Here is an 837,389-nt window from a genome sequence, read left to right on the forward strand (position 1 = left end):
GCGGCGGCGAGCCCGTGCGAGCGACGGACACCATCACGTTCATCGGCGCGAAACCGGGGCATTTCACATCGCTCGGCCGCGATCTGACGGGACGGCTTTTCGTTTCGACGCTGGAGGTCGACGCGAGCGCCGCGCCGTCGGTCGTGCTCAATGCGCCCGCGCTCTTCGACGCCTGCATGCCGCCGCGCGACAACGCGACCAACAAGGGCACGTTCGGCTCGCTCGCGGTGATCGGCGGCGACACGGGCATGTGCGGCGCGCCGATACTCGCCGCGCGCATGGCGCTTTTCGGCGGCGCGGGGAAGGTTCACGTCGCGTTTCTGGGCGAAGGTTTTCCGCCCTACGATCCGCCGCATCCCGAACTGATGCTGCATCACGCCGACGGCTTCGCGCTCGGCAAAATGGATGCGTTGGCGATCGGCTGCGGCATGGGCACGAGCGAACGCGCCGGGAAGTTGCTGACCGAGGCGCTCAAGCTCGACATCCCGAAAGTGCTCGACGCCGACGCGCTCAACCTCGTCGCGAAAGACGACGCGCTCGCCTCCGCGGTCGCCGCGCGCGGCGCGCAGGGCGATCCGTGCATTCTGACGCCGCATCCGCTCGAAGCGGCGCGGCTCCTGCAGACCGACGCGAAAGCCGTCCAGGCCGATCGCCTCGCCGCCGTGCGTCAACTGTCGGCGCGCTATGGCGCGATCGCGGTGCTCAAGGGATCGGGCACGGTGGTCGCTTCGCCCGATGGCCGCGTCGCCGTGAATCCGACCGGCAACGCCGGACTCGCCACGGGCGGCACCGGCGACGTGCTCGGCGGATTGATCGGAGCATTGCTTGCGCAAAAACTGCCCGCGTACGAAGCGGCGCTCGCGGGCGTCTATCTGCACGGCCTCGCCGCGCAGACGTTGACCGACGCCGGCATCGGACCGGCGGGATTGACCGCGGGCGAGCTCGCCCCCGCCGTGCGAAGTCTCGTCAATCGCCGCTTCTACGCGGAACACGCGCGAAGCTGACCGCGTTCGGACGGTTGCTTGCGAAAGTCGTCGTAACGCTTTGCAAGCATTCGTTCATGCATCGTCGCTATACTCTTTTTTGATTCGGGCAACCGCGGCCGTTTAGTCGCGTTCACCAAACACGACACGCACAGGCAAGCCGGGCCGCAATCGCACGAACGTATTCCTCTGTCACTCTCAGACTAACGGACCGCTCATGACCCAACACTCGATGCTCAATTCGCTTCCTGCCTGGTCGGCGCTCCAGTCGCACTACGATGCCATCTCCGGCGAGCGCCTGCGCGACTGGTTCGCGCCGCAAAACGACACCGCGCCGACACGCGCCGAGCGCCTGACCTTCGCGGGCGGCGGCCTCGCGATCGACTTCTCCAAAAACCGCGTCAAGGACGAAACGCTCAAGCTGCTCGTCGAGGTTGCGCAGCAGGCCAAGGTCACGGAACGCCGCGATGCGATGTTCCGTGGCGATATCGTCAACATCACCGAACATCGCGCGGTGCTGCATACCGCGCTGCGCGCCCAGTCGCCCGACGCGCCGTTCTACGAGCAGGTGCAGAAGGAAAAGGCCAAGATGGCCGCCTTCGCCGAGAAGGTTCGCGACGGCGCGTGGAAAGGCTATTCCGGCAAGCGCATTCGTCATGTCGTGAATATCGGCATCGGCGGCTCGGATCTCGGGCCGAAGATGGTCGTGCACGCGCTGCATCATCTGGCGTCGAAGGATCTCGACACGCATTTCGTATCGAATGTCGACGGCGCCGATCTCTGGAGTGTCCTACAACAAGTCGACGCCGAAGAGACGCTTGCGATCGTCGTATCCAAGACCTTCACGACGCTCGAAACGATGACCAACGCGCACTCGATGCGCGACTGGTTCCTGAAATCCGGCTGTCCTGAAGACCAGCTTTCGAAGCATTTCGTCGGCGTGTCGGCCAATCCGGCCGAAGTGGTGAAGTTCGGCATCGCGAAAGAAAATGTCTTCGAGATGTGGGACTGGGTCGGCGGCCGTTATTCGCTGTGGTCGGCGGTCGGTCTGTCGATCATGTTGTCGGTCGGGCCGCAGAACTTCGACGCGCTGCTGCAAGGCGCGGCCGCGATGGACGAGCACTTCCGCACCGCGCCGCCCGACAAGAACCTGCCCGTGCTGATGGGCATGATCGGCATCTGGTACCGCAACTTCTTCGGCTCGCAAAGCGATCTCGTCGCGCCGTATTCGCAGGCGCTGCACTACCTGCCTTCATATCTCCAGCAACTCGAGATGGAGAGCAACGGCAAGTCCGCGCGACTCGATGGCAAGATGGTCGACTATCCGACCGCCGCTGTGATCTGGGGCGAGCCGGGGACGAACGGCCAGCACGCGTTCTTCCAGATGCTGCATCAAGGGCCGACGCTGATCCCGATCGACTTCATCGCCGTGCTGACACCGGAGCATCCACTCGTCGATCATCATGCGAAGCTGCTCGCCAACTGCTTCGCGCAGAGCGAAGCGCTGATGCTCGGCCGCACGCTCGAAGAAGCGAAGAAGGTCGCGGGCCCGGGCAAGGAAGAACTCGCGACGCATCTGAGCTTCCCCGGCAATCGCCCGACCACGACCATCATGCTCGATGCACTCACGCCGCAGTCGCTCGGCGCGCTCATCGCACTTTACGAGCACAAGGTGCTGGTGCAGGGCACGGTGTGGGACATCAACTCGTTCGATCAGTGGGGCGTGGAGCTCGGCAAGATTCTCGGCAAGGTCGTCGAGGCCGATATCACCGCCGCGAGCGCCGATCCGGCCAAGCATGACTCGTCGACGTCGGCGTTGATCGCGCGTGCGCGCAAGGCATTGAAGCGCTGACGCGCGCATCGAGCGCGTGGCCCGCAGCGCTTCGGCGTTGCGGGCCTTTTTATACGCCGAGGCCGTTGACGAGCCGCCCCGCTTCGATCGTCACCGTGGCGTCGCAGCGCTCGGCGAGTTCCGCATCATGCGTGACGAGCACGAGCGTCGCGCCATTGCGGCGGTTCATTTCGAACATCAGATCGATGATCGCGTAGCCCGTGGCGGCATCGAGGCTTCCGGTGGGCTCGTCGGCGAAGAGCACGGCGGGATGCGTGACGAACGCGCGCGCGAGCGCCACGCGCTGTTGCTCGCCGCCCGACAGCAGCTTCGGATAATGACCCGTGCGTTGCGCGAGACCGACCTGGCCGAGCAGCGAACGTGCGCGCGCGGCGATCTCGCCGTGCGGCATCTCCGCGCGCAATTCGAGCGGCAGCATCACGTTTTCGAGCGCGGTCAGATGGGGCATCAGCTGGAACGACTGAAACACGAAGCCGACGGCGCCGCTTCTGAGCGCCGCGCGCTCGTCTTCGCTCAGGCTCGACAACTCCTTGCCGAGCAGACGAACCGAGCCCTCGCTCGCGCTGTCCAATCCGGCGAGCAGGCCGAGCAAGGTCGACTTGCCCGAGCCCGATGCCCCGACGATCGCGACGCTGCTGCCCTTCGCAATCGACAGATCGATCTGATCGAGAATCGTGAGCTCGCCCGTTGCGTCCTTCACTCGCTTGCTTAATCCCCGTACTTCGATGACCGGCTCGATATTGTTTTGCATGGACACTCTGAAAAAGAACGTGCGCGGCCTCGTTCCCGCAGTCGCGCTGATGGCGGCGTGCTCGGCGAGCGCGCACGCCGCAGATGCGCAAGCGGCGCCGCAACCGAAGCCCGCCATCGTCGTGCTGGGAGACAGCCTCTCGGCCGAATACGGCCTGCCGCGCGACACCGGCTGGGTCAATCTTTTGCGCGAGCGGCTAACGAAGGAGCATTTCGATTATAGCGTCGCCAATTCGAGCATCAGCGGCGACACCACGAGCGGCGGGCGCGCGCGACTGACCGCAGTCCTTTCGCGCATCAGGCCGGCTATCGTGATCGTCGAACTCGGCGCGAACGATGCATTGCGCGGCGTGCCGCTCGCGACCACCGAGACGAATCTGCGCAGCATCGTCGATGCGTCGCAGGCCGCACATGCGAAGGTTTTACTCATCGGCATGTATGTTCCGCCCAATTACGGCCCCGACTACACGCAAAAGTTCCATGCAGTCTATGAACGCATCGCGAAGGACAAGAACGTGCCGCTCGTGCCTTTCCTGCTTGCCGGCATCGCTGACAAGCCTGCCATGTTCCAGTCGGATCAGATCCATCCGACGGTGCAGGCCCAGCCTTTGCTATTGGATAACGTCTGGCCAACCTTGAAACCCTTGCTGGGCGCCAAGGCGTCACACTAGAAAGACGCCAGCCGCGACAGCTTTGCAATCCGACGCGGAACACGGCCAGGATTCAGATATCTGAGACTTTCGCGTAACTCTTATAACCCCGCTCGTCTATTGAGCGACTCTACAAGGAGGTCACGTGAAATTAATCCCTCTTCTCGCCCTGACCGTCGCGATCTCGGCCTGTGCTGCTCAGCCGCCCGCCAATGTGCAGCAGGTCGGCACGAGCCAGAAGGCACCGAACGTGGTCGCGCAGTGCATCGCGCAAAAGTGGGCCGACAAGTCGCAACAGCAAGTCGTGTCGCAGGACACGCTGGCGAACGACAAGGGCGTCGACGTGTACGTTCCCGGCCAGCAGCCGCCGAACGGCGCCGCAGCCGTCGTGCATCCGGCATGGTCGGGTTCAGGTACGTGGGTCGGTTTCCGCGCCTCGGGCGCTGCCGGCAGCCAGGCGACCGGCGACATTCAGGCTTGCCTGTAAGCAGGGTTCTGACGCCCGCTTGCCGCCTCATGGCGGCGTAGCCAAACAAAAAGCCCCGCATTCTTTCGGATGCGGGGCTTTTTCACGACGTGCGCGCCAATCAGTTCGACGACGGCGGCGGCGCCTGACTCAGCTTGACCTTCGAGCGAGCTTTCAACGAGTTGATGTACGCCTCCATGTCGGCCTGTGCGTACACCTGCGCGACCTGCTGCTGCGCCCCGGCAAGGCGATCGGCGGCGACCGGCGTCGCCTTCTCGATGCCGTTCACGCGATAGATCGCGTAGCCTTCGGCACCGAGATCCACGCCGACATACGACGGCAGCTTCGATGCATCCGCCTTGAAGATCGCGCTCAGCGCGGCAGGCGGCAGGCCCTGCGCGTCGTTGCGCGACACCGTGACCGGCGACGTGAAGCCATCCGTCGATTTCGACTTCTGCAGGTCCGCGAGCCTCGCCTCGCCTTCCTTCTTCGCCATCGCAGCAGCCATGTCCGCGACGACCTTCTTGCGCACATCGTCTTTCACGACGTCGAACGCCGGAACGGTCGATGCCTTGTAGTCGGTGACGCGCGCGGCGATCAGCGTGTTGTTGCCGACGTCGATGGCCTGCGTGTTGTTGCGATCCTTCACCGAGTCCGGCGCGAACACGGCCGCAAGGAACTTCGGATTGTTGAGCGGATTGTCTTGCGGCAACTGCGCGCTCGGCTTCGGGCCGACTGTCGCGGTCTGGACCGTCAACTTGTACTTGTCAGCCGCGGGCTGCAACGTCTTGGACTTTTCATAGACGAGGTCGGTGAAACCCTGTGCGGCATCGGCGAAACCCTTCGTGCCTTGTTGGGCCGCATAGTCTTTCGCGATCGCGTCCTTCACTTCATCGAACGACTTCGTGACGGAGGGCTTCACGTCGGTCGCCTGGATGATGTGGTAACCGAAATCCGACTCGACGAGATTGCTCACCTCGCCCTTCTTCAGCGCGAACGCGGCGTCGTCGAACGCCTTGCCGCCCGCGATCTGGCCGTGCGCGAAGTAGCCGAGATCGCCACCTTTGCTCGCGGAGCCCGGGTCGTCCGAGTTCTTCTGCGCGATCTGCGCGAACTGGTCCGGATGCGCCTTGACTTGCGCGAGCAGGTCTTCGGCCTTCTGTTTGGCCTTGGCCTTTTCCGCCGCGCTTGCGTCCTTCGGCGCGTTGACGAGAATGTGGCTCGCGCGCACTTCCGCTTCCGTGCGATAGCGCTGGATATTGTCGTCGTAGTACTTCTTGAGATCGGCGTCGCTCGCTTTCGATGCCGCCGCGATCGTCGATGGCGACAACAGGAGATACTGGATCGTCGCCGTTTCGGGCGTCGCAAAGTCGTTGCGGTGCGCTTCGTAGTACGCGGTGAGTTGGGCGTCGGTCGGCTGAACCTTGGCGGTGTAGTCAGCGGCGCGCAGCGACAAACCCTGCACCGAGCGCTTTTGCTCCGCGAGTTCGGTCAGACTCTGCGCGAGCGATTTCGACGTGAACGAAGTCGCCTGGATGCTGCCCGGAATCTGCTCGGTCGCGATCGTATAGCGCATGCGCTCGTCGTACTGCGCGGGCGTCATGCCCTGCATCGCGAGCAGTTGCTTGTAGCGTTCGAGGTCGATGCTGCCATCCGGCTTCTTCAGCGACGAGATCACCGGATCGGACAGCAGCGCGCGGCGCACGGCGTCGTCGGAGGCGGTCAGGTGCAGGCGCTGCGTTTCGTCGGCCATCGCGCGTTGCTGCACGAGGCTGTCGACCATGGCGGCGCGTGCCTCGGGCGTGTCGAACATCTTGGCGTCGAACTGCGAGCCGAGCATCGAGCGCGCGCGGTCCACTTGTTGCCGGAAGGCGCTGTCGAATTCGGCGCGCGTGATCTTGTGACCATTCACGCTGGCGACGTAAGAGCTTTCGTCGAAATAGTTGCTGAAGCCCTGAATCCCGACCATGCCCAAACCGGGCACGATGATCAGGATCAGCAGAGCCATCATCAGGCGCTGGTGATTACGGAAGAAGTCGAGCATGCGTAGCGCTGCGTGGTTATAACAAAACGCTCGATATTACAACAGTGGGCGGGGAAAAGGCGAAAGGCGGGAGGGATTTGCGTGACTGGAGGCGAAATTGTCGCGTCGCTTTTGCGCAATGGACGGTGTCTTTCGAAAATTTGCTTCCAATCGGCATTCACTGCCTTGATGCAATCGTTAGTATTCTTAATGAGCGCGCGCAAAAACAAAAATCCCGCAAGCCGTGAAGCTTACGGGATTTCTTGTCGAATCTGGCGGAGCGGACGGGACTCGAACCCGCGACCCCCGGCGTGACAGGCCGGTATTCTAACCAACTGAACTACCGCTCCTGGGTAGCGCGCAATGAACTGAGACCTGGTGGGTGCTGAGAGGCTCGAACTCCCGACCTACGCCTTGTAAGGGCGCCGCTCTACCAACTGAGCTAAGCACCCGGTCCGCAATTCACTCGGTTTGCGCTGCGCTGAATCAGGGCCTCGTTTTACGAAGTTCCGTATCCAGCGAGTCCGCTAGTTTAGCGCATCCTTCAGCGCTTTGCCAGGGCGAAATTTCGGCACCTTCGCGGCCTTGATCTTGATCGCATCGCCGGTGCGCGGATTGCGGCCCGTGCGCGCGGTGCGCTTGCCCACGGCGAACGTGCCGAAGCCGACGAGCGTCACAGTCCCGCCCTTTTTCAGCGTCGCGCGCACGCCGCCGATTACCGCCTCGAGCGCGCGACCCGCGGCGGCCTTGGAGATATCGGCTTGCTGCGCGATATGGTCGATCAGTTCCGTCTTGTTCATTGTGATCCCCGAATCAGTATTGGCACGTTGTAATCGATCTGGTTCAGCATCGATGCGAATGGCATCTCGATAAGATTGGATGCGGCGCCCATTTAACTTAGCCGAAAGAGGCGTGTCAACGGGGGTTGAGCCTTATTCGACGGGGGTTTCGGGCGTTTTAGAAGACCTCTTCGAAAAGCTGCGCACAAAAAGAAAAACCCGCGGGCGGACGCCCACGGGTTTTTAGTTTCGATCACGCAACACGGCGATGAAACCGTGTCGCGAGATGCGCTCAGTGCTTCACGACTTCGCCCGATGCGGGCGCGTCCTTCTGCTGTTCGGCCGCCACCGGCGTCGCCTTCGCTTCGTCTTCGGGCAACGATTCCGGCGCACGTTCGAGCGCCAGTTCCAGCACGCGATCGATCCAGCGAACCGGCACGATCTCGATGGCGTTCTTCACGTTATCGGGGATGTCGGCCAGATCCTTCGTGTTTTCCTCCGGGATCAGCACGAGCTTGATGCCGCCGCGATGCGCCGCCAGAAGCTTCTCCTTCAACCCGCCGATCGGCAGCACTTCGCCGCGCAGCGTGATTTCGCCCGTCATCGCGACATCCGCACGAACCGGAATGCCGGTCAGCACCGACACCAGCGCCGTGGTCATCGCGATACCGGCGGACGGGCCGTCCTTCGGCGTCGCGCCTTCCGGCACGTGGATGTGGATGTCCTTCTTCTCGAAAGATTCATCCGTGATGCCGAGGCGCCGCGAACGCGAACGCACCACCGAGCGCGCCGCTTCGACGGATTCCTTCATCACGTCGCCGAGCGAACCCGTGCGGATCACACCGCCCTTGCCAGGCATCACCGCCGCTTCGATCGTCAGCAGATCGCCGCCGACTTCCGTCCATGCGAGACCCGTGACCTGACCGATCTGGTTCTCCTTCGCGGCGAGACCGAAGTCGTACTTGCGAACGCCGAGGAAGGTGTCGAGGTTGGAACCATCGACCTTCACCGCGCCTTCGGCCTTCTTCAGCAGCAGCATCTTCACGACCTTGCGGCAGATCTTCGACACTTCGCGCTCGAGCGAACGCACACCCGCTTCACGCGTGTAGTAGCGAATGATGTCGCGGATCGCCTGTTCGGTGAGATCGATTTCGCCGTCCTTCAGGCCGTTGTTGCGCTTCTGTTTCGGCAGAAGGTAACGCGTCGCGATGCTGACCTTCTCGTCTTCCGTGTAACCCGACAGGCGGATGACTTCCATCCGGTCGAGCAGCGGCGGCGGGATGTTCAGCGAGTTCGACGTCGCGACGAACATCACGTCGGACAGGTCGAAGTCCACTTCGATGTAGTGGTCCGCGAAGGTGTGATTCTGTTCCGGATCGAGCACTTCGAGCAGCGCCGAGGCCGGATCGCCACGGAAATCCATGCCCATCTTGTCGACTTCGTCGAGCAGGAAAAGCGGATTGCGCACACCGACCTTCGCGAGGCTCTGCAGGATCTTGCCGGGCATCGAGCCGATATACGTGCGGCGGTGGCCGCGAATCTCGGACTCGTCATGCACGCCGCCGAGCGCCATGCGCACGAACTTTCGATTCGTCGCGCGCGCGATCGACTGCCCGAGCGAGGTCTTGCCGACGCCCGGAGGCCCGACGAGGCACAGGATCGGCGCCTTCACCTTCTCGACGCGTTGCTGGACCGCGAGATACTCGAGAATGCGTTCTTTCACCTTCTCGAGACCGAAGTGGTCTTCATCGAGCACGCGCTCGGCGTTCGAGAGGTCGTTGTTGACCTTGCTCTTCTTGCGCCACGGCAAGCCGATCAGCGTGTCGATATAGTTGCGCACGACGGTCGCTTCCGCGGACATCGGCGACATGAGCTTCAGTTTCTTGAGCTCGGCATCGGCCTTCTTCTTGGCTTCCTTCGGCATGCGCGCGGCGGTGATGCGTTTCTCGAGCTCTTCGAGATCCGCACCCTCTTCGCCTTCGCCCAGTTCCTTCTGAATCGCCTTGACCTGTTCGTTCAGGTAGTACTCGCGCTGGCTCTTTTCCATCTGGCGCTTCACCCGGCCACGAATGCGCTTCTCGACCTGAAGGATGTCGATTTCGGCTTCGAGTTGGGCGAGCAGATGCTCGAGACGCTCGATCACAGGGAACATCTCGAGGATGTGCTGCTTCTGGTCGAGCTTGAGCGGCAAGTGCGCGGCGATGGTGTCGGCAAGACGACCCGCCTCGTCGATCCCCGACAGCGACGTCAGGATTTCCGGCGGAATCTTCTTGTTGAGCTTCACGTACTGATCGAACTGCGAGACGATCGCGCGGCGCAGCGCTTCGGTTTCGGCGCTGTCGGCGTGGTCCGGCTCGAGCGGCATCACATCGCAGGAAAATTGCGTTTCCTGTTCTTCGATCGTAAGCGTCTTCGCGCGCTGCAGGCCTTCGACGAGCACTTTAACCGTGCCGTCCGGCAGCTTCAGCATTTGCAGGATGTTGGCGACACATCCTACTTCGTACATGTCTTTTTCGGTCGGCTCATCTTTCGCCGCCGTTTTCTGGGCGACGAGCATGATGTGCTTGCCGCCTTCCATCGCGGCTTCGAGTGCCTTGATCGACTTGGGCCGCCCGACGAAGAGCGGAATCACCATATGCGGGAAAACGACTACGTCGCGCAGCGGGAGCAGCGGCAGCGTGATGCGTTCCTGCGGGAGGAGTTGGGTTCCTGACATTTCATTTCCCCATTAGTGGAATCAGTTCAGTCGTAAGTAAGGCCGTTCAGAGCTATTGCAAGCCTTTATCGGAAGGGAAAAGTCGTTAGTCAAAGATCGCGTCAGTAACGTCCACAAGATAAACCGAAAAAAATAAAAAGCCGTTCACGTTGCCATGAACGGCCTTTCGCCGACACACAGCCTGCTTCAGTTCGATCCTGCTACTTTCGGTGCGTCTTCGTAGATGAGCAGCGGCTTGCCGTCACCGTCGATCGTGTTGTCGTCGACGATCACCTTCGAAACGCCCTTCATGGTCGGCAGTTCGTACATCACGTCGAGCAACGCCTGTTCCAGAATCGAACGCAGGCCGCGCGCGCCGGTCTTGCGGCGAATCGCCTTCTGCGCGATGGCCTGCAGCGCCGCCGGACGGATTTCCAGTTCCACGCGTTCCATCGCGAAGAGCTTGTGATACTGCTTCACGAGCGCGTTTTTCGGCTCGATCAGGATCTTCACGAGCGCCGCTTCGTCGAGCTTGCCGAGCGTCGCCACGACGGGCAGACGGCCGATCAGTTCCGGAATCAGACCGAACTTGATCAGATCTTCCGGCTCGACTTCGCGCAGCACTTCGCCCGCGTCGCGATCCTGCTTGCTCTTCACGCTCGCGCCGAAACCGATACCGGTTTTCTCGGTGCGATCCGTGATGACTTTTTCCAGCCCGTCGAACGCACCGCCGCAGACGAACAGAATGTTGGTCGTATCGACCTGGATGAAGTCCTGATTCGGGTGCTTGCGGCCGCCTTGCGGAGGCACCGACGCCATCGTGCCTTCGATCAGCTTGAGCAAAGCCTGCTGCACGCCCTCGCCGGACACGTCGCGCGTGATCGACGGGTTGTCCGACTTGCGGCTGATCTTGTCGATTTCGTCGATATACACGATGCCGCGCTGCGCCTTGTCGACTTCGTAGTTGCAGTTCTGCAGCAGCTTCTGAATGATGTTCTCGACGTCCTCGCCGACGTAGCCGGCTTCGGTCAGCGTCGTCGCATCCGCGATCACGAACGGCACGTTCAGCATGCGCGCGAGCGTCTGCGCGAGCAGCGTCTTGCCCGAGCCGGTCGGCCCGATCAAGAGAATATTGCTCTTCGACAGCTCGATTTCGTCCTTCTTGTCGAGATGCTTGAGACGCTTGTAGTGGTTGTACACCGCCACCGCGAGAATTTTCTTCGCGCGTTCCTGGCCGATCACGTACTGATTGAGGATATCGCTGATTTCCTGCGGGCTCGGCAGGTCGGACTTGCTCAGCCCAGCCTCTTCCGCCGCACCGGCTGCCTCGTCGCGAATGATCTCGTTGCACAGGTCGATACATTCATCGCAGATGAACACCGACGGACCAGCAATGAGTTTTTTCACCTCATGCTGGCTTTTGCCGCAGAACGAGCAATACAGCAGCTTTTCGCTACTGGAACCTTTTTTGTCCGCCATAAATGTGTGAGCCTCCGGACACTCTTGTTACATGATACGCCCTTCGATTCGCCGTCGCAGATTCGCACCCGCGAGGACGAACGAAGCGCGTTCTGGCGTTGCGCCGCATGCGCGACTTCGCACTCTCGGCCGGCACGTCGTCTCCGCGCGCCGGCGCGGCGCCGCTCCGGACGCCTTCAGGGACGCTTGTGAAGCACCTGGTCGACGAGGCCGTAAGCTTGCGCGTCGTCGCCCGACATGAAGTTGTCGCGATCCGTGTCGCGCGCGATGCGCTCGACGGGCTGACCCGTGTGGTGCGACAGCAACTGATTCAAACGCTCCTTGAGATACAGGATTTCCCGCGCCTGGATTTCGATGTCCGATGCCTGGCCGCGTGCGCCGCCGAGCGGCTGGTGAATCATCACGCGGGCGTTCGGCAGCGCAACGCGCTTGCCCTTCGCACCGGCCGCCAGCAGGAACGCGCCCATGCTCGCGGCGAGCCCCATGCACAGCGTGGAGACATCGGGCTTGACGAACTGCATGGTGTCGTAGATCGCCATGCCGGCCGAGACCGAGCCGCCGGGACTGTTGATGTACAGGCTGATGTCCTTGTCCGGGTTCTCGCTTTCCAGGAACAACAACTGAGCGACGACGAGGTTAGCCGACTGGTCGTTCACTTCACCGACGAGAAACACCACGCGCTCCTTGAGGAGGCGCGAGTAAATATCATAGGCACGCTCGCCGCGGCCGCTCGTTTCCACGACCATCGGAACGAGGCCGAGCGCCTGGGTTTCGAAATCCCGCGGTGCGTGGGACGCCAACGTGTCGAGCAATTCAGCGCGAAAGGTCATGCAATTTCCTTGTTCGGAATAGGGATACTGAACGACAAAGGAACACCCGGTAGAACGGCATGCAAACGCCCAAACTTTAATGCAAAAAAGGCGTGCGAGCCGTCAGTCCGACGACTCCGCACGCCCCTTGCCACTCGCGTCAGGCTTGCGCCGTTGCGCTGGCCAGTTCCTCGAAGCTGACTTCCTTGTCGGTCACCTTGGCCTTGCCCAGGACGAAATCGACGACGTTGCTTTCGACGACGTACGCTTCCATCTCGGCGAGGCGCTGCTGGTTCGAATAATACCAGCGGACGACTTCCTTCGGGTCTTCGTAGCTCTTGGCGAATTCGTCCACTTCAGCGCGGATCTGCTCGGGCTTCGCCTGCAGTTCGTTGGCTTTCACGAGTTCGGCCAGCACGAGGCCCAGCTTCACGCGGCGTTCGGCCTGCTCGGCGAACATTTCGGCCGGAATCGGCGCGTCGGCGGCGTTCGGCACACCGCGCTGCTGCAGGTCCTGACGGGCCATTTCGACGAGGCGCTGCTGATCCTGCTCGATCAGCGCCTTCGGCACGTCGAGCTCGGAGATTTTCAGGAGCGCGTCCATCACCTGGTTCTTCACGATCTGCTGCGTGCGGCGCTTCGCTTCACGCTCCAGGTTGTCCTTGATCTCGGTGCGCATCTTGGTGAGATCGCCGTCTTCGATGCCGAGCGACTTCGCGAAATCCGCGTTGATTTCCGGCAGATGCGGCCACTCGATCTTCTTGATCGTGATCGTGAACTGCGCGGTTTTGCCCGCCACGTCCTTGCCGTGGTAGTCCTCCGGGAACTTGAGGTCGAACTCGCGCGACTCGCCGTCCTTCAGGCCCGTCGCGGCTTGCTCGAATTCCGGCAGCATGCGGCCTTCGCCCAGCACGAACGCGAAGTCCTGCGCGCTGCCGCCTTCGAACGCGACGCCGTCGATCTTGCCGACGAAATCGAGCGTCACGCGGTCGCCTTCCTTGGCTGCGGTGTCCGCACCGCCGTCGCCGTGTTCGCCGGATTCGCCGCGCGCATGGAAATGCACGCGCTGCTTGCGCAGGATGTCCAGCGTACGATCGACTTCCGCTTCGGAAATGGTCGTGACCGTGCGTTCGATTTCAGCGGTCGACACGTCGCCGAGCTGCACTTCGGGATAGACCTCGAAGGTCGCGTCGAACGCGTAGGCGTCGGTTGCTGCTTCCGACTTCGGCGCGAAGCTCGGCTGGCCCGCGACGCGCAGGTTCTCAGCGCGCGTGACGTCGAAGAATTCCTTGCCGACCTTGTCGCTCAGCACTTCCGCCTCGACCTGGCCGCCGTACTGCTGCGTCACCATCTTGAGCGGCACCTTGCCCGGGCGGAAACCCGGCATGCGCACGTTCTTGGCCAACTGGCGGATGCGCGAATCCACTTCCTTCTGCACCGTATCCTTCTGCAGGGAAATCGTCACGCGGCGTTCGAGCTTGCCGAGGTTCTCAACTACGTTAGCCATGGCTGAAATCGTCCTAGAGTAAATCGTAAATTCGGTGTTCGGTTCTTCCGCGGTTCTAAAGGCGCGGGTCCGGGTGCGGGCTCTGCGTGAGCCGGCCGAAATCGACGCCTGGCATCGGAAGACGCGCAAAAAACGCGTCTCGCGGTCGTGCCGGAACGTCGCCCGACGCGGTGTCAGTCAACAGAGCCAAGCATTTTAGCAAACAATTTCGGCGAGCCCGTCCGACGAATTCGTCGACACGGCGATTCCAGCGGATTTGCCCGAAAAAATGCCCGTTTTCGGGGCAGATTTCGGCGTAAATCCGCGTTTTCCCGGCGCACTCGCACGCGCACAATTCCCGCTATCGGCACGGCGCTATTTTGCGTCGCGCGTCACGCTGATAAGCTTGCCGGCGCATGATTCACGCGACGAAGCCGCCCGCTGCGCAATCCATTGCCACAAGGCATGGAGCACATGCAACGACTGCATAGATTGGGCGTCGCGGCAGCTTTTCAATCGTCCCTCCACATCAGAACATCGAGACACCATGCCTAACGCCACGTCTGCTGCTCCCGTAGTTGTCATCGCTCCGGATTCCTTCAAGGGCTCGCTCTCCGCGGAAGGCGTCGCGAACGCCATCGCCGAAGGTATCAGGCGTGCGCGGCCGGACGCCGAGATCCGCATCCGCCCGATAGCCGACGGCGGCGAAGGCACGCTCGACGCGATGCTCTCTGCAGGCGGCGAGCGCCGCATGCTGAACGTGCGCGGCGCCGCCGCGGCGCGCCGCGACGCCGCCACGGGGCTGCTCGACGATGGCGGCGCGATCATCGAGACGGCGGAAGTCGTCGGCATCACCGATCCGGACGGCATGGCCGTGCCCGTCACCGAGCGCAGCACGCTCGGCATGGGCGAGGCGATCCGCGCGCTGCTCGATTCGGGCGCGCGCAAGTTCTACGTCGCGCTCGGCGGCAGCAGCACCAACGACGGCGGCGCGGGTCTGCTCGTCGGACTCGGACTGAAACTCCTCGATGCGGCCGGCAAGGAACTCGATCCGGTGCCGTCGGCGCTCGCGCAGGTCGCGCGCATCGACGCATCGGGGCTCGATCCGCGCGTGAAGGACGCGGCGTTCGTCGGCATGTCGGACGTCGACAATCCGCTTACCGGCGATCACGGCGCGACCGCCGTCTTCGGCCCGCAAAAAGGCGTGACGCCCGAGCAGGTCGCGACGATCGACGCCGCTCTAGCCCATTTCGCCGATCTGCTCGAACCGGCGATGGGCGTCGCCAAACGCAACGAACCCGGCGCGGGCGCGGCGGGCGGACTCGGCTTCGCGCTGCATATGCTCGGCGCGCGTTTCGAGACCGGCGCGGAAGTGGTGGCGCGCGAGATCGGACTCGACGCCGCGCTCGAAGGCGCGAACTGGCTCATTACGGGCGAAGGGCGCTCCGACGTGCAAACGCTGCACGGCAAGGCGCCGTTCATCGCCTGCAAGCACGCGCGCGACCGGGGCGTGCCGGCGTCGCTGCTGTCGGGCGCCGTCGATTCGGCCGCGTTGCCGCGACTTTCCGAGTTCTTCAGCGGCTGCTTCTCGCCGGCGCCCGGCCCGATCACGCTCGAAACGGCGATTCGCGATGCCGCGCGGCTGCTCGCCAACGAAGCCGAGCAGCTCACGCGCCTGAGGTTCGGTTCCCGATAAATCCGGGCGCGGCGCGCGCGCATCAGGCAGCCGCGCGCCTCGCTCCGAACGCGAGCCGGTCGAGGCACCAGACGGCGAGCATCGTTGCACCCATCAGCGGGAAGATCACGCCGAGCAACGTCAGGCTGCCGCGCCATGCACGCATCGGCGGACGTCTGGCCGGTCGCGCCGGCGCGCCGAGCTCGCGCGCGGGGCGCCGCTGCATCCACATGATGAAGCCCGTCACGGCCAGCGCCGCGAGCCCGAGCGAGATCGCCGAGCAGACGATCTGATTCGCGAGCCCGAAGTAGCGTCCCATATGCAGCGAGGTGCCGTACGAGATCCACTGCGCGACGCGCCCGTAGCTCGCGTAGTCGATATCCGAGAGCACGCGGCCGCTGTACTGATCGATGTGCAACGTGCGTTCGGCGCGCGGATCGGCGGGAAAATACGACACCGTGTAGACGCCCGTGGGCTTGCTCGGAAGCGCGATGCCGTAGTCGTCAGCGACACCGTTTTTCGCGGCGAGCGCGACCACTTCGTCGATCGACAGGCGCGTAGCCGATGACGACGCCTTTTCGCCGTCCGGCACAGTCGTCGCGCCGACGGCCCACGGCGTCTGATGCAACGGCAGATCGTCCATCTTCATCGGCATGCCGTGCATCGCGTGTTCGCCCATGTCTTTTGCTTCACGCGATGCCGCGCCGGGCGCCGTCGAATGCACGTGCGCCTCGCCCCAGGCGCCCTTCGGATAGCCGAGCGACGCGGATGTCGCGAGCGCCTTGAACTGCTTGCCCCACGAGCCCGACCACGGCAAGCCGGAGAGCACGAAAAAAAGCGCGCCGACGGCGAGCCAGAGGCCGCCCACCGAGTGCAGATCGCGCCACCACGCGCGGCCTTGCAGCGACAGGCGCGGCAGCCACACACCGCCCTTTCTCTCATTCGACCGGTTCGGCCACCACAACGCGATGCCAGTGCCGATCATCACGAGCGTCCAGCATCCCGCGAGCTCCATCAGCAGTTCGCCGGTCTTGCCGAGCATCAGGCCGCGATGCAGATCGCGCACCTGCTTCATCAATCGATGTTCGATGGAAAGCGTGCCGAGGACCGCGCCGTCATACGGGTTCACATACACGCTTTCGCTCTCGCCCGAAGGCAGGCGAAAGACGAACTCGGCGCTGCGCGTGCGATCGGTTTCGATCTGCGCGAGGGTCGGCACGGCGCCGGGCGGCTCGCTCGCCGCAGCCTTCGCGAGCAGGACGTCGCGTGAAAGCTGCGGGCCGTGTGTATCGGCGACGATCATCCTGTCGCGATACAGCAGCGGTTCGATCTGCGGCTGAAAACAGTAGAGCGTGCCGGTGATCGCGAGCACGATCAGGAGCGGCATCACGAAGAGTCCCGCATAGAAATGCCAGCGCCAGAGCGTGCGGCGATGCGCGATGACCTCTGCGTTCGACTTTGCTGCTGCCGCGTTCAGATTGGGTGCAAGCATGGTGATTCTCGTTGAGTGCGTGCGTTTCAGTGAAGAAGCGTCGGACAGGGCTACGCCCTTCGAGATGGAACGCGACGACCGGATACGTGCCCGTGCCGCCGCACGTATCCGGATTCGATTGGGTGTTGTCGAGCGAGCGATATCGCCGCCCGAGTCAGGTACCGCGCGCGATGTGACTGTATTCCCGGCCGTGATGCGGCCGCGATCGATCACGCCGCATGCGATCGGACGAGGGAGAGCTTCAGGAGAGAACGGGAGGCGCGCGCGGACTCGCGGCGTTGAAGGACTTCGACGCGACGCTGCCGACGTTCGCGAATGGCGACACGCGGGTGACGCGCTCGACCAGCGCGACATCGTGCGCGATACCCGCGCCGATCGGCAGATGATGCGCGAGCAGTCCGCAGTACGAGCACGCATCGAAATGACTCGCGGCGTCGTGATGACCGGCATGCGCATCGGTTGCGGATGCATCGACCGCACATAGCACCGCTCGAGGATCGGTCGCAGCATTGCGCGCGGCAAGCGTCTGGCTGATGACCGGTGCGACAATGGCAAGCCACATGGCGGCGATGCCGAGCCATGCGACGAAGCGATTGCGCGCGTTGCGGGTCATGAGAGGAAATGCCGATGCCGGGAGAATGAGCGAGATTGTAGGCAGCCGATGGACGAGCCGCAATCTTCGGCCACGTATGCCCGGGATCGATGCTCATGCGGCGTGCCGGCCGCCTTCCGCATGCGAAGCGTCGACGCAATTTCGCAGACATCGCCAGACGAATCGGTTAGAATCTCGGGCTTGGCACAGTGGACCGGTGCCGGACACGGCGGCATCGCCGGGCGCGGTCATCGCCGCATCAGCCCAGAGCGCCTGCCGTGCTGCGAGGATGGCGAAATTGGTAGACGCACCAGGTTTAGGTCCTGACGCCCGCAAGGGTGTGCGGGTTCGAGTCCCGCTCCTCGCACCACACGAAACCCCTTTGATCGGCAAAGGGGTTTTTTGTTTTCCGGACTAGATATTGATATCGCCGAGCTCCACCATCATCACCTCGCCTCTTGCCTGCGAGCGGCCCGCGACGTCGATGCCCGCCTGTTCCATCATCCGCCTGATCTCTTCCGGAATTCGCTCGCTTGCGCGGGCAGCGGCGATCGGCCGGTCGACGTGCGAGAGAAAGCGCCGTACGCACGTCGGCTGCCAGATCACGAAGACGTTGAGCGGATACGTGAGCCTCGCGTCGGCACGACGGCTCGCGGTGATATGCAGGCCTGTCGTCGGCGAGACGTGCATCTGCCGCGGACACACCCGAAAGTCGAAGCCGAAATCCGTCGCCACGCTTCTCACGAGGTGAGGCAGACATCTGTCGCCGAATTGCCTGTTCTCGGATTTGCTCAAGGCCATGGATGCCTCCGGCTTCGCCAGCCGATGGAGTCGATTGCCGCAGTGTCGCGCGCACGACGCGCGGCGTCGGTGGCTCGGCGCACAATCTTGCCGGGCTGGCCCGCCGGCAGCGAAGCCGCGCCTCGCCGGATAAAATGAGCGCCCGTGTGGCGAAACCGCAAGACAAGAACCACGACGCCTCCCCTTCGAACTCCCACAAGCCCCGTTCGTGAATTTCGACGACTATTGCCAGCAAAAGGCCGCCCCTGATGGATCCGGCACGTACTACGCGCTGCGCCGCGCGCCGGCGGCGAATCAGCCGCTGCTGACCGCGCTCTACGCGCTCTATCGCGAGCTCGAAGAGACCGTGAAGGAAACCAGCGATCCGACCATCGGCCGCACGAAGCACGCGTGGTGGCAAAGCGAACTCGGCCGGCTCGACGGCGGCGAGCCCACGCACCCGGTCACGAAGGCGTTGCAGGCGCATGCGGGCGATACCGCGCACCCCGTTCTGGACGATGCCGGGCGCGCATCGCTCGCGGCGGTCGTCGACGGCTTCGGCATGGATCTGGATCAGGCGCGCTATCTCGACTGGCCCGGCTTCAGACGCTACCTCGACCAGACCGGCGGCGCGTTCGCGACGGCGGTGGCACGCGCGAGCGCGCGAGATCCGCAGCACGCCGCGGCATGGGCGGCGCCGCTCGGATCGGCCTTGTTGCTCGCCGAGCGCGTCCAGCAGATCGGCGACGATGCGCGACATGGCCGCATCTATATTCCCATCGATGAGTTGCAGCGCTTCAACGTAACGGCCGCGGACATCATCAATCGCAAGTACGGCGACGCATTCACCGACCTCATGCGTTTTCAGACCAGCCGCGCCCGGCAAGCGCTCGGCGATGCATTGACCGCCGTTCCCGCTTCGGAACGCGCGACGCAACGTGTGCTGCGCGCGCAGGCCGCGCTTTCGCTTGCACTCTTCGACGAGATCGAGCGGGAGAACTTTCAGGTGCTGCATCAACGCATCGCGCTCACGCCGATCCGCAAGCTGTGGATCACATGGAAAACGCGTTAGGCGCGTAGCATCGGCAGCGGCTCGAAACGCGCGCCGAGAATCGACGCGGCATCGATCCGCCAGCACGCTTCGAGCACCGTCGCATAGAGCCTTCTGAAATCGATGCCGACGGGCAGGCCGCCGTCCGCATCGAGCCGATCGAGTCGCGGCGGCGCACCGAAGAGTCCGCCGCGCACGCTGCCGCCCATCATGAAATGCGCCGCCGCCGCGCCGTGCTCGGTGCCGCCCGCGTCATTCTCTCGCGCAGCGCGTCCGAACTCCGAGCGCGTCATCACGAGTGTCCGATCCCAAGCGCCGGACGCGATCAACGACGCTCGCAGCGTCGCGAGTCCTTGCGCCAGATCGGCAAGAAGCGCCGCATGCCGATGCGCCTGGCTTTCGTGCGTATCGAAGCCGTGCAACGTGACGTGGATGACCTTCACGCCGCGACCACGCGAACCGTTCACGCGATCGAGCCAGCCATCGGCACGATATTCATCCGCATGCGACGCGGTGTCCCATATCTCGCGCGAGCGGAAATGCGAGCGGTTGCGTGAGTCATATCCGACGCCCTGCACGATCGCCAGATCCTTCGCCCGCCACGCGCTCATCAATGGCAGCAACGACGGATGCAGGGCCGTGTGCTCATCGAGCGGCAACGCCCGATCTTTCGGAATGGCGAGACTCGGCCTTAGCACGCGATAGCGCGGATCGGCGATAGGAATGACCATGTTGAGCGCATCGTTGCCACCGTCGAGATCGACGAGCACGAGCGAGCGAATGGGAGATGAAGCATCGGAATGTGCGCCAGCGAACGCATCGGCTACGTTGCACGCACATCCCGCGAACGCGCCGGCAATCGAGAGGAATTGACGTCGGTTCATCGAGCAGATGCGCTGCTTATCGCTTGTAGAGATCGCGCACCGCTTCTTCGATGTGCTGACGCAAGAGACGCCGCTCGTCGGCAGTCATCACCGTGTGACGCGGCGGGCGCGCGGGCGGCGTTTGGTCGACCTGCTGGATGGGCTGCATGGCCGGTGCTTTCGGATCGTGGTCGTGAGTCGAAGAAGCCGAGCTCTTGCTCACGCGCTGCTGCGCGCGAATCATGCGGCCGTCGAATCGATTCGGGGAACTCGTGATGCCGCGATCGAAGCCCGTCGATTGCGCATAGGCGTGAGGCGTGCTCAGTACTGCGTAAAGCGCACTGGCAAGAAGTGTCTTTCTGAAAATGCGCTCGGTGCGCACAGGTCCGCGCTGCCGCGCTCCCTTCATGTTGTTCCCTTCGTTGCTCGACAACCGGACAGCCTCAGTCTTTTCGCGTCTCGCCGTGGCTTGGTCGGGCCGCACGACGCGCTGGTCTAATGGAGTATCTACCGAATGGCGGGCTTAGGTAAAGCAGTGTACGCACCAAACCCTTAGGCCGTGCCACAGCCTCCGTAAATTTTGTAACGAACTGTTACACTCGCTTTTGTTACAAACTCGGCGTTTGAACAAACGCGCTAAGATGCCGCCATGGAAACCAAGAACCCTTCAAAAATTCTCGTCGTCGACGACGATCCGCGCCTGCGCGATCTGCTGAGGCGTTACCTCGGTGAGCAGGGCTTCAACGTGTACGTCGCGGAGAACGCGCCGTCGATGAACAAGCTCTGGGTGCGCGAGCGTTTCGATCTGCTCGTGCTCGATCTGATGCTGCCTGGTGAAGACGGTCTTTCCATCTGCCGTCGTCTGCGCGGCAGCAACGATCGCACGCCGATCATCATGCTCACGGCGAAGGGCGAAGATGTCGATCGCATCGTCGGCCTCGAGATGGGCGCGGACGACTATCTGCCGAAGCCGTTCAATCCGCGCGAACTCGTCGCGCGGATCCATGCGGTGCTGCGTCGTCAGACGCCGTCCGAATTGCCGGGCGCGCCGTCCGAAACCACCGAAGTGTTCGAGTTCGGCGAGTTTGCGCTGAACCTCGCGACGCGCACGCTCACGAAGAACGGCCAGGAAATTCCGCTGACCACCGGCGAATTCTCCGTGCTGAAGGTGTTTGCGCGCCATCCGCGTCAACCGCTCTCGCGCGAAAAGCTGATGGAGCTCGCCCGCGGCCGTGAATACGAAGTGTTCGATCGCAGCCTCGACGTGCAGATCTCGCGTCTGCGCAAGCTGATCGAACCCGACCCCAGCAGTCCGCGCTTCATCCAGACCGTATGGGGCCTCGGCTACGTCTTCATTCCCGACGGCGCTGCCTGATCGATCCTTGAGCGAGTTTCGTCACGCTTTCTCCCCTTCACCGAGCTGAACCCGACAGACCCATGCGCATCGACAGGCGGCTACTGGCGCTCGCGTTCGGCGGCCTGTTCTGGCGGACCTTCGCGCTGATCGCGCTGCTCATCGCCGTCAGTCTCACGGCGTGGTTCCAGAGCTTTCGCGTGATCGAGCGCGAACCGCGCGCGCAGCGCGTGGCGCTGCAACTCGTCGCCGTGGTCAAGCTCACGCGCACCGCCCTGCTCTATTCCGATCCCGATCTGCGCCGCGCGCTGCTTCAGGATCTGGAGAGCAATGAAGGCGTGCGCGTGTATCCGCGCGAGACCACCGACAAGTACAAACTCCAGCCGGATGAATCGCTCAACCGGCTGATCGAGCGCGACGTGCGCGGGCGGCTCGGCAACGAGACGATCATCGCGCAGTCGGTGAACGACATTCCGGGTGTGTGGATCAGCTTCAAGATCGACGACGACGATTACTGGGTCGCACTCGATCGCGATCAGCTCGACACCGTCACCGGCCTGCAATGGGCCGGATGGGGCGTGTTCGCGCTCGCGCTCTCGCTGTTCGGCGCGGCGTTCATCACGAGCCTCGTGAACCGGCCGTTTGCGCGGCTCGCACTCGCGGCGCGCAAGGTCGGCTCGGGGCAGTCACCGGAGCCGTTGCCCGAACGCGGCATGGGCGTCGCGGCGGAAACCAATCGAAGCTTCAACCAGATGGTGCAGGATCTCGAGCAACTCGAGGCAGACCGCGCGCTGATGCTCGCGGGCATTTCGCACGATCTGCGCACGCCGCTTGCCCGCCTGCGTCTCGAAACGGAAATGAGTCCGTCGGACGAAGCGACCAAGCTCGCGATGATCGACGACATCGAGCAGATGGACATGATCATCGGCCGCTTCCTCGACTATGCGCGGCCGATGCAGCGCATGCCCGAGGCGGTGGATCTGTCGATGATCGCGAGCGAACTCGCTGCCCGCTTCCAGGCCGACGACGGCGTCGTCATGCACACCGATCTCGCGCAGGGCGCGGTCATCGAGGGCGATCCGACCGATGCGCGCCGCGTCGTCGGCAATCTGCTCGAAAACGCGCGCAAGTATGGTCGCAGCGCACACGACGATGTCGCGCGCATCACGCTCCAGACGCGTGTCGCGCACGGCAAGGTCGAACTCTCCGTGATGGACGAAGGCCGCGGCATTCCGGACGATCAGGTCGCGCTCATCACGCGGCCGTTCTATCGGGTCGATACCGCGCGCACGCAGGCGAACGGCACGGGTCTCGGCATGGCGATCGTGCAACGCCTCGTCACGCGTCAGCGCGGCACGCTGCGCCTGCGCAATCGCACGCCTCAACCCGGTTTCGAAGTGACGATCGATTTCCCGCCGATGAAAGGCGGCGTGCGCTTCGAGGGCTAGGCGCCGGTCTGCTGCCCATTCGGGAAAATCTATCCAGATCAATAGACAAAAACTATTGAGATAGATATTTGAATAACGCTAAGATGAGGCGGGTTAACGCGCATCGCGTCTGGCATGAAAGTGTCACGCGAGCGTTACGGCGATTCAGTAGTTTGGTTGGCGCTTGTCCTTTCAACGATTTCACAGGAGTTTCTGCATGAAGACCGTTGGCGATAAAGTCGAAGCATTCACTGTCACCGCTGCAAAGCCGGGTTTCAATCATCACGAAGAAAACGGCCAGTCCGCTTTCGAGGAAATCACCGAGCAGTCCTTTCCGGGCAAGTGGAAGATCATCTACTTCTATCCGAAGGACTTCACGTTCGTGTGCCCGACGGAAATCGTCGAGTTCGCGAAGCTCACCAAGGATTTCGAGGACCGCGACGCGGTTCTGCTCGGCGGCAGCGTCGACAACGAGTTCGTCAAGCTGGCCTGGCGCCGCGAGCACAAGGACCTGAACAAGCTGAACCACTACGCGTTCGGCGACGTGAAAGGCGAACTGATCGACCAGCTCGGCGTGCGCGACAAGGAAGCCGGCGTGGCGCTGCGCGCAACCTTCATCGTCGATCCGGACAACGTCATTCAGCACGTGTCGGTCAATAACCTGAACGTCGGCCGCAGCCCGGAAGAAGTCCTGCGTATTCTCGACGGTTTGCAAACGGACGAACTCTGCCCGTGCAACCGCGCTGTCGGCGGCGCGACGCTCTAAGCGTTTCCGGATGCCGCAAAGCCCGTCATCGCGCCGAGCGTGCTCGGCCGTGGCGGGCTTTTTAACGCCATCGACCAGGAGAAAACCATGGAATTTCTGTCTGCAATCAAGGAGCTGGTGCCCGACTACGCGAAGGACATTCGCCTGAACGTCGACGGCACGATCGCGCGCTCATCGCTCGAAGGCAACGACGCGGCGGGCGTCGCGCTGGCCGCGGCATTTGCCGCGAAAGCGACGAAGCTCGTCGGCATCATCCGCGATGCGGGCGTGCTCTCGCCCGAAGAGACGAACGCCGTGCTCACCGCGGCCGCGCTGATGGGCATGAACAATGTCTGGTACCCGTATCTGGAGATGGCCGACAACGCCGACCTGAAGACGCAGCCCGCCGGCTTGCGGATGAACGCGTATGCGTCGCACGGCGGCGTCGACAAGCGGCGCTTCGAGATGTACGCGCTCGCGGCGTCGATCGTCGGCAAGTGCCATTTCTGCGTGAAATCGCACTACGAGAATCTCGTGGCCGAAGGCATGTCGACGACGCAATTGCGCGATGTCGGCCGCATCGCGGCGGTGATCAACGCGGTCGCGCTGACGATCGAAGCGCAAGGGCAGTAAGTCTTGCAACGTCGCCGCGCCGCGTCGGCGCGGCGACGTTTCAGTGGTCGATCGACGTTCGCCGCAGCAGCACCGCGGCCTGCGCCTCGATGCCTTCCTTGCGGCCGAGATAGCCGAGCTTCTCGTTCGTCTTGGCCTTCACGTTCACGCGATCGATCGGCAGGTCGAGATCGGCGGCGATGTTCTCGCGCATCGCATCGATATGGGGCGCGAGCTTCGGCGCCTGCGCGATGATCGTGCTGTCGACGTTGGCGATCGCGAATCCCGCCTCCGACACGCGCCTGGACGCCTCGCGCAGCAGCGCGCGGCTGTCCGCGCCGGCGAATTCGGTCGCCGTGTCGGGAAAATGCCGGCCGATATCGCCGAGCGACGCCGCGCCGAAGAGCGCATCGGTGATCGCGTGCAGCAGCACGTCGGCATCGGAATGCCCGAGCAGTCCGCGCTCATAGGGAATCGTCACGCCGCCGATGATGAGCGGGCGCCCTTCGACGAGCTGGTGGACGTCGTACCCTTGTCCGATTCTGAAATCCATCGATCCAAACCTTTATTGAGTGTGAGTCAGGCGTTCGCGGAAAGTATCGCGCCGGCGAGCGCGAAATCTTCCGGATACGTCACCTTGAAGTTGCGCAAGCTGCCCTGAACCAGCTTCGGCGAGTGCCCGAGCCATTCGATGGCGCTCGCTTCGTCCGTCAGGTCGTGGCCGTCGTGCCGCGCACGCTCGATCGCTTCGCGCAGCATGCCGAGCCGAAACATCTGCGGCGTCTGCGCCTGCCAGAGGCCGTCGCGCGACTCGGTGCGCGCAATGCGTGCGTCGTTCGTGGGCACATCGGGCATGTTCGGTGCGACGCGCTTCAGCGTATCCGCGACCGGCAGCGCGAGAATGCCGCCGACCGCATCATCGCGCAATTCCGCGACAAGTTTGCGAATCAGCTCCGGCGTGATGCCTGGGCGCGCGGCGTCGTGCACGAGGACCCAGTCGTCGTCGCGCGCACCGAATTTTGCGAGCGCGATGAGCCCGTTGTACACCGACGCCTGCCGCGAGGCGCCGCCGCAGCGCTCCACCGCGAAGCGTAATCCGGCGAAGCGGCGCGCGTCGAAATGCGTGTCGTCCGGTGCGAGCACGACGAGTGTCTGCGAGAATTCGGAGCACGCGTCGAACGCCGCGAGCGTGTACGCGAGCATCGGGCGCCCCGCGACCGTCTGGTATTGCTTCGGCATCGGCGCGCCGGAACGGCTGCCGGTGCCGGCGCAGGGAATCAGTGAGAACAGGCGCGTAGTCACGGGCAAATAAAGTGGGCAAGTCAAAGTTGAAGCCCGGATTTTATAATAGGTCTTTCGCGACCACGTCCCGCGCACGCCGGTTCGACTCTCCGAACCCGCGTTCGCCGGACGGCTCCATGCACACCTTATGCCTTCCAAAGCCGTCAACGCGCAGTCCAGTTCTCCCATCGCGCTCGTGAAAGCGGGTCAGCGCTTCGTCTTCGACGGCGCGTCGGGCTCCTCCGATGCGCTCGCCATCGCGCGCTATCACGCCGCGTATCGCGAGAGCGTGCCGCTCCTGACGGTCGTCACCGCGAGCGCGGTCGACGCGCAGCGCCTCGCCGCCGAGCTGCCCTTTTTCGCGCCCGATGCGCGCGTGCGCCTTCTGCCCGACTGGGAAACGCTGCCGTACGACACGTTCTCGCCGCACCAGGATCTCGTCTCCGAACGTCTCGCGACGCTGCACGATCTCGGCGAAGGCCGCTGCGACATCCTGATCGTGCCCGCGACGACGGCGCTCTACCGCATGCCGCCCGCGTCGTTTCTCGCGGCTTACACGTTCTCGTTCACCCAAGGCGAGCGTCTGAACGAAGCGAAGCTCAAGGCGCAACTGACGCTCGCGGGCTACGAGCATGTGAGTCAGGTCGTGCGGCCGGGCGAATATTGCGTGCGCGGCTCGCTGATCGATCTGTATCCGATGGGTTCGGCGCTGCCCTATCGCATCGACCTGTTCGACGATCAAGTGGACTCCATCCGCGCCTTCGACCCCGACACGCAGCGCAGCCTCTATCCCGTGCGCGACGTGCGTTTGTTGCCTGGCCGCGAATTTCCGTTCGACGAAGCCGCGCGCACGGCGTTTCGCAGCCGCTGGCGCGAGGTCTTCGAAGGCGACCCGAGCCGCTCGCAGATCTACAAGGACATCGGCAACGGCGTGCCGTCGGCGGGCATCGAGTACTATCTGCCGCTCTTCTTCGACGAGACCGCGACGCTCTTTCACTACCTGCCGGAAGGCTCGCAGCTCGCCTTCGTCGGCGACATGGATGCCGCGATCAAGCGCTTCACGCACGACACGAAGCAACGCTACGACTTCCTCTCGCACGATCGCGAGCGGCCCCTGCTCGAACCGCGCCGGCTGTTTCTGACCGACGACGATTTCTTCACGTTCGCGAAGCCCTTCGCGCAGTTGAAATTCCCCGCCACGCCGGAAGGCGGCTGGGCCGTGCCGCTGCCGGAACTCGCGATCGACCGTCACGCCGACGAGCCCTTGCTCGCGCTGCGCCACTATCTGGAGCAGACGGAGAACCGCGTGATGCTCGTCGCGGAATCGGCGGGACGACGCGAGACGATCCAGCAATTGCTCGCGGACAACGGCCTGCGCGGCGAGCTGCGCGACACGTTCCAGGAATGGCTCACGAGCGACGGCAAATTCACGCTGGGCATCGCGCCGCTGGCCAACGGCTTCGCGCTGCCGGCGGAAAAACTGTCGATCGTCACCGAGACGGAGCTTTACGGACCGCTCGCGCGCCGTGCCGGCCGACGCCGCCAGGAACAGGCGAGCAACGTCGACTCGATGGTCCGCGATCTCGCCGAACTGAAGGTCGGCGATCCCGTCGTGCATGCGCAGCACGGCATCGGCCGATACATGGGCCTCGTGTCGATGGATCTCGGCGAAGGCGAGACCGAGTTTTTGCATCTCGAGTACCACAACGAAGCGAAGCTCTATGTTCCGGTCGCCCAGTTGCACGTGATCTCGCGCTACAGCGGCGCGGATCCGGAAAGCGCACCGTTGCACACGCTCGGCTCGGGCCAGTGGGAAAAGGCCAAGCGCAAGGCTGCGCAGCAGATCCGCGACACGGCGGCCGAACTGCTCAACCTCTACGCACGCCGCGCCGCGCGCGAAGGCTATGCGTTCAAGCTCGAACCGCGCGATTACACCAAGTTCGCCGAGAGCTTCGGCTTCGAGGAAACGCCCGATCAGGCCGCGGCGATCGCGTCCGTCATCGGCGACATGACGAGCGGCAAGCCGATGGACCGCCTCGTGTGCGGCGATGTCGGCTTCGGCAAGACGGAAGTCGCGCTGCGCGCCGCATTCATCGCGGTGATGGCGGGCAAGCAGGTGGCGATCCTTTCGCCCACGACGCTGCTCGCGGAACAGCACACGCAAACCTTCACCGACCGCTTCGCCGACTGGCCGGTGCGCATCGCGGAGCTGTCGCGCTTCAAGACCGGCAAGGAAGTATCGACGGCCGTGCAGCAGATCAACGAAGGCTCGGTCGATATCGTCATCGGCACGCACAAGCTCTTGTCGGGCGATGTGAAGTTCAAGCGGCTCGGGCTCGTGATCATCGACGAGGAACATCGCTTCGGCGTGCGGCAGAAGGAAGCGTTGAAGGCGCTGCGCGCCGAGGTCGACGTGCTCACGCTCACCGCGACGCCAATTCCGCGCACGCTTGGCATGGCGCTCGAAGGCCTGCGCGATTTCTCCGTGATCGCGACCGCACCGCAGAAGCGGCTCGCGATCAAGACCTTCGTGCGCCGCGAGGAAGACGGCGTGATCCGCGAGGCGATGCTGCGCGAGTTGAAGCGCGGCGGCCAGGTGTACTTCCTGCACAACGAAGTCGAGACGATCGAGAATCGCCGCACGATGCTCGAAGCGCTGGTGCCTGAAGCGCGCATCGCGGTCGCGCACGGCCAGATGCACGAGCGCGAGCTCGAGCGCGTGATGCGCGATTTCGTCGGCCAGCGCGCGAACGTACTGTTGTGCACGACCATCATCGAGACCGGCATCGACGTGCCGAGCGCGAACACGATCCTCATGCATCGGGCGGACAAGTTCGGTCTCGCGCAGTTGCATCAGTTGCGCGGCCGTGTCGGGCGCTCGCATCACCAGGCATATGCGTATCTGCTTGTGCACGATCCGCAGTCACTGACGAAGCAGGCTCAGCGCCGGCTCGAAGCGATCCAGCAGATGGAGGAACTGGGCTCCGGCTTCTATCTCGCGATGCACGATCTCGAAATCCGCGGCACCGGTGAAGTGCTCGGCGACAAGCAATCGGGCGAGATTCAGGAGATCGGCTTCCAGCTCTATACCGACATGCTGAACGACGCCGTGCGCGCGCTGCGCGAAGGCCGCGAGCCGGATCTGAACGCGCCGCTCGCGGCGACGACCGAGATCAATCTGCATGCGCCTGCGATCCTGCCCGCCGATTACTGCGGCGACGTTCAGGAGCGTCTGTCGTTGTACAAGCGTCTTGCGAACTGTGAGTCGAGCGATGCGATCGATGGCATTCTCGAAGAGCTCATCGACCGCTTCGGCAAGTTGCCGCCGCAGGCGCATGCGCTCGTCGAGACGCATCGGCTGCGCCTCGCCGCGAAACCGCTCGGCATCTCGAAGATCGACGCGGGCGAGCAATCCATCTCGCTTCAGTTCATTCCGAACCCGCCCGTCGACGGCATGAAGATCATCGACATGGTGCAGAAGCACAAGCACATCAAGCTGGCGGGCCAGGACAAACTGCGCATCGAGTCGCGCAGCCCCGATCTCGCCGTGCGGATTTCGACCGTGAAAGAGACGTTGCGGGCACTGGGCGGCCCGGTGCGACAGCCGGCTGCTGCACTGCGGTAAAGGCTTTGCCGGATTTTGACTCCTGCGGGAAAGCCCTCGTTTGGGCTATGATCGAACTCTATCCGCAGGAGTCAAAACATGTCACAGATCGCTGATACGGCGCATCTCGAAGCCTCATCTTCCTCGTCCGATACCGCATCGCCGATCTCGCTGCCGTGGATCGAGCGCCTCGTTTCCATCGATACCGTCAGCCGCAATCCGAATCTCGGGCTGATCGAAACCGTGCGCGACGAACTGCGCCGCGCGGGCATCGAAGCGACCATCACCAGCGATCCGCGCGGACAGTGGGCGAATCTTTTCGCCACGGTCCCGGCGCACGATGGCGAGACCAACGGCGGCATCGTGCTCTCGGGTCATACGGATGTCGTGCCGGTCGACGGCCAGGATTGGCAGAGCGACCCGTTCAGGCCCGAAGTGCGCGACGGCCTGCTCTACGGACGCGGCTCGTGCGACATGAAGGGCTTCATCGGCGCGGCGCTCGCCATGTTGCCGAAGATGCAGGCGACGAAGCTCGCGAGGCCCATCCACTTCGCGCTCTCCTACGACGAAGAAGTCGGCTGCGCCGGCGCGCCGCTGATGATCGCCGACCTGCAGAAGCGCGGCGTGAAGCCGGATGGCTGCATCGTCGGCGAGCCGACCTCGATGCGCCCGATCATCGCGCATAAGGGCATCAACACGTACCACTGCTGCGTGCGCGGCTTCGCGGCGCATTCGTCGCTGACGCCGAAAGGCCTGAACGCGATCGAGTACGCGGCGCGGCTCATCTGCCATATCCGCGATCTCGTCGACGAATTCCGCGCGCAAGGCCCCTTCGACGAACTCTACGACGTGCCCTTCACCACCGGTCAGACGAGCACCATCAAAGGCGGCAACGCAATCAACACCGTGCCCGCCGAATGCAACTTCGAATTCGAGTTCCGCAATCTGCCGACGATCGACCCGGAGCAGATTTTCAAGCGCATCGAGTCGTACGCGCACGAAACGCTGCTGCCGAAGATGCTGAAGGAGCACGGCAGCGCGGCGATCGAATTCAGGAAACTCGCGTCCGCGCCCGGCCTCGACGCGACCGAGCAGGCCGCGATCACGCAGCTCGTGCGCGCGCTCACGGAGAACCAGGACAAGCGCAAGGTCGCCTACGGCACCGAAGCGGGTCTGTTCGCCAATGCCGGCGTGCCGAGCATCGTGTGCGGGCCGGGCAATATCGAGCAGGCGCACAAGGCGAACGAGTACGTGTCGCTCGAACAACTCGCTCAGTGCGAGGCGTTTCTCGGCAAGTTCATCCACAGCATGTCCGTCGAGGCACAGGCCCGCTGACCTTCTCTGATCGACCCACACGCCATGTCCACAGCCACGCAGCACACCGACAACACGATCGACGGCACGCCCATTCCGACGCTCGACGAGATCGCCGAGCAGCACATGGCGCTCACGCCGTGGGTCGCGCGCACGCCGACCTTCGAGCGACATGATTTTCCGACGCTAGAAGGCACGCCGATCACGTTCAAATTCGAGCTGCTGCAGGCGAGCGGCACGTTCAAGGCGCGCGGCGCGTTTTCGAACATCCTCGCGCTCACCGACAGCGAGCGTTCGGCGGGCGTCACGTGCGTATCGGCGGGCAATCACGCGGTGGCGGTGGCGTATGCGGCGCAGCGCATGGACGTGGGCGCGAAGGTGGTCATCATCAAGAGCGCGAGCCCGGCGCGGGTCGCGCTGTGCCGGCGCTTCGGCGCGGAAGTCGTGTTCGCGGAGAACGTCGCCGAGGCGTTCGATGTCGTGCGGCGCGTCGAAGCGGAAGAGGGACGCGTCTTCATCCATCCGTTCAACGGCTATCGCACGGTGCTCGGCACGGCGACGCTCGGTTACGAGTGGACGTCGCAGGCGCCCGACCTCGATGCGGTGATCCTGCCGATCGGCGGCGGCGGCCTGGCTGCGGGCGTCTCGACTGCGATGCGCCTCGCGAATCCGTCGCTGCATGTCTACGGCGTCGAGCCCGAGGGATCGGACGTGATGCGGCGCAGCTTCGAGGCGAATCACACGATCAAGATGGGCACGATGCACGGCATCGCCGATTCGCTGATGGCGCCGCATACCGAGCAGTACAGCTACGAGCTGTGCCGGCGGCATATCGACGATATCGTCACCGTGTCGGACAACGCGCTGCGGCACGGCATGCTGCAACTGTTCAACGAACTCAAGCTCGGCGTCGAGCCGGCATGCGCCGCCGCGACGGCCGCCCTGCTCGGCCCGTTGCGCGAACGTCTGCAAGGCAAGCGCGTCGGCGTGCTGTTGTGCGGCACCAATACCGATCCGGCCACGTTCGCGAAGCATCTGGCGCACGCCTGAAATGCGCGCGGCCCCGTTCAGGGGCCGCGTTCGAATCCATCGTTACATCACTGCCGCGAGCCGTCTGCGCTCGCTGCGCTGCATGAAGGCATTCGCCGCGATCACGCCGACCGTCACGAGCGCGATGAACAAGGTCGCGAGCGCGTTCATCTCCGGATTCAGGCCCAGACGCACACGCGAAAACACGACGAGCGGCAAGGTCGTCGAGCCGGGACCGGACAGGAACGCCGACAGCACGAGGTCATCGATCGACAGCGTGAACGACAGCAGCCAGCCCGCGACGAGCGCCTGCGAGATCAACGGCAGCGTGATCGAGAAGAACACGCGCAGCGGCGTTGCGCCGAGATCGAGCGCGGCTTCCTCCAGCGACGGATTCAGCTCCCGCACGCGCGACTCCACGATGATCGCGACATACGAGATGCACAGCATCACGTGCCCGATCCAGATCGTGAAGAAGCCGCGATCCGGCCATCCGATGAGCTTCGCCATTTCGACGAACAGCAGCAGCAGCGAAATGCCCTGAATGACTTCGGGAATCACGAGCGGCGCGTTGATCATGCCCGCGTAGAGCGTGAATCCCTTGAAGCGTCCCATGCGAGCGAGCACGAAGCCCGCCCACGTGCCGATCACGACCGACGCGCACGCGGTCAGGAACGCGATACGCAACGACAGCCACGCGGCGTTGATCAGCTCGTCATCGTTGACGAGCGCGCGATACCACTTGAGCGACGGCTCGGTCCAGACGGTGACGAGCGGCGAATCGTTGAACGAATAAACGATGAGGCTCAGGATCGGGATATACAGAAACGCGAACCCGAGGCCCAGCGCGGTGATTTGCAGCGGACGGCTCACCTTGATCATCGCCGCTCCTCCAGTTGTTTCGCCTGGAAATGCTGGAAGAGCGCCATCGGCACGAGCAGCAGCAGGACCATCGCGCAGGTGACCGCGGAAGCCATCGGCCAGTCGGCGTTGTTGAAGAACTCGTTCCACATGACGCGGCCGATCATTAGCGTGTCCGCGCCGCCGAGCAATTCAGGAATCACGTACTCGCCCACCGCCGGAATGAACACGAGCAGACACCCCGCGATGATGCCGTTCTTCGACAGCGGCAACGTTATCTGCACGAACGCCTTCCAGGGCTTCGCGCCGAGATCGTAGGCCGCTTCGAGCAAGGTCAGGTCCATCTTCACGAGATGCGCGTAGAGCGGCATCACGAGGAACGGCAGATACGAATACACCATGCCGATATATACCGCGATGTTCGTGTGATACAGCTCGATCGGCGAATGCAGGAGGCCGATCGACATCAGGAAGTTATTGAGCAAGCCGTTGTTCTTCAGGATGCCGATCCATGCATACACGCGAATCAGGAACGAGGTCCAGAACGGCAGCATCACGGCCATCATCAGGATGTTGCGCGTGGCCGGATTCGAGCGCGCGATGTAGTACGCCATCGGATAGCCGATCAGCAGGCACAGCACCGTCGACACCGCCGCGACCAGCAGCGAGTTCATGTAGGTCGCGAAGTACAGGCTGTCCTGCACGAGGAACGCGTAGTGCGCGAAATCGAGCGCGATATGCATCACGCCTTCTTCCATCGACACGAGATCCGTGTACGGCGGAATGCCGAGCTGACTGTCGGCGAAGCTGATCTTCACGACGAGCAGGAACGGCACGAAGAACAGCAGCAGGAGCCACAGATAAGGCCCGCCGATGACGAGCGTGCGCCCGGAGACGCCTATGCGCTTGAGCCAGTTCATCATCATGCGGTCAGCACCACGCCCGCCGACGCGCTCCAGCGCACGTAGACTTCGTCGCCGAAAGTGGGTGAATCGATCTCGCCGATCGCGAGGCTCGACAGGTTCGCGACCACGACCTTGCCGGAATCGAGCGTCACGTGATAGAGCGTGTAGCCGCCCATGTACGCGATGTTCGTCACCTTGCCGCGGCCCCAGTTGTAGGTGCCTTCGGGCGGCTTGCGCGTGAGCGCGATGCGCTCCGGACGAACGGAAATCGTCACCGGCATGCCGAGCGGCCCGGTGATGCCGTGGCTCACGTAGAGACGCACCGGCAAGTCGGGCGATTCGACAAAAACGTGATCCGGCTCGTCCTCGACGACATTGCCGTCGAACAGATTCGTCGAACCGATGAACTGCGCCGAAAAGCGGCTGTTCGGATACTCGTAGACCTCGTGCGGCGTGCCGAGCTGCACGATCTGCCCTTCGCTCATCACGGCGAGGCGATTGGCCATCGTCATCGCCTCTTCCTGATCGTGCGTCACCATGATGCAGGTGACGCCCACCTGATCGAGAATGTTGACGAGCTCGATCTGCGTGCGCTGGCGGATCTGCTTGTCGAGCGCGGACATCGGCTCGTCGAGCAACAGAAGTTTCGGGCGCTTCACGAGGCTGCGCGCGAGCGCGACACGCTGCTGCTGCCCGCCCGACAACTGATGCGGCTTGCGCTTGGCGAACTTCGCCATCTGCACGAGTTCGAGCGCGTTGTTGACGCGATCCTTCAGCTCGCCGCCCTTCACGCCTTCCTGCTTCAGCCCGAACGCGACGTTCGACTCCACGCTCATGTGCGGAAAGAGCGCGTAGGACTGGAACATCATGTTGACCGGCCGGTTGTACGGCGGCATTTTGGCGAGGTCTTCCCCGTCGATCAGGATCTGCCCTTCGGTCACGGATTCGAGCCCGGCGAGCATGCGCAGAAGGGTCGATTTGCCGCAGCCCGAACTGCCGAGCAGCGCGAACAGCTCGCCCTTCCTCACCGACAGGTTGACGCCCCGCACGGCCGTCGTCTCGCCGAATTTCTTCACGACGTCGACGATCTGCACGAAGTTGTCGTCCGTGCCCTGGGCCGATGGAACACTGCCCGGCTCGCGCCGGCCGGAATTAGGCGCTGCCTTCAACGCGCTCGACTGCTCACTCATGATTGCCTGTTCGACTCCTTGCTTCCATGCGTCTTTCGTGACTCGCGCCGACGCGCGATGCGATCACGAACAAAGCCCCCGGAGGTCCAGGGGCTTCGTCGATTCAAAAGAATAACCGGCTTCGGGATTTCATCGGCCGGACTTGAATTCCGTCCAGAGCCGCGTCTGCAGGCGCTGGATCTCCGGCGGCAGCGGCTTGAGCAGGAACAGCGTCTTGATGACGTCCTGCGGCGGATACACGGCCGGATCGTTCGCGACATCCTTGTCGACGTACTTGCGCGCCTCGAGGTTCGCGCTCGGGTAGTACACGGCGTTCGTGATCGCGGCGTGAACCTGCGGCGTCTCGATGTAGTTGATCCACTCGTGCGCCGCGTCCTTGTTCTTCGCGTCCTTCGGAATCGCCATCACGTCGAACCACACGGGCGCGCCGCCCTTCGGAATGTAGTACTCGATCTTGAACGGCTTCTTCGCCTCGACGGCGCGATGCTTCGCGATCACGACGTCGCCCGACCAGCCGTAGGTGAAGCAGATGTCGCCGCCCACCATGTCGTTGATATAACCCGACGAGTTGAACTGCGTGATGTACGGACGGATCTTCTTCATCATCGCGAGCGCCTCGCGATAATCGGCCGGATTCGTGCTCATCGGATCCTTGCCGATGTAATGCAGCGCGGCCGCGAACATCTGGTCCGGCGCGTCGAGCACCGAGACGCCGCACGCCTTCAGCTTCGAGATATTCTCGGGCTTGAAGAGGATGTCCCAGTTATTCAGCTCGGCGTTCGGGCCGAGAATCTGTTTGGCTTTGTCGACGTTATAGCCGAGGCCGGTCGTGCCGTAGGCCCAGGGCACCACGTACTTGTTGCCCGGATCGGCGCCCTCGACGAGCTTCATCAGGTCGGGATCGAGATATTTGAGGTTGGGCAGTTTCGACTTGTCGAGCGGCGAGAAGATATTCGCGGCGATCTGCTTGCCCGCGTAATTGCTCGTCGGCACGACGATGTCATAGCCGGAGCGGCCGGTGAGAAGCTTCGCCTGAAGGGTGTCGTCGCTGTCGTAGTTGTCGTACTTCACCTTGATGCCGGTCTGCTTGGTGAAGTTGGGGATGGTGTCCTTCGCGATATAGTCCGACCAGTTGTACACGTTCAACTGCGTGTCCGTCGCGAATGCAGCAAGCGGAGTCAACATCGCGGCGCATGCCAGGGCGCCCGCCAGCTTGGCCGTACGGCTCGCCAGTTTCTCGTTCATCTCGATTCTCCCTTGTTCCGACTTGTCACGGCGTCGTGCCGTGCGGACCCAGCTCAACGTGTCATTGCCGATCGGCCCGCGACTCCCTCAAAACCCCGAAAACTACCATTAAACGCAAGCGCGACAAAAAACTAATGCACCGCTTGTCGCGCAAAATGCACACGCGCTTGCGCCTTGCGGCCACAGTCCTGTCACGAGGGCCTCTGCACGGCTTCCGGCCGCGCGCGGGCAGCCGGAAAGAGCGCGCATTTTAGCCCTTAATCGTCCCGGGCGGCACCTGATAAAACCACACTCGTCAAAGTGACACGCGAGCGTAAGCGCGATGCAATGTCATGATTCGTCGTCGGCCGCGCGCATCCCGTTCGCCCCAGCGTTCGTATGACTTCGTACGAGCGAGGCGAGCACAGGGAAAGCCGGGCGTCCGAGCCTTACGAATAGCCAGCGGAACATTTGTTGCGAGCCAATTCGACGTACGCCGCGACGCGCGGCGTCTTCTGAACCGGCAACGCACGCGCATACGGCTGACATGCCGCGCCCGTTGCATCGCTATTCGAGGCCGCATCCCGCATGAACATCCATCCGTCCGCGCTCGCCCGGCTTTCAGCCGCGAAATCCGACGTGCAGTCGCCCGGGGCGCGCCGCGACGATCGGCCACCGGCTCCACGCTCGCGCGGGCGCTGGTATTCCTTCGCCGGCGCGGGTTCGCTCGTCGCCGTCGGCTACATGGATCCCGGCAATTGGGCGACGGCGCTCGCGAGCGGCGCGCGCTATGGCTACTCGCTGCTTTTCGTCGTCCTGGTCGCGAGTCTCATGGGCATGCTGCTGCAATGGGTGGCGTCGCGTGTGGGCGTCGTGACCGGGCGCGATCTCGCGCAACTGTGCCGCGAGCGCTACGGCCGGCGCACGACGCTCCTGCTGTGGATCGCGTGCGAAATCGCGATCATCGCGTGCGACGTCGCGGAGGTTGTCGGCAGCGCGGTGGCGCTGCAGATGCTCTTCGGCTTCTCGCTCACCGCGGGCGTGCTGATCTCGGCGGTCGCGACTTTCGCGATGCTCGCGCTCCAAAGCCGCGGCAAACGCCCGCTCCAGCGGGTGGTGACGGCGCTGATCGTCTTCGTGAGCCTTTGCTTCGTCGTCGAACTCGCACTCTCGCATCCGGTGTGGCGCGCGGCGATGCACGGGCTCGCGCCGTCGCGCGAGCTTCTGCGCGATGCGGGCATGCTCTGGCTCGCCGCCGGCGTGCTCGGCGCAACGGTGATGCCGCACAACCTGTACTTGCACTCCGCGCTCGTCAAGGAGCACGCGGGCGCCCGCGAGGACGCGGCCATCGGGCGCGCGCTTCGCGGCGTGAACATCGACACGTTCGGCTCGCTCGGGCTCGCGTTTATCGTCAACGCGTCGTTGCTGGTGGTCGCGGCCGCGGTCTTCCACGCGAACGGCCATACCGAAGTCGAGGATCTCGCCGATGCGCACCGTCTCATCGCACCGCTCGTCGGCAGTCATTGGGCGGGCGTCGTGTTCGCCACCGCCCTGCTCGCTTGCGGGCTGAACGCGACGGTCACCGGCACGCTCGCCGGCCAGGCGGTCATGGAGGGTTTTCTGCGGCTGAAGATGGCGCGCTGGGCCCGGGCGCTCCTGACGCGCGGCCTCGCGATCGGTCCGGCGCTGGTCGCGGTCGCGAGCTTCGGCCAGCACGGTTCGAACGCGCTCCTGGTCGCGACGCAGGTCGTGCTGAGCCTGCAATTGCCGCTCGCGGTGATCCCGCTCGTGCGCTTCGCCTCCGATGCCAGGCTGATGGGCCGCTGGCGCATCGCGCGCGCGCCGCTCGCGCTGGCATGGGCATGCGCGGGCGTGATCGTCGCGTTGAACGGCGCGATGCTCTGGCAGGCGATGTTTCCGGGCTGACGAGTCGATTTCGTCCCGATTTCGTCCTGATTTCGGGATCGCGGCATGGTTCGTGTTGTCACACTGCACTGACGCCCCCGCCCGAAACAGGACACGAAATACATGGCTCACGGCCTACGATCGCTCTCACTCGCAGTTTCGCGTCGCCTTGCCGGGCGCGCACGCACGTTCACGCTTCTCTTCCTCGCTCTCGGCGCAAGCGGAGCGGTTCATGCGACCGTCGCGGTACTGCAACCCGCGCGAGAAGCCGCCGCTTCCCAGCCGCTCGAACTGACGCTCCTCTATACCGACGACGACGCGAAACCCCTGACCGTCGACGTGCCGAAGCAACTGACCGTGAATCTGACGAACGGCGATCTGCCGCCCGCGCCGCTGACGCTCGTACGCGATCCCCAAGTCCCTGACCGCCTGCGCCTCGCGCCCGGCCAATATCGACGCGTGCGCTTTTCCGCGCCGTGGCCCGATGCGGCGCGCGGCACCGTGAAAATCGATCCGGTGGGCTTCGATGCATCGCCGATGCTCGTCACGATCAATCGCAGCGAAACACAGACGGAGGTCGCCGCCGCGGAAAAGCGCGAGTCGCAAGCGACGACGCCCGAGCAACTCGCGAGCGCGGCAGCCGCCGCCAACACCGTCGCCACGCCGACGTCCACGAGCGACACCTTGCTTTCCGGCCGCTTCTCGACCTTCGAACCGGTGTATTTCGCGGACGGCAAGAACGGCGATAACCTCGCGAAATTCCAGTTCAGCTTCAAATACCGGCTGCATCTGCCCGACGATCCGCGCTCACGCGGTTTTCTCGACAATCTCTATTTCGGATACACGCAGACGGCGATATGGAATCTCTCTGCCGAGTCCGTGCCGTTTCGCGACATCAGCTTTCAGCCGCAACTGTTCTACTACGTGCAGGACACCGGCTGGAAAAGCGCGCTCTTCACGCGCATGGGCGTCGCGGCGGGGATCGGACATGAATCGAACGGCAGGAGCGGAGACGAATCGCGCTCGATCAACATCGCGTTCGTGCGCCCGACGTGGGATTTCGGCGATCTGAACGGCAATCACCTGACGCTTTCGCCGAAGTTCTACTACTACCTGTCGAAAGCCGGCAACGAGGACATCGCGGATTACCGCGGCTATGTCGATTTTCTGGTGAAGTACGGCAGCCCGGACGGCTGGCAGCTCGCGACGACCCTGCGCAAAGGCACGAAACACTGGTACGGCAGCGTCGAATCGCAGCTCACCTACCCGCTCGCGAAGCTGATCGGCAGCGCGTGGGGCGGGTATCTGTTCGTGAGCTACTTCAACGGGTATGGCGAGGACATCCTCGATTACAACCAGCGACATCACTGGATCGCGCGAATAGGCTACAGTATCGCGCGCTGAGCTTTTTTTACGATTTTGAATGCCGCGTTGCCGCCGTTCTTTCCCGGCGCCGATGCGGTCGCGAGTTAGCCTAATGTCTTCGAATCTTCACGATCTGCCTGATAGCCCCTGCATCGGCGTGTGCTCCACGCTCTTCGACGAAATCTGCAAAGGCTGCGGCCGCACGGCCGGCGAGGTGTCGAACTGGGTGTTCCTGAACGACGAGGAAAAGCGCGCGATCTGGGAACGGATCACGCGCGAGGGAACGGCGATGCGTTTTCGCAACGACAGGCTCTGACCGCAAAAAAACGGCCCGCTCTCTCGAGACGGGCCGTTCTTCGAATCCTGGGCGGAGCGGGTGATTATTGAATGCCCTGGCTCGTCAGAAAATCTTCGTAGTTCCCGCCGAAGTCGCGCAGCGTGCCATCGGTCTTCACTTCGATGATGCGATCGGCCAGCCCGCTCACGAATTCGCGGTCGTGCGACACAAAGATCAGCGTGCCTTCGAACTTCTCCAGCGCGATCTGCAGCGATTCGATGGACTCCATGTCCATGTGGTTCGTCGGCTCGTCCATCAGCAACACGTTGTGGCGGCCGAGCATCAGCTTGCCCCAGATCATGCGGCCCTTCTCGCCGCCCGACAGCACCTTCACGTTCTTCTTGATGTCGTCCGCGTTGAAGAGCAGACGGCCGAGCGTGCCGCGCATCATCTGCTCGTCGTCGCCTTCCTTGCGATACTGGTCGATCCACTCGGTGAGCGTCTCGTCCTTCGGAAACTCTTCGTACGTGTCCTGCGGCATGTAGCCGACGTTCGCGTTCTCCGCCCATTTCACGCTGCCGTGATCGAGGTCGAGCGCGCCCTTGAGCGACTTGAGCAGCGTAGTCTTGCCCGCGCCGTTCTCGCCGATGATCGCGATACGCTCGCCCGGCTGCACGCTCAAACTGAAGTTCTGGAAGATCGTGCGGTCGTACTTCTTCGTGATGTCTTCCGCGACCACCGCGATGTTGTGCAGCTTCTTTTCATACTCGAAGCGGATGAACGGATTCTGGCGCGACGACGGCTTGAATTCCTCGATCTTGATCTTGTCGATCATCTTCAGACGGCTGGTGGCCTGACGCGCCTTCGACTTGTTCGCCGAGAAGCGGCGCACGAAGTCCTGCAGGTCGGCCACACGCTCCTTCGCCTTCTGGTTCGCGGCCTGCTGGCGCTCGCGCGCCTGCGTCGACGCGAGCATGTAGTCGTCGTAGTTGCCCGGCCAGACCTTCAGCGTGCCGTAGTCCATGTCCGCCATGTGGGTGCAGACCTGGTTCAGGAAGTGCCGATCGTGCGAGATGATGATCATCGTCGAGTTGTACTGGTTGAGCACGTCTTCCAGCCAACGGATCGAGTTGATGTCGAGGTTGTTGGTCGGCTCGTCCAGCAGCAGCACGTCGGGCTTCGAGAACAGCGCCTGCGCAAGCAGCACGCGCAGCTTCCAGCCGGGCGCGACGTTGCTCATCGGGCCATTGTGATCGTTGATGTTGATGCCGATGCCGAGCAGCAGCTCGCCCGCGCGCGCTTCGGCCGTGTAGCCGTCGTATTCGGCGAACTTGGCTTCGAGGTCGGCGGCGCGCATGTAGTCGTCGTCGGTGGCATCCGGATTCGCGTAGATCGCGTCGCGCTCGGTCATCGCGGCCCACATTTCCGTGTGGCCCATCATGACGACGTCGAGCACGCGCATGTCTTCATACGCAAACTGGTCCTGGCGTAATTTACCGAGACGGACGTTCGGCTCGAGCATGACATTGCCGGAACTCGGCTCCAGATCGCCACCCAGGATCTTCATGAAGGTCGACTTGCCGCAGCCGTTCGCCCCGATCAGTCCATAGCGGTTGCCTTCGCCGAACTTGACCGAGATGTTCTCGAAGAGGGGCTTGGGCCCGAATTGCATGGTGATATTGGCGGTAGACAGCACGGCGCGTCCTTTTGAATGGGGTACGACGAAAAACCTGAGATTTTAGCAGAAGTTGACCATCGTCTTCGGGCCGAAGTGGGTGCCAGATCATGCGCGCTGGCTCGCCGAATGGACGGTCTGACTCCGATCTGCGCACACACTGTCACACACGACGGTGTCGTCGAAATGTACCCTGCAACCCGACAATTTCCTTCGCGCCCCAAAACCAGCCCGGAATCGTGCCGTCAAGCACTACCCCGCGTTCCACTCGAACCAAATATTAGTGAATATTCTTTATATAAATCTCGATCAGGCTGTAGAACGCCGAAGCCGGATAGAAGAAAATATCGCCGAGTTTGCGGGTGGCGTACCTTTCCGTCGAATCCCTGCGCTTTCTGCCGAGCACGTTTTGCGAGAAAAGATACCAGGATCGATTCGCCCCGCGGAAAAGGGATGTTTTCTGAGCCATGCGAAAGCCGTCGAGACTTCACTCGAGTATGCCGGGCCGTCTCTGATACTCGAAGACGACGCCATTCTCGGGACGCGCGCCATGAAAATTTTGAACCGCACGCTCGCAACGAGTCGCAATGTCGACATACTCTTCACGGACTTGGCCATCACGAGTATCGAGTCGATGTTGTCCCTCTTCAGGTTGCGCCGCGACTTCCAGGGCGATGCTGTCGCCGTCGGCGACTGCCGCGAGATTCATTTTGCTGCATCGACCGCCTACGTCCTCCCCGACGTGGAATCGAAGCAAAAGGTCCTGGCCGCCTTGAAGTCCTTCGACTCACTCGATTTACCGTACGACCTCGCCATCAGAAATATGATCGTGGCTGGCGAATTGAGCGCTTCTTTCATTTTCCCTTTTATTACCTCACTTTCACCGGAATCCAGGCGAACTCAGATACAACCGGAGATCGAGAGTTTGACAAACGTGGTGTACGATACCTTTCGAAAACTCATGTTCAACGAATCGGCGCTGATTCACACGACCTTGCTCGACGAAGTCAATTGCGTTCCCGAAGACTTCTACGATCGGGAAGCGACAATATTCGCCGGCATCTGGAAATTGATGCTCTCGCGAAAATTCCCGACGCGCTTTTTCTAAACTGTCATTCGCGGCGCCGCACAGATATCTGCAAGCGCCGCGACGCGATCAGGTCCGCTCGGCAATGAATGCCTTCACCACGCCTGCATCCGCAGGAACGATATCGAATCTTTGCGGCAGTTTTTCAAGTCCCACGAACGCCGACGGCCGCTCCGGCTCGCGATTGAGCGCCTCACGAATCGTCTCGCCGAACTTGATCGGCTGCGCGGTTTCGAGAACGATCATCGGCACGCCGGGCTTCAGATTCTCGCGCGCGACCTTCACGCCGTCCGCCGTGTGGGTGTCGATCATCGTGTGATAGCGCTCGAACACGTCGCGGATCGTCTTCACGCGGTCGTCGTGGCCGCTCTTGCCCGACACGAAGCCGAATTCCTTCACACGCGCGAAATCGCCGCTCGCCGCGAGATCGAAGCCGCCTTTCTCTTCCACGTCGCGGAACAGTTGCAGCACGCGCGCCGGATCGCGGCCGAGCAGGTCGTACACGAAGCGCTCGAAATTCGACGCCTTCGAGATGTCCATGCTCGGGCTGGTCGTGTGATACGTCTCCGCCGCGCCGCGCACGCGATACACGCCGGTCTTGAAGAACTCGTCGAGCACGTCGTTTTCGTTGGTCGCGACGACGAGCTGGTCGATCGGCAAGCCCATCATGCGCGCGATATGCCCCGCGCATACATTGCCGAAGTTGCCCGACGGCACCGTGAACGACACGCGTTCGTCGTTGCTCCGCGTCGCGGCGAAATAGCCCTTGAAGTAGTACACGACCTGCGCGACGACGCGCGCCCAGTTGATCGAATTGACCGTGCCGATCTTGTGCTTCGCCTTGTACGCGTGATCGTTGGACACGGCCTTCACGATGTCCTGGCAGTTGTCGAAATTGCCCTCGACCGCGAGATTGAAGATGTTCGGGTCTTGCAGCGAGAACATCTGCGCGGTCTGGAACGCGCTCATCTTCTTGTGCGGCGACAGCATGAACACGCGCACGCCGGCCTTGCCGCGCATCGCGTATTCGGCTGCGCTGCCGGTGTCGCCCGAGGTCGCGCCGAGGATGTTCAGCGTCTCGCCGTGCTTCGCCAGCGCGTACTCGAACAGATTGCCGAGCAGTTGCATCGCCATGTCCTTGAAGGCGAGCGTCGGACCGTTCGACAGCTCCAGCAGCGACAGCGTCGCGCCGTTTTCTTCGCCGAGCGTCTTGAGCGGCGTGATCTGCGCCGCGCTCTCTTCGTGGCGCACGTTGCTGTACACCTGCGCGGTGTACGTCTTGCGCGTGAGCGAGCGCAGATCGTCGGCGGGAATGTCGTCGCTGAACTTCGACAGCACTTCGAATGCGAGATCCGCGTACGACAGCGTGCGCCAGCGCGCGAGTTCATCGGCGCTGACTTTCGGGTAGTCAGACGGCAGATACAGGCCGCCGTCTTTCGCGAGGCCACCCAGCAGGATGTCGGAGAACGTGTGGCGCTCGTTGCTGCCGGCGCCGCGCGTCGAAATGTAGTTCATCGTGCTTGCCCTTAGTTGAGCGCTTCCATGCGCAGCTTCGTCACCTTCGAGACGACCGTAGACAGCGCCTCGATCTGCCCGATCGCCGCGTTCACGTTCTTTTCCAGCGTCTCGTGAGTGATGAGGATGATGTCCGTCTCGCCCTTGTTCGCGCCGTCGACCTCTTCCGATTCCTTCTGCAGGAGCGCGTCGATGGAGATGCCCTTGTCGGCGAGAATGCGCGTGATGTTCGCGAGCACGCCCGTCACGTCCGCGACGCGCAGGCGCAGGTAGTAGCCGCTCGTCACCTCGTCGATCGGCAGGATCGGCGTGTTGGAGAGACTGTCCGGCTGGAACGCCAGATGCGGCACGCGATGCTCCGGGTCGGCCGTATGCAGGCGCGTCACGTCGACGAGATCAGCGACCACGGCGGAGGCGGTCGGCTCCGCGCCCGCGCCCTTGCCGTAATACAGTGTGGTGCCGACCGCGTCGCCGTGCACGACGACCGCGTTCATCGCGCCTTCCACGTTCGCGAGCAGGCGCTTCGCGGGGATCAGCGTAGGATGCGTGCGCAGCTCGATGCCCTTCTCCGAGCGGCGCGCGATGCCGAGCAGCTTGATGCGATAGCCGAGATCCTCGGCGTAACGAATGTCGATCGCGGCGAGCTTGCTGATGCCTTCCACGTACGCGCGATCGAACTGCACCGGCACGCCGAACGCGATCGCGCTCATGATCGTGACCTTGTGCGCGGCGTCGACGCCTTCGATGTCGAACGTCGGATCGGCTTCGGCGTAACCCAATTCTTGAGCGGCTTTGAGCGCCGTCGCGAAGTCGAGCCCGCGGTCGCGCATCTCCGAAAGAATGTAGTTCGTCGTGCCGTTGATGATGCCCGCGATGTACTCGATGCGGTTCGCCGTCAGCCCTTCGCGCAGCGCCTTGATGATCGGGATGCCGCCCGCCACCGCCGCTTCGAACGCGACCATCACGCCCTTCGCGCGCGCGGCCTCGAAAATCTCCGTGCCGTGCACCGCGAGCAGCGCCTTGTTGGCGGTCACGACATGCTTGCCGTTGGCGATCGCGCGCAGCACCAGCTCGCGCGCGAAGCCCGTGCCGCCGATCATTTCGCACACGATGTCGATGGAAGGATCGTCGACGACCGCGTTGAAGTCGTCCGTCACCGCGATGCCTTCCTGCTTCGCGGCTTCGGCCTTCGCCGGCGTGCGCACCGCGACGCGCGCGATTTCGATGCCGCGTCCCGCGCGTCGTTTGATTTCTTCCTGGTTACGGCGCAGCACCGTGAAAGTGCCGCTGCCTACCGTGCCGAAGCCCAAGAGTCCTACTTTGATCGGTTCCATGCAGCGCGAGTCTTTAAAGAGAGATTAAGCGGAATGTCGTTTGCGATAGCCGTCGAGGAAGCGCGCGATGCGATGGATCGAATCCGCGAGATCGTCGACGTTGGGCAGAAAGACCACGCGGAAGTGATCCGGCGTCGGCCAGTTGAAGCCCGTGCCCTGCACGAGCAGCACGCGCTCCTCGAGCAGCAGGTCGGTGATGAACTGCTGGTCGTCCTGGATCGGGTACATCTTCGGATCGAGCTTCGGGAACATGTAGAGCGCGGCTTGCGGCTTCACGCAGGTGACGCCCGGAATGGCCGTGAGCATCTCGTACGCGAGCTCGCGCTGCTTGTAGAGACGCCCGCCCGGCACGATCAGGTCGTTGATGCTCTGATAGCCGCCGAGCGCGGTCTGGATCGCGTACTGGCCGGGCACGTTCGGGCACAGCCGCATCGACGCGAGAATGCCCAAGCCTTCCAGGTAATCCTTCGCGCGGCGGCGGTTTTCCTCGATCAGCCCGGAAATCGCCATCCAGCCCGCGCGATAACCGCACGAACGGTAACTTTTCGACAGGCTGTTGAACGTGACCGTGACGACGTCTTCGGACAGCGCGGCCATCGACGTGTGCGTCTGGCCGTCGTAGACGATCTTGTCGTAGACCTCGTCGGCGAAAATGATGAGGCCGTGCTCGCGCGCGATCCCGATCAGTTCGCGCAGCAGTTCGTCCGAGTAGAGCGCGCCCGTCGGGTTGTTCGGGTTGATGACGACGAGCGCCTTCGTGTTCGGCGTGATCTTCGCGCGGATGTCGTCGAGATCGGGCATCCAGCCGTTGCTCTCGTCGCACATGTAGTGGCGCGGCGTGCCCGACGACAGGCTCACCGCGGCCGTCCACAGCGGATAGTCCGGAGCCGGAAGGAGCACTTCGTCGCCGTCGTTCAGAAGCGCCTGCATCGCCATGACGATCAGCTCGGACGCGCCATTGCCGATGTAGATGTCGTCCAGCTCCACGCCCGCCACGCCTTTTTGCTGCGTGTAATGCATGATCGCCTTGCGCGCGGCGAACACACCTTTCGAATCCGAATAGCCCGACGAACCCGGCAGGTTGCGGATCATGTCCTGAATGATCTCGTCCGGCGCCTCGAAGCCGAACGGCGCCAGATTGCCGATATTCAGCTTGATGATGCGATGGCCTTCCTCTTCGAGGCGCTTCGCATGTTCGAGCACGGGCCCGCGAATGTCGTAGCAGACGTTTTGCAGCTTGTTGGATTTGAGAATCGGTTTCACGGCTGGCGCCCTGGGTCTGGTGTGAATGCGGACTGGTTTTTGTGATGCGATCAGGTGCGGCTCGGTACTTCGGGCACGCGGCCTCGCGCGCGGAAAGCGAACGGACGTGCCGATAAAACCGAGGGTGAAGCCTGATGGCGGCTCGCCCGGACGACTCGCGCGTTGCCGAGCGCCGAAACGATGCATTTTAGACGCCGCGCCAGGTAAGGCATGGGCGATGCGGACCGGATTGCGTGTCGAAGGCGGCTTGTGGCGGCACGCGAGCGCAACGGCGGCGCACGAGCGAGCCCGGCAGCCGAAAAGTTATAATTTACTGATTATGGCTCAGTTCCGCAATGCACCAATCGAATGCGCCGGACCGGGCGCACTTGACTGTGCGAACGCGTGCGCGGACCGCTCCGCACGCCGCCGCGCGCGCCGAGCCTCTCCCTTTTCCCTTGCCGGATCATTGTTTTGAAACTGCACCAGGAATCCAACAGCGCGCTCAACACCATCACGAGCTACGGAGACGGATTCGTCGCGATCAATCTCGAAAGGCACGAAGGCAGCGTGATCGTCATGCCCGAGACGCCCGTCGCGGCGTGGCCGGTCTCTTCGTTCGAGGCGCTCACGCCCGAGCACTTCGAAGCGCTCGTTCAGGCGGCGCCGGAAGTCGTCATTTTCGGCAGCGGGTCGCGACTGCGCTTTCCGCATCCGCGGCTTACGGCGCAATTGGCGAAACACCGCATCGGCGTCGAGACGATGGATTTCGGCGCGGCCTGCCGCACCTACAACATTCTGATGTCCGAAGGCCGCCGCGTGGCCGCCGCACTGTTGATCGAAGGTTGAGAAAACACCTAAGGAAACGCTAAGGAAGCGCTGGCAGACTGCCGCCTCCCGTCCGACATCGGCGCGGGCCGGCGCCTGCCACGAATCAATTTTGACGAGTGGCGGCCGGCCGTGCGCTACACTCCCGCCCGGCATCCGTCTCGACGGATGAGCAGCGCGGCGCGAACGCATCGAACGGGGCATTCGCCGGGTTGGTCTCGGGACGCCGATCGAATGCGCACTGCGCATCGTGCCCGAATATGCGAACTCACGTCGAAAATGCGTGCCAGAGCATGCGGGTGCTCTGCCCTCGGACAGCCGCCTCACCGCCCATTTCGTTTTCACTAGCGCCGCGCGTCGCGGCATCGGACAGGTCGACTTCATGAACGATACGCCCACCCGGCTACCGCTCACGCGTCTTTCGCTCATTCTTCTGTTACTTGCGCTCGCAATCATCTGGTTCGCGCCGCTCGGTTTTCGCCATCTCGTGCCGAGCGACGAAGGCCGTTACGCCGAAATGGCGCGCGAGATGTTCGTGACCGGCGACTGGATCACGCCGCGCTATAACGGCTACAAGTATTTCGAAAAGCCGCCGCTGCAGACCTGGGCAAACGCACTCACCTTCGCGTGGTTCGGCATCGGCGAATGGCAGGCGCGCCTATATACGGCGCTCACGGGCTTCGCGGGCGTGCTGCTCGTCGGCTATACCGGCACCCGCGTGTTCAACGCGATGACGGGCTTCGCCGCGGCGGTCATCCTCGCGACGTGCCCGTACTGGAACCTGATGGGCCACTTCAACACGCTCGACATGGGCCTGTCGTTCTGGATGGAGCTGACGCTCTGCGCGCTCCTGCTCGCCCAGCGCCCCGGCTTGCCAACGCGCAACGTGCGCCTGTGGATGTGGCTTTGCTGGGCCGGCATGGGCGGCGCGGTGCTCTCGAAGGGTCTCGTCGGCCTGATCCTGCCGGGCGCGGTCCTGATCCTCTATTCGCTCGTTGCGCGCGACTGGGCGCTCTGGAAGCGGCTCTATATCGGCAGCGGGCTGATCGTGTTCCTGATCGTGACCGGCCCGTGGTTCGCGCTCGTTCAGATGAAGAACCCCGAGTTCTTCGACTTCTTCTTCATCGTTCAGCAGTTCAAGCGCTATCTGACACCCGAGCAAAACCGTCCCGGCGCGTTCTACTATTTCGTGCCCGTGTTGCTCGTCGGATTTCTGCCGTGGCTGTCGATCGCCTTTCAGAGCGTGCGCCACGGTCTGAAGGCGCCGCGCCAGCCCAACGGCTTCGCGCCGGTCACGATGCTGCTTGTCTGGTCGGCTTTCATTTTCCTGTTCTTCAGCGCGTCGCATTCGAAGCTCGTCTCCTACGTGCTGCCGGTCGCACCCGCGCTCGCGCTCGTGATCGGGCTTTATCTGCCGTCGCTGACGAAGGCGCAGTACCGCATGCATCTGATCGGCTATGCGATGTTTCTGATCGCCGCGGCGTTCGGCGCGATTTTCATCGGCCGGGCAGGCAGCGCCAACACGCCCAACGCGCTCTATCGCGCGTTCCAGGTCTGGGTGTACGCGGGCCTCGCCGTCGCGTTCCTCGTCACGATATTCGCGATCTGGCTGAACCGGCGCAGCGTGCTCGCGGGCGCGGCGGGACTGGGCGCGGCCTGGCTGCTGCTCGGCACGATCGCCGGCTCGGGCCACGACGTGTTCGGCACGCAGAGCTCCGGCGTGCGACTCGTGCCGGCCGTGAAGGCCGCGATGGCGAAGCTGCCGCCCGACACGCCGTTCTATTCGATCGCCAAGCTCGATCACACGATGCCCTTCTACCTCGGCCACACCATGATCATGGTCGGCGAGGCGGACGAGCTGACCTTTGGCGTGCAGACCGAGCCGCAAAAATGGGTGCCGAGCATCGACGAGTGGGTCAAGCGGTGGGACTCCGAGCGCTACGCGCTCGCGTTGATGCCGCCGTCACGCTTTGACGAACTCGCTGCCCGCCGCGTGCCGATGCAGGTGATCGCGCGCGATGAGCGCCGCGTGATCGTGGAGAAGCCGCAGCCGTGAGCGATCGCTACCTTCTCCGCCGCGATGCTGCACTGCACGCTCGTTCGGCATTTCGTGATGAACCGAGTATCCTTGTTCCGCATTTGAAAAACGCGCGATGAACCCGATTTCCTTTATTTGCATCGTCATCGGCGTATCGTTGAACGCATGCGCGCAGCTTTTGCTCAAAGCCGGCGTGAACGCGGTCGGCCATTTCGACCTGACGCCCGCCAACATTCTGCCCGTCGGCATCAGGATCGCGACGCAGTGGCCGATCATCGGCGGGCTCGCATGCTACGTGCTGAGCGTCGTCGTGTGGATCGTCGGGCTGTCGCGCGTGGATGTGTCGATCGCCTATCCGATGCTCTCGCTCGGCTACGTCGTCAACGCGTTCGCCGCGTGGTATCTGTTCGGCGAGGTGCTGTCGATGCAGCGGCTCATCGGCATCGGCATCATTCTGGTCGGCGTCGTGGTGCTCGCGCGCGGCTAGTTCGCCGGATCGAAGCGTCGACCGTATCCATTCATTTTTTAAGCGCATAGTCCATGACTCAAACAACGCGGCCGTTCTTGCCTTTTGTGAAGCCCGATATCGACGAAGAAACCATTCAGGGCGTGGTGGACGTGCTGCGTTCGGGCTGGATCACGACCGGCCCGCAGAATCAGCAGTTCGAGGCGGAGTTGTCGGCCTACGTGGGCGGCCGCCCGGTGCGCGCGTTCAACTCGGGCACCTGCACGATGGAAATCGGCTTGCGCATCGCGGGTGTCGGCGCTGGCGACGAAGTCATCACCACGCCGATGACCTGGGTGTCGACGGCCAACGTGATCCTCGAAGTGGGCGCGACGCCGGTGTTCGTCGACATCGATCCGGTCACGCGCAACATCGACCTGAACCTGCTCGAACGGGCGATCACGCCGCGCACGAAGGCGATCATGCCGGTGTATCTGGCGGGCCTGCCGGTCGACATGGACAAGCTCTATGAGATCGCCCGCGCACACAAACTGCGCGTGATCGAAGACGCGGCCCAGGCGTTCGGCTCCAGTTGGCGCGGCAAGCGCATCGGCGCGATCGGCGACATCGTGTCGTTCAGCTTCCACGCGAACAAGAACGTGACGTCGATCGAAGGCGGCGCGCTCGTGCTCAACAACGAAGACGAAGCGGAACTCGCGCGCAAGTACCGGCTGCAGGGCATCACGCGCACCGGCTTCGACGGCATGGACTGCGACGTCCTCGGCGGCAAATACAACCTGACGGATGTGGCGGCGCGCGTCGGGCTCGGGTCGCTGCGCAAGACCGAGGCCATCACGGAAGCGCGCCGGCAACTCGCGCGCCTCTATTTCGATGCCTTCGAAGGCGGCGCGGCGGTCGGGCTCGGAATGGGCCTGCCGGTGAAGAACTTCACGGATCACAACTGGCACATGTTCCAGATCGCGCTGCCGCTCGACAAGCTCGAGCTCACGCGCGCGGAATTCATGGGGCAACTGAAGGAGCGCAACATCGGCAGCGGCGTGCACTATCCGGCGCTGCACCTGTTCACCCTGTATCGCGCGCGCGGCTTCAAGGAAGGCATGTTCCCGCATGCCGAGCGTTACGGCGCGTCGAACGTGACGCTACCGCTCTTCCCGGGCATGACCGGGGAAGACGTGACGCACGTCGTGAAGTCGATCGACGAGATCTGCGAGCAGTTCGGACATAACGGGTAATACGGATCATCAAGGACAACCAGCGCAACATGAGTCAATTGGATTTTCCGGCGACGTCGCCCGAGCTTTCGGTGATCATTCCGGTGTACAACGAGGAGGACGGCCTGGCCGCCCTCTTTCAGCGCCTCTATCCGGCGCTCGATGCGCTCGGCACCTCGTACGAGGTGATCTTCATCAACGACGGCAGCCGCGATAAATCGGCCGCGCTGCTCGCACAGCAGTTCCACGTGCGGCCCGACACCACGCGCGTCATTCTGCTCAACGGCAATTACGGCCAGCACATGGCGATTCTCGCGGGCTTCGAGCAGTCGCGCGGCGAGATCGTCGTCACGCTCGATGCCGACCTGCAGAATCCGCCCGAGGAAATCGGCAAGCTCGTCGAGAAGATGCGCGAAGGCTACGACTACGTCGGCACCATTCGGCAGCAGCGGCAGGACAGCCTGTGGCGCAAGAAAGCGTCGCGCGCAATGAACCGCCTGCGCGAACGCATCACGAAGATTCGCATGACCGACCAGGGCTGCATGCTGCGCGCGTACAGCCGCCATATCATCGATACGATCAATCGCTGCGGCGAGATCAACACGTTCATTCCCGCGCTTGCCTACACGTTCGCGCAGAACCCGATCGAAGTCGATGTCGCGCATGAAGAGCGTTTCGCGGGCGAATCGAAGTATTCGCTCTACAGCCTCATCCGCCTGAACTTCGATCTCGTCACCGGGTTCTCGGTGGTGCCGCTGCAATGGCTGTCGTTCATCGGCGTGATCCTGTCGGTCGGCTCGGCGGGCCTGTTCATGCTGCTGTTGATTCGCCGCTTCATGTTCGGCGCGGAAGTCCAGGGTGTGTTCACCCTCTTCGCCATCACGTTCTTCATGCTCGGCGTGATCATCTTCGCGCTCGGGCTGCTGGGCGAATACATCGGCCGCATCTATCAGCAGGTGCGCGCGCGGCCCCGTTATCTCGTGCAGACGATCCTCGAACAGCGCGACGGCCTGCCCTCGGCGATCAAGCCGCTGCAGGACGCCGTGCAGCCCGTGGCCGTTGTCACGCGCGAGGAAGACGACCGATGAAGCCGCGCGCCGTCGTCTTCGCGTATCACAACGTCGGCGTGCGCTGCCTGCAGGTGCTGCTCGCACGCGGCGTCGATGTCGCGCTCGTCGTCACGCACGAGGACAGCGCGAGCGAGAACATCTGGTTCGGCAGCGTCGCGCAGGTCGCGGCGGAACACGGCATCGACACGATCACACCCGCCGACCCCAAATCGCCCGAGCTCCACGACGCGGTGGAAAAGCTCGCGCCGGACTTCATCTTCTCGTTCTATTACCGGCACATGCTGCCTGTCGCGCTGCTTTCGCTCGCGCGGCGCGGCGCGTACAACATGCACGGATCGCTCCTGCCCAAGTATCGCGGCCGCGTGCCGACCAACTGGGCGGTGATCAACGGCGAGACCGAGACCGGCGCGACCCTGCACGAGATGGCGGAGAAACCCGACGCCGGTGCGATCCTCGCGCAAACGCCGGTGCCCATCCTCCCCGACGACACCGCGGCGCAAGTCTTCGACAAGACCGTCGTCGCCGCCGAGCAGACGCTCTGGCGCGTGCTGCCCGCGCTGCTCGCGGGCGAAGCGCCGCATCTGCCGAACGATCTCGCGTCGGGCAGCTACTACGGCGGGCGCAAGCCTGAAGATGGCCGCATCGACTGGTCGCAGCCCGCGCAGGGCGTCTACAACCTGATTCGCGCGGTCGCGCCGCCGTATCCGGGCGCGTTCACGGACATCGGCGCGGATCGTTTCATCGTCGCGCGCGCGCGGCTCGTGCCCGAAACCGGCGCGCCGGGTGTCCCTCCCGAAAGGCTCAGTGAGTTGCGGAGTTTGCCCCCGGGCCTAAGGGTGGCGGATAATGCGCTGTTTGGCGTCTGCGGCGACGGCCGCGTCATCGCCATCCACGAATTGCGTCATCGGCCGCTGAACGCCGATGCGCAATCGTCGGGCGAAGCGCGCACCATCGATCCTTCCGAATTCGGCCGAATCATTCAATCCTCTCGTCATTCATGAAAAAAGTTCTGATTCTGGGTGTCAACGGCTTCATCGGCCATCACCTGTCCAAGCGCATCCTCGAAACCACCGACTGGGAAGTCTTCGGGATGGACATGCAAACCGATCGCCTGGGCGACCTCGCGAATCACGAGCGGATGCATTTCTTCGAAGGCGACATCACGATCAACAAGGAGTGGGTCGAGTATCACGTGAAGAAGTGCGACGTGATTCTGCCGCTCGTCGCGATCGCGACGCCCGCCACTTACGTGAAGCAGCCGCTGCGCGTGTTCGAGCTCGACTTCGAAGCCAATCTGCCGATCGTGCGTTCGGCCGTGAAGTACGGCAAGCATCTGGTGTTTCCGTCGACTTCCGAGGTGTACGGCATGTGCACGGACGAGCAGTTCGATCCGGAAAACTCCGTGCTCTCCTATGGCCCGATCAACAAGCCGCGCTGGATCTACGCGTGCTCGAAGCAATTGATGGACCGCGTGATCTGGGGTTACGGCATGGAAGGCCTCAACTTCACGCTGTTCCGTCCGTTCAACTGGATCGGCCCGGGCCTCGACTCCATCTATACGCCGAAGGAAGGTTCGTCGCGCGTCGTGACGCAGTTCCTCGGTCATATCGTGCGTGGCGAGAACATCAGCCTCGTCGACGGCGGCGCGCAGAAACGCGCGTTCACGGACATCGACGACGGCATCGGCGCGCTGATGAAGATCATCGAGAACAAGGGCGGCGTCGCGTCGGGCAAGATCTACAACATCGGCAATCCGACGAACAACTTCTCGGTGCGCGAGCTCGCCAACAAGATGCTCGCGCTCGCGAACGAGTTCCCCGAGTATTCGGACAGCGCGAAGAAGGTGCAGCTCGTCGAGACCTCGTCGGGCGCGTACTACGGCAGCGGCTATCAGGACGTGCAGAACCGCGTGCCGAAGATCGAGAACACGATGCAGGAACTCAACTGGGCGCCGCAAGCCACCATGGACGACGCGCTGCGCAAGATTTTCGAAGCGTACCGCGCGCATGTGGGCGAAGCCCGCAAGCTGGTGGAACAGACCTAAGGTACGCGCGTGGCCCGCATCGTTCTGAAAATCGACGTCGATACGCTGCGCGGCACGCGCGAAGGCGTGCCCAATCTCGGGCGGCTGCTCGACAAGTACGCCGCGCGCGCGACGTTCCTCTTCAGCCTCGGCCCGGATCACACCGGCTGGGCGCTGCGGCGCGTCTTCCGGCCCGGCTTTCTCAAGAAGGTCTCGCGCACGTCGGTGGTCGAGCATTACGGCGTGAAGACGCTCATGTACGGCGTGCTGCTGCCGGGGCCGGACATCGGGCGCGAAGCCGTGTCGGAAATGCGCGCGATTCACGAGGCCGGCTTCGAATGCGGCATCCATACGTGGGATCACGTCTACTGGCAGGACAACGTGCGCGGGCGTGATCGCGACTGGACCGTCGCGCAGATGCAGCAAAGCCATGCGCGCTTCATCGAGATCTTCGGCGGGCCGCCCGTCACCCACGGCGCGGCCGGCTGGCAGATGAACGGTTACGCGTTCGAACAGATCGACGCCTGGGGCATGCGTTACGCGTCCGACGGCCGCGGCCACACACCGTACGTCCCCGTGCTCGACGGCCGCACGCTGAACCACATCCAGATGCCCACCACGCTGCCTACGCTCGACGAAGTGCTCGGCGTGGACGGCGTCGACGAAAGCAATGTCGCGGCCCATGTGCTGCGCCATACGGCGAACAATCCGCACGATCAGGTGTTCACGCTGCACGCCGAGCTTGAAGGCCAGAAACTCGCGCCCGTGTTCGAGCAACTGCTCGCCGGCTGGCGCGCGCAGGGACACAGCTTCGCCACGATGGGCGATTACCATGCGACGCTGGACCGCGCGTCACTGCCCACGTACCCTGTGACGTGGGGCGAGATTCCGGGCCGCGCGGGCGAACTGATCGTCCAGCCGGGGTGAAGCGGCGCGTGGCCGCATCCGGGTCTCGTCGTTTTTCTCACCGAATATCCAAAACAACCGGAGAAACCTACGTGTCAGTCGCAGTCGACCAGCCCGTTCCCGACTTCACCGCACCCGCGACGGGTGGCGAGTTCACGCTTTCGAGCCTGCGCGGCAAAAAGGTCGTGCTGTTTTTCTATCCGAAGGACAACACGCCGGGCTGCACGACCGAAAGCCTGCAATTTCGCGACCACTATGACCAGTTCAATGCGGCCGGCGCGGAAGTGATCGGCATCTCGCGTGACAGCGTGAGATCGCACGACAACTTCAAGGCGAAACTGGAGCTGCCTTACACGCTGGTTTCGGACGGCGACGAAGCCATCTGCTCGCTCTTCGATGTCATCAAAATGAAGAAGATGTATGGCAAGGAAGTGCGCGGCGTGGAGCGCTCGACCTTTCTCATCGATGCAAAAGGCGTGCTTCGGCGCGAGTTCCGCGGCGTCAAGGTGCCAGGCCACGTAGAGGCAATTGTCGAGGCTGTACAAGCGATTTGAGGCACGTTATATTGGTTCGCAATGAGCGCCTGTCCTCCCCATTCCCTTTGGTTTAGCGCGAGCCGCCGTGTGCCTGTCGGTACGGTCGGCATGGACCCGGGCTATGTGGACTCGGCAAGGGAAAGGCGCCCTCTGGCAGAAGTCAGCCGCTGGTTCCGGTAGTCGGAACGGCGGCTTTTTTATTTGGCGTCGCATAAAAGCCACGATTCACCGGCTCGCGCGCGACGTGTTGCACGCAACCTCCAAGGAGCAGATCGAAACCTAGGCGAACCGGCGATTTCGACAACGAAGCGCGCCACCGGGCGCAAACTGCTGAATTCGTATCGCTTCGAGGGCGGACGAGCAGGATGCGACAGGCGGCGCACGATACACGACCCGATTCCTTTCGAGGGAACATCATGCCTTTGCCTACCGCCCCGGCCAAGCTCGGCCACCTCCTTCCGGCTGAAGAATACAAGGCCAAAGCCCGGCCTTCGAAACAGTCGAAGAAACAAGCCGCGGCGAGCGATGACGACGCCTACGGCGCGGTCGATACCGTCGCCGCCGAGCGTCCCGCCAAGAACGCCGCGCACACGCTGCGCTCGATCGCGAGCGAAGTGCTGACCCAGATTCCGGCCGAACCGCACGTTGAAGCGGTCGCGCCGCCGCCCGCGCCGGGCACGGTGCCCACGCGCGCGCGAAAATCGAAACAGACCGCGGCGCTCCTGCAGCCGGCGCCGGGCGCGCGCGCCACGCCAGATGCGGTCGAAGCCCGCACGGAGCGCGCGGAAATTCCCGTGGCGTCCGAGGCACCGGCCGCGGCTGCGGCGAAAGACACGCGTGCGCAGAACAAACGCCGCAAGAGCACGAGCGCCGAGGCCGAATTGCGCAAGCTCTTCGTGCTCGACACGAACGTGCTGATGCACGACCCAAGCTCGCTCTTCCGCTTCGAGGAACACGACGTCTATCTGCCGATGATGACGTTGGAAGAACTCGACAACCATAAGAAGGGCATGTCGGAAGTGGCGCGCAATGCGCGTCAGGTGAGCCGCACGCTCGATGCGCTCGTCGCGCACGCCGGCAATGCCAGCAAGATGGCGGAAGGCCTGCCGCTCGCCGCGCAAGGCAACCGCGATGCGCTCGGCCGGCTCTTCTTCCAGACGACGCTCACCGACATCGAGCCGGTGGAAGGCTTGCCCGTCGGCAAGGCGGACAACCAGATTCTGGGTGTCGTGCGCGCGCTGCAGCGGGAGCGGCCGGACCGCCAGGTCGTGCTGGTGTCGAAAGACATCAACATGCGCATCAAGGCGCACGCGCTCGGCCTGCCCGCCGAGGATTACTTCAACGATCAGGTTCTGGAAGACAAGGACCTGCTCTACTCCGGCGTGCGCGCGCTGCCGCAAGATTTCTGGACCAAGCACGCGAAGGGCATGGAGAGCTGGCAGGACACCAAGACCGGCACGACGTATTACCGCGTGACCGGGCCGCTGTGCCCGTCGATGCTCGTCAACGAGTTCGTCTATCTCGAGCCGCAAAACGGCGAGCCGTCGTTCCATGCGGTCGTGCGCGAGCTGAACGGCAAGACCGCGCTCCTGCAGACGTTGCGCGACTACGGTCATCACAAGAACAACGTGTGGGGCATCACCGCGCGCAACCGCGAGCAGAATTTCGCGCTCAATCTGTTGATGAACCCGGAAGTCGACTTCGTGACCCTGCTCGGTCAGGCCGGTACCGGCAAGACGCTGATGGCGCTCGCCGCCGGCCTCGCGCAGGTGCTGGACGACAAGCGCTACAACGAGATCATCGTGACGCGCGCGACGGTTCCGGTCGGCGAGGACATCGGCTTTCTGCCTGGCACCGAGGAAGAGAAGATGCAGCCGTGGATGGGCGCATTCGACGACAACCTCGAAGTCCTGCAGAAAACCGATGACGCCGCCGGCGAATGGGGCCGCGCCGCGACGCAGGAGCTCATCCGTTCGCGTCTGAAGGTGAAGAGCATGAACTTCATGCGCGGCCGCACCTTCGTCGACAAATACGTGATCATCGACGAGGCGCAGAACCTCACGCCGAAGCAGATGAAGACGCTCGTCACACGCGCGGGTCCCGGCACGAAGATCGTGTGCCTCGGCAATATCGCGCAGATCGACACGCCCTATCTGACTGAAGGCAGTTCGGGTCTCACCTATGTCGTCGACCGCTTCAAGGGCTGGACGCATAGCGGTCACGTGACGCTCGCGCGCGGCGAGCGCTCGCGCCTCGCCGACTACGCCTCCGACATTCTGTAAGCGCCCGGCATTCGTCGCGATATGGCGGCCCGGCGGAGCAATCCGCCGGGCCGCTTCTTTTTGTCTGAACGTTCTGCAACTGCAACAGTTACAGCACAAACTTCATGTAAATCCTCAAGACATCTTGCTGCACGCCCGTTCGGCGGGCTAGTATCGGCACACTGCCCCTTCCTGGCGAATTTCGTTCGCCTATTGCAATGTGTCGAATCTGGCTGCTGCTTCTCGCTACCGTACTGCTCGCCGCGTGTGGAACCGCGCCGCAGCAGCAGGCGGCGCGCAAGCCCACTACCAGCGCGAGCGCCAGCCGAACGTATAAGGCGCCTCCCGGCTTTCCGAATTTCGTCGATCACAGCGTCGGGCGCGAGGAAATCTCCATTCAGGCGATGTCCCTCGTCGGCGTGCCATACCGCTGGGGCGGCAATACGCCCGATGCGGGCTTCGATTGCAGCGGGCTCGTGCGCTATGTCGTGGATCGCGCGGCGTCGGTGAATCTGCCGCGCACCACGGCCGATATGAGCTCGCGCGGTGAATCCGTCGAACCGGACGAGATCGCGCCGGGCGACCTGATCTTCTTCAACACGACCGGGCGGCCGCATTCGCATGTGGGCATCTATGTCGGCAAGCTGCGCTTCGTGAACGCCCCCTCGACGGGCGGAACCGTGCGTCTCGACTATCTGACGAACCCGTATTGGGCGAAGCGTTTCGATGGCATCCGCCGCGTCGCGCCGCCCAAGGCCGCGCCCACGCCGTTCGATGCGCCGACGTATATCGCATCGCCCGCGCCAACGCCTGCGCCCGCGCCCGCGCCGGTCAATGCGGATGCCTTCGAGCCGCCGCCGCCCACGCTCAGCGCCGCTCAGCGGCAATCGCAGGCGGCGGGTGCAAGCGCGCCTGCGGCGGCGGCCAGCATCAACGCGTCGCCCGATCCGATCCAGGCCGCCGCCGACGCATTCGAGCCGCCTCCGCCGACTTCCCGCGCGGCGCGCCAGCAGGCACGCGCGGCTCAGGTGACCAACGACAACGCCGATCCCGCCGATCCGCCCGTTCGCGTGATGCGCGCGTCCACCGGGTCCCTCGCCGCGCCACGTCCCGCGCCGGGCGACGATCCCATTGCCCGTTTCGCGACCGGCACGAACTGACGCGCAATGCGCGTCTCTGCTATCGTGTTCCGATCATTCGTCGACGGAGCGCAACACCATGGACCTGGGACTCGCGGGCAAGGTCGTCCTCATCACGGGCGGTAGCAAGGGCATCGGATTTGCATGCGCGAAAGCGTTCGCGAGCGAGGGCGCGAAGGTCGCGATCGTCTCCCGCGATGCCGCAAATCTGGCCCGCGCCCGTGAGCAACTGGCGAGCGCGGGGTATCACGTCCATCTCGCGCGCGCAGACCTGCACGAAGCTCACAGCGCCGAGGATGTCGTCGAGGAAGCGAGCGCCGCGCTCGGGCCGATCGACATCCTCATCAACAGCGCCGGCGCCGCGCGCCGCTACGATCCCGACACGCTCGACGCCGCCGCCTACAAGGCCGCGATGGACGCCAAATATTTTTCCTATGTGTATCCGCAGCAAGTCGTGCTGAAGCGCATGGCCGAGCGCCTGCGCAACGACCCGGGCGCCGAGCCTGGCGCGATCGTCAACATCGTGGGAATGGGCGGGAAGATCGCGACCGACATCCATATCGCGGGCGGCGCGGCCAACGCCGCGCTGATGCTCAACACCGTCGGACTCGCGCATCACTACGCGAAACTGGGCATCCGCATCAACGCGATCAACCCGGGCGCGACGCTCACCGAACGCGTCGAGGAGGCGCTCGATCTGGAGGCGAAGCGGCAAGGTGTCACACGCGATCAGGTGCTCGCCGACAGCCAGGCCAGGGTGCCGCTCGGACGTTACGCGAAACCGGAGGAAATCGCCGACGTGGCGCTCTTTCTGGCGAGCCGCCGCGCGAGTTACGTGTCGGGGGCGATCATCCCGATGGACGGCGTGTCGTCGCCGATCATCTGACGCGCCGCGGGCTCGGAGCAAGCCCGCGGGCAGAACGAATCAAAGGAAGCGGTGGCCGACCCACCAACCGGCCGCGGCGAGCGCGGCGGATGCGGGAATGGTCAGAATCCACGCCCACACGATATTTCCCGCGACGCCCCAGCGCACCGCGCTGAATTTCTGCGTCGCGCCGACGCCGACGATCGCACCGGTGATCGTATGCGTCGTCGAAACCGGAATGCCGAGAAAGGACGCGACGAACAGCGTGATCGCCCCGCCCGTCTCCGCGCAGAATCCGCCGACCGGCTTGAGCTTCGTGATCTTCTGGCCCATCGTGCGCACGATGCGCCAGCCGCCGAAGAGCGTGCCGAGCCCCATCGACAGATAACACAGGCCGATCACCCAGACGGGCGGCGCGTCGGCCGTGGCCGATGCGTAGCCGGTCGCGATCAGCAGCATCCAGATGATGCCGATCGTTTTCTGCGCGTCGTTGCCGCCGTGGCCGAGCGAATACAGCCCCGCCGAGACGAGCTGCATGCGGCGGAAGCGCCGGTCGACCTTCGAGGGCGGCGTGCGGAAATAGAGCCACGACACGAGCAGCATGAAGAACGAGCCGAGCACGAAGCCGAGCAGCGGCGAGATGAAGATGAACGCGACCGTCTTCAGCAGTCCGTCCCAGTTGAGCGCGCCCCAGCCCGACTTCGCGAGCGCGGCGCCGACGAGACCGCCGATCAGCGCGTGCGACGAACTCGACGGAATGCCGTAGATCCAGGTGACGATATTCCAGCCGATTGCGCCGACGAGCGCGCCGAATATGACGTAGTGATCGACGATCTCGGGATCGATCGTGCCCTTGCCGACGGTGGCGGCGACCTTCAGGTGAAAGATGAAGTACGCGATGACGTTGAACGCGGCGGCGAATGCGACCGCCTGTTGCGGCTTCAGCACGCCGGTCGAGACGACCGTTGCAATGGAATTGGCGGCGTCGTGAAAGCCGTTCATGAAGTCGAACGCAAGCGCGACGATGACGAGCAAGGCGACTGCCCAGATGGCGAGTTGAATCGAATGCATCGGTTGGTGGTGTTTTGACCGGACTTGAAAAGCAATGCCGGTTTGTCGTCCCGGTTTCTCGTGTCCCGCCGCGCGCGGGCCTGCCGCGCGCCGGGGGCTCGGACGGCTCGGTCAGGCGTTTTCCAGCACGATGCCTTCGATGATGTTCGCGACGTCTTCGCACTTGTCAGTGATCGTCTCGAGCAGCTCGTAAATCGCCTTCAGCTTGATCAGCGTCTTGACATCGTCTTCCTCGCGGAAGAGCTTCGACATGGCCGAGCGCAGCACGCGGTCGGCATCCGACTCGAGGCGGTCGATTTCTTCGCAGATCTTGAGAATCTCGCTCGCGCGCTTCATGTCCGCCAGCAATTCGACGGCTTGCTGTACGCGCGTGACCGTGCTCGTGCAGATATGCGCGAGTTGACTCGCCTCCGATGTCACCGCGCGCACGTCGTACAGCGAGATGGCCGTGGCGACGTCCTCCATCAGATCGAGGATGTCGTCCATCGTCGTGATCAGCTTGTGGATTTCGTCGCGGTCGAGCGGCGTGATGAACGTCTTGTGCAGCAGGTCGATCGTCTCGTGCGTGAGCTTGTCAGCACGCTTTTCGTTGGCCTGGACGTTCTGCTTGTGGACCTCGGCGTCGTCGAGGTTGTCGATCAGCAGTTCGAGCTCGCGGCTTGCATCGACCATGCATTTCGCGTGCGCGTTGAAAATCTCGAAAAATTTGCCCTCGGTGGGCATGAAACGACCGAACATGAAAATCCCGCTAAGTGGGTCAATTTGAGACGTACATCAAACTGACATATTGTACCTGCGCGCACTATCGGACGCACCGCGCGTGCCTGACGCACCGCGGTGAGTGTCGCAAGGAATTGACAGTGGATGCGATGAAAGTCTTATTCGCCGCCGTAGAAGTTCTGCGCGCCGGCGAAGTTGTCGAACTTCGTGTACTGCCCATGGAAGGTCAGGCGCACCGGACCGATCGGACCGTTACGCTGCTTGCCGATGATGATTTCGGCCGTGCCCTTGTCGGGACTATCCGGGTTGTAGACTTCGTCGCGATAGATGAACAGGATGACGTCCGCGTCCTGCTCGATAGCGCCCGACTCGCGCAAGTCCGACATGATCGGACGCTTGTTCGGACGTTGCTCGAGACCGCGATTCAACTGCGACAACGCGATGACCGGCACGTCGAGCTCCTTCGCGAGACTCTTGAGCGAACGCGAGATTTCGGAAATTTCGGTCGCGCGATTTTCGCCGCCGCCCGAGCCCGACATCAGTTGCAAGTAATCGACGATGATCAGCCCGAGCTTGCCGCACTGACGCGACAGACGCCGCGCGCGCGAGCGCAGTTCCATCGGATTCAGACCGCCGGTTTCGTCGATGAAAAGCTGCGCCTCGCTCATTTTCTGCACCGCGTGCGTGAGCTTCGGCCAATCCTCGTCGGTCAGACGGCCCGTGCGCATGCGATGCTGATCGAGCCGGCCGACCGAGCCGAGCATACGCATCGTCAGTTGCGTGCCCGGCATTTCCATCGAGAACACCGCGACCGGCAAGCCGTACTCCACCGCCACATATTCGCCGATGTTCATCGAGAACGCCGTCTTACCCATCGACGGACGGCCTGCCACGATGATCAGTTCGCCGCCGTGCATGCCCGAGGTCATGCGGTCCAGGTCGACGAAGCCCGTCGGCGTACCGGTCACATCGCTAGGATTGGCCGTGTGATAGAGCGTGTCGATGCGCTCGACGACCTGGGTCAGCAGCGGTCCGATCTCCAGAAAACCCTGCGTGCCGCGCGCGCCGTCTTCCGCGATCGAGAACACGCGTGCCTCGGCTTCGTCGAGAATCTGGCGGACTTCCTTGCCTTGCGGATTGAATGCGTCGGCGGAGATCTCGTCGGCGACCGATACGAGACGGCGCAGCACCGCGCGATCGCGCACGATCTCCGCATAGCGGCGGATATTCGCCGCGCTCGGCGTGTTCTGCGCCAGCGCGTTGAGGTACGCGAGCCCGCCCACTTCTTCGGCCTTGCCGGCCATCGTGAGCGCTTCGTAGACGGTAATGACGTCCGCCGGGCGCGTCGCCGCGATCAGCTTGCCGATGTGCTCATAAATGATGCGATGGTCGTAGCGATAGAAATCGCCCTGATGCATCACGTCGGCGATGCGGTCCCATGCGGCGTTGTCCAGCAGCAGGCCGCCGATCACGGATTGTTCGGCTTCGATCGAATGCGGCGGGACCTTCAGCGCGTCGAGTTGCGGGTCTTTTGACGGAGCGTTCATGGGGTGGAATTATCGATGAATTCGGCGCGTAGGAACAACGCTCAGACAAATAAAAAAGGCAGGAACCTGTGGGGTTCCTGCCCTTCTTTCCTGCGTCGCGAGGCGCGCGGCCTCGCCTGAACTTACGCGTGCTCGCCGAGCACCGACACCGTGACGTCGACCAGCACGTCCGTGTGCAGCGCCACTTGAACCGGATGATCGCCGACGATCTTCAGCGGGCCTTGCGGCAGACGCACTTGCGCCTTTTCCACTTCCGCGAAGCCTTGCGCCTTCAGCGCTTCAGCGATGTCCGCGTTCGTGACCGAGCCGAACAGACGGCCGTCGACGCCAGCCTTCTGCGAGATCTGCACGGTGAAACCGTTCAGCTTGTCGCCTTGAGCTTGCGCGGCTGCCAGCTTTTCAGCGGCGACCTTTTCGAGTTCGGCGCGACGAACTTCGAATTCAGCGATCGCGTCCTTGGTCGCGCGGCGAGCCTTCTTGCCGGGGATCAGGAAGTTACGTGCGTAGCCGTCCTTGACCTTGACGATGTCGCCGAGGTTGCCCAGGTTGACGACCTTTTCCAAAAGAATGATTTGCATTTTTGGCTTTCCTTAGTGCGTCGTCTGATTAGGCCTTGTGCAGGTCGGTGTACGGCAGGAGCGCGAGGAAACGCGCGCGCTTGATTGCCGTGTCGAGCTGGCGCTGATAGTGCGCCTTCGTGCCAGTCAGACGAGCCGGCGTGATCTTGCCGTTTTCGCCGATGAAGTCCTTCAGCGTTTCCGTGTCCTTGTAGTCGATGTGCTCGACGCCGGCTGCCGTGAAACGGCAGAACTTCTTGCGCTTGAAGAGCGGATTTTGTTGCTGACGACGCTTGTCGAATTTCTTACCAGTCGGGCGGGGCATGATTAGTCCTTTCCAATGTCCTGCAATTCTGTGATGTGAAACACCAGGGTTCGTGCGTTACGGCTCTTTTTGGCCAGAAAGCCGGTGAAGCGTGTTTCGACGCCCATCGGACAGCTTTCCAGTCTGCCGCTCGCTTCTCCGGCCGCGACCGCCTGCAGTGTCAGTTCGACCTGACGGGCGATGCCCGCTTCGACGACAACCGCTGCGTGTTGCAACGTGCAGCTTGCGATCGGGATGCCGGCGGGCGTGTACCGCACCGGTTCGCGTTCCACGACGCTCGCTGTCAGTTGCAGCCGGTTCACTTAAACCTTGGTGGCTGTGGCGAATATTCGCCTTAAGCCTGCGCTTCGGACGGCTGGCTGGCCGCCTTCTTGGCTTCTTCGCGCTGCACTTCCTTCATCATCGGCGACGGGCCGGTTTCGGCCTTCTTCATCTTGACGATGAGGTGACGCAGAACGGCGTCGTTGAACTTGAATGCGTGCTCCAGCTCTTCGAGCGTGGCTTGATCGCATTCGATGTTCATGCAGACGTAGTGAGCCTTCGCGAGTTTCTCGATCATGTAGGCCAGTTGGCGACGGCCCCAGTCTTCGATGCGGTGGATCTGGCCACCGTGCGACGTGATCGTGCCCTTGTAGCGCTCGATCATTGCGGGCACTTGCTCGCTCTGATCGGGGTGCACGATAAAGACGATTTCGTAATGACGCATGTTCACTCCTTGTGCTGACTTTTGGATAGTAAGCCACCCGGGCGTCGGACCGGTGCGGCAAGTGAGAAGCCCGAAACTATAACGCGAATAAGCGCTCCGGGCAAGTCAAATCATCGGTTTTTCAAGCAGTTAGCGGCCATGCACGTGCTCGGCAAGCGGTTCGCCGGGCAGCGTCAGCGGACGGCTCCAATAGCCGGGCTGCGTATAAATTTCCTTAAGATAATCAATGAAATAGCGCACGCGCGCCGGCACGTAGCGCTGCTGCGGGTAGACCGCGAGAATGTCGTAATCGGGAAGCTCGAAGTCGTCGAGCACGGTTTCGAGCTCACCCGACTCCAGTTGCCGCTGGATTTCCCACGTCGAGCGCCAGCCGAGTCCAAGCCCTTCCGACGCCCACCGGTGCAACAGTTCGCCGTCGTTGCAATCGAGATTGCCGGTCACGCGCACGGTCACGACCTTGCCGTTGCGCCGGAAATACCAGCCGCGGTTCTGCCCGCCTTGCAGGTTGAACGCGAGGCAGTTGTGATTCGGCAGGTCTTCCAGGGTTTTCGGCCGGCCGTGCTTCTTGAAATACGCGGGCGTGCCGCACACGACGCGCCGGTTGCTCGCCAGCTTCACGGCGACGAAATTCGGATCGACCGCTCCGCCGATGCGAATCGACAGATCGTAGCCCTCGCGCACCAGATCGACGACGCGATCGGTCAGATTGAACGACATCTGCAATTCGGGCTTGTCGCGCACGAACGGCGGCGCGTGCGGCGCCACGTGCATGCGCCCGAACGCGGCCGGCGCCGATACGATCAGATGCCCGCCCACCGCGCGCCGTCCAGCGGCGAGTTCGTTTTCCGCCTGATCCCAGTCCGCGAGCAGGTTCTTGCAGCGGTCGAGAAATGCCGCGCCCTCTTCGCTCACGACGAGACGCCGCGTCGAACGATACATCAGCTTTACGCCGAGGCGCTTTTCGAGCGCGTCGATGCGCCGGCCGAGAATCACCGGCGACACGCCCTCCTCCAGCGCCGCGGCGGCGAGGCTGCCCGCCTCGGCTACGCGCACGAAGGTTTCGATTTGCTTGAAGCGATCCATCAGAGTCTCCCTGAGCCGCGTCGCATCGACATTCAATACTTTTTGTTTGGAAAAAAGCGACTGTCGCTGATCTTATCAAACCTTTTTCACAGACTTAAAGTGCAACGGAACCCTGCTTGAATGCAGACAGCGATTTCGGATAGAGACCCCCAGGAAGGAGACAACCATGCCCAAGATGAGAGCCGTCGACGCAGCCGTCCTCGTGCTGGAAAAAGAAGGAATCGATACCGCGTTCGGCGTGCCGGGCGCGGCCATCAACCCGTTCTACTCGGCGATGAAGAAGTCGGGCGGCATCAGCCACGTGCTCGCGCGTCACGTCGAAGGTGCATCGCACATGGCCGAAGGTTATACCCGCGCGGCGCCGGGCAACATCGGTGTGTGCATCGGCACGTCGGGTCCCGCCGGCACGGACATGATCACCGGCCTCTATTCGGCGCAGGCCGATTCGATCCCCATTCTCGCGATCACGGGCCAGGCGCCGCGCGCGCGTCTGTACAAGGAAGACTTCCAGGCCGTCGACATCGAATCGATCGCCAAGCCGGTCACGAAGTGGGCCGTCACCGTGCGCGAGCCGGCGCTCGTGCCGCGCGTGTTCCAGCAGGCTTTCCATCTGATGCGCTCGGGCCGTCCGGGTCCGGTGCTGGTCGATTTGCCGATCGACGTGCAATTGGCCGAGATCGAGTTCGACATCGACACGTACGAGCCGCTGCCGGTCTACAAGCCGAAGGCGACCCGCGCGCAGATCGAAAAAGCGCTCACGATGCTGAACGACGCGGAAAAGCCGCTCATCGTCTCGGGCGGCGGCGTGCTGAACGCGGCGGCGGAAAGCCTGCTCGTCGAATTCGCGGAAACGCTCGGCGTGCCCGTCATTCCGACGCTCATGTCGTGGGGCGCGATCCCCGACGATCACCCGCTCATGGCCGGCATGGTCGGCTTGCAGACGTCGCACCGCTATGGCAACGCGACGATGCTCGCGTCGGACTTCGTGCTCGGCATCGGCAATCGCTGGGCGAATCGCCATACCGGCAGCGTCGAGGTGTACACCAAGGGCCGCAAGTTCGTGCACGTCGATATCGAGCCGACGCAGATCGGCCGCGTATTCGGACCGGATCTCGGCATCGTGTCGGATGCGAAGGCCGCGCTCGAACTGTTCGTCGAAGTGGCGAAGGAATGGAAGGCCGCAGGCAAGCTGAAAGACCGCGGCGCATGGGTGGCCGACTGCCAGCAGCGCAAGCGCACCATGCTGCGCAAGACGCACTTCGACAACGTGCCGATGAAGCCGCAGCGCGTCTACGAGGAGATGAACCTCGCGTTCGACCGCGACACCTGCTTCGTCACGACGATCGGTCTCTCGCAGATCGCGGGCGCCCAGTTCCTGCACGTGTTCAAGGCGCGCAACTGGATCAACTGCGGCCAGGCCGGCCCGCTCGGCTGGACGATCCCCGCCGCGCTCGGCGTGCGTGCGGCGGACCCGCAACGCAAGATCGTCGCGCTGTCGGGCGACTACGACTTCCAGTTCATGATCGAAGAGCTCGCGGTCGGCGCGCAGTTCAAGCTGCCGTACGTGCACGTGGTCGTGAACAACTCGTACCTTGGCCTGATCCGCCAGGCGCAGCGCGGCTTCGACATGGACTACTGCGTGCAGCTCGCGTTCGACAACATCAACGCGCCTGAACTCGAAGGCTATGGCGTCGATCACGTCGCGGTGGCCGAAGGCCTCGGCTGCAAGGCGCTGCGCGTGCACAAGCCGGAAGACATCGCCCCGGCGCTGAAGCAGGCGCAGGCATTGGCCGCCGAACATCAGGTGCCGGTCGTCGTCGAGATGATTCTCGAACGCGTGACCAACATCGCGATGGGCACCGAGATCGACGCGATCAACGAGTTCGAGGAACTCGCCGAAACGAAAGCGGACGCACCGACCGCCGTCACGCCGCTCGACTGAGCATCGCCGCCGCGCGTTCATGCAAGGAATGCGCGGCGTGCCTCCACTGACCGACCATCAGGAAAGAACAATGCCGAAATTTGCCGCGAATTTGACCATGCTGTTCAACGAAGTCCCGTTCCTCGACCGCTTTGCCGCGGCCGCGAACGCGGGTTTCAAGGCGGTCGAGTTCCTGTTTCCTTACGCGTTCTCGATCGGCGATATCCAGCAACGCCTGAAGGACAACGATCTGCGGATCGTGCTGCACAACCTGCCCGCGGGCAACTGGGAAGCGGGCGAGCGCGGCATCGCCTGTCTGCCTGATCGCGTCGCGGAATTCCGCGAAGGCGTGCCGCGCGCGATCGAGTATGCGAAGGCGCTGAACGTGCCGCAACTCAACTGCCTCGTCGGCATTCCGACGGCGGGCGTGTCGGCGGAACAGGCGCGCACGACGATCGTCGAGAACCTGCGCTTCGCAGCCGAAGCGCTGAAGAAAGAAGGCATCCGCCTGCTAGTCGAGCCGTGCAACGCCTACGACATTCCGGGCTTCGCGCTGAACCGATCGAGGGAAGGACTGGACGTGATCCAGGCCGTCGGTTCGGACAACCTGTTCCTGCAGTACGACATCTATCACATGCAGCGGATGGAAGGCGAACTCGCCGCGACGATCAGAAAGAACCTGCCGAAGATCGCGCACATTCAACTCGCCGATAACCCCGGCCGCAACGAACCCGGCACGGGCGAGATCAACTATCCGTTCCTGTTCGGCCTGCTCGACGAGATCGGCTATCAGGGCTGGATCGGCTGCGAGTACAAGCCGCTCGAGGGCACGCAGGCGGGCCTCGGCTGGCTTCAATCGATCGGCGGCGTGAAGCAGGGCGCAACCGCTTAACCAGACACATAGGAGGAGCTAGAAGTATGGCAACCATCGGTTTCATCGGCCTCGGCATCATGGGCGCGCACATGGCGCGCAATCTCATCAAGGGCGGCCACAAGCTCGTCGTGAACGGCAAGTTTCCGGTGCCGGACGATATCCGCGCGCAAACGCAAGTCGTCGCGGACTCAACCGCGGTCGCGCAGGAAAGCGAGATCGTCATCACGATGGTGCCCGACACCCCCGATGTCGCCAATGTGCTGTTCGCCGATGACGGCGTCGCGAAGGGCCTCACGAAGGGCAAGCTCGTGATCGACATGAGCTCGATCGCCCCGCTCGAGACGCAGGATTTCGCAAAGAAGATCAACGCACTCGGCTGCGACTATCTCGATGCACCGGTGTCCGGCGGCGAAGTCGGCGCGCGCGAAGCGACGCTCACGATCATGGTCGGCGGTCCGGAAAAGTCGTTCAACATCGCGAAGCCGCTGTTCGAACTGATGGGCAAGAACATCTCGCTCATCGGCGATAACGGCGCGGGCCAGACCTGCAAGGTCGCGAACCAGATCATCGTCGCGCTGAACATCGAGGCGGTCGGCGAAGCATTGCTCTTCGCGGCACGCTCGGGCGCCGATCCGGAGCGCGTGCGCAAGGCCCTGATGGGCGGCTTCGCCTCGTCGCGCATCCTCGAGGTGCACGGCGAGCGCATGACCAAGCGCACGTTCAATCCGGGCTTTCGCATCGAGCTGCATCAGAAGGACCTGAACCTCGCACTCGACGGCGCACGAAAGATGGGCCTCGCCCTGCCCCACACCGCCAGCGCGCAGCAACTCTTCAGCGTGTGCGCGGCGAACGGCGGCAAGGCGTGGGATCACTCGGCGCTCGTGCGCGCGCTCGAAATCATGTCGAACTTCCAGGTGGCCGAAGAGCCGCAGCAAAGCAAGGCCGCTGCGTAATTCGCATCACCTGAACCGTGGGGCGTCCCGCGTATGGGCACGCGGGACAAATGCCGCTCTGGGCTGAGGGCGGCAAAGTGGGGTCCGAGAAGCGGCACCCGGCGGTGCGCCGGGTAAGCCTTGGTCGGTCAGACGGTTTGTCGTCGGGTGTCCGCGTCGGATTGTTTCAGTTTGCGTCCTACCGTTGACGCATGTGCAGTGCTACAAATCCTTTTGTTAAAACTCAGAACTATCTGGTGGTAGCGGCGACTAATCTGCCTAGACTTCGCGGGCCGTCATCCACCGTTAATCAAGGAGTTGAACAATGGGAATTCTCAGCTTTATCAAGGAAGCAGGCGAGAAACTCTTCGGCGCGGTCACGCCGAACGCGCAGGCGGCTCCCGCTGCCGCGCCCGTCGATGTCGCCACGCTGAATCAGAAGGCGGGCGAAGCCATCGCGACGTACATCCGCTCGCAAGGTCTCAACGCGGACAATCTCGACGTCAAATATGACGGCACCTCGCATACCGTGACCGTTGCCGGTCAGGCGCCGGATCAGGCGACGAAGGAAAAGATTCTCGTCGCCGCGGGCAACGTGCAGAACGTCGACAAGGTCGACGATCAATTGACCGTGCCGAATAGCGAGCCCGAATCGCAGTTTTACACCGTCGTGTCGGGCGACAACCTCTGGAAGATCGCCGAGAAGTATTACGGCAACGGCTCGAAGAACGATGTGATCTTCGAAGCGAACAAGCCGATGCTGAAGAGCCCCGACAAGATCTATCCGGGACAGGTGCTGCGCATTCCGGCGGCGAACTGATTCTCTCTTTGGCGTTCGAAACGCGGACCCTGGTCCGCGTTTTTTGCTTTCTGGATTCGCGTTTTCGTGAAGTCTTGGATTTGTGTCGGTCTGTCGGAGCAGCCCCTGCGCGGGGCTGCTTTCCTTGCCGCTGCCTTCATTAGGGCTATCGTGGAATCCTGTTTTTGCGTCGGTCTTCCGGACCCGAATCAACCCACACCAAGCCACGCGCAGCGAAATCTCACGAACCCGAAGCCACAACCAGTTCCCGCGCCAGACGATTGTGGCGCTCCACGACCGCGCCGAGGTCCACCGTCGTCAAACGCCCTTCCTTCACCACAATCTTCCCGTCGATGACGCTCGTCGACACCTGCGACGGCGCGCAGAAAACCAGCGCCGCCACCGGATCGTGCAGCGCACCCGCAAACGCCGTCTGCGACAGATCGAACGACACGAAATCTGCCGCCATGCCCGGCGCGAGCGCACCGATGTCGTCACGGTTGAGCACCTTCGCACCGCCGAGCGTCGCGATTTCGAGCGCCTCGCGCGCGGTCATCGCATCCGGGCCGAAGCCGACGCGCTGCAAAAGCAGCGCCTGACGCACCTCCGCGACCATCTGCGCGCCGTCGTTCGATGCCGATCCGTCCACGCCGATGCCCACCGGCACGCCCGCGTCGCGCATCGCGCGGATCGGCGCGATGCCGGAGGCAAGCCGCATGTTCGAGCACGGGCAATGCGCGACGCCCGTTCCCGTGCGCGCGAACAGCTCGATGCCCGGCTTGTCCAGCTGCACGCAGTGCGCATGCCACACGTCATGACCGACCCAGCCGAGATCCTCGGCATATTCGGCCGGCGTCATGCCGAATTTCTCGCGGCTGTACGCGACATCGTTCACGTTCTCGGCCAGATGCGTGTGCAGCGACACGCCGTGTTCGCGCGCGAGCAGCGCCGCATCGCGCATCAATTCGCGACTCACCGAAAACGGCGAGCACGGCGCGACGACCACGCGCAGCATCGCGTAGCGGCCTTCGTCGTGATAGGTCTCGATCAGCCTCTGCGAGTCCTTCAGAATCGCGTCTTCCTTTTCGACGACCGAATCGGGCGGCAAGCCGCCGTCCTTCTGCCCGACGCTCATGCTGCCTCGCGCCGCGTGAAAACGCATGCCGATTTCGCGCGCCGCCGCGATGCTGTCGTCGAGCCGGCTTCCGTTCGGATAGATATAGAGATGGTCGCTCGACGTCGTGCAGCCGGACAGCAGCAATTCGGCCATCGCGGTCTGGGTCGAAACGTTGATCATCTCGGGCGTCAGATGCGCCCAGATCCGGTAGAGGTTCGTGAGCCAGCCGAAAAGTTCGGCGTTCTGCGCCGCGGGAATCGCGCGCGTGAGGCTCTGATACATGTGATGGTGCGTGTTGACCAAGCCCGGAATCACAAGATGACCGCGCATGTCGAGCACGTCGTCCGCGGTTTGCGGGAGTTCACTCGTCGGCCCGACCTTGACGATGCGGTTGTCTTCGATATACAGGCCGCCGTCGGCGATTTCACGGCGATTCTCGTCCATCGTGACGAGCATGTGGGCGTTCTTGACCAAAAGACTGCGTGGCATCGGCCATATCTCCAGAGACAGTTAGGGGAAACCAGTGAAAAGCCCCGGTTACCCAGCGTCTGCCGCCGTCTTCGGGACGCCGCAAATATCCATCGATATCGCGCGCACCGCCACTGTCCATGGTAAAAAAATCGGACGCAATCAGACGGCCGTCATAGTCGTCTTCACGGCTGCAATATATTCCCGAATATTGGCGCGGGTAGGATCGGCGTAAATCGACGAAAGCGGCGTGCATAAGCGCGCCGGGGGCCGCCCCAACAAGGCTTACGCGCGGCTGTCATGCGTTGCGCATTATCTTTCCTATCGCGGGCGCACAGCGCGTCTCAAATTCCTACAATGCTGTACACGGCGCGCATCTGAAACGCCGACGGGTATGTAGCCACTGACGTGGAGCCTCGATCCGCCGCAGACGCACCTGAATTATCGAGGTGCCGAATTTCGGATCGATGCGCAAAGCCGGATCTCGCACAACTCAAGGAAACTGCGAATGGGCAAGCTCACTACCCACGTCCTCGACACCGCGCACGGCCGCCCCGGCGCGAACCTCAAAGTCGAGCTGTTCGCGCTCAACGGCGACGCCCGCCGCGCGATCAAGACCATCCACACGAACGACGACGGCCGCGCCGATGCGCCGCTGCTCGAAGGCGCCGAGTTCGAAACCGGCGAATACGAGCTCGTGTTTCACGCCGGCGATTATTTCTCGGCGCTCGGCGTGACAGTGCCCGAGCCGCGCTTCGTCGATCGCGTCGTGCTGCGCTTCGGCATCGCGGACGCTTCGTCGCACTATCACGTGCCCCTGCTCGTGTCGCCGTGGGCGTACAGCACGTATCGCGGAAGCTGAGCGGCGCTTGATTCGCAGCAGCCAATAAAAGAAACACCCAAGCACATCGCGCCCGTCCCCATCATCGTGACGATGTGCGCATAACGAATAGGTAGTGGAGGAGTACATGGAAGGCTTTGTCACCGACTGGCTCAATCTCGTATTGCGCTGTCTGCACGTCATCGTCGCGATCGCATGGATCGGCGAATCGTTCTATTTCGTCGCGCTCGACAACAGTTTGAAACCGCCCACCGACCCGAACGCGCGCCGGCGCGGCGTGTTCGGCGACTTCTGGCACGTCCACGGCGGCGGCTTCTACCACATGCAGAAGTATTCCGTCGCGCCGCAGGACATGCCGGAGAACCTGCACTGGTCGTTCTGGCCGTCGTACACCACGTGGATGTCGGGTTTCGGCCTCTTCTTCGTGCTGTACCTGATGTCGCCGAGCACGTATCTCATCGACAAGAGCGTGCTCGACATGGGCCCGGTGGTTGCCGTGTCCGCCGCGCTCGGCTTCCTGATGGCCGGCTGGATCGTGTACGACACGCTGTGCCGCGTGCTCGGCACCAACGACAAGCTGCTCGGCATCTGCGTGGGCATCTACGTGCTGATCGCGGCATTCATCGCGTGCCACGTGTTTGCGGGCCGCGCCGCGTATCTGATCACCGGCGCGATGATCGCGACGATCATGTCGGCGAACGTGTTCTTCGTCATCATTCCGGGCCAGCGCAAGATGGTCGCCGCGATGCTCAAGGGCGAAACGCCGAACGCGATCTACGGCAAGCGCGGCAAGCAGCGCTCGGTGCACAACACGTACTTCACGCTGCCGGTGGTGTTCGCGATGCTGTCGAACCACTACGCGATGACCTACACGCACAAGTACAACTGGCTGATCCTCGTGCTGATCATGCTGGCGGGCGCGCTCATCCGCCAGTTCTTCGTGATGCGTCATCGCGGCCAGGTGCTGTGGTATATGCCGGTCGCGGGTCTCGTGCTGGTGCTCGGCGCATTCGCGTGGACGATGCCCGCCCCGACCGTGCCCGTCGCACAAGCCGCAGGCGCGCCGACGATCAAGGTCGCCGACATTCAGCCGATCATCCAGCAGCGCTGCGCGACGTGCCACTCCGCGCATCCGACGATGATGGGCAGCGCGCCCGCCGGGGTGTTGCTCGATACGCCCGCGGAAATCAAGCAGAACGCGCAGCGCGTGCATCAGCAGGCCGTGACGCTGAAGGCGATGCCGCTCGGCAACGTCACGCAGATGACGGACGCGGAGCGTCAGAAAGTGGCCGCGTGGTTTGCGGGCGGCGCGGTCGAATAAGCCCGCTGCTTCGGATTGCGCAAATGCCCCGCTTCGATCGAAGCGGGGCATTTTTCATTCAGCGCGATCAGCGCGCGAAGTAGGCCTTCACCGCGCGAATGACGATGTCGATATCCGCGCGCGACACATCGCGATGCGTGACGAAACGCGACGCATAGAGCATCTGCATGAGAATGCCGCGCTCCTTAAGGTACGCTTCGAGCGGCGCGCAATGCGCCTCGGGAACTTGCGCGAAAACCATGTTCGTCGCGTGCGAGCGCACCTCGATCGGATCGATCCGGGCGAGGCCGGCGGCGAGATGCGCGGCGTTGTCGTGGTCCTGCGCGAGGCCGTCGACGTGATGATCCAGCGCGTACAGACACGCGGCGGCAAGCAGGCCCGACTGGCGCATGCCGCCGCCGAGCACCTTGCGCCAGCGGCTCGCGACATCGATCAATGCCTTCGATCCGACCAGCACCGAACCCACCGGAGCGCCCAGGCCTTTCGAGAAGCAGATCGAAACCGAGTCGAACGGCGCGCACAACTCGCCAACCGGCTTGTCCGATGCCACGGCCGCGTTGAACACGCGCGCGCCGTCGAGATGCGTCGACAGGCCGTGCTCGCGCGCGAGCGCCGTCGCCGCGGCGACATAGGAAGCCGGCAGCACCTTCCCGCCGATGGTGTTCTCGAGCGCCAGCAAGCGCGTGCGCGCGAAGTGGTTATCGATCGGCTTGATCGCCGCCGTGATCTTTTCCAGCGGCAACGAGCCGTCGGGCGCGTTTTCGATCGGCTGCGGCTGGATGCTGCCCAGCACCGCCGCGCCGCCGCCTTCGTACTTGTACGTGTGCGCATGCTGACCGACGATGTACTCGTCGCCGCGCGCGCAATGCGCCATCAATGCAGCGAGATTGCTTTGCGTGCCGCTCGGGAAAAACAGGCCTGCTTCCTTGCCGGTGCGCTCCGCGAGCGTGGCCTGCAGCTCGATGACAGTGGGATCGTCGCCCCAGACATCGTCGCCGACGGGGGCTGCGCTCATGGCGGCGAGCATCGACGTGCTGGGACGGGTGACGGTATCGCTGCGAAGATCGATCATCGTGGGTTGGGGTCGTCGGAAGAGAGTTGCTTATCTTAACGCCCCAAAAGCAAAAGGACCGGCCGTACCGCACCGGTCCTTCCCGAGCCCGAACGAAGCGCCTTAGCGCATCGCCTCTTCAGTGAGCCACAACGATTCCTTCAGATCCAGCTCGTTGAGGTTGTGCCCTTCGCCGCCGCCACGATCGACGACGATGTAATCGCTCACCTTCCCCAACGCGAGCAGCGGATGATGCCACACGCCTTTCGCATAGTTCACGCCCTGCCAGCCGCTCGTGACGAAGGCGCGAATCTTCGACTCGTCGAGATCGCCCGCGGGCGCCACGACGACGAGATACGGCCGGTCATCGAGCGGAATGAACGCCTGGCTGCCGAGCGGATGCCGCTCCATCATCTTGCATTCGAACGGCAGCGTGCGCGGCTGGCCGCGAAAGAGATTGACGATCGCGTGACCGCCGCCCTCTTCCACGTCCACCTTGCACAGATCGTGAAAGCGGATCGTGGTGCCGAGGTTGATCGGGATCTGCTTCGCGCCATCGAGTTCGATGACATCGCCATAAGGCTTGAACGCAGCGCGCGTCAACGGTTCGATAGCGAGCTTTTTCATTATGCGAGGGTTCCGAAGAGACGAAGACGCGACACGCCGCCGTCAGGGTAGATATTGAAGCGCACGTGCGTCACCGGGCCGAGCGCGGCCACTTCCGACTCGAAGAAGTGCTGCTTGTCCATCTGCAGCTTCTGTTCGCCGAGCAGCACCGGCCAGAACATCGCCTGCGTGACGAGCGAGCTGTCCGTGCCGCCTTTCACATAGGCCGCCTGCAACGAGCAGCGATCCGGGAAATTGCCCTTGAAGTGCGCGGTGTCCACTTCGACCTTCTTGATGATGCCCGGCTGCGCCAGCGCGACGATGCACCAGTCGTTGCCCGGCTCGCGACGGCGGCGCGTTTCCCAGCCATCGCCCATGTTCACGCCGCGGCCCGGCATCAGCAGCGTCGATGCGAGACCGAAGTGCTGGTTGTTCGTGCCGACCATGTACGCGCCGTTTTCCATCGCGCCGAGATCGACGAGCTGGTTGCGGTCCGCGTTGCTCCAGTCGAGTTGCGGCTGGCCGTAGACACGCAGACGCGCGATGCCGCCATCCGGATAGATGTTCACGCGCAGATGCGTGAACGGCTGCTCGGACCCGACTTCGAGATAGTGATGGTTGTTGCCCTGCAGCGTCGTCGACGGGACGATCTCCGTCCATTGCGTCGACTGGTTCGGCGCGCCGTCGACGACATGCGCGCCTTCGATCGACGCCGCCGGCGGGAAGTTGCCGGTGAAGTGGCTCGTGTCGACATCGATACCCTTGATCACGCCCGGACGCGCCAGTTTGACGATGCACCAGTCGTAGCCCGTCGTGCGCTTGCGGCGGGTTTCCCAGCCGTCCATCCACTTGCCGTGATCGTCGTACTTGCCGGGAATGAACACCGCCGGCTCGGGATTGAGCATGCGTTCCTTCGGCGCGAAGAAATCGTCGCTCGCCTCGAGTGCCTGCGCGCCCAGACGCGGGTCCGCAAGGTTCACATAGCGGCGCGTGAATTCGGGCGCGTTGGGATCGAGTGTCGGGATTGCCATTGTCTCTGTCCTTGCTTTTCGTTCGGTTACGGTGGTTGCGGATTACGCCGCGTGAATCAGGTCGTTCAGCCTGAAACGCGCGATCCGGTAAATCTGTTCGAGACTCGTGCGCAACTCTTCGGCGCGATCGTGATTCACGCGCTTCTCGAAGTTCGCGATGATGCCGTGGCGGTCATAACCGCGCACCGCGAGAATGAACGGAAAGCCGAATTTCTCGCGATACTGCGCGTTGAGCGCCTGCAGCCTGTCGAATTCTTCCTGTGTGCACAGATCGAGGCCCGCGCCGCTTTGCTCACGCGTCGATTCGGCCGTCAGTTCGCCGCGCACCGCCGCCTTGCCCGCGAGTTCCGGGTGAGCGTTGATGAGCGCGAGCTGCTTTTCGTCGCCCGCTGTTTCGACGATATGCGACATCGCCGTGTGCAGAGCGTCGATGTCCTTGAAGGGACGCTGCTTCGCCGCCGCTTCCGGCACCCACGGCGAATGCTCGAAGATGCCCGCGAGCACCGTCACGAACGTGTCGGCGGGCATGGTGTTGAGTTGGTCGAGTGTGTATTGCATCGCCTTCATGCCGCCGTCCCGTTGTTAGCTTTGTCGAAAGGATGTTGCTCGCGCCAGTGACGCGCGATATCGACACGACGCGTGACCCACACGCGATCGTGCTTCTCGATGTGATCGAGGAATTTCTGCAAGCCGCGGAAGCGTCCCGGGCGGCCCAGCAAACGGCAGTGCATGCCGATGGAAAGCATCTTCGGCGCTTCGTCGCCTTCTGCGTAGAGCACGTCGAACGCGTCTTTCAGATACGTGAAGAAGTGGTCGCCCGTGTTGAAGCCTTGCGGCGTCGCGAAACGCATGTCGTTCGTGTCGAGCGTGTACGGCACGATCAGATGCGGTTTCTTTCCGCCGCCCGTCACTTCGACTTCGGTCCAGAACGGCAGGTCGTCGCCGTAATTGTCGGAGTCGTAGAGAAATCCGCCGTATTCCGCGACCAGCCGATGCGTATTGGGACTGTCGCGCCCGGTGTACCAGCCGAGCGGCCGCACGCCCGTCACGCGTTCGATCGCCTCCATGCCGAGGCGCATGTGTTCCGCCTCGCGCTCCGGCGACATGTCCTGATAATGAATCCAGCGATAGCCGTGGCACGCGATCTCGTGCCCGAGCTCGACGAACGCCTTCGCCAGTTCCGGATGCCGCTCGATCGCCATGCCGACGCCGAAAATCGTCAGCGGCATGCCGCGCTTCTCGAACTCGCGCAGAATGCGCCACACGCCCGCGCGCGAGCCGTATTCGTAGATCGACTCCATGCTCATGTGACGCGACGGATACGCCGCCGCGCCCACGATTTCCGAGAGGAACTGCTCCGAGCCCGGATCGCCGTGCAGCACGCAGTTCTCGCCGCCTTCTTCGTAATTGAGCACGAATTGCACGGCGACGCGCGCGCGTCCCGGCCAATTCGCCTGCACCGGGTGGCGGCCGTAGCCGATCAGGTCGCGTGGGTAATTCGGATCGAGTGACATGGCTGGCGTTGAGCTCAAGCGTTGAAAAAACGGGATTGTTGACGATCGAGTGTAGCTAAAAGACCCGGACACGCCCATACATCAGGGCAGATAATCCGGGTCACGTCATCGGTATGTGTCCCCGGCGATTCGGCCGGGCCTGCCGTCAGCGCGGACTGAAATCCGACAGCACGCCGTCGTACCGTTTCGCCAGCGGACGCGCATAGTCGCCGCGTTTCGCCGTGTGCAGCTTCAGCGCGATCAGCGCCTCCGCCCATTTCACCGCCGCCGTCACGCCCTCCACCACCGGCGCGCCGATCGCATCCTCCACCTCGCGGCAAAATTCCGCCATGCCCGCGCAGCCGAGCACGATCGCGTCCGAGCCGTCTTCGTCGAGCGCGCGGCGGCATTCGTCGATGATCGTCTGACGCGCGGGCGACCCCGGCACATCCAGCTCCAGCACGGGAACGTCGGTCGCACGGACGTTCTTGCAGAAGCGCGTCATTCCGTAACGCTCTGCCAGATGCCACGCCATGCCGACCGTGCGCTGCAACGTCGTGACGACGGAAAATCCCGGCGCGACGACGCTCGCCGCATGCATCGCCGCTTCCGCGATGCCGATCACCGGGCCGCGCGCCAGTTCGCGGGCGGCGTAAAGGGCCGGATCGCCGAAGCAAGCGATCACGTAGCCGTCGAAACCCTGCTTTTCGCCCGCTTCCACTTCCGCGAGAAGCCCGAGCGACGCGATCGCCTCGTCGTAATAGCCTTCGATGGACGGCGGGCCCATCGTCGGGCTGACGGCGACGATCTCCGTGCCGGGCGCGGCGACTTCACGGGCGCAGCGGCCCATCGAGTCGGTCATGCGCTGCGTCGTGTTCGGATTGATCAGTTTGATGCGCATTGCTGTTCTCCTGTCGACCGGAGGTCGCGCTTCGACGCGCTCCGGTCCCATTGCCTTTAATGCGAGACTGCTGTTGAAGGTTCTCTCAGGTTCCGTCTGTTTGTTTCTAGACCGGACGCTTGCGGTCGGCAAGGAAGTAATAGAACACTGCGCCCAGGCCCGCACCGACGAACCACGAGAAGTTCGCGGCGCCTTCGAGCGACGGCAGCATCACGCAGAGAATCGCGATCAGGGCGGCCGGCAGGAGCGCCATCACCGCGCGGCGGTTCACGCCCTTCGTGTACCAGTACTTGCCTTCTTCCGACGTCGTGTAGAGATCGTCGACGGCGAGCTTGCCGCGCTTCACGAGATAGAAGTCCAGGATCAGCACGCCATACAACGGTCCGATGAAGCTGCCGAGAATATCCAGCGTGTAGTGGATCACGGCCGGATTGTTGAACAGGTTCCACGGCGTGATGAAGATCGACGCAACCGCCGCCATCATGCCGCCCATGCGCCAGCTGATGAGCTTCGGCGCGACGTTCGAGAAGTCGAAGGCCGGCGACACGAAGTTCGCGACGATGTTGATGCCGATGGTGGCAATCGTGAAGGTCAGCGCGCCGAGAATCACAGCGGACGGGTGATCGATGCGGCCGACGGTCTCGACCGGATCGGTAATCAGTTGACCGAACACCGGCAGCGTCGCGGCAGTCGTGATGACGGTCACCAGCGAGAACGCCAGGAAGTTGACCGGCAGGCCCCAGAAATTGCCCCGCTTCACGCTGCGAAAGCTCTTGCCGTAGCGCGAGAAGTCGCCGAAGTTGAGCATCGGGCCGGAGAAGTACGACACGACGAGCGAGATCGCGGTGATCATCACGGGAATCACTTCCATGCCGTGATATTTCACGCCACCGAGATTCAGCCCGATGTTCTTGATGCCCGCGCGCCACACCATGTAGCCGGCGAGAATGAACATCACGACATAGACGGCGGGACCGGCGAAGTCGATGAATTTCTTGATCATCTCCATGCCGCGCCAGAACACGACGGCCTGCAGCACCCAGAGCAGCATGAAGCCCGCCCAGCCGAGCGCCGAGAGTCCGACGAAGCCGTACTTGTGCACGTCGGCATAGGGCATCAGCGACGGCACGAACTTCAGCACGACGATGACGAGCGCGCTCGACGCCAGATACGTCTGGATGCCGTACCACGCCACCGCGATGAGTCCGCGAATCACCGCGGGAATGTTCGCGCCGAGCACGCCGAACGTGGCGCGGCATGCGACCGGATACGGCACACCGGCCACCTGGCTCGGCTTCGCGATCATGTTGCACAGCACGTTCACGAGCCCGATGCCGATCAGAAGCGACACCAGCACTTGCCAGCTCGTCAGGCCGAGCGCGAAGAGACTCCCCGCGAACACGTAGCCGCCGACGCTATGCACGTCCGACATCCAGAACGCGAAGATGTTGTAGGCGCCCCAGGTCTGGTGCTTGAGCGGGGCGAGGTCCTCGTTGTAGAGGCGGTCACTGTAACCGGCGGGCAGATTCGGATCGTGCTCCGATGTCTGCTCTTCGTATTGCGGCAGGGCTGAACTGCCGGATGCACTGAACTGGGCCATGACGTCTCCTTCATTGGCTGCTTGCGTAATGAAAAGAATGCAAATGCTCGAGTGAAGCTTCGATCGGATGCCTTCGCTGACGGATCGAAAGTGTCGGATCCGCACGGCATTCTTGGGATTTGCGTTGTCGCCCCGGGGCTTGAGGCCGAGAGCGCGCGAGGCATTGGCCCGGCGCGCCCGCCCTGCGGCGGCTTTCATTTCACGCTCACATGAGCGTCCTGTTCGATGCGATGCACGCTGCGCATTTTTCGCGCGTGCGACTCTCCGCGTGCCCGGCGCGGCGCGCGGGGCACGGTCTCCAGTTATTTAGTCCTGCTTGATTAAGCCGATGGCAGATTCTGCAATCTGCCCTATTACGACGACTTACGTATCCAGCGCCTTTTCGCGATCGGCGGGCCTCGTGAATACTTCCTTCAGATCGACCGCGCCACGCGCCGGCCGCTCGAGCATCTTCAATTCGACATCGCGAAGATGCTGCGCCATCAGGACGCCGGCTTTGGCCGCGTCGCCGGTATCGAGCGCCGCGAGAATCTCTTCGTGATCCTCGAACGAGCACGAACTCTTGCCGAGCGATTCATAGAGCGCCGAAATCAGCGTCGAGCGTGCGACGAGTCCCGACAAACATTCGCACAGCACCGTGTTGCCGGTGAGCGCCGCAAGCTCGGTATGGAACTCGCCGGAAAGCCGGATCCACGATGAAAAATCATGGCTTTCGAAGGCGCGGCGCTCTCTTCCGATCGTCGCGCTGATCGACTTCAGCCGGCGCACGCCGTGTCCCTGCGCGATTCGGTCGACCACCGCCAGTTCGATGATGCGGCGCATTTCGAACACTTCGTGCACTTCCTGCAACGACGGACTCGCGACGAATGCACCGCGATTCGGCTCCAGATCGACGAGCCTTTCGTTCGACAATTGCGCGAGCGCCTGGCGAACCGTGCCGCGCTTCACGGCGAACACGTCGCATAGCTGCGCTTCGGTCAGCTTGGCTCCCGGCGCAAGGCGATGCTCGAGGATCGCGGCGCGGATGTTCTCGGCGATCGACTCGGCATTCGCACCGTTCGGAGCGGAATCTGAAGCATTCGATGCAGCACTACGCTTGGTGTCGGACATGATGTGCTCGCTTGCATGTTAAGCATCTTAGAATCGACATAAAGATTGTCAACAATTCATTTTAAAAATTGCGGCCCGATGATCAAATCCGGGCCGCTCGTCTCGTCCGTTTCCCAGTATCGATAAGGCTTAGCGCGAATTTCACAAGTTTTTGTCAGCATTGCCAGCACTTTTTTGTTGACAATACGCGGCGCCGAGCCTGCTGGTCGCATTTCGGCGGATGGAGGAGCGTAATCAGACCGTTAGTTGCAAATTAGCGAACAAAATCAGGCGCTCAATTGAGCGCCTCACTGCTGCCAATTCAAGCCAGATGCGGGTAATCGGAGAGCTTCAGCGAAAATCCGCGCTCGGTTGCGACGAGGTGGGCCGTTGCGCCGAAAGGCAGCGTCAACAGATTCTCGACATGCCCGAACTGCAGCCCGGTCACCACCGGAATACCCGTCACCGACCTGATCTGTTCGATCATCGTGTCGAGCGAAAATCCATTGTCGTAGTCTGAGAGGCGGCCGCCGGAGAATTCGCCCATCACGATAGCCTGCTGCCGTCCGAGTACGCCGGACTGATGCAGTTGATACATCATCCGCTCGATGCGAAACGGATGCTCGTTCACATCCTCGATGTACAGAATCCCGCCTTCGACCGGCGGCAGATACGGCGTGCCGACGAGCGAAGCCAGAATCGCCAGATTGCCGCCCCACAGCATACCGGTCGCGTCGATGCTCTCGCGTTGCGGCGTGCTGCTCGTCACCGTGAAGCTCGCATGGGAAATCGCGTTCCAGAAATGCTTCATCGTGAACGAACTCAGCTCTTCCGCGCCGAAATCGCCTGCTAACATCGGGCCGCCGAAGCTCTTCACGCCGGCGTGCGCAAAAAGCGCGCACTGGATCGCCGTGAAATCGCTGTGACCGACCATCGCGACCGGCTGGTCTGCGAGCCTGCGCAACCCGAGATAGTCGAGCCCGTGCAAGATTCGCGACGCGCCGTAGCCGCCGCGCACCGCAAGTACGATGTCAGGCAACGGGCGCGACGGATCCGCGAGTCGGTTGAGGTCGGCTGCGCGTTCGGCATCGGTGCCGCCGAAGCGCTGGAAGCGCCGCCGCGTCGCGTCGACGTTTTCGAGGCGATGCCCTTCCCTGCGCAATCGCCCGAGACCGCGCTCGACAGCTGCCGGATCATGCGGATAGCCAGAAGGCGCGACGAGGTCGATGGTGCGTGATTTCACGATGTTGTCGTTGGATTCGTTATTGGACCGGAGGGATCGGAGGATTCGGCGGCGGTGGCGTGCCCGGCTTCGCGCGCGCGGCGCGCGTCGCGTTCTTCCCGCGCGAGCCGGCGCCGCTCGGCGAAGAAATTTTTCAGCGCGTGGCCGCATTCGTCGGCGAGCACGCCGCCCGTGACTGTCGTGTGATGGTTCAGTTGCGCATTCGCGAACATGTCGACGACACTGCCGCACGCGCCCGTTTTCGGGTCCGTCGCGCCGAAGACGACGCGTGCGATGCGCGCATGCATGATCGCGCCCGCGCACATCAGGCAGGGTTCGAGCGTCACATAGAGCTCGCAGCCCGGCAAACGGTAATTCTGGAGTTTCGCGGCGGCGGCCCGCAGGGCGGCCATTTCGGCGTGCGCGGACGGATCGTGTCCGCGGATCGGATGATTGAAGCCGGTCGCGATGACTTCGTCGTCGAGCACGATCACCGCGCCCACGGGCACTTCGCCCGCGCGACGGGCTTCGTCTGCGGCGCGTTGCGCGAGCGCCATGAAGCGACGATCGCGTTCGATCGAAGGATCGGCAATGCAAGCGCTGGGCGCGGGTTCGGGCGCGTCCGACATTCCGATCACTTGGCTTCCACGGCCACGCGCGATTGCGCGCGCTCCGACAGCCGCTCCGCGATGCGCCGGCGATACTCGTGCGGTACGCAACCGCCGCCGCGCAGCGATTCGAGCGCCATGTCGAGCGCGAGCATCTTGGCTTGCAACTGGCAACGGGCCGCGGGGTCGGTCACCTTGTCGAACTCTTCCTGGAGCCCGCGCAGCGCGCGAAGCTGTTCGACAGCAGGCGGGACGAAGCCCGCGTTCTTGAGGATACGATTGGCGACACGCACTTCCTCGGGTACGAGGACGTCGTCGTCGAAGTTGAGCGGTGCGCCCGCGCCCGGCAGGTTGTTGAACTCGCCACGCGCAGCGGCTTCGTTGATCCGCTGTTCGACCAAAGCATCTAGCAATTTCATCGGGGATTACGACCGGCTTTCACCCGCGAACGGGCGCGGTCTGTCACGATTTCCGTTGGTTAGCTCGAAGTCGGAAGGCAGCCGGAAGACCACGCTCGCGCGTTGTTCGGCACGTCTCGACAATCCAGTGGCTATTCTATCAGCGGCTACGGAGTGGTTTTCACCGCACGCGCGCGCGTTCGCCGCGCACCACCGTATACCGGGCTTATCGCGATGCTTATGCGTCGTTTGCGCAACAATCGTTGACTGCGTCACAACAATTGTGCTTGTACGATGACTAAGCGCCCTGCTCGGGCGTGGTGCGCGCCCCGCTCTGGCGCGTGTAGCCTTCGGTCGCGCGCAGAAGCCGCCGCGTGTATTCGTGGGCGACGTCGCGCGAACGCACCGCGTCGACGCCCAGTTGCTCGACGATCTCGCCATTGCGCATCACCGCGACGCGCTGACACAGAAAGCCGATCACCGCGAGATTGTGGCTCACGAGAAGCATCGTCAGTCGGCGCTCGCGATGCAAACGGCGCAGCAGGTTCAGGATTTCGGCCTGCACGGAGACATCGAGCGCGGAAGTCGGCTCGTCGAGCAAGAGCACGCGCGGCTCGACGATCAGCGCCCGCGCGATCGACACGCGCTGCCGCTGTCCGCCGGACAACTGATGCGGATAGCGAAAGCGAAACGCCGGACCGAGACCGACTTCGGCGAGCGCGTCGAGGATGCGCGCGTCTTCGTCGCCGATGCCGTTGATCGCGAGGGGCTCGCGCAAGGTCTTGTCGACGGTGAAGCGCGGATGCAACGCGCCGTACGGATCCTGAAACACCATCTGCACGTCGCGACTCACGGCGCGCGAACCGGTGCGTATGCTGCCGCCCGCGAGCGGCGTCAGCCCGGCGAGCGCGCGCAAAAGCGTGGACTTGCCGCTGCCCGATTCCCCGACGAGCCCGAAGACCTCGCCCTCCTCCACGCGCAACGACACGTCGCGCACGGCATCGATGTGGCCGGTCTTCGATTTGAATCGAATGAGCGCGCGCTCGATCTCGATCATCGCGGATCCCTTTGGTCGAGCCAGGCCGGATCGCGGCGCAACGTCGGCAATTCGTCGGGCGGATCGTCGAGCGGCGGATTCGCTTCGAGCAGGCCGCGCGTGTAAGGATGCGTCGCGTGTACGAGATCGCGCGCGGCGCAGGTCTCGACGACGCGCCCGCCGTACATCACCGCGACGCGGTCGCAGAACGACATCACGAGCGGCAAGTCGTGGCTGATGAATACGAGCCCGGTGTCGTGGCGCTCGATCATCTCGTCGAGCACGGAGAGCACCTGCATCGACACGAGGACGTCTAGCGCGCTCGTGGGTTCGTCGGCGATCAGAAGACGCGGACCGGCCGACACCATCATCGCGATCATCACGCGCTGGCCCATGCCGCCCGAAAGCTCGTGCGGATACGCATCCGCGACGCGTTGAGGATCGCGGATATGCACCGCCTCCAGCGCCGCGACGATGCGCTCGCGAAGCGCGCGCCGGCTCTCTTTCACGTCTTGCCGCACGAAGGTTTCACGCATCTGCTGCGCGACGGTCATCACCGGATTGAGCGAGTATTTCGGGTCCTGCAGGATCATGCTCATGCGCGTGCCGCAAAGACGCCGGCGCTCGTTCGGGCGCATCGCGAGCAAGTCCTGCCCTTCGAAGCGCAGCGCCCGCGCCGACCATGCCGCCTCGGGCGGCAAGAGTCCGAGGAGCGCTCGTCCGGTCAGCGATTTGCCCGATCCCGATTCTCCGACGATGCCGAGCCGCTCGCCGCGCCGCACCGTCAGCGAAACGCCGCGCACGGCGGGCACGAGCACGCCGTCATGACCGGCGAAGGCCACTTCCAGTTCGTCGATCTGCGCCAGCGCATCGGACATGTCAGCCGCCATGGCGCGGATCGAAGACGTCGCGCAGACCGTCGCCGAGCAGGTTGAAGGCAAGGCTCACCGCGAGAATCGCGAGGCCGGGAATCGTCGCGACCCACCAGGCGTCGAGCAGCACGTTGCGGCCCGCCGCGACCATGTAGCCCCATTCCGGGCTGGGCGGCTGCGCGCCCAGTCCGAGGAACCCGAGACCCGCGACGGCGAGAATGATGCCCGCCATGTCGAGCGTCGCGCGCACGATCACCGACGACGAGCACAGCGGCACGATATAGCGCAGCAGAATACGCAGATGCGACGCGCCTTGCAGACGCGCCGCGTGGATGTAATCGGCCTGTGCGAGCCGCAGCGACTCGGCGCGCGCGAGACGCGCATACGGCGGCCATGCGGTAATCGACAGCGCGATCACCGCGTTGAGTACGCCCGGCCCGAGCGCCGCGGCGAACGCGAGCGCGAGCACGATCTTCGGGAAGGCGAGCGCGACATCGGTGATGCGCATCAACACCGTATCGACGATGCCGCCGCAGTAACCCGCCGCCGTGCCGATCAGAAGCCCGACCGGCACGACGAGCACGACGACGAGCACCGCGATCGCCAGCGTGAGACGCGAGCCGTGCACGAGCCGGGAGAGAATGTCGCGGCCGAGCTGATCGGTGCCGAACCAGTGCGCCGCGCCCGGCGGCGTCAGACGTTCGGCGAGCACTTGCTGCAGCGGATCCTGCGTGACGAGCATCGGCCCGAACGCCGCGACCACGATCAGCAGCAGCAGGATCGCGAGCCCGAACACGCTCAAGGGATTCGACGAAAAGCGCCGCCAACGCCGATACGCGCGGCCGAGCGCCGCCTGACGCGGCGACGCGGGCGTATCGGTGAGCAGCCACGCTCGCCATGGCCTTCGCGCATGCTTCATCGGCGTGCGCTCCGCGGGCGATTGCATCCGAGAGAGTCCTCCATGTCAGCGCGCGCGCGGGTCGAACACGCGATAGAGCGCATCGGTCAAAAGATTCAGCGCGATGAAGGTCGCGCCGATCACGAGTGTGCTGCCGAGCACTGCGTTCATGTCGGCGTTGAGCAGCGCGCCCGTCAGATACGATCCGATGCCCGGCCATGCGAACACGATCTCCGTCAGCACGGAACCTTCGAGCAGATAGCTGTACGCGAGCGCGATCACCGTCAGGAGCGGCACCGCGATATTGCCGAACGCATGCCGCCAGATCACGCGGCGCTCGCTCAGGCCTTTCGCGCGCGCGGTCGTCACGTATTCCTGGCTCAGTTGTTCGAGCATGAAGGAGCGCGTCATGCGCGACAGATACGCGATCGAATAGAACGCGAGCACGCCCGCGGGCAACGCGATATGCGAAAACGCGTTGCGGAAGACATCCCATTCGCCGGCGATCGCCGAGTCGATCAGCAAGCTGCCGGTGCGCGTGTCGACCATGCCGTCGTAGACCGGATCGATGCGCCCCGGCCCCGACACCCAATGCAGCCGCGCGTAGAAGAGCAGCAAGCCCATCAGCGCGAGCCAGAACACCGGCACCGAGCTTCCCGCGAGTCCGATCACGCGCGCGATGTGATCGACGATGCGATTGTGCTTCACCGCCGCCGCGACGCCCAGCGGCACGCCGATCGCGACGCCGGTGAAGGTCGAAAGCGTCGCGAGTTCGAGCGTCGCAGGAAAGACGCGCCTGATGTCGTCGATGACCGGATTCGCGGTCAGGAGCGAGATGCCGAGATTACCGTGCAGCACATCGCGCGCATAGATCAGGAATTGCTCGATGAGCGGCTTGTCGAGCCCGAGCCGCAGGCGCGCGGCCGCGTAGGCCGCCGCGGACGCGCGGTCGCCGAGTATCGCGAGCACCGGATCGATCGGGATCCTTCGGCCAATGAAGAACGTGATCGCGAGCAGGCCCGTGAACGTGATGGCGAGCATCGCGATCCAGCGCGCGAGCGCAAGCGCGATGCGCACGCCCCGATGCCGCGATCCGATGAGCGTGACCGTGCTCACTGCTTCTTGATGTTGCGGTACGACACGAGATCGTTGATGGGCCCGACTTCGAGGCCTGTCACGCCGGGACGCGCCGCCACCTGCGACACCTTCTGGAACATGATCACGAACGGCGACTTCGCGAGCACTTCGCGCTGCATCTTCTCGTACATCTGCGCGCGCTTCTTCGTATCGCTTTCGGCGAGCGCGGCATTGGTTTCCTTCGTCAACTGCGGAATGTCCCAGGCGTTGCGCCACGCGAGCATCTTGTAGCTCGATGCATCCGAGTTATCCGGGTTCCACACGAAGCCCTGCGCGTTGCTGTGCGGATCGATGTAATCCGCCGACCACTCGCCGATATAGATGTCGTGCGCCCGCGCGCGATAACGTCCGAGCGTCTGCTTGTTGTCGCTCGGCACGAGTTGCACCTTGATGTTGGCGAGCGCGAGATTCGCCTGCACGGCCTGCGCGATTTCGCTGTACGGGTAGTCGTTGCGCACGTCCATTTTCACGGTGAAGCCGTTCGCCAGCCCCGCCTTCGCGAGCAACGCCTTCGCCTTCGCGACGTCCTGGTGATACGGGTTTTCGTTCAGCGCGCCGAGAAAGCCTTCAGGCAGAAACGTTTCGTGAACCTTGTAGGTCGTTCGGATCACATTCTTCTGGATGCCCTGATAGTCGATCAGCCACTTCATCGCTTCCCAGACTTCCGGCTTCGCGAGGTTCGGGTTCTTGTTGTTGAGGCCGAGATACATGAGCGTCGCCTGCGGGATCGCCGTCGCCTTGATGACGCCGTTCTTCGAGAGCGTGTCGAGATCGTCGGGGGAGAGATCGCGCGCGACGTCGATGTCGCCGTTCTGGATCATCAGACGCTGGCTCGCCGCTTCCGTCACATGACGCAGCACGATGCGCTTCATCGCGAGCGGCATGCGATAACCCTCGAAGCGCTGCAGCACGATGCTGTCGTTCGCTGTCCACTTCACGAGCTTGTACGCGCCCGAGCCGGCCTCGTTGGTCTTCAGCCACTCGTTGCCGTAGTCGTTGCCCTTCGCGTGCGACTCGGCGAGCTTGCGATCCACCACCGACGCCGGCCACGACCCGAGCACGTTCAGCACGAAAGTCGGCGCGTAGCGTTGGTCGGTCGTGACGGAGACGGTCGTGTCGTCGATCTTCTTCACGTTCTGCGCGGCGTTGGCCTTCGTCAGGCCGATGCCCGCGAGCACGGCCGCCGCGCCCTTGTCGAGCAGCGCGGTGCGCTGGATCGACCAGGCGACGTCATCGGCCGTCAGCGGGTTGCCCGAGTGGAACTTGAGGCCGGGCCGGATCTTGAAGGTGAACGTGAGGCCGTCCTGACTCACGGTCCAGGACTCGGCGACGTCGCCATTGAATTTCGACGGGTCTTTCAGATCGACGCGCACGAGCCGGTCATAGGTGTTCGCGACATATTCCTCGGGCACCAGTTCGTAGATCTCCCCGGGATCGAGCGAGGTGAATTCATCGAGCAGCGTCGCCATGACGAACATGTCTTTCGGCGTGGCGGCTTGCGCACTTGGCAGGCCTGCAAATGCCGTCAGCGCCGATGCGAGCATGACCGCTGCCAATGCCTTTTTCATGTGTGGTCGTCCAGTGGGTATCGGGATCAGATCAGGGGTTCACATCAGCCGCAGCGGGCCGCTTTCTTCGTTGTCGATCAGAGCAAGTTCGCGCGAGCCTGGCAATTCGTAGTGCCACCACTCGCTTTTGATATGCGTGAAGCCCGCGCCGTGCATCACGCCGAGCAACAGCGTGCGGTTGCGTTGCACGTGCTCGGGCAAGCCGAAGTGGAAGTGCTCGGATTCGACGACCATCGCATCGAAACCGGTGCCCATGTCGAGCTCGTTGCCATGGCTGTCGACGAGCGTCAGGTCCACCGCCGTGCCGCGGCTATGGTTCGAGCCGCGTCCGAGCTCGGCGATGAAGTTCGGATCGGGCAGAAAGTCCCACAGCACTTTTTGCGCTTGCGGCGGCCGATAGGCGTCGAAAATCCTGAGCGTCATGCCGATGCTCGTCGCGATGTCGACGGCTTTGCGCAACGCCGCTTCGGCAGGCTCCAGCAACAGGCAGTGCTGCGCCTTGTAGATCGGCTTGCCGGTGAAATTGCGATCGGTCGCGTAGACGAGATCGATCTGGACGTGGTGGGTTTCGGGCGTGACAGGCAGCAGGCGGGATCGGGTCATGTAGGCGTTTCGCATCGATTCATTCCGATACACGCACCTTAACGCGTTAGAAAAATCCGCGAAACCCTTTATTTCGGGTAGTTGCGGCGGTTCACGGCACGAGTGGCCAGCGCGCGAGGACTTCGTATTGCGATTTGCCGAGCAGGCTGCGCACGAGCGCGAACTCGCGCGCGGTCCATGCGACGGGTTCGACGGACTGGCGCGCGATACGGTGGCCGTCGTAGAGCAAGGTCACATGCGGCGAGAAACGGGGATGGCGTCTCGGCGGAATCCCGGCGGTATCGAGCAAGGCCCCGAGGGTGTGTTCGAGCGCGCCGAGCGATTCGGTGACTTCTCCGGAAAGAACCAGCGGGCGTTTCGCGCGGCGGCCAGAAAAGCTTTCGATCCGCTCGAGTGTCACATCGACGGGCGGCAACGCGACCCGGGAACCTGCGGCGCGCGCCTGCGCGGTCACATCGGCGGGAACGCCAGAGAAGGCTCCGAGATAATGCAGGGTGATGTGAAGGCGATCGGCTGGAATCGGCTTCGCCTTCAGCTTGTGTTCGATGCGCAGCCGCGCCGCCAGTTCGGCGATGCGCGCGGCGGTGGGTGCGTCGGGATATAACGCAAAAAAGAGCGACTCGGTGGGGCGCGGTTGCCCGCTGCGTTCGGTCTGATCGTCGTCCATGTCCTTGCCTTCGGGCGACGACGCATTCGCGGCGCCATCGATCGGTGTACTATCGATTGGCGCGGACTTCGAATCTTGCGTTGGCCAACAGATTCGCGCGCCCCGCATGCGACTCGCAACGCTCCGCGACTCAAGGATAACGATGAACGTATTTGCCGCAGACGACAGAGGAAACGTCCTCCGCTATATCGACCTATATTCTGAGACCGGCAGTTACGAACCGCTAGTTTATATCCACGGCCTGGGCTGTGCATCCAGCAGCGATTATCCGCCGGTCGTCAACTCCGGCTCTTACTCCGGATGCAGATCGCAGCTCGTCGATCTCATGGGATCGGGGTTCAGCGACAAGCCGCAGGACGGACACTATACGTCCGATGCGCAGGCTGACGTCCTGTCGAAACTCATCGTTCAACAGGGTTTCTCCGCGGTGAATATATTCGGTCACAGCGCCGGGGCGTTCATTGCGTTGAAACTGGCGCAGCGCGTTTCCATCGAGGTCAACAAGCTCATTTTATGCGAGCCCGGATTGACCGACTACGGAATCGCGATGCTATCGGAGACTGCTTCGATGTCGGCGGAACAATTCGTCGATGAAGGCTTTTCGGATTTACTGGCGCAATTGAAAGCCCAAGGCACCAATGAGGCGTGGCTGGGTCCATTCTCCGTTGCGTCGCCGTATGCCATATATCAATGGGCAAGATCGGCGCTCGATGATAATGCCGAAGACTGGCTTAGCGATCTGGCAAATCTGAATAGGATCAAGGGCGTGATTCTGTCCGATTCGGCAACGGGAGATGACATCGCCCGATTTGAACGAGCGGGTTGCGCCGTGGAACTGGTCGCCAATGCCGAGCACATGATCGCCTACGATAATCCCGGCGGTTTGGCACAGGCAATCAGCAATATTCTTCGTTCGCGCTCCGGGAAGCGGTCAGTACGGTCCCGGACGTGACGCCGCACAATCGAGCCGCCCGCATCGCCGATCGTCACCGGAATGATCGTCGCCTGGTTATGAACGGTCCGCCGCAGACCAGGATATGCGGAACATTCGGAATCGCCTGGGCGCGCATTGCGGTGTAGGGGATCGCGACCGGTATCTCAACGGGTGGCGTGTTGTTCACCTTGATCGTGAAGTGGGTACCGCTCGCGCTCGAATTGCCCATGACCACAAGGCCCTTACGTCCGCAGAAATGCGATTTTCGCCTGTGCGACGTGACGCCAGCGGCAGGCGATCACGTCGTGATGCAAAAATGCTCCAGTCACGTGCGAGCCTTTGCGCTCCCTACCCGAATGGCGCTCACTCCCACTCGATCGTCGCGGGCGGTTTGCCCGAGATGTCATACACCACCCGGTTGATCCCGCGCACCTCGTTGATGATGCGATTGGATACATGCCCGAGCAGTTCGTGCGGCAGATGCGCCCAATGCGCGGTCATGAAGTCGAGCGTCTGCACGGCGCGCAGCGCGACGACGTACTCGTAGGTGCGGCCATCCCCCATCACGCCCACGCTCTTCACCGGCAGGAACACCGCGAAGGCCTGGCTCGTCAGGTCGTACCAGGACTTGCCCGTTTCCTTGTCGATCGTATTGCGCAGCGTCTCGATGAAGATCGCATCGGCGCGACGCAGCAGATCCGCGAATTCGCGCTTCACTTCGCCGAGAATCCGCACGCCGAGGCCCGGGCCGGGGAACGGATGGCGATACACCATCGCGTGCGGCAGTCCGAGTTTCACGCCGAGTTCGCGCACTTCGTCCTTGAAGAGCTCGCGCAACGGCTCCAGCAGCTTGAGATTCAGCGTCTCCGGCAAGCCACCGACGTTGTGATGGCTCTTGATCGTGTGCGCGCCCTTCTTGCCCTTGCCCGCCGATTCGATCACGTCCGGATAGATCGTGCCCTGCGCGAGCCACTTCGCATCGGTGAGCTTGTCCGATTCCTTGTGGAACACCTCGACGAACTCCGCGCCGATGATCTTGCGCTTCGCCTCGGGGTCCGTGACACCCGCGAGCTTCTGCAGGAATTCCCCGCTCGCATCGACATGAATCACCTTCACGCCCAGATGATCCGCGAACGTCGACATCACCTGCTCCGCTTCGTTCTGACGCAGCAGACCGTGATCGACGAACACGCACGTCAGTTGATCGCCGATCGCGCGATGCAACAGCGCCGCCGCCACCGACGAATCCACGCCGCCCGACAAACCGAGAATGACGTGCTCATTGCCGACCTGCGCGCGGATCTTCTCCACCGCCTCGTCGATGTAATGACCCATCTCCCAATCCGCGTTCGCGCCACACAGTTCCAGCACGAAGCGGTCGAGCATCGCGCGGCCCTGCACCGTGTGCGTCACTTCCGGATGCCATTGCAGGCCGTAGAAGCGGCGGTCGTCGTCGGCCATCGCGGCGATCGGGCACGACGGCGTCGAAGCCATCAGCTTGAACCCCGCGGGGAGGTCGACGACCTTGTCGCCGTGGCTCATCCACACCTTGAGCATCGACTCGCTCTGCGCGCTCTTGAAGTCCTCGATGCCCTCCAGAAAGCCCGTGTGATTCAGCGCCTGCACTTCCGCATAGCCGAATTCGCGCACGTTGCCGAGCTCGACCTTGCCGCCGAGCTGGTCGGCCATCGTCTGCATGCCGTAGCAGATGCCGAGCACCGGCACGCCGAGATCGAAGACGATCTGCGGGGCGCGCGGCGACTTCGCCTCGGTGACCGAATTCGGGCCACCCGACAGGATGATGCCCTTCGGTGCGAATTCACGGATGAACGTCTCGTCGACGTCGTACGGATGGATCTCCGAATAGACGTGCGCCTCACGGATGCGCCGGGCGATCAGCTGGGTGACTTGGGAGCCGAAATCGAGAATCAGGATTTTGTCGTGCATGGCTGCGGCCAAAGGCTAAGTGAACGAATGTGATGTCTGTGCGGCCGGGACGCGACATTGCGCCCCGCGCCCGCCAATAAATCGACGGCCGGCGCAAAGGCCGACCGTGCGTGTGCTGCGTATTTCCGTTGCTGCGCGTGCGTGGCGCGCCGCATGCAATTCGCGCTCAACGTGGTGCGCGGCTCGCGTCCGGCGCGAGCGGATCGACTCTCCGACCCGTCACCGGATCGATTTCACCGCTGATGACGGGCTCGATGCGCTTGCCGGTGACCGGATCGATCGCACGGCCCGTCAGCGGGTCGAGCGTGCCGCCCGTGACCGGATCGACGGCGCCGTCCGGATGCGCGCGCACCGCGGCCGATGCAATCAGTGACCCGGAATCAAGCGGACGCCCCGTGGAATCGATCGCGCGGCCCGAAACCGGATCAAAGGCTGTCGCTTCCGGCGCGCGCGCCGCGGGACGAACCGCGGTCTCGATCGGCTCGACGCGGGTTGGCGATGGCGAGGCGCTCGCGCGAACATCCTCGCGCTTTTGCGCCGCCTTCTTTTCCGCCCGCTGCGCGGATGCCGCGCCGGCAAGCGCCGCGCGTTCGCGTCGCCGCACCGCCGACGACAGTCTGACGCTGCCCAGACCGAGCACGAGCAGCACGGCGCCGACCACTGCCGCGCTGATCTGTCCGAGACTATCGATCTGCGGTGTGTGCAGTCCGAGCAGCCAGACCAGCACGACGACGCCCGAGAGCCATTGCACGTGGCCCGAGACGCGCGCTGCGCGAGCCGTCAACGCGCCGTCGACGGCTGCGTGAAACGCAAGCCAGGACAGACCGATGAGCGCGATGCCGAGCAACTGCCCGGCAAGCGCGGGCTGCACGCGGATCGCGTCCAGTTGCAGCGCGCCGTACAAGCCCGCCCACGGCGTCAGCAAAAACAGCAGGCCGAACGCCAGAAAAATCAGGGCGTTGATGACGAGCACGACCCGCAGCAACGGTTTCATGGTCTGTCCGCTAGATTAGTCGACGTGATAGTTGGGCGCTTCCTTCGTGATCTGCACGTCGTGCACATGCGACTCGCGCATGCCGGCCGCCGTGATCTGGACGAACTCTGCCTTCTCGTGCAACTCGGCGATAGTGCGGCAGCCGCAGTAACCCATGCTCGCGCGCACGCCGCCCACGATCTGGAACAGGATCGCGTTGACCGAGCCCTTGTAGGCCACGCGGCCTTCGATGCCTTCCGGCACGAGCTTGTCGATGTTCGCCGAGTTGTCCTGGAAGTAGCGGTCCGCCGCGCCGTCCTTCATCGCGCCGACCGAGCCCATGCCGCGATACGACTTGTACTGACGCCCCTGATACAGGAACACGTCGCCCGGGGATTCTTCCGTGCCCGCGAGCATGCTGCCCATCATGACGACATTCGCGCCCGCTGCGAGCGCCTTGGAGACGTCACCCGAGAAGCGCACGCCGCCGTCCGCGACGACCGGCACGCCGGTGCCGCGCAGCGCTTCGGAGACATTGGCGATCGCCGTGATCTGCGGCACGCCGACACCCGCGACGATACGCGTCGTGCAGATCGAGCCCGGGCCGATGCCGACCTTCACCGCGTCCGCGCCGTACTCGACGAGCGCCTTGGCGGCCGCCGCCGTCGCGATATTGCCGCCGATGACCTGCACGTGCGGGTAGTTCTGCTTGACCCAGCGCACGCGCTCCAGCACGCCCTGGCTATGACCATGCGCGGTATCGACGACGATCACGTCGACGCCCGCCTGCGCCAGCAGGTCGACGCGTTCTTCGTTGTCCGCACCGACGCCCACGGCTGCGCCCACACGCAGCTTGCCGTCTTCGTCCTTGCAGGCGTCCGGGTTTTCGGTCTGCTTGGTGATGTCCTTCACCGTCATCAGGCCGCGCAGTTCGAATGCGTCGTTGACGACGAGCACGCGCTCCAGGCGATGGCTGTGCATCAGCGCCTTCGCCTCGGCGAGCGAGGTGCCTTCCTTGACCGTCACGAGACGTTCGCGCGGCGTCATGATGTTGCGCACCGGCTCGTCCAGACGCTCCTCGAAGCGCAGGTCGCGGTTGGTGACGATGCCGATCAGTTGCGCGCCCTCGACCACCGGGAACCCTGAAATGCCGTGCTGTTGCGTCAGTGCAATCACGTCGCGCACGCGCATTTGCGGCGGAATCGTGATCGGATCGCGCACGACGCCCGACTCGAAGCGCTTCACTTTCGCGACTTCGCGAGCCTGTTCCTTGGCGGTGAGATTCTTGTGGACGATGCCGATGCCGCCCATCTGCGCCATCGCGATGGCGAGCCGGCCTTCGGTGACCGTGTCCATGGCGGCAGACACGAGAGGCATGTTCAGGGAAATATTGCGAGTCAGCTGGGATTTCAGGCTGGTGTCGCGCGGGAGAACGCTGGAGAAGGCGGGCACGAGGAGCACGTCATCGAACGTGAGTGCTTTCTGGATCAGACGCATGGCAAATCCTATGGGCGCAAAAGCAGATTATACCGATAGTTCCCTGCATTTTCACTGCCCGAACAGCAGCTTAGCCGATTCCGCCGCAAATTCCGGGCCGTTTGCGGCCGCCGCCCGGGCGCACCGGCCGTTGCAGTTTTCGACAAGACGGACGCCCGGGGCCGCGTGCTACGCTTCGCGCCGTCAACTGAAATTACGGCAGGAGTCGGGCGATGCAGCGCGGTGTGATGTATGGAATGGCGGCGGGAGCGATCTGGGGTTTCATCTTTCTCGCGCCACGGCTCCTGCCCGATTTTTCGCCGCTGACGCTCTCCGTCGGACGCTATCTGATGTACGGCGCCGTGTCGCTCGCGGTCGCGCTGCCGTTCGCCCGACGGCTCGCAGCCAAGCTCACCCGCGCGGATTTCATCGCCCTCGTGAAGCTCGCGCTGGTCGGCAACCTGCTCTACTACATGCTGCTTGCGAGCGCGGTGCAGCTCGTGGGGGTCGCGCCTTCGTCGCTGATCGTTGGAATTCTGCCCGTGACCGTCACGCTCGCGGGCCGGCGCGATCACGGCGCGGTCGATCTCAGGCGGCTCATCGGTCCATTGCTGCTGGTGCTGGCCGGCATCGCATGTATCAACCTCGACGTGTTCAGCGACGTACTCTCCCCCTCCGGCGACAGCGATCACGCGACGAGCGTGCTCACGCGCCTCGCCGGACTGGCGTGCGCGCTCGGCGCGTTAGCCTCGTGGACCTGGTACGCGGTCGTCAACGCGCGCTATCTGCAATCGAATCGCCATTTCGACGGCAACGAGTGGTCCGTGCTCTGGGGCATCGTGACGGGCCTGCTCGGTCTCGCGCTCGGCGCGTTCCTCTGGATGCTGCCGGCGGGGACGGTGCAGGCGAGCGTGCCGGCGACGCGTTGGCACTTTTTCTGGATTCTGTGTTTTGCGCTGGCGACGGGCGGCTCGTGGCTCGGCAACATGCTGTGGAACGCGGCGGCAAAACGGCTGCCGCTCACGCTGTCGGGCCAGATGATCGTCTTCGAGACGCTCTTCGCCCTGCTCTACGCCTTCGTCTACGACGGCCGCTGGCCGCGCTTCCCCGAAGTGCTCGCGATCGTGCTGCTGCTCGTCGGCGTGATCTGGTCGGTCAGACAACACACGCTGGAGCCCGCGCCCGTCGCGGCGAAGGAAGCGCCCGCGCACTGAACCGTCTCAGCGCGAATCCTTCGACTGCCACTTGCGCCCTTCGACCGAGCCGGCCTTGCGCGCCTTGTCGACGCGGCGCTGGCGCGCCGCCTTCGGATCGACCTTGAGCGGGCGATAAATCTCCACGCGGTCGAAGTCGGCGAGCGGCGCGTCGAGCGGCTTCAGCTTGCCGAACACGCCGGTCTTCTGCGTCGTCAGATCGATATCCGGATGCGCGCGCAGCACGCCGCTCGCCAGAATCGCATCGTGCACCGTCGCGCCCTCGCGCAGCTCGACATGCTCCAAAAAAGTCCCGTCGGGCAGACCGTAGCAAACGTCGACATGCATCATGGCTTGCCGTAGCGCTGGTCCGCGCGCTTCACGAAGGAATCGACGAACGTGTTGGCGATATGGCTGAACACCGGCCCGATGAGCTTCTCGAGAATCACGTTGGAGAATTCGTAGTGCAGCGCGAATTCGATCTTGCACGCGTCCGCGCGCAGCGGCGTAAAGCGCCAGTAACCGGTGAACTTCTTGAAAGGGCCGCTCAGGAACTCCATATCGATATTGGTCGGACGCTTCTGGGTGTTGCGCGTCGCGAAATGCTGCTTGATGCCCTTGAAGCTGATGTCGATCTTCGCTTCCATGCCGTTCTCGTCCTGGCGGCCGATTTCGACGCCGCCGCACCACGGCAGGAAATTGGGGTAGTCGGCGACATCGGTGACGAGGTCGAACATTTCTTCCGCTGAATGGCGGATCAATACGGTTTTCTGGACGTCTGCCATATAGGGCGCAGCGGTGGCTGAATTGGGCTGCAACGCGCAAGAGAATACGGCATTGGTTCGAACGCATGCCGGCGCGCTGCTAAAATCAGGATTTTAAACGAGTTGGGCACTTTCCATTCATGAGCATCATCGACAACAGAAAAGCCTTCTTCGATTACTTCGTCGAAGAACGCTACGAGGCCGGTCTCGTGCTCGAGGGCTGGGAAGTCAAGGCGCTGCGCGCGGGCCGCGCGCAGATCAAGGAAGGCTACGTCGTGATCAAGCAGGGCGAGCTCTTTCTGATCGGCACGCATATCAGCCCGCTGCCCGAGGCATCGAAATTCGCCAATCTGGATCCGGTGCGCACGCGCAAGCTGCTTTTGCATCGCGACCAGATCGACAAGCTCATCGGCAAGGTCGAGCAGCGCGGTCACACGCTCGTGCCGCTCAACTTCCATTACAAGGACGGCCGCGTGAAATGCGAGATCGGCCTGGCGAAGGGCAAGAAGCTGCACGACAAGCGCGAGACCGAAAAGAAGCGCGACTGGGAACGCGAGCGCGGGCGCCTGATGCGCACAGCTTCACGCTGAACGAATCGGGGCGCTTATCGGCGCCCCGATTGCCTTGTCGCGTCAGCTTTTCTTGATGACGCCGCCGCCCTCGCCCTTCACGATGGTCAACGCCGACGCGATCATCGAACTCATATCGGACAAATTGCCCGGCACGATCAACGTGTTGCCCGTCTTCGCGAGATTGCCGAACGCGCCGACATATTGCTCCGCGACCTTCAGGTTCACCGCTTCCATGCCGCCCGCCGTCTGAATCGCCATGCCGATCTTCTGAATTGCCTGCGCATTCGCCTCGGCGACCGCGAGAATCGCGGATGCCTGGCCCTGCGCCTGATTGATCGCCGCCTGACGCTCGCCCTCGGACTTCTGGATCGCGGCCTCGCGCGCGCCCGATGCCAGATTGATCTGCTCCTGCTTGCGACCCTCGGACGCCGCGATCAGCGCGCGCTTCTCGCGCTCGGCGGTGATCTGCGCCTGCATCGCATGAAGGATTTCCTTCGGCGGCGTGAGATCCTTGATTTCATAACGCAGCACCTTCACGCCCCAGTTCGAAGCGGCTTCGTCGAGCGCATTCACGATGCTCTGGTTGATGAAGTCGCGTTCCTCGAATGTCTTGTCGAGTTCCAGCTTTCCGATGACCGAACGCAACGTCGTCTGCGACAGTTGCGTGATCGCGAACACGAAGTTGCTCGATCCATACGAAGCCTTCATTGCGTCGGTGACCTGGAAGTACAGCACGCCGTCGACCTGAAGCTGCGTGTTGTCGCGCGTGATACAGACCTGGCTCGGCACTTCGAGCGGAATCTCCTTCAGCATGTGCTTGTAGGCGATCCGGTCGATGAACGGCAGCACGATATTGAGACCCGGCGTGAGCGTCGCGTGATAGCGGCCGAGCCGCTCCAGCACCCACGCATGCTGTTGAGGAACGATCTTGACCGTGTTCACCACGATGACGATCGCGATGACGAGGACGATTAGCGCGAAGTACATATTTTTCTCCTTATGACCTTATCGTTTGGCCGCGACGATCAACCGGTTGCCGTCCAGCGCCGTGATGCGGTAGAGCCGCGCCCCTTCGGTCTCGCCCGGCGCGAGTTCCACGTCCCACTGAGCGCCGCGATACATGGCACGCGCGTGGCCGTCACGCCATTCGTCGACTTCCAGCGTCGCACCGATGTCGAGATTCACGGCCGCATCGCGCGATGCATCGGTGCGCCGTTTCCTGTTGCCGAAACGCGAACGCCGCAACACCGCGACCGCGATCAGCGCGATGACCGCGGCCGCGCCCATCTGAACGTGCGGCAATGCGCCGATCACATGAGCGACGCCGCCCGCGATCATGCCGAGCGCGATCATGAGCAGATAGAACGTGCCGGAAAACAGCTCCGCGACAATCAGCGCGCCCGCAGCGACCCACCAGATCAGCCCGCCGGTTTCCATTGTTGGTCTCCAAACGAAAACACCCCGGAAAAGTCCGGGGTGTTTTTTATATCACGCTGCACCAATCCGAAAGCAAGCGGAAAGGTGCGTCATCAACTTATTTTGACAACGTCTTAGCAAGCTGTTGCCATGTGTCGATGATCGTGTCCGGATTCAGCGACATCGATTCGATGCCCTGCTTCGCAAGCCATTCGGCGAGGTCGGGATGGTCCGACGGACCCTGACCGCAAATGCCGACGTACTTGTTCAGCTTAAGGCACGTTTCGATCGCGCGTTTCAGCATGAACTGAACCGCTTCGTCGCGCTCGTCAAAGTCCGCCGCGAGCAACTCCATGCCGGAGTCGCGGTCGAGGCCGAGCGTCAACTGCGTCAGGTCGTTCGAGCCGATCGAGAAGCCGTCGAAACGCTCCAGGAACTGCTCCGCGAGAATCGCGTTGGACGGCACTTCGCACATCATCACGAGCTTGAGGTCGTTCTTGCCGCGCTCGAGGCCGAACTTCTTCAGCAGCTCGACCACACGATCCGCCTGCTTGAGCGTGCGCACGAACGGCACCATGATCTCCACGTTGTCCAGACCCATTTCCTCACGCACCTTCTTCAGCGCGATGCACTCCATGTGGAACGCTTCGGCGAAGTCGTCCGCGATATAGCGCGACGCGCCGCGGAAACCGAGCATCGGATTCTCTTCGTCCGGCTCGTAGCGCGAACCGCCGATCAGCTTCTTGTACTCGTTCGACTTGAAGTCCGACAGGCGCACGATGACAGGCTTCGGATAGAACGCCGCCGCGATGGTGGCGATGCCTTCGGTCAGCTTGTCGACGTAGAACGCACGCGGCGACGCATGTCCGCGCGCGACGCTCTCGACCGCCTTCTTCAGATCGGCGTCGACGTTCGGGTATTCCAGAATCGCCTTCGGATGCACGCCGATATTGTTGTTGATGATGAACTCGAGCCGCGCCAGGCCGACGCCCGCGTTCGGCAACTGCGCGAAGTCGAACGCGAGTTGCGGATTGCCGACGTTCATCATGATCTTGACCGGGATCTTCGGCAGTTCGCCGCGCTGGACTTCGGTCACTTCGGTTTCGAGCAGGCCGTCGTAGATCTTGCCTTCGTCGCCTTCCGCGCAGGACACGGTGACGAGCGCGCCGTCCTTCAGGATGTCGGTGGCGTCGCCGCAGCCGACGACCGCCGGCACGCCGAGCTCACGCGCAATGATCGCCGCGTGGCAGGTCCGGCCGCCGCGATTCGTCACGATGGCCGACGCGCGCTTCATCACCGGTTCCCAGTTCGGGTCGGTCATGTCGGCGACGAGCACGTCGCCCGGCTGCACGCGTTCCATTTCCGACGGGTCGTGAATCACGCGCACGGGGCCCGCGCCGATCTTCTGGCCGATCGCGCGGCCGGTCGCCAGCACGTTCGACTGACCCTTGAGCTTGAAGCGCATTTCGGCCTTGCCGGACGCCTGGCTCTTCACCGTTTCCGGGCGTGCCTGAAGGATGAACAGCTTGCCGTCGCGGCCGTCCTTGCCCCACTCGATGTCCATCGGACGCTGATAGTGCTTCTCGATGATCACCGCGTACTTGGCCAACTCGATCACGTCTTCGTCGGTGATCGAGAAGCGGTTGCGCTGCTCGTGCGACACGTCGACGGTCTTCACGCGGCCCGGCTCGCCCGGCTTCGTGAACTCCATCTTGATGAGCTTGGAGCCGATCGAGCGACGGATGATCGGGTATTTGCCCTGTTCGAGCGTGGTCTTGAAGACGTGGAACTCGTCCGGATTCACCGCGCCCTGCACGACGGTCTCACCGAGGCCGTAGCTCGACGTGATGAACACGGTTTCCTTGAAGCCCGATTCCGTGTCGATGGTGAACATCACGCCGGCCGCGCCGACGTCCGAGCGAACCATGCGCTGCACGCCCGCCGACAACGCGACTTCGGCATGAGTGAAGCCCTTGTGGACGCGATAGGAAATGGCGCGGTCGTTATAGAGCGACGCGAACACGTGCTTCATGCGATCGAGGACGTCCTCGATGCCGACCACGTTCAGATAGCTTTCCTGCTGGCCCGCGAAGGATGCGTCGGGCAAGTCCTCGGCGGTCGCGGACGAGCGCACGGCGAACGAGAGCTCTTCGGGCGAGCTGTTCTGGAGAATGTCGAAACCGCGGCGGATTTCGTCTTCGAGACGCGGCTGCAATGGCGCGTCGACGATCCACTGGCGGATTTCCTTGCCGCATTCGGCGAGCGCCTTCACGTCGTCGACGTCGAGCGTCTCGAGACGTTTGGCGATGCGCTCGGTCAGATCGTTGTGCTGCAAGAAGTCGCGAAAGGCGAGCGCGGTCGTGGCGAAGCCCGTCGGCACACGAACGCCGGCTTCGGAAAGCTGGCTGATCATTTCGCCGAGCGACGCATTCTTGCCACCGACGATTTCCACGTCGGTCATTCGCAACTGCTCGAATGGAACTACATACGCCTGATCCTTTGCGACATCTTTCGCAACATTGACTGCGTTAGTCATACAAGCCCCTAAGGTGGATGGAATTCACGATCGCACGAGTGGGCTCACATGCGGGGGCGCTCATTGGAAACGCCGCTGCATCTCGTACAACCTGTTTGATAAATGATCGGGGAACACGCGCCCGCGAGAACCGCGGCGCGTTCAAAAAGACGCGGGGAACGTCTGAAATCTGCTCGAAAACGTGGATTAACCCAACGAAAAGCCACGAAACGACCGCGATTTGACGAAAATCCGAATCAATTTGTCCGCAATTGCTTATCGAACAGGTTGCCGCTATTCTACCTTGCCGTATTTCAAATTTGTTTCGACCGGGCAGTCGTTCCACGGCAAAATCAAGGTCTTTCGCGCCTGATCGTGGGTCCGCCCACACCCGGGCGCTCTACTCTACTGCCTGTCAGCGGTCAGCTACCTTAACACAGGTTTTTCCGGCGTCCGTGCTTTCGCGCTTCCCGTCGACCAGCGTTTGAGCACTGTCGCTCCAACACGTTCCCTCTTTTCGCCGATGCCGCCTTCCGTATTCATCGTCTCCGACGGTACAGGGATCACTGCCGAAACCTTCGCGCATTCGATCATGGCCCAGTTCGATCAAAAATTCCGGCTCGTGCGCGTGCCTTTCGTCGATTCGATCGACAAGGCCTATGCGACCGTCGAAAAGATCAACGAGGCCGTCGCGCTCGACGGGCGCCGGCCCATCGTCTTCACGACGCTCGTCGACAGCGCGTCGAATGAAGTCGTCAAAGGCTGCAATGCGCTCGTGCTCGACATGTTCCAGACCTTCATCGAGCCGCTCGAGCACGAGCTTGAAATGAAGTCGACGCATGCAATGGGCCGCGTGCACCAGAACGCCGATACCGAGGAATACAAGAACCGCATCGAGGCCATCAATTTCTCGCTCGCGCACGACGACGGCCAGTCCAACCGCAATCTGGCCGAAGCCGACGTCATTCTGGTCGGCGTGTCGCGCAGCGGCAAAACACCGACGAGCCTTTATCTCGCGATGCAATACGGCGTGAAGGCGGCGAACTATCCGCTGATTCCCGAAGACTTCGAGCGCGGCAAGCTGCCCACGCCACTGCTCGAACACCGGTCGAAAATGTTCGGCCTGTCGATCGATCCGCAGCGCCTTGCCGAGATCCGCAACGAGCGGCGTCCGGGCAGCAAGTACGCGGCGCTCGAGAACTGCCGCTATGAAATCAACGAAGCGGAAATGATGATGAAGCGCGAGGGCATCAAGTGGCTCTCGTCGACGCACAAGTCGATCGAGGAAATCGCCACGACGATCCTGCAGGAGATCAAGCCGGAGCGGCCCTCGTATTATTGATCGTGGTCAGCGCTGCTGGCGGCACTGCTCGAAAAGACAGATCGCCGCCGCGGCCGCCACGTTCAGCGACTCCATGCCGCCCGGCTGCGGAATCGTCACGCGATGTGTCACCGCATCGCGCCAGATTTGCGACACACCCGCGCCTTCGTTGCCGAACACCCAGGCGAGCGCGCCCGACAGATCGCAGTCGTACAGCGCGACCGCGCCGTGCGAATCGGTGATGGTCACGGGCGCATCGAGGCGCGCGATCAGGTCCGCGGGCTCGACGTCCTCGAAAATATCCAGCAGAAAGTGTGCGCCCATTCCCGAGCGCAGCACCTTCGACGACCACGCATACGCCGTCCCCGGCGCGCAGAACACGCGGGTGATGCCCGCCGCCGCCGCGCTGCGCAGAATCGAGCCGACATTGCCCGCGTCCTGAACGCCATCGAGGATCACGCAGGTTTCGTCGATGCGCGCGGGCAATTCGGCATCGATCTTCTCGACGAGCAACAGCATGCCCACGCCATGCACGACGCTCGAAAGCTGCCCGAAAAGCGCGTCCGGCAACACCACGACGCGCCTTTGCTCGATGCGCGCGACGATAGTGCGCGCTTCCTCATGCGTGAGCGCGCCTTCGGTCACGACGCAGGTTTCAGGCTGGCCCGCTGCGTCGAGATAAGCCGACGCCAGATGCAGACCTTCGAGCAGCGCGTGGCCACTGCGGCGCTGCTGCGCGGTCGAGCCGGCGAGCGCCTTGATGCGCTTGTAGAGCGGGTTGTCCCGCGAAGTGATGGGTTTCACGTTGATTCGGATGACGCTCAGAAGGCGCGCGCGTCGGGATCGTCTTCGAGCGCCGACGCGGCCTGAAGCACTTCGGGTGCGATCTGCGGCAACACCGAGCCGAACAGGATGTGCGCCTCGCGCACCGGTGCGAACGAACGCCGATGGTGCTCGCACGGACCATGCTCGCGCAGCGCCTTGAGATGCTGGGGCGTGCCGTAGCCGGAATGCGCGTCGAAGCCGTACACGGGAAAGCGTTCGTGCAGTTCGACCAGCATGCGGTCACGCGTGACCTTCGCGAGAATCGATGCCGCCGAAATCTGCTTGATGAGCGCGTCGCCGCCGATCACGGCTTCGGTGCGGATCGCCAGCACCGGGCAGCGATTGCCGTCCACCTTGACGAGCGTCGGCGCTACCGACAGGCCTTCCACCGCGCGTTTCATCGCGAGCATGGACGCGTGCAGAATGTTGATGGTGTCGATTTCCTCGACGCTCGCCGACGCGATGCAATACGCGAGCGCGCGATCGACGATCTTCTCGTAAAGCTCTTCGCGCCTTTTCGCGCTCAGCGCCTTGGAATCGTCGAGACCGTTGATGCGTGGTTTGGCGGGATCGAAGATCACGGCTGCCGCCACGACCGGACCGGCCAGCGGACCGCGCCCCGCCTCATCGACGCCACAGATGATGTCGAGCGGTGAACTGAAATCGAGTCCCGCCTGAGCCGATCGTCCTGCCGCCATTATCGCGGCCTCCGCGTTTCGAGCACCCGCGCCACGGCCTCGGCCGCCTTCTGCGACGTATTCTGACGCAGCGCGATGTGCATGTCGGTGAAGATTTCCGTCAGGGTACGGCGGTTGGCCTCGTCGTTCAACTGTTTCAGCGTTGCGTCGGCGAGCGCTTCCGGCGTCGCGAAATGCTGCAGGATTTCCGGCACGACGAAGCGCCCCGCCAGAATGTTCGGCAAGCCGACATACGGCAGATAACCCTGCCGCTTCATGATCTGACCGGTCAGCCAGGGCACCTTGTACGAGATGACCATCGGTTTTTTGAGCAGCGCGGCTTCGAGCGTCACCGTGCCGCTTTTCACGAGGATCGCGTCGGCAGCGGTCATCGCGGTTTGCGCGCGGCCGTCGGTGATCGTAAGCGACAGATGCGGATGTGCGGCCACGAGCGGCTGCAGCAACTCGCGCAGGGCCGGATTGGCGGCGGGCATCAGAAAGCGCACGCCGGGCTCGCGCAGCTGCATCAGTTCCATCGCGTCGAAGAAGGTCGGTCCGATCAGCGAAATCTCCGAGCGGCGGCTGCCCGGCAACACGGCGATCACCGGACCGCCCTCGGCGATTCCGAGTTCGCGGCGCGCGCCCAGGGTGTCCGGTTCGAGCGGAATCTCGTCGGCGAGCGGATGGCCGACGTAGCTCGCCGCCACGCCCGACTTTTCCAGCAACGCCATTTCGAACGGAAACACGCACAGCATGTGATCGACCGCTTTCACGATCTTCTTGATGCGGCCGCCGCGCCACGCCCAGATCGACGGGCACACGAAATGCACGGTCGGAATGCCTGCTTCGCGCAAAGGCTGCTCGAGACCGAAATTGAAATCGGGCGCATCCACGCCGATGAACACCGAAGGCGGCTCGGCAAGCAACTGACGCTTGATCTCGTTGCGGATGCCGAGAATCTCCGGAATATGCTTCAGCGCCTCGACATAGCCACGCACGGTCAGCTTGTCCATCGGCCAGTGCGCTTCGAAACCTTCGGCCGTCATGCGCGGGCCGCCGATGCCGCTATAGCGTGTGCCTTCCGGCAGCGTCTGCCTCAGGCCCTTGAGCAGCGATGCCGCGAGCAGGTCGCCAGACGGCTCGCCCGCGACCATCGCGATGCGTGGCGGGTTGGTGATCAGGGTCATCGTACAGCGTGTCTAGCGGATGATGCCGCGCTGCGACGCCGCGATGAAATCGGAGAATGCCTTGACGGGCTCGTCGCCCTCGCCGCCCGCCGTGCTCAACTCCTTCAATTGCGCCTTCGCCTCTTCGAGCGACAGGCCGCTCTTGTAGACGATCCGATACGCCGAGCGCAGCGCCGAGATGGCGTCGGGCGTGAAGCCCCGGCGCCGCAGGCCTTCCACGTTGATGCCGTGCGGCTCCGCCTTGTTGCCCGCCGCGATCACGAAAGGGGGCACGTCCTGCACGAGCGCCGACGCGCCGCCGAGCATCGAATGCGCGCCGATGCGCACGAACTGATGTACGCCCGACATGCCGCCGACGATCGCGTGGTCGCCGACGAACACGTGTCCGGCCAGTTGCGCGTTGCTCGACATGATGACGTTGTCGCCGAGCCGGCAGTCGTGGCCGACGTGCACATACGCCATGATCCAGCAATCGCTGCCGATGGACGTCAGGCCCTGGTCCTGCGCCGTGCCCGTATGCAGCGTCGTGAATTCGCGGATGGTGTTGCGGTCGCCGATTTCGAGGCGCGTCGGCTCGCCCTTGTACTTCATGTCCTGCGGACGGCCGCCGATCGACGCGTAATGGCCGATGCGATTGTCGCGGCCGATCGTCGTGTGGCCTTCGATCACGCTGTGCGAGCCGATTGTCGTGCCCGCGCCAATCACGACGTGCGAACCGACGATCGCGTACGGCCCGACTTCGACGGACTCGTCGAGCTGAGCGCCCGGCTCGATGATCGCGGTTGGGTGAATCTTGCTCATGCGCTTTTCGCCTATGCTGTTCGTGCTGCTTGTTCCGTTGAACACGGTGTAAACGCGAGTACGCTCAGGCGTCCGTGCTCTTCACGGTACACATGAGCTCGGCCTCGGCGGCGGTCACGCCGTCCACTTCGGCGCGCGCCTTGAACTTCCAGATGCCCCGCATATACCGCTCGAAGTTGACGTTGAGGATCAGCTGATCGCCCGGCTCCACCACACGCTTGAAGCGCGCACCGTCGATGCCGACGAAGTAATAGAGCGTATTGGTCGGATCGTGCGGCTCTTCCGCGAACGTCAGAAGCGCCGCGGTCTGCGCAAGCGCTTCGAGAATCAGAACGCCCGGCATCACCGGCCGCGTCGGGAAGTGGCCCTGAAAATACGGCTCGTTGATCGTCACGTTCTTCAACGCTTTGATGCTCTTGTGCGGCTCGAGTTCGAGGACGCGGTCCACGAGCAGGATCGGATAGCGATGCGGCAGCAGCGTGAGGATCTTGTGGATGTCGAGATTGATTTTTTCTGTGCTCATGGTCGTTCTGCTCACGCGCGCGTCGGGCGCGGAAATTTGGATGGCGGGCCGTACCAGACGCCCGCTCGGGATTGCCATCTCGATTCGGCGGCTTGAACGGGCCCGCTCTTGCTTATGCTTCGCTCTTCATTCGAACGAGCCCGGCGTTCATGCGCCGCCGCTCGTCTCGTCGCGCTTGCCTGTATCGGCGAGCGCGGTTTCCAGCGCCTTGATGCGCTCGCGCATCTTGTCCAGATTGCGCATGATCGCCGCGCTCTTGTTCCAGTCCGCATGCGGCACGGCCGGAAACGCGCTCGTGTACATGCCGGGCTTCAGGAGCGACTTCGACACGCCGGATTGCGCCGTGACGATCACGTAATCCGCGAGCGTCACATGGCCCGCGATGCCCACCGCGCCGCCGATCATGCAATGCTTGCCGATACTCGTGCTGCCCGCGATGCCCGCGCAGCCGGCAATCACCGTGTATGCGCCGATGCGGCAGTTGTGACCGATCTGCACCAGGTTGTCGATCTTCACGCATGCTTCGATGACGGTGTCCGCCATCGCGCCGCGATCGATCGTCGTGTTCGCGCCGATTTCCACGTCCTCGGCAATATCCACCGCGCCGACCTGCGGAATCTTCACCCAGCTTCCGGTGCGGTCATCGCCTGCGCCTGTGAAGTCCGGTGCGAATCCAAAGCCGTCCGCGCCGATCACCGCGCCCGCGTGCACGATCACGCGCGCGCCGAGCTTGCAACCGTGATAGACGGTGACGTTGGGATACAGGTGGACGTCATCGCCGAGCCTGACGCCCCGGCCAACGACCACGCCCGCATCCAGCTTCACGCGCTCGCCGATGACCGCGCCCGCCTCTACCGTCACGTGCGGTCCAAGCACGGCGCTCGCCGCGACTTTCGCGTCCGGATCGACAAAGGCGCTCGGATGCACACCCGGCTTCGCCTTCGGTGTCGCCAGATCGATGAACGCCTGGGCCACGCGCGCGAAATAAGCGTAGGGGTTCGGCGTGACGATGAAATTGCTTCCCGCGCGATTCGCCACCTTCTCGAGGTCTGCGGGAGAAATCAGCACTGCGCCCGCGCGCGTCGTCTCGACTTGCGGCAGATACTTCTGGTTCGCGAGAAACGCGAGTTGCGCGGGGCCCGCCTTGTCGAGCGGCGCGAGACTGCCGACCGCGTGCGCGTCGTCGCCGACCACCTCGCCGCCGAAGCGCTTCACCAGTTCGCCGAGCGTGATCGCCATGCCTGATGCCATCTCGTCTCAGTCCTCGTCAGTTCGGGTTCGTGAGCGAGCCGGTGCCGTTCGCGCCGGCGGCCAGCGCCTTCAGCACCTGATCCGTGATGTCGATTCGCGGGCTCACGTACACCGCTTCCTGCACGATCAGGTCGTAGTGCTGCTGCTCGGCGATCTGCTTGATCACCTTGTTCGCACGGTCGAGCACCGCCGCGAGCTCCTCGTTGCGGCGCTGATTCAGATCCTCGCGGAATTCGCGCTGCTTGCGCTGAAAGTCCGCGTCGAGTTGCGCGAGGTCACGCTGGCGCGCTGCCCGGTCGGTCGGGGTCATCGAGGAACCGTTCTTGTCGATGTTGTCCGACATCGACTTCAGGCGCTGCGCCATGTCCTGCAACGCCTTGTCGCGCTTGGAGAACTCCTGCTCGAGCTTCGACTGCGCGGCCTTCGCCGCAGACGATTCGCGCAAGATGCGGTCGGAATTCACCGCCGCGATGCGCGCCTCCTGAGCACTGGCGGACATCGCCGTGCCCAGGCCGAGAACCATCGACAACGCAAGCGCCAGCGCCATATGTTTCGAATGCTTACCGGTTCCCAAAGTGTTCCTCACGTTACGTCGAAAAAAATGAAGTTTGCGTTCATCGACCGGCCGCTTAGAAAGCCGTACCGATCTGGAACTGGAACTTCTGATACTGGTCGCCTTCGTGCTTCTGCAGCGGGAAGCCGAGGCTCAGCTTGAGCGGGCCGATCGGCGAGATCCACGCGAGACCCACACCGTAGCCGTAGCGCAAGCCGTTCGCACCGCCGCTCGTGCCGCCCTGGTTCGGATCGCCCCAGACGTTACCGGCATCGAGGAAGGTGAACACGCGCAGCGTGCGGTCGTAGCCCGTGCCCGGCAGCGGGAACGTCAGTTCGATATTGCCGACCGCCATGCGCGAGCCGCCGATCGGGTCGTTGGTCTTCGCGTCACGCGGACCCAGCGAGCTCGGCGAGTAGCCGCGCACCGAGCCGATACCACCCGCATAGTAGTTCTTGAAGATCGGGTACGTCTGACCTTGCAGGCCCTTGCCGTAGCCGCCCTGCAGATTGAAGCCGAGCACGAAGCCGCGCGCGAACGAGTAGTAATACTGGAACTGCGCGTCGAACTTGGCGTACGTCGTGTTGCCGAGCGGCGTGCCGTATTCCGCGTTCGACTGGATGTAGTAGCCGCGGCTCGGCACCAGCGCGCTGTCGCGATTGTCGCGCGACCAGCCGACCGTAAGCGGGTAGTTGTTCACCACGCGCCCGAACTCGTTCACGTAGTTGATGTACGACTGCGGCGTGTTCGAGTCGACATCCATCGTGTTCTGCTCGGCGCCGACGCCGAAGAACACCGTGTCCTGCTCGGAGAACGGGATGCCGAACTTGGTGTCGGCGCCCATCGTGATGATCTTGAAGCTCGAATCGGTCGAATAGTACAGCGGCTGATACGTGCGGTAGTACGCGTCGGTAATGCGCTTGATGCCGTCGATCGTGAAGTACGGATCGACCTGCGTCACGGTCAGCGTGCGGTACGTCTTCGCAGTGTTCACGTTGACCGCGAGACTCGTGCCCGAACCGAACACGTTGTCCTGCGACACGCCCGCGGAGAGCACCACCTTGTCCGTCGACGAGAAGCCCGCGCCCAGCGTGATCGCGCCGGTCGGCTTTTCCGCGACCTTCACGTCAACGTCGACCTGGTCGTTCGTGCCTTCCACCGGGGTGGTGGTGACGTCAACGTCGGTGAAGTATCCGAGACGGTTGATACGGTCCTTCGACAGCCCGAGGCGGCTCGAATCGAACCACGAGCTTTCGAGCTGGCGCATTTCGCGGCGCACCACTTCGTCGCGCGTGCGCGTATTGCCGACGATGTTCACGCGCCGCACATACACGCGGCGGCTCGGGTCGACTTGCAGCGTGAGCGCCACGGTGTGGTTCGCCTGATCGATCTGCGGTTGTGCATTGACCTGCGCGAACGCGTAGCCGTATTCGCCGAGCTTGTCGACGATCGCCTTGGTTGTCGCCTGCAGCTTCTCGGCCGAGAAGCGCTCGCCCGGCTTGATCTTGACGAGCTTGTTGAGCTCGGCCTGGCGGTCGAGCAGATTGCCCGCGAGCGTGATGCTGCTGATCTTGTACGGCTCGCCTTCATGCACGGCGATCGTCAGATACATGTCCTTCTTGTCCGGCGAAATCGACACCTGCGTAGAGTCGATGCTGAACTCGAGGTAGCCGCGATTCAGGTAGTACGAGCGCACGTTCTCGAGGTCGCCCGTGAGTTTTTCCTTCGCGTAGAGATCGCTCTTCGTGTACCAGGAGAACCAGTTCGGCGTGGAGAGCTGCATTTCGCCGAGCAGCGTGCTCGAGCTCACCGCCTTGTTGCCGACGAAGTTGATCTGGCGGATCTTCGCGCTCGGACCTTCCGCGACGGAGAACAGGATCGCGACGCGATTACGGTCGACCGGCGTCACGGTGGTCGTGACTTCCGCCGCGTAGTAGCCGCGCGTCAGGTACTGGCGCTTGAGCTCCTGCTCCGCCTTGTCGACGAGCGCCTTGTCGTACGAACGGCCTTGCGACAGGCCGACCGAGCGCAGCGCCTTCGTGAGATTGTCCTTGTCGAACTCGTGCAGGCCCGAGAAATCGATGGCCGAGATCGCCGGGCGCTCCTGCACCTGCACGACCACCACGTTGCCTTCGGTGGCGATCTGAACGTCGTTGAAGAAGCCCGTCGCGTAGAGCGCGCGAATCGCTTCGGAGGCCTTGTCGTCGGTGAAGGTGTCGCCTTGCTTGATCGGCAGATAAGCGAACACGGAGCCGGGCTCGATGCGTTGGAGACCGTCGATCCGAATATCCTGCACGACGAACGGCGTGGTGGCGTGTGCCGCCATACCCGTTGCGGCGAGCGCCGCGGCCACAGCCGTCTTAGGAACAAAGCGATGAGGTTTGAACAACGTGCTTCCCCAGTATTTAAAGCTGCATTCGTTCGGGCGGTCGCTCGAAAGACGCCGCCAGAAATTGTCAAAGTGGATCAAAAACGAATCAGACGAGCGAGGTCATTGAACAAGGCGATCATCGACAGCGCGACGATGCAGACCAGGCCCGCCCTTTGCAGAACAAGCTGCCAGCGATCGGATACTGCCTTGCCGGTAACAGCCTCAACCAAATAATATAACAGATGCCCACCGTCCAATACCGGAATCGGTAACAAGTTCAACACTCCGAGGCTGATGCTGACGAGCGCCAGAAACGAAATGAAGGCTGTCGCACCGAGCCTTGCGCTCTTGCCCGCATAGTCGGCGATCGTGACAGGCCCCGAGAGATTCTTGAGCGATGCCTCGCCGGTGATCATCCGCCCGAACATGCGCAGCGAGTACAGGCTGATGTCCCACGTGCGGTTCACGCCGAGGTGCAGGCTCTCGAGCGGCCCGTAGCGTACGTCCACGGTCGGCAACTGATTGGCGAGCGCAGCGCCGATACGGCCGACTTCCTTGCCCATCGAGGCATCGCGCTTCAGGTCCGGCACGATCAGCACGGAATCCCGTTTGCCGTTGCGCTCGATCACGAGCGTCACCGGCTTGCCCCCGTGTGCCTTCACGTAATCGATGAAGCTCGTCGCGTTGTCGACGCCACGGCCGTCGATCGAGCGCAGCATGTCGCCCGCCTTCAGGCCGCTCTTCTGCGCCGCGCTGCCCGCCTCCACACCCGCGACCGTCAGTGTGCCGCCGCCCGGCGCGAAGCCGAGCTTGTCCATGAAGTCCTGATCGGCTTCTGCATCGGTGATGCCCGCGACCGTCACCGGAAAGTCGAAGTTGCCGTCGTGGGTCTTCGCCGTCAGCACGATGCGGCGATGATCGAACGACGCGTCGAGCATTTTCCAGCGCAGGTCGGACCAGGAACGGATCGGATGCGTCTCGCCGCCTTGCGCGTCGCGCATCGAGAGAATCGTCTCGCCGCCTTCGAAGCCCGCGCGCGCCGCTGCGGTATCGGGCGCGGGCTGCGAAACGATCGCCGCCGGCTCGGTGACGCCGCCCGCGAACACCGCGGAAAAAAGCGCGATCGCGAGCAGGAAATTGGCAATGGGGCCCGCGGCGACGATCGCGATGCGCTTGCCCACGCTCTGGCGGTTGAAGGCGCGCGGCAGGTCCTCGGCAGGGATCGTCTTGCCGCTCTCGGGATCGACCTCGCGCTCGTCGAGCATCTTCACGTAACCGCCGAGCGGCAACGCCGCGATCGTCCATTCGACGCCCGTCTTCTTGTTGACCCATTGCACGAGCGGTTTGCCGAAGCCCACCGAGAAACGCAGCACTTTCACGCCGCACAGTCGCGCGACGCTGTAGTGACCGAATTCGTGGACGACGACGAGCACGCCTATCGCGACGACGAAGGCGACGATTTCGGTCAGAAAGTTCATGACGGCCTCAATGGGCGATGGGTTCGGCGCCTGGCGCGCTCGCGGTGAGCTCTGCGACGAAACGGGATGCGAGACGGCGCGCGTCGGCGTCCGCGGCGAGGACGTCGGCAAGCGTCGCGGCGCTCGTGTTCGGCAACGCGTTCAGCACGCGGTCCACCACGTCGCCGATCGCCATGAAGCCGATGCGGCGCTCGAGAAACGCCTCCACGGCGATCTCGTTCGCCGCATTCAGCGCGGCGCTCGCAATGCCGCCCGCTTCCAGCGCAGCAATCGCCAGCGCGAGGCACGGGAAACGCGCAAAGTCGGGCTTTTCGAACGTCAGCGTCGCGATCTGCGCGAGATCCAGCGGCGCAACACCCGAATCGACACGATCAGGATACGCCAGTGCATGCGCGATCGGCGTACGCATGTCGGGATTGCCGAGTTGCGCGAGCACCGAGCCGTCGGCGTAGGCGACCATCGAATGGATCACGCTCTGCGGATGAATCAGCACTTCGATGCGCGAGCCGGGCAGATCGAACAACCAGTGCGCCTCGATCACTTCGAGGCCCTTGTTCATCATCGTCGCGGAATCGACGGAAATCTTGCGGCCCATCGCCCAGTTCGGATGCTTCACGGCCTCTTCGGGCGTGACGTTCACGAGCGTCGAGGGCTCGCGCGTGCGGAACGGGCCGCCCGAGGCCGTCAGGATGATCTTCGAGACGCCGCCATGCAGCTTCGCTTCCTTGTCCGCGCAAGGCGGCAGGCACTGGAACACGGCGTTGTGCTCGCTGTCGACCGGCAGCAGGATCGCGCCGTTGTCGCGCACCGCGTCCATGAAAATCTGGCCGGACATCACCAGCGCTTCCTTGTTCGCGAGCAGGATGCGCTTGCCGGCGCGCGCGGCGGCGAGCGTGGGCGCAAGGCCCGCTGCACCGACGATGGCCGCGACGACCGTGTCGCATTGCGCCGCGCGGGCGACGTCGACGAGCGCTTCGGGGCCGTGCGCCACTTCGGTCTTGCATCCCTGTGCGCGCAATGCAGCCGCGACGCGCGCGGCCGTTTCGGCGTCGCCGACGACCGCCACTTCGGGCTGGAATTTCAGACATTGGGCGACGAGCTTGTCGCCGTTTCGGTGGGCGGTGAGCGCGTAGACCGAGAAGCGGTCCGGATGCCGCGCGACCACGTCGAGCGTGCTGTCGCCGATCGAGCCCGTGGAGCCGAGCAATGTGAGACGTTTTTGCATAAATTCTTCTCTAGCCGATTAGCCAAGCATGAGCAATGCAATCGGCAATACAGGCAATAATGCGTCGATGCGGTCGAGGACGCCGCCGTGACCCGGCAAGAGGCCGCTCGAGTCCTTGACGCCCGCCTGGCGCTTGAGCAGCGACTCGAACAGGTCGCCGACCACGCTGAACGCGACCAGCACGGAAAGCGCGACGAATGAGCGATCCCAGCCGAGATGCCCGACGAATGCAGTGAATACGGTGGGCGCATAAAAGCCGGTGGCGGCGGCGATCGTGCCGATGATGATAACGGCGAGCCACCCGCCGATGGCGCCCTCCCAGGTTTTTCCCGGGCTGATCGACGGTGCGAGTTTGTGGCGGCCGAGTGCTTTTCCGGCGAAGTATGCGCCTATATCAGCCAGCCAGACTACTAGCAGAAGCGATAGCACGAACGCCACCCCGCGCGTGCGCGCGTCGACCACCGCGTGCCAGCAGGCGAGAAACACGACGATCCCGGCGAAAAGCAGGAACGCGCGCCACGCGTGCGCGGCGAGTGTCGGCTTGCGCAACAAGGCGTAGGGACCGGCCAGCACCCAGAAGATCCCGGCCATCTGGTAGAGCGGCGTCGATTTGATGCCGAGAAACGTGCTGAAAACGAGCGCGAGCCCCGCGACGAGCGCGTAAGCCACCGGCCCCGCACCGTTCAGCTTGAGCAGCCGGCCCCATTCCCATGCCGCGAACACGACCACGAACCCGATCAGCGCCCCGAACGCGCCGATCGGCGCGAACAGCGTGATCGGCACGAGTACCGCGAGCAGGACGATTGCCGTGATGACACGGGTTCTTAGCATGAAAGAGTGTCGGCGTTCTGCGATTGGGAAGCGAGTTGCGCGCTCGTGCGCCCGAAGCGGCGTTCGCGGCCGCCGTAAGACGCAATCGCGCGATCGAGGGCGTCGGCGTCGAAGTCGGGCCAGTAGGTGTCGGTGAAATAGAACTCGGTGTACGCGAGCTGCCACAGCAGAAAGTTGCTGATGCGCTGCTCGCCGCCCGTGCGGATGAAGAGATCCGGCTCCGGTGCGTAGGCCATCGCAAGATGCGCGGCGAACGATTCGTCGTCCACGCGCGCGGGCACGCCAGTCTCCAGGGACTCGGCGATGAGTTTTTTCGTCGCCTGCATGATGTCCCAGCGCCCGCCGTAGTTGGCGGCGATGGTCAGCGTGAGGCGGGTGTTGCGGGCCGTCTTGGTCTCGGCGCGTTGAATGAGCGCGCGGATGCGGTCGTCGAACATGGAGATGTCGCCGACCACGCGAAGACGAATGCCATTCGCATGGAGCTTGCCGATTTCGCGCTCGAGCGCGGTCACGAACAGACGCATCAGGAAGGACACTTCGTCGGTCGGACGGCGCCAGTTTTCGGAGCTGAACGCGAAGAGCGTGACGAATTCGACGCCGCGCCGTGCACAGCTTTCGACGGTCGCACGAACCGCATCGACGCCGCGCGTATGACCGGCGACGCGCGGCAGACGCCGCTCCGTCGCCCATCGGCCATTGCCGTCCATGATGATCGCGACGTGGCGCGGGACAGCCGCGACATCGGGCACGGTAACGGTAGAGCTGGTATAGGTCATGGCCGCTGAATCTGGGAATCTGAAGGAGTGAGAGCCAGCCCGAAGCATGCACGTCCAAGGCTGGCAGGACCGTTTCTACGGCCTCACACCGTCATGATTTCGGATTCTTTGGTCTGAACGAGCTTGTCGATCTCGGCGACGAACTTGTCGGTGAACTTCTGCACTTCGTCGCTTGCACGGCGCTCGTCGTCTTCCGAGATCTCCTTGTCCTTCACGAGTTTCTTCAGTTGATCGTTCGCGTCGCGGCGCAGATTGCGCACGGCGACCTTGGCGGTTTCGCCTTCGCTCTTCACGACCTTCGTGAGCTCGCGGCGGCGCTCTTCGGTGAGCGCGGGCATCGGCACGCGGATCAGGTCGCCCTGCGTGGCCGGGTTCAGGCCGAGGTCCGACTCGCGGATCGCCTTCTCGATCACCGCGACCATCTTCTTTTCCCAAGGCTGTACGCCGATCGTGCGCGCGTCGACGAGCGTCATGTTCGCCACTTGGGAGATGGGCACGTTCGAGCCGTAGTAGTCGACCTGGATGTGGTCGAGCAGCCCCGTGTGGGCGCGGCCCGTGCGAATCTTGGCGAGATCGGCCTTGAACGCTTCGATCGACCGCTGCATCTTCTGGTCGACGCCTTTTTTGATGTCAGCCACACTCATTTTGAACCTCCAAACCTGGGTTTTACCGGCGATAGCGGCGCATTGTCGCGCGAGGCTTTCCGCCCACGGCGCGGCGCCTGATATCGCGAGAGTTTACACGTGGACGAGCGTCCCTTCGTCGTCGCCCTGCACGATGCGCTTCAATGCGCCCGGCTTCGTAATCGAGAAGACGCGAATCGGCAGCTTCTGGTCGCGGCACAGTGCGAACGCGGTGGCGTCCATCACCTGAAGATTTTTGCCGATCGCCTCGTCGAAGCTGATCGTGCTGTAGCGCGTAGCGTCCGGATCCTTCTTCGGGTCGGCGGAGTATACGCCATCGACCTTCGTCGCCTTCAACACCACTTCGGCGCCGATTTCCGAGCCGCGCAGCGCCGCCGCCGTGTCTGTCGTGAAGAACGGGTTGCCCGTGCCGGCCGCGAAGATCACGACCTTGCCCTCTTCCAGTTGACGGATCGCGCGGGGACGGATGTACGGCTCGACGACCTGATCCATGCGCAGCGCCGATTGCACGCGCGCCTCGATGCCCGCGTGGCGCATGGCGTCCTGCAGCGCGAGCGCGTTCATCATCGTGGCGAGCATGCCCATGTAGTCCGCGGTCGCCCGGTCCATGCCGGCCGCGCCGCCCGCGACGCCGCGGAAAATGTTGCCGCCGCCGATCACGACGGCCAGTTGCGTCCCGATCCGCACCACCTCCGCGACATCCGCCACCATCCTTTCGATCGTTGCGCGATTGATGCCGAAAGCATCGTCGCCCATCAAGGCTTCGCCGGAGAGTTTGAGGAGTACGCGTTTGTAGGCTGTGGGCATATGAGGTTCCGATCGCGCCGAGGAGGGTTGCAACAACGTAGAACTGTAGGGGTGAAACATTACTTACCGCAAGCGGGCCGGATCGGGCGGCGGGCGCGATAGATCAGGGTTTACCCTAGTCTACCGCGCCCGCTGCGCGTGCGAACCGGATCGCTGAATTCTTGCGGCGGAGCACTCCGCCGCCGTACTGCAGGCTCGACGCGGCCGCGTCATGAGAGCACGCGCGGCTTAAGCGAGCCTTAGCGTGCCTTAGGACTGCTTGGCCGCCGCGACTTGCGCCGCCACTTCGGCCGCGAAGTCGTCCTGCTTCTTCTCGATGCCCTCGCCGACCACGAACAGCGCGAACTTCTGCACCGACGCGCCTGCTGCCTTGAGCATCTGCTCGATCGTCTGCTTGTCGTTCTTCACGAACGGCTGGTTAAGCAGCGACACTTCCTTCAGATACTTCTGGATCGAGCCGTCGACCATCTTCGCGACGATTTCAGCCGGCTTGCCCGACTCGGCGGCCTTCTGCTCGGCGATGCTGCGTTCCTTGGCGATCAGGTCGGCCGGAACTTCGTCCGACGACAGCGAGACCGGCTTCATCGCGGCGACGTGCATCGCAACGTCCTTGCCGACTTGCTCGTCCGCACCGGTGAACTCGACCAGCACGCCGATGCGCGTGCCGTGCAGGTACGACGCAACCTTGTTGGCGGAGTCGAAGCGCACGAAACGGCGGATCGACAGGTTTTCGCCGATCTTGCCGACGAGCGCGAGACGTACTGCGTCGACCGTCGAGCTTTCGAGCGGCAGTGCCGACAGCGCGGCGACGTCAGCCGGGTTCTGCTTGGCGACCAGTTCGGCGATCGTCTTGCCGAAGGCCAGGAAATCGTCGTTCTTCGCAACGAAGTCGGTTTCGCAGTTCAGCTCGACGAGCGCGCCCACGCCGCCTTCGACGTGCGCCGTCACGATGCCTTCAGCCGTCACGCGCGATGCCGCCTTGCTCGCCTTGTTGCCGAGCTTCACGCGCAGCAGTTCTTCCGCGCGCGCCATGTCGCCGTCGGCTTCCGTCAGCGCCTTCTTGCATTCCATCATCGGCGCATCGGTCTTCGCGCGCAGTTCTGCCACCATGCTTGCGGTAATTGCCGCCATCATTCGCTCCTTGAGTCTGTTTGATACGTGCCGCCGGCTTTTGAAACTCGCCCACGACAGAAAAATGGGCACTGCTCTCGCGCCGACTAAAAAAAAGGGGCCTTTCGCAAAGCCCCCTTTTTTGTCGGCCGCAGGGCTCGATTACGCCTCTGCGTTGACCTCGACGAACTCGTCGCCTTCGCCGTTGCGGACAGCCTGGACGACTTCGTTCACCGCGTTCGCGCGGCCTTCGAGGATCGCGTCGGCAACGCCCTGAGCGTACAGCGCGACCGCCTTGGAGGCGTCGTCATTGCCCGGGATCACGTAGTCGATGCCTTCCGGCGAGTGGTTCGTATCGACCACGGCGATGACCGGAATGCCGAGCTTCTTCGCTTCGGTCACGGCAATCTTGTGGTAGCCGACGTCGATGACGAACATTGCATCAGGAATGCCGCCCATGTCCTTCACGCCGCCGATGGACTTTTGCAGCTTGACCATTTCGCGTTCGAACAGAAGCGCTTCCTTCTTGCTCATGCGCTCGGTTTCACCCGATTCCAGCGCCGCTTCCATGTCCTTCAGGCGCTTGATCGAAACCTTCAGCGTCTTGAAGTTGGTCATCATGCCGCCGAGCCAGCGGGCGTTGACGAAGGGCATACCGGCGCGCGCTGCTTCCTGCGCGATCGTGTCGCGCGACTGGCGCTTCGTGCCGACGAAAAGGATCGTGCCGCGGTTCGCTGCCAACTGGCGCACGTACTTCAGCGCATCGTTGTAGAGCGGCAGGGTCTTTTCGAGGTTGATGATGTGAATCTTGTTGCGATGACCGAAGATGTACGGGGCCATCTTCGGGTTCCAGAAGCGCGTTTGGTGACCGAAGTGGACACCGGCTTCCAGCATTTGACGCATCGTGACTGCCATGGAAATTCTCCGCGAGGGTTAGGTCTTAAGCCGGCTGCCGCATCCCGCGCCCGGTAATTTGCATTTTCCGGACGCCGGACACCCTGGGTGCGCCGGCTTGCGTATCGACTTGAACATTCAGTTCCAAGCCGCGATCCACGCTTGCTTTACCGCTACAAGCCGATTGTCGTACGAAATCGTGACGGCAATATGGATTGCGACTTAGCCTTCGAGTATAGCATGTGAGGATTGAACGGCTCAAGCCGCACGATCGATCCGAACTCCGCGCAACTACGACGCAAAAACCGCGCGAACACCGCGAGCGCCTCCTGCCGACGGCTTGCCGCCCCGCCGCCCGCCTCCAACTATCCGGGTGCGGCACATTTCTTAAGGTGCGATAATGCCGCTTTCGCGGCTCACTGCCGCATACACGCAATTCCGGGCCAAGTCATGTCCATTACGCTGAAAAACGAACACGATATCGCGCAGATGCGCGTCGCCTGCCGGCTCGCCAGCGAAGTGCTCGATTTCATCACGCCGCATATCGCTCCCGGCGTGACGACCGAGGCACTCGATCGCCTCTGCCACGAATATATGGTGAAGGAACAGGGCACCGTTCCCGCACCGCTGAATTACCAGCCACCCGGCTATCCGCCGTACCCGAAGGCCACCTGCATCTCCGTGAACGACGTGATCTGTCACGGCATCCCCGGCGAAAAGGTGCTGAAGAACGGCGACGCGCTCAATATCGACATCACCGTCATCAAGAACGGCTATTTCGGCGACACGAGCCGCATGTTCATCGTCGGCGAGGGTTCGATTCTCGCCAAGCGCCTCGTGCAGACGACCTTCGACTGCATGTGGCTCGGCATCGACCAGGTGCGCCCGGGCGCGCATCTCGGCGATATCGGCGCGGCGATCCAGAAGCACGCCGAATCGCAGGGCTACAGCGTCGTGCGCGAATATTGCGGCCACGGCATCGGACAGGTGTTCCACGAGGAGCCGCAGGTGCTGCACTACGGCCGTCCGGGCACGGGCATCGAACTGCAGGCGGGCATGATCTTCACCGTCGAGCCGATGATCAACGCCGGCCGCCGCGAAATCCGCACGATGCCGGACCAGTGGACCGTCAAGACGCGCGACCGCAGCCTTTCGGCGCAGTGGGAGCATACGGTGCTCGTCACGCCGACCGGCTATGAAGTGCTGACCGTCTCGGCGGGCACCCAGGCGCCGTCGCAGTTGATCGCGGCGACGGCCTGATCCCGCATCCTTCGGCGCCCGCCGTGTCTGCACGCGGGCGTGTCCTTTTCGCTGCTCCTCGCCACTTCCGTCTATGAGCGTCATCGCCGCCGTCGCCACGCCCTGTGAAACGTTGCGCACCGCCTACAAGGCGGCGAAAGCGGCGCTCATCGAACGCTTTCAGGCGACGTCGAATGTCGAGCCGCTGATGCACGCGCTCGCCCGCGCCACGGACGACGCACTCAAAGGCGCCTGGTCCGCGTGCGACATGCCCGAGAGCGCCACGCTCGTTGCGGTCGGCGGCTACGGGCGCGGCGAGCTCGCGCCCTTCTCCGACGTCGACATCCTCGTGCTCCTGCCCGACGCATCGCCGCAAACGGGCGATGCGGAACTCAACGGCCGCGTCGAGCGCTTTATCGGCATGGCGTGGGATCTGGGGCTCGATATCGGCAGCAGCGTGCGCTCGGTCGAGCAATGCATCGCCGAGGCGGGCAACGACATCACCGTGCAGACGTCGCTGCTCGAAGCGCGACGCATCTGCGGCGATACGCAGCTTTTTCAGCGTTTCTCGGCGCGCTATCGCGAGACGCTCGATCCGCGCGCGTTCTTCCAGGCGAAAGTGCTGGAAATGCGCCAGCGTCACGCGAAGTTCCAGGACACGCCTTACAGCCTGGAACCGAACGTCAAGGAAAGCCCCGGCGGGCTTCGCGATCTGCAACTGATCCTGTGGATCGCGCGCGCGGCGGGTTTCGGCAGCAGTTGGCGCGAACTCGACACGCGCGGGCTGATCACGGAGCGCGAGGCACGCGAGCTGCGCCGCAACGAGGGCTTTCTGAAAGCGCTGCGCGCGCGCCTTCACGTGATCGCGAAACGCCGTCAGGACATTCTCGTTTTCGATCTGCAGACGCCGCTCGCCGAAAGCTTCGGCTTCGAGGCGACCACCGCCAAGCGAGCGAGCGAGCAGTTGATGCGTCGCTATTACTGGGCGGCGAAGGCGGTCACGCAGCTCGCGACCATCCTGATCCAGAACGTCGAAGCGCAGCTCTTTCCGTCGACGAGCGGCATCACGCGCGTCATTTCAGGACGCTTCGTCGAGAAGCAAGGCATGCTGGAAATCGCCCGCGACGATGTTTTCGAGCGCGAGCCGCACGCCATTCTCGAAGCCTTTCTGCTGTACGAGCAGACGCGCGGCATCAAGGGATTCTCCGCGCGCACGCTGCGCGCGATCTACAACGCACGCGATCTGATGGACCGCAACTGGCGGCGCGACCCGGAGAACCGCCGCCTTTTCATGGAGATCCTCAGGCAGCCCGAAGGCATCACGCACGCGTTTCGCCTGATGAACCAGACGAGCGTGCTCGGGCGTTATCTACTGAACTTCCGGCGCATCGTCGGGCAGATGCAGCACGATCTGTATCACGTCTATACCGTCGATCAGCACATCCTGATGGTGCTGCGCAATCTGCGGCGCTTCGCGATCGCCGAACATGCGCACGAGTATCCGTTCTGCAGCCAGCTGATGGGCAATTTCGAGCGTCCGTGGGTGCTGTATGTCGCGGCGCTCTTTCACGATATCGCGAAGGGTCGCGGCGGCGACCATTCGACGCTCGGCATGGCCGATGCCCGCCGCTTCTGCCGCGAGCACGACATCGGGCAGGAAGACAGCGAGCTCGTCGTGTGGCTCGTGCAGCAACATCTGACGATGAGCCAGGTCGCGCAAAAACAGGACACGAGCGATCCGGAGGTGATCAAGCAGTTCGCCTCCGTCGTGAAGACGGAGCGACGGCTCACGGCGCTGTACCTGCTGACGGTGGCCGATATCCGCGGCACGAGCCCGAAGGTCTGGAACAACTGGAAAGGCAAGCTGCTCGAAGACCTCTTCCGCGCGACGCAGGCCGTGCTCGGCGGCGCGCAGCCGGACACGCATTCGGAACTCAAATCGCGCCAGGAAGCCGCACTTGCGCTGCTGCGCCTCGAGACGGTTCCGGAAGGCGCGCAAAAGCGTCTATGGGATCAGCTCGACGTCGGCTACTTTCTGCGTCACGATCCGGCCGATATCGCGTGGCAGACGCGCGTGCTTTACAGGCACGTCGCGAGCGAAGAGCCGATCGTGCGCGCGCGGCCCTCGCCCATCGGCGCGGCGTTGCAGGTGCTCGTGTATCTCAAGGATAGGCCCGACCTTTTCGCCGGCATCTGCGCGTATTTCGACAAGAACGGCCTGTCCGTGCTCGATGCGCGCGTAACGACGACGCGCCACGGCTATGCGCTCGATAACTTCCTCGTCGCCCATCCGGATCACGACGGGAGTTATCGCGACATCGCCAATCTCGTCGAGCAGCAACTGGCCGCGCTGCTCACGGACGAGCGCATTCTGCCGGAACCGTCGAAGGGACGCGTGTCGCGGCTCGTGCGGACGTTTCCGATCACCCCGCGCGTGGACCTGCGTCCCGACGATCGCGGCCAGTACTACATCCTGTCCGTGTCGGCCAACGACCGGCAGGGCCTTCTTTATTCGATCGCGCGCGTTCTGGCGCAACACCGGATCGGCGTGCAGGCGGCACGGATCAACACGCTCGGCGAACGCGTCGAAGACGTGTTTCTCCTCGACGGCAAGAGCCTGTCGAACAACCGCACCCAGATCCAGGTGGAAACCGAACTGCTGCGCGCGATCGCAGCCTGAGACTTTATGCGCGTCAAACTGACAGCCAAACATCCGCGTCCCACTTCGGCGACGCGCTCGCCGGTTCGGGCCGGCACGACCACCGGGCGCAAGCCCGTTCGCGCGCCGGCGCCGGAGGACGCGCGTCCGAAGCGCGCGAGCCAGCCGGCCGACAAGCGCAGCGACGCGCCGCGTGAGCCGCGCGCTTTCAAGCCGCGTGGCGACGATTCACGTCCGGGCTCCGGTCCGCGCAAGTCGTTCGAAGGCCGTCCTCCGGCACGCGGCGAGCGCCCATCGGGCGGCGACGAGCGTCGCCCGTTCAAGCCGCGTGGCGAGGATTCGCGCCCTGCTTTCAGTGAACGTGGCCCGCGCAAGTCGTTCGAAGGCCGTTCAGCGCCGCGGGGCGAGCGCGCGCCGGGTGGCGATGAGCGTCGCCCGTTCAAGCCGCGTGGCGAGGATTCGCGCCCTGCTTTCGGTGAACGTGGCCCGCGCAAGTCTTTCGAAGGCCGTCCTCCGGTACGCGGCGAGCGCCCATCGGGCGGCGACGAGCGTCGCCCGTTCAAGCCGCGCGGCGAGGATTCACGCCCCGCTTTCGGCGAGCGCGGCCCGAGCAAGTCGTTCGAAGGCCGGCCAGCGCCGCGTGGCGAGCGCGCGCCGGGCGGCGATGAGCGTCGTCCGTTCAAGCCGCGTGGCGAGGATTCGCGCCCTGCTTTCGGTGAACGTGGCCCGCGCAAGTCGTTCGAAGGCCGTCCAGCGCCGCGTGGCGAGCGCGCGCCCGGTAGCGATGAACGTCGTCCGTTCAAGCCGCGCGGCGAGGATTCACGCCCCGCTTTCGGCGAGCGCGGCCCGCGCAAGTCATTCGAAGGCCGTCCAGCGCCGCGGGGCGAGCGCGCGCCCGGTAGCGATGAACGTCGTCCGTTCAAGCCGCGCGGCGAGGATTCACGCCCCGCTTTCGGTGAGCGCGGCCCGCGCAAGTCTTTCGAAGGCCGTCCAGCGCCGCGTGGCGAGCGCGCGCCGGGTAGCGATGAGCGTCGCCCGTTCAAGCCGCGCGGCGAGGATTCGCGCCCCGCGTTCGGCGAACGCGGCCCACGGAGATCCGCCGAAGACCGCCCGTTCAAGTCCCGGGAGGATCGCGCCTCGGAAAGGCGTCCCGCCCGCCGTGATGAGAACGACCGACCGTTTGCCAAACGCGACGACCGCAAGCCCGCGCCGAAACCCGCCGCGCCCATCGTCGAATCCGCGCCGAAGCACCGCGATCACCACGACGGCCTCGTGCGCCTGTCCAAAGTGATGTCTGAACTCGGCCTGTGCTCGCGCCGCGAAGCCGACGAATGGATCGAGAAAGGCTGGGTGCTCGTCGACGGCGAAGTCATCGACACGCTCGGCACGCGCATCCGACCGACGCAGAACATCGAGATCCTGCCCGCCGCGCATTCCGCGCAATCGCAACTTGTCACGATCCTGCTGCACAAGCCGGTCGGCTACGTGTCGGGTCAGGCGGAAGACGGCTACGAGCCGGCAGTCACACTCATCAGCCAGGCCAATCACTGGGACGAGGACCGCTCGGGAATCCGCTTCGTGCCGAGCCACCTGCGCACGCTCGCGCCCGCAGGCCGTCTCGACATCGATTCGACCGGGTTACTCGTGCTGACGCAAGACGGCCGTATCGCCAAGCAACTGATTGGCGGCCATTCGGAAGTCGACAAGGAATATCTCGTTCGCGTGCGCCTCGGCGAGCATACGGTCGATGTCGACCAGCATCTGCCCGCTGAAAAGCTCGCGCTCTTGCGTCACGGCCTCGAACTCGACGGCGTCCCGCTCAAAACGGCGCAAGTGAGCTGGCAAAACGGCGAACAACTGCGCTTCGTGCTTCGCGAAGGCAAGAAACGGCAGATTCGCCGAATGTGCGAGCTGGTCGGGCTGGAGGTCGTCGGCCTGAAGCGCATTCGCATGGGCCGCGTGACGCTCGGCACGCTGCCGGCCGGTCAGTGGCGCTATCTCGGTCCGAACGAGACCTTCTAGGCAACCCGATATCCCGCACCCACGTCAGAGCGAACGTGCGTGCGGGATGATGTTGCGTCGCAAAAATACGACGTTCCAGCGAATAAATCGGCACGATGCAGGCTCGATCGTGCCTTTTCGTTTTCAGCCGCTTTTTGGCTAAAGAAAATGAGTCATCGATCCGTTACACCGATCAGGCGCACGCGCAGCGCGCGGCCGCGTCGATCGGGTGAACGGCAGCAGGATCAGCAGCATTGAACGGCATTGATGGAGAATCGCCATGTCAGTTGAGATCATCGTTCGTGAGACGGGAACCGGTCTGGAGATCGTGAGCGGCCGACGACGGCTCGAAGCCTTGCTCGCCCTGCGCGACGAAGTCGTCGTGATGAGCCCCGGCGTCGGTGAAATGGTGATCGCCCGTCTGCCCGACGGACGCCTGCAGGCATCCGCGAATCCGGAACATGTCGCGCTGTTCCGTCAACCCGATATCACCGGCAGCCCCCAAACAATGGCGTAAAGAAAAGGCCGCTTCTCGCGAACGCGGCCTTCTGGCTTCTCGCCGATTCCTTGCCATTCGAACCGCGCAGCGTCACTCGTCGCGCGCCGGATCCAGTCCGGGAAAGAGCACTTCCGTGAAGCCGAACTTCGAAAAGTCGGTGATGCGCATCGGGTAGAGCTTGCCGATCAGATGGTCGCACTCATGCTGCACGACGCGCGCATGAAAGCCGTCCGCGAGCCGCTCGATCGCGTTGCCGTACTGATCGAAGCCCTGGTAGCGGATCATCGAGAAGCGCTGCACCGCGCCGCGCAAGCCCGGCACGGACAGGCACCCTTCCCAGCCCTCCTCCATGTCATGCCCGTTCGGCATGATGATCGGATTGATGAGCACCGTCTCGGGCACCGAAGGCGCGTCGGGATAGCGCTCGTTTTGCCCGAAGCCGAAGATCACCACCTGCAGATCGACGCCGATCTGTGGCGCGGCGAGGCCCGCCCCGTTGGCGTCGCGCATCGTGTCGAACATGTCCTGCACGAGCGTGTGCAGTTCGGGCGTGTCGAAATGCTCGACCGGCTGCGCGATGCGCAAAAGCCGCGGATCGCCCATCTTCAGTATTTCGCGAATCATGGAGTGACTCCTTCCAAAAGCTTACGCATGCCGTCTTCGTCGAGGACGGGAACCCCGAGTTCCTCCGCCTTGGCGAGCTTGCTGCCCGCTTCCGCGCCCGCCACGACGTAGTCGGTCTTCTTCGATACCGAGCCGGCCACCTTCGCCCCGGCCGTCTCCAGCATTTCCTTCGCGTCCTCGCGCGACAGCGTGGGCAGCGTACCGGTCAACACGACGGTCTTGCCGGCCAGCACGCCTTGTGGCGCCTTCGGCGCGGGCGGCCCTTCCGGCCACGACAGCTTCACGCGCAACTGCTCGATCACGTGCTGGTTGTGTTCTTCGCTGAAGAAATTGTGGATGGCCTCGGCGACGATAGGGCCGACATCGTTGACTTCGAGCAGCTCTTCGACCGATGCAGCCATGATCGGATCCAGCGAGCCGAAATGCTTGGCGAGATCTTTCGCCGTCGATTCGCCCACGTGCCGGATGCCGAGCGCGTAGATGAAGCGCGCGAGTGTCGTCTTGCTCGCCTTCTCCAGCGAATCGATCAGGTTCTGGGCAGATTTGTCCGCGAAGCGGTCGAGCGCCGCGAGGGTCGAGAATCCGAGGTTGAAGAGATCGGCCGGCGTGCGCACGAGGTTCTGGTCGACCAGTTGATCGATGATCTTCTCGCCGAGCCCGTCGATATCGAGCGCGCGGCGCTGCGCGAAGTGCCACAGCGCCTGCTTGCGCTGCGCCGGACAGAAAAGGCCGCCCGTGCAACGCGCGATCGCCTCGTCCGGCAGGCGCTCGATCTTCGAGCCGCAGACGGGGCACTCCGTCGGCATGACGAATTCGCCCGCATCGGCGGGACGGCGCTCGAGAATCGCGCCGACGACCTCGGGAATCACGTCGCCCGCGCGGCGCACGGTCACGGTATCGCCGATGCGGATATCCTTGCGCCGGACTTCGTCTTCGTTGTGCAGCGTCGCGTTCGTGACGGTCGCGCCGCCGACGAACACCGGCGCGAGACGCGCAACCGGCGTGATCGCGCCAGTGCGGCCGACTTGCACGTCGATCGCGAGCAATTCCGTCAGTGCTTCCTGCGCCGGAAACTTGTGCGCAAGCGCGAAGCGCGGCGCGCGCGATACGAAGCCGAGCTTGTCCTGTTCGTCGCGTCGATCGACCTTGTAGACGACTCCGTCGATGTCGTACGGCAGCGTGTCGCGCTTCTCGCCGATCTTGCCGAAGAAGCCGAGCAGGCCCTCCGCGCCTTCGACCACGGCGCGCTCCGCATTCACCGGCAAGCCCATTTCCTTGTACCAGTCGAGCAGCGCCGCGTGCGTGGCGGGCATTTCCACGCCATCCAGCACGCCGATGCCGTAAGCGAAGAACGACAGCGAGCGCTGCGCGGTCATTTTCGGATCGAGCTGACGCAATCCGCCTGCAGCGGCGTTGCGCGGATTCGCGAATTCACGCTGCCCGGCGTCGCGCTGACGCGCATTCAGGCGCTCGAAGTCGCGCTTGAACATCAGCACTTCGCCGCGCACGTCGAGGCGCTTCGGCACGTTCTTGCCCTTCAGCGTGAGCGGAATCGAGCGGATGGTGCGCACGTTCGCCGTCACGTCTTCGCCCGTCGCGCCATCGCCGCGGGTCGCGGCCTGCACGAAATGGCCGTCGTCGTAGCGCAGGGAAATGGCGAGGCCGTCGAATTTCAGTTCGCACGCGTACTCGACGGGCGTGTGGCCCAGCGCGTCGGACACGCGCTTGTCGAATGCCGCGATGTCTTCGTCCGCGAAGCCGTTGTTGAGCGACAGCATCGGCACGTCGTGAACGACTGGTGTGAAGCCCTCGGCGACTTCACCGCCCACGCGCTGCGTCGGAGACTCCGGCGTAATGAGATCCGGATGAGCGCTCTCGATGCCCTGAAGCTCCTTGAAGAGCGTGTCGTATTCGGCATCGGGCAGATCCGGTTGATCCAGCACGTAATACGCGTAGTTCGCGCGCTCCAGTTCCGAGCGCAGCCACGCCGCGCGCTCGGCCGGACGATCGGCGCTGGGCACGGCGGCTCCCGACTTGGCGGTGGCGGCGGATTCGGCTTTTGTTTTGGCGGACATGCGGCTTCGGGAAAGTGGATAAGTCAGTCAACCGACCGTTCGATTGTCTCAGAAGATCGGTAAATCGTGGCATCGGCCGAACGGCCTAAGTGCGGGCGTCGGTGCGGCAGCGCGCACGCAAAGAAAAGCGCCCCGTCTGGGGCGCGATTCGCTCGCAGCATACGCGCGCGGCTGACCGCGCGCCGCGAAATTACTGGCTGAAAAGACGCCGCGTCGCGGGCGAGCCGGCCGACATGCCTGCCTGCTCCAGCTTCGCGTACAGCGTCATCAACTGCTTTTCGATGGCGAGCAGCGCGGACTCGGGCAGCGGCCGGCGCTGATCGTCGACGACGCGCGCGCCGATGCGCTCCGACAGCGACTTCGCGTAATCGCACATGAGGCGGAACGGCAGGATGTCTTCATCGGCGACGGGCACGTCGAGCACCAGCGTGATCATCTGGCCGCCCTTGTAGGTGAGGTCGTCGCGCAGGAAGTTCGTGTCGCCGAACTGGAGCATGAAGACGGGATTCTGCTTCGCGTCGAGCTTCACGAAGCGCGTGCCGTCGCGCGACAGCAAAAGGCCGTCTTGCGACGCCACCGCCTGCACGTAATTCGCCGACCACGGCGCGCCGTCGGAGAGGATGTTGATCGAGAGTTGCGCGTCGCATTGCGCGGCGAACGCGTCCAGCTCGCGCGCCATGCCGACGGTTTCCATCATGTCGGGGAACTCGGGTGCGCCGTCGATCGCATCGGCAAGCCGCTGCACGCCGGTCACGAACTCCGAGAATTCGAGCTCGTTGAGCGGGCCGCTGCGGTTGGCGAGTTGCGCGGCCGCGCGCAACTCCTCGTAACGCACGCCGTTGCGCGGCAATTCCCACGCGCTCTCGCCTTCCGCCTTGCCTTCGATCGTCACGGGCTTCGTACCCGCGCGACGCAGACGCTGCGCCAGCGGAATCACGCGATCGCCGGCCACTGGAGCGGCGAGTCGAATCGGCACGACGCAATCGATGCGTCGATCCACGACCGCCGGCGGCGCCGACGAAATGGTCGTCGCGGCGGGCATCACCGGTTCGTTGCGTTCATCTTCTTCGCCGACGCCTGGCGCTTCTTCGGCGACGCCGTTGGCGGAGGTCGCCTCGGCCTGGAGATCGACGGCGGTATCGGCGGGAGCGACGGTCGGAACGGCCGTCGACGCGTTTGCCGTGCCGAAGCTCGGCTCGACCCGCGTATCGCGCGGCTGATCGTCGCCGCCATCGACATCGCCCGCGACCGGCTCACGCCGTGACTGCCGTACCGGTTCGATGAACGGCTGCTCGTCGTCGGCTTCCTGGCGTGCGAGCGCGTCGGCCGCTTCGTCGGGCATCGGACGCGGCATCTTGCGACGCACCTTCGCGCCCTGCCACGCGTTGTACACGACCACGCCGCCCACCACCACGGCTCCGGCTCCAATCAAACCGAGTGTCAACTCGTCCATGCAGGCTCCATCATCCTTTTAAGTTACGAAGCGCCGCGCGATCTGTCGCACGCATCGCGCCGCGTTCCGGCTTCTCGCCGCCGCCTGGCCGATGCGCGCTACTCCGCGCCTTGACGCACGCCGCCGGATCGTCGTCCGGCCCTTCACTCGATCAATACTGTAGCGAACCGCGATGCATCAGCCGTTCTGCGCGAAGCCCGCCGCCGCTTCCATGTCCACCGCGACGATGCGCGACACGCCCTGCTCCTGCATCGTCACGCCGATCAGTTGCTGCGCCATTTCCATCGCGATCTTGTTGTGCGAGATGAACAGGAACTGCGTCTTGGCCGACATCGCGCGCACGAGGTTCGCGAAACGCTCGGTGTTGGCGTCGTCGAGCGGCGCGTCCACTTCGTCCAGCAGACAGAATGGCGCGGGATTCAGCTGGAACATAGCGAACACGAGCGCGGTCGCGGTCAGCGCCTTTTCACCGCCCGAAAGCAGGTGGATGGTCGAATTTTTCTTGCCGGGCGGCTGCGCCATCACCTGCACGCCGGCATCGAGGATTTCGTCGCCGGTCATGATGAGCTTCGCCTGCCCGCCGCCGAAAAGACGTGGGAACAGTTCACCGAAGTGACGGTTCACTTCGTCGAAAGTGCCTTGCAGCAGCGCGCGCGTTTCCTGGTCGATCTTCTGGATCGCGTCTTCCAGCGTGCCGATGGCGTCGTTCAGATCCGCCGACTGCGCGTCGAGGAAGTGCTTGCGCTCGGTCGCCGCCGCGAGTTCTTCGAGCGCGGCCATGTTGACGGGGCCGAGCGCGGTGATCGCGTTGTTCAGGCGCGTGACTTCGCCCTGCAGATACGAGGGCTTCATGTCCGGCGTGAGCTTTTCGGCGAGCTCGGCTTCATCGACGCCCGCCGCTTGCAACTGCTCGACGAACTGCTCGCCGCTGATGCGCGCGGCCTGCTCCTTCAACTGCAATTCGTTGATCCGGTCGCGCAGCGGCTGCAACGAACGTTCGGCCATGAGACGCTGCTCGTCGGCCTGACGCAGACGCGCGGTCAGATCGTCCAGCTCCACGCGCGCCGCATGCAGGGATTCCTCGCGGGCCGCGCGCACTTCGAGCGCGTCTTGCAGGCCGGTTTGCGCGGTCTGTTCGTTGATGGTTTCGAGTTCGGCGCGCGCATCTTCGAGCGTACCCGCGATGCGCTCGCTCTGCTCGTGCGCCGTATCGATGTTGCGCCTGTATTCGTCGATCTTCGCGGCGAGGCCGCGCACGGCGAAGCCGGCGTCGCTCGCGGCGCGTTCCAGTTCGCGCAGTTCGTGGCGCGCGTTCGTGAGTTCCTCGTCGAGCGATTCGAAGGCGAGCTGGTTGTCTTCGAAACGCGCCTGCAATTGCGCGATCTCGCCGTCGTGACGCTCGAACGCGGCTTCCGATTCCGCGCGCAATGCCCGCTGCTCTTCGACCTGCGCGGCGATTTCTTCCAGTTCCTCGCCGATCTGCGTATTGCGCTGCGTGTAGCGCTCGTGCGCCTGCGCGAGCTTGAGCACGTCCATCTGCAATGCGTGGACGCGCTGCGTCGCGCGCTCGGCAGCGGCGCGCGCTTCCGCGAGCGTCTGCGATCCCTGCGTGTGCGCGGCATCGGCGCGTACGGCGCTGGCTTTCGCTTCATCGGACAGCAAAGCCTGCGCACGCACCTGTTTCGTCAGGTTCTCGATTTCCTGGGCGCGCGCGAGCATGCCCGACTGCTCGGAATCCGACGCGTAAAGCTGCACGCCCACGCGCGTCACGACATGCCCCGCCTTCACGACGAACGCGGCGCCGTCCGGCAATTGATGGCGCGCGGCGAGCGCCTGCGCTATATCCTCGGCGACGAAGGTCGTGGCGAGCCATTCGTTGAGCACGGCGCGCAGGCCGGGATCGTCGATGCGCACGAGCGAAAGCAGCGAGCGCAAGCCTTGCGGCGTCTCGACCGGCTTGCCCGCGACAGGCGGCGAATAGAACGCGAGCTTGGCCGGCGGCGCATCGGTGGCGAAGGCCTTGACCCAGTCCAGATTCGATACTTCGAGCGCGGCGAGCCGCTCGCGCAGCACGGATTCGAGCGCCGCTTCCCAGCCGGTCTCGACGTGCAGCTTCTTCCACAGACGCGGCAGCGCGCCGAGCTCGTGCTTGTCGAGCCACGGCTGGATCTTGCCTTCGGTCTGCACGCTTTCCTGAAGCTGCTTCAATGCGGCGAGACGCGCTTCGAGCTGGTGAATCTGCGCGCTTTCCTTCTGCACACGCTCCTGCGCCGCGCGGCGTTCGGCGTCCAGCCGCGGCACGGTTTCCTGCGCATCGGCGAGGCGCGCTTGCGCCTGCGCGAGAATCTCTTCGTTTTCGGCGAGCTGCATGCGCAGCTCTTCGAGATGCGCTTCGTCGGGCGCATCCAGTCCGCTGGCTTCGCTCTTCAGCCGTTCCTGACGCTGCTGCAATTGCTGAAGCTGCTGATCCGCGTTGCGCTGATGCGCCGCTTCGAGCTTCAGCGCCTGTTCCGCGCGCGCGATGCCCGCGCGCTCTTCGTTCAGTTGCGCCTGCGCGTCGCGCCAGCGGGCTTCGAGCGCGGGCAGCGCGTCGTGTTTCGAGGCGGCGTTTTCCTGCGCGATCGCAGCCTTTTCCTCGCCTTCGGCGAGCGCTTCGGTCGCGGTATCGATTTCGTCGCGCGCCTTCTGCGCCTGCACCTGCCATTGCTCGCGCTGTGCGGTGAGCGCCGCGATCTGCGCCTGCACGCGATTGCGCGACTCGACGATGAAGCGAATCTCCGCTTCGAGCCTGCTCACTTCGGCATTGGCTTCGTAGAGCGAACCTTGCGCGCCCTGCATCGCGTCGCTCGCGCTGTAGTGCGCGACGCGCAGCGTTTCCAGTTGCGCCTCGACCTCGCGCAGGCGCGCGGTCTGCGCTTCGAGCTCGACCTGCGCCTCGCGGATCGCGCGCTGCTGACGTTCGGCTTCGTTGCCCGCTTCCTTCTTGCGCAAGAGCCACAACAGGCGCTGCTTTTCTTCGCCTTCGGCCTGCAGCTCCTTGTACTTCGTCGCGACGACCGCCTGCGCTTCGAGCTTCTCGAGATTGGTCGACAGTTCGCGGATGATGTCTTCGACGCGCGTCAGATTCTCGCGCGTGTCATGCAGACGATTCTCCGTCTCGCGGCGGCGCTCCTTGTATTTCGACACGCCCGCGGCTTCTTCGAGAAACACGCGCAGCTCTTCCGGCTTCGCCTCGATGATGCGCGCGATCATGCCTTGCCCGATGATCGCGTACGCGCGCGGACCGAGACCCGTGCCGAGGAAGATGTCCTGGATGTCGCGGCGGCGCGCGGGCAGATTGTTGATGTAGTAGCTGGAGGTGCCGTCGCGCGTCAGCACGCGCTTCACGGCGATTTCGCCGTAGCTGCTCCACTGCCCGGCGGCGCGGCCGTCGCCGTTATCGAAAATGAGTTCGACGCTTGCCCGGCTGCCGGGTTTGCGCGCGGTCGATCCGTTGAAGATCACGTCCTGCATCGATTCGCCGCGCAACTCGGAGGCGCGCGATTCGCCGAGCACCCAGCGCACGGCATCGATGATGTTGGACTTGCCACAGCCATTCGGTCCGACGACGCCGACGAGCTGGCCGGGGACCTGAAAATGCGTGGGATCGACGAAGGACTTGAAGCCAGCGAGTTTTATCGAGGTCAGACGCACGGCGATATCGCTGTTTTGAATGAGTGACGGAAGATGGATGGCAGACAGGCGCAAAGCACGGCCCGTCGATCGCATTCGGCCACGCAGCACGGTGTGCGCGAGAGGCCCGGCGAAGCGGACACCATCATACCATCGCGCGAGTCGATTTCTTTTTGCTTTCCCGTGTGTCTTCGACGATGTCGAGCGCCTCGGGCGCGGGCGGCGAGCGCGACGCGCCCTGGCGATGCACCCAGGCCGACAGCACGCACGCAACGACGATGCACGCGCCGCCCGCCCATTCGCGCGGGCCGGGCACCTCGCCCGCGAAGAGCCACGCCGACAGCGCCGTGACGACGAGTTCGAACAGCATGATGATCGACGCGCGATTGGCCGGAACGCGCGCGAGGCCGAGTTGCACGATCATGTTGTTGCCGGCGAGCACGATTCCGAGCCCGATCACGATCAACGTCACGGTGGGCAGGAGCGCGGCGGCGGGCGGCGCAGGCATCGGCTCGAACAGCGTGACGACCGACGCGATCAGCGCCGCGCCGCCGAAGATCACCGCCGTGCGCATCTCGGGCTTCATCGCGGGCAGCGTGCGCGTGACTTTCACCACGAGCACGTTGCTCATTGCGAAGCCCATGCCACCCATCAGACCCGCCCATTCCGCGAGATCGGCGGGCAGCGGCATGCCGAGTTCGGGCGACCACAGCATCGTCACGGCGCCCGCGAGCGACAACAGCGAAAGCGCGGCGTCGGCGCGGGTCAGACGTTCTCTCAGGATGAAGTGGGCGAAGACCGCGGTCCACGCGGGCGTGAGGTAGAACAGCAGCAGCACCCGCATCACCTGACCGTGGATCGCGCCCCACACGAAACCGATATTGGTCACGCCCGCCGCCACGCCCAGCGCGACGAGCAGCCAGTGCCAGGAAAGCGTGCTGATCGAGCGGCGCTTCGCGAACAGCACGAACACGCACGCGGCGGCGCTCGTCGTCGCGCTCGCGGCCGTGCCGGAGAGGCCCATCGCGGCGAGCATGCGCATCGGATACCAGACGAGGCCCCACACCGACGCGCCGAGCATGATCGCGAGTGTCGGCCATACATTGCGGAGGCTGCGGATCATGCCGGCGCTCCGCCCGTCGCGCCCTTTTCGAGCTTGTTCATTCGTACCGTGTCCTTCGCGGCGCGTGCCGCCGCCCGCTTGCGAGCCGGGGCCGCGCGCTATAATCGTCAGCTTGCTTCACGTCCGTTCGATGTCATCCGATGCCGCGCTCGCAGGCGCTTCGCGCTTCATTCATGCCTCGCGCGCATCGCTCACTGCTTACCGGTCACGCCGTGAATCCACTTCTTCAGAAACTTCAGTCTTATCCGTTCGAAAAGCTTCGTGTGCTCTTCAAGGGCATCGAGCCGCGCGCCGGATTCACGCCGATCAGCTTCGGCATCGGCGAACCGAAGCATCCGACGCCCGTGCTGATCCGCGACGCGGTGATCGATTCGCTCGGCGGGCTCGCCACGTATCCGGCGACGCTTGGCAGCGAACCGCTGCGCCAGGCGATCGCGGCATGGGTAATGCGGCGCTACGGCCTCGAATCGATCGATCCCGCGACGCAGGTGCTGCCCGTTTCCGGCTCGCGAGAGGCGCTGTTCGCGCTGGCACAGACCGTGATCGACAGCCGCACGACCGACGCCGCGAAACCGCCCATCGTACTCTGTCCGAACCCGTTCTATCAAATCTACGAAGGCGCGGCCCTGCTCGCGGGCGCCGAGCCGTACTTCGTCAACAGCGATCCGGCGCGCAATTTCGCGTGTGATTACTCCGCGGTGCCCGACGACATCTGGGCGCGCACGCAACTGCTCTATGTCTGCTCGCCGGGCAACCCGACGGGCGCCGTGCTCACGCTCGAAAACTGGCGCGAGCTGTTCGCGCTGTCGGACAAGCACGGCTTCGTGATCGCGTCGGACGAGTGCTACTCGGAGATCTATTTCGACGAAAGCAATCCGCCGCTCGGCGGCCTGGAAGCCGCGCGGCTGCTCAACCGCAATTTCGACCGGCTCGTGATGCTGTCGAGCCTGTCCAAGCGCTCGAACGTGCCGGGCATGCGCTCGGGCTTCGTCGCGGGCGACGCGTCGATCCTGAAGGATTTCCTGCTGTATCGCACGTATCACGGCGCGGCGCTGTCGACGGTGTTTCAGCGCGCGAGCATCGTCGCGTGGCAGGATGAAACGCACGTGCGCGACAACCGTGCGCAATATCTGAAAAAATTCCAGACGGTCACGCCGATGCTCGCCGAGGTCCTCGACGTGCGCCTGCCCGACGCCGCGTTCTACCTCTGGGCGAACGTCTCGGGCACCGGGCTCACGGATACCGAGTTCGCGGCGCGCCTGTACGCCGACTATAATGTGACGGTTCTGCCGGGCTCTTTTCTCGCTCGCTTCGCGCACGGCACGAATCCCGGCGAGGGTTTCGTGCGTTTCGCGCTCGTGGCCGAGACCGCGGAATGTGTCGAAGGAGCCCGCCGCATCGTCGAATTCTGCCGCACGCTCGTCGTCTGAGCCTGCCGGTCCTAACTCTCCATCCTTGATATCACTATGTCGCAACAACTTCAGAGCATCATCGATACCGCCTGGGAAAACCGCGCCGAGCTTTCGCCCAAGGCCGCGCCCGCCGAAGTCCGCGAAGCCGTCGCGCATGCGATCGAGCAGCTCGACAAGGGCCAGATGCGCGTGGCCGAAAAGCGCGACGGCGACTGGATCGTGAATCAATGGCTGAAGAAGGCGGTGCTGCTGTCGTTCCGTCTGGAAGACAACGCGCCGATGCCCGCGGGCGGCTACTCGCAGTTCTACGACAAGGTGCCCTCGAAGTTCGCCAGCTACACGGCCGAAGACTTCGCGGCGGGCGGTTTCCGCGTCGTGCCGCCGGCCATCGCGCGCCGCGGCTCGTTCATCGCGAAGAACGTCGTGCTGATGCCGTCGTACACGAATATCGGCGCGTATGTCGATGAAGGCACGATGGTCGATACGTGGGCGACCGTCGGCTCGTGCGCGCAGATCGGCAAGAACGTGCACCTGTCGGGCGGCGTGGGCATCGGCGGCGTGCTGGAGCCGCTGCAGGCGAACCCGGTCATCATCGAGGACAACTGCTTCATCGGCGCGCGCTCGGAAGTCGTGGAAGGCGTGATCGTCGAAGAGAATTCCGTCATTTCGATGGGCGTCTATCTCGGCCAGTCGACCAAGATCTTCGATCGCGAAACCGGCGAAGTGAGCTATGGCCGCATTCCGGCGGGCTCGGTTGTCGTCGCGGGCAACCTGCCGTCGAAGGACGGCTCGCACAGCCTGTACTGCGCCGTCATCGTCAAGAAGGTCGATGCCAAGACGCGCGCGAAGGTCGGCCTGAACGAACTGCTGCGAGGCGACTGATTTGGCCAAGACGACCGTCGTCTACGGCATTCCGAACTGCGACACCGTGAAGAAAGCGCGCGTGTGGCTGGAGGAGCACGGCGTGCCGTTCGAGTTCCACGACTTCAAGAAAGCCGGCGTGAACGACAAGCTGATTCAGGACTGGCTGAAGGACGTTTCGCTCGATCAGCTCATCAACAAGCGTGGCACGACGTGGCGCGGCTTGTCCGACGTGCACAAGGCCGAGGCCGACACGACCAAGGGCGCGATCGCGCTGATGATCCACAAGCCGTCGATCATCAAGCGGCCGGTCGTCGTGGTGAACGGACGCGTGAAAACGCTCGGGTTCTCCGCCGAGCAGTACGAAACGCTCTTTGCCTGAGTGAACGCGATGACTGTGAACTCGACGGTCATCGCAAGCTTGCTACGAGTGCCGGCCCGTGCGCCGGCATTTTTTTATCGCCTCATTTGTCGCATTACTTCGAAACGACCATGTCCGGCACCCTTTCCCTCACCGAAGCGCTGATCGAACGCGCTTCCGTCACGCCCGACGATCAGGCCTGTCAGGCGCTCATGATCGAGCGGCTCGCGGCGATCGGCTTCGAATGCGAAACGATCGAATCCGGCGGCGTCACGAATCTCTGGGCCGTCAAGCGAGGCACGGACGCGAATGGCAAACTGCTCGCGTTCGCCGGCCACACCGATGTCGTGCCGACCGGCCCGCTCGAACACTGGAGCTCGCCGCCGTTCACGCCGACGCACCGCGACGGCAAGCTCTACGGGCGCGGCGCGGCGGACATGAAGGCGTCGCTCGCGGCGTTCGTCGTGTCGAGCGAGGAATTCGTCGCGCGCTGCCCCGGGCATCGCGGCACGCTCGCGTTTCTCATCACGAGCGACGAAGAAGGCCCCGCGACCGACGGCACCATCAAGGTCGTCGAGGCACTGAAGGCGCGCGGCACGCGGCTCGATTACTGCATCGTCGGCGAGCCGACTTCCAGCGACACGCTCGGCGACATGGTCAAGAACGGCCGGCGCGGCTCGATGACGGGCAAGCTCGTCGTCAAGGGCGTGCAAGGGCATATCGCGTATCCGCATCTCGCGAAGAATCCGGTGCATCTGCTCGCGCCGGCGCTGGCGGAACTCGTGGCCGAGCGCTGGGACGAGGGCAACGAATACTTTCCGCCGACGACCTGGCAAGTGTCGAACCTGCACTCCGGCACCGGCGCGACCAACATCATTCCCGGTCACGCCGACCTGATGTTCAACTTCCGCTTCTCGACCGCGAGCACGGTCGAGAGCCTGCAAAGCCGCGTGCGCGCGATTCTCGACAGGCACGGCTTCGACTACGATCTGCAGTGGATCGTGAGCGGACTGCCCTTTCTCACGCCGCGCGGCGCGCTGTCGGACGCGCTCGAAAAGGCCATCCTCGATGAAACCGGTGTGCGCACCGAGCTGTCCACCACGGGCGGCACGTCCGACGGGCGCTTCATCGCGCGGATCTGCGATCAGGTCGTCGAGTTCGGTCCGCCGAACGGCACGATCCACAAGATCGACGAGCATGTCGAAGTGCGTTTCATCGAGCCGTTGAAGAACGTGTACCGACGCGTGCTCGAAGAACTGATCGCCTAACTCAAATCTGACAATAAAAAGGAGCCTTCGATGGCGCTGCCCTTCACCACCGTGCGCGACCTGTTGCGCTTCGGCGTCTCGCGTTTCACCGAAGCGGGCTTGTCGTTCGGCCACGGCTCGTCCAATGCCTACGACGAAGCCGCCTATCTGATCCTGCATACGCTGCATCTGCCGCTCGACACGCTCGAGCCGTTTCTCGACGCGCGCCTGCTCGATCACGAAATCGACGCCGTCATGAAAGTGATCGAGCGCCGCGCGAAAGAGCGGATTCCCGCCGCGTACATCACCCAGGAAGCGTGGATGCACGGCCGCCGTTTCTATGTCGACGAGCGCGTGATCGTGCCGCGCTCGTTCATCGGCGAGCTGCTGCAGGACGGCTTGCAGCCCTATGTGACCGACCCGGACCAGGTCACGCGCGTGCTGGAGCTCTGCACCGGCTCGGGCTGTCTCGCGATCCTCGCGGCGCAGGCCTTCGAAAACGCGGATGTCGATGCCGTCGACATTTCCGCCGATGCGCTCGCGGTCGCGCGCCGCAACGTCGACGACTACGGTCTCGACGAGCGCGTGAGCCTCTATGAGGGCGACCTGTACGCGCCGCTGCCTGCCGCGCGCTATGAAGTGATCGTCACGAATCCGCCGTACGTCAACGCGGACGCGATGCAGGCGCTGCCCGAGGAATACCGGCACGAGCCCGAACTCGCGCTCGCCGGCGGCGCGGACGGCATGGACGTGGTGCGGCGCATCGTGCGCGACGCGGGCAAATGGCTGACCGAGGACGGCGTGCTCGTCGTCGAAATCGGCAACGAGCGCCCGAACGTGGAAGCCGCGCTGGGCGGCCTCGATCTCGTGTGGCTCTCGACCAGCGCCGGCGACGACAATGTCTTCCTGATCCAGGCCGCCGACCTGCCGGCCTGACGCCTCTGCCCGAACGATCGTTGCGGCGGCGCAGGCGCTGCAACGATCGCTAACACTTCGCGCGGAAGGGTTCGGTAATATGGCAACTCGCCATTAGCGAAGCACTTCGCTCCTTCTCGCGTCTATGCAAGCATCCGACTGGCTACACCTGGGCACGCTCGTGATGGCCGCGCATGTGCTCGGCGTGATCGCCGCGATCCATGCCGTCATCAACACACGCACATCGCAAGGCGCGGTGGCGTGGGCGGTGTCGCTCGTCGCGATGCCCTACTTCACGCTGGTTCCGTATCTCTTTCTCGGCCGCAGCAAGTTCGCCGGCTACATCGACGAGCGCAGGCTGGAGATCGAGATTCTGCGCAGCCGCTCGAAGCCCGCCGAATGGGATTCGGGCGCCCGCAGCGACGCGCCTGAAGGCGCGCCGCTCGTCGATTCCTCGGGCGCGCGCGGGGAACTCGCGCCGGGACCGGCCGCGTATCTCGGCAATCCGACGATCCGCACGCTGCAGCGCCTGTCCGGAATGCCTTTTCTGCGCGGCAACTCGGTGCGCGTGCTCATCAACGGCGACGCCACGTTCGCCGCGATCCTCGACGCGATCGCCGCGGCCGAGCGCTACGTGGTCGTGCAGTTCTTCATCGTGCGCGCCGACGCGCTCGGCGACATGCTCAAGGACGCGCTGATCAAAAAAGCCCAGGCGGGCGTGCGCGTGTACTTCCTGTACGACAGCATCGGCAGCTTCGATCTGCCGCACCGCTATGTGAACGCGCTGCGCGCGGGCGGCGTCGAGGCGCATCCGTTCGCGGCGACGCGCAAGTTCGTGCATCGTTTCCAGATCAACTTCCGCAATCATCGGAAGATCGTCGTGGTGGATGGCAAGTGCGCGTTCATCGGCGGGCATAACGTGGGCGTCGAGTATCTCGGCGGCAATCCGCGCCTTTCGCCATGGCGCGACACGCACGTGGAAGTGCGTGGCCCGGCGGTCGCGAGCATCCAGTTCGTCTTCACCGAAGACTGGTACTGGGCGACGCAGCGCCTGCCCGAACTCGGTCCCGCGCCGCATTCCGGCGAAAACATGCACTGCATGGTGCTGTCGAGCGGCCCGGCGGACAAACAGGAAACCTGCTCGCTCTTTTTTGTCGAGGCGATCAACGCCGCGCGCGAACGCATCTGGATCACGTCGCCCTATCTGATTCCCGACGAAGCCGTGTTCTCGGCGCTCCGGCTCGCGGTGATGCGCGGCGTGGACGTGCGCATCCTGATTCCGAGCCGGCGCGATCATCGCGTGGTGTTCGCGGCGTCGCGGCTCTATGCGTACGATCTGGTGCAGGCGGGCGTGCGCATCTTTCGCTACAAGCCGGGATTTCTGCATCAGAAGGTCGTGCTCGTCGACGATATCGCCGCCTCGATCGGCAGCGCGAATCTCGATAACCGCTCGTTTCGCCTGAACTTCGAGATCACGGTGCTGACCGTCGATCGCGCGTTCGCAAGCGAGGTCGAAGCGATGCTCCTTGCCGATTTCGCGCAATCGTTCGAGATCGACAGCAACGACTATCGTGGAAAGGCGTTCTGGCGGCGCATGGCGATGCACGTCGCGCGACTGTTCTCGCCGATCCTCTGAGTTGCGTCAGAGCAGCTTTTCGATGTCGTCGGTGATCGACTCGGGCTTCGTCTGCGGCGCATAGCGCTTGATGACCTTGCCGTTGCGATCGACGAGAAACTTCGTGAAATTCCACTTGATCGCTTCGATGCCGAGCAGTCCCGGTTCCTTGTCCTTCAGGTATTTGTAGAGCGGATGCGCGTTCGAGCCGTTCACCTCGATCTTCGCGAACATCGGAAAGGTGACGCCGAAGTTCTTCTCGCAAAAGGCGCCGATTTGTTCCGCGTCGCCCGGCTCCTGCTTGCCGAACTGGTTGCAAGGAAAGCCGAGCACCTCGAAACCGCGCGCCGCGAACTGTCGGTAGATGTCCTGCAAACCCTTGTATTGCGGCGTGAAACCGCATTCGCTCGCCGTGTTCACGATGAGCAGCACCTTGTCGCGATATTGGTCGAGGCCGACGGTCGCGCCGTCGAGTGTTTCGGCCGAGAAACCGTAGATGCCTTCGCTGGCTGCGCTCATGGCGTGCTCCGAAAAATTTCGATGAGATCCACGCGATGCTAACCCGGCACGCGTTCGTTCGCCATCGGCCGAACGGCCGACCCCTGTCTCGCAACCGGTCCGGTCTAAAATAGCGCTTTCCTTCCAAGCCGCGCCCTTTTCGCCGCCATTCCGACGTGATCCGCTTCAATCAGTTCAGCCTGTCCCGCGGCACCAAGCCGCTTTTCGAAGACACGAGCTTCACGCTCAATCCGGGCGAGAAGGCCGGTCTCGTCGGCGCGAACGGCGCGGGCAAGTCGACGCTCTTTTCCGTGCTGCGCGGTGAGCTGCATGCGGACGGCGGCGATTTCTCGATGCCGCCGTCCTGGCGCATCGCGCATGTCGCGCAAGAAACGCCCGCGGCGGACCGCAGCGCGCTCGATTACACGCTCGACGGCGACACGCATCTGCGCGCGATCGAGGCGCGCATCGAGGCGGCTTCGGCCGCGCACGACGGTGTCGCCGTCGCGGAAGCCCACGCCGCCTTCGCGGATGCCGACGGCTACACCGCGCCCGCCCGCGCCGAAACGCTGTTGCTCGGTCTCGGCTTCACACTGGAGCAGACGCGCGAGCCGGTGTCGAGCTTCTCGGGCGGCTGGCGCATGCGCCTGAATCTCGCGCAGGCGCTGATGTGTCCGTCCGACCTGCTCCTTCTCGACGAACCGACCAATCACCTGGACCTCGACGCCATCGTCTGGCTGGAAGACTGGCTCGGGCGCTATTCGGGCACGCTCGTCGTCATCTCGCACGACCGCGAGTTTCTCGATTCGGTCTGCAACGTGACGCTGCATCTGGAGAATCGCCAGGTGAAGCGCTACGGCGGCAACTACAGTCAGTTCGAAGTGCTGCGCGCGCAGCAGATCGCGCTGCAACAGGGCGCGTACGAAAAGCAGCAGAGAACGGTCGCGCATCTGCAGAGCTTCATCGACCGGTTCAAGGCCAAGGCGACCAAGGCGAAGCAGGCGCAAAGCCGCGTGAAGGCGCTGGAAAAGATGGAGCTGATCGCGCCCGCGCACGCGAGCTCGCCGTTCACGTTCGAATTCCGCGAGCCCGACGCCGCACCCAATCCGATGATGGTCATGGAAGGCGTGCGCTGCGGCTATCACGACGACGCGGGCGGCGAGATTCCGATCGTCGAGGGCGTGACGCTGTCGATTCAAAACGGCCAGCGCATCGGCTTGCTCGGCGCGAACGGCCAGGGCAAGTCGACGCTCATCAAGACGCTTGCGCAGACGCTCGAACCGCTTTCAGGCGGCGTGCGGCAGGGCAAAGGCCTGCAAATCGGCTATTTCGCGCAGCATCAACTGGAAACGCTCCGTCCGGACGATTCCGCGCTTGCTCACCTCGCGCGCCTCGCGCCCGATACGCGCGAACAGGAACTGCGCGACTTCCTCGGCAGCTTCAACTTCTCCGGCGAGATGGCGACCGCGAAAATCGCGCCCTTCTCGGGCGGCGAAAAGGCGCGGCTCGCGCTGGCGCTCATCATCTGGCAAAAGCCGAATCTGCTGCTGCTCGACGAGCCGACCAATCACCTCGACCTCGAAACGCGCCACGCCCTGACTATGGCGCTCGCGCAGTTCGAAGGCACGCTGATTCTCGTATCCCACGACCGGCATTTGCTTCGCGCGACGACCGACACCTTCATGCTCGTTGCGAAGCATCGCCTGAGCCCGTTCGACGGCGATCTCGACGATTACCGCGACTGGCTTCTGCAGCATGCCGCCGAAGCGCGGGCGGCCGCGAAGGAAGCGAGCGGCGCGGCCTCCGGCGACGCGCAGGACAGCGCGCTCAACCGGAAGGAGCAACGTCGACAGGAAGCGCAGGAACGGCAGAAGCTCGCGCATCTGAAGAAACCCCTGCAGTCGCGTATCGCGAAGATCGAGAAAGAGATGGAAAAGCTCCACGCGGAGAAAACGGAACTCGATGCGTTCGTCGCCGATCCGTCGAGCTACGAAGCCGCGATGAAGACCCGGCTCACCGAAACGATCCGCCGCCAGGGCGAAGTGAATGCACGCCTCGAAACGCTCGAAATGGAATGGCTCGAAGCGCACGAGGAACTGGAGCAAATCGGCTCATAACCGGAGACCGGCCACTTGACGACACCCTCCCTCACCGGCCTGCGCGTGCTCGATCTGACGCGGCTCTTGCCCGGCCCCATCGCCACGCTGCGGCTCGCGGAACTCGGCGCCGATGTGCTGAAAATCGAGCCGCCCGGCGAAGGCGACTATGCGCGCACGATGCTGCAAAGCGACGCCGACCGGCAGAGCAATAGGCCGAGCGCGTTCTATCGCATCGTCAACCGCGGAAAACGGCAGCTCACGCTCGATCTCAAAACGGACGAAGGCCGCGTGAAGCTGATCGAGCTCGCTCGTGATGCGGATGTTCTGGTCGAGAGCTTCCGCCCTTCGGTGATGGCGCGGCTCGGCGTCGGTTACGACGTGCTGCGCGCCGCCAATCCCAGGCTCGTCTATTGCGCGATCACCGGCTTCGGCAGCGACGGTCCGTTCGCGCACAAGGCCGGTCACGATCTGAACTACATCGCGTATGCGGGCGTGCTCGATCAGCTCGCGGCGCGGGACGGCACGCCCGTCGCGCCGAATTTTCAGCTGGCGGATCTGCTCGGCGGCGCCCTTTCGGCCGTCATGGAAATACTCGCGGCCGCGTGGCAGGTCGCACGCGGCGGCGAAGGACGCTGTCTGAATGTGTCGATGACGCATGCGGTGCACGCGCACAACGTGATGGCGCACATCGCCCTCGCCAATGCCAACGAAACGGGCACGCGCGCGGGCGCCGGCCTCCTGAACGGCGGCGCGCCCTGTTACGACGTGTACCGCACGCGCGATGGCCGCTTCGTCGCAGTCGGCGCGCTGGAGCTTAAGTTCTGGGAAACCTTGTGCGAGGCGCTCGGCCGCCCCGACTGGGCGACGCGGCACTGGAGTCTCGGTCAGGCGATCGGCGGAGCAGACGCGGCGGAATTGTCCGCGCAACTCGCAGCGTGCTTTGCTGAACGCACGCGCGACGAATGGATGGCGTTGCTGGAGCCGCTCGATTGCTGCGTGGCGCCCGTCCTGACGCCCGCCGAAGCGGCGGCGCACCCGCTTTTCAAGAACGGCTAACGCCGCGGCAGGACCTGACGCGGCTGACGCTCGTCGTCGACGAGCACGTGCTTGCGCCCTGTCACGTGCTCGCGAATGGTCGCGACGACTTCATCCTCGGTGACATCGGCCGCGACCACGCGGCGCGAGATCTGTCCTTGCTCGTCGATCCATTCGACGATCCGGCAGCCGCTTCCCCAAGGCTGTTGAAGCGGCGCGGAAACTCGGCATCCGCGCAGATGGAACGCGGGCTTCGGCCGGGTTGATTTTGAGTGTTTCAATGCGTGGTCCTCTCGATCCTTCCAGTCACTTCGCTTGATGAAATGCGGTTTGCGAAGTTGGCCGGTTCCGTAGCCTTGTAAGGATAGGAAAACCGCGCGTTGCTTGGGTTACATCGAGCAACGAGATTTTTACACCTCATTACGAAGGGTCCGATCGCGAAATCATTCGAGGTCGCGAACGCGGTCGATCGCTTCCTCGATGCGGTCCACCGCGATCACCTTCAGGCCATCGATAGGCTGCTTGGGCGCATTCGCCTTCGGGATCAGCGCGACCGAAAAGCCGAGCTTCGCTGCCTCCTTCAGGCGATCCTGCCCGCGCGGCGACGGCCGGATCTCGCCTGCCAGCCCGACTTCGCCGAACGTGATGAGCCCTTTGGGCAGCGGCTTGTTGCGCATCGACGAATGAATCGCGAGCAGCACGGCCAGATCGGCGGCGGGCTCGGTGATCTTCACCCCGCCGACCGCGTTCAGGAACACGTCCTGATCGAAACACGCGATGCCCGCATGCCGATGCAGCACGGCGAGCAATAGCGCCAGCCGGTTCTGCTCCAGACCGACCGCGAGCCGGCGCGGATTGGGCACGTGCGCGGTATCGACGAGCGCCTGGACTTCGACCAGGAGCGGCCGCGAGCCTTCTTGCGTCACGAGCACGCACGAGCCCGCGACACTCTGCTCGTGCTGCGACAGGAACAGCGCCGACGGATTCGCGACGCCGCGCAAGCCCTTCTCCGTCATCGCGAAGACGCCGAGTTCGTTCACCGCGCCGAAACGATTCTTGAAAGCGCGCACGAGCCTGAACGACGAGTGCGTGTCGCCTTCGAAATACAGCACGGTATCGACGATGTGCTCGAGCACGCGCGGCCCCGCGAGACTGCCTTCCTTCGTCACGTGGCCGACCATGATGATCGACGTACCCGTCTGCTTCGCGATGCGCGTCAGTTGCGCCGCGCACTCGCGCACCTGCGCGACGGAGCCGGGCGCGGAGGTCAGCGCCTCGGAGTAGATCGTCTGGATGGAGTCGATCACGGCGACTTCGGGCCGATGCTCGTCGATGGTCGCCTGGATCTTTTCGAGCTGGATTTCCGCGAGCAGCGCGAGATCGCCCGCCGCGCCGGACTCCCCGGTCAGGCCGAGGCGCTGCGCGCGCAATGCGATCTGCGCGCCGGATTCCTCGCCGCTCACGTAGAGCGCGGGCCGCTCGCGCGCGATTTCGGCAAGCGACTGCAACAGCAGCGTCGATTTGCCGATACCCGGATCGCCGCCGATCAGCACGACGCCGCCCGGCACGAGGCCGCCGCCGAGCACGCGATCGAATTCGCCGACGCCGGTCGTGAAGCGCGGCACGTCCGACGCCTCGATTTCGGCGAGCTTGCGTACCGGCGAGCTTTTCGCGAGCGCCTGGAAGCGATGCGCGGAAGGCGCCTGCTCCACCGATTCGATCAGCGTGTTCCACGCCCCGCACGCGGCGCACTGACCGGTCCATTTCGGCGACTGACCGCCGCATTCGCTACACGTATAGAGCGTCTTTGCTTTCGCTGCTTTTGCCACACACTGCCTTGCTTTGAGTTCTTGATGAGATTATTCGGCGCGCACCGGCACGCGCTGCGCGATCGCGCACATGAGCTCGTAGCCGATCGTGCCGGCCGAGCTCGCGACATCGTCGATCGGCAGATTCGCGCCCCACAACTCGACGCGCGAACCGATGCCCGCCTGCGGGCACGGCGTCAGGTCGACGGTCAGCATGTCCATCGACACGCGGCCCACGAGCCGCGTCCTTACTCCGTCGACGATGACGGGCGTGCCTTCCGGCGCCACGCGCGGATAACCGTCCGCGTAGCCGCACGCGACCACGCCGATGCGCATCGGCGCACCCGCCGTGTACGTCGAGCCATAACCGATGCTGCTTCCGGCATCGACCGTCTGCACGGCGATCAGTTCGGACTGAAGCGTCATCGCGGGCTTGAGACCGGTGCCGGCGATATCCGCCGTCACGCCCGAAGGCGATGCGCCATAGAGCATGATGCCGGGCCGCACCCAGTCGACATGTGCGTCGGGATGCCACAGCACCGCCGCGGAATTGGCGAGACTGCGCGCGCCGGCGATGCCTTCCGCCCCGCGCTCGAACGCCTCCAGCTGATGCGCGATGCCACGCGGGCCGTCGGCATCCGAAAAATGGGTCATGAGCGTGATCTGACCGACGCCCTGCACGGCGCGCGCCCGCTCCCACGCGGTTCGGAACTTTTCGGGCGTGTAGCCCAGGCGGTTCATGCCGCTGTTCATCTTCAACTGGATGTTGATCGGCTTCGACAGCCGCGCCATTTCCAGCATGCGCAACTGCTCGTCGCAGTGCACGGCCGTGGTGAGGCTGTAGCGGTCGATCACGTCGATATCGGTCGGCCGGAAAAAGCCCTCGAGCAAGAGAATCGGCCCGGCCCAGCCCAATTCACGCAACTTCGCGGCTTCTTCGAGGTCGAGAAGTCCAAAGCCGTCCGTCGCGCGCAGCCCAGGGAACGCCCGGGCGAGTCCGTGGCCATATGCATTGGCCTTGACGACGGCCCAGACCTTGGACTTCGGCGCGTACCTGCGAGCAATGGCGAGGTTGTTGGCGAGCGCGGCGGTATGAATGGTTGCAGAAAGGGGGCGCGGCATGAGCGTGTGGTGGAATTGCAGTGAGTGCGGTCGAAAAGACGAGCATACGACAGCGGGACGCGTCCTGCTGCGCCGACCGGGATGCATTGCGAATCAGTATCTTATGAGGAATATCAAGCGCGGACGGGTCATTTCTCGCGCGATCGAGATTACTGCTAGTCAGAATGCGCCTATTTTCGTGTTATAAAGCCGTGCGCACAACCCATTTCGAAAGGCATAAGCCCGCGCGCATGACAGGCGCTCGGGGCGGATCACCCGCAGTGAGGAAAGCTTCGGATCAGATGAAAAAAGGTTTTTACACCATCATGGCCGCGCAGTTTTTCTCATCGTTGGCCGATAACGCTTTACTGATCGCTGCCATCGCACTGCTGAAAGACCTTCACGCCCCGAACTGGATGACGCCGCTGCTCAAGCTGTTCTTCGTCCTGTCGTATGTGATTCTCGCGGCGTTCGTCGGCGCTTTCGCCGATTCGCGGCCCAAGGGTCACGTGATGTTCGTGACCAATTCGATCAAGGTCGTCGGCTGCGTGACGATGCTCTTCGGCGCGCATCCGTTGCTCGCGTACGGCATCGTCGGCTTCGGCGCCGCCGCTTATTCGCCGGCGAAATACGGCATTCTCACCGAGCTCCTGCCAGCCGACCGGCTCGTCGCCGCGAACGGCTGGATCGAAGGCACCACGGTCGGATCGATCATTCTCGGCACGGTGATGGGCGGCGCACTGATCAGCCCGCATATCGCGAGTCATCTGCTGTCGCTGCACATTCCGCGTATCCACACGCCCGCCGAAGCGGCGATGCTCGTCATCATGCTGATGTACGTGGTCGCGGCGATGTTCAACCTGCGCATTCCCGACACCGGCGCGCGCTATCCGAAGCAGGAGACGCGGCCGCTCAAGCTCATCACCGATTTCGCCGACTGCTTTCTCGTGCTGTGGCGCGACAAGCTCGGCCAGATCTCGCTCGCCGTCACGACGCTCTTCTGGGGCGCGGGCGCGACATTGCAGTTCATCGTCCTGAAATGGGCCGAGGTGTCGCTCGGCATGACGCTCTCGCAGGCCGCGATCCTGCAGGCGGTGATCGCCGTCGGCGTCGCGGCGGGCGCGGTGCTCGCGGCCGCGCGCGTGCCGCTCAAGCGCTCGCTCACGGTGCTGCCGGTCGGCATCATCATGGGGCTCGCCGTCATGCTGATGGCGTTCTACACGCGCCATCTCTTTCCCGCGCACTGGGGCATCTACTTCGGCAAGATGCACTTCCCCGGCTATCTGCTGATCGCGTATGTGTTCCTGATGATCGTCGGCGGCCTGTCGGGCTTCTTCGTCGTGCCGATGAACGCGCTGCTCCAGCATCGCGGGCACGTGCTCCTTTCCGCCGGCCATTCGATCGCCGTGCAGAACTTCAACGAGAACCTCTCGGTGCTCGTCATGCTGTGCCTCTACGCGGTGCTCGTGTGGCTCGACATGCCGATCCAGTTCGTCATCGTGCTGTTCGGCTCCTTCGTGTGTCTCATGATGTACTTCGTGATGCGCCGGCATCAGGCCAATCAGCGCGCGTTCGATTCGGTCGCGCTGATCGGCGAAGCGCGGCACTGACGCGTCGCGCGCCCTCGTTTCGATCGACTCCCATCATGCTCGCCGCCGACCTCTTTCCGTTCGTCAGCCGCGTGCGCGAACGCGCGCCGCTCGTGCACTGCCTGACGAATCTCGTCGTCACCAACTTCACCGCGAACGTGCTGCTCGCGATCGGCGCCGCGCCCGCGATGGTCGTCGCGCGCGAGGAAGTCGCCGAGTTCGCCGCCGTGGCCAACGCGCTGTCGGTCAATCTCGGCACCCTCGACGTGCCGCAGAGCCGCGCGATCCGCGCCGCCGTCGATGCCGCCAACGACGCGGGCAAACCGTGGGTGCTCGATCCGGTCGCGGTCGGGCCGCTCGCGTTTCGCACCGAGTTCGCACTCGAACTGCTCGATGCGAAGCCCGCGGTGATTCGCGGCAATGCGTCCGAGATCATCAGCCTGTCGGGGGGCGCCGCCAGCGGACGCGGTGTCGACAGCACCGCCGCCACCGACGCCGCGCTCGATGCCGCACAGGTTCTCGCGCTGAAAACGCAGGCCGTGGTCGCGGTGACGGGCGAGACCGACTACGTGACCGACGGCCGCCGCGTGATCGCGCTCTCCAACGGCTCGCCGTTGATGACGCGCGTGACGGGCGTCGGCTGCGCGCTGTCCGCGACCGTTGCCGCGTTCGTCGGCACGGCGTCGGAGCGCGGCGAGTTCTGGGCCGCGACCGTCGCCGCCATCGCCTATTCCACCATCGCGGGCGAGCTCGCCGCGCGCGACGCCGCTCTGCCCGGCAGCTTCGCCGTCGCGTATCTGGACCGGCTCGCATCGATCGATGCCGAAGCCTTCGAGAAGACGCTCGCGCAACGCGATATCGTTTCCAGCTGACCATGCGCGCTCCATTCGATCTTTCGCTCTACTTCGTGCTCGACCCCGTGCAGTGCGGCGGCCAGGACGCAGCGGTTCGCGTCGCGCGCGCCGCGCTCGAAGGCGGCGCGACCCTCGTGCAGCTGCGCGCGCCCGAGTGGAACAAGCGCGCGTGGCTCGACCTCGCGCGCGAACTGTTGCCGATCACCCGCGCGCACGGCGTGCCGTTCGTCATCAACGATCACGTCGATGTCGCGCTGGCTGCCGGCGCCGATGGCGTGCATATCGGCCAGCGCGATCTGCCCGCCGATATCGCGCGGCGCTTGCTCGGGCCGGATGCGCTGATCGGGCTGTCGGTCTCGAACCTCGACGAAACCGCCGATGCGAATGCGCTCGCGGGTGTCGTCGATTATCTCGGCGCGGGCCCGGTGTACGCGACGCCGACCAAGACCGACGCTTCCGCGCCCTGCGGCGTCGATGGCCTCGCCGAACTATGCGCCGCCGCGCGCTTGCCGACCGTGGCGATCGGCGGCATCCAGACGCACAACGCCGCCGAGGTCATGCGCGCCAGACCCGCCGGTCTCGCGGTCGTCTCCGCGATCTGCAAGGCCGCCGACCCGCGCACAGCAGCCGCGGCCTTGTGCGCGACCATCGCGCGCGCCCGAACCTGACTCCGATATGCCTGCCACGAAATCCATTCCCAACGTTCTCACGATCGCCGGCTCCGACTCGGGCGGCGGCGCGGGCATTCAGGCCGACCTGAAGGCTTTCTCCGCGCTCGGCGCGTACGGCGCGAGCGTGATCACGGCGCTCACCGCGCAGAACACGCGAGGCGTGACGGCGGTTCATGCGCCGGAGCCCGCGTTCATCACCGCGCAGCTCGACGCCGTGTTCGACGACATCCGCATCGATGCCGTGAAGATCGGCATGCTCGCGAACGCGGGCATTGTGCGCGCGGTCGCCGATGCGTTGCAGCGTCATCGGCCGAAGCACGTCGTGCTCGACACCGTGATGATCTCGAAGAGCAATCACGCGTTGCTCGTGCCGGAAGCGGTCGCCGCGCTGCGCGACGAACTACTGCCGCTCGCGACGCTCGTCACGCCGAATCTGCCCGAAGCGGCGGCCCTGCTCGGCACCGAAAGCGCCGCCGACGAAGACGCGATGGTCCGTCAGGGCGAAGCATTGCGCGCGCGCGGCGCGCAGGCCGTGCTGATGAAAGGCGGCCATCTTGCCTCGAACGAGAGCCCCGACTGGCTGATCGAGGCGAGCGGCGCGCTCAGGCTCGGCGGCGCCCGCGTGCCGCTCAAGAACACGCACGGCACGGGCTGCACGCTGTCCTCGGCGATAGCGGCGCTGATCCCGCAAACCGATGATCTCGCGAGCGCCACCGCCGAAGCGAAGCGTTATCTGACCGGCGCGATCGAAGCGAGCACGCGGCTCGACGTCGGCCACGGCGTGGGGCCGGTGCATCATTTCTTCCGCTGGTGGTGATCGACGCGACCTGATCAGCGCGCGGACGCGGCGAACTCACGCGCCCGCGCCGGCCAGTCGTCCGGAACGATGAAGCCGCGCGATTCCTCGATCCATCCGCCCGCCTCGTCGCGCGCGTAGGCGGCGATCATCGTCGGCGCGAGCGCGCTTTCCAGACGAGATCGGATCGCCTCCGATTCCGCGATCAACGTCCGGGCAGCGCTCGCATCGAGCCGCCGCGATGCGAGCCACGCCATGCGCGGTTGCACGACCCACGCGCGTTCGACGTCCGCGACATGCGCCCGCGTATTGCGCCATTCCGACGCCGTGAGCCACCATCCGCGCAAATGATATGTGCCGATCTCGGGTGCGGGCTCGATGGGCCGGTCGTCCAGGCCATGATAGAAAAGCCGTCCCTTGATGAACAACTGCGCGCGCCACGGCCCTTCGAAGCCGAGCGCGGCGAACTCGGCGCGCGAGCTGAGCGCGAGTTGATGCGTGACGAGCCGCGCGTGCTTCAGATCGAAGCGATCCTGAAGGTTCGGCCCGACATAATCCGAGAGGCGCGCCGGACGGGATGCATCGTCATCGCCGATATGCAGATAGAACTTCACCGCGAGTTCCCAGTGCAGCCGCGCGCCGCTGGCCGATTCGAGCAGAAAATCGCATTCGCCGATGGTGCGCCGCTGGTGCCGCAACGGCACGTTCGCCGCGATGAGGCGCGCCGCGGGTCCGTGCGCCAGGAAGAATCGGATGAGGCTCTCGGCGTAGATGCCGAGCCGGGTGAACTTGGGATCGCGCGCGTGGTCGTGAAGCGGTCGTGGCGCGGCATCGAGGGCCTTAAGCCACGCGAGCGTCGCGTCACGTTCGTGGGTCGATGCGAACGGTCGGGCCAGCGCGGCATCGCCCTCGCAAAGCAGATCGGGGGCAAAGAGCAGCCAGGCGAGATCGCGAACCGTGACGTCGTCGAAACGATCGACGAGACGCGTGAGCTCGCTCGCCGCGGCGGCCATCAGATGCCGCCCTTCTCGGCTCCTTGCTCGACGCCGAGCGCGGCGAGCGCATCGCGGTATGTGTTGCGCGCGAGACAGAGATCGGCCCAGGCCTTCGACTTATCCTGCAGGCTGCGCAACAGATAAGCCGGGTGATACGTGACGATGACCGGCACGCCGCGATACGCGTGCACGCGGCCGCGCATCGACGCGATGCTGGCCTCGTTCTTCAGGAGACTCTGCGCGGCGAAGCGCCCCATCGCGACGATGACCTTCGGCTTCACCAGCTCGACCTGCCGTTGCAGATACGGCTCGCAGCGCGCGACTTCATCGAGCTCGGGATTGCGGTTGCCGGGCGGACGGCACTTGATCACGTTGGCGATATAGACATTCGACTCGCGCGACAACGAGAGTGCGCGCAGCATGTTGTCGAGCAGCTTGCCCGCCTGGCCGACGAACGGCTCGCCCTGTTTGTCCTCGTTCTCGCCCGGCGCCTCGCCGATCAGCATCCAGTCGGCTTCGCGATCGCCGACGCCGAAGACCGTGTTCGTGCGGCGTTCGCACAGACGGCAGCGTTCGCAGTTCGCGACGCGCTCGGCGAGCGCGTCCCAGTCGAGCGTGTGGACGTCGCTCGGGGCTTCCGTGACGACGGGTTCGGCATGGAGCGGCGCGTCGTCGGTCCAGGGAAGATCGTCGTAGGCGTCGAGAGGCGGCAGGTCGGAATCGGGCTGCGGTTGCGCGACAGGCTTGGGCTCTTGCCGCACCTCGACGGGCGCCGGCGCTTCGGCAACGTCGGCGACCGTCGGACGTTCCGGCTCGCGCGGCGCCTCGGGCGCCATCCCCCGCCGGACCCAGACCGGCCCGATTCCCAACTCCTCGATCAGCATTTCATCGAGCGCCATGCGCACTCTCCTTCATGAACGTCAGACGCATGACGATTGCGTCCTCACGCGAGCGATGGCGCGCGGGGTAATAGTTCTTGCGACGTCCGATGGCCGTGAAGCCGAAGCGCTCGTAAAGCTGGATCGCGCGCGGATTGGACGGCCGCACTTCGAGCAACACGCCGTCCAGCTTTTCGGCGCGCGTGAGGCGCACCGCCTCGCGCAGCAGCGTCAGGCCCGCGCCCGCGCGCTGCGCCGACGGCGCGACACACAGGTTGAGCAGATGCATTTCGTCGACGACCGGCATCAGCACGCAATAACCGATCAGCGTGCCGGTCACATGGCGCAGACACACGCCGTAGTAGCCGTTGCGCAGCGAATCCTGAAAGTTGCCGCGGCTCCACGGATACTCGTAGGCGAGTTTCTCGACTGCGGCGACTTCGTCGAGGTCGGCCTCGGTCATCGGCGTCAGATACCGATCGGCCAGCAACACGCCGCTCACCGAAGGGCCTCCTCACGCGCCCGCATGCGCTCCGCCGTGGTTTGCGCAACCTTGTCGCGCACGTATTCGGGCGCGGCGTGCTCGGGCGCGACCGTTCGGCCTGCCCGCAACGCCCGCAAGCCGATCAACGCGACCGGCAGTGCATGCGGCAGCGCCTCACGATCGACACGCGCGGCAGCGGCCAGCGCCGGCAGACGATCGCCGAACGCGGCCGCGGCGTTGCCGGCGAGCGCAAACGGCACGTCCGGCAGCGGCAGCGCGCCGGGCGCATCGAGCGCGGCGGGATGCAGTGTGAGCCAGTCGCCGGTGGCGGCGTCGAATTCGAAGTCGGCCCAGTAGACTTCGTCCATGCGGGCGTCGAGCGCAGCCAGCACGCGCGGCGGGATCGACGGATCGTCGAGGCGCGCGGCTTGCGCGCAAGCGAGCAGCGTGCTCACCGGCACCACGGGCACGTTCAGGCCGAACGCCAGCCCTTGCGCGACGCCGGTGGCCGTGCGCAGGCCGGTGAACGAGCCGGGCCCCGCACCGAACGCGATCGCGCCGCAATCGGCGAGCGCGAGGCGTGCCTCGTCGAAAAGTTCGCGCACGGCCGGCAAAAGGCGCGTGCTCGAAACGGCGCCGGTCGCCTCGTGGCGGCACCAGACGCGCGTGTCGCCGTTCACGTACTGTGGCGCGGCAGTTTCCGGATCGGGGGTGGAAGCGGTGTCGGCGAGCAGAAGCGCGACGGAGCAAAACTCTGTCGATGTGTCGAGGGCGAGCAAAACGGTGCGTGTCATAGCCGGTATTGTAATGCGGGACATGCGCCCGATTCGCGTGATCCGCACAGGCCGGGCGAACCGGATCGTGTCTGGAAGACGTCCTCGGTTGGAGGAAAGCCTCGACGCGCCGCGCCCGACCCGCTTGCTAAGATCGTTCGGTCCCATCTCGACAAGAACGGAGAACGCATGACCGATATCGACCAGCAATTCGTTCGGGCCCAGTCCGACGTGACGCAACTGTCCGAGCGCCCCGGCAATCTGACGCTGCTGCGGCTCTACGCGCTTTTCAAACAGGCGAGCGTCGGCGACGTGCAAGGCGAGAAGCCGGGCTTCACGGACATCGCCGGGAAGTACAAATACGAAGCGTGGGCCGCGCTGCAAGGCACGCCCGCCGACGACGCCAAGGCGCGCTACGTCGAACTCGTCGAATCGCTCAACCGAGGTGAAGCGGCCTGAGGGCCGCACCAGTCGGAGGCCGCGCCGGCCGATGCCCGGGGATGGCGCGGTCATGCATCAGAATGTGGCGCAGTGCAGCAAATTCGGATATACTTGCGACTCAGCGCTCGACTGTGGGTTGCAAGCCTCCCGGCAGGCCTCACGCAGCAAGGCGCTTCGTAGCGTTTCGCCCCAATCCAGTTTAGAAACTGTCCCCTCCCTGCTAGGCCGTTGCGCCGTTGTATTGTGCGCAGTCTGTTCCGCGGCCCGTCATGCATCAGGCTGACGTCAGCGCCCGTCGTTCTCTTCGGAACGATCGAGCCTGCCGAATCCGATACAGCTTCTAACAAAGATACTCGCCGCACGTTCGCGCGAGTAGCCTGCGTTTTTCGATTTGCTCGCTGTTTCTTCGCTCGCTGAATCCAACGACCTGGGTATGCCGATTGGCGCCGACGCCTTATTCCTCGTTTCAAGGATCGACATGACTTCGAGCTTCACCGCTAGCCCGTTGGACAATCTCGCAGCACAAACTGGCATCACCCCCACGGCCGACACGCCCGCAGCCGACGCACCCGCCGACAAGCCCGCCGGCCCCACTTTCGAATCCCTCGGCCTTTCCGCCGATATCGTGTCCGCGCTGACCGCCGCGGGCTATCAATCCCCGACGCCCGTGCAGCAGCGCGCGATTCCCGCTGCGCTCGCCGGCCGCGACCTGCTCGTTTCCAGCCCGACCGGCTCGGGCAAGACGGCGGCTTTCATGCTGCCCGCCATCGAGAAATTCGCGCAACTGCAAAAGCTCGAAGCGCAGCAGCCGCGTGCGCCGCGTGACCCGAACGCGCCGCGCGGCCGTCGCCCGCAGCCGATCGCCCGTCCGCGCCTGCTCGTGCTCACGCCGACGCGCGAACTCGCGATGCAGGTTTCCACCGCCGCGACCACGTACGGCAAGCACCTGCGCCGTCTGCGCACCGTCAGCATTCTCGGCGGCGTCGCGTACGGCCAGCAGTTGATGCTCCTCGCGAAGAACCCCGAAATCCTCGTCGCGACGCCGGGCCGCCTGATCGATCACCTCGAGCGCGGCCGCATCGACCTGTCGGAACTGAACATGCTCGTGCTCGACGAAGCCGACCGCATGCTCGACATGGGCTTCATCGAAGACATCGAGACGATCGTCGACGCCACGCCGGCATCGCGTCAGACGCTGCTCTTCTCGGCGACCATCGACAGCAAGATCACATCGCTGACCGGGCGTCTGCTGAAGGATCCGGAGCGCATCGAGATCGTGCAGAAGCTGGAAGCGAAGAGCAACATCGCCCAGACCGTGCATTACGTCGATGACCGCGATCACAAGGATCGTCTGCTCGATCACCTGCTGCGCGACGCCGGTCTCGATCAGGCGATCGTCTTCACGGCGACCAAGAGCGACGCCGACCTGATCGCCAATCGCCTCGCCGACGCGGGCTTCGAGTCCGCCGCGCTGCATGGCGACCTGCCGCAAGGCGCGCGCAACCGCACGATCCGCGCGCTGCGCGAGCGCCGCGTGCGCGTGCTGGTCGCGACCGACGTCGCCGCGCGCGGCATCGACATTCCGGGCATCACGCACGTCTTCAACTACGATCTGCCGAAGTTCGCGGAAGACTATGTGCACCGTATCGGCCGTACCGGTCGTGCCGGCCGCAGCGGCACGGCGGTGAGCCTCGTGCACTACGCGGAAATGGGCGCGCTGAAGCGCATCGAGCGTTTCGTGCGCTCGCCGCTGCCGGTGAACGTCGTGGCGGGCTTCGAGCCGCGCAAGGCGCCGCCCAAAGGCGGTTTCGGCGGCGGTCGCGGCCGTCCGGGCGGCAACGGCGGTGGCCGTCGCTTCGGCGGCAACGGCGGCGGCAGCGGCAGCGGTCGCGGCTATGGTCCGGGCAACGCGAGCGGTTACGGCAACAAGTCGAACGCCGGATCGCGCGAAGGCGGCTTCCGCGACGGCGGTGGCTATCGTGGCGGCAACAGCGACGGCGGCTATCGCGGCGGCAACCGTGGCGAAGGCGGCTACGGCTCGCGCGACGGCTACAGCGCACGCCGCAACGACGGCCCGCGCGCCCCGCGCCGCGGCAGCTAAGCGGCCCGCAAGAAGCGGCTTTTCAGCGCCGCTTCCCATGTAGAAAAAACCGATGCCTCGCGCATCGGTTTTTTTTCGTCTCATCGGCGCATTTCACAATGCGCAACGATCTTTTGCGTCGCAAAAGATGTGCTGCGCAGCACAAACGCGACCGTTGCGAGATAGAAAACCGCATCCCGCAATACGGAATATAAGGTCTATCCGATTGAATTTACTAGATAAATTTATTCACGAATTCGCCGATTGCAGGGTGTTTCGAAGATCGTCGTTTGTCTAGACTCTTATATAAGAGTTGAGCAAACGCAGGCTACCGAATCCCGGCCATCGAAGCTCAGCATCATCCAGGAACACCGCTTCAACATTCGTCGCTCAGTCCTTATCCCAAGGAGAAACGCTATGACGGCACGTCAACAACAAGCTCAGCAACTCCAAAAGCAATGGGAGACCGATGAGCGCTGGAAAGGCATCAAGCGCGGCTATTCGGCGGACGACGTCGTGCGCCTGCGCGGCTCGGTGCAGCCGGAGCACACGCTCGCGCGGCGCGGCGCCGAGCGGCTGTGGGCGTCGATCAACGAGGAGCCGTTCGTCAATGCGCTCGGCGCGCTGACCGGCAATCAGGCGATGCAGCAAGTCAAGGCCGGACTCAAGGCGATCTATCTGTCGGGCTGGCAAGTGGCGGGCGATGCCAACGTCGCCGGCGAAATGTATCCGGACCAGTCGCTGTATCCGGCGAATTCGGTGCCGCTCGTCGTGAAGCGGATCAACAACACGCTCACGCGCGCCGACCAGATTCAGTGGTCCGAAGGCAAGAATCCGGGCGACGAAGGCTACATCGACTACTTCGCGCCGATCGTGGCCGATGCCGAAGCGGGCTTCGGCGGCGTGCTGAATGCCTTCGAACTGATGAAGGCGATGATCGAAGCCGGCGCCGCGGGCGTGCACTTCGAGGATCAACTGGCGTCGGTCAAGAAGTGCGGTCACATGGGCGGCAAGGTGCTCGTGCCGACGCGCGAGAACGTCGCGAAACTCTCGGCCGCGCGACTGGCGGCGGACGTGTGCGGCGTGCCGACGCTGCTCATCGCCCGTACCGATGCCGAAGCCGCCGATCTCGTCACCTCCGACATCGACGACAACGACAAGCCGTTCCTCACCGGCGAGCGCACCGTGGAAGGCTTCTTCCGCACGAAGCCGGGTCTCGGGCAGGCGGTGTCGCGCGGCCTCGCCTACGCGCCCTACGCCGATCTCGTCTGGTGCGAAACCGGCAAGCCGGATCTCGAGTACGCGAAGAAATTCGCCGAGGCGATCCACAAGGAATTCCCGGGCAAGATGCTGTCCTACAACTGCTCGCCGTCGTTCAACTGGAAGAAGAATCTGGACGACGCGACCATCGCCAGGTTCCAGCGCGAGCTGGGCGCAATGGGCTACAAGTTCCAGTTCATCACGCTGGCCGGCTTCCACGCGCTGAACTACTCGATGTTCAATCTCGCGCACGGCTACGCCCGTTCGCAGATGAGCGCATTCGTCGAACTGCAGCAGGCCGAGTTCGCCGCCGCCGACAAGGGCTTCACGGCGGTCAAGCATCAGCGGGAAGTCGGCACCGGCTACTTCGATGCCGTCACGCAAACCGTCGAAAAAGAAGCCTCGACGACGGCCTTGCACGGCTCGACCGAAGATGAGCAGTTTTTCGACAAGAAGGTCGCGTGATACCGCGTCAGTCGGGCGAATCAGGCAGGTGAATCAGGGAGCGCGGTGAAAAGAAGCGGCGGGCGCGGCGCGTGCGATGACGCGCCGCGCCCGCCCTTCAAACGAAAGCGCATCGCGTGCGCTTTCGTTTGAGGCATCAGCGGTAAACGATGACCGGAATCTTGGTATGCGTCAGCACGCGCTGCGTTTCGCTGCCTATCAGCAGGCTGCCGATTCCGCGACGCCCGTGCGACGCCATCAGGATCACGTCGCAGCCATTTTGCTCCGCCGCTTCGATGATGCCGATATACGGCGCGGCATCGATGCTCGTCACGCTCGAACAGGGCACGCCGGCGCTCTCGGCGGCGCGCTCGACCGCGCGCAGGTGTTCGCGCGCTTCGTTCTCGGCGCGGGTGTGGAAGTCGTCGGGCGGCTCGACGGCGACATCGGCGAACGGCGAGTACGGATACTGCGGCAGGCACGCGTAAGCCGTGATGCGCGCGCCGACGGATTGCGCGAGATCGATCGCGCCGTCGATGGCCTTTTGCGATAGCTCGGAGCCGTCGGTCGGCACGAGGATGTGTTTGAACATGGTGTCCTCCCCGTTACGTGATGGTGCGTCGTTCTATTGTAGTAACGGGGACGGAGACGGAGAAATTTCGATGCACCGGCGGCGCTCGCCCGCTCCGACGCCAGGCTCCATATAGGATTCCGAAGTGTTGTCCATTCACGAAGTCAACCCCAATACCCCGTCGCGTTATACGTATGCTTGAGCAGATCGAGAAACAGACGCACGCGCAACGGCAAATGCCGTCGCTGCGGAAATACCGCGTGAATGCCGATCGGCGGCGCGGCGAACGCATCGAGCACGCTCACGAGTCGGCCTGCATCGATATCGTCGCCGACCTCCCACCAGGAGCGCCACGCGAGGCCCCGGCCTTCGAGACACCATTCGTGCAGCACGGCGCCGTCCGAGCACTCCATCGTGCCGGAGACCTTGATCGTCACGACCTTGCCGTCCTGCTCGAACACCCAGCCGCGCTGCTGGTTCGCCGACGCCCCGAGCGCGAGGCAGTTGTGGTGCGCGAGCGCGGCGAGATCGGCGGGCTCGCCGCGCTTCGCCAGATAGTCCGGCGACGCGACGCATACGCGGCGGTTTTCCCCGAGCTTCAGCGAGACGAGCGACGAATCGGGCAACTCGCCGAGACGCACGGCGCAATCGAAGCCCTCGTTGACGAGATCGACCATGCGGTCGGTCAGATCGAGACTCACGGACACATCCGGATGCAGCGTCGTGAATTTCGGCACGAGCGGCGCGACGTGACGCCGCCCGAAACCCGCCGGCGCGGACACGCGCAAATGCCCGCTGGCCTTCACGCCGCCCGCCGACACGCTCGCCTCGGCGTTCTGCATGTCGTTGATGATGCGTTGGCAGTCCTCGAGGAACGCCGAGCCTTCGAACGTCAGCGTGATCTTGCGCGTCGTGCGCACGAGCAGCTTCACGCCGAGCCGCTCTTCGAGCGCGTCGAGCCGGCGTCCGATGACGGCCGGCGCGATGCCCTCCGCCTGCGCCGCCGCCGACAGGCTGCCCTTGGCCGCAACCGAGGCGAAGGTCTCAATCTGTTTGAATCGATCCATGCGTGTTTGTCGTCAATACCGATACTCGCTCACAGATTAGGTAAGTAAAAGTAAAAGATCAAGTGATGCTGCGGTGCTTTTTCCATCACTTAGATCACGAATACAATCGGTTCCGACCTCTAAACGGAGCGCACGGCTATGTCGGCCATAACGACACACGCATCGTCCATCGAATTGTCCAGACCTCCCCGCGCAGTCATCTTCGACGCTTACGGCACGCTCTTCGACGTCCATTCGGTCGTCGCCGCCGCCGAGCAGCTTTTTCCTGGCCATGGCGACGCGCTCTCGAAGCTCTGGCGCCGCAAGCAGATCGAATACACGCAACTGCGCACGCTCGCGGACCCGGCGGGCGCGCATTACGAACCGTTCTGGAAGATCACGATCGATGCGCTGCGCCATGCGGCCGCGCGCCTGAAACTCGCCGACGCATTGACGAGCGCCGCCGAAAAGCGGCTCATGGACGAATACGCGTGCCTTTCCGCGTTTCCCGACACCCTGCCCGCGCTCAGATCATTGCGCGACGGCCTCGCCATTCCCCTCGCGATTCTGTCGAACGGCAATCCACCGATGCTCGACGTCGCCGTCAAAAGCGCCGGCATGGGCGGGCTCTTCGATCACGTGCTGTCCGTCGATGCCGCGCGCGCCTACAAGCCCGCTCCCGCCGCCTATGCGCTCGGCACGCAAGCCTTCGACGCCGCCGCGCGCGACATCGTCTTCGTGTCCAGCAACGGCTGGAACGTAGCTGGCGCAACGTGGTTCGGATACACGACGTTCTGGATCAACCGCGCCGCGCTGCCGCTCGAGGAACTGGGCGTCGCGCCGCACGGCAGCGGCCGCGGCATGACCGAACTCATCGCTTTCATCGAAAGCGGCTCCGCGCGTGCGCTCAACGCATCGCGCGGCCGCAAGACAGGCAGCGCACGCCGGCCGCCGGGCATCTAGCGGCCGGCTGCCCTTTCATTGCTTCATGCAACCACTAGCAAAACCGTCTGACCGACCAAGGAGAAAACCATGACGCATCCATCGAATCCGCTTTCGCTTCCGAAAGGCATGGCAATCTCGGCCGATATCAAGCCCGGCTACGAGACCATCCTGACGCCCGAGGCGCTCGCGTTCGTCGCGTCGCTGCATCGCCAGTTCGAGGCGCGCCGCCAGCAATTGCTCGGCGCGCGCGTCGAACGCACGAAGCGCCTCGACGCGGGCGAGCGTCCCGGCTTCCTCGAAGAGACGAAATCGATCCGCGAAGGCGACTGGAAAGTCGCGCCGCTGCCGAAGGATCTGCAATGCCGCCGTGTCGAAATCACCGGCCCGGTCGAGCGCAAGATGATCATCAACGCGCTCAATTCCGGCGCGGATTCGTACATGACCGACTTCGAGGATTCGAACGCGCCGAACTGGGACAATCAGATCGTCGGCCAGATCAACCTGAAGGAAGCGGTGCGCCGCACGATCGCGCTGGAGCAAAACGGCAAGTCGTACACGCTCAAGGACAAGATCGCGACCCTGATCGTGCGTCCGCGCGGCTGGCATCTCGACGAGAAGCATGTCACGGTAGACGGCCAGCGCGTGTCGGGCGGCATTTTCGATTTCGCGCTTTTCCTGTTCCACAACGCGAAGGAGTTGATCGCGCGGGGCAGCGGCCCGTACTTCTATCTGCCGAAGATGGAAAGCCATCTCGAAGCGCGCTTGTGGAACGACATCTTCGTCGCGGCGCAGGAAGGTGTCGGCATTCCGCGCGGCACGATTCGCGCGACGGTGCTCGTCGAAACGATTCTCGCCGCGTTCGAGATGGACGAAATCCTGTACGAGCTGCGCGAGCATAGCTCGGGCCTCAACGCGGGCCGCTGGGACTACATCTTCTCGGCGATCAAGAAGTTCAAGAACGACACGGATTTCTGCCTCGCCGACCGCGCGAAGATCACGATGACCTCCCCGTTCATGCGCGCCTACGCACTCGAGTTGCTGAAGACCTGTCACAAGCGCGGCGCGCCGGCGATCGGCGGCATGTCCGCGCTGATTCCGATCAAGAACGATCCGGCCGCCAACGATCGCGCGATGGGCGGGGTGCGCTCCGACAAGGCGCGCGACGCCACCGACGGCTACGACGGCGGCTGGGTCGCGCATCCGGGCCTCGTGCCGGTCGCGATGGAAGAGTTCGTGAAGGTGCTCGGCGACAAGCCGAACCAGATCGACAAGCAGCGCACCGACGTGCAGGTGACCGCGCACGACCTGCTCGACTTCCGTCCCGAAGAGCCGATCACCGAAGCGGGCCTGCGCAACAACGTGAACGTGGGCGTCCACTATCTCGGTTCATGGCTCGCCGGCAATGGCTGCGTGCCGATCCACAATCTGATGGAAGACGCCGCGACCGCGGAGATCTCGCGCTCGCAAGTGTGGCAATGGATCCGCTCGCCGAAGGGCAAGCTCGACGACGGCCGCAAGGTCACGGCCGCGATGGTGCGCGACATCACCATCGACGAACTGGAGAAAGTGAAGCAGGCCGTCGGTGCAACGGGCGCGGACACGAAGCCGTATGAACGCGCGGCGAAGATCTTCGAGGAGATGTCGACCTCGGCGCAGTTCACCGAGTTTCTGACGCTGCCGCTGTACGAGGAAATCTGACCGTTTCGGTCCTTCCGACGCACGATTGAAAAACGGCCCGAGGGCCGTTTTTTCGTCTGCCGCGCCTCATGGATCGCGCACGGCGTGTGCTACATTGCGCATCGTCTTTTCAACGATTCAACCGTGGAGCGCACTCACCGTGCGAACGACAGCATGAGCAATATCCAGCTCGATATCGAATGGACCGAAGCGGCATCGCGCAAGATCGAAAAACTGATGCCGCGCAACGTGAACAAGGACTCGTATCTGGCGTTGCCGCCCGTCGAATGTCTGCCGATGGAAGGCGACGTGCTCTTTCTCGGGCCGGCCGGCAAGCAGCAGCCGTTCATCGTCGCGGAGCGTCAGTATCATCACGACGGCGACGCCGACTGGACCATCATCCTGATCCTCGACGTCCCGCACGAAACACACTGACGACGGTCTTTCGGTCCGTCAGAGGATCTTGCTCGCGACACGGACCTCGCCGTGCTCGCACAAATCCGGCGACTTGGCGCGAAACGCCTGAATATGCGCCGATTCGCCGTGCTTCGCGAGCGCGGCCTCGCTCTCCCAGCGTTCGACGAAGATAAAGCGCCGCGGCTCCTTGATGTCGCGGTGCAAGTCGTATTGCAGCGCACCCGCTTCCTTGCGCGTCGGCTCGACGTTCGCTTCGAGCACTTGCCTCAGTTCTTCTTCCTTCCCCGGCTTGGCGACAAAAATCGCGACGACGGCCACTTCCGACATGAGCGTTCTCCTGTTTTCACTCAAACGATGAAAGCACGAGCATAACCGCGCACGGCGGACATCGCCGAAAACGCCTGACGAACCTGACGACCCGGCCAAAGAAAAAACCCGCGTTCCAAGAGAAACGCGGGTAAAAACCGTCGCCCTACGAGGATAGGCGACGGGGCCATCGGGGTTCGCGCCTGGCGAACCAATCGTCTGTTTGTCCGGCGCAACGCGCCTGATGAGCGCGCTTCGAAGAACGTCGGGCAGGTAAATGACGCCACTGATGCAATGTACTGTCCGCACGTTCATTTCTATAAGCTTTTGCGCACATTTCCCGATAGAAAGAATTGTCTGCGCAATTCTCAGACGACGCTCGCATTTCTGTGCATGCTGAAAAAATCGTTTGCGACCACGACTCGGTAATGAAGACGTAAAAAAAACCGCCTCGCAATCGAGGCGGTTTCTTCGGGATCGGGCTGAAAGATCAGCTGATCTGATCGGACAGTAACGCCATGATCTGGCGCGCCTGCGGCGACGAATCGACATTGCCCTTGTCGTCGACGATGGCGACGCGCGTCTGCTGCTCGGTGACCGCGCGCACGTTGACCTGATACTGCTTCGCCTTCATTTCCTTGCGACCGTGGAACACCTGGCTCCAGAAGCCTTGCTCCGCCGACGACTTGTCCGTCGGATCGACATAGCGCACGTAGTAGACGCCCTTGCTGCGGTCGCGGTCGTCCACCGTGAAGTTGGCGCGATCGAGCGCGATGCCCACGTGCAACCACGCGCGGTCATACGCTTCGGGCAGCGTCAGTTGCGAGGACTCGGCCTCGGGCACGACTTCGTTTCGGATCGGCGAGTTGCCCGAGTTCGCAACATTCTGCGCCGCGACCTTCGCCGCCTTCGAGTCGCCGCCCTTCGCGGCCTGAGCGCCCGCTGCGCCGGCAGCGCCGGCGGCGGCGGGCGTGTCGAGCGGCGTCGCGCCGCCGGCAGCCGTGCGTTGATCGGCCATCGAGAGCGAGGACATCAGGCGCTTCAGGTATTCGTTCTCGAGCGCCGGGTCGTTCGGGCGCGCCTGCCACTGGCTCGTGTCGTTGTTCACGCCGGTCAGCGCCTCGCGCATACCCTTCTGGCTGATGAACACGTACGTGCCGCCGCTCGGCGCCGTCTCGAGACGCGTGCGGTACTTGTTGCGCTCGGCGGTGACATAAGAATTGCCGGTCGCCTTGGCGAGCGTGTCGCGGATCAGGCCGTCGGAGATTTGCGGATGGGTTTCGTTCCAGTCCGTTTCCATCACGCCCTTGTCGCGCTGATCGACGACGAGCAGGAAACCCTGCTCCTGCCAGAAACGGCGGACCTGCGGCCACACCTGATCGGGCGTCTTGCCGTCGACGACGAGCCAGCGCTCGGTGCCGTCTCGCTGAATGTGCATGCCCGACACCGGTGGAACCACCGTGGGCGTGTTCGGAGCGACTTTCTGGATTTGCTGCAGATCGGACAGCGATGCCTGGCCGCCCTGCGGCGGCAGCGAACGCTGGTCGGACGCTTCGTCGAGCAGGTTCGGCGGAACGGCGAGAGACACCTGTTTCGAACGCTGATCGCTCTTGTAATTGAACGCGTTGGGATTGGACGAGCCACATCCCGACACGATTCCGGCCACCGCGAAAAGCGCAGCCACCCGCTTCGTTACACGAAAATCTGTCATTTGGAAAAGTCCTTCCGCTACGCCACGGGCGTTCTTCCGTGGATCAACCCGTTATTTTACCGGTCCGGCGCTGCGCAGTGAAAAAAGGCGAGCGAACGGCCGCCCAAAACAACCCCACCGCGCCCGTTTCGACCCTTGCCTGTCAGGCGAAGAAACACGCTCAAAGGCAGCGAACTGCAATCTCCGCACTCTTCATTTAAGCTGCTTCGCGCCGAATTGACAATTTATGACAATTACGAAAAGCGGCAATTCGGTCTTTCGATCTTCGCAACACCCTGATTTTTAGAGAGTTTGTCTCTCTCCGCCCCGGGTTCGCTGGTGTCACGGGGGTGGATCTGTGCGTATTGCGTTGCAGCGCCTTTCTCCTAAAATCTCATCTCAAAAAATAAGAAGAGTCCTAATTAACGGAGAGAAAAAGCATGAAAAAAATCAGAATTCCTCACTACGCAGCGGCATGCCTGACAATCCTCGCGATCGGCGCATCGGTTGACGTGCACGCTCAACTCGGCGCAACCGTGCCCGCCGCGGATGTGTCGCACGGCGATGTCGTGCAGCAGGCTCAGGGCGGCCTCGTCCAATATCACGAAACAACCGATGCCAACGGCATCGTCGTGCGTGAGTACGTCGATTCGAGCGGCCAGGTGTACGCGGTGTCCTGGCGCGGCCCGGCGATGCCGGACATTCGATCGCTGCTTGGCCAATACTTCGAGACGTTCAGGCAAGGCGCGAACGCATCGACCGCCGACGCGGGACTGCACACGTCGCGCGTCGCGAAGGGCGATCTCGTCGTCGAAAATCGCGTGCGGCTGCGCGAATTCAGTGGCCGCGCATGGCTCGCGAGCGCCTTGCCGCCGGGCGTGACTTCGACCGACATCCAGTGAGCGCCCGACGATGAAAACCCGTGCCCTTCTCTCGATGCCCGCCCTCGCGCTCTGCGTTTTTCTCCACGCCTGCGGAGGCGGCGGCGGCGGTGGCGGCAGCACCTCGACCGGCAGTTCCGCCGCGCCGTCCCAGCAGGCCAGCGCGCCCGATGCGGCCAGTGCCGCCGCGCCCGCGATCGCGGCATCCTCGCCGTCCGCCAATACGACCGTGGCGCAGTCGACGACGCCCAACGTCCAGACGATCCGCGTCTCCAGCACGCCGACCAACACGCGCAACATGCTGCAAACCAGCGTAACGATCTGCGTGCCCGGCACGAATACGTGCCAGACGATCGACAACATTCAGGTCGACACCGGCTCGCACGGCCTGAGAGTGCTGGCGTCCGCGCTCGATTCGTCGATCGCACTGCCGCTGCTCGCGGGCAGCAGCCAGAGTGCGATCGTCGCGGAATGCGCCGTCTTCGGCTCGGGCTATACCTGGGGCGCGGTGCGCACTGCCGATGTCCGGCTCGCGAGCCAGGTCGCGCGCTCGACCTCCGTGCAACTGATCGCCGATATCGCCGCGGGCAACGCGGCGCAAGACTGCAGCCAGTCCGGTTTGCCGATGCTCTCCGCGTCGAGCCTGCGCGGCAACGGCATACTCGGCGTCGGACCGTTCACCGCCGACTGCGGCGCGGGCTGCGCAGCCTCCGCAATGCCGCGCTGGTACTACGACTGCGTGTCGAGCAACTGCGTCTCGAGCAAGGTGTCCGTCGCGCAGCAAGTGACCAATCCTGTTGCTAACTTCGCCACCGACAACAATGGCGTGCTGATCGAGTTGCCCGACGTGCCGGACAGCGGCGCGTCGGCGGTCACGGGGACGATGACCTTCGGCATCGGCTCGCAGTCGAACAATCTGCTCGGCTCCGCGACCGTGCTCAAGTCGAACTCGCTGTCCGGCTACGTCACGACGGATTTCGGCGGCAGCCAGTATGGGTCGAGCTTCATCGACAGCGGATCGAACGGCGTCTTCTTCCCGTCGACGACGCTAGCCAAATGCGGCGTGTGGTATTGCCCGTCGACGCCGCAGACGATCGCCGCGACGATCCGCTCGTCGAGCGGCGCGCAAAGCGCGGTGAGCTTCACGATTGCGCAATCGACGGCCTTGTTCGGCACGGGCCACTTCGCCTTCGACAATCTCGCCGGTACGGCCAGCGGCTACTTCGACTGGGGCCTGCCGTTCTTCTACGGCCGGCGCGTATTCACGGCGCTCGACGGAAGACCGACGCCGGCGGGACCGGGGCCGTATTACGCGTTCTGAACCCGGAAATGAAAAAGCCGCTTCCGGTGTCCCGGAAACGGCTTTTCGTCAGGGCTGGCGCGTGACTAGGCCTTGCTTTCCTCGTCGAAGATCTTCTGCGCGAGATGGAATGCCGAATTCGCCGCCGGCACGCCGCAGTAGACCGCCGTCTGCAGCAGCACTTCCTTGATCTCGTCTTGCGTTACGCCGTTGTTCTTCGCGGCGCGCAAGTGCAGCGCGAGTTCTTCGCTGCGGTTGAGCGCGACCATCATCGCGATCGTGAGGAGGCTGCGCGTATGGCGCGGCAGGCCATCGCGCGTCCAGATTTCACCCCACGCATAGCGCGTGATGAAGTTCTGGAATTCGGTCGTGAGTTCCGTGCGATTCGCAAGCGAGCGGTCCACGTGCGCGTCGGACAGCACCGCGCGGCGCACCTTCATCCCGGCTTCGTAGCGTTCGTCGTCGGTCATTGTCATTCTCCGAGGAATTCGAGGACGGCGCGCGTGTAGTCGTCGCGCTTTTCGATGTTCGACAGATGCGCGGCGTCCAGCTCGACGTAGCGCGAACCCTCGATGTAACCCGCGAGCTCACGGCCCTGCTCGGCCGTCGTCGACAGATCGTGCGTGCCCGAGATCACGAGCACGGGCAGCTTGATCGTCTTTGCTTCGTCGCGCAGGTCGGCATCGCGGATCGCTTCGCAGTTCGACGCGTAGCCGTCGCCGTCGGTGTGGCGAAACACGTCGCGGATATTCGACAGCACGAGTTGCTCGCGCTCGAGGAACGGCGCGGTGAACCAGCGCGCGATCACCGTATCGGTCAGCGCGGGCATGCCGCCCGTCTCGCGCGCCTTCGCGGCGCGCGGCGTCCACACGGCATCGGAGCCGATCAGCGCCGCGGTGTTCGACAGCACCACGCGCGCAAAGCGCTGCGGATGACGCGCGGCCAGCCCGATGCCGGTCAGGCCGCCCATCGACAGGCCGCAGTAATTCGCGCGCTCGATTTTCAGATGATCCATCAGGCCGATCACATCGCCGATCAGCTGATCGATCGTGTACGGGCCCGCCGGCACGTCCGAATGGCCGTGACCGCGCGTGTCGTAGCGCAGCACGCGATAGCGCTTCGCGAAGGCCTCGATGTTCGGCGTCCACATCGACACATCGGCGCCGAGCGAATTCGACAGCACGAGCCACGGGGCGTCGTCGCCCGCCGTGACATCGATGCGATAGTGAATCCGCGTTCCGTTCACTTCGGCAAGAGGCATGTTTTTACCGCTCCTGTTGGTTCGATTGAGCGTTCGCGATGGCGGCATCGACGAACGCCTGCGCCTGTCCGACGTAGTTCGCCGGATCGAGCAATTGCTTCAATTGATCTTGCGACACATGGCGCATGACGGTTTCGTTCGCGGCGAGCTCGTCGAAGAGCGATGTGCCGTTCGCGACCGACGCCTTCGACGCGCCTTCGACCAGCTTGTGCGCATCGAGCCTGCCGATGGCGTCGCCGAGCGCGAGCATCACCGCTTCGCCGAGCACGAGGCCGTGGGTCACGTTCAGGTTTTGCGCGAGACGTTCGACGTTGACTTCCATCGCCACAACGATGCCGGCGATGTTCGACAAAGCGCCCGCGGTCAGACGCGCGAGATCGGGCAGCGCTTCCCATTCGGCCTGCCAGCCGCCCAATGCGCGCTCGTGCTCCTGAACCATGCCCGCGAAGATCGTCGCGACGAGGTTCGGCGCGCGCGTCGCCGCGGTGAGCACGGCCGCGCAGCCGACGGGATTGCGCTTGTGCGGCATCGTCGACGAACCGCCCTTGCCCGCGGCGGCCGGTTCGGCGACTTCGCCGAGTTCGGTCTGCATCATCAGCGAGATGTCGCGCGCGATCTTGCCGAGCGTGCCCGTCAGCATGCCGAGAAACGACGCCGCTTCCGCGATGCGATCGCGCTGCGAGTGCCACGGCAACGCGGGCAGCGTCAGCCTCAGATCGTCCGCGAGCGATGCCGCGACAGGCAACGCCTTGTCGCGCAGACTCGCAAGCGTGCCCGCCGCGCCGCCGAATTGCAGCACGAGCGCGCGCGTTTTCAGTTCACCGAGACGCCGGCGATGACGCGTCACCGCATCGAGCCACTGCGCGAACTTCAGACCCAGCGTGATCGGCAGCGCTTGCTGGAGCCACGTGCGGCCAATCATCGGCGTCTTCTTGTGCGCCTGCGCCTGTGCGGCGAGCGCATCGGCGAGCGCGCGCAAATCCGCATCGATCAGATCGAGGAAAGCGCGCAATTGCAGCACGACGCCCGTATCGATGATGTCCTGACTCGTCGCGCCCCAGTGCACGTACTTCGCGGCTTCGGCGTCGTTCGCCTTCACGACGGCCGTCAACTGCTTGACGAGCGGAATCGCGAGATTGCCGCCCGCTTGCGCGCCGGTCATCAATGCGTCGGCATCGATGTTATCGGCCTTGCACGCGCCGACGATCGCCTCGACCGCGCCCGACGGAATCACGCCGTGCCTGGCCGACGCCCGCGCGAGCGCGGCTTCGACATCGAGCATCGCCTGCACGGTCGCGCGCGGCGACCAGATCTCGTTCGCGTCCGCGTTGCCGCAGATCAGATCGGTGAGACGTCCAGTCGATGAGAACATGCACTCAGACCCGCTCGATGATCATCGCGATGCCCTGACCCACGCCGATGCACATCGTGCAGAGCGCGTAGCGTCCGCCCGTGCGATGCAGCTGGTAGCTTGCGGTCGTGACGAGCCGCGCGCCCGACGCGCCGAGCGGATGGCCCAGCGCGATCGCGCCGCCGTTCGGGTTGACACGGGGATCGTCGTCGGCGACGCCGAGCATGCGCAGCGTCGCGACACCTTGCGACGCGAACGCTTCGTTCAGCTCGATCACGTCCATCTGGTCGATGGTCATGCCCAGACGCGCGAGCAGCTTCTGCGATGCCGGTCCCGGGCCGATGCCCATCACGCGCGGCGGCACGCCTGCCGTCGCGAGGCCGAGAATGCGCGCGCGCGGCGTGAGGCCGTTGCGCTTCGCGCTCTCTTCGTCGGCGATCAGCATCGCGACCGCGCCGTCGTTCACGCCCGACGCGTTGCCCGCCGTCACCGAGCCGTCCGGGCGCACGACGCCCTTCAGCTTCGCGAGCGCTTCGAGGCTCGTCTCGCGCGGATGCTCGTCACGATCGACGACGAGCGCATCGCCCTTCTTCTGAGGAATCGTCACCGCGACGATTTCCTGAGCGAGCGTGCCGTCCTTCTGCGCACGCGCCGCCTTCTGCTGACTGCGCAGCGCGAATGCGTCCTGATCGGCGCGGCTGATCTTGTAATCGTCCGCGACGTTCTCGGCCGTCTCGGGCATCGAATCGACGCCGTATTGCTTCTTCATCAGCGGATTGATGAAACGCCAGCCGATGGTCGTGTCGTGGATCTCTGCAGAGCGCGAGAACGCGCTCGTCGCCTTGCCCATCACGAACGGCGCGCGGCTCATGCTTTCGACGCCGCCCGCGATCATCAGGCTCGTCTCGCCCGCCTTGATCGCGCGGGCCGCGACGCCGATCGCGTCCATGCCCGAACCGCACAGGCGGTTGACCGTCGAGCCCGGCGTGCCGATGGGCAGGCCCGCCAGCAGCGCCGACATGCGCGCGACGTTGCGGTTGTCCTCGCCCGCCTGGTTCGCGCAGCCGTAGATCACTTCGTCGATGGCTTCCCAGTCCACTTCCTTGTTGCGCTCGACCAGCGCGCGCAGCGGCACGGCGCCCAGATCGTCGGCGCGCACGGAGGACAGCGAGCCGCCGTAACGGCCGATCGGCGTGCGGATGGCATCACATACGAAAGCTTCTTTCATCAGTTGCTCCAGTTCTCTTGTGTCTCGGGCTCAGGCAGCTTCGGTGAGCGGCGCATATTGAAGCGGCACCTTGGCCAACTTCTGCAATTCTTGGAACGACAGACCTTCCACGATCTCGCGCACGACCAGGCCTTCCGGGGTCACGTCGAACACCGCGAGATCCGTGTACACGCGGTTCACGCACGCCACGCCCGTCACCGGATACGTACACACGTCGACGAGCTTGCTTTCGCCCTGTTTCGTGAGCAGTTCCATCATCACGTAGACCTGCTTCGCGCCGATCGCGAGATCCATCGCGCCGCCGACCGCCGGAATCGCGTCGGGCGCGCCGGTGTGCCAGTTGGCGAGATCGCCCGTCGCGGACACCTGGAACGCGCCGAGCACGCAGAAGTCGAGATGGCCGCCGCGCATCATCGCGAACGAATCCGCGTGATGGAAATACGCGCCGCCCGTGAGCAGCGTCACGTGCTGCTTGCCCGCGTTGATGAGTTCGTCGTCTTCCTCGCCTTTCGCGGGCGCCGGGCCCATGCCGAGCAGGCCGTTTTCGCTGTGCAGGAAGATTTCGCGGTCGGCCGCCAGATGATTGGCGACGAGCGTCGGCACGCCGATGCCGAGGTTCACATACGCGCCTTCGGGAATATCCGCGGCCACGCGCTTGGCCATTTCGTCACGAGTGAGTTTCTTCATGGCTTGTCGTCCTTAAGCGGCAATTTCGGCTGCGAGTTCCGCTGCGTGCACGGTCTGCGGCACTTCCACGACGCGCTGCACGAAGATGCCCGGCGTCACGATGTTTTCGGGGTCGAGTTCGCCGAGCGGCACGACCTTCGACACCTGCACGATGGCCGTCTTCGCGGCGCTCGCCATGATCGGGCCGAAGTTGCGCGCAGTCTTACGATAGACCAGATTGCCCCAGCGGTCGCCCTTATATGCCTTCACGAGCGCGAAATCCGCGTGCAGAGGCGCTTCGAGCACATATTGCTTGCCGTCGATCAGACGCGTTTCCTTGCCTTCCGCGAGCTTCGTGCCGTAGCCCGTCGGCGTGAAAAAGCCGCCGATGCCCGCGCCGGCCGCGCGGATGCGCTCGGCCAGGTTGCCCTGCGGCACGAGTTCCAGCTCGATTTCGCCCGCGCGATAGAGCGCGTCGAACACGTACGAATCCGTCTGACGCGGGAACGAGCAGATGATCTTGCGCACGCGCTTCGCCTTGAGCAGCGCGGCGAGACCCGTGTCGCCATTGCCGGCGTTGTTGTTGACGATCGTGAGCTCGCGCGCGCCCTGCTCGATGAGCGCGTCGATCAGCTCGGACGGCATGCCCGCCGTCCCGAAACCGCCGATCATGATGGTCGCGCCGTCGTGGACGTCGGCCACGGCCGAGGCGAGCGAATCGAAAATCTTGTTGATCATGTGCCGTTCCTTCTCCTGTCTCGGGAAAGCCGATCTGGCATCGCGCTTCCCGAATTCGGGTTTACCAGTTGGTAATCAGACTTGCTTCAAAATGTTCGTCATGCGAACATGGATTCGTTTAGCGAACATCCGAATGGTAGTCCCGCATTCGTTGTCGTGTCAACGAAGCAAGTGCGACCTACGGGTTTTCACCGGTGCCGATCCGCTCGGCTGTCCGTTCGCGCGTTTCATGATGAGCCTTATGAAGACTTTAGCCACTCCCAATCCGGAAGCCGAAACGCAGGATGCGCAATCGCGCCCCGGCGATGCATATGTGCAGTCGTTCGCGCGCGGGCTCGCCGTGATCCGCTCGTTCGACGCCAACCGTCCCGCCCAGACCCTGACCGATGTCGCCGCCGCAACGGGCCTCACGCGCGCGGGCGCGCGCCGCATTCTTCTGACGCTGCAGGCGCTCGGCTACGTCGAAGCGGACGGACGTCTCTTTCAGTTGACGCCGAAGATCCTCGATCTCGGTTTCGCCTATCTGACGTCGATGCCCTTCTGGAATCTGGCCGAGCCGGTGATGGAAGAACTCGTCGAGCAGGTGCACGAAAGCTGCTCGGCGGCCGTGCTGAACGGCGCGGAAATCGTCTACGTGCTGCGCGTGCCGACACACAAGATCATCACGCAGAATCTCTCGATCGGCAGCCGTTTGCCCGCGTTCTGCACGTCGATGGGCCGTGTCCTGCTCGCCGCGCTCGACGAAGCGCGCCTCGATGAAGTGCTCGATTCGAGTTCGCTCGTCGCGCGCACACCGCGCACGATCATCGACAAGGACGCGCTCAAGGAAGCGATCGCCATCGTGCGGCGCCAGGGCTGGGCGATCGTCGATCAGGAGCTGGAGGAAGGATTGATCTCGATGTCCGCGCCGATCCACGACCGGCAAGGCCGCGTGATCGCGGCGCTGAACATCAGCGGCAACGCGCAGCGCAAAAACGCGAAGCAGATGGTGAAGGCGTTTCTCGAGCCGCTGCAGGAAGCGGCGCAGCGCGTGTCGGACATGGTCGCGCGACGCGGATGACGCCGCATTGACGCGCGAGCAGGCAGACTCCGCCATGAACGATCTCGATCTCAACCTGATTCCCTACCTCGTCGCCATCGAGGAGACGCGCAACGTGAGCCGCGCCGCCGAGCGGCTCGGCGTGAGTCAGCCGCGCGTGTCGACGGCGCTCGCGCGCCTGCGCGAATATTTCAACGATCCGCTCTTCGTGCGCACCTCGCGCGGCATGGAGCCGACGCCGCGAACCATCGCGCTCGTGCCCGCGGCGCGCGAGGCGCTCGCGCGGATCGAACGCGGCTTGCTGGACCGGCAGCATTTCGATCCCGCGACCAGCACGGAGACGTTTTCGATCGCGCTCTCCGATGTCGGCGAAATCGTCTTCCTGCCGCGCCTCTTGCAGGCGTTCGCGAAACAGGCGCCGAACGCGAATCTGCGCTCGGTGTCGGCCTCGCACGGCGATGTCGAGCGCGGACTCGAAGCGGGCGACATCGATCTCGCGGTCGGCTATTTTCCGGACTTGCGCGGCAACAATTTCTTTCAGCAGCGCCTCTTTTCACATCGCTTCATCTGCCTGATGCGCCGCGATCATCCGTACGCGAACCAGCCGCTCACGCTCGAACGCTTCATGGAATGCGGCCACGCGGTCGTGCGCGCGGAAGGCCGCAGCCAGGAAATTCTCGAGAACTATCTCGACAAGGAACGCGTGCGGCGCCGCGCGGTGCTCGAGACGCCGCACTTCATGAGCCTTCCGTTCATCCTGTCGCGCACCGATCTGATCGCGACGGTGCCGCATGCGATCGGCTTCGCGTATGTGGCAGAGCACGCGTCGATCACGCTCGCCGAACCGCCGCTCGCGCTGCCGCGCTTCGACCTGAAGCAGCATTGGCATCGCAAGTTCCACAACGATGCACGCACGGTGTGGCTACGCGGCATCGTCGCTTCGCTCTTCAACGACGAACTCGACGAGTGGCCCAAATAGGCCCCCGCGCGGTCCAGGCAAACATCGCCCGTCGATAAATCCGGCTAACATTAGCGTTTTGTTTCCCGACAGGAAATGATTCGATGGATGCTCTGACCAGCTTGCGCGTATTCCGCGAAGTCGTCGAGGCAGGCAGCTTCGTGAAAGCCGCGGAACGGCTCGACATATCGACAGCGATGACGAGCAAGCACGTCGCGAATCTGGAACGTCAGTTGGGCGTGCGCCTCCTGAACCGCACGACGCGCCATCTGAGTCTCACGGAAGCCGGCAACGTGTACTACGAGCAGTGCAGCGAGGCGCTCGACATCCTGCAGGCCGCGCAAGCCGCCGTCGGCGTGCAGACGGCGCAACCGCAGGGCGTGCTCAAAGTCACCGCGCCTGGCTGGTTCGCCAATCGCACGTTCGCGGACCTGCTCGTCGCGTATCAGGCGCGCTATCCCGGCGTGCTTGTGGATCTGCGGCTGGAGAATCGCTTCGTCGATCTCGTCGAAGAAGGGTACGACATGGCGATTCGCGCCACCTCGGAGCCGTCGCCCTCGCTGATCGTGCGGCCCCTGTGCAAGATGCCTTTCGTGCTCGCGGGCGCGCGCGCGTATCTGGAGCGGCACGGCAAGCTGCGCCATCCGGACGATATCGCGCGGCATCGGTTCGTGTTGCCGACGTATACGAACATCGATTCCGTGACGTTGACGGGACCGGACGGCGCTTTCATCGTGAAGAATCAGGCGGTGCTCAAGACCAACGATACGTCGATGGCGCTGCAACTCGTGCGCGCCGGGCTCGGGCTCGCGTACTTTCCAGCGTGGATCGTCGAGCCGGAGCTGGCAGCGGGCTCGCTCGTACGCGTGCTGCCGAGCTATACGGCGTTCGCGCCCTCCGTCTACGCGGTCTACACGAGCCGCAAGTACATGACGACGAAGGTGCGGACTTTTATCGACTTCCTGTCGGAATCGCTGGCCGATCGGCCGATATGATTAGGAATACTCTTATTCTGTCGTCGAGTCTTGCATGTAATGATCGCGCCGCTTCCGGGTCGGGCGCTCTAGATGCGACAGAAATTTTCATCTTGCGCGCCGCCGGGATCATCCCTGCTACTTGCACGCGAGGCACGCGCGATATGGATTTTCCCTGGCTTCCCTTGTTCTTCAACCTGGCCTTGCTCTGCCTGACGCTGTTTATCTGCCGCACGTTGAACGCAGGTGAAGGCAGCCTGAGGTGGAACGGCGCACTGATTTTCCTCGTTCTGTGCTGTCTGGCGATGGTGCTGGATTTCACACTGACGATGATCTTCGCGTCTGCCGCCTTTCATGAGCGCACGTCGTACGACAGCTTCGGGTCGAGGATCGCATGGAGTGAGCGCATCCTCACTTACCTGATTCCATGCGCGATTTCCTTGCTTCTGGCACTGCGGTTCAGGTCGCGTCAGCGCTTTTCGCGCGAGCTCGGTCGCAGCCGCAGTGAGGCAGCGCGCGAAGAGTCGGTACAGATTCAAACCTCGCCTTACACGCAGTCGAAGCTGACGCTCTGACGCGCCGCGAGTGAATTTGGTAAGTCCAAAAGCGAAATTGTTCGAAGCAGTTCTACTATTCGTTTCTCTCTGATATACTTTCGCTCTTTCGGGGCGTAGCGCAGCCTGGTAGCGTACCTGCATGGGGTGCAGGTGGTCGGAGGTTCAAATCCTCTCGCCCCGACCAGAAATCAAAAGGCTCTCCGGCTTCTGGCCGGAGAGCCTTTTTCTTTGTGGCCCATTCCAGGTCGTCGCATGGCCTCATCCGAGCAAGAACAATGGCATACAACAAGCTCAACAACCCGCGTGCGTTTCCCGGCAACAGCAACTACGGCATGTCGCTGCGCGACTATTTCGCGGGCCAGGCGCTGGCAGGCGACATGGTCGACGAACGCATTCCCGACGACGCCTCGAGCGCACTGCTCGAAAAGCGTGCGCTGCTCTACTACCGGCTCGCCGATGCCATGCTGAAGGCGCGCGCCGAAGAAGAGGCGCTGACCAACACGACCGCCATGATGGGCATGAACGTCTGACGCAATCCGCTGCAGACAATCCGTTCGGCAAGAAGGCCGCGCCACTGTATATTCAGACATAAGAATCAAAAAAACACTTGTGTGTCAGTGCTTTAAGCCCTAGTCTTAAGGTGACATATAAGGAACGGCGCCATGCCATTGTCTGTCCCAGCGCCCTCGCAACAGCGGCGCACCCGAACCGGCCGAGCCTGCTCCCCGTTGCGTGCGGAAGTGGCGCGATGGTTCGATCCGGGCAGCCGCGCGCGCGTCACGCGCTTCGGGCGCATCTATCCCGGCGGCAGCCGTTATGTGTGCGTCAGCGCCACCCGGCCAGGCCGATGCTTCGCGCTTTACTTCTTCCACCATGGCATCGATGACTGGCGCATCTATCCACCGTGGGGCGTCGGGCCGAGCATCGTCTACTGGTCGGTCAAAATGAAACTGCCGCCCTCGCAAGCCGCGGGGCCCAAGAAGCGCTTCCGCGTAGGCGTCAAGCCTTAGCCGCAAGCAGCGTCTGCCCAGTCATCGTCTCGTCGACGGCGCGCTTGTAGACCTTCGCGACGTCCGCAGCCGCGATGCCTTGCGATGCATCCTTGCCCATCGAAGCCAAGGTCTCCGCGACCCAGCCCGGACTCACGGTATTCACGCGCAGCTTGCCTTGCAGCTCGAGCGCCGCCACGCGCACGAAACCTTCGACACCCGAATTGACAATGCTCACCGCCGCGCTGCCGATCATCGGTTGCTGAGCGAGGGTGCCGCTCGTCAACGTAATGGAACCGCCTTCATCCACGTGGCCGATCGCGCAACGCACGAGATTCACCTGCCCCATCAGCTTGTTCGCAAGGCTGAACGCGTAATCGTCATCGCCGAGCGAATCGAGCGGTGCGAACTTCGCCGCGCCTCCGACGCACACGACAGCGCCGACCTTGCCGACTTTATCGAACATCGCGACGATGCTCGCCTTGTCCGACAAATCCACCGATACATCCGAGCCCTTTCGGCTCGCGGTGATCACTTCGTGCCCGGGCTCGAAAATCCGTTTGATCTCCGTGCCCAACATGCCTGTCGCGCCAACGAGCAACACTCGCATAAGCCCTCCCGAATCGATGTGAGAAAGCCACGGCGGGCGCGCGCCCGGAGCGGCAATCAGGAAAAGAGCAAGCAACTATGCTACTGCCGTCGGGAACACTACGCAGAGCATGCACCGGACGAAAAAAATGCCGCGACGATGCGCGGCATTGTGTTCCGGATCCGGGCGGCGCTCATCCGCCCAAGAGATCGATCACCTGAAGAATATCTTTGCGTAGCTGATCGACATCGACGCCCGATTGCGCCGGCGCCGAGGCTTGCGTGTCGGCCATGTCCGCTTCTTCTTCGAGCGCGCGTCCTTGTGAATCGAGCCGGTTGCGCGCCCCGTTGATCGTGAAGCCCTGTTCGTAAAGCAACTCGCGGATGCGCCGGATCAACAAGACTTCGTGATGCTGATAGTAGCGGCGATTGCCACGCCGCTTGACCGGCCTCAGTTGCGTGAACTCCTGCTCCCAATAGCGCAGTACGTGAGGCTTGACGCCGCACAACTCGCTGACTTCGCCAATCGTGAAGTAACGTTTGGCAGGGATCGGAGGCAAGACGACTTTTTCCATCGTCGATCAACCATCGTTATAAGTGATGTCGATTGAAGCGCGGTGGTCAAGCAGCACGGCGCACGAAGCGTTCGTGCGCCGCCGGGATCAGCGAGTGAGATCGGTCTCCGCTCCCGTTTCGACCAGCGCCTTCAGCTTCTGACTTGCATGAAACGTGACGACCCGCCGCGCGGCGATAGGAATGGCCTCACCCGTCTTCGGGTTGCGTCCCGGACGCTGAGGCTTGTCGCGCAACTGGAAGTTGCCAAAGCCGGAGAGCTTGACGCTCTCCCCGCTCTCCAGCGCATCGCGGATGACTTCGAAGAAGGCTTCGACCATGTCCTTGGCTTCGCGCTTGTTCAGACCGACATGGTCGAACAGCATCTCCGCCAATTCGGCTTTGGTGAGCGTCGGCGTATCGCCGGGCACGCTCGAGGTCTGGGTATCTCGGGTCATGGCGCTACGCTGCGCCGAAAGAAGGGCTTCGAAATCACTCGAGTTCATTTGGTTCATATCGGTAAAACGGCGCTTGCCATATTTAAGACTTGGCGATCGACGGACGGGCCAACTGCAGGCTATCCGCGCAACCGCGCGCCGTGTACTCGAGCCAGGCGATCCACCAGCGTTTTGATAGCCGTATCGACCGTTTCGTCCTGAAGCGTGCCGCCAGTATCTTGCAACGTTACCCGGAAGGCAAGACTTTTCTCATGCGCTCCCAAGCCGCCGGAAGTATTTGATTTTGGACGAAATTCATCGAAAAGCGCAACCCTTGTGACGTGCCTGCAAGCGGCCTCGGATCGAGCGTTTTCGAGTTCGTCGAGCAACGCCTGAACCGGCACGTTTTGATCTACGACAATCGCGATATCGCGACGCACGGGCGGAAATTTCGACACTTCGGACGGCGCCGGCAACGCGCGATCCATCAGCGTGTCGGCGTCGAGTTCGAAGAGGATCGGCGCATTCGGCAGATCGTACTTCTGGAGCCAGCGCGGATGCAGCTCGCCGATCCAGCCGACCGCGCGCCCCGCCACTTCGATGCGCGCGCCGCGTCCCGGATGCAGCGCCGGATGCTCGGCCTTCACGAAGCGCGGCACGACCGGCGCGAAGAGCGCTTCGACATCGCCCTTCACGTCGAAGAAGTCGACATTGCGCGAGGCCGAGCCCCATTGTTCCTCGACCACCGGACCATACGCGAGTCCGCCGATCATCTTCGGCTGCGCGAAGCCTTCGACCGCGAGCTCGCCCGCCTTCACCGATGCATCGCGATGAAACACGCGCCCCGCCTCGAACACGCGAATGCGATCCGCGCGACGGTTCAGGTTGTAGCGCAGCACTTCGATCAGGCTGCCGAACGTCGTCGTGCGCATGACCGAGAGCTGGCTCGCGATCGGGTTCAAGAGCTTGATGGGGTTATCGTTACCGGCGAAGTCCTTCTCCCATTCGGCATCGACGAAGCTGAAGTTCACCGTCTCCGAATAGTCACGCGCAGCCACCTCGTGACGCAGCGTGTGGATCGAGCGCTTCGTTTCGTTCGTGATGCGCATCTCGCTGCGCGCGACCGGCGGACGCGCCGGAATCCTCTCGAAACCGTAGATGCGCGCCACTTCTTCGATCAGGTCTTCTTCGATCTCGATATCGAAACGATACGGCGGCGGCGTGACCCTGAAGGCATCGCCATCGCGCTCGAACGCGAGATTCAGACGCGTGAAGATCTGCGCGATCTCTTCCGCGCCGATCTCCACGCCGATGATGCGATGCGCACGCGACACGCGCATCGAGACCGGATTGCGCTCGGGCACGTTGACGATCTGATCGTCGACCGGGCCCGCCTCGCCGCCGCAGATGTCGAGGATCAGACGCGAAATGCGTTCGATATGCTCGACGGTCGTCGAGTAATCGACGCCGCGCTCGAAGCGATGCGCCGCATCGGTCGAGAAGTTGTACTTGCGCGCGCGACCGCGAATCGCATCCGGCCACCAGAACGCAGCTTCGAGGTAGATGTTGGTGGTGTCGAGCGACACGGCGGTGCTGTCGCCGCCCATGATGCCAGCGAGGCTTTCGACGTGACGATCGTCAGCGATGACACCGACGGTTTCATCGAGCTCGACGGTGTTGCCGTTCAGCAGCTTCAGCGATTCGCCCTTCTTGCCCCAACGCACTTCGATCGCGCCGTGGATCTTGTCGAGATCGAACACGTGCGTCGGACGGCCGAGCTCGAGCATCACATAGTTGGAAATGTCGACGAGCGCGGAAATGCTGCGCTGGCCCGCGCGCTCGAGACGTTCGACCATCCACTGCGGCGTCTTCGCATGCGCGTTCACGCCGCGGATGACTCGGCCCGAAAAGCGCCCGCACAGATCGGGCGCGAGCACCTTGACCGGCAGCTTCTCGTCGAGCGTGGTTTCGACCGCGGGCATCTCCAGTTGCTTCAACGGCGCGCCGGTGATCGCAGCGGTCTCGCGCGCAACGCCGAATACCGACAGGCAGTCCGCCTTGTTCGGCGTGAGCTTGATCTCGAACACTGTGTCGTCGAGATTGAGCGCCTCGCGGATGTCCTGGCCGACCGTCGCATCGGCGGGCAGGATCAAGAGGCCGCTGTGATCTTCCGACAGCTTGAGCTCGCGCGCCGAACACAGCATGCCCTGGCTGTCGACGCCGCGCAGCTTCGTCGGCTTGATCGCGAAAGGCTCGCCGCCCGCTTCGGCCGGCGGCAGAACGGCGCCGATCAGCGCGACCGGCACCTTGATGCCCGGCGACACGTTCGGCGCGCCGCACACGATGTTCAACCGCTCGCCCGTGCCGGCATCGACCTGACAGACGTTGAGCTTGTCGGCATTCGGATGCTTGGCGACTTCGAGCACTTGGCCTACGACGATTTTCGTGGTCGGCGGCGCGACCGGCCGCAGGTCTTCGACTTCGAGGCCGGCCATCGTCAGCGCATGCGCGAGCTCGTCGGTGGAGAGCTTGGGATCGACGAAGCTGCGGAGCCAGGATTCTGGGAATTGCATGTGTGTCTACGTTCGAAATATTTGGAGACTCTCGTCCGGCTTCTCAGCGATGAGCCGAACGTCGCGGGCGCGGCAGTCGCGTCAGACGAACTGGCGCAGGAAACGCAGATCGTTCTCGAAGAACAGACGCAGGTCCTGCACGCCGTAACGCAGCATCGTCAGGCGCTCGAGGCCGCTGCCGAACGCGAAGCCGATATAGCGCTCCGGATCGAGGCCCATATTGCGGATGACGGTCGGATGCACCTGACCCGAGCCGGAGATTTCCAGCCATTTGCCCGCGTTTTTACCGTGCTCGAACATCATGTCGATCTCGGCGGACGGCTCCGTGAACGGAAAATACGACGGACGGAAGCGCACGAGAATGTCGTCGCGCTCGAAAAACTTCTTCAGAAAATCAGTGTAGACGCCCTTCAGATCCGCGAAGCTGATGTTCTCTTCGATCCACAGCCCTTCGACCTGGTTGAACATCGGCGAGTGCGTGGCGTCGCTGTCCACGCGATATGTGCGGCCCGGCACGATCACCTTGATCGGCGGCTTGTTCATGCGCGCGTAGCGCACCTGCATCGGGCTCGTATGCGTGCGAAGCAGCAGCGGACGGCCATCGGCGTCTTTGCCGTCGACGTAGAACGTGTCCTGCATCGAACGCGCCGGATGGTTTTCCGGGCTGTTCAGCGCGGTGAAGTTGTACCAGTCGGTTTCGATCTCGGGACCGTCGGCCACGTCGAAGCCGATCGTGCGGAAGACGTGCTCCACGCGCTCCCACGTGCGCATCACGGGGTGCAGCGTACCCGCGCCCGCGCCGCGCCCCGGCAGCGTGACGTCGATGGCTTCCGCCGCCAGACGCTGGTTCAGGAGCGCATCTGCGAGCGCCTGACGGCGCGTGTTCAATGCGGTTTCGACCTGCTGCTTCGCCTGATTGATGCGCGCGCCTTCGGTCTTCTTTGCTTCCGGATCGAGCTTGCCCAGTCCCTTCAGCAATTCGGTCAGCGCGCCCGACTTGCCGAGGAACCGTGCCTTCTCGTTTTCGAGCGTGGTGGTATCGGTGGCGTGTTCAAAGGCGCTTTTCGCGTCGGCGACAATCTGGTCCAGATCCATTGATCCCATCTTTTAACGTCGAAATTCAATCTGAGGTTCGGTTTTGCTGATCCACGCAGTGCTCAATGCATGCCGATGGCGTGGATAAGCAAAACCGTCCAACCAACAAAAACGGGGCTCGGTGAGAGCCCCGTTTTCTGCCTTTGCGCCGCCGTCAACAACCCGGCGACGAGGAGGCGAACCACGCAGTACTAATTTTGCAATTAGGCTGCAACGGCGGCTTTCACTTGCTTCACGATCGCAGCAAAAGCAGCCTTGTCGAACACAGCCATGTCAGCCAGAACCTTGCGGTCGAGTTCGATCGAAGCCTTCTTCAGGCCGTTGATGAACACGCTGTAGGTCATGTCGTGCTGACGCACCGCTGCATTGATACGCGTGATCCACAGTGCGCGGAACACACGCTTCTTGTTGCGGCGATCGCGGTAGGCGTATTGGCCAGCGCGCATGACCGCCTGCTTGGCGATGCGATAGACGTTATTGCGACGGCCGCGGTAACCCTTGGCCAGACGGATGATCTTCTTGTGACGGGCCCGTGCGGTAACCCCACGTTTTACTCGAGGCATGTTGCGCTCCTTGGAGTGTCAGTTGAGGTTAGGCGAACGGCAGCATCGCGCGGACGGAGTTCAGATCGGAATCATGAACGGCCGTGGCGCCACGCAGATGGCGTTTGTTCTTGGTGGTTTTCTTGGTAAGAATGTGGCGCTTGAAGGCCTGACCGCGCTTGACGGTACCGCCCGGACGCACCACGAAGCGCTTTGCAGCACTCTTCTTGGTCTTCATCTTCGGCATGAAACAACTCCAGTTTATTAGATGGTCATGGGTGTGCGGCTGATCCGCGGCTACCGCCTGCGAACCCCTTCCCGCCCTTCGAAACCCACGCGCCACTTGTGTGCGAGCGGTTCAGTGAAGAACCGCCGCTTTTCATGATCGGCGTCACCGGAATGACGCCGACCTGAAACTTCCGGCAATGCCGCGCCGACCGCCTTTGAGCGGCGCGCGATCCATCACCTTTACTGCCTGCGGTTACTTACCCTTCTTTTTCGGGGCAAGCACCATGATCATCTGACGCCCTTCCATCTTCGGCATCTGCTCGACCTGGCCGTATTCGTCCAGATCCGTCTTCAGACGTTCGAGCATGCGCATGCCGATTTCCTGGTGCGCCATTTCGCGACCGCGGAAACGCAACGTGATTTTCGTCTTGTCGCCGTCTTCGAGGAAGCGCGTGAGGTTGCGCAGCTTGACGTTGTAGTCACCGTCATCCGTGCCGGGGCGGAATTTCACTTCCTTCACCTGCACGATCTTCTGCTTCAACTTCGCTTCGTGCTGCTTCTTCGCTTCCGAGTACTTGAACTTGCCGTAATCCATCAAACGGCAGACAGGCGGTGACGCCTGCGGCGCGATTTCGACGAGATCCACGTCGTGCTGTTCCGACAGGCGGAATGCCTCGGGCAGTTTCACGATTCCGAGCGGCTCGTTGTCCACTCCGACCAAGCGCACTTCCGGTGCGGTAATCTCACCGTTGATGCGATGTGACGACTTATCAGTAGCGATGTTACGTTTCCTCTAAAAATGAAAAAACAAGCCGCGCTGCGAGTGACTTACTTGAACGCCCGCACTTCCTGCTGCAGACGTTCGAGGAATGCGTCGACCGGCATCACGCCGAGATCGACACCGCCACGAGCACGCACGGCCACGGTTTGCGCATCACGCTCTTTGTCGCCGACGACCAGCAGATACGGGACCTTTTGAAGCGTGTGCTCGCGTATTTTATAGCTAATCTTCTCATTGCGCAAATCGGACTCCACTCTAAGCCCTTGTTTTTGCAACGATTGAGCCAGATTTCCGGCATATTCGGCCTGACTTTCAGCAATATTCAACACAACGGCCTGGATCGGCGCGAGCCAGGGCGGCATGGCGCCGGCGTGGTGCTCGATCAGAATCCCGAGAAAACGCTCCATTGATCCGACGATTGCGCGATGAAGCATCACCGGACGACGGCGGCTGTTGTCTTCGGCCACATACTCCGCGCCCAGACGCTCCGGCAACACCATGTCGAGTTGCAGCGTGCCGCATTGCCACGAGCGGCCGAGCGCATCCTTGATGTGGTACTCGATTTTCGGACCATAAAACGCGCCCTCGCCCGCGAGTTCTTCCCACTGCAGACCGCACGCAGTCAGTGCCTCGCGCAAGCCCTGCTCCGCGCGATCCCAGGTTTCGTCGGTGCCGGCGCGCTGTTCCGGACGCAGCGACAGCTTGATGTCGATGTGATCGAACCCGAAATCCTTGTAGACGCTCATCGCGAGGGTGTTGAACGCGATCGATTCCGCGATGAACTGGTCTTCGGTGCAGAAGATATGTGCATCGTCCTGAACGAAGCCTCGCACGCGCATCAATCCGTGCAGCGCGCCCGACGGTTCGTTGCGATGGCAGGAACCGAACTCCGCGTAACGCAACGGCAGATCGCGATACGAACGCAGGCCATGATTGAACACCTGGACGTGGCCGGGGCAGTTCATCGGCTTGATCGCGTAGTCGCGCTTTTCGGACTCGGTCGTGAACATGTTTTCACGATAGTTCTGCCAGTGGCCCGACGCTTCCCACAGCGAGCGATCCATCACCATCGGGGTCTTGATCTCGAGATAGCCGGCTTCGTTCACACGGCGGCGCATGTACTGCTCGACCTGCTGCCACAGCGACCAGCCCTTCGGATGCCAGAACACCATGCCCGGCGCTTCGTCCTGCAGATGGAACAGGTCGAGTTGCTTGCCGAGCTTGCGGTGATCGCGCTTCTCGGCTTCTTCGAGCATGTGCAGGTACTGATCCTGGTCTTCCTTTTTGGTCCAGGCAGTGCCGTAGATGCGCTGCAACTGCTCGTTCTTCGAGTCACCACGCCAGTACGCGCCCGCGACCTTCATCAGCTTGAAGACTTTCAGCTTGCCGGTGGACGGCACGTGCGGGCCACGGCACAAGTCGATGAAATTGCCGTGCGCGTAGAGCCGAATCTCATCGCTCTCGGGAATCGATCCGATGATCTCGGCCTTGTACGCCTCGCCGATGCTCTTGAAGTACTCCACCGCTTCGTTGCGCGAGACGACGCGGCGCGATACCGGCTCGTCCTTCTTCGCGAGTTCCTGCATGCGCTTCTCGATTTTTTCGAGATCTTCGGGCGTGAAGGGGCGGTTGTACGAGAAGTCGTAGTAAAAGCCGTTGTCGATGACCGGCCCGATGGTCACTTGCGCTTCGGGGAACAGGTCCTTCACCGCGTAGGCCAGCAAATGCGCGGTCGAGTGGCGCACGACATCGACGCCTTCCGGGTCCTTGTCCGTGACGATCGCGAGCGACGAATCCTTGTCGATCAGAAACGAGGTATCGACGAGTTCGCCGTTCAGCTTGCCGGCGAGCGCCGCCTTGGCGAGGCCCGCGCCGATCGATGCCGCGACTTCCGCGACCGTCACCGGGTGGTCGTATTGGCGGACCGACCCATCAGGCAAACGTACCGAAACCATATCGTTCTCCAAGACGCCGGCGCATGCCGAGCGATTCGATTTAAGCATTGCCGCGCGATTTCGCTGCAAAAATCGCAAGACAAAAAAAATGCGGCCCCGCTATCGAGGGGCCGCATTCACTTTTCACACTTACCGCGAAACAATTTGGCAGAAGGCGAATTAGGTCCTCGACTAGCGTCGCTCCGAATATGTTTCGGTCAACGTTCGACGTGCCATTTTCTTTTCGCCTTTTGCGCAGCGCGCTTCTTGCGGTTTGAAAAACCGCGAACCGAAGTCCGCTGAGTTTCGTTTTCGTTGGTAGGCTCGATTGGACTCGAACCAACGACCCCCACCATGTCAAGGTGGTGCTCTAACCAGCTGAGCTACGAGCCTGAAAGAAGTGAGATTATATGGAGCGTTTCGGATCTTGGCAAGTGGTTATCTTCAGAAAAATCGAAAAGATTCGCCGATCCGTTCAATGCCCGCCATTCAGGCGCGACGTGACGCACGAATCACGCCGGGCACTTCACCGAGCAGCATGCACGCGCGTTGAATCTGCGCGGCGCTCGACACTTCCACGGTGAACTGCATATAAGCAATATTCCTGCGGCTCTGACTCTTCACGCCGATCACGTTGATCTTTTCTCGTGCGAACACTTCGGAGATATCGCGCAGCAATCCCTGCCGGTCAGTCGACTCCACCGATAGATCGATCGGGTACACCGACGAACCGCGCCCGTTCATCACCTCGGCGGACCATGTCGTGTGCAGCACGCGCTCGGGCGAGCGCTGGGCCATGCGCTTGAACGTCGCGCAATCGGTGCGGTGAATCGACATGCCCTTGCCGCGCGTGACGAAGCCCGCGATCGGATCGGGCGGCGCCGGACGGCAGCAACGCGCGAGTTGCGTGAGCAACGCATCCACGCCGACGACGAGCACGCCCGTCGACGCGCCGTGCGCGACGCTCTGTCCGCTGCTGCGCTTCTCGAACTGCTCGGGCGCTTCCGGCTCGGGCTCGGGCGGCGGTGTATCGGAGAGCGCCTGCTCGATGTTGCGCAGACTGAACTCTTCTTTCGCGACGACCACGTAGAGATCGTCGGGCGTCTTGAAGCCGAGCTTGGTCGCGAGCTGATCGAGACTGACCGATGTCTTCCCTTCGCGCTGCAAGGTCTTTTCGACTATCGCCCGTCCCGCCGCGATGTTCTCCGCGGCGTCCGCTGCGAGGAACCACGAGCGCACCTTCTGCCGCGCGCGGGCGCTATGCAGATAGCCGAGTTGGGGATTGAGCCAGTCGCGCGACGGCCCGCCTTCCTTCACCGCGACGATCTCGACCGTCTGCCCGTTCGAGAGCGGCGTGTTGAGCGGCACCATTGCGCCGTCGACGCGCGCGCCACGGCAGCGATGCCCCAACTCGCTGTGCAGGTGATACGCAAAATCGACGGCCGTCGCGCCCTGCGGCAACGCGATCACGCGCGCCTGAGGCGTCAGCACGTAGATATGGTCGTCGTCGAGCGTGGCTTCGCGCAGATGCTGCCAGCCCGGATGTTCGCCCTCGACGTCGTCCTTCCACGCGAGAAGCTGGCGCAGCCATGCGATCTTCTCGTCGTATTTCTCGCTCGCCGTGACTTGTCCCGCATAGCCGCGCGCGCCTGCTTCCTTGTAGCGCCAGTGCGCGGCCACGCCGTACTCGGCGAACTGATGCATCTCGTAGGTGCGGATCTGAACTTCGAACGCGCGCCCGTCGTCGCCGATCACGACCGTGTGCAGCGACTTGTAGCCGTTCGGCTTGGGTCGCGAGATGTAGTCATCGAATTCGCGCGGCACCGGCTGCCACAGGTTGTGCACGATGCCGAGCACGGTGTAGCAGTCCTTGATGTCTCCGACGATCACGCGAAACGCGCGCACATCGTTCAGCTCGGAGAAGTCGAGATGCTTGCCGCGCATCTTCTTCCAGATGCTGTAGATGTGCTTCGGCCGTCCGCTGACGTCCGCCTTGATGTGCGCGGTGTCGAGCTCCTTTTGCAGGCGCGCGATCGCCTCGGTCACATAGCTTTCGCGCTCGACGCGCCTTTCGTCCAGCAGCTTCGCGATGCGCTTGTACGTGACCGGATCCTCGAAGCGGAACGACAGATCTTCGAGCTCCCACTTCAATTGCCAGATACCGAGCCGATTGGCGAGCGGCGCATAGATTTCGAGCGTCTCGCGCGGCACGTCCGGCGAAGGATCGGTCTTGTTCGCCGCGTGATAGCGCAGCGTCTGCACGCGCGATGCGAGCCGGATCAACACCACGCGAATATCCTGCGCGAACGCGAGCAGCATCTTGCGCAGCGCCTCGACCTGAGCGCGGCGCGCGGCCTGCGCATCGCGCGTGTTTTCGGGCAATTCCGCGAGCGTCGCGCGCGAACTGACCGAGCCGAGCCGCAAGAGCTTGCGCACATCGCCGACGAGCCGCTGCACCTCCGGGCCGAAATGCTCGGCGATGACCTTTTCGGGATCGTCGAGATGCGGCGCCAGCACGAAGAGCGCGGCCGCGGCGATCGCGTGCGCATCGACGTTGAGGGTCTGCATGATGCGCGCCGTGCCGGCGGCGTGGTCCGCGAGCAGCTCGCCGGTGGAGACGCGCGCGTCCTTCGCGTGCTCGCGCACGAACGCGAGCGCGTCATCGATGGACGGCTCGGGCAGCGTCTGGGCGGGAACGGCGGTTTCGGTCATGCGGGCGATGCCACTACTTCATGCGGCGCGAGCAATCAACTGCGCTGTGCCGCGATCACGACGATTTCGACGAGGCAAGCCGGATTGGCGAGCTTCGCCTCGACCGTCGCGCGCGGCGGCGTGTTGTCTTGCGCGACCCACGTGTCCCACACGGCGTTCATGCCCGGAAAGTGAATCATGTCCGAGATGTAGATCTGCACCGACAGCAGGTGCGACTTGTCGCTGTTGGCTTCTTCGAGCAAGCGATCGATGTGGCCGAGCACTTCGCGCGTCTGGCCGGTGATGTCCTGGTCCGTGTCCTCGGCAATCTGGCCGGCGAGATACACCGTACCGTTGTGGATCGCGGTTTCGGAAAGGCGCGGACCGACGTGATGACGAATGACTGCCATTGTGTGTTCCTGATCGATGATGGTGAATAGTCCGGCGCTAGCGACGGACGCTCAGCCCAATATTATGCCCCGGTGCGTTCGTTCCCGAGAAAGAACCCCCTGGCGATGGCGATTTGATCCTCGACAAGAAAGGCCGGCGCGTGCCCGGCGCCTGCAACCTCGGCGCTCGTCACGGCCTGCCCTTTCTCGACCATTTGCGCGACCGTTTCGCGCGACAGCAAATCTGAAGTCTCGCCACGCACGACGAGCACCGGCGTCCTGATCGACGCGAGCGAGTGCCACAGGAACGCTTCTCCGGCCGCGTTCTGCTCATCGGTGGCCGACGTGAACGGCGTCGCGATACCCGGGTCGTAGCGAAAGCCCCAAACGCCATCGCGCTGGTGCAAGAGCGGCGTGTTGATGCTCGTCCATTCCTCGTCCGTCAGCGGCCCGAACGACGACGCAAGCGCCGCCGCGTGTCGCACGCCTTCATCGAGCGACGCGAACTGCGCCGGCTTGCCGAGATAGTCGCCGATGCGCTGCAGCGCGATCGGCTCGATATGCGGCCCGACATCGTTGAGCAGCATCTTTCTAATCGGCGTGTTCGGCAACCCGCCGAGCGCCATGCCGATGAGACCGCCCATCGACGTGCCGAACCAGTCCACCGTCTCCACGTTGAGACGTGCGATCAGCGTGACCATGTCGGCGACATACTGCGGCACGCCGTAGTAGCGCGGATCGGCGAGCCAGTCGGACAGGCCGCGCCCGACCACGTCCGGGCATACCACGCGATACTCGTGCGAGAACGCCTGCGCGAGCTTGTCGAAGTCGCGGCCCGAGCGCGTCAGGCCGTGCACGCAGAGCAGCACGCGCGGGTTGGCCGGATCGCCCCACTCCGTATAGGCGATGCGATGCAGACCTGCCTGGCTCGCGCATTGCACGAAGCGCTGACGCGGCTCGCTCAGATCGGAATGCACTGCTTCGACGACGATGGATGCGGTCATGGAGAGTTCCTCGTGGCAGGGTTCGAAACGATTGTAAAGCGCATCGCGCCCGATCGAACGGACGTTGGCCGAACGGCTGATCCCGCCCGAGCGCAGCGCAGATGCGGCCGATCGCGCAAAACAAAGCGGGCGAAGCTCCGAAAGCTTCGCCCGCCCGTATTTCGCGCGCACGCCGCGAGAAGCGGCGTTCATGTCACGTCGGCGTTACTTCACGCTCGTGACATCGAGCGGCGCGCCCGTCTTTTTCTGGATTTCCTCGACGGTGATGCCATCGGCCAGTTCGACGAGCTTGAGCCCGTTTTCGGTGACGTCGATCACACCGAGATCGGTGATGATGCGATTCACCACGCCCACACCCGTCAGCGGCAGCGAGCACTCTTCGAGGATCTTGTGCTGATCGCCCTTCGCCACATGCTCCATCAGCACGACGACGCGCTTCACGCCGGCGACCAGGTCCATCGCGCCGCCCATGCCCTTGATCATCTTGCCGGGGATCATCCAGTTCGCGAGATCGCCCTTCTTGCTGATCTGCATCGCACCGAGGATCGCCAGGTTAATGTGGCCGCCGCGAATCATCGCGAACGAATCGGCTGACGAAAAGATCGACGAGCCCGGCAGCGTCGTCACGGTCTGCTTGCCGGCGTTGATGAGATCCGCGTCCACTTCGTCTTCATACGGCGACGGGCCGATGCCGAGCAGACCGTTTTCCGACTGCAGCCACACTTCCATGCCGTCCGGGACGTGATTGGCGACGAGCGTCGGCAAGCCGATGCCCAGGTTCACGTAAAAGCCGTCCTGCAGTTCCTGCGCCGCGCGCGCGGCCATCTGGTCACGAGTCCAAGCCATGATTACTCTCCTTTCGCGCGGACGATACGTTGTTCGATGCGCTTTTCCGGATGCGCATTCAGGACGAGGCGCTGCACGTAGATGCCGGGCAGATGGATCGCGTCCGGATCGAGTTCGCCGGTCTCGACGATCTCTTCGACTTCGGCGACGGTGATCTTGCCCGCCATCGCGCACATCGGGTTGAAGTTGCGCGCGGTGCGGCGGAAGACCAGGTTGCCCGACTTGTCGGCCTTCCACGCTTTCACGAGTCCGACATCGGCCGTCAGCGAATGCTCGAGCACGTAGTGGTTCTCGCCGAACTGGCGCGTTTCCTTGCCTTCGGCGATCACGGTGCCGAAACCGGTGTTCGTGAAAAACGCCGGAATGCCCGCGCCGCCGGCGCGCAGCTTCTCGGCGAGCGTGCCTTGCGGCGTGAATTCGAGCTCGAGTTCGCCGGCGAGATATTGCCGCTCGAACTCCTTGTTTTCGCCGACGTACGACGAAATCATCTTCTTGATCTGACGCGTCTCGAGCAGGAGGCCGAGACCGAAGCCGTCGACACCCGCGTTATTGCTGATGCAGGTGATGCCCTTCACGCCTGTGTCGCGCAACGCGGCGATCAGCGCTTCCGGAATCCCGCACAGCCCGAAACCGCCGACGGCAAACGTCTGCCCGTCCTTGACGATGTCCTCGAGCGCGGCTTTCGCGCTGGGATAGACCTTGTTCATCTGTGTGTCCCTTCCATGTTTGAAACCAACTGAAAATCGGCTTTTTGGCGTCGCCGATGCGCTCTTTCGAGCACATCGCGCGGCCTTTTTGGCGTGGCACAAGAGTACTTTGGGCCGACGATCCGGCACAATACGCAAAAATACATAAGTCATTGCCCGCGCGCGTTTGGTTCCCGGCGCTTTTCGCCGCGAAACGAGACTCGCCGCGCACCCGATTTCACATGCGTGCACTGGACTATCAAACCGCGTTTCATCTTGCGCCCGTCGGGCTCGTGCTTTCGCGCGAGCGCACCATCGAAGACTGCAACGAGCAGCTCTGCGCGATCTTCGGCAACTCGCGCGAGGCGCTCATCGGCAAATCGTTCGAGGTGCTGTACCCGTCGCCGGACGAGTTCGCGCGCATCGGCGAGCGCATCGCCGCGCATATCAGCAGGGAAGGCACGTACAGCGACGACCGGATCATGAAGCGCAAGAACGGCGAATTGTTCTGGTGTCATGTGACCGGCCGTGCGCTCGATCGGGCCGCGCCCCATGCGGCGGGCGTCTGGACCTTCGAGGATCTGAGCGCGACACGGCGCGTCGCGATCGAACTGACGCCGCGCGAGCGGGAAATCGCCGCGCAGCTCGTGACAGGCAAGACGAGCAAGCAGATCGGCCGCGTGCTCGAAATCAGCCCGCGCACGGTCGACATCTACCGCGCGCGGCTCATGAGAAAGTACGACACGGGCAACGCCACCGAGCTGCTGCAGCGGCTGCTCGGCACCTGAGCCGCACGGTTACAGTGCGACGGGCGATGCCGTCTCGATGATCTGCCGCAACATGTCCGGCAGCGGCACCGACTTGCCCGCCGCGTAGTCGATCCATACGATCTTCGCCGCCCCGCGCGCGTAGGGCACGCCGGGCGCGTCGGCGCGATAGAGCTCGAAGCGCGTGTCGAAACTGCTGCGTCCGGGCTTGCCGACCAGCATGCGGCCGATCACGTCGCCGGGATAATGAAGCTGCTTCAGAAACTCCATCGACGCGTTCACGATCACCGGCCCCTGCCCTTCGCCGTTGCCGCCCGCGATGCCGATTTCCTCGAACCACGAGATGCGCACCTGCTCCATGTAACGGAAGTAGACGGTGTTGTTGACGTGGCCGAATGCGTCCATGTCGCCCCAGCGGATCGGCATGGACAGATCGAAGACGGTGTGAAAGTCGTTATGCGTGGTCATTGCTTGCGGTCAGAAGAATGGCGATGTTCAAAGCGAAAAGCCGTCGTCCGCCGAGATCACCGAGCCGTTCATGAACTGCGATTCATCTGCGGAGAGCAGCAGAAGCAGGCCGTCGAGATCGTTGGGCGAGCCCACGCGGCGGCGCGGCAGCATCGAAATGAGCTTTTGCCCCTGCTCGGTCTTCCAGTGATGGTGATTGATCTCGGTATCGATATAACCCGGGCAAATCGCGTTCACGTTGATGCCGTGTCGGCCCCATTCGAGCGCCATCGCCTTGGTCATCTGCACGACGGCGGCCTTGCTCATCGAGTAGAGGCCGATCTGCGGAAACACGCGCAGGCCGGCCACCGACGCCACGTTGATGATGCGATAGGCCGGCTTGGCCGTGCTGTAGCCGCGCATGATCATGCGCTTGGCGACTTCCTGCGCGACGAAAAACGCGCCGCGCACGTTCGTGCCGAACACGAATTCGTAGTCGGCGGGCGTCACGTCGGTCAACTTTTGCGTCGTCGACACGCCCGAGTTATTGACGAGGATGTCGATGGTACCCGCTTCCGTCTCGGCGTGCGCGATCGCCGCCTTGATGCTCTGGTAATCGGTTACGTCGAGCGAAACCACGTGCGCCGCGCCGCCCGACGACTCGATCTCGGCGCGCAGCTCCTTCAGGCGCTCCGTGCGCCGGCTGGCGAGCACCACCTTGGCGCCCGCCTGCGACAGCACTTGTGCGAAGCGCTTGCCCAAACCACTGGACGCGCCCGTAATCAGCGCGACTTTGCCTTCCAGGTTGATCGAACGGCCCATTGTGCTTCCTTGTTTTTGGTTGGCTCAGCCTCGGCGGGCGCGCGGATGCGCCGATGCGGGCTGTCAGCGTCAACACCGATGGCGCGGGTGTCGTGAATAATAGTACGATCGTGCTAAATTGGCGAGCTTTGGTTGCAGCCTGCCTCACCTTCCCTGAAAATACGCGATCCCGAAAGGGCATTCTAACGGCACATAGGAGCATTGATGACCCCGGCGAGCCTCATCGAGCAATACGGTCCCCGCGAATCGATGGAATACGACGTCGTCATCGTCGGCGGCGGCCCTGCCGGTTTGTCGGCGGCGATCCGGTTGAAGCAACTGGCGGAAGAAAAAGGCGTCGAGATCGGCGTGTGCGTTCTGGAGAAAGGCTCCGAGATCGGCGCACATATCCTCTCGGGTGCGGTGATGGACCCGCGCGGCCTGTCCGAACTCATTCCCGACTGGAAGGAGAAAGGCGCCCCGCTCGATGTCGAAGTGACCGAGGACCGGTTCCTGTTCCTGTCGCAGAACGACGCGAAACAAGTCCCGAACTGGCTGCTGCCCGACAACTTCAAGAATCACGGCAACTACGTGATCAGCCTCGCGAACGTCACGCGCTGGCTCGGTCAGCAGGCCGAGGCGCTCGGCGTCGAAATCTTCCCGGGATTTCCGGCTGCTGAAATCCTGTACGCCGATGACGGCTCGGTGCGCGGCGTCGTCACGGGCAACATGGGCGTCGGCAAGGACGGCGAGCCGACCGAAAATTTCCAGCTCGGCATGGAGTTGCACGCGAAATACACGCTCTTCTGCGAAGGCGCGCGCGGACATCTCGGACGTCAGCTCATCGACAAATTCAAGCTCAACCAGAATTCCGATCCGCAGGTGTACGGCATCGGCATCAAGGAATTGTGGGAAATCGATCCGGTCAAGCACAAGCCCGGCCTCGTGATCCACACCGCCGGCTGGCCGCTCGAACCCGACACTTATGGCGGCTCGTTCCTATATCACATGGATAACAACCAGGTGGTGGTCGGCTTCGTCGTCGGGCTGGGGTACTCGAATCCGTATCTGTCGCCGTTCGAGGAGTTCCAGCGCTACAAGACACATCCGTCGATCCGCCCGTTCCTCGAAGGCGGCAAGCGCATTTCCTACGGCGCGCGCGCGATCACGGCGGGCGGCCTGATGTCGCTGCCCAAGCTCGCCTTCCCCGGCGGCGCGCTCGCGGGCGACGACGCGGGCTTTCTCAACGCGTCGCGCATCAAGGGCAGCCATGCGGCGATCAAGTCCGGCAAGATGGCCGCCGAAGCCGCGTTCGAAGCCGTGCAGGCCGGCCGCCAGAACGACGAGCTCACGGCTTATCCCGAGGCTTTCGATACCTCGTGGCTCAAGACCGAGCTGCATCGCGCGCGCAATTTCAAGCAGTGGATGAGCAAGGGCCTGTATCTCGGCACCTTCATGGTCGGCCTGGAGCAAAAGGTGATGGGCGGCAACGTGCCGTGGACGCTGCATCATCAGCACTGGGATCACGAAATGCTGAAACCGGCGTCGCAGTGCAAGCCGATCGTTTATCCGAAGCCCGATGGCAAGCTCACGTTCGACCGACTTTCGTCGGTGTTCATCTCGAACACGAATCACGAAGAGAATCAGCCCGCGCATCTGACGCTCAAGGATGCGAGCGTGCCGGTCAACGTGAATCTGCGCACCTATGCAGGCCCGGAAGGCCGCTATTGCCCGGCCGCGGTGTACGAGTTCGTCAAGTCGGACGACGGCAACGAACGTCTGCAGATCAATGCGCAGAACTGCGTGCACTGCAAGACCTGCGACATCAAGGACCCGACGCAGAATATCGTGTGGGTCACGCCGGAAGGCGGCGGCGGGCCGAACTATCCGAATATGTAAGGCCTGAAACGACAAAGGGCGCCGATCTCGGCGCCTTTTTTTTATTTCGACGGCGCCTGCGCCGCAATCTTCGGCGTCTCGACGACGACATCGCCACATTGCGCGCGATGCCGCAGCGCGTGATCCATCAGCACGAGCGCGAGCAGCGCTTCGGCGATCGGCGTGGCGCGGATGCCGACGCACGGATCGTGACGGCCGAAGGTTTCGACGGTCGCGCTCGCGCCTTCCTTGTCGATCGACTGACGCGGCGTGCGGATGCTCGACGTCGGCTTGATCGCGATCGACACCCTGATGTCCTGCCCGCTCGAAATGCCGCCGAGGATGCCGCCCGCGTTGTTGGTCGCGAAACCTTCGGGCGACATCTCGTCGCCGTGCTGAGAGCCGCGTTGCGCGACGCTCGCGAAGCCCGCGCCGATCTCGACGGCCTTCACCGCGTTGAGGCCCATCATCGCGTGGGCGATGTCCGCGTCCAGGCGATCGTAAAGCGGCTCGCCGAGCCCGACGGGCACGCCGCTCGCCACCACTTCGATGCGCGCGCCGACCGAATCGCCGTCGCGGCGCAGGTTGTCCATGTATTCCTCGAGTTGCGGCACGATCTCCGCATTCGGCGAGAAGAACGGGTTCTCGGGCACGTGCTCCCAGGCGGCGAACGGAATCTCGATTTCACCCAGCGCGCTCATGCAACCGCGCGTTTCGAGCCCGAACTTCTCGCGCAGCCACTTTTTCGCGACCGCGCCCGCCGCCACCGTCGGCGCAGTCAGCCGCGCCGACGATCGGCCGCCGCCGCGATAGTCGCGCACGCCGTATTTCTGCCAGTAGGTGTAGTCCGCATGACCCGGACGGAACGTCTGCGCGATGTTGCCGTAGTCCTTGCTGCGCTGATCGGTGTTGCGGATCAGAAGCGCGATGGGCGTGCCCGTCGTCACGCCTTCGAACACGCCGGACAGGATCTCGACCTGATCCGCTTCCTGCCGCTGCGTGACGTGACGCGACGTGCCGGGGCGGCGGCGATCGAGTTCGATCTGGATGTCGGCTTCGCTGAGCGCCATGCCCGGCGGGCAACCGTCGATCACGCAACCGATTGCCGGACCGTGAGACTCGCCGAAATTCGTGACGGTGAAGAGCGTGCCAAGGGTGTTGCCGGACATGAGCGTCGACCTGAAAAAAAGTGTCGGGGGAAACCGCTATTATGCCAGCGCCGTCGCGCTCAGCGCCGCGCGCCCCGCAGCGCGTTCACCACGTCGAACAGATGCTGCGGCGTCGCGTCTTGCGGCGCGATCGGCTCGCCGACCGCGAGCGTGAGCCGCGTCATCGCGCCGCGACGAATCGGACGCGGCCACTGGGCGTCCTCGTGGCGCGAGAACACGCTGCCCCAGAGCCCGCGCAGCGCCATCGGCACGACGGGCGCCGGATGGCGTCGCAGAATCTCGGAAATGCCATGCCGGAACGGATTGATATCGCCCGTGCTCGTCAGCTTGCCCTCGGGAAAGATGCACACGAGATCGCCCTCGTCCAGCGCTTGCCCGCAGGCAGCATAGGCACGTTCGAGCATGGCGGCGTCCTCATGTGCGGGCGCGATGGGGATCGCCTTCACGTGCCGGAACATCCAGCCGACGAGCGGCGTGCGGAAGATGCGGTGATCCATCACGAAGCGAATCGGCCTCGGACTTTCGGCCATGATGACGACGGCGTCGACGAAGCTCACGTGATTGCAGACGAGCACGGCCGCGCCGTGCGGCGGGATGCGTTCGGCATCCACGAGACGAATGCGATAGAACGTGTGCACCAGTATCCACGCGATGAAGCGCAGCAGGAACTCCGGCACGAGCGAATAGATATAGACGGCGACGACGACATTGAGCAGCGCGGTCGTCAGAAAGAGTCCCGGAATGCCGACGCCGAACGACGTGAGCGCGAGCGCCATCAGCGCCGAAACGATCATGAAAAACGAATTGAGGATGTTGTTCGCCGCGATGATGCGCGCGCGATGCGTCGGCTGGCTGCGCGCCTGAATGAGCGCGTAGAGCGGCACGCTGTAGAAGCCGCCGAACATGGCGAGCAGGAACAGGTCCGCGAGAATGCGCCAGTGCGGCAGCGCCACGAGAAATTCGCCGACGTTGAGCAGATGCCCCGCGGGCGCCATGCGATGGCTCGCGAAGAAAAGATCGATCGCGAACACGCTGATGCCGATCGAGCCCAGCGGCACGAGCCCGATTTCGACGCGCCGCTTCGAGAGCCGCTCGCACAGGAGCGACCCGGTGCCAATGCCGATCGAAAACGTCGCGAGCAGAATGGTCACGACATCGGGATCGGCGGAAAGCACATCCTTCGCGAAATTGAAGAACGACGTGAGAAACGTCGCGCCGACGAACCACAGCCACGAAATGCCGAGCAGGCTCAGAAACACGGTGCGATCCGACTTCGCGAGCCTGAGATTGCGCCATGTCTCCGAGAACGGATTCCAGTTGATGCGCAGATCGGGCTGCGACGCGTCCGATTTCGGCACGAACGAAGACGCAATGCGTCCGACGATCGCGAACGCGATGCATGCGAACGCGAGCAGCATCGCGCCGTGTTCCGACGCCCCCGCCGCCGCCCCGCCGATGATCGTGCCGATCAGAATTGCGACGAACGTGCCCATCTCGACGAGTCCGTTGCCGCCGACGAGCTCGTGCGAATCGAGATGCTGCGGCAAATAGGCGTACTTCACCGGCCCGAACACCGTCGAATGCACGCCCATCAGGAAGGTGCACGCGTAGAGCAGCGGCGCGCTGTGCAGCACGAAACCCGCGCCGCCGATCAGCATCACGACGATCTCGAAGCTCTTCACGAGGCGCGCGAGCACGGCCTTGTCGTACTTGTCGGCGATCTGGCCGGATGTCGCCGAGAACAGCACGAACGGCACGATGAAGATCGCGGAAATGAGAAAGGCGGCGGTTTTCGGATCGACGCCGGAAAAGCGTGCGGCCTGAAACGTCACGAGCGACGTGAAGCCGACCTTGAAGACGTTGTCGTTCATCGCGCCGAGAAATTGCGTCCAGAAGAACGGCGCGAAACGCCGTTCGCGCAACAGTCGGAACTGGCTTTCGCCTTCGGAAGTCGATCGGCGGGAAGGGCGCGACGCGGCGCGCAGCGGTTTGTCACTCATGTCTTGCGGAAAAAGAAGTTCGGCGTTGATCGCAAAAGTACGGCGATCGAATCCGAATGAAACGAAGAACCGGGCCGCGGGGCCAACCTCACCCTTAGGCCAGACGAAAAAAAACGCGCCTTTCGGGCGCGTTGCGGATGATGAATTCTGCGCGGAGCATCGGCTCGACCGCCATGGCCGCGAAGCGCGACGCCTCGCGGCGCGGTATCGGCGCTCAGCGCGCTTCTTCCTGCTGCTCGGGCCAGTCGCGGATGTAGGCCTTCAGCATGCGATTCTCGAAGCCCTGCTCTTCCACGACCGCCTTCGCGACGTCGTAGAACGAGATGACGCCCATCAACTGACGCTTTTCCATGACCGGCAGATAGCGCACGTGATGCTCGAGCATCATGCGGCGCACCTCGTTCACGTCCGTTTCCGGCGTGCACGTGAGCGGATGGTCGTCCATGATCTTGCGGATGGTCGTGCCGCCCACCGAGCCGCCGTTGTTGTGCAAGGTCAGAATGATCTCGCGGAAGGTCAGCATGCCGACCAGATCGCCATATTCCATGATGACGAGCGAGCCGATATCGTGCGCCGCCATCGTATCGACTGCGTCGGCGAGCGGCGTATCGGGTGTCACGGTGAACAGGGTGTTGCCCTTCACCTTCAGAATGTCGCTGACTCGCATGACTGTCTCCTCGCGAAATGCCTGTTCAAATGCTCGAACGATGATGAAACCATAGGTCGATGCTATCGGAAAGGCCCGCAAAAGGAAAGCGAACGGGGCCGCCGATTCGCCCGCATCGGCCGAATGGACAAGGCTTTGCGCGATCGACGGCCGCGCGTTCGCCCTAGGTTTGGGCGCACGCATCCGATGTTAGGATGATTGACCCTCATTTTCGCCGCATGCCGGCGCCGCCTCGCGCGCCGGCCGCCTATGATGCCAGCCAACCGTTTCGACACGCTCGCGCTGCACGCGGGCGCCGCGCCCGATCCCGTCACCGGCGCCCGCGCGACGCCGATATATCAGACCACCTCGTTCACCTTCCGCGATAGCGATCACGCCGCCGCGCTCTTCAACATGGAGCGCTCGGGGCACGTGTACTCGCGCATTTCGAATCCGACCGTCGCGGTGTTCGAGGAGCGCGTCGCCGCGCTCGAAGGCGGCGTCGGCGCGATCGGCACGGCGAGCGGCCAAGCGGCGCTGCATCTGGCCATCGCGACGCTGATGGGCGCGGGCTCGCATATCGTCGCGTCCAGCGCGCTCTACGGCGGCTCGCACAATCTGCTGCATTACACGTTGCGGCGCTTCGGCATCGAGACGACGTTCGTGCCGCCGCACGATCTCGACGCATGGCGCGCGGCCGCACGGCCGGACACGCGGCTTTTTTTCGGTGAAACGCTCGGCAATCCGGGGCTCGACGTGCTCGATATCGCGGGCGTCGCGGAAATCGCGCACGAACACGCGGCGCCGCTGCTCGTCGATTCCACATTCACGACGCCCTATCTGCTGCGCCCTTTCGAGCACGGCGCGGATCTCGTCTATCACTCGGCGACCAAGTTTCTCGGCGGACATGGGACGACGATCGGCGGCGTGCTCGTCGACGGCGGCACGTTCGATTTCACCGCGAGCGGACGCTTTCCCGAGTTCACCGAGCCCTACGACGGCTTTCACGGCATGGTCTTCGCCGAAGAGAGCACCGTCGCGCCGTTCCTGTTGCGCGCCCGGCGCGAAGGCTTGCGTGATTTCGGCGCTTGCCTGCATCCGCAGGCAGCGTGGCAACTGCTTCAAGGCATCGAAACCTTGCCGCTGCGCATGGACCGGCATGTCGCGAATACGCGCAAGGTGATCGAGTTTCTGCTGAGCTCGGCCGCCGTGGACGGCGTGGCGTATCCCGAATTGCCGACGCATCGTGACCGCGCGCTTGCCGAACGCCTGCTGCCGCGCGGCGCGGGCGCGGTGTTCAGCTTCGATCTGAAGGGCGGCGTGCCGGCGGCGCGCAAGTTCATCGAAACGCTCACCCTGTTCTCGCATCTCGCGAATGTCGGCGACGCGCGTTCGCTCGTGATCCATCCTGCGTCGACGACGCATTTCCGCATGGATGCCGCCGCGCTGGAAGCCGCGGGCATCGGGCCGGGGCGCATCCGTCTGTCGATCGGACTGGAAGACCCGGACGATCTCATCGACGATCTCAAGCGCGCGCTGAAGGCCGCGCAGAAGGCCGCCGAAAGCGCGCCGGATGCGGGCGCCGCCGCGCCGCTCGGGAGCCGCGCATGATGCTCGACATCCACGGCCGCGCGGCCTATGCCTATACCGGCGGCAAACCTTTCGATGCCGCCCGCCCCGCCGTGGTGTTCATTCACGGCGCGGAGCACGATCACAGCGTCTGGGCCTTGCAGACGCGCTATTTCGCGCATCACGGCTTCGGCGTGCTGTCGCTCGATCTGCCGAGTCACGGACGAAGCGAAGGCCCCGCGCTGCCGACTATCGGCGAACTCGCCGACTGGGTGATCGCCGTCCTCGACGCAGCCGGCGTGCAAGCGGCGATGTTCGTCGGTCACAGCATGGGCTCGCTGATCGCGCTCGACGCCGCGGGCCGCTATCCCGCGCGCACGACGGGCCTCGCCCTGCTCGCGACCGCCGCACCGATGGCCGTCTCCGACACGCTGCTCGACGCCGCCCGCGAGCACGAGCCCGAAGCCATCGCGATGGTCAATCAATGGTCGCATTCGACGATCGCCGCGAAACCGTCGAGCCCCGCGCCGGGCTTCTGGCTGCAAGGCGCGAATCAGCGGCTCATGGAGCGCGTGAGCCTGCGCGGCGAAGCGCTGCTTTTCCACACCGATTTCAGCGCCTGCAACACCTACGGCGATGCGCTCGAACGCGCGGCCGCCGTGCGTTGCCCGGTGATGATCGTGAGCGGCAAGCGCGACATGATGACGCCGCCGCGCGCCGCCCGCCCGCTCGCCGACGCGATGAGAAAGGCCGGCGCGGCCGTGCGGACGGTGGAACTCGACGCCGGTCACGCGCTCATGTCTGAGCAGCCCGACACGACGCTGGATGCGTTATTTGCCTTCGCGCTCGCCTGCGCCGGAACGGCGCCGAAGTCCGGCTGAAAGCGCGCGTGCGGCGGACCGCGCAACTCCGCCGTGCCTGCTTGCACGGCGCGGCGGGCAGTCGCAGAATGATTCTTGCTGGGTAATTGTCGTACAGGCGCGTCATGCAGGCGCATGCCGCACGACACCGGCAGGCATTAACAGGGAGGCCGTCATGGGGCACGCCGCACACGGGGAACATTTCGCGAGTTTCGCCGAGTTCTATCCCTATTACCTCGACGAGCACCGCAACGCGATGTCGCGCAGGCTGCATTTCATCGGATCGCTCGGCGTGATCGGCTGCCTCGCCATGGCAATTGCAACCGGCGACTGGCTCTGGCTGCCCGCGGCCGTCGTCTGCGGCTATGGCTTCGCGTGGATCGGCCACTTCTTTTTCGAGAAGAACCGCCCCGCGACGTTTCGCCATCCGGTCTACAGCCTGATGGGCGACTGGGTCATGTTCAAGGACATCTGCGTCGGCAAGATCTCACTGTGACGCTCAGGCGGGCTGCTCCGGCATCGATGAGCGCGGCGCTTCGCGCAGGCGCGCACTCGTGAGCGCCGATGCCCGTGCCGCGATCAGCGAGCCGAGCGTGATCTCCAGTTTCTCGTTGTCGAGCACGCTCATGAGCGCGACGCAGTCGACCTGCGCGGCGTCCAGCTTCAACTGATACTCCAGCTCGGCGCGATCGATCACGAACTGATCGTAGAGCATGGTCACCGTGATCTGATTCGGATTGGCGATCAGCACGTAGCGCGGCATGCGCGAATCCTCCAGCCGGCCGATCCAGCCGAGTGCATCGAGCCGCGCGATCAGCCTCGTCGAGGTATCGAGATCGCAGCGCGCCATGCTCGAAAGCTGCAACGCCGTGTAGCCGGGCTTGCCCTCGTCGCGCGCCTCGACCAGGCGCGCCAGGATTTCGAGCGCATCGAGCAGATCGCTGCCCGGAAAATCGCGCCGATGATACTGACCCGTGCGAATGGCCGGCAGTGCGGATGTGACCATTGCGCCGATGAGCGCGAACATCCAGCACAGATAGACCCACAACAGAAACACCGGCAGCGCGGCGAACGCGCCGTAGACCGCGGTATAGGTGGGAATGCGCCGCACGTAATAGCCGAAGCCGCGCTTGCCGAGCTCGAACGCGACCGCCGCGATCACCCCGCCGACGATCGCATCGCGCCATTCCACCTTGCAGTTGGGCATGTAGACGTAAATGATCGTGAAGGCGAGCGCCGTGAGCGGCAGCGAGACGCCCGTGAGCGCCCATTCGAGGATCGGCGGCATCAGGTTGTGCGAGCCCGCATACGCGACGGAATGCGCGAACACATACGAGGAGATGGACAGACTGCAGCCGAAGAGAATCGGCCCGAGCGTGATGATCGCCCAGTAGACGAGCACGCGCTGAGCGAACGGGCGCGCCTTCTTCACTCGCCAGATGACGTTGAACGCGGACTCGACCGTCATCATCGTCATGACGGAGGTCACGAACAGGATGATCATGCCGACGGTCGTGAGTCCCTTCGCCTTCGACGCGAACTGGTTCAGATACTTGAAGATCTGATCGTTGATCTGCGGCGGCATCAGATGCACCGCGAGGAAATCCTGCAGCGACGCCTGGAACGAGCCGAAGATCGGGAACGCGGTGAAGAGCGCGAAGGCGACGGTCGCGAGCGGCACGAGCGACAGCACGCTCGTGAACGTGAGGCTGCCCGCCACTTGCGCGACGCGGTCCTCGCCGATGCGCCGCGCGACGAAGCTGGCGAGGCGCTTGACCGCCGCGAGATCGATGGAAACGTGCTGCAAACGCGTTCTCCCGTCGTGACGGCTCGCATGCAAAAGCCGCGTCTCGCCACGAAAATCACCCGATACCTATAATAGCCGTTCACTAAAAAAGCCTTATGAACGACATCCTCGTGCTTTACTACAGCCGCCATGGCGCGACCCGCGAGCTGGCACTCGCAATCGCACAAGGCGTCGACAGCGTGCCCGGCATGCAAGCGCGCGTACGCACCGTGCCGCCGGTTTCCACCGTCTGCGAAGCGACCCGTCCCGACATTCCCGCCGACGGACCGCCCTACGCCGAATTGCGCGATCTCGAAGAATGCGCCGGCCTCGCGCTCGGCTCGCCGACGCGCTTCGGCAACATGGCCGCGCCGCTCAAGTACTTCCTCGACGGCACCACGCCGCAATGGCTCTCCGGCGCGCTCGCGGGCAAGCCTGCGAGCGTCTTCACCTCGACCGGCAGTCTGCATGGCGGCCAGGAAAGCACGCTGCTCTCGATGATGCTCCCGCTTCTGCATCACGGCATGATGATCGTCGGCATCCCGTACACCGAGTCGCGGCTCACCACGACGCAAAGCGGCGGCACGCCCTACGGAGCCTCGCATCACGCGCGCGCGGGCGGCGACGACAACCAGCGGCATGGCATTTCCGCGGATGAAAAAGCGCTCGCCATCGCGCTCGGCGCACGGCTCGCGCGCACCGCGCTCGATCTCGTGCGCGGCGCCCGTTGCGCATGACCTCGCCGATGAACGCTCCGGCCGTCACCAGATCACGTTCCCACGCAGCGTTCGCATTCGGCGCGCTTGCGAGCCTCGTCGCGCTCATCGTGCTTGCGCTCGTCTGGGAGCTCTGGCTCGCCCCGCTGCGTCCCGGCGCGTGGGCGCTCGCGTTGAAGGCGCTGCCGCTCGCGTGCGCGCTGCCGGGCGTCGTGCGCAAGAGTCTCTACACGCTGCAATGGGCGTCGATGCTCGTCCTGCTCTACTTCGCCGAAGGCGTCGTGCGCGGCATGACCGACATGGGCCTCTCCGCGCCGCTCGCCTGGCTCGAAGCACTGCTCGCACTGGCCTTCTTCGTCTGCGCGCTCGCTTACGTCGCGCCGTTCAAGCGGGAAGCCCGATTGAACGCGCGTGCGAAAAAAGGCTAGTCCCTTCGCTTTTTCGACGTCCCTATCGCCGCGACGTGATGCTTTGTAGCACGAATAGCCACCCGGCGCGCGTGCCTATGCCATTCGGACGAGGATCGCGCGCCGCGTCGCTGCGCGATACTGTGCTCTACGCTCTACCGCAATCCCTGTTCATCTGCCCATGACCGCAACTCAAGCTTTCATCGCCGACTGCGCCGGCATCCTCGGCGCGCCGCATGTTTTGATCGATGCCCACGATACCGCGCCCTATCTCGTCGACTGGCGCAAGCGCTATCGCGGCAAGGCGTGCGCCGTGCTGCTGCCCGCGGATACCGCGCAGGTCGCGGCCGTGGTCCGCCTCGCGCACGAACATCGCATCGCGATCGTGCCGCAGGGCGGCAACACCGGGCTGGTCGGCGGGGCGACGCCCGATTCGAGCGGCGCGCAGGCCGTCATCAGCCTGAAGCGGCTCAATCGCATCCGTGGCGTCGATCCGCACAACAACACGATCACCGTCGAGGCCGGCGTCGTGCTGGCCGAGATCCAGGCGTGCGCCGAAAACGCGCAGCGGCTCTTCCCGTTGAGTCTCGCCGCCGAAGGCAGTTGCACGATCGGCGGCAATCTGTCGACGAACGCCGGCGGCACCGGCGTACTCCGCTACGGCAACACGCGCGAGTTGTGCCTCGGCCTCGAAGTCGTGACGCCGCAGGGCGAGATCTGGGACGGCCTGCGCGGGCTGCGCAAGGACAATACCGGTTACGATCTGCGCGATCTTTTCATCGGCGCGGAAGGCACGCTCGGCATCATCACGGCCGCGGTCATGAAACTGCATCCCGCGCCGGTCGCGAAAGTCACGGCGCTCGCCGGACTCGCATCGCCGCACGCCGCGCTCGACTTTCTGTCGATGGCGCAGCATCACGCAGGCGCTCTTTTGACCGGTTTCGAGCTCATGTCCGATTTCTCGATGCGGCTCGTCGGCAAGCATTTCCCGCAATTGCGCTATCCGTTCGGCGAGCCGCACGCGCAGACCGTGCTGCTCGAACTCTCCGACAACGAAAGCGAGGAGCACGCCCGCGCCCTCTTCGAACGCCTGATGGAAGAAGCGCTCGACAAGGGCATCGTGGAAGACGCCGTCGTCGCCGAAAATCTCGCGCAATCACGGGCTTTCTGGGATCTGCGGGAGCATATTCCGCTCGCACAGGCCGAGGAAGGCCTGAACATCAAACATGACATCGCGGTGCCCATTTCCAGCATCGGCTGCTTTATCGACGAAACCGATGCGATCATCGCGAAGACGGTGCCCGGCGTGCGCATGGTGACCTTCGGCCATCTCGGAGACGGCAATCTTCACTACAACGTGCAGGCGCCCGAAGGCGTCGATGCGAAGCGCTTCCTCGACGAATTCCAGACGCCGATCAACGCGCTCGTGTACGACCGGGTGCACGGGCATCGCGGCAGCATCAGCGCCGAGCACGGGCTCGGCCAGTTGAAGGTGGATGAAGCGACGCACTACAAATCGCCGGTCGAAGTGCGCCTCATGCAGACGATCAAGGCCGCGCTCGACCCGGACAACCTGATGAACCCCGGCAAGGTCGTGCGCTGGGACGCGACGCCCGCGAAGGAGAACATCGCATGAAGATTCGCGTGCTGTCCGATCTGCATCTCGAATGCGACGAGCCACTGGCGATTCCGTACGCCGACGCCGATCTCGTCGTGCTGGCGGGCGATATCCACAACCACGCCGAAGGCTTGCGCTGGGCGGCGGAAAACTTCGATTCCGATGTGCCCGTCATTTACGTGCCCGGCAATCACGAGTATTACGACGCCGAGTTCGGCGCGATGGAAGCGGCGATGCTGGACGCCGCGCGCAGCGTCGACAACGTGCATTATCTGAACAACGCGTCCCTGGTGGATCGCCGGGGCGCGTGGCGCGTGCTCGGCACGACGCTGTGGACGGACTTCGCGCTGTTCGGTTCCGGCGACGATCAAATCGAGAACGCCAAAGAGGCATGCACGAAGGTGATGCTCGACTACAAGGGCCTCATTCAGCTCGCGTGGCCGGAGCCGGACGGCGAGCCGCGCGAATTCGCGCCCGACGACTCTCTCGCGCTGCACGAGCAGGCGCGCGCATGGCTCGAGAGCGAGCTCGCGAAGCCGTTCGCGGGACAGACGATCGTCGTCACGCATCACGCGCCGATGCGTCAAAGCCTCGCGCCGCGTTACGCGGAAGATCTCGTGTCGGCGGGCTTCGTGAATCATCTGCCGTCGCTCGCGCGTGCGCCCGCGTCGCTGTGGATTCACGGTCATACGCATACGTCGTTCGACTATGAAGTGAACGGAACGCGCGTCGTGTGCAATCCGCGCGGCTACTTTAGCCGGCGCGAGCAGCGGTGGGAAAATCCGGATTTCGCGTGGGACAAGGTCGTCGATATCTGAAGCATCGGTGAAGAAGCACGGAACCGTGTTGGACTTTGCGGAGGAACGCCATGTGCGGCCGAATCAGCCAGTACCGACTGCCGATGCATTACGCGCAACGCTTGCATCTGAGAAATCCGTTCGTGCTCGTGGATGCCGCCGACAGGCGCCCCGGCTATAACCTGTCGCCCGGCACGCATCCGCTCGCCGTCTATCCGGACGAGACCATCCGCGCGGTGCATTGGGGCTATTGCCCGCCCTGGGCCATTCAGAAGAAGCTGCCGCAGACCATCAACGCGCGCGTCGAAACGGCGGCGACGAGTGCGTATTTCAAGCATCTGTGGAAGAAGGCGCGCATTCTCGTGCCGGCCGATGGCTGGTTCGAATGGCGCATCGAGCCGCGCCCGGGCGATCCGGCGGCGAAGCCCTTCAAGCAGCCCTATTTCATCCAGCGCGCGGACGGCGAACCGATGTATCTCGCCGCGCTCACCAGCATCCTGCGCGACGATGACGCCGCCGCGCCCGGCGCGGGCTTCGTCATCGTGACGGCCGCGGCGGACGAAGGGCTCGTCGATGTGCACGACCGCCGCCCGCTCGTGTTCGCGCCAGCCGTCGCGCGGCGCTGGCTCGACCCGGATGCCTCGCCCGAGGATCTCGCGGCGCTCGTCAAGACAGACGGCGTGCCGGCGTCCCACTTCGCCTGGCATCGCGTATCGACGGATGTGAATCGCGCGACCAACGACGAACCGCGACTCATCGAGCCGCTCGAAACCTTGCTCTGAAAGCCGTCCGGGGCTGAATCAGCGATCGTACGGATCGCGCGGGCGGCGGGCGCTTGCGTCACGCTCGTCGTCGATGCGCACCGGCACGAGGCGATGCTTCGCGTTGCGCTCCGACTGCGCGCGCATGGCGTTGAACAGATCGCGCGACGCCGGAACGGCGATCAGCACCAGAAGCACGGCAAGTGCGAGCAGGAGGGGCGTACTCATGTGACTTATCCCGGTAAAAGATGCGTAAGAACAAGTGCAGAAAGTATCAAGCTGCGGACGAACCGTGAGTAAGCAAGTGTTGCTCCGCAGCTTTTTTCGTAACCGAACCCGCAATACGGCGCTCTTTCAGGTGACGACGAATTCCTTCAGCGATTCGGCGTCCGCATCGAGCGTACTGGGCAGCGCCTCGCGCAGGAACTCGACCCACGTGCGAATCTTCGCGTCGAGATACTGGCGCGACGGATACAGCGCGTAGACGTTCAGCTCCTGCATCGTGTATTGCGGCAACACGCGCACGAGCGTGCCCGCGCGCAGGCCGGGCAGCGCGGACGAGGTCGGCAGCACGCCGATGCCCATGCTCTCGCGGATCGCGACGACCATCGCCTCGGCGACGTTCACCGTGAAGGTCGACGGCCCGAGGCTCACCGTCTCCTGACCATTCGGGCCGTCGAAGACCCATCGGTCGGGCGGAAATACCGGCGTCATCAGATGCAGACAGGTGTGGCGCACGAGATCGGAGAGCACGTGCGGCGCGCCATGCTGCTCGATATAAGCCGGCGACGCGCACGCGATGCTGTAGACCGAGCCGAGACGCGCCGACACGAGACCGGAATCCGGCAGATCGGAGGCGAGCACGACCGACACGTCGTAGCCTTCGTCGAGCAGATCGGGCACGCGCTGCGCGAGCGTCAGGTCGACCTGCACCGCCGGATGGCGCTGCTGATAGCGCGAGATCATCGGCACGATGTAGTGCTGGCCGAAGCTCGTCATCGAATGGACTTTGAGCTTGCCCGAGGGACGAGCGTGCGCATCGCCCGCCTCGGCTTCCGCCTGATCGACATAGGCGAGAATCTGCTCGCAGCGTTGCAGATAGCGCTCACCCGCTTCGGTAAGCGCGATGCGCCGCGTCGTGCGATTCAGCAGGCGCGCACGCAGATGCGCTTCGAGATCGGATACGGCCCGCGATGCATAGGCCGTCGTCGTATTGAGGTGCTGCGCGGCCGCGGTGAAGCTTCCCGCTTCGACGACCCGCACAAATACGCGCATGTTCTGGAGCGTGTCCATGGCGTCTTTCCGTCTTCAAGAACTGTTCGTGAATCGAATTGTTGCACGCTTGGCAACAACGATTATCACATCCGTCGTAAAAATGCTTTGCATCCTTACGGGTTATTCGACAATCCCCGCAAAAATATAATCACTTCCTGGAATCTAATTCAAATTTGGGAGTGAATCGTGCGAGGGCGAGTGTCCAGACGCGCTGCTTGTGCCGCCGTTCTTACAACAATATTAACAATTGCCGGGTGCGCAAGCACAGGCGAGATCGTGCCGCAAGATTCCCTCAAGGACGCATCGACGCTCGATGCCGGCAGCGCGATACGCGCCGCCAATGCAGATGCCCAATGGCCCGAAGCGCAGTGGTGGCGCGCCTATCGCGATCCGCAGCTCGACGCGTGGATTTCCCGGGCGACTACCGGCAACCCCACGCTCGCAATGGCCGCGGCGCGCGTGCGCGAGGCGCAACAACAGGCGGGCGTCGCGCGCTCCGAATTGCTGCCGCACGTCGACGGCGCGATGAGCGTCTCACGCAAGAACTGGCCCAACAACGACTTCTACGGCCCGGGCCCGTACGCCGATACGACGACCTGGGACAACACCGCCGGCCTTTCGCTGACGTACAACCTCGACCTCTGGCATCGCGACGACAACAACGCCGAGCGCGCGCTCGACGTCGCCCATGTGCGCGCCGCCGATGCGCGCGCCGCGCAGCTCGAACTCGAGACCAACGTCGTGCGCGCCTACATCGGCTTCTCGCAGTCGTTCGCGCTGCTCGATATCGCCGAGGAGACGCTCGCGCAGCAGGAGCGCATCGCGGATCTCGCGCGGCGGCGCCTGAAAGGCGGGCTCGGCACGCAACTCGAAGTGAGCCAGGCCGAAGCGCCGCTGCCGGAATACGAGCGTCAGGTCGATGTCTACAAGGAAGAGATCCTGCTCGCGCGCAATCGACTGGCGGCTCTCGCGGGCGAAGGTCCGGGTGCGGGCGAAGCGCTCACGCGCCCGGCGTTGTCGCTCGCGACGCCGCTACCCTTGCCTTCCGCGCTGCCCGCGGAGCTCGTCGGACATCGGCCGGATATCGTCGCGGCTCGCTGGATGGTGGCGGCGCAGGCACGCGGCATCGATGTCGCGAAGGCCGGCTTCTACCCGAACATCAATCTCGCCGCGTCGCTGACTCAGGCTTTCGCGGGCGGCGCGCTGCTCACCTTCCTGACCCGCGATGCGTCCGGATACAGCTTCGGCCCCGCGATCTCGTTGCCGATTTTCGAAGGCGGACGTCTGCGGGCGCAGCTCGGCGCGGCATCGGCGCAATACGACCAGGCCGTCGATCACTACAACGCGACGCTCGTCGGCGCGCTCAAGGACATCGCCGATCAGGTCGTGCGCGTGCATTCGCTCGATACGCAGCTCGACGCGTCGGGCCGCTCCGTCGCCGCCGCGCGCAAGAACTACGATCTCGCGAACGAAGGCTACAAGCGCGGCCTCACCGATTACCTGAACGTGCTGATCGCGCAAACGCAATTGCTCAAGGCGCAGGACAGCCAGGCGCGCGTGCGCGCGCAACGGCTCGCGTCCTACGCGACGCTCACGTCGGCGCTCGGCGGCGGCATCGACGATCCGTCGAACGGTCCAGAACAGACCGCGCTCGCGCCGTCGAAGCACATCGGGCCGTTCAGCCGAACGGGCGAAGCGAAGCAGCAATAAGGCCACGCATATGTCCACTCCTTCCACGACCGCCGACCAAGCGTCACGCGCATCGCTCGTGCGGGCGTTCGCCGACTGGGCGCGCACCGACGGCCTAGCGTGGGTCTACATCTTCAAGGCCGTGCTCGCCGCGCTCCTCTCGCTATGGATCGCGATGCGCCTGGACATGGCGCAGCCGCGCACCGCGATGACCACCGTGTTCGTCGTGATGCAGCCGCAAAGCGGCATGGTGCTCGCGAAGAGCTTCTATCGTTTCTGCGGGACGATGGTCGGCCTCGTCGTGATGATGATCTTCATCAGTCTGTTCTCGCAGCAGCCGGTGCTGTTTCTCTCCGCAACGGCGCTGTGGGTCGGCGTCTGCACGGCGGGCGCGGCGCGCAACCGCAACTTTCGTTCGTACGGCTTCGTGCTCGCGGGCTACACGGCGGCGCTGATCGGCATTCCGGCCGCGCAGCATCCGGAAGCCGCGTATCTGTCGGCGCTCACGCGCGTCGGCGAAGTGACGCTCGGCATCGTGTGCTCCGGTGCGGTGAGCGCGCTCGTCTTTCCGCAACACGCGGGCGAGCAGGTTCGCACGACGGTGCGCCGCCGCTTCACCCAATTCGTCGATTACGTGTGCCGCGCGCTGTCGGGCAACATGGCGCGCGCGCAGATCGAGCGGACCAATCTGGCGTTCGTGTCGGACATCGTCGGCTTCGAGGCCGCGCGCAGCGTCGCCGTGTTCGAGAATCCCGAATCGCGCATGCGCGGCGGGCGCCTCGCGCGTCTGAACAGCGAGTTCATGAGCGCATCGACGCGCTTTCACGCACTGCATCAGTTGATGAACCGGCTGCGCGAGAACGCATCGGCGACGACCATCGCCGCGCTCGAACCGTTTTTCCGTGAAGTGCCGCCGCTCTTTTCCGTATCGAACCAGCCGGTGAAGAACGCCGACGACGCCGCGCACGCGGCCGCGCAAATGCGCGACTACCAGGCCGCGTTGCCGAAGCGCGTGCGCGCGGCGCGTGCCGGACTCGGAGCGAATCCGGACTTCGCGCAACTGGAGTTCGACACCGCCACGGAACTGCTCTACCGCTTCGTCGACGACATGCTCGCGTACGCGGAGACCTACGCGTCGCTGACATCGCCGTCGCACGAGCGCGAGCGCTGGATCGCGCGCTACGTGCCGAAGACGAACATGCTCGCGGCGGCGATCTCCGGCTTGCGCGGCGCGGTCGTGATGTTCGTCCTCTCCGCGTTCTGGATCGAAACGGCCTGGCCGAGCGGCGGCACGATGGTGCTCAACGCGGCGGCCGTGTGCGCGCTCGCGTCGTCCTCGCCGCGTCCGACGCTCATGTCGGCGCAAATGGCGCTCGGCACGATGCTCGCGACGGTCACCGGCATGATCGTCGTATTCGGAGTGTTTCCGCATATCGACGGTTTCGCGATGATGTGCGCCGCGCTCGCGCCCGCGCTTCTGTTCGGCGCGTATCTGAGCACGCGGCACGCGCTCGCCGGCGTGGGCATCGGCTATTGCATCTTCTTCTGCTTTCTCGCGGGGCCGGACAACCTCGTGCACTACGATCCGACCGGCTTCATGAACGACGCCCTCGCGCTCGTGCTGTCGATGATCGTCGCCGCGATTGCCTTCGCCGTGCTGCTGCCGACCGATGCGCCGTGGCTGCGCCGCTTGCTCCTCGGCGATCTGCGACGCGAAGTCGTGAACGCGCGGCGCGGACGTCTCGCCAGTCTCACGACGCACTTCGAGAGCCGCACACGCGATCTGCTCGCGCAGATCAACGCGCTCGCCACGGGACGTCCCGACTTGCAGCGCGACGCGTTGCAGTGGCTATTCGCGGTGCTCGAGTTCGGCAATGCGGTGATCGATTTGCGGCGCGAGCTCGCAGAACTGTCGGACGAGCCGCACTACGCGGCGTCGATGTCGTGGCGCCGCTCGGTCGAAGCCACGCTCGACGCCGTCGCGCGGCTCTTCGATCGGCCGGACGCGCGGCGTTTCGATGCCGCGCTCGCCACGACCGAACGCGCCATCGCCGACACGCGGGATCTGCTCGCGCTGCTCGATCCGCCGCGCGAGGAAAGGCATCGGCTGCAGCGCATCATGAGTCATCTTCATTTCGTCCGCACCGCGCTGCTCGATCACGAATCGCCGTTCGCGCCATTTGCGCCCGTTCGGAAACACACGCCCGAAGGAGCGTCCCATGCTGCCGCGTAACGTCGCGATACTCGAAGCCTATGTGCCGACGATTCTGCTGCTCTTCATCGCGGGCGCGATGATCACGTGGGTCGTCGACCGCGTGCTTGCCCTGACCGGCCTTTATCGCGTGGTCTGGCATCCGGCGCTCTTTCGCGCGAGTCTGCTCGTCTGCATCTGCGGGACGCTCGGACTCGTCGCGTATGCGTGAGCGGCATCACCTTCATACAAGCTGAAAAAGAGTTGCATCATGATTCTCAGGAAAATCATCGGCCTGGTTTTGACGATCGCCATTTTTGCGGTCGCGCTCATCATCGGACGCGTGCTGTGGGTGCATTACATGGATGAGCCATGGACGCGCGATGGCCGCGTGCGCGCGGATGTCGTCAACGTGGCGCCGGACGTGTCGGGCGCGGTCGTGCAATTGCCGGTCCGCGACAACCAGCTCGTGAAAAAGGGCGACCTCCTGATGGAGATCGATCCGTCGCACTATCAGATCGCGGTCGAGCAGGCGCAGGCGAACGTCGCGGCGCGCGCGGCCGAGCTGCGCATGCGCCGTGCGGACGCCGCGCGCCGCGCCGACATGGACAGTCAGGTCGTGTCGAAGGAAGCGCGCGAAAACGCGATGCAGACCGCATCGACGGCGCAGGCGCAGTTGCAGCAGGCGCAGGCCGCGCTCGATGCCGCGAAGCTCAATCTCGAGCGCACCCGGGTGTATTCGCCGGTGGATGGCTACGTCACCAACCTGAACGTGTTTCGCGGCGACTATGCGACCGCGGGCGCGGCCAAGCTCGCGATTGTCGACAGTCACTCGTTCTGGGTGTACGGCTACTTCGAGGAAACGAAGCTGCCGCACGTGCGCATCGGCGACAAGGCATCGATTCGCCTGATGAGCGGCGGCGAACTGAAGGGTCACGTGGAAAGCATCTCGCGCGGCATCTATGACCGCGACAATCCGCAAAGCCGCGAACTGCTCGCGGACGTGAACCCGACCTTCAACTGGGTGCGGCTCGCGCAGCGCGTGCCGGTGCGGGTGCATATCGACGACGTGCCGGATGGAGTGCTGCTGAGCGCGGGGACGACGTGTACGGTGGTGATCGCGCCGTCGAGCTGACGCGCTTTGCTTCAGAGAACAAAAAGCCCGCTCCGGATCACTCCCGAGCGGGCTTTTCACATCGACTCACACCGAAGCCTTACTTCAGCACGACCTTCACGTCGAAATATTTCTGCGCGAAGCGATCGATCGTCCCGTCTTCCTTCAATTCCTTCAGCGCGCGATTGAGCGCGTCTTTCAGCGCCTTGTCGTTCTTGCGCACGCCGAATCCGACGCCCGAACCCAGCAGCTTGTCATCCGCCACGGCCGGGCCCGCGAACGCGAAACCCGCGCCTTGCGGCTGTTTCAGAAAGCCCTTCGACGCCGCCTCGGCATCCTGGAACGCCGCATCCAGACGGCCCGACGCCAGATCCGCATAGATCTGGTCCTGTGCCTGATACGACTCGACATCGATGCCCGCCGTGGCCCACTTCGCCTTCGCGTAGGTCTCCTGGATCGAGCCCTGCAACACACCGACGCGTTTGCCCTTCAGGCCGTCGACGGTCGGCTGGATCGCGCTGCCCTTCTTCGCGATCAATTGATTCGGGATCGTGTAGATCGGATCGGTGAAGTCGATGGCCATCTTGCGCTTGTCGGTGATCGTCATGTCCGAATTGATGCCGTCGAACTTGCGCGCCTGCAACGCTGGAATGAGACCATCGAACGAGTTCTCGACCCACACGCACTTCATCTTCAGCTTCGCGCACACCGCATTGCCGATGTCGATATCGAAGCCCTGCAGCGCGCCGCTCGGCGACTTCGATTCGAACGGCGCGTACGATGCTTCGACGCCGAAGCGCAGTTCCTTCATGTTATCGGCTGCCTGCGCGTTCAACGCGGCGACGCCCGTGACGACAGTGGCGCCCAGCACCGCGAACGCGGCGAGCTTGCGACCGATCAGATGCGATTTCTTCAACTTCCATCTCCTTCCATTGCGGTTCGATACAGGTGTCATGATGCGGCTTTGCGCAGCCGGTGAAGCATCGCGGCACAAAAATCCACGCTCAAACGCGTGGTCGCGGGTTGATGCATCGCATCAAACACCGGGGCGCGATTGTAGCGCGCGAGAACCCGCGATCCGCCGAACGATGTGGGGAGTTGATTTGGCAAGCCGATGTCGCGCTCATGCAAATGCATGAGCATGCCGACGCGGTTTCAGGCGAGCGAGGCGAGCGTCGTCTCGGTCGTATCGACGACCATCAGCCCGGCGCGCAGGCCCGGCTTTACTTTCGGATTCGGAAACACGATGCGCTCTTCGTCGTGCGACACGCGATAACGATAATCGCCGTCGCGCGCGAGCTCGGTGCCGGCCGGGAATGCGGTGAAGTTCGGCACGTCGCTCGCAACGTCCAGCACGAAGCGCTCGCTGTGCTTGTCGATTTGCGCGACGACGGTGAACACGCGCAGCGGCGCATTCTCCTTCTTCGCCTCGCCCGCGATCAGACGACGCAACGCCGCATCCGATGCTTCGAATCGTGCGAGATCGTTCTGGCCGAACGGGCGCACCTTGCCGAGTTCGAGCGTGCACGCCAGCGCGCCTGCTTCCTGCGCGGTGAAATGCGTGAACGTGTTGCCTTTCTCGCGATGCAGGAGCACCGCCTGCAGACGCGCATCGCGCAGCCAGTCGAACATCGCGCGGGCGAGCGGCGCGCCCGTGTGCGGCAGCAACGCGAACTGCTCGAATACCGATGCGCGGATCGCCGTGTGCATGTCGATGTGCCACTTCGCATGCGCGGCGCCGTCGAAGAACTTCAGCGCGGTGCGCTCCAGCTCGGCCGCGCGCGGCGCTTCGCGGCTGTCGCGCAAGCTCGCATGACGGCCGCTGAACAGGCGATTCAGATCGTCGTCTATATAGCGATCGCCCGCGCGCATCGCCTCGATGTTGCCGAGAATCACCAGCATGCGCGCGGCAAGCGGCGCGCGGCCGTTCGCGATGTCCGCGACGAGCGAAGACAGCATTTCGATCGGCGCGGTTTCATCGCCATGAATGCCCGCCGACGCGAGCACGCTGTGCGTCGGCTCGCGCGCGGCTTCGAGCAGCATCACGCCGTCGCCTTGCCACGTCCATCGCACGCCGGAAGGCGCGATGCCAGCGGTCACGGCAGGACGTTTGCCGTCGAGCGTGAACGCCAGAAAGTCTTCGAGCAGGGATGAATCAGCGCTGGAAGTCATAGACGGCACCGAGTCCGAGAATGGTCGTCAGTTCGTCGAGCGCGGCGCGCGATTCGGCCAGCAGCTTCGGATCGGCGAGATCGGCGGGCGCGAGACGATCGCGATAATGCCGGTCGATCCACGCATCGAGTTGCGTGAAAAGCGTGTCGTTCATCCAGACGCGCGCGTTGACCGCGGCACGCTCGGCTTCGTTGAGCACGACGCGCAGACGCAAACAAGCCGGGCCGCCGCCGTTCTTCATGCTCTCGCGCAAATCGAAGACGAGCACCTCGTCGATGGGCGTGCGGCGCGCCGCGAGCGAATCGAGATACGCGGCCACGCGCGCATTCTCGCGGCACTCCTGCGGCACGACGAGCAGTTGCCTGCCGTCCGCGCTCGACAGCAACTGGCTGTTGAAGAGATACGACGACACCGCATCCTCCACGCTCACTTCGCTAGCCGGCACTTCGAGCGCATCGAAAGGCGTGCCTTGCGCATCGAGCTTCGCGCGCAGTTCGTCGTAGACCTTGTGCTGATCGACGAACGCGCGCTCGTGGCAAAAGAGCGTCGTGCGATTGCCGACCGCGATGACGTCGTTGTGAAAGACGCCCGCGTCGATCACGTCGGGCGATTGCTGCGCGAACACGGTCGCATCGTCGGACAGGCCGTGCAGGCGCGCGACCGCGCGGCTCGCTTCGAGCGTCTGACGCGCGGGATAGCGCTGCGGCTGCGGGCCCTGGCCGTACTCACTGCGCCCGTACACGAAGAACTCGACGCCCTTCTCGCCGTACTCGCGCGCGAAGCGTGTATGGTTGGCCGCGCCTTCGTCGCCGAGCGCGGGCGTGCCCGGCAGCGCGTGATGAATGCGAAAGCGCGCTTCGTCGGCGAAGATCGCGGACAGCGAGCGGCGCGTTTCCCCGTGCTCGATCGCGCGATGCAGCTTCGCCGCGAGATTGGCGGGCGTGAAATGCACGCGCCCGTCTTCCGTATCCGCCGATGGACTCACGGTCGCCGCATTCGCGGTCCACATCGCCGATGCCGAACTCGCCGCCGCGAGCAGCTCGGGCGCTTCGCGCGCCGCGCGGGCGATCACGTCGGCGTCGTCGCCGGAAAAGCCGACATCGCGCAACAGCCTGATCGACGGGCGTTCGAGCGGCGGCAACACGCCCTGCTGGAAGCCGAGGTCCGCGAGCTGCTTCATCTTGCGCAAGCCCTGCTTCGCGGCGGCCTTCGGATTCGCCACCGACTTCTCGTTGTTGCGCGACGCGACGTTGCCGAACGACAGCCCCGCGTAGTTGTGCGTCGGGCCAACCAGCCCGTCGAAGTTCGCTTCGAATGCTTTCGATGCCTGCATGTTCGATCCCGCCCGTCAGAAGTTCAGGCCCGGCGACACGCTCGCGGGCATCTGCAATTGCGCGCTTTCCACCGACGCCATCGGATACGAGCAATAGTCCGCCGCGTAGTACGCGCTCGGCCGCTGATTGCCCGAACGTCCGATGCCGCCGAACGGCGCCGCCGACGATGCGCCATTGGTCGGCCGGTTCCAGTTGACGATGCCCGCGCGGATCGCGCGCTGGAAGTGCTTCCAGACAGACTCGTCGTCGGCGAGCAGGCCGGCGGACAGGCCGTAGGCGGTGTCGTTCGCGCGCTCGATGGCCTCGTCGAAAGTCGTATAGCGCGTGACCTGCACGAGCGGGCCGAAATGCTCTTCGTCGGGCACGTCGCGCGCGCTGGTGACGTCGAGGATCGCGGGCGACACGAAGCCGAGATGCGCCGCGCGCTGCTTCATTTCGAGCGCGGGCTTCGCGCCCGCTTCGATCAGACGCGCCTGCGCATCGACGAGACGCGCCGCCGCGCGCGCGGAGATCACCGCGCCCATGTACGGCTGCGGCTCGTCGTCGTATCGACCGACGCGGATGTTCGCGCTCACTTCGACGAAACGCTGCATGAAGCGCTCGCCATCGGCATCGTCGGGAACGAACAGACGGCGCGCGCACGTGCAACGCTGCCCCGCCGACAGAAACGCCGACTGGATCGCGTGATGCACGGCTGCATCGATATCCTCGACGTTCGCGACGACGAGCGGATTGTTGCCGCCCATCTCCAGCGCGAGCACGATCTCCGGGCGGCCGCCGAACTGCTTGTGCAGCAGCGTGCCGGTGTCCGAGCTGCCGGTGAAGAACAGTCCGTCGATCTGCCGATGATTCGCGAGCGCGATGCCCGCATCCTTTTCGCCCTGCACGAGATTGAGCACACCGGCCGGCAGTCCGGCCCGGAACCACAGCGCGACGGTCGCGGCCGCGACGCCGGGCGCGAGCTCCGACGGCTTGAACACGACCGTATTGCCTGCGATGAGCGCCGGCACGATATGTCCGTTCGGCAGATGGCCCGGAAAGTTGTACGGGCCGAATACGGCGACGACACCATGCGGACGATGCCTCAGCACCGCGACGCCGTCGGCCATCGGCGCGCGCTTCTCGCCGGTGCGCTCGTGATAGGCCTGCACGGAGATATCGACCTTCGCGGCCATCGACGCCACTTCCGTGCGCGCTTCCCACAGCGGCTTGCCGGTCTCGCGGCCGATCGCGCCGGCGAGCGCTTCCTTGTTTTCGTTGAGCAGTGCCGCGAAGCGCTTTGCGATCGCGACGCGCTCGTCGAACGAAAGCGCGGACCACGACGCGAACGCGCGCCGCGCCGACGCCACCGCGCGATCCACGTCTTCAGCCGATGCGCTCCTGCCTTGCCACACGGTTTCATCGGTGCCCGGATTGCGCGATGCGAACGCCGCGCCCTTGCCTTCCTGCCAGTCACCGCCGATATACAACTGGTTCGAGATATCCATGTCGTGTCTCATTTATTTTGCGCGCGGATGAGAAGTCAGCACGCGCACTCGATCGCCCTCGCGGACGCGCAGCGCGGCGGCTTCTTCCGCCGTCAACAGAAACGTGCCGTTCTCGACCGCGCCGGTCGTCGCGCCGCAACGGAAGTCTTCGAGCAAGGTGTTGGACACGAGGCTCTTCGCGTCGCTGTCGGTCCCGGCGCGATCGCCGATGCGCACGCTGGCGAGCACGCTCTCGCGCACCGTGCGCAAGTCCGCGACGTGACATTCGAGCACCGGACCGGCATCGAAAATATCGACGTGATTCTCATAGCGCAGACCTTCCGCTTCGAGCATCTTGCGCGCGGGGGCAGTGTCCCGGTGGGTGATGCCGACCGCGCGTTGCGCGGCATCGGGCAGCAGGTCGAGATACACCGGGTAGCGCGGCATCAGCTCTGCGACGAACGACTTCTTGCCATGCGAGCTCAGGTAATCCGCCTCGTTGAAATCGATCTGATAGAAATGCGAGCCGACCGCGTTCCAGAACGGCGACTCGCCGTTGTCGTCGAAGTGCCCGCGCAGTTCCGCGCACAAGCGTTGCGGGAAGCGGTCCGTGAACTGCGCGATGAACATGAAGCGCGAGCGCGACAACAAGCCGCCCACGCCTGCCGTGCGATAACGGGGACTCAAAAACAGCGAGCACACTTCCGCATAACCCGTCAGATCGTGCGAGATATTGAGCAGCGACATGCGCGTCCACACGCCCATGTCCTGGCTCGCATGCACGACCGTCGATACACGATAGTTGTAGAACGGCTGCTCCAGCCCGACTTCCGTTTCGATGCCGCACACGCCCGCGACATCGCCGGTCGCGGTGTCTTCCATCACGAAGAAATAGCCCGCTTCGAAGGCTTGCGCATCGCCCGTGAGCGTGCGGCGCGCGCGTTCGACACGCGCCGCGAGCGCGCCGCGATCCGGCTTGAACGTGGTGAGTCCCGGGCCCGTTTCCTGGGCGAGCGCGACGAGCGCATCGACATCGCCCGGCTGCGTGCAACGCACGACGATCATTGCAATTCTCCCGATGCCTGATGCAGCGGCACGCAACGCACCGTGCCCTTGTCCTCCACGCCGAGCACGTCGCGCGCGGACGCCGTCAATGCGGCGCCGTCGGCGCGCGTCCCCGCCAGCCCCGCGACGATGCAGCGAAACGCGTGCGCGCCGCCCGCCGCGACGAGATACGGCGCGCCGCTTTCGGTGGCGGCGTCGCGCACCGTGCGCAACTCGCTCGAACTCGCCGACGCGCTCTTGCCGACGGCGATCGTCAGCACCGGGCCCGCATCGAAGATATCGACGTAACGATCCGGCTCGAAGCCCTCTTCGAGATGAATGTCGTACGCGAGCAGCGTGCTTTCGTTCGGCTCGCCCAGCACGCGCTGCGCTGCGCCGGGAAGCAGCGGCACGTAGAGCGGATAGCTCGGCATCACTTCGGCGATGAACGTGCGGCTGCGTCCGCCCGATTCCGATTCGACCTGCTCGAAGTCGCGGCCGAAGAACTTGCGTCCGACCGCGTCCCAGAACGGCGACGCGCCGGCCTCGTCGGTGACGCCGAGCATCAGCGAAAAGACCTCGCTCGAGAAGCGCTTGCGGTTCGCCGCGATGTAGATCATGCGTGCGCGCGACAGGAGATGCGCCGCCGCTTCGTTCGCTTCATCGCGCAGCGACGGATCGATATAGAAGCCCGTCAGGCGGCTCTTGCCCGTCAGCTCGTGCGACATCGTAAGCGCGTGAATCTTGCGATTCACCTTGAGCTCGCGCGATGCGTGAATCAGCGCGTCGTTGCGAAAGGCGTAGAACGGCTCGGAATAGCCCGCCGACGCGACGATGCTCGACGTGCCGAGCAAGCGGCCCGTCTGCGAATCTTCGAGCACGAAGAGATAGAACTCTTCGCCGGGAAATTCCACTTCGGCGCGAAACGAGTCTTCCGAAAGCGCGACGCGCGTTTCCAGCGTGCGCCGGTCGCGCGGCAGCGAGTGCAGCACCGGCGCCGCGGCGCGCGCCATCCGTTCGAGCTCGTCGAGATCGGAGAGTCTTGCGGGACGGACGAATAGCATCATCGGGTCCTGTCGGTCACTTGACGGCGGCGGCGCCGACGACCTGCTCGATCGCCTTTTCGATGCGCGCGAAGCCTTCGTCGAGATCGGCCATCGGCATGATGAGCGAGGGCGCGAAACGCAGCACGTTCGGCCCCGCGATCAGCATGATCACGCCGTTCGCCGCCGCCGCATTGAGCACGTCCTTCGCGCGATCCTTGTAGCTGTCGTTCAGCTCGGCGCCGATCAGGAGGCCGCGGCCGCGAATCTCCCTGAACATGCCGAAGCGCTCGTTGATGCGTTCCAGATGCGCCTTGATCGCACGGCTGCGCTCGTTCACGCCTTCGAGCAGCTTCGGATCGCTGATGAGTTCGACGACCTTCTCCGCGATCGACGCACCCAGCGGGTTGCCACCGTAGGTCGTGCCGTGCACGCCGACCTTGAAGTGCGCGGCGATGTCGTTCGTGGTCAGCATCACGCCGATCGGAAAGCCGTTGCCCAGCGCCTTCGCGCTCGTGAGGATGTCAGGCGTCACGCCGTACTGCATGTACGCGTAGAAGGTGCCCGTGCGGCCGACGCCGGTCTGCACCTCATCGAAAATAAGCAGCGCGTCATGCCTGGTGCAGGCTTCGCGCAAGCCCTTCAGGAACGCGGGATCGGCCGGCAGCACGCCGCCTTCGCCCTGCACCGGCTCGACGATCACCGCGCACGTCTTCGGGCCGATCGCTTCGAGCGCCTTCGGCAGATCGTTGTACGGCAGATGACGGATGCCCTGCGGCTGCGGGCCGAAGCCTTCCGCGTACTTCGGCTGGCCGCCGACGCTGACCGTGAAGAACGTGCGGCCATGGAACGACTGCGTGAACGAGATGATCTCGATCTTGTCGTCGCCGTGGTTGTCGATCGCATAGCGGCGCGCGAGTTTCAGCGCCGCTTCGTTCGCTTCCGCGCCCGAATTCGCGAAGAACGCGCGATCGGCGAAGGTGAGATCCGTCAGGCGTTTCGCGAGGCGCAGCACCGGCGCGTTCGTGTAGCCATTGCCGATATGCCAGAGCTTCTCGCCCTGCTCGTGCAGCACTTTCAGCAATTCGGGGTGGCCGTGGCCCAGCGCCGTCACCGCGATGCCGCCGGCGAAATCGACATAATCGCGGCCATCGGTATCCCATACGCGCGAGCCGCGGCCTCTGTCGGGCACGAAATTGGCCGGCGCGAACACCGGGACCATTACCTCGTCGAACGTACCGCGATTCACATTGATGTCGGTCATGAGCCACTCCTCGTCAGGTTCGTGCATCGGTTCTTGCAATGCTTTCGATATTAGGCAATCGCACGCGTTCCGTCTTGCGTGTTCGCGACATGCTTCGATGGGGTTTTCGCGGCGTTCATGCCGCGTCGGGCGGCTCGATCAGCGCGCCGCCGCGCGGCTCGTCGATCGCGCCGCCGCGCTGCTTTTCGATCCAGTTGCGGCGCTCTTCGCGCGGCGTCACGCCGAAGCGGTCGCGATACGCGTTCGAAAAATGCGCCGCCGAGGAAAACCCGCACGCGAGGCTGATCTGCACCACCGATTTGCTCGTGCGTTGCAATTGCGTGCGCGCCTTCGTCAGGCGCAGATTGAGGTAGTACTTCGACGGCATCGCGCCGAGGTATTGTCGGAAGAGCCGCTCGAGCTGCCGGCGCGAAATGCCGACGAGATTCGCGATTTCGTCGGTGGCGAGCGGGTCTTCGATGTTCGCTTCCATCAGTTGAAGCGCGTCGTTCAGGCGTGGATGACGCTCGCCCGGCGCGGTGACGAACGGAATGCGCTGACGCTCCGTGCCCGCGCGCAACGTGCCGATGCCGAGCGAATCCGCGATGCGTTCCGCGAGATCCGGGCCGTGGTCGCGCGCGATCATCGCGAGCATGAAGTCGATGCTCGCCTGTCCGCCCGTGCAGGTCGCGCGGTCGCGGTCGATCTCGAAGATCTGCTGGCTGACGATCGCGCGCTCGAACTGTTCGGTGAACTGCTGATAGGTTTCCCAGTTCACCGCGACGCGATACTGCGAGAGCTGCCCGGCCATCGCGAGCCACCAGACGCCGTGATGGATGCCGGACACGAGCGGCGTGCGCGGCGCCACGCGCGCGAGGCTCGCGAGAAAGAGCCGGTAATCGGCGAACTGCTGATAGCGCTCCGACACGACGATGAGCCAGTCGCAGCGCACGGCGTCGTTGAAGGCGCAATCGGCGGGAAGCTGCGCGCCGCCCGACAGCGGCACCGGGCGGCCGTCCCAGGAACAGATGCGCCACTCGTAGAGACGATGCCCGTCGATCTCGTTGGCGAGCGAAAGGCTGTCGACGATCGGCCCGATGCCGCTCATCGACACCGGCGGGAGCGCGACGATCGCAACTTGCAGCGTCACGTTATTTGAGGCTGCCCGACAGGAACTGGCGCAGACGTTCGCTCTTCGGCGCGACCAGCACCTCCGACGGCGCACCCTCTTCTTCCGTGCGTCCCTGATGCAGGAACATCACGTGATTCGACACGTTGCGCGCGAAGCCCATCTCGTGCGTGACGACGATCATCGTGCGGCCTTCTTCCGCGAGACGCTGCATCACCTTCAGCACTTCGCCGACGAGTTCCGGATCGAGCGCGGAAGTCGGTTCGTCGAAGAGCATGACATCGGGATGCATCGCGAGCGCGCGCGCGATCGCCACACGCTGCTGCTGTCCGCCCGACAAGTGCGACGGATACTGCTTCTCGACGCGCGGCGGCAGGCCCACTTTTTCCAGATACTCGCGCGCGCGGTCCTCCGCTTCCTTCTTCGACACGCCGAGCACATGGATGGGCGCTTCCATCACGTTCTCGATGGCCGTCATGTGCGACCACAAATTGAAGTGCTGGAACACCATCGCGAGCTTGGTGCGCACGCGCTGCAACTGCTTGTGATCCGCGACTTCGAGATTGCCCGCGCGGTCGGTCTTCGTGCGCACGGCTTCACCGTCGACGATGATCTGCCCGGCGTTCGGCCGCTCGAGAAAGTTGATGCAGCGCAAAAACGTGCTCTTGCCCGAGCCGCTCGCGCCGATGATGCTGATCACGTCGCCCGCTTTCGCAGAGAGCGAAACGCCCTTGAGCACTTCGTTGTCGCCGTAGCGCTTGTGGATATCCTCGGCGACGAGCTTGGTCGCGACGTCTTTGGCGGTTGGCTGCAACGCTTTCTCCTCGGGTGATGACAAGATCTCTTCCATGGGTTCGGATTCTACCGCTCGTCAGGCGTGGGCCGTGCGGGCCGCGCGGGTCGTGCGTTCGGCGCCCGCCGGCCGCAGGTAAGCGAGCCAGCGCCGCTCGGCACGCCGGAACGCCGCGACGAGCGCGAACGAGATCGCCACATACAGCAGCGCCGCGATGCCGAACGATTCGAACGACTGATAGGTCGCCGAATTCGCATCGCGCGCGACCTTCAGGATGTCCGGCACGGTGGCCGTGAAGGCGACGGTCGTCGCGTGCAGCATCAGAATCACTTCGTTGCTGTACAAAGGCAAGGCGCGCCGCAGCGCGGACGGCAGGATCACGCGTCGATACATCGTGAACGTGCTCATGCCGTAAGCGCGCGCAGCCTCCACTTCGCCGTGCGAAATCCCGCGGATCGCGCCCGCGAAAATCTCGGTCGTGTAGGCGCACGTGTTCAAGGCGAACGCAAGAATCGCGCAGTTGAAGCCGCTCTTGAAAAACGCTTCGAGCAAGGACTGCGTGCGCACGAACTCCAGGCTGTACATGCCGGTATAGAGCAGCAGCAGTTGCACGTAGAGCGGCGTGCCGCGAAACACGTACGTGTAGATGCGCACGGGCGTGGACAGCCAGCGGTTGCGCGAGACGCGCGCGCAGGCGAGCGGCACCGCCGCGCAGAAGCCGAGCGCGATCGACGTCGCGAGCAACCACAACGTGACGACGAGGCCCGACGCGCGCATGCCGTCGGAGTACAGGAAGGGGCGCCACCATTCGGCGAAGATCTGGATCATGGCTTGTGGCTCGCTGGCAGAAGTCAGAGTTCGGCGTGACGCACGCCGATCGAGTAGCGGCGCTCGAGCGCCATCAGCACGAGATTCGATGCGCTCGTGATCACGAGATAGATCAGCGCCGCGATCAGGATGAAGAAGAACATGTTGAACGTGCTCTTGCCCGCGTCCTGCGCGGCCTTCACGACATCCGCGAGACCGATGATCGACACGAGCGCCGTCGCCTTCACGAGCACCTGCCAGTTATTGCCGATGCCCGGCAGCGCGAAGCGCATCATCTGCGGAAAAAGAATGCGGGCGAACACGCGCATGCCGCTCATGCCATAGGCGCTGCCTGCTTCGAGCTGGCCGCGCGGCACCGCGAGAAACGCGCCGCGAAACGTCTCGGTGAAATATGCGCCGTAGATGAAACCGAGCGTGAGCACGCCGGCCGTGAACGGATCGATATCGAACTGATCCCAGCCGAATGCATCGGTGAGATTGTTGATGGCGATCTGAATGCTGTAGAAGAGCAGCAGCATCAGCACGAGATCGGGCACCGAGCGGATGAGCGTCGTGTACGCGGTCGCGATGCCGCGCAAAGGCGCATGACGCGAGAGTTTCGCCGATGCGCCGAGGAGTCCGAGCAGCACCGACACCGCGAGCGACAGCACCGCGAGCGCGAGCGTTTCTTTGGCGCCCGCCCAGAGGAGCGGACCGAAGCCATACAGGATCAAGAGTCGCCTCCATCGTCTTTCGTTGAAAGAAGCGGAGCACAAGCGATGTGCCCCGGCGATTGGCGGCGATACTCGCAAGCGAAAATCAATCGCTCAATTGCGATGAAGCCTGTTTGTTGCAATGCAACATGTCAGACGGGCGGGCGGCGGCACGGTCGAGCGCCCGCTGTGCAACGCTGCCCGCGCGCGACAGACAGGAAAACCCGCATACGCGCGGAATACGAAAATTGCGCTTTTCAGGTCGCATTTTCGATAGACCGCGCGAACGTCCTTTACGCGCGCGCGACGTCGCGCACGCGCTGCGCGACCTGGCCGTTCGCCACGGCGATCTCCGGGCTGTCCTGCAACAAGGGCAGGAATTGCTCCGCGAATGCGGGGTCGCGCGTGCCAGCGCTGAACATGTCGATGACCGCTTTCGCGTGCGCGATGCGTGTGTCGGCGGTGGCTTCGTCGTCGTCGAGGACGTCGTCGATGGCGGCGATCAGCGTCGAGAACGGCGTAAGCCAGCGATACGCCGAGCCGTTGATCACGATCTGCAGGAATTCGCCCGGCGAGACTGGCCCGAACTCGGCCTCGTGGCGCGCGCGCAAATGCGCGAGCACGCTGCGATGAAGCGCGAGCAGCGGATGCCGCACGTCGCGCAGGAAAGCGGTGGCTGTCTGGTCGTTCATGATCGTGCCTCGTCTGGAAACATCCTAAATGAGGACGAATCGAGCCCGATCAAGCGCCGCGCGTCCTGCCCGCGTAGCGGATGAACTCGGCGGCGGTAAGCGGCGGGGAAAAGAGCCAGCCCTGCCCGAACCGCGCGCCGCGCGCGAGCAGATAGGCGGCCTGCTCTTCGTGCTCGATGCCCTCCGCGATCACCTGCACGTCGAGCGTCGCGGCCATGTCGATGATGTGCGACGCGACGCTGCTCGAAGCCGCATCCTGCCCGACGGTATCGACGAAAGACTTGTCGATCTTCAGGCCGTCGATATGAAAGTTCTGCAGATGCGAGAGGCTCGAATAGCCGGTGCCGAAATCGTCGAGATAGACGGCGTGGCCCGCTTCGCGAAACGCGCTGATGACTTCCTTGGCGGCATCGGCGTCGAGGAAGCTGCGCTCGGTCGCCTCGATGCGGATCTGCTCCGGCCGCACGCCCTCGCGCGCGATCGCCGGGCCGAGCACGTCGAGAAAGCGGCGTGTGGTGAGATCGGGCGCGGAGAGATTCACCGACACGTAGTATTCCGGGTAGCGCTTCAGGAAGTCGCCGAGCTCGAGCAGAATGGTGTCGAGCACCTGGTCCGTGATCGCCTGGATCAGCCCGCGATGTTCCGCGAGCGGGATGAAATGATCGGGCCGCACGATGCGATCGTGATACTTCCAGCGCACGAGCGCTTCGGCGCCGACGCAGCGTCGCGTGTCGAGATCGACGATCGGCTGATACGCGACGATGAACTGGTGCCGCCGCACCGCGTCGCTCAGCTGGCCGCGCGGGGACAGCCGGCGCACGAAGAAGAACGCGGCCCAGCTCGCGAACACGAGGCCGGCCACGACGCCGCCGAGCAGCCACCCCCAGGGCAGCGTCCGCAGGCGCTGGCGCAGCGTCTGTTGCGGCGCGCTCACGACGACCGCGAGCGGCATCGAGACGGAGCGGCGCACAACGTACGGCGAGTCGTCGCGCACGGGCGGCTCGGTGCGATAGACGGCGAGGATCGCGCTGGCGTCGGTGGCGGGCGTGGTCGCGATCACGCGGCTCACTTCCGTGTTGATGATGGCGACGCCGCTCGCGACATCGTCGTTCGCATCGAGCGTGTCGACGTAGAGCGACGGATCGGCGGCGACATAGAATCCGTTGCGGCCCATCACCAGCGAAGATTTGCCGCCGGGCAGGCGCGACAGGCCGTACCAGGCCATCACGCCGTCGCGCGAGCGCCAGTCGGGCGGCGGCAGCGTGAGGCCATCGAGCACGCCCGCCGACACCGCGCCCAAGAGCGACGAACACTGCCAGCGGCCATCGCGGTCGTAGGCGCCGGCATCGCGCACCTGCTCGTGCAGGAGCGCGATGCGCCGCAGTTCCTTCAGATACGGCGGCGAACATGGCGCCGCCGCCACCTTGCCGATTTCCCCGAGCGCGCCCGACAGGCGGCGCGTCACGTCCTCGGCGCGATACAGCGCGGCGACGGCCACCGAGTTCAGACGCTCGGCCTCGTCATGCCGCTGGCTGCGCTGTGCGAACAAAAAGCCGATCCCCGCCGGCGCCAGCGCCGCGATAACCACGATGACGATCAGAAGCGCCGCCAGCGCCCCACGTAGAATTTTGTTCATTGCGTGTTATCGACCGCGGCGCCGTGCACCTCGCGCGCGCGTTTTCTGTTCCCTGCTCGATACCGTCGGCTCGTGTTGTGCCGCTCTCGCGAGAGTCTCGGACAAACGACTTAGTGTAGGGGCCGCGCATCGCCCGATTCAACGTTTTCTTTGCCCGCTTTTCGTGGGCTTCCGCACGGCCCGCGCCAGCTTTTTTTGCCGTCGATGCGCCATGCGAAAATGGCCAGACCAGAACCGGCGTTTTCCTTGCACCGAACGACAACTATGGCCTCACACGATTCGATCCGACCGCTCGTGCGCGACTCCGCGCCGGAAGATTTCGACGCCATCGCGCGCATCTATTCGCATTACGTGGAAAACGCGCTCGCGACCTTCGAAGAGACCGCGCCTTCGGTCGACGACATGCGCGCGCGCCACGCGGCGATCGCGGCGGCGGGACTGCCGTATCTCGTCGCGGAGCTCGACGGCCAGCTGGCGGGCTATGCGTATGCGTCGACGTATCGGCCGCGTTCGGCTTACCGCCATACGATCGAAGATTCGGTCTATGTCGCCGATGGTCTCGGCGGACGCGGCGTCGGCCTCGCGCTGCTCACGGCGCTCATCGGGCGCTGCGAGCGCGGACCGTGGCGACAGATGATCGCGGTGATCGGCAACAGCGGCAACGCGGGATCGATCGCGCTGCATGCGCGGCTCGGCTTCGAGCATGTCGGCGTGCTGCGCAAAGTCGGCTTCAAGCACGGACGATGGGTCGATACCGTGCTCATGCAGCGCGTGCTGAACGACCACCCGGACGTCGCGGCATGACCGGCCGCGTCGAGCGGTTATGATTCGATATTTGCCTCCCGCGCATTTTCTGCTTTGCCAACGTACACCCTCGCCGCGACCGTCAGCGCTGAAATCGACATCCGCAAAAGCCGCTTCATCGCGCTCGCGATTCCCGTCGCGGATCGCGACGAAGCCATGCGCGAGCTCGAGCGTCTGCGCGCCGCGCACCCGGGCGCGACGCATGTCTGCTGGGCGCTGCTCGCGGGCGGCCAGTCGGGCATGTCCGACGACGGCGAGCCCTCCGGCACCGCCGGCCGGCCGATTCTCGAAGTACTGCGTCATCACGAAGTCGACGGCGTGCTGGCCGCGGTCGTGCGCTACTACGGCGGCATCAAGCTGGGCGCGGGCGGACTGGTGCGCGCCTACACCGATGCGATCGCGAGCGCGATGCAACTGGCCGAGCGCGTCGAGCGCATCGAGCGCGGGCAGATCGGCATCGAAATCGACTATGCCGACGAAGCGCGCGTGCGCCGCTGGATCGAGCAGCACGACGCCGAACTCGTGCAGAGCGAATACGGCATGACCGTGCGCCTCGTCGTGCGGATGGCCGCCGCGGCGCGTGAACCGGCCGCCGCCGAACTGCGCGATCTCACCAACGGCCGCGCGGGCGTCGAGGTCGAGCCATGAGCGACGACGATCCGCGCGCCTTCGCGATGATCATCGAGCCGGCCGGGCACTTCATCGCGGTGAGGGGCGGCGAGACGCTGCTCGAAGCCGCGCTGCGGGCCAGTCTGTCGCTGCCGCGATCGTGCCGCAACGGCACGTGTCGCGCGTGCATGTGCCGGCTCGTCGACGGCGACATCGCGTATCGCGTCGAATGGCCGGGACTCACCGCCGAGGAAAAGGCCGAAGGCTGGATCCTGCCGTGCGTCGCGCTCGCTCGATCCGACGTGAGGATCGACCAGCCCGAGGCCCGCGAGGCCCTTCCCGATCCGCGACCTGCCCGTCCGCGCGGCTTCTGAACCCGGGTATTTCGGGATTGTCGTCTCGATTCAACGACCTACGATGTGATTCCCGAGTCTGCGCATGCATGCTTTCGTACAAAGTGCGTGCAGGGTGACTCTCAAAAAGTGTACAATTGCGCTTTGCCCTAAATTCTGGCAGGGCCAGATCAACCGAGATTTCAATGACTAAAGTACTGTTGAAAGAGAACGAGCCTTTCGACGTCGCCATGCGTCGTTTTCGCCGTACCGTCGAACGCACGGGCCTGATTCAAGAACTCAAGTCGCGCATGGCTTATGAAAAGCCGACCACCGAGCGCAAGCGCAAGAAAGCTGCTGCTGTCGCTCGTCTGCGCAAGCAGATCCGTCGCGCGCAACTGCCGAAGAAGTTCTATTGATCGACGTGGGGCGTTGCGCCCTCGTCTATCCTGACGGAACCGGCATCGCAGCCTGAAATCGATCGGGTCGCGGTTTCGCGCGCAGGTCGCGTGAAAGCTCGCGAATTGGCGCACTTTCGGTTGCGCCCCATCGATGCAAGTTGGCAAGATCGCACAAAGCCTGCATGAGTGAACGCTCATGCAGGCTTTTCGTGCTTTTAGAGTGGATTTCATCGAGGACATGATTGCCGGGCTTGGCGTGCTGCTGAAGTCGCTCGATTGAGATCGAAAGAGGGAAACGTGCGCACAAAAGCAAAAAGCCCGGCTGAACCGGGCTCTTTGCTTTTTGAAACTGGTTGCGGGGGTAGGATTTGAACCTACGACCTTCGGGTTATGAGCCCGACGAGCTGCCAGACTGCTCCACCCCGCGTCTGAAGAATTAAATTATAGACCGAAGCATTCCCCGAAGTCAAACATTGTTTGCACGCAATGTCGTCGCCGATTGCGTCCGCCCGGTCGCGGCCGTGTTGACGGCCTGTTCCACTGCACGCTGATGCGCCCGCGACAGCTTGCCGAGCACCGGCAGGAGCGCAATCGCGACCGCCGCGCCGCCCGCGGCGAGCCAGCCGAGCCCGAAGAACAGATGCGTGTAGAGCGGCAGCGATTGCAGCGGCTCGAGATTGCCCGACGGCATACGCGCGAAGTTCGCGACGACGCTGCCGAGATATTGCGACACGCCCGTCGCGACGAAATACGCACCCATCATGAAGCCGCTCATGCGCGCCGGCACGTAGCGCGCAATCATCGCGAGGCCGAGGCCGGACACCAGCAATTCGCCCAGCGAATAGAGACCGTAGCCCGCGACCATGAACCACGACGACACGCGCCCGTCCACCGCATATCGTCCGCTCACGCCGAACACGAAGAAACCGACCGCGACGACCACGAAGCCGAGCGCATATTTCGCCGCCACGGGAATATCGCGGCCGCGGCGTGCCTGTCGCGTGTAGACGAAGGCGAGAATCGGGCTCAACAGCATGATCCAGATCGGATTGAGCGCCTGAAACTGCGCCGCGCTCCACGAGAACAACTCGACGCCGCCGATCGCGAACGACGGGTCGACATTGCGCAGCGCAAACAACGTGAGCGACGTCGACATCTGCTGATAGAACACGAAGAACAGAATGACCTGAAGCGTGAGGATCAGCGCGGCGACGAGCCCTGCGCGCTCGCTGCGGTCGCACTTCGTGAGCATGTAGCCGAAGATCGCGAGAATCGCGACGCCGGCGACATAGACGCACCCGACGGCCACCGCCTTGTGCTGGAGGATGAACACGGTCGACGCCGCCAGGGCCGCGCCGCCCGCCGCCACCGCGAACGCGTGCTTCCAGCGGATCGGTTCGTCGTCCGGTGCGGAGCCGACGTGCGCGAGCGTGCGGCGCATCACCGCGAAATTGAGCAGACCGAGCACCATGCCGCCGCAGCACACGGCGAACGCGGCATGCCAACCCCAATGATCCTTGATCCAGGGCGTCGCCAGCATCGAAAAGGTCGAGCCGATGTTCACCGCCATGTAGTAGATCGTGAACGCGCTGTCGATGCGGGCGTCGTCGCCCTCGTAGATACGACGCACCAGATTCGCCGCGTTCGACTTGAAAAGCCCGTTGCCGACGACGATCACGCCGAGCGACGCGTACATGAAACCGAGCGTATCGACGGGCAGCGCAAGCATCAGATAGCCGAACGCGAGCACGATCGCGCCCGCGGTCATGGTGCGGCGCGCGCCGAGCACCTTGTCGCCGATCCAGCCGCCGATCGACGGCGCCGAAAACACGAGGGCCGTGAACGCGCCCCAGGTCAGGTTGGCGTGTTCGTCGGCGAAACCGATCTTGTCGACCATGAACAGCACGAGCAGCGCCGCCATGCCGTAGTAACCGAAACGCTCCCACATTTCGATCAGAAAGACGGTCGTGAACGAGCGCGTCTGCGGGACATCGGACGAGTGAGTAGGCATCGGAGAAAATCCTTCAAACAGCGGCGAGCGAATCAGCCTCTTTCATTGGCCGACCGCACGCTAAACGAAATTGGGTGAGACGCGCAGATTACCTCTTTGAATAATCGGAGGCGTACGCGATGATCATCTGCGGCGATCAAGAGATTATCGCAAATCAGAGACGGTCACTTGCTTTCGAGCAGTGAACCAGTGTGAAACGCGCGGCGATAGGTCACCGGGCGCGCGGGAATTTGAATGTTCATTGACCTTCCGTTTCCGCGATCGCCTTTTCGCGTGTGGCGCGAACTCGATCGTTGCGGATCTCGAACGCAGGGAAGGATCGCTTCCGCGCGTGTCAGTTGATTAAAGCGAATCGCAAGCTTATTGCGATCCGCGAGTGGCGCATTGTGTTGATATTTGTGCTTTAGGTCACTCGGGATTACTCCCTAAGACTTAACACGCCGTTATTATCGATGACTCAACGTAATAATCCACGCGATTAATTCCGATTCGAAGATCGCGGATTCAGGTCGCAGGCCGGCGCACAAAAGCCAGCATTACGCCAAAACCGATCATGAGCGCCCCGCTCACGCGATTGAACCATGCGAAACCGCGCGCGCCGCGTGAGAGCGAACCCAGACGCGCGCCCAGCGCGGCATAGATGAAGATGGCCACCAGCTCGAGCAGCAGGAAGGTGGCGCCGAGAATCGCAAAGCTCGTGGCGTACGCGTTGCGATCGACGAATTGCGGGAAGAAGGCCGTGAAGACGAGGATCGCCTTCGGATTGCCGGCTGCGACCCAGAATTCCTGCTTGGTGAGCCGCGCGAGACTCGCCGGGCCGCGCGCCGCGCCCTCCTCCCTGACGACGAGCGACGGCCCCGAGCGAATCAGCTTCACGCCGATCCACACGAGATACGCCGCGCCGGCGAACTTGATTGCCGTGAAGAGCGTCTGCGACGCGAGCAGCAGCGCGCCGAGCCCGAGTCCCGCGATGGCGATCATGATCGCGAACGCGACGATCCGGCCGAACGACGCCAGCACGGACGCGCGCACGCCATCGCGCGCGCCGTTCGACAGCGACAGCACGTTGTTCGGCCCGAACGCCATGTTGATCGCGAAGCACGCGGGCAAAAAAATCGAAAAAGTCTGGAGCGACATGGGACACCTGCTGACCAGCGGAAACTAGACCGCTAAATTAGCACGCGCGCGACGCCCCCATAAGTCTCAGAAACGATGACGGATACCCGTGCTCAGCATCAGCTGATTGCGGCCGCTCGACGGATCATTGGTATTGATCACGGCCGGCGCACCCGACGAAGCGCGCTGATAGATCGACTCCAGATACACATCCGTGCGCTTGGACAGCAGATAGTCGACCTGCAACGCGCCTTCGTGCCAGTGCGCGCCGCCGCCGTTGGTGTACACGTACATGCCCGAGATCTGAATGGCCGGCGTCAGCTTGTAGATGCCGTTGATCTCGTAGTTGTTGAGCGCGAGCGACGGCATCAGGTTGCCGGTGTCGGCATCGGTGACGCCGGAGTTGATCGAGCGGGAAAACGCGCCGCTCAGCGTAAGCTCGCCGAGTTCGTAGCTCATGCCGACACCGAACGTATTCTGCTGCTGCACGTTCGCGTTGAAGACCGTATTGCCCGGGCTCGGCAGCGTGAGCGAATCGTATGCGCCGGTCGTCGTGTTGCCACGCCCGTTGTTGTGCAGATACGCCGCGCCAACGTTGAAGGAGCCCGCCGAATAGTTTGCCCCGACACTGTACGCGCGGTTGTCCGCAAACGCGCCCGCCTGGTTCGAGAACGCATAGAGGCCGCCGAAGCTGAAGCCGCCGTAGTTCGCGCTGGTGTATTTGACGGAGTTCGACGCGAGGAACGAGTTGTTCGCGTTGTCGTTGTCGAGCACGTGCGCGAACGCGGTGCCGCCAGTGTTGCCGGTGAGCGTGAAGGTCTGGAAATAATCGTGAATCGAATCGTACTGGCGACCGAAGGTGAGCGTGCCGAACGTGTCCGAGCCGATGCCGACATACATCGGGTGATCGTTCAGGCCTTCGCCCGTCGCCACCGAGAGGCCGCGTTCGAGCCGGAAAATCGCCCGCGCGCCGCCGCCCAGATCCTCGGTGCCTTGCAAGCCCCAGTAGCTGCCGTCGACGGTGCCGCTCGTCAGACGATATTGCGAATTCCCGCCCACGTTATTCGTATACGCGATGCCGGCGTCGAGCTCGCCGTAGAGCTGCACAGAGCTCTGCGCCCATGCCGCCGCGGGCACGCCAATGAGCGCGCATACCGCCATCGAAAGCGCCAGCGAGCGCGTGCCGGGCGCGACCACATGGTGGGCCGCGGCGATCGGCGATGCAGTTCGGGACGCTTTGGACTGGTTCGGCATGGATGCTCTCCAATGGTTCTCGTTTCAGAAGGATTGTCAGTTTTGTGACGAGGCTTGTCAGTCAAAACTAGGGAACGTTTCGCATCTGTATCCTGGAACCAACGAACGACCGTCTTTTGCAAGCTGGCATCTTGCCGGATCGGCGCGATTGAGCATAGCCGACGTGCAATCGAGCTTGCCGCTAGAATCGGGACGACTTCAGCCAACCCGACCACGCCCATGCCTCTTCAGACTCGCGCCATTCTCACAGGCCACACCCGCGGACTCGGCGCCGCGATCGCGCAGCTTCTGCTTGAGCAAGGCGCCGACGTGCTCGCGATCGCCCGCACGCGCAATGGCGGGCTCGCCACGCGCCACACCGGCAAGCTGCACGAGGTCGAACTGGACCTCGCCGATCCGGTGAAGCTCGACGAATGGCTGTCGGGCGAAGCGTTGTCCCAGTTCGTGTCCGACGCGCAGCGCGTACTGCTCGTCAACAACGCGGGCATGCTCGCGCCGGTCGGCGATCTCGCGAATCAGGCGCCGGCCGCAATCGCGCGCGCGGTCAGCGTGAACGTCGCCGCCCCGCTGATGCTCGCGGCGGCCGTGGTCCAGGCGACCGGGCAAACGGCCGATACGCGCATCGTTCATGTTTCCAGCGGCGCGGCACGCAACGCCTATCCGGGCTGGAGCATCTACTGCGCGACCAAGGCGGCGCTCGACCATCACGCGCGCGCGGTCGCGCTCGACGGCCATCGTGCGTTGCGCATCTGCAGCGTCGCACCCGGCGTCGTGGACACCGACATGCAGGCCGAGATTCGCGATCTCGATCTCGCGCACTTCCCGATGCGCGAACGCTTCGATGCGCTCAAGCGCGACGGTCAGCTCGCGACGCCCGAGCAGTCGGCACGCAAAGTCGTCGATTATCTTTTGAGCGAAGCATTCGGCGATACGCCGACGGTGGATGTCCGCGATCTGGCGTGACGCTTCTAGCGCGGCTTAAGACTCGGTCGAGCCGCCGTCATGTTGCTTCGACGGAAGTCCGCGCCGAGTCGAGCGCCTCGCGCGACAGCGCGTCCGCGCGCACGTTGCGCGCACGCGGGATCCATTGCAACCGCACGTCGCCGATCTGCGCGATGTGCGCACGAGCACGCGCGGCATGATGCGCGAGTGAGCGAATGCCCGCGCCGTCCGGTGCGCTCAAATCGTCTATCACGACGCGGCTGTCGCCGTAGATCACCGCATCCGTCGCGCCTGCGCGCGATCCCGCTTCCAGCACCGCGATGAGCGCAAGATATTCGGCCGCGCTGCTGTCGCCGGCGCCGGCGACGCGGCTGATCTCGACGGTCTCTCCGAGCGGTCCGACGAGCACGCCGCCGATTCCCAGCCGTCCGGGATTCGGCAGCGCGGAGCCGTCGAACCAGCCGCGCCATCCCCCTGCCTCGGTCTCGCTGTCGCGCTGTTTCGTCCGGCTCGTCCGCTCGATGCGCCGGGCTTCCCGCGCGCGCAACGCGTCGGCGTCTCGATGCTGCGCAGCGCGGCGCACATCGATGAAATCGCTCAGGCACTGCTCGCCCGCCGCCTTTTGCAACGTCCTCACGAGCGCCTCATGCTCGGAGATCGCCGCGCCTTTGGCGAGCCGGCGGCTTTGCATGCGCTCCTTCTTGTAGGCGATGGTCAGCAATTCTTCGAAAGCGATCATGGGCAGCAGACGAATCAACGAACTGCGAGCTTAGCAGACCGCCGCGACGCGTCATGGGAACGGCCGTTGCTGATTCGAACGTGTCCACACAACCGGTCAGCAAGGAGCGGATCATGAGTCAACCTATGGAGCCGGCTTCGGCGGGCGCGAAGATCGTCGGCAAAGGCGCGGCGACGGCCGCGGGCCCCGGACCCGATGTCATGGCAGCGAGTACGCTCGACGGCAATTCGGTGAAGAGCAATGACGGCCACGACGTCGGCTCGCTGAAGGAAATCATGCTCGATGTGACAAGCGGACGGATCGCCTATGCCGTGTTGTCGAGCGGCGGATTTCTCGGCATCGGCGACAAGTTGCTCGCCGTGCCCTGGAGCGCGCTCACGCTCGATACCGACAACCACTGCTTCCGGATCGACGCGACTGCCGAGCAAGTGCGCAACTCGCCGGGCTTCGACAAGGATTCGTGGCCGTCGATGGCGGATCGCGTCTGGGCGAGCACCGTGCATCAGCACTATGGCCGCGAGCCGTACTGGTCGAGCGATCGCCCGGGCGATGTCGGCGCGGGCGGCGCGATCCCGCCCGGCGGCGTGGACGCGCCCGAAGCCGGCGGCGTGAAGCTGTAGCAGAAAAGGGATTTGCCGCCAATCGGCGGCCGGGATGATGCCAGTCGCGTGCGCGCGTTCAGTCGAGCGGGCGCTCGCCGACCTGAAGGTCGGCGCCTTCGGTCTCGCCCATCAGCGCGCGCAGCACGTCGCCGGCGAAATCCTCGATGGCGAAGTGCCATTCGAGCGAGCCGACCGGGAAGTCGTTCGGGCTGGACTTGCCTTGAGCACGGCGGATCGCACCGACCGAGAGGCTCAGCGCGCGGGCGTGCTGAAAGTGCGGGTCGTCCGAATCGAGGAACGGGAATTGATCTTTATCCATGACATCCTTAACGGTCCCAGCCTGCGAAACTTTAGGCCTGCTTCGAACGCGCAATCGTTTGCGTACGTGCGAGCCTGACGACCCTATGCAACCCTATCGAAATCTCGCCGGCAATTCGGGCGTCGAAGCGTTCGACATCCTGCGCGACGGCATCAAAGTGCGCTTCGTCAGCGGCGGAACATACTTGTATGACTATCGCGTGCCCGGTCGCACGCGCGTCGAGGAAATGAAGCAGCTTGCTCGCGCCGGACGCGGGCTCAGCACTTATATTGCGAAGTTCGGTGCGGAGTATGCCGAAAAAATCGACTAGCTGCCCGAAGGGGCGATTCTACGCGAGATCGAGACGTTTTCTTCAGATAAATATGTGCCGCGTCACCGCGTGGTGGGCAGATTCGGCACGCTCTCGTTGACTGTCGCGTTGAGTTGATGGAGCTGGCGTTGCAGTTTATTGAGTTGCGCCTGCGCGGCGATGCGCTTTCCCTCGAGTTGCGCCAGTTCCTTGCGAACTTCCTGCTGCTTGAGCGCAACCTCCTGATCCTGCGCGCCGCCTTGCTGCAAATCGACACGCACGCGTTCGATCTGCGCTTCCGATTCCGCGATGAGACGCGAGAACTGCTCGTTCTGCGCTGCGAGATGCGCGCGCCGCATTTCGGCGTCGGCGAGACGCATTGCCTGCTCGACGAAATGTCGGAATGCCGGCTCGGCGGCATCGAGGTCGCCGGCCCTGAGCACACGCCAGACTGCATTCTCGTGATAGAGAACGGCGTAGTAGATCAGATCTCGCGGATGGAACAGCAGCCTCGCGGAATACGCGAAGCTTTGAAACGTGCGAAACGTTGCAAGCGAGCCTTGCTGAACGAGCCATTCGACCTCCGCGCGATGCGCGGCCTGTAGCGACTGCTTGCCGGATGGCTGCGTCGGAACGACCGCGGGCCGCAGCGGCATGACGCGCGTCGAAGACGGAGCCGCGGGGACATCCTCGTCCTTCAGCTCGTCCTCGGCGTGAATATCGGGTGCGGCGACACGGATCGGATTGTTCGCTTTCGGACGCACGAGAAACGAAGGTGCATTGTCGAGCAAGCTCCCTCTTCTGCTCAGTAGGCTTTTCACGATGGCTCCCTGGCCGATCTTCTTTCAGATGCAGCCGTCATGCGGTGGCGTTGGCGGAAAATGGACCGCCAACCTGCGTTATTCGAATTTCCGGAGAGCAGAACTTTATTCTGCGCGACGAACGGCATCAATTTGTTCTCGATAAAAAACTGTCGAATCCAGTATAGGCGAGCCGTCCGCCGATTCAAACGATGCGAGAAAGACGCCGCAGCGGGATGCGGATTCTACGAGAATTCGGTACGAAAATGAAGCAACGAAAATCAGAATGCGCTGAGTGAAATTATCGAATATCACGAATGGCGATAAACAGCTTGCGTCCCGCTCATTCTCATCTTCGCGATCTGGGCGGAGCGGGCTTTCGACATCAGCGCGACCATGCGCATGATTCTGATGCCCTGAATGCCGCACGTGATTCCCGGCGTACTGGCGACACGCGTTTCGAGCGAGCCCATCACGCCATGCAGATTGGCGATGGGCGCCGGCAGACCCGCCCGCGCGACCGCCGCCGCGGGCATTTGGACCGGGTCACAGGGCACGTCGTGTGCACGTGGATCGCCTGCGAAGAAATCGGACAGAACAGCGGGCGCCTCGATATGCCATCGCCCTTCGCCGCGATCCTGAAAAAAATTGTGAATAGATTCGAGATGCTGAACCGGTGTTTGCTCTACGCGACGTGCGATCGCCGCGCAACGTTGCAGTTTCCAGTTCTCGCGCTGACTTGCAGTTGCGATCAAATCTGCGATACGCGTTCGCATTTCCGTTTCGCGGCGCGCAATCAATACGCCAACCATATGCGCTTCGTCACCCGACGATTCGGGCAAACGAACGCGCCACTCCAATAAGTCGTTCAGTGTGATCGACATGAATTACTCCGTTGCGTGCAGACTTTTGATCTGGATTCAGGCAATTCGAGATTGTTTGGACCGCAAATTGCAATAGACCCGCCCTTGATCGTCTGTCGATTATGCTATCCCTTTATCGATGGTTTATCTCGATTTCAGACATAAATAAGGACAGTCCTAGTCCCGATCCGCGCGGCACGTTCAATGCTGACAGTTATGTAAGCGGCGCAACGCGCGCCGCATTCAGGGAGACGGAAATGAGAGCCACTCCAATGATCGCTGGCGCGCTCCTCGCGCTCGCCAGTACTGCCGCGCTTTCACAGGAAATGTCGCGCGACCAGTTGATGCAACGTCAACAGCAAATGCAGCCGGGCAAGAACGACGCGATGCCGAGTCCGCGCACCGGCGACGCGTCACAAGGCGGGGTCCAGTCCGGCACGTCGGGCAGCGGCACGCTCATGCAGCAGCGCGAACAGGGCATGTCGCCGAATCAATCGCAGGGTTCGCCGTCGACTGGGGCAATCAAGCAATAGCGCGACGTACGCGTTTGTCCACGACGCCGGCCATGCGCCGGCGTCTTTGTTTCCGGTTCGCACAACCGACTTGGCTGACGTCTCGGCCCGATCACGCAGACGTCACGTTCGTAATCAGGCGTGCGGCGCGCGTGTCTTCAGTCTGGGACTAGCCGCATGGCACGGCAGCGCTTCATCGCGCGTGTCGGCCGCGCTTCGCACACTCGAGGCCCGAGTGCTGCTCGTTATCGGTCATCGCGGATTGCCGGGCCTCGGCACGGAGGCAACGCAGCCATCCTGAGCGCGCATGGGCGACGAACGCCCCCCCGACGATCACGGCAGCCACGCTCGCGGCGATTCAGCCGCCGCTTCGCGCGCTTATCCACAGTTTCGGTGGACAAGCGTGTAGATAAGTCGAGGGCGGTGCATCTATCTTGTTGAAGTGACACGCGTTTGCCCACGCGTCGACAATGCGCGCGAATAAACCGTATATACTGTTTTTTTACACACACGACAGGAGAGAACGGATGAGCACACCGCAAGTGAAGGCGCCGACCAGGAAGGCATTCCATTTCCCCAAGAGCGCCGCCGACAAGGCGCCCGCCCCCGCGAAACCCGACGACAAGGTCAGCAAGAAAACGAAGGCCGCGGCGACGCCGAAGGCCACGACGAAGGCGCCGGCTCCGGCCGTGACGCCGAAGAGCGCGAAGCAGCCAGCCGCCAGGAAGGCAGCCGCGAAAGCCCCAGCCGCAAAGAAAGCCGGGAAGACGATGACGACCGCGGTCGAAGCCGCCGCTACGAAGAAGACCGTCGAGAGCCAGCCGAAATCGGACGCGAAGACGAGGCGCGTGAAGAAAGAAAAGGTCGTGCGCGACAGCTTCACGATGCCCAAGTCGGACTACGCGAAAATCGCCACGCTCAAGGAAAAGTGCCAGAAAAACGGCGTGCGCGTGAAGAAAAGCGAGTTGCTTCGTGCCGCGCTCGCGATGCTCGATGCCGCGCCCGAGAAGCGCCTCGTCGAAGCGATCAAGGCCCTCGAAACGGTCAAGACCGGTCGCCCGACGAACGCCTGAGCGTCAAAGGCTCAGAAGAGAGTCCTGAAGAACCAGTAGAGACCGGCCGCGAGCGCGATCGAGGCCGGCAGCGTCAATACCCACGCGAGCACCAGGCTGCGCACGGTGCTCCACTGCAGCCCCGAGCCGTTGGCCGCCATGGTCCCGGCGACGCCCGAAGACAGCACGTGCGTCGTCGAGACCGGCAGACCGTAGGCATCGGCCGCGCCGATGGTCAGCATCGCGACCAGTTCGGCCGATGCGCCTTGTCCGTATGTCAGATGCTGCTTGCCGATCTTCTCGCCCACGGTCACGACAATGCGCTTCCAGCCGACCATCGTGCCGAGCCCGAGCGCGATCGCCACCGCAACCTTCACCCACGTCGGGATGAACTTCGTCGCGTGATCGAGCTGTTTTTTGTAGTTGTCGATCACGGCGCGGTCCGCGGGCGCGAACGCGGGCGTGTTCGCCTTCTCCATCAGCCGGATCGCTTCGGACACGAGATACATGTTGTTGCGCACGTTATCGACGATGTTTTGCGGCACCGCCGCGAGCGATCCGGACGCGCCGACCTGATTCGCGATCGTGTCGGTCAGTTGCTTCACCGCGGGCAAGGTCGCGGGTGAAAGCTGGCGCGTGCGCACATAGGCCTGCGTATCTTCGCGTGCGTCGGTGGAAGGCGGCGCGTCGTTCAGGTACCTCGCGAAGGTCGCCGATGCATCGTGCGCCACCGCGACGAAACTCTGCGTTTCGGCCGGATTCACCGCCTTGTTGAGCGCATAGGCCGTCGGCACCGTGCCGATCAGAATCAGCATGATGAGGCCCATGCCCTTTTGCCCGTCGTTCGAGCCGTGGGCGAACGAAACGCCCGTGCAGGTCAGGATCAGGAGCGCGCGAATCCAGAACGGCGGCGGATGATTCTTTTTGGGCTCCTTGTAAAGCGCCGGCACGCGCACGAGCGCTTTCAGCAGGAGCAGCAACAGTCCCGCGCAGATGAAGCCGACGATAGGCGAGAACAGCAGCGACTTGCCGACGCCCGCCGCCTGCGACCAGTCGACACCGCTCGTGCCGTTCGGTCCGCGCAACAATTGATTCATCAGGCCCACGCCGATGATCGAGCCGATCAGCGTATGCGAACTCGACGACGGCAAGCCGAAGTACCACGTCGCGAGATTCCAGATGATCGCGGCAATCAGGAGCGCGAACACCATCGCAAAACCCGCGCTGCTGCCGACCTGGAGAATCAGCTCGACAGGCAGCAGTTGCAGGATGCCGAACGCGACCGCGCCGCTCGAAACGAGCACACCGATGAAATTCCACGTGCCGGACCAGACGACCGCGACATTCGGTGTCAGCGAGTGCGTATAGATGACGGTGGCGACCGCGTTCGCGGTGTCGTGAAAGCCGTTGACGAACTCGAACCCGAGCGCGATCAGCAGCGCGACGCCGAGCAGGAAATAAGGTAGCGCGGAGTTGAGGCGGACGGATTCGAGATCGGAGGCGAGATGCAACCCGACATATCCGACGCCGCCGATGAGTATGAGAAGGAAAACGAGGAGACTGGTGCGGCGCGCGCGTTCGCTCACGCCGCCTTGCTGAGGAAATGCGATGTCCGGCATGATCGCCTCGCGCGTTTACCGTAGCGGAGCAAAGCATACGATCCGTCCACGTCTCCGACTGTGAATATTTTGTGTCAACAGTTCGCGTAATACTTTCGCCATCCGTAGCCCGAACCCGCGCCATAGAGGCGAAAACGATTTCATTCCGATTCTGCTGCGCTGTCATACGCGTGACATTCTGCATGTCTATGTTTCCGGCCAGCACGCCCACTGGACCACCGGCGCAGCGCGAAAACGCAAACAATAACCGTCGCGCGACATATAAGTGCATATACCGAGACGATGACCCTGAACTTCGATCCAGCGCTTGTCCGCAAGAGCCTGAACGGTTCGCTCAACCCGCATCCCGCCGCATCGCGCGCGCGCCTCTCCGATCCCTTCTCGCTTCGCGATCAACCCGTCGCCGATGCTTTCGTCATGCTTACTGCCCCGCTCGCAAGCGAGGCGTTCCGACAGATGGAGTCGGTGGCCGAGCGGCCCGACGTCGACTTGCTCGAACAACTGCGCTCGACGCTGCGGCGGCTGCGCGCGCTGTGGTGGGCGTTCGAGCCGCTGCTCGACGAGAAGACCGGGCGCGTGGTGCGCAAGCGCTTCAAACGTCTCGCGGACATTGCCGGCGAGCCGCATGAATTCGATGCCGCATGCGCCCTGCTTTCGCACGCCGACAAGGACTGCGCGCGACTCGACCCCGTCCTGCGCAGGCTGCGACAGCAACGGCGCGAGGCGTCAGCGATGAGTTGCGTGACGCTGCGCAAGGCACAACTCGATGTGCTGCTGCGTCGCGCGCTCGCGGATGCGCGGCGGCGTCTCGAAGCGCGCGGCGAGGATCGCACGCTCGAAGCGTTCGCGCGTCAGCGCGTCTCGCTCGCCGATGACCTGCTCAGCAAGCGGGAGCATCGCGCCGCAAAACTGAAGCGCGTGGATGCGAAGACGTTGCACAGCATCGAGGAAGCGGCCACGAAATTGCAATGCCTGCTGGAATTGTTCGCGCCGGTGCTCGAGCGCGGACATCGGCATACGACGGCCCATCTGCTCGCGGCGCAAGCCGCGCTCGTGCGGCTCCACGACGTGCTCGCGAGCGAAACCGTCTTGCGGCGCGTCGCGCCGGTGCTGAACGACAAGAACGCCGTCGACGAAGCGGTGCGCTGGCTCAACAAGGCAGCACGTGACGAATCGCGGGCCGCGGCGAAGCGCCTGCGCTCGCTGCCGCATCTCGTCTGACGATTGCCGGAACACCCTCCTTTCGCCTATGTCCGCGCGGGGCCGCGCTCCCCGCGTCGTGCGGGTTTCCCTGATTCGGAAGCGTCGGCATCCTGACGGCATGGACGTCGCCCACAGCGACGCCTTTCGGCATCGACAAAAGGGGATTGCCATGTACTTCGGGACACTCGTCACACGGGCGCGCGGCGATCAGGACAACGCGCCGTGGCAGCGCGACAGGGATGCATCGCGGGTCATCACGCCGGGCCGCTGGCAGGCATTCCGGCGCTGGCTCGCGCGACTCGTGCCTTGAGCGTTCGCGTCCAGAAGTAAAGCTTCGTCGCGTCGCGTGGTAATAGGATTTGTCCGAGTGTTTTTGACTGCCAAAGCCGCTCAAATGCAGGCCCTCTGCTCTTGGCTACCGGCTTTAAAAGATGAAGGATCTGCGAATTTCCGTCGACCCGCACGGTCTTGCGACGCTGTCGAAATCGGTGCAAATCAGCGAACACTGCGCCAATCGCGCCCGCTTGCTCTTGTCGCTCGTGAATATCGTCGCGGCGCCTGGCGGCTTCGAGCACTTCCGCGCATATCCCGAGGCGATGCGCGACGACATTCTTAATCTGATGCGCTCGATCGCGGAAGAACAAGGGCCGCTCGTCGCGGCACTCGAGGAGCACGCGGCGAAGTCGGGTTTCGAGCGAGGCACTCAGGCGGCGCGCGAAGTCCTCGATCATGAAGAGCAGGCTGCGAACTCGGCCTTGCACTATGACGCGGAAAATCAGGCCACACAGTTGTTCGTCACGAACTGAGCGTCCGAACTCGCCGAACCCCTCGCGTTCCACGCGAGGTTTTTTTGTTTGCTGCCGACGAAACCGTACCGCGCCAGACATCGCTCCGCGATGCCCGACTGTTCGAAACCAACCATCACAATCATGCGAACACTCAATATCATCTTGATGCCCGTCGCCGTCGTGCTCTTCTCGAATGCCACGCCCGCCAGTGCGCGATATACCGAGCAGTGGATGTCGAACGCGGATATCGCAAGCTCTCCGTCGAAGTCCGCCGCGCCACGAGAAGGGAGAAAGGCGGCCCGCAAAGCGCCGGCTCGGACCGCTGTCAGCAGTTCGGAATACGATCCGATTGCCGCGTTTGCCCGCAAACCGGTTCACCGCTGAGACTTCCTGCGGCTGAAAGGTTGATCGCGTGAATATCGCGATTAATTCGATTCCTTTCTTGCGTGTATCGACTATCCTTCTGAATGTCGTAAGAGGTGGGTTGCATGGCCGCTGCGCCCTGCCATGTGCGAGAGTCCATCGAGCATTATTAGAGGCGCAGCCATACCGGCGCCCACTACTCTTACGACATTACTTCCCGCCTCATTCCTCTTCCCTTGTTTTCCCCATGCGCATCGCGCGCGATAAAACTCACTCAGTTATCCGAATTTTTTAATCTGCGGTCGGCTGTGTTCCGCAACTTCACTGCAGTGGTAGGAATATGACGAAGCTTGCGGGGTTTCGAATTGAACCGCGCGACGTCGAAACGACGGAACGCGTCGTTTCAGTTGTCGCGGGATGGCGCGATTCGCGAAGCACTCCGGCTGATGCGTCCGGAAAAAAGAAAAGCCCTTGAAGATCAAGGGCTTGAGATTCTGGCGGAGAGAGGGGGATTCGAACCCCCGATAGGTTTTACCCTATACACGCTTTCCAGGCGTGCGACTTAAACCACTCATCCATCTCTCCGGAAGACCGCGATTATACCAACTTCCCGCGCCTGCGCCAGCCCCTACGGATGTCGAATGTAGTCGACCAGCGCGCGCGTGTACGCATCCGGCTTGCGATCGACAAGACTCACCACGATCGCCACCGCGAACCCCGCCGGCACGCCGAACACGCCGGAGCTGATCGGCTCGATACCGAACCAACGCGGTCCCGCGAACCCCGTCAGTTGCACGAAGAACGGATACGTCGACACGATGTAGTAGACGCACACCGCGAGCCCCGCGATCATGCCCGCGACGACGCCGCGCTGCGTCGTGCGCTTCCAGAACACGCCGAGCACGAGCGCCGGGAAAAGGCTCGACGCCGCGAGCGAAAACGCCGCGCCTACCAGAAAGAGAATATTGCCCGCGTTGAGCGATGCGACGTACGACGCGAGCAACGCCACGCCGAGCAGCAAAATCTTCGAGATCGTCACGCGCCGCTGGCTGGTCGCGCGGCGATCGACCATGCAGTAGTAGACGTCGTGCGAGAGCGCGTTGGCGATCGTCAGCAGCAGCCCGTCCGCCGTCGAGAGCGCGGCCGCCAGCGCGCCCGCCGCGATCAGGCCGGAGATCACATACGGCAATCCCGCGATCTCCGGCGCCGCGAGCACTACCATGTCCGGCTGCATCTGGATGCCGGCCCAGCGCACGATGCCATCGCCGTTCACGTCGGCGATCCGGATCAGATACGGCTCCACGCGCCGCCACTGCGTGACCCACTGCGGCAGATCCGCGAAGCGATGACCGACAATCCCCGTCAATATCTCGTGCTTGATGAGCACCGCGAGCACCGGCACCGTCAGATAGAAAAGCGCGACGAAGAAGAGCGTCCATCCCACCGAACGCCGCGCCGACGATACCGACGTCGTCGTGTTGTAGCGCGTGAGGATATGCGGCAGGCTCGCCGTGCCGATCGACAGACACAAGAGCAGCGACAGAAAGTTGATCTGATGCACGCGCGGGCTCGCGTCGTCGGCCGAGCCGGGCGCGAACGGCTCGGCCATCGGCACGGGCGCGGCGATGCGCTCGATCAAGGCATCGCGTTCGCGCGACCACTTGGCTTGCGCATCGGCGGGATCGCGCGGAAAAGCCGCGAGCTCGCGCTCACGCTCGTTGATCTCGCGCAACGGGCCGTTACGCCGGCGCAGTTCGGCGATCTCCCCGACCAGGCGCGCATGCTCGTCATGAAACGACTTGGGCAGCGCGTCGATGCGCCGCTGAGTCTGCGCCGCCTGTCGCTGATAGTCGGCGCGCACGCGGGCTTCGTCGGGCGACACGGCGACCGCGCGCTCGAGCGATTCGACGCGCTCCATCACGCGTCCATAGTTGAATTGCGGAAACCAGCCGAGCCCTTCGCGATGCGCGATCATCGACACCGGAATCAGCATCGCGCTGATGAGGATGATGTATTGCGCGACCTGCGTCCACGTCACCGCGCGCATGCCGCCGAGAAACGAGCACACGAGAATGCCCGCGAGACCGCAGAAGATGCCGATCGAAAACTCGATGCCGATGAAGCGCGACGCGATCAGACCGATGCCCTGTATCTGCGCGACGAGGTAGACGAAGGAACAGAGAATCGCCGCGATGGCCGCGAGCGCGCGCACGAGATTGCTGGAGAACCGCGTGCCGAGAAAATCGGGAATCGTGTAGCGCGCGAGCTTGCGCACGTAGGGGGCGAGCAGAAACGCGACGAGGCAATAGCCGCCCGTCCAGCCCATCACGTACGCGAGGCCGTCGTAGCCGCTCGCGTAGATCGAGCCCGCCAGGCCGATGAACGACGCGGCCGAGAGCCAGTCCGCGGCCGTCGCCATGCCGTTGAACGCCGACGGCACGCGCCGTCCGGCCACGTAGTATTCGACGAGATCGGACGTGCGCGACAGCAGTCCGATCACCGCATACACCGCGATCGGCACGAACAGGAACACATAGCCGATCCACATGCCCGGTCCCGTCGTGCGTTCGATGCGCTCCATCAGAAAGATGAACAGCAGGAATCCGAGCGTATAGAGCGCGTAGGACAGGATCAGCCGGTTCGTGAGCTTCATGCGGCATCGCCCTGTTCGGATCGGGCGGAGCGCGCGAGACGCGCATCGGCAAACTGCATCAGCACGATATAGACGAGGATCAGCGCGAGGTAGACGAGAATCGCGCCCTGCGCGCCGAAGTAGAACGGCAGCGGAAAACCGGCGACGCGGACGTGGTCGATGCGTTGCGCGAAAAGCGGCAGGCCGAAGGAGACGATGAAGCCGATCGTCATCAGCACGGCGATCAGCGCGAGGTTGAAACGCCAGTAGCGCCGATGCGCGCGCGCCATCGCCGTCGATACGGGCGGCGGTGAGGCAGGCGTCGGGCTGGAGGAATCGGACATGCGGCTTTTTAACAAAACCGCATGGCCTCGGCAATAAGGATCGACCGCTGCGCGTCGCGCGGCGGTCGTGTGGCGGTCAGCGCGCTTCGCCGAGCTGATCAAGGATCGCGGGATTCTCCAGCGTGGAGACGTCCTGCGTGATCTCCTCGCCCTTCGCGAGCGAGCGCAGCAGGCGGCGCATGATCTTGCCCGATCGGGTCTTCGGCAGATTCTCGCCGAAGCGGATGTCCTTCGGCTTCGCGATCGGGCCGATCTCCTTGCCGACCCAGTTGCGCAATTCCGTGGCGATCTGCTTCGCTTCATCGCCTTCCGGACGCGCGCGCTTCAGCACGACGAACGCGACCACGGCTTCGCCCGTCGTGTCGTCCGGGCGACCGACGACCGCCGCTTCCGCGACCATGGGATTCGCGACCAGCGCCGATTCGATCTCCATCGTGCCGAGGCGGTGACCGGAGACGTTCAGCACGTCGTCGATGCGACCCATGATCGTGAAGTAGCCGGTTTCCTTGTCGCGCACCGCGCCGTCGCCGGCGAGATACAGCTTGCCGCCGAGTTCCTCGGGGAAATAGCTCGTCTGATAGCGCTTCGGATCGCCCCAGACGTTGCGCAGCATCGACGGCCACGGGCGCTTCACGACCAGAATGCCGCCCTGCCCGTTCGGCACGTCCTGACCGGTTTCATCGACGATCGCGGCCATGATGCCCGGCAGCGGAAGCGTGCAGGAACCCGGCACGAGCGGCGTCGCGCCCGGCAGCGGCGTGATCATGTGACCGCCGGTTTCGGTCTGCCACCACGTATCGACGATAGGACACTGGCCCTTGCCGACGTTCTCGTGATACCACATCCACGCTTCCGGATTGATCGGCTCGCCGACCGTGCCGAGGAGCCGGAGCGTCGACAGGTCGAAGCTCTTCGGATGCACCTTCGCATCCGCTTCGGATGCCTTGATGAGCGAGCGGATCGCCGTGGGCGCCGTGTAGAAGATCGTGACCTTGTGGCGCGCGATCATTTCCCAGAAGCGGCCCGCGTGCGGATACGTCGGCACACCTTCGAACATGACCTGCGTCGCGCCGATGGCGAGCGGCCCGTACGCGATGTAGCTATGCCCCGTGATCCAGCCGATGTCCGCCGTGCACCAGAAGATGTCGCCGGGCTTCATGTCGAAGGTCCACTTCATGGTCTGCGCGGCCCACAGCAGAATGCCCGCCGTGCTGTGCTGCACGCCCTTCGGCTTGCCCGTCGAACCGGACGTGTAGAGGATGAAGAGCGGATGCTCCGCGCTCACCCACTCCGGCTCGCACTTGTTCGATTCGTTCTCGACGATCTCGTGCAGCCACAGGTCGCGGCCCTCGGTCCACGCGACCTTGCCGCCCGTGCGGCGATACACGATGACGTCCTTCACCTTCTCGCAGCCGCCCGCGGCGAGCGCTTCGTCGGCGATGCTCTTCAACGGCAGCGCCTTGCCGCCGCGCATCTGTTCGTCGGCGGTGATGAGCGCGACCGCGCCGACATCGACGAGACGTTCATTGAGCGACTTCGACGAGAAGCCGCCGAACACGACCGAATGCGTCGCGCCGATGCGCACGCACGCCTGCATCGCGACCACGCCTTCCACCGACATCGGCAAATAGATGACGACGCGGTCGCCCTTCTTCACGCCGCGCTTCTTGAGCGCATTGGCGAGGCGCGAGACGCGGTCCAGCAGATCCTGATAGGTGACGTTGGTGACGGTGCCGTCGTCGGCTTCGAAGATGATCGCGTTTTCGTTGCCGCGGCCCGCTTCGACGTGACGGTCCAGACAGTTGTACGACGCGTTGAGCTCGCCGTCCTCGAACCACGTATAAAAAGGCGCCTTCGATTCGTCCAGCACCTTCGTGAAGGGCTTGTGCCAGGCGAGCGTCTCGCGCGCAATGCGCGCCCAGAAGCCTTCATAGTCACGCTCTGCTTCCGCCGCAAGGGCCTTGTAGGCGTCCATGCCGGAGATTGCCGCACCCGCGGTCGCCTTGGCCGACGGCGGGAACACACGTTTTTCCTGAAGAACCGATTCGATCGCAGACATCGACAACCTCTCCTGATGGTGTTTCCAAAATCCGGCGGCGCGCGCATCGCTGAATGGGTTGCGCGCGCCGCATGTTTGTGAGGTTCGAGGGGCACACGCACGGCGTTCCCGAACTGAACCTTGTCTCCTTCTACCGCGCCGGAGCGGCGCGGAAGAATGTCACGGCACACTCCTGCGCCACGGACATTCCGCGTTGAATTCAAGATAAGCCGCTCAACTTACCCGCTTCTTACGTGGCCGCGCCGACCGGCACGGGGTATACACGGAGTCCGGGCGCCTTCTACAATGCGTCCCCACAATCGTAACTGAACTACCCGCGCGGTATCCAGCTTGAATCGCTACGCCTTTCTCTTGATTGCAGCCATGCTGCTCGTCGGAAGCAACGTCGGCCTCGGCAAGTCGATCGTCGTCTCCGTTCCCGTTCCGCTCTTCGCCCTGCTACGCTTCGTGATCGCGCTCGCGGTGCTCTGGCCGCTGTTGCGCTGGTCGAAGATCAAGCGCGTCGCGCGCGGCGAATGGGTCAATCTCGTCCTGCAGGCGTTCTTCGGCACCTTCGGTTTCACCTTGCTGATGTTGAACGGCGTCGCGCGCACGAGCGCGGTCGCGGCGGGTGTCATCACGAGTACGCTTCCGGCCGTGGTCGCGCTCTTCGCGTGGCTCTTCCTGAAAGAGAAACCGGGCGGGCGCGCGTTCGCGTCGATCGGACTGGCGATCGCGGGCGTGCTCATCATCAACGTCGCCCAGGCCGGCGACACGGGCGCGAGCTCGTTGCCCGGCAATCTGATGGTGCTCGGCGCCGTGTGCTGCGAATCGCTCTACGTGATCCTGTCGCGCCGTCTCACGCAGACGCTGCCCGCCATCGACATCTGCGCGTACACGCACGCGATCGGGCTTCTGCTGATGCTGCCGCTCGGCGCGACCTCGCTTGCGGGCTTCGACTGGACGAGCGTTGCGTGGGGCACGTGGGCGCTGGTCCTGTGGTATGGACTCTCGGCCAGCATCTTCTCGTTCTGGCTGTGGATGAAGGGCATCCGCCACGTCGACGGCAGTCTCGCCGGCGTGTTTTGCGCCGTGCTGCCGATCGCCGCGGCGCTCTACGGCATCGCGTTTCTCGACGAGCGGCCGACGTTCGCGCACGGCATCGCGCTCGCGTGCATCGTGACGGGCATCGCGCTCGCGAGCCTGAAGACGCGCGCCATTGGCGCCGTGTCACGCGAAACGGGCGCGTAGGACCGGCTCAGCGGTTCATCAGCGGATTCTGAAAGCTTTCGGGAAGCCCGCGCGGTGACGCGCTACAATAGCGGGCTTCCTGACACCGCGAATGCGCCGGCTCGCGCGCTCGCCGGCGCATCGCATGATTTGCTCCGTCATATTCGCCAGTCATCATTTCCGGTCCGACCCGCCTCGACTGAAAAGCCGCCCATGTCCGCTCCCAAGCATGCTCCCGCCTCGCCCTCGCAACCCGGCTCGATGAAAGTGCTGCCGAGAGTCATCTTCATGAGCCGCTGGCTCCAGGTGCCGCTCTATCTGGGCCTGATCGTCGCGCAAGCGGTCTACGTCGTGCTGTTCCTGAAGGAAGTGTGGCACCTCGTCACCCACGCGATGACGCTCGACGAAACGAACATCATGCTCGTCGTGCTCGGTCTGATCGACGTGGTGATGATCTCGAACCTGCTCATCATGGTGATCGTCGGCGGTTACGAAACCTTCGTGTCGCGCCTCGGCGTGGAAGGCCATCCCGACGAGCCCGAGTGGCTCGATCACGTGAACGCGGGCGTGCTGAAGGTGAAGCTGTCGATGGCGCTCATCAGCATCTCGTCGATCCATCTGCTGAAAACCTTCATCAACCCCGACCAGCACACGTTCCACACCGTGCTGTGGCAGGTGATCATCCACGTCGCGTTCCTCGTTTCCGCGCTCATCATGGCGTATGTCGACCGGCTGACCACGCATACGCATCCGAAGCATTTCCACAGTGAACTCGCCGCCCCCCGAGGCGCGCTCGACTGAAGCGTCCGAAAGAACGCACACACATATTTCGTCCCCCAGAGCCCAAGCCATGACAGTCATCAAGCAGGAAGACCTGATTCAGAGCATCGCCGATTCGCTGCAGTACATCAGCTACTACCATCCGCTCGACTACATTCAGGCGCTCGGCCGCGCCTACGAGCTGGAAGAGAGCCCCGCCGCGAAGGACGCGATCGCGCAGATCCTGACCAACAGCCGCATGTGCGCCGAAGGCAAGCGCCCGATCTGCCAGGACACGGGCATCGTCACGGTGTTCGTGAAGGTCGGCATGGACGTGCGCTGGGACGGTGCGACGATGAGCGTCACCGACATGATCAATGAAGGCGTGCGCCGCGGCTACCTGAACCCGGACAACGTGCTGCGCGCCTCGATCGTGAGCCCGCCCGAAGGCGGCCGCAAGAACACGAAGGACAACACGCCGGCCGTGATCCACTACGAGATCGTGCCGGGCGACAAGGTCGACGTCCAGGTCGCGGCCAAGGGCGGCGGCTCGGAGAACAAATCGAAGTTCGCGATGCTGAACCCGTCGGATTCGATCGTCGACTGGATCCTGAAGACCGTCCCGACGATGGGCGCCGGCTGGTGTCCGCCGGGCATGCTCGGCATCGGCATTGGCGGCACGGCCGAAAAGGCGATGGTCATGGCGAAAGAATCGCTGATGGACCCGATCGACATTCAGGACGTCATCGCGCGCGGCCCGCAGGACTGGATCGAAGAACTGCGCGTGGAACTTCACGAGAAGGTGAATGCGCTCGGCATCGGCGCGCAGGGCCTCGGCGGTCTCGCGACCGTGCTCGACGTGAAGATCATGGCAGCGCCGACGCACGCGGCATCCAAGCCGATCGCGATCATCCCGAACTGCGCAGCCACCCGCCACGCGCACTTCACGCTCGACGGCTCGGGCGCGGCGAAGCTCGAAGCGCCGCCGCTCGACGCCTGGCCGAAGGTCACGTGGGCTCCGAATACCGAGACGAGCAAGCGCGTCGACCTGAACACGCTGACGCCGGAAGAAGTCGCTTCGTGGAAGCCGGGCCAGACGCTGCTGTTGTCGGGCAAGATGCTGACGGGTCGCGACGCCGCGCACAAGCGCATCGCCGACATGCTGGCTGCGGGCGAGAAACTGCCGGTCGACTTCACGAATCGCGTGATCTATTACGTCGGGCCGGTCGATCCGGTGCGCGACGAAGCCGTCGGCCCGGCAGGCCCGACCACCGCCACGCGCATGGACAAGTTCACCGAGACGATGCTCGCGCAAACCGGCCTCATCTCGATGATCGGCAAGGCCGAGCGCGGCCCGGTCGCGATCGAGGCGATCAAGAACCACAAGGCCGCGTATCTGATGGCGGTCGGCGGCGCGGCGTATCTCGTGTCGAAGGCGATCCGCGCAGCGAAGGTGCTCGCCTTCGAAGACCTCGGCATGGAAGCCATCTACGAGTTCGACGTGCAGGACATGCCGGTCACGGTGGCCGTCGACTCGAACGGCACGTCGGTCCACAAGACGGGCCCGGCCGAATGGCAGGCGAAGATCGGCAAGATCCCGGTCGCGACCGCTTGATTGCGCCTTATTGGCGATTTATCAACGTTCATGGATGACGAGAGCCGGGCAATCTGCCCGGCTCTTTTCTTTGACACGCCGCCAGTCGAGAAAGGTTTTCATTCTCAGTTTTGTCTGAAACAAAAAATTTCTACTCAACCTTGGCTTTGTCACGCCTAAGGTTTATCTTTCCAGAAGCCCCACGTTACGAACAGGAAACGAAATCATGCAAGGCGACGCGAAGGTCATCGAATATCTGAACGCGCAGTTGAAGAACGAGCTGACCGCGATCAATCAATACTTCCTGCACGCCAGGATGTACCAGCATTGGGGCCTCGAGAAGCTCAACAAGCACGAGTACGACGAATCGATCGGCGAGATGAAACACGCCGATTGGCTCATTCAGCGCGTGTTCATGCTCGACGGCCTGCCGAATCTGCAGGACCTGCACAAGCTGCTGATCGGCGAAGAGACCAAAGAGATCCTCGAATGCGACCTGAAGCTCGAGCAGATTTCCCAGTCGACCTGCAAGGAAGCCATCGCGTATTGCGAGTCGGTGCGTGATTTCGTCTCGCGCGAAATCTTCGAGAAGATCCTCCACGACACCGAAGAACACATCGACTGGCTGGAAACCCAACTGGATCTGATCGACAAGGTCGGCATCCAGAACTACCAGCAAACCATGATGGGCGACCACGAATAATCGGATGCCCCGAGTCGTGCCCTCCTCGATATCGGACGGGCGTGCCGCGTCGGACGCGAGCGCGCCGGTCGGCATTTTCGATTCCGGACTCGGCGGCTTGTCGGTGCTGCGCGCCGTGCGCGCAACGCTGCCGCGCGAGCGCCTGATCTATGTCGCCGATTCGCTTCACGCGCCATACGGCGAGCGCGACGACGAATTCATCGTCGATCGAACGATGGCGATCGGCGAGTGGCTCGTCGCCCAAGGCGCGAAGGCGCTCGTCGTCGCGTGCAACACGGCCACCGCGCAGTCGATCGCGCTCGTGCGCGAACGACTGCCCATTCCGCTCGTCGGCGTCGAGCCTGGCGTGAAGCCGGCCGCGGCGGCGTCTAAATCCCGCGTGGTCGGTGTGCTCGCCACCGCCGTCACGTTGCGCTCCGCGCGCTTCCAGTCGCTGCTCGACCGCTATGCCGGCGATTGCCGCTTCATCTGCCAGGCGGGACACGGGCTGGTTCAGGCAGTCGAGCGCTGCGACACGTCGTCGCCCGCGCTGATGGCGCTGCTCGAAAGCTACATCGCGCCGATGCTCGATGCCGGTGCCGACACGCTCGTGCTCGGCTGCACGCACTACCCTTTTCTCGATCGGGCGATTCGCGATATTGCCGGCGAACGGCTGCAGATCGTCGATACGAGCGTGGCCATCGCGCGGCAACTCGATCGCCTCCTCGACGCTCACGCGCTCAAGAACGACATTGCGCCGCCGGACACCCTGCCGCGCTTTTGCTCGACGGCCGACGGCGAATCGCAGCGCCAGCTCGCCGCCGCGCTGCTTCAGCTCGACGCCCTGGTCGAGCATGTCGACATCCCTTCGCGCCGCACGCGCCTCGCTGAACCCGACATCGTCTGAGGGTTTTGTCCGCGCGACGGCGATTACATCGCGCGCTTATCCCCGCCAGACAAGGCTCCTAGCAATAATCCCGCTAACTTGCGCGCTCTGTTACAAAAAACACCGCGCCCCGCTTGCAAACACGCCAATACCGAATGATAATAATTCGCATTAACGCTAACTATTGCGAAGCGAACGATCATGATTGTCTGTGTCTGCAAATCAGTGTCCGACCGGAAGATCCGAACCGCCATCGCCGAAGGAGTGGATTCCTTCGACGAACTGCAATTCGAGCTCGGCGTCGCGCTGTGCTGCGGCAAGTGTGAGGAAAGCGTTCGCGACGTGATGGCGCAAAGCGGCGTCTGCGCATCGCGCTGCGGCGTCGAGACGCGCGAACATGTCGCGCCGCTCACGTTCTACGAGCGCCAAGCTGCCTGAAGCAAGTCGCGCGGCCCTGCCGCCGCGCGCATCCGACGGCGCCCGACCTCTTCCGATCGCGCCTTCGGTCGTTTTGATCGCCTCCAGCAAGCCAGGTTACCTTCGTATTTCCGGTCGCTTCTAGCCAGCCGCGCAACCCTTTACCCCTGGAGGGAAAGTTGGAATTGCTGATCGGTTTCGTGGCCACCCTGTTTATCTCCCTGCTTATTTTCCGAAAATGACGTCGTCTGGTTTCTTCCGCACCGCGCCTGTGCAGTCGCTGGATCTCGAGTTGGAACGCGGCGTTGTCAGCAGGCATTCACGCAGCATCGCAAGCAGCCAATAACAATGCAGTCCCCGACCACCACTCCCGCCGCTTTCCGCACGGCGCCGGCATCGAACGCGAATCCGCGCGTCATCGCAGCCTGTGCCGCTGTCGTCGCCATTCACGTCGCGTTGCTGGGCGTTGCGCTGAGCATGCGCAATGCGCCGCTGCCACGTCCGATCGAGGCCAAATCGATCACCGCGCAGCTGATCAGCGAGACGCAGCAGCCCGCGCCGCAGCCAGTCGCGGTCGAAACGCCGCCGCCGCCCAAGCCGGTGCCGCAGCCCGTTCCGAAGCCGCAGCCCAAACCGAAGGTCAAGCCGAAAATCGAGCCGAAGCGCACGCCGATGCCGGTCACCGAGGCGCCCTCGCAAATCGCCGCGCCCGCGCCCGACCCCACGCCGCCGGCTCCGCCTCAACCCGCGCCGCCGCCCGCTGCTCCTGCTATCGGAAAGCCGAGCATGGATCTGGCCGCGCCCAAGAACGTCGCGCACCTCAGCTGCAACATCGCGCAGCCGGACTATCCGGCGATGGCCAAACGTCGCGGCGAGACCGGAACGGCAGTGATCCGCCTGACGGTGGGCCTCGCGGGCAAGATTGAGAACGTTACGCTGCAGAAGAGCAGCGGCTCGTCGCGGCTCGATGATGCGGCGCTGGACGCAGTGCGCGGCAGCGCGTGCAGCCCCTACAAGGAAAACGGCGAAGCGATCCGCGCGACCGCTACGGTCCCATTCGTTTTCAGTCTGAACGACTGATCGATTTATTTAGATACAAGGAAAGAGAAATGGAAAACTACGGGATTGCGCACGTCTGGGCGCAAGGCGACTTCGTGACGCGGGGCATCGCCCTCGCGCTCGTCATCATGTCGGTGCTGTCGTGGACGGTGATCGTCGTGAAGGCCTGGAATGTCGTGCGCCTTAAGCGCCTGACGAAGAACGCGGAACAGGCGTTCTGGCACTCCGACGATTTCAACGACGGCATCAAGAAGCTCGGCAGCCAGTCGTCGAGCCCCGCGGACAATCCGTTTCTCGCGCTCGCGCTCGCCGGCCAGGAAGCCGCCGATCATCATCATCAGACGCAGCCGCACCTGCACGATCGCATGGACGTGTCGGACTGGATCACGCGCTGCCTGAAGGACGTGATGGACGAAGGCGTCGGCCGCATGCAGTCGGGTCTCGCGGTCCTCGCGTCGATCGGTTCCACGTCGCCGTTCGTCGGTCTGTTCGGCACGGTGTGGGGGATCTATCACGCGCTACTGACCATCGGCGCGACGGGACAGACGTCGATCGATCAGGTCGCGGGTCCGGTCGGCGAATCGCTCATCATGACCGCGTTCGGCCTCTTCGTCGCGATTCCCGCGGTGCTCGGCTACAACGCCCTCACCCGCGCGAACAAGGGCATCGTCACGAAGCTGAACCGCTTCGCGCACGGCCTGCATGCGTTCTTCGTCACGGGCTCGAAGCTCTCGTCGACCAAGCGCGCGACCAACGCCTCGTCGGACAGCCTGCGTCTCGCGACGCGCGCGTCGTAAGCCGGGGGATTTGCATCATGGCCATGAGCCCTTTCGCCGGAGACGAAGACGACGGCATGATGAGCGAAATCAACATGACGCCGCTCGTCGACGTCATGCTGGTTCTCCTGATCATCTTCCTCGTCACGATTCCGGCCATGCATCACGCGGTCAAGATCGACTTGCCGCATGCGAGCAGCCAGCCGCAGGATGAAAAACCCGCGCACGTGAACATCGCGATCAAGGCCGACGGCACGACGCTGTGGGACGATCAGCCGATCGACGAAGCGGCGCTCAACGCGCGCATCGCGCAGGCGGCGCAGCAGAATCCGCAGCCGGAAATTCATTTGCGTGCGGATCGTCAGGTGGCGTACGAAAAAGTCGCCGATCTGATGTCGGCGGCACAAGCGGGCGGCCTGACGAAGATCGGTTTCGTCACCGAGCCGAAAAGCGGCAAGTAGAAACCTGACACGCCCTTTCCGGGCGCAGAAAGTAAAAGGCCTTCATCGTCGGATGAAGGCCTTTTTTCGTGCGCGCTCGGCGCATTCGGGTGAGGCGGTCACTTTGGGTTCGAATAGCCAGAACCAGAAGTCCCGTCGCATGCAGCAGCCGTGGTCGACACGGACAGTGCAATCAACCCTATCAGGCTAACTATCAGAGCAGCCGTCAGTTTTCGCATAAGGAGCTCCTTAGCGAAGGAGCCTTCAATATACCGCCGCAAATTTTGACGATCAATTGAATCTGTCCATCGCAAGCGCGCGCTTCAATGTCATAAACCAATGACAAACGCCGATGTGGTCAAACTGTTTCCCGTTCCGGCTTTTCCTGAACAGGACATTCTCCAGGAAAGCGCTGACCGCTGCCGATCGACTCGACGAGAAAATCGACGAACGCGCGTACGGCGGGAACCATGCCCTGCCGCGACAGGAAAACGGCATAGAGCTGCGGCGACGGAAACGTCCAGCCCGGCATCACGGGCGAGAGCTGCCCCGTGCGCAGCGGCGCGCCGTACATCATCTCGGGGAGCGCCGCGATGCCGACGCCGCGCATCACGGCCTCGCGGATCATCGACAGGTCCGCCGTGACGAGACGCGGCTCGTGCTCGAACTCGTGGCGCGTGCCGTCCGGGGCGATCAAACGATAGACGTGGCGGCCGTCGGCGGAGGGCGTGTCGATCGTGTCGTACTGCGCGAGTTCGGCGGGCGTCATCGGCGGCGCGTTCGACTTCAGGAGCGACGGCGCCGCGACCAGCATCTGCTCCGTGCGCCACAACGGCCGGGCGACGATGTTCGAGCTCGCGGGCGGCTCCGAACGCACGCGCAACGCGACATCGACGGCGTCCTCGAACAGATCGACGACGCGGTTCGTCACACGCATGACGATGCGCACTTCGGGATAGCGATGCATGAAATCCGGCATCACCGCCGACAAAAACGTCTGCGCGATGGTCACAGGCACGCTCACGCGCACCGTGCCGCGCGGCGAATCGCGCAGGCTCTGCACGACGTTGACGGCCGCCTGGGCCTCGGCGAGCATCGCCTGGCAATGCTGGTAGAAAAGCTGCCCCGCCTCCGTGAGCGCGAGCTTTCGCGTCGAGCGCTGCAACAGACGCACGCCGAGCGACGCCTCGAGCTCCGATACGCGCCGTGACAACCGCGACTTCGAGATGCCGAGCACGCGTTCCGCCGCCGAAAAGCCGCCGTGCTCGACGACGTGCGAGAAATACATCAGATCGTTCAGGTCATGCGAGTCGGCTTTCATGGTCGCTCGTCGAAACTGGAGATGAGTGGATGCGGTTCGTTATCGCCAGCGGGACAATCCATTGCGCCGCGACGCCTTTTAACGCGAAATGCGGCTCATATAATAGCCGTGTGTTCCAAATTTAGCGCTATTCCCCTCACTTCTGTATTTCGCGACGAGAGGCAACAATGTCCACCAGCCGCAGCATCGAACGCATCATTCCGGCGACCCGCACTGTCGAAGGCGGCGGATTCGTCGTGCATCGCCCGTTTCCGACCCGTCTTCTGATGGATTTCGACCCGTTCCTTCTGCTCGACGAGATGGGCCCCGCCGACTACGCGCCCGGCGAGGCGAAAGGCGCCCCCGATCACCCGCATCGCGGCTTCGAGACCGTCACGTACATGCTCGAAGGCGAATTCGGCCACAAGGATTCCGCGGGCCATTCCGGCACGCTGCGCCCCGGCGACGTGCAATGGATGACCGCTGGCGCGGGTGTCGTGCACAGCGAAATGCCAGCCGAGGAATTCACGCGCCGCGGCGGCCGCGTGCACGGATTGCAGCTTTGGGTCAACCTGCCGCAGCGCGACAAGCTGATCGCGCCGCATTATCAGGAGATTCCGTCGGCGCGGATTCCGGTCGCGACGAGCGAGGACGGCAAGGTCCGCGTGAAGGTCATCGCGGGCGAGGCGCTCGGCGTGAAGGCGGCGATCGAGACGCGCACGCCGATCCTTTATCAGCACTTTTCGCTGCAGCCGGGCGCGAAGATCGAACTGGCCGTGCCGCGCGATTACCGCGTATTCGCCTATCCGCTGTCGGGCACCGCGCTGTACGGTCCGCAGAGTCAGCCGGTACGCGCCCAGCAGATGGTGATCTTCCGCGACGACAGCGATACGATCGCGCTCGCCGCCGGCGACGAGCCCGTCGAGCTCCTGCTGATCGGCGGCGTGCCGCTGAAGGAGCCGGTCGTGCGTTACGGCCCGTTCGTGATGAACACCGAAGACGAGATCCACCAGGCGGTGATCGACTATCAGGCGGGCCGCATGGGCGCCATCGCACACTGAGCGCCCTCGCCCGCGCAGCGCAGTCGAAATCGACGAAACGGTGCGGCAGGAACGGATACATTGCGTCACAATGACCGTTCTTGCCGCGCCGTTTTCGTCTTTCTTGCAGTCTCAACCAGAACCAGGAGCAACGCATGGCCGGACCTTCCGTGACCGCCAGCATCGGCAACATCGACTATCAAGTCCGTCTCGGGGACGGCACGCATTCATGGATCGCGGACGAGCCCGCCAGCATCGGCGGCGGCGACACGGGACCGGAACCGGCCTCGCTGCTGCTTTCGAGCCTCGGCGCCTGCACCTCGATCACGCTGAAGATGTACGCGAAGCGCAAGGAATGGCCGCTTGAAGGCGTACACGTCGAACTGTCGATGACGAGCACCGCAGAAGGCACGAACATCGATCGCCGTATCGCGCTCACTGGCGCGCTGTCCGACGAACAGCGGGAACGGCTCTTGCAAATTGCCAATGCGTGCCCGATGCACAAGGTTCTGTCCGGCGCGATCCGCATCGAGTCCGGTCTCACGCCGCAGTAAGGCGTCGAGGGCACCACGAACGTCCAAGGAAAAGTCGTCTTGAATTTCGAACACCTGATCCAGATCAACGATCCGCTCAACCCGCTTCTCGAGTCGCTGACGCGCGAGCAGCTCTGGGAAGGACTCGTCTTGCGCGCCGAGCAGCCGCAGTTGTTCGTGCTGGGCCTGGATAGCTGCGACATCCTCGCGCGCGATGGCGACACGATGGAACGCGAGCTTCACTACGGCCAGGCCACCGTGCGCGATCGCGTGACGCTCACGCCCGGTGCCAGCGTGCGTTACGACATTCTGCCGACCGCCGACTATGTCGGCGGCTCGCTCACGATGGCGATCGAGCAGCCCGATGCGCTCCAGCTTTTCCTGCGCTTCACCTACAGCACGACGCTGCCGGAAAACGAGAACGCCACGCCCGATGAGCGTCAGACGCAGGAGATCGTGAAGTCGGCTTATCGCGAATCGGATATCGACACTGTGCGGCTGATTCGCCAGTTCGTGCATGGCCGCAAGGACGAAACGCCCCTGCATTGAGCATCCTGCCGATGCGGCGGCGAATGCTTCGCGGCCGCATCGAGGTTGGCTATCAAAAGTTGCGCTTCAATCGGAAAGTCTAGTTGCAAATAGGAATAGTTATCATTTACTATAGACCCATCGAATCAACGCACACTTTCTGACATGACCGACACGCCGCGATCCTCCACGCTCAGGCTGCGCCGCCCGGCTGTCCGCGACGCCGCGATCACCCGCCCGAAGGCGACCACGGTGACGACGGTTCACGTCGCCCAGGCGGCGGAAAGCACCGGTGAGCGCTCGCTGAAAAGCGACGCGCTGCTGCAGGGGCGCAGTCACGTGAGCATCGTGCATAACGGGGAGACCTATCAGTTGCGCGCGACGCGTCTGGGCAAACTGATCCTGACGAAGTAAGCAGCGACGAACGGCAAGAACAGCAGTAAGAGCAGTACGTACAGAGTATTGTGGGGACCACCTCGCCAGGAGGTGTTTGGCCTTAGCCAGCGAGGACGACTTGCACGCGAGAATTTAGACCCCTTCGTGCAAACACCAGCCAGTCGTCGATAGCAAGCGAAGCCGCTTTTTTTGGTTCCCGCGCTTGAGCGATGTGCTTGATGAGCAAGCCGCGCAATGATGGTCGAACGAACGGCACGCTTCTCTCGGAACGCGTGCCGTTTTTGTTTGCCGCGCGAAGCCGGCGGTAAGAAATCAGACGTTCTCGATGCCCAGCGCCGCGATGCCCGCCTTCGCGATCTGCGCATCCTGTTCGGACTTGACGCCCGACACGCCCACCGCGCCGACGATATCCGCGCCCACGATGATCGGCACGCCGCCTTCGAGCATCGCGGTCATTGGTGCGGAAAGAAAGGCCGTGCGGCCCTGCTTGATCATGTCTTCGTAGACCTTGGTTTCGCGACGGCCGAGCACGGCGGTGCGCGCCTTGCCCGTCGCCATTTCCGCGGTGCTCGCGCCCGCGCCGTCGAGACGATGCAGATACAGCAGATGCCCGCCATCGTCGACGATCGCGATCGTCACGTTCCAGTTATGTTCCCTTGCGTGCGCCTCGGCGGCCGTGGCCATCGACCGGACGTCTTCGTCGGTCAGTACAGGTTTGGTTCTCACTTCTCGCTCTCGTTGCCGCGCTTGACGGCGTGGACGGTTTATCGGGTGAAGCCCCAGAACATCAGGTACCACGCGCTGTCCGCAACGGCCAGCGCCGAGACAAACCATACCATCGCGAGTACGCGGGAACCAAGCGGCGATGCATAGCGGCCCGTCACGCGCCACGCGAGCCACGCGCTCCACAGATTCGCGGCCGCGAGAAAACCGATGCGCACGCCCGGCACCCACCACAACGGCAAATGCTCCGCGCGCAACAGCGACACGGTCGTCGCCGAAAGGCCCAGGAACACGCCGACGCCCGCTATCGGAATCAGCGCGAGCGTCAGGTGATGCAGGCGGGTCGCGTTCATCTTGCCGAGCATGCGCACGGCGCATGCGAGCAGCGCGAGCAACGCCGTGCCGTATACCAGCCCCGTCGCGACGATATAGGCAATGACCATCGTGCCGTCGAGCCACGAGAAGACGTCGTTCTGCTCCGGATAGTGCGTGAACAGGAACCAGGGCGCGTTCGTATCGAGCGGCCAGAGAATGTCGTGATCGATCAGCCACGCGGCGAGATATTGCTTCAGATCGACGAACCACGTGCTCACCGTCCAGTGGAACGCGCCGATCGCGATGCCGAGCAGACCGTACAGAATGAGCGCGGTGTCCCACGGATTCGCGGCCTTGTCGCCGAGCGTCACGACTTCGTCGGACGGCGAGCGCCACGTGAGGGCGATCGCGTCGCGATGGCCGCTGCATCGGCCGCACATGTGACAGTCGGCGGCGCCCTTCATGTTGCGCAACGGGACGAGCGGCGCGCAGTTGATCGGAATCACGCGATGACCGTGCTCGCCCTCTTTGTACGAGCGGCGCCACGCGTCTTCGCTGACCTTGTAGTGAAACGGCGCGAGTCGCGCGAGCAGCGAGAAGACGCCGTTGACCGGGCACAGATACTTGCACCACACGCGCTTCTCGCGGCCGTACAGCACGCCGACGACCATCGCGCCGATGGTCGAGCCGCCGAGCACCAGCAGCACGGCCTTCGGATATTGGTAGACGCTTACCATCTGACCGTAGATCGTGGTCAGCCCGAACGCGACGAACGGCCAGCCGCCCCAGCGCATCCAGCGCGGAATCGCCCAGCCGCGCCCGAACTTGCTCGCGAACTCGGACAGCGCGCCCTCGGGACACAGCACGCCGCACCAGACGCGGCCGAGCATGACCATCGACAGCAGCACGAACGGCCACCAGATGCCCCAGAACACGAACTGCGCGGCAAGCGTGAGATTGCTCCACAGATGCGCGGAGCCATCGGGCAGCGGCATCACGGCGGGAACGATGATCAGAAATGCATACACGGCAACGACGATCCACTGAATCATGCGGATCGTGCTGCCGTGACGCTGCATCCAGTGGCCGGCTTGTTGCAGCCGGCCCGGTCGAGGCATTACAGAACTCATGCTGGACGGCTTGCCGCCTTTTGTTTTTGCGCCATCTGGTTCTTCGAATGGCGCATCAGGAGATAGATGACGACCCAGTACCCCGCATACGCGACGAGATTCATGCCCGCCGGATGCGCGCGATAGCCGGTAAGTGTAGCCACGAGCGAGCCGAAGGTGCTCGAATCATCGAGCAGCCACGACGTGTTCCACACCTGGTTGACGATGACCGGCAGCATTTCCATGTCGATCAGCTTGTCGACGCCCGTCTCGAACAGACCGGCCGCGAGAAACAGCAGCATGATTTCGGTGACGCGGAAAAACGAGCGCCACGAGAAGATCTTGCCGCCGAGCTGCAGGATATAAAACGTCAGCAGTGCGAGCCCGAAGCCGAGAATGATCGCGATGTACTGCGACGCATCGACGTGCCCCGACTGTCCGAAGCCGACACCGTACAGGAACACCGCCGTCTCGCTGCCTTCACGCGCGATCGCCAGCGCGACGAGCAGCGCGATGCCCCACCAGTGACCGTCCTGCGTGCTCTTTTGCAGCGACGACTCCATGTCGCGCTTCAGCGTGCGGCCGTGGCGCTTCATCCACAGGACCATCTGCACGATCAGCACGCACGCAACCAGCACCATCGCCGTCTGGAAGTAATCCTGCGCATTGCCCGACAGCACTTCCGTGAAGCCGATCAGCGCAGCGCCCAGCGCCACGGCCGCCAGCAGGCCGATGACGACGCCGGCCCACAAATAAGGCAGGCCCCGGCGCGCCTGATGGTCGCCGTTCTTCAGCCATGCGTAGAGAATGCCGACGACGAGCAACGCCTCGACGCTCTCCCGCCACACGATGAAAAGTACCTGCCCCATAGCAACCCTCCAGCAATTCCACTTCGAGCGGCCGCGCGCGGTGCGAAACCGACGCGCGGCGCGTTCCGTTACTTCGCGACGATCACGCCTTGCGCGGACTGATGAAAATCGTCGAAGAACTTGTATTCACCCGGATCCAGCGGTGCGATCACGACGAAAGAATCCGCGCCCGGCGCGAGCACCTTCTCCTTGCGCAGCTGCACGCTTTCGAATTCGGCGGCGCCCTTGCCGATGTTGTGCACTTCGATCTTGATGCGCTGCCCCGCCGGCACTTCGATGCGCGCCGGGTTGAGCTTGCCGTCGTTCATTTCGAGCTTGAACGTCGGCAGATCGGCGGCGTGCGCCAGGTCGATCCCGGCCAGGGCGAGCGCGGACATCGCAAGCGCGGCCACCTGGATTTTCAGTTTCATGCGTACTTCCTGAGAATGAACGCGCCCGGTCCGGGATGCCGGGCGCCATGGGCGATCAGTAACCGCCCTTCTTGCCGATGCCCGCGAACGGGAAGTCGTACTCGATCGTGAACGGCTTGAACCACGGACCCACGCCCGTTTCCTTGTCCGTGTGACGGCCGAACGCCATATGACCTTCCTGCGAGGGCGGCGAGATATGCAGCTTAAGGTGATACTTGCCCGGGCCGAAGAGCTTGACGTTGTCGCCGTAGTGCGGGCCATCGCTCGCGACCATCGGCATCAGATCGCCCTTGATGGTCTGCGTCGTACCGACCTTCGTCAGCTCATAGGTGACTTGCAGGTACGGCATCCAGTCGCCTTCCGCGAAGCCCGTCGGGTTGTTCTTGACCGCGTGGATGTCCGCCTCGAGGTGGATATCCGAATCCGACGCCTTGCGCATCATGCCTTCCGGCGCCATCGTGATCGGCTGGAGATACACTGCGCCCGTTTCCATGCCGCCCTCGATATGCTGCTTGCCGATCGGATATTCGGCGGCCGACGCTGCCATCATCGCCGTGAGACCTGCGGCGGCGACGAGGCCGCGCATCAACGTTGAACCCATCAGAAACTCCTTGTTGTTATCGATTGGCGCGCGTGCCACGCGAGCCTTGCCACTGGATACCGGGCCGCCGTTCGGCAGAGCGGCGTTAGCACGACTCTGTGAACGTTAATACGAACCATTCTCAATTTTCGTCAGTTTAGCATCGTTCGACACCCGGAACAATTTGAGCGAGCTTACAAACCCAGACGCGGTAAGGCTTTTCGCCGGGTCGTGCGATTTCGGCGGGCAACGAAAAAAAAGCGCGGCGATCATGCGATCGCCGCGCTTTTCCAATAGGCCTTGAAAATCACTTACCTATGGCTCACTTGCCGCCGATGCCGCTCACATGATCGCCCACGTTCGCGCCGAAAACCCGCTGCCGCAGGAGCGCCAATTGGTCGCGGGTCTGCGCGGCCTTTTCGAATTCGAGATTCCTGGCGTGGTCCATCATCTGCTTTTCGAGGCGTTTGATTTCCTTGGCGATCTGCTTCTCGGACATGTCCTCGAATTTCGCGCGCGTCTGCGCTTCCTTCAGTTCGGCGCGGGCTTCGTCGGCGTTGTAGACGCCATCGATGATGTCCTTGATGCGCTTTTCCACGCCGCGTGGCGTAATGCCCATCTTCTCGTTGTGCGCGATCTGCTTCGCGCGCCGCCGCTCGGTTTCGCCGATGGCGCGCTTCATCGAGTCGGTCATGTTGTCGGCGTAGAGAATCGCCTTGCCGTTCACGTTGCGCGCCGCGCGCCCGATGGTCTGGATCAGCGAGCGTTCGGCACGCAGGAAGCCTTCCTTGTCGGCGTCGAGAATGGCGACGAGCGACACTTCTGGAATGTCGAGACCTTCGCGCAGCAAGTTGATGCCGACGAGCACATCGAACGTGCCGAGCCGCAAGTCGCGGATGATTTCCACGCGCTCGACCGTGTCGATGTCGCTGTGCAGATAGCGCACCTTCACACCGTGATCGGCGAGGAATTCGGTCAACTGCTCGGCCATGCGCTTGGTCAGCACGGTGACGAGCACGCGCTCGTGCGCCGCGACGCGCGCGTTGATTTCCGAGAGCACGTCGTCCACCTGCGAGCGCGCCGGACGCACTTCGATCTCCGGATCGACGAGGCCCGTCGGCCGCACGAGCTGCTCCGCCACCTGCCCCGCCTTTTTCTGCTCGTAGTCGGCGGGCGTCGCGGAGACGAAGATCGCCTGACGCATCTTGCGCTCGAACTCGTTGAACTTGAGTGGCCGGTTGTCGAGCGCGGACGGCATGCGAAAGCCGTAGTCGACGAGATTTTCCTTGCGCGCCCGGTCGCCGTTGTACATGCCGTTCAACTGGCCGATCAACACGTGCGATTCGTCCAGCAGCATCAGCGCGTCGGGCGGCAGATAGTCGACGAGCGTCGGCGGCGGCTCGCCGGGCGCCGCGCCCGAAAAGTGCCGCGAGTAATTCTCGATGCCCTTGCAGAAGCCGAGTTCCTGCAGCATCTCAAGATCGAAGCGCGTGCGCTGCTCCAGCCGCTGCGCTTCGACCAGCTTGCCGTCGCCGTGGAAGAATTCGAGCCGCTCGCGCAACTCGAGCTTGATGGTCTCGATCGCGCGCATCACGGTGTCGCGCGGCGTCACGTAGTGCGACGACGGATACACGGTAAAGCGCGGAATCTTGTTGCGTACGCGGCCGGTGAGCGGATCGAACAGCATCATCGATTCGACTTCGTCGTCGAACAGCTCGACGCGCACTGCCATTTCCGCGTGCTCCGCCGGAAAAATGTCGATGGTGTCGCCGCGCACGCGAAACGAGCCGCGCGAGAAGTCGGCTTCGTTGCGCGTGTACTGCATCGCGATCAGGCGCGCGATGATGTCGCGCTGGCCGAGCTTGTCGCCCGTGCGCAGCGTGAGAATCATCTTGTGATATTCGGATGGGTTGCCGATACCGTAGATCGCCGACACCGTCGCGACGATCACCACGTCGCGCCGCTCCAGCAGGCTCTTGGTGGCCGAAAGCCGCATCTGCTCAATGTGCTCATTGATCGACGAATCCTTCTCGATGAAGAGATCGCGCTGCGGCACATATGCTTCCGGCTGGTAATAGTCGTAGTACGAGACAAAGTACTCGACGGCATTGCGCGGAAAGAACTCGCGGAATTCGGCGTAGAGCTGCGCGGCGAGCGTCTTGTTCGGCGCGAAGACGATCGCCGGGCGGCCCATGCGCGCAATCACGTTGGCCATCGTGAAGGTCTTGCCTGAGCCGGTCACGCCGAGCAGCGTCTGAAACGAAAGGCCGTCCTCGATCCCTTCGACGAGCGTCGCGATAGCGTCGGGCTGATCGCCCGCGGGAGGATACGGCTGATAGAGCTGGAACGGCGAACCGTCGAACGTGACGAACTTCGACTCGTCCAGTTCTTCGGGAGATTCGATCAGAGTGTCGGACATGAGAAATCGAGAGAGTCAACGCCGGGGGCAAACGATCATTCTAGCGTCGTACATGATTCACGCGCTCGCCGTGACGCGACGGGGATCCGGAAGGCGTGTCGATAGTCAGATTGGGCATCGACCGCCGATCTCAAGCGCGCTCGTACGCGCCCTTTTTAATCGCCGGCCGGCAACGCCTCCGCACGAAAAAAGGGCCGAAAAGCACGCGCATTCGCACCATATTCGCCCGAAAAGCCTCGCGGGATTCGCTACAATGTGCGACTGGGCTTACGGTTCCAGTCCGTTTTCGCCACGCGCGCCGCGCCTTCCTCCGCGAAGTCTGTCAGGCGCGCGCATCGTCCGTTTGCACGCTGCCGCACGTCTTTCCTCCACTGCCGATAGATCATGTCTCTTTTCTCTGCCGTCGAACTCGCTCCCCGCGACCCGATCCTGGGCCTCAACGAAGCCTTCAACGCCGATACGCGCACGACCAAAGTCAATCTGGGCGTCGGCGTGTACACGAATGAAGAAGGCAAGATTCCGCTCCTGCGGGCCGTGCGCGAAGCCGAGAAGGCACGCGTCGATGCCGCGCTGCCGCGCGGTTATCTGCCGATCGACGGCATCGCCGCCTATGACGCCGCCGTGCAAAAGCTGCTGCTCGGCGACAACTCGCCGCTCATCGCCGCGGGCCGCGTCGTAACGGCGCAGGCGCTCGGCGGCACGGGCGCGCTCAAGATCGGCGCGGACTTCCTGAAGCGCGTGAACCCGAACGCAATCGTCGCGATCAGCGATCCGAGCTGGGAAAACCATCGCGCACTGTTCGAAAGCGCCGGTTTCGAGGTGGTCAACTACCCGTACTACGAAGCCGCCACGCACGGCGTGAACTTCGACGGCATGCTCGCGGCGCTGAACAGCTACGCGGCCGGCACCGTTGTCGTGCTGCACGCGTGCTGCCACAACCCGACGGGCGTCGATCTGTCGGACGACCAGTGGAAGCAGATCGTCGAAGTCGTGAAGGCGAAGAACCTCGTGCCGTTCCTCGACATGGCGTATCAGGGCTTCGCGGAAAACATCGATGCCGACTCCGCCGCCGTGCGTCTTTTCGCGGCAGCCGAACTGAACGTGTTCGTGTCGTCGTCGTTCTCGAAGTCGTTCTCGCTGTACGGCGAGCGCGTCGGCGCGCTGTCGGTCATCACGACGGGCAAGGAAGAATCCGCTCGCGTGCTGTCGCAACTGAAGCGCGTGATCCGCACCAACTACTCGAACCCGCCGACGCACGGCGGTTCGATCGTCGCGGCCGTGCTGGCGTCGCCGGAACTGCGCGCGACGTGGGAGCAGGAACTGGGCGAAATGCGCGACCGCATCCGCGCGATGCGCAACGGCCTCGTCGAGCGCCTGAAGGCGAGCGGCGTCGATCGCGACTTCTCGTTCGTCAGCAAGCAGCGCGGCATGTTCTCGTACTCGGGCCTGACGGCGGCGCAAGTCGATCGTCTGCGTGAGGAGTTCGGCATCTACGCCGTGAGCACCGGCCGCATCTGCGTGGCCGCGCTGAACACGCGCAACATCGATGCCGTGGCGAACGCGGTAGCGGCTGTACTGAAATAAGCCGCTTCCCGGCCTTTCAAATGAAAATGGCGCCCTTTGCGGGGCGCCATTTTTTGTGCGCGTCGAGAACGTGATCAGAGCGTCTTTTGTGCTGTGACCTCGGCTTGCGTCGTCTCGTCGCCCTCGACGAAGCCGAGCGAGATCGCGCGCGCCAGTTCGGCGCTCACGCCGGCCACGCTCGTTTCTTCGCGAGGAATGGCGGAGTCTCTGCCTTCGCTCGCGTGCATGCAAAACGCCAGCGCGATCGGAAGCACGATCGCGACGGGCCAGTAGGTCGATATTGTCTTTTTCATGGGACTGCCTTCGGTCGATATGTCGCTGCAGGTCATCGATTTCGATGACCCACTGATGGACAGTTCGAATGGTACGCAATCGTTCGGAACTTAAAAAGTCACTGAAAAGCAAAGGATTGTTGCAGTTGCGACAACAGGCCATTTTGGCGCGCGGCCCGTCGCGCTCGCATCTTCATGACAAGTTGCCGTCATAAAGGCTTACAAAGTTGTTGTGACATCTTCCCGCCAATGATGTCTTATTCAGGAATGGTTCGACGAGTACGTTCACGATCATGAAATCCGCAGTCGTTGGTCTCTTGTTTGCATCGTCCGCCGCATTGCTCGGCGGTTGCGCGGCTTATCCCGATGGGTCTGTCTACGGGGGCGGCTATCCGGCTGTCTACGACGATCCCGGCTACGGCTACTATGGCGGGCCGCCGGTCGTTCAGCCGGGCGTCGTCATCGGCGGTGGGTATTACTCGGGTCCGGGGCCGTACTACGGTCCAGGGCCGAACCGTTACTGGGATGACGGGCCCGGCTGGCGCCGGCCGCCGCCGGGCGGTTGGCACAACGGTCCGCCGCCGAGGGATCGCGGCCGAGGCGGCCCACCGCCGCAACAAGCGGGCGGTGGTGGCGGACACCCGAACGGACCGCCGCCGCAAGCCGGCGGCGGCCGTCCGCCGGCGCCCCCACCTCCGCAGGCTGGCGGCGCTGCGCCGATGCCGAAGGCGGTGGGCGGTCAACCGCCCGGACCCAATCGCGCCCCGCCGCCATCGGCGAACGGCGGCGGAAATCGCGAGAGCGGCAATTCACGCGGCTTTCTCGGACGCTACGGCGGATAGACCACGCGAGCCCCGTCATCGCGCGGGCTGCCTGAAATCAAAAAACCGGCCGCGCCGGATCGAACAATCCGGCGCGGCCTTGCTTTATCCCAGGTGCGAGTGCTGCGCCTTGTACAACTCCCGGAACGTGCGGCCCACCGGCGCGGGCATGTCGCGCGTGCCGGTCCATCCCGCACCGAAGGGCAGTCGTGAAATTGCCTTTTTGTTTCCGCCCATGCGTTCGAGCACGCGCACCGCGAGCTTCGTGAAAAGCGCATATGCAAGCGGGCGTTTCGCGAAATAGCCCCAAGCCGCGAGCGCAGCGCGTTCGCTCCACGGGCGCAGCCGGCGCTCCATCTGCTTTTCGCGCAACTTGCGCAGCAGATCCGATAGCGGAATGCCCACCGGACAGACGCTGTTGCACTCGCCGCAAAGCGTCGCGGCTTGCGGCAGATCGAGCGCCTTATCGATGCCCACATACGCCGGCGTCAACACCGAGCCCATCGGTCCCGGATACACCCAGCCATAGGCATGTCCGCCGATCTTCTGATAGACCGGGCAATGATTCATGCACGCGCCGCAGCGGATACAGCGCAGCATGTCCTGAAACTCCCCGCCGATGAGTCCGGTGCGCCCGCCATCGACGAGCACGAAGTACATATGCTCGGGGCCGTCGGGCTCGTCGGCCGCGCGCGGTCCGGTCAGCAGCGAAAAGTAGTTCGAGATCGTCTGTCCGGTCGCCGAGCGCGGCAGCAGGCGCATCGCGGTCGCGAGATCCTCGAGCGTCGGCAGCACTTTCTCGATGCCCGTCACCGCGACATGCACGCGCGGCATCACCGTGCACATGCCTTCGTTGCCCTCGTTCGTGACGACCGCCACCGATCCCGTCTCCGCGATCAGAAAGTTGCCGCCCGTCACGCCCATGTCCGCCGACATGAAATGCGGACGCAACACCTCGCGCGCCTCGCGCGTCATCTCGGGGATATCCGTCAAGCGCGGCTTGTTGTGCGTCTTCGCGAAGAGATCGGCGATCTGCTCCTTATCCTTGTGGACGACCGGCGCGATGATGTGGCTCGGCGGCTCGTTGTCGTTGATCTGCAGGATGTATTCGCCGAGATCGGTCTCGATGGACTGCACGCCCATCTCGCCGAGCACGCGATTCAACTGCATCTCTTCCGAGACCATCGACTTGGTCTTGATGACCTTCCTCACGTCGTGCTCGCGGGCGATCTGAGCGACGAGCTTCGCGGCGTCCTGGGTCGATTCGGCGTAGAGCACGGTCGCGCCACGCCGGGTCGCTTCGCGCTCAAAGGTTTCGAGCCACACGTCGAGATTCTCGAGCGCGCGGTTGCGGCGCTCTTTCAATGCTGCGCGCGTCGCCTCGAAGTCGATGTCGCGCACCGCGCTTGCGCGCGCACTGACGAACTTGGTCGAGAGCTTCGTGAGGTTCTGCTGCAGGCGTTCGTCCGCGAGCTTGCTGCCCGCGCGCGCCTTGAAGTGCATCGTCTGGACTTGCATGTAACGTCTCTCCTGTCGATGCGCTCAGCCGCGACCTTGCGCGTCGCCGGCCAAGACCTGCGCGATATGCAGCACGCGGGTCGACGTATCGCCGGTGCGGCGCAGGCGCCCTTCGATGTTCAGCATGCAGCCGAGATCGCCGAGCACGACGGTATCGGCCCCGCTCGCCTTGATGTTCGCGCATTTCTCGTCGACGATCGCGGTCGAGATGTCACCGTACTTGACCGCGAACGTGCCGCCGAAGCCGCAGCAATGCTCGCAGCCGGCCATCTCGGTCACCGGTACGCCCGCCTGCGCGAGCAACTCGCGCGGCTGCGATTTCACGCCGAGCTCCCGCAGGCCCGAGCAGGAATCGTGATACGTGACCATGCCGTCGAACGCGCCGGGCTCCATGCGCGCCTTTGCGACGTTGACGAGAAAATCGGTCAGTTCGAACACGCGCGGCTGAAGACGCCCGAAGCGGCTCATCAGTTGCGGATCGTCGCGGAAGAGATCGCCGTAATGCGCGCGAATCATGCCGCCGCAAGAACCGGAAGGAACGACGACATAGTCGAACTGCTCGAATTCGTTCAGCGTTTTTTCGGCGAGATCGCGCGCGAGCGGCCGATCGCCCGAGTTGTAGGCGGGCTGGCCGCAGCACGTCTGCGACGGCGGCACGACGACTTCGAAGCCTGCCCGCTCGATCAGCTTGATGACCGAGAAGCCGATTTCAGGGCGCATCATGTCGATAAGACATGTGACGAATAATCCAACTCGCATGGGGGCGTTTCCTGCTTTTTTGGAAATGATTTGAACGCACCGCCGATTATCCGCGAAAAGTCCCGTCCGACGAGGCTCGCACCTCCGTCGACGTGATCGGCGGAATCATTGTTTTTGAGCAGCGTTCGCTTTTTTCACATTATGAGATACAATCGCTGTTCCGCTGTTTGACGCGTCAACCGATTTTTCACGATGAGCGATACGAACCCGGAATCCAAGACCTCCATTCAGGTGATCGAGCGCATGATGCGTCTTCTCGATGCCCTCGCCGACCACACTGACCCCGTCAGCCTGAAAGAGCTCGCGCAGAGCACCGACCTGCATCCGTCCACCGCGCATCGCATCCTCAACGACATGGTGCTGTGCCGGCTCGTGGACCGTTCCGATCCCGGCACCTACCGGCTCGGCATGCGTTTGCTGGAGCTCGGCAATCTCGTGAAGGCACGTCTTTCGGTGCGCGAAGCCGCCATGCCGCCGATGCGCGAGTTGCATCGGCAGACCGGGCAGACCGTCAATCTTTCCGTGCGCCAGGGCGACGAGATCGTCTATATCGAGCGCGCCTATTCCGAGCGCTCCGGCATGCAGGTGGTGCGTGCGATCGGCGGCCGCGCGCCGCTGCATCTGACGTCGGTAGGAAAGCTGTTCCTCGCCGCCGACGAAGCGTCGCGCGTGCGCGCCTACGCGATGCGAACCGGTCTCTCGGGCCACACGCAGAACAGCATCACCGATCTATCGAAGCTCGAGCGCGAGTTGTCGCTGGTACGTCAGCAGGCATGCGCGCGCGATAACGAGGAACTCGAACTCGGCGTGCGCTGTATCGCCGCGGGCATTTACGACGACACCGGCCGGCTCGTCGCCGGTCTGTCTCTCTCCGCGCCCGCCGATCGCCTGCAGGACGCGTGGCTCAAACAGTTGAGCCACACCGCGCTCGAAATTTCGCAGTCGCTGGGCTATCACCCGGAACAGGCTGCCGCCGACGCGCAACCGGCGCAGCACGCGCAACGCTGAGTCACGCTGCAAGCAAAACGGGATTCGTCTTTCGACGAATCCCGTTTTGCTTTTGCGGGAACGAACTACGGGCGCTCAGGGATTCGCGCCGCTACCCATGTCCGCGCTCATGATATGCGGCTCGCCGAGCGTATCGAGAAACGAGCGCAGGCGGCCTGCATCGGCGAAGCGCGAATACTTGCCGTACGAGTCGAGCAGCACGATCACGACCGGACGGCCATTCACGTTCGCCTGCATCACGAGGCATTCGCCTGCTTCGTTGATGAAACCCGTCTTCTGCAAGCCGATATCCCACGATGCATTGCGGATCAGCGCGTTCGTGCTGTTGTAGGCCAGATTGCGCTTGCCGGTGAAAACGTCGTAGCTGCGGTCGGTCGAGAACTTGCGGATCAGCGGATATTGATACGCCGCGTTGACCATCTTCACGAGGTCGCGCGCGCTCGACACATTCTGGCTCGTCAGGCCAGTCGAGTTTTCGAAGTGCGTGTCGACCATGCCGAGCGACTTCGCCTTCGCATTCATCGCAGCGATGAAGGCCGGACGGCCGCCCGGGTAATAGCGCGACAATGCGGCTGCCGCGCGATTTTCCGAGGCCATCAGCGCGATATGCAGCATGTCCTCACGATTCAGCACCGAGCCGACCGCGAGGCGCGAGCCGGTGAACTTCTCGTAGTCGCGGTCTTCGTCGGTGACGCTGATTTCATCCGTGAGCGGCATGTGCGAATCGAGCACGACCATCGCCGTCATCAGCTTGGTGATTGACGCGATCGGCACGACGGCGCGCGAGTTCTTGTCGAAGAGCGTCTCAGACGTGTTCTGGTCGACCACATACGCGACGCTCGAACGCAGCGCAAGGCTGTCGGGCGTGTCGTGCAAGCCGAACGCCTGTCCGACCGAAGTCGCACGAGGCTGGAACGCGACAGCGTGCACGCCAGCGCGGCGCGCATGCGGCTCCATGCGATACGACACACGACGCTTGCGCGACGCGCGGGGCGCGTCATCGTCGTCATCGGCGGCGGCGACCTTCGCCGCCTTCGCGGGCTTCGGCGCCTTGAGCGTGGTTTTCGCCACGCGTGCGGACTTTTCGGCCTTGGCGCTGGATTTCTTGACGGTCTTGGTTTCGGTGGCGGTCTTTGCAAGGGCTTCAGCCGGAGCCGCTGCGAAGGACGTCGCTACTGCGATGGAGACAGCGATGGACAATGCCGAGCGCACTGCCACGCCATGCACCACCTTCAACGACGAAAACATTTCGGTTTTCATTAGTGTTCTGTTGGGCGGCTGGAGGGTACCGCCAAGTGTAGTGAAGCTACGAAATTTAAGCAATATTAAGCACTTATCGGCACTCGTTAAACTGAGTTGTAAGCCGTGATTGCGTATTGCTGAGTAACAGCGCGCCTCGATCGGAAAAAACGATCATCCCGGCGGAACAGTGCTGCCAAAAGCGCGCTTTTCTACACGATGACCAACGCGCTATCGGCAAAACTTTCCACGACTTTAGGCAAACGTGAAGGCCAGAACGGACAAAACGCAGAGCTTCGAATCGAGAGACGGGCTAGGTCGGATGTCGCGCACGTCGGCACGGAAGATCGGACAGCCGAAATGTTAACGTTTCTTCAACAAATTGGTGTACGGCGACATCCTAAAAATAGGACAAACTTAAGATGACTCTTGTTTTTGCGACGCCGCAGAGCGCTCCGCCCCCTTGGGACGCAACATCAAAGCTTCATCGAAGTGTGATTTCATCCGACTCATCGTCGCGCGTCGGCCTGTCCTGAAAACGGTGCCCAGCTTGGGTGCACAGGGTTTTCACGGAGCCCTTTCCGATGCTCGTCGATGCCAAGTAAGTTGTTGTTTAACATACGATTTCGCCCGATTGTGCGGCGCACAAAAAGTGCTTGACATCCATCGGAATATCTTTAAAATGGGCCTCATGTTGCGACGCACCAATCGCAGTTGCACCTAGCCGGCAAGGTTCATCGCGCCGGATCTACCCAAACCACGACCCGCGTTTGATGGGTCGGCCATCAGGAGCCTGAGATGACGCTGTTGACCCCCGAGCAAATCGCCGCTGCACAAAAAGCCAACTTCGACACGCTGTTCGGTCTCACGAACAAGGCATTCGAAGGCGTCGAAAAGCTTGTCGAACTGAACCTGCAAGTCGTGAAGTCCACGCTGGCCGAAAGCCAGGAAAACGCACAGCGCGCGCTGTCGGTGAAGGACGCGCAAGAACTGCTCGCGCTGCAAGCCAGCCTGACGCAGCCGGTCGCTGAAAAGGTGCTGTCGTACGGCCGTCACCTGTACGAAATCGCATCGGCCACGCAAGCCGAATTCGCCCGCGTCGCAGAAGCGCAGTACGAAGAGCAAAACCGCAAGGTGCAAACGCTCGTCGACAACGTCGCGAAGAACGCACCGGCTGGTTCGGAAACGGCCGTCGCCGTGATGAAGTCGGCCATCACCGCCGCGAACACGACGTACGAAACGGTTCACAAGGCAACGAAGCAAGCTGTCGAAATCGCTGAAAGCAACTTCAACGCTGCCGCAACGGCCGCAACGAAGGCTGCTACGCAAGCGACCGAGCAAGCTACCCGCGTCGCCAAGAAGTCGGTTGCGTAAGTTTGCCGCCGGACTTCTGTCCGGTCGATGCAGCACGAATCACGAAGAACCCGGCCATCGCGCCGGGTTTTTTGTCGTTTGAACGCAGCACATAAAAAAGGCGCGCTCCGGTGAAGGAGCGCGCCTTTGTGCTTCGGAAACCGCGAACGCTTACTTCTTGCGCTGCGGCGGCAAGTCCGTGCACACGCCTTCGTACAACTCGGCGGCCATGCCGACCGATTCGCCGAGCGTCGGGTGCGGGTGGATCGTCTTGCCGATGTCGGTCGCATCCGCGCCCATCTCGATCGCGAGACACACTTCGCTGATCAGATCGCCCGCATTCAGACCGACGATGCCGCCGCCGATCACGCGATGCGTCTCTTCATCGAAGATGAGCTTGGTGAAGCCTTCATCGCGACCGTTGGCGATCGCGCGGCCCGACGCGGCCCACGGAAACACTGCACGGCCGTATTTGATGCCCTCGGCCTTGCACTGGTCTTCCGTCTTGCCCGCCCACGCCACTTCCGGATCCGTGTAGGCGACGGACGGGATCTGCAGCGCGTCGAAATACGCCTTCTCGCCGTGCGCCGCTTCCGCCGCGACGTGGCCTTCGTGCACGGCCTTGTGCGCGAGCATCGGCTGGCCGACGAGATCGCCGATCGCGAAGATGTGCGGCACGTTGGTGCGCATCTGCTTGTCGACGTTGATGAAGCCGCGATCCGTCACCGCGACGCCCGCCTTGTCCGCGCCGATCTTGCCGCCGTTCGGGCTGCGGCCGACCGCGAGCAGCACGAGGTCGTAGCGTTGCGGCTCGGCCGGCGCCTTCTCGCCCTCGAAGGTCACGTAGATGCCGTCTTCCTTGGCCTCGGCCTTGGTCGTCTTGGTCTTGAGCATCACGTTCGTGAAGCGCTTGGAATTGAACTTCTCCCAGACCTTCACGAGATCGCGGTCGGCGCCGAGCATCAGTCCGTCGAGCATTTCGACGACGTCGATGTCCGCGCCGAGCGTCGAGTAAACCGTCGCCATTTCCAGGCCGATGATGCCGCCGCCCACCACGAGCATGCGCTTCGGAAGCTGACGCAGTTCCAGCGCGCCGGTCGAGTCGACCACGCGCGGATCGTCCGGGAAGAACGGCAGTTTCACCGACTGCGAACCCGCCGCGATGATCGCCTGCTTGAACTTGACGACCTTCTTGCCGTCCGGGCCGTTCACTTCCATATGGTTCGGATCGACGAAGCTGCCGACGCCCGTGACCACTTGCACCTTGCGCGCCTTCGCCATGCCGGCGAGGCCGCCGGTCAGCTTCTTGACGACGCCTTCCTTGAAGCCGCGCAGCTTGTCGAGATCGACCTTCGGCTCGCCGAAGCTGATGCCGTGCGCCGCGAGCTCGGCCGCTTCGTCGATGACGAGCGCCGTGTGCAGCAACGCCTTCGACGGAATACAGCCGACGTTCAGACACACGCCGCCCAAGGTCGAATAGCGTTCGACGAGCACGGTCTTCATGCCGAGGTCGGCGGAACGGAACGCCGCCGAATAGCCGCCGGGACCGGCGCCGAGCACGAGCATGTCGCATTCGACATCCGCCGCGCCCGAATAGCTGCCCGCTTGCGGCGCGGGCGTCGGGGCTGCGGCAGGCGCGGGAGCGGGCGCGGCCTTCTGAGGCGCAGCGGCAGCAGCGCCAGCGCCGCCTTCGAGCGTCAGAACCAGCGTGCCTTCCGACACGTTGTCTCCGACCTTCACCTTCACTTCCTTCACCGTGCCCGCCGCGGGCGACGGCACGTCCATCGTGGCCTTGTCGGATTCGAGCGTGATGAGCGACTGCTCCTTCTCGACCGTATCGCCCGGCTTCACGTGCACTTCGATGATCGGAATGTCCTTGAAGTCGCCGATATCCGGCACCTTCACCTCCTGCACGCCACCGCCGCCGGCCGCCGGGGCGGGCGTGGGCGCCGCGGCCGGAGCCGGTGCGGCGGCCGGAGCCGCGGCGGCGCCCGCGCCCGCGGACTCGACCATCGCGATGACCGAACCCTGGCTGACCTTGTCGCCTTGCTTGACCTTCACTTCCTTGATGGTGCCGGCGACATCGGCGGGCACTTCCATCGTGGCCTTGTCGGTTTCGAGCGTGATGACGCCCTGTTCCTTTTCGATGACGTCGCCGGGTTTGATATTGACTTCGATGACATCGACATCGGAGAAGTCGCCGATGTCGGGTACTTTTAGTTCGACGAGACTCATGTTGTCCCCTAAGAGATATGCGGATGGAACCTCAGGGCCGGGCCCCGAGGTTCCGCCGTCGGCCGGATCGGAAGATCAGAGAATGACGCGACGGAAATCGCCCAGGATCGCCGACAGATAGGCGTTGAAGCGCGCAGCGGCCGCACCGTCGATGACGCGATGGTCATACGACAGCGACATCGGCAGCGTGAGGCGCGGCACGAACTGCTTGCCGTCCCAGACGGGCTTCTGATAGCCGCGCGACAGGCCGAGGATCGCGACTTCGGGCGCGTTGATGATCGGCGTGAAGTGCGTGCCACCGATGCCGCCCAGCGACGAGATCGAGAAGCAGCCGCCCTGCATCTGGTCGGGCTTGAGCTTGCCGTCGCGCGCGAGCTTCGACAGTTCCGCCATTTCCTTCGCGATATCGACGAGGCCCTTCTTGTCCGCATCGCGGATGACGGGGACGACGAGACCGTTCGGCGTATCGGCCGCGAAACCGATGTGGTAGTACTTCTTGAACACCAGGTTGTCGCCGTCGAGGCTCGCGTTGAAGTCCGGGAACTTCTTGAGCGCCGACACCACGGCCTTGATGACGAACGCGAGCATCGTGAACTTCACGCCCGCCTTCTCGTGCTCCTTGTTCAGCTTCACGCGCAGCTCTTCCAGCTCGGTGATGTCGGCTTCGTCGTTGTTCGTGACGTGCGGGATCATCACCCAGTTGCGATGCAGATTCGCGCCCGAGATCTTCTTGATGCGCGACAGCGGCTTCGGATCGACCGGACCGAACTTCGTGAAGTCGATCTTCGGCCACGGCAGCAGTCCCAGCTCGCCGCCGCCACCGCCAGCCGGTGCGGCCGCCGCCGGCGCCGCGCCCTGACCCGACATGACGCCCTTCACGAATGCGGTGATGTCGCCTTGCGTGATGCGGTTCTTCGGACCGGTGCCGCGCACGCGCGACACGTCGACGCCCAGTTCGCGCGCGAACTTGCGCACCGACGGCGACGCATGGCTCGACGTGCGCGTGCCGTCGCCGGCGGGCATCACGGGCGCTTGCGCGAGCGCGGACGGCGCTTCCTTCGGCGCGGGCGCGGGCTTCGCGGGCGCATCCGACGGCACTTCCTTCTGCGCCGCGGGAGCGGGCGAAGGCGCCGGTGCGGCCGCGCCGCCTGCGCCGCCTTCCAGCACGAGGATCAGCGAGCCTTCGGAGACCGTGTCGCCGATCTTGACCTTCAGCTCCTTGACCGTGCCCGACGCGGGGCTCGGGACGTCCATCGTCGCCTTGTCGGATTCGAGCGTGACGAGCGACTGCTCCTTCTCGACCTTGTCGCCGACCTTCACCGCGATCTCGATGACCGGAATGTCCTTGAAGTCGCCGATGTCCGGCACCTTCACGTCGACGGTGCCGCCGCCGCTCGCGGCCGGCGCGGCAGCCGGAGCCGGAGCCGGCGCGGGGGCAGCCGCGGGCGCTGGCGCGGCGGCAGCGCCGCCGCCTTCCAGCACGACGATGAGCGAACCTTCCGACACGTTATCGCCGACCTTGACCTTTACTTCCTTCACGGTGCCCGCTGCCGAGCTCGGCACGTCCATCGTGGCCTTGTCGGATTCGAGCGTGACGAGCGACTGCTCGGGTTCGACCGTATCACCCACCTTGACCAGCACTTCGATCACGGGGATGTCCTTGAAATCGCCGATGTCCGGCACTTTGACTTCGATCGCTTGACTCATTATTAGTGTCTCCTGGTTGCACGCGGGCCTCCTTCCGCTTCGGAAAGAGGCCGCGTCACAACACTCGGGGGCGATGCCTTTAGACGGTCATCGGGTTGGGTTTGGACGGGTCGAGGTTGTACTTCTTGATCGCCTCGGCGACGACCTTGCGCTCGATCGTGCCTTCGTCGGCCAGCGCGTTCAGCGCAGCCAGCGTCACCCAGTAGCGGTCGACTTCGAAGAAGTGGCGCAGCGCTTCGCGCGTGTCCGAGCGGCCGTAGCCGTCGGTGCCGAGCACCACGAACTTGTTCGGCACATAGCCGCGGATCTGATCGACGAGCGCGCGGATGTAGTCCGTCGATGCGATCACCGGGCCCTTCGCGTCCTTGAGCAGCGCCGTGACATGCGGCAGGCGCTTCTCTTCCGTCGGATGCAGCAGGTTCCAGCGCTCGCACGCCTGGCCGTCGCGGGCCAGCTCGGTGAAGCTCGGCACGCTCCAGAGATCGGCGCTCACGCCCCAGTCGTTCTTCAGCAGCTCGGCTGCGGCGATCACTTCATTGAAGATCGTGCCTGCGCCCATCAGCTGGACGTGGGCCTTACCGGCGGCGTCGGCCTTTTTGAACGCGTACATGCCCTTGATGATGTCCGCGGCAACGGCGTCGCCTTGCGGGATCGCCGGATGCTCGTAGTTCTCGTTCATCACCGTGATGTAGTAGTACACGTCCTCCTGCTCCGCGACCATGCGGCGCAGACCGTCCTGCATGATGACGGCGAGTTCGTAGCCGAACGTCGGGTCGTAGCTCACGCAGTTCGGGATCGATGCCGCCCACAGGAGCGAGTGACCGTCTTCGTGCTGCAGGCCTTCGCCGTTGAGCGTCGTGCGCCCTGCCGTGCCGCCGAGCAGGAAGCCGCGCGAACGCATGTCGCCCGCGGCCCACGCGAGATCGCCGATGCGCTGGAAGCCGAACATCGAGTAGAAGATGTAGAACGGGATCATGATCTCGCCGTGCGTCGAGTACGACGTCGCGGCCGCGATCCAGTCACACATGCCACCTGCTTCGTTGATGCCTTCCTGCAGGATCTGACCGGTCTCCGATTCCTTGTAGAACATGAGCTGGTCGGAGTCTTCCGGCACGTACTTCTGGCCTTCCTGATTCCAGATGCCGATCTGGCGGAAGAGGCCCTCCATGCCGAACGTGCGCGACTCGTCCGGGACGATCGGCACGACGCGCTTGCCGAGCGCCTTGTCCTTCAGCAGGATGTTCAGAATCCGCACGAACGCCATCGTCGTGGAGATTTCGCGGCCCTCGCCCGTGCCCTTGAGCAACGGCTCGAATGCGGACAGCGCCGGCACCGGCAGCGACTCCGCCTTCTCGCGGCGCGTCGGCAGATAGCCGCCCAGATCCATGCGCTTCTGACGCATGTACTCGAGTTCCTTCGAGCCTTCTTCGAACGTGAGGTACGGCACGTCGGCGATCTGCTCGTCGGTCAGCGGCAGGCGGAACTGGTCGCGGAATTTCTTCAGCGTGTCGATCGGCAGCTTCTTCTGCTGGTGCGTGATGTTCATCGCCTGGCCGTGCTCGCCCATGCCATAGCCCTTGATGGTCTTGGCGAGGATGACGGTCGGCGCGCCCTTCGTCTTGGTCGCTGCGTCGAAAGCCGCGTAGATCTTGTGCGGATCGTGGCCGCCGCGGTTCAGGTTCCAGATGTCCTCGTCGGACCAGTCGGACACCAGCGCCTTCAGTTCCGGCGTGTTGAAGAAGTGCTCGCGCACGAACGCGCCCGACTCCGATTTGTACGTCTGGTATTCGCCGTCGACGACTTCCATCATGCGGCGCATCAGCGCGCCGGTCTTGTCGCGTGCGAACAGCGCATCCCAGCGGCTACCCCAGATCACCTTGATGACGTTCCAGCCCGCGCCGCGGAATTCGCTTTCGAGTTCCTGGATGATCTTGCCGTTGCCGCGCACCGGACCGTCCAGGCGCTGCAGGTTGCAGTTGATGACGAACACGAGGTTGTCCAGACGCTCGCGGCCGGCCATGCCGATCGCGCCGAGCGATTCCGGCTCGTCCGTTTCGCCGTCGCCGAGGAACGCCCAGACCTTGCGGCCTTCGGTCTTCGCCATGCCGCGCGCGGCCATGTACTTCATGAAGCGCGCCTGGTAGATGGCCATGATCGGGCCGAGGCCCATCGACACGGTCGGGAATTGCCAGAAGTCCGGCATCAGCCACGGATGCGGATACGACGAGATGCCCTCGCCGCCCACTTCCTGGCGGAAGTTGTTCAGTTGCTTCTCGGTCAGGCGGCCGAGCAGGAACGCGCGGGAGTAGACGCCCGGCGACGAGTGACCCTGCACGAACACGAGGTCGCCGCCGTGATCCTTCGAGGGCGCGTGCCAGAAGTGATTGAAGCCGACGTCGTAGAGCGTCGCGGCCGATGCGAACGAAGCGATGTGACCGCCGACGTTGGTGTCCTTGCCCGCGCGCAGCACCATCGCGATGGCGTTCCAGCGGGTGTACGAGCGGATCCGGTGTTCGATGTCCTGATCCCCCGGAATCTTGGCCTGCGAAGCCACGGGGATCGTGTTGATGTACGGCGTGTTCGCCGAGAACGGCAGGTGCTCGCCATGCACGCGAGCGAATTCGATCTGTTTCTCGATCAGGTAGTGCGCGCGATCAGGACCGACCGCGGAAATCACGCCGTCGAGCGCGTCGAGCCACTCGGCGGTTTCCTGAGGATCGTCGTCCTTGGCGTTGGCGACATATTTGAGAACTTCGTCGGGTACAGCGGACATGCTCGTCTCCTGATGTGAGGAACACTCTGAGAACCGCCGGCGCACGCCCGATCGAAGGCGGGCACTGGCCGCGTGCCGGCAATTCTAAAGAGGGTCCAGACCATGACGCAAGGAATTTTTCAAATCATGAGAGTTAATCTCACCATGCGAAAAATTGCTGCAACGCACCGTCCGATAAGACTTTTTTGTTCAGATGTTTCTCCTCCTTTTCCCGCAATCGAGCCATCTTTACCGTCTTTTTACGCCAATTAACAATCAGGTGCTGCGTTACAATCGCATCCATGTTGACCGAACGGCTGATCAAACGCTCGGCGAGGTCCGCGCGCAAGCCGACCGACGCCTCGCCCTCTCGCTGGCACCACGGACCGTGGTGGTCGAACTCCTATTTACTGACGCCGCTCATTTCGATCCTGGTCTTCCTGGTCGTGATGAGCCTCATTCTCTGGAGCCTGAACCGGCGCGAGCAACAGCAGCAGGAAGACACGCTCTACCGGAATGTCGCGTGGGCGCAGCAGCAAATCCGCCTGTCGATGACCGGTGCGCAGGAGCAGATTCAAGCGCTCTCACGCGACATCGCGAGCGGCCACGGCGACCCGCAGAACTTCCAGACCGCATCCACCGACATCATGCAGGGGCATCCCGAGATCCTCTACATGAACTGGTACACGAGCGAGCATAAGCCGCGCTGGCCGAATACGCCGCTGCCCGTGCTCGGATCGCGGCTCGCAAAACCGAACGAAACACAGATGGACGAGGCCGTGCAGGCCGCGTTCGACGAAGCGCGCACCACCCGCCGCCAAGTCTACTCGCCGTTGCTCTACGACGACCTCGGCAACGGCTATATCACGCTGCAGACGCCGGTGTTCCGCGACCGCGAGTTCCTCGGCTCGATCGCGGCGGTGTTTTCGATCGAAGGCATCCTGAAGCACGACATTCCCAGCGAATTGTCGGCGAAGTACAAGATTTCCATCACGGATCTGAACAACCGCGAGCTCGCGACCACCTCGAGCCGCCCGCGCCTGCCGCGCGACATGTTCTACGATCTCCCGCTCGACCCGCCCGGCCAAGGCTTGTCGGTGCGCGTGTATTCGTATCCGCAGCTCACGAACTTCACCAACAACACGCTGGTATGGTTGGTCGCCGGTTTGTCGTGCTTCGTGCTGTGGAGTCTCTGGAGTCTGTGGAAGCACACGCGCCAGCGCTTCGAGGCGCAACAGGCGCTCTACGCCGAAGCATTCTTTCGCCGCGCGATGGAAAACTCCGTGCTGATCGGCATGCGCGTGCTCGACATGCACGGCCGCATCACGCACGTGAATCCGGCGTTCTGCCGCATGACGGGCTGGGACGAAAGCGATCTCGTCGGCAAGAACGCGCCGTTCCCGTACTGGCCGCGCGATGCGTATCCCGAAATGCAGCGCCAGCTCGACATGACGCTGCGCGGCAAGGCGCCCTCTTCCGGATTCGAATTGCGCGTGCGCCGCAAGGACGGTTCGTTCTTCCACGCGCGGCTCTACGTTTCGCCGCTGATCGACAGTTCGGGCCGTCAGACGGGCTGGATGTCGTCGATGACGGACATCACCGAACCCAAGCGCGCGCGCGAGGAGCTCGCCGCCGCGCACGAGCGCTTCACGACGGTCCTCGAAAGCCTCGACGCCGCGGTCTCCGTGCTCGCCGCCGACGAAGCCGAACTGCTCTTCGCCAACCGCTATTACCGGCACCTGTTCGGCATCCGTCCGGACGGGCATCTGGAGCTCGCCGGCGCCGCGTTCGACGGCGGCTCACAGAGTTCGTCCGACGACATCGACCTGGTCGACACATACGCCGGCTTGCCCGCCACCGCGCTCACAGAAAGCTCGGCGGACGCGCAAGAGGTCTACGTCGAGGGCATCCAGAAGTGGTTCGAGGTGCGTCGCCAGTACATTCAATGGGTCGACGGCCATCTCGCGCAGATGCAGATCGCGACCGACATCACGCAGCGCAAGCAGGCGCAGGAGCTCGCGCATCAGCAGGAAGAGAAGCTCCAGTTCACGAGCCGACTGATGACGATGGGCGAAATGGCCTCATCGCTCGCGCACGAACTGAATCAGCCGCTCGCCGCGATCAACAACTATTGCTCGGGCTGCGTCGCGCTGGTGAAATCCGGCCGCATGACGCAGGAGACTCTGCTTCCCGTGCTGGAAAAGACCGCGCAGCAGGCGGTCCGCGCGGGCATGATCATCAAGCGCATACGCGAGTTCGTGAAGCGCAGCGAGCCCAAGCGCCAGGCCGCGCGCGTCGCGGATATCGTCGCGGACGCGGTCGGTCTCGCCGAGATCGAGGCGCGCAAACGCAAGATCCGCATCGTCACCGAAATCCGCTCGCGGATGCCGGTGATCTACGTCGATCCGGTCCTGATCGAACAAGTGTTGGTCAACTTGTTGAAAAACGCGGCCGAAGCGATGCATGATGCGAAACCAAACGCCGTCGATCCGGTGATACGCGTAGTCGTCCAGCGCATGGACGGCGGCTTCGTGTGCATCAGCGTGGTCGATCAGGGTCCGGGCGTGGACGAAGCAACCGCCGAGCGCCTTTTCGAGCCGTTCTACAGCACCAAGTCGGACGGCATGGGCATGGGGCTGAACATCTGCCGCTCGATCATCGAGTCGCATCGTGGACGCCTCTGGGTGGTCAACAACGTCGAAGCGGACGGCCACGTGACCGGCGCAACCTTCCATTGCAGCCTGCCGATCGGCGAAGTGGAAGGATCGTCCCCGGGCGCGGGCGGCACGGATGCGCAGGACGAACATACGAGACAACAAACAGTTACGGGAGAACTATGAGCACAGTCACCACTCAGGAAACCGTCTTCGTCGTCGACGATGACGAAGCCGTGCGTGATTCCTTGCGCTGGCTGCTCGAAGCAAACGGATACCGCGTTCAGTGTTTCTCCAGCGCGGAATCGTTCCTCGACGTCTATTTGCCGATCTCGCATTCCGGCGCGATCTCCTGCCTGATTCTCGACGTGCGCATGGCCGGCATGACGGGCCTCGAACTGCAGGAGAAGCTCATCGCCGAAAACTCGCTGCTGCCTATCATCTTCGTGACGGGTCACGGCGACGTGCCGATGGCCGTCTCGACCATGAAGAAAGGCGCGATGGACTTCATCGAAAAGCCGTTCGACGAAGCCGAGCTGCGCAAGCTCGTCGAGCGCATGCTCGAGAAGGCGCGCAGCGAAAGCACCAGCGTGCAGCAGCAGCGCGCGGCGGCCGAGCGCCTCGGCAAGCTGACGGCGCGCGAGCATCAGGTGCTCGAACGCATCATCGCGGGACGTCTGAACAAGCAGATCGCCGACGATCTCGGCATCAGCATCAAGACGGTGGAAGCGCATCGCGCGAACATCATGGAGAAGCTCTCCGTGAACACCGTCGCCGATCTGCTGCGCCTCGCGCTGTCGAACAAGCCGCAGCAGTAACGGCTGCGTCTCTCCCCTTTGCGGCCGGCATCGTCATGCCGGCCGCGCCTTTGCCGGCGTGCTCCTTCGCGAATGCGTCCGCGTCCCCATCTCCTGAAAGTCCCGTTGTCTGCCGAAAGGAAAAGTGATATTGGCTGAATCACGCCGGCTCGCTACCCGATTTCCTCGCTTCGGGCAGGCTGGCGCGACGATTCATGCAACGTCTTGTACGGGGGGACTCGATGTCGAAACGAATTCGTGTCATTGATTCGCGTGTCGGCACACTGAGAGCGATCGTACTCGCCGCCACGCTCGCCACGATGCCGCTTCTCGCGGCGCATTCCGGCGATGCGCAAGCGCAGGACACCGCGCCGGCCGGCCAGAAGCTCACGAACCAGCAACTCGATGCCCTGACCGCGCCGATCGCGCTCTATCCCGATGCGCTGCTCGCGCAGGCGCTGATGGCGTCGACGTATCCGTCGCAAATCACCGACGCGGCCGCCTGGTCGAAGGCGAATCCGAACGTCAAGGGCGACGATGCGGTGAAAGCCGTGCAATCCGAGCCGTGGGATCCGAGCGTGCAGTCGCTCGTCGCGTTCCCGCAGGCGCTCGCGACGATGGCCTCCAAGATCGACTGGGTGACGCAGCTCGGCAACGCCTTCATCGCGCAGCCGAGCGATGTGATGGACTCCGTTCAGCGTCTGCGGCGCGCGGCGCAAAGCGCGGGCAACCTGAAGACGAACGAGCAGCAGAAGGTCGTCGTGCAGCAGGCGCCGAGCAGCAGCACGACGACGATCCAGATCGAGCCGGCCAATCCGCAAGTGGTCTATGTGCCGACTTACAACCCGACGGTCGTCTACGGGACGTGGCCCTATCCGGCCTATCCGCCCGTCTACGTGCCGCCGCCTCCGGGCTATGCGATGGCGTCGGCGTTCGTCGGCGGCCTTGCGTTCGGCGCGGGCGTCGCGGTCGCGAATTCGCTGTGGGGCAATTGCGACTGGGGCCGCGGCGACGTGAACGTCAACGTCAATCGCTATAACAACATCAACGTGAACAACCGCATCAACGCGAACAGCAACAACGTGCGCTGGAACCGCAACGATCCGCAGTTCAACCGCACCAATGTCGCGAACCGGCAAAACACGTTGAACAACGCGAATCGCGGCGCGAACGCCAACCAGTTCCGGGGCCGTGAAGACGCGCGCTCGCAAGCGGCGCAGACGCTGCAGCAGCGCACCGGGCAAAACCTTAATCAGCCGGCGAGCCAGCGCGTGCAGAACATCCGCAAGGAAGGCGGCCCGAACGCACGCGACACGAGCGATCTGCGTCAGCGTTCGCAGGACGTGAATCGCGATAACGCGCTGCGCGGCGCGGGCGACGGCAACGGCGCGCGGCAGGACATGCAGCGCGGACAGGCCAGCCGGCAGTCGTTCGCCAATCAGTCGCAGAATCGCGCCGGTGCGGCAGGCGGCGGCGTTCAGCGTCAGGGTGGCGGAGGATTCCAGCACGGCGGCGGCGGCGGCGGAGGCGGCGGCGGCGGATTCCAGCACGGTGGCGGCGGAGGCGGGTTCCAACGGGGCGGCGGCGGAGGTCATCGCCGTTGATGATCCAGTCCATCGTCAGACGCCGCGGACGCGGCGAACGCCAGAATCAGGAGCCCGACATGAAAACATTCGCCTCATCGAAGAAGCCTGTGCTGTGCGCACTCGCGGCTGCGTCGCTCGTGCTCGGCGCAACGCTCGCGCACGCACAGGCCGTGTACCCGAGCGCCGAAGCCGCGGCGCAGGCGCTCACCGACGCGATCGCGATCAACGACGAAACCGCGATCGCCAAGGTCCTCGGCAAGGACCACGGCCGTTACGTGCCTGCTGGCAGCATCGGCGAGGAGGATATTTACGCGTATCTCGGCGCCTGGGCGCAGCAGCATCGCATTGTCGAAAATGCGCAACCGGTCGATGGTCATCCTGCCGCGTATGTCGAAGCGGGCAACGACGGCTGGACGCTGCCGATTCCGCTCATAAAGGTCGCGAACGGCTGGCGCTTCGACATGCGCGCCGCGCGCGACGAAGTGCTGACGAGGCGCATCGGCCGCAACGAACGTTCGGCGATCCAGGTCGCGCTCGCGTACATCGCCGCGCAGAACGACTATCACAAGACAGCGGACCGCTACGCCGACCGTTTCGTCAGCACGCCCGGCAAGCACGACGGCCTCTACTGGGAGACCGCGCCGGGCGAGCCGGACAGCCCGCTCGGCCCGCTTGCCGCGACGATGCCGAACAAGCCCACCGACAAGGACGGCTACTATGGCTATCACTATCGCATCCTGACGGCGCAAGGCTCGCACGCGCAAGGCGGCGCGAAGAACTACCTTCAGGACGGGCGGTTGACGCAGGGCTTCGGTCTCATCGCGACGCCCGCGCATTACGGCCAGACCGGCGTGATGACCTTCATCGTCAATCAGGACGGGCAGATCTACGAGAAGGACCTCGGCCCGGCCTCCGCGAGCGCGGCCGCGGCGATCAAGTCGTTCAACCCGGACGCCTCGTGGCAGGCGGTAACGCCCTGAGCGTCCCGAGGATGGCGCGGCGCAACGTGCGATGGCACCCGGCGGTATAATTTCGCCCTTCCCAAGGGCGCATTTGCCGCGCATCGGCTAAAAACGCGCCCCGCAACCTGCGCGAGCGCCGCGCACCGCCGCCGCACGAAAGCGGCGGGCATGGCGTCGGCTTCACGCCCTCGCGCGAACCCGCCCATCCTCGATTCGATTCGCCATGACCGCCCAACTCATCGACGGCAACGCCCTTTCCAAGACCCTTCGCGCCGATGTCGCCCGGCGCGCCGCCGCCCTCGCCGCCCGTGGCCACAAGCCCGGCCTGGCCGTGGTGCTCGTCGGCGAGAATCCCGCGAGCGAGGTCTACGTGCGCAACAAGGTGAAGGCGTGCCAGGATAACGGCCTGCACTCGGTGATGGACCGCTTCCCCGCGACGCTCGCCGAAAACGAACTGCTCGCGCACATCGCGAAGCTCAACGCCGATCCGTCAATTCACGGCATTCTCGTGCAACTGCCGCTGCCCGCGCACATCGACAGCCACAAGGTCATCGAGGCGATCGCGCCGGAAAAGGACGTCGACGGCTTTCACGTCGCCAATGCGGGCGCGCTCATGACCGGCAAGCCGCTCTTTCGCCCGTGCACGCCCTACGGCGTGATGAAAATGTTCCAGGCGCACGACATCGACCTGAAAGGCGCGAACGCGGTGGTGATCGGCCGCTCGAACATCGTCGGCAAGCCGATGGCGCTCCTCCTGCTCGAAGCCGGCGCGACCGTGACCATCTGCCATAGCAAGACGCGCGACCTCGCGAAGCACACGCGCGATGCCGACGTGATCGTCGCCGCGGTCGGCCGCCGCAACATCCTCACCGCCGACATGGTGAAGCCGGGCGCGACGGTCATCGACGTCGGCATGAACCGCAACGACGAAGGCAAGCTGTGCGGCGACGTCGATTTCGCGGGCGTGAAGGAAGTGGCCGGCTACATCACGCCGGTGCCGGGCGGCGTCGGCCCGATGACCATCACGATGCTGCTCGTCAACACGATCGAGGCGGCCGAGCGCACGGCGCAAGCGTAAAGACCGGCGCGGGCCAGGTTTAATCAGCCCCTTAAAAACAATCGATTGGAATTTGCCCCGCCCGCCCCAATAATCTCGAAGAGAGCGGGCGCGGGGCGCCGGGGTGCGACACTCCCCGCCCGCGCTTTACCCAACACCAGCACGGGAGAGCCATGAGCGATACCACGTCCACCACGGCAGCGGCAAATCCGCTGCTCGATTTCTCCGATCTTCCGCGTTTCGGCGAGATTCAGCCTTCGCACGTCACGCCCGCGCTCGACGTGCTGCTCGCGAATGCGAAAGCCGCCGTCGACCGCGCGAGCGCGCCGGACACGCCCGCGACGTGGAAAGACGTCGTCGAGGCGGTCGAACTGGAGTCGGAGAAATTGTCGCGCGCGTGGGGTATCGTCGGCCATCTGAACGCCGTTGCCGATACCCCCGAACTGCGCGCCGCGCACGCCGAAAATCTGCCGCGCGTCACGGAATTTTCCGCGAGCGTCGGTCAGAATCTCGCGCTCTACGAGAAGTACAAGGCGATCGCCGCCGGAACCGAATTCGCCGGGTTGTCGGCTGAACGCAAGAAGATTCTCGAAAACTCGCTGCGCGATTTCCGTCTCTCGGGCGCCGAACTGCCCGAAGACCGCAAGCCGCGCTTCGCGCAGTTGCAGGAAGAACAGGCAGCGCTGTCCAAGGCGTTCTCCGATCACGTCCTCGATTCCACCAACGCCTACGCGTATGTCGTCACGCAGAAAAGCGACCTCGCCGGCCTGCCCGACGACGTGATCGAAGCGGCCCGCGAAGCCGCGCAACGCGATGGCAAGGACGGCTGGAAGTTCACGCTGCATTTCCCGTCGTATTTCCCCGTGCTGCAGTATTCCGAGCATCGTCCGATGCGTGAGGCGATGTATCGCGCCTATGTCACGCGCGCGTCCGAACTCGGCGAAACCTACGGCGGCGGCAAGTCCGAATGGGACAACACGGCGAACGTCGTCGAGCATCTGAAGCTGCGCGAGGAAGAAGCAAAGACGCTCGGCTATCGGAACTTCGCGGAAGTCTCGCTCGCGCCGAAAATGGCCGAATCGCCCGCGCAAGTCATCGCGTTCCTCGAAGATCTCGCGACTCGTGCGCGTCCGTACGCCGAAAACGACTGGATGGAACTGCGCGCGTTCGCCGCGACCGAGCTCGGCATGCCCGAGCTTCAGCCGTGGGACATCGCGTATGCGGCGGAAAAGCTGCGTCAGAAGCGCTATTCGTTCTCGGAAAACGAAGTGAAGCAGTACTTCCCGCAGGAAGCCGTGCTGAAGGGCCTGTTCAAGGTCACCGAAACACTCTTCAACGTGTCGATCCGCCGCGACGAAGCCGCCGTGTGGAATCCGGACGTGCGCTTCTTCCGCGTCGAGAACAAGGACGGCACGCTCGTCGCGCAGTTCTATCTCGATCTCTACGCACGCGAGGGCAAGCGCGGCGGCGCATGGATGGACGACGCCCGCTCGCGTCACAAGCGCACGCAAGGCGGCGTGCAAACGCCGGTCGCGTATCTCACGTGTAATTTCTCGGCACCGGTGGGCGGCAAGCCCGCGTGCTTCACGCACGATGAAGTCATCACGCTGTTCCACGAATTCGGGCACGGCCTGCATCACATGCTGACGCGCATCGACGAGCTGGGCGTGTCGGGCATCAACGGCGTGGAGTGGGATGCGGTCGAGCTGCCGTCGCAGTTCATGGAGAACTTCTGCTGGGAGTGGGACGTGCTGACGGACATGTCCGCGCACGTCGAAACCGGCGCGCCGCTGCCGCGCGAGCTGTTCGACAAGATGCTCGCCGCGAAGAACTTCCAGAGCGGCCTCGGCACGTTGCGCCAGATCGTCTTCTCGATGTTCGACATGGTGCTGCACACATCCTACGATCCGGCCAATGCGGCGCAGAACGTGAACGATGTCGCCCGCGCGATCAACGAGAAGTTTCACGTGATCCCGCAGGCGCCGTTCTCGCGCTGGCCGAACACGTTCAGCCATATCTTCGCGGGCGGTTATGCGGCGGGCTACTACAGCTACAAGTGGGCCGAAGTCCTGTCCGCCGATGCCTACGCCGCGTTCGAGGAAGCCGCGAAAGCCGGCAACGGCTCCGTGCTCGACGCGACGACGGGCACGCGCTATCGCCGCGAGATTCTCGAAGTGGGCGGCAGCCGCCCGGCGATGGATTCGTTCAAGGCGTTCCGCGGCCGCGAACCGAACATCGACGCGTTGCTGCGTCATAACGGCATGTCGGGGCAAACGCTGCACTGAGCTGCCGCGAGCCGCTTTCAGCCGTTCCCTGCGAAAACCCCGGTCCGCGAAGACCGGGGTTTTTTATCGCCTGTCGATCCTGAAATCGACTTCCGATGGCCGCCCTTCCAGCGCGAGCGTCGCGCGCACCGCGGGGCTTCGGCTCACGACCTTCCCGCGCCGGACGACCGCCGTGCGCGCCGCGCGCAGTCGAATCGCCTCGATCGGATCGCGCGCATCGAGCACGACGCAATCCGCATTGCATCCGACTTCGATGCCGTAGGCTTCGAGCCCGAGGATGCGCGCGGGATTTTTCGTGACCGCATCGAAGCACGCGCGCATCGCGTCGACGCCCGTCATCTGCGCGACGTGCAGCCCCATGTGCGCGACCTCCAGCATGTCGCCGGAGCCGAGGCTGTACCACGGGTCCATCACGCAATCGTGACCGAACGCGACGGTAATGCCGGCCGCCATCAGTTCCGGCACGCGCGTCATGCCGCGCCGCTTCGGATAGGTATCCGACCGTCCTTGCAGCGTGATGTTGATGAGCGGATTCGCGATCGCGGAAACGCCCGCTTCGCGCATCAGCGGAATGAGCTTGCTGACGTAGTAGTTGTCCATCGAATGCATCGACGTGAGATGCGAGCCGGTCACGCGTCCATGCAAGCCGAGCCGATGTGTTTCCGCCGCGAGCGTTTCGATGTGGCGCGACATCGGATCGTCGGATTCGTCGCAGTGCATGTCCACGCGCAAGCCCTGCTCCGCCGCGTATTCGCACAACAGCTTCACCGATGCCGCGCCGTCCGCCATCGTACGTTCGAAGTGCGGAATGCCGCCGACGACATCGACGCCCATCGCGATCGCGCGCTTCAGGTTGTCGAACGCGCCCGCGCTGCGCAACACGCCGTCCTGCGGAAACGCGACGAGTTGCAGGTCGAGATACGGTTTCACGCGCCGTTTCACTTCGACGAGCGCTTCCACGGCCAGCAGGCGCGGATCGCACACATCGACGTGGGAACGGATTGCGAGCAGCCCGCGCGCGACAGCCCAGTCGCAATACTGCAGCGCGCGCTCGACGAGCGCCTCCTGCGTGAGTTCGGGTTTCAGCTCGCCCCACAACGCGATGCCTTCGAGCAGCGTCCCCGACGCGTTCACGCGCGGCAGGCCGTAGGAAAGCGTCGCGTCCATGTGGAAATGCGCATCGACGAAAGGCGCGGTAACGAGCGCGCCGTCAGCGTCGATTTCCTCGCGCGCGGTTGCCGGAAGATGCGGCTCGATGGCGGCGATGCGCCCCGCTTCCATGCCGATATCGACGAGTTCGCGCGAGTCCACGAGCGCCGCGCGGCGAATGATCAAATCCATGTGCGAAACCTCCGTCCCGGGCTGTTCGTCCGATTGTATCGGGACATAAACGCCCTGCGCAGGCGCGATTCAACGCATCACGCGATGACGGCCGACAACCGCGAAACTGAGCGGCAGCGAACCGCGCGGCGTCGCACGTTCTGTTTCAGGCGCGAGCGGACAGACCTCGCCCTCACGTGCGAGCGGCCCGTAGAGATCGGGACGACGCGCCGCCCGCGCCTGATGCCCGATGCTGGCTTCGACCCGCGACGGCTCGACATCCGCGACGATGACGCCGTCTTGCGCAGTCGCGTGGCGCGCCAGCACGCGCCCGTCAGGACCGGCGATCAGCGCCTGATCGCTCGACGCATGGCTGCAGGCGATATAGATGCCGTTGTCGGCAGCGCGCGCGGCAAGCGGCACGCGATGGGAACGATCGCCGCACATCGGTGCGACGAGCAGTGTCGCGCCCATGAGCGCCGTCATCCGCACGTTCTCGACGACGTCATTGTCTTCGCCGATCAGAATGCCGATGCGCACGCCCTGAAGCGCATCGAACACGGTGAAGCAGTTGCCGCTGTTCAACCCGCGATGCGTCGCATGCAGCTTGCGATGACGCACGCGCGCACCGCCCGGAAAGCAGATCGCGAAGCTGTCGTAGAGCCTGCCGTCCGCCGTCCGCTCGATCCAGCCGACGCCCGCGGCGACGCCGGTCTCGTCGACGGCGGCGGCGATTGCGCGAATCGACGGTCCGTCGAACGGCTCCGCGCGCGAGACCTCGTCCGGTCCGCTGATGCTCGACTGCGGAAACAGCGCGAGTTGCACGCCCTGCCGGGCGGTCCGGGCGAGCTTTTCGGCGATACGCGAGCAGTTAAAGGAAGCATCGCCGTGCCGCGATTCAAGCGCGATCACGGCGACGCGAAACGAAGTGGCATCCAAGCGCGGCTCCCACGAGAACGAGTAGACGACCTCATTGAAGCGCTCGCACATCGATAAGTAAAATGAATGTTTTGACCATTTCGATCGCCAAATGGAATTGAAACTCCTGCGCGCCTTTCTCACGATCGCCGAGTTGCGGCATTTCGGCCGCGCCGCCGAGGCGCTGCATTTGAGCCAGCCGGCGCTCAGCAAACAGATCGCGTCGCTCGAAGCAAGTCTCGGCGCGCGCCTCTTCGAACGCGGCCGTCACGGCGCTGACCTGACGTCGTTCGGCGCAAACTTCATCGACGACGCGCAATCGCTCGTGCGCGACGCCGATGCCGTGCTTGCCCGCGCACGCGAAGCCGCGAGCGGCGCGCGCGGATTCTTGCGCGTCGGGTTGTGCCTGTCGACGCTCACGCATGTGCCCAGACTGATCGCGGAATTCGGCGCGCTCAATCCGCGCGTGAACATCACGCTGCACGATCTCTCGTCGCACGAGCAGACGCGCCGCATCCTCGCGAACAAGCTCGATGTGGGATTCATGCGCATGCCCGCGAGCGCGGGGCTGTCGGGCTTCACCGTGCTCGATGAAACGCTCGCGCTCGCCGTGCCCGAGCACACGCGCCACAAGCGTTTGCCAGCGGATCTGAACGAGCTGAACGAACCGGGGTTCATTGCGCTGTCGCGCACGCGCGGGCCGGGGCTCGCCGCGCAGATCGACCGCTGGTGCGCCGCGCATGACTTCGTGCCGCGCGTGATCCAGGAAGCGGACGATATTCAATCGGTGCTCGCCTCGGTGGCGGGCGGCGTGGGCGCGGCGTTCCTGCCATCGCGCGCGCAATACCTGCTGCGCGATGCGCGCGTGCTGACCCTGCGCGATCGGCCCGCGCGATGGCGCGTGGGCCTCGCATGGCAACGCGAGCGCGACGACACGGTAACGCATCGCTTCGTCGCTTTCATGAAAGCGCGCGTGAAAGAGCTAAAGGCGCGCGCTACGACGAGCGCGTGAGCTTCGCCAGCAACATCGCTTTGACGGCGGGCCATTCGTCGTCGATGATCGAAAAGCGCACTGAGTTGCGTTTGCGGCCATCGGGCATGATGCGCTCATGCCGCACGATGCCTTCCTGTTTCGCGCCGATGCCGAGTATCGCCGCACGCGATTTCTCGTTGAGCTCGTCGGTGGTGAACTGCACGCGCACGCAGTGCATCGCTTCGAACGCGTGCGAGAGCAACAGGTACTTCGCTTCCGTGTTGATGCCCGTGCGCTGCGTCGATGCCGCGAGCCACGTATGGCCGATCTCGAGCTTGCGGTTCGCGCGATCGATCTTCCAGTAGCGCGTGCTGCCGACGACGCGCCCGTCGCCGGCCTGCACGATCACGAACGGCATGACCGTTCCCGCATCGAGACCCGCGAGCGCGGTGCCGATATAGCGGTCGATCGTGCTTTCATCGGGAACGACCGTCACGCTCAGGTTCCAGAGCTCGCCGTCGGCGGCGGCATCGAGCAGGGCGGCGCGGTCCTCGCGCCGCAGCGGACGAAGCTGCACGCGCTGGCCGTTCAAGGTCGGTTGACTCATCGATTGTTTGCGGGTTGGTCGTGAGACGACATCATAAATCGCTTGTTCGCGGCGCGGCCGGCTTCGGATCGGCATCCTCGTCGGGCGGCAACGTGTCGGGCTGCGCCGCGCTGGCCGGCAGCGTGAAGCAGAGGCGCACGTCCTCGTGAGCGAGGTCAGCAGCATCACGACGAAAGTGAGCAGATATTGCGTGCCCGTCACGGAGACGAAATCGAACGCGGCGATCGACAGGAACGACAGCGTTACGCCCGGACCGCTCCGCGAGCAACCGCCGCTCCTATAGAATCGAGCCTTCGGCGCACGGCCGCGCTCTACGCAGAAGACAGGGATTCATGAAAATCGCCACCTGGAACGTCAACTCCCTCAAAGTCCGCCAGCAACACGTCATCGACTGGCTCGCGCTGTCGGGCGTCGACGTGCTGTGTCTTCAGGAACTGAAGCTTCCCGACGAGAAATTCCCCCGCGCCGAGCTCGAAGCCGCCGGCTACAAAAGCTGGTTCGCGGGACAGAAGACGTATAACGGCGTCGGCATTCTGGTGCGTGCCGATGCAGGCTTCGAAGTGGATGAGATCAGCGTCGTGCGCAATATCCCCGGTTTCGAGGACCTGCAGCAGCGCGTGATCGCCGCAACGATCGACGGCGTGCGCATCGTCTCGGCTTATTTTCCGAACGGCCAGGCGCCCGGTTCCGAGAAATTCGCCTACAAGATGCGCTGGCTGGATGCGCTGCGCGAATGGCTGCGCGAGGACATGGCGCGTCACCCGCAGCTCGCGCTACTGGGCGACTACAACATCGCGCCGGAAGACCGCGACGTGCACGATCCGAAAGCGTGGGAAGGCCAGAACCTCGTGTCGCCCGAGGAGCGCGCGCACTTCGCGCAACTCGTCGGCCTCGGCCTGACCGATGCCTTCCGCAAGTTCGAGCAGCCCGACAAGCTCTTCACGTGGTGGGACTACCGGATGCTGGCGTTTCGCCGCAACGCGGGGCTGCGCATCGACCACATCCTGCTGTCGGCGGAACTGGCGGCGCGCTGCACCTCATGCGAAGTCGACAGGGTGCCGCGCAAGTGGGATCAGCCGTCGGATCACGCGCCCGTGATCGCGACGATCGGCTGATCCCGTTCCGACGATCATCACGCGTCGAGATGCAGTTCCTGGATCTTGCGCGTGATCGTATTGCGGCCGATGCCCAGTCGCTCCGCCGCCTCCACCTTGCGCCCGCGCGTGAAATCGAGCGCCTCGCGGATCACCGCGGCTTCGAAACGGCGCGCGAGCTCGTCCATCACGTCGGCGGAATTTTCGCGCAGGAGACGCGCCACTTCCGTGCGCAAGCCGTTTTCCCATACGCTCGCCGCAACGCTCGCCGGCACGGCCGTCATCGGGGCTGAAGCCGCGCCGTTCACCGCGGCCGGCGCCGGCGCGAGCGCGCCATCCGCCGATGCGGCGAGACTGTCCGCGCCGGCATCCTGTCGCGCAGTGAGATCGGGCGGTAAATCCTTCTGCTCGATCACCTGCGCGGGCGCCATCACCGTGAGCCAGTTGCACAGGTTCTCCAACTGACGCACGTTGCCGGGAAAAGGAAGCGATGCGAGATACGCGAGCGCATCGTCCGACACGCGCTTGGGCTCGACGCCCAGATCGCGCGCGCTCTTCTGCAAGAAGTGACGCGTGAGCAGCGGAATGTCCTCGCTGCGCTCGCGCAACGCCGGCAGTCGCAGGCGAATCACATTCAGGCGGTGATACAAGTCCTCGCGGAACAAGCCCTGGCGCACGCGCGATTCAAGATTCTGATGCGTCGCCGCGATCACGCGCACGTTCGCGCGCAAGGGATTGTGGCCGCCCACGCGATAAAACTGCCCGTCCGACAGCACACGCAAGAGGCGCGTCTGGAGATCGAACGGCATGTCGCCGATTTCATCGAGGAAGAGCGTGCCGTTCTCGGCCTGCTCGAAGCGGCCCTGGCGCATCGCCTGCGCGCCGGTGAACGCGCCGCGCTCGTGGCCGAACAGTTCGGACTCCAGCAAATCCTTCGGAATCGCCGCCGTGTTCAGCGCGATGAACGGTCCGTTCGCGCGTGGGCTATGTCGGTGCAAAGCGCGCGCGACAAGCTCCTTTCCGGTGCCTGATTCGCCCGTGATGAGCACGGTCGCCGCCGAATGCGACAAGCGGCCGATCGCGCGGAACATGTCCTGCATCGCGGGCGCCTGGCCGAGCATCTCGGGCGTCTCCGTCACGCGCTCGTCGTAGGCCGCTTCGCCGCGCATGCTTTCGTCGACGGCGCGGCGGATCAGCTCCACCGCCTTGTCGACATCGAACGGCTTGGCGAGATACTCGAACGCGCCACCCTGGAATGCGGCCACGGCGCTGTCCAGATCCGAGAACGCCGTCATGATGATGACGGGCAAGCCCGGCAAGCGGTCGCGCACGGTCTGCAATAGCTCCAGCCCGGAGCCGCCCGGCATGCGGATGTCGGATACGAGCACTTGCGGGCTCTCTCCTTCGAGCGCGGCGAGCGCGTCGCGCACGCCGGAGAAGCTGCGCGTCGTGAAGTTTTCTCGTGCGAGCGCCTTTTCCAGCACCCAGCGGATGGATTGGTCGTCGTCTACTATCCAGATCGGCTTCATATCGTTCGGCGAGAAGTCTTCGTATGGTTCGGTGTGAGCCCGTCGAAACGGTCGGGCTGCGAGGCCCGATGTGTCACGTGCATGGCGTGAAGTCGCTGGTCGATCGTGATCAATTCTCAAACGGCAACAGGATGGCGAATTCGGTGCAGCCCGGCCTGCTTTCCACTTCGATCAACCCATCGTGCTGATGCACGAACGATTGCGCGAGCGTGAGGCCGAGACCGCTGCCGTCTTCCCTGCCCGAAACGAGCGGGAAGAAGATCCGGTCGCGGATTTCGCTGGGGATGCCGGGACCGTTGTCAGTGATATGCAAGTCCAGTGCCAGTTTGTGCAGCTTCTTGCCGATCGTCACCTTGCGCGCGATACGCGTGCGCAGTTCGATCTTCGCATCGCCTTGTGAAATGCGTTCCTTCAGCGCTTCCGCCGCATTGCGTACGATATTCAGGAGCGCCTGAATCAGTTGCTCCTTGTCGCCGCGCAAATCGGGCACGCTCACGTCGTAGTCGCGCTCGATCGTGAGGCCGCGCGGAAACTCCGCGAGGATCACCGCGCGCACCCGCTCGCATACCTCGTGGATGTTCACGTCGCCGACGATATGCGGATGCCGGTGCGGCTCCAGCAAACGATCGACGAGCGTCTGCAGGCGATCCGATTCCTTGATGATGACTTGCGTATATTCACGCAGTTCGTCGCGTTCGCGCGCGCCGAGCTCGAACTCGAGCAACTGCGCCGCGCCGCGGATGCCGCCGAGCGGATTCTTGATTTCGTGCGCGAGATTGCGGATCAGTTGCTTGTTGACGGCGGTCAGATCGTGGATGCGCTCTTCGCGGTCCGTGCGCAAATGGCGCTCGTTCTCGAACAGCTCGAGCAACACGTAATCGGGCGCCGCTTCCAGATAGCCGACGATCGCATGCACATGCACCGGCTCACGGTTTTGCCGTTCGAGCACCGCATCGAGCCGCGTCGCGTTGAAGCGATTCTCCGCGATCGACGCGATCGTGGTGGCCAGCTCATCCGCGTTCGCGAAGAGCTCCGGCCAGTTCATCTGCGTCAACTGCTTGCGCGACATCTCCAGCATGGCTTCGGCCGAAGGGTTCGCATACGCGATCCGAAGATTGCGCATGTCGAGAACGAGCACGTTCGTAGGCAACGCTTCGAAGCCCGGCAACAGACCGCTCGCCGCCAGTTGCGTGTCGTCGGAGAGCGCGTCGGCGTGAGCCTTGCGCGCTTTGATCAGATTCTTGAGCACCATCGTGCAGTCAATGAGGTCGTTCGTGGTCCCGATCTTCTTCTCGATCTATGACAACGCGGCGATTAAAAAAGGGACGGCGCGCCGTCCCTTTTTCTTCGCTACGTGACATGCGGCGCGCGCTTCATCGAACTGCTCACAACGAAACGCGCGTCGGACATGCTGCTTACAGCGAGTAGTACATCTCGAACTCGATCGGATGCACCGCCTGACGATAACGCTGCAGCTCGTTCGTCTTCAGTTCGATGTATGCGTCGAGCATCGAATCCGTGAACACGCCGCCGCGCGTCAGGAATTCGCGATCCGCGTCGAGCGCGTCGAGTGCCTGGTCGAGGCCGGCGCACACGGTCGGGATCTTCTTGTCTTCTTCGGGCGGCAGATCGTACAGATTCTTGTCCGCGGCTTCGCCCGGATGAATCTTGTTCTGCACGCCGTCGAGACCCGCCATCATCAGCGCGGAGAAGCACAGGTACGGATTCGCGAGCGGATCCGGGAAGCGCGTTTCGATACGGCGGCCCTTCGGATTCGAAACGTGAGGAATACGGATCGAGGCCGAACGGTTGCGAGCCGAGTAAGCCAGCTTCACCGGCGCTTCGAAGTGCGGCACGAGACGCTTGTACGAGTTCGTACCCGGGTTCGTGATCGCGTTCAGCGCGCGTGCGTGCTTGATGATGCCGCCGATGTAGAACAGCGCGAATTCCGACAGGCCAGCGTAACCGTTGCCCGCGAACAGGTTCTGGCCGTCCTTCCAGATCGACTGGTGCACGTGCATGCCCGAACCGTTGTCGCCGACGACCGGCTTCGGCATGAAGGTCGCCGTCTTGCCGTACGTGTGCGCAACGTTATGGATGATGTACTTCATCTGCTGCAGCCAGTCCGCGCGCTGAACCAGCGTCGAGAACTTGGTGCCGATTTCGTTCTGGCCCTGGCCCGCCACTTCGTGGTGGTGCACTTCGACCGGAATGCCGATCTGTTCGAGCAGCAGACACATTTCCGAGCGGATGTCCTGGAACGTGTCGACCGGCGCAACCGGGAAGTAGCCGCCCTTCGTGCCCGGACGGTGGCCGGTGTTGCCGCCTTCGAATTCCTTCGCCGACGACCACGGCGCTTCTTCCGAGCCGATCTTCACGAACGTGCCCGACTGGTCCGTGTTCCACTGCACCGAGTCGAAAATGAAGAACTCCGGCTCCGGACCGAAGTAGGCGGTGTCGCCCAGGCCCGAGCTCTTGAGATAGGCTTCGGCGCGCTTCGCGAGCGAGCGGGGATCGCGCTCATAGCCCTTGCCGTCGGCCGGCTCGACCACGTCGCAGCTCAGCACGAGGGTCGACTCTTCGAAGAACGGGTCGATGAAGGCGGTGTTCGCATCCGGCACGAGCAGCATGTCCGACGCCTCGATGCCCTTCCAGCCTGCGATGGACGAACCGTCGAAAGCGTGGCCGCTTTCAAATTTGTCTTCGTCGAATGCCGAGACCGGCACGGAAACGTGTTGTTCTTTGCCGCGCGTGTCGGTGAAGCGGAAGTCGACGAACTTGACGTCCTCGTCCTTGACGAGTTGCATGACGTCGGCCACGGATTTACTCATTACCTATCTCCTGATTAACAAAAGTCGGCGAATCGCTTCGCCGCCCCGACCAATCCTGTACATCGATTCAATCGAGGATGGAAAAGCAGCTTCCGTGCCAAGCGCACCATCTTTGCGCTAAGCGCTTGAAGCAGCGCGCGTTTCAAGTGAACGGACATCGCCATTCAGGGCGATGTTCCATTCGGCATCCGCTTGGCGTGCACCAGATCGGTGCGCGCCCGTTGTTGCAGTATGACTAAAGCACCTTTTGAGTGCATCGATACTGGCATGCACCAATTTCAGGCATAAACCCATCGCCGGCGATCCGAGAATTTCAGCTCCGCGCACCGCGCTAGAATGATTCTTTGCGCTTGAACCGGAGACCGCCATGAGCACGCTCGAACAACTTTATAGCCAGGCCGCGAGCCGCGCCGCCCAGAACAATCTCACCTACGCGGGCGCGTTCTCGCCGGCCGAGGCCTTCGAGCTGCTCCAGCTCGATCCGCGGGTGCGTCTGATCGACGTTCGCACACGCGCGGAGCTCGACTGGGTAGGCCGCCCCGCGATCGACGGAGCGCAGTACGCGCACATCGAATGGATCCGCTATCCCGGCTCGGTGCCGAACGCTGAGTTTATCGAACAATTGCGGCAGGTCGCCACCCCGGATACGCCGGTTGTTTTTCTGTGCCGCAGCGCGGCGCGCTCGAAGCTTGCGGCCGTTGCGGCGCAGAAGGAAGGCTACGGGCAGGCGTATGACCTGCTCGAAGGCTTCGAAGGCGACAAGGATGGGCAAGGGCATCGAAAAACCGTCGCGGGATGGTGCTTCCGCGGCTTGCCGTGGATCGGGGCGTGAGCGGGCCGATCAGATCCGTGCGTCGAGCAATGCCCGCGCGCGCCTGACGCGCGTTTCATCGACCGGCGCAAGTCCCTTTCCCTCGACACGCACGCCCGAGCCGAAGTGCACCGCGCGCACGCGCGTCGAGGCGACGAACGCCACCAGCGCATCGACGGTCAGGCCGGCGCCCGCCAGCACCGTGCAGTGCGTGCCTGCCGCCTGTTCGACGAGCTTCTCAATCGTTCCTTCCGCTTGCAGCACCGACGGCTTGCCGCCCGAAGTCAGCACGTTCGTCACGGCATCGAATTGCAGCAGCGTATCGAACGCGGCGTACAGATCGCGGGCTTCGTCGAACGCGCGGTGGAACGTGATCGGCAGGCCGTCCGCCGCTTCGATCACGCGCGCGAGGCCATCGGTATCGATTTCGCCGTTCGCGCGCAACATGCCGACGACGATCGCATTCGCCCGCGTCTCCGCAATTGCCCGCACATCGCGCAGCATGACCGCGTAGTCGTCGACATCGTAGACGAACGAGCGGCTGTGCGGCCGCACGATCACGTTCACCGGAATGCCGACCGCCTCGATCACGCCTTCGATCAGCCCGATGCTCGGCGTCAGACCGCCCTCGCCCATCGCCGTGACGAGCTCCAGCCGGTCCGCGCCGCCGCGTTGCGCCGCGCGCGCATCGGCAATGGTGGTCGCGATGACTTCCAGGAGCGTCACTTCGCTTCCTCCGGCGGCACTTCCACGACTTCGCCGCCCAGCGCGATCACGCCTTCGCGCAACACGTCGAACGCAGCATTGGCCTTGTCCGGATCGCCCTTCACACCCAGATCGATGTGCGAGCGCGCGTAGAGCGCCCCGCGCGCCGCATCGCCGACGCTCGGCAGGCTGAACGCGCGCACGCCCTCGAAATCGCGCTCGATCGCCACCATCAGCGGCGTGATGCGCGACTCCGGCAAGCCGAACACGAGCAGCGAGCGTTCGACATGCGGCGTCGCGTGATGCAGATGCGCGTACTTCGTGTCGAGCACCCATTCGATCATCGGCCAGGCCATGACCGGAAAGCCCGGCACGAAGTGATGATCGCCGACCGAAAAGCCCGGAATCTTGTTGTAGCTGTTCGGAATGATCGCGGCGCCGCGCGGAAACGTGCCCATGTTCAGCCGATGCAGGTTCTCGGGCGATTCCAGATCGGCCGGCTTGCCCGCCTGAGCCGCCGTGTCGCGGATGCGCGCGCGAATCAGTTCCGCCGCTTCGGGATGCAATTCGAGCGGCACGCCGAGGGCCTTCGCCGCGCACTGGCGCGTGTGATCGTCGGGCGTTGCGCCGATTCCGCCCGTCGAAAAGACGATGTCGCCCGACGCGAAGGTTCGCGCGAGCGTCGCCGTGATGCGAGCCGGATCGTCGCCGACATATTCTGCCCAGTCGAGCGACAGTCCGCGCGCGCTCAGCAATTCGATGATTTTCGGCAGATGCTTGTCGGTGCGGCGGCCGGACAAGATCTCGTCGCCGATGATGATGACGCCAATGCGCATGAGTGCCCCTTTGTTCTTACAGTGAAACGTCGCGGGATTCGACGGGAATCGCCGGATAGTGCGGCTCGCTCGCGCGCAGTCGCTCGAGCGCGTGCAGGCAGTAGTGCGCGAACCAGAGCGCGGAAAACACGAGGATGAACGCATACGCCCAGATCGTCACCGCGGCGACCACCGGAAATAGCGGCAGGAGCCATACGGACCACGCCCAGAGCATCGTCGGCACGGAGCTCAGGAGGCCGCTCACGATGCCGATGCCGAGCAGGGGCCAGCGCGCGTCGCGCACGATCGCGCGGCGCTCCTCCACGCTTGCATGCAGCGCGAGGGCATCGTAGGTCATCACGCGGTAGGTCAGCCAGCCCCACAGGAGCGGCGGAATCAGCGCGAAAAACGGTGGAATCAGCCACAACGGCAACGTGACGACCAGCAACACGAGACAGACGACGGTTGTGACGACCGAATGTCCGAGACTGCCGTACCACGAACCGCCGCGCCGCTCTTCCAGCGACGAATAGTGCCCTCTCGGCTGGCGCGTGAGCAGCTTGATGACGCCGGGCATCGACAGCGTCGCGATCAGCAGCAGCACCGTGACGACGATCAGCGGCACCGTCATGATGACGACGAGAAACGGCGCGATCACCGCGTGCAGCGACGAAAAGCCGACCGTATCGAAGAGACGGTACATCCAGGACGTCAGCGCCCAGCCGTCGAGCCAGCTATTGGCGGCGCCCGTGAGCGTCTGCCAGAAGAACCAGAGGATCGCGCCCCATGCCACGGTGGCGACGCCGAACGGCATCAAGGTCAGCCAGAGCATGCGCGGATGAAAGACGTTCGCAAGCGCGCGCACGAACGAACGCAGCAAGTCACTCATGCGTGATTCGTAGAAGAAGAAAGAGGAACCGACAGGATAAACCAGCGCCGCACGCGGGCGCTGGTCTTGCGGGGAACGTTCAGACAGCCGCCGAGTTGTCCGAAGCGGACGCGCCCGCGCGGCGGGCGGAAAGACGTGCGGCGATGCGCTTGAACGCGAGCCAGTGCTGCTCGACGAAGCCGTCGCCGTAATGGACGGGCTTGACGCCCGGCGCGCCCAGTTGGTCGCGGATGCCGGTCGGCTCGACCGTGCGGTCGAACGAGGCCGAGCGGAACAGGATGTCCCAGAACGAGAACAGCACGCCGAAGTTGCAGCCGTAGGTCGTGCCTTCGTGACCGAAGCCGATCGCGTGATGGCGCCGATGGAACGCCGGACTCACGACGATGCGATCGCCGAGCCAGCCGAAGTGCAGCCGGATGTTCGCGTGCTGCACGCTCTGCATGAAATTGGTGATGGCGACGAGCACGACGAACTGCGACGGCTCCACGCCGATCACGAGCGCGACGGATGCGAAAAAGCTCGCCTGCAGGATGTCGTCGAGCAGATGGTTGCGGTCGTCCGTCCAGAGCGACATCTTCTGCTGGCTGTGATGCACCGCGTGCAATTCCCACCAGATGCCGACACGATGCTCCAGGCGGTGATACCAGTAGCCCGCCAGATCGAGAATGAGCAGATAGATGACGAACGTGACGAGCGGCTGCGTGGTCACGCCAGGCCACAGATTGTCGATCTCGAGGTTCGGCACGTTATGGATGCGCAGCCAGCTCTGCATCGAATCGAAGAGCGGCTGGAACGTGAAGAAGAAAAACAGATTGAGAATGCCGAGCTTGACGATCCACGTGTAGAGCACGTCCACGCGCACGCCCTTGCGGTCCTTCCACTCTTCCGCCGGACGGAACGCTTCGAGCGGGCGCAGGATCGCGTACATCGCGAGCACTTCCAGCACGCCGACGATGACCCAGTAGAGCGCGTCGTAAGTGTCCTCGTCGTAGTCCATCATGCCGATCTTGAACAGCACCGGCTGCACGACATCCACATACAGCAGCGTCTGCAGCCAGGAAACGAGTCCGTCGAGCGAGGAAAGAATGGAATGAAACATGGTGCTCCGTGGTGCTGGCGGCCGTTCGTGCGCCGGCCCTGCTTCAATCGTAGTACAGGGCGCGGTAGCGCGCCCCGTACAGATCGCGCGTCGTTCAGGCCCCGTTAGGCGCCGTCACCGGTGCGCGGTTGAAAAAGTAGATGCCGTGCGGCGAGCGGCCGACCTTGATGGTTTCGATCAGCTTACGATTCGCCAGATCGATCACGCCGACGTGCTTCGCGAAGCGGAACGTAACCCACAGATACTTCTTGTCGGCGGAAAGTTCCATGTCGTCGGGGCCGGGCAGCAGACCGGTGATGTCGCCGACGTTGGTGAGCGTGTCTTCGTCGATGATGCTGATCGTGTTCGCCACGCGATTCGATACCAGCACGTGCTTGCCGTCGACCATCGAGCGGAAGTTGTGTGCGCCCTTGCCCGTCGTGATGGTCTTGACGACCTTCTGGTTGCGCCAGTCGACCACGGCCACATAATCCGCGCCCGTCATGCCGACGAGCAGATATTTGTCGCCCGGCGTGAGCCAGACGCCCGCCGGCACCTTGCCGACCTTCATCTTCCATTTCACGGTCTGCGTCGGCAGGTCGATCGCGGCGATTTCACCGGACACCTGCAGCGAGATGAAGGCGGTCGAGCTGTCGTTGGTGAACGCGATATGGCTCGGCATGGTCGCGAGCGGCAGACGCTTCGCGATATTCAGGTTCTTGCCGTCGAAATGGTAGATGTCGAGGCGGTCGAGTCGCAGGCCGGTCGAGACGAACCATTTCTTGTCGGGTGAAAAGCCGAGCTGGTACGGATCCTCGATGTCCTGCACCCAGCGCTGGAACGCGCCGGTTTTCGGGTCGACGAACATCAGATTGTTCGACACCGAATTCGCGACGATCAGCGACGAGTTGTCCGGCAGCGGCATCAGGTGATGCGGCTCCTTGCCGGTCGGCACGGTGCCGACGACCTGGTGCGTGTTTTCATCGATGAGGCTCAGCGTGGCTTCCGCCGAATTGAGCACGATGACATTGTTGGCGAGTGCTGCGGTAGCGACGAAGGCGGCGCCGGTCGCGATGGCCGCGCGCGCGGCGATCGCACGCAAACGGCCGGAACGGAAAATAGTGCGCATGAAAATTAGGCTTCGGAAGGCAGGCGTCATTGTAGAACGTTTGCCTCGCGCGGCGCGTTGACCGGGTGCGGCTTTTTGCGCAATACGCTGAGTCGGGGCAAGAAACGGCGGCTTACGGCGCGTTTTTCAGCAAGCGCCTAGCGCTGCATCGATTCCCACACCTTGTAGAGGCGTTTTACCGAGACCGGCATCGGCGTGCGCAGTTCCTGCGCGAACAGCGACACGCGCAACTCCTCGAGCAGCCAGCGATACTCGGAAAGCCGCGCATCCGCGACGCCGCCGCGCTGCGATATCGCGCGCTGATAGTGCAGCGCGAGCGGCTGCAGATCGGCGTAAAGGCGCGCGTCGCGGGCTGGATCGGCCTTGAGCTTGTCGATCCGCAGGCCGATTCCCTTCAGATAGCGCGGAAAGTGCGCGAGCTGCGCATACGGCGTATCGATGACGAAGCGCTTGCCGATGAGCCCGTTCAGTTGCGCCTGCATGTCCGCATGAGCCGACGTGAACGATTTCGCCTGCGTCAGCTTTTTGGCGAGCGCCGCATATTCGCCCAAAATGACGCCGACGAGCCGCGCGATTTCCTGCGCGAGCAGCGTCAGACGGCCTTTCGCGGCGTCGCGACGCGCGTGGAAGCTGGCATCGTCGTCGGGCAGCGGGTCTTGCAGGCACGCGCGATCGAGCGCCGTCTCGACGATCTGATCGCGCAGTTCGTCCGCCGTGCCGAGCGCCATGTATTGCATCGACATTTCGCGCAGGCCCGGCAGATTTTTCTCCAGATAGCGGATCGGCTCGCGCAGTTGCAGCGCGAACAGCCGCCGCAAGCCCGCACGATGGATGCGCGCGGCTTCCTCGGGCGAATCGAACACTTCGACGTCGCAATGCGTGCCGCGATCGACGAGCGCCGGATAACCGAAGAGCGTCTGCCCGCGCCGGCGGATCTCCAGCAACTCGGGAAGCTTGCCGAAGTTCCACGTCGTGAGGTTTTCGTAGAGCGCGGTGCCAACGCCTGCTTGCGCCGCCTGTGACGGCGATTCCGATTCGCCGGAGAGCGCATCGAACGCCGCGGCCGAAGTCAGTTTCTGGAACTGCTGCTGCGCCTGTCCCCCGAGCTCCGCGCGCAGTTGCGCGAGATTGCGGCCCATCGCGAGCTGGCGGCCGTGCTCGTCGATCACCTTGAAGTTCATGAAGAGATGCGCGGGCAGCGTTTCGAGCTTGAAATCCGCGCTCTTCACGGCGACCTGCGTTTGCTCGCGGATATCGGCGATGAGCGAATCGACGAGCGCGCCCGCGCCGAATTTCGGCCCCGAATGACGCTCCGCGAAACCCGCCGCGTATTCCTGCAGCGGCACGACGTGCCGGCGCAGCTTCTGCGGCAGCGATTTCAGCAGCAGTTGCGTCTTCTCCTTGATCATCCCCGGCACGAGCCATTCGACACGGCGCGCATCGACCTGATTCAGGCCGTAGAGCGGAACTTGCAGCGTGACGCCGTCGCGCGGCGAACCCGGCTCGAAGTGATACGTGAGCGACATTTCGATACCCGACATCGTCATGCGCTTCGGGAACAGGTCCGTCGTGACGCCGGCGGCTTCGTGGCGCATCAGATCGTCGCGCGACAGGAACAGCAGGCGGTCGTTGCCCTCTTTCTTCTGCTCGTCGCGATACCAGTGCTCGAACGCCGCGCCCGTCCACATGCCTTCGGGAATCAGCGAATCGTAGAAGCCGTAGATCAGTTCGTCGTCGACGAGCACGTCCTGGCGGCGTGACTTGTGCTCGAGTTGCTCGATATCGGCGACGAGCTTGCGGTTATGCGCGAAGAACGGCAGGCGCGTGTCGAATTCCCCTTCGACAAGCGCGCCGCGAATAAAAAGCTCGCGCGCATATCTGGGGTCCTGCTTGCCGTAGCTCACGCGGCGGCGCGCGTAGACGGTCAGACCGTAGAGCGTCGCGCGCTCGTAGGCGACCACCTGCGCCGCCTTCTTTTCCCAGTGCGCATCCGAAAGCGATGTTTTCAGCAGATGCGCGCCGACCGTTTCCAGCCATTCCGGCTCGATTTTCGCGATCGTGCGCGCGTAGAGACGGCTCGTTTCGACGAGCTCGCCCGCCATCACCCAGCGCCCTGCTTTCTTCAGCAACGCCGAGCCCGGCCACAGATGGAACTTGATGCCGCGCGCACCGAGATAATGCGGCTCGTCGTCGACCTTGAGACCGACGTTGCCGAGCAAACCCGTCAGGAGCGACAGATGCACCTGCTCGAAGGTCGCATCGGATTCGTTCAGACGCCAGCCATGCTCGCGCACGACCGTCAGCAGTTGCGAATGCACGTCGCGCCATTCGCGCAAGCGCATGTGCGACAGGAAATTCGCGCGGCACGCATCGGCGAGCTGCTTGTTCGATTTCTTGTGCGCGACCGCTTCCTCGAACCACTTCCAGATGCGCGTCCATTGCAGGAATTCGGAACGCTCGTCGACGAACTGCCGATGCGCCTGATCCGCCTGCTGCTGCGCCTCGATCGGCCGGTCGCGCGGATCCTGCACCGACACCGCCGACGCGATGATCAGCACTTCCTTGAGCGCATGATGATCGCGCGCGGCGAGAATCATGCGGCCGACGCGCGGATCGAGCGGCAGGCGCGCGAGCTCGCGGCCGAGCGGCGTGAGCGCGTTGTCGTCGTCGACGGCGCCGAGCTCGTTCAGCAGTTGATAGCCGTCCGCGATCGCGCGGCCCGGCGGCGGCTCGATGAACGGAAAGGTTTCGATCGCCGTCAGATGCAGCGACTTCATCCGCAAAATGACGGACGCGAGCGATGAGCGCAGGATTTCCGGATCGGTGAAGCGCGGCCGCGCCTGAAAATCCGCTTCGTCGTAGAGACGGATGCACACGCCGTCCGCGACGCGCCCGCACCGGCCCGCGCGCTGGTTGGCCGCCGCCTGCGACACCGGCTCGATCTGCAACTGCTCGACCTTGTTGCGGTACGAATAGCGCTTCACGCGCGCCATGCCGGTATCGACGACATAGCGAATGCCCGGCACCGTCAGCGAGGTTTCCGCGACATTGGTCGCGAGCACGATGCGCCGCGCGTTCGACGGCCTGAATACGCGCTCCTGCTCCTGCGCGGAGAGCCGTGCGAAGAGCGGCAGGATTTCCGTATGCGGCGGATGGTGCTTGCGCAGCGCCTCGGCGGCGTCGCGGATCTCGCGCTCGCCGGGCAGGAACACGAGCACATCGCCGGGGCCGGCGCGGCACAGCTCGTCGACGGCGTCGACGATGCCTTCCATCAGATCGCGATCGGCCTTTCGGTCGTTGCGCTTGAGCGGCGTGCCTTGCGCGTTCCTGATCGCCTCGCTTTCTTCCTCGATCGGCCGATAGCGCACTTCCACCGGATACAGCCGCCCGCTCACCTCGATCACCGGCGCGGGCTTGTCCTCGCTGCCGAAATGGCGCGCGAAGCGCTCGGCGTCGATGGTCGCGGACGTGACGATCAGCTTCAGGTCCGGGCGCTTCGGCAGGATTTCCTTCAGGTAGCCGAGCAGAAAGTCGATGTTGAGGCTGCGCTCGTGCGCCTCGTCGATGATGATCGTGTCGTAGGCGTTGAGCAGCGGATCGGTTTGCGTCTCCGCGAGCAGAATGCCGTCGGTCATCAGCTTGACGGACGCGCCCGGCGCGAGATTGTCCGTGAAGCGCACCTTGTAGCCGACGACTTCACCGAACGGCGTGCCGAGCTCCTCCGCGATGCGTCGTCCGGTGGCCGACGCCGCGATACGCCGCGGCTGCGTATGACCGATGAGCCCGCTGCCGCCCACACCGAGACCGCGCCCGAGCGCGAGGCAGATTTTCGGCAATTGCGTCGTCTTGCCCGAGCCGGTTTCGCCGCTCACGATCACGACCTGATTCTCGCGAATCGCGCGTGCGATTTCCTCGCGTCGGCCCGAGACGGGCAGCGCTTCCGGGAAGGTGATCGGCGGAACGGGATTGGGCGTGACGACGCGCTGAGCGCGCTGGGCGCGTGGTTCGCGACGTTCGCGTGCTTCACGCGGTTCGGCCGGGCGCTCGGTGCGCGGCGCCGGTTCCGAAGGCTCGCTCCGCCGATCGGCCACGCGCGGTTGACGCGCCGGCTCCGGCTTGCGGGTCTCGGCGGGTTTCGCTTGCGGAACGCGTTCGGATCGTTCGGCGCGCTGCGCACGATCGCCTGGTTCGCGTCTTGCCGCGTCGCGTTTCGGCTGCGCTTGCGTCCCGGTGGGCGCGGCAGCGCGCGGTTTGCGTGGCTGAACCGCAGGTTGCGCGTGCGATTGCGCCGGCTTCGGCTTCGGCGCCGCGTCGGTTTGCTTCGGTTGCACCGCAGCCACCGCGGGCGCTTCGGCCCGTTTTTCAACCCGCTTTTCAGCCTGCGTTTCAATCTGCTTCGCCCCCGCGAATCGTCGCGCGGCGAGTTCCTTTTTGCTCAATCCCGCCGTTTCGCCCGAATCGACGGACGCGCCCGTCCCCTCCCGCGCGTCGCGCAGCAAGTTGTCACGCAGTTGTCGCAACTGCTCCTGAGGGTCGAGGGATTTATCGGCGGACTGAGACTTGCCCGCCTGATCGGGACGTGAAGGACGGGAAACATTCGGCATAGCGTCGCATTATAATCCCGGGATGAATTCCCAAACCGACCTCACGATGACTGCGACGCAGCCGGCAGCAGAGCCCGAAGCGCCGAATCCACACGCCCAGTTCGTCGACTGGATGCGTTCCGTCGCCCCGTATATCCACGCGTTTCGAAACAAAACCTTCGTGGTCGCGTTCGGCGGGGAGCTCGTGCAGGAAGGACGGCTGAATGCGCTCGTGCAGGATGTCGGCCTGTTGCACGCGATGGGTATCCACGTCGTGCTCGTGCACGGCTCGCGCCCGCAGCTCGACGAGCAACTGAGCCTGCACGGCGTCGAATCGTCGTTTTCGCATGGTTTGCGCATCACCGACGCCCGCGCGCTCGAATCCGCGAAGGAAGCCGCGGGCGAAGTGCGTCTCGACATCGAGGCAGCGATCAGCCAGGGTTTGCCGAACACGCCGATGGCGCACGCGCACATCAGCGTCGTGTCGGGCAACTTCGTGACGGCGCGGCCGGTCGGCATTCTGGACGGCGTCGATTTCCAGCACACGGGCGTCGTGCGCAAGATCGACGGCGACTCGATCCGCCAGTCGCTCGCGTCGAACAAGCTCGTGCTGCTGTCGTCGCTCGGTTTTTCACCGACGGGCGAGGCATTCAATCTGTCGATGGAAGATGTCGCGTCCGCCGCCGCCATCGCGCTGCGCGCCGACAAGATCATTTTCGTCACCGAAATCGACGGCCTCGTCGATGCGGAAGGCGAACTCATCCGCGAATTGTCGCTCGACGACGCGTACCGTCTGCAAGAGAGCGGCGAGCTTCAGGGCGACACGGCGTTCTATCTCAAGCACACGGTGCGCGCGTGTCGCGGCGGCGTCGCGCGCGGTCACATCATTCCGTACGCGCTCGACGGCAGCGTGCTGCTCGAACTGTTCCTGCACGACGGCGTCGGCACGATGATCTCCTACGAGAACCTCGAAAGCCTGCGCGAAGCGACGCCGGACGACGTCGGCGGCATTCTCACGCTGATCGAGCCGCTCGAAACCGACGGCACGCTCGTGCGGCGCGGACGTCACCAGATCGAGCGCGATATCGACCACTTTTCGGTCATCGAGCACGACGGCGTGCTCTTCGGCTGCGCGGCGCTCTATCCGTACACGCAGGAGCGCATCGGCGAGATGGCGTGTCTGACCGTCGCGCCGGAAGCGCAAGGTTCGGGCGACGGCGAGCGCCTGCTGAAGCGCATCGAGCAGCGCGCCCGCGCACGCGGCCTCACGCGCATCTTCGTGCTGACGACGCGCACCGAGCACTGGTTCCTGAAACGCGGCTTCGTGAAGGTGACTGTGGACGATCTGCCCGAGGATCGCCGGCGCCTCTACAACTGGCAGCGCAAGTCGCTCGTCCTGATGAAGCAACTGTGAACACGATTTGAGAAGCGCACACTGCGCTTCGCCCCCGATACAGAGGAGAAACTCACAATGACCCGAATGGTTCAATGCGCGAAGCTCGGCAAGGAAGCCGAAGGACTGGATTTCCCGCCGCTGCCGGGCGAGCTCGGCAAGCGCATCTACGAAACGATTTCGAAGGAAGCCTGGCAAGGCTGGCTCAAGCAGCAGACCATGCTCATCAACGAGAATCGCCTGAACATGGCCGATCCGCGTGCGCGCCAGTACCTGATCAAGCAGACCGAGAAATATTTCTTCGGCGAAGGCGCCGATACGGCGTCCGGATACGTGCCGCCGCAAAGCTGAAATCGCGCTCCGTCGCACTGCAAAAACCGGCCCGGGCGGCCGGTTTTTTTTGTCGCCCGCGCGCCGGGAAATTGGTCCGCTTAGTACATCGGACCGGGACCGCGCGATCCGGCGCAAACCCAGGTCCGGCAAGGGTTAGCGCCGGTTCGGCGAGACCGCTCCGACAGGCAGGTTTGCACATCGTCTGTCATCGTGTTATCATCTTGCTCGTTATCAACAGCAATTCACCATCATTCACGCGCCATTGTTTCCGAATCAAGCTTCGGAGCATCGCGCGGTAGTGACAGTTTTCATACAAAGAGGCGCGTCGGTTTTTTAGCTGGTCTTACCAGACTCACGCCGGCCTTTTTCGTCTCAGGTTGTTTTTTCGCCGACGTCGCGGCCCACCCGCGGCAACTCAGTCGTTCAGCACTGCGTTCGCCGTCCGCACGTCAAACTCGTTTGTTTCATCCCGAGTGCAATTTCGCGACCCCACCCGCGCGAGGCACCGGCACCGTGTTTCTTTTCGCTTTTCAGCTTCGAGCCGCTCGGCCCCGAGGCTGTGGGGAGCCTTTGCTTCCGTCTTCCAAGCGTTCGCGGAGCCGTCACGAAACTGCACTGTCCAGGCAATTTGCGTCCGTCCTCCGCGGCGACGCACCCGACGTTCTTTGCGGGCGTTCGGGACCGAATACGGAGTTTTCGAACTATGTCTTCTCTTCAAGAGGGCCTTTGGCGCAACCGCGATTCATCCAGTCAGAAGTCCGATCTCACCCTCGACGACATCACCATCGTCGATCAATCCCTGCTGAAGCGCGCGGTCGGCGCCATGGCCATCGGTAATGCGATGGAATGGTTCGACTTCGGCGTGTACAGCTACATCGCCGTGACGCTCGGCAAGGTGTTCTTCCCGTCGAGCAGCCCGGCCGCGCAATTGCTGGCGACCTTCGGCACGTTCGCCGCCGCGTTCCTCGTGCGCCCGGTCGGCGGCATGGTGTTCGGCCCGCTCGGCGACCGCATCGGCCGCAAGCGCGTGCTCGCGATGACGATGATCATGATGGCCGTCGGCACGTTCTGTATCGGCATCATTCCGAGCTACGAGTCGATCGGCGTGCTGGCGCCGGTGCTGCTGCTCGTCGCGCGTCTCGTGCAGGGCTTTTCGACGGGCGGCGAGTACGGCGGAGCAGCGACCTTCATCGCCGAATTCTCGCCGGACAAGAAGCGCGGCTTCATGTCGAGCTTCCTCGAGTTCGGCACGCTCGTCGGCTATGTGCTCGGCGCGGGCGTGGTCGCGGTGCTGACCGCCGTGCTGTCGGAGACCGAGCTGCTGTCGTGGGGCTGGCGCATTCCGTTCATGATCGCGGGTCCGCTCGGCCTGATCGGTCTCTACATCCGGATGAAGCTCGAAGAAACGCCGGCGTTCCAGCGTGAAGCCGAAAAGGCCGAAGCCGTGTCGCACGAGACGACCAAGCAGCAGTTCCGCGAAACGCTCATGGAGCAATGGAAGCCGCTGCTGCAATGCGTGGGCCTCGTGCTGATCTTCAACGTGACCGATTACATGGCGCTGTCGTATCTGCCGAGCTATCTGTCGGCGACGCTCAAGTTCAACGAGACGCACGGCCTGTTCATCGTGCTCGTCGTGATGGTGCTGATGATGCCGCTCACGCTTTTCGCGGGCCGTCTGTCGGATGCGATCGGTCGCAAGCCCGTGATGCTCGCGGGATGCATCGGCCTCCTGGTGCTGTCGATTCCTTCGCTGTCGCTGATCCGCATGGGCACGGTCCCGTCGATCTTCGCGGGCATGATGATTCTCGGCGCGCTCTTGTCGACGTTCACGGGCGTGATGCCGTCCTCGCTGCCGGCCCTCTTCCCGACGAAGATCCGCTACGGCGCGCTCGCGATCGGCTTCAACGTGTCGGTGTCGCTGTTCGGCGGCACGACGCCGCTCGTCACGGCATGGCTCGTCGACAAGACCGGCAACCTGATGATGCCGGCGTACTATCTGATGGGCGCGTCGCTGATCGGTATCGTGTCGGTGCTCGCGCTGCACGAGACGGCGAAGAAGCCGCTGAAGGGTTCGCCCCCGTCCGTGGCGACGAAGTCGGAGGCGCATGCGATCCTGCGCGGCCATCGTGAAGCCGCCGAAATGGACGATGCGTTCCCGGAAGGCACGGTACGCGCATAAGCGTTCAGCCTTGCCGACCTGAACCGCCGAAGGGCCGGTGCATCGCGCGCCGGCCCTTTTTCATTCGAGCAGCGAGACGATGCGCGCGTCGACGCTGCCGTCGTCGATATCGAGCAGCGCCAGCGTGACCGGCAATCTGAAGCGGCGCGGCCCCGCGCTGCCGGGATTCACGAAGAGCACATCGCCACGTCGCTCGATGAGCGGTTTGTGCGAATGCCCGGTCACGACGACATCGATGCCGTCGAGTTCCTTCGGCACTTCGGCGATATCGTGGACGACGTGGATCGTCGCATCGCCGAGCTCGATGCACGCGTGCGCGGGCAAGTGCGCGAGATCGTCGCCGATATCGTTGTTGCCGCGCACGGCCGTGAGCGGCGCGACGGACGCGAGCGTATCGAGCACGTCGCGCCTGCAGATATCGCCCGCGTGGATGATGTGCGCGCAACCGCGCAATGCATCGAGCGCTTCGGGGCGCACGAGGTTGTGGGTATCGGAGATGAGACCGACGCGCATCACGCTTCTTCGTTCGCGAGCATGCGCTCGATGCGTCGGTCGGGCACGAGCCACAGGGCAGCGACGAGCGCGTAGAGCGTCGCGGCGATCCACGGCTGCCAGAACGAAACGGCGATCGCCACGAGATAGACCAGCACGGAAAGCTTGCCCTTGCGATCCGCGCCGACCGCGCGTTCTAGCGCGACGTTTTCGCCGTGCATCGATATGAGCGTGCGCGTGAGGATGTACCACGCGACGGCCGTCATGAAGAGCACGAAGCCGTAACAGGCTGTCGGCACCGGGGTCAGGTGGTTCTCGCCCATCCAGTTGGTCGTGAACGGAAAGAGCGACAGCCAGAAAAGCAGGTGCAGATTCGCCCACAACACGCGGCCGTTCACGCGCTGGATCGCGTGACACAAGTGATGGTGATTGCTCCAGTAGATGCCGACGTAGATGAAGCTCAGCACGTACGCACAGAATACGGGCAAGAGCGGCGTGAGCGCGGCGAAGTCCTCTCCGTGCGGCACTTTCAACTCCAGCACCATGATCGTGATGATGATAGCGATCACGCCATCGCTGAATGCTTCGAGCCGGGTCTTGCCCATCGTGGGTTCTCGCGCCTGAATCGGTGCCGCCGATTATGCGGGAGTGGCGAAATCTTGTCGAACGGATTGGCCGACGGCGACCCGCCCGGCTTTGGCGCGCTGCCGTGCGATGGTAGAATCGCGTCCGCCCTGCCGGGGTGATGAAATTGGTAAACATAGCGGACTTAAAATCCGCCGCCTCACGGCTTGCCGGTTCGAGTCCGGTCCCCGGCACCAGGCCTCCATCGCGTTTCATCTAAAAACCCGGCAGCGTCATGCTTGTGGGGCTTTGTCTCTTGTCTTTGTCCGGTTTTCACCGTCTACGGTGGGGGCACTTCAGGGCATTTTGGCGGCGCAGCGACCTCTCGCGGGATGCCCTCCGGTTTATGCCCCGCGGGTGCCGCCATGTCTTCCGCCGATGTCCCCACGTGACGCGAGAAGCTCTCGAAGTCATGCCAGCCGGAGGCAAGTACGGGTCGATGACGTATCGTTTCGCGGGGCGGAGGAGCGTCTTGCGCTCGGCTTCCTTTCGGACGTCACCCTCGCGGCCATGCGCAAAAGCATTCGGTCGCCGTGATAGTGGCTTTGCTCAGTTCAAACCCCATTTCGATGCTCTTGATCTGCTTCGCTCGCTTCAGCGCCAAGGACGAAACAGCCAGGCGTCCTGTGCCCGTCACCCTGCCGACGTGACCCAACCAGTCCGTTGCCATCTCGTCCGCGCTAGATCGGAAAACGTCGGAGCACTGCTGAAGCGCAATATCCCCCGGATGGTTAAACGTCAAATTGCTTCGAAATACTACCTATATCGCACCGCCATCGAGAGGAGGTGGCATGTCGTTTCCCGAATGGGGATATTCCTATAACGCGCTTTACGTGCCACTGGCCGGAGACTGGCACTGCGCGTTGATGCCTGCACGCGAATGCCAAAGGTAGATCGTGGATGGCAGTTGTCCTACGAAGAACGCAAGCAAAAAAAATTTAACGGGAAGACCGGATCGAACAGGACAAGCAGGACTTCGACCGCCTGTCGTGAATTCGACCGTGTTGGCGCGTTCGCGCGTGCGAACGTCGATGCGGGACGCCGGGTTTGCGCGCTCGTCCATCCACTGGCAGGCGAATGACATACCCGCACCCGATATTTCAAAGATCTACCGAGCTTCAGCGGATTGGTACCTGCCGACAATGGCGACTACATTGCCAACTTCCATGATTGGGCTAACTGACAAGGCCGCCAATGACTGAGCATCCACTCGCATACGCAACGCTTCACATAATGGGGGATTCTGTGCGTCCAGAATTCTGGACGAGATATTTTGGCGTAAGACCTGATACTGCCATCGAAAAAGGGAAGCCTTTTGTCACCCCATCCGGACGCGAAAGTCGCAGTCCCGGTCGGGTCGGGCTTTGGGGAGTTCAAAGCCGCGGCACGGTTGAAAGCAACGAGCTGGAGCCGCATCTGCGATACCTCATCAAGCGGTTGAACCTGACGCGTGGCGATCTTCGGGCGACCCTGGATCGGGAGAGCGTGCAAATTCGGTTCTACTGCTACTGGCGCAACGAATCGGGCGACCGTGTGCCGCATGTACCGGACGATATCCGCGCGATGATGGAGGCCATCGGCGGAACCGTCGAAATTGATGAATACCGGTAAGCAGCCAAAAAAAACGCCGACAGTTACAGCGTGGCCTTACCCTGCCGGCAGCACAAACATTCGAAGCTTGCGGTGGCAATCATGATCGGCCCCGGCACCAGGATGCAAGGCGCTCATTCGCCTCTCACACCGCATTCAACAACCGCTCCGCATCCCTCACCGCATCGAACAGCGCCTCGATCGCCGTATCGCGTTCGAGCAGGCACACGTGCTCGATATCGAACGGCAGCGCATCCACGCCGACGAACCGCACCGTGCCGCCGAAGCAGTCGCGCGCCTTGCCGCTGCGCACCGAGGCGATGTAGTTCGGGGTGATGTACAGGGCGACGGGCATCATGGCGGCCTCCGCGCGGGTCCGGTCGATGAACCCGAGTCTAGCGATGCGCGCCCGCCCACTGCACCCGCCTTACGCGGGGGTACGCTCCCCTCTCACGCAGCCCCGCCGCCTACACCGCATGGCCGAGCACGCGCGCGACGTAATGCCGTCCCCAAGCCTCGCCATGCGCGATCGCCTCGGCGACAGTCTCGAACGGGCCGTGATCGCCCGTCATCTCGCCGGAATCGTCGGCGAGCGTCGAGCCGTGCACCGGCTTCCGGTCGAGCCGCGTCACGCGCACGCGGATCGCGTAGCGCTCGGACGGGGGAGCCGCCTCCGCATCGCCTTCGGCCGCGAGCAGCCGGGGCACGGCCTGCATGGCGAGCAGGTAATCGCCTACTTCGATGTCCTTCTGCATGGCGGTCGTCTCCATCGGTGAGGCACGCGCTGATCGAATGACAGTGCCGATTGTGCTACCGCATCGCTCAACAAAACAAGCAGTCGCGCGCCGTAATGCACTACAGTGATGCACTGCGGCACGCGTGTTATAAAGCTCCGCCCGACCACATCCCGCCGCGGCGCACCCCGCCGCAGCGGGGACTGACCGAATTCACCGATGAACCATCGCACCCGCCATCTGCTGCTCGTCCTGCTCACGATTCCGCTCGCTTACCTCGCCGGCTGCACGTCGTATTACAAGAACGTCGAAGCCTGCAAGGACAAGATGCGCGCCGACTATCCCGACGCCGCCAGCGCGCCGTTGAAAATCACCGGTTCCGGCGCGAGTTATCATGGCTCGCGGGTGATCGTGCACGGCACGATCCAGAATCCGCCGAAGCCTCCGGCCACCAAACCGGCGCCGGTGTCCGCGGCCGCCGAATGCACGTTCAGCGAAACCTCGATGACCGGCTTCCAATGGCTCGTCCCTGCGAAGCTCGCGCCGAAGCCGCCGGTCGCCGCATCCGACGAATAAGCCAGCAAACTCTCCGCAACGAGGAGATCCACGCGCATGCTGCTCGCCCAGATCAGCGATCTGCACATCACGCCGCCGGGCACGCTCGCCTACGGCCGCGTCGATACGGCCGCGTATCTCGCCCGCGCGATCGGCGTCATCAACGCGCTCGATCCGCGCCCTGACGCCGTGCTCGTCACCGGCGATCTCGTCGATGCGGGCGGCATCGACGAATATCGGCATCTGCGCGCGCTGCTCGACACGCTCGCGATGCCGTGGCGCGCGATCCCCGGCAATCACGACGATCGCGCGAATCTGCGCGCGGTGTTCGGCGATCGCCCCGAACTCGCGGGCGCTGACGGTTTTCTGCAATACGCATTCGACGTCGCCGAAGTCCGCGTGATCGCGCTCGACACGCTCGATCCCGGTTCCGGCGCGGGCCGCCTCTGCCCGACGCGCCTCGCCTGGCTCGAAGCGCAGCTCGACGCATGCCGCGACAGGCCGGTCATGATCGGCATGCATCATCCGCCGATCGCGTGCGGCATCGGCTTCATGGACGCGATCCGCCTCGCGCCCGACGACAGCCGCGCGCTCGAGGCGCTCGTGCAGCGTCATCCGAATGTCGAGCGCATCGTGTGCGGTCACGTGCATCGTGCGATCAGCGCGCGCTTCGGCGGCACGATCGTATGGTGCGCGCCGTCGACGGCGCATCAGGTCGCATTGCAACTGAAACCCGACAGTCCGGACGCGTTCGTCATGGAACCGCCTGCATTCGGACTGCATCTGTGGCGCGCCGGTCTCGGCCTCGTCACGCACTGCGTGAGCGTCGACCAGGGCGGCGGGCCGCAGCCTTTCTGACGGCGCGCTGCGGCGCGCACGCGTCTTCAGTATGATCGGCGGCTGGTCTCAATCGCCTTCGGTCCATGCCCGCTTCGTCGCAATCGAATCCTCCGGCGCGCCATCCGCACTACTCGCGCGCCACGCTGTTGCTGCTCGCGACGATCGCGGGCCTGTCGGTCGCGAATATCTACTTCAATCAGCCGCTGCTCGGCGACTTTCGCGCGAGTTTCCCCGACAGCGCCTGGCTGATCGGCGCCGTGCCCGCTTCGACGCAACTCGGCTACGCGCTCGGCATGCTCGTGCTCGCGCCGCTCGGCGACCGGTTCGACCGGCGTCTGCTGATCCTGCTGCAACTCGCGGCGCTCGGCGCATCGCTCGTGGCCGCGGCGAGCGCGCCGACGCTCGTGGTGCTGATCGCGGCGAGCCTCGCGATCGGCATCGTCGCGACGATCGCGCAGCAGGCCGTGCCCTTCGCCGCCGAGCTCGCGCCCGCCGCCGAGCGCGGCCACGCCGTCGGCACGGTGATGAGCGGGCTCCTGCTCGGCATCCTGCTCGCGCGCACGGTGTCCGGCTTCGTCGCGGAATACTTCGGCTGGCGCGCGGTATTCGGCGCCTCGGTGCTCGCGACGATTGCACTGGCGATAGTCGTGATCGCACGGCTGCCGAAGAGCCGGCCGACCTCGACGCTCAGCTACGGCAAACTGCTCGCCTCGATGTGGCATCTGACGGTGCGAAACCGCGCGCTGCGCGAGGCGGCGCTGACCGGCGGCGCGCTCTTCGCCGCATTCAGCATCTTCTGGTCGGTGCTGACGCTGCTGCTCGCGGGCGAGCCCTTTCACATGGGTCCGCAGGCGGCGGGCCTGTTCGGCATCGTCGGCGCGGCGGGGGCACTCGCCGCGCCGCTCGCCGGCAAATCCGCCGACAAGCGCGGCCCGCGCGCCGTCATCTCGCTGTGCATCGGGCTCGTCGCGCTGTCGTTCGTCGTGTTCGCGCTCTCGGCGAAGAGCATCGCGGGGCTGGTCGTCGGCGTGATCGTGCTCGATGTCGGCGTGCAGGCGGCGCAGATCTCGAACCAGTCGCGCATCTACGCGCTCGAGCCCGAAGCCCGCAGCCGCGTGAACACGGTCTACATGGTCGCGTATTTCATCGGCGGGGCGCTGGGATCGGGGACCGCATCGCTCGCGTGGCAGGCAATGGGCTGGACGGGCGTCTGTTTAGCCGGTCTGGCGGCGGCGGGGCTCGCGGCGATCAGCCACTGGCGCGGGCGTGAGCGGCGCTAGCGCTTCAGCCTCGCGCACGCGCGTAATCGTGCATCGCGTCGAGCACGCGATCGAATTCGAGCGATTTATCGAAGAAGTGCCGAACGCCGTATTGCAGGCAGCGCTCGCGATAGGTCGGCAGCGCGTGATTGGTGAGCACCGCGACGAAAGCGCCCGGCGAGCGCTGCGCGCCGCACGCTTCGAGCCACGCGAGCACGTCGATGCCCGAGCCGCGCTTCAGTTGCAGATCGACGATCACCGCGTCGAACGACTGCGACGACAGCAGCGCGATGGCATCGTCCGGCGCATCGGCGAACGCGGTCACGCGCCACGGGCCGAGCGCTTCGATCGCCTCGGTCAGGCTGCGGCGAATCAGCGGCGAATCCTCGATCAGCAGCACCGCGAGCGGCATCTTCCGCGCGCCCGGCTGCTCGCTCCGGTCGTCTGTGGTGATCTGATTGCCCACGGCGGGCGCCCTCCGGCAATGCTCTCGCGAATTTCGAACAGCGCGCTGCCTGCTATTCGATCAGGCCGTTCTTGATCGCGTAATACGTGAGGTCGGCGTTGTTGGAGAGTCGCATCTTTTCGAGCACGCGCGCGCGATACGTGCTCACCGTCTTCACCGACAGATGCAGCTCTTGCGCGATTTCCGTCGGAATGCGGCCGCCCGCGAGCTTGCAAAAGATCTGGAACTCGCGCTTCGACAGCATTTCGTGCGGCCGTTCGGCGGCGGGCTTGTCGAGCTTGTCGGCGAGCGCATCCGCGATGAACTCCGACAAATAGCGATGCCCGCGCGCGACCGTGCGGATCGCGCGGACGATTTCATCGGGTGCGGCATCCTTGTTCAGATAACCGCTCGCGCCCGCCTTCAGCAGGCTGATCGCGTACTGACTCTCCGGAAAGCCCGAGAGCATCAGCACGCCCTGCTCCGGGCGGATCTGCTTGATCACGCGCAAGGTGTCGACGCCGTTCTTGTCAGGCATCGCGATGTCGAGCAAGACGACATCGAACGCCTGCGCGCGCACGAGCGCGATGGCTTCGTCGCCGGTGGCGGCTTCGGCGGCGACTTCCATGTCGGGCTCGTCCGCGACGAACTGCCGGAACCCGCTGCGCACGATCGCATGGTCGTCGGCTATCAGGACTCGGATCATTCGCGTCGTCCGCGCGGCCGGCGGCTCTTGTAGTAGTTGATCGGCCATTTTGTGCAGACGCCGGGCGCGCGCCCGGCGGCATCGTCCTTAACCGTTGCGGCCTTCCAGCAGATCGGCCATGTCGTCGGCGTGCTCTTCCTCGACGGCCAGAATGTCCTCGAAGATGCGCCGCGTCGTGACATCCTTGTCGCCGAGATAGCGGATGATCTCGCGATACGTGTCGATCGCGATCCGCTCCGCGATCAGGTTCTCGCGAATCATGTCGATCAGGTCCTTGCCTTCGCTGTACTCGGAATGCGAGCGCGACGAGAGACCATCGGGCGCGAAATTCGGCGCGCCGCCGAGTTGCACGATGCGCTCGGCGAGCGTATCGGCGTGCTGCTGCTCCTCGTTCGCGTGCTCCAGAAACTCCTGCGCGACGGCTTCCGAATGGATGCCCTTCGCCATGAAATAGTGGCGCTTGTAGCGCAGCGTGCAGACGATTTCGGTGGCGAGCGAGTCATTGAGCAGCTTCAGCACCGTTTCCCGGTCGGCGCCGTAGCCGGTCGTGACCGCGCCTTCGTCCATGTGCTGCCGCGCATCGGCGCGAATTTTCTCGACATCGAGAACGAAGGCGTCCTTGGATTGACTCGGCGCAGCCTTTACAGCAGACGATTTGGACATTTGGTTCGCTCCTCTGTGATGGGTGAGATGACGTTTCGCTGGAGCAGGCTTTTGCCAGCGGCGGGCATAGTGCCTTGCTATCCAATCAGAAGCTCCGATGCATGCACCATGCCTGACCCCTCGAAAAAACCGCGCGACGGTCGTGAAAACCACGCGCGGCTTGATGGCTCATGGCTTTCGCCCGGACGGACATCACGTTCGGAACACGCCGAGCAGCAGAGTGACCACGAACACGACGAGGAAAATGAAGAAAAGAATCTTCGCGATTTCCGCCGCGCCGGCCGCGATGCCCGTAAAACCGAACACGGCCGCGATGATGGCGATGACGAAGAAGACGGCAGCGTAGTGAAGCATGTGACCTCCTTCCGGAATTGTTGAAAACGTGTTGTCGATGCGTGCGCGCCGGCGCTAATCGATCGCCTTTTTAGTAATGACGAAGCCGAGCACGAGAAACACGACGCACAGGATCAGGAACAGCACGAACAGGAATTTGGCGATGGCCGCGGCGCCGGCGGCGACGCCCGTGAACCCCAGCACGCCCGCGATCACGGCCACGATCGCGAAAAACAATGCCCACTTTAGCATGATCGTTCCCCGTATGAATGGATGACGGAACCATCGTAGCCATGCGTCTCACAGCGCGCATTCGGGCAGGCTCCTTTTTTGCTGTGGGAATCCACCGACACTCGCTTTCAAATCGGCTGCTCGAAGTGAAACGCCGGACGACCGACACCATGAGCCACGTACCGCCCACCGCGATACCGACGATCCTGCCCGACGACGCGCCGTCTTTCGCCGCCGACGAACCCGTCATGCCGCCCGCGCCGAAAGGCATCGCGCGCCGCGCCGCGCGTTTCAACGAATGGATGCGCCGCTATAGCTGGGCGGTGGCGATGACGGTCGCGATCGTCATCACGGTCGGCGGTCTCGTGATTCTGGAATCGGGACGGATGCGCATCGCGTCGGAATACGAAACCGCGCTCGACGCAAAGGGCGCGACCGCGCAGCTCTCGATGCTCGCCGCCGACATCGCCACGCTCACCGCCGACGAACGCGGCTTCGCGCTGAAGGCAGACGATGCGTATCAGGCTCATTTCACGGAGACGGCCGAGCGCGTGCGGCGCACGCTGGCATCGCTCGATGCGTATTACCGGCGCATCGGCGACGACACCGCGCTCGCGAGCTTCGCGCAAATCCGCGCCGCCGCCGATGATGAAATCGCGCAAGGCACGGTGCGCCTCGCCGATCCGTCCAGGGACGCCGCCGCCCGCGCAAGCGCGCTCGCCCTGCCGCCGCCGGAGACGAGCGCCACCCTGGACGCGGCGCTGTCGCTATTGCGTCTGAACGAGGAGCAGCGCGCACAGCACGCGCTCGACGCGAGCCGCGCCGATCAGCGCATCTCCACGCTCTGCGTCGCCGCGTTGTGCGCGCTCAATATCGTGTTGTTCATCCTGCTCTTTCGCAATCTCGGCATTCAGCTCGACAAGCAGGCGCGCGTGCAGAAGGCGCTCATCACGCAGCAGGAAGAGCTCGATCAGCTCGTGTTCGCGCGCACCCGTCAGCTCGAAGCGCTCGCGTGGCACTTGCAATCGGTCAGCGAGAACGAAAAGACCGAGCTCGCGCGCGAACTGCACGACGAGCTCGGCTCGATCCTCACGGCGAGCAAGATGGATGTCGCATGGGTGCGCGGCAAGCTGAAGGACGCCGAGCCCGCGATGGCCGAGAAACTCGCGCGCGCGCTCGGCAATCTGGATCAGGGCATCGCGCTGAAGCGGCGCATCATCGAGGACATGCGGCCGACGGTGCTCGCCAATTTCGGCCTCGTGACCGCGCTGCGATCGCTCGCCGACGAAGCCGCGCAACGCAACGGCTGGAGCGTCGAATTCGATCTGCCGGGCGAGGACGTGAAGCTCGGCGAGGCGATCGAGATCGCGCTCTTCCGGGTCGCGCAGGAAACGCTGACGAACGCGGCGAAATATGCGCACGCGAAGCGCATCCGCGTCGCGCTGACCGTCGATGAAGACAGCGTGTCGCTCTCGATCACCGACGACGGCATCGGCATCCGGCCGCAGGATCTGAAGCGCACGCAGACGCATGGGCTCGTCGGCATGCGCCAGCGCGTGTCGGCGCGCGGCGGACGCTTCGAGATCGAGCGCGTGTCGCCGCACGGCACGGCGATCAGCGTGTCGATGCCGCGCGAGCGCAGCGCCGATGCGTCCATCGGCGAGGCTTGCGCGTAGGACGACGCCGACACGAAATGCGGACGCCGCCGACACGAAAATCGCACGCGTACCTACAGCCTGTAAGCGTGCGCTTTTTTATGATTGACCACACCGGTAAGGCCGGGCGTCGAATCGGCGTCCGTCAACCAGAAACGATGCGCGAACCGATTCCTGTCACGCATTTCAACTCCAAGGGGAAAACACATGAGTCGACTCATCGCTCTACTGCTCATCGCTGGCACGGCGGCTCTCGCAGGCTGCAATACCGTTTCGGGAGCCGGTCAGGACATCTCGAAGGGTGGCCAGGCCATCACGAACTCCGCGGAGCAGCACAAGTAACACGCGAGGCGCGCCGCGATATCGCGGCGTTCCCGCTCGGGCGTTCCATAGCGTTGATGTAGTTCCCTGTCTTCCCGCCACGCTCGCGTGGCGGGATTTTTTCGTCGTCGCCCGTTGCGCGAGGCGCAAAAAAACCCGGCCGTTTCAACCCGGCCGGGCTTCGCATTTGAAGGCGCTTCAGATCACTGCGTATCGGGCAATTCCAGCGCCGGCTGCTGCGTGTTGCCGCCCTGCGCGACCAGCACGCGAATCTTCTCCGGCACCAGTTGCGATGCTGCATTCCCCGAAGGCAGCGTCGTCACGAGCCAGTCCGCGTTGTTGACGAGATCGAACGAGGCCGATCGGTAGACCGGCGTCTTCGAGCCCGGCAGCGTCGCGATGAGCTGATAGGTGCCGCCCGATACGTAGATCGAATCCTGCGTCGTCGCGGGCACGGCGTTCTTGTAGGCGACGCCCGCCATCGTCGGACTGACTGTCGAGATGTTCGTGTTCGGCGCGACGAGATAGATGTCGAGGTTCGGCGCGTTCGTCGATGCGTTGAACGCACGCACCCGCGCGCTGCCCGATAGCAGGCCCTTGTCGAACGGATCGTCGATGACCGCGATCGACGGCACGAAGCCCGCGTCCGGCAGCGCGATCACCGTGTACTCATGCCCTTTCGCCGCGTTCGAGATGCTCGTGTCGGTGGCGAGCTGCGTCGTCGTGTTGACGGCCGCGTAGGAGAAGTTGTGCTGGCCGGTGTCGATGTTCGCGAAGTTGGTCACCGCCTTGTACGCGAGGTTGGGCTGCAGGATCTTGCTGTTGTCGTAGAAGTCGACGTTCGGCCCGCTCGGAATCGCGTGGATGAAATGAACCTGCGGCTGAGTGACGCCGATTTCCTTGCCCACGTCGTCGGAGCTTCCGCCGCAAGCGGAGAGCAATGAGGCGACGGCGGCAAGCGCGGCAGCAGTGCGGATGAGCTTCATGGTTCCACCTTCCCTTATTTTGATTTGATCGACCACCTCGTCATCCGGGTCCGGACGATCCGACCTCCGCGAGACTTCGCACGCGTTTGAGTCGCCGGCCCCGATTCTTTTTCGCCTGTCGGCACGAACACACCGCCGATGGGGCGTCGGCGTTCAGCAATGGGCATGCCCCGCGATGGTGCGGTGAAGCCGCGAATAACCCGCCGAGCCTTGTGCGGCGGGTGCTTCGGATTCGTTAGAGGAATCGCTCGAGAGGTGGAAAGCGGGTTGCACGGCGCTGCGTCGTGAGATGCAGGCCGTAGTCCGGCGGAAGCGCTTGTTGCAAGAAAGGCGTGCTCAGAGGAGCCCGCGCCGCCGATAGTCGAACCAGAAGGAGAGCCCGACGGAAAGCAGAATGACGACCGTCGCGATGACGGTCCACTGCGTGACGATTTCGCCGAGCAGCAATGCTCCGAGCATCACAGCGACGACCGGATTCACATAGAGACAGCTCGTCGCGACGATCGTGCTCGTATTGCGGATCAGGAAGTTGTACGCGACATACGCGGCCATCGAACCGATCACCACGAGATAGACGAACGAAAATCCCGCGCCGACGCCGACATGCCCGAGCCGTTCGCCCGACGCGAGCGCGATGGCCGTCGCGATCAGTCCGCCCAGTCCGATTTGCAGCGCCGTCGACATCAGCAGATCGGAAGGCTGCGGCAGGCGCGTCGCCAGATGCGCGCCGCCTGCCCAGAAGATCGCGGCGCACAGGATCGCCAGCGTGCCGGCCGTGGAACTCGGCGAAGGGTCGCCGTGATTCAGCAACACGATGCCGATCAATCCGAGCGCCACCGCGAACCATTCGCCCTTCGCGACGCTGCGGCCCGCGAGCGCGGCGAAGATCGTCGCGAAGAGCGGCACCGTGGCGACCATCACGGCAGCCGTGCCGGTTCCCACCGTGCGCATGCCGTAGGCCATCATCCCGCTCGACAGCCCTTCCAGCAACGTGCCGACGATCGCCGCATTGCGCACTTCGCGCGCGCTCGGCCACGCCGCCTTGCGATGCACGGCGATCGCGAACAACCCGATGCCGGCGAACAGATTGCGCAGACCGCCGAGCATGAGCGGCGGAAACGATTCGAGCGCGAGATGGATGCCGAGATACGTCGATCCCCACACGAGATACACGACCGTCAGCGCGAGCGCGACCTGCCCTTTGAAGGAGCGCGGCGCGCGAAACGGGAAACGGTCAGGGAAGCTGAACGGCAGGCGCGGCGGAGGCAGAGCGGACATGCATTACTCCGCGACGGCTGCGCGCCGGACGATTGCAGGCAAGACCGGGGAATACGCGACGGCGGAAACCAGACTGAACGACATGACGGAACGGAGAAGTGCGATTGCGCGAGGACAGACCGCGCGATCCCCGGGAAAACCCGGAAATCCGCGGCGCCCGCCATTATGCAGTAAGCGCCGAAAGCAGTCGCACAACTTTACGAATGGTTGCCAAGACGCCACGCCCCGGTGTAACGTGTCGGCTGCTAACGCGGGGGTCCTGCGTTGCACATCGCGGTTTCGATCGTTGGTTCGACGGAATCGCTTCGTGTGGCGTGGGTGAGAAATACCCTTTGAACCTGATCTGGATAATGCCAGCGCAGGGAAGCGTTCGGGTTCCACGGTCCGCAGCATCCGCGCCACTTCTACCGAACCCGTACCTTTCCATCTCGTTCCTCCCTGTTTAGCTCCTGAATCGGCCGAGTTCGGCGGCGTTCGTCCGCGCGTCGGCAAATAAACCATCCCTACAGGAGAGACAGCACATGAATGCCAATCCGAAGTTTCTGTCCGAAAACGCTGTCGTCGATGCCGCCGCCATCGCGCCGCTGCCGAACTCGCGCAAGGTCTACGTGACCGGCTCGACGCCCGACATCCGCGTGCCGATGCGCGAGATCACGCAATCGGACACGCCCGACGGCTTCGGCGGCGAAAAGAATCCGCCGGTCTACGTGTACGACACGTCCGGCCTGTACACCGACCCGGACGCGAACATCGATATCCGCTCGGGCCTGCCCGCACTGCGCGGCGCGTGGATCGAAAAGCGTGGCGACACGGAGGAACTGAGCGGTCTGTCGAGCGATTTCGGCCGCGAGCGCGCCGCCGATCCGAAAACCGCCGAACTGCGCTTCCCCGGCCTGCATCGCAAGCCGCGCCGCGCGCTCGACGGCAAGAACGTCTCGCAGATGCATTACGCGCGACAAGGCATCGTCACGCCGGAGATGGAGTACATCGCGATTCGCGAGAATCAGCGGCGCGCCGAATATCTCGAAAGCCTGCGCAACAGCGGCCCCAACGGCGAAAAGCTCGCGAACATGATGGGCCGCCAGCATCCCGGCCAGGCCTTCGGCGCGGCTGCGTTCGGCAAGGACGCGTTGAAGGAGATCACGCCGGAATTCGTGCGCGAGGAAGTGGCGCGCGGCCGCGCGATCATCCCGGCGAACATCAATCACCCGGAAAGCGAGCCGATGATCATCGGCCGGAACTTCCTCGTGAAGATCAACGCGAACATCGGCAATTCGGCGGTGACGTCGTCGATCGGCGAGGAAGTCGACAAGATGACCTGGGCGATCCGCTGGGGCGGCGACACGGTGATGGATCTGTCGACCGGCAAGCACATTCACGAAACGCGCGAGTGGATCATCCGCAACTCGCCGGTGCCGATCGGCACGGTGCCGATCTATCAGGCGCTGGAAAAGGTCAACGGAAAGGCCGAAGACCTCACGTGGGAAATCTTCCGCGACACGCTGATCGAGCAAGCCGAGCAAGGCGTCGACTACTTCACGATCCACGCCGGCGTGCGTCTGCAATACGTGCCGCTGACCGCGAATCGCATGACGGGCATCGTGTCGCGCGGCGGCTCGATCATGGCGAAATGGTGCCTCGCGCATCACAAGGAAAGCTTCATCTACGAGCACTTCGAAGACATCTGCGAAATCATGAAGCAATACGATGTCTCGTTCTCGCTCGGCGACGGCCTGCGCCCCGGCTCCATCTACGACGCCAACGACGAAGCGCAACTGGGCGAGCTCAAGACGCTCGGCGAACTCACGCAGATCGCGTGGAAGCACGACGTGCAGGTGATGATCGAAGGCCCCGGCCACGTGCCGATGCAGCTCATCAAGGAAAACATGGACCTGCAGCTGGAATGGTGCGACGAAGCGCCGTTCTACACGCTCGGACCGCTCACGACCGACATCGCGCCGGGCTACGACCACATCACGTCCGGCATCGGCGCCGCGATGATCGGCTGGTTCGGCACCGCGATGCTCTGCTACGTCACGCCGAAGGAGCATCTCGGCCTGCCGAACAAGGACGACGTGAAGGAAGGCATCATCACCTACAAGCTCGCGGCGCACGCGGCCGATCTGGCGAAGGGTCATCCGGGCGCGCAGGTGCGCGACAACGCGCTCTCCAAGGCGCGTTTCGAGTTCCGCTGGGAAGACCAGTTCAATCTCGGCCTCGATCCGGACAAGGCGCGCGAGTTCCACGACGAAACGCTGCCGAAAGACTCCGCCAAAGTCGCGCATTTTTGCTCGATGTGCGGCCCGCACTTCTGCTCGATGAAGATCACGCAGGACGTGCGCGACTTCGCCGCGAAGCAGGGCGTCAGCGAGACCGAGGCGCTCGCCAAGGGCATGGAGACGAAGGCGATCGAGTTCGTAAAGAAGGGCTCGGAGATCTATCAGCCGACGTGATCCTTCTTGCTTGCTGACAACGGCCTGTCGCAATCCATGTGCGACAGGCCGTTTTTCCACGCGCATCGGGCGCAAAGCCTTGTCGGGCTTGAATGGGCGGTTGATCCGATCATTCGGGCATCGTTCCTGCTGACGTGCGAATGAACCGGCGAAAACCGTAGCGGCCTGGTTGGCCAACGCAGAAACGGTCGCACCGCGCCTTTCCTCGGCGCGGCCGAACCCCAGCCGATTCATCTCGTCATCGAATTGGAGAGTCGACATGAAAAACATCAAACAGATCGGCGCCGCTGCAATGGTCGTTGCGTTTCTGGGAGGATTGACCGCTTGCGGCGACATGACCACGCGTCAACGGGATACCGCCATCGGCGCCGGCGTCGGCGCGGCCGGCGGAGCGGTGATCGGCGGCAGCGCGCTTTCGACCCTGGGCGGCGCGGCGGTCGGCGGCGTCATCGGCAATCAGGTCGGCAAGTAGCGAATCAGCCATCGGGCGACGGAACGGACGCAGTTCCCCGCCCGAAACATCTCATCGTTTCATTTTTGTTACAAAAAGGCGCACTCCTAGATGTTTTGTAGCATCTCGCCGGCCGCCGCCCTCGCCTCGTTCGGCTAAGCTGTTTATTAACGGACCCTTCGCTTCGAAACCCCTCCAAGAGTCCGGCTAGCCGCAGCGCAAGGAGCCGCATCATGATTGCCGCCCGCAGTATTTCCGGACCCAGAACGGCCGCCGCCGCGCTCGCCGTCGGGCTTCTTCTCAGCGGGTGTTATTACCCTTATGGGTATCCGGCCTATCCGGCTTATCCGCCTGCTCCGGTCGTCGGCACGACCTATACGCAGCGGGAATTCGCGCTGCCCGCTTCGGGCACCGCAGCCAACACCGCGTCATCCGCGACGCTGCCGCCGCAGTATGAATACGCCGTCGGATCGCCTTACTCGGACTACTACCAGACGTACCCGTACCCTTACCCGTATTATCCGGCCGCGTACTACGGGTATCCCTATTACGGCTACGGTTACGGATATGGCTATCCGGCCGTCTCGTTCAGCTTCGGCTACTGGGGCGGCGGCGGTTGCTGCTGGGGTCACGGATGGCACGGCGGTGGCGGCGGGTGGCATGGCGGCGGGTGGCATGGCGGCGGGTGGCATGGCGGCGGGTGGCATGGCGGCGGAGGCGGATGGCACGGTGGCGGCAGCGCCTGGCATGGCGGCGGAGGCGGCGGCCACGGCCACTAACCGTTCGAGCGCGTTACACAAAACGAGACAGAAAGCCGTTTTGCGCGCCCTCACGTAACGCGGCTGCAACATTTTCTGATCGACGCACGCCGTCGCGCGTAAATTCGCCACTGTGCGCCCGCGCACTTTCCTTATCCGACAAGGCTTCGCCACTATTCGCCAGATGTTTGGCACGGTTTTGGCTATCGATCTCCCCTAATCGCGCCGCAATGCCGACGAGCGTTGCGGTTTTCGCGCTCAGCGCCGGCGCACTTTCCGTATCGGGGGATCGGACATGATGGCCTTTGTGTTTTTTCTGCTGTGGATGCTTGCCTCGCTCGGCCTTTTGACTGTGTGGGTGTTCCGCCAGACGCCATCCACCGGTCGCGACGAGCGCGCGCCGAGCGCCATCGCCGAGGGCTGATCACCCTTTTCTTCGATACTCCGCCGGCAGCGGCGACGCCCGCACGCCACGTCGCTGCCGCAATCGGCGGAGATTCAAGCCTTGACGCAGGCCGTTCGCGCCCTATTCTTAGTGTGCGCGTTATGCGTTCGCTTAAGCCTGCGACCTGCGGCTCCAGAACATCGAACTCCACGCGCATCGCGGCTTCGCATTGCGCCGCTTCGGCTCATGACAGGACGAAGGAGACTCGATGTTCCATCAGCTGCTCACCCCGATCGCCAATTCCCTTTTCGCTTCCTTCATCGTCGCCGCGCTGCCGATCATCCTCGTGCTCGTGCTGCTCGGCTGGGCGCGTCGCCCGGCGTGGCAGGCCTCGCTCGCCGGGCTGATTCTCGCGCTCGTCATCGCCGTGGCGGGCTGGCATTTCCCGGTCGGGCTCGCGCTCGACTCGGTCGCGGCCGGCGCCGTGTTCGCGTTGTGGCCCGTCATGTGGATCGTCTTCGCCGCGATCCTGCTCTACAACGTCGCGCAGCGCTCGGGGCGCTTCGAGGCTTTCCGCCTGTGGATGGTCGACAACCTGCCGAACGACCGGCGCATCGTGCTCGTCGTGATCGGCTTCTCGTTCGGCGCGCTGCTCGAAGGCATCTCGGGCTTCGGCACGCCGATCGCGATCACGAGCTCGCTGCTGATCCTGCTCGGTTTCCCGACGCTCGAAGCCCTGACGTTCACGCTGATCTTCAACACGGCGCCGGTCGCGTTCGGCGCGCTCGGGGTGCCGATCACCGTGCTCGGCGCCGTCACGCATCTGCCGACCGATGCGCTCGCGAAAATGGTCGGCCGCCAGTTGCCGTTCTTCGCGTTCTTCCTGCCCTTCTATGTGATCGGCATCTACGCGGGTTTTCGCAACATGATGCGCGTCTGGCCCGTGCTGCTCGTCTCGGGCGGCGCGTTCGCGCTGACGCAGTTCGTCACGTCGAACTACATCAGCTACGCGCTCACCGACGTGCTTTCGTCGCTCGTCTCGCTGATCCTGACGATCGCGTTCCTGCGGGTGTGGAAGCCGGTCGCGGATGAGCGCTTCGCCGTCAATGTCGAGCGCCTCGGCGACACGCGTTCGGCGATCCCGGGCGGCCAAGGATGGGTGCCGTGGATCGTCGTGTCGGTGGTCGTGATCGTGTGGACGGTGCTCAAGATCTTCCTGATCGGCGACGTCAAGGTCGCGTGGCCGGGTCTCGACAAGGCCGTGTACATCACGCTCTACAACCAGCCCTACGGCGCGATCTGGGACTTCCAGCCGCTCGCGACCGGCACCGCGATCCTGGTGGCGTCGATCATCACCGCGCTCATGGTGAAGCTGCCCGCGCGCGAATACGGCGCGGCGATCGTCGATACGTGGGTGCAGACGCGCATCGCCATTCTGACGGTGGCGACCATCGTCGGCCTCGCGTACCTGATGAACTACTCGGGCATGAACTACACGCTGGGTCTGGGCGTGGCGTCGGTCGGGCCGTTCTTTCCGCTCGTGTCCGCGTTCCTCGGCTGGGTGGCGGTATTCCTGTCCGGCAGCGACACGTCGGGCAACGCGCTCTTCGGCAATCTGCAGGTGGTCGCGGCGAACCAGCTCAATCTCAATCCCGTGCTGATGGCGGCGACCAACTCGTCGGGCGGCGTGATGGGCAAGATGATTTCGCCGCAAAACATCTCGACCGGCGTGGCGACGACCGAGCTCAAGGGCAAGGAAGGCCTTGTCTTCGCGCGCACCTTCAAGCATTCGATCCTGCTCACGATCGTGCTCGGCGTGCTCGTGTGGCTGCAGCAGAACGTGCTGACGTGGATGATCCCGCCGCATTGACCGCCGCTTGTCTCATGCTCGTCTCCCGCTTCTTGCGCTTTCGTTCGACGGGCGTTTTATCGAGACGGGCGCGGTGCTAACATGCGCGGACTTTCGATGTGCACCCGAAGTCCGCCTTGCCATGTCACCTGTCAATCTGCTGCAACTGATCGTGCTCGCCGCCCTGTGGGGCGCGTCGTTTCTCTTCATTCGCGTCGGCGTCGCCGAGTTCGGCGTGGCGCCGCTGATGGCCTTGCGCGTGGGCATCGGCGCTGTGTTCCTGACCGCGATGCTCCTCTCGCGCCGTCCGTTCGCCGCCACGGCCGCGACCTTGCGCGAGCGCTGGCTGCAACTGCTCGTTGTCGGCATTCTCAACTCGGCCGCGCCCTTCTGCCTCTTCGCGTATGCCGAGTTGACGCTGTCCGCCGGCGCCACGTCCGTCATCAACGCGACGACGCCGCTTTTCGGCGCGCTCGTCGCCTTCCTGTGGCTCAAGGATCGCCTGACGACCGCGCGCACGATCGGCATGGCCATCGGTTTCGCGGGCGTGCTGGTGCTGGTGTGGAATCAGATTGCGCCGGAGCACGCGGGCCACGATGCCGCGCTGCCCGTTCAAGGCCTGCTCGCCGCGGCCGCTGCGCTCGCGGCCTCGGCGCTGTACGGCGTCGCGGGCAACTTCGCGAAGAAGTACCTGATGGACGTCGACGCGATGACCAACGCGGCCGGCAGCATGATCGGCGCGACCCTCACGCTCGCGCCGATCGCGTTCCTCACGTGGCCCGCCGCGCCGGTTTCGGCGCACGCGTGGGGCGCGGTGCTCGCGCTCGGCATCGGCTGCACGGGCATCGCGTACTTCATCTATTTTCATCTGGTGGCGGTGGCGGGCCCTGCGCGCGCCATGACCGTCACCTTCGTGATTCCGCTCTTCGGCATTCTGTGGGGCGCGCTCTTTCTCGGCGAGCATGTATCGTTCGCGATGCTCGCCGGCTGCGCAATCGTGCTCGTAGGCACCGCGCTCGCCACGGGCGTCGTGAAAAGCGTGCCGTTCGCCGCACGGCGCAAGCTCGCGCGGTGAAGTGCCGCGTCGTCGAAAGCCGACCTATTCGCCGCGCACCGGCCCTCGCCCGGCCTTGATCGCGCCGCGCTTCACCTTGCCTTCGACGCGGCGCAACTGCGATGCGCGCGTCGGTCGGGTCGCGATGCGCTTGCGCCGCGTGACGGAGACACTGCGAATCAGCTCGTCGAGCCGCGCGAGCGCCGCGGCGCGATTCATGTCCTGCGTGCGATGCTCCTGCGCCTTGATGACGACCACGCCCTCGCGCGTGACGCGGCTGTCGGCGAGCGCGAGCAGCCGCGCCTTGATGTGCTCCGGCAAGGAGGACGCGCGAATGTCGAAACGCAGATGGATCGCGCTCGACACCTTGTTCACGTTCTGACCGCCCGCGCCCTGCGCGCGCACGGCCGTCAGCTCGATTTCGTTCGGCGGCACGAAGAGGCTGTCGGTCATCGTCATCGGTCGGCTCCTTTGTCGGACTGTCTCATACACGCTCATACACGCTCTGCAAGCTGCATTCGCGCCAGACGACGCATTCTCGCGGCAAGCCCGGAATCGCGCCGCGTCGGCTCCCTGACGGCCTGCGCGAAGATCTCCGCCGAGCCGATCACTTCGACCGTGCGCTTCGCCCGTGTGATCGCCGTATAAACCAGCTCGCGCGACAGCACGCGCACGAATGCGCCCGGCAACACGAGCGCCGCGTGTTCGAACTCCGAGCCCTGCGACTTGTGCACGGTGAGCGCGAAGGCGGTGTCGTGCGGCGGCAGCGCGGCGGGCGAGACGTGGCGCAGCGTGCCATCGGCCATGCGGAACGCGACGCGCAACAAGCCATCCGCGCCCGGCAGCGCAATGCCGATATCGCCGTTGAAAAGCCCGAGCGCGTAGTCGTTGCGCGTGATGATCACCGGCCGCCCGGCGAACCACTGCGCACCGAACGCAAGCGCGATGCCCGCCTGCTCGCGCACTTTCGCGGCGAGGCGCGCGTTCACTTCATCGACGCCGCGCGGCCCCTTGCGCGTCGCGCACAGCACGCGAAAGCGGTTGAGCGCGTCGAACAGGCGGGCGTGATCGGCTTGCGTGCCGTCGAGCACGGCGGACAGCGCTTCTGCGTACGGCGCGAAACCTTTCGCGAGACGCGCGAGCGTGCGTTCGGACAGCGCCGCGTCGCCGTCGTCGAAGAGCACGGCCGCGCGTTTGCCGGATGGATCGAGCGCATCGAGCGCGGCTTTTTCGTCGCCGTCGCGGATCGCGATCGACAGGCGGCCGATGTCCGAATCGAGCCCGAAGCGATAGTTCTTCTGCAGCCACACGACGCAATCGGTGAGCGCGGGTTCGGCGCTCGTGCCGATGCCGCTCGCGTCGTCGGGCAGGGTGTCGAAGAGATCGCCGTAGCCTTCGGAATCGTCGACGGGCGCAGCATCGAACAGTCCCGGCTGCGCCTCGCGCTTCGGCGCCTCGGCATGCGGCAGCGCGGCTTCGAGGCGCTTTGCATCGACCGAAAGCGCGGCCGCGACGCGCGCCACGCCCGCACGGCTGAACGACGGCTCCGCGCTCAGTTCCGCGAACACCGCGCCCGCTTCCACGGCCGACAACTGATCCTTGTCGCCGAGCATCACGAGACGGCTCGCCGGCCCGACGGCTTCGAGCAGATGCGCGGCGAGCGCGACGTCGATCATCGAGGCCTCGTCGACGACGATCACGTCATACGGCAAAGGATTGTCGCGATGATGCCGGAAGCGCCCGTCCGACTGCACGCCGAGCAGACGCTGCAGCGTGAACGACGTGCGCGGCAGGCGCGCGGCAAGCTCGGGCGGCAGCTTGTCCGCGCGCTCGATGAGCGCCTCCTGCATGCGCTGCGCGGCCTTGCCGGTCGGCGCGGCGAGCGCGATGCGCAAATCCGGATCGGCGAGCAGGCACGCGAGCACGCCGACGACCGTCGTCGTCTTGCCCGTGCCCGGGCCGCCGCTCACGATGGTCAGCCGTCCCGCCAGCGCGACGAACGCGGCGACGCGCTGCCAGTCGATGTCGTCGTCGGCGCGCGGGCCGAAATAACGCGCGATGCGCCCGGCCTGCTGCGCGATGTCCTGCTTCGAAACCGGCGCGCGCGCCTCGCGCGAGCGTTCGACGAGCGCCCGCGCGAGCCGACGCTCGTAGTCGAAATAACGGGCGAGATAGAGCCGCCCATCTTCGTCGATGACGAGCGGCAGCAGATCGGCCGCGTCCGCGCGCATATCGCCGCGCACGAGGCACGCGACGCCGCTCGCGAGCAGCGCGTCGCGCGCCTCGTTCAGGCGCGCGTCGTGACGGCGGGCGAGCACGGCGAGCGGCAGGCACACGTGGCCCTGCGCGGTCGCGCGGCTCATCGCCAGCGCGGCGCGTTCGGCCCACAGCACGCTGCGTTCGCCGGCACCGAGCCGCGCCGCGAGCACGCTCATGCGGCGCGCGAAACCTTCGGCGAGCGCCGCGCTTTCGTCCGCGGGTGCGGGCGCGGCGCGCGCGGCTTCCATTGCATCGGGCGTGCTCATGCGACGCCTCCCGACATCAGTCGATCGAGCGCTTCGACCAGTTCCAGCGACGGCCGCCCGCGATGCACGCCGCTCGGCTGCGCGCCATCGCGCCAGTCGGGACGCACGCCGCGCACGAACAGATACAGATAGCCGCCGATATGCGTGTCGTACGCATAACCGGCCAGCCGCGCGCGCAGATAGCGATGCAGCGCCACCACGTAGATGAGCGCCTGAAGGTGATACGCGTGCTCCGCCATCGCCACGTCGAGCGGCGCGGCGGCATAGTCGGATGTGGCGTCGCCCAGATGATTCGACTTCCAGTCGATGATCCAGAAGCGGCCTTCGTGCTCGACGATCATGTCGATGAAACCCTTGATGTATCCGCGCAACGCGCCGGACTCCAGCGCGACGTCGGGAAAGCCGTGCGCGGCGAGCAGGCGCCGCAGCGCGGTGAAATCGAGCGAATCGGCGGGAAACAGGAACTCCAGCTCGTTCATGCGGCGCGTCATCGCGATGCTCGAAAGCCGCATGCCGGGCGCGATCTCGGACGCGACGGTATCGGCGAGCAGGCGCAGCATCATCGGACGCAAACGCGGCGCGAGCGCCTCCGGCGCGGGCGTCGGATGCTCGTGCAACGCGCGCTCGACTGCCCCGGGCCAACCCGACGGCTCCGTGAAATCCGCCAGCTCGTACATGCGATGCAGACACTCGCCCGCCGCCGCGCCGCGCGGAAACGCGAGAATGTCGTCGGGCGCGAGCCGCGATTCGTCGCGCGCGGCGGTATCCGTGCGCATCGCGTTGTCGAGCGCGGCGAGTTCGTCGTGATCGGGACGCGCCTCCGGCGGCTGCGCCTGATTCGCTTCGTCACGCGCGCCGGCCGCGATCAGCGAACTGAAGCTCGCCATGCGCCAGCGGTCGCGCAAGATGCGCTGATTCGTGCGCGCGGCGATTTCATGCCCGGTGGACGCAACGGCTGCGAGCGGCTCGCGCGTGTCGATCACCGGCAGCGGCGCGACGCCGATCGCGCCGTCGGATTGCGCCGCCACCGCATGCCACGCCGCGACGATGTCCGCTTCCTCGGGCGGCTCGGCGCAGAACGCATCGAAGTCCTTCCCGCTGCCGGCGACGAGCCAGTTGAGCACGCTGCGGCGCGACTCCTTGGTCGACCGGTTCGACACGTAAAAGCCCGCGACGACATAGCAGCGGAACACCGCGCGCGTCAGCGCGACATACACGAGGCGCGCCCGTTCGGCCGCCTGCTCGCGCGCGATGGCCGCGCTCACGTGATCGTCTTCGTCGTCGTCGATGCCGTAGTGCAGCACCGCGACGCCCGCGTCGTCGTGATACTCGCGCGCATCGGGCAGGCCCGACCTCGACGCGTCGCGCGATGCGCCGTCGCTCAGGAACGGACAGAACACGACCGCATATTCCAGCCCCTTCGACTTATGCACGGTAACGATCTGGACCAGATTGCGATCCGACTCGAGACGCAGTTGCGCCTCTTCGCCACCGCCCTGCTGCTCGCGCTGCGCCGCGAGCCAGCGTAGCGTCGGCGCGATGCCGGGCTGCTCGGCCGAGCGCGCCTGCAGCAATTCCGCCAGATGATTCACGTTCGTGAGCCGGCGCTCGCCGTCGGGCCGCGCGACGAGACGCGCCGCGATTGACAGCTCCCGCGCGAGCGTGCGCCACATCACCGCGAAGCCGCGCTCGTGCCAGATCGTGCGATAGCGCGAGAAGCGCTCGACCCAGTTCGTGGAGTCGATCGGCTCGCCGTGCGGATCGGCCGCGTCCGCGTGTTCCAGGCGCCAGAGCGCGGCGGCGTCGAGACCGAACCAGTCGGTCGCAAGCGCGGCGCGCAATCGGCGCAGATCGCCCGGCGTGTCGATGGCGGCGAGCACGCGCTCGATCTGCTCGGCGTCGAGCGAGCCGAACACCGACGCCTGCGCGAGCTCGACGCTGCCGATGCCCCACGCCGCGAGCACGCGCTTCACGAGACTGCCCTGCCTATGCGTCTGCACGAGCACCGCGATATCGCCCGCCGAAAGCGCCGCTTTTCCGATGCTCACCTCGCCGCGCTGCGCGCCGCGCAAGAGCCGCGCGATCTCGGCGGCGCAGGCTTCGGCCGCGTCGCGCTGGGCATTGGCTTTCGAAAGCGCCGACTCGCCGTGCGGCAGCATCCACACGCAAAAATCGGCGATATCCGCGTACGCCGCGGCCGGCGTCCGGTAGACGAACGGTCCGCGCTGGCGCGTGCCCGCGCGCACGGGCTGATAGTCGAGCCCGTCGAGAATGAACGCCGCCGGATTCGCCTCGAACACGCGGTTGCACGCCTCGATGATCGGCGGCGTCGAGCGCTGATTGACCGCGAGCGTGTAACGCGCGCTCGCGCCGTCGCGCGCGGCGAGATACGTGTGCAGGTCGGCGGCGCGGAAGCTGTAGATCGCCTGCTTCGGATCGCCGACGAGAAAGAGCGGCCCGTGCGGCGCGAACACGCGATCGAAGATCGCGAACTGCAGCGGATCGGTGTCCTGGAATTCGTCGATGAGCGCAGCCGGATAACGCGCGCGCAGCGCCTGCGCGAGCCACGCGTGCTTCACGAGCGCGTGATGCAGGTTCGACAGCAGATCGTCGAACGACACGACGCGGCGCGCGCGTTTTCTCGAGGCGAGTTCCGGGGGCGCGTGATCGAGCCACTCACGCACGATGCCGAGCCACATCGCGCGCTGCGAGGCCTCGGCTGCGGCGGCGGACGCGGCGAGCGCATCGGCCTGATCGAAGAAGGCGTGCGCGGGCGGCGTGTTCTTCGCCTTCGTGCCTTTTGTCAGCGCGGTGGCGGTGAGCTTCAGCGCTTTCTCCGGCGGCGGCGCATGACAGTCGGCTTCGGCGAAGTATGCAGTCCATGCATCGATGGCCGCATCGATGATCGTGCGCTTGTGCGTCGTCTTGTTGAGGATCGCTTCGGCGTCGAACAGCAGCTTCGCGATGGCGTCGCGCTCCGCGTTCCACAACGCGCAAGCTTCGTCGAACAGCGCCTGCATGTCGGCGGCTTCGAGTGCATCGACATCGCCGAAGCGCAGCGCCGCGAGCGGCTTCTTCAGGCGCCGCGCGAGCTGCGCGTCGAGCGAGGCCGGCCCGGCGCCCTTCGCGACGAGCCACGACGCGAACGACGGCGTGCGTGCGGCCACCGGCTCCACGCGCTCGCGCCAGAAGTCCGCCGCCAGCTCGAAGCGCAGCGCGCTGTCGTCGGCTTCCATGTCGAACGCGAACGGCATCGCGGCGGCGAACGGCGCTTCCTGCAGCGCGCGCTGGCAGAACGCGTGAATCGTGTGGATAGCGGCCTGATCGAATGTGGATACCGCGATGCGCAGGCGCTTCGCGGCCTCTTCCGGGTCGATCTCGGCGAGGGTCGTGTCGAACAATTGCTCGATGAACGGATCGCCCGCTGCATCGCCCGTTTCGATTGCATGCGCGACGCCCGCGAGCCGCGAGCGGACGCGCTCGTGCAGTTCGGCGGTGGCCGCCTTTGTGAAGGTCACGACCAGAATCTGCTCGACGGACAGCCGCTTTTCGAGCAGCAGCCGCACGTAGAGCGCACAGATGTTCCAGGTCTTGCCGGTGCCGGCGGACGCCTCGATCTGGTTCACGCCGTCGAGCGCGCAAGAGAAGACGTTGAGTTCGCGCACGTCGATGCCATTCATGGATGAAGTCGGATTCGTCATGCGCCGCTCCGCAGATGCTGCACGAGCGGCTCGAACACGATGCGCGCGAGCGCGGCGAAGGCGTCGTCGAGCGCGAGATCCGCGCCACGAAATGCGATGCGGAGCACCGGATCGTCGGATTCGGCGCGGGTGCGTTCGGATTCCCACGCGGACTGCGCTTTCGAATCGCCCTCCTTCACCTTGAGCCACGCGCTCTTCGGAAAGAACCTGAGCGGCATGCGGCGGCCCGCGCGATAGAGCGACGCGAGCGCGGCGAGATGCGCGAGCGGATCGGCGACCGGCGTCAGTTCGAAATCCGCCGCCTGCGAGCCGCGCCCATGCCAGATCGTGCGGCGCGGGCCGTCGGGCAGCGCCGCGCAATACGCGAGATGCGCGAGCCACGCGGACAAGTAGTCGCGCGCGCGCGGCGCGTCGTAGCGATAGATCACCTGAGCCTGCGGCGTCAGCGCGTTCAACGTGCCGACGAGTGCCATCGGACGGACATCGGCGAGCGCGCCGTCATGTGCCCCGAAGAGCGCGATGCCCGCGGTGTCGGGCCAGCGCGGCGCGAGATCGAGCGCGAACGGCAGACGCTCCACACCCGCCGATGTCGACGACCGTACACGCTCGGCCAGTTGTCCGAGTGCGTGCAGCTCGCGCGCCTGCCACACGCCGCCCGTCGCGCCGCCCGGCATTTCGGGACTTGCGCGCGCGACACGTCTCGCGCGTTCGCGCGCGGCGCGATCGCCGTCGTCGGCGGCGTCGAGCAGCGCGGGCAGCACCCGTGCGGCGAGTGCATCGCGGCCCGCGAAGCCCAGTTCGAACGGCTCGGTGTCGTCGAGCTCGGCTTCGGCGTCGACGAGCGCGATGCCGAGCCGGTCGCGCAGGAGCGCGCGCGCCGGATGCCGCCAGAAGCGCACGAAGTCGTCGAAGGCGACGGTCTGCGTATCGTCTTCCGGCGGCAAGGGCGCAGTGAAGAATCGCGCGACGGGCTGCGTCTTGCCCGACTCCAGCGCGCGGGCCAATTCGGCGCGCTCGGGTTCGTAAGTGAAGAGCCTGCCGTCGTCGTGAAAGTACTCGGGCGCATACGGCTGCAATGGATGCTCGAAGACGAAACGCGCGCGCGCTTTTTCGAGCGCGTCCGGGGCCGCATGCCTGCCCGCGACGGACTGCGCGAGATAGTCGAGCAGTTCGTCGATGAGCGCCGCGGGCGGCAGCACGGCATTGTCGCGAATGCTGCGCCCGGTGTACGCGATCATGAACCGGTCGCGCGCCGCGAGCACGAGGTCGAGGAACAGATTGCGCTCGTCGTCGCGACGCTGACGGTCGCCGAGCTTGCCGAAGCGCGCCATCAGATCGAACTCGTCGGCGCGCGTGAGGCTCGGCAGCATGCCGTCGTCCATGCCGAGCAGACACACGACGCGATACGGCAGGCCGCGCAGACTCGTCAACGACGAGAACGTGACGCCGCCCCACGGCACGCCGCCGCGCGCGGGATCGTCGAGGGTATCGGTGAGCGCGGTGCGGATCACGGCGGCCGATACTTCGGTCGCGCCGGCGCCCTCGTCCATCGCGACGATCAGCGCATCGATCGCGCCGCGCACGTCGCCGATGGAATCGGTGAACGCGACGCCCGCATCGAAGAAACGCTCCAGGGCGTCGAGCAGCAGGCCGCCCCAGGCGCGCGCGGTGCGCGCAGTCGCGATGCGCTCGGCGAACGCGTCGATGTCGTCGACGAAGCGCGTGAGGCGGCCGAGCAGTTCCGCGTCCGACCCGTTCGCGCCTTCGATCGGCAGCCACTCCGCGACCGGCGCGCCGCCGCCCGGCAGCGCGTAGCCGAGATAGAGACGCGTCAGCGCATCGGCGAAGGTATGGCGCGCGGCGGGCACGTCGTCCGCCGTGACTTCGTCGGGACGCAAGCCGCGCCGCGCGCCCGCCGCGGCGAGCCACGCCTGCGCCGTTTCGAGCGCGCTGGCGTCGATGCCGTAGCGCGCCGCGATCGCGTCCACGCGCAGCCATTCCACGAGTTCGGGCGCGCCGACGCTGCGCTCGGTGAGCGCGAGCCAGTCGATGAGCGCGCGCGCGACGGGATTCGCCTGCGACGGCGGCAGGCCCGTGATCCGGTATGGAATGCGCCGGCGCTCGTTGCTCGCGCCGGCGGGCGCCGTGCCGAAGATGCCGTCGATGAGCGGCCCCGCGACCGCGAGATCCGGAAACGCGACGAGCACGTCCGACGGCTCCAGCCCTTCGATATCGTCGAACCAGTCGAGCAGCCGGTCGTGCAGCACTTCGAGCTGGCGCGACAGGCTATGACATACATGCACCTCGATGCCGGCTTCGACGATGTCTTCCGGCGCCGGCCCGGCGCGCTCTTCATCGAGCGCGAGGATGCCGTTCTGCAGACGCGCGAGCCAGGTGGGCGCGGGATTGTCTTCGAATAGCTGGCGCTCGCTCGACGCCGCGCTTTCGGTCAGCTCGTGCAGCATGTGCAGTTGCGCCTGCGTCTGCCGGCCCCACTCCGCGAGCAGCGGATGACCGACTTCCTGATAATCCGCCTGGCCCTTCAGTTCGAGCTGCTCGACGCGCGCCTCGCTGACGATATCGAACCAGAACTCGCGACACGGATTTTGCGCATAGACGCGCACGTCGATCCAGCGCGACAGCTCGCGCAAGAGCGCGATATGCAGCGGCGGCATCGTCGGCAATGCGAACACGCTGATGCGTCGCGGCCATTGCGCGCGCATCACGGCATCGAGATCGAAACCGGGTGCATCGGCGAGAAAGCGATACGCGGGCGGCGCCGGGTCTTTCTCGTTGCCGTTCGCGTCGCGCGCGAGGTCCGCGAGCAACGCGCGCCAGAGCGCTCTCTGCCAGCGCTCGTCCTCGCGCTGGATGTCGTTCGCGCCTGCAAGACGCGGGCCGCGCGCATCGCTTTCGGCGCTGCCGCCCGCCAGGATCGAGCCGCCCGTCTGCCAGTGCGTGAGCCACTCCGGACGATACGTCAGATAGTGATCGAAGACCGTCGCGATGCGGCGCGCGAGTTCGTAGCGCATCGAATCGTCGGCGGCGTCGAGGTACGCCGAGAGCCGCGCCGAATCGCCGAGCGACGGATCCTCGAAAAGCCGGTAGCAGCGCCACGCGAGCCGGTCCGGCGCGAACGGCGAATGCGCGGGCACCGGCAGCACGCGCCCGATCTGCGCCCAGAGCCACTGCGCGAGATAACAGAAGTCGACGTTCGCGCAGATGCCGAAGCGCCCGGCCATGTCGAGTTCGAGCCGCCGGCGCAAAGCCGCGCTCGGCACGATGACGGCCTCGCGCGCGAAGGGATCGCCCTCGCGCATCGCGAACGCGTCGAGATCCTCGAAGAGCGCGGCGGCGAGCGTCTCGTGACGATTCGAATAAAAGAGTTCGAGCATGGAAAGCGGCTTGCCGTGCGGCCTGTGAAAGCGTCGACGAGGCGTGATCTGAAAAGCGTGGTTGGTTCAGGCGCCAGCATAGCAAAGCGGGCGCATCGCCGAGAACCTGGCCGAACGGCCGAGGTCTGAAGCCGGGGTGAGTTGAGTTAGACTCGTCCTCGCCTCGTCCCCGGAACATCCACGAGCGTCAAACAGGAAGTCGATGCGCTATTCGTTCGAAATCAGGAAGTTCATTTACAGCCAGTATTTCTTCGGCGGACTGCGCATCGCGCTGGGCGTTTCGCTGCCCGCCATCCTGATGCTCATCGTCTTCAACAATCGCGAGCTGGGTTTCACGATCGCAACCGGCGCGCTCGGCGCGTGCGTCGTCGACATGCCCGGTGCGCTCAAACACAAGCACAACGAGATGCTCGCGTGCACGGTGATCGGCTTCTGCGCCGCGCTCGCAACGGGCATCGCGACGGCGCATCCGGTCACGCTGTGGCTGACCATCGTGCCCTTGACGTTCGTGCTGTCGCTGATCGTCGTGTACGGCAATCGCTGGCCGCAGATCAGCTTCGCGACGCTCTTCATGATGGTCGTCACGCTCGAAGATCATTTCACCCCGATGCAGGCGCTCATCAACGCATCGTGGATTCTTCTGGGCGGGCTCTGGTACACGTACTGGGCTACGCTCGTCAGCCGCCTGCTCGTCTATCGCATCGAGCAACAGGCGCTGGCCGAAAGCATCTTCAGTTGCGCGGAGTATCTGCGCGCGCGCGCCGAATTCTATGACGTCGACGCCGATCTCGACGAGTGTTATCGCAAGCTCATCGAAAAGCAGATCGTGGCCGTCGAACAGCAGGAAGCGGCGCGCGACATCGTGCTGCGCAACCTGCCGAAGGTCAAGAGCGGCAAGTTCGACGCGCGCCGCGCGCGGCTCTTCAATCTTTTCATCAACGTCGTCGACCTGCACGAGTTCTTCGTCGGCGCGCACACGGACTATCCGCTCGTGCGCAAGACGTTCGCGGGCTCCGACGTGCTGATCTTCTATCGCGACCTGATGAGGAAGGCGAGCGCGGATCTCGAAGAAATCGGCCTCGCGGTGCTGCAGAACAATGCGGCCGGCCGGCAGATCAGCATGAAAGCCGAACTGCGCGCGATCGAATACGAGCTGGAACTCATGCGCAAGCACGGGCTGCCCGAGAAAAATCCCGAAGCGTACGCGGCGGCGGCCGCCGTATTCAGGCGTTTATGGAGCGCGACGCGCCTCATCGACAAGATGCGCCGCCGCACGCGCGACGACGCCAGCGCGACCGAAACCGAAGTGCAGATCGACCACGCGTTGTCGCGTTTCATATCGAGCCGCCGCGTGCCGTTCATGCAGATTTTCTCGAATCTCACGATGGCTTCGCCGAGCTTCCGGCATGCGCTGCGCGTGACCATCGCCGTCGGCGCGGGATTCTGGCTCGGGCGTCTCCTGCCGCTCACGAACGCGTACTGGATCGTGATGACGACGGTCATCATCCTGAAGCCCGGCTATTCGCTCACCAAGCAGCGCAACACGCAGCGGATCATCGGCACGGCGATCGGCTGCGCGTTCACCATCGCGCTGATTCTCTTCGTGAAGGAGCCGCACATCCTGCTCTTCGTGATGTTCGCGTCGATGGTGATGAGCTACAGCCTCCTGCTTTTCAATTACGCGGCGAGCGTCGTGTTCACGTCGTCGTATGTGCTCCTGATGTTCCATCTGCTCGCGCCGGGCAACATGCGGATCATCGGCGAGCGCGCGATCGATACCGTCGTCGGCTGCGCGATCGCCATCGCGGCGAGTCACCTCTTCCCGTATTGGGAATACCGGCTGATGGGAAAGCTCGTGAAGGATCTGCTCGCCGCGACGCGCAACTATCTGGAAGCCAGTTGGTGGTGGCGCGCGACCCAGGCGGAGAAAACACGCGCGGCGGCCTCGCCGGCGACCGTGGAAACGCCTGTGGGCCGCGCGGTGTTCGCCGATGCGAATGCGGGCGCGGTCGCGTCGTCTTCATCGGCGGCCGAAGCGCCCGCGCAAAACGCGACGATCACGGCCGATGCGGCCAACGGGCCGGCCACCGCCACCGCGCCGCTCGAACCGGCACGGGTCGCCGATTCCGCGATGAAAGCCGCGAGCGCGACCGCACAGCGATTGTCCTCGGTCAGCATCGGCGAGAGCACGGCGGCCACGGCGAGCAAGGGCGCCTCCGCCGCGGCGACCGTGGCGGCCACCGCGCTCGATCGCGATTTCCGTTATCGGCTCGCGCGCAAGAACGTGCATGTCGCGTTCGCCAACCTCGCGCAGGCGTTCCAGCGCATGATGCTGGAGCCGAAAGCGCAGCAGCGATACGTCGCCGAACTGAACGATCTGCTCGTGCAAAGTCATGTGCTCGCGTCGCAGATCACCGCCGCCGCGCCGCTCCTGCAGTCGCTCAACGAGGCGGGCGGCCAGCCGTTCGAGCCGGTGCAGCGCACGTTCGGCATCGTCCGCGACAACCTTGCCGACGCCCAGGACGAACTGCCCGCCGCGGCCAGGCCGGATGCGCCGCCCGCACAGGCGGACGCACTCAAGGAACTGCGGCGCGATCTGGACAGGATGGTCGTCGATGCCGAACGCGCGCAGTCGCTGCCCGCTGACGCGCTTCACGACCTCAAGCTGCTCGCGCATCAATGCAAGCAGATGCTGACGGCGGCATCGCTGATCGGCAAGGACGCCGCGCAGATCCGCCTGCCGGTCTGACGACGTTAGTGCGACGCGCCGATGGCCGGCACCGCGGGCCGCACCTCGCTCGCGGCGGACGGCTGCGCGTTTTGCTCGTCGAACTCTCGCTTCTCGCGAATCGCGTTGAAGAGAATCGTGCCGATCACGAGCAGCACCACGACGACGATGAACACGCTGACCGCGCGGGTTGGATTCTTCCTGGGCTTACCGTTCGGGCGGCGGGGATCGCGGGGGTCGTGATTCATGAAAAGATTCGTGGCGACGTTTCGGAAATAGCCTGACATGTTACCCGGCTTGGTTTTCAGATGGGTTGCGAAGCCTCGTTCGCGGCTCGCGCCGATACGACTTTCGGCGTGTCGGCTGGCGTCGTTCCGAAACTCGCGCGCCTGTCGCGAAATGCTCTGATGCACGCACGCGCTTGATCGACGGCCGTGCGTCTGACGATACTAGTCACGATTCCATGCGCGCCCGATCCCGGCGTGGGCTGCAAGGGGCAGACTCCGGGATACCTAGTGACCGGACGCGTTCGGCCGCCCGCCCGGGCGGCTTTTCTTTTCGCGCGCTACGAACGAGCAACGCCGTTCACGGTTCCAGCGTCGGCCTCACCGGCAACGCCGTCGAATACTTGATCTGCTCCATCGCGAAACTGGAGCTCACGTCGTACAGCGGCACGGCGCGAATGAGCTGCTTGTACACGCGATCGTAATCGTCGATATCCGACACCACGACGCGCAGCAGATAGTCGGTCTCGCCGCTCATCCGGTACACCTCGACCACTTCCGGAATGTCGCGGACGGCGCGCGTGAAATCGTCCGCCCACGTCTGCGTGTGCTGGTTCGTGCGCACGGCGACGAACACCGTCGTGCCGACGCCCAGCTTCTTCGGATCGCATAGCGCCACCTGCGCGCGGATCACGCCCGTCTCTTTCAGACGCTGCACGCGCTTCCAGCACGGCGTCTGCGAGAGATTCACGCGCTGCGCGAGCTCCGCGATGGGCATCGTCACGTCGTTCTGCAGCAATTCGAGCAGTTTGCGGTCGATGAGGTCCATTCCCATGCTGCACCCCTAATAGGAAATTATTCTATTTCTCGATATCCGAGCGGAATTATATGGAAACTATTTCTGGAGGCAAGCCGGTATAAATGAGTCGAACGGACAACAACGACGAAACGGCTCATCCACTATGCGTCTCGAACATGTCAGCCGCCCGGCGCGGCCCTTTTCACCGGATTCTCCGGCTTTCCCGATTCCGGATTGCGGCGCCAGTCGAAACCCGGCGCTCGAACAATTGTGCCGCGAGGTCGACGCCGCTTTCGCGGTGGCCGAAGCGGAACCGCGCGCATCGTTCGGACAGCGTGTGCGCCTCGCGCTGCAACGCGCGATCGCCGATCCGCGTGTGCTGCGCCCCGATCAGCGCGTGAGCAACCCGCAGGGTTATTGCCGCCATCTGCTCGCCGCCGATCCGCTCAACCGCTACGCGATCGCCGCGCTCGTCTGGGAGCCGGGGCAAGCGAGCCCGGTGCATGGTCATCAGACGTGGTGCGGATATGCGGTGATCGAAGGCGCGCTGGAAGAAACGCTTTACCGCTGGGACGCGCTCGAGCATCGCGCGATCGAGACGCGGCATCATCCGCGTTCGTCGGGTGCGGTTTCGTATGTGGATGCGGGGCGTGGCGCGATTCATCGGCTCGGCAATCCCGCCGATGCGGCCGCGCGCGCCGTGTCGCTGCATATCTACGGCGTCGCGGGCGAGCAGATCGCCACGCACGTCAACGACCTGCTCGCCGCCTGAAGAAGGCTCAGCCCTTGCCCGGCTCGGAAGCGGTCGGAATCTGCGGCGGAATCTGCACGGATTGATCGGTCGGCGGCGGCGCCGGCTGCGGTTCGTGCGAAACATCGCGCGCCGCGCCTGCCACGACCTTCGCTTCGCGCGGATTGGCCGGACCGATCGCCAGCTCTTCTTCCTCTTCCGCGGGCGGCGGGGTTTCGCCCGTCCAGATGCGCCGCGCGCGCGCGCGTATTTCCGGCGCGTCCGCATCGAGCATTGCATCGCGTGTCATCTGCACGTGCATCTGCGGGACGGGAATCTCCATGCCGGCTTCGTCCATCTTGCGCTTGATGCGCAGATTGAACGCCCGCGCGACGCTCCACTGCTGCAACGGCCGTGTCTTGATCTGCCCTTTCACGACCATCCAGTTCGGGTCGAAGCGGTCCAGGCCCCACACTTCGACCGGCCCCAGCATTTCCAGCCGATAGCGCAAATCGGCCATCAGTTCGGCGCCGACTTCGCGAATCATCTGCGTGACTTCGTCAATGTCCGCCGTGAACGGCACGCGCACCTCGAACACCGCATACGCGAAATCGCGCGACAGGTTCTTCACCGTCTTGATCTGCGAGAACGGGATTGCGTGGATCGCGCCCTGGCCGTCGCGCAGGCGCACGGTCCGAATCGTCAGACTCTCGACGATGCCCGCATGGCCGCCCTCCACTTCGATCGAATCGCCGACCGAAATCGTGTCCTCGATGATGATGAAAAGTCCCGTGATCAGATCCGCGACGAGCGACTGCGCGCCGAAGCCAACCGCGAGGCCGATCACGCCCGCGCCCGCGAGCAGCGGCGTCACGTTCAGACCGAGATTCGCGGCCGTGACGATCGCCGCGACGGTCAGCAGGAACACGAACACGACATTGCGCACGAGCGGCAGCATCGTGCGCGCGCGCATGCTCGGGCCGCGTCCGCCACGTCGCGCCGCGTCGGGCCGGAGCGCTTCCTGAATGCCCGTATCGATGAGAATCCAGATCAGCCAGACGACGAAGAACGTCAGCACGATCATCGCGACCGCGTGCGTGATGCCGCGCGCGGCGACGCTCTCCTCGGCCATGTGCGCGAGCGAGAAACCCCAGAAGCGCGACGACAGTTCGAGGAACACAAGCCAGACGCCGACCACGATCATCGTGCCGACGAACTTGATGAGCCGGCGCACATACGCCGATTGCCGGCGCGGCTTGCGCGACTTGGGCCGCGTGATGCGCACGACGATCGCCGAGAGAAAGAACGCGACGACGAGCAGGCCCGCGGTCGCGATCGCCATCTGCAAGACGTTCTCGGACGTGCCGATGCCCATCAGCGTCGCCACCACCGACGCCGACGCGAGCAGCAAGAGCGGCAACTGCCATAGCGACGCGACCACTTCGAAGGTCTCGGTCGCGGCCTTGCGCGTGTTGCGCTGCTCGTAGGTGCGGCTTCGGATCAGATGCGCGACGGGCCGCTGGAAAGCGAGCGCGAAGTAGGCGGTGAGGCCCGCGGCGCCCATGTTCGCGCATGTCGAGATCAGGCCGGAGAGATTGGTGCCGAGCTGCTGCGCGACGTCGTAGTTCGCGGCGGCGTCGCCGAGCGCGCCGAGCGTGCCGATCAGAAACAGCAGCCGCCGCGCGCGGATGATCAGCAGGTTCACCGCGACGCGCCGGTGCGCCGAGCCGAACAGCGAGAACATGATGAGACAGATCGAGGAGAACACCGCGCCCGCGACCATCGCGTAAGCGGTGACCATCGCGAGCGTGCGGCCGAGCGACAGCGGCATGTAGTGCGTGAACGTCAGCGCCGCGAGGAACGCGAAGAGATACGGCGCCACGCGACGCAGCGTGAAAAGCAGCAGTTCGCGCGTCGTCGGATTCGAATGCAGACCGGTGTCGATGCCATAACCCGCCTGCACGCGCCGCTGCAGATAGAACAGCACCATCGCGCACGCGCCCCAGCCCGCGAGCGTCGCGAAGTAGTTGAAGAGCGTGCGTCCGAACGGCTCGCGGCTCTGGCTCGAGACGATCGTGAAGAGCTCGTTGCCGGCGGCGTTAAACCGTCCGACCCAATAGGCGATCGGCGTTTTGCCGCGCTTCACGTCGGCCTCGATGTTGGTGAGCGCCGATGCGATCGCGCCGAGCAGGCCCGCGTTCTGCGCCATGGTCGCCACGACCGACGACGCCGTCGCGCCCGATGTCGGCTGCGCGCCCGCCGCCGCCGTGCCGCTCGCTGTCGCGTCCGCCGTCGCGGCAGGCGCCGCCGCGCCGGATGCCGGAGCCGTGGCATCGGCGACGCGCTTCGCGTCGCGCAGATGCTTCAATTGCGAGACGAGCGCGGCGCGCTGCTTGTCGCTGTCGAGCGTGGAAATGATGTTGTCGAGCGAGCGCACCATCTCGGCATCGGACATGGCGGGCGCCGATGCGGCATCCGGCGCGGAAGCGGGCGCGGCTGGCGTGATCAGTTCCTGGAAGGTCGGCAGCGTGAGCGCGGGGGCGGCCTGGGCGGCAGGCGCCGCGAATGCGATCGACGCGGCCAGCGCGACGAGCATCGACGAAAGGGCAAGCGAAAAAGCGCGTGAAGCGTGGCGCGCGCGCGAGCGCACGAACGCGGCGCAAAACAGCACGAACGCCGCTATCCAGGACATCGCGACAGACGCCGCCGCGCGTGCAGGCGCGAGCTTGCGTGACTTCATAACGGTCTCGATTTCTGAAAGACCGCCAGTTTAGCGGCTGAGAAAGGAACGCCGACCAATGCGGACGTAACCGAATGTTAAGCCTCTGTGCGTCGATTTTTCAGACGAATCAGCGCTCGCGCCGAGCTTCGACACGCGCTATTTGTCCATTTCCGTGCGTGCGCCGCTGCTTTCGGACGTGGGGCCCGCGACCGAGCCTTGCGCGCTCGCCTGCGGATTCGACGCGCCGCCATCCTTCGCGGACCATTCCTGCAACTTGCGCCCCGCCGATTGCAGGCCGGCGCCGGTCGCGCTCGCGGCGTTGTTGATCGCCGCGTTCGTGGCGCTCGCCGCGTTGTCGAAGTTCGCGCGCGCCGTCGCGGCGACGCTGCTCGCGGACACATCGGGCATCGAGCCCGCGTTGTCGATGTTCTGCTGGGCCGACTGCTTGGCCGCATCGACCTTCTGGCCGACATAGCTCGCCGCCTGATCGAACTTCTGGCTCGTCTGGCTCGCGAGATTATTGAAAGCGCCAGCGGCCTGTCCGGCGGTCGCGTCGTGCTTCTCGCACGCGGCGAGCGCGCCAAGCGCCGCGAGCGCCAGAACGATTCGGGTCATGGGAGTCATCTGCATCGTCTTACCTTCTGCCTGATTGGTGCGCGTTCGGGCGCACTCCTGCGGAATTCGCGTCCGCACACCATCGCGCGGCGCATTCCATCTCGAAACTCGCGCACATCATACGCCGTCGACCCGAAGCGGCTCCGGAAATGCGGCTTGACGTGTCATAGGCGCGGCATCGCATGGATAGTAGACTGATCCGCGCGGCGCGCCTTGCGCGCGGCATCGAGCACCCGACAACTCAATCTCTGACGAGGTCTTGCGATGGCTGCCAAGAAGATTCTGTTCCTGACCGGCGATTTTGCCGAGGACTATGAAACGATGGTTCCGTTTCAGGCGCTGCAGGCCATCGGCCATACGGTCGATGCGGTGTGCCCGGGCAAAAAGCGCGGCGACTACGTGAAGACGGCGATCCACGATTTCGAGGGCGATCAGACCTACACGGAAAAGCCGGGCCATCGCTTCACGCTCAACGCGAGCTTCGACGACGTCGATCCGGTCCACTACGACGCCCTCGCGATCGCAGGCGGCCGCGCGCCGGAATATCTGCGTCTCGACGAGCGCGTACTAAAACTCGTGCGCCATTTTGCGCAGGCAAACAAGCCGATCGCGGCTGTCTGCCACGGCGCACAGTTGCTCGCGGCGGCGGGCGTCATCGAAGGACGGCGCGTTTCCGCCTACCCGGCGTGCGCGCCGGAAGTGCGGCTCGCGGGCGCGACCTTCGCCGACATCCCCGTGGACGACGCCATCACCGACGCGAATTTCGTCACCGCTCCAGCATGGCCCGCGCATCCGGCGTGGATCAGGCAATTTCTCGTCCTGCTCGGCACGCGCATCGAACTCTGAAACCTTGCATCGCAGGGGAACCTCGCTGGCGCGAATTGACCGCGCCAGCCTTTCAGAAAGCTGGCTATAGCGATGATTTTCGCGAATCCTCGCAAATAGAATTTTCCTTCTACATTTAAGAGACTTCTGGTTCTGGCGGCCTATTCGGTTGGCATATATTCGCTCGCGTCCCTGCCCCCACCGAAGTCTCGCACCATGCTCTTCATGAATGTCGCTGTCGCCCTGGTCGCAGGGTTGATGTTATTCGAGCCGTTTACTCGCGCCCCCGTCTCCCGCTTCACCACTCCCCGCATGCGTCGCAGTCTCGCCCATCGAGCGTTTTATCAGGCAGGCGCCGCGTTATTCGCGGCTTTGCTCATCGCGACCAGTCCGCCGGCGCCCGAGCGCATTTCGCCGCTCGCGGTGTATGCGGTGGCTCTGCTGCTCGTCTGCGCAACCGTTTATTGGGTCGTGCGCGGCAAACGCCTGCTCAGACAGCCGCGCGTGTTCACCAATTTGTACTGACGCTCTCCGCGCGGCGCACCATGCGCTGCGTTCCACGTCTGCGGCTCGGATCACCACCGCCCGCTTTCTCTCCCGCCTTACCTTTCTGTTCGACGCCCCGAGCCGCAGACCGCGCGCGCTATCCGCGGCGCGCACCACGCTTTCAGGTATATTCGCGCCAAGACGTTCAAGCGAACGCACGGATAGAAGCGCACAACAAAGTTGGCGGCAAAATTCGCCGCGGAGCCTTGACCAACCGTTGGCATTCTCATTGGCGGGATACGCGAAAGTTTGACGCAAATGAACGGCGTGGCTCGACGCTCAGTCGAAAATCACACGCAAAGTGTGAGGGACGTAGGCGCGACAATGCTTTCCGGCCCCTCACTTTAAAAGTGCCACATCCAGATTTGATGCGACGCAACAGGTCTAAACTGCAACCGCTGGATTTTCCAACCGACTTTGCAACCAGTCCTTGATTCGGCGCTGCTGGCTCTGCGTAAGTCGTACATGCGCCAAGTGACAATTTCGAAGAAAGGCAAGATACGCCAGTGGCGGCCTCTCTACGAATATCCGTATCCAATAGTCGATTGTCCGGTCGTAGTAGCGTTCGTTGCTTTCAGCCTTACTTGCCACGAACTCGTCCAAAACTTCAGAAGTTGCCGTCTTCTTCCGAGAAACGCCTGACGCTCGGCGAAGTTTCGCTGCCGTAATCCATACCGGCGGCTCGATGCTGATAAGTTGCTGGTATGCAGTGTCCACCTCTCTGAGGCGAGATTCGACGATTTCCGAACGCCGAAGCTCACCCAAGTTATTGTTAAAGTTCCGGAGCCATTCGACGTCGTACCTGCGCAGAAACGAATAAACGGCTCTCAGTTCCAGCTTGGCTTCTTCCAGTCCTTTCTCTGGAAAGTCCGAAAACAGTTTGGTCCATCTCTCACGCTTCTCCGGGATGGATTCGCGCACTTTCGACGAGCGAGTGCGCGCACCCTCAATCTGTTGCTTCCAAGTGAACGCGAGGTCGCTGCTTATGTTGAGCTGACGCGCCGCAACGTTCGGAATGCAACCCTTATTAACCAGCCGCACAAAAGCATTTTTATAGCGTTCCCCGTAAGACACCTGCGGATTACTTTTCAGTGTGCTGCCTTCAACGGGCCCGAAAGTCACCCTCCTTCCGCATGTGCAAGAGAGCATCAATCGACCCGCCGCGGGCTTTACCCCAACCTCATCGATTCCATCACGTTTGCGATGCAGGCTTCCCTCACACGGGTATCTTCCGGAAAGGTTCTGTACATCTTCCGCAGCCGTCACCATCCAAACGCCATGACGAGCCTTAACCGTCGGCTCACAGATGAGACCCATCGCCGCCCAACTCGTTTGAAGCTTCTCGATATCAGGTGTGGATGTAACAATAAGAGGCACTACACCTGCACCTTGAGATGCTCGGTATTCAAGTAGAGATTGAAGAGCAAGATATCGAAGCGGCCTCGGGCACCGAATGACATCCTTCTCATAGGGTCTCCAAAACGCTCTCATGTATGCGCCCTGTTCGAGTCCGGCAAGCACGCAGAACGCTTCTCCGAAATATCCCTTCATTCCTTCCCATACCGCTTGGCGATTCAAGGTGCCACCCTTTGACGTGAGAAATCCGGCTTCTCGTAGCATGTCTTCGTACGCAAAGCCAATACAACTGTCATCAAACCCTCTTAACAGATTCACGCTTCTGCAAGCAACGTCAAGCGCCGCCGCCATCTCGCCTGCACTCAAACTCTCTGCAGGCACGGGGTCGTCCCCCGTCGCGAATCTACGAATCGTCACCGCTTCGGCCCGGGCGTCTATCCCAGGGTTGAGACGCAGAGAACGAAGCGGCGTGCTGTGTTCGGCGCATAGGAATACGCCTGGAAGTTGATGTCTCACGCTGAGATAAGGCTCGATGTTCCTTCGTTTTTGGTCCGCCACGCATGCGGCGCAATACCGCACTGCGAACCTCTCCGAATCATGCTGTCGCTGGACCGTTAGAGCATATGGCGCGACGCCCGGCGGCTTAAGTATGAAATCCCGTGCCCGCTCACATGTTTCTGCGCTAGCGAACTGCAAATAGTAGAAGTATCCGCTATTCTCCGTAACGAACTCCGCTGGAGACACTTGCCAATAATGCTTTGCCTCCTCGCAAAATCGTTCGATTCCGTTCGGTAGAATCCGATTGTGGAAGTTGACGCTTTTTCCAAAGACGAGCAAGTAAATTGGCCTCAATGTCTCTAGACCGACCTCTTCCGCGTAGCGGCTAAGGTTGCTGTGCAGAGTTTCCCCTTCTTGCAGCGGCTTCAAGGCTAACGACATAGCTCACCTCACTCAATAATCACGTAACAATCATTGGACAGGTACACGTTTTCTCTCACATAACGACGACCGCCTCGGCGTCTATCGCCCTTTGTCGTTCCTCCCATCGAAGGACGCGTTTGCGAAACATAGCCCTCGCCTCTACGCGTTCGCGCAACAGTTGACGACAGAGCGGTAGGTGCTGGAGCACATTCCTAGTTCCTTGCGGCAAATCCGCAACCATTAGAATGCTTATCTCGCTCACCCACCGGGGCGGGTTTGCCTCAGCGAGTTCGTCTGCCGCTCTTTGCATAGCTTCTCTATAGGCTTGGTCTCTTGCCGCCCAATCCACCCTCGTCGGCGTGGACGACTTCTGATAGCGACGAGAAAAGTCGGAGAGCCACTCTCGGTCGTATTTCAGAAGCTGCCGATACGTCGGCCGGGCCAAGCGACGTGCTTCAGAAAGACTCATCTCACCGTCGCGTTCGAAAAGCGCGACCCACCGACTCCTGAGAGTATCGACGTTAGGGTGTCGAGTGGCAGGCGGTTCACATTTGTTCGCTTGGGTAAGACGTCGAACTGTCATCACACTAACGTCAAGATGCTGAGCAACTTCGGCCGCACTTCTCCCCAAGTGCAGCAAGCTGTTGCCAGCATCCTTGTATGCCGGCCCATAGCGCGAGATGCCTTGGGAACGCATTCGTCCCTCGCAACGCTTGAAGGAGAAGTACGTACCACATGAGCATTTAGCGGTTCCGGATTGACCGGCCTCGTTGAGCTCGAACGCGCCGTTGAACTCGCCCAAAGGATGATTTGCATAGCGCGCAGGGCACTCGATGACAATTTCTCGCTTGTCTTGGTCTTGCGCAGTCGAGCGGGAGGTCAAGAATTCCATAAGAAGAACATGGGCAAAAGTCGGCGGCACAGCCTGTCCTTGGCAAAGCAACGGGACGAGCCAGTCTCGCGCCCGCTGGCCCTTTCGATACATTCCCGCCCATGCCAGATATCTCTCGCCGTAGAAGTCCGTGATATCGCGCGAAAGCGCGTCGATACGGACATTTGCTGAAGCCGTCGCGTATCCAGCGAGCGCCAACTGAGTTCTGTACTGCGACTGCGTCTGATAGAGCGACGAGGCCGGCGCCGAACTCAAGACTTCGAAGGACCGTCTTGCCACGCCCTGGAGTCGAGCCATCGACAGTCCGTCCAGAACGCCGATGTCGATTACTTGCCCCCCTTTGCAGAATCCCTCCGACTCCGATAACTGTTCGAAAGGAGACTCGGTCCTGATTGACGATACGTGCAGAAGCGACCCGTCCTGATGACAGAGTGCGACACCAGGCAGTTGATGCGCACGGTGGGTGTACTCGCACAGTCCCGCGCGCCGCTCGTCGGCAACGCACTGCGTGCAATAGCGAAATGCTTCCAGCCGAACGAACCGGCCGAACCCTAGGCCACCCCGGTTCTTGATTGCAACGGACGACGGAAGCTTCATCGCCTGCAAGACGCGAGTTGCGACACCGGGCGAGCAGCTTGCGGCGTGGTACGGGAACAGTGTCGTCTGCCACGCGATGTCCTCAGCGCTCAGGTTCCAGTAATCTTGAGTTTGGTCTGCGAGGCGGTCCAAACCTCCGGGCATATCGAAGAGAGAGTGCGCTCTGTAGCCAAACAACTCATGTAGGAGGGCCTCCTTCCCCGAGATTCGTTCGTGTTTGATGTATTCAGCCAACACGCCTACGAGCAATTCATCTACGTGCGGCCGTCTGAGAGCAATCGCCATGACGAACACCTCATCGAAGAGACGGGGACGGACCTCATGGCCATCCCCTTCGGTTACTCGGCCATCACGCAATCGTTTCCACTTCTGCCTCCTTGTCCTTCCGGGCGTCCTTGGTCTTCAGCAACGATTCTCTGGTCGAGTAGTACCGCAGGCTCACTTCGTGGCACAGTTCGGCCCGGGTAGCACTCGGAAACTCCTTCTGGACCAAATCGACCATCTTTTCGGCGATTTCACGCGGGATACCAGCGACAATCAACGATGAAACCGCGTCTATGGAGACCTCGATGCGGTCGTGACGGCTCAACGCGTCATAGAACAAGTTGTGCTGGGCCTCTGCCTTCATGTCGGCAACGACCTCCTTGAGTGTGTCTCCGAGGATGTCGTCGTAACGCATCATGTCAACCTTCCTGCCAGAGCGGATTGCGCGCAGAATCGGCTTCAGAGACCGCATCTTTTCGTCGAAAACGCTCTTGAAAAGGCGACAGGAAAGCCTCTCACGACCAGAGGCGATAGCTGCGTACTGCGAGAGCTGATAGAGAGGAATCGCAACACCGGGGAGGCCCTGAGTTAGGCTCCAGAGGTATTTCCGTTCAGCTGCGCTTAGCGGCTTCGAGTTAGTGAGCCACTGGTATTTGGAAAGCTCATCGCAAAGGCGATTCCAATCAGTCGCATCATGGATGCCGCGCCACACGGTAACTCCCTGGCTGCTGACGCGCCGAGCAAGGCGAAGCGTCGTCCGGAATAAACGCTCCGCTCGCGGCGTTCCGCAAACGACAATCGGAACCCCCACGAGGTTGGTGAGGTTCACAAAGAAATCAAACAACGGGTCGGCACCGGCTGCCGCATTGAGCGCGTTCTGAATCTCGTCGAGGACAATCACGCCTGTGTGGTGCCTCCGGGCAACACGGTGCACCTTGTTAGCGTAATCCGCAAGCGTGGCACGGGAACTGAGTTCCTCCACGTAATGTGTGTCCAACAGGTCGTCATAGGTTTCAAGCAGAAGCTTGAGAGTGTCTTTGAGGCTGGCTGAGCGCGGACAGTCAATCTTGATTCGCACCACCTGCATCACTCCGTACTGCGGATGCCTGACTACCCATGGCAAGAGACGAAGCGCCGACTCAACCGCCGTCGTCTTTCCTGCCCCCGAGTATCCGAAAAACGCGGCGCAGTAAGCGTGACTGCGTCGATGCTCGTAGACTGCCTGAAGCTGTCCGGACGATGAGTTCAGGCGATAACGGTCCCGAACCGCATCCAATCCGTTGTCGAGTATGGATTCGTGAGCGTAGTGCTCACGGATAATGCGATGGATGGTGTGTACCACGTCCAGATGTGCAGGCAGCGACACGACGAGTTCACCCAGTCTCGCCACGGCATGCATGCGATACTCTTTCGACCGCTCGCGCTCGGATTCGTCAAACCCAATCGACACGCCCACCTTCTTCGCAATATCTTTATCTGTCCAGTAAGGACCAAGACAGGATACCAAGTGATTGCTTGCATGCTCGGGCAGCAACCCCTCCTGATGATAGATGGCATCAACAGCGTGGACACATCGGAAAACATCCCTGTCCTCGGCGTGGTCCGTGCGGCGATGTGATGACTTTGCCATAAGAACCTCCATTTATAAGCTTGCGAAAAGGTCGCGCGCTCGCGCCTCTGCTTCATCCGAAATCGACATAAACTTCTTGCTCGGCTCCTCCTCATCTTCAAAGATGTCCCCGCTATCCTCCACTTGCCTCGCTCGCTGGTTTGCCAAAAACTGCTCCAGCTTCTTGCTTGGGCTTCGCCGCTTACGGTTACTTTTGGTCGCATTTTGTGGCTGCGAGCTCGGGCTTTTCGCCTCGTTGATAGCATTCCCGCGAGCGAGCTCTTCTCTCGCCGCCAATGCATCGTCCCTCATGCTCTCATCGTCTCGCGGCTCACCTAGCCGGGTGATATCCACATGAGCCATGCCCTTTTCGTTGAGTTCGCGCCTAGTCTCTCTCGCACCATCCGATGCGAGCTTTTGGATGTTGTGCTCAGCCATCGCTCGACTCTCTTCTTGGTCAGCATATGAGTTGTTGACGTTAGTGCTGTTGAGCTCTTTGTACTTTTGCACCTCGTAATGGGACAGCCCGTGTAGCCACGCAGGGACGCTTTCGGCCAGGCCACAGGGCACGGGTTCCCCGAGTCCGAGGATTCGAATCTCTGTGTTATCCACACCATCAAAGTCAATAGTGAGCTCAGTGTCCTTCCCCTCTGCGCGCTTCATGCTCTGCCTTTCGACCAGGGAAAGAGGATTGTCGTAAATGACTCCGCCAAAGTTGATGCCGTTCGCGACGATGGTGGCTTTCCCCGGTGTCATAACGCGTGCACGGAACTCAGCTACGTTCACACTGCGGCCAAATCCATTCGTTTCTGTTCCGTAGACCCAGAGATTCAGGGGTGTCGGTGCAAGACCTCGTTCAACCATCTCAGGCGGTGTCGGGTAGCCGGTGACCGAGCGCGTGTCATAATCAAGCACAGCTCTGACAACAATCTCCCGGATTTCATTGATATCAAGTGCGGCGTCCAATGCTGGGTGCCGTTCGCCGCGCTCGAACGCGACTTTCTCAACCGCCCCCGGGACAAAAGGCATCCAACTTTGCGGAACGCTCTTAAATCGCGTTTCCATGACGGACCGCAGGTCTGGTCGATAGGCAGGAGCGTTAGAAATCTCGACACGGTAGTGGACGGTCAAGGGCGTCGCTTTGTGCACACTAGAGACTTCGCCTTGGTCCGCATACAACGTTTCTGGAAGACGAGAGCATGGCCAATCCTCCTCCGTGATGGCTATACCGAGCTTCCTACAAAAATCGACCTTGGGGCTGACCGCATTCACCAACGCGGCCATCGCGCCATTCCAGCAAGGCGGCTCAAACGCGATGTACAGCCCCACTATCATTCGGGACCAGTCGTCTACTACGAAGTAGACCGTCAACCGAGGCAGCGCCACAGTCCTCATATGCCGGGCTACCGGGTAGATGTCGATTACGCTGGCATCGATGTGATAACGCTCTCCCGGGCCTCGGGTGTCTGATAGCCTCCCTGTAAGCGGTCGCTCGTGTAACAGGTACTGCTTAATCCCAACTTGTCGAACACGACGGTCTCTATACGAGTAGGTTTGCGCAATGTAATACTGCAACTGACGGGTCGTGATAGTGCGCGCCGGGTCGAATTCAATCTGGGTCAGAAGACCCCGTTCATCGTAGACCCGCCGCTTCGCAAGCTTGACCTTCAGCCAACGTACGGCCTGCGGCATCGATTTTTTTGCGCGCTTCCCTTTGCGGAACTCGGGAGTGAAAACCCAATCTGCCGCCAACTGGAGCAATCGCCGAATCTCATCATCGACGGGGCTCCCTCGCAAGCTTCTTCCTCGCGGCTTTCGCCCTGTATGCTTTGAGAAGTTCTTGTGCTTTCCTTTCCCCCCGCTGCGGTGATAGTCGTCGCCCGCCGCGGCGGGCGTCAGACCTCGCTGTAACCAACGGCGCAGAGTTCTATATACCGTCGACTCACTATACTTATGTGTTTCAAGGAATCGTTGAATGCGCTTCGCACGAGTTTCTTTGTGCAGCAACTCCTCGAACTGGTCGCCACTTGTCGAGGCCTGAGGCTTCTCGGACTCGTTCAGGTACGGGATATCGAACGTCAGCAACTGTTCGATGAGCATCCAACCTCGGTTGAGCGTCGGGTTTTCCACCGCGTTGATGCTTTGCTGAGAACGGCGATGGGGCTCGTGCCCTGCCGGTCGGCGACTTTCGGCAACGCTTGGGACGAAGTTTGGCACGAACTCCAGCGCCAGCTCATCTTCAACGTTGTGCGACAGGCGTTGCAAAACTTCCCCGGTCCTCAGCTTGAACGGAACCGCTTTGTGATATCTCTCCGGTACGCCCAGCTCAATATCTATTAGGTGCGTCCAGCCCGAGCCACGCCCAGTCTTGAGGACAATGTAGACCCGGTCTTGTTCCTCGACCGCTTCGTCATCCCTGGCTCGCGGTCTCCGATGACGCAAAATATCCCCCACCGCAATTGACGATGGGCATGTCGCCTTCATCAACATGGTTTCCTCCTACGTACGCGTACGCACTACTTAGGAAACTGAAATAAAGTGATGCATCAAATCTTCACCGCAATTTCCTCCACCGACAGCCTGATTGGGTCGATAGCATCGAGGTCGAATCGAATCTTCCGCGTCGTAGCCAACTGACGAAATGCCCGTGCGCCAGAGCCTGGCGGCAAGCTAAGAGCCTTATCCACCTTGCGGCATGCCTCTAATACGACTACATCGAGACGCTTCCTGAGCCGCCGAACAAGTTCCCGCTGAGCCGCTCCCTCTTCTTCTGTCAAGGTGCGGTCCGCCATGTCGTTCTCGCAGCGTAAAAGCCACGCTAAATTTTTGGAGCGCGATGCATGCATGCCGTTTGCAATGACAATTTTGAATTTGTGACCTTGGCGCTCCCAATACCGCTGCTCGATTTTTTGCCGCGGCGATGGTCCGCGTCGACGATAAGCCTTGGCGCTCTTGACCGAGTGCGCCGTTTTCGACACTTTTCCGTCTCGCTCAATGACTGCGACCAGGTCTGTGCTGAGAATCACAGGGTCACCACCAACCGTGTATGTCGGGTGGTCAACGCTGACTTCCAGCGCAGCTGGCCTTGATTCTTGCGTGGGAATCATGACCTGCTCAAACACTGTTAAGACGCTTTGGTCCCACCAGAGCTCCAGGAAAGCCGCGTGTTCGGCACTCGAGTTCAGATGTACTTCCCTCAGATGTGTCTTCATGCTTGTCAGGCGGGTCTTAATACCGGAGCCCGGCATGTCGCGAGTGCTTATCCAGCGAGTGTGGCGACCCTCCTGATTGCCTGCCTCGACCTCGCGCAGCTTGCGCGCAATGGTCAGCCTCCTCATTTCCAAGGTTCTGGATGTCATATCTGCACTCCTAATCTACAGCTTTTTAAGAAATAACTTCTGCTCCACGCTGCCTATAGGGCCTTTCGGCCTCTACAACTTTCCTACGTTTACTCCGGCGAAGGCAGCACGAGTTCGTCGACTCGTAAAAGGTATGTCAATCCGAGACGATGCCGCGATACGCTGTTTCCATCGCCTGCGCCTTCGCCCTTTTCGCGGCAGCTCTAGCGTGCCCGCTTCTCCATCATCAAACGCTGTATGGCGAAGGCGTTGCGATACGCTGCAGAGCAGCGTGCGCGTTCAACGAGGTCCTGGTCTGTGATGACGTCGTCTGTCGGCTCGCCCATAGCCAGCACCGATTCGTGGTCAACAGGTTCCCGCCTGGAGCGCCGCTGGTCGAACGAGTTTGACCTTTCAGGCCGGAGCAGAGTCGAAACCTCATCGTCCTCGATGCTCAACTGCTGACCATGACGGTTGTTTCCGCCCGACCCGACACCGACGCGAATTGCGGTGCGGTCGCTCGTCGATTCGACCTCAAACTTCTTCAACGCGGGCGGTCCCTTTTGCCCTCCCCGAACTCGGACAGACGTCTCGGCTCCAGAACAGCTTCCGGTGACACTCGAGTTCTTGGGGGAAACGGACGCTAAGTCATTTGGGAACCGGTTCTGCCCAGAGGCACTCGAATACCCTTGCGCGTGCAATTTCGCCTTGATACCGCTCGACATTTGAGCAACTCGAGCACGGTCGCTCGGGTTGCACTCGACATCAATAATGTCGCGCCGCTTTTTTTCCTTTGCTTTGCGCAATGGGATTTGGGGAAGCGCCTCTTTGTTCCCGGTAAGCACGGCGCTCGCACGCCTACGGGGTTGACGACCCTGGACATCTTCTGAGACGACTTCGAATCCGACGCAGCGCAGTGCATCACGCAGTTCGCGAGCCGCCGCGGAGCGATAATCAACTGCACAAATCACGCGCGCTCCCGCATGAGCATGTAGCAGAATCTCCCACGCGACTGCCAGATGAACGCCGCCGTGCCGGTCGGCGCGGTCGATTCCTACCACGATGTTCCAAGCGTTCGTGAATCCCGGCCGTTTCCTGATGAGCTTAAGCTGTTCCGCCAAGTCCCTTTTTGCGGTCGCTCGGAGGAGAAATCCCTTGGTCCCAATAGCAGGCGCCGAGTGAGCCGCTTCTGCCGGCACGACACGCCGTCGCAACAGAGCAAGCCGCTCGTGCGATTCAGGCCCGTTTATCAGCCACACTTTTGGGGGTTCAGAGCCGCGGCCGGCCCCTTTGCTCGTGCGCAAGGGTGCCACCAAAACCCGCGGCAATTCCTCGTAGAACTCGACAACGGAATCGTCGAGAGGCTCGGACTCACCGCAGAATTCGAGCGACCGGGCGTGTCCGGTGAATCGAGTTTGGGCACTCTGGTCTGCGTACACGACGTCCCAACCCGTGTAGACAAGCGTCCGACCTGCCCCTCGCTTCGACGTGACGTGGTAGGAATGCACCGAATCCGCGCGCACTTGCGGACCTTCAGCGACGCGTCCGAGGTCTGTCGGAACATCGGCCTTCAGGACCACCTGCGTTTCATTAGACAAAAACATGGCCTGCCTCCTTTAGAAGCGCTTGACAACAACACGCGAACCGCGGAGACTAGCTCTGTGAGTAGATGCTATCTCCTGGCCGCTATGCCAGGATGAACGGGCAGCCAGCTGCTAACTGGTTGCCCGTTTTCATTTCAAGCGGCGTTCGCCGCGAATCTTCGTCTATGTCAGCCGGATTTCGTTCCCAATAGTGAATTTGCGAGGCGTTCATTCAGAACACCATAGTTCGTAATCTGCTTGCAATAGCACCCGGAGGAAGAATCTTCTTTCGGGCGAAAGGAACGGGCTAACCCAAAAGTCGTGGCTCTTCTGGACTAATTTTGTGCCGAACCCGCTTGCACAAGACGTAGACGTCTCTCCAGATTTCGGGAGCTCCCTGTCTTGTGTGACGCCGAAGGGAGTCCGACTTTCTCACGCAAAGGTTATCGCCGAATTTCTAAAATTTTGAGCGACAGAGGCGTTTATGGGGACACGTATCCCGTCCAAACTCGGTACGGTACCGAGGCAGACGGCCTTCCTAAACAGCTAAAATGAACGGCTAAAATTTAGAGTTCTTTTTACTAAAGTTTTAGAACGGGATAAAAAGGTTCAATCACCCAGAGCGCAACCGGAGCGCTGCAACGGTCCCTACTCGGTGGGACGATATTCGCTGATTGCTCTCACTTATGGCCCGCTACCTCTCCCCATTCGGACGATTTCTAGTCGTTGCCTACAGTCACTGGCGGCTAATCAAGTAGTTTTCTCCTTTTCTACATGTCAGTCTGACCCGACTACCGGTAGGGGTATCTTGACATTATAAAATTGGTGAATTAGCACTGCAAATCAACAAAGGCCATCTAGCCCTAAATAGAAAAAGTTTGCGACGGGTCCGCAAAGCTTCCTTGACCTTCTTTTTGACTGTATTTAAGAAATACGGCCCCATAAACTTTTAGCAAGCCTCTCCGGTAACGAATACCATCGACATAAGGAAACCGTTCGTGCTCCGCGAACTGGCGTCATTGAATTCGCGTAACCCAAATCGGCGGTGCTTTCGTATCGAGGCCGGGACGAATCGCGTTGCGACTGAAACCGCCCCCACCATGAGTGCGGCGCCGCTTGACGCGCCGTCTGGCGGGATTAAGGAAGTACGCGAGGTATCCAAGGTCGATGTGTGGGCGGTGCTATTGCGATAATTTATCTTATCGATAGAGCAGCGGCAGCGACCTAAACTGGAAGCATGAAACCGTCGCCGCCCGCCGCTGGGCGCACGCGCCGCGCCCCATCCCGTCCCGACGCCTCGCCTGCCCGAGCACTCTCCCCAGCCTTTCCCGACCTCGATGAGCTCGCGGCTCTGCGCGCCTGGTACGAGGGGCTCACCGCGCGTGCCGCCGTCCATCGCTACCTGGGTCATGTCCGGGCGGACGGTCAGTCCTCCCGCGCCCTGCTCGGCCGGATTCGCCGGCGACTCATCGCCTTCGCACGGTCGCGCCAGCAGCCGGAGTTGGCACAGCTTTTCGAGCACCCTGCCGCGGACCGAACCTCCCGCGCCGCCGCTGTGGTCCGAGGGCTGGACGTGCTACGCCATGCGGCCGCGCCAGAGCCGCAGGTGACCGATGACATGGAGCAATGGCTGTCACCTCGCATAGTGCGAGCGCTCCAGGCGGCCGGCATCCGTACTCTCGCCGATTTGACGGTGCGAGTGCCGCGCCGCCGTCTCTGGTGGCACACCATCGCCGGGCTTGGACGCGTGGGCGCACGCGAAGTGGAAGCTTTCTTTGGGGCGCACCCAGCCCTGACGGCACAGGCGCGAGCGCTGGTGTGTCAACCGACGAGCCATACGGTGGTGCCTTGGGAAGCGCTGAGCGTTCCGGAATCGCTCGATGGCTCGCACGGTCGATTGCGCGCACCGGTCAGAAGTTGCCTGCTCAACGCGGAAACGGACTATGAGGCGGTGCACGCCTGGCTTGAATTGCACGAGGCACCGGAGACCGCGCGTGCCTACCGAAAAGAGGCGGAGCGACTGCTGCTGTGGGCCATCGTTGAGCGTCAGCGGCCGCTCTCGTCGCTGACCACCGACGACGCGCTGGCGTACCGAACCTTCCTGCGTCACCCGACGCCACGCGAGCGCTGGGTCGGACCTGCACGGCCGCGTGAGTCCGTCGAATGGCGCCCCTTCGTGCATGGCCTGTCGTCCGAATCCATTGCATATGCGTTGACGGTATTACGCGCGCTGTTCCGCTGGCTGGTCGAGCAGCGTTACGTGCTGGCCAATCCCTTTGCCGGCCTCAAAGTACGAGGCGTGGGACGAAGTGCACATTTCGACGCCGACCGCTGCCTCAGGCAGTCGCAGTGGGCGATGGCGCGAACTGTTGCCGGGCAACTCGACCTCGTTCATGGCTGGAGCGCCGCCGCCGCGCAACGGATGCGATTCATCCTCGATTTTGCCTTTGCCACGGGACTGCGTGCGCACGAACTCGTCGAGTCGAAGCTGGGAGACGTTCGAGAGGACGAGAATGGCGACGTCTGGCTACATCTGGTGGGCAAAGGGCAGAAGAAGGCCAAAGTCGCGCTGCCACCACTTGCCATGCGCGCGCTCGAAACACACCTCGTAGAGCGCGGCTTACCGGTTGTCCGAGCGAGATGGCCGCGTTCCGTGCAGCTCATCGGCGCGCTGACTGGGGAGGTGTCCACGGAGCGCGCGCCGGGCATCACGCCGGCCAGACTTCGACAAGTGATAGGCCGGTTTTTTGATACCGCTGCAGAGTTCGTCGGTGAGGAGGATGCATTACTCGCCGATACGCTACGACACGTCAGTCCGCATTGGTTAAGACACAGTCACGCAACTCATGCGCTCGAAGACGGAGTTGACCTTGTGTGCGTTCGAGACAACCTGAGACACGCCTCGATTTCAACGACATCCAGATACTTACACGCAGACGATAGCCGACGCGCTCAACAGGTCCGAAGTGCCTTCGGTGTTTCCTGAGCGCAGGACAGCACAAAGCGCGCTTGCGTGGGTTCGCTTCGCAGGACGAGGCGCTATGCTACCCAGTTCCGGCCGCCTGGCCGGTCCGATTGAAACGACGCTCGTGCCGTTGTTAGCTTTATCGGCGGCGAGCACAAGCAAGTTATACAACGGCCCACCTTCGATTATTACGATGTCAAAGATACAGAAACTCAATCGACAAATTGGACGAAAGGTATGCGCATTGGTTACCAAACGGATTATTCACGCCGCGTCAGAAGTTCGACCTGGACTCACTCGACTTCCCTGCAAACCTGACAGCTTAGAAGACCGCTACTTTCCTCGTCTCCGATTTTCAATAAGAGTTAGCGCCACCGCAAGCATCGCAATCCAAGAACCCACTTTGAATGCAGCTTGCATTTTCTCGCTGCTGGCTTTGGAATCGCCGTCCAATTTGACTTCTGCCTGACCTGCTTTTGTCGGTACAGCGCTGTTCAATCGATTCTTGACGATATCGAGATATAAGTCTTTCGGCGTGCGCTGCCCCAGTTCCTGGAGGTCACGGTAGTTGGCCAGAAAATCAAGGATGCTGGGGCGCAACGAGGTGACCGTGAAATCTCGCCCAGATTTCAACTTCCGCTCCAAGTCCAACTTCGTTAGCTCGGACGCGTGCTTCCTCCATTCGACTTCTCTATCTTGCTTGTCTCTTGCGCTGAGGAATGGAGTGACCAGCAGTTTGCCGCCCAAGGCTGTAATCAACGCGGCAACCATCGCGCCAACCGCCCCGGCAATAGCGCAAACGACCGTTAACACCGGTGTTGGCAGGGCTTGTATCTGCGTCCAAAGGCTGGCGATGGTCACGACGATTGCGCGGTGAAAGAACCTCCCGCTGTTCCGGTGGGCCCAGAGATGCTGAACGTTTTCGTGGCAACCTGACCGGAAGAGTCCTCTGCCCTCACCTCAAGGGACGCCCCAAAACCCCAGGTGGGCAACGCCAACATTTCGTGACACGGCGGGTCGGGGCACTCGAATTCCCCAATCAACTGCCCGCTTATGTACGCAGAAATTTGCGTTGGGCCGTCAGCACCCAAAACCGTGAAATAGAACTGCCCGCCTGCATACGCTTCGTTGACATTTTGTATTTCCACATTTGCCTCTGAAAGGTCGGCCACGCTTATTGTCTAACGTTTCGTCGCCCGGCACATCAACACTCGCGGGTCGTTCTCCACGGAAATGGCTTTGGGCTGCAAGAAGATAGCATGGACGGCGCGACGAATCCTAATGTCCGTGAACTCGCTGCCCGGTTAGGTGAGTTAAGGCAGCAAAGCCCACCCTCCACCATTGCTCTCGCTGTTCGTCCAAAAGACAGTGAGCGCGGCGTTTGCCGTAATCCTTGCGGGAGCAAGCATGGCGTTCAGAGAGATATTTCCCCTTCGCCAGTACCAACATGCCGCGTGGCCCGCGTCTGGACGTGGCCTGCGAGACTAGATGACGCTCGTCGACAGTCTGGCATGAAGCTGTTGCTGTTCCCGATAACGCTCGAGTTGCCGGTGAGATGAATGAAAAGCATCAACATCGGAGCTGTTTGCTTACAGCACGAAAGTTCACCGCTGTCACGGTCGGCCGCTCCGACTAACATTCTGTTTGAGTGACGCCCTTGTCAGCGGCTAGCTTCGGTTGCCGTACGGGACGCGCAAGTCCACCTGCCTGCGGCCCATCCTAGCTCACGGAAACGCACGAACGTCCTGCATTCAAGTGTGTCTCAAGGGAAGCATTTTCCCGAATGAAGCCTGCGCTAGCGAACGAGTCAGAACTACCCACAGGAGGCATGAATCCTGTTGTTCTGGTACAAGCACGTGCGGTCGAACGTATGCTGTGAGAAGATGGAACCAGATTTAGCAGCGTGCCTATGAGACCGCAAGTCAAAGGTAAAGGCCATGCTCGACCTGCGAAGAGTTTGGAATTTCGGTTCGTTATCACTCGGTTTCATATTCCCCTTTATCGTCGGGGTATTTGAATCGACGCTGCGGGGGGCCGCCGGTGACAACGACCCACAGTTCTTTCCCCCAGCACTGGCCGGAGCAGGGCTGGCTGCCCTATTACCATGCCTCATTATCGGCCCTCGACCGGCAGAAGTCGCCGAGGGAGAGTCCGCGGAAGCGGCGCGAAAGCGCTGGGACTACAATTGGAATGCCTGGGTGCTTGTGTTGGCGTTTATCTGGTTTGGCGTCGGAACGCTGCTCTGGGCCGTCATTCTCGTACACTCGATAAAAGGAACCTTTCCTGTATGGTGGCCAGAACTCCAGTTTAATCCGAAAGTTGGAGTATCCGGTTCTGAGACGCTCCTGTTTTATGTACTAGCCATCTTGTTGGTAGTTCTCAAACTGGAGAGGCAATGAATGGAATCCTAACGTATGCGGTGGAAAATCCGATATTGCTGATTCTTCCGGCTCTCGGATTTGTCGCATCTCTTGGGCTCTTGCGCGTTAAGGACCGGTATCTGAATGAAGGCGTTATCTTTCGGCGACCGAGACAATCGCATGCTTCAGAAGACGTCTCTCTGGCCGTTGCGAACATGTCCCAACCCACGGACGCTGAAGCGTACTTCAAACGAGGCACCGCGCGCAGCAATATTGGGGACCTCGACGGCGCTCTGTACGACTACGACGAAGCTATTCGCCTGAAACCCGATTACGCTGCCGCTTACAGCAACCGTGGGCTGGTCCATGCAGCGAACGGTAGTCTCCTCAATGCACTGCATGACTTCGACGAGGCCATTCGCTTAGAGCCCGACGCCCGCACTTTCTACTATCGTGGCTTTGCGCGCAGCAGCCAAGGCGACCTCGAAGGCGCACTGTGCGATTACGACGAAGCTATTCGCCTTAAGCCCGACTACGCCGCTGCATACAATGAGCGCGGCGTTGCCCGTCAAACGAAGCACGACCTAAATGGTGCGCTCCACGATTTCGACATTGTCATTTGGCTACGGCCTGACTATGTAGTAACACACAATAGCCGGGGAGCGCTGCGCCAGAAGTTGGGCGACCACATTGGTTCGCAGCGCGATTTTGAAATAGCTAGGGGACTTCGAGCGCGAAATGCTGAAAGCAAGAGCGCCCGTGGTACCCAAAGCGACCCAAACAATGAAGAGGAGCGGTGGCTCGCCGTTCACTCGCATCCCGACGATGCGCCCGCTTTGTACCATCGGGGCATTGCACGCAGGATGATGGGCGACCTTGATGGGTCGCAGCGCGACTTCGATGACGCGATGACGATTCGCCTGCGCGGCTCGGCCGCGTTTGACGAATCCCGACGGAGTCGCGCTCCCGAGCCGTCTGAAAATCAGAGCCGTACTGAGACTAAACCGCCGGACGTTACAGCAAGTTGACTATTCTGATTCCCACCACCCTCACTACTCCTGCGGTTGATGCCCTGCTCGAAATGCTTAGCGGCTCTTCACGCTGCGGAGTCTTAAGTTTGCGCCGCGGTCCGTGCGGCGTTGGAAGTGTCTCAATCCCCGCGGGCCTCTCTGCACCGTTGCTGCGCGCGGCAGTCACAGCGTGGCAGTCCTTCGTCATATTGTCGCTTCGATTCGCGGTGAACACGAAAGTCGCTAACGATGAGGGCGGTTTCAAGGTTGAAGCGCAACAGCGGGTTTAATGTTTAGAGCCGCGAGGTTGAGTTGCGGAAGCGAGTGTGGTGGCGAAGACCTCGAGTGGCGAATGGAAGGCATGAGTGGCGCGTGGCATGCTGTTCAGACTGTCGGCAATGGCGTCAAGTTCGTCCTGACTGTAGACCGAAAGGTCGGTGCCTTTGGGCAGATACTGGCGCAGCAGTCCGTTGGTGTTTTCACAAGTGCCGGGTTGCCATGGGCTGTGCGGGTCGCAGAAGTACACATTCACACCGGTGGCGGCGGTGAGCTCTGCATGTCGCGACATTTCCTTGCCTTGGTCGTAGGTGAAGCTCTGCCGTAATGGCTCGGCAATCGAATTGAGTTTGGTAGAGAAGCCTGCCAGCGCGGAAGCAGCCGTGGCATCTTCCATCTTCGCCAGCAGCACCAGGCGGCTGGTCCGTTCGACCAGCACTCCGACTGAAGACGCATTGTTGGCGCCCTTGATGAAGTCGCCCTCCCAATGTCCGGGCAGCAGTCGGTCTTCGATTTCGGGCGGCCGCACATGAATACTGACCATGTCGGGAATCTGTCCGCGTCGGTCCGCACCCCGTGTGCGCGGCATGCGCGTGCTGTGGCCGTGGCGCAGGCAGGCGATGAGCTGACGGCGCAGTTCGCCGCGCGGCTGGGCGTAGATGGCCGTATAGATAGTTTCGTGGGACACGTGCTGGGTCGGGTCGGTCGGATACATGCGCTTGAGTGTGCCCGATATCTGCTGAGGTGACCATTTCCACTCGAGCAGGGTAAGAACGATGCGCCAGCACACACTCTGCGTGCAGAGCTTTGTGGGACGGCGACCCGCACTCCGACGCGCGTCGCTGAGCGCTTCTGCAGGTACGGATGCATAGCCAGCAGGAGAACCATTTCGCCTCAGTTCACGGCTTACGGTGGCTGGCGAGCGGCCGAGTATCCGGGCCATGGCCCGGATACTCGAACCCTGCAAATGCAGGCTCGCAATGGTCAGGCGCTCTTCGGGTTGAAGCTGTAGATACCGAGTTCTTTCGTGCATCGCAACACCTTATATGAAACAGGTGTTGCACTTCAAATTTGAGGCCGCCGAGTAAAAACCTGCGTAGTGGCATGTTTAATTGTCTTTTAGCATGCGAGTAATCTCTTGGTTTTCGTTTCGATACGCGCCATGTTGTCGCTCCCAGTTGTCTCACAGCTTAACGGCGTTACAGCGCACTTGCAACGTCACACTATATCAAGCGCCACCGTGTGATGAAGTCGACTCCCCGGAGCGAGGCAACTGTGTAGTCACTGCCTTCCGTTCGAATTCGTAATAGCCTTTGAGCAATGAATGAAATTCAATGAGAAGCTTCTGCTCCACGTCCGGTTCCCTTGTTCCCCTCGACAAACGGCTCAGATAAGTAGCGCATGTAGTTAATGCACTCGCGCATCTTGAAAGCAAATTCCGGTTCGCGAGTCCCTTGAAGTCTTCAGCCTGAAGACGTGCCTCCAGCGTTTCACGCATCGTCGCGGATTGCATGCCAAGCACGATGTAGCGCAGAAGCACCTCGTCAAAGGGCTTCCCGGTGTTGGCCGAAGCGCTACGGATGATATCGGTCACCGAGTTGGGCAACCCGCTCCCCTCCTCGGGGCTCGCAAGGAGCCTTGCCACAATCTCATTGTTCGTGCTTCGACCCGTTCGGGTCGCGGCCTCCTCGAGCCTTTCGCGCAATTCGGTAGGCATTCGAAGGGAGAACGCAGCGGGTTGTTTCACTTTCTTCAGTCGCTCAATAAAAGATGGCAGAGTCTTTTAAACTCTTGTAGCACACACCAAAATGTTGAACCGAATCAAAAAGAATCACCCTGTGGATAACCGTCTTGCGCCGTGGCGCATCGAGCAATGCCGCAGCTTCGTCCACCGCTTCTGGCGCCTTCTTTATGCTATCGCTCAGGCAGCGGAAGTGCCAGATTGCAGTTCACCGGCGTCAACAGACGTGCTTACATCGTTCGCGGCGCTGTTGGTCGTGGTCGCTGCTGCCTTCTTCGCCGTCGGCCGCTTGCTTGCAACCTTCTTGACAGAGGCCTTCTTTGTCGGCGCGGACACGCTTTTTGTCGCGGGCTTCTTCGTCGTCGCGGTACCGCTAGCCCTCTTCGAGGCAGCTTTCGTCACCACAGCCTTCTTCGCGGTTGTCTTCTTCGCGGTTGTCTTCTTCACAGCGGTCTTGTTCGCTGGAGTTCCCTTCGTTTCTGTCGCGCTCGCTGCGGCACCGTCAATCAGGAACTTCGTCCTGTCTTTGGCACCAGCAAGCCACGCCGGCGACTTGCCGCGACCGCTCCACTCTGCGCCGCTCTTAGGGTCGCGATACTTCGCAGGTTGAGGTCCGCGCGGGTAATTGCCAACAGCCTTCGCCGAACTTTTATCTACGGCGGTCGCAGTCGTGACATTGCCATCAATTAGAAACCGGTCGCGATTTTTCGCTGTCGCCAACCATCCCGGCGCTTTTCCACGACCACTCCACGTCGCCCCGGACTTCGGGTCGCAGTACAACGCGGGCTGCGGACCGCGCACATAGTTGCCGACAGTCTTCGGCGACGTTCTTGCGGCAGTCGAGACGCCCGCCTCACTGCCATCAATAATAAACTTGTCGCGATTCTTTGCGCTCGCAATCCAGTCCGGCGCGCGGCCATGTCCGCTCCATATCGCTCCCGACTCTGGGTCCCGATATCTCGCCTTCGACGCTTGCGCGACCGAAGCTGACTTCATCGCCATCTTGCTGCCACGCTTCTTGCCACCAAACGCGGAGCCGAGGTCATGCGTTGTTATCCTGTGCTCTGCCATCAGAGCGTGAATTTCGGCAATGACGCTCGCCGATTTCTTCTTGGTAATTGCCTCCGCTTCAGCTTGAAGTTTCGCAATCTTCGCCTGAATCGACTGATACGTAGACTGACTTTCCCCTTTCGTGATTGCAATCAACGCACTATGTCATATGCGCAGTGAGCAAGGCGCGCGCCTCTCCGAAGTCAAAAGTCTCGCGAGCTCGAGAAATTCTGCACATCCTCGGAAGTGGTGACTCTGCGCAAACTACGGTGCGTTTTCTTTGTGCAAAGCACGAACGTCGTTGAGACCTTTTGAACCGACATAGTCGTTAGATTAAATGCGATGCTCTCGGCGAAGTGCTTGGCCAATGCCCATCCTATGCCTCTGTCATAGCAGAGCATCGCGCCGACCCTACGCTCTCGATAGGTCCCTCGAGAGGTCGATAACAAGACCAACGATGTGCCCAACATATTCAACGGGTATCAGAACGTCCATCTTTTGAGCCATCTGCTCGGCCGTTCTTGGCTTTTCTCGGTTCGGTCCAAGCTTCGTCTTGTGACCGAACCAGAGAATAATGAACACGCCTACTCCTTCGGCATCTGGATTGCGCATGTATCGAGGTTCGAGCTGGTCGCGCCAGGCATACCAGAGTTCGGGATGATTGTCCTTCTTTATCTCGACAGGAACGATACGGCGGCGGCTCTGGACGATGACGCTTGTTTGCATGTCAGCGCGTCTTTCCGCTGCAGCGAAACTCTCCTTTTCAACTTGTACTGATTTCAGGGCCATCGGTCGACGCAGCAGCATGAGCAAGATGTCCCGGCACTCATTCTCGCTTTTCGGAGTAAAAACGCCGTCTTTGTCTTTGGTGTAAAACAGGTCCAGCTGATTCGTCTCTTCGAAATGGATTTTCCTCGCAAGATGGACGAGCTGGTCGCGCAACAGCTCAGCCATATCTCTTGAATTCGCAGGCGCGTTATTGGCAAGTACGTCCGCGACCTCGACGGCCGTTGGCGGAACGTATTGGTGATTTTTGAGGTTGCGGTCTTGCTGGAAGAACAAAGCGCCAAGCCACATCCGCCATGAATCCATTTTAGGGTCCTGACGTAGCTCGTGCAGCGCCAGTCCGGCCGCAGGCAACATTGATGCACCAAGAAGGTGAGCAAGTCGTTGCAGCACAGCACTTTGATGGTCGTATGGCGAGTTGTAGTCCTCGTCGTCGGCTGATGTAGACGCCGTCGCTGTCGACGCCAGCACGCGAATGATGCGAGCAACAACATCCGGATGCGCCGCCAGCGCATCGTGGACCGGTTGCCCTCTTTGCTCGATTGCTTTTGCTAGCTGATATGGTCCGTCCGCTTGACTGACAGCCTCAGTCTCGATGTCGTCAATCTGGCCTTCAGGGTCTTGGACGAACAGCCCCATCTGCACCGCCAACCTGAATTTAGCGCTCAGTTTTGGCGTCGAAAGAATGCTGCTCAATGCGGTTGATACGGCGTGTCCCGGCAAATGCTGCTCGGCCCCCGGAAGCAAAACCGTGTTGAAGAAATGGAGCAAACGTTCGTCTGGGTCGGCTGGAATACTAGCCAGGACGCGCGGCAGAAATTTCGCGGCCAACGCTTTCGGAGCGTCTACATCCCTCAGGAAGCGAAGGGCGTCGATGTTCGGAGCCCGACCATCTTTGAGCTGCCCTTTCCAGCAGACGAGCATCAGGTTCGAAACTTGGCCGGGACTATGTTCGGCTAGTGCACGGAGCCAATCAGGAAGCGGCGCGTCGCTATCCACGATGTAGAAGCCGACCAAGGCTTCGACGACCTTCTGCTTCCACGACGTCACGTCGGCACCATCGGAATAGCAAAGTTTCGCTGCGAGCAAAGCGGGATAAGACGAGTTATACGAGTGCCCTGCCTTCCGGCCGACTGAAATTATGTCGCTTAGGGATGGCAGGTCGTCAGCGACAACGAGCCGCTTCAACGCCTCGATTGCCTGCTCTGCGACGCCAATGTCCACAACGAGCAGGTCGGCCACCCGTTGCAGCGGCGTTTCTCCTTCGATGTTCGAGAACATCTCGTTATAAGCTAAGGCGATTTCCCGCACCAGCCAGTAGTCAGTGCTCCCGGTTAGAAGGCCGCGCAGGCGCTCTCCGAAATTGCTTTGTCTTTGCGCGCGCTCTGCCACGCGGGCGCTCTCGACCTGCTGCTTACGTTCAGAATCACGTCGTTGCCAGGAGTCGAGCTGCCAAGCCGTGTTCCGCTGCGCCCACTGTTCAGCCTGCGGCCAGCGCTCTACATTCTCCGCTATCCATGCTTCGAGCGCCTCCAACGTGATGTCGAACCGCTCAGTCAGGTTTACAGCGGCGTACGATGCCCGGTCAACACAGTTCTCGACGAACACTTCATTGTCAGAAGCACTAGCCTGCACAAGAAGCCAGCTATACCAGTCCGCAGGACGTTTAGCATCATACAGAACGGACTCGAGATTGTTGACTCGAATGGCCTTCGAGTCCTCTGGTATTTGCGCGAGTCCCTGCGTAACGAGCCGTCGTTGCATCTCGGGGCGATTGCTTAACCAGTCACTCAAGAACTTGATTGCTGACGACTCGAGTCCAGCCGAGCCGTACTTATCGAGTCCCATTGAAAACCACTTCCACAGTTGCTGCGCAGAAATCGCCTCGCCTTCAACATCCACTGCGCGCACCAGCACCTTAGCAGCAACCTCCCGAGTCATGTCGTATGCACGCGCGGGCGTGTCGACGTCGTCTCGCGCGGTGGGTGCTGATAGAAGCTCATCGAGGGTTTCAATCGCAGGTATCAAATCCGCGTCGGGAAGCCGACGGTTGAAGGCAACCGCCCAGAACATCCTGAATTGACCGATTAGGTTAGACCGCTTCGCTGGCCGGCAAAACGCAAGAACTTGTCGGACCGACAAAAGCTCGGGGTAAAGGCAGTCCAGCAATTCGCCGAGAATCTCGTCGTTCGAGTCTTTCACTACTTCCGACGCAACGTCGTGCAGCAACCGCCGCGCCGCGCCCAGTTCGAACGCTCCGTCACGGAGCCATGCCGCGACTGCGCCAAGTCGAACTCGTTGCGCTCGCGTCTCGTCTCGAGCCATCTCCTCGAAAGTGCCTGCAAGCCCTGGAAACGTCTCGCCATAACGAATCGCGTCGAGAATACATACGACTAGAGCTTCGTGACCAGGCTCCCGAGACTCGTCTTTTAGGAAATGTGCGAATGTCGACTCCATTTCTGCGGTAGCAAGCGCTCCGAAAGGATGTGCCTCCCAGTTTTCATTCCGAAACCACGGATTTTCGGTAGCAACTCTCTGCAACGCCATGAGCAGCTTTGTCTTCTGCCCGATGGAGAACGGCTTCACATCGCCATAGAGCACCAATCCTAATGGGTCACGTACGGCGAGAAACTCCCTGTCCTCGACACAAAAGAGCGTCAGCCAGGCGTACACACCTCTGAGTGCATCCACAGTCTGCGCGCCGGCGATGCTCATCACGGCGACGACTCGCGGCAAAGGCAGGCCCTCCCGCGTAACAAGGTCTCCGATTGAACGGCCTGCGAGATATTCGCCGACCGTTCGATGCACCGGCACGCGCAAGTCGCCGTCGGCAGAGAAGAGCTTGGTATCGAGCGCAGCCATAGCAACGGCCTTATCGACATTCAAGCCCGACGGCAAATCGTCAATATGAAACACTCCGTCTGTTGGTGTGTCGGTCGGTCCTATCTGAATCGCCGAGCTATTGGAAAGCAGCATCACTGCGGCCAGCTTTCCGGCTGCTGCCAACAGATTCTCGACACTCATCGAATCTCGCATGGTGCGACTCATTCGGTGGACGCGGTTGTGCTCTCTCGCCAAAAGATTACACGCGGCCGCATAGGTGGCGCTTCGGCTCTCCGGCCAATCGTCCTTTTGAACTACATCTACCATCAGTTTCAAGAGCAGCGGATTCCCAAGAAGCGGCGATAGCTTTCGAGCCCCTGCCTCCTCGAGGAACTCAACGGCGGTACCTGCTTTCGATGACAACAGCCTTCCGAGTAGCTCAAGGACCTCCGCGTCGTTCAGCGGGTTCAACCAAAGCGTTTCCACTGTATCGGATGGCGACACTGCTTGCAGGTCTACGTCCCCACTACGAACCCAGTCAGCCTCTCGGCACGACAGCCGAAAGCGCGGGTTTCCCGCCTTTTGCAGGGAACGGCGAATCTCATCAAGTGCGGTAAAAGGCGAAACCGAGTCGGTTCGGCGCTCATCCAACGAATCGATGAACAGGGTCTTCCCTTTCGCCGCCGCGGGCAACTCCAAGACCGCAAAGTCGCGTGCGGTGATGTACCACGCCGCGTCGCCCATGCGTTCCGCTGCCGCCTTGAATGCAGTCGTCTTTCCGGACCCCGGCTCGCCAAGCAAGACATAGGCGTCTAGATGCTCCCAGTCTCGAAGAAGACGTGAGGAACTTCCGGATTCTGGGTTCTTGAGGGTTGCACTGCGTTCAATGAAGAGTTTGTCCGTCATATTGTTCGAATGCGATGCGAATGTAGGTGAAAAAGAGTCAGTTCGGCTTTAACGCCCTGACGGGCGAAGGGCTTCCACTTCGAAACTACCCCGTTTCGACGGGTTGTTCACGTTTAGAAGTGGGCGTTCGTCCCGGAGAGGTCTTCCTCTTCTCCCCTTTCAATCTCTCGTCGAGCAGACCGTCGCTGGCCCTCTATCGAGCTTTGCTCATCATCTAGCTGAATGAACTCACGTCTAAACTCTTCGAAGTTTGTGGCCTTGCGCAAGCTCACCACCATGGCAGCGAGCATCTTGTTCTGCCCGTGGATGAAGCCGAGTTGGTAACTCTCCATCTTCGCCAGTTCGCGAGCTAAGTCGGGAGACGCGATGCCCTGCCATTTGCGCTCAATCGAAGCCTCTCGCTCTATGTCGATTGTCGCGAACTCTAATGCGTCACTTTCGAGCACTCGCATCGACGCCGGCATAGACAGTCGCCGCGACGCTTCGTTTTTTAGAGCTTCCTTTTCCGACGGTGTCAATTGGGCAACGTAATCCCGAAGTGCCGTAATCGCCCATCCCGGGCATGCGCGACTGCTCACGCGGTCTCGCTCTATCAACCAACTTTGTACGGTGCGCTCCGATATTGGTTTGCGCCCGCTAAGCCGATTGATTGCGCTCACAGCAATGCTATTGCTGCCGCCCAGGTGCTCCCAAAGCAGCGCCCGCAGCTCGCTACGCCGGTCCTCTTCCAACAAAGTTTCGTGCAAATCGTTCTCTAGCTCGCGCAACTTCGATGACGGTAGGCCCTTAGGAATGGGCCCCTCAACCCGGTAGCTTCGCCGGCCATCCTCTCGAACTGCGACTTCAAACTGCGCTCGAGTCTCCCTGTGCGTTGCTACATTGCTCTGAAAGGGGTCGTATTGCCAGCTCATCGCTATCTCCAAATCGCGCAACCATTCTCTGCATTGTGCGCACATCGTGCGCACACGTCAAGCTTGCGTTCTTTCATCGCGATTGGCGGAGTTGCTACGAGCTAGGGAAACACGCCGTGTCGGGACATTGACTGGCTTACGAAAGTGCACTTCCCTTGTACGGAATCCCTTCTTTACATATTGTTGGGGTATCGGCCCAGTGGAGGACCATGGAATCCCACGAACAGGTTTGATTATTGAAACGATTGCTCAACGTTGGAATGAGCGCCTGCCTTGGGCGCGAAAGGCAGAGCAGATGACGCTTACGGCCATAGTAATCCGCGGAGTATCCGCAGCAGCTAGTCTGCTGTTGTTTTATCTCGCATGGTTCGTATACGAGAACGAGGAGCGTCGATTACAAAGCAAGATTGAAGAATGGTGGATTCAGTTCGACAGCCTCCGAAAAGACATGGTCGGGCGACAGGATGCTTTTGCTCGGGTAGTCGCAATCCAGTCTGAACGGTTCCTGCAGGGAATGTTTGGCGCCGTGGGTTTCACTCGCAGAGCATTCGTCGTCGCGCTCTGTGTCGCAATGGCGAGCTTCTCGCTCACGTTGGCACTTGCTGCCGCAGCGGTCAGCCCGGCATATCCAAACCCACGGTTCGACCTGTCAGCGTTTGCCATTTTCACGGTAGTTTTTATTGCTTTGCTGACCGCCGCCGTCGCCCCCGCAATTTCAGAGCGATATGCTCGAGTTCCTAAAATAACAGTGATTTGGACCTTCTGCGTGATAATGATTTCTTTGATGGTAGGCTGCATGCTAACGAAAAAGATAGGCTATGAGGCCGTTCCACCATTAAGCGTGTTTGTCGCTCCCTTTTTGCTCTTCATCGGTTTTTCATTAGGCGCCTTGATTGTAATGCTGCTCATATCAATCATGCGAAATTTCCTGGCCGACGTCTCAGCTGGCCGAATCAAAATCGTGCGCTCTGCGATTGCCGGAATAGCACTCGGTACGCCATGCCTCTGCCTACTATACGTTGGCTGCAACTGGGAGCGCATCCGACAGTCGTTGCAAATTTCTCCAGACGACACGCTCTTCGGTTTGCTCGCAATGATTTTACAAGGTTTAGTCCTGGCGAACAGTGTAGTGGCAGTCGTGATTCTTATCTCGGCACTGATGCTTGTTCATCGCGGTGCGTGGCCGCTACTCAGCAGAGCTCTGTATAATTTTCCGAGACACGAGATTTTGGCCCAGAAGAAAGCATTAAACACGCTAGGTGTCTCATTGGCAGTCGTAGCAATATACGGCCATTATGGTTGGCGGCTCGTCGCGAAATACATCGGATTCTGAGCGTCGAGGCAATCTGGTCCGTCAGGAGCTAGCGTGGCAGACCGATTTCGAAGCCTGGGGCCATTCGGAGCAACACCGGCTACGACCATGAGAAATATCGAGGCCCACCGCGCAGACAGTATTGCCACAAGACGGGGACAGCGACGCATCCCTTGGAACCTCCGCGGACCTAAATCCACCGCGTCTCCAAGTTCGCAATCTCGTCGATGACGTCCGATATTGATGCGCAGCAAATTGACGTACCGTTGCCTTCGTTTCCGCTGAAGACGTACGCTGTCAGATGTGGATGACCTCGTGCCCCGATGGTCACATACCTTGGCCCGGCAAAGTTCTCCGACCTGAACTTCTTCGAGAGGTCTGTTCTCAAGGCGTACCAGGAACACTTCGACCCCCCGGCGTTTCCCCATTCGCTGCGACGTCCGTTCCTATGAAGAATGCATAGAGCTGTTTGGACGCTCGGGTCGTCTTGTCTCAGAGCGGCCCCGGGCGCCGCCTCCCGGGCCGATAGCACGCTACCAAATCGCGCTACGATGAGGCTTCGCGACCCCGCGCGACGGAGCTGAAATGACTCACGACGATGCGCTGACGGCATTACTCGAGTATCTCCGGGACAAGAAGCGATATCAGGTCATCGCCCTGACAGGCCCGTGGGGTAGCGGGAAAACTCATCTCTGGACGGAGGTGTCCGCAGCGCTAGAGACGTCGCAAAACCCGACTGGAGGTGACCGGAAATTAAGCAGCAAGACCGAGGATGCTTCTGAATTGGAACCATCGCCCCTCTATTGCTCGCTTTTCGGTCTCGACTCCGTCGAAAGCGTGCGAATGAAGCTTTTCACTGCGAATCTAAATGACCAGTCTCCGCGAGCGGCAGCGGTCATCGAGAAGGCAAACAAATACCAAGAGCGCATCGAAACAATGTGGGGCGCGGCCGGCGCGCTCGGCAAAGCACTAGGGGCGGCCGTCCACACGGTCGCGGGCGGTGTCGCTGAAGGGTATCTCGGCCACGTTCTAAGGGGCCGGCTGATTGTGCTAGACGACCTCGAGCGGCGAAAGGCATCGCTGGACGTTGTGGAGGTCCTTGGATTTATTGAAAGCCTTCGCGCCCAGAACTGCCAAGTATTGGCCATCTTCAACGAAGAGAAGATTGGCGACGAGGCCTCCCGCAACGCGCTCTCTTCATTTCGTGAAAAAGCTTTCGACATCGAGATGCGCCTCACCACTGAACCGGGTCAGGCTTTTAGAATCGCCTACAAGGATGCGGACTTCTCATTTCTACACGAAGAAACAGTTCGGGACGCCATTATCTTCGCACGCATCTCGAATATCAGAATTGCGAAGCGCGCTATCGCGGTTGCCCGCCATGCGTATGCAGCGTTGCACGGTGAGACCGTGGGTCTGCCGCTGAAGGAAACCATGCGAGCAGTATCAGTCGCGACCAACATTTTCTATGAAGGCCTCCCAGACGCCCCCACGTTACAGCAAGTGCTGAGCGAACTGAAAACCACCCCCTCGGCGCTCTCGCCCGAGGCGGCGGGATGGTTTTATGGTGTCGACTACAAATTTCTGTCTGCGGTGGTCAACCACTTGCAGACCGGCGATTTGCGACAGGCTGAGTTTAAGGATTATTGGATGGTCAAGCGCCAGCACCGTGCGACGTCCGAAGCAGACGCTGCTGCAGACAGTTTTATGCTCCGCACGCTGACGAGACCGAACCTGACTCACGAAACGGTGCTTTCGGAGGCAAACTCCTTGCTGCCTCAGGCCAAAAGCATGAGCCCATCTAAGCTGGCGGCTTTGGTTATTGCACTCCGCGACTCTGGCTATCAACAACTGGCCGGCGCTTTCGCCATGTCGAGACCGCTCCACATCGACCGAACCCTGCGTGTGCCGTCGCCTCGCTTTTCACTTCAAGAAGCAATCACCGTTTTTCTAGGGAACCACTCGGATAACCAGTTCGACCATTTGGAGATGATTTCGACGTTAAACCAAGCCACAGAGGAGAAGTACGTCGCTCTTCTGATGAGCAAAGAATCCTCGAAGCCAAGTTTCTCTGTCGTTCTTGCCTTCCTAAAAAAATGGGCGGATGAACGGTATGGCGCGGGTGGAATGAAACTAGGAATCGCGTTGAATACAGTTTTTGGAAAACACCCCCATACTCGGCGCGAAGCTGTCATACGAGCGCACCTTGCACAGTCCGACGCGTTGGAGGTGATGGAGTATGCAATGGAGTACGCGCGAGACATTCGAAAGCGGGTACAAGAAGCCCCTATTGAGAAGTACGATGACAGGGGGTTGGGTGGAGATGACCACTAGGCGAACCGCTCCCGCTGGCAACAGTCAACACGGCGTCGTGGAAACGAAGATTTAGAGCCCGGTCCCGAGCGGCGGCGACATGACCAAATAAAATGACCCTGAGCGTGTGTCCAAATCAACAAGCAATGTCGTATTGGCTATGGGTGCAATTGAGAGCTCTTACTGAGTTTTGTTTCAGGATGAGCGGTTGCCACAGTATTCTTCTGGTGGCTGTGTCATAGTTCAGCGTGTTACGGCACGGAGGCGACCATGACCACACTCGACAAGATTCAGGCTCGGATGAGGAAACTGCAAGCACAAGCGGAGGCCATCGTCGCTAAGAAAGCCCAAGCTGCGGTGGACCAAATTCGCGAGTTGATGTTGAAGCACGGCTTGACCACCTCCGACATCGAGTCCAAGGCGAAAGCGAGAAGAGACGCAAAGGCAGGCGGCCGCACTGCCGCCAGTCGAGGCGTTAAGGCACCCCTCACTGCCAAAGGAAAGTTGCCCGCAAAATACTTGAATCCAAAAACTGGCGAGACATGGAGCGGACATGCTCGGCCGCCGGCATGGATTAAAGACGTGAAAGACCGCACAAAATTTCTCATCGACGGCGCCCACTCCGCGTCTTTAGCGAAGACGGTCGGAGCGACTAGCGGAAAGGCCTCGGCTCGTAAAGTGCAGTCAAAAGGTGCGTTGCCTGCGAAATATCGTGACCCGAAGTCCGGAGCTACATGGAGCGGTCGTGGCCCTGCTCCGAGATGGCTGGCGTCCGCCAAAGACCGAAGCAAGTTTCTGATTGAGCAAGCATCTGCCGCTCCGGCAGATTCGTCGGCGATTCGCAAGGCGACCACGTCGAAAGGTGCACCTAAGGTCCGCGCTGCGAGCAAGAAACTTGATGCCAAGAAGGTCGCGGCATCGAAAAAGCCTGCGGGCGTAAAGAAGGCTTCAGCGAAGCCAACCGTCACTGCAAAAAAGGTTACTGCTCGCAAAAAGACTGCGCGCAAGGTCGCGCCGACGACCGCGGCAACAGCGCCGGCACTTGACGCAGTGAGCGCTGCATCTGCGTGAGATTGTCGATGCGAGCGGCGCTCGTTCTCGAGGGTGTTTGTGAGTGAACTTCATCAACGTCTAGCCTTGTAGGCATTCATCGAGACCACGCTGTGCAAGGTCGCCGTCAGCGTCGAATTGTGTTTCCGCCGCCATGCTGACATAGCCCGTTGCCGGCATGGCTACCAGCACGCTCGCCTGGTCGGCTGAGTTCGTACGCTTCGTGGCGTCCACGATGATGTACACCGCGTCGAATGTGAGCGGGGCGACGATTTGAACGAGGGCGCTAAAGCATCGCGAACCTGGTCTATAAGTCTTCACCAGCCTTGCCCCTCTTTTCAATCGACCGTGTCCGCCTTGGAATCAGATGACGTTCTCCGTCGCGTCAACTGCAAGGCCGGCAAGCCCATCGGCCAGACGCCGTGGCGAGCATGGGACCCACGGTCATTGAGGGCAAGCGTCCCCGTTCGAGTCAGCGACTTTTCGACAGCTCGCCTCTTGCTCCTCCTCGAAAAATGCTGTGCAGCTCTTGCCATCCCTCGAACCACGGCTCGCGTACCACGGAACCGTGTACGGCTGGCCCGGGTTCGCTTGTGCGTCGTTGACCATGTTTACCGCGAGCGCAGGCATCGAATGACGCTTCACGGCATTGCGTGACTCGGGGTAACCAAAACGGACCTCCTGGATGTGACGGTCCGGCGCGAAGAATAGTTTGTGTATGAAGCGGAGGTGCGTGAGTATCTCGTGGGACTCGTAGAACCGATAAATCCGCGCTTCTGGCATCACTGCGACACACGAGCACGCTTTGGCGTAGGTGTCCTTCGAGGGCGTATCCGCGTGTGCTGTCACCGGGCTCGGGTCAAAAGCGTAGGCTTGAATGATGTCGTCGGGCAGTGCGTACAGGACGTGCTGTGCCAAGCCTCCACCCAGTGAGTGACCAGCCGTGAAGAACCTCACCTTGATTCCACCCGCCGGCTGTCCCTTTCCTGTCCTGAAGTAAGCTATCACCCGCTTGGTCTGCTGCACGGCTTCTTCATACTGGTTCCGGTCGGTGAACCAGTGTGTGAACCAATACAGATTCCCATAGACCCAGTCCTTCGTGTTGTTATTGTCTGTGCCTCGAAAGACCATGACCACGTCCAAGGTGCCTAGCCCTTGCCGCTTCCATACATGGTATGAGAAGCCGATGTCGTCTTGACAATAGCCCGGCACGGCAATTTCGGCCGCCGGAGTCCAGGGACCGCCAAAAGAAGTTCCTTCCAGCACCGCGTGAAGCGACTTTAACGCGTCCAGCTCTTTCGTCGAAGCCCCATCAACAGGCTTCAACGGCTCCGCACCGGGACACGTGTGCGACTCCTCGTATGCAAGGGCGGACATCGCGGCGTAGGGGACGAAGCGAGCCGCTGCCGCATGGCTGTCTTCAAAAATCATCCTGACGCGAGAGGACCGAATTCGGCCGACGTCCTTGCCGAGCACAGATTCACCGTCCTCCGTGCAATCGGTGACGGCGAAGTTTGTACAACTGCATAGAAGTGAGAGGATTATCAGTCCGCTCAACCTCTGAAACCAAAAGAGCGAAGACACATGCAAAGTTCTCATGTCGTACTCCCGCCTCAAGATAAACGAAGGTCAAGCAGCAGCAAGGACGTGAAGAGCTCTGCGGGCAAGAGAGGGCGACAGCCAAGCGTTCTCGACATCGGAGCAAGCATCAATGAAGAACAGTCTGTCCGTCTCTGAACAGGTTGCAAATTGCCAATCGCTCGCCTCGTTGACCGCAAACGTCGCTGGTCGTGGTAGTCCTGCGGCGTCGCATTGATTACACGTTTCACTACAACGACATCAGGACTGAGGTTAGGCAAAGGCCGCCGACAACTCAAGCCGAAGTAGTAGTGAATCAGCGGGGCCACCCTTCGTACGACTCGCTGCCTGTGTTCGATGGACGCTTTTGCTCCGCCTGCTGTTCTTGCTCAACTGTGTGTTTGGCGCTGAACGGTGTTCACCGTCAGACTCTCGGCAACATCAAGGACGCCCACGACATAGCGAACTGACAGTACGGAAAAGGCGCCCATAAAGAAAAAAATCCACTCCCATACGTACGTCTATGGGAACATCAATCTGGATTCGGGCAAGGACTCCGCGAGTGTGAAACGTTTGCGAGGCGCGCGACTGGCTACGTGTGGCATCGTCGACCGCTTACGTCTCAAGAGAACGGAGGATGCTCATGGGCAACAAAAGGCAAGCGGTCACGGAAGGTTGGGTCTACGTCTTATCCAGCGCTTCATACCCCGAGCTCGTCAAGGTGGGATGCACCCAGACCGTTCCAGCCATTCGAGCGCGCGAGCTCTCGAGCACTGGCGTTCCTACTCGCTTCACGATGAAGTACTGCGCGCTAGTGGCCCACCACTTCGACGTCGAGAAGAAGGCCCACATCATGCTCGCCCCTTATCATGAGGCGAAGGAGTTCTTTCGCTGCGGGGTATCGACTGCCCGCGACGCAATCCGTGCGGCCGCGATGAAATACAGCGAACTCCACTACGAACGCATTGCCCCCGGCATTGCCATCGGCGAGTCCTTCGAAGAATCCTCGCGGCTCAAGCATTCAGCTATTCCCGCAGATGAATTCGCCCAATGGGTACGGTCTATCGCGAGTCCAGGCGCTACGTTCATTCAGACCACAGCTCTCTTCGACGCTTGGATGCGGGTTCGCTCGACCGACGCAATTGAGCCTTCCACCACTAAGGCGTTGGTCGATTTGCTTCGCCGCATGGGGTTCGTCCGCACTAGACAAGGCGGAACAGGCTTGCGTGGCTTCAAGGGGCTAAGGCTGCCTTTTCATTCGAAATGAAAACACACCTCGCGGCTGAACCTCGCTATGCCGTCAAGCGGCCCTCGCACGATGCGAGGGCTAACCCTGGTGCTCGCGATACGTGAGCCCGCGCCCATCACATCCTAATCTCGCTCACCAACGTCTTCTTCCCCGCCTTGTAGTCATACATTGAGACCACGCCGTGCAGCAGGTCGCCGTGCGCATCGAACTGCGTCCCGCCCGTGACACCCGTGTAGTCAGTCGCCGGCATTGCCGACAGGACCTCCACAGGGTCGGTTGAGTTTGCACGCGTCATGGCGCCCACGATGACGTACACCGAGTCGCCTGCAAACGGAGCGTTGATTTGGATGGGCACGTTGAAGCGCTTCGCAAACCGTGTCCGGAAGTATTCACCCGGCTTTGCCCATTTTCTCGATGGACCGGCCGCCCTGTGAGCAGATGACGTTCTCCGTCGCATCGCCTGCCGCAGACGGGCGGCAGAACATCACGACCAAACGTGGTCGGGCGCAACAGCGCGTCATCGCTGAGCCCGCGGCCTCACGGCTACCCACTCCGATTCGCGCTTTAGGCCCAAACGGATTGCTGGTCTGACTCAGATAGATATGCCCTCACCTCCTCCGGAATCGAAGGGTCCTCCAGCTGCATTGTCGTAGCGTGTCGCAGATGCTGCTTCGTTAGGCCACCATGGCCAACGCGCGCCAACGCAACTCTCGTTGAGAAAGCTTGTCGGTGAGACGTCGGCTCAATCCTGGTCAGCAGGCCATACATAAAGCGGCTAGGGCGTCGCGGTTGCGGAGTAAGCACCGAGAACGCCAATTCACTTTTCCGTCGCCCTTCGAAATCAACAAGGAACACGCGCTGACCTAACATCATGCAATAGCCATTGTAGGAAAACGAGCAGTGTCGCGGCGTCGATTCATTGGTTAGCGGGAACCGTTCGACGGTCACGCATTCAATCACTGATTCTCGCTCACGAAGCCATACTACTGAACGCAATACCGTCCCCTTCGCAGTCGACGAATGGTGGTAGCGGTAATAGACGCCACAGAGCTCCTTCAAGGCGTCTTCCGACGATGACATCAAGGGCAGAAAACGCAGAAGAGATGGAGCATCGCCCAGGTCGAACGGAAACGCCGGGTCACCCCCGTTGCAGATGACCTTGAATTCAGACGGCTTGCGGAGCAAATCATCTGGCTCCATCGAGAAGAAGCCTGACATTCGTTTGAGCACGCGTGGCGACGGCACCTGCTTTCCTCCGAGGTACCTGTTGAACTGCTGCCGGTTGACGCCCAATTGTCTGCAAAGGTCCGTGACCGAATCAAACGAGTTGCGAAGTAACGCGAGGTTCGAAGCCAGATTGCTGGTCATCCGACTATGGTCCATTCCATCCGCTCCAGATACTGTGTGTTCTTTCGCTCTTCGCTATTTCGTACAGTGTCCCGGCCGTTCCCCACGCGAGGACTAGAAGAACACTTCGCCCTTGCTGTGCTTGATGATGTCCATCACCGCCTCCCTGCTCCGCTTGATTCCCGCCAGCGTCCGAAATGCTGCAGCCTCACCGTCTCCCCTGACGAGTACATCTATCATTGACTGGTAACCATGCTTCCAAGAAACCGACCGGTTGGCTGCGCCGATGCTTAGATAAAGCACTCTTAAGCTTTGGACGTGAAGAAGCTCTAGCATCTGCGCGAGACGACTATTGCCGCACGCTCTGGCGATTCCAACGTGAAACGCCGCATTCGCAAGCAGAAACCGACGCTTTGCATCCGTGTCGTCAAATCGGTATTTGCTCGCACACGGTGCATTGAGTTGCCCCAAAGCGTCTTTGGAGATTCTGCCCGCACTCAGGCGCGCCGTTTCGGGTTCCACCAATTCACGGGTGTCGAAAATCTCGATGACGTCCCTGATTTTGAGCGGGGTCACGACGTGACCCTTGCGAGGCACGTTGACCAGCCAACCGCTCTCGGTCAGCCTCGAAAGCGCGCTCCGAATCGGCGCTTTTGTCACTCGATACTCCTCGGCCAAGGCTTTTTCCGTAACTTCCGTTCCCGGCAATAGGTCGCACGTGATAACGCGTCGCTTTATGTCGTCGAATATCTGATGTTGCAGCGACGGAAACGGGTTGCTTGCGCTGACGTTGTCTGTTGCGTTCATCGCTATCCGCCTAGACGGCTGAGCTCCCACTGCATAGGACGACTAGGACGATGCAATCCGAGCCACTACTGCCCGCCTAGAAAGTGGCCCCCATTAGCCGCACACACAGCAAATGACCCTATCTTGTTCGAGGCATTGACATGTCACAGCAATCGTAGATATGTCACCAAACCCTGTCAAACGCCTCTTAGCGGTGTTTACACCTATCCAAATTTCACCGCTCTGTTTGCGATGCCTCACAAACCGATAACTGGACGAAAGCCGCCCCCTTGCGTGCAGCGAACCTGGCCCTGAGAGTCCCGCCATATAAGGCTCAGCAGGCAAACGGCCAGGTATCAGAACGCTTCTATCGAGATTCAACGCACGCTGACAGAAAGTCTCAGAAAAGCCGTGGAGCGTCAAACTGCGTCAGTCGCAGATGCAGTGCGAAATTGCGTCAAAAAAATCGCCTCGCCAGAATCAGTTTCACCAAGTTGCCACTGAGGCAGATGCAGAAGCACACGGGCCCGCAAGACCTCGATGCACCTGCTCTCGCTGCGCACTATGCCCCGGGGACGGGCATTGTCCTCAACTGGATACCCGGCGTTCCGAGCGGAGGTTGACGGTCCGAAACGCCGCGATTCTGCTGGATGGTACTGAGCCTCATCTATTGTCCTGTGGCCTCTTTTACTTGACCGATGAGAGGCAAGAGAGGCGTGCGTTCAGCGCACGATTCGAATGATTCGGCACGCAACGAAGTACGACTGTTTCTAAGGAGAGCAAAATGGGAGCGTCTCACAAAGCCGTAGCAGTGTTCTTGGCGTCGTTGTCGATTGCGGCAGCTGCTGACACCGGTACCATTCAGAAAATCAGAGACACCGGAACCATCGTGATTGGGAACCGCGAGGTGTCCATCCCCTTCTCCTATCTGGACGAGAACCAGAAGATTGTTGGATACGGCAACGACATTTGCGTTCGAGTCGCGGAGTCACTGCGTAAGCGGCTGAATCTGCCGAACCTCAAAATCGCTTATCAGACGGTGAATTCGACAAATCGATTTCCTCTTCTTGCCAATGGCACCGTCGATATCGAGTGCAACTCCGACGGCAACATGGCCGACCGATGGAACCAGGTCGCTTTCTCCAACACATACTTCCTTGCCGGGACGAGATTTGTCGCGAAAAAGAGTAGCAACTTGCCCACCGTCGAAAGCCTGCGTGGAAAAACCGTCGTGTCGACGGCAGGAACAAACAACCTTCAGCTGTTGTACGAGTTCAACAAGAAGTATGACCTTGGGATGAAGGTGCTGGTCGTCACCGACCATGCCGAAGGCTTCTTGATGGTTCAATCGGGACGAGCAGATGCGTTCGCTTTGGATGATGTGTTGTTAGCGAGTCTTGTCGCCAATTCGAAGACTCCTGACGAATACTCGCTCAGCACCGATACCTTCAAGGTCTTTTACCCATACGGCCCGATGATTCGGCGCGGAGACCCGGAGTTCAAAAAGATTGTCGATGACACCACCGCGGAACTCTACAAGAGCGGCGAGATGCATGCGCTCTATGACAAGTGGTTCGTTAAACCGATTCCACCCAGTGGCGCCGTGCTGAAGCTGCCAATGTCGAAAGAACTCGCAAACGCCCTCGCGACCCCAACTGATTCATACGAGCTCAGCAAATACGGGCTGTAACGTACCCCCCGTCACAAGAGAAATAGTATATCGACCGGAGATACCCATGAGTTACGTGTGGAACTGGAAGGTGTTTCTGCAAATGTCAGTCGATGGAACCCCCTACTACCTTCTCTTGCTGACGGGCTTGATGTGGACGGTCCTCACAGCGGTTTGCGCATGGTCCTTGGCGTTCATTTTGGGTTCAATTGTTGGAGTCGCTCGAACCATGCCGGGCCGCTGGGTTCGCCTGCTCGCCACTTCATACGTCGAGCTATTCAGGAACGTCCCTCTGCTGATGCAGATTTTCCTCTGGTTCTTCGTGGTGCCGGAGTTCCTGCCGCATGGAATCTCCACTTACATCAAGCAGGCCGACAACGGTCCCTTCTATACCGCGGTTCTAGCCATCGGCTTCTTCATGTCATCACGGATAGCGGAACAAGTAAGAACTGGCATCAACGCGCTCCCACGCGGTCAACTTATGGCTTCCACCGCCTTGGGCTTGACGAGAAGTCAATCGTATCGCCACGTGTTGTTGCCGATAGCGTACAGAGTCGTGTTGCCGCCGATGACTTCCGATTTCATGGCAACCGTGAAAAACACGTCCGTGGCAATGACAATTGGGCTGCTCGAGCTAACGGGACAGGCGCGCGCCATGCAGGAGTTTACGTTCCAAACTTTCGAAGCGTTCTCGGTTGCCGCGCTGGTGTACCTCATTGTGAATCTCTTGGTCACCTACCTTATGAGAACGCTGGAAAGAAAGGTCGCTATCCCTGGCTTCATTGCAGTGCGGTGACCGCCATGTTCAAAGACTTTGATTTCCCTGTGATTCTTGGGTCATTGCGATACCTCTTCATCGACGGTATGTCGCTGACGTTGACCATAACTACTACAGCCACTATCGGCGGAATTCTGTTGGGCATCCTGCTGGCTATGCTTCGGCTGAGTGGGGGTCGAGTCGTTCCTAGAATTGCTGCTGCATATGTGAATCTCTTCAGAGCACTCCCGCTCATCCTTGTCATCTTTCTTCTGTTCTTCCTGATGCCATATGTGGGCCAATGGATAACCGGCGATTCCCGACCAGTCCAAGTTGGGGCCTACAAATCTGCGTTGGTCACGTTCACCCTCTTCGAAGCGGCGTACTTTGCCGAAATTATCCGGTCCGGTATTCAGTCGATTCCCCGAGGTCAGATAAGTGCAGCTTCGGCGCTTGGGCTGAACTACATACAACTCATGGGCTATGTCGTCCTGCCTCAGGCACTAAGGAAGATGGCGCCTCTTCTGCTGATGCAAACCATCATCCTTTTCCAAGATACATCGCTGGTGTACGTCCTATCACTCACCGATTTCCTAGGAGCAGCGGCAAAGGTAGCGACTCGGTCTGGTCGTCTCATCGAGATGTATATCTTCGCTGCCGCCGTGTACTTTGTCATTTGCTTTGCAGCGAGCCGGTTGGTTGCAGTGCTGCAAATCCGTATGAGCGCCGCTAATTGAATTGGACAAGAAATGATTTCAATTGAGTCAGTAAGCAAATGGTACGGTCCGAGCTTCCAAGTTTTGAAGGACTGTACGACGGACGTGACAACCGGCCAAGTCGTCGTCGTATGCGGACCATCAGGCTCAGGCAAATCGACACTTATCAAGACGGTCAACGGCCTTGAGCCCATCGACCGCGGTTTGATTCGCGTGTGTGGAGAAGATGTCAAAGCTGCTGGGCGCAAGATTTCGGCCCTTCGGGCCAAGGTCGGGATGGTCTTCCAACACTTCGAGCTTTTTCCCCACCTGAGAATCATTGATAACATCTGCCTCGCGCAGCAGAAGGTGCTCAAGCGGGACCGCGAATCCTCGGAGAGGGTTGCCAATAACCTGTTGGACCGCGTTGGACTTCGTGCACACGCCCACAAGTTTCCGGGCGAACTCTCGGGTGGACAGCAACAACGCGTGGCCATCGCACGTGCCCTCGCAATGGAACCCGTTTGCATGCTCTTTGACGAGCCGACTTCGGCGTTGGACCCTGAAATGATTAACGAGGTCCTCGACGTAATGATTGAACTTGCTCGGGAGGGCATGACGATGATGGTCGTCACCCATGAGATGGGCTTCGCGAGAAAAGTCGCCGATAGAGTCGTGTTTATGGACTGCGGAGAAATCGTTGAAGACACCGCTAAGGATACGTTCTTCGATACGCCTCGTAGCGACCGCGCCAAGTCGTTTCTATCGCGAATCCTTTCTCACTGACACAAAAGAGGCTGCAACGCGTAGCTCTTGGGGTTGGCTAGAACAAAAGTCAAAGGACTCTTTGAATGGACACTATTTTAGTTGGCGCAGGCGTCGCCGGTCTCAGTGCTGGTGTCAACTTGGCGCGGAAGGGAGTTCAAGTCGCCGTTATCGATGAGTTGCCGCCTGCCTCTGGTGCATCATATGGAAACTCCGGCTTCCTTGTTGCTGACACGGCAATGCCGATTGCACTTCCTGGGATGTATAAGAAGGTCCCCTCATGGCTCCTTGACCCAGACGGCCCCCTACGGGTTCGTCCCAGCTATGCTGCAAAGGCTTTTCCCTTTCTGGCAAGATGGCTGTGGGCAAGCCGCATGCAGCAGGTGCACAAGAGTAACGAGGCGATGCGTCGGATTCAAAACCCGGTCTTTCAAGACTGGAAAGCTCTCGTTGCCCCGCAGGTTTACAGCTCCCTTATTCGCGAGACCGGTCAGATTTATCTCTGGGACGGAGTCGGCCCTTTCGAGACGCGGATAGAGGACCTTCTGCGCTCGAAGTTCGACGTGAAAGCCCGCGAGCTGTCTCAGCAGGAAATCAAAGACACCTTCCCCGGCATCACGCCGACGATTGGAAGAGCTATGCTGGTGCCGGGAAACGGACACACAATCAACCCTGGCCGCCTAGTTCAAGCCGTGAAGGATGAGCTTATCGAAGCGGGTGGCGCAATCCTGCATGAGCGAGTGCAACGACTGTGGCCAGCCGCTGACGGAGGATGGTCCGTAATGACGACCGGCTCGCTGCGCAAGTGCCGCAGGGTCGTCGTCGCCGCAGGTGCATGGTCCGCAAGGTTGCTTGCTCCGCTCGGAATTCACGTTCCTCTGGAGTCGGAGCGCGGGTATCACGTCATACTGCCTAATCCGTCCATCAAGCTGGCCGTTCCGATTCTTCACAAAACGGGGTACTTCGGCGCAAACTCGATGGAGATGGGCCTGAGATTGGCAGGAACCGTCGAAATCGCGGGGCTTGAAGCAGAGCCATCGCCTTCGCGCTGCGAAGTGTTGGTCAAGCAAGCTCACAAGCTGTTTCCTGGAATCAAGCACGATGAGCCGATTTTCTGGATGGGCCATCGCCCCTCCCTGCCCGATTCGGTACCAGTAATCGGAGCCGTTCCGGGCTTCAAGGGCCTGTTCACCTGCTTCGGGCACGGTCACTGTGGACTTACCGCAGGTCCGACCAGCGCGAGACTACTCACCGAAGTGATGGTCGGAGCATCTGATGGAGCCGATTTGCAGGCCTATTCCATTTCAAGGTTCCGTTGATAACCGAGTGCTAGTTGCCGGCTAGACACACAGACCTTTCTGCGATTGACGCTCAAACGAGGCGATGGCCCGGTTACGCAATGCATTATTCGCGTCACACAGCAGCCGAGTCAGCCCAATTATTCCGCTTGCCTGCATTCGCGGTCGCCGATGTAGCTCAAGAGCCGGCGAAACAACGCCACGCGATGGGAGCCTCCGTTGCTGCGAAGGCTCCTACCTTGCGCATAGTGGCCCTCAATCACAAACAAACGGCTCGCCAGTTGCGGGCATGCTCATGTGAATAACGCGATGAGAAACGCTCGCCTTCACGAGCGTCCCCTCATCATGCGACGCCAAGTTCACTGGCTTGCGCCGCCGCCCACCCCCGCCTTCTTCTGCGCGTTTTGAAGGTCCTGCGGGTAATTCGGGTCATTGCCCCTCGCAGGGTTGTAACCGGCGTCCTCAAGTTTCTTCAATTCGGCGTTCTTCTTCGCCCGGGCCTGCTTGCGGGCAGCCTTCTTTTGCGCTTTGTCTGAGTGCACTGCAGGCGCAGACGGGGTGGTTGCGGAGCCAGCGTCCTGCGCGTAAGACAACGACGGCAAAGTGGCCGCAAGTGCTACAACGACCACAGAAGACAGCGGTAACCAGAACTTTGCTTTCATCGAAACTCCCTGGGTTGAATGCGACAGCTGTTTAGATGAACCGATACCCCTCAATGGAACTCCATGCATCGACTCGAGCAGGAGGCTGAGCCGACTGGCCTCACGGCGCAGTCAGTACTAGCCATTCGCGTTCCTTACGTTATCAGATTTTCTTCCAAAAACCATTCGTTTCGACGCTTCCCCGTGCGAAGCAAGTGACGCAGTTAGCGAGCCCGTTGAAGCAATATGACGCACACATTCGCGACATAAAGCGAAACGCCCTACTTCGCCTCAAAGGCACTGCTTCACGCACCCTCGCAAAACTATCGCAGTGTGACGCACTCGTTTTTCCTTGCAACGCGTAGACGGTTTTCGCTTGTTACTCTGACGCTCGGCGTGTTGTTGAGCAACCGAATTAGCGCGTAGCACGCCCTTGATTTTTTGAGCCTGGAACATGCCTTGCACCTGAGGGAACCGCTGCAACAAATCATTTCTCCCAGAATTTCTTCTCGCTAAAGAGGTCTGCCGTGGATAAGCCCGACCCAGATTACGTAGATTGGCTGGTTAGTAAATCAATGCTCCAGCAAGTCAGGGCTCGCGCGCGAAAGTACGCTGGTCAAGCACGGCTTTGGTTACATCCCTATGCGGAAGCGCGACCCCGCGTTGCTTGCGCCATGTCATCAGTTTGGTTCACAGCGTATCCGGGTGCGGTGATAACCCCTCCTGGCGATTCGGTTCTACGTACATTAGGCAGCGACTCGCTATGGCGAGCGCTCTCATCCATCGGAATACAAGCGATTCATCCGGGGCCGACTAAGCTCGCCGGCGGACTGGAAGCCCACTCATTCACCGAGTCAGTCGATGGCAACTTCGACCGTATAGGACTTGAGATTGACCCTCGCTTCGGGACAGAAGATGAATTCATTGCCATGAGCCGAATGGCGGCCGCTCACAATGCGGTAGTCATCGACGACGTCGTTCCGTCGCATACCGGAAAAGGCCCGGATTTCAGGCTCGCAGAGATGAGCTACGGAGACTACCCGGGCCTCTATCACATGGTAGAAATCAAGGAGGAGGACTGGGTCCTACTTCCAGAGGTTACCGACGGAAAGGATTCGGTCAACCTACTGCCCGAGGTAGTAGATGTCCTGAAAGAGAAGTGCTATATCGTCGGACAACTTCAGAGGGTCATCTTCTTCGAGCCGGGAATCAAGGAGACGGATTGGAGCGCAACGCGGCCAGTTCTCGGTGTAGATGGCATTAAGAGGCGTTGGGTGTATCTTCACTATTTCAAGGAAGGGCAGCCGTCTTTGAACTGGTTGGACCCCACGTTCTCTGCTCAGCAGTTAATCATCGGTGACGCACTTCATTCACTCGATGTCCTTGGCGCGCGAGGCCTTCGTCTTGATGCTAACGGCTTCTTGGGAATCGAACGGAGGGCGCATGCCAACGCCTGGTCCGAAAGCCATCCACTCTCCATAACAGGAAACCAGCTCATAGGCGGCGCTATTCGGAAGGCCGGCGGCTTTAGCTTTCAAGAATTGAACCTGACCGTGGACGATATCGCCGCAATGTCTAAGGGAGGCGCTGACCTCTCGTATGACTTCATCACGCGGCCAGCTTACCAGCACGCATTGCTAACGGGTGACACCGAATTCTTGCGCTTGATGCTGCGCACCGTTCATCAGTATGGTCTCGACCCAGCATCACTCATTCATGCCCTCCAAAACCACGACGAGCTGACACTGGAGCTCGTGCACTTCTGGACCCTGCACGCGAACACCACATTCACTTACCAAGGTCAGACATGGCCCGGGAATATTCTTCGTGAGCACATTCGCGAAACGATGTACGAGCGCTTGACTGGCGAGCATGCTCCCTACAACCTGCGGTTCGTCACGAACGGGGTCTCTTGCACGACAGCAAGCATCATTGCGGCGGCGCTCAACATTCGAGAGCTCGATGCAATGACCGAGGATGATAAGGCGAATATCCGGCAGATTCACCTACTACTAGCCATGTACAACGCGCTTCAGCCAGGTGTCTTCGCGATATCTGGCTGGGACCTGGTCGGCGCCCTGCCCTTACCGATGGGATTGGTCGAGGAGCGCATGAGCGACGGAGACACTCGTTGGATTCACCGCGGCGGGTACGACCTTACTGGAGAGAACCCGTCAGAAGAGTTGTCCGTCGAAGGGTTGCCAAGAGCAGTATCTCTCTACGGCCCGTTACCTGAGCAGTTGGCCAATCCAGAGTCGTTTGCCTCACAACTCAAGCATCTCCTAGCCGTCCGCGAAGCCTACAAGATTGCGTCAAGCAAGCAGATAGCTATCCCCGACGTCGCATCTCCGAGCCTTCTTGTCATGGTGCACGAGTTGCCCGCGGGTAAAGGTACACAGGTGACCGCGCTGAACTTCAGTGCACACGCTGTCGAGGAAACTATCTCTTTGCCGGGCGTTGCTCCTGGGCCCGTAGTGGACATGCTCGCGGAATCGGTACTCGGCGACCTGGATGAGTTCGGGACTTTCAGGCTCACCTTGGAGGGCTATCGAGGAGTTTCGTTGCGCATTGTGAGCTCATTGCCACCAGCCATCGTCGACGACCCTGACATCCCGTAACGCAGAGCTGTTCAACGAGTTTTGTCCGGGGACGCGTCGGCTCCAATGCGGCGTTGCCTTCCTGCACTCAGACAGGCCTTCCAATTTCAGAGGAATTCTTCTGGATTCGAGGGCCCTACATCGACGAGAACGCATTTCAGAACCGAAGCGAAGGCAACCGTGTGGCGATGCGGGCGCGAGGAAACACCTACTTCACGCGCTGCACGTTTATGCACGTTTACATTCTTGATATTGCACGATACCATAGCGGCATGAACGACGAAATCCCGCTCGGAAGAAGAGAAACCATCGCAGCCCGCCTTGCCAACGGCGACGCGGTTGTAGCCGCTGCGCTCGCGGTCGAATTTGGGGTTTCCGAAGACGCCATACGGCGGGACCTACGGGCGCTGGCGGCAGAGGGACGGTGCCGGCGGGTGTATGGTGGGGCGCTGCCTATTCCGACTGACGACGTACCAATCGCTGCGCGGATTGACAAAGCGCGCGACCGCAAAGAGGCGTTGGCGCGACGCGCCGTGTCGTTGGTTCGTCGAGGCGAATTATTGTTTCTTGATTGCGGCAGTACCAACTTCGCCCTTGTTGACTATCTTCCTGAAGACTTCGAATTGACGGTCGCAACGAACTCAATCGATATCGCAGCGGCGGTGCTCCGACGGGCCGACCTCAAGCTCATATTGATTGGCGGTGAAGTCGATACGGCTATCGGAGGTGCCGTGGATGCGAGCGCGGTAGAAAGGGTCTCCGCGCTGAACTTCGACCGAAGCTTTGTGGGCGCTTGCTCGGTGTCGGTCGAGCACGGCGTCAGCGTCTTCTCGTTGGCCGATGCATCGTTCAAGCGAGCGGTTATGGCGTCAAGCAGGCTCTCGATGGCGCTTGTCACGTCGGAAAAATTGAAAGCGCGCGCGCCATATCGAGTATACCCGTTAAGTGCTTTCGCAACCTTGGTCCTGGAGTCCGACGTCTCGACTTCTGAACAAAGCCGCATCGCGGAGGCCGGTCCATCTGTATTGACTGCAGCGAAGCGTTGACCTCGCAAGCAGGCGCCTGAGGCATCTTGAGGAAATTATGTCTGTGAACTCGCCGGCGAGTCGGCTTGCGACACGTCTCGCCTTCCTAGCGGCGGGCTTCAGCATATCGTGCTGGGCTCCCCTCGTACCTTTCGCTAAGCAACGGCTGGCCGTCGACGATGGTGTTTTGGGCCTCCTGCTTCTGTGCCTCGGTGTTGGGTCTGTCGTCGCGATGACTTTTTCGGGCGGCCTAATCGCACGTTTCGGCAGCAAGCCGGTCATCCTTTTCGGCGGCACTGGAGTCGCGCTACTTCTCCCACTCCTAACGGTAGCCAGCACTGAGCTCGAACTAGCACTCGCTTTGTTCCTTTTCGGTGCATCTCTCGGTCTGCTCGAAGTTGCGATGAATGTTCACGCGGTAGAAGTAGAGGCCGCATCTTCTCGTCCTCTGATGTCGGGGTTTCACGCGTTGTTCAGCATTGGCGGCTTCGCTGGAGCAGGCTTTATAACACTGCTCCTGTCGCTGAAAGTCAATCCGCTCTTCTGTACGCTTCTGAGCTCGCTCATTGTGTTGTCCGCGGTGTGCATTGCGCGACCGCGATTCCTTCCTCCCATCAAAAGCGATAGACCGCCTCTGTTTGTCGCCCCGCGCGGAATCGTCATCCTTGTTGCTGCGCTTGCCGCAGTTTCATTCCTTGCCGAGGGTGCGTTACTAGATTGGAGCGCCTTGCTCATTACGAACAAGGAGCTGGTTTCCACCGCTCAAGGTGGCTGGGGCTACATGCTTTTCGCGGTCGCAATGACTGCGGGAAGACTCTCAGGCGACGCCATCACCGCACGATTCGGAGACAGACTCACGATGTTTTGGGGCGCCATTCTGGCAATTGTCGGGTTCTCCGTGCTTTTAACTGGCCAAATCGCGCTCATCGCTTTGGCCGGATTCGTTCTTATCGGGCTTGGCGCATCGAACATCGTCCCCGTCTTGTTCCGTCAGGCGGGTGTTCAGAAGGCGATGCCCGCCTCGCTTGCGGTCTCAGCGATATCCATTGTTGGTTACGCTGGGTATCTCACTGGACCTGCGGGAATAGGCTTCGTGGCGAAAGCACTCAATCTCGAGAGCGCTTTCTGGCTGCTTACTGGGCTGTTGTGTGTCATTCCCTGCTGCGCGCAACTCGTCACTCAACGCCGAGCTTAAAGAATGAACGCGATGACCATCTCTCATGTAGCGTTGTGGACAAAGGACCTGTCCGCCAGTGCCTCGTTCTGGAACCACTACTTTTCGGCTGAGGTCGGGGAAACCTATCATAGCAAGCGCCGTCCCGGCTTCATCTCGTGCTTCATTACGCTCCCAGGTTGCGAAACAAAAATTGAGCTCATGACGGGACCATGGCTGTCACCCGCGCAAGAACCAGAGCATTTTGGTTGGGACCACGTCGCGATTTCGTTGGGCAGTCGCGCTGCGGTAGATGAGTTGGCAGCACGGTGCGAAAAGGATAGGCGCTTGTTGTCAGGCCCAAGGCCTACCGGTGACGGATTCTACGAGGCAGTGATTGCGGCCCCCGACGGCACGCGAATCGAAATCACTGTCTGACTGCTTGCTTAGCGCGAACGGGGCCGTCCAGAGACTCCGTTCGCAGCTGGGCTTGTGACCTCGCGGTTACCAATAGAGTGCCGGCGACGACAGCCAACCGGACGCGCGGCGTCCCCAATATTCGCCATGCAAACGGCCGGTTACGGAACCCGGCGCGCTGCCTAGCGTTGCGCCATTCACAGTTGCGATTGGCAGCAAACCACCGGCGGTCGTCGTCAAGAACGCTTCATCAGCATCCTGCAACGCTGCAACTGACAAATCAACTTCCGCTGCCTCAATCCCGACCTCTTTCGCAATCTCAAGCACCGTCCGTCGCGTCATACCATCGAGCGCACTCGAGCGCGGTGTAAGCAAATGGCCATCCGAAACCGCAAAAACATTGAAGCCGGGGCCCTCAGCAACGTATCCTTCGATGTTCTTGAGCAGGACCGTGTCTTGGCCGTGGTCAAGCGCTTCGAACAAGCCCATCTCGAAGTCCAACCAGTGATAGTGCTTGATGAGAGGGCTGACCGACTGAGCTGGAACGCGACAAATATCGCTCACATGTACTTTCAGTCCGCGTTGCTGCGCCTCGGGGTTTGCAATCCAAACATAGGGGATGGCGAAGGCGTGGAATCGGTTCTTGCACAGCCGCGGGTCACGGCTTCCAACCGGCGGCGTCCCACGAGTCATAATGATTTGGATGTACGCGTCTCGCCACCCCCCCATAGCGACGAGTTTTCGAACCACGTCTCTCACCTCATCGCGGCTGAGCGGGTTTTCCAGACGCAGCGACTTCCACGACCGTTCGAACCTTTCAAGGTGGTCTTCCAATCGGAAGAACTGTCCGTCGTAGACCGAGATGGTGTCTTGGCACGCATCTGAGCGTGTGAAACCCCAGTCGAGGAGCGAAATTCGCGCGTCGGCGACGGGAACGTATCGGTCATCCGTATAAGCGATACCGGCGGCATATGCAGGGCCGAGCGCCTGATAAGGCCATTCAGAATCTCGCTTCGGAAAGTTGAGGGTCACTTGCTCCACTTGCGCTGTATTCAAATCTTGCACGACATCTCCTTGGAACTCGCGCGCCGAAACGAACGGCGCGCTTCGCATAGATTGGGACGGTTCGATATCAAAGCTTCATGATGTCGACGAGGGTCTTCTTTCCGTCCTTGTAGTCGTAAATCGACACCACGGGCTGTTTCAGGTCGCCGTTGGGAGCAAATTGAATTCGACCAGTCACACCGGTGTAATCGGTCCTGGGCATCACCGCCAGAATCTTCGCGGCCGACACCGACTGCGAGCGCTTCATCGCGTCGACGATGACATACACAGCGTCGTAACTAAAAGGAGCATACGTCTGCACGGGTACCTTGAATCTGTCCGTATACTTTTTCTCGAACTTCAAGCCTCCCGGCATTTTCGATAACGCCATTCCGCCTTCCGAGCAGTAGACGGATGCGGAACCGGCACCAGCCAATTCTGGAAGGTTGGCGGTGCAGCCACCGTCGCCCATCAGAACCTTCGAGTCAACCGCGAGCTGCTTAGCCTGTTTTGCGAACGGCCCCCCCGTTGCGTCCATGCCGCCGTACATAATGACGTCGGGGCGCTGCGCCTTCAACTTTGTCAAGATTGCGCGGAAGTCGATTGCCTTGTCGTTCGTCACTTCGCGTGGAAGCACCGTCATTCCGAGCGTCGAAGCACTTTTCGCGAACTCGTTCGCCAGACCTTGGCCATAGGCCGTTGCGTCGTCAACAACGCCGACCCTAATAGGCTTGAACGTTGCCTGCGCGTACTTCGCGAGAGCCGGCCCCTGTTGAGCATCCGTCGCAACTAGCCGAAACTCTGTCTTGAAGCCCTGTTGCGTCAGAACCGGATTGGACGCCGCCGGAGTGATATTCGTTATTCCTGCGTCGTTGTACAACTTTGAAGCGGGGATATTGACGCCCGAATTGAGGTGCCCCACCACCGCGATTACACCGTCGTCAATCAAGCGCTGAGCCGCTTGCGTGCCTTGCCTCGGGTCAGCAGCATCGTCTTGCGAGTCGAGCTCGAGCGTAACCTTCTGGCCTGCGATGACCAGACCTGCCTGATTTATCTCGTCAACAGCAAGCCGCGCGCCGTTTTCGAGGTCCTTGCCCTGATGAGCCAATCCACCGGTGAGCGGCGCGATGTGGCCGATTTTCACGACCGTGTCTGCGTGAACCGTGGGCGCAATCGAGACGCCGGCTAACGCAGTGCATGCAAGCCAAAGAGACTTTCGAGTTCTCATGTCTGCCACCCCGAACTTGGTTAATCATCCGCCGAAGTTCCGCCCGACGGGATGTCGTTTGAAGGACTCTTGAGTGTCCTTAATCAAGTATTGGTCGGGGTGGAGCCCTTCTCAACTTCGCTGGCTTGGAAAAAAATGCGCGCTATGACGCATGCTGCGCTTAAAGGTGCGCAAACGGACGGGCCCGAATTTCTCTGCAGAGACGTCAGTCTTCGCCGCCCCAAACTGTGTCCGCCCCAGGACGGCAAAGATAATTACGGATTTCCGGTGGAATCGAAGCGTCGTCAGGCCGTAGTACGGTCGCCTGCCGTAGATGCTGTCGAGTCAGCTTTGTATTCGACACATGGTGCAGAACGAGGCGCGTCGAAAAGGGTTGGCGGTAAGAGGACGAAGCGACTGCTGAATAAATGCCGTACAGAAAGCGAATTGGGCGCCGAGGCTGCTGCGTGAGAATTGAAAGCGTAACCTCGTTGCGCTGCTTGCTCTCCGAGTCGATAAGGAACAAACGGTCGCCCAATGCAAGACAGAATCCGTGATAGGTAAACGTGTATCCCGAGCGAGCGCTGCCGTCCAGTAGTGGGAAGCGCTCAATCGTGACGTACCTAGCAGTGCCGTCGCGGACGTATAGCCAGGTCACAGACCGCAGCACCATTCCCTTGTAGATGGATGAGTTGTGATAGCGATGGTAGACGCCGAGCATTCCACGCATCGCTTCACCCGAACTGCCAACCGCTGGAAACATCTTGACTAGCTCGGGTGCACCTTGAAGTTCAAACGGCAAGCCCGGGTCGCGCTCTTCGAAGGCACGTTTGAACGCTGCTGGAGCCAATAACAGTTGAGCAGGCTCAATGAGAAAGTGGCGGGCTATTTTCTGAATTACCTTCTGAGCCGGAAGGTGCTGCGCAGCCACATACTTATTGAACTGCTGACGGTTGATATCGAGCTTTCTACAAAACTCGGAGGCCGAGTCGAACGTGTTCGCCAGATGGCTCAGGTTGGCCGCTACGTTTTTCAGGTCTTGTTCACGGTTCATAGTCGAGCAGCGCGTGTATGTGTATGAGGCGGTAACTCAGCTCATTTTCCTTATGCGTCCGGTCGAGTCAAGGAGTCAGCACACGAGCAAAAAAGCCTGCGTTCACCGGCCCGAGAACCGAGGCGACGAATTCGCGCAACATGAGCTGATAGCCAGTCGTGGGAAGCAGCCGAGGGTATGTCTTCGGACTTGGGATGCGACGCCTCTGTCCCTAAAAACTCTGCTGGCTTGCGTAGCCGTGGCAGCAGACGCGCCAGGTTAGCCACATCCGAAGAAAAGGATGCATCGAGGACGACAACTCCTCAGCGATGATTAAGGCGAATCACGTGCGCGGTGGCGTCGTTTTCTCGGAGTGCCTCAGTCACAATCCGCGTCGATTCCTTCGCAATTTATAAGGGAAATCCCCTAAAATCTCGTCCACCCTTCGCACACTGACGCAGTAGCTGCGTCGGTCTGCTGCACGGCGAACTAGCATGCGAACTACAACCCCCGATTTTGGCAACGTAAACTGCATTGACCTCGCGAGAGATATCCATACCACACCCACAGAACGGACACTTGGATAGACGAAGAGGTTTCGGACGCATCCGTCTGTCTAGCGTGATGTTCCGCGCACGAAGAAGCATACAGCGCATTTGAAGCACTTCGAGGAGACACTAACAATGGAAGGCATCGCAACCCACGTGGGGACCGAGAAGAATCGGTCCGCAAGCGATTCGGCTGATGCAGAATACGCCACCGGCCTTAACCGCGCACTGAGTGTTAGCGACCTCATCGCCTACGGCATGGTCTACATGCTGCCCATCTCGCCGTTTGCAATGTACGGCATCATCGCGAGCGTGGGAAACGGCATGGTGCCGTTGATTTACATTCTCAGCGTAGTTGCGATGGCCTTTACCGCGCGCAGCTACTCAGTGCTGAGTAAGGAATTCCCTCACGCCGGGTCCGCTTACTCGTACGCGAGGCACGGCATCGGCGAAGTCGCAGGCTTTTTCGCTGGCTGGCTTCTCTTTCTCGACTACATCATTAGCCCCGGCCTGCTTGCCATCATCAGTGCTGCGGCGATGAACAGCTTCATCCCTGAAATCCCCCGCTGGGGATGGATTCTTGGCTTCATCGGAATCGGCACGTTCCTCAACCTCGTAGGTGTCTCAGTTACGGCTAAGACCAATCGCGTGTTCCTCGTCATCATGCTGGCGGTACTCGCCGTCGTGGTTGGAGCCGGTTTGTTCGCCCTCTACTCTGGGAAGGGTAACGGCGGCTTGACAATGAGCACGCTCTACAATCCGCACACCTTTACCTGGGCCGCCGCCGGCAGCGGCATCCTTATCGCTTCGCTCAACTTCTTGGGATTCGATGCAATCACTACGCTGGGTGAGGAGGTGAAGCCTAAACAGAAGCACCTTCTCGGCTTCGCGGGCATGGCGACACTGGGCATTATGGCTGTTCTCTTTGTTTTGCAAACATGGGTCGCAGCCGATTTGACGCCTGGCGCTCACATCTCCTCTCCGGACACGGCTTTCTATGACATCTCGCGTTATGCGGGTGGAAACTGGCTCTTCGGCCTTACCTCCATCGGCACCGCATTAGCTTTCGGTATCCCCTGCACAATTGTCTCGCAACTCGCTATTTCTCGAATCATCTACGCGATGGGCCGAGACCGTCAGTTGCCTCACGTGTTTGCACGCGTGAGCACCAAGAGCCAGCAGCCTTATGTTGCGAACCTTTTCGTAGCAGGAGTCTCTCTCGTCGTGTCGCTGGCATTTCAAGACCGTCTCGATGAGTTGGCCCTCTTCCAGAACTTCGGTGCCCTTTCAGCATTCATTCTGGTGAATGTCTCCCTGATTGGCTATTTTTGGTTCAAGAAGGGGTCACGAAAAATCATCTCTCACATGGTCATGCCGCTCATCGGCCTCGCTATCATCGTGGCCCTCATGTCGTCAATGCGAATCGCGACACTGCAGATGGGGGTAATTTGGCTTGCACTCGGACTCGCCTATTACCTCGTCATGCGCTTTGGCTTGGGTCGAAAAGTCGCGCTCGAAGTCTAACGAGGCAATGAAGTAGAGGAACTGATTAAGACCGGGACAGTTGTCTGTCCCGGTCTTTTCGGTTGCTTGGTCGAGGAGACAATTTCGCTTCTAGTTGAGCGCGTCGTAGACTGCGTCACGTACATCGAGAGGAAAGCGTCCCCCCACTCCCTCCCAAGTCGTGTTGGTCAGCGACACCACCGTCAGCGCTGCGGCTCGGTCAACAAACCAATTGTGACCGTACACCCCGCCCCACTCGACCGTCCCGATAGTTTGTGGAGTGTTCAAAATCGACGGCTCCATCAATACCGCACCCATGTAGCCAAAGCCCCATCCATCCTTTTGTCCACGCATATCCGCAGTGACATGCGGTACGGCCATCAGGTGAGCCAATTCGGCAGTCAAGAGTCCACCGCCGTCAGTTCGGGTAGCCTCGAGGAATCTCAAAATGTCGATTGCAGTTCCGACCATCCCGGCGCCGCCAGACGGAAAGTCGCTGGTAGAATACGCTCTGCCCGGAGAGAAGCGGATTGCGTTCACGCCATCCGGAGGCGTGACCATACGCGACTCTTCCATCTCAAGTAGCTTCTGTTCGCAGTTCACGTACGGGACAGCGAGCGCAACGTCAACCGGTACATTGAAAGCAAGCGAGGGAAGCTCGAGGGCAGAAGTTACAAGCTCGTCGATGGCATGCGGCAACGAACGACCTGTTACTCGTTCGATGATTGCACCGATGACATCAATCGCGAGCGAATACTTCCAGGCCGTTCCGGGACCGAAGTGAAGTTTCGTCATCGCGAGCCGCTCCAAATTCTGCTCAAGGGTCAATCCAGCGCAATCGAGGCCATCGGAGACCTTTAGTTCGTGGTACTCCGTGCCGGCTGCTTCCTGGAATCCATAGCTCAGTCCTGAAGTATGTGTAAGCAGTTGATGTAACGTGATGTCTGGAATGCTGCCATCGGGAAGCGATGGTCGGAAGTACGGCAACCAACGAGTAATCGGCTTATCTAGACGCAGTCGTCCCGCATCGACCAGACGCAACGCCGCGAAGCATATGATTGGCTTCGTCACCGATGCCAGGCGGAACCGCGCTTGGGAGTGCATGGCGGTATTTGAGGCCACATTTTCGAGACCAAAAGCCTCTTCTACAATGACCTGACCGTCATGCGCCACCACCACGACGCCACCCGCGACTCGAGCTTCATTCACCGCGGATTCCATGATGTGGCGCAGTCGTTGCACTAGGTCAAATCGTCGTTGCGAATGCATTGAGTTCCTCCAAAGACGGCGATAACCGCTTTAATATTAACAAGCTTACCTGTGTTGAGATGTCCTCACCCGATAGCGAAGCATGCGGGCAAGAGCTCCGCCAAGACAGTTCATAAATTGTTGACGAAGGCTCGTCACGCTGTTGGTCAGCAGCACAATGTCCTACTGGACAGCGACGCCTCGTTCTGCCAGGTCCCGAAAACTATGAACTCAGTCGAAAGCTACCTCGAGTTTGCCCATACAACGCTCGACGAGACAGGCCCGATTGGCATGCGCTACTTCAAGCAGACCATCGACGTCTCGCAAAAGGAAGACGCGAGCCCTGTCACAGTCGCTGATATCGAAATTGAAGCACTTTTTCGCCGCCGGATTGCACACGCGTTTCCGCGGCACGGCATCCTTGGTGAGGAGCAGCCGGCGGTGAACACGTCCGCGGAGCTCTGCTGGGTTATCGACCCTATAGACGGAACAAAAAGCTTCATCAGCGGGATGCCGATATGGGGGACCCTTGTGGCACTTCTCGAGGGCCTTCGTCCGGTCTTCGGCATCATCGATGTCCCCGCACTAGGAGAGCGCTTCGTCTGCGGGCCACAGAATGGAACCACGCGAAATGGCACAGCAATCCGAACCAGCGCGTGCGAGGACCTTGGCTCCTGCAACATGTTCGCAACATCGCCTGATATGTTCAGCGAAGTCGAATGGGAAGTGTTCGAGTCCCTGAGCCGCCAAGCGCGATTCAGGAGATTCGGTGGCGATTGCTACAGCTACGCCATGCTCGCCGCGGGCAAAATTGATGCAATCATAGAAGCAGGACTGAAACCCTACGACTACCTCCCGGTCGCCCCGATTGTGACTGGTGCAGGCGGGGTTATAACCGATTGGAACGGCAATGCGCTGACCCCCGCAAGCGACGGACGCGTCATCGCTGCGGCGACACCATCATTGCATCGAGCGATGTTGCAAGAGACCACGAAGCTGAGCGGTTCCTCTGAGTAAGGCGAGAGCTTCGATGGACCCTGATTCCGTGACTGTCGCCGCCCTTACGCTGGGAATGGGAGCGACGACAAATGCAAAACAGGCACCGATGCTCGAACAATCGGTGCCTGCCTTGATAGTCGCGCGCGGCGCTAGGCCGCTTCGAAACTGAAAGTTAAAGCATCATGCACCAGTGGATGCCGTGGCAGGCGCGGCCTTACCGAACGGCACATCAATGTTTCCAAGACGACGCAGTCGGATGTTTGCCTGTTCAGCATGACCCGAGAAGCCTTCCAGAATGCACAGACGCGAACAGTATTCGCCGACGAGAACCGACGCCTCGTCAGTCAAGATACGCTGGTAGGTGCAAGTCTTCAGGAACTTGCCAACCCACAAGCCACCCGTGAAGCGGGCAGCGCGCGAGGTCGGCAACGTGTGGTTGGTACCAATCACCTTGTCGCCATAGGCCACGTTCGTGCGTGCACCCAGGAACAGCGCACCATAGTTGCGCAGTCGCTTGAGGAAGAAATCAGGGTCGCGAGTCATGACTTGAACGTGCTCCGATGCGACCCGGTCCGATTCGCGAATCACTTCTTCATCGTCTTCGCACACGATGATTTCGCCGTAACCTTCCCAAGCCTTGCGAGCAATTTCAGCCGTGTCGAGTTGACCCAGCAGACGCTCCACCTCTACCATGGTCTGCTCGCCCAGTTCCTTGGACGTCGTGATGAGCACTGCGGGCGAGGTCGGTCCATGCTCTGCTTGACCAAGCAAGTCGGTTGCGATGAGTTCTGCGTCGACCGACTCGTCGGCGATAATCAACGTCTCCGTCGGACCCGCGACCAAGTCAATGCCCACCGTGCCATACAACTGACGCTTCGCTTCCGCGACGTAGGCATTACCCGGGCCGACAATGACGTCCACTTGAGGAAACTCGCCAATGCCCAGCGCCATTGCGGTCACGGCTTGAACGCCACCGATACAGTAAATCTCGTCGGCACCGGCGAGGTGGATGGCAGCGATAACAGGTGCGCTCGGCTTGCCTTCGAACGGCGGCGAGGTTGCGATAACCTTGTTCACACCGGCAACCTTAGCCGTGACAATACCCATGTGCGCCGACGCGACCAGCGGGTACTTACCACTCGGAATGTAGCAGCCGACCGTTTCAACCGGCACGTTCTTGTGACCAAGAACGACGCCAGGCAACGTTTCGACTTCGATGTCTCGCATCGAAGAAAGTTGATGACGCGCGAAGTTGCGAACTTGCTCCTGAGCGAACTTGATGTCTGCGATTTCTTGTTCCGACAGCTCGGCCAGACAAGCATCAATTTGCTCTTGCGAAAGACGAAACTGCGTCGGATTCCACTTGTCGAACTTCGTGGAGTAAGCATGGAGAGCTTCATCACCACGCGTCGAGATGTCGGCAATCATCTCTTCAACGACGCGGCGGACCTGCTTGGTATCAGCTTCGCCAGTGGGTTCAGTGGTGGCCGACTTCAGGAAGAACGACATAATTGCCCCTTATGATGCAAATTCAAAAATTAGCGGAATCTTCAAAGAAAAATTTGGTGCTGCTCTGACTCATCTCGGAGTCGCGTTCATCTGTGGGAAAGCGCGTCACTTTTTGCAGCGCGCAACCAGTATCAGTCGATAAAATGGTCAATTCAATTTCGCGGACCACCTCTCAGTGACGCACTGTGACGCTATTGCGATGCTCAAGTGGCGTATCACAGTTGGGTGACCGACCTTCAGCAATTGAACTGCACGCAGGCTGAGCGATATCAGTCGTGCATTCATTGCAGGCCCCTACATACCCAAGAGCGTCGCCGCTCCCTTGGGCTCTCTGTTACGTACCTCGTACAACCAAACCTTTAGGTCTGCATTCGCTTATGCAGTGTGCAACTGCAAAGCGTTGGTCGAAGCTATTGCTTCACTGATTTCGTGACGCGCAATCATCACCTCGACCAATGCAGGTCCCGTACTATCAAGAGCGCGCCTGAACGCTCCCTCCAACTGAGAAGCATGTTCGACTCGCCACGCATCAAGACCGAAGCTTCTGGCGATTTCAGCGAACGCAAGCGAATATGGGCGTCCGTCCGGCAGCGAGAAATCGCCGACGCTTGGACGAACTCCGAGCGACCCGCTGGCACCCGAGACGAACTCCGGTCCACTCTGATTGAAAACGACAAACACCACCGGAATGCAGTGCATGACGCTAACCGCCATCTCCTGCATCGATTGAAGGAAGTCCCTATCCTCAACCACGCAAACTACCTGCCTCGCCGGCATCGCGAGCTTGGCACCGATAGCGGCAGGGACTGCCCAACCGCCTGTAACGGAGGCGCCAGGCGACAAGAACGTTCGTGGGACGTATATCTGGAAGTGTTCTCGCGCGATATGGGTGACCGCGCCTGAGCCAACCACGGCGATAGCGTCCCGGTACAGCACCTTTCGAAGCTCAAGGAAAGGACGAGGCGCCCGGATGAACGTCTCGTGCGCTCCCGACTTCTCGCTCACCGCAGTGCGCCAATGCTCTCTCGACTCCCGCATCAGCTGAAGAAATGCTTGCCGCCGGGCTCCTGTAGCTCGTCGCAACTTTCCATCTAACGCAGCCGTTAAGTCGACGAGCGCACTCTTTGCATCAGCGACGATGCCAACCTCAACCGGAAAGCGCTTGCCGATTTCATCGCGTTCAACATCGATATGAATGAGCTTCTTCTCCGACAGCTCAATCGTGCCGCTCTCGCCGTCTCCAGCGGCGGGCAAGTCTGAGAGTCGGCTGCCCAGAGCAACGACCACATCGGCCTTGCGCAGGAGTGCGACCCCGCTAGAACTTCCCATTGAGCCCACCAAACCAGCGTTCAGGTCATGGTCATGCGGAATGGCCCCACTTCCACTGCCTGCTACCAACACCGGTGCCGAAAGCGCCTCCGCGAAAGCGTTGAGTTCGGAGGTCGCGTCTGCTGCGACCACGCCACCACCGACCAGAATGACCGGTCTCTCGGCGTTCGAAAGGACGTCTGCCGCTTGCTGGATAGCTAACGGGTCAGCCCTGAGCCTTCCATGAGCAAGCCGGTTCTGGGGGACGTCAGAGCCCGCATGGTCCACGTGATTCTGAATCTCATGCGGAACCTCAAGGTGTACAGGCCCAGGACGTGCGCCGAGCACGCTGTTGAACGCACGGTGGATTGCCTGCTGCAATTCGGAAAAACCACGAACCTTCCAGGATTGCTTCAGTCCGCCCGGTGCTAAATCTGGACCCCAGCCCGCACTCGGCCTAGGCGAATTGCCAGATGACGCGACAGCGTCGTCATTAGCGCGGTCTCCTGTAACGAGGAGGACACCACACGAGTCAGACAAACAGTTCGAGAGCGCGGCCGTCGCTGTGAATATCCCCGTTTTATCGGGCAGAACAACCGCCATCGCGCTGCCGCATGCTCTGAAGTAACCGTCTGCCATGTGCACCGCGCTCTGCTCATTGACGACCCTGATGAACGGAATGCCGACACCTGGCGCTTGCAGCCCTTCGAGCACGGCGCTATTCCCAAAGCCGGGTACACCTGCGACATACTGCACTCCGTAAGCGCGCAACGCCTTTGCGATGACTTGGCCGCCGGTTAATTTCACGTAGTAACTCCCGATTTTCGATGCGCCGAAGTAGGCCCTACTCTCAGGCGAACTTCTCCCATTGCAGTATTCCCGGCGGAATCTTCCAACTCAATTTCGCAATCGCTGAAAAATCGACGCACTTCGACGCACTTTGACGCACGCCGAAGTAGCGACCGTCACGCTCACTTCACGGCGCCGCTCAGCGAGAAGCCGCCCTTGAAAAACCGTGACATCACAAAGTAGAGAACGATGACCGGCATCGAATAGAGGATGGAGAAGGCGGCTATTTGTCCATAGCGGATGGTCGCCGCACTGATGAAGCTATAGATTGCAATCGGCGCTGGCTGGCTTGCCTGGTCAGCGATAAGGACGATTGGAATCAGGAAGTTGCCCCACGCATTGACAAAGCTGAAAATCGCCGCTGAAGCGATGCCCGGCATAGCCAGCGGGACGATGACAGAGCGAAGAATCCGAAAAGTGCTGGCTTGCTCCATGCTCGCCGCTTCTTCAAGGTCCTGCGGAATTGCATCAATGGTGTTCTTGATGAGGTAAATGGCAAACGGAAGCGATGTCACGCCCAACAGCACTGCCGTCGGTACCATCGAAAGCATGTCAAACTTCGCGAACATCTTATACACGGGCACAATGAGAATCGTAACCGGAACACCCGAGAGAAAGAGGATGCCCAACAGGATGGGTCCCTTCCACGGGATGCGATGGCGAGAAAATGAGTAGGCCGCAAGGATGCCCGCGCCGGTTGATACAGCTGCAGCGAGACCCGAGATAATCAAGCTGTTCCACAGCGTTTGTGCGTTCCCGTGGGAAAGCGCGCCGGCAAAATTATCCAGCGTGAGCGTGGGCATCTGAATCTGCCATCCAGCGTGCTTATCGAATGCCCCAACCGCTAACCACAAAACCGGCAGCACAAAATATGCGCCTATCAGGACGAGGACCAAGTTGGCTGCGAACTTACCCGACTGAGGCACCGTGCTCTTCTTGGCGCGCCCCGCCGTAAGTGCGTGCTTCGTTGCCATTTTCTGTGAGGAGAGTTCCATTCTGGTTTCCTTCATGATGCAAGTTCAGTTTTGGCGGGAACGGATGCAAACTCGCTTTTTCGCACTTGGCCTGGACGGTATTGACGCGCGATAAGCACGAAAGCCAATCCTAACGCTGAGGAAAGCAAGACAATCACATTGCCCAGGAGCGCGCTGTAGCCTAGCCGGTGAAACTTAAAGCCCTGCAAGTACGAATATATCGGCAGGATGTTGGTCTGGTTGTCAGGGCCACCGCCCGTCATCAGGTACACGAGCGTGAAATTCGCGAATGTCAACAGCGTCATCAGGAGAGACGACATCAGGATAGTCGGCTTCAACATGGGCAGCGTCAGACGAAAAAGTCGCTGCGACGCGCTCGCGTTTTCTAAGATTGCGGCCTCGACCATGTCAGTTGGAATACTGCGCAGCGCCGCGGAGAACATAATCATTGATAGACCGGCCAGCGACCATACATTCGCGATGGATACGACCAGCATTGGATAGCTATAGAGCAAATCGTGGTTTGCATCGCCCAAGAGACGTGGGAAGGTGCCTCCGCTAGTCGTTGCCGCATACCAGATAACGGCAATAGTGATGGGAGGAAGGTTCCACGCAAGAATCGCCAGCCCTGACACTGCTCGCCCTACGACTCCGCTTGCCTTCTGCATGAGCAGAGCCATTGCCAGTCCAAGAATGGTCGAACCAAACGCACCCGAGCCCACGACGAACACGACGGTCTTCCAAAGCGAGCTCAGGAACACGTCGTCATTGACGAGCGTTCGGACGTTTTGAATCCCAGTGAACCAGTAGTTCACAGCGTGCAGCCCCATGAGCTGCAGGTTCGTAAAGCCGAGGTAAATCGCGTATACAACCGGGAGCGCGAAAAGCGAGAACAGAAGGATGGCTGCCGGTGCCAACAGCACGAGGCTGACAGGTCGAAACGTGGTTTGGTTCATTTTCGAAGCTCTCTAAGGCGCTTGCCGACCGCGTGACACAGCGGCCGGCAAGCTCTGCCGACTATCGTGCGGCCATCAACTTGTCGTCACCGAGCTGGTTGGACAATTCGCTTTTCATCATCTTGACTGCATCGTCCACGCTCATCTTCGGCTTAAGCACGAGAGCTTCGGTTGCAGCTTCGAACGCGTGCGCCCAGACAGGGTATTCAGGGTCAGCGGGCACACTCTTCGAAATCGCGAGAATCTTGCCGTACTGTTCCTGGTAAGGCGGAGCGAGCTCCGTGTATTCCTTGTCCGTCCAGTATTTCTGTTGCGGCGGCACAAAACCAGTCCAGTTTGCGCCCTTCACAACGTACTGCTTGCTGACAATCAAATCGACGAGTTGCCAAGCAAGGTCCGGATTTGCAGTCTTCTTGTAGATGGAAAGGTCCCACCCGCCAAAAGCGCTCGCGTAACCCACGCCCCCGCCGGTGACCGTAGGCAGCGGCGTGAACGCAGCGAACTTCGGAGCTTCCGGCCAGCACGGAGAACACATAGACTTGCTCCATGCAGCGGGGACATAGTTCGCAACAAGACCGATGCCGATGTGATGTTTCGGATACTCCGGCGTCGCGAGCGCGGGCGAGTTTGCGTTCAAGATGAGCGAAGACGGTGCGAGCAGTCCTTCAGCCGAAGCCTGACGATAGAAGTTCAATACCTCTCGAATACCCTTGGTGTCGACCGCCCACTTTCCGGACGCATCTTTAATAGTCGGGTCGCTCGACGCCATCAAAAGATTGGCAGCGCCCAGAACCAAGGCAGACGTGCCACCAGCTGGCCCGGTAATCGCCCACAGGGGCCATACGTTCGGGTCCGACTTCTTAATTTTGCGAGCGGCCTCGAAGATGTCTTGCCAGTTCTTCGGCTTCCAGTCTGCCGGCAGACCTGCTTTCTGGAAAACCTGCTTGTCATAGAGCAAGCCCGATGTGTTGACGCCTTGGCTGATACCAATCACATCCTTTCCAGTCGTGCCCTCCAACTTGACGGCATCGGGAACATCCTTCCACCACGGAGCCTTAGCGACGTACTGGTTGAGGGGCAGGAGGTATCCACTTGCAGCCCATTGCGCCATCTCTTGAGCCGGCAGTTGTGCGACATCAGGAGCCGAGCTCGAATTCCCATACGACATGCTGACTTTAGTCACGATGTCGTCGAAGCCGCCGGGAATGGGCACAAGCTGGACCTTAACTCCGGGGTGCGACTTCTCGAAGTCCGCCTTGATTTCACCCCAGAACTTGGTTGCAAGCTCCGTCGTGACCATCACATTTTCCGACCCGTAAGCGAGCTTCAGTACCGTTTCAGCCTTGGCAACGTTACACATCAATGAAGCTGCGGCCAGCACCGCCGACGCCGCTGCAACCAGTTTTCTATTGCTGCGAGTAATGCAACGCATTGCTGTACTCCTAGTGTCAATTGTTGAGATAAACCTAAGTCCGAGTCAGTGCCGAAGGCTCTTACCGGTATTTGCGTCGAAATAGTGAAGGTCGGCAGGGTCGAAAACGAGGTCCACGCGCTCGCCGATGCCTACAGGCGAGAAGCTCGGGAACCGCGCGTCGACGGATGCACCGTTGATTGACACTCGAACGAAGTTCTCTGAGCCTGTCGTCTCGATAGATTCGACGACACCCGATGTTTTCACCTCGCATCGCGCGGGTGCGTCCTTGACCCAGTGAAGGTCATCCGGACGGATACCGACTTCGATTTTTGACGGTGCGGAACCGTTGAATTCAGCGCGCTGCGCTGGCGGCAGGCGGAACTTCGCGCCGAGCGCGTGGCAATCGGCGTCTGACGAGGCGAGTCGAATCTCGCTCGAAGCGATGTTCATCCGAGGGGAGCCAATGAACGTCGCGACATATCGGTCAACCGGGCGTCGATACAGGCGCTCGGGAGTATCAATCTGTAGGAGCTTGCCGCCCGAGAACACAGCGATACGATGGCCCATCGACATTGCCTCAACCTGGTCATGTGTCACATAGACCATCGTTGTGCCCAGACGGCGTTGCAGGTCCGAGATTTCGCTGCGCATGTGTGTGCGCAATGCCGCGTCGAGGTTAGAAAGAGGCTCATCAAGCAAGAAGAGCCGCGGCTCACGAATCATCGCGCGCCCCAAGGCAACCCGTTGACGTTGTCCACCGGACAACTCAGACGGATTGCGCGCAAGAAGGCTATCGAGCTTCAGCATCGAAGCGACCTCGTGAATGCGCTTCTCGATTTCCTTCGGCTTCGACTTGCGAACCTCCATGCCAAACGCAAGGTTCTTATAAATCGACATGTGGGGGTAAAGAGCGTAGCTTTGGAACACCATCGCAATGTCACGGCGTCCAGGGGGCAATGCCGTCACATCGTTGTTCCCAATCCAGATACGGCCGTCAGTCGGATTTTCGAGTCCGGCCAACATTCGGAGCGTGGTGGATTTCCCGCAGCCCGAAGGCCCGACGAAAACCAGAAACTCACCGTCCTCAACGTCAAGATTGAGGTCCGATACCACGTTGGTTTCGCCGAACGTCTTGTAGACGTGCTCGAATTTTATCGATGCCATTACGATGGTCCCGGTTATAAAGTGGGTTGTGCGGATGTCGTCCGTGCCCTGCTGAAAAACTCATCCAATGGCAGGAACAACAAGATTAGGTTCGGTGTGGAAGCAGTTTCAGCATCCAAAATGCGGCGCTCAATTTCGCAAACGCGTCAAACCTGACGCGAACTGACGCAGCCGATTTTCGGCGTTGCTGCAGGAAGCCTTGTGCTCGGTCATTGACCGCGTCGCATCTGCCCGGTTTGATTGAAATTCCGGCAGCGACCGAACCACTCCGACCGTCAACGCGAGAGACTGGATGTGCGAATAGGAAATACCCCTAGAACGCGTCCGAATTGCGTGGAGCGAGCGCGGGGCGTTGAGGCAAGGCGTTTGAAGCGGATGGCCGTACGCAACCAGGCGGCTGCACTGGGAAGCCCGGCGTGCTTTCGGAACAGTCTTTTAAACGACCGTAGGGCTTGACCGAGGTATCGGAGCCTTCGTACCTGAGCACTCAATTAGCCTAGTGCTCGGCCGGCGGCAGAAGCGCGCCTTATCCGCTGAGCGGATGCGAAGAATAGGAAATTAGATAGTTAGCCAAGGACTATCCTGCGTGGCAGGTTAGTAGTGAGAGGCCAGCGATACAAGAAAAAAAACGCAGGGCGGGTGCCCTGCGTCAAGAGGCTGAAGGCCTCACGCATTTCGGTCGTCGATAGTTCGCCAACTGCGAATCAAGCAGTGGTTGCCCGAGCCTTCAGTTCGATAAGCGGTTCGCTTTTACCGCCGCGTCTGTCCGCTTTAATCATTTGACTGGCCTTCTCGGCAATCATCACAGTGGGCGCGTTGGTGTTTCCCGAGGTAATCGTCGGCATGATGGACGCGTCAACCACTCGCAAGCCCGCAACCCCAAAGACACGGAGCCTAGAGTCAACGACCGCGTCGGGCTCGTCGCTTCTTCCCATCCGGCACGTCCCAACAGGATGAAAGATTGTGGTGCCAACGTTTCCAGCGGCAAAGGCAAGCTCCTCGTCAGATTGATACTGTTCTCCCGGCAGGATTTCTCGCGGCTCGTATCTCTTAAGCGCCGCGGAGGAGACTATCCGCCGTGTGTAGCGGAGCGCGTTCACAGCTACAGCCTTGTCATAGTCGGTGGAAAGATAGTTGGGCGCGATGGTAGGAGCTACCGATACGTCTCGCGACTTAATGTGAATAGCGCCCCTCGAAGTCGGTCGCAACTGGCAGACAGACGCCGTGAACGCGTCGAATGAATGCAATGGCTCGCCAAACTTCTCTAAGGACAGGGGCTGGACATGGTATTGAATGTCGGGTCGAGATGAACGACCGTCCGTCCCTGAGTTGCCGAACACACCCAACTGAGAGGGAGCCATGGCCATCGGACCGCTTCGTTTAAACACGTACTCCATACCAATAGCAAGCTTTCCCCACCAATGCGCGCTGAGTGTGTTGAGTGTCTTCGTCCCGGAGACTTGGTAAGCCATCCGCAGTTGCAAATGGTCCTGCAAATTCTCGCCCACCCCCGGGATATGCTCGACCACGTCTATGCCAAAACTCTGAAGCACCTTTTGGTTGCCCAACCCCGAGAGCTCCAGTAACTTCGGCGAATTGACTGCACCAGCGCTTACAACGACTTCCAGGCTTGCGGTAGCACGCAGGTCTTCGCCATTGACCTGGAAGTGCACGCCGTTACACCGCTTCCCATCAAAGGAAAGTCGTTGAGTGGCCGCTCCAGTCATAACGGTCAAATTCGGCCGTTTCATTGCGTGCCGAAGAAACGCCTTGGCTGCGTTCCAGCGAACTCCATTCTTCTGGTTCACATCGAAGTAGCCGACCCCGGAATTGTCGCCTCGATTGAAGTCGCTAGTGAACGGAATGCCTGATTCCTGCGCGGCATTCGAGAATGCTTCCAAGATTTCCCATCTGAGCCGCTGCTTCTCGACACGCAACGGGCCACCCTTTCCGTGTGCTTCGCTTGCCCCGCCGTGGTAGTCCTCGCTCTCCCGAAACAGCGGGAGCACCGACTCCCAGTTCCAGGATGAGTCTCCCGTCAGCTTGGCCCAGTCATCGTAGTCCTCTCGCTGCCCTCGCATATAAATCATGCCGTTGATGGACGAGCATCCGCCCAAAACGCGTCCGCGAGGATACGACAGTGCACGACCGTTGAGGCCCACCTCTTCTTCGGTCTTCATGCACCAATCGGTCCGCGGGTTACCGATGCAGTAGAGGTAGCCGACAGGAACATGTATCCAGTGATAGTTGTCGACGCCACCGGCCTCGAGCAACAACACCGAAACGTCGGCGTCCTCGGAAAGCCGGCTCGCCAAGACGCAACCCGCAGTTCCTGCGCCGACGACAATGTAGTCGTAGCTACCTACGGAGCGCGCCGCTTCAGCGCCTCTTGGGCTTGTTCCCTTCATCATCGATTCTCCGTGCATTCGCAGGCTCTTCGCTAGAAGCATCAAGCTACCTTGAGCCTGCGTGTCTCCATCTTGGGACACAGCGTCCCTGCAAACGTCTTCGGAGCCATCGCGAGATAGCCGACGTTCAATGATGCCAATTGTGCTTTCAAACACCCTCGCTATCCATTCCGCGGTCTTTCGCAGAAGTTCGCGCGACGGCGCGTCTGCGTGACGCACTGACTGCGTCACTATGCGAAGCGATTCGTCGACGATGCGAAATTGAGTCTGGATTTATGGTTGCGAACACTGTTTGTTACGCAATAGGCGTTCTTTTGCCCAGGCGTCGGTAACGAAAACCCGTACAGCAGTGCCACAAAAACACTTTCAGACATAAGGATGCAGAAATGAGGAAACTAACCGCGCTGGCCGCCGCACTTGGCGTGGCTATCAGCGTCAACGCCCACGCGCAGAGCACTGTTACGCTCTTCGGAGCTCTTGATGCTGGCATTGCCTACATCCACAACGTCGAGGGGCACAGCTCGCAATGGAAAATGTCCACTGGCAACGTCTCCGAGAACTCTTGGGGCCTGAAGGGCACCGAGGACCTCGGCGGAGGCACCAAGGCTATTTTCACTGTCGAGAATGGGTTTGACATTGCTAACGGTCAACTTCATCAAGGGGGTCGAATATTCGGGCGTCAAGCGTGGGTGGGCCTGACCACCCCATCGTTCGGCACCGTTACGTTCGGTCGTCAATACGACCCAGTCACAGACCTCGTTCAACCAATTACCGGCGATTCGTTCAGCGGTATCTGGGCAACTCCCGGCGATATCGATAACTATGACGACAGCGCCCGGTTCGATAATGCAGTCAAGTGGGTAAGCCCTACATGGAGCGGCGTGACCTTCGAGGCCATGTATTCCTTCGGCGGCATCGCGGGAGCCACCGGCTCCGGGCAGGTATATTCAGGCGGCGCGTCCTACAGCAACAACCAGTTATCGCTTGCGGCCGGCTACCTGCATATCAACAACGGAAATCCAAGCGCCTCCACTCGCGGAACAACCGCGGCTGACTCCCTTTTCAATAGTGCGGTCAACTCGGCTTACCAATCAGCGAGTTCCATTAGCATCGCGCGCGCAGCCGCTCAGTACGTCATCAGCAACGTTACTGTAGGCGTGGCTTACAGCTACTCCGACTATGCTGCCGATGGGGCTTCGACGTTTGGTCAGTCGGAGAAATTTCATAACGGCTCCATCTTTGCCACATGGCAAGTGGCACCTGACTTCCAGACAATCGTTGGCTATAACTATACGAGAGCCCTCGGTGACTCTTCAGCGAAGTATCACCAGGTCAACCTCGGAGTCGACTATTTGCTCAGCAAGCGAACCGACTTTTACGCCATCGCCGGATATCAGCATGCCAGTGGACAGAATGGCTTAGGCGCTGCGCAAGCCGTTATTGGTTCGTACGACGTCAATTCCGGCGCGAGCTACCAAGTATTGGCCGTTGCTGGCATCCGTCACAAGTTCTAAAGCGCACTTCGCCCGCCACGTGCGACCGCTTCGCAGGTGGCGGATTTCCGTACCTGATGTATCGCAGAACCAATATTACTTCGATTGAATGTTCCTTCCGTCAGGTAGGGTGTCCGTACGCCGGTCAGCTTTCGTGGGTCAAGTTGAGAACCTTCTCGCCGCACCAGAAGTCAGAGCGGCGGGCGGTGTCATCACGCGAGCCGGCTAACACTAACCCACGAAATCAAGAAGGAACACCAGTTAATGACATCTTGCAGTCTTTCCAACGACCACGAGTCTGTGATGGTCTGGCAACAGCACGCCACGCGAGCGGCCTTCTTCGCAGCAGGGTTCGCCGTTGCCGCCTGGGCGCCACTTGTTCCATTCGCCAAGGGCAGGCTCGCTATAGACGAAGCGACCTTGGGCTGCCTGCTCCTCTGCCTAGGCGCCGGCTCAATCGTGGCAATGGTCACCTCTGGGAGTATCGTTTCTAGATTTGGATGTCGACGCGTTCTCAACGTGTCCATGGTGGCCGCCGCGGCTATGCTGAGCGTCCTTGGTTCTGTTGACGAGCTTTATCTGACAGGCGTGGTGCTTGCGATATTCGGCGGCGCAATCGGTACGATGGACGTTGCCATGAATATTCATGCCGTGTTCGTAGAGCGGCGGTCAAATCGCCGCATGATGTCGGGCTTTCACGCGCTCTATAGTGCTGGCGGCGTCGCCGGCGCGGCTAGTTCGGCCGCCGCGCTCTCAGCCGGCATCACGCCTTCGACTACGGCCGGCGTTGCAGCAGCAGCTCTCGTAATCGCTCCTGCCTTTTTCGGGCGCCGCTTCATAAGCGATAAGGCCGACGCTCATGGCTCTCTCCTAGTCCTTCCGCGGGGCAGTGTGCTGCTGCTCGGCAGCATGTGCCTCATGATGCTGCTCGTTGAAGGTGCCATGCTCGATTGGAGCGCTCTACTGCTGACCGGCTCAAAGCAAATGTCTGCAGCACAGGCTGGAATCGGCTACGCCGTCTTTGCTGGCACCATGACGGCTATGAGGCTCACTGGCGACTGGACCGCTGCCCGCCTCGGCGCACGCCGCGTCGTACGCTTCGGAAGCGCTCTCGGTGCCGCTGGTGTGGCTCTGGCGGTCTATGCTCCCGACTCGCACCTGACTATTGCGGGGTTTGCCTTGATGGGAATCGGCGTTGCGAACGTCGTCCCGATTCTTTATTCCGCCGCTGGGGCGACGAAGGCCATGTCCTCGGAGCATGCCATCGCGGCGACAGCCACCCTTGGATATGCAGGCACGCTGACCGGGCCGGCAGCCGTCGGGTTCATCGCTCAAGGAATCGGACTTACAGCCGCGTTTGAGCTCCTAGCCGTACTTCTGATGCTCGTCTGCTTGTTTTCTAGCATCGTCCCCAAGCACGAGCCGAGCTGACGCACCGAGTTCGGTAACTGCCGCAGAAACCCGCTGCGGGGTCTCTATTAGGCAAAACACTAGGGTCATCTGCGTCACACTGCGTCATGTTTCCATACGGTTGCGAACTTGAGCAGAATTTAATGGACGCAAATACTTCCTACATCTGCTCAAGCCGCGAATATGTGAAGCAGTTCGCGGCGACATAACCCCACATAGCAAGAGTCACCATGCAACAAAATCACGACGTTATCGTAATCGGCAGCGGAGTCGGCGGAGGGACTGTTGCCCGTCGCCTTGCCGAGAATGGAGTGAATGTCTTGGTACTTGAACGGGGCGATTGGGTCCCGCGGGAGCCGGACAACTGGAGCGTGTCGTCTGTGTTCTTCGAAAAGAAGTACACCGCTCACGATAGTTGGCTCGACAGAACCGGCGAATCATTCCGACCCAACATCTACTACAACGTCGGTGGATGCACGAAGTTCTACGGTGGCAGCTTGATTCGTTTTCGTGAGCAGGATTTTGGTGCTCTTGAGCACGAAGAAGGTACGTCTCCGGCATGGCCCGTAAGCTATTCCGAAATCGAACCGTACTACTGCGAAGCGGAAGCAATGTTCGACGTCCATGGCGACGATAGCGGCGACCCGAGTGCACCGTGGAGAAGTAAGCCTTATCCATCGCCGAGGCTCCTCAATGAGCCCATCGTTCAGCGTATGGCGGACAGGATGCGCGAACTCGGCGCGAGTACGTCAGCATTGCCTGCGGGCATCGAATACGGTCCTCAGGGCAATTGCATCCGCTGCAAGACGTGCGACGGCTTTCCCTGCAAGCTGGGCGCAAAGAGCGATGCCGAAACCGCTCTGATTCAACCGGCTCTAAATACGGGCCGAGTGGAACTTGCAACAAACTGCTTGGTCGAGCGCCTCATTCTCTCCGCGGACGGAAAACGCGTTGATGGTGTCGAGGTTAGACGCAACGGGAAAGCTGAAGTCCTTCGAGCCCCGTTGGTTGTGGTTGCTTGTGGCGCGATTAACAGCGCAGCGCTGCTTCTCCGCTCCGCTTGCGACGCCGCTCCCGACGGTGTATCGAACGCATCGGGCTTGGTCGGCCGAAATTACATGGCTCACAACCAGACCGCTCTGATGGGGCTCTCGCTCGAGGAGAACACCACGGTTTTCCAAAAGACGCTAGCACTGAATCAGTTTTACTTTGGCGACGGAGATTATCGCTTTCCACTCGGCCATGCGCAGATGCTGGGAAAGCTGCAGGGCGGCATGCTGTCAGCTAACGTCCCATATCTGCCTAAAGTTGTGGGTTCGACGATGGCGCGGCATAGCATGGACTGGATTGCATTTTCGGAAGACCTTCCGGACCCAGAGAACCGCGTGCTCTTACGCGATGGCAAGATTCAGCTCTCCATCAAGCAGAACAATTTGAAGCCGCATCATCGTTTGGTCGAGAGGTTGACAGGTTTGCTGAAGAAGTCTGGATACCCAATCGTCTTGGTCAAACCACTTATTCGCCATTCGACATCGCACCAATGCGGCACGGTCAAGTTTGGAACCGACCCGAAAACAAGCGCAATCGACACTTTCTGCCGCAGTCATCAACACAAAAATCTGTTCGTGGTTGACGCGTCTTTTATGCCATCTTCGGCTGCCGTTAATCCCGTATTGACGATTGTCGCGCAGGCTCTGCGCGCCGCTGACCATATGTTGAAAGAGGATTTCCACACTTCCTCGCGACAGACTGCTTAAACCGCCCTTCAAGAGTGGTGCGGACAGGCTAGGACAGTTCGGCTTAGCCTTCAAGTTGAAAACGTAAACCGTGACGCGGAAACGCGCGCATTTGTATCAAATCGCCATGCAAAGGAGCAATTCAAATGGCTGAAAAGAAGGAAATGACCGGAGGTCAGATTGTTGTCGAGTACCTCGTCCGCGAGAAGGTGCCTTATACGTTCGGCATCCCTGGTCACGGCAACACTGCTCTCCTCGACGCATTCGTTGACCGCCAAAAGGACATTACGCTCGTTCCGGCTATGCACGAACAGGGCGCGTCGCACATGGCGGACGGCTACTATCGCTCGACCGGCCAAATCGCGGCAGTCTGTTCGTCGATTGGCCCGGGCGCCACAAACACCCTTACCGGTGTCGCGACAGCTTTCGCTGACTCGATTCCGCAATTGCTCATCACTGGGGGTGTGCACACCTACATGACAGGCAAGGGCGTTCTCCAAGAACTGGACCGTCCGCACGGCGACAACTTCCCCAGAATGGCGGAACCTGTGGTCAAGCGCTGGTGGCAGCCGAGCCAGGTCGCGCAGATTCCTGGCGTCATGACCCAAGCATTCAACGTGATGCTCGAAGGCCGTCGTGGCCCTGCTCTCATCAACCTTCCGCAAGACCTGCAGGCAGAATCGGCAGTCGTCGAACTCCCGGACTCGTCGTCTCATCGCGGCCACGGCCGTCTGCACGGTGACCCGGTCGACATCAGCAAGGCGGCAAAGCTCCTGCTATCGGCGGAGCGCCCGGTCATCATCGCTGGCGGCGGCGTGATTGCAGCCGAAGCGACTGAACTGCTCGTCGCTATCGCTGAACACGTTGGTGCAGCGGTGACCACGTCCTTTATGGGCAAGGGCGCGATTGCTGAAGACCATCCGTTGTACGCATGGCCGTGCGGTGACCTGGGTTCCATCCCGGGCAACGCAATGACGCGCGAAGCCGATGTTCTTTTGTCGGTTGGCTGTCGCTTCAGCGACCGCATCACGTCTTCGTACCGCCCCGGCGTTACCTTCGACATTCCGAAGACGAAGCTCATTCAGGTCGACATCGACGGCTTCGAAATCGGCAAGAACTATCCGGCGGAAGTCGGTATCGTGGGCGACGCGAAGGCAATTCTCTCGGCGCTGCTCGACGAAATGCGTGACCTTGCGAAGCCCCGCGACTATCAAAACGCGCCACAGTTCAAACGACTCCAAGGGCTAAAGGCAGAATGGCTCGAGCACCTGCGCCCACTGCGTGAATGCAACCACTCGCCGATGACCGTGTCGCAGGTGTTGTTCGAAGCTCGCAAAGTATTGCCACGAAACACGATTGTGGTCACAGATTCGAGCAACCCCCAGAATCAGGTCTTCAACGAGTTTCCGGTCTACGGCCCGAAACAGCACATCACCCCCGGCGGATTTTCGGGCATCGGTTTCGCGTTGCCCGCCGCTATCGGTGCGAAGCTCGGTGCGCCGAATCAGCCGGTAGTCGCAGTCTGTGGCGACGGAGCTTTCCTGCAGACGGGTCAGGAGCTCGCAAATGCCGTGATGATGGGCATCCCCGCGGTGTTCCTCATCATCAACAACGGCGGTTGGGGTGCAATCCGTAACCTGCAGCTCAACATGTTCGGCGAAGACCGGGAAATCATCACGGGCTTCAAAACGCCGGACGGTTCGCCGTGGTCCGCCCACATCGCAAACTTCGCGAAGTCTCTCGGCGCAGAAGGAGAGCGTGTTGATGACCCGCGTCAAATCGGCGCGGCCTTGCAGCGAGCGGTTCAGTCTGGCAAGCCGTACGTCGTCGAAGCAATCTGCTCGATTGAACGGCCCTACAGCAACATGCACCCGACCGGATGGTGGGACATCACTGTTCCGGCCTATCTGGGTGACCTCCGCGACAAGTACGTCGAAGGCCGCGGATTCTAAGCGCCGCTGAACTGGGGTAGCGGAAAAGGTTTTGAGTGTTCCGCTACCCTTCTCCCGTTGCACTTTGTGCGCCGAAGCGAACAGCGCCTCCGCATCTGGAATTCTTGCAGAAGACTCGGTCGTGACGCGGGACTCGCAATGCGTCTCGCTCAGTACCGCACTCAGAGAGGGCCGGCTTATTTTTGGTTGGTCCCGGGAAGCGGCTGCCGAGTCGCCTGCCTACACGCTTTAACGAACGCCGCTCGCTTCGAAGGGCGTGAAAGGTGACCGTTGATTTTTCGCCTTTCAAACTGTTTAAACTTTTGGCTGGGGGCTCGAATGAATCGTCGATTGAGATTAGGAATGGTGGGCGGTGGCCAAGGCGGCTACATCGGATGGGTACATCGACTCGCGGCCAGGCTCGACGATTGTTACGACTTCGTTGCTGGCGCGTTGTCGTCGGATGAGACGAGAGCCCAGGAGAGCGGCCGAGCCCTCTTCCTTGACCCATCCCGCATCTACTCCGACTACCGAGAAATGGCGAGGGCCGAAGCCCAGCGACCAGATGGTATCGACGTCGTCGCCATCGTGACGCCGAATCACCTCCACGCCCCAATCGCAGAAGCGTTCCTTGAAGCTGACATCCACGTGATGTGTGATAAGCCACTCGCGCTGAATCTGGCAGAAGCCATCGAAATGCAAGACCACGCGCAACGCGCGGGCAAAATCCTCGGTGTGACCTACACCTACTCGGGTTATCCGATAGTGCGGCACGCGAAGGACCTTGTTGCCGCCGGTGAACTGGGCGAAATACGGTTCATCGCAGTGGAATATGTGCAGGACTGGTTGACAGAGCCCGTCGAGTTGCAAGGCAACCGACAAGCTGAATGGCGGACCGACCCTAGTCGTACGGGCGCCGGAGGTTGTCTCGGCGACATCGGCACTCACGCATATCATCTCGCTGGGTTCGTCTCCGGACTACTTCCCGACGAACTGTCAGCCGATGTCACATCGATGGTTCCTGGGCGTCGAGTCGACGACCATGTACAAGCGACGCTCTTCTACAAATCCGGTGCTCGCGGTAATCTCATCGCGAGCCAGATTGCGGCCGGGGAAGGAAATGCTCTTCGTTTGCGCGTTTACGGAACAAAAGGCTCGATTTCGTTCGACCAAGAGCATCCTGACTTTCTCTGGCATACCCCTCTGAGCGGCAACGCTATCCGACTAGCCAAAGGCCGCGCACATAGCCCATCGGCTGACCACGCAGCGAGATTTCCCGCCGGGCATTCTGAAGGGTTTTTCGAGGCGTTCGCTCAGCTTTATCGCGATGCGGCCCTCCAAATTGCGGCTAAAATCGAGGGCAGTCCAGTTCCGCCTGCCAGCTTGCTCCTTACTGACGTGGCCGACGGCGTGGAAGGTATGCGATTTGTCGAAGCAGCACTGCGTAGCCACGCCGGAGGTGGTGCCCGGGTCCACATCCGCTGAAATTCGCGGAAAGGCGCGGGTAATTCGAGGTCTGTCCCTACATACGTCAGACGATACGGTCTCTGCGCGGCCGCGGTATCTAGGCAAAACACCAAGGCCAGGTTGGCGTACACCCCCTTTCGAGTAAGACGAGTTCATGGATAGACCGCAAGACCGCATCAACCTTCAAAAAAATCTGGTGCTACTCGTCGAGTCGTGTAGCTCGGTCGCGGGACTATGTCGCAGCCTTGATATCAATCGACAGCAGTTCAACAAATACCTTGCAGGCCAGCACGCTCCTTCGCACAAGGTCTTACAGAAGATTGCCCGTCATTTCATGATGGAGGTGCCTGACCTTTACCGTCAGCCCGCCGACTTTAAGCAGTTTTATGAAGGCTTCGAGAGTGAACTGCCGATGGGACTTCGGTCCTCGTCGGAGTTCACCAAATTTTTGCCCTTCGCGAAGAGCTCAGTGGAACCGCTGCGAGATTATCTGGGCGTGTACTACCGGTATCACAATTCATCCATCTATAAGGGCCGCATCCTTCGTTCGGTGACGTGTCTTTACGAGGCGGAATCAACTATTCAACACGTCACCGTTGAGCAGTTTCCGCTACTGGATGGCAGCGGCAAAACGGGTTACAAGTTCACCTACAACGGGTTCTGTTTTCTTCTCGGCGACCGGATTTTCATGGTCGACTTCGAGGGACAACAGCAGAATGAACTGACCTTCTCGATTCTGACACCGCAGCACCGACGTCCTATTCGCTTCCTGTATGGGTTAGTCTCGGGTGTCGCGTCATCTTCCTATCGACAGCCCTTCGCAACCCGACTCGCGCTCGGCTTCGCAGATAAGGGGAAGATTCAGAAGAAGCATCTGCGAAACGCTACCGTTCTGCTGCCAAGTGACTCTTCACTACCGTTGGAAGTCCGCGAGTACATGGCCGGCGATAATTCGACCATCGTCTGGGGTGGCGAAGGCTGAAGGCAAGAGTCCTCAAGGACGCGTGATGTCGACACGCTACTTCGGGCGCAACACCTCTTCCACTGAGCTTCCTGAACTGTCAAATGGACTGACCGGCGTCACTGCGACGCTTCGACTCTCCACAATCGGCCTGACGACCCGACCCCCTTGCGTGTTTCGAGATTGTGTTTGTTGCCTTGACGAGCTAACTCAAGGCATAAAACGATATCTCGGCAAGGTGCCCCACATGCATCGCATCCGCAATATCCCTACGTTCACGCGGCTGAACTGCGCCAAAGTGCGTCATTTGATGGTCGAGTTGCGAAGTTGCGATTGCCATTTTGGAGGCAAATACTGTCAATCAGAAAAGGCAAGCGAAAGGCTCTGGCACCGATGTTGCGATGAGCTTGACGACCGTCGGGATACGAGACATGAGACAACTCCTGATTTCCGCAGTATTTCTGGGCTTAAGCGCCTATCTTACGCACGCCCTTCCGATGTATTCCGAACCGGTAGTGCTCAACCACTTTGGCCACCGCGTGTCGAACATTGAGCAGTAGCGCTTACCACACCATGGGCGTGGGACGTGCAGGACCACTTCATTTTTTAGCAAGGCTTGAAACACATGACTGGTAAAGAGACAAACTTGCTCGCATCGTTCTGGACCATCGCGGGCGACACTCACCCTGATGATGCGGAATGGATTAGTCCAGACAGCCTCGCGATTCGAGCGGAGGCTGCGTCCAGGGCCGGATGGAAGGGTCTCGGTCTAAGCTTGGACGACTGCAGATACAGCGTGAAGAAGTACGGAGTACCCGGGGTTCAGCGTATCCTCGATGACAATGGACTTGAGTTCCTAGAACTGGAAATCCTGATGGACTGGTACACGACTGACAGTCGTCGACAGGCATCTGACAGAGCTCGGCAAGAGTTCTTGGAATTCGGCGGCGAGCTTGGAATGTGCAACTTGAAGGTCGGCGTGAGCCACCTCGATGTCGACCCGACCAACCACAGCCAGATGGCTGACGAATTCGCAAAACTCTGCGAGGATTTCGGCACCATCAATGCCACTGTCGGACTTGAATTCATGCCATTTTGCAAGATTGCGAGTCTCGCCGACGCCCTGCCCATCGTGAACGGCGCCGACCGTCAGAACGGTGGCCTTATCATCGATATCTGGCACGTGGTTCGTAGCGGCACTACGAACGAAGAAGTCGCGGCCGTTCCAGCCCATCTCATCAAGGGCATTGAGCTAAACGATTCGGGAACCACTCCAATAGGAACGCTGACGAACGACTCAACGTTTCACCGCACGCAGTGCGGTGAGGGAAAATTCGACATTTCCTCCTTCATTTCGGCAGCCGAAACGGCCGGCTTCCACAAAAAATACTGGGGAGTCGAGATTCTCTCCGAGTACCTTCGGAAAGCACCTGTAGACTTGCGCGCCAAACATGTCTTCGATACGACGATTGCACAATTCTCCGGGAAGTGAGTCTATATCGTCTTTCTAGGCTTTTCTGCCCTTCACAGCGATAGGAACGTGATTATCGACGAAGCCCGAGCACTTGTGCTCGGGCTTCTCAGCCTAAATCAACTGAAGACCAACATTTCCAACTGACGCTTCATCTCCTTAGCTACCACGTAACTATCGGCCTGTTGTTGCCGCTTGCAAAATGTTTCACTGCACCACCATCCGTTGAAGCCAGTGGCTTTCACGGCGTCGGTCCATTCTCTTAAGTTTAAAACTCCGCTGCCCGTCGGAACGTCTCTTAGAATCGTTTCTATCGGAATACCGCCAAGGTACTGCAATGAGTCGCACACGTGGACGCCGTAGATGATTTCATGCTCCACCCTCGAAAGCACCTCCGGCGTTGCGCCTGAGGTGTAGCAATGCCAGAAGTCAATGACCAGTTTCATGTTGTCGCGACCAACCCGACGAACGATATCGACCTGCTCCTCGATAGTGTTGAGTGGCGCCCAAGAGAGTGCTTCAAGATACACCGTCAGCCCATACTCTCGTGCACGGTCAGCAATAGAGATAAGGTTTTTGACGGTCAATCTGAGCTGCTCATCAGACCTGTACGGAAGCAAGCCAACGTAGTGGTTTGAGTAGCCTTTGTTCTGAAAATCGATAACAGCCTGCACATTCAAAGGGCCCGAGACAATCTGCACCCCCTTCGCGCCGATAGTCGAAGCCAACGAGAAGAGTTTTTCCGCCTCAAGAAACAGTTCGTCTCCGGCGCTTCCTTGCCTTTCAATGTCAATGAGTGCGCCGATTCCTTGGACCGTCAAACCATCCAATTCGTTGCGCAGGTCATCGGTAGAGAAGCCTCCATCCAGATACTTCTGCACTTTGTCCTGCGTTATCTCGACCGAGGTGTACCCGGCGAATCGAGCCACATCTAGCTCCATCACTAGGGTCGAATGCTTTGCAGCAGTTGTGTTGAACGTGAGACGACTGTTATCAATCAGCACCGAAGAACTCCAGTCCCTTTGTTGGTAGTGAACGCCCTAAATCGCACTGTCGCGACTATGTGCTTCCCCGGCGAAGCCAAATGCTTGCCCAGTCATGCTTCGGCCTCGGATGATATCGGACGCCTTCTCTCCAATCATCGTGCATGCAGCGTTAGTGTTACCAGAAGGAATGTGCGGCATAACCGACGCGTCCGCAATGCGAAGATTTTCGATGCCGTGAACTCGGAGCTTCGGGTCTACTACGCTAAGCTCGTCTGTGCCCATTCGGCACGAACCAACGGGATGCAACGCGGCTCGCGCGTTCCTGCGCAAGTAGTCGCCAAGTTGACCTTTATTGCTGAATTCTCTACCCGGATAGTGCTCGACTTCGATATACGGTCGAATCGCCGCTTGGCTCATGATTTCGCGACCAATCAGAAATCCTTCTGTCAGGCGGTCGACGTCATACTGTTCAACCATATAGTTCGGAGCGATGCGAGGCGCATCTTCCGGATTCGCGCTCCGCAACGACACCTCTCCTCTTGAGCGAGGTTTAACGTGCTCATAGTTGAGCGTGCAACCAGTCCCGCCAGGTACGCTTTCTGTCCCTTCCTCAACGCCAGCTCCCACGATGAAGAAGTACTGAAGGTCAGGCGGTGCATCGATTTGTGTCCCGCGGCAGAAAGCACCACCTTCGATGAGGTTGGACGCAATCGGACCACTTCTCGCAACCGCGTATTGAAGTGCGGCCCATGCCTTCCAGTGCACCTTCTTGAACTTGTCGTAGCTGTCAGAGCCAGCCTTCAACTGGTAGACGAGAGACATCTCGAGATGGTCTTGCAGGTTCTTTCCAACCCCAGCAAGGTCGGAATGAACCTTTATTCCGTGCCGTGTAAGTTGCGTCCCGTCGCCGATTCCCGAAATCATCAGGAGCTTCGGCGTGTTGATAGAACCGGACGAGACGATGACTTCCTCATCCACAAACACTTGCGTCTTCACGCCGTCAGCAAGATACTCAACGCCGATTGCCCGCTGCGCGTCCAGAAGGACTCTCAGGACCTTTGCCCCAACCAAAACGGTGAGGTTGCTCCTCTTTTCCGCAGGTCGAAGGTAAGCACTTGCGGAGCTCGAGCGCAACCCATCCTTGACAGCAACTTGGTACAAGCCGCAACCGTCCTGATGGCCTCCGTTGAAGTCTGAGACGTAGTGCAGCCCTGTTTGCTGACAGGCTTGGAGCCATTTTCTCGTCAGCGGATGCACGCTCCCAGGGAAACTAATCCCGATGGGTCCATCCGTACCATGATGTTCGTTTGAGAAATCGGCGTTGCTTTCAGCGCGTCGGAAGTACGGCAAGACATCTCGATATCCCCAACCATTCGCGCCGTCGGCTTCCCAACTGTCGTAGTCGAGCGCATTGCCGCGCACATACACCATGCCATTTACCGAGCTACCCCCACCCAGTACGCTCGCCTGAACCATCGTATCGTTTTCATCGCGCTTCGTGCCTGCGGATGTCTCCCATCGATACCGCTTAAGCAGACCGCCTTGCGCGGTCTTGTAGTAAGTACCTGGGAATCGAATATACGGACTGGTGTCTCGAGGACCCTCTTCGATGAGTAGAACTTTCACGGACGGGTTTTCCGACAGGCGCGAAGCAACGATGCACCCGGTTGTCCCTCCACCTACGACGACATAGGTCGCATTCACTCGACGAGAAGTTTTCATCTTGTATTAGAGAGCCGTAAAGGTCGCCATAACGATACGTCGCGACGTAACAAGCGAGACTGACAGGTTTCGTTTAGACCCAGCGTCTCCGCAATGGAACTACGAAGCCAAATCGCCTCGGCCATCAAGTATTTTCGTCCAAATTCGAACTTTCAATTTCGCAACCGAGTACGTCGTAGACGCACACTGACGCACAAAAGTGTTCCTTTCACATCGGCCTCTGACGCTCAAACTGCACCGCGTCACATTGCTTCAGATAGGAACTGCGCTGCGAACTTGACCAGACCTTTCTGAACATGGACGCTTCAACCTATGCGCAGACGAGCCAGGTTCTTGCGCAAGCTATGGATAGCCGGAAAGTTAATCCAGCGCCGGCCCGCTATGGAGGTGAGGTACCGTGTTTCACAACTTCTATCGAAGCATGCATCCAGTCGACATCTACGCGCTGGTGGATGCTGCGCTTCCCCAACAATGGATGGGATTCGCAGTGCTTGGCGCGGCAACATTTCTGACCGTCGTAAGCATTGCACTTGTTGTCTATGCCGGTAATCAAAAGTAAGCACGATTCCGCTTCGATAGCCTCAAGGTCCTCCTGGGACTAAGCTCGAATGCCCGCGTAGAAGAATTGGATATTATGCAGCTTTATCGAGGAGACGTAGCAGCGATGCAGATTGAAAAAACGCGATTGGAGCATGACTTGCTCGGTGACCGCATCGTTCCATGCGATGCACTATACGGGGTACATACGCTGCGAGCGGTGGAGAACTTCCCAATCAGCGGGATTGCCATCGGCCAATATGGCGGCCTCGTTCGAGCGCTGGCGGAAATCAAATGTGCCGCGGTCCAAGCCAATGCTGAGCTAGGGCTTATCGACGGCAAGAGAACGGCTGCAATCGAGCTGGCATGTCGCGAAATCATCGATGGCAGGCACCATGAGCACTTTGTGGTCGATGTCATCCAAGGTGGCGCTGGAACTAGCAGCAACATGAACGCCAATGAAGTTATAGCTAACCGAGCCCTAGAGATTCTTGGAGCCAAACGCGGCGACTATCACCGACTTCATCCGAACGAGCACGTCAATATCGGACAAAGCACAAACGACGTCTATCCGTCTGCAATCAAGCTCGCGCTCCAGTTCTACATCGACGAGCTGCTGCATGCGATGAGCTACCTGCGCGAGGCTTTCGAGGCCAAAGCCAAAGAATTCGCTGGCGTTCTTAAGATGGGTCGCACCCAACTGCAGGACGCTGTTCCGATGACACTTGGGCAGGAATTCAGTACCTATGCGGTGATGATTGAGGAAGACGAGGCTCGCCTTGCAGAGGCTCGGCTGCTGCTTCTTGAAATCAATCTTGGTGCAACCGCCATCGGCACCGGCATTACAGCGCACCCCGACTACGCGGCAGCTGTCTGCCGTCGCTTGCGCGAAAACACAGGATTTGCCTTCCTCACGGCAGGCAACTTGGTGGAAGCGACACAGGATTGCGGCGCATTTGTTCAGGTGTCAGGCGTCCTCAAGCGCATCGCGGTGAAACTTTCCAAGACATGCAATGACTTACGCCTTCTGTCCTCTGGACCACGCTGTGGTTTTGGGGAAATTCAGCTTCCTCCTATGCAGGCCGGCTCAAGCATCATGCCCGGTAAGGTGAATCCGGTCATTCCTGAGGTTGTGAACCAGATTGCGTTCGAGGTCATCGGCAACGACCTCACGGTTACCATGGCCGCAGAGGCGGGGCAACTCCAGCTCAACGCCTTTGAGCCAATCATCGCGTTCAGCTTGTTCAAGAGCATTCAGCACCTAGCGGCTGGGTGTAAGACCCTTGCTGACCGATGCGTCCGGGGAATCACCGCTAATGTGGAGCACCTTCGCGAACGCGTCGAGCATTCTATCGGGGTAGTCACGGCATTGAACCCGTATATCGGCTACGCTAATGCGACAAAGATTGCGCGCGAAGCCTTAGAAACCGGTGCTTCCGTGTATGACCTAGTCTTGACCCGTGGACTGCTGCCTAAGGCCGACCTCGACCGAATTCTTGACCCTTTGGCTCTCACAGTCCCCGAAAATCAACCCCGGTCGTATTTGCTGGCACCTGAGACGCGCGCCTCATAAGAAGTGGCGTTATTCAGACCAAGAGAGCCAACCTGACTTACAGAATTGTGTACGTCGGCCTGAGACGTCGCGACGTCGGTGAGCATCCCCGTATGTCAATCGACAACGGACCTGATTGAAGTTCGCGTTGGACCTGTCGCGCCGCTTGGGAAGTCGTACACCCGCAACTTGCAGTAGAGGGAACCATGAAGAGTATTTCAACGCTCGTCGAATCATTCGCACGGGGTCATGCTTCATCTCACGAAGTAACAGAGAATACGCTCGACGCGATTGACGCATCGACACTGAACAGCTTCATCACTGTGGATTGGGAGGGCGCTCTTGCGCAAGCCGCAGAATGCGACCGCGTCGCGAAGCAGGGCGCCACCTTAGGGTTACTCCACGGCCTGCCGGTTGCCATCAAAGACCTTATCGACGTCGTTGGTCTGCCGACAACAATGGGCTCTCAACAGTTCCTTGGAAACATCGCGAAGCGCGACAGCAAAGTCGTAGCAAATCTTCGTGCCGCAGGAGCGGTCATTGTCGGTAAGACGAACGCGCATGAGTTTGCATACGGCTCGTCGGGTGACCGCTCATATTTCGGACCTGTGCGAAACCCGCGGGACGGGGACCGCATGTCCGGCGGCTCCAGCAGTGGCTCAGCTGCGGCGGTTGGTGCTGGAATCTGTCTGGCGGCAATTGGCACCGACACTAGCGCCTCCGTGCGTCTGCCCGCAGCGCTTTGCGGGGTCGTAGGTATGAAGCCGACCTTTGACCTTATATCGCGCGACGGTGCGTTCCCGCTGAGCGGTACTCTGGACCACGTTGGCCCAATCACTGCCAACGTCTCCGACAACGCGCTGATGTTGGATGTACTGGCTGGGTCAGGCAGTAAGTACAGACGCCTCATTGGAAAGTCGATTGCCGGACTCAAAGTCGGTGTCCCAAATGCATTCTACTGCGAGTATCTGGCTCCCGAAGTACGCAGGTGCCTAATCGATGCGTCGGAGGCCTTTCGGCAAGCTGGAGCTACCGTAGTAGTAGCCGACGTACCCCGTATCTACGATATTTATCGAGCCCAGCAACTGATTATCAGAACGGAAGCATACGCCCTCCATGAACAGGCGATTAAGGAGGGTCGTCCTTTCTCTGAAGAAGTGCTGACTCGTTTGAAGTCCGGCGCAGATGTTACCGCCGCGCAATACCTTTCGGCACTCCGCGAGCGTGACGTCGCACGAGCGGCGTTCGATGCTGTACTGGAAGACGTCGACGTCTTGCTTACAGCGACGTGTGGAGTCACCGCGCCTCTGCTCGAGGAACGCACTACCAAAATTCTTGGCGAGGCGCATCCGACGTTTTGGGTGCTGACCCGCTTGACCGCGCCCACGAACCTCAGTGGTCACCCCAGCCTATCGGTGCCGTTCGGCGTAGTAGACCACCTTCCAATCGGCATGCAACTCATAGGCCGATACGACGAAGAAGCAACTCTCTACCAATTGGCTAGCCATCTGGAGCAAGCTCATAGCCACTCGATTTAATTGAGGTCATTGGCCGCGTTTCAAGGGTTACGTCATTGGTGGAAACCAGGTTGACCCCCTGCCCCGACGGATAAGCGACAGTCATATGTTATGTGTTCTTCATCGTAACCGTACTCTCCATCGGAAGCCCTGGCCAGTTGAGCGTAACAGCACGTTTAGCAAACACTGATAGAAAGGTGGGTACATGAGTTCGCCCGAAAAGCGTTCCATCGAAGTGGATTTCTTAAGAGGAATCGTGTTAATAGTCATCGCTCTCGACCACAACCTTAGCGGTGTTCTTCAACATGCGATGTTGCACACTTACGCCTATTGCGACGCCGCCGAAGTTTTCGTCTTTCTTGGTGGCTACGCATCGGCTTCTGCCTATCTCAGTGTTTGTGTTCACCGGGGAGAGTCTGCAGCGCGGCGGCGCTTTCTGAAGCGCGCCTTCGAGATATACCGCGCCTATTTACTAACCGCGATATTGATGCTTGGATATAGTGCGGCTCTTACACCGCTGCCGATTTTAAACATCGCCGCTGATGCAAGTTGGAAATCCTTTCTATTGCATCCGGTGTGGACGCTGATTGACATCGCTCTGTTCCGCCAACAACCGTTTCTCTCGGCAGTCCTGCCAATGTATGTGGTTTTCGCACTTTGCGTACCGCTTACCGTGCCACTATGCAGACGCCGGCCGTTAAGGGCGCTTTTGATAAGCCTGGCAATATGGCTAGCCGCTCCATGGCTCGGAGGAAAATTGCCCAGCGTAGGTGGCGAGGGCTGGCCCTTCAATCCTTACGCGTGGCAATTGATGTTTACGTTCGGGACCTTGTGCCGCCTCCACCCGATTCAATCGGGAATACATCTCTCAGCTCGGGGCAAACAGGTGACAATCGCTGCCCTTGCGGTCGTGCTCACGATAGCCTCAGTAAAGCTTTGTGTTGATGCTCATCCCGCGCCCGGCTACTTGAAGCAGAATTTGTCAGGTGTCCGCGTCCTCAGCTTTCTTTCCATCGCATGGCTCTGTGCGCAGGCAGTAAGGCTAGGATGGGTCCGGGCACTTGCTGAACGCATGCCCGGCGTAGTCACCGCAGGAAGGCATGGTCTCGTGTGTTTCGTCGGCGGAACGATACTGTCGATATCGGCAGACGTCTTCCTTCGCATTGCGGAAATGAATGAGAAAGGCGGCCACTTGTTCTGGCCGATGCGGCTCAATGCCGACGTCTTGATAATTGCGGGGTTGTTGTTTCTCGGAAAACTCGCTGGCCGATGCAAGCCTGCACGCGCACCGACCCTGGTCTCGCAGGGCGGCGCACATGTCCCGCACGACAGGCATTTACATACGAACGAATGCAGAGAGATGGTCCCACCGGCTTAATTCGATGGGTAGGCCCTTCGCTTGATGTTGTTCACGTCGACGCCGCCGTCGCTGGCCTGACCGCAAGTCGTAGCCTGGCGGGGGACGCGTCCTGCGCGCGCCCGTGCGGCTTCCAGGCGACACGTGGATAGACCCGTGCGCAATTTGATTTCATCGATGACTTCCATGGAAACAGAGACACGGCGCAGCCCGGGATACCGTTAGCTTCGCGTCAAGGCTGCTGGAGCTTTTGGGGGTTCTGCTGCCAGACGTCGCGTCCAACGCCGAGGCGGTCGTAGGAGAGCTTGAGCTGAAGGACGTGACGCGTGAGACTGACCGGTAGGTGGAGGCGACGGCAATGGAACGCGTTCGGGGTGCTGCGAAATTGCTCGCGTGAGATTGACCACGGGACTACCCTGACGACGCCCTCGTGTGGCTTGCCTTCGAAGAACGAAGCCGGCCTCAGGTTTACGTCAAAGATTGAGCAAACATCCGAAGAGAATTCACCGACAGCTCGAACAATGCCTAATTTCAAGGCTTTTCTTGTTGCTAATCCGTTGAACGGTTGCTACGCTAGCCGCCGGCTTACGACGGCGCATGTGTCGAGTGCTCTTCACACCCGAGGTGCTTCGTCTTAAGCAGAGTTCAACTTCAGGAGAGCCTCAATGGCAACGAAGAAAGCTGCTGCTACGAAAACTGCCGCACCGGCCAAGAAGGCCGTAGTCGCAAAGAAGGCTGTGGCTGCAAAGAAAGCCGCTGCACCCAAGAAGGTTGCTGCAACCAAGACCGCTCCGGCGAAGAAGGCTGCCGCTGGCGCAACGCTTAAGCCGGTGAAAGACACGTTCACCAAGGCGTCGCTCGTCACTCATGTGGCTACGCAAGCTGGTGTCGAGCCCAAGCAGGCGAAGGCAGTCCTCGCCGCGCTCGAAGACACGATTCTGGGTTCTGTCAACAAGAAGGGCCTCGGCGAGTTCACGCTTTCCGGCCTGCTGAAAATCAACGTGCAAAAAGTGGAAGCAAAGAAGCGTCGCTTCGGCAAGGACCCGTTCACGGGTCAAGAGCGTTGGTTTGATGCCAAGCCGGCCACGGTGAAGTTGAAGGTACGCGCGCTGAAGAAGTTGAAGGATGCGGCGGCTTAACGCTGACTCTTTGTGTTGAACGGAAGCCCGCTTCGTGCGGGCTTCTTCGCATTGGCTTGGTTACATTATGTCGGCACGCGACGAGCGACGCAGACAGTGAGGCATTTGTGGGCAAGGTGGAATGGATATTTTCTATTATTGGCAGAAGCTGGAACAGAACCTAAAGGACGGTCAGGTCGGCTACTTTGGTTCCAACAACACCAAGATTCTTGAACTCAAGGAGCAGCTACCCAGACGGGTGTGGGTATTCAAAACCCCCAAGGGCATGAAAGGTTCGGTTCAACTGCTCGGCTCACTGCTTGTCAGTGACGAGCCGAAGGTTGCCGTGAACACCGAGTATCCCAACCTGATTTACTACGACCCGTTCTCGTCGCAGTCAGTGATGTTCACAGATTCGGACGCGCCCGAGCGAATCGACGAGGTGAGCCGCCTCCTTCAGTACCGTCTTCTTCACGCTTTCAAGTCGAATTTTCAAGGTGACGCGGGGCTGCAGGCACTGGAATCAAACGTCGTGCGGGAGCTGGAAGCAATGACGGCAGATTGGTGCAAAGTACAACTGCTCGAGCGAGTAAAAGACCCGAAGAAAGTGCAGCCAATTAACCCTTTCGCTCGGCAATCGAATTAAGCGATTTTCGAAATCATGCCGCTCAGCATCGTGCGGCAAGATTGAAACGAGCAAGGCCAATCGCGGGCAAGGATGGCGCACTGGAGCGGCCCAATGTGAGGATAACGGCAGTTCATCCCCACCGAGCGTCGTTTTAGGTTCCAGTCGAAAATCCTATATCGCGCGCGACTCTGGAAGAACATGCATGTGCATCGTGACGGCCGGAGAGAAAGTCACGAAGAGCAGTAGCGCCCGCGGACCACCCTGGCAGACGGGTCGACGCAATCGGTTTGCCTTACAAGGTTTGCACTTGGATGGCCTCGTGCTCCTCCACCGGACGGCGTGCATCAGGGGGAAGATAGGCAATGTACAAGGGCGTCGTTGCCGCATAGAGGGGTACGACTCCGAGGGGGCTGGCTCCTAGTTCTACGAGCGGAGTCGCGAGACCAGCCGCTTTCGCTGCCGACATCGCTCCTGCGATTTCCTGATTCCACGTTTGCACCTTAGCCACACTGATGTCTAGTTCGGCCTGGCGACCCATGCGCTTGGTGAAGTGTCGCTGCAGGAACTCGTTGAGCCTGACGATGAACCATTTTTCGAGCGCGTCAACATTCAGTTGGGGTCGTGCAAACAACGGCGCTGTCGCCCGATAGAGGAACTGGCAGAGAGCCAAGGTGGTGGTCCCGGAAAGGAGCATGCGTTGTGCGACCTCCAACACAACGGACGCAACGCTTCGGATTTCGATTGATGGCTCAGCCATATACGCGACTATGACTGCGGTTGCTGCGTTCTTCGTAGAGGCTGGGCTCCCGAACACCCAGAGGAACTCTTGTGCCGACAACGCCGTGTGCGTTCGACGACGCGCGATGCTCCAGATGACGAAAGCTCGGTATGCGTCCTCCGAGCAGAGCTCGTGGACAAGTGCCACATTGCAAAAAACCTGTGGCCATATTCCATTGATGTTGCCGAGGGCCATGGCTATTTCGCGCAGGCGTCCGTCGACTGTCAATAACAGGGCATCATGCTCCAGGCACAACAGGAGTGCGTCATAGGAGTCTTCACCTAAATGAGGGCCAATCTCCGGGAAGTTCTCAGGTAGTTCTTCATTGCCCCACGCAGGCACCACCTCACAAAAATCGTCGACGCATTTCCGCAACTTGCGAAGATAGTCCATCCGCTCTTGATGATAGTTCTCACCGTACTCGACCACCGCGATGCGCCCACCCTCTTCGCGCATATGTCCGCGTGCGGTCTCGGTCTGTGCGCTCAAAATAAGCTCGTCGAGCGCTTCGACGGCAGACGTCGATATGTACACAGTTTCGGCAAGCCTAAGTGCCGGCTCCATATTATTCGCGACAAGCTCGTTCAGCGCGGTAAGGTCTAGCACTAGGGATTTAGGCCGTGATGCCAAAAGAGACTCTGCGGCTGCACGCTCGGCCACCGTTCCCTGACATACATACATCTTTTGTTTGGGAGCATCGGGCCAGTCACCGGCCACCACCATCGCGCTAACGCCAATGAGTTTCCCTAGCATGCCAAGCGTCAAGGGCCCTTTGGCGTACATATCGAACATCTCGTTAACATGAGTTGTTCGAGCCGTCAGAACCTTCAGGACGTCGGTGAAGTCCATCTCACCATCGTCTTTCATCGGCGTGTGAATCGAGAATATCGAGCCATTCTGCGCAACGGACTTGCGGTTGACCTCGTCGGCAAGGCGAGCGAGGTGCCGATAGGCTGAATCGATGTCTTCAATTCGATACTCGTCTTCGAACCCTAGACCGCTCGGGAGTAAGACGATGTCATTGAGCTGCTTGCTATCAAACCTCTTATAGAGGTCGTTCTTCGTGTCGATGAATTGCGGAGCTGGCGTCGTTTCGCCAAGACCATCGGGGTCGATAACGACCACGCGGCTTTCGCCCCTGCCGTTCACGATGGTAATCGCAGTAGCCTCGCCAACGCAGGCAGCCTTCGGAGGTGCCGCGTCTTGGCTGTTAAGCAGCAGGATATTCGCAAAGTATGCGGTCGCGGCCTTCGTATCGCCGAGGGCACCCCGGAACATCCGGTATAGGCGCTTGAGGCCTCGCTTTCGGTCCCCGAGTTCAATTTCAAAGCGCGCCAATTGCGCGTGTGCGGGAACAGAGCCCTTAAGATTCAGGGGAATGTCGCGCTTCAGGAGAGCCCTAAGGTCTGAGGTGTTCTTCTGACGGAACAATACTGCCGCGCGGTACGCCCAAGCTTCCGCTCGGTTTGGATGGGCCCGAAGCTGCAGGTCTGAGAGCTTGAGTAGTTGCTTCCAATCATTGGCCGCGTTTGCCAAATCCACGGCTAGTGCCCGAATTTCGGGGTCGTCCATCGCAGAGGCCGGAAACGCCTCGAGCATCTGTTGTGCCTTCTTTCGCGCTCCGCTCTTAATCAATGCCTCGAAGAGCACTTTGTGTGGGTCGCTGATTCCCTTGCTAGGCAGCCGCCCCTGCAGAAGGGCGACCGTTTTGTCGTACATCGCCACGGCGAGACATGCTTGGGCAACCATCAGTACTTCGCCCATTGACGATTTGGCGTCAATGGATGAAACCATTTCCTCGACTGCCTGCCCGGTCCATGGCAAATCAAGCGCGAAAGCAACGTTGAGCGCAACGACTTTTGCGGCGACTGACTTCATCGAAGTCACCGCCTCTAAAGTCAACTCGGCATTGAGCTCATCGCCTTTGCCGCTGTTTGCCGTAGCCATCCAGGCGAAGGCCTGAAGTTCGTCGCGAAGCGCTTCATCATCGTCATCGCCGAACGATTCGCTGATTCGCGTGAGCGTATCGAAATCCGCCCGCGTCGCCGCCATCTCGGCGACCATCATTCGGGCTTGCTCATCAAGGATGTCGACACAGCCACGCCCGAACTCCAGAGCCTTGTCGACACCGGCTCCCGTCTTACGCAGGGATTCGAGGTAAACCCGCGCAACTTGACTGTCCTTCGGATAACGCTTGACGCCCTCACGCAATAGGTCAGCGGCCTCGCTTGCGCGGCCAGTCATCAGCAGCGCATACCCAAGGCAGGCTACCGTCTGTGCTGTCGTTGCATGGTCCTGTCGCTGCCAAATGACTTCCTCGAACGGCAGGAAGTTAGAGATAGCGGCTTTGAGTTGCGATTTGAGGTCGTTCGGGATGAGGCTCAGACTGGCAAGGACTCCGTTCTCGGCTGCCTGATTCACCAAAGCGAGCAGCCGCAACGATGTCTGCTGGTATCCGATTGAACCTGCGTCTATGGCAAGCTTGGCAAGTCTCGCCGCCTCCTTGTGCGACCCGTGATGCGCAGCAATCCAGCCCAACACCGTCAAAACATCCGGGTCTTTGCGCATCTCGGGCGGCACATCACGCGGATGGCGAATGTTGCGGCCTTGTCGGTCGACGACCTGAGCCCACACCGAGAAGACTGCCGTCGACGCTGGAAACCTCCCTTTCGCCTCGGTGATGATGCTTGCTGCTTCTTCGACATTTCCGATGAGGAGTTGACCCGTCGCGTGATTGCTGACGGCCTTGTCTTCATCCGGAGTCAGTTTCCACGCAGTCTCAAAGTCGCTCGCAGCTCGATTGAGCTCGGACTGGTGCCAATAGCAATGTCCGCGTTGCGTGTACCAGCGAGCCTTTTGATGCTCGTCGAACGCGTCGGCGTTCTCGCCCAGCGTCGACAGACTCTTTAGTGCGTCTTCAAACTTCCCGGCCACAAGCAGCTGCTTGACCGCATCGAGGTGCGTATCGACCAACTTGTTCAGGGAGTTGGTGCGCGCGTCAGGGATAGAGCGAGATGCTGACGCGCCGGCATAGGCGGCGGATTGGTCGGCCAGTCGTTGGAGTTGGGCCGCTTGCTCATCGAGCCGCTGCATCATCTGCGCGGAGTGCTGGTCCAACCGCCGGTTATGTTCCCAGAAAGCCCCACCCGACATCTGAGGGGAATAGAAAAACTGCAGTTCAGGGTGGCTGCGGACGAGTGTCTCCAGCGTGTCCCAGAACGCGAGATGGACCTCGAATTTGCCTTCTGCGCGACGCTCGTCGGTCAGCCTCGCGGCGTAAGCAACAAGCTTCACGTCGTTGGCAACAGTTGTCGCGACGATGAGCCTGTCAATGCGCACGTAGCCCGCATCCGCAGCTTTTACCTCGTCATCGATGATTTTCTTCGTCAGCTTTCCGAACGTCTTCTGTTTGCACTGGACGCCGTATCGTTCACCCTTGCGAGTGACGAAGACGTCAACGCCGTCCTGTTTCTGACCCGAGCGGCCGTATTTGGTCGCCGTCGGGTCATCCATCACCTTCATGTAGACGATGTGGCAAAAATCTTCGAATGCCTGGGGATTTCTGGGAGGCTGGAGACCAATGCTTTCGGTGAGCATATCAAGACGGACTTGTTTGAATTGCGACGGAAACACCCACAACTGGCCGCCCATCGATGACTGAGATAAGGCCACCAGTATTGTCACCCCGTTCGCGCCCAAAATGAAGAACACTCTTGGACGACGCCGCGCGGACGGCTCGTCCCGGGACCGTCTCGCAACCCATCAGAGTCCCTAAGGACAAACCTGCCTCCTGAGTAGGCAACGCGTATAGGTCACGCGCGTTTCGCGGTAGGCGAAATGGCGCTTCACAGGCAATCTGCGAAACGCCGGTATGAGACGATTGCCGTCAGCCTTCCACCTGCACCAAGCCATGTTTCGCGGCGTTACCGAGAACTTCGGACATACCTCGAGCTTTCACACCCAGCAGCGCGATTCGATATCGAGCTCGCGTGATTGCAACATAAAGTCGCTGGTGAGTAGCGTAGCTCACGAAGTTTTCGCTATCAGCCGAGTCTGCGGAGACCTTCGGCGGAACACGCCCCTTGTCTACGCCAATGAGAATGACGGCATCGAACTCCAACCCGCCAACGTAGTCTGGGGTCGAGATGACAAACCGACCCGAGGACCGTGCCTGCCGAACAACCTCCATATCCCCGCGATGCTTCAGAAGTTCGACAGGCTTGTTTGCACCACGCGCTTGCCGCTCGACCTCAGAGAACAGCTCGCTACCGAAAACGATAAGCGCGATGTCGCCACGAGTGCTTTGCATCTCGCTGGCGAGGACATCAGCGAGCTCAAACGCACCAGCAATCATCGCTTCGTCCGTTGGATACATCACGTACCGGGGCGGCTGGCACTTCCGCTCTTCTGCTTCGGTGAACGCCGACGAAGCTGCTTCCAATGGGTCGTGGAAGTTCGTGAAGAGCGTCGCACCCGAGGACGTCACGCTAAACGCGAGATTCACGATTTCAGGCGAGCAACGGAAGATTGAGCTGAACGTCGTCTCCTTCTCGTTCTCATCGCGGGTCCCTGAGCCAAGCAGTGCATCGCTCAACTGGTTGTCGGCCCATCCCTTATCGGCGAGCGACTGCGAAATGTCCGCCGAGTACGCAATGGGGAAACGGTCCGCCGTACGCGTCAGTCGATGGAAAATCGACAGCTCGTTGATGTTGAACAGATGCGTTTCGTCAACGAAGATGCTGTCGTAGCCTTCTTTTTCGCGACGGCGTCTCCAGATGGGAGTGTCCAACTGCTGCAGAGCGCTCAGTACGACGTCGTCGGTGTCGAACTGTCCACTCGCGCGAAGTCTGCGTTGATAAGCGGAGAAGAGCAGGAAGGTGAATGCCTTGTCCCCTTCATTCACCACCGGCAAGCCATACCGCAACTTGGGAAGTCGCTTGTACTTCTCGAGGTCTTCGTCAGCTCGGCCCTTAATCATCACGCTAATTTCGTGCTGAAGCATTTCAGCGACCACCCACTCATCGTTGGACGTGAGGTAGTCGCAAAATGTGGCGCTCATGTGCGCTCGGTGACTCGGCAGGTCCGCCTTAATTACCTCTTGAAGTGCCTCCACCGCGTACAGTAGTTGCGACTGCTTTGACTCGAAGGCGTCCCGGTCCAGCAACTCCGTGTCGGATATCTCGTATCGAAGAAGCTCGCCACAAAGTTCGTGGAGCGTGGTTACTTTGACTGACTGCAGCGCGAAGCCGGACGATGACGCCTGCTCTCTCTCTTTCTCCGGGTCGAACATCGACTCGATGGTTCGGCGAGTCGCTTCGCTATGTGACACGAAGAGAGCAGAATGCGCCTCGCCTCGCTCCTTGGCCGCGCGCATCTGGAAGATGCACTTGAGAACCAGGCTGAGCGTTTTGCCCGTGCCAGCAGGACCTTCAATGCGATGAGGCGACGAGAGCTCTTGGTTGATGAACGCTTTCTGCGCGTCAGTGAGGTAATCGTCCCATTGGTCGAAATCACAGCCAGCGATTGCGCCGCGGACGGTTCCTTCGGTAAGCCTCGTAACGCTCAGACTGTCGACGGATGAAGCGGCCGGGTTGCTACCTTCGGCGCGAACTCGAGCCCGAAGCTCTTCCTTGGAAGCGGCAAGACCTTCAATCGCTTTCCGGAAATTCGTGACCGACGCCTCTTCCTGCAGGCCACCTCCCTCGTTCGTGGCGATGCGATATACGAGCAGCTCAATGCCCTTCGCGCGCTTTTCGCGTCGGTGGCGGTCCGGCGCCATCTCGACTGACATCCGGATAGACGATTGTGTGGTGATGGGATAGGGGAAAACCACTGCCTTCGAGCTGCCGTTGAACAGCTTTTCGTTCTGCGCAGGCCCGACCTTTGCCCAGCGTCGCCTCGCAAAGCGCAGCAACTTCTGGAAGCGGATAATCGCATCGCGCGTCGACCCATCGGCGAACACCGGCGCCGTTTCCAGGTCAATGACCAGAACGTTCTCATCCTTTGAGCCGTCTTGCAGGAAGTAAAGGCCGTGGTCGTCCTGTACGAGATAGGTGCGCGTGGTAAGCTGTTTGATGGCCGAAGTGCCTTTCAGAACCTCACCAAGTGCTTGACCATGCTCGAAGTCATCTGACTGCAAAGTGCGGGTCGACACGAGGTCGTCCGCGGCAGCACCATCAACCAAAATGAAACGACGCATAGTGTTGTTTAGTCCGTGAATGCCAGGTCGGAGACGATTTGGGCGGCGAGCGCCTTATCAGCATCGGCAACGCCGATGCGGCCGAAGAGGTTGCAGAACATCTGCATCAAGTGTTCCGTCCAAGGCGACTGAAGCTCTGCAACCGGGTACGCAAAGTCAAAGCAATCGAACCGCAGCGATTGAGTAGCCGCAGCGCTCGCGTCGTCTACTGCGACGCCCGACGTTAAATGCGGAACGGTCCGTCGAGGAATGTGGTGGACTTCTCGAAGAAGCACGACATACCCCTTCTCGGACGCACGCTCGGTGATGGTTCCGAGGCTCGGGAGAAAGTAGTAGCCGGAAAGCCGATGGCTGACGAGCTCCTTCACGACCGCCTCAACATTCTTCGAGCATGCCGACAGAATGCGGCCAATGCCTTCTCGGTTCGGCAACGGGGCAACGAGACAGTCGCTCAGTTCCTGCAGGCGGGCCGCGAGGACACGGGCGTCGTCCGCATCCTTGCGCTCTTTCTGCGCCCGGTTGCCTAGCGAGTCATCTGGATACGGGAAATTGTTCTCGGCGATTTGCATCGGCGAGTGCACATCGAGCAGATTCTCGCTCAGTTGCTTTTTGACGAGCAGATTCCTGTACTTGTTCTTTACTTCCAGGAACTCGCGGTCGATGCTTAGAAGGCCGCCATGAGACTGCAACCAGTCCTCCACGGTGACAGCCGGGAGATAGTTCACTATCGGCGTCTTCTCGTGAGTCGTATCGCATCTCGCCGTAATCACCACGCCCCAAGCTGGTCGACCGGGATACTCTTCGGCGCACGCACCGCAAAAAACGGTGCCTTGCGTGATTCGACCCATGCGCGGCTTCGAAATCACAAAGCCTCCTGCCGAGCCGGCCGACGGCCCTTGTTTTGACTCTTGGGTATTATTGTCCTGGATGCCGACTATAGTTTTGCTTTGTGGTTCGGCCGACAGCTCGCCTGACTGCATTACGTGGTTCCTCGGACCTCGGCCGTCTCGACGGCCATCGTTATGAGATGCGTACGGCGCTAATTATCACAAGCGAAGCAAAAGGATTCCACTTGCAACACCAGCCATCTTTGAATCCGTCGTTTTTATACAAATAATGCAGGTACACCTCAAATCTGACGACAAGAACCGCGAAGTGGATATTTCGGCTCCAAGAATTCGAAGCTGTTCAATTGGCTAGCCGAACACTGTCTAGCGAAGCGCAGGAACGATTTTGGTCAGACCGAGCCAGAGCGCTGCTGCGACAAGTGACGCCAAGATACCGAAGCAAAAGCCGTAAAAGCGCTCGGTCCGTCTTACTCCGGGGTCGCTGGCCTTGTCCAAGGCGGACATTAGCTTTTCCTGTTCAACTCCTGCGTTCTCCAACTGTCCCGACAACTTTTCGACTGCCTTTGCAAGGGTTTCCGAGGTAGCGGCACCTCCTGGACTTGGCACTCTGGTCAACATGCTCGGCCACGCCATCGGGCGCATGGACGTGCCCTGACGGACATACGCTCCGCCCTGCGCGAGAATCAAGGTTGACGACTTCGCGACTTTGACAATGGCTATTTTCAGTCCGTTGCCAACGACAGGAAAAGCAATTGTGAGATTGCTGGGGCGCGGCTCCAGTAGTTCACATGCCGCGTCGTACTGTCGTCGAAAGCGAGCCTCGTCAATACCGAGAATAGTGGTCGGCTCTCGCACACCAACCACAATCGTCCCACCCTCTGTGTTCGCGAACGACGCTATCATACGAGCGAGTGCAGAGGGGTCTCGGAACAGAGTTTTAAGTTCAACGGTCTCGCTTTCGCCTGCCGCGAACAATTCGGGCAGGCCGGACATTTCATTCATTTTAATATTTTCTGTGCGACGGGTTGAATTCAGCAAGCGCTAAGGCTGTGTCAGTGTGGTGATTTTCGAGCGAGAAGTTTATCAAGCGCATCACGCGCTGCTTGGAGTTCACCGATAGCCGCAGTTAGACGAGCCAGCGGTAGCGTCCTGCTAATTGAATCTGTCCCCGCATTGAACTGCTCTTCGAGAGCCTGTGATGCAAGCTGAACCTCTCGCGCCGCGCTCGCAACGCGCGCCACAGCAGCGGCCTCGTCACTCTTTCGTTCTGGTTGTCCCATCAGTCTAAAGGCGTCATTCAGCGCGTGTAGTTTGCGTCAATGAGTCCGCGACCTCGACACTTACCCAACCGCGTGATTCGACCGGTTACCCTAGCGGTGGTTGATTCTGTCTGGCAGCAAGCGCCGGGTAGCGAGCACGTCCGATTTCATTTCGGCATGCGGGTTCGCAGAGTGTACGAGAATTGCGGGCGGGTGGAAGCTTTGAAGCACAAAAGCCTCCCCTTTCCGAGGACGATATTATCTTAGCCACTCCCGCGCTCGTCGCACCAAGTCGTGTTCAAGCCATTTTCTACGCGGCTCCCGCCTCAATCCTTCAAAGCGTCTCATGCGGTCAATCACGCGGGTGCAGCCTTCCGATGTGGCACGCTCATTGTCGAAAATGAACTTCAAACTGCGACGCCCAACTCTGACTCGTCGAGTGTTTTCGACGCGCGCCGAGGTTCAGCGCAGCTGCGGCAATATACAGCTAGCTCGCGCTCGTCAACGACTCGCGCAGAAACGAGCCACGGCTCCGAAGCGTCTTCAAATTGCGTCATGGCCACAGAGACATGCGGTGCCGTTCGGTCCACTGGTCGCAGGCAAAGCGAGCACGGCACAGTCTTGGCGGCAGTCGGATACGGCGAGGCGAAGGTGGAGCTGATGGCTGCCTCAGCGTAATCAGCGCATGCTTGGCTGCAGAAGTCTGTGAGCAGGTTATCGTCTGAAACCAAGACGACGCTGGGTTGCGTGCCGGTCACGGTTTGGCTGCGCTTCGACAGGGTGAAGTAGCCGCGACCCAGTTTGTGGTCGCAAATGCCGCAGTAACGACCTTCGTAAGAATTGGTCATGCTCATTTCATCTCCTTGGTGCTGAGGCGCGTACCGCTGGCGCGACTGAATGAGCAGCAGTCTACGTCGTGATTGAGACACGGTGCGTCTCGCTTGCGAGGACATGGACAATGGACGGTTGTATCTGTCCGACCGCCACGGGAGGCAGACGATTCGCACTGGAATTGAGGGCCAGCGTGCGAGGCGAATTCGAAGGCTCGAGGCGAACCTTGCTCGCGCTACGTCGACTGGAACGGCGCCTACCACCAGTGCTGTACATGGAGTTGAGGGAGAGCCACCCTCTAAAATCGTGACGAGACAGAGCTAACGCGGCGAGTTCGTATGCTGACAATCCTAGGGAAGGCTTCCTCAATCAACGTTCGCAAAGTGCTCTGGGTTTGCGCAGAGCTCAGGCTGGACTTCGTTCGAGAGGATTGGGGAACAGGATTCCAATCGACCCACGCGGCAGAGTTTCTTGCGCTCAATCCGAACGGCTTGGTCCCAGTGCTGAAAGATGGCGATTTCGTTCTCTGGGAGTCGAATTCCATCATCCGCTACTTGGCGTCACGATATGGCGGCGAGCATTTATACCCCGTTGAGCCGGTCGCACGCGCACGAATCGACCAATGGATAGATTGGCAGGCGACGGAGCTTAACCGCTCTTGGAGCTACGCGTTCCTCGCGCTCGTCCGACGCTCGGAGATGCATCAATCGGCTGACGAGACTGCGCGTTCGATTGCGTCTTGGACGCAGGAGATGGCGATTCTCGACCGACAGCTGCTGACAACGGGGGAGTACGTCGCAGGTCTGGCCTTTTCTCTTGCAGACATTCCCATCGGCCTGTCGGTGAATCGTTGGTTCTCGACACCTTTTGACCGCCCGCCCTTCCCGAACGTGGCTGCATACTTCGACCGTCTCGGCGACCGACCGGGCTTCAACGAGTACTGCCGCAATGGTCTTCCATAACGTTCTCCCTTGTCGACCCGGCAGGCAAACGTGGCATGCTCACGAACGATTTGGTGCTCTCCGGTCAGAGCCTGGCAGCGTCAAGTCGAACGGGAAACGGCACCGCCTTCAACTTCTTCCGCCAAGCTCGGTCACGCTCGAACGCCGGGTGAATACTGGAGGGAAGCATCCTCCGTGTTCGTGAAGGGGCTGCCCGCATTCGGGAAAACGGCCGTCGCCTGCCAAATTTTTCGGGGTTCACTTGTGGTTCGGACAAATCCGTGTGGCGACCGGTCCAGTTCGCCGACCGTGAAGCATTTTTTTGCTCCAAGCCGCTACAAGGTCGGTAGGCGTGACAAAATGACCGAAGGATGAATCCTTCCCTCGTGCCCGACGGCAAGAAGGTCTGCGTGCTGACTGCTGAAGGCGCCGATGACGCCGAAATCATCATTCGCCCCTGTGACGGCGGCGGTTGGCGGGTCGAACTCCCGTGTGGTGGTGGTATCGAAGTGACTTTGGTGAGCAGCCAACAAGAAGCTCTGGCACTCGCCCGGCAGCGCTATCCGAACGCTCAAATCCGCGTACTTCCTGGCCGAGAATCCGCCGAGACCAACCAGGATGATTTATCCCCTTGCTAAATCTGTGACCGTGACGGTAAGAAGGTACGCCGAAAATCGCATCCGGAGACGAGTGTGCAGGACAATGACCAGACAAAGGCACTCCGCGCAATCTTGGCGCTCGGTGAAGCTGAAATAAAAAAGGGCGATTTCGCCGAAATCGATGAGTTCCTGGCCGAACTTGAGCAAGAGGATGAAGACGGCACTCGCAAAGGCGACCGGACCGACTGCTGACATGCCGCTCTAAAATACTGGGCGTCGACGGATGTTAGTTGGGAGTGTTCTATGTATTCACTGCTCGAATTTGCCGTCAGAAACCCCGCGCTGTTAATCATGCACGCACCGGGCACTTTTGCAAGCGGGAGGTCAAGAACGAAGGCATCGTGACACAGTCAGGCATCAATCGTGGCGACTACGCCCACGATGAAATTGACAGCACAATTCCTCCCCCACGACCCCGCGCGCGCCTGCGCGTCATTTGCCGCGCTCGAACCGGCCGCATCTCGTCTCGCGGACGCCACTATTGAGGTCCAAGTCGTTCGCGAGAGCTTTCTCTGTCGCCAGCGAGGCTCGACCGCATGCGGCGGGCGCTGAGCGCACCGCAGTATTTGGCATGCCGCCGAGGCCGGAGACCAAGCGTCGTGACTAGGAATGTTCATCGAGCCGCCGTGATGTCCGCTGGCACCGTGGCTTCAGCAATGCTCGTGGCGGGAGCGTAACGGCGCGCTCGGCCGTGCGGACTCAGTAGCACGGGTGAAGGCTGAATCGGAATGAACAACTTCTCGCTTCGCGTAGGCCCTCTTCGCTTGACGATGTTCACGTTGATGCCGCCGTCCGCGGGCCTGACCGCAAGTCGCAAAGTAGCCGGCGACGCGTCCTGCGCGCACGCGAGCGGCCTGATGAGCACAAGCAAAGTTTCGGTTGATTGCGCCGCGAGATGCAAACGACGCAACGATTCTTGGCGGATGTGCTGCTGCCAAAACAGCAACGCCCCGCAAGTGCCTGCACTAAGAACGCGTTCCGCCGACCAGAGGGCGTCCCCAGTTTTCGGCGCGTGGAGCCACATGAGCTTCTCCGCCGGGAGACCGAGATACGTGAGCGCGAGAGCATTGGGGACATGCGGGGGCTGAAGCAAGACGAGTGGTCGCTTGCTGACAGATACAAGAGCTGGATGCAGCAGCCGTACTTCGCCGACGCCGGGCTGTTGGACGAGCAACTCGACAAGCGAACCAACTGGCCAGCCACCACCGGGCAGCTCCACCGTGAGGTGGGGGAACCCGGTCTCGATAGTCATTCCGTAGGCACGAGCAAGCTGCGACCCCCGCCACAACGATGGATGAAGTTCCTCTATGTTTTTTGGAAGGGCCGCCATTGATTGCAAGCGCTATCGAGAATCGCGGTGGATTTTCGCTGAAGGCCGACAGTTCGTAGCTGTCGGTCGAGCGTCACTTCTTCGCGCAAGCGAGCGCCGGGTCCCCGATTCCTCGCGGCACCCAGACAACGCAAATCATGTTCTCAGTCTGGAACTCGCGTGAGCGGCTCTCGGGATGCGCCATGACGTAACTCCACGAACCATCGTCATTCCCTCGCGTACATGACGCGACCAGTAGCAGCAGCCCGACCGTTACCAACATTCTCATTTCCACTCTCCCCTGTTTCGGCGATGTCCCGGCGTCGTCGTGACGCTCTTTGCCGCCAAGGCTGAATTTAGTTGGGCATTGGGACGCAATGCGTCTCAATGCCTAACTTCAATGTGGGCAACACCCGTCAACGGCTCGGGCGGTCTGCGCGCATATAAGTGAGGCTCGCTATCTGGTTGCATGTATGACTTTCATGAAATCAGAAAAGCGGTGTCGCACGGCGGCTGTGCGGGCGGATTGACGGCAAGGCTGGTCGCGCTCTTGGAGCTTCTGTTGGCAGATGCGGCGAGCGACGTTGAAGTGGTCGCACGGGACCTTGGGCTCAAGGATGAGATGCGAGAGCGGCTTCGGCGTGCGCTGGACCGGGTTGGTTGCGCGCAGGAGGTTTTGGGAGCAATGCGGGAGGTCGGGATGGGGCGGTCGGGGCGGTCGGAGCAGCTCGAGCAGTCGGCGCGGGTGACAGAGGAAGTGTCGGCAGAGGGAAGCTGCCCGAGCGGCGGTGGCGATACTGGCCGCAGCGATGACCACAGGAGAGACGACACGCTAGACGTAATGGAACGCGTGCGGGGTGCGGTGGAATTGCTCGCAGGGGGCTGGCCACAGCACTACCCGGAGGGGGCATTGGAGTGGCGCATCTTCGATAAATTGGAGCGGCCGGCGCTAAGACATCGAGCGACGCTGCGCTGACCGGGAAGAGGCAAATTTCGTAGAAAACGCTTCTTTGCTCCAGAAGCGCTCCTGACGAAAAAAGGAAAAAAATCTAGCCACAGGGAGGGGGTCGAGACCCCCCTCGAACTCAGAAAAGTTCTGGCACTGTGAAGAAGCGTCCCTGCCTCTTCTGGCAACAGTTTGCGGCTTTTTGCCCCCGCTAGGAACGTTCCTAAATTGGTCTCAGGAACGCTTCTATTGTGGGCGAACATCGCGAAGCGCATTATCGCGACCGCATCGCCACCGTCACCGACTTCGCCAGATTCCGCGCCTTATCGACCTCAAAGACTTGCACGGCGCTAATCTCGGGCAGCGCGTCTGCGCAGAAGCAAGCGGCGTTGAAAGTTTCGCGCGTTGCCAAGACCTAGGGGGGCGAAGAGCGTCACGACCACGTCAAGGCGTCGTCGTAACTCGGAGGAATGCTTGGCTCGACTGGAAGACACCGCGTATATGTGCCGGTCCAGCGCCGGACATGTAAGTCCGAATCTTTATCGGTTCAATGAACATGGAAACGAGGTTACAGCACTCTGGCGACTTACGGTCGCCCATGGCTGCACTTACGGTGCTCGCCAGAGTCGGGACAATGCTTTTCATTGCGGCAATCCGGCTGCGAACAACTTGCGTGCGACAGCGACGACGTCGTCGTCCGCATCGATGGGAATCGGCGAGTGCGTTGCAAAGGGCACCCCCTCGCGAACGAATGTCGCTCTCGCGGCTCCGTCTTTGATTTCGATATCGAATCGCATCGTGAGTCTGCCGTCGTCGCGCACAAAGATTGTTAGCGCGTCTGCATGAGGGTACGGACCCGGCGGCTCGACTTTGAGCAATGCCCGAGCCGCGCGCTCCCAGAGGTCTTCTCCTGGGATAGGCGTAAACCGTCCTGTGGCGACAAGGGGCATCGCTGCAGCGAGGTCGTGCGCAAGATATGCTCCGCCGTGTACGCAGACTTCAGTCATCGGAGAATCCTCGCTCGTAGATAACGGCGCGAAAGCCGACCGCTATTCGACGAGTTATGCGGCGCCGGCCTGTATTCACAACGGGCTGCACTGGGACCTGCGTTGTCTTACCGCTGTTGTACTCACGCGCTGCACGCCCCGGCGAGACGTCGATACCTAGCTTTCTGAAGGTGTCTACCGCTATCTCTTCGAACGTCGCGGCCGGCGTCAGCGCCCCGGTGAACTGGTTGACGCGAGTCTTTGCGTACACGCCGATGCTTACGCGGACCAGTTTCTTTTCACGAACAAGCCTTGCGAGCACCCGCCCGACCTGCGCGCCACTTCCCAAATGCGCAACTTCAGCGCGTAGAATCACAACGTCACTGTGAGCGAGGAACCGGGCGACTCGGTCGAGTGTTGTCATTTGTTGCCTTCGTCGCTCTCGAGATTTTCCGCCGGGCGATGCGACAGTCATGGAAGTTTTCGGCGAAGTTCGGGACTCGCTATGTCATCAATATCTCGAAACGCTGACGCGACTTTCTCGATGTCGCTGGCATTTACGCCGCATTCCTCAAAGTGCTGTCGCCAATTTTTTACGGCGTGCCAAGCCTCGGCGATGTACTCACAGGCGACCTCTTCAGAAAGCCAAAACTTTTGATGCCAAGAGAGTGCGTTGTCGAGCGTTGCCGCTCTTCCATACTCTCCGACTTGAAGATGCAAGAACCGGTCAAATGCGAAGCTTGGTCTCGGGACGACGTCGAAACAAGGACTCAGTTGCCACGTTCGAAACGCGCTGTTGTAAATGTAGCCAGTGTTGCGAAGATGTCCGTCGTCATTGCTCACGAAGATGTCAATTAACATTCGCTTGTAAATCTGCGCGGCATCATCGACGCCGATAGCGGTGCGGCTGTGCACGAGCCCGGCAGCCGCTACATCCGCGTATGACGCGAAACGCGATTCCATCTCTGTGTAGCCTGTCATCGTGAGCGCGCTCGCGTAGAACGCGCGACGCCCCACTGTTCCGGCTTTTGGTTCGGCTCGGGCTCGTTCTTGACCCGCCGGATGCGATGTTGAACTCGTCGTCGGTGCCCGAACGCGGTCGAATCGCTGGGACAGGAAGACGCGGCGGTCGCCTATTGCGACTGTTCTGACCGTAGGCACATGAACACCCGTCTTTGCCGCCAATAAAAGCGTAGCGTATTCCGCACTTGAAACGTCGAACGCGTCGCTCCTCGTCGGGAATTTCGCTAACCACGATACGCCCTTCGCGTCGCAAAACGAAGCTTTCGGCCGAGCGCCACCCAACCCTGCACCTTGAATGAAAATTGCCTGACGTTCGGGTGGGATAGGAAGGCCCTCGTCGATGCGCTCGACCACTTCGTCAATTTCGCCTAGGTCGACGGAGTCATCGACTTGCGACGACGGTCCCGTATCCGAGCCGAGCCGAAAGTCGAGAGCTCCGACGCGATGCGGTCCTGCGTTCAGCAGGTACTGCGCCTCGGGTAGGCCATTCAAAGGAGTTCCGAGCTTGCGCTCAATGACGCGCCGGCCAAAAGCATCGGGTGTTGCGTCGCGGAATGCGCCGAACAGCGGCAAGTCGTTCTTCGGCGCTCGCACTTTGCTCGGCGTGATAGGCTTTTCTGCAAGCGACAGGCTGACAGGGTCCAGCTCGACCCTGTTCGACTCGGCTAGATAGCGTTCGTCGTATTCGAATGTCGACGATACTCGGCCGTCGGGCTCCTCGGTAATGACGAGCCTACCGCATTGGGTCCAATCGCCATCGAGATGAGCGAACACGAGAAGATTCTTTGCGCCAGTCATGCTGTCTTCCCGAAAGTAGCTTCGAGCTTAGATTCAAGCTCAACGCGTACGGATGGCTCGCCGATTCCGAACATTCCATCTGTCTTCACAAGATGTTCGCAGCACCCACTTCCACCGTGCAAAGGCGCTCCGATGTATCAGTAACTGCAGGGACATTGCCGTCGAAGATTTCTAGCGCGATAGACGGCAAGGCTTCAGTGTCCACATCGAGGTCTCTAGGCCCCTCGTCGCCTGCGACGAAAGTTCGCTCGGTTGCGACGGGCTCACTTGTAACTCTCGTGACCATGATGTCCTCCTTGCTGCGCTAGCTATCAGCTTTCTATACAGCCAAGCGTTTCAGATATTCGAAGGCGACCTTCGCGACAGCTACAATGTCCTGCGCTTCGCAACACAACGTCTCATTCACGTCTGTCGTATCGGCAAGAGGCCAAGCAGCGAATATTCTCCATCCGCCGTCTACACGATGGATGCAAACCCTTCCTTCGAAGACGGTGCCCGATTCACCCTCAAACGACTTCTCGATGAAAGCGGTAAAAACATTGACTTTTGGATACGGCGCGAAAGGATATTCGAAGCCGAATTCGGTCAGCGTCGCTCGTGCACGACGCCAGAGTGGCATGCGTGGGTCCAGCTCTGCGGCTACGCGGTAGAGCGGCTCTGCTTCAACGAGTGCCTCTTCGTGCTGTCCCTCGAAAAATTTGACCACAGTTCTCGTAGTCTCTTGAGCCCGCACCATTGCGGAATGACGAACTCGTTTGTAGTCTTTAGTATTATCGAGCATCTCTATTGGACGGCGGCCGCCTAGATGGCCCCAAGCTGAAAGGAGGAAGTCGAGTCGTGACACAGCAGGCAGAGGTTGCAGCAAGCGGGAAACTGACTGGAGCCGCTCAAGGTTGATTCGCGGATTTGCGAAAATGCTCGGATAGTACGAAACTCCGTCAACGCAGATATCAAAAATGCAGCCTTGCTCTGCTAAGCTCTCGAGCTGCTCGGCTGTGATGGACAGCAGGCGAAGAAGCAATCCACGGGAAATGAGCGTTCCGTCTTCGAGCATGCCTCGCCGACTGCGCAGCACTTCATCCTCAATGCACTCTTCGTTCAGCTCGCGAACGTCAGGCGCGAAATCGCCCTCGAACATGTAATCTAAATTCGCGTCGCGCCCGGCAAGAAGGACAACCTTCTCCCTGACTGTCCGGTCGTATTGCGCATCGTAGTCAAAGGTAGCGCCAAAGTAAGACGGAGCATGAAGTGATTGGGAGAGGCCGTCGTCCCGAAAACGTACCTCGCAGCGCCAATCGACCTGCGGCTCGACACGTCGCAATTCTTCCGCTTCGGATATGTCAGCGCATCCTGATATCAGAAGCACTTCGGCGTCAGGGTCAAGCGCGTTCAGCTTTGCAATCAAACTGGAGACCTTCACGGAGTCGCTCCCTATGGTCATCTACCTAACCGGTTCGGATTCGGACGTATCTATCAGGCATGCGAACTTGAAGTTCTCGCTCTCAAGCTTCAGCTTCGTGATGTCCGCAAGCATGAAGCGATTGCTCGCATAGCCGGCAGGATTGGTCACAACTCGGCACTTGCCGACTCTGTAATCAAAGCTGTCGTGAACGTGCCGTGGAACCAAAAATCGGCTTGTGCAACGAGCTCGGATAGGTCGCTGACGAACGCTGCATTCAGAAGGTCAGCCTCCGGACCGAGAAGCCCTCTACTTGGGCCTCTGTATCTTGGATGTACTGACAGCGAGTGCACGCCGTGGTGCGTCACACCGACAGTGAGTCCGTCGTAGGATGTGGCGAGCTGGTCCGAGAGCCACGCATACGACTCGCGATTTTCGGTCAACGCATCACTCGGGAGAAATCGCTCGTCCGCCTCTTTTCGAATCTTCCGGTGGTCATTCAAGAATCGCTGCGCCTGCTGCATGGCGCTCGCCTGGAGGTCCACGCCGTACAGCCGATAATCGGTCCACAGCGTGCGGCCGAGAAATCGCACACCGCCGAAATCAGCTGCGTTCCGTTCCAAGAAGCGTACAGATGTACCGTCGGCCCGCTCACGCAACTGAGCAAGTGTGGTCGCAAAGTCGCGGCTGTAGAACTCGTGATTTCCGGCGACGAGAATCACTGGCACGGGCCAGTCTGCGAACAGCTCGATGGCGTCGGCTCCCGACGCTATGTCTCCTGCGAGCACGAGCACGTCCGCCCCGCGAGCCGGCCTGATAAGCGTCTCCCCAGGAAATGGCGACGCGAAAAACTCAAGATGTAAGTCGGAAGCAAGTTGAGTCTGCATCTCTCATTTGCCCAGGTAGAGTACAGTCAAAGTCCACCGTGCGAGCTTGTCGCAAACGGTTGCCTCGTCCCGCAGTATTCCGAAGACTTCCTCATTCGAAGCACGCGCGTACCTCCGCAACGCCGTCGCTTGCCGACGGCGCTTTTCGACAATGCAGCGCTCCGCCTTGCTTTTGAACGCAAATCGCTGGCCTCGGCGCCGCTGCACTGGCCCAAGCATTTGTTGCCTTAGAACCGTCTTGCGAACAAAGTCGCGCGAGACAAAGGGTTGCGATGCTAGCTTGGTCGTCTATTACCTTCTCCGCCCTGAACTCCCCGCCTCGTCGTTCGCATTGCGCGCCCTCACTCGGTAACGCGTTCAATAGCCCGCTGCGTCCGCTCATGGACCTTTCTAGCGAGCTCGACTCCCACCGACTCCATACACGGCTGTTCTTCCGACAACGCGTAGAAGCTCCATTCCATTAGTCGAAGAATCAGTTCTGACTCGTGGTCGGATAGCTCCAATACCAACGCTGCTTTCGCAACGAGCTCCGGGTCAGGATGGACGCTGTCGACTCTCTCGCAGCCCTCGAGCATCGCGACCAACTGGATGCAACAGAGGTAGGAAGCGTCGAAAGCCAGCATGAGTTTGTGCGCCGGAGATGTACGACTGCCATCGCAGCTAGCAAGAAGTTGAGAGGCTCGCCTCAACCGCGAGGCGCCAAACGCCGGCTGTTCAAAAGTCGTGGATGTTTCTGTCATCAAATCACCATCATTTCTTGCCCGGCCGAGGCTCGTAATTGTTACGAGGCTCCGTCCGTCTGGCGTGCCCACGCTCAGGTGGATTCGAGGGTCGCACGGGGCGGATTCCGTGTTCTGACGCTGAAGCGCCATGTCGGGAGACCGCAATGCAGCTCGCTTGAGTCGCGCCAGTTGGCGCAGCCACGTTACCTCTACTGCCCGTATACAACCTTATTTGGCTACTTTAGGCAAGATAAAATTTACCTAACAACCTCCGCAAAGCCCATCCATGATGCAGGTCTCGCTTCTCACAAATTTCAATATAAAACCGTTTTTGGATACACCTTATTTGGATATAGACGCGGATGTGACACTTAATTAGAGTTTTGGGCGATATGCCCGCCCCTACGTCTTCCCGAACCCTTCTTGCTAAAAATTTAAATATTCACCGGAAGCGCCTTGGCGTCTCTCAGGTGGCTGTGTCGCGCGCCGCAGGTTTGGGAGCAAACACGGTCGGGAAAATTGAAAAGCGGATGCCCAACGTTCACCTCGACACTGTGAACAGACTAGCTATCGCCCTCGATGTCGACCCCTGCTTGTTGTTGGCGGTTGACTCGAGTGCCAGTGGTAATGGGTCTTACGTGGAGCGTGAACTTGGCGTCTGCGTCGCTGGGAACACCAAGCGACTACGAACGTCGCTCGGCCTCACCCAAGAGGAAGTCGCTCTTCGGTCCGGTTTGACTCGGTTTTATGTTTACAGAGTTGAAAGCGAGAACGTCTCGATAGCGTTGGGGACTTTGGACGCGTTAGCTTGCGCTTTCGGGGTCGAAGCATGGCAATTGCTAACGTAGCTGCCAAGAAATTGCATCAAACGGCAGTTCCGAGAGGCAGCGCAACATCGCCAGCGGCAAATCACGAGCAGCACGGCAACCGTTGCGACAAACTGAGGACTTCCTCTAAAAGTGGCGAAGCGTTCTGTTTTGCTGCGCTGCAAACGACTTTCTCGGAAAGCGTCAAACAATGTTGTCTCGTTTTTTTGTCATCGGCAAAGCTGCAGACTTTGTTGCACGTTTCTAACGGACGAAAAAAAAGGCGCTACGTTTCCGTAGCGCCTTAAAAGTTCTAGCCATTCCGAGGGCCGTGCTAGAACCTGAGAGCCTGTCTTTCGAGTCCTGAGCGGAAAGCGCTGGCGCGCACATCACTTCCGGTTTCGAAATTCGGTTCCATTTTTTCCGGGATCGCTGCCCAAGTCAAGCAAAATTTCGCAGTCCGGGCAACTGCCCAAGTTTCGTTCAAGTTGTCCGGATTCCCGGAAAAGTTTCATGATCGATGTACCTTATCGCGAAGGCTTGCATGGTTTGCAAGTTTCTCGGCGCAGCCTTGTAGAATTGAGCCGCATCATCAAACAAAACGATGTTTCACAAAACAAATGCCTATGCAAAATGAACGGTCGCCAGGTCGGGAGCGCGCCCGAGAGAAGGACGGAGAGGAAGTCACGGCGCTCGCGCGCGGGCTGGATGTGCTGCGCCGGATCGCGGCCGCGGACGCGCCTGTCAGCAATCGCGAGCTGACCGACTGGACGGGCATTCCGAAGCCGACGATTTCACGCATCACGGCGACGCTGGTCGGCGCCGGTTTGCTCCACCGCCTGCCCGACAGCGAGCGCTTCGTGCTGACCGCGTCCGTTCTGGAACTGAGTAACGGATTCCTACGCAACTTCGATATTCGTGCGCGCGCGCGGCCGTTTCTCATCCGGCTTGCCGAGCGCACCGGGTTGTCAGTGCATCTCGCCGTGCGCGATCGTCTGGAAATGGTTGTAATCGATGCCATTCGGCCGCGCTCCGCGGTGCTCGTGTCGCGGCTCGAAGTCGGCGGCAGGATGGATCTGAGCCGCACGGCAGTCGGCCGGGCGTATCTGGCGGTGCTGTCGGAGGCGGACCGGCGCGCGCTCATCGGCAGCTTGCAGACTGCATCGGGCGACGACTGGCCGACCATCGCGGGCGGCCTCCAGCGTGGCCTCGACGACGCCCTGCGCCTCGGCTTCGCGATCTCCGTCGGCGAGTGGCATCACGGATTGAACGCGGTCGCGGCGGGCTTCGTCGGGCCGTCAGGGGAACGCTATTCGGTCAATTGCGGCGGCGCCGCGCATCAATGCCCGCAAGACACACTGATCAACGAAGTCGCGCCCGCGCTGCTCGATTGCGTAGGACTGATCACGCGCGAGATCGGCGGCACGCACGCCACGGACGCCCTGCGCGCCGCCGGTTAGACTACGCGCACCGTGCGCGACGGCGGCCGCGCGGCCGAAACACATCGAAAGCACGCACCGATGCGCGTGTAACACTCGTAATCAACAGAAAGAATGGCCGGTGGACGGCCCCGGATGCGGGACGTAGCATCATGCTTCGCGCGCACCGGGGCCGCGCCGGATTCCCTGCCTGACGTGACAGGCATGCTTTCCAGCCGCTCTCAACGGCCCCGCTTTACTCACGGCCTCCGCTTCGGTCGCGGTTCATGCGCGCGGCGCATCGCTTCGCGCGTCTGAACCGTGATCGCCGCCCGCCCGCGCTTCGTACAGATTTGAAAGACCCAGCCACCGAACCGATGGACGACCAAAAGAATCCCCCCGGGCAATCGCGCCCGACGCCTCCAACGCCTGCCGCCATCGAACCCGCGCCGCGGCGCCGCCGGATCGTGCCGCTCGTCGTCGCGGTCCTGATCGTCGCCGGCGCGATCGTGTGGTGGCATCCCTGGAATCGCGGCAGCGGAGACGGCGCGAGCGGCCCGCCGGAAGCCCGTCAAGGCGGACGTCGCGGCATGCCGAACCCGATGAACCAGCCGCAGCCGGTGCATGTGGCGACGGTCACGGAAGGCGAAATGCCCGTCGTCATCAATTCGCTCGGCACCGTCACGCCGCTCGCGAACGTCACGGTCAAGACGCAGTTGAACGGCACGCTGGTCGACGTCGCCTTCAAGGAGGGCCAGATGGTCAAGAAGGGCGACGTGCTCGCTCAGATCGACCCGCGCCCCTATGAAATCTCGCTGCGCAACGCGCAAGGCGCGCTCGCGAAAGACCAGGCGCTCCTGCAAACCGCGCGGCTCGACCTGCAGCGCTATCAGACGCTGCTCTCGCAGGATTCCATCGCCAAGCAGCAGGTCGACACGCAGGCGTCGCTCGTGAAGCAGTACGAAGGCACGGTGAAATCCGATCAGGCCAATGTCGACACCTACAAGCTCGATCTGACCTACGCGCGCATCACGGCGCCGGTGTCCGGGCGCGTCGGCCTGCGTCAGGTCGATCCGGGCAACTACGTGACCACGGGCGACACGAACGGCGTCGTCGTCATTACGCAGTTGCAGCCGATCAGCGTGATCTTCACGACGTCCGAGGACAACCTCGCCGCCATTCTCAAGCCGTTGCACGCGGGCACGAAGATGTCGGTGACGGCCTACGACCGCGCGAACACCAGGTCGCTCGAAGCGGGCTACCTCGAAACCGTCGACAACCAGATCGACACGACGACCGGCACCGTGAAATTGCGCGCCACCTTCGACAACAAGGAAAGCATGCTTTTCCCGAATCAGTTCGTGAACACGAAGCTGCTCGTCGACGTGATCAAGAACGCGACCATCGTGCCGACATCGGCGGTGCTCAACGGCTCGTCGGGTTCGTTCGTGTATGTCGTGAAGCCCGACAACACCGTCACCGTGCGCAACGTGAAGACCGGCCCGGTCGACGGCGAGCGCACCAGCATCAGGTCCGGACTGCAAACGGGCGAGCGCGTGGTCATCGACGGCTCCGACCGCCTGAAGGAAGGCGCGAAGATCACGATTCCGGCCGAAAAGGCAAAGGCCGCTTCGGGTGCGTCGGGTGCGTCCGGCGCGTCGGGTGCGGCGCCGGCTTCGGCGGCGTCGGGCGCGCGGCATGGCGGGCATCGGCGTCAGCAATCGCAACAGCAGTAATCGCAGGCAATACGTCACGAATCCGGCATGAATCCATCCCGCATTTTTATTCTGCGTCCGGTCGGCACGGCGCTCCTGATGGCGGCGATCATGCTGGTCGGCCTCGTCGCGCTGCGCTTTTTGCCGCTCTCCGCGCTGCCCGCCGTCGACTATCCGACGATCCAGGTCCAGACCTTCTATCCGGGCGCGTCGCCGGACGTGATGACATCGAGCGTCACCGCGCCGCTCGAAAAGCAGTTCGGGCAGATGGCGAGCCTGAACCAGATGTCGTCGCAGAGTTCGGCGGGCGCGTCGGTCATCACGCTGCAGTTCAGCCTCGACTTGCCGCTCGATATCGCCGAGCAGGAAGTGCAGGCGGCGATCAACGCGGCGGGCAATCTGCTGCCGTCCGACCTGCCCGCGCCGCCGATCTACGCGAAGGTGAATCCCGCCGACGCGCCCATCATGACGCTCGCGGTCAGCTCGAAAACATTGCCCTTGACGCAGGTGCAGGATCTCGCCGACACGCGCCTCGCGCAGAAGATCTCGCAAGTGGCGGGCGTGGGCCTCGTGTCGGTGAGCGGCGGCAATCGTCCCGCCGTGCGCATTCGCGCGAACACGCGCGCGCTGGCGTCCTACGGCCTGAACATCGACGATCTGCGCACGACGATCTCCAACCTCAACGTCAACACGCCGAAGGGCAACTTCGACGGCCCGACGCGCGCCTACACGATCAACGCGAACGACCAGCTCACCGACGCCGACGCGTACAAGAGCGCGGTGGTCGCGTATCGCAACGGCCGTCCGGTGATGCTGACGGATGTCGCGAGCATCGTGGAGGGGCCGGAGAACACGAAGCTCGGCGCGTGGGTCGATTCGACGCCCGCGATCATCCTGAACGTGCAGCGTCAGCCGGGCGCGAACGTGATCGCCGTCGTCGACGGCATCAAGAAGATCCTGCCGCAATTGCAGCAGTCGCTGCCTGCGGCGCTCGACGTGCGTATCGTCACCGACCGCACCACGACCATCCGCGCATCGGTTCGCGACGTGCAGTTCGAGCTCGCGCTGTCCGTCGTGCTGGTCGTGCTCGTCATCTATCTGTTTCTCGCGAACGTCTACGCGACCATCATTCCGAGCCTGTCGGTGCCGCTGTCGCTCGTCGGCACGCTCGCGATCATGTACCTGTGCGGCTTCTCGCTCGACAACCTCTCGCTGATGGCGCTGACCATCGCGACCGGCTTCGTCGTCGACGACGCCATTGTGATGATCGAGAACATCGCGCGTTACGTCGAGGAAGGCGATCCACCGCTCGAAGCGGCGTTGAAGGGTTCGAAGCAGATCGGCTTCACCATCATCTCGCTGACGGTTTCGCTGATCGCGGTGCTGATCCCGCTGCTGTTCATGGGCGATGTGGTCGGCCGCCTCTTCCATGAATTCGCCATTACGCTCGCCGTGACCATCGTCATTTCGGCGATCGTCTCCCTCACGCTCGTGCCGATGATGTGCGCGAAGCTCCTGCGCCACACGCCGCCGAAGGAGAGCAAGCGCTTCGAGGCGCGCGCGCACCAGTTCATCGATTACGTGATCGGGCGTTATGCGGTCGCGCTGAACTGGGTGCTCGCACGGCAACACGCGACGCTGTTCGTCTTCGTGCTCACGCTCGTTTTTACCGCCGTGCTGTATGTCTACATTCCGAAGGGCTTCTTCCCGACGCAGGACACCGGCGTGATCCAGGCGATCACGCAGGCGCCGCAGGCCGCTTCGTATCAGGCCGTCGCCGAGCAGCAGCAGGCGCTCGCGAAGAAAATCCTGCAGAACCCGGATGTCGAAAGCCTGACCTCGTTCGTCGGCGTGGACGGCTCGAACATCACGCTCAACAGCGGGCGCATGCTCATCAACCTGAAGCCGCGCGACGACCGCAGCAACACGTCGAGCGACATCATCCGCACGATCCAGGACGAAGTCGCCGATATTCCCGGCATCAAGCTCTACATGCAGCCGGTGCAGGATCTGACGATCGATTCAACCGTCAGCCCGACGCAATATCAGTTCATGCTGACGGACCCGAACCCGTCGGAGTTCGCCGAATGGGTGCCGAAACTCGTCGAGCGTCTGCAGCACACGTCGATCCTGACGGATGTCGCCACCGATCTCCAGCAGAACGGCCAGTCCGTCTATATCGAGATCGACCGGGAAACGGCCGCGCGCTTCGGCATCACGCCGGCGACCGTCGACAACGCGCTCTACGATGCCTTCGGACAGCGCATCATCTCGACCATCTTCACGCAGTCGAACCAGTACCGCGTGATTCTGGAGGCGGAACCGTCCGACGCGCACTACAGCGAAACGCTCAACGGCATCTACCTGCCTTCTTCCACCGCGACGAACGGCCAGGTGCCGCTCTCGGCCATCGCGAAGTTCCACGAACGCGCGGCGCCCTTGCTCGTCACGCACCTCGGCCAGTTCCCGGCGACGACCGTTTCCTTCAACCTCGCGAAGGGCGCATCGCTCGGCGAGGCCGTGAAGGCGATCGAGCAGGCGAAGCAGGAGATCGGCTTGCCGGCGTCGTTCCAGATCCGCTATCAGGGCGCGGCGCTCGCTTTCCAGGCGTCGCTGTCGAACGAGCTGTTCCTGATTCTCGCAGCGATCGTGACGATGTACATCGTGCTCGGCGTGCTGTACGAGAGCTTCATCCATCCGATCACGATTCTCTCGACGCTACCCTCCGCGGGCGTCGGCGCGCTGCTTTCGCTGATGATCACCGGACACGATCTGGACATCATCGGGATCATCGGCATCGTGCTGTTGATCGGCATCGTGAAGAAGAACGCGATCATGATGATCGACTTCGCGCTCGAAGCGGAGCGCGACGAAGGCAAGCCGCCGCGCGAAGCGATCTTCCAGGCGTGTCTCCTGCGCTTTCGCCCGATTCTCATGACGACGATGGCCGCGCTGCTCGGCGCGCTGCCGCTGATGGTCGGCTGGGGCGCGGGCTCGGAGCTGCGGCATCCGCTCGGCATCGCGATCGTCGGCGGTCTGATCGTGTCGCAATTGCTCACGCTCTTCACGACGCCCGTCATCTATCTCGGCTTCGATTCCCTCGCCCGCAAGCTGCGCGAGCGCTTTCATCGCGGCGCGCCCCCGGCGCCGGCGAGCGAAGGACGCTGAGCCATGAATCTGTCGCGCATCTTCATCGACCGGCCCGTCGCGACGACGCTGCTCGCGATCGGCATCGCGCTTGCGGGCATGTTCGCGTTCGTGCGGCTGCCGGTCGCGCCCTTGCCGCAAGTCGATTTCCCGACGATCTCCGTGCAGGCGTCCTTGCCCGGCGCGAGCCCGGAGACGGTGGCGACGAGCGTCGCAAGTCCGCTGGAGCGGCATCTGGGCACCATCGCCGATGTCAGCGAAATGACGTCGATGAGTTCGGTCGGCACGACGCGCATCACGCTGCAATTCGGCCTGAATCGCGACATCGACGGCGCCGCGCGCGACGTGCAGGCCGCGATCAACGCCGCGCGCGCCGATCTGCCGACCGCGCTGCGCCAGAACCCGACGTACCACAAGGTCAACCCCGCTGACGCGCCGATCCTCGTGCTCGCGCTCTCGTCGCCCACGCGCACGGCGGGCGCGCTCTACGACTCCGCCGCGACCGTGCTGCAGCAGACGCTGTCCACCGTCGCGGGCGTCGGCGAAGTCGACGTGAGCGGCTCCGCGAATCCGGCCGTGCGGGTCGAGCTGGAACCGGGCGCGCTCTTTCATTACGGCATCGGGCTGGAGGACGTGCGCGCCGCGCTCGCATCGGCGAACGCGAACAGCCCCAAGGGCGCGATCGAGTTCAAGGGCACGCGCGTCCAGCTCTACACCAACGATCAGGCAAGCAAGGCCGCGCAGTACAAGGACCTCGTGGTTGCATACCGCAACGGCTCGGCGGTGAAGCTGTCGGATGTCGGCGAAGTGGTCGATTCGGTCGAGGACCTGCGCAACCTCGGCCTCATCAACAACAAGCGCGCGGTGCTCGTGATCCTGTATCGCCAGCCGGGCGCGAACATCATCGAGACGATCGACCGCGTGAAGTCGATGTTGCCGCAGTTGCAGGCCGCCCTGCCCGCCGACGTGCAGATCACGCCGACCGCCGACCGCTCCACGACCATCCGCGCGTCGCTGCACGACACCGAGCTCACGCTCGTCATCGCGGTGGCGCTCGTCGTGATGGTGGTGTTCCTGTTTCTGCGCAACTGGCGCGCGACGCTGATACCGAGCGTCGCCGTGCCGATATCGATCATCGGCACCTTCGCGGCGATGTACCTGCTCGGCTTCTCGCTCGACAATCTCTCGCTGATGGCGCTCACTATCGCAACGGGCTTCGTCGTCGACGACGCGATCGTCGTGCTGGAGAACATCACGCGGCATGTCGAGAAAGGCGTGCCGCGCATGGAGGCGGCCATCATCGGCGCGCGCGAGGTCGGCTTCACGGTGCTGTCGATCAGCGTGTCGCTCGTCGCGGTGTTCCTGCCGATCCTGCTGATGGGCGGCATCGTCGGACGGCTGTTTCGTGAATTCGCGCTGACGCTGTCGCTCGCGATCGGCGTGTCGCTCGTCGTGTCGCTGACCGTCACGCCGATGATGTGCTCGCGCCTTCTCGACGAACCGCACGAGCGCAAGCAGGAAGGACGCATCGCGCGCTGGCTGGAGCGCCAGTTCGATCGCATGCAGCGTGGCTATGCGCGCACGCTCGGCTGGGCGCTCGCGCATCCGCGCACGATTCTCGTCATCCTGCTCGCGACCATCGGGCTGAACGTTTTTCTGTACATCATCGTGCCGAAGGGCTTTTTCCCGCAGCAGGACACGGGACGCATCATCGGCGGCATTCAGGCGGACCAGAGCACGTCTTTCCAGGCGATGAAGCTCAAGTTCGCGGAGATGATGAAAATCGTCGAGGCGGATCCCGCCGTGGACAGCGTGGCCGGCTTCACGGGCGGACGCTCGACCAACTCGGGCTTCATGTTCATATCGCTCAAGCCGAAAAGCGAGCGCAAAGTATCGGCCGATCAGGTGATCAACCGCTTGCGCAAGCCGCTCGCGGACGTCGCCGGGGCGCGCACCTTCCTTCAGGCCGTCCAGGACATTCGCGTGGGCGGCCGGCAGTCGAACGCGCAGTATCAATTCACGCTGCTGTCCGACTCCACGTCTGATCTCTACAAGTGGGGGCCGCTTCTCACCGACGCGCTGCAAAAGCGCCCCGAACTCGCCGACGTCAACTCCGACCAGCAGCAAGGCGGCCTGGAGGCGATGGTCACGTTCGACCGCGCGACCGCTGCACGCCTGAACATCAAGCCGGCGCAGATCGACAACACGCTCTACGACGCATTCGGCCAGCGCCAGGTGTCGACCATTTACAACCCGCTGTCGCAGTATCACGTGGTGATGGAGCTCGCGCCGAAATACTGGCAGGACCCGGAGATGCTCAAGCAGATCTACATCAGCACGTCGGGCGGCACGGCGAGCGGCGCGGCATCGACCCAATCGACCACCACGTCGGGCACGACGACGACCGCCTCGACGTCCGCCACCGGCTCGACCGGCGCGGGCGGCTCGTCGACCAGCAGCAGCGACACCACAGCCGCCCTCGCGCTCGCCGCCGTGAAGAACTCGGCGACCAACGCCATCGCGGCGACGGGCAAGAGCGGCTCGTCGTCGGGCGCGGCGGTGTCGACATCGAAGGAAACGATGGTCCCGCTTTCGGCCATCGCCAAATTCGGGCCGGGCAATACGCCGCTCTCGGTGAATCACCAGAGCCAGTTCGTCGCGTCGACGATCTCGTTCAACCTGCCTCCGGGCAAATCGCTGTCGGACGCGACCGCCGCAATCTACGCAACGATGGCCGAACTCGGCGTGCCGCAGACCATTCACGGCAGCTTCCAGGGCACGGCGCAGGCATTCCAGCAATCGCTCAACGATCAGCCGCTCCTGATTCTCGCGGCGCTCGCGGCGGTCTACATCGTGCTCGGAATTCTGTACGAGAGCTATATTCATCCGATCACGATCCTCTCGACGCTGCCGTCCGCGGGCATCGGCGCGCTGCTCGCGCTGCTGCTCTTCAAGACGGAGTTCAGCATCATCGCGCTGATCGCGGTGATCCTGCTCATCGGCATCGTGAAGAAGAACGCGATCATGATGGTCGACTTCGCGATCGAGGCGACGCGGCACGGCGCGCAGACGCCGCAGGACGCGATCCGCGAGGCGTGCCTGCTGCGCTTCCGTCCGATCATGATGACGACCGCGGCCGCGCTGCTCGGCGCGCTGCCGCTCGCGTTCGGCACCGGCGAAGGCTCGGAGATGCGCGCGCCGCTCGGCATCGCGATCGTCGGCGGGCTGATCGTGAGCCAGATGCTGACGCTCTATACGACGCCCGTCGTCTATCTCTACATGGACCGCTTCCGCATTCGCGCGGAAGCGCGGCGCGCGCGTCGTCAGGGTCGCGCGCGTCCGGCGGGCGCGGCGGAGTAAAAATGCTGCGGGCGCAAATGCGTCCCGCAGCACGCGGCTCCAAAATCGCCTACTTTGTCGGGTAAGGATCCACGGCGAAGGAGCGTCCCGCATGAAAACGCTGAAGGTTCTGCTGATCGGCGCGCACGGCCGCACCGGTCGACTGATCGCCGAGCGCCTGCATCACGACGCCATGCCGTTTCGCGCGATGCTGCGCAAGTCCGCGCACAAGAGCGAGTTCGCGGCGATGGGCGCGGAGATCGTGCTCGGCGACCTGACCAACGACTTCTCCCACGCGTTCGACGACATCACGCACGTCATCTATGCGGCCGGATCGGCGGACACGGAGGGCGTGCACGAGCAGCGCGCGATCGACCGCGACGCCGTCATGCGCGCCGCCGATTACGCAAGGCGCCGGCGTGTGCAGCAACTCGTCGTGGTGAGCGCGCTGTCGGCGTTTTATCCGGAGCGCAGCGGCTTCGCGCTGCGCCATTACTCGCGGATGAAGCGCGAAGCCGACGAATATATCGCGCATCGCGGCGTGCCGTTCGCGATTCTTCGGCCCGGACCGTTGTCCGACGCCGCACCCCACGGAGCGATCGCGCTCGCGAACGAGCTCACCGAACACAAGCCCGAAGTCGCCCGCGCCGATGTCGCGCGCATCGCGGTGCGCTGCGTGACGCTCGGCATCCGCAACCGGATGATCGCGTTCGTCGGCGGCGACGAACCTGTCGATATCGTGCTCGATTCGCTCAGACACGAACCGCCGCACGCCATCCGTCACGCCGCGCCGACGAGCCGGTAACCGACGCCCGTTTCCGTCACGATATGCTCGGGCTGCGCGGGATCGCGCTCGAGCTTCTGGCGCAAATGCGCCATGTAGATGCGCAGATAGTGCGGGCTTTCGACGTGCGACGGCCCCCACACGTCCACCAGCAATTGCCGGTGCGTCAGCACGCGTCCGGCGTGCCGCACGAGCGTCGATAGCAGCCGGTATTCGATCGGCGTCAGATGCACGGTCTCGCCGTTCCTCACGACACGGCGCAACGCCAGATCGACGCTCACGTCGCCGAATGTCACGACCGGCGTTTCGCTCGCGGACGTCTGATTGCGCCGCCGCAGATGCGCGCGAATCCGCGCCATCAGTTCGGAGACGCCGAAGGGCTTCGTGAGATAGTCGTCGGCGCCGGCATCGAGCGCGGCGACCTTCTCTTCCTCTTGCGTGCGCGCCGACAGCACGATGATCGGCAGCCCGGTCCATCCGCGCAGTTCGCGGATCACGTCGATGCCGTCGGTATCGGGCAGGCCGAGATCGACGATCACGAGATCGGGCTTGCGCGTCGCGGCTTCGACGAGGCCCTTTTGACCCGTTTCCGCTTCATGCACCGTCATGCCCTGCGCTTCGAGCGACACGCGCACGAAGCGGCGGATCTGCTTTTCGTCCTCGATCAGGACGACGGTAAAGGACGGCTCGTTCATGTCTTTTTATGGATCGTTACGGTGACGAACCGCCTTTCGCCGCGCGTCAGGGCAGAAGAATCGTCGAGCCGGTCGTCTTGCGCGCTTCGAGGTCTTCGTGCGCGCGCGCCGCATCGGCCAGCGGATAACGCTGGCGCACGTTCGTCTTCACCTTGCCCGCCGAGACGACTTCGAACAGCTCCGCCGCCATTGCATCGAGATCGCTGCGTTTGGCGATATAGCTGAAGAGCGTCGGCCGCGTGAAATAGAGCGAGCCGCGGCCGGCGAGCTCGGACGAATCGAGCGGCGGCAGCGGCCCGGACGAATTGCCGAAGCTCACGAACAAGCCGAGCGGCGCGAGGCAATCGAGCGACGCGATATACGTGTCCTTGCCGATCGAATCGTAGACGACGGGCACGCCCGCGCCGTTGGTGATTTCGCGCACGCGCTGCGTGAAATTCTCGCGGGTGTAGACGATCGGGTAATCGCAGCCGTGCGCCTTCGCGAGCTCGGCTTTCTCGTCAGAGCCGACCGTGCCGATCACCGTCGCGCCGAGCGCCTTCGCCCACTGGCAGGCGATCATGCCGACGCCGCCCGCGGCCGCGTGAATCAGCACGGTATCGCCCGCCTTCACGCGATAGGTCCGCCGCAGCAGATATTGCGCGGTGAGCCCTTGCAGCATGATCGACGCGGCGTCTTCGTAGCTGATCGAATCCGGCAGCCTGACGACGTAATCCGCCGACATCACGCGCTCTTCGGCGTAGGCGCCCGGCGGCCGCGACGCGTACGCGACGCGATCGCCCGGCGCGAACTGCGTGACGCCCTCGCCCACCGCCGTCACCTCGCCCGCGGCTTCCATGCCGAGGCCGCCGGGCAGCGGCATCGGATAAAGGCCGGTGCGGAAGTACACGTCGATGAAATTCAGCCCCACCGCATGATGCTTCACGCGGATCTCGCCCTTGCCCGGCGCGCCCACGTCCACGTCGACCCACTTCATGACTTCCGGGCCGCCTGCCTTTTCGAATCGGATTGCCTTGGTCATCGCTCGTTCATCTCCTGGGTTTTGCCCGCGCGCTTCAGGCTTCGCGCTGAAAGCGCAGGCGCAAGTCGTCGAGAATCATGCGCGCTGTCGCGATGTTGGTCGCGCACGGCACGTTGTGCACGTCGCAGGCGCGCACGAGCGCATTGATGTCGGGCTCGTGCGGTTGCGGGGTCATCGGATCGCGCAGGAAGATCACGACGTTCACGCGCCCTTCCGCCAGTTCCGCGCCGATCTGCAGGTCGCCGCCGTGCGGGCCGGACAGCTTGCGCTCCACTTCCAGTCCGTGCGCCGCCGCGATGCGCCCGCCGGTCGTGCCCGTCGCGACGAGATTGCATTGCGCGAGCGTGTCGACGAATTCGCCCGCGAGCGTGACGATGTCGTCCTTCTTCATGTCGTGCGCGATCAGCGCGACGCGTGTGGTCATGTCCGTAGTCCTCGATCAGTACGTGCCGGGGTATGCGCCGCCATCGATCAGCAGGTTCTGACCGGTGATGTAGCCCGCGTGCACGCTGCACAGGAACGCGCAGGCACGGCCGAACTCCTCCGACGTGCCGAATCGTCCCGCCGGCAGGCTTTGCGCGCGGCGCGCGCGCATGTCCTCGACCGAGATGTTCTGCGCCTTCGCCTGCGCTTCCATCGTCACGGCGATGCGGTCGGTGTCGAACGTGCCCGGCAGCAGATTGTTGATCGTGACGCCGGTCGATGCGACCTTGCGCGCGACACCCGCGACAAAGCCGGTCAGGCCCGAACGCGCGCCGTTGGACAGGCCGAGCACGTCGATCGGCGCCTTCACCGACGAGCTCGTGATGTTCACCACGCGCCCGAAGCCGCGCTCGATCATCCCGTCGATGGTCGCCTTGATCAGCTCGATCGGCGTCAGCATGTTGCCTTCCAGCGCCTTGATCCACATGTCGTGCGTGAAGGTGCGGAAGTCGCCCGGCGGCGGGCCGCCCGCGTTGTTAACCAGAATGTCCGGCGCCGGGCAGGCGGCGAGCGCGGCGGCGTGGCCTTCGGGTGTCGTGATGTCGCCCGCGACGGTTTTCACGTCGACGCCGTAGGTCGCGCGGATGTGCGCCGCCGTCGCTTCGAGCGTTTCGGCCGTGCGCGCGGTGATCACCAGATTCACGCCTTCCGCGGCGAGCGCTTCGGCACATCCGCGTCCGAGCCCCTTGCTCGCCGCGCACACCAGCGCGGTGCGGCCCGCGATTCCCATGTCCATCGTTCATCCTCCTTGTCATTGTTGCGATCGGCGTAGGCGCCTCTCGCGCAATTCTAGAAGAATCGGGGCGGCAACGTCGGCGGCCGCTTCGGATCGGGCGCGCGATTCTTCTTAGGCGCGGGCGGGCTTTTGGGTAAACTGTCGCCACTGTCCGCTCCCCGGCGCGTCAGAGGCAGAACATCACACGAGCAGGACGCGCAGCGCGCGAGACCCATGAAACAAGACAGCCGCTTTCCCAATCTCTTCATCCTCGATCACCCGCTGATCCAGCACAAGCTCACGCACATGCGCGACAAGGACACGTCGACGCGCACGTTCCGCGAGCTCCTGCGGGAAATCACGCTGCTGATGGGCTACGAAATCACGCGCAATCTGCCGCTCACGACCAAGCGCGTGGAAACGCCGCTCGTCGAGATCGACGCGCCGGTGATCGCCGGCAAGAAGCTCGCGATCGTGCCGGTCCTGCGCGCGGGCATCGGCATGTCGGACGGCCTGCTCGATCTGGTGCCGTCGGCGCGGGTCGGGCATATCGGCGTGTATCGGGCGGAGGATCATCGTCCGGTCGAGTATCTCGTGCGCCTGCCGCCGGATCTCGAAGAACGCGTCTTCATCCTGTGCGATCCGATGGTCGCGACAGGCTACTCCGCGGTGCACGCCGTCGACGTGATGAAGCGCCGCAACGTGCAGGCCGAGAACATCGTGTTCGTCGCGCTGGTCGCCGCGCCCGAGGGCGTCAAGGTATTCCAGGACGCGCATCCGGACGTGAAGCTCTATGTCGCGTCGCTCGATTCGCATCTGAACGACCATGCGTATATCGTTCCCGGTCTCGGCGACGCGGGCGACCGTCTGTTCGGCACGAAGAATTAAGCGTTCGCACCGACTGCTCCGACCGCCGCGCCCCGTGCGCGGCGGTTTGCGTTTACGGCCGGCTTCGCGGGATTTCGGCGCGATTCGCTGAAATTTCGCACGGTTTGTGCCGGTTTTCCGTTGCCGGCCCGCGCTGCGCGGTACTGAGAGCGCCTGCCGCCATGCTAAAATTTCGGTCTGTTCCTATTCGGATTGCGCCGGATCAGACGATCCGCCGAGCCAATCCGGCTGCCGCCCGAGAAGCGCGCAGCGGACAGAAACATTCAGCACGACAGCACACTAGGCGCCCGGCCTCATGCCCGCGCGCGATGGAGAAAGGTAATGGCGGGTCATTCGAAATGGGCCAACATCAAGCATAAGAAAGCCGCGGCCGACGCGAAGAAGGGCAAGGTCTGGACGCGCCTCATCAAGGAAATCCAGGTTGCGGCGCGCATGGGCGGCGGCGAGATCGACTCGAACCCGCGCCTGCGTCTGGCCGTCGACAAGGCTTACGACGCCAACATGCCGAAGGACAACATCAACCGCGCGATCCAGCGCGGCACCGGCGGCGTCGACGGCGCGAACTACGAGGAAATCCGTTACGAAGGCTACGGCATCGGCGGCGCTGCGATCATCGTCGACACAATGACGGACAACCGCACCCGCACCGTCGCGGAAGTGCGCCACGCGTTCTCGAAGTTCGGCGGCAACATGGGCACGGACGGCTCGGTGTCGTTCATGTTCGATCACGTCGGCCAGTTCCTGTTCGCGCCCGGCACGCCGGAAGACAAGCTGATGGACGCCGCGCTCGAATCCGGTGCGGACGACGTCGTGACGAACGAAGACGGCAGCATCGAAGTGATTTGTCCCCCGAACGATTTCCAGAAGGTGAAGGACGCGCTCGAAGCCGCGGGCTTCAAGGCTGAACTCGCCGAAGTGACGATGAAACCGCAGACGGAAGTCGAATTCAGCGGCGACGACGCCGTGAAAATGCAAAAACTGCTCGATGCGCTCGAAAATCTCGACGACGTGCAGGAAGTCCATACAAACGCCGCGATCAACGAAGACTGAGCTTCGGGTCGCACCGGGCGCGGTGGCGTCGGAAGCCGCCGCGCCCGCGCATGAAATGTCTTTCGCTTCGGCTCATGCCGGAGCGGCGCCGCGCGATCTTCGCGGCGCGGCATCGCCCCTGGAAGGCGCGTGACGCAGCCGATGTCAGCGCGAGCCGCCTTCGCGACGTCATGACCGATGTCATGCGCGCGCTTCACGGTCGATGCGTCCACCGCTTTTTCTCAAGCCGCTTTTTGTCAGGATTTCGGGGATTCACATGAAGTTACTCGTCGTCGGTTCCGGCGGCCGCGAACACGCGCTGGCCTGGAAGCTCGCGCAATCGCCGCGCGTGCAGATCGTCTATGTGGCGCCGGGCAACGGCGGCACCGCGCAGGACGAGCGCCTGCGCAACGTCGACATCACGGACCCGGCGGAGCTCGCCGATTTCGTCGAGAAGGAACATGTCGCGTTCACGCTCGTCGGGCCGGAACAGCCGCTCGCCGCTGGCATCGTCAATCTGTTTCGTTCTCGCGGCCTGAAAATCTTCGGCCCGAGCAAGGAAGCGGCGCAGTTGGAGAGCTCGAAGGACTTCGCGAAGGCGTTCATGAAGCGCCACAAGATCCCGACCGCCGAATACGAAACCTTCTCCGAGCTCGCCGCCGCCCACGCCTACATCGACGCGAAAGGCGCGCCGATCGTCATCAAGGCGGACGGACTGGCTGCCGGCAAGGGCGTCGTCGTCGCGATGACGCTGGAAGAGGCGCACGCCGCCGTCGATTCGATGCTCGCGGACAACAAGCTCGGCGATGCGGGCGCGCGCGTCGTGATCGAGGAATTTCTCGCGGGCGAGGAAGCGAGCTTCATCGTGATGGTGGACGGCAAGCATGTGCTGCCGCTCGCGTCCAGTCAGGACCACAAGCGCCTGCTCGACGGCGACAAGGGTCCGAACACCGGCGGCATGGGCGCCTATTCGCCCGCGCCGATCGTCACGCCGCAACTGCACGCGCGCGTGATGCGCGAGATCATCCAGCCGACCGTGCGCGGCATGGAAAGCGAGGGCATCCGCTTCACCGGCTTCCTGTACGCCGGCCTGATGATCGACGCGAACGGTAACCCGAAGACGCTCGAATTCAACTGCCGCATGGGCGATCCCGAAACGCAGCCGATCATGGCGCGCCTGAAGGGCGACTTCTCGAAGGTCGTGGAAATGGCGATCGACGGCAAGCTCGACGCGGTCGATCTCGACTGGGACCGCCGCACGGCGCTCGGCGTCGTGCTCGCGGCGCACAACTATCCGGAAACGCCGCGCAAGGGCGACCGCATCAGCGGCATTCCTGAGGAAACCGAGAATTCCGTCACTTTCCACGCAGGCACGACGCTGACCGACGGCAAGCTCACGACCTCGGGCGGGCGCGTGCTGTGCGTCGTCGGATTGGCGGATTCCGTGCGCGGCGCGCAATCCGTGGTCTACGATACAGTCAACCAGATTTCGTTCGATGGCATGCAGTACCGCCGGGACATCGGCTATCGGGCGGTGAACCGCAAGCAGCCGGCGGACAAGCAGTCCGACAAGCACTGAAACGGCGCGGCTCGCGCCGCACGAGCACGCGCGCTGCCGGACCTCGTGTCCGGCAGCGCGCTTTTGAACGTTTTGAGACGAAGGGTTAACCCCGCCCATTCATGGCCGCCCACAGGGCGCACGCAGCAATCGATGAGTGAACCGAACCGCAGCGCGGAACAACGCAACGAACACGACGCAGCCCACGATATCGCGGCCGTCCGCGATTATCTGACGGGCCTGCAGACGCGCATCGCCGATGCGCTCGGCGCCTTCGACGGCACCGCCTTCGCCACCGACGCCTGGACCCGCGAGCCCGGTGCGCATCTGCGCGGCGGCGGCGTGACGCGCATTCTGGAAGGCGGCGGATTTTTCGAGCGCGGCGGCATCGGCTTCTCCGATGTGCAGGGCGACGCGCTGCCGCCCTCCGCGAGCGCGGCGCGTCCGCAGCTCGCCGGTCGCGGATTCGAGGCGCTCGGCGTATCGCTCGTCATGCATCCGCGCAATCCGCACTGCCCGACCGTGCACATGAACGTGCGCATGCTCACGGCGACGAAGGAAGGCGAAGCGCCGATCTTCTGGTTCGGCGGCGGCATGGATCTGACGCCGATCTACGGCTACGAGGACGATGCGCGGCATTTCCATCGGGTTTGCCGCGACGCGCTCGATCCGTTCGGCGCCGAGCTGTATCCGCGCTTCAAGACCTGGTGCGACGAGTACTTCCATCTGAAACATCGCAACGAGCAGCGCGGCATCGGCGGGATCTTCTTCGACGACTTCTCGGAGCCGGGCTTCGAGCGTGCGTTCGCGATGATGCGAAGCGTCGGCGATGCGTTCCTGAAGGCATATCTGCCGGTCATCGAGCGCCGCCGCGACACGCCCTATACGGAGCGCGAGCGCGAGTTCCAGGCGTACCGGCGCGGCCGCTATGTCGAATTCAATCTCGTGTTCGACCGCGGCACGCATTTCGGCCTGCAAAGCGGCGGACGCACCGAGTCGATCCTGATGTCGATGCCGCCCGGCGCGAACTGGCGCTATGACTGGAAACCGGCGCCGGGCACGCCGGAAGCACGGCTGTACGAAGACTTCCTGGTGCGGCGGGAATGGCTTTGACGCCCTGCCTTTCGCGTGTCGGCCTGTTCGGCGGCACCTTCGATCCGATTCACAACGGGCATCTCGCGCTCGCGCGACGCTTCGTCGAGTTGCTGCAACTGACCGAGCTCGTGCTGCTGCCCGCCGGTCAGCCGTGGCAGAAGGCGGGCGTATCGGCGCCGGAGCATCGGCTGGCGATGACGCGCGCGGCGGCGGCGTCGCTCGCGCTCGACGGCGTTCGCATCACCGTCGCCACCGATGAAATCGACCGCCGGGGCGACACCTATACCGTCGACACGCTCGCGCACTGGCGCGAGCGCGAAGGCGCCGACGCGTCGATTTCGCTGTTGATGGGCGCCGATCAGCTCGTCAAGCTCGATTCGTGGCATCAGTGGAAGCGGCTCTTCGACTACGCGCACATCTGCGTGGAGACGCGCGCGGGCTTCGACGTCGCGTCCTTGCCCGCCGCCGTCGCAGCCGAACTCGAAGCGCGCCGCGCAACGCCCGACGTTTTACGCGCGAGCCCGCACGGTCGCATGCACATCGACGAAATGCTTCTTCTCGACGTATCCGCCACGGCGATCCGCGAGGAAGCGCGAACGATGCGAGGCGCGACCGACGCCCGCGCTCAGGTCCCTGAGGCTGTATGGGACTATATTGTTCAACATCACCTGTACCAGACACGGTAACCATGGAACTTCAGAAGCTTCAACGCGCGATCATCGACGGTCTCGAAGACGTCAAGGCGCAAGACATCAAGGTGTTCAACACGACCCACCTCACGTCGCTGTTCGACCGCGTGGTCGTGGCGAGCGGCACGTCCAACCGGCAGACCAAGGCGCTCGCCAACAGCGTGCGCGAAAAGGTCAAGGAAGCGGGCGGCGACATCATCAGCACGGAAGGCGAAGAGATCGGCGAATGGGTGCTGGTCGATTGCGGCGACGCGGTCGTGCACATCCTGCAACCGGCGCTGCGCCAGTACTACAACCTCGAAGAAGTCTGGGGCGACAAGCCCGTGCGCGTGAAGCTGCAAAAGCCGAACATGTTCGGCGGCGCGAGCGTCATCGCCCCTGAAGACGACGAGGACGACGAAGACGACACGCCCGCCGTCAGACGTCCCGCGCGCAAGACCACGCGCAAGCACTGAAGCCGCTTCGTTTCATGAAGCTGGTCATCCTCGCCGTCGGACACAAGATGCCCGACTGGATCACGAATGGCTTCGACGAATACGCGAAGCGCATGCCGCCCGAGTTGCGCATCGAGCTGAAAGAGATCAAGCCCGAGCAGCGCTCATCGGGGCGCAATGCCGAAAGCGTGATGGCGGCCGAGAAGCAGCGCATCGAAGCCGCCTTGCCGAAGAACGCGCGCGTCGTCGCACTCGACGAACGCGGCCGCGACTGGACCACGATGCAGCTCGCGAACGCCCTGCCCGGCTGGCAGCAGGATGGCCGCGACGTCGCGTTCGTGATCGGCGGCGCGGACGGGCTCGATCCGGCCGTGAAGGCGCGCGCCGAACTGATGCTGCGCGTGTCGAGTCTCACGCTGCCGCATGGCATGGTGCGCGTGCTGCTCGCCGAACAGCTTTACCGCGCGTGGAGCATCACGCAGAATCATCCCTATCATCGCGCTTGAGGCCTTTTCGATGCCGGATCGAATGCCGTGCGCGCCATTCGAATCCCCATCAAGATGCCGACTTTTCCCTTCGTTTATCTCGCCTCGCAAAGCCCGCGCCGTCAGGAGCTGCTCCGTCAGCTCGGCGTGCAGTACGAACTCCTTCTTCCCCGTCCCGATGAAAACGCCGAAGCGCTCGAAGCCGAACTGCCGGGCGAAGCCGCGGATGCGTACGTCGTGCGCGTGTGCGCTTTGAAGGCACACGCGGCGCGCGCACGCCTCGTTGCGGGCGGCTTCGCTTCCGCGCCGATTCTCGTCGCCGACACGACCGTCACCATCGACGGACTGATCCTCGGCAAACCGCTGCACGAAGACGACGCCATCGCGATGCTCGAACGCCTCGCGGGCCGCGAGCATGAAGTGCTGACGGCGCTCGCCGTCGTCGATGCCGAAGGCGCATTGCTCGAACCCGCACTCTCGCGTTCGACGGTTCGCTTCGCCCGCGCGGATCGTGCTGCGCTGCAGCGCTACGCGGCATCGGGCGAGCCGCTGGGCAAGGCCGGCGCGTATGGCATTCAGGGCCGGGCCGCGGAGTTCATCGAGCGAATCGATGGGTCCTATTCGGGTATCATGGGTCTGCCCCTATTCGAAACCGCAGCGCTCTTGCGCGTGGCGCGCGTCGCATTCTAAACAGGCCATGAACGAAGAAATCCTGATCAACGTCACACCGCAGGAAACCCGCGTCGCACTGGTTCAGCAAGGCGCCGTTCAGGAGCTTCACGTCGAGCGCACGCTCTCGCGCGGGCGCGTCGGCAACGTCTATCTCGGCAAGGTCGTGCGCGTGCTGCCGGGCATGCAGTCCGCGTTCATCGATATCGGTCTCGAGCGCGCCGCGTTTCTCCATGTCGCGGATATCTGGCATCCGCGCATCGCCGGCGAGCCGCATAACTCGCAGCCGCATACGCCGATCGAAAAGATCGTCTTCGAAGGCCAGTCGCTGATGGTGCAGGTCGTGAAGGACCCGATCGGCACCAAGGGCGCGCGCCTGTCGACGCAGGTGAGCATCGCGGGGCGCACGCTCGTGTATCTGCCGCAGGAGCCGCACATCGGCATCTCGCAGAAGATCGAGAGCGAAGCGGAACGCGAAGCCGTGCGCGCGCGTTTGACGGCCGTTCTGCCCGCCGACGAGAAAGGCGGCTACATCGTCAGGACGATCGCCGAAGACGCGACGAGCGAAGAGCTCGCGGCCGATGTCGCCTATCTGCGCAAGACATGGGCGACGATCGTCGCTCAGGCGCAGCGCGTGCCGCCCACCTCGCTGCTCTATCAGGATCTGAACCTCGCGCAACGTGTGCTGCGCGACTTCGTCAACGACGATACCTCACGCATTCAGGTCGATTCGCGCGAAACGTATCAGATGCTCGCGGATTTCGCGGCGGAGTTCACGCCGGCGGTCGCGTCACGTCTGCATCACTACACCGGCGAGCGGCCGCTGTTCGATCTATACAACATCGAGACGGAGATTCAGCGGGCGCTGTCGCGGCGCGTCGATCTGAAGTCGGGCGGCTATCTGATGATCGACCAGACCGAGGCGATGACGACCATCGACGTCAATACGGGCGGCTATGTCGGCGCGCGCAACTTCGATGACACGATCTTCAAGACCAATCTCGAAGCGGCGCATACGATCGCGCGGCAACTGAGGTTGAGGAATCTCGGCGGGATCATCATCATCGATTTCATCGACATGGAGAATGTCGAGCATCGGGATCAGGTGCTGGGCGAGCTCAAGAAGGCGCTGTCGCGTGATCGGACGCGCGTGACCGTGAACGGCTTCTCGCAGCTCGGGCTCGTCGAGATGACGCGAAAGCGCACGCGCGAGTCGCTGGCTCATGTGTTGTGCGAGCCTTGCCCGACGTGTCAGGGCAAAGGTCAGGTGAAGACGCCGCGCACCGTGTGCTACGACGTGCTGCGCGAAATCATGCGCGAATCGCGGCAGTTCAACCCGCGCGAGTTTCGCGTGGTGGCTTCGCAGCAGGTCATCGATCTGTTTCTGGAAGAAGAGTCGCAGCATCTCGCGATGCTGATGGACTTCATCGGGAAGCCGGTTTCGCTGCAGGTCGAGAGCAATCTCAGCCAGGAGCAGTACGACATCGTGTTGATGTAGCTTGCGCGAACACCTCGCCCGAAACCCGTTCGAGCGAGGCCGAAACCCTCGAGCAAAACCAACGTCCTTGCGTCACGCCGCCTGCTGCTGATACTGAATCCGATGCAAGTGCGCATAAAGCCCGTCCTTGCGCAGCAACTCGGCGTGACTCCCCTGCTCCGCGATTTTCCCCGCCTCCATCACGAGGATGCGGTCCGCGCGTTCGATCGTCGACAGACGGTGCGCGATGACGAGCGTCGTGCGGCCCTTCATCAGCGTCTCGAGCGCCGACTGCACGTGCCGCTCGGATTCCGAATCGAGCGCGGATGTCGCTTCGTCGAGAATCAGGATCGGCGCGTCCTTGTAGATCGCGCGCGCGATCGCGAGACGCTGGCGCTGTCCACCCGACAGACGCATGCCGTTGCCGCCGACGAGCGTATCGATTCCGTCCGGCAGCGACGCGACGACATCGGACAGATTGGCCGCCGCGAGCGCCGACATCACGCGCTCGCGATCCGGTGTCTGACCGTAAGCAACGTTCGCCGCGATCGTATCGTTGAAGAGCACGACGTCCTGGCTGACCATTGCGAGCTGGCCGCGCAGATCGTGCAGGTTGTACTCGGTGATCGGCACGCCATCGACGAGCACCTGACCGGCGCGCGGATCGAAGAAGCGCGGCAGCAGATTCACAAGCGTCGTCTTGCCGCTGCCCGACGGGCCCGCGAGCGCGACCATTTCGCCCGGCGCGACCTTGAATGACACGCGATCGAGCGTCGGCCGGTCAATCGAGCCGTAGCTAAAGGACACGTCGCGGAATTCGACTTCGCCACGCGCACGTTCGAGACGACGGCCGCCGCCCTCGGGCTCGGCCGGCTCGTCGATCAGGCCGAAGATCAGCTCCGCGGCCGTCATGCCGCGCTGCATCGGCTGATTGATGTCGATCAGATGCTTGAGCGGCGAGATCACGAGCAGCATCGACGTGACGAACGCGACGAAACCGCCGACGGTCGTCTGATCGTTCGCCGACTGCACGACCGCGATCGTGATGACGATGGCGAGCGCGATGGACGCGAGAAATTGCGTAAGCGGCTGCGCGAGGCCGCCCGACACCTGCATGCGCATCGAGTAGCCGCGAAGGCGATGGCTCATCTCCGTGAAGCGATCGATCTCGTACGGCTCGCCGTTGTGCACCTTGACGACCTTGTAACCGCCGACCGTCTCCTCGACGATATACGACAGATCATTGGTCAGGGACTGATGCTCGCGGTTCAGGCGTCGCAGCCGTCTGTTGATCTTGCTCACCAGCCAGCCGATGGCGGGAAGAATCACCGCGACGATCAGCGTAAGGCGCCAGTTGAGGATGAACAGATAGCCGAGCAGAAACACGACCGTGAGGGAGTCGCGCACGAGCGTCACCACCACGCTCGACAGCACGCTCAGGATCTGATTGACCTCGAAGACGATCGCATTGATGACCGTGCTCGCGGTCTCGCGCTGGAAGAAGCCGGCGCTCGTGTGGATCATGCGCTGGAACATTTCGAGCCGCAGTTGCAGCAGGATCTTGTTCGTCACGTACGAGAGAAAATATCCCGATGCGTATTGCGCCCCGCCCCGTACGAGCGCGAGGCCGATCACCGCGGCCGGCACGAGCCATTTCGCGTGATCGCTGCTCTTCGAGCCGAAACCGTGGTCGAGCAGCGGTTTGAGCAGCATCGGGATGCCCGCCTCGGTCGCCGCGACGATGCCCATCGTCAACAGGCCGAGCATCACCATGCCGAAGAGCGGACGGATGTACGGCCATAGCCGCTTCATGACTGCCGTCGGCGAACTGCTTTCCTCGCCGCCGATCGGCTTGCGCAAACTTGCTTGCTTGTTCAAGAGCGTATCTCCGCTTCGCACGGCGCCTGACTCACCCGTCGCGCCGCGTTTGTTGGTATCGTCGTCAGCCGGGCGAGCCGGCTACCGATCAGCCGGTCGAATTCCGCCCCGGCTTGCCTTGCGGCTGGCGCGGGTCATGTGTGATGACCGCGAGCAGCACGGCCCAGAAGAGCGCGATGAGCGCGGTGCTCATCACCACTGTGAACACGTCGATGCTCAAACCGAAGATGATAACCGAGCCCGACACCGCGATTCCGCAATACGCGGCCGTCGACACGTCCCGGTGCGGCGATTTCCGATAGCGCACGAAATACACGAGCGGCCCGAAATAGATCAATGCCAGACAGACGACCCCGAGCGCGCCCAGTTCGGAGATCGTCGAGAAAAATTCGCTATGCGCGCGCTGATTGACGATGAAGTCCGGGACGTCGCCCTTGTTCGCCATGTCTCTCAGCGACGCCTCCAGATGTCCCTTGCCGACGCCCAGAAGCGGGTGCGTTTCGAAAAGCCGGATCGACGCGCGCCAGAGTTGCAGACGCGCGCCGATGGAACTATACGCATTCGAGCCTTCCGAAAGCTGGACGATGTCCGAGCGCGTCGCCATCACGCGCTCACGGCCGAGCGGCGATGCGAGCAAGGCCGACATGGCCATCACCGCGACGACCGCCGCGGCGAGCCAATGGCGGCGGCGTCTGACCCAGCCGAAATTGAGCGAGCACAGCACGAGGAAGAGCGGAATCGCGAGCCATCCGCCGCGCGTGCCCGACAAGTACGATGCATAGACGCCGCTCACGAGCCCCAGCAGCTTGATCGCAATGCCGACGCGCTTGGCCAGCACATTGGGATACTCGTCCCAGCGGATCGTCATCACGGAAAGAAATCCGAGCAGCAGCGCAGTGTTGCCGTATGGAATCGGGTTCGTATAATCGTTGCCGAGGCGATTGAGATCGTTGATCGTCATGTGAAGGTTGCTGTCCACGGCCCAGGCGCCCGCGCCGATGGCGCCGAGCGCGCAACCCCAGCCGAGCGCCTTCAGATGTCGGACCGGGAGGTTGACCAGCAACAGAAATATCGGCAGGCTCAGCGCCAGCCGCGACAGGCCGTCGAACTCGCGCGGCAGATAATAGCCCTCGATCGCCTGTTGCAACGGCAAGTAAACCATGAAGCACAGCATGGCCGCGGCGTACCAGGGATAAGCGGTGATGAGCAGACGGCCCCTCAACCGAAATGGCTTGCTGAATCCGGCGAAGAGCGCAATGGCGAGCAACACGAAAAAGCAGTAACCGGTTCCACCTCGCACGACCAGCGTGGTCGCGGGCGCCAGCAAAATCATGCTGGCGATGACGTAACGCAGAATTTTTTCCAAATCAATGAACCTGACATGGGTTCGACCGGCCGGTCCGGTCGCGCGCCCCGAAAACCCGCGATATTATAGCCGTTGCCGCCTGGCACGCTCTTCGCTCTCGGAACGCCTGACCCGCGACCGGGAAGGCACACCGGGTATTCCATGCGTTGTGAATTCGAAATGGCAGCTATTCCTGAAACAGAGCCGGACGCACCGCTCGCCAGCCTCCTGCTCATCACGTTCAATCAGCAAGAAACCGTTGCCGACGCGATCCGCGGCGCGCTGGCCCAGACCTGGACGCCGCTCGAAATCCTCATTTCCGACGATGCGTCCGCCGACGACACCTTCGCGGTCGCCGAGCGCGTCGTAGGCGACTATCGCGGCCCGCACACCGTCCGGCTCCTTCGCAACGAAAAAAATCTCGGCATCAGCGCGCATCTGAGCGCGCTCGCGGCATGCGCATCGGGTGAAATGCTCTTCATCGCGGCGGGCGACGATATCTCCCGGCCCGAGCGCGTGGAGCGCGTGATGCGCGACTGGCTCGCGAGCGGCAGGCGCTACGACCTCGTCGCAACGGATCTGCAGGACATCGACGCCGAAGGCAAACCGCACGGCGTGCTGCGGGTGACCGACCTCGACAACTACCGCAGCTTCGAAGACTGGTCGGGCAACAGGCCGCATGTCGTCGGCGCGGCGCACGCCTGGGCGCGCCGCCTCTTCCAGGAATTCGGGCCGATCGCGCCCGGCATCTACGGCGAAGATCAGATCATGACGTTTCGCGCGATCATGAGCCACGGCGCCCATACGCTGCATGAACCGCTCGTGCAGTACCGGCGCGGCGGCCTGTCGAGAAAGCGGAAATGGCGCACGCCCGCGGATTTCGTCGCGCGCATCAAGCTCGCGAATGTCAACGGCACGGGTGAAACGAGCCAGCTCATCGGCGATGCCGATAGAGTGGGTGTCGGCACGCCGATGCGCGCGCTGCTCGCGAAGAAGTCCGCGCGCGAAACCTACGTCAGCGCGATGTTCGGCGAGCGCTCGCTCGCGCGCAAGCTCGCGCTCGTGGCGACGTCGAAGGACGTGGACTTTGGCTTTCGCTTCAGAATGTTCATCTATGCCACCTGCCCGTGGCTGCTCTCGCCGTTCTTCTTCGTGAAGTGGCATATGTCCGGATGAGCGCGCGCGAACGCCGTGCCTCATCCGAACAGACTCACACGCGCTCGCGCCACCCGAAAGGCTTCATGACACTCCCGACCCTCGGCATCGCCATCATTACCCACAACGCGGCCGCGCGGCTCGCGCAATGCCTGCAGGCCGTTTCCTTTGCCGACGAGATCGTCGTCATCGATGGCGGCAGCACCGATGCGACCGTGGGCATCGCCGAGGCGCACCGCGCGCGCGTGATCGAGGCGCGCGACTGGCCGGGCTTCGGCCCGCAGAAAAACCGCGCACTCGATGCCCTCTCGACCGACTGGATCCTCTCCATCGACGCCGATGAAGTCGTGTCGCCCGAATTGGCCGCGTCGATCCGCGCCGCGATCACCGATCCGCAAGCGGACGTGTACGCGATCGACCGTCTGTCGAGCTTTTGCGGCGTGTGGGTCAAACACAGCGGCTGGTATCCGGACTGGATTCCGCGGCTCTTCCGGCGCGGCACCGCGCGCTTTTCGCCCGATCTCGTGCACGAACGGCTCGTGCTGTCGACGGGCAAACCCGTCGTGCATCTTTCCGGCAAGCTGATGCATTATTCCTACGAGGACTTCGAAGCGGTATTGCGCAAGCTGGACGCCTATTCCACGGCGGGTGCGAAGCAGCGTCACGCGGCCGGCAAGCGCAGCAGCTTCGGCATTGCGCTCGCGCGCGGCGCGTGGGCGTTCGCGCGCACTTACGTGCTGCGGCGCGGCTTCCTGGACGGAAAAGCCGGCTTCATGATCGCGGTATTCAACGCGCAGACGGTCTATTACCGCTTTCTGAAGCTCGCGCACATGAACGAAGTGCGCTGAAGAGTTCAGCGCTTTGCGTCGATATCGCGCGCGAGTTCGATCAACGCGCGCACGTGTGATTCGACGCTCGCGTCGTAGCGCACGGCATCGGCCGACACTCGCGGCGCGGCGCGCCGTCTTTCGATGGCGTCGAGCACCGTACGGCGCAGATCCTCGGCATCGCCCGATTTGAAGACGTGCTTCGCGTGATCCGCGATCGCATCGCAGCAGCCGATGCACGCCGGAAAGATCACCGGCGTTCCGCACATCACCGATTCGATCCCGACGAGCCCGAACGGTTCGTAGCTCGACGCGAGGATCGTGAAATCCGCCGCACGATACGCATCCTCGATATTCTTTGCATAGCCGAGATAGCGCACGTTCGGGGCCGGCCGCTCCGGCGCGCGCCCCGCGACGGCGATCACCACGTTCATCCCGGCGAGCGCCTTTGCGATCAGCGGCAAGCCCTTGCGCTCGTGACTGCTCGACGGAAACAGCAGCACGGTTTCATCGGATGCGAAGCCGAACTGCTCGCGCAGACGCGCACGCGCGGCGGCATCGACGGGCGAGAATCGCGCGCCGTCGACGGGCGGATACAGCACGCGAATTTTCCGGTCGTCCACGCCATACAATGCGCGCAATTCGTTGCGCATCATGTCGGAATGCGCGACGACCACTTTCGCCTGCGCGTATTGACGCCGCTCCAGCGCGATTTGCCTCGTGTCCGAGCGCTTCTCACGCCGTCCGGTCGCCCGCAGGAAGCCGATATGCGTGCCGCCGCAAATGGCGATTTCGGAACGTTCCACGCGATTGCAGCCGATCAGCACATCGACTTTCACCTTCTTGCGCGCGCGCTTCAGCGCCCACGAAAAATACGCGTCGCGCAGTTTGCCCGGCAGAAACGACACCTTGATGCGATGCGGCTCGACCAGCCGGCTCTCGGGCAGCGACATATCGATCTTGCGCGCGAAGAACGCGGGCTTGCGTCCGCCCTCGAAGCCCGCGGCGGCGAGGCCGCGCACGAGGTCCATCGCATAGCGTTCGAGTCCGCCGGAATGCTTGAGTGCATTCGCCGAAATGCCGATGCGCATCAGTAGACGATTTCGATCGCGCTGCCCGCGAACTCACCGCGCAACGCCGTGATGAGTTCGTCGGTCGGCTTGACGCGCCACGCGTCGCCGAGGCGCACTTCCCCTTCGGCATGCTCGCTGCGGTAGACGATGCTCACGTTCAGGCCGTTCGGAATGGGCGCGGATTGGCGAGAACGGCCGCCTTCACGGCCGCTCTCGCGCACGGGCGCCGGCGGCGGCGCTTCCTGCGCGCCCGCCGCATGCGCTTCGAGCACGCGGCGCAGACGCAGGGCATCGGCGTTGCCGTTCATTTCGACCTTCACGGACTGCGCGTATCGGCTGCGCGCGCGTTCGAGGTCCATCGCGGTGTCGACCGTGAAGCGGATGCCGCCCGTGAACGCGTCGTTGCGCGCCATGCCTTGCACGACGAGCAACTCGTCTTCCTTGAAGAGCGCCTTGTTCGCTTCGAACTGTTCGTTGAAGACGGTGACTTCGCACTGGCCGCTGCCGTCGTCGAGATTGACGATCAGCATCTTGCCGCGCTGGGTCATCTGCGTGCGCATTGCGGAGATCACGCCCGCGACGAGCTTGTCGCGCCCTTCCTTCAACTCGCCGATCTTCTGGCGCACGAAGCGGCGCACTTCACCCTTATAGGCATCGAACAGATGGCCGGAAAGATAAAAGCCGAGCGCGGTCTTTTCTTCCTGCAGACGCTTCTTGTCCGACCACTCCGCCTCGTCGACGTATTCGTGCTTCGCGAGCGGCGCGTCGCCCATATCGAAGAGGCCGGCCTGCATCGCGTTGGCGGCGGCCTGATCGGCGGCTTCCATCGCGAGCGGCACCGATGCGAGCAGTTGCGCGCGATTCGCGTGCAGCGTGTCGAACGCTCCGGAGCGGATGAGCGCTTCCACGGTGCGGCGATTCACGATGCGACGGTCGATGCGCTCGCAGAAATCGAACAGATCGACGAACGGGCCATCTTCACGTGCGCGCAGAATTTCCTCGATCGCATTCTGCCCGCTGCCCTTCACCGCGCCGAGACCGTAGCGAATGGTTTTCGAGCGCTTGCCGTCTGCTTCCGCGACGGGCTCGAAGCGATACGCCGAGTGGTTGATGTCGGGCGGCAACACCGCCATGCCGTTCGTCGCGCAGTCTTCGAAAAGGATCTTGACCTTGTCCGTGTCGTCCATGGCGAGCGACATGTTGGCCGCCATGAATTCCGCCGGATGATGCGCCTTCAGCCAGGCCGTGTGATAGGCGAGCAGCGCATAGGCCGCGGCGTGCGACTTGTTGAAGCCGTAGCCCGCGAACTTTTCCATCAAGTCGAAGGTTTCGTCCGCCTTCTCGCGCGTGAGCCCGTTCTTCGCCGCGCCTTCCGCGAAAATCTCGCGATGCTTGGCCATTTCCTCGGGCTTTTTCTTGCCCATCGCACGACGCAGCAAGTCCGCGCCGCCGAGCGAGTAGCCGCCGATGATCTGCGCCATCTGCATCACCTGCTCCTGATAGACCATGATCCCGTAGGTCTCTTTCAGAACAGGTTCGACGCGCGGATCCGGATACTCGACGATCTCGCGCCCGTGCTTGCGCGCGCAGAAGCTCGGGATCAGGTCCATCGGCCCCGGCCGATACAGCGCCACGAGCGCGATGATGTCCTCGAAGCGGTCCGGCTGCGCGTCTTTTAGCATGCCCTGCATGCCGCGGCTTTCCAGCTGGAACACGGCGACGGTGTTCGCTTTCTTGAGGATCGAGAACGACGCGGGATCGTCGAGCGGCACCTGCGCGAGATTCCAGTCCTTCTTCGACGGATCGAGACGGCGAATGTAGCGCTCGGCCCAGTCGAGGATCGTGAGCGTGGTCAGGCCCAGAAAGTCGAACTTCACGAGGCCGACGGCTTCGACATCGTCCTTGTCGTATTGACTGACGACGCCGCCGTCTTCGCCTTGCGTATAGAGCGGACAGAAATCCGTGAGCTTGCCCGGCGCGATCAGCACGCCGCCCGCGTGCATGCCGACGTTACGCGTGAGCCCTTCGACGCGCTGCGCGAGTTCGAGCAGCTGATGCACCTCGTCTTCGGAATCGAAGCGCTCCTGCAGCGCCGGCTCTTCCTTCATCGCGTCCGCGATGGTCACGTGCTTGCCCGGCTTGAACGGAATCAGCTTCGCGACGCCGTCTGTGAACATGTAGCCGAGATCGAGCACGCGGCCGATGTCGCGTACCGCCGCCTTTGCGGCCATCGTGCCGAACGTGGCGATCTGCGACACGGCGTCCGCGCCGTACTTGCCCTTCACGTACTGGATGACGCGGTCGCGCCCTTCCTGACAGAAGTCGATGTCGAAGTCGGGCATCGACACACGTTCCGGATTCAGGAATCGCTCGAACAGCAGGTTGTAGCGCAGCGGATCCAGATCGGTGATGCCGAGCGCATACGCGACCAGCGACCCCGCGCCCGAGCCGCGGCCCGGACCCACCGGCACGCCGTTGTTCTTCGCCCACATGATGAAGTCGGCGACGATCAGGAAGTAGCCCGGAAAGCCCATCTTGATGATGGTGCCGCACTCGAAGTCGAGCCGCGCGTAGTACGTCTCGCGCTGCGCATCGCGGTCGGTTTCATCGGGATAAAGCTGTTGCAGGCGGACTTCGAGGCCTTCCTTCGACAACTGCACGAGGTAGTCGTCGAGCGACATGCCATCGGGCGTCGGGAAAAGCGGCAGCTTCGGCTTGCCGAGTTCGAGCGTCAGATTGCAGCGCTTCGCGATCTCGACAGTGTTGGCGAGCGCCGAAGGAATGTCCGCGAAGAGCGCGCACATCTCGTCCTGCGTGCGGAAAAACTGGTCCTGCGTGAAGCGCTTCTGACGACGCGGATTCGCGAGAATATCGCCTTCGGAAATGCACACGCGCGCTTCGTGCGCGGTGAAGTCGTCGGGCGTCATGAACTGCATCGGATGCGTCGCGGCGACCGGCAGCTTCAGCTTCGCGGCGAGCTTGACCGCTTCCTGAACGTACGCCTGCTCGCCCGGTTGACCCGCGCGCTGCAATTCGATGTAGAACGCGTCCGGAAAGAGCTTCGCCCAGCGCTCGGCATTGCGTTGCGCGGATTGCGCGTTGCCCGCGGCGAATGCCATGCCGATGTCGCCCGACTGAGCACCCGAAAGCGCGAGCAATCCGGCCGCCAGACCTTCTTCGAGCCATTCCGCCAGCACCTCGGCGCGGCCGCGATACTGGTTCGTGAGCCACGCGCGGCTCAACAGCTCGCACAGGTTGAGATAGCCCTGTTTGTCGCGCACGAGAAGAAGGAGGCGCGAGGGCTTGTCGCGATCGGCGGGATTGGTGATCCAGACATCGCAGCCGGCGAGCGGCTTGACGCCCATGCCGCGCGCTTCCTTGTAGAAGCGCACGAGACCAAATGCGTTGCCCAGATCGGTCAGCGCGAGCGCGCCTTGCCCGTCTTTCGCGGCAGCCTTGACGACGTCGTCCAGCCGCACGATGCCGTCGGCAATCGAAAATTCGGAGTGGACGCGGAGATGAACGAAGCGGGGATCTGACATGGCGGTATTGTACATGCGGGACACATGCGAAAACGGGTGCGGCGAAACGCTTTGGCCGAACGGACAAGGCTCCGCGCGGGCCCGAAATTGCGCACGCGCAAGGCTTCCCGACACGGCGGCTGGAATCCGGCAAAGCCCGGCGCCGTTTGCGGGATAATACGTGTTTCGTGCGCGACTTTTACCCGCACTTTTTACCCGTCACGGCCGTTTTGCGCGTCAACCGATCATGAGCATCCTGAATCTCTCCGCCTACAAATTCGTCACCATCGAGGACGGCCCCGCGTGGCGGCCGCTCGTCACCGAACGCTGCAACGCGCTCGGCCTGAAGGGCACGATTCTGCTCGCGCCGGAGGGCATCAATCTTTTCATCGCCGGGCCGATTGCCGAAGTCCGCGCATTCATCGATTACATCCGCACGGACGCGCTCTTCGGCGGCCGTTTCGCCGATCTGCAATTCAAGGAAAGCCTTTCCGCGAAGCAGCCGTTTCGCCGCATGCTGGTGAAGCTCAAGCGCGAGATCATCACGATGAAAAAGCCGGCGATCAAGCCGGAACTCGGCCGCGCGCCGTCCGTCGACGCGCCCACGCTGAAAGCCTGGCTCGATCGCGGTCACGACGACGCAGGCCGTCCCGTCGTCATGCTCGACACGCGCAATGCGTTCGAAGTCGATGTCGGCACGTTCGACAATGCGCTCGACTACCGCATCACGAAATTCAGCGAGTTTCCGGAAGTGATCGAGCAGAATCGCGCGGATCTGGACGGCAAGACGATCGTGTCGTTCTGCACTGGCGGTATTCGCTGCGAAAAGGCCGCGATTCACATGAAGGAAGTCGGCATCGAGCACGTTTATCAGCTCGAAGGCGGCATTCTGAAGTACTTCGAGGAAGTCGGCGGCGCGCACTACAACGGCGAATGCTTCGTGTTCGATTACCGGACGGCGCTCGATCCGAACCTGCAGCCGACCGCGACCGCGCAATGTTTCGGTTGCCGCGCCGTAGTGTCGGTCGAAGAACAGCAGTCGCCGTTCTATCGGCCGGGCGAGACCTGTCCCGCATGCCATCCCGGTGCGAAGGTCGGCCAGGCGGCGTAAGCCCCATTCGATGACCTATCGCGGCCGCTTCGCGCCCTCGCCCACCGGCCCGCTGCACGCGGGTTCGCTCGTCAGCGCGCTCGCGAGTTTTCTCGATGCGCGCGCGCATGCCGGAAGCTGGATCGTGCGCATCGAAGATGTCGACGCGCCGCGCACCGTCCCTGGCGCCGCCGATGAAATCCTCGCGACGCTCGATCACTTCGGCATGCACCCGGACGAGCCGCCCGTCTGGCAAAGCGAGCGCGGCGATGCGTATCAGGTCGCGTTCGAGCGTCTGCAGGGAACGGGGCTCATCTATCCGTGCGGCTGCACGCGGCGCGAAATCGCGGACTCGCTGGTGAACGCGCACGCGCGCCATGCGACGCTCGCCTATCCCGGCACATGCCGCAACGGCCTGCACGGCAAGCCCGCGCGCGCATGGCGGCTGCGCGTGCCGGACGGCGATGCGGCAGTCGTCACGTTCGTCGATCGCTGGCAAGGAGCGCAAACGCAGAATCTCGCCACGGAAGTCGGCGACTTCGCGCTGAAACGCGCGGATGGGCTGTGGGCCTATCAACTCGCGGTCGTCGTCGACGATGCCGATGCCGGTATCAGCCACGTCGTGCGCGGCGCCGACCTGCTCGATTCGACCGCGCGGCAAATCTATCTGCAGCAGTGCCTCGGGGTATCGACGCCGGTCTATCTGCATGTGCCGGTCGTCAACAACGGCATCGGCGAAAAGCTGAGCAAGCAGACGGGCGCGGCAGCGCTCGACCGGAACGCGCCGCTAGACGCGCTCGTCGAGGCGGCGCGGCATCTCGGCATCGACGTGACGGCCGAATCGCTCGACACGTTCTACAGCGCCGCGACGGCCGCGTGGGCCCGGCGCTTCGCGCGCTAAAGGCAAAAAAGGCAGCCACGCGGGCTGCCTTTTCCGATTCAAAGCTCGACGCACATCAGGAAGACTTGCGCGGCATCCCCAGACCGCCCAGCAAGGCCGCGAGCGGCTGCTTCGGCGCGCTCTTGCGCTCGGGCTCGACCGTTTCCTCCTGACGCTTCATCGCCGAAGGAGACGGCTCGTAAGGCTTCAGGAAAAACTCGTCGACAGGCTGCTGGCGGCCGCGCGGGCGATCGTGCATGCCTGTCGTGCGGCGCCGCGAACCCGACTCGTCGCGTGACGTATGACGATGCTCTCCGCGCTCGGACCTGCCGAAGCGATCTTCACGGCGCGGCGCCGAACCGTCGTGGCGTACGCGCGTCGTCACTTCGAGCGGCTCGACGTCGAGCGGACGCTTGATCAGCTTCTCGATGTCGGCGAGCTGCTTGCGCTCGTTCGCGCTGCACAGCGACAGCGCATCGCCCGACGCGCCCGCGCGACCGGTCCGGCCGATGCGGTGCACGTAATCTTCCGCGTTGAACGGCAGATCGAAGTTGATGACCGCCGGCAGTTCGGCGATATCGAGCCCGCGCGCGGCGACGTCGGTGGCGACGAGCGCCTCGATCTCGCCGCGCTTGAACGCGTCGAGCGCCTGCATGCGCTCGCTCTGCGTACGGTCGCCGTGAATCGCCGTCGCGACGATGCCGTCGCGCTCGAGCACGCGCGCGAGCCGGCTCGCGCCGATCTTGCTGTTGCAGAACACGATCACCTGCTTCAACTCGCGCTCGCGGATGAGCTGCGCGACCGCGCCGGATTTATCGCTCTCGTGCACCTCGTAGACGATCTGGCGCACGTTCGCATTGGTCGAATTGCTGCGCGCGACTTCGATCGTCTGCGGATTGCGCAGATACGTGGCCGCCAGCTTCTTGATTTCCGGCGAGAACGTGGCCGAGAACAGCAGCGTCTGACGTTCCTTCGGCAGAAGATTCAGGATGCGCTGGAGATCGGGCAGAAAGCCCATGTCCAGCATGCGGTCGGCCTCGTCGAGCACGAGCATCTGCACCTGGCCGAGATTCACCGTTTTTTGCTGCACGTGATCGAGCAGACGGCCCGGCGTAGCGATCAGGATTTCGACGCCGCGCCGCAACGCGTCGGACTGCGGATTCATGTCGACGCCGCCGAACACGACCGTGCTGCGCAGCGGCGTGTGCTTGGAGTAGGTCTGCACGTTGGCGGCGACCTGGTCGGCGAGTTCGCGCGTCGGCGTGAGCATCAGCGCGCGCACCGGATGGCGTGCGGGCGAGGCGCTCGTGTTGGCGCTCGGCAAAAGGCGCTGGATGATCGGCAGCGAGAAGCTCGCGGTCTTGCCGGTGCCGGTCTGCGCGGCGCCCATGACATCGCGGCCGGCGAGAACGACGGGGATCGCCTGCGCCTGAATCGGCGTGGGCGTGGTGTAGCCGGACTCGCGCACCGCTTTCAGGATGTCGGCGGACAAACCGAACTGGTCGAACGTCGGCGCAGCGGCGTGTGCGGTGGACGTGTTCGTGGCGACGGAATCGGACATGGTAACTATAGTGGCTTTCGCTAAAGTGCCGCTGGATGCGGCGCGCGTAAAAAATCGGTCGGGTCGTTCGGTCGATCGTCGCGATCGGTTGCTTACGCGGATGGGTTTCATTGGCGCACACGGCGCATCGGTCAGGCGCAAAGTGCGCGCGCTGGACGGGGGCGGCCGGTCGATCGAGCATCGCGCGTCCGCTCATTTGCTCGTTTCGATTCGCAAGCCCGCGCTCCGATGGAACACGGCTTCGATGACGCCTTCAAGGCACGCGGCATCGCTCGATTCGCCGAGCGGCGGCGCGCCCGAGGCCCGCGCACCGCTCGAGCCGGCATCGAACGGCGATGCCGGAAAAGTTCGGAATTCGGTCCGGCGGCAATTTTCACAGCCAGAAAGCCGCACATTGTAGCACCGCGCGCCGAAGCGCTCCGGCGACACAACGGCGCGCCCGGACGCCGGGCCGGGATGCCGCGCCTACTTCTTGCGCGCCTCGCAGTCCGCGAGCAGCGGCGGCGAATCCTTCGCGGCCATCTCGTCGTACAGGTTGGCCTGCGGACCCTTGGTCCACCACGTGTACTGATCGGCGACGTATTTCGCGCCGGATCCCGCGACCACGTTGACGAACAACAGCTTGCGCCCATCGACGGTCAGCGCCGCGAAGCTCTGATGATTGCGCGCATTCGTGTACTGGACCGACACGCTTTTGCCGCCCTTGCAGTCGTAGCGGGTGGTTTGCGTCGAAGCGGTCTGGATCTGCGGCACGGTGAGCGGCATCGCGAGCGCCGTCTGCGCGACGAGCGACGCGAGCGTCAGTGCGATTGATTTCTTCATCATTCGATTCGCAAGGTATTCGATGTCGATGCGGGCGCCAACGGTCAGGGATCGATGACGTCCGCGCACGCGTCGGTCGGCGCCGCTGCAACATGGCCGACGACCGGCACGATCTTCAGCCCCGCCGACGCGATCCGGCACGGCGCTGCGGCAAGTCCGCAGCCAGAGAGTCCGAAGGACACCGCGACGAAGGCTGCCACCACTTTCCATTTCACTTTCTTGCTCCCGCCCGCGCCGAACGCCGTTCACCTGACCGAAACCGGCCTCACCTTCGACGCCGCGAGCTTCGCGCGCTCGCGCGCCTCGTCGGTGTCGGCGCCCGTCGCGAGCGCGACGCCCATGCGGCGCTTCACGAAGCTCTCCGGTTTGCCGAAGAGCCGCAGATCCGCGCCGGGCACGGCGAGCGCTTCGGCGACACCCTCGAACGCGATGCCGGTCTCGTCCAGCCCGCCGTAGATCACGGCCGACGCGCCGGGCGTGCGCAAAGCGGTATCGACGGGCAAGCCGAGGATCGCACGCGCATGCAGTTCGAACTCGGAGAAACGCTGCGTCGCGAGCGTGACGAGGCCGGTGTCGTGCGGACGCGGGCTCACTTCCGAGAACCAGACGTCGTCGCCGCGCACGAAGAGCTCGACGCCGAAAAGCCCGCGTCCGCCGAGCGCGGTCACCACTTTCGCGGCGACATCGCGCGCCTTTTCGAGCGCTGCCGGGCTCATCGCCTGCGGCTGCCACGACTCGACATAATCGCCCGCAACCTGCACATGACCGATCGGATCGCAGAAGTACGTTTGCGTCGCGCCGTTCGCGGGATCCGCCGCGCGCACGGTGAGCTGAGTGATTTCGTATTCGAAGTCGATGAAGCCCTCGACGATCACGCGTCCGCGATTCACGCGACCGCCCGCCATCGCGTAGTTCCATGCCGGCTCGACGTCCGCGTCGCTCCTGAGCACCGACTGCCCTTTCCCCGACGACGACATCACGGGTTTCACGACGCACGGAAAACCGATCTCCGCGATCGCCGCCTTCATCTCGTCGAGCGATTGCGCGAACGCATAGGGCGAGGTCGGCAAACCCAGTTCCTCGGCGGCGAGACGCCGGATGCCTTCGCGATTCATCGTGAGTTGCGTGGCGCGGGCCGTAGGGATGACGGTCGCGAGTCCCGCCGCTTCGATATCGGCGAGGGCTTCGGTCGCGATCGCCTCGATTTCGGGCACGATCAGATGCGGCGCTTCCTTTTCGACGAGCGCGCGCAGCGCGGCGGCGTCGGTCATGTCGATCACGTGCGCGCGATGCGCGACCTGATGCCCCGGCGCGTTCGCGTAGCGATCGACCGCGATCACCTCGACACCCAGCCGCTGCAGCGCGATGATCACTTCCTTGCCGAGTTCGCCCGCGCCGAGCAGCATCACGCGCGTGGCGTCGGGGGACAGCGGCGTGCCGATGCGCATGGCGCCGGCGCGGAGTGGATCGGTCTGCATGGGTGCTCCAGAATCGAATCGGATGATGAGGCCAATAAAGCGCAGTGCGGCGAATTGGCCGCGATGTTAACACGCAGCGCCGACGCCGGCACTTTGCCGTCCGGTCTATTGACACGCGAACGCGCATCGGAATTCCCCGCGCATTTCTGGTGGACGAACGCCCCTGCGAAGCGCGGCCGATCATTTTGTTGCATCCGGGTGCTAGACAAAGTGTAGGACGCGTGCGATACCCTTACGGTTTCGCCAGCTTCAGGATCATCGATGCCCACGCACCTCTTTCGCGCGCTCACGCTTCGTTCGCCGCGCTCATCGTCCGGTTTCCTGTCGCGCAAGGATGCGCGTTCGCTGGTTTCCCGCGCGTGCTCGCTCGTCGTCGCGGCGAGTGTCGTCGCCGGCTGCGCGATGCCGAAGCACACCGATGCGAGCGCCCCGCCCACCGATCCCTATAATGCCGCCGCCACGCAATTGCTCGACGACACGCAATGGGTCCTCACGGGCTGGACGGACGCGAGCGGCCAGCCGCGCGCCGTGCCGCACGCGGGCGAGAACAACGCCCAGCCGCTCACGCTCGATTTCTCCACCGCGAACGGCCGCCGCCAGGCGAGCGGCTTTTCGGGCTGCAACCGCTTCGCCGGCGCGTACGAACTGAAGAACGGCAAGCTCACGTTCGGCCCGCTCGCCGGCACGCGCATGGCGTGCGTATCGGGTGCGGGGGCCGCGCTGGAGCGGCCGTATCTCGACGCGCTCGCGCATATCGCGAAAAGCGGCGTGCAGATGAATCTGCCTCAATCGCTGCAACTGACGCTCGACGACGGCCAGGTGCTGACCTTCGCGCCGCGCGCGAAGTGATGTGTTGCGTACTTGCGGCACGCGCGTCGTGCACGCACGGCACGCCGCGGCACCCGTTAAACTGCTCGATCGAGCAGCCCGGCCGTCAGGCGATACCGGCGCAGCCGGGCAGCAGTCTCAATCGTTTCACCCATCATTGATTCAATCTCAAGCATGCACATGGTAGTTCTCGGCTGGTTCGGTGCATCGGTCGTCTGGTTCCTTCCGCTCTTCTGGCGCATCGTCAAGCAGGCGCTGCCGGGCGGCGCGGGCGTGCGCGGCCCGGGCACGATCCGTCTCTGGCTCGGCTTCGTCGCGGTATTGCTCGCAAGCAGCACGCTCGAAGGCGCGCTCGCCCATTCGCTCGAAGCGCAGGCGGACATCAATCGCTGCGGACGCGCGCTCGCCACGGCGCTGACCGGGCCGGCGCATCTGGCCGGCGCGGGCGCGATCGCGGCGATCGTGCTCGCAATCTTCCTGCCCTGGCTGATCGAATTCAGCTGGCGTTCGGTGCTCGCGTGGGCGGACGAGGCGTTCGGCTTCGGCCTGCCGCAAAGCTGGATCACGCCGCGCGAGCGCGAAAGCGAGCCGCGGCAAAGCTCGCCCGGCCGTGACAAGCCGCGTGACAAGGCCGCCAGCTGGTTCGAGCGCCGCGCCCGTGCGAAAGCCGCGCGCGACTCGCAGGAACGCGCGCATCGCAACGAACGTTTCGATGCGCCGGCGTCGCGCACGTCGCCCGACGAGCCGACGCTCGGTCTGCCGACGGGCCCCCGCAGCAGCCGTTATCAGCGGCCGACCGCGTGGCGTCCGCCTTCGACAAGCAAAAGCGCTGCCAGCCGCACGGTCGCGGCCGCCGCGAACGCCGTCGCCACCGCCGAGGCCTATGCCAAACGCCCCGCATTCGAGGCGGCGGGCGTCGCGCGTCCGGTCACGCAGATCGAGCCGGTCGCGCCCGCGAACTGGTTGAATTCGTCCGGACCGTCGGCGAATCGCGAGGCGCGCACGCCGTTCGCACCGCGTCAGGCGGCTGCGTTCGAGCCGTCGGGTTCGGGCTTGCGAGCTTCCGTCGCCGTCGACAAGCCGCGCGCTCAGACTTCGCCGACGCCCGCGCCTCGCATGGATCGCCCGCGCGACCCGGTGACCTCGATGTCCGCGCAACGGTCATCGGGGGTGGCGAGCGTGTCCACGTCCGTCGCCGCGAGTGCGGGCGCTTCCCGCACGCCGCCTCAGCCGCACGCGCCGCAAGGCTTCCGACGTGCGCCCGCGCGGCCGGCCTCGGTCGCCACGACGCGCGAATTCACGCCCGCCCCGCTCACCGCTCCCACGTTCTCGCGCCCGGCCGCGCCGCTCGGACCGCCTACTGTGCCGCCCGCGCCCGATGCGATTCAGGCGACGCTGCGCTCCATCGAAGAAAAAACCGCGATGTGGACGTCGCTCGCCGGCGCGAGTCTCGCTCGCGGCCACGTGGCGATGGCACGGTCCGCGCAGCCGGACGTGGCGTCGAGCGCCGAGGCGTCGGAGCTGGCGAGCGCCGACGAAGGCATCGTCGAACACGCGGGGGAAGCGCGCATCGAGCAGCAAGCCCGACCGTCCGTGGAAATGCAGGAAAACGAGGCGCGTATCGAGCCGCCGCTGATCGATGCGCACGTGATCGCGCCCGCCCTCGTCGAGCCGCCGCCGCTTCTCGAAATGCGTCTGCCCGAGCCGCCGGCCGTCGAGCCCACGGCCGTCGAGCCCGCCGCGCCGCAGGCAACCGACGCGAGCGAAGCGGAAATCGAAGAAAGCGCACCGCAAGAGCCGCCGCGAATCGCATTGCCGTCCGAGCCTCCTCTGCCCGGCTCGAACGAGATAGCGGAGCCTGCGCCCACAGCGCGACCGCATGAGCCAGAGCAGGACTTGCGCGAACTCGCGCAAACGCCGCCGTGGCTGGATGCGCCCGATTCGAGCGAAGAGCACGACCACGTCGTCCCCCCTGCCCCACCGCTTCTGCGGATCGTCGACGAGCAGGACGACACGCTCGAAACGCCTGCGCAAGCGTCGGAGGAACCGTCCCTCGACGAGCGCCAGGTCGCGGGCGACGAATTCGCGTCGTCATCGAACATCGTGCGCTTTCCGGGCTTTGCGGCCGCGCCGGTCGCACCGGTCACTCCGCCGCCCGTCGCCGTTTCGGCTGTGAATCCGCCGAGCGCGACACCGCCAGCACCGCCCTCCTCGCCCGAGCCACGCGCACCGGTACGCGGCTTAGCGGGGACCGAATTCGAATTCCACGCACCGCACGCGTCGGCGGTGGAACTGCCGACGCTCGATCTGCTCGAGCCCGCGTCCGGCGAAATCGAACCGGTCTCCGAGGAACGTCTGAACGAAACCGGTCAACTGATCGAGCAGCGCCTTCAGGAATTCAAGGTGCCGGTGACGGTCGTCGGCGCGTCCGCGGGCCCGGTCATCACGCGCTTCGAAGTCGAGCCGGCGCTCGGCGTGCGCGGCAGCCAGATCGTCGGGCTGATGAAGGATCTGTCGCGCGGTCTCGGCCTCACGTCGATTCGCGTCGTCGAGACGATTCCCGGCAAGACCTGCATGGGCCTGGAGCTGCCGAATCCGAAGCGTCAGATGATCCGCCTGTCGGAGATTCTGGAGGACGACGTTTATCGTGCGTCGAAGTCGAATCTGACCATCGCGATGGGCAAGGACATCATCGGCAATCCGGTCGTGACGGATCTCGCGAAGGCGCCGCACATGCTCGTCGCGGGCACGACGGGCTCGGGCAAGTCGGTCGCGATCAACGCGATGATCCTTTCGCTGCTCTACAAGGCGAAGCCCGAGGATGTGCGCCTCATCATGATCGATCCGAAGATGCTGGAGCTTTCCGTCTACGAAGGCATTCCGCATCTGCTCGCGCCGGTCGTCACCGACATGAAGCTCGCGTCGAACGCGCTCAACTGGTGCGTCGGCGAGATGGAGAAGCGCTACCGGCTGATGTCGGCGGTCGGCGTGCGCAATCTGCAGGGCTTCAACCAGAAGATCCGCAACACCGAAGCCGCGGGCAAGAAGCTGACGAACCCGTTCTCGCTCACGCCCGACGCGCCCGAGCCGCTCGCCACGCTGCCGCTCATCGTCGTGGTCATCGACGAGCTCGCGGACCTGATGATGGTCGCCGGCAAGCAGATCGAGCAGTTGATCGCGCGTCTTGCGCAAAAGGCGCGCGCGGCCGGCATCCATCTGATTCTCGCGACGCAGCGGCCCTCGGTGGACGTGATCACCGGCCTCATCAAGGCGAACATTCCGACGCGCGTGGCGTTCCAGGTGTCGTCGAAGATCGATTCGCGCACGATCCTCGACCAGATGGGCGCGGAATCGCTGCTCGGCGCGGGCGACATGCTGTTCCTGCCGCCCGGCACCGGCTATCCGCAGCGCGTGCACGGCGCGTTCGTCGCGGACGACGAAGTGCATCGCGTGGTCGAGCATCTGAAGCAGTTCGGCGAGCCGGAGTACGAGGAAGGCATTCTCTCCGGTCCGACGGGCGAAGGCGGCGGCACGCAGGACCTGTTCGGCGATACGCCCGATGCCGAAGCCGATCCGCTCTACGACGAAGCCGTTGCGTTCGTCGTGCGCTCGCGGCGCGCGTCGATTTCGTCGGTGCAGCGGCAATTGCGCATCGGCTATAACCGCGCGGCGCGGCTCGTCGAGCAGATGGAAGCGGCCGGCCTCGTCTCGCCGATGGGCAACAACGGCAACCGCGAAGTGCTCGCGCCGCCCGGCCCGGCCGAGTGAGCGTCACCAGAGCCGCAGGCGGCGCAAGAGAAAGATCGTGATGGCGGCACAGCACGCCATCACGCCGACCACGATCCAGAACGACGCCGGGTCCTTCGTGCCCGGCAGGCCGGCCACGTTCATGCCGAAGATGCCCGTCACGAGCGTCGCGGGCAGCAGCAACGCGGACATGATCGCGAGCCACAGCAGCTTGCGGTTGATGTCCTCCGAGAGCGCCGCGGCGATTTCATCCTGCAACAGCTTCGCGCGCTCGTAGAGCCCTTCCAGACCGCCGCCCAGCCCGTTCAAGACCTGAATCGCCTGCACGAGCGCTTCCATCGAGCGCGGTTCGGCCCATTCGAGCTTGCGCAGGACGAGTTGCGTCAGCGCGTTGCGCTCGGGATCGATGAACCGCTTCACCTCCACGATGCGCCGCCTCGCCTCCCCGAGCGCCGCGCGGCATTTCGAATGGCCGCCCTCCAGCACGCTTTCCTCGACATCGTCGAGGCAGTCGCCGATTTCGTCGATACGATCCGCGAACGTGTCGTTCAGCGCGCGGATGAGGCCCGCGAAGAGATCGACGGTATCGCGGAAGATCGCGCCTTCGAGCACCGCGTGACGCAGCCGGTCGGTCGATTGCAGCGGCCGCGCGCGCACCGTGATCATGCGATGCTTGTCGACGTAGAAGCGCAGCGCGCCGGTCGCGCGGTTCGCTTCGCGCGTATCGGGCGCGGCGGCATCCGGCGTCTTCGCGACGAGCTCCAGATCCGCGACGACGCCGTACATGAAGTTCGTTCCGATATGCACCCGCGGGCGCTTGTCCTCGCCGTTCAGGAACTCGCGTGCGACATCGGGCATCGACGTGACGCCTTCGAGCCAGCCTTCTACGGCGTCGTCGTTCGCGGACAGATGCAGCCAGGTCGGGCCATCGCCCGCAACGGCTTCGCGCGCCTCGTCCCAGGTCAGCCGCAGCGCCTCGCCGCCGGCGAAGCTGAACGCGCTGATGAATCCCGGCGGCGCCGGCTCGCTACGCTTGGTCGGACGCTCGCGGGCGTCGAATGTGTGAGTCGTGTTCAATCTCGCTTCCCTGCTATTACCTTTCTGTTTTCTCAGTACACCTTTCAGTCGAATACGAGTGAGAGGCGCTGAAAAAATATCGTACTAGAACTCGTAGCGTCCCCAGAAGAACGCGACATCGCCCTTGTTGATGCCCGGTATGCGCGGGATGAACGTCGCCATCACCGATGCGCGCTGATAGCGCACGGAGCCGATCGGCAGCGCGACAGGCACCGGCAAATAATGGGCGATGTCGCTGCGCGCCGTGAAGCCCGCGAAATACCCGCCGCCGACCGACAAGCCGCCGAGCACCGGCGTGGTGTACCACTGCCGCGCGTAGCCGCCGATCGGCTGGATGTGCTTGTGGGAATCGAGAAACGCGAACGCGAACAGGATGTCCTGATTGCCGTTCGCGTCGGTCCAGTGCTTGCCGGCGCCGCCGCCCCACGAATTCGAGTTGAGGTGGCTGGTGTCGTCGTAACCGTCGATATGCCAGCCGTAGCCCGTCAGGTACAGGTCCCACGTGCCCTCGTGCGCGACGCGCATCACGCGCGCGCACGCCGCCGACATCCAGTCTCGCTTGTAGTCGCATTCCTTGTCGTCCGCGTGGGCTGCGAGCGGCGCGCACAACATCGAAACCGTGACCGCCTTGACCAATGTCTTTTTCATCGTCGCCGGATCGCGTGTCGCTCTGTGGGTCGCGGCTCATCGGCCGCGCTCTGCCCCTTCGGTCAACGCGTCACGAGGGCGATACGAACTTGAAATCGACCGGTGAGCCGATCGACAGCCGTTTCGGGTCCGACGCGAGCTCGCCTGTTTGCGGATCGCGGCGGAAGAAGTACGCACTGTCGCTTTCCTGATTGCCGACGATGAGCCAGCGCCCGGTCGGATCGATCGCGAATTCGCGCGGCGTCTTGCCGAGCGTCGGATAGCGCTTGACGAGCTTCAGATGGCCGTTGCCCGGATCGACCGAAAACTGGACGAGCTCGTTCGCGTCGCCCCGGTTGGTAGCGTAGAGAAAGCGGCCGTCCGGCGACAAATGAATCGCGCCGCCGCCGATCTTCCCTCTGAAGCCCGGCGCGATCATCGACGCTGTCTGGACTTGCGTGAGATTGCCGTCGCGATAGTCGAAAACGAGCACCGATGCGTTCAGCTCGGTCGTCAGATACGCGTGCTTGCCGCTCGCGTCGAAGATCAGATGGCGCGGCCCGGAGCCCGGCTTGATCGGCGCGTAGCGCGCTTCGGTTGGGCCGAAGAGGCCGCGGCTCGAGGCGGACGGATCGGGCGTGTAGCGATAGGCGAATACCTTGTCGACGCCGAGATCCTGCGCGAACAGATACTTGCCGTCGGGCGAGAACACGGTCGAGTGAACGTGCGAATTGTCCTGCCGTCCCTTCACCGGGCCGCCGCCCTCGTGATGCACGGTGAGCACCGAATTGCCCACGTGGCCGTCGGAAGAAAGCGGGAAGACCGCGAAGCTGCCGCCCGGATTGGACGCGACGGAATAGTTGGCGGTCAGCAGATATTTGCCATCGGGCGAGATCGCGAGATAGCACGGATCATTGCCGTCCGACGAAACGCGATTGAGAAAGCTCAACTGGCCGCTCGCGCGGTCGAAGCGAAAGGCGCTCACGCCGCCGCGTTGCGTCGGCGGGCCGTTGTCGCCGGGCAATTCGTTCACTGCATACACGTAATTCCGGTCCCGGCTCACCACGAGATACGACGGATTCACCGTCTGCGCCGACGCGATGCGGGACAGTTCGCCACTGCCCGTGTCGAAGCGATAGACATAGATGCCTTCGCTCTTGCCGCCGCCCGTGTAGGTGCCGATGAGCAGATCGTAGACCTCGCCGCTCGCCGCCGTGCTCATGCTTGCCGCGCCGCTCGCGGCGCCAGGCGCGGCGGGCGCGGAAGCCGTTTGCGCGAATGCCTGCGTCGCCGCCAGCGACAACATCAGCGCGACGCCCTTCGCCCATGCGACGGGCCTGATGCGCATCGGGCGCGCGTCTTGCAATATGGGCATGAGCGAATTCGCGCCGCGGGGATGGCTCGGGTGCATGAAACCTCCTCATCGTCTCTTTGATGCTTGTTATCGGGAGCGACGCGCGGATCCGCCGACATCGCAAGGCCCAAGGACGTGCGGGAGCAAATTCCGCTCCAATCGACGCGACCGCCATCTCGATCGATGCGGCTCGCAACCAAGATACACGCAGGACGGGCCAACCGACACGATTCGAACCAACAACAGGAGTTGCCGCGATGACTATCCACCTGAGCCTTGCCCCATTGGTCTCCCTGATCGCCGGGATCCTCATTCTCATCATGCCGCGGTTGCTGAACTTCATCGTCGCGATCTATCTGATCGTGATCGGGCTGATCGGCTTGTTCGGAATGGGATCGGCCCATTTCTGACAGGCGCGCGACAGTCGTTGTGACGCCGATTCGCCCCGGCGGTTCCGCGGATGAGTGGATGTGCGAACGCACGCGCACAGGTCGTCCCGTGCGCGTGCTCAAAGTGTCACGACCTGATCTTGTCAGCCGTTCGCGAGTTGATCGAGGCGCAGGCGTCCCTGCAACGACAACGCGCCGACCGAGACGCCGTTGGCGCCGAAGCTGTACCGGCTGAAGCAGTCCCGCTCGGTGAGAAAGGCGGCGGCGGTTTCCATCGCATTGCGCGACAGGCCGAGGCGTTTGTGATCGAGCGCGAGCAGCATCTCGGCGTCGGAGACGCGGCTCGCCGCGGACAGTATCGCGATGCAGTCGGCTTTCGACGGATAGAGCATGGGGTTCCGTTCCTCGAAAACACTACGTTGGGGACCGGCGAGACCTCGCGCGAAGCGCCTGCATTGACCCGCGCGCGGAACGACCGGGAACATGCATGAAAGACAAATGAAAGAAAACGAAGTTCAACCGCGAGGATGCGACGGCCTTTCACGAAACTTCATTCTAAACATCAGTCGAATGTTTCTTCAATGGCGCGATCGGCGCATTGCCTGCGCTTTCAGCCGGTGCGTCCTGAGCGCGCGGCCCGATTTTCTGCTTGTTGCGAACGATTGCGGCAGAATGCGGCCAGAAAGCATGCGTGGCGTCCCCTCGTCTTCTTTGCCCGACGTTACGCTTCGCTCGGGGCGCGCCGCGTCCCGAATCTTTTGCTCAACCCGCGGCGCGTTCGATTCGGCCCGCGCCGCCAGCAGGAAGATGTTCGCTTATGCCAGCACTGATCGAAGACTATGCGATGGTCGGCGACGGCCACACCGCAGCCCTCATTTCCCGCGACGGCTCCGTCGACTGGCTCTGTTGGCCGCGTTTCGACTCCGGCGCGTGCTTTGCCGCGCTGCTCGGCACGCCGGAGCACGGCCGATGGCTCATCGCGCCCGAGATGCCCGACGGCGAGGCGCCCGTCATCACGCGCCGCTATCGCGAGGACACGCTGGTCCTCGAAACGGATTTCGAAACGCCGCAAGGCGCCGTGACGATCGTCGACTTCATGCCTTTGCGCAACGGTCACTCCGAGCTCGTGCGCATCGTGATCGGCCGGCGCGGCACGGTGCGCATGAAGATGGAACTGGTGCTGCGTTTCGATTACGGCTCGGCCGTGCCCTGGGTCAGCCGTCTGCCCGACGACAGCGGCATTCGCGCGATCGCCGGTCCGGATCTCGCGGTGCTGCGCACGCCCGTCGATCTCGTCGGCGAAAACATGCACACGACCGCCTGCTTCGACGTGAGCGCGGGCGAGCGCGTGCCCTTCTCGCTGTGCTATTCGCAGTCGCACTTGCGTCTGCCCCACGCGTCCGATCCGCATACGCAACTCGCGCGCACCGAGAACCATTGGCGCGAATGGTCGGGGCAAAGCGAGCTCAACGGCCGCTGGGCCAGCGCGATCCGGCGCTCGCTCATCACGCTCAAGGCGCTCGCCTACGAGCCGACGGGCGGCATCGTCGCAGCGCCGACGACCTCGCTGCCGGAGCAGCTCGGCGGCACGCGCAACTGGGACTATCGCTACTGCTGGCTGCGCGATGCGACCATCACCCTGCTCGCGATGATGCGCGGCGGCTACTACGACGAAGCCCGCGCCTGGCGTGCGTGGCTGGGCCGCGTGATGGCGGGGTCGCCGTCGCAGATTCAGATCATGTACGGCATCGCAGGCGAGCGCCGCCTGCCCGAATGGGAGATCGCGTGGCTGCCGGGCTACGAGGGCGCGGCGCCGGTGCGGATCGGCAACGGCGCGGTCGATCAGTTGCAGCTCGACGTCTACGGCGAAGTGATGAACGCGCTGCACCTCGCGCGCATCGGCGGCCTGCAGAGCGACGAAACCGCATGGTCGATCCAGTGCGCCATGCTGCAACACCTCGACACGATCTGGGAACAACCCGACGAAGGCATCTGGGAAGTGCGTGGCGGAAAGCAACACTTCACGTTCTCGAAGGTGATGGCGTGGGTCGCGTACGACCGCGCGATCAAATCGGCGGAAAAGTTCGAACTGCCTGGTCCGATCGACCACTGGCGCGAGATGCGCGCACGCATCCGCGCCGAGGTGCTGAAGAAGAGCTGGAATCCGGCGCTGAACTCCTTCACGCAGGCCTACGGCAGCGATGCGCTCGACGCGAGCCTGCTGCTCATCCCTTTGCTCGGATTTTTGCCGCCAAAAGATCCGCGAGTGACCGGAACCGTACATGCGATCGAGACCAAATTGACGCACGATGGGCTGGTGAAGCGTTACCACACCGCGGAAGTCGCGGATGGGTTGCCGCCCGGAGAAGGCACGTTTCTGGCTTGTAGCTTCTGGCTGGTCGACAATCTGGCGCTTCAGGGCCGGAACGACGAAGCGCACCAGATGTTCGAGCGCCTCGTGGGTCTCGCCAACGACGTCGGGCTGCTGGCCGAGGAGTACGACACGGTGGCGAAGCGCATGGTCGGGAATTTCCCGCAGGCCTTCACCCACGTGGCGCTGGTGCACACCGGGATGAACTTGATGCGTCACGAAGAAGAGATGGCGAAGGCGACCGGGCAGCCATCCGGCTCGGGAGATCACGCCGAAGCGGAGGCTCAGGCCGAGATCGACGCCGCCGAAGGAAAGTCTTAAATCTCTGTTTTGTTTGGCGAAATTAGGGTTTTAACGGTAATATTGGTGCAATGCACAAAATGTAAGATACCAAGATGTGTTGTTTCCAAGCTGGTAAATCCGCCCGATCAGTTGAATTGAATGTTTAATGGGCAGAAAATCTTGCCTCGGCTCAAGCTTCATCAGCCACGAGTCGATAACGCTCAGGCCGCAACACGGAAAAACTTGCAGGACGCATCGCAGGAAAGACAGTGCCCCGGCAGCATGACGACAGCCCGTCGCGCTGCCGGGGATCATCGAATGCCGTTGAAGCTCATCGCCGGATGCTTTGCCGGGATCAACGGGCGTACCGGTTTCCACCGGAGTTACTGGGGCAACCATGCTCTATCAAATTCACGAATTTCAGCGAGCCATGCTGTCTCCCCTCACAGCATGGGCACAGGCCGCATCCAAGTCGTTTGTCAACCCGGCCAGTCCGCTCGCCTACGTGCCGGGTTCGAGCCGTCTCGCCGCGGGTTACGAATTGCTCTACCGGCTCGGCAAGGACTACGAGAAGCCCGAGTTCAATCTCCATCAGATCGTCAAGGACGGTCATAACATTCCGATCGTTGAACAGACGGTGATCGAAAAGCCGTTCTGCCGCCTGCTGCGCTTCAAGCGCTTCGCGGACGACAGCGCGACCGTCACCAAGCTGAAGAACGAGCCGATCGTGCTCGTGTGCGCGCCGCTCTCGGGCCACCATTCGACGCTTTTGCGCGACACGGTGAAAACGCTGCTGCAGGATCACAAGGTCTACATCACCGACTGGATCGACGCGCGCATGGTGCCGATCGAGAACGGCCCGTTCCATCTGGACGATTACGTCGAATACATCCAGGAGTTCATCCGCCACATCGGCGCGAAGGATCTGCACGTGATCTCGGTGTGTCAGCCGACCGTGCCGGTGCTCGCGGCCATTTCGCTGATGGCGAGCCGCGGCGAAGACACGCCGCGCACGATGACGATGATGGGCGGCCCGATCGACGCGCGCCGCAGCCCCACGTCCGTCAACTCGCTCGCGAACGAGCACTCGTACGAGTGGTTCGAGAACAACGTCATCTACACGGTGCCGGCGAACTATCCGGGCGTCGGACGCAAGGTGTATCCGGGCTTCCTGCAGCATGCGGGTTTCGTCGCGATGAATCCTGAGCGCCATCTGACGGCCCATTGGGACTTCTATCAAAATCTGCTGCGCGGCGACGATGAAGACGCCGAGCAACATCGCCGTTTCTACGACGAATACAACGCCGTGCTCGACATGGCCGCCGAGTATTACCTCGAGACGATCCGCGTCGTCTTCCAGGAATTCCGGCTTGCCGAGGGCACGTGGGAAGTCAACGACGAACTCGTGCGTCCGCAGGACATCGAGCACACCGCCCTTTTCACGATCGAAGGCGAGCTCGACGATATCTCCGGCAGCGGCCAGACGCGCGCCGCACACGATCTGTGCACCGGCATCCCGGCGAAACACAAGCGGCATTTCACGGCGGAGAAGGCGGGTCACTACGGCATTTTCTCGGGGCGCCGCTGGCGCACGATGGTGTATCCGCAATTGCGCGAGTTCATTCTCGAGCACGACAAAACGCCGAAGACGGAAGCGGTGCCCGCGTAAGCGAGCGCCTGGACCAGTTTCATCGCAGCAAACGAAACCGTCGCGCCTTGCAGAAGGCGCGACGGTTTTTCTTTGGACAGCGCGTGCGGCAGCGTTGAATCAGCGACGTGTCAGATACGCCAGCAGCAATTCGGTATTCATCCGCACGATCTGCTCGCGCTGCACTTGCTCGCTGAAGTCGAGGCCGAACGTCGCCTCGAGCGTGAAGCGGTTCGAGACGATGTAATAGCCAAGTCCCGACAGGATGATGTAGAACTTGAGCGGATCGACGTCGGTGCGAAACAATCCGGCTTTCTGTCCGCGATCGAGAATGGCCGTCAGCGTCGTGACGATGGGCGAAATGAGTTCGCGGATTCGATTCGATCCTTTGATATATCTCGCCTCATGCAGATTTTCATTATTGATGAGGCGCAGCAATTCCGGATGATCGCGATAGTAATCCCAGACGAAATGCGCAAGCCGCGTCATCGCTTCGATGGGCGCGATGCCGTCGAGTTCGAGCGTTCGCTCGGCATCGACGAGCGCAGACAGCGCATGTTCGAGCACGGCGGTGAATAACTGCTCCTTGCTACCGAAGTAGTAATAGAGCATGCGTTCATTGGTCTCCGCCCGGCGCGCAATCTGATCGACGCGGGCGCCGAACAGGCCGCCGGCCGCGAATTCTTCTGCGGCGGCAAGCAAGATACGGCGCCGGGTGCCTTCAGGATCTCTTTTGATTTTCGGCTGATTCATGGTGGCATGACTCGGGAGCCGCGTTGCCGGATTAGCGTCACGCGGCCCGCATTGGGGTACATGACGTGAACGGGCGCTGCCCATGGTTATTGGGAAACACCGTCCTGCGGTCAAACGGAAAAGCGCTTCGATTATGCGCACATCGAACGACATTGGCAATTGGGATTGAAAGCCATTCGGCGCGACTGGCGATGACTTCGGCGATAATGTCGAAAAGCCGAGCGTGCGCCCGCCGAGCGGGACGCGCGCCGAACAGGCAGCGTGCGGTCGTCGTGGATGCCGAAGCGTTTTCTTCGCATCGGGCGTGATCACATCGACGATCTTCGCCGACGCTGCGCCAGTCCCCAAGGCATCCTCGCAATCCCTCGTGACCGCAACCTTTTCCAAGACGCTCGCGGAGCGCATAGAAGACCTGCTGCCGCAGACGCAATGCACCAAGTGCGGCTATCCCGCCTGCCGGCCGTATGCCGAGGCCATCGCCGCCGGCGAGGCGAACTACAACCAGTGCCCGCCGGGCGGCGCCCAAGGCGTCGCGCGATTGGCGGCGCTGCTCGGCAAGCCCGATATTCCTCTCGATACGACGCACGGCGCGGAGCGCGCGCGGCCCGTTGCCGTGATCGACGAGAACGTGTGCATCGGTTGCACGCTGTGCATGCAGGCGTGCCCGGTCGATGCGATCGTCGGCGCGGCCAAGCAGATGCACACGGTCATCGCCGAGCTGTGCACCGGCTGCGATCTGTGCGTGCCGCCCTGCCCGGTCGATTGCATCGCGATGGTGCCCGTGACCGGCGAACGCACCGGCTGGGACGCGTGGAGTCAGGAAGCAGCCGATGCGGCGCGCGCGCGGCACGATCGCCGAGTCGCGCGTCTCGAACGCGAGCGAGCGGCGGCCCAGGCGCGGGCGAGCGCGCGTCAGGCGGCGCGCGCCGCGCAAGCGGAGCAACCCGCGCCGGAAACGCCGCACACGCAATCTTCGGGCGACGATCCGGAAGCGAAGAAGCGCGCGATCATTCAGGCCGCGCTTGAACGCGCACGCAAAAAGAAGGAAGAGATGGCGCAGCTCGGCTCGGGTCCGAAAAACACGGATCACGTGAGCGCGGCGGTGCAGGCGCAGATCGACGAAGCGGAAGCGCGCCGTCGCCGTCTGGGCCTGACGGACGACCAGAACGCGCCTCGATCCGACGAAGGCGACAAACCCGCGTGAGAACGGACATCGAACCATGAACGCCACGAAGCGCCGCGCCATCTACGAGACCTTGCAGAGCCTGAACCCTCACCCGACGACCGAGCTCGAATACACGACGCCGTTCGAACTGCTGATCGCCGTGATGCTCTCCGCGCAGGCCACCGATGTCTCCGTCAACAAGGCGATGCGCAAGATGTTTCCCGTCGCCGATACGCCGGCGGCGGTGCTGGCGCTCGGCGAGGAAGGCGTGTCGGAGTACATCCGCACGATCGGGTTGTATCGCACGAAGGCCAAGAACGTGATCGCGACGTGCCGCATTCTCACCGACCAGTACGGCGGCGAGGTGCCGGACAGCCGCGAGGCGCTCGAAGCGCTGCCGGGCGTCGGCCGCAAAACCGCGAACGTCGTATTGAACACGGCGTTCGGGCAACCGGCGATCGCCGTCGATACCCACATCTTCCGCGTCGCGAATCGCACGGGGCTCGCGCCCGGCAAGGACGTGCGCGCTGTCGAAACCGCACTGGAGAAGTTCACGCCGAAGGAATTCCTGCACGACGCGCATCACTGGCTGATCCTGCACGGACGCTACGTCTGCAAGGCGCGCGTGCCGCAATGCTGGCATTGCGCGATCGAGCCGCTTTGCGAATATCGGCCGAAGACGCCCGCGCCGGTCGAATGAACATGGTCCCGGCAGAGTCGGCGCGCCGCGGGCTACAATAGCGGGTTCAGAAACCCGCAATCGAATCAATACGTTATGTTCAACCCCAGCCGCGACGAAGTTCGCCAGTTCTTCACCGAAACCTGGCGCAAGGAGCGCGCCGGCGAGATTCTGACGCCGCTCGAAAGCATGGCCGCCGACTGGATCGGCGAGCATCCCGAATATCACGACGCGCTCGCGAATCCCGAATCGCGCGAAGCGGATTACTCGCCCGATCGCGGCCAGACCAATCCGTTCCTGCATCTGTCGATGCACCTCGCGATCAGCGAGCAACTGTCGATCGATCAGCCGCCGGGCATCCGCCGCGCGCACGACCGGCTGGTCGCGCGCCTCGGCTCGCCGCACGACGCGCAGCACGCGATCATGGATTGCCTCGGACAGGTGATCTGGGAAGCGCAGCGCTCCGGCACGCCGCCCGACACCGACGCCTATCTCGCGCTGATCGAGCGCCGTGCTTCGCGCGACTAAGCATCGAAACCGGTCGCCCAAGCAAAACACCCCGCTCGAGAGCGGGGTGTTTCGTTCGTCTGCGGACTGCCGGAGAAACGCGCTTACTTCTTCAGCACGAGACTGCCGTCGAGCGATTCGATATAGGCCGCGAGATCCTTCAGATCGCTCTGCGACAGGCTTTGCACCTGCGCCGCCATGATCGCGTTGTTGCGTCCGAAATTCGGGTTGTTGCCGCCGATCTGATACTGGCGCAGCGCCCAGTAGATGTATGTCGCGTGCTGGCCCGCGAGACGCGGATACTCGCCGCTCACCGGCTTGTTGAGCCCGGGGCCGTGACAGGCCGCGCAGTTGTGGCTGTCGGACAATGCCTTGCCGTTGCTCACGTCGGCCGCGTGCGCCGTGCCGAACGCCGTCATGCCGATAAGCGCCGCTGCCGCGCATGCTGCCTTGAAGCTTGAGTGAAGTGCCTTGGACGGCTTCATGAATTCTCCTACCCGTTGTCGCTTTGCGTTCTCACGCGCGGATCACTTGTCGGGATTGTTCTTCGATTGGGGAGTCTGCGCGGCGTAGTACGCGGCGATATCGGCGATGTCCTGATCCGACAGCGTCGTCGCGATGGCGCGCATCGTGTCGAAATGACGGTCGCCCTTCTTGTAGGCGTGCAGTGCATTGGCGATGTACTGCGCGTTCTGGCCGCCCAGCATCGGCACTTCGTAGACCTCGGGGTACGCGGTGCGATAGCCGGGGATGCCGTGGCAGCCGATGCACATCGCGACCTTGCCCTCTGCGGCCTTCGCGTTGCCGACGACGTCGGCCGACGCCTGGGTCGCGAAGCCGGCGAGACCCGACAGCGCTGCAATCACGGCACATTTGCCGACGAAATTGTTCATAGCTCTTCTAACCTGGCTTGAGGGGAAATCCGGCGCTCCAAAGGCCGCGGCCGGCGCCGAGCGCATTACAACCTTCTCGGGACTGTTTGCTGCTAGGGTTTGTCGCCACGCAGGCCAAAAAAATCGCGCTAATTGTACCGCGCGACCTACCCTCCGTCCACACGCGAACCGTGCCGAAGCCTTGCTGGCAAGGGGAATCGGCTGAAAAGCAGCCGTTTGACCTGCGACAATTCGTCCCTGTACAAGCGACGAGCCCGCTTGCGCGCGCACTTCACACGCTTTCGGGCACGCTGCGGCGACCGCCGGTGAAGCGGCTCAAACGATACCCGGCGCACGTCAATACCGAAAGGTCTTCTGACTTATACTGGGATTTTTTTGCCAACCGGATCTTCGTCATGCGTTTCGAAGGCTCATCGCAATACGTCGCAACCGACGATCTCAAGCTCGCGGTGAATGCCGCGATGACGCTGCAACGGCCGCTGCTCATCAAGGGCGAGCCCGGCACCGGCAAGACCATGCTGGCGGAGGAAGTCGCGGGCGCGCTCGGCATGCCGCTCCTGCAATGGCACATCAAGTCGACGACCAAAGCCCAGCAAGGTCTCTACGAATACGACGCGGTGTCGCGCCTGCGCGATTCGCAGCTCGGCGACGAACGCGTGAAGGACATTCGCAATTACATCGTCAAGGGCGTGTTGTGGCAGGCGTTCGAGTCGGACCAGCAAAGCGTGCTGCTCATCGACGAGATCGACAAGGCGGACATCGAATTTCCGAACGACCTGTTACGCGAGCTCGACCGCATGGAGTTCTATGTCTACGAGACGCGGGAGCTCGTGCGCGCGAAGCATCGGCCGCTCGTCATCATCACGTCGAACAACGAGAAGGAACTGCCCGACGCGTTCCTGCGCCGCTGCTTCTTCCACTACATCAGGTTCCCGGACGCGGAGACGATGAAGGCCATCGTCGAGGTGCATTTCCCCAATATCAAGCAGGACTTGCTCGCCGCGGCGATGCAAAGCTTCTTCGAACTGCGCGGCGTCTCGGGACTGAAGAAAAAGCCATCCACGTCCGAACTGCTCGACTGGCTCAAGCTGCTGCTGGCCGAAGACATTCCGCCCGAAGCGCTGCGCTCGTCCGATCAGAAGCAGATCGTGCCGCCGCTGCACGGCGCGCTCTTGAAGAACGAGCAGGACGTCGCGCTGTTCGAGCGGCTGCTCTTCATGAACCGCAACCATCGTTGAGAACATGAGCCGCTGGATCGAACCCGTCACGCTGGAAGGCGAGCACGTCAGGCTCGTGCCGCTCACGCCCGAGCACGAACAGGCGCTCACGGCCGCCGCGAGCGACGGCGAATTGTGGAAGCTCTGGTACACCTTCGTGCCCTCGCCCGACAAGACGCGCGCCTATATCGACACCGCGCTCGACATGCGCGACCGCCTCGGCGCGCATCCGTTCGCCGTGATCGATGCGAAGACCGGCGACGTCGTCGGCTCGACGCGATACTTCAACGTCGACGAAGCGAACCGGCGGCTGGAGATCGGCCATACGTGGTATGCGAAACGCGTGCAGAAGACCGCGCTCAACTCCGAAGCCAAGTTGCTGCTGCTGACGCACGCATTCGACAGGCTCGATGCCATCGCGGTCGAGTTCCGCACGCATTTCATGAACCACGCGTCGCGCACGGCGATCGCCCGGCTCGGCGCGAAGCAGGACGGCATCCTGCGCAACCATCAGATCGGCAAGGACGGCGTGCTGCGCGACACCGTCGTGTTCTCGATCATCCGCTCGGAGTGGCCGGCGGTGCGCGCCAACCTGAATTACCGACTCGACCGCTAAAGACCCGCCAAGATGGAGAGCGCGCCATGCTGATCGACTTCTTCTACACGCTGCGCGACGCGAAGCTGCCCGTCTCCGTGAAGGAATACCTGACCTTGCTCGAAGGGCTGAAGGCGCAGGTGATCTCCCCGTCGCTCGACGAGTTCTACTTTCTCGCCCGCATGACGCTCGTGAAGGACGAGAAGTACTTCGACAAGTTCGATCGTGCGTTCGGCGCGTATTTTCACGGCGTGACGCAGCTTCCCGACGAAGCGTTCGACATTCCGCTCGACTGGCTCAAAAAGCGTCTCGATCGCGAATTCACGGCGGAGGAAAAGAAGCGCATCGAGGCGCTCGGCGGCCTCGACAAGCTGATGGAGCGCCTGAAGGAACTGATGGACGAGCAGAAGGAGCGGCACGAAGGCGGCAACAAGTGGATCGGCACGGGCGGCACGTCGCCGTTCGGGCATGGCGGCTACAACCCGGAAGGCATTCGTATCGGCGGGGAGTCGTCGGGGAATCGCACGGCCGTGAAAGTGTGGGACGAACGCGCATACAAGGATTACGACGATCAGGTCGAAATCGGCACGCGCAACATCAAGGTCGCGCTGCGTCGCTTGCGGCGCTTCGCGCGCGAAGGCGCCGCCGAAGAGCTCGATCTGCCCGACACGATCCGCAGCACCGCCGCCAACGCGGGCTGGCTCGACCTGAAGATGGTGCCGGAGCGCCACAACAACGTGAAAGTGCTGATGCTGCTCGACGTCGGCGGCTCGATGGACGATCACATCAAGCGCGTCGAGGAACTTTTTTCGGCGGCGAAGGCCGAGTTCAAGCATCTCGAGTTCTACTACTTCCACAATTGCGTGTACGACTATCTGTGGAAGCACAATCGCCGCCGCCACGCGGAGCGTACCCCGACCTTCGACGTGCTGCACAAGTTCACGCCGGACTACAAACTGATCTTCGTCGGCGACGCCACCATGAGCCCTTACGAAGTGCTGCAGCCGGGCGGCTCCGTCGAATACAACAACGCCGAGGCGGGCGCGGTGTGGCTGCGCCGCCTTGCCGATCAATTCCCGCATCACGCGTGGCTCAATCCCGAGCCCGAGCGGCTATGGGAATATCGCCAGTCGATCTCCGCGATTCGAAACGTGCTCGGCAATCGCATGTATCCGCTCACGATGGCCGGCCTCGAAACCGCGATGCGCGCGCTGTCGAAATAAACCACCCGAACCCCACGCATGAAAGTCTCTTCCCCGGCGCCCGTCGCGCTGCGCCCCTTCTTTGATTCCTCGGTATCGACCATCGTCGCCGGTTTCGTCGCGATGATGACCGGTTACACCAGTTCGCTCGTGCTGATGTTCCAGGCCGGCCAGGCCGCGCATCTGACCGACGCGCAGATTTCTTCGTGGATCTGGGCGCTGTCGATGGGCATGGCCGTCTGCACGATCGGCCTGTCGCTGCGCTATCGCGCGCCGATCGTCGTCGCATGGTCGACGCCGGGCGCGGCGCTGCTCGTCTCCTCGCTGCCGAACGTCGCGTACGCGGATGCGATCGGCGCATTCATCGTCTGCGCCGTGCTCCTGACCGCCGTCGGCCTCACCGGCTGGTTCGACACGCTGATGAAGCGCATTCCGTCGGGCATCGCCGCCGCGCTGCTCGCCGGCATCCTGTTCGAGATCGGCATCGAGATTTTTCGCGCCGCCGAGCATCGCACGGCGCTCGTCATCGTGATGTTCTTCACGTATCTCGCCGGCAAGCGCTTCGTGCCGCGCTACGCGATTCCGGCGACGCTCGTCGCGGGCATCGCTGTCGCGGGCGGGCTCGGGCTGCTGGATTTCACGCGTTTTCACGTCGCGCTTGCGCATCCCGTCTTCACGATGCCCGCGTTCTCGATTGCATCGGCAATCAGCATCGGCATTCCGTTGTTCGTCGTGGCGATGGCGTCGCAGAACGTGCCGGGCATCGCCGTGTTGCGCGCGGACGGCTACACGACGCCTTCCGACCCGCTCATCTCGACGACCGGCCTCGCATCGCTCGTGCTCGCGCCATTCGGCTCGCACGGCGTGAATCTCGCCGCCATCACCGCCGCGATCTGCACCGGACGCGAGGCGCACGAGAATCGCGACAAGCGCTACACCGCGGCCGTCTGGTGCGGCATCTTCTACCTGCTCGCGGGGACGTTCGGCGCGACCATCGCGGCGCTGTTCGCGGCCTTTCCGAAAGAACTCGTGGTTTCGGTCGCGGCGCTCGCGCTGTTCGGCTCCATCATGAGCGGGCTCGCCAACGCCATGCAGGACGCGCGCCAGCGCGAGCCCGCGCTCGTCACGTTCATGGTGACGGCGTCGGGCCTCACGTTGCTGTCGATCGGCTCCGCGTTCTGGGGATTGATCGCGGGCGTCGCGACCCATGTCGTGCTCAATGCCCGACGCGCCTGACGCAGCCTACAATGGCGGAATCGGCCCTGATTTCCGGCCGATCCTTCCGCAACAGATTTTTGGCATTTCCGTCATGGCCTTGATCGACAAACTGCTCGCGCGCTCCGCACCGCCGGGCGCCGCCCAGAAACGCAAGACCATCGTGCGCGTGCTGCTCGACGACGCCGGGCGCGTCCAGGACATCGTCCTGAAAATGAGCTGCGGCGATCCGGCGAAGGACGCCCACGCGCTCGACGAGGTCCGCAAGATGCGCTTCGCGCGCGGCCAGCTCGGCTCGGGCACGGTGCGGCGCTGGCACGAGCTCGCGTACGCGGTGGATTGAGCGCGAATGAACGCACCGGGGATGCCCCGGTCGAAATGCGGCACGCCGAATGTGCGCGCGCACGGTATCAGCGCGTTCGCCACGCGCGGGACTAGAATGGGAGAATGATATTCAGGGGCGCGCCGCGCGAACGAAGTCGCCGCGCGGCGTCGCAATCATGGGCAATCCGCGGGTTGGTTACCGCAATTTGACAAGGCGCAACGCGTCTGAGACTCGACATGACATCCGCTCTCGACCAGCTCAAGCAATACACGACCGTCGTCGCCGACACGGGCGACTTCCAGCAATTCATCCAGTTCAAGCCGCAGGATGCCACGACCAATCCGTCGCTGATCCTGAAGGCCGTTCAGAAGGACGATTACAAGCCGCTGCTCGAAAAGACCGTCAAGGAGCACGCGAAAAAGCCGATGCCGCAGATCATCGACAATCTGCTCGTGGCGTTCGGCACCGAGATTCTCAAGATCATTCCGGGCCGCGTGTCCACTGAAGTCGACGCGCGCCTCTCGTTCGACACGAAAGCGTCCATCGACAAGGCGCACGACATCATCAAGCTGTACGAGAACGCCGGCATCGGCCGTGATCGCGTGCTGATCAAGCTGGCGTCGACGTGGGAAGGCATCCGCGCCGCCGAAGTGCTGCAGAAGGAAGGCATCCACTGCAACATGACGCTGCTCTTCTCGCTCGCGCAAGCGGTCGCGTGCGCCGAGGCCGGCGCGCAACTGATCTCGCCGTTCGTCGGCCGCATCTACGACTGGTACAAGAAGGCCGCCGGCGCGGAATGGGACGATGTCAAAAACGGCGGCGCGAACGATCCCGGCGTGCAGTCGGTGCGCCGCATCTACACGTATTACAAGAAGTTCGGCTACAAGACGGAGGTCATGGGCGCGAGCTTCCGCACGGTGAGCCAGATCACCGAACTCGCCGGCTGCGATCTCCTCACGATCAGCCCCGATCTCCTGAAGAAACTCGCCGACAGCAATGACAAGGTCGAGCGCAAGCTCTCGCCGGACAATTTGAAGAACGAAAACGTGGAGAAAATCGCCGTCGACGAGCCGACTTTCCGCTTCCTCGTCAACGACGACGCGATGGCGACGGAAAAGCTCGCGGAAGGCATTCGCGCATTCGCCGCCGACGCCATCAAGCTCGAGAAACTGATCGCCGCGCTCCAGTAACGCGTGCGGCAAACCAAACCGCGGATCGCGCCGGAATATCGGTGCAATCCGCGGTTTTTTCTGTTTCGCCCGTTGTTGACGTAATTTGACTTTTTCCTAATCAACGTGGGACCGCGTTGCAATAGACTTCCGAGCTTTAGCGGCATGTCCGCTTCATATGCACGGAGTCATTGGGTCATGCAACTCGATACCTACATCTTCTACAACGGCGATTGCGCCGCCGCGCTCGAACTCTATCAGGCGGCGTTCGGCGCGCAGATTGCCGCTCTCGTGCGCTTTCGCGATGTGCCGGACGGTGGCAACGCCCCGCCCGACTGGCAGGACAAGGTCATGCACGCGGTGTTCGTCGTCGGCAATAACGCGATCATGGTGTCCGACGGCCGTTACGGTCAGCCGCGCAAAGACTATTCCGGTTTCACGCTTTCGATCGCCGCGAAGGACGCGCAATCCGGCGAACGCATCTTCAACATGCTCGCCGAAAGCGGCAACGTCCTCACGCCGTGGCAATCCACATTTTGGACACAAGGTTTCGGCATGCTGACCGATCGCTTCGGCGTGCCCTGGCTCATCAACGTGGTGCACGAAGGCGAAGCGCAGGCCGCCTGAACTTCCGCGCGTCACGGATTGAGCGGCCGCGCGCCTTCGATATTCCACTGCCGCTCGATTTCCGACAGACGCAGCCGCAAGCGATCCACCTGCTCGACGAAGCGCATCGCGAGCCAGTGCATGCCCTGCGTCGTCGCGTTCACCTCGTCGTCCGCGCACGGCTTCGGCGCACCTGAAGTTTCCATCGCGCGATACAGCAAACCGACGCGCCCGAAGCGCAACGCCCGCGCCATCTGCAGCAGTTGCAGGCGCACCGCGTACTCGCCCGGCGAGCATGCAATGGCGAAGCGGCTCGCCGTTGCGCTCGCGACTTCCGGCATCGACGTCACCAGCATCTCCAGCGCCGCGAGAATCGATCGATGCAGCCGCTGGATTTCTTCCAGCCGCGCCATCGGCACCTCGGTTTCCTTCGCGACCGATTCCATCAACGCGCGCGCCTGCACGAGCCGCTGGCTCATCGCATACATGCGGCGCGCGGTGTCCTCGGCGGCGAGCGGCGTGCCGTCGAGCAAGGTGCCGTAGATCTTCGCGCATTCGCGCAGGTTGTCCGCGAGCCGGTAGCGCCACGAGTACGTCGCGTATTGCGGCAGCACGAACGAAAACGCGAGCGCGATCACGACGCCGATCAGCACGTTGGCCGTGCGCCACAACCCGGTGGAAAGCGGCAGATCGCCGTGTCCGGAGACGATGACCATCGTGATCGCCGTGAGCAGCGCCACATAGCCCGGCTTGCCGATCGCGTAGTACGCGCAACCGCCCGCGATCAGGCACATCAGCACGAAGAAGACCATCGACGAGCCGGTGAGCGTCTGCGCCAGGATCAGAACAAGCCCGAAGCCCGCGCCCAGCATCGTTCCGATTGCGCGCTCGGCGGCCTTCTTGCGGATGTTGCCGTAATGCTGCAACCCGCCGACGACGACCAGAACGGACACCGTCGCCCAGATGCCGTGCGGCATGTCGATGCCCGTCGTGACGGCGATCGACATCGCCACCGCCAGGCCGACGCGCAGCCCGTGAATGAGGTTCGCGTGCCGGTAGCGGAAGTACGGGGACGCGATCCCGTGAAACAGGCGGAAGAGACGGCCGCGCCTGAGTGACGTCGATGTCGGAGAAAGCATGGTTCGCTCACGTCGATGAACCCGCACGCCCTGTCACGCGAAGGCTGTCGGAATAAACAAAACGCCCGTAACGGCGAGAAGCCAGTTACGGGCGTTTTACCAGCTTTTCGCGCGCCGCGCCGCGCGCGTGTGCGACCGGCCGGAATCAGCCTTCCACGATATCCAGATAATCTTCCGGACGCGTGCGGTCGTCCGAGCGCTTGAGGCCCAGCACGCGCACGAGCAGGCTCACGACGATCGAGACGATCAGGTTCGCGATCAGCGCCCACACCGCCGCATAGCCCGGCACGACATAGCCGAACAGATGCAGCGGATAGATCGAGCCCTTCAGTTGCAGCGACACGGCCATCCACGTGCCGACGCCGATGCCGACCGCCCAGCCGATCAGCAAGCCGCGATGATCGAGCACGCGCGTATAGAGGCCGAGCACGAGCGCGGGCAGCGTCTGAATGATCCAGATGCCGCCGAGCAGTTGCAACTGGATCGCATACGTCAGCGGCAACGCGAGAATGAACACCACCGCGCCCACCTTCACGATCAGCGAGACGAGCTTGGCGACGTTGGTTTCCTGCTCCGGTGTCATCGACGTGTTGACGAACTCGCGATGCACGTTGCGCGTGTACAGGTTCGCCGCCGCGATCGACATGATCGCCGCCGGCACCAGCGCGCCGATGCCGATCGCCGCGAACGCCACGCCGACGAACCACGACGGAAAGTAATGCAGGAAGAGCGCCGGCACGGCGAAGTTCGCGCCGTAGGCCTTGAAGTACGACGCGTATTCCGGCATGTCCTTCACGCCCGAGGCGAGCGCCATATAGCCGAGCAGCGCGAGCAGGCCGAGCACGAGCGAGTACGCCGGCAGCAACGACATGTTGCGGCGGATCGTATTGCCCGAATTCGACGACAGGATCGCGGTCACCGAGTGCGGATACAGGAAGAGCGCGAGCGCCGAGCCGACCGCGAGCGTCGCGTACGCGCTGTAGCCGTTCAGGCTCGCGGCATCGGGCGCTTTCAGGAGCAGCTTTTCGGGCGGCACGGTGCTGAAGATATGGCCGAAACCGCCGAGCTGCGCCGGAATCACGATCATCGCGGCGATGATCGTGACGTAGATCAGCACGTCCTTCACCACGGCGATCATCGCCGGCGCGCGCAGGCCGGACGTGTACGTGTACGCGGCGAGAATTGCGAACGCGATGATGAGCGGCAGATCGCCGACGAAGCCCTGCGTCGAGAAGCCGAGCGCGCCGATCACCACTTCGATGCCGACCAGTTGCAGCGCGATGTACGGCATCGTCGCGACGATGCCCGTCAACGCGACGGCGAGCGCGAGCATGCGGCTGTTGTAGCGCGCGTGCACGAAGTCGGCGGCGGTCACGTAGCCGTGGCGCTTCGCGATGCTCCAGAGCTTCGGAAACACGACGAACGCGAACGGATAGATGAGGATGGTGTACGGCAGCGCGAAGAAACCCGTCGCGCCCGCGCCAAACACGAGCGCCGGCACCGCGACGAACGTGTAGGCCGTGTAGAGATCGCCGCCGAGCAGGAACCACGTGACGATAGTGCCGAAACGGCGGCCGCCCAGACCCCATTCGTCGAGCTGGGCCAGATCGCCCTTGCGCCAGTGCGCGGCGATAAAGCCGAGAATCGTGACGCCGACGAAAAAGAGAACGAAGACGAAGGTTGCAGTGGCGTTCATCATCGCGCACCTCCGCTCTTTCGTCCCGAGGGCAGCGCCTTCGTCTTTTTATAAACGACGGCGGTGATGACCGCGCTTATCAGCACCCAGAGTAGCTGGTACCAGTAGAAGTACGGAAAGCCCCACAAAACGGGCTCGATCTTGTTGTAAAACGGCACCCATACCACACCGATCCACGGAAGGATCAGAAGCCAAAGCCAATGCTTGTTGCGCGGTTGTCCGGTGCCGGTCGCAGCTTCGTGAGCCATGAGCGGTCTCCTCTTGTTTTGTTTCGCATTGTTATCGCGAGCCCGGCGGGATGCCGGTCGTCGGGTAGACATGCTGCTGAAAGCGCCCCGAAATAACAGAGGGAGTATATGGACCGATAAATACCGCTCAAATCAGGGAGAATCCCGACTATTCAGATTTCGCTGATTTCGGTGATTTCCCTGCCTGCCACGAAAGGGCCAGAACGCGTGTTCCGGCCCGAGCGTGCGCCATCAGATCGAGAACGCGCCGCTCGCCGCCACGCCCGCGCTTTCGGCCAGTCGTTTCACCCATTTGCGCGCGGGCAAATCGAGCTGCGCTTCGATCAGCCTGGCGCGTGCCTCCAGCGCGGCGAACGGCACGTCGAGCGCGGGGCCGGCGAACGGCACGTCGAGCGCGGGGCCGGCGAACGCAATCGCGACGCGATTGCCGTCGTGCACTTCGGGCAGCGCGATGACACGCTGATCGAACGCCTCTTTCAGATGCCGCATGTTGCGCACGAAACTCGGATGGTCGCCGAACAGGTTGATCGTGACGACGCCCGCTTCCGGCGTGAGACAGGCGCGGCACGCGCGATAGAACGACACGCTGTCGAGCACGGGGCCGCGCGCGGTGGCGTCGTAGAGATCGATCTGCAACGCGCCGATCGTGCCGTGATTCGCGCGATCGTTGACGAACTCCCACGCGTCGCGCTCGGTGACGGTGAGACGCGCGTCGTCGTAGGGCAGCTCGAACATCGCGCGCGCGGCGATCACGACGGCCGGGTTCAGTTCGACCGCTTCCACCTTCGCGCGCTTCAGAAACCGATGGCAGAACTTCGTGAGCGCGGCCGCGCCGAGCCCGAGTTGCACGATGCGTTCCGGCGTTTCGACGAAGAGCAGCCACGCCATCATCTGCTGCGCGTATTCGAGCTCGATGTGATCGGGCTTTTTCAGCCGCATCGCGCCTTGCACCCATTCGGTGCCGAAGTGCAGATAGCGCACACCGCCCTCTTCCGAGAACGTCACGGGCGCGAAACGCGGCTTGCGCGGCGCGTCGATGCGTGGCGCGTTCGCGAGGTCGTCATCGTCACGTTGGTGCTTATTGCCTTTTTTGCGGCCGAACGCGCGGGCCTCGGCCGATGCGCGCTTGATGAGATTCGTCATTGTGTGGTGAGGATGTCGCGCCAGATGCGCAATTTTTGATCGAACGAGAGGATAGCATTGGCCGCGCTCGACGACGGCAGCACGAGGGTTGCGTAACCCGCGGCGCTCAGCACGGGCGCGAACTTCCCCGATGCCTTGCCGTTGAAGCACACCTTGCGCAGCTTCGGAAAGCGCGTATGAAACACGGCGAAGTCATTCGGCGATGCGTTGCGGATCGCCGCGTCGAGACTGCCTTCGCGCTCGCAGGCGGCGAGCACGTCCCATAAGCCGATGCCATGCGCGACGAGCCGCGCGAGGCGATCGTCGTAGGCGAGCGCGTGCAGGTCCTCGCCGATCGCCGCGCCGACGAGCCGCCAGAACTGGTTGCGCGGATGCGCGTAGTACTGCGTCGCTGCGAGCGACGCGACGCCCGGAAAGCTGCCGAGGATGAGCGTGTGCGTCGCTGCGTCGCCGACCGGTGCGAATCCCGCGAGCTTCATTTCGCCTCGCCTTGCGCGACGCGCTTCGCATGCGAGCTCAGGTGATCGTACGAGCGCGCGTGTTCCCGATGATGCTTCTTGCCGTCCGATGCGGCGAGCCTCGTCCAGAGCGCATCGAGCATGCATTCGGTGACCATCAGCGGCGCGCCGTGACGTTCGAACACGGAACGGCGCGCGACGAGCGCATGTGCTCGTTCGTTCGTTTGCACGAATGCGAGACGGTGCAGCGGATGCCGCGCGCCGATTCGCCGGCTGACGAGCACCGAGCGCGACACGCTGCTGTCGCTATAGAGCAGTTCGGCGAGCGGACGCGTGCGCAGGCGGCGCATCGATTGCCATACGCCCGTGCTGTGCGAAAGCGGCACGATGCTATGCGCGACGACGAACGGCACGCCGTCCACTTTCAACGCGACTTCGCGCGCCCACACCGGTGTGCGCGGCGTGATCCCGAGCGCTTCCGACTCGTCGCGCCAGGGCATGTCGACGGCTTCGCGCGTGACTTCGACCGTCACCGCGCCGAGCGTGCGCAGATGCGCGGTCAGCGAGCCGCCGCGTGTGAGCCAGTCTTTTTGTGCGTCGGAGAGCGAAGGGAGCGGGACGACGCGCCAGTGGGCGTCGATGGGATCGTTGGGCGTGAGCATGGCGGGGATTATAGGACCGCGGGCGTGCTCATCGACTGCTTAGGAGGATTCGTATGGAACCCGCGCGCTGACCGGCAGAAACTGAATCGCCGGACGCATGTGTCAGATCCGGCCGCGCATCGGGCACGAACATCGACACGACATAGAGAGGACATCAAATGCCGGAAAACAAAAAACGGACATCGCAGACGGTGGCGCATCTCGCGGCGGAAACGCTACATGACCCGCAGGCGTCGACCATCAAGAAAAGCCTCGCCGCGTCGGCCTTGTCGCAAGCGCACACCAGCAAGCAAACGGGCGCCCAGATGGAGCACAAGGCGAGTGAAGTCCTTCACAGCAACAAGTATTCGGCAGAAACGAAGACGCTTGCCGCGTCGGTTCTCGCACAGTCCAACAAGAAGCGAAAGCCGAAATGACAAACGCGCCGCCGGTTTCCCGACGGCGCGTCGATTCAAATCGAGTTTGAAACTTACCGCGCAAGCAACAACGCATTCGTGCGCTTCACGAAGCTCGCCGGATCATCCAGCGCCCCGCCTTCAGCCAGCAATGCCTGATCGAACAGCAGATGGCACCAGTCGGCGAAATTTGCGCTGTCCGTCTGCAACGCCTTCACCAGCGGATGCTCCGGATTCACTTCGAGAATCGGCTCCGCTTGCGGCGCCTTCTGCCCCGCCGCCTTCAGCATGCGTTGCAGGTAGCCGCTCATGTCGCCTTCATCGGCGACGAGACAGCTCGGCGAATCGGTGAGACGGAACGTGAGGCGCACATCCTTCGCCTTGCCTTCGAGCGCTTCCTTCATCTTCTCGACGAGCGGCTTCATCTCTTCGCCGACCTTCTCCTGCTGCTGCTTTTCCTCGTCGTCGAGCGCGCCGAGATCGAGATCGCCGCGCGCGACGCTCTGCAACGGCTTGCCATCGAACTCGTTCAGGAACGACAGCATCCACTCGTCAACGCGATCCGTCAGCAACAGCACCTCGACGCCCTTCTTGCGGAACACTTCCAGATGCGGACTGTTCTTCGCGGCCTGCCAGCTATCGGCGGTCACGTAGTAGATCTTCGTCTGCTCGGGTTTCATGCGCGCGACGTAGTCGGCGAGCGACACGTTCTGCTCGTCGCTGTCGTTCTGCGTCGACGCGAAACGCACCAGCTTCGCGATGCGCTCGCGATTGCTGAAGTCCTCGCCGATGCCTTCCTTCAGCACCTGACCGAACTCCTTCCAGAACGTCGCGTACTTTTGCTTGTCGGCGTCTTCGGTGGCTTCCGCGGACGACGTCGCGATCTCTTCCAGCATCGACAGCACGCGCTTGGTCACGCCTTCCCGAATCGCCCTCACGTCGCGGCTTTCCTGCAGGATTTCGCGCGACACGTTGAGCGGCAGATCGGCCGAATCGACGACGCCCTTCACGAAGCGCAGATACGCGGGCAGCAACTGCTCGGCATCGTCCATGATGAACACGCGCTTCACGTAGAGCTTCAGCCCGCCGCGATGCTCGCGGTTCCATAGATCGAACGGCGCGTGCTTCGGCACATACAGCAGTTGCGTGTACTCGCTGCGGCCTTCGACGCGGTTATGCGTCCACGCGAGCGGATCGTCGTGATCGTGCGAGACGTGCTGATAGAACTGCTTGTATTGCTCGTCACTGATGTCGTTCTTGGGACGCGTCCAGAGCGCGCTCGCCTGGTTGACGGTCTCGTCCTCGTCCTTCACGACCATCTCGCCTTTTTCAGCGTCCCATTCTTCCTTGTTCATCAGGATGGGTAGCGCGACGTGATCCGAATACTTCTGGATGATCGACTTGAGCCGGTGCGTGGAGAGCAGTTCGTCCTCGTCGGCGCGCAGGTGCAGCGTGATGGTCGTGCCGCGTTGCGCGCGCTCGATGTCCTCAACTTCGAAATCGCCCTCGCCCGCGCTCGTCCAGCGCACGCCCTGATTCGCCGGCAGGCCCGCGCGGCGGGTTTCGACCGTGATCTTGTCCGCGACGATGAAGCCCGAATAGAAGCCCACGCCGAATTGGCCGATGAGCGCCGCGTCCTTCTGCTGGTCGCCGGAGAGCTTCGAGAAGAACTCCTTGGTGCCGGAGCGCGCGATCGTACCGAGATGCGAGATCGCCTCGTCGCGGCTCATGCCGATGCCGTTATCGTCGATGGTGACGGTGCGCGCGGCCTTGTCGAACGACACGCGAATGCGCAGATCCGGATCGCTCTCATAGAGCGCGCTGTTCTCGATGGCTTCGAAGCGCAACTTGTCCGCTGCGTCCGACGCGTTGGAAATCAGCTCGCGCAGGAAAATTTCCTTGTTGCTGTACAGCGAATGGATCATCAGGTGCAGAAGCTGCTTCACTTCTGCCTGAAAGCTCATGGTTTCTTGCGCCATGGTCGGGTCCTCTGTGTTGATTTTGACGATGCGTTTCGAGTCGGCCATACGGCCAATTTGTCGGATATAAGGGCGGCCGGGCGTTTTTCAAGAGCCGGCGTGTCCGGATAAGATGCTCCGTACCGAACGACCGGTCACCTCCGTCACTGCAATGCCCTTCTTGCGCAATTCCGATCGCCACGCCCGGCCGCTCTCTCGCGACGAAGCGCAGATGGCCCGGCTCGTGTTCCGCGATGCGATCGACTACGCGTCCGTGAAGGTCCACGCGTGCGCCTACCTCCCGTTCGGCCTGCAACCTCGCCGCACGGCGATGGCGCCGAACGGCCATCTCTATTTTCCACGCGGCTGTTTTCAGGACGACTTCTCCGCATGCGACCTGCCGAATCGCATGTGGTTCATTCACGAAATGACGCATGTCTGGCAGTTCCAGCTCGGCTATCCGGTGCGGCTGCGCGGCGCGCTGCGTATCGGCCTCCCGTATGCGTACATGCTCGCCGACGGCAAGCGCCTCTCCGACTACAACATGGAAGCGCAAGGCAATCTGCTCGCGGACTACTTCGCGCTGAAGTTCTGCGACGGCCAGGATCGCCTGTACGAACACCGCTACCGGCACACGCCCGGCGCGCTCGCGCTCTATGAAGCCGTGCTCGCGGACTTCATTCGCGCGCCCGCCGAGCGTCGCAACCTGCCGGGACGGGGCCGCTAGGCGCTGCGCCGCGCGGCCTTTTCCAGATAGCCGGAGAGCAACGCGGGCAGCGCCGGATCGCCGCAATTGGCGATGTTGAAGCGCATCCACGTTGTCGGCGACTGATGCGGCGAAAACAGGCTGCCCGGCGTCAGCAGAAAGCCCGCTTCGTGTCCGGCTGCCGCGAGGCCATCGGAATCGACGCCCGCGTCCGCCCACAGGAACATGCCTGCCGCCGACGGCGGTGCGAAAAGCCTCAGGCCGGTCTTCTCCAGCATGCGCGCGGTCTTGTCGCGCACCCCGTCGAGCCGCGCGCGCAGCCGCTCGACGTGACGCCGGTAGTGCCCTTCGGTCAGCACCTTGTAGACGACGCGCTCGTTCAACTCCGGACTCGTCATGCCGACGAGCATTTTCTGGTCGGCGAGCGCTTTCGCGACCTCCGGCGCCGCCGCGATATACCCGACGCGCAGATTCGCCGCGAGGGTCTTCGAAAAGCTGCCGAGGAAGATCACACGCCGCAGTTGATCGAGCGATGCAAGGCGTGTTGCCGGAAAGCCCGCCGGACAAAGATCGCCGTAGACATCGTCCTCGACGACGATGAAGTCGTACTCTTGCGCGAGTTGCAGAATCCGGTACGCCTGCGCTGCCGTGAGCGACGTGCCGGTCGGATTCTGCAGCACCGAATTGATGATGAGCATCTTCGGCCGCCAGGTTGCGACGAGCGTCTCCAGCGCTTCGAGGTCAGGGCCGTCGGGCGTGTACGGCATGCCGACGAGCCGCGCGCCCTGCGAAGCGAAACGGCCGAACATCTGGAACCACGCCGGATCGCCGACGATCACCGCATCGCCGGGCTTCACATAGAGCCGCGAAATCAGGTCGATCGCCTGCGTGATGCCCGACACGAGCACGATCTGCCGCGCCGCCGACGCGCCGATTTCGAGTTCCGCGAGCCGCGTCTGCAATTGCTGACGCAGCGGCAGAAAACCTTGCGGCGTGCCGAAGCCGAGCATCTGCGCGCCGCTCTGACGCGACAGCGAGCGCAGCGCGTTGGTGATCAGTTCGCCGTCGAGCCACCGCCCCGGCAGGTAGCCGAGACCCGGCCCTTTTTCCGGGCTGGACGTGTGCAGCATGTTGCGCAGCAGCCAGACCACGTCGATGGCGCTTTGCACCGGCTCGCGCTCCGCCGCGACGGCAGGCGGCTCGCCTTTCGCGACGAGCGTCGGCGCGATGCGCTCGCGCACGTAGAAGCCGGAACCGCGCCGCGAATCGAGATAGCCGTGCGCAACGAGCCGCTCGTACGCCTCGACCACGGTGAAACGCGATACGCCCTTGTCGAGCGCGAGCTTGCGGATCGACGGCATGCGCATGCCCGGACGAAACACGCGCTCGTCGATGCGGCGGCGGCCCCATTGCACCAGTTGATCGACGAGCGTGAGCTGCGCGGCGTCGTGCGGGGCGGGAATCTGGTCGAGCGGAACGGACATGCGGGCCTCCGGTGTACAGCAAGCGTGGCGGTGCGCGATAAGAACTGTACCGAATAGTATTGGGCTGATTGTACCGTTACTGTCACGGTGTTAGCGGCTACATTTTGCTTTCGGGCTGTCTCGCGCGTGAGACTGAAAGCGTTATGCTGTCGGCCCTTGTTCATCGCCTTCGCCCGACATGACCGACCATCGACTCAGACTCGATCACCTGGTGATCGCCGCATGCACGCTGGAAGAAGGCGCGCTATTCGTCGCCCGGAAATTCGGCGTCGAGACGGCGCCGGGCGGCGCGCATCCGCTGATGCGCACACACAACCGGCTGCTGAATCTGTGGGGCGGCGCGTATCTCGAAGTGATCGCGGCCGATCCGCTGGCCGCGCCCGTCGATACACCGAGGCCGCGTCTTTTCGCGCTCGACGATCCGGCGATGCAGCGCCGTCTCGAAACTCACGGCCCGCAGCTCGTGCACTGGGTCGTGCGCGTGGACCGGCCTAAGTCGCTCGCGCGCTGGCGTGAACAGTATCCGGACCGCATCGCGCCCGTCGCGGCGATGTCGCGCGGCGGCAATACGTGGGAGCTGACCGTCCCCGACGACGGCGCGTTTCCCGCGTGGCAGGACGCAGGCGATGGCGTGCTGCCTTCGCTGATCCAGTGGGACACGCCGCGCCATCCGAGCGGCGCGCTGCCGGAAACGGGCATCGCGCTGCGAACGCTGACGGGATTTCATCCGCACGCGCAAGCTGTCTCGGAGCAGCTCGCCTGGCTCGGCGCGACGCATCTGTTGCGCGTCGAGCAGACGGCGGGCGCGCCGGTGCTGGTCGCGCAGTTCGATCTGCCGGACGGCTCGACGCTGACGCTCGGCGAATCGGCGGAAGAGGCGCAGGCGCGCGAGGAAGAAGCGCAGCAGGCGTCGAAGCGCCGTCGCACGAAAAAGGCGGAAACGCCGGCACAACCCGAATCATCCGACTGACGCTCGCGCGCCGGTACAACAAGGAGACACCTCACGATGAAGACCCGCGAAACCGAAGGCATGTTGCTCGGCCTGATCGGCGTCGTCATATTCAGCCTGACGCTGCCGATGACGCGCATCGTCGTCGCGGAGGTGCATCCGCTGCTGAACGGCCTCGGACGCGCGCTCGTCGCGGCCATTCCCGCCGCCGCCCTGCTCGCGTGGCGCCGCGAAAAGCTGCCGACCTGGCCGCAGGTCAAGAGCCTCGCGGTCGTCGCGCTCGGCGTCATCATCGCGTTTCCGGTGTTTTCGGCCTGGGCGATGAAGACCGTGCCCGCCTCGCACGGCGCGGTGGTGAACGGCCTGCAGCCGCTGTGCGTCGCGATCTATGCCGCGTGGCTTTCGCACGAGCGGCCGTCGAAGGCATTCTGGGCGAGCGCGGTCGCCGGCAGCGCGATCGTCGTCGCATTCGCGCTGCAGGCGGGCGGCGGCGGGCTGCAGGCCGGCGACCTGCTGATGCTCGTCGCGGTCGGCATCGGGGCGCTCGGCTATGCGGAAGGCGCGCGGCTCGCGCGTCAGATGGGCGGCTGGCAGGTGATCTGCTGGGCGCTCGTGCTCTCCGCGCCGTTTTTGCTGTTGCCGGTCGGCTGGCTGGCGTGGGCGCAATTGTTCGGCAGCCACGCGACGCACCCCGAGTCGCTCGCGCTCAAGACCTGGCTCGCGTTCGGCTACGTGACGCTGTTCTCGCAGTTCATCGGTTTCTTCGCGTGGTACGCCGGGCTCGCGATGGGCGGCATCGCGCGCGTCGGGCAAGTGCAACTGCTGCAGATTTTCTTCACGATGGCGTTCTCCGCGCTCTTCTTCGGCGAACACGTGAGCGCATCGACGTGGCTGTACGCGGCCGCCGTCATCGTGACGGTCGTGCTCGGCCGCAAGGCCGCCGTGCGTCCCGCGCCCCTCCCGGGCGTCCTGCCGGACCGACGCACGCAAGATGACGCACTCGCGCGATAATTGCGGATTGCAGTTTCCACGCCCAGATTCAAAAACTCGCGGCCCGCGCCGCGAGAGACATAACCCCAGAGACAACCGAGGCATTTCATGAATCAAGCCGATCTCCGCGCCACGCCGTGGCAACTCTCCGAACGCGCACGCAAGCTCACCAGTTCGGCGATTCGCGAAATCCTGAAGGTCACGGAGCGGCCGGAAGTCATTTCCTTCGCGGGCGGCTTGCCCTCGCCTGCGACGTTCCCCGTCGAGGAAATGCGCCACGCCTCGGAACGCATCCTGCGCGATCAGCCCGCCGCCGCTCTCCAGTACAGCGCGACTGAAGGCTACATGCCGCTGCGCGAGTGGATCGCCGCGCGCTACTCGGTGCAGGGCGTGCATATCCGCCCGACGCAGGTGCTGATCACGACGGGCTCGCAGCAGGCCCTCGATCTGCTCGGCAAGACGCTCGTCGATCCGGGCAGCCGCGTGCTGGTCGAAACGCCCACGTATCTCGGCGCGCTGCAATCGTTCTCGCTCTTCGAGCCGCATTACGTGCAGGTGCCGACCGATGAATCGGGCCTGATTCCCGAACGGATGGATGCCGCGCTCACCGCCGACGCGCGCCTGCTCTACGCGCAGCCGAATTTCCAGAACCCGACCGGCCGCCGCCTGCCGCTCGAGCGCCGCCGCGCGCTCGCCGCGTTCGCGCAGAAGGCGTCGTTCCCGGTGATCGAGGACGATCCATACGGCGCGCTCGACTACGCGGGCGCCCCGCTGCCTACTCTGCTGTCGATGGCGCCGGATCACATCGTGCATCTCGGCTCGTTCTCGAAGGTGCTGGCCCCGGGCCTGCGCGTGGGCTACATCATCGCGCCCGAAGAATTGCACTTCAAGCTCGTGCAGGCGAAGCAGGCGACCGATCTGCACACGCCGAGCCTCACGCAACGCATCGTGTACGAGGTGGTGAAGGACGGCTTTCTCGACACGCACGTGCCCAAGATCCGCGCGCTCTATCGCGATCAATGCCAGGCGATGCTCGACGCGCTGGAACGCCACATGCCCGCCGGCGTCGAATGGAACCGGCCGGAAGGCGGCATGTTCGTGTGGGTGAAGCTGCCGCAGCACATCGACTCGATGAAGCTGCTCGAACAGGCGATCGCGCAAAATGTCGCGTTCGTGCCGGGCGGCCCGTTCTTCGCGAACGAAGCCGAGCACAATACGATGCGCCTCTCGTTCGTCACGGTGCCACCCGCGACGATCGACGAAGGCGTGGCCAAGCTCGGCGCGCTGATCCGCGCGAGCATCTGATTTTCCGGGGCGCGCTTGCGGACTTCGCGCCCTTTCATCCCGTTTCCAGTTACGAGGAGCAACCGATGGCATCGAACGTGTACGAAAAGCTGAAGGAACTCGGCATCGAACTGCCCGCCGCGGGCGCGCCCGCCGCCGCTTATGTGATGAGCGCGCAAAGCGGCAACACGGTGTATCTCTCCGGACACATCGCGAAGAAAGACGGCAAGGTGCATGTCGGCAAGCTCGGCGACAACATCACCACGGAAGAAGGCAAGGCGGCGGCGCGCAGCGTCGCCATCGACCTGATCGCGACGCTGCATGCGCACGTCGGCGACCTGAACCGCGTGAAGCGCATCGTCAAGGTGATGAGCCTCGTGAACTCCACGCTCGATTTCACCGAGCAGCATATCGTCACGAACGGCGCGTCCGAACTGATCGCCGACGTGTTCGGCGATGCGGGCAAGCACGCGCGCTCCGCATTCGGCGTCGCACAGATTCCGCTCGGTGCATGCGTCGAGATCGAGTTGATCGCGGAAGTCGCGTAACGCGTCTCGCGTCGCTCGCAAGCGAAACCCGACGCGCTCGATGCCGTCGGGTTTTTTTGTGTCTCATCGAAATCGATCGAATCCCATGTCCTCACGCACTGTCCAGTTCAAACAGGTCGACGTCTTCACGCCGCTTCCGTTCAAGGGCAATCCGCTCGCGGTGATCTTCGACGCCGAAGGTCTTTCGACGGAACGCATGCAGGAAATCGCGCGCTGGACCAACCTTTCGGAGACGGCGTTTCTCTTTCCGCCGACCGATCCGCGCGCCGACTATCGCGTGCGCATTTTCACGACGGCGGTCGAGTTGCCGTTCGCCGGTCATCCGACGCTCGGCAGCGCGCACGCGCTCATCGATGCGGGCTACACGCCGAAGACACCCGGCCGGCTCGTGCAGGAGTGCGGCGTCGGGCTCGTGACGCTCGCCGAACGCGACAACGGCGAGTGGGCGTTCGCCGCGCCGCCCGCCACCATCGCGCCGCTGACCGATGCGCAGAACGCGCGGCTCGCGACGTCGCTCGCGCCCGCCGTAATCGATTTCAGTGCTCCGCCCGCCGCCGTCGACAACGGCGTGCCGTGGCTCGTCGTCCGCGTGAAAGATGCGGCGCAATGTCTCGCGCTGTCGCTGCAAGGCAGCGCGCGCGAAGCGCTCGGGGCGCTCGTTGCGGAAGCGGGCACGCACGGCATCGCCGTCTATGGCCCGCACGGAGCCGGCGGCGTTGCGACCTTCGAACTGCGCGTGATCCTGCTCGGCGCGGAAAACATCGAGGACCCGGTGACGGGCAGTGCGAACGCGGCACTCGCGACACTGCTGACGCAACAGGGCAAGCGGCCCGGCGCGTCGTTCACCGTGCGGCAAGGCACCGCGCTCGGCCGCGCCGGCCACGTGAACATCACGTTCGACGACGCGGCGCCGGGCGCACCAATCTGGATCGGCGGCGCGTCGGTAACTGTGATCGACGGCACATTCCGCATCTGAAACAATGACCTACGCGCGGTTCAACGCCGCGCGTATACCCCCAAGCGCGGCCCCTTTCACAAATCTGGAGGCTTCGCTAATATCTGAACAATCGGGGATCAGAATGTAATCGCGGTTCCACATCGGCGGACAACAGGCGTCGTGAGAATGAACCGCTCGCGCCGCGGCGCAAACGTATGCTCTTAACAACACCGAATCCTCGCCATCCCGCTCACGCCGGACTTCGGGCGCTGTCGCAGGAAATGGCTCGCCGAACGGCCGTGGCGCGCTCTTCTGTCGTGGATCAGAACGTGGACCGGGTCTTGGACAAACCATCCGCCGGTCATCGGCTGCACGCCGCGCGCGGTATATTGATTCGTTTCGGTCAAACGCCTCAAGACATGCATCGCTTCATTCATCTCGCGCAGTTCGCGGCACGCCGTGCACTGCGCGACAAAGCGCCAAGCAACGCGACATGAAGCGCACGCGCTCCCACGCCCTCTCCGACTCCATCCTTGGCGCGCCGTCGGCGCGGCGTCGGCGTGCGCTGCTCGCGATTCCCGTGCTCGGCACTTTCGTGCTGGTGCTTCTGTGGGCGGTCATCTTCGCCCGGCTCTCGGTCGAGCGCGAGGCGACGACGCATGAATCGATGGCGTCCGCCGCGATTCTCTCGTCGGCGCTAGAACAGCACACCATCAAGGCGATTCATCAGGTCGACCAGATCACGCGCTTCGTCAAATACGAGTACGAGAAGTCGCCCGACAACTTCGACCTGATCGCCACGGTCGAAAAAGGCGTCGTGCAGAGCGACACGCTCGTGCAGGTCTCGCTGATCGACGAATACGGAACGCTGATCGCCAATACGTCCGATCCGCATCCGAAACCGATCGATCTGTCCGACCGCGAGCACTACAAGGTCCACGCGCATTCGAACGACGATCTGCTCTACATCAGCCGCCCGGTGCGCGGCCGCGTATCCGGGCTCTGGACCTTGCAGATCACGCGGCGGCTCAATCATCCGGACGGCTCGTTCGCGGGCGTCGTGGTCGTGTCGGAAGACCCGGCCTATTTCACGAGCGACTTCTATAACGTCGCGTCGATCGGGCACGAAGGCGTGATCGCCGTCGTGTCGGACAACGGCTCCGTGCTCGCGCGCAGCACCGGCGGCAGCCTCGCCGAAAACGCCGCCGCCAACGCCGCCGCCAAAACCAACACGCACGCCGTCCCGGCCGAGCGCGTCCACGGCGAGTTCAGCGCGAGCGGCGTGTATCCGACGGCGGACCATGCGTCGGGCATCTACGTCGATCCGATCGACCACGTGAAGCGCATCGTGTCGTACCGGCATATCGACGGCTATCCGCTCGGCGTGCTCGTCGGTCTCTCCGAACGCGAGGAGATGATCGACTACAACCACACGCGCAACGTCTATCTGCTGATGGCGAGCTTCATCTCGCTCGCGATGCTCGGCTTCTTCGCGGTCGCGACGGGTCTCATCGGCAAGCTGCTCGGGCGCGAGCGCGAGATGACGCATCTCGTCGAATACGATCTGCTCACGGGCCTGCGCAACCGCTACTCGACGCTGCGCGCGCTCCGGCAGGACGTCGCGCAGCCGGAGAACATCGGGCGGCTCGCGCTGCTCTTCATCGACCTCGACAACTTCAAGACGGTCAACGACACGCTCGGCCACAACGCCGGCGACATCGTGCTGCAGATGACCGCGTCGCGGCTCGCGGAGACGGTCGGGCAGAGCGGCACGCTTTCGCGCATCGGCGGCGACGAGTTCGTGGTCGTCGTCAAGGGCGACGATGTCGAACAGCGCGCCGTCACGCTCGCCAACGATATCTCGACGATGTTCGCCACGCCCTTCGATGTGCGCGGCAGCGCGTTCGTGCTGCATGCGAGCATCGGCATCGCGCTCTTCTCCGTATCGAACGAAAGCGAAATCGATCTGCTGAAGAAGGCCGATCTCGCGATGTACAGCGCGAAGGACGCGGGCCGGAACTGCTATCAGTTCTATTCGCCGCAACTGTCGCATCGCGCGGACCATCTGATGAAGTGGGAGCAGCAACTGCGCGTCGCGTTGACGGAGCAGCAGCTTTTCCTCGTCTATCAGCCGAAGGTCGATCTGACGCGCCGCTGCATCACCGGGTTCGAGGCGCTCGTGCGCTGGAACCATCCGCAACACGGACTGATTCCGGCCAACGAGTTCATTCCGGTGGCGGAATCGACGGGGCTGATCGTCGCCGTCGGCGATTTCGTGATTCACACCGCGTGCATGCAACTCGCGCAATGGCAGCGCGACGGTTACACGGGACTTTCGCTCGCCGTGAACATCTCGGCCGTGCAGTTCTGGCGCGGCGACTTGCTGGAGACGGTCGCACGCGCGATCGAAGCGAGCGGCATTCCGCCGGACAAGCTGGAGCTCGAAATCACCGAAACCGTGATGGTCGAATATCCGGAGCTCGTGCAGGAGAAGATCATCGCGCTGAAGCAACTGGGCGTACGCATCGCGCTGGACGACTTCGGCACGGGGTATTCGTCGCTGTCGTATCTGAACCGCTTCTCGGTCGACACGCTGAAGGTGGACCGCTCGTTCATTCAGGCGATTCCCGAAGACCGCAGCGTCGGCGTGATGGTGTCGGCGATCGTCAATCTGGCGCGTTCGCTCGGGCTGACGGTGGTTGTCGAAGGCACGGAGCGCGAGGAACAGATCGCGTGGCTCGCGGCGCTCGGGCCGGTGGAAGCACAAGGCTTCCTGTTCTCGCGCCCGGTGCCGGCGGACGGCGTCCAGGCGCTGCTCGACCGCTTCGGCGTGTGCGGATGGCCGCGCGGACAGTCGCCGCGCTCGCGCAAGGACGCGGGCCGCGAATCGAGCACCGCGCTCAGCGATGAGCGCGGCGGCTGAATCAGAAGCCGCGCGACAACACCGCCGTGCCGATCGTCACGACGCCCAGCACCAGATTGATCGCGACGAGCCGTCTCACGGTCCCGACAGCGCGCGCGCCGTCGGGCCAGTTCTGCGCCTGCACCGCGCGGCGAATGCGCGGAAACACGGCAAAGCGGATATGACCGAAGATCAGCATCATCACGATGCCGAGGCCGGCCATCGCGTGTAGCGGCCATGCCGCGTGGCCGCCGCCGAACTCCACGAGCAGAAAGCCGCCGCTCAGCAGAATCACGATCACTGCCGCGCCCACCCAGTTGAAAAAGCGCGCGAACACCGACTCCCAGAGCGGCAGGCGCAACTGCGGCGTGAGATCGCCGAGCGCGGGACGCAGGCAGAAATGCGCGAAGATCATCCCGCCTATCCAAACGGCTACGCCGAGCAAGTGCAGAAAGAGCGCCGCTTCGATGGCTTTGTTCATTGTGTTCCCGAGCTGACTTCGTTGACTTAAGTTTGGCCGTTCGACTAAGACACGGCGCATCAGTTCCAACCGGCTCGCGACAAGCGCAAAAAGAAACGCCTCGCCGCATGATCGCGACGAGGCGCTTTTCGACGCTGTCCGCGCGAGGCAATGCCTGAGTATCGGCATCGCCTCATGCGGGATCGAGGCGCATCAGCCCTCGAAAACCGGCCGCAGATCCGTCACTTTCAAGGACGAATCCGGCGCACGGCCCTTCCTCGATCGCTTGCCCAGATGCAGTTGCAACTGCGATCCACTGAGCTTCTCGTCTCTCACCTTCCCGCCGCGCCCGGTGCCGATCATCACCACGCCGCGCGCATCGATCGCGAGTGCCTGGCGCAGCGTCTCCTTCGGATCGAGGCCCATCAGAATGACGCCGCGTCCGCCGCCCGACAGCGTCTTCATCTCGTCCATGCCGAACACGAGAATGCGGCCCGTGCTCGACAGACACGCGACGTGATTCGCACCGGGGATGACGGGCATCGGCGCGAGCGGCGCCGCGCCTTCGTCGATCGTCATGAACGCCTTGCCGGCCTTTTGACGGCTCACCATGTCGCCCAGCTTCGCGATGAAGCCGAAGCCGTTGCTCGATGCCAGCAGCAATTGCTGCTCCGCATTGGCCGCGAAGTAGTGCAGCAGATGCGTGCCCGATTCGAGCTCGATCAGCGACGTGACCGGCACGCCGTCGCCGCGGCCGCCCGGCAGCGCGGAAACCGGCACCGAATACACGCGTCCCTTGCTGCCCCACGCGACGAGCGAATCCGGTGTGCGCGCCTGGAATGCCGCATAGAGACCATCGCCCTGCTTGAACGTGAAGCCCGCCGGATCGAGACCGTGGCCCTTCAGCGCGCGAACCCAGCCCTTCTGCGACACGACGACCGTCACCGGCTCGTCGACGACACGCGCCTCGAACGTCGCGCGCTTTTCCTGCTGGATGAGCGTGCGGCGATCGTCGCCGAATTGCTTCGCGTCGCCTTCGATTTCCTTGATGAGCACGCGCTTCATCGCGGCGTCGCTGTTGAGCAGCTCTTCGAGCCTGGTCTTTTCGTCGCGCAAATCCGACAGTTCCTGCTCGATCTTGATCGCTTCGAGCCGCGCCAGCTGACGCAGACGAATTTCGAGAATGTCTTCGGCCTGGCGGTCGGAGAGGTTGAAACGGGCGATCAGCGCCTGCTTCGGCTCCTCGGACTCGCGGATGATGCGGATGACTTCATCGATATTCAGGAAGACGATCATCCGTCCTTCGAGAATATGGATGCGGTCGTTGACCTTCCCCAGACGATGTTGCGTGCGCCGCGTGACCGTGACGAAGCGAAAGCCGATCCACTCGTGCAGGATTTCGACGATGCCCTTCTGACGCGGCCGGCCATCCGAGCCGATCATCACGAGGTTGATCGTCGCGTTCGATTCGAGGCTCGTGTGCGCGAGCAGCGAATTGACGAACTCGGTCTGATCGATGCGGCTCGACTTCGGTTCGAACACGAGCCGCACGGGCGCGTCCTTGCCGGACTCGTCGCGCACGGCGTCGAGCAGGCCGAGCATCGACTGCTTCGTCTGCGCCTGCTCCGGCGTGAGTGTCTTCTTGCCGAGCTTGATCTTCGGGTTGGTGAGTTCCTCGATTTCCTCGAGCACTTTCTGGCTCGATACGCCCGGCGGCAATTCCGTGATGACGACCTGCCACTGGCCGCGCGCGAGTTCCTCGATCTTCCAGCGCGCGCGCACCTTCAGGCTGCCGCGGCCGGTTTCATATGCCGTCGAGATTTCCGCGGGCGACGAAATGATTTGTCCGCCGCCGGGGAAATCCGGCCCGGGCAGCTTCTCCATCAAGCCGGTGTGGCCGATCTTCGGATCGCGGATCATCGCGACCGCGGCCTGCGCGACCTCGCGCAGATTGTGCGAAGGAATTTCCGTCGCGAGACCCACCGCGATACCGGATGCGCCGTTCAGCAACAGGAACGGCAGGCGCGCGGGCAAGAGCTTCGGCTCTTCGAACGAGCCGTCGTAATTCGGCATGAAATCGACCGTGCCCTGATCGATTTCATCGAGCAGCAAACGCGCGATCGGCGTGAGGCGCGCTTCGGTGTAGCGCATGGCCGCGGCGCCGTCGCCGTCGCGCGAGCCGAAGTTGCCCTGACCGTCGATGAGCGGATAGCGCATCGAAAAGTCCTGCGCGAGACGCACGAGCGCGTCGTACGCCGATTGATCGCCGTGCGGGTGATACTTGCCGAGCACGTCGCCCACCACGCGCGCCGACTTCACCGGCTTCGCGCCCGAGGCGAGGCCCATCTCGCTCATCGCAAAGAGAATGCGGCGCTGCACGGGCTTTTGCCCGTCGCAGACGTCGGGCAGCGCGCGGCCCTTCACCACGCTCACCGCGTAGTCGAGATAAGCGCGTTCGGCGTAATCGCCGAGCGTCAGTTGTTCGCCGTCCGGTGCGGTCTGCTCGGCGAAGAGATCGTCTGTGATTCCCATCGAATATCCGTTGTGCGTGTCTTGAGAGCGGGCTCAGATGTCCGCTTCGACCTCGTTGCCCTTTTCTTCGAGCCAGCTTCGGCGCGATGCCGCTTCGCCCTTGCCCATCAGCATCGTCATGCGCGAGACCGTGAGATCGAAGCCGAGATCGCCGAGGCTGACCGGCAGGAGGCGGCGCGTGTCGGGGTTCATCGTCGTGTCCCAGAGCTGCTCGGCGCTCATTTCGCCGAGACCCTTGAAGCGGCTGATGGTCCAGGCCGTTTCGCGCACGCCGTCCTTGCGCAGCTTGTCGAGGATCGCTTCGAGCTCGCCTTCGTCGAGCGCGTAGAGCTTCTGCGCGGGCTTCTTGCCGCGCGCGGGCGCATCGACGCGAAAGAGCGGCGGACGCGCGACGCACACGTGACCGCGCTCGATCAGTTGCGGGAAGTGCTTGAAGAAGAGCGTGAGCAGCAAGACCTGAATGTGCGCGCCGTCGACGTCCGCGTCGGACAGGATGCAGATCTTGCCGTAGCGCAGATTCGACAAGTCGATCTGATCGTCCGGACCGTGCGGATCGACGCCGATCGCGACGGCGATGTCATGCACTTCGTTGTTCGCGAAGAGCCGGTCGCGCTCGGTTTCCCAGGTGTTCAGCACCTTGCCGCGCAACGGGAGAATCGCCTGGAATTCCTTGTCGCGGCCCATCTTCGCGGAGCCGCCTGCCGAATCGCCCTCGACGAGGAAGAGTTCGTTGCGGGCGATGTCCGTCGATTCGCAATCGGTGAGCTTGCCCGGCAACACGGCGACGCCCGAGCTCTTCTTTTTCTCGATCTTCTGGCCGGCGCGCGTGCGCGCCTGAGCCTGACGGATCACGAGTTCCGCGAGCTTCTTGCCGTATTCGACGTGCTGATTGAGCCACAACTCCAGCGCGGGCCGCGAGAACGACGACACGAGCTTGACCGCATCGCGGCTATTGAGACGTTCCTTGATCTGCCCTTGGAATTGCGGATCCAGCACCTTCGCCGACAGCACGAACGACACGCGCGCGAACACGTCTTCCGCGAGCAGCTTCACGCCCTTTGGCTGCAGGTTGTGAATCTCGACGAAGTTCTTCACCGCCTGAAAGAGACCGTCGCGCAGGCCGGATTCGTGCGTGCCGCCCGCGGGCGTCGGGATCAGGTTCACATAGGATTCGCGCAGCAGCGTTCCTTCCTCGCTCCACGCGACGACCCACGATGCGCCTTCGCCCTCCGCGAAGGTTTCCTCGGTGTTCTTCGAGCTTTCGGCATAGCGCTCGCCTTCGAACAGGGGAATCAGCAAGTCGCTGCCGCCCATGCCTTCGAGCAGATAGCCGCGCAGGCCGTCGTCGTATTTCCATGTCTGACGCTCGCCCGTCTTCTCGATGACGAGCACCACTTCGACGCCCGGCAGCAACACGGCCTTCGAGCGCAAAAGGCGCTGCAACTCGCCGAGCGGCAGATTGGCGGAATCGAAGTACTTCGGGTTCGGCCATGCGCGCACGCACGTGCCGCTTTTCTTCGCGCCGCGCTCGGCCGGGCGCGTCGTGAGCGCTTCGACGACATCGCCATTGGAGAAGGCGAGCTGCGCGACCTTGTTGTCGCGCCAGACGGTGACTTCGAGACGCGTTGCGAGCGCGTTCGTCACCGACACGCCCACCCCGTGCAGACCGCCCGAGAACGTGTAGGCGCCGCCGGCGGCCTTGTCGAACTTGCCGCCCGCGTGCAGCCGCGTGAACACGATCTCGACGACCGGCACGCCTTCTTCCGGATGCAGGCCGAACGGAATGCCGCGGCCATCGTCGTCGACGGAGACGGAGTTGTCGTTGTGCAGTGTGACGGTGATCTGCTTGCCGTAGCCCCCGAGCGCTTCGTCGGAGGCGTTGTCGATCACTTCCTGGATGATGTGCAGCGGATTCTCAGTCCGCGTGTACATGCCCGGCCGCTGCTTGACCGGCTCCAGGCCCTTGAGCACCTTGATCGATGCTTCGCTGTAGCCGGCTGCCTTGGCGTTCATGACGAGGCGTCGACCTCGTTCAGTGCCTGTCGCCATTGCGCTGGATTTTTTCGTGGACATAGTTGAACGTTGATCCGGCTCTCGGGCGCGTTCGCGGGGACATGTCACGACGTGACGCCCGATCTGCCGGCAAATGCTTGATGAAAGTGCCTGGCCGGATGCGTTGAGAGCGAGGCGGAAAACCGCCCCGCCGATCCGAGCCGCGCTAGGAGAATAGCGGTTTTCGCTCGCCGCGCCCACCTCGGCGCGATAAAACGCGCTTCCTGCATGGCCGCTCGCGCACGATGCGCGTTCACGCTTTCGACACACGTGCGGCTCGCAAAAACGCTTACTTTCGTTTGGCTTCGAGTTCTTCCCAGCGTTCGAGCGCAACGAGCAGTTCCTCTTCGATCGCCGCGTGGCGCTCGGAAAGCCGCGCGCCTTCCTTCGCGTCCTTCGCGAAGATCGAACCGTCTTCGAGTTGCGCCCCGATCGTCTTCTGCTCTTCCTCGAGCTCCGCGATGCGCCCCGGCAGCGCCTCCAGCTCGCGCTGCTCCTTGAACGACAGCTTCACCGTGCGCTGCGCGTTGCGGCCCGCGGCGCTTTCCTTCGGTGCGTCGTCCTTCGGCGCTTCCTTCGCGCTCTGACGCGCCGCATCTTCCGCGATACGCTCCGAACGTTCGCGCTGAATCTGCCAGTCGGAGAAGCCGCCGACGTACTCGCGCCACTTGCCGCCGCCCTCCGCCGCGAACACCGATGTCACGACGTTGTCGAGAAACGCGCGGTCGTGGCTCACGAGCAACACGGTGCCGTCGTAATCGGACAGGAGTTCTTCGAGCAGTTCGAGCGTCGGGATGTCGAGGTCGTTGGTCGGCTCGTCGAGCACGAGCACGTTCGCGGGCCGCGCGAACAGGCGCGCGAGCAGCAGCCGATTGCGCTCGCCGCCGGACAGCGATTGCACCGGCGAGCGCGCGCGTTCGGGCGCGAACAGGAAATCGCCGAGATAGCTCATCACGTGCTTCTTCACGCCGTTGACTTCGACCCATTCGCTGCCGGGACTGATGGTGTCGGCAAGCGACTTGTCGAGATCGAGCTGCGCGCGCATCTGATCGAAATACGCAACCTGAATGTTGGTACCGCTGCGCACGCGGCCTTCGTCAGGCTGCAGCTCGCCGAGAATGAGCTTCAGGAGCGTGGTCTTGCCCGCGCCGTTCGGGCCGACGAGGCCGATCTTGTCGCCGCGCATGACGGTGGCCGTGAAGCGCTCGACGATCGTGCGTTCGCCATAGCGCTTCGTCACGTCGGTCAGTTCCGCGACGATCTTGCCGGACTTCTCGCCCTGCCCGACATCGAGCCTGACGTTGCCCTGGACGTTGCGGCGCTCGGCGCGCTCGTTGCGCATTTCCACGAGCCGCGCGATGCGCCCGACGCTGCGCGTGCGCCGCGCCTCGACGCCCTTGCGAATCCACACTTCTTCCTGCGCGAGCAGCTTGTCGAACTTTTCCTGCTCGACCTTTTCGACTTCGAGCTGTTGCGCCTTGCGCGTCTGATACGCGCTGAAATTGCCCGGATACGACAGCAGCCGCCCGCGATCCAGTTCGACGATGCGCGTGGCCACGCGATCGAGAAACGCGCGATCGTGCGTGATGAAGAGCAGGCCCGTGCGCAACGTGACGAGCAGTTCTTCCAGCCAGCGGATGCCGTCGAAGTCGAGATGGTTGGTCGGCTCGTCGAGCAGCAGCACGTCGGGCTGCACGACGAGCGCGCGCGCCAGCGCCACGCGCTTTTTCATGCCGCCGGACAGGTCGCCCGCGCGCGCGTCGCCGTCGAGGCCGATCTGCGCGAGCGTCGTCGCAACGCGCGTGCGCCAGTTCCAGGCATCGCGCGTATCGAGCGCCGATTGCAGCGCGTTCATGCGCGCGAGCAGCGCGTCGTGCTGCGCGCCTTCGGGCGTGTCGGCGAGCGCGTGCGCGACGGCGTCGTATTCGTCGAGCAAGGCGCGCGCTTCGGTGAGGCCGGAAGCGACGACATCGAACACGGAAGCATCGAGATCGAACTCGGGCTCCTGCGGCACGTAGACGGTCGTGAGCTCGCTCTGACGCGTGACAAGGCCGTCGTCGGGCGCGGCGAGCCCCGCGACGATCTTGAGCAGCGACGACTTGCCGGCGCCATTGCGGCCGATCAGCCCGACACGCTCGCCCGCTTCGAGCGTGAAGTCGGCGTGGTCGAGCAATGCGACATGGCCGAACGCGAGCTGCGCGTCCGAAATGGAATAAAGCGACATGGGAAAACCGGATGAGTGGCGAAGAATCGGGGGCGCACGCGAGAACCGATGGAAGCGGCCATTGTACCGGGCGCGGCGCGCGGCGACCCACGGCGCATCCGGCGCTGGCCGAACGGACGAGGCGCGCGGCCCCGGAAAGCACGAAGGCCGCCCGGACCCCGGTCCGCGGCGGCCTCTTCGCTTCTCGCGCCGAAACCAGCGCGTTACTTCACGTGCACCTTGATCGTCTGACTCATTTCCGGTCCATAGGAGCGGTGCGCGCCGTCGCCGAACTGCATCGTCAGCGTGTGATCGCCGGGGGGCAGCTTCACGTCGGCTTCGGTCTGGCCCTTGCCAAAGTGCAGCGACGTGTCGTTCGCCGGAATCACGGTGCCCTTCGGCAGCGGCTTGCTATCGATCAGCAGATGGTGATGGCCGGTGCCGTCGGTCATCGTGCCCGCCGGCGCCACCGACATGCCGTCGACGCCGAATTTCACGTGCACGGGGCTCGTGACGGTCGCGCCGTCCTTCGGCTCGACGAAATACACGCGCGCCTGCGCATGCGCCGCGCCGGCGTACTGCGCGAGCACGATCGCGCTCGTCAGCATCGCACCCAAGAGCTTTTTGTTCATCGTTCTCTCCATGTTGTGAAACCGGTCGATGGCGCGAGGCCTGCGCCGGAAACTCGAAAAGCATACACCGGGCTTTCGGAACATCGTAATCGAGGCCATCCTGCGGACGCGCAATACGGCACGGCGTCGCGTCCAAGGGATCGGTCGAGCAACGATCTCGCCGATTCCTGTAAGATGCCGGGTCGCCGCGCCGCGCATCGTCTTCGAGCGCACGCGGTCCGTTTATTTCTTTCGAATCAAGAGTCTGTCGTGAGCGAAGTGATCGAATACAAGAGCTGGGTCTGCCTGATTTGCGGCTGGATCTACAACGAAGGTGAGGGCCTGCCGGACGAGGGCATTCCCGCCGGCACCCGTTTCGACGACATCCCCGCCGACTGGCGCTGCCCGCTGTGCGACGTGGGCAAGGCCGATTTCGTCGTCGTCGAGTTCTGATGCGCTTCGCCGCGCTCCCGCGCGGCCGTGACGTTCCGTTTTTCAGCGCGCCACCGCGATCAGCTCGCGGCTCGTTTCGCCCGCCGGCGCGCGATTCCAGTCTCCGTACCAATCGATTCGCGCGAAACCCGCATCGTTCAACAGGCGCGCGAGTTCATCGAGCGTGCGAAAGCGCAGCTCGCTCGTGGCGCGGAGCGACTCTTCCGGCGTCGACATGAAGCGGCAATGCGTCGTGAACGCCGCGCGCCCGGTCGCGAGCGGATCGGGCTGCGCGTGCCGTTCCTGCCACACTTCAACCGTTTGTCCGTCCACCGTTTCGACACGTCGCGTCGACCGTTCGCGCGTCCAGTCTTCCCATGCGCGCGCCGCCGGATTGCGGCTTTCGAACGCGATCGCGCCGCCCGGCCGGATCGCCCGGCGTGCGGCCCTGAGCGTCGCGAGAAACGCGGCGTCGTCGAGAAAGACCTGCGCGACGTGGCCCGTCATGACGAGCAAATCCGCCGCGCCGACGAACGGCAGCGCGCTCGCATCGCCTTCGATCCACGTCACCTCGGGGCCTTCGGGGCGCGAGCGCGCCACGCGCAGCATCTGCGGCGACGGATCGATGCCCGTCACCCGATGACCGCGCTTCGCCAGTTCGCAAGCGAGCAGTCCGGTGCCGCAGCCCAGATCGACGATATGCCCCATGGACTCCGCCAGCGCGAGATAGAACGCCGTATCGGGCGCGAACGGATTGAGGGCGTCGTACAGCGCGACGAGGCGCGGATCGTCGTAGAGCATCAGCGGCTCTGATACGCGAGTGCGTCGCGCATCGGCTGGCTGCCGACCATGATCGGGCCGGTGAACGGCGTATCGAGATCGAGGATCACGAGCACCGCCGAGGCGATCGACAGCGCGCCGAGCATGATCGTCACGAGCGAGAGCGCGTTGCGCGGCGCGATCAGCCCGAAGCACAGAAAGATGATGAGCAGCCAGCCGACGAGAATCCGGTCGAACGGATAGGAAATCGAGCCGTGCGCCTCCTCGATCAGCTTCCAGCGCAGCGCGATCAGCTGCTCGAAACGCGCGGCGGCCTCGGCGGCGAGCTGGCGATGATAGTCGTCGCGCGGATCGAGCATGCGCACGTCGCGCTGAGCCTCGCGCAGCATCGCGCCGAGCGTGCTGCTCGCGAGATTGTCGGTGCTCTTCGACGGTTCGACGTTCGGGTAATCGCCCGCCGGGCGCGGCTCGCCCGGCCAGGTGCTCGCGATCGCCGCGGCCGTGTACTTGCGCAGGAGATCGCGCGCGTGATCGAGCTCGCCGCCGTAATCGCGCATCGTGCGGTCGAGCTCGATGATCGAAGTGGCGTAGCTGCGCATGTCGCTGTTGGTCGTGTCGAAAATCGTTTTGGCCGATGCGGTCAAAAGGCCGAGCACGAGCGCCGCGAAGGTGACCAGCATGCCGACGAGCAACTGGATCAGTTGCACCGTTTCCTGCGCCTTGTGTTCCTCGGGCAGAAGCGGCCGCACGATCGCGCCGATGCCCGTGCAGGTCAACAGGAGAATGAAGACGAGCACCGCGGATTGGATTTCCGTCATGAGCGCGCGAGCCGTGATGGCGTGACCGGGGTGGTCGCATTATCGACGGGAAACCGCGCGCGGTTCAATGGGCGCGGAATACTGCCCGGAAGGATTGCGCGCGACGGCTGCCGACGCCGGGCCCAGGCTCGGACAGCGTCAAGTTCGGCGGATGCTGAAAAATAGAACACTCACGACTTACGTTTTGCCAACGAATTTTCGCTCGAACCTGTCTCAAAATAAATCTACCGTCTGGTCGGTTTATTAATAGAATGGCTGCTCGTCGGCGGCGTCCCCTTTCCGATTGCAGGGCCTGGACGACCGTCGCACGAAAACCCGACCGATGCGAACACTGGCGACAAAAGAACAAGACTTCGCAGCGACTATCCATTCTTTCCCGGAGACAAGTGCATGGACGAGCAGCAACTGGAGACGCTTCGCCTACAGCCCGACTTCACCCGACTGGTCGCAACGAAGACGCGACTGACATGGTCCCTCACCGCCGTCATGCTGACGGCGTACTTCAGCTTCATCCTGCTCCTCGCGTTCTCACCCTCGACGCTTGCGCTTCGTGTCGGCACCGGCACCGTGACGCTGGGCATTCCGGTCGCGGTGGCGTTCATCCTGCTGGCAATCGCATTGACGGCCGTCTACGTTTTCAAGGCGAACGGCTCGATCGACGCGCTGAACGAAACGTTGAAGGAGCAGCACGCATGAAGAACCCCGTCCCGATGATTCCTGCCGTCTTCACGACGCTCGTGCTCGCGTCGCAGTCCGCATTGGCCGCGGATGCGATTCAAGGACCGGTGAGCGCACGCCCGCTCAACTGGAGCGCAATCTCGATGTTCCTGGTCTTCGTGCTCCTGACGCTCTGCATCACGCGCTGGGCGGCGAAGCGCACGCGCTCGGCTTCCGACTTCTATGCGGCGGGCGGCGGCCTGACCGGCTTTCAAAACGGCCTTGCGATCGCGGGCGACATGGTGTCGGCCGCGTCGTTTCTCGGCATTACCGCGATGATCTTCGACAAGGGATACGACGGCATGATCTACGCGCTCGGCGTCGTGGCGGGCTGGCCGATCATCCTGTTTCTCATCGCCGAGCGGCTGCGAAACCTCGGCAAGTACACGTTCGCCGATGTGGTCTCTTATCGGCTCGCGCAACGTCCGGTGCGGATCGTCGCCGCGTGCGGCACGCTGACCGTCGCGATCATGTATCTCGTCGCGCAGATGGTGGGGGCCGGCAAGCTGATCCAGCTTCTCTTCGGGACGAGCTATCTCTCCGCGGTGATTCTGGTGGGTTGCCTCATGGTTCTCTACGTGATGTTCGGCGGCATGCTGGCCACGACCTGGGTGCAGATCATCAAGGCCGCGCTGCTGCTCGGCGGCGCGACCTTCATGGCCGTGATGGTGCTCGCATGGTTCGGCTTCGATCTCGAAGCGCTATTCTCCGGCGCGGTCAAGGCGCACGCGAAGGGTGAGTCGATCATGGCGCCGGGAGGCCTCGTCGCCAATCCGGTCGATGCCGTCTCGCTCGGTGTCGGGATGATGTTCGGCACGGCGGGTCTGCCGCACATTCTCATGCGCTTTTTCACCGTCGCCGACGCGAAGGAGGCCCGGAAATCCGTGCTCTATGCGACAGGCTTCATCGGCTACTTCTATCTGTTGATCCTGCTGCTCGGCTTTGGTGCGATCGTGATCGTCGGCACCGACGGCAGCTTCCACGATGCGGCGGGCAAGATCATCGGCGGCAGCAACATGGTGGCCGTGCATCTGGCAGGTGCGGTGGGCGGAAACCTGTTCCTCGGTTTCATCTCCGCGGTGGCGTTCGCGACCGTGCTGGCGGTCGTGGCGGGTCTTGCGCTTTCGGGCGCGTCCGCGGTCTCGCACGATCTGTACGCGAACGCGTTCCGCAAGGGCGCGGTAACGGAGGCACAGGAAATCCGCGTTTCGAAGATCGCGACGCTCGTCATCGGCGTGCTCGCGATCCTGCTCGGGATCATCTTCGAGAACCAGAACATCGCGTTCCTGTCGGGGCTCGTGCTGGCGATCGCCGCGTCAGCCAACTTTCCGGTCCTCTTCCTTTCGATGTTCTGGAAACGGCTCACGACGCGCGGCGCGGTCGCCGGCAGCCTGACCGGGCTGTTGTCGGCCATCGTGCTTCTCGTGCTCGGCCCGACGGTCTGGGTGCAGATCCTCAAGCACGATCACGCGATCTTCCCCTACTCGAATCCCGCGCTCTTCTCGATGACGTTCGCATTCGCGGCTGCCTGGTTGTGCTCGGTGCTCGATTCGTCGGCGCGTGGGCAACGCGAGCAGCAACGCTATGTGGGGCAGTTCGTTCGGTCGATGACGGGAATCGGGGCGTCTGGCGCGACAAGCAAGCATTGAATCCATTACGCATGCTCGCCGCGCGCTGGGTGGATGCGCGCGCGGCGAGGTTCGTCTGATGTTCGTCGGCACACAAAGGTCATCAACCGAACGACCCGATCGCCATTTCGACGAAGCGCTGAACCGAAGGCGCCCGCTCACGAGTCCTGTACGCCACGGCGAGCTCCGCTTCCTCGTGATACGCGTCGATCGGCCGAAACGCGACGTCGGCGGGCGCGAACGCTTTCATCGATTGCGGCACGAGCACGACGCCGTAGCCCGCCGCCGCCATGCACAGCGCCGTGATGAAATCGGCGACGCGATGGCGCGGCGCGGCATCGAATTCGCCGAGGCGGCCGAGGCTCGACAGGTTTTCCGCGAAGCCTTCGCTTTCGCTGAACTGAGGCACGATGAAAGCGGCGTCGCGCAACGCGTTCGGTTGCACCGTTTCCGATTCGGCCAGCGGATGGTCCGCCGCCAGCGCGATCATCAGTTGCTCGCGCATCACCACTGTCGCCGTCACGCCATCCGGATAGCGCGACCGTGAACGCAGCAGGCCCACATCGAGCCGGCCGTCGCGCAGGCTTTCGAGTTGCCGGGGCGTTTCCATCGCCGTGATGTCCATTTCGACCTGCGGGCACGCGACGCGAAAGCGCGTGAGCGTCGCCGGAAGCAGACCTGTGGACACCGCCGAGCCGACATACCCCAAGGACACATTCCCCACTTCGCCTCGCGCCGCGAGCCGGCCCACCGATTCCGCGCGTTCGAGCTGGCGGAGCGCGAGCAACGCCTCCTGCAAAAAGACCTCGCCCGCGTTCGTCAGCGTGACGGCCGCGCGCTTGTTGCGGTTCAAAAGCCGCACGCCGAGCGTCGTTTCGAGCTTTCTGAGCTGATCGCTCAGCACGGACTGAGCGACGTTCAGACGGTCGGCCGTGCGCGCGAAGTGCAGGTCTTCGGCCAGCGACACGAAGACCCTCAGTTGGCGACTCTCCATTTGTTCGCTTTTTCCGATCAAAAATTCAAGTTTAGACGGTTTAATCGAACACAGGAATGGCGTGAAATAGCGGCATCCCATCACACCGAGCCGAAAATGAACGCACCTGTCGAAGCAACCGTCGTCCAGCCGCCTTTCAGCATTCACCCGCATCCGCAGCACGCCCGCCTGCGCCGAATCGAACTCGATCAGGACGCCCTCGCGCGCTTTTTCGAGGCCGTGAAAAACGTCGACGTGCAGAACCTGCAATACGTGCCCTACATGCGCTTCATGCTGGCGCACGAGTTGAATGGCGCGCTCGGCGGCGCGTTCGGCGCGACGCTCACGCAGATCGCGCGCGATCGCTCGAGCGGAGGCTTTACCATCGGCGTGCAAGGCGCAACGTCCGATAGCGACGACTACGTCCGCTTCGGCACCGCCGTCGCCCATCTGCTCGGCCCGAGCAATCACGATGCGATGTCGGGCACCTACTACGCCCGCTTTCTCGTCAAGCACACCGACGCGAGCGATTCCTACCTGCGTCAGGCCTATCGCCTCTTCTCGCTGCACACCGACGGCACCTACGTCGAGGAAGAGACGCACTGGCTGCTGATGATGAAGTTCGACGAAACCAACGCGACCGGCGGCGAATCGCGCCTGCTGCATCTCGACGACTGGAGCGAACGCGACCAATACGCGCTCGATCCGATGGGCGCGCTGCCTTTCGTCTTCAAGGCGCCCGGTTCGAAGAACGTCGGCGCCGCCGTGGAGCGCCCGCTGTTCTTCCACTCGGAGTTCGGTCTGTCGATGTCGTTCATCGACCAGTTCGTGCAGCCGCGCACGCTCGCCGAAGCGCGCTATCTGCACGCGATGTCGCATTCGATGGAAACGTGCGTCGCGACGCGCGAAATCAGCTTGCCCGTTGGCGAATTGGTCGTCGCGAACAATTACTTCTGGGTGCATGGCCGGGCGCCGTTCGAGCAGCATCCCGCGCTGCATCGCGAACTGATGCGTCAACGCGGAGTGTTCGCCCAATGACCGCCCACGTCTCTCTGCGCAATGCCGATGCCGACGTGATCGTGATCGGCGGCGGCATCATCGGTGCATCCACCGCGATGCAGTTGACCGAGCGTTATCCGTCGCTCAAGGTGCTCGTGCTCGAAAAGGAAGACGCGCTCGCCGTGCACCAGTCGGGCCACAACAGCGGCGTGATTCACGCGGGCGTCTACTACGCGCCCGGCAGCCTGAAAGCGGACTTCTGCCGACGCGGCGCCGCCGCGACCTACGCGTTTTCCAAACGTCATGACATCGCCTTCGAACAGTGCGGCAAGCTGATCGTCGCAACCAGTGCGCTCGAAGTGCGGCGTCTCAAAGACCTGTTCGAGCGATGCAGGCAAAACCAGCTTCAGCCGCAATGGCTCGACCGCGATGAGCTGACGCGCGAGGAGCCGCGCATCGTCGGCGAAGCGGCGATTCGCGTTGCCTCCAGCGGCATCGCCGATTACCCGTCCGTGACCCGCGCGATGGCGCGCGTGGCGCGCGAAAACGGCGCGACCATTCTGCTCGGCCAGCAAGTCGTCGGCATGAGCGAGGACGATGAAGGCGTAGTCGTGACGACCACGAAGGCGCGGTTTCGCGCTAAGCACGCGATCGTCTGCGCGGGACTGATGGCCGATCGGCTCGCCCGCATGTGCAAGCTCGACGTCGACTTTCGGATCGTGCCGTTTCGCGGCGAATACTACCGGCTGCCGGCGTCGAAGAACGATCTCGTGCGGCACCTGATCTATCCGGTGCCCGACCCCGCGCTGCCGTTTCTCGGCGTGCATCTGACGCGCATGATCGGCGGCTACGTGACCGTCGGCCCGAACGCGGTGCTCGCGATGGCGCGTGAAGGCTATCGCTGGCGCGATATCGACATGGGCGATCTGGCCGACATGGCGTCGTTCGGCGGTTTCTGGAAGATGCTCAGGACGTATGGCTCGTCGGGCATTTCCGAGGTGCGCAATTCTCTTTGGAGAAGCGGCTATCTCGCGCTGTGCCAGAAGTATTGCCCCGAGTTGTCGCTGGATGATCTCGAACCGTATCCGGCCGGCGTGCGCGCGCAGGCCGTTTCGTCCAATGGTGCGTTGATTCACGACTTCCTGATTCGTCCGTCGAGACGCAGTCTGCATGTTTGCAACGCGCCCTCGCCTGCCGCGACCTCGGCGCTGCCCATCGGCGAATATCTCGTCGATACCTTCGCCAGCACATTCGGCGTCGCGCCGCGGCCTGAATTATTTATGTCGACATAAATAAAAATCAGCGCTATGCTGAATACAACCGGACATTGCGCAAGGCAATGCCGTGCGACCGTTCAAGAACGTTGGAGACATGCAAGATGATCAAGATTGAAAAACTCACCACCTGCATCGGCGCGGAGGTATCGGGCGTCGATCTTGGCGACGCATCGCGGGACGAGTCCCTGTTCGCTGAACTCAGGGCACTGTTGTTGCAACACCGTGTGCTGTTCTTTCGCGATCAGGACATCTCGCGCGCAGAGCATGTCGCGTTCGCGCGCAGATTCGGTGAACTGGAAGATCATCCGGTTGCGGGAAGCGATCCGGAGCATCCGGGCCTCGTGCGTATCTACCGCTCCGAAGCGAAAAACCCCTACGAGAACAACTATCACACCGACGGCTTGTGGCGGCCGGAGCCGTCGATGGGCGCGGTGCTGCGCTGCATCGAGTGTCCCGAAACGGGTGGCGACACGATCTGGGTGAATATGGTCGAGGCGTATCGGCAATTGCCGGACGATATCAAGCGACGCATCGAGGGGCTGCGGGCGAAGAGCAGCATCGAACATTCGTTCGGTGCGGCGATGGAACCCGACGAGCGCAGGAAGCTCGCCGCGCAGAATCCCGATGTGGAACATCCTGTCGTGCGCACGCACCCCGAGACGGGCGAAAAGATCCTTTACGTCGGCAGTTTCACGACGCACTTCGTCAATTACCATACGCCCGAAAATGTCCGCTACGGCCTGGACAAGACGCCCGGCGCGAGTCTCCTGCTCAACTATCTGCAAAGCCAGGCCCTGATTCCCGAGTACCAGGTGCGTTTCAGATGGAAGCCGAACAGCATCGCTGTCTGGGACAATCGATCGACGCAGCACTATGCGGTGATGGACTACTGGCCGGCGCCACGCAAGATGGAGCGTGCGGGCATCGTCGGCGACAAACCTTATTGATGAAATTTAATAAGGATAACGACACGGTCGGATGACCGTGTCGCCTGCTTATACCAGCTCGCTCAAGAGCTCTTCTGCACGAGGCCACTCGCCATGTCCCGACGCAGGATTCAAATGACCGACCGCACCCAGTTCGACGAAACGGCTTCCCCATGCCTGGGCGAACTCGCGCGCGCGATCGATTCGCGTCAGCGGATCGTTGCTGCTTGCCGCGACGATGCTCGGAAACGGCAACGCTTGACGCGGAATCGGCAGCCATCCGTGTTCGCTCAATGCGTCGATGGTCGGATAGCCGGCGGGCATGGGCGTTTCGAGATCCGCCGGCGCGGCGAGCAATGCGCCGCGAATCATCGACGAATCATGCCGGCTCGCCCAGTGCGCGAGCATCATCACGCCCGCGCTGTGCGCGACGACGATCACCGGACCTTCGATCGATTTCATCGCGCGCGCGATTGCCACGACGCGCGCGGTGCAGCCGAGCTTGTCGTGCTCGAGCGGCGCGACGCTGTGCACGCGCGGCAGCTTCGCGGCGAGCAGGGTTTGCCAATGGTCCGGAACGTGGTCACGCAGTCCCGGAACGATAAGAACGGTGTTCGATTCAGTCATGTGTGGGGTCAACCGAAAGAGTTTGAAATGCCCTTCGAGTTTGAAAGCGGCGGGCTTTCCGCGCTTGACGATGAATGTCACGGCGTTATCCACCCACGACAACTGTTCTGATATTTTCCGATGTCATCACTCGTTCGCGCCGCCTGCCTCACCAACTACAGCGAGGTCGCCCGTGCTTCGGCGCTCGACCCCGTGCGCATGCTGCTCGATGCCGCGCTGAGCCCTTCCGTGCTCGACAATCCGGATCTCATGATTCCCGTGGAACGCGTCGGACAATTGCTTCAGGCTTCCGCGACACAGTCGGGAAACGAAAGCTTCGGGCTGCGCATGGCCGAAACGCGCTTGCTGTCGAATCTCGGCGCAGTCGGTTTGCTCGTGCGCGATCAACCCACGCTGCGCGATTCGCTCGGCATGCTGATGCGCTATCAACCCGTGCTCAACGATGCGCTATCGTTGACCGTCGAAGAATGCAACGGGCTCGTCATCATTCGCGAAGCGGTCAGAGCGGGCAATGCGCATCAGTCGACGCGTCAAAGAATCGAACTCGCGCTCGGCGTGATGGTGCGGCTGATTCGCCAGCTCACGCGGCCCGACTGGCGTCCGCGGCGCGTATGTTTCGAACATGCGGCTCCGCGCGACATCACAACGCATCTGCGGTTTTTCGGGCCTTGCGTGGAGTTCGACCGCGATCTCAACGCCATCGTCTGCGCAAAGGCCGATCTCGACGCGCGCAATCCGCTGGCCGATGTCGCCATGGCGCGCTATGCACAACAACTTGTCGATGCGTCGACGCGTCCGCACGCGACCACACTCGAAGCCGTGCAGCGAACGATTCTGCAACTCTTGCCCGGCGGCCGCTGCAGCATCGAACAGGTCGCGGAACATATGGGCATGGTCTGCCGCACAGTGCAACGGCGGCTTGCCGAACAAGGCCACAGCTTCTCGACGATTCTCAACGACGTGCGCCGAGAGCTCACGATGCGGCACGTCATCGAGGGCGATCGCCCTTTGACGGAAGTGGCGGCGTTGCTCGGCTTCGCTTCACCGAGCGCATTCTCGCGCTGGCATCACGCGCAATTCGGATGCAGCGCGAAGGAAAGCCGCGCACAGCGTGATACTGTGCGCCGGCTCTGATATCACGGCACGAGAACCGTGGAACCCACCGTCTTGCGCGACTCGAGCGCGCGATGCGCATCGGCGGCTTCGGCGAGCGCGAAGCTCTGGGCAGGCTCGCTTCTGATCTTCCCGGCGATCACGAGATCGAACAGCTCACGCGCCATCGACAGCATGTGCGGGCGTGGTGTGGCGTAATGAACCATCGCGGGCCGCGTCACCCATAGCGAACCTTTGCGCGCCAATACCCGCGTGTCGATGTGCACCGGCCCCGACGATGTGCCGTTGCTCACCAGCGTGCCGCGCACCTGAAGACTGTCGATCGATGCGTCCAATGTGTCCTTGCCGACCGAATCGAACACGACCTCGACACCTTTGCCGTCCGTAAGCTCCCGCACACGCTCGGCGATGTTTTCACGCGATGTGACGATGGTATGCGTGCAACCGTTCGCCTTTGCGACTTCGGCTTTTTCGTCCGTACTGACCGTGCCGATCATCGTGACACCGAGCGCACGCGCCCACTGACACGCGATCAGTCCGACCCCGCCCGCCGCTGCGTGATACAGAATCGTTTCATGGCCCTTGAGTGGATACACCTGACGAAACAGGTACTGCGCCGTCATGCCCTTCATGATGAGCGTCGCGGCGGTCTTGTCGCTGACGCCATCGGGCAAGGGAATCAGCACGTCGGCGGGCATCACGCGCACATCGGAATACGCACCCTGCGGACCAAGCAGGTATCCGACGCGGTCGCCCACCTTGATATCGTGCACGCCCTCACCGACCGCTTCGACCACGCCCACCGCATCGGAACCGAGACCGTTGGGCAGCGCGAGCGGATATTGCCCGGTGCGGTAGTAGATATCGATGAAATTGACCGCCACATACGTGTGCCGCACGCGCGCTTGCCCCGGACCGGGCTCGCCCACCTGAACGCTTTCCAGACGCAGCACTTCGGGGCCGCCGGTTTCATCGAATCGAATTGCTTTTGCCATGTTGAATAGTCCTTGATGATGAACAGACGATCGCGCCGCGATGTCCTTCCATGAAACATAACGCGAATTCGTATTTATGTCGACATTATTATTTATCGATGGTACATTCCCGCTTCGTTGCACGTCGGCGCAATCAGAACGTCTGGCGAATGCCGAGTTCGAAACCCATCTGATTCGAGCCGCCGAACGGCGCCGCGGGAACGGCCGTGCCCGCCGATACCGAATAGATCGCGCCCTTCCCGTGATTCTTCATGTAGCCCGCGACGCCGTACACCGACGTGCGCTTGCTGAGGTAGTAGTTGGCTCTGAGTACGCCGAGCGTGCCGTTGGCATCGTCCGTGGCGTTGCCGATGTGGGAAACCTGCGCATCGAACTGCCACGCGCCGTACAGCGCGGATGCACCGAGCCATTCGATATCGGTCTTGACCGAGCGCGCATCGCCATGAAGGAGGCGATGAATCCAGCCCGCGCCGAAGCGCACGGGTCCCACGGTGAGATGGCCGTTCACCTGATAGCGACGGTCCGTATCGCCGGAGTTCGTGAACGCGACGCCGGGCGCGCCGGGAACCACGGCATTGGGCGCGGAACCCGGGCCGCCCCGCAGTTCTTCGTAGGACGTCGCGACACCCCAGTTGCTCGCGTCGTACTTGATCATGGCCGACAAGCCGCGGCATGCAACCGCGTCGCCAGCAACCTGACCGCCGCAATTGACGGTCGTCGACGAATCGCGTCCGAAGGAATACGTCGCGCCGAGCGTGAAGCCGTAGAACGTGCCGGTATAGGAGACGGCGTTGTCGAAACGGTCCGCGAGCAGAGCGCTATCGAGCGATCCCAGACTGCCGATACCCGCCGCGCCGAGAATATTCGCATCGATCATCGCCCACGTCATCATGCTGTACTGGCGGCCGAACGTGAGTTGTCCCCAGTCGTTCTTCAGGCCGACATAGGCCTGACGCCCGAATAGCCGGCCCGCCTGCTGCAACGCGCCGTTGGAAAGAGAAAAGCCGTTCTCGAGCGTGAAGATCGCCTTGAGGCCGCCACCGAGATCTTCCGATCCCTTGAAGCCCCATCGTGAAGGCACGTCGCCACCGCCGATCACCGGCATGCGCGCAACCGCTCCACCCGTCGGCGTCGCGTGCGTCAGATATTCGACGCCCGTATCGACGATGCCATACAGCGTGACCGAGCTCTGCGCGAATGCGGGCGCGCATGCCAGTGGTGCGATCAGCGAGATCGCGAGTCGTGCTTTTCTCATTTTGTCTCCGTTTGGTTCGCATCGGTTTTATCGGAAGCCTGCCGGCGATGCTTTTCTTTTATTCAGCAATCCGAATATTTACTGATGTTGGCCGACCCGACTGCGTAACCACGATTCCCGCGCAAAACAAGGCGACGGTCATCTTGAATCCAGTCTATCAGCGCCAAATATTAAAGTCGACAACAATAAAGCGAGCGTGATTCGGGACAAACCCTCGGCGCTACAGTCGCTCGAACACCGCGGCGACACCCTGCCCGCCGCCGACGCACATCGTCACGAGCGCGTAGCGGCCCGCGACGCGCCGAAGTTCATAAATCGCTTTAGTGGCGAGAAAGGCGCCCGAACAGCCGATCGGATGTCCCAGCGCAATCGCTCCGCCGTTCGGATTGGTCTTCTGCGGATCGAGTTCGAGGCCGCGCGCGACCGCGATCGCTTGCGCGGCAAAGGCTTCATTGCTTTCGATCACGTCCATTCGATCGAGCGTCAAGCCTGCTTTCTTGAGAGCCTGCTTCGTCGCGGGAATCGGCCCTTCGCCCATGATCTCGTTCGATACACCCGCAACCGCATATGACACGAGCCGCGCCATCGGAGCATGTCCAGCCGCGCTCGCGACGGCTGCGTCGGCCAGCACGAAAAAGGCTGCGCCATCGTTGATGCCGGACGCATTCCCGGCGGTCACCGATCCGTCCTTTTTGAAGGCCGGTGCCAGCTTGGCAAGCGACTCCATGGTCGTTGCGGGTTTGACGTGTTCATCGGTATCGAAGACGACTTCGCCCTTGCGCGTCTGCTTCACGATCGGCACGATCTGCGAAGCAAAGCGCCCTTCCGCGATCGCCCGCGCCGCCCGGCGATGCGACTCCACCGCGAGCGCATCTTGCTCCTCGCGCGTGATATTCCACTTGCGGACGAGATTTTCGGCAGTCACGCCCATGTGCCCGACACCGAACGGATCGGTCAACGTCGCAAGCATCATGTCGATGAGTTTCGCGTCGCCCATGCGCACGCCGTTACGCAGCGCAGCGAGCAAATGCCCGCTGCGGCTCATCACTTCGACGCCGCCACCCACGCCGTAATCGCAATCGCCGAGCAGAATGTTTTGCGCGGTCGTCACGATGGCTTGCAGCCCCGACGAGCACAGCCGGTTGACGGACATCGCCGCCGAACGCATCGGCAGACCGGCCTGCACCGCGGCGGCGCGCGCCACGTAGGCGAAGCGGCTGTCAGTGGGAATCGTGTTGCCCACGGTCACGTACTCGATCTCCAGCGGATCGACGCCCGAACGCGCGACGGCTTCCGTCATCACCCTGCCTGCGAGGTCCGCGGGCTCGAATTCGGCCAATGCTCCGCCGAAGGTTCCGATCGCGGAGCGCGCCGCGCCCAACACCACTACTTCACGTTTGCTCAACATGACCTGCCTCACCGAACTGAAAAGACCCGTACACCCCAACGCCATGTTGCTCTCGAAAGAAGCAATCGACGGGGCCAGTCTAGGTTCGCGGCTTCTCGTCCACTTGACCAATCCGGCCAGGCACTAAACATTTCCTGACAGCGCGGGTTAACGCTGAACAGCGTCGACGTGGCATCGAATGTGAAGTGTCTGACGCGACTTGCAAAGCGATACGCGTCGATGATCTCTAGAGTCGGATCGAGCGTCAGGACTGGCGCGGACTTCAGGAGACAGCCAAGCATGAACGTGAATCCCGATCTTCTTTCGGCCGGCCATCGTGACGACTATCTGACGAACCGACGCCAGGCGTGGTTTGCCTTCGCGATGACCTTCGCGCTCATGCTGTTCGACTTCATCGACCGGCAGGTGATCGTCTCGCTGTTTCCGCATATCAGGAGCGAATGGCATCTCAGCGACAAGCAACTCGGCTCGCTGGTGTCGATCGTTTCGATCGTGGTGGCGGCGGGCGGCATTCCCGTCGCGCTGATCGCGGACCGCACGGGCCGCGTGAAAAGCATCGTCGTGATGGCAATTGCGTGGAGTCTGGCGACCATCTCGTGCATGTTCACCGGCAATTTCGTTCAGTTGTTCACTGCACGCGCTGTGGTGGGACTCGGCGAGACGGGTTACGGATCGGTGGGCGCGGCGCTTATCGCGACCTTGTTTCCGCAGCGCCTGCGAAGCGCGACACTCGGGGTGTTCTTCGCCGCGCCAACGCTGGGCTCGGTATTGGGCGTGTTTCTCGGCGGGATCATCGCGGCGCACTGGGGCTGGAAAGCGGCGTTCGGTGTCGTCGGCGTGCCCGGACTTTTGCTCGCGCTGCTCTACATGCGCGTGCGTGATTACGACACGGTCGCGCTCACATCCGCCCCGCAGCGCACGAGTGAAACGCTCACGCATATCTTCGCCACGCTGCTGCGCACGCGCACCCTGCTCTTCGTTTGCGGCGGCGCGGCCGCGCAATTGATCACCATCTCCGCGATGTGGTCGTGGCTGCCGAGTTATCTGAATCGGTATCACGCGATGAATATCGAGGTGGCGGCAAGAGCCGCCGCTGGCGTGGTGCTGGTCAGCGCGCTGAGTTGCACGTTCTGGGGCATAGCGGTCGGACGCCTCACGCAGCGCGCGCCGCGCAACAAGCTTCCCGCGTTGTCGCTGTTATGCATAACGACATGCGTGATTTTCACTACCGCGTTCGGTGGACCCTATACGGGCGACGTGCAATTCGCCTGGATCGTGGTCGGCGCGTTCTTTATGAACTGCACGGTCGGCATCGTGGCGGGCGTCGCGATGGACGTCGTTCATCCGGGCATGCGGTCGACGGGTGCTGCCGTGGTATCCCTCTTCCAGAACATGTTCGGATTGGCCGTCGGTCCGTTTCTCGCGGGCGTGCTATCCGATCGATGGGGCTTGCAGCACGCGCTGGCGCTTACGCCGCTGTGCAGTCTGCTGGCGGCGGTATGTTTCGTCATTGCCATGCGCAGCTATGACAGCGATGTCTCGCGTATCGTCGCGTCCGTGCGGGACGTGACGCCTCTCGCCACGGATGATCGCGTGCGCGCGCCGCTGATGGAATGACGTTCGCTCACGAAACCACGCCTGTTCCAGACACTTCACCATCAGGAATCTCGATGCCGAATTCATCCCTTTCGCTGCCGCTCGCCGGCGTGCGCGTGCTCGATCTTTCCCGCGTGCTGGCCGGCCCGTGGTGCGGCTCGGTGCTCGGCGATCTCGGCGCGGACGTGATCAAGGTAGAGCATCCGCAACGCGGCGACGACACACGCGACTGGGGGCTGCGCGTCGGCGCGACGGAAACGTCATACTTCAACAGCGCGAACCGGAATAAACGCTCCGTCACGATCGATCTGCAAACCGCCGAGGGACAGCGCATCGCACAGGCGCTTGCCCTGCAGTGCGATGTCGTGCTGCAAAACTTCCGGCACGGCGGCGCGGAAAAATTCGGGCTCGGCTATGCGCGACTGAAAGAGGAACACGAGTCGCTCATCTATTGTTCGATCACCGGCTACGATCCGACCGGCCCCGAAGCCGCGCGTCCCGGCTACGATCTGCTCGTGCAAGGCGAAGCCGGGCTGATGGCATTGAACGGCGAGGCCGGTCGGCCGCCGCTCAAATTCGGCGTTGCCGCTGTCGATCTCTTCACCGGCATGTATGCCGCGCAAGCGGTGCTCGCAGCCCTTTTCGAGCGCCAGCGAACAGGAACGGGGCGTCACATTCAAATGGCGCTGTTCGATTGCGGCCTGATGATCACCTCGTACTACGGACTCGAAGCGCTGATGACCGGCGAGGACCCGATGCGCTACGGCAACGCACATCCGTCGATCGTGCCCTACGGCGTGTTCAATGCCGAAGACGGCCCGCTCGTCATCACCGTCGGCAATAACATGCAGTTCGCGCGTTTCTGTCGCGAGGTCATCGAACGTCCCGAACTTGCCGAGGATGACCGGTTTCGCACGAATATCGCCCGGGCCAAGAATCGCGCTGCTCTGCTGCCCGAGATCGATCGCGAACTGGCGCGTCGCAGGCGGGCCGTTCTGCTCGACCGCCTGAGGAAAGCGAACATTCCGTGCGGCGAAGTGCTGGGCCTGCATGAAGCGTTATCGTCGGAGCGCGCAACCGCTTCCGGCCTCGTCACGCATCTGCGCCATGCCGGCAACACCGCGATGCAGGTGCTTTCACCGCCCTATCGTCTCGATGGCGAGCGTCCTCCGGTGCGGCATGCGCCGCCCTCACTCGGTGAAGGCACGCAAGACGTGCTGCGCTCGCTGCTCGCTATGGACGATGCTCAGATCGCGCGGCTCAGAGCGGACGGCATCGTATAAGATTTTTGTCGACATTACACAAAGCAGGACCATAAAATCGGGCTATTCACCGTTGACGCGCGTCACTCACTCGACATGGCCCGACAAAAGACTCAGAACCTCCCCGACCTTTCCGCGCTGCTGACGCCGAAAAATCCGCTGATGCTGGCCGTCGAACGCGCGGTGCTGCGCGGCCAGGACTGGGCTTACGCGTCCACGCCCATTGCCGAGCAGATCGCCGCTCGGCTGGCCGGCGTCATCACGCTCGATCTGCTCAAGGCAGGCCAGCGCCTGCTCGAAAAGGACATCAGCGAAGTGCTTCACGTCAGCCGCGCGCCGGTCCGCGAAGCGCTGCGCATTCTGGAACGGGATCGTTTGATCGAGTTTCAGGCGCGACGCGGGGCGATCGTCACGGAGCCCGACGAAAACGAGCTTCGCGACATTTTCCGCGTGCGCAGCGTGCTTTATCTGACGATGCTCGAACAGGTCGCCAACGAAAGCCCGGCCGAGCTGGAAGCGCTGTTGGCCGAGCGTCTGCCGAGGCTCGTCAAGGCCGCCGATGAATCGGCGGATGCGTATGCGGTCGAGAGCTTTCTCCTGAATTTCGCTACGGTCGATCTGTGCCGCAATCGACTGCTGGTGGATCTGCTGCAATCCATTTCGCTCAGGACGCTGCGTTATTTGCGGCTGAGCATGGTGGCCGCGCCGCAATCCATTCGCCTTTCACTCAAGCGCTGGCGTGCATTGCATAAGGCAATCGTGAATCGCGACAACGAAACGCTGCTTTCGCTTGCTGCGCAACGTCTCGACGAAGCGCGCGATGCCGCGGTTCAGGCCGTAGCGCCGCCCGCGACGACGAAACGCAATACGCGGTCCAGACGCGATACATCGCTCGCTTCGCAAGACTGAAGCCCGCGCACCGGCGCTTCCGGTGCGCATCTGCCTCCCCTTTCGTCAGATCGTTTCCCTCCAGTTGCTTCCGGCCTGGCGGGCGGCTTCGTTCGTCTTGCACCGCGAAACATGAGGTCTAACCCTTAATCGTTTAATGTCGACATAAATTAAATCGAATGATACGCTTCTCCGAAGAAGTGGTTCAATCACAGGAGGAGACACCGATGAATCTATACACGGCTGACGACATGCGAGCCGGAACGACCCCCGCCACACGCGCATCCGCACGATCGTATGCATGGGTGGTATTCGCCTTGATGTTCTGTCTTTTGCTCTCCGACTACATGTCGCGGCAGGCGCTCAATGCGCTGTTTCCGATTCTGAAAACGCAGTGGAACTTGTCGGACACGCATCTCGGCTCGATCAGCGGCGTCGTGCCGCTGACCGTCGGCCTGCTGACGCTGCCGTTTTCGATCGTCGCGGATCGCTGGGGACGCGCGAAAAGCATTGCGCTGATGGTCGCGTTATGGAGCGTCGCCACGCTTGGGTGCGCTATCGCGAGCACTTACGAAGAGATGCTCGTTGCACGCTTTTTCGTCGGGGTCGGCGAGGCGGCGTACGGCAGCGTCGGGATTGCGATTCTCGTCAACATCTTTCCGAAGCATATGCGCTCCGGCATCGCGGGCGGCTTCACGTCTGCGGCCGCGTTCGGGTCGGTGCTCGGCGTGTCGCTTTCCGGGGTCATCGCGACGCATTTCGGCTGGCGCTGGTCGATGGGCGCAATGGCCGTGTTCGGTTTCGCGCTGCTCGTCGTGTATTGCTGCGTGGTGAGCGACAAAAAGCTCGAACGCGCCCATCCGAACGATGCCGAGCCGGTTAGCTACGGTGCTGCGAAAATGCCGCTGCGCGCGCTTGTTGCGGCCATCTTTCCGAGTCGATCGGTGTTCTGCGCGTATCTCGGTTGCGCACTGCAAGTCCTCATTCAGGGCACGCTGTTCGTATGGTTGCCAAGCTATCTGAACCGCTATTGGGGCATGTCCGTCAGTCAGGCTGCATTGACGGCGGCGGCCCTCGTCCTCGTCAGCGGTCTGGGACAGCTCATGTGCGGCGTGATCACCGATCGCGTATGCGGCGGTTCATCCCTCAAGCGATGGAACATGGCCGCAACGTATTGCCTTGCATTAGGCGTCTTGCTCACGATTGCGTTTCGCGTCCCCCAAGGCACCTCGCAACTCATTCTGCTCGGCGCCGCCGTGTTCTTTCTCGCGAGTTCCTTTGGCACATGCAGCCCGATCGTTGCCGCGGCGACGTCGCCTGCCATCCATAGCTCGGCATTCGCGACCCTCACGCTCTTCAACAACATCCTCGGTCTCGCAGCCGGCCCTTTCCTGACCGGCGCCGCAGCCGACGCCTTCGGTCTCAAGGATGCATTGCATTGGCTTCCACTGTTGGCCGTGCTTCCGTTCGCGGTGTTCATGCTCGGCAGGCGCTTGAGTATCGCCGAGGCGAAGCGTTAACAACGGCCTTTTGATTTTCCGATGCGAATCGGAATGCGCTGTTTGTTTAGTACTGCTTCTGGCATGAGAAGACAAGTCACAGGCATCAGATGCAAAGCGGCGCAGTCCCTTCAGGCCGGATGATCAAGCCATTCTGACCTCTCAACCCTGATGAAGAAATCACCATGAACTTCCTCGATGGCCACCTGTATCCCGAGAATCAACAACCGCTGATCATCACCGCCGCGCCGTATGCGCCCGGCTGGATTCCCTCCGACTTCCCCGAAGACATTCCGGTCACGATGGAAGACCAGATCCAGAAGGCCGTGGATTGCTACGAGGCCGGGGCGACCGTCCTGCATCTGCACGTGCGCGAAGCCGATGGCCGTGGCAGCAAGCGCCTGTCCATGTTCAACGAACTCATAGCCGGCGTGCGTGAGCGCGTGCCGGAAATGGTCATTCAGGTCGGCGGCTCCATCAGTTTCGCACCGGAAGAAGGCCAGGCCGCCAAGTGGCTCAGCGACGACACGCGGCATATGCTGGCCGAGCTCGATCCCAAGCCGGATCAGGTCACGGTGACCGTCAACACCACGCAGATGAACGTGACCGAGCATGCCGGTCTCGACGATTTCAAAGGCGTGTCGCGCGGCTTCCCTCACCTGTACGCGACGTACAAGGACATGATCGTGCCTTCGAATCCGAGCTGGGTCGAAGAACATATCCGCCGGCTGACCGCGGCCGGCATCCAGAGCGAGTTCCAGTGCTACAACATCAACAGCTTCGAGACGATCGAGCGGATGATTCGCCGTGGCGTGTACAAAGGCCCGCTGGTGATGAACTGGGTCGCGATCAGTGGCGGCATGGATCAGGCGAACATCTACAATCTCGCCAATTTCCTGCGCGCTGCGCCTGACGGAGCGATCATCACCGTCGAAAGTTCGGTGCTGAACGTGTTGCCCGTCAACATGATCGGCATGGCCCTGGGTCTGCATGTTCGATGCGGCATCGAGGACGTGCTGTGGAACCAGACGCGCACCGGGAAAATGAGTTCCGTCGAACAGATCAAGCAACTGGTGCGCATCGCCGGCGAATTCGGCCGCCCCATCGCCACAGCCCAGCAGGCGCGCGAGATCATGAAGATCGGCGTCTTCTATGAAACGGCGGACGAGACGCTGCGGGAGAATGGTTTCGCGCCGAATCGAAACGGTGGAAATCAGGGATTCCTGCGAAAGCCGGTCTGAAGTTCTGTGATGTCGACGAGGCAAGGAATTCGATGCCGAGGGCGCCAGTAGAACATCCCGTACGATGTAACTCGGGTTTGTCCTCACCGCCTTGCCTCTTATACCGTCACGTTTGATCGCTTGATGCTCCGCGGATCCCGTCTTTCCCAGGGATCTGCGCGCGCGTCTCGCGGAAAGAGAAACCGAAGACCATCCGCACATCGAGTTCCGCTTCGGGACGCGCCCTTGCACCACCCGGAGAGCGGCGGCGTGGCAAGCAGGCAAGAAAAAGAAGAAGAAGCCTGAAAAGGCTTTGAGAGAGGGGCACTGGTCCCCCCGGCAGGAATCGAACCTGCATCTAGCGCTTAGGAGGCACTCGTTCTATCCATTGAACTACGGGGAGCGGACCGCGCATGACCGACAGCACGGCCAGGCGAGCGCAGAGTATAGCAAACGGCATCCGCGGGATCGCGATCTCCACGAAGAAATTCGAACGCGTGGACGCGCGTAGAGACAAATCGTCGAAACCCAGGGTTTGCACCTATCAAGTTTCGATAAAGTCTGCCGCCATCGGAGTAATGGACCCATTCCCCGATACCAAGCCGCAGGGCGCGTTCTCGGCGTTGCTGGCAGACCAAGACCTGATGCACCTCGAACTGGTGCTGCGTCGTTCATTGTCGTGCGATCTCGGCGGACCATTGCTACCGCCATCGTACTGGCGCGAGCGGCTTGCGGCCATCACGCGTCAGTCACATCTCTCTCACACGCAGATTCAGACCGTTCACCGGCTGTTTCTTCATATCGATGCATTCGAGGCCGCCGGCCGCGCGCGCGACGAAGAACTCAGACGCGAACGCGAGAAAGCGGCCGGCGGCGAAAAAACTCAAAGCGCCTGAGCGCCTGTCCGCGCTCAAACCGCCTGACGCGCGCGCTGCTGCTGTTGCGCGTGTGCCGCAAGCCGCACGGCCGCATTGGCCGCGCCGTAGCCGTCGTAGCCGCCGCGTCGCTCGATCACTTCGAGGAAGAAGCGTTGATCGAGTTGCTCCGTATACGCGTGGAAGAACTCGCCGCCGCGCTCATCGCGGTCGTAGAGGATGTTGTGTTCGCGCATTTGGTCGATCTGCTCGTCGGGCAGGCCGAAGCGCGCGACGAGATCGTCGTAATAATTGCCCGGGATACGCAGGAACTTGACGCCGTCGGTTTCGAGACGCGGAATTGCATCGAAGATATCGGGCGTGCTGAACGCGACGTGGTTGAGGCCCGAGCCCCGATACGTCGACAGCGACTCCGACACCGCCGTGTAACGGTCCACCGAAGCATTCAGCGCAATACGCACCGAGCCATCGCGGCTTCGCACCGCGCGGCTGCGCACGAGCCCGTACGGATCGGGCACGAGCACGGCTGCCTCGGTCTCGAAGCCGAACGCGCTGCGGAAGAACAGCACCCAGGTGTCGAGCGCATCGGCGGGCAGCGACAGGCACACGTGATCGATGCGCGAAAGCGGCCCGACTTCGTACGGCCCGTCGATATCCGTCAGGATGAAATCGGACTCCCACAGCGTCGGGCCGCCCGGCGCCTCGTCGACGAAATAGTCGAGACTGCCGTCGGGCGACTGCACGCCCGGCACCACGCGCTCGTTCGGGCCAACGCGCCCCGAGAACGGCTGCGAGCCGTACGCGGCGGCGCGCTCGAACGCCTGCTTCGCATCGTCGACGTGAAACGCCGACGCGCACAGCGACAAGCCGTGCTTCATGAAGAACGCGCTCGCGAACGAATCGGCTTCGGCGTTGAGCACGATCGAGCCCGCGCCGTGCCGATACAGCGCGACATCCTTCGAACGATGCTTACCCGCGAGCCTGAAGCCGAGCCGGCCGAGCCATTGCGACAGATGTTCGCGCGTCGAATCGTCGACGGCGAATTCCAGAAACTGGAAACCGATGTGCTCGGGCGGCGCGGGCGGATTGAAGAGTTCCGGCGGCGCCTTGTCACCCATCAGCTCGCGCGTCTGCTCTTCGAGAAAGCGCAGCGAACGATGACCGTCCGCCGCCGTGATCGCGGTCGGCGCGGCGCGAAAGCCGTCGTTGAAAATTTCGAGCGACAGCGGCCCCTTGTAACCGGCTTCGAGCACGCGCGCCGTGAAGCCCGCGACATCGAATGCGCCCTGCCCCGGAAAGCACCGATAGTGACGGCTCCATTCGAGCACGTCCATCGCGAGCACGGGCGCATCGGCGATCTGCACGAAGGCGATGCGCTCGCCCGGAATCGACGCGATCTCGTCCACGGAATCGCGGATCGACAACGTGTGGAACGTGTCGAGCGCAAGACCGAGGCTCGGATGATTCACGGCGTCGACGAGCTTCCACGCGTGCTTGTACGAATTGACGTAGCGGCCCCAGGCGAGCGCTTCGTACGCGACGATCACGCCCGCTTCCTGCGCGATCTTCGCGAGCACGCCGAGTTGATCGGTGATCAGCGCGTCGTCGCGGATCGTGTCCGGCGAGACGTTGCTGCACACGAGAATGCGATCCGTGCCGAGCTCGTGCATCAGCTCGAACTTGCGTTTCGCGCGCTCGACGTTCCTCGCGAGCCGCTCGGCGGACACACCGTCGAAATCGCGGAACGGCTGAAACAGATAGATCTCGAGGCCGAGATCCGCGCACATGCGGCGCACGTCGGCGGGCGTGCCGTCGAAATACAGCAGATCGTTCTCGAAGATCTCGACGCCGTCGAAACCAGCCGCCTTGATGGCCTGCAGCTTCTCGGGAAGCGTGCCGCTGATGGATACCGTCGCGATGGAAGTCCGGATTGAACGCAGCATCGCTGCCTCCTCGTTGCAATTCAGTAAACGCGAAATGGATCGAAAGCAGTGCCTTCCAGTGTAGGACGTCAGCCTGAAGGACGCGCGCAATCCATGTCATTCTGCGAGATAATAACAAACTAACTAGACCGTACAAATTAGTGAAAACACGAACCGACAAGCCTCGTGCGTGCGTTCACACTGCGGCGTATTCAATTTCGCACTGCAGCATCCATGCAGTGCCCACCCATGCCGGAGCGCTCGCATGACCAACAAGACTTCGTATCTCATCGGCCTGATCGGATCGGGCATCGGCGGCTCGCTCACGCCCGCCATGCACGAAAAGGAAGGCGGCAATCTCGGGCTCAATTACGTCTACCGGCGCATCGACCTGCAGGCGCTGGAACTCGAGCCGACCGCCCTGCCCGATCTGCTCGTCGCCGCCGAGCGCATGGATTACGACGGCCTGAACATCACGTATCCGTGCAAGCAAAGCGTGATCCCGTTGCTCGATGACCTCGACCCCGACGCGCGCGCGCTCGGCGCCGTCAACACGGTGGTGCTGAAGGACGGCAAGCGCATCGGCTACAACACGGACTGGTCGGGATTCGCGCGCGCGTTCCAGCGCGGGCTGCCCGGCGCGCCGCTCGAGCGCGTCGTGCAACTCGGCGCGGGCGGCGCGGGTGCCGCCGTCGCGCACGCAGCGCTCACGATGGGCGCGCGCGAACTCACGCTTTTCGATTCCGACGATGCCCGCGCCGCCTCGCTCGCCGCCGAACTCGCGGCGCGCTTTCCGGATCGCGTCGTGAAAAGCGGCGGCGACCTGCGCGAAACGCTGGCGGCGGCGAGCGGTCTCATCCACGCTACGCCGACCGGCATGGCGAAGCTGCCCGGGCTGCCCCTTCCCGCCGCGTATTTGCACAAGGAATTGTGGGTTGCGGAGATCGTCTATTTCCCGCTCGAAACCGAACTGCTGAAAGCGGCGAAGGCGCTCGGTTGCCGCACCGTGAGCGGCGGCGGCATGGCGGTGTGCCAGGCAGTCGATGCATTGCGCATCTTCACCGGCCGCGAGCCGGACGCCGAGCGCATGTTCGCGCATTTCCAGAGCTTGCTGGAACGTTGAAGCATCGACGTCGATGAAAAACGGCGACCTCGTGAGAGCGTCGCCGTTTTGTCGTTTGCGCGAGGAAAAGATCAGCCGTCGCGCCGCATGAAGCGCAGCACCGCATCGACGATCATCTCGCGATGACGCGCACGCGAGCGCGTGCCCGACGGATCGCGCCCGAACGCCGCACCCCATGTATGACGGTTCGCCACACGGTGAAAGCAGAACGAGCTGATCATCAGATGCAGGTCGATCGGATCGACGTCGTCGCGAAACTTTCCCGCTGCGACACCGCGCGCGATCAGATCCTCGATGGTCTTCACGACCGTCGAATTGCGCGCCTTGAAGGTCTTCGACTGTTCGATGTACTTCGCACCGTGAATGTTTTCGATCGTGACGAGCCGCACGAAATCGCGATGCTTGTCGTGATAGTCGAACGTGAAACCGACGAATTCGCGCAGCGCTTCCTCCGGTTCCATTTCCGCGAGCTGCAATTCCTGCTCGAGCGCGCGAATATCGCCATAAACCTGCTCCAATACTGCTTCGTACAGCCCTTCCTTGCTGCCGAAGTAGTAGTACAGCATGCGCTTCGTGGTATTGGTGCGCTCCGCGATGGCGTCCACGCGCGCACCGGCCAGGCCCATCGCCGAAAACTCCTGCGTGGCGATGTCGAGAATGTTCCGCTTGGTCTCCTCAGGATCGTACTTGCGCCGCCCTTGCTCCGTGGTCGACGAGGGCGCAGCGCTAGCGGCCTTGCTTCCTTTTTTCATTTTTCTGTCTGAGAACGGCATTGAAAATCGATTCTAGCACGCGCTATCCACGCATCCTCGGCATAACAGGCGCCCGGTACAGAGGGCTTCACCTATAATTTTTCCACCCCACGGACAATTCGAAAACGACATGCGACTGAAGCGTTCGATCTTTCCCGTTCTCTCCATTCTGGCCACATGGTGCCTTGCTTCGACGGCGCAAACGGCGATGCCGCCGGGCCATCCGTCATCGAAGGAACTGGCCGCCGCCGAAGGTGTGATGACGAGCGCGAATATCGCGCGCGGCGCGGCGGACGTCTGTCATATCGACGCGGCGAAGGTCGCGCGTTTCAGGGACGTCGTGCGCACGAGCTATCCCGACGCACCCGATTTCGACGGCGAATGGAAGCTCGGCCTCGCGCAGGCGCAACCGACCGTCGATCGCTTCGACAAGCTGAAAACAAGCAATCCGGCCGAGTACAAGAAGCAGATCGCCGAAGCGTGCCCGGCGCTCGATCGCGGTATCGACGAAGTCACGCGGCCGCAGTAGTCACTCGCTCTTGCCGTCGTAATGAGCGCGCTTTTCGGCGTACATCGCGGCGTCGGCGCGTTGCAGCATCGGTTCGAGGCGCTCGCCGTCGTGCGCGGTGGCCGCGCCCATCGCGAACGAAAGCGGATTGCCCGAATAGAACTGGTTGTTCACTTCGAGCAACTGGCGAATGCTCTCGATCACCGTCTCGCCGCCGCGCTCGTCGGTGCCGGGCAGCAGCACCATGAACTCGTCGCCGCCGATGCGCGCCGCCTGGAACGGCTTCTCCACCGCCTTGCCCAGCACTTCGCCCGCGCGCCGCAGAAGCGCATCGCCGGCGGCATGGCCCAGTTGATCGTTGACGGCCTTGAGGCCATTCACGTCGACGGCGATCGCCGTCACCGGGAACGGGCCCTTGCGTTCGAGGCGATTGATTTCATCGATATAGAACGAGCGATTCTTGAGCTTCGTGAGCACGTCGTGCTTGCCGAGGAATTCCAGATACGCCTCGGCCTTCTTGCGCGCGGTGATGTCGGTCAGCGCGACGAGCACGAGATCCCAGCGCGCTTCGTGTCCCGGGAACACCGAGAACTGCAGATGCACGTGCACCTCGCCGCCTTCGAGCGAATAGTTGAGCACCTCGCGCTGCTGGAAGAGCTTGCCGTCCCACAGATCGATGAGCTGCTCCTGGAAGTACTGCTGCATGTCGTCGCGAAAGACGTCGGGCAGGCGCGAAAGCAGCGTCGCCTTGTCGGGCGCGGCGAACATGCGCAGCGTGTGCTGATTCACATCGAGGACGTGAATCTCCTGCATGCAGCGCTCGACGAACTCCGGATGCACGTTCGTGAAAGTGCGGAAGTCGACGATGCCGCGCTCGCGCACATCGTCTAACAGCGCCTTCACGGAGCTGAAATCTTCGACCCAAAGCGACACCGGCGAATGCTCGAAGAGCCCGCGCGCGTAGAGTTCGCTCGCGGCGGCCGTGCGGCGCATCGCTTCGAGCTCGGTGATGTCCTCGATCGTGACGAGCACGCGGCTCCACGTCTGTTCGTGTCCCGGCAGAATGACCGCCTTGAGCAGCACGTCGAGTCGCTTGCCGTCGAGCGTGTAGTTGACCGTTTGACTCACGAAGCGCGTCTTGCCGGACCACAACTGCTCGAGCTCGTCGACGTGCGTGGTGAGCATGTCGTCGCGGAACACGCGATCGAGATTCTGCACCAGATGATCGACCTCCTTCGCGTGAAACAGCGAGAGGGTGCGCTGATTGACCTTCACGACCCGAATGCGCGACGAACACTCGGCAACGTGCCCGGGATTCTCCGTGAGAAACGCGCGCAAGTCGGTGACGCCCGCCGCCCGCCAGTGCTCGAACTGCTCCCGCACGGCGCTGAAGTCCTCGAGCCAGAGCGAGACGGGCGCGAGGTCGAACATGTCGGCATCGTCCTCCGGCAGGCTCGCCGGCATGAATTGACCGGCAGCGCGGCGCGGGTCGTTTGGCATGGTCATCCTTTCGGCTCGCGCCGGCTCAAAATGGGTCGCTCACTGGTGCGTGAATTCATCTCATTATTGTAGCGCGCGTCATGTTTCCGGAGCCTGATCGTCCGATGCGCGCGCCCGCCGCCGTGGCATTCGCGCTCACGCCGGATATCGGGGGCGGATGCTACACTCGACTGGCTTCGTCCTTGCTCCCCGGGCACGGTTGCTGCGCCGGTCCACGCAAGGCTCGCGGCACCACGCAGTCCGATGCGCCGTGCCGCATCCATTCACATCGCTAGAAGAAGGAGGCTCGACTCTCATGGCTGATTTCCGCATCTGGTCCGACGAATTTCCGGCGAACGGCTTCATGACGCACGCGCAGGAATTCGACCAGCAAGCCTTCGGCGGCTCGGGCGAGAACGTCTCCCCGGCGCTGCAATGGGAAGATCCGCCCGCCGATACGCGCAGTCTCGCGCTCACCGTCTACGATCCCGACGCGCCCACCGGCAGCGGCTTCTGGCACTGGATCGTCGTCAACATTCCGCCCGATGTGCGCTCGCTGCCGCGCAACGCCGGCAAGGCCGACGGCAGTCTGCTGCCGCAAGGCGCGCTGCAGCTTCGCAACGACTACGGCACGGTCGGCTTCGGCGGCGCGGCGCCGCCGCGTGGCGACAAGCCGCATCGCTATATCTTTCGCATCCACGCGCTCTCCGCGGAGAGCCTGCCGCTCGACGGCAACGTGACCAACGCGGTCGCGCGCTTCATGACGCATCTCAACGAGATCGACTCGGCGACCTACACCGGACTCTACGAGCTGAAGTAAGCGCACAAGCAAGGGGCGGCCCCTCGCGGCCGCGCCCGCATCCAAGCCATTTGAAAACGGCGCGTCATACAATGCGCCGCCGCCACTTCCCGCCCATCGATGGACTCCGATAAAGGTCTGCCGCTGCCCCAGCGATACTGGGCCATTGCCGTCGTCGCGCTCGGCATCACGCTCGCGGTGCTCGATGGCGCCATCGCCAACGTCGCGCTGCCGACCATCGCGCGCAATCTGAATGCGTCCCCCGCCGACTCCATTTGGGTCGTCAACGCGTATCAGCTCACCATCACCATTTCGCTCCTGCCGCTCGCGTCGCTCGGCGATCGCATCGGCTACCGGCGCGTCTACATGACGGGGCTCGCGCTCTTCACGGTGTCGTCGTTCGCGTGCGCGCTGTCCGGCTCGCTCGTCGCGCTCACCATCGCGCGCGTCGTCCAGGGCTTCGGCGCGGCCGGCATCATGAGCGTGAACACCGCGCTCGTGCGCATCATCTATCCGCACGAGCAACTGGGGCGCGGCGTATCCATCAACGCGACGGTCGTCGCCATTTCGTCGGTGATCGGACCGACGGTCGCATCCGGCGTGCTCTCCGTCGCTACATGGCCATGGCTCTTCGCGATCAACGTGCCGATCGGCGTCGCGGCGTTCGCGATCGGCTGGAACTCGATGCCGCGCACGCCGGGGCACCGTCAGCCGTACGACTACATCAGCGCGATCATGAACGCGCTCTTTTTCGGCATCGCGATCGTCGCCGTCGATGGCATCGGGCACGGCGAGCATCGACCGTATCTGGTCGGCGAGATCATCGCGACGGCGATCATCGGCTACTTCTTCGTGAAACGGCAACTGACGCAAAGCGCGCCGCTGTTGCCCGTCGATCTGATGCGCATTCCGGTGTTCGCGCTGTCGGTCGGGGCATCGGTGTGCTCGTTCTGCGCGCAGATGCTCGCGTTCGTTTCGCTGCCGTTCCTGCTGCAGAACAACTTCGGCATGAGCCAGGTCGAGACCGGCTTTCTGATGACGCCCTGGCCGCTCGTCATCGTGTTCGTCGCGCCGCTCGCCGGCGTGCTCGCGGATCGCTATTCCGCCGGGCTGCTCGGCGGCATCGGGCTCGCCATCCTCACGGTCGGTCTCGTGCTGCTCGCGAGCCTCGGCGCGCATCCGACGGCACTCGACATCGCATGGCGCATGGCCGTCTGCGGACTGGGCTTCGGGCTCTTCCAGTCGCCCAACAATCGTCAGATGCTCGCCTCCGCGCCGCGTCATCGCAGCGGCGGCGCGAGCGGCATGCTCGGCACCGCGCGCCTCACCGGGCAAACGCTCGGCGCGGCGCTCGTCGCCCTGATCTTCGGGGTCGCGCCGAAGCAAGGCGCGGTGATCGCCATTGCGGTGGCCGCCGTGTTCGCGGCGGCCGCGGCTGTCGTCAGCGTGCTTCGTCTCACCGGCAAGCGCAGCGTCGAAACCGCCTGACGCAAGCTTCTGCACCCTCCTTTCCTGTCGCCTCCGGCCGCTCTCGCTGGGCACAGCCTTTGCTGAAACTTCGGGCGTGGATTCCGCACACGCGGAACGTTCGAAATCAGCAACCTGGAGTGTGTTCATGGCCATTTCCCTCAACGGCTGCAAGGTCGCCATTCTCGCCGTCGACGGCTTCGAGCAGGCGGAACTCGTCGAGCCGCAACGCGCGCTCGAGGAAGCGGGCGCGAAGGTCGATGTCGTGTCGCAGAAGCCCGGTCAGATTCAGGGCTTCAGGCACATCGACAAGGGCGACAAGGTGAATGTCGACGCGACCTTCGACGCCGTCAATGCCGCCGATTACGACGCGCTCGTGTTGCCGGGCGGCGTCGTCAATAGCGACGCGATCCGCCTCGACGCGAAGGCAAAGCGCTTCGTGGAGGACGCCGACCGCGCGAAGAAGCCCATTGCGGTGATCTGCCACGGCGGCTGGCTGCCGATTTCGGCGGGCATCGTGGCGGGCCGCACGATGACGAGCTGGCCGAGCCTGCAGGACGACGTGCGCAACGCGGGCGGCACGTGGGTCGATCAGGAAGTGCAGATCGACGGCAATCTCATCACGAGCCGCAAGCCGGACGATCTTCCGGCGTTCAACAAGGCGCTGATCGAGGCGCTCGGCAAGGCGCGCGCCGCCTGATCTCAACGTACAGGAGACATGCCCATGTCGAGATCGTCCAGGTCATTGATCGCGTTGTTGCTGGCGGCGGCCGCCGCCATCGCGCCGGCGGCGCAGGCGCAGGCGCAAGGCGCGACGCCGGGCGAGAAGCTCTCGCCCATCGATCAGCAGTTCCTGCAGGACGCCGGTCAGGCGGGCGCGACCGAACTCGCGGCGAGCAAGCTCGCGCTCGCGCGCGCGTCCGATCATCAAGTACGGGAATTCGCGCAGCGCATGATCGTCGATCACACGAAGCTCGCGCGCAATCTCGACGTGCTCGCGAAACGTCACGGCATCACCGCGCCGAGCACTGCGGACTCGGCCGTGATCGGCAGTCTGCAAAATCTCCAGGGCGCGGAGTTCGACAAAGCCTATATTGAAAAGGTAGCCGTGGGCGGGCACCAGAAGGCCGTCGAACTGTTCAGAAAAGAGAGCGAAAGCGGCAACGACACCGCGCTGAAGGCAGCGGCGACGAAGGCGTTGCCGGTCATCAGCCATCACTACGAGATGGCGCAGCAGCTCGCCAAGACGAAGGCGGCGTCATGAGTCTCACGCAGGTCGCCGAATCCGCCGCCGCGCTTCGTTGCGCTTCCCGTCCCGCTTATGAGGACTCGACCATGCATATCACGTTTGCAGACGATCCCCCCATTTATGACGGCGACGAGCTCGCCGTCCATTTCGCCGCGCTCATCGACGGCGAACCGGTCGTGTGTTCGATCACCGCCGAAGCGCTCGAAGATCACTTCGGCGCGAAATCCGCGCGCGAGGACGATCTGCTCGACGCCTTCGCGGGCGGCGCGGCGCGCATCCGCGCGGTGTGCGCCGAGGTGCTCGACGACAACGGCGGCCAGCCCGCCGTCCTCAGGAGCGGATTGTTCCGCGTCGCCGGCCTTGAGCCGGAGTGAGCCGGCGCGACCTTCAGCGCGACGCATCCCATACCACCCAAGCCACCCAAGCGAACAAGGAGGGAACATGTCCCTGATCATCGCGGGCCGATTTCAGACCTTTCGCGCCGCCGAGACGGCAGCCCAGAAGCTCTTCGCCCGAGGCTTCCTCGAAGAAGATGTGACGCTGTTCTTCGTCAATCCGAGCGGCCAGCACGCGCGCCATCCGATCGGCGGCGATGTCGGCACGGATGCGGGAGCGAGCGGCGCGCCCAAAGGCGCCGGCAAGGGCGTGACGATCGGCGCGGTGGTGGGCGCCGTGGTCGGCGCGGCAATATTCGCCGTGTTTCATGCGCCGCTGCTCGTATCGGTGATCGCTGCGGGCGTCGGGGCTTACGTGGGATCGCTCGTCGGCGCGATGTCGCATACGAAGAAGCCCGGAGCCGCAGCACAGGCCGAGGAACCAGCGCGTCATGCGGGCGTGCTGGTGGCCGTGCACGTATCGCCGGAAACGCAGGAGCAGGCCGCGAGCGAGTTGCGCGCGGCAGGCGGCATGGATATCGAACGCGCGTCGGGCCGCTGGAAGCAAGGCCGCTGGAGCGACTTCGATCCGCTGCAGCCGCCGCATCCGGTCGGAGAATTCGCGCACACGCGCGCCTGACCGTTCGCCCTTCCTTCATCGATGAGAACGCCCGCTACACGCGGGCGTTCGCTTTCAGACCCAGAACGCGTGCGTGCGATTCGGCCGCGCGTCGGACCGAACGCCGCAATCGGCAGGCAGCACGCGCGCTTTCCCGGGTCGCGCGGCCGGTGGCTCACAGATGCGCCCATCGTCCGCGCGCGGTGCCTGCGCGGATTGCGCCTGCGCGTCGATAACCTGTTGGCGGACATGCAAGGTCAGCGCCGAAGCCGCCAGCGCGACCAGCACCAGATACTCGCGATGCGCGAGCCGGTTGAAAAATTTCACTGCGTTCTCCTGTTGCCGTTTCGTGCGCGCGTCTCGAATCGGATGCGCGCTGTAGTGAGGTTTCAACAGCAAATCACGTGCCGTGCGGGCGTCAGGCGGGCACGCTGCGTGCGCAATGAATCGGCGAGCCGCATCCCGCAGGGAGGCTGCGCAGTGGCAATGTCGAAACGAAAAGGAGGTCTCATATGAGCACGAATGTCGTATCGGTACTCAACGATCTGGTCGAAACCTCGAAGGACGGAGAAAAGGGCTTTCTCAAGGCCGCCGAGGATACGCGCGACCCAAGCCTCAAGCTGCTGTTCCAGAACCGCGCGCAGAAGTGTGCGGAAGGCGCCCGCGAATTGCAGGACGTCGTGGCAAGACTGGGCGGCAAGCCCGAAACCGGCGGCTCGGTGGCGGGCGCGCTGCATCGTGGCTGGGTCGACGTGAAATCGGCGGTGAGCGGCCACAGCGATCACGCGATTCTCGCCGAATGCGAGCGCGGCGAGGATGCCGCGAAGAAGAACTATCGTCAGGCGCTCGACAAGGATCTCCCCGCCGATGTTCGCGCGATCGTCGAACGCCAGTATCAGGGCGTGCTGGAGAACCACGACCGCATCCGCGATCTGCGCGATCAGTATGCGGCCGCGAAGTCCTGATGCGAGCAGCGCGCGGCCCGTCTGAAGGGCCGCACAAAAACAAACGGCCGCGTGAAGCGGCCGTTTGTGCGTCAGGCGATCGAGCGACGCGCGTTACTGCGGTGCGCCCTTGTCGTTCGTGCCGAGCGCCGAAGCTGCCGCCGCTGCCGACGCGCCCTTCAGCTTGTGCGCCTTGTTCTGCTGATGCAGATTGGTGCCCTTCTGCTTCTTCGCCATCGGGGCCGAGGCTGCCGCATCGGAGGCTGCCTGCGCGAACGCCGTGGTCGAGAATGCCAGCGCGAGCGCGCCGATCAATGCCATCTTTTTCGTCTTCATGAAGAGCTCCTTTTTGCCGGCGGCCTCTGAACGCCGGGCTACTGCGCATTCGTGAGCCGCCTGTGTAAGTGCCGACCTGAACGGCCGTACTCGTTTTTTAAATTTCGAAGTGCTGCGAGGTGATGCGCACTGCGTGAAGCGTCATGCGAGAACTTGCGACCGAAGCACCGGGCGATGCGACGTGAACCCGATGCCTCCATGCGAGAACCCGCGCTTCGCCCGATTCCTCGCCTCGTGAGGCGAATCGTCGGACCCCGCGCGGGTTCCGTACTGCTGGCACTCAGCCGCGGCCCGCCGTGGCGAGCCGGGCATACGAACTATGCCATTACTTGGCGGCAATTTTAAGATGGTTCTTCACGGAAGCAACACCCGAGACGTTCGAGACGACTTCTTCCGCGGCGGTTTTATCTTCCGCCGACGGCACCGTGCCCGTCAGCGACACGACGCCCGCGCGCGTCTTCACGTGGATATGCGTGGACTTGACGTTCTTCGCGCCGAGCAGCTCGGCCTTCACCTTGGTGGTGATCGCGCTGTCGTCGACCTTCTGGCCGACCGACGTGCCCGAACCACTCGTCGACGATGCGGAATTGGTCTGCGCGCCGACGTTGAGCGCGAACACGACACACGCGATACCGCCTGCTGCCTTAAGGATTTGAGTCGTCTTCATGGCAATACTCCCATTTTTTCGATTTTGGCCTGGCGCCCCGTTCGCGCGTTGCCGTGCGACGCGGCTCTTCGATGACGTCCGCGCCGTAGCACGCGGATCGTGACCTTCGATCCGCAACTTGCGTGCCGGATCGTACGAACGCGCGCTCGCAGTTCGGCGAAATCCGCGGAAAAGCACCGTGGGACAAGGCCTTCGTGCGTCGCCGAACAAATCTTCGACGCGCTTAAGACGCCCTGCCCGCGCGCATTGCGACACCGCTGAAACCCGCGGCGCTTTTGTCTGAGCGCGTGTAAAAACTGCGTGAAAGAAGCCGCGCGAAGCCTTCGAAAGTGACAAGTCGCCGACAAAAAACGTAGTCGCGGCGCGAGCTTATCGGACGGTGGCACGGCTGTTGCTTTAAACCCTCGCAAACCTGCCCAACTACGTCCAGAACAATCGAGGATTAGCAAGCAATGCCGCCTACACTCGAACTCCGCGCCAAGCAAACGCTCGCGCTCACGCCGCGTCTTCAGCAGTCGGTTCGTCTTCTGCAACTCTCGTCGCTGGAGTTTCAGCAGGAACTGCGAAACGCGCTGGATACCAATCCCTTTCTCGAATACGACGAGTCGCAGACCGATGACAACGCGCTCGGCGCCGACAACGGCAACTCGATGAGCGAACCCACGTTGTCGACCGCGTCGGACAACGCCGCGGAAGCGCCGCTCGCGCCCGAGACCGGCATGGACAGCGAGCAAAGCGCCGATGCCGGCTCGCGCGACGATTCCGTGAGCGAGTTCTCGTCCGATCCGTTCGGCCGCGGCGCCGCGCGCAACAACAGCGACGGCGAAGGCTCCGATCCCGCCGAGTGGGTGCGCATCGAGCCGTCGCTGCACGAAACGCTCCACGACGCACTGCGTCTCTATCAGCTCAACGATCGCGATCGCGCGGTCGCGCAACTCATCATCGAAGCGCTCGACGACGACGGCTATCTGCGTCAGGAGTTGAGCGAGCTCGCGGAGGTCGTCGAAATCGAACCCGCGCTGCACGAAGACGAGCTCATCATCGCGCTCAGGCTCGTGCAGTCGCTCGACAAGCCAGGCGTCGGCGCGCGCAATCTGTCCGAATGCCTGACGCTGCAACTCGAAGCGCTCGACGAAAACACGCCGGGCCGCGCCGTCGCGCTGGAGATCGTCGCGCATCATCTGGAGCGCCTGGCGCGCCGCGAGCAGGCCGAGTTGCAGAAGAAGATCGGCTGCAGCGCGGATGAACTGCGCATCGCCTGCGCGCTCGTGCGTCGCCTCGATCCGAAACCGGGCGAGAACTACGGTCAGAGCGAGGACAACTATGTCGTGCCGGACGTGATCGTGCGTCAGGCGAAGAAGCAATGGGTGGTGACGATCAATCCGGCGGTGCTGCCGCGTGCGCGCATCCATCGCATGTACGCGGAGCTGTTCGCGCAATCGGCGGGCGCGAGCCGTTCGCCGCTCGCGCAGCAATTGCAGGAAGCGCGCTGGCTGATCCGCAACGCGCAGCAGCGGTTTACGACGATTCAGCGCGTGGCCGAATGCATCGTGTCGCATCAGAAGGCATTCTTCGATTACGGCGAAATCGCGCTGAAGCCGCTCGTGCTCCGCGACGTGGCCGATGAACTCGGCCTGCACGAGTCGACCATCTCGCGCGCGACGGGCAACAAGTACATGGCCACGCCGCGCGGCATCTTCGAATTCAAGCACTTCTTCCCGCGCGAGCTTTCCACGGAAAGCGGCGGCACATGCTCGGCCGCGGCCGTGCGTGCGCTGCTCAAGGAGATGATCTCGAAGGAAAACACGCGCGATCCGCTGTCGGACGTGAGCCTCGCGAAGATGCTCGCGGATCAGGGCGTGATCGTCGCGCGTCGCACGGTGGCGAAGTATCGGCATCTGATGAAGGTGCCTCCCGCCGAATTGCGCCGCCAGGCGTAGCGTTTTCACGCTCGCAAGCGCTCGGCGACGACCCGGTCAAGCGAGGCGCCTGAGCGACAAGAGCGTAGCCGACAGGCCGTCCGTTCGCGGACGGCCTTTTTTTGCCGCTGCTCAGCGCCAGCCCGACGCCCGATGCGTGCGCTTGCGCGCGGCGGTCGCCGCCAGCTCCGCGCCGAGCAGAAACACGGCCGCCGAGTAGTACAGCCACATGAGGATGACCGCGAGCGAGCCCGCCGCGCCGAACATGTTCGCTGTGCCCGCGTGCGCGAGATAGAACGCGAAGAGGCGCTTGCCCGCCTCGAAGAGCAGCGCGGCGGCGGCGGCCCCGAGCGCGGCATCGCGCCAGAGCATGCGCGTCGTCGGCAGAAACTTCAGCAGCACGGTGAACGCGATCATCAGCACCCCGAGCGATATCGCGCGCCGCGTAAGTCCCGACAGGACGATGAACGGACTGCCGTCGCCGAGCACCCAATGGCCGAGTATCTCGACAAGCGCATCGAGCACGAGCAGCACCGCGACGAGCAGCCCCGATCCGACCACCAGCCCGAAGGACATCAACCGCACGCGCAGCAGGGTGACGATGCTTTCGCGCGTGCTCACGGCGGGCGTCGGCCAGATGACATTGAGCGCGCTGTGCAACGACGAGAATGTCGCCGATGCGCCGATCAGCACGCCCGCGATCGACAGAATCGCCGTGCTGCGCGCGATATCCGCGTGCCACGCGTTCGCGACGATCGCCTCCAGCGCGTGCGCCGCATCGACGCCGACGACGCCGCTGATCTCGTCGAAGAGCCGGCCTTGCACGGCATCGGCGCCGAAGAAGACGCTCGCCACCGCAATCACGATGACGAGCGTCGGCGCGAGCGAGAATGCGGCGAAGAACGCGATCGCCGCCGAGAACATCAGGCAGTGGTCCTGCGACCATTGCGTGACCGGGTCGACGATCCACGAAAGCCAGCCGAAACGCGACGTGCGGCCCGAAGCGACGGGCGCGGATTGAGTGGCGGAAACGTCCTGATCCATCGTGAGCGTGACTCGGAGTGTCAACCGACGATGTTAGCCGCCACGCGACGCGCGTGCAAAAAAAGCGCGCTCCGCAGGGAGCGCGCCGCGTCCGGTTCGCGTCGCCGCCGCGTATCAGGATCGATCGGCGTCCGGGGCTGCGTCTTCGTCGGCGATACCGCGCGTTTCATCCTCGATTTCGTCGGGCAGGATGTCGGCGTCGGCCTCGAGATTGTTGTCGCCGTCCGCCGATGCCGCTTCGCCCGTGCCGTAGCGGTCCGTATCGCTGTTCAGCTCGGCTTCGGACTGGCCGAGCGCATGAGCGTCGAGCTCGTCTTCGATGTCACCCGGGTAGCGCTTTTCTCCCTGCACGTCCGAGCCGCTGTCGGACGAATCGCTCGGGCCGAGCGCGCCGGTGCCGTGCCCCTTGCCGTATTCCACGCCGTCGTCTTCGGGCGGGTTCAATGTGCTTCCGCTCATCATGACCTCCTTCGTAGTCCATGAAGGAGCCGCAAGGTCCGTTCCGCGAGCGTGCCGGTGCGCGGCATGAAAAAGCCCCGCGCTGCTTCCGAAGCGCGGGGCCGTGGATGCGAGAAGGCGCTGCTTGCGCGCTCAGGCTTTCGCCGCCGGGCGCTTCGCCCCGCTCGCGCCCTGCTTCACCGTCTTGACGGTCTTTTCGGTCACCGACGTCGCGGTCGCAACGCTGCGCAAGTCCGACATGAACGAATCGCGCCAGACCGAGAGATTGTTCTCGCGCAGCGGCGCCATCATGTCGGCATGACGCGCCTGACGCTCGGCGAGCGGCATCGACAATGCGCGCTCCAGCGCTTCGGACATCTGCGAGAGATCGAACGGATTGACGACGAGCGCGCCCGGCAGTTGATCCGCCGCGCCCGCGAACTGCGACAGGACGAGCGCGCCCGGGTCCGCCGGATCCTGCGACGCGACGTATTCCTTCGCGACGAGATTCATGCCGTCGCGCAGCGGCGTCACGTATCCAACCTGCGAAAGACGGAACAGCGCCATCAGCAAATTGCGCTCGTACTTGCGGTTGAGATACTGGATCGGCGTCCAGTCGAGCTGCGCGAAGCGGCCGTTGATGCGCCCCGCCTCGCCCTCCAGATTCTGGCGAATGCGTTGATAGGTCTGCACGTCCGAGCGCGTCGGCGGCGCGATCTGCACGAGCGACACGCGGCCATGCCAGCCCGGCGCGTTCAGCAGCAGGCGCTCGAACGCCTGGAAGCGCTCGACGAGACCCTTAGAGTAATCGAGACGGTCGACGCTCATGATGAGCTTGCGGCCGCGCATGCTGTCGCGCAGGCTCTTCACCTGCTTGCGGTTGGCGAACTGCTCGGCTGACTTCGCGATAGCGTCCGGATAGATGCCGATCGGATACGCGCCCACCTTCAGCATGCGGCCGAACGCCTGCAACATGCCGTCGTCGTCGTTGTAGTGCCCGCGGCTCGTGCGCTCCACGTAATCGATGAACGACTGCTTGTCGCTGTCCGTCTGGAAGCCGACGACATCGTACTGGCACATCGCCTGGATGAGTTCCTCGTGCGGCGGCACGGTGCGCATCATCTCGGGCACCGGAAACGGAATGTGCAGGAAAAACCCGACCGGGTTCGCGACGCCGAGCTTCCGCAACTCGTGCGCGAACGGCAGCATGTGATAGTCGTGCACCCAGATGATGTCATCGGGCTTGAGCAGCGTCTTCAGCTTCGCGGCGAGGCTCGCGTTGACGCGCATGTAACCCGCGTATTCCTCCCGGTCGAAGCGCGAGAGGTCGTTGCGGTAGTGAAATGTCGGCCACAGCGTGGCATTCGAGAAACCTCGGTAGTACTGGTCGTAGTCGCGGCGGGTGAGTCCGACCGTTGCGTAGGTTACTTTGCCGCTCGTCTCGATGACAGGCGCGCCCGCCTCGCCGACGATTTCGCCGCTCCACCCGAACCACACGCCCCCAGTCTCCTTGAGCGCGTCCAGAACGCCGATCGCGAGGCCGCCCGCGCTGGGCTTGCCTTCCTGGATCGGTGCGACGCGATTCGATACCACGATCAATCTGCTCATTACAACATCACCTCATCAGTTGTCGTTGCATGCTCGAATTGGCGATCAAGGGTATGCAAAAGCCGTGCCTTTTTGTTGAACTTTGTAAATAAAAATTTGTATGGAGATGTTACGGACGAACGAAAACACGCGACGAACACGCGTCGCGTAGAAATTTTTATTCTTATGCCGGGTGCTTCCGCCGGCCGGAATCACGCGTCCTGCTCGGAGCCCAGGTCGCGCTGATAGTCGATTCCCTCGCGCCGCACGCCGCCCTGGTTGTGCTCGCCATCGGGCGGAGCGCCCGGTGCGGGGCGGTTCTGAGCGGCGGGATCGTGGTCCGCGGGCGGCGCGCCGGCTGCTGTCTTGGCGGCTTCGGCGCGCGCTTCGCGCTTGGACGAGTGACGCGCGGAGCGTCGGAGTGCGGGATGCCTCATGATGCCTCCAGAGAAGAAGGCCGTCGCGATAGTGACGTCGGCGGCGTCGGACCGGTGCGCTGCAATGAGCGCGGCTTCAGAAAAAACGACCGGCGACAACAACTGCCGCCGGTCATTGTTGCGTTATCCGTTGTAATCCCTACCTACGGGATAGAAACTTATTCAAACCTTGCACGAATTCTGGGCATTGTCCAACGCCTGCGATCCTGCATCCTTCGACAGCGTCAATACACGTGCGGTGTCTCACCCGGTCCCGGCGGCGGATCGCCGATCGGTTGCGACGGCGGCGTCGGCGGCTCGCGCGTCGGGTCCGGATTGGTGTCCGGCGGCATCGGCGTGGGCGGCGGCTGATCGGGTGGCGTCACCGGCGGGTCGGGGGGCTGCGGCGTCTGGGCTTCGAGTGGCATGACGGGCTCCTTGCGGTCTTGTGATCGTACTTTCCCCATCCGCGCGAAACGCCTCACGCACAGTGCACGGATGTCATTCGATCGGCAGCAAGGGGCATGCCCCTCGGACTCATCGGGTCCGCACCTTCTGTCACATTATCGGCGTAGAAAACGCGCCTGCCAATGAAAAACGCCTGCGGTTTCAAAGCCGCAGGCGCCCGATTTTGTCTAAAGATAAGCGAAGTTCAGGGATGTTCGCTGTCAGAATCGCTCAGGTCGCCGCCGTCGCCGACCGCGGCCTTGTTCGCGTCCTCGCCGTATTCGACGAGCCGGTTATAGAGCGTTTTCAGGCTGATGCCGAGGATTTCCGCCGCACGCGTCTTCACGCCGCCGCATTGGTCCAGCGTCGCGAGGATGAGTTGCCGGTCGGCCTGCGCGAGCGACGTGCCGAACGGAATCGTCACCGCCGTGCCCGCCGACGGCTTCGACAGCGAAATCTGCAGCGGCACCGTAGCCGTGCTGTCCGAATCCGACGCCGACATGATGTAGGCGCGCTGCACATAGTTCTTCAACTCGCGCACGTTGCCCGGCCAGTTGTACGAAGCCAGCATCTCGCGCACGGCGGGCGGGAACTCCTTCTTGGTCCCGTAGCGGGAATTCAGCTCGTCGAGGAACGCCTGCCCGAGCAGTTCGACGTCCTTGCCGCGCTCGCGCAACGGCGGCAGATTGATCGGGAACACGTTCAGCCGGTGATAGAGATCGAGGCGCAGCTTGCCTTCGAGCACCGCCTGCTCGGGATCGCGATTGGTCGCGGCGATCAGGCGCACGTCCGTCTCGATCTCCTTGGTCGTGCCCACGCGCATGAACATGCCGGTTTCCAGCACGCGCAGCAGCTTCACCTGCAACTCGATCGGCATCTCGGTGATTTCGTCGAGGAACAGCGTGCCGCCGTTCGCGCGCTCGAAATAACCCTTGTGCTGACGATCCGCGCCCGTGAAGGAGCCGCGCTCGTGACCGAACATTTCCGATTCGATCAGGTTCGGCGAGATCGCGCCGCAGTTCACCGCGATGAACGAGTGCTTGCGACGCAGCGAGAGCTCATGCAGTGTCTGCGCGGCCACTTCCTTGCCGGTGCCCGACTCGCCGATCAGCAGCACCGATGCGGCCGTCGGCGCGACGCGGCCGATCTGGTCGTAGACCGTCTGCATCGCGGGCGAGTTGCCCAGCATCAAGCCGAAGCGGCCCATGCGGCGCAGTTCGCCGCGCAGGGTGCCGATCTCCGCTTTCAGGTCGCCGGCGCGCGGCAGCCGCGACAGGATGGCCTTCACGCGCTGCATGTTGATCGGCTTGACGAGGTAATCCGCCGCGCCCATCTTGAGCGCGCTGACGGCGGACTCCACCGTCGCGTGCCCGGTGATGACGATAAACTCGACGCCCGAGCGCGGGTCGAGATCCTCGAAGAGATCGACGCCCGTGCCGTCGGGCAGTTTGAGATCGGTGAAAACGACATCCGGCGTCTGTCGCACGAGCTGGATGCGCGCCTCGCGCAGATCGCCGGCGGTGGCCGTCGTCAGTCCGTCTTCGCCGATGATCGCGGCTAGCGCCTCGCGGGTACTGGGATCGTCATCGACAATCAATACGTGTGGCATTGCGTCTCGAATTCTTCCTAAGCGTTTCAGGGTCACACGCCGGTGGTGGCGTGGTCTTCTCCGTGCGGCTGGGGCGCCGCGCGGGCCGGTGCGATTCGCGGTTACGGCCGATCGAGGATGATCGCCGCCGCGCAAAATGCGCGATAAATAAAATAATTTCCGATGCTCTGCACGCTTGGCTCAAACCCGCGTAAGTTTTGCCATTTAGGCAACTTATTGCCGAGTTTCAATGATTATAAGCGTTTATCAAGATGAAAACGCACGCTGGTTTCAGCGTGCGTTTCATTGATCACATCATTGAAAATCGATCACCGCTTCAGGTTGCCGAAGTCGGGCAGTCAGTTCGAAAGCGCATCAACTCCGCGGGAAATGCCACGCATCGGCGGTGCCGCCGACCGTGCCATGTCCGTTCACGGGTTGCGCGCCCGTGCCGGTCGCCGGCGTCAGCACCTTGCCGCCCTCGTCTTCCCACCGGTTCAAGTCGCGCGCCGTGCGTCGGCCGACGGCGTCCCGCGACTGCACCCACTTCCATGCGAGAACGCTGCCGACTGCGAACAGCGCGCCGAAAATTCCGATCGAAGGTCGTGCCATTTGTGTTCTCTCCCATCGTCAACAAAATCCGCCGCCGAGATCGATCGACGGCCGCCGCGACGCGGCCCTTCAGCGGGAAACCAGAAGCCCCAGCAGAAATCCGACGCCCGCAGCCACGCCGAGCGACTGCCACGGGTTGTCCTTCACGTATTTCGCGGTGCAGTCGACACCTGCGCGATAGCGGCTTTGCGCGCTCGCCTGCGCATCGTCGAGCGCATTGCGCGCCGCATCGACGTGATCGCGCAGACGCGAGCGGAGCGCGTCGACGCCCTCGCCCGGCAGCGTCGCCGAGAGCCGCAGCAGTTCCTCCGAATCGTTCAGCAGCACTTTGATGTCTTCGATGATCTTTTGCTTGCCCAACGCAAGCTGGACAGTCGTTTGACTCATGAAATGTAGTCCTCGCCCAAGTGGGGTTTGTCGGTCCGGGCGTCGCGCAATCAACGCGTCTCGGCGACCGGCACGCCGGCCACGGGTAGCCGGTCGCCCGCCGCGATCCGCGCGCGCAGGCTTCGCACGACGCCACTTGCCATCAAGGCGCCGCCCATCGCGCCGAACACGAGACTCGTCACATTCGCGGCACGTGCCAGCGCGGGTGTGCCCGCCGCATAGCCTAGCACCGCGCACATCAGCGCGGTCACGAGCGCGACGGCGGCCCAGTGAAAGATGTCGATCGGCTCGCCGGCCGCGAGTTCCTGGCTTCCGCCGGCCGAAGCCTGCGGGCGTCGCGTGCGGACCTGCCGCGTGGGGCTCGTGCGCGGATATGCGCCCCCGTCGAAATTCAAGAAGTCTTCCATGATGCTTTTGCCTCTCTCGCCCATCCTCGTGTGCGCGCCTCGGGTTCGATGCCCTTCGGCGAACTTTCGAATAAGAATCACGATGACAGCGCTTACGCAGCTTTCATGCCACGCCCGTCACGCCGGGGCCGTGAAGCGCGTACATCGCCCGGATCGGCCGATGATCGGGTAACAATTACGTCGTCGTCTTGTAAATTTTCAGCGGGTAAAGGAGAACCTTTCCGGAGACGCCGCGGCCGTGACGCCGCGCTCCGACAAAATGCGCCGGAGCGTGGCCCGCGCATTGCCGCAATGTCATTGCGAATGGTTAAATAGCGTTTATGAGATAGGCTCGTTTGCGACGATCCGGCGCTGCGAAAGCACCCGATGCAGACGATGCCTGACCGACGCTCAACCAGGAAAAGCGGCTCGCGGAGCAGCGTGAGCACAACGGGCAGCGCGCACGGGCGCGTCCTATGCCGATGCGCGGTCATCCACGGTTGCGCCGCCGCGCGCGCCGCACCGCGCCAGGCCGAAGGCGACGCCGCACGGGCCGCCACCCGCCCACTACATACGCAGAAACCAGGAACGATCAGGACACATGGCGTCAACCGATCTGGATCCGCCGCCCACCGCGGTCGGCGATACACCCGCGCAGCGAAGGCGCAACACAGGGGAAGTGCCGGGCTTGAAGTCTTATGGACTGCTCTATGGCTCGTCGCCGGTGATGCAGGAGTTGTATGCGCAAATCGAGCGCGTCGCCGCGACCGATGCCACCGCGCTGATCATCGGCGAGTCGGGCACCGGCAAGGAACTCGTCGCCCGGACGATTCACGATCACAGCGCGCGCAAGGATGCGCCGTTCATCGCGGTGAACTGCGGCGCGATTCCCGACAACCTCATCGAGGCCGAGTTGTTCGGTCACGAGAAAGGCAGCTTCACGGGCGCGGTGCAGGGGCGCATCGGCTATTTCGAGCACGCGAACGGCGGCACACTCTTTCTCGACGAAGTGACCGAAATGTCGCCCGTGCGGCAGGTGAAGCTGCTGCGCGCGCTGGAGACGGGCACGTTCTTTCGCGTCGGCGGCAACGATCTGATCCGCTCGGACGTGCGCGTGATCGCGGCGACCAACCGCGATCCCGTCGCGGCCGTGAAAGAGAATGGCTTGCGCGAGGATCTGATGTATCGCCTCGCCGTGTTCCCGCTGCGCGCGCCGCCGTTGCGCGAGCGCGATTCGGATCGCGAGCTGCTCGCGCAGCATTTCCTCTCGGAGATGAACGCGCAGGAAGGCACGAGCAAGGTCTTCAGCAAGCGCGCGCTCGACGTGCTGCGCACCTATTCCTGGCCGGGCAACGTGCGCGAGCTGAAGAACACGGTTTATCGCGCGTTCATCCTCGCGGAGAAGACCGTGGAGATCGCGCATCCGCATCTCGCGTCGCGCGTGAAGAAGCCGGTCACGCAGGGCGACGCGATGAACGTCTGGGTCGGCACCCCGCTCGCCGATGCGCAAAAGCAGATCATCCTCGGCACGCTCAAGCATTGCGGCGGCGACAAGCGGCGCGCCGCGAAGGCGCTCGGCGTGAGCCTGAAGACCTTGTATAACCGTCTCGGCGCATACGAGAACGAGGACACGGAGGGCAACGACACGTCTTCGGGCAGCGGAAACTGAGCCGCCTTCTCCGGCTCTGACCGGAAGATGTCGAAAGCGAGCGCGCATGTCCGCGCTCGCTTTTTTTTTGCGCCGATCGATACGCGGATCGAAACGTGCTTCCGGCACTTGCAATTTCTTGCAAATTTATCAGCGCGGTAATTAGAAGCATGCTTCAGAATGCGCGGAGCCCGCGCGTGAAGCCGCTTTTGCGTTGCCGGGCGGTGGCTTGAGGGCCAAACCTCAAGAAGATTCGAGCCCCTCGAACCCCGATCGCGAGCATCGGGGGACCGAAAGACGAAGGAAAGCAACATGCAGAAAAGGGTTCATCGGCGCGGACCGCGTGCCGTCGCGCTCGCCGCGATCATCTCGGGCGCCATCGCTTGCGCAAGCCTCAGCGGATGCAACTCGCTCTATAGCGAAGGCGCGACCGCCGGCGCCGGTATCGCGGGCGCGGCCGTGGCGAACAGCGTCACCAGCAACGCCGCGGTGGCGACGGGCATCGGCCTCGGCGCGGTCGCCGCGGCGCGCGCGGGCGTGCAGTACACGCAGCGCGTCGTTCATACCAACGCGCAGGATCAGATCGCCTCGATCGCCGGCCCCCTCGCCGTGGGCGCAGTCGCGCCGTGGAAGGTCGTCCATTCGGTGCCGATCGAAGAAGACGAGAAAGGTCGCGTGACGGTGAGCCGCACCATCAGCAGCGGCGTGCTCGATTGCAAGGAGATCGTGTTCTCCGTCGATCGCGACGCGACGAAAGACCGCCCCGCCGGCAGCGCGTTCTATGTCGCATCGGTCTGCCGTGACGGCGACAAGTGGAAGTGGGCGTCCGCCGAACCGGCCACGCCGCGCTGGGGCTCGCTGCAATGACGCTGTCGCTCGATGTACCTCTCGCGCTGCGTCTCGGCCTCATCGCAGCCGGCGCCGCCGCGTGCATGACCATGAGCGGTTGCGCATCGATCGGCGCGGCGACGGGCGCGGTGGCGGGCGTCGCGACGGGCGCGTTCACGACGAACCCGGCCATCGGCTTCGGCGTGGGTGTCGCGGTGCAGGCGGCCACCGACGAGGCCGTCAAGCGGGTGACCAAGTCGCTGCACGAGGATCAGCAGGTCATGATCGCGGTGACGGCGGGCGTGTCGCAAGTCGGCGAGACGCGGCCGTGGAAGGTCAAGCATACGTTGCCGGTCGAGAACGGCCACGGCGACGTGCGCGTGCTGCGCGAGTTCAACAGCGCGCTCGCGAGTTGCAAGGAGTTCGCGTTCTCGGTGGTCGATGGCGACGACGCGAAAGCGCCCGCCGAGTGGTTCATCGCGACGGCTTGCCAGCAGTCGGGCGGCTGGAAGTGGGCATCGGCGGAGCCCGCGGTCGAGCGGTGGGGCAATTTGCAGTAGTTTTTCGCGGCCTGATAAGGAAAGCGCGGTTCCGTCACCGGCAACCGCGCCTTTCAGAGAGCCTGACCGACACTGGTCAAGCCTCCACATCCTCCAGGCTCAGCATCTCCGTCTGATCGTTGTACGAGAAGATTTCGCCGTACCGTCCCCAGTCGATGACCGCGTCGAGCGTTTCCTGCGCGGCCTTGTCGGAAAGAAAGTCCTCAAGTTCCTGTTCGAAGCGCAGGCGCGGCGCGCGATGCCCCGGCCGCTCGTTCAGCACCTTCTTGATCCGCGCGGCGAGCGGCACATGCCGCAGCAGATGCTCCGCGAACATCATCTTGCGCTCCTGCGTGCCGAACTCCGCGAACACGCGCGCCTGCGGCGTGAGGAAGATGTCGCCCTCGCGCACATCCGCGAAACCTAGATGCTGCAGCACTTCCGCGATCGGAAAGAGTTCGTCGACTTCGAGATGCAGCGTGCGCGCGATTTCCGGCATGTCCGCGCGGCCGTGATACGGCTCGGCCGCGAGTGTTTCGATCAGACCCGCCATCAGGTTGGTGGACACCGACGGCAGCCAGCTTCCCAGCTCGAGCCCCTTTTTCTTCGCTTCGTCCATCTGACGCGCGGTCATCTTCGCGTAGATATCGTCGACAAGACGCCGGAACGCCGGGTCCAGGCGATTGCGCGGATGCTTGAACGGCACCTTGATCTCGGCCATCACTCGGCCGGGATTCGACGACAGCACGAGAATGCGGTCGCACATGAACACCGCTTCCTCGATGTTGTGCGTGACGATCAGCACCGACTTGATCGGCATGCGCCCTTGCGTCCAGAGATCGAGCAAGTCGGTGCGCAGGTTTTCGGCGGTCAGCACGTCGAGCGCGGAAAACGGCTCGTCCATGAGCAGCAGTGTCGGATCGACGACCAGCGCCCGCGCGAAACCCACGCGCTGCCGCATGCCGCCCGACAGCTCACGCGGATACGCGTTCTCGAAGCCGTCGAGACCGATCAGGTCGATCGCGGCAAGCGCGCGCTCGCGCCGCTCGCGCGCGCCGACGCCCTGCGCTTCCAGACCCGCTTCCACGTTTTGCAGCACCGTCAGCCACGGAAACAGCGCGAAGGTCTGAAACACCATCGCGACACCTTTGGCGGGCCCGCGCAACGGCTCGTTCAGATAAGTGACGTCGCCGCCGGTCGGCTCGATCAGCCCGGCGATGATGCGCAACAGCGTCGACTTGCCCGAGCCCGAGCGTCCGAGCAAACCGACGATCTCCCCTTCGCGCAGCGCGAGGTTCGCGTCGTCGAGCACGAGCAGTTCGCCCTGCGTCTTGTTGAAGCCACGGCTCACGTTCTGCACGCGCAGAATCTCCGCGCCGAGACGCGGCGGCGTGCCTTGCGGGCGCTGGAAGCCCTGTGCAGCGGACGTCTGCGTGTTTTTCAGGTTCTGCATCGGAACTCGTCCTCAATCCAGCCGGAGCCTTGCTTCGGCATAGGCGTATAGCGGGCGCCACAACAGTCGGTTGAACAGCGTGACGAACAACGACATCACAGCGATGCCGAGAATGATTTTCGGGTAGTCGCCCGCGGCGGTCGTCTGGGCGATATAGGCGCCGAGGCCGTGCGCGACGACCTCCGTCTTGCCCCACGACACCGCTTCCGCGACGATGCTCGCGTTCCACGCGCCGCCCGACGCGGTGATCGCGCCGGTGATGTAGTACGGGAAGATGCCGGGCAACATGCACTTCTTCCACCACTGCCAGCCGCGGATCTGAAAGTTGGTCGCGGCCTCGCGATAATCGTTCGGATAGGCGGACGCCCCCGCGACGACGTTGAAAAGGATATACCACTGCGTGCCGAGCACGATGAGCGGCGACAGCCAGATATCCGGGTTCAGGTTCCAGCGCACGATCACCACGACGAAGACCGGAAACAGCAGGTTGGCCGGGAACGCGGCGAGGAACTGCGCGAGCGGCTGGACCTTTTCCGCGAGCGCCGGCCGCAAGCCGATCAGCACGCCGACCGGCACCCAGACCACCGATGCGATCGCGATCAGCACCACCACGCGCAAGAGCGTGATGAAGCCGAGCACGAACACACGGCCGACTTCGCCCCAGGTGACGCCCGTCGAGACGAAGGACGCGACCTTCCACACGACGAACGCGGTGATCAGCAGCACGACCGTGCCCCACGCGATATCGCCCGCGCGCGTGGACGGCACCCTCGCGCGCAGCGGCAGCCCCACGTTTTCGAGCGCGCCCTGCAGCGACGGCAGCTTGATCGGGAAACGCGCCGTCTTCGCGAGAATCCAGCCCGCCGGCACGAGCAGACGGTGAATCAGGCGCGTGCGGCGGATCAGGTCGAGCAGCCACGAAGACGGCTCGTCGCCCGAGCTCGTGTTCTCCATGCGGAACTTGTCGGCCCATGCAACGAGCGGGCGGAACATCAACTGGTCGTAGGCCAGGATGACGATGGTCATCGCGAGGATCACCCAGCCGATCGCGGAGAGGTTTCGCTCGCCGATGGCCGCCGCCAGATATGCGCCGATGCCCGGCAGCACGATCGTACGGTTGCCGACCGTGATCGCCTCGGACGCGACGACGAAGAACCAGCCTCCCGACATCGACATCATCATGTTCCAGATGAGGCCCGGCATCGAAAACGGCACTTCCAGCTTCCAGAAGCGCTGCCAGTTGGTGAGGTGAAAGCCGCGCGAGACTTCGTCCAGGTCGCGCGGCACCGTGCGCAGCGACTGATAGAAGCTGAACGTCATGTTCCACGCCTGGCTCGTGAAGATCGCGAAGATCGCCGCGCACTCGGCGCCGATCACGCGCCCGGGGAACATGGCGAGGAAGAAGGTCACCGTAAACGAGATATAGCCCAGCACCGGCACCGACTGGAGGATGTCGAGGATCGGCACGAGCACGATCGACGCGCGCCGGCTCTTCGCCGCGAGCGTGCCGTAGATCAGGGTGAAGATGAGCGACGCGACCATCGCCAACAGCATGCGCAGGGTCGTGCGCAGCGCGTATTCGGGAAGATTCGCGGGGTCGAGCGAGATCGCCTGGGTCTGCAGGGTCGAGATCGGCGCCAGGGTTTCATGGAAACCCACGGCGGCCAGCGCGATCATGCAGATGATCATCGGGAACGCGACGAAGTCCCAGCGGTTGGGCAGGATCCGCCAGGCCGACGCATTCGCCGTGCGATTCAGATTGAAACCAAATTCCATGCAAGGCCCTCCCCGTAAGGCTTTGTTCCGACCGCGCCGGGCGCGGGATGATGCTTGAGACGGCACTCGGACCGTCTGTCGGGCAAGAAGCCTTTGCCCGGGACGACCCCATGCTCAACGCATGCAGCCGTCAAAACGACGACACGTTCAGCACGAATGACGGCGCCAGGCAGTCGCCGTCTCAGACGATCCCATGCTGAACCGGGCGACACTACACCAACCGATGTGACAGGCACAACCTTCATGCGGTCCGGCGCGCCATTCATGCGATGTTTCTGTTGCTCTTCGGCACGGCACGGGCAAAATGAAGGGGCAGCACACGCCGGATGCGCCCGGCGCATGCGTGCTTTCGTTTCCTTTCAGTCCGGCTGCGGTTCGCCCGAGCCGGACGGCCAGGCGAACAGCGCGTCAGCGCGGCGCGCCTCCGTTGTGTTGGACACACGTCGCACGCCGTAACAAGGCGCTTGATAGGCGGCTAAAAACATCGTCCAATCTTGGCTATTCACGAACAATAATTTGAGCGCCGATGCGATGCGAGACGCCAGATCCGAGCCGGAAGACCTCCTGAGCCACGTCCGCCGCCCCGTGACGAGCGAAGGCCCGAGTGCGGCAGACGCCACACGCTGCAATCCGCGCGCCCGCGCGGCCCGCCACGCGCGAACCGCACCGCTCAGGCGGCACGGCGCGCGCAGCCGGGACGCGGCGTGACCCTCCATTGCGCGCGATAGCGATGAACAAGCTCACCCTGCACCGTGTGATCGCCACGCTCGGCGTAGCGGCGCTGGCATTCGCGTGCTGGATTGCCGCCGGCCTGTTGTCGGACCGCATGGTACAACAGGAGATGACGGCGACGGTGCGCACCGAGCGCCAGATGGCGGCGTCGATCGTCGACAACATGGCGCAGATCATCGCGAGCGATCTGGCGATGTCGCGCGCCATTCCGGCCACGCTCGCACAGATGGACCTCACGCAGCGAGCGCTCTCGGAGTCGCGGAATTATGCCTCGAACCCGGCCGCGACGGAACTCGAACGCCGCAAAGACTGGACCGCGCGCCCGGCGCTGGAAAAGGTCAATCACTTCCTGCACGACGCGCAAGGCTTCTCCGGCCTCGACTCCATCTGGCTCGTCAACGACCGCGGCTATTGCATTGCGTCGAGCAACGCGGCCGACGACGACAGCTTCATCGGCTACGACATGAGCGGACGCGGCTACGTCGCGCGCGCGCTGCTCGGCGGCTTCGTCGAGATGTACGGCGTGGGGCGGCTCTCCGGCGAGCCCGGGATCTTCATCGCGGCGCCCGCCTACGAAGACGGCATTCTGGTCGGCGCGGTGATCGCCAAGGTGAGCATCGACCGGCTGCGGCACTGGGTCTCGCGCGCCGGCACCTTCGTGACCGACGAGAACGGCGTCGTCGTGATGGCGCACGACGGCCGGCTCGAATACGAGGCGATGCCCAACGCGCCCGTCGAGCGAATGACGGAGCGCGAACGCATCGAGCATTATCGGCGCGAGTCGTTCCCGGAGCTGCGCGTGTCGCACATCGGCGAGCAGATGCGCGCCTCCGAGCGCTGGCTCGCGCCCGCGCTGGCGCAGACCTTTTACGCCGCGAACGGCAGCAACGTGCCTTCGCTCTACGACGAGCGCACGGGCCTCAATTCGGGGCTCTCGGCGCATATCGTCCATCCGCTCACGAGCTGGCCGGAAATCAGCCGCAATCACAGCCGCGACCGCCTCCTCGTGTTCCTGACGATGCTTGGCGTCGTGACGCTCGCGATCGTGATCGCGACGTCGTACTCGCGCGAGCGGCGCCTGCACCGCGCGACGCGCGATCTCGCGGAACAACTGCAATCGGCCAATACGCTGCTGTCGGCCGAAGCCCGCCACGACGCGCTGACGGGCGCCCTCTCCCGCCGATATTTCCTCGACACGCTGCGTCATGAAGTGGAGCTCGCCCGTTCGGTCGGCACGCCGCTGTCGGTGGCGATCGCGGATCTCGATCACTTCAAGCAGATCAACGACCGTTTCGGTCACGCGTCGGGCGACCGCGCGCTCGAGCATTTTGTCGAAGTGTGCCGTGCGCAGCTTCGTCCAAGCGATGCGATCGGCCGGCTCGGCGGCGAGGAATTCGGCATTCTGCTGCCGCAAACCTCGCTCGCCGATGCACAAGCCGTGCTCGAGCGGCTGAGGAAACGTTTCCATCACGAGCACTGCGCGCACCTGCCGGACGATGCGGCGCTGTCGGTGTCGATCGGCATCACGGAGCTCGCCCCCGACGATGCGCTCGAATGGATTCTCTCCCGCGCCGATCTCGCGCTCTACGAGGCGAAATCGCGCGGGCGCGACCGCAGCGAAGTGCGGCCCGCCGATCCCGGCTCGTCCACACGCCATCCCGAAGATACGCTGGCCGGCAAGTGAGCCGGTTCCATCGACGCGTCGAGTCACCGCACGGTCATGCGCATGTCGCGACGCGCACGCATCGCGCAGGTATCATCGATATTCGAAATCGAATGCCGCTGGCGTGAATCGGGAGGATTGCATGAAGGGAAATCTGGTCATCGTGTGCCGGGATCAGGACGCAGAAACGTTCGACCATCTGCTCGCCGAGTACGGCTCTTTTCAGACGCGGCTGTCGTCCACGGCGTGGTTCCTGAAGATCGATCTCGCACCCGAAGTGATTCAGGAGGAGATTCTCTCGCGCCTCGGCAAGTACACGACGCATTACATCTTCGAGGCGTCGACGGTGACGTACAACACGGTGGACAGCGAAGCGGCTTCGGCACTCGAAACGCTGTTCGACTGACGCCGCCCCGCCCCGGCGACGAAGCCCGCGTTACAGCGCGCGCTCCTCGTGCTGCGGGCCGGCCCGGCGCTCTTCCAGCGGCCGCGTGGCGATGTCGAACGGAAAACTCATCGCGACCCGCAAACCGCCCTCGGCGCGATTGCCGATTTCGCATTCGCCGCCCACGCGCCGCGCGAGCCGCTCCACGATCGCGAGTCCGAGCCCGCTATGGCCGCTGCCGCCGCGCGCCGGATCGAGCCGTACGAACGGCCGGCTCGCCTTGATGAGATCATCCGGCGCGATGCCTTTGCCGTGATCCGACACCGCCAGCACCCAGCCCTTGGCTTCCCGCCACGTCTCGATGACGACCGGCGGCGCGCCGTACGCGTGCGCGTTGTCCAGCAGGTTCGACAGCAGCCGATCCAGCGTGGCCGCGGGCAGCGCGAAAGTGGGCCCCGCTTCGAGCTTCAGGCGAATCGGCTGCGCGCCCGGCGACACCGCGCGATACGCCCGTGCGATCCGCTCGCATTGCTCGTCGACGGGCACCGGCTCGCTGCCGTCCGGGCGGTCGTGCGCGAACACGAGGAATTGATCGACGATATGCGCCATCGAATCGACGTCGCGCACGACGCCGTCGCGTATTTTCTCGTCGTCCATCATTTCGGCGCGCAGACGCAGGCGCGCGAGCGGCGTCTTCAGATCGTGCGCGACGCCCGCGAGCATCACGGCGCGGTCGTTCTCCGTCTGCGAGACTTCGCGCACCATCTGGTTGAAGCCGTGCGTGAGTTGCCTCAACTCGCGCGGACCGCGCTCCGGCACGGGCGGCGTCGGCTGGCCGCGCCCGAAGCGCCCGACCGCCTGGGCGAGCGAACGCAACGGATATTGCAGTTGCCAGGCGCCGAACAGCGCGGCGAGCACGGCGGTCGAAAAGATCAGCGCGAGCCACACGAGCATGCGGTCGCGCGAGCGCGGCGGCCGCAGCGGCTGCACCGGCACGACGATCCACCCCGAATCCTTCAGACCGTGCACCCACACGCTCGGCGGGCCGCCGGGCTCGTTCAGGCGCACCTCGGTGCCGTCGGGCAGACGGTCTTTCAGATCCTCGACGAAGCGCTGCAGCGGCGGCGGCGTGTCCTCGTCGGGCTGCCTCGGCACGTCTTGACTATTGAGCGCCACGAGGCGCACCCGCGGCGGCAAGGGCTGGTCGGGCGTATTGGCGATGTGCTGGCGCACGGCCTCGACCAGAAACACGGCTTCCTCGACGGCGAAGCGCGTCTGCACGTTGTCGCGCTCGAAACGGATGATCGCGAACCACGCGACATGCGACAGCACCAGCATGCCGATGACGATGACGACCAGCCGGCCGAACAGCGTATCAATTGCCCGGCGCATTTTGTTCGCCGTCCGGCACGAACACGTAACCGCGCCCCCGCACCGTCTGGATGAAGCGCGGCGCCGACGGATCGGTCTCCAGGATGCGGCGCAGGCGCCACACCTGCACGTCGATGCCGCGGTCGGTGCCGTCGTATTCCGGACCGTGCAGCAGTTCGAGCAGACGTTCGCGCGTGAGCGTGCGCATCGGGTTGTTGACGAAGATCTTGAGCAGCGCGAATTCGCTGCCCGAGAGCGTGATCGGCTTGTCGTCCTGTTGCAGCGTGCGCGACTGGAAATCCAGCCTGAAGCGGCCGAACGCATACGGCTCGCGCTGCTCGGGCGCGGCGGACGGAATCGTGCGGCGGCGGCGCAACACCGCCTGCACCCGTGCGAGCAGTTCGCGCGGATTGAACGGCTTGCCGAGGTAATCGTCCGCGCCCAGTTCCAGCCCGACGATGCGGTCGACGTCGTCCGCGCGCGCGGTCAGCATGATGACGGGAATGTCGTCGCCGGACGCGCGCAGCTGTTTCAGCGCCGTCAGCCCGTCGACGCCCGGCATCATCAGATCGAGCACGATGAGATCGGGCCGTTCGCGTTCGATGCGGCGTTCGAGACCGCCGGCGTCATGCAGCACCGAGACCTCGATGCCCTGCCGGACCAGATAGTCGCGCAGAAGGTCGCGCAGTTCGGCGTCGTCGTCGACGACAAGTATTTGCGTAGTCATGGGATGGAGTTTAGCGCGTGAGTCAGACCTCGATTGATGACAGCCCGGCCATAAGGGTTACGGGGTGTTACGACGAAAGCGGGGCGTAAACCAGCGTAACAAGCCTGAACTATGCCGTAACACGCGGGCTGTCGCGAACCCCTACGCTGTGTCTCACCGACAAGCGCAAGACCTCGACGCACTTTCCGGGACGTCGACCAGGGCCTCGCGGCTTCGGCTTCGAAAACAATCAAGGGAGTATCAAGATGGCCAGGCAATACCGCATTCTCACCGCCGCCGCTGCCGCAATCGCACTGACGTTCGGCGCCGCGCACGCCGCCACGACCGACGCGCCGCCTCCGCCGCCCCCGGGTGGTCCGGCGATGATGGGCGCCCCCGGCGGACATCATATGGAAATGCGCATGCAGAAACAGCTGGACGAATTGCACGGCCAGCTGAAGCTGAATGCGGACCAGGAAAAGCTGTGGCAGACCGCGCTCACCACGATGAAGCAGAACCATCAGGCGATGCGCGAAAGCTTCAGGCAGATGCACGATCAGTTCAAGTCGATGGAAAATCAGCCGATCCTCGACCTGAACGCGATGCACGCGGCGCACCAGAAGATCGAGCAGCAGAACCAGCAGTTGCGCGAGCAGACCGCGACCGCGTGGCTGAACTTCTACAACTCGCTGAACGATCAGCAGAAGACGACCGTCAGCACGGCGCTAAAGAAGCACTTTGCGAAGATGCGCGAGCACGGGCAGAAGATGCATGAGCGCTGGGGCAAGCACCGTGGCGGCCCGGACGGCGCTCCGGGTGCGGCGGCGGGCGCGTCGGCGACCGCGAAGCCGTAAGCCGCAAGCCTCAAGCGGGCTCGGCGCGTAAAAAAGGCCGCGGAGCAGTTGCCCCGCGGCCTTCGTCACATCCGGCGCCCGATCAGGCGAGGTCGAACAGCAGCACTTCCGCGTTGTCGCCCTTTTCGAGCGTGACCTTCGACACGTCTTCGAGCATCGCGGCATCGCCGGCGCCGAGCGCCTCGCCGTTCACCGTCACCGCGCCGCGCGCCACGTGCACATAGACGCGGCGGCCCGCCGGCACGTCGAAATCCGCACGTTCGTCGCCGTTGAAGAGACCCGCGAGGATGCGCGCATTCGCGCCGATCCTGACCGAGCCGTCCTCGCCCTCCGGCGACGCGATCACGCGCAGACGGCCGCGCTTTTCATCGTCCGAAAAGCGCTTTTCCTCATAGCCGGGCGCGCCGCCCGGCGCATCCGGAATGATCCAGATCTGCAGGAAGTGCGCGGTGTCCGTCGGCGAGCCGTTGAATTCGCTGTGACGAACGCCGGTGCCGGCGCTCATGCGCTGGACGTCGCCGGGACGAATCGTCGAACCGTTGCCCATGCTGTCGCGGTGCGCGAGCGCCCCGTCTAGCACGTAGCTCACGATTTCCATGTCGCGATGGCCGTGCGCCCCGAAGCCCTGGCCGCCCGCGACGCGGTCTTCGTTGATCACGCGCAACGCGCCGAAATGCATGTGCTCGGGATCGTAGTAATCGGCAAAGGAGAAGCTGTGATACGAATCGAGCCAGCCATGGTTGGCGTGACCGCGTTCGTTGCTGCGGCGAATCTCGAACATGATGTTTGCTCCCGCCCAAGGCGTTTGATTTGCGATGGAGAGAATGTAAGGGCGGCGCCCCGCCGGAACAACGCGCGCCACGGCACTACATCGTTCTGCGCATGCATGTAATCGGACACTTTTGGCCTGGCATTCGCGCGGTCGGGCGCTTCGGGTAAAATACCGCGCTTTTCTCGCCGGCGGCGGGCAACGGCCGCTCGCGACGCGCCGGCAGGGTTAGCAGCAACGGCAGCGCGCAATTTTGACCATCTAGAATACCGACCGCTGCCCGTCATGCGGAAAGCCCGCCGGAGAAGGACAGCCGAAACGCGCGGGGAAAGCACGATCGGCTGAGGAGAGACATGAAGATTTCGCATCGCGCGATCAACCGCCGCGCGCCGCGCTCGCCGCACTCCATGCACGTTAGGCACCTTACCAAGGAATCACCATGTTGCAAGGCTACGGTCCGCTGATCCTCGCGGGCACCTGGCAGACCGTCAAGCTGGCGGTGCTGTCGCTCGTGTTCGCCTTCGTGATCGGCCTGATCGGCGCGGCGGCGAAGCTGTCGAAGAACCGCCTGGCGTCGGGTGTCGGCACCGTCTACACGACGCTCATCCGCGGCGTGCCCGACCTCGTGCTGATGCTACTGCTCTTCTACAGCATCCAGATCTGGCTGAACCTGTTCACGGACGCGATGGGCTGGGATCAGATCGACATCGATCCGTTTCTCGCCGGCATTCTGGTGCTCGGCTTCATCTACGGCGCCTATTTCACCGAAACCTTCCGCGGCGCGTTTCTCTCCGTGCCGCGCGGCCAGCTCGAAGCGGGCGCGGCTTACGGCATGACGCCGTGGCAGACCTTCACGCGCATCATGTTTCCGCAGATGATGCGTTTCGCGCTGCCCGGCATCGGCAACAACTGGCAGGTGATGGTCAAGGCGACGGCGCTCGTGTCGATCATCGGTCTCGCGGACGTGGTCAAGGCCTCGCAGGACGCGGGCAAGGGCACGCTGCGTTTCTTCTTCTTCACGCTTCTCGCGGGCGCGGTCTACCTCGCGATCACCACGATCTCGAATCTCGTGCTGATCTGGCTGGAGCGGCGTTACTCCATCGGCGTACGCAAGGCCGACCTCTAATCGGCCCATTCAAGAGCGGCAGGGATCATGATCGAAATCATCCAGGAATACTGGAAGAACTACCTCTTCACCGACGGCTACCGCATCACCGGTCTCGCGATCACGATGTGGCTGCTGGTCATCTCCATCGGCCTCGGCTTTTGTCTTTCGGTGCCGCTCGCGGTCGCGCGGGTATCGAAGAACAAACTGCTGTCGCGCTCGGTGTGGCTCTATACCTATGTATTCCGCGGCACGCCGCTCTATGTGCAGTTGCTGCTCTGCTACACGGGCCTCTACAGCTTGCAGGTCGTGCGCGATCACATGCTGCTGTCCGAGTTCTTCCGCAGCGGCATGAACTGCACGCTGCTCGCGTTCACGCTGAACACGTGCGCGTACACGACGGAAATTTTCGCCGGCGCGATCAAGGCGACGCCCTATGGCGAGATCGAGGCCGCGCGCGCCTACGGAATGTCGGGCTTCACGCTGTATCGTCGCGTGATTCTTCCGTCGGCGTTGCGACGCGCGCTGCCCTACTACAGCAACGAAGTGATCCTGATGCTGCACGCGACCACCGTAGCGTTCACGGCGACGGTGCCCGACATCCTGAAGATCGCGCGCGACGTCAACTCGGCGACATATCAGTCGTTCGAGGCGTTCGGCCTCGCCGCCCTGCTCTATCTCTGTATCTCGTTCGCGCTCGTGTGGCTGTTCCGCCGCGCCGAGCATCGCTGGCTCGCTTATTTGCGGCCGCAAGGCAAATAAGACCCTCGCCGCTCAAGGACCGTTCATGATCTCCCAGCAGCACAAGCTTTTCGTCGACGACATTCACAAGCAGTACGGCAGCAACGAAGTTCTCAAAGGCGTGTCGCTGAAGGCCAAGGCCGGCGACGTGATCAGCATCATCGGCTCGTCGGGCTCCGGCAAGAGCACGATGCTGCGCTGTATCAACTTCCTCGAGCAGCCGAACCAGGGACGCATCTTCGTCGACGGCACTGAAGTGCGCACCTTGAAGGACAAGTCCGGCGCGCTGAAAGCGGCGGACCAGAAGCAACTGCGGCAGGTTCGCTCGAAACTGTCGATGGTGTTTCAGCACTTCAATCTGTGGTCGCACATGAACGTGCTGGAAAACGTGATCGAGGCGCCCGTGAACGTGCTCGGGCTTTCGAAGAAGGAAGCCGAGGAGCGCGCGCGCACGTATCTGGAGAAGGTCGGGCTCGCGCCGCGCGTGGAGAAGCAGTACCCGTCGCATCTGTCGGGCGGGCAGCAGCAGCGCGTGGCGATCGCGCGCGCGCTCGCGATGCATCCCGACGTCATGCTCTTCGACGAGCCGACCTCCGCGCTCGACCCCGAACTCGTCGGCGAAGTGCTCAAGGTCATGCAGACGCTCGCCGAGGAAGGCCGCACGATGATCGTCGTCACGCACGAGATGGCCTTCGCGCGCAACGTATCGAATCACGTGGTGTTTCTGCATCAGGGGCGTATCGAAGAGGAAGGCCATCCGGACGCGGTGTTCGGCAACACCAGGAGCGAGCGCCTGAAGCAGTTCCTGTCGGGCAGCCTGAAGTAAGCGCACGACCGAAGCAAGAAGCAACCACTCCAGAAAAGGCGCCCGCGAGGCGCTTTTTTTGCGTCCGGACGCCGTTGTGCCAACCTGTTTCGCGCGCAGGCTCGACCTAGCGCCACGACGTTCGCACGTCAATAGGCGACAAACCTGACCCTGAAACTTACATGACGCTGAAGCCCTGATGGAATAAGGCTTTGCGGGGTGTTTCCCATGCTGTGGGTAGTGTGCCTACCACGTGGGCATTGCATTTTTGACACAGAGATGCGTCGGCCTTCGATTTTCTTTGGCGGTATTAACGTATTTTGTTAAATTGGTAACCAAAGTACCTAAACGAAGTACACAAAAAGTAGTTTTACTTCAAAAGTCCAAAAGAAACTGAGGAACGACACCGATCGACAGGTCGGCGTCAGGTTCGCGCCCACGACGCGCGAATCGCCATTAGCACCACAGCCCGCGCGTGTCCTTCCTCTGAAAACAATTTTCGGTTGGGTGCGCTCGCATCGAACCACACAGCAGCACTTGGGTTCTATTTCTTGACAGGGTTGGAGGAGATGATGAAGAAAGCTTTGCTCGCGTCGGCAGCACTGCTGACGTTCAGCGCGGTGGCGCACGCTCAAAGCAGCGTGACGCTGTATGGCCGCCTGGACGCGGGGCTCGAATACATGAACGGTGTGCCGACCGGTCCGGCCGGCGCGCCTGCCACCGGTAGTTCGCACCGCTTCAAGGCGGAAAGCGGCGACTGGGGCACGAGCTTGTGGGGTTTGAAGGGCGTCGAAGATCTGGGTGGCGGCTATCGCGCCGTGTTCCAGTTGGAAGGCAGCTTCAACACCATGACGGGTCAGGGCCCGGGCGGCGGCGGCCTCTTCAATCGCTGGGCGACGGTCGGTATCGCGAACAACCAGTTCGGTACGTTGTTGCTGGGTCGTGAGCTCTTCATTTCGAACGGCGTATGGGACTTCGATCCGTTCGGTCAGTCGAACTGGTCGTCGGCATCGCTCGTGCGTGGCCGCAACTGGCCGCAGTCGAGCAACAACATTTCGTACCAGTCGCCGAAGTTCGCGGGCCTCGACTTCTACGGTCAATACTCGCTCTCCAACGCGACGAACTGGAACGGTAACGGCACGACCCCGCAAGGCCGTGAAGCAGGCGCGTACGTCACGTACACGACGCCGCTCTTCCAGATCCGCGGTATGTACGACGAAATCCGCAACCCGGCAAACGGTACGCTGGGCGGCGTCTACAACCCGATCGACGGCGGCTCGGGCGGCAACGGCGCCTACGCCTACTCGCGCGAGTACACGGCGATGTTCAACGTGTTCCTCGGCCAGTTCAAGGTCCAGGGCGCATACCAGGCCATCCGCAGTTCCGGCATGACGGGCCAGTTGCCCGGCCAGCCGACCACGCTCGATCATGAGTGGGGCGGCGTGACGTGGCAAGCAACGCCGGCCGCAGCGCTGATCGCCGCGGTCTATCACGTGAACGGCAACAACGGCGCGGGCAACGCCACCATCTACACGGTCGGCGGCTCGTACAACCTGTCCAAGCGCACCCTGTTCGATCTGCAGGTCGCGACGGTGCAGAACAGCAAGACCGCGAACTACGGCCTGAACGCCAACAACTACGGCTCGGCTGCTTCGACGGACAACCCGTTCCCCGGCCACAGCCAGACGGGCGTGTACGCAGGTATCCAGCACTCGTTCTAATCGACGAGCCTGACCGAAGAGTCTTTTTAGAAGGTTTTCACGCTGCTGCGAGAGGCGCGTATCGGTGCGGTGCCCGAAAGGGTATCGCACCGTTTTTTATTTGGGCGCGCGGTTTCTTCGACGCGCAAAGCGTGGCATGACGAGCGTCGCGTCGCAGGCTTTTTCGTCGATGTCAGACGATTGTCAAATCGACAACTAAAACTACAAAACCTTGCATCGTAACAAGTAGTTCTACTCCACAATCCCTGCCGGACCGGGGAAGGCCGCCGATCGCGGGCTCATCGCAGTGTTTCGTCATCCGAATGTTCTTCCTCGGTAACCGTGTTCGGTTCGATGCGCTCGCGTCGAACCCGGCAATATTCATAAGCTCAATTTTCGACAGGGTTCTGGAGGGGAGATGAAGAAGGTCTTGATCGCGTCGGCAGCACTATTGGCGTTCAGCGCGGCGGCACATGCTCAGAGCAGTGTGACGCTGTATGGCCGCCTGGACGCGGGACTCGAATACATGAACGGCGTGCCGACAGGCGTCGGTCCGAACGGCGCGGCCACGGGTACTTCGCACCGCTTCCGTGCGGAAAGGGGCGACTGGGGCACGAGCTTGTGGGGTTTGAAGGGCGTCGAAGATCTGGGCGGCGGCTATCGCGCCGTGTTCCAGCTGGAAGGGAGCTTCAACACCATGACGGGTCAGGGCCCGGGGGGCGGCGGCCTCTTCAATCGCTGGGCGACGGTCGGCATGGCGAACAACCAGTTCGGTACGCTGTTGCTGGGTCGTGAGCTCTTCATTTCGAACGGCGTATGGGACTTCGATCCGTTCGGCCAGTCGAACTGGTCGTCGGCATCACTCGTGCGCGGCCGCAACTGGCCGCAGTCGAGCAACAACATTTCGTACCAGTCGCCGAAGTTCGCGGGCCTCGACTTCTACGGTCAGTACTCGCTCTCCAACGCGACGAGCTGGAACGGTAACGGCACCACGGATCAAGGCCGCCAGGCGGGCGCGCAGATCACCTACACCGCGCCGCTTTTCCAGATTCGCGGCATCTACGATGAAATCCGCAATCCGAACAACGGCTCGCTCGGCGGCCCTTATGTGCCGGTGGACAAGGCGAACGGCAACGGCGCCTACGCGTATTCGCGCGAGTACACGGCGATGCTCAACGTGTTCCTCGGCCAGTTCAAGCTGCAAGGCGGCTATCAGGCGATCCGCACCTCGGGCATGACGGGCCAGTTGCCCGGCCAGCCGACCGCGCTCGATCACGAGTGGGGCGGCGTGACGTGGCAAGCGACGCCGGCCGCAGCGTTGATCGCCGCGGTCTATCACGTGAACGGCAACAACGGCGCGGGCAACGCGACCATCTACACGGTCGGCGGCTCGTACAACCTGTCCAAGCGCACCCTGTTCGATCTGCAGGTCGCGACGGTGCAGAACAGCAAGGCCGCGAACTACGGCCTGAACGCCAACAACTACGGCTCGGCCGCTTCGACTGACAACCCGTTCCCCGGCCACAGCCAGACGGGCGTGTACGCGGGTATCCAGCACTCGTTCTGATCGGCGAGTCTGACCGAAGAGCCGTTTGGACGGTCTTCACGTCGCTGGAGGCGCATGAAAAAGCCGCCGATGTCCACATCGGCGGCATTGTGCATCGATCAGGGAAGCGAGCGCGCGCGCCTAGTCCCGCGCCATCCCCGACGCGCCATGACTCAACCAGTCGAGCACCGCCGCGGCGTCATCGTCGCTCGACTGACGCGCCTTCGCGACCGTCTCGCTGAGCTTCGCGCCCGGCTTCGGTGCGGCCCGGCGAATCGCGACGCCGACCGCGAGAATGTCGATGATGACGAGGTGCAGAATGCGCGAGATCATCGAAAGCTGCGACTCGCGGATCTCGATGTGATCCGTCTCCAGCGCCACCGTCGCGCGCTTGGCGAGCGGCGTATTGCTCGACGTGATCGCGATGACCATTGCGCCCTGCTGCATCGCCACTTCGAGCACGCGCAAGAGCTCGGGCGCCCTGCCCGACTTCGACACCGCCACGATCACGTCGCCCTTGCCGAGCAGCGCCGCCGAGGCCGCCTGCATGTAAAGGTCGCCGTACGCGATCGTCGGAATGCCGAAGCGGAAGAACTTGTAGTGCGCATCCTGGGCGACGATGTTCGAATTTCCGAGCCCGTAGAACTCGATGCGGCGCGCGCCGTTGAGAATATCGATGGCGCGCTCGACGTTCTCGAAGTTCAGATGCTCGCGCAGTTGCAGAATCGCGGATACGGTGTTGTCGAGCACCTTTGCGCCGAAATCGGTGGCCGTGTCGCCGAGATGCACTTGGCTGTGGCTCACCGGAATCGTGCCCGTCAGGCCGGTCGCGAGCTTGAGCTTGAAGTCCGACAAACCCTGACAGCCGAGCGAGCGGCAGAAGCGGATCACGGTCGGCTGACTCACGTCTGCCTTGCGCGCGATGTCGATGATCGGATCGTTGATGATCGAGCGCGGATGATTGAGCGCGAGATCGGCGACGCGCCGCTCGGCGGGCGTCAGCGCATCGCGCATCTGACGAATGCGCTCGAAAACCGCCGACGAACCGCTGTTCGCGCGGTTCGACAACTGCTCCGAAAGAATCGCCGACACCCCGAGAAACGCCGGATATTCCGCCGTGATGATGTACGTGGGAATGCCCGACAGATACTGCTGAAAGCGCCCTTTCGCCTCGAATCGCTCGCGAAACGGCGACTTGTGGAATAGCTCGCCCAGCTTCAGCACGATGCCGCCGCCGATATAGATGCCGCCCAGCGCGCCCAGCGTCACCGCGATGTTGCCCGAGAACGTGCCGAGGATAGCGCAGAAGCAGTTCACCGCTTCGAGTGCGAGCGCTTCACCGGCCAGTGCGCGGGTTGTGACGTCGGCGGCGCTGAAGGTGTCGGCGACCGCGACATCGTCGCGCTCCGCCAGCGCGCGGTAGATCAGCTCCAGCCCCTGTCCGGCGCACACGCGCTCGAACGAAACATGCGGAAACTTGCGGCGCGCGTAGCGCATCACGAGGTCCTCGCGCTCGTCGAACGGCGAGAACGTCGCGTGACCGCCTTCGCTGCCGAGCGCGATCCAGCGATCGTCAGCCGGAATCAGGCCGGAGACGCCCAGACCCGTACCCGGCCCGAGCAGGCCGATCACGCTGTTCTGCCGGCGCGAGCCGCCGCCGACCTGCTCGCGCTGCGCGTCGGTCAGACCCGGCAGCGCCATCGCGAGCGCGGTGAAGTCGTTCACGACGAGCAGTGTGTCGAAGCCGAGCGCGCGGCGCGTCGCCTCGATCGAGAAACTCCAGTCGTGATTGGTCATCTTCACGTGATCGCCGTCGACCGGATTCGCGATCGCGATCGCCGCGTGATTGACGCGTCCGACCTTCGTGTCCTTCAGATACTGCTGCATCACCTCCGCGATGCCGGGGTAATCGGCACCCGGATACACGCGAATCTGCCCGATCTCGCCGGGCGCGGTCTCCAGCGCGAAGCGCGCATTCGTGCCGCCGATGTCGGCCAGAAGCCGCGGTCCGTCGGCGTGCTGAGTCGCTGTCTTATGCACACCAGTAGACATCGAGCTTCACTCCTTCAGCATGGGCCAACGTCGAGATGGCGTTCTTTTGCGGCGCGGCGAGCGCCGCGTTCAGTACGTCGAGTTTCTTCTGCCCGGCGATGAAAAGATACAGTTGCCCGATCTGCTTCAACGCCGACATCGACAGGCTCACGCGCGCATGCGGCGCCGCTCCGGGATGCACCGAGACGAAACGGTCCGGCGTGGAGATCGCGACATCCCATTCGGGCGCGTCGGCGAAGATTGAGGCCGTATGGCCGTCCTCGCCCATGCCGAGCACGGCCACATCGGGCAGACGGCGGCGCGCATCGGCGTTCAATTCGGCGATGTGCGTTTCCAGCGGCTTGCCGGTGTCCACGAGCGGCAGAAAGTACGCCGAGGCGGCCGCGTTCTGCAACAGCGTCTCGCGCACGAGCTGCGCGTTGCTCGCCGCATCGCTCTCGGACACCCAGCGGTCGTCGACGAGCGTCACGTCGATATGCGCCCAGTCGAGCGGCTCGCGCGAGAGCGCCTGCAAGAACGGCTTCGGGCTCGTGCCGCCCGATACCGCGAGGGTGGCGTGCGCGGTTTGTCCGGCGGCATCGGCCGATGCCGCGCCTCTTGCCGCGAGTGACGCTTTCAGCGCGTCGCTCACGGCTCTGGCCAGCGCGTCCGAGTGGGCGCGCGGGTCGTCGAAAGTGCGAAGCTCGATCACTGCTCCTCCTGCTTGTTCTGGTTTATCGATCCGCTTCCTGTTCGCGCCGTCGCAACGACGGGGCGCAGCGGTCTCCTGAATTTCCGTGACGCCGTGCGCCTCTTCCGGGCGGCGTCGGCGTCACGCCGTCAATTCTCTTCTTCGAGCCAGCAGGTGCCCGCCTGCGCCAGCATCGCGCTCGACGCCGCCGGCCCCCAGGTGCCCGCGGCATAAGGCTTCGGCTTGTTCGTCGCCGATGCCCATGCGTTCAGGATCGGCTCGACCCAGCGCCATGCCGCCTCCTGCTCGTCGCGGCGCACGAAGAGCGCGAGGCGGCCGTGAATCACGTCGAGCAGAAGACGCTGATACGCCTCCATCTGCCCTTCCTTGAAGAACTGATCGAACGCGAGATCCAGATACACGCTCGCGAGATTCATGCCCTCGCCGGGCTGCTTCGCGAGGCAATAGAGACGGATCGACTCGTTGGGCTGCAAACGGATCACGAGGCGGTTCACGCCCGCGCGCAACGCATTCGCGCCGAGCGCCGAATGCGGCACCGCGCGAAAATTCACGACGATCTCGGCGACGCGGTCCGCGAGCCGCTTGCCGGTGCGCAGGAAGAACGGCACGCCCGCCCAGCGCCAGTTCTCGATCTCCACCTTCAGCGCGACGAAGGTTTCCGTCGTGCTGTCCGGACGCACGCCCGGCTCGGTGGCATACGCCGGCACCGATGCGCCGCGAATCACACCCGCATGATATTGCCCGCGCACCGCGACGCGGCCGATATCGCGCTCGTCGACCGGCTTCAGCGCCCGCAGCACGCGCAGCTTTTCGTCGCGCACGGAGTCGGAGTCCATCGAGTGCGGCGGCTCCATCGTCACGATGGAGAGCAACTGCAGCAAATGGTTCTGCACCATGTCGCGCAACGCGCCCGTGTTGTCGTAGAAGTCGCCCCGCGCTTCCACGCCCAGTTCCTCGGCGATCGTGATCTGGATGCTCTCGACCCACTCCCGGCGCCACAACGGCTCGAAGAGCGCATTGCCGAAGCGCAGCGCGAGCAGGTTCTGCACCGGTTCCTTGCCGAGATAGTGATCGATCCGGTAGATCTGCTCTTCCTGGAAGATTTCGCCGACGGCGTCGTTGATCGCATTCGACGACTTCAGGTCGTAGCCGAGCGGCTTCTCGAGCACGATGCGCGCGTTCTGGTTCAGGCCGACATTGGCGAGCGCGCGGCAGATCGGCACGAACAGAGACGGACCGGTCGCGAGATAGAAGACGCGCGTGCCGTCGTATTGCGCGAGGACATCGCGCAGCAGCACGAAGTCCTCCGGGCGGCCGAGGTCGAGCCCGACGTACTGGAAGCGCTCGAGAAAGCTGCGCCACGAGGCTTCGTCGACGCCGTTCTTCGATACGTGCGGCTTCACGTGATCCTCGACCCAGGCGCGGTATTCGCCCTGCTCCTTCGCTTCTCGCGCGACCGAGACGATCCTGCCCGCCGGGTCCAGCATGCCCGCGCGATGAGCCTCGAAGAGCGCTGGAAGAATCTTGCGCATGGAGAGGTCGCCGGTGCCGCCGAAGAGTACGAAGATGAATTTCGAGTCGCTTTGCATGTGTCTCTGAGTGGGTTCGAGAGCGGATGTGAGTCGAATCGGGGCGTGTCGCCCAATGAGACCACGAATGACATCGTAGTCCGATAAAAATTTTTTTGACACTGAATTGTAGTTTAACTACAATTCAAATCAAGAGGAAAGTCATCCATCTAAACGGCGCAATGTCAACCAGATCAATCTGACATTTCGCTTTTTTCGGATAGACGTTCTGAGCGCATGTTAGCGGAGCCCGCGGCACGCCGCTTTCCACGGGAAGCGTCCCCTTGCGGCTCACATGCACTCGGGCCTCGCGCCTCGCCGTCGAGCGCGCCCTTCGCGGCAACGCTCGAACGGCCCGGCAATAATCAAAAGAGGAGACAGCCGTTGCGATTCAACCCACTCATCTCTTGAGAGCCGTGCGGCCGTATATCGGTCTGCCGGCCGGCACGCCGCGTCCGTCGTGACTCGCGCCTGCCGCTTCCCCGCCGACACAGCCGATTTCCGGCCATCCAGTTTTGCCGTTTTTGATCATCGATTCTTACTCTCGCTTCTGGCCGCATCGGGAGCCAATCGTTTCTTGTTCAGGTGTCTGGAGGAGATAAACAATGAAAGTCCGTAAGCTCATGGGCGCGCTGTGCGCCGCAGGTCTTCTGTGTGGCGCGACGGCGTCGGCGGTTCAGGCTGCCGAGGCGGTTTCCGTGCTGCACTGGTGGACGTCCGGCGGCGAATCGAAGGCTGTCGGCGTGCTCAAGGACGACATGACGAAGCAGGGTTACACCTGGAAGGACTTCGCTGTCGCGGGCGGCGCGGGCGCGGCCGCGATGACCGCGCTGAAGACGCAGGTGATCTCGGGCAACGCGCCGTCGGCGGCGCAGATCAAGGGCCCGCTGATCCAGGAATGGGCCGAGCAAGGCGTGCTCGTGCCGATCGATTCCGTCACAGGTGACTGGAAGAAGAACCTGCCGGCGGAAATCGACAAGATCATCCACGCTGACGGCCATTACGTCGCCGCGCCCTTCTCGGTGCACCGCGTGAACTGGCTGTACATCAACAAGGCCGCGCTCGACAAGGCCGGCGGCAAGGTGCCGACCAACTGGAACGAGTTCTTCCAGGTCGCCGACAAGATGAAAGCCGCGGGCATCATGCCGATCGCGATGGGCGGCCAGCCGTGGCAGGACCTGACGCTGTGGGAAGACGTCGTGCTGTCGCAGGGCGCCGATTTCTACAAGAAGGCGATCGTCGATCTCGACCAGAAGACCCTGACGTCCGACAAGATGGTCCAGGTCTTCGACACGGTCCGCAAGATCCAGGGTTACTTCGACAGCGGCCGCACGGGCCGCGACTGGAACCTGGCCACCGCGATGGTCATCAACGGCAAGGCCGGCATGCAGTTCATGGGCGACTGGGCCAAGGGCGAGTTCGCGGGCGCGGGCAAGAAGGCGGGTACGGACTACGTCTGCGCGCCGGTGCCGGGCACGGAAAAGGCCTACACCTTCAACGTCGACTCGTTCGTGTTCTTCCAGCAGAAGGGTCAGAAGGCCGCGACGCCGGGCCAATTGGCACTCGCCAAGACCATCATGACGCCGGAATTCCAGGAGCAGTTCAGCCTGAACAAGGGCTCGATCCCGGTGCGTCTGGGCGTCCCGATGGATAAGTTCGACGACTGCGCGAAGAAGTCCTACGCTGATGAACAGACGGCGATCAAATCGGGCGGCTATGTTCCGTCGCTCGCGCACGGCATGGCTCAGGGCGATGCCGTCGCCGGCGCCATGACCGACGTCGTGACGAAGTTCATGAATTCGTCGCAGGATTCGAAGAGCGCGGTTGCAGCGCTCGCGAACGCCGCCAAGACGAAGTAAGGCCGTTTCCGCCCGGCGCGTGTGCCCATGCATGCGCCGGGCGGGCGCAAGTCAGCGCAGGACGGCATTTGTAACGTCGCATCATTTCAGCGCCAGCAGGCATTCGCCACAGAAGCGCCGATCAGTGCACCTAAACGCACGAAAGCGCCGGCGCATCTTCCAGGAGTCGAGTCGTGACTGCCTCCATCACCGCGGACAAGAAACCGCAAAATCCGCCCCGTCGCGCCTCACCGACGGCGGCGCTCGCCGATCGCCTGATCCCGAAGCTGGTGCTCGCTCCCAGTGTCGTGATCGCGCTCGTTTTCGTGTACGGCTTCATCGCCATTACCGGGTACCTCTCACTCTCCGAATCGCGGCTCATGCCGCGCTATGACTTCGCCGGCTTCGACCGCTACAGGCAGTTGTTCGCCAACGACGTCTGGTGGACCTCCGCCGCCAATCTCGGCTGGTTCGGCATTCCGTTCATCGGCATTTGCGTGTTCCTCGGCCTGTTCCTCGCGATCCTGCTCGACCAGAAGATCCGCAACGAAGGCGCCCTGCGCGCGATCTTCCTCTACCCGATGGCGCTCTCGTTCATCGTGACCGGCACCGCGTGGCAATGGATCCTGAACCCGGGCCTCGGTCTGGAGAAAGTGTTTCATGACTGGGGCTGGACGAGCTTCTCGTTCAACTGGCTCGGCGATCCGGACAAGGCGATTTTCTGCGTCGTGATCGCCGCCGTATGGCAATCGACAGGCTTCGTGATGGCGCTGTTCCTCGCCGGCCTGCGCGGCGTCGACAGCGAAATCTTCAAGGCCGCGCAAGTCGATGGCGCGACGCTGCCGACCATCTACCGCAAGATCGTGATTCCGAGCATGCGCCCGGTGTTTTTCTCCGTGCTGCTGATTCTCTGCCACATCACGATCAAGACCTTCGACCTCGTCGTCGCGTTGACGGCGGGCGGTCCGGGCACGTCGTCGTCGCTGCCCGCGATCTTCATGTACACGTTCTCGTTCAATCGCGGGCAACTGGGCGTGGGCGCCGCATCGTCGATGATGATGCTCGCCACGGTCGTCGCGGTGCTCGTGCCGCTCATGTATCTCGAATCGAGGAGCACCCGCAATGCAGCCTAAGATGACCCTGAGCCGCGCCGTCATCTACGCGGTGCTGATACTTTTCGCGCTCTACTTCCTGTTCCCGATCTACGTGATGCTGTCGACGTCGTTCAAGGACCTCGACCAGCTTCGCACGGGCAACCTGCTCACGCCGCCTTCGCACTGGACCTTCGCGCCGTGGGTGAAAGCCTGGCAGGAAGCGTGCACCGGGGTCCGCTGCGACGGCATGCAGCCGTTCTTCATGAACTCGGTGCGCATGGTGATTCCGGCCGTGCTGATCTCGTCGTTCGTCGGCGCGTTCAATGGCTATGTGCTCACGCACTGGCGCTTTCGCGGCGCGGACGGCCTCTTCACGATGCTGCTGGTCGGCTGCTTCATCCCCTTTCAGGCGATCCTGCTGCCGATGGCGCGTCTGCAAGGCTTCCTCGGCCTCTCGAACACGACGACCGGCCTCGTGCTCGTCCACGTGATCTACGGCATCGCGTTCACGACGATGTTCTTCCGCAATTTCTACGTGAGCATCCCGGCCGAGCTCGTGAAGGCGGCGCGCATCGACGGCGCGGGCTTCTTCACGATCTTCATGAAGATCCTGCTGCCGGTGTCGCTGCCGATCTTCATGGTGTGCCTGATCTGGCAATTCACGCAGATCTGGAACGACTTCCTGTTCGGTATCGTGTTTTCCGGCGTGGATTCCATGCCGATCACGGTGGCGCTGAACAACCTCGTGAACACATCGACGGGCGTGAAGGAATACAACGTCGACATGGCGGGCGCGATCATCGCCGCATTGCCGACGATTCTCGTCTACATGATCGCCGGACGTTATTTCGTGCGCGGGCTGACGGCCGGCGCGGTGAAGGGTTAATTCGAGCAGCATTCGAAAGATAGAGGATTCACATGGCAAGCCTTTCCATCCGTGACGTGTACAAGACCTACCCGAACGGGGTGCCGGTTCTCAAGGGCGTCAACATCGATATCGAGGACGGTCAGTTCCTGATCCTCGTCGGCGGCTCGGGTTGCGGCAAATCGACCTTGCTGAACATGATCGCGGGTCTCGAGACCGTGACCCGCGGCGACATCATGATCGACGGCAAGACGGTCAACGATCTCTCGCCGAAGGACCGCGATATCGCGATGGTGTTCCAGTCCTACGCGCTCTACCCGTCGATGAGCGTGCGCGACAACATCTCGTTCGGCCTGAACATCCGCAAGGTGCCCAAGGACGAGCAGAAGAAGATCGTGGATCGGGTGTCGGAGACCTTGCAGATCGGCCATCTGCTGGACCGCAAGCCCGGCCAGTTGTCGGGCGGCCAGCGTCAGCGTGTCGCGATGGGCCGTGCGCTCGCGCGCGATCCGGTGATGTTCCTGTTCGACGAGCCGCTCTCCAACCTCGACGCGAAGCTGCGCATCGAGATGCGCTCCGAGATCAAGCTGCTGCATCAGCGCCTCGGCACGACCATTGTCTACGTTACGCACGATCAGATCGAAGCGATGACGCTCGGCGACCGCATCGCGGTGATGAAGGACGGCATCGTGCAGCAGTTCGGCGCGCCGCAGGAAATCTACGATTCGCCTTCCAATCTGTTCGTCGCGGGCTTCATCGGCGCGCCGCCGATGAACTTCATCTCCGGCAAGCTGGTCGAGTCGGGCTCGGGCGTCGGCTTGCAGCTCGACACGGGCGTCGCGCAGAAAGTGCTGAATCTGCCGTTCGATGCCGGTCGTCTGCGCAGCAAGGTCGGTCAGGACGTGATTCTGGGCTTGCGTCCGGAGCGCATCACCGATTCACGCAGCGCGCACGACGTGTCGGATGCGAGCCTGCAGCCGGTCGACGTGCGCGTCGACGTGATCGAGCCGACCGGCCCGGACACGCTCGTGTTCGCGCAGGTGAACGGCAAGCGGATCGTGTCGCGCGTGCACCCGGCGTCGAATCCGCAGCCGATGTCGAACATGACGCTGCTGTTCGACGTGTCGAAGGCCGTGTTGTTCGATCCGCAGACGGAAGAGCGGCTCGCCTAAGCCCGCGGGTTCCGCTGACTTCAACCGCCACGGCTCGCCGTGGCGTTTTTCATTGCGCGTCGATAACAAGGCACAATCGGCGTTTTGCATTTGGATTTCGCCAGCGCCCGCGCATGACTTTTCTCTCCTCCTATCCCGAACTCGCCTGGACCCCGTCGGGCGATCCCGATCCCTTCATCGGCCTCGAAGCGCTCGACGACGCGCGCGTGCAGTCGTGGGTCGACGCCCAGAATCGCCGCACCGAAGCCGCGTTCGGCCAGTCCGCCGAAGCACGGGCGCTCGCCGGGCGGCTCGAAAAGGCGTACACGTCGCAGGAACGCATCGTCTCGTGCTCGCGCTACGGCGACTGGGCTTACAACACCTGGCAGGACGACGCGCACCCGCTCGGCATCGTGCGCCGCACGCCGTGGAGCGCGTGGCTCTCGGGCGCGCCCGACTGGGAAACCATCCTCGACGTCGACGCGCTCGATCTGAACACGAAAGAGGACGACGACACCCGCTGGGCGCTCGCCGACTTCGACATGCTCTACCCCGACTACGATCGCGCGCTCGTGAGCCTGTCGCCGGGCGGCTCGGACGCCTGCATGGTGCGCGAGTTCGATATCGCGACGAAGCGTTTCGTCGCCGATGGCTTCACGCTGCCCGACGTCGGCAAGCACGACATCTCGTGGATCGACCGCGACACGGTGTATGTCGGCTGGGACGACAGCAAGACGAACCCGCGGCCCGCGCTGACGACATCGGGATTTCCGCGGCAGGCGCGGCGCTGGAAACGCGGCACGCCGCTCGCGGATGCGCCCGTCGTGTTCGAAGGCGACCGGCGCGACGTATCGGCGGGCGTGGACTACGATCCGATCGAAAAGCTGCATCTCGCGTCGCGCGCGACGACGTTCTACGACACGCTCAACTACTGGCTCGACGAGACGTCCAACGAATGGCGCCAGTACGATCTGCCGTCGCATGCGGAAATCGAGCACTGGAACGGCTGGCTGTTCGTCACGCCGCGCAAGTTCTGGAACGCGGGCGGCCGCCGCTACGCGCCCGGCACGCTGACCGTCATCCGGCGCGACGCGTTTCTCGCGAACTCGCGCCGGTTCACCGCGCTATTCACGCCGTCCGATCGACTCGTGCTCGCGGGCATCGACTTCACGAAGCACTGGCTGATCGTCTCGCAAATGGACGACGGCACGCCGCGCGTCGAACTCCTTCGCCCGCCCGCGAATGCCGAGGACGCATGGCAAACGCGCGTGTTCGCGCTGCCGGAAGCGAGCCAGTCCTGGGTCGATTCGATCGACAGCGAGCGCGACGACACCGTGCTCATCCACGTCGAACACTTTCTGATGCCGCCGTCGCTGTATCACGCGGATCTCGCGAGCGACGCGCCCTGGCAACTGCTCGCACGCCTGCCCGCGCAGTTCGACGCGACCGGCCTCGCTGCCGTGCGCCGCCACGCGATCGCGCCGGACGGCGAGCGCATTCCTTATTGGCTGATCGGAAAAGACCTCGCGACGAGCACCGAAGCGCGCGCTTGCCTGCTCTACGGTTACGGCGGCTTCGAGGTCGCGCTCGATCCCGGCTACGACGCGACGACCGGCATCGCATGGCTCGAACGCGGCGGGCTGTACGCGGTCGCGAACATCCGCGGCGGCGGCGAGTTCGGGCCGGCGTGGCATCAGGCGGCGCTGCGCGAGAACCGCCAGGTTTCGTTCGACGACTTCATCGCGGTGGCAGAGGCGCTCGTCGATACGGGCGTCACCACGCCGAAACAATTGGCGATCCGCGGCGGCAGCAACGGCGGCCTGCTCACCGGCGCGTGCATGGTGCAGCGGCCGGCGCTCTTCGGCGCGGTGTTGTCGGAGGTGCCGCTGCTCGACATGGCGCGCTTTCATCTGCTGTTGCAGGGCGCATCGTGGATCGACGAATACGGCGATCCCGATCACGCCGGCGACCTGCGCCACCTGATGACCTACTCGCCGTATCAGAACGTGAAGGCGGAGGTCGCGTATCCGCCGGCGCTCTTCACGTCATCGACGAGCGATGACCGCGTGCATCCCGGCCACGCGCGCAAGATGGCTGCGAAAATGCAGGCGCAAGGTCATAAAGACGTCTGGTATCAGGAAACCGGCGAAGGCGGACATGGCGCGGGCATCGAGCCCGGCGCCGTCGCGCAGGCAGAAGCGGCGGCGTTCGCGTTTCTCGCGTCGGCGATCGGGCCGCTCGCCTGACTCAAACCTTCACGGGCGCCGCGTGCGAACGCAGCACCAGCGTGCGCCCGGCGAAGGTCAGCACGCCGCATACGCCGATCACGATGCCCATGCCGTGCGGCGAGACATCGTGAAAGAGGCCGACCGCGAGACTCGCGAGCGCGCCGAGCGCGAGCTGCATCGCGCCGAAGACCGCAGCGGCCGCGCCCGCGTTGCGCGGATAGCGATGCATGAGCTCCGTCGTGCAATTGGCCGACAGCAAGCCGACCACGCCGACGACGAAGAACAGCGTCACGACGATCGACCACAGGCCGCCCCAGCCCGTCAGCGACACCAGCGCGACCGCGAGCGCCGCCGCTACGCTCACGAACGACGCGGCCGAAATCATCTTCATCGCGCCCACGCGGCCGACAAACTTCGTGTTGAGCACATTCCCCGCGATGATGCCGACGATGTTCAGGCCGAACAGCAGCCCGTAGTACTGCGGCTTCACATGGAAGTAATCGATATAGACGAACGGCGTGGCGGTGATATACGCGAACATCGACGCGAAGGCCATGCCGCCGCACATCATGTGGCCCCACGTGACGGGATCGGTCAGCAAGTGTCCGTAGGCGGCGAACGACTTGCCCACCGCCGCGCTCGCGCGCTTTTCCTTCGGCCATGTTTCGGGCACGCGCAGGAAAGCGGTCACCGCGCAGGTCAGGCCGAACAGCGTGAGCGCGACGAACACCACCCGCCAGCCGCCCAGCAATAACAGTTGCCCGCCGATCAGCGGCGCGAGCAACGGTCCGATCGACGTGACGATGGACAACATCGAAAGAACGCGGGCGGCATCGGTCGGCTCGTGCGCGTCGCGGGCGATCGCGCGCGCGAGCACCGACGCCGCGCCCGCGCCGAGCGCCTGCAGGAAGCGCACGAAGACGAGCGCATCGATGGAAAACGCCACCGCGCAGCCGATGCTCGCGAACGCGTACAGCACGATGCCCCCGAGCAGCACGGGCCGGCGGCCGTAGGCGTCGGACATCGGGCCGTAGAGCAGCATGCCGAAGGAGAAGCCGAACATGAAACTCGTGAGCGTGCTTTGCGCGGCGGCCGGGCTCGTGCCGAACGATGCGGCGAGCGCAGGCAGGCTCGGCAGATACATGTCGATCGACAGCGGGCCGCACGCGGCGAGCGCGCCGAGCAACAGGATCAGCCGGCCATCGGGCCGGCGCCGGGTGGTGTCGGACATGAAGTTCGCAGGACGGGGATGAAGAGGCGGCGCAGCGTGCTGCCGCGCAAGCGAGCGACCATTGTACGCGACCGGCCGCGTCGATCCGGCCCCCCGTCGGCGCGTTGCGCTAAGCTCATCGCACCTTTTCGATTCTCTTCGCCGATCCGATGACCGCCTTTCTGCTGATCTGGAGCCCGAAAAAGTGGCCGTGGCCCGAGTTGCCCGAGCTCGCGCGGCGCGTGGCCGCGGGCGAGGCCGTCGCCGATGTCTGGGGCTGCGGCACCGCGCGCGGGCTGTTGCCGGGAGATCGCGTGTTCGTGCATCGCGTGTCGCAGGAGCCGAAGGGCGTGTTCGCGTCGGGCTGGGTGACGCGCGCGCCATACGAAGTGCCGGACGCCCAAGCCAGGCGCGGCTATCGGCTGTGCATCGACTTCGTGTACGACTGGCTCGTCGATGCCCGTGAGCGCGTCGTCGTCACGCGCGACGAATTGCGCACGCATCCGTTCTCGGTGCAGACCTGGGACGCGCAGATGTCCGGCACGCTCATCAAGCCGATAGCCGAAGGAGCGCTCGAGAAACTGTGGGCCGAGCGCACCGCACGGCGCTCGCGGCCTCCCGCTCCGCTCTCCGGCGGGGCCGCGCCAGGCAAGGCGAGCGATCGCGCGGCGCGCAAGCCCGCGCACTGACCGGTTTCGGACCAAGGCCGACACGGCTCCTTCGCAACGACTCCGGTACAATTTCAGCAACGTTTTGCGCGCCGCGCCGCTATTGCAGCAGCGGCCGCCGGGCGCGCGTCCCACGCGAATCCCGCATCCACTTTTCAGCGCAGGCCTTCATCCATGTCCAAGAATCAAGCTCTCTTCGAACGCGCGCAGCGAACCATTCCCGGTGGCGTGAACTCGCCGGTGCGGGCGTTCCGCTCGGTCGGCGGCACGCCGCGTTTCATCGAGCGCGCGCAAGGCGCTTATTTCTGGGATGCGGAAGGCAAACGCTATATCGACTACATCGGCTCCTGGGGCCCGATGATTCTCGGTCACGTCCATCCCGAAGTGCTCGACGCCGTGCAGCGCGTGCTCGCGAACGGCTTTTCGTTCGGCGCGCCGACCGAAGCCGAAATCGAGATCGCCGAGGAAATCTGCAAGCTCGTGCCGTCGATCGAGCAGGTCCGCATGGTCTCTTCCGGCACCGAAGCGACGATGAGCGCGCTGCGCCTCGCGCGCGGCTTCACCGGCCGCAGTCGCATCATCAAGTTCGAGGGCTGCTATCACGGTCACGCGGACAGTCTGCTCGTCAAGGCCGGTTCCGGCCTGCTCACGTTCGGCAATCCCACCTCCGCCGGCGTCCCCGCCGACATCGCGAAGCACACGACCGTGCTCGAGTACAACAACGTCGAGCAACTGAACGAGGCATTCGCGGCGTTCGGATCGGAAATCGCGTCCGTGATCGTCGAGCCGGTCGCGGGCAACATGAACCTCGTGCGCGCGACACCCGAGTTCCTCGACGCGCTGCGCGAGCGCTGCGACGAATACGGCTCGGTGCTGATTTTCGACGAAGTGATGTGCGGCTTTCGCGTCGCGCTCGGCGGCGCGCAGGAGGTCTACGGCATCAAGCCGGACCTCACGTGCCTCGGCAAGGTCATCGGCGGCGGCATGCCGGCAGCGGCGTTCGGCGGACGCCGCGACATCATGGCGCATCTCGCGCCGCTCGGCGGCGTCTATCAGGCGGGCACGCTGTCGGGCAATCCGATCGCGGTGGCCGCGGGCCTGAAGACGTTGCGGTTGATCCAGCGCCCGGGCTTCTACGACGATCTCGCGAAGCAGACCCGCAAGCTCGTCGACGGCCTCGCCGCCGCTGCCCGCGATGCGAAAGTGCCCTTCTCCGCCGATTCGATCGGCGGCATGTTCGGCCTGTATTTCATGGATCAGGTGCCGGGCAGCTTCGCGCAGATCCAGCAAGGCGACACGAAGCGCTTCAACGCGTTCTTTCACGCGATGCTCGACGCCGGCGTGTACTTCGCGCCGTCCGCGTTCGAAGCGGGCTTCGTGTCGAGCGCGCACGACGACGCCATCATCGGCGCGACGATCGACGCCGCGCGCGGCGCCTTCGCGTCGCTCGCCGCCTGACGCCGCCGGGCCGCGCCGATGTTTTCGCAAACCGACTTCACGCACATGGAGCGCGCGCTCGCGCTCGCCTCGAAGGGCATGTACACGACGACGCCGAACCCGCGCGTCGGCTGCGTGCTCGTCAAGAACGGCGAAGTGATCGGCATGGGCTACACGCAGCCGTCCGGCCAGGATCACGCCGAAGTGCAGGCGCTGAAAGACGCCCGCTCGCGCGGCAAGGATCCGCGCGGCGCGACGGCGTATGTGTCGCTCGAACCATGCAGCCATTTCGGGCGCACGCCGCCGTGCGCCCACGCGCTCATCGATGCGCGCGTGGAAAAAGTGATCGCCGCGATGGAAGATCCGAACCCGTCGGTGTCCGGCCGCGGTCTCGCGATGCTGCGCGACGCGGGCATCGACGTGCGCTGCGGGCTGCTCGCGAACGAGGCGTACGAGATGAACATCGGCTTCGTGTCGCGCATGACGCGCCGCCGTCCGTGGGTGCGCATGAAGGTGGCCGCGACGCTGGACGGCCGCACCGGTCTGCCCTCGGGCGAGAGCCAGTGGATCACCGGCGAGGACGCGCGCGCCGACGGCCATGCGTGGCGCGCCCGCGCCTGCGCGATTCTCACCGGCATCGGCACGGTGCGCGAGGACGATCCGCAACTGACCGTGCGCGCGGTCGACACGCCGCGCCAGCCGCAACGCGTTCTGATCGACAGCCGCCTGGACGTGCCGATGGCGGCGCGCATCCTCGACGGCGCGCCGCCGTGGATCTTCCATTGCGCCGGCGCCGATCCCGCGCGCATCGACGCGCTGCGCGACAAGGGCGCGGAGCTGATCGAGTTGTCGAACGAGCATGGCAAGGTCGATCTGCCCGCGATGCTCACCGCGCTCGCCGATCGCGGCGTCAACGAACTGCATGTCGAAGCGGGCCACAAGCTGAACGGCTCGCTGCTGCGCGAAGGCTGCGTCGACGAACTTCTGGTCTATCTCGCGCCGAGTCTGCTCGGCAGCGCGCCCGGCATGTTCGACTTCGCGCCGCCCGACACGCTCGATGCGCGACCGCATCTGAAATTTCATCGCATCGACCGGCTCGGCGACGATCTGCGCATCCTCGCGCGCTTCGCCGAGGCCAACGTCACGAGCTGATCACCGATCCAAGGAAACGAAGCCGATGTTTACAGGAATTGTCGCGGCGGTGGGCCGCATCGAAAAAGTCACACCGCTCGGCACGGAGCCGGAAGCCGGCGTTCGTCTGACGGTCGCCGCGGGCGATCTCGATCTCGCCGATGTCCAACTCGGCGACAGCATCGCGATTCAGGGCGCGTGCATGACCGTCGTCGAAAAATCGTCGGATGCGTTCGATGTCGAAGTGTCGCGCGAGAGTCTCAACAAGACGGTCGGACTCGGCGACGCTGGCGCCGGCGTGAATCTGGAAAAGGCGCTGCGCGCGCATGACCGCCTCGGCGGGCATCTCGTTTCCGGTCACGTCGATGGCCTGGGCGTCGTGTCGAAGTTCGAGCCGGTCGGCGAATCGCACGAATTGCGCATCGTCGCGCCGAAGGAGATCGGCAAATATCTGGCCTACAAAGGCTCGGTGACGGTGAATGGCGTGAGTCTCACCGTGAATTCGGTCAGCGATCGCGCCGACGGCTGCGAGTTCTCCATCAACCTGATTCCGCATACCGTCGAAGTCACCACGCTCAACGCGCTTTCCGAAGGCGCGAAGGTCAATCTGGAAATCGATCTGATCGCGCGTTATGTCGAGCGGATGATGAACGCGTCCTGATCCGGGCGCTTGTTTCTTGCGGAATGCAGTCGGCTCGATTCCGACGAGGCCGTCGCGTTTCCGGCACGCCATCCGCTTGCCCGTTCGTCCGAACGAACTTCCCGCCCGCCTGCCCGCCGATTTCAGCAACGGTCAATCGGCCGTGGCGTAAAATACGCGCTTTCCCCAAATCGGACCCGCACGGGACGTCATCATGTCGCTCGCCTCCACTCCTGAGATCATCGCTGAACTGAAAGCCGGCCGGATGGTGATCCTCGTCGACGAAGAAGACCGCGAAAATGAAGGCGATCTCGTCGTCGCCGCCGAATTCGTCACGCCGGAAGCCATCAACTTCATGGCGAAACACGGCCGCGGCCTCATCTGCCTCACGCTCACGCAAGAGCGCTGCAGGCAGTTGAATCTGCCGCTCATGACGCATCGCAACGGCACGCAGTACGGCACGGCCTTCACCGTGAGCATCGAAGCCGCCGAAGGCGTGACGACCGGCATTTCCGCCGCCGACCGTGCGAAAACCATCGCCGCGGCGGTCGCGCACGACGCGCGCGCCGAGCACATCGTCCAGCCGGGCCACGTGTTCCCGATCATGGCGCAGCCGGGCGGCGTGCTCGTGCGCGCGGGCCATACGGAAGCCGGCTGCGATCTGACCGCGCTCGCCGGCCTCACGCCCGCCGCGGTGATCTGCGAAATCATCAAGGACGACGGCGAGATGGCGCGCCTGCCCGACCTGATCGAATTCGGCAAGCAGCACGGCATCATGATCGGCACCATCGCCGATCTGATCCATTACCGCAGCCGCACCGAATCGATCATCGAAAAAGTCTGCGAGCGCACGATGCAGACCGCGCACGGCCCGTTCCGCGCGGTGCTGTATCGCGACGAACCGACGGGCTCGCCGCACATCGCGCTCGTGCGCGGCACGCCGCGCCCCGATCGCGATACGCCGGTGCGCGTGCACGAGCCGCTCTCCGTGCTCGATCTGCTCGAAATCGATTCGTCCACGCACTCGTGGACCATCGACGCGGCGATGAAGGAAATCGCCGCGCGCGATCTCGGCGCGATCGTCATGCTCAATTGCGGCGACACGAAGGAGCATCTCGTCGACGTGTTCCGCGCCTTCGACCAGAAGGACAAGGCGGCCGAACTGAAGCGCCGCCCGATCGACTTCAAGACCTACGGCATCGGCGCGCAGATTCTGCGCGATATCGGCGTCGGCAAGATGGAAGTGCTCGCGAATCCGCGCAAGCTCGGCAGCATGTCGGGCTATGGGCTCGAAGTGACGGGCTTCGTGCCGATGCCCGGCTCCCCCACGACCGCCGCGCCGGCTGACCCGGCCATCACACACTTGCGCTCGGCCTGAGACCGCCGGTCGCACAACCCCATTCCACACAATTCCAAGGGAAGGACCTCATTCATGGAAATCGGACAATACCAGCCGAACCTCGACGGTGACGGCTTGCGCATCGGCATCGTGCAGTCGCGCTTCAACGAACCGGTATGCAACGGCCTGGCCGACGCCTGTATCGAGGAGCTGGAGCGCCTCGGCGTGATCGGGCAGGACGTGCTGCTCGTCACCGTGCCCGGCGCGCTCGAAATTCCGCTCGCGCTGCAAAAGCTCGCGGAGTCCGGCCAGTTCGACGCGCTGATCGCGCTCGGCGCGGTCGTGCGCGGCGAGACGTATCACTTCGAGCTCGTGTCGAACGAAAGCGGCGCGGGCATCTCGCGCATCGCGCTCGACTTCGGCATTCCGGTGGCGAACGCCGTGCTGACGACCGAAAACGACGAGCAGGCCGTCGCCCGCATGACCGAGAAGGGCCGCGACGCCGCGCGCGTGGCGGTCGAAATGGCGAATCTGTCCGTCGCGCTCGAACAGCTCGACGGCGATGAAGAAGACGAAGACGAAGAAGACGAGGACCGCGCATGAAGAGCGCACGACGCCGTTCGCGCGAACTCGCGACGCAAGGGCTTTACCAGTGGCTGCTGTCGGGCGCGCCCGCCGGCGAGATCGACGCGCAACTGCGCAATTCGCAGGGTTTCGACAAGGCCGACAAGGATCATCTCGATGCCATCCTGCACGGCGTGATCAAGGAATCCGACGCGCTGTCCGAGCAGTTGCAGCCCTGCCTCGACCGTCCGATCGAGCAGTTGTCGCCGGTCGAGCGCGCGGTGCTGCTGGTGGCCGCGTTCGAGTTCAAGCATCACATCGACGTGCCGTATCGCGTCGTCATCAATGAAGCAGTCGAGCTGACGAAGACCTTCGGCGGCTCGGACGGCTACAAGTACGTGAACGGCGTGCTCGACAAGCTCGCCGTCGCGATGCGCCCCGCCGAGGCACAGGCGCGCGGCCGTGGAGCCTGAGTGAGCCCGCTCGTGAATCAGGCAGCGGAACCGCTCGTCAGGCTCGCGTCGCGCGTCGACGCGATCGAGCCGTTTTACGTGATGGAGCTGATGAAAGAGGCCCAGGCGCTCGAGCGCGCGGGCCGCGACGTCATCCATATGAGCATCGGCGAGCCGGATTTCACTGCGCCCGAGCCGGTGATCCACGCCGCCGCCGACGCCTTGAAGCGCGGCGTGACGCAATACACCAACGCGCTCGGCATTCACGCGCTGCGCGAGGCGATCGCGCTGCATTATCGCGACACCTTCGGCCTGACGGTCGATCCGGCGCGCATCGTCGTGACGGCGGGCGCGTCGGCTGCGCTGCTGCTCGCATGCATGGCGCTCGTCGATCACGGCGACGAAGTGCTGATGCCCGATCCGTGCTATCCGTGCAACCGGCATTTCGTGTCGGCCGCCGACGGCAAGCCGGTGCTGATCGCGAGCGGCCCGGCCGAGCGCTTTCAGCTGACGGCGGAGCACGTCGAGGAAAACTGGAACGACAAGACGCGCGGCGTGCTGCTCGCGTCGCCGTCGAATCCGACAGGCACGTCGATCGAGCCGGATGAGTTGCGCCGCATCGTCGACACGGTGCGCGCGCGCGGAGGCTTCACGATCGTCGACGAGATCTATCAGGGTTTGAGCTACGACGCGCAGCCCGTTTCCGCGCTCTCGTTCGGCGACGACGTGGTCACCGTGAACAGCTTCTCGAAGTATTTCAACATGACCGGGTGGCGGCTCGGCTGGCTCGTCGTGCCGCATTCGATGGTCAGCGCGGTCGAAAAGCTGTCGCAAAATCTCTTCATCTGCGCGTCGGCGCTCGCGCAGCATGCGGCGCTCGCCTGCTTCGAGCCCGAGACGATCGCGATCTACGAAGCGCGGCGGCTCGAGTTCAAGAGGCGGCGCGACTACATCGTGCCGGCTCTGCGATCGCTCGGTTTCGGCGTGCCGGTCGTGCCCGACGGCGCGTTCTATGTCTACGCCGATACGACGACGGTGCGCCACCCCGCCGCCGGCAACAGCGACGCGCTCACGCACTCGATGCTCCACGACGCGGGCGTCGTGCTCGTGCCGGGTGCGGATTTCGGCTTTCATGCGCCGGAGCGCTACATCCGGCTGTCGTACGCGACTTCGCAGGCGAAGCTGGAGGAAGCGGTTCAGCGGCTGGGCGCGTTGTTCAGCCGATAGGCTCCCAGGCGCCGGACGAAAAAAAAGCACCCTCGGGTGCTTTTTTTGTCCGACGGCCGCGCGTATCAGGCGCCGAGCTCCGCCGAGGCGACATGCTTCGTTTCGCCGTCGCCATCGTCCTGCGCCGATTTCTTCGACGAATCGATCGTCACGTGCACACGCTTGTCCGCCGCGGCCGACGCCAGAACCTGCTTCGGCGCGGCCTGAACCGGCGCCTGCGGCGCGTTGATCGGCACGTTGCGCCCGCGGGCGACATCGCGCAGACGGGTACGCTCGGCCAGCACCTTCGCGCCGTAACCGCCGTCGTCCTGTGTGGTCGAACCGACGTAGTAGCGCAGTCCGCCCGCCACCGAGCCGCCGCGCGCGATGCAGTCCTTCAACACCAGCGCGCCGACCTTGATGTTCGCGAGCGGATCGAGCGCCGCGTGCGAGCCGCCGAAGTATTCGAACTTGTCCGAATGCACCTTAGACATCACCTGCATCAGGCCCTGCGCGCCGACGCCGCTTTCGGCATACGGATTGAAGCCCGATTCGATCGCCATCACGGAGAGCAGCAGCAGCGGATCGAGGCCGACTTCGCGACCCGTGTCGAACGCGGCGCGCACGAGTTCGGCGACCGGCTCTTCCGCGACGCGATAGCGCCGCGCTATGAAGTTCGAGACGAGCTTCTGCTCGCGCGTCGAGACGAGCACGCGGTCATCGCGCGCATCGGCGACGACACGTTGCGCCGGGATCATGCTCGCCAGCATGCCGACGGACGGCATGGTGCGCGGATCGAGCCCGTTGGGCGACACGGCAAGGCTGATGCCGCCGGTGAGTTGATGCGTGCTGGCGTCGTCGCTTGCGGCCGCGCCGAGCGACGGGCCCGTTGCGCCGGGCGCCTTGGCGCGCTCGGGCGACGCCGTGTTCGCGGCGACGTTCACGGGCAGCGCGGCCTCGCCTGGCGGGCGATGCACCGCCGAGAACGGCGGGAGCGGCTGGCCCGCGAGCAGACGCGCCGGGCCGGCCTGCACGGCAGCCGACACGAACGGCATGATCTTTGCGGCGAAAGTCGTGCGCCAGGAAGGCAGCAGCCAGAGGGCGAGCGCGCTGACAACGGCCGCGCAGCCGACCACGGCGAAGAGATGGTGACTCAAACGGCGTCCGCGACGTAGCACCATGCGCATGATCTGCGCGGCGCGGGTGTCGGAACCCCACCAAACCGAAGCGTTCATCGATACTCCCAATGTTGCATGATTTGCGCAGATGAATACGAATTAAGCACGTATTCGAAACACAAATCAGACACCGCTCACTCTCGGTAAGCGTCAGCGGCATCGGGGATACGGCATGCGCCGTCTGGAAAGCCGATCCGGCAAAAGACCGCCGGGTTGCGCGGCACGAACTGCATGCCCTGTACGCGCACGTGGCTTTCCACGCGAAAAACCGGCGTGAGAAACGCCGGCCATGACAACCAACAGCCACGAGTCGCCGGCAGGAGCGGCGCAGGCGACGCATGTGCGTCTTGACAACCTGAGGCTAAGGTAAAAAGTTTCAAAACCTGCAATGAATTCCAAGCGATTCTAACAGGGTTTAATGATCCGTCAATGCTATAAGCTTGTGTTTCAATTACTTACAGTTATATTGAACAGTGTTCAGCGCCCGAAAACCACGCCTCATGGGCGATTCCCAGCGGAATTTGCTGAATGTCCCCCAACGCACGGACGCCGACGCAGGTAAAATCGACAATCGCTTAGCGCGCAGCCGTCCTGCCCGTCCCATCCGTGTTTCGGGCGCCTTCGAGTCCAATTCCGACCATCGATGAAATATAAAGATCTGCGCGACTTCACCGCCCGCCTCGAAGCGCTCGGTGAACTGCGCCGCATTCGGCAGCCCGTCTCCCCTATTCTCGAAATCACCGAAGTCTCGGATCGCGTGTTGCGCGCGGGCGGCCCGGCGCTGCTCTTCGAAGCGCCGACCGGTCACACGATGCCCGTGCTCGCGAATCTGTTCGGCACCACCCGGCGCGTCGCGCTCGGCATGGGCATCGAAACGGAAGCGCAAAGCGGTTCCGACGTGAGCCTCGGCAGCGATGTCGCCGCGCTGAGTTCGCTGCGCGACGTCGGCCGGCTGCTATCGGCGCTGAAAGAACCCGAGCCGCCGAAGGGCCTGAAAGATGCGGGCAAGCTGCTTTCGCTCGCGAAGGCCGTATGGGACATGGCGCCGAAATCGGTCAGCGCGCCGCCTTGCCAGGAAGTCGTGTGGGAAGGCGAGGATGTCGATCTCAACCGGCTGCCCATCCAGACATGCTGGCCCGGCGATGCCGGGCCGCTGCTCACCTGGGGCCTCACCGTGACGCGCGGGCCGAACAAGCCGCGCCAGAATCTCGGCATCTATCGGCAGCAGTTGATCGGGCGCAACAAGCTCATCATGCGCTGGCTCGCGCATCGCGGCGGCGCCCTCGATTTCCGCGAGTTCGCGCTGGCGAATCCGGGCAAGCCGTATCCGGTCGCGGTCGTGCTCGGCGCCGATCCCGCGACCATCCTGGGCGCCGTGACGCCCGTGCCCGATTCGTTGTCCGAATATCAGTTCGCCGGCCTCTTGCGCGGGTCGCGCACCGAACTCGCGAAGTGCCTGACGCCGGGCGTCGACACGCTGCAGGTGCCCGCGCGCGCGGAGATCGTGCTCGAAGGCTTCATCCATCCGCATGACGGCACGCCGCCGCCCGCGCCCGAGGGTGCGCCGCCGCGTCCGTCGACGGGAGCGGCCGCGAAATACGAACACGCGCTCGAAGGCCCGTACGGCGATCACACCGGCTACTACAACGAGCAGGAATGGTTTCCGGTCTTCACCGTCGAGAAGATCACGATGCGCCGCGACCCGCTGTTCCATTCCACGTATACAGGCAAACCACCCGACGAGCCCGCGGTGCTCGGCGTCGCGTTGAACGAAGTTTTCGTGCCGCTGCTGCAGAAGCAGTTCACCGAGATCACCGATTTCTATTTGCCGCCCGAGGGCTGCAGCTATCGCATGGCCATCGTGCAGATGAAGAAGAGCTATCCCGGCCACGCGAAGCGCGTGATGTTCGGCGTGTGGAGCTTCTTGCGGCAGTTCATGTATACGAAGTTCATCGTCGTCGTGGATGAAGACGTGAACGTGCGCGACTGGAAGGAAGTCATCTGGGCGATCACGACGCGTGTCGATCCGACGCGCGACACCGTGATGGTCGACAACACGCCGATCGACTATCTCGACTTCGCCTCGCCGGTCGCGGGCCTCGGCTCGAAGATGGGACTCGATGCGACCAACAAGTGGCCCGGCGAGACGAATCGCGAATGGGGCCGCCCCATTGTCATGGACGAAGCCGTGAAGCGCCGCGTCGATGCGCTATGGACCGAACTCGGACTCGAAAAATGATCGCAGCTACGCTCTATCGAGGCGATGTCGTCGAGAATACGCACGCGGCGCATGTCGCCGTCGTCGATGCGGCCGGGCGGCTCACCCATTCCTTCGGCGATCCGCATCGCGTGACGCTGCCGCGCTCGGCGGCCAAGCCCGCGCAGGCGCTCGCCGTCATCGAGACGGGTGCGCTGGAACGCTTCGGCTTCGGCGACGAAGACCTCGCATTGATGTGCGCATCGCACAGCAGCGAGCCGCGTCATATCGAACGCGCGCTCGCGATGCTCGCGAAGTCCGGCGCAAGCGAAAGCGATCTGCGCTGCGGCGGCCATCCGCCGATTTCGGAGGCTGTGTACAAGGACTGGATCAGGCGCGATTTCACGCCGACCGCCGTGTGCAGCAACTGCTCCGGCAAGCACGCCGGGATGCTCGCGGGCGCGCGCGCGATGAACGTGGCGCTCGCCGACTACCACTTGCCCGATCATCCGCTGCAGGTGCGCGTCAAGCAGACGATGGCGCGCGCCGTCGATCTCGCCGACGACGAAGTGCAATGGGCCATCGACGGCTGCAATCTGCCTACGCCCGCCTTCCCGCTCGAACGTCTCGCGCGGCTCTATATGAAGATCGCCGCCGCGCCGGACGGCTCGCCGCTCGCGCGCATTCATCGCGCGATGACCTCGCATCCCGAACTCGTCGCGGGTGACGGTCGCTTCTGCACGCTTCTGATGCAGGCGTTCGGCGGCATGCTCGTCGGCAAGACCGGCGCGGACGCGAGCTATGCGATCGGCGTGCGCCGCGAAACAGGTCCGATCGGCATCGCCGTGAAAGTCGAGGACGGCAACACGTCCGTGGTCAACGCGGTCGTCGTTCACGTGCTCGACGCGCTCGACATCGGCACGCAACGGCAACGCGACGCGCTCGCCGCCTTCCGTAACCCGCCGGTGCGCAACACGATGCGCGTGCCGACCGGCCATCTCGACGTGAGTTTCACGCTTCACAACCATCAATAACAACATGCATTCGTGGTCGTTGCTGTCCGACGGTTTTTTTCTGTCGCTGTCGTTGTGTCTGGACATCGGGATCGCCAACGTCGCGATCATCTCGCTCGCGCTGTCGCACGGTTTCAAGCCGGGAATGGTGCTCGGCCTCGGCACGTGTTTCGGCGATCTCTTCTATGCGGCGCTCGCGCTCGCGGGCATGTCGGCGCTGCTGCAGTTTTCCGCCGTGCGCTGGGTCGTGTGGATCGGCGGCGCGATCGTGCTGCTCTTTCTCACGTGGAAGATGGCGCGTGAAGCGATCTATCCGGCGTCCGCGCCGCCTGTCGAAGGCGAAGCCGATCTCACCGCGCCGCTGCCGAAGCACTGGAAGAGCTTCGTGCGCGGATGCCTGCTCGCAGTGTCGTCGCCGAGCGCGATTCTGTGGTTCGCGGCGGTCGGCGGCGCGCTCATCGCCAAGGCCGGCGCGACGAGTCCCGTCAGCGCGTCCGTGTTTCTGATCGGCTTCTTCTGCGGCGGACTCGGCTGGACGATCTTCATCTGCACGCTTGCGAGCCACGGCAGAAAGCGCGCCGGAACGCAGCTCCTGCGCGCCTGCCACGTGATGTCTGCCGTGCTCTTCGCGTATTTCTCGTACAGCGTGATCGTCAACGGCTACCGCGATCTGATCGTGAACGCGGCATCGTGACGATCCGCGTTCAGGCGACGAACTGAGCCAGTTTCGCCAGATCGACGTTACCGCCCGAGACGATCACACCAACGCGCTTGCCTTCGACCGGCACGATCTTCTGCAGCACAGCGGCGGCCGCGAGGCAGCCGGTCGGCTCGACGACCATCTTCATGCGCTGCGCGAAAAAGCGCAGCGTCTCGACGAGTTGCGCATCGCTCACCGTGACGATCCGCTCCACGTGACGCTGGATGATCGGGAAGTTGTAGGCCCCGACGTGCGTCGACGCCGCGCCGTCCGCGATCGTGCGCGGCACCTCGATATGCACGATCTCGCCGCGCGCCAGCGACTGCTGCGCGTCGTTGCCGGCTTCGGGTTCGACGCCGATCACCTTGCAATCCGGCGACAGCGCCGCCGCCGCGAGCGCACATCCGCCGATGAGCCCGCCGCCGCCGAGACACACGAAAAGGTAGTCGAGCGGGCCGGTTTCCTCGATCAATTCCTTCGCCGCCGTGCCCTGCCCCGCGATCACGTGCGGATGGTCATACGGCGGGATTAGCGTCATGCCGCGTTCCTCCGCGAGCTTGCGGCCGATTTCCTCGCGATTCTGCGTGTAGCGGTCGTAGGTGATCACTTCGCCGCCGTAGCCGCGGGTCGCCTCCATCTTCGCGGCGGGCGCGTCCTCGGGCATGACGATCGTCGCGCGGATGCCGGCGAGCTTCGCGGACAGCGCGATCGCCTGCGCATGATTGCCCGACGAGTACGTGATGACGCCCGCAGCGCGCTGACGGTCGTCGAAATGCGAGATCGCGTTGTATGCGCCGCGGAACTTGAATGCGCCCATGCGCTGGAAGTTTTCGCACTTGAAGAAGAGCGACGCGCCGGCGATGGCATCGGCGGTGCGGGAAGTCAGGACGGGCGTGCGGTGTGCGACGCCTTCGATGCGCCGGGCGGCATCGGCGACGTCATCGAAAGTCGGGGCGGGAAGGAGGGACATCGGCGTGAGAGCGTGAGGTGAGGAGGATCACCATTCTCCCAGTTCCGCCGTGAAATTGAAAAGCACCCCCGTAAACGCAAAAGGCGATGCACGTTTGCATCGCCTTTCGGATCCGGCGCTCAGCCCGATCAGTGACGCCAGTAGCCCGGGCCGTGGCGATAGTAGCCATGATGTCGATAATACGGCCGGCCATAGTAGCCATAGCCACCGTAACCACCATAGCCACCGACGACCACCGCCGGCGGCGGCGCGTACACGACGGGAGGCGGCGCTACATAGACGGGCGGCGGCGGAGCCACGTACACGGGAGCGGGCGGCGCCGCGTACACCGGATAGGCCGGCAAGCCGATACCCACGCCGACGGACACATGCGCCTGCGCGGCATTAATGAACCCGACCCCGAGCGCACCCGCAACCAACAAACCACCGAGCTTTTTCACTTTCGTTCTCCTCGCCGCTTCGCGTGAAGGCCGGTCTGTACGGCTCACGAGCGACGGTATGAGTTGAATCTATCGAAAATGACGTTCGGTCGCAGAAGCGATTTGTTGCAAATTGCAAGTTCCTTAACGTCGAAGCGAGATTGAAAGACGGACGACGCCTGTCGGCACGCCGCGAGCAACCGGCGCGACACGCAAACGGGCCGTGGCGATTAAAAAACGCGTAACGTCTAATTACAAAAGAACGGAAAAGCCCCGCCGGACCAAACGTCCGGCGGGGCTTTTCATGTAATACGCGAGATTCCTAAAAACCGAAACTCGAATCAGCCCACTTTCACATAAGCGAATTCACGAGTGACATTGGGCGGCACATACGCCGCGCCGATCACGACCCGAGGCGTCAGGCGCTTTTTCTGGTCCCACCAGCGGCGCCGCTGGGCCTGGCTCAAGAATCGCAGATGCTTTCGATAAGAGAAAATGCTCATGGCGACCTCCGAACGTAGCGAATGAAACCTTGATGGGAAAGACGCGGGCGGCGACCGGCCGCTCTCTCCCGCTGAATTCGTCTTCTCTTCAGTATTGAGCGCCCTGTCCGTTCCTCGATGTTCGCAAAGCAACCAAGTTTTCACCGCAATGTGCGATTAACCACACAGCAGAAAGCATGCCTTTCAGCCGGAAAATCGCCTCTATCTTTCTCTTCTGGGCCCTCCGGGAAGGAACAATCCGCCGCAACGCTGCGGCTCGCTCTTTCGCTTTCCGTATTTATATCCTGCCAGTTTTGCGTGAAACAGGCTTTTCGCGATCGTCTCAAAATGGCAACACCAGGGTTTCCCGATGCGGGCGTTTCGTGGCCGCAGCGCGCCTGCAATGCTTTCGTCCTCCTTTCGACCAACCACCCGAACAATCGCTCGCGCCACGTGCGACAACGTCCCCAAGCGTCCTTGAAGCCATGATAAGGTGACGTCCGGCGCCCCATCAGGCAAGCCTGCTGGGCGGGGGATTCGAGTCGCCGAATTGGCAAGTCACGAACTCCATCGACCGGAATGCGTGCATTCGTGCGAAAAGCGCTCGATGCGCCGCGCGCGGCGATGGCTTCGACAAGATAATCAAGCCCAGAGAACGAACAATGATCCAGGTCAGCATTCACGATTCGAGCCGCGCGGACGGCCTCTTCACCGATACCCCTTGCGGGCGGCCCCTCGTCCGCTAGCGCCTTTCGTCTTCCTTCACCTTTTCGCTCACGAACCGGCGCAACTCGCGACACTGCGCACGCATCCTAGAGGACCCGAGATGTTCGGCGATATCGCCCGTTTTCTGCTCAACACCCTTTTCACCCTGTTCGGCGCGGCGCTCCTGCTGCGCGCGTGGATTCAGGTCGTGCGCATGCCGCCCTACAATCCCGTGTCGAACGCGGTGATGCAAGCGACCAACTGGCTCGTGCTGCCGCTGCGCAAGATTCTTCCCGGCGGGAAGATCGACTGGGCGAGCATCGTGGCGGCGTTCATCGCGTCCGCGGTCTATGTGACGCTGATGGTCGTGCTCGCGGGCGTCGATCCGACGCTCATGGTGCCGATTCTCCTGCTCGTCGCGCTGCTGACGGTCGTCAAGTGGGCGCTGAACCTGATCATCTGGGTGACGATCCTGATGGCGCTATTGTCGTGGCTCAATCCGCAGTCGCCGGCGATGCCGCTGCTCTATCAGATCACGGCGCCGTTCCTCGATCCACTGCGGCGCATCTTGCCGCGCCTCGGCGGCATCGATCTTTCACCGATCCTGCTCTTCGTGATCGTGCAGGTCCTGCTGATGGTCGTCACGCGGGTCGCGGTGTCGATGACGCTGTTCGGCATCTGACGTGGGCGCAATTGCGCCCCGGGACGCGTTGCGCTTACAATAGCCGGCTCATGCGGGCGTCGTATAATGGCCATTACCGTAGCTTCCCAAGCTACTGACGTGGGTTCGATTCCCATCGCCCGCTCCAGCATCCCAGCGAAAGCCGCCCCCGAGGCGGCTTTTTAGTTTCCCGCATCCGTTTCCATCGCCTCATGAGCCACGATCCCCAAGACGACGCCGACGACAACGGCAGCAATCAGCCCGACGTCAACGAAGACGCCACGCTGCGCCATCGCCGCATTCGCAGCTTCGTCACGCGCGCGGGGCGCGTATCGCCGGGCCAGCAGCGCGCGCTCGACGATCTCGGGCCGCGCTATGTCGTGCCGTACACGCCGCAACTCGCCGACTGGAACGCGCGCTTCGGCCGCGCGGCGCCGCGCGTGCTGGAAATCGGTTTCGGCATGGGTGCGACCACGGCGGAAATCGCGGCCGCGCGTCCGGGCGACGACTTCATCGGCGTGGAAGTGCACGAGCCGGGCGTCGGCGCGCTGCTGAAGCTGATCGGCGAACAGGGGCTCGGCAACATCCGCATCCTTCAGCACGACGCCGTGGAAGTGCTCGAGCACATGATCGCGCCCGACAGTCTCGACGGCGTCCACATCTACTTTCCCGATCCGTGGCACAAGGCGCGCCATCACAAGCGCCGGCTCATCCAGCCGAAGTTCGTCGCGCTGCTCGTGTCGCGCATGAGGCCGGGCGGCTATATCCATCTCGCCACCGACTGGCAGAACTATGCCGAGCAGATGCTCGAAGTGCTCTCGGCCGAGCCCGCGCTCGAAAACACCGCCGACGGCTACGCGCCGCGCCCGGATTTCCGGCCGGTCACGAAATTCGAGCGGCGCGGATTGCGGCTCGGGCATGGCGTATGGGATCTGATGTTCCGCCGCCGCTGAACGCATTCGGCACAAACGACAACGCCACGGCAAGCCGTGGCGTTTTGCATGGTGCGCGACGAATCGGGACCGCCGGCGGAATCAGTCGGCCCAGCTCAGCCCGCCGCTATACCCGACGATCAGGATCAGCAAGCCGAAGCCGATGCGATACCACGCGAATGCCGTGAAGTCGTGCGACGCGACGTAGCGCAGCAGCCAGCGCACGCAGACGAACGCGCTGACGAACGCCGCGACGAGTCCGACCGCGAACAGCCCGAAATCGTTCACGGTCAGCGTGCGCCAGTACTTGGCCATTTCGTAGAGCGTCGCGCCGAAGATGATCGGAATGGCGAGGAAGAAGGAAAACTCCGTGGCCACGCGCCGTTCGAGCCCGAACAGCATTCCGCCGATGATCGTCGCACCGGAGCGCGAGGTGCCTGGAATCAGCGCGAAGCATTGCGCGATGCCTACCTTGAAGGCATCCGCATAGGAAAGGTCATCGACGGAATGAACGCGCGTCATGGCGCCGCGCTCGCGCTGCCGCGCCTCCGCCCACAGAATCACGATGCCGCCGACGATCAGCGCCACCGACACCGGCACCGGCGAGAACAGCACCGCCTTGATGTGCTTTTCGAGCAGCAACGCGAGCACGATGGCCGGAATGGTCGCGATGATCACGTTCAGTGCGAAGCGCCGCGCGTCGGCGCGCGCAGGCAGGCCCGTGACCACGGAGCCGATCTTCGCGCGATATTCCCAGCAGATCGCGAGAATCGCACCGAACTGGATGACGACATCGAAGGTTTTCGATTGCGCGTCGGTGAAATTCAGCAGACTGCCCGCCACGATCAGATGCCCCGTGCTCGAGACCGGCAGAAATTCGGTCAGGCCCTCCACGACGCCCAGAATGAGCGCCTTCACCATCAATATCCAGTCCATCCGTCAGCCCTTGTTCGCTGTTTTCGCCGTTGCTTGTGGAGCACATTGCGCAGAGATTTCGACTCACTTCTGAACGATCTGCACACGTATGCCGTTTGTAAGGACTGTGATTGTACCGGGTTCGTAAGACACGCCGGCGAACTGGAGTTCTTCGGGTTTGAACGTGTAGATCGGATAGCGCTCGAGCAATTGCGCAGCAAGTTGCGCGCCGACCGATGCAATCTGTTGGTTGTACTGTGCAGCGTCGCCCGCGAACTGCGCATCATCGACAGATGGCGAGCCGAGAATGACCGAACGGCTCGGCGCGTCGTAGGCGAGTTGCGTCGAGAGCGTGAACGCGCCGACCACGGGATTCGGCATGAACGGCGTGGACAGGCGCGCATCGACATGCACCGTCACACGATTGCGATCCGGCGCCATGCCGACGACGGGATTGCTCAGTACGACATCGAAAATCTGCGAAGCCGTGCGTTGCAGCGGGAACTTGCGCGCGACGGCGGCCTGAACCTGCTGCGTCGAGAATGTGTAGTGGTCCGGAATGAAGGGGAATATCGAGTTCGAGGCGGCCTGCGCCTTCGATGCGAGTGCTGGCAGCGACATCAGTCCTGCCAGCACGAACCGGCGCCGCAACGGCGCGACGGGTTCCGTCATGCGTGATCCTCCAATGCTCTTTTTTCAGGTCTGCGCCGTGCGGCGCGGTTCGCGGATTGGACTGCCGATCGTCACGACAGTTGCGTCGGCTGCGTCGCCGCTTCCAGCCGCTCGATCCACCGCAGCGCATATTCGCGCGTCTCGCCGCACATCTCCCCGGACGGCTGCAACCCGCTGCAACACGCCGGCCTGCGCGGATCACCGAAAATCCTGCAGCGCAGATCGTCGCCTAGCTGGATACAGCGTTCGCCCGCGCGCTTGCCGTCCGGCATTCCCGGAATCGGGCTCGAAATCGACGGCGCGATGCAACAGGCGCCGCAGCCTTCCCGGCAGGCATGAGGCGAAGAATCGATGGGCATGACGATGCTGGAAGACGCGAAAAGAAACGACATTCTCCCACGCCTCTTCATTGCGCTTCGTCAAATCCCGCCATCGGGCTGCGACCTTATCACGCAATGGCGGCACTACGCGTCCGACTACACTCGGATGATTCTCAAAGGTTCGCCATGATTCCCGCCGCCCCGCTCTTTCGCCCCGACCTGCTCGCGCGTTATGACGCGCAGGGCCCGCGCTACACGTCCTACCCGACCGCCGTCCAGTTCAGCGACGCCTTCGACGCCGCGCACTATCGGGAAGCCGCGAGCAAGTCGAACGCGCACGCCGATCTCTCGCTCTACTTCCACATTCCGTTCTGCGACACCGTGTGCTTCTATTGCGGCTGCAACAAGGTCGCGACGAAAAATCGCGCGCACGCTCGCCCGTACCTCGATCGCATGAAACGCGAGCTGGCGCTGCAAGCGGCGCTCTTCGACACCGCGCGCCCCGTCACGCAGCTTCACTGGGGCGGCGGCACGCCGACCTTCCTCTCGCACGTCGAAATGGCCGAGCTGATGTCCGCGACACGCGAGCACTTCAACCTCGTGCCGGACGAGCAGGCCGAGTATTCGATCGAAGTCGATCCGCGAGAGGCATCGGCGGCAACCATCACGCTGCTGCGCGAGCTCGGTTTCAATCGCCTGAGCCTCGGCGTGCAGGACTTCGACGAACGCGTGCAGCGCGCCGTCAATCGCATCCAGCCGCGCGAGATGACCGAAACCGTGCTCGATGCCGCGCGCCGCAACGGTTTCAAGTCGGTCAGCGTCGATCTGATCTACGGCTTGCCGCATCAGAGCGTCGAGAGCTTCACGAGCACGCTCGATGCGATCATCGGCCTGAAACCGGACCGCGTGTCCGTGTTCGGATACGCGCACATGCCGTCGCTCTTCAAGATGCAGCGGCAGATCGACGAAACCGCGCTGCCCTCGTCCGCCGTGCGTCTCGCGATTCTCGAGCGCGTAGTCGGGCGTATGAGCGAGGCGGGCTACGTGTATATCGGCATGGATCATTTCGCGCTGCCCGGCGACGAGCTCGCGCGCGCGTTCGAAGCCGGCACGCTCCAGCGCAACTTCCAGGGCTACAGCACGCATGCGGACAGCGATCTGATCGGCATCGGCGCGTCGTCGATCGGCAAGATCGGCGATGTCTACGCCCAGAACGCCCGCGAGCTCGCCGATTACGCCGCGGCGATCGACGCGGGCGAGCTCGCCATCGCGCGCGGCGTGCGGCTTTCCGCCGACGACGCACTCCGCCGCGAAGTCATCATGCGTCTCATGTGCGGCGGCGAGCTGCGTTTCGACGATGTCGCGATGGCGCACGGCATCGAATTCCCCGCCGCTTTCGCCGACGAGCTCGCACGCCTCGCACCGATGGCCGACGACGGCCTCATTCATCTCTCGCGCGACGCGATCCGCGTGCTGCCCGCGGGCCGCATGCTGGTCCGCAACGTTGCGTCGGTATTCGACCGCTATCTGGGACAGGCGAGCCTGCGCCGCTTCTCGCGCACGATCTGAGCGGTGTTCGATCGGCGTCCGTGGCTTAGAATGACAGCCACCTTGGGCGTCCCGGTTTTCAGTCAGGGCGCCCATCCACTCACCGCCGATGCGAAGCGCCGGGCGTTGCCGGCTTCTCGCAGACGGCAACGCCACTGCCCGACGCCATGCCGACCACTTCGCCGCAGTTCGCCCCCCTCGCCCAACTCGCCGCCGATCTGAAAAGCGGCCGCACGACGAGCCGCGCCCTCGTCGAAACCGCCCTCGAGCGCATTGCCGATCCCGCGGGCCAGGGTCCGACCGTTTTCATGCATGTCGATGCCGACCGTGCCCGCGCCACCGCCGATGCCCACGACGCGCTGCGCCGCGCCGGCACCGCGCTCTCGCCGCTCGCGGGCATTCCCGTGTCCATCAAGGATCTCTTCGATATCGAAGGCGAGGTGACGCGCGCCGGCTCGAAGGCGCTCGCCGATGCCGCGCCCGCCAAAGCCGATGCCGTGACCGTCGCGCGCCTGCGCCGCGCGGGCGCGGTGATCGTCGGACGCACCAACATGAGCGAATTCGCGTTCTCGGGCCTCGGACTCAACCCGCACTACGGCACGCCCCGTTCACCGTGGCGCGCGAACGTGCCGGACGACGCGCGCATCGCGGGCGGTTCGTCGTCGGGCGCGGCGGCATCGGTCGCGGACGGCATGGCCGCCGTCGCGCTCGGCACCGACACGGGCGGCTCCATCCGCATTCCAGCCGCGCTGTGCGGCCTCACCGGTTTCAAGCCGACCGCGAGCCGCATCCCGAAGCAAGGCGGCGTACCGCTCTCCAGGACGCTCGATTCGTTCGGGCCGATCGGCGTGTCGGTCGCGTGCTGCGCGCTCGTCGATCGCATTCTCGCGGGACGCGATCCCGGCGTGCCCGCGACGCGCCCGCTCGACGGCGTGCGCCTCGGCGTGCTGACGAACTATGTGACCGATGACGTCGAAGCGCCGGTCGCGAATGCCGTCGCCACGGCCATCAATCATCTCGCCGCGGCCGGCGCGCTGGTGGAAGACGTGCGCTTCGCGCCGCTCGACCGCCTGCCGGAGATCAACCGCTATCCGCTCGTCGCGATCGAAGCGTACGCGTGGCACCGGAAGCTGATGGCCGAGCGCGGCGCCGAGTACGATCCGCGCGTGCTCGCGCGCCTCCGGCGCGCCGAAGCGGCGAGCGCGGCGGACTATATCGAGCTGTGCGAGGCGCGCGCCGCGATGATCGAAGCAGCGCGCACGACGCTCTGGCAGCGTTTCGACGCGATCGTCTGCCCGACGGTGCCGCTGCTGCCGCTGCGCATCGCCGACCTGGAAGCCGATGACGACGCGTTCACGCGCGCCAACGCGCTGATCCTGCGCAACCCGACCGCCTTCAATTTCCTCGATGCCTGCGCGCTGTCGCTGCCCTGCCATCCACGCGGCGACGCGCCTGTCGGGCTGATGCTCGCGGGTGCGCCGAACGCCGACGACACGCTGCTGTCGATCGGACGCGCGGTCGAAGCGGTGCTGGAAACGACGCGCTGAGCGCCTGAAGAACCCGGCCGATCGTCGCGGCTGATTTTGCGCAACGTGCGTTCGCGCTAGAATTCACCGCGATACCTGCGCAGCTCAGGTGCTTCCTTCTCGAATCGTTCCGAAATAATGAACAACTCTTTACATCACTTCACGATGCATCAGGACGACCGGGTGATGCGCCGCGAGCGCCGCCTGCTCGTGCTGCTCGGTTTCGTCAGCCTGGGTCTCGTCGGCGGTGCGCTGTACCTGCAGTTCTTCCATAACGAAGATCCTTGCCCGCTTTGCATCATCCAGCGCTATTTCTTCGTGCTGGTGGCGATCTTCGCGTTCCTCGGCGCGGCGTTCCGCAATTGGCGCGGCATTGCGCTCCTGGAGACGCTCGTCGCGATTTCGGCGCTGGGCGGCCTCGTCACCGCGATTCGGCATGTCTACGTGCAGTCGCATCCCGGCTTCAGTTGCGGGTTCGATGCGCTCCAGCCGATTGTCGACAGCCTGCCCCCCGCAAGCTGGCTGCCGCAGGTCTTCAAGGTCGCGGGACTGTGCGAAACGCCCTATCCGCCGATTCTCGGGCTCTCGCTGCCGCAATGGTCGCTGATCGCGTTCGCGCTGATCTTCGTGTTCGTCGCGGCCAGCCTGCGACTCAAGCGCAAGCTGCGCCCGGTGGTCCGGTAATTTATTCCGGGCGGCCGTTCTGCGCCGCCCGCATCCCCGCCTCAAGCGGCTGCCACGCACTTTTTCTTTTCCGCATCAGCGCATCCGCATAATCTTGATACGTGTCCGGCAATATTTTTAGGATATTGCGGTGTTAAGGTCGTGTCTGGATGGCGATCTACGTGCGCGCAGTCCGTTTCGCTCGAAGGCAGCTCGGCTTTTTCGGCAGCAACCCGTGCAGCGAACGGAAACCGCGTAACGCGCGCCCGGTCCGCAATGTCTTCCTGAATCATGACAACGCAAACCATCCGCTTCCTTCGGCGTCCCGCCCGATTTTTCTTCGCCCGCGCATGCGCGCGCGAATTCGTCTTCCCTGCGATTCCCTCATCGGCCGATGCGCCGCCGCGCTTTCGCGTCCGAAGCGATCTCCGTCGCCCGATAAATCGCCCGGTAAACTAACGCCTGCGACGACGCAAACGGCGCGCACGACTCACGCAAACACGATCAACTCTGGAGCTCACTCGATGCAAGTTTGGCTGAACGACCTGCAACACCTGCTCGCGCACGGCGACGCCGTCGTGCTCGTGACGGTCGCGCGTGTCGAAGGCTCCGCGCCGCGCGAGCCGGGCACGAAGATGATCGTCACGCGCGAGGATGCGCGCTATACGATCGGCGGCGGCCATCTGGAATGGAAGGCCGTCGAAACCGCACGGCAAGTGCTGAAGGAGGGCATGCGCAGCCCGCGCATGAGACGGCTCGAGCGTTTCGCGCTCGGTCCGAGTCTCGGCCAGTGCTGCGGCGGCGCGGTCGTGCTCGCGTTCGAGCGGCTCGATGTGGCGGATCTCAACTGGGTGACGTCGCTCGCGAAGCGCACCGCACAGGGTCTGTCGACCGTGCGCAGCGTTTCGTTCGCGCCCATGCCCGATGCCGTCATGCTCTCCGATCCGGAACCCGGCGCGAGCGACCCCGACTGCCTCCTGTGGGACGGCGCCGGGTTCGCGGAAAGCGGCGCGCTCCTGACCGAAACCATCGCGCCGCGCGACTTCCAGGTCGTGCTGTTCGGCGCGGGCCACGTCGGAGCGGCGCTCGTGCGCGTGCTCGCGACGCTGCCCTGTCACGTGACCTGGGTCGACGAGCGCGACGCCGCGTTTCCCGCGCCGCAGTTCGTGCCGGATAACGTGACGATCGAGCCGAACGACGCGCCGGACGAAGCCGTCGACCGCGCGCCACCCAACGCGTACTACCTCGTGATGACGCATAACCACACGGTGGATCTCGCGCTCGCCGAATGCATTCTTCGACGCGGCGACTTTGCCTTCTTCGGCATGATCGGCTCGTTCACGAAGAAGAAGCAGTTCGAGCATCGGCTCGCGGCGCGTGGCATCGACCCGGCGCGCATCGCGCGGATGGTGTGTCCGATCGGCATCGACGGCATCGTCGATAAAGCGCCCGAAGTGATCGCCGTTGCAGCGGCAGCCCAACTGCTGCAAGCGGTCGAAGCCAACGCTTCGAGCCACGCGTCGTCGCAACAGACCGCCTGACCCACAGGCGAAAACCGTAGCCCCATCACTCAAAAGCCCAAATGAACCCCACACTCGCCGACAAGATTGCGCGCGCGCCCAAAGCCGAGCTGCATATCCATATCGAAGGGTCGCTCGAACCGGAGCTGATCTTCGAGCTCGCGAAGCGCAACAACGTGAAGCTCGCATACGACTCCATCGATGCGCTGCGCGCGGCCTACGCATTCACCGACCTGCAATCGTTCCTCGACATCTACTACGCGGGCGCGAGCGTGCTGCTCACGGAGCAGGATTTCTACGACATGACGATGGCCTATGTCGAACGCGCGCTCGCGGATCACGTCGCGCACGCGGAAATCTTCTTCGATCCGCAGACGCACACGGAACGCGGCGTATCGATCGAAACCGTCGTCGCGGGCATCGATGCCGCGCTCGCCGATGGTGAGAAGCGCGGCCTGTCGAGCAAGCTGATTCTCTGTTTCCTGCGCCACCTTTCGGAAGAAGACGCGCTCGCGACTTATGAAAGCGCCCTGCCCCTTTTCGACCAGTACGCGCATCGGCTGATCGGCGTCGGGCTGGATTCGTCGGAGCGCGGTCATCCGCCGTCGAAATTCGAGCGCGTGTTCGCGAAGGCGCGCGAGCGCGGGCTGAAGCTCGTCGCGCATGCGGGTGAAGAAGGGCCGCCTTCGTATGTCTACGAAGCGCTCGATCTGCTGAAAGTGGATCGCGTCGATCATGGCGTGCGCAGTATCGAGGATGCGGCGCTCGTCGCGCGTCTCGCTGATTCACGCATCGCGCTGACCGTGTGCCCGCTGTCGAACCTGAAGCTTTGCGTGTTCGACGACATGACCAAGCACACGCTGAAGGATCTGCTCGACCAGGGCGTCGCGGTGATGATCAATTCCGACGATCCCGCCTATTTCGGCGGCTACGTCAACGCGAACTACTTCGCGATCGTCGATGCATTGAAGCTCACCGATCACGAGGTCTACACGCTGTTGAAGAACAGTCTCGAAGCCTCTTTCGTCACCGAAGAAGAACGCGACGCAATGATCGCGCGCCTGGATCATCACTGGAAACAGTAAGCAAGCACGATGGAAACAACAGCAACAACACAACAAGACAGCACCGCCCTCGAACGCTTTTTCGGCATTCGCGCAGCGGGCTCCCGCACGAAGACCGAAGTTGTCGCGGGCATCACGACGTTCCTCACGGCGATGTACATCATCGTCGTCAATCCGGGCATTCTGTCGGCGGCTGGCGTGCCGTTTCCGGCGGCGTTGACGGCCACGGTCATCGTCAGTTTTCTCGGCAGTTGCGCGATGGGCCTCTACGCCCGCAATCCGGTGCTCGTCGCGCCCGGCATGGGCATGAACGCGCTTTTCGCGTTCGTCATGGTTCACGGTGGCAAGATGCCGTGGCAGACCGCGCTCGGTTGCGTGTTCTGGTCCGGCGTGATCTTCGCGGTGCTCGCGGCGTTCAACGCGCGCAAGCTCGTCGTCGATGCGATTCCGGCGAATCTGCGGCACGCGGTGTCGTGCGGCATCGGCTTGTTCATTAGCCTGATCGGCCTGGTGAACGCGAAGTTCGTCGTCGGCGATCCGGTCACGATCGTGCATTCGGCGTCGCTGAATCCGGTCGTCATCACGTTCCTCGTCGGCCTCGCCGTCACGACGATACTCGTCGCGCGCAAGGTGACGGGCGCGCTGATGCTCGGCATCGTGTTCACGACGATCATCGCGATTCCGATCGGCCGCTTCTACGGCGACGGCACCGCGTACTGGCCCGCCGCCATCGCGACGAAGACGCTCGTCAACTGGAACGGTCTCTTCGCCGCGCCGGACTTCTCGGCGGTCGGCCAGCTCGATCTGGTCGGTTCGCTGAAAGTCATCTACTGGCCGTTCATCTTCGTGATGCTGTTCACGTCGTTCTTCGATGCGCTGTCCACCTTCATGGCGATCTCCGAAGCGGGCAAGCTCTACGACCGCGACGGCAACCCACGCAACATCCGCCAGTCGATGATGGTCGATTCATTCTCCGCGCTCATCTCCGCGCCGCTCGGCACGAGCCCGGCGAACGCGTATATCGAATCGGCGGCGGGCATTTCGGCGGGCGGGCGCACGGGCCTTGTCGCGGTCGTCGCCGGTTTGTGCTTCCTGCCCTTCCTGTTCCTTTCGCCGCTTCTATCGCTCGTGCCGGCGATCGCGACCGCGCCCGCGCTCGTGCTCGTCGGCGTGTTCATGATGGAAGCGATCACGCAAATCGAATGGCATCGCTTCGATGAAGCCATTCCCGCGTTCCTCGCGATGATCCTGATCCCGCTGACCTACTCGATCACCGATGGCGTCGCGTACGGTTTTCTCGCGTTCGTCGTGCTGAAGTCGGCGACGGGCCGCGCGAAGGAAATCAAGCCGGCGATGTGGATCATCGCGGCCTTTTCGCTCGTACTGCTTTCGCAGTTGTAGACATCCTCACAAAACGGAGACGTTGCATCATGACTCAAACCGCCTACCGCGCCCAGTTGCTGACCTTCCGGGAAGATCCCGCGCATGCCGCTGACGGCGCGGTCTACGAGGCCGACGGCCTCCTGATCGTCGCGGACGGCAAAGTGGTCGCGGCAGGCGCGTACGCGTCGACCCGCGACAAACTCGAAGCCGACGCGACCGTCCACACCATGCGCGACAAGCTGATCGTGCCGGGTTTCATCGACTCGCACATTCACTATCCGCAGACGGACATGATCGCGTCGCCCGCGCCGGGCCTGCTGCCGTGGCTCAACACGTACACCTTCCCGACCGAGCGCGGCTTCGAGAATCCCGCGGTCGCGCGCGAGACGGCGAGCTTTTTCATCGACGAGCTGCTCGCCTGCGGCACGACTACCGCGCTCGTCTACTGCACGGTGCACAAGCAATCCGCCGATGCGTTCTTCACCGAGAGCGAGGCGCGCAATCTGCGCATGGTCGCGGGCAAGGTGATGATGGATCGCAACTGCCCCGAGTTTCTGCGCGATACCGCGCAATCCGGTTACGACGACAGCGCGGAGCTCATCGCGCGCTGGCACGGGCGCGGCCGTCAGCAATACGCGCTGACGCCGCGTTTCGCGCCGACATCCACCGAAGCGCAACTGGAAGCGTGCGGCGTGCTCGCGCAGAAGCACAACGACGTCTTCATCCAGACGCACGTCGCGGAAAACACCGACGAGATCAAATGGGTCGAGAGCCTCTTTCCGGGGCATCGCAGCTATCTCGACATCTACGACCACTACGGCCTGCTGCGCCGCCGCGCGGTGTACGGTCATTGCATCTATCTCGATGACAAGGATCGCGAGCGCATGGCGGAAACCGGCGCGGTGGCGTCGCACTGCCCGACGTCGAACCTGTTCCTCGGCAGCGGCTTGTTCGATTTCGAGAAAGCTGGCGAGTCGAATATGCCGGTCGCGCTCGCGACGGACGTCGGCGGCGGCACGTCGTTCTCCATGCTTCAGACGATGAACGAAGCGCACAAGGTCGCGCGTCTCACCGGCCATCATCTGACCGCGACGCGCATGTTCTGGCTCGCCACCACGGGCGCGGCGCAGGTGCTTGAACTCGACGACAGGATCGGCACGCTGGCGGCCGGCAGCGAAGCGGATTTCGTCGTGCTCGATCCGAACGCGACGCCGCTGCTCGCACGCCGCATGGCGCGCACGGAATCGCTCGAAGAGCTGCTGTTCGCGTTTGCGCTGCTCGGCGATGACCGCGCGGTGTTCGAGACCTACGCCGCCGGCAAGCGCGTGCATTCGCGCGACCAGCGTGACACGGCGAAGCTCGAACTCGCGGCCTGACGTCTTCGGGAATCCGTAAGACAAACGCCCTTCGCTCGAAGGGCGTTTTCGTATGGCGAGCCACCCGAGCGGCGACGATTCGCTCGACTGATTGAGCACATTTGCTGCAATCTGGTTAAAGTGCTGGCTGTTACGTTCGATGCATCGCCATGATCGCCTTCCGGCTCATTCGTTTTGTTCTGCCGATTACGCTCGCGTCGCTGAGCGCGCTCGCGCACGCCGAGGCGCTCGATGCGCAGCTCGACTGCAAATCGACGCCGCACGACTTCATCGCGCCGCTGCAGGACAAAAACTTGCTGGAAAAGAAGCCGATGCGCGTCGAGCCGAACTCGATCAACGCGTTCCGGGCGGTGAAGGGCGTGACGCTGACCGCGTTCGGATTCAGGGTCTACGCGCTGGTGGCGTATCAGAAGGACGATCCGCTCTTCAGGCAGGGTAAAGGCGAACCGATCGGGGACGCGGCTTACGGCGCCGTCGTCTGGGGCGGCGACGACGAAGTCGCGCAAAAAGTGCGCGCAGCGGGCAGCGACGCGGTGGTGCACCACGTCGCGCCCTTCATCACGGCGATTTTCTGCAAGCCCTAGCGCAGCAATGCGACGAACGACGAAATCAGCCGGTCCATATCGTTGGCGTCGAGCGCGCCCATCGTCGAAATGCGGAACAACTCCTTCGACAAACCGCCCTGCCCCGCATAGATCACGAAGCCCTTCGCCTTGAGCGCATCGTGCAGCGTTTCATACGTGACGCCTTTCGGCAGCCGATACGCACGCAACACCACCGACGACTCTGCCGGCGACAGCGCGCTTTCGATGCCGAGCGCCGCGAGTCCCGCCCGCACTTGCTCCGCGAGCTTCGCATAACGCTGATGACGCGCGCGCCAGCCGCCTTCCTCCTCGAACTCGCGCAGCGCCTCGACGAGCGCGTAGTAGGCATGCACCGACGGCGTGAACGGCGTGTTGCGCTCGTCCTGCAGCTTGGCGAGCCGCGCGATGCCGAGGTAATAGTTGCGGCTCGCGGCCTTCGCGAGCGCATCGCGTTTCGCGATGACGAACGCCGCGCCCGGCACGCCGTGCAGGCACTTGTTCGCGGTCGCGGCGATCGCCGCGATGCCGCCGCCGTCGAAATCGATCGCTTCGGCGCCGAAGCTGCTCACCGCGTCGAGCAACAGGCCGATGCCGCGCTCGCCGCACGCGCGCGACAACGCGTCGATTGTGTTCAGCCGGCCGGTCGTCGTTTCGTGATGGATGATCGCGACATGGGTGAACTTCTTCGCGTCGAGCAGTGCGATGATCGCGTCGGTGTCCGGCGCCTGCATCCACTCGTACTTCACGACTTCGTGGTCGATGTGATACTGGCGCGCGATCTGCGCGATGCGATCGCCATACACGCCGTTTTCCACGACGAGCAGCCGCCCGCCTTCCGGCACGAGCCCGGCGATCATGCTTTCGACCGCGGCGGTGCCCGAGCCTGTCATCAGCACGGCGCTCCATACGGCCGGATCGAGTTCGTAAGCAGCGACGAGACGCCGGCGCGCTTCATCCTGCAAGTCGAAGAACTCCGGCTCGCGATGGCACAAGTCGGTTTGCAGCAGGCTCTTGCGCACGCGTTCGCTCAGCGTGACAGGACCCGGATTGAGCAGCAGCATCAACGGCCTCCAATGTGTTGTTGCAAACGCGCGCGCACGTCCTCGGGCGTGATCTTCGGGCGCGGCAAGTCGCCGGGCGTGCCGGTCCTGATCGACAGACGCGCGAAACGAACGCCATCGACCTCCTTTGCTTCGAAAAGGCGATCGATCACGCCGATGTCGTCGCCGTCGAGCGCGAGCGCGTAGCCGCACGCCGCCGCGATCGATGCGAAATCGACTTCGCGCGATACCGTCGCCTGGCCGCCGGTCGATTCGTGCGCGCCGTTATCGAGCAGCAGGTGAACGAGATTCGACGGGCCGTAGGCGCCGAGCGTCGCGAAGACGCCCATACGCATCAGCGCGGCGCCGTCGCCATCGAGCGCGACGACCGTGAGGTCCGGACGCGAAAGCGCGAGGCCCAACGCCATCGGCGTCACGCAGCCCATCGAGCCGACGAGGTAGAGCTGGTTCTCGCGGTCGTCGATCGCGTATAGCTCGCGGCCGCAAAAACCCGTCGATGCGAGCACGACGGTCGAATCCTTCGGCGTATTGGCGATGACTTTTTGCAGCGCGTCGTGGCGCGTCACGCGCTCGCCTTCGAAGCGCTTCACCGTCGCGGGATGCGCGTTCGCGCGCACGCCCGACAAGCCCGTCTTCTTCAACTCGTAAGGCGCGACGCTGCCCTTTTGCATGACGAGCGCATACGGGCGGCCCGTGCTGTCCATGTACGCGGTCGCGCGATCGAGCGCAGGGCCGATCTGCTCGGCTTCCGTCGGGAAGAGCTCCCACGGAATCTCCATCGTTTCGAGCATCTGCGGCGTGATCGGGCCCATCAGCGCGTGCTGCGGCTCGTCATGCACGCCCGGCTGGCCGCGCCACGTGACGATCAGCAATTGCGGCAGGCGAAATGTCCACGTGAGCGAGGTCAACGGACTCACCGCATTGCCGAGTCCGGAGTTCTGCATCATCGCGATGCCGCGACGCTTCGCGGAACCGCTGCTCGCGCCGCCCAACGCGACGCCCGCGATCAGCGCGACCGCGTCGCCCTCGTTCGCCGCCGACACGTAATGCAGCGATTCGTCCTGAAGCACGTAGTTGATGAAGGGCGTGAGAAACGAACACGGCACGCCCGCGTACCAGTCGAAACCACGCTCGCGCGCGGCCTCGACGAACTGGGCGGCCTCAATCACGCGCGTTCTCCGTGCCTTCCGAACCGATCGGCGTCTGACCGTGCGCGAAATCGCCGGCGCGACGGAAATCGTCGAGATCGTTCACGCCGCGCCAGTGGCCATGCACGTATTGCACTTCGATCTTCTGACCGTCGGCGATCAGCGCGTTGAGCAGCGCGGCGGTGTCGAGCTGGTCGAAATCGGCGCGCTGTTGCAGCGTGCCGAGCGTCGCGAGCAGACGCTCCCGCGCACCCGCGCGCACCTTGACGAGACCCATCCAGCGGCCTTGCGGCGCGCGCGTCCCGTCGAGCGAATGCCCCGCGCCGACCACGCTTTCGAGCCACACTTTCTGGCCGAAGAGCGCACGATCGTCGGCGGTCGAGCAGTACGCGAAGTCGGTCGCGCCCGCGCCCGACTGCGGCGCCTTCGACGAATCGACGACAATGCAAAAATCACTGTCCGATTCGACCAGATCGCGCAGGATATAGCTGCGGAACAGCAGATCGCCGTAGGAGATCACGGTATCGCCGTTCATGTGCCGTACCGCGCACGCGAGCGACGCGAGTTCGCCCGTCGATTCGTGCTTCTCGTTGACGACGAGACGGATGCCGCCCTTCTCGATGGCATCGGCGCGATATCCGCCGACGACGGTGATGTCGTTGATGTTTTCCTTCTTGAACGCCTCGACGAGATGACGCAGGAGCGGCTTGCCCGCGACCGGCAGCATTACCTTCGGGCGCTCCTCGGTCAGCGCTTCGAGTCCCGCGCCGCGGCTCGCGGCGAGCACGATCGCGCTGCGCTTCTCGTTGGCCGCGCTCAGATAGATGTTCTCGGCGGCGGAGTACTCGTCCGCATCTTGCAAACGGAAAATTTCGTTCACCGACGCGATGCGGTCCTCCACGTTGACGAGCGTCTCGCTGTCATGAATTTCCTTCGCGATCGCCTGCATCGCCGATACCGCGCCGCGAATCAGATGATTCGCCCAGATCACGCAGCTGATGCCCGCCTGCCGGAACGCATCGGTCGGCGTGCTGTAGTACTTCGTCGGCACGATGACGAGCGGCCCGCGGCCGGCCCATTCGCGTGCGAACGTCAGAATTTCGTCGGGCTTCGACAGCTTGCTGTGGATCAGGATCGCGTCCGCGCCCGCCTGGCGATAAGCCTCGGCCCGCTTCAGCGCTTCTTCCATGCCCCAGCCCGCGATCAACGCTTCCACGCGCGCGACGATCGAGAAATTCGGATCGCTTTGCGAATCCTTGCCGGCCTTGATCTTGCCGCAGAATTCGTCGATATCCGCGAGCGGCTGCGCTTCGCCGTTGATGAAGCTGTTGGTCTTCGGGAACTGCTTGTCCTCGATGCACACGCCCGCGATGCCGCGCTGCTCCAGCTTCCTCACGAGACGGCGCACGTTGTTGAAGTTGCCGTAGCCGGTGTCGCCATCGAGAAGAATCGGCAGATCGCTCGCGTCGGCCATGAATTCGAGGTTGTCGACGACCTGCGTCCAGCTCGCCTCGTTGTTGTCGCGCACGCCGAACTGCGCGGAGATCGACAGGCCCGAGCCCCAGATCGCCTTGAAGCCCGCTTCCCTCGCGATGCGCGCCGAAATGCCGTTGTGCGCTTCCATCAGGAATTCGAGGCGATTGCTTTGCAGCATCTCGCGCAGGCGCAGCGTGCGCGAGTAGCCGACGGGGATTTGTGTGGGTGCGTTCATTGTTGCGATGCTCCTGCAAACTGACGCAGCGCGTTCAACTGTGGCAGCACATCGTCCGCCGCGCGCTTCACGTCGTTCTGAAAATCGATTTCGATCCACGGCGCGCCGGTCACATCGGCGATATCGAACACGTGGGAAGGATTGTGCAAGTTCTCGAGCAACAGGTCGCGCACCGCTTCTTCGTGCGGCATCTTGGCGCGGCCGGTCGCCACATAGTCGGCGCAGATTTCGGCAAGGCGCGTGGCGGTCTTTTCATCGAAACGGAAGAAGCCGACCGATTCGCCGATCGTATCGTACTTCAGCCCCGCCGCGACCTGCTTGCGCAGCTCGACCGGCACGCCGCTCTCGACGCACAGCTTCACCGGCTCGTCGCCGGCTTCGAAGTCGCGGTCGATCAACAGGCGATTCACCGAGCCGCCCGCGACGAGCGGCTCGAAGATACGTTCGTCGTAGAGTACGTCGGCGTCCATCAAGAGGACATCGCCGCCGCGCGTCATCGCATCGCGCGCGGTGTGCACGGACAGCACGCTGCCGAGCGAGAATTCTTCGTTGACGACGATTTCGGTCTTCGGCTTCCAGTCGATCGATGCGAGCTCCGCTTCGATCTGCTCGGTCTTGAAGCCCGTCACGAAGACGACTTCATCGACGCCGGCAGCCTTCAAAAAGTGGAGATGACGTTCGAGCAGCGAGGCGTCGCCCGAATTGTCACCAAAGCGCAACAGACATTTCGGCTTTTGCTGGCCTTCGGGCTGAACGAGGCGCAAGCCCATCCCGGCCGCAAGAATAATTGCGCGCATGCTTGAGTTCCCTTCGTGGGTGGGTCAGTCGATATCCGGCACGCGCGCGAGACGGCGGCGCTGCCAGCCTTTTTCAACGAAATGCAGATAGACGATGCCCGGCACGCCGAGCAGCAACTCGCGCGCGCGCTTGGCGAGCGACAGCGCGAGTGCGGCTTCGGGCGGCAGGCCGACCAGACGCGCGAGCAGCAGATAGCCGCCTTCCTGCACGCCGAGCGAGCCGGGAATGGCGAAGGCCGCGCCGCGAATCGCCTGGCCGAGACTCTCGAGCAGCAAGGCTTCCGCCCAGCCGACCGGATGGCCGAGCAGATGCAGCGCGAGCCACACTTCGCCCGTGCCGACGATCCAGCCGACGAGACTCAAGCCGAAGCTCGACGCCACCTTGCCGCGCTCGCGATACATCTCGTGGACGGCGGCGTCGACGGCTTCGGCGCGCGTAACGAGCGACGACCAGTCGCGCTTCGCCGAGAATTTCGCGGCGATGCCGGACGCGAAGCGCATCGCACGGCCGAATAGACCGCGCCGCTGCGCGAGATAGAAACCGAAGATCATGAGACCGATCACGCCGATCACCGCGAGCACGGCGATCGTCAGGCTCGACGACGAGCCGCCCGCCGCATACCCCGTCAGCAGCACGACGCCGATCAGCGCGAAGATCAGTTGCGCGACGGTCTGCATCGTCGTGCTAACGGTGATGACGGCGGCGGCATCGCGCGCGCGCATGCCGCGCTGCGCGAGATAGCGGACCATCAGCATCGGGCCGCCGATCTGGCCGGCGGGCATCAGGCTGTTTACCGATTCACCGGCCCAGCGCGCGAGCAACGCATCGCGCAGGGAAACGTCGCGCTCCTTGTCGGAGAAGAGCACGCTGATCGCGCCGGCATCGATCACGAGGGGCACGAAGTGAAAGGCCGCGACCGCGACGAGGCCCCAGCCGGCCGCGGCCAGCGTCGATGCGACCGAACCGAAGCCTTGCCAGCCGAGCAGCGCGATGAACAGCACCACGCCGACCGACAGCAGGAATGTCCCCGCGCGGCTCATGCCCGTCCGGTCTTGCCGCCCTTGCGGCGAAAGACCTGTCTGAACCCGAAATACGCGATCGAGTCCTTCATGTTCGAGATGAAGCGCTGGAACGGACGCATGTTGGGGTTCGTCACGTACTCGAACGTGAGCGACACGCGCATCTCGTTTTCGCCGAGCGGCGTGACGCGATGGCGCAGCTTGTCGCCATCGAAGAACACGAACGCGCCGGGCGGATATTGCACCGAGCCCGGTTGATCGGGAATTCCGGGCGTCTTCGTGTGCAGTTCGTAGTCGAGCTTGCAGGACGAATCGTCGATGACGCCGAGCAGCAGCGTATAGCGGCGGCCTTCGTAGTACGACGTGTCGTAGTGCCAGCCGATGTGATCGCCCGGCTTCGTGTAGAAGTAGAGCGCGTAGGCGTGCGGATCGTCTTCCGGCGAGAGTTGCAGCTTGTCGCCGGTGATCGCCTCCAGCCACTTGATGAGCGCTTCCGAGCGATACAGATCCGCGATGAACGGCGCGAGCTTGTCGAGCGTGTGACGGCTCACGCTGCCGCCCGCCTTGTGACCCGGCAGATAGTTGCGGTTCACGGACGGCATCACGTCGTGCACGGCGGCGATCAGGCGCTCGGTGTAATCGCGCGGCAGGAAGTCTTCTATATAGAGAAACGAGCCCTGCCGGTCGTATTCGTCGCGCAGCTTCGGCGTTTGCAGCGCGGAAAAGCGCGCGTGCATCGTCGAATCGATGTCGCGCTTCGACGGGCGCGCGTCCGCTGCCGTCTCAGCCGGCTGAATCTGTATGCTGTCCGGAGTTGCCGTATCGCTCATCTCACCGCCTGGAAGTCTTTGTCGTCTTTTGCATGGGTCGACTGCGCGCGGCGCTTCAACTGGGCAGTGACGCGCTGATAGTCCACCGCGACGTAAATGGCGAAGAGCGGCGCGCCGATCGCCGCGGCGATCAGAAACGGCGTCATGCCGTTCAGGATGGTCACCGCTGGCAGCAGATACAGCACGTCTTCCGTTTCGAAACCGGCCATCGACGCCTGCTTGGTGCCCGATTTGCCGACCATCGACTCGATACGCATGCGCAGGAAGAAGATGAGCGCAACCGCCACGCCCGCGATCCCGCCGAGCCATTGCGCGGGCACGATCATCGACGGGTGATGCACGGCGACGTAAAACCCGATGCCGACGAATAGCAGCACGGTCACGAGCGCGTCGCACGCGAGGTCATAGAAATGGCCAATCTTGCTGGACTGTCCACTGATGCGCGCGAGCTCGCCATCGGTGTGATCGACGAAATTCGACAACGCGATAAGCAGCGCGCCGAGCGTGCACATCCAGAACTGACCGAGCGACAAATAATACGCCCCGGCCAGACCGATGGCGAGGCGCAACGTGGTCAGGTGATTGGGCGTTACCGGAGTGCCGACCAGCGGCGTGACGAGGCGGCGTGCGAGCCGCGCATCCCATGTGGTGGGCTCGGGAACGGCTTTAGGATTGGGCGGACACGATTTTGTCATCCTCGAAATATATCGCTAATTCGCCGAAGCTGCATATATTGCGGCCCCGGGTCGCGGCGATAATTCCCTGTCGAGTCAAGGCCACCGAGCGTTTTTGAAACTTTTTTCGAGGCCGTGCAAAGAATCGCATCCGGTGTGCTCCGGCAATAATTTCCGGCGCCCTGCCCGACCACGATGCGACCGCTCGCGGCCGCCGCATCGTGCCCCGCTCAATCGACGGTCTTGCCCGCCGGCACCGGCGTCGCGTTGCGCTCGTTCGCGCCCGCCGACGCCGCCGTTTCGTTCGAGATGCCGCCGTTCTGGTCCACCGGCAGCGTCACCGTGCGCACCGTGCCGTTGCCGAGCGGGAAGTCCGCGAGCGCGCTGCGCACGAGATAAGGCATCGCCTGATAGAGCGATGGATCGCCCGTCGAATTGACCGCCGTCACCTTGTAGGCCTCGCGACCGGTCTTACGGTCGTTCATGCGGATCTGCAGCGCGTGGATGTAGACCGGATAGCTCTGGTCGACGTAACCCGTCGGGCCCCACGGGCCGTATGGCCCCCAGCCGCCCCACGGTCTGCCCCACGGACCACCCCAGGGACCGCCGTACATCGGCCACGGATCGTAGTAGACCGGCTGACGCACGATCATCATGTCGCCACGCACCGAATAGGCGATCGCGATCTGATAATTGGCGCTCGACTCGGGCGCCTGACGGAAGTTGTACTTCGCGAGCTCGCCGGCGATGAGCGTCTCGTAGGTCGTCTGCTCGATGCTGTTCTGCTGCTCGCCATTGCGCGCGAACGCGTAGGTGCGTGTCGCGTCGCTGCCGCTCCAGTCGGAGAAGGCGGTGACTTGCGTCTGCACGTAGGTCGTGCAGCCGGCGAGCCACATCGCCGCCAATATCAGCGCCCATCTGACGAGCGCCTTGATCGGGAAATTCATGGTCATCCTCACTACGTTGAGCACCCTTTTCGGTTATAGACGGCACCGCCCTGCCGCGCCGGGCGACGTCCTTGTTTTGTGGGTTCCACGACGCGTGGCGTCGCCCGATTCACGATCTCCGGGCGGCTTGTACAATGGCTCGACCAGGCGCGCACGCGTCGGTGCGCGCGAGGCGCCCGACCTGAAACGCCGGCGCCGTTCAATCCAAACATGAAGATCTTGCCATGTCTACCACGACCGCATCCGCTGTGATTCGCCGCCAGGACTACACGCCGCCCGCCTTCCTGATCGACTCCGTCGCGCTCGAGTTCGATCTCGTGCCATCGCGAACGGTCGTGAAGAACACGATGAAGCTGCGCCGCAACCCCGACGCCCGGGGCGACGCCTCGCGCCTCGAGTTGATGGGCGAGCAGCTCGAATTCGTGAGCGCGACGATCGACGGCGTGGCGCACGCGGATGTCCGCGTTCACGAAAGCGGACTGTCCATCGGCAATATTCCTGCGGATGCCTTCGAGCTTAGCATCGAGAGCACCTGCAATCCGGCCGAGAACACGACGCTCTCCGGACTATATGTCTCCAGCGGCAACTTCTTCACGCAGTGCGAGGCCGAGGGCTTCCGGCGCATCACCTACTTCCTCGATCGCCCCGATGTGATGGCCACCTACGTCGTCACGCTGCGCGCCGACAAAAGCGCGTGTCCGGTGCTGCTGTCGAACGGCAATCTTATCGAGGAAGGCGATTTGCCCGATGGCCGCCACTTCGCCAAATGGGAAGACCCGTTCAAGAAGCCGAGCTATCTGTTCGCACTGGTCGCGGGCAAGCTCGTGTGCATCGAGGAGCGCATCGAGTCCGGTTCGGGCAAGGAGAAACTGCTGCAGGTCTGGGTCGAACCGCACGATCTCGACAAGACCCGTCACGCGATGGATTCGCTCATCAACTCGATCCGCTGGGACGAAAAGCGTTTCGGGCTGGAGCTGGATCTGGACCGCTTCATGATCGTCGCGGTGAGCGACTTCAACATGGGCGCGATGGAAAACAAGGGCCTCAACATCTTCAACACGAAGTATGTGCTGGCGAATCCCGAAACCGCGACCGACACGGATTTCTCCAATATCGAGGCAGTGGTCGGCCACGAGTACTTCCATAACTGGACCGGCAACCGCGTGACCTGCCGCGACTGGTTCCAGTTGAGCCTCAAGGAAGGCCTGACTGTGTTCCGCGATCAGGAATTTTCCGCCGACATGGCCGCGGGCGATGTCGAAGGCGCCGCGAGCGCCGCCGCGCGCGCGACCAAACGCATCGAAGACGTGCGCGTGCTGCGTCAGATGCAGTTTGCCGAAGATGCCGGCCCGATGGCGCATCCCGTTCGCCCGGAGAGCTACGTCGAGATCAACAACTTCTACACGATGACCGTCTACGAGAAAGGCTCGGAAGTCGTGCGGATGTATCAGACGCTGTTCGGCCGCGATGGCTTCCGGCGCGGCATGGACCTTTATTTCAAGCGATTCGACGGCCAGGCCGTGACCTGCGACGACTTCCGCCAGGCGCTCGCCGACGCGAATCATCGCGATCTCGCGCAGTTCGAGCGCTGGTACAGCCAGGCGGGCACGCCGCGCGTGTCGGTGCGCGCGAATTACGACGCCGCGAACCGGCGCTACACGCTGACGCTCGCGCAGGGTTATGGCGACGCGTCCGAAGCGGCGCGCGAAACGCAGAAGGGTTCGCTGCTGATTCCGTTCTCGGTCGGCCTGATCGGGCGGAACGGCATGGATTTGCCGCTGCGTCTCGAAGGCGAGAAGGAGCCGAACGGCACGACGCGCGTGCTCGAGTTCACGGAGCGCGAGCAGTCGTTCACATTCGTCGACGTGAACGAAGCGCCGCTGCCTTCGCTGCTGCGCAATTTCTCGGCGCCGGTGATCGTCGAATTCGACTATACGAACGATGAACTCGCGTTCCTGCTCGCGCACGACAGCGATCCGTTCAACCGCTGGGAAGCCGGCCAGCGCCTCGCCACGCGCGAGCTGCTGTCGCTCGCCGAGCGCGCGGCCAAGGGCGAAACGCTCGCCATCGACGATCAGGTGATCGCCGCGTTCGCCCGCGTGCTCGACGACGCCACGCTCACGCCCGCCTTCCGCGAACTCGCGCTGATGCTCCCCTCGGAGAGCTATCTCGCCGAGCAGATGACCGTGTCCGATCCGGCCGCCGTGCACGCCGCGCGCGTTTTCATGAGCCGCCGTCTCGCGTCGCAATTGCGCGACAAGTGGCTCGCGACCTACGAAGCGAACCGCACGCCGGGCGAGTATCGTCCGGCGCCGGAAGACGCCGGCAAGCGCGGGCTGAAGAATCTCTCGCTCGCCTATCTGAGCCAGCTCGACGACCCGCGCGACGCAGTCAAGCTCGCGCAGGCGCAGTACGACGCCGCCAACAACATGACCGATCGCTCGGCGGCGCTCGCGGCGCTCCTGCTCGCGAGTGCGACGAAGGGCGCGGACGCGATCGTCGCGGAGGCGGCGCTGGCGGATTTCTATCTCCGCTTCGAGAACGAGGCGCTCGTCATCGACAAGTGGTTCGCGCTTCAGGCGACGCAGCGCGGCGGGCCTGATCGCAAGGTGATCGAGATCGTGCGCAAGCTGATGCAGCATCAGGCGTTCAACATCAAAAACCCGAACCGCGCGCGCTCGCTGATTTTCAGCTTCTGCAGCGGCAATCCGGCGCAGTTCCACGCCGCCGACGGCTCCGGCTACGCGTTCTGGGCCGAACAGGTGATCGCGCTCGACGCGCTCAATCCGCAAGTCGCGGCGCGTCTCGCACGCGGACTCGAACTGTGGCGCCGCTTCACCCCGCAACTGCGCGAGAAGATGCACGCGGCGTTGAGCGAAGTCGCGTCGAAGGCGAAGTCGCGCGACGTGCGTGAAGTGGTCGAGAAAGCGCTCGCGGCTTAAGCGCTAATTCGTCAGAGTTTTTCTGTTTGGCGGCGGCCGCGCGAAAACCTCGCGCGGCCGCCGTTCTCGCTTATGGCGGATGCCGTCGGTCGCTGTCACATGGAGGAGCCGGGTCGAGCGGTTAGAATCGTGAATATTCGTCTAACGCTCACGGAGCCCCAGCATGTCCTCCATCTCCAGCCGCACCACGCTCTCGAAATACCTGATCGAGCAGCAGCGTGAACACCAGAACCTGCCGGCCGACCTGCGTCTTTTGATCGAAGTCGTCGCGCGCGCGTGCAAGCAGATCAGCTATCACGTGAGCAAGGGCGCGCTGGGCGAGGCGCTCGGCTCGGCCGGCAGCGAGAACGTCCAGGGCGAAGTGCAGAAAAAGCTCGACGTGCTCTCGAACGAAATCCTGCTCGAAGCCAACGAATGGGGCGGCAACCTGGCCGCGATGGCATCGGAGGAAATGGAAAAGATCTTCCCGATTCCCAACCGCTATCCGAAGGGCAATTACCTGCTGACATTCGATCCGCTCGACGGCTCGTCGAACATCGACGTGAACGTGTCGATCGGCACGATCTTCTCGGTGCTGCGTTGCCCGGACGGCGAGGAGCCGACCGAGCAGGCGTTCATGCAGCCCGGATCGCAGCAAGTGGCCGCGGGCTATGCGGTGTACGGGCCGCAAACCGTGCTCGTGCTCACGACCGGCCACGGCGTGAACTGCTTCACGCTCGATCGCGAACTCGGCTCGTGGGTGCTCACGCAGCGCGACATGAAGATCCCTGTCGAGACGCGCGAATACGCGATCAACGCATCGAATATCCGTCACTGGTACGAGCCGGTGCAGCAGTACATCGGCGAACTCAACGCGGGCAAGGACGGTGCGCGCAAGGAAGACTTCAACATGCGCTGGATCGCATCGATGGTCGCGGACGTGCATCGGATCCTGAATCGTGGCGGCATCTTCATGTATCCGGCCGACAAGCGCGATCCGTCGAAGCCCGGCAAGCTGCGCCTGATGTACGAGGCGAATCCGATGTCGTTCATCGTCGAGCAGGCGGGGGGCGCTGCGACGAACGGCGAGCAACGTATCCTCGATATCGTTCCGACGAGCCTGCATCAGCGCGTGGCGGTCTTCCTCGGCTCGAAGAGCGAAGTGGACCGTGTAACCCGCTACCACCTTGATAAGAAAAATTGATCTTAGGTATTGCCAAAGCTAGAAAGGCTCTGCATAATCTCACTTCTTCGTTGCTGACGAACTAAACGAACGCAACAATGGAGCCGGAATAGCTCAGACGGTAGAGCAGCGCATTCGTAATGCGAAGGTCGGGGGTTCGATTCCTCTTTCCGGCACCAACGAGATTCAGGCAATTTTAAAAAACCCGCGATCACGCAAGTGTCGCGGGTTTTTGCTTTGGCGCCTCGAAAACGCGATTCGACCCTTATGGTCTGCCGTTCCCTGAACGTTCGCGCATTTGAAACGGTCGCTGACGTCGTACACAGGATTGCGGTTCAAATTCGAAATCAGCATCAGCGATTTCACGATCCCACTCTCCGCGCGCCTGTTTCGTCTTATATGTGCGCTTTCGTACAACAACAAGCCATTTTCCGCTCTGCACCATCAAGCGTCAACGCTGGTTTCCCGGTATCGTTATATCCATAGAGGAAAAGCTACAGTTTAAGTGCGCGATGGTCGCTCTCTTGCGGAGCCAGTCTGGACGCGGCTCGGCGAGCAGCTATCGAGAAGCCTATAAATCGTACTTTTTGCAGCAATCGAATTGAGGGCCGGCAAGCAATTACCGACGTTTCTCGGTCCGAACACGAACGATCATGCGTTGAGCCAGAAGGTGCGCCGGCAGAACTCAAGCCGAAGCCGTCGCAAACCGATAACGCATTTATAGAGGAAACCGTATTTCGTATTTCGGCCGCATGCGGCAGCGCAAGAGCTGCATCGACCCGTGGTCGCAATTGTTGTAGTCATTGAGGAGAGAAATCATGGACGCGAAACCGACGAAAATCCCGACGCCCGACAAGGTGCTTTGTCCGGATCCGGACCCGGTTGGCGTCGAGTTTCTCGCGAGCGAGCTGCCCGAACATGTGCGTGCGTTCTTCGACGAACAGCGCAATTCGGCGCAGTCGAAGTAGGCGGACACGCTGGATCACGCCTTCGTCGTGAGACCGACGCCCGCCGCGCGCGGCGCACTCGGACCGGCTGGTCCGGAAATGGCTCACGCCAGGGCGCGTCGCGCCCCTCGTCCATGACCGCACCGAAGCGAGTCGTGCGATGCGGCTCGTTCCAATCGAATGCGGTGCGTTATTCTGGCGCTTTTACCTCGATACCGATGCGCCGCCGATCGAAGTCTTCCCTCCTCGCCTCAGCCGCTTTCGCCTGTTTGTTCGCGCTCGCTGCGCCCGCACCGGCCCAGGCGGACGGCGACGACACTGCGTTCACCAACCTCATCGCCCTCGTCTCCCAGCGGCTTGGACTTGCGGAGCCGGTCGCGCGCTGGAAATGGGCTCATCACGAGCCGATCACCGACGCGCCGCGCGAAGAGGCGTTGCTCAAGAACGTCGAGGAAAAGGCCGGGGCCGCTCAGCTCGATCCTGAATTCGCGCGGCAATTCTTCCGCGATCAGATCGAGGCCAGCAAGGACGTGCAGAACGCCCTCTTCGCCAACTGGCGCGCGCTGAGAGCCGCGCCGGAAGAAGCGCCGCCCGATCTCGCCAAAGACACGCGCCCCAAACTCGATCGGCTCACGCAGTCGCTCGTATCGGCGCTCACGCACGTCGAGCCGATTCGACATGCGGAAGACTGCCCGATGCGGCTCGCCGAAAGCGTCGCGCGATGGAAGCACTTGACGCGCTACGACTCATCGATGAATGCGCCGCTCATGCGCGCGCTGTCGCACGTGTGCGCGTCGGGCGGCGTGGGCGCGGTCGGCTGATGAGGCGTCAGTTGGCGGCCGCGAGCCGTCCGGAGACGAGCGGCGTGACGGCGAGCCCACGCGCGAGACGCTCGCTCAGAATGCGATAGGTCGACAGTTCGAACGCCGATGCACGGGCGCCCGAACATAGCGCGCCGGCTTGCGCAAGCGCGCTCGCCGTGCCGAGATAGCACCAGTTGTCGATGACATGCCATGCGCGCTGTCCCGATGCCGCGTCGCGCTCTTCGATCGCGATCGCACCGGAGTAAGGCCATGGCGCGCCGCGGACATCTCCCGAGCGCGACTTCGGCGCGCGGTTATGCGCCGGCCGCGCGCTCGCGATCCATTGAGCCTCGGCCAGCAACGCGCCGATTTCGCCGCCCGTCGCCTTCCATTCGAGACGGCGCACGAGCGCGGCCAGGCGCAGGTCTTTCGCAGAACGCCGCGGTCCAACGAGATGCGAGCGCACACGCTGACGCAAACGCACGCTTCGGCCCGCATAGAGCGGCGCGTCGTTCTCGCCGTAGAACATATAGACGCCGCAGCCTGCGACGATCTGCTCGATCGTGTCCTCGTCGATGTGCTCGGCGAGCCGGAACCGGCGCGTCACGCGATCCAGATGCGCGCGCATGACATCGGGCGCGTGCGCGCGATGCAGATGTTGCCAGAATTGCCAGAGCAGATCGGCGTCGGCCAGCGCGCGGTGTCGGGCGGAAGGCACGAGCGCGTGACGCGCGACGAGCGCATCGAGACCGTGACGGCTTTCGGCGGGATAGACCGCGCGGGAGAGCTGCACCGTGCAGAGCACATCCGGCGCGAAGCGAAGGCCCGTGCGCTTGAACTCGTCTTTGAGAAAGCCGTGATCGAAGTGCGCGTTATGCGCGATGAAAAGTCGGCCGTTCATTCGCTCGAGCAGGCCGGATGCGAGCTGCTCGAACGTCGGGGCATCGCGCACCATCGCGTCGGTGATCCCGGTCAGTTGCTGGATGAACGCTGGAATGGGCTTTTGCGGGTTGACGAGCGACGACCACTGCGACACGCCCGATGGCCCGACCTCCACGATTCCGATCTCGGTGATCCGGTCGACGCCGAACGTGCCGCCGGTCGTCTCGAGATCGACGAAAACGATGGGCTCAGAGGGAAAGGCAAGGTTTGCGAGTGGATTGGGATGCATCGTGAACGGCAAGAGGTGTCGCAATCGTGCGTGGGCTGGGTTGCCCATTTTAACGCAGCACGACGTGGCAGGCCTTCAAGGACGATCCCCGCGGCGCGGCGTCATTTCGCTTCTTTTGCCGCGCTCGATTTATTTGTCTCAATTGTTTCGACTGCCGGGCATTCCGACGAAACCTCTACAAGAAATCTAAGTAGTTGCTGAAATGCATCCATCGCAATAGCGAATAACCCGTAGAAGCAATCCCTGATTATCAGAATTAAATTCTTGCGAGTGATTTCGACCGTGACGAGAGACTCACCCCGGCGCCTCCTCCGGCACGGCAGCCGCGCCGGTGCGGCGTCCCGCGGCAACACGCGGATTTCGCGAATATCCTCCAATCAAACAGGAAAATCGACCAACTCATTATTCCCCTACGAAATGTGTCTGCGTATCGTCGGTGAAACTTGAAACCGAATTACGCCCGACTTTATCGAAAAGAATTTTCGATATTAATCTTCGCCGGATATCCGAATCGAAAGTGAAACGCTAAATCCGGTCGCAACAAGATTATCCGATACGTAAATCCCTGGTCGCCTTGCCCGATCCTCCGTACGTCAAGCGTCATAGAATCCATCTCATGACTCTACTGTAATCTCGAGCATCCACGATCTTCAGTTCGGTCGACTTCACGCGACGCCGCCCGACCCCGATCTCGCCACGGACGAAGGCGCTGAAAGGCCGGCAGCCCGGCCCGCAGAGGCGAAAAAAAAGCGCGACCGGGAAGTCGCGCTGACAAAGTTTGGAGATCTTTTTCCGTCAACGAAAAAGTCTGCTTCGGAAAGCAGAATCGACAGTATAGCGATGCGGTCCGCACTCATTACCTGCAAAAGCCGCAAACTTCTGTTTCAAATATCTCAACAATCGATTTTCGGAAATTTTTCATTGTTTTCTCATGCAGATCATGTCGCGCATGCGCAACGTCGATTGGTTGACACCTCTGTCCTTACGACTTTATTCGACAATAAATCATTGTATATAAAGAAAAATATGCGACGCGGCGATCATTGCCGCATCAACAATGGATTATTGTGGAAATTGGAAGCTCCCGGCTGTAACACCGTCTTTACACTTCGTCTGGTCCGGAAACAAGTGTGTCGCGTCGCCGATGCATCGCTCCTCCGCCCCGCGCCTCTCGCAGCGCACCGGAGCGAGGTTTCCTCAAAGCCTGGGTCCCCGGCCCAATCTGCTCTCGGAGTTACAAAGATGAAAAAGACTCTCATGGTCGCTGCCCTGACGGGCGTTTTTGCCACCGCCGCCCATGCACAAAGCAGCGTCACGCTGTATGGCCTGATCGATGCGGGCATCACCTACACGAACAACCAGCAAGGCCATAGCAACTTCAAGGCGACGAGCGGTTCCGTCAACGGCAGCCGTTGGGGCCTGCGTGGTTCGGAAGACCTCGGTGGCGGTCTGAAGGCGATCTTCACGTTGGAGAACGGCTTCAACATCATGAACGGCACGAATGGCCAAGGTGGCCGCGAGTTCGGCCGTCAGGCGTTCGTCGGTCTGTCGAGCAACCAGTTCGGCGCAGTGACCCTCGGCCGTCAATATGACTCCGTCGTCGACTTCCTCGGACCTCTGGCTCTGACGGGCACGCAATACGGCGGCACGCAGTTCGCCCACCCGTTCGACAACGACAACCTCGACAACACGTTCCGCGTCAACAACTCGGTCAAGTACACGAGCGCGAACTACGCTGGCTTCAAGCTGGGCGCGATGTACGGCTTCTCGAACGAAGCAGGCGGCTTCGCGGACAACCGTGCTTACAGCGTCGGCGCGTCGTACAACTACGGCCCGTTGAACATCGCGGCTGCGTACATGCAACTGAACAACGTCGGCTCGCCGACCAACAACGTCAACGGCGCGATCACGACCGACAACACGCCGTTCGTCGCTGGCCGTCAGCGCATCTTCGGCGGCGGCATCAACTACGCGTTCGGCGCTGCGACGGTCGGCTTCGTGTTCACGCAGACGATGCTCGACGACGCTTCGTCGATCACCAACGTCGGCTCGCAAGGCGCAGGCTCGATCAACCTGACCGACGGTCACGTCCGCTTCACGAACTACGAAGTCAACGGCCGTTACAACCTGACGCCGGCTCTGTCGATCGCGGGTGCTTACACCTACACCGACAGCCGCATCGACGGCGAAAAGCCGAAGTTCCACCAGTTCAGCCTGCAAACGGCGTACGCGCTGTCGAAGCGTACCGACGTGTACCTGCAAGGCGAATACCAGCACATGACCGACCAGGATGGCCTGCCGATCGGTGCGGTGATCAACGGTGTGGGCATGTCGTCGAACGGCAACCAGGTTTCGGCAACGGTTGGCATGCGTCACCGCTTCTAAGCTTCACAGGCAGTATTGCTGTAGAAAAGCCGCTCTTCGGAGCGGCTTTTTTTCGTCCGCGATCAATGCGGATACCGCACATCCACGATGTCGATCTGCTGCACGCCCGCTGGCGTGTGCAGCGCGACGGTATCGCCGATCTTCGCCTTCAGCAGCGCACGCGCGACCGGCGAGATCCAACTCACATAGCCGCGCTCCAGATCCACCTCGTCCACGCCGACGATCGTCACCGTCTTCACATCGCCGTCGTCGCCCGCGTAGTCCACCGTTGCACCGAAGAACACCTGGTCGACGTTCTCCTGCCTGCTGCTGTCCACGACTTCCGCGAGGTCGAGCCGCTTGGTCAGAAAGCGGATGCGCCTGTCGATTTCACGCAGCCGCCGCTTGCCGTAAATGTAGTCGCCGTTCTCCGAGCGGTCGCCGTTCGAAGCGGCCCAGGAGACGAGCTTGACCACTTCCGGGCGCTCGGTATCCAGCAGCAGCAGAAGCTCGTCCCGCAGCCGCTGGTGGCCTTGAGGCGTGATGTAGTTCTTCGTCCCCGCCGGGACGTCCGGATGGCCGAGGTCGAGGTCGTCGTCGGTGTCATCCGACTCTTTGACAAATGCCTTGTTCATGATGCTGGTCGATGCCGAGTGATGTCGAATTCCAGGAGGTACTTGCTTTCGAAACATCAACTTACCATGCCGGAGCCTTGGTTCGTCGAAGGTGCATCGACAGAAGATTCGATATTTTGGCCAAAAACCCTTCCTTTTCGGAATAGGCTTGGCTATAATTCCGCTTCTGCGTGCGGCTGTAGCTCAGTTGGATAGAGTACTTGGCTACGAACCAAGGGGTCGTGGGTTCGAATCCTGCCAGCCGCGCCACCTATTCTGATGTTTTCGCTTTCGGCGGTCGCGCCGTTCGACGAAAGGATCAAGCGCTTAACCACAAGCGCAGTGCAATATAAGCAGTACCGTTTTGCGTGCGGCTGTAGCTCAGTTGGATAGAGTACTTGGCTACGAACCAAGGGGTCGTGGGTTCGAATCCTGCCAGCCGCGCCATCTTTTTCGAAGGGCCTTCCAGCGGAAGGCCCTTTTTGTTTTGTCGCAAGCCCGGGTGCTCGCTCTATTGACGCGGCACCGAACCGATATCGCCGATATGCAACTCTGGTCTCGGCACATCCTCCACCGACGCCACCGCGCTCGATTCTCCGATTGTCTCGGCCCGCGCGCCTAATAGCGTCTGCGAGCGACGCGGGAATTCGTCGTCGACGGTCTCGCCGAACGCATGCCGCACGAACGCGCGCAACAACGCGATGCGCAGCGACACGCCCCGCCCTTCCACCGGCTTGCCGTCCTTGCCGAAACTCACGGTGCAGACCACTTCGCCACGCCCTTGGTCGTGCATGTCGAGCCTGCAGGCGCGCTCCAGAACGACGGCTGCCGCCTCCCACGACGTCGACGGCAGGAAACGTCCGTCCCAGGGCTTGCCGCGGTCGTTGCCGCGGATCGAGAGCGTCTCTCCGCTATCGGTGAAGTGAATCTCGCGGATGAATTCGTGCAGCCCGCGCGCGACCCAATAGTCGAGCGTGGCGCCTTCGAGATCGGAAGTGTTCATGCGGCGCTTTCTCCTGTTCGTCGAACGATGCCAGGCATGCACGCCGCATTCCCGCGCCGCGTCAGTAGTCGGCGCGCTCGCGGTCGATGCGCATGCCGCCGTCCTGATTGCGGTGATGCGGTTCGTCGCTCGGACGTTCGCGCGCAATGCGCATGACGTCCGGATTGGTGCGCACGCGGCGCATGACATTCGCCAGATGGACGCGGTCGCTTACTTGAATCACGAAGCGCAAGAGCTTCGCTTCCTGCGATACGTCTTCGTCCATCGCGATATGAACGATGTTCGCGTCGGCCGACGTGATGTCCGCCGCGACGCGCGCGAACACGCCCTTCGTGTTCTTGACGAGCACCTTCACGGCGACATCGAAGAGACGGCCGGGCTGCGGCGCCCACGCGACATCGATCCAGCGGCCCGGATCGCGCCGATGAATCCGCTGCGCGACACGGCATTCGGCCGTGTGAATCGCCATGCCGAGCCCGATGCCGATATAACCCATGATGTTGTCGCCGGGAATCGGGCGGCAGCACGGCGACAACTGCACCGACATGCCTTCCGTGCCCGTGATGACCACCGGCGGCGCGGTGTTGGTGCTGTGATGCTCGCGATGCGGATGCTCGTCGTCGTCGGCGATGCCGTTCATCAGCACTTCGATGCGCTTGGCCATGACCGCCGCCACGCGCCGGCCGAGACCGATATCGGCGAAGATTTCCTGCCGCGTCTTGTTGCCGGTCCACTGCACGAGCTTTTCCCACACTTCCGGCGTGACGTCCGACAGCGCGAGGCCGTATCCCTTGAGACTCTGATCGACGAGCCGCTCGCCCAACTGGACGGACTCGTTCAGGCGCATCGTCTTCAGATAGTGACGGATGGCCGAGCGCGCCTTGCCGGTGCGCACGAAGCCGAGCCACGCGGGATTCGGCTTCGAATACGGCGCGGTGATCACTTCGACGATATCGCCGCTCTTCAGCTCCGTGCGCAGCGGCAGGAGCTCGTTGTTGATCTTCACCGCGACGCACTGGTTGCCCAGGTCGCTGTGGATCGAGTACGCGAAGTCGAGCGCGGTTGCGCCGCGCGGCAGCGGCATGATCTTCGACTTCGGCGTGAAGACGTAGACGGCGTCCGGGAACAGATCGATCTTGACGTGTTCGAGAAACTCGCTCGAATCGCCCGCCTCGCTTTGAATATCCAGCAGCGATTTGAGCCATTGATGCGCGCGCTTCTGGACATCGTTCAGATCCGCGCCGCCGTTCTTGTAGAGCCAGTGCGCCGCGACGCCCGCCTCGGCGATCTCGTGCATCTTGCGCGTGCGGATCTGGAACTCGATCGGCGCGCCGAACGGGCCGACCAGCGTCGTATGCAGGGACTGGTAGCCGTTCACCTTCGGAATGGCGATGTAGTCCTTGAATTTGCCGGGCACCGGCTTGTAGAGCGCATGAAGCGCGCCGATGCACGTATAGCATTCGAGCGCGCTCTCGACGACGACGCGAAAGCCGTAAACGTCGAGCACCTGCGAGAACGACAACTGTTTGTCGCGCATCTTTTTGTAGATGCTGTAGATCGTCTTCTCGCGGCCGGTGACTTCCGCGTTGATCTTCGCATCCGCGATGGTGCGCTGCACCGCTTCGAGAATCTTGCCGACCACTTCGCGCCGATTTCCGCGCGCCGCCTTCACTGCTTTTTCGAGCGTCGCGTAACGATTCGGATTGAAGTTCGCGAACGACAGATCCTGCAATTCGCGATAGGTATTGTTCAGACCTAGCCGATGCGCGATCGGCGCGTAGATGTCGAGGGTCTCGCGGGCCACGCGCCGGCGCTTCTCCGGCGGCACCGCGCCGAGCGTGCGCATGTTGTGCAGCCGGTCGGCGAGCTTGACGAGAATGACGCGCACGTCGCGCGCCATCGCGAGCAGCATCTTGCGGAAGTTCTCCGCCTGCGCTTCCTCGCGATTGCGGAACTCCATCTTGTCCAGCTTGGACAAGCCGTCGACCAGTTCCGCGACCTTGGCGCCGAAGCGCTCCGCGATCTCGGTCTTGGTCACGCCTTGGTCTTCGATCACGTCGTGCAGCAAGGCCGCCATGATCGACTGCGCGTCGAGCTTCCAGCCCGCGCAGATTTCCGCGACCGCGACCGGATGCGTGATGTACGGCTCGCCGCTCTGGCGATACTGCCCGAGGTGCGCTTCGTCGCTGAAGTGGAAAGCCGCCTTGACTTCCTTGATCTCTTCCGGAGTGATGTAGCTCGCGAGCGCGTTCGTCAGTTTCGCGATGGAAACGACATCATGCTTGCGCGGCTGCTCCGGCGTGGCGGTCGGGCCGAACAGATGGCGGAAGGACTGTTCGAGAACCGCATCGATGTATTTGCGCGCCGCGTGCGGCTTGTCCGCGTCGAGCAGCGAATCCTGATCGATTTCGATGTCGGGATCCACGGCGGCGGAGATGGGCAACGGTGTCTGACTCATCTTCCCCTCCGTGGTGGCGTGACGCGCTCGGTCGTCGGTTGCAAAAAATGAAACCGTGTGGAACTGCGGCCCTTAGACGGGCACCTTCTTCAGCATTTCGATGCCAACCTGGCCCGCGGCGATCTCGCGCAGCGCGACGACGGTCGGCTTGTCGCGGCTCTCGATTTTCGGCGTGTGGCCTTGCGCGAGCTGGCGCGCGCGGTACGTTGCCGCGAGCGCGAGCTCGAAGCGATTCGGGATTTGTTTCAGGCAGTCTTCGACGGTGATGCGGGCCATGTTTGTTTCCTTCTCAATATGGGTTTTATTCTACCTTATGTGACCGAATGACCCGGCCACTGCAATGCGTCAGACCTGCGGCGTGGAGTGGATGCCGAGGTCCACGAAAAGCTGCGTGTTGCGCGCGTATTGCGACGTGAAGCGCAGGCGCGTCGCGGCCACGAGACAGCGCAGTTCATTGAGCGCGCGATCGAAGTTCTCGTTGATGACGACATACTCCGCTTCCGATGCATGCGCCATCTCGCTACCGGCCGCGAGCAAGCGTCGCACGATCACTTTTTCGGAATCCTGGCCGCGTTTCTTGAGGCGATCTTCGAGCGCATCGAGCGACGGCGGCAGAATGAAAATCTCCACCGCGTTACGGAACTGCTTCTTCACCTGCTGCGCGCCCTGCCAGTCGATTTCGAGCAGCACGTCGTGTCCCTGCTTCATCTGCTCCGCGATCCACAGCTTCGACGTGGCGTAGTAGTTGCCGTGCACTTCGGCGCTTTCGAGAAACTCGCCCTTGTCGCGCCGCTCCATGAATTCGTCGACGGACACGAAGTGATACTGCACGCCGTTGGTTTCCTTCGAGCGCGCCTCGCGCGTCGTGTACGAAACCGACAGGAGAATGTCCCGGTCCTCGGCGAGCAGCGCGTTCACGAGCGTGGACTTGCCCGCCCCCGAGGGCGCGACGACCATGAACAGGTTGCCGGGATAGATACCGGTGTAATGGCTGTGCGAGCGGTGCGTGGTATTCGGCATGATGTTGCGTTACTCCAGATTCTGTACTTGCTCGCGCATTTGCTCGATGAGCAGCTTGAGCGTCATCGATGCGTCGGCGAGCTCCTTGGCGGCGGCCTTCGAACCGAGCGTGTTCGCTTCGCGGTTCAGCTCCTGCATCATGAAGTCGAGGCGCTTGCCGACCTTGCCGCCCTTTTGCAGCACGTGGCGCGTTTCGGCCAGATGCGCGGTGAGCCGCTGCAACTCTTCCGCGATGTCGATGCGAATGCCGTACATCGTCACTTCCTGGCGGATGCGCTCGGCGATTTCCTCGCGCGGCACGCTCGTCGTGACCGTCGCGCCGCCTTCGTTGGTGGCGATGCCGAGCGCGTCCTGCAAACGCTCGACGATCTTCTGCTGATGCTTCGCGATGAGTTCGGGCACGAGCGGCGTGATGCGCGCGACGATCGCCTCCATCTCCGTCGCGTTGTCGGTCAGCACCTTGGCGAGCGCCGCGCCTTCACGCGCGCGCACCTCGATGAGATCGGCGATGGCCTGCTTGCCGCACGCGAGCACGGCTTCGCGCAGCGTTTCCTGCGACACCGAGCTTTCCGCGAGCACGCCGGGCCAGCGCAGGATTTCTCCGGTGCGCATGCGCTCGGCGTCGGGGAACACGTCGAGCACGGCGCGCTCGAGCGTGGCGAGCTGCGTGAGCGCGTCGCGATTGAGCGCGCCGGCGTTCGCGGTCTGTTCGACACGATTCAGGTTGATGCGGATATCGACCTTGCCGCGCGAGAGCTTTGTCATCAGCATTTCGCGCAACTGCGGCTCGGTCGCGCGCACGTCTTCGGGCATGCGGAAGTTCAGGTCGAGAAAGCGCGAATTCACCGTGCGCAATTCCACCGATACACCGACGCCCGAACCGCCGGCGCCATTGGGTCCCGCGCCATCCGCGACGACTTCGCGCGTCGCGCTGGCATAGCCTGTCATGCTGTAGATCATGGTACGTCTCGCGATGTGAGCCTTCGTTGCGAAGGCCGTTTCGATACGAAACGCCCGGCGCTGTCGAAAGTGCCAATGAAGTGGCTTGCGTTTGGCGGCCGGGCGAGGAATCCGCATTATCCCATTTTTGTCACGAAGCCCGCCCGGACGGCCCGTGAGCAAACGCGGCGCGCGCAACGCGTGAATGTGAATGACGATAAAATCGCCGGGTTCGCTGGTTTCTTTTTCTTCTCTCGACATCCATGACCGACTCTCCCCTGCTCAAGCCGTCCCCCCCGCGCCCGAGCGGCCGCCGCGCGAACCAACTGCGCGACGTGCGCATCACGCGGCATTACACGAAGCACGCGGAAGGCTCGGTGCTCGTCGAATTCGGCGATACCAAGGTGATCTGCACGGCGAGCATCGCCGAGCGCGTGCCCGAGTTTCTGCGCGGACGCGAACAAGGCTGGCTCACCGCCGAATACGGCATGCTGCCGCGCGCGACGCACACGCGCAGCGACCGCGAAGCCGCGCGCGGCAAGCAGACGGGCCGCACGCAGGAGATCCAGCGCCTGATCGGCCGCGCGCTGCGCTCGGTGTTCGACCTGAACGCGCTCGGCGCGCGCACGCTGCACATCGATTGCGACGTCATTCAGGCCGATGGCGGCACGCGCACGGCGAGCATCACCGGCGCGTTCGTCGCCGCGCACGACGCGGTGGCCAAACTGCTGGCGGCCGGCAAGATCGCGAAGTCGCCGGTGAAGGACTTCGTCGCGGCGATCTCGGTCGGCGTCTTCGAAGGCGCGGCCGTGCTCGATCTCGACTACGACGAAGACTCGCAATGCGATACCGACATGAACGTCGTGATGACGGGCGCGGGCGGTTTCGTCGAAGTGCAGGGCACGGCGGAAGGCGCGCCCTTCACGCGCGACGAGATGAACGAGCTGATCGCGCTCGCCGACAGCGGCATCAAGGCGCTGATCCTGAAGCAGAAGGAAGCATTGGGGATTCAAGGTGTCTGACGTCAATGGTCTTGGCCGTGTCGTGCTCGCATCGAACAATGCGGGCAAGCTGCGCGAATTCGCGTCGCTGCTCGACGCGGCGGGCATCGAACTGATCGCGCAAGGCGAGCTCGGCGTGCCCGAGGCGCCCGAGCCGCACGTGACCTTCGTGGAGAACGCGCTCGCGAAGGCGCGGCATGCCGCGTCGCTGACCGGCCTGCCCGCGCTCGCCGACGATTCGGGCCTTTGCGTGCGCGCGCTGAACGGCGCGCCGGGCGTGTATTCGGCCCGCTATGCGTCGATGAACGGCGGCGCGAAGAGCGATGACGCGAACAACGCCCGTCTCGTCGCCGATCTCGCCGCCCAGACCGATCGCCGCGCGTACTACTTCTGCGTGCTCGTGCTCGTGCGTCACGCCGATGACCCGGAGCCACTCATCGCGCAAGGCCGCTGGCACGGCGAAGTGATCGATGCGCCGCGCGGCGCGAACGGCTTCGGCTATGACCCGTACTTCTTGCTGCCGACGCTCAACGCGACCGCGGCCGAGCTCGATCCCGCGCGCAAGAACGCGCTGAGCCATCGGGCGCTCGCGCTGCGCGAGTTGTTGCAACGACTGAAGGAACTCGCGTGAGCGCCGGGCCGAAGACGATCAACGTCGTGCAGGCTTTCACGTCGCCGGGAAGCATCCGGCTGACGTCGCTGCCGCCGCTCTCGCTGTACGTGCATTTCCCGTGGTGCGTGCGCAAGTGTCCGTATTGCGACTTCAACTCGCACGAATGGAAGGACGACGCGTTCCCCGAGGAACGTTATCTCGATGCCCTGCGCGCCGATCTCGAGCGCGCGTTGCCGCTCGTGTGGGGACGGCAGGTGCATACGATCTTCATCGGCGGCGGCACGCCGTCTCTGTTGTCGGCGAAAGGGCTGGACCGGCTGCTTTCCGATGCACGCGCGCTGCTGCCGGTCGATGCCGACGCCGAGATCACGCTCGAAGCCAACCCCGGCACGTTCGAGGCCGCGAAATTCGCGTCGTTCCGCGCGAGCGGCGTGAATCGATTGTCGATCGGCATTCAGAGCTTCAACGAAGCGCATCTGAAGGCGCTCGGCCGCATCCACGACGCGACACAGGCGAAGAAGGCGGTGGAAATCGCCGCGAGGCACTTCGACAACTTCAATCTCGATCTGATGTTCGCGCTGCCGCAGCAATCGCTCGACGAGTGCAGGCACGATATCGAGACGGCCATTGCTTTCGCGCCGCCGCATCTGTCGCTGTACCACCTGACGATGGAGCCGAACACGCTCTTCGCCAAATACCCGCCAGCGCTGCCAGACGACGACGCTTCCGCCGACATGCAGGAGTGGATTCACGAGCGCACGCGCGAGGCCGGTTACGCGCGCTATGAAGTCTCGGCGTATGCGAAGCCGCATCGTCAGAGCCGGCACAACCTGAACTACTGGCGCTTCGGCGATTACCTCGGCATCGGCGCGGGCGCGCATACGAAGCTGTCGTTTCCGTCGAAGATCCTGCGCCAGGCGCGCTTCAAGCATCCCGCGAGCTACATGGACCACGCGCTCTCGCCCACCGAAACCGCGATTCAGGAAGAACGCGAAGTCGGCCCGCGCGATCTGCCATTCGAGTTCATGCTGAACACGCTGCGGCTCGTCGAAGGCTTTCCGGTGCATTCGTTCATCGAGCGCACGGGTCTGGCGCTGTCCGCGATCGAGCCCGCGCTCGTCGAAGCGGAGAAGCGCGGGCTCATCGCGCGCGATATCGAACGCATCGCGCCGACCGAGCTCGGCCAGCGCTTTCTCAACGATTTACAGGAGTTGTTCTTGAAGGATCCGCAGAATTGAGCGCGCCCACGATGGTGCCGGGCCCGGTAATGCGGCATCGCCCGTTTGCGCTCTTCTGGACCGCGCGGGTGATGTCTTCTGTGGCGTTTCAGATGATGTCGGTCGCGATCGGGTGGCAGGTCTATTCGATCACGCACAGCGCCTACGCGCTCGGTCTGGTCGGGCTCGCGCAATTTCTGCCGATGTTCGTGCTCACGCTGGTCGTCGGGCACGTCGCGGATCGTTACGACAGGCGCGTGATCGCGTATGTGTGCCAGTCGATCGAGGGCGTCGCCGCGCTCGTGCTTTGTCTGGGCGCATGGCACGGCTGGCACGACGTTGCGCCGATCTACGCGATTGCGGCGATCACCGGCGCCGCGCGCGCGTTCGAATCGCCGTCGATGGCCGCGCTCCTGCCGAATCTCGTCGCGCGCAATCAGTTGCAGCATGCGAGCGCGTGGTCGACGTCCGCGAACCAGACCGCGCAAATCCTCGGCCCCGCGATGGGCGGCGTGCTCTACGGGCTCGGCGCGCTCACAGTGTACGGCGCGGTGACCTTCGCGTTTCTCGTCGCGGCGTGCGCGGTGGCCGCGATCAGGATCGACGAAGCCGTGCGCATGCGCGCGCCGCTGTCGTTCGAAGCGCTCTTTTCGGGAATCGGTTTCATCCGCAGCAAGCCGGTGATTCTCGGCGCGCTGTCGCTCGATCTCTTCGCCGTGCTGCTCGGCGGCGCGACCGCGCTCTTGCCGGTGTATGCACACGACATCCTGCGCACCGGGCCGTGGGGACTAGGGATTCTACGCGCGGCGCCCGCGGCCGGCGCGCTCGCCGGATCGATCTGGCTCGCGCATTTTCCGTTGCGGCAGCGCGCGGGCCATGCGCTTTTCGGCGGCGTGATCGCGTTCGGGATCGCGACGATCGTGTTTGGGCTGTCGCGCAATATCTACGTGTCGCTCGTCGCGCTCGCGGCGCTGGGGGCGTCCGATGTCATCAGCGTGGTCGTGCGCATGTCGCTCGTGCAGTTGCAGACGCCCGATGAAATGCGCGGCCGCGTCGGCGCGATCAATTCGCTGTTCATCGGCACGTCGAATCAGCTCGGCGAATTCGAATCCGGCATGACGGCGGGACTCTTCGGCGCCGTGCCCGCAGTGCTGATCGGGGGGATCGGCACGATCGTCGTCGCGCTTTTGTGGATGCGCCTGTTCCCCGCGCTCAAGGCGACGAAATCGCTCGAAGGCTGAACGCTCCTCCGCGACGATGACTTGCGCTACAATACGCGCCTTGCTGGAGGTGTGGCCGAGCGGTTTAAGGCACCGGTCTTGAAAACCGGCGAAGGAGCGATCCTTCCGTGAGTTCGAATCTCACCGCCTCCGCCAGATCAGCATGAAGCCTCGTAAGTTGAAAAGCTTACGGGGCTTTACTATTTCTGGCTCATCATCCAGCCCAACAGCCTACTTCAACAGCGGTAGTTCAGCAGTGCTTGCCGGAACGGGGCGGAAGTCCTTGCCTTCGGTCGCGCAATGTCGACTCTGGAGGCGCGATGTAACTGTACGCGCACAAAGAGATCAACTCGCCGTGGAGTCTTGTCGATCCGCTGTCCCGTTCGCACTGGCTCTGCCGCTGGGCGCTGGGTCCTTGGCCGAAGTCGTCGAATGGGTCCAGCGGGCAGATCGGCGCGAGCCGTGAACACGCGCTGGATGGGAAGCGCAATGTCCGCCGCTGAACTTCGCACCCCGTCGATGCCGACGCCATCGATGCCGCCCGCCCCGAGTTTCGGGCGCGCTGGCGCCACGCCCACATGTCTTTCACGTAGCGCCCGCTATTCAAGTTCCCGAACCAAAAGCGAGTCGAATTCGACTGCAAATGCAAATCCGGCTGTCGGATGCAGATGCCATTTTCAGCCCATAATTCAAATGCTTCGCGCCACCGCGTTTACTACCGCTACTTGCTTCGCCATCCTCACCACGGCCCAAAAATTTCAGACATTACGCCTATCCGATACATCCGAACCCACGTATCTTCGGCCTGCCTCCTTTCCGAGTCTCCCCCATTCTCGATCGAAGGAGTGCTTAAATGGGTAAGGTTGGACTTGGGCCTCGCAACACGCGAGGCCATTTTTTCGCCCTTCGTCGTTACGCGAAGACAATCCCCCGCAAAAAATCGATGTGAACAAGCCAGCCGTATTGCCATCTAACGGCCTCATCGATAACAAAGCGGAGAATCGCCCATGAAGCCAGGCCGCATCATGCCCATCCTCTTCGGCTGCGTCGCCGCCGTAAGCCTGTCGGCGCATGCACAGCCTCAGCCGAACGCGCAATGGCGCGCAACCGAAGCAACGCTCTTCGACCTGATTCAGAACGGATACGGAATCGTTGCAGTGACGAGCGTGGCCGCGCGCAGTTCCGGCCTTCCCGAAGACACCTACGTGCTTCAGAAAACCAACAGCCTCTATCGCTGCGTCGAAACGCGCGCGGCCGAAACCGGCACGGTCCGGTCGACCGCGCCGATACGCTGTGCCGAACTCGTCAAACCCTACGTGGAGTGATGTCGGCTAATTGTCGTCGGATCTGACGGGCGGCCGGACGTGCGGAACCGGCTCCGCCTTGGCCGCGTCCGGCTTGCGCTCCACGCGTTTCGATTCGCTCTTCGAATGCGCGGAGGAAGCCGGCTGCTGCTGCCGCGCGGGCGCGACCGCTGGTGCAGAGTGAGTTTTGCGTGACATGACATTCTCCCGAAACCGGGGACATCCCCTTTCTACGTTAGCACCGCCTAGCGAACGCCGCAGCCGCCGTGCGCGGCTCAGCCCACCGGCGCCTCGCCCTCGCCCGATTGCTTGCCGGGCCTGTCGTTCGGGCCCTGCTTACGGTTTTCGTCGTCCCGCTCGGGCAGTTTGCTCTTTTCATTGTCGCTATGTTCGGCGGTCTTTCCATCTTCCGGACGATTCGTCTCGCTGTTCATGGCTCCCTCCTCGAAAGCATTCACATGAAAGCATCGGCAGCAAAACCCGCGCCCGAACGCGCGCCAGCGCACGCATATTTTCCGCTCCCGGCCCGTACAGCGGCTACCATTTAAGTAACGCCAACTTCGCCCTTTCTCGCGATGTACGCGCCGCGTTCCTGTTGTGCTGTCCTTGCGCTCATCGGCGCGTTCGTGATGAGCGCTTGCACGATCACGCCGCCGCCGAGCGTCGTGGCCGCGCGCGCGCCAGTTCCGCCCGTCTCCGGCGAGTCGCTCGACACGTACAAGGCCCGCATCGCGCAACGCATCTTCGAGCGCAATCCGTCGCTCGTGCTCAAGGGCACGCCGCAAGCGATGCTGCGCTCCTTCGTGCTCGTATCGTTCACGGTGGACCGGGGCGGGCGGCTCGTCGATTCGTCCGTGTATCGCACCAATGGCGATGACGAAGCCGAAGCCACCGCGCTCGCCTCGCTGCGCCGCGCATCGCCGCTGCCCGCGCCGCCCGCGCGTCTGCTGAACGGCAAAGGTCAACTCGAGCTTTTCGAAGGCTGGATGTTCAACGACAACGGCCAATTCCAGTTGCAAACCTCGCATTCACCGCAGGCCACGACCATCGACTGATTGGCGCTCCGCCCGCACGCTCGTTATAATTTTTTCCACCCCTGCCGGACCCGCTTCCGGCGCGGCCTTCGCCTCGCGCCCATCCCGCGCGTTGCGCGAAGCGCCTTTGCGCGCAGCCCGACTGCGCCGCGACACCGCGCGCTACTCGCGCGCCGTCGAACCCTGGCTGCCCTGCCAATGCATCGCAATCCATACAGAAAGCTGACGTGCGCCGAGCGAGGACATCGCTCGTCATTCCGATCGCTCTTGCCCGGCGATGCGCGCGACAATGCTTCGCACCAAGGCAACACGACAACGGAGACGACATGTCCTCACCCTCGCTTTCCGCCGCAAAGCCCGGCGACGGATCCCAAAGCGCTTCTCGCGTGATTTTCGCGAGCTTCATCGGCACCGCGATCGAGTTCTACGATTTCTACGTCTATGCGACGGCCGCCGCGCTCGTGATCGGACCAGTGTTCTTTCCGCACGACTCGCCCGCCGCGCAGGCCCTCTCGGCGTTCGTCACCTTCGGCATCGCGTTCTTCGCGCGGCCGATCGGCTCGTTCCTGTTCGGTCACTTCGGCGATCGCATCGGCCGCAAATCGACGCTCGTCGCGTCGCTGCTCGTGATGGGCCTCTCGACGACGCTCATCGGCTTCGTGCCCGGCTACGATTCGATCGGCAGCGCAGCGCCGATCCTCCTGTGCATCCTGCGCTTCGGACAGGGCATCGGACTCGGCGGCGAATGGGGCGGCGCCGCGCTGCTCGCGACGGAATACGCGCCGAAAGGCAAGCGCGGTCTTTTCGGCATGTTTCCGCAGCTCGGACCGTCGATCGGCTTTCTCGCGTCGAACGGCCTCTTTTTCGGACTCGCGCTCTCGCTCTCCGACGAGCAGTTCCGAAGCTGGGGCTGGCGCGTGCCGTTCATCGTCAGCGCGGTACTGGTCGCGCTCGGCCTCTACGTGCGCCTGAAGATCGCGGAAACGCCGGCGTTTCGCGCGGCGGTCGAGCGCGACGAGCGCGTGAAGGTGCCGGTCGCGACCTTGCTCGGCAACCATCTCGCGCCGACACTGCTGGGCGCGTTCGCGATGGTCGTCTGCTACACGCTCTTCTATATTTCGACGGTGTTTTCGCTGTCCTACGGCGTCGCCAAGCTGCACTTCGCGCGCGAGACGTTCCTCGGCCTGCTCTGCTTCGCCGTGCTCTTCATGGCGATCGCCACGCCGATTTCCGCCATCGCGAGCGACCGTTTCGGGCGCAAGCCGGTGCTGATCGTCGGCTGTCTGCTGGCGATTCTCTCCGGCTTCGCGATGGCTCCGCTCCTCGGCAGCGGCGACACGATGCAGGTCGCGCTGTTCCTCACGATCGAGCTGTTCCTGATGGGCGTCACGTTCGCACCGATGGGCGCGCTGTTGCCCGAGCTTTTCCCGACCAACGTGCGCTACACGGGCGCGGGCGTCGCGTACAACCTGGGCGGCATTCTGGGCGCATCGGTGGCGCCGTATATCGCTCAACTGCTCGCCAATCGCGGCGGGCTGGCGTGGGTAGGCGGCTATGTGTCGGCGGCGGCGGCGGTGAGTCTGATCGCCGTGCTGTGCATGCGGGAGACGCGCAACATCACGCTGGAGTGAGGAGAAGCAGAACCGGCGCGCTCAGCGATCGCGCCGGCTGGTCGCGTGCGCGGGCACAGGCCTGCGCTCGATCACGGAAAGGCGCGGCGCGGGCCGCCCGACGCCCTTCGCGCGCGCCGCTTTCGCCGCCTTGCGATCGGCCCAGAAGCGCGCGAGCGCGAGCAGGCTGACGATAGCGATGCCATCGGCGATCAGCCCGAGAATCCAGTGCGACGGATAGCGCCCGAGCCCGAGCACGCCCATCGCGCGCAATGCCGAATCGAGCATGAGCGAGACGCACGTGCCCGCGATGAAGCACACGAGCCCCTGTTGTCCGATCGTCACGATGCCCGGCAGCTTGCGTGCGAGCTTCGCGACCCATCCCGCGTAGACGCCACGCGCGACAATCCACGCAATGACCGCGAAGCTCACGATGCGCAGCGTCGCGAGGTTCTGCTTCATGTATCCCGGCGGCGCCTGCGTTTCGAGGAAAAGCTTGAAGAACGCGAAGGTCAGCGCGACGGCGATCGCCCCGGCGGTCAGCCAGCGTGCGATCCGGCCAGCGTGAAATGCGTCACTGACCGGCTGCACGCGCGCGAGCACACCGGTCATGAACATCAACTGCCAGGCGAACGGATTGAACGACCACGCTTCGGCGTATGTGCCGGGGAGAAAACGCAGCAGCGGCGCGGCCGCGAGCCACACGAGGAGGCTGCCGAATATCGCGATGACAGGCTTCTTTTGCGCAAGCGGCACGATCACCGGTACGCCGAGCGCGAACACCGAATACATCGGCAGCACCGCGGAAAGATACGGCTGCTGACGCAATAGCGCGATATCGACGGCAAGGCCGAATGGCCGCACGAGGAAATTCGGCCACTCGGTGTACTGGACCATCGGCGTGTCGACCTTCAGCGCCATCAGGAGCGCGCCGCCGATCAGCATCAGGAGCGCGGTGAACAGATACGCGCGATAGATTTCCCAACTGCGTTTGAAAAAGCGTCGGCGGGCAGCTGAATCGCTACGGCGAGTCGCAAGCGCCGTATAAGCCGCCGCCGACGCATAACCTCCGAGAAATACGAATACCTCCGCGGAATCGCAGAAGGCATATTGATGCAGCGTAAAGCGGGACAGCACACTTCCCGTTATATGGTCGACCGCGATAATGAGCAGCACGATTCCCCGAAAGAAATCGACTTCGAGAGAACGTGTCGTCGGGGAAGTCATCTGGCGAATGCTCCACGAACCTGCGGTTTCGGCGCGCAGCCGGCTGGCGGGCGCACATAGGGGGTTTGTACCTAGTCCGAAAAGAAAATTCCCCTAATCAACGAGTATTTAAATTAACACTCGATGGCAGTCGGCAAGCTGGCGGCAAAATGACTTTTTTGTCCGCTTTCCAGTAAATAAGCCGCTGCCTATACTCGAAACAGGTTCGACAAAAACAAGTCGCGGAAACGTGTGCCGCGCAAAAGCCGGGAGGCCACATATGCGATTTCATCTGGAGAGTTCTCATCTCGTCGCGATAATCGCGATCGCGCTCATCACGGCCTTGCTGCTCGCAGTGAAATTCCGTCCCGCGACGTGGCGGGGCGTCCTGTTCGAAGCGGTTATCGCGAACGTCGGCGCGGTCCTGGCGGTGCTCGCCTTCGAAGTGCTCACCGCGTGACGGGCCCGCGCGGCATCCCACACCGGACCTACAAAAAAATTTCGAATCGGTTGAACTTTCCCCCCCGCGCGCACTCTGAGCACGTAATGCTGTTCGTGCGGCCCGCTGGTCAGGCCCAACGCACGGCTCTCTTCTCCTCTCCGCTCCTGCTTATGGCGGGAGCGTTTCTTGGGCGCCCGGCGAAAGCCTCGCGCCTGTTCTTTTTTCCGGCTCCCGCAACGCGCTTCGCATCCGGCGCTTTGCCCACGACCCTCGCATGATCCGGGCGCTGCGTTCCCTCTCGATCGTCACGGCGCGGCGCACGCGCGGCCTGTGGCGCCGCTACGGCGTGTTCTGGCTCGGTGCGGTCCTGGTGGGACTCGTCGCCGTCTATTACGCCCGGCTGATCGACTGGGGCTTCAGCCTCTTTTCCGGCTGGCGCGGCGCGCACGCGTGGCTGCCGCTCGTCATCACGCCGGCCGCCGCCGCGCTCTGCGTCTTCATCACGCGAAGTTTCTTCCGCGGCTCCGAGGGCAGCGGCATTCCTCAGGTCATCGCCGTGCTCAACGGCCCGACGTCGGCGGCGGGCGGCCGGTTGCTCACGTTGCGGATACTCGTCGCGAAGATCGCCGTGTCGTTCGTCGCGATACTCGGCGGGCTCACCATCGGCCGCGAAGGTCCGACCGTGCAGGTCGGCGCCGCGCTGATGTTCAACATGCGACGCTTCTATCCGCGCTCCAATTCGCTGATCGAAAGACAGCTCGTGCTCGCGGGAGCGGCGGCCGGGTTATCGGCGGCGTTCAACACGCCGCTTGCCGGCATCGTCTTCGCGACCGAGGAGCTCACGCGCAGTTTCGAGGCGCGCACGAGCGGCGTGCTCATCACGGGCATCATCATCGCGGGCATCGTCGCGCTCGGACTGAGCGGCAACTACACGTACTTCGGCACGATCCAGGCCGGCGCGCTGTTTCCGAAGTTCTTCGTGGCGGCCCTCGTCGTGACGGGCGTCGTCACCGGTATCGCGGGCGGCGTGTTCTGCTGGCTGCTGCTCAACACGAGCAAATGGATTCCCGCATCGCTAAGACACCTCCACGCGTCGCGGCCGGTCGTGTTCGCCGCGCTGTGCGGCTTCATCATCGCGATCGTCGGATTGCTGGCCGGCGGCACGACCTTCGGCAGCGGCTACGCCGAAGCGCGCGGCCTGCTAGAGGGACGCGAGCATCTGTCGATGCTCTATCCGCTCCTGAAGATGATCTCGATGATCGGCTCGTATCTGCCCGGCATTCCGGGTGGCATCTTCGCGCCTTCGCTGTCGATCGGCGCGGGCTTCGGCAACGTGCTGCACATGTTCTTCCCGGCGATGTCCTTGCCGATGCTGATCGCGCTCGCGATGGTCGGCTATCTCGCGGCCGTCACGCAGTCGCCGATCACGGCCTTCGTCATCGTGATGGAGATGATCGACGGCCACGCGCTCGTGATCTCGCTGATGGCGACGGCGCTGATATCGAGCCGTGTGTCGCACCTCTTCGCGCCGCCGCTTTACGAAGCGTTGTCGGAGCGGTACATGGCGCCGCTGGAAAAACCGGCGCCGTCGCCCGAGTTGCCCGACGAGACCAAAGCGCCGGGGAAGTGAACCGCTAGTACACGTAGACGTGCGCCGGCCGGTACGCATACGGATGCGGCGGCACGACGATGCAGCCCGCGAGGGCATCGGCGAGCACGACGGCCATGAGGAGAAGAAGAAGCCGCTTCATCGCATTCACTCCTCATGCCCAGTGCGCCGGCACCCAGCGATACTGGGCGCCGTGTCCGACCCACTCGCCCGGCACCCGATGGTGACCGACGCGCTCCGCTTCCCAATGGCCGGCCGCCCACACATAGCGGCCATGCTCCCAGTTCCAGTGACCCTGATCCCAGACATAGCCCGCGCGTGCCGGCGGGACCGGCTCATGACGCGGTGCGGGCGGCGCGCCCGGCGCGACGATCACGACTTCGGCGGCGGATGCGGCCGTGACGGCGATCGCGCCGGCAACGACGAGCGCGGTCTGAGCGAGCAGCGAACGCAGGGATGTGTTCATGGTGGACCTCTTCCTTTGTCGAGACGTTGAACGCGCCGCGGGGCGCGGACCGATGAAACCGGCGACAGTGCCGCCGATACGCATTCAATGCGCGAGGCCATCAAAAGGAGGACATGTGCCGTGTTACCAGGACACCCGATCTGCAACCGAATATTGATGAAAGGCGGGCGCACGCCGAAGAAATCGCGCGCGCAAACGATAGCGCGCCAAAACAAAAGCCAGGATCGAACGATCCTGGCTTCGCATTTTTCCGGCGGCACGCACGCCCGAACCGGGCGCGATGCCGCGCGCGCAGGGCGAGTCGTTACGCCTGCGGAATCTCGATCTTCACTTCCAGCACTTCGAGGTCGTCCTGACGTTCGAGGCTCACTCGAATATCGTCATCGGAAATTTTCACGTACTTCGAAATCACGGCAACGAGTTCTCGTTGCAACGCCGGCAGATAATCGGCGGCGGCTCTGCCACCCGCGCGCTCATGCGCAATGATCAACTGCAAGCGTTCCTTCGCGACCGTAGCGGACTTTTTCTTCTCGCCCAGCAAAAACGAAAGAATCGACATTGCGTCCCCTTACTTGGTGCCGAAGATGCGTTGCAGCAGACCAGGCTTCTGATAATCGGTGAAGCGCAGCGCCTTTTGCTCCCCGAGGAAGCGCGACACCACGTCCTTATACGATTCGGCCACATCCGTGCCGTCCAGATGCACTGCCGGCAAGCCCTGGTTCGATGCATGCAGCACCGCTTCCGATTCCGGAATCACGCCGATCAAATCGATGCGCAGAATCTCCTGGATGTCGGAGAGCGACAGCATTTCGCCCTCGCTCACGCGCTTCGGGTTGTAGCGAGTGATGAGCAGATGCTCCTTGACCGGATCCTTGCCTTCGATCGCGCGCTTGGTCTTCGACGACAAAATGCCGAGAATGCGGTCCGAGTCGCGCACCGAGGACACTTCCGGATTCGTCACGATGAGGGCTTCGTCGGCGAAATGCATTGCCATCAGCGCGCCGGACTCGATGCCCGCCGGCGAATCGCAGACGATGTACTCGAAGTCCATCTTGATCAGTTCGTTGATGACCTTCTCCACGCCTTCGAGCGTGAGCGCGTCTTTATCGCGCGTCTGCGACGCCGGCAGGATGTAGAGGTTCTCGCACTTCTTGTCCTTGATGAGCGCCTGATGCAGGTTCGCTTCGCCCTGAATGACGTTGATCAGGTCGTACACCACGCGGCGTTCGCAACCCATGATGAGGTCGAGGTTGCGCAGACCGACGTCGAAGTCGATCACGGCCGTCTTGTGGCCGCGCAATGCGAGCGCCGATGCGAAGCTCGCGCTGGTGGTCGTCTTGCCGACGCCGCCCTTCCCCGAAGTCACCACAATGATTTTTGCCATACAAGTACCTTGTGTTCGTCAAATAGGTCCGCTCGCGTTGCCTTTGAGCGCGCGCCAGGGGCATCGGGCGCGCCAGTCGATCCGACTCGTCAGGTCAGCCGCAGCGGTTCGATCATGAGTTTTTCTTCGTTCAGCCAGATCTGCACCGGCTTGCTGAGCACGTCGGCCGGCAGCGGGTTCTCGGTCGTCCGATAGATACCCGCGATGGAGATGAGTTCCGGCTCGAGACAGGTGCAGAAGATGCGCGCGTCGAGATTGCCGTGCACGCCCGCGAGCGCGCGGCCCCGCAACGGCGCATAGATATGGATATTGCCTTCCGCGATCACCTCGGCCCCGTACGACACGAGCCCGAGCACGATGAGATCGCCCTTCGCGTAGACCTGCTGCCCCGAACGCAACGGACGATCGACGATGGTCGCCGGCGCGGGCAGCGCGGGCGGCGGCGGCGTGTTCGCGACCGCGGCTTCGATCACGGCGGCGGCTTCGGTGTTGGGCTTCGCTTCGTCGACGGAAGGCTTCGGCGCGCCGCGCCGGTCGCGCGCTTCGAGAATCGGCAGGCCGCCCGCGTTCGCCCATTGAATCGCCCACGTCTGCGCGGGCAGCGCGACGACGCCGATCGGGCGCATGCGCACGCTCTTCAGCAAGGTCTCGAGTTCCGCGAGCGACACGCGCTCGCCCTCGCCTTGCTTCGCGGATTCAGCGAGACGGCGCACGTCGATGGCGACGACATCGCCCGCGAAGAATTCGGGAGTCGCTTCGAAGCGCCGCGTGAGTTCGGCGCGGAGGGCATCGAGGTCGGGAGTCTTGACGACGAAGAGAAGCGTGTCGACGGAGCCGCTGCGCAGTTCGAAGAAGGGCGTTTTGTTGAGCGACATAGGAACGGCCAAAAATTTTGCGTATTTTACAGGCGTTGCCGCACACGGCCATAATTTTTAGGACCGATTTCCGCTATCGAAAGCGAGAAACGCGTGCCGCGAACGCGCGCGCGAACATGCGAAGAGCGCCGGCGAAACGGGTGCCGATGCGTGTCAGGCGTCCTCGTCGGGGTGCATGTGACGCACGAAGAGCGACTCGGCTTCTTCCTCATGAGACGGCATCGCGCGACGATCGCCGGTGGGACCGAAACCGAGGCGCTCGTAGAAGCGCACCGCGGTGCGGTTTTCCTCGGATATCCACGCATGCACCTCGGCGACGCCCTGGCGGGCGAGCCATTGCGACGCGACGTTCACGAGCAGTTCGCCGCCGCGCAAATGCCGCACGGCTGGCGCGACCCACAGCGCGCTCACGAAGGCGCGCTCACTCGGCGACTCTTCGATATACGCGTGCACGAGACCGCAGGGATGACCTTCGGTGTAGAGCAGGAACGTCGCGAGACGGGGCGAACTCGCATGCAGCGCCGCGGTGTCGTCGAAGGATGACGGGTCGACGAGCAACGCATCCTCCAGCGTTTCGCCGAATGCATACGGGGCTTCTCGCAGCGATGCCGTGCGAAGCTCGCGCAAAACCGAACCTTGTTGTGCGGCGACGCGGCTGACGGTCAATGAGGGACTCATGCGGACGCTCATGCAGACTATTTCTCTCTGGCTTTCAGGCTTGCGCGCGCGGCACTGTCGGCCGTTCCGGCGCTCGGGCCACTGGCATAGCTTCAACCGAACGGGCGAACCCGTCAATTCCTAAATCCGGGAAAGTGCTTTACAACGCACACGGCAGGTACGACACGCGCTCATGGCGCTGCATAGCTTCCCGTGCCGTCCGGCCACGATGTCAGCAGTTCGAAGCCGTCGTCGGTCACGGCGACCATGTGCTCCCATTGCGCGGACAGCGAGCGGTCCTTCGTCGTCACCGTCCAGCCGTCGCGCGACTGCTGCGTGGCGGCGCGTCCGGCGTTGATCATCGGCTCGATCGTGAAGACGAGGCCCGGCTTCAGGCGCAGGCCCGCGCCGCGCTGACCGTAGTGCAGGACTTGCGGGTCTTCGTGATACACGCGGCCGATGCCGTGACCGCAGTACTCGCGCACCACCGAAAAGCCTTCGCGATGCGCGACGCTCTGAATCGCCGCGCCGACATCGCCGAGCGTCGCGCCCGGGCGCACTTCGCGCATGCCGGCGACCATCGCTTCGTAGGTCGTCTCGGTGAGGCGGCGCGCCTCCTGGCTCGGCGTGCCGGCGTAGTACATGCGGCTCGTGTCGCCGTAGTAGCCGTCCTTGATGATCGCGACATCGATGTTGATGATGTCGCCGTCCTTCAATTCCTTCGGGCCGGGAATGCCGTGGCATACGACATGATTCACCGATGTGCAGATCGTCTTCGGAAAGCCCATGTAACCGACGTTCGCGGGAATGGCCTTCAGTTCGTCGACGATGAATCGATTGCAGATGGCGTCGAGATCGTCGGTGGTGACGCCCGGGCGGACGTGTTCGGCGATCATCGCGAGGACTTCGGCGGCCATGCGGCCGGAGATGCGCAACTTTTCGATGTCGGCGGGTGTCTTGAGCGTGATGGCCATTGAGCAATGCGAATGGGTTCGTGCCGCCTCGCGCGCGCGTTTGCGCCGGTGTTCGAGAGGGGCGGCGCGCGAGGACAATGGGGCCGATGATAGCACTCCCGCGCCGGGTCGCCGCTTGGAAAGGCGCATGGGCACTGCATTTCGAGGCTTCGCGCACGTTGTTTTCGCACGCCGCGAGCGCGCCGTTCGCCCTTGTGATGCACACGCGTTTGTGTTTTAGTGACCCGTTTTCGAACTTGCCGAAGCACTATGAAACTACATCGATTTGCCCTGATTTGCGCCGTGCTGTCGGGCCTCGCCGCCTGCAGTTCGACGAGCGGTCCGGAGCTGCGTGCGTCGAAGCCCGTGATTCATGTTTCGTCGGCGCGGCCCGCATCGGATATATCGAGTTGTCTGCAACGCATGATTCCGTCGGCGCAGACGAGACGCGACCAGGGATCGACGGAGTTGCTGGTCGGGTCCAATGCGTGGCTCGTGACGCTCACACCTTCGGCGTATGGCTCGATCGTGAAGGTCCAACAGTCTTCGAGCGACGATGGCGGCGTGCCGGAACCGGAATTGCGCTTCGATATCGCGAGGTGCACGACCTGAGGGATGGCTCCGCTTCGACCAGGCGGAGCGCTAACGCAAAGTCCAAAATGGAGCTCAAAAGCAAAACCCCGCAAGTCTCACGACTTGCGGGGTTTTCAGTATCTTGGCGGAGAGGGTGGGATTCGAACCCACGGTACGGGAAAACCGTACGCCTGATTTCGAGTCAGGTACATTCGACCACTCTGCCACCTCTCCGGCTACCAACCGCGCTTCGCTTTCGCTCCACTTCGATCAGCCTTCACTGAGCGGGTCGTTGCTCAACGAAGAACGAAAGTATATCGAACCCTTCCGTTCTTTCCAAGCCCCTTTCTGAAAATAAACGTCACGCCGATGCGGAAACTTCGATTTTTTCGGCACCGCGCATGTACGGACGCAGCACCGCCGGAATCGTCACCGATCCGTCCGCGTTCTGGAAGTTCTCCAGCACCGCGACGAGCGTGCGGCCAACCGCCAGCCCCGAGCCATTCAACGTATGCACGAACTCCGGCTTGCCCTGCGCGTTGCGGAAGCGCGCCTGCATGCGACGCGCCTGGAACGCCTCGGTATTCGAGCAGCTCGAAATCTCGCGATACGTGTTCTGCGCCGGCAGCCACACTTCCAGATCGAACGTCTTCGCCGCGGAGAATCCCATGTCGCCCGTGCACAGCGTGATCACGCGATACGGCAGTTCCAGCTTCTGCAGAATCGTCTCCGCCTGCCCGACCATCTCGTCGAGCGCGGCGTACGAATGTTCCGGCGCCACGACCTGGACCATCTCGACCTTGTCGAACTGATGCTGGCGAATCAGGCCGCGCGTATCGCGTCCATACGAGCCCGCTTCGGAACGGAAGCACGGCGAATGCGCGGTCAGCTTCACCGGCAGCGCATCGGCTTCGAGGATGCTGTCGCGCACCGTGTTGGTGAGCGAGATCTCCGACGTCGAAATGAGATATTGCGTGACCGTGTTTTCGTCGCCGCCCTTCTCGACACGGAACATGTCGTCGGCAAACTTGGGCAACTGGCCCGTGCCATAGAGAATCTCCGGATTCACGATGTACGGCGTGTACGCCTCCGTGTAGCCGTGCTGCTCGGTGTGCGTGTCGATCATGAACTGCGCGAGCGCGCGATGCAGCCGCGCGATCGGCCCGCGCAGCAGCGTGAAGCGCGCGCCCGAGAGCTTCGCGCCGGTTTCGAAATCGAGGCCGAGCGGCGCGCCGACATCGACGTGATCCTTGATCTCGAAGTCGAACGAACGCGGCGCGCCCCAGCGCCGCACTTCGACGTTCTGCGTCTCGTCGTTGCCGACCGGCACGCTCTCGTGCGGCAGGTTCGGCACGGTCAGCATCAGGTCCGACAGACGCTTCTGGACATCGTCCAGCTTCGCCGCCGATTCCTTCATCGTGTCGCCGATGCCGCCCACTTCCGCCATCACCGCCGACGTGTCCTCGCCGCGGCCTTTCATCGCGCCGATCTGCTTCGACAGGCTGTTGCGGCGCGCCTGCAGCTCTTCGGTGCGAGTCTGAATGTCGCGGCGCTCGGCTTCGAGCGCGGCGAACGCCGTGACGTCGAGCGTGTAGCCTCGATCGGCGAGACGCTTCGCGACGCCGTCCAGGTCTTTGCGGAGGGTTTGGATGTCGAGCATGGCGGGGGCTGCTTTATCAAGTAATCGGAAACGCCGATTTTAGCGCAGGGGCATCGCGCGCCGGGCGGGATCGGCAATGCGCGTGGCGAAACGCCGTTTGTCCGGGCGCGAAACGAACGGCGTGGATTTCATCGTTTCTTGTCGTCGCGATGCTCGCGCCGCCAGGCTTCGTCGAGCTCGGCAAGCCGCGCGAGCTTCTCGCCGATCTTGCCTTCGAGCCCGCGCGGCGTCGGCTGATACCAGTACGGATCGCGCATGCCGTCGGGCAGATAGGTTTCGCCAGCCGCATACGCGTCGGGCTCGTCGTGCGCGTAGCGGTACTCGTGGCCGTAGCCCAGCTCCTTCATCAGTTTGGTCGGCGCGTTGCGCAGATGGACCGGCACGCCGCGCGACTGATCCTTGCCGACGAAGCGCCGCGCCTCGTTGTACGCGTTGTATCCGGCATTCGATTTCGGTGCGACGGCCAGATAGATGAGCGCCTGCGCGAGCGCCAGTTCGCCTTCCGGCGAGCCGAGCCGCTCGTAGGTTTCGGCTGCGTCGAGCGCGATGCGCGCGCCGCGAGGATCGGCCAGCCCGATATCCTCCCACGCCATGCGCACGATGCGCCGCGCCATGTAGCGCGGGTCCGCGCCGCCGTCGAGCATGCGGCAGAACCAGTAGAGCGCCGCGTCCGGATTGCTCCCGCGCACCGATTTGTGAAGCGCGCTGATCTGGTCGTAGAACGCGTCGCCGCCCTTGTCGAAGCGGCGCAGATTCTCCGCGAGCGCACTGCCGAGCAGCGTGCCGTCGACTTCGGTCTGCTTTTGCTGCGCCGCCGCGCGCGCGACGATCTCCAGATTGTTGAGCAGCTTGCGGCCGTCGCCGTCGGCGGAGCCGATCAGCGCGTCGCGGGCTTCGTCGGTGAAGGTGAGGCCGCCGAGTTCCTTCGTCGCGCGTTCGAGCAGTTCCTTCAGCTCGCCGGCGTCGAGACTCTTCAGCACGTACACCGCCGCGCGCGACAGCAATGCGCTGTTCACCTCGAAGGACGGATTCTCCGTCGTCGCGCCGACGAACACGAACAAGCCCGATTCGACGTGCGGCAAGAACGCATCCTGCTGGCTCTTGTTGAAGCGATGCACCTCGTCGACGAATACGAGCGTCTGATGCCCGTTCGCGCGATGGATCTGCGCCGTCTCCACCGCCTCGCGGATATCCTTGACGCCGGACAGCACGGCCGAGAGCGAGATGAACTGCGCGCGGAACGCATCGGCCATGAGGCGCGCGAGCGTGGTCTTGCCGACGCCGGGCGGGCCCCAGAGAATCATCGAATGCGCCTCGCCCGATTCGAACGCGACGCGCAGCGGCTTGGACTGTCCGAGCAGATGCTTCTGGCCGATCACGTCGTCGATGGTGCGGGGGCGCAGGCGCTCCGCAAGCGGAACGGTGCCACGGTTTTCTTCGAACATGTGCTGTGCGATGCAGATTGACGCAGTTGGGGGGATCGCGGCGATAATCTCGCGCTTCGAGAAGGCGCGGCGCGGCCGCAGAATCGGATCATTATGACAGCCTGACCGCGGCGAACCTCGCATGAACCGGGCCGCGCGCTTTTCTGACACCGCTTGAACAATATAAGGACGCAATCCGATGGGGCAAGAGCACACCACGAACGCCGCGGCGCACGGCGAAACTTCGACTTACGCGCCGCTCACGCCGGTGCCGCCCGAACGGCGCGCATTCGGCACGAGCGACGCCTTCGCGCTGTGGTTCTCGCTCGGCATCGGTCTCCTGGTCGCGCAGGCGGGCGCGCTGCTGGTGCCGGGATTGTCGCTTCCGCATGCGCTGGCGGCGATCGCCATCGGCACGGCGATCGGCGTCGTGCTGCTCGCGCTCGCGGGCGTCGTCGGCACGGATACGGGCCTCGCGGCGATGTCGTCGCTCAGGCCGACGCTCGGCGTGCGCGGCGCGTCGGTGCCGGCGGTGTTGAACGCGATCCAGCTCGTCGGCTGGGGCTCGTTCGAGATCATCGTGATGCGCGATTCCGCCGATGCCCTCGCGAAGCAGTCCTTCCATCTGTCGATGCCGCTCGTCTGGACGCTCATCTTCGGCGCGCTCGCGACGCTGCTCGCGGTGAGCGGACCGCTCTCCTTCGTGCGGCGCTTCCTGCGGACCTGGGGCATATGGCTGCTGCTCGGCGGCGCGGGCTGGCTCACGTGGAACCTGCTCGCGAAGCACGATCTCGCCGCGTTGATGGCGCGCCCCGGCACCGGCGAGATGGCGTTCGGCGCGGGCATCGATCTCGTCGTCGCGATGCCGCTGTCGTGGCTGCCTTTGATCGCCGACTACACGCGCTTCGGCAAGAGCGCGGGCGGCGCGTTCCGCGGCACGCTCCTCGGCTACGGTATCGCGAACCTGTGGTTCTATGCGCTCGGCGCGATCTACGGGCTCGCCGCGGGCGGCGGCGACGCGCTTCTCACGACCGCGTTCGCTCAGGCGGGCGGCGGTCTCGCGCTCTTCCTCATCCTGATCGATGAAACCGACAACGCTTTCGCCGATATCCACTCCGCCGCCGTATCGACGGGCACGTTCTGGGCGCGCGCGAGCGTGCCGATGCTCTCGTGCGCGTTCGGCGCGCTGTGCACGCTCGTCGCGCTCGTCGTCGAGATGGGCAAGTATCAGAACTTCCTGCTTCTGATCGGCTCGGTGTTCGCGCCGCTCTTCGGCGTCGTGCTGGCGGATCACTTCATCGTGCGGAAGCGCCGGATCGAGACGGCGGCGCTGGGGTCCGTCGAAGGGCGCTACGGCTTTTCAGGCGGCTGGCACGTGAGCGCGTTCATTGCGTGGGGTATCGGGATCGCGGCGTATCACGCGATCAATCAATGGCTGCCGAATCTCGGCGCGACGCTGCCCGCGCTCGCGCTCGGCGCGGTGTGTTATCTGTTGCTCGTGTCGGGAAGGCGCCGGGCTTACGCGTGACGCCAGCATGAGAAAAGCCGCCGGGTCGCGATGACGCCGGCGGCTTTTTCATATCAACCCGCGGAACTCCATCGCTGCTGCGCCGATGCGCGCGGCTCGCTGTGTTCTTCGACATCGCCCGCGGCCTCGCGCCGCGCAAGCCAGCGCACGCACACGAGCGAGAGCAGCGCGAAGGTCGAATAGAACAGCGCCATCGGCACCCAGCCCGGCGAATAGCGTTCGGCGAGCATCGTCGCGAAGAGCGGCGTGAGACCGCCCGCGATCGCGCCGCATACCTGATACGCCAGCGAGATCGCCGTGTAACGGATGCGCGCCGCGAACATCCCGGTGACGAACCCCGCGATCACCGCGTAATAGCCCGATTCGGCAAGCGTCGCGAGCCCGACGCCGAGCGTGACGGAAGCGAGCGTGCCCATCCGCACGAGCGGCAACATGATGAACGGCACGACGATCGCCCATACGGCCGCGACCGTCAGCACCCGCGCGGTGCCGAACCGCTGCGCGACGAACGCCGCGCCGAGCTGCACGAAGAACTGCAGCACGGCGACATAGAACATCGCGTCGAGGACCATCGAGCGATCCAGCGACAGATACTGCGTCGCGTAAGTGATCATGAAGATGTTGCTGAAGTACACGCCCGCGATGCCGTACACGTTCGCGCCCAGCACGACGAGCACGAGCCGCCACTGCTTCATCGTTTCCTTCAGCGGATGCTCGACGAGCTCGCGCTCTTCCTTCAACGCCTCGAACTCCGGCGATTCGTCGACGCCGGCGCGAATCACGAAGCCCACGGCGAGCAGCACGATGCTCGCGAGAAACGGCACACGCCAGCCCCACGACATGAAGTCCGCGTTGGGCAGCTTGCTCGCGACGCCGAACGCGAGAATCGACAGAATCAGGCCGCTCGCGCTGCCCAGTTGTGCGAACGATGCGAAAAACGTGCGCTTGCCTTCGGGCGCATGCTCGCCCGCGAGCAGCACCGCGCCGCCCCACTCGCCGCCGACCGCGACGCCCTGCAGCAGGCGCAGCACGATCAGCAGCACCGGCGCGATCGCGCCCGCTTGCCCGAACGTCGGCAGACAGCCGATCGCCACCGTCGACACGGCCATCAGCATGAGCGTGAGCATCAGCGAGCGCTTGCGTCCGACCCTGTCGCCGATATGCCCGAACAGCACGCCGCCGAGCGGCCGCGCGAAGAAGCCGATCGCGAACGTGCCGAACGACGCGAGCAGGCTCAGAAGCCGGCTTTCACCGGGAAAGAACAGCGGCCCGAACACGATGGCTGCGGCGGTCGCGTAGCTGTAGAAGTCGTACCACTCGATCGTGGTGCCGATGAACGAGGCAAGCGCCGCGCGCTTCGGTTGCGCGCGCGATGCGGTTTTCACTGCGGTCATGAAGCGATGTCTCCGTTATTGCTTTGATGTCGATGCAGGCGTGACGCGGTTATTTGGCCGCGCGATATTCGACGCCCGGCAGCACGCACAGCAGTTCGAACGCGAGGTTCGCGCCGAGCAGCGCGGTCGTGCCGAACGGGTCGTAAGGCGGCGCGACTTCCACCAGATCCGCGCCGACGATGTTCAGCCCGCGCGCGCCGCGCACGATTTCCAGCGCCTGCGGCACGGTCAAACCCGCGATCTCCGGCGTGCCCGTGCCGGGCGCGAACGCGGGATCGATGCCGTCGATATCGAACGTGATGTAGACGGGGCCGTCGCCCATCTGCGCGCGCACTTCTTCCATCAAGGGCGCGAGCGACCTGTTCCAGCACTCTTCCGTCTGCACGACGCGAAAGCCCTGCTCGCGGCACCAGTCGAAGTCGCCGGCTTCGTAACCCGTGCCGCGCAGCCCGATCTGCACGACGCGCGAGCAGTCGAGCAGGCCCTCTTCCACCGCGCGACGGAACGGCGTGCCGTGTGCGATCTTCTCGCCGAACATCGTGTCGTTAACGTCCGCGTGGGCGTCGACATGAATCAGTCCGACCTTGCCGTGCTTCGCGTGGATCGCGCGCAGGATCGGCAGCGCGATCGTGTGATCGCCGCCGAGTGTCAGCGGCTTGCAGTCGTGCTTCAGGATCTCGCGGTACGCACGCTCGATGCGGTCGATCGAATCGAGCAGGTTGTACGGATTGATCGCGACATCGCCGATATCCGCGACGCGCAGCGAATCGAACGGCGCGGCGCGCGTCGCCATGTTGTACGGGCGCAGCAGCACGGACTCGCCGCGCACCTGGCGCGGGCCGAAGCGCGCGCCGGTGCGGTTCGACGTGCCGAGATCGAACGGAACGCCGACGAAGCACGCGTCGAGCCCTTCGGCCGACTGGACGTGCGGCAGGCGCATCATGGTCGTGATGCCGCCGCAGCGGGGCATCTGGTTGCCGGAAAGCGGTTGCGGACGCTCGGCGCGCTGCTCGAGAAAATGCGAATCGAAGTGTTCGGCCGGGGCGAAAAGCGAAGATGTATTCATGGCGTCAGATGAATGTGCGTTGCGATGGGACAATTAATAGCCGCTTTCCCGAAAAGTTAAAATGGCGACGAAATTAACTTAACATCGATATTTATCGATGTATCGGCGGCGCGCCCATGTTCACTCACCTTTCCGATCTCGATCTGCGCCTGATCCGCGTGTTCCTCGCCATCGTCGATGCGGGCGGCGTGTCATCGGCGCAGGCGACGCTCAATGTCGGGCAATCGACCATCAGCACGCAACTCGCGACGCTCGAAACGCGGCTCGGCTACCGGCTCTGCGAGCGCGGGCGCGGCGGCTTCGCGCTGAGCTCGCGCGGCGAGCAGTTCGTCGACGCGTGCCGCACGCTGCTCGCGGCCATCGATACCTTCGATTCGACCGCGCGCAATGTCGGCAAGAAGCTCGTCGGCACGCTCACGCTCGGGATGATCGGCAATACGCCCGTCAGCGCGAACGCGCGCGTCAGTCAGGCGATCGCGCGTTTCCGGCAGCGCGACGAATCGGTGCGCTTCGCGGTGCTCGTGCGCTCGCCGGGCGAGCTCGAAGAGATGCTGCTGACCGAGCGCATCCAGATGGCGATCGGGTACTTCTGGCATCGCGTGCCGTCGCTCGAATACACCGAGATCTTCGCGGAAGATCAGCTTGCGTATTGCGGGCGCGGGCATCCGTTGTTCGATCGTGCGGGGCGTGTCGGCATCGCGCAGGCATTCGAGCACGACTGGGCGTGGCGCAGCTATCCACTGCCGGAAGCCGGGGAACTCGCCCCGCGCAAGATCGGCGCGGTCGCGGACAATATGGAGGCGGTCGCGATGCTCGTGCTATCGGGCCGCCATCTCGGCTATCTGCCCGAACATTTCGCCGCGCCGTATGTGAAGGAAGGTTTGCTCGCGCCGCTGAACCCGAACGCGATGCGCTATCGCGTCGCGTTTCAGATGGTCACGCGCGCGGAGCGGACGAGCGGCACGAAGCGTGAAATCGTGGCGGCCTTCGTCGAGGACATGCAGGCCGCGCACGCCTGATGCGCGCGGCCCGAACGCGCCGCGCGACGAAGCATCAGCCGTTGATCACGTCCGCGCCCTTCGGCACGGTGAACTTGAAGGTATCGCTCTTGATGGGCGGGTTCTTCTGGATATTCGAAAAAGTCAGCAACGTGACGTTGCCAAACACGTCGTGCAATTCCATTGCCTGCAGGTTGCCGTCCTTGAAGCCGATGCCGACCGTCTCGAACTGCGTGTCCTTCGCCTTCGGCGTGAGTTCGAGCCAGTCGATGCCGCCCTTCTCGCCCGCATCGCGCAGATTGAAGTTCTTCTCCAGATCGTTGCTGCCGAAGAGAATCGCCGCGGGGCTCGCGCCCAGCGCGCCGCCGAGCGTGCGCACGGTGACCTGGTTCAGATCCTTGTCGTAGACATAGAGCTTGTCGCCGTCGGCCTGCAGGATTTGCGAATACGGCTTCTGATACGACCAGATGAACTTGCCCGGCCGCGCGAACATGAACGTGCCGCTGGACGTCGCGCCCTTGGTCGGCACCAGCGTCGAGGTCGCGCCGTTATTCGCCTTGCCGGGCGCCTTGATTTCCTGCTGCGTGAAGTCGCCGCGCGCCGCGCGGACTTGCGAAACGAACGCCCTCAATTGCTCCGTGCCGCTCGCGAAGGCATGCGATGCGACCAGCATCGACGCCGAAAACATCGCGGTGCCGACGACCTTCAACAAACTGCGCCCCGTAAACTGCTTCATGCTTATGTTCTCCATGTAACGCGCGGTCATTCCGCGTCGCGCGCCGGCGTCAGGATTTCGCGGTTGCCGTTGGACGACATCGCCGACACGAGTCCCGAGTTCTCCATCTGTTCGAGCAGCCGCGCCGCGCGGTTGTAGCCGATACGCAGATGCCGCTGCACGAGCGAAATCGACGCACGCCGGTTCTTGATCACGACCTCGACCGCCTGATCGTACAAAGGATCGGACTCGCCGTCGGCGCCGCCGGTTCCGCCCGCGCCCGCCGAGCCTTCGTCGCCGTCGCCCGCGAGGCCGCCTTCGAGAATACCCTCGATATAGTTCGGCTCACCCTGCTCCTTCAGCTTGTCGACCACGCGATGCACTTCCTCGTCCGACACGAACGCGCCGTGCACGCGCACCGGCAGGCCGCTGCCAGGCGGCAGATAGAGCATGTCGCCCATGCCGAGCAGCGACTCGGCGCCCTGCTGGTCGAGAATCGTGCGCGAGTCGATCTTCGACGACACCTGGAACGCCATGCGCGTCGGCACGTTCGCCTTGATGAGTCCGGTGATCACGTCGACCGAGGGACGCTGCGTCGCGAGAATCAGGTGGATGCCCGCCGCGCGCGCCTTTTGCGCAATGCGCGCGATCAGCTCTTCGACCTTCTTGCCGACGACCATCATCAGGTCGGCGAGCTCGTCGATCACGACGACGATGTTGGGCAGGCGCGTGAGCGGCTCGGGCTCGTCGGGCGTGAGGCTGAACGGGTTCGGAATTTTTTCGTCGCGCTTCTTCGCTTCATCGATCTTCGTGTTGAAGCTCGCGAGATTGCGCACGCCCATCTTGCTCATCAGCTTGTAGCGGCGCTCCATTTCGGCGACCGCCCAGTTGAGCGCGTGGCCGGCCTGCCGCATGTCGGTGACCACCGGGCACAGCAAGTGAGGAATCCCTTCGTAGACGCTCATTTCGAGCATCTTCGGATCGATGAGGATGAGGCGCACCTGATCCGCGCTCGCCTTGTAGAGCAGCGAGAGGATCATCGCGTTGATGCCGACGGACTTGCCCGAGCCCGTGGTGCCCGCGACGAGCAGGTGCGGCATCTTGGCGAGATCGGCGCAGACCGGATTGCCGCCGATGTCCTTGCCGAGGCCCATCGTCAGCGGCGAAGCGCCGTTCGCATAGACCTCGGAGCCGAGAATTTCGGAGAGCTTGACCGTCTGACGGCGCTGGTTCGGCAATTCGAGCGCCATGAAGTTCTTGCCCGGGATCGTCTCGACGACGCGGATCGACACGAGCGACAGCGAACGCGCCAGATCCTTCGCGAGCCCGACGATCTGGCTGCCCTTCACGCCCGTCGCCGGCTCGATTTCATAGCGCGTGACGACCGGCCCCGGATACGCGGCGACCACGCTCACCTCGACGCCGAAGTCCTTCAGCTTCTTCTCGATGAGACGCGACGTGTATTCGAGCGTGTCCGCCGCGATCGTTTCCTGCGTCTTCGGCGGCGGATCGAGCAGCGCCAGCGGCGGCAAGGTGGAATCGCCCGGAAGATCCTTGAAGAGCGGCACCTGTTTTTCCTTCTCGGCGCGTTCGGAGCGCGCGGGAGCGGGCGCGGCGGGCACGATCATCACCGGCTCGTGATCCTCGCTCTTCTCGCGCGAGCGCACGACCTTGCCTTCGCGCTTCGATGCGGCCGCCTCGCCGAGCTTGCGGTCGCGTCCCGCCTCGCGGCGCAGTTGCGCGCCCGTGATCGCGTTGAGAATGCCGTCGCCGACCTTCTCGCATACGGAGAGCCACGAAAAACGGAAATAGAGCGAGAGGCCGATCGCGAGCGCGATCAGCAAAAACAGCGTCGCGCCGGTGAAGCCGAGCGCATGCGAAACGTGGCGTGCGACCACGTCGCCGACGACGCCGCCCGGCGCGCGCGGCAACTGCACCTTGAGCGACCACATGCGCAGCGCCTCGATGCCGTCGCTCGCGAGCAGCACGAGCACGAAGGCGAACGCTTCGGCGAGCCAGGTGCGGTCCTTGGGTGCGTCTTCATCGACGACGGGCGGCTGCGCGGTGTGCTGAATGAGGCGTCTGTAATTCGTGACGATGCGCCGCGCGAGCAGCACGATCAGCCAGTACGAAGACAGCCCGAAGACGAGCAGCAGGATGTCGGACGTGTACGCCCCGACGCGCCCTGCCCAGTTCGCGATGTGATCGACGCTGACCGCGTGGGTCCAGCTCGGATCCTTGCGGCTATACGAGAGGAGCGCCATGACGAGGAACAGCCCGAGCGCAACCTGGAGGATCCAGCGAATCTCGGTGAAAAGCCGCGACATGCGGTGCGGCAATGCCTGCGGGCTCGCGGAATAAGTAGCTTTGGCCATTGATTCGGTGTCGCTTGGTGTCGCCTTCTTGCGGCTCGCGCCTCTACGCGCAGGCCGCATGGAACGGTGGCCTATTGTAAACGCTGCATTGCGGTGAAAGGCGCAAAACCGGGCGCGTTCTTGCAACCTGTAACACTCGTCACGCGCTCGTCATGCCGTGGTTCCGGTCGGGTGCGGCTATCAATCCGATTGAAAGGTTCATTCGGAAGGCTTTTTCCGCCGCCTTTATAATCCTGCTTTTGCACCTAAATACGGTTCATCGGAAGCGCCGGGCGTCGATATTGTCGCGTTGCGGGCAATCGGCCAGACGCCGCGGCGCGCGCATCCGTGACCATCAATAACGGACCATCATCATGTCTTCGCCCAAACACGCCAAAGTGCTGATTCTCGGTTCCGGCCCCGCCGGCTACTCCGCCGCCGTCTATGCCGCGCGCGCGAACCTGTCGCCGCTGCTCATCACCGGCCTCGCGCAAGGCGGCCAGCTGATGACCACCACGGATGTCGAGAACTGGCCGGCGGACCCGTCGGGCGTGCAAGGCCCCGAGCTGATGCAGCGTTTCGAAGAGCACGCGCGCCGCTTCAACACCGAGATCGTGTTCGATCACATCCACACCGCGAAGCTCAACGAACGGCCGTTCCGCCTGATCGGCGATTCGGGCGAGTACACCTGCGATTCGCTCATCATCGCGACGGGCGCATCGGCCCAGTATCTCGGCGTGCCGTCTGAAGAAGCCTTCATGGGCAAGGGCGTGTCGGCCTGCGCAACCTGCGACGGCTTCTTCTATCGCAACGGCGAAGTCGCGGTGATCGGCGGCGGCAATACAGCCGTCGAGGAAGCGATCTATCTCGCGGGCATCGCGAAGAAGGTGACGGTCGTGCATCGCCGCGACAAGTTCCGCGCCGAGCCGATTCTCATCGACCGCCTGCTCGCGAAGGAAAAAGAAGGCGTCGTCGACATCAAGTGGAATCACGTGCTCGACGAAGTCACTGGCGACGCTTCCGGCGTCACCGGTCTGCGCGTCAAGGACACGCAGTCGGGCCAGACGACCGACATCGCGCTGCAAGGCGTGTTCGTCGCGATCGGCCACAAGCCGAACACCGATCTCTTCGTGAACCAGCTCGAGATGAAGAACGGCTACATCATCACGAAGGGCGGCACCACCGGCGACGCGACCGCGACGAGCATCCCCGGCGTGTTCGCGGCGGGCGACGTGCAGGATCACGTCTATCGCCAGGCGATCACGAGCGCGGGCACCGGCTGCATGGCCGCGCTCGACGCGCAGCGCTATCTCGAAACCATCGACGAAACGCCGACGCCGCATTCGATGAGCCACGAAGCGGACCGCTGATCGGGCGGTGTCCCCGCAAGCGCGAAAAGGCGCGGCGAGCCGTTAAAATGAAGGTCGCCCGCGCTTGACGCACTCCGGCTGCCGACTCCCGCCGGATGTGCGGGCACAACGGGCCACGGTTCATGCCGCCGGCCCGTTTTCGTTTCGATTTCCGCTGGCCGAACGATGCCGAAGAATCTCCCCCACCCGAACGAACCGAAAGTCCGCCGCAAGGAAGCGCCGCGCCCGGCTGCGCTCCCGGAAACGAAACCGGCCGATGCGCGCGATGTCGCCGCCGCCGTCAAACGCGACGGTCTGTCGGGTTTGTCGTCGCTCAAGAGCGCACTGAAGGCCGATGCCGCGAAGCGCGAAGTGCAACGCGTCGCGGCTGCGCGCGCAGAACGCGAAGCGGTTGCGGACGCCGACGAATTCCGCCGCGCGATAGGCGAAGTCGAGCCGCTCAAGACGCCGCCGCGCACCACCGTCACACGCGTGCCGCCGCCGCCCGTGCCGCTGCAAAGCCGCCGCGACGAGGAAGCCGTGCTGCAGGAAGCGCTCTCCGACGAATACGACCCGGAAAGCCTGCTCGACATCGACGAAACGCTGTCTTACTACCGGCCCGGCATCAGCCAGGAAGTCGTCAGGAAGCTGCGGCGCGGCGCCTGGATCGTGCAGGCGCAGCTCGATCTGCACGGCATGCGCCGCGAGGAGGCGCGCGAGGCGCTGGCGGAGTTCATCCGCGAATCGGTGAAGCGTGGACTGCGTTGTCTGCGCGTGATTCACGGCAAGGGGCTCGGCTCCATCGGCAAGGAGCCGGTGCTGAAGGGCAAGGTGCGCGCGTGGCTCGTGCAGAAGTCGGAAGTGATCGCCTTCTGTCAGGCGCGGCCGCACGACGGCGGCGCGGGCGCGGTGCTCGTGCTGCTGCAGCCGGGCGGCGCGCCGCGGCATCACAATCATCCGCAGGACAAGGCCCAAGGCGGGGGCCTCGGCAAGTTCCACGATCCGGGGCCGGACGGTGCATCCTAGACTCAGCCTCGCCATCGCCGTCATGGAAGCGCTCGCGATTTTCGCGTACGCCTTCTCCGGGCTCATCGAAGCGCGCAAGCGCCGGCTCGACGCGGTCGGCGCGTTTCTCGTCGCGCTCGCGACCGCGTTCGGCGGCGGCACGGTGCGCGACGTGCTGCTCTCGCGCCGCCCTTTCTACTGGGTCGAGCATCAGGAGTACGTGCTCTTCATCCTGGCGATGGCGATTTTCGCGCCGCTCTTTCTGCGCGTCACGTCACGGCTCTTCGATCAGCGCGCGCTCCTCGTCACCGATGCGATCGGGCTCGGCCTCTTCAGCGTGTCGGGCACGTCGATCGCGCTCGACGCGCAGATGCCCGCCTTCACCGCGACGATGATGGGCGTCGTCACCGGCGTATTCGGCGGCGTTCTGCGCGACGTGCTGTGTAACGAGATTCCGCTGATCCTGCGCGACTCACGCCCCTACGCGGTCTGCGCGTTCGCCGGCTGCTGGATCTATCTCGGGCTCGAGCGGCTCGACGTCGACACGATCTACAACGTGCTGCTGTCGACGGCGTTCATCCTGATCGCGCGTCTCATCACCTTCAAGCTCGATATCCGCCTGCCTCACTAGCGCACGAGCCCGGCGCGGCGCGGTGCGCGAAACAGGCGGGAAAACCCTTCCATTTGCTACAATCGCGTAGTTTTCTAGCCCCGCATCCGGCCGCGATGCAGCCCGCTCCGGTCGCCATCACGCACACAGAACATGAACATCGAGCAAGCGCGTTTCAACATGATCGAGCAACAGATTCGTCCGTGGGAAGTGCTGGACCAGGACGTGCTGAACCTGCTCGCGATCGTCAAGCGCGAGAACTTCGTTCCCGCCGCGTACCGCAACATCGCTTTCGCGGACCTCGAAATCCCGCTGCCCGGCGGCGAGCGCATGCTCTCGCCCAAGGTCGAGGCGCGCATCCTGCAGGAGCTCGCGGTGCACAAGGGCGAAACCGTGCTGGAAATCGGCACCGGTTCGGGCTACATGGCGGCGCTGCTCGCGCATCGCGGCCGCAGCGTGACGACGGTCGAAATCTCGCCGGAGCTCGCCGGGTTCGCGATGCAGAACCTCGCGGCGAACGGCGTGACGAATGTCGAAGTAATCACCGGCGACGGCGCGCTCGGCTGGGATCAGGGCGCGCCTTACGACGTGATCTGCGTGTCGGGCGGCCTTCCGGTCATGCCGCAGGAATTTCTTGAGCAACTGAAGATCGGCGGCCGCATCGCGGCGTTCGTCGGCGGCGCGCCGGTCATGAAGGCGCAAATCATCACGCGCGTGGACGAAAAGCAGTTCCGCGTGTCGGATGTGTTCGAGACACTCGTCGCGCCGCTGAAGAACGCGGTGCATCCGTCGCAGTTCAAGTTCTAAGCTGAAAGCGCGTTGCCGGCCGTGTCCGGCATCGCGCGTCTTGCCGGAATCTCCATGCAAAATCTCACCGCACCCGAACTCGCCGCATGGCTCGCGGACGCCTCGCGCCCCGCTCCCGTTTTGCTCGACGTGCGCGAGCCCTGGGAAATCCAGACGGCGAAGTTGAACGACATCGTGGCGATCCCGATGCGCGACATCCCCGCGCGCAGCGAGGAACTCGACGACGAAGCGCAGATCGTCTGCATCTGCCATCACGGCGCACGCAGCGCGCAGGTCGCGATGTTCCTGGAATCGCGCGGCTTCACGAAGATGTTCAACCTGTACGGCGGCATCGACGCATGGTCGCGTCAGGTCGACCCGTCGGTCCCCACGTATTGATCTCGCGCGCGGCTCGCTCGCTCATCCCTCGCTCGACCACAGCGCCGTGCCGCGTGCCGAGAAGATGACGAGATAGCCGTTCGGCAGCACGTTCGCGAAGGCGCCCGGATTGCCCGACGTGTGCGTCTGCCAGACCATCGCGCCATTGCTGTCGTACATCGCCAGATTGCCGTCCTCCTGCATGCGGACCTCGACGCCCGGCGTGCCGCTCACCTGCGATGACCAGATCGTCGCGCCGTTCTTCACGGCGACGAGATAACCGTCGCTGCGCAAGTTCACCTGCACGCTTCCGCTGCACGCCGCGACCGATCCGCCCACCGCGATGCCCTCGCCCGCCCCGAGACGCCCGCACGCCGTCGGCGCGTTGATCGGCGGCAGGGCGGCGAACCAGCCCAGATCGACGGCATTGGCGATCGCCTGCATGCCGGCGTCGTCCGGATGCAGATCGTCGCCGCTGTTGTAGGCGCGCGCGTACGCGGTGGAGTTTTCCGCGCCCACCGGATTGCCCAGCGCCGCGGCCTGATCGAGCACGGCGTCGCAGCCGCTGCTCTTGCCGCGAAGGTACGCGTTCACCGTCTGGCGCGTGTTCTCGATGTCGGGCGTCCATTCGTCCAGGCCCTGAAAGGGCGTGAGCGTCGAGCAGATCAGGCCCACTCGCGCGGCGCTCGCTTGCTGGACGAGTTGCTGATACGCGCCGATGAGCTGCTGCGCGCTCGGCGGATTGCCCCCGATGAGATTGTTCACCGCATCGTCGGAGACGATCACCCACTTCACATTGGGCTGCGCGAGCACGTCGCGGGCGAAGCGCGTAAGTCCGGCCTGGCCCGAGCCGTTGGTGAAAAAATCGTTGCCGCTGATGCCCTGATTCAGCACGCCGACCGTCATTCCCGCGCGAACCAGCCGTTCCGCGAGCCGGTTCGGCCAGCGCCGGTTCGTGTTGGGCGTGGACGCGAAGCCGTCCGTGATCGACGCGCCGAACGTCACCACAGCGCCCGTCGCGGCGGCGTTCATCACGTCGACATTGGTGAGGAAGTAATACGACTGCTCGCCCGCGGCATTCACGACGCCGCCCGCGAACGACGGGTCCGCGCTGACGTCGCCGGGCGCGATCCAGTTGTCCTGCAAGCCTTCGACATGCCCCGTCGCTCCCGGCTGGGTCTGCGACGGAATGTGGAAGCTCACGGCGATATCGGCGAGCGCCGGCACCTGAAACGGGATGGCGTCGGTCTGCACCGTGCCGCCAGCGGGAATCGTCACGTAGGGCTGGCCGTTGAAGGTCGCGGCCTTGTCGGTGCCGGCGATCGTCCTCGCGCCGCTCGAACGTCGCGCGATATGCACATCGCCGAGCGTGACCGGCTTCGAGCCGAACAGATTGGAAAACGTCAGCCGCGCCGCCGTGCCGCCGATGCTCGTATGCACGATGTGCCGAATCGTCTGATTGTTGAAGCCCGGATCCGCCGTGACGTCAGGCGCGGCTGCCCACGTTCCGGTCCACGGAGCGGTCGTGATGACCCCTTGCGCGAAATAATGCGACGTATCCGGCCAGGACAAAAAAACGACGAGCGCCAGGCCGACGAGCTTGCGTAACCCTCGTTTCACGTCCGTCTCCCTGGTTCGATCTTCGAATTGGTGGAAGGAAACTAGACCACGTCGAGCGCGCCGCCGTCGTACGCTAACGTACAGACAAGGTCAAACCGCTATTCTTGAAAGCCAAAAAAACGAAAGCCGCATGAAAGTTTCTCTCATGCGGCCTTTTTCCGAACGGTGAACGAGACGCGGATCAGACGACGTTCATCGCCAGCGCGCTCGCGCGGTAATGCTCCGCCGCCTTTTCGGTGTCGCCCAGTTGTTCGTGCAGACGCGCGAGCGCGCGGTGCGTGCGGATTTTTAGCGGCTCGTTGTCGGCGAGTTTCAGCGCCGATTCGAGGAACGCCTGCGCCTTGCCCCACAACTGCTGATGCAGGCACAACCGTCCGAGCGTGAAAAGCAGATCGGCGTCTTCGCTGCGCTCCTTCTGCCACGCTTCGGCGCGCTGAATCAGCGGGAACGCGTCGCCGCCGACGATGCAATCCGGATAGCGCCGCAGAAGCCGTGCGTCCCAGTTGTGCGCGAGCGCATCTTCGACGATTTTCTTCGCATCCGCGCGACGGTCGAGCGCGATCAACAGTTCAGCGGCGAGATCGGCGAGACGCGGTGACTGCCGCTCGGTCGCCGACAGCGATTGCCACAACTCGAGCAGCGCATCCGGATTATGACGGCGGTCGCGCAGCAGATTTTCGGCCGCGACCTGACGCAGCCGCACCGCGACGGCCGGATGCAGCGCCTCGCGCTTTTCCAGCATACGCACGAGCTTCAGCACCTCGCCCCAGTTCTTCAACTGCTGCTGTGCGCGCAACGCGATTTGTTGCGCGTGGATGCGCCGGCCGCCCTGCGCCTGCATTTCAGTCAACGCGACGAGCGCGCCATCGGCGTCGCGGCCATCGGCGCGCATGTCGGCGGTCGCCATCAGACGCGCGTCCTGCCAGTCCGCACCGGACACCTGCGCGAGCCATTCGTCGCGGCGCGCGTATTCGTGCAGACGGTGCGCCGCGTTCGCGCCGATAAGACCGGCCGCGCCCTTGTTCTGGTCGACGGAGAGCGCGTCACGCGCGGCCTTTTCCGCCTTCGTGAAGCGCCCGGCGTAGAGATGCCCGACCGCATCGCGCAACGACGCGTTCGCCTTCGCCAGCTTGCTGCGCGCACGGTACGCGGCGACGCGCGACGGCATTTTCCACACGCCCCGCGCCGCCCGGATGATCGCGTACAGCACGATGAACAGCACGACGAGCGTCACCGCGAACAGGTTCAGCGACATGTCCACGCGATACGGCGGGATCACGAGCAGGATCTGCCCGCCGTTGAAGCCGCCGACCGTCGCGACGATCACCGCGACGGCGAACAGCAGCGCGAGCCAGATGAGTCCACGAATCGTCATCATCCGCCTCGCTTGAACTGATGGACGGCGGCGAGGCTGGCGTTCAGGTTCGGCACGGCGACGGCGAGCGACGCCTGATCGACCTGCTTCACGAGATCGCGCACGGCCTGCACTTTTCTGGACGACGCATCGAAGTAGCGCGCGAGCGCGGCGTCGGCGGCGTGCAGATCGGACTTGAGCGTCGGCTCGCTGCGCGACAGGAGCGACAGACGCGCGGACAAGAGGCGCAGCTTCACGTTCTCGCGCACGAAGTAACCCTGATCGGGCGACGCGAGCATCGCATCGGCATTGTCGATCCGGCGCACCGACACGAGGCTCGACAACTGCTGGCCGATGCCGTTCGTGATCTGATGCCACAGCACCTTCCAGCGCGGCTCGCCGGTCGCCGCCGCGATCGAAGCGCTGTTGGCCGGCTCGGCGGCCTGCGCGCGGGCGCGTGTGATCGGCGCTTCGCCCGAGAGCGGCAACTGGTCGATCTGGTCGATGGCCGTATCGAGCTTGATGGCGAGACCGGTGAGATCGGTCGTGGGCGTGGCCTTCAGCTTGTCCATGTCCTGCGCGATCGCCTTGCGGATTGCGACGACCTGCGGGCCGGTGGTCGCGGCAAGACGCGTATCGGCGCTTTGCAGCGCGAACAGCGCGAGCTGCACGTTGCCGGTCAGTTGCAACTGCTGGCTCGCGCTCGACAGAATCTGCTCGACCTCGGCGACGGTCCAGTCGTCGCGATTGCTCGCGAGATCCTGATATTGCTGCTGCAGCGCCTGACTGTGCGCTTCGGCGTCGGCGAGCTTGCCTTGCAACTGGATGATCTGGGTGTTCAGCGCGCTGGTCGCGCTCGCCGCCTGATCGGCCTTCGCGCGCAAGTCGCCGTTCTGCTCCTCGGACTGGGCGAGCCGCTGAGTCAATTGCGCGTCGGCACGGTCGAACTTGCGGTTCAGGACGAAGGCGCCCGCGCCCGCCGCCACCGCCAGAATGACGACGACGAACCACAACAACACGATGCCCGCGCCGCCGCGCCGCTTCTGCTGCTCGAAAGGCGTGAAGGGCGTGTTCGGCGGCAAGGGCGGTGTCACGTTCGGCTGAGGTGAAGCTTTCTTGGAATCGTTCGAATCAGTCATGCGTGATTGAGCCGTTTGGTGGGCCGGCGCGGTGGCCGGATGCGCGTCCGTCGGCGCGGATGAGGAATGGTTCGAGCTCGATGCGCTCGCTCGTGCGTGAGCCTCCGTGTCGCGTGAAGTCGCTGCCTGCGCGGTCGCGGCGGCGGTGTCGAGCGCAAACAGCGCTGCCAGCGAGTGTGCGATACGTTCGTCGCCCGCGCCGGACACCGTAATCCTATCAAAACCCGCTCCCCGCGCGGCTTCGGCGATGCGCGGATGCGGGCACACGAGCGGGGTGCGTTTGAGCAGCACGATTTCGTCGGCGGTGAGATGCTCGTGCGCGAGTTCGGCGAGATTGCGCACGCCTTCGGAACTCGTCAGCAGCCATGCGTGCGGCTTTCCCGCGAGCAGTTCGTGGATGCGCTCCCACTTTTGCATCGACGGCTCGGGCAGCACGCGGCGATACGCGGCGGCTTTCTCGACTTGCGCGCCCGCTTCGCTCAGCCGCTCGGCGAGCCATTCGCGGCCGCCGTCGCCGCGCACGATCAGCACGCGCTTGCCTTCGAGACCGTTCGTGCCGAAATGCGCTTCGATCGCGGTGTAGAGCGCTTCGGAGTCGAAGCGAGGATCGGCTTCTTCCGTCGACGGACTGATCACGCGATGCGACGACGGATGCACGCCCTGCCGCGCGAGCGCCGCGACCGATCCCGGCCCGACGACCGCGACGGGCAGGTCCGCGGGCCACGGCGCGCCGAGCCGGCTGAACGCATGATCGATTGCATTCGGCGACACGAACACGACGAGCGCGTAACGCGCGGCCGCTTCGGGCGGAAGAAAGAGCTCGTCGAGCGCGGCGCGCAGCGGTGCGTCGTCGGCGACGGACGCGATATCGATGAGCGGAAATTCCAGCGTCTCGAAGCCGGCATGCGCGAGCCGCGCGAGCAAATCGGCCGACTGTCCGTCCGGACGCGTGACGACGACGGTGGCGCGGCGCTCGCTCGCCATCAGGACTTCGGCCCCGAGGGCGCCGTGTTCGGGCCATCGGCGCGGCTCATCGTCGTGAGCGCATTGACGATGTCCATCGCGCCTTGCGCTTCGAGATCCGCCGACACGCGCTGGCCGAGCGCGAGCGCGGCGGCGAGATCGGGCGCCTTTACGCTTTCCTCCGCGCGCAAGACGCGCTTGCCGTCGGGCATCGACACCGCGCCGCGCAGATGCAGCGCGCCATCGCGCCATACGGCGTGCGCCGCGAGCGGCACTTCGCAACTGCCGCCGAGCGCGCGCGACACCGCGCGTTCCGCCTCGACCGCGAGCGCAGTGCTTGCGTCGTGCAAAGGCGCGAGCCACGCGGCGAGATCGGCGCGATCCGCGCGAATTTCGATGCCGAGCGCGCCCTGCCCCGCCGCCGGCAAGCTCTCCGACGGATCGAGCAACGCGCGGATGCGCGCTTCGAGGCCGAGCCGCTTCAATCCGGCCGCCGCGAGAATGATCGCCGCGTACTCGCCGCGATCGAGCTTGGACAGGCGCGTATCGAGATTGCCGCGCAACGGACGCACGTCGAGGTGCGCAAAGCGCGCGCGGATCATCGCCTCACGGCGCAGGCTCGACGTGCCGACGATGCTCCCCGCCGGCAACGCTTCGAGCGATGCATAGTGCGGCGACACAAAGGCGTCGCGCGGATCTTCACGCTCCAGAATGGCGCCGAGCGCGAAGCCTTCGGGCAACTCCATCGGCACGTCTTTCAGCGAATGCACGGCGAGATCGGCGCGGCCATCGGCGAGCGCGGCTTCCAGTTCCTTGACGAACAAACCCTTGCCGCCGACCTTCGATAACGTGCGATCCAGAATCTGATCGCCGCGAGTCGTCATTCCGAGGATTTTCACGTCGCAAGATGGATATAATTTGTGCAGCGCACACCGCACATGCTCGGCCTGCCACATCGCCAGCCGGCTTTCCCGCGAAGCGATGGTTATGCTCGCGGGCGGTGTCGTTGAATGCGTCTCGGAATTCATTGATGCTCGATCGAATGACGGGATGGATGAATAGACATTAGCGAACAATGGTAGCACGCACGCCAAGGTCCACTGACACACAGGCAGCGCGCGAGAGCCTTGTCCGATGCGCCTTTCGGGGCGCCCGCGGTGCGTTTGCACCGGCCTGATCGACGGCGCGAGCCGCTTCGGCCGCGATGAACGCTTCGGGGCGCGAAGAATGCCGCGGGATGCTGTCGCCGGTTTGACGCACGGCCGTTCGCCCGGCCCGAGTTGCCCTGTTTGATGCGGCGCCCGTCCGGGTTGTCGTATCGCGTCGATGTGCCCTGGTTTCGCAGCTTTCGAGAGGAACCCAACGTGACGTCTTCTGGATCGGCTCGCCCGGCGCGCCGCAACGCCGCATTGCCCAAGTCTTCCTCCTCCGACGCGCCGCGCCCGGCGTCGTCGCCCATCGTCACGACGAAGGCCGCCACGGCCGTGAAGGCATCGAAGGCGGCCATCGCGCCGAAACCGAGGCCCGGCATCAAGGCCGCGACCAAGCGCGTCGCGACCAAGACGAAAGCGCCGCGCGCCAACGGCGCGGCCGCCGCGAAGCCCGCCAGCCGAACGCGCGACGACAAGGACCGCCCGCTCTTCGAGGACATCCGCTTCCTCGGACGCCTGCTCGGTGAAGTGCTGCGCGAACAGGAAGGCGACGCCGTGTTCGACGTGGTCGAGGCCATTCGTCAGACGGCCGTGAAGTTCCGCCGCGAGGACGATGTCGAAGCTTCGCAGACGCTCGAAAAGAAACTGCGCGCGCTGTCGCCGGAACAGACGGTGTCGGTGGTGCGCGCGTTCAGCTACTTTTCGCATCTCGCGAATATCGCGGAGGACCGGCATCACAATCGCCGCCGCCGCATTCACGCGCTCGCGGGCTCGGGTTCGCAGCCGGGCACCATCGCGTATGCGATCGAGCGCATGCGCGAGCACAAGAACATCAGCGCGACGCGCAAGCTGCTCGAGAAATTTTTCGGCGATGCGCTGATCGTGCCCGTCCTCACCGCGCACCCGACCGAAGTCTCGCGCAAAAGCATTCTCGACGCGCAACACGACATCGCGCGCCTGCTCGCCGAACGCGATCAGGAACTGACCGCGCGCGAACGGGCGCAGAACGAGGCCGTGCTGCGCGCGCGGGTGACGTCGCTGTGGCAGACGCGCATGCTGCGCGATGCGCGCCTCTCGGTCACCGATGAAATCGACAACGCGCTGTCCTACTATCGCGCGACCTTCCTCGCGGAAATTCCCGCGCTCTACGCCGATATCGAAGGCGCGCTCGCGGAGCACGGCCTGCCGGTGCGCCTGCCGCCGTTCTTCCAGATGGGAAGCTGGATCGGCGGCGACCGCGACGGCAATCCGTTCGTCACCGGCGAAACGCTCGAAACCGCGATCACGCGTCAGGCGATCGTGATCTTCGAACACTATCTCGAAGAGACGCACAAGCTCGGCGCGGAGTTGTCGGTGTCGAACCTGCTGGCCGGATCGAGCGATGCATTGAAGCTGCTCGCCGATGCCTCGCCCGATCAGTCGCCGCATCGCACGGACGAGCCGTATCGGCGTGCGCTCATCGGCATGTACACGCGGCTCGCGGCGAGCGCGCGCGTGCGGCTCGGCGAGGGCGTCGTCACCGTGCGCAGCGCGGGTCCGGGCGCGCCGCAGATTCGCGCGACGCCCTACGCGGATGCGTCCGAATTCGTGCGCGACCTGCACGTGCTGATCGATTCGCTCGCGGAGCATCACGGCGCGTCGATGTCGATCCTGCGCTTGTCGCCGCTCGCGCGCGCCGCCGAAGTGTTCGGCTTTCATCTCGCGAGCATCGACTTGCGGCAAAGCTCGGATATTCACGAAGCCGTCGTCGGCGAACTGCTCGCGCGCGCGGGCGTGGCCGCCAATTACGCCGCGCTTTCCGAAGAACAGAAGCGCGAAGTGCTGCTGAAGGAACTCGCGCAGCCGCGCCCGCTGCGTCTGCCTTACGCGCAATATTCCGATCTCGCGAAGAGCGAGCTCGGCGTGCTCGAAGCGGCCCGCGAGACGCGCGCGAAATTCGGCGCGCGCGCGGTGCGCAACTACATCATCTCGCACACGGAAACCGTCAGCGACTTGCTGGAAGTCATGCTGCTGCAGAAGGAAACGGGCGTGCTGCAAGGCTGCCTCGGCGCCAAGGACGATGCCCCGCGCGACGGCCTGATGGTGATTCCGCTCTTCGAGACCATCGCCGACTTGCGCAACGCGCCCGTCATCATGGGCGAGTTCTTCGCGCTGCCGGGCATCGACAAGCTGATCGACAATCAGGGCAACGAGCAGGAAGTGATGCTCGGCTATTCGGACAGCAACAAGGACGGCGGTTTTCTTACGTCGAACTGGGAGCTGTATCGCGCGGAGCTGGCGCTGGTCGCGCTGTTCAAGGAACGCGGCACGACGCTGCGCCTCTTTCATGGCCGGGGCGGCACGGTCGGACGGGGCGGCGGCCCGACCTACCAGGCGATTCTGTCGCAGCCGCCCGGCACCGTCGACGGGCAAATCCGCCTCACCGAGCAAGGCGAAGTGATCGCGAGCAAGTTCGGCAATCCGGAAATCGGGCGACGCAATCTGGAGACGGTCGTCGCCGCGACGCTCGAAGCCTCGCTCCTGCCGCACGAGAACGCGCCCGCGCAACTGCCGCAATTCGAAGCGACGATGCAGACGCTGTCGGATTCGGCGATGTCGGCGTATCGCGCGCTCGTCTACGAGACGCCCGGCTTCACCGACTACTTCTTCCTGTCGACGCCGATTTCGGAGATCGCGGAGCTGAACATCGGCAGCCGGCCGGCGTCGCGCAAGCTGCAGGACCCGAAGCAGCGCAAGATCGAGGACCTGCGCGCGATTCCGTGGGGCTTCTCGTGGGGCCAGTGCCGTCTGCTGCTGACGGGCTGGTACGGCTTCGGCAGCGCCGTGACCGCGTATCTCGACAAGGCCGGCTCCGACGACGAACGCGCGAAGCGCCTCGCGACGCTGCGCAAGATGTACAAGACGTGGCCGTTCTTCAAGAACCTGCTGTCGAACATGGACATGGTGCTCGCGAAGACCGATCTCGCGGTCGCATCGCGCTATGCGCAGCTCGTCACCGACAGGAAGCTGCGCAAGAGCGTGTTCGACAAGATCGTCGCCGAGCATGCGCGCACGTGCGACGTGCTCGCCGAGATCACCGGAAAGATCGATCGTCTCGCGGATAACCCGCTGCTCGCGCGCTCGATCAAGAACCGCTTTCCGTATCTCGACCCGCTCAATCACTTGCAGGTGGAGTTGCTGAAGCGCCACCGCGCGGGCGATCAGAACGTGCGCTTGCGCCGCGGGATTCACCTGACGATCAACGGTATCGCGGCGGGATTGCGCAATACGGGTTGAGGCCGGACGGCGTCGCGCCCTTCGACCGCGCGACGCCTTTTTCCTTCTAGTCCCTTCGTTTCGCCTCGATCATCATCGCGTCGAGCTCGAACGAATCGTCGTCCTTCACGCCGAAATATTCGCGCACCTCGTCCGGCGCGCTCTTCCACATCGATCTGATTGCCGTCACGCGTTCGGCCGGCGTGCGCATGCGCGTCACCCACGATTCGAATTCCAGCGCAATGCGCCAGCGCTCGGTGATCTGCGCGTCGAAACCGGCGTCGTCGAGCATCGCGATCCACTCGTCGGCGCGGTAGTCGCGGATATGCGAGGCATCGCGCAGAATCTCGATCGCCTGAATGTGCGTGTCGTAGAGCGGATCGTCGATGCCGGCGATATCGATGAACTTCAGCCTCCCGCCCGGCTTCAGCACGCGATGCACTTCCTTCAATGCGGCCGGCACGTCGCGCCAGTGATGCGCGCTCATGCGGCTGACGGCCCAGTCGAACGTGCCGTCGGCGAACGGCAGCGTTTCGGCCGCGCCCTGTTGCGTGCGGATGGTCGTCAGGCCGCGTTCCTTCGCGGCCGCCTCGACGGTCGCGAGCATTTGCGGGGCAATGTCGTACGCGACGATCTCGCGCACGTGCGGCGCGATCGCGAAGCTCGCGTGTCCCGCGCCGCACCCCATGTCCAGCACGCTCGCGTTGCCGCACGTCGCCGCGAAGGTCGCGGAGAGATTCTGCAGATCCGCGCCGCTCGCGTGGACGGCGCTCGTGAGATAGGCGGCAGCGGTGCTGCCGAATGCGTCTGCGACCTGGTCGTGATGTTTCATCGCGGTTTCCGGTTGAGTGTGGGGAAGTCTGCCCGTTACGCCGTTACAATAGAGCCCGTCTTGTACCAGTACAAGTTGTGCATTTATTCTGGTATGCACACCACCTGCCACGCATGAATCGCATCGACAAAATCGAACCGCTCCCCGAAACGCCCGCGCGTGCGCTCGGCGAGTTCATCCGCGCCCATCGCGAACGGCTGTCGCCGCAGGCCGTGGGCCTCGCACCCGGTCCGCGCCGGCGCACGCCCGGCCTGCGCCGCGAGGAAGTCGCGCAACTGTGCGGCGTGAGTCCGACCTGGTACACGTGGATCGAGCAAGGCCGTCCCGTGTCCGCTTCCGCCGACGCGCTCGCGCGCATTGCCGTCGCGCTGCAGCTTTCGCGCGCCGAACGCGCGTATTTGTTCGAACTCGCCGCCCAGCGCGATCCCGCCGAGCCCGATCCCGCCTCGCAAGACGCGCCGGCCGCGTTGCTCGAAACCGTCGCGCTGATCGGCGCGCCCGCCTACGTGCTGGACCGCCAGTGGAACGCGCTGCGCTGGAACGAGCACGCGTCGGCGTTGTTCGTCGGCTGGCTCGATGGCGAGCATGACCGCAACCTGCTGACCTACACGTTCACGTCGCCGCTGGCGCGCGCGTTGATCGTAGACTGGGAAACGCGCGCGCGGCGTCTCGCCGCCGAATTCCGCGCCGATTCGATCCGCCATCTGAACGATGCTCCGACGCGCGCGCTCATCGACACCCTGAGCGCCGCGAGCGATGCCTTCACGCGCTACTGGGCCTCGCAGGACGTGTTCGAGCGCGAAGGCGGCGAGCGCGCGTTCAATCATCCGGCGCGCGGGCGCATCGTGTTCAATCAGATCACGTTCAAGCCGGCGCATCGGGAGGATTTGAAGCTCGTCATCCTTGTCGGGAACGAGTGACGCCATTTGTTAAAATCATAGGCTTCCGGCTTGCCGAACGAGCCGCTCCAACCGCAAAACACATCACCATGACGTCCCAACTCCACAAAAAAGGCGAAGCCTGGTCGGCTCGCTTCTCCGAGCCGATGTCGGAACTCGTCAAGCGCTACACGTCGTCGGTGTTCTTCGACAACCGGCTCGCGCTCGTCGACATTCAAGGCTCGCTCGCGCACGCGTCGATGCTCGCGGCGCAGAAGATCATCAGCGCCGACGATCTCGCCGCCATCGAGCGCGGCATGGCGCAGATCAAGGGCGAAATCGAGCGCGGCGAATTCGAGTGGAAGCTGGATCTGGAAGACGTGCATCTGAACATCGAGGCGCGCCTGACCGCGTTGATCGGCGATGCGGGCAAGCGCCTGCACACCGGCCGCTCGCGCAACGATCAGGTCGCGACCGATATCCGCTTGTGGCTGCGCGGCGAGATCGACCGCATCGGCGATCTGCTGAAGGATCTGCGCGGCGCGCTGATCGACATGGCCGAGCAGCACGCCGACACCATCATGCCGGGCTTCACGCACCTGCAGGTGGCGCAGCCGGTGACGTTCGGCCATCACCTCCTGGCCTATGTCGAAATGTTCACGCGCGACGCCGAGCGCATGCGCGATGTGCGCAAGCGCGTGAACCGTCTGCCGCTCGGCGCGGCGGCGCTCGCCGGCACGAGCTACCCGATCGATCGTCACGCGGTCGCGAAAACGCTGGGCTTCGACGGCATCTGCGCGAACTCGCTCGATGCGGTGTCCGACCGCGACTTCGCGATCGAATTCACGGCGGCCGCCGCGCTGGTGATGACGCACGTGTCGCGCTTCTCCGAAGAACTCGTGCTGTGGATGAGCCCGCGTGTCGGCTTCATCGATCTCGCGGATCGCTTCTGCACGGGTTCGTCAATCATGCCCCAGAAGAAGAACCCGGATGTGCCCGAGCTCGCGCGCGGCAAGACCGGCCGCGTGAACGGTCATCTGATGGCGCTGCTCACGCTGATGAAAGGTCAGCCGCTCGCGTACAACAAGGACAATCAGGAAGACAAGGAGCCGCTCTTCGATACCGTCGATACGGTCGCAGACACGCTGCGCATCTTCGCGGAAATGGCGGCGGGCATCACCGTCAAGCCGCAGGCGATGCGCGCGGCGGCGCTGCAAGGCTTCTCGACGGCGACCGATCTGGCGGACTATCTGGTGAAGCGCGGCCTGCCTTTCCGCGATGCGCACGAAGCGGTCGCGCATGCGGTGCGTGTCTGCGTGGATCGCGAATGCGATATCGCGGACCTGTCGCTCGAAGAGATGAAGAAGGAATTGCCGAACGTCGCGCATCTGATCGGCGACGACGTGTTCGAGTTTTTGACGCTGGAAGGCTCGGTCGCGAGCCGCAATCATCCGGGTGGCACCGCGCCGGATCAGGTGCGCGCGGCGGCGAAGGCGGCGCGCGCGGCGCTCGGCTGACGAGGCGCTTCGGCTGTTTCGAACGATGAGGCCCGCTTGCGCGGGCCTTTTTCTTGAGCCGTCCTCCGCGCATTTCATCGATGCGCTCACCTGTTCAACCGATGTATTGCGATGAATCGCCGCGAGAAAACAAGCGCGAAATGCGAAACGCCGCTTGTCACATCGACCTCTCTCGCGCCGCACTTCGAAATGCCTTTCTCCAGTCACGCGCGAATGTAAATTACCTAGATAACATCTGAAGGAAAACTAATGATCAAACTCAGGCTCGCATAGAAATGGTTCCGGCGCGGCCGCTTTCGCGCCGAAGCATGAATCCGCGCGACGGCGCACCGCGCTGCCTTCAATCATTCAGTCAGGGCGACCGGGCACGAACATGCGGCATCGCGGCGGGTGCGGGCCGCCGGCATTTCATCGTCGGCGCATTTATCATGTCGATCATTCAACGATTCGACGCGCCAGGCGCCCACGTCATGATCATCCGCCCCAAGCTGCACTGGTTCCGGCTGCTGTTCGTCTGGCGCGGCTCCGTGCTGCCGCAGTTGCTGCCGAGGCTCACGCTCATCTTCGCGCTGTCGGTCGTGGCGATCTTCATGCACGATCACATGCGCACCTATCCGATCGGCCTCGGCACGCCGCCCTTCGCGCTGGTCGGCATCGCGCTGGCCGTGTTCCTCGGCTTTCGCAACAGCGCGAGCTACGAGCGCTGGTGGGAAGGCCGCAAGCTGTGGGGATCGCTCGTCATCACGGCGCGTTCGCTCGCACGCCAGGCGATAAGTCTGCCTCATCCGGCCGATGCCGCCGACACCCGGCGCGTCGTCGCGGCGATCGGCGGCCTCGCGCATGCGCTGCGGCACCAGTTGCGCAGCACCGATGCCCGCGACGATCTCGCATCGCGCCTGCCGCCCGAACTGCATGCGCGCGCCTGCGCGGCGCAGTTTCCCCCCGCGCTGATCCTGCTGTGGCTCGGCGAATGGGTGGCCGAACGCAAGCGCGAAGGGGTCATCGACGGCTATGCGCAACTCGCGTTCGAGCACAACCTGAATGCGCTGTCGGCGGTCATCGGCGGATGCGAGCGGCTGACCTCGACACCGCTGCCCTTCTCCTATTCCGTGATGATCCATCGCACGATCTATCTCTTCTGCGCGCTGCTGCCGTTCGGCCTCGTCGATGGCGCGGGCCTGCTCACGCCGCTCTTCGCGTTGCTCGTCGCGTATGCATTCATGGCGCTCGAGGCGATCGCCGCGCAAATCGAAGACCCGTTCGGCCTCGAAGAAAACGATCTCGCGCTGAACGCAATCTGCGCAACGCTCGAAGCCGCGTTGCACGACATGGTCGCCGATCCCGCCTTCGAGCGCCCGCCCACGACGCCATCGCACGCGCCCAGCTACATCCTGGATTGACGCGCCGCCGCTTTGATCAACGCGCTTTTCACGAACGCGAAACGGATTCGCCGCCGATTTGGTTCATAATGCGCGCGGTTCAACCCGGAGATTAGTTTTGAAACTCTTTTACAAAGCCGGCGCATGCTCGCTGGCCTCGCATATCGCGCTCGTCGAATCGGGCTTGCCGTTCGAGATCGAAGCGGTCGATCTGAAGACGAAAATCACCGCGAGCGGCGCGGATTTCACGCAGATCAATCCGAAGGGCTATGTGCCCGCGCTGCAGCTCGACAACGGCGAAGTCATCACCGAAGGTCCGGCGATCATGCAATACGTCGCGGATCAGGCGCCCGCGAAGCATCTCGCGCCGCTCGCCGACGCGATGGCGCGCTACCGGCTGCAAGGCTGGCTGACGTTCATCGGCACCGAGCTGCACAAGAATTTTTCGCCGTTCTTCAACCCGGACGCGAGCCGCGACTGGAAAGCCGCCGCGATGGCGAATCTCGAGCGCCGTCTCGGCTATGTGGCGCAGCAAGTGGATCGCGCGCAATACCTGCTCGGCGACGAATTCAGCATCGGCGATGCGTATCTGTTCACGGTGCTCGGCTGGGCGAAGCACATCGATCTCGACCTCGGCAAGTGGCCCGCGCTCGTCGCCTATCAGGCGCGCGTGGGCGCGCGCGCCGGCGTGCAAGCGGCGTTGAAGGCCGAAGGACTGATCTGAGTCCGGACCGCGCGACGGTCTTCAACGCATGACAGCGAACGGCCTCCTTCGGGAGGCCGTTTGCATCTGCGCGCCGCATCGGCGATGTCCGAATAACATCTGTGAATCACGACTCGCTTCGGGATCCGATCGATGCAACAAGCCGCATCGCCGCAATCTGCACCGTGAGTGCGCCCTGCCGTATCCTGCTGGACGGCACGGTGGTGCCGGCGAACATCGACACGGGCGCGGCGCAAAGTTTCGTCGTGTACGGCGAAGCGCCCTCGCAGGCCGCGCCCGCTCGGGGCCAATATCGCGACATGATCACCGCGACGATCACCTTCCTACGCGCAACGCGCCGTTCAATCCCGCACGCAATCGACGAAGTACTCGATGCGCCCGTTGATCATCTCGCCGACGAGCCCGTGGATATCCGTATGGAAACCGGGGAAGCGCTCGTTGAACTCACGCGCGAAACGCAGATAGTCGACGATCGTGCGGTTGAAGCGCTCGCCCGGAATCAGCAACGGAATGCCCGGCGGATACGGCGTCAGCAGGATCGAAGTCACGCGGCCTTCCAGCTCGTCGATGGGCACCCGGTCGATCTCGCGGTGCGCGAGCTTCGCGAACGCTTCGGACGGTTTCATCGCCGGCTCCATGCTCGACAGATACATCTCGGTCGTGAGACGCGCGATGTTGTTCGCGCGATAGACGCTGTGGATCTGCTCGCACAGATCGCGCAGGCCGATGCGCTCGTACGACGGATGCTGCGCGATGAACTCCGGCAGCACGCGCCACAGCGGCTGATTGTTGTCGTAGTCGTCCTTGAACTGCTGGAGCTCGGTGACCATCGAATTCCAGCGGCCTTTGGTAATGCCGATCGTGAACATGATGAAGAACGAGTAAAGCCCCGTCTTCTCCACGATGATGCCGTGCTCCGCCAGATACTTCGTCACGATCGCGGCGGGAATGCCGGTCTCGCCGAACTCGCCGTCCACGTCGAGTCCCGGCGTGATGATCGTCGCCTTGATCGGGTCGAGCATGTTGAAGCCCTGCGCGAGCGCGCCGAAGCCGTGCCAGCGGTCGTTGGGCTTGAGCATCCAGTCCTCGCGGTCGCCGATGCCCTCTTCGGCCAGCGCTTCCGGACCCCAGACCTTGAAGAACCAGTCGTCGCCGTATTCGGCATCGACCTTGCGCATCGCGCGGCGGAAGTCGAGCGCTTCCGCGATCGATTCCTCCACGAGCGCCGTGCCGCCCGGCGCTTCCATCATCGCGGCGGCGACGTCGCACGACGCGATGATCGCGTACTGCGGCGACGTCGACGTATGCATCAGATACGCCTCGTTGAAACGATGGCGGTCGAACGTGCTGTTCTCGCTGTCCTGCACGAGAATCTGCGACGCCTGCGAAATGCCGGCGAGCAGCTTGTGCGTGGAATGCGTCGCGAACACGAGCGCGCCCGTGCGCGGACGGCCCGCGCCGATCGCGTGCATGTCCTGATAGAACGAGTGAAATTCGGCGTGCGGCAGCCAGGCTTCGTCGAAGTGCAGCGTGTCGAGCATGTCGCCGAGCAGGTCCTTGATCATCTCGACGTTGTAGATCACGCCGTCGTACGTGCTCTGCGTGATCGTCAGAATGCGCGGCTTGATTTTCGGGTTCTTCGCCAGCGCTTCGCGCGCGAACGGATTCGCCTCGATTTTCCTGCGGATGTTCTCCGGCTTGAACTCGTCGCGCGGAATCGGGCCGATGATGCCGAAGTGGTTGCGCGTCGGCGTGAGGAACACGGGGATCGCGCCGGTCATCATGATCGCGTGCAGGATTGACTTGTGGCAGTTGCGGTCGACCAGAACGATATCGCCCGGCGCAACGGTGGCGTGCCACACGATCTTGTTCGACGTCGACGTGCCGTTGGTCACGAAAAAGAGATGGTCCGCGCCGAAGATTCGCGCCGCGTTGCGCTCCGACGCCGCGACCGGGCCGGTGTGATCGAGCAGCTGGCCGAGTTCTTCCACCGCGTTGCAGACGTCCGCGCGCAGCATGTTTTCGCCGAAGAACTGGTGGAACATTTGCCCCAGCGGATTCTTCAGGAACGCGACGCCGCCCGAGTGTCCCGGACAGTGCCACGAATACGAGCCTTCGTCCGCGTACTGCACCAGTTCCTTGAAGAATGGCGGCGCGAGCGCATCGAGATAGACGCGCGCCTCGCGGATCACGTGCCGCGCGACGAACTCCGGCGTGTCCTCGAACATGTGAATGAAGCCGTGCAGTTCGCGCAGGATGTCGTTCGGCAGGTGGCGCGAGGTGCGCGTTTCACCGTACAGGAAGATCGGAATATCGGCGTTGCGGCGGCGCACGGCCTCGATGAACGCGCGCAATGCGACGATCGCCGATGCGAGTTCCGGCGTGTCGCCTTCGACGACGACGTTATCGGCGTAAGGCAGCAGTTCGTCGTCGTCGATCGACAGAATGAAGCACGACGCGCGGCTCGACTGCTGCGCGAACGCGGCGAGATCGCCGTAGCTCGTCAGGCCGAGGACTTCGGCGCCTTCTTTCTCGATCGCCTCTGCGAGCGCCCGGATGCCGGAACCCGAAATGTTCTCGGAGCGAAAATCTTCGTCGATGATGACGACGGGGAAGCGGAACTTCATGAGGCGATTCTCCAAATGGAACGACCGCTGCCCGAGTCGCAATCTCGAGGCCAGCGGTCTTTCGACAAGCGTTTGCCGTGTGCGTTTCTAAAATGCGCCCGATGCGCGGCGAATATCAGGTTTTCGGCAGCGTCACGCCGTGCTGCCCTTGATACTTCCCGCCGCGATCCGCGTACGACGTTTCGCACATTTCATCGCTTTCGAAGAACAGGACCTGGGCAACACCCTCGTTCGCGTAGATTTTGGCAGGCAAAGGTGTCGTATTCGAGAATTCGAGCGTGACATAACCTTCCCATTCCGGCTCGAACGGCGTCACGTTGACGATGATCCCGCAGCGCGCGTACGTCGACTTGCCGAGACAGACGGTCAGGCACGAGCGCGGAATGCGGAAATACTCGACCGTGCGCGCGAGCGCGAAAGAATTCGGCGGAATGATGCAGACATCGCCCTTGAAGTCGACGAACGATTTCTCGTCGAACGCTTTCGGATCGACGATGGTGGAGTTGATGTTGGTGAAGATCTTGAATTCGTCGGCGACGCGGATGTCGTAGCCGTAGCTCGACGTGCCGTAGCTCACGATCTTGCGGCCGTCCTCGGTCACGCGCACCTGATCGCGCACGAACGGCTCGATCATTCGGTGCTCTTCGGCCATGCGGCGGATCCACTTGTCGGACTTGATGCTCATAGGGGACGCTACTCAACGGTGAACGGCTCGGGTCTCGCGACCGCCGCCTGCGGTGAAACGGGGCATGGCAGGCGGCGGTTTTCGCCGCGCCGGCCAAACGAAAGCGGGTATTTTACGCGATTGAGCCGCCGCACCGCGCGCGGCGTGAGCGGCCGCGGTGACTAGCGCCGGATGACGCCGCACGCGAGCGCGGGGCCCACGTTGTGCGGCGCATTCGCATACGGGTCCATGGCTTCGCGATGCAGCATGATCGCGCGAGAAATGATCGAGCGCACGCCGTCGAGAGAGACATCGGTCGCGACGATGAAGCCGGTCGCCGCGCCGGTCGCGTCCGCATGGATATTGCCGAGTTCGCCTTCGAGGCGCGACGCTGTTCTCCTGCGATCCGAAGGCAGCGCGAACACCGGGCTCGCGTCCTGCCCGTTGACGGCGATGCAGTCGCCGCGCTCGTGAACGGTGAGCGCGTGATCGCTGTTCGGTGGCATGTCGGTGAGGTTGTAGGAGACCTGCACGCCGTCCGCGCGCTCGATCAGCGTGACGGTGCCGCGTGTCGTGTTTCCGGGCGTCGGCTGAAGCAACGCGTCCGCGCGCTTTTCGTGATTCTGGAAGATGAGTCCGCAACCGCTCAGCAAGACGCTGCAAGCGGCTATCGCGATCGAGGCGTGAAGCGCCCTTCCGTCGAATCTGTGTCTCATGCGATCCTCTCGGCGGCCCGCCGACGCCCGGTGCGTCGACGCTGCCGCCCATCGAAGGCGACATGATACCGCGAGCCGCATTGCACAAGGCTCGCGCAGACTCGATCGTTCGCTCGAAATCAGGTGTTCTGCACGACGATGCTCGGGAACTTCGATGTCATGTCGCGCTGGCGCTCCGCAATCGAGATCGCGACGCGGCGCGCGATCGCGCGATACGTCTCGGCGATGCGGCTCTCCGGCTGCGACACGACCGTCGGCTGGCCCGCGTCGGTGCGCTCGCGAATGGCGATATCGAGCGGCAAAGACCCGAGGATCTCGACGCCGTATTCCTTCGCCATGCGCTCGCCGCCGCCCGCGCCGAAGATGTGCTCTTCGTGGCCGCAGTTCGAGCAGATGTGCGTGCTCATGTTCTCGACGATGCCGAGAATCGGAATGCCGACCTTCTCGAACATCTTCAAGCCCTTCTTCGCATCGAGCAACGCGATGTCCTGCGGCGTCGTGACGATCACCGCGCCCGTCACCGGCACCTTCTGCGACAGCGTGAGCTGGATGTCGCCGGTGCCCGGCGGCATGTCGACGACGAGATAGTCGAGATCCTTCCAGTTGGTCTGACGCAGCAATTGCTCGAGCGCCGAGGTGACCATCGGGCCGCGCCAGACCATCGGGTTGTCCTGCTCGATCAGGAAGCCGATCGAATTCGCCTGGATGCCGTGGCCTTCGAGCGGATTCATCGTCTGGTTGTCGGGCGATTCGGGACGGCCGGTGATGCCGAGCATCATCGGCAGCGACGGACCGTAGATGTCCGCGTCGAGCATGCCGACCGATGCGCCTTCGGCGGCGAGCGCGAGCGCGAGATTCGCGGCCGTCGTGCTCTTGCCGACGCCGCCCTTGCCCGACGCCACCGCGACAATGTTCTTGACGTTCGGCAACAGCTTCACGCCGCGCTGCACGGCATGCGCGACGACCTGCGACGAAACGTCCACGTTCACGTTCGTGACGCCGGCAACCTGACGCAGCGCGCCTTCCACTTGCGCGCGGATCGCGCCGAACTGGGTTTTGGCCGGGTAGCCGAGCACGACGCTCACCGCGACGTTCCCGCCGTCGACGGAGACATTGCGAATGCTTTTCGTATCGACGAACTTGCGGTTGGTGTTGGGATCGGTCAGTGTGGCGAGTGCGGCGTCGATCGTCGCGCGGTCAATGCTCATCGAAACTCCATGGAACGGTTGTTGCTAATGCCGTCGGCGCGCAACAACAAGCTGAAGAATTTGAAAGTATTTGTTAGCGGTATTGCGTTGCGAGGCGCGCGCATAGCACTATCCCGCTGCAAATCTTTCCGGGGACGCATCCTGCCGGGCGTTCGGCGCCTCTCTCATCATTGTAGAGGCTCGCCCGGAAGCTCGTCCGAAGACCCTTTCGCACTGTCGGCCCACGCGCCAAACCGTTTGTTGAATCAAGGAGATCGAACATGAATACTAAGCTGATGACCCGCCTGTCCGTGGTTGCCCTGGTGGGCGCACTCCTGGCCGGCTGTCAAACGCAGCAGGGCACTAACACCGCAGTCGGCACGGGCGCGGGCGCTGCGACCGGCGCTGCGATCGGCGCGATCTTCGGCGGCGGCAAGGGCGCGGCGATCGGCGCGGCCGCCGGCGCGGCGACGGGCGGCATCGTCGGCTACAACTGGCAGTCGATCAAGAACAAGATTTCGGGCGACTCGAAGGGCACTGGCACGCAGGTGACCGAGCAGCAGGACGGCTCGCTGAAGGTGAATATTCCGAACTCGATCTCGTTCGACACGAACAGCTACGCGATCAAGCCGTCGTTCGATCCGGTGCTGAACTCCGTCACGCAGACGATGCAGCAGCATCCGGAGTTGATCGCAAGCGTGGTCGGCCACACGGATAACACGGGCCAGGCGGCTTACAACCAGACGCTGTCGCAGAACCGCGCACAGAGCGTGTCCTCGTACATCGCGACGCACGGCGTCCCGGCACAGCGTCTGTCGGCGTCGGGCATGGGCCAGAACCAGCCGATCGCGGACAACTCGACGGAAGCCGGCCGCGCACAGAATCGCCGCGTGGAAATCTATCTGCGCGCCACCGCGCAGCCGGGTCAAGTGCAGTAAAGCGTCTGATTTGAAAGGAGAATCCACTGTCGCGAAGACGGCGGCGAAAGCACGGGCCGAGCGGCGTTCAGTCGTCTGAAAAAAAATTGAAACTTGGACGCAGTGCCGCTGTCTGTCTTTACGGTGGGTGGATGGCGAGGCCATCACCTGCCATTCTCCTCTTGTCGTTGTTGCTCCGGGGCCCGATTGGACCCCGGTTTTTTTTGGGCGCTCGAAATACGTTTTTCCGCGTTTCGAATCACGCCACAGAGATTTTCAAGCGCTTGCCCAACGACAGAAGCGCGGCCTCGATCGCTTCGATCTTCGACGAATGACGCGGGTCGAGCAGGCGATCCACCTGCGGCATATGGACGTTGAGCCGCCGCGCGAGCTCGGACTTGCGCACACCCTGGCGGATCATTTCATTGGCCAGCAGCACCTTCGATACGACGAGCGCAGGCAACGTCACGACCGGCTGGCCTTTCCTGGGTTTCGACGGCATGGGGACTTCGCGCTTCTCGTCGAAATAGATTTCGATGGCGCTTTCCAGTGCATCAAGCCCTACGATGAGCGCCTCGTCTTTGTCTTCCCCTACGGAAACGGCCTCCGGAATGTCGGGAAAGGTGACCAGATAAGTGTTGTTCGTGTCGAGTTCCAGATTCACTGGATAGGACAGCATGACGGTGTGTTCTCTAAAAACTTCGGTCCCTCGCTTATTTCAGCCCATGCGCCCTCCGCGAGTATCGAAGGCTCAAAAATACAACACGAATGTTGTCTTCTGCTAAGCGATAACACAACTTTTTTGTTGTATTTTTTGCTTGCGCAAAGGCATCTGTTCGCACTACAGGCTCACGACTCCGCCCGCCCATCCCCACCCTGCTAAAATCGAATTCCGCCTTTTTTCACAACCCCAAGCACTCCCCACCGGGCCGCGCCTTTATGTCAGCACCGATTTCAGCCACTGCCGCCGCGTCTGCCGCCCCGAGCGGCCAACGCCAGATCCTCGTCACGTCCGCGTTGCCGTACGCGAACGGCCAGATTCATATCGGCCATATGGTCGAGTACATTCAGACGGATATCTGGGTTCGGACGCTGCGAATGCATGGCCATGAGGTCTACTACGTCGGCGCGGACGACACCCACGGCACGCCGATCATGCTTCGCGCCGAGAAGGAAGGCATCACGCCGAAACAGCTCATCGAGCGCGTGTGGAAAGAACACAAGCGCGATTTCGACAGCTTCGGGATCTCGTTCGACAACTACTATTCGACCGATGCCGAGGAAAATCGCGTGCTCTGCGACTCGATCTACGGCTCGCTGCAGCAGGCGGGCCTCATAGAGTCGCGCGACATCGAGCAGGCCTACGATCCGGTCAAGGAAATGTTCCTCCCGGACCGCTTCATCAAGGGCCAATGCCCGAAGTGCGGCGCCAAGGACCAGTACGGCGACAACTGCGAAGTCTGCGGCTCGACCTACCTGCCGACCGAACTCATCAATCCGTACTCGGTCGTCTCGGGCGCGACGCCGATCCGCAAGACATCGACGCACTATTTCTTCAAGCTCTCCGACCCGCGCTGCGAAGAATTCCTGCGCGGCTGGGTGAGCGGCCTCGCGCAGCCCGAAGCCACCAACAAGATGCGCGAATGGCTGGGCGACAAGGGCGAAGCCAGGCTCGCCGACTGGGACATCTCGCGCGACGCGCCCTACTTCGGCTTCGAGATTCCCGGCGCGCCGGGCAAGTACTTCTACGTCTGGGTCGATGCGCCCGTCGGCTACTACGCGAGCTTCAAGAATCTCGCGGACCGCGTCGGCCTGGATTTCGCCGAGTGGGTGAAGCCCGACTCGAAGACCGAGCAATATCATTTCATCGGCAAGGACATCCTGTATTTCCACACCCTGTTCTGGCCGGCGATGCTCGAATTCTCCGGCCACCGCACGCCGACGAACGTGTTCGCGCACGGCTTTCTGACCGTCGACGGCGCGAAGATGTCGAAGTCGCGCGGCACGTTCATCACCGCGCAGAGCGTGATCGACACGGGCCTGAACCCCGAGTGGCTGCGCTACTACTTCGCCGCGAAGCTCAACAGCACGATGGAAGACATCGACCTGAATCTCGACGACTTCCAGGCGCGCGTGAACAGCGATCTCGTCGGCAAGTACGTGAATATCGCGAGCCGCGCGGCGGGCTTCCTGATCAAGCGTTTCGACGGCCGCGTGCAGGACAGCGCGATGCATCATCCGCTCATCGGGCAACTGCGTGCGGCGATTCCGCAGATCGCCGGCTTCTACGAGTCGCGCGAGTACGGCCGCGCGCTGCGCACGACGATGGAACTTGCCGATGCCGTCAACGCCTATGTCGACACCGCGAAGCCGTGGGAACAGGCGAAGGATCCGGCGAACGCTGTCGCGCTGCATGAAACCTGCAGCGTGAGCCTCGAAGCGTTCCGTTTGTTGTCGCTCGCGCTGAAGCCGGTCCTGCCGAAGCTCATCGAAGCGGTCGAAGCGTTCCTCGGCATCGCGCCGCTCGTCTGGGCCGACGCCACGAAGCCGCTGTCGTCGGCCAGCGCGATCAACGCGTACAAGCATCTGACCACGCGCGTCGATCCGAAACAGATCGAGGCGTTGCTGGCCGCGAATCGCGAATCGCTGCAACCGGGCGCGGAGGCCGCTGCGGCGGCGCCCGCGAAAGCCAGTGCGAAGGCCGTTGCGAAGAAGGATGAGGACTCGGGCGTCATCTCCATCGATGACTTCGCGAAGGTCGATCTGCGCATCGCGAAGATCGTCGATTGCAAGGCGGTCGAGGGTTCCGACAAGCTGCTGCAACTCACGCTCGATGTCGGCGAGGAAAAGACACGCAACGTGTTTTCGGGCATCAAGTCGGCTTATCAACCGCAGGATCTGATCGGCAAGCTGACCGTGATGGTCGTGAACCTCGCACCGCGCAAGATGAAGTTCGGGATGTCGGAAGGGATGGTGCTGGCGGCATCGGCGGCGGATGAAAAGGCCGAGCCGGGGCTTTATATCCTGGAGCCGCATGGCGGCGCGAAGCCGGGGATGCGAGTGAAGTAAGACGCATCGAAAGCGAAGCTGAAAAGACGAAGGGCACGCGAAACGCGTGCCCTTCTTGCTGGTGAGCGCGTGATGTCAGTCCGCGTCCGGCGACGATGACTCCACCGCCGAAGCGCCTGCCGGCGCCGATGCCGAATCGGCAGCCGACGCCCGCGAAGCCGACGCGGATGACGACCACAGCCGCGCCCACGAATTGAACCGGCGCGTGTAAGACAGATCGACGCCCTGATACGTCCCGCCATACACGGTGACGGCCCAGAAGCGGGACAGGTTCAGCGTCGCCTTGACCGCGTTGCTCGCCGATTGCAGGCCTTGCTCGTAGCCGATCACGAGCCGCTCGTTGATCGCCTTCGACAGCAACACGACTTGCGGATCGGTCAGTCCGACCTCGCTCGATCCGACGGTGAACTCGTCCAGCCCGACCGTTTGCGCGATCTTCGCGCCGCCCTTGCTGCCGAGCAGCGCAAGCGCGCTCGTCATCGCGCTTTGCTGCCCGACGTTATTGCCCTGATCCGTGCCGTGGCCGAACAGCAGCCACGAGAGCTTTTCGTTGTCGGGCACGCTCGGCTCGGAGATCAGCCTCGCGACCGGCGCCTGCACGGTGCCCGTCACCTGCACGCCGGCCTCGACTTCCTGATTGCGCCGCATCGCCAGAATATTGAGCCCCGGATTCGCCACGGGCCCATTGAACGTGAAGTAGCCGTTCTCGATGTTCAGCTTGCGCCCGAACGCGGTGTACGACGATCCCGGCGTCGTCACGCGCACGTTGCCGACCGCGCGCAGCGGCATGTTCGGCGCGCTCGTCGCCGTGATCGTGCCCGCGAGGCCGAGATCCGCGCCCGCGCCCTTGAAACGGAATTTCTGTCCCAGATTGATCTCGATGTTCGCGCGCGGCGTGAACGGCCCCACCGGCTTGCCCGTGGCGGCGGTCAGTTGCTGGTTGTCGCCTTTGATCGTGCCGTCGGGGCGTTCGATCACGACATCGTCGCCGAGCGAGGGTGCGGAGGATTCCGGCAAATCGATGAGCGCGTGATCGACGGTGAACTTGCCATCGATCGCCATGCCGCCCTGCAGTCCCGCGTTCGCGATCGTCGCGCTGCCGGACAGCATCAGCTCGCGATCCGGCGACGCGAACAACTCCAGCTTGTCCGCGATGATGCTCGCGGTCAGATCGGGCTGCTGCTGATCGAGCCGCACCTTGCCGGTCGCGCGCAGCGTGCCGCTCGCGCCGTGAAACTCGACACGCTGAAAATCGACCAGATTCTCCGACAGCGCGATGCGGATGATGCCGTCCTTCAGTCGCACGCCCTGGTCGACGACCGTCGCGGAAATGTTGTCACCGGTCAGCGAACCCGACAGATTCGGCTTCGCGACGATGCCCGCGATCACGAGCTTGAGCGCGATCTTGCCGCCGAGCAGATAGTTCGCGCCGAGCAGGCCGCCCGTCGTGCGCAGTTCCGGAATATTCGCGTCAATGCCCCCGGTGAGCGGGGCATTGTCATCGATGGTGAGCATGCCGTCGCGATTGACGAGCGGCGTATGCACGTTGGCATCGATCACGCCGATACGGCTCGCCTGCGCATGCAGCGACGCGTTCAGCCGGTTGCCGTTGGTGAAGTCCGCGCGCGCGGCGATATCCGTGATGCCGAGCGCGGACAGGCCGCGCGTGCCGTCGATCGTCACGTCGCCGCCGCGGCGCCTGAGCTGCGCGTAGCCCGTCGCGCTCGCGCCGAGCGAGAAGTTCCAGTCGCCGTCGAAGACGAGGTCGGTGCGGATCGGCGGCTCCGCGCCTGTCAGTTCCTGGCGCACGTCGAGCAGATGCGGCACCGACAGGTTCGTGAGCGTGCCCGCCGACTGCACGCGGCCGTTCTCCATCGCGAACGACTTCAGGTTGAGCACCGCGCCTTCGGCGACCAGCCTCGTTGCGCCGAGCACGAGGCGCTTCGGACCGTAGCTCACCGAGAGCGGCGCTTCGAGATTCAGCGACGGCGTGCCCTTGTTCGACAGCTTCGTGATCGCGCCGTCCCAATGCGGGCCGTCGGGTGCATCGGTGAACTTGCCGTTCGCGCCGAGCGCGAGATTCACCGGCTGGCCGCGCACCTTGCCGGTCGCGCTCAAATCGAGCGTGTGATGCGTGCGCGTGCCGTTCAGGTTCGCGTCGAGATTCGCGATGTCGATGCCTTCCGTGCTCGCGTCGCGCGCCTTCAGCGTGAAGACGAGCGCGCCGTTCGCGCCGTCGCGGATATCGGCGCGGCCTTCTGCATGGCCGAGGCGATTCGCGCCGAACGCGACGCCATCGGCCTGATAGTTCGCCGCGATGTTCGGATGCGCGATCGAGCCGGTCAGGTCGCCGTCCGCCTTCACCGTGCCCGTGATGCCGAAGCCGAGCCGCTCGAGCGCGGGCGCATCGACCTTGAAGCGCAGCCGGTCGCCGGGCGCGCCGAAGCTGCCGTTCAGGTCGACGTTGTTGCCCGCCACCGACAGTGCCGCCTTGCTCGGTAGAAGACGCGTGCCCGCGACCTGCACGGTGCCCTCGCCCGTCAGCGGCAGATTGTCGTACATGCTGTCGGTGAGCTTGAACGTCGCCTTGGTCGTGAGCGTCGGCGCGAGCTGGCCCGATGCGGCCAGCGTGCCGTTCACGCGCGCTTCCACGACGCGCGGCGGCGCGGCGGGCTTGCTCGCCGGCTTCGCGCCTTTCTTCGCCGGCGCGGGCTTCTGCGCGATCAACTGCTGTTGCAGCAGCAGCGGATTGAAGTCGACGATTTTCGCCTTCAGGTCGTAGCTCGAATTGGCGTCCTTCTTCAGCACGCCGTTCGCTTCGACGCGACCCTTGCCGACCGTGAGCTTCACGTCGTCGAGCGTGGTCTGCTTCGGATCGAGCTTCACCTTCGCTTGCGCGCGGATCGCGGCTTTCGGATCGTTCAGGTCGGCGGCGATGCTCTGGGTGTCGCCATCCAGCACGATGCCGATCGGCCCGGCGAAATCCGTCGGGCGCAAGGTCGGCTCGATCGCGTTCAGATCGAGCTTCGCCACCTTCAGGTCGAACTTGCCCTTCCCGCCCGCGAGCGCGCCGCCGCCCGTCACGGTCGCGTTCTTCAGCAGCCGCACGTCGAGATCGGTGATGCTTTGCGCGGACGCGTCGAGCCGCACGTTGGCGTGCGCGTCGATGAGCGGCAGCAGTTTCTTGTCGATGGAACCGGGCTTCGCGTTCACGATCGACACCGGCCCGGCGACGATGAACGCCTTCGGGTCCGCGCCTTCGACGGGCTTCACCTCGGCACGCACCGCGAGATCGGCTTCGGGCGCGCCCGGGCTGAATGCCTGCGGATTCACGTGATCGAACGTGACCAGCGCGGATTTGAGCGGCACGTCGGCGAACGGCAGCGCTTCGACGTGCGCCTTGCCGTTCAGCTTCATGCCGCTCGCGTCGACGTCCGCGACGAGGTCTTCGAGCGAGCCGGAAAGCCGCGCGCTCACGTTCACCGTTTCGTTGTTGACCTTGCCGGCATAGCCCGCGTCGCCCGAAAGCGGGAACGGGCGCGCGCCGCCATCGAGCTTCAGCGACGCCGTCACCGCGCCGAACGGCGTGTCGAGACGCTGGACCGTCGCGTCGTGATGCTGGCCGTCGCTGTGGCCATTGAACAGCAGGCGCGAGAATTCGGTCGTCGTCGTGCCCTGATGCAGGCGCAGCTTCTCGACGGACAGATCGTTGATCGCCAGTTGAATCGGAATGCGCAGATCCTTCGGCAGTTCCGTTTTCTTGCTCGGCTCGGTCGACGGCGCGATGCGCGCATCGACCGTTCCGATATGCAGATAGTCGATCGTGAAGCGCAGCGGCTCGCGCGTGAGCGCCCAGCGGCCCGAGACGCTGTCGACGGCGATGTCCGTGCCCTTGCCGTCTTTCCAGTGCACGTCGCGCAATTGCAGGCCGGTCGCGATCGAGCCGCCATCGAGCTTGCCGCTCAGTTGCCCCTTGAGTAGCGAAGTCGCCGCGTCCCACGCGTAGCGCGTGCCGCGTTCGGAGGTCAGCACATAGAGCACGCCGCCGACCGCGAGCCCGACGATCAGCACGACGACGAGCACGAGCGCGCCAAGCCAGCGCGCGAGACGGCGCCAGCCGCGCTTGCGCGGCGGCGTCTCTTTCGCGCCGCCGTCGCCGCCGCCGATGTTTCCGGGCGGAGGTGCTTCGGCGTCCGCTTGCCTGGTCGGGTCCGTCATGCCGGTTCAGTGTCCTTCATCGTTCTCACGCGCATCAGAACGCAATGCCGAGCGTCAGATACGGCTTGACGCTCTTGTTTTTCAATCCATACGCCAGGTCGACGTTGACCGGGCCGACCGGGCTGCGCCAGCGCACGCCGACGCCCACGCCGGGCTCGAACACGCGCTCGCTCCAGGTATCGGTCGCGGTGCCGATGTCGAAGAACACCGCGCCGCCCCAGTCGTGTGTGAACCAGTGCTGATATTCGCTGCTGCCGGTCACCATGTATTTGGTCGGGAGGATGGAGCCCGCCACGTTATTGCCAATACTCAGATAGCTGTAACCGCGCACCGAGTTCGCGCCGCCCGCGCGGAACAGCAGCGATGCCGGCACACCGCTCGACGGCCCGCTCGTGAACACGCCGCCGAACTCCGCGCGGAACACCAGCAAATCGTTCTTGCCGAGCGGCACATATTGCAGCGCGTTGGTGTACAGGCGCGCGAAAGTCTGGTCGGCCATCACGTTCTTGACGGCGAAACCCGCCTCCGCGCGAATGATGTTGCCGCGGCGCGGGAACAGCGGATCGTCGACATCGCGGCGCACCCAGCTCCACGCGGGCACGAGCGCGCGCGCCGTCGACGGGTTCGGCTCGTTCTGCGTCAGGCGGTCGTCGTAGAACGTCAGCGAATATGACGTGTCGATATTCTGGCGCGAGCGCGAACGCTGCACGCCGACGCGCGCGCTGTAGATCTTCGTGCTCGACACATCGGTGATCGTGTACGAGCCGAACACGGCGTTGACCCAGCCGTGCGAATCGGGCGGCATCGCGAGCTGCACGCGGCCGTACTGCTGCGTCTGGTCGAGCCGCCCGGAGATCGTAAACGGATAGGCCGCGCCGAACGTATTCAGATAACTGTAGGCGCCCTGAATGTGGAAGCCCGTGTCCGTCGCATAACCCACGCCGTAGCGGATGCTGTTGTACGGATACTCGCTCACCTTCACATGCAGCGGCGTATCCACCGGCTCGTTGACGTCGTTGCCCACGTCGATGGCCACGCTCGCGTAGTACGGCGTGTTCTGGATCTGGCGCTGCAACTCGTTCACGCGCGCGACGTCGTATACCTCCCCTTCGCGGATCGGATTCACGTGATCGACGATCCACGCGGGATAGCGCTTCGGGCCGCTCACATCGAGCTTGCCGAGCGTGAAGGTCGGCCCGCTGTCGAAGGTCACGGAGAGATCGGCCAGATGCGCGCGCGGATTGATGCGCGCCTGCGAGCGCACGATCTTCGCGCCGAGATAGCGCTTCGATTGCAGCGCCCTGAGCGCGGCGTTCTTCGCGTCGTCCCAGCCGCTTTGCGTGAAAGGATCGCCTTCGCTGACCGAAAACGCGAAACGCGCCGCGTTTTCCTGCGCGCGGTCTTCGGTCGTCACCGCGCCCGTGAAATGCAGTTGCACCGAGGCGACCGTGGTCCGCGGGCCGGGATCGACGCTCACCTTGACGCTGCGTTTGTCGTCGACGGTTCTGAAGTCCGTGCGCACGACCGGCGTGAAATAGCCCTGCGTCGCCACGAGGTCGCGCACGTCCTTCGGCGTTGCGGTGACGAGGAACTGGAACTGGTCGTCGCTCACGTCGTCCCGCTTGGCGAAACGCGCGATGTCGAGATTGTCCTTGAGCAGCGATTTCACGCCGCGCGGCGCATCGATATCGACATCGTATTTGGCGAAAGCAGGCGCGGCGAGCCCGAACGCGATGAACGCGACGATCAGGGCCGACAAGCGGCCCGCGCCTGGCGGCTTCACGCGCAACGCGCGCAGCGGATCAAACGAACGCCCCGCCAAACGTGACCTCCGGCATCGGGAATGAGTGGGATTGAAAGGTAAGGTGCGGCCGACGCAATCGGGCGCAGGCGCTATTTCACCATATCGGCATGCGCGCACGCCGCAAAAGCGGCCGGCCTCGCGCCGGAATGCGCCTTTGGACGGCCCCGCGCCGGCGGGGTTCCGCGAAACCTGCACGCGCGTGCGGCTTCCGGGCGTGGACGAGCGGCGCGGCGATATGCGTTGCCGTCGCACGCTTGCGGTAAAATTGCGCGCAAAGGCAAAATCATAGGCGAAATGCGGACTGCCGCGTTCGCCGACATTGTCATAAAAGGCGCACGCCTCGACCCCAACGGAAGCCGGATCATGTATCAGTCGGATATCACCCAGTTCATCAATCAGTTGAAAGAGCAAAAACCGTCGCTGGAAGAAGAACAGCGCCGCGGCCGCGCGCTTCTGTGGGACAAGCAGCCGATCGACCTCGACGAGCGCAGCCAGCAACAAAAATCGCGCGTGAACCAGACGCCGTACGTCTACTACCAGAACTTCTGAACGTGAGCGCAGCCGACCGCGCGCCTCAATCGTCGGCGCAATCGTCCGCGCATTCGCCGGCCGAGTCGAAACGCGACGAGGCGCGGGAAGACCGCGCGGTGGCGCTCGCCACGCCCGCGACGGATTCGACGCCCGACACCATCGACGGCGTCGCGATCGCGCATCTGTACGGCGAGCCGCTCTGGAAGCTGCCCACCGACCTGTACATCCCGCCCGACGCGCTCGAAATCTTCCTCGAAGCGTTCGAAGGCCCGCTCGACCTGCTGCTCTACCTCATCCGCAAGCAGAACTTCAACGTGCTCGACATCCCGATGGCGGATGTCACCGCGCAATACCTCGGCTACGTCGACCAGATCCGCGAATCGAATCTGGAGCTGGCGTCGGAATATCTGCTGATGGCGGCGATGCTGATCGAGATCAAGTCGCGCATGCTGCTGCCGGTCAAGAAAGCGGACACCGGCGAGGACGCCGAGGATCCGCGCGCGGAACTCGTGCGGCGCCTCCTCGAATACGAGCAGATGAAGCTCGCCGCGCAGAAGATCGACCAGTTGCCGCAGCTCGGGCGCGATTTCCTGCGCGCGGACATCTATATCGAGCAGGCCGCCGAGCAGCGCTTCCCCGACGTCGACATGAACGACCTGCGCGCCGCATGGGCCGACGTCATCAAGCGCGCGAAGCTCGTGCAGCATCACAAGATCTCGCGCGAGGAGCTTTCGGTGCGCGAGCACATGAGCGTGATCCTGCGGCGCCTGCAGAACGCGCGCTTCATGGAGTTCACGGAATTGTTCGACACCTCGCGCGGCGTGCCGGTGGTCGTCGTGAACTTCATCGCGATGCTGGAGCTGTCACGCGAATCGCTGATCGAGATTACGCAGCCCGAGCCCTTCGCGCCGATCTACGTGCGGCTCGCCTATTCACCTGCCTGATTCTTCTTATCCTTTCCTCGTGGCGGTTAGTCTGGCCGCACGACAGGAGACACCCGCTCGATGAAAGTCATCAGCTCCATCCATGAACTGCGCGACCAGTTGCGTGGCCAGAACCGCACTGCCTTCGTCCCGACGATGGGCAATCTCCACGAAGGCCATCTCTCGCTGATGCGCCTCGCGCGCCAGCACGGCGATCCGGTGGTCGCGAGCATCTTCGTGAATCGTCTGCAGTTCGGCCCGAACGAAGACTTCGACAAATATCCGCGCACCCTCCAGGACGACATCGACAAGCTGCAGAAAGAGAACGTCTACGTGCTCTTCGCGCCGACCGAGCGGGACATGTATCCGGAGCCGCAGGAGTATCGCGTGCATCCGCCGCACAATCTCGGCGACATTCTCGAAGGCGAATTCCGCCCCGGCTTCTTTACGGGCGTGTGCACCGTCGTCATGAAGCTGATGTCGTGCGTGCAGCCACGCGTCGCGGTGTTCGGCAAGAAGGACTATCAGCAGTTGATGATCGTGCGCGCGATGTGCCATCAGTTCGCGCTGCCCACCGAAATCGTCGCGGCGGAAACCGTGCGCGACGAGGACGGTCTTGCGCTGTCGTCGCGCAACCGGTTCCTGTCGGCCGACGAGCGCGCCGAAGCGCCGCAGCTCGCGGCTGCGTTGCAACGCGTGCGGGAAGCCGTGCTGTCGGGCAACCGCGATATCGCCGCGCTCGAACGCGACGCGATGAACGCGCTCGCCGAGCGCGGCTGGAAGCCCGACTACATCAGCGTGCGCAAGCGCTCGAACCTGATCGCGCCGGGCGCCGACGAGACGGACACGCCGCTCGTCGTGCTCGCGGCGGCCAGGCTCGGCGCGACGCGTCTCATCGACAATCTGGAAATCTGAAGGGAATCGAGGAAAGCCATGCAGCGCATCATGTTGAAATCGAAGATTCACCGGGCGACCGTCACGCACTGCGAATTGCACTACGAAGGCTCGTGCGCCATCGACGAAGACCTGCTCGAAGCCGCAAACCTGATGGAAAACGAGCAGATCGACATCTGGAATGTGAACAACGGCGAGCGTCTGACGACGTACGCGATCAAGGGCGAGCGCGGCAGCGGGATGATCTCGCTGAACGGCTCGGCCGCGCGCCGCGCGCAACTGGGCGATCTCGTGATCATCGCGGCGTTCGCGCAGGTCGACGAGGAAGAGATCAAGGCGGGCTGGAAACCGAATCTCGTGTTCGTCGACGACGACAACCGCATCAAGGGCAGCCGCGATCACGTTCCGACGCAAAACTGGACCTGATTGCGCGCGCATGCGCGAAGCAGCCGGCGCTTCCCCAAAGGACGCCGGCTTTTTTTATTTCTTCGACACCCATTCGACGATCGGCTGCCACTGCTCCAGATCCTTCTCGACGCGGCTCTGCGCCACGTCCCAGATCGTGAGGCCGTGCGCGGCGAGTTGCACGTAGTTCTGCGTGTCGCGCAAAAACCCGAGCACCGGAAGACTCAGGCCCTCGACGAACCGATGCAGTTGATCGGCCGAGCGCGTGCGCGCATCGACGCGCATGCCGACCACGCCGACCTCGATCGACCCTTTTCTCACCGCCTTTTCCTTCGCCAGTCTGGCAAGGAAGTCCTGCGTCGCGAGGATGTCGAACATGGACGGCTGCAGCGGCACGATGACCTTGTCGGCCAGTTCCAGCGCGAGCGCGAGGCGATTGCCGTGGACCCCGGCGGGCGTATCGACGACGGCTTTCTCCAGACCTTTGGGCGGTTTCGCGGGGGAATCGACGTCGATGGCCCATTCCTCGATCGTCGGCAGCGTGTCGGCGCGCAGCGAGAGCCACGCATGCGACGAGCGCTGCTTGTCCAGATCGGCGAGCGCGACCCATTCGCCTTGCGCCGCGAAATACCCGGCCAGATTGGTTGCGAGCGTGCTTTTGCCGACGCCGCCCTTCGGATTTGCCACCACGATCACGGTCATGAAGTGTCCTGGATTTTGTTGGGCGCGCGACCGGCCTGCCGGCGTTCAGCGCGCGGTTTTCGTCGTTACGAGAACAGGTGCATGATTTCGAGCGTTGATATTATCGGCAAAACGCGCGCGGCCGGCATCCATGCCGAACGGCCGTGCGGCTTTCCATCAATTTATCCGGTTGAACGCCCATGACCACACTCCGCTCCGATGTCACGCTCGATTTCCTGCGCAATCGCCAGAAAGGCCGCCTGCCCGACCTGCTCGGCGTGCAACTGATCTCGCTCGATCAGGGCCAGTTGAGCGGCGAACTCGCGATCCGGCCGGAGTTGCTCGCGCCGAACGGCTTTCTGCACGCGGCGACCGTCGTCGGCCTCGCGGATACATGTTGCGGCTACGCGTGCATCGCGCATCTGCCAGAAAAAGCGCAGAACTTCACGACGCTCGAACTGAAGAGCAATCACGTTTCGACGGCGCGCGAGGGGAAGATCGTCGCGAAGGCCACGGCCGTGCATCTCGGACGCAGCACTCAGGTGTGGGACGCGACGGTGACGAACGGCGACGGCAAGCTCATCGCCCTGTTCCGTTGCACGCAGATGATTCTTTATTGAGCGAAGGCGGCCTGCAGCGCGTCGATATCGAGCGACTGCGCGAACGAATCGGCGAGACGATCGAGCGATGCCTCGCGCAGCGCCGGGTAGTCGAGCGGCTCGGCGTCCTTCACGCCCGCCCACGCGAGCAGCGCCGCGCACGCCTGCGGCGTGTCGAACACGCTGTGCAGATAGGTCGCGGCGATCTGGCCGTCCTCCGACACCGCACCGTCGAAACGTCCGCCATCCAGCGCGACGAGCGGCCGCGCCAGCGCCGGGCCGTGCGTGCGGCCCATGTGGATTTCATAGCCGCGCACGGGCGCTCGCGCATCGCCGATCGTCAACCGGCCGGCGACGTTCTCCAGTTGCTTGCGTGGCGTGAGCACGGTGCGAAGGTCGAGCAGCCCGAGCCCGTTCACGCATCCCGCCGCGCCTTCGACGCCCTCCGGATCGTCGATTTCGCGCCCGAGCATTTGCATGCCGCCGCAAATGCCGAGCACTTTGCCGCCGTATCGCAGATGCCGCTCGATCGCCCGATCCCAGCCGTTCTCGCGCAGCCACGCGAGATCGCGCTGCACGCTCTTGGAACCGGGCAGCACGATCAGATCGGCGGGCGGCGGCGCGACACCCGCGCGCACGTAGCTGAAATCGACCTGGGCATGCGCGCGCAGCGCGTCGAAATCCGTGTGATTGCTGATGCGCGGCAGCGCGGGCACGATCACCTTCAGCGCGGCCGCCGCATCGGATGCGGCGCGCGCGTGCGGCTGGCTCGGCAGCATGTCTTCGGCGTCGAGCGTCAGGCCGTGCAGATACGGCAGCACGCCGAACACCGGCTTGCCCGTTTGCGCCTCCAGCCAGTCGAGCCCCGGCTTCAGCAAGCCGATATCCCCGCGAAACCGGTTGATGACGAACCCGCGAATGCGCGCCCGCTCGCTCTCCGACAGACACGCGAGCGTGCCGACGAGATGCGCGAACACGCCGCCGCGATCGATATCGGCGACGAGCACGACCGGGCAGTCGACGCGTTCGGCGAAGCCCATGTTGGCGATGTCGCCGTCGCGCAGATTGATTTCGGCCGGACTGCCCGCGCCTTCGACGATCACCGCGTCGAATTCCTGTTGCAGACGCCCGTAAGACGCGAGCACGGCATCGAACGCGACGCGCTTGTAGGCGTGATACGCGCGCGCATCGAGGTTGGCGTGCGCGTGACCGTGGATGATGACCTGCGCGCCGCGATCGCTCGTCGGCTTGAGCAGGACCGGATTGAAGTCGATGCGCGCATCGACGCCCGCCGCGATCGCCTGCAGCGCCTGCGCGCGCCCGATCTCGCCGCCATCGACGGTCACCGCGCTGTTGAGCGCCATGTTCTGCGGCTTGAACGGCGCGACTCGCATCCCGCCGCGACGCGCGAGACGGCACAGGCCGGCGACGAGCGTGCTCTTGCCGGCGTCGGACGTCGTGCCCTGGATCATCAGCGTGCCGCGTGGCGTGAATGGCATCGGGGGATTCCCATGAAGAGCAACGCGCTATCTTAGCCCGTCAGTACAATATCGCGATGACGCCCGATCTCACTTTCATCCTCGGCGGCGCGCGCTCCGGCAAGAGCGCGCACGCCGAACGCCTCGCCGGGCAGAGCGGTCTGCCTGTCACGTATATCGCAACGGCGCGCATCAACGACATGGAGTTCGCCGAACGCGTGAGGCTGCACCGCGAACGCAGGCCCGCGCATTGGGCGCTGGTCGAAGCGCCGCTCGATCTCGCGAACGCATTGCGCGAAGCGGATCGCGAGGGACATTGCGTGCTGATCGACTGCCTGACGCTGTGGCTCGCCAATCTGCTTTTCACATCGGACGCCGCGAGCGAGGACATCGCCGTGCTGCCCGAGCGCGCGCGCGAATCGTTCGCGCAATTCGATGCCGCGCTCGCGCAGGCGCGCGGCAAGGTCATCGTCGTGAGCAATGAGATCGGGCTGGGCGTCGTGCCGCTCGGCTCGGTCACGCGCCTCTACGTCGATGAGCTCGGCCGGCTGAACCAGCGCGTCGCCGCCGCCAGCACGCACGCGACGCTGATGGTGGCGGGCCTGCCGCTCGCGCTCAAGGGCTAGCGCGATGCTCCTGCTCTCCGCCTACGCGATGGCGCTGCTCGCGGTGCTCGGCGTGATCGTCGACCGCATCGTCGGCGAGCCGCGCGCGCGTCATCCGCTCGTCGGCTTCGGCACGCTCGCGACGAAGCTCGAAGCGCGCATGAACACCGGCTTTCGCGCGCGGCCGGCGGGCATTCTCGCGTGGTTGGCGCTGGTCGCGCCGCCGGTTTGCATCGCGTGGTTGCTGGTCGGCGCGCTGCCGTTCGCCTATGCCTGTCTCGTGCACGTGCTGCTGCTCTGGTTCGCGCTCGGCGCAAAAAGTCTGCGCCAGCACATTGCGCCCATCGCGCGGGCACTGAGCCTCGGCGATATCGATCGCGCGCGCGCGCTGACTTCGCGCATCGTGTCGCGCGATACATCGCAAGCCGATGAAAACGCGCTCTCGCGCGCGGCGGTCGAATCGGCGCTGGAGAACGGCAACGATGCGATCTTCGGCGCGCTCTTCTGGTTCGCGGTCGCGGGCGGGCCCGGTGCGTTGATGTTCCGCCTCGCCAACACGCTCGACGCGATGTGGGGCTATCGCACGCCGCGCTATCTGCGTTTCGGCTGGGCGGCCGCGCGCTTCGACGATGTGCTCAATTTCATTCCGGCGCGCCTCACGGCCGCCGCCTACGCGCTCGCCGGCGATACGCACATGGCCTGGCACTGCTGGCGCACGCAGGCGCGCTCGTGGGACAGCCCGAACGCGGGCCCGGTGATGGCCGCGGGCGCGGGCAGCCTGAACGTGCTGATCGGCGGCGCGGCGGTTTATCACGGCGTGCTCGAAACGCGGCCGACGCTCGGCGCGGGCCACTCGGCGAATCCGAGGCACGTCGTCGCGGCGTTGCGGCTCGTCGAGCGCGCGACGCTCATGTGGCTCGCGGCGCTATTGTTCCTCGCGGTTCTGAGCCTGACGACAAGTGGCTGACATGACGCATCCCATCCGACACGGCGGCAATCTGCGCGAAGCCGCGCGCCGCTACGCGATTGCTTTCGATGACTGGCTCGATCTGTCGACGGGCATCAATCCGCGCGGCTATCCGGTGCCGCCGGTGCCGCCGGATGCATGGCGGCGTCTGCCCGAGGACGACGACGGCCTCGCCGATTGCGCCGCGCGTTATTACGGCGCGCCGTTCGCGTTGCCGATGGCGGGATCGCAGGCGGCGATACGCGCGTTGCCCGCGCTGTTGCGTCGCGGCACGACGGCGGTCGCTCCGCTGACATATGGCGAATATGCGCCCGCATTCACGCGCGCGGGCCATGCGATCGCCCCGCTCGACATCACCCGAAGCGACCTGCCTGACGCGTTCGATCACGTCATCGTCGCCAATCCGAACAACCCGACGGCCGAGCGCCTCACGCGCGACACGCTCTTGCGCTGGCATGAACGACTCGCGTCGCGCGGCGGCACGCTGATCGTCGATGAAGCGTTCGCCGACGCCGATCCCGCATCGTCGCTGGCGAGCGAAACCGCGCGCGACGGGCTCATCGTGCTGCGCTCGGTCGGCAAGTTCTTCGGGCTCGCGGGCATCCGCGCGGGCTTCGTGCTGGCCGCGCCGACGCTGGCCGATGCGCTGCGCGACACGCTCGGCGCGTGGACGGTGAGCGGCCCGGCGCGTCACGCGGTCGTCGCCGCTTTCGCCGACGTCGCGTGGCAGCGCGAAACGCGCGAGCGCCTGCAACGCGATGGCGCGCGCCTCGCCGCATCGATCGCGATACACGGCTTCGACGTGCGCGCGACGCCGCTCTTCGCGTGGACCTCGACACCGAGAGCGCCCGAGCTTCAACACGCGCTCGCGTTGCGCGGCATCTGGACGCGCCTGTTCGATTTGCCCGGCATGACGCCGAGCCTGCGCATCGGCTTGCCCGGCGCGGAAGGCGACTGGGCGCGCCTGTCGCTTGCGTTGCAGGAGATCTGCGCGTGATGTGGCATCGTGCGATCGTCTTGCTGCTCGGCTTCGCCATGACACAGGCGCACGCGATCACCGTCGCCGACGACAGCGGCGCACCCGTCACGCTTGCGAAACCCGCCGAACGTGTCGTCAGTCTCGCGCCGCACGTCACCGAGTTGCTGTTCGCGGCGGGCGGCGGCGCGCGCATCGTCGGGGCGGTGACGTATAGCGACTATCCGAAGGAGGCGCAGGCGATTCCCCGCGTGGGCGACAACAAGGCGCTCGATCTGGAGCGCATCGTCGCGTTGCATCCGGATCTGATCGTCGTGTGGCGGCATGGAAACGCGGCGCATCAGATGGATCGCCTCGAAGCGCTCGGCGTGCCGGTCTACTTCAGCGAGCCGAAGCATCTCGACGACATCGCGACGAGCATCGACAAGCTGGGCGCGCTGCTCGGCACGCAACAGCAGGCGCGCGCGAGCTCGGAGGCGTTCACGCGCGATATCGCGCGACTGCGCGCGCGTTATGCGCAGCGGCCGCGCGTGAGCGTGTTCTACCAGGTCTGGGACGATCCGCTGATGACGCTCAATCGCGACAACGTGTTCGACGAAGTGATCGGTCTGTGCGGCGGCGTGAACGTGTTCGCGGCGCAGAAGCCGCGCGTGCCGACGATCTCGACCGAAGCCGTGCTGGCGGCGAATCCTGAAGCGATCGTCACGTCGACGCCGGGCGCGACGAAGCCGGATCGCCCGTTGCCCGCGCTCGAACGATGGCAGCGCTGGCCGTCGATGACGGCGGTGGCGCGCGGCAATCTCTTCGGCATCGACGGTGACCTCATCAACCGGCCGACGCCGCGGCTCGCGTCGGGCGCGGCGGAGCTTTGCCGCGATCTGGACATCGCGCGCGAGCGGCGGCCGAAGGGCTAGCGCTCAAGCATTCCACCGCACGAGAAGCCACTGCCCGCGCACGCGCCTGAACCAGACGATCGCACCGAAATCGAGCGGCCATTGCAACGCGTGCTCGCGCGCGATGCCCAGAAGATGCGCTGCGAGCACGCGCACGACGCCCGCATGCGCGATGACATGCACCGCACGCCGATCGGCGCACGTCTCGTCGAACCACGCGAGCACGCGTTGCGCGAACTGCGCGAAGCTCTCGCCGCCGTGCGGGCGCGCATGCTCGATATCGTCGGCCCATGCGTCGATGAGCGCCCGATCGATCGAATCCCACGCGCGTCCTTCCCATGCGCCGAAGTGCATCTCGGCGAGACGCGGGTCGATATGCGCGTCGCCGCAAAGTTCGCGCGCGAGCCAAGCGCATCGCCGGAGCGGACTCGTGTGCCATCCGTCGGCACATGCGGGAACGTCCAGCGTCTTCATGCGCGCAGCCAACGCGGTGGCGAGATCGTGCGCATCGCGCTGCAGAGGCACATCGGTTTGCCCGTAGCAAACGCCCGCCTCGACCGCGACTTCCGGATGCCTGATCAGTACGAGATCCATGCGAGTCCGATGAGGTAAATCGCGATTTCGAACACTTGCTGCGCGAAGCCGAGACAATCGCCGGTGTAGCCGCCGATGCGTCGCACGAAATAACGTCCGATGATGAATCGCAGCACGACGAGCGCGACGACCGTGAAGCAAGCCAGTTTCAGGTCGATCACGAAGAGCCACGGCAAGCTGAAGACGAGCGCCAGCGCGAACGAAGGCAAGCTCATGCGCTGCGCGACCGGCTTTGCTTTGCCTTCGGCGCGCACGTAGTCGAGCGTGACGAGATAGCTGATCGCGAACGCGCGGCTCACGGCATGCGCGGCGATCATCGTCCACGCGACGCGCGACGGAGGCAGCGCGGCGAGCGTCTGCCATTTGAGCGCCAGCGCGACCGTGATCGCAATCGCGCCGAATGCGCCGACGCGCGAGTCGTGCATGATGCGCAGCGCGTCTTCGCGCGTGTACGCGCCGCCGAACGCATCGACGCAATCGGCGAGTCCGTCTTCGTGAAACGCGCCCGTGAGCACGAGCGTCGCGGCCATCGAGAGCAGAACCGCGACGCCCGCCGGAAACACGCGCAACGCCGCGAGATACACCAGCGCCGCGACGCCGCCGACCATCGCGCCGACCAGCGGAAAGTAACGCGCCGCCGCATTCAGATACCCGCGCTCGAAGCCGACCCAGCGCGGCACCGGCACGCGCGTGAAATAGCCGAGCGCGGTGAAGAAGTAGCGCAGTTCGTCGAGCGGACGCATGTCAACCGGCTTTGCCGGAAACGCCCGCCGACTCGAAGCTCGCCATTTCATCGACGAACGCGACGGCGGCACGCAGAATCGGCAACGCGAGGGCCGCGCCCGTGCCTTCGCCGAGTCGCAGGTCCAGTTGCAACAGCGGCGCGGCATCGAAATGCGCGAGCATCCGGCGATGCCCCGTTTCGTTCGATGCATGCGCGAACACGCAATAGTCGAGCACTGCGGGCGCGATCTTCGACGCAACCAGCAGCGCGGATGTCGCGATGAAACCATCGACGAGCACCGTCATGCCGGCGCACGCGGCGGCGAGATAGGCGCCCGTCATCATCGCGATCTCGAACCCGCCGAAGGTCGCGAGCGTATCGATCGCATCGCGTTCGTTGCGATGCAGCGCCAGCGCGCGGCCGAGCACGTCGCGCTTGTGCGCGAGCCCATTGTCGTCGAGACCGGTGCCGCGCCCGACGCATTCGTCGATCGGCAGATCGCACAACCGGCTCATCAGGCACGCCGCCGCCGATGTATTCGCGATGCCCATCTCGCCGAAGCCGATCACGTTCGTGCCGAGCGACGCGTGATGCCGCACGCGCGCCGCGCCCCGCGCGATGCCTTCGAGCGCGGTCTCGCGCGACATCGCGGCTTCGTGCGCGAAGTCGCGCGTGCCGGGTCCGAGCGACAGACGCTCGTAACCGTGATCGACGGGAATCGGCGTTGCGACGCCAGCATCGACGACTTCGAGCGCCATCCCGACCGAGCGCGACAACGCATTGATCGCGGCGCCCCCGGCCAGAAAATTCGCGACCATCTGCGCGGTCACTTCCTGCGGATACGAGCTCACGCCCTCTTTCGCGATGCCGTGATCGCCCGCGAAGACGATCATCGCGGGACGCTCGATGCGCGGCTTCGTCGTGCCCTGTATCAGGCCCATTTGCAGCGCAATGGCTTCGAGCCGCCCGAGGCTGCCGGGCGGCTTCGTCTTCATGTCGATAATGCGGCGCAGTTCCGTTTCCAGCGAGCGGTCGAGCGCGCGGGGCATCGGGATGTCGTTCAGCGTGGACATCGAAATTCCTTTCAGAAGCGAGGGATGGAAGGCATGAGCGCTTCGTGTTCGCCGTCGCGGATCAACGCGAGCGGATAGCCGAATGCGGCGCTCGCGCGTTCGGGCGTGAGCACGTCGGCGACGAGGCCCGCGTGCACGCCGCCCTTGCCGTCGAGCAATAGCGCGTGCGTCGCGAAACGGCGTGCGAGATTGAGATCGTGGCACGAGAAGATTACGGTGCGCTTGTGCTCGCGCGCCGCGTCGCGCAACGCCTGCAGGCAGTCGATCTGATGATGCAGATCGAGATGCGAGAGCGGTTCGTCGAGCAACAGGAGCGGCGCGTTCTGGCCTAGCACGGCAGCCAGCGCGACACGCTGGCGTTCGCCGCCGGAAAGCGTCAGCACGTCGCGCGCGGCGAAGGATGCGAGGCCGAGCAGGTCGAGCGCGGCGCGCGCCGCGTGACGATCTTCCTCGCTTTCCCAGCCCCAGCCGGTGAGATGCGCAAAGCGGTTGAGCAGCACGGTGTCGAGCACGGTCGCGCTGAAGACGTCGTGCGTGGCTTGCGGCATCAAGGCGCGCTCGCGTGCGAGGTCCGCCGCGCGCCATGACGCGAGCGCGCGGCCGCCGAGCGACACGCTGCCCGACGCCGCTTTCGCCAGGCCGGCGAGCACGTTGATGAGCGTCGTCTTGCCCGCGCCGTTCGGACCGGCGATGCACCACACTTCGCCCGCTTCGATCGACTGCGTGAGACCGTCGATGAGCGTGCGCGCGCCCGCGCGCAGCACGATGGCGTCGAGACGCAGGGTCATCGCGGTCTCCGCAACAGCATCCACAGGAACATCGGCACGCCGATCAACGCCGTGACCACGCCCACCGGCAACTGCGCGGGCGCGATCACCGTGCGCGCGACGAGATCGGCGGCCATCACGGCGAGACCGCCCGCGAGCGCGGCGGCGGGCACGAGCATGCGCTGATCGTTGCCGAACGCGAGGCGCAGCAGATGCGGCACGACGAGCCCGACGAAGCCGATGGTCCCCGCCGTCGTCACCGCGGCCGCCGCGGCGATCGATGCAACGAGATACACACGCAAACGCAGGCGGGCGACCGGCACGCCGAGCGCGCGCGCGGTCGTGTCGCCGCGCAGCAGCACGTTCAGTTGCGGCGCGACCGGAACGATCGCGACGAGCGCGATGACGAGCGCGATCAACGCGGGCCACGGCGCCGCCGCGCCGTTGAGATCGCCCGTCAGCCAGAAGATCATGCCGCGCAGCCGGTTCTCGGGCGCGATGCTCAGCATCAGCGTGATCAGCGCGCCCCATCCGGAAGCGATCACGACGCCCGTCAGCAGAAGTCTGGGCGACGCATCCTGTCCGCTTTGCCACAGATCCTTGCGCGCGAGGCCGAGCACGAGAACGATCGATGCGAACGCGCCGACGCACGCCGCGAGATCGACGCCCCATAACGGCAAGGATGCGAGCATCGCGGCGAGCGCGAAGGCCGCCGCGCCGCCGGACACGCCGAGCACGTACGGCTCCGCGAGCGGATTGCGCAACAGCACCTGGAGCAGCGCGCCCGCTGTCGCGAGCAGCGCACCCGACGCGAAGCCCGCGAGCGCGCGCGGCAGACGCAGGGTGAGCACGATTTCATCGGCGATATCGGGTGTCGATGCATGCGCGTGAAAGAGCGCGCCGAGCGCATGCGACACGGGCAACGCGACGCTGCCCATCGCGAGCGACGCGACGAGCACGACGAGCGCCGCCGCGCCGAGCGCGATCCAGATCGCGGCCGCGCGGCTCGCGTTCATCGGGCGCCCGAAGCGAGCATGTTCAATCGCGCCGCTCACGACGGATGCCAGCCCAAGGTGATGTAGGCGCCGCGCCGTGGCGTGTTGTACGAGTACGCAAGCTCATAGTCCTTGTCGAACAGGTTGTCGATGCGCGCCGTGACGTACCACGACTTCGAAATATCGTAGCGCGCCGAAAGATTCACGACGCCGTAGCCCGCGAGCGTCGAATCGTAGTCGCTCCGCTGCCCGCTCACGATCCATTCGCCGCCGACGCGCCAGCGCCCGATCGTGCGATGCGCCGTCAACGTCGCGAAGCGCCGCGCCCGTCGCGTCAGATCTTCGTTATTCGTTTCGTCGACGGGATTCTGAAACGTCACGCCCGCGCGCACATCGGTTGCGCCGAGATGTCCGGCCCACGATCCCTCGATGCCCTGCACCTTCGCGCGCCCGACGTTCTGCGCGACATAGTAGAAGCCGCCGTCGGACACATAGTCGATCAGATTCGAATAGCGCGTCTGGAAGAGCGTCACGCGCATCACGCCGAGCGCATTCGATGCGTACTGCAACGCCGCCTCGACCGAGTGACTGCGCTCCGGCTGAATCGACGGATTGCCGCTGAACGGATAGTAGAGATCGTCGAAGCTCGGCGCGCGAAACGATGCCGAATAGCTCGCGCTCGCCCTCCAGTGCGCATCGAAGTTGTACGCGTAGCCCAGATAGTAGCTGTTCGCGCCGCCGAAATCGGAATACTGATCGTGACGCAGATTCGCCTGCAATTCGTTCGCGCCGATGTGCCCCACATAGCCCGCGAACACCGAGTTCACGTGACGATCGGGCGCGCTGAACTGATCCGAATCGAGCGTCTGGTCGAGATGCTCGTAACCGAGGAGCAGCTTGTGCGCATCGCTGATTCTGAAGTCGTTCTGCCACGTGTACTGCCGGTTCTCCGAATCGAAGCGGTTCGTATAGACGCCGTTCTGCTCGATGTTCGCGCGGTCCTGCCCCTGCGCGATCGTGAAGTGCGTGGTCCAGTTGCCGGTGATCCGGCCATTCGCGAACACCGACGCCGAACGCACGCGATCGTGCGACTCGTTGATGTCGGTGGGCAGGCCGTGGGCATCGTCGAAACTGTTGATGCCGTTCGATTGCAGAAAGCGCACGCCCGCGTCCCACTTGTCGCTGAACTTGTGACGCAGCGTCGCGGCAACGCTCTCGTTCAGATAGCCGTTCGCGTTCGGATTCGCACCGGGCGCGATCGCCGGATCGATCGATGAAAAACCGTCGGTCTTTTCGCGCGAGACGTTCAGGCTGAAGGTCGTGCGGCCGTCCGCATCGAGCGCGCCGTTGACGCCCGCCGATTGCCGCTGCGTGTGGTAGCTGCCGTATTCGGCCTCGAAGTCGAAGCGTGGCGGATGCGGCTCGCCTTCCTTCGTGAAAATTTGCACGACGCCGCCGATCGCATTCGAGCCGTACAGTGCCGACACATTGCCGTTCACGACTTCGACGCGGCCGATCTGATCGAGCATCAGTTGCGATAGCTGCGCCGCGCCGAGCGACGCCGATTCGACGCGCACGCCATCGATCAGCACGAGCGATTGCGACGACGCCGCGCCGCGTATGAAAAGCCCCGAGTTCGCGCCCGGCCCGCCGTTGCGCGTGATCTGCACACCGGGCGCGAGCGCGATGAGGCCGAGCGCATCGCCGGCGTTCGAGTCGGCGATGTCCTGTTCGTCGAAGACCGATGTCTGCGGAATCGATTCGGCCAGCGCTTGCGGCGCGCGCGTCGCCGTGACGACGACGGGCGCAAGCGTTTGCGAGGTGTCGTCCGCGGCGTGGGCGGTGTGTGCAAGCGGCAAGGCGCTCACGGCGGCGACGAGCGCGCCATGACGAGAGAGGCCGTTCCTGAACGCGGCCAGTGGCAATACCATGCGTGAAGTGTCCGTTTCGCGTGAGCGCGACCCCGCTCCCCGCGAGGACGATGCGCGACCAACGCATGGCGCAATCAGCGCCGATGCGTCGAACTCCGGCCGGTATCCGGGCTGGCGACGAATCGTCTCGCCTTCCCGCGCATCGTGCGCAGTGGCGTCGACACGTTTCTTGCAGTCGATTCGAGCGACGAACCCGGTGCGATGAAATTCGACACGCTCGCGCTGCAAAAACGCGCATGAGACGACTTGCAACTTGCGTTGCGGTCGCTTACCGTTGCGGGGGCAGCACAGGTTGGCTCGTCCCCGGTTCGTCCCGCAGGACTTCGTGGACTTCGCTCCCTGTTTCCCGTTTGACTGCATCCGCGAGATCCGCGGACGCGAGCACCAAAAGTGCGGCAAGTGTAGGAGCGCGTGTCGGGACCGTCAAGGAAGGACCACCGGGCGGCGCCGGCAGACGGCCGGCGCATGACGAATCGAACGAGAATCGGCCGAGCCTTTACGAGCGTTGCCAGGCGCTCGCGTTTTCTGCACACGAATGCATGACGACATGCGCTTGATTCGAAGAATTAAGCGTGAGATCGCATGCTGTTACGTCTCGAAACGAGACAATTATCGGAAGCTCCGTTGAACCGCGCTAAAATGCGAGGTCTTTAGAGGACGCAGCACATGCTCAACGAACTCGAATCACTGTCAGGAAATATCGGCCGGCTGATCCAGATCAGCGAGCGCCACAAGCAGGCGCATCAGGCGCTGCAGGACCAGCTCGAACAACTGCGCGCCGACTATGCGAACGTGCAGGCCGAACTGGCGCAAGTGCGCGAAGAGCGCGACACGCTGCAATCCGAACGCGACTCGCTCTCCGCGAAAATCGACGATGCGCAAGTGCGTCTCAACGCGATTCTCGAAAAGCTGCCGCGCGCGAAGTCCGGGCAACATGCCGAGTCCGACAATCAACTCGATCTCCTCGAAGCCGATTCCCAGGAAGCACATGAAGCGGAATTGCACGGCGAGCATCATCAAGGAGAGAAGGCATGACGACCACGCAGATCGAAGTATCCATTCTCGGGCAGCCGTATCGTCTCGCCTGTTCGCCGGAAACGGAAGGCGCATTGCGCGAAGCCGTCGCGCGCGTCGACGCCGAGATGAACAAGGTGCGCAATGCGAGCAGCGTGCGCGGCACCGATCGCATCGCGGTCATGGCGGCGCTTTCGCTGGCGTCGGAATTGCTTAAGCTGCAGGACAGCGTGCGCCACGGCGAGGCCTTCCCCGCCGAAGAAATCCGCCGCACGATGCACTCGATGAACGAGCAACTGGGCGCCGTCATCGCGCAATACGAAGCGCAGTGAGATGCCAGCGCGTCGAGTCAATCAGCGCGCGATGTCAATCGAAAAAAGAAACCACCGAAGTGACCGGAAGAGGCTGCAGAAGGCAAACGATTGGTGTAGAGTGACGTTTCCCTGCCTGGTACGCCAAGGTCATATATTCCTTGAACCAATGCTACATTGGCACGGTTGCGGAACCTTGCAGCACGGGCGCGCGCGTCGCTAGTCCGATGTACCCGAAGTGTTGCTTACCGCGACCAATCTTGAACCGAGGTTCAGGATGCCGGCCTAGCGGCTATGGCGGGGACCTCATTCAAGAAACGGCATCGGAAAAACCGATGCCGTTTTTGTTTGCATCGTTCATTCCCTCTTTCATTGAGCATCGTCGATTTCCGCATAGCGAACAATCATGCGCTACTGGCTGATGAAGTCCGAACCGGACGAAGCGAGCATCGATCATCTCGCGCACGCGCCGAAAAAAACCTTGCCGTGGACGGGCGTGCGCAACTATCAGGCGCGCAACTTCATGCGCGATCAGATGCAGGTCGGCGACGGCGTGCTCTTCTATCATTCGAGCTGCCCGGAGCCGGGCATCGCGGGCATCGCGAAGGTATGCTCGAGCGCTTATCCCGATCCCACGCAGTTCGATCCGAAGAGCGATTACTACGATCCGAAATCGACGCAGGAAACGCCGCGCTGGATGCTCGTCGACGTGAAGTTCGTGAAGAAGACGCCGCTCATCGCGCTCGCCGCATTGCGCGAACATGAAGAACTCGCGGACATGCAGGTGCTCGCGCGCGGCAACCGGCTGTCGATCACGCCGGTGACCGAAGCGCAATGGCGATTTATTACCGAGCACCTCGTCTAACACGGAACTTACGACTTCAGGACCGCGACTAAATCCCGTCGCACGTACGCGATGTCCTGGAGTCCTTCGATGATCAACAAGAAAACCGCCGCCGCGCTCGTGCTCCTCGCGATGTCCGGCGCTGCGCTCACGTTCTCTCAAGTCGCCGCTGCGCAAACGGTGATCACTCAGCCGCAGCCTTCGGGCGTGCTGTCACTTTCGGCGCAGGCCAGCGCGCAAGTGCCGCAGGATGTGGTCAACATCACGCTCTTCTACGAGCAGGAAGCGGCCGATCCCTCGTCGCTCACCAACACGCTCAATCAGCGCGCCGAGGCCGCATTGCGCGAGGCGAAAGGCGTCGACGGGGTGACCGCCAAGAGCGGCTCGTTCACCGTGTATCCGTCCACCGATCGCGACGGCAAGATCTCCGCGTGGCGCGGTCGCACGGAAGTCGTGCTCGAGTCGCATGACTTCGCGGCGGCGTCGAAGCTCGCGGGCAAGATGAGTTCGTCGATGCAAGTGGGCAGCGTCGCGTTCTCGCTGTCGCCCGAAGCGCAGCGCGCGGCCGAGCAGAAACTCGTCTCGCAAGCCATCGACTCGTTCCGCAAGCAGGCGCAAACTGCGGCGCAGGGGTTCGGCTACAGCAATTTCACGATTCGGGAAGTGAACGTCGGACATAGCGGCGTGCAGCCGCGCCCGGTCATGATGATGCAATCGCGCGCAATGAGCGCCGATGCGAAGATGGCCGCGCCCATCGCGATGGAAGCCGGCACGACGACGGTGACCGTCGACGTCTCGGGTTCCGTGCAGATGGGGCGATAAACGTTGCCTGTGCGGGGCGGCGTCGACCGCCCCGCCCTTCCTTCAAGCCTTCGCGGATTCCGGCGGCAGGCGCAGATTGCGCTTGTACGCCCACACCATCATCAGCACGCCGGCGATGATCATCGGCAGCGAAAGCCATTGACCCATCGAGAGGCCGAGCGCGAGCAAGCCGAGATAGTCGTCCGGCTCGCGCGCGAATTCCACCGTGAAACGCGCGAGTCCGTAACCGATCAGAAACAGCGCCGAAATCGCGCCGACCGGGCGCTGCTTGCGCGAGAACATCCAGATCACGGCGAAAAGCACGAGCCCTTCGAGCGCGATCTCGTACAACTGCGACGGATGGCGCGGCAGCATGTGATAGCGCTGGAAGATCTCCGTCAGATGGTACTGCGCGTCGAGTTGCGGATTCTTCGATAGCCAGATCGCGTCGTCGTTCGTCGAATTCTGGAAGAGCATCGCCCACGGCGCGTTCGGGTCCGTCACCCGGCCCCACAGCTCACCGTTGATGAAGTTGCCGAGACGTCCCGCCGCAAGGCCGAGCGGCACCATCGGCGCGACGAAATCGGTCACCTGCAGCCAGGTGCGCTTACGGTGATACGCGAACAGCACCATCGCGAGCGTCACGCCGAGAAAGCCGCCGTGAAACGACATGCCGCCTTCCCAGACCTTGAAGATATCGAGCGGATGCGCCGCGTAATAGCTCGCCTTGTAGAACAGCACGTAGCCGATGCGACCGCCGAGAATCGTGCCGAGCACGCCGTAGAACAGCATGTCGTCGATGTCCTTCGCGGTCCAGCCTTGCGCGGCCACGTACGGCAGGCGCAGCCGCAGCCGGCCGATGACGATGGCCGACACGAACGCCACCAGATACATGAGGCCGTACCAGCGCACGGCGAGCGGTCCGAGATGAATCGCGATGGGATCGAAATTGGGATGTATGAGCATTCTGATGTGGGAACTTGAGCGAACTACAAGGGCGAATCATACAGAACCGGCGCTTTCGGCCCGCGAACGGACGATCTCGATGAACCCGGCGAGCACCGGGCTCACTTCCGCTGCGCGCCACACGAGACCGGTTTCGACGAGCGTGCCCGACGCGTCCGGCGAGCGCAGAGGACGATACACGACGCCCGTGCGCCGCAAATGACGCAGCGACTTCGGCACGAGCGCGACGCCCAACCCGGCGGATACGAGGCTCACGATGGTCTGCATCTGGATCGCCTCCTGGCCGATGCGTGGCGTGAGGCCGGCGCCGCCGTAGCAGCCCATAATGATGTCATACAAACCGGGCGCGAGCCGCCTTGGAAAGACGACGAGCGGCGCGGCCGCGAGATCGTGCAGATCGACGGGCGTATCGGCCCATTCGTCGGCGCCCTGCCCCAGTTGCAGCGCGGCATCGGCGGACATCGCGATGACGAGCGGCTCGCGTGCCACGGCCACATACGATAGCGCGCTCGCGTAACGCGGCGGCAGCGGCGGAATCACGAGGCCCGCATCGATGCGCCCGGCGACGAGTTCCTCGATCTGGACGTCGCTGGTCGCTTCGGTCAGTTGCAGGCGCACGCCGGGATAGCGCGCGCCGAAATCGCGCAGGAGCGCCGGCAAAAGCCCGTAGTCGGCGGTGGAAACGAACGCGAGCGACAGCACGCCCGCCTCACCGCGCGCGAGCGACTGAGCGAGCGGACGCAGCGCCTCGGCGGACGCGAGCAGACGGCGTACTTCCGGCAACAGGTCCTTGCCGACGGGCGTCAGCTCCACGGTCCGCTTCGTGCGCACGAAAAGCGCGACGCCGAGTGCGTCCTCCAGCGCGCGAATCGCCTGCGAGAGCGGCGGCTGCGTCATCGCGAGGCGCGCGGCGGCGTGGCCGAAGTGCATCTCTTCGGCGACCGTCACGAAATAGCGCAGCAGACGCAGTTCGATGGGCGCATTTCTCGGGTCCATTGATATGTCTTACGACCTAATAAGCCCTGAATAATATATTGGACAGACACATAACGCGGTTGCATTCTTGCTGCACCAGACTAAAAACATCCCCTCAAGGAGCACACCATGGCTTTCAATCGCCGCTCGAAGAACATCACCCAGGGCGTCGCGCGCTCGCCCAACCGTTCGATGTATTACGCCCTCGGCTACAAGGAAGAGGACTTCGACAAGCCGATGATCGGTGTCGCGAACGGCCACTCGACCATCACGCCGTGCAACGCGGGCCTGCAACGTCTCGCCGACGCCGCGATCGAGTCGATTCGAAAGTCGGACGCCAATCCGCAGATCTTCGGCACGCCGACGATATCCGACGGCATGTCGATGGGCACCGAGGGCATGAAGTACTCGCTCGTCTCGCGCGAAGTGATCGCGGACTGCGTCGAGACCGCGGTGCAAGGTCAATGGATGGACGGCGTCGTCGTGATCGGCGGCTGCGACAAGAACATGCCCGGCGGCATGATCGGCATGGCGCGCATGAACGTGCCGTCGATCTACGTGTACGGCGGCACGATCCGCCCCGGCAACTGGAAGGGCAAGGATCTGACGATCGTGTCGTCGTTCGAGGCGGTCGGCGAGTTCACGGCGGGACGCATGTCCGAGGAGGATTTCAAGGGCGTCGAGAAGAACGCGTGCCCGTCCACCGGCTCGTGCGGCGGCATGTACACCGCGAACACGATGAGTTCGTCGTTCGAGGCGCTCGGCATGTCGCTGATGTACTCGTCGACGATGGCCAACCCCGATCAGGAAAAAGTCGATTCCGCCGCCGAGTCGGCGCGCGTGCTCGTCGAAGCCGTAAAGAAGGATCTGAAGCCGCGCGACATCATCACGAAGAAGTCGATCGAGAACGCGGTCGCGCTCATCATGGCGACGGGCGGCTCGACCAACGCCGTGCTGCACTATCTGGCGATCGCGCACGCGGCGGACGTGGAATGGAGCATCGACGACTTCGAGCGCATGCGCAAGAAAGTGCCGGTCATCTGCGACCTGAAGCCGTCGGGTCAATATGTCGCGACGGATCTGCACAAGGCCGGCGGCATCCCGCAAGTGCTGAAGATCCTGCTCGACGCGGGCCTCCTGCACGGCGACTGCATGACCATCACCGGCCGCACCATCGCCGAGGAACTGAAGGACGTGCCCGGCAAGCCGCGCGCGGATCAGAAGGTGATCTTCCCCATCGAGCAGGCGCTCTACAAGGAAGGGCATCTGGCGATCCTGCGCGGCAATCTCGCGGAGGACGGCGCGGTCGCGAAGATCTCGGGCCTGAAGAATCCGGTGATCACCGGCCCCGCGCGCGTGTTCGACGACGAGCAGAGCGCGATGGAAGCGATCCTGAGCGACAAGATCAAGGCCGGCGACATTCTCGTGCTGCGCTATCTCGGGCCGGTGGGCGGTCCGGGCATGCCGGAGATGCTCGCGCCGACCTCGGCGATCATCGGCAAGGGCCTGGGCGAGTCGGTCGGATTCATTACCGACGGCCGCTTCTCGGGCGGCACGTGGGGCATGGTGGTCGGCCACGTCGCGCCGGAAGCGTTCGCGGGCGGCACCATCGCGCTCGTGCAGGAAGGCGATTCGATCACCATCGACGCGCACAAGTTGCTGCTGCAACTGAACGTGGATGACGCCGAACTCGCGCGCCGCCGCGCCGCCTGGAAGCAACCTGCGCCGAAGTACACGCGCGGCGTGCTGGCGAAGTTCGCGGCGCTCGCGCAGCCCGCCAACAAGGGCGCGGTGACGGGCTGATTTGCTCTTAGCATCTCGAGCAATGCTCTGGCGAATTCGCTAACGCGGTTTTCTCGGGCAATAAAAGGCTGCTTCAACCCGCGTTGAAGCAGCCTTTTTGCAATCAACTCTCCGAGATCACTTGTTTCTCAACACTTTGAGATATAAAACATCCAAAAGATATATCGTCACAATTTTTAACAATCACCACGAAATAACAAGTGGACTTCAATTCCGATCAGATCTTTTAGCATGCTACGGACTTGTCCAAATCCAGAAAAGTACCTTATAAACGAATTTGTCGACTGCCTTCGCATAGGCGAACCGGTGCGCGCTAAACTTCATGCGAGTTCTGCAAAACGAGCAAGCCACGCGCAACGCGATACCGACGAAAGCCGAATCCCTGACGAAGCAATGCTCTTTTCTGCTTTATTGGGGCCCAAGATCACTAACAGTGTAAAGGTAAGAAAGTATAGATTTTATCGACGAAGTCAGGGCCTTGGCCGCGCGCGTAGCTGCCGCAAAAGATATGGTTCAGACAGAAGAAGCGACTAAGAACGCCATGGTCATGCCGTTTATTCATCTCCTCGGCTATAACGTTTTCGATCCTCTGGAAGTCACACCCGAGTTGATTGCTGACGTTGGCACGAAGAAAGGTGAAAAAGTCGACTACGCGATCCTCAAAGATGGCAACCCTATCATGCTGTTCGAGTGCAAGAAGTGTGGCGGCGATTTAAGTATCAACCACGCAAGCCAACTCTTTCGATACTTTCACGTAACAGAAGCACGATTTGGCGTATTGACCAATGGTCTTGTTTATAGGTTCTTTACTGACCTTGAGCAACCGAACAAGATGGACGAGAAGCCATTCTTCGAGTTTAATTTCGCCGATTTTCGCGATCAGGACGTTGAGGAACTAAAAAAATTCGCCAAGACGGTTTTTGATCTTGAAAACATACTGACCACGGCAAATCACCTGAAATATACGCGCGCCATCAAAAACACGTTGAGTGAATGGATGGCCGAGCCTCCCGAAGATTTCGTTCGTCTGGTGTCTGCAGAATTTCTGGCTGGCAAGCATTTTAAGAATGCGGTGAAAGACCAGTTCACGCAAATCGCGAAGCACGCGTTCCAGCAATTGGTTGCTGACAAGATCAACGAGCGTCTGAAAGGGGCGATGACTCCCGAACCCGCACTTTCTGCCTCCATGATTCATCCCGAATCGGATTCCGTATCGGACGAGACGACCGAGCCAACGGCTATCGAGGTCGAGGCGTATCAAATCATCCGCGCCATCTTACGTTCCGTTGTTTCTTCTGACAGAGTGGCTATACGCGGCGCAGCTAGTTATTGCGCTGTTCTGTTCGACGACAACAATCGCAAGCCCATTTGCAGACTACGTTTCAAGAACGAGAACCGACTTGTCATTGGCGTTTTTGACGAGAAGAAAGAGGAAGATCGGATCCCTCTGCAGAGTTTGGATGATATTTTTGATCTCGCCGATAAGCTGAAAGCTTGCATAGCCTGGTACACGCGCGACGAAGGAGTAGCCGCCTGATGACGAGACTGCTATCCCTTTTATGACTTGATGCGAAGAGGGGCGCGCATGTGCCCCTCTTCGCTCCGGGTCCGCCGCGATGCGACTCCCTGGTGATTGGCGCTGCTCGCCCGAAGCGCCGTGACTCATCTCCCGAACCGAATTCCGTCGCTGCGCTCGAACGGACTCACTCCCCGCGCTGGCGGCGCAGTTCGTTTTCGACCGCGTCGCGCACCCATTCGCTCATCCGGGCTTCGAGCGCCATGGCGACTTCGCGGGTGATCGCAGACACGAGCTGCGTCGAATGCTCGCGCAACACTTCGCGGCAGCGCTCTTCGATCAGCGCGCGCGCATCGCCCGTCAGGAAACTCGTGAAGCGGCCGCGCAGCCGCTCGGCGATCTGTTCCGCATCGTATTCGATCGCAATTTCGTCGGCCGATGGCGCGCGCGCGTACTCCGGCTTTCCGGGCACGACGACATCGGTGAGGACGGGAATGGACGGATCGAAGGATTCGGTCTTGTCGGTCATGTCAGGTGGCCTCCTTTGTTGCTGCGAGCGTAGCGCACGAAAGCGCGCGGCATCTGTACGCTCAACCGCCCTGATTGTGCGTCTCGATCGCGTAGCCGCGATCGCGATAGAAGCGATAACGCTCACGCCCCGCGGCGAGATCATCGGCATCGCTGCCGACGATCTCCACGAGCCGCTCGAAGCGCGCGAACTGCGCGGGCACCGGCGCGCCGAGATTCACGAGCACCTGATGATGCGGCGCCTCATCGAGATTCGACGTGAGCACGACGGGCGTGTCCTTCGCGAGCACGCTCTTCGCCATGCAATGCGGCACGAATTCGAGCGGCTGAAAAGTCCACAACTGCTCGTCGAACGCGGCGAGGCGCTGCGCTTCGGCGAGCACGACGAGCGGCTTGCCGCTCGCGTACACCTTGCGCGCGAGGCGGCAGGCATACGCCAGCGGATCGCCGACATTCGTATGAAAATCGATGCGCGTCATGCCTGCTTCATGCGCCCGCGCGATCGATCAGGAACTGCGAGAGCAGCGGCACCGGACGGCCCGTCGCGCCCTTCGCCGCGCCGCTCTTCCACGCGGTTCCGGCGATGTCGAGGTGGGCCCACGGATAAGCCGTCGCGAAGCGCGACAGGAAGCACGCAGCGGTCACGCTGCCCGCCGGACGTCCACCGATGTTCGCGACATCCGCGAAATTCGACTTGAGCTGATCCTGATATTCGTCGTCGAGCGGCAGGCGCCAGGCCGGATCGGTCGCTTCGCGCGATGCGTCGAGCAGTTCGCCGGCGAGCGCGTCGTCCTTCGAGAAGAGCCCGGTGTTGTGATGGCCGAGCGCGATGATGCACGCCCCCGTCAGCGTCGCGATGTCGACCACGGCGGCCGGCTTGAAGCGCTCCGCATAGGTCAGCGCATCGCACAGGATGAGGCGGCCTTCTGCGTCCGTGTTCAGCACTTCGATGGTCGTGCCGTTCATCGCCGTGATGATGTCGCCCGGCTTCACCGCGTTGCCCGCGGGCATGTTCTCGCAGGTCGGGATCACGCCGATCACGTTGAGCTTCAGGCCCATTTCGGCGACCGCGCGCATCGTGCCGAACACGGAGCCCGCGCCGCACATGTCGTATTTCATCTCGTCCATCGCCTCGCCCGGCTTGATCGAGATGCCGCCCGAGTCGAACGTGATGCCCTTGCCGACGAGCACGATTGGCGCGTTCTTGCCCTTGGCCTTGCCCGAGTCGGCGCCCGCGCCCTGATAATGCATGACGATGAACTGCGGCGGCTCGACCGAGCCCTTCGCCACCGACAGGAACGAGCCCATGCCCAGCGCTTCGATCTGTTTCTGGCCGAGCACCTCGACCTTCAGCTTGAAGTCGCGGCCGAGCTTCTTCGCGGTCTGGCCGAGATAGGTCGGCGTGCAGACGTTCGGCGGCAGATTGCCGAGATCGCGTGTGAGATCCATGCCGTTCGCAATCGCGACGCCGTGCTTCACCGCGACCCTGGCGGCCTTCTCGTCGGCGGAATCGACGCTGAACACGATCTTCTTGAGTGAGCGCGCGCCGTTGTCGGGCTTGCTCTTCATCTGCGTGAACTTGTAGGTCAGCTCGCGCAGCGCGAGCAGCGCGGCGCGCACGCCCCAGACGCCGTCGCGTTCCTGGATCGGCAGTTGGGCGAGCGTGAAGGTCGCCTGGCCGATCTTCGAGCCGAGCACCACGCGCCATGCGGCGCGCACGGCTTCGCCATACGCTTTCTGATTGAAGGCGTCCTGCTTGCCGAGACCGACGAGCAGCACGCGCGATGCGCCGATGCCGGTCACTTCGGGCACCATCAGCGTCGTGCCGGCCCGGCCGCTCATGTCACCGGCTTTCACGACGCGCGAGATCAGCCCTTTGGTGGCGACGTCCATGTCGCGCGCGGCGCCCGTGAGCGTCTGCGCTTCGAAGATGCCGAGGACGATGACATCCGACTTTCCGGTAAGGAAACCATTTGCCTCGCCTTTGCTCCAATCACAGGCTTTTATGCTAAAGTCCATCGCGCTTATCCTCGGATAAAATCTTGGCTGAAGGATGAAAGCCGCAATTATCCGCTATTTTTTCCGCGGCGGTCATAGGCGCGCGGCGTGGGGGTAAGCGAATGCCCTTCCCGCAAGTCACGAGATGCGTGCCAGATTTCCGCATCGCCGCCGGCTCCAAGCAAAAATTCAATGATCTTCGAACGCTCCCTGCAGCGCGAACTCGCGTACACGGCCGGCGCCGTGTTCATGGTGCTGCTTACGATCATGCTCACGACGATGATGATCCGCATCGTCGGCTTTGCGGCGCAAGGTCAGATCGACCCGAAGGACGTCGTCGTGCTGATCGGGCTGACCGTCATCGGCTATCTCGCGGTCATGCTGATCGTGACGCTGTTCGTCTCCATTCTCTTCGTGCTCACGCGCTGGTATCGCGATTCCGAAATGGTCGTGTGGCTCGCGTCGGGCGTGAGTCAGACGCAGCTCATCAAGCCGGTCGCGGTGTTCTCCACGCCGATCATCATCCTCATCATCTTCTTCGCGTTCGTCGGCTGGCCGTGGTCGAACCAGCAAAGCAAGCTCATCAAGCAGCGCTTTCAGCAGCGCGATGAAGTGTCGCTGCTGGCGCCGGGGCAATTCCGCGAATCGCCGTCGAGCCATCGGGTGTTTTTCATCGAGAAGATGTCGCAGGATCAGGGACATGTCGAGAACGTGTTCGTCACGAGCACCGAAGGCGGCAAGGTCAACGTGATCGTCTCGAAGAACGGCCACACCGAAACGCGCCCCGACGGCGACCGCTTCATCGTGCTCGACAACGGCCGCCGCTACGACGGCGAGCCCGGCCAGCCGAACTTCCGCATCATGGAGTTCGAGCGTTATGGTGTGAAGATAATGAGCCGCCAGGTCGTGAACACGCCGACGACAACCGGCATCTACACGCCCGAGCTGCTCGCCAATCCGACCAACGAGAATCTCGCGGAATTCGCCTGGCGCATGGGCTTGCCGCTCATCGCCATCAATCTGATGTTGCTCGCCATTCCGCTTTCCTATCAGAATCCGCGCCGCAGCCGCACGATCAATCTCGTGATGGCCGTGCTGATCTACCTCACGTACTCGAACTTGTTGAACGTCGTGCAATCGTGGATCGAGCAAGGCAAGCTGTCGTTCGGCGTGGGGCTCGTCGGGCTGCATGTCGTCGTCGGGGCGCTCGTCGCGTTCATCTTCTGGCTGCGGATTCGTAACCGGCCGCTCTTCAGGCTCTCGTCGCTGACGAGTTCGAAGGGGACCTGACATGATGCGCATCTACGAACGATACTTCGCGCGCCAGATCTATCTCGCGTTCATCTTTATCCTGTTCGCGTTCTCGGGCCTGTTCTTCTTCTTCGACCTGATCAACGAGCTGAACACGGTCGGGCACGGCAACTACAAGTTCACGCTCGCGGTGCTGCGCGTCGCGCTGCAGGCGCCTTCGCGCTTCTACGAGATCATCCCGGTTGCCGCGCTGATATCGGCGATCTACGTGTTCGCGCAAATGGCAGCGGCTTCGGAGTTCACGATTTTTCGCGTGTCGGGACTCTCGACCGGGGCCGCGCTACGCTCGCTCCTGAAGATCGGCATTCCGCTGGTGCTCATCACCTATCTCATCGGCGAGGTTGTCGGGCCGTACACGGACCAGTTGTCCGAGCGCGTTCGGCTGGAGGCGCTCGGCTCGTCGGTGTCGTCGAATTTTCAGTCGGGCGTATGGGTAAAGGACACGCTGACGGCGAAGGAAAACGGCGAACAGGTCACGCGCTTCGTCAATGTCGGCACGCTGAATCCCGACTCGACGATCGCCAACGTGCGCATCTACGAATTCGATTCGAAGTTCCGGCTGACCAACGTGCGCATCGCGAAGAGCGGCGTGTACGAGCCGCCCGGACACTGGAAGCTGACGGGCGTCACCGACACGCAGTTGAACGACGCGCCGCCGCAAGCCGTCAATCCCGGCGATACGCTGAACCCGGTCTATCGCGCGACGCAAACGACATTGCCGGAATACTCGTTGCGCTCCGAGCTGACACCGCAGATTCTCTCCGTGCTGCTGGTGTCGCCCGACCGCATGTCGATGTTCAATCTTTTCCGCTACATCCAGCACCTGACGGAGAATCATCAGGACGCGCAGCGTTATCAGATCGCGTTCTGGCGCAAGATTCTCTATCCGTTCGCGGTGTTCGTGATGCTGATTCTGTCGTTGCCGTTCGCGTATCTGCATACCCGCGCGGGCGTGGTCGGCGTGAAGGTGTTCGGTGGCATCATGATCGGCATGAGCTTCCAGTTGTTCAACACGCTGTTCTCGCATATCGGCAATCTGAACACGTGGCCCGCGCCGATCACGGCGGCCGCGCCCGCCCTCGCCTATCTCGCGATCGGCTTGGTGGGGCTCAAGTGGGTGGAGCGGCACTGACGTTTCTTCCGGGGGGCGCGCGATGAAGAAGCACGGCATCATCCTGTTCGGTCACGGAGCGCGCGATCCGCGCTGGAAAGAGCCGTTCGAGCGGCTGGCCGTGAAACTGCGCGGATTGCACGGCGAACCGGTCGCGCTGGCGTTCCTGGAATTGATGTCGCCGGATTTGCCCGCAGCCGTGGCTCAGCAAGCCGCCACCGGCTGCGATGCGATCACGGTCGTGCCGGTGTTCTTCGGGCAAGGCGGGCATGTACGGAGGGACTTGCCGGAGATCGTCGAGAAGTGCCGGGCGGCGCATCCGGATGTCGCCATTTCCTGCGCGACGGCGGTCGGGGAAGATGATGCGGTTCTGGATGCGGTCGCGGGGTATTGCTTACGACAGGTCACCCAGTAACTTTGTCGATGGCCGTTCGGCCGAATTGCGCCAGCCGGATCGAAAGCTATACTTGGATATACGTTTCCGTATATCCAAGGAGCTTCGCGTGAATCTGCTCATTTCCAAATGGGGCAATAGCCTCGCCGTACGCATTCCTGCCGACTATCTGAGGCACACGGGTCTTTCCGAAGGTGACCAGGTGCAGGTCAGCCTCACGGTGGACGGCGGCATCTGCCTTCGTCCCGCCAAATGGGACCGTCGAGCGTTCGCGGAAGAATTGGCCGAAACGCGAGACGCCATGCCGATGACTGATTCCGTCATCGACGAACTGCGACGCGGGGCGCGTTACTGATGATTTACGTCGACACCAGCGTGCTGGTCGCGCTGTGCGTCCGGGAGCGCATGTCCGCTGCCGTCTCTCGCTGGTACGCGGCCACCAGGGACGAGTTGATCTCCGGAGCGTGGTGCGTCACGGAGTTTGCCAGTGCGCTCGGCATCAAGCGGCGCACCGGACAATTGACCGACGAGCAATCCGCTTTTGCGTGGCGCAGCTTCGAGCGAATGTGCACGAGCGACCTGCAACTCACGCCGATCGAACCGCCCGTCTTCCATCACGCGGCAATCCTCACGCTCGATGCATCGACGGGACTGCGCGCAGGAGACGCGCTTCATCTCGCTACCGCGCTGGACTGCAAAGCGAAGACGCTCGCAACGCTCGATTCGGTTCTGGCGAGCAATTCAAAGAAGAAGAAAATCAGGCTCGTGGACTTTTGAAACTCGAGAGCGAAAACAAAAAGCGCACCGTCTCCGGTGCGCTTCCGATTCTCTGCCAGTCGTCCGCCAGTTGAATCACTCAAGCCGCCGCCTGCATCCCCTTCAAATGCACCTTCGGCTTCGCGCCTGCCCGCTCGCGAAACGCCTCACCGATCATCAACAAGCTCGGCTGCGACGGGTCCAGCCAGTCCTGCGCCTCGCCCAGCGCCATACGCGCGAGCGTCAGCGTCAGCGTGCGCTCACGCGGCGTGCTGCACGCCTCGACGATCGCCACCGGCGTCGCGCCCGGACGTCCCGCATCGATCAGTTGCTGAGCGATGTCCGGCGCGCTGTCGCGGCCCATGTAGAACACGAGCGAATCGGCCTTTGCCTGCTCGCGGATCTCGTCGCTGTCCGCCGCGCGCGAATGGGTCGCCAGCGCGACGCTGCGCGCCACGCCGCGCAAGGTCAATGAACGCTTGAGCGTCGCCGCACTCGCCAGCGCCGCGGTGATGCCCGGCACCACTTCGAACTCGATGCCCGCGGTTTCGAGCGCGCGCATTTCCTCGTCGGCGCGGCCGAAGAGCATCGGATCGCCGCCCTTCAGCCTCACGACGACGCCATGCTCCAGCGCCGCATCGACGATCTGCTTGTTGATGAAGTGCTGCGCCGTCGAACGCTGTCCGCAGCGTTTGCCGACGGCAATCTTCTTCGCCTGGGGCGCATAGTCGAGCATCGCCGGCTCGACGAGCGCGTCGTGCAGCACGACATCCGCCTGCTCGAGCAGACGCATGCCGCGCACGGTGATGAGATCCGCCGCGCCCGGCCCCGCTCCGATCAGATAGACCCTTCCCATAGCTTTCATCGATCAACCCGGATGGTCAGATGGTTCACGCAGAAATTGCACGAATCATACCGGCCGCGACCGTGTGATGCGTCGCTTCGTCGATCAGCACGAACGCGCCGGTGCCCTGATGCGTATCGTACTCGTCCGCGACGATCGGTTTCTGTAACGTGAGCGCCACGCGGCCGATATCGTTCATCGCGAGCGTGCTGCGGTCCACCGAATGCGACAGCGTGTGCACGTCCAGCACCTGCTTAACCGCGCCGATGCGCGCGAACACCGTGCTCGTCGTCTGCTTCAGCAGATACTTGCGCTGCGGCGAGAGCGGCTCCTCGTCGAACCAGCACAGATCGGCTTCGAGCTTCTTCGCCGGCTCGACGGGCGCGGCGGCCGGCACGAAGGTGTCGCCGCGCGATACGTCGACGTCTTCGGTCAGGCGAATCGTCACCGTCTGGCCCGCGAACGCGCGATCCACCGGCGCGACGCCGCCCGGCACCGGCGCGATGATCTCGGCGACGGTCGCTTCACGGTTGGCCGGTTGCACGAGGATCGCATCGCCGACGCGCACTTCACCCGCTTCCACGCGCCCCATGTAGCCGCGGAAATCGTCGGCCTGCGAGCCGTCCTGACGCGCGACCCATTGCACCGGGAAACGCAGCGCCTGGTCATTCGGCTGCGCGACGGGCAGCGATTCGAGCAGATCGAGCAGCGGCTCGCCCGCGTACCACGGCATGCGCTCGCTGGCCGTCACGATGTTGTCGCCCTTGAGCGCCGACACCGGCACGAAGCGCACATTCGACAGACCGAGCTGACGCGCGAGCACGACGTACGCATCGCGAATCTCGTTGAAGCGCGCTTCGCTGTAATCGGCGAGGTCCATCTTGTTGATCGCGACGATCACGTGCTGCAGGCCAAGCAGCTTGACGATCGCGCTGTGGCGCTTCGTCTGCGGCAGCAGTTGCGCGACGCCGTCTTCGAACGTGACGCGCGTTGCATCGACGAGAATGATCGCGGCGTGCGCCGTCGATGCGCCCGTCACCATGTTGCGCGTGTACTGCTCGTGGCCCGGCGTATCGGCGATGATGAACTTGCGCTTGGCGGTCGCGAAGTAGCGGTACGCGACATCGATAGTGATGCCCTGTTCGCGCTCGGCTTCGAGGCCGTCCGTGAGCAGCGACAGATCGATTTCGTCGCCGACGGTGCGCTTGTTCTTCGCGCGCGAGATGGCCGACAACTGATCCGACAGCACGGCCTTGCTGTCGTACAGCAGACGGCCGATCAGCGTGCTCTTGCCGTCGTCGACAGAACCCGCGGTGATGAAGCGCAACACGCCCAGGTCTTCAGCTTGATAGATGCTCATGTTCGTTGATTCCGTAGGGCGTTTGCTTAGAAATAACCTTGCTTCTTGCGCTGTTCCATCGCGGCTTCGGAGGCCTGATCGTCCATGCGCGTCGCGCCGCGCTCCGTGATTTCCGTCACGGCCGTCTCGGCGATGATCTTCTCCACGTCGTCGGCATCGCTCGCGACCGGGCATGTGCAGCTGATATCGCCGACCGTGCGGAAACGCACTTGCGCGATCTCGGCGGTCTCGCCCTCGCGCACCGGAGTCAACGGCGTCACCGGCACGAGCAAGCCATTGCGACGCACGATTTCACGGTCATGCGCGTAGTAGATCGACGGCAGTTCGAGCTTTTCGCGCGCGATGTACTGCCACACGTCGAGTTCGGTCCAGTTCGAGATCGGGAACACGCGCAGATGCTCGCCGTTGTGCAGACGCGCGTTGTAGATGCTCCACAGTTCCGGACGCTGCGCCTTCGGATCCCACTGGCCGAATTCATCGCGGAACGAGAAGATGCGCTCCTTCGCGCGCGCCTTCTCTTCGTCGCGGCGCGCACCGCCGATCATCGCCGTGTAGCCGTATTCCTCGATGGTTTCGAGCAGCGTCACCGCTTGCGCGGCGTTGCGCGAATCCGTTTCGCGACGCAGACGCACGGTGCCCTTCCTGATCGAATCCTCGACGTGACCGACCACGAGTTCCGCGCCGATTTCTGCGGCACGGCGATCGCGAAAGTCGATCACTTCCTGGAAGTTGTGACCCGTGTCGATGTGAACCAGCGGGAACGGCAGCGTCGTCTTGCGGTTGCCGCCGAGGCCGAACGCCTTCAACGCGAGCGCCAGCACGACGACCGAATCCTTGCCGCCCGAGAACAGGAGCGCGGGCTTGCTGCATTCCGCGACCAGTTCGCGAATGATGTGGATCGACTCCGCTTCGAGCCAATCCAGGTGATCCATGCGAGTCGCCTTGTTGACGACCGGTGCGGTGACGGTAGAGTCGAGCGTCGTGCTCATGTTCGTCGATCCTTTTCTTTGCGGCGCTTCGTCGAGCGCCGCGTTCAGTGACAGGGTGTAGTGCCTCAGATCGCCGAGCTGGGTGCTTCGTCGACGATCTTGATGTTCGTGATGTGCAAACCGCATTCCTTCGTATCGCGCGATTCCCACCACCAGCGTCCGGCGCGGCTGTCCTCGCCGGGGCGCACCGCGCGCGTACACGGCTCGCAGCCGATGCTCGGATAGCCGCGTGCATGCAGCGGATTCACGGGCACATCGAAGGCTTTCAGATAATCCCACACATCGGTTTCGGTCCAGTCCGCGAGCGGATTGAACTTGGCGATGTTGCGCGGCGCGTCGTGCTCTTCCTCGTGCAGCTCGGCGCGCGTCACCGACTGCTCGCGACGCTGTCCCGTCACCCACGCGGACACTTCCGACAGCGCGCGATCGAGCGGCTCGACCTTGCGGATATGGCAGCAGCTCTTGCGCAAATCAATGCTTTCGTAGAACGCGTTCAGGCCGTGATCGCGCACATAGGCATCCACGGCATCCTGCCGCGGATGAAATTGCTCGATGTCGTAGCCGTACCGTTGCTTCACGGTATCGAGCATGCCGAGCGTCTCCGCATGCAAACGGCCCGTGTTCAGCGAGAAGATGCCGATCTTCACGCCGCGCGAAAGAATGGCGTGCGTGAGCACCATGTCTTCCGCGGCGAGGCTGCTGGCTAGCTTGACGCTCTGATGACGCGCCGCGATCGAATCGAGCAGCGCATCCAGGCGTTCAACCTTGGCTTGCAATTCAGGTGTCATACATCAGGCTCCAAGCGCTGCGATAAGCGCCGAGCGTCGACGGAACAGCGGTTCGGGATTGTCGGTCGCGCCCTGATACAGCTCGGTGAATTCGCTGAACGCATTCAGTGCGTCGTTGATGTCCTTGTCCGCGCGCACAGCGAACGCATCGAAGCCGCAGCGTGCGTGGAACGCGACCTGATCGCGCAACACGTCGCCGATCGCGCGCAGCTCGCCCGTCCACTGATGACGCTCGCGCAGCAGGCGGCCGATGGAGAAGCCGCGGCCATCGCGAAACACGGGGAAATCGACCGCGATCACGGAAAGCTGGCCGAAGTCCGGCACGAGCTCGGCAGGCTCGTCGTCCGGCGCGAGCCACACGCCGATGTCGTCTTTGGCGCGCGACGCGACGATCGCCGACTTGTGCTCCTTCCACAGCGCGAACGGAACGATGATCTTGCCGGCGGGCAGCGCATCGACAGCAGGCAACACACCGTCTTCGGCGGCGCGCACAACGGTGAAACTGTCTTCGACGACTGCGCGGTTCTTGATAATCAACGTCATTTGCAGATCCTTAAGCGTGAGCCTGGCGCGATGCGTACACGCGCTCCTTGAACGGCGCCATGCCGATGCGGCCGAACGTCTCGATGAAGCGCTCGCCTTCGACGCGGTTGTCGACGAAGGTGTCGATCACTTGCGCGATTACGTCGGGCATCTCTTCCGCCGAGAACGACGGGCCGATCACCTTGCCGAGATGCGCGCCGGTTTCGCCCGAGCTCTGCTCGCCGCCGAGCGTCACCTGGTACCACTCCGAGCCGTCCTTGTCGACGCCCAGAATGCCGATGTTGCCGACGTGGTGATGACCGCACGCGTTGATGCAACCCGAAATGTTCAGCGACATGTCGCCCAGGTCGTGCACGTAGTCCAGATCGTTGAAGCGGTCCTGAATGGCGAGCGCGATCGGAATCGACTTCGCGTTCGCGAGCGAGCAGAAATCGCCGCCCGGGCACGCGATGATGTCCGTCAACAGGCCGATGTTCGCCGTCGCGAAACCGAGCGCCTTCGCGCGCTCCCACACGGTGTGCAGGTCGCGCTTCTTCACGTTCGCGAGAATCAGGTTCTGCTCGTGCGACACGCGGATTTCGCCGAACGAGAACTCGTCGGCCAGCGCGGCGACGTCGTCCATCTGCTGGTCGGTGGCGTCGCCCGGCGCGATATGGCGCTGCTTGAGCGACAGCGTCACCGAAGCGTAGCCCGGCACCTTGTGCGGGCGCACGTTGCGCTCGACCCAGCGCGCGAACGGCTTGCTTTCGATCAGCTGCTTTTCATACGACGCGTCCGTGTCCGCGAGCTTTTCGTAGACCGGCGGCGCGAAGAACTTCGACACGCGGTCGACTTCTTCCTGCGTCAGCGTCGACGGGCCGTCCTTCAGATGCTGCCACTCTTCCTCGACCTGCTTCGAGAACTTCTCCGGCGACAGCGCTTTCACCAGAATCTTGATGCGCGCCTTGTACATGTTGTCGCGGCGGCCGTAGCGGTTGTACACACGCAGCACGGCTTCGCAATAGGTGATCAGGTGCTGCCACGGCAGATCGCGCTTGATGATCGCGCCGACGATCGGCGTGCGGCCGAGACCGCCGCCCGCGAGAATGTCCATCACGACTTCGCCCTGCGCGTTCTTCCTGAGATACACGCCGAGGTCGTGGATCTGCACGGCCGCGCGATCTTCCGCCGAGCCGTTCACCGCGATCTTGAACTTGCGCGGCAGCCACGCGAATTCCGGATGGAACGTCGACCATTGACGCAGGATTTCCGACCACGGACGCGGATCGACCTGCTCGTCGGGCGCGACGCCGGCAAATTGATCGGCGGTGATATTGCGGATGCAGTTGCCCGAGGTCTGGATCGCGTGCATCTGCACGGACGCCAGTTTGCGCAGGATTTCCGGCGTCTCTTCGAGCTCGACCCAGTTGAACTGAATGTTGGTGCGCGTCGAGAAGTGGCCGTAGCCGCGGTCGTGCTCGCGCGCGATGGTCGCGAGCATGCGGAGCTGGTCGCTGCGCAGGTTGCCGTACGGAATCGCGATGCGGTGCATGTACGCGTGGCGCTGCATGTACAGGCCGTTCTGCAGACGCAGCGGACGGAACTCTTCCTCGCTCAATTCGCCCGACAAACGGCGACGGACCTGGTCGGCATACTGCGAGACACGTTCGTCGACGATGCGTTGGTCGATCTGATCGTATTGGTACATTCGGGGGCCCCAAGTTCTTGTAAAAAGCGCAGCGTCCTAGGTTACGTTGCGCGTCTCATCCATCGAATATCCATTGAGTCTCTGCTGCGCGAGCCGTTCAGACGGAACGCTCATTTGCTTATGACAGATAGAGATATGGATATTGGAAAAATTGGACTGATAGTAAAGAACCTGCTATATATTGCAAACGACTGAAAAATTACTTTGATATGCCCGGTAGTAATAAACAAAGGCCTTAAATGAATCTGCATCAGTTCCGCTTCGTGCGCGAGGCCGTCCGGCAGAACTTCAACCTGACGGAAGCCGCCAAGGCGCTGTATACGTCTCAGCCGGGCGTCTCGAAGGCGATCATCGAGCTGGAGGACGAGCTGGGCGTCGAGATATTCACGCGGCACGGCAAGCGCGTGAGATCGCTGACCGAGCCGGGGCGGATCATTCTCGCGTCGGTCGAGAAAATCTTGCAGGAAGTCGAGAGCCTGAAGCGCGTCGGTAAAGATTACGCAGCGCAGGATCAGGGCAATCTCGTCATCGCCGCCACGCACACGCAGGCGCGCTACTCGCTGCCCGCTGCCATCGCCGAATTCAAAAAGCGCTTTCCAAAGGTGCACCTTTCGATTCTGCAAGGCAGTCCGACGCAAGTCGCGGAAATGGTGATTCACGACCAGGCGGATATCGCCATCGCGACCGAGGCGATCGCCAACTATAAGGAACTGGTGTCGCTGCCCTGCTTCCAGTGGCAGCACCTGGCCGTCATGCTGCCGGATCATCCGCTGCTGGAGCGCAAGCTGCTCACGCTCGACGACCTCGCGCAATACCCGATCATCACGTACGAGGCGTCGTTCGCCGGGCGCACCAAGATCAATCAGGCGTTCGCGCTGCGCAACCTGACGCCGGACATCGTGCTCGAAGCCATCGACGCGGACGTCATCAAGACTTACGTCGAACTGGGGCTCGGCGTCGGGATCATGGCGGATATCGCGTTCAACCCCGAGCGCGACCGGCATCTGCGCGCGATGCCGGTCGGGCATCTGTTCGGCACGAATGTCACGCGGCTCGCGCTCAAGCAGGGCGCATATCTGCGCAGCTATGTGTATACGCTCGTCGAGCTGCTGTCGCCGTCGCTGAATCGCAAGCTGATCGAGCAGGCGCTATCCGGCGACCACGAAAGCTACGAGCTCTGATCTGAATAACACGGCGGCGCACGCCGCCTGAAAAACGTTCCTTTCCGTGGAGACCTTTCCGATGACGTTGTCGAAGTTCACGCGCCGGCTTGCCGCCGGCGTCGCCTTGTCCGTGGTTGCCGCCGCCGCGCACGCGCAGATGAAAGTCGGCATCGATCTGTCGAGCACCGGCCCGGCCGCCGCGATCGGCATCACCAGCAAGAACGCGATGCTCATGTGGCCGAAGACCATCGCCGGGCAGAACGCGGAGTACATCATCCTCGACGACGGCTCGGATCCGGGCGCGGCCGTGCGCAACATCCGCAAGCTCATCAGCGAGGACCATGTCGACGTGATCGTCGGGCCGAACATCACGCCGGCGGCGCTCGCCGCGCTCGACCCCGTCGCCGAATCCGAAACGCCGATGATCACGCTGATCGGCTCGGCATCGGTCGTCGAGCCGCAGGAAGGCAAGAAAGTTTGGGCGTTCAAGATGGCCCAGACCGACCGCGCGATGGCCGACGTGATGACACGCTATATGGCGAATCACGGCGTGAAAACAGTGGGGTTCATCGGCTTCGCGGACAGCTACGGCGATAGCTGGCTCAACGAGTTCTCCAAATTCGCGGATTTGCGGCACATCAAGATCGTCGCGAGCGAGCGTTTCAATCGCACCGATGCGAGCGTCACCGGCCAGATTCTCAAGCTGATGGCCGCGAAGCCGGACGCGGTGCTGATCGCGGGCGCGGGCACGCCGACCGTGCTGCCGCAGCGCACGCTGGTCGAGCGCGGCTACAAGGGCGCGATCTATCAGACGCACGGCATCGCGACGCCGGAGTTCATCAAGCTCGGCGGCAAGGACGTCGAAGGCACGCTGTTTCCGACGCAGCCGGTCGTCGTCGCGCGCACGCTGCCGGCGGATCATCCGTCGAAGAAGGCGGCGCTCGCGTTCGTCAACGCGTATGAGGAGAAGTACGGCAAGGGCAGCGTCACGCAGTTCGCGGGCGATGCGGCGGGCGTCTATCCGCGCCTTCAGGATGCCGTGGCGCGCGCGCTGAAGACCGCCAAGCCGGGCACGAAAGAGTTTCGCGTGGCGCTGCGCTCGGAACTGGAGCACGCGCATGAGCTGGTCGTGCCGAACGGCGTGGTCAACACGAGCGCGACGGATCACGTCGGCCTGGATCAGCGCGCGAGCGTGATGGGCGTGATCAAGAACGGTACGTTCACGTATCTTGCTCAGTAATTTCCTGGGCTCCGAAAACGCTGTCGTTGCTGCTTGCCGACGTGAGGGTTTTCGGTCATAATCACCGACTCGATTGGCTCGTGGCCTCGCTTTATTTCAGCACGAGTCGATTCAGGCCCAGGTGGTGAAATTGGTAGACGCAGGGGACTCAAAATCCCCCGCCGCAAGGCGTGCCGGTTCGATTCCGGCCCTGGGCACCAGGTTTCTTGGAAAAGCCGCTCCTTCGTGAGCGGCTTTTTTGCGTTTGGAGCCCGTGGATGCGCATCACTCGACGCCCGAACGATGATCGGACTCGTCGGCGAAAGCCTTCTCGGTAATTCGCGCCAGCCACTTCCCCACGATAGGCGCGCCGTACCAGGCGAACGCGGACGCAAACACGGCAGGCCAATACTCCCGAAAAAACCCTAAGACGAAGTTCATCATTTTGTGGTCCCAGCCTTCCATTCATTCAACAAGATCGAAACTATGTAGTAGGCCGAAGCGTCCCGCAGCGGATGTAACGGCAAAATTGCTCGGACTTCCTGGCTGAACGAAGCGACGAGCAAGTATATCCACAGAAGCATCCCGCTCAGCGAGGCGAAAATTCCCATATTCGCGATAAAGATTGCGTGACCGATTCGCCGTTTCGACGTCCATCGGGAAAAGCCATCGCGCAACTCGCCTGGCAGCACGGCCAGCGCGACATTCAAACTGACGCTCGAGGCGACGAGCGAAATCGGAAAGAACTCATCCTTGCCGGGCTGCTTCAGCGCCACTCGCAAGATGTATTCGATCGCGCCCATGAATAGCGGCAGTCCGACGATCAATTGCCGCGCTATCGTGTCGAAGCCCTTCGATTGCATTGTCGACATCCTGCTATGCGTGATGACGCACACTTTCCACGATGACGCGACGGCGCAAAAGTCGTCCGTACGGGCATCGCCGCGGTTTCTCCCGGTCCCCTCACCGCCGAATGTGCGCCATCGCGTAGACGCACCGCGCTCGTCCCCGCAAAAATGGCCTCCATCGGCATTCGGAACCCCGGCGCGTGGAGCATCACGGGGATGCTCGCTCGCGCAGCGCCCGCATTTCGGGTTGCTTAGGACTTTCTCGATGTCGTGACCCGCTCACGCGATGCGTCGAGCCATAACTCGAAAAAGGGTACGACATGAACCGGCCTGACTACTCGCTGTCTCTCGACTCCGTCATCTGCAAGCGCTGCAACACCATTTCACCCGCTTCGGAAGACACCTGCCCGTCCTGCGGAGCCGATCGTCAGGGCGCGATTTTCACGAGCCGCGCCGAGCCCGCGCCGGCCGTTGCCGCGTCGGTGCCGGCGCCACTCGACATCCTCGACTGGGATGACAGCCACTGGCTGCAGCGCCTCGTCCGGCGCAGGATGTTGACCTCCTATCCGAACTTCATCGAGCCAGGGGATTCGCAGGAGCAGCGCAAGCCCGCGCGCACGGGTATCGCGATGCTGGTCGGCGGCGTGGTCGCAAGCATCGCGGTCGGCGCGTATTTTTATGCGCGTCTCGATGACAACGCGCCGCCGCCGAGCGCGGAGCCTGGCATCAGCGTGGCGGGCTCGGTCCGCGACAACGCGTCCGCCGCGTCGAAGGCCGATGCTTCGCGGCACGCATCGTTGATGCGGTCCAAAGCGGACTCGCCGAATGCCCAGGCCGTCACGCCAGCGGCGCCGGTCATCGCCAAGGCGAGCCCCGCACACGAAGAACGCACTGTGGTCGCGCCGAGCGTTCCCGTCGCGGCGCATGCGGCGACGCAAGCCCCGTCGACCGCACCGCGCGTCGAGCCTCGCGTCGCCGCGACAAGCACGCCGGCATCGGCGAGCACGGTGGCCGCAGTCGCGCCCGCCAAGCCGCCGATGCCCGTTGCGCACGTTACGGCGACTCCGCCTTCGCTCAGCAACGCAACATCGGCGACCGTGGCTACGACGAAGCCCTCGACGCCGAGCACGACGACGAGCGCAGCCGCTTCCGCTCTCGCGCCATCGGTCAAACCGGCTGCGCCGGTCATTGCATCGGTGCAAAAGCCGGAACCGCGCGTCAGCACGACGCTCGCCGCTGCCTCGCCGGCCCCCGCAAAGCCCGTGACGCAAGCGTCCATGTCCACGCCCACGCCCACGCCCACGTCCACGCCCGTCGCGCGTCCGAGCGAGCCGCCGCGGAGCAGCACGGCCGTCGCCTCGGCGCCGAAGCCCGCAGCGCCATCCGCTCCGCCGGTCGCGGAGCCGCTGCCCGCGGCCGTCGCGCGCAGCATCGCGGCGGTTCAGCAAGCGCTCGCGAGCCGCGATCTCGCGTCCGCGCGTCGCAACATGCGCGGCCTCTATGCGAGCGAGCCGCGCAGTCCGGAAATCCAGCAGCTTGCGGCTGAACTGTCGCGTCAGGAACGCGCGCGCGACGGCGCGATGGCGAACGCCCGCGCATGCGCCGCCAACATGGACGCCGCGTGCGCCTTGCGCAATGCACGCCGTGCGGTGACGCTCGATCCGCGCAACGGGCAGACGCAGGCAACCCTGCGCCGCGCGCTCGCCGTGCAGAACGAAGCCAATACCGAGTACTTCCGGCAAGCCAGCGGCATACCGAAGCCGATCGTCCCGACGATGAGCTTCGACGGACGCTGGACCGCGGGCACGCGGCACGGCGCGATGTCCGGAGATCAGGACGATTCGAGCTTTACGCTCTTCGGCGCGGGCGTGCCGGTCGTCTCGAAGGGACGCGGCGACGCACACTGACACACGTCGCAACGATCCAGCGATGCGCACGGAATAAGCCCCGGCGCACATCCGTTTAGAGGTGACGAACGAACTGACGGCGAAGCACTGCCGAAGGAGTCACCATCATGCAAACCGGATTGTGGAGCCGCTTCGTCGCTTGCGCCGCCGCACTCATGACACTGACGGGCCTCGCCTCGTGCGGCGGCGGCTCCGATAGCAGCATGCCGACGCCGACGCCGACGCGCTTCAAGATGTCGATCGTCGTATCCGACGGCGCCATAGCCGCGCCGCACACGGACCCGAACCTGAAGAACGGCTGGGGCGTCGCGTTCAACCCGAACGGCTTCGTGTGGGTCGCCAATAACGGCACGCAGACGGCCACCCTCTACGACGGCAACGGCGTCGTCCAGTCCCTGGTCGTATCGATTCCCCCGAGCGCGAAGGGCCCGGCCAATCCGACCGGAATCGTCTTCAACAAGGGACCGGATCTCATGCTCGCGCGCAACGGCAAGTCGGGCGTCGCCGCATTCATCTTCGCGGGCGAAGGCGGCTCGATCACCGCGTGGGCGCCGGCCGTCGACACGACGCACGCGTTCACCGCCGTCGATTCGAGCGCGTCCGGCGCGATCTACAAAGGACTCGCGATCGCCGTGACGCCATCGGGCGGGCATCGTTTGTACGCGACCGATTTCCATCACGGCAAGGTCGACGTCTTCGACGGCACGTTCACGAAGATCGCGGTGCCGGGCGGCTTCACGGACACGCAGATTCCGGCGGGCTTCGCGCCTTTCGGCATCCAGACGATCGGCTCGAAGATCTTCGTCACCTACGCGAAGCAGGACAGCGACGCCGAGGACGACGTGTCGGGCGCGGGTCAGGGCTTCGTCGACGTGTTCGACATCGACGGCAATCTGATGCAGCGCTTCGCGGCGAACGGACCGCTGAACGCGCCCTGGGGCGTCGCACAGGCGCCGGGCAACTTCGGCACCTTCAGCAACGACATCCTCGTCGGCAATTTCGGCGACGGCACCCTCAACGCGTTCGATCCGACGAGCGGCGCGTTCGTCGGCCAGTTGATGAGCACAGCCGGCGCGCCGCTCGTGCAGCACGGTTTGTGGGGCATCGCGTTCGGCAACAACCTGAACGCGCAGCCGTCGAACACGCTCTTCTTCGCCGCCGGCCCGAATGACGAAGCCGATGGCGTGTACGGCCGCATCGACATGCAATGAAGCGCACGCAGCGTGTCCGCTTCCCTGGGCGATGACGCCGGCCGCGGACGCTCGTCGTCCGAAAGCGCATCGCCACGCTCGGCGCCGCCCGCGGTTGGGGCGGCGCTTTTTTTTATCGCCGATGCCTTGCGGCGACGCGAAGCGCGCCCGCGAGCGCGGACCGAACGCGCGGCTTGCTAGAATGCGCGCTTCAACTCCGCTCATCCGATGGTCCTCGAAACCCTCCTCTTCTCCCAAGGCTTCGGGTCGCGCCGCCAGTGCCGCGGCATCGTGGCCGAAGGGCGCGTGCGCATCGCGGGTGTCGTGCGTGACGATCCGCATGCCGATTTTCCCGTCGCGCCCGGTCTCGAATTCGAAGTCGACGATCATCTCTGGATCTATCGCGAGAAGGCGTACATCGCGCTGAACAAGCCGGCGGGCTATGAATGCTCGCGCGATCCGCAGCACCATCTGAGCGTGTTTCATCTGCTGCCGCCGCAACTCGCCGAGCGCGGCGTTCAGGCGGTCGGCCGGCTCGATCAGGACACCACCGGCCTGCTGCTTCTCTCCGACGATGGCGCGTTCGTGCATGCGTTCACCTCGCCCAAGCGCAAGGTGCCGAAGGTCTATCTCGCGACCGTGCGCCATCCGCTCGACGATGCACAGCTCACCAAGCTGCGCGAAGGTGTGCTGCTGCACGGCGAGTCGAAGCCGAGCGCCGCGCTCGGGGCCGAACGGCGCGACGAGCGGCTGCTCGAACTCACCGTGCTCGAAGGCAAATATCATCAGGTGAAGCGCATGGTCGCGGCGGCGGGCAACCGCGTGGAGAAACTGCATCGCGAACGGGTCGGCGGTCTTGCCCTGCCTGAGACGCTTGTCGAAGGCGCGTGGCGCTGGCTCGATGACGCCGATCTCGCCGCGCTTCGGGCCGCGCCCGAGCAGACGCGGTAGGGCCGCTGCCGTGGTCCGATCACATCGAAGCCACGCTCATGCGCAGAAGCGCAACGATCCGTCGATGCGTTGCGCGCACACGACGACGACGCCGCCGAACTGAAACCTCCGCGGGCTACGGCCAAGGCGCGATCGTCGAGGCGATTTCGCCGTCTCGGCACGAGCGTTCGGCGGTTTCATCGAATTCCCCGCTTTTGTCCACGCGCATTGAGCATGCAAATCGGTAAAAGCCCTCAATGGCGGGCGCTGCGGCGCAGCATGCCTTCCGCGAGCCGCACTCATATACTGATCTTACGGATACCAAGAATGACTATCAAAAAAGCAGGAGGGCATCATGGTCTCCCACTCGGCCGTCGCGCTGCTTGCGTTCGTCGCGCTTGGCGCTGTCCTCATCGGGTTGCTGGGCATCGTCATGCACTTGCGCCATAAGTATTCGCCGAACCTCATCGGCGCGTTGATCGGCGCGTTGATGTGCTTCGTCCTCCTCGAAACGATCCCGTCGCTGATCTAGCGCCGCGCGTTCGCCTTCAGGAAATCGTCGACCGTCGGATGGCGCAGCGCGTAGCGCAGTTCGCGCTTGAGCCGCGCATTGGATAGCCGCCGGGACTCGCGCATGAACGAGAGCGTGATCGGTTCCAGGCGCGTCTGCGCCTCGCGCCGCGAAACGCGTGGCACGCGCGGCAGGCCGTACGCATCGGCCACGCGGTCGAAATAATCCGCCATGCGCAAATCCGTGTCGTCCGACGCGTTGATCACGCGCTGCGAACGCCCGCGCGACAGCGCACGCACCAGAATCGCGGCGAGATCGTCGGCGTGGATGTGATTCGTGTAGACGTCGTCGGCTTCGATGAGCGCGGGCATCGCCTTCTCGATGCGCGCAAGCGGCAGACGATTGGCCGCGTAGATGCCCGGAATTCGCGCAATCGACACCCGCCAGCCGCTGTGAACACCCGCCGCGCGCAACTGCTTCTCCGCCGACACGCGCCGCCGCGCACGTTCGTTCTCGGGACGCGCGGGCCGCGTCTCATCGATCCACGCGCCGGCGCAATCGCCGTAGACCCCGGTGGTGCTCGCATAGACGAAGCGCGTATGCGGTCCGCTCAGACGCCTGGTGGCCGCGCGCAGGCCGTCGGGTACAATGAAAGCCGTTTTTCCGGCTCGATCCGGATGCAGCCAGTGACTTTTGGCGGCACGCGCCACCGAGCGGCGCGGGTTGCGCAGCGCGGCAATCAGCGCGCGCGTGCGGCGATCCGAATCGCCGTCGCGCTGAGGCGGCGCGAGATGCAGCACGTCGCGCGCGAGGCCCGCGAGCCTTCCGAGACTGCGGCGCAGATCGAGGTCGCCGGAAATAGGCGTCGCGCCGGCCGCGCGCAACTCGCCGGCGCGCTCGGGATGATGCGTGAGCGCAATGACGCGGGGCGCCGCAGCGCGCGCCTGAAGCAGCGGCAGCGCACGCATGCCGACATCGCCGCATCCGACGATCAGGACGCGCGCGCGGCGAAGGTTTCGAGTGGCGATCATCCGGGCATTCTATCCGTCGCCTGAAACGCGCGTGCGGCGTCGCGAAAGACGAACGAGACAACTCCACACATCGCAGAAATCGATCTATGGCTTTCAACGTAACGCTCCGGCAAAGCGGCCGACAGTTTCAAGTAGAACCCGACGAACCGGTGCTGACCGCCGCGCTGCGCCAGGGCATCGGCCTGCCGTACGGCTGCAAGAACGGGGCGTGCGGCTCCTGCAAGGGCGCCGTCGTGAGCGGTGAAGTCGAGCAGGCGCCGCACTCGTCGTCGGCTTTGTCGAACGACGAAAAAACGCGCGGCATGGCCCTCTTCTGCTGCGCGACCGCGCAGACGGACCTGACCATCGATGTGCGCGAAATCGCGGGCATCGGCGACGTGCAGGTGAAGAAACTGCCGTGCCGCGTGAACGCGCTCGAACGCAAGGCCGACGACGTCATCGAGCTGAAGCTGCAACTGCCCGCCAACGAGCGTCTGCAGTATTACGCGGGCCAGTACATCGAATTCATCCTGAAGGACGGCAAGCGCCGCAGCTATTCGATGGCGAGCCCGCCGCACCACGAAGGCCCGCTCGAACTGCACATTCGACATATGCCGGGCGGCACGTTCACGGATCACGTGTTCGGCGCGATGAAGGAGCGCGACATCCTGCGCTTCGAAGGCCCGCTCGGCACGTTCTTCCTGCGCGACGAGTCCGACAAGCCGATCGTGCTGCTCGCATCGGGCACGGGCTTCGCGCCGATCAAGGCGATCATCGAGCATGCGGTGTTCAAGAATCTGAATCGCCCGATGACGCTCTACTGGGGCGGTCGCCGCAAAAAAGATCTGTACATGATGGATCTCGCTCACCAATGGGCGAAGGAGATCCCGAACTTCAAGTTCGTGCCGGTGCTCTCCGAGCCCGACGCGGACGACAACTGGACGGGCCGCACGGGCTTCGTTCATCGCGCTGTCATCGAAGATCTGCCAGACTTGAGCGCCTATCAGGTGTACGCATGCGGCGCGCCGGTGATGGTGGAATCGGCGCAGCGCGATTTCACGCAGCATCATCGCCTGCCGGACGACGAGTTCTACGCGGACTCGTTCACGAGCGCGGCGGATCTCGCGCATCCCGTGTGATGCTGCACGTAACGTGCACGCGGCCAAAAAATCCGCGTGCACGGTTTACAGGCAGTAACCGCTTAACGTATCCTTCGCGAATGATCAAAATCCTGAACGCACTTCGACGTCGCCGCTCGCCGCTTCCCTAGGGATGCCGCTGGCTCGTCATGCATTGCGCTCACGGTTCGGTTTGTTCGAAGCGTACGAAATGAAGCCACGGAATTCCGTGGCTTTTGTTTTTTCCGCGTCGTTTTCCTCTTCCCCTTGCACTAGCTTTCGTGGAGCCCGCTGTCATGAATTTCAATGAGTACCCCGTTGATTCGCTGATGTACATCACGAACCGTCCCGAGATCGTATTTACCCACGGCAAGGGTTCCTGGCTCTACGACAACACAGGCAAGCGCTATCTCGACTTCATCCAGGGCTGGGCCGTGAACTCGCTCGGCCACTGCAACGAAGGCATGATCGAGGCGATGGAGAAGCAGGCGCGCACGCTGATCAACCCGTCGCCCGCGTTCTATAACGCGCCGATGGCGCAACTCGCCGGCCTGCTCACCGCGAACAGCTGTTTCGACAAGGTGTTCTTCGCCAACAGCGGCGCCGAAGCCAACGAAGGCGCGATCAAGCTCGCGCGCAAGTGGGGCAAGAAGTTCAAGAACGGCGCATACGAGATCATCACGTTCGATCACAGCTTCCACGGCCGCACGATCGCGACGATGTCCGCGAGCGGCAAGGCCGGCTGGGACACGATCTACGCGCCGCAAGTGCCGGGCTTCCCGAAGGCCGATCTGAACGATATCGCGTCGGTGGAGAAGCTCATCAACGAGAAGACGGTCGGCGTGATGCTGGAGCCGATTCAGGGAGAAGGCGGCGTCATTCCCGCGACGCGCGAATTCATGCAGCAACTGCGCGCGCTGACGAAGAAGCACAACCTTCTCTTGATCGTCGACGAAGTGCAAAGCGGTTGCGGCCGCGCGGGGACGCTGTTCGCTTACGAGCTCTCGGGCATCGAGCCGGACATCATGACGCTCGGCAAGGGCATCGGCGGCGGCGTGCCGCTCGCGGCGCTGCTCTCGAAGGCCGATGTCGCCTGCTTCGATGCCGGCGATCAGGGCGGCACCTACAACGGCAATCCGCTGATGACGGCGGTCGGCTATTCGGTGATCTCGCAACTCGTCGCGCCGGGCTTCCTCGAGGGTGTGCGCGCGACGGGCGAGTACCTGAAGACGGAACTGCTGAAGTTGTCCGAAGAGCGCGGTTTCAAGGGCGAGCGCGGCGAAGGCCTCTTGCGCGCGCTGCTGCTCGACAGCGACAAGGGTCCGCAGATCGTCGAGAAGGCGCGCCTGATGCAGCCCGACGGCCTGCTGCTCAACGCGGCGCGTCCGAACCTGCTGCGCTTCATGCCCGCACTCAACGTGACCCGCGACGAGATCGACCAGATGATGGCGATGCTGCGCTCGGTGCTCGATTCGCTGTGATCATCCGCACGTTCGATGCAGGCGATCGCGATGCCGTGATCGCCCTGTGGCGCGATGTGTTTCCGGAGTACGCGGATGCATCGCGGCCGCAGCGCGATCCTGGCTTGTCGATCGCCAACAAGATGCGGACGCAGCCGGAGCTGTTCTTCGTCGGCTCGCTGGACGGCGTCGTGATCGGCACGGTGATGGCCGGCTACGACGGGCATCGCGGCTGGGTATATTCGCTTGCCGTCACGCCGTCGCTGCGCGGCCGCGGCTTCGGCAGCGCGTTGATGAAGCACGCGGAATCCGCGTTGACGGAGCTGGGATGCCCGAAGGTGAATCTGCAGATCCTGTCGTTCAAGACGGAGTTGCGCGGGTTCTACGAGAGGCTCGGCTATCGGATGGATGAAGTCGTGAGTCTGGGGAAGCGGCTATAAAAAAGGCCGGCTGCAAGAGCCGGCCTTCGTTCGACAGATAGCGAAGCTTACTCGCCCAGATACGCCGCCCGAACCTTCGGGTCATCGAGCATGACCTTGGCGTCGCCGGACATCGTCACCGTGCCGGAGTCCATCACGTAGCCGCGATTCGCCGCCTGCAACGCGAGTCGCGCGTTCTGCTCCACGAGCAGCACCGTCAGACCTTCCGACGAAATCTCGCGCACCACTTCGAAGATCTTCTCGACCATGATCGGCGAGAGACCCATCGACGGTTCGTCGAGCAGCAGGAGCTTCGGACGCGAGAGCAGCGCGCGCGCCATCGCGAGCATCTGCTGTTCGCCGCCCGAGAGCGTGCCCGCATACTGCGACGCTCGCTCCTTCAGACGCGGGAAGAAGCCGAACATGCGCTCGGTGTCCTTCTGAATGCCGTCCGAGTCGTTGCGCAGATACGCGCCCATCTGCATGTTTTCGAGAATCGACATGCGCGCGAAGATGCCGCGGCCTTCCGGCACCATCGCGAGGCCGCGCTTGAGCAGCTCGTGCGTCGGCACGCCCTTGATCGACTGGCCCATGTACTCGATATCGCCGCCCGAGTACGGCTTGAGACCGGTGATGGCCTTCATCGTCGTGGTCTTGCCCGCGCCGTTCGCGCCGATCAGCGTAACCAGTTCGCCCTGCCCGACTTCCAGATCGACACCCTTCACCGCCTGGATGCCGCCGTAATTCACCTGCAGACCCTTGACCTTCAACATCGCGTTCGTGGTCGCCATTTAGTGCACCCCCGCACCCAGATATGCCTCGATCACCTTCGGGTCCTTCTGCACGTCCTGCGGCAGACCCTCGGCGATCACCTTGCCGTAATCGAGCACCGTCATGCGGTTGCACAATCCCATCACGAGTTTCACGTCGTGTTCGATCAGAAGAATCGTCTTGCCGTCCGCTCGGATCTTGTCGAGCAGACGCGTGAGCTCGACCTTCTCCGTCGCGTTCATGCCGGCAGCCGGTTCGTCGAGCGCGAGCAGCTTCGGATCGGTCGCCAATGCGCGCGCGATCTCCAGACGACGCTGGTGACCGTACGACAGATTGCGCGACGTGTAATCCGCGTATTGCAGCACGCCGACGTATTCGAGCAGCTCGAGCGCGCGTTCCTTGATCTCGCGTTCCTCGCGGCGCTCAGCCGGCGTCTGGAACACCGCGCCGATCAGCCCATGCTTCGTGCGCACGTGCCGGCCGACCATCACGTTCTCCAGCGCGGTCATGCCGCCGAACAGACGAATGTTCTGGAATGTGCGCGCGATGCCCGCCTTCGCCACCTGATAGACGGCGGTCGGCGTGTACGCCTGGCCGTCGAGCTTGAATTCGCCCGAATCCGGCGTGTAGAGGCCGGTGATCACGTTGAAGAACGTTGTCTTGCCGGCGCCGTTCGGTCCGATGAGACCGTAGATCGTGCCCTCTTCGATCTGAAGGCCGACATCCGACAGCGCCTGCAGGCCGCCGAAGCGTTTGTTGACGCCTTTTACGGAAAGTCGTGTTTGCTTTTCGCTCATGTTCTGAATCTCCGCTCTTCAAGCGCGCACCGGCTTCTTGCCGCTGCGCTTTGCGATCTTCGCGATCTTGTCTTCGTGTTTCGCGGCGGGCCACAGGCCTTCCGAGCGATACAGCATGATCAGCACCATCGCCAGGCCGTACAGCAACTGACGGATGACTTCGGTATCGACGATCTGATGACCGAAGATGGCGTTCTGCAGCGGACCCATGGTCGTGCGCAGGAATTCGGGGAACACGGCGAGCAGCACCGCGCCGAGAATCACGCCCGGGATATGACCCATGCCGCCGAGCACCACGCACGCCAGCACGACGATCGATTCCCAGAAGGTGAACGATTCCGGCGACACGAACCCCTGGAACGCGCCGAACATCGCGCCCGACAGGCCGCCGAACGATGCGCCCATCGCGAACGCGAGCAGCTTCACGTTGCGGGTGTTGATGCCCATCGCCTTCGCGGCGATTTCGTCTTCGCGGATCGCGGCCCAGGCGCGGCCGATGCGCGAGTGCTGCAGGCGCGTACACACCCAGATCACGAACAGCGCGCACAGCACGAACAGGTAGTAATACATGTACACCGACGGGAACTTGAAGCCGAAGAACTCGTGCGTCTGCGACAGGTTGAAGCCCGCCACCGTCACCGGATCGATGCCCGTGATGCCCTTCGGACCGTTCGTGATGTTCACCGGACGATCGAGGTTGTTCATGAAGATCCGGACGATTTCGCCGAAGCCCAGGGTCACGATCGCGAGGTAGTCGCCGCGCAGACGCAGCGTCGGTGCGCCGAGCAGCACGCCGAAGGTGGCCGCGAGCGCCATCGCGATCGGCACGATGATGAGGAACGGCACGTGCAGTCCGCCCGGCGCGAGATGCGCGATCCATTCGAACTGCGTCGTCAACTGCGGCGACGAAAGCAATGCCGCCGTATAAGCGCCCACCGCGTAGAACGCGATGTAGCCCAGGTCCAGCAGGCCAGCGAAGCCGACCACCACGTTCAGGCCGAGCGCGAGCATCACGTACAGCATCGCGAAGTCGAGCACGCGGACCCAGTAGTTGCCGCCCGCGGCGCCGATCACCATCGGTGCGGCAATGACGAACACGGCGGTGAGAATGCCGATGACCAGCGTCTTGGTCGCGTTCTTCTCGGGGATGAGCGTCGTGGACGGCTCAATCGGTTGAATCGAAGTCATTTTTTTGAGCTCCTCACACGGTCTTTAAGCGCGGTCCGCGACACGTTCGCCGAGCAGACCCGACGGACGGAACACGAGCACGATGATCAGCACGATGAAGGCGAACACGTCCTGGTAGTTGGAACCGAAGACGCCGCCTGTCAGGTTGCCGATATAGCCGGCGCCCAACTGTTCGATGAGACCGAGCAGCACGCCGCCGACCATTGCGCCGCCGAGGTTGCCGATGCCGCCCAGCACCGCCGCCGTGAACGCTTTCAGGCCGGGAATGAAGCCCATGTAGAAGTGCGCGTTGCCGTATTCCGACGCGATCATCACGCCGGCGAGCGCGGCGAGCGCCGAGCCGATCATGAAGGTCGCGGAAATCACGAAGTTCGGGTTCACGCCCATCAGCGACGCGACGCCGGGGTTCTCGGCGATCGCACGCATCGCGCGGCCGAGCTTGGTCTTGTGCACGAGCAGGAGCAGTCCGCCCATCACGAGGAACGCAACGACGATGATGACGATTTCGGTCATCGAAATCACCGCGCCCGGACGGGTCTCGTCGGCGGCGATCACGTTGATCGGATCGGTCGGCAGCAATTGCGGGAAGGCGAGCGGATTGCGGCCCCAGATCATCATCGCGATGGTCTGCAGCAAGATCGACACGCCGATCGCGGTGATCAGCGGCGCGAGACGCGGCGCCTTGCGCAGCGGCCGGTATGCGACGCGCTCGATCGTGTACCCGACGATGGCGCAGACGCAAGCCGCGATCACGAGCGCGATCGTCAGCATGATCGGTCCGGGCAAGCCGGGCACGTGGTTCTGCATCACGCCGATGGCCGAAAGCGCGACCATCGCGCCGACCATCAGCACGTCGCCGTGCGCGAAGTTGATGATGCCGAGAATGCCGTACACCATCGTATAACCCAGTGCAATGATGGCGTAGACGCTGCCAAGCACCAGACCGTTGAGGATCTGCTGGATGAAAATATCCATTTAAAGCTCCTTAGCCCCGTGCGATTCGATAACGCCTTTATCACCGGCCGATAAACCAGTGTGAAGCGAAATCTGAAGCGGCACTGCGCGTACTTTTTAAAAAACCGGTAAGGGTTGAGCGCCGATCGTCCGCCCGCGGCCGGATGAGGCTGCAAGCGGTTCACGGACGGATACGAAAACGGCGCCGCCGGATAGCTGGCGCCGCCAGACTGCCTACTGCTTCACGACGTCGATTACGTCCTTCTTCTTGTCCTTGAAGTCGTACAGCGTGATGGTCCCCGCCTTCAGATCGCCCTTGTCGTCGAATGCGATATGCCCCGTCAGACCGTTGTAGTCGGTCGTGGCAATCGCAGCGAGCACCTTGGGCGCTTCGATGGAGTTCGCACGCTTCATTGCATCGACGATCACGTACATCGCGTCATACGTGAACGGCGCGTAAATCTGCACCGGCGTGTGGAAGCGCGCTTCGTATTTCTTCTCGAAGTCGGCACCCTTGTCCATCTTCGAAAGCGCGAGTCCCGCCTCCGAGCAGATGATGTTTTGCACCGCGTCGCCCGCGAGCTCGGCCACCTTGTCGGTGCAGACGCCGTCGCCCGCGAGGATCTTCGCCTTGATGCCGAGCGCCGCCGCTTCCTTGGCGAAGGGGCCGCCCGTCACGTCCATGCCGCCGTACATCACGACGTCCGGCTGGATGCGTCTGATCTTCGTGAGAATCGCCTTGAAGTCGCGAGCCTTCTCGGTGGTCGCCTCGCGCGCGGCGACTTTCACGCCGCCGGCCTGCACGGTTTTCACGAATTCGTCGGCCAGTCCGCGGCCGTAGGCGCTGGCGTCGTCCACCACGACGACTTTCTTCGCATGCAGCGTCTTCATCGCGTAGCCGGCCAGCACGGGGCCTTGCAGCGCGTCGGTCGCCACGACGCGAAACGTCGTCTTGTACCCTTGCTTCGTGTACTCGGGATTCGTCGTCGACGGCGAAATCTGCGCGATGCCCGCGTCGCTGTAGATTTTCGATGCCGGTATCGAGACGCCCGAGTTCATGTGGCCGATCACCGCGACTACGTGGTCGTCGACGAGCTTCTGCGCGGCTTCGGTGCCGACACGCGGATCGGCTGCATCGTCCAGGCCGTCGAGCTGCAAGCGAATGGAATGCCCGTCGATCGTCAAACCCTGCGCGCTGATCTCTTCCAGAGCGAGACGCGCGCCATTTTCATTGTCCTTGCCGAGGTGGGCCTGCAGCCCCGTCAGGGGCGCGACATGACCGATCTTGACGACAGTTGCCTCGCTCGCCGGCGCGGGCGCAGGCGCGGACGCAGCCGGCGCAGCAGCGGAACTCGCCGCCGATGCCGCCGTGCTCGCTCCGCCTTCGTCCTTTTTGCCGCATGCGGTCACCATTGCAACCGCAGCCGCGATCGACACGGCGTGAGCAAACTTGAATCGCATCAAATAGGTCTCCTGCGCCTCTAAAAACAGTTGTCGTGAACCCTTCTGGCCTCAAGACGCGCGCATTGTAACGCTAAATATGAGACGAGCAATATTCTTGCGTGGCGGGGTTTTCCAGCATTGCAACCACCATTTTCCGGCGATTTTCCCGCAAAAGCGCAACCGGGTTGCGATCCGATTTTGTGCAGTAGTTGCACCATAACGAAAGCAGGTTTAATCGGCCGAATTCCGACGCTTACGTTTGCGTATCGGATTTACGGGGAAACCCTGAAGCCATTCGAAGAAAATAATCTCTCGAGCGCGCGCCCCAGAACGGTGCTTTCGCTTGGTTTCGTATTGCGAGGCAGGGTTCCTCCGGAGAGCCGGACACGCGTTGTCCGGGCGAAAAAAAAGCGCCCGGAGGCGCTTTTCTTGGAAGTGAATCGAATCACTGCGGCAGCGACAAGCCACGAGGCAGCGGAAACGAGATCGTCTCCTCGATACCTTCGAGCGAGCGCACGTTGCGCACGCCGAGCTCGCGCAAGCGCGCGATCACGGCCTGAGCCAGCACTTCCGGCGCCGACGCGCCCGCGGTCACGCCGATGCGCTTCTTGCCCTCGACCCAGCGCGGATCGATCTGCGTCGGCGAATCCACCATATAGGCGGGAATGCCGCGCTTTTCCGCGACTTCTCGCAGACGGCTCGAATTCGAACTGTTCGGGCTGCCGACCACGATCACGACATCGCACTGCGGCGCGAGAAACTTCACGGCGTCCTGCCGGTTCTGCGTCGCATAACAGATGTCCTGCTTCTTCGGCTCCTTGATCTCGGGATACTTGACCTTGAGCGCGTCGATGATCGCGGAGGCGTCGTCGACCGAAAGCGTGGTCTGCGTGACGTACGCGATGCGCCGCGGGTCGGGCAGATCGAGCTTCAGCACGTCCTCGATGTCTTCGACCAGATGCATGCCTTCGCCCGATTGGCCCATCGTGCCTTCGACTTCCGGATGGCCCTTGTGCCCGATCATCACGATGTCGAAGCCTTCCTGACGCATCTTCGCGACTTCGATATGCACCTTGGTCACGAGCGGGCACGTCGCGTCGAACACGCGCAGGCCGCGCGCATCGGCTTCGCCGCGCACCGCTTTCGAGACGCCGTGCGCGCTGAAGATCAGCGTCGCGCCTTCGGGCACGTCGGACAGCTCTTCGATAAAAATCGCGCCCTTCTTGCGCAGATCGGCGACCACATACGCGTTATGAACGATCTCGTGACGCACATAGATAGGCGCGCCGAAGAGCTTGATCGCGCGCTCGACGATTTCGATCGCGCGATCGACGCCGGCACAGAACCCGCGCGGCTGCGCGAGCAGGATTTCGACGTCGGTCTGAACTTCGTTGAGGCTTTCAATCATGGTTACAGAATTCCGATGATTTTCACTTCGAAGACGAGCGCCTGGCCCGCGAGCGGGTGGTTGAAGTCGAACAGCGCCGCGGTCTCGCCGACTTCCTTGAGCACGCCCGCATAGCGTCCGCCGCCCGGTGCGTTGAATTCGACGAGATCGCCGGGAGAAAAATCCTCGCCGATCATGCTGTTTTCGCGCAGCGTCGCGAGCGACACCCACTGGACGAGCTCCGGATTGCGCGGCCCGAACGCCTGATCGGGCGTTAGCTGAAAGGTCGAATGGTGGCCGACCTTCAGGCCCAGCAAAATCTCTTCCAACGGTTCCGCGAGCTGGCCTGCGCCGAGCAGGAGCGTCGCGGGCTTGTCGGCAAACGTGTTGACGATGTCTGCACCATCGGCAAGCGCGAGCCGGTAATGAAGCGTGACGTGCGAACCGGGTTTCACCTCGGAGATATCGATGATGCTCATGAGTATTGGATGTGGCCGTTCGTTTGAAGGCAGGGCGCGGGCCCGGCATGGGGCGGCTCTTCGGCGCGAGGCAGCGAACCGCGCGGCGCCGGTGCGAACCGGGCGCCAAAACCGCTATTGTAAGACAGAGTTGTGTCGGGACGCGTCACGCGGCTCAGTCGCGTGTGCGCTCGCCCGCGCGACAGAACGTCCCGGAGAACGGCAATGAACGCCGATCTGCGGCTCGTGACAGCGCCCACTCAGCCCGACGACAGCATTCCGGCCATCGCGCCCTTCACGCCGATCCGCAAATGGGCGCGCGCCGACCGTCCCCGCGAGCGGCTGCTCGATGCGGGCCCCGCGTCGCTGTCGGACGCGGAACTGTTCGCTTTGTTCCTGCGCACGGGCGTCTGCGGCGCGACGGCGGTCGATGTCGCGCGCCATCTGCTGCGGCGCTTCGGGTCGCTGCGCGGCGTGCTGGACGCGTCGGCCACGGAATTGCGCGAACTTCGCGGCATCGGGCCGGCACGCGCGGCGACGCTTCTTGCCGTGTCCGAGTTGTGCCGGCGCGCGCTCGCCGAAAAAGCGCGCGATCGCGAACTGCTGAACGCGCCGGGCGCGGTGGAAGACTATCTGCGGCTGCTGATAGGCACGCGCCCCTACGAGGTATTCATCTGCCTGTATCTCGATGCGCGACATCAGTTGCTGCACGCAGAGGAGTCGGCGCGCGGCTCGCTCACCCGCGTGGCCGTCTATCCGCGCGAAATCGTGCGCCGCGCGATCACGCTGAACGCGGCGGGGCTCATCGTCGCGCACAATCATCCGTCGGGCGGCGTCGAGCCGAGCGCGAACGACCGGCGACTCACCAAAACGCTGCAGGATGCGCTCACTCTCATCGATGTCCGGCTGCTCGATCACATCGTCGTGGCCGCGAACGACGTCTTCTCGTTTGCGCGCCACGGCTGGCTATGACCGCGGGACGTCTCAAAAAGGTTTGATATTGCAGCGTTTTTTCTGCTAGAATCCGCGTTTGCTTTTCTCAACCCGCCTGCTCTGAGTTAAGTTGCATCGAGCGCAGTCCTCATTGGCATAACCGTGCTGCCAAGTCCCCGATCGGCAAATTGGGCGAAAGAGGCATCGAAGCGAAGGCGAGCGCCTTCAATCGAGCGTTCAACTCAGGCTCAATCGTGTATTAGGAGTGTCACCATGGCACGCGTATGCCAAGTAACTGGGAAGGGCCCGATGTCGGGCAACAACGTTTCCCACGCAAACAACAAGACCAAGCGTCGCTTCCTGCCGAATTTGCAGAACCGCCGTTTCTTCGTTGAAAGTGAAAATCGCTGGGTGCGTCTGCGCGTTTCGAACGCCGGCCTGCGCCTGATCGACAAGAACGGTATCGACGCCGTGCTCGCAGACTTGCGCGCACGCGGTGAAATCTAAGGAGCACGCACATGGCCAAGGGCGCACGCGACAAAATCAAGTTGGAATCGACCGCAGGCACGGGTCACTTCTACACGACGACCAAGAACAAGCGCAACATGCCGGAAAAGATGCTGATCAAGAAATTTGATCCGGTCGTCCGCAAGCACGTTGAGTACAAGGAAACCAAGATCAAGTAAGCCGCTTGACCTTGAGTAGCCTGAACGAAGACAGCAAAAAGCCCCGCGAATGCGGGGTTTTTTGTTTTCCGGGCCGCTTTTCACACGCTTTGCACACGACCGTGCGCGGGTTTTCGCTGTCACGGAATCTTCATGCGCGTTATGCTTGCCGGCTATCGACGAGAACACGGACGGAGAACCGGCAGCATGAATTTCGATGTAGCGATCGTAGGGAGCGGGCTCGCGGGTCTGAGCGTCGCGCTGAATCTGGCTGAAACGCGGCGCGTCGCGATCCTGGCGAAGCGTGCGGCGAGCGTCGGCGCAAGCGATTGGGCGCAGGGCGGCATCGCGGCCGTGCTGGATTCGTCGGATAGCGTCGACAATCACGTCGACGACACGCTCGTCGCGGGCGGCGGCCTGTGCGACGAGGCCGCGACGCGCTTCATCGTCGAAAACGGGCGCGCGGCGATCGAATGGCTCATCGACGAAGGCGTGCCCTTCACGCGCGACGGGTCGGCCGAACTCGGCTTTCATCTGACGCGCGAAGGCGGCCACAGCCATCGCCGCATCATCCACGCGGCCGACGCGACCGGCCACGCCGTCGTCACGACGCTCAGCGAGCGCGTACGCAACCATCCGAATATCACCGTTCTCGAAGATCATTACGCGATCGACCTGATCACGTCGGATCGACTCGGGCTGCCGGGGCACCGCTGTCACGGCCTTTACGCGCTCGATCTGAACTCGGGCCGCACCGTGACGATTCAGGCTCCGCACACCGTCCTCGCGACGGGCGGCGCCGGCAAGGTCTATCTCTACACGACGAACCCCGACACCGCGACCGGTGACGGCATCGCAATGGCGTGGCGCGCGGGCTGCCGGGTCGCGAACATGGAGTTCATCCAGTTCCATCCGACTTGCCTCTTCCATCCCTACGCGAAGTCCTTTCTCATCTCCGAAGCGGTGCGCGGCGAAGGCGGCGTCCTGCGCCTGCCCGACGGAACGCGCTTCATGCCGGCGCACGACGAGCGCGCGGAGCTCGCGCCGCGCGACATCGTTGCGCGGGCCATCGACTTCGAAATCAAGAAGCGCGGCATCGATTGCGTCTATCTCGATATCAGCCATCAGCCGCGCGCGTTTCTCGAAGAGCACTTTCCGACGATCCTCGCGCGCTGCCGCGAATTCGGCATCGATATCGCGAAGGAGCCGATTCCGGTCGTGCCCGCCGCGCATTACACGTGCGGCGGCGTCGTCACCGATCTCGCGGGGCGCACGGATCGTCCGGGGCTGTATGCGGTCGGCGAGACGTCGTACACGGGTTTGCACGGCGCGAACCGGCTCGCGAGCAACTCGCTGCTCGAATGCCTCGTGATCGGGCGCGCGGCGGCGCAGGCGATCGAAGCGGACGGTTTCTCGAATGGCTGCCACGCCGAGCTGCCCGACTGGGACGAAAGCCGCGTGTCCGACCCGGACGAGGAAGTGGTGGTCGCGCACAACTGGGACGAGTTGCGGCGTCTGATGTGGAATTACGTGGGCATCGTGCGCACGGACAAGCGTCTCGCGCGCGCGCAGCATCGGATCGCGATGTTGCGCGACGAAATCCACGAGTACTACGCGAATTTCAAGGTGAGCCGCGATTTGCTGGAGCTGCGCAATCTCGTCGATGTGGCGTCGCTGATCGTGGAAAGCGCGTGCTCGCGGCGCGAGAGCCGCGGTCTGCACTACAGCCGCGACTGGCCCTCGACCTTGCCGAAGGCGCTGCCGACGGTGCTGATGCCGCCGGCCGCGCGCCGCACGAGCCTTTAAATCAGACGCATCGAGAAGTCGGTCGCGCGCACGTCCTTCGTGAGCGCGCCGATGGAGATGCGATCGACACCGGTTTCCGCGATCGCGCGCACCGTGTCGAAGTTCACGCCACCCGAAACTTCGAGCAATGCGCGCCCGGCCGTGATGCGCACCGCATCGCGCATCATGTCGAGCGTGAAGTTGTCGAGCAGGATCGATTCGGCCTGGTGCGCCAGCGCCGTTTCGAGTTGCTCCAGCGTTTCCACTTCGATCTGAATCGGCACGCCCGCCTTCAGCGCGAGCGCCGCATCCATCGCCGCGCCGACGCCCCCCGCCGCCGCGATATGGTTTTCCTTGATCAGAATGCCGTCGTAGAGCGCGAGACGCTGGTTCGCGCCGCCGCCCACGCGCACCGCGTACTTCTGCGCGAGCCGCAAGCCCGGCAGCGTCTTGCGCGTGTCGAGGATTCGCGCGCGCGAGCCTTCGATCGCATCGACGTAACGGCGCGTCGCGCTCGCCACACCCGAAAGCAATTGCAAAAAGTTGAGGCCGTTGCGTTCGGCGGTCAGAAGCGAGCGCGCCTGGCCATGCAGCAGCACGACCGGTGAATTCGCCGCCATGCGATCGCCTTCGCGATATTGCCATTCGACTTCGATCGTCGGATCGACGCGGCGCATGACTTCATCGAACCACGGCACGCCACACAGCACGGCTTCTTCACGCACGATGATGCGCGCGGTGCGGCGCGCGTCGGCCGGCACGAGACGGCCGGTGTGATCGCCGCTGCCGACGTCTTCATCGAGCGCGTCGACGACATTGCGCGCGAGCGCCGCGTCGAATGCTTCGCCGTATTCCTTGCGGACTTCCTCGAAGATCGACATCGACATTACGCGGCTCCCACGTTCGAGAACAGCTTCCCGTCGTTGGCCAGATCGCCGCTCGCCTGCACGCGCTTCTTGTGACGCGCGGCGAAGTCGAGCATGCGGTCGATCGGCACGCGCGCACGCAGCCCGATTGCCGGATCGACGTGAATCTCGTTGTGACCGCGCTCCAGCACGTCGGCGAGATTGGCGAGACCGTTCATCGCCATCCACGGGCAGTGCGCGCAGCTCTTGCATGTCGCGCTGTTGCCGGCGGTCGGCGCTTCGATGAAGGTCTTGCCCGGCGCGGCAAGCCGCATCTTGTGCAGGATGCCCAGATCCGTCGCGACGATGAAACGCTTCGCGTCGAGCTTTACCGCGGCGTCGATGAGTTGCGTGGTCGAGCCGACCACATCGGCCAGCGCGACGACGCCTTCGGGCGATTCCGGGTGCACCAGAATTTTCGCGTCGGGGTACTCGTTACGCAACAGGTCGAGTTCGATGCCCTTGAATTCGTCATGGACGAGACACGAACCTTGCCACAGCAGCATGTCCGCGCCGGTCTTTTTCTGGATGTAGCTGCCGAGGTGCCGATCCGGCGCCCACAGAATCTTCTCGCCGCGCGCATGGAGATCGGCGACGATTTCGAGACCGATCGACGACGTGACCATCCAGTCCGCCCGCGCCTTCACGGCCGCGCTCGTGTTCGCGTACACGACGACCGTGCGGTCCGGATGCGCATCGCAGAACGCGGAGAATTCATCGGCCGGGCAGCCGAGGTCGAGCGAGCAAGTGGCGTCGAGATCTGGCATCAGCACGCGCTTGTCCGGGCTCAGGATCTTGGCCGTCTCGCCCATGAAACGCACGCCCGCGACCACCAGCGTCTTCGCGGCGTGGTCTCGGCCGAAGCGCGCCATTTCGAGGGAATCGGCAACACAACCGCCGGTTTCGTCGGCGAGCTCCTGGAGCTCGGCGTCGACATAGTAGTGCGCGACCAGCACCGCCTGTTCGCGCTTCAGCAGCGCGCGGATGCGTTCCTTCAATTCACGCTTCTTTTCGGGCGACGGTGCGTCCGGCACTCGCGCCCACGCCTCGCCCACTCCACACGTCAGGCCTTGCGGCCGGTCGTACTCGACGCTCCTGATCGCTTCCATGTCCCTGTCCCCTGCTCCATGCCAACAACGTGATGCGAAAATCGGTCGCCCAAAAACAAAGACCCCGCCAGAGCGGGGTCTTGTGACGTCCTTAAATTTTAACGGATATCGCGCGTCAGGCGTAGCGGCGCAGACGCAACGCGAAATCTTGCAACGCCTTGATGCCGCTCTCTTCCGCGCGATGACACCAGTCCTGCAATTGCGTGACGAGTTGCTCGCGCGAGGCGTTGGAGCGATCCCACATTGCCGACAGGTCCTTGCGCAGCTCGATGAACGTGCGCAGCTTCTGGTTGTCCGAGGTCAACTCCGGCAATTGCTTGAGCTGCGGCTCGTTCAGGCCGTCCTCTTCCTTGTGGAACCAGCCGCGTGCGCCGCGCATCAGCTGATACTTCTCGCGCGCGCCGGCTTCCTTTAGTTTCGCCAGTTCCTGCGCGTAAGCGCGCTTGAGCGCCTTGCCGTAGCGCGCCATCACTTCGTAACGGTTCGACAGCACGGCCTGGAGCGTGTCCTGATCCACGACCGCCTTGCTCGCCGCGAGCTTCGGCGTCGGCGCGATCTTCTTCACCTTCGCGAGGCCGACCATCGACATCATGCGGATATACAGCCAGCCGATGTCGAACTCGTACCACTTGCTCGACAGCTTCGCGGACGTCGCGAACGTGTGATGGTTGTTATGCAGTTCTTCGCCGCCGATCAGGATGCCGAGCGGGAAGATGTTCGTCGACGCATCGGCCGAATTGAAGTTGCGGTAACCCCACCAGTGCGCGAGACCGTTGACGACGCCCGCCGCCCAGAACGGAATCCAGATCATCTGCACGGCCCACACCGACAGGCCGACGATACCGAACAGCGCGACGTCGATGACCATCATCACGCTGATGCCGAGAATCGGGTAGCGCGTGTAGACATTGCGTTCCATCCAGTCATTCGGCGTGCCGTGACTGAATTTGCGCATGGTTTCTTCGTTTTTCGCTTCGGAGCGATAGAGTTCTGCGCCTTCGAGCAGCACCTTCCAGATGCCGCGCGTCTGCGGGCTGTGCGGATCTTCTTCCGTTTCGCATTTTGCGTGGTGCTTGCGGTGGATGGCCGCCCACTGGCCGGTCAGCATGCCGGTGGTCATCCAGAGCCAGAAGCGGAAGAAGTGGCTCGCGATCGGGTGCAGGTCCAGCGCGCGGTGCGCCTGGCAACGGTGCAGATAAATCGTGACGCCGGCGATGGTGACGTGGGTCATCGCAAGCGTGAACAGCAGAATCTGCCACCAGGAAAAGTCCAGCAATCCGTTGGCGAGAAATTCGAGGGAAGAATTCAGCAAGGCAGTTTACCTGTGTAGCTGTGAAATTCGGGAAAAATGGCCGGTCGAACGACTTCGAGCGACGTGTTGTGCACATGAAAGGAATGTGCGCAAGTTCGATCGCATTCTACTGCATGCGTTCCAAGTCTTTGTCCTAAAGGTGAAATTTTTTGAATCGTACCGAAACGAGGAAAAACTCACGCCCCGAAATGGTGTTGTTTCTTCGGTCAAATCGAGAGATTGACCTTGGCGATGCGCGCTCAGGCCACGGGGGCCGCGCCTTCATCGCCCTGTCCGGAATTTAGTACCGATTCGCCGCCCGCCCGGGGCACGCCATCGATAATTCTTATTTCGCGCTGGGCGTACGGAATTTCAATGCCATGCTCACAGAATAAACGCCAAACCGCGCGATTCACGTGCGACTTTACGCCGCCCGTGCCCTTTGCGGCCTCCTCGATCCAGAAGCTCAGTTCCAGATTGATGCCGTCCGCGCCGAAGCTCGCGAGCAGCGCGGCGGGCGCCGGGTCCTGCAATACGCGCTCGACGCCCTGCGTCGCCTCGACGAGCAACTGCATCGCGCGCTCCACGTCGCTGCGATAACTCACCTGCACCGCAATCTTCGCGTTGCCGCGCGTGAGGAACGACGAGTGGTTCTGCACCACGTCGGTGATCAGTTTTTCGTTCGGAATCAGCGTCTCGATGCCGTCGAGCCCGCGCACGACCGTATAGCGCGTGCGAATCTGCGTGACCGTACCCTGATTTCCGCTGACATTGATCATGTCGCCGAGGCGCAACGAGCGGTCCAGCAGAATGATGAAGCCCGACACGTAATTGCTCGCGATCTTCTGCAAGCCGAAGCCGAGCCCGACGCCGAGCGCGCCGCCGAACACGCCGAGCACCGTGATGTCGATGCCGACGATCGACAGGCTCACCAGAATCGCGGCGAGGATCATCAGCGCCCGTCCGACGCGCGCGAGCACTACTTTGAGATTCGCGTCGAGCGAGCGGGCGCGCATCAGGCGATCGTCGAGCAGCGCGCCCGCCCACATCGCGACGATCAGCGTCACGCAAACCCACAGCACGCCGGAGGCGAGCGAGAGCAGCGTCATGTGCGCGTTCGCGAAGTTGAAGCGGACGCTCGCCATCCAGCGGACGACATCGTCCTGGATGCCCATCACGGTGAGCACCATCGCGACCCAGACGATCACCGTCACGACTTTCTCGAACAGATAGAGCAGCGCGTTCGCCTCGTGCTCCGCCTGACCGCGGCTGAACACGCGCCGCGCGACGTAGAACATCGTGTAGATGACGGTGATGCCGCACAGCGGCACGAGCGCGAGGCCCAGCAGCGACGTATGGATGAACGGCGCAAGCGCGATCTGCGCGATCGACACGAAAACGGTGCCGAGCAACGGAAACAGCGCCTTGTTCAGACTTTCCGCCCCGAAGCGCACGGCCTCGAAACGCGACTGGCGGCGCGCATCGAGCTTCTTGCGGAGCAGACGCGCGCACCAATACGCCACCACGAGCAGGCCGAAGAGCGCGGCCACCTGCCAGATCACTTCCGGCTCGCCGAAATCGCGGAATAGCCGCGCGGAGAGATCGTTCAGGAAGTGGTTCTGCATTGCTTACGCGGTTTCTTCGGCCGCCTTGGACGCTTTTCCGGCCTCGGGCACGCGCTCCAGCACTGCCGCGAAGAAGCCGTCCGTGCCGTGCTTGTGCGGCCACAGCGACAGATATTCACCCGTATCGAGATCGATGCGCTGTTCGGCCAGCACGTCGCGCGCGGGCACGACGCGGAAGTTCGGATGCGTGTCGAGGAACTGCCTGACGACGCCTTCGTTTTCCGCGTCCAGCATCGAGCAGGTTGCGTAGACCAGACGGCCGCCGGTCTTCACGAGGCGCGCGGCGCTCGTGAGGATCGAGAGCTGCTTGGGCGTCAGTTCCGCGACGGTCGCGGGCGACTGGCGCCATTTCAGGTCCGGATTGCGGCGCAAGGTGCCGAGTCCCGAGCACGGCGCATCGACGAGCACGCGATCGATCTTGCCCGCGAGACGCTTGATCTTCGCGTCGTGCTCGCTGTCGATCAGCACGGGATTCACGTTCGACAGCCCGCTGCGCGCGAGACGCGGCTTGAGCTTCGCGAGCCGGCGATCGGACACGTCGAACGCGTAGAGACGGCCGGTCGAACGCATCATCGCGCCGAGTGCGAGCGTCTTGCCGCCCGCGCCCGCGCAGAAGTCGACGATCATCTCGCCACGGCGCGGCGCCATCAGCGAGCAGAGCAACTGGCTGCCTTCGTCCTGCACCTCGATCCAGCCTTCCTGGAACGGCGCGAGACGCGTCAGCGCCGGCTTGCCGTCCACACGGACGCCGAACGGCGCGAACGGCATTTCGCCGGCGTCGATGCCGGCTTCGGTGAGCGCCTTCAGCGCGACTTCGCGGGTCGCCTTGATCGGATTCACGCGCAGGTCGAGCGGCGCGGGATAGTTCAGCGCGGCGGCGAGCTGCGCGAGCTCCTCGGGCGGGAAGCGCTTGCCCAACGCGTCGTAGATCCATTGCGGCAGGTTCGTGCGCACGCGCACCGGCAGGCTCGCCGGATCGATCTTCGAGACCTGCGCGAGCCATTGATGCTCGTCGGCCGAAACGAACGGCTTCAGCGCGGTCAGCCCGGCGGTCTGCATCAGCCCGAGCAGCGCCAGGCGGCGCGCCTGATTGCCGCTGCCGCTTTCCGCGAGGTGAGAAAACTCCATCTTCCGGCGCAGCACCGCGAAAACGGCCTCGGCGATCACGCCGCGCTCGCCGTGCCCGAGCTTCGGATGCGCGCGGAAAAAACGGCTCGTCGCCGCGTCGGCGGGACCGGAAAAGCGGAGCACGTCCGCCAGCAAGGTTTCGGTTTGTCCGATCAGAAATCCATGCAGCCTCATGCGCCCTCCCCGGCAATGTCGGCAAAGAGCCATTGCGGCTCAGACGGCGTAAGGGCGACACGTTCGCCCTCGACGGATAAACGCCCTTCGATGAACCAGCGCACCGCGCGCGGATAGATCTCGTGCTCGACCTTCAGCACGCGCGCGGCGAGCGCTGCGGCATCGTCGCCGGCGATGACCGGCACCGCGCCCTGCGCGACGATCGGCCCGTGATCGAGCGTCGGCGTCACGAAATGCACGCTCGCGCCGTGCACGCGCACGCCCGCGTCGAGCGCCTGCTGGTGTGTGCGCAAGCCCGGAAAACACGGCAGCAGCGACGGATGAATGTTGAGCATGCGCCCGGCGTATTTCCCGACGAAGTCGTCGGTCAGCACGCGCATGAAGCCCGCCAGCACGACGAGATCGGGCTCGAAGCGATCGATTTCACGCGCGAGCGCGGCGTCGAACGCGTCGCGCCCGTCGAACCGACGATGATCCACCACCTGGGTTTCGATGCCGTTCGCGGCCGCAAAGCCTAGCCCGGCGGCATCGGGCCGGTTGGAAATGACCGCGCGGATGCGGGCCGGCCAGCCTTCGCGCGCGCAGGCGCGCACGACGGCCTCCATGTTGCTCCCGCGTCCGGAGATCAGAATAACGATTTTTTTCATCCGCGGATTTTATCATTCGAAGGGTGCGAAAATCGTGCCAAACAGGATCGCAACCGGGATCGATCGGGTATCGCGCCGGGGCGCCCGCGCCCGTCCATCCGTGCGAGCGTTTATAATCTAACGCTTTGCGGCATCAGCCCCTCCCATCGACCATCGCCTATCGTGAGAGTCTTTCGCGGCCTCCCCAATGCCGAAAGCCGAGCGCCCTGCGCACTGACCATCGGCAACTTCGACGGTGTCCATCGCGGTCACCAGGCGCTGCTCGCGCACGTGCGGGCGGCCGCCGACGCGCGCGGTCTGCCGGTCTGCGTGATGACTTTCGAGCCGCATCCGCGCGAATTTTTCAATCCGGCCGGCGCGCCGCCGCGCATCGCCATGCTGCGCGACAAGCTCGAGGCGCTGCGCACCAACGGCGTCGACCGCGTGGTGGTCGAGCATTTCAACAAGACCTTCGCGGGCCAGTCGCCGGATACGTTCGTGAAGAACGTCATCGTCGATGGCCTGCATGCGCGCTGGGTGATGGTCGGCGACGACTTCTGCTACGGCGCCAAACGCGCGGGCAATTTCGATTCCTTGAAGGCCGCCGGCGAGGCGTACGGCTTCGAAGTCGAGCAGATGGCCACCGTCGCGCATCCGAACGGCGCGCGCATTTCGTCGTCGTCGGTGCGTGCGTCGCTCGTCGCGGGCGATCTCGACGCGGCGCAAGTCGCGCTCGGGCGTCCGTATATCATCAGCGGGCATGTCGTGCACGGCGCGAAGCTCGGCCGCGATCTCGGCTTTCCCACGCTGAACCTGCCGATCGCGCACAAGCGGCCGGCGCTCGCGGGCATTTTCGTCGTGCGCGTGCACGGGCTCGCCGATGAACCGCTGCCCGCGGTCGCGAGCCTCGGCCTGCGTCCGACCGTCGACGATTCCGGCCGCGTGCTGCTCGAAGTCTTCGTGCTCGACTGGCACGGCGACGCCTACGGCAAGCTCGTGCGCGTCGAATTCCTGAAGAAGCTGCGCGACGAGGAAAAGTACGTCGACCTCGAAACGCTCGGCCGCGCGATCGCGAAGGATGTCGACAACGCGCGCGCCTACTTCGGCCTGCCGCCCGCGAGCAACGCCGGCAGCCGCCCCACGGGCTTTGCCATTTCGGCGACCGATCGAATTAGGTGAGCGCGCGGCGCCGCTCGATCCGGCGCGCGCCGCTCGCTGCCCCGCTTACCGATAATCGCGCGCTGAAGCCGAGCGCCGTCTCACCGAATTCACTGAGTCACCCATGAGCGACAAGAAAGAGAAAGCCTCCTCGAAATACCCCGTCAACCTGCTCGACACGCCCTTCCCGATGCGCGGCGATCTGCCCAAGCGCGAGCCCGCGTGGGTCAAGGAATGGCAGGACAACAAGGTGTACGAGAAGATCCGGGCGGCCTCGAAGGGCCGCAAGAAGTTCATTCTGCACGACGGCCCGCCGTACGCGAACGGCGACATCCACCTCGGCCACGCCGTCAACAAGATCCTGAAGGACATGATCGTCAAGGCGCGCAATCTCGCGGGCTTCGACGCCGTCTATGTGCCGGGCTGGGACTGCCACGGGATGCCAATCGAAATCCAGATCGAAAAGCAATTCGGCAAGACGCTGCCCGCCATCGAAGTCATGCAGAAGGCGCGCGCCTACGCCGGCGAGCAGATCGAAAAGCAGAAGCTCGGCTTCCGGCGCCTGGGCGTGCTCGGCGACTGGGACAACCCGTACAAGACAATGAACTTCGCCAACGAAGCGGGCGAAATCCGCGCGCTCGGCAAGATCATGGAAAAGGGTTTCGTGTTCCGCGGCCTGAAGCCGGTGAACTGGTGCTTCGACTGCGGCTCGGCGCTCGCCGAAGCGGAAGTCGAGTACAAGGACAAGACCGATCCGACCATCGACGTGATGTTCGCGTTCGCGGAGCCTGAAAAAACCGCGCAGGCGTTCGGCCTGCCCGCGCTGCCCAAGACGGAAGGCGGCATCGTCATCTGGACGACGACGCCCTGGACCATTCCCGCCAACCAGGCGCTGAACGTGCATCCGGAGATCGTCTATGCGCTCGTCAATACGCCGCGCGGCTTGCTGATCCTCGCGCAGGAACGCGTCGAGGCCTGCCTGCAGAACTACGGCCTGCCGGGCGATGTCATCGCGACGACGACCGGCGAGAAGCTCGCCAACCTGCGCTTCCATCATCCGCTCGCGGCCGCGCATCCAGGCTACAAGCGCACTGCGCCGGTCTATCTCGGCGACTACGTGACGACCGAAAGCGGCACGGGCATCGTGCATTCGTCGCCGGCGTACGGTGTCGAAGACTTCGTGTCGTGCAAGGCGCACGGCATGGCCGACTCGGACTTCATCAATCCTGTGCTGGGCGACGGCCGCTATATCGAATCGCTGCCGCTCTTCGGCGGGCTGTCGATCTGGAAGGCGAACCCGCAGATCGTCGAAGCGCTCGAAGGCGCGGGCTCGTTGCTCAAGTCGGAAAAGTACACGCACAGCTACATGCATTGCTGGCGCCACAAGACGCCGATCATTTATCGCGCTACCTCGCAATGGTTCGCCGGCATGGACGTGAAGCCGAAGGACGGCGGCCGCACGCTGCGCGAAATCGCGCTCGAAGGCGTCGAGAACACGGCGTTCTATCCGTCGTGGGGCAAGCAGCGTCTCTACAGCATGATCGCGAACCGCCCGGACTGGACGCTCTCGCGTCAGCGCCAGTGGGGCGTGCCGATGGCGTTCTTCGTGCACAAGGAAACGGGCGAGTTGCATCCGCGCACGCTGGAACTCCTCGAGGAAGTGGCGAAGCGCGTCGAGGAAGGCGGCATCGAGACGTGGCAATCGCTCGATCCGCGCGAGTTGATCGGCGACGACGCCAACATGTACGAGAAGAACCGCGACACGCTCGACGTGTGGTTCGATTCCGGCACGACGCACTGGCACGTGCTGCGCGGCTCGCACAAGGACTCGCTGCAATTCCCGGCCGACCTCTATCTCGAAGGCTCGGATCAGCATCGCGGCTGGTTCCATTCGTCGCTGTTGACCGCGTCGATGCTCGACGGCCGTCCGCCCTACGACGCGCTGCTCACGCACGGCTTCACCGTCGACGGCGAAGGCCGCAAGATGTCGAAGTCGCTCGGCAACGGCATCGACCCGCATGAAGTGTCGAACCGGCTGGGCGCGGAAATCATCCGCTTGTGGATCGCATCGACGGATTACTCCGGCGAGCTCGCGATTTCCGAGGAAATCCTGAAGCGCGTGACGGAGACGTACCGGCGTATCCGCAACACGTTGCGCTTTCTGCTCGCGAACCTGTCGGACTTCGATTTCGACAAGGACGCGCTGCCGGTGCAGGACTGGCTCGAAATCGACCGGTATGCGGTCGCGCTCACGCGCAATCTGCAGGACGACGCCCTCTCGCACTACGAGAAGTACGAGTTCCATCCGGTCGTCGCAAAGATTGCGACCTTCTGCTCGGAGGATCTCGGCGGCTTTTATCTGGACGTGCTGAAGGACCGCTTGTACACGACCAAGCCCGGTTCGCGCGAGCGCCGCAGCGCGCAGACCGCGCTGTTCCATATCGCGCATGGCTTGCTGCGTCTCGTCGCGCCGTATCTGTCGTTCACGGCGGAAGAAGCGCACAAGGTGCTCAAGCCCGGTCAGGACACCATCTTCACCGAAGTCTTCGCGACGTATCCGGAGATCGCGAACGGCGGCGATCTGCTCGACAAGTGGACGCTCATCCGCAACGCGCGCGGCGACGTGACCAAGGCGCTGGAAGAAGCACGCACGGCGAACCAGATCGGCTCGTCGCTGCAGGCGGAAGTCGTGGTTCGCGCGAGCGGCGCGCGTTACGACGCGCTCGCGAGCCTGGGCGATGCATTGCGCTTCGTGCTGATCACGTCGTCGGCGCAAGTGGAAAAGGTGGCGAGCGAAGCGGAAGAAGGCGTCGATGTCACCGCATCGAGCTACATGAAGTGCGAGCGCTGCTGGCACTACTGCGCCGACGTCGGCTCGCACGCGGAACATCCGGGTCTGTGCGGCCGCTGCTTCTCCAATCTCTTCGGCGCCGGCGAAACGCGAGGCGCGGCATAATGGCTCGAACGATGGCGAAACAAACTACCAGTAGCGGATCGCTCGCGCCGTGGCTCGGCGTCGCGCTGATCGTGATTCTGTTCGACCAGTTGACGAAGATCGCCGTGCAGCGCGTGTTCGCCTATGGCGATCCCCATGCGCTTACGCCCTTCTTCAACCTGCTGCTCGTCTACAACCGCGGCGCGGCGTTCAGCTTCCTCGCGATGGCGGGCGGCTGGCAGCGCTGGGCGTTCACGGCGCTCGGCGTCGTCGCGGCAATCGTGATCTGCTATCTGCTCAAGCGCCATTCGGGGCAGCGCATGTTCTGCACGGCGCTTTCGCTCATCATGGGCGGCGCGATCGGCAACGTCATCGACCGGATCGCGTATGGGCATGTCATCGACTTCCTGGATTTTCACGTGAACGCGTGGCACTGGCCCGCGTTCAACCTCGCCGACAGCGCGATCACCATCGGCGCGGTGCTGCTGGTGTTCGACGAGCTGCGGCGCGTGCGCGGTTCACGTTGATGTTCACGACGCGGCTCCTTCCACGGAGCCGTGTTCTTTTGCGATGGAGGCAAGTTGGAACTCGCGGGCAAACATCTCGTTTTAGGGCTGACAGGCGGCATCGCCTGCTACAAGATCGCTGAGCTGACGCGCCTGCTCATCAAGGCCGGCGCGACCGTGCAGATCGCAATGACCGAAGCGGCCACGCAGTTCATCACGCCCGTCACGATGCAGGCGCTGTCGGGCCGTCCTGTCTACATATCGCAGTGGGATGCGCGCATGCCGAACAACATGCCGCACATCGATCTCTCGCGCGAGGCGGATGCCATCGTCATCGCGCCCGCCTCCACCGACTTTCTCGCGAAGCTCGCGCACGGCATGTGCGACGATCTGCTCTCGACGCTGTGCATCGCGCGCGACTGCCCGCTGCTCGTCGTGCCCGCGATGAACCGGCAAATGTGGCAAAACCCGGCGACGCAGCGCAATGTCGGTCAGCTTCGCGCCGACGGCGTCGAAGTGCTCGGGCCGGATTCGGGCTCGCAAGCGTGCGGCGAAGTCGGCGACGGCCGCATGATCGAGCCCGAAGCGGCGTTCGAAGCGATCTGCGCGTTCTTCCAGCCGAAGATCTTGCGCGGCCAGCGCGTGCTCATCACGGCCGGTCCGACCTTCGAGCCGCTCGATCCGGTGCGCGGCATCACGAATCGCTCGTCGGGCAAGATGGGCTTCGCGCTCGCGCGCGCGGCGGCGCAGGCGGGCGCGGACGTGCATCTCGTCGCCGGTCCGGTTTCCTTGCCGACGCCGTGGGGCGTGCATCGCGAGGACGTGCAGACCGCGCAGGAGATGCACGACGCCGTCATGGCCGCGACGCCGGATGCCGACATCTTCATCGCGGTCGCCGCGGTCGCGGACTGGCGCGTCGATCACGTCAGCGAGCAGAAGATCAAAAAGACCGCCGATGTCTTGCCGACGTTCACGTTCATAGAAAATCCGGACATTCTCGCGACCGTCGCCAGGCAGCCGAATCCACCCTACTGCGTCGGCTTCGCGGCCGAAAGCGGGAATCTCGACGTGAACGGTGCGGAAAAGCGCAAGCGCAAGGGCGTGCCGCTTTTGATCGGCAATATCGGGCAGCTCGCGTTCGGACGCGACGACAACGAAGTCGTGCTGTTCGAAGAAAGCGGCACGACGCCGCTGCCGCGCGCCGACAAGCAGCAACTCGCGCGCACGCTGATCGCGGAAATCGCCAAACGCGCGCCGAAGACCGGTGGCCCGCTCCTGTCCTGACACGATGACCAGGCTCTCCGTCCTCGATCAGACGCCCGTCATCCACGGGCATAGCACGGCCGATGCCATTGCCGCGACGCTCGATCTCGCGCAACTCGCCGACGATCTCGGCTACACGCGCTACTGGTGCGCAGAGCATCACGGCTTGTACGGCGTGTCGAATCCGTGCCCCGAGGTGATGCTCGCGCGCATCGGCAGTCTGACCAAACGCATCCGCATCGGCTCGGGCGGCGTGATGCTGCCGTACTATTCGCCGTTCAAGGTCGCCGAGCAATTTCTGATGCTCGAAGCGCTGTTTCCGAACCGCGTCGACCTCGGCGTGGGACGCGCGCCGGGCGGCGACATGCGCACGGCGCAGGCAGTCGCGGCAGGTTCGTACAATCGCGGCGATGTCTTCCCGCAGCAAGTCGCCGAACTGATCGCCCTCTTCAGCGGCAACATTCTCGACGACTCGCTCGCCAAAGGCGTGCTGCTGCAACCGCAGATCGACACGCGTCCCGAGTTGTGGATGCTCGGCTCGAGCGATTTCGGCGGTTTGCTCGCCGCGCAACTCGGCATTCGCTTTGCGTTTGCGCATTTCATCAATGCGCAGTACGGGCATCGCGTGGCTCAGGCGTATCGCGAGCGCTTCACACCCGGTCTCGAGGCCAGCCCGTATCTCGCCGCGGCTGTGTTCGTCATTTGCGCCGATACGGATCGCGAAGCCGAAGCGCTCGAACGCGCCGTCGATCTGCGTCGCGTGCAGATGGCGTACGGGCTCAACCAGCCGATTCCATCGATCGCACAGGGCGTCTCGCAAGTCTACGGCGAGCGCGAGCTCGCGGTGATCGCGCATGAGAAAGCGCGCAGCATCATCGGCACGCCGGATCGGGTGACCGAAAAGCTGCACGCGCTGCAGGAACAATTCAACGCCGACGAACTGATCGTGATCACGGTCGCCGGCAGCTACACCGCGCGCACGCGCTCCTATCAACTCCTGGCCGAAGCCTTCGAGCTCGGCCAATCGGTTCAATAACGCTTCGATCCATGAAACTCGACGTCAAGATTCTCGACGCGCGCATGCGCGACTTCATGCCCGCCTACGCCACGCCCGGCAGCGCGGGGCTCGACCTGCGCGCGTGTCTCGATGCCCCGCTCGTCATCGAGCCGCACCAGACCGTGCTCGTGCCGACCGGTCTCGCGATTCACCTCGCCGATCCCGGCTATGCCGCGATGATCCTGCCGCGCTCGGGCCTCGGCCACAAGCACGGCATCGTGCTCGGCAATCTCGTCGGGCTGATCGATTCGGATTATCAAGGTCAACTGATGGTCTCGACTTGGAATCGAGGCGACGCCGCGTTCACGCTCAACCCGATGGAGCGTCTCGCGCAGATGGTCATCGTGCCGGTCGTGCAGGCGCAGTTCAATATCGTCGACGACTTCGAGGCAAGCGAGCGCGGCGCGGGCGGCTTCGGCAGCACCGGCAAGCACTGAGGATCGTCACGGTTTCCAGTCCGCGATAGCGCGGCATTCAGCATCCGTCCGCCATTCGACGCGCAACAAAAAAAACGGCGCGGGCTTGTCAGCCCGCGCCGTTTTTCACTTGCAAAGACCCCTTCGGTCAATCCACTTCAATCGCTTCCGGATTCGGATTTCGCGGCGGCGCCGAGTTTTCGTCGAACGTCAACTGGACCTTGTCGTCCGCATCGACATCCACCGTCACACGGCCGCCGTTGACCAGCTTGCCGAACAGCAGTTCGTCGGCCAGCGCGCGACGAATCGTGTCCTGAATCAGACGCTGCATCGGACGCGCGCCCATCAGCGGATCGAAACCGTGCTTCGCCAGATGCTTGCGCAGTGCATCCGTGAAGACCGCATCGACCTTCTTCTCGTGCAGTTGATCTTCCAGCTGCATGAGGAACTTGTCGACCACGCGCAGGATGATTTCCTCGTCCAGCGAACGGAAGCTGATGATCGCATCCAGACGGTTGCGGAACTCCGGCGTGAACATGCGCTTGATGTCGGCCATTTCGTCGCCCGACTCGCGGCGCGACGTGAAGCCGATCACCGACTTGCCCATGGTTTCCGCGCCCGCGTTCGTCGTCATGATGATGATGACGTTGCGGAAGTCCGCCTTGCGGCCGTTGTTATCCGTCAGCGTACCGTGGTCCATCACCTGCAGCAGCACGTTGTAGATATCCGGATGCGCCTTCTCGATTTCATCGAGCAGCAGCACGCAATGCGGCTTCTTCGTGACGGCTTCGGTCAATAGACCGCCCTGGTCGAATCCGACATACCCTGGCGGCGCGCCGATCAGACGGCTGACCGCATGACGCTCCATATACTCCGACATGTCGAAGCGCAGCAGTTCGATGCCCAGCGTGAACGCCAGTTGCTTCGCGACCTCGGTCTTGCCGACGCCCGTCGGGCCCGAGAACAGGAACGCGCCGATCGGCTTGTCCGTCTTACCGAGACCCGCGCGCGCCATTTTGATCGATGCCGACAGCGCATCGATTGCCGGATCCTGGCCGAACACGACAGCCTTCAGATCGCGGTCGAGCGTCTGGAGCTTGCTGCGGTCGTCCTGCGACACGCTCTGCGCCGGCACGCGCGCGATCTTCGAGATGATCTCCTCGATCTCGCTCTTGCCGATGGTCTTCTTCTGCTTCGACTTCGGCAGGATGCGTTGCGCCGCGCCCGCTTCGTCGATCACGTCGATCGCCTTGTCCGGCAGATGACGATCCGTGATGAAGCGCGCCGACAGTTCCGCCGCCGCCGACAGCGCACCCGACGAGTACTTCACGCCGTGATGCTCTTCGAAGCGCGTCTTGAGGCCGCGCAGGATCGCCACCGTCTGCTCGACGGTCGGCTCGGTGACATCGACCTTCTGGAAACGACGCGACAACGCCGCGTCCTTCTCGAAGATGCCGCGATATTCCGTGAACGTCGTTGCGCCGATGCACTTCAACTGACCCGACGACAGCGCCGGCTTGAGCAGGTTGGATGCGTCGAGCGTGCCGCCCGATGCCGCGCCGGCGCCGATCAGCGTATGAATTTCGTCGATGAACAGAATTGCGTGCGGACGCTCCTTGAGCTCCTTCAGCACGGTCTTCAGACGCTGTTCGAAATCGCCGCGATACTTCGTGCCCGCGAGCAGCGCGCCCATGTCGAGCGAGTACACCTGCGCGTCGGCGAGGATGTCCGGCACTTCGCCGCGCGTGATGCGCCAGGCGAGGCCTTCGGCGATCGCGGTCTTGCCCACGCCGGCTTCACCGACGAGCAGCGGATTGTTCTTGCGACGGCGGCACAGCACCTGCACCACGCGCTCGACTTCCAGCTCGCGGCCGATCAGCGGATCGATCTTGCCGTCCTTGGCGAGCTGATTGAGGTTCTGCGTGAACTGTGCAAGCGGCGTTTCCTTCTGCGCGGCAGCGTCTTCCGATTCCGGGTTGGCTTCGCTGTTCGTCTTCGCCGCATCGCCGCTGTTCGTCTTCGCGATGCCGTGCGAAATGAAATTCACGACATCCAGACGCGTGACGCCCTGCTGCTGCAGGTAGTACACAGCATGCGAGTCCTTCTCGCCGAAGATCGCCACCAGCACGTTCGCGCCGGTCACTTCCTTCTTGCCGTTCGAGGTCGATTGCACGTGCATGATCGCGCGCTGGATCACGCGCTGGAAACCAAGCGTCGGCTGCGTATCGACGTCGTCCGTGCCCGGCACGGTCGGCGTGTTGTCATGAATGAAATTGCGCAGGTTCTGACGCAAATCTTCAATGTTGGCTGCACAGGCGCGCAACACTTCAGCCGCGGTCGGATTGTCCAACAGGGCGAGCAGCAGATGCTCGACCGTTATGAACTCGTGCCGCGCCTGACGTGCTTCCATAAACGCCATGTGCAGACTGACTTCCAGTTCCTGGGCAATCATGCTTCCTCCATCACGCACTGCAGCGGGTGCCCCGCTTGCCGTGCATGGCTAACGACTTGCTCAACTTTGGTCGACGCAATGTCTCGCGTGTAGACCCCACAAACTCCCCTGCCTTCGCGATGAACCTTCAGCATGATCTGCGTCGCAGTCTCACGATCTTTATTGAAGTATTCCTGCACGATCATCACGACGAATTCCATCGGCGTGAAGTCGTCATTCAGCAGCACCACCTTGTACATGGCCGGCTTCTTGAGCTTCTGCTCCTGCCGCTCCAGTACCGTGCCATCCTGCTTGTTGGGATTGATCGCCATACACCCATTCTAAACAACACGGACGCCCTCGCAATCACCGCTCCAGCACCGACCGCCCGGTCGGGATGTGTCGCTGAAAACTGCGCTCGCACAGTACTCGTCCATCGATTCCTGCCGCTGCCCAACATTTCGGCGCGGCCCGCTTGCACCTCGTCGAAACCAGTATCGCACAGCTTCAAAAAAAACAAACCGAGCACCAGGCGCTGCGGGCCGCCGGGTATCACACAAGTGAGTCGATTATGCGACTTTTCAAGATGACGTGCTTGGACGGCAGCGCACACGCAAAGCAGGAATTACCCTACGAATGCGGTCTTTGCAACGAGCTTAACGGCTATCCCAAAAATTCCTTGACACCCGATTTAAGAGATTTAACAATCAAACTGGCACTTTTTTCCGGGGGCCAACCACGGGATGAAAAAAGAGGCCGAGGTGAGCTTGTGAGGAGGGGGCGGTTCACATTGTGGGGTGTGCCGTCGAGCTTTTCGAGCGTGCTCTGGGTGCGACAAGAGTTAGAGGGGAAGCACGAATGTCTACTGGTACGGTCAAATGGTTCAACGACGCGAAAGGCTACGGATTCATCACGCCCGATGAAGGCGGCGAGGATCTGTTCGCACATTTCTCGGCGATTCAGATGAACGGTTTCAAGACGCTCAAAGAAGGCCAAAAGGTCAGCTTCGAGATCGTCCAGGGACCGAAAGGCAAACAGGCTTCGAACATCCAGGACGCTGTCTGACCGTTCGATCGACTTTGCCTCTGAAACCCGGCCTTCGCGCCGGGTTTTTTTGCGCCTCGCGCTCCGCACATATATGAATCACGATGCCAGTTAAAAACCCCGGAATGCGTAGGCCTTCCGGGGTTTTTATTTACCACGTCGAATTGAGTTGAGTCCTCACATATTTTCGATCATGACCTCGCCGAAGGCCGAACACGACACTTGCGTCGCGCCCTCCATCAGACGCGCGAAGTCGTACGTGACGCGCTTCGAAAGAATCGACTGCTCCATCGACGAGATGATCTTGTCCGCCGCCTCGAACCAGCCGAGATGGCGCAGCATCATTTCAGCCGAGAGGATTTCCGAGCCCGGGTTCACGTAGTCCTTGCCCGCATACTTGGGCGCCGTGCCGTGCGTCGCTTCGAACATCGCGACGGAATCCGACAGGTTCGCGCCCGGCGCGATGCCGATGCCGCCCACCTGCGCCGCCAGCGCGTCCGAGATGTAGTCGCCGTTCAGGTTGAGCGTCGCGATCACGTCGTATTCGGCGGGGCGCAGCAGGATCTGCTGCAGAAACGCATCGGCGATCACGTCCTTCACGACGATGTCGTTGCCCGACTTCGGGTTCTTGATTTTCATCCACGGGCCGCCGTCGATCAGCTCCGCGTTGAATTCCCTCTGCGCGAGCGCGTAACCGTAGTCGCGGAAGGCGCCTTCGGTGAACTTCATGATATTGCCCTTGTGCACGAGCGTGACCGAGCGACGGTCGTTGTCGATCGCATACTGGATCGCCTTGCGCACGAGCCGCTCCGTGCCCTCGCGCGACACGGGCTTGATGCCGAGCCCGGATGAATCCGGGAAGCGGATCTTCTTCACGCCCATTTCTTCGCGCAGGAACTTGATGACTTTCTTCGCTTCGGGCGAATCCGCCGGCCACTCGACGCCCGCGTAGATGTCTTCCGAGTTCTCACGGAAGATCACCATGTCGATCTTCTCCGGCTCGCGCACCGGCGAAGGCACGCCCTTGAAGTAGCGCACCGGCCGCAGGCACACGTACAGATCGAGTTGTTGACGAAGCGCAACGTTCAGCGATCGGATGCCGCCGCCGACGGGCGTCGTGAGCGGCCCCTTGATCGACACGATGAAGTCCTTGACCACCTCCAGCGTTTCGTCGGGCAGCCACACGTCGGGACCGTAGACGCGCGTCGCCTTTTCGCCCGCGAAGATTTCCATCCATTGAATCTTGCGCTTGCCGCCGTAGGCCTTTTCCACCGCCGCATCGACGACCTTGATCATCACCGGCGTGATGTCGACGCCCGTGCCGTCGCCCTCGATATACGGGATGATCGGCTGATCCGAGACGTTGAGCGAGAAATCCGCGTTGACGGTGATCTTGTCACCGTTCGCCGGAACCTTGATGTGCTGATACGGCATGGTCGACTCCAAATAAGGCCGGGCTTGAATGGAAGCAAACAAACTGGATGAAGAGCGATGCGATGCAGCATGCGCGGACGACGACCTATGCGCGATGATGTTCACGACGTCATTCTAACCATGCTGGCCAGCGCCGGCGCGCTCGGGACCGCGCCGCGCATGGATTAAGATGCCGCATTCGATCCCGCCGCGCGCCGCCTTGCATGCCACTCATCGCCCTGAACAAGCCCTTCGGCACCATCTGCCAGTTCTCCGCGCACGAAACGCGCGCGTCGCTCGGCGACTGGGTGAAGACACCGGGCGTGTATCCCGCCGGCAGGCTCGACGCCGACAGCGAAGGCCTGCTCCTGCTCACCGACGACGGCGCGCTGCAGGCCCGCATCGCCGAGCCGCGTCACAAGCTCGTGAAGCGCTATTGGGCGCAAGTCGAAGGCGCGCCGGACGATGCCGCGCTCGCACGTCTCGCGAACGGCGTCGACCTCGGCGACTATGTGACGCAGCCGTGCCGCGCCGCGTTCGTCGCTGAAGGCGATGTCGACGCGCTCTGGCCGCGCAATCCGCCGATCCGCTATCGCGCCGCCATCCCGACGACGTGGATCGAGCTCGCCATCACCGAAGGCAAGAACCGGCAAGTGAGACGCATGACGGCGGCCGTCGGCTACCCGACCTTGCGGCTCGTGCGCGTTGCGATCGGCGCGCTCGATATCTTCGCGCTCGGTCTCGCACCCGGCGAGACCGTCGAGGTCGCGCCGCGCGCGCCGTGGCAGCGCGTTCGTTGAATCGCATTCAATTATCTTGAAAATAAGCCGTATTGCATCGAATAGTGCAATGCGCTTAAACGTCGTGTCATGAAGATCGAGTAGCGCGAATCGCGCATCGAATATTTTTGCTCCGCCGCGCAATTTTCTCTGTAATTCGCGTCAACCGACTCTTCACGCGATGCGTTAAGGGCGTCAGATGCCGCGCAAAGCTATCCGGCATGAGCGAATTGCCGATTACGACAGCCTGTGTGCTCCAGGGTGTTTGAAAGGTTCAAGCGTTCACAGTCATATCGAAAATCAAATTATCGATTCGACTGTCAACCGAAAGGTAGGTGGCTCGTTTACCGACATGACTCAATGACCGGGTCGTCTGGTTAATTAACTCAAGCTGAGGATTCAAAGATGAACAAACTGATCGCCGCTCTCGTCGCTGGCCTGTTCGCAACCGCCGCCTTCGCACAAGAAGCGTCGGCACCGGCTGCTGCTGCTCCTGCAGCTGCTGCTTCGTCGGCTCACAAGTCGTCGACCCACAAGAAGTCGCACAAGTCGTCGCACAAGAAGTCGCACAAGGCAGCCGCTTCGGCTCCGGAAGCCGCTTCGGCCGCTCAGTAAGTTCGTTGTAAGAGGCGGTATAGCGAAGTCAAGAACGAAGCATTACCGCCGTCCTTACGGCGTTGAAGGGCAGATGGCTGCGAGGCGTCTGCCCTTTTGTTTTGTGTCCGTGCATCGAGTAACATGCGCGGGGTTTGCCCGGTTCAGGCGCAAACAATCGAAAAGAATGGGAGCTTTGCCGTGAATCTCGCCTCGCGCTTCTTGAATCAACGACTCAACATCGGCAAGCTCGCGCGTGCATGCGTGATCGCGCTCGCCCTGCCGTTCGCCGCATTGCCGCTCGCACACGCGCAGACGATGCCGCCCGGCGCGAAGCAGCCGTCCGATTTTCCGCACACGAAGCTGACCGCGGGCATGTACGTGATCGACGCCGCCGTCGCCGCGAACGATGCCGATCGCGAGCAAGGTCTCATGTATCGCACGCAGCTCGCACCGAACGAAGGCATGCTTTTCGTGTTCAACGAAAACGCCGTGCATTGTTTCTGGATGAAGAACACGCTGATCCCGCTGTCGATTGCCTTCATACGCGCAGACGGCACGGTCACCGACATCGACGAGATGCAGGCCGAGACGGAGAACAATCACTGCCCGCGCAACAACGGCGTGTATGCGCTCGAAATGTCCAAAGGCTGGTTCGCCGCGAAGGGCATCAAGCCGGGCATGCAGATCAAGGGCTTGCCGCGCGCGCAGTAACGCTCTTCCGCCCCCTCGAAAAACCGGCGTCGTCGCACGGCACGCCGGTTTTTTTGCGCCGAAAATCCCTTCCGCCGGGCTGGCAGGATTCCTGCAAAGAGCTTGCCGACGCGCTATCCTAAAAAGATTCAGCGCGACGCATCTCACCACGTCAGGTCGCGCTGATGGTCGCCGCGCGGCGACCAGGGTTCGACATATCCACAGGAGGTTCACGTGCCCCGCAAGACTCCCATCGAGCGCTATCGGAACATCGGGATCAGCGCTCACATCGATGCCGGCAAGACGACAACTACCGAGCGCATCCTTTTCTACACCGGCGTGACGCACAAGATCGGCGAAGTTCACGACGGCGCGGCCACGATGGACTGGATGGAGCAAGAGCAGGAACGCGGCATCACGATCACCTCCGCGGCGACGACGGCTTTCTGGAAAGGCATGGCCGGCAATTATCCGGAACACCGCATCAACATCATCGATACGCCGGGGCACGTCGACTTCACGATCGAAGTCGAGCGCTCGATGCGCGTGCTCGACGGCGCGTGCATGGTCTATGACTCCGTCGGCGGCGTGCAGCCGCAATCCGAAACCGTCTGGCGTCAGGCGAACAAGTACAAGGTGCCGCGCATCGCGTTCGTCAACAAGATGGACCGCGTCGGCGCGGACTTCTTCCGCGTGCAGCGGCAGATCGGCGAGCGCCTGAAGGGCGTCGCGGTGCCGATCCAGATTCCGATCGGCGCGGAAGACCACTTCCAGGGTGTCGTCGATCTCGTGAAGATGAAGGCGATCGTCTGGGACGACGAGAGCCAGGGCATCAAGTTCACCTACGAAGAGATTCCCGGCAACCTCAAGGATCTCGCTCACGAGTGGCGCGACAAGATGGTCGAGGCGGCTGCGGAAGCCAGCGAAGAGCTGCTCGAAAAGTATCTGGAGGATCACAACAGCCTGACCGAGGATGAGATCAAGGCGGCGTTGCGCAAACGGACGATCGCCAACGAAATCGTGCCGATGCTGTGCGGCAGCGCATTCAAGAACAAGGGCGTGCAGGCGATGCTCGATGCCGTGATCGACTACCTGCCCTCGCCCGTCGACGTGCCCGCGATTCTCGGCCACACGGAAGACGATCAGGAAGCCGAACGCCATCCGAGCGATGACGAGCCGTTCTCCGCGCTCGCGTTCAAGATCATGACCGATCCGTTCGTCGGCCAGTTGATCTTCTTCCGCGTGTATTCGGGCGTGGTGAATTCGGGCGACACGGTCTTCAATCCGGTGAAGGACAAGAAGGAGCGCCTCGGCCGGATTCTGCAAATGCACGCGAATGAGCGCAAGGAAATCAAGGAAGTGCGCGCGGGCGACATCGCGGCGGCGGTCGGCCTGAAGGAAGCGACGACAGGCGACACGCTCTGCGATCCGGCCAACGTCATCATCCTCGAACGGATGATCTTCCCGGAGCCGGTGATTTCGCAGGCCGTCGAGCCCAAGACGAAGGCCGACCAGGAAAAGATGGGCATCGCGCTCAATCGTCTCGCGCAGGAAGATCCGTCGTTCCGCGTGACCACCGACGAGGAATCCGGCCAGACGATCATCTCCGGCATGGGCGAGTTGCACCTCGAAATTCTCGTCGACCGGATGAAGCGCGAGTTCGGCGTCGAGGCGACGGTCGGCAAGCCGCAGGTCGCGTATCGCGAGACGGTGCGCAACAAGGTCGAGGACGTCGAAGGCAAGTTCGTCAAGCAGTCGGGCGGACGAGGCCAGTACGGTCACGCGGTGATCGCGCTGGAGCCGGACCCGGGCAAGGGCTACGAGTTCGTCGACCAGATCAAGGGCGGCGTGATTCCGCGCGAATTCATTCCGGCGGTCGACAAGGGCATTCAGGAAACGCTGAAGGCCGGCGTGCTCGCGGGCTATCCGGTCGTCGACGTGAAAGTGCGGCTGACCTTCGGCTCGTATCACGATGTCGATTCGAACGAAAACGCGTTCCGCATGGCCGGTTCGATAGCGTTCAAGGAAGCGATGCGCCGCGCCAAGCCCGTGCTGCTCGAACCGATGATGGCCGTCGAAGTCGAGACGCCCGAGGACTTCATGGGCAACGTGATGGGCGACCTTTCCGGGCGGCGCGGCATCGTGCAGGGCATGGAGGACATCGCGGGCGGCGGCGGCAAGCTCGTGCGCGCGGAAGTGCCGCTCGCCGAGATGTTCGGCTACTCCACGTCGCTGCGTTCGCTCACGCAGGGCCGCGCGACCTACACGATGGAGTTCAAGCACTACGCGGAGACGCCGTCGAACGTGTCCGAGGCGATCATCAACTCGAAAGCGAAATAATCGCGATCGAACCGTGTAGTATCGGAAGTCCGTTGCTCGCCCTGTTGGTGGCGGCAACGGACTTTCCTTTTCCCCAGACGATAAGCACCGAAATGAGCGACCAGCACATCGATTGGCGCGAACACGGCGTCAAGGTCATCAAGGGCGATCAGCTCGACACCAACACCCCGCAGACGCCCGGCATGAACCGCGCGGCCGCGATCAACGCGGCGCGCGTCGGCGCGCAGAAGATCTGGGCCGGCACGGTCACGATTCATCCGAATGCGAAGACGGGCGCGCATCATCACGGCGCGCTCGAGAGCGTCATCTACGTCGTGCGCGGACAGGCGCGCATGCGCTGGGGCGAGCATCTCGAATTCACCGCCGAGGCCGGTCCCGGCGACTTCATCTTCGTGCCGCCCTACGTACCGCACCAGGAAATCAACGCCAGCACGGACGATCCGCTCGAATGCGTGCTCGTGCGCAGCGACAACGAAGCGGTGGTGGTGAACCTGAACATCGATGCGGTGGAGAAGCCCGAGGAAGTCTATTGGGTCGATCCGATTCAAAGCATCCGCACGATCACTGAAGCGGGCGCAGGCGCGCGCGAGACGGCGCGTTCCTTGCTACCCCGCAAAGACGCGGCGGCGCTTTCCGCGCGGCTAACCCGATCGCTTGCGCGGCGAAAAGCCCGTACGAGCGCGACAACTACAACATCCGCACACGATGAAGAAACCTTCGACCGACGCGCATCTTCTCGAACTCGCCCGTCCAGGCGCGGGCGAACTGGGCAATCTCGCGATCGACGAGTACATGGCCGGGCGTCTCACGCGCCGCGAGCTGCTGCGCCACGCGAGCGTGCTCGGCTTGGCACTGAGCGCGGGCGGCCTCTTCGGCATGCCGAGTGCGCGCGCGCAAGGCGCGGGCAAGCCCGGCGGCACGATCCGCGTCGCGCATCTGATGCCGGCGGGCGCCGTCGATCCGCTCACGGTGACGGACGCGGCGGGTCTCGCGCTCATCAATCAGACCGGCGAATTCCTGATCGACGACGACAGCGAGCATCTGACGCTCAAGCCCGCGCTCGCGCTATCGTGGTCGTCGAACGCGAAGGGCGACGTGTGGACCTTCAAGCTGCGTCCGAACGTCAAGTTCCACGACGGCCAGCCGATGACCGCGAAAGACGTCGTCGCGACCTTCAACCGCCTGTCCGATCCCGGCGCGGGTTCGGCGGCGCTCTCCGTGCTGAAGGGCGTGCTGTCGAAGGATTCGGCGAAGGCCGTCGACGATCACACCGTGGAGTTTCATCTCGACGCGCCCAACGGCAATTTCCCGTACTACGTCTCCTCGGACACGTATAACGCCGTGATTCTCCCGGCGAATTTCACCGGTCCCTACGAGAAGACGTTCATGGGCACGGGCGCGCTGAAGCTCGAGAAATACACGCCGAAGGTCGGCGCGTCGTTCGTGCGCAATCCCGACTACTGGGGCGAGAAGTCGCTGCCCGATCGCGTGACCTTTTCCTTCTACGCGGATCAACAAGCCCAGCTTCTCGCGATGCAAGGCCGCCAGGCGGACGTGATGGGCGACTTCACCGTGCAGGGCGGCGTGTCGATACTCACGAATCCGCAGTTCAAGGTGCTCGGCACGAAATCCAGTTCGCATCGGCAGATGCACATGCGCTGCGACATGGCGCCTTTCAAGGACAAGCGCGTGCGTCAGGCGCTCGCGCTCGCGATCGATCGCGAGATCATTGTGAAGGGCCTGTTTCGCGGCCGCGCGCAGGTCGGCAACGACAGCCCGTTCGCGCCGGTGTTTCCGTCGAGCGATCTCGCCGTGCCGCAACGCAAGATCGACATCGCTCAGGCGAAGAAGCTGATGAGCGACGCCGGCGTGGCCAACGGCTTCGACGTCACGCTCACGACCGAGAAGTACATGGAGATCCCCGATCTCGCGGTCGTCGTGCAGAACGCGGCGAAGGCGATCGGCATTCGCATCCAGTTGAAGGTGGAAAGTCAGGATCTCTATTACGGCTCGGGCTCGTTCGGCAAGTCGGACTGGCTGGATTCGCCGCTCGGCATCACCGATTACGGGCATCGCGGCGTGCCGAACGTGTTCCTCAACGCGCCGTTGACGAGCGGCGGCACTTGGAACGCGGCGCACTTCAAGAATCCGGAGTACGACAAGCTCGTCGCGCAGTTTGTCGCGGCGCTCGATGTCGCGTCGCAGAAGAAGCTGTCCGGACAGATTCAGCATCTGCTGCTCGACGAAACGCCGGTCGTGATTCCCTACTTCTACGACCAGTTGATCGTCACGCGCGCCAATGTCTCGGGCGTGCGCTTCAACGCGATCTCACAGATGTGGTTCGACCGCGCGACGATCTCGGCCTGAGCGAATGAGCACGATCACGCCATCAACGAACATCGGCGCGCAACGCAGCGGCGCAGCGAAGGCACGGCGCATCGTGCGCTTCGTCGGCGTGCGGCTGCTGCTCGCGCTCGTCACGCTGTGGCTGCTGTCGATGATCGTCTTCGCGGGCGGCCAGCTCCTGCCCGGCGATGTCGGCCGCGCGATTCTCGGCCCGCTCGCCGATGCGCGCGCGGTCGCCGCGCTCAATCATCAGCTCGGCGTCGACCGGCCGCTCCTCACGCAGTATTCGAGCTGGATCGGCCATTTCCTGCGCGGCGACATGGGCGAGTCCTACGCGTTTCGCGCGCCGGTCGCGCCGTTCATCGGCAACGCGCTGTGGAACTCGGCGAAGCTCGGCGCGCTCGCGTTCGTCGTCGTGGTGCCGCTCGGCATTGCGGGCGGCGTGTATGCGGCGCTGCATGCCGGGCGATGGATCGATCGCTTGATCAGCATCGGCGGACTGACGGCGACGGTCGTGCCGGAATTCGTTTCGTCGATCGTGCTGATCCTGATCTTCGGCGTGTGGCTGCAATGGCTGCCGATCGAGGCGACCGCGCCCGCCGGCGCAGGCTTCTTCACGCAACTGGCGCATCTGATCCTGCCGGTGTTGCCGCTCGTCTTCGTGTTCTTCGGCTATATCGCGCGGATGGCGCGCGCCGGCACCGTCGAAGCGCTCGACGCCGACTACACTCGCACCGCAATCCTGAAGGGCCTGCCCCAGCGCGTCGTGATCCTGCGGCACGTGCTGCGCAATGCGCTGCTGCCGACCGTGACCGTCGCCGCGACGCAACTCGGCTACATGATCGGCGGGCTCGTGGTCGTGGAGACGCTGTTTCACTATCAGGGCATCGGCTCGCTGATCTACAACGCCGCGCAGGCGAAAGACTTTCCGATGCTCGAAGCGGGCGTGCTGACCATCGGCGTAATCTACACGGCGGCGAATCTGATCGCGGATGCGCTCTACGTCGTGTTGAATCCGCGTCTGCGCACCGGAGAACCGACATGAGCACGGCCAGCGCCACGCCCGCGTCCAAGGCGCGCAACTTCGAGGCGCTCGGCGCGCTGCTGCGCTCGGCCACTTTCGATATCGGCGTGCTGATCCTGCTCTTCTGGGTGCTGTGCGCGCTCTTCGGTCACTGGCTCGTGCCGCACGATCCTTACGCGTCCGATCCGCTCAATTCGCTCGCCGCGCCTTCGGGCGATCACTGGTTCGGCACCGATCAGCTCGGCCGCGACGTCTTCGCGCGCGTGATCGTCGGCTCGCGCGACATTCTGACCATCGCGCCTCTGGCGACCTTGCTCGGCACCGCGGCGGGCACGGCGATCGGGCTCGTCGTCGGCTATTTCGACGGCTGGGTCGACGCCGTCATCGGCCGCGTGATCGATGCGCTGCTCGCGCTGCCGCTCGTGATCGTCGCGCTGCTCGCGCTGGCCGCGGTCGGCGCGAGCAACACGACGGTGATCCTCGTCATCGGACTGACCTTCGCGCCGATCACCGCGCGCACCGTGCGTTCCGCCGTGCTGAGCGAACGGCATCTCGACTACGTGCTCGCGGCGCAATTGCGCGGCGAAAACGCGCTCTACATCATGTTCGCGGAGATCCTGCCGAACGTGCTGCCGCCAATCATCGTCGAGGCGACCGTGCGTCTCGGCTACGCGATCTTCGCCGTCGCGACGCTCTCGTTTCTCGGCTTCGGCATTCAGCCCCCGTCCGCCGACTGGGGCCTCGCGCTGTCCGAAAGTTACACGCTGATGGCGGGCGGCGCGTGGTGGACCGTCGTCTTCGATGCCGCCGCGATCGCGTCGCTGGTCGTCGCGGTCAATCTCGTCGCGGATGCCGTGCAAGGAGTGCTCGACCGATGAACGGACCGCCGCCATCGGCTTTCCCCACCTTCGGCGCCGCGAAAGGCGATCAGGCGGACGCGCTCACGGTCGTCGGCCTCACGGTGGCGTACCGCTCGCGCGGACGCGAACGCGAAGTGCTGCAGGACGTCACGTTGCGCGTGAAGCGCGGCGAGGCGTACGGGCTCGTCGGCGAATCGGGCTGCGGCAAGTCGACCGCCGCGCTCGCGGTGCTGCGTTACCTGCCGCGCAACGGGCGCGTGAAGGCGGGCCGCATTTCGATCGCCGGCCGCGATGTCGCCGCGCTCGACGCCGACGCGCTGCGCGGCATGCGGGCGAACGCCGTGTCGATGGTCTATCAGGATCCGGGACGCGCGCTGAATCCGTCGCTGACCATCGCGCGACAGGTCTCCGAAGCGTTCGAAGTGACCGGCGCGTCCGCCGACGAGGCGCGCTCCCGCACCGTCGAAATGCTCGAACGCGTGCGCATCGCGTCGCCCGAACGGGTGATGGAGAGTTATCCGCATCAGTTGTCGGGCGGCATGCAGCAGCGCATCGTCATCGCGATGGCGCTCGCGTGCAATCCCGAGCTGTTGATTCTCGACGAGCCGACCACCGGACTCGATGCCACCGTCGAGGCCGAAGTGCTCGATCTCATCGCGCAGCTGCGCGCGGAGCTCGGCACGGCCGTGCTCTTCATCAGCCACAATCTTGCGGTGATCGGGCGCATGTGCGATCGCGTCGGCGTGCTGTACGCCGGCAAGCTCGTCGAAGAAGGCACGACTGCCGATGTCTTTGCGCAACCGCGCCATCCGTACACGGTCGGCCTGCTGCGCTGCCTGCCGCGCGAAGGCCGCAGCAAGGAAACGGGACGGCTCGACACCATTCCCGGTTCGCTGCCGCTGCCGGGATCGATCGCGCAGGGCTGCATCTTCGCGCCGCGCTGCAAGCTCGCCGACGAGCGCTGTCTCAAGGACGCGCCGCCGCCCTATCGCGTCGCGTCGGCACACGGCGATCAGATGGCGCGCTGCCACTATCACGAACGCGCGCAAACGCTGCCCCGCTCGACCGACGAAGCGCCCGTGCCCGTCGCGAACGGTGACGAGCAACCGTTCGCCCTTTCGGCGCGCAATCTCTCGAAGACCTTCCGCGTCGGCGATGAAGACGTGCGCGCCGTCCACGATGTCTCGCTCGATCTCGTGCAAGGCGAGACGCTCGGGCTCGTCGGCGAGTCGGGCAGCGGCAAGACGACGCTCGCGAAGCTTCTGCTGGGCCTCGTGTCGCCCGATAAAGGCGCGTCGCTCGAACTCGACGGCGCGACGCTGCCCGAACGCGTGACGAGGCGCAGCGAAGAACAGGTGAAGTCGCTGCAGATCGTCTTCCAGAATCCGGATTCCGCGCTGAACCGTGCGCATTCCGTGCGGCAACTGATCGCGCGTTCGCTGTCGAAGCTCGCGGCGCTGCACGGCGAGGCGAAGGAGAAACGCCTGCATACGCTGACCGAATCGGTGCGGCTGCCCGAGCGCTATCTCGGCTCGCGCACGCGGCAACTCTCGGGCGGACTGAAGCAGCGCGTCGCGATCGCGCGCGCGTTCGCCGGCGATCCGCGCGTCGTGGTCTGCGACGAGCCGACGTCCGCGCTCGACGTCTCCGTGCAGGCCGCGATCCTCAATCTGCTTGCCGATTTGCAGCACGAACGGCGCGTGAGCTACGTGTTCATCTCGCACGATCTGCATGTCGTGCGGTATCTGTCGGATCGCATCGCGGTGCTGTATCTCGGGCGCATCATGGAGATCGGGCGAGCGGCCGCCGTCTTCGACGGGCCACAGCATCCGTACACCGAAGCATTGTTGTCCTCGGTGCCGTCGATCGACGGGACGCACGCGAAGCGCATCCGCCTGTCGGGCGAGTTGCCGAGCGCGGCGAATCCGCCTTCGGGCTGCGTGTTCCATACGCGCTGCCCGCGCAAGATCGGCGAGATCTGCGAGGCCCAAACGCCGCCGTGCCGCGACGCAGGCGACGGTCACGCGATTCATTGCCATATTCCCGTCGACGAATTGCGCACGCTGCAGCGTCAGCAAGGCTGATCTCGCGCAACGCGAAACGGCCATTCATCGGAACCAAAGCAGTTGTGCGCGTCTCTCATCGGTTCGACGTTCAACAACAACGAGGATTCAACCGATGAAACCCGCCCTTTCCGCCGCGCTCTGCGCACTGACCTTCGGCGTCGCAATGTCCGCGCAGGCGCAGAACACGCCGCAAGCCCCGACGCCCGGCGCATCCGATCCGACCTTCTCCGCCTATGCGCTCGCGCGGCAATGCGCCGCGAAGTCCGACAACACCGCGCAGGGGCAATGCGTCGGCGCCGTGCGCGGCATCGTGCGCGGCTATCAGTACGGCGTGCTGTTCCTGTCGCAGCGCTCCTCGCTGCCCGAGGGCGAGACGAAGCGGGTATCGCTGTGCCTGGCCGACACGACCGTCGCGTCGATCGTCGACGATTTCCTCGCCGACGCGAAACAGGTCAACGAAGCCGATCTCAAACGCACGCCCGCGGAAGTCGCGGTGCTCGGCTCGGTGCACGGACATCACGCGTGCACGTAAGCGCGGTCATTCAAAACGCGACAGGTGGCGGGACGATGGTTTTTTCGGCTTCCCGCCGCACGTGGCACGCTCAAAAGCGCTCCGGAACGAGCATGCAGGCACACTCCGGGTCGCGATAGCCGTCCGATTTCTGCCGTTTCGGAAGTTTCACTTTGGCGCGAGCCACGGGCTCGTACGGAATCAGGCTGAGCAGATGACTCACGATATTGAGCCGCGCGCGCTTCTTGTCGTCGGAACGCACGACGTACCACGGCGCGACGTCGATATCGGTCTTCGCGAGCATGTCATCGCGCGCGCGTGAATAGTCGTACCAGCGGCGATACGATTCGAGATCCATCGGCGACAGTTTCCAGACCTTGCGCTCGTCCTCGATGCGGTTTTCGAGCCTGCGCGTCTGTTCCTCGGGGCTGACGTCCAGCCAGTACTTGATCAGGATGACGCCCGAGTGCACGATGGCGCGCTCGACCGACGGCACCGTCGTCAGAAATTCCTGCGCCTGCGCCTCGGTGCAGAATCCCATCACGCGCTCGACGCCCGCCCGGTTGTACCAGCTCCGGTCGAAGATCACGACTTCGCCGGCCGCCGGAAAGTGCGGCATGTCGCGCTGAAAGTACATCTGGCTTTTTTCCCGCTCGGTCGGCGCGGGCAGCGCCACGACGCGAAAGACACGCGGGCTGACGCGTTCGGTGATGGCCTTGATGGTGCCACCCTTGCCGGCGCCATCGCGGCCTTCGAGCACGATGCACACCTTGGCGCCCGTGTGCACGACCCACTCCTGCAGTCTGACCAGTTCGACGTGCAAGCGCTGCAGTTCTTTCAAATACTTCTTGTTGCCGAGCTTGCTGTCCACTTGCTTGCTGACAAACTTCGACTCTTCGACGACATCCGACATAGGCTCCTCGCACTCGTGCGTTCTCGAAAAAAATCCTTTCGATTCTATCGAGCGCGACACGTCACTTTGTAGTGCGAATGTAATACTTGGTGCGCTGAAAAGCGCCTGCCGCGCCCAGCGGCGCGGACGGCGAATCGGCTTCCGTCGCTCACAGCATTTCCAACGAGCGCTTCGACGTCGGCGGCTTGAATTGCCCGTCGATGTCGGCGAGTTCATCGTCGGACAAGAGAAGGTCGAACGCCGCGCGATTCTCGCGCACATGGGCGACGTCCGCCGCTTTCGGAATCGCGAAAACCTGCGGTTGCTGGAGCACCCACGCGAGCGCGACCTGAAACGCCGACACGCCGCGCGCCGCCGCGATCCTCTCCAGCGCGCCACCGCGCGGCAGGCGCGCATGGTCGACCGGGCTATACGCCATCGCGGGCATGCGGCGCTCGCGCAGCCACGGCAGCAGATCGAACTCCGCCCCGCGCCGCGCGACGTTGAAGAGAATCTGATCGGTCGCGCAGGCGTCGCCGCCGTCGAGCGAAAAGAGTTCTTCCATGTCGTCGGTGTCGAAGTTGCTGACGCCCCAGTGACGAATCTTGCCGTCGCCCTTCAGTTTCTCGAAACCCGCGATCACGCCCTCCAGATCCTCTCCGCCGCGCCAATGCAGCAGATACAGATCGATGCGATCGGTCTTCAGACGCTTCAGGCTGCGCTCGCATGCGGCCTGCACGCCACGCTCGCTGCCGTTGTGCGGATACACCTTGCTCACGATGAAGAGTTCGTCGCGCCGGTCGCCGAGCGCTTCGGCGATCAGCTTCTCGCTTTCGCCGTCGCCGTACATTTCGGCGGTATCGATGAGCGTCATGCCGAGGTCGACGCCCGCCCGCAGCGCGGCGATCTCGCTCTTGCGCGCGTTCGGGCGCTCGCCCATTTCCCAAGTGCCCTGACCGAGCCTCGGGATGGTTTCGCCCGATGGCAGCGCGACCGTCGTCGGATGGGTTTGCGTCATGAAAAAAGTCTCCGTGTAGGTCCGCCGATTATCGCGCAAGGAGCGGGCCATCACGTCAGCCCAGTCCCACTACAAGCGGCCCGAGCAGCGGCAGCAGCAAATTGGCGAGTGCAAAGGTGATCGCGAACGGCGCGGCCGGCACTGCGCCTGGCGCCGTGCCGAGCACGCCAGCGAGCAGCGCCGCGCGTTGTCGTAACGCAAGACGGCCCACGCTATAGGTCGTGACGATGTCCGCCTGCAGCAGCGCGTTTCCGTACGAGCGCGACCATCGACAACGTGCCATATCGCCAGCCGCGCCCGATGTTCGCGAAGAACTGCGCAGCGCCGGAGAATCCCGGCGCGAAAATAAAAACCGCGAGTGCAATATGCCCGATATCCGGCTGGTATACGAGCGCTGCTCTTAGCGAGCATCAATGCGACGATCAGGTGCCGAAAACACCGCGAATTGAATCAGACCGAGCTTCACCGAGCCAGTCGAATAACCGATCGCGAGACTGAGAAACAAGGCGATTTCAAGCTGCGCGACAAGCGAATTCCATATTACGAAAAAGGTTTATTTGTGTTTTTACGAATGACGTGACTGTTGTTTTGATTTGCAACCGTCAACCTTTCAATTTTGCAAGACAATTTATCAATTGTGCATGTCGATAAAAAAAATCTTTCCATCCGGACCGTGATATACCACTTCGCAAACCATGAATTCCGTGGTGCAAAATGTGATTTCTTAAGCATTCACCTCATATATGATAATAAAATCAATATTTCTTCGCCTTATTCTGCGAGCAGGTCAGACAAGGCCGGAATGCACTTCGAATCAGAGCCGCTTGCGAACGACGTTCGTTGTCAAAATCCGCGCCTATTCAGACGGCACTTAACCCAACTGATAAACAATCGCTATTACCTACCTAATCTTTGTGATTTATATATTGCAATTTGTTGCCTCTGTCAATATTATCCATTTCACGGCTGTGCAATAACTGGACGCACGCTTGCAGCAAGGGCGTCAGTCCGGACCCCATATCGTTTCACAGAGAGGGCAACACGATGAACCAGATCCATGCAATGCGCGTTTTTGTACGCGTGGCAGATACGGAAAGCTTTCGCCGCGCCGCTCAACAACTCGATGTTTCAAATGCGCTGGTGACTCGGGCAATCGCCATGCTCGAAGCGCATTTGCGAACCCGTCTCATAAACCGCACTACCCGCAATCTGTCTCTCACCGAAGCCGGCACGCGCTATCTCGAAGGCTGCCGTGCGTTGCTGGAAGAATTGGATCATCTTGAATCGACCGTCACGCACACAGAGGGCGAACCCAGCGGCACATTGCGCGTCGTGGCATCCAGTGCGCTGTCGCTGCTTACGCTGACGCCGCTCATCGACGGTTTTCGAAAGATCTATCCCAAGGTCAATGTGCGCCTGACGCTCGCAGAGCGTCATGTCGATCTCGTCGAGGACGGATATGACGTCGGCATCGTCACGGCGTTCATGGTGACGAGCACCGCGCTCATCGAGCGGCCCGTCGGCACCAACGCATTCGTGCCGATCGCCACGCCGGCGTTCCTCGCCGAGCACGGCATGCCCGCCGCGCCCACTGACTTGCAAACCCTGCCGTCCGTCGGATTGCCGAACGAGATGCGCAGTCAGACCTGGCATTTCCGGCATCGGCACGGCGCCGCCGATCAGGTCTCGCTCGCGCCGGTCTATACGGTCAACAACGGACTGATGGTGCGTCTCGCCACGCTGAAAAGCATGGGCTTTTCGATTCTTCCCGAAGGCATCGTGCAAGCGGATATCGAAAACGGCACGCTCGTTCGTCTGCTGGACGATTATTCGATCGACGATCCCGACATGAAAGTGTCGATCGTCTATCCGGGACGGCAGTATCTGCCCGCGAAGACGCGCTTCTTCATCGACTATGCGCTCGATTTTCTGAGCCGGGAATTTGCCGCCAACGGCAGCCGCCCCGACGACTTGATCCGTCCGCCCCTGCCGTCGATCGTGCCGATGCAGGCAGCGATGCGCGGCGCCGCGGCGCCCGCGAGCGAACTGAGAGCCTGAAAACCACAAGGGCCAGCACGGCGTCCCGCCGTCTGGCCCATTGAACCGCAGAACTAAGCGTCCTCGCGCGCCCGGCTCGGGCGCCGCTCAAATCTCCCCGTATTCCGCACTCGATGCATCCGGCGCCGCGCACATCTCGCGCAGCAGCGACGCCTCGCGCTCGTGCACTTCCACCGGCATGCACAACGCGCCGGCATACGCCAGGTAGCGCGCGCGATGCTGACCGTTGCGAAACGCGACGACGCCTTCCCGATGCACGCCCAGAAGCCCGAGCAGCCCCGGCGAGCGGCGCACGCTGATCGTCACATAGGGCATTTCCGGCACGCGCGGATTGTCCGGATCGAGAAACTCGCGAATGCCGCGCACCTTGCCCGCGTGCCAGTCGTCGACGGCCTTGAGCACATAATCGGTGTCGTCGCGATCGGCGCACGCGAGCAGTTTTCTCACGTCGACGAGCACGACCTGATGACGTGAGCCATGGTCGTAGAAGACCCGCTTCAGACGCACGAAATCGTATTGCGGATGGCTCTGGAGCCGGACGATCCAGACCGCTTCTGCGGCGGTCGGCGCAACCATCGTGTCCATGATCGGCATATGAAAGAGACTGCGGCGCGCGCGCCCCGTGCGCGCGTGTTTCGCTGACGAACAACCCGAACGGGAGCCACTGAACAGACGCTCGGGCCAAATAAACTTTTACACCCTAGACGCGATTCATGAAAGCGCCGTGACGGGCACGCGGTGTGCTTTTGTTGCCAGAATCGAACACATCCACGCAGCCTGACGGCACGCGCCGTCAGGCATGCATCACACACGCATCGCTCAACGATAAGTGGACACCTCTTCCGATCTCATCGTCGCGCGGCCCGAGGGTCTCTTCTGTGTGCCGGGCAACTTCCATATCGACCCTTGGCGGCCTGTCGAACGCGCCGTCATCACGCACGCGCACGCCGATCACGCGCGCTTCGGTCACGCGCGCTATCTGGCGGCCGAGCCGGGCGTCGGCGTGCTGTTGTCGAGGCTGCCGGGCATCGACGTCCAAGGGCTCGCCTACGGGGAAACAATCGTCGTGAACGGCGTGCGCGTGTCGCTGCATCCCGCCGGTCATGTGCTCGGATCGGCGCAGGTGCGGGTCGAGCACAAAGGACGCGTGTGGGTCGCATCCGGCGATTACAAGATCGAGCCCGATCCGACCTGCGTGCCGTTCGAGCCGGTGCGCTGCGATACCTTCATCACCGAGTCGACGTTCGGCCTGCCGATCTATCGATGGGACAACGCGCGCGACGTCTTCGACGGCATCGATTCATGGTGGCGGCACAACGCGAGCGAAGGCCGTGCATCGGTGCTGTTCTGCTATTCGTTCGGCAAGGCGCAGCGCGTGCTCGCGGGCGTCGATGCCGCGATTGGGCCGATCTTCTGTCACGGCGCGGTCGAGCCGCTCAATCGCGCGTATCGCGCGGCGGGCGTGGCGTTGCCGGACACGCGACTCGTCAGCGAGATCGCCGCGCGGGACAAGGCGGCGTTCAAGGGCGCGCTGATCATCGCGCCGCCGTCCGCGCAAGGCAGCACGTGGATGCGCCGCTTCGGCGATTACAGCGATGCCTTCGCGTCCGGCTGGATGCGCCTGCGCGGCACGCGGCGGCGCAAGGGCGTCGATCGCGGTTTCGTGCTCTCCGATCATGCCGACTGGCCCGGCCTGCAACTCGCGATCGGCGCGAGCCAGGCCCAACGCGTGATCGTCACGCACGGCCAGATCGAGCCGATGGTGCGCTGGCTCCGCGAGCAAGGCCTGGACGCGGGCGCGTTCCAGACCGAATACGGCGACGACGCGATCGAAGCCGACACGGTCGAACCCGAGAGCGCCGCGCCATGAAGCGCTTTGCGACGCTCTATACCGCGCTCGATGCGACCACGTCGACCCACGCGAAACTCGAAGCGCTGATCGCGTATTTCTCCGGCGCGCAGGCCGAGGACGCCGCGTGGGCGTCGTACTTTCTCGCGGGCGGCAAGCCGCGCCAGTCGGTGCCGACACGCCTGCTCACGGAAATCGCCCGCGAGCGCGCGGGCTTGCCGGCGTGGCTGTTCGAGGAGTCGTATCAGGCGGTCGGCGATCTCGCGGAGACCATCGCGCACATATTGCCGCCGGCTTCGGGCGAGTCGTCGCTCGGGCTCGCGCAATGGATCGAGGAACGCGTGCTCACCTTGCGCGGCGCGAATCCGGCCGAGTTGCGCGAGCGCCTCTCGAGCTACTGGGACGAACTGAACTGGAGCGAGCGCTTTTTGCTGACCAAGCTGATCGGCGGCGGCTTTCGCGTGGGCGTCGCGCGGCAGCTCGTCGTGCGCGCGCTGGCCGAAGTCGCGGGCGTCGATCACAAGCGCGTCGCGCAACGCATGGTCGGCTGGACCGATTCGCGCGAGAAGCCGAGCGCCGCGCGCTATCTGCGGCTGATCGCGCCGGCAGCCGAAGGCGACGATGTCGACACGCCGCACGAAAGCGATATCGGCCTGCCCTATCCGTTTTTTCTCGCGCATCCGCTGCAGGCCGACCCGGCGACGCTCGGCACGCCCGATGACTGGATCGTCGAATGGAAATGGGACGGCATACGCGCGCAGATCGTGAAGCGCGCGGGCCGGGTGTGGATCTGGTCGCGCGGCGAGGATCTCGTCACCGAGCGCTTTCCGGAGCTTGCGTCGCTCGGCGCGGCGCTGCCCGACGGCACCGTGATCGACGGCGAAATCCTCGCGTGGGAACCGGGCGCGAGCGCGCCTTTGCCGTTCGCGCGATTGCAGCCGCGCATCACGCGCAAGTCGCTCACGAAGAAGGTGCTCGCGGACTCGCCCGCCGCGCTGCTCGCCTACGATCTGCTCGAAGCCGGTGGGCGCGACCTGCGCACCGCGCCGCTGCATGCGCGGCGCGCGCAACTCGACGCGCTCGCGTCCTCGCTCGCGGTCGATGTGCTGCGCGTCTCGCCGATGGTCGTCGCATCGGACTGGGCAGCGCTCGCCGCGTTGCGCGACGAAAGCCGCGCGCGCGGCGTCGAAGGACTGATGCTGAAGGAGCGCGCGTCGATGTACGGCGTCGGGCGCACGAAGGCGTCGGGCACATGGTGGAAGTGGAAGATCGATCCGTATTCGATCGACGCGGTGCTGCTCTACGCGCAGCGCGGCCACGGACGCCGCGCGAGCCTCTATACCGATTTCACCTTCGCCGTCTGGGACGAAGCCGACGGCAAGCGCACGCTCGTGCCCTTCGCGAAGGCCTATTCCGGCCTGACCGACGAAGAAATGCGCCGGGTCGACGCGATCGTGCGCAAGACGACGATCGAGAAATTCGGTCCGGTGCGCAGCGTGACGCCGACGCTCGTCTTCGAGATCGGCTTCGAGGGCATCCAGGCGAGCCCGCGCCACAAGTCCGGCATCGCCGTGCGCTTTCCGCGCATGCTGCGCTGGCGCACCGACAAGAAGATCGAAGACGCCGATACGCTCGACATGCTCAAGGGCTTTCTGAACGAGGCGAACGCATGAGCGCGCCCGAGTCGTCCGACGAGCGCAGGCGTCGCGCGCCGCGCCCTCGCCGCGTGCCGCGCACGCGCGCGGCACAGGCGAAGCTCGATGCCGCCGCCGAGGCTTTCGCGCCCGCGCCGTTCGCGTACGACGCGGATGAGGCGGCGAAGCCCATCGATGAGCGCATCGCGCACTGGTTCGTCGAACGCGGATGGCGGCCGTTCGAATTCCAGCGCGAAGCGTGGCGCGAGATCGAACGCGGCGCGAGCGGCCTGCTTCACGCGACGACCGGCGCGGGCAAGACGTGGGCCGTGTGGCTCGGCGCGCTCGCCGCGTATGCTCACGCGCCGCCCAGGGCCAGCGCGCTTCCCGCGCCGCTCACCGTCCTGTGGATCACGCCGATGCGCGCGCTCGCCGCCGACAGCGCCCGCGCGCTGCAAAGCGCGGTGAGCGCGCTGTCCGTGCCGTGGACGATCGGGTTGCGCACGGGCGACACTTCATCGACCGAACGCGCGCGTCAGAATCGCCGCATGCCGTCCGCGCTCGTGACGACACCCGAAAGCCTCACGCTGATGCTCACGCGCGCCAATGCGCAGGAGGAACTGAAGCACCTGCGCATGATCGTCGTCGATGAATGGCATGAGCTGCTCGGCAACAAACGGGGCACGCAGACGCAACTGGCGATTGCGCGGCTCGCGCGCTGGCGTCCCGATCTGCAAATCTGGGGCTTGTCCGCGACGCTCGGCAATCTCGCGCTCGCGCACGATGCGTTGCTGCATCCCGTGAAGACGCCGCGCGTTGTCGTGCGTGGCGCGCAACCGAAGACGCTCGTCGTCGATACGCTGATTCCCGAGACCATCGAGCGCTTTCCGTGGGGCGGGCATCTGGGCGTGCGGCAAGTCGGACCGGTCGCCGATGAAATCGAGCGCGCCCAAAGCTCGCTCGTCTTCACCAACACGCGCTCGCAAGCGGAAATCTGGTATCGCGCGCTGCTCGAGTTGCGTCCGGACTGGGCGGGCCTGCTCGCGCTGCATCACGGCTCGCTCGATAAGGAAGTGCGCGACTGGGTCGAGACGGGACTCAAGAACGGGCAACTGAAGGCGGTCGTGTGCACGTCGAGTCTCGATCTGGGCGTCGACTTCCTGCCGGTCGACCGCGTGTTCCAGATCGGCTCGCCGAAGGGCGTCGCGCGCCTGATGCAACGCGCGGGACGCTCGGGCCACGCGCCCGGCCGCGTATCGCGCGTGACGATCGTGCCGACGCACGCGCTCGAACTCGTCGAAGCGGCGGCGGCGCGCTGGGCGATTCAGGAACATCGGATCGAAGGACGCGACATGCCGCTCAAGCCGCTCGACGTGCTCGTGCAGCATCTCGTGACGGTGGCGATCGGCGGCGGCTTCAGGTCCGCCGACATGCTCGACGAAGTGCGCACCGCGTATGCCTATCGCGATCTGACGGCGCAGGAGTTCGACTGGGCGCTCGCGTTCGTCGAGCGCGGCGGCGCATCGCTCGCGGCGTATCCGGATTTTCATCGCGTCGTGAAGGACGATGACGGCGTGTATCGCGTGCCGCGCGAAGACCTCGTGCGCAGGCATCGCAACAACGTCGGGACGATCGTCGCGAACGCGACCATCAACGTGGCCTACATGACGGGCGGGCGCATCGGCGCGATGGAGGAATCGTTCATCTCGCGCCTGAAGCCCGGCGACATTTTCACGTTCGGCGGACGCGCGCTCGAACTCGTGCGCGTGCGCGACATGACCGCCTACGTGAAGCGCTCGAACTCGTCGCGCGGGGCAATGCCGCAATGGGCGGGCAGCAAGATGCCGCTGTCGTCGGAGCTGGCCGATGCCGCGCTCGTGATGCTCGCGCGCGCCAGCGACGGCATCTACGACGAACCCGAAATGCGCGCCGTCAAACCCTTGCTCGACTTGCAGGCGAAATGGTCCGCGCTGCCGGGGCCGGGCGTGCTCGTCGTCGAACAAGTGCGCTCACGCGAAGGTCATCACTTCTTCTGCTATCCGTTCGCGGGGCGCATGGCGCATATCGGTCTGGGATCGCTGATCGGCTGGCGCGTCTCGCGCGATCAGCCGAGCACCTTCTCCATTTCGATGAACGACTACGGCTTCGAGCTGCTGTCGGCGCGGCCGTTCGATTGGGAAACGCTGATCGCGCAGGGGCTCTTTTCGCCGGAGCATCTGGAGCACGACATTCTCGCGAGCCTCAATGCGTCGGAGCTGTCGGCGCGGCGCTTTCGCGAAATCGCGCGCGTGTCCGGGCTGATCTATCAGGGTCATCCGGGACAGCAGAAAAGCGCGCGGCAGTTGCAGGCGTCGAGCGGCCTGTTCTACGAGGTCTTCCGCAAGCACGACAGCGGCAATCTTCTGCTCGCGCAGGCCGATCAGGAAGTGATGCTGCAGGAGCTGGAGCTCGGCCGCATCCGCGCGGCGCTCGAACGCATGAGCGAGAGCCGTCTCGCGCTGCACGCGCCGAAGAAGCCGACGCCCTTTGCGTTTCCGCTGATCGTCGCGCGCTTGCGTGAAAAGGTGAGCACTGAGAAGCTGTCGGATCGGGTCGCGCGCATGCTCGCGGATCTGGAGAAGGCAGCGAAGGGATAAATGGCACTCGAAGCACTGACCATCGACGTGAACGGCCACGCGCTCGTGTTATCGGCGGGACGCGCGGCGTTCGATCCGCACTTGAAAAGCCTCTTCATCGCCGATGCGCACTTCGGCAAGGACGCCGTGTTTCGCGCGCGCGGCATTCCGGTGCCCGTCGGCACGACCGGGGAGAGTCTGGCGCGGCTCGATGCGCTCGTTGCGGCGCATCGGCCGGAATCGATCGTCTTTCTCGGCGACTTGCTGCACGCGCGCGAATCCCACGCCGATGAAACGCTCGACGCGCTCGCCGCATGGCGCGCGAAGCATCGGGAATTGCGGCTCGTGCTCGTCGAAGGCAATCACGACAGGCACGCGGGCGCGCTGCCCGCGCTCTTCGGCGTCGATGTCGTGAAGGAGCCGCACGCGCTCGGGCCGTGGGCGCTTTGCCATCATCCGCGGACGGTCGACGGCGCTTACGCGCTCGCGGGACACGAGCATCCGGTATATCGACTCGCAACGCGCATCGACAGCGCACGCCTGCCGTGCTTTCGTTTCGGTCCGCGCGCGGGCGTGCTGCCCGCGTTCGGCGCGTTCACGGGCGGCTACGAGGTGAACGGCGACGTGCGCGGCGAAGCGCTCTATGTGATCGCCAGCGAACGCGTGTTCCCGCTCAGTGATAGATCGTCGTCGATGATTGCAGCTTCGTGAGCTTGCCGCGCTGCAAGCCGTACCAGCCGAGATTCGACTGCATCACCACTTCCTCGCCCTGCCAGAACACGCGTTTGACCGTCATGCGCTGGCCGGCGCGTTGCACGAGCGGCGGGTTGCGGCGGAAATCGTAGAGGATCGGGCCGGTATCGGTCTGCACGAGCATGCGCGTGACGGTGTCGCTCGAGCCGGACGTTTCATCGAAATGAACGATGCGCTTCGCGTCGAAGCGATCGAACACTTGCGTGTCGATGAGCGCGGCCATGCCGGACTCGTCGCGCAGAAAATGCAGCGCCCCGGCTCGGGTGGCGATGGGACCGGCGGCGTCGCTCTGCGCGGCCGCGAGCGTGGCGATGAACAACGTGCCCGCGGCTGCCGCGCGGAAAAAGAATTGTGTCAGTGACATTTTTCGATCAAAAAGGTGCTGCGTTTTTCCAACACTCGGCGCCGGTGGCGACGCGCAAGGAATGCACGGTGGCTGCCCTGTTACCGGAAACATCTGACGCATGATGCCGGTGCGTCTGCAAAACTCATGCGTCGCCGCCGCGTCCGAAAGAATATCCGTTCGAGGCGGAGCATGGCCGGGCCGGTCGGCATCAGGGTTTATACCAGCATCGAAAATTACCTTTCGGTACAATTCGAGCCTTCAACTCCGCCTCGGCGCCTGCATCGCTCAATCCGACGATGCGCCCAGACGTGACACTTCGTCCGCTCCCGCCATGCCTCTGCCTCTCTTCGCTCTCGCCGTTGCCGCGTTCGGCATCGGCACGACCGAATTCGTCATCATGGGCCTGTTGCCCAACGTCGCGCGCGATCTCGCGGTCACGATCCCGGCGGCGGGCATGCTCGTGTCCGGCTATGCGCTCGGCGTCACGGTAGGCGCGCCGATTCTGGCGGTGGTCACCGCGAAGATGCCGCGCAAGAAGGCGCTGATGGGCCTGATCGGCGTGTTCATCGTCGGCAACACGCTGTGCGCGCTCGCGCCGAACTACTGGGTGCTGATGGGCGCGCGCATCGTCACCGCGTTCTGTCACGGCGCGTTCTTCGGCATCGGCTCGGTGGTCGCCGCCGATCTCGTCGCGCCGAATCGCCGCGCGCAGGCCATTGCGCTGATGTTCACCGGGCTCACGCTCGCCAACGTTCTCGGCGTGCCGCTCGGCACCGCGCTCGGCCAGGCGGCCGGTTGGCGCTCGACGTTCTGGGTCGTCACGCTGATCGGCGTGGCGGCGGCGGGCGCGCTCGCCGTGTGCCTGCCGAAGCATATCGAGATGCGCGACACCAGCATCCTGCGCGAATTCGACGTGCTCAAGAACCCGCAAGTGCTGATGGTGCTCGGCATCAGCGTGCTCGCATCGGCGAGCCTGTTCTCGGTGTTCACGTATATCACGCCCATCCTCGAAGACGTGACGGGCCTTTCGCCGCACGCGGTCACCTATGTGCTGCTGCTCTTCGGTCTCGGCCTCACCGTCGGCAGCACGCTCGGCGGCAAGCTCGCGGACTGGAAGCTGCTGCGCTCGCTGCTGTCCTTCCTGCTCGCGATCGTCGTCATTCTGACGATCTTCGCCGGCACGATGCACGAACCCGTGCTGGCGATGATCACGATCTTCTTCTGGGGCGTGCTCGCGTTCGCGATCGTGCCGCCGCTGCAGATCCTGATCGTGAACCGCGCGAGCGATGCGCCGAACCTCGCATCCACGTTGAATCAGGGCGCGTTCAACCTCGGCAACGCCACCGGCGCGTGGCTCGGGGGCTGCGTGATCGGCGCGGGCGCGCCGCTCACGTCGCTGCCGTGGGTCGGCATTCTGATGGCGGCGAGCGCGTTCGGCCTCACGCTGCTGTCGGCGACGCTGGACAAACGCGCGCGCCGTCTTTCGATCGGACAGGCCGCCTGATTTCCGGCGCTCGGTACGTGGGATGAAGGGAATCCTCACGCGCGATTTTCTCGCGCTGATCCTGAGCGTCGCGGTGGTCGGCCTGGGCCTCGGCGCGACGCTGCCGCTCACCGCGCTCGCGCTGACGCAGGCGGGGCGCGGCACCGGCATCGTCGGACTGATGACGGCGATGCAGGCGGCGGGCGGCCTCGCCATCGCGCCGCTGGCGAGCCGCGTCGCGGCACGGTACGGCGCGCGCGCGACGATTGTCGGCACGGTGATCGTCGCGGCGCTGTCCACCATCGCGATGCAGTTCACGGTCGACCTGTGGCTATGGGCCGTGCTGCGTTTCCTGTGCGGCGCGGCGCTGATGCTGCTCTTCACGATCGGCGAGGCATGGGTCACGCAGCTCGCCGACGATGCCACGCGCGGGCGCGTCGTCGCCATCTACGCGACCAACTTCACCCTTTTTCAGATGACGGGCCCGGTGCTCGTCAACGCGATCGGCGGCCTGCCGTCGTTGCGCTTCGCCATCTGCGGCGCGATCTTTCTGCTGGCATTGCCCGCGCTCGCCTCGATACGCGGCACGCCGCACGCGCTCGCCGCCGACGAAGGCGAACACGGCGACTGGCGCGCCGTGCTGCCGCGCATGCCGGCGCTCGTGATCGGCACGGGCTTCTTCGCGCTCTTCGACACGCTCGCGCTTTCGCTGATGCCGCTCTTCGCGATGTCGCACGGAATCGGCGAGGACGTCGGCGTGCTGTTCGCATCGGCGATTCTTCTCGGCGACACGACGATGCAGTTTCCGATCGGCTGGCTCGCCGATCGCGTCGGGCGCGCGAAGGTGCATGCGGGCGCGGGTGTCGTCGCGGCGCTGCTGTTGCCGCTCTTGCCGTGGGCCGTCGCGTATCCGTGGATCTGCTGGCCGCTGCTCTTCGTGACCGGCGCGGCGGCGGGCAGCGTGTACACGCTGTCGATCGTCGCGTGCGGAGAGCGCTTTCGCGGCCCGTCGCTCGTTTCCGCGACGGCGATCGTCGGCGCGTCGTGGAGCGTCGCGAGCTTCGGCGGTCCGATCGTCGCGGGCACGCTGATGCAGCGCGTCGGCGCGGACGCGTTGATCGGCGTGTTGACGGCAGCGGCGTGCGCGTTTCTCGTCGCGGCGTGGTGGGAACGGCGTGCGTCGTCCGCGCGCGCGTCCGGCTAGGACGCGATTGCGCGCGCCGGCAAAATCCGCCCCGCGCAATCGCCGAATCCGACGCGATATCCGTCGCCCTGACACCAGCCGCGCAAGGTGATTTCATCGCCGTCCTGCAGGAACACGCGCTCGCCGCCCTCTTCCAGCTTCACGGGCCGCTGGCCGTTCCAAGTGCTTTCGAGCAGGCTGCCGCACGAATCCGGCGTCGGTCCGCTGATCGTGCCCGAGCCCATCAGATCGCCCACGCGCGTGTTGCAGCCGCTCACCGTGTGATGCGCGAGCTGCTGTGCCATCGACCAGTACATCAGGCTGAAGTTGGCGCGCGAAATGGTCGTCGGCTTGCGCGCGCCTTCGGGGCGCAGCACGACTTCCAGTTCGATATCGAACGCGTGATCGCCCTCGTGGCGCAGATACGCGAGCGGTTCGGGCGCCTGCACCGGCGTCGCGGTGCGGAACGGCTCGAGCGCATCGAGCGTGACGATCCAGGGCGAGATGGTCGTCGCGAAGCCCTTCGAGTTGAACGGGCCGAGCGGCACGTATTCCCATTGCTGGATATCGCGCGCGCTCCAGTCGTTGAGCAGCACCATGCCGAAGATATGCTGCTCCGCGTCCTCACACGCGATCGGCTCGCCGAGCGCATTGCCGCGGCCGATGATGAAGCCCGTCTCCAGCTCGATATCCAGCTTGCGGCACGCGCTGAAAATCGGGCGCTCTTCGTTCGGCAGCTTGATCTGGCCGTTGGGCCGGCGCACCGGCGTGCCGCTCACCACCACCGACGACGCGCGTCCGTTGTAGCCGACCGGCAGCTCCGACCAGTTCGGCAGGAGCGCGTTCTTCGGATCGCGGAACATCGAGCCGACGTTCGTCGCGTGCTCTCTCGACGAATAGAAATCCGTGTAGCCCGGAATCTCGACCGGCAGATGCATCGTCGCGTCGGAGCGCGGCACGAGCGCGCGGCGGCGCAAGGCTTCGTCGTCGCGCAGCGTCGCGTTGCCTTGTGCGAGCAACGCGGAAAGCGCGATACGCACGTCGCGCCATGTGTCACGCCCGCGCGCGATGAAGTCGTTCAGGCGCGGCTTGTCGAACGTGCGTTGCGCGTCGATCAGGCCGGCGCGTTCGAGCGCGGCCAGATCGACGATCCAGTCGCCGATCGCGACGCCCGCGCGCGCTTGCGCGTTCACCGCGTCGCTGAAAATTCCGAACGGCAGGTTCTGGATCGGGAAGTCGTTCGCGGGATCGTTCGCGGATTCGATCCAGCTCTTCAGGGCAGGCGCGAGTGTGGCCTTCAGCGCGTCGTTCATCGTTGCTCCGGGTTGAAATGTTTCGTGAGGCCTTGCCAGCACTCGTAGTAATTCGCCTGTAGTTGCGCGGTTTCGAGCGCGAACTGCGTCGGCTTGATGAGCGTGCGCGTCTCGAACATGAAGGCCATCGTGGCGTCGACCTTCGCGGGCTTCGACGTATCGGACTTCGATGCCTTCTCGAAAGTCTCCGCGTCCGGCCCGTGCCCCGACATGCAGTTGTGCAGACTCGCGCCGCCCGGCACGAAACCTTCGGCCTTCGCGTCGTACACGCCGTGCACGAGTCCCATGAACTCGCTCGCGACATTGCGATGGAACCACGGCGGACGGAACGTATCCTCGGCGGCGAGCCAGCGCGGCGGGAAGATCACGAAGTCGATCGTGTCGACGCCCGGCGTGTCGCTCGGCGACTGCAGCACGAGGAAGATCGACGGATCGGGATGGTCGTAGCTGATCGAGCCGATGGTGTTGAAGTGGCGCAGATCGTATTTGTACGGCGCGTAATTGCCGTGCCACGCGACGACATCGAGCGGCGAATGGCCTATGTCCGCGCGCCAGAGCACGCCGTTCATTTTCGTGACGAGCTCGAACTTGCCCTCGCGGTCTTCATAGGCGGCGTGCGGCGTGAGGAAATCGCGCGGATTCGCGAGCCCGTTCGAACCGATCGGACCGAGATCGGGCAATTGCAGCAACGCGCCGAAGTTCTCGCAGATATAGCCGCGCGCTTCGCCGTCGGGCAGCGCCACGGAAAAACGCACGCCGCGCGGAATGACCGCGATCTCGTACGGTTCGACGTCCAGTTTGCCGAGCTCGGTGAAGATCGCGAGGCGGCCTTGCTGCGGCACGATCAGCAGTTCGCCGTCGCTGTTGTAGAAGAAGCGGTCCTGCATCGACCGGTTCGCGGCGTAGAGATGGATCGCGCAGCCCGACATCGATTCCGCGGCGCCGTTGCCGGCCATCGTCACCCAGCCGTCGATGAAGTCGGTCGGCGCAGCGGGCATCGGCAGCGGGTCCCAGCGCAATTGATTGGGCGGCGTCGCGGGCACATCGGCGAAATTGGCGACGAGCTTTGCGCGCAGCATGTCGGCGGGCACGCGCGTGAACGGCTTGTGGACCGCGCCCGGCCGGATGCGATAGAGCCACGAGCGGCGATTGTGCGCGCGCGGCGCGGTGAACGCCGTGCCCGAAAGCTGTTCCGCATACAAGCCGTAGGCCGCGCGCTGCGGCGAGTTGCGGCCGATAGGCAACGCGCCCGGCAGCGCCTCGGTGGCGAAGTCGTTGGCGAAGCCCGACTGGTAGTGCTGGTTGGCGTCCGTGTGCGTCTCGAACGTTGGCATGGTCGAAATCCTCGACGAAAAGTACGACGGTTCAGGCAGCGACGATGTGTGTGCGATGTGTCATCGCTGCGTTTTACGCATAGTAAAACCAATTACGATTAGTGAAATTCATCGTAAACCCTTAATCGACGGCCTCGATCGGGCATATCAATATGTGAATTTGGTGCTGGACGCGGTGTTGCGCGCTGATACCATCGACCATTCCGATAACAATCGCCCGGTACGGCACGCCTCACGAACCCGATGCTCCATCCATGATCGCCCCGTCTTTGCCCGAACTCGTCGCCCGCGCTGCGGAACATCCGTTTCTCGGCGCGCATGTCGTGCTCGGCGAGCACGAGCACGCCGGAGAGGCGATCGCGCATTACCGCGATCTTTGCATCTCGAGCGCTTACGAACCGATCTTCGATGTCGGCACGCACAGCTTTCCGCAAACACTGAGCGCATCGCCGGAGAGCGCCCAGCGTTTCGGCGACGAACTCGGCGTGCAGGCGTTGACGCTCATTCAGGGCGATGCACCGCGCGATCCGTTCGGGCAACTGGAAGACGATCGCGAGCTGGTCGCGCTGGACCGGTTATCGCGCGCGCTGCATGCGTTCAATTTTTTCGGGCCGCATCGGCCGGGGCTTTTGTTTTTGCGCGTGCACGAACGCCTTTTGAAGAGCGTGAAGTATGACCACGGACTGCACTTCTCTTCCGTGCTGATGGAGTTCGGGATGAGTCCGTCGCGCGTGGTGATCGAATTGCCGGCGGCGGCCGTGGCGCACAAGACTTTTCTCGGCTATCTCACCAAGAGCTATCAGCACTACGGTTTCAAGGTGGCGGGCAATCTGCCCAATGCCGGACAGATCATGGCCGTGTCGGATATGGCGCGGCTCGACTTCATCAAGATGGATGCGGCGCAGGCCCTGCGCGATTCAGTGGTTAAGCATCTGGTGGCGTATGCGCATCGGTTGAGGATTCCGCTCATCTTTTCGAATGTCTGCGATGAAGCGCAGTTCAATGCGCTGCAGCAGTTCGATGTGCATTTCGTGCAAGGGCCGGTGTTCGATGAGCATCCGAGTTTGCAGGGGAAATAGGGGGTTGGGGTTCTGGGTTTGGTTTTCGCCGGATCCCGATTTCGCGTCGGTCTATTAGCACTGCCCCTGTGCGGGGCGGCAGTCACTTTCTTTGCTTACTTTGCCGCCGTGTTCACCAAGGTTCTCGTGGAATCCCGTATTCGTGGCGGTCTATTAGCACTGCCCCTGTGCGGGGCGGCAGTCACTTTCTTTGCTGCTGCAAAGAAAGT

At 63.2% G+C, this 837,389-nt stretch carries 752 protein-coding genes, 16 tRNA genes, 1 other RNA gene, 3 pseudogenes and 2 riboswitches (1 of these 774 only partly in view); of the genes and pseudogenes, 376 read left to right on the forward strand and 396 right to left on the reverse strand.

Annotated features, from left to right (window positions below):
* Positions 1–1,004 carry the 3' portion of an NAD(P)H-hydrate dehydratase gene (locus tag U4Y90_RS00515; RefSeq protein WP_321791120.1) on the forward strand. It extends 559 nt beyond the left edge of the window, so the window shows 1,004 of its 1,563 coding nt (coding positions 560–1,563); the start codon falls outside the window, past its left edge; the stop codon is at positions 1,002–1,004.
* A 196-nt stretch (positions 1,005–1,200) separates the two neighbouring features.
* Positions 1,201–2,835 (forward strand): glucose-6-phosphate isomerase, encoded by a 1,635-nt coding sequence (gene pgi / locus U4Y90_RS00520; RefSeq protein WP_321791122.1) that lies wholly within the window; start codon positions 1,201–1,203, stop codon positions 2,833–2,835.
* Between the two features lie 49 nt (positions 2,836–2,884).
* On the opposite strand, the gene U4Y90_RS00525 is transcribed toward pgi, so the two are convergent.
* A complete protein-coding gene (locus tag U4Y90_RS00525) occupies positions 2,885–3,586 on the reverse strand; it encodes an ABC transporter ATP-binding protein (RefSeq protein ID WP_321791124.1) in 702 nt (233 codons plus the stop codon).
* Between U4Y90_RS00525 and U4Y90_RS00530 the strand changes: the two genes are divergently transcribed.
* Together U4Y90_RS00530 and U4Y90_RS00535 are read left to right on the forward strand one after the other, a co-directional pair.
* Positions 3,585–4,256, forward strand: a complete 672-nt coding sequence (locus U4Y90_RS00530) for an arylesterase (protein ID WP_321791126.1) — start codon at positions 3,585–3,587, stop codon at positions 4,254–4,256. The two genes, U4Y90_RS00525 and U4Y90_RS00530, sit on opposite strands and share 2 nt — an antisense overlap.
* A gap of 124 nt (positions 4,257–4,380) precedes the next feature.
* On the forward strand, positions 4,381–4,722 hold the full coding sequence (locus tag U4Y90_RS00535) for a hypothetical protein (protein ID WP_321791128.1): 342 nt from the start codon (positions 4,381–4,383) through the stop codon (positions 4,720–4,722).
* Between the two features lie 100 nt (positions 4,723–4,822).
* On the opposite strand, the gene U4Y90_RS00540 is transcribed toward U4Y90_RS00535, so the two are convergent.
* From U4Y90_RS00540 to tig, 8 genes are all read right to left on the reverse strand, one after another.
* On the reverse strand, positions 4,823–6,745 hold the full coding sequence (locus U4Y90_RS00540; protein ID WP_321791130.1) for a SurA N-terminal domain-containing protein: 1,923 nt from the start codon (positions 6,743–6,745) through the stop codon (positions 4,823–4,825).
* Positions 6,746–6,997: 252 nt separating this feature from the next.
* Positions 6,998–7,074 (reverse strand) — tRNA-Asp (locus tag U4Y90_RS00545).
* 26 nt (positions 7,075–7,100) lie between these two features.
* Positions 7,101–7,176 (reverse strand) — tRNA-Val (locus U4Y90_RS00550).
* A 75-nt stretch (positions 7,177–7,251) separates the two neighbouring features.
* On the reverse strand, positions 7,252–7,578 hold the full coding sequence (locus tag U4Y90_RS00555; RefSeq protein WP_321792516.1) for an HU family DNA-binding protein: 327 nt from the start codon (positions 7,576–7,578) through the stop codon (positions 7,252–7,254).
* A 217-nt stretch (positions 7,579–7,795) separates the two neighbouring features.
* A complete protein-coding gene (gene lon / locus U4Y90_RS00560; protein ID WP_321791132.1) occupies positions 7,796–10,219 on the reverse strand; it encodes an endopeptidase La in 2,424 nt (807 codons plus the stop codon).
* Positions 10,220–10,405: 186 nt separating this feature from the next.
* Positions 10,406–11,677: an ATP-dependent Clp protease ATP-binding subunit ClpX gene (clpX, locus tag U4Y90_RS00565; protein WP_061149689.1), complete on the reverse strand. Its 1,272-nt coding sequence runs from the start codon at positions 11,675–11,677 to the stop codon at positions 10,406–10,408.
* Positions 11,678–11,853: 176 nt separating this feature from the next.
* Positions 11,854–12,507 carry an ATP-dependent Clp endopeptidase proteolytic subunit ClpP gene (gene clpP, locus U4Y90_RS00570; protein ID WP_321791139.1) on the reverse strand — a complete coding sequence of 218 codons (654 nt, stop codon included), beginning with the start codon at positions 12,505–12,507 and terminating at the stop codon, positions 11,854–11,856.
* Positions 12,508–12,646: 139 nt separating this feature from the next.
* A complete protein-coding gene (tig, locus tag U4Y90_RS00575; protein ID WP_321792518.1) occupies positions 12,647–13,993 on the reverse strand; it encodes a trigger factor in 1,347 nt (448 codons plus the stop codon).
* A gap of 526 nt (positions 13,994–14,519) precedes the next feature.
* On the opposite strand from tig, the gene U4Y90_RS00580 reads away from it, so the two are divergent.
* Positions 14,520–15,668 carry a glycerate kinase gene (locus U4Y90_RS00580; protein ID WP_321791141.1) on the forward strand — a complete coding sequence of 383 codons (1,149 nt, stop codon included), beginning with the start codon at positions 14,520–14,522 and terminating at the stop codon, positions 15,666–15,668.
* A 22-nt stretch (positions 15,669–15,690) separates the two neighbouring features.
* On the opposite strand, the gene U4Y90_RS00585 is transcribed toward U4Y90_RS00580, so the two are convergent.
* Positions 15,691–17,139, reverse strand: a complete 1,449-nt coding sequence (locus U4Y90_RS00585) for a PepSY domain-containing protein (RefSeq protein ID WP_321791142.1) — start codon at positions 17,137–17,139, stop codon at positions 15,691–15,693.
* A 241-nt stretch (positions 17,140–17,380) separates the two neighbouring features.
* Positions 17,381–17,752, reverse strand: a complete 372-nt coding sequence (locus U4Y90_RS00590; protein WP_321791144.1) for a DUF2946 domain-containing protein — start codon at positions 17,750–17,752, stop codon at positions 17,381–17,383.
* Positions 17,753–18,014: 262 nt separating this feature from the next.
* On the opposite strand from U4Y90_RS00590, the gene U4Y90_RS00595 reads away from it, so the two are divergent.
* Positions 18,015–18,101, forward strand: a tRNA-Leu gene (locus tag U4Y90_RS00595).
* A 44-nt stretch (positions 18,102–18,145) separates the two neighbouring features.
* Here U4Y90_RS00595 and U4Y90_RS00600 read toward each other — a convergent pair.
* Positions 18,146–18,532 carry a hypothetical protein gene (locus U4Y90_RS00600; RefSeq protein WP_321791146.1) on the reverse strand — a complete coding sequence of 129 codons (387 nt, stop codon included), beginning with the start codon at positions 18,530–18,532 and terminating at the stop codon, positions 18,146–18,148.
* A 208-nt stretch (positions 18,533–18,740) separates the two neighbouring features.
* On the opposite strand from U4Y90_RS00600, the gene U4Y90_RS00605 reads away from it, so the two are divergent.
* Positions 18,741–19,583, forward strand: coding sequence for a squalene/phytoene synthase family protein (locus U4Y90_RS00605; protein ID WP_321791148.1), 843 nt, complete (start codon positions 18,741–18,743; stop codon positions 19,581–19,583).
* Here U4Y90_RS00605 and U4Y90_RS00610 read toward each other — a convergent pair.
* Both U4Y90_RS00610 and U4Y90_RS00615 read right to left on the reverse strand, forming a co-directional pair.
* Entirely contained in the window at positions 19,580–20,446 is an 867-nt protein-coding gene (locus U4Y90_RS00610) for a DUF1501 domain-containing protein (protein WP_321791150.1), read from the reverse strand. The two genes, U4Y90_RS00605 and U4Y90_RS00610, sit on opposite strands and share 4 nt — an antisense overlap.
* Positions 20,447–20,462: 16 nt before the next feature.
* Complete coding sequence (locus tag U4Y90_RS00615) at positions 20,463–20,834, reverse strand: hypothetical protein (protein ID WP_321791152.1); 372 nt, start codon at positions 20,832–20,834, stop codon at positions 20,463–20,465.
* A gap of 240 nt (positions 20,835–21,074) precedes the next feature.
* Between U4Y90_RS00615 and ompR the strand changes: the two genes are divergently transcribed.
* From ompR to U4Y90_RS00635, 4 genes are all read left to right on the forward strand, one after another.
* The gene (gene ompR, locus U4Y90_RS00620) at positions 21,075–21,800 is read left to right on the forward strand and encodes a two-component system response regulator OmpR (RefSeq protein WP_008349770.1); all 726 of its coding nucleotides are present in this window, start codon (positions 21,075–21,077) and stop codon (positions 21,798–21,800) included.
* Between the two features lie 62 nt (positions 21,801–21,862).
* Complete coding sequence (locus tag U4Y90_RS00625) at positions 21,863–23,227, forward strand: ATP-binding protein (RefSeq protein ID WP_321791166.1); 1,365 nt, start codon at positions 21,863–21,865, stop codon at positions 23,225–23,227.
* Positions 23,228–23,423: 196 nt separating this feature from the next.
* Complete coding sequence (locus tag U4Y90_RS00630) at positions 23,424–23,972, forward strand: peroxiredoxin (RefSeq protein WP_321791168.1); 549 nt, start codon at positions 23,424–23,426, stop codon at positions 23,970–23,972.
* Positions 23,973–24,059: 87 nt separating this feature from the next.
* Positions 24,060–24,584, forward strand: coding sequence for a carboxymuconolactone decarboxylase family protein (locus tag U4Y90_RS00635; RefSeq protein ID WP_321791170.1), 525 nt, complete (start codon positions 24,060–24,062; stop codon positions 24,582–24,584).
* A 40-nt stretch (positions 24,585–24,624) separates the two neighbouring features.
* Here U4Y90_RS00635 and ispF read toward each other — a convergent pair whose 3' ends face one another.
* Together ispF and ispD are read right to left on the reverse strand one after the other, a co-directional pair.
* Entirely contained in the window at positions 24,625–25,116 is a 492-nt protein-coding gene (ispF, locus tag U4Y90_RS00640; RefSeq protein ID WP_321791172.1) for a 2-C-methyl-D-erythritol 2,4-cyclodiphosphate synthase, read from the reverse strand.
* A 26-nt stretch (positions 25,117–25,142) separates the two neighbouring features.
* Complete coding sequence (gene ispD, locus U4Y90_RS00645) at positions 25,143–25,865, reverse strand: 2-C-methyl-D-erythritol 4-phosphate cytidylyltransferase (RefSeq protein WP_321791174.1); 723 nt, start codon at positions 25,863–25,865, stop codon at positions 25,143–25,145.
* Positions 25,866–25,992: 127 nt separating this feature from the next.
* Here ispD and mfd point away from each other — a divergent pair, with 127 nt between their 5' ends.
* The 3 genes from mfd to U4Y90_RS00660 all read left to right on the forward strand — a co-directional run bounded on the left by mfd (position 25,993) and on the right by U4Y90_RS00660 (position 31,812).
* On the forward strand, positions 25,993–29,469 hold the full coding sequence (gene mfd / locus U4Y90_RS00650; RefSeq protein ID WP_321791176.1) for a transcription-repair coupling factor: 3,477 nt from the start codon (positions 25,993–25,995) through the stop codon (positions 29,467–29,469).
* Positions 29,470–29,547: 78 nt separating this feature from the next.
* Entirely contained in the window at positions 29,548–30,783 is a 1,236-nt protein-coding gene (gene argE / locus U4Y90_RS00655; protein ID WP_321791178.1) for an acetylornithine deacetylase, read from the forward strand.
* 24 nt (positions 30,784–30,807) lie between these two features.
* Positions 30,808–31,812 (forward strand): threonine/serine dehydratase, encoded by a 1,005-nt coding sequence (locus U4Y90_RS00660; protein WP_321791180.1) that lies wholly within the window; start codon positions 30,808–30,810, stop codon positions 31,810–31,812.
* 42 nt (positions 31,813–31,854) lie between these two features.
* Here the strand turns inward: U4Y90_RS00660 and U4Y90_RS00665 are convergent, their stop codons facing one another.
* The 4 genes from U4Y90_RS00665 to U4Y90_RS00680 form a co-directional block, all read right to left on the reverse strand.
* Positions 31,855–32,670 (reverse strand): ABC transporter permease subunit, encoded by an 816-nt coding sequence (locus tag U4Y90_RS00665; protein ID WP_321792520.1) that lies wholly within the window; start codon positions 32,668–32,670, stop codon positions 31,855–31,857.
* Positions 32,670–33,578, reverse strand: coding sequence for an ABC transporter permease subunit (locus tag U4Y90_RS00670; protein WP_321791182.1), 909 nt, complete (start codon positions 33,576–33,578; stop codon positions 32,670–32,672). Before U4Y90_RS00670 ends, U4Y90_RS00665 begins: the two co-directional genes overlap by 1 nt.
* Positions 33,575–34,747 carry an ABC transporter ATP-binding protein gene (locus tag U4Y90_RS00675; protein WP_321791184.1) on the reverse strand — a complete coding sequence of 391 codons (1,173 nt, stop codon included), beginning with the start codon at positions 34,745–34,747 and terminating at the stop codon, positions 33,575–33,577. Before U4Y90_RS00675 ends, U4Y90_RS00670 begins: the two co-directional genes overlap by 4 nt.
* A 129-nt stretch (positions 34,748–34,876) precedes the next feature.
* A complete protein-coding gene (locus tag U4Y90_RS00680; RefSeq protein WP_415749272.1) occupies positions 34,877–35,992 on the reverse strand; it encodes a polyamine ABC transporter substrate-binding protein in 1,116 nt (371 codons plus the stop codon).
* A gap of 567 nt (positions 35,993–36,559) precedes the next feature.
* Here U4Y90_RS00680 and U4Y90_RS00685 point away from each other — a divergent pair.
* From U4Y90_RS00685 to U4Y90_RS00695, 3 genes are all read left to right on the forward strand, one after another.
* Positions 36,560–37,897 carry an Nramp family divalent metal transporter gene (locus U4Y90_RS00685; protein WP_321791186.1) on the forward strand — a complete coding sequence of 446 codons (1,338 nt, stop codon included), beginning with the start codon at positions 36,560–36,562 and terminating at the stop codon, positions 37,895–37,897.
* A 102-nt stretch (positions 37,898–37,999) separates the two neighbouring features.
* Positions 38,000–39,280, forward strand: coding sequence for a phospholipase A (locus U4Y90_RS00690; protein WP_321791188.1), 1,281 nt, complete (start codon positions 38,000–38,002; stop codon positions 39,278–39,280).
* 73 nt (positions 39,281–39,353) lie between these two features.
* Positions 39,354–39,557: a DUF1289 domain-containing protein gene (locus U4Y90_RS00695; RefSeq protein ID WP_321791190.1), complete on the forward strand. Its 204-nt coding sequence runs from the start codon at positions 39,354–39,356 to the stop codon at positions 39,555–39,557.
* 64 nt (positions 39,558–39,621) lie between these two features.
* Here the strand turns inward: U4Y90_RS00695 and U4Y90_RS00700 are convergent, their stop codons facing one another.
* Positions 39,622–41,214: an ABC-F family ATPase gene (locus U4Y90_RS00700; RefSeq protein WP_321791191.1), complete on the reverse strand. Its 1,593-nt coding sequence runs from the start codon at positions 41,212–41,214 to the stop codon at positions 39,622–39,624.
* A 262-nt stretch (positions 41,215–41,476) separates the two neighbouring features.
* On the opposite strand from U4Y90_RS00700, the gene U4Y90_RS00705 reads away from it, so the two are divergent.
* Positions 41,477–42,301, forward strand: coding sequence for a glycosyltransferase family 25 protein (locus U4Y90_RS00705; RefSeq protein ID WP_321791193.1), 825 nt, complete (start codon positions 41,477–41,479; stop codon positions 42,299–42,301).
* Between the two features lie 48 nt (positions 42,302–42,349).
* Here U4Y90_RS00705 and thrC read toward each other — a convergent pair whose 3' ends face one another.
* From thrC to U4Y90_RS00720, 3 genes are read right to left on the reverse strand one after another with little or no spacing between them, the layout of a single operon-like run.
* Positions 42,350–43,795, reverse strand: a complete 1,446-nt coding sequence (thrC, locus tag U4Y90_RS00710) for a threonine synthase (RefSeq protein WP_321791195.1) — start codon at positions 43,793–43,795, stop codon at positions 42,350–42,352.
* An 11-nt stretch (positions 43,796–43,806) separates the two neighbouring features.
* The gene (locus U4Y90_RS00715; RefSeq protein ID WP_321791197.1) at positions 43,807–45,129 is read right to left on the reverse strand and encodes a homoserine dehydrogenase; all 1,323 of its coding nucleotides are present in this window, start codon (positions 45,127–45,129) and stop codon (positions 43,807–43,809) included.
* A gap of 24 nt (positions 45,130–45,153) precedes the next feature.
* On the reverse strand, positions 45,154–46,392 hold the full coding sequence (locus U4Y90_RS00720) for a pyridoxal phosphate-dependent aminotransferase (RefSeq protein ID WP_321791198.1): 1,239 nt from the start codon (positions 46,390–46,392) through the stop codon (positions 45,154–45,156).
* 453 nt (positions 46,393–46,845) lie between these two features.
* Between U4Y90_RS00720 and U4Y90_RS00725 the strand changes: the two genes are divergently transcribed.
* From U4Y90_RS00725 to U4Y90_RS00780, 12 genes are all read left to right on the forward strand, one after another.
* Positions 46,846–47,220: an Mth938-like domain-containing protein gene (locus U4Y90_RS00725; protein ID WP_321791200.1), complete on the forward strand. Its 375-nt coding sequence runs from the start codon at positions 46,846–46,848 to the stop codon at positions 47,218–47,220.
* A gap of 361 nt (positions 47,221–47,581) precedes the next feature.
* A complete protein-coding gene (locus tag U4Y90_RS00730; RefSeq protein ID WP_321791202.1) occupies positions 47,582–49,255 on the forward strand; it encodes a glycosyltransferase family 39 protein in 1,674 nt (557 codons plus the stop codon).
* Between the two features lie 97 nt (positions 49,256–49,352).
* The gene (locus U4Y90_RS00735; protein WP_321791204.1) at positions 49,353–49,724 is read left to right on the forward strand and encodes an SMR family transporter; all 372 of its coding nucleotides are present in this window, start codon (positions 49,353–49,355) and stop codon (positions 49,722–49,724) included.
* Positions 49,725–49,777: 53 nt separating this feature from the next.
* Positions 49,778–50,935, forward strand: coding sequence for a DegT/DnrJ/EryC1/StrS aminotransferase family protein (locus tag U4Y90_RS00740; protein ID WP_321791206.1), 1,158 nt, complete (start codon positions 49,778–49,780; stop codon positions 50,933–50,935).
* Between the two features lie 29 nt (positions 50,936–50,964).
* Positions 50,965–52,002: a glycosyltransferase gene (locus U4Y90_RS00745; RefSeq protein ID WP_321791208.1), complete on the forward strand. Its 1,038-nt coding sequence runs from the start codon at positions 50,965–50,967 to the stop codon at positions 52,000–52,002.
* Positions 51,999–52,985: a formyltransferase gene (locus tag U4Y90_RS00750; protein WP_321791210.1), complete on the forward strand. Its 987-nt coding sequence runs from the start codon at positions 51,999–52,001 to the stop codon at positions 52,983–52,985. Before U4Y90_RS00745 ends, U4Y90_RS00750 begins: the two co-directional genes overlap by 4 nt.
* Complete coding sequence (locus U4Y90_RS00755; RefSeq protein ID WP_321791212.1) at positions 52,982–54,028, forward strand: bifunctional UDP-4-keto-pentose/UDP-xylose synthase; 1,047 nt, start codon at positions 52,982–52,984, stop codon at positions 54,026–54,028. Before U4Y90_RS00750 ends, U4Y90_RS00755 begins: the two co-directional genes overlap by 4 nt.
* Positions 54,029–54,037: 9 nt before the next feature.
* A complete protein-coding gene (locus U4Y90_RS00760; RefSeq protein WP_321791214.1) occupies positions 54,038–54,934 on the forward strand; it encodes a polysaccharide deacetylase family protein in 897 nt (298 codons plus the stop codon).
* A 71-nt stretch (positions 54,935–55,005) separates the two neighbouring features.
* On the forward strand, positions 55,006–55,467 hold the full coding sequence (locus U4Y90_RS00765) for a peroxiredoxin (protein WP_321792524.1): 462 nt from the start codon (positions 55,006–55,008) through the stop codon (positions 55,465–55,467).
* A 398-nt stretch (positions 55,468–55,865) separates the two neighbouring features.
* A complete protein-coding gene (locus U4Y90_RS00770) occupies positions 55,866–57,731 on the forward strand; it encodes a PhoH family protein (protein WP_321791215.1) in 1,866 nt (621 codons plus the stop codon).
* A gap of 197 nt (positions 57,732–57,928) precedes the next feature.
* Positions 57,929–58,870 (forward strand): C40 family peptidase, encoded by a 942-nt coding sequence (locus U4Y90_RS00775; protein ID WP_321791217.1) that lies wholly within the window; start codon positions 57,929–57,931, stop codon positions 58,868–58,870.
* Positions 58,871–58,928: 58 nt separating this feature from the next.
* On the forward strand, positions 58,929–59,735 hold the full coding sequence (locus U4Y90_RS00780; RefSeq protein WP_321791219.1) for an SDR family oxidoreductase: 807 nt from the start codon (positions 58,929–58,931) through the stop codon (positions 59,733–59,735).
* A 39-nt stretch (positions 59,736–59,774) separates the two neighbouring features.
* On the opposite strand, the gene U4Y90_RS00785 is transcribed toward U4Y90_RS00780, so the two are convergent.
* From U4Y90_RS00785 to U4Y90_RS00820, 8 genes are all read right to left on the reverse strand, one after another.
* Positions 59,775–60,785: an inorganic phosphate transporter gene (locus U4Y90_RS00785; protein ID WP_321791221.1), complete on the reverse strand. Its 1,011-nt coding sequence runs from the start codon at positions 60,783–60,785 to the stop codon at positions 59,775–59,777.
* Between the two features lie 111 nt (positions 60,786–60,896).
* Positions 60,897–61,523 (reverse strand): DUF47 domain-containing protein, encoded by a 627-nt coding sequence (locus U4Y90_RS00790; RefSeq protein WP_321791223.1) that lies wholly within the window; start codon positions 61,521–61,523, stop codon positions 60,897–60,899.
* A 140-nt stretch (positions 61,524–61,663) separates the two neighbouring features.
* Positions 61,664–63,052, reverse strand: a complete 1,389-nt coding sequence (locus tag U4Y90_RS00795; RefSeq protein ID WP_321791225.1) for a replicative DNA helicase — start codon at positions 63,050–63,052, stop codon at positions 61,664–61,666.
* Positions 63,053–63,174: 122 nt separating this feature from the next.
* Positions 63,175–63,630 (reverse strand): 50S ribosomal protein L9, encoded by a 456-nt coding sequence (gene rplI, locus U4Y90_RS00800; RefSeq protein WP_321791226.1) that lies wholly within the window; start codon positions 63,628–63,630, stop codon positions 63,175–63,177.
* 28 nt (positions 63,631–63,658) lie between these two features.
* Positions 63,659–63,934 carry a 30S ribosomal protein S18 gene (gene rpsR / locus U4Y90_RS00805; RefSeq protein WP_321791228.1) on the reverse strand — a complete coding sequence of 92 codons (276 nt, stop codon included), beginning with the start codon at positions 63,932–63,934 and terminating at the stop codon, positions 63,659–63,661.
* A 2-nt stretch (positions 63,935–63,936) separates the two neighbouring features.
* Positions 63,937–64,236 (reverse strand): primosomal replication protein N, encoded by a 300-nt coding sequence (gene priB / locus U4Y90_RS00810; protein ID WP_321791230.1) that lies wholly within the window; start codon positions 64,234–64,236, stop codon positions 63,937–63,939.
* 32 nt (positions 64,237–64,268) lie between these two features.
* Positions 64,269–64,640, reverse strand: a complete 372-nt coding sequence (rpsF, locus tag U4Y90_RS00815; protein ID WP_014191231.1) for a 30S ribosomal protein S6 — start codon at positions 64,638–64,640, stop codon at positions 64,269–64,271.
* 129 nt (positions 64,641–64,769) lie between these two features.
* Positions 64,770–65,723 (reverse strand): LysR family transcriptional regulator, encoded by a 954-nt coding sequence (locus tag U4Y90_RS00820; protein WP_321791233.1) that lies wholly within the window; start codon positions 65,721–65,723, stop codon positions 64,770–64,772.
* Between the two features lie 166 nt (positions 65,724–65,889).
* Between U4Y90_RS00820 and gcl the strand changes: the two genes are divergently transcribed.
* The 4 genes from gcl to lysM all read left to right on the forward strand — a co-directional run bounded on the left by gcl (position 65,890) and on the right by lysM (position 70,270).
* The gene (gene gcl, locus U4Y90_RS00825; protein WP_321791235.1) at positions 65,890–67,665 is read left to right on the forward strand and encodes a glyoxylate carboligase; all 1,776 of its coding nucleotides are present in this window, start codon (positions 65,890–65,892) and stop codon (positions 67,663–67,665) included.
* A 70-nt stretch (positions 67,666–67,735) separates the two neighbouring features.
* Positions 67,736–68,536, forward strand: coding sequence for a hydroxypyruvate isomerase (gene hyi / locus U4Y90_RS00830; RefSeq protein ID WP_321791237.1), 801 nt, complete (start codon positions 67,736–67,738; stop codon positions 68,534–68,536).
* 26 nt (positions 68,537–68,562) lie between these two features.
* Positions 68,563–69,471: a 2-hydroxy-3-oxopropionate reductase gene (locus tag U4Y90_RS00835; RefSeq protein WP_321791239.1), complete on the forward strand. Its 909-nt coding sequence runs from the start codon at positions 68,563–68,565 to the stop codon at positions 69,469–69,471.
* A 304-nt stretch (positions 69,472–69,775) separates the two neighbouring features.
* Complete coding sequence (gene lysM / locus U4Y90_RS00840; protein WP_321791241.1) at positions 69,776–70,270, forward strand: peptidoglycan-binding protein LysM; 495 nt, start codon at positions 69,776–69,778, stop codon at positions 70,268–70,270.
* A gap of 220 nt (positions 70,271–70,490) precedes the next feature.
* Here lysM and U4Y90_RS00845 read toward each other — a convergent pair whose 3' ends face one another.
* The gene (locus U4Y90_RS00845) at positions 70,491–71,855 is read right to left on the reverse strand and encodes an 8-oxoguanine deaminase (protein ID WP_321791242.1); all 1,365 of its coding nucleotides are present in this window, start codon (positions 71,853–71,855) and stop codon (positions 70,491–70,493) included.
* Between the two features lie 487 nt (positions 71,856–72,342).
* Here U4Y90_RS00845 and uraH point away from each other — a divergent pair, with 487 nt between their 5' ends.
* Positions 72,343–72,696, forward strand: a complete 354-nt coding sequence (gene uraH / locus U4Y90_RS00850) for a hydroxyisourate hydrolase (RefSeq protein ID WP_321791244.1) — start codon at positions 72,343–72,345, stop codon at positions 72,694–72,696.
* Positions 72,697–72,802: 106 nt separating this feature from the next.
* Complete coding sequence (locus U4Y90_RS00855; RefSeq protein WP_321791247.1) at positions 72,803–73,996, forward strand: urate hydroxylase PuuD; 1,194 nt, start codon at positions 72,803–72,805, stop codon at positions 73,994–73,996.
* 67 nt (positions 73,997–74,063) lie between these two features.
* Here the strand turns inward: U4Y90_RS00855 and ltaE are convergent, their stop codons facing one another.
* From ltaE to thpR, 18 genes are all read right to left on the reverse strand, one after another.
* Positions 74,064–75,068 carry a low-specificity L-threonine aldolase gene (ltaE, locus tag U4Y90_RS00860; protein WP_321791249.1) on the reverse strand — a complete coding sequence of 335 codons (1,005 nt, stop codon included), beginning with the start codon at positions 75,066–75,068 and terminating at the stop codon, positions 74,064–74,066.
* 102 nt (positions 75,069–75,170) lie between these two features.
* A complete protein-coding gene (locus U4Y90_RS00865) occupies positions 75,171–75,674 on the reverse strand; it encodes an ureidoglycolate lyase (RefSeq protein ID WP_321791250.1) in 504 nt (167 codons plus the stop codon).
* Positions 75,674–76,684: an allantoicase gene (gene alc / locus U4Y90_RS00870; RefSeq protein WP_321791252.1), complete on the reverse strand. Its 1,011-nt coding sequence runs from the start codon at positions 76,682–76,684 to the stop codon at positions 75,674–75,676. Before alc ends, U4Y90_RS00865 begins: the two co-directional genes overlap by 1 nt.
* A 42-nt stretch (positions 76,685–76,726) precedes the next feature.
* On the reverse strand, positions 76,727–77,251 hold the full coding sequence (gene uraD, locus U4Y90_RS00875) for a 2-oxo-4-hydroxy-4-carboxy-5-ureidoimidazoline decarboxylase (protein ID WP_321791254.1): 525 nt from the start codon (positions 77,249–77,251) through the stop codon (positions 76,727–76,729).
* The gene (puuE, locus tag U4Y90_RS00880) at positions 77,248–78,198 is read right to left on the reverse strand and encodes an allantoinase PuuE (RefSeq protein WP_321791256.1); all 951 of its coding nucleotides are present in this window, start codon (positions 78,196–78,198) and stop codon (positions 77,248–77,250) included. Before puuE ends, uraD begins: the two co-directional genes overlap by 4 nt.
* A 145-nt stretch (positions 78,199–78,343) precedes the next feature.
* Positions 78,344–79,078, reverse strand: coding sequence for an aspartate/glutamate racemase family protein (locus U4Y90_RS00885; protein WP_321791258.1), 735 nt, complete (start codon positions 79,076–79,078; stop codon positions 78,344–78,346).
* Positions 79,079–79,184: 106 nt separating this feature from the next.
* A complete protein-coding gene (locus U4Y90_RS00890) occupies positions 79,185–80,678 on the reverse strand; it encodes an NCS1 family nucleobase:cation symporter-1 (protein WP_321791260.1) in 1,494 nt (497 codons plus the stop codon).
* 363 nt (positions 80,679–81,041) lie between these two features.
* Positions 81,042–81,788 carry a GntR family transcriptional regulator gene (locus U4Y90_RS00895; protein WP_321791262.1) on the reverse strand — a complete coding sequence of 249 codons (747 nt, stop codon included), beginning with the start codon at positions 81,786–81,788 and terminating at the stop codon, positions 81,042–81,044.
* Positions 81,789–82,089: 301 nt separating this feature from the next.
* Positions 82,090–83,013: a muramoyltetrapeptide carboxypeptidase gene (gene ldcA, locus U4Y90_RS00900; protein ID WP_321792526.1), complete on the reverse strand. Its 924-nt coding sequence runs from the start codon at positions 83,011–83,013 to the stop codon at positions 82,090–82,092.
* Entirely contained in the window at positions 83,007–83,618 is a 612-nt protein-coding gene (gene tadA / locus U4Y90_RS00905; RefSeq protein ID WP_321792528.1) for a tRNA adenosine(34) deaminase TadA, read from the reverse strand. Before tadA ends, ldcA begins: the two co-directional genes overlap by 7 nt.
* 5 nt (positions 83,619–83,623) lie before the next feature.
* Positions 83,624–84,016, reverse strand: coding sequence for a DUF1992 domain-containing protein (locus U4Y90_RS00910; protein WP_321791264.1), 393 nt, complete (start codon positions 84,014–84,016; stop codon positions 83,624–83,626).
* 277 nt (positions 84,017–84,293) lie between these two features.
* Positions 84,294–85,052 (reverse strand): ABC transporter ATP-binding protein, encoded by a 759-nt coding sequence (locus U4Y90_RS00915; RefSeq protein WP_321791266.1) that lies wholly within the window; start codon positions 85,050–85,052, stop codon positions 84,294–84,296.
* Positions 85,049–85,909, reverse strand: coding sequence for an ABC transporter ATP-binding protein (locus U4Y90_RS00920; RefSeq protein ID WP_321791268.1), 861 nt, complete (start codon positions 85,907–85,909; stop codon positions 85,049–85,051). Before U4Y90_RS00920 ends, U4Y90_RS00915 begins: the two co-directional genes overlap by 4 nt.
* Position 85,910: 1 nt before the next feature.
* Positions 85,911–86,849, reverse strand: coding sequence for a nickel transporter permease (gene nikC, locus U4Y90_RS00925; protein ID WP_321791271.1), 939 nt, complete (start codon positions 86,847–86,849; stop codon positions 85,911–85,913).
* A gap of 18 nt (positions 86,850–86,867) precedes the next feature.
* On the reverse strand, positions 86,868–87,842 hold the full coding sequence (locus U4Y90_RS00930) for an ABC transporter permease (protein ID WP_321792530.1): 975 nt from the start codon (positions 87,840–87,842) through the stop codon (positions 86,868–86,870).
* Between the two features lie 71 nt (positions 87,843–87,913).
* Positions 87,914–89,482, reverse strand: a complete 1,569-nt coding sequence (locus U4Y90_RS00935; protein ID WP_321792532.1) for an ABC transporter substrate-binding protein — start codon at positions 89,480–89,482, stop codon at positions 87,914–87,916.
* Between the two features lie 63 nt (positions 89,483–89,545).
* Complete coding sequence (gene ddpX / locus U4Y90_RS00940) at positions 89,546–90,109, reverse strand: D-alanyl-D-alanine dipeptidase (protein WP_321791273.1); 564 nt, start codon at positions 90,107–90,109, stop codon at positions 89,546–89,548.
* Between the two features lie 91 nt (positions 90,110–90,200).
* A complete protein-coding gene (thpR, locus tag U4Y90_RS00945) occupies positions 90,201–90,776 on the reverse strand; it encodes an RNA 2',3'-cyclic phosphodiesterase (protein ID WP_321791275.1) in 576 nt (191 codons plus the stop codon).
* A gap of 142 nt (positions 90,777–90,918) precedes the next feature.
* On the opposite strand from thpR, the gene U4Y90_RS00950 reads away from it, so the two are divergent.
* Positions 90,919–91,728, forward strand: coding sequence for an alpha/beta hydrolase (locus tag U4Y90_RS00950; protein ID WP_321791277.1), 810 nt, complete (start codon positions 90,919–90,921; stop codon positions 91,726–91,728).
* 345 nt (positions 91,729–92,073) lie between these two features.
* Here U4Y90_RS00950 and guaA read toward each other — a convergent pair whose 3' ends face one another.
* The 3 genes from guaA to guaB form a co-directional block, all read right to left on the reverse strand.
* On the reverse strand, positions 92,074–93,657 hold the full coding sequence (guaA, locus tag U4Y90_RS00955) for a glutamine-hydrolyzing GMP synthase (protein WP_321791279.1): 1,584 nt from the start codon (positions 93,655–93,657) through the stop codon (positions 92,074–92,076).
* 166 nt (positions 93,658–93,823) lie between these two features.
* Positions 93,824–94,651, reverse strand: coding sequence for a hypothetical protein (locus tag U4Y90_RS00960; protein ID WP_321791281.1), 828 nt, complete (start codon positions 94,649–94,651; stop codon positions 93,824–93,826).
* A 15-nt stretch (positions 94,652–94,666) separates the two neighbouring features.
* Positions 94,667–96,127: an IMP dehydrogenase gene (guaB, locus tag U4Y90_RS00965; RefSeq protein WP_321791282.1), complete on the reverse strand. Its 1,461-nt coding sequence runs from the start codon at positions 96,125–96,127 to the stop codon at positions 94,667–94,669.
* A gap of 212 nt (positions 96,128–96,339) precedes the next feature.
* Between guaB and U4Y90_RS00970 the strand changes: the two genes are divergently transcribed.
* Positions 96,340–97,320: a DMT family transporter gene (locus U4Y90_RS00970; protein ID WP_321791284.1), complete on the forward strand. Its 981-nt coding sequence runs from the start codon at positions 96,340–96,342 to the stop codon at positions 97,318–97,320.
* Positions 97,321–97,326: 6 nt separating this feature from the next.
* On the opposite strand, the gene U4Y90_RS00975 is transcribed toward U4Y90_RS00970, so the two are convergent.
* Positions 97,327–97,650 (reverse strand): RnfH family protein, encoded by a 324-nt coding sequence (locus U4Y90_RS00975; RefSeq protein ID WP_321791286.1) that lies wholly within the window; start codon positions 97,648–97,650, stop codon positions 97,327–97,329.
* Positions 97,647–98,084 (reverse strand): type II toxin-antitoxin system RatA family toxin, encoded by a 438-nt coding sequence (locus tag U4Y90_RS00980; protein WP_061168572.1) that lies wholly within the window; start codon positions 98,082–98,084, stop codon positions 97,647–97,649. The genes U4Y90_RS00975 and U4Y90_RS00980 overlap by 4 nt, the downstream gene beginning before the upstream one ends.
* Positions 98,085–98,203: 119 nt before the next feature.
* Between U4Y90_RS00980 and smpB the strand changes: the two genes are divergently transcribed.
* Entirely contained in the window at positions 98,204–98,653 is a 450-nt protein-coding gene (gene smpB, locus U4Y90_RS00985; RefSeq protein WP_321791291.1) for an SsrA-binding protein SmpB, read from the forward strand.
* Positions 98,654–98,695: 42 nt separating this feature from the next.
* On the opposite strand, the gene U4Y90_RS00990 is transcribed toward smpB, so the two are convergent.
* From U4Y90_RS00990 to ppsA, 3 genes are all read right to left on the reverse strand, one after another.
* A complete protein-coding gene (locus U4Y90_RS00990; RefSeq protein WP_321791293.1) occupies positions 98,696–99,622 on the reverse strand; it encodes a stomatin-like protein in 927 nt (308 codons plus the stop codon).
* 18 nt (positions 99,623–99,640) lie between these two features.
* Positions 99,641–100,072, reverse strand: coding sequence for an NfeD family protein (locus tag U4Y90_RS00995; protein WP_321791295.1), 432 nt, complete (start codon positions 100,070–100,072; stop codon positions 99,641–99,643).
* A gap of 97 nt (positions 100,073–100,169) precedes the next feature.
* Positions 100,170–102,587, reverse strand: coding sequence for a phosphoenolpyruvate synthase (gene ppsA, locus U4Y90_RS01000; protein WP_321791297.1), 2,418 nt, complete (start codon positions 102,585–102,587; stop codon positions 100,170–100,172).
* Between the two features lie 502 nt (positions 102,588–103,089).
* Between ppsA and U4Y90_RS01005 the strand changes: the two genes are divergently transcribed.
* Positions 103,090–103,908, forward strand: a complete 819-nt coding sequence (locus tag U4Y90_RS01005) for a pyruvate, water dikinase regulatory protein (RefSeq protein WP_321791299.1) — start codon at positions 103,090–103,092, stop codon at positions 103,906–103,908.
* 6 nt (positions 103,909–103,914) lie between these two features.
* On the opposite strand, the gene U4Y90_RS01010 is transcribed toward U4Y90_RS01005, so the two are convergent.
* The 16 genes from U4Y90_RS01010 to rpsB form a co-directional block, all read right to left on the reverse strand.
* Positions 103,915–104,691, reverse strand: a complete 777-nt coding sequence (locus tag U4Y90_RS01010) for an RNA methyltransferase (RefSeq protein ID WP_321791301.1) — start codon at positions 104,689–104,691, stop codon at positions 103,915–103,917.
* Between the two features lie 17 nt (positions 104,692–104,708).
* Complete coding sequence (gene rnhB, locus U4Y90_RS01015; RefSeq protein WP_321791302.1) at positions 104,709–105,410, reverse strand: ribonuclease HII; 702 nt, start codon at positions 105,408–105,410, stop codon at positions 104,709–104,711.
* Complete coding sequence (lpxB, locus tag U4Y90_RS01020; protein ID WP_321791304.1) at positions 105,410–106,576, reverse strand: lipid-A-disaccharide synthase; 1,167 nt, start codon at positions 106,574–106,576, stop codon at positions 105,410–105,412. Before lpxB ends, rnhB begins: the two co-directional genes overlap by 1 nt.
* Positions 106,577–106,588: 12 nt before the next feature.
* Positions 106,589–107,377, reverse strand: a complete 789-nt coding sequence (gene lpxA / locus U4Y90_RS01025; protein WP_321791306.1) for an acyl-ACP--UDP-N-acetylglucosamine O-acyltransferase — start codon at positions 107,375–107,377, stop codon at positions 106,589–106,591.
* Between the two features lie 64 nt (positions 107,378–107,441).
* Entirely contained in the window at positions 107,442–107,900 is a 459-nt protein-coding gene (fabZ, locus tag U4Y90_RS01030) for a 3-hydroxyacyl-ACP dehydratase FabZ (protein WP_321791307.1), read from the reverse strand.
* A 147-nt stretch (positions 107,901–108,047) separates the two neighbouring features.
* A complete protein-coding gene (gene lpxD, locus U4Y90_RS01035) occupies positions 108,048–109,139 on the reverse strand; it encodes a UDP-3-O-(3-hydroxymyristoyl)glucosamine N-acyltransferase (protein ID WP_321792534.1) in 1,092 nt (363 codons plus the stop codon).
* A 28-nt stretch (positions 109,140–109,167) separates the two neighbouring features.
* Entirely contained in the window at positions 109,168–109,698 is a 531-nt protein-coding gene (locus U4Y90_RS01040) for an OmpH family outer membrane protein (RefSeq protein WP_321791309.1), read from the reverse strand.
* An 82-nt stretch (positions 109,699–109,780) separates the two neighbouring features.
* Complete coding sequence (gene bamA / locus U4Y90_RS01045) at positions 109,781–112,093, reverse strand: outer membrane protein assembly factor BamA (protein ID WP_321791311.1); 2,313 nt, start codon at positions 112,091–112,093, stop codon at positions 109,781–109,783.
* Positions 112,094–112,170: 77 nt separating this feature from the next.
* Positions 112,171–113,553 (reverse strand): RIP metalloprotease RseP, encoded by a 1,383-nt coding sequence (gene rseP, locus U4Y90_RS01050; protein ID WP_321791313.1) that lies wholly within the window; start codon positions 113,551–113,553, stop codon positions 112,171–112,173.
* Positions 113,554–113,560: 7 nt separating this feature from the next.
* Complete coding sequence (locus U4Y90_RS01055) at positions 113,561–114,778, reverse strand: 1-deoxy-D-xylulose-5-phosphate reductoisomerase (protein WP_321791315.1); 1,218 nt, start codon at positions 114,776–114,778, stop codon at positions 113,561–113,563.
* Positions 114,779–114,796: 18 nt separating this feature from the next.
* Positions 114,797–115,609, reverse strand: a complete 813-nt coding sequence (locus U4Y90_RS01060) for a phosphatidate cytidylyltransferase (RefSeq protein WP_321791318.1) — start codon at positions 115,607–115,609, stop codon at positions 114,797–114,799.
* Complete coding sequence (gene uppS, locus U4Y90_RS01065; protein WP_321791320.1) at positions 115,603–116,385, reverse strand: polyprenyl diphosphate synthase; 783 nt, start codon at positions 116,383–116,385, stop codon at positions 115,603–115,605. The genes U4Y90_RS01060 and uppS overlap by 7 nt, the downstream gene beginning before the upstream one ends.
* 83 nt (positions 116,386–116,468) lie before the next feature.
* Positions 116,469–117,029, reverse strand: coding sequence for a ribosome recycling factor (frr, locus tag U4Y90_RS01070; protein WP_321791322.1), 561 nt, complete (start codon positions 117,027–117,029; stop codon positions 116,469–116,471).
* A 93-nt stretch (positions 117,030–117,122) separates the two neighbouring features.
* The gene (gene pyrH / locus U4Y90_RS01075; protein WP_321791324.1) at positions 117,123–117,836 is read right to left on the reverse strand and encodes a UMP kinase; all 714 of its coding nucleotides are present in this window, start codon (positions 117,834–117,836) and stop codon (positions 117,123–117,125) included.
* 249 nt (positions 117,837–118,085) lie between these two features.
* The gene (gene tsf, locus U4Y90_RS01080) at positions 118,086–118,967 is read right to left on the reverse strand and encodes a translation elongation factor Ts (protein WP_321792536.1); all 882 of its coding nucleotides are present in this window, start codon (positions 118,965–118,967) and stop codon (positions 118,086–118,088) included.
* 141 nt (positions 118,968–119,108) lie between these two features.
* Positions 119,109–119,861 (reverse strand): 30S ribosomal protein S2, encoded by a 753-nt coding sequence (gene rpsB / locus U4Y90_RS01085; RefSeq protein WP_321791326.1) that lies wholly within the window; start codon positions 119,859–119,861, stop codon positions 119,109–119,111.
* Between the two features lie 429 nt (positions 119,862–120,290).
* On the opposite strand from rpsB, the gene map (U4Y90_RS01090) reads away from it, so the two are divergent.
* From map (U4Y90_RS01090) to U4Y90_RS01105, 4 genes are all read left to right on the forward strand, one after another.
* The gene (gene map / locus U4Y90_RS01090; RefSeq protein ID WP_321791328.1) at positions 120,291–121,100 is read left to right on the forward strand and encodes a type I methionyl aminopeptidase; all 810 of its coding nucleotides are present in this window, start codon (positions 120,291–120,293) and stop codon (positions 121,098–121,100) included.
* Between the two features lie 73 nt (positions 121,101–121,173).
* A complete protein-coding gene (locus tag U4Y90_RS01095; RefSeq protein WP_321791330.1) occupies positions 121,174–123,759 on the forward strand; it encodes a [protein-PII] uridylyltransferase in 2,586 nt (861 codons plus the stop codon).
* 6 nt (positions 123,760–123,765) lie between these two features.
* Positions 123,766–125,760 (forward strand): pseudouridine synthase, encoded by a 1,995-nt coding sequence (locus tag U4Y90_RS01100; protein ID WP_321791332.1) that lies wholly within the window; start codon positions 123,766–123,768, stop codon positions 125,758–125,760.
* Positions 125,761–126,019: 259 nt separating this feature from the next.
* The gene (locus U4Y90_RS01105; protein ID WP_321791334.1) at positions 126,020–126,256 is read left to right on the forward strand and encodes a hypothetical protein; all 237 of its coding nucleotides are present in this window, start codon (positions 126,020–126,022) and stop codon (positions 126,254–126,256) included.
* A gap of 72 nt (positions 126,257–126,328) precedes the next feature.
* Here the strand turns inward: U4Y90_RS01105 and def are convergent, their stop codons facing one another.
* From def to U4Y90_RS01130, 5 genes are all read right to left on the reverse strand, one after another.
* Entirely contained in the window at positions 126,329–126,862 is a 534-nt protein-coding gene (def, locus tag U4Y90_RS01110) for a peptide deformylase (protein WP_321791336.1), read from the reverse strand.
* The gene (gene ligA / locus U4Y90_RS01115; RefSeq protein ID WP_321791337.1) at positions 126,859–128,937 is read right to left on the reverse strand and encodes an NAD-dependent DNA ligase LigA; all 2,079 of its coding nucleotides are present in this window, start codon (positions 128,935–128,937) and stop codon (positions 126,859–126,861) included. The genes def and ligA overlap by 4 nt, the downstream gene beginning before the upstream one ends.
* A gap of 190 nt (positions 128,938–129,127) precedes the next feature.
* Positions 129,128–130,390: a cell division protein ZipA C-terminal FtsZ-binding domain-containing protein gene (locus U4Y90_RS01120; protein WP_321791339.1), complete on the reverse strand. Its 1,263-nt coding sequence runs from the start codon at positions 130,388–130,390 to the stop codon at positions 129,128–129,130.
* A 177-nt stretch (positions 130,391–130,567) separates the two neighbouring features.
* A complete protein-coding gene (gene smc / locus U4Y90_RS01125) occupies positions 130,568–134,083 on the reverse strand; it encodes a chromosome segregation protein SMC (RefSeq protein ID WP_321791341.1) in 3,516 nt (1,171 codons plus the stop codon).
* 124 nt (positions 134,084–134,207) lie between these two features.
* Positions 134,208–135,185 carry a DMT family transporter gene (locus U4Y90_RS01130; protein WP_321791343.1) on the reverse strand — a complete coding sequence of 326 codons (978 nt, stop codon included), beginning with the start codon at positions 135,183–135,185 and terminating at the stop codon, positions 134,208–134,210.
* A gap of 212 nt (positions 135,186–135,397) precedes the next feature.
* Here U4Y90_RS01130 and dapC point away from each other — a divergent pair, with 212 nt between their 5' ends.
* The 6 genes from dapC to cls all read left to right on the forward strand — a co-directional run bounded on the left by dapC (position 135,398) and on the right by cls (position 141,617).
* Positions 135,398–136,615 (forward strand): succinyldiaminopimelate transaminase, encoded by a 1,218-nt coding sequence (dapC, locus tag U4Y90_RS01135; protein WP_321791345.1) that lies wholly within the window; start codon positions 135,398–135,400, stop codon positions 136,613–136,615.
* A 36-nt stretch (positions 136,616–136,651) separates the two neighbouring features.
* Positions 136,652–137,479: a 2,3,4,5-tetrahydropyridine-2,6-dicarboxylate N-succinyltransferase gene (gene dapD / locus U4Y90_RS01140; protein WP_321791347.1), complete on the forward strand. Its 828-nt coding sequence runs from the start codon at positions 136,652–136,654 to the stop codon at positions 137,477–137,479.
* A gap of 1 nt (position 137,480) precedes the next feature.
* On the forward strand, positions 137,481–137,840 hold the full coding sequence (locus U4Y90_RS01145; RefSeq protein ID WP_321791349.1) for an ArsC family reductase: 360 nt from the start codon (positions 137,481–137,483) through the stop codon (positions 137,838–137,840).
* A 110-nt stretch (positions 137,841–137,950) separates the two neighbouring features.
* Entirely contained in the window at positions 137,951–139,087 is a 1,137-nt protein-coding gene (gene dapE / locus U4Y90_RS01150; RefSeq protein ID WP_321791351.1) for a succinyl-diaminopimelate desuccinylase, read from the forward strand.
* A 30-nt stretch (positions 139,088–139,117) separates the two neighbouring features.
* Entirely contained in the window at positions 139,118–140,002 is an 885-nt protein-coding gene (prmB, locus tag U4Y90_RS01155; RefSeq protein WP_321791353.1) for a 50S ribosomal protein L3 N(5)-glutamine methyltransferase, read from the forward strand.
* Positions 140,003–140,126: 124 nt separating this feature from the next.
* On the forward strand, positions 140,127–141,617 hold the full coding sequence (cls, locus tag U4Y90_RS01160) for a cardiolipin synthase (RefSeq protein WP_321791355.1): 1,491 nt from the start codon (positions 140,127–140,129) through the stop codon (positions 141,615–141,617).
* A 6-nt stretch (positions 141,618–141,623) separates the two neighbouring features.
* Here the strand turns inward: cls and U4Y90_RS01165 are convergent, their stop codons facing one another.
* A complete protein-coding gene (locus U4Y90_RS01165; RefSeq protein ID WP_321791357.1) occupies positions 141,624–142,115 on the reverse strand; it encodes a glutathione peroxidase in 492 nt (163 codons plus the stop codon).
* Positions 142,116–142,270: 155 nt separating this feature from the next.
* Here U4Y90_RS01165 and U4Y90_RS01170 point away from each other — a divergent pair, with 155 nt between their 5' ends.
* Complete coding sequence (locus U4Y90_RS01170) at positions 142,271–144,211, forward strand: ATP-binding cassette domain-containing protein (RefSeq protein ID WP_321791359.1); 1,941 nt, start codon at positions 142,271–142,273, stop codon at positions 144,209–144,211.
* 15 nt (positions 144,212–144,226) lie between these two features.
* Positions 144,227–145,249 (forward strand): CaiB/BaiF CoA-transferase family protein, encoded by a 1,023-nt coding sequence (locus tag U4Y90_RS01175; protein WP_321791361.1) that lies wholly within the window; start codon positions 144,227–144,229, stop codon positions 145,247–145,249.
* Here U4Y90_RS01175 and U4Y90_RS01180 read toward each other — a convergent pair.
* From U4Y90_RS01180 to alr, 3 genes are all read right to left on the reverse strand, one after another.
* The gene (locus U4Y90_RS01180; protein ID WP_321791363.1) at positions 145,246–145,509 is read right to left on the reverse strand and encodes a DUF2866 domain-containing protein; all 264 of its coding nucleotides are present in this window, start codon (positions 145,507–145,509) and stop codon (positions 145,246–145,248) included. The genes U4Y90_RS01175 and U4Y90_RS01180 overlap by 4 nt on opposite strands.
* A gap of 162 nt (positions 145,510–145,671) precedes the next feature.
* Positions 145,672–147,057 (reverse strand): DNA repair protein RadA, encoded by a 1,386-nt coding sequence (gene radA / locus U4Y90_RS01185; protein ID WP_321791364.1) that lies wholly within the window; start codon positions 147,055–147,057, stop codon positions 145,672–145,674.
* Between the two features lie 30 nt (positions 147,058–147,087).
* Positions 147,088–148,158, reverse strand: coding sequence for an alanine racemase (gene alr, locus U4Y90_RS01190; RefSeq protein ID WP_321791366.1), 1,071 nt, complete (start codon positions 148,156–148,158; stop codon positions 147,088–147,090).
* Between the two features lie 281 nt (positions 148,159–148,439).
* Here alr and lplT point away from each other — a divergent pair, with 281 nt between their 5' ends.
* Genes lplT through thiD form a run of 4 tightly spaced genes read left to right on the forward strand, consistent with a single transcriptional unit; the run spans position 148,440 to position 152,068 of the window.
* Positions 148,440–149,747 carry a lysophospholipid transporter LplT gene (lplT, locus tag U4Y90_RS01195; RefSeq protein WP_321791368.1) on the forward strand — a complete coding sequence of 436 codons (1,308 nt, stop codon included), beginning with the start codon at positions 148,440–148,442 and terminating at the stop codon, positions 149,745–149,747.
* A gap of 35 nt (positions 149,748–149,782) precedes the next feature.
* Positions 149,783–150,598, forward strand: a complete 816-nt coding sequence (gene thiM, locus U4Y90_RS01200; protein ID WP_321791370.1) for a hydroxyethylthiazole kinase — start codon at positions 149,783–149,785, stop codon at positions 150,596–150,598.
* A 2-nt stretch (positions 150,599–150,600) separates the two neighbouring features.
* Positions 150,601–151,248: a thiamine phosphate synthase gene (thiE, locus tag U4Y90_RS01205; protein WP_321791372.1), complete on the forward strand. Its 648-nt coding sequence runs from the start codon at positions 150,601–150,603 to the stop codon at positions 151,246–151,248.
* Between the two features lie 7 nt (positions 151,249–151,255).
* The gene (thiD, locus tag U4Y90_RS01210; protein WP_321791374.1) at positions 151,256–152,068 is read left to right on the forward strand and encodes a bifunctional hydroxymethylpyrimidine kinase/phosphomethylpyrimidine kinase; all 813 of its coding nucleotides are present in this window, start codon (positions 151,256–151,258) and stop codon (positions 152,066–152,068) included.
* Positions 152,069–152,082: 14 nt separating this feature from the next.
* Here thiD and U4Y90_RS01215 read toward each other — a convergent pair whose 3' ends face one another.
* The 4 genes from U4Y90_RS01215 to tsaB are packed head-to-tail and all read right to left on the reverse strand — an operon-like array spanning position 152,083 to position 155,198.
* Positions 152,083–153,060, reverse strand: coding sequence for a DUF1853 family protein (locus tag U4Y90_RS01215; RefSeq protein WP_321791375.1), 978 nt, complete (start codon positions 153,058–153,060; stop codon positions 152,083–152,085).
* The gene (locus tag U4Y90_RS01220; protein ID WP_321791378.1) at positions 153,060–153,941 is read right to left on the reverse strand and encodes a uracil-DNA glycosylase; all 882 of its coding nucleotides are present in this window, start codon (positions 153,939–153,941) and stop codon (positions 153,060–153,062) included. Before U4Y90_RS01220 ends, U4Y90_RS01215 begins: the two co-directional genes overlap by 1 nt.
* Positions 153,928–154,422: a ribosomal protein S18-alanine N-acetyltransferase gene (rimI, locus tag U4Y90_RS01225; protein WP_321791380.1), complete on the reverse strand. Its 495-nt coding sequence runs from the start codon at positions 154,420–154,422 to the stop codon at positions 153,928–153,930. The genes U4Y90_RS01220 and rimI overlap by 14 nt, the downstream gene beginning before the upstream one ends.
* Complete coding sequence (tsaB, locus tag U4Y90_RS01230) at positions 154,419–155,198, reverse strand: tRNA (adenosine(37)-N6)-threonylcarbamoyltransferase complex dimerization subunit type 1 TsaB (protein WP_321791381.1); 780 nt, start codon at positions 155,196–155,198, stop codon at positions 154,419–154,421. Before tsaB ends, rimI begins: the two co-directional genes overlap by 4 nt.
* 168 nt (positions 155,199–155,366) lie before the next feature.
* On the opposite strand from tsaB, the gene U4Y90_RS01235 reads away from it, so the two are divergent.
* From U4Y90_RS01235 to aceA, 3 genes are all read left to right on the forward strand, one after another.
* Positions 155,367–155,636 carry an acyl-CoA-binding protein gene (locus U4Y90_RS01235; RefSeq protein WP_321791383.1) on the forward strand — a complete coding sequence of 90 codons (270 nt, stop codon included), beginning with the start codon at positions 155,367–155,369 and terminating at the stop codon, positions 155,634–155,636.
* 460 nt (positions 155,637–156,096) lie between these two features.
* The gene (locus U4Y90_RS01240) at positions 156,097–157,719 is read left to right on the forward strand and encodes a DEAD/DEAH box helicase (protein ID WP_321791385.1); all 1,623 of its coding nucleotides are present in this window, start codon (positions 156,097–156,099) and stop codon (positions 157,717–157,719) included.
* 396 nt (positions 157,720–158,115) lie between these two features.
* Entirely contained in the window at positions 158,116–159,423 is a 1,308-nt protein-coding gene (gene aceA, locus U4Y90_RS01245) for an isocitrate lyase (RefSeq protein ID WP_321791387.1), read from the forward strand.
* A gap of 136 nt (positions 159,424–159,559) precedes the next feature.
* On the opposite strand, the gene U4Y90_RS01250 is transcribed toward aceA, so the two are convergent.
* Positions 159,560–159,994 carry a universal stress protein gene (locus U4Y90_RS01250; protein ID WP_321791389.1) on the reverse strand — a complete coding sequence of 145 codons (435 nt, stop codon included), beginning with the start codon at positions 159,992–159,994 and terminating at the stop codon, positions 159,560–159,562.
* A gap of 143 nt (positions 159,995–160,137) precedes the next feature.
* Positions 160,138–161,040, reverse strand: a complete 903-nt coding sequence (locus U4Y90_RS01255) for a LysR family transcriptional regulator (RefSeq protein ID WP_321791391.1) — start codon at positions 161,038–161,040, stop codon at positions 160,138–160,140.
* A 138-nt stretch (positions 161,041–161,178) separates the two neighbouring features.
* Between U4Y90_RS01255 and U4Y90_RS01260 the strand changes: the two genes are divergently transcribed.
* The 3 genes from U4Y90_RS01260 (at position 161,179) to U4Y90_RS01270 (ending at position 164,076) form a co-directional block, all read left to right on the forward strand.
* Positions 161,179–161,982: a haloacid dehalogenase type II gene (locus U4Y90_RS01260; RefSeq protein ID WP_321791393.1), complete on the forward strand. Its 804-nt coding sequence runs from the start codon at positions 161,179–161,181 to the stop codon at positions 161,980–161,982.
* 69 nt (positions 161,983–162,051) lie between these two features.
* Positions 162,052–163,662, forward strand: coding sequence for a malate synthase A (gene aceB, locus U4Y90_RS01265; RefSeq protein WP_321791395.1), 1,611 nt, complete (start codon positions 162,052–162,054; stop codon positions 163,660–163,662).
* A 153-nt stretch (positions 163,663–163,815) separates the two neighbouring features.
* The gene (locus U4Y90_RS01270; RefSeq protein WP_321791397.1) at positions 163,816–164,076 is read left to right on the forward strand and encodes a DNA-binding protein; all 261 of its coding nucleotides are present in this window, start codon (positions 163,816–163,818) and stop codon (positions 164,074–164,076) included.
* A gap of 18 nt (positions 164,077–164,094) precedes the next feature.
* Here the strand turns inward: U4Y90_RS01270 and U4Y90_RS01275 are convergent, their stop codons facing one another.
* Together U4Y90_RS01275 and bamC are read right to left on the reverse strand one after the other, a co-directional pair.
* Positions 164,095–164,385, reverse strand: coding sequence for a putative quinol monooxygenase (locus U4Y90_RS01275; RefSeq protein ID WP_321791399.1), 291 nt, complete (start codon positions 164,383–164,385; stop codon positions 164,095–164,097).
* 469 nt (positions 164,386–164,854) lie between these two features.
* Positions 164,855–166,075: an outer membrane protein assembly factor BamC gene (gene bamC, locus U4Y90_RS01280; protein ID WP_321791401.1), complete on the reverse strand. Its 1,221-nt coding sequence runs from the start codon at positions 166,073–166,075 to the stop codon at positions 164,855–164,857.
* A 419-nt stretch (positions 166,076–166,494) separates the two neighbouring features.
* Here bamC and U4Y90_RS01285 point away from each other — a divergent pair, with 419 nt between their 5' ends.
* Both U4Y90_RS01285 and U4Y90_RS01290 read left to right on the forward strand, forming a co-directional pair.
* On the forward strand, positions 166,495–166,956 hold the full coding sequence (locus U4Y90_RS01285; protein WP_321791403.1) for a DUF2844 domain-containing protein: 462 nt from the start codon (positions 166,495–166,497) through the stop codon (positions 166,954–166,956).
* Positions 166,957–166,966: 10 nt separating this feature from the next.
* A complete protein-coding gene (locus U4Y90_RS01290) occupies positions 166,967–168,256 on the forward strand; it encodes a DUF3443 domain-containing protein (RefSeq protein WP_321791405.1) in 1,290 nt (429 codons plus the stop codon).
* A 65-nt stretch (positions 168,257–168,321) separates the two neighbouring features.
* On the opposite strand, the gene pcaC is transcribed toward U4Y90_RS01290, so the two are convergent.
* The 6 genes from pcaC to U4Y90_RS01320 are packed head-to-tail and all read right to left on the reverse strand — an operon-like array spanning position 168,322 to position 173,479.
* A complete protein-coding gene (gene pcaC / locus U4Y90_RS01295; RefSeq protein ID WP_061160545.1) occupies positions 168,322–168,705 on the reverse strand; it encodes a 4-carboxymuconolactone decarboxylase in 384 nt (127 codons plus the stop codon).
* A gap of 2 nt (positions 168,706–168,707) precedes the next feature.
* Positions 168,708–169,496 (reverse strand): 3-oxoadipate enol-lactonase, encoded by a 789-nt coding sequence (gene pcaD, locus U4Y90_RS01300; protein ID WP_321791409.1) that lies wholly within the window; start codon positions 169,494–169,496, stop codon positions 168,708–168,710.
* Between the two features lie 4 nt (positions 169,497–169,500).
* Complete coding sequence (locus U4Y90_RS01305; protein ID WP_321791411.1) at positions 169,501–170,868, reverse strand: 3-carboxy-cis,cis-muconate cycloisomerase; 1,368 nt, start codon at positions 170,866–170,868, stop codon at positions 169,501–169,503.
* A 4-nt stretch (positions 170,869–170,872) separates the two neighbouring features.
* Entirely contained in the window at positions 170,873–172,075 is a 1,203-nt protein-coding gene (gene pcaF / locus U4Y90_RS01310; protein ID WP_321791413.1) for a 3-oxoadipyl-CoA thiolase, read from the reverse strand.
* A gap of 30 nt (positions 172,076–172,105) precedes the next feature.
* Complete coding sequence (locus U4Y90_RS01315) at positions 172,106–172,762, reverse strand: 3-oxoacid CoA-transferase subunit B (RefSeq protein WP_321791415.1); 657 nt, start codon at positions 172,760–172,762, stop codon at positions 172,106–172,108.
* A gap of 12 nt (positions 172,763–172,774) precedes the next feature.
* On the reverse strand, positions 172,775–173,479 hold the full coding sequence (locus U4Y90_RS01320) for a 3-oxoacid CoA-transferase subunit A (protein ID WP_321791417.1): 705 nt from the start codon (positions 173,477–173,479) through the stop codon (positions 172,775–172,777).
* Positions 173,480–173,720: 241 nt separating this feature from the next.
* On the opposite strand from U4Y90_RS01320, the gene U4Y90_RS01325 reads away from it, so the two are divergent.
* From U4Y90_RS01325 to U4Y90_RS01355, 7 genes are all read left to right on the forward strand, one after another.
* Positions 173,721–174,539, forward strand: coding sequence for an IclR family transcriptional regulator (locus tag U4Y90_RS01325; RefSeq protein ID WP_321791419.1), 819 nt, complete (start codon positions 173,721–173,723; stop codon positions 174,537–174,539).
* Positions 174,540–174,573: 34 nt separating this feature from the next.
* The gene (locus U4Y90_RS01330; RefSeq protein WP_321791421.1) at positions 174,574–175,497 is read left to right on the forward strand and encodes a LysR family transcriptional regulator; all 924 of its coding nucleotides are present in this window, start codon (positions 174,574–174,576) and stop codon (positions 175,495–175,497) included.
* A gap of 83 nt (positions 175,498–175,580) precedes the next feature.
* Positions 175,581–176,471, forward strand: coding sequence for a LysR family transcriptional regulator (locus U4Y90_RS01335; RefSeq protein ID WP_321791423.1), 891 nt, complete (start codon positions 175,581–175,583; stop codon positions 176,469–176,471).
* Between the two features lie 143 nt (positions 176,472–176,614).
* Positions 176,615–177,025 (forward strand): hypothetical protein, encoded by a 411-nt coding sequence (locus U4Y90_RS01340; RefSeq protein ID WP_321791425.1) that lies wholly within the window; start codon positions 176,615–176,617, stop codon positions 177,023–177,025.
* 89 nt (positions 177,026–177,114) lie between these two features.
* Positions 177,115–177,191, forward strand: a tRNA-Pro gene (locus tag U4Y90_RS01345).
* A 91-nt stretch (positions 177,192–177,282) separates the two neighbouring features.
* A complete protein-coding gene (locus U4Y90_RS01350; protein ID WP_321791426.1) occupies positions 177,283–177,537 on the forward strand; it encodes a hypothetical protein in 255 nt (84 codons plus the stop codon).
* Between the two features lie 198 nt (positions 177,538–177,735).
* On the forward strand, positions 177,736–178,017 hold the full coding sequence (locus U4Y90_RS01355) for a hypothetical protein (protein WP_321791428.1): 282 nt from the start codon (positions 177,736–177,738) through the stop codon (positions 178,015–178,017).
* On the opposite strand, the gene U4Y90_RS01360 is transcribed toward U4Y90_RS01355, so the two are convergent.
* The 15 genes from U4Y90_RS01360 to U4Y90_RS01430 all read right to left on the reverse strand — a co-directional run bounded on the left by U4Y90_RS01360 (position 178,007) and on the right by U4Y90_RS01430 (position 192,363).
* Complete coding sequence (locus U4Y90_RS01360; RefSeq protein WP_321791430.1) at positions 178,007–178,606, reverse strand: short chain dehydrogenase; 600 nt, start codon at positions 178,604–178,606, stop codon at positions 178,007–178,009. The two genes, U4Y90_RS01355 and U4Y90_RS01360, sit on opposite strands and share 11 nt — an antisense overlap.
* Positions 178,607–178,778: 172 nt before the next feature.
* On the reverse strand, positions 178,779–179,159 hold the full coding sequence (locus U4Y90_RS01365; protein ID WP_321791432.1) for a MerR family transcriptional regulator: 381 nt from the start codon (positions 179,157–179,159) through the stop codon (positions 178,779–178,781).
* 87 nt (positions 179,160–179,246) lie between these two features.
* Entirely contained in the window at positions 179,247–179,651 is a 405-nt protein-coding gene (locus tag U4Y90_RS01370; RefSeq protein ID WP_321791434.1) for an integration host factor subunit alpha, read from the reverse strand.
* 62 nt (positions 179,652–179,713) lie between these two features.
* The gene (gene pheT / locus U4Y90_RS01375; protein WP_321791436.1) at positions 179,714–182,146 is read right to left on the reverse strand and encodes a phenylalanine--tRNA ligase subunit beta; all 2,433 of its coding nucleotides are present in this window, start codon (positions 182,144–182,146) and stop codon (positions 179,714–179,716) included.
* 81 nt (positions 182,147–182,227) lie between these two features.
* Positions 182,228–183,241, reverse strand: coding sequence for a phenylalanine--tRNA ligase subunit alpha (gene pheS / locus U4Y90_RS01380; protein ID WP_321791438.1), 1,014 nt, complete (start codon positions 183,239–183,241; stop codon positions 182,228–182,230).
* 203 nt (positions 183,242–183,444) lie between these two features.
* Positions 183,445–183,804, reverse strand: a complete 360-nt coding sequence (gene rplT, locus U4Y90_RS01385) for a 50S ribosomal protein L20 (protein ID WP_008350196.1) — start codon at positions 183,802–183,804, stop codon at positions 183,445–183,447.
* A 28-nt stretch (positions 183,805–183,832) separates the two neighbouring features.
* On the reverse strand, positions 183,833–184,030 hold the full coding sequence (gene rpmI / locus U4Y90_RS01390; RefSeq protein ID WP_004191477.1) for a 50S ribosomal protein L35: 198 nt from the start codon (positions 184,028–184,030) through the stop codon (positions 183,833–183,835).
* 234 nt (positions 184,031–184,264) lie between these two features.
* Positions 184,265–184,792 carry a translation initiation factor IF-3 gene (gene infC, locus U4Y90_RS01395; protein ID WP_321792538.1) on the reverse strand — a complete coding sequence of 176 codons (528 nt, stop codon included), beginning with the start codon at positions 184,790–184,792 and terminating at the stop codon, positions 184,265–184,267.
* A gap of 47 nt (positions 184,793–184,839) precedes the next feature.
* Complete coding sequence (gene thrS, locus U4Y90_RS01400; protein WP_321791444.1) at positions 184,840–186,747, reverse strand: threonine--tRNA ligase; 1,908 nt, start codon at positions 186,745–186,747, stop codon at positions 184,840–184,842.
* A 295-nt stretch (positions 186,748–187,042) separates the two neighbouring features.
* Positions 187,043–187,119: transfer RNA gene (locus tag U4Y90_RS01405), tRNA-Val, on the reverse strand.
* A gap of 96 nt (positions 187,120–187,215) precedes the next feature.
* Positions 187,216–189,438: a bifunctional (p)ppGpp synthetase/guanosine-3',5'-bis(diphosphate) 3'-pyrophosphohydrolase gene (locus U4Y90_RS01410; protein ID WP_321791446.1), complete on the reverse strand. Its 2,223-nt coding sequence runs from the start codon at positions 189,436–189,438 to the stop codon at positions 187,216–187,218.
* 35 nt (positions 189,439–189,473) lie between these two features.
* Positions 189,474–189,827: a RidA family protein gene (locus tag U4Y90_RS01415; RefSeq protein WP_321791448.1), complete on the reverse strand. Its 354-nt coding sequence runs from the start codon at positions 189,825–189,827 to the stop codon at positions 189,474–189,476.
* Between the two features lie 62 nt (positions 189,828–189,889).
* A complete protein-coding gene (locus tag U4Y90_RS01420; RefSeq protein WP_321791450.1) occupies positions 189,890–190,810 on the reverse strand; it encodes an alpha/beta hydrolase in 921 nt (306 codons plus the stop codon).
* Between the two features lie 204 nt (positions 190,811–191,014).
* Positions 191,015–191,656, reverse strand: a complete 642-nt coding sequence (locus U4Y90_RS01425) for a CoA transferase subunit B (protein WP_321791452.1) — start codon at positions 191,654–191,656, stop codon at positions 191,015–191,017.
* 2 nt (positions 191,657–191,658) lie between these two features.
* Positions 191,659–192,363 carry a CoA transferase subunit A gene (locus U4Y90_RS01430; RefSeq protein ID WP_321791454.1) on the reverse strand — a complete coding sequence of 235 codons (705 nt, stop codon included), beginning with the start codon at positions 192,361–192,363 and terminating at the stop codon, positions 191,659–191,661.
* Between the two features lie 221 nt (positions 192,364–192,584).
* Here U4Y90_RS01430 and U4Y90_RS01435 point away from each other — a divergent pair, with 221 nt between their 5' ends.
* Positions 192,585–193,130 (forward strand): LuxR C-terminal-related transcriptional regulator, encoded by a 546-nt coding sequence (locus tag U4Y90_RS01435; protein WP_321791456.1) that lies wholly within the window; start codon positions 192,585–192,587, stop codon positions 193,128–193,130.
* A gap of 9 nt (positions 193,131–193,139) precedes the next feature.
* On the opposite strand, the gene U4Y90_RS01440 is transcribed toward U4Y90_RS01435, so the two are convergent.
* On the reverse strand, positions 193,140–193,577 hold the full coding sequence (locus tag U4Y90_RS01440) for a thioesterase family protein (protein ID WP_321791458.1): 438 nt from the start codon (positions 193,575–193,577) through the stop codon (positions 193,140–193,142).
* Between the two features lie 27 nt (positions 193,578–193,604).
* Positions 193,605–194,378: an SDR family oxidoreductase gene (locus U4Y90_RS01445; RefSeq protein WP_321791460.1), complete on the reverse strand. Its 774-nt coding sequence runs from the start codon at positions 194,376–194,378 to the stop codon at positions 193,605–193,607.
* 204 nt (positions 194,379–194,582) lie between these two features.
* Here U4Y90_RS01445 and U4Y90_RS01450 point away from each other — a divergent pair, with 204 nt between their 5' ends.
* Complete coding sequence (locus tag U4Y90_RS01450) at positions 194,583–196,256, forward strand: electron transfer flavoprotein-ubiquinone oxidoreductase (RefSeq protein ID WP_321791462.1); 1,674 nt, start codon at positions 194,583–194,585, stop codon at positions 196,254–196,256.
* A 41-nt stretch (positions 196,257–196,297) separates the two neighbouring features.
* Here the strand turns inward: U4Y90_RS01450 and aroC are convergent, their stop codons facing one another.
* The 3 genes from aroC to U4Y90_RS01465 all read right to left on the reverse strand — a co-directional run bounded on the left by aroC (position 196,298) and on the right by U4Y90_RS01465 (position 200,071).
* Positions 196,298–197,404, reverse strand: coding sequence for a chorismate synthase (aroC, locus tag U4Y90_RS01455; RefSeq protein WP_321791463.1), 1,107 nt, complete (start codon positions 197,402–197,404; stop codon positions 196,298–196,300).
* Positions 197,405–197,463: 59 nt separating this feature from the next.
* Positions 197,464–199,404: an MFS transporter gene (locus U4Y90_RS01460; protein ID WP_321791465.1), complete on the reverse strand. Its 1,941-nt coding sequence runs from the start codon at positions 199,402–199,404 to the stop codon at positions 197,464–197,466.
* Positions 199,405–199,618: 214 nt separating this feature from the next.
* Complete coding sequence (locus U4Y90_RS01465; RefSeq protein ID WP_321791467.1) at positions 199,619–200,071, reverse strand: CBS domain-containing protein; 453 nt, start codon at positions 200,069–200,071, stop codon at positions 199,619–199,621.
* A gap of 252 nt (positions 200,072–200,323) precedes the next feature.
* Between U4Y90_RS01465 and U4Y90_RS01470 the strand changes: the two genes are divergently transcribed.
* The 3 genes from U4Y90_RS01470 (at position 200,324) to U4Y90_RS01480 (ending at position 202,975) form a co-directional block, all read left to right on the forward strand.
* Positions 200,324–201,661, forward strand: a complete 1,338-nt coding sequence (locus U4Y90_RS01470) for an O-acetylhomoserine aminocarboxypropyltransferase (RefSeq protein ID WP_321792540.1) — start codon at positions 200,324–200,326, stop codon at positions 201,659–201,661.
* On the forward strand, positions 201,658–202,500 hold the full coding sequence (locus U4Y90_RS01475; protein WP_321791469.1) for an alpha/beta hydrolase: 843 nt from the start codon (positions 201,658–201,660) through the stop codon (positions 202,498–202,500). The genes U4Y90_RS01470 and U4Y90_RS01475 overlap by 4 nt, the downstream gene beginning before the upstream one ends.
* Positions 202,501–202,654: 154 nt before the next feature.
* Positions 202,655–202,975: an Mpo1-like protein gene (locus U4Y90_RS01480; protein WP_321791470.1), complete on the forward strand. Its 321-nt coding sequence runs from the start codon at positions 202,655–202,657 to the stop codon at positions 202,973–202,975.
* 3 nt (positions 202,976–202,978) lie between these two features.
* Here U4Y90_RS01480 and U4Y90_RS01485 read toward each other — a convergent pair whose 3' ends face one another.
* On the reverse strand, positions 202,979–204,286 hold the full coding sequence (locus U4Y90_RS01485) for a YihY family inner membrane protein (protein WP_321791472.1): 1,308 nt from the start codon (positions 204,284–204,286) through the stop codon (positions 202,979–202,981).
* A 95-nt stretch (positions 204,287–204,381) separates the two neighbouring features.
* On the opposite strand from U4Y90_RS01485, the gene wrbA reads away from it, so the two are divergent.
* The 5 genes from wrbA (at position 204,382) to U4Y90_RS01510 (ending at position 208,585) form a co-directional block, all read left to right on the forward strand.
* Positions 204,382–205,002 (forward strand): NAD(P)H:quinone oxidoreductase, encoded by a 621-nt coding sequence (wrbA, locus tag U4Y90_RS01490; RefSeq protein WP_321791474.1) that lies wholly within the window; start codon positions 204,382–204,384, stop codon positions 205,000–205,002.
* Between the two features lie 8 nt (positions 205,003–205,010).
* Complete coding sequence (locus U4Y90_RS01495) at positions 205,011–205,409, forward strand: DUF2069 domain-containing protein (protein ID WP_321791476.1); 399 nt, start codon at positions 205,011–205,013, stop codon at positions 205,407–205,409.
* A 160-nt stretch (positions 205,410–205,569) separates the two neighbouring features.
* Complete coding sequence (locus U4Y90_RS01500; RefSeq protein WP_321791478.1) at positions 205,570–207,024, forward strand: FAD-binding oxidoreductase; 1,455 nt, start codon at positions 205,570–205,572, stop codon at positions 207,022–207,024.
* The gene (locus tag U4Y90_RS01505) at positions 207,021–207,824 is read left to right on the forward strand and encodes a metallophosphoesterase (protein WP_321791480.1); all 804 of its coding nucleotides are present in this window, start codon (positions 207,021–207,023) and stop codon (positions 207,822–207,824) included. Before U4Y90_RS01500 ends, U4Y90_RS01505 begins: the two co-directional genes overlap by 4 nt.
* A 50-nt stretch (positions 207,825–207,874) precedes the next feature.
* Positions 207,875–208,585 carry an SOS response-associated peptidase gene (locus tag U4Y90_RS01510; protein WP_321791482.1) on the forward strand — a complete coding sequence of 237 codons (711 nt, stop codon included), beginning with the start codon at positions 207,875–207,877 and terminating at the stop codon, positions 208,583–208,585.
* Positions 208,586–208,603: 18 nt separating this feature from the next.
* On the opposite strand, the gene U4Y90_RS01515 is transcribed toward U4Y90_RS01510, so the two are convergent.
* Positions 208,604–208,792 (reverse strand): hypothetical protein, encoded by a 189-nt coding sequence (locus U4Y90_RS01515; protein ID WP_321791484.1) that lies wholly within the window; start codon positions 208,790–208,792, stop codon positions 208,604–208,606.
* A 126-nt stretch (positions 208,793–208,918) separates the two neighbouring features.
* On the reverse strand, positions 208,919–209,857 hold the full coding sequence (locus U4Y90_RS01520) for a LysR family transcriptional regulator (RefSeq protein ID WP_321791485.1): 939 nt from the start codon (positions 209,855–209,857) through the stop codon (positions 208,919–208,921).
* A 168-nt stretch (positions 209,858–210,025) separates the two neighbouring features.
* On the opposite strand from U4Y90_RS01520, the gene U4Y90_RS01525 reads away from it, so the two are divergent.
* Genes U4Y90_RS01525 through U4Y90_RS01540 form a run of 4 tightly spaced genes read left to right on the forward strand, consistent with a single transcriptional unit; the run spans position 210,026 to position 214,854 of the window.
* A complete protein-coding gene (locus U4Y90_RS01525; RefSeq protein WP_415749273.1) occupies positions 210,026–211,549 on the forward strand; it encodes an efflux transporter outer membrane subunit in 1,524 nt (507 codons plus the stop codon).
* A 10-nt stretch (positions 211,550–211,559) separates the two neighbouring features.
* Positions 211,560–213,761, forward strand: coding sequence for an FUSC family protein (locus tag U4Y90_RS01530; RefSeq protein WP_321791489.1), 2,202 nt, complete (start codon positions 211,560–211,562; stop codon positions 213,759–213,761).
* Complete coding sequence (locus tag U4Y90_RS01535; RefSeq protein WP_321791491.1) at positions 213,748–213,951, forward strand: DUF1656 domain-containing protein; 204 nt, start codon at positions 213,748–213,750, stop codon at positions 213,949–213,951. The genes U4Y90_RS01530 and U4Y90_RS01535 overlap by 14 nt, the downstream gene beginning before the upstream one ends.
* A 39-nt stretch (positions 213,952–213,990) precedes the next feature.
* The gene (locus U4Y90_RS01540) at positions 213,991–214,854 is read left to right on the forward strand and encodes an HlyD family secretion protein (RefSeq protein ID WP_321791492.1); all 864 of its coding nucleotides are present in this window, start codon (positions 213,991–213,993) and stop codon (positions 214,852–214,854) included.
* A gap of 79 nt (positions 214,855–214,933) precedes the next feature.
* Here the strand turns inward: U4Y90_RS01540 and U4Y90_RS01545 are convergent, their stop codons facing one another.
* The 14 genes from U4Y90_RS01545 to U4Y90_RS01610 all read right to left on the reverse strand — a co-directional run bounded on the left by U4Y90_RS01545 (position 214,934) and on the right by U4Y90_RS01610 (position 228,905).
* Positions 214,934–215,749: an ABC transporter substrate-binding protein gene (locus U4Y90_RS01545; protein WP_415749274.1), complete on the reverse strand. Its 816-nt coding sequence runs from the start codon at positions 215,747–215,749 to the stop codon at positions 214,934–214,936.
* A gap of 35 nt (positions 215,750–215,784) precedes the next feature.
* Positions 215,785–215,976 (reverse strand): hypothetical protein, encoded by a 192-nt coding sequence (locus U4Y90_RS01550; RefSeq protein ID WP_321791494.1) that lies wholly within the window; start codon positions 215,974–215,976, stop codon positions 215,785–215,787.
* 12 nt (positions 215,977–215,988) lie between these two features.
* The gene (gene astE / locus U4Y90_RS01555; RefSeq protein ID WP_321791496.1) at positions 215,989–217,005 is read right to left on the reverse strand and encodes a succinylglutamate desuccinylase; all 1,017 of its coding nucleotides are present in this window, start codon (positions 217,003–217,005) and stop codon (positions 215,989–215,991) included.
* Complete coding sequence (gene astB, locus U4Y90_RS01560; protein ID WP_321791498.1) at positions 216,989–218,338, reverse strand: N-succinylarginine dihydrolase; 1,350 nt, start codon at positions 218,336–218,338, stop codon at positions 216,989–216,991. Before astB ends, astE begins: the two co-directional genes overlap by 17 nt.
* Positions 218,339–218,353: 15 nt before the next feature.
* Positions 218,354–219,826, reverse strand: coding sequence for a succinylglutamate-semialdehyde dehydrogenase (astD, locus tag U4Y90_RS01565; RefSeq protein ID WP_321791500.1), 1,473 nt, complete (start codon positions 219,824–219,826; stop codon positions 218,354–218,356).
* Positions 219,827–219,838: 12 nt separating this feature from the next.
* On the reverse strand, positions 219,839–220,870 hold the full coding sequence (astA, locus tag U4Y90_RS01570; RefSeq protein ID WP_321791502.1) for an arginine N-succinyltransferase: 1,032 nt from the start codon (positions 220,868–220,870) through the stop codon (positions 219,839–219,841).
* The gene (gene aruF, locus U4Y90_RS01575; protein WP_321792544.1) at positions 220,867–221,913 is read right to left on the reverse strand and encodes an arginine/ornithine succinyltransferase subunit alpha; all 1,047 of its coding nucleotides are present in this window, start codon (positions 221,911–221,913) and stop codon (positions 220,867–220,869) included. Before aruF ends, astA begins: the two co-directional genes overlap by 4 nt.
* A gap of 16 nt (positions 221,914–221,929) precedes the next feature.
* Positions 221,930–223,156, reverse strand: coding sequence for an aspartate aminotransferase family protein (locus tag U4Y90_RS01580; RefSeq protein ID WP_321791504.1), 1,227 nt, complete (start codon positions 223,154–223,156; stop codon positions 221,930–221,932).
* A 115-nt stretch (positions 223,157–223,271) separates the two neighbouring features.
* Positions 223,272–224,243 (reverse strand): GlxA family transcriptional regulator, encoded by a 972-nt coding sequence (locus tag U4Y90_RS01585; protein ID WP_321792546.1) that lies wholly within the window; start codon positions 224,241–224,243, stop codon positions 223,272–223,274.
* Between the two features lie 43 nt (positions 224,244–224,286).
* Positions 224,287–225,114: an ABC transporter ATP-binding protein gene (locus U4Y90_RS01590; RefSeq protein ID WP_415749275.1), complete on the reverse strand. Its 828-nt coding sequence runs from the start codon at positions 225,112–225,114 to the stop codon at positions 224,287–224,289.
* Positions 225,115–225,135: 21 nt separating this feature from the next.
* On the reverse strand, positions 225,136–225,885 hold the full coding sequence (locus U4Y90_RS01595) for an ABC transporter permease (protein WP_321791508.1): 750 nt from the start codon (positions 225,883–225,885) through the stop codon (positions 225,136–225,138).
* A 23-nt stretch (positions 225,886–225,908) separates the two neighbouring features.
* The gene (locus U4Y90_RS01600; RefSeq protein ID WP_321791510.1) at positions 225,909–226,598 is read right to left on the reverse strand and encodes a histidine ABC transporter permease HisQ; all 690 of its coding nucleotides are present in this window, start codon (positions 226,596–226,598) and stop codon (positions 225,909–225,911) included.
* Between the two features lie 272 nt (positions 226,599–226,870).
* Positions 226,871–227,269, reverse strand: coding sequence for a hypothetical protein (locus U4Y90_RS01605; protein WP_321791512.1), 399 nt, complete (start codon positions 227,267–227,269; stop codon positions 226,871–226,873).
* Positions 227,270–227,318: 49 nt separating this feature from the next.
* The gene (locus U4Y90_RS01610; RefSeq protein WP_321791514.1) at positions 227,319–228,905 is read right to left on the reverse strand and encodes an EAL domain-containing protein; all 1,587 of its coding nucleotides are present in this window, start codon (positions 228,903–228,905) and stop codon (positions 227,319–227,321) included.
* Positions 228,906–229,169: 264 nt separating this feature from the next.
* On the opposite strand from U4Y90_RS01610, the gene U4Y90_RS01615 reads away from it, so the two are divergent.
* The 4 genes from U4Y90_RS01615 to rpsU all read left to right on the forward strand — a co-directional run bounded on the left by U4Y90_RS01615 (position 229,170) and on the right by rpsU (position 231,069).
* Complete coding sequence (locus tag U4Y90_RS01615) at positions 229,170–229,709, forward strand: N-acetyltransferase family protein (protein WP_321791516.1); 540 nt, start codon at positions 229,170–229,172, stop codon at positions 229,707–229,709.
* Positions 229,710–229,763: 54 nt separating this feature from the next.
* The gene (locus tag U4Y90_RS01620; RefSeq protein WP_321791518.1) at positions 229,764–230,357 is read left to right on the forward strand and encodes a YigZ family protein; all 594 of its coding nucleotides are present in this window, start codon (positions 229,764–229,766) and stop codon (positions 230,355–230,357) included.
* The gene (locus U4Y90_RS01625; protein WP_415749276.1) at positions 230,354–230,692 is read left to right on the forward strand and encodes a 2Fe-2S iron-sulfur cluster-binding protein; all 339 of its coding nucleotides are present in this window, start codon (positions 230,354–230,356) and stop codon (positions 230,690–230,692) included. Before U4Y90_RS01620 ends, U4Y90_RS01625 begins: the two co-directional genes overlap by 4 nt.
* 164 nt (positions 230,693–230,856) lie before the next feature.
* Positions 230,857–231,069, forward strand: a complete 213-nt coding sequence (rpsU, locus tag U4Y90_RS01630) for a 30S ribosomal protein S21 (RefSeq protein WP_006999077.1) — start codon at positions 230,857–230,859, stop codon at positions 231,067–231,069.
* A gap of 332 nt (positions 231,070–231,401) precedes the next feature.
* On the opposite strand, the gene U4Y90_RS01635 is transcribed toward rpsU, so the two are convergent.
* The 4 genes from U4Y90_RS01635 to U4Y90_RS01650 form a co-directional block, all read right to left on the reverse strand.
* Positions 231,402–231,478, reverse strand: a tRNA-Met gene (locus U4Y90_RS01635).
* A 39-nt stretch (positions 231,479–231,517) separates the two neighbouring features.
* Positions 231,518–233,062, reverse strand: coding sequence for an oligopeptide:H+ symporter (locus tag U4Y90_RS01640; RefSeq protein ID WP_321791539.1), 1,545 nt, complete (start codon positions 233,060–233,062; stop codon positions 231,518–231,520).
* 504 nt (positions 233,063–233,566) lie between these two features.
* Positions 233,567–234,199 carry a LysE family translocator gene (locus U4Y90_RS01645; RefSeq protein WP_321791541.1) on the reverse strand — a complete coding sequence of 211 codons (633 nt, stop codon included), beginning with the start codon at positions 234,197–234,199 and terminating at the stop codon, positions 233,567–233,569.
* Between the two features lie 66 nt (positions 234,200–234,265).
* Positions 234,266–235,339, reverse strand: a complete 1,074-nt coding sequence (locus U4Y90_RS01650; protein ID WP_321792550.1) for a porin — start codon at positions 235,337–235,339, stop codon at positions 234,266–234,268.
* Between the two features lie 312 nt (positions 235,340–235,651).
* Between U4Y90_RS01650 and U4Y90_RS01655 the strand changes: the two genes are divergently transcribed.
* Positions 235,652–236,395, forward strand: a complete 744-nt coding sequence (locus tag U4Y90_RS01655; RefSeq protein ID WP_321791543.1) for an SDR family oxidoreductase — start codon at positions 235,652–235,654, stop codon at positions 236,393–236,395.
* 37 nt (positions 236,396–236,432) lie between these two features.
* Here the strand turns inward: U4Y90_RS01655 and U4Y90_RS01660 are convergent, their stop codons facing one another.
* Positions 236,433–237,113, reverse strand: coding sequence for a ribonuclease HI family protein (locus tag U4Y90_RS01660; protein WP_321791545.1), 681 nt, complete (start codon positions 237,111–237,113; stop codon positions 236,433–236,435).
* A gap of 113 nt (positions 237,114–237,226) precedes the next feature.
* Here U4Y90_RS01660 and U4Y90_RS01665 point away from each other — a divergent pair, with 113 nt between their 5' ends.
* The gene (locus U4Y90_RS01665) at positions 237,227–237,733 is read left to right on the forward strand and encodes a PRC-barrel domain-containing protein (protein WP_321791547.1); all 507 of its coding nucleotides are present in this window, start codon (positions 237,227–237,229) and stop codon (positions 237,731–237,733) included.
* Positions 237,734–237,791: 58 nt separating this feature from the next.
* Here the strand turns inward: U4Y90_RS01665 and U4Y90_RS01670 are convergent, their stop codons facing one another.
* Complete coding sequence (locus U4Y90_RS01670; protein ID WP_321791549.1) at positions 237,792–238,034, reverse strand: hypothetical protein; 243 nt, start codon at positions 238,032–238,034, stop codon at positions 237,792–237,794.
* A gap of 85 nt (positions 238,035–238,119) precedes the next feature.
* Between U4Y90_RS01670 and U4Y90_RS01675 the strand changes: the two genes are divergently transcribed.
* Complete coding sequence (locus U4Y90_RS01675) at positions 238,120–238,344, forward strand: hypothetical protein (RefSeq protein ID WP_061134691.1); 225 nt, start codon at positions 238,120–238,122, stop codon at positions 238,342–238,344.
* A 62-nt stretch (positions 238,345–238,406) separates the two neighbouring features.
* On the opposite strand, the gene U4Y90_RS01680 is transcribed toward U4Y90_RS01675, so the two are convergent.
* Together U4Y90_RS01680 and U4Y90_RS01685 are read right to left on the reverse strand one after the other, a co-directional pair.
* Positions 238,407–239,114 (reverse strand): DUF2968 domain-containing protein, encoded by a 708-nt coding sequence (locus U4Y90_RS01680; RefSeq protein ID WP_321791554.1) that lies wholly within the window; start codon positions 239,112–239,114, stop codon positions 238,407–238,409.
* A 320-nt stretch (positions 239,115–239,434) separates the two neighbouring features.
* Entirely contained in the window at positions 239,435–240,007 is a 573-nt protein-coding gene (locus U4Y90_RS01685; RefSeq protein WP_321791556.1) for a hypothetical protein, read from the reverse strand.
* 236 nt (positions 240,008–240,243) lie between these two features.
* Here U4Y90_RS01685 and U4Y90_RS01690 point away from each other — a divergent pair, with 236 nt between their 5' ends.
* On the forward strand, positions 240,244–240,519 hold the full coding sequence (locus U4Y90_RS01690; RefSeq protein WP_321791558.1) for a hypothetical protein: 276 nt from the start codon (positions 240,244–240,246) through the stop codon (positions 240,517–240,519).
* A gap of 506 nt (positions 240,520–241,025) precedes the next feature.
* On the forward strand, positions 241,026–241,571 hold the full coding sequence (locus U4Y90_RS01695) for a hypothetical protein (protein ID WP_321791560.1): 546 nt from the start codon (positions 241,026–241,028) through the stop codon (positions 241,569–241,571).
* Positions 241,572–241,582: 11 nt separating this feature from the next.
* Here U4Y90_RS01695 and U4Y90_RS01700 read toward each other — a convergent pair whose 3' ends face one another.
* Complete coding sequence (locus U4Y90_RS01700; RefSeq protein WP_321791562.1) at positions 241,583–243,169, reverse strand: inorganic phosphate transporter; 1,587 nt, start codon at positions 243,167–243,169, stop codon at positions 241,583–241,585.
* Positions 243,170–243,451: 282 nt separating this feature from the next.
* Between U4Y90_RS01700 and U4Y90_RS01705 the strand changes: the two genes are divergently transcribed.
* From U4Y90_RS01705 to U4Y90_RS01715, 3 genes are all read left to right on the forward strand, one after another.
* Positions 243,452–244,390 (forward strand): CHAD domain-containing protein, encoded by a 939-nt coding sequence (locus tag U4Y90_RS01705; RefSeq protein WP_321791564.1) that lies wholly within the window; start codon positions 243,452–243,454, stop codon positions 244,388–244,390.
* Between the two features lie 151 nt (positions 244,391–244,541).
* Complete coding sequence (locus tag U4Y90_RS01710) at positions 244,542–244,682, forward strand: hypothetical protein (protein WP_321791566.1); 141 nt, start codon at positions 244,542–244,544, stop codon at positions 244,680–244,682.
* A gap of 121 nt (positions 244,683–244,803) precedes the next feature.
* Positions 244,804–245,178 (forward strand): hypothetical protein, encoded by a 375-nt coding sequence (locus U4Y90_RS01715; RefSeq protein ID WP_321791568.1) that lies wholly within the window; start codon positions 244,804–244,806, stop codon positions 245,176–245,178.
* Here U4Y90_RS01715 and U4Y90_RS01720 read toward each other — a convergent pair.
* The 5 genes from U4Y90_RS01720 to acs form a co-directional block, all read right to left on the reverse strand.
* Positions 245,148–245,528, reverse strand: a complete 381-nt coding sequence (locus U4Y90_RS01720) for a hypothetical protein (protein ID WP_321791570.1) — start codon at positions 245,526–245,528, stop codon at positions 245,148–245,150. The genes U4Y90_RS01715 and U4Y90_RS01720 overlap by 31 nt on opposite strands.
* A 490-nt stretch (positions 245,529–246,018) precedes the next feature.
* Positions 246,019–246,108, reverse strand: a tRNA-Ser gene (locus tag U4Y90_RS01725).
* Positions 246,109–246,151: 43 nt separating this feature from the next.
* The gene (locus U4Y90_RS01730; protein ID WP_321791572.1) at positions 246,152–248,176 is read right to left on the reverse strand and encodes a sodium:solute symporter family protein; all 2,025 of its coding nucleotides are present in this window, start codon (positions 248,174–248,176) and stop codon (positions 246,152–246,154) included.
* Complete coding sequence (locus U4Y90_RS01735; RefSeq protein ID WP_321791574.1) at positions 248,173–248,499, reverse strand: DUF4212 domain-containing protein; 327 nt, start codon at positions 248,497–248,499, stop codon at positions 248,173–248,175. Before U4Y90_RS01735 ends, U4Y90_RS01730 begins: the two co-directional genes overlap by 4 nt.
* A gap of 76 nt (positions 248,500–248,575) precedes the next feature.
* Positions 248,576–250,558, reverse strand: coding sequence for an acetate--CoA ligase (gene acs, locus U4Y90_RS01740; protein WP_321791576.1), 1,983 nt, complete (start codon positions 250,556–250,558; stop codon positions 248,576–248,578).
* 330 nt (positions 250,559–250,888) lie between these two features.
* Here acs and U4Y90_RS01745 point away from each other — a divergent pair, with 330 nt between their 5' ends.
* The 9 genes from U4Y90_RS01745 to U4Y90_RS01785 all read left to right on the forward strand — a co-directional run bounded on the left by U4Y90_RS01745 (position 250,889) and on the right by U4Y90_RS01785 (position 258,401).
* Positions 250,889–251,788 carry a DMT family transporter gene (locus tag U4Y90_RS01745; protein ID WP_321791578.1) on the forward strand — a complete coding sequence of 300 codons (900 nt, stop codon included), beginning with the start codon at positions 250,889–250,891 and terminating at the stop codon, positions 251,786–251,788.
* A gap of 192 nt (positions 251,789–251,980) precedes the next feature.
* The gene (locus tag U4Y90_RS01750) at positions 251,981–252,568 is read left to right on the forward strand and encodes a TIGR00645 family protein (protein WP_321791580.1); all 588 of its coding nucleotides are present in this window, start codon (positions 251,981–251,983) and stop codon (positions 252,566–252,568) included.
* Between the two features lie 49 nt (positions 252,569–252,617).
* Positions 252,618–254,141, forward strand: coding sequence for a fumarate hydratase (locus U4Y90_RS01755; protein ID WP_321791582.1), 1,524 nt, complete (start codon positions 252,618–252,620; stop codon positions 254,139–254,141).
* Between the two features lie 205 nt (positions 254,142–254,346).
* Positions 254,347–254,823, forward strand: coding sequence for a bacterioferritin (gene bfr / locus U4Y90_RS01760; protein WP_008350427.1), 477 nt, complete (start codon positions 254,347–254,349; stop codon positions 254,821–254,823).
* 4 nt (positions 254,824–254,827) lie between these two features.
* On the forward strand, positions 254,828–255,709 hold the full coding sequence (murI, locus tag U4Y90_RS01765) for a glutamate racemase (protein ID WP_321791586.1): 882 nt from the start codon (positions 254,828–254,830) through the stop codon (positions 255,707–255,709).
* A gap of 180 nt (positions 255,710–255,889) precedes the next feature.
* Positions 255,890–256,126, forward strand: coding sequence for a bacterioferritin-associated ferredoxin (locus tag U4Y90_RS01770; RefSeq protein WP_321791588.1), 237 nt, complete (start codon positions 255,890–255,892; stop codon positions 256,124–256,126).
* Positions 256,127–256,453: 327 nt separating this feature from the next.
* Complete coding sequence (locus tag U4Y90_RS01775) at positions 256,454–257,185, forward strand: energy transducer TonB (protein ID WP_321791590.1); 732 nt, start codon at positions 256,454–256,456, stop codon at positions 257,183–257,185.
* 29 nt (positions 257,186–257,214) lie between these two features.
* A complete protein-coding gene (locus tag U4Y90_RS01780; protein ID WP_321791592.1) occupies positions 257,215–257,961 on the forward strand; it encodes a MotA/TolQ/ExbB proton channel family protein in 747 nt (248 codons plus the stop codon).
* Between the two features lie 17 nt (positions 257,962–257,978).
* Positions 257,979–258,401: an ExbD/TolR family protein gene (locus U4Y90_RS01785; RefSeq protein WP_008350436.1), complete on the forward strand. Its 423-nt coding sequence runs from the start codon at positions 257,979–257,981 to the stop codon at positions 258,399–258,401.
* A 337-nt stretch (positions 258,402–258,738) separates the two neighbouring features.
* On the opposite strand, the gene U4Y90_RS01790 is transcribed toward U4Y90_RS01785, so the two are convergent.
* Positions 258,739–259,701 (reverse strand): LysR family transcriptional regulator, encoded by a 963-nt coding sequence (locus U4Y90_RS01790; protein WP_321791594.1) that lies wholly within the window; start codon positions 259,699–259,701, stop codon positions 258,739–258,741.
* 167 nt (positions 259,702–259,868) lie between these two features.
* Between U4Y90_RS01790 and U4Y90_RS01795 the strand changes: the two genes are divergently transcribed.
* The 4 genes from U4Y90_RS01795 (at position 259,869) to hemP (ending at position 262,195) form a co-directional block, all read left to right on the forward strand.
* On the forward strand, positions 259,869–260,741 hold the full coding sequence (locus U4Y90_RS01795) for a pirin family protein (protein WP_321791596.1): 873 nt from the start codon (positions 259,869–259,871) through the stop codon (positions 260,739–260,741).
* 134 nt (positions 260,742–260,875) lie between these two features.
* Positions 260,876–261,274 carry an OsmC family protein gene (locus U4Y90_RS01800; protein ID WP_321791598.1) on the forward strand — a complete coding sequence of 133 codons (399 nt, stop codon included), beginning with the start codon at positions 260,876–260,878 and terminating at the stop codon, positions 261,272–261,274.
* Between the two features lie 39 nt (positions 261,275–261,313).
* A complete protein-coding gene (locus tag U4Y90_RS01805; RefSeq protein ID WP_321791600.1) occupies positions 261,314–261,802 on the forward strand; it encodes an SRPBCC family protein in 489 nt (162 codons plus the stop codon).
* Between the two features lie 144 nt (positions 261,803–261,946).
* Positions 261,947–262,195 (forward strand): hemin uptake protein HemP, encoded by a 249-nt coding sequence (gene hemP, locus U4Y90_RS01810; RefSeq protein WP_321791602.1) that lies wholly within the window; start codon positions 261,947–261,949, stop codon positions 262,193–262,195.
* 294 nt (positions 262,196–262,489) lie between these two features.
* On the opposite strand, the gene U4Y90_RS01815 is transcribed toward hemP, so the two are convergent.
* The 6 genes from U4Y90_RS01815 to uvrB form a co-directional block, all read right to left on the reverse strand.
* Positions 262,490–262,903: a heme-binding protein gene (locus U4Y90_RS01815; protein WP_321791604.1), complete on the reverse strand. Its 414-nt coding sequence runs from the start codon at positions 262,901–262,903 to the stop codon at positions 262,490–262,492.
* Between the two features lie 38 nt (positions 262,904–262,941).
* Entirely contained in the window at positions 262,942–264,345 is a 1,404-nt protein-coding gene (locus U4Y90_RS01820; RefSeq protein ID WP_321791605.1) for a 4Fe-4S binding protein, read from the reverse strand.
* Positions 264,342–265,193, reverse strand: coding sequence for an FTR1 family iron permease (locus U4Y90_RS01825; RefSeq protein ID WP_321791607.1), 852 nt, complete (start codon positions 265,191–265,193; stop codon positions 264,342–264,344). The genes U4Y90_RS01820 and U4Y90_RS01825 overlap by 4 nt, the downstream gene beginning before the upstream one ends.
* A 68-nt stretch (positions 265,194–265,261) precedes the next feature.
* Entirely contained in the window at positions 265,262–265,570 is a 309-nt protein-coding gene (locus U4Y90_RS01830) for a cupredoxin domain-containing protein (protein ID WP_415749288.1), read from the reverse strand.
* Positions 265,571–265,658: 88 nt separating this feature from the next.
* A complete protein-coding gene (locus U4Y90_RS01835; RefSeq protein ID WP_415749277.1) occupies positions 265,659–266,204 on the reverse strand; it encodes an iron transporter in 546 nt (181 codons plus the stop codon).
* 301 nt (positions 266,205–266,505) lie between these two features.
* Entirely contained in the window at positions 266,506–268,602 is a 2,097-nt protein-coding gene (uvrB, locus tag U4Y90_RS01840; RefSeq protein ID WP_321791611.1) for an excinuclease ABC subunit UvrB, read from the reverse strand.
* 384 nt (positions 268,603–268,986) lie between these two features.
* On the opposite strand from uvrB, the gene U4Y90_RS01845 reads away from it, so the two are divergent.
* Complete coding sequence (locus U4Y90_RS01845) at positions 268,987–270,186, forward strand: amino acid aminotransferase (protein ID WP_321791613.1); 1,200 nt, start codon at positions 268,987–268,989, stop codon at positions 270,184–270,186.
* Positions 270,187–270,260: 74 nt separating this feature from the next.
* On the opposite strand, the gene U4Y90_RS01850 is transcribed toward U4Y90_RS01845, so the two are convergent.
* The gene (locus tag U4Y90_RS01850) at positions 270,261–270,479 is read right to left on the reverse strand and encodes a hypothetical protein (RefSeq protein ID WP_321791615.1); all 219 of its coding nucleotides are present in this window, start codon (positions 270,477–270,479) and stop codon (positions 270,261–270,263) included.
* A gap of 272 nt (positions 270,480–270,751) precedes the next feature.
* On the opposite strand from U4Y90_RS01850, the gene U4Y90_RS01855 reads away from it, so the two are divergent.
* Complete coding sequence (locus tag U4Y90_RS01855; RefSeq protein ID WP_321791617.1) at positions 270,752–271,300, forward strand: hypothetical protein; 549 nt, start codon at positions 270,752–270,754, stop codon at positions 271,298–271,300.
* A gap of 84 nt (positions 271,301–271,384) precedes the next feature.
* Here the strand turns inward: U4Y90_RS01855 and U4Y90_RS01860 are convergent, their stop codons facing one another.
* Together U4Y90_RS01860 and U4Y90_RS01865 are read right to left on the reverse strand one after the other, a co-directional pair.
* Positions 271,385–272,797 (reverse strand): lactate utilization protein B, encoded by a 1,413-nt coding sequence (locus U4Y90_RS01860; protein WP_321791619.1) that lies wholly within the window; start codon positions 272,795–272,797, stop codon positions 271,385–271,387.
* Positions 272,798–272,821: 24 nt separating this feature from the next.
* On the reverse strand, positions 272,822–273,556 hold the full coding sequence (locus tag U4Y90_RS01865; RefSeq protein WP_321791621.1) for a (Fe-S)-binding protein: 735 nt from the start codon (positions 273,554–273,556) through the stop codon (positions 272,822–272,824).
* A gap of 192 nt (positions 273,557–273,748) precedes the next feature.
* On the opposite strand from U4Y90_RS01865, the gene U4Y90_RS01870 reads away from it, so the two are divergent.
* Positions 273,749–274,564 (forward strand): IclR family transcriptional regulator, encoded by an 816-nt coding sequence (locus tag U4Y90_RS01870; protein WP_321791622.1) that lies wholly within the window; start codon positions 273,749–273,751, stop codon positions 274,562–274,564.
* Positions 274,565–274,639: 75 nt separating this feature from the next.
* On the opposite strand, the gene pbpG is transcribed toward U4Y90_RS01870, so the two are convergent.
* A complete protein-coding gene (gene pbpG / locus U4Y90_RS01875) occupies positions 274,640–275,824 on the reverse strand; it encodes a D-alanyl-D-alanine endopeptidase (RefSeq protein WP_321791624.1) in 1,185 nt (394 codons plus the stop codon).
* Positions 275,825–276,601: 777 nt separating this feature from the next.
* Here pbpG and U4Y90_RS01880 point away from each other — a divergent pair.
* On the forward strand, positions 276,602–277,177 hold the full coding sequence (locus U4Y90_RS01880; RefSeq protein WP_321791626.1) for a phasin family protein: 576 nt from the start codon (positions 276,602–276,604) through the stop codon (positions 277,175–277,177).
* Between the two features lie 150 nt (positions 277,178–277,327).
* On the opposite strand, the gene lpdA is transcribed toward U4Y90_RS01880, so the two are convergent.
* From lpdA to aceE, 3 genes are all read right to left on the reverse strand, one after another.
* Positions 277,328–279,391, reverse strand: a complete 2,064-nt coding sequence (gene lpdA, locus U4Y90_RS01885; RefSeq protein WP_321791628.1) for a dihydrolipoyl dehydrogenase — start codon at positions 279,389–279,391, stop codon at positions 277,328–277,330.
* 75 nt (positions 279,392–279,466) lie between these two features.
* Positions 279,467–281,098, reverse strand: coding sequence for a dihydrolipoyllysine-residue acetyltransferase (aceF, locus tag U4Y90_RS01890; protein ID WP_321791630.1), 1,632 nt, complete (start codon positions 281,096–281,098; stop codon positions 279,467–279,469).
* Positions 281,099–281,177: 79 nt separating this feature from the next.
* Positions 281,178–283,871, reverse strand: coding sequence for a pyruvate dehydrogenase (acetyl-transferring), homodimeric type (aceE, locus tag U4Y90_RS01895; protein WP_321791631.1), 2,694 nt, complete (start codon positions 283,869–283,871; stop codon positions 281,178–281,180).
* A 281-nt stretch (positions 283,872–284,152) separates the two neighbouring features.
* Here aceE and fixL point away from each other — a divergent pair, with 281 nt between their 5' ends.
* The 6 genes from fixL (at position 284,153) to U4Y90_RS01925 (ending at position 293,191) form a co-directional block, all read left to right on the forward strand.
* On the forward strand, positions 284,153–286,690 hold the full coding sequence (fixL, locus tag U4Y90_RS01900) for an oxygen sensor histidine kinase FixL (RefSeq protein WP_321792554.1): 2,538 nt from the start codon (positions 284,153–284,155) through the stop codon (positions 286,688–286,690).
* Complete coding sequence (fixJ, locus tag U4Y90_RS01905; RefSeq protein ID WP_014190971.1) at positions 286,687–287,322, forward strand: oxygen response regulator transcription factor FixJ; 636 nt, start codon at positions 286,687–286,689, stop codon at positions 287,320–287,322. Before fixL ends, fixJ begins: the two co-directional genes overlap by 4 nt.
* A 221-nt stretch (positions 287,323–287,543) precedes the next feature.
* On the forward strand, positions 287,544–288,905 hold the full coding sequence (locus U4Y90_RS01910; RefSeq protein WP_321791637.1) for a DUF3300 domain-containing protein: 1,362 nt from the start codon (positions 287,544–287,546) through the stop codon (positions 288,903–288,905).
* A gap of 59 nt (positions 288,906–288,964) precedes the next feature.
* A complete protein-coding gene (locus tag U4Y90_RS01915; RefSeq protein ID WP_321791639.1) occupies positions 288,965–289,867 on the forward strand; it encodes a DUF2950 domain-containing protein in 903 nt (300 codons plus the stop codon).
* 205 nt (positions 289,868–290,072) lie between these two features.
* Positions 290,073–290,927, forward strand: a complete 855-nt coding sequence (gene folD / locus U4Y90_RS01920) for a bifunctional methylenetetrahydrofolate dehydrogenase/methenyltetrahydrofolate cyclohydrolase FolD (RefSeq protein ID WP_321791641.1) — start codon at positions 290,073–290,075, stop codon at positions 290,925–290,927.
* A 152-nt stretch (positions 290,928–291,079) separates the two neighbouring features.
* Positions 291,080–293,191, forward strand: coding sequence for a M3 family metallopeptidase (locus U4Y90_RS01925; protein ID WP_321791643.1), 2,112 nt, complete (start codon positions 291,080–291,082; stop codon positions 293,189–293,191).
* 63 nt (positions 293,192–293,254) lie between these two features.
* Here U4Y90_RS01925 and U4Y90_RS01930 read toward each other — a convergent pair whose 3' ends face one another.
* Both U4Y90_RS01930 and U4Y90_RS01935 read right to left on the reverse strand, forming a co-directional pair.
* Entirely contained in the window at positions 293,255–294,532 is a 1,278-nt protein-coding gene (locus U4Y90_RS01930; RefSeq protein ID WP_321791645.1) for an amidohydrolase family protein, read from the reverse strand.
* Between the two features lie 69 nt (positions 294,533–294,601).
* The gene (locus tag U4Y90_RS01935) at positions 294,602–295,450 is read right to left on the reverse strand and encodes a nitrilase-related carbon-nitrogen hydrolase (protein WP_321791647.1); all 849 of its coding nucleotides are present in this window, start codon (positions 295,448–295,450) and stop codon (positions 294,602–294,604) included.
* Between the two features lie 91 nt (positions 295,451–295,541).
* On the opposite strand from U4Y90_RS01935, the gene U4Y90_RS01940 reads away from it, so the two are divergent.
* On the forward strand, positions 295,542–296,441 hold the full coding sequence (locus U4Y90_RS01940; protein WP_321791649.1) for a LysR family transcriptional regulator: 900 nt from the start codon (positions 295,542–295,544) through the stop codon (positions 296,439–296,441).
* Here the strand turns inward: U4Y90_RS01940 and U4Y90_RS01945 are convergent.
* Positions 296,425–297,009, reverse strand: a complete 585-nt coding sequence (locus U4Y90_RS01945; RefSeq protein ID WP_321791651.1) for a GNAT family protein — start codon at positions 297,007–297,009, stop codon at positions 296,425–296,427. The two genes, U4Y90_RS01940 and U4Y90_RS01945, sit on opposite strands and share 17 nt — an antisense overlap.
* A gap of 332 nt (positions 297,010–297,341) precedes the next feature.
* Here U4Y90_RS01945 and xth point away from each other — a divergent pair, with 332 nt between their 5' ends.
* Positions 297,342–298,124: an exodeoxyribonuclease III gene (gene xth / locus U4Y90_RS01950; protein ID WP_321791653.1), complete on the forward strand. Its 783-nt coding sequence runs from the start codon at positions 297,342–297,344 to the stop codon at positions 298,122–298,124.
* Between the two features lie 17 nt (positions 298,125–298,141).
* On the opposite strand, the gene ntrC is transcribed toward xth, so the two are convergent.
* From ntrC to glnA, 3 genes are all read right to left on the reverse strand, one after another.
* Positions 298,142–299,632, reverse strand: a complete 1,491-nt coding sequence (ntrC, locus tag U4Y90_RS01955; protein ID WP_321791654.1) for a nitrogen regulation protein NR(I) — start codon at positions 299,630–299,632, stop codon at positions 298,142–298,144.
* A 109-nt stretch (positions 299,633–299,741) separates the two neighbouring features.
* A complete protein-coding gene (glnL, locus tag U4Y90_RS01960; protein ID WP_321791656.1) occupies positions 299,742–300,884 on the reverse strand; it encodes a nitrogen regulation protein NR(II) in 1,143 nt (380 codons plus the stop codon).
* A 163-nt stretch (positions 300,885–301,047) separates the two neighbouring features.
* Positions 301,048–302,463, reverse strand: coding sequence for a type I glutamate--ammonia ligase (gene glnA, locus U4Y90_RS01965; RefSeq protein WP_008350526.1), 1,416 nt, complete (start codon positions 302,461–302,463; stop codon positions 301,048–301,050).
* 367 nt (positions 302,464–302,830) lie between these two features.
* Here glnA and U4Y90_RS01970 point away from each other — a divergent pair, with 367 nt between their 5' ends.
* Positions 302,831–303,295 carry a rhodanese-like domain-containing protein gene (locus U4Y90_RS01970; RefSeq protein WP_321791659.1) on the forward strand — a complete coding sequence of 155 codons (465 nt, stop codon included), beginning with the start codon at positions 302,831–302,833 and terminating at the stop codon, positions 303,293–303,295.
* 9 nt (positions 303,296–303,304) lie between these two features.
* On the opposite strand, the gene U4Y90_RS01975 is transcribed toward U4Y90_RS01970, so the two are convergent.
* From U4Y90_RS01975 to hrpA, 6 genes are all read right to left on the reverse strand, one after another.
* Positions 303,305–304,000, reverse strand: coding sequence for a copper homeostasis protein CutC (locus U4Y90_RS01975; RefSeq protein WP_321791661.1), 696 nt, complete (start codon positions 303,998–304,000; stop codon positions 303,305–303,307).
* Positions 303,997–304,815, reverse strand: coding sequence for a competence/damage-inducible protein A (locus U4Y90_RS01980; RefSeq protein ID WP_321791664.1), 819 nt, complete (start codon positions 304,813–304,815; stop codon positions 303,997–303,999). Before U4Y90_RS01980 ends, U4Y90_RS01975 begins: the two co-directional genes overlap by 4 nt.
* 16 nt (positions 304,816–304,831) lie before the next feature.
* Entirely contained in the window at positions 304,832–305,683 is an 852-nt protein-coding gene (locus tag U4Y90_RS01985) for an EI24 domain-containing protein (protein ID WP_321791666.1), read from the reverse strand.
* Positions 305,684–305,762: 79 nt separating this feature from the next.
* On the reverse strand, positions 305,763–306,782 hold the full coding sequence (locus tag U4Y90_RS01990; RefSeq protein ID WP_321791668.1) for a sterol desaturase family protein: 1,020 nt from the start codon (positions 306,780–306,782) through the stop codon (positions 305,763–305,765).
* A gap of 94 nt (positions 306,783–306,876) precedes the next feature.
* On the reverse strand, positions 306,877–307,890 hold the full coding sequence (locus U4Y90_RS01995; RefSeq protein WP_321791670.1) for a beta-propeller fold lactonase family protein: 1,014 nt from the start codon (positions 307,888–307,890) through the stop codon (positions 306,877–306,879).
* Between the two features lie 137 nt (positions 307,891–308,027).
* Positions 308,028–312,494 carry an ATP-dependent RNA helicase HrpA gene (gene hrpA / locus U4Y90_RS02000; protein ID WP_415749278.1) on the reverse strand — a complete coding sequence of 1,489 codons (4,467 nt, stop codon included), beginning with the start codon at positions 312,492–312,494 and terminating at the stop codon, positions 308,028–308,030.
* A gap of 22 nt (positions 312,495–312,516) precedes the next feature.
* Between hrpA and argA the strand changes: the two genes are divergently transcribed.
* From argA to proP, 3 genes are all read left to right on the forward strand, one after another.
* Positions 312,517–313,887, forward strand: a complete 1,371-nt coding sequence (argA, locus tag U4Y90_RS02010; protein ID WP_321791676.1) for an amino-acid N-acetyltransferase — start codon at positions 312,517–312,519, stop codon at positions 313,885–313,887.
* Between the two features lie 57 nt (positions 313,888–313,944).
* A complete protein-coding gene (locus tag U4Y90_RS02015) occupies positions 313,945–314,217 on the forward strand; it encodes an oxidative damage protection protein (protein ID WP_321791677.1) in 273 nt (90 codons plus the stop codon).
* A 685-nt stretch (positions 314,218–314,902) separates the two neighbouring features.
* Positions 314,903–316,378, forward strand: coding sequence for a glycine betaine/L-proline transporter ProP (gene proP / locus U4Y90_RS02020; RefSeq protein WP_321791679.1), 1,476 nt, complete (start codon positions 314,903–314,905; stop codon positions 316,376–316,378).
* 60 nt (positions 316,379–316,438) lie between these two features.
* Here the strand turns inward: proP and U4Y90_RS02025 are convergent, their stop codons facing one another.
* On the reverse strand, positions 316,439–316,891 hold the full coding sequence (locus U4Y90_RS02025; protein WP_321791681.1) for a metallophosphoesterase family protein: 453 nt from the start codon (positions 316,889–316,891) through the stop codon (positions 316,439–316,441).
* Positions 316,891–317,475, reverse strand: coding sequence for a TMEM175 family protein (locus U4Y90_RS02030; RefSeq protein WP_321791683.1), 585 nt, complete (start codon positions 317,473–317,475; stop codon positions 316,891–316,893). The genes U4Y90_RS02025 and U4Y90_RS02030 overlap by 1 nt, the downstream gene beginning before the upstream one ends.
* Positions 317,476–317,606: 131 nt before the next feature.
* Between U4Y90_RS02030 and U4Y90_RS02035 the strand changes: the two genes are divergently transcribed.
* Together U4Y90_RS02035 and U4Y90_RS02040 are read left to right on the forward strand one after the other, a co-directional pair.
* Positions 317,607–317,691, forward strand: a tRNA-Leu gene (locus U4Y90_RS02035).
* Between the two features lie 997 nt (positions 317,692–318,688).
* Positions 318,689–319,105: a DUF4279 domain-containing protein gene (locus U4Y90_RS02040; protein WP_321791685.1), complete on the forward strand. Its 417-nt coding sequence runs from the start codon at positions 318,689–318,691 to the stop codon at positions 319,103–319,105.
* A 124-nt stretch (positions 319,106–319,229) separates the two neighbouring features.
* On the opposite strand, the gene U4Y90_RS02045 is transcribed toward U4Y90_RS02040, so the two are convergent.
* Together U4Y90_RS02045 and U4Y90_RS02050 are read right to left on the reverse strand one after the other, a co-directional pair.
* Positions 319,230–319,442, reverse strand: coding sequence for a hypothetical protein (locus U4Y90_RS02045; protein ID WP_321791687.1), 213 nt, complete (start codon positions 319,440–319,442; stop codon positions 319,230–319,232).
* Between the two features lie 109 nt (positions 319,443–319,551).
* On the reverse strand, positions 319,552–319,839 hold the full coding sequence (locus tag U4Y90_RS02050; RefSeq protein WP_321791689.1) for a hypothetical protein: 288 nt from the start codon (positions 319,837–319,839) through the stop codon (positions 319,552–319,554).
* Between the two features lie 198 nt (positions 319,840–320,037).
* Here U4Y90_RS02050 and U4Y90_RS02055 point away from each other — a divergent pair, with 198 nt between their 5' ends.
* The 3 genes from U4Y90_RS02055 to U4Y90_RS02065 all read left to right on the forward strand — a co-directional run bounded on the left by U4Y90_RS02055 (position 320,038) and on the right by U4Y90_RS02065 (position 322,493).
* Positions 320,038–320,394: a hypothetical protein gene (locus U4Y90_RS02055; protein WP_321791691.1), complete on the forward strand. Its 357-nt coding sequence runs from the start codon at positions 320,038–320,040 to the stop codon at positions 320,392–320,394.
* 36 nt (positions 320,395–320,430) lie between these two features.
* A complete protein-coding gene (locus U4Y90_RS02060; protein ID WP_321791693.1) occupies positions 320,431–321,231 on the forward strand; it encodes a phosphodiesterase in 801 nt (266 codons plus the stop codon).
* 65 nt (positions 321,232–321,296) lie between these two features.
* The gene (locus U4Y90_RS02065; RefSeq protein ID WP_321791695.1) at positions 321,297–322,493 is read left to right on the forward strand and encodes an MFS transporter; all 1,197 of its coding nucleotides are present in this window, start codon (positions 321,297–321,299) and stop codon (positions 322,491–322,493) included.
* A 4-nt stretch (positions 322,494–322,497) separates the two neighbouring features.
* Here the strand turns inward: U4Y90_RS02065 and U4Y90_RS02070 are convergent, their stop codons facing one another.
* The 5 genes from U4Y90_RS02070 to U4Y90_RS02090 form a co-directional block, all read right to left on the reverse strand.
* Positions 322,498–322,938 carry a response regulator gene (locus U4Y90_RS02070; RefSeq protein ID WP_321791697.1) on the reverse strand — a complete coding sequence of 147 codons (441 nt, stop codon included), beginning with the start codon at positions 322,936–322,938 and terminating at the stop codon, positions 322,498–322,500.
* A 52-nt stretch (positions 322,939–322,990) separates the two neighbouring features.
* A complete protein-coding gene (locus U4Y90_RS02075; RefSeq protein ID WP_321791699.1) occupies positions 322,991–323,623 on the reverse strand; it encodes a response regulator transcription factor in 633 nt (210 codons plus the stop codon).
* An 87-nt stretch (positions 323,624–323,710) separates the two neighbouring features.
* Complete coding sequence (locus U4Y90_RS02080) at positions 323,711–324,286, reverse strand: ferritin-like domain-containing protein (protein WP_321791701.1); 576 nt, start codon at positions 324,284–324,286, stop codon at positions 323,711–323,713.
* Between the two features lie 192 nt (positions 324,287–324,478).
* Complete coding sequence (locus tag U4Y90_RS02085) at positions 324,479–324,640, reverse strand: DUF1328 family protein (RefSeq protein WP_016344888.1); 162 nt, start codon at positions 324,638–324,640, stop codon at positions 324,479–324,481.
* 54 nt (positions 324,641–324,694) lie between these two features.
* Positions 324,695–324,871 carry a DUF1328 domain-containing protein gene (locus tag U4Y90_RS02090; RefSeq protein ID WP_074171271.1) on the reverse strand — a complete coding sequence of 59 codons (177 nt, stop codon included), beginning with the start codon at positions 324,869–324,871 and terminating at the stop codon, positions 324,695–324,697.
* A 149-nt stretch (positions 324,872–325,020) separates the two neighbouring features.
* On the opposite strand from U4Y90_RS02090, the gene U4Y90_RS02095 reads away from it, so the two are divergent.
* Positions 325,021–326,526: a sensor histidine kinase gene (locus tag U4Y90_RS02095; RefSeq protein WP_321791708.1), complete on the forward strand. Its 1,506-nt coding sequence runs from the start codon at positions 325,021–325,023 to the stop codon at positions 326,524–326,526.
* A gap of 186 nt (positions 326,527–326,712) precedes the next feature.
* The gene (locus tag U4Y90_RS02100; RefSeq protein WP_321791710.1) at positions 326,713–326,847 is read left to right on the forward strand and encodes an entericidin A/B family lipoprotein; all 135 of its coding nucleotides are present in this window, start codon (positions 326,713–326,715) and stop codon (positions 326,845–326,847) included.
* Positions 326,848–327,029: 182 nt separating this feature from the next.
* Here U4Y90_RS02100 and U4Y90_RS02105 read toward each other — a convergent pair whose 3' ends face one another.
* Both U4Y90_RS02105 and U4Y90_RS02110 read right to left on the reverse strand, forming a co-directional pair.
* Positions 327,030–327,812, reverse strand: a complete 783-nt coding sequence (locus U4Y90_RS02105) for a DUF4397 domain-containing protein (RefSeq protein WP_321791712.1) — start codon at positions 327,810–327,812, stop codon at positions 327,030–327,032.
* 336 nt (positions 327,813–328,148) lie between these two features.
* Positions 328,149–329,090, reverse strand: coding sequence for an EamA family transporter (locus tag U4Y90_RS02110; RefSeq protein ID WP_321791714.1), 942 nt, complete (start codon positions 329,088–329,090; stop codon positions 328,149–328,151).
* Between the two features lie 242 nt (positions 329,091–329,332).
* A riboswitch (TPP riboswitch) is annotated at positions 329,333–329,473 on the forward strand.
* A gap of 138 nt (positions 329,474–329,611) precedes the next feature.
* Here U4Y90_RS02110 and thiC point away from each other — a divergent pair.
* The 6 genes from thiC to U4Y90_RS02140 all read left to right on the forward strand — a co-directional run bounded on the left by thiC (position 329,612) and on the right by U4Y90_RS02140 (position 336,061).
* Positions 329,612–331,543 carry a phosphomethylpyrimidine synthase ThiC gene (gene thiC, locus U4Y90_RS02115; RefSeq protein WP_321791716.1) on the forward strand — a complete coding sequence of 644 codons (1,932 nt, stop codon included), beginning with the start codon at positions 329,612–329,614 and terminating at the stop codon, positions 331,541–331,543.
* Positions 331,544–331,835: 292 nt separating this feature from the next.
* Positions 331,836–332,015 carry a glycine zipper 2TM domain-containing protein gene (locus tag U4Y90_RS02120; RefSeq protein ID WP_374728691.1) on the forward strand — a complete coding sequence of 60 codons (180 nt, stop codon included), beginning with the start codon at positions 331,836–331,838 and terminating at the stop codon, positions 332,013–332,015.
* 212 nt (positions 332,016–332,227) lie between these two features.
* Complete coding sequence (locus tag U4Y90_RS02125) at positions 332,228–332,773, forward strand: hypothetical protein (RefSeq protein ID WP_321791718.1); 546 nt, start codon at positions 332,228–332,230, stop codon at positions 332,771–332,773.
* A 274-nt stretch (positions 332,774–333,047) separates the two neighbouring features.
* Complete coding sequence (locus tag U4Y90_RS02130) at positions 333,048–333,176, forward strand: hypothetical protein (RefSeq protein ID WP_321791720.1); 129 nt, start codon at positions 333,048–333,050, stop codon at positions 333,174–333,176.
* 229 nt (positions 333,177–333,405) lie between these two features.
* Positions 333,406–335,007 carry an L-lactate permease gene (locus U4Y90_RS02135; protein ID WP_321791722.1) on the forward strand — a complete coding sequence of 534 codons (1,602 nt, stop codon included), beginning with the start codon at positions 333,406–333,408 and terminating at the stop codon, positions 335,005–335,007.
* Between the two features lie 121 nt (positions 335,008–335,128).
* Positions 335,129–336,061, forward strand: coding sequence for a DMT family transporter (locus tag U4Y90_RS02140; protein ID WP_321791724.1), 933 nt, complete (start codon positions 335,129–335,131; stop codon positions 336,059–336,061).
* Between the two features lie 24 nt (positions 336,062–336,085).
* On the opposite strand, the gene arfB is transcribed toward U4Y90_RS02140, so the two are convergent.
* Genes arfB through recC form a run of 4 tightly spaced genes read right to left on the reverse strand, consistent with a single transcriptional unit; the run spans position 336,086 to position 345,661 of the window.
* The gene (gene arfB, locus U4Y90_RS02145; RefSeq protein ID WP_321792555.1) at positions 336,086–336,493 is read right to left on the reverse strand and encodes an alternative ribosome rescue aminoacyl-tRNA hydrolase ArfB; all 408 of its coding nucleotides are present in this window, start codon (positions 336,491–336,493) and stop codon (positions 336,086–336,088) included.
* A gap of 41 nt (positions 336,494–336,534) precedes the next feature.
* A complete protein-coding gene (locus U4Y90_RS02150; RefSeq protein ID WP_321791726.1) occupies positions 336,535–338,565 on the reverse strand; it encodes an AAA family ATPase in 2,031 nt (676 codons plus the stop codon).
* Positions 338,562–342,266, reverse strand: a complete 3,705-nt coding sequence (gene recB / locus U4Y90_RS02155; RefSeq protein WP_321791728.1) for an exodeoxyribonuclease V subunit beta — start codon at positions 342,264–342,266, stop codon at positions 338,562–338,564. Before recB ends, U4Y90_RS02150 begins: the two co-directional genes overlap by 4 nt.
* Positions 342,263–345,661 carry an exodeoxyribonuclease V subunit gamma gene (gene recC / locus U4Y90_RS02160; protein WP_321791730.1) on the reverse strand — a complete coding sequence of 1,133 codons (3,399 nt, stop codon included), beginning with the start codon at positions 345,659–345,661 and terminating at the stop codon, positions 342,263–342,265. Before recC ends, recB begins: the two co-directional genes overlap by 4 nt.
* 202 nt (positions 345,662–345,863) lie before the next feature.
* On the opposite strand from recC, the gene U4Y90_RS02165 reads away from it, so the two are divergent.
* Complete coding sequence (locus U4Y90_RS02165) at positions 345,864–348,410, forward strand: FUSC family protein (protein ID WP_321791732.1); 2,547 nt, start codon at positions 345,864–345,866, stop codon at positions 348,408–348,410.
* A gap of 5 nt (positions 348,411–348,415) precedes the next feature.
* On the opposite strand, the gene U4Y90_RS02170 is transcribed toward U4Y90_RS02165, so the two are convergent.
* Both U4Y90_RS02170 and U4Y90_RS02175 read right to left on the reverse strand, forming a co-directional pair.
* The gene (locus U4Y90_RS02170) at positions 348,416–348,637 is read right to left on the reverse strand and encodes a hypothetical protein (RefSeq protein ID WP_321791734.1); all 222 of its coding nucleotides are present in this window, start codon (positions 348,635–348,637) and stop codon (positions 348,416–348,418) included.
* A 337-nt stretch (positions 348,638–348,974) separates the two neighbouring features.
* On the reverse strand, positions 348,975–349,448 hold the full coding sequence (locus tag U4Y90_RS02175) for an Lrp/AsnC family transcriptional regulator (RefSeq protein ID WP_321791736.1): 474 nt from the start codon (positions 349,446–349,448) through the stop codon (positions 348,975–348,977).
* Positions 349,449–349,575: 127 nt separating this feature from the next.
* Here U4Y90_RS02175 and U4Y90_RS02180 point away from each other — a divergent pair, with 127 nt between their 5' ends.
* Positions 349,576–350,184 (forward strand): cysteine dioxygenase family protein, encoded by a 609-nt coding sequence (locus tag U4Y90_RS02180; RefSeq protein ID WP_321791737.1) that lies wholly within the window; start codon positions 349,576–349,578, stop codon positions 350,182–350,184.
* A gap of 7 nt (positions 350,185–350,191) precedes the next feature.
* Here U4Y90_RS02180 and U4Y90_RS02185 read toward each other — a convergent pair whose 3' ends face one another.
* Positions 350,192–352,882 carry a mechanosensitive ion channel family protein gene (locus tag U4Y90_RS02185; RefSeq protein ID WP_321791739.1) on the reverse strand — a complete coding sequence of 897 codons (2,691 nt, stop codon included), beginning with the start codon at positions 352,880–352,882 and terminating at the stop codon, positions 350,192–350,194.
* Between the two features lie 138 nt (positions 352,883–353,020).
* Positions 353,021–353,479 carry a hypothetical protein gene (locus tag U4Y90_RS02190; RefSeq protein ID WP_415749279.1) on the reverse strand — a complete coding sequence of 153 codons (459 nt, stop codon included), beginning with the start codon at positions 353,477–353,479 and terminating at the stop codon, positions 353,021–353,023.
* Positions 353,480–353,743: 264 nt separating this feature from the next.
* Here U4Y90_RS02190 and U4Y90_RS02195 point away from each other — a divergent pair, with 264 nt between their 5' ends.
* Complete coding sequence (locus U4Y90_RS02195) at positions 353,744–354,325, forward strand: DJ-1/PfpI family protein (RefSeq protein ID WP_321791743.1); 582 nt, start codon at positions 353,744–353,746, stop codon at positions 354,323–354,325.
* 195 nt (positions 354,326–354,520) lie between these two features.
* Entirely contained in the window at positions 354,521–354,829 is a 309-nt protein-coding gene (locus U4Y90_RS02200) for a hypothetical protein (protein ID WP_321791745.1), read from the forward strand.
* A gap of 405 nt (positions 354,830–355,234) precedes the next feature.
* On the opposite strand, the gene U4Y90_RS02205 is transcribed toward U4Y90_RS02200, so the two are convergent.
* The 6 genes from U4Y90_RS02205 to U4Y90_RS02230 all read right to left on the reverse strand — a co-directional run bounded on the left by U4Y90_RS02205 (position 355,235) and on the right by U4Y90_RS02230 (position 365,431).
* Entirely contained in the window at positions 355,235–357,145 is a 1,911-nt protein-coding gene (locus tag U4Y90_RS02205; RefSeq protein ID WP_321791747.1) for a TnsD family Tn7-like transposition protein, read from the reverse strand.
* Positions 357,146–357,200: 55 nt separating this feature from the next.
* Positions 357,201–358,901: a TnsD family Tn7-like transposition protein gene (locus U4Y90_RS02210; protein ID WP_321791749.1), complete on the reverse strand. Its 1,701-nt coding sequence runs from the start codon at positions 358,899–358,901 to the stop codon at positions 357,201–357,203.
* A gap of 64 nt (positions 358,902–358,965) precedes the next feature.
* Positions 358,966–360,510 (reverse strand): ATP-binding protein, encoded by a 1,545-nt coding sequence (locus U4Y90_RS02215; RefSeq protein ID WP_321791751.1) that lies wholly within the window; start codon positions 360,508–360,510, stop codon positions 358,966–358,968.
* A gap of 12 nt (positions 360,511–360,522) precedes the next feature.
* A complete protein-coding gene (locus U4Y90_RS02220; protein WP_321791753.1) occupies positions 360,523–362,979 on the reverse strand; it encodes an integrase in 2,457 nt (818 codons plus the stop codon).
* A 56-nt stretch (positions 362,980–363,035) separates the two neighbouring features.
* A complete protein-coding gene (locus tag U4Y90_RS02225; RefSeq protein WP_321791755.1) occupies positions 363,036–363,848 on the reverse strand; it encodes a TnsA endonuclease C-terminal domain-containing protein in 813 nt (270 codons plus the stop codon).
* Between the two features lie 203 nt (positions 363,849–364,051).
* Positions 364,052–365,431: a hypothetical protein gene (locus tag U4Y90_RS02230; RefSeq protein ID WP_321791757.1), complete on the reverse strand. Its 1,380-nt coding sequence runs from the start codon at positions 365,429–365,431 to the stop codon at positions 364,052–364,054.
* A gap of 1,216 nt (positions 365,432–366,647) precedes the next feature.
* On the opposite strand from U4Y90_RS02230, the gene U4Y90_RS02235 reads away from it, so the two are divergent.
* Complete coding sequence (locus U4Y90_RS02235; RefSeq protein WP_321791758.1) at positions 366,648–368,396, forward strand: phage integrase family protein; 1,749 nt, start codon at positions 366,648–366,650, stop codon at positions 368,394–368,396.
* 312 nt (positions 368,397–368,708) lie between these two features.
* Here the strand turns inward: U4Y90_RS02235 and U4Y90_RS02240 are convergent, their stop codons facing one another.
* The gene (locus U4Y90_RS02240) at positions 368,709–369,236 is read right to left on the reverse strand and encodes a hypothetical protein (protein ID WP_321791759.1); all 528 of its coding nucleotides are present in this window, start codon (positions 369,234–369,236) and stop codon (positions 368,709–368,711) included.
* Positions 369,237–370,312: 1,076 nt separating this feature from the next.
* On the opposite strand from U4Y90_RS02240, the gene U4Y90_RS02245 reads away from it, so the two are divergent.
* Together U4Y90_RS02245 and U4Y90_RS02250 are read left to right on the forward strand one after the other, a co-directional pair.
* Positions 370,313–370,774 carry a hypothetical protein gene (locus tag U4Y90_RS02245; RefSeq protein WP_321791761.1) on the forward strand — a complete coding sequence of 154 codons (462 nt, stop codon included), beginning with the start codon at positions 370,313–370,315 and terminating at the stop codon, positions 370,772–370,774.
* A complete protein-coding gene (locus tag U4Y90_RS02250; protein WP_321791763.1) occupies positions 370,771–371,763 on the forward strand; it encodes a tetratricopeptide repeat protein in 993 nt (330 codons plus the stop codon). Before U4Y90_RS02245 ends, U4Y90_RS02250 begins: the two co-directional genes overlap by 4 nt.
* Before the next feature lie 268 nt (positions 371,764–372,031).
* Here the strand turns inward: U4Y90_RS02250 and U4Y90_RS02255 are convergent, their stop codons facing one another.
* The 6 genes and pseudogenes from U4Y90_RS02255 to U4Y90_RS02280 all read right to left on the reverse strand — a co-directional run bounded on the left by U4Y90_RS02255 (position 372,032) and on the right by U4Y90_RS02280 (position 380,238).
* On the reverse strand, positions 372,032–373,054 hold the full coding sequence (locus U4Y90_RS02255) for an IS30 family transposase (protein ID WP_321791765.1): 1,023 nt from the start codon (positions 373,052–373,054) through the stop codon (positions 372,032–372,034).
* Positions 373,055–373,249: 195 nt separating this feature from the next.
* Positions 373,250–373,627, reverse strand: a complete 378-nt coding sequence (locus tag U4Y90_RS02260) for a hypothetical protein (protein WP_321792607.1) — start codon at positions 373,625–373,627, stop codon at positions 373,250–373,252.
* Positions 373,628–373,660: 33 nt separating this feature from the next.
* A pseudogene (locus U4Y90_RS02265) lies at positions 373,661–373,768 on the reverse strand (Arc family DNA-binding protein); the annotation flags it as partial.
* A 174-nt stretch (positions 373,769–373,942) separates the two neighbouring features.
* Positions 373,943–374,968, reverse strand: coding sequence for an H-NS family nucleoid-associated regulatory protein (locus U4Y90_RS02270; protein WP_321791768.1), 1,026 nt, complete (start codon positions 374,966–374,968; stop codon positions 373,943–373,945).
* Positions 374,969–375,223: 255 nt separating this feature from the next.
* Positions 375,224–379,327, reverse strand: coding sequence for a hypothetical protein (locus U4Y90_RS02275; RefSeq protein WP_321791769.1), 4,104 nt, complete (start codon positions 379,325–379,327; stop codon positions 375,224–375,226).
* Positions 379,328–379,440: 113 nt separating this feature from the next.
* The gene (locus tag U4Y90_RS02280) at positions 379,441–380,238 is read right to left on the reverse strand and encodes a hypothetical protein (protein ID WP_321791771.1); all 798 of its coding nucleotides are present in this window, start codon (positions 380,236–380,238) and stop codon (positions 379,441–379,443) included.
* 229 nt (positions 380,239–380,467) lie between these two features.
* Between U4Y90_RS02280 and U4Y90_RS02285 the strand changes: the two genes are divergently transcribed.
* The 3 genes from U4Y90_RS02285 (at position 380,468) to U4Y90_RS02295 (ending at position 384,934) form a co-directional block, all read left to right on the forward strand.
* Positions 380,468–381,571 (forward strand): hypothetical protein, encoded by a 1,104-nt coding sequence (locus U4Y90_RS02285; protein WP_321791773.1) that lies wholly within the window; start codon positions 380,468–380,470, stop codon positions 381,569–381,571.
* A 564-nt stretch (positions 381,572–382,135) separates the two neighbouring features.
* Complete coding sequence (locus tag U4Y90_RS02290) at positions 382,136–383,884, forward strand: P-loop NTPase fold protein (RefSeq protein ID WP_321791775.1); 1,749 nt, start codon at positions 382,136–382,138, stop codon at positions 383,882–383,884.
* A gap of 249 nt (positions 383,885–384,133) precedes the next feature.
* Positions 384,134–384,934, forward strand: coding sequence for an H-NS family nucleoid-associated regulatory protein (locus U4Y90_RS02295; protein ID WP_321791776.1), 801 nt, complete (start codon positions 384,134–384,136; stop codon positions 384,932–384,934).
* A 423-nt stretch (positions 384,935–385,357) separates the two neighbouring features.
* On the opposite strand, the gene U4Y90_RS02300 is transcribed toward U4Y90_RS02295, so the two are convergent.
* The gene (locus tag U4Y90_RS02300) at positions 385,358–386,512 is read right to left on the reverse strand and encodes a hypothetical protein (RefSeq protein WP_321791778.1); all 1,155 of its coding nucleotides are present in this window, start codon (positions 386,510–386,512) and stop codon (positions 385,358–385,360) included.
* A 622-nt stretch (positions 386,513–387,134) separates the two neighbouring features.
* Between U4Y90_RS02300 and U4Y90_RS02305 the strand changes: the two genes are divergently transcribed.
* A complete protein-coding gene (locus U4Y90_RS02305; RefSeq protein ID WP_321791780.1) occupies positions 387,135–387,758 on the forward strand; it encodes a GIY-YIG nuclease family protein in 624 nt (207 codons plus the stop codon).
* Positions 387,759–387,855: 97 nt separating this feature from the next.
* Here U4Y90_RS02305 and U4Y90_RS02310 read toward each other — a convergent pair whose 3' ends face one another.
* The 3 genes from U4Y90_RS02310 to U4Y90_RS02320 form a co-directional block, all read right to left on the reverse strand.
* Complete coding sequence (locus U4Y90_RS02310; RefSeq protein WP_415749280.1) at positions 387,856–388,095, reverse strand: hypothetical protein; 240 nt, start codon at positions 388,093–388,095, stop codon at positions 387,856–387,858.
* 209 nt (positions 388,096–388,304) lie between these two features.
* Positions 388,305–389,108 (reverse strand): helix-turn-helix transcriptional regulator, encoded by an 804-nt coding sequence (locus U4Y90_RS02315; RefSeq protein WP_321791782.1) that lies wholly within the window; start codon positions 389,106–389,108, stop codon positions 388,305–388,307.
* Between the two features lie 93 nt (positions 389,109–389,201).
* The gene (locus tag U4Y90_RS02320; RefSeq protein WP_321791783.1) at positions 389,202–389,894 is read right to left on the reverse strand and encodes a GntR family transcriptional regulator; all 693 of its coding nucleotides are present in this window, start codon (positions 389,892–389,894) and stop codon (positions 389,202–389,204) included.
* 763 nt (positions 389,895–390,657) lie between these two features.
* Here U4Y90_RS02320 and U4Y90_RS02325 point away from each other — a divergent pair.
* The 5 genes from U4Y90_RS02325 (at position 390,658) to U4Y90_RS02345 (ending at position 395,078) form a co-directional block, all read left to right on the forward strand.
* A complete protein-coding gene (locus U4Y90_RS02325; protein ID WP_321791785.1) occupies positions 390,658–391,563 on the forward strand; it encodes an amino acid ABC transporter substrate-binding protein in 906 nt (301 codons plus the stop codon).
* Between the two features lie 46 nt (positions 391,564–391,609).
* Positions 391,610–392,338, forward strand: a complete 729-nt coding sequence (locus U4Y90_RS02330) for an amino acid ABC transporter permease (RefSeq protein ID WP_321791787.1) — start codon at positions 391,610–391,612, stop codon at positions 392,336–392,338.
* Between the two features lie 5 nt (positions 392,339–392,343).
* Positions 392,344–393,036 carry an ABC transporter permease subunit gene (locus U4Y90_RS02335; RefSeq protein WP_321791789.1) on the forward strand — a complete coding sequence of 231 codons (693 nt, stop codon included), beginning with the start codon at positions 392,344–392,346 and terminating at the stop codon, positions 393,034–393,036.
* A gap of 12 nt (positions 393,037–393,048) precedes the next feature.
* A complete protein-coding gene (locus tag U4Y90_RS02340; RefSeq protein ID WP_321791791.1) occupies positions 393,049–393,780 on the forward strand; it encodes an amino acid ABC transporter ATP-binding protein in 732 nt (243 codons plus the stop codon).
* A gap of 65 nt (positions 393,781–393,845) precedes the next feature.
* Complete coding sequence (locus U4Y90_RS02345) at positions 393,846–395,078, forward strand: FAD-binding oxidoreductase (protein WP_321791793.1); 1,233 nt, start codon at positions 393,846–393,848, stop codon at positions 395,076–395,078.
* A 338-nt stretch (positions 395,079–395,416) separates the two neighbouring features.
* Here U4Y90_RS02345 and U4Y90_RS02350 read toward each other — a convergent pair whose 3' ends face one another.
* A complete protein-coding gene (locus U4Y90_RS02350) occupies positions 395,417–395,719 on the reverse strand; it encodes a DUF4148 domain-containing protein (protein ID WP_321791794.1) in 303 nt (100 codons plus the stop codon).
* A 506-nt stretch (positions 395,720–396,225) separates the two neighbouring features.
* Between U4Y90_RS02350 and treS the strand changes: the two genes are divergently transcribed.
* The 4 genes from treS to U4Y90_RS02370 all read left to right on the forward strand — a co-directional run bounded on the left by treS (position 396,226) and on the right by U4Y90_RS02370 (position 400,911).
* A complete protein-coding gene (gene treS / locus U4Y90_RS02355) occupies positions 396,226–398,316 on the forward strand; it encodes a maltose alpha-D-glucosyltransferase (RefSeq protein ID WP_321791796.1) in 2,091 nt (696 codons plus the stop codon).
* Between the two features lie 209 nt (positions 398,317–398,525).
* Positions 398,526–399,341 (forward strand): DeoR/GlpR family DNA-binding transcription regulator, encoded by an 816-nt coding sequence (locus tag U4Y90_RS02360; protein WP_321792557.1) that lies wholly within the window; start codon positions 398,526–398,528, stop codon positions 399,339–399,341.
* 37 nt (positions 399,342–399,378) lie between these two features.
* Entirely contained in the window at positions 399,379–400,515 is a 1,137-nt protein-coding gene (locus tag U4Y90_RS02365) for an MFS transporter (protein WP_321791798.1), read from the forward strand.
* A gap of 3 nt (positions 400,516–400,518) precedes the next feature.
* A complete protein-coding gene (locus U4Y90_RS02370; protein WP_321791800.1) occupies positions 400,519–400,911 on the forward strand; it encodes a VOC family protein in 393 nt (130 codons plus the stop codon).
* 66 nt (positions 400,912–400,977) lie between these two features.
* Here U4Y90_RS02370 and U4Y90_RS02375 read toward each other — a convergent pair whose 3' ends face one another.
* The 3 genes from U4Y90_RS02375 to U4Y90_RS02385 form a co-directional block, all read right to left on the reverse strand.
* Positions 400,978–401,955: an aminotransferase class IV gene (locus U4Y90_RS02375; RefSeq protein ID WP_321791802.1), complete on the reverse strand. Its 978-nt coding sequence runs from the start codon at positions 401,953–401,955 to the stop codon at positions 400,978–400,980.
* 67 nt (positions 401,956–402,022) lie between these two features.
* Positions 402,023–403,162 carry a branched-chain amino acid ABC transporter substrate-binding protein gene (locus tag U4Y90_RS02380; RefSeq protein ID WP_321791804.1) on the reverse strand — a complete coding sequence of 380 codons (1,140 nt, stop codon included), beginning with the start codon at positions 403,160–403,162 and terminating at the stop codon, positions 402,023–402,025.
* 205 nt (positions 403,163–403,367) lie between these two features.
* Positions 403,368–404,195: an XRE family transcriptional regulator gene (locus U4Y90_RS02385; protein WP_321791806.1), complete on the reverse strand. Its 828-nt coding sequence runs from the start codon at positions 404,193–404,195 to the stop codon at positions 403,368–403,370.
* Positions 404,196–404,857: 662 nt separating this feature from the next.
* Between U4Y90_RS02385 and U4Y90_RS02390 the strand changes: the two genes are divergently transcribed.
* Positions 404,858–406,246 carry an APC family permease gene (locus U4Y90_RS02390; protein ID WP_321791807.1) on the forward strand — a complete coding sequence of 463 codons (1,389 nt, stop codon included), beginning with the start codon at positions 404,858–404,860 and terminating at the stop codon, positions 406,244–406,246.
* Between the two features lie 90 nt (positions 406,247–406,336).
* Here the strand turns inward: U4Y90_RS02390 and U4Y90_RS02395 are convergent, their stop codons facing one another.
* The gene (locus U4Y90_RS02395; RefSeq protein WP_321791809.1) at positions 406,337–407,494 is read right to left on the reverse strand and encodes a serine hydrolase domain-containing protein; all 1,158 of its coding nucleotides are present in this window, start codon (positions 407,492–407,494) and stop codon (positions 406,337–406,339) included.
* 204 nt (positions 407,495–407,698) lie between these two features.
* Between U4Y90_RS02395 and U4Y90_RS02400 the strand changes: the two genes are divergently transcribed.
* Complete coding sequence (locus tag U4Y90_RS02400; RefSeq protein ID WP_321791811.1) at positions 407,699–408,490, forward strand: inositol monophosphatase family protein; 792 nt, start codon at positions 407,699–407,701, stop codon at positions 408,488–408,490.
* 162 nt (positions 408,491–408,652) lie between these two features.
* Here U4Y90_RS02400 and hisD read toward each other — a convergent pair whose 3' ends face one another.
* The 7 genes from hisD to U4Y90_RS02435 all read right to left on the reverse strand — a co-directional run bounded on the left by hisD (position 408,653) and on the right by U4Y90_RS02435 (position 419,054).
* Complete coding sequence (gene hisD / locus U4Y90_RS02405; protein WP_321791812.1) at positions 408,653–409,981, reverse strand: histidinol dehydrogenase; 1,329 nt, start codon at positions 409,979–409,981, stop codon at positions 408,653–408,655.
* A 375-nt stretch (positions 409,982–410,356) separates the two neighbouring features.
* A complete protein-coding gene (locus tag U4Y90_RS02410; RefSeq protein WP_321791814.1) occupies positions 410,357–412,096 on the reverse strand; it encodes a thiamine pyrophosphate-binding protein in 1,740 nt (579 codons plus the stop codon).
* 164 nt (positions 412,097–412,260) lie between these two features.
* Positions 412,261–413,133, reverse strand: a complete 873-nt coding sequence (locus tag U4Y90_RS02415) for a carbohydrate ABC transporter permease (RefSeq protein ID WP_321791816.1) — start codon at positions 413,131–413,133, stop codon at positions 412,261–412,263.
* A gap of 11 nt (positions 413,134–413,144) precedes the next feature.
* A complete protein-coding gene (locus tag U4Y90_RS02420) occupies positions 413,145–414,068 on the reverse strand; it encodes a sugar ABC transporter permease (protein ID WP_321791818.1) in 924 nt (307 codons plus the stop codon).
* A gap of 61 nt (positions 414,069–414,129) precedes the next feature.
* Positions 414,130–415,500: an extracellular solute-binding protein gene (locus tag U4Y90_RS02425; protein ID WP_321791820.1), complete on the reverse strand. Its 1,371-nt coding sequence runs from the start codon at positions 415,498–415,500 to the stop codon at positions 414,130–414,132.
* Between the two features lie 45 nt (positions 415,501–415,545).
* Positions 415,546–416,646 carry an ABC transporter ATP-binding protein gene (locus U4Y90_RS02430; protein ID WP_321791821.1) on the reverse strand — a complete coding sequence of 367 codons (1,101 nt, stop codon included), beginning with the start codon at positions 416,644–416,646 and terminating at the stop codon, positions 415,546–415,548.
* Between the two features lie 704 nt (positions 416,647–417,350).
* Positions 417,351–419,054 carry a GMC family oxidoreductase gene (locus tag U4Y90_RS02435; RefSeq protein ID WP_321792559.1) on the reverse strand — a complete coding sequence of 568 codons (1,704 nt, stop codon included), beginning with the start codon at positions 419,052–419,054 and terminating at the stop codon, positions 417,351–417,353.
* A 386-nt stretch (positions 419,055–419,440) separates the two neighbouring features.
* On the opposite strand from U4Y90_RS02435, the gene U4Y90_RS02440 reads away from it, so the two are divergent.
* From U4Y90_RS02440 to U4Y90_RS02470, 7 genes are all read left to right on the forward strand, one after another.
* A complete protein-coding gene (locus U4Y90_RS02440) occupies positions 419,441–420,568 on the forward strand; it encodes a porin (RefSeq protein WP_321791823.1) in 1,128 nt (375 codons plus the stop codon).
* Between the two features lie 282 nt (positions 420,569–420,850).
* Complete coding sequence (locus U4Y90_RS02445; protein WP_321791825.1) at positions 420,851–421,978, forward strand: MFS transporter; 1,128 nt, start codon at positions 420,851–420,853, stop codon at positions 421,976–421,978.
* Between the two features lie 209 nt (positions 421,979–422,187).
* A complete protein-coding gene (locus tag U4Y90_RS02450; RefSeq protein WP_321791827.1) occupies positions 422,188–423,714 on the forward strand; it encodes a GMC family oxidoreductase in 1,527 nt (508 codons plus the stop codon).
* 125 nt (positions 423,715–423,839) lie between these two features.
* A complete protein-coding gene (locus U4Y90_RS02455; protein WP_321791829.1) occupies positions 423,840–425,645 on the forward strand; it encodes a thiamine pyrophosphate-binding protein in 1,806 nt (601 codons plus the stop codon).
* 318 nt (positions 425,646–425,963) lie between these two features.
* Positions 425,964–427,109 carry a Gfo/Idh/MocA family oxidoreductase gene (locus tag U4Y90_RS02460; protein ID WP_321791831.1) on the forward strand — a complete coding sequence of 382 codons (1,146 nt, stop codon included), beginning with the start codon at positions 425,964–425,966 and terminating at the stop codon, positions 427,107–427,109.
* A 136-nt stretch (positions 427,110–427,245) separates the two neighbouring features.
* Positions 427,246–428,073: an XRE family transcriptional regulator gene (locus U4Y90_RS02465; RefSeq protein WP_321791833.1), complete on the forward strand. Its 828-nt coding sequence runs from the start codon at positions 427,246–427,248 to the stop codon at positions 428,071–428,073.
* A gap of 625 nt (positions 428,074–428,698) precedes the next feature.
* Positions 428,699–429,544, forward strand: a complete 846-nt coding sequence (locus U4Y90_RS02470) for a sugar phosphate isomerase/epimerase (protein ID WP_321791835.1) — start codon at positions 428,699–428,701, stop codon at positions 429,542–429,544.
* 98 nt (positions 429,545–429,642) lie between these two features.
* On the opposite strand, the gene U4Y90_RS02475 is transcribed toward U4Y90_RS02470, so the two are convergent.
* Both U4Y90_RS02475 and U4Y90_RS02480 read right to left on the reverse strand, forming a co-directional pair.
* Positions 429,643–430,527 (reverse strand): sugar phosphate isomerase/epimerase family protein, encoded by an 885-nt coding sequence (locus U4Y90_RS02475; protein ID WP_321791837.1) that lies wholly within the window; start codon positions 430,525–430,527, stop codon positions 429,643–429,645.
* Positions 430,528–430,563: 36 nt separating this feature from the next.
* Entirely contained in the window at positions 430,564–432,231 is a 1,668-nt protein-coding gene (locus tag U4Y90_RS02480; RefSeq protein WP_321791839.1) for a GMC family oxidoreductase, read from the reverse strand.
* Between the two features lie 397 nt (positions 432,232–432,628).
* Between U4Y90_RS02480 and U4Y90_RS02485 the strand changes: the two genes are divergently transcribed.
* From U4Y90_RS02485 to U4Y90_RS02510, 6 genes are all read left to right on the forward strand, one after another.
* Complete coding sequence (locus U4Y90_RS02485; protein ID WP_321791841.1) at positions 432,629–432,790, forward strand: hypothetical protein; 162 nt, start codon at positions 432,629–432,631, stop codon at positions 432,788–432,790.
* A gap of 105 nt (positions 432,791–432,895) precedes the next feature.
* On the forward strand, positions 432,896–434,341 hold the full coding sequence (locus U4Y90_RS02490) for an aspartate ammonia-lyase (protein WP_321791843.1): 1,446 nt from the start codon (positions 432,896–432,898) through the stop codon (positions 434,339–434,341).
* A 185-nt stretch (positions 434,342–434,526) separates the two neighbouring features.
* Positions 434,527–435,858, forward strand: coding sequence for an amidase (locus U4Y90_RS02495; protein WP_321791845.1), 1,332 nt, complete (start codon positions 434,527–434,529; stop codon positions 435,856–435,858).
* A 184-nt stretch (positions 435,859–436,042) separates the two neighbouring features.
* On the forward strand, positions 436,043–437,215 hold the full coding sequence (locus tag U4Y90_RS02500) for an OpgC domain-containing protein (protein ID WP_321791847.1): 1,173 nt from the start codon (positions 436,043–436,045) through the stop codon (positions 437,213–437,215).
* A gap of 644 nt (positions 437,216–437,859) precedes the next feature.
* Positions 437,860–438,333, forward strand: a complete 474-nt coding sequence (locus tag U4Y90_RS02505; RefSeq protein ID WP_321791849.1) for an HU family DNA-binding protein — start codon at positions 437,860–437,862, stop codon at positions 438,331–438,333.
* Between the two features lie 121 nt (positions 438,334–438,454).
* A complete protein-coding gene (locus U4Y90_RS02510) occupies positions 438,455–438,958 on the forward strand; it encodes a hypothetical protein (protein WP_321791852.1) in 504 nt (167 codons plus the stop codon).
* 274 nt (positions 438,959–439,232) lie between these two features.
* On the opposite strand, the gene U4Y90_RS02515 is transcribed toward U4Y90_RS02510, so the two are convergent.
* The 5 genes from U4Y90_RS02515 to U4Y90_RS02535 all read right to left on the reverse strand — a co-directional run bounded on the left by U4Y90_RS02515 (position 439,233) and on the right by U4Y90_RS02535 (position 448,878).
* Positions 439,233–443,429, reverse strand: coding sequence for a PIN domain-containing protein (locus tag U4Y90_RS02515; protein ID WP_321791854.1), 4,197 nt, complete (start codon positions 443,427–443,429; stop codon positions 439,233–439,235).
* A 175-nt stretch (positions 443,430–443,604) separates the two neighbouring features.
* A complete protein-coding gene (locus U4Y90_RS02520; protein ID WP_321791857.1) occupies positions 443,605–445,917 on the reverse strand; it encodes a UvrD-helicase domain-containing protein in 2,313 nt (770 codons plus the stop codon).
* A gap of 8 nt (positions 445,918–445,925) precedes the next feature.
* Positions 445,926–446,897, reverse strand: a complete 972-nt coding sequence (locus U4Y90_RS02525; protein ID WP_321791859.1) for a hypothetical protein — start codon at positions 446,895–446,897, stop codon at positions 445,926–445,928.
* Between the two features lie 231 nt (positions 446,898–447,128).
* A complete protein-coding gene (locus U4Y90_RS02530) occupies positions 447,129–447,767 on the reverse strand; it encodes an ATP-binding protein (RefSeq protein WP_321791861.1) in 639 nt (212 codons plus the stop codon).
* Positions 447,768–448,431: 664 nt separating this feature from the next.
* A complete protein-coding gene (locus U4Y90_RS02535) occupies positions 448,432–448,878 on the reverse strand; it encodes a hypothetical protein (protein ID WP_321791863.1) in 447 nt (148 codons plus the stop codon).
* A 315-nt stretch (positions 448,879–449,193) separates the two neighbouring features.
* On the opposite strand from U4Y90_RS02535, the gene U4Y90_RS02540 reads away from it, so the two are divergent.
* The 3 genes from U4Y90_RS02540 (at position 449,194) to U4Y90_RS02550 (ending at position 450,647) form a co-directional block, all read left to right on the forward strand.
* Entirely contained in the window at positions 449,194–449,817 is a 624-nt protein-coding gene (locus U4Y90_RS02540) for a glutathione S-transferase (RefSeq protein ID WP_321791865.1), read from the forward strand.
* Positions 449,818–450,167: 350 nt separating this feature from the next.
* Positions 450,168–450,434: a hypothetical protein gene (locus U4Y90_RS02545; protein WP_321791867.1), complete on the forward strand. Its 267-nt coding sequence runs from the start codon at positions 450,168–450,170 to the stop codon at positions 450,432–450,434.
* A 54-nt stretch (positions 450,435–450,488) separates the two neighbouring features.
* The gene (locus U4Y90_RS02550; protein WP_321791868.1) at positions 450,489–450,647 is read left to right on the forward strand and encodes a hypothetical protein; all 159 of its coding nucleotides are present in this window, start codon (positions 450,489–450,491) and stop codon (positions 450,645–450,647) included.
* A gap of 421 nt (positions 450,648–451,068) precedes the next feature.
* Here the strand turns inward: U4Y90_RS02550 and imuA are convergent, their stop codons facing one another.
* Entirely contained in the window at positions 451,069–451,785 is a 717-nt protein-coding gene (gene imuA / locus U4Y90_RS02555) for a translesion DNA synthesis-associated protein ImuA (protein WP_321792561.1), read from the reverse strand.
* 448 nt (positions 451,786–452,233) lie between these two features.
* Between imuA and U4Y90_RS02560 the strand changes: the two genes are divergently transcribed.
* Complete coding sequence (locus tag U4Y90_RS02560; protein WP_321791870.1) at positions 452,234–452,740, forward strand: hypothetical protein; 507 nt, start codon at positions 452,234–452,236, stop codon at positions 452,738–452,740.
* Between the two features lie 969 nt (positions 452,741–453,709).
* Here the strand turns inward: U4Y90_RS02560 and U4Y90_RS02565 are convergent.
* From U4Y90_RS02565 to U4Y90_RS02580, 4 genes are all read right to left on the reverse strand, one after another.
* Positions 453,710–454,120, reverse strand: a complete 411-nt coding sequence (locus U4Y90_RS02565) for a DUF6088 family protein (protein WP_321791873.1) — start codon at positions 454,118–454,120, stop codon at positions 453,710–453,712.
* 47 nt (positions 454,121–454,167) lie between these two features.
* A complete protein-coding gene (locus U4Y90_RS02570) occupies positions 454,168–455,517 on the reverse strand; it encodes a type II toxin-antitoxin system HipA family toxin (RefSeq protein WP_321791875.1) in 1,350 nt (449 codons plus the stop codon).
* A gap of 319 nt (positions 455,518–455,836) precedes the next feature.
* Positions 455,837–456,937 (reverse strand): hypothetical protein, encoded by a 1,101-nt coding sequence (locus U4Y90_RS02575; RefSeq protein ID WP_321791876.1) that lies wholly within the window; start codon positions 456,935–456,937, stop codon positions 455,837–455,839.
* Positions 456,938–457,083: 146 nt separating this feature from the next.
* Complete coding sequence (locus U4Y90_RS02580) at positions 457,084–457,803, reverse strand: metallophosphoesterase (protein ID WP_321791879.1); 720 nt, start codon at positions 457,801–457,803, stop codon at positions 457,084–457,086.
* A 1,114-nt stretch (positions 457,804–458,917) separates the two neighbouring features.
* Between U4Y90_RS02580 and U4Y90_RS36075 the strand changes: the two genes are divergently transcribed.
* The 6 genes from U4Y90_RS36075 (at position 458,918) to U4Y90_RS02605 (ending at position 469,755) form a co-directional block, all read left to right on the forward strand.
* On the forward strand, positions 458,918–459,373 hold the full coding sequence (locus U4Y90_RS36075; RefSeq protein ID WP_415749281.1) for a helix-turn-helix domain-containing protein: 456 nt from the start codon (positions 458,918–458,920) through the stop codon (positions 459,371–459,373).
* Positions 459,374–459,957: 584 nt separating this feature from the next.
* A complete protein-coding gene (locus U4Y90_RS02585) occupies positions 459,958–460,791 on the forward strand; it encodes an IclR family transcriptional regulator (RefSeq protein ID WP_321791881.1) in 834 nt (277 codons plus the stop codon).
* Between the two features lie 335 nt (positions 460,792–461,126).
* Positions 461,127–462,485, forward strand: coding sequence for an MdtA/MuxA family multidrug efflux RND transporter periplasmic adaptor subunit (locus U4Y90_RS02590; RefSeq protein WP_321791883.1), 1,359 nt, complete (start codon positions 461,127–461,129; stop codon positions 462,483–462,485).
* A 9-nt stretch (positions 462,486–462,494) separates the two neighbouring features.
* Positions 462,495–465,632: an MdtB/MuxB family multidrug efflux RND transporter permease subunit gene (locus U4Y90_RS02595; RefSeq protein ID WP_321792563.1), complete on the forward strand. Its 3,138-nt coding sequence runs from the start codon at positions 462,495–462,497 to the stop codon at positions 465,630–465,632.
* A 3-nt stretch (positions 465,633–465,635) separates the two neighbouring features.
* Positions 465,636–468,971, forward strand: coding sequence for an efflux RND transporter permease subunit (locus U4Y90_RS02600; RefSeq protein ID WP_321791885.1), 3,336 nt, complete (start codon positions 465,636–465,638; stop codon positions 468,969–468,971).
* Between the two features lie 91 nt (positions 468,972–469,062).
* Positions 469,063–469,755, forward strand: coding sequence for an NAD(P)H-binding protein (locus U4Y90_RS02605; protein ID WP_321791886.1), 693 nt, complete (start codon positions 469,063–469,065; stop codon positions 469,753–469,755).
* Here the strand turns inward: U4Y90_RS02605 and kdpE are convergent.
* The 4 genes from kdpE to U4Y90_RS02625 are packed head-to-tail and all read right to left on the reverse strand — an operon-like array spanning position 469,731 to position 472,669.
* Complete coding sequence (gene kdpE, locus U4Y90_RS02610) at positions 469,731–470,429, reverse strand: two-component system response regulator KdpE (protein ID WP_321791888.1); 699 nt, start codon at positions 470,427–470,429, stop codon at positions 469,731–469,733. The genes U4Y90_RS02605 and kdpE overlap by 25 nt on opposite strands.
* A 46-nt stretch (positions 470,430–470,475) precedes the next feature.
* The gene (locus tag U4Y90_RS02615; RefSeq protein ID WP_321791890.1) at positions 470,476–471,450 is read right to left on the reverse strand and encodes a quinone oxidoreductase; all 975 of its coding nucleotides are present in this window, start codon (positions 471,448–471,450) and stop codon (positions 470,476–470,478) included.
* Between the two features lie 34 nt (positions 471,451–471,484).
* The gene (locus U4Y90_RS02620; RefSeq protein ID WP_321791892.1) at positions 471,485–471,874 is read right to left on the reverse strand and encodes a methylglyoxal synthase; all 390 of its coding nucleotides are present in this window, start codon (positions 471,872–471,874) and stop codon (positions 471,485–471,487) included.
* A 15-nt stretch (positions 471,875–471,889) separates the two neighbouring features.
* A complete protein-coding gene (locus U4Y90_RS02625) occupies positions 471,890–472,669 on the reverse strand; it encodes an SDR family oxidoreductase (protein ID WP_321791894.1) in 780 nt (259 codons plus the stop codon).
* Between the two features lie 213 nt (positions 472,670–472,882).
* On the opposite strand from U4Y90_RS02625, the gene upp reads away from it, so the two are divergent.
* From upp to rng, 9 genes are all read left to right on the forward strand, one after another.
* Entirely contained in the window at positions 472,883–473,536 is a 654-nt protein-coding gene (gene upp, locus U4Y90_RS02630; protein WP_321791896.1) for a uracil phosphoribosyltransferase, read from the forward strand.
* Between the two features lie 321 nt (positions 473,537–473,857).
* Positions 473,858–474,586: a YebC/PmpR family DNA-binding transcriptional regulator gene (locus U4Y90_RS02635; RefSeq protein WP_061135751.1), complete on the forward strand. Its 729-nt coding sequence runs from the start codon at positions 473,858–473,860 to the stop codon at positions 474,584–474,586.
* Between the two features lie 256 nt (positions 474,587–474,842).
* Complete coding sequence (purD, locus tag U4Y90_RS02640; protein ID WP_321791900.1) at positions 474,843–476,144, forward strand: phosphoribosylamine--glycine ligase; 1,302 nt, start codon at positions 474,843–474,845, stop codon at positions 476,142–476,144.
* A 132-nt stretch (positions 476,145–476,276) separates the two neighbouring features.
* Positions 476,277–477,236: an oxygen-dependent coproporphyrinogen oxidase gene (gene hemF / locus U4Y90_RS02645; protein WP_321791902.1), complete on the forward strand. Its 960-nt coding sequence runs from the start codon at positions 476,277–476,279 to the stop codon at positions 477,234–477,236.
* Positions 477,227–477,904: a nicotinate-nucleotide adenylyltransferase gene (locus tag U4Y90_RS02650; protein WP_321791904.1), complete on the forward strand. Its 678-nt coding sequence runs from the start codon at positions 477,227–477,229 to the stop codon at positions 477,902–477,904. Before hemF ends, U4Y90_RS02650 begins: the two co-directional genes overlap by 10 nt.
* A 2-nt stretch (positions 477,905–477,906) precedes the next feature.
* Positions 477,907–478,362: a ribosome silencing factor gene (gene rsfS, locus U4Y90_RS02655; RefSeq protein ID WP_321791906.1), complete on the forward strand. Its 456-nt coding sequence runs from the start codon at positions 477,907–477,909 to the stop codon at positions 478,360–478,362.
* A 14-nt stretch (positions 478,363–478,376) separates the two neighbouring features.
* Positions 478,377–478,847, forward strand: coding sequence for a 23S rRNA (pseudouridine(1915)-N(3))-methyltransferase RlmH (gene rlmH / locus U4Y90_RS02660; RefSeq protein WP_250512606.1), 471 nt, complete (start codon positions 478,377–478,379; stop codon positions 478,845–478,847).
* Between the two features lie 54 nt (positions 478,848–478,901).
* Entirely contained in the window at positions 478,902–479,516 is a 615-nt protein-coding gene (locus U4Y90_RS02665; protein ID WP_321791909.1) for a Maf family protein, read from the forward strand.
* A gap of 7 nt (positions 479,517–479,523) precedes the next feature.
* Entirely contained in the window at positions 479,524–480,993 is a 1,470-nt protein-coding gene (gene rng / locus U4Y90_RS02670) for a ribonuclease G (RefSeq protein WP_321791911.1), read from the forward strand.
* Between the two features lie 72 nt (positions 480,994–481,065).
* On the opposite strand, the gene msbA is transcribed toward rng, so the two are convergent.
* Together msbA and U4Y90_RS02680 are read right to left on the reverse strand one after the other, a co-directional pair.
* Positions 481,066–482,784: a lipid A export permease/ATP-binding protein MsbA gene (gene msbA / locus U4Y90_RS02675; RefSeq protein ID WP_415749289.1), complete on the reverse strand. Its 1,719-nt coding sequence runs from the start codon at positions 482,782–482,784 to the stop codon at positions 481,066–481,068.
* 154 nt (positions 482,785–482,938) lie between these two features.
* Positions 482,939–484,216: an O-antigen ligase family protein gene (locus tag U4Y90_RS02680; protein WP_321791915.1), complete on the reverse strand. Its 1,278-nt coding sequence runs from the start codon at positions 484,214–484,216 to the stop codon at positions 482,939–482,941.
* Positions 484,217–484,375: 159 nt separating this feature from the next.
* On the opposite strand from U4Y90_RS02680, the gene U4Y90_RS02685 reads away from it, so the two are divergent.
* Both U4Y90_RS02685 and U4Y90_RS02690 read left to right on the forward strand, forming a co-directional pair.
* On the forward strand, positions 484,376–485,371 hold the full coding sequence (locus U4Y90_RS02685; protein WP_321791917.1) for a glycosyltransferase family 2 protein: 996 nt from the start codon (positions 484,376–484,378) through the stop codon (positions 485,369–485,371).
* A 65-nt stretch (positions 485,372–485,436) separates the two neighbouring features.
* Positions 485,437–486,198, forward strand: a complete 762-nt coding sequence (locus U4Y90_RS02690) for a glycosyltransferase family 2 protein (RefSeq protein ID WP_321791919.1) — start codon at positions 485,437–485,439, stop codon at positions 486,196–486,198.
* Between the two features lie 5 nt (positions 486,199–486,203).
* On the opposite strand, the gene U4Y90_RS02695 is transcribed toward U4Y90_RS02690, so the two are convergent.
* Together U4Y90_RS02695 and dnaE are read right to left on the reverse strand one after the other, a co-directional pair.
* A complete protein-coding gene (locus U4Y90_RS02695) occupies positions 486,204–487,268 on the reverse strand; it encodes a glycosyltransferase family 4 protein (RefSeq protein ID WP_321791921.1) in 1,065 nt (354 codons plus the stop codon).
* Positions 487,268–490,807, reverse strand: a complete 3,540-nt coding sequence (gene dnaE / locus U4Y90_RS02700; protein WP_415749282.1) for a DNA polymerase III subunit alpha — start codon at positions 490,805–490,807, stop codon at positions 487,268–487,270. Before dnaE ends, U4Y90_RS02695 begins: the two co-directional genes overlap by 1 nt.
* Positions 490,808–491,018: 211 nt before the next feature.
* Between dnaE and U4Y90_RS02705 the strand changes: the two genes are divergently transcribed.
* Together U4Y90_RS02705 and gluQRS are read left to right on the forward strand one after the other, a co-directional pair.
* Entirely contained in the window at positions 491,019–491,882 is an 864-nt protein-coding gene (locus U4Y90_RS02705; RefSeq protein ID WP_321791925.1) for a sulfurtransferase, read from the forward strand.
* Positions 491,883–491,892: 10 nt separating this feature from the next.
* The gene (gene gluQRS / locus U4Y90_RS02710) at positions 491,893–492,762 is read left to right on the forward strand and encodes a tRNA glutamyl-Q(34) synthetase GluQRS (protein WP_321791926.1); all 870 of its coding nucleotides are present in this window, start codon (positions 491,893–491,895) and stop codon (positions 492,760–492,762) included.
* Positions 492,763–492,817: 55 nt separating this feature from the next.
* On the opposite strand, the gene U4Y90_RS02715 is transcribed toward gluQRS, so the two are convergent.
* Positions 492,818–494,302: a DEAD/DEAH box helicase gene (locus U4Y90_RS02715; RefSeq protein WP_321791928.1), complete on the reverse strand. Its 1,485-nt coding sequence runs from the start codon at positions 494,300–494,302 to the stop codon at positions 492,818–492,820.
* Here U4Y90_RS02715 and U4Y90_RS02720 point away from each other — a divergent pair.
* The gene (locus U4Y90_RS02720) at positions 494,271–494,702 is read left to right on the forward strand and encodes a hypothetical protein (protein WP_321791930.1); all 432 of its coding nucleotides are present in this window, start codon (positions 494,271–494,273) and stop codon (positions 494,700–494,702) included. The genes U4Y90_RS02715 and U4Y90_RS02720 overlap by 32 nt on opposite strands.
* Positions 494,703–494,767: 65 nt before the next feature.
* On the opposite strand, the gene U4Y90_RS02725 is transcribed toward U4Y90_RS02720, so the two are convergent.
* From U4Y90_RS02725 to purT, 3 genes are read right to left on the reverse strand one after another with little or no spacing between them, the layout of a single operon-like run.
* Complete coding sequence (locus tag U4Y90_RS02725) at positions 494,768–495,124, reverse strand: MliC family protein (RefSeq protein WP_321792565.1); 357 nt, start codon at positions 495,122–495,124, stop codon at positions 494,768–494,770.
* Between the two features lie 44 nt (positions 495,125–495,168).
* The gene (locus tag U4Y90_RS02730) at positions 495,169–495,339 is read right to left on the reverse strand and encodes a DUF6726 family protein (protein ID WP_321791932.1); all 171 of its coding nucleotides are present in this window, start codon (positions 495,337–495,339) and stop codon (positions 495,169–495,171) included.
* A gap of 30 nt (positions 495,340–495,369) precedes the next feature.
* Positions 495,370–496,602, reverse strand: coding sequence for a formate-dependent phosphoribosylglycinamide formyltransferase (gene purT, locus U4Y90_RS02735; protein WP_321791934.1), 1,233 nt, complete (start codon positions 496,600–496,602; stop codon positions 495,370–495,372).
* A 261-nt stretch (positions 496,603–496,863) separates the two neighbouring features.
* Between purT and U4Y90_RS02740 the strand changes: the two genes are divergently transcribed.
* Complete coding sequence (locus tag U4Y90_RS02740) at positions 496,864–497,451, forward strand: META domain-containing protein (RefSeq protein ID WP_321791936.1); 588 nt, start codon at positions 496,864–496,866, stop codon at positions 497,449–497,451.
* Between the two features lie 153 nt (positions 497,452–497,604).
* Positions 497,605–501,198: a DNA translocase FtsK gene (locus tag U4Y90_RS02745; protein WP_321791938.1), complete on the forward strand. Its 3,594-nt coding sequence runs from the start codon at positions 497,605–497,607 to the stop codon at positions 501,196–501,198.
* A gap of 3 nt (positions 501,199–501,201) precedes the next feature.
* Here U4Y90_RS02745 and U4Y90_RS02750 read toward each other — a convergent pair whose 3' ends face one another.
* From U4Y90_RS02750 to U4Y90_RS02760, 3 genes are all read right to left on the reverse strand, one after another.
* Positions 501,202–502,254, reverse strand: a complete 1,053-nt coding sequence (locus tag U4Y90_RS02750; protein WP_321791940.1) for a transporter — start codon at positions 502,252–502,254, stop codon at positions 501,202–501,204.
* A gap of 84 nt (positions 502,255–502,338) precedes the next feature.
* Positions 502,339–502,902 (reverse strand): antimicrobial peptide resistance and lipid A acylation PagP, encoded by a 564-nt coding sequence (locus U4Y90_RS02755; protein WP_321791942.1) that lies wholly within the window; start codon positions 502,900–502,902, stop codon positions 502,339–502,341.
* A gap of 70 nt (positions 502,903–502,972) precedes the next feature.
* On the reverse strand, positions 502,973–504,256 hold the full coding sequence (locus U4Y90_RS02760; RefSeq protein ID WP_321791944.1) for a lactonase family protein: 1,284 nt from the start codon (positions 504,254–504,256) through the stop codon (positions 502,973–502,975).
* A 236-nt stretch (positions 504,257–504,492) separates the two neighbouring features.
* Between U4Y90_RS02760 and U4Y90_RS02765 the strand changes: the two genes are divergently transcribed.
* Positions 504,493–504,645 (forward strand): DUF3096 domain-containing protein, encoded by a 153-nt coding sequence (locus U4Y90_RS02765; protein ID WP_008350665.1) that lies wholly within the window; start codon positions 504,493–504,495, stop codon positions 504,643–504,645.
* Between the two features lie 122 nt (positions 504,646–504,767).
* Here U4Y90_RS02765 and U4Y90_RS02770 read toward each other — a convergent pair whose 3' ends face one another.
* Complete coding sequence (locus U4Y90_RS02770; protein WP_321791946.1) at positions 504,768–505,016, reverse strand: hypothetical protein; 249 nt, start codon at positions 505,014–505,016, stop codon at positions 504,768–504,770.
* Positions 505,017–505,441: 425 nt separating this feature from the next.
* On the opposite strand from U4Y90_RS02770, the gene U4Y90_RS02775 reads away from it, so the two are divergent.
* Complete coding sequence (locus U4Y90_RS02775) at positions 505,442–507,316, forward strand: glycoside hydrolase family 15 protein (protein WP_321791948.1); 1,875 nt, start codon at positions 505,442–505,444, stop codon at positions 507,314–507,316.
* 30 nt (positions 507,317–507,346) lie between these two features.
* Here U4Y90_RS02775 and U4Y90_RS02780 read toward each other — a convergent pair whose 3' ends face one another.
* Positions 507,347–507,676 (reverse strand): hypothetical protein, encoded by a 330-nt coding sequence (locus tag U4Y90_RS02780; protein ID WP_321791950.1) that lies wholly within the window; start codon positions 507,674–507,676, stop codon positions 507,347–507,349.
* Between U4Y90_RS02780 and U4Y90_RS02785 the strand changes: the two genes are divergently transcribed.
* Positions 507,675–508,946 carry a polyhydroxyalkanoate depolymerase gene (locus tag U4Y90_RS02785; RefSeq protein WP_321791952.1) on the forward strand — a complete coding sequence of 424 codons (1,272 nt, stop codon included), beginning with the start codon at positions 507,675–507,677 and terminating at the stop codon, positions 508,944–508,946. The genes U4Y90_RS02780 and U4Y90_RS02785 overlap by 2 nt on opposite strands.
* A gap of 99 nt (positions 508,947–509,045) precedes the next feature.
* Here the strand turns inward: U4Y90_RS02785 and U4Y90_RS02790 are convergent, their stop codons facing one another.
* Positions 509,046–509,678, reverse strand: a complete 633-nt coding sequence (locus tag U4Y90_RS02790; RefSeq protein WP_321792567.1) for a TetR/AcrR family transcriptional regulator — start codon at positions 509,676–509,678, stop codon at positions 509,046–509,048.
* A 367-nt stretch (positions 509,679–510,045) separates the two neighbouring features.
* Between U4Y90_RS02790 and rsxB the strand changes: the two genes are divergently transcribed.
* The 3 genes from rsxB (at position 510,046) to U4Y90_RS02805 (ending at position 512,050) form a co-directional block, all read left to right on the forward strand.
* Positions 510,046–510,882 (forward strand): electron transport complex subunit RsxB, encoded by an 837-nt coding sequence (gene rsxB, locus U4Y90_RS02795; protein WP_321791954.1) that lies wholly within the window; start codon positions 510,046–510,048, stop codon positions 510,880–510,882.
* A 16-nt stretch (positions 510,883–510,898) separates the two neighbouring features.
* Entirely contained in the window at positions 510,899–511,543 is a 645-nt protein-coding gene (gene nth / locus U4Y90_RS02800; RefSeq protein ID WP_321791956.1) for an endonuclease III, read from the forward strand.
* Between the two features lie 75 nt (positions 511,544–511,618).
* Positions 511,619–512,050 (forward strand): DUF1841 family protein, encoded by a 432-nt coding sequence (locus U4Y90_RS02805; RefSeq protein ID WP_062602779.1) that lies wholly within the window; start codon positions 511,619–511,621, stop codon positions 512,048–512,050.
* An 83-nt stretch (positions 512,051–512,133) separates the two neighbouring features.
* Here U4Y90_RS02805 and U4Y90_RS02810 read toward each other — a convergent pair whose 3' ends face one another.
* Positions 512,134–512,514 carry a c-type cytochrome gene (locus U4Y90_RS02810; protein ID WP_321791959.1) on the reverse strand — a complete coding sequence of 127 codons (381 nt, stop codon included), beginning with the start codon at positions 512,512–512,514 and terminating at the stop codon, positions 512,134–512,136.
* A gap of 42 nt (positions 512,515–512,556) precedes the next feature.
* Positions 512,557–512,922 (reverse strand): c-type cytochrome, encoded by a 366-nt coding sequence (locus tag U4Y90_RS02815; RefSeq protein ID WP_061121774.1) that lies wholly within the window; start codon positions 512,920–512,922, stop codon positions 512,557–512,559.
* Positions 512,923–513,317: 395 nt separating this feature from the next.
* On the opposite strand from U4Y90_RS02815, the gene U4Y90_RS02820 reads away from it, so the two are divergent.
* The 7 genes from U4Y90_RS02820 to U4Y90_RS02850 all read left to right on the forward strand — a co-directional run bounded on the left by U4Y90_RS02820 (position 513,318) and on the right by U4Y90_RS02850 (position 519,272).
* Positions 513,318–514,160 (forward strand): MoxR family ATPase, encoded by an 843-nt coding sequence (locus tag U4Y90_RS02820; RefSeq protein ID WP_321791964.1) that lies wholly within the window; start codon positions 513,318–513,320, stop codon positions 514,158–514,160.
* A gap of 4 nt (positions 514,161–514,164) precedes the next feature.
* Entirely contained in the window at positions 514,165–514,755 is a 591-nt protein-coding gene (locus U4Y90_RS02825; RefSeq protein ID WP_321791966.1) for a GNAT family protein, read from the forward strand.
* A 26-nt stretch (positions 514,756–514,781) separates the two neighbouring features.
* Entirely contained in the window at positions 514,782–515,957 is a 1,176-nt protein-coding gene (locus U4Y90_RS02830) for a VWA domain-containing protein (protein ID WP_321791968.1), read from the forward strand.
* An 18-nt stretch (positions 515,958–515,975) separates the two neighbouring features.
* A complete protein-coding gene (locus U4Y90_RS02835; RefSeq protein WP_321791970.1) occupies positions 515,976–517,172 on the forward strand; it encodes a benzoate/H(+) symporter BenE family transporter in 1,197 nt (398 codons plus the stop codon).
* A gap of 73 nt (positions 517,173–517,245) precedes the next feature.
* Positions 517,246–517,494, forward strand: a complete 249-nt coding sequence (locus U4Y90_RS02840) for an energy transducer TonB (RefSeq protein ID WP_321791972.1) — start codon at positions 517,246–517,248, stop codon at positions 517,492–517,494.
* Between the two features lie 218 nt (positions 517,495–517,712).
* Positions 517,713–518,666, forward strand: a complete 954-nt coding sequence (gene tal / locus U4Y90_RS02845; protein ID WP_321791973.1) for a transaldolase — start codon at positions 517,713–517,715, stop codon at positions 518,664–518,666.
* 177 nt (positions 518,667–518,843) lie between these two features.
* Positions 518,844–519,272 carry a VOC family protein gene (locus U4Y90_RS02850; protein WP_321791975.1) on the forward strand — a complete coding sequence of 143 codons (429 nt, stop codon included), beginning with the start codon at positions 518,844–518,846 and terminating at the stop codon, positions 519,270–519,272.
* A gap of 11 nt (positions 519,273–519,283) precedes the next feature.
* Here the strand turns inward: U4Y90_RS02850 and U4Y90_RS02855 are convergent, their stop codons facing one another.
* From U4Y90_RS02855 to U4Y90_RS02880, 6 genes are all read right to left on the reverse strand, one after another.
* Entirely contained in the window at positions 519,284–520,390 is a 1,107-nt protein-coding gene (locus tag U4Y90_RS02855; RefSeq protein ID WP_321791977.1) for an FUSC family protein, read from the reverse strand.
* 145 nt (positions 520,391–520,535) lie between these two features.
* Positions 520,536–522,086, reverse strand: coding sequence for a monocarboxylate uptake permease MctP (mctP, locus tag U4Y90_RS02860; protein WP_321792569.1), 1,551 nt, complete (start codon positions 522,084–522,086; stop codon positions 520,536–520,538).
* Entirely contained in the window at positions 522,086–522,334 is a 249-nt protein-coding gene (locus U4Y90_RS02865) for a DUF3311 domain-containing protein (protein ID WP_062255420.1), read from the reverse strand. The genes mctP and U4Y90_RS02865 overlap by 1 nt, the downstream gene beginning before the upstream one ends.
* 231 nt (positions 522,335–522,565) lie before the next feature.
* The gene (locus U4Y90_RS02870; RefSeq protein WP_321791980.1) at positions 522,566–523,477 is read right to left on the reverse strand and encodes a spermidine synthase; all 912 of its coding nucleotides are present in this window, start codon (positions 523,475–523,477) and stop codon (positions 522,566–522,568) included.
* Positions 523,474–523,956, reverse strand: a complete 483-nt coding sequence (locus tag U4Y90_RS02875) for a DNA-deoxyinosine glycosylase (protein ID WP_321791982.1) — start codon at positions 523,954–523,956, stop codon at positions 523,474–523,476. Before U4Y90_RS02875 ends, U4Y90_RS02870 begins: the two co-directional genes overlap by 4 nt.
* On the reverse strand, positions 523,953–524,597 hold the full coding sequence (locus U4Y90_RS02880) for a chorismate--pyruvate lyase family protein (protein ID WP_321791984.1): 645 nt from the start codon (positions 524,595–524,597) through the stop codon (positions 523,953–523,955). Before U4Y90_RS02880 ends, U4Y90_RS02875 begins: the two co-directional genes overlap by 4 nt.
* 191 nt (positions 524,598–524,788) lie before the next feature.
* Between U4Y90_RS02880 and U4Y90_RS02885 the strand changes: the two genes are divergently transcribed.
* A complete protein-coding gene (locus tag U4Y90_RS02885) occupies positions 524,789–525,013 on the forward strand; it encodes a hypothetical protein (protein WP_415749283.1) in 225 nt (74 codons plus the stop codon).
* A 53-nt stretch (positions 525,014–525,066) separates the two neighbouring features.
* On the opposite strand, the gene htpG is transcribed toward U4Y90_RS02885, so the two are convergent.
* Positions 525,067–526,971, reverse strand: coding sequence for a molecular chaperone HtpG (htpG, locus tag U4Y90_RS02890; protein WP_321791988.1), 1,905 nt, complete (start codon positions 526,969–526,971; stop codon positions 525,067–525,069).
* 151 nt (positions 526,972–527,122) lie between these two features.
* Between htpG and U4Y90_RS02895 the strand changes: the two genes are divergently transcribed.
* Positions 527,123–527,677 (forward strand): Rhs element Vgr protein, encoded by a 555-nt coding sequence (locus U4Y90_RS02895; RefSeq protein WP_321792571.1) that lies wholly within the window; start codon positions 527,123–527,125, stop codon positions 527,675–527,677.
* Here U4Y90_RS02895 and U4Y90_RS02900 read toward each other — a convergent pair.
* Positions 527,674–529,140, reverse strand: a complete 1,467-nt coding sequence (locus U4Y90_RS02900) for a PLP-dependent aminotransferase family protein (protein ID WP_321791990.1) — start codon at positions 529,138–529,140, stop codon at positions 527,674–527,676. The two genes, U4Y90_RS02895 and U4Y90_RS02900, sit on opposite strands and share 4 nt — an antisense overlap.
* A 178-nt stretch (positions 529,141–529,318) precedes the next feature.
* Between U4Y90_RS02900 and U4Y90_RS02905 the strand changes: the two are divergent.
* From U4Y90_RS02905 to U4Y90_RS02930, 6 genes and pseudogenes are all read left to right on the forward strand, one after another.
* Positions 529,319–529,984: pseudogene (locus U4Y90_RS02905) on the forward strand (VOC family protein); the annotation flags it as partial.
* A gap of 162 nt (positions 529,985–530,146) precedes the next feature.
* Positions 530,147–531,100, forward strand: coding sequence for a DMT family transporter (locus U4Y90_RS02910; RefSeq protein WP_321791993.1), 954 nt, complete (start codon positions 530,147–530,149; stop codon positions 531,098–531,100).
* A gap of 87 nt (positions 531,101–531,187) precedes the next feature.
* A complete protein-coding gene (locus U4Y90_RS02915) occupies positions 531,188–532,384 on the forward strand; it encodes a PLP-dependent aminotransferase family protein (protein ID WP_321791995.1) in 1,197 nt (398 codons plus the stop codon).
* Positions 532,385–532,449: 65 nt separating this feature from the next.
* Positions 532,450–532,911: a RidA family protein gene (locus U4Y90_RS02920; protein ID WP_321791996.1), complete on the forward strand. Its 462-nt coding sequence runs from the start codon at positions 532,450–532,452 to the stop codon at positions 532,909–532,911.
* 85 nt (positions 532,912–532,996) lie between these two features.
* Positions 532,997–533,887, forward strand: a complete 891-nt coding sequence (locus U4Y90_RS02925) for a PhzF family phenazine biosynthesis protein (RefSeq protein ID WP_321791998.1) — start codon at positions 532,997–532,999, stop codon at positions 533,885–533,887.
* A 454-nt stretch (positions 533,888–534,341) separates the two neighbouring features.
* On the forward strand, positions 534,342–536,771 hold the full coding sequence (locus tag U4Y90_RS02930) for an EAL domain-containing protein (protein WP_321792000.1): 2,430 nt from the start codon (positions 534,342–534,344) through the stop codon (positions 536,769–536,771).
* 1 nt (position 536,772) lies between these two features.
* Here U4Y90_RS02930 and U4Y90_RS02935 read toward each other — a convergent pair whose 3' ends face one another.
* From U4Y90_RS02935 to U4Y90_RS02955, 5 genes are all read right to left on the reverse strand, one after another.
* Positions 536,773–537,231 carry a CopD family protein gene (locus U4Y90_RS02935; protein ID WP_321792002.1) on the reverse strand — a complete coding sequence of 153 codons (459 nt, stop codon included), beginning with the start codon at positions 537,229–537,231 and terminating at the stop codon, positions 536,773–536,775.
* 192 nt (positions 537,232–537,423) lie between these two features.
* The gene (gene parC, locus U4Y90_RS02940) at positions 537,424–539,742 is read right to left on the reverse strand and encodes a DNA topoisomerase IV subunit A (protein WP_321792004.1); all 2,319 of its coding nucleotides are present in this window, start codon (positions 539,740–539,742) and stop codon (positions 537,424–537,426) included.
* 33 nt (positions 539,743–539,775) lie between these two features.
* Positions 539,776–541,755 (reverse strand): DNA topoisomerase IV subunit B, encoded by a 1,980-nt coding sequence (locus U4Y90_RS02945; protein WP_321792006.1) that lies wholly within the window; start codon positions 541,753–541,755, stop codon positions 539,776–539,778.
* A 328-nt stretch (positions 541,756–542,083) separates the two neighbouring features.
* On the reverse strand, positions 542,084–544,018 hold the full coding sequence (locus U4Y90_RS02950) for an ATP-binding cassette domain-containing protein (RefSeq protein ID WP_321792008.1): 1,935 nt from the start codon (positions 544,016–544,018) through the stop codon (positions 542,084–542,086).
* A gap of 203 nt (positions 544,019–544,221) precedes the next feature.
* Positions 544,222–544,629: a DUF4399 domain-containing protein gene (locus tag U4Y90_RS02955; RefSeq protein WP_321792010.1), complete on the reverse strand. Its 408-nt coding sequence runs from the start codon at positions 544,627–544,629 to the stop codon at positions 544,222–544,224.
* Between the two features lie 249 nt (positions 544,630–544,878).
* On the opposite strand from U4Y90_RS02955, the gene U4Y90_RS02960 reads away from it, so the two are divergent.
* Positions 544,879–545,061 (forward strand): rubredoxin, encoded by a 183-nt coding sequence (locus tag U4Y90_RS02960; RefSeq protein WP_321792012.1) that lies wholly within the window; start codon positions 544,879–544,881, stop codon positions 545,059–545,061.
* A 42-nt stretch (positions 545,062–545,103) separates the two neighbouring features.
* On the opposite strand, the gene U4Y90_RS02965 is transcribed toward U4Y90_RS02960, so the two are convergent.
* Together U4Y90_RS02965 and U4Y90_RS02970 are read right to left on the reverse strand one after the other, a co-directional pair.
* The gene (locus U4Y90_RS02965) at positions 545,104–545,841 is read right to left on the reverse strand and encodes a class I SAM-dependent methyltransferase (protein ID WP_321792014.1); all 738 of its coding nucleotides are present in this window, start codon (positions 545,839–545,841) and stop codon (positions 545,104–545,106) included.
* Positions 545,841–546,638: a hypothetical protein gene (locus U4Y90_RS02970; RefSeq protein ID WP_321792016.1), complete on the reverse strand. Its 798-nt coding sequence runs from the start codon at positions 546,636–546,638 to the stop codon at positions 545,841–545,843. Before U4Y90_RS02970 ends, U4Y90_RS02965 begins: the two co-directional genes overlap by 1 nt.
* 390 nt (positions 546,639–547,028) lie before the next feature.
* Here U4Y90_RS02970 and U4Y90_RS02975 point away from each other — a divergent pair, with 390 nt between their 5' ends.
* Together U4Y90_RS02975 and U4Y90_RS02980 are read left to right on the forward strand one after the other, a co-directional pair.
* Positions 547,029–547,334, forward strand: a complete 306-nt coding sequence (locus U4Y90_RS02975; protein WP_321792018.1) for a DUF485 domain-containing protein — start codon at positions 547,029–547,031, stop codon at positions 547,332–547,334.
* Positions 547,331–549,004, forward strand: a complete 1,674-nt coding sequence (locus U4Y90_RS02980) for a cation acetate symporter (RefSeq protein WP_321792020.1) — start codon at positions 547,331–547,333, stop codon at positions 549,002–549,004. Before U4Y90_RS02975 ends, U4Y90_RS02980 begins: the two co-directional genes overlap by 4 nt.
* Before the next feature lie 82 nt (positions 549,005–549,086).
* Here the strand turns inward: U4Y90_RS02980 and U4Y90_RS02985 are convergent, their stop codons facing one another.
* Positions 549,087–549,977 (reverse strand): LysR substrate-binding domain-containing protein, encoded by an 891-nt coding sequence (locus U4Y90_RS02985; protein ID WP_321792022.1) that lies wholly within the window; start codon positions 549,975–549,977, stop codon positions 549,087–549,089.
* Here U4Y90_RS02985 and glaH point away from each other — a divergent pair, their 5' ends adjacent.
* From glaH to U4Y90_RS03000, 3 genes are all read left to right on the forward strand, one after another.
* Positions 549,978–550,994 carry a glutarate dioxygenase GlaH gene (gene glaH / locus U4Y90_RS02990; protein ID WP_321792024.1) on the forward strand — a complete coding sequence of 339 codons (1,017 nt, stop codon included), beginning with the start codon at positions 549,978–549,980 and terminating at the stop codon, positions 550,992–550,994. It abuts the gene before it with no gap.
* A complete protein-coding gene (gene lhgO, locus U4Y90_RS02995; RefSeq protein WP_321792026.1) occupies positions 550,991–552,247 on the forward strand; it encodes an L-2-hydroxyglutarate oxidase in 1,257 nt (418 codons plus the stop codon). The genes glaH and lhgO overlap by 4 nt, the downstream gene beginning before the upstream one ends.
* Positions 552,248–552,336: 89 nt before the next feature.
* Positions 552,337–553,179, forward strand: a complete 843-nt coding sequence (locus U4Y90_RS03000; protein WP_321792573.1) for a TauD/TfdA dioxygenase family protein — start codon at positions 552,337–552,339, stop codon at positions 553,177–553,179.
* A gap of 48 nt (positions 553,180–553,227) precedes the next feature.
* Here U4Y90_RS03000 and U4Y90_RS03005 read toward each other — a convergent pair whose 3' ends face one another.
* Positions 553,228–553,785: an RBBP9/YdeN family alpha/beta hydrolase gene (locus U4Y90_RS03005; RefSeq protein ID WP_321792028.1), complete on the reverse strand. Its 558-nt coding sequence runs from the start codon at positions 553,783–553,785 to the stop codon at positions 553,228–553,230.
* A 120-nt stretch (positions 553,786–553,905) separates the two neighbouring features.
* Here U4Y90_RS03005 and U4Y90_RS03010 point away from each other — a divergent pair, with 120 nt between their 5' ends.
* A complete protein-coding gene (locus U4Y90_RS03010) occupies positions 553,906–554,919 on the forward strand; it encodes an AraC family transcriptional regulator (protein ID WP_321792030.1) in 1,014 nt (337 codons plus the stop codon).
* Positions 554,920–554,921: 2 nt separating this feature from the next.
* Here U4Y90_RS03010 and U4Y90_RS03015 read toward each other — a convergent pair whose 3' ends face one another.
* From U4Y90_RS03015 to bktB, 3 genes are all read right to left on the reverse strand, one after another.
* Positions 554,922–555,893 carry a quinone oxidoreductase gene (locus U4Y90_RS03015; protein ID WP_321792032.1) on the reverse strand — a complete coding sequence of 324 codons (972 nt, stop codon included), beginning with the start codon at positions 555,891–555,893 and terminating at the stop codon, positions 554,922–554,924.
* Between the two features lie 133 nt (positions 555,894–556,026).
* A complete protein-coding gene (locus U4Y90_RS03020; protein ID WP_321792034.1) occupies positions 556,027–557,148 on the reverse strand; it encodes a porin in 1,122 nt (373 codons plus the stop codon).
* A 220-nt stretch (positions 557,149–557,368) separates the two neighbouring features.
* Entirely contained in the window at positions 557,369–558,556 is a 1,188-nt protein-coding gene (bktB, locus tag U4Y90_RS03025) for a beta-ketothiolase BktB (protein ID WP_321792575.1), read from the reverse strand.
* A 279-nt stretch (positions 558,557–558,835) separates the two neighbouring features.
* On the opposite strand from bktB, the gene U4Y90_RS03030 reads away from it, so the two are divergent.
* The 5 genes from U4Y90_RS03030 to U4Y90_RS03050 all read left to right on the forward strand — a co-directional run bounded on the left by U4Y90_RS03030 (position 558,836) and on the right by U4Y90_RS03050 (position 565,042).
* Positions 558,836–560,173 carry an MFS transporter gene (locus tag U4Y90_RS03030; protein WP_321792036.1) on the forward strand — a complete coding sequence of 446 codons (1,338 nt, stop codon included), beginning with the start codon at positions 558,836–558,838 and terminating at the stop codon, positions 560,171–560,173.
* Positions 560,174–560,226: 53 nt separating this feature from the next.
* Positions 560,227–561,435 (forward strand): CoA transferase, encoded by a 1,209-nt coding sequence (locus U4Y90_RS03035; protein ID WP_321792038.1) that lies wholly within the window; start codon positions 560,227–560,229, stop codon positions 561,433–561,435.
* A 75-nt stretch (positions 561,436–561,510) separates the two neighbouring features.
* Positions 561,511–562,323, forward strand: a complete 813-nt coding sequence (locus U4Y90_RS03040) for a GntR family transcriptional regulator (RefSeq protein ID WP_321792040.1) — start codon at positions 561,511–561,513, stop codon at positions 562,321–562,323.
* 206 nt (positions 562,324–562,529) lie between these two features.
* Positions 562,530–563,822, forward strand: a complete 1,293-nt coding sequence (locus tag U4Y90_RS03045; RefSeq protein ID WP_321792042.1) for an MFS transporter — start codon at positions 562,530–562,532, stop codon at positions 563,820–563,822.
* 164 nt (positions 563,823–563,986) lie between these two features.
* On the forward strand, positions 563,987–565,042 hold the full coding sequence (locus U4Y90_RS03050; protein WP_321792044.1) for a 3-keto-5-aminohexanoate cleavage protein: 1,056 nt from the start codon (positions 563,987–563,989) through the stop codon (positions 565,040–565,042).
* Between the two features lie 307 nt (positions 565,043–565,349).
* Here the strand turns inward: U4Y90_RS03050 and U4Y90_RS03055 are convergent.
* Positions 565,350–565,424 (reverse strand) — tRNA-Arg (locus U4Y90_RS03055).
* A gap of 10 nt (positions 565,425–565,434) precedes the next feature.
* On the opposite strand from U4Y90_RS03055, the gene U4Y90_RS03060 reads away from it, so the two are divergent.
* Positions 565,435–565,917: a hypothetical protein gene (locus tag U4Y90_RS03060; protein WP_321792046.1), complete on the forward strand. Its 483-nt coding sequence runs from the start codon at positions 565,435–565,437 to the stop codon at positions 565,915–565,917.
* Between the two features lie 14 nt (positions 565,918–565,931).
* Here the strand turns inward: U4Y90_RS03060 and U4Y90_RS03065 are convergent, their stop codons facing one another.
* A complete protein-coding gene (locus U4Y90_RS03065) occupies positions 565,932–567,827 on the reverse strand; it encodes a bifunctional sugar phosphate isomerase/epimerase/4-hydroxyphenylpyruvate dioxygenase family protein (protein WP_321792577.1) in 1,896 nt (631 codons plus the stop codon).
* Positions 567,828–568,083: 256 nt separating this feature from the next.
* Between U4Y90_RS03065 and U4Y90_RS03070 the strand changes: the two genes are divergently transcribed.
* Complete coding sequence (locus tag U4Y90_RS03070) at positions 568,084–568,941, forward strand: shikimate dehydrogenase (RefSeq protein WP_321792048.1); 858 nt, start codon at positions 568,084–568,086, stop codon at positions 568,939–568,941.
* Positions 568,942–569,012: 71 nt separating this feature from the next.
* Here U4Y90_RS03070 and U4Y90_RS03075 read toward each other — a convergent pair whose 3' ends face one another.
* Positions 569,013–569,693 carry a TetR/AcrR family transcriptional regulator gene (locus tag U4Y90_RS03075; protein WP_321792050.1) on the reverse strand — a complete coding sequence of 227 codons (681 nt, stop codon included), beginning with the start codon at positions 569,691–569,693 and terminating at the stop codon, positions 569,013–569,015.
* Between the two features lie 130 nt (positions 569,694–569,823).
* Between U4Y90_RS03075 and U4Y90_RS03080 the strand changes: the two genes are divergently transcribed.
* Positions 569,824–570,222, forward strand: coding sequence for a hypothetical protein (locus U4Y90_RS03080; RefSeq protein WP_321792052.1), 399 nt, complete (start codon positions 569,824–569,826; stop codon positions 570,220–570,222).
* Here U4Y90_RS03080 and U4Y90_RS03085 read toward each other — a convergent pair whose 3' ends face one another.
* Entirely contained in the window at positions 570,223–571,701 is a 1,479-nt protein-coding gene (locus tag U4Y90_RS03085; RefSeq protein ID WP_321792054.1) for a diguanylate cyclase domain-containing protein, read from the reverse strand.
* Between the two features lie 295 nt (positions 571,702–571,996).
* Between U4Y90_RS03085 and U4Y90_RS03090 the strand changes: the two genes are divergently transcribed.
* The 6 genes from U4Y90_RS03090 (at position 571,997) to U4Y90_RS03115 (ending at position 576,209) form a co-directional block, all read left to right on the forward strand.
* Positions 571,997–572,500: a YbhB/YbcL family Raf kinase inhibitor-like protein gene (locus tag U4Y90_RS03090; RefSeq protein WP_321792056.1), complete on the forward strand. Its 504-nt coding sequence runs from the start codon at positions 571,997–571,999 to the stop codon at positions 572,498–572,500.
* 99 nt (positions 572,501–572,599) lie between these two features.
* A complete protein-coding gene (locus U4Y90_RS03095) occupies positions 572,600–573,967 on the forward strand; it encodes an MFS transporter (protein WP_321792058.1) in 1,368 nt (455 codons plus the stop codon).
* 127 nt (positions 573,968–574,094) lie between these two features.
* Positions 574,095–574,646: a type 1 glutamine amidotransferase domain-containing protein gene (locus U4Y90_RS03100; RefSeq protein WP_321792060.1), complete on the forward strand. Its 552-nt coding sequence runs from the start codon at positions 574,095–574,097 to the stop codon at positions 574,644–574,646.
* A 24-nt stretch (positions 574,647–574,670) separates the two neighbouring features.
* Positions 574,671–575,210, forward strand: a complete 540-nt coding sequence (locus U4Y90_RS03105) for a DUF4142 domain-containing protein (RefSeq protein ID WP_415749284.1) — start codon at positions 574,671–574,673, stop codon at positions 575,208–575,210.
* On the forward strand, positions 575,207–575,569 hold the full coding sequence (locus U4Y90_RS03110) for a DUF1488 domain-containing protein (RefSeq protein WP_321792064.1): 363 nt from the start codon (positions 575,207–575,209) through the stop codon (positions 575,567–575,569). Before U4Y90_RS03105 ends, U4Y90_RS03110 begins: the two co-directional genes overlap by 4 nt.
* A gap of 67 nt (positions 575,570–575,636) precedes the next feature.
* Complete coding sequence (locus U4Y90_RS03115) at positions 575,637–576,209, forward strand: glycine zipper domain-containing protein (protein WP_321792066.1); 573 nt, start codon at positions 575,637–575,639, stop codon at positions 576,207–576,209.
* Positions 576,210–576,263: 54 nt separating this feature from the next.
* Here the strand turns inward: U4Y90_RS03115 and U4Y90_RS03120 are convergent, their stop codons facing one another.
* Positions 576,264–576,515 (reverse strand): hypothetical protein, encoded by a 252-nt coding sequence (locus tag U4Y90_RS03120; RefSeq protein ID WP_321792068.1) that lies wholly within the window; start codon positions 576,513–576,515, stop codon positions 576,264–576,266.
* Between the two features lie 185 nt (positions 576,516–576,700).
* Here U4Y90_RS03120 and U4Y90_RS03125 point away from each other — a divergent pair, with 185 nt between their 5' ends.
* Entirely contained in the window at positions 576,701–577,153 is a 453-nt protein-coding gene (locus U4Y90_RS03125; protein WP_035506253.1) for a PA2169 family four-helix-bundle protein, read from the forward strand.
* A gap of 93 nt (positions 577,154–577,246) precedes the next feature.
* Here U4Y90_RS03125 and U4Y90_RS03130 read toward each other — a convergent pair whose 3' ends face one another.
* Together U4Y90_RS03130 and U4Y90_RS03135 are read right to left on the reverse strand one after the other, a co-directional pair.
* A complete protein-coding gene (locus U4Y90_RS03130; RefSeq protein ID WP_321792072.1) occupies positions 577,247–577,468 on the reverse strand; it encodes a hypothetical protein in 222 nt (73 codons plus the stop codon).
* A gap of 325 nt (positions 577,469–577,793) precedes the next feature.
* Positions 577,794–578,135: a BON domain-containing protein gene (locus U4Y90_RS03135; RefSeq protein WP_321792074.1), complete on the reverse strand. Its 342-nt coding sequence runs from the start codon at positions 578,133–578,135 to the stop codon at positions 577,794–577,796.
* A 452-nt stretch (positions 578,136–578,587) separates the two neighbouring features.
* Between U4Y90_RS03135 and U4Y90_RS03140 the strand changes: the two genes are divergently transcribed.
* Positions 578,588–580,075, forward strand: a complete 1,488-nt coding sequence (locus U4Y90_RS03140; RefSeq protein WP_321792076.1) for an RNA polymerase factor sigma-54 — start codon at positions 578,588–578,590, stop codon at positions 580,073–580,075.
* 111 nt (positions 580,076–580,186) lie between these two features.
* On the opposite strand, the gene U4Y90_RS03145 is transcribed toward U4Y90_RS03140, so the two are convergent.
* The 9 genes from U4Y90_RS03145 to U4Y90_RS03185 all read right to left on the reverse strand — a co-directional run bounded on the left by U4Y90_RS03145 (position 580,187) and on the right by U4Y90_RS03185 (position 586,980).
* Positions 580,187–581,098 carry a YihY/virulence factor BrkB family protein gene (locus tag U4Y90_RS03145; RefSeq protein ID WP_321792077.1) on the reverse strand — a complete coding sequence of 304 codons (912 nt, stop codon included), beginning with the start codon at positions 581,096–581,098 and terminating at the stop codon, positions 580,187–580,189.
* Positions 581,099–581,212: 114 nt separating this feature from the next.
* Positions 581,213–581,560 carry a chemotaxis protein gene (locus U4Y90_RS03150; RefSeq protein ID WP_321792079.1) on the reverse strand — a complete coding sequence of 116 codons (348 nt, stop codon included), beginning with the start codon at positions 581,558–581,560 and terminating at the stop codon, positions 581,213–581,215.
* A gap of 129 nt (positions 581,561–581,689) precedes the next feature.
* On the reverse strand, positions 581,690–583,144 hold the full coding sequence (otsA, locus tag U4Y90_RS03155; RefSeq protein ID WP_321792081.1) for an alpha,alpha-trehalose-phosphate synthase (UDP-forming): 1,455 nt from the start codon (positions 583,142–583,144) through the stop codon (positions 581,690–581,692).
* A 191-nt stretch (positions 583,145–583,335) separates the two neighbouring features.
* Positions 583,336–583,560, reverse strand: coding sequence for a hypothetical protein (locus U4Y90_RS03160; protein WP_321792083.1), 225 nt, complete (start codon positions 583,558–583,560; stop codon positions 583,336–583,338).
* A gap of 224 nt (positions 583,561–583,784) precedes the next feature.
* Positions 583,785–583,967: a hypothetical protein gene (locus tag U4Y90_RS03165; RefSeq protein WP_321792085.1), complete on the reverse strand. Its 183-nt coding sequence runs from the start codon at positions 583,965–583,967 to the stop codon at positions 583,785–583,787.
* 224 nt (positions 583,968–584,191) lie between these two features.
* On the reverse strand, positions 584,192–585,595 hold the full coding sequence (locus U4Y90_RS03170; protein WP_321792087.1) for a sigma-54 dependent transcriptional regulator: 1,404 nt from the start codon (positions 585,593–585,595) through the stop codon (positions 584,192–584,194).
* A 354-nt stretch (positions 585,596–585,949) separates the two neighbouring features.
* Positions 585,950–586,186, reverse strand: coding sequence for a hypothetical protein (locus tag U4Y90_RS03175; RefSeq protein WP_321792089.1), 237 nt, complete (start codon positions 586,184–586,186; stop codon positions 585,950–585,952).
* A gap of 69 nt (positions 586,187–586,255) precedes the next feature.
* A complete protein-coding gene (locus U4Y90_RS03180) occupies positions 586,256–586,573 on the reverse strand; it encodes a DUF883 family protein (RefSeq protein ID WP_321792091.1) in 318 nt (105 codons plus the stop codon).
* 50 nt (positions 586,574–586,623) lie between these two features.
* Positions 586,624–586,980, reverse strand: a complete 357-nt coding sequence (locus U4Y90_RS03185) for a hypothetical protein (protein WP_321792093.1) — start codon at positions 586,978–586,980, stop codon at positions 586,624–586,626.
* A 580-nt stretch (positions 586,981–587,560) separates the two neighbouring features.
* On the opposite strand from U4Y90_RS03185, the gene U4Y90_RS03190 reads away from it, so the two are divergent.
* From U4Y90_RS03190 to U4Y90_RS03200, 3 genes are all read left to right on the forward strand, one after another.
* Positions 587,561–588,628, forward strand: coding sequence for a sigma-54 dependent transcriptional regulator (locus U4Y90_RS03190; protein ID WP_321792095.1), 1,068 nt, complete (start codon positions 587,561–587,563; stop codon positions 588,626–588,628).
* Positions 588,629–588,919: 291 nt separating this feature from the next.
* Positions 588,920–589,474, forward strand: a complete 555-nt coding sequence (locus U4Y90_RS03195) for a hypothetical protein (protein WP_321792097.1) — start codon at positions 588,920–588,922, stop codon at positions 589,472–589,474.
* Complete coding sequence (locus U4Y90_RS03200) at positions 589,471–589,995, forward strand: hypothetical protein (RefSeq protein ID WP_321792579.1); 525 nt, start codon at positions 589,471–589,473, stop codon at positions 589,993–589,995. Before U4Y90_RS03195 ends, U4Y90_RS03200 begins: the two co-directional genes overlap by 4 nt.
* A gap of 76 nt (positions 589,996–590,071) precedes the next feature.
* Here U4Y90_RS03200 and U4Y90_RS03205 read toward each other — a convergent pair whose 3' ends face one another.
* Together U4Y90_RS03205 and U4Y90_RS03210 are read right to left on the reverse strand one after the other, a co-directional pair.
* A complete protein-coding gene (locus U4Y90_RS03205) occupies positions 590,072–591,427 on the reverse strand; it encodes a nitrate/sulfonate/bicarbonate ABC transporter ATP-binding protein (protein ID WP_321792099.1) in 1,356 nt (451 codons plus the stop codon).
* A gap of 12 nt (positions 591,428–591,439) precedes the next feature.
* A complete protein-coding gene (locus U4Y90_RS03210; protein ID WP_321792101.1) occupies positions 591,440–593,203 on the reverse strand; it encodes an ABC transporter permease subunit in 1,764 nt (587 codons plus the stop codon).
* Positions 593,204–593,933: 730 nt separating this feature from the next.
* On the opposite strand from U4Y90_RS03210, the gene U4Y90_RS03215 reads away from it, so the two are divergent.
* Both U4Y90_RS03215 and U4Y90_RS03220 read left to right on the forward strand, forming a co-directional pair.
* Positions 593,934–595,619 carry a diguanylate cyclase gene (locus U4Y90_RS03215; RefSeq protein ID WP_321792103.1) on the forward strand — a complete coding sequence of 562 codons (1,686 nt, stop codon included), beginning with the start codon at positions 593,934–593,936 and terminating at the stop codon, positions 595,617–595,619.
* Between the two features lie 121 nt (positions 595,620–595,740).
* The gene (locus U4Y90_RS03220) at positions 595,741–596,004 is read left to right on the forward strand and encodes a hypothetical protein (protein WP_014190806.1); all 264 of its coding nucleotides are present in this window, start codon (positions 595,741–595,743) and stop codon (positions 596,002–596,004) included.
* A gap of 30 nt (positions 596,005–596,034) precedes the next feature.
* On the opposite strand, the gene U4Y90_RS03225 is transcribed toward U4Y90_RS03220, so the two are convergent.
* Together U4Y90_RS03225 and U4Y90_RS03230 are read right to left on the reverse strand one after the other, a co-directional pair.
* The gene (locus tag U4Y90_RS03225; RefSeq protein WP_321792106.1) at positions 596,035–597,375 is read right to left on the reverse strand and encodes an ATP-binding protein; all 1,341 of its coding nucleotides are present in this window, start codon (positions 597,373–597,375) and stop codon (positions 596,035–596,037) included.
* Positions 597,359–598,081: a response regulator gene (locus U4Y90_RS03230; RefSeq protein WP_321792108.1), complete on the reverse strand. Its 723-nt coding sequence runs from the start codon at positions 598,079–598,081 to the stop codon at positions 597,359–597,361. Before U4Y90_RS03230 ends, U4Y90_RS03225 begins: the two co-directional genes overlap by 17 nt.
* Positions 598,082–598,326: 245 nt before the next feature.
* On the opposite strand from U4Y90_RS03230, the gene U4Y90_RS03235 reads away from it, so the two are divergent.
* Positions 598,327–598,914: a periplasmic heavy metal sensor gene (locus tag U4Y90_RS03235; RefSeq protein WP_321792110.1), complete on the forward strand. Its 588-nt coding sequence runs from the start codon at positions 598,327–598,329 to the stop codon at positions 598,912–598,914.
* Positions 598,915–598,996: 82 nt separating this feature from the next.
* Here U4Y90_RS03235 and U4Y90_RS03240 read toward each other — a convergent pair whose 3' ends face one another.
* A complete protein-coding gene (locus U4Y90_RS03240; protein WP_321792112.1) occupies positions 598,997–599,695 on the reverse strand; it encodes a pirin family protein in 699 nt (232 codons plus the stop codon).
* Between the two features lie 427 nt (positions 599,696–600,122).
* Between U4Y90_RS03240 and U4Y90_RS03245 the strand changes: the two genes are divergently transcribed.
* The 5 genes from U4Y90_RS03245 to U4Y90_RS03265 all read left to right on the forward strand — a co-directional run bounded on the left by U4Y90_RS03245 (position 600,123) and on the right by U4Y90_RS03265 (position 605,601).
* Positions 600,123–600,809, forward strand: a complete 687-nt coding sequence (locus U4Y90_RS03245; protein WP_321792114.1) for a histidine ABC transporter permease HisQ — start codon at positions 600,123–600,125, stop codon at positions 600,807–600,809.
* Between the two features lie 27 nt (positions 600,810–600,836).
* Complete coding sequence (locus U4Y90_RS03250; protein WP_321792116.1) at positions 600,837–601,550, forward strand: ABC transporter permease; 714 nt, start codon at positions 600,837–600,839, stop codon at positions 601,548–601,550.
* Between the two features lie 25 nt (positions 601,551–601,575).
* Positions 601,576–602,355 carry an ABC transporter ATP-binding protein gene (locus tag U4Y90_RS03255; RefSeq protein ID WP_321792118.1) on the forward strand — a complete coding sequence of 260 codons (780 nt, stop codon included), beginning with the start codon at positions 601,576–601,578 and terminating at the stop codon, positions 602,353–602,355.
* Positions 602,356–602,906: 551 nt separating this feature from the next.
* A complete protein-coding gene (locus U4Y90_RS03260) occupies positions 602,907–604,055 on the forward strand; it encodes a porin (protein ID WP_321792580.1) in 1,149 nt (382 codons plus the stop codon).
* Positions 604,056–604,452: 397 nt separating this feature from the next.
* Positions 604,453–605,601, forward strand: a complete 1,149-nt coding sequence (locus U4Y90_RS03265; RefSeq protein WP_321792120.1) for a porin — start codon at positions 604,453–604,455, stop codon at positions 605,599–605,601.
* A gap of 120 nt (positions 605,602–605,721) precedes the next feature.
* On the opposite strand, the gene U4Y90_RS03270 is transcribed toward U4Y90_RS03265, so the two are convergent.
* The 3 genes from U4Y90_RS03270 to zwf form a co-directional block, all read right to left on the reverse strand.
* Positions 605,722–607,632 carry a bifunctional transcriptional regulator/glucokinase gene (locus tag U4Y90_RS03270; protein ID WP_321792122.1) on the reverse strand — a complete coding sequence of 637 codons (1,911 nt, stop codon included), beginning with the start codon at positions 607,630–607,632 and terminating at the stop codon, positions 605,722–605,724.
* Complete coding sequence (gene pgl, locus U4Y90_RS03275) at positions 607,613–608,323, reverse strand: 6-phosphogluconolactonase (RefSeq protein WP_321792124.1); 711 nt, start codon at positions 608,321–608,323, stop codon at positions 607,613–607,615. The genes U4Y90_RS03270 and pgl overlap by 20 nt, the downstream gene beginning before the upstream one ends.
* Positions 608,324–608,451: 128 nt before the next feature.
* Positions 608,452–609,912, reverse strand: coding sequence for a glucose-6-phosphate dehydrogenase (gene zwf / locus U4Y90_RS03280; protein WP_321792126.1), 1,461 nt, complete (start codon positions 609,910–609,912; stop codon positions 608,452–608,454).
* A gap of 584 nt (positions 609,913–610,496) precedes the next feature.
* Between zwf and U4Y90_RS03285 the strand changes: the two genes are divergently transcribed.
* The 5 genes from U4Y90_RS03285 (at position 610,497) to U4Y90_RS03305 (ending at position 617,085) form a co-directional block, all read left to right on the forward strand.
* A complete protein-coding gene (locus U4Y90_RS03285; RefSeq protein ID WP_321792128.1) occupies positions 610,497–611,750 on the forward strand; it encodes an ABC transporter substrate-binding protein in 1,254 nt (417 codons plus the stop codon).
* 173 nt (positions 611,751–611,923) lie between these two features.
* Entirely contained in the window at positions 611,924–612,862 is a 939-nt protein-coding gene (locus U4Y90_RS03290) for a sugar ABC transporter permease (RefSeq protein WP_321792130.1), read from the forward strand.
* A complete protein-coding gene (locus U4Y90_RS03295) occupies positions 612,852–613,709 on the forward strand; it encodes a carbohydrate ABC transporter permease (protein WP_321792132.1) in 858 nt (285 codons plus the stop codon). The genes U4Y90_RS03290 and U4Y90_RS03295 overlap by 11 nt, the downstream gene beginning before the upstream one ends.
* Before the next feature lie 32 nt (positions 613,710–613,741).
* Positions 613,742–614,860, forward strand: a complete 1,119-nt coding sequence (locus U4Y90_RS03300; RefSeq protein ID WP_321792134.1) for a sn-glycerol-3-phosphate ABC transporter ATP-binding protein UgpC — start codon at positions 613,742–613,744, stop codon at positions 614,858–614,860.
* 113 nt (positions 614,861–614,973) lie between these two features.
* The gene (locus U4Y90_RS03305) at positions 614,974–617,085 is read left to right on the forward strand and encodes a prolyl oligopeptidase family serine peptidase (protein WP_321792136.1); all 2,112 of its coding nucleotides are present in this window, start codon (positions 614,974–614,976) and stop codon (positions 617,083–617,085) included.
* A 1-nt stretch (position 617,086) separates the two neighbouring features.
* On the opposite strand, the gene U4Y90_RS03310 is transcribed toward U4Y90_RS03305, so the two are convergent.
* Positions 617,087–618,298, reverse strand: a complete 1,212-nt coding sequence (locus tag U4Y90_RS03310; protein WP_321792138.1) for a Bcr/CflA family multidrug efflux MFS transporter — start codon at positions 618,296–618,298, stop codon at positions 617,087–617,089.
* A 149-nt stretch (positions 618,299–618,447) separates the two neighbouring features.
* Here U4Y90_RS03310 and U4Y90_RS03315 point away from each other — a divergent pair, with 149 nt between their 5' ends.
* The 8 genes from U4Y90_RS03315 to U4Y90_RS03350 all read left to right on the forward strand — a co-directional run bounded on the left by U4Y90_RS03315 (position 618,448) and on the right by U4Y90_RS03350 (position 625,735).
* Positions 618,448–618,966, forward strand: a complete 519-nt coding sequence (locus U4Y90_RS03315) for a hypothetical protein (protein WP_321792140.1) — start codon at positions 618,448–618,450, stop codon at positions 618,964–618,966.
* A gap of 153 nt (positions 618,967–619,119) precedes the next feature.
* Positions 619,120–620,403, forward strand: a complete 1,284-nt coding sequence (gene hemL / locus U4Y90_RS03320; RefSeq protein ID WP_321792142.1) for a glutamate-1-semialdehyde 2,1-aminomutase — start codon at positions 619,120–619,122, stop codon at positions 620,401–620,403.
* 18 nt (positions 620,404–620,421) lie between these two features.
* Positions 620,422–621,534: a bifunctional diaminohydroxyphosphoribosylaminopyrimidine deaminase/5-amino-6-(5-phosphoribosylamino)uracil reductase RibD gene (gene ribD, locus U4Y90_RS03325; RefSeq protein WP_321792143.1), complete on the forward strand. Its 1,113-nt coding sequence runs from the start codon at positions 620,422–620,424 to the stop codon at positions 621,532–621,534.
* A 25-nt stretch (positions 621,535–621,559) separates the two neighbouring features.
* Positions 621,560–622,174 carry a riboflavin synthase gene (locus U4Y90_RS03330; protein WP_321792145.1) on the forward strand — a complete coding sequence of 205 codons (615 nt, stop codon included), beginning with the start codon at positions 621,560–621,562 and terminating at the stop codon, positions 622,172–622,174.
* A 193-nt stretch (positions 622,175–622,367) separates the two neighbouring features.
* The gene (gene ribBA / locus U4Y90_RS03335) at positions 622,368–623,531 is read left to right on the forward strand and encodes a bifunctional 3,4-dihydroxy-2-butanone-4-phosphate synthase/GTP cyclohydrolase II (RefSeq protein WP_321792147.1); all 1,164 of its coding nucleotides are present in this window, start codon (positions 622,368–622,370) and stop codon (positions 623,529–623,531) included.
* A gap of 54 nt (positions 623,532–623,585) precedes the next feature.
* Positions 623,586–624,095, forward strand: coding sequence for a 6,7-dimethyl-8-ribityllumazine synthase (gene ribH / locus U4Y90_RS03340; protein ID WP_321792149.1), 510 nt, complete (start codon positions 623,586–623,588; stop codon positions 624,093–624,095).
* A complete protein-coding gene (gene nusB / locus U4Y90_RS03345) occupies positions 624,092–624,529 on the forward strand; it encodes a transcription antitermination factor NusB (protein WP_321792151.1) in 438 nt (145 codons plus the stop codon). Before ribH ends, nusB begins: the two co-directional genes overlap by 4 nt.
* A gap of 12 nt (positions 624,530–624,541) precedes the next feature.
* The gene (locus U4Y90_RS03350; RefSeq protein ID WP_321792582.1) at positions 624,542–625,735 is read left to right on the forward strand and encodes a pyridoxal phosphate-dependent aminotransferase; all 1,194 of its coding nucleotides are present in this window, start codon (positions 624,542–624,544) and stop codon (positions 625,733–625,735) included.
* Positions 625,736–625,800: 65 nt separating this feature from the next.
* Here the strand turns inward: U4Y90_RS03350 and U4Y90_RS03355 are convergent, their stop codons facing one another.
* Positions 625,801–626,949, reverse strand: a complete 1,149-nt coding sequence (locus U4Y90_RS03355; protein ID WP_321792153.1) for a transglycosylase SLT domain-containing protein — start codon at positions 626,947–626,949, stop codon at positions 625,801–625,803.
* Between the two features lie 586 nt (positions 626,950–627,535).
* Here U4Y90_RS03355 and U4Y90_RS03360 point away from each other — a divergent pair.
* The 3 genes from U4Y90_RS03360 to U4Y90_RS03370 are packed head-to-tail and all read left to right on the forward strand — an operon-like array spanning position 627,536 to position 630,796.
* Positions 627,536–629,131: a UbiD family decarboxylase gene (locus U4Y90_RS03360; RefSeq protein WP_321792155.1), complete on the forward strand. Its 1,596-nt coding sequence runs from the start codon at positions 627,536–627,538 to the stop codon at positions 629,129–629,131.
* Positions 629,128–630,123, forward strand: coding sequence for an asparaginase (locus U4Y90_RS03365; RefSeq protein ID WP_321792157.1), 996 nt, complete (start codon positions 629,128–629,130; stop codon positions 630,121–630,123). Before U4Y90_RS03360 ends, U4Y90_RS03365 begins: the two co-directional genes overlap by 4 nt.
* Before the next feature lie 4 nt (positions 630,124–630,127).
* Positions 630,128–630,796 (forward strand): LysE family translocator, encoded by a 669-nt coding sequence (locus tag U4Y90_RS03370; RefSeq protein ID WP_321792159.1) that lies wholly within the window; start codon positions 630,128–630,130, stop codon positions 630,794–630,796.
* Positions 630,797–630,806: 10 nt separating this feature from the next.
* Here U4Y90_RS03370 and U4Y90_RS03375 read toward each other — a convergent pair whose 3' ends face one another.
* The 4 genes from U4Y90_RS03375 to U4Y90_RS03390 form a co-directional block, all read right to left on the reverse strand.
* The gene (locus U4Y90_RS03375; protein WP_321792161.1) at positions 630,807–631,772 is read right to left on the reverse strand and encodes a threo-3-hydroxy-L-aspartate ammonia-lyase; all 966 of its coding nucleotides are present in this window, start codon (positions 631,770–631,772) and stop codon (positions 630,807–630,809) included.
* Between the two features lie 128 nt (positions 631,773–631,900).
* The gene (locus tag U4Y90_RS03380; protein ID WP_321792163.1) at positions 631,901–632,212 is read right to left on the reverse strand and encodes a hypothetical protein; all 312 of its coding nucleotides are present in this window, start codon (positions 632,210–632,212) and stop codon (positions 631,901–631,903) included.
* Between the two features lie 320 nt (positions 632,213–632,532).
* Positions 632,533–632,694: a hypothetical protein gene (locus U4Y90_RS03385; protein ID WP_167354150.1), complete on the reverse strand. Its 162-nt coding sequence runs from the start codon at positions 632,692–632,694 to the stop codon at positions 632,533–632,535.
* Between the two features lie 140 nt (positions 632,695–632,834).
* Entirely contained in the window at positions 632,835–633,356 is a 522-nt protein-coding gene (locus U4Y90_RS03390) for a hypothetical protein (protein ID WP_321792169.1), read from the reverse strand.
* Positions 633,357–633,499: 143 nt separating this feature from the next.
* Between U4Y90_RS03390 and U4Y90_RS03395 the strand changes: the two genes are divergently transcribed.
* The 3 genes from U4Y90_RS03395 (at position 633,500) to trmB (ending at position 634,992) form a co-directional block, all read left to right on the forward strand.
* Positions 633,500–634,060, forward strand: coding sequence for a YggT family protein (locus tag U4Y90_RS03395; RefSeq protein ID WP_061135634.1), 561 nt, complete (start codon positions 633,500–633,502; stop codon positions 634,058–634,060).
* Positions 634,061–634,112: 52 nt separating this feature from the next.
* Positions 634,113–634,187, forward strand: a tRNA-Gly gene (locus U4Y90_RS03400).
* 64 nt (positions 634,188–634,251) lie between these two features.
* Positions 634,252–634,992 carry a tRNA (guanosine(46)-N7)-methyltransferase TrmB gene (gene trmB, locus U4Y90_RS03405; protein ID WP_321792171.1) on the forward strand — a complete coding sequence of 247 codons (741 nt, stop codon included), beginning with the start codon at positions 634,252–634,254 and terminating at the stop codon, positions 634,990–634,992.
* Between the two features lie 81 nt (positions 634,993–635,073).
* On the opposite strand, the gene U4Y90_RS03410 is transcribed toward trmB, so the two are convergent.
* From U4Y90_RS03410 to U4Y90_RS03420, 3 genes are all read right to left on the reverse strand, one after another.
* Positions 635,074–635,907 (reverse strand): undecaprenyl-diphosphate phosphatase, encoded by an 834-nt coding sequence (locus U4Y90_RS03410; RefSeq protein WP_321792173.1) that lies wholly within the window; start codon positions 635,905–635,907, stop codon positions 635,074–635,076.
* Positions 635,908–635,970: 63 nt separating this feature from the next.
* Complete coding sequence (locus U4Y90_RS03415) at positions 635,971–636,558, reverse strand: DUF1439 domain-containing protein (protein ID WP_321792175.1); 588 nt, start codon at positions 636,556–636,558, stop codon at positions 635,971–635,973.
* 71 nt (positions 636,559–636,629) lie between these two features.
* Positions 636,630–636,917, reverse strand: coding sequence for a YkgJ family cysteine cluster protein (locus tag U4Y90_RS03420; RefSeq protein ID WP_321792176.1), 288 nt, complete (start codon positions 636,915–636,917; stop codon positions 636,630–636,632).
* A gap of 147 nt (positions 636,918–637,064) precedes the next feature.
* Between U4Y90_RS03420 and hemN the strand changes: the two genes are divergently transcribed.
* From hemN to U4Y90_RS03460, 8 genes are all read left to right on the forward strand, one after another.
* Positions 637,065–638,447, forward strand: coding sequence for an oxygen-independent coproporphyrinogen III oxidase (hemN, locus tag U4Y90_RS03425; RefSeq protein WP_321792178.1), 1,383 nt, complete (start codon positions 637,065–637,067; stop codon positions 638,445–638,447).
* A gap of 146 nt (positions 638,448–638,593) precedes the next feature.
* On the forward strand, positions 638,594–639,973 hold the full coding sequence (locus U4Y90_RS03430; RefSeq protein WP_321792180.1) for an amidase: 1,380 nt from the start codon (positions 638,594–638,596) through the stop codon (positions 639,971–639,973).
* Positions 639,974–640,117: 144 nt separating this feature from the next.
* Positions 640,118–640,636, forward strand: a complete 519-nt coding sequence (locus tag U4Y90_RS03435) for a disulfide bond formation protein B (protein WP_321792583.1) — start codon at positions 640,118–640,120, stop codon at positions 640,634–640,636.
* Positions 640,637–641,139: 503 nt separating this feature from the next.
* Positions 641,140–642,156, forward strand: coding sequence for a xanthine dehydrogenase accessory protein XdhC (gene xdhC / locus U4Y90_RS03440; protein ID WP_321792182.1), 1,017 nt, complete (start codon positions 641,140–641,142; stop codon positions 642,154–642,156).
* 41 nt (positions 642,157–642,197) lie between these two features.
* A complete protein-coding gene (locus U4Y90_RS03445) occupies positions 642,198–643,220 on the forward strand; it encodes an adenosine deaminase (protein ID WP_321792184.1) in 1,023 nt (340 codons plus the stop codon).
* Between the two features lie 9 nt (positions 643,221–643,229).
* The gene (locus U4Y90_RS03450; protein WP_321792186.1) at positions 643,230–644,600 is read left to right on the forward strand and encodes an NCS2 family permease; all 1,371 of its coding nucleotides are present in this window, start codon (positions 643,230–643,232) and stop codon (positions 644,598–644,600) included.
* A gap of 29 nt (positions 644,601–644,629) precedes the next feature.
* Positions 644,630–645,958 (forward strand): guanine deaminase, encoded by a 1,329-nt coding sequence (gene guaD, locus U4Y90_RS03455; RefSeq protein WP_321792188.1) that lies wholly within the window; start codon positions 644,630–644,632, stop codon positions 645,956–645,958.
* Positions 645,959–646,107: 149 nt separating this feature from the next.
* Positions 646,108–646,542 (forward strand): hypothetical protein, encoded by a 435-nt coding sequence (locus U4Y90_RS03460; protein WP_321792190.1) that lies wholly within the window; start codon positions 646,108–646,110, stop codon positions 646,540–646,542.
* On the opposite strand, the gene U4Y90_RS03465 is transcribed toward U4Y90_RS03460, so the two are convergent.
* From U4Y90_RS03465 to U4Y90_RS03500, 8 genes are all read right to left on the reverse strand, one after another.
* A complete protein-coding gene (locus U4Y90_RS03465) occupies positions 646,539–647,603 on the reverse strand; it encodes a 2-aminoethylphosphonate aminotransferase (protein ID WP_321792192.1) in 1,065 nt (354 codons plus the stop codon). The genes U4Y90_RS03460 and U4Y90_RS03465 overlap by 4 nt on opposite strands.
* A complete protein-coding gene (aepY, locus tag U4Y90_RS03470; RefSeq protein WP_321792194.1) occupies positions 647,603–648,772 on the reverse strand; it encodes a phosphonopyruvate decarboxylase in 1,170 nt (389 codons plus the stop codon). Before aepY ends, U4Y90_RS03465 begins: the two co-directional genes overlap by 1 nt.
* On the reverse strand, positions 648,765–650,462 hold the full coding sequence (gene aepX, locus U4Y90_RS03475) for a phosphoenolpyruvate mutase (RefSeq protein WP_321792196.1): 1,698 nt from the start codon (positions 650,460–650,462) through the stop codon (positions 648,765–648,767). The genes aepY and aepX overlap by 8 nt, the downstream gene beginning before the upstream one ends.
* Entirely contained in the window at positions 650,459–651,259 is an 801-nt protein-coding gene (locus tag U4Y90_RS03480; protein WP_321792198.1) for a phosphocholine cytidylyltransferase family protein, read from the reverse strand. Before U4Y90_RS03480 ends, aepX begins: the two co-directional genes overlap by 4 nt.
* 24 nt (positions 651,260–651,283) lie before the next feature.
* Entirely contained in the window at positions 651,284–652,300 is a 1,017-nt protein-coding gene (locus U4Y90_RS03485; protein WP_321792200.1) for a flippase-like domain-containing protein, read from the reverse strand.
* Positions 652,297–653,109, reverse strand: coding sequence for a 2OG-Fe(II) oxygenase (locus tag U4Y90_RS03490; RefSeq protein ID WP_321792202.1), 813 nt, complete (start codon positions 653,107–653,109; stop codon positions 652,297–652,299). Before U4Y90_RS03490 ends, U4Y90_RS03485 begins: the two co-directional genes overlap by 4 nt.
* A complete protein-coding gene (locus tag U4Y90_RS03495) occupies positions 653,106–653,804 on the reverse strand; it encodes a CDP-alcohol phosphatidyltransferase family protein (protein WP_321792204.1) in 699 nt (232 codons plus the stop codon). The genes U4Y90_RS03490 and U4Y90_RS03495 overlap by 4 nt, the downstream gene beginning before the upstream one ends.
* Positions 653,805–654,013: 209 nt before the next feature.
* A complete protein-coding gene (locus U4Y90_RS03500; protein ID WP_321792206.1) occupies positions 654,014–654,730 on the reverse strand; it encodes a DUF4136 domain-containing protein in 717 nt (238 codons plus the stop codon).
* A 224-nt stretch (positions 654,731–654,954) separates the two neighbouring features.
* On the opposite strand from U4Y90_RS03500, the gene pepN reads away from it, so the two are divergent.
* The 5 genes from pepN (at position 654,955) to U4Y90_RS03525 (ending at position 660,602) form a co-directional block, all read left to right on the forward strand.
* A complete protein-coding gene (gene pepN, locus U4Y90_RS03505; protein ID WP_321792208.1) occupies positions 654,955–657,672 on the forward strand; it encodes an aminopeptidase N in 2,718 nt (905 codons plus the stop codon).
* Positions 657,673–657,835: 163 nt separating this feature from the next.
* Positions 657,836–658,855 (forward strand): class 1 fructose-bisphosphatase, encoded by a 1,020-nt coding sequence (locus U4Y90_RS03510; protein WP_321792210.1) that lies wholly within the window; start codon positions 657,836–657,838, stop codon positions 658,853–658,855.
* An 82-nt stretch (positions 658,856–658,937) separates the two neighbouring features.
* Positions 658,938–659,013, forward strand: a tRNA-Thr gene (locus U4Y90_RS03515).
* Between the two features lie 639 nt (positions 659,014–659,652).
* Complete coding sequence (locus U4Y90_RS03520) at positions 659,653–659,802, forward strand: hypothetical protein (protein ID WP_321792212.1); 150 nt, start codon at positions 659,653–659,655, stop codon at positions 659,800–659,802.
* Positions 659,803–659,999: 197 nt separating this feature from the next.
* Positions 660,000–660,602, forward strand: coding sequence for a chorismate mutase (locus U4Y90_RS03525; protein WP_321792214.1), 603 nt, complete (start codon positions 660,000–660,002; stop codon positions 660,600–660,602).
* Positions 660,603–660,609: 7 nt separating this feature from the next.
* Here the strand turns inward: U4Y90_RS03525 and U4Y90_RS03530 are convergent, their stop codons facing one another.
* Positions 660,610–661,755 carry an exonuclease domain-containing protein gene (locus U4Y90_RS03530; protein WP_321792216.1) on the reverse strand — a complete coding sequence of 382 codons (1,146 nt, stop codon included), beginning with the start codon at positions 661,753–661,755 and terminating at the stop codon, positions 660,610–660,612.
* Between the two features lie 1,242 nt (positions 661,756–662,997).
* Here U4Y90_RS03530 and U4Y90_RS03535 point away from each other — a divergent pair.
* Positions 662,998–664,140, forward strand: a complete 1,143-nt coding sequence (locus U4Y90_RS03535) for a porin (protein WP_321792218.1) — start codon at positions 662,998–663,000, stop codon at positions 664,138–664,140.
* Between the two features lie 62 nt (positions 664,141–664,202).
* On the opposite strand, the gene greB is transcribed toward U4Y90_RS03535, so the two are convergent.
* Positions 664,203–664,754, reverse strand: coding sequence for a transcription elongation factor GreB (gene greB, locus U4Y90_RS03540; protein WP_321792220.1), 552 nt, complete (start codon positions 664,752–664,754; stop codon positions 664,203–664,205).
* 172 nt (positions 664,755–664,926) lie between these two features.
* On the opposite strand from greB, the gene U4Y90_RS03545 reads away from it, so the two are divergent.
* Positions 664,927–665,003 (forward strand) — tRNA-Arg (locus U4Y90_RS03545).
* A gap of 100 nt (positions 665,004–665,103) precedes the next feature.
* A tRNA-Arg gene (locus U4Y90_RS03550) sits at positions 665,104–665,180 on the forward strand.
* 64 nt (positions 665,181–665,244) lie between these two features.
* On the opposite strand, the gene U4Y90_RS03555 is transcribed toward U4Y90_RS03550, so the two are convergent.
* From U4Y90_RS03555 to U4Y90_RS03575, 5 genes are all read right to left on the reverse strand, one after another.
* On the reverse strand, positions 665,245–665,736 hold the full coding sequence (locus U4Y90_RS03555; protein WP_321792222.1) for a phage protein NinX family protein: 492 nt from the start codon (positions 665,734–665,736) through the stop codon (positions 665,245–665,247).
* A gap of 61 nt (positions 665,737–665,797) precedes the next feature.
* Positions 665,798–668,194 carry a bifunctional (p)ppGpp synthetase/guanosine-3',5'-bis(diphosphate) 3'-pyrophosphohydrolase gene (locus tag U4Y90_RS03560; protein WP_321792223.1) on the reverse strand — a complete coding sequence of 799 codons (2,397 nt, stop codon included), beginning with the start codon at positions 668,192–668,194 and terminating at the stop codon, positions 665,798–665,800.
* Positions 668,195–668,266: 72 nt separating this feature from the next.
* Positions 668,267–668,470: a DNA-directed RNA polymerase subunit omega gene (gene rpoZ, locus U4Y90_RS03565; RefSeq protein ID WP_006999799.1), complete on the reverse strand. Its 204-nt coding sequence runs from the start codon at positions 668,468–668,470 to the stop codon at positions 668,267–668,269.
* Positions 668,471–668,539: 69 nt separating this feature from the next.
* Positions 668,540–669,214: a guanylate kinase gene (gene gmk, locus U4Y90_RS03570; RefSeq protein WP_321792226.1), complete on the reverse strand. Its 675-nt coding sequence runs from the start codon at positions 669,212–669,214 to the stop codon at positions 668,540–668,542.
* 9 nt (positions 669,215–669,223) lie between these two features.
* Positions 669,224–670,174 (reverse strand): YicC/YloC family endoribonuclease, encoded by a 951-nt coding sequence (locus tag U4Y90_RS03575; protein WP_321792228.1) that lies wholly within the window; start codon positions 670,172–670,174, stop codon positions 669,224–669,226.
* Positions 670,175–670,416: 242 nt separating this feature from the next.
* On the opposite strand from U4Y90_RS03575, the gene rph reads away from it, so the two are divergent.
* The 6 genes from rph (at position 670,417) to U4Y90_RS03605 (ending at position 675,529) form a co-directional block, all read left to right on the forward strand.
* Positions 670,417–671,175: a ribonuclease PH gene (gene rph / locus U4Y90_RS03580; RefSeq protein ID WP_321792230.1), complete on the forward strand. Its 759-nt coding sequence runs from the start codon at positions 670,417–670,419 to the stop codon at positions 671,173–671,175.
* Positions 671,168–671,785, forward strand: coding sequence for an RdgB/HAM1 family non-canonical purine NTP pyrophosphatase (rdgB, locus tag U4Y90_RS03585; RefSeq protein ID WP_321792231.1), 618 nt, complete (start codon positions 671,168–671,170; stop codon positions 671,783–671,785). Before rph ends, rdgB begins: the two co-directional genes overlap by 8 nt.
* On the forward strand, positions 671,782–673,005 hold the full coding sequence (hemW, locus tag U4Y90_RS03590) for a radical SAM family heme chaperone HemW (RefSeq protein WP_321792233.1): 1,224 nt from the start codon (positions 671,782–671,784) through the stop codon (positions 673,003–673,005). The genes rdgB and hemW overlap by 4 nt, the downstream gene beginning before the upstream one ends.
* Positions 673,006–673,016: 11 nt before the next feature.
* Complete coding sequence (locus U4Y90_RS03595) at positions 673,017–674,225, forward strand: MFS transporter (protein ID WP_321792585.1); 1,209 nt, start codon at positions 673,017–673,019, stop codon at positions 674,223–674,225.
* Positions 674,226–674,270: 45 nt separating this feature from the next.
* Positions 674,271–674,360 (forward strand) — tRNA-Ser (locus U4Y90_RS03600).
* Between the two features lie 851 nt (positions 674,361–675,211).
* Positions 675,212–675,529, forward strand: coding sequence for a hypothetical protein (locus tag U4Y90_RS03605; protein ID WP_321792235.1), 318 nt, complete (start codon positions 675,212–675,214; stop codon positions 675,527–675,529).
* Between the two features lie 6 nt (positions 675,530–675,535).
* Here U4Y90_RS03605 and U4Y90_RS03610 read toward each other — a convergent pair whose 3' ends face one another.
* Together U4Y90_RS03610 and U4Y90_RS03615 are read right to left on the reverse strand one after the other, a co-directional pair.
* Entirely contained in the window at positions 675,536–675,706 is a 171-nt protein-coding gene (locus U4Y90_RS03610; protein WP_321792237.1) for a hypothetical protein, read from the reverse strand.
* Positions 675,707–675,783: 77 nt separating this feature from the next.
* Positions 675,784–675,942: a hypothetical protein gene (locus tag U4Y90_RS03615; RefSeq protein ID WP_321792239.1), complete on the reverse strand. Its 159-nt coding sequence runs from the start codon at positions 675,940–675,942 to the stop codon at positions 675,784–675,786.
* A 141-nt stretch (positions 675,943–676,083) separates the two neighbouring features.
* Between U4Y90_RS03615 and U4Y90_RS03620 the strand changes: the two genes are divergently transcribed.
* Positions 676,084–676,563 (forward strand): TonB family protein, encoded by a 480-nt coding sequence (locus U4Y90_RS03620; protein WP_321792241.1) that lies wholly within the window; start codon positions 676,084–676,086, stop codon positions 676,561–676,563.
* Positions 676,564–676,868: 305 nt separating this feature from the next.
* Entirely contained in the window at positions 676,869–678,173 is a 1,305-nt protein-coding gene (locus tag U4Y90_RS03625; protein ID WP_321792243.1) for an MFS transporter, read from the forward strand.
* A 21-nt stretch (positions 678,174–678,194) separates the two neighbouring features.
* Here U4Y90_RS03625 and opgC read toward each other — a convergent pair whose 3' ends face one another.
* The gene (gene opgC / locus U4Y90_RS03630; protein ID WP_321792245.1) at positions 678,195–679,379 is read right to left on the reverse strand and encodes an OpgC domain-containing protein; all 1,185 of its coding nucleotides are present in this window, start codon (positions 679,377–679,379) and stop codon (positions 678,195–678,197) included.
* A 259-nt stretch (positions 679,380–679,638) separates the two neighbouring features.
* Here opgC and U4Y90_RS03635 point away from each other — a divergent pair, with 259 nt between their 5' ends.
* Together U4Y90_RS03635 and U4Y90_RS03640 are read left to right on the forward strand one after the other, a co-directional pair.
* Complete coding sequence (locus tag U4Y90_RS03635) at positions 679,639–679,818, forward strand: hypothetical protein (protein WP_321792247.1); 180 nt, start codon at positions 679,639–679,641, stop codon at positions 679,816–679,818.
* Positions 679,819–680,074: 256 nt separating this feature from the next.
* Entirely contained in the window at positions 680,075–681,430 is a 1,356-nt protein-coding gene (locus U4Y90_RS03640; RefSeq protein WP_321792249.1) for a chloride channel protein, read from the forward strand.
* A 133-nt stretch (positions 681,431–681,563) separates the two neighbouring features.
* Here the strand turns inward: U4Y90_RS03640 and U4Y90_RS03645 are convergent, their stop codons facing one another.
* From U4Y90_RS03645 to map (U4Y90_RS03670), 6 genes are all read right to left on the reverse strand, one after another.
* The gene (locus U4Y90_RS03645) at positions 681,564–681,875 is read right to left on the reverse strand and encodes a YXWGXW repeat-containing protein (protein ID WP_321792251.1); all 312 of its coding nucleotides are present in this window, start codon (positions 681,873–681,875) and stop codon (positions 681,564–681,566) included.
* Positions 681,876–682,179: 304 nt separating this feature from the next.
* On the reverse strand, positions 682,180–682,434 hold the full coding sequence (gene minE, locus U4Y90_RS03650; RefSeq protein WP_049655730.1) for a cell division topological specificity factor MinE: 255 nt from the start codon (positions 682,432–682,434) through the stop codon (positions 682,180–682,182).
* Between the two features lie 9 nt (positions 682,435–682,443).
* Positions 682,444–683,259, reverse strand: a complete 816-nt coding sequence (minD, locus tag U4Y90_RS03655; protein ID WP_321792254.1) for a septum site-determining protein MinD — start codon at positions 683,257–683,259, stop codon at positions 682,444–682,446.
* Positions 683,260–683,348: 89 nt separating this feature from the next.
* On the reverse strand, positions 683,349–684,134 hold the full coding sequence (minC, locus tag U4Y90_RS03660; RefSeq protein WP_321792256.1) for a septum site-determining protein MinC: 786 nt from the start codon (positions 684,132–684,134) through the stop codon (positions 683,349–683,351).
* Positions 684,135–684,287: 153 nt separating this feature from the next.
* Entirely contained in the window at positions 684,288–684,812 is a 525-nt protein-coding gene (locus U4Y90_RS03665; protein WP_321792258.1) for a GNAT family N-acetyltransferase, read from the reverse strand.
* A 170-nt stretch (positions 684,813–684,982) separates the two neighbouring features.
* Positions 684,983–685,765: a type I methionyl aminopeptidase gene (gene map / locus U4Y90_RS03670; RefSeq protein WP_321792259.1), complete on the reverse strand. Its 783-nt coding sequence runs from the start codon at positions 685,763–685,765 to the stop codon at positions 684,983–684,985.
* A 249-nt stretch (positions 685,766–686,014) separates the two neighbouring features.
* On the opposite strand from map (U4Y90_RS03670), the gene U4Y90_RS03675 reads away from it, so the two are divergent.
* Complete coding sequence (locus tag U4Y90_RS03675; RefSeq protein ID WP_321792261.1) at positions 686,015–686,356, forward strand: hypothetical protein; 342 nt, start codon at positions 686,015–686,017, stop codon at positions 686,354–686,356.
* A 104-nt stretch (positions 686,357–686,460) separates the two neighbouring features.
* Here the strand turns inward: U4Y90_RS03675 and U4Y90_RS03680 are convergent.
* From U4Y90_RS03680 to U4Y90_RS03690, 3 genes are all read right to left on the reverse strand, one after another.
* Positions 686,461–686,551: transfer RNA gene (locus tag U4Y90_RS03680), tRNA-Ser, on the reverse strand.
* Between the two features lie 127 nt (positions 686,552–686,678).
* Positions 686,679–687,977 carry a serine--tRNA ligase gene (gene serS, locus U4Y90_RS03685; RefSeq protein ID WP_321792263.1) on the reverse strand — a complete coding sequence of 433 codons (1,299 nt, stop codon included), beginning with the start codon at positions 687,975–687,977 and terminating at the stop codon, positions 686,679–686,681.
* Positions 687,978–688,105: 128 nt separating this feature from the next.
* Positions 688,106–689,422 (reverse strand): replication-associated recombination protein A, encoded by a 1,317-nt coding sequence (locus tag U4Y90_RS03690; protein WP_321792265.1) that lies wholly within the window; start codon positions 689,420–689,422, stop codon positions 688,106–688,108.
* Positions 689,423–689,600: 178 nt separating this feature from the next.
* On the opposite strand from U4Y90_RS03690, the gene cytX reads away from it, so the two are divergent.
* Positions 689,601–690,929: a putative hydroxymethylpyrimidine transporter CytX gene (gene cytX / locus U4Y90_RS03695; RefSeq protein WP_321792267.1), complete on the forward strand. Its 1,329-nt coding sequence runs from the start codon at positions 689,601–689,603 to the stop codon at positions 690,927–690,929.
* Positions 690,930–690,982: 53 nt separating this feature from the next.
* On the opposite strand, the gene U4Y90_RS03700 is transcribed toward cytX, so the two are convergent.
* Both U4Y90_RS03700 and speB read right to left on the reverse strand, forming a co-directional pair.
* Positions 690,983–692,323 carry an MFS transporter gene (locus U4Y90_RS03700; RefSeq protein WP_321792269.1) on the reverse strand — a complete coding sequence of 447 codons (1,341 nt, stop codon included), beginning with the start codon at positions 692,321–692,323 and terminating at the stop codon, positions 690,983–690,985.
* A gap of 49 nt (positions 692,324–692,372) precedes the next feature.
* Positions 692,373–693,389, reverse strand: a complete 1,017-nt coding sequence (gene speB / locus U4Y90_RS03705; protein ID WP_321792271.1) for an agmatinase — start codon at positions 693,387–693,389, stop codon at positions 692,373–692,375.
* Positions 693,390–693,505: 116 nt separating this feature from the next.
* Between speB and U4Y90_RS03710 the strand changes: the two genes are divergently transcribed.
* Positions 693,506–694,408 (forward strand): LysR family transcriptional regulator, encoded by a 903-nt coding sequence (locus tag U4Y90_RS03710; protein ID WP_321792273.1) that lies wholly within the window; start codon positions 693,506–693,508, stop codon positions 694,406–694,408.
* Between the two features lie 34 nt (positions 694,409–694,442).
* On the opposite strand, the gene lolA is transcribed toward U4Y90_RS03710, so the two are convergent.
* Positions 694,443–695,123, reverse strand: coding sequence for an outer membrane lipoprotein chaperone LolA (gene lolA, locus U4Y90_RS03715; protein ID WP_321792274.1), 681 nt, complete (start codon positions 695,121–695,123; stop codon positions 694,443–694,445).
* Positions 695,124–695,149: 26 nt separating this feature from the next.
* Positions 695,150–697,477, reverse strand: a complete 2,328-nt coding sequence (locus U4Y90_RS03720) for a DNA translocase FtsK (RefSeq protein WP_321792276.1) — start codon at positions 697,475–697,477, stop codon at positions 695,150–695,152.
* Positions 697,478–697,830: 353 nt separating this feature from the next.
* On the opposite strand from U4Y90_RS03720, the gene trxB reads away from it, so the two are divergent.
* The 5 genes from trxB to U4Y90_RS03745 all read left to right on the forward strand — a co-directional run bounded on the left by trxB (position 697,831) and on the right by U4Y90_RS03745 (position 701,605).
* Positions 697,831–698,826 (forward strand): thioredoxin-disulfide reductase, encoded by a 996-nt coding sequence (gene trxB / locus U4Y90_RS03725; protein WP_415749285.1) that lies wholly within the window; start codon positions 697,831–697,833, stop codon positions 698,824–698,826.
* Positions 698,827–698,991: 165 nt separating this feature from the next.
* Positions 698,992–699,831, forward strand: a complete 840-nt coding sequence (locus U4Y90_RS03730; RefSeq protein WP_321792278.1) for a Smr/MutS family protein — start codon at positions 698,992–698,994, stop codon at positions 699,829–699,831.
* Positions 699,821–700,441, forward strand: a complete 621-nt coding sequence (locus U4Y90_RS03735) for a trimeric intracellular cation channel family protein (RefSeq protein WP_321792280.1) — start codon at positions 699,821–699,823, stop codon at positions 700,439–700,441. Before U4Y90_RS03730 ends, U4Y90_RS03735 begins: the two co-directional genes overlap by 11 nt.
* Positions 700,442–700,573: 132 nt before the next feature.
* Positions 700,574–701,227, forward strand: coding sequence for a protein-L-isoaspartate O-methyltransferase (locus U4Y90_RS03740; RefSeq protein ID WP_321792282.1), 654 nt, complete (start codon positions 700,574–700,576; stop codon positions 701,225–701,227).
* A gap of 54 nt (positions 701,228–701,281) precedes the next feature.
* Positions 701,282–701,605: a rhodanese-like domain-containing protein gene (locus U4Y90_RS03745; RefSeq protein ID WP_321792283.1), complete on the forward strand. Its 324-nt coding sequence runs from the start codon at positions 701,282–701,284 to the stop codon at positions 701,603–701,605.
* A 21-nt stretch (positions 701,606–701,626) separates the two neighbouring features.
* Here U4Y90_RS03745 and U4Y90_RS03750 read toward each other — a convergent pair whose 3' ends face one another.
* The 4 genes from U4Y90_RS03750 to hemC all read right to left on the reverse strand — a co-directional run bounded on the left by U4Y90_RS03750 (position 701,627) and on the right by hemC (position 707,688).
* Positions 701,627–703,204 (reverse strand): GDSL-type esterase/lipase family protein, encoded by a 1,578-nt coding sequence (locus U4Y90_RS03750; protein ID WP_321792285.1) that lies wholly within the window; start codon positions 703,202–703,204, stop codon positions 701,627–701,629.
* 181 nt (positions 703,205–703,385) lie between these two features.
* The gene (locus U4Y90_RS03755; RefSeq protein ID WP_321792589.1) at positions 703,386–704,579 is read right to left on the reverse strand and encodes a heme biosynthesis protein HemY; all 1,194 of its coding nucleotides are present in this window, start codon (positions 704,577–704,579) and stop codon (positions 703,386–703,388) included.
* Positions 704,579–706,681, reverse strand: coding sequence for a fused uroporphyrinogen-III synthase HemD/membrane protein HemX (gene hemDX, locus U4Y90_RS03760; RefSeq protein WP_321792287.1), 2,103 nt, complete (start codon positions 706,679–706,681; stop codon positions 704,579–704,581). The genes U4Y90_RS03755 and hemDX overlap by 1 nt, the downstream gene beginning before the upstream one ends.
* Positions 706,681–707,688 (reverse strand): hydroxymethylbilane synthase, encoded by a 1,008-nt coding sequence (hemC, locus tag U4Y90_RS03765; RefSeq protein ID WP_321792289.1) that lies wholly within the window; start codon positions 707,686–707,688, stop codon positions 706,681–706,683. Before hemC ends, hemDX begins: the two co-directional genes overlap by 1 nt.
* 336 nt (positions 707,689–708,024) lie before the next feature.
* Here hemC and ppc point away from each other — a divergent pair, with 336 nt between their 5' ends.
* Positions 708,025–711,087: a phosphoenolpyruvate carboxylase gene (ppc, locus tag U4Y90_RS03770; RefSeq protein ID WP_321792291.1), complete on the forward strand. Its 3,063-nt coding sequence runs from the start codon at positions 708,025–708,027 to the stop codon at positions 711,085–711,087.
* Positions 711,088–711,133: 46 nt separating this feature from the next.
* Here the strand turns inward: ppc and U4Y90_RS03775 are convergent, their stop codons facing one another.
* Positions 711,134–711,898 (reverse strand): class I SAM-dependent methyltransferase, encoded by a 765-nt coding sequence (locus U4Y90_RS03775; protein WP_321792293.1) that lies wholly within the window; start codon positions 711,896–711,898, stop codon positions 711,134–711,136.
* Positions 711,899–712,011: 113 nt separating this feature from the next.
* Here U4Y90_RS03775 and U4Y90_RS03780 point away from each other — a divergent pair, with 113 nt between their 5' ends.
* The 4 genes from U4Y90_RS03780 (at position 712,012) to gstA (ending at position 716,396) form a co-directional block, all read left to right on the forward strand.
* The gene (locus U4Y90_RS03780) at positions 712,012–712,818 is read left to right on the forward strand and encodes a helix-turn-helix transcriptional regulator (protein WP_321792295.1); all 807 of its coding nucleotides are present in this window, start codon (positions 712,012–712,014) and stop codon (positions 712,816–712,818) included.
* A gap of 68 nt (positions 712,819–712,886) precedes the next feature.
* Complete coding sequence (argH, locus tag U4Y90_RS03785; protein ID WP_321792297.1) at positions 712,887–714,293, forward strand: argininosuccinate lyase; 1,407 nt, start codon at positions 712,887–712,889, stop codon at positions 714,291–714,293.
* A 470-nt stretch (positions 714,294–714,763) separates the two neighbouring features.
* Positions 714,764–715,693 (forward strand): bestrophin family protein, encoded by a 930-nt coding sequence (locus tag U4Y90_RS03790; protein WP_321792299.1) that lies wholly within the window; start codon positions 714,764–714,766, stop codon positions 715,691–715,693.
* 97 nt (positions 715,694–715,790) lie between these two features.
* Positions 715,791–716,396, forward strand: coding sequence for a glutathione transferase GstA (gene gstA / locus U4Y90_RS03795; protein WP_321792300.1), 606 nt, complete (start codon positions 715,791–715,793; stop codon positions 716,394–716,396).
* Between the two features lie 341 nt (positions 716,397–716,737).
* Here gstA and U4Y90_RS03800 read toward each other — a convergent pair whose 3' ends face one another.
* The 4 genes from U4Y90_RS03800 to apbC all read right to left on the reverse strand — a co-directional run bounded on the left by U4Y90_RS03800 (position 716,738) and on the right by apbC (position 721,611).
* Complete coding sequence (locus U4Y90_RS03800; RefSeq protein WP_321792302.1) at positions 716,738–719,023, reverse strand: arginine/lysine/ornithine decarboxylase; 2,286 nt, start codon at positions 719,021–719,023, stop codon at positions 716,738–716,740.
* A 115-nt stretch (positions 719,024–719,138) separates the two neighbouring features.
* Positions 719,139–719,708 carry a dCTP deaminase gene (dcd, locus tag U4Y90_RS03805; protein ID WP_062610084.1) on the reverse strand — a complete coding sequence of 190 codons (570 nt, stop codon included), beginning with the start codon at positions 719,706–719,708 and terminating at the stop codon, positions 719,139–719,141.
* A 161-nt stretch (positions 719,709–719,869) separates the two neighbouring features.
* On the reverse strand, positions 719,870–720,403 hold the full coding sequence (locus tag U4Y90_RS03810; RefSeq protein WP_321792307.1) for a superoxide dismutase family protein: 534 nt from the start codon (positions 720,401–720,403) through the stop codon (positions 719,870–719,872).
* A gap of 119 nt (positions 720,404–720,522) precedes the next feature.
* Positions 720,523–721,611 (reverse strand): iron-sulfur cluster carrier protein ApbC, encoded by a 1,089-nt coding sequence (gene apbC / locus U4Y90_RS03815; protein WP_321792309.1) that lies wholly within the window; start codon positions 721,609–721,611, stop codon positions 720,523–720,525.
* Positions 721,612–721,871: 260 nt separating this feature from the next.
* On the opposite strand from apbC, the gene U4Y90_RS03820 reads away from it, so the two are divergent.
* Positions 721,872–722,528 (forward strand): OmpA family protein, encoded by a 657-nt coding sequence (locus U4Y90_RS03820; RefSeq protein ID WP_321792311.1) that lies wholly within the window; start codon positions 721,872–721,874, stop codon positions 722,526–722,528.
* A gap of 238 nt (positions 722,529–722,766) precedes the next feature.
* Here U4Y90_RS03820 and U4Y90_RS03825 read toward each other — a convergent pair whose 3' ends face one another.
* Positions 722,767–723,171 carry a type II toxin-antitoxin system HicB family antitoxin gene (locus U4Y90_RS03825; RefSeq protein ID WP_321792313.1) on the reverse strand — a complete coding sequence of 135 codons (405 nt, stop codon included), beginning with the start codon at positions 723,169–723,171 and terminating at the stop codon, positions 722,767–722,769.
* Positions 723,172–723,446: 275 nt separating this feature from the next.
* On the opposite strand from U4Y90_RS03825, the gene metG reads away from it, so the two are divergent.
* Entirely contained in the window at positions 723,447–725,576 is a 2,130-nt protein-coding gene (gene metG / locus U4Y90_RS03830; protein WP_321792315.1) for a methionine--tRNA ligase, read from the forward strand.
* Between the two features lie 75 nt (positions 725,577–725,651).
* Here the strand turns inward: metG and U4Y90_RS03835 are convergent, their stop codons facing one another.
* Both U4Y90_RS03835 and U4Y90_RS03840 read right to left on the reverse strand, forming a co-directional pair.
* Positions 725,652–729,794 (reverse strand): translocation/assembly module TamB domain-containing protein, encoded by a 4,143-nt coding sequence (locus tag U4Y90_RS03835; protein ID WP_321792317.1) that lies wholly within the window; start codon positions 729,792–729,794, stop codon positions 725,652–725,654.
* A 34-nt stretch (positions 729,795–729,828) separates the two neighbouring features.
* Positions 729,829–731,616: an autotransporter assembly complex protein TamA gene (locus tag U4Y90_RS03840; RefSeq protein WP_415749286.1), complete on the reverse strand. Its 1,788-nt coding sequence runs from the start codon at positions 731,614–731,616 to the stop codon at positions 729,829–729,831.
* 342 nt (positions 731,617–731,958) lie between these two features.
* Between U4Y90_RS03840 and U4Y90_RS03845 the strand changes: the two genes are divergently transcribed.
* The 4 genes from U4Y90_RS03845 (at position 731,959) to panD (ending at position 734,372) form a co-directional block, all read left to right on the forward strand.
* Positions 731,959–732,147: a DUF3460 family protein gene (locus U4Y90_RS03845; protein ID WP_321792593.1), complete on the forward strand. Its 189-nt coding sequence runs from the start codon at positions 731,959–731,961 to the stop codon at positions 732,145–732,147.
* Between the two features lie 98 nt (positions 732,148–732,245).
* A complete protein-coding gene (locus tag U4Y90_RS03850) occupies positions 732,246–733,073 on the forward strand; it encodes a ScpA family protein (protein ID WP_321792595.1) in 828 nt (275 codons plus the stop codon).
* A 60-nt stretch (positions 733,074–733,133) separates the two neighbouring features.
* Positions 733,134–733,967, forward strand: a complete 834-nt coding sequence (gene panC, locus U4Y90_RS03855; protein ID WP_321792319.1) for a pantoate--beta-alanine ligase — start codon at positions 733,134–733,136, stop codon at positions 733,965–733,967.
* Positions 733,968–733,985: 18 nt separating this feature from the next.
* Positions 733,986–734,372 carry an aspartate 1-decarboxylase gene (gene panD / locus U4Y90_RS03860; protein ID WP_321792321.1) on the forward strand — a complete coding sequence of 129 codons (387 nt, stop codon included), beginning with the start codon at positions 733,986–733,988 and terminating at the stop codon, positions 734,370–734,372.
* A gap of 54 nt (positions 734,373–734,426) precedes the next feature.
* Here panD and U4Y90_RS03865 read toward each other — a convergent pair whose 3' ends face one another.
* Positions 734,427–735,053 (reverse strand): ParA family protein, encoded by a 627-nt coding sequence (locus U4Y90_RS03865; protein ID WP_321792322.1) that lies wholly within the window; start codon positions 735,051–735,053, stop codon positions 734,427–734,429.
* Positions 735,054–735,232: 179 nt separating this feature from the next.
* On the opposite strand from U4Y90_RS03865, the gene U4Y90_RS03870 reads away from it, so the two are divergent.
* Positions 735,233–735,652 carry a PaaI family thioesterase gene (locus U4Y90_RS03870; protein WP_321792324.1) on the forward strand — a complete coding sequence of 140 codons (420 nt, stop codon included), beginning with the start codon at positions 735,233–735,235 and terminating at the stop codon, positions 735,650–735,652.
* Here the strand turns inward: U4Y90_RS03870 and U4Y90_RS03875 are convergent.
* On the reverse strand, positions 735,646–737,130 hold the full coding sequence (locus U4Y90_RS03875) for a cobyric acid synthase (RefSeq protein WP_321792326.1): 1,485 nt from the start codon (positions 737,128–737,130) through the stop codon (positions 735,646–735,648). The genes U4Y90_RS03870 and U4Y90_RS03875 overlap by 7 nt on opposite strands.
* Before the next feature lie 56 nt (positions 737,131–737,186).
* Between U4Y90_RS03875 and cobU the strand changes: the two genes are divergently transcribed.
* From cobU to U4Y90_RS03895, 4 genes are read left to right on the forward strand one after another with little or no spacing between them, the layout of a single operon-like run.
* A complete protein-coding gene (gene cobU / locus U4Y90_RS03880; RefSeq protein WP_321792328.1) occupies positions 737,187–737,735 on the forward strand; it encodes a bifunctional adenosylcobinamide kinase/adenosylcobinamide-phosphate guanylyltransferase in 549 nt (182 codons plus the stop codon).
* A 4-nt stretch (positions 737,736–737,739) separates the two neighbouring features.
* The gene (cbiB, locus tag U4Y90_RS03885; RefSeq protein ID WP_321792330.1) at positions 737,740–738,681 is read left to right on the forward strand and encodes an adenosylcobinamide-phosphate synthase CbiB; all 942 of its coding nucleotides are present in this window, start codon (positions 737,740–737,742) and stop codon (positions 738,679–738,681) included.
* A complete protein-coding gene (gene cobD / locus U4Y90_RS03890) occupies positions 738,674–739,678 on the forward strand; it encodes a threonine-phosphate decarboxylase CobD (RefSeq protein WP_321792331.1) in 1,005 nt (334 codons plus the stop codon). The genes cbiB and cobD overlap by 8 nt, the downstream gene beginning before the upstream one ends.
* A complete protein-coding gene (locus U4Y90_RS03895) occupies positions 739,678–740,571 on the forward strand; it encodes a cobalamin-binding protein (protein WP_321792597.1) in 894 nt (297 codons plus the stop codon). The genes cobD and U4Y90_RS03895 overlap by 1 nt, the downstream gene beginning before the upstream one ends.
* Before the next feature lie 3 nt (positions 740,572–740,574).
* Here the strand turns inward: U4Y90_RS03895 and cobC are convergent, their stop codons facing one another.
* The 6 genes from cobC to U4Y90_RS03925 are packed head-to-tail and all read right to left on the reverse strand — an operon-like array spanning position 740,575 to position 746,634.
* Positions 740,575–741,144, reverse strand: coding sequence for an alpha-ribazole phosphatase (gene cobC, locus U4Y90_RS03900; protein ID WP_321792333.1), 570 nt, complete (start codon positions 741,142–741,144; stop codon positions 740,575–740,577).
* A complete protein-coding gene (locus U4Y90_RS03905; RefSeq protein WP_321792335.1) occupies positions 741,129–741,887 on the reverse strand; it encodes an adenosylcobinamide-GDP ribazoletransferase in 759 nt (252 codons plus the stop codon). The genes cobC and U4Y90_RS03905 overlap by 16 nt, the downstream gene beginning before the upstream one ends.
* A 1-nt stretch (position 741,888) precedes the next feature.
* A complete protein-coding gene (cobT, locus tag U4Y90_RS03910; protein ID WP_321792336.1) occupies positions 741,889–742,941 on the reverse strand; it encodes a nicotinate-nucleotide--dimethylbenzimidazole phosphoribosyltransferase in 1,053 nt (350 codons plus the stop codon).
* Positions 742,942–742,952: 11 nt separating this feature from the next.
* Positions 742,953–743,729, reverse strand: a complete 777-nt coding sequence (locus U4Y90_RS03915; protein ID WP_321792338.1) for an ABC transporter ATP-binding protein — start codon at positions 743,727–743,729, stop codon at positions 742,953–742,955.
* Entirely contained in the window at positions 743,726–744,724 is a 999-nt protein-coding gene (locus U4Y90_RS03920) for an iron ABC transporter permease (RefSeq protein ID WP_321792599.1), read from the reverse strand. The genes U4Y90_RS03915 and U4Y90_RS03920 overlap by 4 nt, the downstream gene beginning before the upstream one ends.
* A gap of 35 nt (positions 744,725–744,759) precedes the next feature.
* Positions 744,760–746,634, reverse strand: a complete 1,875-nt coding sequence (locus U4Y90_RS03925; RefSeq protein WP_321792340.1) for a TonB-dependent receptor domain-containing protein — start codon at positions 746,632–746,634, stop codon at positions 744,760–744,762.
* 79 nt (positions 746,635–746,713) lie between these two features.
* Positions 746,714–747,038, reverse strand: a riboswitch (cobalamin riboswitch).
* A gap of 262 nt (positions 747,039–747,300) precedes the next feature.
* On the opposite strand from U4Y90_RS03925, the gene U4Y90_RS03930 reads away from it, so the two are divergent.
* From U4Y90_RS03930 to U4Y90_RS03950, 5 genes are all read left to right on the forward strand, one after another.
* Positions 747,301–747,669: an ATPase gene (locus U4Y90_RS03930; RefSeq protein WP_321792342.1), complete on the forward strand. Its 369-nt coding sequence runs from the start codon at positions 747,301–747,303 to the stop codon at positions 747,667–747,669.
* A complete protein-coding gene (locus tag U4Y90_RS03935) occupies positions 747,666–747,980 on the forward strand; it encodes a cell division protein ZapA (protein ID WP_061118796.1) in 315 nt (104 codons plus the stop codon). The genes U4Y90_RS03930 and U4Y90_RS03935 overlap by 4 nt, the downstream gene beginning before the upstream one ends.
* Positions 747,981–748,085: 105 nt before the next feature.
* Positions 748,086–748,267, forward strand: a non-coding RNA gene (gene ssrS / locus U4Y90_RS03940) — 6S RNA.
* Between the two features lie 98 nt (positions 748,268–748,365).
* A complete protein-coding gene (locus tag U4Y90_RS03945) occupies positions 748,366–748,824 on the forward strand; it encodes an EVE domain-containing protein (RefSeq protein ID WP_321792348.1) in 459 nt (152 codons plus the stop codon).
* A 111-nt stretch (positions 748,825–748,935) separates the two neighbouring features.
* Positions 748,936–749,625 (forward strand): SIMPL domain-containing protein, encoded by a 690-nt coding sequence (locus tag U4Y90_RS03950; RefSeq protein WP_415749290.1) that lies wholly within the window; start codon positions 748,936–748,938, stop codon positions 749,623–749,625.
* A 42-nt stretch (positions 749,626–749,667) separates the two neighbouring features.
* Here the strand turns inward: U4Y90_RS03950 and lgt are convergent, their stop codons facing one another.
* On the reverse strand, positions 749,668–750,570 hold the full coding sequence (lgt, locus tag U4Y90_RS03955; protein ID WP_321792352.1) for a prolipoprotein diacylglyceryl transferase: 903 nt from the start codon (positions 750,568–750,570) through the stop codon (positions 749,668–749,670).
* A 36-nt stretch (positions 750,571–750,606) separates the two neighbouring features.
* Positions 750,607–751,566, reverse strand: coding sequence for a LysR family transcriptional regulator (locus U4Y90_RS03960; RefSeq protein ID WP_321792354.1), 960 nt, complete (start codon positions 751,564–751,566; stop codon positions 750,607–750,609).
* A gap of 108 nt (positions 751,567–751,674) precedes the next feature.
* Here U4Y90_RS03960 and ilvD point away from each other — a divergent pair, with 108 nt between their 5' ends.
* Together ilvD and U4Y90_RS03970 are read left to right on the forward strand one after the other, a co-directional pair.
* The gene (gene ilvD, locus U4Y90_RS03965) at positions 751,675–753,348 is read left to right on the forward strand and encodes a dihydroxy-acid dehydratase (RefSeq protein ID WP_321792356.1); all 1,674 of its coding nucleotides are present in this window, start codon (positions 751,675–751,677) and stop codon (positions 753,346–753,348) included.
* 478 nt (positions 753,349–753,826) lie between these two features.
* Complete coding sequence (locus U4Y90_RS03970) at positions 753,827–754,885, forward strand: type I restriction endonuclease (protein WP_321792358.1); 1,059 nt, start codon at positions 753,827–753,829, stop codon at positions 754,883–754,885.
* A 166-nt stretch (positions 754,886–755,051) separates the two neighbouring features.
* Here the strand turns inward: U4Y90_RS03970 and U4Y90_RS03975 are convergent, their stop codons facing one another.
* The 3 genes from U4Y90_RS03975 to U4Y90_RS03985 all read right to left on the reverse strand — a co-directional run bounded on the left by U4Y90_RS03975 (position 755,052) and on the right by U4Y90_RS03985 (position 757,411).
* The gene (locus tag U4Y90_RS03975; protein ID WP_321792360.1) at positions 755,052–755,393 is read right to left on the reverse strand and encodes a DUF2486 family protein; all 342 of its coding nucleotides are present in this window, start codon (positions 755,391–755,393) and stop codon (positions 755,052–755,054) included.
* A 61-nt stretch (positions 755,394–755,454) separates the two neighbouring features.
* Positions 755,455–755,871, reverse strand: a complete 417-nt coding sequence (locus U4Y90_RS03980; RefSeq protein WP_321792362.1) for a DNA polymerase III subunit chi — start codon at positions 755,869–755,871, stop codon at positions 755,455–755,457.
* A gap of 7 nt (positions 755,872–755,878) precedes the next feature.
* Positions 755,879–757,411, reverse strand: a complete 1,533-nt coding sequence (locus U4Y90_RS03985; RefSeq protein WP_321792363.1) for a leucyl aminopeptidase — start codon at positions 757,409–757,411, stop codon at positions 755,879–755,881.
* Positions 757,412–757,582: 171 nt separating this feature from the next.
* Between U4Y90_RS03985 and lptF the strand changes: the two genes are divergently transcribed.
* The 5 genes from lptF (at position 757,583) to U4Y90_RS04010 (ending at position 760,983) form a co-directional block, all read left to right on the forward strand.
* On the forward strand, positions 757,583–758,680 hold the full coding sequence (lptF, locus tag U4Y90_RS03990) for an LPS export ABC transporter permease LptF (RefSeq protein WP_321792365.1): 1,098 nt from the start codon (positions 757,583–757,585) through the stop codon (positions 758,678–758,680).
* Positions 758,681–758,684: 4 nt separating this feature from the next.
* On the forward strand, positions 758,685–759,833 hold the full coding sequence (lptG, locus tag U4Y90_RS03995; protein WP_321792601.1) for an LPS export ABC transporter permease LptG: 1,149 nt from the start codon (positions 758,685–758,687) through the stop codon (positions 759,831–759,833).
* Positions 759,834–759,855: 22 nt separating this feature from the next.
* A complete protein-coding gene (locus U4Y90_RS04000) occupies positions 759,856–760,227 on the forward strand; it encodes a CbiX/SirB N-terminal domain-containing protein (protein ID WP_321792367.1) in 372 nt (123 codons plus the stop codon).
* A gap of 88 nt (positions 760,228–760,315) precedes the next feature.
* A complete protein-coding gene (locus tag U4Y90_RS04005) occupies positions 760,316–760,561 on the forward strand; it encodes an AbrB/MazE/SpoVT family DNA-binding domain-containing protein (protein WP_321792368.1) in 246 nt (81 codons plus the stop codon).
* Positions 760,561–760,983: a type II toxin-antitoxin system VapC family toxin gene (locus tag U4Y90_RS04010; RefSeq protein WP_321792370.1), complete on the forward strand. Its 423-nt coding sequence runs from the start codon at positions 760,561–760,563 to the stop codon at positions 760,981–760,983. The genes U4Y90_RS04005 and U4Y90_RS04010 overlap by 1 nt, the downstream gene beginning before the upstream one ends.
* A 79-nt stretch (positions 760,984–761,062) precedes the next feature.
* Here U4Y90_RS04010 and cobA read toward each other — a convergent pair whose 3' ends face one another.
* From cobA to U4Y90_RS04040, 6 genes are all read right to left on the reverse strand, one after another.
* Entirely contained in the window at positions 761,063–761,818 is a 756-nt protein-coding gene (gene cobA, locus U4Y90_RS04015) for a uroporphyrinogen-III C-methyltransferase (RefSeq protein ID WP_321792603.1), read from the reverse strand.
* A gap of 34 nt (positions 761,819–761,852) precedes the next feature.
* Positions 761,853–763,166: a sulfate adenylyltransferase subunit 1 gene (locus U4Y90_RS04020; protein WP_321792372.1), complete on the reverse strand. Its 1,314-nt coding sequence runs from the start codon at positions 763,164–763,166 to the stop codon at positions 761,853–761,855.
* A 26-nt stretch (positions 763,167–763,192) separates the two neighbouring features.
* Positions 763,193–764,155: a sulfate adenylyltransferase subunit CysD gene (cysD, locus tag U4Y90_RS04025; protein WP_321792374.1), complete on the reverse strand. Its 963-nt coding sequence runs from the start codon at positions 764,153–764,155 to the stop codon at positions 763,193–763,195.
* A gap of 65 nt (positions 764,156–764,220) precedes the next feature.
* Entirely contained in the window at positions 764,221–764,943 is a 723-nt protein-coding gene (locus U4Y90_RS04030; protein ID WP_321792376.1) for a phosphoadenylyl-sulfate reductase, read from the reverse strand.
* Between the two features lie 3 nt (positions 764,944–764,946).
* On the reverse strand, positions 764,947–765,486 hold the full coding sequence (locus U4Y90_RS04035; RefSeq protein ID WP_321792378.1) for a DUF934 domain-containing protein: 540 nt from the start codon (positions 765,484–765,486) through the stop codon (positions 764,947–764,949).
* 10 nt (positions 765,487–765,496) lie between these two features.
* Positions 765,497–767,173, reverse strand: a complete 1,677-nt coding sequence (locus U4Y90_RS04040) for a nitrite/sulfite reductase (RefSeq protein WP_321792380.1) — start codon at positions 767,171–767,173, stop codon at positions 765,497–765,499.
* Positions 767,174–767,412: 239 nt separating this feature from the next.
* On the opposite strand from U4Y90_RS04040, the gene U4Y90_RS04045 reads away from it, so the two are divergent.
* The 3 genes from U4Y90_RS04045 (at position 767,413) to U4Y90_RS04055 (ending at position 769,776) form a co-directional block, all read left to right on the forward strand.
* Positions 767,413–768,354, forward strand: coding sequence for a CysB family HTH-type transcriptional regulator (locus U4Y90_RS04045; RefSeq protein ID WP_321792382.1), 942 nt, complete (start codon positions 767,413–767,415; stop codon positions 768,352–768,354).
* Between the two features lie 61 nt (positions 768,355–768,415).
* Entirely contained in the window at positions 768,416–769,576 is a 1,161-nt protein-coding gene (locus U4Y90_RS04050; protein WP_321792384.1) for an ABC transporter substrate-binding protein, read from the forward strand.
* A gap of 115 nt (positions 769,577–769,691) precedes the next feature.
* Positions 769,692–769,776: transfer RNA gene (locus U4Y90_RS04055), tRNA-Leu, on the forward strand.
* A gap of 64 nt (positions 769,777–769,840) precedes the next feature.
* On the opposite strand, the gene U4Y90_RS04060 is transcribed toward U4Y90_RS04055, so the two are convergent.
* Positions 769,841–769,999 (reverse strand): hypothetical protein, encoded by a 159-nt coding sequence (locus U4Y90_RS04060; RefSeq protein WP_321792386.1) that lies wholly within the window; start codon positions 769,997–769,999, stop codon positions 769,841–769,843.
* Positions 769,996–770,418: a hypothetical protein gene (locus tag U4Y90_RS04065; protein ID WP_321792388.1), complete on the reverse strand. Its 423-nt coding sequence runs from the start codon at positions 770,416–770,418 to the stop codon at positions 769,996–769,998. Before U4Y90_RS04065 ends, U4Y90_RS04060 begins: the two co-directional genes overlap by 4 nt.
* A 305-nt stretch (positions 770,419–770,723) precedes the next feature.
* Here U4Y90_RS04065 and U4Y90_RS04070 point away from each other — a divergent pair, with 305 nt between their 5' ends.
* The 4 genes from U4Y90_RS04070 (at position 770,724) to U4Y90_RS04085 (ending at position 774,962) form a co-directional block, all read left to right on the forward strand.
* Positions 770,724–772,310, forward strand: a complete 1,587-nt coding sequence (locus tag U4Y90_RS04070; RefSeq protein WP_321792390.1) for a hypothetical protein — start codon at positions 770,724–770,726, stop codon at positions 772,308–772,310.
* Between the two features lie 107 nt (positions 772,311–772,417).
* Positions 772,418–773,521, forward strand: coding sequence for a TIGR03118 family protein (locus U4Y90_RS04075; protein WP_321792392.1), 1,104 nt, complete (start codon positions 772,418–772,420; stop codon positions 773,519–773,521).
* Positions 773,522–773,728: 207 nt separating this feature from the next.
* Complete coding sequence (locus U4Y90_RS04080; protein WP_321792394.1) at positions 773,729–774,451, forward strand: 16S rRNA pseudouridine(516) synthase; 723 nt, start codon at positions 773,729–773,731, stop codon at positions 774,449–774,451.
* A 334-nt stretch (positions 774,452–774,785) separates the two neighbouring features.
* Positions 774,786–774,962, forward strand: a complete 177-nt coding sequence (locus U4Y90_RS04085; RefSeq protein WP_321792396.1) for a hypothetical protein — start codon at positions 774,786–774,788, stop codon at positions 774,960–774,962.
* Here the strand turns inward: U4Y90_RS04085 and U4Y90_RS04090 are convergent.
* A complete protein-coding gene (locus tag U4Y90_RS04090; protein WP_321792398.1) occupies positions 774,959–775,972 on the reverse strand; it encodes an NAD-dependent epimerase/dehydratase family protein in 1,014 nt (337 codons plus the stop codon). The two genes, U4Y90_RS04085 and U4Y90_RS04090, sit on opposite strands and share 4 nt — an antisense overlap.
* 86 nt (positions 775,973–776,058) lie before the next feature.
* On the opposite strand from U4Y90_RS04090, the gene U4Y90_RS04095 reads away from it, so the two are divergent.
* From U4Y90_RS04095 to U4Y90_RS04105, 3 genes are all read left to right on the forward strand, one after another.
* Positions 776,059–777,090 carry a CDP-6-deoxy-delta-3,4-glucoseen reductase gene (locus tag U4Y90_RS04095; protein ID WP_321792400.1) on the forward strand — a complete coding sequence of 344 codons (1,032 nt, stop codon included), beginning with the start codon at positions 776,059–776,061 and terminating at the stop codon, positions 777,088–777,090.
* Positions 777,091–777,365: 275 nt separating this feature from the next.
* A complete protein-coding gene (locus U4Y90_RS04100) occupies positions 777,366–778,550 on the forward strand; it encodes an acetylornithine transaminase (RefSeq protein ID WP_321792402.1) in 1,185 nt (394 codons plus the stop codon).
* Positions 778,547–778,969: a GNAT family acetyltransferase gene (locus tag U4Y90_RS04105; RefSeq protein WP_321792404.1), complete on the forward strand. Its 423-nt coding sequence runs from the start codon at positions 778,547–778,549 to the stop codon at positions 778,967–778,969. The genes U4Y90_RS04100 and U4Y90_RS04105 overlap by 4 nt, the downstream gene beginning before the upstream one ends.
* Positions 778,970–779,016: 47 nt before the next feature.
* Here U4Y90_RS04105 and U4Y90_RS04110 read toward each other — a convergent pair whose 3' ends face one another.
* The 7 genes from U4Y90_RS04110 to U4Y90_RS04140 all read right to left on the reverse strand — a co-directional run bounded on the left by U4Y90_RS04110 (position 779,017) and on the right by U4Y90_RS04140 (position 785,967).
* A complete protein-coding gene (locus U4Y90_RS04110; protein WP_321792406.1) occupies positions 779,017–779,739 on the reverse strand; it encodes an ABC transporter ATP-binding protein in 723 nt (240 codons plus the stop codon).
* Positions 779,740–780,516, reverse strand: coding sequence for an ABC transporter ATP-binding protein (locus U4Y90_RS04115; RefSeq protein ID WP_321792408.1), 777 nt, complete (start codon positions 780,514–780,516; stop codon positions 779,740–779,742).
* An 18-nt stretch (positions 780,517–780,534) separates the two neighbouring features.
* Entirely contained in the window at positions 780,535–781,704 is a 1,170-nt protein-coding gene (locus U4Y90_RS04120) for an ABC transporter permease subunit (RefSeq protein ID WP_321792410.1), read from the reverse strand.
* Between the two features lie 24 nt (positions 781,705–781,728).
* Positions 781,729–782,679, reverse strand: a complete 951-nt coding sequence (locus tag U4Y90_RS04125) for a branched-chain amino acid ABC transporter permease (protein ID WP_321792412.1) — start codon at positions 782,677–782,679, stop codon at positions 781,729–781,731.
* 213 nt (positions 782,680–782,892) lie between these two features.
* Complete coding sequence (locus tag U4Y90_RS04130; RefSeq protein WP_321792414.1) at positions 782,893–784,119, reverse strand: branched-chain amino acid ABC transporter substrate-binding protein; 1,227 nt, start codon at positions 784,117–784,119, stop codon at positions 782,893–782,895.
* Positions 784,120–784,546: 427 nt separating this feature from the next.
* Positions 784,547–785,509: a 4-hydroxy-3-methylbut-2-enyl diphosphate reductase gene (ispH, locus tag U4Y90_RS04135; RefSeq protein WP_321792416.1), complete on the reverse strand. Its 963-nt coding sequence runs from the start codon at positions 785,507–785,509 to the stop codon at positions 784,547–784,549.
* Between the two features lie 2 nt (positions 785,510–785,511).
* Positions 785,512–785,967, reverse strand: coding sequence for a peptidylprolyl isomerase (locus tag U4Y90_RS04140; RefSeq protein WP_321792418.1), 456 nt, complete (start codon positions 785,965–785,967; stop codon positions 785,512–785,514).
* Between the two features lie 204 nt (positions 785,968–786,171).
* On the opposite strand from U4Y90_RS04140, the gene radC reads away from it, so the two are divergent.
* From radC to nadB, 4 genes are all read left to right on the forward strand, one after another.
* The gene (gene radC / locus U4Y90_RS04145; protein ID WP_321792420.1) at positions 786,172–786,918 is read left to right on the forward strand and encodes a RadC family protein; all 747 of its coding nucleotides are present in this window, start codon (positions 786,172–786,174) and stop codon (positions 786,916–786,918) included.
* A 234-nt stretch (positions 786,919–787,152) separates the two neighbouring features.
* The gene (gene rpmB / locus U4Y90_RS04150; protein ID WP_008351171.1) at positions 787,153–787,386 is read left to right on the forward strand and encodes a 50S ribosomal protein L28; all 234 of its coding nucleotides are present in this window, start codon (positions 787,153–787,155) and stop codon (positions 787,384–787,386) included.
* An 11-nt stretch (positions 787,387–787,397) separates the two neighbouring features.
* Complete coding sequence (gene rpmG, locus U4Y90_RS04155; RefSeq protein ID WP_007180630.1) at positions 787,398–787,565, forward strand: 50S ribosomal protein L33; 168 nt, start codon at positions 787,398–787,400, stop codon at positions 787,563–787,565.
* 186 nt (positions 787,566–787,751) lie between these two features.
* Positions 787,752–789,350, forward strand: coding sequence for an L-aspartate oxidase (nadB, locus tag U4Y90_RS04160; RefSeq protein WP_321792424.1), 1,599 nt, complete (start codon positions 787,752–787,754; stop codon positions 789,348–789,350).
* On the opposite strand, the gene nadC is transcribed toward nadB, so the two are convergent.
* From nadC to purN, 6 genes are all read right to left on the reverse strand, one after another.
* Entirely contained in the window at positions 789,347–790,210 is an 864-nt protein-coding gene (gene nadC / locus U4Y90_RS04165) for a carboxylating nicotinate-nucleotide diphosphorylase (RefSeq protein ID WP_415749291.1), read from the reverse strand. The genes nadB and nadC overlap by 4 nt on opposite strands.
* Positions 790,211–790,215: 5 nt before the next feature.
* Entirely contained in the window at positions 790,216–791,343 is a 1,128-nt protein-coding gene (gene nadA / locus U4Y90_RS04170) for a quinolinate synthase NadA (RefSeq protein WP_321792428.1), read from the reverse strand.
* 115 nt (positions 791,344–791,458) lie between these two features.
* Positions 791,459–792,655, reverse strand: a complete 1,197-nt coding sequence (locus U4Y90_RS04175) for an acyl-CoA desaturase (protein WP_321792430.1) — start codon at positions 792,653–792,655, stop codon at positions 791,459–791,461.
* Positions 792,656–792,894: 239 nt separating this feature from the next.
* Positions 792,895–794,259 carry a mechanosensitive ion channel family protein gene (locus U4Y90_RS04180; RefSeq protein WP_321792434.1) on the reverse strand — a complete coding sequence of 455 codons (1,365 nt, stop codon included), beginning with the start codon at positions 794,257–794,259 and terminating at the stop codon, positions 792,895–792,897.
* Positions 794,260–794,262: 3 nt separating this feature from the next.
* Entirely contained in the window at positions 794,263–795,561 is a 1,299-nt protein-coding gene (locus tag U4Y90_RS04185) for an RsmB/NOP family class I SAM-dependent RNA methyltransferase (RefSeq protein WP_321792436.1), read from the reverse strand.
* The gene (gene purN / locus U4Y90_RS04190) at positions 795,558–796,208 is read right to left on the reverse strand and encodes a phosphoribosylglycinamide formyltransferase (RefSeq protein ID WP_321792438.1); all 651 of its coding nucleotides are present in this window, start codon (positions 796,206–796,208) and stop codon (positions 795,558–795,560) included. The genes U4Y90_RS04185 and purN overlap by 4 nt, the downstream gene beginning before the upstream one ends.
* Before the next feature lie 162 nt (positions 796,209–796,370).
* On the opposite strand from purN, the gene U4Y90_RS04195 reads away from it, so the two are divergent.
* The 6 genes from U4Y90_RS04195 (at position 796,371) to dut (ending at position 803,543) form a co-directional block, all read left to right on the forward strand.
* Positions 796,371–797,366, forward strand: coding sequence for a bifunctional riboflavin kinase/FAD synthetase (locus U4Y90_RS04195; RefSeq protein WP_321792440.1), 996 nt, complete (start codon positions 796,371–796,373; stop codon positions 797,364–797,366).
* 103 nt (positions 797,367–797,469) lie between these two features.
* A complete protein-coding gene (gene ileS, locus U4Y90_RS04200; protein ID WP_321792442.1) occupies positions 797,470–800,301 on the forward strand; it encodes an isoleucine--tRNA ligase in 2,832 nt (943 codons plus the stop codon).
* On the forward strand, positions 800,301–800,807 hold the full coding sequence (gene lspA, locus U4Y90_RS04205) for a signal peptidase II (RefSeq protein ID WP_321792444.1): 507 nt from the start codon (positions 800,301–800,303) through the stop codon (positions 800,805–800,807). Before ileS ends, lspA begins: the two co-directional genes overlap by 1 nt.
* A gap of 54 nt (positions 800,808–800,861) precedes the next feature.
* A complete protein-coding gene (gene coaBC, locus U4Y90_RS04210; RefSeq protein ID WP_321792446.1) occupies positions 800,862–802,070 on the forward strand; it encodes a bifunctional phosphopantothenoylcysteine decarboxylase/phosphopantothenate--cysteine ligase CoaBC in 1,209 nt (402 codons plus the stop codon).
* A gap of 4 nt (positions 802,071–802,074) precedes the next feature.
* Positions 802,075–803,085, forward strand: coding sequence for an LLM class flavin-dependent oxidoreductase (locus U4Y90_RS04215; protein ID WP_321792448.1), 1,011 nt, complete (start codon positions 802,075–802,077; stop codon positions 803,083–803,085).
* An 11-nt stretch (positions 803,086–803,096) separates the two neighbouring features.
* Complete coding sequence (gene dut / locus U4Y90_RS04220; protein ID WP_321792450.1) at positions 803,097–803,543, forward strand: dUTP diphosphatase; 447 nt, start codon at positions 803,097–803,099, stop codon at positions 803,541–803,543.
* Between the two features lie 127 nt (positions 803,544–803,670).
* Here the strand turns inward: dut and clpA are convergent, their stop codons facing one another.
* Positions 803,671–805,974 carry an ATP-dependent Clp protease ATP-binding subunit ClpA gene (gene clpA / locus U4Y90_RS04225; RefSeq protein ID WP_321792452.1) on the reverse strand — a complete coding sequence of 768 codons (2,304 nt, stop codon included), beginning with the start codon at positions 805,972–805,974 and terminating at the stop codon, positions 803,671–803,673.
* Positions 805,971–806,285 (reverse strand): ATP-dependent Clp protease adapter ClpS, encoded by a 315-nt coding sequence (gene clpS / locus U4Y90_RS04230; RefSeq protein ID WP_008351199.1) that lies wholly within the window; start codon positions 806,283–806,285, stop codon positions 805,971–805,973. The genes clpA and clpS overlap by 4 nt, the downstream gene beginning before the upstream one ends.
* Positions 806,286–806,811: 526 nt before the next feature.
* Between clpS and U4Y90_RS04235 the strand changes: the two genes are divergently transcribed.
* A complete protein-coding gene (locus tag U4Y90_RS04235) occupies positions 806,812–807,018 on the forward strand; it encodes a cold-shock protein (RefSeq protein ID WP_041730164.1) in 207 nt (68 codons plus the stop codon).
* A gap of 156 nt (positions 807,019–807,174) precedes the next feature.
* Here the strand turns inward: U4Y90_RS04235 and icd are convergent, their stop codons facing one another.
* A complete protein-coding gene (icd, locus tag U4Y90_RS04240) occupies positions 807,175–808,431 on the reverse strand; it encodes an NADP-dependent isocitrate dehydrogenase (protein ID WP_321792457.1) in 1,257 nt (418 codons plus the stop codon).
* Between the two features lie 203 nt (positions 808,432–808,634).
* On the opposite strand from icd, the gene U4Y90_RS04245 reads away from it, so the two are divergent.
* The 10 genes and pseudogenes from U4Y90_RS04245 to U4Y90_RS04290 all read left to right on the forward strand — a co-directional run bounded on the left by U4Y90_RS04245 (position 808,635) and on the right by U4Y90_RS04290 (position 819,644).
* A complete protein-coding gene (locus U4Y90_RS04245; protein WP_321792459.1) occupies positions 808,635–809,210 on the forward strand; it encodes a pseudouridine synthase in 576 nt (191 codons plus the stop codon).
* A gap of 384 nt (positions 809,211–809,594) precedes the next feature.
* The gene (locus U4Y90_RS04250) at positions 809,595–809,804 is read left to right on the forward strand and encodes a hypothetical protein (RefSeq protein ID WP_321792461.1); all 210 of its coding nucleotides are present in this window, start codon (positions 809,595–809,597) and stop codon (positions 809,802–809,804) included.
* A gap of 123 nt (positions 809,805–809,927) precedes the next feature.
* The gene (locus tag U4Y90_RS04255) at positions 809,928–810,497 is read left to right on the forward strand and encodes a DUF192 domain-containing protein (protein WP_321792463.1); all 570 of its coding nucleotides are present in this window, start codon (positions 809,928–809,930) and stop codon (positions 810,495–810,497) included.
* Positions 810,498–810,710: 213 nt separating this feature from the next.
* A complete protein-coding gene (gene fusA, locus U4Y90_RS04260) occupies positions 810,711–812,816 on the forward strand; it encodes an elongation factor G (protein WP_321792465.1) in 2,106 nt (701 codons plus the stop codon).
* Between the two features lie 92 nt (positions 812,817–812,908).
* Positions 812,909–813,384: pseudogene (locus tag U4Y90_RS04265) on the forward strand (cupin domain-containing protein).
* Between the two features lie 137 nt (positions 813,385–813,521).
* On the forward strand, positions 813,522–815,183 hold the full coding sequence (locus U4Y90_RS04270; protein ID WP_321792466.1) for an ABC transporter substrate-binding protein: 1,662 nt from the start codon (positions 813,522–813,524) through the stop codon (positions 815,181–815,183).
* A gap of 4 nt (positions 815,184–815,187) precedes the next feature.
* Positions 815,188–816,207, forward strand: a complete 1,020-nt coding sequence (locus U4Y90_RS04275) for an ABC transporter permease (protein WP_321792468.1) — start codon at positions 815,188–815,190, stop codon at positions 816,205–816,207.
* Complete coding sequence (locus U4Y90_RS04280; RefSeq protein WP_321792470.1) at positions 816,204–817,064, forward strand: ABC transporter permease; 861 nt, start codon at positions 816,204–816,206, stop codon at positions 817,062–817,064. The genes U4Y90_RS04275 and U4Y90_RS04280 overlap by 4 nt, the downstream gene beginning before the upstream one ends.
* A complete protein-coding gene (locus tag U4Y90_RS04285) occupies positions 817,061–819,130 on the forward strand; it encodes an ABC transporter ATP-binding protein (RefSeq protein ID WP_321792472.1) in 2,070 nt (689 codons plus the stop codon). The genes U4Y90_RS04280 and U4Y90_RS04285 overlap by 4 nt, the downstream gene beginning before the upstream one ends.
* 94 nt (positions 819,131–819,224) lie before the next feature.
* On the forward strand, positions 819,225–819,644 hold the full coding sequence (locus U4Y90_RS04290) for a hypothetical protein (protein ID WP_321792474.1): 420 nt from the start codon (positions 819,225–819,227) through the stop codon (positions 819,642–819,644).
* 70 nt (positions 819,645–819,714) lie between these two features.
* On the opposite strand, the gene ppk2 is transcribed toward U4Y90_RS04290, so the two are convergent.
* The 3 genes from ppk2 to U4Y90_RS04305 form a co-directional block, all read right to left on the reverse strand.
* Positions 819,715–820,536 carry a polyphosphate kinase 2 gene (gene ppk2, locus U4Y90_RS04295; RefSeq protein ID WP_321792476.1) on the reverse strand — a complete coding sequence of 274 codons (822 nt, stop codon included), beginning with the start codon at positions 820,534–820,536 and terminating at the stop codon, positions 819,715–819,717.
* Positions 820,537–820,684: 148 nt separating this feature from the next.
* On the reverse strand, positions 820,685–821,533 hold the full coding sequence (locus U4Y90_RS04300; protein ID WP_321792478.1) for an aldo/keto reductase: 849 nt from the start codon (positions 821,531–821,533) through the stop codon (positions 820,685–820,687).
* Positions 821,534–821,588: 55 nt separating this feature from the next.
* Positions 821,589–821,816 carry a hypothetical protein gene (locus tag U4Y90_RS04305; protein ID WP_321792609.1) on the reverse strand — a complete coding sequence of 76 codons (228 nt, stop codon included), beginning with the start codon at positions 821,814–821,816 and terminating at the stop codon, positions 821,589–821,591.
* Between the two features lie 761 nt (positions 821,817–822,577).
* On the opposite strand from U4Y90_RS04305, the gene U4Y90_RS04310 reads away from it, so the two are divergent.
* Positions 822,578–823,591, forward strand: coding sequence for a LysR family transcriptional regulator (locus U4Y90_RS04310; RefSeq protein WP_415749287.1), 1,014 nt, complete (start codon positions 822,578–822,580; stop codon positions 823,589–823,591).
* 87 nt (positions 823,592–823,678) lie between these two features.
* On the opposite strand, the gene U4Y90_RS04315 is transcribed toward U4Y90_RS04310, so the two are convergent.
* Complete coding sequence (locus U4Y90_RS04315) at positions 823,679–824,185, reverse strand: plasmid fertility inhibition factor family protein (RefSeq protein WP_321792480.1); 507 nt, start codon at positions 824,183–824,185, stop codon at positions 823,679–823,681.
* A gap of 235 nt (positions 824,186–824,420) precedes the next feature.
* Between U4Y90_RS04315 and U4Y90_RS04320 the strand changes: the two genes are divergently transcribed.
* The 4 genes from U4Y90_RS04320 to pdeM are packed head-to-tail and all read left to right on the forward strand — an operon-like array spanning position 824,421 to position 830,400.
* Positions 824,421–825,461 carry a ligase-associated DNA damage response exonuclease gene (locus U4Y90_RS04320; RefSeq protein ID WP_321792482.1) on the forward strand — a complete coding sequence of 347 codons (1,041 nt, stop codon included), beginning with the start codon at positions 824,421–824,423 and terminating at the stop codon, positions 825,459–825,461.
* Entirely contained in the window at positions 825,458–827,113 is a 1,656-nt protein-coding gene (locus U4Y90_RS04325) for an ATP-dependent DNA ligase (protein WP_321792484.1), read from the forward strand. Before U4Y90_RS04320 ends, U4Y90_RS04325 begins: the two co-directional genes overlap by 4 nt.
* Positions 827,110–829,710 (forward strand): ligase-associated DNA damage response DEXH box helicase, encoded by a 2,601-nt coding sequence (locus U4Y90_RS04330; protein ID WP_321792486.1) that lies wholly within the window; start codon positions 827,110–827,112, stop codon positions 829,708–829,710. The genes U4Y90_RS04325 and U4Y90_RS04330 overlap by 4 nt, the downstream gene beginning before the upstream one ends.
* Positions 829,711–830,400 (forward strand): ligase-associated DNA damage response endonuclease PdeM, encoded by a 690-nt coding sequence (gene pdeM, locus U4Y90_RS04335; protein ID WP_321792488.1) that lies wholly within the window; start codon positions 829,711–829,713, stop codon positions 830,398–830,400.
* Here the strand turns inward: pdeM and U4Y90_RS04340 are convergent.
* Positions 830,363–830,806, reverse strand: a complete 444-nt coding sequence (locus tag U4Y90_RS04340) for a hypothetical protein (protein WP_321792490.1) — start codon at positions 830,804–830,806, stop codon at positions 830,363–830,365. The two genes, pdeM and U4Y90_RS04340, sit on opposite strands and share 38 nt — an antisense overlap.
* A 313-nt stretch (positions 830,807–831,119) precedes the next feature.
* Here U4Y90_RS04340 and U4Y90_RS04345 point away from each other — a divergent pair, with 313 nt between their 5' ends.
* Positions 831,120–832,292, forward strand: coding sequence for an MFS transporter (locus U4Y90_RS04345; RefSeq protein ID WP_321792492.1), 1,173 nt, complete (start codon positions 831,120–831,122; stop codon positions 832,290–832,292).
* A 22-nt stretch (positions 832,293–832,314) separates the two neighbouring features.
* Positions 832,315–833,475: an MFS transporter gene (locus U4Y90_RS04350; protein ID WP_321792493.1), complete on the forward strand. Its 1,161-nt coding sequence runs from the start codon at positions 832,315–832,317 to the stop codon at positions 833,473–833,475.
* On the opposite strand, the gene fahA is transcribed toward U4Y90_RS04350, so the two are convergent.
* Together fahA and hmgA are read right to left on the reverse strand one after the other, a co-directional pair.
* Positions 833,472–834,767, reverse strand: a complete 1,296-nt coding sequence (gene fahA, locus U4Y90_RS04355) for a fumarylacetoacetase (RefSeq protein ID WP_321792495.1) — start codon at positions 834,765–834,767, stop codon at positions 833,472–833,474. The two genes, U4Y90_RS04350 and fahA, sit on opposite strands and share 4 nt — an antisense overlap.
* On the reverse strand, positions 834,764–836,101 hold the full coding sequence (gene hmgA, locus U4Y90_RS04360; protein ID WP_321792496.1) for a homogentisate 1,2-dioxygenase: 1,338 nt from the start codon (positions 836,099–836,101) through the stop codon (positions 834,764–834,766). The genes fahA and hmgA overlap by 4 nt, the downstream gene beginning before the upstream one ends.
* Positions 836,102–836,355: 254 nt before the next feature.
* On the opposite strand from hmgA, the gene U4Y90_RS04365 reads away from it, so the two are divergent.
* Both U4Y90_RS04365 and U4Y90_RS04370 read left to right on the forward strand, forming a co-directional pair.
* Entirely contained in the window at positions 836,356–837,180 is an 825-nt protein-coding gene (locus U4Y90_RS04365) for an EAL domain-containing protein (protein ID WP_321792498.1), read from the forward strand.
* A gap of 18 nt (positions 837,181–837,198) precedes the next feature.
* Positions 837,199–837,389, forward strand: a 191-nt coding sequence (locus tag U4Y90_RS04370) for a hypothetical protein (RefSeq protein WP_321792500.1), incomplete at its 3' end; no start/stop codon positions are given.

This window comes from Caballeronia sp. J97, assembly GCF_905220305.1.
Lineage (GTDB): Bacteria > Pseudomonadota > Gammaproteobacteria > Burkholderiales > Burkholderiaceae > Caballeronia.

Bases quoted from the DNA above. Each gene is read 5' to 3' on its own strand.
- pgi (WP_321791122.1), top strand. From the start codon at position 1,201: ATGACCCAACACTCGATGCTCAATTCGCTTCCTGCCTGGTCGGCGCTC.
- U4Y90_RS00530 (WP_321791126.1), top strand. From the start codon at position 3,585: ATGGACACTCTGAAAAAGAACGTGCGCGGCCTCGTTCCCGCAGTCGCG.
- U4Y90_RS00525 (WP_321791124.1), bottom strand. From the start codon at position 3,586: ATGCAAAACAATATCGAGCCGGTCATCGAAGTACGGGGATTAAGCAAG.
- U4Y90_RS00540 (WP_321791130.1), bottom strand. From the start codon at position 6,745: ATGCTCGACTTCTTCCGTAATCACCAGCGCCTGATGATGGCTCTGCTG.
- lon (WP_321791132.1), bottom strand. From the start codon at position 10,219: ATGTCAGGAACCCAACTCCTCCCGCAGGAACGCATCACGCTGCCGCTG.
- clpX (WP_061149689.1), bottom strand. From the start codon at position 11,677: ATGGCGGACAAAAAAGGTTCCAGTAGCGAAAAGCTGCTGTATTGCTCG.
- clpP (WP_321791139.1), bottom strand. From the start codon at position 12,507: ATGACCTTTCGCGCTGAATTGCTCGACACGTTGGCGTCCCACGCACCG.
- tig (WP_321792518.1), bottom strand. From the start codon at position 13,993: ATGGCTAACGTAGTTGAGAACCTCGGCAAGCTCGAACGCCGCGTGACG.
- U4Y90_RS00580 (WP_321791141.1), top strand. From the start codon at position 14,520: ATGCCTAACGCCACGTCTGCTGCTCCCGTAGTTGTCATCGCTCCGGAT.
- U4Y90_RS00585 (WP_321791142.1), bottom strand. From the start codon at position 17,139: ATGCTTGCACCCAATCTGAACGCGGCAGCAGCAAAGTCGAACGCAGAG.
- U4Y90_RS00590 (WP_321791144.1), bottom strand. From the start codon at position 17,752: ATGACCCGCAACGCGCGCAATCGCTTCGTCGCATGGCTCGGCATCGCC.
- U4Y90_RS00600 (WP_321791146.1), bottom strand. From the start codon at position 18,532: ATGGCCTTGAGCAAATCCGAGAACAGGCAATTCGGCGACAGATGTCTG.
- U4Y90_RS00610 (WP_321791150.1), bottom strand. From the start codon at position 20,446: ATGAACCGACGTCAATTCCTCTCGATTGCCGGCGCGTTCGCGGGATGT.
- U4Y90_RS00615 (WP_321791152.1), bottom strand. From the start codon at position 20,834: ATGAAGGGAGCGCGGCAGCGCGGACCTGTGCGCACCGAGCGCATTTTC.
- ompR (WP_008349770.1), top strand. From the start codon at position 21,075: ATGGAAACCAAGAACCCTTCAAAAATTCTCGTCGTCGACGACGATCCG.
- U4Y90_RS00625 (WP_321791166.1), top strand. From the start codon at position 21,863: ATGCGCATCGACAGGCGGCTACTGGCGCTCGCGTTCGGCGGCCTGTTC.
- U4Y90_RS00630 (WP_321791168.1), top strand. From the start codon at position 23,424: ATGAAGACCGTTGGCGATAAAGTCGAAGCATTCACTGTCACCGCTGCA.
- U4Y90_RS00635 (WP_321791170.1), top strand. From the start codon at position 24,060: ATGGAATTTCTGTCTGCAATCAAGGAGCTGGTGCCCGACTACGCGAAG.
- ispF (WP_321791172.1), bottom strand. From the start codon at position 25,116: ATGGATTTCAGAATCGGACAAGGGTACGACGTCCACCAGCTCGTCGAA.
- mfd (WP_321791176.1), top strand. From the start codon at position 25,993: ATGCCTTCCAAAGCCGTCAACGCGCAGTCCAGTTCTCCCATCGCGCTC.
- argE (WP_321791178.1), top strand. From the start codon at position 29,548: ATGTCACAGATCGCTGATACGGCGCATCTCGAAGCCTCATCTTCCTCG.
- U4Y90_RS00660 (WP_321791180.1), top strand. From the start codon at position 30,808: ATGTCCACAGCCACGCAGCACACCGACAACACGATCGACGGCACGCCC.
- U4Y90_RS00670 (WP_321791182.1), bottom strand. From the start codon at position 33,578: ATGATGATGAACTGGCTCAAGCGCATAGGCGTCTCCGGGCGCACGCTC.
- U4Y90_RS00675 (WP_321791184.1), bottom strand. From the start codon at position 34,747: ATGAGTGAGCAGTCGAGCGCGTTGAAGGCAGCGCCTAATTCCGGCCGG.
- U4Y90_RS00680 (WP_415749272.1), bottom strand. From the start codon at position 35,992: ATGAACGAGAAACTGGCGAGCCGTACGGCCAAGCTGGCGGGCGCCCTG.
- U4Y90_RS00685 (WP_321791186.1), top strand. From the start codon at position 36,560: ATGAACATCCATCCGTCCGCGCTCGCCCGGCTTTCAGCCGCGAAATCC.
- U4Y90_RS00690 (WP_321791188.1), top strand. From the start codon at position 38,000: ATGGCTCACGGCCTACGATCGCTCTCACTCGCAGTTTCGCGTCGCCTT.
- U4Y90_RS00695 (WP_321791190.1), top strand. From the start codon at position 39,354: ATGTCTTCGAATCTTCACGATCTGCCTGATAGCCCCTGCATCGGCGTG.
- thrC (WP_321791195.1), bottom strand. From the start codon at position 43,795: ATGAACTACATTTCGACGCGCGGCGCCGGCAGCAACGAGCGCCACACG.
- U4Y90_RS00715 (WP_321791197.1), bottom strand. From the start codon at position 45,129: ATGGAACCGATCAAAGTAGGACTCTTGGGCTTCGGCACGGTAGGCAGC.
- U4Y90_RS00730 (WP_321791202.1), top strand. From the start codon at position 47,582: ATGAACGATACGCCCACCCGGCTACCGCTCACGCGTCTTTCGCTCATT.
- U4Y90_RS00735 (WP_321791204.1), top strand. From the start codon at position 49,353: ATGAACCCGATTTCCTTTATTTGCATCGTCATCGGCGTATCGTTGAAC.
- U4Y90_RS00740 (WP_321791206.1), top strand. From the start codon at position 49,778: ATGACTCAAACAACGCGGCCGTTCTTGCCTTTTGTGAAGCCCGATATC.
- U4Y90_RS00745 (WP_321791208.1), top strand. From the start codon at position 50,965: ATGAGTCAATTGGATTTTCCGGCGACGTCGCCCGAGCTTTCGGTGATC.
- U4Y90_RS00750 (WP_321791210.1), top strand. From the start codon at position 51,999: ATGAAGCCGCGCGCCGTCGTCTTCGCGTATCACAACGTCGGCGTGCGC.
- U4Y90_RS00755 (WP_321791212.1), top strand. From the start codon at position 52,982: ATGAAAAAAGTTCTGATTCTGGGTGTCAACGGCTTCATCGGCCATCAC.
- U4Y90_RS00770 (WP_321791215.1), top strand. From the start codon at position 55,866: ATGCCTTTGCCTACCGCCCCGGCCAAGCTCGGCCACCTCCTTCCGGCT.
- U4Y90_RS00775 (WP_321791217.1), top strand. From the start codon at position 57,929: ATGTGTCGAATCTGGCTGCTGCTTCTCGCTACCGTACTGCTCGCCGCG.
- U4Y90_RS00780 (WP_321791219.1), top strand. From the start codon at position 58,929: ATGGACCTGGGACTCGCGGGCAAGGTCGTCCTCATCACGGGCGGTAGC.
- U4Y90_RS00785 (WP_321791221.1), bottom strand. From the start codon at position 60,785: ATGCATTCGATTCAACTCGCCATCTGGGCAGTCGCCTTGCTCGTCATC.
- U4Y90_RS00790 (WP_321791223.1), bottom strand. From the start codon at position 61,523: ATGTTCGGTCGTTTCATGCCCACCGAGGGCAAATTTTTCGAGATTTTC.
- U4Y90_RS00795 (WP_321791225.1), bottom strand. From the start codon at position 63,052: ATGAACGCTCCGTCAAAAGACCCGCAACTCGACGCGCTGAAGGTCCCG.
- rplI (WP_321791226.1), bottom strand. From the start codon at position 63,630: ATGCAAATCATTCTTTTGGAAAAGGTCGTCAACCTGGGCAACCTCGGC.
- rpsR (WP_321791228.1), bottom strand. From the start codon at position 63,934: ATGCCCCGCCCGACTGGTAAGAAATTCGACAAGCGTCGTCAGCAACAA.
- rpsF (WP_014191231.1), bottom strand. From the start codon at position 64,640: ATGCGTCATTACGAAATCGTCTTTATCGTGCACCCCGATCAGAGCGAG.
- U4Y90_RS00820 (WP_321791233.1), bottom strand. From the start codon at position 65,723: ATGGATCGCTTCAAGCAAATCGAAACCTTCGTGCGCGTAGCCGAGGCG.
- gcl (WP_321791235.1), top strand. From the start codon at position 65,890: ATGCCCAAGATGAGAGCCGTCGACGCAGCCGTCCTCGTGCTGGAAAAA.
- hyi (WP_321791237.1), top strand. From the start codon at position 67,736: ATGCCGAAATTTGCCGCGAATTTGACCATGCTGTTCAACGAAGTCCCG.
- U4Y90_RS00835 (WP_321791239.1), top strand. From the start codon at position 68,563: ATGGCAACCATCGGTTTCATCGGCCTCGGCATCATGGGCGCGCACATG.
- lysM (WP_321791241.1), top strand. From the start codon at position 69,776: ATGGGAATTCTCAGCTTTATCAAGGAAGCAGGCGAGAAACTCTTCGGC.
- U4Y90_RS00845 (WP_321791242.1), bottom strand. From the start codon at position 71,855: ATGCCACGCAGTCTTTTGGTCAAGAACGCCCACATGCTCGTCACGATG.
- uraH (WP_321791244.1), top strand. From the start codon at position 72,343: ATGGGCAAGCTCACTACCCACGTCCTCGACACCGCGCACGGCCGCCCC.
- U4Y90_RS00855 (WP_321791247.1), top strand. From the start codon at position 72,803: ATGGAAGGCTTTGTCACCGACTGGCTCAATCTCGTATTGCGCTGTCTG.
- ltaE (WP_321791249.1), bottom strand. From the start codon at position 75,068: ATGATCGATCTTCGCAGCGATACCGTCACCCGTCCCAGCACGTCGATG.
- U4Y90_RS00865 (WP_321791250.1), bottom strand. From the start codon at position 75,674: ATGAAAAAGCTCGCTATCGAACCGTTGACGCGCGCTGCGTTCAAGCCT.
- alc (WP_321791252.1), bottom strand. From the start codon at position 76,684: ATGGCAATCCCGACACTCGATCCCAACGCGCCCGAATTCACGCGCCGC.
- uraD (WP_321791254.1), bottom strand. From the start codon at position 77,251: ATGAAGGCGATGCAATACACACTCGACCAACTCAACACCATGCCCGCC.
- puuE (WP_321791256.1), bottom strand. From the start codon at position 78,198: ATGTCACTCGATCCGAATTACCCACGCGACCTGATCGGCTACGGCCGC.
- U4Y90_RS00885 (WP_321791258.1), bottom strand. From the start codon at position 79,078: ATGCGCATCAAACTGATCAATCCGAACACGACGCAGCGCATGACCGAC.
- U4Y90_RS00890 (WP_321791260.1), bottom strand. From the start codon at position 80,678: ATGGCCCAGTTCAGTGCATCCGGCAGTTCAGCCCTGCCGCAATACGAA.
- U4Y90_RS00895 (WP_321791262.1), bottom strand. From the start codon at position 81,788: ATGTCCGACACCAAGCGTAGTGCTGCATCGAATGCTTCAGATTCCGCT.
- tadA (WP_321792528.1), bottom strand. From the start codon at position 83,618: ATGTCGGACGCGCCCGAACCCGCGCCCAGCGCTTGCATTGCCGATCCT.
- U4Y90_RS00910 (WP_321791264.1), bottom strand. From the start codon at position 84,016: ATGAAATTGCTAGATGCTTTGGTCGAACAGCGGATCAACGAAGCCGCT.
- U4Y90_RS00915 (WP_321791266.1), bottom strand. From the start codon at position 85,052: ATGATCGAGATCGAGCGCGCGCTCATTCGATTCAAATCGAAGACCGGC.
- U4Y90_RS00920 (WP_321791268.1), bottom strand. From the start codon at position 85,909: ATGTCCGATGCGCTGGCGCAGATCGACGAACTGGAAGTGGCCTTCGCC.
- nikC (WP_321791271.1), bottom strand. From the start codon at position 86,849: ATGCAATCGCCCGCGGAGCGCACGCCGATGAAGCATGCGCGAAGGCCA.
- U4Y90_RS00930 (WP_321792530.1), bottom strand. From the start codon at position 87,842: ATGCTCGCCATCACGTTCACGGGCCTGCTCGCGATCACGTTCTTCATT.
- U4Y90_RS00935 (WP_321792532.1), bottom strand. From the start codon at position 89,482: ATGCTCGCATCGGCGCTGACGGCATTTGCAGGCCTGCCAAGTGCGCAA.
- ddpX (WP_321791273.1), bottom strand. From the start codon at position 90,109: ATGACCCGATCCCGCCTGCTGCCTGTCACGCCCGAAACCCACCACGTC.
- thpR (WP_321791275.1), bottom strand. From the start codon at position 90,776: ATGGACGACGATCAGACCGAACGCAGCGGGCAACCGCGCCCCACCGAG.
- U4Y90_RS00950 (WP_321791277.1), top strand. From the start codon at position 90,919: ATGAACGTATTTGCCGCAGACGACAGAGGAAACGTCCTCCGCTATATC.
- guaA (WP_321791279.1), bottom strand. From the start codon at position 93,657: ATGCACGACAAAATCCTGATTCTCGATTTCGGCTCCCAAGTCACCCAG.
- U4Y90_RS00960 (WP_321791281.1), bottom strand. From the start codon at position 94,651: ATGAAACCGTTGCTGCGGGTCGTGCTCGTCATCAACGCCCTGATTTTT.
- guaB (WP_321791282.1), bottom strand. From the start codon at position 96,127: ATGCGTCTGATCCAGAAAGCACTCACGTTCGATGACGTGCTCCTCGTG.
- U4Y90_RS00970 (WP_321791284.1), top strand. From the start codon at position 96,340: ATGCAGCGCGGTGTGATGTATGGAATGGCGGCGGGAGCGATCTGGGGT.
- U4Y90_RS00975 (WP_321791286.1), bottom strand. From the start codon at position 97,650: ATGATGCATGTCGACGTTTGCTACGGTCTGCCCGACGGGACTTTTTTG.
- U4Y90_RS00980 (WP_061168572.1), bottom strand. From the start codon at position 98,084: ATGGCAGACGTCCAGAAAACCGTATTGATCCGCCATTCAGCGGAAGAA.
- smpB (WP_321791291.1), top strand. From the start codon at position 98,204: ATGAGCATCATCGACAACAGAAAAGCCTTCTTCGATTACTTCGTCGAA.
- U4Y90_RS00990 (WP_321791293.1), bottom strand. From the start codon at position 99,622: ATGTACTTCGCGCTAATCGTCCTCGTCATCGCGATCGTCATCGTGGTG.
- U4Y90_RS00995 (WP_321791295.1), bottom strand. From the start codon at position 100,072: ATGGAAACCGGCGGGCTGATCTGGTGGGTCGCTGCGGGCGCGCTGATT.
- ppsA (WP_321791297.1), bottom strand. From the start codon at position 102,587: ATGACTAACGCAGTCAATGTTGCGAAAGATGTCGCAAAGGATCAGGCG.
- U4Y90_RS01005 (WP_321791299.1), top strand. From the start codon at position 103,090: ATGCCGCCTTCCGTATTCATCGTCTCCGACGGTACAGGGATCACTGCC.
- rnhB (WP_321791302.1), bottom strand. From the start codon at position 105,410: ATGGCGGCAGGACGATCGGCTCAGGCGGGACTCGATTTCAGTTCACCG.
- lpxB (WP_321791304.1), bottom strand. From the start codon at position 106,576: ATGACCCTGATCACCAACCCGCCACGCATCGCGATGGTCGCGGGCGAG.
- lpxA (WP_321791306.1), bottom strand. From the start codon at position 107,377: ATGAGCAAGATTCACCCAACCGCGATCATCGAGCCGGGCGCTCAGCTC.
- fabZ (WP_321791307.1), bottom strand. From the start codon at position 107,900: ATGAGCACAGAAAAAATCAATCTCGACATCCACAAGATCCTCACGCTG.
- lpxD (WP_321792534.1), bottom strand. From the start codon at position 109,139: ATGGCGATCACGCTCGGCGAACTGGTGAAGCGCTTCGGCGGCGAGGTG.
- U4Y90_RS01040 (WP_321791309.1), bottom strand. From the start codon at position 109,698: ATGGCGCTGGCGCTTGCGTTGTCGATGGTTCTCGGCCTGGGCACGGCG.
- rseP (WP_321791313.1), bottom strand. From the start codon at position 113,553: ATGAACTTTCTGACCGAAATCGTCGCCTTCGTCGTCGCGATAGGCGTG.
- U4Y90_RS01055 (WP_321791315.1), bottom strand. From the start codon at position 114,778: ATGCAAAAACGTCTCACATTGCTCGGCTCCACGGGCTCGATCGGCGAC.
- U4Y90_RS01060 (WP_321791318.1), bottom strand. From the start codon at position 115,609: ATGCTAAGAACCCGTGTCATCACGGCAATCGTCCTGCTCGCGGTACTC.
- uppS (WP_321791320.1), bottom strand. From the start codon at position 116,385: ATGACCTATACCAGCTCTACCGTTACCGTGCCCGATGTCGCGGCTGTC.
- frr (WP_321791322.1), bottom strand. From the start codon at position 117,029: ATGAGTGTGGCTGACATCAAAAAAGGCGTCGACCAGAAGATGCAGCGG.
- pyrH (WP_321791324.1), bottom strand. From the start codon at position 117,836: ATGCCCACAGCCTACAAACGCGTACTCCTCAAACTCTCCGGCGAAGCC.
- tsf (WP_321792536.1), bottom strand. From the start codon at position 118,967: ATGGCGGCAATTACCGCAAGCATGGTGGCAGAACTGCGCGCGAAGACC.
- rpsB (WP_321791326.1), bottom strand. From the start codon at position 119,861: ATGGCAGTCACGATGCGTCAAATGCTGGAAGCCGGTGTCCACTTCGGT.
- map (WP_321791328.1), top strand. From the start codon at position 120,291: ATGTCCATTACGCTGAAAAACGAACACGATATCGCGCAGATGCGCGTC.
- U4Y90_RS01095 (WP_321791330.1), top strand. From the start codon at position 121,174: ATGAGCGTCATCGCCGCCGTCGCCACGCCCTGTGAAACGTTGCGCACC.
- U4Y90_RS01100 (WP_321791332.1), top strand. From the start codon at position 123,766: ATGCGCGTCAAACTGACAGCCAAACATCCGCGTCCCACTTCGGCGACG.
- U4Y90_RS01105 (WP_321791334.1), top strand. From the start codon at position 126,020: ATGTCAGTTGAGATCATCGTTCGTGAGACGGGAACCGGTCTGGAGATC.
- def (WP_321791336.1), bottom strand. From the start codon at position 126,862: ATGATTCGCGAAATACTGAAGATGGGCGATCCGCGGCTTTTGCGCATC.
- ligA (WP_321791337.1), bottom strand. From the start codon at position 128,937: ATGTCCGCCAAAACAAAAGCCGAATCCGCCGCCACCGCCAAGTCGGGA.
- U4Y90_RS01120 (WP_321791339.1), bottom strand. From the start codon at position 130,390: ATGGACGAGTTGACACTCGGTTTGATTGGAGCCGGAGCCGTGGTGGTG.
- U4Y90_RS01130 (WP_321791343.1), bottom strand. From the start codon at position 135,185: ATGATCCGCAGCCTCCGCAATGTATGGCCGACACTCGCGATCATGCTC.
- dapD (WP_321791347.1), top strand. From the start codon at position 136,652: ATGTCGCAACAACTTCAGAGCATCATCGATACCGCCTGGGAAAACCGC.
- dapE (WP_321791351.1), top strand. From the start codon at position 137,951: ATGTCCGGCACCCTTTCCCTCACCGAAGCGCTGATCGAACGCGCTTCC.
- prmB (WP_321791353.1), top strand. From the start codon at position 139,118: ATGGCGCTGCCCTTCACCACCGTGCGCGACCTGTTGCGCTTCGGCGTC.
- cls (WP_321791355.1), top strand. From the start codon at position 140,127: ATGCAAGCATCCGACTGGCTACACCTGGGCACGCTCGTGATGGCCGCG.
- U4Y90_RS01165 (WP_321791357.1), bottom strand. From the start codon at position 142,115: ATGAGCGCAGCCAGCGAAGGCATCTACGGTTTCTCGGCCGAAACACTC.
- alr (WP_321791366.1), bottom strand. From the start codon at position 148,158: ATGCCGCGCCCCCTTTCTGCAACCATTCATACCGCCGCGCTCGCCAAC.
- lplT (WP_321791368.1), top strand. From the start codon at position 148,440: ATGAAAAAAGGTTTTTACACCATCATGGCCGCGCAGTTTTTCTCATCG.
- thiM (WP_321791370.1), top strand. From the start codon at position 149,783: ATGCTCGCCGCCGACCTCTTTCCGTTCGTCAGCCGCGTGCGCGAACGC.
- thiE (WP_321791372.1), top strand. From the start codon at position 150,601: ATGCGCGCTCCATTCGATCTTTCGCTCTACTTCGTGCTCGACCCCGTG.
- thiD (WP_321791374.1), top strand. From the start codon at position 151,256: ATGCCTGCCACGAAATCCATTCCCAACGTTCTCACGATCGCCGGCTCC.
- U4Y90_RS01215 (WP_321791375.1), bottom strand. From the start codon at position 153,060: ATGGCCGCCGCGGCGAGCGAGCTCACGCGTCTCGTCGATCGTTTCGAC.
- U4Y90_RS01220 (WP_321791378.1), bottom strand. From the start codon at position 153,941: ATGGCGCTCGATGAAATGCTGATCGAGGAGTTGGGAATCGGGCCGGTC.
- tsaB (WP_321791381.1), bottom strand. From the start codon at position 155,198: ATGACACGCACCGTTTTGCTCGCCCTCGACACATCGACAGAGTTTTGC.
- U4Y90_RS01235 (WP_321791383.1), top strand. From the start codon at position 155,367: ATGACCGATATCGACCAGCAATTCGTTCGGGCCCAGTCCGACGTGACG.
- U4Y90_RS01240 (WP_321791385.1), top strand. From the start codon at position 156,097: ATGACTTCGAGCTTCACCGCTAGCCCGTTGGACAATCTCGCAGCACAA.
- aceA (WP_321791387.1), top strand. From the start codon at position 158,116: ATGACGGCACGTCAACAACAAGCTCAGCAACTCCAAAAGCAATGGGAG.
- U4Y90_RS01250 (WP_321791389.1), bottom strand. From the start codon at position 159,994: ATGTTCAAACACATCCTCGTGCCGACCGACGGCTCCGAGCTATCGCAA.
- U4Y90_RS01255 (WP_321791391.1), bottom strand. From the start codon at position 161,040: ATGGATCGATTCAAACAGATTGAGACCTTCGCCTCGGTTGCGGCCAAG.
- U4Y90_RS01260 (WP_321791393.1), top strand. From the start codon at position 161,179: ATGTCGGCCATAACGACACACGCATCGTCCATCGAATTGTCCAGACCT.
- aceB (WP_321791395.1), top strand. From the start codon at position 162,052: ATGACGCATCCATCGAATCCGCTTTCGCTTCCGAAAGGCATGGCAATC.
- U4Y90_RS01270 (WP_321791397.1), top strand. From the start codon at position 163,816: ATGAGCAATATCCAGCTCGATATCGAATGGACCGAAGCGGCATCGCGC.
- U4Y90_RS01275 (WP_321791399.1), bottom strand. From the start codon at position 164,385: ATGTCGGAAGTGGCCGTCGTCGCGATTTTTGTCGCCAAGCCGGGGAAG.
- bamC (WP_321791401.1), bottom strand. From the start codon at position 166,075: ATGACAGATTTTCGTGTAACGAAGCGGGTGGCTGCGCTTTTCGCGGTG.
- U4Y90_RS01285 (WP_321791403.1), top strand. From the start codon at position 166,495: ATGAAAAAAATCAGAATTCCTCACTACGCAGCGGCATGCCTGACAATC.
- U4Y90_RS01290 (WP_321791405.1), top strand. From the start codon at position 166,967: ATGAAAACCCGTGCCCTTCTCTCGATGCCCGCCCTCGCGCTCTGCGTT.
- pcaC (WP_061160545.1), bottom strand. From the start codon at position 168,705: ATGACCGACGACGAACGCTACGAAGCCGGGATGAAGGTGCGCCGCGCG.
- pcaD (WP_321791409.1), bottom strand. From the start codon at position 169,496: ATGCCTCTTGCCGAAGTGAACGGAACGCGGATTCACTATCGCATCGAT.
- U4Y90_RS01305 (WP_321791411.1), bottom strand. From the start codon at position 170,868: ATGTTCTCATCGACTGGACGTCTCACCGATCTGATCTGCGGCAACGCG.
- pcaF (WP_321791413.1), bottom strand. From the start codon at position 172,075: ATGAAAGAAGCTTTCGTATGTGATGCCATCCGCACGCCGATCGGCCGT.
- U4Y90_RS01315 (WP_321791415.1), bottom strand. From the start codon at position 172,762: ATGAAGAAACTCACTCGTGACGAAATGGCCAAGCGCGTGGCCGCGGAT.
- U4Y90_RS01320 (WP_321791417.1), bottom strand. From the start codon at position 173,479: ATGATCAACAAGATTTTCGATTCGCTCGCCTCGGCCGTGGCCGACGTC.
- U4Y90_RS01325 (WP_321791419.1), top strand. From the start codon at position 173,721: ATGAAGACTTTAGCCACTCCCAATCCGGAAGCCGAAACGCAGGATGCG.
- U4Y90_RS01330 (WP_321791421.1), top strand. From the start codon at position 174,574: ATGAACGATCTCGATCTCAACCTGATTCCCTACCTCGTCGCCATCGAG.
- U4Y90_RS01335 (WP_321791423.1), top strand. From the start codon at position 175,581: ATGGATGCTCTGACCAGCTTGCGCGTATTCCGCGAAGTCGTCGAGGCA.
- U4Y90_RS01340 (WP_321791425.1), top strand. From the start codon at position 176,615: ATGGATTTTCCCTGGCTTCCCTTGTTCTTCAACCTGGCCTTGCTCTGC.
- U4Y90_RS01350 (WP_321791426.1), top strand. From the start codon at position 177,283: ATGGCATACAACAAGCTCAACAACCCGCGTGCGTTTCCCGGCAACAGC.
- U4Y90_RS01360 (WP_321791430.1), bottom strand. From the start codon at position 178,606: ATGCGAGTGTTGCTCGTTGGCGCGACAGGCATGTTGGGCACGGAGATC.
- U4Y90_RS01365 (WP_321791432.1), bottom strand. From the start codon at position 179,159: ATGGAAAAAGTCGTCTTGCCTCCGATCCCTGCCAAACGTTACTTCACG.
- U4Y90_RS01370 (WP_321791434.1), bottom strand. From the start codon at position 179,651: ATGAACCAAATGAACTCGAGTGATTTCGAAGCCCTTCTTTCGGCGCAG.
- pheT (WP_321791436.1), bottom strand. From the start codon at position 182,146: ATGCAATTCCCAGAATCCTGGCTCCGCAGCTTCGTCGATCCCAAGCTC.
- pheS (WP_321791438.1), bottom strand. From the start codon at position 183,241: ATGGATCTGGACCAGATTGTCGCCGACGCGAAAAGCGCCTTTGAACAC.
- rplT (WP_008350196.1), bottom strand. From the start codon at position 183,804: ATGCCTCGAGTAAAACGTGGGGTTACCGCACGGGCCCGTCACAAGAAG.
- rpmI (WP_004191477.1), bottom strand. From the start codon at position 184,030: ATGCCGAAGATGAAGACCAAGAAGAGTGCTGCAAAGCGCTTCGTGGTG.
- thrS (WP_321791444.1), bottom strand. From the start codon at position 186,747: ATGGTTTCGGTACGTTTGCCTGATGGGTCGGTCCGCCAATACGACCAC.
- U4Y90_RS01410 (WP_321791446.1), bottom strand. From the start codon at position 189,438: ATGACCGAAACCGCCGTTCCCGCCCAGACGCTGCCCGAGCCGTCCATC.
- U4Y90_RS01415 (WP_321791448.1), bottom strand. From the start codon at position 189,827: ATGGCAGTCATTCGTCATCACGTCGGTCCGCGCCTTTCCGAAACCGCG.
- U4Y90_RS01420 (WP_321791450.1), bottom strand. From the start codon at position 190,810: ATGACCGCATCCATCGTCGTCGAAGCAGTGCATTCCGATCTGAGCGAG.
- U4Y90_RS01425 (WP_321791452.1), bottom strand. From the start codon at position 191,656: ATGGCTTGGACTCGTGACCAGATGGCCGCGCGCGCGGCGCAGGAACTG.
- U4Y90_RS01430 (WP_321791454.1), bottom strand. From the start codon at position 192,363: ATGAACAAGGTCTATCCCAGCGCGAAAGCCGCGCTCGAGGACATCGTC.
- U4Y90_RS01435 (WP_321791456.1), top strand. From the start codon at position 192,585: ATGCGTGCACTGGACTATCAAACCGCGTTTCATCTTGCGCCCGTCGGG.
- U4Y90_RS01440 (WP_321791458.1), bottom strand. From the start codon at position 193,577: ATGACCACGCATAACGACTTTCACACCGTCTTCGATCTGTCCATGCCG.
- U4Y90_RS01445 (WP_321791460.1), bottom strand. From the start codon at position 194,378: ATGGGCCGTTCGATCAACCTGGAAGGCAAAGTCGCGCTGATTACGGGC.
- U4Y90_RS01450 (WP_321791462.1), top strand. From the start codon at position 194,583: ATGACCCCGGCGAGCCTCATCGAGCAATACGGTCCCCGCGAATCGATG.
- aroC (WP_321791463.1), bottom strand. From the start codon at position 197,404: ATGTCCGGCAACACCCTTGGCACGCTCTTCACCGTCACGAATTTCGGC.
- U4Y90_RS01460 (WP_321791465.1), bottom strand. From the start codon at position 199,404: ATGAGTGACAAACCGCTGCGCGCCGCGTCGCGCCCTTCCCGCCGATCG.
- U4Y90_RS01465 (WP_321791467.1), bottom strand. From the start codon at position 200,071: ATGCGAGTCAGCGACATTCTGAAGGTGAAGGGCAACACCCTGTTCACC.
- U4Y90_RS01470 (WP_321792540.1), top strand. From the start codon at position 200,324: ATGCCAGCCAACCGTTTCGACACGCTCGCGCTGCACGCGGGCGCCGCG.
- U4Y90_RS01475 (WP_321791469.1), top strand. From the start codon at position 201,658: ATGATGCTCGACATCCACGGCCGCGCGGCCTATGCCTATACCGGCGGC.
- U4Y90_RS01480 (WP_321791470.1), top strand. From the start codon at position 202,655: ATGGGGCACGCCGCACACGGGGAACATTTCGCGAGTTTCGCCGAGTTC.
- wrbA (WP_321791474.1), top strand. From the start codon at position 204,382: ATGAACGACATCCTCGTGCTTTACTACAGCCGCCATGGCGCGACCCGC.
- U4Y90_RS01495 (WP_321791476.1), top strand. From the start codon at position 205,011: ATGAACGCTCCGGCCGTCACCAGATCACGTTCCCACGCAGCGTTCGCA.
- U4Y90_RS01500 (WP_321791478.1), top strand. From the start codon at position 205,570: ATGACCGCAACTCAAGCTTTCATCGCCGACTGCGCCGGCATCCTCGGC.
- U4Y90_RS01505 (WP_321791480.1), top strand. From the start codon at position 207,021: ATGAAGATTCGCGTGCTGTCCGATCTGCATCTCGAATGCGACGAGCCA.
- U4Y90_RS01510 (WP_321791482.1), top strand. From the start codon at position 207,875: ATGTGCGGCCGAATCAGCCAGTACCGACTGCCGATGCATTACGCGCAA.
- U4Y90_RS01515 (WP_321791484.1), bottom strand. From the start codon at position 208,792: ATGAGTACGCCCCTCCTGCTCGCACTTGCCGTGCTTCTGGTGCTGATC.
- U4Y90_RS01520 (WP_321791485.1), bottom strand. From the start codon at position 209,857: ATGGACACGCTCCAGAACATGCGCGTATTTGTGCGGGTCGTCGAAGCG.
- U4Y90_RS01530 (WP_321791489.1), top strand. From the start codon at position 211,560: ATGTCCACTCCTTCCACGACCGCCGACCAAGCGTCACGCGCATCGCTC.
- U4Y90_RS01535 (WP_321791491.1), top strand. From the start codon at position 213,748: ATGCTGCCGCGTAACGTCGCGATACTCGAAGCCTATGTGCCGACGATT.
- U4Y90_RS01540 (WP_321791492.1), top strand. From the start codon at position 213,991: ATGATTCTCAGGAAAATCATCGGCCTGGTTTTGACGATCGCCATTTTT.
- U4Y90_RS01550 (WP_321791494.1), bottom strand. From the start codon at position 215,976: ATGCTCATGCATTTGCATGAGCGCGACATCGGCTTGCCAAATCAACTC.
- astE (WP_321791496.1), bottom strand. From the start codon at position 217,005: ATGACTTCCAGCGCTGATTCATCCCTGCTCGAAGACTTTCTGGCGTTC.
- astB (WP_321791498.1), bottom strand. From the start codon at position 218,338: ATGCAGGCATCGAAAGCATTCGAAGCGAACTTCGACGGGCTGGTTGGC.
- astD (WP_321791500.1), bottom strand. From the start codon at position 219,826: ATGGATATCTCGAACCAGTTGTATATCGGCGGTGACTGGCAGGAAGGC.
- astA (WP_321791502.1), bottom strand. From the start codon at position 220,870: ATGATCGTCGTGCGTTGCACGCAGCCGGGCGATGTCGATGCGCTCGTC.
- aruF (WP_321792544.1), bottom strand. From the start codon at position 221,913: ATGCTATTCGTCCGTCCCGCAAGACTCTCCGATCTCGACGAGCTCGAA.
- U4Y90_RS01580 (WP_321791504.1), bottom strand. From the start codon at position 223,156: ATGACCGACATCAATGTGAATCGCGGTACGTTCGACGAGGTAATGGTC.
- U4Y90_RS01585 (WP_321792546.1), bottom strand. From the start codon at position 224,243: ATGAGCGGCATCGGGCCGATCGTCGACAGCCTTTCGCTCGCCAACGAG.
- U4Y90_RS01590 (WP_415749275.1), bottom strand. From the start codon at position 225,114: ATGGAAGAGATCTTGTCATCACCCGAGGAGAAAGCGTTGCAGCCAACC.
- U4Y90_RS01595 (WP_321791508.1), bottom strand. From the start codon at position 225,885: ATGATCCAGATCTTCGCCGAATGGTGGCGCCCCTTCCTGTACTCCGAC.
- U4Y90_RS01605 (WP_321791512.1), bottom strand. From the start codon at position 227,269: ATGAACGACCAGACAGCCACCGCTTTCCTGCGCGACGTGCGGCATCCG.
- U4Y90_RS01610 (WP_321791514.1), bottom strand. From the start codon at position 228,905: ATGAACAAAATTCTACGTGGGGCGCTGGCGGCGCTTCTGATCGTCATC.
- U4Y90_RS01615 (WP_321791516.1), top strand. From the start codon at position 229,170: ATGGCCTCACACGATTCGATCCGACCGCTCGTGCGCGACTCCGCGCCG.
- U4Y90_RS01625 (WP_415749276.1), top strand. From the start codon at position 230,354: ATGAGCGACGACGATCCGCGCGCCTTCGCGATGATCATCGAGCCGGCC.
- rpsU (WP_006999077.1), top strand. From the start codon at position 230,857: ATGACTAAAGTACTGTTGAAAGAGAACGAGCCTTTCGACGTCGCCATG.
- U4Y90_RS01640 (WP_321791539.1), bottom strand. From the start codon at position 233,062: ATGCCTACTCACTCGTCCGATGTCCCGCAGACGCGCTCGTTCACGACC.
- U4Y90_RS01645 (WP_321791541.1), bottom strand. From the start codon at position 234,199: ATGTCGCTCCAGACTTTTTCGATTTTTTTGCCCGCGTGCTTCGCGATC.
- U4Y90_RS01650 (WP_321792550.1), bottom strand. From the start codon at position 235,339: ATGGCGGTATGCGCGCTCATTGGCGTGCCCGCGGCGGCATGGGCGCAG.
- U4Y90_RS01655 (WP_321791543.1), top strand. From the start codon at position 235,652: ATGCCTCTTCAGACTCGCGCCATTCTCACAGGCCACACCCGCGGACTC.
- U4Y90_RS01660 (WP_321791545.1), bottom strand. From the start codon at position 237,113: ATGATCGCTTTCGAAGAATTGCTGACCATCGCCTACAAGAAGGAGCGC.
- U4Y90_RS01665 (WP_321791547.1), top strand. From the start codon at position 237,227: ATGAGTCAACCTATGGAGCCGGCTTCGGCGGGCGCGAAGATCGTCGGC.
- U4Y90_RS01670 (WP_321791549.1), bottom strand. From the start codon at position 238,034: ATGGATAAAGATCAATTCCCGTTCCTCGATTCGGACGACCCGCACTTT.
- U4Y90_RS01675 (WP_061134691.1), top strand. From the start codon at position 238,120: ATGCAACCCTATCGAAATCTCGCCGGCAATTCGGGCGTCGAAGCGTTC.
- U4Y90_RS01685 (WP_321791556.1), bottom strand. From the start codon at position 240,007: ATGTCGATCACACTGAACGACTTATTGGAGTGGCGCGTTCGTTTGCCC.
- U4Y90_RS01690 (WP_321791558.1), top strand. From the start codon at position 240,244: ATGAGAGCCACTCCAATGATCGCTGGCGCGCTCCTCGCGCTCGCCAGT.
- U4Y90_RS01695 (WP_321791560.1), top strand. From the start codon at position 241,026: ATGAGCACACCGCAAGTGAAGGCGCCGACCAGGAAGGCATTCCATTTC.
- U4Y90_RS01700 (WP_321791562.1), bottom strand. From the start codon at position 243,169: ATGCCGGACATCGCATTTCCTCAGCAAGGCGGCGTGAGCGAACGCGCG.
- U4Y90_RS01705 (WP_321791564.1), top strand. From the start codon at position 243,452: ATGACCCTGAACTTCGATCCAGCGCTTGTCCGCAAGAGCCTGAACGGT.
- U4Y90_RS01710 (WP_321791566.1), top strand. From the start codon at position 244,542: ATGTACTTCGGGACACTCGTCACACGGGCGCGCGGCGATCAGGACAAC.
- U4Y90_RS01715 (WP_321791568.1), top strand. From the start codon at position 244,804: ATGAAGGATCTGCGAATTTCCGTCGACCCGCACGGTCTTGCGACGCTG.
- U4Y90_RS01730 (WP_321791572.1), bottom strand. From the start codon at position 248,176: ATGAAGCTCACGAACCGGCTGATCCTGTCCTACGCGCTCTATACGCTC.
- U4Y90_RS01735 (WP_321791574.1), bottom strand. From the start codon at position 248,499: ATGTCCGATTCCTCCAGCCCGACGCCTGCCTCACCGCCGCCCGTATCG.
- acs (WP_321791576.1), bottom strand. From the start codon at position 250,558: ATGTCTGCGATCGAATCGGTTCTTCAGGAAAAACGTGTGTTCCCGCCG.
- U4Y90_RS01750 (WP_321791580.1), top strand. From the start codon at position 251,981: ATGTCCGCTCCCAAGCATGCTCCCGCCTCGCCCTCGCAACCCGGCTCG.
- U4Y90_RS01755 (WP_321791582.1), top strand. From the start codon at position 252,618: ATGACAGTCATCAAGCAGGAAGACCTGATTCAGAGCATCGCCGATTCG.
- bfr (WP_008350427.1), top strand. From the start codon at position 254,347: ATGCAAGGCGACGCGAAGGTCATCGAATATCTGAACGCGCAGTTGAAG.
- murI (WP_321791586.1), top strand. From the start codon at position 254,828: ATGCCCCGAGTCGTGCCCTCCTCGATATCGGACGGGCGTGCCGCGTCG.
- U4Y90_RS01770 (WP_321791588.1), top strand. From the start codon at position 255,890: ATGATTGTCTGTGTCTGCAAATCAGTGTCCGACCGGAAGATCCGAACC.
- U4Y90_RS01775 (WP_321791590.1), top strand. From the start codon at position 256,454: ATGCAGTCCCCGACCACCACTCCCGCCGCTTTCCGCACGGCGCCGGCA.
- U4Y90_RS01780 (WP_321791592.1), top strand. From the start codon at position 257,215: ATGGAAAACTACGGGATTGCGCACGTCTGGGCGCAAGGCGACTTCGTG.
- U4Y90_RS01785 (WP_008350436.1), top strand. From the start codon at position 257,979: ATGGCCATGAGCCCTTTCGCCGGAGACGAAGACGACGGCATGATGAGC.
- U4Y90_RS01790 (WP_321791594.1), bottom strand. From the start codon at position 259,701: ATGAAAGCCGACTCGCATGACCTGAACGATCTGATGTATTTCTCGCAC.
- U4Y90_RS01795 (WP_321791596.1), top strand. From the start codon at position 259,869: ATGTCCACCAGCCGCAGCATCGAACGCATCATTCCGGCGACCCGCACT.
- U4Y90_RS01800 (WP_321791598.1), top strand. From the start codon at position 260,876: ATGGCCGGACCTTCCGTGACCGCCAGCATCGGCAACATCGACTATCAA.
- hemP (WP_321791602.1), top strand. From the start codon at position 261,947: ATGACCGACACGCCGCGATCCTCCACGCTCAGGCTGCGCCGCCCGGCT.
- U4Y90_RS01820 (WP_321791605.1), bottom strand. From the start codon at position 264,345: ATGAGTTCTGTAATGCCTCGACCGGGCCGGCTGCAACAAGCCGGCCAC.
- U4Y90_RS01825 (WP_321791607.1), bottom strand. From the start codon at position 265,193: ATGGGGCAGGTACTTTTCATCGTGTGGCGGGAGAGCGTCGAGGCGTTG.
- U4Y90_RS01830 (WP_415749288.1), bottom strand. From the start codon at position 265,570: ATGTCCGCGCTCGCCCTGGCCGGGATCGACCTGGCGCACGCCGCCGAT.
- U4Y90_RS01835 (WP_415749277.1), bottom strand. From the start codon at position 266,204: ATGGGTTCAACGTTGATGCGCGGCCTCGTCGCCGCCGCAGGTCTCACG.
- uvrB (WP_321791611.1), bottom strand. From the start codon at position 268,602: ATGTCCGACACTCTGATCGAATCTCCCGAAGAACTGGACGAGTCGAAG.
- U4Y90_RS01845 (WP_321791613.1), top strand. From the start codon at position 268,987: ATGTCTCTTTTCTCTGCCGTCGAACTCGCTCCCCGCGACCCGATCCTG.
- U4Y90_RS01850 (WP_321791615.1), bottom strand. From the start codon at position 270,479: ATGAAAAAGACAATATCGACCTACTGGCCCGTCGCGATCGTGCTTCCG.
- U4Y90_RS01855 (WP_321791617.1), top strand. From the start codon at position 270,752: ATGAAATCCGCAGTCGTTGGTCTCTTGTTTGCATCGTCCGCCGCATTG.
- U4Y90_RS01860 (WP_321791619.1), bottom strand. From the start codon at position 272,797: ATGCAAGTCCAGACGATGCACTTCAAGGCGCGCGCGGGCAGCAAGCTC.
- U4Y90_RS01865 (WP_321791621.1), bottom strand. From the start codon at position 273,556: ATGCGAGTTGGATTATTCGTCACATGTCTTATCGACATGATGCGCCCT.
- U4Y90_RS01870 (WP_321791622.1), top strand. From the start codon at position 273,749: ATGAGCGATACGAACCCGGAATCCAAGACCTCCATTCAGGTGATCGAG.
- pbpG (WP_321791624.1), bottom strand. From the start codon at position 275,824: ATGAAAACCGAAATGTTTTCGTCGTTGAAGGTGGTGCATGGCGTGGCA.
- U4Y90_RS01880 (WP_321791626.1), top strand. From the start codon at position 276,602: ATGACGCTGTTGACCCCCGAGCAAATCGCCGCTGCACAAAAAGCCAAC.
- lpdA (WP_321791628.1), bottom strand. From the start codon at position 279,391: ATGAGTCTCGTCGAACTAAAAGTACCCGACATCGGCGACTTCTCCGAT.
- aceF (WP_321791630.1), bottom strand. From the start codon at position 281,098: ATGAGTCAAGCGATCGAAGTCAAAGTGCCGGACATCGGCGATTTCAAG.
- aceE (WP_321791631.1), bottom strand. From the start codon at position 283,871: ATGTCCGCTGTACCCGACGAAGTTCTCAAATATGTCGCCAACGCCAAG.
- fixL (WP_321792554.1), top strand. From the start codon at position 284,153: ATGTTGACCGAACGGCTGATCAAACGCTCGGCGAGGTCCGCGCGCAAG.
- fixJ (WP_014190971.1), top strand. From the start codon at position 286,687: ATGAGCACAGTCACCACTCAGGAAACCGTCTTCGTCGTCGACGATGAC.
- U4Y90_RS01910 (WP_321791637.1), top strand. From the start codon at position 287,544: ATGTCGAAACGAATTCGTGTCATTGATTCGCGTGTCGGCACACTGAGA.
- U4Y90_RS01915 (WP_321791639.1), top strand. From the start codon at position 288,965: ATGAAAACATTCGCCTCATCGAAGAAGCCTGTGCTGTGCGCACTCGCG.
- folD (WP_321791641.1), top strand. From the start codon at position 290,073: ATGACCGCCCAACTCATCGACGGCAACGCCCTTTCCAAGACCCTTCGC.
- U4Y90_RS01925 (WP_321791643.1), top strand. From the start codon at position 291,080: ATGAGCGATACCACGTCCACCACGGCAGCGGCAAATCCGCTGCTCGAT.
- U4Y90_RS01930 (WP_321791645.1), bottom strand. From the start codon at position 294,532: ATGGATTTGATCATTCGCCGCGCGGCGCTCGTGGACTCGCGCGAACTC.
- U4Y90_RS01940 (WP_321791649.1), top strand. From the start codon at position 295,542: ATGGAATTGAAACTCCTGCGCGCCTTTCTCACGATCGCCGAGTTGCGG.
- U4Y90_RS01945 (WP_321791651.1), bottom strand. From the start codon at position 297,009: ATGAGTCAACCGACCTTGAACGGCCAGCGCGTGCAGCTTCGTCCGCTG.
- xth (WP_321791653.1), top strand. From the start codon at position 297,342: ATGAAAATCGCCACCTGGAACGTCAACTCCCTCAAAGTCCGCCAGCAA.
- ntrC (WP_321791654.1), bottom strand. From the start codon at position 299,632: ATGAAGCCGATCTGGATAGTAGACGACGACCAATCCATCCGCTGGGTG.
- glnL (WP_321791656.1), bottom strand. From the start codon at position 300,884: ATGGTGCTCAAGAATCTGATCAAAGCGCGCAAGGCTCACGCCGACGCG.
- glnA (WP_008350526.1), bottom strand. From the start codon at position 302,463: ATGAGTAAATCCGTGGCCGACGTCATGCAACTCGTCAAGGACGAGGAC.
- U4Y90_RS01970 (WP_321791659.1), top strand. From the start codon at position 302,831: ATGAGCACGCTCGAACAACTTTATAGCCAGGCCGCGAGCCGCGCCGCC.
- U4Y90_RS01980 (WP_321791664.1), bottom strand. From the start codon at position 304,815: ATGCGCATTGGCGTCATCATCATCGGCGACGAGATCTTGTCCGGCCGC.
- U4Y90_RS01985 (WP_321791666.1), bottom strand. From the start codon at position 305,683: ATGAGTGACTTGCTGCGTTCGTTCGTGCGCGCGCTTGCGAACGTCTTT.
- U4Y90_RS01990 (WP_321791668.1), bottom strand. From the start codon at position 306,782: ATGTTTCATTCCATTCTTTCCTCGCTCGACGGACTCGTTTCCTGGCTG.
- U4Y90_RS01995 (WP_321791670.1), bottom strand. From the start codon at position 307,890: ATGCGCACTATTTTCCGTTCCGGCCGTTTGCGTGCGATCGCCGCGCGC.
- hrpA (WP_415749278.1), bottom strand. From the start codon at position 312,494: ATGCCGAATGTTTCCCGTCCTTCACGTCCCGATCAGGCGGGCAAGTCT.
- argA (WP_321791676.1), top strand. From the start codon at position 312,517: ATGAATTCCCAAACCGACCTCACGATGACTGCGACGCAGCCGGCAGCA.
- U4Y90_RS02015 (WP_321791677.1), top strand. From the start codon at position 313,945: ATGACCCGAATGGTTCAATGCGCGAAGCTCGGCAAGGAAGCCGAAGGA.
- proP (WP_321791679.1), top strand. From the start codon at position 314,903: ATGTCTTCTCTTCAAGAGGGCCTTTGGCGCAACCGCGATTCATCCAGT.
- U4Y90_RS02025 (WP_321791681.1), bottom strand. From the start codon at position 316,891: ATGCGCGTCGGTCTCATCTCCGATACCCACAACCTCGTGCGCCCCGAA.
- U4Y90_RS02030 (WP_321791683.1), bottom strand. From the start codon at position 317,475: ATGGGCAAGACCCGGCTCGAAGCATTCAGCGATGGCGTGATCGCTATC.
- U4Y90_RS02040 (WP_321791685.1), top strand. From the start codon at position 318,689: ATGACTGAGCATCCACTCGCATACGCAACGCTTCACATAATGGGGGAT.
- U4Y90_RS02045 (WP_321791687.1), bottom strand. From the start codon at position 319,442: ATGATGCCCGTCGCCCTGTACATCACCCCGAACTACATCGCCTCGGTG.
- U4Y90_RS02050 (WP_321791689.1), bottom strand. From the start codon at position 319,839: ATGCAGAAGGACATCGAAGTAGGCGATTACCTGCTCGCCATGCAGGCC.
- U4Y90_RS02055 (WP_321791691.1), top strand. From the start codon at position 320,038: ATGAACCATCGCACCCGCCATCTGCTGCTCGTCCTGCTCACGATTCCG.
- U4Y90_RS02060 (WP_321791693.1), top strand. From the start codon at position 320,431: ATGCTGCTCGCCCAGATCAGCGATCTGCACATCACGCCGCCGGGCACG.
- U4Y90_RS02065 (WP_321791695.1), top strand. From the start codon at position 321,297: ATGCCCGCTTCGTCGCAATCGAATCCTCCGGCGCGCCATCCGCACTAC.
- U4Y90_RS02075 (WP_321791699.1), bottom strand. From the start codon at position 323,623: ATGATCCGAGTCCTGATAGCCGACGACCATGCGATCGTGCGCAGCGGG.
- U4Y90_RS02080 (WP_321791701.1), bottom strand. From the start codon at position 324,286: ATGTCCAAATCGTCTGCTGTAAAGGCTGCGCCGAGTCAATCCAAGGAC.
- U4Y90_RS02085 (WP_016344888.1), bottom strand. From the start codon at position 324,640: ATGCTTCACTACGCTGCCGTCTTCTTCGTCATCGCCATCATCGCGGCC.
- U4Y90_RS02090 (WP_074171271.1), bottom strand. From the start codon at position 324,871: ATGCTAAAGTGGGCATTGTTTTTCGCGATCGTGGCCGTGATCGCGGGC.
- U4Y90_RS02095 (WP_321791708.1), top strand. From the start codon at position 325,021: ATGAGCCACGTACCGCCCACCGCGATACCGACGATCCTGCCCGACGAC.
- U4Y90_RS02100 (WP_321791710.1), top strand. From the start codon at position 326,713: ATGAGTCGACTCATCGCTCTACTGCTCATCGCTGGCACGGCGGCTCTC.
- U4Y90_RS02105 (WP_321791712.1), bottom strand. From the start codon at position 327,812: ATGAAGCTCATCCGCACTGCTGCCGCGCTTGCCGCCGTCGCCTCATTG.
- U4Y90_RS02110 (WP_321791714.1), bottom strand. From the start codon at position 329,090: ATGTCCGCTCTGCCTCCGCCGCGCCTGCCGTTCAGCTTCCCTGACCGT.
- thiC (WP_321791716.1), top strand. From the start codon at position 329,612: ATGAATGCCAATCCGAAGTTTCTGTCCGAAAACGCTGTCGTCGATGCC.
- U4Y90_RS02120 (WP_374728691.1), top strand. From the start codon at position 331,836: ATGGTCGTTGCGTTTCTGGGAGGATTGACCGCTTGCGGCGACATGACC.
- U4Y90_RS02125 (WP_321791718.1), top strand. From the start codon at position 332,228: ATGATTGCCGCCCGCAGTATTTCCGGACCCAGAACGGCCGCCGCCGCG.
- U4Y90_RS02130 (WP_321791720.1), top strand. From the start codon at position 333,048: ATGATGGCCTTTGTGTTTTTTCTGCTGTGGATGCTTGCCTCGCTCGGC.
- U4Y90_RS02135 (WP_321791722.1), top strand. From the start codon at position 333,406: ATGTTCCATCAGCTGCTCACCCCGATCGCCAATTCCCTTTTCGCTTCC.
- U4Y90_RS02140 (WP_321791724.1), top strand. From the start codon at position 335,129: ATGTCACCTGTCAATCTGCTGCAACTGATCGTGCTCGCCGCCCTGTGG.
- arfB (WP_321792555.1), bottom strand. From the start codon at position 336,493: ATGACCGACAGCCTCTTCGTGCCGCCGAACGAAATCGAGCTGACGGCC.
- U4Y90_RS02150 (WP_321791726.1), bottom strand. From the start codon at position 338,565: ATGAGCACGCCCGATGCAATGGAAGCCGCGCGCGCCGCGCCCGCACCC.
- recB (WP_321791728.1), bottom strand. From the start codon at position 342,266: ATGACGAATCCGACTTCATCCATGAATGGCATCGACGTGCGCGAACTC.
- recC (WP_321791730.1), bottom strand. From the start codon at position 345,661: ATGCTCGAACTCTTTTATTCGAATCGTCACGAGACGCTCGCCGCCGCG.
- U4Y90_RS02165 (WP_321791732.1), top strand. From the start codon at position 345,864: ATGCGCTATTCGTTCGAAATCAGGAAGTTCATTTACAGCCAGTATTTC.
- U4Y90_RS02170 (WP_321791734.1), bottom strand. From the start codon at position 348,637: ATGAATCACGACCCCCGCGATCCCCGCCGCCCGAACGGTAAGCCCAGG.
- U4Y90_RS02175 (WP_321791736.1), bottom strand. From the start codon at position 349,448: ATGGGAATGGACCTCATCGACCGCAAACTGCTCGAATTGCTGCAGAAC.
- U4Y90_RS02180 (WP_321791737.1), top strand. From the start codon at position 349,576: ATGCGTCTCGAACATGTCAGCCGCCCGGCGCGGCCCTTTTCACCGGAT.
- U4Y90_RS02185 (WP_321791739.1), bottom strand. From the start codon at position 352,882: ATGAAGTCACGCAAGCTCGCGCCTGCACGCGCGGCGGCGTCTGTCGCG.
- U4Y90_RS02190 (WP_415749279.1), bottom strand. From the start codon at position 353,479: ATGACCCGAATCGTTCTGGCGCTCGCGGCGCTTGGCGCGCTCGCCGCG.
- U4Y90_RS02195 (WP_321791743.1), top strand. From the start codon at position 353,744: ATGGCTGCCAAGAAGATTCTGTTCCTGACCGGCGATTTTGCCGAGGAC.
- U4Y90_RS02200 (WP_321791745.1), top strand. From the start codon at position 354,521: ATGCTCTTCATGAATGTCGCTGTCGCCCTGGTCGCAGGGTTGATGTTA.
- U4Y90_RS02205 (WP_321791747.1), bottom strand. From the start codon at position 357,145: ATGTCGTTAGCCTTGAAGCCGCTGCAAGAAGGGGAAACTCTGCACAGC.
- U4Y90_RS02210 (WP_321791749.1), bottom strand. From the start codon at position 358,901: ATGGCGATTGCTCTCAGACGGCCGCACGTAGATGAATTGCTCGTAGGC.
- U4Y90_RS02215 (WP_321791751.1), bottom strand. From the start codon at position 360,510: ATGGCAAAGTCATCACATCGCCGCACGGACCACGCCGAGGACAGGGAT.
- U4Y90_RS02220 (WP_321791753.1), bottom strand. From the start codon at position 362,979: ATGTTGATGAAGGCGACATGCCCATCGTCAATTGCGGTGGGGGATATT.
- U4Y90_RS02225 (WP_321791755.1), bottom strand. From the start codon at position 363,848: ATGACATCCAGAACCTTGGAAATGAGGAGGCTGACCATTGCGCGCAAG.
- U4Y90_RS02230 (WP_321791757.1), bottom strand. From the start codon at position 365,431: ATGTTTTTGTCTAATGAAACGCAGGTGGTCCTGAAGGCCGATGTTCCG.
- U4Y90_RS02235 (WP_321791758.1), top strand. From the start codon at position 366,648: ATGAAACCGTCGCCGCCCGCCGCTGGGCGCACGCGCCGCGCCCCATCC.
- U4Y90_RS02245 (WP_321791761.1), top strand. From the start codon at position 370,313: ATGCTCGACCTGCGAAGAGTTTGGAATTTCGGTTCGTTATCACTCGGT.
- U4Y90_RS02250 (WP_321791763.1), top strand. From the start codon at position 370,771: ATGAATGGAATCCTAACGTATGCGGTGGAAAATCCGATATTGCTGATT.
- U4Y90_RS02255 (WP_321791765.1), bottom strand. From the start codon at position 373,054: ATGCACGAAAGAACTCGGTATCTACAGCTTCAACCCGAAGAGCGCCTG.
- U4Y90_RS02275 (WP_321791769.1), bottom strand. From the start codon at position 379,327: ATGACGGACAAACTCTTCATTGAACGCAGTGCAACCCTCAAGAACCCA.
- U4Y90_RS02280 (WP_321791771.1), bottom strand. From the start codon at position 380,238: ATGAGCTGGCAATACGACCCCTTTCAGAGCAATGTAGCAACGCACAGG.
- U4Y90_RS02290 (WP_321791775.1), top strand. From the start codon at position 382,136: ATGACTCACGACGATGCGCTGACGGCATTACTCGAGTATCTCCGGGAC.
- U4Y90_RS02295 (WP_321791776.1), top strand. From the start codon at position 384,134: ATGACCACACTCGACAAGATTCAGGCTCGGATGAGGAAACTGCAAGCA.
- U4Y90_RS02300 (WP_321791778.1), bottom strand. From the start codon at position 386,512: ATGAGAACTTTGCATGTGTCTTCGCTCTTTTGGTTTCAGAGGTTGAGC.
- U4Y90_RS02305 (WP_321791780.1), top strand. From the start codon at position 387,135: ATGGGCAACAAAAGGCAAGCGGTCACGGAAGGTTGGGTCTACGTCTTA.
- U4Y90_RS02315 (WP_321791782.1), bottom strand. From the start codon at position 389,108: ATGACCAGCAATCTGGCTTCGAACCTCGCGTTACTTCGCAACTCGTTT.
- U4Y90_RS02320 (WP_321791783.1), bottom strand. From the start codon at position 389,894: ATGAACGCAACAGACAACGTCAGCGCAAGCAACCCGTTTCCGTCGCTG.
- U4Y90_RS02325 (WP_321791785.1), top strand. From the start codon at position 390,658: ATGGGAGCGTCTCACAAAGCCGTAGCAGTGTTCTTGGCGTCGTTGTCG.
- U4Y90_RS02330 (WP_321791787.1), top strand. From the start codon at position 391,610: ATGAGTTACGTGTGGAACTGGAAGGTGTTTCTGCAAATGTCAGTCGAT.
- U4Y90_RS02335 (WP_321791789.1), top strand. From the start codon at position 392,344: ATGTTCAAAGACTTTGATTTCCCTGTGATTCTTGGGTCATTGCGATAC.
- U4Y90_RS02340 (WP_321791791.1), top strand. From the start codon at position 393,049: ATGATTTCAATTGAGTCAGTAAGCAAATGGTACGGTCCGAGCTTCCAA.
- U4Y90_RS02345 (WP_321791793.1), top strand. From the start codon at position 393,846: ATGGACACTATTTTAGTTGGCGCAGGCGTCGCCGGTCTCAGTGCTGGT.
- U4Y90_RS02350 (WP_321791794.1), bottom strand. From the start codon at position 395,719: ATGAAAGCAAAGTTCTGGTTACCGCTGTCTTCTGTGGTCGTTGTAGCA.
- U4Y90_RS02360 (WP_321792557.1), top strand. From the start codon at position 398,526: ATGCACGTTTACATTCTTGATATTGCACGATACCATAGCGGCATGAAC.
- U4Y90_RS02365 (WP_321791798.1), top strand. From the start codon at position 399,379: ATGTCTGTGAACTCGCCGGCGAGTCGGCTTGCGACACGTCTCGCCTTC.
- U4Y90_RS02370 (WP_321791800.1), top strand. From the start codon at position 400,519: ATGAACGCGATGACCATCTCTCATGTAGCGTTGTGGACAAAGGACCTG.
- U4Y90_RS02380 (WP_321791804.1), bottom strand. From the start codon at position 403,162: ATGAGAACTCGAAAGTCTCTTTGGCTTGCATGCACTGCGTTAGCCGGC.
- U4Y90_RS02385 (WP_321791806.1), bottom strand. From the start codon at position 404,195: ATGAACCGTGAACAAGACCTGAAAAACGTAGCGGCCAACCTGAGCCAT.
- U4Y90_RS02390 (WP_321791807.1), top strand. From the start codon at position 404,858: ATGGAAGGCATCGCAACCCACGTGGGGACCGAGAAGAATCGGTCCGCA.
- U4Y90_RS02395 (WP_321791809.1), bottom strand. From the start codon at position 407,494: ATGCATTCGCAACGACGATTTGACCTAGTGCAACGACTGCGCCACATC.
- U4Y90_RS02400 (WP_321791811.1), top strand. From the start codon at position 407,699: ATGAACTCAGTCGAAAGCTACCTCGAGTTTGCCCATACAACGCTCGAC.
- hisD (WP_321791812.1), bottom strand. From the start codon at position 409,981: ATGTCGTTCTTCCTGAAGTCGGCCACCACTGAACCCACTGGCGAAGCT.
- U4Y90_RS02415 (WP_321791816.1), bottom strand. From the start codon at position 413,133: ATGGAACTCTCCTCACAGAAAATGGCAACGAAGCACGCACTTACGGCG.
- U4Y90_RS02420 (WP_321791818.1), bottom strand. From the start codon at position 414,068: ATGAACCAAACCACGTTTCGACCTGTCAGCCTCGTGCTGTTGGCACCG.
- U4Y90_RS02425 (WP_321791820.1), bottom strand. From the start codon at position 415,500: ATGCGTTGCATTACTCGCAGCAATAGAAAACTGGTTGCAGCGGCGTCG.
- U4Y90_RS02430 (WP_321791821.1), bottom strand. From the start codon at position 416,646: ATGGCATCGATAAAATTCGAGCACGTCTACAAGACGTTCGGCGAAACC.
- U4Y90_RS02435 (WP_321792559.1), bottom strand. From the start codon at position 419,054: ATGAAGGGAACAAGCCCAAGAGGCGCTGAAGCGGCGCGCTCCGTAGGT.
- U4Y90_RS02440 (WP_321791823.1), top strand. From the start codon at position 419,441: ATGAGGAAACTAACCGCGCTGGCCGCCGCACTTGGCGTGGCTATCAGC.
- U4Y90_RS02445 (WP_321791825.1), top strand. From the start codon at position 420,851: ATGGTCTGGCAACAGCACGCCACGCGAGCGGCCTTCTTCGCAGCAGGG.
- U4Y90_RS02450 (WP_321791827.1), top strand. From the start codon at position 422,188: ATGCAACAAAATCACGACGTTATCGTAATCGGCAGCGGAGTCGGCGGA.
- U4Y90_RS02455 (WP_321791829.1), top strand. From the start codon at position 423,840: ATGGCTGAAAAGAAGGAAATGACCGGAGGTCAGATTGTTGTCGAGTAC.
- U4Y90_RS02460 (WP_321791831.1), top strand. From the start codon at position 425,964: ATGAATCGTCGATTGAGATTAGGAATGGTGGGCGGTGGCCAAGGCGGC.
- U4Y90_RS02465 (WP_321791833.1), top strand. From the start codon at position 427,246: ATGGATAGACCGCAAGACCGCATCAACCTTCAAAAAAATCTGGTGCTA.
- U4Y90_RS02480 (WP_321791839.1), bottom strand. From the start codon at position 432,231: ATGAAAACTTCTCGTCGAGTGAATGCGACCTATGTCGTCGTAGGTGGA.
- U4Y90_RS02490 (WP_321791843.1), top strand. From the start codon at position 432,896: ATGCAGATTGAAAAAACGCGATTGGAGCATGACTTGCTCGGTGACCGC.
- U4Y90_RS02495 (WP_321791845.1), top strand. From the start codon at position 434,527: ATGAAGAGTATTTCAACGCTCGTCGAATCATTCGCACGGGGTCATGCT.
- U4Y90_RS02500 (WP_321791847.1), top strand. From the start codon at position 436,043: ATGAGTTCGCCCGAAAAGCGTTCCATCGAAGTGGATTTCTTAAGAGGA.
- U4Y90_RS02505 (WP_321791849.1), top strand. From the start codon at position 437,860: ATGGCAACGAAGAAAGCTGCTGCTACGAAAACTGCCGCACCGGCCAAG.
- U4Y90_RS02510 (WP_321791852.1), top strand. From the start codon at position 438,455: ATGGATATTTTCTATTATTGGCAGAAGCTGGAACAGAACCTAAAGGAC.
- U4Y90_RS02520 (WP_321791857.1), bottom strand. From the start codon at position 445,917: ATGCGTCGTTTCATTTTGGTTGATGGTGCTGCCGCGGACGACCTCGTG.
- U4Y90_RS02525 (WP_321791859.1), bottom strand. From the start codon at position 446,897: ATGCAGTCAGGCGAGCTGTCGGCCGAACCACAAAGCAAAACTATAGTC.
- U4Y90_RS02530 (WP_321791861.1), bottom strand. From the start codon at position 447,767: ATGAATGAAATGTCCGGCCTGCCCGAATTGTTCGCGGCAGGCGAAAGC.
- U4Y90_RS02535 (WP_321791863.1), bottom strand. From the start codon at position 448,878: ATGAGCATGACCAATTCTTACGAAGGTCGTTACTGCGGCATTTGCGAC.
- U4Y90_RS02540 (WP_321791865.1), top strand. From the start codon at position 449,194: ATGCTGACAATCCTAGGGAAGGCTTCCTCAATCAACGTTCGCAAAGTG.
- U4Y90_RS02545 (WP_321791867.1), top strand. From the start codon at position 450,168: ATGAATCCTTCCCTCGTGCCCGACGGCAAGAAGGTCTGCGTGCTGACT.
- imuA (WP_321792561.1), bottom strand. From the start codon at position 451,785: ATGGCGGCCCTTCCAAAAAACATAGAGGAACTTCATCCATCGTTGTGG.
- U4Y90_RS02560 (WP_321791870.1), top strand. From the start codon at position 452,234: ATGTATGACTTTCATGAAATCAGAAAAGCGGTGTCGCACGGCGGCTGT.
- U4Y90_RS02565 (WP_321791873.1), bottom strand. From the start codon at position 454,120: ATGACAACACTCGACCGAGTCGCCCGGTTCCTCGCTCACAGTGACGTT.
- U4Y90_RS02570 (WP_321791875.1), bottom strand. From the start codon at position 455,517: ATGACTGGCGCAAAGAATCTTCTCGTGTTCGCTCATCTCGATGGCGAT.
- U4Y90_RS02580 (WP_321791879.1), bottom strand. From the start codon at position 457,803: ATGCAGACTCAACTTGCTTCCGACTTACATCTTGAGTTTTTCGCGTCG.
- U4Y90_RS36075 (WP_415749281.1), top strand. From the start codon at position 458,918: ATGCCCGCCCCTACGTCTTCCCGAACCCTTCTTGCTAAAAATTTAAAT.
- U4Y90_RS02585 (WP_321791881.1), top strand. From the start codon at position 459,958: ATGCAAAATGAACGGTCGCCAGGTCGGGAGCGCGCCCGAGAGAAGGAC.
- U4Y90_RS02590 (WP_321791883.1), top strand. From the start codon at position 461,127: ATGGACGACCAAAAGAATCCCCCCGGGCAATCGCGCCCGACGCCTCCA.
- U4Y90_RS02600 (WP_321791885.1), top strand. From the start codon at position 465,636: ATGAATCTGTCGCGCATCTTCATCGACCGGCCCGTCGCGACGACGCTG.
- U4Y90_RS02605 (WP_321791886.1), top strand. From the start codon at position 469,063: ATGAAAACGCTGAAGGTTCTGCTGATCGGCGCGCACGGCCGCACCGGT.
- kdpE (WP_321791888.1), bottom strand. From the start codon at position 470,429: ATGAACGAGCCGTCCTTTACCGTCGTCCTGATCGAGGACGAAAAGCAG.
- U4Y90_RS02615 (WP_321791890.1), bottom strand. From the start codon at position 471,450: ATGACCAAGGCAATCCGATTCGAAAAGGCAGGCGGCCCGGAAGTCATG.
- U4Y90_RS02620 (WP_321791892.1), bottom strand. From the start codon at position 471,874: ATGACCACACGCGTCGCGCTGATCGCGCACGACATGAAGAAGGACGAC.
- U4Y90_RS02625 (WP_321791894.1), bottom strand. From the start codon at position 472,669: ATGGACATGGGAATCGCGGGCCGCACCGCGCTGGTGTGCGCGGCGAGC.
- upp (WP_321791896.1), top strand. From the start codon at position 472,883: ATGAAACAAGACAGCCGCTTTCCCAATCTCTTCATCCTCGATCACCCG.
- U4Y90_RS02635 (WP_061135751.1), top strand. From the start codon at position 473,858: ATGGCGGGTCATTCGAAATGGGCCAACATCAAGCATAAGAAAGCCGCG.
- purD (WP_321791900.1), top strand. From the start codon at position 474,843: ATGAAGTTACTCGTCGTCGGTTCCGGCGGCCGCGAACACGCGCTGGCC.
- hemF (WP_321791902.1), top strand. From the start codon at position 476,277: ATGAGTGAACCGAACCGCAGCGCGGAACAACGCAACGAACACGACGCA.
- U4Y90_RS02650 (WP_321791904.1), top strand. From the start codon at position 477,227: ATGGCTTTGACGCCCTGCCTTTCGCGTGTCGGCCTGTTCGGCGGCACC.
- rsfS (WP_321791906.1), top strand. From the start codon at position 477,907: ATGGAACTTCAGAAGCTTCAACGCGCGATCATCGACGGTCTCGAAGAC.
- rlmH (WP_250512606.1), top strand. From the start codon at position 478,377: ATGAAGCTGGTCATCCTCGCCGTCGGACACAAGATGCCCGACTGGATC.
- U4Y90_RS02665 (WP_321791909.1), top strand. From the start codon at position 478,902: ATGCCGACTTTTCCCTTCGTTTATCTCGCCTCGCAAAGCCCGCGCCGT.
- rng (WP_321791911.1), top strand. From the start codon at position 479,524: ATGAACGAAGAAATCCTGATCAACGTCACACCGCAGGAAACCCGCGTC.
- msbA (WP_415749289.1), bottom strand. From the start codon at position 482,784: ATGAAGCGGCTATGGCCGTACATCCGTCCGCTCTTCGGCATGGTGATG.
- U4Y90_RS02685 (WP_321791917.1), top strand. From the start codon at position 484,376: ATGGCAGCTATTCCTGAAACAGAGCCGGACGCACCGCTCGCCAGCCTC.
- U4Y90_RS02690 (WP_321791919.1), top strand. From the start codon at position 485,437: ATGACACTCCCGACCCTCGGCATCGCCATCATTACCCACAACGCGGCC.
- U4Y90_RS02695 (WP_321791921.1), bottom strand. From the start codon at position 487,268: ATGCGCATCGGCATTTCGGCGAATGCACTCAAGCATTCCGGCGGACTC.
- dnaE (WP_415749282.1), bottom strand. From the start codon at position 490,807: ATGTACAATACCGCCATGTCAGATCCCCGCTTCGTTCATCTCCGCGTC.
- U4Y90_RS02705 (WP_321791925.1), top strand. From the start codon at position 491,019: ATGAGCATCCTGAATCTCTCCGCCTACAAATTCGTCACCATCGAGGAC.
- gluQRS (WP_321791926.1), top strand. From the start codon at position 491,893: ATGACCTATCGCGGCCGCTTCGCGCCCTCGCCCACCGGCCCGCTGCAC.
- U4Y90_RS02715 (WP_321791928.1), bottom strand. From the start codon at position 494,302: ATGTCCGATTCCGTCGCCACGAACACGTCCACCGCACACGCCGCTGCG.
- U4Y90_RS02725 (WP_321792565.1), bottom strand. From the start codon at position 495,124: ATGAAGAAATCAATCGCACTGACGCTCGCGTCGCTCGTCGCGCAGACG.
- purT (WP_321791934.1), bottom strand. From the start codon at position 496,602: ATGCAGACCGATCCACTCCGCGCCGGCGCCATGCGCATCGGCACGCCG.
- U4Y90_RS02740 (WP_321791936.1), top strand. From the start codon at position 496,864: ATGCCCACGCACCTCTTTCGCGCGCTCACGCTTCGTTCGCCGCGCTCA.
- U4Y90_RS02745 (WP_321791938.1), top strand. From the start codon at position 497,605: ATGCACATGGTAGTTCTCGGCTGGTTCGGTGCATCGGTCGTCTGGTTC.
- U4Y90_RS02755 (WP_321791942.1), bottom strand. From the start codon at position 502,902: ATGAAAAAGACATTGGTCAAGGCGGTCACGGTTTCGATGTTGTGCGCG.
- U4Y90_RS02760 (WP_321791944.1), bottom strand. From the start codon at position 504,256: ATGCCCATATTGCAAGACGCGCGCCCGATGCGCATCAGGCCCGTCGCA.
- U4Y90_RS02765 (WP_008350665.1), top strand. From the start codon at position 504,493: ATGACTATCCACCTGAGCCTTGCCCCATTGGTCTCCCTGATCGCCGGG.
- U4Y90_RS02770 (WP_321791946.1), bottom strand. From the start codon at position 505,016: ATGCTCTATCCGTCGAAAGCCGACTGCATCGCGATACTGTCCGCGGCG.
- U4Y90_RS02775 (WP_321791948.1), top strand. From the start codon at position 505,442: ATGCCAGCACTGATCGAAGACTATGCGATGGTCGGCGACGGCCACACC.
- U4Y90_RS02785 (WP_321791952.1), top strand. From the start codon at position 507,675: ATGCTCTATCAAATTCACGAATTTCAGCGAGCCATGCTGTCTCCCCTC.
- U4Y90_RS02780 (WP_321791950.1), bottom strand. From the start codon at position 507,676: ATGGTTGCCCCAGTAACTCCGGTGGAAACCGGTACGCCCGTTGATCCC.
- U4Y90_RS02790 (WP_321792567.1), bottom strand. From the start codon at position 509,678: ATGAATCAGCCGAAAATCAAAAGAGATCCTGAAGGCACCCGGCGCCGT.
- nth (WP_321791956.1), top strand. From the start codon at position 510,899: ATGAACGCCACGAAGCGCCGCGCCATCTACGAGACCTTGCAGAGCCTG.
- U4Y90_RS02805 (WP_062602779.1), top strand. From the start codon at position 511,619: ATGTTCAACCCCAGCCGCGACGAAGTTCGCCAGTTCTTCACCGAAACC.
- U4Y90_RS02810 (WP_321791959.1), bottom strand. From the start codon at position 512,514: ATGAAGCCGTCCAAGGCACTTCACTCAAGCTTCAAGGCAGCATGCGCG.
- U4Y90_RS02815 (WP_061121774.1), bottom strand. From the start codon at position 512,922: ATGAACAATTTCGTCGGCAAATGTGCCGTGATTGCAGCGCTGTCGGGT.
- U4Y90_RS02820 (WP_321791964.1), top strand. From the start codon at position 513,318: ATGCGTTTCGAAGGCTCATCGCAATACGTCGCAACCGACGATCTCAAG.
- U4Y90_RS02825 (WP_321791966.1), top strand. From the start codon at position 514,165: ATGAGCCGCTGGATCGAACCCGTCACGCTGGAAGGCGAGCACGTCAGG.
- U4Y90_RS02830 (WP_321791968.1), top strand. From the start codon at position 514,782: ATGCTGATCGACTTCTTCTACACGCTGCGCGACGCGAAGCTGCCCGTC.
- U4Y90_RS02835 (WP_321791970.1), top strand. From the start codon at position 515,976: ATGAAAGTCTCTTCCCCGGCGCCCGTCGCGCTGCGCCCCTTCTTTGAT.
- U4Y90_RS02840 (WP_321791972.1), top strand. From the start codon at position 517,246: ATGGCCTTGATCGACAAACTGCTCGCGCGCTCCGCACCGCCGGGCGCC.
- tal (WP_321791973.1), top strand. From the start codon at position 517,713: ATGACATCCGCTCTCGACCAGCTCAAGCAATACACGACCGTCGTCGCC.
- U4Y90_RS02850 (WP_321791975.1), top strand. From the start codon at position 518,844: ATGCAACTCGATACCTACATCTTCTACAACGGCGATTGCGCCGCCGCG.
- U4Y90_RS02855 (WP_321791977.1), bottom strand. From the start codon at position 520,390: ATGCTTTCTCCGACATCGACGTCACTCAGGCGCGGCCGTCTCTTCCGC.
- mctP (WP_321792569.1), bottom strand. From the start codon at position 522,086: ATGAACGCCACTGCAACCTTCGTCTTCGTTCTCTTTTTCGTCGGCGTC.
- U4Y90_RS02865 (WP_062255420.1), bottom strand. From the start codon at position 522,334: ATGGCTCACGAAGCTGCGACCGGCACCGGACAACCGCGCAACAAGCAT.
- U4Y90_RS02870 (WP_321791980.1), bottom strand. From the start codon at position 523,477: ATGACGAATCTCATCAAGCGCGCATCGGCCGAGGCCCGCGCGTTCGGC.
- U4Y90_RS02875 (WP_321791982.1), bottom strand. From the start codon at position 523,956: ATGAAGCTCGCGGGATTCGCACCGGTCGGCGACGCAGCGACGCACACG.
- U4Y90_RS02880 (WP_321791984.1), bottom strand. From the start codon at position 524,597: ATGCTCACGCCCAACGATCCCATCGACGCCCACTGGCGCGTCGTCCCG.
- htpG (WP_321791988.1), bottom strand. From the start codon at position 526,971: ATGGCGCAAGAAACCATGAGCTTTCAGGCAGAAGTGAAGCAGCTTCTG.
- U4Y90_RS02895 (WP_321792571.1), top strand. From the start codon at position 527,123: ATGCCCTTCTTGCGCAATTCCGATCGCCACGCCCGGCCGCTCTCTCGC.
- U4Y90_RS02900 (WP_321791990.1), bottom strand. From the start codon at position 529,140: ATGTCCGTTCCGCTCGACCAGATTCCCGCCCCGCACGACGCCGCGCAG.
- U4Y90_RS02910 (WP_321791993.1), top strand. From the start codon at position 530,147: ATGAAGACCCGCGAAACCGAAGGCATGTTGCTCGGCCTGATCGGCGTC.
- U4Y90_RS02915 (WP_321791995.1), top strand. From the start codon at position 531,188: ATGAATCAAGCCGATCTCCGCGCCACGCCGTGGCAACTCTCCGAACGC.
- U4Y90_RS02920 (WP_321791996.1), top strand. From the start codon at position 532,450: ATGGCATCGAACGTGTACGAAAAGCTGAAGGAACTCGGCATCGAACTG.
- U4Y90_RS02925 (WP_321791998.1), top strand. From the start codon at position 532,997: ATGTCCTCACGCACTGTCCAGTTCAAACAGGTCGACGTCTTCACGCCG.
- U4Y90_RS02930 (WP_321792000.1), top strand. From the start codon at position 534,342: ATGAAGCGCACGCGCTCCCACGCCCTCTCCGACTCCATCCTTGGCGCG.
- U4Y90_RS02935 (WP_321792002.1), bottom strand. From the start codon at position 537,231: ATGAACAAAGCCATCGAAGCGGCGCTCTTTCTGCACTTGCTCGGCGTA.
- parC (WP_321792004.1), bottom strand. From the start codon at position 539,742: ATGGGAATCACAGACGATCTCTTCGCCGAGCAGACCGCACCGGACGGC.
- U4Y90_RS02945 (WP_321792006.1), bottom strand. From the start codon at position 541,755: ATGAACGCCAAGGCAGCCGGCTACAGCGAAGCATCGATCAAGGTGCTC.
- U4Y90_RS02950 (WP_321792008.1), bottom strand. From the start codon at position 544,018: ATGTCGCTTTATTCCATTTCGGACGCGCAGCTCGCGTTCGGCCATGTC.
- U4Y90_RS02955 (WP_321792010.1), bottom strand. From the start codon at position 544,629: ATGAACAAAAAGCTCTTGGGTGCGATGCTGACGAGCGCGATCGTGCTC.
- U4Y90_RS02965 (WP_321792014.1), bottom strand. From the start codon at position 545,841: ATGCTCTACGACGATCCGCGCCTCGTCGCGCTGTACGACGCCCTCAAT.
- U4Y90_RS02970 (WP_321792016.1), bottom strand. From the start codon at position 546,638: ATGACGGAAATCCAATCCGCGGTGCTCGTCTTCATTCTCCTGTTGACC.
- U4Y90_RS02975 (WP_321792018.1), top strand. From the start codon at position 547,029: ATGGACGAGCAGCAACTGGAGACGCTTCGCCTACAGCCCGACTTCACC.
- U4Y90_RS02980 (WP_321792020.1), top strand. From the start codon at position 547,331: ATGAAGAACCCCGTCCCGATGATTCCTGCCGTCTTCACGACGCTCGTG.
- U4Y90_RS02985 (WP_321792022.1), bottom strand. From the start codon at position 549,977: ATGGAGAGTCGCCAACTGAGGGTCTTCGTGTCGCTGGCCGAAGACCTG.
- lhgO (WP_321792026.1), top strand. From the start codon at position 550,991: ATGACCGCCCACGTCTCTCTGCGCAATGCCGATGCCGACGTGATCGTG.
- U4Y90_RS03005 (WP_321792028.1), bottom strand. From the start codon at position 553,785: ATGACTGAATCGAACACCGTTCTTATCGTTCCGGGACTGCGTGACCAC.
- U4Y90_RS03010 (WP_321792030.1), top strand. From the start codon at position 553,906: ATGTCATCACTCGTTCGCGCCGCCTGCCTCACCAACTACAGCGAGGTC.
- U4Y90_RS03015 (WP_321792032.1), bottom strand. From the start codon at position 555,893: ATGGCAAAAGCAATTCGATTCGATGAAACCGGCGGCCCCGAAGTGCTG.
- U4Y90_RS03020 (WP_321792034.1), bottom strand. From the start codon at position 557,148: ATGAGAAAAGCACGACTCGCGATCTCGCTGATCGCACCACTGGCATGC.
- bktB (WP_321792575.1), bottom strand. From the start codon at position 558,556: ATGTTGAGCAAACGTGAAGTAGTGGTGTTGGGCGCGGCGCGCTCCGCG.
- U4Y90_RS03030 (WP_321792036.1), top strand. From the start codon at position 558,836: ATGAACGTGAATCCCGATCTTCTTTCGGCCGGCCATCGTGACGACTAT.
- U4Y90_RS03035 (WP_321792038.1), top strand. From the start codon at position 560,227: ATGCCGAATTCATCCCTTTCGCTGCCGCTCGCCGGCGTGCGCGTGCTC.
- U4Y90_RS03040 (WP_321792040.1), top strand. From the start codon at position 561,511: ATGGCCCGACAAAAGACTCAGAACCTCCCCGACCTTTCCGCGCTGCTG.
- U4Y90_RS03045 (WP_321792042.1), top strand. From the start codon at position 562,530: ATGAATCTATACACGGCTGACGACATGCGAGCCGGAACGACCCCCGCC.
- U4Y90_RS03050 (WP_321792044.1), top strand. From the start codon at position 563,987: ATGAACTTCCTCGATGGCCACCTGTATCCCGAGAATCAACAACCGCTG.
- U4Y90_RS03060 (WP_321792046.1), top strand. From the start codon at position 565,435: ATGACCGACAGCACGGCCAGGCGAGCGCAGAGTATAGCAAACGGCATC.
- U4Y90_RS03070 (WP_321792048.1), top strand. From the start codon at position 568,084: ATGACCAACAAGACTTCGTATCTCATCGGCCTGATCGGATCGGGCATC.
- U4Y90_RS03075 (WP_321792050.1), bottom strand. From the start codon at position 569,693: ATGAAAAAAGGAAGCAAGGCCGCTAGCGCTGCGCCCTCGTCGACCACG.
- U4Y90_RS03080 (WP_321792052.1), top strand. From the start codon at position 569,824: ATGCGACTGAAGCGTTCGATCTTTCCCGTTCTCTCCATTCTGGCCACA.
- U4Y90_RS03085 (WP_321792054.1), bottom strand. From the start codon at position 571,701: ATGCCAAACGACCCGCGCCGCGCTGCCGGTCAATTCATGCCGGCGAGC.
- U4Y90_RS03090 (WP_321792056.1), top strand. From the start codon at position 571,997: ATGGCTGATTTCCGCATCTGGTCCGACGAATTTCCGGCGAACGGCTTC.
- U4Y90_RS03095 (WP_321792058.1), top strand. From the start codon at position 572,600: ATGGACTCCGATAAAGGTCTGCCGCTGCCCCAGCGATACTGGGCCATT.
- U4Y90_RS03100 (WP_321792060.1), top strand. From the start codon at position 574,095: ATGGCCATTTCCCTCAACGGCTGCAAGGTCGCCATTCTCGCCGTCGAC.
- U4Y90_RS03105 (WP_415749284.1), top strand. From the start codon at position 574,671: ATGTCGAGATCGTCCAGGTCATTGATCGCGTTGTTGCTGGCGGCGGCC.
- U4Y90_RS03110 (WP_321792064.1), top strand. From the start codon at position 575,207: ATGAGTCTCACGCAGGTCGCCGAATCCGCCGCCGCGCTTCGTTGCGCT.
- U4Y90_RS03115 (WP_321792066.1), top strand. From the start codon at position 575,637: ATGTCCCTGATCATCGCGGGCCGATTTCAGACCTTTCGCGCCGCCGAG.
- U4Y90_RS03125 (WP_035506253.1), top strand. From the start codon at position 576,701: ATGAGCACGAATGTCGTATCGGTACTCAACGATCTGGTCGAAACCTCG.
- U4Y90_RS03130 (WP_321792072.1), bottom strand. From the start codon at position 577,468: ATGAAGACGAAAAAGATGGCATTGATCGGCGCGCTCGCGCTGGCATTC.
- U4Y90_RS03135 (WP_321792074.1), bottom strand. From the start codon at position 578,135: ATGAAGACGACTCAAATCCTTAAGGCAGCAGGCGGTATCGCGTGTGTC.
- U4Y90_RS03140 (WP_321792076.1), top strand. From the start codon at position 578,588: ATGCCGCCTACACTCGAACTCCGCGCCAAGCAAACGCTCGCGCTCACG.
- U4Y90_RS03145 (WP_321792077.1), bottom strand. From the start codon at position 581,098: ATGGATCAGGACGTTTCCGCCACTCAATCCGCGCCCGTCGCTTCGGGC.
- U4Y90_RS03150 (WP_321792079.1), bottom strand. From the start codon at position 581,560: ATGATGAGCGGAAGCACATTGAACCCGCCCGAAGACGACGGCGTGGAA.
- otsA (WP_321792081.1), bottom strand. From the start codon at position 583,144: ATGAGCAGATTGATCGTGGTATCGAATCGCGTCGCACCGATCCAGGAA.
- U4Y90_RS03160 (WP_321792083.1), bottom strand. From the start codon at position 583,560: ATGAGGCATCCCGCACTCCGACGCTCCGCGCGTCACTCGTCCAAGCGC.
- U4Y90_RS03165 (WP_321792085.1), bottom strand. From the start codon at position 583,967: ATGCCACTCGAAGCCCAGACGCCGCAGCCCCCCGACCCGCCGGTGACG.
- U4Y90_RS03170 (WP_321792087.1), bottom strand. From the start codon at position 585,595: ATGCCACACGTATTGATTGTCGATGACGATCCCAGTACCCGCGAGGCG.
- U4Y90_RS03175 (WP_321792089.1), bottom strand. From the start codon at position 586,186: ATGGCACGACCTTCGATCGGAATTTTCGGCGCGCTGTTCGCAGTCGGC.
- U4Y90_RS03180 (WP_321792091.1), bottom strand. From the start codon at position 586,573: ATGAGTCAAACGACTGTCCAGCTTGCGTTGGGCAAGCAAAAGATCATC.
- U4Y90_RS03185 (WP_321792093.1), bottom strand. From the start codon at position 586,980: ATGGAAGACTTCTTGAATTTCGACGGGGGCGCATATCCGCGCACGAGC.
- U4Y90_RS03190 (WP_321792095.1), top strand. From the start codon at position 587,561: ATGGCGTCAACCGATCTGGATCCGCCGCCCACCGCGGTCGGCGATACA.
- U4Y90_RS03195 (WP_321792097.1), top strand. From the start codon at position 588,920: ATGCAGAAAAGGGTTCATCGGCGCGGACCGCGTGCCGTCGCGCTCGCC.
- U4Y90_RS03200 (WP_321792579.1), top strand. From the start codon at position 589,471: ATGACGCTGTCGCTCGATGTACCTCTCGCGCTGCGTCTCGGCCTCATC.
- U4Y90_RS03205 (WP_321792099.1), bottom strand. From the start codon at position 591,427: ATGCAGAACCTGAAAAACACGCAGACGTCCGCTGCACAGGGCTTCCAG.
- U4Y90_RS03210 (WP_321792101.1), bottom strand. From the start codon at position 593,203: ATGGAATTTGGTTTCAATCTGAATCGCACGGCGAATGCGTCGGCCTGG.
- U4Y90_RS03215 (WP_321792103.1), top strand. From the start codon at position 593,934: ATGAACAAGCTCACCCTGCACCGTGTGATCGCCACGCTCGGCGTAGCG.
- U4Y90_RS03220 (WP_014190806.1), top strand. From the start codon at position 595,741: ATGAAGGGAAATCTGGTCATCGTGTGCCGGGATCAGGACGCAGAAACG.
- U4Y90_RS03225 (WP_321792106.1), bottom strand. From the start codon at position 597,375: ATGCGCCGGGCAATTGATACGCTGTTCGGCCGGCTGGTCGTCATCGTC.
- U4Y90_RS03230 (WP_321792108.1), bottom strand. From the start codon at position 598,081: ATGACTACGCAAATACTTGTCGTCGACGACGACGCCGAACTGCGCGAC.
- U4Y90_RS03235 (WP_321792110.1), top strand. From the start codon at position 598,327: ATGGCCAGGCAATACCGCATTCTCACCGCCGCCGCTGCCGCAATCGCA.
- U4Y90_RS03240 (WP_321792112.1), bottom strand. From the start codon at position 599,695: ATGTTCGAGATTCGCCGCAGCAACGAACGCGGTCACGCCAACCATGGC.
- U4Y90_RS03245 (WP_321792114.1), top strand. From the start codon at position 600,123: ATGTTGCAAGGCTACGGTCCGCTGATCCTCGCGGGCACCTGGCAGACC.
- U4Y90_RS03250 (WP_321792116.1), top strand. From the start codon at position 600,837: ATGATCGAAATCATCCAGGAATACTGGAAGAACTACCTCTTCACCGAC.
- U4Y90_RS03255 (WP_321792118.1), top strand. From the start codon at position 601,576: ATGATCTCCCAGCAGCACAAGCTTTTCGTCGACGACATTCACAAGCAG.
- U4Y90_RS03260 (WP_321792580.1), top strand. From the start codon at position 602,907: ATGAAGAAAGCTTTGCTCGCGTCGGCAGCACTGCTGACGTTCAGCGCG.
- U4Y90_RS03265 (WP_321792120.1), top strand. From the start codon at position 604,453: ATGAAGAAGGTCTTGATCGCGTCGGCAGCACTATTGGCGTTCAGCGCG.
- U4Y90_RS03270 (WP_321792122.1), bottom strand. From the start codon at position 607,632: ATGTCTACTGGTGTGCATAAGACAGCGACTCAGCACGCCGACGGACCG.
- zwf (WP_321792126.1), bottom strand. From the start codon at position 609,912: ATGCAAAGCGACTCGAAATTCATCTTCGTACTCTTCGGCGGCACCGGC.
- U4Y90_RS03285 (WP_321792128.1), top strand. From the start codon at position 610,497: ATGAAAGTCCGTAAGCTCATGGGCGCGCTGTGCGCCGCAGGTCTTCTG.
- U4Y90_RS03295 (WP_321792132.1), top strand. From the start codon at position 612,852: ATGCAGCCTAAGATGACCCTGAGCCGCGCCGTCATCTACGCGGTGCTG.
- U4Y90_RS03300 (WP_321792134.1), top strand. From the start codon at position 613,742: ATGGCAAGCCTTTCCATCCGTGACGTGTACAAGACCTACCCGAACGGG.
- U4Y90_RS03305 (WP_321792136.1), top strand. From the start codon at position 614,974: ATGACTTTTCTCTCCTCCTATCCCGAACTCGCCTGGACCCCGTCGGGC.
- U4Y90_RS03310 (WP_321792138.1), bottom strand. From the start codon at position 618,298: ATGTCCGACACCACCCGGCGCCGGCCCGATGGCCGGCTGATCCTGTTG.
- U4Y90_RS03315 (WP_321792140.1), top strand. From the start codon at position 618,448: ATGACCGCCTTTCTGCTGATCTGGAGCCCGAAAAAGTGGCCGTGGCCC.
- hemL (WP_321792142.1), top strand. From the start codon at position 619,120: ATGTCCAAGAATCAAGCTCTCTTCGAACGCGCGCAGCGAACCATTCCC.
- ribD (WP_321792143.1), top strand. From the start codon at position 620,422: ATGTTTTCGCAAACCGACTTCACGCACATGGAGCGCGCGCTCGCGCTC.
- U4Y90_RS03330 (WP_321792145.1), top strand. From the start codon at position 621,560: ATGTTTACAGGAATTGTCGCGGCGGTGGGCCGCATCGAAAAAGTCACA.
- ribBA (WP_321792147.1), top strand. From the start codon at position 622,368: ATGTCGCTCGCCTCCACTCCTGAGATCATCGCTGAACTGAAAGCCGGC.
- ribH (WP_321792149.1), top strand. From the start codon at position 623,586: ATGGAAATCGGACAATACCAGCCGAACCTCGACGGTGACGGCTTGCGC.
- nusB (WP_321792151.1), top strand. From the start codon at position 624,092: ATGAAGAGCGCACGACGCCGTTCGCGCGAACTCGCGACGCAAGGGCTT.
- U4Y90_RS03355 (WP_321792153.1), bottom strand. From the start codon at position 626,949: ATGAACGCTTCGGTTTGGTGGGGTTCCGACACCCGCGCCGCGCAGATC.
- U4Y90_RS03360 (WP_321792155.1), top strand. From the start codon at position 627,536: ATGAAATATAAAGATCTGCGCGACTTCACCGCCCGCCTCGAAGCGCTC.
- U4Y90_RS03365 (WP_321792157.1), top strand. From the start codon at position 629,128: ATGATCGCAGCTACGCTCTATCGAGGCGATGTCGTCGAGAATACGCAC.
- U4Y90_RS03370 (WP_321792159.1), top strand. From the start codon at position 630,128: ATGCATTCGTGGTCGTTGCTGTCCGACGGTTTTTTTCTGTCGCTGTCG.
- U4Y90_RS03375 (WP_321792161.1), bottom strand. From the start codon at position 631,772: ATGTCCCTCCTTCCCGCCCCGACTTTCGATGACGTCGCCGATGCCGCC.
- U4Y90_RS03385 (WP_167354150.1), bottom strand. From the start codon at position 632,694: ATGAGCATTTTCTCTTATCGAAAGCATCTGCGATTCTTGAGCCAGGCC.
- U4Y90_RS03395 (WP_061135634.1), top strand. From the start codon at position 633,500: ATGTTCGGCGATATCGCCCGTTTTCTGCTCAACACCCTTTTCACCCTG.
- trmB (WP_321792171.1), top strand. From the start codon at position 634,252: ATGAGCCACGATCCCCAAGACGACGCCGACGACAACGGCAGCAATCAG.
- U4Y90_RS03410 (WP_321792173.1), bottom strand. From the start codon at position 635,907: ATGGACTGGATATTGATGGTGAAGGCGCTCATTCTGGGCGTCGTGGAG.
- U4Y90_RS03415 (WP_321792175.1), bottom strand. From the start codon at position 636,558: ATGACGGAACCCGTCGCGCCGTTGCGGCGCCGGTTCGTGCTGGCAGGA.
- U4Y90_RS03420 (WP_321792176.1), bottom strand. From the start codon at position 636,917: ATGCCCATCGATTCTTCGCCTCATGCCTGCCGGGAAGGCTGCGGCGCC.
- hemN (WP_321792178.1), top strand. From the start codon at position 637,065: ATGATTCCCGCCGCCCCGCTCTTTCGCCCCGACCTGCTCGCGCGTTAT.
- U4Y90_RS03430 (WP_321792180.1), top strand. From the start codon at position 638,594: ATGCCGACCACTTCGCCGCAGTTCGCCCCCCTCGCCCAACTCGCCGCC.
- U4Y90_RS03435 (WP_321792583.1), top strand. From the start codon at position 640,118: ATGCATCAGGACGACCGGGTGATGCGCCGCGAGCGCCGCCTGCTCGTG.
- xdhC (WP_321792182.1), top strand. From the start codon at position 641,140: ATGCAAGTTTGGCTGAACGACCTGCAACACCTGCTCGCGCACGGCGAC.
- U4Y90_RS03445 (WP_321792184.1), top strand. From the start codon at position 642,198: ATGAACCCCACACTCGCCGACAAGATTGCGCGCGCGCCCAAAGCCGAG.
- U4Y90_RS03450 (WP_321792186.1), top strand. From the start codon at position 643,230: ATGGAAACAACAGCAACAACACAACAAGACAGCACCGCCCTCGAACGC.
- guaD (WP_321792188.1), top strand. From the start codon at position 644,630: ATGACTCAAACCGCCTACCGCGCCCAGTTGCTGACCTTCCGGGAAGAT.
- U4Y90_RS03460 (WP_321792190.1), top strand. From the start codon at position 646,108: ATGATCGCCTTCCGGCTCATTCGTTTTGTTCTGCCGATTACGCTCGCG.
- U4Y90_RS03465 (WP_321792192.1), bottom strand. From the start codon at position 647,603: ATGCTGCTGCTCAATCCGGGTCCTGTCACGCTGAGCGAACGCGTGCGC.
- aepX (WP_321792196.1), bottom strand. From the start codon at position 650,462: ATGAACGCACCCACACAAATCCCCGTCGGCTACTCGCGCACGCTGCGC.
- U4Y90_RS03480 (WP_321792198.1), bottom strand. From the start codon at position 651,259: ATGCGCGCAATTATTCTTGCGGCCGGGATGGGCTTGCGCCTCGTTCAG.
- U4Y90_RS03485 (WP_321792200.1), bottom strand. From the start codon at position 652,300: ATGAGCCGCGCGGGGACATTCCTGCTGTCGGTCGGCGTGGTGCTGTTC.
- U4Y90_RS03490 (WP_321792202.1), bottom strand. From the start codon at position 653,109: ATGAGCGATACGGCAACTCCGGACAGCATACAGATTCAGCCGGCTGAG.
- U4Y90_RS03495 (WP_321792204.1), bottom strand. From the start codon at position 653,804: ATGACAAAATCGTGTCCGCCCAATCCTAAAGCCGTTCCCGAGCCCACC.
- U4Y90_RS03500 (WP_321792206.1), bottom strand. From the start codon at position 654,730: ATGAATTTCCCGATCAAGGCGCTCGTCAGATGGGCGCTGATATTGGCG.
- pepN (WP_321792208.1), top strand. From the start codon at position 654,955: ATGTCTACCACGACCGCATCCGCTGTGATTCGCCGCCAGGACTACACG.
- U4Y90_RS03510 (WP_321792210.1), top strand. From the start codon at position 657,836: ATGTCCTCCATCTCCAGCCGCACCACGCTCTCGAAATACCTGATCGAG.
- U4Y90_RS03520 (WP_321792212.1), top strand. From the start codon at position 659,653: ATGGACGCGAAACCGACGAAAATCCCGACGCCCGACAAGGTGCTTTGT.
- U4Y90_RS03525 (WP_321792214.1), top strand. From the start codon at position 660,000: ATGCGCCGCCGATCGAAGTCTTCCCTCCTCGCCTCAGCCGCTTTCGCC.
- U4Y90_RS03530 (WP_321792216.1), bottom strand. From the start codon at position 661,755: ATGCATCCCAATCCACTCGCAAACCTTGCCTTTCCCTCTGAGCCCATC.
- U4Y90_RS03535 (WP_321792218.1), top strand. From the start codon at position 662,998: ATGAAAAAGACTCTCATGGTCGCTGCCCTGACGGGCGTTTTTGCCACC.
- greB (WP_321792220.1), bottom strand. From the start codon at position 664,754: ATGAACAAGGCATTTGTCAAAGAGTCGGATGACACCGACGACGACCTC.
- U4Y90_RS03555 (WP_321792222.1), bottom strand. From the start codon at position 665,736: ATGAACACTTCCGATCTCGAAGGCGCCACGCTCGACTATTGGGTCGCG.
- U4Y90_RS03560 (WP_321792223.1), bottom strand. From the start codon at position 668,194: ATGAGTCAGACACCGTTGCCCATCTCCGCCGCCGTGGATCCCGACATC.
- rpoZ (WP_006999799.1), bottom strand. From the start codon at position 668,470: ATGGCCCGCATCACCGTCGAAGACTGCCTGAAACAAATCCCGAATCGC.
- gmk (WP_321792226.1), bottom strand. From the start codon at position 669,214: ATGCCGAATACCACGCACCGCTCGCACAGCCATTACACCGGTATCTAT.
- U4Y90_RS03575 (WP_321792228.1), bottom strand. From the start codon at position 670,174: ATGATCTACAGCATGACAGGCTATGCCAGCGCGACGCGCGAAGTCGTC.
- rph (WP_321792230.1), top strand. From the start codon at position 670,417: ATGACCGACTCTCCCCTGCTCAAGCCGTCCCCCCCGCGCCCGAGCGGC.
- U4Y90_RS03595 (WP_321792585.1), top strand. From the start codon at position 673,017: ATGGTGCCGGGCCCGGTAATGCGGCATCGCCCGTTTGCGCTCTTCTGG.
- U4Y90_RS03605 (WP_321792235.1), top strand. From the start codon at position 675,212: ATGAAGCCAGGCCGCATCATGCCCATCCTCTTCGGCTGCGTCGCCGCC.
- U4Y90_RS03610 (WP_321792237.1), bottom strand. From the start codon at position 675,706: ATGTCACGCAAAACTCACTCTGCACCAGCGGTCGCGCCCGCGCGGCAG.
- U4Y90_RS03615 (WP_321792239.1), bottom strand. From the start codon at position 675,942: ATGAACAGCGAGACGAATCGTCCGGAAGATGGAAAGACCGCCGAACAT.
- U4Y90_RS03620 (WP_321792241.1), top strand. From the start codon at position 676,084: ATGTACGCGCCGCGTTCCTGTTGTGCTGTCCTTGCGCTCATCGGCGCG.
- U4Y90_RS03625 (WP_321792243.1), top strand. From the start codon at position 676,869: ATGTCCTCACCCTCGCTTTCCGCCGCAAAGCCCGGCGACGGATCCCAA.
- opgC (WP_321792245.1), bottom strand. From the start codon at position 679,379: ATGACTTCCCCGACGACACGTTCTCTCGAAGTCGATTTCTTTCGGGGA.
- U4Y90_RS03635 (WP_321792247.1), top strand. From the start codon at position 679,639: ATGCGATTTCATCTGGAGAGTTCTCATCTCGTCGCGATAATCGCGATC.
- U4Y90_RS03640 (WP_321792249.1), top strand. From the start codon at position 680,075: ATGATCCGGGCGCTGCGTTCCCTCTCGATCGTCACGGCGCGGCGCACG.
- U4Y90_RS03645 (WP_321792251.1), bottom strand. From the start codon at position 681,875: ATGAACACATCCCTGCGTTCGCTGCTCGCTCAGACCGCGCTCGTCGTT.
- minE (WP_049655730.1), bottom strand. From the start codon at position 682,434: ATGTCGATTCTTTCGTTTTTGCTGGGCGAGAAGAAAAAGTCCGCTACG.
- minD (WP_321792254.1), bottom strand. From the start codon at position 683,259: ATGGCAAAAATCATTGTGGTGACTTCGGGGAAGGGCGGCGTCGGCAAG.
- minC (WP_321792256.1), bottom strand. From the start codon at position 684,134: ATGTCGCTCAACAAAACGCCCTTCTTCGAACTGCGCAGCGGCTCCGTC.
- U4Y90_RS03665 (WP_321792258.1), bottom strand. From the start codon at position 684,812: ATGAGTCCCTCATTGACCGTCAGCCGCGTCGCCGCACAACAAGGTTCG.
- map (WP_321792259.1), bottom strand. From the start codon at position 685,765: ATGGCCATCACGCTCAAGACACCCGCCGACATCGAAAAGTTGCGCATC.
- U4Y90_RS03675 (WP_321792261.1), top strand. From the start codon at position 686,015: ATGAAACTACATCGATTTGCCCTGATTTGCGCCGTGCTGTCGGGCCTC.
- serS (WP_321792263.1), bottom strand. From the start codon at position 687,977: ATGCTCGACATCCAAACCCTCCGCAAAGACCTGGACGGCGTCGCGAAG.
- U4Y90_RS03690 (WP_321792265.1), bottom strand. From the start codon at position 689,422: ATGTTCGAAGAAAACCGTGGCACCGTTCCGCTTGCGGAGCGCCTGCGC.
- cytX (WP_321792267.1), top strand. From the start codon at position 689,601: ATGGGGCAAGAGCACACCACGAACGCCGCGGCGCACGGCGAAACTTCG.
- U4Y90_RS03700 (WP_321792269.1), bottom strand. From the start codon at position 692,323: ATGACCGCAGTGAAAACCGCATCGCGCGCGCAACCGAAGCGCGCGGCG.
- speB (WP_321792271.1), bottom strand. From the start codon at position 693,389: ATGAATACATCTTCGCTTTTCGCCCCGGCCGAACACTTCGATTCGCAT.
- U4Y90_RS03710 (WP_321792273.1), top strand. From the start codon at position 693,506: ATGTTCACTCACCTTTCCGATCTCGATCTGCGCCTGATCCGCGTGTTC.
- lolA (WP_321792274.1), bottom strand. From the start codon at position 695,123: ATGAAGCAGTTTACGGGGCGCAGTTTGTTGAAGGTCGTCGGCACCGCG.
- U4Y90_RS03720 (WP_321792276.1), bottom strand. From the start codon at position 697,477: ATGGCCAAAGCTACTTATTCCGCGAGCCCGCAGGCATTGCCGCACCGC.
- trxB (WP_415749285.1), top strand. From the start codon at position 697,831: ATGTCTTCGCCCAAACACGCCAAAGTGCTGATTCTCGGTTCCGGCCCC.
- U4Y90_RS03730 (WP_321792278.1), top strand. From the start codon at position 698,992: ATGCCGAAGAATCTCCCCCACCCGAACGAACCGAAAGTCCGCCGCAAG.
- U4Y90_RS03740 (WP_321792282.1), top strand. From the start codon at position 700,574: ATGAACATCGAGCAAGCGCGTTTCAACATGATCGAGCAACAGATTCGT.
- U4Y90_RS03745 (WP_321792283.1), top strand. From the start codon at position 701,282: ATGCAAAATCTCACCGCACCCGAACTCGCCGCATGGCTCGCGGACGCC.
- U4Y90_RS03755 (WP_321792589.1), bottom strand. From the start codon at position 704,579: ATGACGATTCGTGGACTCATCTGGCTCGCGCTGCTGTTCGCCGTCGCG.
- hemDX (WP_321792287.1), bottom strand. From the start codon at position 706,681: ATGGCGAGCGAGCGCCGCGCCACCGTCGTCGTCACGCGTCCGGACGGA.
- hemC (WP_321792289.1), bottom strand. From the start codon at position 707,688: ATGAATTCCGAGACGCATTCAACGACACCGCCCGCGAGCATAACCATC.
- U4Y90_RS03775 (WP_321792293.1), bottom strand. From the start codon at position 711,898: ATGAAACATCACGACCAGGTCGCAGACGCATTCGGCAGCACCGCTGCC.
- U4Y90_RS03780 (WP_321792295.1), top strand. From the start codon at position 712,012: ATGAATCGCATCGACAAAATCGAACCGCTCCCCGAAACGCCCGCGCGT.
- argH (WP_321792297.1), top strand. From the start codon at position 712,887: ATGACGTCCCAACTCCACAAAAAAGGCGAAGCCTGGTCGGCTCGCTTC.
- U4Y90_RS03790 (WP_321792299.1), top strand. From the start codon at position 714,764: ATGATCATCCGCCCCAAGCTGCACTGGTTCCGGCTGCTGTTCGTCTGG.
- U4Y90_RS03800 (WP_321792302.1), bottom strand. From the start codon at position 719,023: ATGAAGTTCCGCTTCCCCGTCGTCATCATCGACGAAGATTTTCGCTCC.
- dcd (WP_062610084.1), bottom strand. From the start codon at position 719,708: ATGAGCATCAAGTCCGACAAGTGGATCCGCCGCATGGCCGAAGAGCAC.
- U4Y90_RS03810 (WP_321792307.1), bottom strand. From the start codon at position 720,403: ATGAGACACAGATTCGACGGAAGGGCGCTTCACGCCTCGATCGCGATA.
- apbC (WP_321792309.1), bottom strand. From the start codon at position 721,611: ATGAGCATTGACCGCGCGACGATCGACGCCGCACTCGCCACACTGACC.
- U4Y90_RS03820 (WP_321792311.1), top strand. From the start codon at position 721,872: ATGAATACTAAGCTGATGACCCGCCTGTCCGTGGTTGCCCTGGTGGGC.
- metG (WP_321792315.1), top strand. From the start codon at position 723,447: ATGTCAGCACCGATTTCAGCCACTGCCGCCGCGTCTGCCGCCCCGAGC.
- U4Y90_RS03835 (WP_321792317.1), bottom strand. From the start codon at position 729,794: ATGACGGACCCGACCAGGCAAGCGGACGCCGAAGCACCTCCGCCCGGA.
- panC (WP_321792319.1), top strand. From the start codon at position 733,134: ATGAAAGTCATCAGCTCCATCCATGAACTGCGCGACCAGTTGCGTGGC.
- panD (WP_321792321.1), top strand. From the start codon at position 733,986: ATGCAGCGCATCATGTTGAAATCGAAGATTCACCGGGCGACCGTCACG.
- U4Y90_RS03865 (WP_321792322.1), bottom strand. From the start codon at position 735,053: ATGACCGTGATCGTGGTGGCAAATCCGAAGGGCGGCGTCGGCAAAAGC.
- U4Y90_RS03870 (WP_321792324.1), top strand. From the start codon at position 735,233: ATGACCACACTCCGCTCCGATGTCACGCTCGATTTCCTGCGCAATCGC.
- U4Y90_RS03875 (WP_321792326.1), bottom strand. From the start codon at position 737,130: ATGCCATTCACGCCACGCGGCACGCTGATGATCCAGGGCACGACGTCC.
- cobU (WP_321792328.1), top strand. From the start codon at position 737,187: ATGACGCCCGATCTCACTTTCATCCTCGGCGGCGCGCGCTCCGGCAAG.
- cbiB (WP_321792330.1), top strand. From the start codon at position 737,740: ATGCTCCTGCTCTCCGCCTACGCGATGGCGCTGCTCGCGGTGCTCGGC.
- U4Y90_RS03895 (WP_321792597.1), top strand. From the start codon at position 739,678: ATGTGGCATCGTGCGATCGTCTTGCTGCTCGGCTTCGCCATGACACAG.
- cobC (WP_321792333.1), bottom strand. From the start codon at position 741,144: ATGGATCTCGTACTGATCAGGCATCCGGAAGTCGCGGTCGAGGCGGGC.
- U4Y90_RS03905 (WP_321792335.1), bottom strand. From the start codon at position 741,887: ATGCGTCCGCTCGACGAACTGCGCTACTTCTTCACCGCGCTCGGCTAT.
- cobT (WP_321792336.1), bottom strand. From the start codon at position 742,941: ATGTCCACGCTGAACGACATCCCGATGCCCCGCGCGCTCGACCGCTCG.
- U4Y90_RS03915 (WP_321792338.1), bottom strand. From the start codon at position 743,729: ATGACCCTGCGTCTCGACGCCATCGTGCTGCGCGCGGGCGCGCGCACG.
- U4Y90_RS03920 (WP_321792599.1), bottom strand. From the start codon at position 744,724: ATGAACGCGAGCCGCGCGGCCGCGATCTGGATCGCGCTCGGCGCGGCG.
- U4Y90_RS03925 (WP_321792340.1), bottom strand. From the start codon at position 746,634: ATGGTATTGCCACTGGCCGCGTTCAGGAACGGCCTCTCTCGTCATGGC.
- U4Y90_RS03930 (WP_321792342.1), top strand. From the start codon at position 747,301: ATGCTCAACGAACTCGAATCACTGTCAGGAAATATCGGCCGGCTGATC.
- U4Y90_RS03935 (WP_061118796.1), top strand. From the start codon at position 747,666: ATGACGACCACGCAGATCGAAGTATCCATTCTCGGGCAGCCGTATCGT.
- U4Y90_RS03945 (WP_321792348.1), top strand. From the start codon at position 748,366: ATGCGCTACTGGCTGATGAAGTCCGAACCGGACGAAGCGAGCATCGAT.
- U4Y90_RS03950 (WP_415749290.1), top strand. From the start codon at position 748,936: ATGTCCGGCGCTGCGCTCACGTTCTCTCAAGTCGCCGCTGCGCAAACG.
- lgt (WP_321792352.1), bottom strand. From the start codon at position 750,570: ATGCTCATACATCCCAATTTCGATCCCATCGCGATTCATCTCGGACCG.
- U4Y90_RS03960 (WP_321792354.1), bottom strand. From the start codon at position 751,566: ATGGACCCGAGAAATGCGCCCATCGAACTGCGTCTGCTGCGCTATTTC.
- ilvD (WP_321792356.1), top strand. From the start codon at position 751,675: ATGGCTTTCAATCGCCGCTCGAAGAACATCACCCAGGGCGTCGCGCGC.
- U4Y90_RS03975 (WP_321792360.1), bottom strand. From the start codon at position 755,393: ATGACCGACAAGACCGAATCCTTCGATCCGTCCATTCCCGTCCTCACC.
- U4Y90_RS03980 (WP_321792362.1), bottom strand. From the start codon at position 755,871: ATGACGCGCATCGATTTTCATACGAATGTCGGCGATCCGCTGGCGTAT.
- U4Y90_RS03985 (WP_321792363.1), bottom strand. From the start codon at position 757,411: ATGGACTTTAGCATAAAAGCCTGTGATTGGAGCAAAGGCGAGGCAAAT.
- lptF (WP_321792365.1), top strand. From the start codon at position 757,583: ATGATCTTCGAACGCTCCCTGCAGCGCGAACTCGCGTACACGGCCGGC.
- lptG (WP_321792601.1), top strand. From the start codon at position 758,685: ATGCGCATCTACGAACGATACTTCGCGCGCCAGATCTATCTCGCGTTC.
- U4Y90_RS04000 (WP_321792367.1), top strand. From the start codon at position 759,856: ATGAAGAAGCACGGCATCATCCTGTTCGGTCACGGAGCGCGCGATCCG.
- U4Y90_RS04010 (WP_321792370.1), top strand. From the start codon at position 760,561: ATGATTTACGTCGACACCAGCGTGCTGGTCGCGCTGTGCGTCCGGGAG.
- cobA (WP_321792603.1), bottom strand. From the start codon at position 761,818: ATGGGAAGGGTCTATCTGATCGGAGCGGGGCCGGGCGCGGCGGATCTC.
- U4Y90_RS04020 (WP_321792372.1), bottom strand. From the start codon at position 763,166: ATGAGCATCTATCAAGCTGAAGACCTGGGCGTGTTGCGCTTCATCACC.
- cysD (WP_321792374.1), bottom strand. From the start codon at position 764,155: ATGAGCACGACGCTCGACTCTACCGTCACCGCACCGGTCGTCAACAAG.
- U4Y90_RS04030 (WP_321792376.1), bottom strand. From the start codon at position 764,943: ATGACACCTGAATTGCAAGCCAAGGTTGAACGCCTGGATGCGCTGCTC.
- U4Y90_RS04035 (WP_321792378.1), bottom strand. From the start codon at position 765,486: ATGACGTTGATTATCAAGAACCGCGCAGTCGTCGAAGACAGTTTCACC.
- U4Y90_RS04040 (WP_321792380.1), bottom strand. From the start codon at position 767,173: ATGTACCAATACGATCAGATCGACCAACGCATCGTCGACGAACGTGTC.
- U4Y90_RS04045 (WP_321792382.1), top strand. From the start codon at position 767,413: ATGAATCTGCATCAGTTCCGCTTCGTGCGCGAGGCCGTCCGGCAGAAC.
- U4Y90_RS04050 (WP_321792384.1), top strand. From the start codon at position 768,416: ATGACGTTGTCGAAGTTCACGCGCCGGCTTGCCGCCGGCGTCGCCTTG.
- U4Y90_RS04060 (WP_321792386.1), bottom strand. From the start codon at position 769,999: ATGATGAACTTCGTCTTAGGGTTTTTTCGGGAGTATTGGCCTGCCGTG.
- U4Y90_RS04065 (WP_321792388.1), bottom strand. From the start codon at position 770,418: ATGCAATCGAAGGGCTTCGACACGATAGCGCGGCAATTGATCGTCGGA.
- U4Y90_RS04070 (WP_321792390.1), top strand. From the start codon at position 770,724: ATGAACCGGCCTGACTACTCGCTGTCTCTCGACTCCGTCATCTGCAAG.
- U4Y90_RS04075 (WP_321792392.1), top strand. From the start codon at position 772,418: ATGCAAACCGGATTGTGGAGCCGCTTCGTCGCTTGCGCCGCCGCACTC.
- U4Y90_RS04080 (WP_321792394.1), top strand. From the start codon at position 773,729: ATGGTCCTCGAAACCCTCCTCTTCTCCCAAGGCTTCGGGTCGCGCCGC.
- U4Y90_RS04085 (WP_321792396.1), top strand. From the start codon at position 774,786: ATGGTCTCCCACTCGGCCGTCGCGCTGCTTGCGTTCGTCGCGCTTGGC.
- U4Y90_RS04090 (WP_321792398.1), bottom strand. From the start codon at position 775,972: ATGATCGCCACTCGAAACCTTCGCCGCGCGCGCGTCCTGATCGTCGGA.
- U4Y90_RS04095 (WP_321792400.1), top strand. From the start codon at position 776,059: ATGGCTTTCAACGTAACGCTCCGGCAAAGCGGCCGACAGTTTCAAGTA.
- U4Y90_RS04100 (WP_321792402.1), top strand. From the start codon at position 777,366: ATGAATTTCAATGAGTACCCCGTTGATTCGCTGATGTACATCACGAAC.
- U4Y90_RS04110 (WP_321792406.1), bottom strand. From the start codon at position 779,739: ATGGCGACCACGAACGCGATGTTGAAGGTCAAGGGTCTGCAGGTGAAT.
- U4Y90_RS04115 (WP_321792408.1), bottom strand. From the start codon at position 780,516: ATGAGCGAAAAGCAAACACGACTTTCCGTAAAAGGCGTCAACAAACGC.
- U4Y90_RS04120 (WP_321792410.1), bottom strand. From the start codon at position 781,704: ATGACTTCGATTCAACCGATTGAGCCGTCCACGACGCTCATCCCCGAG.
- U4Y90_RS04125 (WP_321792412.1), bottom strand. From the start codon at position 782,679: ATGGATATTTTCATCCAGCAGATCCTCAACGGTCTGGTGCTTGGCAGC.
- U4Y90_RS04130 (WP_321792414.1), bottom strand. From the start codon at position 784,119: ATGCGATTCAAGTTTGCTCACGCCGTGTCGATCGCGGCTGCGGTTGCA.
- ispH (WP_321792416.1), bottom strand. From the start codon at position 785,509: ATGATTGAAAGCCTCAACGAAGTTCAGACCGACGTCGAAATCCTGCTC.
- U4Y90_RS04140 (WP_321792418.1), bottom strand. From the start codon at position 785,967: ATGAGCATCATCGATATCTCCGAGGTGAAACCCGGTTCGCACGTCACG.
- radC (WP_321792420.1), top strand. From the start codon at position 786,172: ATGAACGCCGATCTGCGGCTCGTGACAGCGCCCACTCAGCCCGACGAC.
- rpmB (WP_008351171.1), top strand. From the start codon at position 787,153: ATGGCACGCGTATGCCAAGTAACTGGGAAGGGCCCGATGTCGGGCAAC.
- rpmG (WP_007180630.1), top strand. From the start codon at position 787,398: ATGGCCAAGGGCGCACGCGACAAAATCAAGTTGGAATCGACCGCAGGC.
- nadB (WP_321792424.1), top strand. From the start codon at position 787,752: ATGAATTTCGATGTAGCGATCGTAGGGAGCGGGCTCGCGGGTCTGAGC.
- nadC (WP_415749291.1), bottom strand. From the start codon at position 790,210: ATGTCGATCTTCGAGGAAGTCCGCAAGGAATACGGCGAAGCATTCGAC.
- nadA (WP_321792428.1), bottom strand. From the start codon at position 791,343: ATGGAAGCGATCAGGAGCGTCGAGTACGACCGGCCGCAAGGCCTGACG.
- U4Y90_RS04180 (WP_321792434.1), bottom strand. From the start codon at position 794,259: ATGCAGAACCACTTCCTGAACGATCTCTCCGCGCGGCTATTCCGCGAT.
- U4Y90_RS04185 (WP_321792436.1), bottom strand. From the start codon at position 795,561: ATGAGGCTGCATGGATTTCTGATCGGACAAACCGAAACCTTGCTGGCG.
- purN (WP_321792438.1), bottom strand. From the start codon at position 796,208: ATGAAAAAAATCGTTATTCTGATCTCCGGACGCGGGAGCAACATGGAG.
- ileS (WP_321792442.1), top strand. From the start codon at position 797,470: ATGAGCGACAAGAAAGAGAAAGCCTCCTCGAAATACCCCGTCAACCTG.
- lspA (WP_321792444.1), top strand. From the start codon at position 800,301: ATGGCTCGAACGATGGCGAAACAAACTACCAGTAGCGGATCGCTCGCG.
- U4Y90_RS04215 (WP_321792448.1), top strand. From the start codon at position 802,075: ATGACCAGGCTCTCCGTCCTCGATCAGACGCCCGTCATCCACGGGCAT.
- dut (WP_321792450.1), top strand. From the start codon at position 803,097: ATGAAACTCGACGTCAAGATTCTCGACGCGCGCATGCGCGACTTCATG.
- clpA (WP_321792452.1), bottom strand. From the start codon at position 805,974: ATGATTGCCCAGGAACTGGAAGTCAGTCTGCACATGGCGTTTATGGAA.
- clpS (WP_008351199.1), bottom strand. From the start codon at position 806,285: ATGGCGATCAATCCCAACAAGCAGGATGGCACGGTACTGGAGCGGCAG.
- U4Y90_RS04235 (WP_041730164.1), top strand. From the start codon at position 806,812: ATGTCTACTGGTACGGTCAAATGGTTCAACGACGCGAAAGGCTACGGA.
- icd (WP_321792457.1), bottom strand. From the start codon at position 808,431: ATGCCGTATCAGCACATCAAGGTTCCGGCGAACGGTGACAAGATCACC.
- U4Y90_RS04245 (WP_321792459.1), top strand. From the start codon at position 808,635: ATGCCACTCATCGCCCTGAACAAGCCCTTCGGCACCATCTGCCAGTTC.
- U4Y90_RS04250 (WP_321792461.1), top strand. From the start codon at position 809,595: ATGAACAAACTGATCGCCGCTCTCGTCGCTGGCCTGTTCGCAACCGCC.
- U4Y90_RS04255 (WP_321792463.1), top strand. From the start codon at position 809,928: ATGCGCGGGGTTTGCCCGGTTCAGGCGCAAACAATCGAAAAGAATGGG.
- U4Y90_RS04270 (WP_321792466.1), top strand. From the start codon at position 813,522: ATGAAGAAACCTTCGACCGACGCGCATCTTCTCGAACTCGCCCGTCCA.
- U4Y90_RS04275 (WP_321792468.1), top strand. From the start codon at position 815,188: ATGAGCACGATCACGCCATCAACGAACATCGGCGCGCAACGCAGCGGC.
- U4Y90_RS04280 (WP_321792470.1), top strand. From the start codon at position 816,204: ATGAGCACGGCCAGCGCCACGCCCGCGTCCAAGGCGCGCAACTTCGAG.
- U4Y90_RS04285 (WP_321792472.1), top strand. From the start codon at position 817,061: ATGAACGGACCGCCGCCATCGGCTTTCCCCACCTTCGGCGCCGCGAAA.
- U4Y90_RS04290 (WP_321792474.1), top strand. From the start codon at position 819,225: ATGAAACCCGCCCTTTCCGCCGCGCTCTGCGCACTGACCTTCGGCGTC.
- ppk2 (WP_321792476.1), bottom strand. From the start codon at position 820,536: ATGTCGGATGTCGTCGAAGAGTCGAAGTTTGTCAGCAAGCAAGTGGAC.
- U4Y90_RS04300 (WP_321792478.1), bottom strand. From the start codon at position 821,533: ATGACGCAAACCCATCCGACGACGGTCGCGCTGCCATCGGGCGAAACC.
- U4Y90_RS04305 (WP_321792609.1), bottom strand. From the start codon at position 821,816: ATGGCACGTTGTCGATGGTCGCGCTCGTACGGAAACGCGCTGCTGCAG.
- U4Y90_RS04310 (WP_415749287.1), top strand. From the start codon at position 822,578: ATGAACCAGATCCATGCAATGCGCGTTTTTGTACGCGTGGCAGATACG.
- U4Y90_RS04315 (WP_321792480.1), bottom strand. From the start codon at position 824,185: ATGCCGATCATGGACACGATGGTTGCGCCGACCGCCGCAGAAGCGGTC.
- U4Y90_RS04325 (WP_321792484.1), top strand. From the start codon at position 825,458: ATGAAGCGCTTTGCGACGCTCTATACCGCGCTCGATGCGACCACGTCG.
- U4Y90_RS04330 (WP_321792486.1), top strand. From the start codon at position 827,110: ATGAGCGCGCCCGAGTCGTCCGACGAGCGCAGGCGTCGCGCGCCGCGC.
- pdeM (WP_321792488.1), top strand. From the start codon at position 829,711: ATGGCACTCGAAGCACTGACCATCGACGTGAACGGCCACGCGCTCGTG.
- U4Y90_RS04340 (WP_321792490.1), bottom strand. From the start codon at position 830,806: ATGTCACTGACACAATTCTTTTTCCGCGCGGCAGCCGCGGGCACGTTG.
- U4Y90_RS04345 (WP_321792492.1), top strand. From the start codon at position 831,120: ATGCCTCTGCCTCTCTTCGCTCTCGCCGTTGCCGCGTTCGGCATCGGC.
- U4Y90_RS04350 (WP_321792493.1), top strand. From the start codon at position 832,315: ATGAAGGGAATCCTCACGCGCGATTTTCTCGCGCTGATCCTGAGCGTC.
- fahA (WP_321792495.1), bottom strand. From the start codon at position 834,767: ATGAACGACGCGCTGAAGGCCACACTCGCGCCTGCCCTGAAGAGCTGG.
- hmgA (WP_321792496.1), bottom strand. From the start codon at position 836,101: ATGCCAACGTTCGAGACGCACACGGACGCCAACCAGCACTACCAGTCG.
- U4Y90_RS04365 (WP_321792498.1), top strand. From the start codon at position 836,356: ATGATCGCCCCGTCTTTGCCCGAACTCGTCGCCCGCGCTGCGGAACAT.